The following is a 916,293-nucleotide window of genomic DNA, read 5'->3' on the forward strand; positions in this document are numbered from 1 at the left end:
CTATCGATTCCTTCCATCTGCCCGCAATATCAGCTTTGTTCGAGTGCAAGGGCCGCGTAAGCGGCCCTTGTTCACATTTACCGTGCGCCGCGTGACGTGCAAGGTCTGGATGGGCGACGTGCGGGCAGCTAGGTTGCGGCGGGCGCCTTTTGGAGGCGTTTTGTAATTTCTGCTTCCGGCACGGCTTTGGAAAACAGGAACCCCTGCATTTCGTCGCATCCGGCAGCACGCAGGAAGTCGCGTTGCGCTGCCGTCTCCACCCCTTCGGCGTTGACTGTCAGGCCCATCGAGCGCCCCAGCGTTACCACCGCGTTCACGATGGCGGTGGAATCGCTTCCCTCTCCGATATTTGCGACGAAACTCCGGTCAATCTTGATCTTGTCGACGGCGAACCGTTGCAGGTAGCTCAAGCTGGAGTAACCCGTTCCAAAATCGTCCAGCGCGATCCGGAAGCCGGCGGCGCGCAGCTTGCCGATAGCCTTCTGCACCCGGCCGTCGTCTTCGATGAGCACGCCTTCAGTGACCTCCAGCTCGATCTGCGCCGGATCGACTTCAGCGCGCCGCACCAGATCGATAACGCGTTCGGCAAAGTCGGCGCCGCGAAACTGCTTCGGGGAGAGGTTTACCGCAATGGACAGGCTTGGCCACTGACGCGCCGCGCGGCAGGCTTGTTTCAATACCCATTCCCCGAGCGGCACGATGAGGCCCGTGGATTCAGCCACCGGCACAAAGATCTGCGGCGACACGGTGCCCTTGGCCGGGTGCTTCCATCGCACTAGCGCTTCAACGCCCACGAGTTGCTGCGTGCCGCTGTCGATCTGCGGCTGGAAATGGACCTGGAGCTGGTCGCTGTCCGCCAGCGCGGCGCGTAAATCCTCTTCGATCACGGCCTTCGCCTTGAGCGTTTCGTCCATCTCCGGGGCGAAGAAGCTGTACTGGTTCCTGCCTAGATCCTTGGCGCGGTAGAGCGCGATGTCGGCCTTGCGCAGCAGCTCGCTGCGCGTGGTGCCGTCGCGCGGGGCCATCGACACACCGATGCTCGCGCCCACGAAGGCGCGGCCGCCCATCAGGTCGAAAGGCGCGCGCACATCGGCCAGGATGCGGCGTGTCAGATCGGTGGCACCCGCTTCGGTGGCGTTCTGCATCAGGACGGCGAACTCGTCGCCGCCCAGGCGCGCGACCGAGTCTTCCGGGCCGACGGCAAGCTTGACGCGTCGGGTGAACTCCTGGATGAGCGCATCGCCCGCGGCGTGGCCCCATGTGTCGTTGACCTGCTTGAAATGGTCCAGATCCAGCAGCAGCACCGCGCAGCTTGCATCGGGCCGCCGGCGGACCAAAGCCTGATCGAGACAGGTGCCGAAATACGCGCGATTTGGCAGGCCGGTCAGCACGTCGTGAAAGGCAAGATGCTGGGCGTGCGCTTCGCTCGCCTTCAGTTCCACATGGGCCTTGCGCAGGGCGGAGAGGTGCGCCTGCTGTTGGCGCAGAAGCCGGTAGGTGCGCAGTGCCAGCAACGCCACCAGAATGAGCGTGCCGGCGAGCATGGCGGCAACCGCGGGCAGCATGGCGCGCCAGAGTTCGGAGCCGGGCAGATCCGGCCGCCACATCAGGTAGCCGAGCAAGGTGCCGTCTGAGGACCGGAGGCGCTCCTCGCGCTCGTCGGCATGCACATGGCGGGCGCGCACGGGATGGTAATGGAGCGCGTCGATCAGGTTGTCCCGTGAGAACGCGCGCAAAAAATCGCCATCGATGAACCGGACGCTGACGAGCAGATTCCGGGACGCGATTGCCGGCGTGTCCAGGTTGGGCGGAAACCGTGCGACGCGCATGACGCTCACGACGGCTGGCCGCTGGCCGATCATGGCAAGGTCGGTGGCGTGCACCGCAGCCGCTGTGGTGCGTGTGGATGCGTCGGGCGCGGGCGGCTGGCCGGGCAGGCGTTCGTGGTCGTTGTTGGGCCGGGTAGCCTCGCCCCGCGTCAATGCGATGAACGGGCGGATGTCGGGCTCGAATGCCGCGTAGCGTTCCGGCGGAACGCGTTCGCCGTAGACGTTTCCATAGCGCATCTCGTTGTCCGGTCCGAGCACAAACACCAGATCGTGCTTGAACAGGCGGTGCAGCCATGCGCCCACGTTGTCATCCAGCCAGGCCTGGTCGGGCGTGGGCTTGTCCAGCTCGTCAAAGAGCATGTCCCAGACGGCCACCGTTTCCTGGGCCTGCGCCACGTCGTCCAGGACGTTGCTGATCGCAAGCTGCAATTCCTTGCTCTGGCGCATCGCTGACATGTCGTCGCTTTTTTCGACGGACAAATGCAGGGAAAACAGCATCGCCGCTAGAAATACGCCAAAGGCGATCAACAGCAGGACAAGCAGGCCGCCAGCGGATCGGGGAAGCGATCCTTTTGATTGTGTCATGCCGGTACAGCTCCGTTTTGTTGAGGGCGGCAACGCAAATTACGTGCCCGCACGTTCGCGCCGTCCACCTTGCGTGCCGGCAATCCGCTCCATGCATGCCTGGGGCTTTGCGGCATGGTATTTGCTGCATGCAATGCCCCCACAACTGCGATCCGCTGCGGATCAAAGATTCCGATGGTTTCCGCGCAAGCGCACAGCTGGGCCGACGATCCGTCGCTGCCCCAATCTCCCCTGGCCGTGATATCGCCTCATTTGGATGACGCCATCCTGAGTTGCGCCGGCTTGCTCGCCGCGCGCCCCGGCAGTACGGTCGTGACGGTGTACACGGCACGGGCGCCCACGCCGAACCTGCTTACGGACTGGGACCGCCGCTGCGGTTTCGCCAATGCCGCCGCCGCGATGGAGTGCCGGCTGGCGGAAGACCGGGAAGCGCTGCGCAGGGTGGGCGCGACCGGAAAGGGGCTGGATTTTCTGGACAGCCAATACACCTCGACGGCGGACGAGGATGCGCCGCTGATCACCGAGCGTCTGTTTCACCTGCTGATGAGGCTGGCGCCCGCGACCGTGGTCATGCCACTGGGCCTGTTCCACAGCGATCACGTGCGGGTCAGCGACGCCGCCCTGATGATCCGCGATGCGTTGCCGGGCGTTGCCTGGTTCGGTTACGAGGATGTGCCATATCGCCGGCAGCAAGGTGTCGTGCAGGCACGGCTGTCGCAGTTGCAGGCGCGCGGCGTGACGGCCACGCCGGCGCACCTGGCGGTCGATGCGGCGGACAAGGCGCGAGCCATCGGCGTCTACGCGTCGCAGTTGATGGGACTGGACAGCACGGCACTGAAACTGGCCGTGCATGAAACGTATTGGCGGCTTACGGACAGCGCCAGGGATGCGGTCTGAGATGGCGCGTGCGGCACATATTATGTCCAGCCGCGTATCGATCGTCGTGCTGACCTACAACCGGTGTGAAGAGGTCTGCCGGACCCTGCGCGGGCTGCGCGCGTTGCAGAGCGGCCATCGCATCATCGTGGTGGACAACGGCTGCACCGACGACACCGCAAGTTGCGTGAGGCGCCAATTTCCGGATGTGACGCTTGTCCAGGCCGGGGGCAATCTAGGGGCTGCCGGACGGAACTGGGGCGTCGAGCTTGTCCGGACGCCCTACGTTGCCTTCAGCGACGACGACACGTGCTGGTTACCCGGCGCGTTGGAAGAGGCAATCCGCATCCTGGACGGGCATGGGGACATCACCGTCCTGAATGCGCAGATACGGGTGGGCGACGACGAATCCCTGGACCCTGCGTGCGCCGCGATGGCGGGCAGTCCCCTGCCCGGCGTGGAAGGCGTGGGGCCTGAACTGACCGGCTTCATGGCCGGCGCCTGCGTGATGAGGACATGTGCGTATCGCCGCGCGGGCGGTTATTGGCCGCCGTTGTTCATCGGTGGCGAAGAGGAGTTGTTGGCGCTGGACATCCTGGCCGATGGCGGCCGCATCGTCTACGCGCCCGCCGTGCGGACGCGCCATTGGCCATCGACGGCTCGCGACTCAGAGAGGCGCCGCCGCCTGATGGCGCGCAATGCGTTGTGGATTGCCTGGATGCGCTTTTCCGTGCCCATGGCGGCCGCGCGCAGCGTGACCGTGCTGCGTGCGGTGCCGACCTGGCGCATGCGCCTTGCAGTGTGTGCGGAGGCAATGGCGGGATGGGCGCAAGTGTTGCGACATCGCCGTGTGCTGGACATGGCGGTCTGCCGCAAGCTGCAGCAGGTGTGGGAGGGTGGGCAACCGGCGTGCCGTGGTGGAGACGCTCAGCTATAGCTGGTGACGTCATCGAACCGCGTGCATCAGAAAAGGACAGGCGACCGCGCGGCAGCCCCGAGGGCTCAGCCGCGTGGCCGCCTTATCGTTCTATATGAAGAACGCTGAAGCCAAAAATCGCCATCTACCGCCAGATTGTCCCGCCGAATATAGTTCTTGTCATGGCAGCGACGCGCTGCAAGCAACACCCCAAACCTACCTCTCCAAGGACACTGACATGACCCAAAATACCGCCAAGCTCGAAGTGCTGACCCCCGAAAACAGCCAGATCATCTTCATCGATCACCAGCCGCAAATGGCCTTCGGCGTGCAGTCGATCGACCGCCAGACGCTGAAGAACAACGTCGTGGGGCTGGCCAAGGGGGCCAAGGCGTTCGACATTCCGGCCATCATCACCACCGTCGAGACCGAATCGTTCTCCGGCTACACCTATCCGGAATTGCTCGATGTCTTCCCGGAAAAGAAAGTGCTGGAACGCACCTCGATGAATTCGTGGGATGACCAGAAGGTGCGCGACGCGCTGGCCGCCAATGGCCGCAAGAAGGTGATCGTGGCCGGTCTCTGGACCGAAGTGTGCAATACCACCTTCGCCCTGAGCGCGATGCTGGAAGGCGAGTACGAGATCTACATGGTGTCCGACGCGTCCGGCGGCACGTCCAAGGAAGCGCATGACATGGCCATGCAACGCATGATCCAGGCAGGCGTGGTGCCGGTCACCTGGCAGCAGGTGCTGCTGGAGTGGCAACGTGACTGGGCCCGCCGCGACTCGTATGATGCCGTGATGGAAATCGTCAAGGAACACTCGGGCGCTTACGGCATGGGTGTGGATTACGCCTACACGATGGTGCACAAGGCCGGTCAGCGCACGCAGACCGCACACGAGGCGATCGCGCCCGTCGCGGCGCCGGTTACCGCTCGCTGAATCCCAGGCCCGCGGCCAATGCCGCGGGCTTTTTTTTCCATACCGCCTGGCCGCCCGGAGCCTCCCATGACGACAGCCGACACCCGCCCCGCCGACGCCCCGCCGTCCTCGCCTTTCGCGTACTCCGCCTTTTCAGTGATCTGGATCGCCACCGTGCTGTCCAACATCGGCACCTGGATGCACGACGTGGGCGCGGGCTGGCTCATGACGTCGTTGTCGCCGTCGCCGATGTTCGTGGCGCTGGTGCAGACCGCGGGCGCCTTGCCCGTCTTCCTGCTGTCGCTCCTGGCCGGCGCGCTCGCCGACACCATGGACCGCCGCAAGCTGCTGCTGATGGTGCAGATCGCGATGGGCGTCATTGCGCTGGCGCTTGGGCTGGTGGTGTGGTTTGGCCTGACGACGCCGTGGGTGCTGCTGGGCTTCACCTTGCTGATGGGTATTGGCACGGCGCTATCGGCGCCGGCCTGGCAGGCCATCGTCCCCAGCCTGGTGCCGCGTCCGTCGCTGCAGCAGGCCATCGCGACCAATAGCGTAGGCATCAACGTCAGCCGTGCCATTGGTCCGGCGCTAGCCGGCGTGCTGATTACCAGCATCGGCGTGGCGATTCCGTTCTTCGTCAATGCGGTCAGCTTCATCGTGGTCGTGGCCGCGCTTATCTGGTGGAAGCCGCCCGCCGCCGCTGAAAAGCGCCTGCCGCGCGAGCAGCTGTTTCATGCCATGCGTGCCGGTGTGCGCTTTGCGCTGCACAGCAAGCCGCTCAAGTCCACGCTGGTCCGCGCCGTTGCGTTCTTCCTGTTTGCCAGCGCCTACTGGGCCTTGCTGCCGGTGATCGTGCGTCAGGTGCTGCAGGGCGGCGCCTTGCTCTACGGCATCATCCTGGGCTGCGTCGGGGCGGGCGCGGTGATCGGCGCGATGGTGCTGCCGCCGCTGCGCAAGAAGCTGGGGCCTGACCGCAGCGTCATGGCCGGCACGCTGGGCACGGCGTTCACGCTGGTGGTGTTTGCGGTGGTGCCGCATCCCGTGGTGGCTGGTGCGTTCAGCTTCCTGGCGGGCGCTTCGTGGATCATGGTGCTGACCTCGCTCAACGTCTCGGCGCAGGTTGCGCTGCCGGACTGGGTGCGTGCCCGGGGCCTGGCGATCTTCGTGACGGTGTTCTTTGGGTCGATGACCGCGGGCAGCATGATCTGGGGTCAGACGGCGGTGCGTGCCGGCGTGCCCGCCGCGCTGCTGATCGCCGCCGCCGGTTCGGTGGTTGCGATGCTGCTGACCCGCAAGGCCAAGCTGCAGCTGGGCGCGGACCTGGACCTTGCGCCGTCGATGCACTGGCCCGAGCCGCTGATCGATCAAGGGGTGTCGCATGATCGTGGCCCGGTCATGATCACGGTCGAATACCTGATCGACCCGGCACGCAGCGCCGACTTTGTGCAGGCCATGCAGCACGTCGGCGCCGAGCGCCGCCGCGACGGGGCCTACGCCTGGGGGATCTTCGAGGACGCGGCGCAGCCGGGCCGCTACCAGGAATACTTCCTCGTGACCTCGTGGCTGGAGCACCTGCGCCAGCATGAGCGTGTGACCCACGCCGACGCGGACCAGCAAGCCGAAGTGCGCGGTTTCCACATCGGCGACGCGCCGCCGAAGGTGTCCCACTTCGTGGCGCCGCAGCTGTCGTAATCGTGTTGTCATCGGATGCGGCACACGCGAGCCGCATTCTTTCGTTTGGATGCAGCCCTGGGCTTCATCCGTTTTTGAGTGGGACGGACAGGGCCGTCCCGCGCTGATCCGATCAACGTTCCGGCGCCAGCGCCTTGAGACTTTCAAGGCGTTCCAGCTCCTTTTTCTCCCGCTCCTTTCGGGCGCCTTCGCGATGAGACTTGATGGCGAGGAACATGCACACGCCCAAAATGGCGAGCTTGAACGTGCCGAAGACGACGGGGATCCAGAAATTCATCATTGCCTCAAAATGCTGCCTTCGGCAGCTTCGTGGACTCCCCGGCGATGCCCAACAAGGCCAGGAGCGCGCAGCGCGAGCGCTATAATCCATACAAGTTCGCAAATTCTACCTCCAAAATCCATACAAGAAGTTGAATCGTCCGGTCACGACTGCATTCCCTCTCGCCGGAAGCGGCAGAAAATCCATACATAAAGAAAAACCATGGCTCTCTCGCGTCGCCTGAAAAAAGCCAACACGTCGTGGGTGCGGCCCCTGACCGCGGGCTCGGGTTCCCGGTACCAGCAGATCGCCACGCAAATCGAGACAGCGGTGGAGGACGGTGTCCTTCGGCCCGGCGACCGGCTGCCCCCGCAGCGCGAACTGGCCCAGACCTTGGGCGTCGACCTGACGACCGTCACGCGCGCGTACACGGAAGTGCGCCAGAAGGGGATCCTGGAAGCGCAGGGAGCAGGCGGGACGTACGTGTCCTATTCGGGATTGGAGGCGGGCGGGACGATCGATCTGGGCATGAACATCCCGCCATTGCTTGGCAGTGCAGCGTTTGCAGACCTGCTTGCGCAAGGCAGCGGCGCCACCCAGGCAGCCGCAAGCGCAATGGATCTGATGAGCTACCACGTGGGCGCCGGCGCCAACCGGCATCGCGCGGTAGCCGCGACGTGGCTGCAGCCGATGACGGGCGACACGGACAGCGAGCGGATCGTGGTCTGCCCGGGCGCGCAAACGGCGATCGCGGCGCTGCTGCTGTCAAAGAGCCAATCGGGCGACGCCATTGCGTGCGATGCATTGACCTACCCGGGCTTTCTGGCCGCGGCCCGCCTGCTCCAGCGTTCGGCCGTTGGCGTGAAGTCAGATGAATTCGGCATGGACCCCGTCGACCTAGAACGCGTGTGCGAACGGCATCGTCCCGCCATGCTGTATTTGAACCCGACGATTCAGAACCCGACGGCGATCACGCTGTCCACGGAACGTCGAACGGCATTGCTGCGCATCGCGGCCAAACATGCGCTGCCGGTCATTGAAGACGATCCGTACTGGCTGTTGGCCGAGCATGCGCCCAGCACGATGTTTTCTCTGGCGGCCAACACGTCTTCGGCGCCGGTGTATTACGTGTCGACGCTGTCCAAATGCATCGCGCCCGGCCTTCGAACCGCCTATCTTGTCGTGCCTGCCGGCGAGCCGTTGAGTCCGGTGCTGGATGCCCTGCGTGCGCTGGCGCTGATGCCCACGCCCTGGATGACGGAGATGGCGACGACGTTAATCGAGTCGGGCGCTGCCGTTCACTGGCTGGCGCAGGTCAGGAGCGAGCTGCAGCATCGCCAAGCCGTCGCGGCATCGATCCTGCCGGGCAAGATTGATGCCGACCCGAATGGGCTGCACCTCTGGCTTGAATTGCCGCCTCATATCGACTGCTACCGGCTCAAGCAGACGGCGCTGGCGCAAGGGGTGAGCGTGACGGACTCGGCGTCATTTTCCACGGGGGCGTCCAGCCCCTTCGCGCTGCGTGTGTCGTTGGGCGGGGCGATTGACCGGACGCGTTTGACGCACGGTCTGACCCGGTTGGCGGAGCTGCTCAAGGGCGATATTGCGGCGCCGGTTTATCAGGTTTGATTTGCTTGGGTGCCGGGTTTCGCGCGTCGGCGTCGAAGTGCCGGGCGATACGGCGACGCCGAGCGCGTTAGAACGCTTCTCCCTGCCGCACCGCCAGCGCAGCCGCCGCCGCGCGCGTTTCCACGCCCAGTTTGACGTAGATGTGTTCCAGGTGTTTATTCACCGTTCGTGGCGACATGCCCAGAATCTCGGCGATGTCCCGATTCGTTTTTCCCTTGGCCAGCCAGCGCAGCACATCGGCCTCTCGCGGCGTCAGGCCGTAGGCGGTGGCCAATGGCGCCGTCTCCTGCAACAGCAGCAACGTTTCGCCGCTGCGCCGGGATGCCGACAGGCTCAAGGTCAAACGCCCTCGCGCGCTGGCCAGCACCAAGGGCTCAGCCGCCGGGCCGGCCTTCAGGTTGCGCGCCACCCAGTCCGCCAGGGGCGCGGGCAGCTCTGACGCATCTTCCGCGCAGCCAAAATACGCCGCCAACCAGATCCGCGCCTTGCCGGTCTTCCAGATCGGCTGCCCGCTCGCATCCAGCGCCACCACGGCGCGTGCGGCCGCATCGATCGCGTCAAAGGCGGCCGACAGGCTGCGCGCATTGCGCAGATGCGTTCGCAGCCGGGCCACCACCACGTCCGGGTCCAGCGGCTTGGTCACATAGTCGACGCCGCCGACGCGAAACGCCTTCAACACGTGCTCGGGCTCGGTCAGGCCCGTCATGAACACCACGGGCACGTCTCCCGCTGCGGGATGCGCTTTCAAGCGTGCGCAGGTCTCGAAGCCGTCCATGCCCGGCATCACCGCATCGAGCAGCACAATATCCGGCACCACGAAATCCACCCGTTCGATCGCCGACTGGCCATCGATTGCCACCAGCACCTGATAGCCCGCCGCATCCAGTGCGGTCGAGAGCATTTTCAGATTGTCCGGCGCGTCATCGACCAGCATGACGAGGTTCTTATCGGGCGTGGGCATGGTGACGCTGCACATGGTGTTTAAGCACCTGATTGAATTCACTCAGTTGAAACTCGCCTGCCAGCGCCCGCAGATGCGCCGTCAATTCGCGCGTTTCGGCGCGGCGGCCCCGTATTTCTTCCAGCTTGGCCTGGATACCCTTGATGTAGCCCATGGCCCCCAGTTCCAGCAGCGCCTCCGCATCCTCGCGTTCCAGCGCCACCCGATGCAGGTCACCCGCCGGCAGCGCCGCTTCGACCGGCGCCACTTGCCAGTCCAGCTTGAGCAAACGGCCCAGATGGTTCAGCAAGTCCTCGACCATCACCGGCTTGGCAATGAAGGCGTTGTGCCCGCTCTGCGCCGGGTCTTTCGGGTCCAGCCCCAGGATATTGGCCGACAGCATCACGATAGGGACGGCCACGCCTTCATCGCGCAGGCGCCGCACAACGTCCCATCCGGTCATGTCTGGCATCGAGACGTCCATCAGGATCAGCGCAGGCCGCAACGTGTGCACGCAGGCAAGGCACGCGGCGCCATGCGGCGCTTCGTGAACCTCAAAGCCCAGCGGCTCGAGCAGGTCGCGAACCAGGTGCCGCTGCGAGGGCTGGTCATCCACCGTCAGGATCCGCAGGCGCTTGCCGCGGTAGCCCACCACCAGCCCGGACGGCCGGGCGTCGCTGCGCGGCGAGCGCACCTCCGGCAGGAACAGTTTCAGCGTGAACACACTGCCGCGGCCGACGACGCTGCGCACTGTCAGCTCGCCGCCCATGATGCCGGTCAGCATGCGGCAGATGGTCAGCCCCAGGCCCGTGCCGGAATCGGCCTGTTCGACCCCCGCCCAGCTGCGCTCGAAGGGCAGAAAGATCCGTTCGAGATCCTCGGCCGGTATGCCTCGGCCGGTGTCCTCCACTTCGAACAACACCATGTCTGCTGCCGACTTGACGCGCATCGACACCTGTCCCGCCGAGGTGAACTTCAGCGCATTGCTCAACAGGTTGATCAGAATCTGCCGCAGCCGCTTTTCGTCGATATGCACGATGGCGGGAAGTTCGGCCGCTTCATAGCAGAAGGCCAGTCCCTTGAGCGTGCTTTGCGGCCTGAACATCTGCACGATCTGCTCCAGAAACTCGGGCAGGCGCAGCTCGCTGTTCTCGAGCCTTAGCCGGCCCGCCTCGATGCGTGCGATGTCCAGCAGACCGTCGATGAGACCGATCAAATGCTTGCCGCTGCGATGAATCACGTCGATCGCCTCGCGGCGCGCCGGTGGCAAGCCCGGGTCGCGCTGCAGAATCTGTGCGTAACCCAGAATGCTGTTCAATGGCGCGCGCAGCTCGTGGCTCATCCCGCCCATGAAACGGCTTTTAGCCAGATTGGCGCTTTCAGCCGCCTCCTTGGCCTGTTGCAACTGCGCGTCGGTCTGCTTGTGCGCCTGGATCTCGCGCAGCAGCAGATGGGTCTGGCGATCTGATTCCTCTTGCGCCACGCGCCGGCTTTCATGGGCCAGCACCAGCCACCAGGCGGCGACGCCGCCGATCAGCAGCAAGGCGGCATACAACTTCAGGAAGGTTGGCCGCAACCCCGAGGGATCCAGCCCGCCCCGCATGTGACTGGCGTATTCCTGGTAGTAGATCAGGCCCAGAATGCCGGCCAGCAGTGCGCCCATCCCCATCACAATCAGGAGGTAGTGGCCCAGGCGGCTATGCAGCAGCGGTGTGACCCGCGCCGGCAACACCCGGGTGAGGACCGCCTGCACCTGATCCTTCAAGCGTCCCTGCTGCTTGCAGCGATCCTGGCAGCGGGCGTCCAGCGTGCAGCACAAGGAACAGATGGACCCGTTGTAGGCTGGGCAATGCGCCATGTCCGGCTGTTCGAAGCGATTGGCGCAGATCACGCAGACATGATCGGAACCCGCGACATCGACCGGCGTGCGCGCCAGGTTGTAGCGGCCGCGCGTGCGCCAGGCGATGACCGGCGCGCAGACAAAGGCGGCCAGCAAGGCGACGAACGGCGACAAGGCCTGCGCCAGCGCGCCCGCCGTGCCCGGGAACACGCCGGCAAAGGCCAGCAGGCCCAGTGTCATGGCGATCAGCATGCTGCCCACGCCCACCGGATTGATGTCATACAGATAGGCGCGGCGGAATTCGATCCGGGCCGGCGACAGCCCCAGCGGCTTGTTGATCACCAGATCGGCCACCAGCGCCCCTATCCAGGCCAGCGCAACGTGCGAGAACACCGCCAGCACATGCTCCAGCGCGCCGAACACGCCCATCTCCATCAGGACCACCGAGATCAGCACGTTGAACACCAGCCACACCACCCGCCCTGGATGGCTATGCGTGATGCGTGCGAAGAAATTGGACCAGGCCAGCGAGCCGGCATACGCATTGGTCACATTGATCTTGACCTGCGAGATCACCACGAAGGCCGTTACCAGGGCCAGCGCCAGGCCCGGATGGCTGACGACATAGGTATAGGCCGCCAGATACATATGCGTGGGGTCGCCCGCCTTGTCGGGCGGCGTGCCCAGGGACAGGGCCAGCCAGGCCAGAAAGGCCCCGCCCAGGATCTTGGCCGCGCCGGGCACGATCCAGCCCGGGCCCGCGCAGACAAGGGCGAGCCACCAGCGCGTGCGGTTGGCGGCCGTGCGTTCGGGCAGAAAGCGCAGAAAGTCGACTTGCTCGCCGATCTGCGTGACCAGCGAGGCGGCCACCGCAACGGCCGAACCAAACATCAGCAGATTGAAATTGCCGCCCCGGCCGTCGTAGCCCGGAAACCGCAGGAATTCCTGCAATGTTCCGGGATCGCGCCAGGCGATGAACGCATAGGGCAAGAGCAGCAGCACCAGCCAGATCGGCTGCGTCCAGGATTGCAGCCGGCTGATGAAGGTAATGCCATAAGCCACCATGGGCAGGATGACGACGGCGCACAAGAGGTAGCCGATGGACAGCGGCAGGCCGGTCGCCAGCTCGATGGCCAGCGCCATGATGGCCGCTTCCAGCGCGAAAAAGATGAAGGTGAAGGAGGCGTAGATCAGCGAGGTAATCGTCGAGCCGATGTAGCCAAAGCCGGCCCCTCGCGTCAGCAGATCCATGTCCAGACCATGGCGCGCCGCGTAGTAGGCGATCGGCAACCCGGTCAGAAAGGTGACGATCGCCACGGCGATGATGGCCCAGAACGCATTGACGAAGCCGTAGTTCAGCGCCAGCGCGCCGCCGATGGCTTCCAGCGCCAGGAACGACACGGCGCCCAGCGCGGTATTGGCGACCCGTAATTCGGACCACTTGCGAAACGACACGGGGGTGAAACGCAGCGCATAGTCTTCCAGCGTCTCATTGGCGACCCAGGTGTTGTAGTCGCGACGGATCTTGACGATGCGTTGGGGCGCGCTGGCAGACAAATCGGGCTCCGCGGAAGGTGGGGATACGTCATTGAACGTAGATGCCGTTGTAACGCCCTGGGGGCGGCGGTGGCTCTACGTCAATCAACGTATGTTGCAGTGCGTCATAGGCTCCTAGTATGCCCTCACCCTCCGGGCTGCGGCATGTGCCGCGCATGCTCGGTTTCCCTGGTCGTGATCCATTGAGGAGTCATCGATGTCTGGCAAAACCCCTTTTGATAATGCCCCGGAGCTGCCCTCGCGCCGGCGCCTGGCCCTGGCTTTTGCCTCTCTGCCGCTGCTGGGCATACCGGCGCTGTCGCGGGCCGCTGCGCCGGCCACCTCGGCCATCAACACCACCGGCCTGGCCATTACCGACACCGAAGTCACGGTAGGCCAATTGCACTCGGCGACCGGCACCATGGCCATCAGCGAGACGGGGTCGATTCAATCCGAGCGTCTGGCCATCGAGCAGATCAACGCCATGGGCGGCATTCTGGGCCGCAAGATCAAGATCATCCAGGAAGACGGCGCCTCGGACTGGCCGACGTTTGCCGAAAAGGCCCGCAAGCTGCTGGTCAGCGACAAGGTCGCCACGGTGTTCGGCTGCTGGACCTCGGCGTCGCGCAAGGCGGTCCTGCCGGTGTTCGAGAAAGAAAACGGCCTGCTCTACTACCCGACGTTTTATGAAGGCCTGGAGCAGTCCAAGAACGTCTTCTATACCGGCCAGGAGGCCACGCAGCAGATCCTGTCCAGCCTGGACTGGCTGGCGCGCGAGAAGAAGGCGCGCTCCTTCTACCTGATCGGCTCTGATTACATCTGGCCCCGCACGTCCAACAAGATCGCCCGCAAGCACATCGAGAACGTGCTCAAGGGCGAAGTGGTCGGCGAGGAATACTACCCGCTGGGCCACACGCAGTTCGGCTCGCTGATCAACAAGATCAAGCTGAAAAAGCCCGACGTGGTGTTTGCCGTGGTGGTGGGTGGCAGCAATGTGTCGTTCTACAAGCAGCTCAAGGCGGCGGGCGTCACGAGCAGCAAGCAAAAGCTCCTGACCATCTCCGTGACCGAGGATGAACTGCTGGGCATTGGCGGTGAAAACGCCGAGGGCTTCTGGTCCTGCATGAAGTACTTCCAGAGCCTGGACAACGCCAACAACAAGAAGTTCGTCGAAGCCTTCAAGGCCAGGTATGGCGCCAACGCCGTGATTGGCGATGTGACCCAGGCGGCCTATCTGGGACCCTGGCTGTGGAAGATGGCGGTGGAGAAGGCGGGCAGCTTCGATGTCGACAAGGTGGTCGCCGCGTCGGCCGGCCTGGAATTCAAGGAAGCGCCCGAAGGCTACGTCAAGATCGACCCCAACCACCACCTGTGGAGCAAGACCCGCATTGGCCAGATTCGCAAGGACGGCCAGTTCGACGTGATCTTCGAGACCCCGGAGCTCATCAAGCCCGATCCCTTCCCCAAGGGTTATCAGTAATCACGTCGATCCGGGCGCCGCGCGCGACGCCCTTTCCACTGCCGGGAGCCATCCATGGAATCCTTCTCCGATCTTGGGGCCATCCTGCTGATGCAGGGCTTTAATGGTTTATCGGTCTTCAGCGTGTTGTTGCTGATGGCCCTGGGCCTGGCGATCATCTTTGGCCAGATGGGCGTCATCAACATGGCCCATGGCGAGTTCCTGGCAGTGGGCGCCTATTGCACCTATCTCTGTTCCGAACTGGTCCAGCAGTACGCGCCAGGCCTGATGCCGGCCTACTTCTTTGTCGCCATTCTGTTCGCCTTTGCGGTGACCTTCAGCCTGGGCTGGCTGACCGAGTGGCTGATGATCCGTCATCTGTACCGCAGGCCGCTGGACACGCTGCTGGCGACCTGGGGCCTGTCGCTGGTGCTGCAGCAGACGCTGCGTTCGCTGTTCGGTCCGCGTGAAGTCAGCCCCACGCTGCCCGATTGGCTGATGGGCTCCTGGCAGCCGCTGGACGGCGTGGACATCCCGATCAATGGCCTGTTCGTCATGTCGATCAGCATCGTGCTGACCGGCGCGCTGCTTCTGGCGTTGTTCCGGTCGACCTGGGGCCTGCACGTGCGCGCCACGGTGCAGAACCGCGCCATGAGCGGCGCGGTGGGCATCGATACGAAGCGCGTGGACCGCGTGACGTTCTCGCTGGGTTGCGGGATTGCCGGGATTGCCGGCGCCGCTTTCACGACCATCGGTTCAACCGGCCCGACCAGCGGCTCGCTCTACATCGTCGATACGTTCCTGACGGTCGTGTTTGGCGGCGCGGCCAGCTTGTTCGGCACCATCGCTTCGGCCTTCGTCATCGCGCAGACGCAATCGATCTCGGAGTTCTTCATGACCGGTTCGATGGCCAAAGTGCTGACGCTGTCGGCCATCGTGATCATTCTGATGCTGCGCCCGCAAGGCCTGTTCAGCATCAAGGTACGCAGGTAGGGGGCGCATCATGCAGAAATTCTTTCATAACGTGATCGGCGGGCGCGAAGGGCTGGCAGGGCTGGCCATTCTGGCGCTGCTGCTGTTCGTGGTGTTTCCGTTGGCGCTGGACGTCTTCCGGCTCAACCTGATCGGCAAGTACCTGTCTTATGCCTTTGTCGCGCTGGGCCTGGTGCTGTGCTGGGGCTATGGCGGCATCCTGAGCCTGGGCCAGGGGGTGTTCTTCGGGCTGGGCGGCTATTGCATGGCGATGTTTCTGAAGCTGGAAGCCTCGACACCGGAGGCTACCAAGATTCAGTCCACGCCCGGTATCCCGGACTTCATGGATTGGAACCAGCTGACGTCGCTGCCCTGGTTCTGGGTGCCCTTCAAGAGCTTCTGGTTCACCGTGATGGCGGTGCCGGTGCTGCCCTGCCTGCTGGCGTTGATTCTGGGCGCGGCCATGTTCAAGCGCCGCGTGGGCGACACCTATTTCGCCATCGTGACGCAGGCCGTGGCCCTGATCCTGTCGGTGCTCATCATCGGCCAGCAAGGCTGGACGGGCGGCGTCAATGGCATCACCGATCTGAAGACGTTGCTGGGCTGGGATATCCGCACGGACAGCGCCCGGCTGGTGCTGTACTTCATCAACGGCGTGCTGCTGTTCGCGTGCATCCTGTTCGGGCGATACCTGCTGTCGTCCAAACTGGGCAAGCTTCTGATGGCCATGCGCGACAAAGAGGAACGCGTGCGCTTCTCGGGCTATGACGTCGCCAGCTTCAAGGTCTTCGTGTTCTGCGTGGCCGCCGTGTTCTCGGCGATCGGCGGGGCCATGTTCACCTTGCAGGTCGGCTTCATGTCGCCTTCCTTCGTGGGGATCGTGCCATCCATTGAAATGGTCATCTTTGCCGCGGTCGGCGGCCGGCTGTCCTTGTTGGGCGCGGTCTACGGCACGCTGCTGGTCAACTTCGGCAAGAGCTATTTCTCCGAGAGTTTCCCGCAGCTCTGGCTGTTCCTGATGGGCGGGCTGTTCATTGCGGTCGTGATGGCGTTTCCCAACGGACTGGCCGGTCTGTATCACCAATACACCCAGAAGCGCCTGGCGCGTAAAGCATCGCGCCAGCAGGCGGATGGCGCCGCGGAGGCAGCATGAACCCGTCAGAATTCGCGTTGTATATCGAAGGCCTGACCGTGTCGTTCAACGGCTTTGTCGCCGTCAACGACCTGAACCTGTACGTCGATCAAGGAGAGCTGCGCGTGGTCATCGGCCCCAATGGCGCCGGCAAGACCACGCTGCTGGACCTGATCTGCGGCCGCACCAAGGCGACCGCGGGCTCGATCCGATTCAAGGATACCGAGCTGACCGGTCTGGCCGAGTACGAAATCGTGCGCGCCGGCGTGGGCCGCAAATTCCAGACGCCCTCCATCTATGAAACCCTGTCCGTTCGCGAGAATCTGGAAGTCTCGTTTCCGGCCGGGCGCAGCGTGCTGGGCGCGCTGACCTTCAGGCGCAGCGCGGCCGTGATCGAGCGGGTGGAGCAGGTGGCCGAAGAGATATTTCTTGCCGACCAGCTCGACCGCTCGGCGGAGTTGCTGTCGCACGGCCAGAAGCAATGGCTGGAGATCGGCATGCTGCTGATGCAGGAGCCCGAATTGATGATGCTGGACGAACCCGTGGCCGGCATGAGCGTGTCCGAGCGCGAGCGCACGGCCGAACTGCTCAATCGAATCAGCCGGAATCGATCGCTCATCGTGATCGAGCATGACATGGAGTTCGTCAAGAACATCGCGCACAAGGTCACGGTGCTGCACCAGGGCCGTGTGCTGGCCGAGGGCAGCATGGACAAGGTGCAGTCCGATCCGCGCGTGGTTGAAGTCTATCTCGGCCACTAAGGCCAGGAGGCAATATGTTCAATATCGCTGGCCTGGTGTCGGGCTATGGGCAAAGCAAAGTCATCCACGGTGTCGACCTGGCCGTGGCCCCTGGTGAAATCGTCGCCGTGATGGGGCGAAACGGCATGGGCAAGACCACGCTATTCAAGACCATGATGGGGATGCTGCCCACCATGCAGGGCTCGATCTCGCTCGATGGCAAGGCGCTCGAACGCCTGGAAAGCCATCAGCGCGTGCGTAGCGGCGTGGCCTATGTGCCGCAAGGCCGCATGATCTTCCCGACGCTCACTGTCGAGGAAAACATCCGTACCGGCATGCGCGGGCGGGCATTGCGCAACACCATCCCTGAGGACATCTACGCGCTGTTTCCGGTGTTGCACGAAATGCGCGGCCGGCGGGGCGGCGATCTGTCAGGCGGGCAGCAGCAGCAGCTTGCCATCGCGCGCGCCCTGGTCACCAACCCCCGCGTGCTGCTGCTGGACGAGCCAACCGAGGGCATACAGCCGTCCATCATCAAGGACATCGCCCGCAGCCTGCTGGAGATCCGCAAATTGCGCAGCCTGGCCATTGTGGTGTCCGAACAAGTCTTGAGTTTCACCATGCAGATCGCCGACCGGCTCATCGTGATCGACAAGGGCCGCTTCGTGCACGAAGACCCGCGCGGGCGCGTGGACGAAAAGACGATCAGCAAATACCTGTCTGTCTGAAGCCGTTGTCCATCCAAAAGGAGCATGACATGCCTGAAACCCTGATCAAGGTCGACCTGGCCCAATCCCCCTACGAAAACGAAGGCGTGCACAATCGCTGGCATCCCGATATCCCCATGGCGACGTGGGTCCGGCCGGGCGACGATTTCGTGCTCGAAACCTACGACTGGACCGGCGGCGCGATCAAGAATGATGACGATGCCTCCGATGTGCGCGACGTGGACCTGTCCACGGTGCACTTTCTGTCGGGCCCGGTCGGCGTCGAAGGCGCCGAGCCCGGTGACTTGCTGGTGGTGGACTTGCTGGATATCGGCGCCAAGCAGGAAAGCCTGTGGGGCTTCAATGGCTTTTTCAGCAAGAACAATGGCGGCGGCTTCCTGACCGAACACTTCCCGTCGGCGCAAAAGTCGATCTGGGACTTTGAAGGCATGTTCACGACCTCGCGCCATATCCCCGGCGTGCGTTTCGCTGGCCTGATCCATCCGGGCCTGATCGGCTGCCTGCCGGATCAGGCGCTGCTGGACAAGTGGAATGAGCGCGAACAGAAGCTGATAGACAGCGATCCCGATCGCGTGCCGCCGCTGGCCAATCCTCCTGCGCCCAAGACGGCGCACATGGGCAAGCTCAAGGGCGCCGAGCGGGATCGCGCCGCCGCCACCGGCGCGCGCACCGTGCCGCCGCGCGAGCACGGCGGCAATTGCGATATCAAGGACCTGTCGCGCGGATCCCGGGTGTTCTTTCCGGTCTACGTCAAAGGTGGCGGCCTATCGGTGGGCGATCTGCACTTCTCGCAGGGCGATGGCGAGATCACCTTCTGCGGCGCCATCGAAATGGCGGGTTGGGTACACATGCGGGTGTCGCTCATCAAGGGCGGCATGGCCAAGTACGGCATTCGCAACCCCATCTTCAAACCCAGCCCCATCACGCCCAACTACAAGGACTACCTGATCTTCGAAGGAATTTCGGTCGACGAAGGCGGCAAGCAGCACTATCTGGACGTGCACATCGCCTATCGCCAGGCCTGCCTGAACGCCATTGAATATCTGAAGAAGTTTGGCTATTCGGGCGCGCAGGCGTATTCGATATTGGGCACGGCGCCGGTGCAGGGCCACATCAGCGGCGTGGTGGACATTCCCAATGCGTGCGCGACGTTGTGGCTGCCGACCGAGATCTTCGATATCGACATCCAGCCCAATGCGCTGGGCGACGTGCCGCAGATCAAGCGCGGCATGGACATGCCCATCGCCGAAGACCTTTAAGGAGCCCGCATGCCGCTCTATGACTATCGTTGCCAGGACTGCGGCGAGTTCTCGGTTCTGAGGCCGTTATCGCAATGGCGTGACCTTGCGTCCTGCCCCGATTGCGGCGTCTCCTGCGAACGCTTCGTCAGCGGCGCACCCGCGGTCTCGGCGCTGTCCTCGGCAATGAACCGCGCCCGCGCCGCCAACGAACGCGCCGCCCATGAACCCCGCAGCACGCGGGGCGGCCACGGCATGGGATGCGGTTGTTGCTCAGGCGCGAAAGCCACGGGCCGGACGCGTCAGACCGCCGACGGCGGCAAAACGTTCGCTGGCGCCCGGCCTTGGATGATCAGTCACTGAGGACGGATGGAAGGCAAGCCGGGGCTGGCCTTGCCACGCCCCGCCCCTCACAGCGTCGACATCTGCCCCGGCAACCACAGCGCCAGTTGCGGCACGGCCGAATTGAGAGATTTTTGTTATTACGGGTAATCCCGGCGTGGCTCGCGGCTTGACAGGTTGGTTGTAGTGAGCAACATTATGGTTGTGCAATACAACTTAATGGACGCGCCATGCAGATGCCCGCCAAATCAATCGACGAAATCCGGTCCGCATCGCGCACCATCGTGCGCGAACTGGGCTTCATGCGGCCGACACTGGCGGGCACTGCCTATTCCGCCTCAGCCGTGCACGCGTTGCTGGAAATCGATGCTCAAGGCGGGGTGGCGGCGGCCCATCTGGTCACTGCGCTTGGCCTGGAGAAATCCAGCGTGAGCCGCATGCTTTCCAAACTGATCGCGGCCGGGGACGTTGCCGAGTCGGCAAGCGCAGAGGATGCGCGTCTGAAGCAGCTGACGCTGACCGGGCAGGGCAAGGCGTTGGTCAAGAAAATTCATACGTACGGCCGCAATCAGGTCACCTCGGCAATGGCGCACTTGAATCCCTCGCAACAGCAGGCGGTCGCGCAGGGGTTGTCGGAATATGCCAGGGCGCTCAAGGCGAGCCGCGGGGCGCAAGCCGCAGCGGCCCGCGATACGATGCAGATCGTGCCCGGCTATCGGCCCGGTCTGGTGGGACGCGTGGCCGAGATGCATGCCGCCTTCTATTCAAGGCACTCGGGCTTTGGCCAGTTCTTCGAAAGCCAGGTGGCCACGGGAATCGCCGAGTTCGCGGGGCGGCTCGGCGAGCCATGCAATGGGGTGTGGACGGCGATTCAGAACGACCGGATTGTTGGTTCCATCGCCATAGACGGCCAGGACCTGGGCAACCGCCAGGCGCACCTGCGCTGGTTCATCCTGGATGACGGATGCCGAGGCAGCGGAACCGGCCGAAAGCTGATCGAGGCGGCGCTGGACTTCTGTGACCGGTTCGGTTTCTCCGAGTGCCAGCTCTGGACCTTCAAGGGCCTGGACGCGGCGCGCAAGCTCTATGAGTCCGTGGGATTCAAGCTCGTGCATGAGGAAGATGGCCATCAGTGGGGCAGCATCGTCACCGAGCAGCAGTTCACCCGCGTCAAGCCCACGGCCTGATACCCGCGCGGCCTACCTGCCATGCGCACCAGGCGCACCGCAATCGCCGCCGCCGCGACCGTGGGGATGCTCGTGGGCGCGGCGATGGTTTCCACAAGCGTGGTGTCCAGCGCCGTCTCGCCCGCAACACTTGCATTCCTGCGCTATCTGATCGGTGCGGCGGTCCTGCTGTTGCCGTTGGGCCCGGCCGTACGCACGACCTTCACGGTCAAGGATGCAGTTGCCGTCGCCACGCTGGGCGTTTTCCAGTTCGCCGTGCTGGTGCTGTTGCTTAACCATGCGCTGTTGACGGTGTCGGCAACCGTGTGCGCGCTGGTGTTTGCCACGATGCCGCTCGTGACGATGTGTCTTGCGGTGATCACCGGCAAGGAGCCATACAGCGGCCGAGGTCTGGTTGGCGTGTGCACGGCGGTGGCTGGCGTTGCGTATCTGCTGCTGTCGCCTTCCGCGCCTGCGGCGGGCGTGGCGCACAACGGCTGGGGGATGGTGGCGCTGGTGTCCGCCACGATCGTCGGGGCCGTGACGAGCATCCTGTACGGCCCCTATCTGCGCCGCTATCCGGCGCTTGCGACCTGCCGGCTCGCGATGGTTTCCGCGGTGGTGTTCCTGCTGGGTTTCTGCGTCCTCACCTCGCAGCCGCTGGTTCCCTCGCTGAATCGGCTTCAGTGGGCCAACGTCGTGTTCATTGGCCTATCGAGCGGGGTGGGCTATTTTTGCTGGTTGTGGGCGCTGGGCAGGCTGGCTGCCAGCAAGGTCACGGCCTTCCAGGCCTTGGGCCCGGTGACCGCGGCGCTCATCGAGTCGCTGCTGTCGCAGCGCCTTGCGCCGATGACGGTGCTCGTTGCGCTGGCGATGGTTTGCGCGGGACTGGTCATTGCGACACGAAGGCTTGAGGCGAACTGAACAACCTGTTCTATCTGACGGTGACGGCGGCCAGGCCGCCGTCACCGTGGGACTCGCAGGGTGCGCCTCATCGCCGCGCACCGTCTGCGACCGGCTGGATCAAGCCGAAAGTTCGTTACGAACCAACGCCGCGCCCGCGCTCAACGCCTTCAACTTGCCGTTGGCCACGGCACGCGGCAGCGGCGCCATGCCGCAGTTGGTGCAGGGGTACAGCTTGTCGGCATCCACGAACTTGAGTGCCTGGCGCAGCGTGGCGGCGACCTGCTCGGGGGTTTCGATGGTGTGGTTGGCCACATCGATGGCGCCGACCATCACCTTCTTGCCGCGGATGAGTTCGATCAGGTCGATGGGCACGTGCGAGTTCTGGCATTCCAGCGAGACGATGTCGATGCTGGATTTCTGCAGCTTGGGGAACGACTCCTCGTACTGGCGCCATTCCGATCCCAGCGTCTTCTTCCAGTCGGTGTTGGCCTTGATGCCGTAGCCGTAGCAGATGTGCACGGCGGTTTCGCACTTCAGGCCTTCGATCGCGCGCTCCAGCGTTGCAACGCCCCAGTCGTTTACTTCGTCGAAGAAGACGTTGAAGGCGGGCTCGTCGAACTGGATGATGTCGACGCCGGCGGCTTCCAGTTCGCGCGCTTCCTGGTTGAGGATCTTGGCGAATTCCCAGGCCAGCTTTTCGCGGCTCTTGTAGTGGGCGTCGTACAGCGTGTCGATCATGGTCATGGGACCGGGCAGCGCCCATTTGATGGGCTGCTTCGTCTGCTGGCGCAGGAATTTGGCGTCTTCGACGAACACGGGCTTCTGGCGGCTGACGGAGCCGACGACGGTGGGCACGCTGGCGTCGTAGCGGTCGCGGATCCGGACGGTCTCGCGCTTTTCGAAGTCAACGCCGTCCAGATGTTCGATGAACGTGGTGACGAAATGCTGGCGCGTCTGCTCGCCGTCGCTGACGATATCGATGCCGGCCAGTTCCTGTTCCTTCAGGGCCAGGAGCAGCGCATCCCGTTTGCCTTCGGCTAGTTGCTCGTCTTGCAGGCTCCAGGGCGACCAGAGCTTTTCAGGCTGGGCAAGCCAGGACGGTTTGGGCAGGCTGCCGGCAGTCGAGGTGGGCAAGATTTTTTTCATGGCGAAAGTGTCCGTCTGTTTTCGGTTTATTGATGGGAGTAGCTGGCAGCCCATTGATCAAGCACGTGCTTGTACGGCTTGATGAAGTGCGCCTCGGCAAACTTGCCCTGCTTGATGGCGAGTTGGCTGCGTTCGACGCGGTCGTACACGATCTGCGTCAGCGAATAATCCTGGTTCTTCAGGCTGGGTTGATAGCGCTTTCCAGCCGCGGAATTGGCGTTGTAGATTTCGGGCCGGTAGATGCGCTGGAACGCTTCCATCGTGCTGATCGTGCCAATGAGTTCAAGATTGGTGTAGGCGCCCAAGAGGTCTTCCTGAAAGTAGAACGCCAGCGGCGCCACGCTGTTGGGCGGCATGAAGTAGCGGACCTGCAGGCCCATCTTCTCGAAGTAATGATCGGTCGAGGAGAATTCGCTTTGCTGATATTCCACGCCCAGGATCGGGTGGTGGTTGTCGGTGCGATGGTAGGTCTTGCTGCTGGAGACGCTGATGCAGATGACCGGCGGCTTCGCAAAGTGCGCCTGGTAGGCCTGCGATTGCACGAAGTGCTTGAAGAGCTTGCCGTGCAGGTCGCCAAAATCTTCCGGCGTGCTGAACGTGGCTTTGTTGTCGTTGAATTCGGGCAGCAGCACGCTGAAGTCGTAGTCTCGCACGTAGGAAGAAAAATTGTTCCCCACGATGCCGTCGATGCGCTTGTCCGTTTGCTTGTCGACGATGTTGGTCTTGAGCATTTCGATCAGCGGAAACGTGCTTCCGTCTTCGCCCAGCGTCATCTCGGCGGTGATGATGTCCAGTTCAACGGCGTAGCGGTCGCCCGTGGGGTTGTCCCAATGCGCCAGGTCATTGAAACGGCTGTCGATCATCTTCAGCGTATTGCGCAGGTTTTCCTGGCGGCTGGCGCCTCGCGCCAGGTTCGCGAAGTTGGTCGTGATGCGCGTGCTGTCCGACGGCTGATAGTTTTCATCGAAGCGGATGCTCTTGATGCTGAAGGTGAAGTCGTGGCTCATGGTGGTCGGATGCCCAAAATGCTGCGATAAACGTGAATTCGTTGCCGGCACGATCAGCGTGCGCTGCCTGTCCGGCTATCGGTAAGGGTGGCCTGGCGTCAGGCCGCCAGGACTTCTTCCGCCGCGGCGGCGCGGGCATGCCGCGTCAGTTCGACCAGCGGCAGGGCGCGCTGGACGGCCAGACCGGCACGCTGGATCAACGCGTCGTTCTGAAGCCGGTAGTCGGCAAAATCCTCGTCGGTCGCGTAGATGCCAAGCGGCAAGGTGCGCGCCTGAAAGAAGCTGAACAACGGCCGCAACTGGTGGTCGATCACCAGCGCATGGCGCTGGCTGCCGCCGGTCGCGGCCAAGAGGACGGGTTTGTCGATCAGGGCGTCCTGATGAATGAAATCGAAGAAGTGCTTGAACAGGCCGGTGTAGGAGCCGCGGTAGACGGGCGTTGCCACCACCAGGACATCGGCTTGCTCGACCGCAACCAGCTCGCGCTCGACCGTGTCGGGCAACTGCGAGCGCCACACCGCGCCGGCAAGCTGCGGCGCCAGCCGGCCCATTTCGACCAGGCGGGGTTCGCAGGGGATTTCGTTGGCGATCAGCGCCAGCAGCTGTTCTGCCAGGGCGGTGGTCTTGGAGGGACGTTGCATGCCGCCGGAAACGGCGACCAGTCGCAGGGGGAGTGTCATCTGTGCTTCCATGGAGCCAATCGGCACGAAAGGGGTCGACTTGCCATGGAACGTGCGCGTTGATCGGGTCAACTTGCGCAGCACAGCGGCAAACAAAGAATGCAATGCTAAAGATCAATATCCATGACGTAAAATGGTTTTATTTCACAAATCCATGAATCTGGATCATATAAATGCTTGAGCGCATCCATCTGAGCATCGTGCAGCAGGTCGAGAAACAGGGCTCCTTGACCGCCGCCGCGGGCGTGCTGAACCTGACCCAATCGGCGCTGAGCCACAGCATGAAAAAGCTGGAGCAGCAGCTGGGCACCGATATCTGGCTGCGCGAAGGAAGACGGCTTCGCCTGACGCAGGCCGGCCAGTATCTGCTGGCGGTGGCGAACCGGATGTTGCCGCAGCTGGATCTGGCCGAAGAGCGGCTGGGCCAGTTTGCCCAGGGCGAACGCGGCGCGCTGCGCATCGGCATGGAATGCCACCCGTGCTATCAGTGGCTGCTCAAGGTGGTGGCGCCGTATCTGGCGGCGTGGCCGGACGTGGATGTGGACGTGAAGCAGAAGTTTCAGTTTGGCGGGATCGGGGCACTTTTCGGCTACGAAATCGACCTGCTGGTCACGCCCGACCCGCTGTTCAAGCCGGGGTTGAAGTTTGAACCGGTGTTCGATTATGAGCAGGTGCTGGTGGTGGCCAAGGGCCACCCCCTGGCATCCGTCGCTTACGTGAAGCCCGAGCAACTGACGCAGGAAGTGCTCATCAGCTATCCCGTCGATATCGAGCGGCTGGATATCTACAACCAGTTTCTCTTGAAGGCGGGTGTCACGCCCAAGCGGCACAAGGCGATCGAGACCACCGACATCATGCTGCAGATGGTGGCCAGCGGCCGCGGCGTGGCGGCGCTGCCGCGCTGGCTGGTCGAGGAGTACGCGGTCAAGATGGATCTGGCGCCGGTGCGCTTGGGCCCGCGGGGCATCGCCAAGCAGATCTTTCTGGGATCGCGCGAGGCCGATGACGCCCTGGATTACCAGCGAGCGTTCATCGAGATGGCGCGTCAATAAGAGGGACGGTTAGAAACCCTTAAAATCGCCGCATTTGCAGTGGGATGGCTGCCACACGCGGCATGCGAGGCACGACATCATCGGAGCCTGTCCGCCTCGCAAGGAGTCATAGCGTTGAACATACACAAACTGGGCGCGCCCTCGGCGATCGTCTATATCGTCGACGACCACCCCGAGGTCAGCCAGTCGCTGTTCCGCCTGCTGTCGTCGATCGGCATCCATGCCGAGACCTTCGACTCGATCAGCGCCTTTCAGGCGGCGGCGCGTCCCCCGGTGCCTTCCTGCCTGATCCTGGATCTTCAACTGTCCGACGGCGACGGGCTGACGCTGCAGGCTCGCCTGCGCGAGCTGGGCGATCACATTCCGATCGTGGTGGTGACGGGCTTTGGGGATATCCGGCAGACGGTCAAGGCGATGAAAGCCGGTGCGATCGATTTTCTGGAAAAGCCCATCTCCGAGCAGCGGCTGCTGGACTCCGTGCATCGCGCGCTGGAATCGGACGCGGCACGGCGCGCCAAGGAGCAGGAATTCGAGAAGATCCTGGCGCTGTACCGGTCATTGACGGCGCGCGAACAGCAGGTGATCGAGATGATTGCGTCCGGGTGCCTGAACAAGGAAGTCGCGCAGCAGTTGGGCATCAGCGAAGTGACCGTCAAGGCGCATCGGGCAAGCGCCTACCGCAAGATGCAGGCGCGCAGCTTTGCGCAACTGGTGCAGATGATCATCAAGGTCAATCCGAGGGTTGCCGCGCACGCCGTGCCATTGCGCGGCGACGGCGACGGCGAATAGGCCGGATGAATCAGGCCTGCGCGGGCAACGAAAAGTAGAACACCGCGCCCACCGGGCTGTTGGGCCGCGCCCACATCTGACCATGATGCAGCTGAATGATTTCGCGGCAGATGGCCAGGCCCATCCCCAAGCCTTTGGTCTTGGTGGTGAAGAAGGGATCGAACAGTTTTTTCACCGACGCCGCATCGATGCCGCTGCCGGTATCAAACACTTCCACCAGCAGTTCGTCCGCCGAAGACGGCCGGGTGACGACGCGCAACTGCCGCGCGCCTGGCGCCTGCTTCATGGCATCGACCGCGTTGACATACAGGTTGAGCAGGACCTGCTGAAGCTGGACGCGGTCGCCGCTCGTGTGCAGGGGTGCATCGGCCAGATCCAGCATGACGTCGACGTCGCTGAAATCCAGCTCGGATCTCAGCAGCGCCAGGGTTTCCTTCACGAGTCCATTCAGTTCGACGGGGGCGAAGGCTGCCGGCGCCTTCTTGATGAGCGCGCGCACGCCGGAAATGATCGAGCCGGCGCGTTGGCCGCTTTGCACGATGCGCCGCAATGATTCCGCGACCTCTTCGGTGTTGGGCGGGGTGCGCGCAATCCAGTTCAGCGCCGCCTGCGCTTCCGTCAGGACCGCCGAGACCGGCTGGCTGACATCGTGGGCGATGGAGGCGGTCATCGAGCTGACAGTGGTCATGCGGGTGACGTGAGCCAGATCCGACTGGATCTGCTGCATCTTGGTCTCTGCGGCCTTGCGTTCGGACAGGTCGAGCACAAACGAGACGCCCTGGTTGTCGCCGGCGGCAAACCGGGCCGCGCCGAGCAGCACCGGCACGCGCCGGCCATCCTTGTGGACCAGTTCGGTTTCCACCGGTTCGGCGGTCTCGCGCAAAAGCAGCTCGTCCAGCGTCACCGGGCCGCCGCGCGACACAAGCGCGGTCCACTTCAAGCGGCCCGCGCTGACATCGTCGCGGTCGTAACCGGTCATGGACAGGAAGAGGTCGTTGGCCTCCAGCACTTGCCCCTCGATGCTCCAGAACCAGATCCCGATGATGTTGGCTTCGACCAGGCGTTGAATGCGGGCCTCGCGCTGCGCCAGGTCACGGTATAGCCGCGCGCGTTCGATCGCGATGGCGGCCTGCGAGGCCAGCAAACGCAGAACGGCGGTGCGGTGCGGCGCAAAAACGCCGCGCGCCAGGGTATTTTCCAGGTACAGCACGCCGATGGATTTGGATTGCGTGGTCAGCGCCAGGCACAACACCGACGGCAGCCGCGCGGCGCGCACGTAGGGGTCGCCGGTGAAGGCGCCGGCGCTCCACGCATCGTCCAGAACGATGGTTTCACCCGTGCGCCAACCGTAGTTCACGATCTGCTGCGGCAGGCCAGCCTCGTCCAGCGACTGCGCGCGCTGGCTGATCGCGACGGAATCGCCGGACGTGGTGGCAATGGCGCGCACATACAGGTCACCCTCGGCATGCAGGACGAGCACGCCGCGCGTGGCGCCGGCCTGCTCCAGCGCGATCTTCATCAGCTTGTCGAGCAGCGTCTGCAAGTCCAGCGCACTGGCGAGCGCGCGGGAGATGTCGATGACGGTGGCCAGATCCAGGCTCTCAACCGGCGTTTCGATCGTGGAATCGTGGGCGGCGCTGCCGCGATCCACGAACAGCGTGGGGTGCAGCGCATCGATCTGCCTGACCTTGCCGGACGCGCCCCAATGCTGATAGCAGGCACGCGCGTGTTGCAGGTACGTATGCGCGATGCGTTGCTGGCCACGGCTTTGGAAAAACCGTGCGGCGCATTCATTGGCCAGCCCTTCGACGTGGACAAGGCCGTGATCGCTGGCGCAATGGATGGCATCGTCGTAGCGCTGCATGGCGTCCAGGATGTCGCCCTTTACCCGCGCGACTTCGGCGTCTATCAGCATCCGCTGGCTTTGGAAGTTGGACGGGCAGGACGCCGCCCACGGACGCAGCTTCGCCAGATGGACCTCTATCGCCGCAAGCGTGGCGGCTTGTCCCGCCGGACTTGCGGGCGCGGGGCACCAGGCGTGCGCCAGCGCGGAGTAGAAGTGGAACTCCATTTCCTCGACGAACGCCAGAGACGTCCACACGAACCTTGAGGCCACCTCGCTTGCCCGCACGGCGTCCGGGAAATCGCCGCCGAACACCCTGGCCTGCAGCTTGCGCAGGTAATGCCAGCACGCCGTGACATTCCAGCCGGTCTCGGCCTGGAGCTTGCGCTCGAAATCGGCCTCGGTGAATCCAGCGTCGTCCAGCGTGCCGAAATGCGGCGTCATGCCTTGCAGCATCTTGGCCAGTTGCAGTTGCGACGTGTACCGGTCCAGGACTTCAAGCCCCGCCTTGCGCGCGAATGCCAGACCGCGGCTGGCGTCGGCGCGGATGGTGTCCAGCGCACCGCCGGTGGCCAGCATATGCGTGACCAGGCTGTTCAGCGCGAAGGATGCGTAGGTCCAGTCGCCCTGCTGGCTGGCCAGTTCGAAGGCGGTCTGCAGCAGGTTGCGCGCCTCGCTGATCGGCCGTGACCACGGAACGATCTGGCCGCCGAACACCTGATAGACCCGCGCGGCGAAGCGGACCTGCGCGCGCTGCTGGATCAGGTCGACGCCCAGCTTGCCGAAGGCGTAGCCGTCTGCGTAGTCGCCGGTGCGCGCGGCCAGGATCATGCCCAGCCACGCGTATCCCAGGCTGGACGCATCCGTGTTGCCGTGGCGCAGGCTCAGGTTGGCCATGCGCAGGATGACGCGCTCGCGCAGATTCGCAAAGAGCGTCCAGGCCGGCGGCAGCAGTGCGGTCAGCACGCCCATCGTCGCTTCCGTTTCCGGGTTTTCCATCGCGGGCAGGTCCAGCAGCGTAGCCGCGGGCCGGCCGGCACGCAGCGCATTGAACTGGGCGTACTCGTCCGAGACGGCCTCATCTGAAGGGTTGTCGGTCCAGTCGATGCCGGCGCGGCGAAGATAATGCAGCGCGGCCTGAATGGCCTCGTGCCGCTCGCCCAGCGCCATGAAAACTTCCACGCGCAGCTGAGTCACGCGGGCCAGTTCCGTCAAGGGCGCGTCGCGCTCGCCCAGGCGGGCCAGCCGATGCCTGGCGCTGCCCACCGCGCCGCTGCGCAACTCGCACTCGGCGCGGGTGATATCGATCGTGAAGGCAAGCGCGGGCTCGCGCTGGCGGCCGTCGTCGGACAGGAATGCCGAGGCTGCTTCCAGATAGCGGATGGCGGCCGAATAGTCGGCGGTGTCCTTGGCCAATGAGCCTGCCAGGGTATTCAGATGGGCAAGCCGGACGCGTTCGTCGGGGCTGTGGACAAGTTGCCATGCACGGTTGAACTGATCGACCAGTTCAAAGGCGCGCGCCTTCAATTGTTCTGGTTCCAGGTCCTTGGCAAGGCGCCGGCCGACCGACAGATGGGTGGCCGCGCGCTGCCGTTCCGGAATCAGCCCATAGCTGGCCGCCTGCACCCGGTCGTGCGGAAAGCGGTACACGTCGCCGCTACGAAAGACGAGGCTCTGGCGCTCGCACTCGCGCATTGCCGTGGCAACGTCGAGCCGCGGCCAGCCCAGCGCCGCCGCCAGCTTGTCCAGCGAGGCGTCGTGCCCAAGGCACGCCATGTGTTGAATCGCTTCGCGGCTGTCGCGCGGCAAGCGCTCGACCTGCTGGAGGATGATGCCGACCACGTTGTCGGTGTACGCCTGCTCGCGGATGGCATCCGCATCCCAAAGCCAGCGCTGGCGCCCCACGTCGTAGCGCAGCAATCCCTCGGCCGCGAGCGTGGACAGGAACCGGAGCACGAAGCAGGGGTTGCCGGCCGTCTTGGCCTGCACCAGTGCGACGAGCGGATCGATCCACGGCGACCTGCTTTGCAGCGCATCGGCAATCAGGTGGGCGCAGTCGCGCGCCTGCAGATTGTGGAGCGCGAGTTCGGTGAGGGGGATCGCGCTGGCGCGCAGGCCGGCGATGAACGCCGCAAGCGCGTGGCGCGCCGTCATGTGCTCGGCCCGATACACGCCCACGACCAGGATGTTCTGCAGACCGGTCTGCGCAAGCTGTTCGATCACGCGCAGGGTCGCGGCGTCGGTCGACTGCAGGTCGTCCAGGAACAGGATCAGCGGATGGCCCGGCGACGAGAACGCGCAGAACAGATGCTGGAAGGCCAGGAGCAGCCGCGCCTTGGCGTCCGCCTCGGCCACCAGGCCCTTGGCGTCCGGCACGATCAGCGCCAGTTCGGGAATCAGCGTGAGCAGGCTGCCGCCGCCGGCCGAGACCACCACGCGCAGTTTCTCCCGCCACTCGTCCAGGTCGCTTTCGTTCTTGGCAAGCACCGCCTGAAGCAAGCCTCTTGCCGCCTCGACCAGCGCGGCGTAGGGACCGGCGTGGCTGTGAGGATCGCCCTTGCCCTTGGCAAGCAAGGTGTATTCGCTGCCGACAACGCGATGCAGCTCTTCGATGAGGATCGACTTGCCGACGCCCGCCTCGCCCGAGATCAGCACGACCTCGGCGCGCCCGGACCCCGCCACCCGGCCCATGGCGCCCAGCAGGACGTCAAGCTCGGCGCCTCTGCCGTACAGGGTTGCAGGCACGCGCACGCGGCCTGGATGGTCGTAGCGGCCCAGTGCGAAGTCCGGCGCGGAGTCGGGGTCCATCATCAACGCGGCCAGACAGCACTGCAGGTCGGCCGCCAGCCCCTCCGCCGTCTGATACCGGTCGTCCGGCGACTTTTCCTGCAGCTTCATGACGATGGCCGACAGTGTCGCGGGTATTGCGCTGCGTCGTTCGGCGGGCGTTACCGGCACGCGCGCGGAATGGCTGTGCAGCCACGTCAGCGCCGACTCGCCTTGAAAAGGCAGCTCGCCGGTCAGGGCCTCGTAGAACACGACGCCCAGCGAATACAGGTCCGAGCGCGCGTCGGCGCGATGCCCGGCGCGGCCGGATTGTTCGGGTGCCATGTAGGCGAGGGTGCCGACGATATTTGCTGGCTGCGAGCCCGGCGCCGCCTGATAGGCGCCGAGCGGCGTGGAAAAAGAAAAGCCGGTCAGGTGGGCGGCTTCGTCATGGGCGTTGAACAGGATGTGCGCGGGCTTGAGATTCCGATGGATCAAGCCGGCGTTGTGCATTTGCCCAAGGGCGTTCGCCGCCGCGATGGCCAAGCGCAGAAATGCCTTGGCGGGCATGGGCTGCGGGCGATGCGACGCCAACGGCTGTCCGCCGGGATCCTGCAGATACAGGACGGTGGAGCCGCCGACGCGCGCCAGTGCGGTCGGCACGGCGGCCCAGCCGGGATGCAGGTAGTCGCGCAGGCCGTATTCCTGGTCCAGCAGGTGGCGCGCGCATTCCGAGCTGTCGTTCGGCCGCAGCCAGACGGCAAGGCTGGCGTCGCCGCGCCCGAAGACCCGGTCGCCGTCCACCCACAGAACCTCGAAACGGGCCCCGTTGACTGCCTCGAAGCGAGGAGCACTATCCATGTCGCACACCCAGCCGAGGCCTGTCGGCGCGCGGCAATAATCCCTGTCGGCGCAATTCTAATCAGGAATTATGCGTCTCATGTAACGGTGTGTGCGGCAGCGCCGGGTGTCGTGTTGGTTCCGCCTATTGCACGATCGGCGCCACGAAGTGCGATACCCGTGGGGGCGTGCCGCCGATGTGGAAGGCGCGCACTTCCGCCTGCTGGTCCGCGTCTGCGTGCGTGACGCGTTCGTGCTGGCGCAGATGTTCCAGCCAGGAGGTCACCAGGAAGTATTCCAGGTAGCGGCCGGGTTGGGCGGCGTCTTCGAAGATGCCCCAGGCGTATGCGCCATCGCGGCGGCGCTCGGCGCCTGCGTGCTGCATGGCGCGCACGAAGGCCGCGCCTTGCGCCGGGTCGATCAGGTATTCGACCGTGATCATGACCGGTCCACGATCATGCGACACCTCTTGATCGATCAGGGGCTCGGGCCAGTGCATCGACGGCGCAAGGTCCAGGTCCGCGCCCAGCTGCAGCTTGGCCTTGCGGGTCAGCAGCATCGCAACCACCGAGCCGGCGGCGGCGATCAGCAGCGCGGCGGGCACGCCGGCACGCACCGCCGTCTGACCCCAGATCATGCTGCCCGCGGTCATCGACCCAAAGAACACCGTCACGAAGATCGCCAGGCCACGGGCACGCACCCAGTCCGGCAGGGCAACCTGTGCCGAGACGTTGAGCGAGGTCAGCACCATGATCCACGAAGCGCCCGCCAGGAAGCTGAACGCACCGGCCACCACGGGATGCGGCACCACCGCAAACACCACCAGCGTGAACGCCGTGCCCAACGTGCCGGCCATGACGCTGCGGTCAGGCCCCAGCTTCTTGCGCAGCGGCGGCAGCACCATCGCACCGATCACCGCCCCGGCGCCGACGCAGCCCAGAATGATGCCGTAGAGCAAGGCGCCGCCCTGCAGCACCTGACGCACGATCACCGGCAGCAAGGCCCAGTAGGCACTGGCAAACAGGAAGAACGCAACGGCGCGAACCAGCGTGGACTTGAGCGGCTTGCTGTGCAGCGCAAAGCGCACGCCGGCACGCATGGCATGAAACAGCTGCTCGCGCGGCAGGCGCTTTTCAGCGGCGGCGGGCGGCTTCCACCAGATCAGCGCGGCCACGACCACGATGAAACTGACCGCATTGACGAAGAACGGAATCGCCACGCCGATACTGGTGATCAGCACGCCGGCCAGCGCCGGACCAATGGCGCGGCTGACATTGATGCCTACGCTATTGGTCGCGATGGCCTGCTGCAGCGACGGACGCGGCACCAGGCTGGGCACGATGGCCTGCCAGGCCGGCGCCGACAGCGCCGTGCCGATACCCATCAGCAACGTGAAGCCCAGCAGCACCCACGGCGTCGTCAGGCCAAACCACACCACCAGCCCCAGCGCCAGCGCAATGACGCCCATCGCGATCTGCACCATCAGCAGCAGCTTGCGGCGGTCCATGGTGTCGGCGAGCGCGCCGGCCAGGAGCGACAGCAGAAAAACCGGCAGCGCGCCCGCGGTCTGCACCAGCGCCACGAACATCGGCGACGGCGACAACGACGTCATGAGCCAGCCCGCGCCCACGTCATGCATCCAGGTGCCGATGTTGGACAGCACGGTGGCGACCCAGATCACTGAAAAGGCGGAGTACGCGAAAGGCGAGGAAGGCGGGGCGGGGTTGGCGGGCTGGGCGTCGGCGGTCGTCATGGCGTGGCAGGCTGCGGGAGAAAGCAAAAAGGTCCGCAGCCGCTGCAAGAGCGGCTGCGGACCCCAGGGGCATCAGCGGGCGATGACGGGTGCGGCCACCGGCGCGATGGCGTCGTGGGCGGTCTGCGTGCGTTGGCCGGCCTTGTGCACCATCGTGTAGGCGTAGTCCACGCCCATGCCGTACGCGCCCGAGTGTTCCTTGACGATTTCCATCACGGCATCGTACGAGTCGCGGCGGGCCCAGTCGCGCTGCCATTCCAGCAGCACCTGCTGCCAGGTCACCGGCACCACGCCGGCCTGGATCATGCGCTGCATGGCCATGTCGTGCGCTTCCTTGGACGTGCCGCCGGACGCGTCGGACACCATGTAGATCTCGTATTCGCCTTCCAGCATGGCGCACAGCGCAAACGTGGTGTTGCAGACTTCGGTCCAGAGACCGGCCACGACGACCTTCTTGCCGCCATTGGCGGCCAGCGCATCGCGCACCTTCTGGTCGTCCCACGAGTTCATCGAGGTGCGTTCCAGGACCTTCTGGTTCGGAAACACGTCGAGCAGTTCGGGGTAGGTGTAACCCGAGAACGACTCGGTCTCGACGGTGGTGATGGTGGTGGGAATGCCAAACACCTTGGCGGCCTTGGCCAGACCCACGGCATTGTTCTTCAGCGTCTGGCGGTCGATCGACTGCACGCCAAAGGCCATTTGCGGCTGGTGATCGATGAAGATGATCTGGCTGTTCTGCGGGGTCAGGACTTCGAGCTTGGCTTGGGACATGAAAATCACCTTGGGTTGAAATGGAGGGGCCTTAACGAGAATGTCAGGATAGGGGAAACGTTCGCGTCTCGACATTGTTCGAAGGTATGGCGCGTTCCCCCTCAAGTAGGGTCAGTCGGCGCGCGTTTGATGCCCAGGGTGGCCAGCGCGGCGACGATGGGCGGCAGGATGAAACACCACATGAGGGACGCCCAGTACAGCAGCGCGGCAATGGCGCAGCCGGACGCAAACGCCGCCAGGGCGGGCAGCATCTTGCGCAGGCGGCCGACGGCGGCCGTGCGCGCTTCGCCGGAGACGCCCTTGCAGAGGTCGGCAAGGTCGATCATCACCTGCGTGGTGGTGCCGGTCATGAGCGTGGACGGCGGCGCGCTGCCCAGATGCATGCGCTGGATCGCATTCTGGATACCCATGGCCGCGACCAGCAGCATGCCGCCAATCACGGCAACGGGCGCGTCGCTGTCGGGAAACGGTCCGTAGACGATGAGGACGGCACCGGCGGCGGCCAGCAGCAGCACCTTCGCGCACATGAGCTTGGACATCGCCGTGTCCGCAGCCGCGAAGCCGGACGCAAACAGGCGCGTCAGCACGACGACGGCACAAAAGAGCGGCAAGGCCAGGAGCTTGGCGAAGGCGCCGGTCGTGCCGTGGACGAAGGCTGCGCCCAGCGTGACGAAGTTGCCCGTCACGTGCGCCGTGAACAGGCCGTTCAGCGCCAGGAACCCCGCCGTATCGACGTATCCCGCGTTAAAGCCCAAGAGGCCGGTGAATCGTGGAGATACGGGGGTCTGTTCCATGATGTGCAAGGTAAGTGTTGATGGCGCGGTGCCCGCTGGACCGGCGGTGCGGCCGGCGCGACGGACACTGCGAAGGCCGATACGAAGGCGACTACCGCCGTTCGTTCAGGTCCTGCCAGATCACCAGCAGGAACCCGCCCACCAGCCCAAGGTGCTCGAAGAACGAGTTGGCGGCGAAAAAGCGCGCCTGGCCGGGCGGCATCTCCCAGAACTGCAGGGCGACGAAGGTGGCGAGCAGCGTGAAGATCGCCAGCCCCAGCGCGCCGAGCCAGCGATGCCATCCGATCAGGATCATGAGCGAGGCGATGAGCTCCAGCGCGATCACGACCACGGCGAAGAACGGCGCGGGCGTAAGCCCGAAATGGGTCATTTCCGCGATGGCGCCGGGAAAGTCGGTCAGCTTGACCAGCCCGCCCTGAAGATACGCCGCGCACAAGCCCAGGTAGGCGGCAAAGCGGGCAACGCGGCCCCCCAAAATGGGGCGCGCGATGCCGGCCAGCGAGGTTGAAATGCTCGACATGGGTTCGGTTCCTTACACGGCCCAGCACGAGCAACCCAACGCGCCGAAGAACGACTTCTGGTCCGCGGCCGGCACGCTGGAGGCCCACGCGTTGGCATGGCTGTGCCCATGCAGGCCGCACGCTCTGGCGCAACCGCAGGCCGCGGCAAAGCGCTTGTAATCGAGCGAATTGCGTCCCGCGCCTTCCGGGTCGCCCCAGGCGGCATAGCCGCCGAACAGGCGCGTGGGCGACCAGTCGGGCATGGCGGGCGGCGGCGCGTTTTCGTCGAGCTTGGCGAAGTCGCCAGCGCCGTAGACCACGCGCCCGCCCACCACGGTCAGGTCGGACGTCAGGAACGAAATCTCTTCATCCGCCACCGTGAAGTAATCCTGGGACGGAACCATCAGATCGGCGAACTGGCCCACCTGGATGCGGCCGCGCTTGCCTTCGTCGTTGGAGAACCACGCGACGTTCTCGGTCCACATGCGCAGGGCCGTTTCGCGGTCCAGCAGGTTTTCATGCGGATACAGCGGCATGCCGCCGACGGTTTTGCCCGTGGTCATCCACGACAGCGAAATCCACGGGTTGTAGGACGCGACGCGCGTGGCGTCGGTGCCGGCGGACGTTTTCACTCCCTTTTCCAGAATGCGCTTGACCGGGGGCGTGGCTTGCGCGGCCTTCGCGCCGTAGCGCTCGACAAAGTACTCGCCCTGGTATGCCATGCGGTGCTGGACGGCAATGCCGCCGCCCAGTGCGGCGATCCGGTCGATGGACTTGTCCGAGATCGTCTCGGCATGATCGAAGAACCAGTTGATGCCGGTGAGCGGCGTGTCGCGATGCACTTTCTCGAATACGTCCAGCGCGCGCGTGATCGTTTCGTCGTAGGTCGCGTGCAGGCGCCACGGCCATTTGTTCTGGACCAGGACGCGGACGACCTCTTCCAGTTCGCCTTCCATCTCCGGCGGCATGTCCGGACGTTCGACCCGGAAGTCCTCGAAGTCGGCCGCCGAGAACACCAGCATCTCTCCGGCCCCGTTATGCCGGAAGTAATCGTCGCCCTGCTTGTACTTGACCGAAGACGTCCAGTTCAGGAAGTCCTCTTTCTCGTGCTTGGGCTTTTGCGTGAAGAGGTTGTACGCAAGCCGCACCGTCAGCTGGTTGTCGTCGGCCAGCTTCTGGATGACGGCATAGTCGTCCGGATAGTTCTGATAGCCGCCGCCGGCGTCGATGACGCCCGTGACGCCCAGCCGGTTCAGCTCGCGCATGAAGTGGCGCGTGGAGTTCAGCTGGTAGTCGAACGGCAGCTTCGGACCCTTGGCCAGCGTGGAATACAGGATCGTGGCGTTGGGTTTGGCCAGCAGCAGGCCGGTCGGATTGCCATTCGAGTCCCGGATGATCTGTCCACCTTCGGGGTCCGGCGTGTCGCGGGTGTAGCCCACCACGCGCAGCGCCGCAGCGTTCAGCAGCGCGCGATCGTACAGATGCAGCAGGAACACCGGCGTGTCCGGTGCGACCGCGTTGATTTCCTCGATGGTCGGCAGACGCTTTTCAATGAACTGGTGCTCGGTGAATCCGCCCACCACGCGCACCCATTGGGGCGCGGGCGTATTGGCGACCTGCCGGCGCAGCATCTCCATGGCATCCGCCAGCGACCGCACGCCGTCCCAGCGCAGTTCCATGTTGTAGTTCAGGCCGCCGCGCACGACGTGCGTGTGGTTGTCGTAAAGCCCGGGCAGGACGCTTTTCTTTTTCAGGTCAACCAGCCGGGTGTTCGATCCCGCCAGGCGCAGGACTTCCCGGTCGCTGCCCACCGCGGCGAACTTGCCGACCTTCACGGCGACGGCGCCCGCTTCCGGATTGGCGCGGTCCAACGTGGTGAAGCGGCCGTTGTAGAAAATCACCTCCGGGGGACCGTCTGCCAGCGGCGTGCCGGTCTGGGACTGCGACCCGGCATTTGCCCGGCCGGCCCACATGCTGTTTAGCGCAAACGCTGAAGCCAGCGAAGACGCCGCTCCCAGGACTTGTCGACGCGAAGCCATGCCACTCTCCTCGATTAATTTCGCGGTGGGTAGGTTTTCATGGCGTCCGCCGGGGCGCAATCCGACATTAGGTTCGTCACCCTATACCTTCGACGAATGGCGTCGGCACGGCGCGCACGCGTATCGTCTTGCGGTTTGCGTGCTGCGCAAAGCACAGGAGCATGAGATGAAAGTTGGCCGCGACGCGCGCAAACGGGTTCTGGTTGGCGGATGCGCGGTGGCCGCGCTGTGTGGTGCGGTGGGCAGCGCGTCGGCACAATCGTCCGTCACGCTATACGGCCGGCTCAACACGGCGCTGGAATACGCCTGGATCAGCGGCGGCGACAATGCCGGCTCGGGCTCACGCATGACGAACAACCGGTCGGTGTTCGGCTTTCGCGGCGAAGAGGACCTGGGCGATGGTCTGTCGGCGATCTTTCAGATCGAGAGCGGCATTGCGCCCAACACCGGGCAAGGCGAGATCGCCAGCCGGAACACGCGCCTTGGGCTGGCATCGCCATACGGCACGTTCTTTCTGGGCAATTGGCACACGGCCTACACCGAGTCGACCATGAAAATGGATCCCTACTATCCGATGACGGCGGGATACATGGCGTTGGTGGGCAACGGTTCGGCGTCCAGCTCGGGCAACGTCGAGAACACCAGTTCGTTTGACCGGCGCCAGAAAAATTCGCTGCATTTCCGGTCGACGGACTGGCATGGCTTGACCGTTGGATTCACGTGGGGCCTGCCGCAGGAACGCATGACGACGCCGCGCAATCCCCAGCTGTTCTCCTGGTCCGCCGCCTACAAGGACGGACCGCTGGCGCTGGTGGCGGCCTATGAGCTGCACAAGAACTATCAGATGGCCGACTCGCATGACGATGCCATCAAGCTGGGCGCCACGTATTCGTTTCCGTCGACCACGATCAACTTCGTCGTGGAGCAGCTGCGCTACCAGACCGCATCCGGCGATCTGCGCCGCAAGGGTTACTACGTGTCCGTGGTGCAGAAGCTGGGCACCGGCAGCCTGAACGCGTCCGTCGGGTACGCCGCCAACGGCACCGGGCCGTCTACCCAGCGGGTGGGCTATGTCCGTAGCGGCCAGAACACCGGCGCGGTCCAGTACACGCTGGGCTATGAGCAGCCCTTGTCCAAGCGCACGTCTGTGTATGCGTACTACTCGAAGATCAAGAACCGCTCGAATGCGGCGTACGACTTCGCCATCAATGAGCTGGGCGTGACCGCTGGCGCCAGCCCGCAAACGATCGCGTTGGGGTTGCGGCACAGCTTTTAGAATTGGTGAGAATTAACGATTCATTAATTCTTCGCCCTCTATAGTCGCGCTCGTCAGCCGGCGCGGGCCCCTTCAGGGTCCAGGCGCTTGTCCAGCGCGATTGTCATTAGCCGGTTGCCAACAACAACAAAAGGCGAATGATGAATCTGGCAGCCATGAAAGTGAGTTCGCGTCTTGCGATCGGTTTTCTCTTGCTTGTTCTTGCGTTGGTGGTGCTTGGGGGCCTGTCCCTGTACGCCATGAGGACGCTGGACAGATCGATGAACGACATCGTGAATGTAAACAACCAGCAGTTGAAGCTGGCGTTGCAGATGCGCGAGCTGGTGCAGGGCCGGGCCATCGTGGTGCGCAACATCGTGCTCTACACGGATCCGCAAGCCGTGGCCAATGAGATCGCCCGGGCCGAAGACATGGCGGCGCGCTATCGCCAAGCCAATGAACGTCTTGCGCAGATGTTTGCGAGCGATGCCGGTACCCTTGACGCGGAACGGGATCTGCTGGCCGCCGCCCGCCGCGCGGAACAGGACGCCACGCCCATCTACCTGCGTGCGCTGGAAGCCGGGCGGCAGAACAACACGCAGGAAGCCGCCCGCATTCTGCGGGAAGAACTGCGTGCCAAGCAGGACGCGTGGCTCGACCAGTTGCTGTCGCTCGCCAACCTTGAATCCCAGCTCAACGATGAATCGGCGCAGCGGGCGGCGGCGACGTCGGCGCGTCTGCAGAGCACAATCGTTGTGATCATGTCGATCGCGGTGCTGTTGGGCGTCCTGTCGGCGTGGCTGGTCACGCGCAGCATCCTGCGGCAGCTGGGCGGAGAACCCGCCGACGCGCAAAAGCTGGCCGGCGCCATTGCCAGCGGCGATCTCACGACGGCGCTCAAGCTCGATGAGCGGGACCATTCGAGCCTGATGTACTCGCTGGAAACGATGCGCAGGCAGCTTGCGTCGACGGTCGGCACGATCGTCAGCGCGGCGGAATCCATTTCGACGGCGTCGGCGCAGATTGCCGAGGGCAATGCCGACCTGTCGCAACGCACCGAGGAGCAGGCTGCATCGCTTGAGGAAACGGCCGCGAGCATCGAAGAGATGACCTCGACGGTGCGGATGAACCAGGACAATGCGGCCAGCGGCAGCAGCCTTGCCGTCGATTGCAGCCAGCTCACGGTTGAAGCGGGCCGCGTGGTGGGCCAGGTGGTCGATGCGATCGGGGCCATCTCGGCCGACGCGCAGCGCATGGGCGAGATTGTGTCGGTGATCGACAGCATTGCCTTCCAGACGAACATTCTTGCGCTCAATGCGGCCGTGGAAGCGGCGCGGGCCGGCGAACAGGGCCGCGGCTTCGCCGTGGTGGCGACGGAAGTGCGCGCGCTGGCGCAGCGCAGCGCCACGGCCGCCAAGGAGATCAAGGGCTTGATCGAAAACTCCCAGCGTGCGGTGGAGGGCGGCGAGTCTATGGCGGCCACGGCGGGCGGCCAGATGGAGAAGGTGCTCGACGCCGTGGCAAGGCTCAAGGAGGTGACCGTTGAGATCGCCTCGGCCTCGGCCGAGCAGACCGCCGGCATCGAGCAGGTGAACGTGGCGGTATCGCAAATGGACACGATGACGCAACAGAATGCGGCGTTGGTCGAAGAGTCCGCTGCGGCGGCCGGCGCAATGGCGACGCAGGCGAAAGAGCTCTTGCAGGCGGTGGCGCGCTTCAAGACGGAACGGCAGCCGGGCGCGGCGCAGGCCGGCGCGCGTTACGAGCGGTTGGCATTGGCAGCACCCGCGCACGCCTGAGGCCGCAACCTGACCGTATGATGCGGCACGGGGCCGCTAGCGCACAGCCCCATGCAGCAGCTGTCAACGCACACGGAAGGGGAATACTGACATGCGAGTTCTGTTGGTTGAGGACGACGCGATGTTCGCGGACGCGTTGACGCTGGCGCTTGAGGAACTGGACTTCGCGGTGACGCTCGCGCAGGACGTCGAGGCTGCCAAGGTGCTGCTGCTGCAGCATGACTTCACGCTCGTGCTGCTGGATATCGGGCTGCATCGCGGTTCGGGCCTGGACGTGCTGCGTTTCTTGCGCCGGCGCGGCGACGCGGTGCCGGTGATCCTGATCACCGCGCGGGACGCCTTGAGCGACCGCATCAGGGGCCTGGATCTGGGCGCCGATGATTACGTCATCAAGCCGTTCGAACCCGCGGAGCTGTTTGCCCGCATGCGCGCCCTGCTCAGGCGCAGCGGCGTTCCGGGCGACAAGATCCTGTCCTGGCGTCATGTGAAGCTGGATCCCGGCCGGCGCGAAGCCTTCGTCGACGAGGCGCCGACACGGTTGTCGGAGCACGAGTTCCGCACGCTGGAGATGCTTCTCAGGCACGCGGACCGGCTGGTGTCCACGGAAGAGCTGCGCGCGCACCTGTATGGCGCGGGCCGGCCTGGCGAGAGCAACACGATCGCCGTGTTCATTCATTCGCTAAGAAAGAAGCTGGGCAAGGACACCATCGAGAATGTTCATGGTCAAGGCTACCGGCTGGCCCGGGATAGCGGCTGATGCGGCGGGTCACGAATTCGTTGCGCGCACAGGTCCTGTTGGGCATCTTCAGCGCGCTGCTCGTGTCGTGGCTGGTGCAGTTTGGCTTGTATTGGAACAGCGTGACCCGGGCCGAATCCGGGGTGCGCGATCATGAATTGAGTGCCGTAGTCAACAGCATGGCCTTCTTTCTGGCGATGGTGCCCGCGACTCAAGACATCACCCGGGAACTGCCGGTGCCCGCCTTTCTGGTGCGTCAGACCGTCGGCAAGACCGAGATCCAGGTCTGGGACCGCGTGACGAATCGCCTGGTGCTTGCGTCCAAGGACGCGCCGCGCAAGCGGATGGTACAGGGAAACACGGTTGGATTTTCGTGCGTCGTCCAGGATGGAGACACGTGGCGGGTGTACACGGGGCTGGACGAGTCCGCGCGCTTCGAAATCGTCGCGGGCACGCCGACGCGAGCGTTCTATGCCGGCCTTGCCGCCCGGTTCGAGCTGGGTTCGATCGTCACGTTGCTGATGTTTGCCGGGATCGGGGGCGTCACGATGGTGGTTGTCTGCCGTTCCGTGCGCAAGCTTGGCTGCGTGGCCAGGGAGATTGCCGAGGCCAGCGTGACCGACGGCGTGACCGTTGACGAGCGCGCGGTACCCGCGGAGCTGGTGCCGTTGATACGCGCGATCAATGAACGCCAGCGCCGGGTGGCGGCGTTGATCGAGAACGAGCGCCGGTTCATCGGCGATGCCGCCCACGAGCTTCGCACGCCGCTGGCGGTGCTGGCCGTGTATGCGGACACGGCGTATCGCGTCAACGATCCCGTGAAGGCCAGGATGCTGATGCAGAAAATTGCGCAGACCACGCGCCGCAGTTCACGCATCGTCGAACAGCTGCTGGACCTGGCGCGCACGGACCGCAACGACATCCGCCTTGAGCCGGTGAACCTCGCGTCCGTGGTGGCCTTCGTGCTGCGGGACATGCAGGCCTCGTTCATCCATCGCGGCCAGCAGGTCACCGTGGATGCCGCGCCGGTCCTGATCATGGGCCAGGTGGATGCGCTGGGCATTCTGGTGCGCAATCTGGTGGACAACGCGGGCCGGTACAGCGGCGAGAACAGTGCGATCAGCGTTGCGCTGCATTGGGAGCCGGAGGGCGTCACGCTGGCGGTCGCGGACAACGGGCCGGGCATCGCCCGGCCATTGCGCGAGCGGATCTTCGACCCGTTCTATCGCGGGCCGGGCGCGCCAAGCCACGGGAGCGGGCTGGGGCTGGCCCTGGTCGCCAGAATTGCCCGCTCGCACCAGGCGCGCGTGACCGTTGACGAAGGGCCCGAGGGGCGCGGCGTCTGCTTCAACGTGGTGTTTCCACTGCCCGGTGCAGCGGCCGCCGGGCTTGCGTGACGAGGCCAAAGCAGAACGGGGTCCCGTGTCATTTTGTGACTGAATGCGGCGTTGCCAAGTGCGCTGTCCGCGCGGGCATACGGCCAAAAGATGGTATCCGCAAACGGCTGATACTCGCGGGAGGATGGTATCCAATTAACGGAAATAAATACTTTGGATAATATCTGCGCGCGTGTGCCTAGCATTATCAGACGTATGCCGTAGACCTATTTTGATAATTAACGGGATATAACCCCGATTATTAACGGGGACGCAAAATAAACCGTTATACAGTGCCTCCTTTTTTCGAGAGCTGACCCTAAATTCACGCCGGCTGCATTATTACTTGCCGATACTTTTTAAACATATCGGCAATAGGTGAAAGGAAGCTCGATTAATCCGGAGGATTGAAGTTTTGGCACACGGCACAAAGAAGTGGCTGACGGCGACGCTCGCCTTGAGCGCGTCCTATGCGGGCAGCGTCACCGCTGCGGACCTGACCATCGGGGCGGGCAATACGCAGGTGTTTGACGGGTCGGCCAACTTTCCCGGCGGAATCGATGTCAATGGCGGGACGGCGGTAATCGGCGGCAATGGGGGCGGCGCGGGCGTGACGATCGGCGGCAACGTCAATGCCATGTCCGGCGGCACCGTGGCGGGTTTTGGCGCGATCAACGGCGACCTGAACGTGACGGGCAATGCCCGCGTCGCGCCGGGATACTGGGTGGACACGCCCACCGGCGTTTCCAACGGCAATCTCGTTGTGAACGGCAACCTGGGCATCAACAACGGCGTCTTCGATTTCGAGACCGGCTATGCCGGACTGCCCATCACGCAACCGGGCACGGGCGACAACATCACGGTGGGCGGCAACGTGGCCCTGAACAATGCGACGTTGAACGTGAAGGTCAGCACGCACGGCGTCAACGCCGGCTTCTACCGCATCATGTCGTACGGCGGCACGTTGAGCGGCAGTGGCCTGACGCTGGGCACGGTCTCCGGCGACTCGGTGCCGGCCGCCACCATCCAGACGCTGACGGGCGACAAGCACATCAACCTGGTTCTGGGTCCCAGCACGACCAACCTGTGGAACGGCAATGGCGTGGCCTCCGCGGCAAACGCCGGCGGCGGCAACGGCACGTGGAGCGCCGCGAGCACGAACTGGAACAGCCCGACCAACGCCACCGGCGCGCTGCCCAGCGGCGGCTATGCAATCTTCACGGGCGCGGCGGGCACCGTCACCGTCGATGGCAGCGCGGGCCCGGTGCGCGTGTCGGGACTGCAATTCGCGACGGACCGGTATCTCCTGCAGGGCGCGCCGATCACGCTGGCCGGCACCGGCGGCAACCCGCCCGTCATCGTCGTCGGCGACGGCACGTATGCGGCGGGCAGGTTCGTGGACATCATCGACAACCCGCTGCAAGGCACCGAAGGCTTTGTGAAAACCGGCGTGGGCTCGATCATCCTGAACGGCGACAGCAGCAACCTGACCGGTCCGATCTTCATCGCCGACGGCGCGCTGGAGATCAACGGCAAGCTGAATGGCCCGATGGACATCGGCCGCGAAGTGGTGCTGGCCGGTGTCGGCCAAGTGGGCAGCACGACGCTGTACCCCACGGCCGTCATCTCGCCGGGCAACGACGGCACGCCGATGGGCACGCTGACGGTCAACGGCAACCTGAATTTCGGCCAGGACACGGTTTACCGCGTGCATGCCGATCCGGCCAGCACCCTGAGCGACCGCATCCATGTGACGGGCGTCGCCACGCTGGACGGCACCGTGGCGCATGTGGGCCCGAACGGCAACTACGCGCCGCGCGCGACGTACAACATCCTGACGGCCGACGGCGGCATTCAGGGCCGTTTCACGGGCGTGTCTAGCGCATACGCGTTCCTGACGCCGTCGCTCAGCTATGACGCGAAGAATGCGTTCATGACGCTCGCGCGCAACGACGTGCCGATCGGCAGCGTCGGCGGTTCGGAAAACGAAACCAACGTGGGGGGTGCACTGGACCAGCAGGCGCCGCCTTCGAGCGGCAATGGCTCGGCGCCGGCAGGCAACGGCGCCGCGCCGTCGGGTAGCGGTTCCAGCCAGGCTGGCAGCGGCTCGGCCTCAACCGGCGGCGATGCCGCGCCGGTCGTCACCCAACCCGTTGCGCCCGGCGCCGATTCGTCGCTGATTGCCAGCGCCAATGGCGCGGGCAAGGCGACGGGCGCCAGCCAGGTCACGGATGCCGTGCTGGCCATGACGCCGGGGCAGGCGCGCGCGGCGTTGAAGCAGTTGTCCGGCGAAGCGTACGCGAGCACGGGCAGCGTGCTGCAAACCCAGGGCGACGCGGTCACCACCTTGCCGCTGTCGCATCTGCGCGGCAATCTGGACGCGCCGATGCGCGCCGGCCGGCCGACGGCGCAGTTGGGTGCGACGTCTTCCGACGCCCTGCCGCAAAGCGGCGCATCGCCGATCTGGGCGCAGGCGTTCGGCAACTGGAGCACCTTCAACGGGGACGGCAATGCATCCACCGTGCGTCAGTCCTCGGGCGGCCTGTTCGTGGGCGGCGATGGCGACGTGGGAGGCGGCTGGCGCCTGGGTGGCGCGGTCGGTTATACCGGCAGCCACAACTCGATCTCTGACGTGTCCTCGCGCATGAGCGTGGACAGCTACACGGCGACGGTCTTCGGCGGCAAGAACTTCGAAGCCGGTCCGGGACACGTGCGCTTCATGGCGGGCGCGGCCTACACCTGGCACGAGATCGACGCCAAGCGCAACGTCGCGGCCGGCAGCCTGAACCAGCGTCTGGAATCGTCCTACAACGCGTCGTCGACGCAACTGTTCACGGAGCTTGGCTACAAGCTGCCGCTTTCGGATGCCTATGCGATCGAGCCCTTCGCCGGCGTGGCCTGGAACCAGATCCGCACGCGCGGCTTCCAGGAGACGGGCGGCTCTGCGGCCCTGCGCGGCCAGAGCAACACGGACGATGTGACGAGCACCACGCTGGGCCTGCGCGGCGCCATGCTGATCGGCACGGACAACGCGCCTGGCCGCTTGACGGCGACGGTGGGCTGGCGCCACGCGATGGGCGATGTGAAGCCCACGCAGAAACTCGCCTTTGAAGGCGGCAGCACCTTCACGGTGTCGGGCGTGCCCATCGCGAAGAACGCGGCGGTGCTGGGCCTGGGCGCCGAAATGGCGATCACGCGCAGCACGACTGCGGGCGTGGCCTACGACGCGCAGTTCGGCAGCGGCAACCGCCAGCAGTCGGGCATGTTCAAGCTGATGACGCGCTTCTGACGCGCATGGGCGTGGCCGCATGACTGCCCGTCAGGGCAGGATTGCGCGCCGGCCCCGCATGCCTGCAACGCGCTGAGTGCGGGGTCCACGGGCCCGGCCCTCAGCGCGTTTTAATTTCGGGGTCTGCTTTGGAAATGGGAGGCGGCAGGGGCAGGCCCTCTGCCCGGGCCAGTCTTTCCATCGCCACTTCCAGAATGGCGCGCGCCTGACCCGCGGCGCGTCCGAGGTCGCTGTGCAGCTGCGCGTCGTCGTCGTTGCGGGACGCGCACTGCACGCTGTAGCGTTCGAAGCTGCCCACCATCAGCAGCAGGTCGGCCAGGTGCTTCGGGCATTCGCACGCCAGGCCGCTGCCGGACGCCATGATGGTGAATAGCGCATGCTCGTCAAAGCGTAGATCCAGCGTGGGCTGGGCAGGCGCGGTCGGCAGCCGTTCGCCGGCTAGCGCCGAGCGGCACAGCAGCAGCAATTCGCCGATGTCCGCCGGAACGCGGGCCGCCAGAAAACCGTGGGCGCGCAAGGCGCGAATGGTCGCGCTGGCGCAGAACCGGTAAAGCACCAGCACGGCGACGTCGCCACACGCTTTTGCGGCCGCCACGATCAGCGGCAGCGCGCTTTCATGCAGCTCGGACAGTTCGATCACCAGAACTTCGAGGTCTGCCTCTTGCGGCGTGAGGGCGACCTGCTCAAGGTGCGGCCAGCTCTGTTGAACGATCACGTCCAGGCCGTCGCGTCCGCTGCCGGCGATGCGCCGGGTCAGGTTGGCGCCGGCCACGCCCAGGCGCAGCGGTCCCTGCGCCGCGGGTTGGCGCGCGGCGGCGCCAGCCAGTTCATGCAGCTGTTCGATGGGCATGGGCGCAAGCACGCCGATGGCATGCCCCTGATCGACCAGTTGCTTGAGCAGGCTGAGACGGCGCACCTGTTCGGCGGAATACAAGCGCTGGCCGCGCGCCGAGCGTTCAACATCGGACAGGTTGTAGCGGCGCTCCCAGACGCGCAGCGTCTCGGGCGAGAGCCCCGCCAGGCGCGCCGCCACGCCGCTGCGGTACGTGATGCGGCCGTCATCGGATTGCTTGGATTCCATTGTTTTCCTTGACCCGGTATTGAACCGATATGTTTGCATAATAGCGGTTCAAGTCGTGGACGAGAAGAAGGCAGGCGCGTAAATTCCTTCATCAAGCGGTTCAACTTCCCCCCTATTCGAGGCCGCTTTCGGAACCCGCGCTCGCGGGAGGTCACTGGACAAGGAGTCAATCATGAAACGTCTTTTGGCAGGAATTTCGCTCACCCTGGCGCTGGGCACCGCGCACGCCGCCGACATCGTGGACACCGCCAAGTCTGCCGGTTCGTTCAATACGCTGGTCACCGCCGTGCAAGCGGCCGGGCTGGTCGACACGCTGAAGGGTCCGGGCCCGTACACCGTGTTCGCGCCGACCGACGAAGCCTTCGCCAAGGTGCCGAAGGACAAGCTGGACGCGCTGCTCAAAGACAAGGCCGCGCTGACCAAGGTGCTTACCTATCACGTCGTGCCGGGCAAGGTCATGGCCAAGGACGTCAAGCCGGGCAAGGTGAAGACGGTTGAAGGCAGCTCGTTGACCATCGCGGTCAATGGCGGCAACGTCACCGTGGACAACGCCAAGGTCGTGAAGACCGATGTCGCGGCGGACAACGGCGTCATCCACGTCATCGACACGGTGCTGATGCCGAAGTAGCGGTTTGTGCGTGTAGCAGGCCGTACCGATGTCCGGCCTTGATAGGCCACCTTGACGGTGCGTGGCCTATCTTTTTTCTTCTTGACCGGCAAGCCGCCTCACCGGCTTGCCGGCCCCGGCCGCGCTCAATCCGAGGTGATATTCGGTGCCGCCGCGCCTATGCTGCCCGTCTAGCGGAAACGCGCGGGCCAGGCGATGCTTCCGCCTCGCGCTTGCGATGCGCGAAATTCAGCGTCACCATCAGCCCCGCTGCCATCGAGAACAGGTGCTTGAGCGTGTGGCCGCTCATGAACGCGAACGTCTGGTAGATCTGATAGTCCAGCAGTTCGGCGGCCTTGGCCAGCACGTAGAACCCGATGGCCGCGCCGAAGTACAGCCGTTCGCGCAGCGGGGTGCCGTTTCTCCATTGCAGCAGCGGCACCAGCACCAGCGGCATGAACTGCACGAAGAGGTAGGGACGCAGATCGCCCGTGGACGTGTGGTCGGTGTACCACCACCACGCCACGCTGCCCACGGCAAGCGCGGTCCACAGCACATCGACCCAGCGGCCGTCGCCGACGGTTTCGCGCCAGACGGCCGACAGGATGCCGGCGCACAGTAGCGCGATGGGCAGGCGGTCCCAAATCAGGCGCGCGTTGTCGGGCAAGAGGTGATACCACCCGGAGCCGAATGCGGTCAGCATGAGCGCAAGGAAGAACACCGTGTAGCCCGGCCGGATGGCGTCCAGCGCACGCAGGCGGCGCGAGTGCATGACCAGCGCCAAGCCATACCAGCCGACCACCGCGAAGCCCAGGTTGGAGAGCACATCGCCCGCGTTGGGAATGCCCAGCCACGCGCGCTTGTCGGCAAAGTCGTGATAGTGCTCGAGCTGGGCGATCGGCCCGTGCAGCGCGAGGCCCACGGCGACCAGGATCACCACTGTCCACGGAAGCAAGCGGCGCGTGTTCAGGCCGGGGGGCGTTGCAGCAGGTAGTGTGCTCATGCGGTTCTTCCCCGGCAGGCGGGTGTGCCGGCTAATGCTGATAGTAAAGGCGGCGCCCGCCCGTCTCCAGCCCCGGCGCTACGGGATTCGCAGGATTTTTATGTCGTTGTGTATCGGCGCGCGCGGCGCGTACATGCCGACACCCACCCCCCCGCGCCCCGGGTCACAGTGACGTCCAGCAGTCACGTCCCCTTCAACAAGACTTTCTGGAGCATCACCATGCCGGAACCGGTAAACGTCCAGCGGCGCCGCCTGCTGGGTACGACTTCTTCGCTGGCGGGCGCCAGCCTGCTGGGCCTCGGGCTCGGCGGCAACGCGATCGCCAAATCCGTGGCGAAGGCCCCGCAAGGCCCCGTCCCCACGTTCAACAGCATCCGGCAGATCCGCGCCGGCACGCTGGACGTGGGCTACGTGGACGCCGGCCCGGCCGATGGCCCCGTCGCCATCCTGCTGCACGGCTGGCCCTATGACATCCACAGTTTCATCGACGTTGTGCCGCGCCTGACGGCCGCCGGTTACCGCGTGATCGTCCCCCATTTGCGCGGCTACGGCACCACGCGGATCGTATCGCCGGACACCCCGCGCAATGGCGAACAGGCCGTCGTGGCCGTGGACATGATTGCGCTGATGGACGCGTTGAAGATTCGCAAGGCGGTCGTCGCCGGCTTCGATTGGGGCGCACGCACCGCGTGCATCATGGCGGCGCTGTGGCCGCAGCGCTGCGAGGCGCTGGTGTCGGTCAGCGGCTATCTGATCGGCAGCCAGGAAGGAAACCGCAAGCCGCTGCCGCCGCAGGCCGAGCTGCAATGGTGGTATCAGTTCTACTTCGCAACGGAGCGCGGCGCGGCCGGCTACGCTGCCAACGTGAACAGCTTCAACAAGCTGATCTGGCAACTGGCCTCGCCGCAATGGCGCTTTGACGACGCAACGTTTGCGCGATCGGCGCGCGCCTTCGACAACCCCGACCATGTCGAGATCGTGGTGCACAACTACCGCTGGCGGCTGGGACTGGCGCAGGGCGAGTCACAGTACGACGAGCTGGAGGCGCGGCTGGCGCAATTTCCCAGGATCGGCATTCCGTCGATCACGATGGAAGGCGACGCAAATGGCGCGCCGCATCCGCCACCCGCGGCCTACGCCGGCCAGTTCACCGGCAAATATCAGCACATCGACGTGGGTGTCGGCATCGGCCACAATCTGCCGCAAGAGGCGCCGAAGACGTTTGCCGACGCGGTGCTTCGCGTCACCCGCCTGTAGCGCAAACGCGTCAGGCCGCGACGCAACGCGCCGTTCAGCCGGCGCGCGGCAGCCAGTCCGAGACGGTCGCAAGGACCTGCTCGGGCATCTCGCGGTGCGGCACGTGGCCGCAGTTCTCGAAGATGACGGGCTGCGCGCCTGCCAGTTGCGCAATGCGCTCGGCGTGCACCGTGGAGCCGTATTCGTCGTTGTCGCCGTGCAGCGCCAGCGCGGGGCATTTCACCTGCGCCAGCTGCGGGTCCAGCGTCCAGTCCGCGAAGTCCGGCGACAGCCAGGTGTCGATCCAGGCGCTCAGCACCCAGGCCGCCTTGTCGCCGTGGTACTTCTTCAGGCGGTCAAGCTGTCCGGGCTGCGCGAAAGACTCGCGCGCCTGGCGGATGCCTTCCAGGGTGCGTTCCTCTGCGTAGACCTGCGCGGATTCGGTGATGAGCGCGCGGCACGACTGCGGATATGCCGCGGCGCTGGCAATGGCCATGCCGCCGCCGACGCTGTGGCCAAACGCCGCGAACTGGTCCAGCTCCAGCGCTTCGCGCACGGCGCGAAATCCCTCGATGGCCTCGCGCACCACGAAGTCCACACCAAGCGTGCCCTTATACGGGTCGGACCGGCCAAATCCCAGGCGGTCGTAGGCAATGACCTCGCGCCCCGTCGCGCCGGCCAGCCGTTCCGGAAAGTCGCGCCACAGCTCCACGCATCCCAGCGAATCGTGCATCAGCACGATGGGCGCGCCGCTGCCGGCAGAGGTGGCGGATGCGGCGGGCGTCCAGCGCCGCACGAAAAGCTGGCCGCTGGCGGCGGGGACGAATACATCTTGGAATTCGACGGACGACATCACGGGTTCTCACGGATCAGATGGCACGGGACGCCTCTGGGGCGCGGCAGCACGCCAGCCGCCTCCCGGGGACAGTTCGAAATAGTAGCGTAGGCGCGCCCAGGCGCTTGCTGGCGTGGCGCGCCGGTATCAAAGGCGTGACGTTACGAATGCAATTGCTACTGCACCACGGCGGACCGTGTCCGCACGCACATCATTTGTCGCATTACATGCCCTGCCCGCGCGCCGATTTTCGCCGGCGCGCCACTACGATGGCCGCAGTTATTTACCGCACCAGGAGCAAGTCATGAAGATCCCTTTCCGCCACCTCGCCGGCGCCGCCGCGCTCATCGCGGCCCAGTGCTACGCAGGCACCGCCAGTGCGCAGTGGCTCGACGCCGTAAAGGGACAGATGGAAGGCGCGGGCCAAGGCAGTGCAACCCAAGGCGGCGCCGCCCCAAGCAATGCCGGCCAAGGCGGCATCCTGCAGGGCATCGGCAACAGCCTGCCGCTGTCTTCGCTTACCCCGGCCTCGGCCGGCAACGCGGCCGGCGTGCTGGAGTTCTGCATGAAGAACAACTACCTGGTCGGTGGCGATGCGCAGGCCTTGAAAGACAAGCTAATGGGCAAGATCGGCGGCGGCTCGACGCAGAAGGCCAAGTCGGATTCGGGATACCTTGCCGGCCTGCAAGGGCTGCTCAACGGCAGCGACGGCAAATCGGTGGACCTGAGCGGCGGCGGGCTGAAAGAGGAACTGACCCGCAAGGCGTGCGATCAGGTGCTCAAGCACGCGAAGTCGTTCCTGTAGCGGCGCGTCACCGCTACTTCGCCGCCCCGAAAATATCCTCCCGCGCCGCGCGGCTCAGCGCCACCACCGCCGGGTGCTCCAGCCGCTGGTCGGTGGTGATGGCGTAGAACTGTTCCTTCACCGCCGGCGCGTGTCCGATGGTCCGCACGCGGTACTGCTTGCACAGGTACGCGGCGGTCGCCGTGGGTGCGACGAAGAGGCCTGTCCCGGTCTGCCCAAAGGAGTTCATCAGCGCGCTGTCGTCGAACTCGCCCACGATGCGTGGGCGGATGTCCTGTTCGTCGAACCAGCGCAGCAGCCGCGGCCGGATGGCGGCGTCTTCGCCGGGCAGCAGGAACGGCGCCTGGTCCAGCAGCGCCGGAAACGTGCCCGGCAGGGTGTCCAGCAGTTGCGGCGATCCAAAGAAGGTCAGTCCGCACTCGCCCAGCAGATGGCTGAAGCCGCGCACGTTCAGGTTGCCGGGCATCGGGCGGTCGGCGATCACCATGTCGAAGCGATGCACCGCCAGATCGGCCAGAAGGAACGGAAGACGCCCTTCGCGGCAGATGAGCCGCACGTCCTCGGCCAGCTGCAATGCGGGTTCGATCATCCGGTACACCATCGCCTTGGGCATGCCTTCGGCCACCCCAACCTTGAACTCCAGCGCGCGCCGCGCGGGGCGCTCACGCAGGTCATCCAGCAATTCGTCGCCCAAGGTAAAGATGCGGTCCGCGTAAAGCAGCGCATGGCGCCCCACGTCGGTCAGTTCAAGGCCTCGGCCCGCGCGCCGGAAAAGCTCGGTGCCCAGCGCGGATTCCAGATCCTGGATCTGGCCGCTGATGGATTGGGGCGTGCGCTGCAATTGCTGCGCGGCGCGGGCGATGCTGCCCGCCTTGGCCACCGTCCAGAAATAGCGCAGATGCTTGTAGTTGAGCGTGACCATGGCTGATCGCTCCAAAAAATCTGACTATCGGGTCATCTTAATGCGAATTGTTGGAGCAATCGCGCCGCACTAGACTGGCCTCGTGCGAATGCAGTCCCTGTGCGCCCCTTGCGCGGCTCGCGTGGCGCGAGGGAAGGAGGCGCCTTTCATGAACCGGGTCGAAACCTTTGCGACGCTGCCGATGTGGGCGGGATTCGTGGGTTTTGTGCTGCTCGTGCTGGCGCTGGACCTGTATGCGTTCGGCGGGCGCCGCGCGCACCGCGTGTCCTCGCGCGAAGCGCTGTGCTGGGTGCTGGCGTGGATGACGCTTGCCACGCTGTTCGGCGGCCTGATGTGGTGGTATCTGGACGCCGCGCTGGGGCGGGCGGTGGCACATCAGAAGACGCTGGAGTTCTTTACCGGCTACCTCATTGAACTGTCCCTGTCCGTGGACAACATGTTCGTCTTCTCGCTGATTTTCACGTACTTCGCGGTGCCGCTGGAGCTGCAGCGGCGCGTGCTGCTGTACGGGGTGCTGGGCGCCATCGTCATGCGGGTCAGCATGATCCTGGCCGGCGTGTGGCTGCTGTCGCAATTTACGTGGCTGTTTTACGTGCTGGGCGCGTTCCTGGTCTTCACGGGGCTCAAGATGCTGTTCACCGCTGGCCGCCAGCCGGACATCTCGCGCAATCCGCTGGTGCGCTTCCTGCGGTCGGCGATGCGGATCACCAAGGACTATCACGGGCAGTCATTCTTTGTGCGCATCGACGGGTTGCGCTACGCGACGCCGATGTTCGTGGTGCTGGTGATGATCGAGGCGACCGACGTCGTGTTTGCCGTGGATAGCATCCCCGCCATCTTTGCCGTGACGACCGATCCGTTCATCGTCTTCACGTCCAACATTTTCGCCATCATGGGGCTGCGGGCGCTGTACTTCCTGCTGGCGGACATGGTGGCGCGGTTTCACTATCTCAAGTATGGCCTGGCAACGGTGCTGGTCATCATCGGCGGCAAGATGCTTGCCGAACAATGGGTCCACGTGCCGGTGCACTGGTCGCTTGGGGTGGTTGGCGTGATCCTGCTGGCGTCGGTGGGCGCAAGCTGGGTGATGCCGCGAAGGGACGCGCAAAAGCCCGCGCGCTCCGAAACCAGGAAGTCATGATCCGGAGGTCTGCCATGAACACGATCATTCTTGCTACCGATGGGTCGCTGCACAGCGACGCGGCGGCCCGATTTCTGGTGGATAGTCCCTTGCTGAACCGGGATTTCGTCGTGCATGTGGTGCACTGCGAACCCGACGTGGGCGGGGACGTGAAGTCCTTCATCGGCAAGGCGGACATCGAAGCCTGGCACCACGAGGAAAGCGGCAAGGCGATGCAATCGGTGGTCGGCATTCTGACCGCCGCCAATGTCAGCCACGAATGCCACGAGCTGGTGGGGTTCACTCCGGAGAAGATCGTCGAGTATGCGAAGCAGGTCGACGCGGCGGCCATCGTGCTGGGCTCGCACCATCACAGCCCGCTGCTCAACGCCATTCGCGGCTCGGTGTGCGGGCGGATTCTGGCGCATGCGCCCTGTCCGGTGATGCTCGTCTGACGCGGCGGCGGCGCCGTTCGGGCCGCGTGGGCGCGGGCAGTGGTATCTTCTGCGGATCTTTCGTCCCCAACCCGCGCCCATGTCAGACGTTCCCGCTCCCGCCGATTCGCCCGTTACCGACGCGCCGGCGGCGCCGCACCGGCCTTTCATCCAGAATGCCGGCACCCGGCGCACGCTGCATTTCACGCAGCAGGAGATCCAGAGCAGCATGTCCCTGCTCAACCCGGACGCGCTGGAGATCGAGTACACGCGGATGATGATGGGCTTCGTGCTGTTCAATCCGGAGCCGGCGGACATCCTGATGGTGGGCTTGGGGGGCGGATCGCTGCCCAAGTTCTGCCATCGCTATCTGACGGGGGCGCGCATCACGGTGGTGGAGATCGATCCGGCCGTCATCGCGCTGCGCGACGCGTTCATGGTGCCGCCGGACGGCGAGCGCTTTCAGGTGATCGAGGCCGACGCGGCCCGGCACCTCGCGGGTCTGACCGAACAGGCCGATGTGATCTTCCTGGATGGATTCGTGGCCGGGGGCATCCCCGACCCGCTGTGCAGCGCCGGCTTCTACGCCGACTGCCACCGCGCCCTGCGCGACGACGGCATCCTGGTGATCAATTTCCACGTCAACCACCCGATGCACCACGAGTACCTGGACCGCGTGCGCGCGTCGTTTGGCTCGTCGATGTTCGAGGTGGTGGACGACGATATGACCAACAGCATCGTGTTCGCCTGCAAGGGCGACCTGCTGAACGACCCCGCCGCGGCGCAGGTGAAACGCCCGGCATCGATGCCCAAGGACGCGTGGCGCCAGCTCATGCCGACGATGCGCGTGATCGGCGCGACGCTGGAATTGCGCTAGGCGGGGCGGCTGTTACGCCGGATCGCTCAGCATGATCGACAGCAGTTCGCGGGTCGCGCGCGACAGGTCGCGGGGCGCCGGTGCCTCGCCCTTTTCTCCCAGCGTTGTCGTCAGCCTGGACACAGTCTGCGCGACGGCGTCGTCGTCCAGCATCGTGGGCGCAGGGCCGGCGTCCGCGGCCGGCACGGGCGGCGGCGTGATGTGTTTTCTGGCTGCCTTGAGCAGGTCCGCCACCGGATCGGTCTTGCCGCGCGCGTTGACGCGGTCGGTCATGGCGGTGGCCAGGCTCTTGCCGCCGCTACGGGTCCGCAGGCCGGATCGCTCGCTGGCGGCCTCCCAGGCGCCGCGCTGTGCGGCGTAGGCGGTAAGCAGCGCGAAGCGGTCCGCGTCGATGAGTAGCGGCGATTCGGCCACCGCGATCAGCAGGGACTGGTAGGCGGCGCTTGCGGCCGTGGCGTCGTTGCCGATCAGGGCCTTGGAGACGTCTTTCCACAGATGATGGAACGGCAGCGTGGTGGCCGCGGCGAACATGTCCGTGCCCAGCGTCGCGCGCTGCTCGAAGGCCAGGACCAGATAGTCGACGTCGTTCACGGGCTCAGGCTTGCCTGCGCCTTGCTGGCGGTGCAGCACGCCGTCCACCAGTTGCAAGCCCGCCAGCTTGTCCTGCGAGTCCGCGCCCGCCAGGACGCGATAGCCGCTGCGCCGCAGCGCATCGCCATCGTAGACGCCAAAGCGCACGCTGACGCCATCGGTGCCGAACAGCTTGGCAAGCGGGGTGAGCAGGCTTTCGCCCGTCTTGACGATGGCGCCGCCCACCGGGCCGCCCAGCATCGTAACCGCCGTGGAGACGAAATCCAGGATGCCGCGGGAAAGGCTGCTGTCGGCGAAACGGCACAGCGCCGCATACATCTCCAGCCCGTCGCTGGCGTAAGGAACGTTGCGCGCCACATAGACGTCGCGAAACGCCACGCGGCGGGCTCCCGCGTCCGGCGCGGCCGCGCCCAGCGCCTGCTGGATGAGGTCGTAGCCGACGATGTACGGAATCTCGCGCCGGACGCCGTCCGCGCCGTATCGCAGGAAGAACGTGCAGAGCGGCAGGAACTGGCTGAGGTAATTGCTCGCCTCGCACAGGCGCATTTCGACCAGCCGGACGCTGAAGTAGCACTGGCCGGGCACGAAGGTGGCGCCGTCCAGTCCCGCGGCCAGCGCGGGGTTGCCGGCAGGCGGCTCGATCTGCGCATAGAAGTTGCGTCCCGCGGGGACGGTGGGCAGCAGGGCGCCCGCGTCGTCGCCGCCTGCCGCCTTGCCGCCGATGCCGCGCAGCATGCCGAATAACCCATCCATGTCAGCTCCTTGTTCTGGGCCGCGCGCAGCGGCTTTGCGCTCAGTCGCGCACGATGGCCACGGCCGACGCCCAGGTCGGCAGGTCGCCCGCGTCGCCCTGCGCGGCCTTGCACGCGTAGCGGTAGGCTTCCGCCAGGTCCTTGGGCTGCGCCGCGTCCAGGTACACGTCGTAGAAACGCTGGATGTAGCGCGCGCAGGATTCCTCTTCGACCTGCCAGCGAAAAGCCAGCACGCCGGCCGCGCCGGCGCGCATGACTTCCAGCGCCGTGCGCACCGACGCGCCGCTGCACGAGGACAGCACCAGCAGCTTGCATTTGCCCGCTTCCATCCACTGGCCGATCAGCCGGATCGACAACTGCCACGCTTCGCCGTCTTCGCCGGGCAGCACCAGCATCGTGCTTTCGCCCTCGGACACCGAATGGCCGGCGAAATGGAAGATGTCGTAGTTGCCCGTGCGCAGCCGTTCCTCGATGCGGCGTTGCAGGTCCGCGCCCACCAGGCCGGTTTCGTCGGCGGCGCGAACGTGATCGATGATGAGGTGACCGGGTGCGCGCGCCGCCAGCTCGGCCAGGTGCTCGCGTTCCTTCGCGACGGACTGCAGCGGTCCGAACTCCATGGCGGGCAGCGGCGGGCCGCCGTCCTCGCGCCGGAAGGTGACGGTGCCGAATACCGAACTGGCGTCCATGAACAGCATCCGCACCGGCTGGCCGGGCGCGCGGGCGTCCGGCTCCCAGCGCGGCGCGGGCGCCGTGCCTTCCAGATGCAGGCGCCGCGCCATCGGCAGCTCCAGGCACAGGTAGCGGCCGCTGTCGGCGCCGAACTCGCGTCCCATCTCGAAGGGCAGGTTGAACAGGCGCGAGACCTCCTGGCTGGCCAGGTTGAATTCAAAGCGCAGGTCCAGCCCCGCGAAGGCGCCGGCGCCTGGCGATACTTCCTCGTCGCGCGCCCGCTGGATCAGCTTGGCGACGGGCGCGCCCAGGCTGTGCGTGACCATGGCGCTGAAGACGTCTTCGCCCACCCCGCTCAGGTCCTTGAGCCATTGCGGCGCCTTGGTCTCGCCCAGATACGGGCTGAAGGTCTCGATGCGGCCCACCAGCGCGGAGATCCGGTCGCGCTCCTTGTAGGGCATGTCTTGCGAGGAATATTCGTGGCGCCCCATCTGGATGCGGTAGGTGATCGAATGCTCGCCCACGCGGATGATGAGCCGCCGCCGGCGCTTGGGCGCCAGCGGCGTCAGGCACGTGAGCACGGTGGCGACCTCGGCGCCGCTGTTGACGGCGGTCTTCGCGTCGTTGGTCCACATGAAGACTTCCGGGCGCTCCAGCACGTAGCGCTGCACGAGCTCGGGCGGGTCCACCGCCAGGACAAGCAGGGGCACCGAAGACCGCCGGGCAATCCACTCCAGCAGTTCCACCGCCGCCGCGCCGGGCTTGCCCCGCTTGCTGGCGGTGGAGCCCAGCCGGGCGTCGATGATGACGAGCCGCGGTTCGATGCGGGGCGTCGACAGATCCCACGACTCGATCTGCGTCTTGGCGCTTTCCAGCGAGGTGCGCCGGCGCAGTTCCGCGCCCACGAACGGCGCGATCGCCGGGTACTGCTGGACGTGGCGGTGCAGCTGGGCGAGGTTGTTGGCCCAATCGTCCTCGTGCTCGTCGTTCATGCTGGCCAGCAGGATGAAGTTGGGTCCGGCGGGGTCGTGTTCCATGATGGCTGTCCCAGGTTCCCGATGCCCTAGCCCGCCCGCAGCGGCAGGATCAGCGTGAACGCGCGCCACGGCGGCGTGACCGTCGCGTAGGCTTTGTCCGGGTGCAGCGGCGCAGCTGACAGCGGCGGGTCGGTGACCAGCGCGCCGCCGTGGTCGATCACGGTTTCCTGTATCTGGGTGATGGCGATGCTGGCGCCGTCGTGCGCGGCGCGTTCGGCGCTGAGTAAGGCGTCGTCGGGCACGGCGTGGGCGGGTGGATCAACCTCCCACAGTTGCTCCTTGCTCAGGCCAAAGCGGATCGTGCAGCCGTCCGGGCCGGCATCCAGGTCGATCGTCACGCGGGCGTCGTCCGCATTGCGGCAGCGCAGGAGGTAGTCGGTCATCGACCGGAACGCCGCCGAGAGCGCCTGCGCATCGCCGGACACGGTCGGGCCGTCCCGCGAGGCCGTGCGATTCGTCAGCGCAATCCGGCGCTGGTCGCGCGCGGGCAGGGCGGCCACCACGTCCTGCAGGCGCGCGCCCAGTTCGACATCGCTGTGCATGGCGCGGGCGCGCCGCCGCGATTCGCTGGCGCCTGCCAGGCGCTCGAAGGTGATGTCGGCCTTGCCGATCTCGGCCACGATGCGCTGGCTCAGGTCCTGCGCCTGCGCCGCGACCTCCTCGGCGGGCATGCCCTGGCGGGCGTCCTCGTGCAGCAGCACGGTCTGCGATGTGAGGCTGCACGCCAGCGACAACGAGGTGCGCGTCTGCCGCGCCACCTCGGCCACGGTCTCGCGCAGGTAACGCAGGTCGCGCGCCCACCCCAGGTCCGCGATGTCGGTGAAGAACCAGATCGACATGTCCAGGCTGGGATCCAGGTCGGTGCGCGTGGCCAGGACGGAGCGGGGCTGGCCGGTGCCGTCCAGCAGTTCGATGCGTTCGCGCTTGACGGTAAAGGGAGCGGTCAGGATGCCCAGCGTCGCGTCGTCGCCCGCAATTGCATAGTCCGTGATCGCCGGGGCCTCGTCCAGGCTGCGCCCGCGCCGGGGTTCGGCGCCCAGCATGTCGGTTGCCACGCGGTTCATCTCGATGACGGCGCCCTCGCGGCCCACGAACACCACCGCCTGTTCGGTTTCCGCCATCAGGCTTTGCTTGGTCTGGTTGAGCAGATGCTGCGCCAGGCCTTCTTCCAGCGACGCGATGATCTGCAGCAGGTCGTCGATGTCCGGCCCCTTGAAGGCGTGCGAGACCGACGATTCCACGTCAAGCAGCCACCGTATCCGGCCGTTCAGGTGAATGGGCACGGTCATGGCCGAGCGAAGCGGCCGCTTCGGTCCGCCGTAGCCGTGTTGCGCGTAGGCCGGGTTGCCGATGTCGTCCACCGCCAGAAGGCAGCCCTGCGCCAGCGTGGCGCCCAGCATGCCCTGCGAGGTGGGCTGCTGGTATGCGGGCGGCAGCGCGTAGGCCGGCGCCAGGCTGTGCTGGGTGACGACCTCGAAGCGCTTGTCCTGGCGGTTGACGCGATACAGCGCCACGTGGTCCCACGAAAAATGCTGCGCAAGCTGGACGATGATCTCTTCGGCGGCCTGGCGCAACGACGCGGCGGCCATCACCTTGCGCCGCAGCGAATCGGCAAATTCGGCGCGCTCGTCGTCGCGCTCTTTTTCAAAGCGCATCAGCACGGGTTCCAGGTCCAGGGCGCGCAGCATCTCCAGGTGCCGCTCGCCGTAAGCGCCCGGCTGGCGCGAGCACAGGCTGAGCGCCGAGCTGTAGCCGTCCGGGCGTGTGACGGGTAGCGTGACGGAGGCCTCGATGCCCAGGTCCTGATAGCACCGCACGACCTCGTTGCCGGGCTGCGGCATGTTCTTCTGGACGAAGGCGCCGATCTCTTCGACCCAGGTCCGGCCGGAATCCAGGAACGCGCGGATCGTGGGCGGCAGGTCCATCCAGCGCGCAGGCCATAGCTCCACGCCCTCCGGGCGCACGGCAATCGCGCGAAACAGCGACACGTCGTTGCCATAGATGCCGAAGACCGCGTGCTCGAACGGAATGAGGCGCCGTATCTGCTCCAGGATGCGGTCCAGCTTCAGCCGCCAGCCGGCGATCGCGGGATCCAGGGCAATGCGCCGGATTTCATCGCGGGCGGACTCCAGCGTGCGCGACTGGATGACGGCAATGACCCCCAGCAGTTCGCCGTTGGGGGCGGGATCGGGCGTCATGACCAGCTCGAACTGCCGGTCGGCGTCGTCGGGAACCGGGATGGCGATAGTCACCGCGACCATCGCATCGCCTTCCGTGTCTTGCACGCAGCGCAGGATGGCGCGCTGCACGGGGCCGCCGTCGGACGGCCGGAAGCGCGCCGCGAGCCGGGTGCCGCACAGGGCCTCGCGCGGCAGGCCCAGCGTGCGCGCCGCCTCGGGGTTGGCAAAGCGGATCACGCCCTGCATGTCCAGCCGGAACACGGCGTACGGAGTGCGCTCGAAACGATGCGATTCGGCCTCACGAAACGGCGCGCCGTCGTTGACCAGCACGATGAGTTCGCCGCTGTCCAGCGTGCACAGCGGGATGAGCTGCGCGGGCACGCGGGCGCCGCCGGGGCTCCGGTACACGACGTCGACGGCGCCATCGCCCATGCGCAGCGGCTTTCCAAGCCCGTAGACCTGGCTCACGTGCCGGTTAACGAGCGACTCGCGCGCCAGCGGCAGGACGGCGCTGGCCGCGACGATCTCGCCGGATCGGGCCAGCACCAGGCAGGGCACGCCGACCTGGGACAGCACGCGCGCCACCTCGGCGGGCTCGCCAAAAAGGGAGAACTCGGGCAGTGCCGCGCCCTGGACAAGCGCCGGCGCGTCGCGATAGGGTTTCGGCTCCATCTCTGTCATGACAAGCCCTCTTCACCCGCGGTCACCGCTTGATGAACGCGATGACCTGCTGTTGCGTGCCCTTGTCGTTGTCGAATCCGCCGTGCGTGCTGGACGCCACGGGCAGGACACGGGCGTTGGCCGGCGCGCTGCCCTCGGGCGATACGTGAAGCGCGTCGCAGGCTATGCCGGCATCCCGGAAATAGCGCTCCATGCCCAGCAGCGGTGTCGTCGTGCCGCCCTCGAAGGATTCGCTGACCAGATACAGCAGCGAGCGCCGGTACGGGCCGCAGGTGGGATCGTCCTCTTCAGCGCGGTCCGACAGATGGAACTGCTGGTAGCGCTTCACGCGGCTGCCCAGGTGCGGCACGACCAGGTCCTTGAAGGTCTGCAGCCTGACGGCGGGCGCCATCAGGCTCAGCGACTCCAGCTCTCCGCCGTCGGCGGTCAGGCGCTTGACGAAGTGGCTGGCGACGATCGCGCCGGCCGAATGCCCCACGATGTGCAGGCGCACGCGGCCGCGCGCGACGTGCGCCTTGAAGTGCTTGTACAGCAGGATCATCGCGGCCTCTTCGCCGCCGTCGCGGACCGGTTCGCTCATGGCTTCGGCGTTCTGCTTCATCTCGCCCCAGATCACCGTGCCGGGCCGCGCCAGCCAGCGTTCAAGCCGCTGGTTCCACCAGCGTTCCAGCCGCTCGCCGATGCCGCCGGTGGTGCGCGGCACGTCGCTCGCGGCGTCCCGGATGATGTTCCTGACGGTGGTGATGAAATCCGTTTCCCACATCAGGAAGACGGGAAAGATCTGGCTGTCGTAGAGCAGCGGGATCCATTCGGCGGCGGCTTCGGCCGCATCGTTCTCGCCGACCAGCCCGCCGTGCGCGTACACGCACACGTCCATCGGCTTGTCCTTCAGGTTCCAGCGCTCGCGCGCGGCGCTCATGTGCACGTCCACGATGGCGCGCAGGTCGTCGGGCGTGGTGCGAAACGCGCCGCTGTTGCTGAGCTTGCCGTTGTTGCCCACGTTGACGATGAACGGCGTGAGTTCCCGGTCGCGCAGCACCTTGCCGGCGGCCAGCGTCACCTTCCGCCCTTCGGTGCGCAGGCTGATGCTGTTCGAGATCCGCTCGTGTTCGTGCGTGACCACGCCCAGTTGCACGACCCAGCAGTCCATCGCATTGCGCAGCCAATCGTCGTAGGTCAGCACGGCCATGCCGTGCGTGCCCCATTCCTCGCCCCAGGAGTTCTGGATCAGGAAACCGTCCTGCGTGTAGCCCACGATGACGAAGGCGTGGCCCTGCATCGCCGTTTCCTGGCCGGTGGCCGGAATCACCCAGAACGGCCGCGTGACGGGCGTGGGTTCATCGTCATGCGGCGTGACGCCGTGACCGTCGTCCCAGCCGTCGTGGCAGCCCGCGCTGGCGTACAGGATGCCGACCTCGTTCAGCGCGGCGTGCATCTCGACGATGCTGCGCGTGTCGATGCGGTAGTAGGCCCCGAGCGGGCGCTTGACCGCGTCCAGCCACCAGTCGTCTTCGGGGCGCTTGGCCGCCGGCGGCATGTCGAGCGTGGGAAATAACGCCTGCGCGCAGGCGCCGTGGCGGAACCAGCCCTTCAAGGCGCCGCGCAGGCTGGAGCCGCTGTCGTCGACCGATCCCGGAAACTCGTCATAGCGCCGAGCCATGGAATACAGCATGAATGGCGAGATCGCGGGGCGCGTGTCGCGCTCGGATTTGCGCAGCAGGTATTCGACCACCGTGGACAGCGCAAATCCCGTGCAGGCCGACGTTTCGCCTTGGTGCTTCACGGTCAGCCCCATTACGGGGATCATCTCTGCCTTGGGCGTGACGGAAATGTTGGGCCGGAACAGGATGTCGCGCGCGTCGAAGGCATCGGGCTTGGCGGACCGCTCGAAGCGCCGCGCGGCCGGGGCGTCATCCTGCTTGCGGCGCTTGCGGGCCTTCGGGGCCGGATCTTCCGGCGCCGCGGCGGACGCTTGCGCCACGCGCTTGCCCTTCTTCTTGGCCGCGGGCTTGGCCGCCGTGCGCGCTGCCGCCTTTCGGGTCGCCATGTCGTTCTCCCAATGCCGGCCGCCGGCTAGGACGCCAGCTTCAAGCTGGCGATGTAGCGCGGCGCGTCGGCGGCCAGCTTGGCCTGCACGTCGTCGCGCAGCTGTTCATACAGGGCGGCGTTCAGCGTCAGGCGCTGCGCGCAGGCCCAAAAGTTCACCTGCCGCGCGCCCCACTGCGCAAACAGGAAACGCTTGCGGCTGTCCACGGCGCGAAAGTAGTAGGCGCCCAGCGCCATCGACAGCCCGCCGCCGCGATCGCGCTGCACGGCGCCCAGCTGGAAGTTGCCTCCCGACTGCGACGACGCGTGAAAGTCGAAGAGCTTTACGGTGTCGTCGTCTTCGGCCAGCTGGCCCAGCGCGGACACCGCCTGGTCCAGCACCGCCAGCTGATCGCGCCGCGCGACGGCCAGCAGCAGGTCGACGGCCACCTGGTCCATGCGGAACTCGCGCTCGTCTTCCTCGTGATGGGTAAAGTGCATTTGCCCGCTGGTCCACCCCAGGTTCTCCAGCACTTCCACGTAGGTCTGATACCAGGCCTGCGATTGGGTGAATCGGTCGTGGGCGGCGCTGGCTGCGCGTTGCGCGAGCTGCAGCGAATACAGCACGTCGCCGCGTTCCTGTTCCTGCAGGCCCGCGGCAAACGACAGCACGCTGCCGGCGTTGATGCTGGCCTGCGGCGCCTGCCGCGCGGTCTTGCCCGCGGCGCCGGCACGCAGCACGGCGCCCGAACGTTTGGCGGGCGTGCGCCGCCGCGCGACGGGCATGCCGGGCAGCTCCAGCGTCTGCACCGCCAGGTCATTCAGATAGCCGTGGATACCAACCGCGTTGACGCCGTGGTCCGGCATGGTCGAAGTAGGCGCGGCGCGTTTGGATGCGCGGCCCGCGGGGCGCGGCGGCGGGGCCGGCGATACCAGCGCGCCGTCCTCGGAGAACGTGGCCGCCAGGATGAAGTCGGCTTCCGCGGCGGAGTAGGCCGGGTCCCAATGCGTGTTTTCAGGGACATGGCAATGGCCGTAGTGCCCGCTCTGCGCGTCCCAGACGGCGGCATCGCGGTTATGGCCGCCGGGGTCCTTGCCGTTCTTGGCCGGCAACGGGCGGCCCGAGGGCCACTTGCGGGGGATGCCGTGCTGCGCTTCGATCCAGCGGCACAGCCGCGCCAGGTTGGTCAGCGCCCGGCTGTCCTTGGGCAGATGCGCAAAGCCCACCAGCTCGATCTGCACGGCCGAATCGCGGTTGGTCTGGACGCCGCCCGCATCGTTGCGCAGCGCCCGCGCGCCTTCGGCGGTGTCGACGTGCTGGAAGATCGTGGTGGCGTCGACCGTGAAGTGGGGGTCGGATCGGTTGCGGCGGAACGCGTCCATCGCACCCTGCGCGGTGCTGCCTTCCGTGGTGTGATGGACGATCTTGAAAGGGCCGCCAAGGTGAGGCCCGGACGATCCCGATATGGGCCGCCACGTCGCGAATGGACATCGTGCCATCGATGGTCTCCTCGGAACGGGCGCGGGTGTTCTTGGCAAGACGACATGACGACGATGATGCGGCGCCCATTGCAGGGATATATATGCGGACCTCATCCGCCTTGCTAGTAGCCGAAAGTATTAATCCTTGAATTTGGAATGGTGCTTATGCACCATCCGGCCCCGGTTGTGCTCGTCCAGACGGATGAGGCGCGGCGTTCACGCTGCCTTGCGGATGCGCACCGGAATCGATTTGTAGCTGGGCGTGCCGCTCGCCGTGTCCTGGTAATCCAGCGGGCACAGGTTGTTCGCCTCCGGGTAGTACGCGCCCACCGAGCCGGCCGCAATGTCGTGCTTGATGGCTGTCAGCCACAGGCGACGGTGCGTCTGCCCCGGCAGGCTGGTGACGATTTCAACCTCGTCGCCGTGCGCGATGCCATGGCGCGCCAGATCGGCCGCGTTCATGAACAGCACGTCGCGCCGGCCAAACACGCCGCGATAGCGGTCGTCCAGGCCGTAGATGGTGGTGTTGTATTGATCGTGGCTGCGTAGCGTGGTGAGCCTGAGGATGTTGCCTTCCACGATGTCGGGATCTTCGCGCAGGCCGGCGAACGGAATGAATTCGGCCTTGCCCGAGGCCGTCTTCCAGATGCGCTCGGTGGGGGGCAGCGGCAGGCGAAAGCCGCCGGGGATGCGGATGCGCGCGTTGTAATCGCGGAAGTCCGGGTAGATTTTTTCGATCAGGTCGCGGATGCGGTCGTAGTCCTCGATCAGATGCGCCCAGTTGACGCGGCTGCGCGGCAGTGTCGCCTGCGCCATGCCGGCAATGATGGCCGGTTCCGACCGCAGGTGCGTCGATGCCGGCAGCAGCTTGCCGCGCGAGGCATGCACCATCGACATCGAGTCCTCGACCGTGACCGATTGCGCGCCGCCCGCCTGCACGTCGCTTTCCGTGCGGCCCAGCACCGGCAGGATGATCGACTGCTTGCCGATCAACAGGTGCGAGCGGTTCAGCTTGGTGTTCAGATGCACCGCCAGGTCCAGCTGCCGCATGCCGCGCTCGCAGGCGTCGGTGTCGGGCAGCGCGATCGCGAAATTGCCGCCCAGGCAGATCAGCGCCTTGGCGCGGCCCGCGGCCATGGCCTTCATGGCCTCCACGGCATCGTGGCCGTGCCGCTCCGGCGGCCGGAAGCCAAAGGTCTGTTCGACGTGGTCGAACATGGTGTGGTCGATTTTCTCGGTGATGCCGACCGTGCGGTTGCCCTGCACGTTCGAGTGCCCGCGCAAGGGGCAGATGCCCGCGCCCGGCTTGCCGAAGTTGCCGCGCATCAAGAGCAGCGCGGCAATCTGCTGCACGTTGCTCGTGCCCGTTTCGTGCTGCGTGATGCCCATGCCATACGTGACGATGGTGGCGTTGGATCGCGCGTAGGCGTCGGCCACCTGCTCCAGGTCGCGCTGACGCAGGCCGCTTGCCTGCTCGATGTCGGCCCAGCTCGTGGCGTCCAGGTCCTCGGCGAAGGCTTCGTAGCCGTTGGTGTGCCGGGAAATGAATTCGTGGTCCAGCGTGTTGCGCCCGTCACGGTCCGCGTTCATCAGCGCTTTCATGATGCCTTTGAGCGCGGCGGCGTCGCCGCCGACCTTGACCTGAAAGTACGTGGACGCGATGGGCGTGGAGCCCAGCGTGCCCATTTCGATCGGATCCTGCGGATCGGCAAAGCGCTCCAGCGAGCGTTCGCGCAGCGGGTTGAATACGATGATGGGCACGCCGCGGCGCGCGCATTCATGCAGCGTTCCCATCATGCGCGGATGGTTCGTGCCGGGGTTGTGTCCCATCGAGATGATGAGGTCGCACACATCGAAGTCGTCCAGCGACACCGTGCCCTTGCCGATGCCGATGGCCTGGGGCAGCCCGACGCTGGTGGCCTCGTGGCACATGTTGGAGCAGTCGGGAAAATTGTTGGTGCCGAATTCGCGGGCGTACAGGCTGAACAGGAACGCCGCTTCGTTGGAGGCGCGGCCCGAGGTATAGAACTCGGCCATGTCCGGGTCGGGCAGGCTGGCCAGCGTCTGGCCGATGCGCGCGAACGCGTCGTCCCATTCGATGGGCTGGTAGGTGTCGCTGGCCGCATCGTAGGCCAGCGGATGCGTCAGGCGGCCTGCGTTCTCCAGGTCGTGGTCGCTCCAGGTCAGCAGTTCGGCCACCGGATGCGCGGCAAAGAACTCGGGCGTCACGCGCTTGCGGGTGGCTTCCCACGTCACGGCCTTCGCCCCGTTTTCACAGAACTGGAACGTCGACGTATGCGCCTTGTCGGGCCATGCGCAGCCGGGGCAATCGAAGCCGTCCGGCTTGTTGGTGCGCAACAGCAGCGCGGGCGCCTCGGCGATGCGCATCTGGTTGGCTACCGCCTGCGCGGTCGCCTTCAGGGCGCCCCAACCGCCTGCGGGAGCGTCGTAGGGGCGGATGCCAGCGGGTTTGCCTTGGGTCATGAGAATCTCCGGAACTCAGGGTGCGTTGCGCGCGGCGGCGTCGGGGGCGGGAGCAAGCCGCGCGCCGCGAGCGTCGCAGTAACGGCTTGCCAGCACCGAGCCGGCCACGGCCACGATGACGGGAACGAGAAAGGCCTGGTCGACCCGGGTGAACTCCAGGATCAGCACCACCGCGGTGAGCGGCATGCGCATCGACGAGGCCAGAAAGGCGGCGGCGCCCACGACGGCAAACGCGCCGGGCGGCGAGTCGGGCCAGGCCATGCTCCACAGGCCGCCCAGCACGACCGCCATCGACGCGCCGACGGCAACGGCGGGGGTGAGCAGACCGCCCGCCGCGCCGGCGCGCAGCGTGCAGACGACGACGGCCACTTTCATCAGCGCCAGCGTGGCCGCCAGGGCGAGGGTCAGGTCATTGTCAAAGCTCAGTTGCGCCGGCCCTTTGCCGTTGCCCAGCAGCGCGGGCAGGTAGATCGCAAGCAGTCCGAGCAGGGTGAAATTGATCAGGCACGCCACGGGCAGCCGCCAGCCCCGGGCCCCATTGCGGCGCGCGGCATCGGTCAGCCGCTGCCAGACGTGGGCCGCGCAGCCGAAGACAGGCCCGGCGACGATGGCCCAGACGACCAGGCTGGAACTGATCTGCATGGGGGGAACGGCGTACTGGATTACGTTGCCCAAGCCCGCCCAGGCCACCACCGCGCCGATGCAGCAAGCCGCCAGCGCCGCGGCCACGGCGGGCCAGGCGAAGGACCCCACCAGCACTTCCAGGACAAAGAGCGTCGCGCCGAGCGGCACGTTGTACACGGCGGCCAGCCCCGCGCCCGCGCCGCAGGCAATGACGAGACTGTGCTGCGCGGGCGGCAGGCGCAGCAGCGCGGCCAATCGGCCGCCTGCCAACGCGCCGACCTCGCGCGGCGCCACCTCGCGCCCCAGCGGCGAGCCCAGCCCCACCGTCACGATCTGCAGGATGGCATGCGCCATCGTCGTCAACGCAGGCATCCCGCGCGTGGCGTCGGACACTGCCGCTTTCACGCTGACCAGAGGACGGCCATAGCGATGGATCAGCCACCATCCGCCACCGGCCGCCACGCCGCACAGCACCAGCGCCATCACGCGGCGCTGGCCGCTGGCGGCTTGCACGCCTTCCAGGAAGGTCTCGTGGCTGATCACCTGGCCCTCGGCGTAGCCATATGCCAGATGCTGCACGGCATGGAGCAGCATCCCGAGCAACATGCCGCCCAGCCCCGCGAACAGGCCGGTCAGGATCACCGCGAGCAGGAAACGCGGGCGCAGCCAGGACGGATCATCGGGCTTCAGGTCGTTCATACCAGGATGGGCTCCTGTCGTTTGGCGCGCCCACGCATCGAGGCGCGCATTGCGATGAGGCAGTGTAGGGGCCGTTCCTTTCAAAGCGGCCATTACCAGCCGGAAACCCATACCAATTGGTTAGGCATTAATCCCGAATTCTCTTGCTTGCCGTCAAATACCGCCCAAACTTCAGCTTTATTTCAAATAGTATCCAAGTAATTCAGTACTTATACTTCCCGTTCCATTCGATGGACGGGCGCCACGCAGAGCAACGCGGAGCATTTAGTCCCAGTCCGATTTCAACCGATTCGAGGCCTTGCTACCGTCGCGTCCTCGATGACCCACGCGTAACGGGAGTGAAGAAGTGGCGCTTTACCAGAGAACGATGTTGAACAAGGCGATGAAGATCGGCGCGCTGGCGCTGTTGTCGGGTGTGATGGCCGGCTGCGCGACCGAGCGTTCGCAAGCCTTGGCCGTGCCGGCCGTCGCCGCCGCCAGCAAGCCCTACGCGGGCGTGCGCAGCCCCATTTCGGTCGGCAAGTTCGACAACCGCACCAACTACCTGCGCGGCGTGTTCTCGGATGGCGTGGACCGGCTGGGCGGCCAAGCCAAGACGATTCTGGTCAGCCACCTGCAGCGCAGCGGCCGATTCCAGGTGATGGACCGTGACAACCTGTCCGAAATCGCCCAGGAAGCCGCGTTCAACAAGAAGGCCGCGCAGATCAAGGGCGCGCGCTACGTCGTCACGGGCGATGTGACGGCCTTCGGCCGCAAGGTCACCGGCGACCAGCAACTGTTCGGCATCCTGGGCCGCGGCAAGGAGCAGGTGGCTTACGCGAAGGTCGACCTGAACGTGGTGGATGCGACGACCTCGGAAGTGGTCTATTCCGCCTCGGGCGCCGGCGAATACAGCCTGTCCAACCGCGAAGTCGTCGGTTTTGGCGGCACGGCCGGCTACGACTCCACCCTGAACGGCAAGGTGCTGGACCTGGCCATCCGTGAAGCCGTGGACCGTCTGGTCGACGGCATCGAGCAGGGCGCCTGGCAGCCCGCACGCAACTAAGAGAGGCGCGCATGGCAAACCATTTCAATCTCCGCGGCGGCGCCACCTGCGCGCGCGTCGTCCGCGCACTGGCGATCGTGGGCCTGGCCGGCGTGCTGTCGGCCTGCGTGCAGCAGCCCAAGTCCCTGTATAGCTGGCAGTCCTACGAGGGCTCGGTCTACGCCTACCTGAAGGACGACGGCGGCGATTACGCGACGCAGACGCTCGCCATGGAGAAGAACATCGAGACGGCGCGCGCGGCCAACGCCGAGCTGCCGCCCGGCTTTCGCGCGCATCTGGGCATGCTCTACCTGAAGATGGGCGAAGGCGACAAGGGCGTCGAGCAAATGCAGGGCGAGAAGGCCGCCTTCCCGGAAGCCGCGCCGTTCATGGACTTCCTGCTGCGCAACGCGGGCAAGCCGCAGACCGTCGCCGCGACGGGCGAGGGCTTGCCGGCGGGGTCGCCCGCCGCGGGGTCGCCCGCCGCAGGTTCGCCCGCTCCCGCCAGCCCTGCCGCGCCCGCCGAAGCCGGCACGTCGAAGAAAGGATCGTGATGATGAACAAACTCATGCGCGCCGGCCTCGTGGCCCTCGCGGCGTTGTTGACGGGTTGCGTGGCGCCGCCGCAGAAGCATGTCGACTACACCGCGTTTCGCGAAAGCAAGCCGGCGTCGATCCTGGTGTTGCCGCCGCTGAACACGTCGGTGGACGTGGCGGCCACCTCGGCCGTGCTCTCGCAGGCCACGCGCCCGCTCGCTGAATCCGGCTATTACGTGATCCCGGTCGGCGTCATGGAAGAGACGTTCAAACAGAATGGCCTGACTTCGCCCGACGACATCCATGAACTGCCGGCCGTCAAGCTGCGCGAGATCTTCGGCGCCGATGCGGCGCTGTACATGACCGTCAAGCAGTACGGGTCCAGCTACGCGGTCCTGTCCAGCACGGTCACGGTCTCGATCGACGCGGAACTGCTCGACCTGCGCAACGGCGCCAAGCTGTGGAGCGGCACGAAGCAGGTGGTGCACGCCAACAACAACAGCAACGGCGGCCTGATCGGCATGCTGGTGCAGGCCGTGGTGGATCAGGTGATCAACAATCTGACGGACCGCAGCTACAGCGTGGCCGGCATGACGAACAACCTGCTGCTCAGCGCCGGCACCCCCGGCGGCATCCTGTACGGACCGCGCTCGCCGCGTTACGAAGCACAGTAAACCCGCCGGATGATGGCTTACGCCCGCGCGCCAGTTTCGGCGCGCGGGCGATTTTGTTTCGACGCCCGGGAGATCACGTGCGCTGAACGAGCGGGTGCAGTTTCCGGGCCCAGCCAAGCAGGGCCTGATCCTCGTCGGTTCGCGCCACCCACTGCATGCCCACCGGCAAACCGTTGTCCGCATGCGCGGTGGGCAGGTGCAACGCCGGCCAGCCCAACAGCGACCATACGCGGTTGAACAGCGACGAGCCTGTCGATCGCGTGCCTTCGGGCGCCTCGGACGGGGCGCTGGGGGTGACGATGAAGTCCACGGCGCCAAAGCGCTCGAGCCACTCGCCGCCCAGCCGCGCGCGGCGTCGCTGCAGCGCTACGTACTCGGCATGGGTAATGGCCAATCCCCGGTCTATCGCCGTGCGCAGCGCCGGCGACAGCAGATGGCCGTGCGGCCCGCGAACCACCGGCAGCAGGCCGCGCGCCAATTCAGCGAGCATGGTTTGCGCGTGGATATCCAGGAGCGCCTGCAGGTCCGCGTCAACGTCCGGCGCGTCGATATGGGCGCCGTGCTCGCGCAGCGTGGCCGCGCAGTCGTTGAGCGCTCGCCGCGCGGCGCCGCTCAGGTCGCCGATGGCGCTGCAGGTCAGCAACGCAACACGGGGCGGGCGGTCCGGGCGTTGCGCGGCCAACCCGGGAAGCAGCACGGACGCCACCGCTTGCGACTGTTTCACGTCGCGCGTAAACCAGCCGATGGTGTCCAGCGAATCGCATAGCACGTGCATGCCCTGCCGATGCACCCTCCCGAAGGTCGGCTTGAACCCCACCACGCCGCAGAACGCGGCGGGGCGGATCATGGACCCGCCCGTCTGCGTGCCCAGCGCCAGGTCGACCATGCCCGCCGCGACGGCCGCCGCCGAGCCGCTTGATGAGCCGCCCGGTGTATGCGCCAGGTGGCGCGGATTGCGGGTCGGGCCCGGCGTGACGTAGGCGTATTCGGCGGTGACCGTCTTGCCGATCGGCACCGCGCCGGCATCGCGCAACTGCGTGACGCAGCTTGCGTCGCGCCGCGCCGGTTCCGCCGATTCCGCAGCGGAGCCCGAGCGCGTCGGCAGGCCGGCGACGTCGATCACATCCTTGACCCCGAAGGCAGCGCCGGCCAGCGGACCCTGGCCGGCTGGCACCGCGACCGAGGCCTCGTCGGCCAGGCAGACCCAGGCCTGGACCTGCGCATCCCCCGCCTTGCTGAGCGCAAGGGCTTCGTGCGCTGCCCGCATCATTGAACCTTGATCTGCTTTTGCTGGATCAACTGCGTCCACCGCGCGTTTTCGCTGGCGATGAAGTCGCCGAACTGCTCCGGCGTGCCCCCGGCAACCTCGCCGCCCTGCGACTCCACCACGGCGCGGTACTGCTTGTCCTGCAGGGCGCGGTTGATGTGCTCGTTCAGCGTCTTGATGACGTCCGGCGGCGTGCCGGCGGGCGCGATCACGCCGAACCAGTTCGAGACCACCATGTCCGGCATTCCCAGTTCCTTGAAGGTGGGAACGTCCGGCAGGCCGGGGGCGCGTTTGTCCGCGGCGACGGCCAGCATCCTGATGCGGGCGTCGGCGCCGGCCGCGTGCGGCAGGAACAGGCTAGGCAGTTCGATGTAGAAATCCACGTTGCCTGCGATCAGGTCGTTCACGGCCGGCGCGCCGCCGCGGTACGGCACGTGGGTCGCGTTGGCGCCCGCCTGCTCCTTGAACAGTTCCGTGCTCAAGTGCGATGCGCTGCCCGCGCCGGTGGAGGCGTAGTTGAGCTTTTCCGGATTGGCCTTGGCATCGCGGATGAGCGCGGCGGGGTCGGCATAAGGCGATTTGCTGCTGACGCCCAGCGCCATCGGGCCCCGCTCGATCAGGGCCACGGGCGCGATGTCCTTGGCGGGATCGAAAGGCATCGTGTAGAGCGCTTTGTTCACTGACATGGGCGCGAAGTTGCCCAGGCCGATCGTGTAGCCGTCCGGCTTGGCCGACGCGATCTGCGCGGTGCCGATGTTGCCGCTGGCGCCGGGCTTGTTGTCGACCACAACGGGCACGCCCAGCGAATCGCTGAGCTTCTGCGCCAACTGGCGCGAGCGCGTGTCGGAACTGCCGCCGGCCGCGTACGGCACGATGAACTTGATTGCCTGCGCCGGATATGCGGCTTGCGCCAGCGCGCCGGGCGAGGCAAGGCAGAGACCGGCCGCGAAGGCGCCGGCCAGAAGCTTGAGGGTGAAGGACGCAGCAGGCATGGCATTTCCCTTGTCATGAGGGCCGCAGTACGGGCCCGTGGATTGTGCCAGCATGGTAGGAAGCCGCCATTAGGATGTCTAATACCTTATTCTCCAGTTATTGATTCGCCAGGAAAATAAATGCTGATCGACAGCCGTCTGCTTCAGGTGTTTGCCGTGGTGGCCGAAGAGCTGCATTTCGGCCGCGCGGCGCAGCGTCTGCATCTGAGCCAGCCTCCGCTGAGCCAAAGCGTGCGCAAGCTTGAAGAGGAATTGGGCGTGCAGCTTCTGGAACGCACCACGCGCACGGTCAAACTAACGGCGGCCGGCGCCGAGCTGCAACGCCGCGTGCGGCAGATGGCCGCCGAACACGAGGCCACGGTGCGGCACGTGCGGCAGGCGGCCAGCGGCGAAGCCGGACAACTCACGATTGGGCTCACGCCCAGCGCCGCCTATTCGAACGTGCCGCAGGCGCTGTTCGCGTTCCGACAGCGCTATCCGGGCGTGGTGCTGGACCTGCAGGAAATGAATTCGAGCGAGATGCCGGAGGCGCTGCATCAGCGGCGGCTGGATCTGGCTCTCTTGCGTCCGCCTTTTGCGGATGCGGACCTGTCGCCCGTGCCCCTGTACTCCGAGCCCATGGTGCTGGCGCTGCGCCGCGGCCATCCGCTAGCGGCGAAACGCTGGGTGACCATGGAGCAGGTGCTGGATCTGCCGATCGTGGGGTATGCGCGCGACCGGTCGCGTTACTTCAGCCAGGTGCTGCGGCAGATGATCGAAGCCGCCGGCAAGCCCGCGAACATCGTGCAGGAAAGCATGATCCCGACGATCCTGACGCTGGTGGAAGCGGGATTTGGCGCGGCCGTGGTGCCGGCGTCGCTGGCGCGGATGCGCATGGACATCCTTGCCTACGTCGGCATCCGGGGGCGCGGCGCGTTCCGCGCCGAGCTGGCGGCCGCGCGCCACCCGGATCATCGCAATCCCGCGGTGGATGCCTTCGTGGCGATCATGCGGGACACCAAGCAGCAGCCACGCCAGAAGGCGCCGTGATGACGCCTGTGCATGGTGCGCGCTGCGCGCGCCGTTACCGGTGCTGAGAGTTCAGTCCCAGTCCGCCGCCAGACCTTCCGGGCTGACTTCGCGGCCGTTGCGTTCCAGCGCGGCGATCTGCGCCATGTCTTCGTCCGTCAGGCGCAGGTCCCGGGCGAGCAGGTTGCTGGCCAGGTTTTCGCGCTTGGTGGAGGACGGGATCACGGCATAACCCAGTTGCAACGCCCAGGCCAGCGCGACCTGCGCGGGCGTGGCCGCGTGGCGCTGCGCGATCTGGCCGATGACCGGATCCTTGAGCACCTTGCCGTAGGCCAGCGTCATGTACGAGGTCACCGGGATGTCCGCTTCCTTCAGGAACGCGGTGAGCTTGCGGTTCTGCAGGTAGGGGCTGAGCTCGATCTGATTGGTGGCGATCTGGCCGCTGCCCACGGCGGCGATGGCGGCCCGTGTCTCGGCGATGGGAAAGTTGGAAATCCCGATCTGGCGCGTCAGGCCCTGCGCCTTGGCCTCGGCCAGCGCCGTCATGAATTCGTCGACGGACACACCGTTGTCCGGTGCGGGCCAATGGATCAGCGTCAGGTCCACATAGTCGGTCCGCAGCTTGGCCAGGCTGTCCTTCAGGCTGGGGACGAGCTTGTCCTTGGCGTAGTTGGGCACCCAGATCTTGGTGGTGATGTAGAGGTCCGCGCGGGCCACGTTCGATTCCGCGATGGCCTGGCCGACGTCGGCCTCGTTCTCGTAGATCTGGGCCGTGTCGATCGCGCGATAGCCGACGTCCAGCGCGTTGCGCACGGAATCGATGACGGTCTGGCCTTGCAGGCGGAAGGTGCCGACGCCAAAGGCGGGAATGGGCATGGAAAACTCCTGGGGGATGTACTGGGGCCGGACCGGCGAGGTCCGGGGATGGCGGTAGTGTGCCTGCCGTACCCTTGCAAAAAAATACCGGTATCGGCGAAAGACTTTTGATAAAACGTCAACTATGAAAACCACCCTCGACGAAATGCAGGTCTTCATCGCCATCGTGGACAGCGGCTCGATCACCGCTGCCGCCGAGTTGCTGGGCCAGACCGTCTCGGCCACCAGCCGCACCATGAGCCGGCTTGAAGAAAAGCTGCAGACCACGCTGATGCGGCGCACGACCCGGCGTCTGGCGCTGACCGAAGAAGGCAAGGCCTACCTGGAGCAGGCGCGCCGCATCATTGCGTCGGTCGAGGAAGCCGAAGAGCTGATGAACCTGCGGCGCAACCAGCCCGCCGGCCTCTTGCGTGTGGATGCGGCCTCGCCTTTCATGCTGCACGTCATCGCGCCGCTGGCGCCGGCCTATCGCACGCGCTATCCGCAGGTGGAGCTGGAACTGACCAGCAACGAAGGCAATATCGACCTCTTGGAGCGGCGCACCGACCTGGCCTTTCGGATCGGGCGATTGAAGGACTCGTCGCTGCACGCGGTGGCCTTGGGCACGAGCCGGGTGCGCGTGCTGGCCAGTCCGGGTTATCTGGCGCGGCACGGCACGCCCCGCCGCGCGGCGGACCTGGCCTCGCACGTGTTGCTGGGCTTTGCGCAACTGGAAGCGCTGAACGAATGGCCGCTGCTCGATGCCGACGGGCAGCCGGTGCACATCAAGCCGCAGGTGCGCGCCTACAGCGGCGAGACGCTGCGCCAGCTGGCGCTGAACGACGGCGGCATTGTGTGCCTGTCCGACTTCATGACGCGCGCGGACCGCAAAAGCGGCGCGCTGCAGCCGCTCTTCGTGAAGCAGCTGCTTGAAGTCCGGCAGCCGATCAACGCGGTGTACTACCGGAACACGGCGATCTCCTCGCGCATCAAGTCCTTCATCGACTTCGTGGTCGAAACGGTGGGTACGCGCGGCTTCGAGGAATAGCGGACCAACGAAGATGTATCCAATGGCGACCCCGGCGGCAGGCGCGCGGGGCACGTCCTTATACTGTCCCCGTTTTGTGATGAACCCTGGATACGTATGAGCATCTTCTCCCGCTTCTTCGGCCGCAACGAGGAATCCGCCGATTCCGCCGCCCTGTTGGCCAACCCGGACATCGCGCAGCCGTTGAGCCTGCAGGTCCTGTTCGCCGAACCGCTCGCGATCACCGAGGCGGCGCTGGCCGATGCGCTGCGCGCCTACCATCCGACGATGGCCAAGGCGCGCGCGGAAATCGCGCCCGACATGCCGGAATTCCTGGGCATGGCCGGCTGGGACAAGCACGTCGTGCGGCTGGTGGGCTTCAATGCGCCCTATCCAAAGGATGCGCTCGAGACCTGCGTCGCGCCATCGCACTATCCCGCCGCGATGAAGGACGAGGTCCGCGCCCACGCCAGCCACATCATCCTGTACTACGCGGGATTCGAAACCGATCCCTTGGAGCAGTACGTGGCGCTGGCGGCGGTGGCGGGTGCATTGACCGGTTTCAAGGCGCTGGCCGTCCTGAACGAGCATGCGCACACGTCGCTTCCAGCCGGCGTGTTCGCCGCCGAGTCGCTGGGCGAGGAAACCATGGACCTCTTGCGCACGCTGCCGCTGAACATGCTGTATTGCGGTTTCGTGAAGTATGAAGTCGAAGGCGTGCAGGGCGTATGGATGCGCACGTATGGCGGCGATGCCTTCGGCCTGCCGGACTTCGCCGCGCTGGCGGCAGGGCACGACGAAGGCGAGGTCTACTCGACGACGTTCAACAACATCATGAGCTACATGCTGGAAAGCGGCGCCGAACTGGCCGCCGGCCACACCATGCAGATCGGCGAGGACGCCTACATGAAGCTGCGCGAGCCGGCCAAGGAAGAGTATTTCCTGGACGGCCCGGGACAGGTGCTGGTGGCCGAGATCATCTCGGCCGACCAGATCAATACGCCAGGTTAAGCACCGCGAAGCGGCGCCAGCCAGGGATCCTCACGCCGCGTAGCGGCTGGCCTCGCCGTTGCGGTTATTGGCGGGCCACAGGCGCAGGGCCAGGGCGGCGGCGGCGGCGCCGGCGGCGGTCAGCGTCACGCCGGTCCAGCCCCAGTGGGCCAGCGCCAGGCTGCCCAGCGCGCCGCCGGCGGCCATGCCGATGAAGACGCCCGTCATCAGGATGGCGTTCAGGCGGCTGCGGGCGGCCGGGTCGATGCCGTAGACGATGCTCTGATGCGCGATCAGCGAGGTCTGGATGCCCAGGTCGAAGCCGACGGCGGCGCCGCCGATCAGCCACAACGCGGCGTGCGGGGGCAGGAAAGGCAGGAAGATCATGGCGGCAAACGACACCATCGTCAGGCCGGCGCCCAGGCTGGCCACGGCCAGCGGGCCCCGCGTGTCGGCCACGCGGCCCGCCAGCGGCGCGGCCAGGGCGCCCGCGGCGCCAGCCAGGCCGAACGCGCCCGCGGCGCCCGCGCCCAGGTGGAACGGCGCGTCATGCAGCATCACGGCCAGCGTCGACCAGAAGGCGCTGAACCCCAGCGACAAGAGGCCCTGCGCGGTTGCGGCGCGGCGCAGGCCGGGATGCTGGCGCCACAGCGTCAGCAGCGAGCCCAGCAACGCGCTGTAGGCCAGCCGCGTCGACGGTTCGAAACGCGGCAGGCCGCGCCACAGGGCTGCGCCCAGCGCCACGATGCTGACGGCGGCGGCCGCGAACATCATGCGCCAGCCGAATTGCTCGGCCACGAATCCGCTGACCACCCGCGAGAGCAGGATGCCCAGCAAGAGGCCGGTCATGACGGTGCCGACGATCTTGCCGCGCTGCTCGGCCGGCGCCAAGTGGGCGGCGGCCGGCACGATGTCCTGGGCCAGCGTGGCCGACAGGCCGATGGCGAAGCTGGCGGCCAGCAGCAGTCCGATCGTGGGCGACGCGCCGGCCAGAAGCAGCGCCAGGCTCAGCACGGCGGCCTTGATCAGGATGATGCGCTTGCGGTCATAGCGGTCGCCCAGCGGCGCCAGCATCAGGATGCCGAACGCGTAGCCCAGCTGCGTCAGCGTCGGAATCCAGCCCAGCGTCTCGGCGCTGGCGTGGATGTCCGCGCCCAGCACGCCGAGCATCGGCTGGCTGTAGTAAAGGGAAGCGACGCCCAGGCCGGCGCCCACGGCCAGCAGGAAAACCAGGCCGCGCGATAGGGAGGGGTGGGAAATGGGGGATGACATGGTGGTGTCCGGTGGCATTGGTACGGGGCAAATTCTGGGCTTTCACCCCTGGTTTTGGTAGCCGACCTTCGGGTACATCCGTTATACGATAGGCGTATGACCACCCCCGCTCTCCCCGTTGCCGCCGGCACCGACCGCATGCTGCTCATCGAAACCTTCGTGCGCATCGTCGAGGCCGGCAGCTTGTCGGCGGCCGCCGCCCAGATGGGCGGCACGCAACCCACCGTCAGCCGCCGCCTGCAATTGCTGGAACGCACGATGGGCGTGCGGCTGCTCAAGCGCTCCACCCACGCCATCCGCCTGACCGAAGACGGGCAGCGCTGCTATGAACGCGGCAAGGAGCTGCTCGCCACCTTTCATTCATTCGAAAGCGAGGTGCGCGGCGCGGGCGACGAGCCCGCCGGCATGCTGCGCGTGGTGGCGCCGCACGTGTTCGGCCAGGATCAGTTCATCGAACCGCTGGCCAAGTACCTGAAGCGCTATCCGAACATGCGGGTGGAATGGCTGCTGCACGACCGCATGCCGGACCTGATCGCCGAAAACGTCGATTGCGCGATCCGGGTCGGGGCCGTGACGGATCCGTCGGTGATCGCCGTGAAGCTGGGCGAGGTGCCGCGCATCGTCGTGGCCTCCCCGGACCTGCTTGCCGGCGGGCCCGTGCCGCAGGATCCGCCGGAACTGGCGCGACTGCCGTGGCTGGCGCTGCGCACCTTCTATCGCACCGAGGTGACCCTGACGCATTGCGGCAGCGGCGACAGGCAGAGCTTCGATATCCAGCCGCGCCTGTCCACCGACGGCCTGCACGCGCTGCGCAATTCGGCCATCCAGGGGCTGGGCGTCGCGTTGGGGTCCGCGTGGGCCATGCAGGACGATCTGGCTGCCGGCCGCCTCGTGCACCTGGCGCCGCAATGGCGCGCCGACGCACTGCCCGTGTTTCTGGTCTACGCGCCGTCGCGGTTTCAGCCGGCGCGGCTGCGGCGCTTCATCGAGATCATGCGCGAGCATCTGCCGATGGAGCTGGCCGGACACTGACGCCGGTCCGCGCGCCTGCCGGTCAGGGCGTGATGACGATGGCGCCGGTGACGGCGCGGCGCTCGGCGGCGCGATGCGCGTCCTGGATCTGCGTCAGGTCGTAGCGCGCACCGATGGCCGCGCGGACCGCGCCGCTTCGCATGGCGTCAAAGACGTCCGCCGCATTGGCGCGGAACGTCTGCGTATCCGCGTTGTGCGGAAACACGGACGGACGCGTCAGGAACAGGCACCCTTTCTTGTTCAGCAGTTCGGGGTCGATGGCCGGCGCCGGGCCGGAGGCCGCGCCGAACAGCACGACCATGCCGAACGGCGCCGCGCAGTCCAGCGATCCCATGAACGTGTGGCGGGCCACCGAGTCATAGACGACGCGCGCCTTCCTGCCGCCTGTGGCTGCGATCACCTGCTGGACCCAGTCGTCCTGCGAGTAGTCGATGGCGGCATCGCAGCCGGCCGCGCGGGCCACGTCGCATTTGGCGGCGGAGCCGGCCGTGCCGATGACGGTGGCGCCCAGCGCATGCGCCCAGCCGCTCAGGATCTGACCCACCCCGCCGGCGGCGGCATGCACCAGCACGATGTCGCCGGGCTGGACCGCGTAGGTCTTCTTGACCAGGTATTGCGCCGTCATGGCCTTGAAGAAGACGGCTGCGGCGTCCTCGTCGGAGATGCCCGCGGGAATCTTCACCAGTTTCGCGGCCGGCACGTTGCGCCGGTCGGCGTACGCGCCCACGCCGGCGTTCATGTAGACCACATGGTCGCCCACGCGCAGGTCCGTCACGCCTTCGCCCACCGCCTCGATCACGCCGGCCGCTTCATGGCCCAGCCCCGTGGGCGTGGGCAGCGGATACTTGCCCGCGCGCTGGTAGATGTCGATGTAATTGAAGCCGATGGCCGTCTGCCGCAACTGCGCCTCGCCGGACCCGGGGGCCGGCAGCGCGGTGTCGGCGAACCGCATGACTTCCGGGCCGCCAAATTCGGTCAACTGGATGGAACGTGCCTGCGTCATGCGTTGTCTCCTTCAGGGGTTTTTTGGCGGGCCGGCGGGCCCGGCTTTCAGTCCTTCACGGATTCGTACACCAGCGTCGCCAGCGTCAGGTCTTCCAGCGCGCTGCCCACGGCCTTGAACACCGTGATTTCCTGATCGTTGGTTCGGCCCGGACGTTCGCCGGCCGCCAGCTGGTGCAGATTGCCGGCGATGCCCTCGCGCGTCAGCACGCCGGCCTCGAGCGCCGACAGCAGGTCGCCGGACTTGGTGGGCGCTTCGTCGGTGTCCACGTAGACTGTCGTGCCGTCAAAGCAGGCCGGGTCGGTCTCGCGCATCTCGGGCTTGAAGCTGCCGATCAGGTCCAGGTGCGTGCCGGGCCGCAGCCACGCGCCGCGGATGAGCGGTTCGGTGGACAGCGTGGCGCAGCTGACGATGTCGGCCTGGCCGGTGGCGGCCTGAAGGTCGGTCACGGCTTGCGCATCGAAGCCTTCGCCGCGCAGGCGGGCCGCCAGCGCCTCGGCGCCCGCCGCCCGCACGTTCCAGACCAGCACACGCTCGATCGGGCGCACGGTGCGCATGGCCTGCGCCACCAGTCCCGCGATGCGTCCGGAACCCACGATGAGCAGCGTGCGGGCATTGGCGCGGGCAAGGTAGTCCGCGCCCAGCGCGGCGGCGCCGGCGGTGCGGTACACGGTGACGATGTCGCCGTCCACGTGCGCGACCGGCACGCCCGTCCTGGCGCTGTACAGGTTGTAGGTGGCGTGCAGGCCGGGCAGCCCCTGATGCGTGTTGTCAGGGAAGATGTTGATGATCTTCACGCCGAAATACCCGCGTTCGCTCCACGCGGGCATGATGAGCGAGGTGCCGTGCGCATTGCCGGACTGGATGGCGTGGACGTGGCGGGCGGGCACCGTGGCGCCTTCGCGGAAGGCGTCCCGCAGGGCGGGAATGACGGTGTCGAAGGACAGGGCGTTGCGGGTCTGCTCGGTGTCGATTAAGCGCATCGGATCGTTGCCTGCATGGTCGGTCAATCAAGGGGCCACCGGGCAGTCTAGCAGCGCGAAGGCGGCGGCACCCAAAAGAAATTGCCCGCGGTGGCGCGGGCAATCTCGGGTAGGGCAAGCCGCTCTCGGCCTCAGTCGGCGTCGGGACGCGGCAGCGGGTCGCCCGCGCCGGTGCGCTCGACGATGAGCTTGTAGTGATGCGGGCTGCGATGCTTGGCGAAATTGAAGACGTGGTCGCGGAACGTCTGGCCCAGCGCGAGGTCGATGCGGGCGGAGATCACCTCGTCTTCCTCGCCGCTTGCGCGGGCCACGATCTCGCCGGACGGCGCCACGATCATCGAGCTGCCGATCATGTGATGACCGTCTTCGAAGCCGCACTTGGCGGCCGCGCCGATCCACACCGCGTTCTGGTAGGCGCTGGCCTGCAGCACGATCTCGTGCGTGGTGGTGCGCAGGTGCGCGGGCTCGTTCCAGTGAATGTTCAACGACGGCGTGTTGTAGCCCAGCACGATCAGCTCGGCGCTTTGCAGCGACATGACGCGGTAGGTCTCGGGCCAGCGCCGGTCATTGCACAGGCACATGCCGATCTTCACGTCGTTGGTTTCCCAAACGCCAAAGCCCAGGTCGCCGACCTCGAAGAACTTCTTTTCCAGATGCTGGAAGGGGGCGTCGGGCTTGTGGTCCGAGTGGCCCGGCAGGTGGATCTTGCGGTACTTGCCGATGATTTTGGCGCTGCGGTCCACGAGGATCGCGGTGTTGAACTGGCGGCCTTGCGGCGTCAGCTCGGCATAGCCCAGGTAAAAGCCTATGCCCAGCTCGCGCGCCGTGTCGAACAGCGGCTGCACGTCGGCGTTGGGCATGCTCTTCTCGAAGTAGCGCTCCACCGCCTCGGCGTCGTCCATCCAGTAGCGGGGAAAGAACGTCGTCAGCGCCAGCTCGGGAAACACGACGAATTCCGCCTGGCGGGCGGCAGCTTCGCGCATCATCTCGACGAGACGGCGCACGACCGCCGCGCGGGAATCGGCAAGATTGACGGCGCCCATCTGAGCGACGGCCAGGCCCATTTTGCGGGACGGGGAAGAGGGGGTCACAGGAATCTCCAGAAGAATGGCCGAAGGCCGCAAGCATGCCCGGGTCCGAGCCGATCCGATACCGCGCCCAATCGCGCGCGGGGCGCGCGCAGCGGGCGGCGGGCGTCGATGCAACCCGTTGATCTGCCTGGAAAATTTCGGCATGGCCTCGGGCCGGTCCGTACCTGTGCATAACGCGGGATCATGGGCGTCGCGCAAATTCTGATATCGGGTTTCCCCGTAGAACGGGCGGCCAGGCTACGCAGACCGGGATTCTGGCGAGGGCGGCGTGTGGGGCAGGGCCCCGTTTCGAAAGCCACAATTGACGGGTCCGCAGGGGTGAATTTCCCGTTTAAGGATGTGAATCTTCGGTTACATTGCCTTACGCGCAGAATGACTTACCACGCGCCGCCCATGGTCACCGGTCCCCATGTCACGTCCCAGAATTGCGGCTTTCGTGTTGTTGTTGTCGGCGCTTGGATTCCTCGCGGGGGTGCTGGCTGGACGCCAGATCGAGCTGAATCAGGCCGACGACAGGCTTGCCGGGCATAACGCCCGGCTGCTGGCGCACGCCCTGCGCGTGGCGCAGGAGGGCCACCGTCTCATGGCCGCGGCCACGCAGGGCGGCGCCCTGTGCTCTGAGGCGGACGTCGCGACGCTGCGCGTGCTGCTCTTCAATTCCACCTACATCCGCGACATCGGCCGCACGCTGGGCGGCATGCTGCGTTGCTCGGCCGCCTGGGGCAAGCTGCCCGAGCCGCTGGCCCTGCCGCCGCCGGCGTTCACGGTGTCCAGCGGACTGCAGCTCTGGGTGGGCGCGGCCAATATCGTCGACCGCCGCATCATCGGCGACATGGCTTCACTGCGCGACGTCATCGTGTTCACGGCGCCGGGCGCGTTCGACGGCTTTCCCGAACCGGGCTCGGGCATCGACGCCAAGATCGTGACGCGAGACGGCAGCCACGTGTACCGGCGCTTCGGCCGCGCGCACGATCTGGACGTGCCCGCCGATGGCGATGCCGGCCACGGTCTTGGCTTCGCGCCCGAGCGCCGCGCCTGGCTGTGCGCGCCGGATGGCGGCCCGGATATCTGCGTCGTGTCCCGGCTGCGGTCCGACGCCTGGTTCCAGCTTCCCGCGATGGTGATGTCGGTCGTCGGCGCCCTGGCGCTTGCCTTCCTGGCCGGCCTTTGCGTCATGTGGCGCCTGCACGCGGGCAGCGCCCGGACCGAGCTGCGCAAGGCCATCCTGGCCGGCGACATCCAGGTCCACTACCAGCCGCTGCGCCAGCTCGCCACGCGGCAACTGGCCGGCTTCGAGGCGCTTGCCCGTTGGCGCGCCCGCGGCCGCGACGTCTCGCCGATCCTGTTCGTGCCGCTGGCCGAGGCGATGGGACTGGGCCGCGCGTTGTCGCGGCTGGTGACGTCGCAGGCGCTGCGCGATCTGCACGAACGCCTTCGGAGCAACCCGGCGCTCTACGTCAGCATCAACGTGTCGGCGGCGGACCTGAAGGACGCGGGCTACCGGAACTTCCTGATGGACGCGGTCAGCGAGCGCGGCCTGATGCCCGCCAATGTGGCGCTGGAAATTACCGAGGGCACGCCGTTATCCGACGGCCATGTGCTGGCGATGGTCAAGGCATTGCGCGGCAAGGGCTTCAAGGTATTCATCGACGATTTCGGCACCGGCCATTCGAACCTGAACTACCTGGCCGAACTGCAGGCCGACGCGATCAAGCTGGACCGCAGCTTCACCAGCGCCATCGGCGCCGAGGACGCAGGCACCCTGATCGTGGACCATGTGATTGCGATCTCGCGCGAGCTGGGCATCAACCTCATCATCGAAGGCATCGAAACCGAGGAACAGGCCAGTTATCTGCTTGCGCGCCAGCCCGCCGCGGTGGGCCAGGGCTGGCTATTCGGCCGGCCGGTTCCCTTGAGCGAGATCGTCGCCGACTGATTTGCAGTGTGCAGGTTGTCGTATGTCTAATTTATTTTCGGCACAACCGACATAATCCAAAGGCTCAGTCCGGGCGCGCTGGCCGCATTATCTTTCCCGCCCGAAATTATTATTGGCCGGTTTTGCAGATAGAATGCCTGCGTTGTTTAACGGGTTAATTTGTTGTATCTGCCATGGGACTGGACCATACGCTTGTCGATAACCTGCTGCGCATCCTGCCGTATGTCGAGGATGAAGAGGCCGAAGCGATGGAGAGGGGCATGGGCATGGCGGAAATCCGCAACCGGCTCGCGACGCTGCTGAACCCCGCGCCGGGCGACAAGCAGATCCGCCGCACGCTGCTCAAGCTCGATTGCGTCGGCAGTGTGGGCGCCACCCGCGGCAAGCTCTGGTACCGCACCCTGCGGCGCACCGATTTCCACATCCAGAACATGAACGCCAACATGGCGATGGCCATGTGCGCGCTCAAGCAGGTGGCCGACCGCCACCTGCCGGCCGTCGTGCTGGACGACCTGGAAGGCACCTTCGACAGCGCGTGGCGATATCTGCAGACGCATCGCTCCCAGCCTGCGATCGGACCGGCGCATGATTGGGCGCGCAAGATCCTGCGTATCGACGGCACGCATCCCATCGTGCTGCCCACGGTGTCCGCCGAGGTCTACCGCCAGGTCAGCGGCGCGCTGTACTACAACCGCAAACTGTCATTTCGCAACACGCCCTTTGGCGAGAAGACGCCTGCCGAGCGCCTTTACGTGATGACGCCGTTGGCGATGGTCGACCGCGCGGGCGTGCTGTACATGGTGGCGTGGGGGCCGAGCCAGCCGGGCAGGCGATTCCTGTTCCGCATGGACAGGCTGTCCGAGGTGCGGCTGCTGGACGAGCCGGCCGATCCGGACCCCACGTTCGACCTGCAGGACTTCGTGCGCCGCGAGGAAGCCTTGAACTTCGATCCGGGCGAGGAAACCCGGATCCGGCTGCACGCCGCCGAACCCATGATGGACGACGGCCGCCGGCGCCGCCATCCGCTGCGCGAGTTCTGGCTGTCGGGCGATCAGCAGATCGAAGAGGACGAGCACGGTTTCATGCTGACGGCCACCGTGCGCCCATCCGTCATGCTGTGGCAATTGCTGCACGGCCACGCGTCGTCGATCGAGGTGCTGGAACCCGAGGCCATTCGCAACCGCTTTGCCCACGAGGCGCGCGAACTGGCGCGCCGCTACCTCTAGCCCGCCCCGCATCATCCGGGCCACGCGCGCGCCAGCAGCAGCGGCAGCACCTTTTCGGCCGGACCCCTGATGCTGTGGCTGGCCACGCGATCGAGCATCGTGGGGTTGGGATTGACCTGCACAAGCTGCGCGCCGTATCCCATCGCCTCGTAGCAGAGTTCGGCCGCCGCGGACGTCTGGCATGACGTGCCAGCCGTCAGGACCAGATCGGCGTTGGCCGCCAGTCCCTTGGCCACCCGCCACACCGCGGGCGCGGGGGCCTCGCCGTGCCACAGCCGGCCCGGGCGCACCAGGCCGCCGCAGATGCGGCAGGCGGGCGCGGGGGGATACGGGCCATGCCGCGCGGGCGCGTCCGGCGGCGCCGTCAGCGTATGGGGCATGGCGCAGGCCGAACATCGCGGCTGGTCGAACCGGCCTTGCAGGTGCAGGATGCGCGGGCTGCCCGCGCGTTCGTGCAACGTGTCGCCGTTCTGCGTCACCACGAATGTGCCGGGCACGCGCTCGGCCAGCGCGGCAATCGCGCGGTGCGCCGCGTTGGGCGTGGCGGCGAGCGCCCGGCGCCGCCGTTCCTCGTGCCAGGCCCACACCAGCGCCGGATCCCTGCGGAATCCCTCGTCGGTGGCGAGCGCCGCAGCGTCGTAGCGGGCCCACAGCCCGCGCATGCCATCCCGGCTTTGCGGCAGGCGGCTGGCGGGGTTCAGTCCCGATCCCGTCAGCACGACGACAAGGCGCGCGTCGCGCAGCAGTTGCACGAGCGAATCGGGAATATCGAGTGTGCGAAGTTTCATGCGAGCCGCCCGTTATATACCGCGCGATCAAGGCTGAAGATAATCGTATCGAACAAACCAGGCATGTCGCTTCCATTCTCTGAAACACAACGGATTATGAGAGCGTATTTGGACAAAAAGGGGTTGAATCACTCGGGACGGTATTTCAGCCGATTACTTGATTATCCGGCTGCATAATGGCCGCAGCTTCATTTGCTATTCTTGGCCCCCGCCATCGCACCGGCTCCTTCCCGCACCATGCAAAAAAACGGCGACCGCCTTTTGTTTTCCGCTTCCGATCTGGGGGCGTTTCTGGAATGCGAGCACCTCACCACGCTGGATCTGATCAATCTGGACGACCCGTTGCCGCAAGCAGAAGAGGACGAACAGCTCGAACTGATCCAGCAAAAAGGGTTGGACCACGAACGCGCGTATCTGGAACGCCTGCGCGCCAGCGGACGGCGGATCGTCGATGTGAGCGAGGCGGGCGACGGACTGGCCGCGCGTCTGGCCCGCACGCGCGAGGCGATGGCGGACGGCGCCGACGTGATCTACCAAGCGGCGTTTCGTCACGACCGGTATATCGGCCATGCCGATTTCTTGCTCAAGACCGCGCGCCCGTCGCGGCTGGGCGCCTACAGCTACGAGGCCAGCGACACCAAGCTGGCGCGTTCGGCGCGCGCCAAATTCGCCATTCAGCTCTCGTTCTATTCGTGGCTGCTGGGCCTGGAGCAGGGCGCGGCGCCGCTGTACATGCACGTGGTGCTGGGCAGCGGCCGCGAGGTATCCCTGCGCGTGGCCGACTACGCGCATTATTTTCGCCAGGTCATGCGCCGCTTCGAGGCGCACGTGGACAAGCGCGGCGATGCGGCCACCTATCCCGACCCTTGCGAGAAATGCGCCCAGTGCCGGTGGGACCCGCTGTGCAAGGCGCGCCGCGTGCAAGACGATCACCTGTCGCTGGTCGCCAACATCACGCGGCAGCAGATCCGCAAGCTGAACGCCCAGGGCATCCGCACGCTGGCGCAACTGGGCAGGCTGGCGCCGGACGCCGCCGTGGCGCGCATGGAGCCCGCCATCCTGCACAAGCTGCGGGCGCAGGCGGCGCTGCAGTTGCGCGCCCGGACCGACGGGGGGCGTCACTGGGACCGCATCGCCAAGGACCCGGACGATGCCGCGCCGCGCGGTTTCGAACGCATGCCGCAGCCGGACCCGGGAGACATGTTCTTCGACATGGAAGGCGATCCGCTCGAGGAAGGCGGGCTGGAGTATCTGTTTGGGCTGTACGTCATTGACGACGGGCAGGAGCGCTTCGTTCCGTTCTGGGCGCACAACCGCAGCGAAGAAAAGCAGGCGTTCGAAGCCTTCATCGACTTCGTGGTGGCGCGCCTGCACCGCCATCCCGAGGCGCACATCTACCACTACGCGCCCTACGAGGCGACGGCAATCAAGCGGCTGATGTCGGTTCACGCCACCCGCGAGGCCGAAGTCGACAACCTGCTGCGCATGAACAAGCTGGTGGATCTGTACCAGGTCGTGCGCGAAGGCGTGCGCGTGTCCGAGCCGGGCTATTCGATCAAGAACATCGAACACTTCTACCTGCCGCAGCGCGAGGGCGGCGTGACCAATGCCGGCGCCAGCATCGTCTATTACGAACGCTGGAAGCGCACGGGCGAGGCGCAATTGCTGCAGGACATTGCGGACTACAACCGTGACGATGTGCTGTCCACGTACAAGCTGCGCGACTGGCTGTGCGCGCTGCGTCCTGACGGCATGCCCTGGGCGAACCGCCGCGACGCGCAGGAAGCGATCGATGCCGCCCGGTTCCAGGTCGGCGAAAAGACTCAGGCCGAACTGCGTCTGGAGCCGTATCGCGCCGCGCTGCTCGGGCCATTGCCGGTCGACGAAGCGGACTGGTCCGGCTTCGACCGCTACCGCGCGCTGGTCTACCAGTTGCTGGACTTTCACCGCCGCGAGCAGAAGCCCGAGTGGTGGGCGATGTTCGCCCGGATGGAGGCGACCGAGGCCGAGCTGGTGGAAGACAACGAATGCCTGGGCGGGCTGGTGCGCGACGACAGCGTGGCCCCCGAGCCCGTGGCGCAATCGCTGCGCTACACCTACCGCTTCCCGGCGCAGCAGACCAAGCTGCGCACCGGATCGGCCTGTACGGACGTGCGCGGCGGACCGGCCATCAGCCGGCTGACGGTCGACATGGGGGCCGGCCATCCGGGTGCCGGCGTGGCCACCTTCACCGTGTCGCGCAAGGCCGCGCCGCCGCAGCGCCTGTCGCTCGGGCCGGGCAGGCCGGTCAGCATCGACGAACTGGCCAATGCCATGTTCCGCTATGGCGATGCGCTGCTGGCGTCGGCCGATGGCGCCAGCACGCCGTTCCGGGCGGTGGACGCGCTGCTGCGGCACGAACCGCCGCGCATCGCCGGCGTGGCGCCCGGCACCCCGCTGGCCGATCCGGGCGCGAACCTGCTTGACCAGGTCGTGGACATCGTCGGCCGCATGGACGAGACCACGCTGTTCCTGCAGGGGCCGCCGGGGGCGGGCAAGACCTACACCGGGTCGCGCGTGCTGGTGCATCTGCTGCGCCAGGGCAAGCGCATCGCCGTCACGTCCAACAGCCACCATGCCATCAACAACCTGCTCGCCGGCCTGGAAAAGGCGGCGCGCGAGGCGGGCCTGGCATTCACAGGCGCCAAGAAGTCGGGCAAGGAAGGCGACGATTCCTGTTTCAACGGCGAATTCATCGAAGACGTCTTTGCCAACGACAAGATCGACCTGTCGCGCCATCAACTGGTGGCAGGCACGGCGTGGCTCTTTAGCCGGGCCGATTTTCAGCAGCAGTTCGATTACCTGTTCGTGGACGAGGCAGGCCAGGTCAGTCTGGCGAACCTGGTGGCGCTGGGCCAATGCGCGCGCAACATCGTGCTGCTGGGCGACCAGATGCAGCTGGGCCAGCCGACCAAGGGCACGCATCCCGGCCGCTCGGGCGAATCCACGCTGGAATATCTGCTGAACGGCCATGCCACCATCGCGGCCGATCGCGGCATCTTCCTGGACACCTCGTACCGCATGCACCCGGCGATCTGCGGTTTCATTTCGGACGCCATCTACGACGGCCGGCTGCGCGCCGCGGAATCGGCGGCCGGGCAGGGCCTGGTGCTGGGCGCGGACGCTGCGGACGCACTGGCCGCCAGCGGCATCCGGTACGTGCCGGTCGTGCACGAGGGCAATGCGCAGTCCAGCGACGAGGAAGCGCGCGAAGTCGCCGCGCTGTATGGCAGCCTGATGCGCCAGCGCTATCTGGACAACACGGGCCGCGCGGTGCCCATCACGCCCGACGACGTGCTGGTGGTGGCGCCGTACAACGTGCAGGTCAATACGTTGCGGCAGGCGCTGCCCGAGGGCGCGCGGGTGGGGACGGTCGACAAGTTCCAGGGCCAGGAGGCGCAGGTGGTGATCATTTCCATGGCCACCTCCAGCGGCGAGACCATGCCGCGCGACATGGAATTCCTGTTCAGCAGGAACCGGCTGAATGTGGCGGTATCGCGGGCCAAGTCGCTGGCGATCCTGGTCGCCAGCCCCGCCTTGCTGTCCGTGCGATGCCAGACGCCCGAGCAGATGGCGCTGGTCAACACGCTGTGCTGGGTCGCCGAGGCCGGTCAGGCGGGGTAACGCGCCGGTCCAAGTGTCGGGGCTTGCCTGGGAAGGGCGGGCCTTGACGGCAAGGCTGACTGCCCGCCGGCAAGGCCCGAACAGCGCGCGACGTCAGCCCCGGCGGGGCGCTTCGACAGGCGGCGTGCCGTGGTGGAAAAGAGACTTGAGCCGCGTGCGCAGTTCAGGCGAGTCAGCGTGCTTGTGCACCGTGGTGGCGTGCTGCACCGCGGCTTCGAGCAGTTCCTCGTCCGAGTCCGCGGACAAGGCCACCGAGCAGTTCATCTCGCTCGGATACTCGCGGCAATCGATGTACTTGCGTGTCATGAGGCTCTCCTTCTCGCATGTCCCGCAAAGGGGCTGCGTGTTGGAACAGCAGACGCGCCAGGCGCACTGCGCCGGCGCGATGGCGCGTCGCATCGCGGCCGGTGTCTAGGAAGTATAGGTCTGTGCCGGGCCGGTGTGCGTGTCGCCGTGCGACACGGGACGGCCCAGCAGATATCCCTGAAAGTGCGAGCAGCCTTCCGCCGTCAGCCGTTGCAACTGCTCCGGTGTTTCCACACCCTCGGCCGTCGTGGGGATGTCCAGGCTGCGGCCGATGCCATTGATGGCGCGGATGATGGCCAGCGCCTCGCGGCTGGACCCGACGTCCTGCGTGAACGACTTGTCGATCTTGATCTTGTCGAACTCGAAGGTGCGCAGGTAGCCCAGCGACGAATAGCCGGTTCCAAAGTCGTCCAGCGCCACCTTGACGCCCAGTTCCTTCAGGCGGTGCAACGTATCCAGGTTGCCGGAGGAATTGGTGAGCAGCACCGATTCGGTGATCTCCAGTTCCAGGCGGCGGGCGGGCAAGCCGGATTTGGCGAGCGCCGATTCCACCAGCGACACCAGCGCGCCGTTGGTGAACTGGCTGGCAGACAAATTGACCGCCACGGTTTCGTGGTCGTCCCAGCGCATGGCTTCCAGACACGCCTCGTGCAGCGTGAACGCGCCCAGTTCGTGGATGAGCCCGGTTTCTTCCGCGATGGGGATGAAGTCCTGCGGCATGATGAGGCCCTTTTTCGGGTGCTGCCAGCGCATCAGCGCCTCGCGGCCCACGATGCGCACGTGGCTCACGTCCATGATGGGCTGGTAATACAGCTGCAGCTGTTGCGAGATGATCGCCTGGCGCAGGTCCATCTCGACCTCGTGGCGCCGCAGCGCGGCCGCTTCCATGTCGGGCTCGAAGAACGCAAGGCAGTTGCGGCCATTGCGCTTGGCCTCGTACAGCGCCATGTCCGCGTAGCGCAGCAGGTGGTCGGCCGACAGCGACTGCGACTCCGAGATCGCGATGCCGATGCTCACGCTGACGGGGACCGTGTGGCCGGCGATCTCGAAGGGTTGGCGCACGGCCTCGATCAGGCGCTCGGCCAGCTTGCGCACGTCGTCCTGTTCCGCGATGTTGGGCAGCACGATGGCGAATTCGTCGCCGCCCAGGCGCGCCAGCGTGTCCTGTTCGCGCAGGTGCCGGGGCAGGCGCTTGGCCAGCAGCCGCAGCAGTTCGTCGCCGGATTGATGGCCCAGCGTGTCGTTCACGCTCTTGAAATTGTCCAGGTCCAGGCACAGCACGGCGGTCGACCGGTCGCGGCTCGAACCCAGCGCGCTCAGCAGCCGGTCGCGGAACAGCCGGCGGTTGGGCATGCCCGTCAGCGTGTCGTGGTGCGCCATGTAGCGCACCTGCGCGTGGGCGGCGTTCTCGTCGGTGACGTCGTCCGCGATGAGCAGGACGTAGCGGGAACGCGGGTCCGTGCTGTGAAAGGCCAGGGTCTTGGTGTGCAACGTGCGCGGCCCGCGCGCCGTGGCCAGTTCCTCTTCCTCTTCGCGCATGGCGCCGTCCGAACGCAGCGCGTCGTTGGTCAGGCGGTCGAAGAATGCGCACACCAGCTCGGGCAGGCATTGCTGCGCGGTTTTGCCTTTCAGGCCGCCCGGGCTGCCGCCAAAGGTCTCTTCGGCCTGCCGGTTCGCCAGCAGGAACTGGCGCGACACCGCATCCAGCACCAGCACGCAGGAGGGGATGTGCGACACCACCGCCTGCAGGAACGTCGACATGGACGTGAGCTCGCTGTTGTAGTGCTCGGCCAGCTGCTTGGCTTTGAGCAGCTGCTGTTCGCGTTCGCGCCGCTCGGTGTTGTCGCGCGTGACCTTCGCAAAGCCGATCAGCGTGCCCGTATCGTCATGGATGGCGTCGATGACGACGTGCGCCCAGAACAGCGTGCCGTCCTTGCGCACGCGCCAGCCCTCGGCTTCGAACTTGCCGGATTCCCGCGCGGTGGCCAGGCCGCCCTGCGGCACGCCACGCGCCCGGTCTTCCTCGGTATAGAAGCAGGAGAAATGCCGGCCGACGATTTCGTCGGCGGTGTAGCCCTTGGCGCGTTGCGCGCCAGCGTTCCAGTTGGCGACCGTGCCATCAGGGTTGAGCATGTAGATGGCGTAGTCGACGACGCCTTGCACCAGGTGGCGGTACAGGACGTCGGAATTGGCGAGGATCATGGGAGGCGGCGGGCTTTGCGCACACGGGCCGCGTTGCGGCAACGCGCGTGGGCGGATCTGCCCTGAAAGAATGGGAGTGGTGACTAGATTTACGTCGTGAGTGCGCCAGTATTAACCGCGCTGTCACCAAAAAGAACAATCTATCGAATCTTGGCGCTCAATCTCATTTCATTGCATCGCCGCGCGATCAGAATTTGACGCGTTGCTTGAGCGCCTGCGCGATCATCGGGACGTCGATGTCCTTGCCCGGATGCTTCAGGCAAAAGTCGTGCAGCACCGCGATGTAGGCATTGCCCAGCAGCTTGGTGATGGCGCCGGCCGTGGTGGCCGCGATGGTGCCGCCCACCGCGCTGCCTGCACCCGGGATGAACTTCAGCATGCCCGAGACGACGGAGCGCCCGATAAGCGTGGCGGCCGACGCGCCCAGCGTGGACGTGACCAGCGTGGTGATCGCGGTGGTGTTCAGTTCCATGCCGAAGGTGATGCCGATCTTGGCGATCATGCCGACCTGGATAGGCACCAGGGCAAAGGCGTCCGAGAACGGAATGGGCGCGGCGGCGGCCGATGCGGCCAGGCCCGCGGCCACGTTCACCTCGATCTCAGCCCGCTTTTTTTTTACTTCCAGGGCCTTCTTGTTGCGCGTGGATAGCGCGTTGGCATAGGCGCGCTGCTGGGCCTCGGGCACGTGCTCGGCCGTCACCTCGATCAGCCGGTCCAGCCCCATGGGCGGCAATTCGGCGTCCAGTTCCTCGATCCATTCGGGCAGCGCGCGCACCGCCACAACCTGCCGGGCGCGCGGCAGCAGCTTGCGGGCCTCTTCCAGGAAGGGACTGTTCTTGCGCGCCTTGGTCAGCACGGCAATGACAGGGATGCCGGCCTTGTCCAGCATGTCGCACAGTTCGATTTCCGCGTCCTCGACGCGGTGGCTGCTGTCCTGGATGCAGAGCCAGGCCACATGCAGGTGCCGGTCCTGGTCGTCCGACGCCGACCGCTCTTCGATCAGTTCGGCAAGCTGTTCGCGCGAGCGCGCGTAGTCGGCGACTTCCAGCCCGCGGGTATCGATGATGGTGAGCGGATGCCCCGGCCGGGTGAATTCCTGAATGGTCTGGGTGACCGGCTTGCCCGCGCCCGTCCTGGCCAGATCGCCGCGGAACACGGCGTTGATCAGCGTGCTCTTGCCGACGCCCGTCTTGCCGGCGACCAGGATGTTGACGCGCCCGGCGCCGCGCGTGGCGGTGCTGATGGCATCGGCGATGGCGTCTTGCAGGTCGGGGTGGTCGGGGCGGATGGCGCTCATCAAGGGGGCGTGGCGGGCAAGGGAAGATGCCGGAACGATATCAGAGGATGACTTCTTTGGCGCAAAACGTAATCGGGTGAAAACGCCTCGTCCGTCTGGGGGACGCCGTTGGCAGGACGCCGCGCGACGCTCGGGCCGGCGGGTCCTCACGGAAGGACGGGTGGTTTTCCATATGATGAAAGACATGGGCCAGCCCCCGAAGGATCGCGCAAATTCGGGGGCGGATTGTTCGACTCTTCAAAGGGTTACATCTCACATAATCCCCTCGCGATTTCGGACGAGGCGCTTCGTAGAATCAGGCCGTTGTCAGGCTACGCCGCGGTACCCGCGCAATCCACATGCCCCGTCTTGCGCTCGTTCCCCGCTTGCTGCGCTCTCGTCCCCTCACCAAGGGCCTGCGCTACCTGTATCGCGTCACGCGGTCCAAGGCGCATCGCCACAACGAGACGCTCTGGCCGTTTGTCACGGTGCGGCGCGATGGCCCCGACCGCCTGACCGGCTGCAACCTGCATGGGGTGCGCGGGCCGGCAACCGTTTCACTGGACCAATTGCCACGCGGCATCGGCGGCGATGCCCATCTGATTCTCAGCGGCCCATCGGTCGCGCAGATCGATTACGCGCAATGCCGCATGCGCACCGTGATGGGCGTGAACGGCTCGATCGCCCTGCGCGCCCGGCATCCGGCGCTGCGCTTTCATTACTACGCCATGCTGGACGCTGGATTCGTCAAGAAGCGCCGCGACCTCGTGGCGCAGGTGCTGGACCAGGATCTGGTGCTTTTCGTGACGCCGGAGGTGTACCGCTGGATCGCATTGCTGTTCGACCATCGGGCCGTTCGCTGCCGCATCGCGCTTTTCGAGGAAGTGCATCAACGCGCCCAGCAGCCGCGCGCCGAACCGCAGGCGCTGCAGGCGCAGTTGGCCGGCGACCCGGAATTGGTGCTGTTCGATGCGCATCATCCGATGCACGCCCACGGCTTCAGCCTGAATGCGGCGCGCGGCCTGTTCGGCGGCGGCACGGTGGCCTACACGTCCCTGCAATTGCTGGCGTGGCTGGGTGCCCGGACGGTGTTTTTGCATGGGCTGGACCTGACGGCCACCGCAGGCCCGCGCTTCTACGAACAAGCCGGCGCGCAACTGCCCACCGCGCTGGACCGCCAGTTTGCCGGCCACATCGAGCCGGCATTCCGGCAGGCCGGCAAGCTGCTGCGCGCGCGCGGCATCCAGGTCTACAACCTGTCGCTGCTCAGCCGGCTGGGCGACGACATTTTTGAAAAGCGGCATTGGAGCTGTCTGCTCGACCCCGCCACGCAACCGCCGACGAGACCCGAATCATGAAGATCCTCTACACCAATTTCCACCAGGGCGATGGCGGCGGGCACACGACCTACGTCATGTCGCTGGCGCGCATCCTGTGCCAGAAATCGCAGGTCATGGTCGGTGCGCCGCGCAAGAGCCGGCTGCTGGCCGAGGCCGAGGCCCTGCCGGGCCTGCGCACCATCGATCTCGAATTCAAGGGCTCGCTGGCCGAACAGCTGTCCGCGCTGCGCCGCCTGCGCAACCTGGTGCGCCAGGAACAGTTCGACGTCATCCACGTCAATGGCTCGGCCGATCACCGCTTGTGCATGCTGGCGACGTTGGGGATGGGAAACAAGCGCCCCTTCATCGTCTACACGCAGCACAACGACCGCAGCGCCAGCAGCCTGGGCGTGCGCCTGCGCGCCAAGTGGGCCACCAATCGCGTCATCTGCGTGTGCAGCCACACGTTCCGGCGCATGAAGCAGTCGGTGTTTCGCGATGAAGATCTGCGCGTGGTGCACAACGGGGTAGATACCGAGAAGTACCGCCCGGCCTGCCGCACCGAAAAGGCCGAGGCGCGCGCGCGCTTCCTGCCGCCGGCCTTGCGCAACCGGCTGGTCGTCGGCAGCAACGCCGGCACCGCGGATTACAAGAGCTGGATCGACATGGTGGCCGCCGTGTCCTTGCTGCCCGCCGCGCAGCGCGAGCAGGTCGCCATCCTGATTGCCGGCGCGATGCCGGGCGACGACATGCTCGACCAGGTGGCCGCGCTGGGCATGCAGGATCAGGTGGTCTTCACCGGTCTGCTCGACAATGTGGAGCCGGTGCTGGCGGCGCTGGACGTGGGTTTTGTGCTGTCGTCCCGGCTGGAGACGATTTCGTTTGCCTGCCGCGAGATGATGGCCGCAGGCAAGCCGGTCATCGTGACCCGCGTTGGCGGACTGCCTGAGAACGTGACCGAGGGCCGCAACGGCTGGGTGGTGCCGCCCGGGTCCCCGGAATCGGTGGCCCGGACGCTGTCGGACATCATGGCCAACCGCGGCGTGCTGCACGCCATGGGCGTGGATGCGCGCAGCACGGCGCTCAAGGAGTTCTCGCTGGCGACCTTCGTCGGCAATACCGAACGCGTCTACCGCGAGAACGCCTACGTCAGTAGTGGATCACCGTCCGGATCGACTTTCCTTCGTGCATCAGATCGAACGCTTCGTTGATCCGGTCCAGGGGCAGTGTGTGGGTGACGAACGGGTCGAGATCGATCTTGCCGCTCATGGCGTCTTCCACCATGCCGGGCAGTTGCGTGCGGCCCTTGACGCCGCCGAACGCTGAACCGCGCCACACGCGGCCCGTCACCAGCTGGAACGGGCGGGTGCTGATTTCCTGGCCCGCGCCGGCCACGCCGATGATGATGCTTTCGCCCCAGCCCTTGTGGCAGCATTCCAGCGCGGCGCGCATCACGTGCACGTTGCCGATGCACTCGAACGAGAAGTCCACGCCGCCGTCGGTCAGTTCGACGATGACTTCCTGGATGGGCTTGTCGTAGTCCTTGGGGTTGATGCAGTCGGTGGCACCCATGGCGCTGGCCAGCACGAACTTGTTCGGGTTGGTGTCCACCGCGATGATGCGGCCGGCCTTGGCCTGCACCGCGCCCTGAATGACCGCCAGGCCGATGCCGCCCAGTCCGAACACGGCGACCGTGTCGCCTTCCTTGACCTTGGCGGTGTTGTGCACTGCACCGATGCCGGTCGTCACGCCGCAGCCCAGCAGGCAGACCTTTTCATGCGGCGCGGCCGGGTTGATCTTGGCCAGCGAGATCTCATTGACGACGGTGTATTCGCTGAACGTCGAGCAGCCCATGTAGTGATAAAGCGGCTTGCCTTCGTAGCTGAAGCGCGAGGTGCCGTCCGGCATGACGCCCTTGCCCTGCGTGGCGCGCACCTTCTGGCACAGGTTGGTCTTGCCCGACAGGCAGAATTTGCATTCGCGGCATTCGGCCGTGTAGAGCGGAATGACGTGGTCGCCGGGTTTCAGCGAGGTCACGCCTTCGCCCACTTCCACCACCACGCCCGCGCCTTCATGGCCCAGCACGGCGGGGAACAGGCCTTCGGGATCGTCGCCGCTCAGCGTGAAGGCGTCGGTATGGCAGACGCCGGTGTGCGTGATCTGGACCAGCACCTCGCCGCGCTGCGGGGGCGCGACATCGATCTCAACGATTTCCAGCGGCTTGCCGGGGCCGAATGCGACTGCTGCGCGTGATTTCATAACGATGCTCCACGTAGAGGGGGTTATTTCAGATAGGAACGGACGATGCGCATAAGGTCATCGATCTGCGATTCGGTCTCGGGCCTGGGGTCCGTTGGACTTCCCTGAGCAGACTGCAGGAACGTTTCCCGCAGATGACTCTCCAGCACTTCGGCCATCAGGCCGTTCGTGGCGCCGCGCAGCGCCGCCAGCTGCTGCAGCAGCGCGCCGCATTCCGTGCCTTCGTTCACCGCGCGTTCCAATGCTAACGCCTGCCCCTGGATGCGGCGCAGGCGGGTGACAACGCGTTTCTTTTCTTCTGGGGAGTGCGGCACGGCAAGCTCCGATTCGATACAGGGGGGGAGTATACGGATTCCGGCGGGGCGCGTCCAGGCCCGCGCAGCCGGGCGGGCAGCCGGCAGGGGCGTGCGACCTATAATTTCGCGTGATTCATTTCGCGTGTTTCCACCGGACCCCTACAGGACTTATCCAAGGCCATGAATTTCCCTGATGTGCGGCTGTACCGGGCCGAGGACCATCCCCGCATGCCGTGGCGCAATGGCGGGGGCACGACCCAGGAGGTCGCCTGCAACCCCGGGGGCCATGCGGCGTCGTTCGACTGGCGGCTGTCGCTGGCCGACGTGGCGCAGGACGGCGGCTTTTCCGCCTTTGGCGGTTTCCAGCGCATCATCACCGTGCTGGAAGGGCGCGGCATCGAACTGACGGTGGACGGCAATCGCCAGGCGCCGCTGGGCCCGCGCACGGCGTATGCGTTTTCGGGCGATGCGCAGGTGGACTGCCGCCTGCTGGACGGCCCGATCCGTGACTTCAACCTGATCTATGCGCCCGACCGGTGGCACGCCCGCCTGCAATGGGTGCGGGGCGCGGATCCCTGGGTGTTTCACAGCAGCGCGCGCAGCGTGCTGATCCTGAATGCCGGCGGCGTCCTGGCGGTTGAACTGGACGGCGCGCAGCATCGGCTGGCGTCGCGTTATGACTGCCTGCACGTCGAAGGGCAGGAGGGGCTGGCACGATATTGCCTGACCGCGCAGGCGGGCCTTGACGCCTGCGTGATCGAACTGTCGCCGCGCGCGGGCGGACGTTGAGGCTTTCCGCGCGGGCCTCGTAAGGCCCCGCCCGCAGCAGGCGCCGTCTCCCTGCAATGTGAGGGATCAGGGCCTGCCGGCGGTCAGGCGGGACACTACGCCGGCAACAGCGCCGGCTGGCCGTAGGAATGGGCCGGGGCTTGGACGGCGTCCTGCCCCTGCGCGGGCAGGCGGAATGTGCTGACCGCCGCCTGCAACCGCTGCGCCTGCGTTTCCAGCGACGAGGCCGCCGCCGCGGCTTCTTCGACCAACGCGGCGTTCTGCTGCGTCACCTGGTCCATCTGCGTGACGGCGGTGTTGACCTGGTCGATGCCGGTCACCTGCTCGTTGGATGCGCTGGCGATGTCGTTCACCAGCATCGTCAGCTGTTCGATGGTCTCCAGGATTTCCGTCATCGTCAGGCCCGCCGCCTCGACCTGCGCCGAGCCGGCCTGCACGGTCGCGCCCGAGGCGTCCAGCAGTTGCTTGATCTCCTTGGCGGCGCCGGCGCTGCGCTGCGCCAGCGACCGGACCTCGGCAGCCACCACGGCAAAGCCCTTGCCTTCCTCGCCGGCGCGCGCCGCTTCCACCGCCGCGTTCAGGGCCAGGATGTTGGTCTGGAACGCAATGCCGTCGATCACGCCGACGATGTCCTCGATGCGGCTCGAATCCTGCGCGATCTTGCGCATCGTGCTGACCGCGGCCTGCACGGCGTCGCCGCCGCGCTGCACCACGTCTGAGGCGGTGGCGGCCATCTCGTTGGCCATGCGGGCATTTTCGGCATTGCTGGTCACGGTGGACAGCAACTGCTCCATGCTGGCCGCGGTTTCCTCCAGCGACGCCGCCTGCTGCTCGGTGCGGCTGGACAGGTCCTGGTTGCCGGCCGCAATTTCGCTGGAGCCCGTGTTGATCTCGACCACGCCATCGCGCACGGCATGCACGGTGCGCACCAGGCTTGCCTGCATGTCCTGAAGGAAAGGAATGATCTGGCCCACGCAGTTCTTGCCGAACGACGGAATCGGCGTGGTCAGGTCGCCGCCCGCGATGCGCTGGAAATGACCCTTGAGCGAATCCAGCGGACGCTTCACGAAATGCACGACATAGCGGTCGCCCAGGATCAGCAGCAGCAGACAGATGCCAAGGACCACGCCCATGCCGGTGTAGGCCTGACGGCGGTTGGCGTCGGCGTCCGCCCACAACTGGACTTCGCGGGCCTTGGCGTAGGCCTCGTAATCCTCCATGCCCTTGCCGAAGCTGCGGCTGGCGGTGACGACCGGTCCGGCCGCCTGCGCGCGCGCCTTGTCCACGGCCCCGGCGTCCAGATGCTGGCGTTGCACGTCAATGCCGTTGACCAGGGCGTCAAAGCCCGAGCGCATCGCGTCCAGCAGCGCCGTGGGCGCGTCCCGGCGGGCCAGTTCAATGAACTGCGCTTGGTGTTTTTTTGCTTCGGTCAGCGCCGTGTCGATGCTGCGGCCTTCCGCCGCCGCCAGGTCCTTCTGGCCGCCGGCAACATATTCCAGCTGGCGCGACAGCCGCAGCCGGGCGCGCATGATCTGGTCGTTGACGCGGGAAAGCGCGGATACCTCATTCAGAAGATCGTTGCTGGCTGCAAGCGCTTCGCCGGCGCTGCGCAGCCCATGGACGCTGATGGCCGACAGGCCCGCGATGAAAAGGCTGATCACGAGCAAGGTGCTCAGGATCATGCGGCGGATGGTGATGTCTTTCAGAAACTGTGTCATACGCGTCGTCCCAAAGGTGCAGCAAGCCTGCTTAAGGACAACGACGTGGCCTGGGCCTTATTTAGCCGGATGTTGCACATCTTACGAATATGTCGACGCGATGGGCGAATATATCGACACGAACGGCAACAGTGTTGCGTTTTGGAGCACGCGCGTGCGCCGGACGGCCCGCGTGGTTTCGTCAGCGGGAGGCGGGCGTCTGCGCGGGTTCGCTTGCGTCGAACCGCAGCCGGGCAAAGCTGGCGATGCAGGCGAGCCCGGCGCACAGGGCGCCCAGCCACAGCGCCGCGATGGCGCCGTGCGTGGTGGACACGTTGAAACACGCGGCCACCATTGCCGCGCCGGATGCCTGGCCCAGCAGGCGCACGGTTCCGATCATGCCGCTGGCGCCGCCGGCGCGCGACGCGGGCGCGGAGGTCATGATGGCCCGTAGGTTGGGCGACTGGAAAAAGCCAAAGCCCGCGCCGCAGATCGCCATGCGCCACGAGATGTCCAGCACGGACGGGTCGGCCGGCATCAGCGCCAGCAGCGCCATGCCCAGCGCCAGCATCGCCAGTCCCACGCCACCCAGCATGCCGGCCGGGTAGCTATCCGAAAGCCGGCCCGCGATGGGCGCCATGAAAGCCACCACCACGGGCCACGGCGTGATCAGAAAGCCGGTCTGGACCTGGCTGTAGCCCAGCACCGTCTGGAATAGGAACGGCAACGACACGAAGGCCAGCGCCTGCGCGGCGAACGCGCACACGGCCGTGGCGGCGGACAGGGCAAAAAGGGGACGGCGCAGCAGGTCCACGGCCAGGATGGGCGCGGGATGGCCGGCCTGACGCCGCATCAGCAGCCACAGGCTGGCCGCCGCCACGGCGCCTTCCAGCGCCACGCGCGGCCACGGCGCGCCGTGGGCAAGTTCGTTCGTCGCCAGGACAAGCAGGCCCAGCGTCAGGGCGCACAGCACCGCAGCCATGCCATCGAACCCGTGATTGGATCGCGTGGTGTCCGGCAGCCCGCGCAGGGCCAGCGCACCGGCCAGGATGCCGATGGGGAAATTGACCAGGAACAGCCAGTGCCACGAGCCGAGCAACAGGATGGCCGACGCCACGGTCGGTCCGCCCGCAAACGACAGGCCGACGACCATGGCGTTCAGGCCCAGTCCGCGGCCCAGCATGTGCGAGGGGTAGATAAAGCGCAGCAGCGCGCCGTTCACGCTCATCACCCCCGCCGCGCCCAGGCCTTGCAGGATGCGCGTGGTCACCAGCACGGGCAGCGATGGCGCCAGGCCGCTTGCCAAAGAGGCCAGCGTGAAGACCGCGAGGCCGACGATGTAGACGCGCCGGTGCCCCAGGATCTCGCCCAGCGCGGCCGCCGGCAGCAGGCCGGCCACCATCGCAAGCTGGTAGCCGCTGATGACCCAGATGGAGCCCGCCTCGCTGGCCTGCAGGTCTCGCGCGATGGTGGGCAACGCGGTATTGGCGATGGCCGTGTCCAGACTGGCCATGCAGACCGCCAGCATGACGGCCACGAGGGCGCCCAGGCGTTCGGCGGCGGGCAGGCCGACGCCGGCCGGATAGACGGTGCTGCGGGAGAACGAGAGCATGGATGGGCTGCGCTGCGAGGGCGTCCGGGCGGAGCGCCTGGAGTCGTAGGGACAGATTCTAATGCGCTGTTTGAATTCGACGGATCTTCAGCTGGCGCGACGATCGCGGCTGGGCCGCAGCGTACGACGTCGGGAATGGCACGCGCGGCGGATTAATCATCCAAAGCATGATGATTATCCAATCGGATAATCGGCCGGCAATTGTCACCTGATGAAACGCCACGGGAAATTCAAATACAACAATATGTACGCCTATTTTCGCCGTGCGTTCAGAGGTAGCGTCAAATATTGCGCTGCGATATTAACGATTGATTCGTTAATAATCGTAAGAAATGCCCCCTGAATACGAAACCATTTAGTTCCGCGTTCCAATATTTGGACGTACGATTATCCGCAGCAGGATTGATGGTGCAACCGAATACCGTGGAGGCATTTTTCATGAAACGCTCGACCTTGCGCGCAGCGACATTGTGTCTGTGCATAGGTGGCGCGGCGCCCGGCATGGCGCTCGCTCAGACCGCCACCGCCAATTTCAACGTCACGCTCACCATTACCGCAAACTGCGTCATTTCCGCGACCGATCTGAATTTCGGCAGCCAGGGCGTGCTGAATACCGCGGTTACCGGCAACACCAATCTCTCCGTTACGTGCAGCAATACCACGCCGTATACCGTCGGCCTTAATGCGGGCACGGGCACGGGGTCCACGGAAGCGCAGCGGTTCCTGAGCGGCACCGGCGCCAATACCGCCACCGTGGCTTATCAGCTCTACAAGCCGGGCAGCACGACGGTGGTGTGGGGCGATGCCGATGTGGCGGCCCGCGTGGGCGGCACCGGGACCGGCGCGGCCACGCCCATCCAGGTCAACGGCGTCGTGCCCGCGCAGACCACGCCGGCGCCCGGCACCTACTCTTCCACAGTCACCGCGACGGTCTACTTCTAAGGGAGCCGCCCGATGCGGAAGTTCTTTCGGGCGGTTCTTGCGGCCTGTCTGGCGGCCTGTCTGACTGGCTGGGGCGGCGCGGCGGGGGCGGCTGCCCTGCAGATTTCTCCGGTGCTGGTCGAGCTTGCGCCAACGCAGGGCGCGGGCGGCATCATGTTGCGCAATCCCGGCGCCACGCCGATCTACGGGCAGGTGCGTATCTACGGCTGGGAGCAGGCCGATGGCGACGACGTGCTGTCGCCCACCTCCGACATTCAGGCCAGTCCGCCGATCATCCAGGTGCCGCCGGGCGGCGAGCAACTGGTGCGGCTGGTGCGGGTGTCCAAGGATGCGCCGGCGCGGCAGCAGGGTTTTCGCCTCATCATTGACGAGATTCCCGACCCGTCCTCGGCCGCGGTGAATGGCGTGGTGCTGCGGCTGCGCTATTCGGTGCCGGTGTTCGTGGCGGGCACGACGCCGTCGCCCGAACCGGAGCTGGCGTGGCGGGTGGAACGTGCGGGCGGCGAATGGGTGGTGCGGCTGTCCAACAGCGGTAGCCGCTATGCCCAGGTGGCCGAGCTGCAGATCCTGAACCGGGCGGGCAAACCCGTGGCGCAGCTGGAGGGACTGCTGGGCTACGCGCTGGCCAATCGCGCGCGCCAATGGAACCTCCCGGCCAGGCAGGGCGCCGACGGACCCGTCAAGATCCGGGCGCTGGTCAATGGCGACATGGTCACCTTCAACCCGCACTGAAAGCGTGACCGCGTTCCGGCCCGCCGCACGGCCTGCCGGCAACCACGGAAGGGCAGTCTATGGCATTGCGCGCTACCCGTCACCGCGGGCAACGCGCCTTGGGTTTCGCGCTCTTGCTGCTGGGTGCGCCGGCCCTGGCGGCGGATACGCCCGATCAACTGGTTTCGTTCGGCAGCATGGCCGAGCGCGACGTGTACCTGGAGGTCAGCATCAACGGCGTCAACACATCCCAACTGCTGCGTTTTCACGACGCGCACGGGCGGCTGTCCGTCAGCGGCGCCGCGCTGCGCTCGCTTGGCGTGGACCTGTCCGCGATCGGCATGCCGGACACGCGCCAGGTCAGCCTGGATGCTGTGGCGGGGTTGCGCTACGTGTACAACCCGGCGGCGCAGTCGGTGGACCTGGTGCTGCCCGATACCCTGCGCGTGCCTTACGAGGTGAATACGCGCGGCCTGCCGGCGACCCCGCTGGCGACGGCCGGGCGCGGCCTGGTGGTGAACTACGACGCCTATTCGCAGACCGACTACGACTACCGGCTCTCGCTGTACACCGAGCAACGCTACTTCGATGCGAACGGCGTCTTCAGCAATTCGGGCACGGCCTACCTGGGCGGGCGCGGCGACGAGTATGTGCGCTACGACACGTTCTGGACGCGCTCGGACCAGGAAACGCTGCGTACGCTGCGCCTGGGCGACACGATCACCTCGTCGCTGAACTGGTCGCGGTCGGTGCGAGTCGCCGGCGTTCAATGGGGCCGCAATTTCGCGCTGCGCCCGGACCTGGTCACCTTTCCGGTGTCGTCGCTGAGCGCCTCGTCGGTCGTGCCGTCATCGGTGTCGTTGTTCGTCAATGGCGTGCAGCAGTACTCGGGCAACGTGCCGCCCGGGCCGTTCGTGGTCAACCAGATACCGGGCATCACCGGCGCGGGCCAGGCCACGCTGATCACGCGCGACGCGCTGGGCCGCACCGTCAGCACCTCGGTGCCGTTGTATATCGATCCGCGCATGCTGGCCGCGGGGCTGTCCAGCTGGTCGGTCGAGGCGGGCTTCGTGCGCCGCCAGTTCAGCGTGCGCTCGTTCGATTACGACAGCAAGCCCGTGCTGACCGCGTCGGGCCGTTACGGCTACAGCAACGACCTGACGCTGGAGGCGCACACCGAGGTCGGCCCGGGGTTGTACAACGCGGGCGCCGGCGCTATGGCGAAGCTGGGGCAACTGGGCGTCGTGAGCGGCTCGCTGTCGGGCAGCGCGGGCGACTTCAGCGGCGGACAGGTGAGTCTGGGCTATCAGTATGTGCGGCCGGAATTCAGCGTAGACACGCAGGCCACGCGCCTCGTCGGCAATTACGGCGACCTGGGATCGCGAGAGGACGCGCCGGTGCCTCGCCAGACCGAACGCGTGACGGTGTCGATGCCGCTGGGCCGCGCGCAGAGCGTGGCGCTCAGCTATATCGGCTACCGCATGCCGGACGTGCCGATGGCCAAGCTGGGCTCGGCCTCGTACACCGCCAACCTGAATAGCCGCGTGGTCCTGACGCTGAGCGCGTACAAGGATTTTTCCCAATCGAACTCGGAAGGCGTGTTCCTGGGCTTGTCGCTGATGCTGGGCGAGCGCACGCAGGCAGGCGTGTCGGTCGGACGGCAGGGCGGCCAGGACACCTACAGCGTCAACGCCCAAAGCAGCGTGCCCTATGAAGGCGGCTGGGGCTGGGCGGTGCAGAACGGCCGCAGCGGCGGCATGCAGCTCAACCAGGGCCAGATCCAGTACTTGGGCCAGTACGGACTGGTGAGCGGGCTGGTGCAGGACTACGGCGGCAGGACGCAGGCGTCCGCGCAGGCCTCGGGTTCGCTGGTGCTGATGGACGGCGCCGTGATCCCGTCGCGCCGCATCAACGACAGCTTCGCGCTGGTCTCCACAGAGGGCACGCCGGACGTCGCGGTGCTGCACGAAAACCGCAAGCTGGGCCGCACCAATGGCAGCGGGCACCTGCTGGTGCCGGACCTGAACGCGTACCAGACCAATCGCATTTCCATCGACCCCGAGGACCTGCCCGTGGATGTGCGGCTGGATTCGACGCGCGCCGTCGTCGTGCCGCAATCCGGCGCGGGCGTGCTGACCACCTTCAAGGTCGAGAAGTACGAGGCGGCTTCGGTGATCCTGACGCTGCCGGGCGGGGCGTTCGTGCCGGTGGGGGCGGAGGTCGCGCACGTCGAGAGCGGCAAGCGTTCGGTGGTGGGCTACGACGGCCTGACCTTCGTGGAGGACGTGGCGGCCACGAACCGGGTGCGCGTGCGGGGCGGCGGCGTATCGTGCGAAGCCGAGTTCGATTACACGCATGCCGACGACGACCCGCTGCCCACGCTGGGACCGGTCGTGTGCACGCCCTTGGCGCGGGGCCAGCCATGAAGATCTCCCTGCTGCTTGCGGCCGCCGGGCTGTGCATGGGATACGCGGGCGCCGCGCAGGCAAACACCTGCGCGCTGTCGGCGGGCACGACGGCGACCCTGGACTTCGGCATCGTCAACCCGCTCCTGCCGACCGACACGGTGGCAGACGGACAGATCGCCGTGACCTGCAATTTTTCATTGCTCGCGATTGGCGCGCGGTTGTGCTTCAGCCTGGGCGTGGGCAACACCAGCCCGTCCGTGGCGGCACGCGCCCTGGGCGCGGGCACGAACCGGATGAACTACAACCTGTACACCGATGCGGCGCGCACGCAGGTGTGGGGCGCGGCGACAGCCGGGCAGCCGACATCGCAGACGATTACCGGTCCGGTGCTGGGCGGCGGCAGCGTATCCACCACGTTCCGGTTTTACGGCAAGCTGCCGGGCGGGCAGTCCACGGTGCCGACAGTCGGAAATGCCAATACGCAGTACAGCGAGACGTACACCACGACTGGCCGCCTGGATGTGCTCTTCGGCCTGCTTTCCGGCCTGTCGAACTGCCCGCTGGCGGCGCCCACTCAGCGCATCACGATTCCGCTGGTGGTCCGGTCGACCGTGCAGAAGAACTGCACGATCAACGCGACGGACATGGCGTTCCCCGCGCGCGGTGTCCTGAATGCGGCGGTCACGGCCAACAGCCAGATCACCGTCCGGTGCACCAACGCCAACGCGTTCTCCGTGGCCTTGAACGGCGGCTCCGTCGCCGGCAACGTGCTGGCCCGCAAGATGAAGCACACAAGCGCTGCCGACACAGTCAACTACCAGCTTTACCAGGACGCGGCCTACGCAACGGTGTGGGGCGATGCTTCGGGCGGCGCGCCTCGGGCGGGCGTCGGCACGGGCGCCAACCAGACCTTCACGGTGTACGGCCGCGTGCCCGCGCAGGCAACGCCGCGCCCGGGCACGTACCGTGACGTCATCACCGCCACGGTCACGTTCTGACCGGGTCGCGTTAGACCGGGTCACGTCAGGACTCCACCGGCGCCGGGCGCGGCTTGACCGGCCAGAACAGCGCCGCGGGCCGCCGCAGGATGCGGCGTCTCACGCCGGCCGTGAGGGAGGTGCGATCGTCGCGGCGCATGTCGCGCGAGGCCATCGCCACGTTGAAGGCCAGCGCAAAGCTGACGATGACGTTCAGGGCGCCGGTCGCCACCGTGCCGGCCACGGCCATCCAGAACACCTGCGTGTGCACCACATCCCAGCCCAGCGTGGCGAGCGCGGCGGCGACCTGGCCGGCGCTGAGCGACACGTGGCGCACCTCCAGTGTCGACCCCAGCGCACTGACGAAGACTGGCAGCAGGCCCAGCATCAGCCCCAGCGAGACGTTGGCGGCGATCAGGGACACGTTGCGCTGCCAGAAGCCGGCCCAGCGCACCGCGCCACGCGCGCCAAGCAACTGCCGGGTGCGACGGCCATACGCCATCACGTCGTGCACGCGGTGCAGCGCAAACCAGTTGTCGGCCCAGCCGGCGATCAGGCTGGACAGCCAGATCAGCGCGCCGGTCACCGCGGCGTAAAGCGGCGTCGGTCCCCAGAACGACAATGACTGCAGCGTGGCTTGCGCCTTGTCGGCGTCAATGAGCGGCTGTTCCAGCATCCGCATGGCCAGCCATTGGATTGCCCAGGCCAGCGGAAACACGACGGCCAGGTTGCCCGCAATCGCGGCCGCGTTCGAACGCACCATCGCCAGCGTGTCGTCGACGAAGGCGTCGCGGCCGTCGGGCGTGTAGGCCGCGTCCAGCCGGCGGGCCAGCGCCGGTCCCGTCATGGCCGGCTGTTTGGTCGCCAGCGTGAAATGCGCGAACTGGATCACCAGAAAGCTGCCCGCGTAGTTCAACGCGTTCAACAGGCCTTCCAGCCACTTCTCCAGATGCGCCGACGTGATGATGAACTTGACGTAGACCGTGAACGCGACGACAAAGCCGCCGCCCATGGAGGCCTTGAGCATATCCATGTATTCCAGCGTGTCACGGGCGATGTAGTGTTCGCCGGTTTCCGCGCTGCGGTCCATCACGCGGCGCGCCAGCTGGGCGAGCGATGAGGCCGCCAGATGGCGGATGCTGCTGCGCGCCAGTGTGCAACGGATCAGTTCGGCCATCAGGTGCACGTAGCGATGGCGCTGCGTGGGGTCGATCCAGACGCTCAGCAGCAGCTCGATGCGCGCCAGGCGCAGCTTCATGCACTCGATCTGGTAGACCACGTCCACCGCCACGCCATTGCGCTTGAGTTCTTCGTAGACCGCATCTCCCGCCGCGCGGCATTCGTCCAGCAGCGCGCGCAGCACATTAAGGCGCTGGCCCACGGCCTCGCGCGGCGTGTCCGGTGTGTCCGGCGTGCTGGCAAAGAGGTCGGCGGCCGCATCCGACAGCGCAAAGAACGGGGTGTCTTCCACGCGGCCCGGCAGGCGCGAGCGGATGTCCTGGCTGAGACCGGCCGCGCGGACCTGGCTGATGAGCACTTGCATGCTGCTGGTCAGCGCGTGCGCCAGGCGCCGCGCAAGCGCGTCGGGCGTGGGGGCGGCGGGCGCGTCCGCTTCGTGCGCCGGGACGCCTTCGTCCCGGTGCATCAGCGCGCGCACGCGGGCCAGTGTCGCGTCGTCCAGCGACTCGATCCATTGCGCGTCGCCCGCGCGGCGAAACAGCAGGGTGAACAGTCCGTCCATGTCGCCGCGGTTGGCGGGCGGGGGCAGCATCCAGTCCACGATGCGGTGCCACAATTCGCCCCAGAAGCCGGGCTGCGATGCGACGCCGGTGTCGCACAGCAGTGTGGTGGGATCGTTGTCCACCAGCACCGACCGCAACGTGGCTGCCGTGCGCGCGGCCTCGGCGGGATTGTTTTCCAGCACCTGCAGCAGGTAGCGCAGCCGCGCGTGGCGGGGATCCCCCCCATCCTGCCGCGACGGTGCGCCGCCCGGCCGGTTCAGCCAGCGGCCCAGGTCGATGAGCCACAGATTGCGTTCGGCCAGCGGCGACTGCGGATCGGCATTGGCCAGGATGACGTCGAGCTGCGCCCCGCCCCGCGAAGCCCGCCAATTGCGCCACAAAGAAGTCAGCATGATCGAGCCTCGCGCGTCATCGTGAATGGGGGGCGCTCAATGGTACGCCCAAGCCATGCGTCGGGGGGAGGCGGCAGGCCCGTTTCCGGTAACCTCCCGGCTGCCCCTGTTTCACTATTTACGTTTGCTGATTCAATGACCCTGACTTTCAACGGGCGCGCGTTCGCCGCCCTGCTCGCCGTGACCGCCGTGCTGGCGCTGATCGCCACTTTCGGCACGCCTTATCCCTTCCTGCGGGGGTTCGTGGGCGACGTGGTGGCGGTGGGCTGGGCCTACCTGCTGTACCGCAGTTTTATCCGCGCGCGCGGGCTGCCGCTGGCCCTGGCGGCGCTGTTCACCGGGTATGCGGTGGAGTTCGCGCAATACCTGGGCCGCCAATTCGGATGGCGCATCGAGCAGCCGGTGCTGCGCGTCGTGTTCGGCAGTGTGCCGGATTGGTGGGACGTGCTGGCCTATACCGTGGGCTTTGTGGTGGTGCTGGCGCTTGCCGGCGGCCTTGCCCGACGGGAGCGGCGCGCCGCGCTGCAAAACGCCCGGATGCAGGCCAGCCTGCGCGCAAGGCGCTAAACGGGGCGGGGCCGGCTGGACGCCGGCCCCGCGGGCTCGATTTTTGATGTTTACCCGGGTTGGCACACCGTGTCGTCGCGTTGCGCGCGCACGGCGGGCGCGGCTGTGCGCAGCGGTTGCAGACGGGCATTGCGAAACGGCGCCAGCAACTCCGACCAGGAAGAAGGAAACAGCGGCGTCGCGTGGCGCACGGCATCGCGGCGGGCGTAATGGGTGAGCAGCTGTTGGCCGATCGGGGCGTCTCCCAGGGGGTGGCGGGTGTTCATGGTATTTCCGTATTGCGTTGAAATTGTATTCATTGTACGTCGTTCGTCCCTCGGGGTCCAGCCGGCCTTGGGCGGTACAAGTGCTTGATATCTCTAAAACTGTCCCCGATTAAAGAAGGACCTCCGGGATTGCCCTAGCAGCCCAAAACAGTAGACGGTATACAATGTTCATCATGCCCGGGCTTCGACAGGCCTGGAATTTCTCCCACTGGACCTGGAGCGAGTCATGGCAGAACTGATGAACCGAGATGAATTCCGCACGGCGCTGGAAAACGCAATCAAGGGCAAGAGCGCAAACGCCTCGCCCTTTTCGATCGCCTGGGCCGAAGGCAAGCTGAGCCGCGAGCACCTTTCGCGCTGGGCCGAAAACCACTATCACTACGTCGGCCCGTTCGCCGACTACCTGGGTTACCTGTACGCCCGCACGCCGGACACCTACACCGAAGCCAAGGATTTCCTCCTGGCCAATATGTATGAAGAGGAAATCGGCGGCGACCGCCACACCGACCTGCTGATCCGCTTTGCCGAAGCCTGCGGCACCACGCGCGAACGGGTCACCAATCCGGACAACATGTCGCCCACGACCCGCGCGCTGCAGAGCTGGTGTTATGCCGTGGCCATGCGCGAGGATCCGATCGTGGCGGTGGCCGGCCTGGTGGTGGGACTGGAATCGCAGGTGCCATCCATCTACCGCAAGCAGACGCCGACCCTGCGCGAAAAGTACGGCTTCACGGACGAGGAAGTCGAATTCTTCGACCTGCATATCGTCTCCGACGAAATCCACGGCGAACGCGGCTACCAGATCGTGCTGGAGCACGCCAACACGGTGGACCTGCAACAGCGCTGCCTGAAGATCTGCGAGATCGGGGCGCAGATGCGGTTGCTCTACACGACGGCGCTCTATACCGACTACGTGCAGGACGAGATCAAGCTGCCCGAACTGGGCCTTGCCGCCTGATCGTGCTCTAGCCCGCCCGGCACGCCTGGGCGGGCGCCGCACCGCAGAACCTGGACGAAGACCTCATGCCTACCGTTGTGTTTCATAAAGGCGGCCAGACCTACACCGATGTGGTGAAGGACAACACCAACCTGGTGGTGCGGGCCGGCATCAAGCAGTTTCCGTTTCCGCATCTGCGCTACGAATGCGGCATGGGCAAGTGCGCCAAGTGCGCCTGCCGCATCATCGCCGGGGCCGAGCATCTGCCGCCGGTGAACTGGAAGGAAAAGAAGCAGCTGGGCGAACGCGTCGAGCAGGGCTACCGGCTGGCGTGCCAGCTCTGGCTGAACAGCGACATCGAGTTGACCCAGGACGTGGAGGCATGATGGCGCAGGATTCGACCTATGTGATCCTGACCTCCAAGCCCGGCATCTTCCGCACCGAGGCGGGCGAGGGCGCGGACATCATCGAGACCTATGACTACGTGTTCTACGGGCGCGCGCTGGCCGTGTTCAGCATCGCCCGCCTGGACCGCGAGATCAAGCTGGTCGTCACCGAGGAAACGCCGCCCTACGTGGTCAACCACGTGCCGTCCAAGTTTCTGGAGAAGTTTTCGTCGGTGGACGCGGCCCGCAAGGAGCTCGCGCACCTGACGCGTTTTGGCAGCATGGCGTCGACGCTGACGCTGCGGTCCGGCGTGCGCGCCACGGAGCACTGACGACATGGTTCAGATCACGTTCATATCCAACGGCGGCAAGGTCGCCACCGCGCCGGAGAACAGCAACCTTCTGCGCGTGTCGCTCAAGGAGAAGGGCGGCATCCCGTTCAAGTGCGGGGGCGGCCTGTGCGGCACCTGCAAGTGCCGGATCGAGGAAGGGCTGGAAAACACCGACGCCATCAAGCCCAAGGAACGCAAGCACCTGCGGCCCGAGGACTTCGAGGCAGGCTACCGCATGGCCTGCCAGACCTTCGTGAATGGCGACGTCAAGGTGTCGTGGGTGGTGCAGAACGGCAAGGGCATCGTGGTGGACGCGGCGTCCGGCCCGGTAGAAGCGTCCCCGGCATGAATGAGGCCGGCGCCTGAGTGCGCCGGCGCCCGGCAATCAGGCCACCGAAGCCTGCTGCGGCGGCTGCTGGGCCTCGGCGTAGGCCTTGGCGGCATTGTGCACATGCTGGCTGGCCAAGAGCGCTGCCAGATCGCCATTGCCGGCGATGACGGCGTTCAGGATCTGCGAATGGTCGTCCCAGTTCTGTTTGGCCCGGCGCATGTTGCTGGGCGCGAACAGCAGCGCGGTGCGGTCGCGCAGGGAACGCATCAGGTCGGTCAGCACCACGTTGCCGCCGATCGTGGCCAGCATTTCATGAAACTGCGAGTTCAGCGCCAGGAACTTGTCCAGCTTCTCTTCGCGCGCGGCCTCGGTGCCCTCGCGCAGGAAGGCCTGCAGGCGCTCGACCGTTTTCTCGTCGCGGCGCTGCGCGGCCAGCTTGGCATTCAAGCCTTCCAGTGTGGCGCGCACTTCCACCATGTCGTAGGCCACGGCATCCGACAGCACCGACACGGATGCGCCGCGGCGCGGCTCGATCGTGACCAGACCTTCGGCGGCGAGCGCGCGCAGCGCCTCGCGCACCGGGATGCGGGACACGCCCATTTCCTCGGACAGGCGGCCTTCGACCAGGCGGTCGCCGGGGGTGAATTCGCCGCTCAGGATGCGTTCGCGCAGCTTGTCGCGGATGACGGCAAACAACTGCGGATGCTGCTCGCCGATCTTCAGCGGGGAGGAGTGCTGCGTCTCTGCGGCTTGCGGACTGACGGGGGAGGTTGTCATGGCGAGCAGGTTTGGCGTAATGGATACAGTCTCCATTGTATTACCGGGTGTCGCCGGTGGCGTGCCGCATCAGTGCACCCAGAATGTCTTGACCAGCACCCCCACCGCGCCCATGGCGCAGGCCGCGAGCAGCACGCCGCGGACGGCGCGCGGTGGCAGCAGGGTGCGCAGCCGGTTGGAGACCGCAAAACCGGCCAGCAGAAATGGCGCCAGGCTAAGCGCCAGGCCCGCGTGATAACCCGTGTAGCGCTTGGCCAGCGCCAGCATGGCCAGCGAAAAAATGGATCCCAGAAAAAGCACCATTCCCAGTGTGGCGCGCAGCCTCGGCGGGGCGGCATGCTGCAGCACGATGGCAATGGGCGGCGCGCCCACCGAGGTCATCGTGCCCATGATGCCGGAGGCGACGCCCGCACCCGACACCCGTCCGGGCGTCGCGGAAAACCGCAGGCCCGCCACGCTCAGCGCCACGGCGGCGAGGATCATGCAGGCAAAGAGCACGCCCAGCGCCTGCGGGGCGAAGCGCGCCATGGCATAGATGGCGATCAAGGTGCCGACGGCCCGCCCCGCCAATGCATACGAGACGGCGGGCCAATCGATGGCGGCGCGCTCGCGCAGGGCGGTCAACAGCGAGATGAAGCCGCCCAGCGTCAGAAGCGGTCCGGGCGCGAGCTGCGGAAAGAACATCGCCGCGACTGGCGCGGCGAACATCGCAAATCCCACCCCGCCCACGCCCTGCGCCACGGCGGCGCCAAACACCACGGCAGCCATGGCGGCGTAGTGCCACGCATCCGGGAACGACAGGGAAGACAGCATGCGTCGGACTTTGTAATTTATGTATACGATAGTCTATCTAGGAAATCGCGCACCGCCAGACAAATCCAGAAAATTAAGGGTAATCCCCTGATTTTTCGACCAAAAGGTGTCCGAAAACGGCACTATCGCTTTCCCTAGGCGGTGCATATTTCGATTGGTATGGCGTCGAACGAAATATAGTATACCGATTGTGGCGACCCAACAGCCACGCATACAAGGGGAATAGCGCATGCAATCCGACGTCGTGCTCACTGCGGCTCATTGGATTTACCTGATCAGCGTGGCCGCCATCATCCTGACGATGATCCTGCGCGCCAATGTCGTGGTGCCATCGGTCATCGGCACGTTTCTGGTGGTGCTGGCGATCACTGGCAATCCGATCAGCGCGCTGATCGGCATCTTTTCGGCCAGCTTTGTCGCCGCCAAAGAGCTCTTCAACATCTTTCTGGTCATCACGTTCATGACGGCGCTGCTCAACGCGCTCAAGACGCTGCAGGCGGACGTGCGCATGGTGCAGCCGTTCCGGCGGGTCATGCGGGGCGGGCATTCCTCCTTCGTGATCATCGCCCTCTGTACCTACGTGATCTCGCTGTTCTTCTGGCCCACGCCCGCCGTGCCGCTGGTGTCCGCCATCTTGCTGCCCGCGGCCATCGCCGCCGGGTTGCCGCCGCTGGCCGGCGCCATGGCCATCGCCATCGCGGGCCAGGGCATGGCCCTGTCTTCCGATTACGTGATCGGCGTGGCGCCCAGCATCAGCGCCAAGGCGGCGGGGGCGGCCGTCAGCGCGGCGGTGGTGGCAGACCGCGCGCTCGTGCTGTCGCTGATCACCGGCGGGATCGCGCTGGTGGCGGCCTATCTGCTGGTGCGCCGCCAGATCGTGCCGGCCGATCCGGCCCTGTTGTCGGCCTGGCAGGCTCGCGCGCAGGACGGCAGCCTGGCGAAGATCGAACAGGCCGGCTCGTTCGACAAGGCGGAACTCGCGCGCGGCACGATGGGCGCCGATCCGGCCTTGCCCAGCGGCCCGGTGCTGAGCGAAGAAGAGCGCCGCCGCGTGCGCTGGTCCAAGGTGTTCGCCGTGGTGACGCCGCTGGCGTTCCTGGCCGTGATCGGGGTGATGGTGCTGCCCCGCGTCTTTCCGTCGCTGCCCGCGCTGCGCGGCGGCGATGCGGCGGCGCTGGTGGGCGGCGTGGCGTTCGTGGTCATGATGCTGGTGACCCTGGCGGCCGAGGGCCCGCGCAAGATGCTGGACGTCTGCCCCGAGCACGTGACCGACGGCTTCGTGTTCGCCTTCAAGGCAATGGGCTCGGTGCTGCCGATTGCCGGGTTCTTCTTCGTGGGCGCCAATGAGACAGCGGCCCAGATCCTCGGCGTGCAGCCGGCGCAGGCCCCCGGCCTGCTGTTCGAAGTCATTTCGGCTGCGCAGCACTTCATCCCCGAGAACCACTTCCTGGTTGCCTTCGGCGTGCTCATCGTCGGCATGATCACCGGCATCGACGGCTCCGGCTTTGCCGGGCTGCCGCTCACCGGCACGCTGTCCGGCGCGCTGGGCCCGGTGGTGGGCGTGGACCCCGCCACGTTGGCGGCGGTGGGGCAGATGGGCGCGGTGTGGACGGGCGGGGGCACGCTGATTGCCTGGTCGTCGTTGATCGCCGTGGCGGGGTTCGCGCGGGTCAACGTGCTGTCGCTGGTTCGCGCGCTGTTGCTGCCGGTGCTGCTTGCGCTGTTCGTTTCGACCACCTGCGCGGTGCTGATCTGGCGTTGATGTTCAGCGCGCGCATAGGAAAAGGCTCCCGCGAGGGAGCCTTTTTGCTGCCGGATCGGGTGGGGTTTCCACTGATCGTCGCATACTGATTAAAGTATACAATGTTCTGAACTTAGCCCGACCGCCTCACGCCCGGCCACGCCGGACCCAACTCAAGGAAGCGCTCCCGTGGACGATCTCTCGCAGCAAGCCTTTTTGAACTACATCGGCGGCCAGTGGACGCCCAGCGTCACGGGCAAGACCGCGCCCAACCGCAATCCGGCCGACACCGACGACGTCGTGGGCCACTTTCAGGTGTCCGGCGCCGACGACGCCCGGCAGGCCGTGCAGGCCGCCGAGGCCGCCTTCGCCGCGTGGCGCGACACGCCGATCTCCAAGCGCGCGGCCATCCTGTTCCGGGCCGCGCAGCATCTGGAAGACAATGCCGATTCCATTGCGCGCGAACTGACCCGCGAAGAGGGCAAGGGCGTGAACCTGGCCAAGGACGAGGTGCTGCGCTCGGCGCAGACGATCCGCTTCTACGCCGTCGAGGGCCAGTCCTTCACGGGCGAGACCTTCGTCAACGACGACCCGGACATGATCGTCTACAGCCAGCGCGAGCCGCTGGGCGTGGTGACCGTGATCTCTCCGTGGAATTTCCCCATCTCGATCCCGGCGCGCAAGATTGCGCCCGCGCTCATCATGGGCAACACGGTGGTGTTCAAGCCGTCTTCCGACGCGCCGATGTCGGGCTATCGCCTGACCGAAGCGTTCGTGCGCGCCGGTCTGCCCGCCGGGGTGCTGAACTTCCTGACCGGCCCGGCGGGCGCGGTGGGCGAAGCCATCACGGGGGCGCCCCAGGTGCGCGCCATTTCGTTCACCGGCTCGACAGCCGCCGGCGAGCAGATTCACCGGACCGCGGGGCTGACCACCCGCACGCAGATGGAACTGGGCGGCAAGAATCCGTTGATCGTGCTGGCCGATGCCGACCTGGACCGGGCCGTGGACCTGGCGGTCAAGGGCGGCTTCTCGCTGAGCGGCCAGGCCTGCACGGGCACCAGCCGCGTGCTGGTCGATCGCAAGGTCAGCCAGGCCTACACGGAAAAGCTGCTGGCCAAGATCCGCACGCTGACCATCGGCAACGGCCTGGAAGGCAACTTCGACCTGGGCCCGCTGGCCACCGCCCGGCAGCTGGACAACGTGCTGGGGTACATCGAACTGGGCAAGGAGGAGGCCACGCACCTGCATGGCGGCGACCGCCTGACCGGTCCCGGCTTTGACCGCGGGTACTACGTGACGCCCGCGCTCTTTGCCGGCGTGACCCAGCAGATGCGCATCGCCCGCGAGGAAATCTTCGGGCCCGTGATCGCGCTGATCGAGGTCGACGGCTATGAAGACGCCATCGCCCAGGCCAACGACACGGAATATGGCCTGTCGGCCGCCATCGCCACCACCGACGCGCGCTACGCGCACCGCTTTGCGCGCGACATCCAGGCGGGCACCGTCAAGATCAACCGCACCACCACCGGCAACCTGATCAACGCGCCGTTCGGCGGCCTGAAGCATTCCAGCACCTCCACGTTCCGCGAATCGGGCCGCGTGGGCCTGGAGTTCTACACCCAGATCAAGACCGTCTACCGCGCCGGCTGACGGCCCATCCCCCACCCGAGGTTTTGCACATGAAACAGATCTATCGCCTGGAACTCGAAGAAGCGCGCGTCATGGTGCGCGCCGCCATCGCCAAGTCGCAGGAGATCGGCGTCCTGGAATCGATCTGCATCGTGGACGATGGCGGCTATCCGATCGCGCTGGAGCGCATGGACGGCGCGCGCATCACCGGTCCGCAGATCGCCTGGAACAAGGCCTTCACCGCCGCCGGCCACAAGCGTTCGACCCATCTGTTCAACACCCCGCCGAATGGTCCGGCGCTGCCCGGCAACGAAGCCTTCGGCATCCAGTGGAGCTTTGAAGGCAAGTTTGCGGTGTTCGTCGGCGGTTTTCCCATCGTCGTGAACGGCGAGGTGATCGGCGGCGTGGGCCTGAGCGGCGGCAATGGCGAGCAGGACACCAAAGCCGGCCTGGCGGCACTGGCCGCGCTGGGCGAACTGCTGGAGCCGCGCGGCATGAAGGTGCTGGTCGAAGCGGACATCAAGAAATAGGCGAGGGCGCCATGGCATACCGCGTGCACATTCTGGAAACCGAAACCGCCTTTGAAGTCGAAGAAGGCGAAACCGTGCTGCAGGCCGCGGAGCGGTCATCGGTGAAGCTGCCGCACGAATGCACGTTCGGCGGCTGCGGCACCTGCCGCATCAAGCTGGAATCGGGCGCGGTGCGCTACGACGAATTCCCCATGGCGCTGACCCCCGAAGAGGCCGAACAAGGCTACGCACTGGCGTGCCAGGCGCTTCCGGCCGGCGACCTGTGCGTCAGCGTGGCAAGCAGCCGGCAGGTTTTTCCCGATCCCCGCCGCATCCCCGCCACGATCCACCGCATCCATCGTTTCTGCGACGACGTGGTCCACCTGACGCTGGCGCTGCCAGAGGCACTGGACTACGTGCCCGGCCAGTACATGAACGTGGTGCTGCCCGACGGCGGGACGCGCAGTTTCTCCATGGCGTCGGCGCCCGCGGGCAACCTGGTCGACTTTCACGTGCGGCGCATTCCCGGCGGCCGCTACACGGACCAGTGGCTGGGGCAGGCGGCGGCAGGCGCGTCCATGGAGATCGAGGCGCCGCTTGGCGTCTTCAGCTACCACGAGGAAGATTGGCGCCCGCTCATCATGATGGCCACGGGAACCGGCATTGCGCCGATCAAGGCGATCCTCGAATCGCTGCTGGACAACGAGGACTGTCCGCCCGTGACGCTGTATTGGGGCATGCGCACCGAAGCCGACCTGTATCTGCGCGACGAGATCGAAAGCTGGGCGTCCCGCCTGTACGAATTCAACTTCGTGCCCGTGCTGTCGCGCGCGGGGGCCGATTGGCAGGGGCGCCGCGGCTATGTGCAGGAGGCGGTCCTGGCCGACCACGCCGACCTGTCCGAGCATGCCTTCTACCTGTGCGGCGCGCCCGAAATGATCCGACAGGCCAAAAGCCTGCTGGCCGAACGGGGCGCCAGCCTGGATCACCTGTACGCCGACAGCTTCACCTTCCAGCACGCGTTGGCCGCCGCCTGAGCGCCGGGCTAGCGATACACCAGCACCGGCAGCCGCGTGCGCGCCAGCACGCGCTGCGTCTCGCTGCCCAGCAGAAAGCCCGTCATCCCGTGCCGCCCGTGCGAGCCCATCACGATCAGGTCGCACCCGGTCTTCTGCGCGGTCTCGACAATGGCCTCGTGCGGATGGTCGTTCACCATGACGATCGCTTCGCAAGGCACGAGCGCGTGCCGCGCCTCGGTCTCCAGTCCGTCCAGATACGCCTGCGCATTCCGGCGCGCCTGGTCGGTGTGATGCCCTTCGGTTGTGCCCAGCATCTCGGCCTGATAGACCAGCAGATGGTCTTCCGGAATGGCGCGCAGCAGGGTGATGGTGGCGCCCATTTCCTTGGCGAAAACGAGCGCGCGCTTGAATGCCGATTCGGACAGCAGCGAACCGTCCACGGCGATGAGCAAGTGCCTGTACATGTTGCCTCTCCTTTAGGAAAAGGAATGTCCAGCAACGGCGAATCCAGTATAGGCCCCTGGGCGAACGCAAACCAGCGTGCAAAAGGACGAGCCGCGTGCGCGCCGGTGTCGGGCACCCGCTGATACGGCGCGGGAAGATGAACGGTGTCTGACACCCTGGGGAGATAGCCGTGAACATGCAACGGCAGCCCATCAGGCTGGCACCGGTGTCTGACACCCTCTGAGACGCCGCCGCAAGCTGACGGCCATCTCCCCAGGGTGTCAGACACCTTCTCGCCCCGCGGCCCACGCTTCCAAACGGCTGGCGTTAGGCATATATTGTCTTCGCGATATCCGGCGGTTCCCTCCTGGCTTGTGGCGTCTTGCTGTGTGCGGAGAACGGAAATGCGGCGACTGCGAAAGTGGTTCATCGGCCTGATGTGCCTGGGGCTGTCCCTCTGTTTTCCCGCCTTGGCGCAGACCAAGCTCAGCAACGCGCAGCTCGATCAGCTCATGGCGCCCGTCGCGCTTTACCCGGATGCGCTGCTGTCGCAAATCCTAATGGGGTCCACGTATCCGGACGACATCGCGGCCGCCGCAAAATGGTCGGCCGCGCACACCGATCAGTCCGGCGACGACGCCGTGCGCGCCGTGGACGCCGAAACCTGGGATCCCAGCGTCAAGTCGCTGGTCGCCTTTCCCTCGGTCATGGACATGATGGGCCGCGAGCCCGGCTGGGTGAAGTCCGTGGGCGACGCTTTCCTGGCGCAACCCGAGGCCGTGATGGACGCCGTCCAGCGGCTGCGCGCGCAGGCGCAAAAGGCAGGCAATCTGAAAAGCACGCCGCAGCAGACGGTCAAGACGACCACCGCCAACGAGAAGACCGTGGTGGTGATTGAACCGGCCGATCCGCAGGTGGTCTATGTGCCCAGTTACAACCCCACGGTGGTCTACGGCACGTGGGCTTATCCGTCGTACCCCCCTTATTACTATCCGCCGCCGCCGGGCTCGGTGTTCGGGAGCGCGCTTGTGGCCGGCATTGGCTTCGGCGTGGGCGTGGCGGCGATCAATTCGTTGTGGGGCGACGCCAACTGGGGGCACGGCGACGTCGATATCGACGTGGACCGCTACAACAACATCAACGTCAACAATCGCATCGACCGCAACAACGTGAACAGCAACCGGGCCACCTGGCAGCACAACGCCGCCAACCGGGGCAACGCGCCGTATGCGGACTCTGCAAGCCGCCAGCGGTTTGACAGCCAGCGGCAGGCGGGGCTGCAGAGTCGGGCCCAGTCGGGCGGCGCAGGGGCCCGGACGACGGGCACGGCGCCCGCCGCGGGGTCTCGCGATGCCGCGCGGCAGCGGGCGGCGCAGTCCTTCGAGGGCCGCACCGGGCAGCCCATTGCCGGGCATGCCGGGGCCGATGGTTCGCGCGGCCAGGGCGCGGCGCGGGGCGACGGCGCGGCGGGCCGGGAGCAGGGATCGCAAGCGGGGCAAGGTGCGCGCGATCGCAGTTCCAGCGTGTCGACCCAGAACCGCCCGCAAGACCGAGGCGCCAGCGTATCGACCGGCAGCGTCTCCACGCAGGACCGCCAGGCGGCGGCACAGCGCCAGCGCGCCGACGAAGCGGCCGCGCGCGACCGGGCGCGGGCATCGAACAGCCAGAACGCCCTCTCCGCGGCGGGCGACGGCGACCGCATGCGGCAGCAGAACCAGCGCGGCGAGATGAGCCGTGGCGGCGGCGGACAACGCAGCACCGGCGCCAGCGCGCCCAATCGCGGCGGCGGCGCAGGTGCCTCTCGTGGCGGCGGAGGCGGCCGTGGCGGTGGCGGCGGCCGGAGATAAGCATCATGGACAAGGGACTACCTATGACGATCGCCCGTTTGCGCGCGCTGTGTCTTGCCTTGGCCCTCGCGCTCGGCGCATCGGCGCCCGCCCTGTCGCAGGCCGTGTATCCCAGCGCCCAGGCGGCCGCGCAGGCGTTCACCGATTCGCTGGCCCTGAACGACGTCGATGCCCTGAGAAAAGTGCTGGGCCCGAACCATCGGCAGCTCGTGCCGGGCGGGGTCGACCAGGAGAACATCTATCGCTACCTGGCGGCATGGGCGCGTAAGCACGACATCGTTGCCGACGGCGGCCGGGCGTGGGTGACGGTGGGCGAGTCGGGCTGGACGCTGCCGGTGCCGCTGGTGCGCGCCGGCCAGGGATGGCGCTTCGACCCGGTGGCGGGCAAGGCGGAGATCCAGCGCCGCGCCATCGACCGCAACGAGCTGACCGCCATCGAAACCCTGCAGGAATTGCAGGCCGCGCAGACGCGCTATGCGCAAGGAGTGGGTCAGGGCCGGTATGCGATGCGGCTGGTCAGCCGCGCCGGCGAACGCGACGGCCTTTACTGGCCGGACGTGCCGGGCGCGCCCCAGCAGGCGTTCGGACCGGACGCGCTGGCGATGGGGCCCGACGTGCCCGTGGACGACGCCTATTTCGGCTATCGCTACAAGGTGCTGCCGGGCGGGCCGGACAACGCGTATCGCATCGTCGCGTGGCCCGCGCGGTACGGGCGGACCGGGATCGGCACTTTCGTCGTCGGCCCGGAAGGCGGCGTCCTGGAAAGCGATCTGGGGCCGTCGTCGGCGGCGCGCGCGGCGGCCTTGCGGGAGGCCGATATCCGCACCGGAAACTGGGTCGACGCGAATGGCCAGGCCGCGCCCGTCAGATAGGTTTTTGGGGGTCATATGACGCCCGTTTCACGGGCCTGTTGCGGGGTCGCAACAGGCGTGCGGGTTTGCCTCTCAGGCGCTTGCTGCGCCGCATTCACAAGCCTGTCTGTGGCCCTTTTGTCAGGCGGCTGTGCCTACAATGGCGAGCACCGGGTGACTGCCCGATTTCCCTTTGCCGGATCTCCAAATTGAACCCCATGTCTTTCCTCCGCTACGCCGTTTTCGGCGTGGGGATGGCGTTTAGCGCCGCGGCGGCTTCGGCCCCGATCTTTGTCCTGAACTCCCTGGACGCCAACGTCAGCATCATCGATCCGGCCACCTACAAGGAACTGCGCCGCGTGCCCACGGGCAAAGAGCCGCATCACCTGTATCTGACGCCCGATGAAAAGTCGCTCATGGTGGCCAACGCCACGGGCGACACCATCACGTTGATGGATCCCAAGACGGGCGACGTGCAGCGCACGCTGACCGGCATCGTCGATCCCTACCAGTTGCAGTTCTCGCCGGACATGAAGTGGTTCGTCACGGCGGCCAACCGCCTGGACCACATCGACATCTATGCCTGGAAGCCGCTGGAGAAGGGCTTTGACCTGACGCTGGTCAAGCGCATCCAGGCGGGCAAGACGCCCAGCCACATCATGATCGACAAGCACAGCACGACGGCCTACGTCTCGCTGCAGGACAGCGATCAGCTCATCGCCATCGACCTGGCCACGCAGACGCCGAAGTGGACGGTGTCCGTCGGCAAGACGCCTGCCGACGTGTTCCTGACGCCCGACCAGAAGACGCTGCTGGTGGCGTTGACCGGCGACTCGTACGTGGAAGCCTATGACGTCAGCAATGGCCCGGCCAAGCTGGTCAAGCGCATCCAGACCGCACCGGGTGCGCACGCCTTCCGGGCGCAGGGCGACCACCGCCACCTGTTCGTCAGCAACCGCACCGCCAACTCCATCAGCCGCATCGACATGCAGACGCTGACGGTCGTGGACACCTTCCCGGTGCCGGGCGGCCCGGACTGCATGGACGTGCTGGCCGACGGCAAGACGCTGCTGGTCACCTCGCGCTGGGCGCGCAAGCTCACGGTGGTGGATTTGGAACAGAAGAAGGTCGTCAATCAGGTGCCCGTGGGCAAGTCGCCGCACGGCGTCTGGACGTTGAACCATGCGCCGACCCGCTAAGGGAGCGGTCCGCTTCGCGGCCCTGTGCCTGGCGATGACGACCGCGGCGGCCGGCGCGGCGCCGCAGGCCACCTGCGACAAGCCCGTGTACCTGACGTTCGACACCGGTCACATGGGCGTCGCCCCGCTGGTGGCCGACGTGCTGGCCCGCCATCAGGTCAAGGTCACCTTCTTTCTGGCCAACGAGCGCACGCTGACCGACGGCGCCAGCCTGGACGACGTCTGGGCGCCCTGGTGGAAGGCGCGCGCGGCCGAAGGCCATGCATTCGGCTCGCACACCTACGACCACGTCTATTGGCAGGGCGACCTGCCGGGCGGCAAGTTCCGCGTCAAGCCCAGCGCCGGGCCCGACGCGGGCAAGCGCGCCGAGTGGACGGCCGAGCAGTACTGCGCCGAGATCCGCCGCCCCGCCGAGCGGTTCCGCCAGATGACGGGCAAGGCCATGCTGCCGCTGTACCGCGCGCCTGGCGGCAAGACCTCGCCCGCGCTGCTCAAGGCGGCCAAGGCCTGCGGTTTCGAGCACGTGGGCTGGTCTCCGGCCGGCTTCCTGGGCGACGAGCTGCCCAGCGACAAATACCCCAACGCCAAACTGCTGGACCAGGCGCTGCGCACCATCAAGCCCGGCGACATCCTGCTGGCCCACCTGGGCATCTGGTCGCGTCAGGATCCCTGGGCGCCCGCCGTGCTGGAACCGCTGATTGAAGGTTTGCAGCGCAAGGGCTATTGTTTCGCTACCTTGAACACCCATCCGGCCTATCGCGACTGGATCGCCACGCATCACTGATCATGGATACGCTTAGCCAACTCTTCGGGGAATGCCAGCAATGGCTCTTCGAGACGGCGATTCAGCCCGCGCTGTTCCACCTGGGCCTGAGCAACTTCATCGAAGACGGCTACGACGCCACCATGTGGCTGCTGGTGGGCCTGCTTCAAATCGCGGTGCTGGTGCTGGTCTTCGGCCCCCTGCAGCGCCTGCGTCCCGTGGAACCGGTCACCGACCGCCGCCAGATCGGCATCGACGTGCTGTACACGCTGATCCACCGCCTGGGCGCATTCCGGCTCGTGCTGTTCTTCACCATCGATCCCTTCTGGGACAGCGTTTTCGGGCAGCTTCACGTGTGGGGCTTCGCGCCCTTCCAGCTGGATCAGTACTGGCCCGGCGTGACGGACAAGGCGTGGGTCAGCCTCATCATCTACCTGCTGCTGTTCGATGCGGTGGATTACTTCTACCATCGCGCCCAGCACCGCTTCGGCTGGCTGTGGGCGCTGCATGCCGTGCATCACAGCCAGCGCCAGATGAGCATCTGGAGCGACGACCGCAACCACCTGCTGGACGACATGCTGCGCGACGTGCTCATCGTGTTCGTGTCGCAACTGGTGGGCGTGCCGCCCGCGCAGTTCGTGATGGTGGTGGCGATCACCCAGCTTGCGCAGAGTTTTTCGCACGCCAACCTGCGCATGCATTTCGGCGCGCTGGGCGAACGCCTTCTGGTCAGCCCGCGCTTTCATCGCCATCACCATTCCATCGCCTACGACGCCTCCTCGCCAGGGCCGGCCGGCGGCTACAACTTTGCCGCGCTGTTTCCGATCTGGGACGTGCTGTTTCGCACCGCGCGTTTCGGCGTCGGGTACGGCCCCACCGGCATCCATGACCAGCAGGCCGAACTGGGCGGACGCGATTACGGCCGGAGTTTCTGGTCGCAGCAATGGCTGGGCATCAAGCGCATGATCGGCCGCGACCGCGAACCTGCCGCGCCGCCGGTGCCGCCCGCCGGCGCCGAACGCGCATGAAAAACCCCCGCGGCTGGCGGTCCAGCGGCGGGGGCGAATCGGGTAGCGGCCGGACAACTGCCAGGCCGCCACGCGGCAATCAGGCGCCCGGCGTGTCGTGCGTGGTTTCGCGCTTGATCTCGCCGTGGCGGCGTTCCATTTCCTGACGCAGTTCGCGGCGCAGGCCGGCCGCCTTGAAGCGCTGCTTTTCCTCGTGCGTGCGCGGCTCCAGCGGCGGTACCGCCGTCGGGGCGCCCTTGTCGTCCACCGCAACCATCGTGAAATAGCAGCTGTTGGTGTGACGCACCAGCTTCTTGCGGATGTCCTCGGTCACGACCTTGATGCCGATCTCCATCGACGTGCGGCCCGTGTAGTTCACGGCTGCCAGGAACGTCACCAGCTCGCCCACGTGGATCGGTTCGCGGAACACCACCTGGTCCACGGACAGCGTCACGACGTACTGGCCGGCGTACCGGCTGGCACAGGCGTAGGCCACCTGGTCCAGATACTTGAGGATGGTTCCGCCGTGTACGTTTCCTGAGAAATTCGCCATGTCTGGCGTCATCAGGATGGTCATCGACAATTGGTGGCTAAAGGCGTCGTCCATGGCGGGCGGCTCATTCATGAATAAAAGGCTAATGGTAGCGGCTGGCGCGTGACATCGCGCCGTATTTCCGCGGCGGCTCAGGGTTTCTTGGGGGCGGCGCGGGCGGCGTCTCCGCGGCTGCCGCTGGCTCGCTCTGCGGCGGTTGGCTGGCCCCCGGATGGCCGGCCCCCGGTTCGCCGGCCGCCGGATCCCCGGCCGCACCTTCCTCACCTTCCTCTGCGATCCGGCTCACGGCCGGGGGCGTCCACAGCCCATCGCGCACCGCCGGACCCGGGGTGTAGACGCGCAGCAGCATGCCGACCGGGCCGGCTGCCGGGATCGGCAGCCAGTTGGATTGGTCCTCGGGCGCCGGCGCGGTGTTGCTGAGAATCAGGTCCAGCGAGCCGTCCGCGTTGTATCGCAGCGGATCGCGGCTGCCGAGCGCGTGGCGGTTGACCGGGTTGGGCACGGGCATGCCCTGGCCGTCGTAGGCGGCCAGCGACCAGAACGCGCCCGTGTCGGGCAACTGGTCGCTGGTGATGTGCAGCGTATATGCATGGGCGCCGTCCAGCAGCGCGCCTTCGCTGTCGGTGGCCAGCACTTGCACGGTCAGGTCCTCGGGCAACCCGCTGCCCGGCTGGGCCTGCGCGGCCAGCGCGCGGCGCAGCCAGTCGTTGCCGTACACGCCGATGCTGCCCGTTTCCTGCAGCCAGCCGTTCGTGGCGCGCAGCGAATGGCCCGCCGCCGCTGCCATGCGGTCGCGCGCGGCGCGCACGCCGCGGCGCATGCCCTGCTTGGCGGAATGGTCAAGCTTGTCGAAGTCGAACGGCCGGCCGGGCGCCAGCCCCACCCGCCGCAGCAGGACGAGGACCGGCTGGTCCGTCGCGTGTGGCGGATGCTTGCGCAGCAACTCGGCCGCATAGGTGAAGAACGCGTCGGTCGGCATGGCGTCCACTTGTTCGCTTGCCGGAATCTTCAGATCGAGGGACGAGTCCGGCTTCGCGCGCGCCGCCTGCGCGGGCAGGTTCCATTGCGCCAGCGGCGTCACGGCGAAGCCGTCCTGCAACGCGTTGACCGTCGCCTGGTCGGCGCCGCCGCGCGTGTCGATCAGCACCTTCGCCCAGACGTGGGCGGTGGGCGCATCGATGCGGGCCATGCCGGAGGGCAGCGTGCCGGTCCAGCCGGGCGGCACGATGGCGGTATTGCCCTTCGCCGTGCCGGAGGTGCGTTTGCCCAGCGTGGCGAAGACGTCGGTCCACATGTCCAGCAGCGTCAGCGTGTACCGGCGGCCCGCCGTGTCGGGCGCGGACAGCACGACGGGTCCGTCGGTCAGGTCCAGCCACGCCGTGCTGCGCAGCACATCGAAGTTCGACCACGGCGTGGCCTCGCCCGCGCGGGGAAGGGTGCGCACGTGCGCGAAGGTGTTGGGCGCAGCGCCTTGCGACCCTTGCGCCGGATGGGTGAACTGGCGGCGCGTCAGGTCCATGACTACCAGCGGATAGAAATACAGATAGCCTTCCATCGCTGCCTGCTGCGCCGCCTCGGTGGCGGCGGCGGCGGGCGACTGGGATGCGGGCGCCGCGCGGACGGACGCCTGCGGCGCCAGCACGCAGGGCGCAATGGCCAGCGACAGGGCAAGGGTTCGGGCCACGGGGGCAAGGCGGCGCATCGGCGCTCCAAGTCATGCAATGCCGGGCATCGTAGCAGTGCTGCACTGCGACAAAATCCGCGAAGTAAGCGCCTTTTGCCGTCAAATTCAGACCAGACCGCCGGTCTGACGCGCCCGCAGGCATGGCGTACCCCATATTGAAGGCCTATACTTCCTCACATTCCCTTGGAAGTTGTAGGGCTTTTTGTCCTAGTCGTTTTCGCTTCCTTCATTCACCAGGAGAGGAGTGCTTCATGGTCAACATGAATCGCCGCCAGTTCTTCAAGGTGACCGGTGCGACGCTGGCGGGCTCCAGCCTGGCCATGCTGGGGGCTGCCCCCGGCACGGCCATGGCCGAGGTGCGCCAGTTCAAGCTTGCGCGCATGACCGAAACGCGCAACACCTGTCCCTACTGTTCGGTCGCCTGCGGTTTGCTGATGTACGGCCTGGGCGATGGCTCGAAGAACGCCCGCGCCAGCATCATGCACATCGAAGGCGACCCCGACCATCCCGTCAATCGCGGCACCCTCTGTCCGAAGGGCGCGGCCCTGATCGACTTCATCCATAGCCCGAACCGCCTGAAGTACCCGGAATACCGGGCGCCCGGCTCGGACAAATGGGTCCGGATGTCGTGGGACGAAGCCCTGACCCGCATCACCAAGCTCATGAAGGCCGACCGCGACGCGAACTTCGTCGAGAAGACCGCGGACGGCAAGACGGTAAACCGGTGGCTGACCACCGGCATGCTGGCCGCCTCGGCAAGCAGCAACGAGGTCGGTTACATCACGCACAAGACTGTGCGCAGCATGGGGATGCTGGCGTTCGACAATCAAGCCCGTGTCTGACATGGCCCGACGGTGGCAGGTCTTGCCCCGACGTTTGGCCGTGGAGCGATGACGAACCATTGGGTCGACATCAAGAACGCGGACATAGTTTTGATCATGGGCGGCAATGCCGCCGAGGCCCACCCTTGCGGGTTCAAATGGGTCACTGAAGCCAAGGCCCACAACAAGGCCAAGTTGATCGTCGTGGATCCGCGCTTTACGCGTTCGGCATCCGTGGCGGACTTCTACGCGCCCATACGTACCGGCACCGACATCATCTTCCTGGGTGGCGTCATCAAGTACCTGTTGGATAACGACAAGATCCAGCACGAGTACGTGCGCAACTACACCGACTTTTCGTTCATCGTGCGCGAGGACTTCGCGTTCGACGCGGGCCTGTACTCGGGCTACAACGCCGAAAAGCGTACCTACGACAAGCAAAGCTGGGACTACGAGCGCGGCGACGACGGTTACGTCAAGACCGACCCCACGCTGCAGCATCCGCGTTCGGTGTACCAGTTGCTCAAGAAGCATTATTCACGCTACACGCCCGAAATGGTCGAGCGGGTCTGCGGCACGCCCAAGGACAAGTTCCTGACGGTGTGCGACATGCTCGCGTCCACGGCCACCACCAACCGGGCCGCCACGATCCTGTACGCGCTGGGATGGACGCAGCACTCCATCGGCTCGCAGATCATCCGCACCGGCGCGATGGTGCAGCTGCTGCTGGGCAACATCGGCATTGCCGGCGGCGGCATGAACGCGCTGCGCGGGCACTCGAACATCCAGGGCCTGACCGACCTGGGCCTGATGTCGAACCTGCTGCCGGGCTACATGACGCTGCCCAACGAGCCCGAGCAGGACTACGCCAAGTACATCGACACGCGCACGCTCAAGCCGCTGCGTCCCAACCAGCTGAGCTACTGGCAGAACTATCCCAAGTTCCACGTCAGCCTCATGAAGGCCTGGTGGGGCGGCGCGGCCACCGCCGAGAACAACTGGGCGTTCGACTACCTGCCCAAGCTGGACAAGCTGTACGACATGCTGCAAGTCTACGAGCTGATGGTCCAGGGCAAGATGAACGGCTACATCGCCCAGGGCTTCAACCCGTTGGCCGCTGCGCCCAACAAGGCCAAGCTGAACGACGGCTTTGCCAAGCTCAAGTTCCTGGTTATCATGGACCCGCTGGTCACGGAAACGTCCGAGTTCTGGCGCAACGCCGGCGAGGCCAACGACGTGGATCCGTCCAAGATCCAGACCGAGGTCTTCCGCCTGCCCACCACCTGTTTCGCCGAAGAGGACGGCGCGCTGGTCAACTCCGGCCGCTGGCTGCAATGGCACTGGAAGGGCGCAGAACCCCCGGGCGAGGCCAAGAGCGACATCGAGATCATGGCGCTCATCTTCACGCGCCTGCGCAAGCTGTACCAGGACGAGGGCGGCAAGTATCCCGATCCCATCGTCAACCTGTCGTGGCCGTATTCCAATCCGCAGAACCCGACGGCCGAGGAACTGGCCAAGGAATACACGGGCCGCGCGCTGGTCGACCTTGCGGATCCCAAGGATCCGGCGAAGATCATGCGTAAGGGCGGCGAGCAGCTCGCAGGCTTTGCCGAGCTGCGCGACGACGGCTCCACCGCCAGCGGCTGCTGGATCTTCGCGGGCGCCTGGAGCCCCAGCGGCAACCTCATGGCCCGCCGCGACAACAGCGACCCCACCGGCATCGGCCAGACCCTGAACTGGGCCTGGTCGTGGCCGGCCAACCGCCGCATCCTGTACAACCGCGCCTCATGCGACTTGCAAGGAAAGCCGTTCGATCCGCGCCGCAGTCTGGTGTCCTGGAACGGCAGGGCGTGGGTAGGCGCCGACATCCCCGACTTCAAGGGCGACGAGAACCCAGCGGGCGGCATGGGGCCGTTCATCATGAACCCGGAAGGCGTGGCGCGCTTCTTCGCGCGGGCAGGCATGGCCGAGGGCCCATTCCCGGAGCACTACGAGCCCTTCGAAAATCCGCTGGGATACAACCCGCTGCATCCGAAGGCCAAGGGCGTCACCAGCAACCCGGCCGCGCGCATCTTCAAGGATGACCTGGCGGCGATGGGCACGGTGGAGAACTTCCCGTATGTGGCCACCACGTACCGGCTGACGGAACACTTCCACTACTGGACCAAGAACGTCCGCATCAACGCGATTCTCCAGCCCGAGCAGTTCGTGGAGATCGGCGAGGCGCTGGCCAAGGAGCTGGGAATTCCCAATGGCTCTCGCGTGAAGGTGTCGTCCAACCGCGGCTACATCAAGGCGGTGGCGCTCGTCACCAAGCGCATCCGTCCGCTCGTCATCGAGGGCAAGACGGTGCACCAGGTCGGGATTCCGATCCACTGGGGTTTCGTGGGCATCGCCAAGCCGGGCTTCCTCGCCAACACCCTGACGCCATTCGTGGGCGACGGCAACTCCCAGACACCGGAGTTCAAGTCGTTCCTGGTGAAGGTCGAAAAGGTATAGGAGAACCGACATGTCAATGCAATCCCTGGACATCAAGCGGCGCTCCGCCACCACCACGCCGCCGCCGGGTATCCGTGAACCCGTCACGGGCTCGGTCGCCAAGCTGATCGACGTCTCCAAGTGCATCGGCTGCAAGGCCTGCCAGAGCGCCTGCATGGAGTGGAACGACCTGCGCGACGAGATCGGCGTCAACGTGGGCGTCTACGACAATCCGGCCGACCTCACCGAGCATTCCTGGACCGTCATGCGCTTCTCGGAATTCGAGAATCCCGCCGGCGACCTGGAATGGCTGATCCGCAAGGACGGCTGCATGCACTGCGAGGATCCGGGCTGCCTGAAAGCCTGCCCCTCGCCGGGCGCCATCATCCAGTACAACAACGGCATCGTGGATTTCCACGAGGAAAACTGCATCGGCTGCGGCTACTGCATCACCGGCTGTCCGTTCAACGTTCCGCGCATCTCCAAGAAGGATCACAAGGCGTACAAGTGCACGCTGTGTTCCGATCGCGTGGCCGTCGGCATGGAGCCCGCGTGCGTCAAGGCCTGTCCCACCGGCGCCATCGTCTTCGGCACCAAGGACGACATGCACCAGCATGCGGCCGAACGCGTCGAGGACCTGAAATCGCGGGGCTTCGCGCAGGCCGGCGTCTACGATCCGCCGGGCGTGGGCGGCACGCACGTCATGTACGTGCTGCATCACGCCGACCAGCCCGGGCTGTACCACGGGCTACCCGCCGATCCGCAGATCAGTCCGATGGTGTCCCTGTGGAAGGGGCTGGCCAAGCCGCTTGGCCTGGCCACGATGGCGCTGACCGCGCTGGCGGGCTTCTTCCACTATGCGCGCGTCGGCCGCAACGAAGTGACCGAGGAAGACGAACGCCGAGCCGAAGAGGAGGTGCGCCATGAGTGAAGAACACCACTATCGCCGCATCAAGCGCTACACCCCGGGCGAGCGCACCAACCACTGGATCATCGCGCTCACGTTCATCCTGCTCGCGCTGTCCGGCCTGGCGCTCTTTCATCCGTCGATGTACTGGCTGACCAATCTGTTCGGGGGCGGGCCCTGGACACGCATCCTGCATCCGTTCATCGGGGTGGTGATGTTCGTGTGCTTTGCCGTGTTCGCTGGACACATGTGGCGCCACAACCTGCTGACCCGCGCGGACCGCCAGTGGCTCAGGCAGCTCAACGACGTGGTCGAGAACCGCGAGGAAAAGCTGCCCGAGGTCGGCAAGTACAACGCCGGCCAGAAGCTGCTGTTCTTCGTGCTGATCCTGTGCATGCTGGGGCTGATGGTCAGCGGCATCGTGATCTGGCGCGAATATTTCGCGTTCTACTTCCCGATCTGGGTGGTCCGCGCCGCATCGGTGCTGCACGCGGTTTGTGCGCTGGTGCTGATTTGCGCGATCATTGTGCATATTTACGCGGCGATCTGGGTAAAGGGGTCGCTCACGGCAATGCTGCGCGGCTACGTCACCGCCGGCTGGGCGTGGAAACACCATCGCGCCTGGTTTCGGGAGCAGGTGAAGAAATAGTTTTTTGGCCCGGCATGTCGTGATCGCACGGCTGTTATCCTCTTCGCAGGCTGGCAGCCGTGTTTGTTTTTCTGGAGACGAGAATTGCAGCGAATCCTTCCGCGCGGCGAGATCGAAGCGCTAGACCATAACGCCATTCCCCGCATCACCCTGCCGGAGCGGAAAACCGTCTTTGCCGCGCGGGCCGCGCGACTGCGCCAGTTGGCCGAGGGCAATCCGGTGGGCGACTACCTGCTGCTGATGGCGCATCTGGTCGACGCCCAGCACCGCGCGCTGCAGGACTGCGCCGCGCCGCCCGCCACCGAAGACCGCATTTCGCTGGCGCAGACGCACGGCATGCCGCCGCTGCAGGCCGTGGGCTGGCCCCGCGACCCGCTGTGGCGCCGCATCCTGGGCCAATTGCTGGACGACGTGTCGCGCGCGCCAGGCGTGCCTGCCGAGGCCATCGACGTCTGCGCCGCGCTGCGCCGCGCGCTGGACGACGACCCCGAATCGCTCGAAGACCTGGCCCAGGCCGTGCTGTCCGAACAGGACGAGGGCGTGGACAGCGCCGCCGCGCCCTTCGTCATGGCCGCGTTGCAGGTCTACTGGACGGACCTTGCCAACCGCTTCGATCCCAAGCAGTTGCCTGTCGCCAGCCCGTTCGGGGTCTGTCCGGTCTGCGCCAGCCTGCCCGTGGCCAGCATCGTCCGCGTGGGCGGCCAGTACGAGGGCTACCGCTACCTGTGCTGCAGCCTGTGCGCCACGCAATGGCACATGGTGCGCGTGAAGTGCTCGCATTGCGAGGACGTCGAGAAGGTCGCCTACCAGGCCATCGAGGGCCGCACGCCCGCCATCAAGGCCGAAACCTGCGACAACTGCCACACGTATCGCAAGATCTTCTATCAGGACAAGGACCTGTACGTGGAGCCGGTGGCCGACGACCTTGCCAGCCTGATGCTGGATGTGCTGGTGGGCGAGGCAGGGTATTCGCGGTCCAGCGGCAATCCGCTGCTGTGGCATGGCGCGCAGGACTAGCGCCTCTCGATGACGGAGTCTCGCATGGCCGATCAACTGTCCGGGGCCGGCCTGGCCGCGGCATCCGACATTCCTTCGCTGGACCGCCTGTTGAACGCCGAGGCGCTGCGGCCGGCGCTGGCAACCCACGGCCGCACACAGGTGGTGGCCGCCTTGCGCCGCGACCTGGAGGCGTTGCGCAAACGCGCGCTGGACGGCGGCGTGCCGCGCCACGAGCTTGACGCGGCCGCCGTGGCGGCTCGCACGTCGGCGGCGCTGGACGAGGCAGCGCGGCCGCGCTTGCGCGCGGTCTACAACCTGACCGGCACCGTGCTGCACACCAACCTGGGCCGCGCGCTGCTGCCGGACGAAGCGGTGGCCTCGGTGCTGCGCGCGCTGACCACGCCGGCCAACCTGGAGTTCGACCTGGACACGGGCGGGCGCGGCGATCGCGACGACCTCATCGACGACCTGCTGTGCGAGCTGACCGGGGCCGAGGCGGCCACGGTGGTCAACAACAATGCGGCCGCGGTGCTGCTGATGCTGAACGCGCTGGCGGACCGCCGCGAAGTGGTGGTGTCGCGCGGCGAGCTGGTCGAGATCGGCGGCGCGTTCCGCATCCCGGACATCATGAAGCGCGCGGGCGCCAAGCTGGTCGAAGTGGGCACCACCAACCGCACGCACGCGGCCGACTACGAGAACGCCATCGGCCCGCGGACCGCGATGCTGATGAAGGTGCATTGCAGCAACTACGCGGTGACCGGCTTCACGAAAAGCGTGGACGTGGCCGACGTGGCCGCGCTGGCGCACGCGCGCGGGCTGCCCGCCACGGTGGACCTGGGCAGCGGCACGCTGGTGGACCTGACGCAGTTCGGATTGCCCAAGGAAGACACCGTGCGCGAGACCATCGCGGCGGGCGCCGATCTGGTTACGTTCAGCGGCGACAAGCTGCTGGGCGGACCGCAGGCGGGCCTCTTGGTAGGCCGCGCCAACCTCATCCGCAAGATCAAGAAGAATCCCCTCAAGCGCGCGCTGCGCGTGGGCAAGCTGACGCTGGCCGCGCTGGAACCGGTGCTGCAGCTGTACCGCGCGCCCGAGTTCCTGGCGCAGCGGCTGACGACGCTGCGCCTCTTGACCCGCCCCATGCGCGATATCCAGCCGCAGGCCGAACGGCTGCGCGGCGTGCTGGCGCATGCGGCAGGGCCCGGCTATGCGGTGGAGGCGGTGCCGATGTTCAGCCAGATCGGCAGCGGTGCGCTGCCGATCGACCAGCTTCCCAGTTACGGACTGGCGGCGCGCTACGCGGGCAGCGGCCGTCCCGGGCGGCATCTGGACCGGCTTGAGACGCTGCTGCGGCGGCTGCCGGTACCCGTCATCGGCCGCATCGCGGATGACGCGTTGTGGCTGGACTTGCGCTGCCTGGAAGACCGCGACGAAGCCGCTTTCGCGGCGCAACTGGCGGAGCCGCTGGCATGATCGTCGGCACCGCGGGGCATATCGACCACGGCAAGACGACGCTTGTTCGGGCGCTGACGGGCGTGGACACGGACCGGCTGAAGGAAGAGAAGGCGCGGGGCATTTCCATTGAACTGGGCTATGCGTACACGCCGCTTGCCAATGGAGACGTGCTGGGTTTCATCGACGTGCCCGGCCACGAAAAACTCGTGCACACGATGGCGGCCGGCGCCAGCGGCATCGATTTCGGGCTGCTGGTGGTGGCGGCGGACGACGGTGTCATGCCGCAGACGCGCGAGCATCTGGCGATTCTGTCGATGCTGGGCGTGGGGCGCGGCGCGGTGGCGCTGACCAAGACGGATCGCGCGGACGCCACGCAACTGGACCGCGTGCGCGGCGAGATCGAGGCGCTGGTGCAAGGCACGTTCCTGCAAGGCGCGCCGGTGTTTGGCACGAGCGCGGTCCAGGCGGGCCAGACGACGCAGGCGGCTCGGCCGGCGAAAACGGTGCATTCGGCTCAAGCGGATTTTGCGGCGCAGTCGGGTGACCCGGGGGTAGCGGCGCTTAAAGATTATCTGCACGCGCAGGCCGAGGCGGTGGCGCGGCGCGAAGCCACCGGTCTCTTTCGATTGGCGGTGGATCGCGTGTTCACCTTGTCCGGCCACGGCACGGTGGTGACCGGCACGGCGCATGCCGGCCAGGTCCGGGCGGACGACGACACTGTCGATCTGCGGCTGATGCCGGCCGGCACGCGGGTGCGGGTGCGCGGCATCCATGCGCAGAATCAGCCCAGCGAGACGGGCTCGGCGGGGCAGCGGTGCGCCTTGAACCTGGCGGGCATCGACAAGAGCGCCATCTCACGCGGCGACTGGATTGCGGACGCGCGCGGTTTCCTGCCCTCGAAGCACGTGGATGTGGCGCTGACGCTACTGCCGTCGGCGGATGCGCCGGTGCGGGCCTGGGCGCCGCTGCACGTGCATATGGGCGCGGCGCGCCACGTGGCGCATGTGGTGCCGATCAGTGCGGAGTCGCTGTCGCCGGGGCAGTCGGGGTGGGTGCAACTGGTGTTCGACGAGCCGGTCTGCGCGATGCCGGGTGATCGCTTTATCGTGCGCAATGCGCAGGCGACGCGCACGGTGGGCGGCGGCCGGGTGCTGGATCCGAATGCGCCGGACCGGAAGCGCCGCGCGGCGTCGCGGCTGGCGGGGTTGCAGGCGTTGTCCGAGATGCTGGATGGCGGCGGTTTGCAGCCGGTGCTGGCGCACGCGCCGCAGGGCCTGGATGAGGCCGCGCTGCAGCGGCTGACGGGCCGGCCGGTCAGCGAGATCACGACGCCGGCGGGCGCGCGGTGGATCGAGCCTCGCAATGCGCAGGGATCCCGCACGCTGATCCTGGCGCCGCATTGGGCGGCGCTGCGCGAGCGGGCGGAAGCGGCGCTGGCGGCGTTTCACCAGGGAGCGACCGACGAACCGGGTCCGGACAGCGCGCGGCTGCGGCGCATGGCGATGCCGGCGATGCCGGACACGCTCTGGACGTCGCTGCTGGAAGAACTGCAAGGCGACGGCCGCATCGCGCGCAATGGTCCGTGGCTGCATCTGCCATCGCATACGGCGACGCTGGGACAGGCCGAATCGGCGCTGGCGGCGCGGCTGTTGCCGCTGCTGGATGAGGGCGCATTCGATCCGCCTTGGGTGCGCGATCTGGCCCGGATGCAGAACGTATCCGAGGACGCGGTGCGCCAGTTGTTGCGCAAGCTGTTGCGGCGGGGGGAAGTGGCGCAGGTGGTGAAGGATCTTTTCTATCACCGCGATCAGGTGGGCAAGCTGGCGGCGCTGGCGGCGGACCTGGCGGGGCAGCCGCAAGGACTGAATGCGGCGGTGTTCCGGGACGCGACGGGGCTGGGGCGCAAGCGGGCGATCCAGATCCTGGAGTTCTTCAACCGGGTGGGCTATACGCGGCGCGTGCGGGATACGCATGTGCTGCGGGGCGAAAGCGCTTATGCAGCCATGCAGCAGCGTGCCGAGCCGGTATCATAGGCGGTCCGCGACGGAAGGCATTCGTGCCCGGCGGCACGGCCGGGCTTCAAACCCGGTTGGGGGCGTCAGACGTTCCCAGGTAGGTTCGACTCCTGCTGCCTTCCGCCAGTTTTTTTGTGGGGCGTTGGCGTTCTTCTGCGGATGCGGATTCCGAGGTTTCCTTCTCCGGGTCTCTGCTCCGGGTCTCTGCTCCGAGTGCCTGACACTTCCGGATATTCGCCCTGCCGTGTTTGTTCTTGTCTGCGTCGGGGTGGTTCTTCTGCCGCCCGCGGCGTCGCGGGGTCCGCGTTGCGGGCCTCCGATGGCGGTCCGGAGCCTTCGCTCCGGACGCTCCCGCGCTCATCCTCGTCCGCCTTCGGCTCCCTTCGGATTCCGCCGGGCGCCATCTAAACGGCCCGCAACACGGACCCCGCGCCACCACGTGCTGGGTCCGTGAGTGATCGGGAGGTCGCTGCGCTCGCTTGCTCTCACAGGTGTCTGACACCCCATGAGATACCGGCTCATAACGAGCTAACCCGTGTCTGACACTCGAGGAGACACAGGCTCTCACAGGTGTCTGACACCCCATGAGACACCGGCTCATTACGACACGGTGCGCCTCGGGGTGTCTGACACCTTCCCACACTTCATCACTCTCCATCAACTGCGCAGCATGCGCGTCACCACGCCACTTACGCTGTGCGATGTCCAGTCCAGTTCGCCTAGATGCCAATAGCGGATCGTGCCGCCGCGGTCGACCAGGTAGTTGGCGGGCAGGCCGGCGGCGTCCCATTTTTTGGAGGCGGTGCTGTTGCGGTCGTGCAGGACCGCGCCGGCGACGGGCCATTTTTTCAGGAAGGCGGTGATCTTGGCGGGGGACTCGCCCACGTTGACCGCGATGAGGCGCAGGCCTTCTTCGCGGTGGCGTTTGGCCATGGTGGACATGATGGGAATCTCGTCGCGGCAGGGGTCGCACCAGGTGGCCCAGAAGCTGACGATGACCACGTTGCCGCGCCAGGAAGAGAGCTTCTGTTCGCGGCCGGACAGGTCCGGCAGGACGAGCGGCGGGGTGGGAGCGGTCCACGGGGCCCAATCGGGACCGGTGGCGGTCTTCAAGGCGGAGTCGCTGGCGGCGCGGGCCCAGGCGGGCAGGGCCGCTAGCGACAGGCTGGTTTGCAGGAGGCGGCGGCGGCTGATCAAGGCGGACTCCCGCAAGGAGGTGGCGGTCAGATGGCGATGGGTCTGGCGGTGATGCGGTAGCTGAAGCTGTCGGGATCGAGGCTGTCCAGGCGGCCGGCGGCGGTTTCGCCGTTGGGATACATGAGGAACGGGATGGGGCCGTGCGCGGTGCCGGGCAGGACGACGTCGTGGCCGTGGTTGTAGGCGACCCAGTTCATTTCCCATGCGCCGAACAGCATGACGCGCGCGGCGCGGACCTTGGCGTCGGTAAGCGAAAGTTCGCCGGGCGGCTCCTCGAGCATGACCTTGCGCACGTCGGCCGGGTCGACGGGAATCCAGCCGTAGCCGGCGGCGTAGAACTCGGCGCGGCAGTGCTGGGCGCGGGTGACGTCGCCAGCCTTGCCGAGGCTCTTGTAGCCGAGTTGCGAGTTGTCCACGCGCAGGCCGTAGGCGTCGCGCGCGGGGATGCCGGCGGCGCGCGCCAGTGCGACGAAGAGCGCGTTGATGTCGGCGCATTTGCCGTTCAGGTCGTTGGCGGTGAGCATGTAGCGCACGTCGCCGGTGCCGCAGCCGCGCGTGGACGCAGTGCGGCAGGTGTTTTCGACCACCCAGTCGTAGATGGCGCGGGCGCGCGCCAGGTCGCCCTGGTGGCCTTGGGTGATGCGGTCGGCGGTGGTCTTGACGATGCCGTCGGTGGGCAAGAGGGCGGTCGGTTGCAGGTATTCGCGCAGCGCGGCTGCGTTCTCGCGCGCGGCGTCGGCGGGAGGGGGCTGGGTCAGGTCGACGCGGCGGTTGCGGGTCTGGAAGCGGCTGGTCAGCGTGATGGTGCGGGGCGATTGCGCGTCGGGCCATTGGACGGCGAGCATCTGGACGTCGTAGCCGGGCGCGCGGGTCAGCGTGGCGACGCCGCCGCCGCTGGTCTGCCAGGTGTTCTGCACGCCGCGCTGGTAGGGCGTGTCGGTCGCATAGGGCACGGGCAGCCAGATTCGGGTGTGGGCGGCGGGGTCGGTGATGCTGACGGCGGTCGTCAGTTCGTAGGTGCGCCACGCGGTGGCGACCGGAGTCTGCTGTGCGCGCGCGGCGTGCGGCAGTACGGCGGTGGCGGCAGTGGCGGCGCACGCGGCGCCCGAGAAACGGAGAAAGTGTCGGCGATCCATGAAGCCCCCACGCACGGTGAAGATTGGCTATCGGTGCGCCCGTGGCCGGGCGGCCGTCCGTTGCTGCATGCGATCGATCATAGGGCCAATCGCGGGGGCGGTGCTATCCTTTTTCGATTGTTTCCACGGAGATAGAGATGACCCAGGATGTTGCGTCCTCGAACGTGCCGCGCCTGACTTCGTTGTCGCATGGCGGCGGCTGTGGCTGCAAGATCGCGCCGGGCGTGCTGTCGGCGCTGCTGGCGCGGTTCGGTCCCGCGGCCAGTTATCCGAACCTGCTGGTGGGCACCGAAACCGCCGACGATGCGGCGGTGTATCGGCTGAACGATGCGCAGGCGCTTATCGCCACGACGGACTTCTTCATGCCGATCGTGGACGATCCCTTCGACTTTGGCCGCATCGCCGCCACCAACGCGCTGTCGGATGTGTACGCAATGGGCGGCACGCCGATCATGGCGCTGGCGATCGTGGGCATGCCGATCAACGTGCTGCCGCACAGCGTCATCGCTGAAATCCTGAAGGGCGGCGAATCGGTGTGCGCGGATGCGGGCATTCCGGTGGCCGGGGGGCACAGCATCGATTCGGTCGAACCCATCTATGGCCTGGCCGCGATGGGATTGGTGCACCCGGACAAGATCAAGCGCAACGCCGACGCGCGCGCGGGCGATGTGCTGATCCTGGGCAAGGGCCTGGGCGTGGGCATCCTGTCGGCGGCGTTGAAGAAAAACCGGCTCGACGTGGACGGCTATCGCGTGATGATCGACACGACGACGCGGCTCAATCGCCCCGGCCCGGCGCTCGCCGCGCTGGACGGTGTGCATGCGATCACGGACGTGACGGGTTTTGGGTTGTTGGGCCATGCGCTGGAGATGGCGCGCGGCGCCAAGCTGACGGCCCGCGTGCGGCTGGCGGCGCTGCCGTGGCTGCCGGGCGTGCAGGAATTTGCCGCAGACGGCGTGATCACGGGCGCCTCGGGCCGGAACTGGGCATCGTATGGCGAATCGGTGCGTCTCGGGGCAGGGGTTTCGGACACGCAGCGGGCGTTGCTGACCGATCCGCAGACCTCGGGCGGCCTGCTGGTGTCGTGCGCACCGGACGCGGCCGATGCGGTGCTCAAGATCTTCCATGAGCAGGGCTTCGATCAAGCTGCCGTGATCGGCGAGATGACCGCTGGCGAACCGCAGGTCGTGGTGGACTGACCGGCGAATCGCGCGGCCGCCTCGCATGCGCGGCCGCGCCGCTTGGTTTGCTGCAACGCGCGGCCCTGGCGGCGCGTGATTTCAATCGGGCAGATCGCGCGCGGTCGCGGCCGCCTGTTCCACCAGCCATTGCGTGACGACGTCCGCGTCGGGCGTGCTGCGGCGCGCATTGCGCACCAGCCAGTAGGCGTGTTCGGTGGCGCAGGCCTTCGGGCTGCCCACAACCTCCAGCCGCCGGTCCGCCAGCATGGGCGCGATCAACGCCAGCCGTCCCAGCGCGATGCCGTGTCCCGCCAGCGCCGCGTGCACGATCTGATCGTATTGATTGAAGCGCAGCATGCCCTTGGCGCGCACGCGCCCTAGCCCCCGCGCGCTCAGCCATTCCGACCATTGCAGCCACGGACGCGTGGGATCGTCGAACTCCAGCAGGACGTGGCGCGCCAGTTCGCGGGCGTCCAGTTCGCCGGCCTTGAGCGAAGGATGCGCCACGGGCACCACCGATTCCCCAAAGAGCCACAGGGCGCCGTCAGGCACCGTGTTGCGCTCGCTGTAGCGGATGGCGATGTCGACGGCTTCGCGGTCGATATCGATCAGCCGGTTGTCGGCGGCCACGCGCACATCGATGTCCGGATGCGCCGCCTGAAAGTCGCCCAGCCGGGGCAGCAGCCACAACGAGGCCACGCCGATGGTGGTGGTGACCGTGACGGGCGTGCGCCGCTCGGGCGCGCGCAGTTGCTCGGTCAGGTCGCCCAGCTGGCTCAGCCAGACGTCCGCCATGCGAAAGAGCTGCGCGCCTTCGGCGGTGAAGGTGACGCTGCGAAACCCCCGCACCAGCAGCGGCACGCCCAGGTGCGCTTCCAACGCGCGAATCTGGCGGCTGACGGCCGACTGCGTGACGTGCAGGTCCTGGGCGGCGAGCGTGATGCTCATGCGCCGGCCGACGGCGACGAAGCCGCGGACGAGATCAAGCGGAGGCAGTTTCGCTAAGGGGTATGGCATTCGTGAAACTCATGCGTATCGGGCAGAAATGTCGCTTGAGCAATAGTACGCCGGGGCGTCCAATATGACTCAGACGTTGGGTGACCGGGACAAAATCCCGGCCGCCCGCCGCGATAGCCGCTGCCGCGGCCAGGAGGTACGCCATGATCCAGTTATGTTGCACTGCGGAAATGTCATTCCGTTTGGCCGGCGGCTCGACTATGCTGCTCAAGCGCGCCTCGGGCGTTCGCATCGTGTGTCACGCCGGCGCCTTGTGGATATCCGAATACCGCCGCTTCGACGACAGCGTGCTTCAAGCGGGCCAGACCCTGACCGTGGATAGCGATCGCGACGTCGTCATCAGCGGCCTGCCGGATGCGCAGGTCGCGCTACTTTCCCTGGGGGGGCGGCAGGTGCAGTGTGCCGCCGCTTCGCCTTGCCATGCAGGCCAACTGGAGTTCCTGTGATGACTGCGTCCTTGCCCGATACGCCCCGGATCGAAATGTGGTTCGATTTCGCCAGCCCCTACAGCTATCTGGCAATCGAGCGCATCGATGCGCTGGCGCGCGAAGCGGGCGTCGAGGTCGATCTGCGGCCTTTCCTCTTGGGGCCGATCTTTCAGGCGCAGGGCTGGAACGACACGCCGTTCCGGTTGTTCCCCGGCAAGGGCGCGTACATGATGCGCGACATTGCGCGGCTGGCCGACAAGTACGGCGTGGTCTACAACCGCCCGCGCATGTTCCCGCGCATGAGCGTGCTGCCGGCGCGCATCGCGCTCTTGGGCGAGGACGAGCCGTGGGGCCGCGATTTCTGCGTGGCGGTGTTCCGGGCGAACTTCCAGCACGACCTGGATATCCAGGCCGAGGACGTGGTGCACGAGCTGCTCTCGGGCCTGTCGCTGGATGCCGACGCGCTCATCGCCCGCGCCAAGACCGAAGGCGCCAAGGAGGCGCTGCGCAAGCGCGTGGACCGCGCGCGCAACCTGGGACTGTTCGGCGCGCCCACCTTCTTCGTGGAGGGCGAAATGTTCTGGGGCAACGACCGTCTGGAAGATGCGCTGGAATGGACCCGCCGCACCGCGCCCGCCAGCGCCTGGCCGCCGCGGCCGCCTCGCTAGGGCAGGCTCCCCGTTCCGCCACGGCCATCAATCACGCACCGCAAGATTTCTCGTCAACGCTTCATCAGCAATGAAAAACGCAAGCAGCGCCTATCGCGGCGCGCCCATGCCGGGCGGCCGCTCGTTCACGCAATTTCGCGCCGCCCGCATCCGGCGGGTGTGCTTTCAGTGGAAACAGGCCGACCGGGCCGCGGTCCAGGACGACACCCTGCCCAGCGGCAGCGGCCGTGGCAAGCTGCGCTAGCCCTTGGTCACCGGTCCGACGTTGGCCCACTCTTCATCGGAATAGAGCCGTGAGCGCAAGAGAAAGCGCTTGCCCTCGGCGCTGTCCAGCGAAAAGGCGCCGCCGCGTCCCGGCACGGCATCGATGACCAGCTGGGTGTGCTCCCAGTACGCGAACTGGTCCTCGCCGATCCAGAACGGGCAGCCTTCCAGGTCGCCCAACAGGACGTCCGAGCCGCCTACCATGAACTCGCCTTGCGGGTAGCACATGGGCGAGCTGCCGTCGCAGCAGCCGCCGGACTGGTGGAACATCAGCGGGCCGTGCTTGGCCCGCAGGGTGTCGATCAGGTGGCGCGCCTCGTCGGTCGCCACCACGCGTGGCGTGTGCTCTGCCATGGCTGGATTCCTTGCAGGCGCGCCGGGGCAGGCCCGGCGCGCAGGACAGGCCGCGGCAAGCGGCCCGGGTTGGCGAATCAAGCTTGGCGGATCAGAAGAACCCCAGCTTCTTGGGCGAATAGCTCACCAGCAGGTTCTTCGTCTGCTGGTAGTGGTTGAGCATCATCTTGTGGTTCTCGCGTCCGATGCCCGATTGCTTGTAGCCGCCAAATGCCGCGTGCGCCGGATAGGCGTGATAGCAGTTGGTCCACACCCGGCCCGCCTTGATCGCGCGGCCCATGCGGTAGCACGTGTTGGCGTCGCGCGACCACACGCCGGCGCCCAGCCCATAGAGCGTGTCGTTCGCCAGCGCCAGCGCGTCATCCGCATCCTTGAACGTGGTGACTGCCACGACCGGCCCGAAGATTTCTTCCTGGAACACGCGCATCTTGTTGTGGCCCTTGAACACCGTGGGCTGCACGTAGTAGCCGCTTTCCAGCGCGCCCTGCATCTGCGCCCGCGAGCCCCCGGCCAGCACGTCCGCGCCTTCCTGCTTGCCGATGTCCAGGTACGAAAGGATCTTCTCGAGCTGTTCGGTGGAGGCCTGCGCGCCGATCATGGTGTCGGCGTCCAGCGGGTTGCCCTGCTTGATCTCGGCCACGCGTTTCAGCGCGCGTTCCATGAACTTGTCGTAGAGCGATTCCTGGATCAGCGCGCGGCTGGGGCACGTGCACACTTCGCCCTGGTTCAGCGCGAACATGACGAAGCCCTCGATCGCCTTGTCCAGGAAGTCGTCGTCCTGCGCGGCCACGTCGGCAAAGAAGATGTTGGGCGATTTGCCGCCCAGTTCCAGCGTCACCGGAATGATGTTCTGCGACGCATACTGCATGATGAGGCGGCCGGTGGTGGTTTCGCCGGTGAAGGCGATCTTGGCGATGCGCTTGCTTGAGGCAAGCGGCTTGCCGGCTTCCAGCCCGAAGCCGGTCACCACGTTCACCACGCCCGGGGGCAGGATGTCGCCGATGAGTTCCATCAGCAGCAGGATGCCCAGCGGCGTCTGTTCGGCGGGTTTCAACACCACGCAATTGCCCGCCGCCAGCGCGGGTGCGAGCTTCCATGCGGCCATCAGGATGGGGAAGTTCCACGGGATGATCTGTCCGACCACGCCCAGCGGTTCGTTGAAGTGGTAGGCCACCGTGTCTTGATCGATCTCGGACAGCCCGCCTTCCTGGCTGCGGATGCACGAGGCAAAGTAGCGGAAGTGGTCGATGGCCAGGGGAATGTCGGCGGCGCGGGCCTCGCGGATGGGCTTGCCGTTGTCCCAGGTTTCCGCCGTGGCCAGGCGTTCCAGATTGGCTTCCATCACGTCCGCGATCTTCATGAGCATGCGGGCGCGCTCGGCGGCCGGGGTCGCACCCCATTTGGGCGCGGCGCGGTGCGCGGCATCCAGCGCCAGTTCGATGTCGCGCTCTTTCGAGCGCGCGTGGCGGGTCAGCGTCTCGCCCGTGACGGGGGTGACGTTGTCGAAGTATTCGCCATCCGCGGGCGACTGCCATTTGCCGTCGATGAAATTGTCGTACTGCGTCCTGAGGTCCAGGCGGGTGCCATAGGTCTGCGGGGTAACGCGGGTCGCGATGTCCATGCTTGTCTCCGTATCGTTGGGATGGCGGCAGTGGGCTGCCTGTCCTGCATCAAGCAAAACGCATGCCAGTCGGGGCATCCCGGCTGGACAGCCCGTCCCACGCGTGCGAAAGTAGTTTTTCCGCCTTCAGTGTCGCAATCTGCGACGTTGTCGCGAAACAGGTGTCGCAGCACAGGCGTCGCAGAACGCCGCTCCCAGGAGACATACATGGCCTCTTACTCCCGTCGGCAGACGCTGACGCAGGCACGGCTGCTTTTTAACCAGCAGGGCGCGGTGCCGGGCGGCATGGTTGCCGAACCGATCCTGCGTTCCTGGCGCCGCTGCGCCGACCTGGGCTTTGACATGCGCGGCGTGCGCCGGGCCGAACTCATGACGCAGGGCGAACTGCGCGAAGCGCAGCAGCGAAACGAAGCGCTGCGCCGCATGTCCGAACCCGCCATCGCTTATTTGCGCCACCAGGCGGGCGGCAGCGGCAACCTGGTCATCCTGTCGGACGCGCAGGGCCTGGTGCTGGACTCGGACGGCGACACGGGCTTTGCGCATCGCGCCTCGCGCGTGGCCCTGATGCCGGGCGCGCCCTGGGACGAGGCCGCCGCCGGCACCAACGCCATCGGCACCGCGCTCGTCGAAGGCCGTCCCATTGCCGTGCACGGCGCGGAACACTATTTCGAACCCAATCGCATCCTGACCTGCGCGGCCGTGCCCATCACGGACAGCGAAGGCCGCACCGTGGGCGTGCTGGATCTGTCCAGCCAGGCCCGCGACGTGCGTCCGGATGTGCTGGCGCTGGTGCGCGGGGCGGTGGACCGCATCGAGCACCAGCTGTTCGAAGGCGCCTATGAACAATGCACGGTGCTGCGCCTGCATGCCGACCTCGCGGGGCTGGGTCAGCCCGGCGAAGCCCTGCTCGCATTCCAGGGCGACCTGCTGGTCGGCGCCAACCGCCGTGCGCTGCATGCGCTGGGGCTGGCGGCCACCGCGCTGGGCGTGTACCGCTACGCGGACGTGTTCGACGGCGATATCGGACGTGGCCCGGATGCCGCGGGCCGCGTGCACACGCGGACCGGCGCGGTCTATCACGCGCGCCTGCGCATGCCGCGCACACGCCCGCCGCAACCCCCCGCCGCCCCGGCGCTGCGTGCGCCCGGCGCCGCCGCCAAAACGCCCGCGCCCAGCTTTGACGCCGCCACGCTAGGGGCCCTGGCGCGCGCCGTGCACCTGGCGGACGCGGGCGTGTCGATTCTGCTGCAGGGCGAAACCGGAGTGGGCAAGGAAGTGTTCGCGCGGCAAATCCACGCGCGTGGCCAACGCGCGGCCGGCCCATTCGTGGCGGTGAACTGCGCCGCGCTGCCCGAGAGCCTGATCGAATCGGAACTCTTCGGCTACGAAGAAGGCGCCTTCACCGGTGCGCGCCGCCAGGGCAGCAAGGGCCTGCTGCGGCAGGCGCACGGCGGCGTGCTGTTCCTGGACGAGATCGGCGACATGCCGCTCCTGTTGCAATCGCGCCTGTTGCGCGTGTTGCAGACGCGCGAGGTTTCGCCTTTGGGCGCGGCGCGGCCCGTGCAGGTGGATTTCACGCTGGTGTGCGCGACGCATCGGCCGCTTGCCCATGAAGGGCCGGACGCCCCGGTGCGCCCCGATCTGTACTTTCGCATCGCCGAATACACCGTCACGCTGGAGCCCTTGCGCACGCGGGCCGACCGCCTGGAATTGCTGCGCGACCTGTGGGCGGCGCAGGGCGCGGGTCCGGCGCTGCCGCCCGCCATCGAAGCCGTCCTCGCGGCGTATTCGTGGCCGGGCAATTACCGTCAGCTGGCGTCGGTACTGCGCACCCTGCATGTGCTGGCCGGGCCGGCGGGCAGGGTGGATGCCGACATGCTGCCAGCGGAATTGCGCGGTGCAGCGAGCGTCGCGAAGCGGGAGATACCCGCGCCGGGCGCCGCAACGTCAACGCCCGCGCCGGCCGGTGCGGCCGCCGACCTGCACGCCATGACCGATGCCGCCATCCGCAGCGCCCTCGAGGCGCACGGCGGCAGCGTCAGCCGCGCGGCGCGCGCGCTGGGCGTGCACCGCAGCACGGTGTACCGGCGCGCCGCCGCACTGGGGCTGGCGCGGCCAAGGTAACCGCTGCCAGCGCCGTCGCTTTACCCGATCAGACGCGCCAGTTCGGCGCCCGGATCCTTGGCGCGCATGAACGCTTCGCCCACCAAAAAGGCATCGACCTTGTGGTCGCGCATCAGCTTCACGTCTTCCGGCTTGAGGATGCCGCTCTCGGTCACGACGCGCTTGCCGGCGGGGATGCGCGGCAACAGGTCCAGCGTGGTCTGCAGGCTGGTCTCGAACGTGCGCAGGTTGCGGTTGTTGATGCCCAGGAGCGGCGTCTTGAGCGTGAGCGCAACGTCCAGTTCCTGCGCGTCGTGCACTTCGACCAGCACGTCCATGCCCAGTTCGATGGCCAGCGTTTCGTAGTCGCGCAATTGCGAGGGCGTAAGGGCGGCCACGATCAGCAGCACGCAATCGGCGCCCATCGCGCGCGCGGCGACGATCTGGTAGGGGTCGATCACGAAGTCCTTGCGCAGCACCGGCAGCGCGCACGCGGCCCGCGCCTGGCGCAGGTGGTCGTGCGAACCCTGGAAGAACTGCACGTCCGTCAGCACGGACAGGCAGGCCGCGCCATGCACGGCGTAGGTGGCCGCGATCTCGGCGGGCGCGAAGCCCTCGCGGATGACGCCCTTGGAGGGCGAGGCTTTCTTGATTTCAGCGATGACGCCGGCCTTGCCCTGCGAAATCTTGTCTTCGATGGCTTGGGCGAAACCGCGCACGTCCTGGCGCGCCTGCGCTTCGCGCAGGACTTCGGCTTCGCTGCGCATCTGGCGGGCGGCGGCGACTTCCTCGGCCTTGACGGCGAGGATCTTCGCAAGAATATCGTTCATTTCTGGAATGTCCGGGTGTATGCGCAGAATTCTTCCAGCTTGGCTCGCGCCGCGCCGGTGGAAATTAGTTCAAATGCTAGCGCTAAGGCTTCGGGAATGGAATCGGCTTTGTTGCCGGCATAGATGGCGAGCCCGGCGTTCAGGGCCACGATGTCGCGGGCCGCGCCCTCGACATTTTCCAGCGCCTCTATGACAAGCTCGCGCGACTGCTCGCGATTGGACACCTTGATGCTCCGGTTGGACATCATGGATAGCCCGTAGTCCTCGGGGTGGATCTCGTATTCACGGACCACGCCGTCCTTCAGTTCGCCGACCATCGTGGCCCCGCCCAGCGAGGCCTCGTCCATGCCGTCCTTGCCGTGCACGACCAGCACATGACGCGAGCCCAGGCGTTCCAGCACTCGGACCTGGATGCCCACGAGGTCGGGGTGGAACACGCCCATCAGCTGGTTGGCGGCGCCGGCCGGGTTGGTCAGCGGGCCCAGGATGTTGAAGATCGTGCGCACGCCCAGTTCCTTGCGGACGGCGGCCACGTTCTTCATTGCGCCGTGGTGCGCGGGCGCAAACATGAAACCGATGCCGGTCTGCTGGATGCATTCGGCCACCTGTTCCGGGGTCAGCACCAGGTTGGCGCCCAGGGCTTCCAGCACGTCGGCGCTGCCGCTGGACGACGAGGCGCTGCGGTTGCCGTGCTTGGCAATCGGCACGCCGGCCGCGGCCGCGACGAACATTGCGGTCGTGGAAATGTTGAACGTGTGGCTGCCGTCGCCGCCCGTGCCGCACATGTCCAGCAGGTCGTTCGGATTGGGCGTGACCACGGGCGTGGCAAATTCGCGCATGACCTGCGCCGCCGCGGTGATCTCGCCAATGGTTTCCTTCTTGACGCGCAGGCCCATCAGCAGCGCGCTGGCGATCTGCGGCGACATCTCGCCGCGCATCAGCATGCGCATCAGATGCAGCATTTCGTCGTGGAAAATTTCGCGGTGTTCGATGCAGCGCGTCAGCGCTTCGGTGGGGGAAATCGTCACGGTGCGTCCTTCTTAGGCGAGGTTCAGGAAATTGCGCAGCAGGGCGTGGCCGTGCTCGCTCAGTACGGATTCGGGGTGGAACTGTACCCCGTACAGCGGCAGCGTCTTGTGCCGCACGCCCATGATGTCGCCGTCCGGCGCCGTGGCGGTGACTGCCAGGCAATCCGGCAGCGTGGCGGGGTCAATGGTCAGCGAGTTGTAGCGGATGACAGTGTACGGCGTCGGCAGACCCTGGAAGATGTCGGTGCCGGTGTGCGACAACTGGATCGTCTTGCCGTGCATGATCTGCTGCGCGCGCACGATGTTGCCGCCGAAGGCCGCGCCGATGGCCTGGTGGCCCAGACACACGCCCAGAATGGGCTTCTTGCCGGCATAGGCCTGGATCAGCGGCACCGAGATACCCGCTTCGGCCGGCGAGCAGGGGCCGGGCGACACGCAGATCTGGTCGGGGTTCAGCACGGCAACCTCTTCCAGCGTGATCTGGTCGTTGCGCGCCACGCGCACGTCCACGCCCAGTTCGCCAAAGTACTGCACCAGGTTGTAGGTAAAGGAATCGTAGTTGTCGATCATCAACAGCATTTTTTTCTCCTCGGGGCCGTTCGGTGGCCCGGGCGGTGATTCGGTTCGGCCGGGGGGCTCAGATGGGTTCGTCCAGGCCGTGCTGCACCTGCTCGGCGGCGCGCAGCACCGCGCGCGCCTTGGCTTCCGTCTCGGCCCATTCGGCTTCGGGGTTCGAGTCGGCCACGATGCCGGCGGCGGCCTGCACGTACAGCGTGCCGTCCTTGATGACGCCGGTGCGGATGGCAATCGCCACGTCCATCTCGCCGCCGTAGCTCAGGTAGCCGGCCGCGCCGCCGTAGATGCCGCGGCGCACGGGTTCCAGTTCGTCGATGATCTTCATGGCCTCGACCTTCGGCGCGCCGGTCAGCGTGCCGGCCGGGAACGAGGCGCGCAGCACGTCCATGCTGCTCATGCCGGGGTTCAGGGTGCCGGTCACGTTGGACACCAGGTGCATCACGTGCGAGTAACGCTCGATCACCATCGTGTCGCTGACCTTCACCGAACCCACCTGCGCGACGCGGCCCACGTCGTTGCGCGCCAGATCGATCAGCATGACGTGTTCGGCGATCTCCTTCGGGTCGGCGCGCAGTTCGGCCGCCAGCGCCGCATCTTCTTCCGGGGTGCCGCCGCGCTTGCGCGTGCCCGCCAGCGGACGAATCGTGATCTGCGACTTCGGCTCGCCGTTTTCCACCGTGCGCTCCTGGCGCACCAGGATCTCGGGCGACGCGCCCACGACCTGGAAGTCGCCGAAGTTCCAGAAGTACATGTAGGGGGAGGGGTTGAGCGACCGCAGGGCGCGGTAGAGGGAAAGCGGGGAGTCGCGGAAGGGCTTGGCGATGACCTGGCCGATCTGGACCTGCATCAGGTCGCCGGCGGCGATATGTTCCTTGGCGCGCAGGACGGCCGCCAGGTAGTCCTCTTTCTTGAAATCGCGCCGTTCCTCGGTCTGCATGCTGGCGTGGCTGTACGGAATTTCCACGGGGCGTCGCAGGCGCGCGCGCAGGTCGGTCAGGCGCTGCTGCGCGCGGCTGTAGGCCTCGGGCTGGCTCGGATCGGCGTAGACCATCAGGTAGATGCGGCCGGCCAGGTTGTCGACGATGACCAGTTCGTCCACGTGCATCAGCATCAGGTCGGGCGTGCCGCCTTCCATGCCTGCCGGGAACGGCTTGACCGCGGGGCCCAGGCAGGGCTCGATGTGACGCACGGTGTCGTAGCCGAAGTAACCGGCCAGGCCGCCGCAAAAGCGCGGCATGCCGGGGCGCAGCGCAACCTTGAAGCGGCTCTGGTATTGCTCGATGAACGCCAGCGGGTCGCCTTCGTGGGTCTCGGCGACCTTGCCGTCGTGCAGCACTTCGGTGCACGTGCCGCTGGCGCGGATCACGGTGCGCGCCGGCAGGCCGATGAACGAATAGCGCCCGAAGCGCTCGCCGCCCACCACGGATTCCATCAGGCAGGTCATGCGGCCGGCCAGAGGGCCGGCGTGCGCCAGCTTCAGGTAGATGCCGAGCGGCGTGTCCAGGTCGGCGTAGGTCTCGGCCACCAGCGGAATGCGGTTGTAGCCTTGTGCCGCAAGGGCCTTGAATTCGATTTCGGTCATGTCGGGTCTCGTAAGCGGTGTCTGCTTTCGGACCGGGCACGCAACAAAAAACCCGGTCCAGTTGACTGGTTCCGGGTTGGGCTCTGTTTACACAGTGTCGGCGCTAGGCGGCAAGGTCGCGTCTAGGGCCGGGAAGGGAATCATCGCCACCCGGAAGACAAACGCCACCAACGCCACGAGGCGCCGAGCATTTGGTTCTGGATGGAGACGTTCATTTAGCGGTTCGGTATGAGTACGCGGTATTGAATTCGTGCCTGGGTTGCGACGCGCTTCAGGCTGGGACTTTAGCGGCGTTCTGGTTTTGATTCCAGAGCGCGACCCACTGGGCGGCGTCAACAAGCGTGTCAACTATACCATCGACATCCAACTCGCGCACGTCACGTCCTTCGTTGTAGCCGTACGGCACCACCAGCACCTGCGTGCCCGCGCTACGGCCCGCCTGCGCGTCGTTGATCGAATCGCCGATCGTCACGGCCTCGTTCACGCCCACGCCCATCAGGTCGCACGCATGGTGGATCTGGTCGGGGTCGGGCTTGCGGCGCTCGCAGGTGTCGCCGCACACCACGGCCTCGAAAAAGCCCGCCAGCCCCGTGCGCTGCAAGAGCGGCAAGGTGAATTCCGTGGGCTTGTTGGTCACCACGGCCAGCTTCAGGCCCTGATCGCGCATGAGTTTCAACCCGTCGATGACGCCCGGGTAGACCTGCGCGCGCTCGCCGTTGACCAGGTGGTAATGGCGGTAGAAGGCCTCGCGGGCGCGCTGGAATTCGTCGGGCGCCGGGTCGGCGGCATCGAGCGAACCGGCCAGGCTGCGCCGCACCAGGTTGTCCACGCCCTTGCCGACGAACGTGGCCACCACGTCCTCGCGCAGCGCGATCATGCCAAGTTCGACGCGCATGGCGTTGGCGGCGAAGGCCAGATCGGGAATGGAGTCGAGCAGGGTGCCGTCCAGGTCCAGCAGCGCGGCGCGAAAAGCGGTCATGTCGATTTCCTTAGACGGCGGTGGTTTCGCCGATGGCGATCTGCTCGCGCATGGCTTTGATGATGCCGGCGTAATCCGGCTTGCCGAAGATGGCCGAGCCCGCCACGAAGGTGTCGGCGCCCGCGGCGCGGATTTCGGCGATGTTGTCGATCTTGACGCCGCCGTCCACCTGCAGAACGATCTCCTGGCCGCCGGCCTGCATCCAGGCGTCGATGCGGGCGCGCGCCTCGCGCAGCTTGGTCAGCGCCGCCGGAATGAAGCTCTGGCCGCCAAAGCCCGGGTTCACCGACATGATCAGGACCAGGTCGATCTTGTCCATCACGTAGTCCATGTAGGACAGCGGCGTGGCCGGGTTGAAGACCAGGCCCGCCTTGCAGCCGCTTTCGCGGATCAGCGACAGCGTGCGGTCCACGTGGGCGCTCGCGTCGGGGTGAAAGCTGATGTAGTCGGCGCCGGCCTTGGCAAATTGCGGCACCAGCGCGTCCACCGGTTCGACCATGAGGTGCACGTCGATCGGCACCTGGACATGGGGGCGGATGGCCGCACAGACCATCGGGCCGATGGTCAGGTTGGGGACATAGTGGTTGTCCATCACGTCCACGTGGATCCAGTCGGCGCCGGCGGCGACGACGTTGCGGACTTCTTCGCCCAGCCGGGCGAAGTCAGCCGACAGGATGCTGGGAGTAATGCGGGTGCAGGCCGTTTGCTTGGACATGATGTTCGGGGTCGGGGAGGGCATAATGTGCCATTATTGCAGTTTGAGGCGCCGCAGCGGGTATGCCCCGGTCCGGCGCATCTGAAATTCCGTCTTTCAAGCGTGGGCGCCGACGTTGCGCCGCCCGCGTGCAGCCACACAGGGAAGGACTGTGAAACCTTACGACCTGAGCGTCTCTGTCTCTCCGCGCTTCGTGCCCGAACAGTCCGACCCCGGCGAACAGCAATTCGTGTTTGCCTACACCGTCCGCATCACCAATACCGGCGAACACCCCGCGCAGGTGATCAGCCGCCACTGGATCATCACCGACGGCAACCAGCGCGTGCAGGAAGTGCGCGGCCTGGGCATCGTGGGGCAGCAGCCCTTGCTGGCCCCGGGCGAGACCTTCGAGTACACCAGCGGCTGTCCCCTGCCCACGCCGGTGGGCACGATGCGCGGCATCTACCACTGCGTCGGCGAGAACGGCATCCCGTTCGAAGTGCCGATCTCCGAATTCGTCCTGGCCATGCCGCGCACCTTGCACTGAGCATGGTCCGGCCATCCGTTGCACGTCTTTCCATTAGCTCATGAAGCGCATTCTTAGCCTGTCCGTGCTGTCGGTCCTTCTGGCGGCATGTTCCACCCCCTCGGATATCCCCCCTGAATCCGGCCAGCCCGCCACCCCCGGCGCGCGCGTCCCGGCGGTGACCGACGGTCCGCTCGTGGTGCCGCCGCTGGCCTCGCTGCCCGATTCCCCGCCGCGCGCGCTGGCCGGCAAGCTCAAACCGGCCAACTGGTCCGAGCTGCCCGGCTGGAGCGCCGACGACCTGACCCAGTTCTGGCCCCTTTTCCTGCGCAACTGCAAGGGCCTGATGCGGCCCACCAGCGGCAACCTGGCCGCGCCCGCGCGCGCCACGCCGCGCGCCTGGCAGCCGGTTTGCGCCGCCGCCATCGATCCGGCCCGCGCGCCCGCTGCGGGCGACGGCGAAGGCGTGCGCCGCTTTCTGCAGACCTACCTGCAACCCTGGCGTCTGAACGCCGCCGACGGCAAGCCCGCCACCAACACGGTGACGGGTTACTACGAGCCGCTGGTGCGCGGATCGCGCCGCCAGGGCGGCGTCTACCAGTGGCCGCTGTACGCGGTGCCCGCCGACCTGCTGACGATCGACCTGGGATCGGTCTACCCGGACCTGGCCGGCAAGCGCGTGCGCGGCAAGCTCGACGGCAAGCGCGTCGTGCCCTACGACACCCGCGCCGCCATCGAATCGTCTTCCGGCCGCCGCCCGCCCGTCGTGGTGTGGGTCGACGACCCCGTGGACAACTTCTTCCTGCAGGTCCAGGGCTCCGGCCGCGTGCAGCTGACGGACGGCCCGGATGCCGGCAAGACCATCCGCGTCGCCTACGCCGACCACAATGGCCAGCCCTACGTGTCCATCGGCCGCTGGCTGATCGACCGCGGCGAACTTACCGCCGATCAGGCGTCGATGCAGAACATCCGGGCGTGGGCGCAGCGCAATCCCAAGCGCGTGCCTGAAATGCTCAACGCCAACCCGGCGGTGGTGTTCTTCCGCGAAGAGGCAGTGATCGATCCCGAGCAAGGCCCCAAGGGCGCCTACGCCATTCCGCTGGCGCCGCGGCGCTCGGTGGCGGTGGACGCCACCTTCGTGCCGCTGGGCACGCCGCTCTTTCTGTCCACCACCTATCCCGCGTCGGACCGGCCCCTGCAGCGCCTGGTGTTCGCGCAGGACACCGGTACCGCCATCCGCGGCGCGGCGCGCGCCGACTTCTACTGGGGTTACGGCGAAGAAGCCGGGCAGCAGGCCGGCCGCATGAAGCAACGCGGCCAGATGTGGCTGCTGTGGCCCAAACAGGCCGGGGAGCCCTCCGCACGATGAGCCATCAGATCGTAGTTTGCGGGGCCGGCATCGTCGGCCTGTCCACCGCCCTGGCGCTGGCCCGCCGCGGCCAGCGCGTGGCCGTGCTGGCGCCGCGCGCCGCCGTGCCGCCGGCCGATCCCAGCCACTATCACCCGCGCGTCTACGCCATCTCGCCCGCCAGCCAGCGCTTTCTGGCCGACATCGGCGTGTGGGACGCCATGCCCGCGTCCCGCCTGATGCCCGTGCAGGCCATGGAGATCCACGGCGACGCGGACGGCCAGGTGAACCTGAACGCCTGGCAGGCGGCGCTGCCGCAGCTGGCCTGGATTGTCGAATCCGGCGAGATCGAGCGCGTCCTGATTCAGGCCGTGCGCATGTTCGGCATCGCCTGGCTGGAAGACCGCTGCACCGGCTATCAGAATGGCGAAGTCCAGACCGAAAGCGGCGCGCGCATTCAGGCCGAGCTCTTCGTCGGCGCCGACGGCGCGGCCTCGCCGCTGCGCGAGGCGGCCGGGCTGAAGCACGAAGCCCAGTCCTACAACGACACCGGACTCGTCGTGCATCTGGACGCCGAACTGCCGCACCAGGGCACCGCGTTCCAATGGTTCCGCGACGACGGCGTGCTGGCGCTGCTGCCGCTGCCCGATACCGCGGACGGTCCGCAGGTGTCCATGGTCTGGTCCATGCGCAGCGAATTGGCGCAGCAATTGCTGGAACTGCCGCAGGAAGCGCAAACCGCCCGTCTGGAAGCCTTGCTGGCCGAGGCCGCCGAAGGGCGGCTCGGCCGCCTGAAGGTCCGCAGCAAGCTGCACGGTTTTCCGCTGACGCTGGAGCGCGCCCAGATGGTCGCGCCCGGCATCGCACTGGCCGGAGACGCGGCGCACCGCCTGCACCCGCTGGCGGGGCAGGGCCTGAACCTGGGGCTGGGCGACGTCGAGGCGCTGGCCCGCATCGTCGCCGGACGTGAACCCTACCGCCAGGCCGGCGACATGCGCGTGCTGCACCGCTACCAGCGGGCGCGCGCCGAGCCGGTACTGGCCATGCGGCTGGCCACGGACGGGTTGCACAAGCTCTTCGGATCGAAGGCGACGCCGCTTGTCTGGCTGCGCAACGCCGGCATGCATTGGGTCGAGCGCGCGCCGCTGATCAAGCGCCGCCTGATCGCGGGGGCGTCCGCCAACTAGGCCAGCCAGGCCCGGCGGCGGCGCCGGGCGGAACCTGCGGCGGCCGGCGGCCGTCTGATAGGGATACGCACACCCGCCGCCTGCCGCGGCTGTCCCTCCCGGATCGGTTACGCTTTCCGGCAAGACACACGACTGACAAGACCAGGAGTACCGATGAAATTCCGCATTCCCGCCACGTTGGCGGCCTGTTTCCTCGCCGCGGGCATCGGTTTGTCCGCCACGGCCCAAGCGCAGGGCGCAAAGTCCGTTTCCACGCAGTCCGTGGGTCAGGCGGCCAAAGGCGAGAAAAGTGTCTCCACCACCGAACTCGATCCGCAGTCGGCCGCCGTCAAAGAGCGCTTTCAGCAGCGTTTTTCGGGCATGAATGTCACGACCGTGCGCCGCACGCCCTATGGCCTGTTCGAAGTGCAGCTCGGCATGGACCTGATCTACACCGATGAAGGCGTCACCTGGGTCATGGAAGGACCGCTGATCGACGCCGCCACGCGCCGCGACGTCACCCGCGAATCGCAGGAAAAGCTCAGCGCCGTCACCTTCGACCAACTGCCGCTGGATCTGGCGATCAAGCAGGTCAAGGGCGATGGCTCACGCAAGGTCGCGATCTTTGAAGATCCCAACTGCGGTTACTGCAAGCAGCTGCGCAAGACGCTCGAAGACGTGGACAACCTGACCGTCTACACCTTCCTCTATCCCATCCTGTCGCCCGACTCCAAGGTCAAGGTGCGCAACGTCTGGTGCGCCAAGGACCAGGGCAAGACCTGGGACGACTGGATGCTGCGCGGCAAGACGCCGGCCACCGCCAACTGCGACGTGCCCGAAGACAAGCTGCTGGCGCTTGGCCAGCAACTGATGGTGCGCGGCACGCCGACGCTGTTCTTCGCCGACGGCTCGCGCATCAGCGGCGCGCTGCCGCTGGACCAGCTCAAGGCCCGTTTGAACTGACCGGCGCGCGTCGCGCCGGCCCGGGAAAGGGGGGCGCGGCAAGCGCCATCCCTCCCGGAGACAAGACTTGAAAATCGCAATTCTCGACGATTACCACGACGTAGCCCGGCGCTATGCGGATTGGACCTCGCTGGGCGGCGACGCCGAGGTGCAGATCTTCAACAACTTCATCCCCGACGACCAGGTCGAAACCGCGCTCGCGCCCTTCGACGTGATCGTCGCCATGCGCGAACGCACGCCGTTCCCGGCGGAACGCATCCGCGCGCTGCCCAAGCTGCGGCTTCTGGTCACCACCGGCATGCGCAACAACGCCATCGACATGCAGGCCTGCACCGAGCAGGGCATCGTCGTGTCCGGCGCGCCCGGCAGCGCCGATGCCAACACCGCCACTGCGGAACTCGCGTGGGCGCACATCCTGGGTCTCTTCAAGCACCTTCCCGCCGAAGACGCCGCCATGCGCCGCGGCATGTGGCAGACCGGCATGCCCGAGCCGCTGGCCGGCAAGCGCCTGGGCGTGGTGGGCCTGGGCAAGCTGGGCGCCGCGGTGGCCAAGGTGGGACTGGCCTTTGGCATGGACGTCGTGGCCTGGAGCCCCAACTTGACGGACGAGCGCGCCCAGGCCGCCGGCGTCACGCGCGTGGACAAGCACGAACTCTTTTCCACGTCCGACGTGGTCAGCCTGCACTTGATCCTGTCCGATCGCAGCCGTCACATCGTGGACGCCACCGCGCTGGCCGCCATGAAGCCCACGGCCTACCTCGTGAACACGTCGCGCGCGGGTCTTGTCGACCAGGAAGCGCTGATGGACGCCCTGGTGAAATTCCGCATCGCCGGCGCGGGCCTGGACGTCTTCCCCGAGGAGCCCCTGTCGCCCACCGACTCTATGCGCGACCTTGACAACGTGATCCTCACGCCGCACCTGGGCTATGTCAGCCGCGAAAACTTCGAGGCGTTCTACCAGAATTGCCTGGCAGCCGTGAAGGCCTGGGCGGCGGGCGCGCCGATCCGGGTGCTGAACGCCTGATTCTGCAATGCACGCGCAAGGCTGCAAAAAAAGGGGCTGCAATCGCAGCCCCTAGTTTGTTTGTCCCGCGCCGTGTCACCCGCGCGAGAAGACCACCTTCTTTTCGATGATCGCGCCCGGCTCCAACGCTGTCGGCGTATCGCCGCACGCTTGGTCCGCGTCTTCCGTGGGGTCGACCGTATCGAATGCCGTGTCGCCGTTGGCGTCCGGCACGCCCGTGGGCTTCAGGCCCACGAAGTCGAACAGGTCCCGGTCCATAAGGTGCGAGGGAACGACGCGCGACAGCGCGTTGAAGACGTTCCACGACCGGCCCGGGTGCTGCTTGTCCCATTCCTTGATCATGCGGCCCACTTCCTTGCGCTTCAGGTTCTCTTGCGAACCGCAAAGATTGCACGGAATGATGGGGAATTGCTTGAGCTCGGCGTAGGCGATCAGGTCGGACTCGACCACGTAGGCCAGCGGGCGGATCACCGTGTGGCGGCCGTCGTCGGATACCAGCTTGGGCGGCATGCCCTTGGCCTTGCCGCCGTAGAACAGGTTCAGGAAGAACGTGGCCAGGATGTCGTCGCGGTGATGGCCCAGCGCGATCTTGGTGGCGCCCAGTTCCGAGGCGACGCGGTACAGGATGCCGCGGCGCAACCGCGAACAGAGCGAGCACATCGTCTTGCCCTCTTCCAGCACGCGCGTGACGATGGAATACGTATCCTGCGTCTCGATGTGGAAGGGAACGCCCAGTTCCTTCAGGTACTGCGGCAGGATGTGATCGGGAAAGCCCGGCTGCTTCTGGTCCAGGTTCACGGCGATCAGTTCAAACTTGAACGGCGCGCGCTTCTGGAGCTGCAGCAGGATGTCCAGCATGGCATAGGAGTCCTTGCCGCCGGACAGGCAGACCATCACGCGGTCGCCTTCCTCGATCATGTTGTAGTCGGACAGGGCGCGCGTGGTCTCGCGCGCCAGCCGCTTGGTCAGCTTGTTGCCTTCGTGCCGGGCTTTTTCGTCGGCGGGCGTGCGAAATTGCACGCCGGGGGGAGCGATATCGTTCATGTCAGCGGTTGATCTGGATTTCCACGCCCACCGCCGCGCAGTCGGAGAAGGCCATGGGCTTGCTGATGCGCAGGCGCAGCGCGCGGATCTCCTGGAAGTCGGCAAGCAGGCGCGCCGCGACCTGTTCGGACAGGGTTTCGATCAGGTTCACGTGCGCCTGCGTGCATTCCTCGACGATGGCCTCGCGCAGCCGGCGGTAGTCCAGCACGCTGTGGATATCGTGGTCGTCCACCGAGCGCTGGATGTCGACGTCGAATTCGGCATCGACATGCAGGGGCTGGGTGGCGCGGCGCTCGTGCTCGAGGATGCCGATGCGGGCGTCGAGCGCAAGCCCGGAAAGAATGATGCGGCGAGTGGGCATGATGAAAACCTGGGTGGAATAGCCCGAATTGTAAGGCGACGGCGGATGGGGTGACGCGCTGGCTACAATCCGGCCATGTCCGGGCGCCCGCGAGGCGCCGGCGCAGTCAATAAGGGGTGAAATGCAACAGATGCACGATTCGGTCATTGTAGGCGGCGGCCCGGCCGGCGCCTCCTGCGCCCTCTGGCTGGCCCGCCTGGGCCTGTCGCCGTTGCTGGTCGAGGCCAGCGCCCGCCTGGGCGGCCTGGGCAATGACAACCCGTTTGCCGACGACTGGATCGCGGTCCTGCCCGGCGTCACCGGCCAGCAGGTGGCGGCCAATATCGACGCCAGCGTGCGCGCCGCCAACGTACCCCTGCGGCTGGAAACCCGCGTCGCCGGCGTGCGGCCGTGCAAGGGCGGCATCGAGGCCGCGCTTTCTGGTCCCGACGGCGCGCAGACCCTGGCCCGCGCCCGCACCCTGGTGATCGCCTCGGGCGTGCGCGCCAAGGGCCTGCCCGGCCATCCGCCGGGCGCGTCCTGGCCGGGCGTGCTGATCGGTCCCGGCTCGCCCATCGTGGCGCAGGACTATTCGGGTTTGTCGGTCGCCGTGCTGGGCGGGGGCGACAACGCCTTTGAAAACTTCGTCTACGTGCGCAACCGCGGCGCTCGAACGGTTCATCTGTATGCCCGCAGCGTGCGTGCCCAGCAGCAGTGGGTTACGCGCGCCGGGTCCGAAGGCGTGCACATCGGCCCCTACCAGGTCGACCCCGCCGCGCGCAGCGTGGACGGCCGCCAGTACGACCTGATCCTGGTCTTCTACGGCTGGGAACCGCAGGCCGCGTTTGCCGACACGCTGCACCTGGCGCGCGACGAGCGCGGCTACATCCGCACCGACTTCGCCTCCGCCGAGACCAGCGTGCCGGACATCTACGCCATTGGCGAAGTCGCGCACCGCATGCACCCGTGCGTGGTGACCTCGATGGCCGACGGCGTGGTGGCCGCCAAGGCCATCCAGCGGCGCTGGGAGCGCGCGGGGGCGTGAACGGGCCGCGGGCCACGATGCGCTCTTCAGCCCAGGCGAACCCACACCTCCGGATTCCAAAATAGGCATTTGACCGCGCCGCGCCCGGCGGCACCACCGACATCTCGGCGCGCCTCATCGCCGACAAGCTGTCGGCCAGGCTGGGGCAGCAGGTCATCGTGGAGCATCGGGCCGGCGCCGCGATGGACCTGACCGTCGGCGCCATGCAGGTGCTCGTCACCATGGAACACCGCAGCCGCGACGGCACGTGTCCCGCATCTACCCCGACCTCGCCGTCATCGACGTCATGCCCATCGGCCTGCAGGTGCACGCCATGAAGGCGGGCGTCAGCGAAGCCTTCCTGCGCACCGTCACCGGCGCGCCGCTGCACTTCACGCAAGCGCCGCGCTACGCGTAAACGTCGAGCGCCCGGCGCCAGGCAAAGAAGCTACGTTTCACAACCCTGGCCGTCGTATCGGCCGCCGCGCTGTGCCTGGACGTGACCGCCGTCGCCCAACCTTTTAGCGCTGTCGGCGTTAGTCACGTGCTGTCGCTCAGGATACTGCGGCAGATAAATCGGATCGTTTCAAGCATCTGCTAACACCAGATCAATTCGGTTCACTAATAAGACTCCTTTGATTTACACCCAGTATCGGCAGCTTCTAAAAGCGGTAGTGCCACTTGGCACCAAGGACAACCCGTGCGCGTTTTTGACAACTACGACGACTTTGCGTGGCAGCGCATCGTTGCGTCATTACCTCCCGCCGCGAACTACACATGAGCATCAGCAAGACCCTGACCCAGGCCCGGCGCCAGGCGGCGCCCAATCCCACCGGCACGTGCAGCGCGTGTGAACGTACCGGCTTACCGATCCTGCCGCTACGGCTTGCCATCATGCCGGTCACAGGCGGACTCAAGCAACATGGCGCACTGAGTCACGAATCCATTCAGACCGCATTGCGTGTATTGCGGCAGGGGTATGTCTATGTGCTGCTGGACAAAGAAATCTGGCATGCCTATCAGGTCACCCCGGAAGGCTATCTGCGCCAGTTCAATCCATTCTCCATGCCACGGGCGGCGCCCGAGCCCCTAGCCAAAGCTTGCCTGGACGCCGGACACGATCTGCGCTCGGCATTCATCAACATCGACACCGCAGCGAACAAGCAGGCCTGGATCGCTTTTTCACAGGACCCTTGGCCGAAGGCGACACTCGATGCCTACCGCACCGGCAAGCACGCTGATGGAAAGGCACTGCGCGCTGATTATCGGCAGCGGTTCAGGGTGATCAATCTGATCACGCTCAAGCAGGATCCGTCAGGTGGCGACCAGGCGCTTGCCCTTGGGCACGGTGACGATCTTGCCCAGCATGTCGCCGAGTACGCCATCGGCACGCGCGACTTCGGTAGCGTTCATGACTGGCATCCCCGTCATGCCCGCCTGGAAGCCATGCAGGCGAAATTGCGCATGCTCGAAAAGCAGCATGGGCTTGCGAAGGGGGTTGCAGGACTCATCCTGCCCGATCCGGTGGGCATGGCCGCAGAGCTCAACAGCCTGCGTCTTTCTGTCAACACGATGCGCCAGCGGTGGCGTGAAGAGCCAACACGGCGGTATGCCTACCTCACCTCGCAGTGCCTGCTCGGAATCAAAGCTTACATCGCCCAGCAGGTAGAGGCTGCACACCCGCCGCCGCCGCCACCTAGCGACTATTGGACGTCCAGCGAATCCGGCGTCCCGCCCGTATTCCACGACCCAGCACAACAACGTGCTGGCGTGGTCAATCGCGAGACCGGGCGTCGCATGGCCCGGCTAGAAGATCGTTACTGGGAAACTGGCCCTGCAGGACGAAAGACTTTTCAGGATGCGTACGACAAGGAAGACGACCGCTTTCAAAAGCAGATCGACGCTTATGCAACCGACTGGGCCGACCTGGTGGCTGGCGCCAGTTGGCGCCGGATCATGGCTTTGGACTATGCGGACGCCGATGCGCGTTCGCAGCAATGCCGCCTGAGCACCACCGCGGCTTGTCTCGCGGGCGGCATCACGGATGCCCCGCCACAGCAGACAACGCCGGCGGACGAGAGCCAACCAGGCGAAAAGCCCACGCCGCAAGCCTTGGGCCCCAGCAGCAGGGCATGGAAAGACCTGCTGTCCGACGCAGGTAGTCCGGCCTACATCGCGCTCAATGGGCAATGCACCGACTTGCAGCAGGCGTTCGAACCCTTGTTCTCGGACGCGATGCCCTCAGAGGCAGGCAAGAAATACTATGACGCGATAAAAATGGTCGCCACGAGCAAGGAGGGAAGCGATTGGCGCCGGACGCTCGTTGTCGAATCTGCCGATCAGTTGTTGGCGGCCATTCACGATGCGAGCAATCGCCTCGAAAGCACCCTGACCATCGGCGCCAAGGCGGCTTTAGACAACCTGCAGTCCGGCGCCGCCTGGCTGTACGGTAAGGCCAGGTTCACCCAGGTCACCATCCAGCTCACGGTGGGGGAGTGCTTCGAGCTGCTGTCGAGCGAGATTCGCGAGCACGCCAACTCCGCCCAAAAGGCCGCCGGCAAACGGGCACGTGCGATGTTGCTGGGCAGTCTGATCACCATCCCGAATGCCAATGTCCGCAATGTGCTCATCGACGTCACGCTATGGGCGCATGGAACTGCAGAAGAGGTCAAGAAGCGCATCCTGGATTTCAGCCGCGAAGCCAAGGAGGGCGCGCAGGATATCAGGCAGGCTGCTGGCGCGCTTGGGCAAGAGATCAACAGAGAGGTCAAGTTTGCGCTACGCCAGGTCAACGCCGGCCTGAAGAATCTGGAACCCGCTGCCGCCGCGGTGCTCGAGGGCCTGCAAGTTGGCGCGGCGGGGGCTCGTCGTGTCGCCGGCAGCACCTTTGCGAGCTTGAAGAGCCTGGCCGTGGGTAGCGTGGATGGTGGCTTGTCTTTCATCGGCCTGTATTTTCTGCAGGACAGCTTGAAAAGCACGTTAGCTGACCTGGATGCGAAAGTCGGCGCGCGCCATCCGGAGGCTGTTGTGGCGTTTTATAGCGTGGCGCTGGGCTTCATGGGAGCGAGTGTTGAAGCCGCCGGTCTGGCTATCAAGGTACCGGCGGACGCTGCCCGAGGGTTCGTGCTGCGCTGGGGTGTGGAGAAAACTCCCGTGCTCACGCGCGTCGTCGGGTTGGGTTCGAAGATGGTGATGGTGGGGGGAGCGATTTCGGCTTTGGCGGGGATTGCGGATGCCGGTGCTAGTTTTCGGGCCGGCATCCGTGTAATAAAGGCTGGCGAAGCTGTTGTCGCAATACCCTACGCATTTTCCGGCTTTCTATCGATCATCGGAGCCGGGCTCACTTATTTTGGAGTTACGGGGTCGCTTGCGCTGTTCGGAGCGTTGGGAGCGGGCGTTGTTGTCGGACTAGTCGCCTACGCGATGTTGCAGATCGCAAAAATCCTAGAGTCCGATACTTTGGAAAAATGGGCTCGGCGGTGCTACTTCGGCCGAACAGAAGGTAGTGAACACTGGCGCGACCCGGAGAATATGGACGTCGCCATCGCTGCACTCAACGCCGCAGTCCTCGGCATGGATGTCGACCTCCGTTTCTCTGATGAAGGCAGAGCAAGACCGATAGATGAGCTTTATAGCGAAGACATTGAAGTGCTCAAGAACCGCGGCGCGGTAATACAGACAAAAGCGCTTGTTTATAGGGCGATCCTACCTGGCTTCGATACCGTACGATCCCGCTACCGCTTCACCCTCACTACCGAGCGCTTTGGCCTCGCACAAGATGGCAAACGAAGTCCTACTCTGTCTTCGCACGTCATGGCATCTGGGCAAGTTAACGATACCGCCCACGGCGTGCAAACTTCGGACTTCAATCATCCCGACTACACGCTGGTCGGCGAGACGAAACCAACATCGGAACGGCCGATTCTCAGCGGCCGATACTGGCTGGATCCGATCAACACGATTAAATCGGCAACATTTGCTGTGGCATTCTGGCCGGATAAGGACGACAGCACCGGCTTCGCAGCTATCGAGATCACGGAGGAAATTTGATGGCGAGACCACAGCTAAGTCCCCCGTGCGCCGGATGGCAGTGTGATCTGCCGGGCCCCAATGACCCTCTCATTGAGCCCCCTCTGCTGCTATGGCGAGCTCCGACGCATATGGACGAAACGTATGTCGAGTTCGCTCGGAGTACATCTATATTTCGCGGAACGCTCCTTTTCTTTTCGCTGCTGATTGCATGGACATGTCTCGAACAGACAATTCTGATCACTAGAAATCTCAGGGCCATCACGACGACGGGTGTGGGGGCTTTTGAAATAGGAATGTTCTTGCTGTTTGCAATTGCCATCGCAGTATGCGTTTGGGCAGCATGTGTGTTCTATCGCGCGGACGTCTCCCAGCCACGCGATCTCCCGCTTCGCTTCAATCGCCTACGTCGCAAGGTCTACGTTTATGGCTTCCATTCAGTCTGGTGGAATCCCTTCGAGCGCGGGTATGTGACGACGGCGAGTTATTACTGGGACGACCTGCGCGCAGAGAAGTGGAAAGTCCGCGGCGCGACTCCGGGCGGTGGGCTCATCATCAAGGAAGGCGTCTCCATCGCGGTGGTGGAACCAGGCACCAACAACGTCGTGACGCGCTTCCAATTGAACACCGACGCTGCGAACACCTCCAACTTCTGGGCGTATGTGTGCGCCTATATGCAGAACGGCATCAACGGCCTCGACCCCGATCGTGCCGAACCTCGCGATGCCAATGACGTCGCTCCCTACAACATCGCCTTGCGCCTGGCCCCAAAGGTTCAGTGGCCGGCGGATATGGATCTTGAATCACGAACGGCACCATGAAGCCGGTTGAGGCCGAAGACTGGATTCGCTTTCCAGAAGGGACCGTTCGCCACCCAGCTACTGCAGCTCCACAGCCCCGGTACATTCGATTGGCGAACGCCCACTTCGCCGCCATCGACATTTCTAGGGAACGCTGATGGCGAAACCTCAACTGAATCCCCCCTGCGTCGGCTGGCAACGGGATCTTCCCGGCCCCAACGACCCGCTCGACGAGCCCCCAATGCTGCTATGGCAGGCACCGACGCATATGGATGGAACGTATGTCCAGTTCGCCCGGAACACGTCGAGCCTTCGCGGAGGGATTTTTTACTTCTCACTGGTTATGGCATGGGTGGGTCTCAAGTATGTAATTTTTTCCGCAGCGCATTCTTATGCGACTGCGGCGGCTTTCAGCTCCGTCGGTGAGATTGTTGGAATTGTCTTTCTAGACGTAATGACACTTGCCCTGTGCGCTTACGCAGCATGCATTTTCTATCGTGCCGACGTTTCCCCACCCCGCGATCTTCCGCTCCGCTTCAATCGCCTACGTCGTAAGGTATACGTCTACGACTTCCAATCAGTTTGGTGGAATCCCTTCGATCGCGGATGCGTCACCACGGCGAGTTACGACTGGGACGACTTGCGAGCAGAGAAGTGGAAAGTCCGTGGTGCGACGCCTGGCGGCGGGCTCATCATCAAAGAAGGCGTCTCCATCGCGGTGGTGAAACCCGGCACGAACAACGTCGTGGCGCGCTTCCAATTGAACACCGACGCTGCGAACACCTCCAATTTCTGGGCCTACGTGTGCGCCTACATGCAGAACGGCATTAAAGGCCTCGACCCTGATCGTGCCGAACCACGTGATACCAACGACGTCGCTCCCTACAACATCGCCTTGCGTCTAGCCCCTAGGGTCCAGTGGCCCGCGGATATGGATCTTGAATCACGAACTGCACCGTGAAGGCGGTCGAGGCCGAGGACTGGATCGCTTGCCCAAAGGGCCCGCTTGCCACCTACTGCAGCGCCACAGCCCAGGTACATTCGATTGGCGAACGCCCACTTCTGCCGGTGTCTGACACCCTAGGGAGACGCACTGGGTATGACGGAAATCTCACCAGGGTGTCAGACACCTTGAGAGGAAGCAGCCACACGCGAAGCGTCAAAGCGACGACGCAAGACGCCGCGTAAGTCCACGAAGGCCGCCCGCGCGGCCGCCCGGGGACGGGCACCGCAAGACGCTTCTCTCCCAAACGACTGCGTGCAAGAACCTCAAGAACCCGACTCGCCCCGCCCGCCCCAGGCCCACGATGCGCCGGGCGCCTTAAGAACCCTGCCGGACGAACCGTACCGGACGCCTTAAGAACTCAATCCATCAGGCCGGTACCACCACCCCTAAACCAACACACACTCCGTAGCCTCAGGCCCACTCAACTTCACCCGAAACTCCCGCAGCTCATCCCGCCGAAACACATGCACGGTCACCCGATCCCCAACCCGGTACTGCGCCAGCAGCAGATCCAACCCCGCCGGCGCATCCACCCGTAGTCCATCGATAGCCACCAGCACATCACCCGCCGACAAGCCCCCCTTGTGCCCCGCCCCGCCTTCAAGAACCGTCGCCAGCGTCAGCGAGTCGCCTTGCTTGCGCGTGCGCACATCCAATGACGGAATATTGGCCGACGTCTTCCACTGCAACTTCACGCCCTGTGTTTCAAGCAACGAAGCCAGCGGCACATCCGCCGTCCCATACGCATGACGAGCGATAAAGCGCCGCGTGTCCACCCCCGTCGCTTCCTCGATCAGCGACGGCAGTCCGTCTTCCGGCAAACCGTGCGGCTTGCCCCGGTAGAAGTCCCGACCATAGCGATCCCACAGCAACCGCATCACATCGTCCAGCGAATGCGCGCCCGACGATTCCTCGCGGATCAGCAGATCCAGCCCAAGCGCCACCAGCGCGCCCTTCGTGTAATAGCTCACCAGCGCATTCGGCGAATTCTCATCCTGCTTGTAATAGCGCGTCCACGCATCGAAAGAGCTCTCTGCCACCGACTGCTTGTGGCGGCCCGGCGTGCGGGCCACGCTGGTGATCGTCTTGGCCAGCAGGCGCAGGTAATCCGCGCGCGTGATCGCGCCCGAGCGCAGCAGCAGCAGATCGTCGTAGTAGGACGTAAAGCCCTCGAACACCCACAACAGGCGCGTCAGGTCCGGTTGCGACAGATCGTACGGCGCGAAGACATCCGGCTTGATGCGCTTGACGTTCCAGGTGTGGAAATACTCGTGGCTCACCAGCCCCAGGAATCCCCGGTAGCCTTCGCCCTGGCCTTGCTGGCCCAGCACCGGCAGGTCCTTGCGCGCCGTCATCAACGCCGTGCTGGCGCGATGCTCCAGGCCGCCGTAGCCGTCGCCCGTCACCATCGTCATGAAGACATAGCGGTCCGCGCTGTCCAGGAACGGCGCGCGCTTCGTGCGGGGTTCGAAGAAAGCGATCTGCGTCTCGCAGATCTTCTTCACGTCGTCCGTGATGCGCGCCAGATCCAGATTCGGCGCCACGCCCGTGAACACCAGCTCGTGTTCCGCGCCGTGCGCCACAAAGCGCGACACCTGCGGCGTGCCCATCTCGACCGGGTGATCGATCAGCGCGTCATAGTCCGGCGCCAGGTATAGCCCGAAACCGTGACGGCGCGCCGCGCCCTTGTGGCCCGCGGCTTCGGGCAAGCTCGTGTAGACCTTCCAGCCGTCGATGCCGCGCGGCGGCGCAAGGTCCACCAGGCAGGGCTCGTGGTCCTGGCCGTGCACGCGCAGGAACACGCTGGTGCCATTGAAGAAGCCGTGCGTCTCGTCCAGATGTGCGCCGCGCACCGACAGGTCCCAGGCGTAGACCGTGTACTCCACCTGCAACGGGCCCTCGCACGGCGCGGCCTGCCAGGTGTGGTTGTCGATCTTGTCGACAGTCACGCGCCGCGTGCCGGCACGGGCCGACACGGTTTCGATCTGGCGCGAGAAGTCGCGGATCAGGTAGCTGCCCGGGATCCAGGCGGGCAGCGACAGGCGCTGCCCGGCGGGCGAGGGCGATGCGATCGTAAGGGTTATCCGGTAGCGGTGGCCTGCGGGATCGTGCGGCGCAAGGCGGTAAAGTATGGGAGGTACGTCATCATTTTTTTTCATGCTCATATCTTATTACCGGAGACATTCATGAGCGAGTCGTTTGTACTGGTCGAAACCCGGGGCCGAGTCGGCCTGCTGACGCTGAATCGTCCCAAGGCGCTCAACGCGCTGAACGATCAGCTCATGGACGAACTGGGCGCCGCGCTGCTGGCATTCGAGGCCGATCCCGACGTCGGCTGCGTCGTCATCACCGGTAGCGAAAAGGCCTTCGCGGCGGGGGCTGACATCGGCGCCATGAAAGACTGGTCGTACATGGACGTGTACGGCAGCGAATACATCACGCGCAACTGGGAAACGCTCAAGCGCATCCGCAAGCCCGTGATCGCCGCCGTGGCCGGCTACGCGCTGGGCGGCGGCTGCGAGCTTGCCATGATGTGCGACATCATCATCGCGGCCGACACGGCCAAGTTCGGCCAGCCCGAAATCAAGCTGGGCGTGATCCCCGGCGCCGGCGGCACGCAGCGTCTGCCGCGCGCCGTTGGCAAGGCCAAGGCCATGGACCTGGCGCTGACCGCCCGCATGATGGGCGCCGAGGAAGCTGAGCGCGCCGGTCTCGTCTCGCGCGTGGTTGCCGCGGACAAGCTGCTTGAAGAAGCCATGGACGCCGCCACCGTCATCGCCTCCATGTCGCTGCCGTCGGTCATGATGGCCAAGGAATGCGTCAACCGCGCCTTCGAAGGTTCGCTCAACGAAGGGCTGCTGTTCGAACGCCGCGTGTTTCATTCGCTCTTTGCCACCGAAGACCAGAAGGAAGGCATGGCCGCGTTCACCGAAAAGCGCAAACCCGACTTCAAACACCGTTAATCCTTGTTACGGCTGTGCCTGCGTGAATCGCAGGCCTTGCATTGCCAGGCGCGCCCTATGAAGGCGCGCTTTTTCATGGCCATCTGCGCGCAAAGTGCAGGTTTCGCCTTGAAACGTCTGGCTAGCACCTTGTTGCAGACTTCGGCCCTATCCTGAATGAGCGTCATCCCGAGGTGCCGCGCCAGAGCGGTTTGCTGTCACTGGCAGATCCCGCGCGGCGGCTCGATTGCAAACAAAATCAAGAAGGAGCCTTGCATGCGTAAACCCATCGCTACCCGCCGGCTGACCACGGCTGCGCTCGCCGGCGCGCTCAGCGTCTGCTTCATCAATGTCGCCCAGGCTCAATCGCCGCAATCCACGCTGCGCCTGGTCTCCGAGACGCCGTACGCCGCCCCGCAGGCCGCCCCGCGGATGAGTGAGGCGGAATTGCGCGATACGGCCATCGATGCCTATGTCTACGCGTATCCCATGGTGCTCATGGAACTGGCGCGCCGCCAGGCCACGGCGGTGCAAAGCCCGCTGGACGGCAAGGCGCCGATGAACCAGTTCGGCCACAAGGCCGCCTTCCCGGATCCGCGCGCGGCTGACACGCCCTGGCCCAGCGCTGACGCGCTGTACTCCAGCCTGTGGTTCGACGTCTCGCGCGCGCCGCTCATCATCAATCTGCCCGACACCGGCGGCCGCTACACCGTGCTGTCGGCGCTGGACATGTGGAGCGACGTCTTTGCCTCGCGCGGCACGCGCACCAATGGCAACGGCGCGCAGTCCTTCGCCATCGTCGGCCCGAACTGGAACGGCACCGTGCCGGCCGGCGTCGACGTGATCCGCAGCCCGACCTCGATGGGCTGGCTGATCGGCTGGACGCAGGCGGGCGGTCCGCAGGACTACGCCGCGGTCAATCAGATCCAGTCCGGCATGACCGCGCGTCCGCTGCTGGTCCCCGTGACGCCGGCCACCGCGCCGCGCGGCCGCAACGCCGGCAACGCGTACCCGCAGACCGGCTCGGGCATCGGCACCGCGCCCATCGGCAGCAACCTGCCCATGCCGGCCCCGGCTGTCACGGTGCCCGACGGCACCCCGGCCGAGCAGGTCGCAGGCATGGACGCCGCCTCGTACTTTGCCGTGTTCTTCGACGCGCTGCGCAACAACCCGCCGCACGCCAACGACACGCCCATGCTGGACCGCATGCGCCGCATCGGCCTGGATGACCGCCAGCCGTTCTCGTATGGCCGGTTGAGCCCGGCAGTGCAGCAGGCGTTGACCGACGCGCAACCCCTGGCCGGCCGCCGCATCGCCGACAACGTCTCGCGCCTGGCCACCCCGATCAACGGCTGGAACACGGTGTTGACGGGCATCGGCACGTACGGCACGGACTACACGCGACGTGCGGCCATCGCCTATGCCGGTCTGGGCGCGCCCACGCCGGAAGACGTGCTGTACCCGGTGACCGTGTCCGATTCCAAGGGCCGTCCGCTGGATTCCAGCGAAGACTACGTCCTGCATTTCGACAAGGGCCAGTTGCCGCCGGCCCAACTCTGGTCGCTGCACGTCTACAACAGCAAGTACGGCTTTGCCGAGAATCCGGCCAACCGCTACGTGATCCGCAGCACCGACGGCCTGAAGTACAACGCCGACGGTTCGCTGGACATCTACGTGCAGCGCCGCGATCCGGGCGAATCCAAGCGCGCCAACTGGGTCAGCACGCCTGCCGCCGACGGGCCGTTCGTCCTCAGCATGCGCCTGTACTCGCCGCATAACACCGCCCTGGACGGGCAGTGGGCGCCGCCGCCGGTCAAGGAAGACTAAGATCGGGCAAGCGCGAATCTGCTGAACGCATAGCTGCTGGCGCGCATCCGCCAGAACGCACAAGGCGCGCGGTCTCCGACAAGGGGCCGCGCGCCTTTTCATGCAGAGGCGGCAACGGCGGCCACGCCCCGCAGAGCGCTCGCTCGTCCCCAATTTTTCCGCCGCAAGCAGGCGTTGTTGCCACCTTACAAACGGCCGAAAGTTCATTTGCTTGGGTGCAAAAAACCAAGCTATACTCTGCGGGTTTGACGCTTGCGGGATAAGAAACATGCGCTTCAAAAAGCGCGCCGGTTCCCACAGGGCCAGGTTAAGCGGGGAAGTTTGATGCGGCAGAACTCCATGCAGCAACGGCAGGGTTTAGGGCAAGGTCCTGGACAAAGTCTAGGGGCGGAAAGTCTGAAGCCCAGTCTGGATCAGGATTCGATCGATCCGGACGTGGTGGAAGTTCTGGTGCTCAGTGACGCGGATCGCGCGGCGCTGAACGCTCAAGCCAGCCGCGGGCTCTTGTTGGCATTGGCGGCGCAAGGCGCCATGGGGCTCGCAGCAGCAGTAATTGCGGGGGTTGTCGGAGGGGCGGCGGCAGGTTGGTCGGCGCTGGCGGGGGCAGGAGCGTATTTCATACCCAATGCGTTGTTCGCATTGCGCCTGGCTGTCAGCGTTCGGGCCGGCAAGGCCAGTCCCTTTACCTTTCTCTCTGGTGAGTTGATCAAGTTGTTCGCAACGGCATTGCTGTTGTGGCTGCTTTCGCGTGTGACGCATGACTGGCTTGTGTGGCCTGCCGCGTTGCTCGGCCTGATACTCACCCTGAAAGGCTATCTCCTGCTTCTGATGTTCCGCAGGCTGTCTTAGCGCCGAGTAAGTTGCGGCAAACGAAATCGTGGAATCGTCCGGTTCGCAAGGACCGGGCATACAGCAAATAGGATAGGTTCAAATGGCTGCTGCCAGCGACGTGTCGCCTCAATCCGCGTATATTCAGCATCACTTGGTGCATCTGAACAATACCGGTGAGAAACAGAGCGCTATTGCTCAGTTCGACATCATCAATTACGACTCGTTGTTCTGGTCCGGCCTGATGGGCCTGATCGTCATTTTCTTCCTGTGGCGCGCTGCCCGCCGTGCGACCAGCGGTGTTCCCTCCCGCTTCCAGGCCTTCGTGGAAATGATCGTCGACATGGTCGACGACCAGGCCAAGGGCATCGTCCACAACGCCAAGAGCCGTCTTTTCATCGCCCCGCTGGCCCTGACCGTGTTCCTCTGGATCATCCTGATGAACGCGCTGGACCTGCTGCCCGTCGACCTGCTGCCCTCCATCTGGCGCCTGACCGGCCTGGGTGCCGAGCACGGCGATCCCCTCTATTACCACCGCATCCTCCCGACCGCCGACCTGAACGTGCCGATGGGCATGTCGCTGGGCGTGCTGCTCCTGATGTTCTACTACGGCATCAAGATCAAGAAGCCGGGCGGTTTCGTCAAAGAACTGTTCACCGCGCCGTTCCATGCGCATGGCCTGGGCGCCATCGTGCTGGCCCCGTTCAACCTGCTGCTGAACATGATCGAATACGCCGCCAAGTCCGTGTCGCTGGGCATGCGGTTGTTCGGCAACATGTTCGCCGGCGAACTGATCTTCATGCTGATCGCCCTCCTGGGCGGCGCCTGGACCGGCTTCAACGGCGCCAGCATCGGCTTGGGCATCGGCCACATCCTGGCCGGCTCGATCTGGGCAATCTTCCACATCCTGATCGTTCTGCTCCAGGCCTTCATCTTCATGATGCTGACGCTGGTGTATCTCGGCCAGGCTCACGAAGGCCACTGATCCCCCGAATTTCCGGCGTCGGCCACCCGGCCGGCACCGGATAGCAAGATTATCTTGCATTGAGCTGTACCTCTTATTTTTCAATTTTTGACTTCAGATTTCTAACCAAGGAGTTGTCATGACCAACGTCGCTTTCGTTGCCCTCGCTTGCGGTCTTATCATCGGTCTGGGCGCTATCGGCGCTTGCATCGGCATCGCACTGATGGGCGGCAAGTATCTGGAAGCTTCGGCTCGTCAGCCTGAACTGATGAACGCTCTGCAAACGAAGATGTTCCTGCTGGCTGGCCTGATCGACGCGGCATTCCTGATCGGCGTGGGTATCGCCATGCTGTTCGCCTTCGCCAACCCGTTCGTCGGCTAAGGCACCGCCCGCCGGCAAATAGGTGGGTCATGACGCTGGCGGCGATGAGAGCAACGGCTCCATCGCCGGTCAGCAAAGTATCGAGTGCTCCGCGACGCCCCTTTCCGGGTGCGGTCGGAGCCGAAAGGTGTTAAAGGAACGACCGTGAATCTGAACGCGACGATCATTTTCCAGATGCTCGTGTTCTTCGTTCTGGGCTGGTTCACGATGAAATTCGTGTGGCCTCCCCTGACGAAGGCGATGGACGAGCGCCGCCAAAAAATCGCCGACGGCCTGGCCGCCGCCGAGAAGGGCAAAGCCGACCTGGCTCAAGCCCAGGCGCGCGTCAGTCTGATCGAGGCTTCTGCCAAGTCCGAAAACCACGCACGCATCATCGAGGCCGAGAAGCAAGCCGCCTCCCTGATCGAGCAGGCCCGCCGCGAAGCGGAAGCCGAACGTGCCCGCATCGTGGCGCAGGCTGCCCAGGATGCCGCGCAGGAAGTCCAGCGCGCCCGCGAAGCGTTGCGCGACGACGTCGCCGCGCTGGCCGTCAAGGGTGCTGAACAGATCCTCAAGCGCGAGGTTGACGCCCGCGCACACGCCGAGCTGCTGAACCAGCTCCGCGCGCAGCTCTAATCCGGGACCGTCATGGCTGAACTTTCCACTGTTGCCCGGCCCTACGCTGAAGCGCTCTTCAGCGCAGCGCGCGACGACAAGGCCGGTCTGCCGGCGTGGGCCGACCTGGTCAGCGAAATGTCGCAGGTCGCCTCCAACCCCGACGTGCGCGAGGCCATGGCCGATCCGCGTCTGGGCGACAAGCAGCGCGTCGAACTGTTTACCGGCCTGATCAAGGCCGATTTGCCGCAAGCCGCCCGTAATTTCATCGAGCTGCTGGTCGAAAACGACCGGCTGCTGCTGCTGCCCGAGATCGCCTCGCAATTCGTCGCGCTGCGGAATCGTCACGAAGGCACGGCGCAGGCGGAAATCACCAGCGCGTTCGAGCTGAGCGATGCCCAGGTCAAGGATCTGGTCGCCGCGCTCGAACAAAAATTCGGCCTCAAGCTCAAGCCCAGCGTTACCGTCGACCCGTCGTTGATCGGCGGCGTGCGCGTGGCCGTCGGCGACCAGGTGCTCGATACTTCCGTACAAGCCCAATTGGTCCGCATGCGCGATCAGCTCGCCGCTTAAGGCTACTAACAGGATTCCAGGAGTCAATATGCAACTCAATCCCTCCGAGATCAGCGAACTGCTCAAGAGCCGCATCGAGGGCCTGGGCGCTTCGGCTGATGTCCGTACTCAGGGCACCGTCGTGTCCGTGACCGACGGTATTACCCGCATCCACGGCCTGTCGGACGTGATGCAGGGCGAAATGCTCGAATTCCCCAACAACGTTTTCGGTCTGGCGCTCAACCTCGAGCGTGATTCCGTCGGCGCCGTTATTCTCGGCGACTACACCGGCGTTTCCGAAGGCGACCAGGTCAAGACGACCGGCCGCATTCTGGAAGTTCCGGTTGGTCCGGAACTGAAAGGCCGCGTGGTCAACACGCTGGGCGAGCCGATCGACGGCAAGGGCCCGGTCAACGCCAAGGCCACCGACATCATCGAAAAAGTGGCGCCTGGCGTTATCGCCCGCCGCTCGGTGTCGCAGCCGCTGCAAACCGGCATCAAGGCTATCGACTCGATGGTTCCCATCGGCCGTGGCCAGCGCGAACTGATCATTGGCGACCGCCAGACCGGCAAGACCGCCGTGGCCGTCGACACGATCATCAGCCAGAAGGGCAAGGGCGTCACCTGCGTGTACGTCGCTATCGGCCAGAAGGCTTCCACGATCAACAACGTGGTCCGCAAGCTCGAAGAGCACGGCGCGATGGAATACACCATCGTCGTGGCCGCCTCGGCTTCCGACTCCGCCGCCATGCAGTACCTGGCCGCCTACGCCGGCTGCACGATGGGCGAATACTTCCGTGATCGCGGCGAAGACGCCCTGATCGTCTATGACGACCTGACCAAGCAAGCCTGGGCCTACCGCCAGGTCTCGCTGCTGCTGCGCCGTCCGCCGGGCCGCGAAGCCTACCCGGGCGACGTGTTCTACCTGCACTCGCGTCTGCTCGAGCGTGCCGCTCGCGTCAACGAAGAGTACGTCGAGAAGTTCACCGAAGGCGCCGTCAAGGGCAAGACCGGCTCGCTGACCGCGCTGCCGATCATCGAAACCCAGGCAGGCGACGTGTCGGCCTTCGTTCCGACCAACGTGATCTCGATCACCGACGGCCAGATCTTCCTGGAAACCGACCTGTTCAACGCCGGTGTCCGCCCCGCAATCAACGCCGGTATCTCGGTGTCCCGCGTCGGTGGCGCTGCCCAGACCAAGGTCGTCAAGAAGCTGTCCGGCGGTATCCGTACCGACCTGGCGCAGTACCGTGAACTGGCCGCTTTCGCGCAGTTCGCCTCCGACCTGGACGACGCGACCCGCCGCCAGCTCGAGCGCGGCAAGCGCGTCGTGGAACTGCTCAAGCAGCCGCAATACCAGCCGCTGCAGGTGTGGGAACTGGCCGTCACGCTGTACACGGTCAACAACGGCTACCTGGATGACGTGGACGTGGCCCAAGTGCTGTCGTTCGAGAAGTCGCTGAAGGATCAGCTCAAGGCCAAGCACGCGGCCCTGATCCAGCGCATCGAAGACACCAAGGAACTGTCCAAGGACGACGAGGCCGAACTGGCCGCCGCCGTTCAGGAATTCAAGAAGCACGGTGCTTTTTAAGAAAGTGATGGGTTAGGCGTCCAAGGCGCCTCACCCATCCTTCCCGGATGGTTGAGGCGCGAGCGGAACCCATCGGCCAGTCTTCACAGGAAAGCGCAATGCCCGGAATTAAGGAAATCCGAACCAAGATCAAGAGCGTGCAAAACACGCGCAAGATCACCAAGGCGATGGAAATGGTCGCCGCATCCAAGATGCGCAAGGCGCAGGAACGGATGCGTGCTGGCCGTCCGTACGCCACCAAGGTGCGCGAGATTGCTGCGCACCTGATGCAGGCCAATCCCGAGTACAGCCACCCGTACCTGGTCGAACGCGAAATCAAGGCGGTCGGCGTGGTCATGGTGACGACCGACAAGGGTTTGTGCGGCGGCTTGAACACCAACATCACTCGCGTGACGTTGGCCAAGCTGAAAGAGTTCGAGAAAAACGGCATCGCCGTGCAAGCGACCGCTTTCGGCAACAAGGGCGTGGGTGTGCTGACCCGTATCGGCGCCAAACTGGTTTCCCAGGAAGTGCAACTGGGCGACAAGCCGCAACTGGACCGCCTGCTGGGCGCGATCAAGGTGCAGCTGGACGCCTACCTGGAAGGCCGTATCGACGCGCTGTACGTGGCCTCGACCCGCTTCGTCAACACGATGAAGCAAGAGCCCCTGTTCCTGCGTCTGCTGCCGCTGGCCAGCGGTTTGGAAGATCCGTACCAGACGGGCGCCGAAAGCCTGGCCAAGACCTCGGAAGTGAAGTCGGAATACAGCTGGGATTACATCTACGAACCCGACGCCCGTAGCGTGATCGACGACCTGCTGCAGCGTTACGTTGAAGGCCTGCTGTACCAAGCCGTGGCCGAGAACATGGCTTCGGAGCAGTCGGCCCGGATGGTCGCCATGAAGGCGGCGTCGGACAACGCCAAGAAGGTCATCGGCGATCTGCAACTGGTCTACAACAAGACCCGTCAGGCCGCGATCACCAAAGAAATTTCGGAAATCGTAGGGGGCGCTGCCGCCGTTTGAGGCAGGCAGCATCCCGTCAAAAGCTATCAAGCAAGGAATCGACATGAGCAACGGAACCATCGTTCAGTGCATCGGCGCCGTGGTGGATATTCAGTTCCCCCGCGATCAAATGCCCAAGATCTATGAAGCGCTTACTCTGGCCGACGAGGGTTCCTCGTTCGCCGAAAAGGGTCTGACGCTGGAAGTGCAGCAACAGCTGGGCGACGGCGTGGTGCGTACCATTGCGCTGGGCTCCAGCGACGGCCTGCGCCGCGGCATGAAGGTCACCGGCACGGGCGCCCCGATCTCGGTGCCCGTCGGCACCGGCACGCTGGGCCGCATCATGGACGTGCTGGGTCGTCCCATCGACGAAGCCGGCCCGATCCAGCACGAAGAAAAGCGTGGTATCCACCAAGCCGCTCCCCGTTTCGACGAACTGTCGCCGTCGGTGGAACTGCTGGAAACCGGCATCAAGGTTATTGACCTGGTGTGCCCGTTCGCCAAGGGCGGCAAGGTCGGCCTGTTCGGCGGCGCCGGCGTGGGCAAGACCGTGAACATGATGGAACTCATCAACAACATCGCCAAGCAGCACAGCGGTTTGTCGGTGTTTGCCGGCGTGGGTGAGCGTACCCGTGAAGGCAACGACTTCTACCACGAAATGGAAGAGTCGAACGTTCTGGACAAGGTCGCGATGGTGTTCGGTCAGATGAACGAACCCCCCGGCAACCGTCTGCGCGTGGCGCTGACCGGCCTGACGATGGCCGAGAAGTTCCGTGACGAAGGCCGCGACATCCTGTTCTTCGTGGACAACATCTACCGCTACACGCTGGCCGGTACCGAAGTGTCCGCACTGCTGGGCCGTATGCCGTCCGCCGTGGGTTACCAGCCCACGCTGGCCGAGGAAATGGGCAAGCTGCAAGAGCGCATCACCTCGACCAAGACCGGCTCGATCACCTCGATCCAGGCCGTGTACGTCCCTGCGGACGACTTGACCGACCCGTCGCCTGCCACGACCTTCCAGCATTTGGACTCGACCGTCGTGCTGTCGCGTGACATCGCCGCCCTGGGTATCTACCCGGCCGTCGACCCGCTGGATTCGTCCAGCCGTCAGCTCGACCCGCAAGTCGTCGGCGAAGAGCACTACGCCGTGGCCCGTGGCGTGCAGCAGACGCTGCAGCGCTACAAGGAACTGCGCGACATCATCGCGATTCTGGGCATGGACGAACTGTCGCCGGAAGACAAGCAGGCCGTGGCCCGCGCACGTAAGATCCAGCGCTTCCTGTCGCAGCCGTTCCACGTCGCCGAAGTGTTCACCGGTTCGCCCGGCAAGTACGTTCCGCTGGCCGAAACCATCCGTGGTTTCAAGATGATCGTCAACGGCGAGTGCGATGCCCTGCCGGAACAGGCGTTCTACATGGTCGGTTCGATCGACGAGGCCTTCGAGAAGGCCAAGAAACTGCAATAAGGAACCGATATGGCTACCCTGCATGTGGATGTGGTCAGCGCAGAGGAAGCGATCTTCACCGGTGAGGCGAAGTTCGTGGTTCTGCCTGGCGAGTCGGGTGAACTGGGCATTCTGCCCGGCCACACCCCGCTGATCTCGCGCATACGCCCCGGAACGGTCAAGATCGTTCGTGCCGACCAAGGCGAGGAAAACATCTTCGTCGCCGGGGGTATCCTGGAAGTTCAGCCGGGCAGCGTGACGGTTCTGGCCGACACGGCTATCCGTGCCGCCGACCTCGACGAAGCCCGCGCCCTGGAAGCGCGCCAGAAGGCCGAACTGGCCCTGGCCAATGCCAAGGACAAGGCTGACATCGCTGTCGTCGAAGCCGAGCTCGCCATGCTGGCTGCACAAGCCATCGCGGCGCGCAAGCTGCGCCAAGGCGGCCGCTCGCACTAAGCGGCAACGCGGTTCTCCGGGCTTGCCCCGGACACGAAAGAAGCGGCCCCCGGGCCGCTTTTTTCATGCGGGTGCGAAACCCGTGCGGACGCCCCGTCACGGTCAGCCGCAATGCGTTCACTACGAATAGTCGCGGCGGTGTTGCAACAGTAGCCTTCAGTTTTGCGATGCAAACGAGGAAGGCATGCGAGACGTGCTGGATTGCGGGGTGCTGATGGCGCCCGATCATGAAACGACGATGGGCGCCTGGGTCGAAGGCCATCAGGGCAGGGTGACGCGCGTGCGGCTGCATGCGGTGTCCCTGGCGCCGCCGCCGGACTCCCTTGCCCGGCAGTCGCTGACGCTGCGGCGTTACGACGCCTGCATCCTGCCCGTGGCGCCGGGTTCGCTCGCGTGGGCCCGCATGGCCCTGCAGCAAGCCAGCAGCGCGCTCTCCACCCCCATTTTGCTGATGATCCACGACGTGAAGGCGCCTGCGATTCTCGATCTGCTCAGCTTGGGCGCGGCCGATTTCATCGGCCAGCCGGTGTGCCTGGAAAGCCTGCGCGTACGGCTGGTTCGCCTCGCCCGCCGCAGCGCCTTGCCGGGCGCCGGCGCGACGGGCGGGGTCCATGAGCGCCGGGCCAGCTATCTGAGCGTTGACGCGCCGACGGGCGGCGCCGGGCATGCGCTCGCCGGGCAACGCTTCTCCGACGCCGGCGAGCTTGAGCGCGCGCCGCTCTTGCATCACGCGTCCCACGCATTGCTCGGGCGTCATTCGCCTCATGCGCAACACCCGTCTATCGGTCCCCACGCGGCGTCCGCGCGTCCCAGGGTGGCCGTCGATGTCATCGAACACGCCTTGAGCAGCATGCGCCACCAATACAAGCGGGGCGCGCCAGAGACCTTTCGCGCGGCGAAGGCGCAGGTGGTGAACGGATTCGAGCGCGAGTACATCCGCCATGCGCTGTCGCGCCACGGGGGCAACGTGGCCCAGGCAGCGCGCGCGTGCGCCAAGCACCGCCGGGCGTTCTGGGCGCTGATGCGCAAGCACGGCATAGAAGCCGCACCCTACCGCCAGGCCGCGCAGGCGGCCGCCCTGCAGCACGAAGGCGGCTAAGGCGCAAAGGCGCCAACCCGTCCCCTGCGCTGCCCCTTGCGCGTGCGCAATCGCCCGGATACGGCCGCCGCGCGCCTTGCGGGCCAGGGGAAGTAAACTCACGGCTTCCGATCATCGAGGTTAGCCGTGTCCGCTCCCCGTTTGAAGAACGATGTGTTCTTGCGCGCCCTGATGCGCGAACCCGTGCCTTATACCCCCATCTGGCTGATGCGCCAGGCGGGCCGCTATCTGCCCGAGTACCGTGAGACGCGCGCGCGTGCGGGCTCGTTCATGGGCCTGGCGCAGAATCCGGACTTTGCCTCGGAAGTCACGCTGCAGCCGTTGGAACGCTATGACCTGGACGCGGCCATCCTGTTCTCGGACATCCTGACCGTGCCGCACGCGATGGGTCTGGGGCTGGACTTCGCCGAAGGCGAGGGCCCGCGTTTTGCGCATCCCATCCGCACCGAAGAGGACGTCGCGCGCCTGGCGGTGCCCGACATGGACAAGCTGCGCTACGTGTTCGACGCGGTCAGCACCATCCGGCGCGATCTTGACGGCAAGGTGCCGCTGATCGGTTTTGCCGGCAGCCCCTGGACCATCGCCTGCTACATGGTTGAAGGCAAGGGCAGCGACGACTACCGCCTCATCAAGACCCTGCTGTATTCGCGCCCGGATCTGCTTCATCGCATCCTCGAGATCAACGCCGAAGCCACCCTGCAATACCTGAATGGCCAGATCGCCGCGGGCGCTCAGGCCGTGATGCTGTTCGACAGCTGGGGCGGTGTGCTGGCCGATGGCCTCTTTCAGCAGTTCTCGCTGGCCTACACGAAGAAGGTCGTGGCGGGCCTGACCCGCGAGCACGAAGGCCGGCGCGTGCCGGTCATCGTGTTCACGAAGGGCGGCGGCCAATGGCTTGAAGATATTGCGGCCTGTGGCAGCGAAGCCGTGGGCCTGGACTGGACGGTGGATCTGGCGGCGGCCCGCCGGCGCACCGGGGATTCGGTCGCGTTCCAGGGCAACCTGGATCCGATGGCGCTCTTTGGTGGCGCCAGCGCCATCCGCAAAGAGGCGCGCCGGGTGCTGGACGCGTTCGGACCGGTGGGCAAGGGCGGCCATGTGTTCAATCTGGGGCACGGCATTTCCCGCTTCACTCCGCCAGAAGCGGTAGCTGAATTGGTCGATGAAGTCCACCAACACAGCCGCGCTCTGCACGCGTAAGTAAGTGAACGCTTCGGCCCCAAGGGCCGAAGCAAGCAGGCCGCGAAGGCGACTTGTGCACAATAAATTCAGCCTCGGGGAAAACCCTTCCCAAGCTGGCTTACATTCTTGAAACCGGCCTCAAGTGCCTGTTTTATATCGGAAAATGTCGCTTATCAACAGGGGTGCAATAGTTTGTGCATTCTTGCCATATTCCATTTTTCGATGTTGCTCTTGCCTTTTCCCCAAAGTTATCCACAGGCGTCGGTGGATCAATGGCGTCCGGGCAGGCGACAATCGTCCCATGCCGCGCCTGGCGCCTCTCATCCTTTCGGCTAGTCCTATTTCAGTAGATGAATGTCCCCCGATTCCCTGCCTGACGCGCAAGTAAAGCCCGACTCCTCAGCGGTGTGCTGGGTGCGCGTGGCGCTGGACGTGCCGTTGCCCGGCCCGTTCGATTACCGCAGCGATGCGCCGATCGCCGTCGGCCTGCGGGTGATCGTTCCGTTCGGCCGGCGCAAGATGATCGGGGTGGTCGTCGACAATCCCGCCGAACCTTCTTTCGAGCCCAAGCAGATCCGGCCCATCGAGGCGGTGCTGGACGATCTGCCGCCGTTCGACGAGGCGTGGTTGCGCATGGCGCGCTTTGCCGCCGACTACTATCAGCGGCCCCTGGGCGAGGTGATGCTGCCCACGCTGCCGCCGCCGCTGCGCAAGCCCACGTCATATCAGGGCAAGCGGTCCGGGGAAGGGCCCGTGGCGCGCATGGATGCGCGCAAGCGCAAGACCGTGCGCGCGCCGGCCACGCCCGACCAGCCGCCCGCGCTGAACGAAGCGCAGGAAGCGGCGGTGCAAGCCATTGGCGCGCTGGACGGATTCAAGCCGGTGCTGCTGCATGGCGTGACGGGAAGCGGCAAGACCGAGGTCTACCTGCGTGCCGCCGAAAAGGTCCTGGCGGCGGGGCGGCAGGTGCTGTTGCTTGTCCCGGAAATCAACCTGACGCCGCAGCTTGAAGCCGCGCTGCGGGCGCGCCTGGAGTCGCTGGTCGGACCCGAGGGGCTGGCGGTCATGCACAGCGGCCTGTCCGACGGCGAGCGGCTGCAGGCCTGGACCCGCGCCCATCGCGGACAAGCCCGCATGCTGCTGGGCACGCGCATGTCGATCTTCGCGCCGCTGACGCAGCTGGGGCTGATCGTGGTCGACGAGGAACATGATGCGTCCTACAAGCAGCAGGACGGACTGCGTTATTCGGCGCGCGACCTGGCCGTGTGGCGCGCTCACGATCTGAACATCCCGGTCGTGCTGGGCTCGGCCACGCCGTCGCTGGAGACCTGGCAGCACGCCGAGCGCGGCCGCTACCTGCGCCTGACGCTGCCGGGCCGCGCCCGCTCCAGCGAACTGCCCAAGATCCGGCTGGTGGACACGCGCCGCCTGCAAATGAAGCAAGGCCTGTCGCCGCAGCTCGTCGAGGCCATCGGCCAGCGGCTCGAGCGCAAGGAACAGGTGCTGATCTTCCTGAACCGGCGCGGCTATTCGCCCGTCCTGCACTGCCAGTCCTGCGCCTGGGTCAGCAACTGCCCGCGCTGCACGGCCTTTACCGTGCTGCATCGCACCGATGGCCGCGGCCATCGCCTGCAGTGCCATCACTGCGGATACCAGGCCCCCGTGCCGCGCGCCTGCCCCGAATGCGGCGACCAGGACTTGGCGCCGATGGGCCGCGGCACCCAGCGTGTCGAGGAACACCTGGCCGAACTCTTTCCCGAGGCGCGCATCCTGCGCATCGACGCCGACAGCACGCGCAAGAAGGGCAGCGCCGAGGCGTTGTTCGCGTCCGTGCACGCCGGCGAGGTCGACATTCTGGTGGGCACGCAGATGGTGGCCAAGGGCCACGACTTTGCGCGGCTGGGACTGGTGGGCGTGCTGAACGCGGATTCGATGCTGTTCGCCCATGATTTCCGCGCGCCCGAGCGCCTCTTTGCACAACTGATGCAGGTGGCCGGCCGCGCGGGCCGCCACCAGGGCAACGGAGAAGTCCTGATCCAGACCGGCTACCCCGAGCAGCCGGTGTACCAGGCCCTGCTGCGCCACGATTACGCCGGATTCGCGCGCCATGCGCTGCACGAGCGCGAAAGCACCGGACTTCCGCCCTTCGTTTACCAGGCGCTGCTGACCGCCGAAGCGCGCGAACTCAAGGTTGCCCAGGCGTTCCTGGAGCAGGCGCGCGTGCTGCCCGAGGGCGAGTGGGCCGCCGATTTTCCGGGCATGGACTCGATCATGCTGTATGACCCCGTGCCGCTGCGCGTGGTCCGCGTGGCCAACATCGAGCGCGCCCAGCTGCTGGCCGAAAGCAGCAGCCGGCCGGCCTTGCAAGCGTTTCTGGCTTCGTGGTCGCACCACCTGCCGTATCTGGCCAACGAGGCGCGCGTGCGCTGGCAACTGGAAATCGATCCGCTGGAAATCTGATCGGCGCTGAAGCGGGACGTTCGTGCGACGGAGCGCAGCGGCAACAGTTCGCCGCTGCGACGATGCTCCGGTGTTGCGCAGCCGCGGCCACGCGGGGCGCCTCTGCGGCCACCCGCCGATGCGCCATCGACCCGATTGTTCTATGATCGTCTTCCTCTATCGCACCGGCGCGGCAGACCCGCTGCGGCGGCTGCGCCCGTCCCCTTTTTCTCGCGTTTTTCCGGCCCATTGACGGGCAGCGGCAGGCCCCTTGCTTGCCGGCTGTCCTGGCATGGCCGCCGCAACGCATGACGATCTGAATCTCCAATGTCCGCAAGCGAACCGATTGGCCACGGCATGAATCCCGCGCAGCGGGAGGCGACGCTTTACCTGGACGGCCCCTGCCTGGTCCTGGCGGGCGCCGGCAGCGGCAAGACACGCGTCATCACGCAGAAGATCGCGTATCTGCTGCGCGAATGCGGCTACATGGGCCGCAACGTGGTGGCGCTGACCTTCACCAACAAGGCCGCGCGCGAAATGGACGAGCGCGTGAAGACGCTGGTGGACCGCAAGCTGTCCAAGGGCCTGATCATCAGCACCTTTCACTCGCTGGGCGTGAAGATGCTGCGCGAAGAAGCGCGCAACGCGGGCCTGAAGCCCACGTTCTCCATCCTGGATGCCGACGACGCCATGTCGATCATCCAGGAACTGCTGGCGACCACCGACAAGGCCCGCCTGCGCCACGTGCAGGGCATCATCTCGCTGTGGAAGAACGCCCTGATGGAGCCGGACGACGCGGCGCGTGAAGCCATCACTCCGGGCGACGTCGAAGCCGCCAACGTCTATCGCAGCTACGCCGCCACGCTGGCCGCCTATCAGGCGGTCGACTTCGACGACCTGATCCGCATTCCCGCGCAGCTGCTGGCCAGCAACGAAGAAGTGCGCACCCGCTGGCAGAACCGCGTGCGCTACCTGCTGGTCGACGAGTACCAGGACACGAACGTGTGCCAGTACCGGCTGGTGCAATTGCTGACGGGCCCGCGCGCCATGTTCACCGCGGTGGGCGACGATGACCAGGCCATCTATGCCTGGCGCGGCGCCACCATCGAGAACCTGGCCAAGCTGACCACCGACTACCCCAACATCAAGCTCATCAAGCTTGAGCAGAACTACCGCTCGGTGCAGCGCATCCTGGCGGCGGCCAACCAGGTCATCGAAAAGAACCCCAAGCTCTTCGAGAAAAAACTGTGGTCCGAGCTGGGCGTGGGCGAACCCATCACGGTGGCGGCCATGGATGGCGAGGAACAGGAGGCCGAGTCCATCGCCATGAAGGTGTCGGCGGCGCGCTTTGAACGCCAGGCCCAGTGGAAGGATTTCGCCATCCTGTACCGCAGCAATCATCAGTCGCGCATCCTGGAACAGGCGCTGCGCAACCTGAAGATCCCGTACACGATTTCCGGCGGGCAAAGCTTTTTCGACAAGGCAGAAGTGCGCGACATCCTGGCGTACCTGCGCGTGCTGGCCAACGACGATGACGATCCCGCCTTCATCCGCGCCGCAACCACGCCCAAGCGCGGCATCGGCCAGGCCACGCTGCAGGCGCTGGGCCAGTATGCGGCCAGCCGGGAACTGTCGCTGCTTGCCGCCGTGGCCGAGACCGGCCTCGAAAGCGTGCTCGCGCCCCGCCAGCTTGAACAGCTGCGCACGTTTGCCGAATTCATCCGCCGCATGCAGTGGCGCGCCGGTCGCGGTGCTGCCTCGGGCAAGGACGCGGCGCCCGCGGAACCGGCCGGCGCGATTCTCGACGACCTGCTTGAAGCCATTCAGTACGAGCGCCACCTGTTCGAACTCTTCGAGGAACGGCCCGCGCAGACGCGCTGGCAGAACGTGCTGGAGCTGACCGGCTGGCTCAAGCGCAAGGCCGAGGAAGACAACATGACGCTCTTTGACCTGGTGCAGCACGTCGCCTTGGTCACCATGCTGGAGCGTGGCGAGGAAGACGAACCCGACGCCGTGAAGATGTCGACGCTGCACGCCTCCAAGGGCCTGGAATATCCGCACGTGTACCTGGCGGGCGTCGAAGAAGGCCTGCTGCCTCACCTGGGCAAGGACGACGAAGTCGGCGACCCGGCGCGTGCCGCCGAAAACCTGGCCACCCGCATCCAGGAAGAACGGCGGCTGATGTACGTCGGCATCACGCGCGCGCAGCGCAGCCTGCACCTGAGCTGGTGCAAGCGCCGCCGCCGTGCGCGCGAAGACCTGGTCCGCGAGCCCTCACGTTTCATCGAGGAGATGGGACTGGGCGACGTGCGCATCCAGGAAGACGACGCGACGGCCGCCATGAGCCCCAAGGAGCGCATGGCCATGCTGAAGGCGCTCCTGAACAAATAGGGCCGGCGGCGCGGGCTTGAAGAAAGCCCTGCCTCGCTCCTACACTGGCCTGTCCGGATCGAAGGAGCGCATCATGTGCCGTTGGCTGGCTTATACCGGTAGTCCCCTGCAGATGGAGAGCGTGCTGTTCAAGGCCAAGCACTCGCTCATCGAGCAGAGCCTGCATTCGCGCCTGGGCGCCACCACCACGAACGGGGACGGATTCGGGCTGGGGTGGTACAGCCGCGCCATCGAAGGCCGGCCCGCCGAGCCGCCATTTCGCTACCGCAGCGTGCATCCCGCCTGGAACGACCGCAACCTGCGCGAGGCGGCGCGCGCCATCCATGCGCCGCTTTTCGTCGCGCACATCCGCGCCGCCACCGATACCCCCGCGCAGGAAACCAACTGCCACCCCTTCCGTCACGGGCACTGGCTATTCGTGCACAACGGCCTCATCCGCGACTATCCGCTGCTGCGGCGCGATCTGATGCTGATGATCGCGCCCGGCTATTTCGGGTCGCTGGAAGGCTCCACGGATTCCGAGGTGATGTTTCTCTTGGCCCTTACGTTCGGCCTGGACGAGGATCCGATCGCGGCCATCGCCCGCATGGTCGGCGCCGTCGAGGAAGCCGGCCGGCGTCACGGCGTGGCGCATCCCATCAACATGACGGTGTGCGCGTTGGACGGCGAACGTCTCATCGCCGTGCGCTACTCCAGCGAAAGCGACTCGCGCACGCTGTTTCACAACACCTGCGTGCGCCACCTGCGCGAACTCTATCCCGACAACGCGCAGATCGCCGCCATGGACGACGACGCCTTCCTGCTGTTGTCCGAGCCCCTGTCGGACATGGCGGGCGTCTGGGAAGAAGTGCCCGAATCCACGGCAATCATCGCGGGACGCGGCAACGTGCAGCACTTCCGGTTTGCGCCGATTCCGCCGGGCGAGTGATCTGCGTCGAAAGTGCGGGAATTGGGGTCATCAAGCACGTATTTCGCATATGGGCGAGAATACGGCTCGCAAGACATTGCGACGTCCTGGGCCGCGAGAGCACCCCAATCCAATCAGGAAGTTGCATGACAGATAGCCAAACCCCGCAGGCCATAGACGCATTCGCGGTGTTTACGCGCACGGGGCGCGCCCCGGATTGCTTTGAATTGCACGAAGAAGGCGTAGTCGCTCAGGAAGGCGGCGCCCGCTGCTACACCGCGTTCGCGGACATCCACGACCTCTGCCTGTACGCCAGCCGCCCGGACGCGGCCGCGGCTCCTGCTGACAGCCTGGCGTTTCGCAGCGCCCCGCAAGGCGCTTGGACCACCGCCGACGGCGTCGATGATTTCCCCGCCTTCATGGACGCGTTCCGCGCGCAGTACGTGGCGCAGCGCCTGCCGGTGCTGGAAGCGTTGCAGGCGCAAGGCGCGCGCGTCGCGTTCCGCTATATCGCGGGCGGCGCCTTCCCCGACCTCAAGACGCGCGAGCTGTCCCTGTCCGCGCAAGGCCTGCATATCGACGGCGCCACGTGGCCGTACGAGTCGCTGCAGCCCATCGATCTGGACGATTGGACCGACACGGTCACCCTGCAGGACGACAACGGCGAGACGGTCTTCACGTGCCGTGTCGCGAACATCCTGAGTTCCGACCTCTTTGTAAACCTGGTCTACGACCGGTTGGGTCAGACGGCGCAATACGCCTGACGCCGGGCGCCGGCCCGGCAAGCCGATCGCGCCACGCTTCGCAAGATATGGCCGCCGGAGGGCGGCCATGTTTCATTCAATGCCCCGAATGCAGGGCAGGATTCAACGTGCCCCAGGCCGCGGTGCGCACCAGCGCCTCCACCGCGCCCGTCTGCGAGTTGCGGCGGAACAGCAGCCCATGCTGGCCCGCCAGCGACACCGCCTTCACGACGGCCCCTTCCGGCGTCAGCACCCGCGTGCCGGCCGTGATGTAGCAGCCGGCTTCGACCACGCAGTCATCGCCCAGCGAAATGCCCAGGCCGGAATTGGCGCCCAGCAGGCAACGCTTGCCGATCGACACCACCTGCTTGCCGCCGCCCGACATGGTGCCCATGATCGACGCGCCGCCGCCGATGTCGGTGCCATCGTCCACGATCACGCCCGCGCTGATGCGGCCTTCGACCATGGACGCACCCAGCGTGCCGGCATTGAAATTGCAGAACCCCTCGTGCAGCACAGTGGTGCCCGGCGACAGGTGCGCGCCCAGTCGCACACGCGCCGTGTCCGCGATGCGCACGCCGCTCGCCACGACGTAATCGGTCATGCGCGGGATCTTGTCCACGCTGCGAATTTCCAGCACCTGCCCGGTGGCGCGCAGATGCCAGCGCAGCGCGTCCACCTGTTCCACCGCACAAGGCCCCACCGAGGTCCACGCGACGTTGGCCAGCACCCCAAACAACCCATCCAGATTGGCGCCGTGCGGCCGGATGAGGCGGTGGCTGAGCAGATGCAGCCGCAGATAGGCATCGTGCGCATCGACGGGCGGCTCGTCCAGCGACGAAATCGCGGTCCGCACGGCCACGATATCCACCTTGCGGCGGGTGTCACGGACGAGCGCGGTGGCGACGTGCTCGCCGAGGGCGGCGCGCGCTTCTTCCGGCGTGAGGTGACGCGTTCCCGTGGGCGGGGCGTTATCGGCGAGCGAGGGCCGCGGATACCAGGTGTCTAGGATGGTGCCGTCGGCGGCTAACGTTGCCAGGCCGTAGGCGATGGCGCTTGTGGGGGTTGCGGACATGACGGGGGGCGATTGATGGCGATTTTGGTGGGCGACATTCTAGGCGAATGGGGGGGGTGTTGGTGGTATTTGGGGGGGCGGTTTTGTCTACGGATGTGGGTTGCGACGGCCTTCGTAGGTCGCCCGACGCCGCAGTCACCGTGGGCACGATCGCCCACGATTGCGGTCCGGAGCCTTCGCTCCGGACTGCCCCGTTGTCATCTTCGTCCGCCTTCGGCTCCCTTCAGATTCCCTCGGGCGCATCGACGGCGCTCGCACCCACGGTGACCGCGACGCCGTGCTACGAGGGTCTTTGGTTTGCGCGCTACAAGACCTGTGGACAGGGAAGGGGATTTGCGGGGCCGCCGAATTGCTGCCGCCCGGGCGGCGGCAATCGGCATCGGGTCGGCGGGACGTCGTGGCGATGTGCGCTTCGCGCTGGCAGAGGGCTGTTAGCTAATGGGCCGCCGTCACGGGGGGAGGGGCGGTGATGGGCGGCGCGGCGACGGGTAGCCACAGCTTGCCGACCCGTACGCGCCGCCCATCGGGCACAGGGGTTCAAGTGACGGTTATTGGCGTCTCTGCCTGAACTTGCCCAGAGCGTCTGCTGCTGCCGGTGTCTGACACCCTACGGAGATGCACTTGGCATGACGGGAATCTCACCAGGGTGTCAGACACCTTAGGAGGATTATTGGCGTCGCTGCCTGAACTTGCCCAGAGCGTCTGCTGCTGCCGGTGTCTGACACCCTAGGGAGACGCTCTTGGTATGACGGAAATCTCACCAGGGTGTCAGACACCTGGGGCAGACGCAGCCACACGCGAAGCGTCAAAGCGACGACGCAAGACGCCGCGTAAGTCCCCGGAGGCCGCCCGCGCGGCCGAACGGGGACGGGCACCGCAAGACGCTTCTCTTCCAAACGACTGCGTGCAAGAACCTCAAGAACCCGACTCGCCCCGCCGCCCGTAAAGATTCAACCGCAGAGCCCGGTGTGGCGTGGGCCTGGGGTGGGCGGGGCGTGTAGATGCGCCCGGCGGAAACCGAAGGGAGCCGAAGGCGGACGAGGTTGAGGATGGGGCAGTCCGGAGCGAAGGCTCCGGACCGCAATCGGAGCCCCGCCCGCCCCAGGCCCACGCCGCGCCGGGCGTCAAAAGAACTCACCCCCCGCGCGACATCAACCCCACCAACAACATTCAAAAAACCAAACCTTCAAGCCAAATCCCGCAGCAGCAATTCCCAAAACTTCAACCGCTGCTCCAACGTAGACACCAGCACATACTCGTTCAGCGTATGCGCCCCATCTCCATCCGCGCCGAGACCGTCCAGCGTCGGAATACCCATTGCCGACGTGAAGTTGGCGTCGCTGCCGCCGCCCGTCATCGGCGCGTCTTCAAGCAGGAAGCCCGCGCGGTCCGCGAAACCTTGCACCAATGCCAGCAATGCAGCGGCTTCTTCCGTCTTGACCATCGGGGGCCGGTTCAGTTCGACGTCGATGTCCAGTTCAACGTCCGGACCCACCGCGCACAGTTCGCGCATGCGGCGCAGCACGTCTTCGGCGGCGCCCATGTCGGGCACGCGGAAGTCGACGACGCAGCGGCACAGGGCGGGCACCGTGTTGGTGACCGTGCCGCCGGCGATCGTGCCCACGCTGACCGTGATGCCGCGGTCGTAGTCGGTCATGGCTTCCAGCGCCAGCACCTGGTGGGCCATTTCGCGGATCGCGCTGCGGCCCTTCTCGTGCTGCATGCCTGCGTGGGCGGGGCGGCCCTTGACGTTCAGGTTCAGCATGCCCGTGCCCTTGCGCGCCGTCACGCACTTGCCGCCGTTGGGGCGGGCAGGTTCGCAGACCAGCGCGTACTTCGCGTTCGCGGCGAAGCGTTCGATGTGCGCGCGCGAGGCGTGGCTGCCCGTTTCTTCGTCGGGAACCACCAGGAAGTCCACCGGCAGTTGCGTAGCGCCCGGACGCGCCACGCCGGCCAGGGCCGTCAGCGCCAGGTAGATGCCCGCCTTCATGTCATAGCTGCCCGGGCCGTAGAGACGGTCGCCGTCGATGCGCACAGGGTTTTCCAGCAGCGTGCCCACCGGATGCACCGTGTCCATGTGCGCCAGGATCAGGATGCCCGGACGCGTGTCGCCGGGGGCGCGGTTGGTCGCGTACAGCAGCGGCCCCGTCGTGGGGCCCAGCGACGACAGCTCAACGGTCAGGCCGGCGGCGGCCGCGTAGTCGGCGATGATGCGCGCCATCGCGGCGATGCCTTCGGGGAAGTTCGACGGCGACTCGCATTGCAGCCAGCTCTGGATGCCGGCGACGATCTGTTCAGTGCTCTGGGTATTGGACATGGCGATATCGGGGTTCAGCGATGGGAAAAGGGTTCAGGCGACCTGCTGGCCGGCCAGGCGGGCGAGTTCGGCGTCGTCGGGCATCTTGCCGTCGAACCAGAGGCTCGCGCAGACGGCCGACATGGCGCGGCCGTCGTGGCCGATGCCGGGCACCACCTGCAGCTTCCAGCCGAACGGCACGCCGCGGCGCTCGGCTTCCTTGCGGCCGAATTCGAAGTAATTCTGCGCGCGCGCGAAGCGGTGCGGGCCTTGGCGCATGGCGGCGGGTTCGGACGGCAGGTTCGGGTCGTTGGTCTCGATGTCCTTGTCGCCTGCCAGGATGGTCATCGGGTAGGCCAGCAGCTTGACCAGATGGTCCTCGGTCAGACCCACGCCGTCCATCCCCTCGGGATAGGGATAGTCGAACGTCGGCAGCGTGTACCAGCCGGGATTGCCCGCCGTCACCGCCTTGAAGGGCGCATGCGGCTGGCTGCTCATCAGGCGGTGGACGAATTGGCCGCCCGCGCTGTGGCCGAACAGGTAGACGTTCTGTCCGTCGGTGATCTCGCCGGCAATCATGTCCCTGATGACGTTGCCCACCAGCGCGTACGTCCAGCCATCGATGTGGCGCGGATTGCCGCCCGCCGAAAACACGCGGCCGTTGTTGTAGCTTTCAACGCCCGGCCAGATCTCGTTTGAGAACGTCAGCGCCACGATCAGCAGCTTGTGCTTGTCGGCGGCTTCGACCCAGAAGTCGCGGTATTCGTCGCCGTTGCGCAGCACGCCGTGCTGCACGATCACCACCGGGCGGTCCGGCGTGTAGCCGTAGGGGCGGTAGGTCTGCAGCTTGAACGGACGGTCGTAGTTGCGGTCCTCATCCACGTACAGGATGGCGTTGCGGCCCGCATGGCCCATTTCGATGGCGATGCGGTCCACGTTGGACATGTCGGAAGGTTTCATCAGGCGCTCGCTTCGTTCAGGTGGCAGGCCGACCAGTGGCCAGCCGAGATTTCTTTCAAGGGCGGCGCCACTTCGCGGCAGCGCGGCATCGCGTGGGGACAACGGGGATTGAACGTGCAGCCGGAAGGCGGATTCAGCGGCGACGGAATCTCGCCCTTGATCGGCGTGAACTTGCGGCCGCGGCGGGCCACGTCCGGCACCTCGGCCATCAACGCCTGCGTGTACGGATGGTTGGCGCGGGCGAAGATCTCGGCTGACGTCGAGATCTCGACGATCTTGCCCAGGTACATGATCGCGACGCGGTCCGAGATGTGCTTGACCACGCCCAGATCGTGACTGATGAACAGGTACGTAAAGCCGTGCTGCTCGCGCAGGTCCATGAACAGGTTGATCACCTGCGCCTGGATCGACACGTCCAGGGCAGCAACGGGCTCGTCGCAGACCAGGAACTTGGGGGCCACCATCAGCGCGCGGGCGATGCCGATGCGCTGGCGCTGACCGCCCGAGATCTGATGCGGGAAGCGGTCGCGGTATTCCGTGGCGAGGCCCACTTCGGTCAGCGCCTGGTCGATGCGGCCGGGGATCTCGTTGGGAGGCGCCAGCTTGTGCACCTTCAGCGATTCGCCCAGGATCTGCCGCAGCCGCTGGCGCGGGTTCAGCGACGCCTGGGGGTCCTGGAAGATCATCTGCACGCCCAGCGTGTACGCCAGCTTGTCGGCGCCGCGCAGACGGTTGGCGTCCATGCCCTGGTACAGCAGCTCGCCTTCGGTCTGGCGGTGCAGGCCGGCCACGACGCGGCCCAGCGTGGACTTGCCGCAACCGGACTCGCCCACCAGGCCCACGACTTCGCCGCGCTTGATGGACAGGTCCACGCCGTTGACCGCGTACACGGTGCGGCGGTCGATGGGACGGCCGGTCAGGGCGAGAATGCGTTGGGCCAGGTCAGGCCGCTGCTCGAAGCGCTTGTGGACGTTCTTGAGCTCGATGACGGGGGTATCGGCTTGGCTCATTGCTTACTGTGCCTCGCGGGCGATCGGCACGTAACAGCGATAGCTGCGCGAACCTTCGGTGGTGACGGAGGGGGCTTGCTCGGTGCAGCGCGTGACCGCGTGGGTGCAGCGCGGCCGGAACGCACAGCCCGCCGGACGGGCGGCAAGGCTGGGCGCCATGCCGTTGATCTGGTGCAGGCGTGCGCCCGGTTGCGTGGCGCCGGGCATCGAGTCCAACAGGCCGCGGGTGTAGGGGTGGCGCGGCGCATCCAGCACCTGCTCGACCGGGCCGCTCTCGACGATGCGGCCGGCATACATCACGGCCACGCGGTCGGCCAATTCGGCCACCACGCCCAGATCGTGGGTGATCCAGATCAGCGCCGTGTTGTGTTCGCGGCAGATCTGCTGCATGCGGTAGAGGATCTGGCCCTGGATGGTCACGTCCAGCGCCGTGGTGGGCTCGTCGCAGATGATGAGGTCGGGCTTGTTCAGCATCGCGATTGCAATCGCCACGCGCTGGCGCATGCCGCCCGAGAACTCGTGCGGGTAGCTCTTCAGGCGCTTTTCCGGCGACGGGATGCCGACCATGGCCAGCGCCTCGCGGCAGCGCTCCTCGGCCTGGGCGCGCGGCACGTCCTCGTGCGTCAGGATCGCTTCCATCATCTGCTCGCCGATGCGCAGCACCGGGTTCAGCGTCATCAGCGGGTCCTGGAAGATCATGGCGATGCGGTTGCCGCGCAACTGGCGCATCTGCTCTTCGGACAGCTTGCGCAGGTCCGTGCCCTTGAACTTCACCTCGCCGTCGACGACTTCCCCCGGCGGGTCGATAAGCCCCAGCAGCGAAAAGCCCGTCACGGACTTGCCGGAACCGGATTCGCCCACCAGACCCACGATCTCGCCACGGCGCACGGTCAGGTCGACGCCGTCGACCGCCAGCCATGCGCCGGCCTCGGTATGGAATGCAGTGCGCAGGCCGCGCACATCAAGAAGAATGTCGCTCATGCTCGGCGGGGGTCCAGGGCTTCACGCAGGCGGTCGCCCACGATGTTGATGGAAAGGATCAGCACCAGGAGCGCAATGCCCGGGAACAGGCTGATCCAGTAGTCGCCCGACAGCAGGTACTGGAAGCCGTTGGAGATCAACAGGCCCAGCGACGGTTCGGTGATCGGCACGCCCACGCCCAGGAACGACAGCGTCGCTTCCAGCGCGATCGCGGTGGCGATCTGGATGGTGGCGAACACCATCACCGGGCCCAGGCAGTTGGGCAACAGGTGATACAGCATGATGCGCCAGGCCGGAAAGCCCAGGTTGGCGGCCGCCTCGACGTATTCCTTGCGGCGTTCCTGCAGGGCGCGGCTGCGCATGATGCGCGCGTAGTGCCCCCATTGCACCAGGACCAGCGCAAGAATCACCTTGTCGACCCCGCGGCCCAGCACCACCAGCAGCACCAGCGCCACCAGAATGGTCGGAAAGCCCAGGATGAAGTCGACGATGCGCATCAGCACGGTGTCGACCCAGCCGCCCACGTAGGCGGCAACCAGGCCGATCGCGCCGCCGATGGCGGTGGCCAGCACGACGGCGGTCAGGCCCACCATCAGGCTGATGCGCAGGCCATACAAAATGGCGCTGAGCATGTCGCGGCCCTGGTCGTCGGTGCCCAGCCAGGCGATGCTGCCGTCCATCAGCGCCTGGCGCGGCGCAAGCCGGCCGTCCATGAGCGACAGGTTGGCAAGGTCGTAAGGGTTCTGCGGCGCGAAGAACGGCGCGAAGACCACCAGGATCACCAGGACGGCCAGCGCGATGACGGAGCCGCGCACCGTCGGGCGCGCGTGCAGTTTTTTCAGGATGGCGGCGCGCCGCGGCGTCTCGGCCAGGGGCTGGACGGTGCGGGTGCGGCCAGGATTCGGAGTATTAGCCATGGCGGTTTATTGAGCGGGGGCCACGAGCTGCACGCGCGGGTCGAGCGCCGCGTACAGGATGTCCACAACCAGGTTGATGACGACGAAGATCAGCGTGACCAGCATCACGTAGGCAACGACCACGGGACGGTCGAGCTGGTAGACGCTGTCGATCAGCAGCTTGCCCATGCCGGGCCACGCGAACACGGTTTCGGTGATGGTGGAGTAGGCGATGAGCGTGCCGAATTCCATGCCGATCACCGTGACCACGGGGATCAGGATGTTGCGCAGGATGTGGCGGCGCACGATGCGGCCCGGCTTGACGCCCTTGGCGCGCGCGAACTTCACGTAGTCCTGGCTGCGGGCCTCGACGACGCCCGAGGCGGTCATGCGCAGCACCAGCGCGATGTTGGCCAGCGCCAGGTTGATTGCCGGCATGATCAGGTGCGACCAGCCGTCGGCGGTCAGGATGGACAGGCGCACGCCCAGCACGTCGACCGTGTCGCCGCGGCCGGTGGCGGGCAGCCATCCCAGCCAGACGGCGAACAGCAGGATCAGCATCATGCCCTGCCAGAAGTTCGGCAGCGAAAAGCCCAGCACCGACGAGGCCATGATGCCGCGGCCCACGTACTCGTCGCGGTACAGGCCCGCGACCAGGCCCAGCGGAATGCCGATCACACAGGTCAGCATGATCGCGACGAACACCAGTTCGAACGTGGCCGGAATGCGCTGCACGATCAGTTCGATCGCGGGAATGCCGTGCACGAAGGAGGTGCCCAGGTCGCCATGCAGCGCGCGCCACAGGAACCCGGTGTACTGCTGCCACACGGGCAGGTCCAGGCCCAGGCGGGCGATCATCGCCTCGCGCGCGGCCTGGCTGGCTTCGGGGCTGACCAGCAGCTCGATCGGGTCGCCCACGGCATACACCGCGAAGAAGACCACGACCGAAACGGCCAGCAGCACGAACAGACTCTGTATCAGTCTGCGTAGGATGAACAAGGCCACGTGATGATTTCCTTGGTGGGCTCGGGGTTGGGGAAAAGCCGGGGTTATCGGGCGGGCCTGGCGGACAGGGCCCGGATATTCAAGTCAGGCCAGCCTGCACGCTAGGTGATCGGCTGCGCCAGGCGCACGACGGTCACGCCGGGCCGCAGGTTGGCGGTGGACGGCATGATGAGCACGCAGTTGTCGTAGGGCGTGGTGACGGGCTCGCCTTCCGACCAGCCGATGACGGTGCCGGCGCGGGGCAGCGTTTCCAGTCCCTTCCAGGGCTCGGCGAAACGGAAGTCGGCGCTCTTGGCGGCGATGGCGTGCGTGACGCGCAGCGCGCGCTGCAGCGGCGCGCCGGGCGCGAACCAGGCGGCGGGGATGTCGCCGCGGTCCACCGTGCCGGCCTGCACCAGAAAGCGCGCCATCTGGTCGGCGGCCACGCCGCGCGCCTCGGGGGCGCCGTGAAAGCCGCATTCGATCAGAAGGGACCGCGTGCCGTTGTCGCCCGCTTCGCCGAAACGGCCGAAATCGCGCATGCGCACGCCGGCGGCGTGGCCCGCGTCGGCAATGATGGTGGCGGGATTGCCCAGGGCGAGGGCCAGATCGATGTTGCGCTGTTCCAGGCCGGTCAGCTGCAGCGGCACGTCGGAATTGCTCATCGAGTGAAAGTCCAGCAGCCAGTCGGCCTGTTCCACCCAGGGGCGCAGGGCCGCGGCGCGGCGGCGCTCCTGCGAGGTCGGTACGGAAAGCTTGTCGTCGCTCCAGACGCGGTTCATGTCTTCGTCCACGAAGCGCGCGGGGGCGTAGTTGCGCGCGTCGAACCGGTCGAACGCGGCCAGGTTGCAGAACGCCAGCGTCAGCGTGCCGCGGCGCGGGCGCAAGCCGGCGGCAAGCAGGTCCTTCAGCGCCCAGGCGCCACAGAGCTCGTTGCCGTGGATCAGCGCGCTCAGCAGCACGCGCTTGCCGGGCGCGCCGGAATCGAAATGCCAGACGCCGGGCGTGTCGGTGTTGCCCACGCGCTCGGCCGACAGGTCCGGACAGGCCAGCAGGAAAGGACGCAGGGGAGACGGGGGCGCGGACGAGGACGGGGGCAAAGACGTGGGCATGGCAGTTCCGATGAAGCCAGACGATTGTATAGGGGATGAGGCGGGGGGCTGCGGGCCCGGGTACGGCAACTGCGCCGCCCCAAGGCAAAACGGCTGCACGAGGCAGCCGTTTCTTCTTTACTCAGCCCTGCCTGCTCACTTCGCGTCGGGCTTGACCGACGTGGCCAGGGTGTACTGGTCGCGGCGGCCTTCGTACGAAATGCCCTTGCGGTACGCCCAGATGCTGCTTTCGAAGTGCAGCGGGATCAGCGGCACGTTGTCCAGGGCGATCTGGGTGGATTCCTGCAGCAGCTTTTCGCGCTTGGCGGGATCGACCGTCACGATGGCCTGCTTGTAGACCTTGTCGAAGTCCGCATTCGAGAAGCCGCCGTAGTTGCTGGTGCCCAGGCTGACGGGCGAATCCAGCGTGGCCACCCACAGCTGGAACAGCGCCGAGGCCTCACCCGTTTCCGCCGGCCAGCCGCCCATCGAGAAGCTGAACTCGCGCTTGGCGCGCTTGGGGAAGTAGATGGAGGCGGTCATCGCGTCCACGTTGGTCTTGATGCCGACGCGCGACAGGTACTGGGCCACGGCCTGGGCAATCTGGCCGTCGTTGACGTAACGGTCGTTGGTGGACGACAGCGTCAGTTCAAAGCCGTTCGGATAGCCGGCTTCGGCCAGCAGCTTCTTGGCGCCTTCCGGGTCGTACTTGATTTCCGGGGCCTTGGGCAGCGCGCCGAACATGCCGTCGGGCATGTACTGGAAGGCGGGGGTGGCCATGCCATCCATGATGCGGGCGGTGATGGTCTTGCGGTCGATGGCCATGTTGATGGCCTTACGCACGCGCAGGTCCTGCAGCGGGTTCTTGCCGTCGGCGCTCTTGACGAACGGGCTCGGGTTACGGGCCACGTCGGGCTGGAAGAACACCAGGCGGGTGGACGGCGTGGCCACGAAGCCGAACTTCGGATTGTCCTTCAGGCGCGGCAGGTCGCGGGCGGCGGGGTTTTCGATCATGTCGAAGTCGCCGGACAGAAGGCCGGTCAGGCGCGGGCCGGCCGAGGGCACCGGCACGAACTTCACTTCCTTCCAGTGCGGCTTCTCGCCCCAGTAGTTTTCGTTGCGCACGAGTTCGATGCCGGTGCCCTTGACGTAGGACTTCAGCATGTAGGGGCCGGTGCCGATGGCGTCCTTGCCGTTGTTGAAGTCGGCCACGGTGGGCCAGGCGCCCGTCACGCCGCAACCCTTCTTGGGGTCGTACGTGAGCTTGCCGTGCTCGACGATGCCGTTCCAGATGATCGGCAGCGAGCGGGCCAGTTCGGCGGGCATCAGGGGGAAGGGTTCACCCGTCTTGATGATGACGGTGTGCGCGTCCGGCGTCTGGACGTCGGTGATGCGCTTGGTCATGTCCATGTAGGACTGCGACACGTTGGTTTCGTTGTTCAGCGTCCGGCAGATCGTGAACAGCACGTCTTCGGAGGTGAACGGCTTGCCGTTGGAGAACTTGACGTCGTCGCGCAGCTTGAATTCCCAGGTCAGGTCGTCCAGGTTCTTCCAGGAAGTCGCAAGCTGGGGAATCAGCTTCATGTCGGCGCTGCGGCCCACCAGCGAGTTGTAGACGTGCGCGGAGAACGCGTCGTTCTGCGTCATCTTGTGATAGTGGGGGTCCGCCGAGGTGGGTTCGGCCGACAGGCCGATCTTCAGCGTCTGGGCTTGGGCGGCTGCCAGCGGGATGGCGGCGGCCACAAGGGCCAGGGTAGTGCGCAACTTCATGGTGACAACTCCGGATGGGGAACGAACCGGATCGTGCGGGCGGCCTCGCGTGCCAGTGGACGACTGCGTCGGCCGGGGGCGTGCGGGGAAATTGTCGCCAGGGCACGACGGCAAGGGGCCGATTATCGGTAGGGGGTTCGCGCGCTGTCAATGCGCAGCGGCGATAGAGGCGCTAGGGAAAACGCCGAGAGGGGGAGGGGAAGAGGGCGTCGCGGGGCCCTTGGGGGCCACCCGCGGCGCGATGGCGCCAGTGAGGGATCAGCGCCGATGCGTTGCGGCGGGCGCCGGGGCTTACCCGGCGGGCGCTGCAACGTCAGCGCGCCAGGCTGATTCGCGGGAGATCTGTCGCGAATCAGCCTGGCGCGGCTGTTATTACCACTGCGATCCGGAGAAGCGCGAGCTGGCGGCGCGAGCCTTGTTCATCGATTCGTTCACTTCGTCGATGAAGGCAAAGACGGCGGCAACAGCGGCTGCTACGGATTGGCCAGCCTTCTTCAGGCTGGTCAGCGGGTGAGAATTCGGTTGGTTTTCGAGAGCGCCGCGGAGCAGGTCACGCTCCAGCGCGTCGGTCAGGCGGGCAGTGTTGTTCAGGGTCAGTTCGCTCATGGTTTGGCTCCAGTCCGTTTCGTCATGGGGTAAACCATTATAGGGATAACCCTAGGCAAATAGCAATGTCATTTTAGGGGAAAACCCTAGTATGTTGTAAAAATGTTTGTGGGACATGGACTTAGCGCCCGTTACGCAGGGCGCGGGCCGCGTCTGCAAGCTCTCCGGCCGTCAGGCCGATGGGGCCGACACCCTGGGCGACCAGCGCATCGGCGGCGGCGCCGTGCAGCCAGACCGCCCCGTGCACGGCCTGGTCCAGCGGCAGTTTTTGGGCAAGCAGGGAACCCAGCATGCCGGCCAATACGTCCCCGGTTCCCGCGGTAGCCAGGCCCGGGTTGCCGCTTGTGTTGATGTGCAGACTGCCGTCGGGGGCGCATACGACGGTGCCCGCGCCCTTGAGGACGATCCAGGCCTGGAAGCGCTGCGCCAACTGCCGGGCGGCGGCGGGGCGGTCGCGCTGGATCTCGGGCGTGCCGATACCCAGCAAGCGGGCGGCTTCGGCGGGGTGGGGGGTCAGCACGACGGGGCCGGCGCCCCAGTTGGGGTGGATTTCGCCCCGGGCCAGCAGGTTCAGGCCGTCGGCGTCCAGCACCAGCGGGGCCTCGCGCCGCAGGACGAACAACTCCGACAACGAATTTGCGGCCAGCTGGCTCGTGCCGATTCCGCAGCCGGCGACCCACGCGGTAACACCCCAGTCTTCTTCCAGCAGCGAGCGGAAGTCGCGCAGCATCAGTTCAGGTTGCAGGGGGTCGCAGGGCAAGGGCAGCGTGTCCTGGACAAAGCCCACCAGCACCTTGCCGGCGCCGGTCTTCAAGGCGGCGCGGGCGGCGAGCAGCGCCGCGCCCGTCATGCCGGCGCCACCGCCCACCACCCCCACGGTGCCGAAGCTGCCCTTGTGCGTATCCTGCGCGCGGGGGGCGAACAGGGCAGGCAGCGCGGCGCGGTCGATGGGGATGGCGGGGGTGTTCATGGGGTGAGGCTCCGGGGGGAAATCGTCATGGCGGGTCGGCCGTATCCACTATAGTGCGCAAAAACGCGGCCGCCTCGGGCGGGGCGCGAACAACCAAGAGACGACCCGGAGCAGACAATGACCGACATTACGCTGGAACACTATTCGGCCTACGAATCCCTGAAGCTGCGCCGCCACCCCGGCGGCGTGCTGGAATTGATCATGGGGACCAAGGGCGGCGTGCCGGGCAAGTTGTCCACGGCCGACGACCGCATGCACCGCGAACTGGCCGACATCTGGCGCGACATCGACACCGATCCGGACACGCGGGTGGTGGTGATCCGCGGCGAAGGCAAGGGATTCTCGGGCGGCGGCGACCTGGAGCTGGTGCAGCAGATGGCCGACGACTTCCACGTGCGCACCCGCGTCTGGCGCGAGGCGCGCGACCTGGTCTACAACATCATCAATTGCAGCAAGCCGATCGTGTCTGCCATGCACGGCGCGGCGGTGGGGGCGGGTCTGGTGGCCGGGCTGTTGGCCGACATTTCCATCGCGGCGCGCGACGCCCGCATCATCGACGGCCACACCCGCCTGGGCGTGACGGCGGGCGACCACGCCGCCATTGTCTGGCCGCTGCTGTGCGGCATGGCCAAGGCCAAGTACTACTTGATGCTGTGCGAGACGGTCTCGGGCGAGGAAGCCGAGCGCATCGGCCTGGTGTCGCTCTGCGTGGACGAGGCCGAGCTGATCGGCAAGGCGTTCGAGGTGGCCAACAAGCTGGCGGCCGGGTCGCAGACGGCGATCCGCTGGACCAAGTACTCGCTGAACAACTGGCTGCGGATGGCGGGGCCGACCTTCGACACCTCGCTGGCGCTGGAATTCATGGGCTTTGGCGGCCCGGACGTGCGCGAGGGCATCAATTCCCTGCGCGAACGCCGGGCGCCGAATTTCCGGCCCGATTCGCCGTTCTGACCTATTTCTTGAAGAACTTCGCGAACGCTGCCTGCGCTTCTTCGGTCTGCAGGCGCGCGCGAAACTGCTGGGCTTCGTAGTCCAGCGTCTCCTGGATGGCCTGCCGGTCCGCCCGCTTCATCATCGCCTTGGTGAGCCGTAGCGCGGCGGGCGGCTGGCGCGCCAGATCCGCGGCGGTGGCCTGCGCCTCGGCCAGCGCCTGGCCCTTGGGCGTGGCCGACGTGGCCAGCCCGGCCTGCACCGCGTCGTCCGCCGTGAAGGCCTTGCCCTGCATCAGCCATTGCGCCGCCCGGCGGCCGGCCAGGCGCGGCATCAGCAGGCTGGATGCGCCTTCCGGGCACAAACCCAGCGCGACGAACGGCATGCGCAGGGTGGCGCCTTCGCCGATGTGGACAAAGTCGCAATGCTGCAGCAGCGTCACGCCGATGCCGATGGCGTAGCCCTCGACGGCGGCGATGACCGGCACGTCGGCCATGGTCAGCGCGCGCAGGAAGGTCAGGCCCGCGCTGTCGCCCGCGCCACGCTCGGCCTGGAAGTCGCGCAAGTCGTTGCCCGCCGTGAAGTGATCGCCCGCGCCGGTCAGGATGACCGCGGACACCGTCACGTCGGCGCTTGCCAGCGAAATCTGCTCCGTCAGCGCCGCGTAGGTGGCGGTGTCCAGCGCGTTGCGGCGGTCCTGCCGGTCGATCGTCAGCGTCAGGACGGCGCCGTCGCGCTGGACCTTCAGGCGGGCGCTCATGCGTGCGGGGCCGCGGCCAGGCGGGCTTTCGCCTCGGCGTATTCGCGCCGCAGCGTGTCGACGATCTTGCGCGTCGGTTCGACGCTGACGATGCCGCCCACGCCCTGGCCGGCGCCCCAGATGTCCTTCCAGGGCTTGACGCGCGTCGACCCGAAATTGGACGCGCCGCTATCGGGCGCGGGCAGGTTGGCAGGGTCCAGGCCGGCGGCGGCAATGCTGGCCTTCAGGTAGTTGCCCGGGATGCCCGTGAAGAACGGCGTGTACAGGATGTCCGACGCGCTGGCCTCGACGATGGCGGCCTTGTAGCCCTCGCTGGCGTTGGCTTCCTCGCTGGCGATGAAGCGCGTGCCCATGTAGGCAAAGTCCGCGCCCATGGCCTGCGCGGCGAGCACGTGCGCGCCCGAGGTGATGGCGCCCGACAGGATCAGCGGGCCGTCGTAAAAGCGGCGAACCTCGGAGATCAGTGCGAAGGGGCTCAGCGTGCCGGCGTGGCCGCCCGCACCCGCGCACACTAGGATCAGGCCATCCACCCCCGCTTCCAGCGCCTTTTCGGCGTGGCGGATGGTGGTGACGTCATGGAAAACCTTGCCGCCCCAATCGTGAACGCCCTTCACCAGGTCGCCCGGGGCACGCAGGCTGGTGATGATGAGCGGCACGCGATGGCTGGCGCATACGGCCAGGTCCGCCTCCAGCCGGTCGTTGGACTGGTGGATGATCTGGTTGACGGCAAACGGCGCGACGCGGTCGCCGGGGTGGGCTTCGCGGTGGGACGCCAGTCCCGCCTGGACTTCGTCGAGCCAGTCGGTCAAGAGCGTCTGCGGCCGTGCGTTCAGCGCGGGAAACGACCCCACGATGCCACTCGTGCACTGGGCGATGACCAGCTGGGGGTTGGAGACGATGAACATCGGGGCGCTGATGACCGGCAGGGACATCTGGCCATACAAATCAGTCACGAGGGGATGGGGCATGGGGCGTCGTCTCGTTGTTGGTTTTGGAGTATATTAATTACCTACCGACCGTCCGGTAATTAATTAATCTTTATTTAACGGCATGCGCGGAAGGGCTGTCAATGGAGGTTCGCCAGAACCTTTTCGGCCCCGCGCGGCCCCTGTCAAAGGCCGACATGGCGCTTACCGCCCCACCCGTACAGAAACGCGCCCGCGCTGGCAGGCCACCCACGCTGGCCGCCCCGCGCGAACGCATCCTGGAAGAAGCCGCCAAGCTGTTTGCCCGCAGCGGCTACGACGGCAGCTCCATTTCCGACCTGGCCGCCGCCATCGGCGTGTCCAAGGCGGCCATCTATCACTATTACCCCACCAAGCAGGACATCTACGACGCCATCATCCTTCAGGTGCTGGAAGGCCTGACGCAGACCGTCGGCCGCGACGTGGCCGGCGCCGTGGGCGGCGTGGCCCGCCTGCGCGCGTTCATGGTGGGACATGCCCGTTATTTCGAGCAGCACCATGCGCAATTCGTGACCATGCTGATCGGCTATTCGGGCATGGCGCTGTCCGAACGCGAAGATGCCGCCCGCCTGCGAGACAGCTACGAAAAGCTGTTGCGCGACGTGATCGCGCAAGGCGTGGCCGACGGCGCGTTCCGCGCGCTGGACGTGGCAGCCACGGGCCGCGCCGTGCTGTCGATGCTGAACTGGATGGTGCGCTGGTACAAGCCCGGGCAGGGTGACAGTGCCGAAACCATCGCCGACGGCTATTTCGATCTGCTGGTGGGCGGCATGCGTCCCTGAACGCGCCGCCATACCAAACCCCTGACCTGCATTCGCTCTAAGAGACTTTCCTCATGGCCCTGGACACCGAAACCCTGAACCTTTTGATCGACGCCGTCCGCCGCTTCGTGCACGAACGGCTGATTCCCGCCGAGGACGAACTGGCCGCCAGCGGCGAAGTGCCGCCGGACATCGTCAATGAAATGCGCGACCTGGGCCTGTTCGGCCTGTCCATCTCGCCGGATTTTGGCGGCCTGGGCCTGACGATGGAAGAAGAGGTCCGCGTCGTGTTCGAACTGGGCCAGACCTCGCCCGCGTTCCGGTCGCTGGCCGGCACCAACATCGGCATCGGCTCGCAGGCGATCGTCCTGGCCGGCACCGACGAGCAGCGCGCCCGATACCTGCCCAAGCTGGCCAGCGGCGAACTGATCGGGTCGTTTGCGCTGACCGAGCCCGATGCGGGCTCCGACGCCATGTCGCTGCGCGTGTCGGCCGGGCGTGACGGCGACTGCTACGTGCTGAACGGCACCAAGCGCTACATCACCAATGCGCCCATCGCAGGCCTGTTTTCGGTCATGGCCCGCACGGCGCCCGAGCGCCGGGCCAACTCCATCTCGTGCTTCCTCGTCGAGGCCGGCACGCCGGGCCTCATCATCGGCAAGCCGGACAAGAAGATGGGCCAGGCCGGCGCGTTGACCAGCGACGTCGTGTTCGACAACTGCCGCGTGCCGGCCAGCGCCTTGCTTGGCGGCGAGGAAGGCAATGGCTTCCGGACCTCCATGCGCGTGCTGGACAAGGGCCGCCTGCACATTTCCGCGTTGTGCGTGGGCATTGCCGACCGCCTGCTGCGCGACGCCGTGAAGTACGCCACCGAGCGCAAGCAGTTCGGCCAGCCCATCGCCGAATTCCAGCTCATCCAGGCGATGATCGCCGACAGCCAGGCCGAACTCTACGCGGCCCGCTGCATGGTGCTGGACGCCGCCCGCATGCGTGACCGCGGCGAGAACACCACCATGCAGGCCGCCTGCTGCAAGCTCTTCTCCACGGAAATGGTGGGCCGCGTGGCGGACCGCGCGGTGCAGATCCACGGGGGCGCGGGCTACATGTCCGAGTACGCGGTGGAGCGCTTCTACCGCGACGTGCGCCTGTTCCGCATCTTTGAAGGCACGTCGCAGATCCAGCAGCTGGTCATTGCGCGCGAGACCATCAAGGCCCATTCCTGATCTTTCCGCCGCCAGCGGTCCGGCCAACGCGTTCGAGAGGCTAATATCCAGTCTGACGAATGTTGATCGGAAGGCGGCCCCCGGCGGGCCGCCTTCTGGCATGACGGAATCCCAGTCCGCCTTGCGCCCCGGCGCGGGCGGGAAGTTCTCATTTCCCTTCTAGCGAAAAGATTACCGATGTCGCAACGTCCCGCTCCCCTAACCGGCATACGTGTGCTGGATCTGACCCGCGTGCTGGCGGGTCCCTGGTGCACCCAGAACCTCGCCGACCTTGGCGCCGAGGTCATCAAGATCGAACGGCCCGGCTCGGGCGACGACACGCGCGCCTGGGGCCCTCCGTACCTGAAGGACGAAGCGGGCCACGACACCACCGAGGCCGCGTATTACCTGTCGGCCAACCGCAACAAGATGTCGGTGGCGCTGGACATCGCCTCGCCGCGTGGCGCCGAACTCGTGCGCGAACTGGCCTTGCAGAGCGACATCCTGGTGGAAAACTTCAAGGTCGGCGGGCTTTCCAAATACGGCCTGGACTACGAGAGCCTGAAGGAACTGAATCCGCGCCTGATCTACTGCTCGATCACGGGCTTCGGCCAGACCGGCCCTTACGCCAGCCGTCCGGGCTATGACTTCATGATCCAGGGCATGGGCGGCCTGATGAGCATCACCGGCGAGCGCGACGACCTGCCCGGTGGCGGTCCGCAGAAGGCAGGCGTTGCCGTGGCCGACCTGATGACCGGCATGTATTCCACCGTGGGCATCCTGGCGGCGCTGCACGAACGGGCCCGCAGCGGCCTGGGCCAACACATCGACATGGCGCTGCTGGACTGCCAGGTCGCCATGCTGGCCAACCAGAACCTGAACTTCATGACCTCGGGCGTGGCGCCGCGCCGCGCCGGCAACGCGCACCAGAACCTGGTGCCCTACCAGGTGTTCGCGGCCAGCGACGGCCACCTCATCGTGGCGGTGGGCAACGACAGCCAGTTCCGCAACTATTGCGGCGCGATTGGCCTGCCCGAGCTGTCGGCCGACCCGCGTTTTGCCACCAACCCGCAGCGCGTGAAAAATCGCGAGGAACTGGTGCCGCTGCTGGCCGAGCGCATGGCCACTGGCGAGCGCGACCACTGGCTCGCCGCGCTGGAAGGCGTGGGCGTTCCGGCCGGTCCCATCAACACGCTGGACCAGGTCTACGAAGACCCGCACGTGCTGGCCCGCAACATGAAGCGCGAGCTGCCCCATCCGGCCGCAGGCACCGTGCCCGTGGCGGCCAGCCCGCTGAAGTTCTCCGGCAGCCCGGTCGAGTACCGCCTCGCGCCGCCCATGCTGGGCGAGCACACCGAGCAGGTCCTGTCCGAAAAGCTGGGACTGTCGGCCGAAGAAATCCAGGCGCTGGCCCAGAGCCGCGCCTGACGCGCGCGAGAAGGCGGCCTGGCCGCCTTTTGCGCATGCCGCGCCGCGCCAGGCGCACGATCCATTCCAATACAGGCAGGAGATAGTTGATGACGGACATTCAAACCATCGGCGTCGTGGGCGCCGGGGCCATGGGGCGCGGCATCGCGCAGATCGCGGCGCAGGCCGGCTTGCGTGTGCGCCTGTACGACACCAGCGCCGACGCCATCGCGGCCGCGCGCGAGTCCTTGCGCCAGACCTGGGAGAAGCTGGCCCAGAAGGGCAAGCTGACCGCTGCCGACGCGCAAGCCGCGCTCGAGCGCGTCGAATCGGCCACCGCGCTGACCGACATGGCGAACTGCCAGCTCGTGGTCGAGGCCATCGTCGAGCGCCTGGACGTCAAGCGCGATCTGTTCGCGGCGCTGGAAGGCGTGGTGTCCGACGACTGCATCCTGGCGTCCAACACCTCGTCGCTGTCCATCACGGCGATTGCGGCCGCCTGCAAGCGGCCGGAGCGCGTGGCGGGCTATCACTTCTTCAATCCGGTCGCACTGATGAAGGTGGTCGAGGTCATCGACGGCCTGCGCAGCGCGCCGGAAGTCGGCGACGCCCTGGCCGACCTGGCGCGCCGCATGGGGCACACCCCCGTGCGCGCCAAGGACATGCCCGGCTTCATCGTCAACCACGCTGGCCGCGGCATGAATACCGAAGGCCTGCGCGTGGCGCAGGAGGCGGTGGCCACCTTCGCCCAGGTCGACGCCGTCATGCGCGAGCAGGCGGGCTTTCGCATGGGCCCGTTCGAGCTGCTGGACCTGACCGCGCTCGACGTCTCGCATCCGGTGATGGAATCCATCTACCGCCAGTTCTTCGACGAGCCGCGCTTCCGCCCGTCGCCCATCACGACGGTGCGCCTGGCCGGTGGCCTGATCGGCCGCAAGGCCGGCGAAGGCTTCTACGTCTACGCCGACGGCCAGAAGCAGGTGCCGGCCGAAGCCGCCGCGCCCGCGCTGCCCGAGGGCCTGAAGGTCTGGGTCAGCCCCAAGCATGGCGAAGGCTATGCCCGTGCGTCCGCGCTGGTGGAAAAGCTGGGCGGCACGCTGGTCACGGGTTCCACGCCCGACGCCGATGCGCTGATTCTGGTCACGCCCTTCGGTGAAGACGTGTCCACCACCGTCTCCGCGCAAGGCTTGAACGCGGGCCGCACGGTCGGCCTGGACACGCTGTATGCGTTCGACGGCGCCAAGCGCCGCACGATCATGGTGTCGCCGGCCACCGAAGCCAAGTGGCGCGACGCCGCGCATGCGCTGCTGGCCGCGGACGGCGTGCCCGTCACGGTGATCGAGGATTCGCCGGGCTTCATCGCCCAGCGCATCGTGGCGCACATCGTGAACATCGCCTGCGACATCGCGCAGCAAAAGATCGCCACGCCCGAAGACATCGACCTGGCCGTGACGCTAGGCCTGGGCTACCCCGTGGGCCCGCTGGCCCTGGGCGACAAGCTGGGCGCCGACCGCATCCTGGAAATCTTGAAGAGCATGCAGCGCGTCACGGGCGACACCCGTTACCGCCCGAGCCTGTGGCTGCAACGCCGCGTGCAGCTGGGCATGTCGCTGCTGAAGTCGACGGCGGACTGATCGCTGCGCGGCGAGGTGTCAGACACCCAGGCGAGATGGTCGTCAATGTGGGGAAGGTGTCTGACACCCGGGCGAGATGGTCGTCAATGTGCGGCGCTGTCTCAACGGGTGTCAGACACCTTTTCTCAGCGCAACAGGTGTTAGACACCTTTTCAACGTCTGAAGACGTTGCGGCCACAAAAAAGCCCCTTGAATCATCAAGGGGCTTTTTGTTGCCTGTCTTGCCGGCGGGGTATTACTTGGCGGCGTCGACCATGTATTGGACGGCGGCGCGGATGTCTTCCTCGGAGGCGTTGGCGGCGCCGCCCTTGGGAGGCATTGCGCCCTTGCCCGTTATGGCGACCTTCACCATGGTGTCCATGCCGGTCTTGATGTAGGGCTCCCAGGCAGCCTTGTCGCCGAACTTGGGCGCATTGGCGACACCCGTGGCGTGGCACGCGAAACAGGCCGTCTTGTAGAGCTTTTCGCCGGCCGGATTGACCGCGGCAGCCTGTTGGGCGGGGGCCGGGGCAGCCGGTGCGGCAGCCGGTGCTGCGGCAGCCGGTGCAGCGGCTGTCGGCGCAGCGGCTGTCGGCGCAGCGGCTTGGGCGGCGGGCGCGGCTGCGGCCTCGCCTTCCTTCTTGGCGCCTTCTTCAGCGGGAGCGGCGGGTTCTTCCAGCGAGGCGCCGGACTTGTTGGCCATGTACACCACGGCGCGCGCGACTTCGTAGTCGGACAGGGCCGGGTTGCCGCCCTTGGCGGGCATGCCGCCCTTGCCGTGCAGCGCGACCTTCAGCATCTCGTCGTAGCCTGCCTTGATGAACGGCGCCCACGCGGCGTTGTCGCCCACCTTGGGAGCGCCCGCCACGCCAGCGGTGTGACAGGCCGTACAGACAGCGGCAAAGACCTGCTCGCCGGTCTTGAAGACCTTGGGCGCGTTGGCATCAACCAGTTCGAAACCTGCCACGGGGGCGATCCGCCGGGCGACCGCTTCGCCGGACAGGGCGTCCGACCCGGCGCCGGTCTTGGTGCCCGTGACCACCATGTTCACCAGAAGGATGATGATGGCGATGGGAACCACGAAAGCCAGGACGACCGTGACGATCAGTTGCTTCGGGGTCTTGATGGGGGAGGAGTGCTCTTCTATGTGTTCCTGCTCGTTGCTCATGACCAAATCCTGCTAACGGGTACCGGGGGCGCCTTGGCGGCGGCAACAGAAAATCAGTACTGCACAAGTCGGCGGCAACCCATGCCCGCCTGCAAGCAAACGCTGGATTATATAACGGTGTCAGGGACGATCGTCCAATGTGTCAGGACGGGTTTTCGATGAGTTTGCCGGAAGATTTGATCCAGTTCATGCAGATCGCGCAAAACTGGGTACAATACCGCCTCCTTGCGCTGCGCCCGTAGTTCAATGGATAGAATGAGAGTTTCCGAAGCTCTTGATACAGGTTCGATTCCTGTCGGGCGCGCCAATCCAGACAAGCTGTGCGTTTTCCAGGGCCCCTTCATAGGGGCCTTTTGTTTATGCGCCGTTCGGTTATGCGGATTCGGATATGAGGAATCGGTTATGCGGATTCGGTTATGCGAATTCTTTTTGCCTAAGCGCTTTTCATGGCGTTAAGCATCCTTCCTGTTCAGCGCTTTTATTCGACGCCTGCGACGGGCGCTTACGTTTTACGCTTACGTCTCACGCCCACGTAAGAACATCTGCCGATCATGGCGCCGCCAAAACCTGCCAAAGCCCTTCCCGCGTCCGCGACCAGCCTCGCCTTGGAGAACGCCGCCGCGCCGAACACGTTGTCATGGGATGACCTGCGCATCGTCAAAGTGTTGAGCGATTGCGGCAATCGGTCCTTGGCGGCCGAAAAGCTCGGCATCAATGCCTCGACGGTGTCGCGCCGCGTGGCGCAGGCCGAGGCTGCGCTGGGCGTTGCCTTGTTTGACCGGCGTCGCGCAGGCTACAAGCTGACCGCCGAAGGGATGGAGCTTCGCGCGCTGAGCGAGCGTGTCGAACTCGATGTCGTCAGTGTGGCCCGCCGCATTTCCGGTTCCACGCATGACCCGCAGGGCACGCTTCGGGTTGCCACCAGCGACTCGCTGCTGCTGTATTTCCTGACGCCCATCATTGCCGAATTCAGGGCAACCCACCCCTCGCTGTCGATTGAGGTCCTGGTCGGGAACGACACGCTGGACCTTGCCCGCGACGAGTCGGACATCGCGCTACGAGCGACCCAGCGGCCGCCGCAGAGCTGGGTCGGGCGCAAGCTGGCAGGCATCGCGTGGGCGCCCTACGGAAGCGCGCAACAGTTTCGGCGCAAGGCGCCTGCCGCGGATCGCATTCACGACCTGAGCTGGGTGTCCTACGCGGGCGGACTGGCTGGATTGAAGGCCGCTCGCGTTCTTGAAGGCCGGGTTGCACCGGCCAATATCGCGTACCGATCCGATTCGGTCGCCGCCGTCGGCGCGGGCATCGCCGCGGGGCTCGGGGTGGGCTATCTGCCCTGCATGCTGGGAGACACGATGGCCGACCTGGTGCGCGTGGGTCCTGTCGTGCCCGAGCTTGCGGATGACCTCTGGCTGCTCACCCACCCCGACATCCGGCGCTCACGGCGCGTTCAGGCCTTCATGCGTTTTTGCGCCGCGGCCGTGGCCAAGCACAAGGCCTTGATCGAGGGCCGCCAGGCGCGGCCCCCGTCAAAGATCTGACGGATCCTCAAGCGGCAGTGCGAGGACGCAGCACCGCCTTGCAGGCGATCTCGATCAACTGCGCGGGCATCGCCAACCGGGAGACACCGATCAGGTTGCTGGCGACCCGGGGACGATCGGCGCCGTAGGCGGCCTTGCGCACCTTGCCCGCAGCCGCAAAGGCGGCATCGACGTCCAAGACGTACAGCGTCTCTTCCACGACGTTATCCAGCGTGGCGCCGAATTTGCCCAGCAAAGCCGCCAGGTTCTCGTAGGTCGCACGCATCTGCGCTTCCATGGTGGAGAAGTCGCGCGGCTTGCCTTGGTCGTCAAGTTCGGCCGGCGCGATCAGGTTGCCATCCTGGTCGTGATTGAGCTGGCCCGACACATAGATGTCGTTGCCCACCTGCACCGCCTGCGCATAACCATAAGCGTCTTCCCACGGCACGCCCCAATAGGCGGTTTTCTTTTCGAGCGGATTCGAGTGCGTCGTCATGGCTTTCTCCTGGGATATTGGGGAAATGAAATTCGGTGATCAGAAGGCTCCAGCGTAACTGCGCAATGGAAATACGAGAGCGCATTATTGCGCCGGTGCGGCGCAAATTTGCACTTTGTCCCGCGCCCGGATAACGCCTGCTCGGTCGACGGTCACCTGTCCGGATGACTGGCACGTCAACGATTCGAACGCAATGGCGATCCGTCGGATTTCGATGCCTACGTTGATGTTTGAGAAAGCGGTCGCGCCATCGGAGTAATAGTGCTCTCGGTGAATCCTCCGGCTCTGAACACAATCGATCACACCGACGAAGTGGGCGCCAACGATCTGCGGCCCGGCTCCGTCTTTCAACGTGAACAAACGGCTATTCACGCGCACGCGGTCACTTGCCGTCGCCGTCAGCTGCGCGCCGGGCGGAACGAGAAATCGCCGCGCGTGAATCCGAAACTCAGGATGATCGATTGATGGACGTGGATTCCCGCGCGGCGCACCAACGTGCCGATTCAACGCTGTTTCTCAAGGCCCGAACAACCGCGAACAGGCTCTGCTTTGGCCTGCTGCTGCTCTCCGTCGACGTGTCGCACCATGCCGTTGCCGCTGGCGGGATCGTTGGCGCCTCGGGGGCAGGCGGCCAGGGAGGCGCATCCAATGGGGGACGCGGCGGCGACGGTGGAGATGGCCAGGCCGCCTTGGACCTTACGACGTCGTACACCACGGCCGGCAACGTCGAGGGCGGGGCCGGCGGCGGCGGAGGGGGTGGCGGTGGCGGCGGGCATGGCCATTCCATGGGCGGCGCGGGCGGTGCCGGGGGGAACGGCGGGGCCGGCATCGTCATCTCAGGCGACGCGGTGGTATTGCACAACGACGGCTGGTCAATCCGCGGCGGCAAGGGCGGCGGCGGCGGCGGAGGAGGCGGCTCCACCTTCCATTTCTCTGTGGAAGCAGATGGTGGTCGCGGTGGCGACGGCTCGACGGGCGTAGGCGGTGCCGCGGGCGGGGGCGGGGGAGGCGGGGCGCATATCCGGACGGGCTTCGGGGGAGACGGCGGCAATGGTGGAGAAGATGGTCTGGCGGGGGGCAGTGGTCCCCCAGGTATTTCGTGGGCCGGCGGAGGTGGCGGTGGCGGCGGCACGTCCGCCAACGGTGGGGCTGCAGGCCAGGACGTGTGGCCGGTGATAACTGAGGGGTTGGGCGGAGCGGGGGGTATTGCCGGCGGGGCATCCGGCGTCGCGGGAACCAATGCCATGCATTATGAAGGTTTTGCAGCCGGTGGAGGGGGCGGAGGCGCGCCAGGCGGCGCGGGTGGCAACGGCGGACAGTACACGCGCTTCGATACGAACGGCGGCGGCGGCGAGGGCAGCAGCAATCACGGCGTCTACGTCACGGGAGCCGATTCCGTCATCATCAACGCGGGCTCCATCATGGCGGGGCCCGTCAACCAGGACACCGCCATCAAGTATGCGGGGACCGCCAGCAACGCGACCTTGATGCTCCGGGAGGGCAGCGTGATTCAAGGCCTCGTCGACGCGACCGAATCGGCCGGCAGAAACACACTGGTCCTTGATGGCGGGGCCGCGCTGGCCTTTGACGTCGGCAAGATTGGCGACGGCGCACAAGGCCAGTATCTGGGCTTCAACGCATTCGAGAAGACGTCTGACGGCATGTGGGCGCTGACAGGGGCGCCCGCACTGGCGCTCACGCCTTGGACACTACTCGGGGGATGGCTTGCCATTACGGACGACGGCGCGCTGGGTGATTCGGCTGGTGGCCTCGTCTTCGACGGCGGCGGGTTGCAACTGAACGGCAGCATGTCGTCGCAGCGCGATTTTCAGTTGCGCGGTGATGGCGCGGTCCACACGGCCGTCGGCACGGTGTCCGTGATGCAGGGAACGATCAGTGGCGCAGGCAACCTCACCAAGACCGGTTCCGGCACATGGATCATCCTGGGCAGCGATACCGGATCGGCCAACACCACGCCGGCGGGGCCGCTCACCCATACCGGCGTGACGCGTGTCGACGAGGGCATGCTGGTCATCCATGGCACGGCCCTGGGCCAGGCCGATCAAGCGGCCGCCAGCGTCGCCGGCGCCAGCAATGCGACATTGAGCCTTGCGAACGGCGCCAGGCTCGACGGCCAGATGGACGGACCGAACCTCATCATCGATGCAACTAGCCGATGGAACGTCCTGGCCGATGCCGCTACCGCCGCGCAGGGCCTCAACCTCAGCAGCGTCAACGCACTTCAGCTTGCTGGCAGCATCGCCTTTTCGCCGCCCTCCGATGCGGCGAACAATCAAGCCGGCCGCACATTCACCGCCAACAACCTGGCGGGCGCCGGTGGCGAAGTGCAGTTGCACGTGAACCCGACCGGCGCCGCGGATCACCTGACGCTGACCCAGGGCGCCACGGGGTTGACCTACCTGAAGCTCATCACGCCGGGCGGCTTCGGAGATCCGTTGGCCGGCGACGGGTTGCTGGTGGTCAAGGCCGGCGCCAGCACCGACCACGCGTTTCAACAAACCCCCGGACAACCCACGCAGGCGGGCGCGTTCAATTACGGCCTGGTGCAAGGCGCGAGAAGCGGCGCAGCGGATCTGGCCAACAACTGGTATCTGTTCAGCGATATCCGCCCCGAGGTCTCCATCTACTCGCAGTTGGGCAATCAGGCCTTGCGGCAGTCCGAGGTGGCGGTTGGGTCGTTCAACGAACGGATGGGATCCACCGACACGTTGGCGCGAACCGTCTACCCCTATGCCTGGGCACGGTCGCTTGGCGTCCTGGAGCGCCGGGATGGCGCGCCCCTGGGGATCCGGCAAGCGAACGTCGCCGTGGATTCGCGGGTGGCCGGACTGCAGGTGGGAACGGACTTGTTCGTGGCCAGCAAAGGTATCGGCCGCCGGAGCGTGGGCGTGTTTGGAACGGCAATGGCTTCCCGTAACGACGTGTCGCACTATCAGGCATCCACGCGATCGACGGTGGATGCCGGCCGCAGCGATCAAACCCTGTATGGCCTGGGCGCTTACTACACGTTGATGGACGGCAAGGGCGGTTACGCCGATTTCGTCGGACAGGTCAGCCGGTATGGCGTGAAGACGCAATCGCGCGGTGCGCATGGCACGTCCCTGCAGACATCCGGATGGGGCGCCGCGCTGTCGGCCGAAGCCGGAAAGGCCTTCGATGTTCGCGATGGCCGCGGTCTGCGCGTTGAACCGCAAGCCCAGGTGATGGTCCAGCACGTCAAGTTGCGCGATGCTGAAGACAGCGTGGGCCGGGTTTCCCTGCCGGGACTGCACGCGCTGCATTCGCGTGTGAGTCTGAAGCTATCGAAAGTCTGGGGTGCGCAAGCCCAGACGCAAAGCCACGGCTGGCTGATGCTGAGCTACCTGCATACGCAGGGCAAGTCCTCCAGTTCGTATCCCTCCGCCACGCAGGGCGACATCGCATTCGACAACGATCTGGATGGATCGCGCATCGGTCTGGCGGCGGGATATGAACGGCGCGCGGGCAGGAACATCTTCGTCAATGTGCGGGTGCAGGCCGAACAGGGCTTGGGCAGTTCGTCAGGATTGCGGGCGGTGGCCGGCTCGTTGGGGGTGAAATATCTGTTCTAGCGACCTTGCATGAAGAGGCCCGCCGGATCGCTGGCACGGTCTTGGAACATGCGCCATAGCGATCGTCTGATTTTCCACGGCAACTGATTCTTATAAAGACTGTCGCGCATTCCGAGTAATCCTACTCTGGGTAAAGCCGGGACGCATAAAGAGAATCTGAGACACCGACGACACGGGCTTTAACGCTTTTTTAGCTCGCAGCCGTCGCTCGATGTGATTAACCGGATTACTCAAACGCGCAACCGGCAGCCCCGGTGTTCCACGTTCTTGCGAGATCAAGATCACGATTCTGCCTGGAGCGTCCCCTGTGCTCCCGGTGCAATCGAATTCGCGAAGCAGCGCGTGAATCCACCACCCAGGATGAACCAACGATGCATACGGATTCTTGCTTGGCGTTGCGACATGCAGAGTCGACTCGCAATCGAATCGACAGAACCCGCGGTATGGCGCTGAAGCTTTGTTTTGGCTTGTCTTTGATCTCTCTGGGCATGTCCCCGCATCCCGCGGCGCGTGCGTTGATCGTTGGTGAGGCGGGGGCGGGCGGCGCAGGCGGGGCTGCCAATGGCGGCGATGGCGGCGATGGCGGGGATGGTTTTGCCGCCCTCGATCTCACGACGTCCTACACGACCTATGACGACATTGAAGGCGCGCCGGGCGGAGGGGGTGGTGGCGGCGGGGGAGGCGGGCCGGCCAAATTTGAAGGCGGCGGGGGCGGCGCGGGCGGCAATGGGGGGCACGGCATCGTGATCTCGGGCGATGGCGTGGTCCTGCACAACGACGGCTATTCGATCAGCGGCGGCAAGGGCGGCGGCGGTGGGGGCGGGGGCGGCGGTACCTACGATGCGACCATTGTCAGCGACGGCGGCCGCGGTGGTGACGGCGCGGGGGGCACTGGTGGCGGCGGTGGGGGTGGCGGCGGCGGCGGGGCGGATATCAACCCCGGCGGGATCGATGGAACGGGCTACGGCGGCAATGGCGGCAATGGGGGAGAAGATGGTATGCCGGGTGGCGGCCAGTCGAATTATGCAGGCGGCGGTGGTGGTGGCGGCGGCACCTACACCAACGGCGGGTCGCAGGGCGATGGATTATCCAGCGCAATTCCGGGTGTAGGCGGATCAGGCGGTATCGCTGGCGGTGAGGCCGGCGTCGATGGTGGCATAGCGGACACAGCAATTTGGGCCGGGGGCGGTGGAGGCGGCGGGGCGGCTGGCGGATCGGGCGGCGCCGGCGGGCCGGGCTCTTTATTCCCCGGTGGCCCCCCGGGCGGCGCCGGCGGCAACAGCGGTCACGGTGTCCACGTCACCGGCGCCAACTCCGTGATCATCAATTCGGGCACGATCTCGCAGGGGCCGGCGAACCAGAACACCGCCATCAAGTATTCAGCGACCGCCCACGATTCCACGCTGGTCCTGCAAGCCGGCAGCGAGATCAACGGCCTGGTCGACGCCACGGAGTCGGGCGGCAAGAACACGTTCAGGTTGGATGGCGGCGCGGCGCTGGCCTTTGACGTCAGTCTGATCGGAAGCGGTGCGCAGGCCCAATACCTGGGCTTCAATGCCTTCGAAAAAACCTCGGCAGGAACGTGGACGCTGACGGGTACGCCAAGCCAGGCGCTCATGCCCTGGACGCTGTCGGGCGGGTGGCTCGCGATTGCCGACGACGCCAGTCTGGGCGATGCCGCCGTTGCCCTCACGTTTGATGGTGGCGGGCTGCAACTGGATGCCAGTACGACGACGCAACGCGACATGCAGTTCGTCAGTGACGGCGCGATCCGCACGGTGGGCGGCACGGTCTCCGTGATGGAGGGCGCGATCACCGGATCGGGCTCGCTTACCAAGACCGGCGCTGGGACGTGGATCATCGGCAGCGACAATGCCTTCGCCGGCGCAACGCTGATCGACGACGGCGTGCTGCAATTGGGCGCGGGTCAGGCCGTCGGATCGTTGGGGGCGGGCGCGATAGAGAACAATGCCGTTCTGGCCATCGATCGCACCGATGCAGTCATCCTGTCCAACGCCATATCGGGAACGGGCGATCTGCTGCAGGCGGGTTCGGGCACTACCACGCTGACCGGGCCGCTCACCTACACCGGCTTCACGCGGGTGGACAACGGCACGCTGGTCATCGAAGGCACGTCCTTGGGGCAGGCCGATCTTGCGGTTGCCCGGGTCGTGGGGGCGGGCGATGCCGGCCTCGGCCTGGCCAACGGCGCACGGCTGGACGGCTGGGTGGATGGACCGAATCTTTCCATCGACGCGGCCAGCCGTTGGAACATCCTGACCGATGGGTCCAACCCCGCGCAAGCAAACAACCTCAGCACCGTCAACGAACTTCGGCTTGCCGGCAGCGTCGCCTTTGCGCCGCCCGCCGAGTGGACCCACGATGCCATCGGCCGCACGTTCACTGCCAACAGTCTGGCGGGCGGCGGCGGTGAAGTGCAGCTGCACATGATTCCAACCTCCGCCGGCACGGTGGATTACCTGACCTTGAATGCGGGGGCGACGGGGCTGACGAATCTGACGCTCAACACCGACAGCGGCTTCGGCGATCCGCTACACGGAAACGGCTTTCTTATGGTCAAGGCGGGCGCCAGCACGGACAACGCGTTCCAGCTGACGCCCGGCCAGGCGCCGCGGGGCGGGGCGTTTCGATATGTGCTGTCGCAGGGGGCGCAGGATGGCTCGCCGGCACTTGCCAACAACTGGTACCTCATCAGCGAGGTCCGCCCCGAGGTCTCCATTTACTCGCAGCTTGGCGGGCAAGCGCTGCGGCAGTCCGAGCTGGCGGTGGGCACTTTCAACGAGCGCATGGGCGCGACCGAAACGCTGGCTCGGAAGGTGTATCCGTATGCCTGGGCCAGATCGCTGGGCGGATGGGAGAACCGCGATGGCGCGGCGCGCGGCATTCTGCAGTCGCAAGTGGGAAGCCGCACGACGTTGGGCGGCCTCCAGGTAGGCACGGACCTCTTTGTGACCAACAAGGGCATCCGCCGCAACAGTCTGGGCGTGTTCGGCACCGCATTGGTTTCCCGCGCGGACGTGGATCATTACCAGGCCTCCACGCGTTCGACCATCAATGCCGGCCGCAGCGACCAGACGATGTATGGCTTGGGCGCGTATTACACGATGATGGATGGCAAGGGCGGGTACGTGGACGTCGTCACGCAATTCAGCCGGTATGGCGTGAAGACCCAATCGAGCGGCGCCGACGGCATGTCGATGCGAACGTCGGGCTGGGGCGCGGCGCTGTCGGCCGAAGCCGGCAAGGCGTTCGACATTGGCGACGCGTCTAGGGGGCTTCGACTCGAACCGCAAGCGCAGGTGATGGTCCAGCACGTCAAGCTGCGCGACGGCGATGATGACCTCGGTCAGGTTGCGCTGCCGGCATCGCGTGCGCTGCATTCGCGCGTGAGCCTGAAGCTGTCAAAAGCCTGGGGCGAGCAGGACGATGCGCGCAACCACGGCTGGCTGATGCTGAGTTACCGGCACACGCTGGGGGAGTCGTCCAGCGAATACCAGACGCTCACGCAGGGCGACATTGCCTTCGAGAACAAACTGGACGGATCGCGTGTGGGACTGTCGGCAGGCTATGACCGGCGGGCGGGCAAGAACACGTTCGTCAATGTGCAGTTGAACGCCGAGCAGGGCTTGGGCGGCGCGTCGGGCTTGCGCGCGGTGGGGGGCTCGTTGGGGATCAAGCACCTGTTCTAACGTTCGCGGGTCCGCGTCTTGCACGACCCATCCTGTAGCGGCCGATGTGCTGGCGTCGGCCGCTCTCAGATCAGTCGGATTCTACGAGGCGCCTGTGATGATTTTGGACGCTTGCGAGCCAACTGAGTAAACGTACTCTCGGCGAATCCAAGGCGCGTACGGAACACTGATCACGCCGACGAGAGGGTTCCAGCAAGCGCTCAACACCCGCAGTCCACGTCGCGCGATGTGATTAATCGGATTATTCCGCGCGTAGCCGGCAAGCCCGGTGTTCCACGTTCTTGAAACCTCAAGCAGATGATTTCGCCTGGCGCGGCTACGCGCCGGGTGTAATCGAATTCGTGAAGCCGCGCGTGAATCCACACCCAGGATGAACCAATGATGCACACGGATTCTTGCTTGGCATTGCGACATGCGTATTCGACTCGAAATCGAATCGACAAAGCGCGCGGCATGGCGCTCAAGCTCTGTTTTGGCCTGTCTTTGATCTCTCTGGGCGTGTCCCATCCCACTGCACACGCCTTGATCATCGGTGAGGCGGGGACGGGCGGCGTGGGCGGGGCTGCCAATGGCGGCAGGGGCGGGGACGGCGGGGATGGCGTTACCGCCCTGGACATCACAACGTCCTACACGACTTATGACGACATCGAAGGGGCGCCCGGCGGCGGAGGTGGCGGCGGCGGGGGCGGTGGACGCGGCGGCGTCGTGGGCGGCGCGGGAGGCACGGGTGGCAATGGCGGGCACGGCATCGTGATCTCGGGCGACGGCGTGGTCTTGCATAACGACGGCTACTCGATCAGCGGCGGCAAGGGCGGCGGCGGTGGGGGCGGCGGCGGGGGCGCGTTTCATGTGACCGTGTCCAGTAATGGCGGCCGCGGCGGTGACGGAAGTGGGGGCGCGGGCGGCGGCGCGGGCGGCGGGGGCGGCGGCGGCGCGGACCTCACCTTTGGCGGCGTGATCGGGGCGGGTTTTGGGGGCGATGGCGGCCACGGGGGATTCAATGGTTCGCCCGGCGGCGGTAATTTGCAGAGCCCGGGGGCCAGCAAATTTGCAGGGGGCGGCGGCGGGGGCGGCGGCACATACACCCATGGAGGCACGCCGGGCCAGGCATTACGCGAAAGCCAGGTTTCGGGCGTTGGCGGCGTGGGTGGCATTGCTGGCGGCGAGCCCGGGGTGGACGGCGGCATCGCCAACCCTGAAGCGGCCGAAGCGCTGGCGCTGGGGCTGAGTCGGGATGAGATAGATGCCGTCCTGGACGGTTACGGCGGCGGCGGCGGTGGTGGCGGCGCGGCCGGCGGATCGGGCGGCAACGGCGGGCCTGGCAGCTACAACGAGGGCGGCCCAGCGGGCGGCGCCGGCGGCAGGAGCGGTCACGGCGTCTACGTCACGGGCGCCAACTCCGTGATCATCAACACGGGAACGATATCGCACGGGCCGGAGAACCAGGACACCGCCATCAAATATGCCGCGACCGCCCGAGATTCCACCCTCGTGCTCAAAGGGCAGGGCGGCTGGGACAACCCGGACAGCCAGATCATTGGCCTGGTCGATGCCACGGAATCCGGCGGCAAGAATACGCTTGTCCTGGATGGCGGCTGGAACTCCCGTCTGGACGTCGAGAGCAACGCCTTTGATGTTCGTCTGATCGGAAACAGCGCGACCGGGTCGGCGCAGTATCTGGGCTTCAATGCCTTCGAGAAAACCTCTGCCGGGACGTGGAAGCTGACAGACTGGACCGACCCGGCGGTTCAGACGTCCTGGACCCTCTCGGGCGGGTGGCTCGCGATTGATCACGATAAGAGCCTTGGCAACCCGCAAGGCCTGCTCACCTTCAACGGCGGCGGGCTGCAAATCGATAGCCACATGCAGATGTATCGCGACGTGCATTTCGCGGGAGACGGCGCGTTCCGTACGGCAGGCCCTGATCTGCCTGCCGGGTTGCAGCCGGACCTGCATATGAGGGGAAATATCACGGGTTCGGGCACGCTCACCAAGACGGGCGCTGGCACACTGTTCATCAGCGAAGACAACCATGCATTTTCCGGTCCCGTCGTGATTGAAGAGGGCGTGCTGCACCTTGGCATTGGGGAGCTCTACAACGGCGGATCCCTGGGCGCGAGCGCGATCGAGAACAACGCCGTCCTGGCGATAGCTCAACGCGACGGTTGGTTCTCCAATGCCATATCGGGCACGGGGGAGCTGCATCAATTGGGCGGCACCACCACGCTGACCGGGCCGCTCTCCTATACCGGCATGACGCGGGTGGACAATGGCACGCTGGTCATCAATGGCACGTCGCTGGGCCAAGCCGATCATGCGGTGGCCCGGGTCGTGGGGTCGGGCGGCGCCGATTTGCATCTGACCCACGGCGCCACGCTGGATGGCTGGGTGGATGGACCGAATCTTTCCATCGACGCGACCAGCAAATGGAACGTCCTGACGGATGATTCCAACTCCGCTTCCAACCCCTCGCAAGCCAACAACCTCAGCACCGTCAACGAGCTTCGGCTTGAAGGCAGCGTCGCGTTTGCGCCGCCCGCGGACGGGACCAACGCGTCGATCGGACGAACGTTCACCGCCAACAACCTGGTGGGCAGCGGCGGCGAAGTGAAGTTGCACATGATCCCGACCTCGGCCGGTACCGTGGATTACCTGACCTTGAATGCGGGGGCGACGGGGCTGACGAACTTGACGCTCAACACCGACAGCGGCTTCGGGGATCCCTATTCCGGCAACGGCTTTCTGGTGGTCAAGGCCGGCGCCAGCACGGACAATGCGTTCCAGCAAACGCCCGGACAAGCCCCGCGGGCCGGCGCGTTTCACTATGTGCTGACGCATGGCGCGCAGGATGGCTCGCCGGACCTTGCCAACAACTGGTACTTGATCAGCGAGGTCCGCCCCGAGGTCTCGCTTTACTCGCAGCTGGGTGGCCAAGCCCTGCGGCAGTCTGAGTTGGCGGTGGGCACCTTCAATGAGCGCATGGGCGCGACCGAAACGCTGGCCCGTAAGGTCTACCCCTACGTCTGGGCCAGAACGCTGGGGGGCTGGGAAGACCGCGATGGCGCTTCGCGCGGCATCCTGCAGTCGCAAGTCGGAAGCCGCACGACGCTGGGTGGCCTGCAGGTGGGCACGGACCTGTTCGTGACCAGTAAGGGCATCCGCCGCGACAGCCTGGGCGTGTTCGGCACCGCATTGGTTTCCCGCGCCGACGTGGATCACTATCAGGCATCCACGCGATCGACGATCAATGCCGGCCGCAGCGATCAGACGATGTATGGCCTGGGCGCGTATTACACGATGATGGACGGCAAGGGCGGGTATGCGGACTTCGTCACGCAGATCAGCCGCTATGGCGTAAAGACCGAATCGAACGGTAGGGAAGGCATGTCGATGCAGACGTCGGGATGGGGCGCGGCACTCTCGGCCGAAGCCGGCAAGGCGTTCGATATTGGCGATGCGTCTAGCGGGCTTCGACTCGAACCGCAGGCGCAGGTGATGGTTCAGCATGTCAAGTTGCGCGACGGCGACGACGACATTGGCCAAGTGGCGCTGCCGGCATCGCGTGCGCTGCATTCTCGCGTGAGTCTGAAGCTGTCAAAAGCCTGGGGCGAACAGGATGACACGCGGAACCACGGTTGGCTGATGCTGAGTTACCGGCACACGCTGGGGGAGTCGTCCAGCGAATACCAGACGCTGACGCAAGGCGACATTGCTTTTGACAACAAGCTGGACGGATCGCGCGTGGGGGTATCGGCGGGCTACGACCGTCGGGCCGGCAAGAACACCTTCGTCAATGTGCAGTTGAACGCCGAGCAGGGATTGGGCGGCGCGTCGGGCATGCGCGCGGTGGGGGGCTCGATGGGGATCAAGTATCTGTTCTAGCGCACGCAGATCGGGATGCTGCGGATGACCGATCCCACGGAAGGTGCGCGGGCAAGGCGCGCCAAGCCATTGAATCGCCCGCCCCGCATGCACGCGGGGCGGGCGATTTGCGTTGGCTAGTCGTCCAGTGAAGGCACGGTGCCGATCTGCATCAGGATGCGCGGCGATTCCATGTCGCCGGTTTCCTTGTCGATCATCACTTCGTAGGCGGCAACGCCTGCAAATTTGGAAGCCATGGAATTCGCGATGCGGATGGCTCCGAATTCGCTGCTGGCCGGACGGATTTCCCCGGGGGCGACGCCATTGGCGGCGGCGCGATAGGGAACGACGATGTACTGAACGAGATGAGCAGCTTCTGACACAGGAATTCTCCCCTGGACGACAGTTTTTCGGGCGAGCGAAATGTATCACGTCGCACTGTGTTTTTGTACAGTATTTTTGCGCAGATCGTCCAGATATTTTCGCGGCGTTGCGTTGCCAGCCTTACCGGCATTGCAGGAAAACCCCTAGCGCTTGCCCATTGCCCACCCTTGGTGGCGCGCTTAGTATTTTCGAAAATCCTCGGCGTTTTATAAAACCAGGGGCACGACATGGAAGCGAACCGCTACGACGCTTACCGCGAGGACACCGCGGGCCGCGCCAATGTGGCCGACTCGCCGGAGCGGGTGGCCTACTACCAGGAACTGGCGCGGCTTGAGACGGGCGCGTTGTGGACGGTGGCGAACAAGATCGAGCCGTGGGCGCCGCGGTCGGCGTCGGTGCCCGTGGTCTGGCGGTACCGGGACCTGCGCGGTCATGTGTTGCGCTCCGCCGAGCTGGTGTCCCCCGAAGAGGCGGGCCGGCGCGTGATCTACCTGAACAACCCCGGCCGGCAGGACGTTGCCGCGGCGGTGGGCTGGCTGTATTCCGGATTGCAGGTAATGAAGCCGGGCGAGCTGGCCAGCGCACACGCGCACACGCATTCGGCGCTGCGGTTCATCATGGAAGGGCAAGGCGCGTACACGGTGGTGGACGGCCACAAGATGACGCTGGGCGCGAACGATTTTGTACTGACGCCCAACGGCACGTGGCACGAGCATGGCGTGGCCGAGGACGGCACGACCTGCATCTGGCAGGATGGCCTGGACATTCCGCTGGTCAATGCGCTGGAAGCCGGTTTCTATGCCGTGCATCCCGACCTGAACCAGACCATCACGCACCCGGTGGACGACACCAGCGGCGCGTGGGGCGGCGTGGCGCTGCGGCCGCAGGTGTCCGGGTGGACCAAACCCTATTCCCCGCTCTTCAAGTACGAATGGGAGCCTACGTATGAGGCCCTGCGCCGCTATGCGCGCACCGCGCCGGGCAGTCCGTACGATGGCATCCTGCTGGAATACGTGAATCCGGCAACGGGCGGCGCGGTCATGCCCACTATCGGCGCCAGCATGCAACTGCTGCGCCCGGGCGAACACACCCAGGCGCACCGTCACACCGGCAGCTTTATTTATCAGGTGGCCAAGGGCAGCGGCTTTTCCGTGATCGACGGCAAGCGTTACGACTGGACCGAGCGCGACATATTCTGCGTGCCGTCGTGGGCCGTTCACGAACACGCGAACCTGTCGTCCAACGATGACGCGTGCCTTTTCTGTTTCAACGACCTGCCCGTCATGCGCGCGCTTGCGTTGTACCGCGAGGAAGCGGTGCAGGAAAACGGCGGTCATCAACAGCTGATCTAGTTTTGAACGCATAACGCCGCGCCGCGCCGGCCGGTTCCACCACCCTTTGACCTTCTGGAGTTCCCGATGCGCCTCGTGACCTTTCGCGCCCATCCCACCGCCGCTGCCCGCCTGGGCGCGCTTGTCGAGGGCTATGTCGTCGACCTGTTCCTGCTGGGCCAGGAAGGCGGGGTGGACCTGCCCGGCGACATGCTGGAATTCATCGACCTGGGGCCGGTGGCGGTCGCGCAGGCGACGCGCCTGTTGGACACGTTTCGCGGCAACTGGCCGGTGGGCACGGCCCTGCCGCAGGAGAACGTGAAGCTGCTGGCGCCCATCCCGCGTCCACGCAAGAACATCTTTGGCATCGGGCTGAACTATGTGGAGCACGTGGCCGAATCCAGCCGCACGCTGGACACGTCGGCCGACCTGCCCAAGCAGCCGGTGATCTTTTCCAAGCCTCCCACCACCGTGATCGGGCCGGGCGATGCCATCGAGCACAACGCCAGGATCACGCAGCAACTGGACTGGGAAGTGGAACTGGCCGTCATCATTGGTCGGCGCGCGTCGCGCGTGGCCGAGGCCGACGCGCTGTCCTATGTGTTCGGCTACAGCGTGATGCTGGACATGAGCGCGCGCGATTGCCGCCGGGCAGGGCAGTGGATCTATTCCAAGGGGCAGGACACGTACGCGCCGTTCGGCCCGTGCATCGTGACCGCCGACGAAATCCCCGATCCGCAGGTGCTGGACCTGTGGCTGACGGTCAATGGCGAAAAGAAGCAGGGCTCGAACACGCGCCACATGCTGTTCAAGGTGCCGTTTTTGATTTCCGATATCAGCGCCGGCATCACGCTGGAGCCGGGCGACATCATCGCCACCGGCACGCCGGAGGGCGTGGGCGCCGGGCGCAAGCCGCAGGAATTCCTGTGGCCGGGCGACGTGGTCGTGGCCTGCGTGGAAGGCATCGGCACGCTGCGCCATCCGGTGGTGGCCGTCTAGGAGCACAACGCTTGAAACCCAGAATCAAGGCCCCGCGCGAGGATGCGGCCGCTGACGGCGGCGCCGGGGTCGAAGACATCACGCTGTCCGAACACATCTACCGGCAGTTGCGCCGCGACATCATGCGCGGCGCGTTTGCGCCGGGCCAGTCGCTGCGACTGGAACCGCTGCGCCAGCGCTACGGCGGCAGCTTTTCGCCGATCCGCGAGGCGCTGAACCGGTTGCGCAGCGAACGCATGGTGCTTACCACCACGTCGCGCGGCTTTCGGATCGCGCCGCTGTCCGTGGAAGAAATGCGCGATGCTTGCGAAACCCGCATCCTGATCGACTGCGATGCGCTGCGGCGGTCGCTGGCCAACGCCGACGACGCCTGGGAGGCGCGGCTGGTGGGGGCGTTTCATGCGCTGGCGCTGGCGGCCCGCCGGGCGGACGCCGCGCCCGGCCTGGACCCGGATCGCGAGGACGCGCTGGAGGCCCGGCACCAGGAGTTTCATCAGGCGCTCATCGGCGCCTGCCGCTCGCCCTGGCTGCTGGACCTGTCCGCGCAGCTATACGCGCAGACGGAACGCTATCGCCGGCCGGCGCGCGCCCAGGCCGTGGCGTACGGCCATGAACGCGACGTCGACGACGAACACCGCGCGCTGCTCGATGCCGCGGTCGCGCGCGATGCTGGCCGCGCGGCCGCGCTGCTGGCGGCGCACTATCGCGAGACGGCGCAGGTCATCGAGCGCATCCTTAGCCTGCCCGAGGGACAAGCCGCGGCCTAGCGCCGCGATGCCGTAAGCTTGTCGTCCATGGCAGACCTGAAACTCCTGGAAGACCTGATCGCGCTGGCGCAGACCGGCAGCTTCGTGCGCGCCGCGGAACTGCGCCACGTCACGCATCCCGCCTTCGGCCGGCGCATCCGCGCCCTGGAGGCGTGGGCAGGCACCCCGCTGGTGGAACGTCAGCGCCTGCCGGTGACGCTGACGCCCGAAGGCGAGACGCTGCTGAAAACCGCCACGCAGGTGGTCGAGCAGATGGGACTGGTCCGCCATCGCATCCGCAGTTCCGGCGCGGGCGGCGAGGCCGTGCTGCGGATCGCCACGGGGCGTAGCCTGGCGCGCACGCTGGTGGCCGACTGGATTGCCCGGCTGCGGCACCGCGCGCCCCGGGTGCTGACCGACGGCACGCAGGTGGAGCTGTCCACCGGCAAGGCGCAGGACCTGGTGGTCCGGCTGGAGCAGGGCAAGGTGGACCTCCTGTGCTGTTACGAGCACCCCGCGCTGTCCGTGCCGCTCAGCCCCTCGCGCTACCGCTACATGACGCTGGCGACCGACAAGCTGGTGCCGGTCAGCCAGATGGACGCCCGCGGCCGGCCGCGCTATCAGTTGCAGGTGGGCGGCGCGCCGGTGCCGCTGATCACCTATACCGGCGGTCTGGCGATGGAGCGCATCGTGGGAGACCGGCTGGAGGCCACGCCGTACGCGCTGACGCCCTTCGTGCGCAGCGATTCGCTGGACGCGGCACATGGCGCGGTCGCCAAGGGCGTGGGCGTGGCGTGGCTGCCCTGGTCCATGGTGGCGGCGGATTGCCGCCGCGGCGCATTGGCCGAGCTGGGCGGGCGTAGCGACGAGATCGCCTTCGAAGTCCGCCTGTACCGCCCGCGCGCCCGGCTGACCGACCTGGCCGAAGCCGCCTGGGAAGCGACGGCCAGCCGCAAGGGCTGATTGCCGGGCATCAAACCGGATTAGCACAACGATGTGCCGCTTTGGCACGGTATGCCCGTGGGCCGCGCTTGAAAATAGCCCCCGAAACTCAAAAGAGGCGGCTCCGCCGTCCACCCACAGCACCCCAGGGAGAAATTCATGAAGTCCATCTTGCATCCGCTGCGCGCAGCGCTAGTCTCGTTGTGCGCCGCCTCGGCCCTTGCCGCGGCACCCGTTGCCAGCGCGGCCGACTATCCGGCCCGCAGCATTTCGCTGATCGTCGGCTATCCCGCAGGCGGCAGCCTGGACCTGACCGCGCGCCTGCTGGGCGAAGAACTGGGCAAGCGCCTGGGCCAGACGGTTGTGGTCGAGAACGTCGGCGGCGCCGGCGGCACCATCGGCGCGCAGCGCGTGGCCCGCGCCGCGCCAGACGGCTACACCATCTTTTTGGGCTCCACCAACGAAATGGTGATCGCCCGCATGATCAACACCGCGGTCAAGTACGACAGCGCCAAGGACTTCACGGCGCTGGGCATCGTGGCCTCGCAGCCGATGCTGCTGGCCGCCAGCAAGAACTCCGGCGTGAAGACCGCCGCCGAATACCTGGAAAAGCTCAAGGGCGCCGCGCCCGGCACGTTCAACTACGGTTCGTCGGGCGTGGGCACGACCCTGCACCTGGCGGGCGAGATGATCAACCAGGCCACCGGCACCCGCGCCGAACACGTGCCTTACCGCGGCGTGTCGCCGCTGGTCACGGACCTGATGAGCGGCCAGCTGGATTTCGGCATGCTGGTGCTGTCCTCGGGCTTGCCGCAGGTCCGCAGCGGCAACATCGTCGCGCTGGGCCTGACCGAGAACAAGCGTTCGCCCGCCGCGCCCGAGATCGCGCCGCTGGCCGCCACCAAGGGTTTCGAGTCCGTCGACATCAACCTGTGGTTTGCGCTTTACGGCCCGGCAGGCCTGCCCGAGCCGGTCGTGACCAAGCTGCGCGCTGCGCTGGATGAATCGCTGAAGTCCGACACCTTCCGCGCCAAGATGCAGGACGCGGGCGGCGAAGTCGCCAAGCCGGGCGTGGATCCGGTGGTCTTCCAGGCGGAAGAAACCAAGAAGTACGCCGCGCTGGTCAAGGCCGCCAAGATCGAGGCGCAATAACGCCGCACGGCACATCACGACATCGAAAGACCCTCGCAGCACACGGATATCACCATGCAATTCAAGCTTCCCGTTCCCGACATCGCCACCGAGCGCGCAGGCAATACCGACACGCCCGGCGTGTGGCACTTTGATTCGGGCGTTCCGGGACGGGCGCTCATGGTGAGCGCGCTGGTGCATGGCAACGAGCTGTGCGGTGCCTGGGCGCTGAAGGACCTGCTGGCGTCGGGCCTGCGGCCGCGCCGCGGCAGCCTGACGCTGGCCTTCTGCAATCTTGATGCGTTCGACCGCTTCGATGCGGCGAATCACGATGCCTCGCGATTCGTGCAGGAAGACATGAACCGCGTCTGGAGCGCCGAGCGCCTGGACAATCCCACCACGCCCGACCGACAGCGCGGCGCGGCGCTGCGTCCGTGGGTGCGGCGCGCCGACTGGCTGCTGGATCTGCATTCGATGCACGAGCCGGGGGCGCCGCTGCTGTTGACGGGGGTGTTGCCGCGCAATATCGCGCTGGCCCGCCGCCTGAAGGCGCCGCAGCACGTGATCGTGGATGCCGGCCACAAGGACGGCGTGCGCATGCGCGACTTCGAGCACTTCGGCGATCCGGCCCGGGAAGACGCCTGCGCGCTGCTGATCGAATGCGGCTTTCATGGCGACCTGTCGTCGCGCGAGGTGGCGCGCGACATGGTGGCGCGGATGCTGGTGGAGTCGGGCGTGGCGGATCGGTCCGACCTGCCCGAAGGCTGGCTGCTGCCGGACCCGGCGCAGCAGCGCGTGCTGGAGGTGACGGACGCCGTGGTGGCGCCGTCCATGAACGTGCGTTTTGCGGGCCCCTGGTCGGGACTGGAAACGTTCGAGAAGGCCGGATCGCCCATCGGCTGGGCTGACGAGCAGCCGATTGTCACACCGTACGACAACTGCACGCTGATCATGCCGTCGCTGCGGCAGTTGAAGCCCGGCGTGACGGTGGTCAGGCTGGCCCGCGATTACGCGGGCTGAGCGGACCGCAGACTTCCGCGGTCTTTACTGCCAGGTTCTTTACTTCTGCGGCGTGTAGCGCAGCTCGTCGAGCTGGTAGCCTTGCGCCGTGGCGGCAGCCAACGCCTTGTCCAGTTCTTCCTTGGGCAGTTGCGGCGAGCGCGACAGGATCCACAGGTACTTGCGGTCGGGCGTGCCGACGACAGCCCAGCGGTACTCCGGATCCAGGCCGATCACCCAGTAGTCGCCCTTGAACGGCTTGAAGAACGTGACTTCGAGCTTGGCGTTGTTGCTGCCTTCAACCACGGTGGCCGTGCCCGAGGCAGAATCGATATCCCCGTCCTTGGTGCGGCAGCGATTGTTCACGCCGATCGTGCCGTCCGGATGCGCGGTGTATTCCGCCGTGGTGTCTCCCACGCAATTGCGTTGGAAGAACATGGGGAAGTTGGCGATTTCGTACCACATCCCGACATAGCGTTTCAGGTCTACGGATTCCACGGTCTGCATGGGGGGCGGCGCGGCGTGGGCAATGCCCGCCACACTGGCCGCCAGGGCCAGCAGGAATGTTGCGGTGCGGCGCATGAAGAAAACCTCCTGATGTGACTGGTAAGGCTGGCGCCGGCCGCCGTATGGCGCGCGGCGCAACCCGAGCCCTAACGATACGCCTTATTTGCGCGGCGCTTTCAGCGCGGCGTGATAGCGCGCGACGTAGGTGTCGAAATCTTCAGTGTCCGACTGCTCCAGCCGTAGCTGTTCGGCGGTGGACTGCGCCGCGGCTTGCTGGTAGGCCGCGGCCACGTCGGCCGGCAGCGGTTCGGCGCGCAGGGCATCGGCCTGCTTGCGGCTCAGCGCCAGCGAGTAATCGTGGAACGAAAGACCGCTGTCCTTCAGGTCGGCCAGCAGGCGCGCCGACGGCGTCGCGTCCGGCTGGTCGAGCTTGGCGCGTTGCGCGGCCAGCGCGTCGGCATAGGCGGTGCCGCCCAGCGCGCTGTCGTACAGCGCGGCGTACGGCGCGATCCGGTCGAGCAGTTCGTGGCCCCATTGCGCAAGGCCGATCGACTGGCCTTCGCGGTCCAGCATGAGGCCGGGCTTGCGGCCTTCCTTGACGACCACCGAGAAGTTGTCGGCGCTGCGCTGACAGTAGCCATTGGCAGGAAAGAAGGGGCTGTCCGAGGCGGTGCAGAACAGGAGAAAGGCGTCGACGAAGCGCGCGGTGGCCGCGTCGATGCCCACCGGCGAATACGGGTCGATGTCCAGGCAGCGCACTTCGACGTACTGCACGCCGCGCTCGGCCAGCGCGGTGATGGGGCGCTCGCAGCGGCCGGTGGCGCGCTTGGGACGGATGCTGGAGTAGTACTCGTTTTCGATCTGCAGCACGTTGGTGTTGAGCTGGATCCATTCACCGTTGCGATGCGTGCCGATCTTCTGGTATTCGGGCCAGGGCTGCGTCACGGCGCTGTACAGGCGGCCAAGGAAGGTGTCCAGGTCGTTGTAGCAGAGCTTGAGCTGCGACTGCGCCTTGTTCTGGTAACCCAGGTCGCTCATGCGCAGGCTGGTGGCGTAGGGCAGGTACAGCGTGTGGTCGCCCAGCTTTTCCAGCTGATGGTCCTGGCCTTGCAGGAAATCGCTGGCCAGCGCCGGGGCCGAGCCGAACAGGTACATCAGCAGCCACGAGTAGCGCGTGAAGTTGCGGATCAGGCCAATGTAGCCGCGCGAGCGGCGGTCTTGTGCGGAGCCGGGCTGCGTGTCCAGCACGGACCACAGGTCTTCGGGCAGCGAGAAGTTGTAGTGCACGCCGGCGATGCACTGCATCGTCTTGCCGTAGCGTTCGGCAAGACCGCGGCGGTACACGTGCTTGAGCATGCCGGTGTTGGACGTGCCGTACCAGGCGATGGGGATGTCAGGCTCCGGCGGCAGCGTGGCCGGCATGGACTGGTTCCAGATCAGCTCGTGGTCCAGCACGCCGTAGACGTGGCGGTGCGTATCGGCAAGCTCGGCCAGCAACGCGTCCACGTCCTGGTGCGTGCCCGTGATGAGTTCGAGCAGCGATTCGGAATAATCGGTGGTGACGTGTTCGTTGGTCAGCGCCGAGCCCAGCCCGGCGGGGTGCGGCGTGCGGGCCAGGATGCCCTGTTCGTCCACGCGCAGGCCTTCTTTCTCGATGCCCCGCAGGGTCTGGGTCAGCAGCGAGCGGTTGGCCTCTAGGCGGGCGAGGCGGTTGGCGGCAGTATCGGTCACGGATTGTTCTCGTTGGGGGCTGTCGCCGGATTTTACGGGGTGCTGGCCTCCTGTGCTTCGGGAACCAGTACTGGGGACAGGGACAATGCCTGGGCGGTGCGCGCCAGCCATTCGTCCAGGTCAGCATAGACCGGATCGGCGATGGGGGCGGCTTCGTTGAAGATCTCGTGCCAGGCCGTGTCGTACCAGCGCAGGGTAAGGAGTTCGGCGGGCGCCCGCTGGGCGAATTGGCGGCTGCCTTCGGCCGCCACGATGGCATCGTCGCCGGCCACCATCAGCAGGGTGCGGCAGGGCAGCAGACTGGCCTCGCGCAGGGCTTGCTGGCCGGCTTCGTCGACAAAGCGCGCCAGGCGGCCGGTCATGCGGCGCCGCACCAGGGGATCGGCGCGGTAGGCCTTCACCACGGCCCGGTCGTGCGAGATGCGGGCCGGCGCCAGGCCGTGCGGCACGCGCAGGTCGGGGGCGTGCAGGGACATCCATGTGAGGGTGCGGCGCACCCACAGCGGCACGTTGACGGCAAAGGGCGGCGAACTGAGCACCAGGCCGTCCAGGTCGGCCAGACGGCGCTGCGCGATGCGCACGGCGACCAGGGCGCCCAGGCTGTGGCCCAGCAGGATGGGCGGGCGGCCGCAGCGCTGTGTCCAGGCGCGCAGCCGATCCACGGCATCGGTGACCAGGTCTTCCTGGTCGCGCAGGGTGGCGGCATGCCCGCCCGAGCGGCCGTGGCCGCGGTGGTCGTGCGCACCCACGTCCCAGCCCCGGGCGGTCAGCCAGCGCGCCAGCCGGTCGTAACGCCCGGCGTGCTCGCTCAAACCGTGCAGCAGGTAGATGCTGGGGCGGGCCATCCCGGGGCGGGCCATCCCGGGGCGGGCCATCCCGGGGCGGGCCATCCCGGGGCCGGCCGTCTCCGGGCGGGCCTCGGAGTCCTCCAATCCGGCGATCGGGGGCGGCACGTTGGGGGCGGCGGGCCAGGAATAATTGGCGAGCGGGGTGCCGTCGGGCGCGGGGGCCATGGAAATCGGCGACAATTTCTGAATTCCTCGAAATGACTGGACCCTGTGGGTTCTCGGGTAATGACGATTTCATCGCTGTTTCGTTTCATGTTCAAGAAAGCGGGCGTTTTTTTGGCGCTGGCGCTGGCGTTGGCGGCTTGCTCGCCCAGTTACAACTGGCGCGAGATGGATGTGGCCGATGGCCACGTCCGCGCGGCGTTTCCTGCCCGCGTCTCGACCGAAACGCGCGATCTGAAGCTGGACACGCACGCCTTGCAGTTCACGCTTGCCAGCGCGACCGTTGGCGAAGCCGTGTTCGCCGTGGGATCGTCGCCCCTGCCGCCCGAGATCGCGGCCAGCCCCGCGGCCCGGCAGGCGCTGGGCATGGCCCTGATGCGATCGCTCTACACCAACATGCAGGCGCCGCCGCCCTCGGAATGGCCGCCCTACGGCGAGACGATCGAGGTGCGCGGCAAGGCGGTGGGCAAGCCCGGATGGCTGCAGGCCAGGGTGTGGGTGACCGACACCATGCTGATCGAGGCGGTGGCCGCCGGCACCGAGGAAAGCCTGCCCGCCGAGCGTGCGCGCGAATTCCTGCGGTCCGTCGTCATCAAGCCTTGAACTCGAGCAGCCCCAGCCGCAGCGCCGCCACCACGGCAGCGCGCCGGCCCCGCACGCCAAGCCGGTTGCACGCGTTGCGCAGGTGGAAATTCACCGTGCTTTCGCTGACGCCCAATATGCGGGAGGTTTCCCAGCTGGTCTTGCCCGCGGCCGACCATTTCAGGCAGGCGGCCTGCCTGTCGGACAGATGCAAGGCGGCGCTTCGGACCGGACTGCGGTCGGCGCTGCGATCGGCGCAACGCGATGAGTGGGCAAGACTGCGCATCGGTGTGGCGGACATGGCGGCGAGGACGGGATGGCCCTTTTGTGAACAATGCGCCCATGCTGCTGCGACCGCCCCAGCGGGGGCAAGCAATGATGCCGTGACGCATCAATCTTTTTATCTCTGACGGAATAGTCCATGTTGGCCATCGCGCAGTTCTACCTGTCAGCCATTGTGCTGATGCTGCCCCTGCTTTCCTGCGTGGGAATCGGGCTTTTCTGGGGCAAGCGCGATCTTCCCTTCGGCGGCAACTTCATCACCACGCTGGTGACGTCCGTCACCACGCCCGCGCTGGTGTTTCATACCTTCGTCACCACCCATCTGGACGACCGGGCGCTGGCCGACGTGGCGGCCGCAACGCTGATCGCCCTGCTGCTGTGCGCGCTGATCAGCGCGGCGCTGCTCAAGGCCTGGAAGCTGCCCGTGCTGAGCCTGCTGCCCACGGCGTTCCTGCCCAATGCCGGCAACCTGGGGCTGCCCATTTCGCAACTGGCCTTCGGCGATGCGGGGCTGTCCGTCGCGGTGGCGTTCTTTGCCGTGAATTCCTTTGTGATGCACACGATCGCGGTGCGCATGCTGCCCGGCGTGAACACCAAGGGAAGCTGGAAGAGTCCGATCCTGCTGGCCTCCGTGGTGGCGGTGGCGCTGCGCCTGCTGAACATTCCGGTGCCCGCGTGGATCATCGAGACGGCGCGCATGCTGGGTGCGGTGACCGTCCCGCTGATGCTGTTGAGCCTGGGCCATGCGCTGGCGCTCATTCCGTCGAACGGCGTGCGCGACGGCGCCAAGGTCGCCGCGATCCGGCTGGTGGTGGGCCTGGCGACGGGGGGGGCGGTGGTGTGGGCGCTGAACCTGGAGCCGGTGCTGGCCGGGGCGCTGACGCTGCAGATGGCCATGCCGTGCGCGGTGGTCAGCTACATGTACGCGCGGCGCTACACGCCGCTGGGCGACACCGCGGCGGGCGCCGTGCTGGTGTCCACCGTGGTGTTTCTGCTGCTGGCGCCGCTGATGCTGTGGTTCACCCACGGGCATTAAGCACGCGCATTAAGCACGGGCAATAAGCACCGGCATCAGGGCGCCCCGGCGACGGGTCAGCCCGCGCCGGCCAGCGTGCGCAATTGCGTCATCAGCGCATCGGGCAAATCCAGTCCGTGCTTGACGGCCTCGTCGCGCAGCTTGCGGCGGCGCTCGCCCGGCAGGCGCACGTCCTCGTCTTCAAGCATCGCATCGACCAGCGTTTCCACGCGTTCCAGGTATACGTCGTTGCCCGCCAACGCATTGGGGTCGATCGCCATGAACGCCTGTCCCAGCCGCGCCGGGCCGCCTTCGTCCACGAAGAACGACTCGTTCTCGTAGCCGAAGCGCGCGCCGGTCAGCGCGCAGGCCATGAGTTCCACGATGAGGGCCAGCATCGCGCCCTTGACGCCGCCCGCGGGCAGCATGCTGCCGGCCAGGCCCGCCTTCGGATCGGTGGTCGGCTGGCCGTCCGCGTCCAGCGCCCAGCCCAGCGGGATCGGCTGGTTGTCGCGCGCCGCGATCATGAGCTTGCCGCGCGCCACCTGCGACAGCGACAGGTCGATGACCAGCCGCGCGCCGCCACGGCGCGGGAAGATCGCCGCGATGGGGTTGGTGCCGAACAGCGGGCGCTTGCCGCCCCATGCGGGCATGGCGGCGGGCGAATTGCTGAGCGCCAGCCCCACCATGCCGGCGTCGGCCAGGGCTTCCAGGTGGTAAGCGGCCTCGCCGAAATGATGGCTGTTGGCCACGCCGACGAACGCCACGCCATGTTCGCGGGCGCGCACGGTGGCCTGCTCGACCGCCATGCCGCAAGCGGGGAAGGCCAGGCCCGAGCCGGCATCGATCAGCGCCGCGCCGCCGCGTTCGTTCAGGATGCGCGGCACGGCCGAGCCGATGGCGCGGCCGGTGCGCAGGTGGCCGGCGTAGAACGGCACGCGCGACAGGCCGTGGGAGCTGAGCCCCTGGCTTTCCGCGAAGACCAGCGCGCGGGCGGTGCTGTCCGCCATGACCGGGTTGGCGCCGGCGGCGGCAAGACCCGCCGCGGCCAGGTGTTGAAGTTCGTCCAGATAGATGTGAGCCATATCCTTCCTGTCGTGTGAGGCGCGCCGCGCCTCGTCAGCGTGCGCGGGCGTCAAGCGCCATTGTCACACCGGCGGCTACCATGTCGGAAACGAGCGTGTTGGCCTCTTGCGTGAGGCCGGCGATGTGCGGCGTGAGGATCAGGTTCGGCGCGTCGGCCAGCGGGCTGCCCGCGGGCAGGGGTTCCTGCTCGAAGACGTCCAGCGCGGCGCCGCGCAGCCGCCCGGCGCGCAGCGCGGCCGCCAGCGCGGCCTCGTCCACGATGCCGCCGCGCGACGTGTTGATGAGGATGGCGCCGGGGCGCATGCGCGCGATGCGCGCCGCGTCCAGCAGGTGACGGGTCTCGGGCGTGAGCGGCACATGCAGCGTCACGACGTCCGCCTGGCCCAGCAGCTCGTCCAGGGCCAGCGGCTCGGCGCCGGCTTCCTGCCACGCGGGATGCGCGGCCGGCAGGGCCGCATCGCTGCCCACGATGCGCATGCCCAGCCCGCGCGCAAGCTGGGCGGCCAGCCGGCCGACGCCCCCGAATCCCACCACGCCCAGCGTGCGGCCGTGCGACTCCAGCCCCTGCGACAGCGCAGTGCGCGGCCAGGCGCCGGCCGCGACGTCCGCCGTGGACGCATAGGCGCCGCGCAACAGTGACAGCATGGTGCCGATGACATACTCGGCCACGGCGCGGGCGTTGGCGCCCGTGGCCGGAATGACCTTGATGCCGCGCGCCTCGCAGCCCGCCAGATCGATGTTGTCCAGCCCCACGCCCAGCCTGCCCACCGCCACCAGGCGCGGCGCCGCCGCCAGCAGTTCGGCGTTCACCTGGCTGCGGTTGCGCACGATGAGGGCGTCGGCATCCGCGGCGGCTTCAAGCAGCGCGGCGCGCTGCTCCACCAGCTCGGGGGCGTAGCGCACGTCGAACCGCTGCCGCAAGGCATCGACGGCGGGCGCGTCCATGAACTCCGAAATCAATACTCGCATCTGCCGGACTCCTCTTTATGGTGGGCAGGGCGGCCGCCTCAGGCGACCTGGATGTTGGCGTCGCGGATGATCTTGGCCCAGCGGTCGACCTCGGACTTCAGGTACGCGCCGAACTCCTTGGGGCCGCGCGGCTGCGGCACGAAACCCAATTGCAGCAGGGCCTGCTGCATGGCGGGCTGCGAGACCTGCTTGACGATGGCGTCGCCGATCCGCTGGACCAGTTCGGGCGGGGTGCCAGCGGGCGCGAGCACGCCGGTGAAGTTCTCGACGATCAGGTCCGGCAGGCCGGCTTCGGCCGTGGTGGGCAGATCGGGCAGGTCCTTGCTGCGTTCGCGCGTGGTGATCGCCAGGGCGCGCAGCGACCCGTTCTTCACATGCGCCAGCGACTCGGGATAGTTCGAGAACACCACATCCAGGTGACCGCCGATCAGGTCCGTGAGCGATGGCGCGCCGCCCTTGTAGGGCACGTGCATCAGCGGCACGCCGGTGAGCTTCTGATACAGCGCCAGCGTCAGGTGCGGCGGCGTGCCGTTGCCGCTGGAACCGGCCGACAGGGCCTTGGCCTTGGCGGCGCGCGCCAGGTCGTCCATGGACTTGATGTTGCTCTTGGCGTTGACGACCACCATGATGGGCGAGGACGCCAGCCCGGCGAGCGGCGTCAGGTCGCGGGTCAGGTCGTAGCCGGCCTTGCCCGCGAACAGCGTGGCGTTGGCCGCGTGCGACAGGGTGATGGCCAGCCACGTGTAGCCATCGGGCGCGGCGTGCGACACATGCGCCGCGCCGATGTTGGCGCTACCGCCCGGCTTGTTCTCGATCACCACGTTCCAGCGTTCGGCATCCGCCAGCGCCTTGCCCACCTGGCGCGCGGCCACGTCGGTCAGGCCGCCCGGCGGAAAAGGCACCACGTAGTTGATGGGACGCTCGGGCCATGCGCCTTTCTGGGCCAGCGCCCGTTCCCACGGGGTCAGTGCACAGAGGCCGGCGGCGCCCAGGGCGCCCAGCAGGCGACGGCGCTGCGCATCTTGCAGGGGGTAATGCGGTTCGCTACTCATCTGTCTTCCTCCTTGGGGATAACGCCCGGGTAGGAATGCGTACGCCTTTGCTGCCGCGGACTGCGCCCGGGTCTGCAGGTTCTTGTCGTTGATGTTGCGATGATGCCGCGAGGGACGGCCGGCGCGTTCTCCTTGGCGCGCCGGCCGGCATGCGCGCTAGGCGCTTTCGAAGATCCGCGTAAGGACGAATTCGCGGTGGCCCAGGGCCTCGGCCGAGGTCCACCGGCCATTGGCGGTGGCCAGCATGCACTCCAGCAGCTTGTCGCCGGCCTGGTTCAGGTCGATCTCGCGCTGCAAGAGGCCGCTGGTGTCCACGTCGATGTGTTCGGACATCGTGCGCACCGTGCGCGGATTGGCGCAGATCTTGATGACCGGCAGGATCGGGTTGCCGATGACGTTGCCCTGGCCGGTGGGGAAGAAGTGCACGGCGTAGCCCGAGGCGGCGCACAGCGTGACCATTTCCGCCGCGGCCGAGGACGAGTCCATGAACCACAAGCCGGGGCCGCCGGGGATCTCGGCCTTGTCGATCACGCCGTCAACGCGGCATTTCTTGCCGATCTTCTGGATATTGCCCAGCGCCTTTTCCTCGATGGTGGTCAGGCCCCCGGCGATGTTGCCCTTGGTGGGCTGGGATTCGGACAGGTCGCTGGTCTTCCAGCGGTCGATCATGGCCTGGTAGCGGTCGAACATGAACATGAAGCGCTCGCGCACGGCGTCGTTCGCGCAGCGCTCGGCGACGATGTGTTCGCCGCCGGTCAGTTCCGAGGTTTCGCCAAAGACCAGCGTGGAGCCCAGTTCATAGAGTTTGTCGAACGCATTGCCCACCGTGGGATTGGCGCCGCAGCCGGACGTGGTGTCGGATTCGCCGCACTTGGTGGAGACCCACAGATCGGAGATGGGGCATTCGCTGCGCGTGAGCGCGGTGGCGTAATGCACGTATTCCTTGGCGCAGCGGGAGGCGCGCATGATGGTGTCGTGGTCGCCGTGCAGTTCGATGGAAAAGCCCATGACCGGCTTGCCGGTGGCGGCAATGCCGTCGACGACGCGCTTGGTCCAGCCTTCCTCGATGCCGATCACGACCACGGCGGCCACGTTGGGGTTACAGCCGGTGCCGATCAGCGTGCGAAAGTGCAGTTCCAGATCCTCGCCGAACTGCAGCCGGCCGTAAGGATGAGGCAGGGCGAGGGTGCCCTTGATATTGTTGGCGACGGCCTCGGCCGCGGCGTTGGAGATGTCGTCCACGGGCAGGACGATGACGTGGTTGCGCACGCCGACGCGGCCATTGTCGCGGCGATAGCCTTGGAAGGTGGTCTGGGCAGTGATGATGGACATGGTGGGTTCCTGTGCGATGGACGGGCGCTTACCAGCGCTTGGTCTTGATGTTGTGCACGTGGGCGTGCTGGCCGGCCTTGATGGGCGCCACCACGCGGCCGATATCGACGCCGTACTTGAAGACGGTGTCGCCCACGGCCATGTCCTTCATCGCGACCTTGTGGCCGATGGGAATGTCCTGCGACGCGCGCACATGGATGATCTTGTCCTCATCCATGATCCAGGCGTTCAGCTCCGTTCCGGCGGTCAGGCCCTCCACCACGGCGACCGCCACCGTGTCCTTCGCATCGTGCAATACGGCGTGAATCATTGTCTTCCTCTCTGGGGTCAGGGCGCCGCCCGGGTGCTGCCTGCGGCGCGGATCACAACGGCCAGGAAATCTTAGGCCCGGCTTTTTTCAAAGTCAACTAAATCATCTATATGAATTAGATGACTTGAGCGGGCGGCCGTTGCGCCGCTACACTGGAGGTCCTTGATTTTTGCGATGCACCCATGAACACCAGCCTGTCACCGACTGTGCCTTTGGGCAGTCCCTTGTACGAACAGGTCAAGCAGGCCGTGCTTGCCGCGCTGGCGCAAGGCGAGTGGAAGCAGGGCGAGGCGATTCCTCCGGAAAAGCATCTGGCCGAGCGGTTCGGCGTGTCGATCGGCACGCTGCGCAAGGCCATCGACGAGCTGGCCGCCGAGAACATCCTGGTGCGGCATCAGGGGCGCGGCACCTATGTTGCGGTGCATACGCGCAACCATCACTTCTTCAAGTTTTTCCGCATCGTCGGGCAGGACGGCAGCAAGTCCTATCCCACCACGGAACTGCTGCGCTTTCGCCGCGTGAAGGCCTCTGCAGTGGCGCGCGAAAAGCTGGCGCTGCCCGCTGGCGCGTACGTCTTTGAATTTCTGAATGTGCTGTCGCTCAACGGCGACGTGGTGATGGCCGACGACGTGTGCCTGCCCGAATCGCGCTTTCCGGGGCTGCTGGAAGCGCACCTGCGCGAGCGCACCAGCACGCTCTACGCGCTGTACCAGGACCTGTTCGGCGTCAACGTCATCGCCACCGACGAGCGGCTGCGGACCTGCCTGGCCGAGCGCACGCACGCGCGCTGCCTGGGCGTGGCCGAAGGCAGCGCGCTCCTGGAAATCCGCCGCATCGCGTTTTCCTATAACCGCCAGCCGGTGGAATGGCGCGTGTCGCGCGTAAACACCGAACGCTACGAGTACCTGGGACAGGAACCCTGGGAGGCCGGCGCCTGAGCCAGCCGCGGGGGGATTGCCGTCTTGCGCGCCGGGGCAATGCGCGGTTGTCGCGGCCCGTGCGGCTTGCTGCCCGTGTGCCAAGCAGTGCTAGAATTCCTGCCGCACTATCCAATTTTCGGCGCCGATTTGCCTGATCCGCTTGCGGGCGCCTTCCAATAAATCCAGCTAAAGAGGTCCGTATGACCACTCCTGCCCAGAATTTGGCCGGTGATTCGGCCAGCGGGTTCGTTCCCGCAACCGTCACGACGTCCGATACCGTTGATCCCGGTTCGGTCGGCCTCGTCTCCCCCACCTTCATCCGTTTCGATGAGCCGCTGCCCTTGCTGAGCGGCCAGTCGCTGGCGTCGTACGAGCTTGCGGTCGAAACCTACGGCACGCTCAATGCGCAGCGCACCAATGCCGTGCTCATCTGCCACGCGCTCAATGCCTCGCACCACGTGGCGGGGCAGGCCGCCGACAATCCCAGCGACCTGGGCTGGTGGGACAACATGGTGGGACCCGGCAAGCCGGTGGACACCAACATCTTCTTCGTGATCGGGGTCAACAACCTGGGCTCGTGCTTCGGCTCGACCGGGCCGGCCAGCATCAATCCCGAGACCGGCAAGCCGTGGGGCGCCGCGTTCCCGGTGCTGACGGTCGAAGACTGGGTGCGGGCGCAGGCGCGGGTGGCGGACCACTTCGGCATCGAGCGCTTCGCGGCCGTGATGGGCGGATCGCTGGGCGGCATGCAGGCCCTGAGCTGGTCGATCACCCTGCCCGAGCGCGTGGCCAACTGCATCGTCATCGCCAGCACGCCGCGCCTGTCGGCGCAGAATATCGGCTTTAACGAAGTGGCCCGGCGCGCCATCATTACCGACCCGGATTTCCACGGCGGCGACTACTACGCGCAGGACACCGTGCCGCGCCGCGGCCTGTCGGTCGCGCGCATGATCGGCCACATCACGTACCTGTCCGACGACGACATGGCCGAGAAATTCGGCCGCGCCCAGCGCGAGCCCGCCGAAAACGGCGCCTACCGCTACGGCTACGACGTCGAATTCGAGGTGGAGTCGTACCTGCGCTACCAGGGCGAAAAGTTCACGCGTTATTTCGACGCCAACACCTACCTGCTGATCACGCGCGCGCTGGACTACTTCGATCCGGCGCGCACCACGGGCGGCGACCTGGCCCGCGCGCTGGCGCCCGCCAAGTCCAACTTCCTGCTGGTGTCGTTCTCGACCGATTGGCGCTTTCCGCCGGAACGGTCGCGCGAGATCGTGCGCGCGCTGCTCAAGAACGCCAGCCCCGTCACGTACGCGGAAATCGACGCGCCGCACGGCCACGACGCCTTCCTGCTCGAAGACGCCCGCTACCACGCGGTCGTGCGCGGCTACTACGAACGCATCGCACGCGAGCTGGGCCTTGAGGCCCAGTTGACCGAAGGATCTTCCGAATGACTCCCGTGACCCCTCGCTATGCCCACGGCGCGCTGCGGCCCGACCTGGCGCGCATCGCCAGCTGGATCGAACCGGGCAGCCGCGTCCTGGACCTGGGCTGTGGCGACGGCGCCCTCTTGGCGCATCTGCGCGATCATCGCCAGGTCAAGGGCGCCGGCGTCGAGCTCGACGACACCTGCGTGATCGCCTGCGTGCGCCGCGGCGTCGAGGTCATCCAGCAGAACCTGGAAGACGGCCTGGCGCTCTTTGACGACAAGCAGTTTGACACCGTCGTCCTGTCGCAGACGTTGCAGTCCATGCACCGCACCGAACACATCCTGCGCGAAATGGCGCGGGTGGCTCGTTACGGCGTGGTGTCGTTTCCCAACTTCGGCTACTGGCCGCACGGCTGGGCCATCCTGCGCGGCCGCATGCCCGTGACGGGGCAGATGCCCTACCAGTGGTACAACACGCCCAACATCCACCTGTGCACGCTGCGCGACTTCGAACAGCTGGCCGGTGAAGTGGGCCTGCGCATCCTGGAGCGCGCCACGTTCAACGAAGGCAAGGAAGTGAAGGCGTTCCCCAGCTGGCGCAGCACGCTTGCGGTGTACCGCTTCGCATCCCCCTGACATTCCGACACGCATCCTCCTGACGGCGCGGGGCAACAGGCCCTAAAATGCCGGCACGCCCGCGGCCAGCACCTGCGACGCCGCCGGCCAAGTCTCAGGAGACCGTCATCACCGCTGTATCCAACGTCTACACCAGCCCGCGCGTTGCCCCCTTGCTGGTCCTGGGCTTTGCCAGCGGGCTGCCGCTGGCCCTGACCAGCGGCACATTGCAGGCCTGGGCCACCGTCGAAGGCGTGCCGCTGCAGGAAATCGGTTTCCTCACCCTGGTCGGCACGGCCTACACCATCAAATTTCTCTGGGCGCCGCTGGTGGACCGTTTCGCGCCGCCGCTGCTGGGCCGGCGACGCGGCTGGATGCTGGTCACGCAGGTGCTGCTGGCGGCGGCGATCCTGGCGATGGGCGCGCTGTCGCCGTCGGCGGCGCTGATGCCGCTGGCGCTCTTGGCCGTGCTGGTCGCCTTTCTTTCCGCCACGCAGGACATTGCCTTCGATGCCTATTGCACGGACGTGCTGCGCAAGGAGGAACGCGGGGCGGGCGCGGCCATCAAGGTCATGGGCTACCGGCTGGCCATGATCGTGTCGGGCGGCCTGGCGCTCATCATGGCGGACCAATGGATCGGGTGGGGCAACACCTACATGGTGATGGGCGGGCTGATGCTGCTGTGCGCGCTTGCCACGCTGTGGGCGCCCGAACCCGAACACGTCGCGCGCGCGCCCCGCAGCCTGCGCGAGGCGGTCGCCGAACCCCTGCATGAATTCTTCACGCGACGCGGCGCGCTGGCAGTGCTGCTGCTGATCGTGCTGTACAAGCTGGGCGACGCGTTCGCCGGCGCGTTGTCCACCACCTTCCTCATCCGCGGCGCGGGCTTCACGCCCACCGAAGTGGGTACGGTGAACAAGGTGCTGGGGCTGGCGGCGACGATCATCGGCGCGCTGGCGGGCGGGTCGCTGATGGCGCGGTGGGGGCTGTACCGGTCGCTGATGGCCTTTGGCCTCTTGCAGGCGGTGTCGAACCTGGCGTACTGGCTGATCGCGGTCAGTCCGAAGAATCTGTGGCTGATGGCCACCGGCGTGGGCATTGAAAACCTGTGCGGCGGGCTGGGCACGGCGTCTTTCGTTGGCCTGTTGATGGCCCTGTGCCGCCAGCGGTTTTCGGCCACGCAATTTGCGCTGCTGTCGGCGTTGTCAGCCGTGGGGCGCACCTACCTGGCCGGGCCGCTGACGCCGCCGCTGGTCAATCACCTGGGGTGGCCGGGGTTCTTCCTGCTGACGGTGGTGATCGCCATCCCGGGGCTGGTGCTGCTGAAGATCCTGCGCGGCACGATCGACACCATGGAAAAGCAGGGCGACGCGTAGCGCGTAAGTTGAAGGCAGACCAAAAAAAGGCGGCGCGTGGGCGCCGCCTTTTGCTTGGCCGGGATTACTCTTCGCCGCTCAGCCGCACGATCAGCACGTCGCTGGGCAGGGATTCCAGCAGCCGCTCGGCCACGCTGCCGATGGCGGTGCGCAGGATGCCGGTGCGGCCATGGGTGCCCGTGACGACCAGGTCGGAGCGATGGTTGAAGGAGTAATCGGCCAGCACGGTTTCGGGCTGGCCGGCTTCCAGCACCACCTTGGTCGGGCGGCCCTTTGGCAGTTCGGGCGTTTCGGCGATGAAGCGCTCGGCGCACTGCTCGGCGGTTCGGTAGAGGTTGTCCACGACCGCGTCGTCAGGCTTGGTCACGCCCTGGAACGGCACTTCGTAGGCATTGAACAAGGTGATGTCGGCATTGGGCACCAGTTGCAGCGCGGCGCGCAGCGCCTGGCGCGAGCCGTCCGAGAAGTCGGTGGCGACCAGCACGTCGCGGTAGGGGCGGCGCGGACGGTTCTTGACGACCAGCACGGGTTGGCGCGCCTGGCGGGCCAGTTTTTCGACGGTGGTGCCCAGCAGCAGCCGGCCCAGCGTTTCCTGGCGGGCAATGCCGGCCACGATCAGCGAGCAGCCGAAGGCGTCGGCGGTTTCCATGATGCTGGCGACGGGCTCGCCCTTGGTGACGACGACTTCGGCGGGCACGTTGGCGGCGGCCACGTCTTCGGCCAGTTCTCGTTCGACGAGGGCCTTGTGGTCGGGCGACAGGCGGCGCCATACCGGCGTGGTGAGCGGCGTGGCATGGGATTCCATGACATGCAGCATGATCAGCTTGGTGTTCAGTTCCTTGGTCAACTGCAAGGCGCGGTCGAGGGCTCGGTCGCCGCGCGCACTGAGGTCGGTGGCCAGAAGGATGGGGCCAACTTGCTGTGTCATACCTAATCTCCCGGTTACGGCCAGAGAGGCGGCTCCCGCGTCCGCGCTGCCTGGCCCAATAGCGCCCGGTCGGGCACGTCTCCATTGTCTCGCCGCGAAACGAGATGGGGCTTGATCGCAATCAACACAGCTCCGAGGGTACGGGATGATGCGCGCGCAGGCAATGGCGCGCCCGCCGGCAAGGCTCAATACAATGAGGCCTGCCAACGCTATCGCCCAACCCATGTTCACCGATCTTTCGCCCGCCCTGCTGCACACGCTGTACCTGGTCGCCATCGTCGCCGAAGCCATGACGGCGGCCCTTTCGGCGGGGCGGCGCGACATGGACTGGATGGGCGTCTGCATCATCGCGTGCGTGACGGCGCTGGGCGGCGGCTCGTTGCGCGACGTGCTGCTCGGGCACTATCCGCTGACGTGGGTCGTGCATCCCGAATATCTGTGGATGACGGGCGGCGCGGCGATCCTGACCGCGCTGATCGCGCCGGTCATGCGCCGGCTGCGCAGCGTGTTCCTCTTGGCCGATGCGCTGGGGCTGGTGGCTTTCACGGTGATTGGCTGCCAGGTGGCGCAGATGATGCAGTTGCCGATCACCGTGGTGCTGATCAGCGGCATGATCACCGGGTGCGCCGGCGGGGTGCTGCGCGATGTGCTCTGCAACGAGGTCCCGCTGCTGTTCCGCAAGGAGCTCTACGCCAGCGTGTCGCTGGTGACCGGCGCGCTCTATCTGGGCTCGATGGCGCTCGGGCTGTCGGCCAATGCGTCGGTGCCCATTGCGCTGGCGGCGGGTCTGACCATGCGCCTGATGGCCCTGCGCTTCAATTGGCAAATGCCCAAGTTCGTCTACCGCGACGACTGGCACTGATCCCCCGCATCCTCAGAAAACGCCGTCCCTCGCGGGCTGGCACACGGCCGTCTTTTGAGTGTGAAACATTATTTCTACTTGTGTTTCAAGAGATTTCGAGTATCTTGTCACGGTCTCATGTCATGCGTAGTCGCAGTAAAAGGGGAGCCGATTGGACGTCAAAGCGCCCGCCACGATTCCGTATTTCCTACAGGAACAGATTCGTGAGTTGATAGTGAACGGCACTATCCGGCCCGGACAGCCGTTACGGGAACAGGAACTGGAGCAGCGCTTCGGCACCAGCCGCAGCCCCATCCGGGAGGCGCTGCGCCTGCTGGAGCTGAGCGGCCTGGTCACGCACATCCAGCGCAAGGGCTTCCGGGTCACGCTCTATACCGAAACCCAGATCCGCCATCTGTACATGCTGCGTGCGGAACTGGAGGCGTATTGCATCCGGCAGGTCGCCGAGATGCCCGATGTCGGGCCGCTGGTGGCCGAACTTGGCACGTTGCACGAGGCCATCGTCGCCGCGATGGGCCGTCAGGACGCGCGCGGTTTCATCTCGGCCTCGCGCGACTTCTATCTGGCCGCGGCGCGCTACACCGGCAACGCGCCGTTGACCGGCATGCTCAGCAAACTGTACGAACAGATCGAACCGCTGGGCTACATGCTGGCCCGGCAATCGCTCGAAGCCAACACGATCCCGTCCTACACGGAAGGCATCATCCAGGCGCTCGGCAGCCGGGATTTCGACCGCGCGGCCGGACTGACCCGCAAGTACGTGGTGGAAGTGCTGCCGGAGATCCTGGGCGCTTACCGCGAGGCGTCGCTGGACGCCGCTTAGGAAGAGGCCTGCGCCTCGCGCCTTCAGGCGCGAGGCGGCGTGCGCACCTCGATGCCGGCCTGCGTCAAGGCGCGCCGGATGCCGTCGGCAAAGACCAGCGCATTGGGCTGGTCGCCGTGAATGCACAGGGTGTCGGCCTGCACCGGCACATCCTTGCCGTCAACCGACCGCACCAGGCCTTCGCGCGCCATGCGCACGACCTGTGCGACCGCGACGTCCACGTCCTCGATCATGGCGCCCGCGCGCGTGCGCGGCGTCAGCGAGCCATCGTCCTGATAGGAGCGGTCCGCGAAGACTTCGCTGGCGCACGCCAGGCCGATGGCGCGGGCCGCGTCGATCAGCTTGCTGCCGGCCAGTCCGTACAGGATCAGCGACGCATCCACATCCTTGACCGCCTGGCAGATCGCCTTTGCCAGCGGCCCGTCCTTGGCTGCCATGTTGTAGAGCGCGCCGTGCGCCTTCACGTGATGCAGGCGGGCGCCTTGCGAGGCCGCGACACCTGCCAGCGCGCCGATCTGATAGACGACGATGTCGTAGGCTTCGTCGGGGCTGATCTGGATGACGCGGCGGCCGAAACCGGCCAGGTCCTGCAGGCTGGGATGGGCCCCCAGCGCAACGCCCCGGGCCAGCGCGGCGGCCACCGTCTTGCGCATGGTGGCCGGATCGCCGCCATGGAAACCACAGGCAATGTTGGCCGAGCTGACGTACTGCAGCACGGCCGCGTCGTTGCCCATGGTCCAGGCGCCATAGCTTTCGCCCATGTCGCAGTTCAAGTCGATGCGGGTGGTCATGGCGGTTTCCTTTCTAGTTCAGCAGCGCGCGCAGCGGCGCAAGCGCGTCGTGCAATTGCGCAAACGCGCGTTCGCGCTCGCCGTCCAGGCGCTGCGCCTCGTCCAGCTCGATCCGCTGGAAACGCAGCACCTGGCCGGGCGCGGACTGCGCCAGCGCGGGCAGGTCCACGGTGGCGATCTGCGCGATCTTGGGATAGCCGCCGGTGGTCTGCCGGTCGGCCATGAGAATGATGGCTTCGCCGCCCGAGGGCACCTGCACGGTGCCAAAGCAGGCGGCCTCGGACAGCATCTGCCGCGGCTGATTCATGGTCAGCGGCCGGCCAAGCAGGCGGTAGCCCATGCGGTCGGACTGCGGACTGATACGAAATTCGGATTCCAAAAAGGCGCGGCGGCTGGATTGCGAGAATTCGGGCCAGTGCACGCCGGGCAGGAAGCGGATGAACTCGCGCTGCTTGTTGCCCAGCGCCGCGGGCAGGTACACGCGCACCTGCCACAGCGCCTTCTGCAAGGCGGCGGTATCGCAGTCCGGCGCCAGCGGGCGGCGCAGCGGAACGACGTCGCCCTTTGCCAGTGCGCGCCCCTGAAAACCGCCGAATCCGCTGCGCAGATAGGTGGTCTCGCTGCCCATGACGGACGTCAGCGCAAAACCGCCATGCACGGCCAGATACGCGCGCACGCCCGTTGCGGGCCGCGCCCCGAAGGCCAGCACGTCGCCGGGCCGCGCGATAAGCGGGCGCAACAGGGGAATGTCCTGGCCGTTCAGCGTGGCGCCCAGGTCGGCGCCAGCCAGCGCAAAGCAGGCCGGCGCGTCAAAGCGCAGCGTGGGGCCCGTCAGCGTGATCTCCAGCGTGGCCGGATCGCCTTCGTTGCCCGCCAGGGCATTGGCCAGCCGATGGGCGCGTTCGTCCATGGCGCCGGCCGCCGGAATGCCCTGATGCTGGTAGCCTTCGCGCCCGCGGTCCTGGAAGCTGGACAGCATGCCGGGTTTGATCACCGTCACGCTCATGGGCGGCTCCCCCGGATGCGGTCGAATTCGTCGGGCGTAATCGGCACGAACCGCACCGTGTCGCCGGGCTGCAGGAGCGCCGCGGGTTCGCGCGCGGGGTCGAACATGACGAGCGGGGTGGCGCCGATGATGTTCCAGCCGCCCGGCAGCCGGTTCGGGTAGATCACGGTTTGCCGGTTGGCGATGGCCACCGCGCCGGCGGGCACGGCGGTGCGCGGCGACGGACGGCGGGGAATGTTCAGTTTTTCGTCGTGCACGCCGAGATAGGCGTGGCCGGGCGCAAACCCCAGCATGAACACCATGCTGCGCGGTTCGCTGTGCAACCGGATGACGTCTTCGGGTTTGATTCGGGCCGCGCGCGCGGCCTCTTCCAGGTCGGGGCCGTGTTCGCCGCCATAGCAGACGGGGATGTCGACCTCGCGTCCCCCCGCGTCGGCGGTCGGGATGCCCTCGGCAAGCAGGGCCTGGATGTGCTCGGAGAGCGCCGCGTACGTGGGCCCTTCGCCATGTCCGCCCGGCCGGTAGTGCACGGCCACGGCGACGAAGGAGGGCACCACGTCGGTAACGCCCGGCAGCCGCGCGTCGCGCAGCTTGCGGGCCGCCGCCAGACAGGTCCGGCCAATGGCGGCATCGATGCGCTCGCCGAAGGAGACGATCAGGCAGCGGTCACCCTGGGGCAGGATGCGCCAGCGGGTTTCGGCCGGAGAAAGCGAATTGGAATTGACGTTCAACGGCACGAAACCTGTAGTGACGGGTTACTTGGCGAACAACGAATCCATGTTCTTGAACGCCTTGAATTCAAGCGCATTGCCCGACGGATCCAGGAAGAACATGGTGGCCTGCTCGCCGACCTCGCCCTTGAAACGGATGTAGGGCTCGATGACGAACTCGGTGCCGGCGTCGGTCAGGCGCTTGGCCATGGCTTCCCATTGTTCCATGGAAAGCACGGCGCCGAAATGGCGCACGGGCACATTGTGCGAATCCACCGCGCTGGTTGCCTTGTGGCCACATTCGCTGGGCGCCAGGTGCGCCACGATCTGGTGGCCGTAGAAATTGAAGTCGATCCATTCGGACGAGCTGCGGCCCTCCGGACAGCCCAGCTTTTCGCCATAGAAGGCGCGGGCTTCGGCCAGGTCCCGCACGGGGAAGGCCAGGTGGAACGGCGGCAGGTTGGTTTGAGCGGACATGCAAGGCTCCGGGTCAGGCAAAAGAGGGTTATTCAGTTCAGCGAACGCCGCAATGTGTCGGCGTTATCACCAGGGCATAGTTTAGGTATTGTTTTTTTTATAGCAAAACGATATTTTTCGAGTCTTAGCATCGAAAAAATTGATTGTGCTCAAGGAATTCAAGACCTTCATCGCCGTGGCGCGGGACGGAACCTTTACCGGGGCCGGGGTCCAGCTTGGCCTGACGCAATCCGCGGTCAGCGCCCAGATCCGGCGGCTGGAGGAATACCTGGGCGTCGAGCTGTTCGACCGAGGTCCGCGCGCGGCGGCGCTCAACGGCAACGGCCGGGACATGCTGCCCCAGGCCGAGGAGCTGGTCGCCATGGCCGAGCGCATGGCGGCCTCGGCTGGCGCCGCGCACGTCAGCGGGCTGCTCCGCATCGGGGCCATCGCCTCCGTGCAGCAGGATCTTCTCGTCCATGCCGTGGGCGAGTTTCGCGCGGTCTATCCCGATGTGCGCGTGCGCATCGTGCCGGGCGTCTCGCTGTCGTTGCTGGGCCAGGTGGACGCCGGCGAAGTGGACCTGGCCGTGCTGATCCGCCCGCCCTTCGCCCTGCCGCCCGAACTGGGCTGGCAGCCGCTCATGACCGAGCCCGTCATGCTGGCCATGCCCGAATCCATGCCGGTCGCCCCGTGGCGGGAGCTGCTGGCGACCCAGCCCTTCATCCGCTACGACCGCGCCTCATTCGGGGGCCGCGTGGTCGACGTGTTCCTGAAAAAGCACCGCATCACCGTGAACGAGGCCGTGGAGCTCGACGAGATCGAGGCGATCGCGGGGATGGTGCGGCATGGCCTTGGCGTGGCGCTTCTGCCGCGCCTGCGGCGGCTGGACATGACGGGTCTGCGGCTGCTGCCGCTGGGCGAACACGCCTTTCATCGCGAGATCGGCATCATCGGCCGGCTGCCGTTCGATGCGGGCAGCGTGCGCGAGAAGATCGCGCAGTGCCTGCACCGGGCGGCGGCTGAGCCGGATGGGGCGTGACTCCAGTGGATTGGGCTGGTGTCTGACACCGTTCCAGGCAACTGCCGGGCAATGAAAAAGCCCCCGAAGGGGCCCTTGCTGCCTGGCGCTTGCTGCTTTACAGCCGGTCGCAGCGGACCGTGATCGGGTGATCGCGCAGGGCGGTCATGACGATATCGTCGACCTGGCCTTCCACGTCGGTGATCACGTAGCCGATCTGCCCGCGTGTCTGCAAGGTCTGGCTGACGATGTTCAGGCCGTGCTGCGCCATCAGGTTGTCCAGCGTGCCCAGCGCGCCCGGCGCGTTGCGGTGCACGTGCAGGATGCGCGTGCCGCCGGCCTGCTCCAGGAAAGGCAGTTCGGGGAAGTTGACGGCGCCCTTGGTGGTGCCGGCCTGCAGGAAGCGCACGAGTTTTTCGGCCACTTCGCGGCCGATGTTCTCCTGGGACTCTTGCGTGCTGCCGCCGATGTGCGGGGTCAGGATGACGTTGGGCATGCCGATCAGCGGGCTGGCCAGCGGTTCATCGGCGCTCTTGGGCTCGGTGGGGAACACGTCCAGCGCGGCGCCGGCCAGATGACCGGATTTGAGTGCTGCGTGCAGCGCGGCGATATCCACCACGGTGCCGCGCGAAGCGTTGATCAGGATCGCGCCACGGCGCATGCGGCCGATGGTCTCGGCGTTCATGATGTTTTCGGTGGACTTGCCGCCGGGCACGTGCAGCGTCACCACGTCGGCCTGCTCCAGCAGTTCGTTCAGCGTGCCGGCGGGCCGGGCGTTGCCCAGCGGCAGCTTGGCTTCCACGTCGTGATAGATGACGCGCATGCCCAGGCTTTCGGCCAGCGTGCTGATCTGCGAGCCGATGTTGCCGTAGCCGACGATGCCCAGCGTCTTGCCGCGGGTCTCAAAAGCGCCCGCGGCGCTTTTATCCCAGTGGCCCAGATGGACGCGGGCATTCTTTTCGGGAATCCGGCGCAGCAGCAGGATGGCCTCGCCCAACACCAGTTCGGCCACCGAGCGCGTGTTCGAGAACGGCGCATTGAAGACCGGAATGCCGCGCTGCATGGCGGTGTCCAGGTCGACCTGGTTGGTGCCGATGCAAAAGCATCCCACCACGCGCAGGTCGGGGTTGCCGGACAGCAGGGCGGCGTCCAGGTGAGTGCGAGAACGGATCCCCGCCACTTGCACGCCGCGCAGGGCGTCGTGCAATTGCGCCGGCGGCAGAGCCGCGGCATGCGTGACGATATCGGTGTAGCCGGCGGCCTCGAAGACGGCGCGGGCGCTCGGGTGGATGTTCTCGAACAGGACGATTTGTGCCATGACTGCCAAGGGGTGGGTGAGAAACGCTTTTATTTATTGTGGACCATTTTTGCTGCGGTGCAAGGAGTAGCCATTGAAGCGTTGTGGATGAATTGTTTCAGGCCAGCCTTAGCGATAGGCCTGAAAAACCTGGGCGCCGCCACGTTTGTCGACCAGCACCACGTCGTGCGGCGTCTTGCGTCCGCCGTATTCCGGCCCGTCCATGCCGGGCGATCCCAGCGGCATGCCGGGGGCGGCCAGTCCCGCGGCGTCGGGCTTTTCCAGCAACAGGCGGCGCACGTCGCTGGCGGGCACGTGGCCTTCGACCGCATAGCCCTCGACCATCGCGGTGTGGCAGGAACCGTAGTTGGACATGCCGGCGTTGCGGCGGATGGGCCCGGTGTCCTCGACTTCATGCGTGGTCACGGCAAAGCCGTTGTCGCGCATGTGCTTGACCCAATCCTCGCAGCAGCCGCAGGTGGGCGTCTTCCAGACCTCGACTTTCACGGGCGCCTGCGCGGCGGCAATCGCGGGAATGCTGAGGGCCGCGGCAAGGACGAGGCGGCGCGTAAGACGGGAAACGTTCATGATGCTCCGGGGGATAAAGGGGGGATGTTCAGGCGTGGGCCGGTCAGAACCAGAACCGCACGCCCGCGATGACGGCCGCCTGCGATCGGCTTTCGCCGGCGTCCGAGGCATAGCTCGCCGTCTGGCCGAACTTCCGTTCAAAGGATACGCCAACGTAGGGGGCGAATTCGCGCGTGACCTCGTAACGCAGGCGCAGGGACAGGGATCCCTGCGACAGACCGGAACCGATGCCGCGTTGCGGGTCGTTCTTGCCGTAGACGCTGGCTTGCAGTTCGGGCGTGAATACCAGGCGCTGGGTCAGCAGCAGATCGTACTCGGCCTTCAGCGCCAGGGCGCTGCGGCCTGACGGGCCTGCATAGGCGGTGGCCGTCAGTTCGATGTTGTAGGGCAGCAAGCCCTCGACGCCGACCGCGGCCCAGTTGCGCTTGGGGCCTGCGCCGACGTCCCGGCGCGCACCCAGTTGCAGATCCCAGAAGGGCGAGATGGCGTGGCTCCAGAAGGCCTCGACCTTGCCGTCCGACCCGCCGCCGCTTTCGCGCTCGCCCTCGCTCTTGACGAGCAGGCGGTCCGTGGCGGTGCCGAACCAGAAGCGGCCATCCCATTCGAGCGCGTTCTGCCCGTCGCGATTGCGCGATGCGCCGAATTTGTCGAACAGCACCTGCCACGTGGGCGCGTTGTCCATCATGTGCAGATGGATGCCGTAGCTGTCGTAGCCGCGCGGGCCTTCGCCATCGCTTGCGGGCAGGCTGCCGACGGGCGGGGCGTCTGCGGCGGGCGCGTCATGGTTCGCCTCTGCATGGTCCATTCCCTGGTGGCTTTCCGGGCTTTCCGGGCTTTCCGGGCTGTCCGGTGACGGCGCCTGGCCATGGTCCATCGAGCCGTGGTCCATTCCGGTCATGCCGGCATGATCCATTTGCGCTGCTTGCGCTGCGGCCAGGGGGGGCGCCAGCGCGAGGGCGATGGCGCAAAGGGCCGGCGCGTGTTTCTGGAAACTGATCGGCTTCATCGTTTACTCCACCACGACCGCCCTGAACATGCCGGCCTCCATGTGATACAGCAGATGGCAGTGGTAGGCCCAGTTCCCACGTGTGTCGGCGCTGACGCGATAGCTGATGCGCTGCGCCGGGTTCAGCGAGATCGTGTGCTTGCGGACCTGAAACGCGCCGTCCGGGGATTCCAGGTCGCTCCACAGGCCGTGCAGATGGATGGGATGCGTCATCATCGTGTCGTTGACCAGCACGAAGCGCACGCGCTCGCCGTGGCGCAGCACGATGGGCCGCGCGTCCGAGAACTTCACGCCGTTGAACGACCACATGTAGCGCTCCATGTTGCCCGTCAGGTGCAGTTCGATCTCGCGCGAGGGCGCGCGGTTGTCGTCGGGCTCCCGCACCGACCGCAAGTCCGCATACGTCAGCACGCGGCGGCCGTTGTCGCGCAGTCCGGGGCCGGGATCGTCCAGGCGCGTCGACACCACGTCAGGCAGCATGGAATTGCCCACGCCGCGCTCGGCGGGATAGGGGTGCCTGACCTCGACCATGCCGCCCTGGCCCGCGCCCGCGCCGTGCCCGGCGTGTCCGGCCGGCATCGGCTGCGACCCGCTCATGTCGTGGGCCATGCCCATGTCCATCATGCCCAGCACCTGCACACGGTCCATCGCGGGCACGCTTGCCTGCATGCCGGCGCGGGGCGCCAACGTGGCGCGCGCATAGCCCGATCTATCCATGGCTTGCGAGAAGATCGTGTAGGCGCGGTCCTGTGAAGGTTCCACGATCACGTCATACGTTTCAGCGACGCCAATGCGAAACTCCTCGACATCCACGGGCCGGACGTCCTGGCCATCGGCGGCCACGACAGTCATCGTCAGGCCCGGGATCCGGACGTCGAAGTACGTCATGGCCGAGCCGTTGATGAACCGCAGCCGCACCCGCTCGCCCGGCTTGAAAAGGCCCGTCCAGTTGGCCGCGGGCGTGGCGCCGTTGGTGAGGTAGGTGTAGGTTGCGCCGGACACGTCGGCCAGATCCGTCGGATTCATGCGCATGCGTTCCCACATCAGCCGGTCGGCAAGCGCCGCGCGCCATCCCTTGTCCCCGGCATTGTCCGCCAGGCTTTGCATGCTGGGCTGGATGCGGTTGTAGTAATCCGGCATCACCTTCAGCTTGTCGAACACGCGCATCGGGTCTTCGTCCGTCCAGTCCGACAGCAGCACCGTGTAGTCGCGGTCGGAGGCGATGGGATCGCGGTGGCGCGGGTCGATGACGATGGCGCCGTACAGGCCCGTCTGTTCCTGGAATCCCGAGTGGCTGTGATACCAGTAGGTGCCGCTTTGGCGCACGTCGAAACGGTAAGTGAACGTCTGGCCGGGGTCGATGCCGGCAAAGCTCAGGCCGGGCACGCCATCCATGCCGGTGGGCAGCAGGATGCCGTGCCAATGGATGGAGGTCTGCTCGCGCAGCCGGTTGGTGACGTGCAGCGTCACCGTATCGCCCTCGCGCCAGCGCAGCAGCGGCGCGGGCAGGCGGCCGTTGACCGTGGTGGCCACGTGCGCGGCGCCCGTGAAGTTCACGGGCGTCTCGCCGATCTCCAGGTGAAACTCGGTGCCGCGCAGTTCGGCGGCCGCGGCTGCGCCGGACTGGGCCGATGCCTGGCGCCAGCCGCCCAGCGCGGCGAGCGCGCCGCCGGCGGCCAGGCCCTGCACGAAGCGGCGGCGGGTCGTGAGCGTGTGCGCCGTCATGTCACAGCACCGAGACGGCGCCCATCATGCCGGCGCCGTAATGGCCTGGCTCCAGGCAGCCGAAGGACACCGTGCCGGCCTTGCCGAAGCGCCAGACGATCTGGCCGCTTTTGCCCGCGTCCAGCGACACCGCGTTGGGTTCCTCGTGGCGCATGCCGGGGTCCTTCATCATCATGGCGTAATGCGCCTGCAGATCGGCGTCGGTGCCCAGCACGAGTTCGTGCCGGATCTTCCCGGAATTGCGTACGTTCAGCCGCACGGTTTCGCCGGCCTTGACGTCGATGCTGGCGGGCGTGAAGCGCATGGCGTCGGTCATGTCGACGTCAATGGTGCGCGTGACGCGGGCGGGATCGCCCGGCGCGCCGATGGGCGCGGCCGCCGCGGACGGCGCGTGGCCGCCGTGCGCATGGTCGCCTGCGGCGAACGCGGCGCCGGACATCATCAGCGCCAATGCGGCGGCGCAAGTGCGTAACAGGGTGCCTTTCACGGGAATCCTTGCAATGGGAATGGGCGTGATGACACTGTAGGAAGACCGGGGTGACCCGATCCTGTCGCGCAGATTACGTTTTTGTAATGTTCGCGGCCGGCGCCGGGTTGTTGAAGGTGATGCCGACCACGGTGCCGGCGGCGCCGGACGCCGCATCCACGTCGCCGCCATGCATGCGGGCAATGGCGCGGACGATGGCCAGGCCCAGGCCGTGACCTTCGCTGCGTGGCGCGCGTGTCTGGCCGGAGCGGAAAAAGCGGTCGAAGATCCTGGGCAAGTCCGCGGGCGGGATAGGCGTGCCGGGGTTGTGGACCGTGACCCGCGCCCCGCGCGCGGTGGGGGTGCAGGTCAGCACGATCTCGCCGCCCGGGGGCGTCGCCTTGATGGCGTTGGAGATCAGGTTGGCCAGCGCGCGGCGCGCCAGCCCCCGGTTGGCGGCCACAGTGGCGTCGCCCACGCAGCGCAGGCGCACGGCGTGTTCTTCCAGCGTGGCCTCGTAGTATTCGGCCACCCGCCGGGCTTCGGCGGCCAGCGACACCGGCGCCAGGTCGGCGGCGCGCTCGCCGCGATCGGCCCGCGCCAGGAACAGCATGTCGTTGACCAGCGTCTTCAGGTCTTCCAGTTCTTCCAGGTTGGATTCCAGCGCGTCTCGCAGTTCGGCCGCATCGCGCGGCGACGACAGCATGACCTGTGTGCCGTTGATGAGGGTCGCCAGCGGCGTGCGCAGTTCGTGCGCCACATCGGCGTTAAAGCCCTCCATCTGCTGATAGGCGGCCTGCAGCCGGTCCAGTGTGCGGTTGAAGGACCGCACCAGTTCATGCAGCTCGCGGTCGGTGTCTTGCAGCGGCAGGCGGCGCGCCAGGTTGTCGGGCTGGATGGCCGCGGCCTGCCCGGACAGCCGCCGCGCGGGCGCCATGCTGCGCCGCACGGCCCACGCGGCCAGGACGACCGTCGCGCCCACCCACAACGCGCAGATCAGCGCCAGCGCCGTGCCGTAGGCATAGAGGAATTGCGCGCTGGTGCGCGTGCTGACCGCCACGGTCAGCTGCGCGCCGGGCAGGATGCGATCGTTCATGGCAACGCGCAGGCCGCGCATGCGCCCGCCATCCGGCGTCTGCAAAAGGACCTGCCGGCCATCCGTGGTTTCCAGCGTTTCGGGCGCGGCGCCGCCATAGACGGCCTGGCCCTGCGCGTCCACGATCCAGATGCCAAGCTGACCCTGGCCCGCGCGCATCTCGTCGAAGGTGGCCGCCAGGTCGTGCAAGCCGCTTGCGCTGTTCTGCATGTCGATCAAGTGGTCGATGAGCTCGAGCTTGCCGCTGACTTCGGTGATCTCCTGGCGCTCGACTTCGCGCTTGAGCGCCCAGAAAAGGGTGGCGCCCGCCACGCTGGAAACAAACAGCGCGATGGCGCCCAGCAGCAGCGTCAGCCGCGCCTGCATGGAGCGCACGCGGGGGCGGCTCATCCGGCGTGGCCGTCAGCAGGGCGCGATTCCAGCACGTATCCCATGCCGCGCACGGTGTGCAGCAGTTTCGTGGCGTAGGGATCGTCCAGCTTGCCGCGCAGGCGCCGCACCGCGACGTCGATGACGTTGGTGTCGCTGTCGAAGTTCATGTCCCAGACCTGTTCGGCAAGGGTGGTGCGCGACAGCACCTGCCCCTGGCGGCGCAGCAGAAGCGCCAGCAGGCTGAATTCCTTGGCGGTCAGGTCCAGCCGCTGGCCGCCGCGCTGGGCGCGCCGGCGCGCCAGATCCAGCTCCAGGTCCGCCAGCCGCAGCAGCGTGGGCTCCTGCGAGCGGCCGCGGCGCAGCAGCGCGTGCACCCGCGCCAAGAGTTCCGAGAACGCGAAGGGTTTGACCAGGTAGTCGTCGGCGCCGCCTTCCAGGCCGCGGACCCGGTCTTCCACCGCGTCTCGGGCCGTCAGCATCAGGATGGGGGTGTCTTTGTGCGCGCGCACCGAGGCCAGGATCTCGAAGCCATCGACGCCGGGCAGCATCACGTCCAGCACGATGAGGTCGTACGCGCCTTCGAGCGCGAGGTGGCGGCCGTCCACGCCGTCGCGCGCCACGTCCACCACGTGGCTTTGCTCCGACAGTCCCTTCTTCAGGTAGTCGGCCAGTTTGGGTTCGTCTTCGATGACCAGGATGCGCATGGCCAAAAATTTACCACCCGCGCGCCGCCGTCAGGCGGGCAGGCGGGCGGAATCACGCCGTTTCGGCGATGGCGATGCGGTCGGCGGGAAAGCGCAGCGAGAAGACGCTGCCCTTGCCGGGTTCGCTGGTGATGAGCAGTTCGGCATCGTGCCGCATGGCGATGTGCTTGGTGATCGCCAGCCCCAGCCCGGTGCCGCCGACGGCGCGCGAGCGGCCCCGGTCCACGCGGTAAAAGCGTTCGGTCAGGCGGGGCAGGTGGCGCGCCGGGATGCCGATGCCGGTGTCCTGCACGCTGTAGCACGCGCCGCCTTCGGGGTCGCGTTCCCAGCGGACGGTGATGGTGCCGCCGTCCGGCGTGTAGCGCACGGCGTTGGTCAGCAGGTTGGAAAGCGCCGACGTCAGTTCGTTTTCGGCGCCGAGCACATCCAGGGTTTCGTCGATGTGCCAGACCAGTTGATGACGGCCGCCCGACAAGGCCTCGATCTGCTGGCGCGCCTTTTGCAGCAGCGCGCCCATGTTGACGGCGCGCGGATCGCTGCCCGGCGACGATTCCAACGTGGACAGCGTCAGCAGGTCTTCCACGATGGCCTGCATGCGGTGGGCCTGCTCGTACATCATGTCGATGTACTGTTCGCGCTGCTCTTTGGGCAGCGCCTCGTCGGGCATGTCGCGCAGCGTTTCCAAAAAACCCGCCAGCACCGTCAGCGGCGTGCGCAATTCGTGCGACACGTTGGCGACGAAGTCGCGGCGCGTCGTTTCCAGGCGTTCGATCTGCGTGACGTCGCGGGTGATGAGCAGGCGCTGGTTGCTGGCGTATGCAGTGAGCTGCATCATCATCAGCCGTTCCTGGCCTTGCTGGCCCAGCCGCACCAGAATGGGCTCGGGCCAGGACGGACGATGCGCGTATTCCACGAATTCCGGGGCCCGCAGCAGGTTCAGCAGATTGTGGCCGCGGTCGGCCGGCAGGCGCAGGCCCAGATGCTGGCGCGCCATGCGGTTGCACCAGTCGATCTGGAAATCCTCGTTCAGCGTGACGGCGCCGTCGGGCAGGGCCTGGGCAGCCGCCAGCATCCCTTGCATGGTGTCGCGGGTTTCAGCCAGCTCGCGCGCGCGGGCGCGGGTGTAACGATAGAGCGGGGCAAGAATGTCATCCCACGGGCCCACGGAGGCCGGCGGGGCGGAATCCGGGTGATTGGCCCATTTGGACACCAGCGACAGGCGCCAGCTGCGCCAGAGCAGCATGGCGGTCAGCGCCACCGAAAACACGATCCAGCCCGCGGGGTCTCCAATGAGCCATTGCGCCAACAAGGCAAATGCCGCCCACAGGACGACCAGAATAAGGGTGCGCAGCCAGATCATCGTGCGCACGTTTTACCGCGTCGGGAGCTGTGCCGTAAACCGATAGCCGCTGCCGCGGACCGTTTCGACGTGCGCGTCATGGCCGCTGGGTTCCAGGGCCTTGCGCAGGCGGCGGATGTGCACGTCGACCGTGCGCTCTTCGACAAAGACGTGGTCGCCCCACACCTGATCCAGGAGCTGCGAGCGGGAGAACACGCGCTCGGGGTGCGTCATGAAGAAGTGGAGCAGGCGGAATTCGGTGGGGCCGATCTGCAGGGACTGGCTGTTGCCCGACAGGCGATGCGTCACCGGATCCAGCTTCAGGCCGCCGACGTCGATGACGTCGTCCGTGAGCTGGGGGGCGCGGCGGCGCAGCACGGCCTTGATGCGGGCCATCAGCTCCTTGGGCGAGAAGGGCTTGGTGATGTAGTCGTCGGCGCCGGCTTCCAGGCCGTCGACCTTGTCCTGCTCGGAGCCCTTGGCGGTCAGCATGATGACCGGGACGGCGCGGGTGCGCTCGTCGTTGCGCAGCTTGCGGGCCATGGCCAGGCCAGAGGTGCCGGGCAGCATCCAGTCCAGCAGGATCAGGTCGGGAAGCTCGGCACGGATCAGCGTCTGGGCCTGGTCGGCGTCGAAGGCGCGCAGCACCTTGTGGCCGGCGAAGGACAGGTTGACGGCGATCAATTCCTGGATGGCGGGTTCGTCTTCGACGACGAGGATGGTGCTGGACATATCGAATTGGGCACACTTCGGAGCGCCGGCGCGGCGCGAACATTGCGATAGTATGGCCGCAATATTTCAGGTATGTGACCGCGGCGCGCCATCTGGCGGGCTCGCCAGCCGCAGGCGCGCGCCCGATAGGCTACCATTGAACGATATATCGGGAATACACCATGCAAAACCCCTCCGAATCGCAACAATCCGCCGGCGCCGGCTCGACCTCCACGCACTTCGGCTTCCAGTCGGTCCCCGAAAGCGAAAAGGCCCGCAAGGTTGCCGAAGTGTTCCATTCGGTCGCCCAGCGCTACGACGTCATGAACGATTTCATGTCGGCGGGCCTGCACCGCGTCTGGAAGGCGTTCACGATCGGCCGCGCGGCCATCCGCCCCGGCATGAAGGTGCTGGACATTGCCGGTGGCACGGGCGACCTGGCGCGCGCGTTCGCCAAGCGCGCCGGCCCCACGGGCGAGGTCTGGCTGACCGACATCAATGATTCCATGCTGCGCGTGGGCCGCGACCGGCTCACCGACGCCGGCCTGCTGGTGCCTACCGCCGTGTGCGACGCCGAGCGCCTGCCGTTCCCCACCGGTTACTTCGACCGCGTCAGCGTGGCCTTCGGCCTGCGCAACATGACTCACAAGGACCGCGCGCTGGCCGAAATGACCCGGGTGCTCAAGCCGGGCGGCAAGCTGCTCGTCCTGGAGTTCTCGCGCATCGCCAAGCCCCTGTCCCCGGCCTACGACTGGTATTCCTTCAACGTGCTGCCGTGGCTGGGCAAGAAGATCGCCAAGGACGAGGCCAGCTATCGTTACCTGGCCGAATCGATCCGCATGCACCCGGACCAGGAAACCCTGGCCGACATGCTGCGCACCGCCGGCCTGGAGCGGGTGCAGTACTTCAACCTGACGGCCGGCATCGCCGCGTTGCACGAAGGCGTGCGCCTGGGCTGACGCCCGGCGACCACGGCGGATTTCGCCACCCTGCAGGGAACTTGTGGGGCGGCAGCTTGTCCGTTATTCTTACGCCATTCAGATTACTGTAAGAAAAGTCGCGCAGATGGCCCCGCGCATTGCGGGGCCCTCCCGTTGCTCGGGGCAGCGGGGGCGCGAGTACGAGGGAGCAAACTCATGTCTAAATTCAGTCTTTCGCGCTTTGTCGCCGCGGCGCTCATCGCCGTTTCGGGCGCGGCGCTGGTGACGGCGTCGTTTGACGCCGAAGCTCGCCGCGCAGGCGGCGGCGCCAGTGTCGGCCGCCAGTCCTCCAATGTCACGACGCAGCGCCAGGCCACCACGCCGCCGGCTGCCACCAACAACACCGCGGGCGCCACCGCCGCACCGGCAGCTGCCGGCGCTGCCACGGCCGGCGCGGCAGGCGCCGCCGCCAAGAGCGGCGCCTCGCGTTGGCTGGGTCCCATCGCCGGCATCGCCGCCGGCCTTGGTATCGCGGCGCTGCTCTCCAGCATGGGCCTGTCCGGCGCGTTCCTGGAGTTCCTGTCGTCCGCGCTGCTGATCGCCGCCGTGGTCTTCGCCGTCATGTTCATCATCCGCCGCCTGCGCGGCGCCGGTCCGCGCACTGCCACGCAGGGTGCGTTCGGCGGGGCCAACAACGCCTCGGGCCAGCAACAGCAGCCCATGTGGCGTGAATCGCTGAAGCCGGGCGCCGCCGCGCCTGCCGCCGCTGCCGCTCCGGTGGCCGCCGCGCCGGTCGAGCCGCCGGCCGTCCTGCCCAAGGCGGGCGACGACAACAACTGGTTCGTGCCGGGCGATTTCGACACGCCGAACTTCCTGAAGCAAGCCAAGGAACAGTTCGTCCGCATCCAGGCGGTCTGGGACAGCGGCAGCACCGACGGTCTGCGCGAATTCCTGACCGACGATTTGATCACCGAGCTCAAGCCCCAGCTGGCCGAGCGCGGCGCGGCGCCCAACAAGACCGAAGTGGTCCTGCTGAACGCCGAGATGCTGGGTATCGAAACCGTCTCCGACGGCCACCTGGCCAGCGTGCGCTTCTCGGGCATGCTGCGCGAGGCGCCGGGCACCGAAGCTTTCCGCTTCGAGGAAGTCTGGAACCTGTTCAAGCCGGCCAATGGCGGCTGGTTGCTGGCCGGCATCCAGCAGATTCCGGTGGAACACGCCAGCTAATCCTGGCGGTCCGGCTCGCAACCGGCCATCTGCCGCGGGCGCCGCAAGGCGTCCGCCCGAACCGGCCCCCAGAGGGCCGGTTTTTCAATGTGCCTACGCAAAACAGGCTCCCATCTAACCCGTTACACTCCCGATTTACCCATCAACTTCGGCAAGCCCTCCCGGGGTCCTTGCAACCGCCATGCTGCCTTTTTCGTTCCTGCCCACACCGAAGCGTCTGGCCATCAGCGCCCTCAATGCCTTGCTGCGGCGCGAGGACTGGGCGCGCGAACGCCTGGCTCGGCATGCCGGCAAGACCGTCCGGTTTGCCATGGGTGGCTTCACGCTGGGCCTGTCCATCGATAGCGAAGGGCTGGCCGATCAGGCTGATCCGGCCGTGGTGCCCGACGTGACGCTGACGGTGTCGCCCGAGAAGCTGCCGCTGCCGCGCCTGGGCGCCGGGCACGAGCAGCCGGATTTTGCCGAGGCCACGCATATTTCAGGCGACGCGGCGCTGGCCCAGGTGGTTGCCGACTTGTCCAAGCAGTTGCGCTGGGATCCGGAGGACGCGTTGGCCCGCGTGGTGGGCGACATCGCCGCGCTGCGCATCGTGGGCGGCGCGCGTGCCGTGTCAGATGGCGCGCGCACGGCGGGCAAGCGCCTGGCCGAAAACGTATCCGAATACCTGTCCGAGGAAAGCGGTGTGCTGGCGGGCCGTCCGGCCCTGGAGCAATGGCGCCTGGACCTGGCCGACCTGAACACCCGCGCCGACGCGCTGGCGCGTTCCGCGGCTGCGCTGCAAACCCGCCTGGCCACGGCCGGCGCAAAGCGGGGCGCCTGATCCATGTTCCCCTTGCTGCGCCTGTTTCGCATCATCGTCGTCTCGCTGCGCTACGGCCTGGATGAGCTGGTGCTGTCCAGCCTGAATCATCCGCTGGCCACCTGCCTGCTGCGCGTCATGCGCCTGGGCACGCGCCCGCGTTCGCCGCGCGGGCAACGGCTGCGACTTGCCCTGGAATCGCTGGGCCCGATCTTCGTGAAGTTCGGGCAGGTGCTGTCCACCCGCCGAGACCTGATTCCGGCCGACATCGCCAACGAACTGGCGCTGCTGCAGGACCGCGTGCCGCCGTTCCCGTCGGCTCAGGCAGCGGCCTGCATCGAGGCGGCGCTGGGCGCGCCGCCCGAAAAGCTGTTCGCGCAGTTCGATGTGGACCCGGTGGCGTCGGCGTCGATCGCGCAGGTGCACTTCGCGGTGCTGCACGACGGCCGTGAAGTCGCCGTGAAGGTGCTTCGTCCGGGCATGCTCAGCATCATCGAAAAAGACATGTCGCTGCTGAAGGTGGTGGCGCGCATCATCGAGCGCCTGGGCCCGGACGGCCGCCGCCTGAAGCCGCGCGAGGTCGTGGCTGAATTCGACAAGTACCTGCACGACGAGCTGGACCTGGTGCGCGAGGCCTCCAATTGCAGCCAGCTGCGCCGCAACTTCGGTCCGGAATCGGGGCGTGGCGACATGCTGATCGTGCCCGAGGTGATCTGGGAATACACGGCTTCCACCGTGTTCACGATGCAGCGCATGTACGGCATGCCGGTGGGCCAGGTCGAGCGCATGCGCGAGGCCGGCATCGACATTCCGACGCTGGCGCGCACGGGCGTCGAGATCTTCTTCACGCAGGTCTTTACCGACGGCTTTTTCCATGCCGACATGCACCCGGGCAACATCTACGTGTCGGACCGCCCGGACACGCTGGGCAGCTACATCGCGCTGGACTTCGGCATCGTGGGCTCGCTGTCCGAGTTCGACAAGAATTACCTGGCGCAGAATTTCCTGGCGTTCTTTCACCGCGACTACCGCCGCGTGGCGCAACTGCACATCGAATCGGGCTGGGTGCCGCCCGATACGCGCGAGGAAGAACTGGAAGGCGCGGTGCGCGCCGTCTGCGAACCCTATTTTGACCGGCCGTTGTCGGAGATCTCGCTGGGGCAGGTGCTGCTGCGGCTCTTCCAGACCTCGCGTCGATTCAACGTCGAGATCCAGCCGCAGCTGGTCCTGTTGCAGAAGACCCTGCTGAACGTCGAGGGACTGGGGCGTCAGCTCGATCCCAACCTCGATCTCTGGAAGACCGCCAAGCCCTATCTGGAACGCTGGATGCGCCAGCGTGTCGGATTCAAGGGCCTGCGGCAAAGCCTGGAAAAAGAGGCAGCGCAGTGGTCGCAGATGCTGCCCGCCCTGCCCAGGCTGGTCCATGACCATCTGAGCCGCCCCAATGTCTCGCCGGAGATGCTGGCCGAGATGATGCAGCTACGCCGCGCACAAGAGCAGAACAACCGGCTGGTTGCAGCGCTGGTTGGCGTGCTGGCGCTGGCGGTGGGGGTCGCGATATGGGCGCTGACCCGATAGGCGGCGCGATGATCTAGACCTTACTGTCATGTTTCATTCATGAAACGGTCATCATAGCTTCGCGGGAGACGGCGAAAAATAGCGCTGCAAGAGGTGGCATGCAGCGCCGACGCCTATAAGAACGCGCGCGCCATTCATCAATTTTCATAGCCCCACTAGCGGGACGAATACAAGGGCAGAACATGCTTTATCCTGAACTCTTCAAGACCATGGAAGCCGTGCGCTGGAACATGGCGCACGATATTCCCTGGGGCGATTTCGACCGCAGCAAGCTCTCGGACGAGCAGGCCCACACGATCAAGATGAACGCCATCACGGAGTGGGCGGCGCTGCCGGCCACCGAGATGTTCCTGCGCGACAACCGCGGCGACAGTGATTTCTGCGCGTTCATGTCGGTCTGGTTCTTTGAAGAACAAAAGCATTCCCTGGTGCTGATCGAGTATCTGCGCCGCTTCCGGCCGGATCTGGTGCCCACCGAAGAAGAGCTGCACAACGTGCGCTTTGAATTCGATCAGGCCCCGGAACTTGAAACGCTGATGCTGCATTTCTGCGGCGAGATCCGCCTGAACCACTGGTACCGCCGCGCGGCCGACTGGCACACGGAGCCGGTCATCAAGGCGATCTACAAGACGGTGGCGCAGGACGAGGCCCGTCACGCGGGCGCCTACCTGCAATACATGCGCCGTGCGCTGCACGACCGCGGGCAGGAAACGAGCGAGCAAGCCCGTCTGGCGTTCTCGAAGATCGGGGTGCTGATGGCTTCGGCGGGACGCACGCAGCAGGCGCTGCATCCGACGAATCTGCACGTGAACAAGGATCTGTTCCCGAACGACACGGTGCAGTCGCGCCTGCCGGAGCCGGGCTGGCTGGAACACTGGCTGGACACGCAGATCCGCTTTGACGGCGTGTGGGAACAGAAAGTGGCCAGCCGCATCCTGCACATCCTGTCCAAGCTGATGGATCGCAGCTTCGAGACGGTGAAGGATCTGAACCGCTACCGCAAGGAAATGACGGCGCTGATCGTCCCGAAGGACAAAGAGATCATCCTGGCGGGCAGCTGATCCCTCCTATAATCGCCGCATGCCTGCCGCCCGTTTCGAATCCAAGGTCCTGTCCCGCGACGAACTCGTGGCCGCCGTCGCCGCTGGCCGCTTTCCGCGGCCGCTGGTGTTCACGAACGGGGTGTTCGACATCCTGCATCGCGGACACGCGACGTATCTGGACCAGGCGGCGCAGCTGGGCGCGACGCTGATTGTCGCCGTGAATACCGATGAATCGGTGCGGCGGCTTGGCAAGGGTGCGGAGCGCCCGCTCAATCGCATGGAAGACCGGGCGGCGTTGCTGGCGGCGTTGGGGTTTGTGTCGGCGGTGACGTCATTTTCCGAGGATACGCCTGAGGCGTTGATCGGGGAGCTGAGGCCGGATCTGATCGTCAAGGGTGGCGATTACGACATGGAGACGTTGCCGGAGACGGCGTTGGTGAAGACTTGGGGGGGGCGTGCGGTTGCGATTCCCTTTGAGTTCGAGCGGTCTACGACGGCGTTGGTGAAGAAGATTCAGGGCGGTTAAGGCTTTGAATTTGAGGTGTTGGATGAGTTTGAGGCGGCCTGGGTGGCCGCCTTTTCTTTTGAGCTTTGGGCTTGGTAGGTCGGTGCTGCCGATCTTCGTAGGTCGCCCGGCGCCGCGGTCACCGTGGGCACGATCGCCCACGATTGCGGTCCGGAGCCTTCGCTCCGGACTTCCCCTTCGTCATCTTCGTCCAGGCCTTCGGCCTTCCCTTCAGATTCCCTCGGGCGCATCGACGGCGCTCGCACCCACGGTGACCGCGACGCCGTGCTGCGAGGGTCTTTGGTTTGGGGCGCTGTAAGACCTGTGGTCGGGGAAGGGGATTTGCGGGGCCGCCGAATTGCTGCCGCCCGGGCGGCGGCAATCGGCATCGGCGCGGTGGGACGTCGTGGCGGTGTGCGCTCGCGCGCTGGCGGGGGCTGGTGATTAGGTGTCTGACACCCGCGGAGATGAACTTGGGTTCGAGGCAGTGCTTCAAGGGTGTCAGACACCGGTGGCGACCTTGGCGCGACCTTGGCGCGTCACCGGGGCGCGGGGGTTTACCCCTCTGCCACCTTGCTCGCTCAGCGCGGCGTGCGAAGCAGGCGGTTGATGGCTTCCAGGTCCGATTCCGCCAGGATGCCGCTGGTGGCCTTCAGGCGCAGGCCGGAGAGCACCGTGCTGTAGCGGGCGAGGGCCAGGTCGCGTTGGGTGGCGTAGAGCTGTTGCTGGGCGTTCAGGACGTCCAGGTTGATGCGGACGCCGACCTCGTAGCCTGTGCGGTTGGCTTCGACGGCGGCGCGGCTGGATTTTTCGCCGGCTTCCAGGGCCTGGATGCGGGCCAGGCCGCTGGTGACGCCGGTGTAGTACTGACGGGTGGCTTGGACGGCCTGGCGGCGGGCGGTTTCGTAGTCGTAGCGGGCTTTTTGTTCCAGTTCGACCTTTTCCGTGACTTGCGAGGACACGCCGCCGCCGGAGTACAGGGGGATGGACAGGACTACGCCGATGGTGTTGTCGATGGGCTTGCCGGGGGCGGCGTTGCGCATGACGGCGTCGCTGGCGCTGCCGCTGGTGGCGCGCAGGTTCAGGGTGGGGTAGTGGCCGCTCTTGGCGATCTGGATTTCGCGGCCAGCGATGCGGGTAAGGAGTTGCGCGCGCAGGACTTCGAGGCTGGAGGTTTCGGCCTGGTTGCTCCAGTCGGCGATGCGGGCGGGCTGAGGGGCGGGCAGTTGTACGCCGTAGGGCAGTTCGGACAGGGCGCCGGGCTGCGTGCCGATGATCTTGGCCAGTTCGTCGCGGCGCACTTCCAGGTCGTTCTGCAGGCGCAGCTCCTGGGCGACGACGAGGTCGTAGCGCGACTGCGCTTCGTACGTGTCGGTGATGGTGGCGTTGCCGAGTTCGAAGTTGCGCTTGGCCGATTCCAGTTGGCCGGCGACGGCGGCTTTTTCGGCTTCGGTGGCGGTCAGGGTGTCCTGGGCGTACAGGACGTTGAAGTAGGCGTCGGCGACGCGTAGCAGGAGGTCCTGGTAGGCCTGCTGCAGCTGGACTTCGACGTCGGCGACGATGAGCTTTGACTGTTCGAAGTTCTGCCAGCGGCCCCAGTCAAAGAGGGGCTGGGTGAGCGCCAGGTCCCAGACGCCGCGACCGCCGCTGTAGGCGTAGGACAGGCCACGGGTGCTGCGCGTTTCCTGGTAGGCGCCGCCGGCTTCGGCGGTGATCAGGGGCAGCAGCAGGGCGCGGGCCTGGGGTTCTTTTTCGAGGCCGGCGCGGTAGTTGGCGCGGGCTGCGGCATAAGTGGGGTCGTTGCCCAGCGCGGCCTGCCAGACCTGGACGAGGTTCTGGGCGGACGCAGTCAGCGGGCCGGCACTTGCGGCGCAGGTGAAAACCAGTAAAGCCGTCAGTGATCGGACGCGCATGATTTTTCAACGATACGCCGGGCCGCCGGACGCGACGCCGGCCCCATGGGGGCCGGGCGGCAGGCGGCAGGTTTGCGGAGTTAGAACTTGAACTGCGACACCGTGACGCCGCGCAACGGCTTGATGACCGTTTCGAAGAGTTTGACGGTTTCGAAGCTGGCGGCAGTGGTGCGGGTGATGCGACAGGCAGTCATGATGGGCGCCTGGCCCACGACCACGACAAGGCGGCCGCCCACGCGCAGCTGGTACTTCAGCGCGTCCGGCACGACCGGCACGGAACCGGTGACCAGGATGGCGTCGTATTCGGTGGAGCCCCAGCCATTGCGGGCGTCGCCGGTTTCGACCTTGACGTTGGTGACGTTGTTCATCTGCAGGTTCTGCTGCGCGAAGGTCACCAGGCGGCTGTCGATCTCGACGGAGGTGACTTGTTGCGCCAGGTAGCCCAGGAGGGCGGCCTGGTAGCCGGAACCCGTGCCGATTTCCAGCACGCAGTCGGACTTGGTCAGCAGCAGTTCTTGCGCGAGGCGTGCTTCGACCTTGGGGGCGAGCATGTTCTCGCGGGTGTTGACCGCGTTGATCTCGAGCGGCAGCTCCAGATCGGAAAACGCCAGCCCGCGCAGGGCCGGCGGAACGAATTGTTCGCGGCGCACATCGAACAGCGCTTGCAGCACGTTGGCGTCCAGGACGTCCCACGGGCGGATCTGCTGTTCCACCATGTTGAAGCGGGCTTGTTCTACGTCGGGCAGGGTCGAAGCGTTCATGACGGTCAGAAAAAACAGAGGAATCAACGGGCCATTGTACCGATTCGTAGCGTCCTGTGACGGCGTGCCTACCACCAGCCGTGAAAGTGGTGGACCGGGCCGTGGCCCGAGCCGACCGACAGGCGCTCGGCGTGGCGGATGGCCTCGGTGAGGTAGGCCTTGGCGCGCTTGGCCGATTCCGGTACGTCCCCGATTTGCGGCAGCAGCGCCGCCAGCGCGGCCGACAGCGTGCAGCCGGTGCCGTGGGTGTTGGCGGTGTCGATGCGATGGCCGGGCAGTTCGATCATGCGGTCGCCGTCGTGCAGCAGGTCGATGGTTTCGCTGCCGGGCAGGTGGCCGCCCTTGACCAGCACCCAGCGCTCGCCCGAATGCGCCAGCTTGTTGCGCAGGCGCTCGGCCACGCGCCGCATTTCCTTGACGGTCTCGACGGGGCGCTCTTCGAGCAGCACGCCGGCCTCGGGCAGGTTGGGCGTGAGCAGGGTGGTCAGGGGCAGCATGGCTTCGCGCATGGCGCCGACGGCATCGTTCTCCAGCAGCAGGTCGCCGCTTTTGGCGACCATGACCGGATCCAGCACGATGTGCGCCGGCGTCCATTTGGCGAGCTTTTCCGCCACGACCTCGATGACCGGGCGCTGGCCCAGCATGCCGATCTTGACCGCGTCGATGCGCACGTCGGCGAACAGGGTGTCGATCTGCAGGCCGACGAAGGCGGGCGGCACCGGCGAGATGCCCGTGACGCCCTGCGTGTTCTGCGCGGTGAGCGCGGCGATGATGGCGCAGCCATACGCGCCCAGCGCGCTCATGGCCTTGACGTCGGCCAGGATGCCGGCGCCGCCGGACGGGTCGACGCCCGCGATGGTCAGCGCGTTGGGGATGGGACGGCCGCTGGCGGCCGGCTGGCGCGAGTTCATTTGGCGGGACCGCCGGTGATCAGGCCTTCGGTGGGCGAGCTGGGCGCGCCGCTGTACAGCTTCTTGGGCATGCGTCCGGCCAGGAAGGCTTCGCGGCCGCTTTCCACGCCCTTTTTCATGGCGCTGGCCATCAGGACGGGGTCGCGCGCGGCGGCGATGGCGGTGTTCATCAGCACGGCGTCGCAGCCCAGTTCCATGGCGATGGCGGCGTCGGACGCGGTGCCCACGCCGGCGTCGACCACGACCGGCACGCGGGCCTGGTCGATGATGAGGCGCAGATTCCAGGGGTTCAGGATGCCCATGCCCGAACCGATCAGCGAGGCGAGCGGCATGACGGCCACGGCGCCCATGTCTTCCAGCATGCGGCACTGGATGGGATCGTCCGTGCAATAGACCATGACCTTGAAGCCCTCATCGACCAGCGTTTTGGTGGCCTTGAGCGTTTCTGGCATGTTGGGGAACAGGGTGTGCGGATCGCCCAGCACTTCGAGCTTCACGAGGTCGTGGCCGTCCAGCAGTTCGCGGGCCAGGCGCAGCGTGCGCACGGCGTCGTCGGCGGTGTAGCAGCCGGCGGTGTTGGGCAGCAGCGTGAACTTCGAGGTGGGGACGTAGTCCAGCAGGTTCGGTTCACCGGCGTTCTGGCCGATATTGGTGCGGCGGATGGCGACGGTGACGATTTCCGTGCCGCTGGCGTCCAGGGCCGCGCGGGTCTGTTCGAAGTCCTTGTACTTGCCGGTTCCGACGAGCAGGCGCGACGAATAGGCGCGGCCGGCGATGGTGAGCGTGTCTTGTGTGGTCATGGCGGTGCTTCAAAGGGCGGGCGCGCACGATGCGAGGCCCGCGGGGACTGGCTGACTGATGCCGAATGATAAAGCAGGACGCCGGATGGCAGGGCGGGGGCGCTGGCCGGCGCGTTCCACTAATTGCGGAATGCGCGCGTCAGCGCACCCGGTCCAGGTCGGCGCAGAGGGTCTCGGCCGCGTCGATCAGCCGCGGGCCGGGCCGGTACAGCGCGTCGGCGTCGACACCGTAGACGTGGCCCTGGCGCGCGGCCGGCAGGCCCATCGCCTGCCAGGCGGCCAGGTTTGCCTGCGTGTCCTCGCGGCGCGAGACGCCGGCCAGCACGGCCTCGGGCCGGGCCGCCAGCACGCCTTCCAGCGTGACCTGCGGCGCCACGATGGGCGCCTGGCCGAAGACGTTGACGCCGCCGCACAGCCGCAGCGCATCGCTGACGATGCTGGCGTTGTTCAGGGTGTAGATCGGATCCAGGCCGGCCTGCACGAAGACCCGCACCGGACGCCGGCCGGCATAGCGGGCCTGCAGGGCCGCCAGCCGCGCGCGCATGTCCGCGGCAGCGGCGTTCGCCACGGGCTCGGTGCCGAACAGCCTGCCCATGCGCTCGACCGCGCCGGGGATGGCGTCCAGCGTCAGCGGATCGCTGTAGAACACGGGCACGCCCAGCTTGTCCATCACGCGCGCCAGCGGTTCGGCGGCAGACGGTTGCCAGGCGATCAGAAGGTCAGGACGGGCGGCGGCCACGCGCTCGGCATCGGGCTGCGTGCCGTCGCCGATGATGGGCAGCGCGCGGGCGGCGGTCGGGTAGTCGCTGCCCAGCACCGTGCCCACGATGAACCCGCCGGCGCCCGCGGCGTAGACGAGTTCGGTGGCGTGGGGCGCCAGCGTGACCGCGCGCCGGGCGGGCGCCTGCAGCGCGACGGCGCGGCCGCGGTCGTCCTGCACCTGGATGGCAGGCGCGCCGTGGGCCGGCAGGGCAGACAGCGCCAACGTTGGCGCCCACACCATCGCCAGTATCCAGGCCGGCTTCGCGATCCGTTTCGGCGCAAGTTTCAGCACCCGGTGCCGCGGCAGTCCGGCGGTCGTCAGGACGCGATGGGAAGTCATGCGGCGGCTCCGTCGGGTGGGCATAAACGCGGGGCAGGGCCTGCGCGGAATCTGCGCCTCAAGAAAGGCGCAATGCCGGCAGGCCCGGGCCGTCAGGCGGCAATCAGTAGCGTAGCGTGAGCGACGCGTAGAAGTTGCGGCCGGGAGCGGGGTACAGGCTGTAGTTGGCGACGGGACCCAGCATTTCGAACGAGGCGTTGCCGCCACGGATGCCGTACGTGGCGTACTGGCGGTCGAAGATGTTGTTCACGCCCACGGCGCCTTCGATGTTGCGGGTGAACTTGTACGCGAGCTTGGTGTTAAAGAGCACGTACGCATCCAGCTGCTTGTCGAACTGGTTGGCCTGGTCGTTGTCCATGCGCGACTTGCCCACGTATTGCGCCGACACGTTCCACAGGAATGCGTCGGTGGGGCGCCAGGTGACGGCGGCGTTGGCTAGCCACTTCGGGGCGAGCGGCACGGTCTTGCCGGCCAGGTCCACGCCGGCGTAGGTGCCGGAACGGAACTGCGCCTGCATCCACGTCACGTTGGCGTCCAGGCTCACGCTGTTGGACAGGGCGGTGTGGCCTTCCAGTTCGACGCCTTGGCGGCGGGTCGGATCCAGGTTGGTGTTGGCGCCGGTGCCCGGGCCCCACAGGCCGTCGGCCAGCGGGTTGTACTGGATCTCGTTGGTCAGGTCGTAGCGGAAGTACGACAGGCGCGCGCTGCTGGATGCCGACTGCCACGTGACGCCGATTTCCTTGTCGGTGGAGGTCTGCGGCGCCAGCGGCGACTGGACCGACAGCAGTTCGTCGGCGTTCGGCAGGCGGAAGCTGCGGCCGATCTTGCCGTACACGCCGAAGCCGCTGGCCAGATCCTGGCGCACGCCGAGCTGCCAGGCGGTCAGGTGGTTGCTGCGATCAGACGCCGTGCCGGAACCCGAAATCACTTCCAGGTCGTCGGACGCGTACTGGCGGCGCACGCCCGCCGTGATGTAGGTGCTGTCGGTGGCGCGGATCTGGCCTTCGGCAAAGAGGCCGTACTGGTGCTGGCGCGATTGCCACTTCGAGGGTTCGAAGTCGTAGTAGGCGTTCTGGTCGGCGGTGGTCTTGGCTTCCTGCGCGTCCGCGCCGAAGACGACGCTGTGGCCGCCGTTGATCGGCAGGCGGTAGCGCACGCTGGCGATGTTCTCTTCGAGCTTCTGGTCGCGCAGCGTGTCGCCGAAACCGTCATAGGTCACGCCGCTGAGCTTCTTTTCGCGGGTCGACAGGTCCGAATACAGCACGCCGGCGCCGATGGCCTGTTCAAGCTGCAGGCCGAACGTGGTGGTGGTGGTCTTGACGTAGTCGACGTCGTTCTTGGCGCCGCGCGGATCGTCCTGGAATTCGTTCACGCCAGTGAACGGGTTGATCGTGCGCGGGCCGGGCAGTTCCAGCTTCTGCGTGGTGGTGCGGCCGTACAGGCGGATCGAGCCGTCGTCGTGGCGGAACGTGATGCCGCCGCCGCCGCCCTCGCGGCGCTCGCCGCTGTGGTCGCGGTAGCCGTCGCTGTGCAGCGACTGCATGTAGGCGTCCACGCCCACCTTCTCGTTGTTCATCGAGACGGCGGCGTCGTACTGGCGCAGGCCGTAGCTGCCGAAGGTGGCGGTGGCGCGGGCGGACACCGGTTCCTTCTTGAAATCGGACTTGGTGATGATGTTGATCACGCCGCCGGTGGTGCCGCCGCCGTATTGCACGGAGCCGCTGCCGCGCACGATTTCGATGCGGTCGACCTGGTCCAGCGGCACCACGCCCAGGCTGGGCGCCGACAGGTCGTTGGTGTTCTGCTTGACGCCGTCGATCAGGATCAGCGTGTTGCTTGCGCCGGTGATGCCGAAGCCGCGCAGGTCCACGATGGCGTTGTCGCTGGAGCTGGTGGTGTTGATCAGGTTGATGCCGGACTGCGTGGACAGCAGGTCCTGCATGGTGCGGGCGCTGCTGGCCGCGATGTCCTCGGCGGTGATGACCGAGATCGACACCGGCAGCGTGCGGCCGTCGGTGGGCACGCGTTGCGCCGTGACGGTGATGCTGTCCAGTTCGGGGGCGGGGGAAGCGGTCTGCTGGGCGGCGGCAATGGCCGGAGCGGTACAGAGCAAGGCGCCGGCGTAGCGCCGGATGGAGCGGGCTTTCATCTACATAACCTCGAAGCGACCCGCGACCCCGCAGGCCATTCACGATGGGGAGAATGCCCGCGCGCCGGGCGGGCCGAAAGGCCGCGGGGCGGGGAACAGGCATCCTGGCGAGCGAACAGGCCGGTATCGGGCTGCCATGGGCGCGGATGCGCGCATGGGGACCGTTGCGGGGGCAGCACAGGCTGGACTTGCAGGGCAGCTGCGGCGGCCTTGTGGGCGGCGCGGCGCCCGTTGGCGGCGTCTTCCTGTTTCCCGTTTACCTTTCGCACGCGGCGGGCAAGTGTTGCGTCCTTGCCCAGCCTGTTGCGCCGAAAGCACCGGTTCGGGGCCGAAACTGTATCACCGCGAGGCGCGCGAAGGCCCATTTTGTTACGATCAGGGCTTGTTTTTTCAGCGTTTTTCGCTTTTTAGCCACAACCGCGCTGCCGTGGCCAACCCAATTTGGACCTGATCGTGTCGTATCCCCGCCTGCCGTACCCTCCCGAAGCCTATACCCGCGGCGGCGACTTTGCCCGCCTGCTGGGCAAGCGCATCCTGATCCTGGACGGCGCCATGGGCACCATGATCCAGCGCTACAAGCTGGGCGAAGCGGATTTTCGCGGCGAGCGCTTTGCCGATCACGGCAAGGACGTCAAGGGCAACAACGAACTGCTGTCGCTGGTGCGGCCCGACGTCATCTCGGAAATCCACCGCCAGTACCTGGAAGCGGGCGCCGACGTCATCGAGACCAACACCTTCGGCGCCACCACGATCGCCCAGGGCGATTACGACCTGCCGGAACTGGCATACGAATTGAACCTGGTGTCGGCGCAGCTGGCGCGCGAGGCCTGTGACGCGTACAGCACGCCCGACAAGCCGCGCTTCGTGGCCGGCGCGCTGGGCCCGCAGCCCAAGACGGCATCCATCTCGCCGGACGTGAACGACCCAGGCGCGCGCAACGTCACGTTCGACGAGCTGCGCGTCGCGTACATCGAGCAGCTCAATGGCCTGCTCGACGGCGGCATCGACATCGTCCTGATCGAAACCATTTTCGACACGCTGAACGCCAAGGCGGCCATATTCGCCACCGAGGAAGTCTTCGAGGAACGTGGCATCCGCCTGCCGGTGATGATCTCCGGCACGGTGACCGACGCGTCCGGCCGCATCCTGTCGGGCCAGACGGTCGAGGCCTTCTGGAACTCGGTGCGCCACGCTCGCCCCGTCACCATCGGCCTGAATTGCGCGCTGGGCGCGGCGCTGATGCGCCCCTACGTGGCCGAACTGTCCAAGATCTGCGACACCTACGTCTGCGTGTATCCCAACGCCGGCCTGCCCAACCCCATGGCCGAGACCGGCTTTGACGAGACGCCCGCCGACACCTCGGCGCTGCTCGAGGAATTTGCGCGCGCGGGCTTGGTGAACATGTCGGGCGGCTGCTGCGGCACCACGCCGGATCACATCCGCGCGATCGCCGACAAGGTCACGGCGCTGACGCCGCGCGTCGTGCCCGACGTGCCGGTCAAGACCCGCCTGTCGGGCCTGGAACCCCTGAACATCGACGAGGACACGCTGTTCGTCAACGTGGGCGAACGCACCAACGTGACGGGCAGCAAGATGTTCGCCCGCCTGATCCGCGAAGAAAAATACGACGAGGCGCTGGCCGTGGCCCGCCAGCAGGTCGAGAACGGCGCGCAGATCATCGACATCAACATGGACGAGGCCATGCTGGATTCGGTGGCCTGCATGCACCGCTTCCTGAACCTGATCGCCTCCGAGCCCGACATCGCGCGCGTGCCGGTCATGATCGACAGCTCGAAGTGGGAAGTCATCGAGACCGGCCTGAAGTGCGTGCAGGGCAAGGCCGTGGTGAACTCGATCTCCATGAAGGAAGGGCTGGAGCCCTTCCGCCACCACGCGCGGCTGTGCCGCCGCTACGGCGCCGCCGTGGTGGTGATGGCGTTCGATGAACTTGGCCAGGCCGACACGCTGGAGCGCCGCAAGGAAATCTGCGGCCGCGCCTACAAGATCCTGGTCGAGGAAGAAGGCTTTCCGCCGGAAGACATCATCTTTGACCCGAACGTTTTCGCGGTCGCCACCGGCATCGACGAGCACAACCACTACGCCGTGGACTTCATCGAAGGCACGCGCTGGATCCGCGAGAACCTGCCGCATGCCCGCATCTCGGGCGGCGTGTCCAACGTCAGCTTCTCGTTCCGCGGCAATGAGCCGATGCGCGAGGCCATCCACACCGTGTTCCTGTACTACGCGGTCAAGGAAGGCATGACGATGGGCATCGTCAACGCCGGCCAGCTGGGCGTGTACGCCGACCTGGACGCCACGCTGCGCGACCTGGTCGAAGACGTGGTGTTGGACCGCCCCGAGCCCGTGGGCAAGACCGACCCCGCCGACGAGCGCACGCCCACCGAGCGCCTGGTGCAGTTTGCCGACACCGTGAAAGGCTCGGGCGCCAAGAAGGAAGAAGACCTGGCCTGGCGCAATGCCGAGGTCGAGCAGCGCCTGTCGCACGCGCTGGTGCACGGCATCACCGCCTTCATCGTGGAAGACACCGAAGAGGTGCGCCAGAAGATCGCCGCGCGCGGCGGCCGCCCCATCGAAGTGATCGAAGGCCCGCTGATGGACGGCATGAACGTCGTCGGCGACCTGTTCGGCGAAGGCAAGATGTTCCTGCCGCAAGTCGTGAAATCCGCGCGCGTGATGAAGCAGGCCGTGGCGCACCTGATTCCGTTCATCGAGGAAGAAAAGCGCCAGATCGCCGCCGCGGGCGGCGACGTGCGCGCCAAGGGCAAGATCGTCATCGCCACCGTCAAGGGCGACGTGCACGACATCGGCAAGAACATCGTGTCGGTGGTCCTGCAGTGCAACAACTTCGAGGTCGTGAACATGGGGGTGATGGTGCCCTGCGCGCAGATCCTTGAAAAAGCCAAGGAAGAGAACGCCGACATCGTCGGCCTGTCCGGCCTGATCACGCCCAGCCTCGAAGAGATGGCGTACGTGGCTTCCGAGATGCAGCGCGACGAGTACTTCCGCAGCCGCAAGGTCCCGCTGATGATCGGCGGGGCGACCACCAGCCGCGTGCACACCGCCGTCAAGATCGCGCCCAATTACGAAGGCCCGGTCATCTACGTGCCCGACGCCAGCCGTTCCGTGGGCGTGGCCACCAACCTGATGTCCGACCAGTCGGAAGCCTATCTGGCGGAACTGGCCGAGGAATACGAAGACGTGCGCCGCCGCCATGCCAACCGCAAGGCGACGCCCATCCTGCCGCTGGCCGAGGCGCGCGCCTCGCGGCCGGCGATCGACTGGGACAGCTACACGCCGCCGCGCCCCAAGTTCATCGGCCGGCGCACCTTTAAGAGCTATGACCTGGCGGAAATCGCGAAGTACGTGGACTGGGGCCCGTTCTTTCAGACCTGGAGCCTGTTCGGCCCGTACCCGGCCATCCTGCAGGACAAGGTGGTGGGCGAGCAGGCGCGCAAGGTCTTTGCCGACGGCCAGGCCATGATGAAGCGCATCGTCGAGGGCCGCTGGCTGACCGCCAATGGCGTCGTGGGCTTCTACCCGGCCAATAGCGTCGACGACGAGGACATCGAGGTCTACAAGGACGAGACCCGCAGCGAGGTGCTGTTCACGTACCGCAACCTGCGCCAGCAGGGCGCCAAGCGCGAAGGGGTCAGCAACAAATCGCTGGCGGACTTCATTGCGCCCAAGTCCAGCGGCAAGCTCGACTACATCGGCATGTTCGCCGTCACGGCCGGCCTGGGCATCGAGAAGAAGGAAGCGGAATTCGAAAAGGCGCTGGACGACTATTCCAGCATCATGCTCAAGTCGCTGGCCGACCGCCTGGCCGAAGCCTTTGCCGAATGCCTGCACGCGCGCGTGCGCCAGGACCTGTGGGGCTACGCGCCCGACGAGGCCCTGTCCAACGAGGACATGATTGCCGAGAAGTACGTGGGCATCCGTCCCGCGCCAGGCTATCCGGCCTGCCCGGAACACGTGGTCAAGACGGATATGTTCCGCGTGCTGGACGGCGAGGACATCGGCATGATGCTGACGGACAGCTATGCGATGTACCCGGCCTCCAGTGTGTCGGGCTTTTACTTCAGTCACCCGCAGTCGCAGTACTTCAACGTGGGCATCATCGGCGAAGACCAGCTCGAGGACTACGCCCGCCGCAGCGGCCGCAGCATCGAAGACCTGAAGCGCACGCTGGCGCCCAACCTGGGCTGACGCGCCGGTCTACCGCTGCGGCCGAGGCGGGAGCAGGCTGGGGCTAAGGCCGGAACTGGGGCGCCGCGAGGCGCCCCAGAATCTTTTCGACGGCCACGCCGATGGCGAGCACCTTGCGGTCCTCGCCCGGCAGGCCATCGATCTCCAGTCCCACCGGCAGACCTTGATTCGACAACCCGGCCGGCACGCTCAGGCCGGGAAGGCCTGCGTTGCTGCCCGCGTCCACGTTGCGCGCCAGGCGCGCGAAGGTCTCGAAGCTGCTGGCCTCGGGTGTGGCGGCGGGCGGCTGGACAGGCACGGTCGGAAACAGCAGGCCGTCCAGCGCGTGTTCCTTGAACGCGCGGCGGTAGACGTCGATGAGTTCGCGCCGGCCGGTTGCGATGGCATGTTCGTAGAGCGGTTGCAGCGGCAGGACCTGGCCGTCCGGCGTGGGCAGCACGCCCGGCACGATCAGGTTGTCGAAGATGCCTTTCACGTCCGGGCTGGAAATCTGCGCGACCACTTCGTCAAAGCTCACGCCCACGTGATAACGCGCCAGATAGGCCGTCAGGTCGGGCTTCTGCTCAAACAGGCATAGTGGCATGCCGACTGCCGCGTTGGCGGCGGGCAGATCGGGCATCTCCAAATCCACCAGCGTCACGCCGGCCTCGCGCAGCCGGTCCAATGCGGCTTCGGCCACCGTCCGGACTTCGGGGTCCAGGTCGGCCCAGAAATAGCCGGCCAACCCCAGGCGGATGTTTGCGGGGGGCAGGGGCGCCAGCGGCTCGGTCTGGCCCGTGAGCACCGCATCCAGCACGACGATGTCGGCCATGCCGTTGGCGATGGGCCCGGGCGTGTCGCGCGTGTGCGAAATGGGCGTGATGCCCGCGCCGTCGTAGCGGCCCACAGAGGGACGAAAGCCAGCCGATCCATTCACTGAGGCGGGCAGGCGCACCGAGGCGCCGGTATCGGTGCCCAGCGCGGCGGGCGCCAGCCGCGCGCCCACCGCCGCGCCGCTGCCCGACGACGAGCCGCCGGCGATCAGGCGCGCGTCATAGGCGTTGCGCGTGCCCTCGCCATCCGGTCCCGGAAAGGCGGTGTTGTAGCCAGACACCCCGAACGCCAGTTCATGCATGTTGGTCTTGCCCAGGATGACGGCGCCGGCTTCGCGCAACCGCTGCACGACGGGCGCGTCCTCGGCGGGACGGAAGTCCTTGAGCGCGGGCGTGCCGGCCGTGTTCGGCAGCCCGGCGACGTGGATGTTGTCCTTGATGGCGATGGGCACGCCGCCCAGGGGGCCGTTGCCGGGCGCCGCATCGTAGGCGCGCGCCTGCGCCAGAGCGCCGTCGCGGTCGACGGTGATGAATGCGTTCAGGTCCTGGCGGGCGTCGATGCGGTTCAGGTACGCCTCGGTCAGCGCAACGCTGGTGAGGCGGCCCTCGCGGATGCGGGTTGCCGCCTCGATGACGGTCAGGTCCGCCAGGTCGGCGGGCAAGGGCTGGTCGGTCGGGCTGGGCATGGCGCTTATTCCTTGGCTGTCGGTCGATCCGTATCTATACAGGGGTGGCGCGGGGGCTGTCGAGAGGTCTGCCGCGCCGCGCGTAGTGGAAAACCACGATGGCGAAAATTGGTGGACCAAATACGATTTGGTCAGACCAATTCAAGGCGCCATGACTTTGCATTCACTAGCCAAACCCGAGGTTGCCTCCAGCCGCTCCGCGCCCGACCGCGGTTACCTGCGGCTGGCCGCGCAGATCCATGCGCTGGTGGCGCAGGGCGAATTTGCCGCCGGCCAGCGGCTGCCGGCTGAACGCGCGCTGGCCGAGCGCTTTGACGTCAGCCGCACGTCCGTGCGCGAGGCCATCATTGCGTTGGAACTGCAGGGCGTGGTGGAGGTGCGGGGCGGTTCGGGCATCTACGTCTGCGAGCCGGATGCGAGCCGGCCGCCCACGATGCCGGAGGCGGGCGCCGGCCCCTTCGAGCTGCTGCGCGCGCGCTGCCTGATCGAATCCGAGATCGCCGCGCTGGCGGCCACCACCCGCACCGACGGGGACCTGGACCGCATCTTCGAGGCGCTGACGGCCATGCGAGACCGGATGACGGACAAGGACGCCAACGCCGAGGCCGACCGGCGCTTTCACCTGTGCATCGCGCAATCCACGGGCAACAGCGTGCTGCTGGCGACGGTGACGTCGATGTGGGACCAGGCTCGGGGCCCGGTCTGGGAAAAGATGGAACAGCATTTCCATACGCAGGCGTTGCGCCAGGCGTCGCAGGCCGATCACCAGCGCATCTTCGGCGCGCTGGTGGCGCGCGACGCGCAGGAAGCGCGGCTGGCGATGCACGATCACCTGGAACGGGTGATCGGCGAATTTGCACAAGGGTGGCGCTGATGCTCAATTGCATGATCCACGGGGCGCAGGACCTGCGTCTGGACACCTCCGATTCGCAGCCCTTGGGGCCGTCGCAGGTGCGTGTCGGCGTCAAGGCCGTCGGCATCTGCGGGTCGGACCTGCATTATTTCCGGCACGGCCGGGTGGGGGATTTTGTCATCCGCGAACCGCTGACGCCGGGGCACGAGGCGTCCGGGCAGGTGCTGGAGGTGGGGGCGGCCGTGACGGCCGTCAAGCCGGGCGACCGCGTCGCCCTGGATCCGGCGCGCACCTGCGGGGTGTGCCGCTATTGCCGGCAGGGCGATTCCAATCATTGCGAGGCCGTGCATTTTTTCGGCAGCGCCAGCCGCTATCCGCACATGCAGGGCGCGATGCGCGAAGAGGTGGTGGTGCAAGAGGGGCAATGCGTGCCGGTGCCGGATTCGCTGTCCTTCGAACTGGCCGCTTTTGGCGAGCCGCTGGCGGTGGCGTTGCACGCGGTGCGCAGCGCGGGATCGCTGCTGGGCAAGACGGCGATGGTGGTGGGCGCGGGTCCCATCGGCGCGCTGATTCTGATGGCGGCGCGGCTGGCAGGCGCCAGCCGGGTCATCGTGGTGGACATCGTGGACCAGACGCTGGCGGCGTGCGCGCGCGTGGGCGCGTCGCAAACCATCAATGCGGCCACGGGCCCGGACGCGCTGGACGCGCTGGCGGCGGGCAAGGGATCGGTGGACGTGTGCTTCGAGGCGTCGGGCAGCTACGCGGGGCTGGCAAGCTGCCTGCGCGCGGCGCGGCCGCGCGGCGTCGTCGTGACGGTGGGTACGCTGTCCGGCAGCAGCGAGGCGTGCCCCTTCAACCAGATCATGGTCAAGAGCCTGACGTGCGTCGGCAGCTTCCGTTTTGTGGACGAATACGCGATGGCCGTGGATTGCCTGGCGCGCGGCCTGATCGATGTGTCGCCGCTGCTGACGGCGGCCGTGCCGGTTGCGCGCGTGCACGACGCTTTCGCGCTGGCGGGCGATCGCAACCAGGCGATGAAAGTGATGGTGACGTTCTGACTCCGCGGCCGCCTCGCGCGGCCGTCCCTCTCTCCTGTAGCCGGAAGCCACGATGAAGATTACGAATGCACGCGTGATTGTCTGTTGTCCGGGCCGCAACTTCGTGACCCTGAAGATCGAAACCGACCAGGGCCTGACCGGCATCGGCGACGCGACGCTGAACGGGCGCGAGCTGGCGGTGGCGGCCTACCTGACCGAGCATGTCATCCCGTGCCTGATCGGGCGCGACGCGCATCAGATCGAGGACATCTGGCAGTACCTGTACAAGGGCGCATATTGGCGGCGCGGGCCGGTCACCATGACCGCCATCGCGGGCGTGGACACGGCGCTGTGGGACCTGAAGGCCAAGGCTGCCGGCATGCCGTTGTACCAGCTTCTGGGCGGCAAGAGCCGCAGCGGCGTGATGGTCTACGGCCACGCCAACGGTTCGGACATCGAGCACACCGTGGACGAAGTGCTGCGCTACGCCGACATGGGTTATCGCGCCATCCGCGCGCAAAGCGGCGTGCCGGGGTTGGAGAAGGTGTACGGCGTGGGCCGGGGCACGTTGTTCTACGAGCCCGCCGACGCGGACCTGCCCAGCGAGCATGACTGGTCCACCGAAAAGTATCTGCGTCACGCGCCGCAGCTGTTCGAACGCGTCCGCGAGAAGCTGGGTTTCGAGCACCATCTGCTGCACGACGTGCATCACCGGCTGACCCCCATCGAGGCCGCGCGCCTGGGCAAGTCGCTGGAACCCTACAACCTCTTCTGGATGGAAGACGCCACGCCCGCTGAAAACCAGGAGGCGTTCCGGCTGATCCGCCAGCACACCACCACGCCGCTGGCGGTGGGCGAAGTCTTCAACACGATCTGGGACTGCAAGGATCTGGTGCAGAACCAGCTTATCGACTACATCCGCACCACGGTCGTTCACGCGGGCGGCATCACGCATCTGCGCCGCATTGCCGACATGGCCTCGCTCTACCAGGTGCGCACCGGCTGCCACGGGGCCACGGACCTGTCGCCGGTCTGCATGGGCGCGGCGCTGCACTTTGACCTGTGGGTGCCGAATTTCGGCATCCAGGAATACATGCGGCACACCGAGGAGACGGATGCCGTCTTCCCGCACGCCTACACGTTCGAGCAGGGCATGCTGTATCCGGGCGAGGCCCCGGGCCACGGCGTCGACATCGACGAGAAGCTGGCGGCGCGGTACCCCTATCAGCGCGCGTACCTGCCCGTGAACCGGTTGCAGCACGACGGCACGCTATGGAACTGGTAGGCGAGGGCGGCCGGCTGGACGCGCGGACGCTGGACGCCTTGCCCGCGCACGTGGCGCGTCCTGGTTTTGACCGGGCCGCGCTGGGCATCGGCATCGTGCATCTGGGCCTGGGCGCTTTTGCGCGGGCGCATCTGGCCGCAGTGAACGACGCCGCGCTGCGCGCGGTCGCGAGTGCGGATTGGGGCATCTGCGGCGTGTCGTTGCGCCAGACCGATACGCGCGACGCGTTGGCGCCGCAGGACGGCCTTTATGCGCTGGCGCTGCGCGATGCCGACGCCAGCGGCGCGCCCCGGCAACGCCTTGGCGTGATCGGCTGCCTGCGCGAGACGCTGGTCGCGCCCGAGGATCCGCAAGCCGTGCTGGACCGCATTGCGGCGCCCGGCACGCGCATCGTCAGCATCACGGTCACCGAGAAGGGCTATTGTCACGATCCGGCCAGCGGCCGCCTGAATCCGGACCATCCCGACATCGTGCATGACCTTGCGCAACCCGCGACGCCCCGCGGCGTCATCGGGTTTCTCGTGCACGGCCTGCAGTTGCGCCGCGCGGCAGGCCTGGCGCCGGTCACGGTGATGTCGCTGGACAACCTGCCCGCCAATGGCCACCTGCTGCGCGCGCTGGTGCTCACATTCGCGGCACGCGTGGACGCCGGATTGACCGAATGGATCGCGTCGGCGTGCACGTTTCCGTGCTCGATGGTCGACCGCATCGTGCCGCGCACGACGGACGCAGACCGCCAGGCGATCGCTGCGGCGCTGGGCGTGCGAGATGCCTGGCCTGTGGTGGCCGAGCCTTATCTGGAATGGGTCGTCGAAGACCGGTTTGCGGCGGGCCGGCCGGACTGGACCGCAGGCGGTGCGCGCTTCGTGGCGGACGCGGCGCCGTTCGAAACGCTGAAGCTTCGCATGGTCAACGGTGCGCATTCGGCGCTGGCGTATCTGTCGGTGATGGCGGGGTGGGCCACCGTGGACGAGGCGATGGCGCAGCCGGGCATGCGGCGGTATCTGCGCGCGCTGATGAGCCAGGAGATCGAGCCGACGCTGCCGCCGCTGCCGGGGCTGGATCTGGCTGCGTATCGCGAAGGGCTGCTGCATCGGTTTGCCAATCCGGCGCTCAGGCACCAGACGCGGCAGATCGCGATGGACGGTTCGCAGAAATTGCCGCAGCGGCTGCTCGGCACCGTGCGCGACCGGCTGGCGGCGGATGCGCCGATCCCCGGGTTGGCGCTGGCCGTGGCGGGATGGCTGCGGTTCCTGCGCGGGGCGGATGAGGCGGGGCGCGTCTACGAGATCCAGGATCCGATGGCCCAAGCGCTGGCGCATCGGCGTGAGCGGGCCGAGCAGGCGGGCGAGGGACCGGCGGCGATGTTGGCGTGGGCGGGCGTGATGACGGGCTTTGAACCGGTGTTCGGCGACCTGGGGCAGGAACCGCGATTCGTGCGGGCGGTGGGCGCGGCTGCGCAGTTGCTGCGCAGCCAGAGTGTCGCGGGCGCCTTGTCCGCGATGCATCGCGCGTCGGCGGGCTGACGGCGCCTGCGGGCCGACTCGGGCTTGCGGTTCAGCCCGGCTTGCGCACCACGATGGTCGCCGTGTCGCTGGTGAACGAGGCATCGTCGCGCACGTCGAAGTGCGCGCGCACGACGTCCGGCGCGATGCCGAACATGTGGCGCAGCGCTGCGACCAGCGTGTCGGGCGTGCGCATGCGCGTCACCCACGACTGGAATTCCAGCGGCAGGCGGCGCGGCGCCAGTTCCTGCAGCGTGAAGCCGGCCTCGGTAAGCATGCGGGTCCATTCGGCCACCGAGTAGTCGCGCACGTGCGAGGTGTCGCGCAGCACCTCGATGGTTTGCAGCCAGGTGTCCAGCAACGGTTCGCCCGGCGACACCACGTCGGCGAACACGGCAATGCCGCCCGGCTTGAGCACGCGGAAGGCCTCGCGCAGTCCGCGCCCGGCGTCCTGCCAGTGGTGGGTGGAATAGCGCGACATCACCAGGTCGAATTCGCCGTCGCCGAAGGGCAGGTACTCGGCCTTGCCTTGTCGGGTGACCAGATTGGCCAGGCCACGCTTGGCGGCTTCGGCGGCGACGACGTCCAGCATCTGCTGCGACAGGTCGTAGGCGGTCACCTGCGCGACTTGCGGGGCCACGTGAAAGCTCACGTGGCCGCCGCCACAGCCCAGATCCAAGACGCGCGCGGCGGGGTGCTGGCCGGCAATGGCGGCCATCTGAACCAGGTCTTCGCCTTGCGCGTGCACGGCGCTGGTCAGGTAGGCGGCGGCGCGGGGGCTGAATTGGCGGTCGACGGCGGCGTCGTGGGTGCTGGCGGTCATGAGGGGTCCTTGTGTCGGGAACGCGGCGCGGATTGTTGCCGGGAATCCTTTCGAGATTGCGAAAGGGTGCAGGCGCTAAGATAGGCGGGCCCGTATACACGTACAAGCCCATTGCTCATCCTGGTATGAATACTTCCCCCCAGCCCGTCACGCCCGGCCACGAAGGCTCTCATCTGCGCCGCCACGCGCTGGGCGAGTTCGTGCGCAGCGCGCGGTCGCGCATCACGCCGCAGATGGCGGGCCTGCCCGAGGGATCGCGCCGCCGCACGCCCGGCCTGCGGCGCGAAGAGGTGGCGCAGCTTTGCGGCATCAGCGTCACCTGGTACACGTGGATCGAGCAGGGGCGCGAGGTGTCGGTGTCGCCGTCGGTGTGGTCACGCATCGCCGGCGTGCTGCAACTGGCGCGGGCGGAACGCGCCTATCTCTTCGACCTGGCCGATTGCGCCGACCCGCAGCACGCCCGCGACGACGCCGGCGGCGCGCCGGGCCCGCTGCAGGAATGCGTGAACGCGATCAATGCGCCGGCCTATGTGCTGGACCGCGCCTGGAACGTGCTGGCGTGCAATGCGCCGCTGGTCGACCTGTTCGACCACTGGCCCGAACGCGACCCCGCCCCGAACCTGCTGCGATACATCTTCCTGGACCCCGCCGCGCGCGAGCTGGTGGTCGACTGGGACCAACGCGCCCGCCGTGTGGTGGCCGAGTTCCGCGCCGATGCGGGCGCACATCTGGACGAACCGGCCGTGCTGGCGCTGCTGGACAGCTTGAGCCGGCAAAGCGTGGTTTTCTCACACTGGTGGACCCGCCACGCGGTGGTGGAGCGCGAAGGCGGGCTGCGCGAATTCCAGCACCCGCGCCGCGGCAAGCTGGCGTATCAGCAGATCACCTTCCGCCTGGCGACGCACCCGGATCTGAAGCTGGTGATGCTGCTGAGCGGGGCGGGCGTCTGACTCTGGAATGGGACGGCGCCGTAGATTGCCCGGCGTTTTCCGCCAAGGGGCAACGGTGCTGCTGTTTGACCGGTGTCTGACACCCGAGCGAGATGGCCGAGGGCTTGTTGCTGCGCCGCAGGGGTGTCAGACACCTGCGTTGCGTCGGATTGTTGCTGCGTCGAAGGGGTGCCTGCCACCTGCATTGGCGTAAGACACCTGCATTAGCGTGCGCGTAACCGATGTTTTTGACCAAGGCGCGACGGTGCTGCCGCTTGAACGGTGTCTGACACCCTGGAGCGGCGGTCGTGGGTGTGGCGCAGTGTTGGCAGGGTGTCTGACACCGCTCCAGCCCACGCCGGATTACCCGCCCGATCGCTATGCCGCGTTTTCCTCGCCAAACAGGCTGTCCTGCATCCCCGCATCCACCAGCCCTTGCAGCAGCTTCTTGACCGGCGCGGGCAGCGCCATCGTCCCCAGCTTGTCCGCCGGCACCCAGCGCTCGGGCAGGGCCGGTTCCCGCAGCGCGACCGCGCGCACCGGCACGAGCCAAGGACGGATGTGCAGCCGGTAGTGCGTGAACGTGTGGGCGAAAGCGGCAAGTTCGAAGCGCTGCTCCGGCTCCAGCCCCAACGCGCGTGATGCGCTGTCGGGGTCGCCTGCCGCGTCGAATTCGGGCAGGCTCCACAGGCCGCCCCAGATGCCCGGTTCGGGGCGCTGTTGCAGCAGGAAAGCGCCCTGGTGCCGCAGCACCAACATACAGGTCTCGCGCTCGGGGATGGCCTTGCGCACTTTGGGCGTGGGCAACTCGGCCTGGCGGCCTTCTCGGCGCGCGACGCAAGTGTCCGCCACGGGGCATCGGTCGCAGGCGGGCTTGCCGCGTGTGCAGAGCGTGGCGCCCAGGTCCATCAGCCCCTGCGTGTACGCCGCCATGTCGAGTCCCGGCGCGGCGTCCACCTGCGCATGCGCCAGCGCCCAAAGACGCTGCTCGACCTCGCGCTTGGCCGGATCGCCCGCTATGCCGAAGTGACGGGTGAACACGCGCTTGACGTTGCCGTCCAGGATGGGTGAACGCTCGCCGTTCGAGAACGCGGCAATGGCTGCGGCGGTGGACCGGCCGATGCCGGGCAGGGTGGCGATGGCCTCGGCGGTGGGCGGAAAGCGCCCGTCCCAGTCGCGCACGATCTCCTGGGCGCAGCGGTGCAGGTTGCGGGCGCGGGCGTAATAGCCCAGGCCTGCCCAGTACGGCATCACGTCTTCCTGCGAGGCGGCGGCCAGCGCCGCGACGTCCGGAAAGCGTTGCAGAAAGCGCTCGTAGTAGGGGATGACAGTGGCTACCTGTGTCTGCTGCAGCATGATTTCGGATAGCCAGATCCGGTAGGGATCCCGGGTGTTCTGCCAGGGGAGATCGTGGCGGCCGTGCTGGCGCTGCCAGGCGACGATGCGAGGGGCGAAGTCCATGCCGGCAATTATCGCATCGCCCTATTGCCCGCCCGAGGGCCAGGGGGTACAACCGAAAGGACTAGCGTCAGCTGGCCCTATTTTTTGGCCAGCCGGCGCGGCAAGCGCGATTCGGCCCGCAGAAGGCGTGAACGCATCAGGACTTCACTTTCACGGCCCTTGCTGGCCCGCGTGCGTTCTGTGGAGCTGCGCGCCGCTTGTTGGGGCATCCGATGTTGGAGTAGACATGAATGCCCCCCTCACGCCCGCCGTCCGCGCGGCGCTCGAATCCGTTCAGCTCGACGACAAATACACCCTGCAATCCGGCCGCGCCTGGATGAGCGGCATCCACGCGCTGGTGCGGCTGCCCATGATGCAGCGCGTGCGCGATGCGCAGGCAGGGTTGAACACGGCGGGATTCGTGTCGGGGTACCGGGGCTCGCCGCTGGGCGGCGTCGACCAGAACATGTGGAAGGCCGCCGCCCATCTGAAGGCGCACCACGTGGAGTTCCAGCCGGGCATCAATGAGGACCTGGCCGCGACGGCGGTGTGGGGCACGCAGCAGGTGAACCTTTTTCCCGGCGCCAAGTACGACGGCGTGTTCGGCATGTGGTACGGCAAGGGGCCGGGCGTGGACCGCTGCGGCGACGTCTTCAAGCATGCCAACGCGGCGGGCACGGCGCGCCACGGCGGCGTGCTGGTGGTGGCGGGCGATGACCATCCCGCCAAGTCGTCGACCCTGCCGCATCAGAGCGACCACATCCTGAAGGCCTGCATGATCCCGGTGCTGTTCCCGTCCAGCGTGCAGGAGGTGCTGGACTACGGCCTGCACGGCTGGGCGATGAGCCGGTACGCGGGGGTGTGGGTCGGCATGAAGTGCATCACCGACATCGTGGAGGTATCGGCGTCCGTGGACGTGGATCCGCACCGGGTGCGCATCGTGCTGCCCGAGGATTTCCAGCTGCCGCCGGACGGCCTGAACATCCGGCTGCCGGACACGCCGTTGCAGCAGGAAGCGCGGCTCTTGGACTACAAGCTGTATGCGGCGCTGGCCTATGCGCGCGCCAACGGGTTGAACCGGGAGCTCTGGGAGGTGCCGCAGCAGGCGGCGCGCTTCGGCATCATGACTTCGGGCAAGGCCTATCTGGACACGCGCCAGGCGCTGTCGGACCTGGGGCTGTCCGAAGACGTGTGCCGGCGCATCGGCGTGCGGCTGTTCAAGGTGGGCATGGTGTGGCCGCTGGAGTCCGCGGGCACGCAGCGTTTCGCGGAAGGGCTGGACGAGATCCTGGTCGTGGAGGAAAAGCGCCAGGTGCTGGAGTACCAGCTGAAGGAGGAGCTGTTCAGCTGGATCGGTAGCGGCAAGAAGATTCCTCGGGTGGTGGGCAAGTTCGACGACAAGGATGGCGGCGAGTGGTCGGTGCCGCAGGGCAACTGGCTGCTGCCGGCGCATTACGAGTTTTCGCCCGCGATGGTTGCCAAGGCGATCGGGGCGCGCCTGTTGCGTTTCGCGTTGCCGGACGACGTGCGCGCGGGCATCGAGGCGCGGCTGGAATTCATTCGAGCCCGCGAAGCGGCGCTGGCGCGTCCGCGCGTGGTCGAGGAGCGCAAGCCCTGGTTCTGTTCGGGCTGTCCGCACAACACGTCGACGCGCCTGCCGGAGGGGTCTCGCGGCATGGCGGGCATCGGCTGCCACTACATGGTGCGATGGATGGACCGCGGCACGGACGTTTTCACGCAGATGGGCGGCGAGGGCGTGCCGTGGCTGGGGCAGGCGCCGTTCACCGAGGAAAAGCACGTGTTTGCGAACCTGGGCGACGGCACCTACTTTCATTCGGGGCTGCTGGCGATTCGGGCAGCGGTGGCGGCCAAGGCGCCGATCACATACAAGATCCTGTTCAACGACGCGGTCGCGATGACGGGCGGGCAGCCGGTGGACGGCCCGATCAGCGTGCCGATGATTACGCGCCAAGTGGCGGCCGAGGGCATCGAGAAGATCGTGGTGGTGACGGACGATCCGCGCAAGTACGTGGAGGTGTCGGACCTGGCGCCGGGTGTGCCGGTGCGCCACCGCGACGAGCTGGACGCGGTGATGCGCGAGCTGCGCGAGCATCCGGGGGTGTCGGTGCTGATCTACGACCAGACCTGCGCCACGGAAAAGCGCCGCCGCCGCAAGCGCAATGCCTATCCGGATCCGGCGCGCCGCGTGGTCATCAATGAACGGGTGTGCGAGGGGTGTGGCGACTGCTCGGCGAAGTCGAACTGTCTGTCGGTGGAGCCGCTGGAGACCGAGTTCGGGCGCAAGCGCAAGATCAACCAGTCAAGCTGCAACAAGGACTTTTCCTGTCTGAAGGGCTTTTGCCCCAGCCTGGTGACGGTGGAAGGCGGCAAGCTGAGAAAGCCGCAAGCGCTGGCGCAGTCGGGCGGCGCGCCGGACGAGGGTGTGCCCTTGCCGCGCCCGCACGGACTGGATGCGCCTTATGGGGTGTTCATCGCGGGGGTGGGCGGGACGGGCGTGGTGACGATCGGCCAGTTGCTGGGCATGGCGGCGCACCTGGAGGGCAAGGGCTGTTCGGTGCTGGACATGGCGGGGCTGGCGCAGAAGGGCGGCGCGGTGTTTTCCCATGTGGTGCTGGCAGGCTCGCCGGATCATTTGCTGAACACGCGGGTGGCGATGGGCGAGGCAGACCTGCTGCTGGCGGGCGATCTGGTGGTGGCGACGAGTCCGGAGGCGATGGCCCGGGTGACGCCAGGGCGCACGCACGTCCTGCTCAATAGCGATACGGCGCCGACGGCGGCGTTCGTGTCGAACCCATCGTGGACGCTGCCGGGCGCGAGTCTGACGTCGGATCTGCAAAGCGCGTGCGGCAAGGACAACCTGGCCGCGGTGGACGCAGCCGCGATGGCTGTGGTGCTGCTGGGCGATGCGATCTACTCAAATCCGCTGATGATGGGCTACGCATTTCAGAAGGGCTGGATACCGCTGTCGCGCGAGGCGCTGTTGCGGGCGATCGAACTGAACGGCCAGCAGGTGGCGAACAATCTTGCGGCATTCGCATGGGGGCGCCGCGCGGCGCACGAGCCGGCGGCGGTGGCGCGTCTGATGGCCAACGGCGGCGTGTCGCCCGCGCAGCCGGATGACATCATCGAGATCACGCGGCCGCGGGCGCCGACTCCCGTGGCGGACTTGAAGCAGCCGGCGGGCGAACTGGCGCGGATGGTGGCGGTGCGCGAGGCCTTTCTGACGCAGTACCAGGACGCGGCGTATGCAAAGCAGTACACGGACCTGGTGAACAAGGTGGCGCGGGCGGAGCGGGAGGCGACGGGCACGAACCGATTGGCACTGGCAGTGGCGCGCTATTACTTCAAGCTGATGGCCTACAAGGACGAGTACGAAGTCGCGCGGCTGTACTCGGACGGGGAGTTTGTGAAGCGGGTGGGTGAGCAGTTCGAGGGGGATTGGAAGCTGCGCTTTCACTTGGCGCCGCCGGTGTTTGCGCGGCGGGACAAGGATGGGCATCTGGTGAAGCGGGCTTACGGGCCGGGGATGCTGAAGGTGTTTGGCGTGCTGGCGCGGATGCGGTTCTTGCGCGGGTCGCGGTTCGATCCGTTCGGGTATACGAAGGAGCGGCGGGCGGAGCGGGCGTTGATCCAGGAGTATCGGGAGACGATGACGGCGATCTTGGGGAAGTTGAATCGCGGGAATCTGGATAAGGCGGTGGCGCTGGCTAGCGTGCCCGAGGAGATTCGCGGGTACGGGCATGTGAAGGAGGCGTCGATGTCGCGGGCTGAGGCGATGCGGGAGGAGTTGTTGAAGGGGTTCACTGCGAGGGTGGTGGCGATTGGGGTTCGGGCTGCTTGAATGGTAGGGCTTTGATTGTCTTTGACAGGGACCTACGACACGGCTGGGTGCGAATGGGATTTGCGCTTGAATGCTGAGGGCGGGGGGGCTGTCCGTATTTTTGTGGGCGAGGCGTTTTAAAAGTTGTTATCCCCGCGCGCCGGGGCTGCCGGCGGTGGGAAAGGTTCTTTAGACGCCCGGCGCGGCGTCGGCCTGGGGCGCGCGGGGCTACGATTGCGGTCCAGAGCCTTCGCTCCGGACTGCCCCGTTGTCATCTTCGTCAGCGCCTTCGGCGCTTCCTTCAGATTCCCTCGGGCGCATCTACACGCCCCGCGCACCCCAGGCCGACGCCGCACCGGGCTCGAGTGACCTGAGCTTGGCGGTCGCTGGGTCGGGTGGAGTTCTTGAGGTGCTTTTCGACGTCAGCGTGGTTTTGAAGCAGTTTGCGCTGCCCGTCACCGTTCGGCCGCGCGGGCGGCCTCCGGTGACTTACGCGGTGTCTTGCGTCGTGGCGATGACGCTTCGCGTGTGCGGCTTGGTTTTTGAGTTCTTGCCGCCATCGGCCGCTGCGTAGATGTTAGACACCCACGGCGTAGGTGTCTGACACCCTTGAAATGACGGCTCAACTTGTCGCAGTGTGGCTGGGTGTCTGACACCGGTTCTCCAACGCGCCGTTACTTGCCCGCCCCAGCCGACCAGCCTTTAGACAATTCCACCGCCTGCCGCCACCGCTTCATTCGCGCTTCCCGGACAGATTCCGGCCAAGTCGGGCTGAACGTGCGTTCGGCTTGCCACTTGGAGGCGAATTCATCCTGGCTCGACCAGAAACCAACGGCCAAGCCTGCCAGACCCGCCGCGCCCAGGGCGGTGGATTCGGGAACCCTGGGGCGGACAACCGGAACGCCCAGAATGTCAGCCTGCATCTGCATCAGCAAGTCATTGCGTGCAGCGCCGCCGTCGACGCGCAGTTCCGTCAGGGCGATGCCGCTGTCGGCGTTCATGCAGGTGAGTAGTTCCGCGCTTTGCAGGGCGATGGATTCCAGCGTGGCGCGGGCGATGTGGGCGCGGGTGGTGCCGCGGGTCAGGCCGACGAGGGTGCCTCGGGCGTAGGGGTCCCAGTGGGGGGCGCCCAGGCCGGCGAAGGCGGGGACCATGAAGACGTCGTCGGTGTCCGAGACGCTGGCGGCCAGGGATTCGATGTCTTCGGAGCGCTGGATGATGCCCAGGCCGTCGCGCAGCCATTGGACGGCTGCGCCGGCGACGAAGACGCCGCCTTCTAGCATGTAGGCGGGCTTCCATTTGTCGTGGCCGGGTTGGGGCAGGCCCCAGCCGACGGTGGACAAGAGGTTGTTGCGCGATTCGACGGGTTTGTCGCCGACGTTCATGAGCATGAAGCAGCCGGTGCCGTAGGTGTTCTTGGCCATGCCGGGCGTGAAGCAGGCCTGGCCGAAGGTGGCGGCCTGCTGGTCGCCCGCGACGCCGGCGATGGGCACGGAGCCGCCCAGCCATTCGGGCAGGGCGTCGCCGACGATGGCGCTGCTGGGCGCGATCTGGGGCAGCACGCTGCGCGGGATATTGAGCAGCGCCAGGATGTCGTCGTTCCAGTCCTGCGTGTGCAGGTCGAACAGCATGGTGCGCGAGGCGTTGCTGGGGTCTGTGCTGTGGACGGCGCCGCCGGTCAGTTGCCAGATGAGCCAGGTGTCGACGGTGCCGAAGGCCAGTTCGCCGCGTTCGGCCGTGCTGCGCGCACCGGGCACGTGATCCAGCAGCCAGGCGAGCTTGGTGCCGGAGAAGTAGGCGTCGACGACCAGGCCGGTGCGCGCCTGCAGGAAGTCGCCATGGCCGTCCTGGCGGAGCTTGTCGCACAGGGGCGCGGTGCGGCGGTCTTGCCAGACGATGGCGCGGGCAAGGGGACGGCCGGTGGCGCGTTCCCAGATGAGGGTGGTTTCGCGCTGGTTGGTGATGCCGATGGCGGCGATGTCGGCGGCGGCCGCGCCGGCGTTGCGCAGGGCTTCGCGGGCGACGTCGAGCTGGCTGTGCCAGATCTCGTTGGCATCGTGCTCGACCCAGCCTGGACGCGGATAGTGCTGGCGGAATTCGCGTTGGCCAACGCCGCGCACGACGCCTTCGCGGTCAAAGACGATGGCTCGGGAGCTGGTCGTGCCCTGGTCCAGGGCTAGGACAAATTCATTCGTCGTCACTGTTTTTCGCGCCGTTCAGGTGTGCCCCGGCCAGCGGGTCGAGGCGTCTAAAAGAGAAGGTCGATGCCATGCACAGCAGGCCGATGACGACGAAGCCGGCGACCACGTCGCTGATGGCCAGCGTTTCGGCGCCGCGCAGCGACATGCTGATGTTCAGCGTGACCGCGGCCACCCCGACGCCCAGCGTGATGCCCAGTTGCTGCGCCATGGCCGAGAAGCTGCTGGCGCGGCTCATCTTGGCGGGCGGGATGTCGGCATAGGTTAGCGTATTTACCCCGGTGAACTGCAACGACCGGAAGAAGCCGCCCACCAGCAGGATGGCGATCATCAGCCAGACGGGCGTGGCCGGGTTGAAGGCGCCGCAGACGATGATGAAGCCGCCAGTCAGGATGGCGTTCAGGGTCAGCACGCGGCGAAAGCCGAAGCGCTGCACGATGGGCGTGGCGACAAATTTCATCAGCAGCGCGCCGGCGGCGCTGGCGAAAGTGATGAGCCCGGCCGAGAACGGCGACAGCCCAAAACCCACCTGCAGCAGCATGGCCAGGAGGAAGGGCGTGGCGCCGACGGCGAAGCGGCACAGGTTGCCGCCCAGCGTGGAGATGGCGAAGGTGGGAATCCGCATCAGGGACAGGTCGATGATGGGATGTTCGGTGCGCCGCGCGTGCACGCCGTACAGCAGCCCGCAGACGATGCCCACGCCGATGAGGCTGAGCAAGATGGGCAGCGGCATGACGTCGCGGCCGATGGCCTCGAAGCCGCTGACCAGCGTGGCCAGGCACACCGAACTGAGCAGGAAGCCGATCCAGTCCAGGCGGGGCGTGCCGGTTTCGCGGATTTCCGCGACAAAGCGCAGGACGAGGAAGATGCCCAGGATGCCGATCGGGATGTTGATCAGGAAGATCCAGTGCCACGACATGTACGTGACCATGAAGCCGCCCAGCGGCGGTCCGATCACCGGTCCCAGCAGCGCCGGAATGGACAGGAAGGACATGGCCTTGAGCAGATCCTGCTTGGGCACGGTGCGCAAGAGGATGATCCGCCCCACGGGCACCATCATGGCGCCCGCCATGCCCTGCACGATCCGCGCCAGCACGAGCTGTTGCAGATCCTGCGACAGGGCGCACGCGACGGAACTGAGCGTGAACAGGCCAATCGCGGTGATGAAGACGCGCCGGGCGCCGTAGCGGTCGGCCGCCCAGCCGCTGATGGGCACGAAGACGGCGACGGCCAGCAGGTAGGACGTGATGGCCACGTTGAGCCGCACGGGGGTGGACCCCAGGGCCCGGGCCATGGCGGGCAGGGCGGTCGCCACGACCGTGGCGTCCAGCATCTGCATGAAGAGCGCGCACCCCACGATGAAGGGGATCATGCGCGCCGCGCGCACCGCGTCCGGGGTTGAGGGCGGAGCGGGATTGGCTGCGGCTGCGGATTCTGCGGACATGTCGGAAGGCTGCAATGAGAGCCTGACGATTGTAACGCCGGGGATCCGGCCGCCGTGAAGTAAACTCGCGACATCTGCAACCTAATGAAATTGGTGCCATGGCGACCAACTACGAATCCGAGATCACCCAGTTCCTGAAGGACTACAAGAAATCCCACCCTGGCACGGAAGAGCGCCAGCGCGAGGGACGCGCCCGTCTCTGGGACAAGCAGCAGGACCAGGAGCTGCTCGAAGGCTTCCGCGCGGCCCGCGTGGCGCAAAAGCCGTACGTGTATCAGGCCGACTGATACTTTTGCGGCACACATGGTCCAGAACCCCTCGGTGCCGGGCGATGCCCTGGCCAAGCTAGTGGAACCGTCCGTCGACAGCACGCCCGACACCATCGATAGCGTGGCGTTTGCGCGTCTGTACGGCGAGCCGCTGTTCCAGATGCCGACGGATCTGTACATTCCGCCCGATGCGCTGGAAGTCTTTCTCGAAGCCTTCGAAGGGCCGCTGGACCTGTTGCTTTACCTGATCCGCAAGCAGAACTTCAACGTTCTGGACATCCCCATGGCGGATGTCACGCGGCAGTACCTGTCGTACGTGGATCAGATCCGCATCACCAACCTCGAACTGGCCGCCGAATACCTATTGATGGCGGCCATGCTCATCGAGATCAAGTCGCGCATGCTGCTGCCGGTCAAAAAGACCGACACCGGCGAAGAGCCCGAGGATCCGCGCGCCGAACTGGTGCGCCGCCTGCTCGAATACGAGCAGATGAAGCTGGCCGCCCAGAAGCTGGACAAGCTGCCGCAACTGGGCCGCGATTTCGTCAGCAGCCAGGCCGTGGCCGACCTGAGCGTCGAGCGCGCGCTGCCGGACGTCAGTGTGGACGACCTGCGCGCGGCGTGGGCCGACATCATGAAACGGGCCAAGCTGAACCAGCATCACCACATCACGCGCGAGCAGCTGTCGGTGCGCGATCACATGACGCACATCCTGCGCCGCCTGAACGACGTGCGTTTCATGGAATTCGGCGACCTGTTCATGGAGCGCGTCCGCGAGGGCGCGCCCGCCGCGGTCGTTGTCGTGCATTTCATCGCCATGCTCGAGCTGGCGCGCGAATCGCTGCTGGAGATCACGCAGGCGGAGCCTTATGCTCCCATCTACGTGCGCCTGGCGTACACCAGCGTGGCAGCGGTCGCGGCCTGATCCTGACCGGGCGCCACTCCCCCGGAGATTTCCCTTGAAAGTCGTACACACCATCCAGGAATTGCGCGATCACCTGCGCGGACAGAACCGCGTGTCGTTCGTGCCCACCATGGGCAACCTGCACGAAGGCCACCTCGCGCTCATGAAGCTGGCGCGCCAGCACGGTGATCCCGTCGTGGCCAGCATCTTCGTGAACCGCCTGCAATTCGGCCCGAACGAGGACTTCGACCAGTATCCGCGCACCCTGGCCGCCGACATCGAAAAGCTTGAAGCGGCGCGCGACGTCTACGTGCTGTTCGCGCCGAACGAACGCGAGATGTACCCCGAACCGCAGAATTTCCGCATCCAGCCGCCCGACGACCTGGGCGACATCCTGGAAGGCGAGTTCCGTCCGGGATTTTTCGCCGGGGTCAGCACGGTCGTGCTCAAGCTGTTCTCGTGCGTGCAGCCGCGTGTGGCCGTGTTCGGCAAGAAGGACTACCAGCAGCTGATGGTGGTGCGCAACATGTGCCGCCAGTTCCAGTTGCCCGTCGAGGTGCTGGCGCATGAAACCGTGCGCGCGGACGACGGGCTGGCGCTGTCCTCGCGCAACCGGTACCTGAGCGAAGCCGAACGTGCCGAAGCGCCGGCGCTGTACGCCGAACTGCAAGAGATCGGCCGGCGTCTGGCCCGGGGTGAGCGCGACGCCGCCGCCCTGGAGAACGACGCCGTCCAGCGCCTGACGCAGCGCGGCTGGAAGGTGGATTACGTGGCCCTGCGCCGCCAGCGCGATCTGAAGCGCCCCGAGGCCGCGGATCTGCAAGCCGGCGAACCCGTCGTGGTGCTGGCTGCCGCTAAGCTGGGCGCCACGCGGCTGATCGACAACCTGGAACTGGACTACACCGCCTGAGGCAGGCGGAAGGCGGGCTAGCCGCGGGCGCATGATGCGGGGTGTTTTGGTCACCCCCTATCAGAATTGTCAGCTTACGCCGGCTGTGACACCGGGGCAGACTGTTTGCAATCCTACATTGCAAGCGAGCTGCCCCATGTCTTTTCCTCACCCCGAACTCGACGCCGTCCTGTCCTCCCTGACCGCCCGCGAACGCCAGATCGTCGATTACGTGGCGGCCGGGCGGGCCAACAAGGTCATCGCCATCGACCTGGGCATCTCCCTGCGCACGGTCGAGGCCCATCGCGCCCGCATCTTCGCCAAACTCGGCGCCCGAAACGCCATGCAGCTTGCGTGCCGGTTGTGTGCGCACGGGCAGTCAGGCGCCTCGCCCGTCCCGGGCGCGCAGTGGCGCCCCAGCCCGATGCCGCCTTCGGGCGGTGCCAGCGCGCCGGCCCAGGTGCTGCACGAACCCGCCGGCGCCTACGGCGCATGCCCATCGAAACCGGTGCCTCCCTGACGTTGCCGCCACGCTGGCCACGCCTGTCGGGCCTGTCGCGTCTGTCGCGCCCGTCGTGCTTGCGGCGCCTGCCGCGCCGCCCCAATGTCGTCGCCCAATGAATTCGGGCCTGACGAACAGGGTGTTCGTCAGGCCCGGAAAGGGGTGCGTGGGCGTTGTGTCCGGCGGCGTTCAGGCGCCGCGGGCGGACAGCCTTTTGATCAGGGGCACTTGGGGGCGGCGGCGTTTGCCAGCTCGTCGATGGGGTCCAGATCCGGCTGGCGGGTCAGGTTGTAGTTCAGGTTGGGCGTCTGGCCGCCAATCGAGCGCACGCGCAGCACATTGTTGGCCGCAACCAGGAATTCCACCCGGACGTTGCCCTGGCCGTCCATCAGGATGACGCGCGGCGGACGTTCGTCGGTGGCGTCCCAGCAGCCTTGCTCGGACACGGGCGGACCCTTCTTGGGATCGTTGTCCAGGTAGGCGGTGCGGCCGCGCCAACGGCCATTGGGGGCCAGCGTCAACGTCACGCGCTGGGCCGTGCATTGCATGGCGGGCGAGAAACACGGCAGCGTGCCCATGTAGGTCTGAGGCTGCGGCACCAGGCTGTGGGTGATGCCGCTGGGCGCGGCGGCAGGCGCCGCGGCGGGCGCAGGTGCCGATCCGCCCGATCCGCCCGAGCCGCCTTCGGCGCCTTCGGGCACGGCTTGGCCGTCTTCGGTGGTCTGGCCCGCGGCAACGGCCTGCTGGTTCTGGTTCTGCTGACGGCGCGCGTCGGGCTTGAGCTCGATCTGCACTTGCGACGGCGCGCGGATGATGTTGCGGTAGCCGGCGCCCGAGCCCTGATACTGCGCGTCGGTCACGGTGCTTTCCGCCGGCAGGTCGTAGTAGCCTTCGGTCTTCTGCTTGGCGCAGCCGGTAGCGCCTATCACGGCGCCCGCTAACAGCAGCCCCATGACGCCGAGTTTGGGGGAGCGGGAAACGATATCGACGCGCGCGGCCATGGCAGCTTATCCGTGAATTGAGTCTGTCTCCGATTTTACGCACTTATGCGAAGATTCGATACGTTCCCCTTAGCCGTTCCCGGGCATTTGCCGCACTTTATGCACAAATTACGACATGGCCGCGCGCGGCCCCTCATCCCTTGCGCCATCGCCGGCCTGTCGGATGGGCAGCCGTGTCCGGGCCACGCAGGGTGGTGACGGCGATGTGGCAAAACCTTGATCTGCCCCTGGGCGTCTTCATTGGCGCGGCGGCGCTGGCCGGCTTGTTCGTGGGCAACTGGCTGACGGTGCTGACCCATCGGCTGCCGCGCATGATGGAGCGCGAGTGGCAGGCGCAGTGCATGGACGCGGCCGGCAAGCCGCGGCCGCCCGGCCACTATGGCTTGCTGTCGCCGGCCTCGCATTGCCCCGCCTGCGAGGCGCCCCTGGACCGCATGGCGCGAATTCCCCTGCTCGGCTGGCTGTTGCTGCGCGGCCGGTGTGCCGCCTGCCATGCGCCCATCGGCTGGCGCTATCCCGTCATCGAACTGCTGACCTGCGCGCTTTTTGCCGGCTGCGCGCTGCGCTTTGGCGCGACGCCGATCGCGCTTGCCGCCATGGGCCTGTCGGCCACGCTGGTGGCGCTGGCCTGGATCGATTTCGAAACGACGCTGCTGCCCGATGTGCTGACCCAGCCGCTGGTGTGGGCGGGTCTGCTGGTGAACCTCTTCGATGCGTTCGCCAGCGTGCAGATGGCAGTGGTCGGAGCCGTGGCGGGATACCTGTTCCTGTGGGTTATCTTTCATGTGTTCCGCCTGCTGACCGGGCGCGAAGGCATGGGGCAGGGCGACTTCAAGCTGCTGGCCGCGCTGGGCGCGTGGTTTGGCATCGAAGCCTTGCCGATGCTGCTTCTGAGCGCATCGCTGGTGGGCGTGCTGATTGGCGGCGCATTGACGCTGACCGGCCGCGCGCGGCGCGGCCAGCCCTTGCCCTTCGGACCCTATCTGGCGCTGGCCGGGTTGGTCATGCTGCTATTGGGCGGCGAGCATGGCGTATTGCAATTCATGAGCACATGAGGAAAGGCGCATGTTCAAGATTGGTCTGACGGGCGGCATCGGTTCGGGCAAGTCCCGCGTGGCGGACATGCTGGCCGAGTGGGGCGCGGCCCTGGTCGACACCGACGAGATCGCGCGCGCGCTGACCGCCGCGGGCGGCGCCGCCATGCCGGCGATCGAACGCGAATTCGGCCGCGAGGCCTTGACGCCCGACGGCGCGCTGGACCGCGCATGGATGCGCGCGCAGGCATTCGCCGATCCGCAGGTCCGCCTGCGGCTTGAGGCCGTGCTGCATCCGGTCATCGGCCGCGAAACGGAACGTCAGGCGGCGGCCGCCCAAGGATCGTATCTGGTCTTTGTGGTGCCCCTGTTGGTCGAGTCCCTGGACCGTTGGCGCGATCGCGTGGATCGTATCTGCGTGGTGGACTGCGACCCCGAGACGCAGGTGGCCCGCGTGCAGCAGCGCAGCGGGCTGACGGAGCAGGACATCCGGCGTATCATGGCGGCACAGGCTGCGCGGGCACGCCGGTTGGAGGTCGCGGACGACGTCATACTCAACGACGCAACGACCACGCCGGATCAATTGCGCGCGCGGGCGTTGACCCTGCATGACCGCTGGCTGGCGCTGGCGACCACCACGGGCCGGTAAGCCAGCGGCTGCCGGCACCCCTGAAAATTCTTGGCCCGCCGGCCAACCACTGATAGGGCCTGTAAAAAAGCGTGATCGTTTACGAATACCCCTTCAATGAGCGCATCCGTGCTTATCTGCGGCTGGAATACCTGTTCGACAGGCTCTTCTTCTTTGCTCGCGAGGGCGACTCACGCCAGCATCAAGTTGCCGTCTCCTCATTGTTCGATCTGCTCGATGCTTGCGAACGCACCGACGTAAAGGGGGCGATCCTCCAGGACCTTGAACGCCAGCGCCTGGCGCTGGTCGGACTGCGCGACCATCCTGGCGTTGCGCAGGACGCGCTGGAAAGCATGCTGCGCGAAATGGAAAAGGTGGCCAGCGCGCTGGCTGCACCCGGCAAGACCGGCCAGTCGCTGCGCGAGAACGAATGGCTGACCAGCCTGCGCGGCCGCTTGTCGATGCCCGGCAGCGCCACGCAGGTCGACATGCCGTCCTACTACGCCTGGCAGAACAAGCCCGAAGCCGCGCGCTGCGCGGACCTGCAGGCCTGGGTGTCGCCCTTCATTCCCCTCTACGACGGTCTGACGCTGGCGCTGCGCCTGTTGCGCGAGTCCGGCCGCAAGACCGACATCGTGGCCGAGCAGGGCGCCTATCAGCAGATGCTGGGCGGCAAGCAGTTCCAGCTTCTGCGCGTCTGGGTGGATCCCGCCCAGGGCGTCTTTCCCGAGATCAGCGCCAATAAGTACATGATCTGGATACGTTTTTCCACGCAGGACGGGGAGTTCAAGCCTCAGCAGGTGGCCCGCGACGTGGCGTTCCAGATGACCTTGTGCAGTTCCTAGGCGCAAGTTACGTACGGTTTCGCGGCCCGGATTCCTGTTGCGGGTAGTTTCAGGCTGACGGGGACCAGGGCCGAAACCGGGACGGTCTAGTAGACAATACGGCTTTCCTTCCGAGTGTGCCGGAACCGAGTCCATGTCCGATAGCCGTCCCGTATCCCCACCCTCCCGCTGGAGCCGCCGCCGCGTCGTCGGTCTGGTCTTGCTGCTGCTTGCCGTCGCGGCGATTGCCTGGGTGGTGCTGCGGCCGTCGGCCAAGCAGGCGGGTCCGGGGGGGCGGACAGGCGGCAGGCCGCCCGCGGCCGCCATGGCCAACATGCCTGTTCCGGTCCGTATCGCCACCGCCGCGCAGCAGGACATCGACATCTTCCTGCGCTCGCTGGGCACCGTTACCGCCTACAACACCGTTACCGTCCGAAGCCGCGTCAGCGGCGAACTTGTGGACGTCGCCTTCCAGGAAGGCCAGCAGGTCAAGGCCGGCGACCTGCTCGCCCAGGTGGACCCGCGCGCCTTCCAGGTGGCGCTTGACCAGGCGCGCGGCACGCAGATGCAGAACCTCGCGCAGCTGGAAAACGCCCGCCGCGACCTGCAACGCTACCAGGCCCTTTTCAAGCAGGACTCCATCGCCCGCCAGCAGGTCGACACGCAGGCCGCGCTGGTGCGCCAGTACGAAGGCACGGTCAAGAGCGACCAGGCCAATGTCGACAATGCCAAGCTGCAACTGGATTACGCCCGCATCACCGCGCCGATCAGCGGCCGCCTGGGTCTGCGTCAGGTCGACCGCGGCAATCTGGTTTCCAGCTCCGACACCAACGGGCTGGTCGTCATCACCCAGACCCAACCCATCTCCGTCGTCTTCACCCTGCCCGAAACGCAGCTGCCGGAAGTGCGCGCCGAGTTGGCGGCCGGCAAGACGCTGACCGTCGACGCCTATGACCGCGCCGACACCCGCCGCATCGCCTCGGGCACGCTCGAGACGCTGGACAACCAGATCGACGTGGCAACCGGCACGCTCAAGCTCAAGGCCCGTTTCGACAACACCGACGATGCGCTTTTCCCCAACCAGTTCGTCAACGTGCGGCTGCACGTGCTGACCCGCAAGGACGTGACGGCCATTCCGACGGCCGCGGTCCAGCAGGGTTCGGCCGGCGCGTTCGTCTTCCTGGTGCAGGACGACAATACGATCGCGGTGCGCCCGGTGAAGCTGGGCGCCATCAACGCCGGCATGGTCGCCGTCAATGAAGGTCTCAAGCCCGGGGATCGGGTCGTCACCGAAGGCACCGACCGCCTGCGCGCCGGCGCCAAGGTGGAAATCGTGGGGGGCGCCGAAGTCATTCCCGCTGCCCGCGACAAGTCGCTCGGCGCGGGCGCGCCGGCCGGCACCACGCCCGCGGCCAAGTAAGCAGAGAACGCCGTGAGCCCGTCGCGCCTATTCATCCTGCGCCCCGTGGCCACCACCCTGTCGATGGTGGCCATCCTGATCGCGGGCCTCATCGCCTACCGTTTCCTGCCCGTCTCGGCGCTGCCCGAGGTCGACTACCCCACGATCCAGGTCGTGACGCTGTACCCCGGGGCCAGCCCCGACGTCATGACCTCGCTGGTCACCTCGCCACTGGAGCGGCAGTTCGGCCAGATGCCCGGCCTGAACCAGATGTCGTCCACCAGTTCGGGCGGCGCCTCGGTCATCACGCTGCAATTCAATCTGACGCTGCCGCTGGACGTGGCCGAGCAGCAGGTGCAGGCGGCCATCAATGCCGCCTCGAACCTGCTGCCGTCCGACCTGCCGGTGCCGCCCACCTACAACAAGGTCAATCCCGCGGACGCGGCCGTGCTGACGCTGGCGATCACGTCTCCCACCATGCCGCTGCCGCAGGTGCGCGACCTGGTCGATACGCGCGTGGCGCAGAAGCTGTCGCAGATCCCCGGCGTGGGTCTGGTCAGCGTGGCGGGCGGGCAGCGGCCCGCGGTGCGCGTCCAGGTGAACCCGCAGGCGCTGGCGGCCAACGGCCTGTCGCTGACCGACCTGCGCACCGCGATCGTCGGCGCCAACGTCAATCAGCCCAAGGGCAACCTGGACGGCCCGCAGCGCTCCACCACCATCAACGCGAACGACCAGCTCAAGTCGCCCACCGACTACAACAGCCTGATCATCGCGTACAAGAACGGCGCGCCGCTGCGGCTGGCCGACGTGGCGCGCGCGGTCGAGGGGGCCGAGGACACGCGCCAGGCCGCATGGGCCGGCGACAAGCCCGCCATCCTGCTGAACATCCAGCGCCAGCCCGGCGCCAACGTGATCGACGTGGTCGACCGCATCCAGGCGCTGATGCCGCAACTGCGCGCCGCGCTGCCCGCCACGCTGGACGTGACGGTGGTGTCGGACCGCACGCAGACCATCCGCGACTCGGTCGCCGACGTGCAGTTTGAAATGCTGCTGGCCGTGGGGCTGGTGGTCATGGTCACGTTCGTGTTCCTGCGCAGCCTGACGGCCACGCTGATTCCCAGCGTTGTCGTGCCCCTGTCGCTGGTGGGCACGTTCGGCATCATGTATCTGTCCGGGTTCTCCATCAACAACCTGACGCTGATGGCGCTGACCATCGCCACGGGCTTCGTGGTGGACGACGCGATCGTGATGATCGAGAACATCGCCCGCCATATCGAGGAAGGCGAAAAGCCGATGCAGGCCGCGCTGAAAGGCGCGTCGCAGATCGGCTTCACGCTGATCTCGCTGACCCTGTCGCTGATCGCCGTGCTGATCCCGCTGCTCTTCATGACCGAAGTCGTGGGCCGGCTGTTCCGGGAATTCGCGATCACGCTGGCGGTGGCCATCCTGATTTCGCTGTTGGTGTCGCTGACGCTCACGCCCATGATGTGCGCGCGCCTCTTGCGCTCGGAATCCGAAACGAAGCATGGGCGCTTTCATCGGGCCACGGGCGCATTCATCGACCGCGTCATCGCCGCGTACGACCGCATGCTGCAGGTGGTGCTGCGCCACCAGACGCTGACGCTGGTGGTGGCGGTGGCCACTTTTGCGCTGACCGTGCTGCTGTACATGGTGGTGCCCAAGGGGTTCTTTCCGCAGCAGGACACCGGCCTCATCCAGGCCATCACGCAGGCGCCTCAGTCCATTTCGTTTGCCGCCATGTCCGAGCGCCAGCAGGCCGCCGCCCGCCTGGTGCTGCAGGATCCCGACGTGGCCGCCGTGTCGTCCTTCATCGGCGTGGATGGCAGCAACGCCACGCTCAGCGCCGGCCGCATGCAGATTTCGCTCAAACCGCAGGCCGAGCGCACCGGCGATCTGCGCGCGGTGATGGCGCGCCTGCAGGAAAACCTGAACAAGCAGGACGGCCTGACCGTCTACATGCAGCCGGTGCAGGACCTGACCATCGAAGACCGCGTCAGCCGCACGCAGTATCAGATGACGCTGTCCAATCCCGACCTGAAGGTGCTGAGCGAATGGACGCCCAAGCTGGTCGACCGCCTGCGCGCCGTGCCCGGCCTGATGGATGTGGCCGACGACCTGCAGGACGACGGCTTGCAGACCTGGGTGGAAATCGACCGCGACGCGGCCTCGCGCCTGGGCATCACCGCCGCCATCATCGACGAGGCGCTGTACAACGCCTTTGGCCAGCGGCTGATCTCCACCATCTTCACGCAGTCCAACCAGTACCGCGTGGTGCTCGAGGTGCTGCCGCAGTTCCAGATGTCGCCCAGCGCGCTCGGGCAGATTCACGTACCCACGTCCTCGGGCGCGCAGGTGCCGCTGTCGTCGGTCGCGCATATCAGCGAAGGCAGGACGGTGCTGGCCGTGAACCGGCTCGACCAGTTCCCGATGGTGACGGTGTCGTTCAATCTGGCCCCCGGCGCCTCGCTGTCCGACGCGGTCGAGAACATCAAGGCGGCCGAAGCCGAGATCGGCATGCCGGCCGGCGTCGAGACCCGCTTCCAGGGCGCGGCGCTGGCGTTCCAGAATTCGCTGTCCAGCACGCTGTGGCTGATCCTGGCGGCCGTGGTCACGATGTACATCGTGCTTGGCGTTCTGTACGAAAGCTACATCCATCCCATCACCATCCTGTCCACGCTGCCGTCGGCGGGCGTGGGGGCGCTGCTGGCGCTGCTCATCAGCGGCACCGAGCTGGACATGATCGGCATCATCGGGATCATTCTGCTGATCGGCATCGTCAAGAAGAACGCCATCATGATGATCGACTTCGCGCTGGATGCCGAACGCAAGCGCGGGCTGGCGCCGCGCGAGGCCATCCACGAGGCCGCGCTGCTGCGCTTTCGGCCCATCCTGATGACCACGCTGGCGGCGCTGTTCGGCGCCTTGCCGCTGATGCTGTCGACGGGCACCGGCGCTGAACTGCGCCAGCCGCTTGGTCTGGTCATGGTCGGCGGCCTGCTGCTGTCGCAGGTGCTGACGCTGTTCACCACGCCCGTCATCTATCTGATGTTCGACCGCATGTCGCGCCGCTGGCGCGGAGCGGGCGCGCAATCGGCCGGAGCGGCCCGATGATCCTGTCGGCGCCCTTCATCGTCCGGCCGGTGGCGACCACGCTGCTGAGCCTGGCGGTCGTGCTGGCCGGCATGCTTGCGTTCTTCCTCTTGCCGGTCGCGCCCTTGCCGCAGGTGGACATTCCGACCATTTCGGTGTCGGCCAGCCTGCCGGGGGCCAGTCCCGAGACCATGGCCTCCAGCGTCGCCACGCCGCTGGAGCGGTCGCTGGGCAGCATCGCGGGGGTCACCGAAATGACCTCGCGCAGCTCGCAGGGCTCTACCCGCATCACGTTGCAGTTCGACCTGTCGCGCGACATCAACGGCGCCGCGCGCGACGTGCAGGCCGCCATCAACGCGGCGCGCTCGCTGCTGCCTACGGGCCTGCGCAGCAATCCCACGTATCACAAGTCCAATCCGTCGGACGCGCCCATCCTGACGCTGGCGCTGACTTCCGACACGCTCAGCCAGGGCCAGCTCTACGATCTGGCGTCCACCATCGTGGCGCAGAAACTGTCGCAGGTGGACGGGGTGGGCGAGGTCACGGTGGGCGGCAGTTCGCTGCCGGCCGTGCGCGTGACCGTGCTGCCCGGCGCCCTGGCCAATCAGGGCGTGTCGCTGGACGAATTGCGCGCCACGCTGGCCAACGCCAATGCCAACCGGCCCAAGGGCGTGCTGGAAAACGACCGCTACCACTGGCAGATCATGGTCAGCGACCAGCTCAGCCGCGCCGAGGAATACCGGCCGCTGATCGTGGCCTGGCGCGATGGCCGGCCGGTGCGTGTGTCCGACGTGGCCCGCGTCGAGGACTCGGTCGAAGACCTATATCAGACCGGCTTCTACAACGACCGCAACGCCATTCTGATGATCGTGCGCCGGCAGGCCGACGCCAACATCATCGAAGCCGTGGACGCCGTGCGCGCCCAGCTTCCCGTGTTGCAGGCGCTGATGCCCGCCGACGTCAACATGAGGGTTGCGCAGGACCGCACGCCCAGCATCCGGGCGTCGCTGCACGAGGCCGAGCTGACGCTCATCATCGCCGTGGGCCTGGTGGTGCTGGTGGTGCTGCTGTTCCTGCGGCGCTGGCGGGCGGCGATCATTCCCAGCGTGGCGGTGCCGGTGTCGCTGATCGGCACGTTCTGCATCATGTACCTGTGCGGCTACACGCTGAACACCATTTCGCTGATGGCGTTGATCGTCGCGACCGGCTTTGTCGTGGACGACGCGATCGTGGTGCTCGAGAACATCATGCGTCATGTCGAACGCGGCATGTCGCCAATGCGCGCCGCGCTGCGCGGCTCGCGCGAAGTCGGTTTCACGGTGCTGTCGATGAGCCTGTCGCTGGTGGCGGTGTTCATCCCCATCCTGCTGATGGGCGGCGTGGTCGGGCGCCTGTTCCGCGAGTTCGCGGTCACCTTGTCGGCGTCGATCCTGGTGTCGCTGGTGGTGTCGCTGACGCTCACGCCCATGATGTGCGCGCGCCTGCTGCGGCCCGAACCCAAGGAACAGAAGCCGCCGGGCCGGCTGGCCCGCTGGTCCGAACGCGCCTTTGAATCGATGAAGAACGGCTATCGCGTGTCGCTCGGCTGGGCGCTGGCGCACGGGCGGCTGATGATGCTGACGCTGGCGATCGCCGTGGGCCTGAACGTGTACCTGTATACGGTGGTGCCCAAGGGGTTTTTTCCGCAGCAGGACACGGGCCAGCTGCTGGGCTTTTTCCGGGTGGACCAGGGCACGTCCTTCCAGGCCACGCTGCCCAAGCTCGATGCGCTGCGCAAGGTGGTGCTGGCCGATCCGGCCGTGCAAAGCATGACCGGATACGCCGGCGGGCGCGGCGGCAGCAACAGCAGCTTCATGCAGATCCAGTTAAAGCCGCTGGACGAGCGCAAGGTTTCGGCCGACGTGGTCATCAATCGCCTGCGCGCGAAGCTGCAGAACATGCCGGGGGCGCGCATGTTCCTGGTGTCGCAGCAGGACATCCGCATTGGCGGGCGCCAAAGCCAGGGTTCGTACGACTACACCCTGATGTCCGGCGACCTGCAGCTGCTGCGCACCTGGATGCCCAAGGTGCAGCAGGCGATGGCCAAGATTCCGGAGATCACCGACGTGGACGCCGACGTCGAGGACCGCGGCCGCGAGATCAACCTTGTCATCGACCGGGAAGCCGCCACGCGGCTGGGCATCAGCATGGCCACCATCTCCACGGTGCTGAACAATTCGTTCAGCCAGCGCCAGGTGTCGGTCATGTACGGGCCGCTCAACCAGTATCACGTGGTGCTGGGCGTGGACCCGAAGTTCGCGCAGGACATCGAGTCGCTGCGCCAGGTCGAAGTCATCACCGCGGACGGCGCGCGCGTGCCGCTGTCGGCGTTCACCAAGCTTGAAAACGCCAACGCGCCGCTCAGCGTGAGTCACCAGGGGCTGTTCGTGGCGGACACCATCTCGTTCAGCCTTGCGCCCGGCGTGTCGCTGGGGCAGGCGACCACCGCGATCGACAACGCGGTGGCCCGCATCGGCCTGCCGTCCGACCAGATCCAGGCCGGCTTTCAGGGCACCGCCGCCGCGTTGCAGCAGACGCTGTCGCAACAGCCCTGGCTGATCCTGGCCGCGCTGGTCACCATGTACATCGTGCTGGGCATCCTGTACGAAAGCTTCGTCCACCCGCTCACCATCCTGTCCACGCTGCCGTCGGCGGGCCTGGGCGCGCTGCTTGCGCTGCTGCTGGTTCGCTACGATTTCACATTGATCGCGTTGATCGGGGTGTTCCTGCTCATCGGCATCGTCAAGAAGAACGCCATCATGATGGTGGACTTTGCGCTGGACGCCGAGCGCCACCACGGCATGACGCCGCGCGACGCCATCTTCCAGGCCTGCCTGACGCGCTTCCGGCCCATCATGATGACCACGATGGCGGCCATCTTCGGCGCGCTGCCGCTGGTGCTGGCCACGGGCGCCGGCGTCGAGATGCGCCAGCCGCTGGGCATTACCATCGTGGGCGGCCTGGTGCTGAGCCAGATCCTCACGCTGTACACCACCCCGGTGGTCTATCTTTATCTGGATCGCTTCCGCCTGTGGGCCGCACGCCGGCGCGCGGGGCGGGCCGGCGATTCCGCTTCCATCAAACACACATGATCCGTACCACGCCGTCTGCTTTCGCCTCATTTCCCCGCGCCGCGGTCACGCTTGCGCTGTGCGCGCTGCTGGGCGCGTGCGCGGTCGGGCCCGACTACCAGCGTCCGGCGCTCGACGTGGGCGCCGCCTACAAGGAAGGCCAGGTCGAGGTGCCCGGCTGGAAGCCCGCGCAACCGCGCGACGAGGCCGATCGCGGCGCGTGGTGGACGGTTTACGACGACGCCACGCTGAACGGGCTGGTGGACCGGCTGAACACCTCGAACCAGACCATTGCGCAGGCCGAGGCGAACTACCGCCAGGCGCTTGGCCTGGTGCGCGGCGCGCGCTCGGGCTTTTATCCGACCGTGGGCGCGGGCGCGGGCATGAGCCGCAGCGGCAACGGCGGGCAAAGCGGTTCGTCCACCGGTTCCGGCGGCAACGTATCCAACCAGTATTCGCTGACCGGCAGCGTCAGCTGGGAGCTTGACGTCTGGGGCCGTGTGCGCCGCAGCGTCGAGTCCTCGGAAGCCAGCGCCGCCGCCAGCCTGGCCGACCTGGGCGCGACCCGGCTGAGCGCGCAGGCCGCGTTGGTGCAGACCTATCTGCAATTGCGCGTGCTGGACGAGCAGAAGCGCCTGCTCGACGCCACCGTGGCCGCCTATGAAAAATCCCTGCAGCTCACGCAGAACCGCTATGAGGTCGGCGTGGCCGGCCAAGCCGACGTGGCGGTGGCGCGCACGCAACTGGAAAGCACGCGCGCGCAGTCCATCGACCTGGACTGGCAGCGGGGCCAGTACGAGCACGCGATCGCCGTCCTGATGGGCCTGGCGCCGTCCCAATTCAGCCTGCCGCCCGCGGTCTTCGCGTTGCGGCTGCCGCAGATTCCCGTGGGCCTGCCGTCCGAACTGCTGGAACGCCGTCCCGACGTGGCGGCCGCCGAACGCCGCGCCGCCGCCGCCAACGCGCAGATCGGCGTGGCGCAGGCAGCGTGGTTTCCCAGCCTGACCCTGTCGGCCGACGGCGGTTTTCGCAATGGCGAGTTTGCCGAGCTGCTGACGGCGCCCGCGCGCTTCTGGTCGCTGGGGCCGGCGCTGGCGCTGACGATCTTCGACGGCGGCGCGCGCGAGGCCCAGGTCGAGCAGGCCCGCGCGTCCTATGACTCGCAGGCCGCGGCCTACCGGCAGGCGGCGTTGACCGGGCTGCGCGAGGTCGAGGATTACCTGATCCAGCTGCGGGTGATGGAGCAGGAGCAGATCGTGCAGCGGCGCGCGCTGGAATCCGCGCGGGAATCGCTGCGCCTGATCCAGAACCAATACAAGGCGGGCCTGGTCGACTACCTGAGCGTGGCCGTGGTCGACGCCACCGCGCTCAATAGCGAGCGCAATGCCCTGAGCCTGCTGGGCAACCGGCTCGTGGCCAGCGTCAACCTGATCGTCGCGCTGGGCGGCGGCTGGGAGGGTCTGCCGCCCATGGAAACGGCGCGGGCGGACGCCGCGACCTCGCCGGCGGTGGCGCCTGCATCGGCGCCTGCATCGCAAACAGCTGCGCCGCAAGCACCGGCGCAGCAAACGCCGCCGGCGCCCTCGCGCTAGCCGCGGGTAGCCTGCCCTACAAACCCACCGCCTTCAGATCCGGCCGCTGGCGGTGCCAGTCGGTGACCGCCTGGAACGCGATGCCAATCCGGCCCAGCACGGCCTCCGCGTTCGGCTTGCCCAGCAACTGCACGCCCAGCGGCAGGCCGTCGCTGGTGAAGCCTGCGGGCAGCGCCAGTCCTGCGGCGTTGACGTAGTTGCCGGCGCGGGTGAACGACGCAAGCGGCGTGGCCGTTTCGTCCACGTCGACCAGCTGCCGCGCGCCGAATGGCACGCAAGGCGTCAGCATCGCGTCGAACTCCTGCATCCAGTCCAGCCAGTCGCGGCGCGCCTGCGCATGCGCCTGCAACGCGCCGATGTAGTCGGCCGCCGAGATCCCCTTGCCCGACAGCACGCGGGCGCGCACGTACTGGCCGATGGGCTGCGCCGTGTCCTCGATGTGGCCGCGGTGCAGCGCATAGGCTTCCGCGGCGATGATCTGGCCGTTGCGCTGCATCATCTCGTGAAAATCGAAGGGCAGGGGCGTTTCCTGCACGTCGGCGCCCAGCGCGGCCAGCACGCGGCGCGCGTCGTCCAGGGCTGACAGCGCATCGGCTTCCACGGCAATGGGGTGCTGTGCAACCGGCATCAACGCGATCCGCTTGCCGCGCAGCGGTTGCGGGCCGGAATACGGCTCGCGGTAATCGAAGGCGGGAATGCCGAACGTCAGGGGGTCATGGGTATCGGATCCGGCCATCAGCGCGGTCAGCAGCATTGCGTCGCGGGCGTCGCGCGTCAGCGGGCCCAAGGTGTCCAGCGTGGGCGACAGCGCCACCGCGCCGTGCAGGCTGATCAGTCCGCGCGTGGTCTTCAAGCCGGTGATGCCGTTCAGCGCCGCCGGAATCCGGACCGAGCCGCCCGTGTCCGACCCCAGCGCCGCGGGCGCCAGCCCGGCCGCGACGGCGACGCCGGATCCGCTGGACGAGCCGCCGGGCACCCGTGCGCGATTCAGGTCCCACGGATTGCGGGGCGTGCCCATCACCGGATTGGTGCCCCAGCCGCCAAAGGCGAATTCGACCATGTGCGTCTTGCCCAGCAGCACCATGCCCGCGTTCAGCAGCCGTGCCACCGCGGTGGCGGTGACGCCGCTGCGCCGCTCGCGCCAGGCCTCGGAGCCCGCTGTGGTGATCTGCCCCTGGATGTCGCACAAGTCCTTGATGGCCACGGGAATGCCGTCCAGGGCGCTGAGCATCCCATAGCCGGCTCGCCGGCGTGCGTCGGATGCCTCGGCAAGCCGTAACGCCCCTGCGCTGTCGACGCTGACGAATGCGCCCAACGCCGGGTTGGCCCGGTCGATCCGGTCCAGGAAGTGGCGCGTCACTTCCACGGCACTGTAGCGGCCCTTCGCCAGCCCGTCCGCCAGATCGCTCATCGTGGCAAATGCGATTTCAGACATGCGTTCCTCGATGTAATGCCGATTGCCTGCCGGGCCGCGCGTGGCGGCCAGGCCTCGGGATGTAGCGTGCAACGGCGCGCACGTTTGGTCTATGCGCGCTTTCCCGCCCGGGCGGAATGCAAAACGGCCCATGCGAAAGGCATGGGCCGCTTGGGTTGCGCGGGTGGCGCGTAAAGGAGCGAGGCGCGAGCGGTTAAGGCGGTCAAAGAATGCCGCGAATGCCGGCGATGCCGTGCGCGCCGTGCCGCAAGGCTTGCGAGACCGTCTGGGTGGATTGTCCGCCCAGCGCAAATACCGGAATGCCCGCGTCGCGGTTGCCTTGCACGAACCCTTCCCAGCCCAGCGTCTGCGCGCCGGGATGGCTGGGCGTGTCCAGCACGGGACCCAGCACGGCAAAGTCCGCGCCCAGTTCGCGGGCATGGACCACCTGCGCGTTGTCATGCGCGGACACGCCGACCAGGGCGTTGCGCGGCAATTCCGGACGGGCGGTCAGACGCAGCGCATCCGCCGTGCGCAGGTGCACGCCGTCGGCTTCCTTCCACCAGGCAACGGGATGGATGCTGTTGACCAGCACGCGCGCGCCGGCTGCACGGCAACGCTTGACCACCTGTTGCAGCACCTCGTGCAGCGAACTGGCGCCCACGCCGTCGGGCCACTGCGGTTCGCGGAACTGCACCAGCTTCACGCCGCGCGCCAGCGCCGCGTCCAGCCGGCCGAGGAACGGCGCGATGCCCGCGCGCGAGCCGATGCCGCTGATGCCATAGGTGGTGGGCAGCTGCAGCCAGCGCAGCGGCGGCAGGGTGGCGGGCAGCAAGTCGCCCACCGCGGCCGCGTTGGCCGGATCCACCCATTCCAGGCGCTGGTTTTCCAGGCTTTGCGGTTCGCCTTCCCAGCCGGTGACGTGGCAGAACGCCAGGCGCACCGTGGTGTGGGGATAGGCGTGCACATAGGTGACCCACGGGCGCGACTGCGTGACACGGATGCCGATTTCTTCTTGCAGTTCGCGCGCCAGCGCCTGCAGCACGGTCTCGCCGGGTTCGAGCTTGCCGCCGGGCAGTTCCCACCAGCCAGACCACGGCTTGCCCTCGGGGCGCTGGCCCAGAAGCAGCTTGCCGTCCGGACGCAGGATCAGGCCGGCGGCGACGTCGACGATCTTTTCAGACATGGCGGGCCGCCCAGTCGCGCGCGAACTGATAGGCCACGCGGCCCGAACGCGAGCCGCGCTCGATGGTCCATTGCAGGGCCTCGGTGCGCGACGGTTCGATGTGCTGTTCGGGGCAGCCCAGTTCGCGCAGCCAGTGGTACACGATGTCCAGGTAGTCGTCCTGCTTGAACGGATAGAACGACAGCCACAGCCCGAATCGCTCGGACAGCGAAATCTTTTCCTCGACGGTTTCGCCGGGGTGGATTTCGCCGTCGGGCTGGTGCTTGGCCTGCAGGTTCTCGCTCATGTATTCCGGCATCAGGTGGCGCCGGTTGGACGTGGCGTAGATCAGGACGTTGTCGCCCGAGGCCGACACCGACCCGTCCAGCACCGATTTCAGCGCCTTGTAGCCGGCTTCGCCTTCCTCGAAGGACAGGTCGTCGCAGAACACGATGAAGCGTTCGGGCCGCGCCGCCACCAGTTCGACGATATCGGCCAGGTCGCCGAGGTCGGACTTGTCGACTTCGATCAGCCGCAGGCCGCGGTCGCCGTAGGCGGCCAGCATGGCCTTGACCAGCGAGCTCTTGCCGGTGCCGCGCGCGCCGGTCATGAGCACGTTGTTGGCGGGCTTCTTTTCAAGGAACTGCAGCGTGTTGCGGTCGATGGTGGCCTTCTGGCGCTCGATGTGCTGCAGGTCCTGCATGTCGATGCGCGCCACGTGGCGCACGGCGTCCAGCCAGCCGCGCGCGCCGCGCTTGCGCCAGCGGAATGCGTGGGCCGACCAGTCGATCTCGGGCGGGGCCGGAGGCAGGAAGGCCTCCAGCTGCGCCAGCACGCGTTCGGCGCGCTGGATCAGGGTGGTGAACTCGTTTGCCGTCATGGTCGATCAGGAGCGGTAGTCGGCGTTGATCGACACGTACTCGTGCGAGAAGTCGCAGGTGTAGACGGTGTCGCTGACCTGGCCGCGGCCCAGCGCGATGCGCACCGAGATTTCGGCCTGCTTCATGACGCGCTGGCCGTCGGCTTCCTGGTAGTCGGGGTTGCGGCCGCCGTTCTTGGCAACCAGCACGTCGTCCAGCCACAGGCGGATGTTGGAGACATCCAGGTCATCGATGCCGGCATAGCCGACGGCGGCCAGGATGCGGCCCAGGTTGGGGTCCGACGCGAAGAACGCGGTCTTGACCAGCGGCGAATGCGCCACGGCGTAGGCGACCTTCAGGGCTTCCTCGGTGGTGCCGGCTTCTTCGACGCGGATCGTCATGAACTTGGTGGCGCCTTCGGCGTCGCGCACGATCTTGGTTGCCAGATCAAGGGCGGCGGCGGTCAGGGCCTCGCGCACGGCGGCGTAGGCGGCGTCGGACTCGCTATTGACGTTGACGCCCGACTTGCCGGTGGCGGCGATGATGAAGGAGTCATTGGTGGAGGTGTCGCCGTCGACCGTGATGCGGTTGAACGAGGCGTCGGCGATTTCCACGGCCAGCTTGCGCAGGAGCGGCTGGGCGATGCCGGCGTCGGTGGCCAGGAAGCTGAGCATGGTGGCCATGTTGGGACGGATCATGCCGGCGCCCTTGCTGATGCCGGTGAAGGTGACCGTCTTGCCGTCGATCTGCACCTTGGCGGACGAAATCTTGGGCAGGGTGTCCGTGGTCATGATGCCGTGGGCAGCGCTGGACCAGTGGTCGGCGGCCAGGTCGGCAATGGCGGCGGGCAGCCCGGCGACCAGGCGGTCCAGGGGCAGGGGCTCAAGGATGACGCCGGTGGAGAACGGCAGGATCTGCGAGGCGGGCACGCCCAGCAGCTTGCCCAGCGCGTCGCAGGTGTCCTTGGCTTTTTTCAGGCCTTCTTCGCCGGTGCCGGCGTTGGCGTTGCCCGTATTGATGACCAGGGCGCTGATCGGGCCGCCGGCGGCCAGGTGGGCCTGGCAGACCTGCACCGGGGCGGCGCAGAAGCGGTTGCGGGTGAAGACGCCCGCCACGCTGGTGCCTTCGGCCAGGCGGAACACCGTCAGGTCGCGCCGGTTGGCCTTGCGGATGCCAGCCTCGGTGACGCCGATTTCTATGCCGGCAACAGGGAAAATTTCGGACTCGGAGGGGATCTGCAGATTAACGGCCATGACTTCGTCTCTTGGAGTGAGCGGGACGGAACCGCCGCCAGGCACGGCGGCGTGCGGGAAAGCTTCGTATTATCCCACCGGATCCGGGGGCGGTGTCCGGCCCCCTCGGCAACCCGAGGGGCGGGGCGTCCGCGTCAGGGACCGATGCGCATGGCGGCCACGTCCAGCACGCCGGCCTCGCGGTTGCTCAGCACGCTGCGCACGGTGCCGTCGGGCGCCTGCAGCACCGACTTGCCCGCGGGAATGTCTTCGCCGCCGGCCCGGCGCGCCGAGCGCCCGCGCGAGGGCGAGAACAGCAGGTCGCCCGGCTGCGCGCCCTGCAGACGCGGATTGGCGGACAGGACGCGCGTGCCCGGCGGATAGGTCATGTCGCCCAGCACGGTGTCGCGCGCCGCCAGGCCCTCGAAGCCCAGCATCCGGCGCTGCGCGTCCAGTTGCAGATCCACCTTCAGCAAGGGAATCCTGGCCACGGTCAGGGAATCGCTGCCCTCGGTGCGCAGCAGCCAGCGCGGGCCGGATCCGCTCTTGTCCAGCGGCGTGCCGCGCAGGGCGGGATCGACCTTGAGCCAGGCGCCGGCGGGCACGGGCTGCTGGTCAAGCGTGTTGCCGATGGCCAGGTGGCAGCTCGAGAACTGCGGATGCCCGCCATGCACGACGAATTCGATGCGGTGGCCGTGGGCGCACAGCCAGCCCTCCAGCGCCTGGTCGCGCGCGATTTCGGCGGAGAGCGTTTCGGGTTGCTTGCTGGTCGCGGGGTAGCGGAACAGCTGGGTCGCTGCCACGCCCTGGATCTCGGCGGGATGGGCTTCGGGAAAGGTGGCGCGGTCGAACGAGGCCAGGTCGCCCGGCGTGGCCAGCCGCAGGGTGGTGCCGGCGGGCATCTGCACCCCGGCCAGTTGCGTGGGCTGGGCCAGCACGGTCTTGCGCGCGTCGTCGGCCTGCGCATCGCGCTGGGCCACGAACCACTGGCTGAACTGCTGGTACGGAAAGATGGCGCCGACGACCGCCAGCAAGGTCATGAGCACGGTGCCGGCGCGCCGGTGGACGGCCAGCCATTCGCGGGCGCCGCGCGAGGTGGCCAGGACGGCGAGCCAGGTCAGCAACGTGGACAGGCAGGCCAGCGAGGCCGCCATCAACACGTAGAAATTACCGCCAGGAAGAGATACCGGAATCATGGCGGCAATTATGCGCCAATCCGGCCCCCGGAACCGGCGCGCAAGAACGCTTAATCGCGGTTGGCCGCCGAGCGGGTAGCCACCACCTGCAGCTTCAGTTCGCCCAGCGCCTGGAACAAGGCGTTGCGGCTGGATTCGGGCAGGTCGGCGAACATCGACTTGACCCAGTTTTCGTGGGCCCGCGCCATGCGAGAGAAGCTTTTCTTGCCTTGCGGGGTCAGCTTGATGAGCGAGCTGCGGCGGTCCGATTCAACCTTGGTCCGCACCACCAGGCCTTCCTTTTCGAGCTGGTCGGTGATGCCCGTGATATTGCCGTTGGTCACCATCATGTGACGCGAGAGCTCGCCCATCTTCATGCCCTTGGGCGCGCGCTGCAATTGCGCCATCAGGTCGAAGCGGGGCAGGGTGGTGTCGAATTCGTTGCGCAGGCGGCTGCGGATCTCTCCTTCGATGAGATTGGCGCAGGTCAACATGCGCAGCCACAGGCGCAGCGCGTGATGGTCGTCGGGCGCGGCGCGGGATTCCAGGTCGGGAGTGTCGGTCATGGCTCGGAAGATTACCGGGAATGCGGTGGTGATGAGGGCGCCAGACCCATCTGTTCGAAGATGGCTTGGGTCAGCGGGCTGTTCGGATCGTTGAGCGTCAGGACGATATCAAAGTGATTGGTGCCCGGCATCGGGACATACCTGCCGGGAAACCCGCGTTCGCGCCAGGCGGCCAGGTAATCATTGCTCTGGCGCTTGAATTCGTCGGTTTCGGATTCGCCGTAGCTGACCACCAGCGGGCAGCCTGCCTGCGGCAGCTGCAGCGCGGGGCTGTTGCGGATGGCGTCGGCCTCGCTCATCCGCATCCATTCGTTGATGTGCGTGTGCACCAGCGGGCGCAGGTCGAACAGGCCCGACAGCGGCGCGGCGCCCCGGACCACGCTGGGCGGCACGTCGTAACTGGCATGCCAGCCGCTGGCCAGCAGCGCGCCGACCAGGTGGCCGCCCGCGGAGCTGCCGCAAATGTGAATGCGTGCCGGGTCGCCGCCGTACTGCGCGATATGGCGATGGATCCAGGCCAGCGCGCGCCGGTTCTGGTCGACGATGCGGTCCAGCGTCACGGCCGGGGCCAGCGAATAGTTCACGGCCACGACCACCGCGCCTGCCTGGGTGAACGCGGGCGCCATGTTGCTGGACTCGTTCTTGGACAACAGGCGCCAGTAGCCGCCGTGGATGAACACGAAGACGGGCGCGCCGGGTTTGCCGGACGCGGCGCCGGCGGCTGGAAATATGTCCAGCAATTCGTCGGGATGGTCGCCAAAAGGCACGTCCAGCGCGCAATCCAGCGTGCGGCGGGCAGTGGCGCTGTCCTCGGCGTATTTCTTGAGTATCGGCTGGATGTCGGGTACTGTCGCGCGAGCGTTGTACTGGACGTCCAGCTGAGCGCGATCGTAGTTGCGGTAGAGGGTGTCCATGGCGGCAGGTGGTAAAAACCCTAGACTTGTTTTGCCGAATACTTTAAACCTAAACTATGAACCACGCCAGTTTTCCCTGTGCTGCTTGAGGGGATTGCGGCGTGGCAGGCATACCTCCTGCCGGCACGGCCTGACGGCGGCGACCATCGCGCCGGCGGGCCGGGCACAGAAGTCTTTCGCATCGCACCTTCAAAAAGAACACCCTCTGCGCGGGCTCGCGCACGGAGCACACCACCATGCGTTTGATCACTTCCTTCCTGGCTGCCGCCGCCCTGGTCCCCGCCATGGCCTACGCCGACACCGTCAAGGTCGGCATTGCCAACGACATCTCGGGCCCGTTCTCGGCGCTGGGCGCCGAGGCCCGCGACGGCTTCAATCTGGCCATCAAGCAACTGGGCGGCAAGTTGGGCGGACAGCCCGCGGAATTCCTGCAAACCGACATGGGCGGCAATCCGGACCAGGCCCGCCAGCTCGTCACGCGCTACATCCAGCGCGAAAAGGTCGACTTCTTCACGGGCCCCATCGGCTCGAACGTGGCGCTGGCCGTCGGCCCCGCGCTGTTCGCCGCCAAGATCCCCTACCTGTCCAACAACCCCGGCCCCAGCCAGTTCGCCGGCGCGCAGTGCAACAACTACTGGTTCGGCACGTCGTACCAGAACGACGCGTTCCACGAAGCGGCCGGCAAGGTCGCGGCGGACCGCGGCTTCAAGAAGATGTTCATCATGGCCCCGGACTACCCGGCCGGCAAGGATGCACTGACCGGCTTCAAGCGCGGCTACAAGACCGCCCCGGGCGACGAGGTCTACACCAAGCTCGGCCAGATCGACTACGCCGCCGAGATCGCGCAGATCCGCGCCGCCAAGCCGGACGCCGTCTACATCTTCCTGCCGGGCGGCATGGGCATCAACTTCGTCAAGCAGTTCGTCTCGGCCGGCCTGTCCCAGAACGTCAAGCTGATCGGCCCGGGCTTTTCGGCTGACGAGGACGTGATCCAGGCGGTGGGCGACCCCATGCTGGGCATGTACAACACGGCGCAATGGGCGCATGACCTGGACGTGCCGCAGAACAAGGCCTTCGTCGACGCCTTCCGCAAGGAATACAACGGCCGCTACCCCTCGGTCTACGCCGCCCAGGCGTATGACGTCATCATGGCCATGGACGCCGCCGTCAAGCAGGCCGGCGGCAAGGCCACCGACCGGGAAGCCATCGTGAAGGCGCTGGAAAAGGCCGACTACCCCTCGGTGCGCGGCAGCTTCACCTACGGCAAGAACCACTACCCGATCCAGGCGTACTACCTGCGCGTCGTCGACAAGGATGGCAGCGGCCGCATCACCAACAAGCTGGTGGGCAAGGTGTTCGACAAGTACCAGGACGTCTACGTGGGCGACTGCAAAAAGATGTGACCCCCCCCGAAGCGCTGCGCGCTTCCCCCCCAGGGGGCGTCGCAGCGGACCGGCAAAGCCGGATCCGCGCGACCCCGCTTGGGGGCGGCGGCTCGTGTGCGGGGGTGATGCGTCGCTGATGCGCCGCTGACGCGTTCTCAGTTGGTTTTGGTGATTGTGTCGGCGCTCGCCTTCGGCGGCGCGCGGCAAGGGGGAAGTTTTCATGACGTTTACGCTGATCGTCGAGCAATTGCTGAACGGTCTGCAGTTTGGGTTGATGTTGTTTCTGATTGCGGCCGGGCTGACCCTGGTGTTCGGGATCATGGACATCATGAATCTGGCTCACGGCTCGCTCTACATGGCTGGCGCCTATGTCGCCGCCGAAACCATGCAACGCACCGGCTCGTTCACCGCCGCAGTCCTCGTGGCGGCGGTCGCCACGGGCATCGTCGGCATCGTGCTGGAACTGTCGCTCATCCGCCGCCTGGCGCTGCGCGACCACCTTGCGCAGGTGCTGGGCACCTACGCCGTCATCCTCATCGCCAATGACCTGGTCAAGATGATCTGGGGCCCGGCGCCGGTCATGCTGAACATGCCCGCGATGCTGTCCGGTCCCGTGCGCCTCTTGCCTGACCTGTTGTATCCCGCCTACCGCCTGATGATCATCGTCTTCGGCGTGGCGGCGGCTGCCGGGCTGTACTGGTTCGTGACGCGGACCCGCGCCGGCGTGCTGGTCCGGGCCGGCGCTTCCAACCGCCAGATGGCCACCCTGATGGGCGTGCGCGTGCCGCTGCTGTTCCTGGGCGTGTTCGTGCTGGGCGCCATGCTGGCCGCGGTGGCCGGCGCACTGCTGGGCCCGATCACCTCGGTGCAGGTGGGCATGGGCGAAGAGATTCTGATCCTGGTGCTGGTGTGCATCGTCATCGGCGGCATCGGCTCGATCCGGGGCGCCTTCGTGGGCGCGCTGTTGGTCGGCATGGTCGACACCGCCGGCCGGGCGTTTCTGCCGATGCTGTTGCGTCAGGTGTTTTCTCCGGCCGTGGCCTCCAGCGTCGGTCCGACGCTCGCGGCCATCGCCATTTATGTATTGATGGCGGCAGTGCTGGTGTTCCGGCCCTCTGGCCTCTTTCCGGCGCGGGGCTGACCATGAAAACCAAGATCTGGACCGTGGTCCTTCTGGCTGCGCTGGCGGTGTTTCCGCTGGTGGCGCCCATGCTGGGCCTGGACTTCTACATTTCCTTCGTGCGGCGCGTGCTGATCTACGCGTTGGCGGCGACCAGCCTGAACCTCATCCTGGGGTACGGCGGCATGGTGGCGCTGGGCCACGCGGCGTTCTTCGGCGCGGGTGCCTACGCGGTGGGCATCCTGGCCATGTCCGGCGTCACGTCCGCGCTGGTGTCCTGGCCGGTGGCGATGCTGCTGGCGGGCGTGCTGGCCTGCATCACGGGTGCGATCTCGCTGCGCACGCGCGGCGTGTACTTCATCATGATCACGCTCGCGTTCGCGCAGATGCTGTTCTATATCTTCATCTCGCTGCGCCAATACGGCGGTGAAGACGGGTTGAACCTGCCGGGCTATTCCACGCTGCCGGGCATCGATCTCGCCCACGACGTCAGTTTCTATTACCTGGTGCTGGCGCTGTTCGCGCTGCTGATGTGGGCCTTCGGCCGCGTGGTCGCCTCGCGCTTCGGCATGGCGCTGCAGGGCATCCGCGAGAACGAATCGCGCATGGAATCGATGGGTTACCCCGTCTACCGCATCAAGCTCGTGGCCTTCACGCTGAGCGGCGCGGCCGCCGGGCTGGCGGGCGCGCTGCTTGCCAACCACAACCTGTTCATTTCGCCCAGCCTCATGCACTGGACCCAGTCGGCCAACCTGCTGATCATGGTCCTGGTGGGCGGCATCGGCCTGCGCTACGGCGGCGTGGCCGGCGCGGTCGTGATGCTGACGCTGGAAGAAGTGCTGCGTCTGTGGACCGAATACTGGCACCTGCCCCTGGGCGTGCTGCTGCTCTGCGTGGTGTTTGGCGCGCCGCGCGGCCTGGTCGGCCTGTTCGGGCCGCTGTTCAGCGGGCGCGCTGCCCCGCAATCCGGCAAGGTGGGCTCATGAGCACTCCGATGAATCCCACGACCCGCGCGACCGGCACGCACGCCTTGCAGGCACGCGGACTGGTCCGCCGCTTTGGCGCCCTGGTGGCCACCGACAACGTGTCGCTGTCGCTGGAGCCGGGCGAGATCCACGCCCTGATCGGCCCCAACGGCGCCGGCAAGTCCACGCTGATCCACCTGCTGTCGGGCACGCTGTCCGCCGATGCCGGCACGCTGGAGGTGGACGGCCGCGACGTTACCGCGATGAACGCGCACCAGCGCGTGGCGGCGGGGCTGTCGCGGTCCTACCAGATCACCAACATCTTCAAGCAGTCCAGCGTGCTGGATAACCTGGTGCTGGCCGTGCAGGCCCACGCCGGCAGCAGCTTCCGCTTCTGGAAGCCGCGCGCCGCGGAGTCGGCCCTGTATGAACAGGCGCGGGAACTGGCGCGCGAATGCGCCATCGACGCCAGCCTGCTTGGCCGCGCCGCGGGCACGCTGCCGCACGGCGAACAGCGCAAGGTGGAATTTGCGCTGGCGCTGGCGGCTCGGCCCAAGGTGCTGCTGCTGGACGAGCCCATGGCGGGCATGGGGCCGGACGAGACCGTCCGGCTGACCGAACTGATCGAATCCATGCGGGGACGCGCCGCAATGCTGCTGGTTGAACATGACATGCAGGCGGTCTTCCGTCTTGCGGACCGCCTGTCCGTGCTGGTGTACGGCCGGGTCATCGCCTCGGGCACGCCGGACGAGATCCGCGCCAACCCGGAAGTGCGCCAAGCCTATCTGGGCGACGAGGAGACCGTGTGATGCTGGCCATCGAATCGGTAAAGAGCGGCTACGGCGCCAGCCAGGTGCTGTTCGGCGTGGACCTGGAAATCGGCGCGGGTCAGGTCGTGACCCTGCTGGGCCGCAACGGCATGGGCAAGACCACGCTGCTGCGCACCCTGTTCGGGCAGCTGCCGCTGCGCGGCGGCAAGATCCATTTCGCGGGGCAGGACATCAGCGGCTGGAGCCCGGACCGCATCGCGCGGGCCGGGGTGGCAATTGTCCCGGAAGGCCGCCAGTGCTTTCCCAATCTGACCGTGCGCGAGCACCTGACGGCATTCGTCGCGGGGCGCAACCCGGACATCGGCGAGCCTTGGACGCCCGATCGCGTGTTCGAACTGTTTCCCCGGCTGGCCGAGCGCGCCCGCAACATGGGCAACCAGCTGTCGGGCGGCGAGCAGCAGATGCTGGCCATCGGCCGCGCGCTGGTCACGAACCCGCGGCTCCTGATCCTGGACGAAGCCACCGAGGGGCTGGCGCCAAAGATCCGGGAAGAAATCTGGAACTGCCTGGCGCGCCTGCGGCAAGCCGGGCAGACCATTCTGGTGATCGACAAGTATGTCGAAAGGTTACTTAGCCTTGCCGACCGGCATGTCATCCTGGAACGCGGCAAAGTGGTCTGGACGGGCGATTCCCAAGCCCTGGATTCGGACCGGGGCCTATGGGAACGCTATCTCGGCGTGTAGCCGGCCTGTCGCAATAAAGCTGCAAATCGGGACGGCGAGTGGTAACAGGCGCTGATATAAAACGCAATAAATCAAGATATATATTGCTCGCGTGAAACTTAGGGTGTCTCGAACGCATCCAGACGTTTGCACCTGTATCAATAAACCCCACCGCCATCTACACTAGCCGCGCCGGTTCGCCCGCATGGGGCGCCGGCGTTCAGGCTCATGGCTCAAAAGGCGGGGCATCAGCATGGCAGGGCGCCTCGTACGGCCTAAGCACCCGACCTGCATCCCCCGTTTTCGCGCGTGACATCGCATCAGGCTGTCAGGAAGACTTCGCATGGCGAAATGGGGATTGCGCAAGAAATCACTAATGGCGCTGCTGTTGGCGTGTCTGGTCGCCTTGGCGCCGGCGGCGCTGATCGGCTGGCAGGTGCTGGACGGCGTGCGCGAGCACTTCGGCCGCGCCTTTGCCGACAACTTCACGCAGCTGAACCGCCAACGGATCCTGGCCCCGGTGTCGCGCGAACTCGCGCTGTCGCAGCGCCTGGCCGACAGCGAGGTCACGCGCCGCTGGCTTCGCAATGAAAACGATCCCGCCGCGCGCGAGCTGTTCTTCCGCGAGGCCGACGGCTACCGCCGCGACCTGCTGGGCGGCGCCTATTTCATCGCCAGCGCCACCTCGGGCAATTACTACTTCAACGACGACAAGCCGCTGTCCGAGACGCCGCGCTACACGCTCAGCCCCAGCGCGGCCGACGACGGCTGGTTCTACGCCACGATCAAGTCTTCCGCCCCCTACAACATCAACGTCAACCCCGACCTGAAGCTACAGACGACCAAGGTCTGGATCAACGTGCAGATCCGCGACGGCGAGAAGGTCATGGGCCTGACGGGCGCGGGGCTCGATGTGGGCGGGTTCCTGAAGGAATTCGTGAACAGCGGCCAGCCGGGCGTCACGCCCATCATCGTGGACGAGGAAGGCGCGATCCAGGCGCACATGAACCCCGCGCTGATCGCCTACAACTCGGGCGCGGGCGGGGCCAGCGGCAAAGGCATGGTCTTCAGCCTGCTGGACGAGGGCGAGGGCCGCGCCGAGCTGCTGTCCGCCATGCACGCGGCCCAGGCGGACCCGCAGTCGGTGCAATCGGCTTGGGTCAAGATGGACGGCGTGCGCCAGCTGGTGTCGGTGGCGTACATGCCGGAGCTGCACTGGCACGTGCTGACCGTGGTCGACCTGGGCGCCGCCCGGGTGCTGGACACGGGCTGGCTGTGGCCGGCCGCGATCGGCCTGGTGGTGCTGTTTGCGGCGATGCTGCTGTGCTTTGGCTATGCCATCGAACGCCTGATGCTGCGCCCCTTGCGCCGCCTGCAGCAGTCCGCCCGGGCAATCGCCGACGGCAGCTACGACGTGCGCCTGCCGCCGGGCGGCCAGGATGAGATCGGCGACCTGAGCCGGGCGTTCGGCGTGATGGCCGACAAGGTGCGCAAGCACACGGCCGAACTGGAAACCAAGGTGCGGGAACGCACCTCGGAACTGGAAGACGCCAACCGCGCCATGGCCGCGGCGCACAAGAAGATCGGCGACTCGATCGATTACGCCAGCCTGATCCAGCGCGCGATCCTGCCGGACCGCCAACTGACCCAGTCGCTCGGCGCCCACCATTTCGTGCTGTGGAAGCCGCGCGACGTGGTCGGCGGCGATTTCTACGTGTTCCGCTCGGACGGCGCCAACTGCCTGCTGGGCATCATGGACTGCGCGGGCCACGGCGTGCCCGGCGCGCTGATGACGATGCTGGCGCGCGCCGCCATCGATCTGGCGATCACCGAGGTTGGCCCGGGCGATCCCGCCGGCATTCTGACGCGCACCGACAACGCCATCCGGGCGATGCTGGCCGACGCGCAATTGCCGCGGGCCCTGGCCACCAACACTGATGCGGGGCTGGTATATATTGACCGGCAATCCGGCAGGTTGCTGTACGCAGGCGCCAAGATCAGCCTGTACGCAAGCGATGGTGAAACCCTGCGCGAAGTGCCCGGCGCCCGGCGCGCACTGGGTGACAAGCGTATGGGGGTTTACGAGAACATCGTGCTGCAGATGGAGCCGGGCTGGACGTACTACCTGGCTACCGACGGGTTCCTGGACCAGGCGGGCGGCGAGCATGGTTTCGGCTTTGGCAACACGCGGTTCGCGGAAATGCTCAAGACGCACGCCCGACGGCCGTTAACCGAACAGGCGGCGGCATTCAGCCAGGCGCTTGCCGAGTACCAAGGCGGCCGGCCCCAGCGCGACGACATCACCTTGCTGTCTTTCCGTTTCGAATAATCGTTATCAAGGCGGTACCCTCATGAATGCCTCCGATCTATACGCGTTGGGCGCGCGCTTCGACCAGAACCGCACGCTGCTGTGCTTTAACGGGCCGATCTCGCGCAGCCTGATCGAGGAAATCGGCAATGCGCTGAAGAACTACCTGAACGCCGAGCACGTCCGCCCGGCCGAAGCGATGGATGTGTTCTCGGTCTACATCGAAATGATCCAGAACATCCGCCAGTACGCCGCGCAGAACGGCGACGCGGACGCCTCGGCCACGGTGGTCATCGGCCGCCGCGACGAAAGCCGTTACGTGGTGTCGGCGGGCAATCTGGTCAACGCAGAGGACGGCCACAGCCTGGTCGCTCGCATCCAGGAACTGGCCGCGCTGGACAAGGCGGCCCTGAAGGCCGAATACAAGGCACAACTGCACAAGCCGCGCACGCAGGGCGTGGCGTCGGGCGCAGGCCTGGGCCTCATCGACATCGCGCGCCGCGCCGGCGCTCCGCTGGAAGCCAGCCTGACCCCCGCCGCACAGCCGGGCAAGGCCTTCTTCAGCCTGAGCGTGGTGGTCTGAGAACGCGCGTTCAAAGGATTATTTTCGGAGTATTTGATGAAAGACCTGAACATTCCCGGGACCCAGTCCACGCCCGCCATCGCCGCCGACGCTGCCGCCGGCGTGCTGGCGATGCGCGGCGACTCCTATCCCGAGAATTCCTTCGAACTGTTCGGCCCGGTCATTGAATGGGTCGAGACGTACCTGCAGGACCGCGACGCGCCGCTCAAGCTTGAGCTGGAACTGCTGTACCTGAACACCAGCAGCATCAAGTCCGTGATGGACATCTTCGATGTGCTCGAGGCCGCGCACCGCAAGGGCCGCGAGGTCGGCGTGACCTGGTTCTACGACATGCGCAACGAGCGCGTGGGCGAACTGGCCGAAGAGTTCAAGGAAGACTGCACGTTCCCGTTCTCGGTGGTCGGCCGCCAATGAAGCCGGGCGCCGCCGAACTGGATAAGCGCATCGCCGCACTGCTGGCGGATCCGGCGCATGCCGGCCATCCGCTGCGCGACGCGCTGGAAGCGCTTTGGCGGCACACCGAGGAACAGATGACGCGCATCCAGCGCGTGACCCAGCTTTCGGACGCCTACCAAAGCATGGCGCACGAACGTGAACTGGGCCTGTGCGACCAGTTCGATCGGCAGTTGCGCAGGTTGACCCGCATTGCGCGGATCTCGGATCACTACCAGAACATGATGCGCGACCTGAACCGCGCGCTCGAGGAAACGTCCAGCCGCGATCCCCTGACCGGCCTCTTGAACCGCCGCGCGCTGATGGAGACGATCAAGCAGGAAGTCCAGCGCGCCGCGCGCACGGGCGACAGCTTTGTCGTGGCGATGCTGGACGTGGATCACTTCAAGGCCGTGAACGACCGTTTCGGCCACGAAACCGGCGACCGCGCCCTGGTGGAACTGGCCGCCGTGCTGGGCGAAAGCCTGCGCGAATACGATCTCTGCGGCCGCTGGGGCGGGGAAGAATTCCTCGTGCTGCTGCCGCAAACGCAGCCGGAAGCCGCGCAGGTGGTCATGGACCGCCTGGTGGGCGACGTGCGGGCGATGGCGATGCCGGCCGGGGACGAAGTCCTGCGGCTGACGGTCAGTATCGGCATGGCGCATCACCAGTTGGGTGAAACGTTCTCAGAGACGCTCAGCCGGGCAGATCAGGCGTTGTATCTGGCCAAGCAGGACGGACGCGATCGCGTCGCCCTTGGTTTTCCGAGGCGCTGAATGAAACCGGAACAGCTGTTATCCGGGTTGGAGCCCCTTATGCTTGATTCTCATCTTGGCGGTTCGGAGACGAACCCCCAAGGCGCCGCTTGGCATGTGGGCACTTATCTGACGTCGATGGACCGCGCTTTGCTGCTGTTCGATTTCGACGCCAGCGGCTCCTTGTTGAACGGCAATCCCAATTTCCTGGCCGCGGTGGGTTACACCCGCGAAGAGGCCCTGACGCTGCGCCACGACGTCCTGTGCGACAGCATGGACGAAGGCAAGGGCACCGGCAGCGGCGAGCAGGTGTGGGCCCGGCTGCGCCGCGGCCAGCACTTTTCGGGCACCTGCCGCTATCGCACCAAGGCAGGCGCGTCGCTGTGGATCGAAGCGACCTACCTGCCGCAACTGAACGAAGCGGGCGAGGTCGGCCGTGTGTCGGTCATCTCGCGCAAGTCGATCGCGGACGCCGAACGTCAGGAGGAAATCCGCCTTCTGATGCTGGGCATCAACGAGACCGGCAATGCGGTGGCGGTGTCGGGCTGTGATGGGCGCATCGTCTATGTGAACGACGGCTTTCAGCGCATGCTGGGCTTTTCGCGCGGCGACGCGGTCAACCAGGACCTGGGCGAACTGCTGTCCGGCGGCCGCGCCGACGGCGGCACGCGCGAGGAACTGCATCGCCGCATCGCCTGCCGCGAGGGCTATCACAAGGACGTGCTGGTCTACGACCGGGGCGGCAAGCCGTTGTGGGTGTCGGTCATGGCCAATTCGGTGTTCGACGAGCGCGGGACGCTGGTCAACATCGTGGACGTGCTGACGGACATCACGCCGACGAAGGTGCACGAGGTGCTGCAGCGCCGGGTGCTGCAGGCGATGGTGAACGAGGCCTCGGTGGTCGAGGTCATGAACATGGTGTGCCGCGAGGTCGAGCGCCTGGCTCCGGAAGTGGCGGCCTCGGTGGTGCGGGTGGACGATGCGGGCCTATTGCGTCCGCTGGCCGCGCCCAGCCTGCCGCAGGGCTATTCGGACGCGCTGGAAGGCGTGCCGATCGGCCCCCAGGTGGGCGCCTGCGGCACGGCCGCATTTCTGGGCCGCCCGGTCATCGTGCCGGACATCGCCACGGACCCGCTGTGGGACGATTACCGCCATCTGCCGCTGCCGGAGGAATACAAGGCGTGCTGGTCGTCGCCGATCAAGTCGAGCGACGGCCGGGTGATCGGCACGTTCGGCTTCTATTTCCGCGAACGCCGCCTGCCGGACGATTTCCATCACCGTCTGGTGGACGTGTGCGTGTACCTGTGCGCGCTGGCGCTGGAACGCGAGGAAGCCCGCGCCCGGATCCGCCAGCTGGCGTTCTACGACGAGCTGACAGGCCTGCCGAACCGCAATCTGCTGCTGGCCCAGGCCGAACAGGCGATCGCGCGCGCCGAACCGGAACGCAAACGGGTGGCGGTGCTGTTCCTGGACCTGGACCGCTTCAAGCAGGTGAACGATACGCTGGGCCATCCGATCGGCGATGCGCTGCTGCGCGACGTGGCGCAGCGCCTGCGCCGCCTGGCGCGCGCGACGGACATCGTGGGCCGCCTGTCGGGCGACGAGTTCGTGATGCTGATGCCGGAGTTCGAACACGGCCGCCTGACCGCCGCCGCGGAACACATCCTGGTGGCGCTGGCGCAGCCGTTCTCGGTGGGCGGCATCACGCTGAACCCGTCGGTGAGCATCGGCATCAGCGTGTTCCCGGAAAACGGCCGCGACATGGATACGCTGCTGCGCCATGCGGACATGGCGATGTACCAGGCCAAGACGGCGGGCCGCAACCGCATTTCATTCTTCAGCGCGGAGATGAACCGCCAGGCGCAGGAAAGACTGGCGCTGGAAGCGGCGTTGCGAGACGCGCTGGAAGCCAAGGCATTGCGCTTGCATTACCAGCCGCAGGTGGGCTTGAAGAACGGCAGCCTGTACGGGGTGGAGGCGCTGGCCCGCTGGCGTCACCCGACGCTGGGCGACATCTCTCCGGCACGCTTTGTGCCGCTGGCCGAGGAGTGCGGGCTGATCGGCGACCTGGGCGACTGGGCACTCCGAGAAGCCTGCTCACAACTGTCGATCTGGCGCCACAACGGCCTGCGCGTGCCGTCGGTGTCGGTGAACCTGTCGGCAACCAATTTCCACAACCTGAACCTGCCGCGCATGATCGCGGCGACGCTGGCCGAGTTCGGGCTGGCGCCGGCGGATCTGATGCTGGAAATCACGGAAGGCGTGGTGCTGGACGCGACGGCAGGCACGCTGCGCACGATCGCCGAACTGCATCGTCTGGGCGTACGGCTTTCGATGGACGACTTCGGGACGGGGTATTCCAGCTTGGGCCACTTGCGCCGGCTGATCGTCGACGAACTGAAGCTGGACCGCAGTTTCGTTCAGGGACTGGAGAGCGACGACGCAGCGCGGGCGCTGACCAGCGCGGTGATCCGGATCGGGGAAAGCCTGAGCCTGCCGGTGGTGGCAGAGGGCGTGGAAAACGAAGAGCAGCGGCGCTTCCTGATCGAGCAGGGGTGTGCGGCGGGGCAGGGGTTTCTGTTTTCACCGCCGTTGCCTGCGGGGGATCTTGAGGAGTGGTTGCGGGCTCGGGGGTGATCGGAATGGTTACCTGCAGTTGATCGGGGGCTGGAGGCTAGCTTGGTCTCTTGGTTTCGCGGGTTCGGTTCTTAAGACGTCCGGCACGGTGCCGTCCCGGGGTGCGCGGGGCCACGATTGCGGTCCGGAGCCTTCGCTCCGGACTCGCCTAGGCGGCCCCCCCCTTCGTCATCTTCGTTCGCCTTCGGCTCCCTTCAGATTCCCTCGGGCTTATCGACGCCCCGCGCACCCCGGGCCGCCACCGCACCGGACTCTGGCAATAGAAATCTGAGGGGCGGCGGGGCGGTCGGTGTGCTTGGCATTCTGTTGCCGTCTCTGCCGGGCTAGAAGCATCTTGCGTTGCCCGTCTCCGTTCGGCCGCGCGGGCGGCCTCCGGAGACTTACGCGGCGTCTTGCGGCGTGGTGATGACGCTTCGCGAGTAGGTGGCGCTTTGGTGTCTGACACCCCCATAGACGAGCTGCAGGCTTGAAGGGTGCTTCTTGGGTGTCAGACACCAATTCTGGCGAAGGCGCTCATCCTGGCGAGGTGTCTGACACCCTCATAGACGGGCTACAGGCTTGAACGGCGCTTCTCGGGTGTCAGACACCGTCGGGGACGTAGACGGCGTCTTGCGGCGTGATGATGACGCTTCGCGAGTGGGTGGCGCTCTGGTGTCTGACACCCACATAGACGGGCTACAAGCTTGAAAGGTGCTTCTTGGGTGTCAGACACCCATCCTGGCGAAGGCGCTCGTTCGTGGCAGGTGTCAGTCACCACCAAGCGGTCCGTCACTAATCATCAATTGAACTCAAGTCTCCGATGGGCGGCGCGCGTGCCGACCGTCAAGCTGTAGCAGCCCGTCGCCGCGCGCCGCCCATCACCGCCTCCCCCCAAGTGATGCTGGAGCCTTAGCACTCCAATCCCCGCCAGCGCGCAAGCGACCACCGCCTCGACGCCCCACACCCCGTATGCCGATCGTGGCCGCCCGCGCGGCCGCGATTCGGCGGGCCCCGCAAGACTCGTCCCTGACCACGGCTCTAGCAGCGTCCCAACCCGGCACATCGCAGCTCCTTGGTGCGGGCGGCAGGGGCGCGAGCGCCGTCGATGCGCCCGAGGGAATCTGAAGGGAGCCGAAGGCGGACGAAGATGACGAAGGGGAAGTCCGGAGCGAAGGCTCCGGACCGCAATCGTGGGCGATCGTGCCCCTGCCGACCGTGCCGAGGGGCGGAAGAAAAACGCGGAAGCCGCCAAACCAGAGCCACCGCCAAACCCGAGCCAACGGTCAAAGCTGCCTCAAGGTTAGACCCCCAGCCCACACCCCAACGCACCTCCCCACCCACACCCCAACACCGCCCCTAGAATCGTCCCCATTAACAGATCCGATCCCAAATCTCTAAATACTTTCCCTCATTTGCACACCCACCACTTCCGATATATATTTCAAGCCTAAACTATCCAGACCTAAATATCTGCGGCTTCCGCTCCGGCACCAAGAGCGACTGTCGCGTACTTGGAGCGTATACGGCAATGAAGATAGTCTGCATCGGCGGCGGTCCCGCCGGCCTGTATTTCGGTCTGCTCATGAAACTGCAGAATCCCGCCAACGAAGTCACCGTCATCGAACGCAACCGTCCGTATGACACTTTTGGCTGGGGCGTGGTGTTCTCCGACGCCACCATGCAGAACCTGCGTGAGGCCGATCCGGTCTCGGCGCAAACCATTGGCGATGCGTTCAACCATTGGGATGACATCGACATCCATTTCAAGGGACGCAGCATCCGCACCAGCGGTCACGGCTTCATCGGCATTGGCCGCAAGAAGCTCCTGAACATCCTGCAGGCGCGTTGCGAGGATGTTGGCGTCAAGCTCGTGTTCGAGAACTTCGTTCAGGATGATCAGGCCATCGCCCGCGAGTACGATGCCGACCTCGTCATTGCCTCGGACGGCATCAACAGCCAGATCCGCACCCGCTACGCGGACACGTTCCATCCCGATATCGATCAGCGCCGCTGCCGCTTCGTGTGGCTGGGCACGAAAAAGGTGTTCGACGCGTTCACCTTTGCCTTCGTGCAGACCGAGCACGGCTGGTTCCAGGCGCACGCTTACCGCTACGAGGACGGGATGTCCACGTTCATCGTGGAAACGCCCGAGGAAACCTGGCAAGCCGCCGGCATCGAGCAGATGAGCCAGGAAGAGGGCATTGCGTATTGCGAAAAGTTGTTCGCGCCCTGGCTGGATGGCAACAAGCTCATCAGCAACGCCTCGCACCTGCGCGGCTCGGCGATCTGGATCCGCTTCCCGCGGGTCATCTGCAATACGTGGGTCCATTGGAACGATCTGGAAACCGCGCGTGGCACGCGCCGGGTGCCGGTCGTGCTGATGGGCGATGCGGCGCATACCGCGCACTTTTCCATCGGCTCCGGCACCAAGCTGGCGCTGGAAGACGCAATTGAGCTGGCGCGCTGCCTGAGCGGCGCGGAAGGCAGCGTGGAGGCGGGCCTGCATCACTACGAGGAAGTGCGCAGCGTCGAGGTGTTGAAGATCCAGAACGCGGCGCGCAATTCCACCGAATGGTTTGAAAACGTCGAGCGTTACGCCGAGCTGGAACCCGAGCAATTCGCCTATTCGCTGCTGACCCGTTCGCAGCGCATCTCGCACGAGAACCTGCGTCTGCGCGACCCGGCCTGGCTGGAAGGTTTTGAACGCTGGATCGCCAAACGCGCCGGCGCCGCCACGCCCGAGGGCCGGCGTCCGGCCATTCCGATGCTGACGCCGTATCAGGTGCGTGGCGTGCGGCTGAAGAACCGGATCCTGGTGTCGCCGATGGCCATGTACTCGTGCACGGACGGGGTGCCGGGCGATTTCCACCTGGTTCACCTGGGCGCGCGCGCCATGGGCGGGGCGGGGCTGGTGATGGTGGAAATGACCTGCGTGTCACCGGACGGCCGCATCACCCCGGGGTGCCCGGGCCTGTGGAACGACGAGCAGCAGCAGGCGTTTGCCCGCATCGTGAATTTCGTGCACACCAACAGCGATGCGCGCATCGGCATGCAGCTGGGTCACGCGGGCCGCAAGGGGTCGACGCAGCTGGGCTGGCAGAAGATCGATCATCCGCTGGCCGAAGGCAACTGGCCGCTGGTCTCGGCGTCGGCGCTGCCGTACATCGAAGGCGTGTCGCAGACGCCGCGCGCCATGACGCGCGAGGACATGGATCAGGTGCGCGACAACTTCGTGGCGGCCGCGCGCCGCGCGGCGGCGGCCGGCTTTGACTGGCTGGAGCTGCACTGCGCGCACGGTTACCTGTTGTCCAGCTTCATTTCGCCGCTGACGAACCTGCGCGAAGACGAGTACGGCGGCAGCCTGGAAAACCGCCTGCGCTTCCCGCTGGAGGTTTTCCATGCGGTGCGCGCGGTGTGGCCCGAAGACAAGCCGATGTCGGTGCGGATCTCGGCCAGCGATTGGGTGGAAGGCGGCATCACCGCGGACGACGCGGTCGAGATCGCGCGTCACTTCAAGGCGGCGGGCGCCGACATGATCGATTGCTCGTCCGGTCAGGTCAGCAAGGAAGAAAAGCCGGTGTACGGCCGCATGTTCCAGACGCCGTTTGCCGACCGCGTCCGCAACGAAGCGGGCATCCCCACGATTGCCGTGGGCGCCATCTTCGAGGCCGATCACGCCAACGGCATCATCGCCTCTGGCCGCGCGGACCTGTGCGCGCTGGCACGTCCCCATTTGGCTGACGCCTCCTGGACGCTGCGCGAAGCGGCTCGGGTGGGCTATGTTGATGTGGCGTGGCCGAGCCAGTATTTCGCGGGCAAGCGCCAGCTGGAAACCAACTTCGAACGCGCCGCCGCCATGGCGCAACTGGACATCAAATGAACGCACAACCGTTACCGCTTGCCGGGCGTCACGCCCTGGTGACGGGCGGCGCGCGCGGCATCGGCCTGGCCAGCGCACGGTCGCTGCTGCAGCGCGGCGCGCGCGTCACGCTGCTGGGCCGCGACGGCGGCGCGCTGGATGCCGCGACCGACGAACTGGCCCGGCTGGGTCAGGTGCAGGCGGTCAGCGCCGACATCGCCGACGAGGCGTCGGTGCGCGCGGCCTTCGCGCAGGCCGAGACCGAGTTCGGGCCGGTGCTGGTGCTGGTGAACAACGCGGGCCAGGCGGTCAGCCAGCGGTTCGACCGCACGGATGCGGCGCTGTGGAACCAGATGCTGGCCGTCAACCTGACCGGCACGTTCCACTGCATCCAGGCCGCGCTGCCGGGCATGCTGCAGGAAAAGTGGGGCCGCGTCATCAACGTGGCCAGCACGGCGGGCCTGATCGGCTATGGGTATGTAAGTGCCTACTGCGCCGCCAAGCACGGTGTGATCGGGCTGACCCGGTCGCTGGCGCTGGAAACGGCGCAAAAGGGCGTGACGGTCAATGCCGTCTGCCCCGGCTACACCGAGACCGACATCGTGCGCGGTGCGGTGGCCAACATCGTTGAGAAGACCGGCATGACGCCGGACGCCGCTCGCCTGAAGCTGGCCGAGCGCAACCCGCAGGGCCGCCTGGTGCAGCCCGAGGAAGTGGCCGAGACGGTCGCGTGGCTGGCGCTGCCGGCTTCCGCCTCCATCAACGGCCAGGCGATCGCCGTCGACGGCGGCGAAGTGATGACCGGCTGAGTCCGGCGCCCCAACCACCCCGCATTCACGAACGGAGACACCATGAGCACCCAGCCCGAAGAACACACCATGAAGCATCACAAGCGTCCCATCGCCGGCTACCAGGCGAAGACGTTTCTGTGGCAGGTGTCGGACGACGGCAAGGTCGGCACCATCACGCTGAACCGTCCCGAGCGCAAGAACCCGCTGACGTTCGATTCGTACGCGGAACTGCGCGATTTCTTCCGGTCGCTGGTGTATGCCACCGACGTCAAGGTGGTGGTGGTGACGGGCGCGGGCGGCAATTTCTGCTCGGGCGGTGATGTGCACGAGATCATCGGCCCGCTCACGAAGATGAGCATGCCGGAACTCCTGGACTTCACGCGCATGACGGGCGACCTGGTCAAGGCGATGCGGGCGTGCCCGCAGCCCATCGTGGCGGCGGTGGACGGCGTGTGCGCCGGCGCGGGCGCGATGGTGGCGCTGGCCTCGGACATGCGGTTGGGCACGCCGGCGGCGCGCACCGCGTTCCTCTTCACCCGTGTGGGTCTGGCGGGCGCCGACATGGGCGCGTGCACGCTGCTGCCGCGCATGATCGGCCAGGGCCGCGCTTCCGAGCTGCTGTACACGGGCCGCGCGATGACGGCGGACGAGGGCGCAAGCTGGGGCTTTTTCAATGCGCTGCACGAGTCCGGCAAGCTGCTGGAAGCGGCGCAGACGCTGGCGGCGCAGCTGGCCGCGGGTCCGACCTTTGCGCACGGCGTGACCAAGAAGCTGCTGCATCAGGAATGGAACATGGGCGTGGACGAGGCTATCGAGGCCGAAGCCGAGGCGCAGGCCATCTGCATGCAGACGCGCGATTTCCATCGCGCCTACGAGGCCTTCGTGGCCAAGCAAAAGCCTGTCTTCGAGGGGAATTGACGATGCGCGACGCAAGCTGGCTGGACTGGCCCTTTTTCGACGACGCGCATCGCAAGCTGGCGCATGAGGTCGACGCCTGGTGCGAGCAATCGCTGGGCGACGTGGACCATCACGATGCGGACGCGGCGTGCCGGAAGCTGGTCAAGGCCATGGGCCAGGCCGGGTGGCTGCGGTATGCGGTGGCGGGCGGTCCGGGCGGGGCCTGGGGCGGCGCGCTGCCCGAGGTCGATTCGCGCGCCGTGTGCATCCTGCGCGAGACCTTTGCCCGCCATGAAGGGCTGGCGGACTTTGCGTTTGCGATGCAGGGGCTGGGCAGCGGTGCAATTTCGCTGATGGGCTCGGATGCGCTGCGTCAGCATTACTTGCCGCGCGTGGCGCGCGGCGAGGCGATTGCGGCCTTCGCGCTGTCCGAACCCGACGCGGGCTCGGACGTGGCGGCGCTGGCGTGCGAGGCCAGGCTGGACGGCGACCATTACGTGCTGAACGGCGCCAAGACGTGGATCTCCAACGGCGGCATCGCGGATTTCTACTGCGTCTTTGCGCGCACGGGCGAAGCGCCGGGGGCGCGCGGCATCAGCGCGTTCGTGGTGGATGCGGATACGCCGGGATTCGAGGTGTCGGAGCGCATCGACCTGATTGCGCCGCACCCGCTGGCGACGATCACGTTCGACAACTGCCGCGTGCCGGCCACGCACCGGCTGGGCGACGCGGGGCAGGGATTCAAGCTGGCCATGATGACGCTGGACATCTTCCGCGCGTCGGTGGCGGCGGCGGCGCTGGGCTTTGCGCGCCGGGCGCTGGATGAAGGATTGGCGCGCGCCAAGACGCGCCGCATGTTCGGCCAGACGCTGGCCGACCTGCAACTGACGCAAGCCGCGCTGGGCGACATGGCGACCGCCATCGATGCCTCGGCGCTGCTGACGTACCGCGCCGCGTGGATGCGCGACGTGCAGAAGCTGCGCACCACGCGCGAAGCCGCGATGGCCAAGATGACGGCCACCGAGTCGGCGCAGACCGTGATCGACCGGGCCTTGCAGATGTTCGGCGGCGCGGGCGTGGTGTCGGGGATGCCGGTGGAGAAGCTTTACAGGGAAATCAGAGCGCTGCGTATCTACGAAGGCGCCACGGAAGTTCAAAAGTTGATCATCGCCCGTGAACTGCTGAAGGCGTAAAGGGGCCATCGAGCGCCTGCCTTTTGCAACGTAAACCGCATCGCACTAGCCAAGGGGAATTTTCATGGAAGTATCCGCCCACATCGACACCTTCGCCCGGGACAACCTGCCCCCGGGCGAACAATGGCCTGAGTTCCTGCTGGACGGCCCCGACGTGGCCTATCCGAAGCGTTTCAATTGCGCGGTGGAACTCGTGGATGCCATGGTCGGCCGCGGCCACGGCGACCGCGTGGCCTTGCGCTGGCGCCAGGACGGCAAGCAGGCGTCGATGACCTATCGCGAACTGGCGGCGCTGACCAACCGCATCGCGCATGTGCTGACCGAGGACATGAAGCTGGTGCCGGGCAATCGCCTGCTGTTGCGCGGGCCGAACAATCCGATGATGGCGGCGTCGTGGCTGGCCGCGATCAAGGCGGGCCTGGTGACGGTGCCGACGATGCCGCTGCTGCGTTCGAAGGAACTGAAGCAGATCATCGAGAAGGCGCAGATCCAGGCGGTGCTGTGCGACGTGCGCCTTAAGGACGAGGCGCAGTTCTGCGCGCAGCCGGACCACGAGAACCATTGCCCGGGTCTGGCGCAGGTCATGTATTTCAATGACACGGCAGCCGATGCGCTGGATACGCTGGCCGCCGGCAAGCCGGATACGTTCGAGGCCTGCGATACGGCGGCTGACGATGTGTGCCTGATTGCGTTCACCAGCGGCACGACGGGCGCGCCCAAGGGCTGCATGCATTTTCATCGCGACGTGCTGGCGATGTGCGATCTGTTCCCCAAGCATGTGATCAAGCCGGGGCCGGACGACATTTTCTGCGGCACGCCGCCGCTGGCGTTCACGTTCGGCCTGGGCGGGCTGCTGTGCTTTCCGCTGCGGGTGGGCGCCAGCACGGTGCTGGCCGAGAAGCTGTCTCCGGAAAGCCTTCTGGAACTGATCCAGGAATTCCGCGCAACGATCGTGTTCACGGCGCCGACCTTCTACCGGCAGATGGCGGCGCTGGTGGGAAAATTCGATCTGTCTTCGCTGAAGAAGAGCGTGTCGGCGGGCGAGGCGCTGCCGGATGCGACGCGCCAGCTCTGGAAGGATGCGACGGGGATCGAGATGATCGACGGCATCGGGGGCACGGAGATGATCCACGTGTTCGTGTCGAGTCCGCCGGAGTCGGTGCGCCGCGGCGCAATCGGCCGCGTGGTGCCGGGCTATGTGGCGCAGATCGTGGACGACGAGATGAAGCCGGTGCCCAATGGCACGGTGGGCCGCCTGGCGATCAAGGGGCCGACAGGCTGCCGTTATCTGGCGGATGATCGCCAGCGCCGCTTTGTGCAGAACGGCTGGAATCTGCCGGGCGATACGTTCGTGCAGGACGACGACGGCTATCTGTTCTATCAGGCGCGCAACGACGACATGATCGTGTCGGCGGGCTACAACATCGCGGGCCCGGAAGTCGAGGACGCGCTGCTGCGCCACGAGGCGGTGGCGGAATGCGGGGTGGTGGGCGCGATGGATGACGAGCGCGGGCAGGTGGTGAAGGCGTTCGTAGTGCTCAAGCCGGGCTTTGCGCCCAGCGCGGAACTGGTGACGGCGATGCAGACGTTCGTGAAGGCGAACATTGCGCCCTACAAGTACCCGCGCGCGATCGAGTTCGTGGACGCGTTGCCGCGCACGGAAACCGGCAAGCTGCAGCGCTTTGCGCTGCGCAAGATGGCATAAGCAGGCAATCGGCAACAAGGAAACATCATGGCAGCACCCTTCGTGAGTCAGGTAGAAGTCCGCTTCCGGCATTGCGACCCGGCGGGCATCGTGTTCTATCCGCGCTATTTCGAGATGATCAATGATTTCGTCGAGGAGTGGTTCGACAAGGGAATGGGGCTGCCATTTCATGCGCTGCACGTGGAGCGGCACATCGGCACGCCGATGGCGTCGGTAACGTGCGATTTCAGCGCGCCAAGCCGCTGGCACGAAAAGCTGCGCCAGACGCTTTCGGTGCAACGTATCGGCGGGGCGTCGTTCAAGGCGCTGGTGCGTTTTGAAGGGCCTGACGGGCAGTTGCGGTTGTCGGCAACGCTGACGATCGTGACGGTGGATCTGCGGACGATGAAGTCGATGCCGCTGCCCGCGGATCTGCGGGAACGCATGCAGGATTATCTGGCAACCGCGGCATAAGCGGGCGCCACCCTGTGGTTTGTTTATTTGATCAATAGGATGAGACGTTATGAAGATTCTGCAACCGCCGGATTGGATGGCGCCCCGGGGCTATTCGAATGGCGTGCTGACCGAGATGCAGGTGGGCAGCAAGCTGGTGTTCGTAGGCGGACAGGTGGGCTGGAACGGGCAGCAGCAGTTCGAGTCCGATGACTTCGCGGACCAGGTGCGTCAGGCGCTGCTGAACATCGTGCAGATCCTGGCCGAGGGCGGGGCGAAGCCGGAACATATCGTGCGGATGACGTGGTATGTGACGGACAAGAATGAATACGTGGCGGCTTATCCGGGTATCGGCAAGCACTACCGTGAGCTGATCGGCCGGCATTTCCCGGCGATGACGGCGGTGGAGGTTGCCGATCTGGTGGAGGATCGCGCGAAGGTCGAGATTGAAGTGACTGCAGTGGTGCCTGCGCAGTAACGCGTTATTCGGTTTGACGGTGTACCGAAGGTTCGCCGCTTTTGCTGCCCGGCCGGCACCGGGGGGCTGGAGCGGCGGGCCTTTGGTGCTTCTGGCTGCGTTTTTTTATTCGGCTTTTTGGCGGGTTTTGCTGAAGTGGTTGTCTGACACTCCCATGATCGTCAGGTCGTCAGGTGTCTGACACCCGCAGGAGACAATCGTCATTGCACGGCGGTAGTGGCCGGGTGTCTGACACCTTCATGATGCCCCGGTGCCGTTCTCCAGGTGTCTGACACCCGCAGGAGACAATCGTCATTGCACGGCGGTCGTGGCCGGGTGTCTGACACCTTCATGATGCCTCGGTGCCGTTCTTAAGACGCCCGGCGCGTCGTCGGCCTGGGGCGCGCGGGGCTACGATTGCGGTCCGGAGCCTTCGCTCCGGACTGCCCCGTTGTCATCTTCGTCAGCGCCTTCGGCGCTTCCTTCAGATTCCCTCGGGCGCATCTACACGCCCCGCGCACCCCAGGCCGCCGCCACGCCGGGCTCTGGCGGTTTCAGCTTGTCGCGCGTTGGGGCGAATTGAGTTCTTGAGGTTCTTGCCTGCGGTTGCTTCGGTATGAAGCAGCTTGCGTCGCCCGCCCCACTGCGGCCGCGCGGGCGGCCTGGTGGGGCTTACGCGGAGTCTTGCGGCTGACGGGTGCGCTGCGCGCTCGCGACGTGCGCGGTTTTAGTCACGTAAGACTGATTTAGGTGTCAGACACCGCAACTCATCATCCCGCCGCGCGCCGCGTCTCTCTCGGCAGTTCTCCAAAACGCTCCCGGTAATACTCCGAGAACCTGCCCAAATGCCCAAACCCCACGCTCAGCGCCACTTCCGTGACGCTCGCGTCCGGCTGGGTCTTGAACCGTGTCCTCGCCGCATCCAGCCGGAATGCGCGCAGCGCATTCATCGGCGTGGTGTTTCGGTGTTCCTGGAACAGCCGCGTGAGCGCGGTGGCGCTGGCGCCGGCGTGGCGGGCGATGTCGTTCAGGGTCAGGGGGGCGCCCAGGCGTTCGCGCATGAAGGTCTCGGCGATGCTGAGGCGGCGCGGGACGGTGTTGGGCTGGCCTGCGTGCGTTTGCCAGGTGTTGGGCTGGTTGTAGAGCAGGTGCAGGACCAGGGTGTCTTCCAGGTGTTCCAGCCACGCGGCGGGTGGGCGGCGGGCGCCGTCGTCCAGGGTGGGAAGCAGGTGGATGAGGCTGGTCATCATGCTGCGCCAGGCGGCGCCGATGGGGGTGTCCAGGCGCAGGGCAGGGCTGAAGTCCAGGGGGCCTGCGGCGGCGTCGCCGAAGGCGCGATGGCCCATGGCTTCCAGTTTGCCTCTTGGGATCTTGAGCAGCAGTTGTTCGCAGCCGGCCTCCCAGTGCAGACGCAGGCGGCGGTTGGGGGCGATGACGGCGGCGCAGTCGGGGTGGGCGTTGACGCCTTCGTCGCCGCATTCGATGCGGGCGCGGCCGCGTAGCGGCACCTGGACCAGCATGAAGTCCTGCAGGCGGTCGGGTTCGATGTGGACTTCGGCGCCGTAGCGCAACGTACAGACGGTCAGCGAGCCGAATCGGCCCCGGTTCAGCTCCGCGTCGACGCGCCCGCCTTTCCAGGTGAGGCGGTGGTCCTTCAGGGCTTCGGACACGCGCGCGCGGGTCTCATCCTGCTGCGTGGAGCTGAAGACGCGCCGTTGCAACAAGGGCGCCAGCTCGATTCGGGACCAGCCGTGCATGGAAGCCTCCGGGACGGGACCGATCCCGTATCTGGAGGCAGCGTAATGTAATCGGGCCGCATTGGGAATTAAGTGAATCCCGGATAAGGGTGGCGGTATTCGGATAGAGCCGGGGTGGACGCGGCCCTAATCTTGCCGGGAGGCGCCGTGCAGGGTGGTTGGCGCCTGTTGGAATGCAGACGCCGCGGCGCGTAAGCTGGGCGACTTGGATCGGCGGCATGCGTGTACCGACGGCAGACGGGTTCTGTCAGCTTTCCGCCAGCGCGGCTGGCGGCGAATACGGGGTGGCACATGAATCGAAATCGATGGAGCCGGCGCGCGCTGGCGGCGCTGGTTTGTCTGGGGGCGGTGGGGGGCGCGACGGGTGTGGCGTCGGCAGCGGACAAGGTGAAGGTGGGGCTGCTGACCACGCTGTCGGGGCCGGGCGCGGCGTTGGGCAACGAGATCCGGGACGGCTTCAATCTGGCGTTGCAGCATACGGGCGGCAAGCTGGGCGGTTTGACGGCGGAAGTGGTGGTGGCCGATGACCAGCAGAAGGCAGATACGGGGCGTCAGGCGGTGGAACGGCTGCTCAAGCGCGACCGTGTGAACGTGATGACGGGCATCGTGTTCTCGAATGTGCTGCTGCCGGTGATGCCGGCGATCCTGCAGTCGGACACGATCTATCTGAGCACGAACACGGGGCCCGAGAATTACGCGGGCGCGGGCTGTAATCCGAATTTCTTTGCGGTGGCCTGGCAGAACGAGGACATCCCGGCGGCGATGGGCAAGTACGCGGCCGACCAGGGCTACAAGCGCGTGGCGCTGATCGCGCCGGACTATCCGGGCGGACGCGAGTCGCTGAACGGGTTCAAGCGGCTGTACAAGGGCGGCGTGGCAGAGGAAATCTATACGCAGCTTGGCCAGCTGGACTATGGCGTGGAGATCACGCAGTTGCGCGCGAGCAAGCCCGATGCGGTGTTCTTCTTTTTGCCGGGCGGCATGGGCGTGAATTTCATCAAGCAGTTCAATGGGGCGGGCCTGTCCAAGGACATCGCGTTGCTGGCGCCGGGTTTTTCGGGTGACGAGGACACGATCGCGGCGGTGGGCGCGCCGATCAAGGGACTGCGCAACACGGCGCAATGGGCGGCCGAGCTGGACAATCCGGCCAACCGCAAGTTCGTCGAGGATTTCAAGAAGACGTACAACCGCAGCCCGTCGCTGTATGCATCGCAGGGCTATGACGCGGCGATGTTGCTGGACAGCGCGGTGCGGCAGACGGGCGGCAAGCTGGATGCCGAGTCGCTGCGTCCGGCGCTGCGCCGCGCGGACTTCAAGTCGGTGCGGGGCGATTTCAAGTTCAACCGCAACCAGTATCCGGTGCAGAACTATTACCTGCGCGTGGTCGAGGCGGACGCCAGCGGCAAGCTGTCGAACAAGCTGTCGGGCACGGTGCTGACCCAATACCAGGATCCCTTTGCCGCCGCGTGCCAGATGAAGTAGGCCGCCGGGCATCGCAACACAGGAGATACGCATGACAGAACGCATTTCGACGCGCGAGGTGACGATCGCCTCGCACGATGGCAAGTCCTTTGGCGCCTATCTGGCGGTGCCGGCTTCGGGCCGCGGGCCGGGCCTGGTGTTGTGCCAGGAGATTTTCGGGGTCAACGATTTCATGCGGCGCAGCGCGCAGCTGCTGGCTGAGGAAGGGTATGTGGTGCTGGTGCCGGATCTGTTCTGGCGCCAGCAGCCCGGCATCCAGTTGACGGACGGCGCGGCCGACATGCCGCGCGCCTTCGAGCTGTACAAGGGCTTTGACGTGGATGAGGGCATCAAGGACATCGCGTCGACGCTCGCGGCGCTGCGCGATTTGCCCGAGCAGGAGGGCGGGGCGGGCGTGCTGGGCTATTGCCTGGGCGGCAAGCTGGCCTATCTTGCCGCCTGCCGCACGGACGCGGATGTGGCGGTGGGTTACTACGGCGTGGGCATCGAAGACAGCCTGGAGGAAGCCGCCAATCTGCGCGGGCGTCTGGTGCTGCACATTGCGGAGCAGGACGGCTTCTGTCCGCCCGAGGCGCGCGCGCGCATCGTGGAAGCGCTGGGCGGCAAGCCGGGCGTGGAACTGTACGTGTACCCGGGCGTGGACCATGCGTTTGCTCGCACGGGCGGCGACCACTACGACAAGCCGTCGGCGTTGATGGCGCACCAGCGCAGCATGGCGGCGCTGCAGCGCACGATCGGGCCGGAATTCGATTATTCGTACCTCTGGGACAAGCATTGCGAATATGAATTCGGCACGCGCGACGTGGCCGCGACGATGGCGACGATGGTGGCCGAACCTTACGTGAACCACATTCCGACGATGACCGGCGGCGTGGGCCACAAGGAGCTGTCGCGCTTCTACCAGCATCATTTCGTGAACAGCAACCCGCCGGACACGCGGCTGGTGCCGCTGTCGCGCACCGTGGGCGCCACGCAGATCGTGGATGAGCTGCTGTTCTGCTTTACCCACACGACCGAGATCGACTGGATGCTGCCGGGCGTCGCACCCACGGGTAAGTACGTGGAGATCCCCCTGGTGGCCATCGTGAAGTTCCGCGGTGACAAGCTCTACCACGAGCACATCTATTGGGATCAGGCCAGCGTGCTGGTTCAGGTGGGCCTTCTGGACCCCAAGGGCCTGCCGACGGCCGGGCGCGAGACGGCGGCCAAGCTGCTGGACGAGACGCTGCCTTCCAACACGCTGATGGCGCGCTGGAAGGACAGCGAGAACAAGTAGGGAGACGACATGCCTTATACCGACGAACAACTTGCGGCCCTGGTGCGCGGCGACAGCGTGCATCGGAACCTGTACACGGATCCGGCCATCTTCGATCTGGAGATGCAGCGCATCTACGGCCGCGCCTGGATTTACGTGGGCCACGAAAGCCAGGTGCCAAAGACGGGCGACTATCACACGACGCGGCTGGGCGATCAGGACGTGCTGATGGTGCGCGCCGCCGACGGCCGCGTGCATGTGCTGTACAACCGCTGCCCGCACAAGGGCGCGAAGGTGGTGGCTGACGGCGAAGGCTGTGCCGGCAAGTTCTTCCGCTGTCCGTATCACGCCTGGACGTTCAAGCTGGACGGCAGCCATCTGGGCGTGCCGCTCAAGCAGGGCCTGGAAGGCACCTCGTACGATCCGGCGGATCCGTCGTTCTCGATGCGCCGCCTGCCGCGGGTGGAGAGCTACCGCGGCTTCGTGTTCGCCAGCCAGGCGGCCGACGGGCAGGCGCTGGTGGACTTCCTGGGGGGCGTGCGCTCGTCGATCGACAACCTGTGCGACCGTTCGCCCGTGGGCGAAGTGGAAGTGGCGGGCGGCGTCTTCCGCGTGATGCAGCGGTCGAATTGGAAGGTCTTCTACGAGAACCTGCACGACACGATGCACGCGCGGGTCACGCATGAATCGTCGTATGCGGCGGCGCGCGACGAGGCCAAGGAAATCGGCGAGATGCCGCTGGAACTGCACATCATGGATGGCAACGGCGAGCCCTACGAATTCTGGGAAAAGCTGGAGCTGCGCGCCTACGACAACGGCCACGGCTACATGGAGGGCATCTTCAATCCGGGCGCGGCCGAGCGCGATCCCGTGTCGCGCGCGCACTTCGAGTCGCTGACCGCCGCCTATGGCGAACAACGCGCCCGCGAGATCCTGGGCATGAACCGCCACAACACGGTGATCTACGGCAGCGGCTCGCCTCACACGGTGTTCCAGCAGTTCCGCGTGATCCGGCCGGTGGCCGTGGACCGCACGCTGATCGAGATCCAGACGTTCCGCTGCAAGGGCGCGCCGGAGGGCGTGTTCAAGCGCGCGATGCTGTATGCCAACGTGATCAATTCGCCGTCGTCCAACGTCATGCCGGACGACATCGAGCTCTACAACCGCTGCCAGGAAGGCAACGCGACGCGGGGCGGCGACTGGGTCAGCATGCACCGCTATCACGGCACCGACCGCGTCGACGCCGACGGCATGGTGTCCGTGAACGGCACCAGCGAATTGCCCATGCGCAACCAGTTCCGCGCATGGAAAGCCTACATGGAGGCCGGCGCAGGCAATGGCGCCGCTGCCGCGGCCAAGGGAGACGGCGCATGCTGCTAGATCTGGATTTCGACGTCGGCACCGCGAACCTTGCGCCCGCCGACGTGCCTGCCGATGCCTACCACCGCATCGCCCAGTTCCTGTACCGCGAGGCGCGGCTGCTGGACGAGCGGCGCTATGACGACTGGCAGGCGCTGTGGACCGAAGACGGCATGTACTGGATGCCGCGCAAGCCGGGCCAGGAAAGCCCGTACGACTACATCTCGTTGTTCTGGGAAGACCGCATGCTGCGCGATGTGCGCATTCGGCGCCTGGAACATCCGCGCAACTGGTCCCAGCAGCCGCCCACGCGCACTGTGCGGTTGGTGGGCGGCGTGCAGGTTGAGGGCGTGGATGCCGGCGGCAACCTGGTCGTGCATTCGGTCTTTCAGATGACCGAGTGGCGCAAGCGCCAGCCGCGGCAGCTGGCAGGCCGCTACACCCACAAGCTGGCCGCCGAGGGCGACGGCTGGCGCATCCGCATGAAACGCGTGGATCTCGTCAATTGCGACGATGCGCATGATGCGTTCGAGGTGTTCGTGTGATGAGCGCGGACGTGGCGGTGCTGGCGCTGCATTATCAGAACGATGTGCTGCATGCGGATGGCAAGATCCGCGTCGGGCTGGATGCCGACAGCGGGGCGCGCCAGCGCCTGCTGGACAACGCCGCCGCCTTGCTGGAAGGCGCGCGCTCGCATGCGCTGCCCATCGTGCACGTGCGCATCGCGTTCCGGCCCGACTACGCGGACCTGCTGCCCAACTGCGATATCTTCCGCAACGTGGCCAGGATCGGGGCGGTGCCGGAAGGGCAGTGGGGCAGCGCGTTCTATGACGGGCTGCAGCCGCTGGCGGGCAGCACGCGCGAATTCGTGGTCAAGCACACGCGCATCAGCGCGTTCTATGGCACGCCGCTGGAGGAAACCCTGCGGCTGCTGGGCGCGCGCCGGCTGGTGGTGGCCGGTGTGGCGACGCATTCGGTGGTGGAAGGCACGGTGCGTCATGCCGCCGATATCGGCTTTTCGGTCATGGTGGCCGAAGATGCCTGCGCGTCGGCCGACCCGGCGGTGCACGCGGCGTCGCTGGCCAGCATGCGGCTGATCGCGCAGACTGCGCCGGTGGCCGACGCGGTGCGCTGGGCCGCCGCGCCCAACTGACAAGGAACACACATGGACTTTTCAGGTTTCCCGGGCCTGGCGGGCAAGACCGCCATCGTCACCGGCAGCACTCAGGGGCTGGGCGCGGACATCGCGCGCGGCTTTGCCGCGGCGGGCGCCAACGTCGTGCTGGTCGGCCGCAATGCCGACGCGGGCCAGGCGCTGGCGCATGCGCTGGGCGAACGCGCGCTGTTCTGCGAAACCGACATCGGACAGGACGCGCAGATCCAGGCGTGCATCGATGCCGCGCTGGCGCGCTTTGGCCGGCTGGATTACCTGGTCAACAATGCTTGCCAGTATGCGGATCGCGGGCTGGCGTCTACCCGCGAGGAGTGGCATCGCACACTGGACACGAACCTGGTGTCGGCGGCCATCTTCACGCAGATGGCGGCGGCGCATCTGCCGCGCGGCGGCGTGGTGGTGAACCTGGGCAGCACGGGTGGAAAATTCGGCGCCGCGGGGCGTGCGCTATACCCGGCGTCCAAGGCCGCGCTGCTGCAGATCACCAAGAATTTCGCGGTGGAACTGGCGCCGTCGGGCGTGCGCGTGCTGGCGGTGTCGCCGGCCTGGACGTGGTCGCCGTCGGTCGAACAATTGTCGGGCGGATCCCGCCAGGCTGCCGATGCGGTGGCCGCGCATTTTCACCCGCTGGGCCGCGTGGGCTCCGGCGAAGAGATCGCCGCGGCGGTGTGTTTTGCGTGTTCGGACGCGGCATCGTGGATGACCGGCGTCGACATTCCGGTGGACGGCGGCTTCTCGGTCCTGGGCCCGGACCGCGGCATCTCGCCGCGCGTGTGGTTCAAGGAACTGATGCCGGACGACGGCGCCTGAGGTCAGGGTGGGCTGGATGGCAGCGCGGCGCCGGGCATCTTCGTGCCGCGAAGGTGTCTGACACCCTTGAGAGACCGCCGACGGCTTGTCGCGGAGTGGCCGGGGTGTCAGACACCTGGGTTCGAACGCCAGCGCCTAGCGAATAACGATCTCGCCTTCTTCCAGGCCGGCCTTGCCGCCCACCTGGTCTTCCAGGAACTCCTGCATCTTGTTGCCCAGCTGGATCTTCGTGCCGCTACAGAAGCGGCGCGTGGCGGCGATGGTGGCGTTCTGTTGGGGCAGCAGGTCGCGCGCCAACTGGGCTTCTTCGGTTTCCAGCCCGGCCAGATCGCCGATGAGCTTGGTGTGCGTGTTGCGCGCGCGCTCGACCACGTCGCCCGTGGCCCGTTGCGGATTGGCCTGCAGGAACATCAGCAGCTGCTCCAGCTTGGCCTTTTCCTCGTTCATCTTCAGGCGCTTGCGCGTGAGCGCCGAGCGCTTGATGTCCGCGTGCGGATCCAGGCCGGCCTGCACCAGCGTCGGGATGCCTGCCGGCGAGCCGATGGTGCCGGCGCGCACCGCCAGCAGGGCGCGGGTCTCGCCGCCCGTGATGGCGCTTTGCTGCGTGTTGGGCGGCCCGACATTCACGCTGCCGCCGGCGGCAATGCTGCATTGACGGATCTCGCGTTCGACGTCGATGTCCTGGCCCGCGCTGATGACGGCGTTCTCGATGAATTTGGCGCGCAGCGTGCCGCCGCAGACGATATGCGCGGTGCGCGCCGCGGCCGTGGCGTCGTGCACGGTTTCGGCCATGCCGATGATGCCGCCCTTGACGGTGACGCTGCCGCCGGCCTCGACCAGCGCGGCCTCGATGGTGCCGTTGACGACCACGTCGCCGGTGACGCGCACTTCCATCGTGGCGGCAATGTCGCCGCGCACTTGCAGGGAGCCTTCGAAGTTGATGTTGCCGGTGGACAGGTTGACGGCGTCCACCTCCACCATCGGATTGACCTGCACGCCATGGGTGATGATTGTCGGCGTGCCGGCGATGGCCGCGCGCAGCAGCAGGGGATTCTCGGGATCGACTTCGACGCCGGACAACTCCTTGGAGAACGGCGTGTCGGGCAGCTCTTCGGGCATCACCGGCTCGCCGAGCACGTTGGTGCCGTCCACGCCCGGCAGCGGCGGAATGCGGCGCATGAGCGGCGTGCCCGGCGACACGAGCAAGAGGCTGCCCAGGTCGCGGTAATCCACCTGGGCCAGTTCGTCGATGTCTTCGGCGCGCGGCTTCAGGCGGTCGAGCAGGCTCTCGAAGCGGGTGGGGGTGCCGCGCGTGGGCGGCGTGCCTTGCGCGGCCAGGATGGTCTCGGCACGCCCAAGCGCCACGGCCTCGGCCAGCGCGCTGTCCAGCACGCCGTGCACGATGCCCTGGTCGGCCAGCGCCTGGCGGACCGCTTCCAGCGTGACGGGCTTGCCGCCCTTGGGCGGATGCAGCGTCAGGGTTGCCGCCATGCGGGTCGCGTTCAGTTCGATGTCGAAGCTGCCGTCAACCACCTGGCCGACGGGGCTCTGCACGGGTTCGGCGGCCGTGCGGCACAGGTCGATGAAGGCGAGGATGGCGTGGTTGTCGAGCGCCTCGGCGCCCCAACCCTGCGCGGCAGCGGCGGCGACCAGGGCGTCCCAGGTCGGCAGGTCCGTGTTGATGAGCGGGGCGTCGGCTGCATCGGCGAGGGCGACGCTGGTGTCCTGGTCGTCCGGCTGTTCGCCGCCCTCTTGAGGGGCGGGCGCTGCGGCGGGCGCGGGCGCGGCCTCGGTGGGTTCCGGACGGGGTGGCGGCGTGTAGACCGCCGTCAGGACGTTGGTGTCGGCATCCAGCACCAGCTGGAGCATGTTTTCTGCGCCCATTTCACCCTCTCTCCGGTTCCGGCACGAACGGCCGGTTCAATCATTTGGTAATTGAACGAAATATTACGTCATATTCTTTGCAAGGACGATCTTTACCGGCCTGTAACACGCAAAATTTATCGTCCGCATGGCTTAGTCGTGTCCCCGATTTTCCCTGGGAAACCAGCGGCTTGCCGCGATGTAGATCATCGGCAGGAAAGACAGGACCGGGATGGTGCAAGCAGCATTAGGGCTCGCCAACGCGTCTCAGGACGCCGCCGGAGCCCCGTCCCATGTCCCAACCGCCCACTTCCATTCTTTCGGCCACGCGCGCCATCCTGGCGCGCGCCGGCGGGATGGCGGCGCTGGCGACGGGTGCTCTGGCGCTGGCGGCCGCAGCACCGGTCCAGGCCGCCGACACCTACCGCTACAAGGACCCGTTCGGGGTGTGGCGCACGATGAAAGTGCCCACCGGCACCGGTAAATACTACAAGCGGGCGCAGGCACGGACGGCGGGGCGCGGCAGCGTCGAAGCACTGTGCCTGACCTGTGAGCCCGAGGCGGGCGACGGCGCGCGCCGGGTGACCCGGGCCGCGCCCGAACCGCCCTTGCGCTGGAGCACGGTCAAGCCCACGACCAAGCACGACAACCTGATCGCCCGCGCCGCGCTGGATTCCGGCGTCGACCAGGCATTGCTGACTGCGGTCATTGCTATCGAATCGGGGTTTCGCAGCGATGCCCGCTCGCCCAAGGGCGCGCTGGGTCTGATGCAGTTGATGCCGGCGACGGCCGCGCCGTTGCTGTCGGTGGACGACGTGGAACGCGCGCTGGTGGATCCGGCGACCAACGTGCAGGCCGGATCGCGCCATTTGCGCCGGCTGATCGACCGGTATCCGGGCCGCCTGGATCTGGCGCTGGCCGCGTACAACGCGGGCGAGGGCGCCGTGCGCAAGTACGACGCCGTGCCGCCCTATGCCGAAACCCAGGCTTATGTGAAGAATGTGACGGCCTTGTACGAGCAGTACAAGGCGCCTTGAAGGGAGCGGGCGGCAGGCCCGCTCCGCAGACGCTTACAGCCCCGCGAAAACCTTTTCCGCGATATCCAGCGTGGCCTGGATCACCGCGTCGTCGTGGGTGGCCGACACGAAGCCCGCTTCGAAGGCGGACGGCGCAAAATGCACGCCGTGGTCCAGCATGGCATGGAAGAAGCGGTTGAATGCCGCCGTGTCGCACGCGGAGACCTGCGCGAACGAGGCCGGGATGCTGTCGCTGAAATAGATGCCGAACATGCCGCCCACCGAATCCGCCGAGAACGGCAGGCCGGCCTTGCGCGCGCGTTCTTGCAGGCCCTGCGCCAGCTTGGCGGTCTGGGCCGACAGGTTTTCGTAGAAGCCCGGGGCGCCGATCAGGCGCAGCGTGGCCAGACCCGCGGCCACGGCCACCGGGTTGCCCGACAGCGTGCCAGCCTGGTAGACGCCGCCCAGCGGCGCGATGTGCTTCATGACCTCGGCGCTGCCGCCGAAGGCGCCCACCGGCATGCCGCCGCCGATCACCTTGGCCAGCGTGGTGATGTCGGGCTTGACGCCGGTCAGACCCTGCACGCCTTGCGGTCCCACGCGAAAGCCCGTCATGACTTCGTCGAAGATCAAGAGCGCGCCGTGTTGCGTGCAGACCTCGCGCAGACCTTCCAGGAAGCCGGGCGCCGGCTTGATGAGGTTCATGTTGCCGGCGACCGGCTCCACGATGATGCAGGCGATGTCGGCGCCGTGCTGCGCGAAGGCTTCGCGCACGGCATCCAGGTTGTTGTATTCCAGGGTCAGCGTGTGCGAGACGAACTCAGGCGGCACGCCGGCCGAGCTGGGATTGCCGAAGGTCAGCAGCCCCGATCCTGCCTTGACCAGCAGGCTGTCCGAATGGCCGTGATAGCAGCCTTCGAACTTGACGATCTTGGCGCGGCCGGTGGCGCCGCGTGCCAGACGGATGGCCGTCATGGTGGCTTCGGTGCCCGAGCTGACCAGGCGCACCTGTTCCAGCGACGGCAGGCGCGAGATCAGCACTTCGGCCAGTTCGATTTCCGCTTCGGTCGGCGCGCCGAACGACAGGCCGTTGACGGCCGCTTCCTGCACCGCGCGCACCACTTCCGGGTGCGAGTGGCCCAGGATGGCCGGGCCCCAGGAGCCCACGTAATCGATGTACTGCTTGTCTTCCGCGTCCCACACGTACGGACCCTGCGCACGCTTGATGAAGCGCGGCGTGCCGCCCACGGAGCGGAAGGCGCGCACCGGCGAGTTGACGCCGCCGGGGATGCTGCGGCAGGCGCGGTCGAAAAGCTGAGCGTTACTGGACATGGGTATCAAGACTTGCGGTTGAAGTTGGCGGAATAGGGCGCCGAGCAGGCCACGGCCGCGGCCCGGATGCTGGGCGCCTCGAACAGGCTCGTGATGACGGCGATGGCGTCGGCGCCGGCCTGCGCCACGAGCGGGGCGTTGGCGGGGGTGATGCCGCCGATGGCCACCACTGCGGGACGGGGCGCCTCGCGCTCATCGGCCAAGCGGCGGGCCTCGGTCAGGACGGACAGCGGCGCGCGCACCGTGTCGGGTTTGACCGTGGAGGCGAACATGGCGCCGAAGGCGATGTAGTCGGCGCCGGCGTCGAGCAATTCACGTGCCCGCGCCAGGTCATCGTAGCTGGAGCCGCCAAGGATCAGATCGGGGCCGGCCTCGCGGCGGATGTGCGCCAGGCTTTCGTCGTCGCGGCCCACGTGGGCGCCGTCGGCGCCGACATCCAGCGCAAGCCGCCAGTCGTCATTGATGAGGAACACCACGCCCAGTTCGCGGCACAGGGGCGCCAGGGCGCGGGCCTGCGCCGCGCGCACCGCGTCCGGCACGTTCTTGCGGCGCAACTGCAGCGAGCGCATGCCGCCCGCGGCCGCATCGCGCACGGCCTGCAACAGGCGGTCGGTGTCGTCCCATTCAGGCGTCACGCCATACAGGCCGGTGGGGAAGCGCAAGGATTTCATTGGGGCAGGATCCGGTTGGGAATGCGCCGGCCCATGCCCGGCAGGAAGCTGGCGGCCACGGACGCGTCCGCGTGGACCAGACCCTGGCGCACGGCCTCGGGCATTTCCAGGCCCTGCGCCAGCATGGCCGTGATGGCGGTGGCCGCCACGCCGCCGGCGTCGCCGTTGCGGTCGGGCGGCGCCTGCCAGGGCCAGGTGTGCGTCTGGCCGCCAGGGCCGAGCAGCACGTTGGCGAAGTGACCGGGACGCTGGGGGCTGCCCAGCACCAGGACCCACGCCGCGCCGGCCGCCACCAGGGCATGCATGGGCGTGGGTGCGTCCCCGATATCGATATCGCCGTCGGCGTGCCACTGCGCAAGGCGCAGGTGTTCGATGACCAGCAGGTCCGTCTGCGGCAGCACCAGTTCCAGCGTCGCGGCCAGGAGGTCGTCGGCTTCGTCCTCGTCGGCGGCGCTTGCGGGCACCTGCGCGCGCTGGCCCAGGTGCAGAACGAGCGGCACCTGGCTATAGTCGGCGGCAACCTGCGCCGCCACGCTGGCCGTTTCCGCGGTGTATAGTCCGCCCACCTTGATGGCCTGCACCGGCATGTCTTCGAGCAGGCAACGCGCCTGGTCGTCCAGCAGGTCGGGCGAAACGGGGTGGATTTCTTCGATGCCGGCGGTGTCCTGCACGGTCAGCGCGGTCACGGCCGCCAGGCCATGACAGCCCAGGCGGGCGCAGGTGACGGCGTCCGCGGGCAACCCGTCCGAGCCGGAGGGATCGAACGGGCCGAAGACCAAAACGAGAGGGGGAGTTACGGAGGCCACGTGACAACGCTTGATTGAGGGCACCCCGGCTCATTTGGCATGAATCAGGGGAACCCCTATTGGGTTTCGGTAAGATTGTCCCCATTCTAATGGAAGCCCCTCACCTTTGCCCCACCGCGGGGATGCCGGGTGGGGAATTGATGTAAGAGAGAACTATGCGTACTTGGATGTGTTTGATTTGCGGCTGGGTCTATGACGAAGAGGCCGGCCTGCCCGACGAAGGCATCGCTCCCGGCACCCGCTGGGAAGACGTGCCGCCCAACTGGGTCTGTCCCGAATGCGGCGCCCGCAAAGAAGACTTCGAACTGATGGAAATCTGAAGCCGTCACGCCCACATATTCCGCCAAGGCTCGTAAGATGGGGCATACCCCATCCCTAGTAACCGCCGCAGGGCCGCCAGGCATGATGTTTGCGTCTGCGCAGTCGCTCCGAACGGTTTTCACAGACTACCCATGAAGGGGTTGCCATGACGGAAAAACATACCGAAAGCGCTGCGGCGCAGGCGGCCAATTTCGCCAACCAGTTCCTGATCGCCATGCCGGGCATGGTCGAGGGCAGCTTGGCGGGTTCCGTCATCTACGTGTGCGAGCACACGGACCGCGGCGCGTTGGGGCTGGTCATCAACCGCCCCACCGACCTGACGCTGGGCACGTTGTTCGAGCGCATCGATCTGACGCTCGAGATCGGACCGGTCAAGGACACGCTCGTCTTTTTGGCGGACCGGTCCAGACCGATCGCGGCTTCGTGCTGCACGCGCCGGCCGGCGATTACAGTTCCAGCATCAAGCTGGGCGACATGGCGCTGACCACATCGCGCGACGTGCTGCAGGCCGTGGCCGACGGCAACGGCCCCGCGCGCATGCTTGTGACGCTGGGCTACGCCGGTTGGGGCGCGGGCCAGCTGGAAAGCGAGATGGGCCAGAATGCCTGGCTGAGCGTGGGCGCGGACGCGCACATCATCTTCGACGTGCCGCCCGAGGAACGCTATCCCGCCGCGCTCAAGCTGCTGGGCATCGATCCCGTGATGCTGGCCGGCGACGCTGGACATGCCTGAAGAAACCCTGCTTGCCTTCGATTTCGGCGAAAAGAAGATCGGCATTGCCATCGGCAATACGCTGACGCGCCAGGCGCGTCCGCTTGAAATCATTTTCAGCGAGGTCCGCGACGCGCGCTTTGGCCGCATCGCGGCGCTTTTGCAGGAATGGCAGCCGCACCGCGTTGTCGTCGGACTGGCGCTGGACGCCGAGGGCGGCGAACAACCTGCCACGGCGCGCTGCCGCCGCTTTGCCAACCAGTTGCACGGCCGCTTCGGCATCGCCGTCGAACTGGTCGACGAACGCGGCTCCAGCATGGAGGCCCAGCGCCTGCTCGGCACGCATGCCGCGGACGACGCAATGGCCGCGGCTGTTATCCTGCAACGCTACCTTGACGCCTTGCCCGCGGCCTGACGGCCGCGGCATGTCTTGCCCATGCTCAATCCGCAACTCGATCGACGCGGCGAACTCGCGCATCTGCTGACCACGGAAGGGTTGCCCCGCCGTCACGTCGAGCGGCTGCTCGAGATGGCGCGCGGACACGCGGCCGCCGGTGATGCGCCGCCATCCGCCGCGCCGGAAATGCCGGTGTTTCTTTGCCTGCCCGACACGGATGCCGCGGACCGCGAAGCCTACGCCGTGGCCGCGGCCAGCCTGTCCATGCTGCCGGTGCCGCTGGACGCGCAGGCCGGGCAGGCGCTGGCCGAAACCGTGGCGGGCCTTGCGCCGGGCGTGCTGGTCCTGCGTCATCCCCAAAGCGGCGCGGCGCATTGCGCAGCCGCCCATGCCGCGCCGGGCCTGCGCGTCCTGAATGCGGGCGACGGCCGGCATGCCGATCCCGTGCCGGCGCTGGCGCTGATGCAGGCCATTGGCGATGCCAAGCCCGACCTCACGAGCCTTGTCGTCACGCTGGTCGGCGACATCCGCCATTCGCGCGTGGCGCGTTCGATCATCCATCTTCTGACGACGCTGGGCGTGCCCGAGGTACGTGCCGCCGCGCCGCGCACGCTGCTGCCCGACGGTCTTGCGCAACTGGGCGTGCGCGCCTGCGCGACCCTCTTCGAAGGCCTGAGCGACGCCGACGTGGTGATCGTGTTTCCCTTGAATGTCGAAGACCTCAGCGGCGCGCAGCTTCCGTCGGCGCGCGAGTACGCCCATACGCATGGCCTGACGGCCGCGGCGCTGGCGGCCGCCAAGCCGGACGTGCTGCTGTTGCCTGCCGGCGGGCTGGTGCCTGGCGTGGAGGTTGATGGCGACATCGCCGCCGGCCTTGAACCCACCGAGGCGGGTGTCGCGGCGCTTGAACAACCGCTGCGCACGGCGGTGTTGCGCGTGCTGGCCGGAGCGGCGCCATGAGACTGCACATTGCCAATGGCCGGTTGATCGACCCCGCAAATGGCGTGGACGGTCAGCACGATCTCTACATCGCATCGGGCCGCATCATTGCGGTCGGCGCGGCGCCGGACGGATTTCAGGCGGACCGCCGCATCGATGCCAGCGGTCTGGCGGTGCTGCCGGGCCTGATCGACCTGTCCGCGCGCGTCGCGCAGGCGGGCCACACCGGATTCGCGCCCGCCGAGTTGCGCGCGGCGCTGGCCGGTGGCGTGACACGCCTGGTGATGCCGCCCGACGCGGAAAGCCCGCTGGATGAGCCCACGAAGGTCGAGGCGCTGATGCGTCACGCGCAGGCCGGGCAGTGCGCCGTCCACCCGCTGGGCGCGATGACCGTGGGTTTGGCGGGCGAAACGTTGACGGAAATGGCGCTGCTGGCGCGCGCGGGCTGCATCGCCTTTTCGCAAGGCGAGTCCATCATGGCCGACACGCGCGTGCTGTGGGGGGCGATGCGATACGCAAGCGGACTGGGCCAGACCTTGTGGTTGCGAGCGCAGGATCCGTGGCTGGCGCGCGGCACGTCGGTGGCAAGCGGTCCGTACGCGGAGCGTCTGGGCCTGGAAGGGATGCCCGCCCAGGCGGAAACCGTGGCGCTGCACACGATCTTCGAATTGCAGCGCGCAACGGGCGCGCGGATTCACTTGGCGCGCCTGTCGAGCGCCGCCGGTATCGACCTGCTGCGCAAGGCCCGCCGCGAAGGCTTGCCGGTCACGGCAGACGTGTCGGTGAACAGCCTGCTGCTGACCGACGTGGACATCGGCTTCTTCGACACGAATCACCATCTGACGCCGCCGCTGCGGGGCCAGCGCGACCGCGACGCGATCCAGTCGGCGCTGGCTGACGGCGTGATCGATGCGCTGTGCTCGGATCACACGCCGGTTGACGCCCGGGGCAAGGCAGAACCGTTCGCGGCCTCCGCGCCGGGCGCGACGGGGCTCGAACTGCTCTTGTCGCTGGCTTTGAAATGGGCGCGCGACAGCCGCCGTCCCATCGGCGACGCCCTGGCGCGCGCGACGTCCGGCCCGGCCGCGGTGCTCGCCGCCGTCGCACCGCAGCTCGGCCCCTGCGGCCATCTGGGCGTGGATGCGCCGGCGGACCTGTGCCTGGCGGACCTGGACGCGGAATGGATGGTGATGCCCGCGGCGCTGCAAAGCCGCGGCGTCCATACACCTTTCGCAGGTATGATGCTGCCCGGTCGAGTACGAGCCACCATGGTTGGTGGCCAACCGGCCTGGGAGACTCCAGTTTGAAGCTGCTGCGCTTTGTCCTACGGCTGAGCCTTGTCCTGCCCCTGATCATTTTCGGCCTGCTTTGCGTGGGCCTGGTCTTCCCCCTGATGCGCCCCGCCGCCCGCGCGCGGCTGAACCGCCGCTGGTCGCGCTGGCTGATGGCAGCCTGTGGCCTGCAGGTAATCCTTAAAGGCGAGCCGCGCCTGGAAGGCCCGGTGCTGCTGGTGGCGAACCACGTGTCCTGGATCGACATCTTCGTACTGAACTCGGCGCGAGCGACGTCATTCGTGGCCAAGAGCGAGATCCGCTCCTGGCCGGTGATCGGCTGGCTGGTCGCCGGCGCCGGCACGCTCTTCATCGAACGCGGCCAACGCCACGCAGTCCACGCGATGGGGGAGTCGATGCAGGACCGCTTCAAACAGGGCGACGCGGTCGGCCTGTTTCCCGAAGGCACCACGAGCGAAGGCTTTGAACTGCTCCATTTCCACGCCAGCCTGTTCGAGCCGGCTCGTGCAGCCGCGGTGGAAATCCAACCCGTGGCGCTGCGCTTCATGCAGCACGGCAAACGCAGCGGCTATGCGGCCTTCGTGGGCGAAGAGTCACTGGTGGCGAACCTCTGGCGCGTGCTGGGCGTTACAGGATTGGCAGTCGAAGTGGTGTTCCTGCCCCCGCTGGCGGCGCGGCATCCGGATGGGTCGCTGCCGACGCGATTGGAACTGTCGCATCAGGCTAGAGAGGCGATTTTGCGGGTGCTTTGAGGGTGGCTGGGTGAGGGCGGGCTTGGGTTGGGGCGCCAGCGGTTAGGACGTCAGATGCTTTCGGCAATCGCTCGAATCGGAGGCGCGTATTTGAAGGGCCTCGAGTGATTGGGGCTGGAGGTGGGCTTGGTCTCTTCGGTTGGCGGGTTGGGTTCTTAAGGCGTCCGGCACGGTGTCGTCCCGGGGCGCGCGGGGCCACGATTGCGGTCCGGAGCCTTCGCTCCGGACTGCCCCGTCGTCATCCTCGTCCTCGCCTTCGGCGACTCCTACGGATTCCCTCGGGCTTATCGACGCCCCGCGCACCCCGGGCCGCCACCGCACCGGACTCTGGCAGTAGAAATCTGACGGGCGGCGGGGCGGTCGGGTGTGCTTGGCATTTTTGTGCAGAGACTTTCTGGCTAGAAGCATCTTGCGTTGCCCGTCTCCGTTCGGCCGCGCGGGCGGCCTCCGTAGACTTACGCGGCGTCTTGCGGCGTGTTGATGACGCTTCGCGCGTAGGTGTGTGCGTCTCACCAGGTGTCTGACACCCGTATAGACAGCCTTCAATCTTGAAGGAGCGCTTCAGGGGTGTCAGACACCTTTGCGAGACTTACGCGGCGTCTTGCGGCGTGGGATGACGCTTCGCGCGTAGGTGCGTGCGTCTCACCAGGTGTCTGACACCCGTATGGATGGTCTTCAAGCTTGAAGGAGCGCTTCAGGGGTGTCAGACACCTTTGCGAGAGAGATCAGCACCTTCGCGATAACGTCACCAGTCGCCGCTAATCGTCACTTGAACTCAAGTGCCCGATGGGCGGCGCGAACAGATCGGCAGGCTGTGGCGACCCGTCGCCGCGCCGCCCATCACCGCCCACCCCCCATCGTGACGGCGGCCATTAGCAAACCAGCCACCGCCAGCGCGAAGCGCACACCCTCACGACGTCCCACAGCCCCGATGCCGATTGCCGCCGCCCGGGCGGCAGCAATTCGGCGGCCCCGCAAATTCCCTTCCCTGAACACAGGTCTTGTAGCGCGCAAACCAAAGACCCTCTCAGCACGGCGTCGCGGTCACCGTGGGAGCGAGCGCCGTCGATGCGCCCGAGGGAATCTGAAGGGAGCCGAAGGCGGACGAAGATGACGACGGGGCAGTCCGGAGCGAAGGCTCCGGACCGCAATCGTGGGCGATCGTGCCCACGGTGACCGCGGCGTCGGGCGACCTACGTAGACGGTATGCGACCTACGTAGACGGTATGCGACCTACGAAGACCGGACGCGACCTACGAAGACGTTACGCGGCCCACGAAGATCAGTCGCCGTCTGGCGACCTACGAAGATCCAACCGAGAACAGCCTAAGAAAAACAGAAAAACGAAAAAACCCCGCCAAAACACCCGCCAGCCCTCACTCCGCCATCGGATCCTGAAACTGAGAACACTTAACCTGCACGACCTTCCGATCCTGCAACCGCAAAGCCGTCAACGACCCGCCCCACACGCATCCGGTGTCCAGGCAAATCACATCCGGCCGCTGCAACAACCCCAGCGTCGACCAATGCCCGAACACCGTCGTCACGTTACGGGTCGCCCGGTTAGGCACATCGAACCAAGGCACCAACCCGGGCGGCCAAGCCCCCGGCGTCACCTTCGTTGCGAACTCCATGTGTCCGTTGGGCGTGCACAGGCGGATCCGCGTCAGCGCGTTGATGATCACCCGCATCCGTTTGCCGCCCTTGTGGTCTTCCTTCCAGGTGGCCGGCTCGTTGCCGTACATCTTTTGAAGCGCCTTCTGCCAGTTGGGGCCGCGCAGCGCATCCTGGACTTCGCCGGCCAGGGCCAGCGTCTTGGCGACGTCCCACTTGGCCAGCGTGCCCGCGTGGACCAGCAGGTGGTTCTGTTCGAAGTGCGCCAACGGGCGGGAGCGCAGCCAGTTGAGCAGGTCCGTGGCGTCCGGTGCGCGCAGGATGGATTCCAGCGTGTCGGACTTGGACGGCTTGCGTACGCCCGCGGCCGCGGCCAAGAGGTGCAGGTCGTGGTTGCCCAGGACCACCGTGGCGCGGTCGCCCAGGTCGATGATGCGGCGCAAGGTTTCGAGCGACTGCGGGCCACGGTTGACCAGGTCGCCAGCGAACCAGAAGCGCGACTTGGGGTCGCCGACGAGTTCGGGGTGGGACAGCAAGCGATCCAGCGGCGAGCAGCACCCCTGCACGTCGCCGATCATCCAGATACTGCCGTTCATGCGGGACTCTTGCTCCAAGGCCAACGTTGCTGGACGAGACGGGTAATGGTGTGGCGGTATTCCATGTAGCTCATGGCGCCCAGCGCCAGCGCCATGGCGCCCAGGTTCGGGCCCAGGGCGGTAAGCCAGGGCGGCCACTTGCCCAGCATACCCACGTTCAGCGCAAGCTGGTTCAGCATGAAGAAGCCCACGCCCAGCAGGATGCCCACGAACACCTTGGCGCCGACGCCGCCTCGGCGGGTCTGCATGAGGCCGATGGGGGCGGCGATGGTGATCATCACGATCAGGGTGAAGGGGTAGGCCAGTTTGCGCCACAGGGCGACGACCTGGCGGCCGTATTGAAGCTGGTTGTCCCGCAGGTATTCCACGTAGTCGAGCAGCGTGACGATCGACATGCGTTCGGGGGTCAGCACGCGGGCCAGCAGGCGTTCGGCGCTGAGGGTGGTGTCGATGGAGCGTTCGGGCAGCTTGACGACGGTGGCGGGCGGATTCTTGGGCGGCCGGGCGTTGGCCAGCGCCTCGGCGGCCTCGGCGTCCAGGCGCGTCTCGGAGACGTCCTTGAGCACCAGGTCGCCCCGCGTGAACGTGCCCGTGGGGGCGGTGGACAGCGCCGTCAGCGTCAGGTCTTTCTTGAATTCGTAGAGCGTGACGCCCGCCACCTGGCCGTCGCCCTTCAGTTCGGCGATGTTGATGATGCGGGTGCCGCCGTTGGCGGTGGGTTCCTTGAACCAGTAGCCGCTCTTCAAGCGATCGCCGCCGGCCTTGCCGCGGAACATCAGGTTGGCCTCGCCGGTCTTGACCTCGGCCCAGGGCGTCACGTATTCGGACAGCAGGCCCGCGCCGATCATCAGCGGGATGGTGACGATCCAGAGCATCCGCAGAAGCCGCATGCCGCTGACGCCGGAGACCCGCAGGATGACGAGTTCGTTGCGCTGGGCCAGGCCCGCCAGCGCCAGGATGGCGCCGATCAGGAGCCCGATGGGCAGAAGATCATAGAGACGGGTGGGGATCGCCAGCGCCTGCATGTACAGCAGGGCCATCATGGAGAACTTGTCGCCCACGTTGTCCAGGTCGTCCACCAAAGCGAAGAACGTGAAGAGGCCAAGCAGGGCCAGAAGGACCACTGCGCAAGAGCGATAGACCTCGCGGGCCAGGTAGCGACGTGCAGTACGCATGGAGGAAAAAGGAGTGGAGCGCGTAAACGTGAAAGCTTAACAAATCCCGCAGCCCGAAGACGGCCGGGAGGATCGAATCGTCCCATTCCCCTTTCAGGGGATGTCGACCAGCTGCATCCGGCGCGTCAGGATGCCGACGCGGGAGTTCAGGTAATTGGACTTGCGATGGCTGTCGTAGAAGCGCGGATTGGGCAGCATGGCCGCCAGCCGCGCGGACTGGGCGTTGCCCAGGTTGGCGGCGGTGGTATTGAAATAATGCTTGGCGGCGGCCTGGGCGCCGAATACGCCCACGCCCCACTCGGCGACGTTCAGGTAGAGCTCAAGGATCCGTTCCTTGCTCATGACGTGTTCGATCATGTAGGCCAGGACCAGTTCCTGGCCCTTGCGCAGGTAACTGCGCGAGCCGGACAGGAACAGATTCTTGGCCAGTTGCTGGGTGATGGTGGAGCCGCCGCGCCGCTTGGAGCGTCCGGCTTCTTCCTGTTTCTGGTTGTATTGCCAGGCCTTGCGGATGGCGTCCCATTCGATCCCGTCGTGGTCCGTGAAATTCGCGTCCTCGGACGCGATCACTGCGCGCTTGAGTGAACGGTTGATCTTGTCGTAGGGCACCCATTCGTGCTTGAGCTCGATCCCCGGGTCTTCCTTGCGCAGACGCGACAGCTCTTCGCGCATCATCGCGCTGCTGCCCGGGTCGCGGTAGTTGTACCAGACCACCTGGGCGAACAGCCAGAATTGGTACAGCAGGACGGCGCACAGCAGCGCCATCAGCAGGCCGGTGGTGATACGGAACCAGTTTCGGCCGCCGCTGCGGCCAGTTCGGGTCGCCATGCCGTTCAGCTACCGGCGGCCAGCGCCTCGCGCAGCGCCGTCAGGACGGGCGCCGCATCCGGGCGCACGCCGTGCCAGATGAAAAAGCTCTCGGCCGCCTGGCCGACCAGCATGCCCAGTCCGTCGGCGGTCAGCGCGGCGCCGTCGGCCTTGGCCTGCTGCATGAAGGCGGTGGGCTGCGCGCCGTACATCATGTCGTAGGCGGCGCCGCCGTCGGCGTACAGCCCCGGCGGCAGGTCGGGGGCGGCGTTCTGCAGCCCGCTGGCGGTGGCGTTGATGACAAGATTCCAGCCGCCGGGTAGGGCGGCGCTCGCCAGGGCGCCGGCGGTGACTTGGGTCTGCGGCGACACGCCGCTGGCGCGCCAGGCCGCGGCCAGCTCCTCGGCGCGGGCGGCCGTGCGGTTCACGATGTGGATGCGGGCGCAGCCGGCCTCGGCCAGCGGCTGCAGAACGCCGCGCGCCGCGCCGCCGGCGCCGACCAGCAGCACGTTGGCGCCCGCCAGGCGCACGCCCAGGCGCAGCAGGTCGTTGACCAGGCCCACACCGTCGGTGTTGCAGCCGTGCCAGGCGCCATCGCGCCACGACAGGGTGTTGACGGCGCCGGCCAGCCGCGCGCGGGCCGACAGGTGGTCCGCCGCTAGGGCATAGGCCTCAAGCTTGAACGGAACGGTGACATTCAGGCCCAGCCCGCCATCCGCCACGAATTCGGCGACGGCGCCGGCAAAGCCATCCACCGGGGCAAGCAGGCGCTCGTAGCGCAACGGCTTGCCGGTCTGCTGCGAAAACATGGCGTGGATCTGAGGCGAGCGGCTATGCGCGATGGGATTGCCGATGACGGCGTAGCGGGCTTGAGGAATCGCCTCGGTCATGGAGCCTGTGTTTCCAGAGTGTCGTTGACGAAATGCCAGGTGCGGGTGATGACCAGCACGTCCGTATCGCGGGCGATATCGGGCGGGAAGGGAGGGAAGGGCGCGGCCAGCTGGACGATGCGGCGCGCCGCCTGGTTCAGGACCGCATGCGGCGAAGGCTGGTCGATCTCGACCTCGGCGATGCTGCCGTCGGCGCGGACCGACACCGTGATGCGCAGCGATCCGTAGATGCGGCCGCGGGCCTCGTCGGGGTAATGCTGGGTGCCGACTGTCTCGATGCGCGTGCGCCAGGCATCCAGATACGCGGCGTAGCGGGACGCGTCGGCGGAGGGCGCGATGAACTGTTTGCGCGGCTCGGCGCTGTATTGCTGGACCCGCGCCGCCAGCGCCGCCACCTGGGCGTTCTGGATGACGCTGGCCTGGTCCTGGGCGTCCTGGCCGACATCGGCGCCATCGGGCCACGGATTGACCGCCTGGCGCTCGGGGCCAGCGTTGTGCGGCGACTGCAACTGGGTCATCAGACGGGCCTGTTCAGCTTCGAGCTGCACCTGGCGCTGGCGCATGGCTTCCAGCACGATGGTCTCGGCCGAGCTGCCGGTCTGGGGGAGGGGGGTGGTGGACACGCCGCGGTCGGCGTTGCCGCCGCCGGTCATCTGGTTCTGCGCCACGGTGCGCGGCGTTTCAGGCGGGGTCTCGCTGCGGGCGTTCAGCAGCACGACTTCCAGGCTGGTCACGGGCGGACGCGTCTGCACGGGCGCGCTGAACCGCCACGCCAGCGCGCTGGCGTGCACCAACAGCGATATCGCGATGCCGATACGCAGGTAGTGCTGGGCGGGTTGGCCCAGCCACCACAGGTAACGGCTCAGCATCGAGGGGGAATCTGCGTGTTGCACCAGCGCATTGTAAGGCGAGTCCAGCGGCGCGGTGCGCTCCTTCCGACGGCTGTAACAGCCCTCGGACGGACGGTCTAGACCGGATCAGGCGGTCGGCCGGGGAAAGATCCAGACCTTGCTGGCGGGCAGCGCAAGCCGGCAGGGGCCGGGCTCGCGGCCTTCCGGACCGTAGGCGCGCAGGGCGAGGCTGCGGGCCGGATCGGCGTCCGGCGTGCGGAACAGGTATTCCCAGCGGTCGCCCAGGTACATGCTGGTCAGCAGCGGCATGTCGACGTGGTTGCCGTCCGGGTCGTCGGCCAGGCGCACCTGCTCGACCCGGATGACCGCGGTGGCATCCTGGCCCACCGCGACGTCCGCGCCGGCCTTGCCCCACAGCGACCAGCCGGGGCCTTCGATGCGGGCTTGCCCGTCCCGCAGCTCGGTGACCTTGCCGTCCAGCCGGTTGTTGCTGCCCATGAATTCGGCCGTGAACAGGGTGGACGGTGCGCCGTACATTTCCTGCGGCGTGCCCTGCTGCTCGATCTTGCCGTTGTTCAGCAGCAGGATGCGGTCGGAGATCGCCATGGCTTCGCTCTGGTCATGCGTCACCATCAGCGCGGACAGGCCCAGGCGGATGATGAGTTCGCGCAGGAAGGCGCGCGCTTCCTCGCGCAGCTTGGCGTCCAGGTTGGACAGGGGTTCGTCCAGCAGGATGACGGGCGGGCTGTACACCAGCGCCCGGCCGATGGCCACGCGCTGCTGCTGGCCCCCGGATAGCGCGTGCGGGTGGCGCTGGCCAAGCTTGCCCAGGCCCAACTGGTCCAGCACGGCCTGCACGCGCTCGCGCACCTCGGCGCCCGGCGTCTTGCGCAGCTTGAGCGGATAGGCAACGTTCTCGAACACGGTCTTGTGCGGCCACAGCGCATACGACTGGAACACCAGTCCCAGGTTGCGCTCTTCGGCCGGGATTTCCTGGCGGGCCGCGCCGTCGTACACGACGCGGTTGCCGATGGTGATGCGGCCGCGCTTGGGGCCTTCCAGGCCGGCCACGGCGCGCAGCAACGTGGTCTTGCCGCTGCCCGAGGGCCCCAGCAGGGACACCACTTCGCCCTGGCGCAGCTGCATCGACACGCCCTTGAGCACCGGGTTGTCGCCGTAGTCCAGGTGCAGGTCTTCTACAGAAAGCTCAATCATGAAGTTTGACTCCGAATCGCAGGGCGATGCCCAGGCCGATCACGACCAGAACGATATTGATGAATGAAAGCGCGGCCACGATGTCGATGGCGCCCGAGGCCCACAGCGACACCAGCATGGAGCCGATGGTCTCGGTGCCGGGCGACAGCAGGTAGACGCCGGTGGAGTATTCGCGCTCGAAGATCAGGAACATCAGCAGCCACGAGCCGATCAGGCCGTACTTGGCCAGCGGCACCGTGACGTGGCGGGTGACCTGGCCGCGGCGCGCGCCGGCGCTGCGGGCGGCCTCTTCCAGCTCGGGCCCCACCTGCAGCAGGGTCGAGGAGATGAGCCGCAAGCCATAGGCCATCCACACGACGGTGTACGCAAGCCATACGCTGAAGATGGTGCTGCGCAGGGCGCGCAGCCATTCGACGAAGTTTTCGCGCAGCCATTCGGCGAAGGGCAGGGCCGACAGCCAGCCGCCTTCGTCCACGTCCAGCGCCTTGTCCAGCCACATCGGCACGAACAGGAACACCCACAAGAACGCCAGGCCGGCCAGCAGGCCCGGCACGGCGCGCGGCACCAGCACGCTGTAGTCCATGAAGCGCGTGACATTGTCCGGCTTGCGGTGCATGGCCAGGCCCACGAACATGTAGCACATGACCGCAAGCGCGCCGCCGAAGACGCCGATGGCGACCGAGTTGACGATGGCGCGCATCAGGTTGGGCTGCGAGAACACGGTACGGAAGGCGTCCATCGACAGCACGTCAAAGAGCGAGACGCCCAGGCCCCAGTTGGACACGAACGCGCGCAGCAGCACGCCCGTCAGCGGCACGATGATGGTGACGAACAGCCAGAACGCCACGACCCCGCCCGCGACCCAGCGCCACTTGCCCAGCGGCAGCGGCCGCGCGCGCGAGGCCTTGCCCTTGACGGTGACGAAGCGGTTGGCGGTGCGCATCAGGCGGCGTTGCAGCATCACCAGCGGGATCGTCATGCAGATCAGCACCACGGCCACCGCGGCCATCAGGTGATAGGACGGGATGCCCAGCTTGTTGGTGAGCTTGTACAGGTAGGTGGCCAGCACAAGGTTGCCTTCCGGGTCACCCAGCACCAGCACCAGGCCGAACACTTCCAGGCCCAGGAAAAAGAGCAGCACGGTGGCGTACAGCATGGCCGGCCGCACCATGGGCAGGCTGACGGAAACCATCACCCGCAGCGGCGAGGCGCCGGTCACCCGCGCGGCCTCTTCCACGTCGGACCCCATGCTGCGCAGCGCCGACGAGATGTACAGGTAGGCGTGCGGCACGTGCGTCAGGCCGGCGATGATGACGATGCTGGTCAGCGAATAGACGTTCCAGGGCACGAAGCCCAGAATGTTCTGCGTCCAGGTCGAGAAAAAGCCGACGGGGCCAGCGGCGACCACGTAGCCGAAGCCCAGCACCATGGGCGACACGAACACCGGCACCAGGATCAGCGGCTCGATCCAGCGGCGGCCCGGCAGGTCGGTGCGGATCATCAGGAACGCCAGCATGCCGCCCAGCGGAATGGCGATGGCCGCCAGCCCGAACGCGAGGATGAAGCCGCTGCGTAGCGCCTTGTAGAAATCGGGATCCGCAAAGATGAAGCGGAAGGCGTCCAGACTCCAGGTCTTGGACGGGGCAAAGAAGGGCGCCGAGAGAAAACTCTGGATGATGATGAACGACAGCGGCACGTAGATGGCGAGCGCCGTGATCAGCACCACCACGCCGCGTGGCAGGGACTGCCATTTTCTGCGCAATGACTGCATGGGAAATCCTGTGGTCTTGAAGGACGCGGTGGCCGCGCTGCCGGGGCCGATGGCCCCGGGGCAGGGTCAGGCGGACGGCGCGCTGTCCGCTGCGTTTGCGGCGGCGCCGGGCAGCAAGGCCGCCCGGCGCCCGGGCATCACTTGCCCGCCGCGGCCCGCCATTGCTTGATGAATTCCAGGCGCTTGTTCTGCTCCAGGTAGTCCAGCAGGGTTTCGTCGACCGGAATCGGCTTGAGCGAGGCGCCCAGCTTCTTGGTCATGCCGTCCACGTCGTTGTCGCCTTCGATGTCGTCGCGCACGGACGCCAGGTCGGCCTGGTTGGCCATGATTTCCTGGCCCTTCTGCGACAGCAGGTAGTCCATCCACAGCTTGGCGGCGTTGCGGTTCTTCGCCTTCTTGCTGATGAACGCCACGCGCGACAGCACCAGCGCGTAGTCGGTCGGGTATGCCACGCCCAGCGACGGATCGTTCTTGGCGCGGGTCTCCGCGTAGGAACCCAGGATGTTGTAGCCGATCAGGTTTTCGCCCGAGGACACGCGTTCCATCATGGTGCCGGTGGACGACTGCACGACCAGGCCGCCCTTGGCGATGTCCTTGAGGGTCTCGAAGTACTTGGGATCGTTGGCCTTGTCCTGCACCGCCAGCATGAAGCCGACCGCGGACTTCTCGATGTCGTAGGTGGTGACCTTGTTCTTGAACTTGTCGGGCTGGCTGGCGATCAGCTTGGCCAGCGCGCCGTGTGTGGTGGGCACTTCATTGGCGGCAATGAGCCGCTTGTTGTAGATGAAGACGGCCGGCTCGTAGGTGGTGCCGTAGGCGGAATCCTTCCAGACGGCCCACGACGGCAGCTTGCCGGCCTCGGGCGATTTGTACTTCAGCGCGTAGTCGGTGGCCAGCTTCAGGGCCGAGTCCATCGACGAGCTCCAGACGATGTCGCCGCTGCCGCCGCCCGCCGCCTGTTCGCTGATGTAGCGGTTGTAGAGCTCGGTGCTGTTCATGTCGTTGTATTCGACCTTGACGCCCGGATACATCGCTTCGAAGCCCTTGATGATGGGGCCGGCGGCCTTGGTGTCGGTGGTCGAATAGATGACGACCTTGCCTTCCTTCTTGGCGCCGTCCAGGACCTTCTGGTAGTCGGCCGGATAGCCCGCCGGCACAGCCTGCGCGAAGGCGCTGCCCGAGGCGATGGCGAATGCGGCGGCGCAGGCGGCCGCCAGTTTGGACTTGGCAAGCATGGGTATTGTCTCCGATTGGATTTGGCTTGATGCGGGCTCTGGGGCCCGCGTGCAGCCATCTTAGGAGTGCGCGTCTGTCGTCGTCCTGTCATGGCGGCAGGCGATGGCTAGGGGAAATCCCTGGGCCACGACTGCGCCTGCGCGCGGGGTTACGGGCGCTGCGGCGTGTCGGTGACGAGCCGGATCCAGTTCTGCACGAACCGGGAATGGCGACGCTGGTCCAGGCCGACGAGCAGCGCGGGGCTCAGTACCACGGGCTGCACGATGCCCTGCGACCGCGCCAGCACGGCCTCCGAGGTCCACCGTCCCGGCGTGTCTTCCATGATGGACCCCAGCGCGGCATGGCTGGATGCCACCTGCTGGCCGGCGGGCGACAGCAGCCAGTCGACCAGGGCGCGGCCTAGGTCGGGATTGGGGGCGGTGCGCGCGATGAGCACCGAGCGCGCCAGCACCAGCACGTAGTCCTGCGGAAACACTACGCCGATGGGCCGGCCCGCAGCCTGGCGCGACAGCGCGTAAGAGCCAAGGACGTTGTAGCCGATGTCGAGTTCGTCGCGCTCGATGGCGTCCAGGATCTCGGCGCTGGTGGCCGCCAGCCGCACGCCGGCCTGGCCCATGGCGTTGGCCAGCCCCCAGAAGTTGGACGAGACGAGCTCATCCTGTTCGGCCAGCAGATAGCCCACGCTGCTGGCGGCAATGTCGTAGGTGCCGATGCGTCCGCGCAGGCGCAACGGATCCTGCTCCAGCAGGCGCAGCAGGTCCTGGCGCGAGCGCGGCACTTCAGCCTCTGCGAAACGCTTGGGGTTGTAGACGACGACGGCGGGCTCGAACGTGAAGCCGTAGACCTCGTGCCGCCATATGGCCCACGACGGAAGCCGCGCGGCGTAGGGCGAGGCATAGCTCAGCGCATAGCCATCGTTGGCAAGCCGGATCTGCAGGTCCGACGCGGAACTCATGAGGACGTCCACATCCTTCAATCGCCCCTCGATGGCGGCTTCGTAGAGCTCGCGGCTGCCCATTTCGCGGTACACGACGCTGACGTCGGGGCGATGCGACTGGAACCCCTGGATCAGCGGGGCGACGACGGGCGTGTCCGTGGGTCCGGCGATGGTGAGGACGCGCGAGGACGGTTGGGGCGCGGGATAGCGGGTGATGATCTCGGGGATGCCGGCAACCTGCGGTGCGGCGGGCGGGGCTGCCGCCCCGGTCACCTCGACGCCCGCGGCCCGCACGTCGGCGGACGGCGCGGCCAGCAGCAGGCAGGCGGCGCAGACCGCGGCGGCGGCTGCCATCAGCGTGCGGTTGGCTCCGGCACGCGCCAGCGGCAGGACGACGCGGGCCGTCAGGCCGCCGCCGGGCCGGTCCAGCAGCCACAGCGACCCGCCGTGGGCGACAGCGACGGACCGCACGATCGCCAGTCCCAGTCCGGATCCGGGCAGCGTTTCCCCGGCGCGGCCGCGCGAGAAACGTTGCTGCACCGATTCCTTCTCGTCGTCGGCCACGCCGGGACCGCGGTCCGAGACAGTGAGCGCGACGCGATAGCCGGCAACGGGCGTGGCCTGGATCTCAACCGGCCCGTCCGGCGCGTAGCGCAGGGCATTGTCGACCAGGTTGCGCAGCATTTCGCGCAGCGCGATGCGATCGCCGGCGATGCGCGCGCGGCGCACTTCGGGCGCAATGGCGATGCGCAGCCGCTGCGCCTCCAACGGACCAATGCGGCGGCGCGTTTCGTTGACGGTTTCAGCCACGCCGACCAACGCGCGGGCGCCCTTGCCGAGCCGGTGGGTGATGGTGGCGTCCATGAGCAGCTGGTTGATGAGCTGGCTGGCGTGGGTGGCGTTCAGATGGATGCGTTCGAGCCGGACATGCAGGCGCTGGGGATCGGTCTCGTCCAGCGCTACCTCGGCTTGCGCGCGCAGCGAGGCAAGGGGCGTGCGGACCTGGTGCGCGGCATCGGCGACCAGGGTGTTAAGCGTGTCCATGGCCCCGGACAACCGCTGCATGAAGCCGTTGAGCGCTTCGATCAACCGCCGCACTTCGCGCGGGACGGGTTTGACGAGCGGCTCCAGGTCATCCGGCGCGCGCCGCCGCAGTTCGCGTTCGACGACGGCAAGCGGCGCGAAGGCGCGTTGCACGCCAAACCACAACAGGCCCAGCGCGACCAGGGACACGACGACCAGCGGCAGCACGCTGCGCCCAAGAATCTCGCCGGCCAGCGCCTCGCGCGAGCCCAGCGTCTCGGCGACACGCAAGGTGACCCAGCCGGCGTGCTGGCTGGCCGAGACCAGGCGGCCAACGGTCGCGACCCGAATGGGTTCGTCGTGATAGCTCAGATAAGTGAAAACGGGCGTGGCCGACTGCGCGAGGGGCAGGCCGGGCGCAAGGTCGCCGTACCCGGTGATGAGCCTGCCGTTTGAAGTGCGCGCTTCATAGAACACACGCTCGCCGCCGGACAGCATGGCCAGCGAGGACACGGGCGGCTCGACGGTGACTTCGTTGTCTTCGATCTGGACGGACCCGGCAATGGTCAGCGCCGAGGCCGCGAGCAGCCGGTCAAACGCCTGCTCGGCGGCGCGCTGGGCATAGCCGCGCAAAAAGAACACGAGTCCGATGAGCGCGCAGGCGAGCAGCACCGCGCCCAACGTGAATACGCGCTGCCGGATGGAAAAGCTTTCAGGGATGTTCATGGCTGCGGGCCTGATACCCGACGCCCCGCACGGTGACGATATCCACGGACGCACCCGCAAGCTTTTTGCGAAGCCGCGAGATAAGCAGCTCAAGCGCATTGAGCGAGCCGTCGTCCAGATCGAAGATCTGGTTCATAAGGCGTTCCTTGGCAACGGTCTGGCCCAGCTTGCCGACCAGGATCTCAAGCAACCGGAATTCCCGCCGCCCCAACTCCAGCGGCGTGCCGGCCAGTTCGACATGCCGATTCGCCAGATCCAGACTGAGATTGCCGTAATGCGCCACACTGGTGGTCTGCCCCGCAGGCCGCCGCAACAAGGCGCGCAACCGGGCCTCCAGCTCGCGCAGATCGAACGGCTTGACCAAGTAGTCATCGGCGCCCAGATCCAGCATGTCGATCTTGTCTTCGATCTCGGCGCGCGCGGTCATGACGAGCACAGGCGCCTCAAGACCCGCCGCCCGCAACTCTCGGATAAGCGTGAATCCATCCTTGCCGGGCAAATTGATATCCAGCACGAGTGCGTCCCAGGTCTCATCCAACCCCCAACGCAACGCCTGCACGCCATCACGCACCCACTGCACACTATGACCCGCCGAACGCAGCTTGCTCTCAACGGCATCGCCAAGATCGAGATTGTCCTCGACCAGCAGAATGCGCATGGTTCTTCTCCTCCGTTGTGCTTTTTTATCGGAAGTTTAACGGGGGGCGTTGATGCGCGGGGGTGTTGGTGGTGCTGGGAGGGCTTCTGTCGGTTGAGGGTTGAGTTCTTGAGGGGTCCGGCACGGCGGCGACCCGGGGCGCGCGGGGCCACGATTGCGGTCCGGAGCCTTCGCTCCGGACTTGCCTAGGCGGCCCCCCCCGTCGTCATCTTCGTCCGCCTTCGGCTCCCTTCAGATTCCCTCGGGCTTATCGACGCCCCGCGCACCCCGGGCCGCCACCGCACCGGACTCGAGCAATAGAAATCTGACGGCCGGCGGGGTGGTCGGCGTGCTTGGCATTTTTGTGCAGAGACTTTCTGGCTAGAAGCATCTTGCGTTGCCCGTCTCCGTTCGGCCGCGCGGGCGGCCTCCGGAGACTTACGCGGCGTCTTGCGGCGTGGTGATGACGCTTCGCGCGTAGGTGCGTGCATCTCACCAGGTGTCTGACACCCGTATAGACGGCCTTCAAGCTTGAAGGAGCGCTTCAGGGGTGTCAGACACCTTTGCGATAGTGGTCAGCACCCGCGCGATAACGGCACCAGTCGCCGCTAATCGTCACTTGAACTCAAGTGCCCGATGGGCGGCGCGAACAGATCGGCAAGCTGTGGCAACCCGTCGCCGCGCCGCCCATCACCGCCCACCCCCAACGTGAGGCGGACCATTAGCAAACCAATCACCGCCAGCGCGAAGCGCACCCCCTCGCGACGTCCCACCGACCCGATGCCGATTGCCGCCGCCCGGGCGGCAGCAATTCGGCGGCCCCGCAAATTCCCTTCCCCGACCACAGGTCTTGTAGCGCGCAAACCAAAGACCCTGGCAGCACGGCGTCGCGGGCACCGTGGGTGCGAGCGCCGTCGATGCGCCCGAGGGAATCTGAAGGGAGCCGAAGGCGGACGAAGATGACGACGGGGCAGTCCGGAGCGAAGGCTCCGGACCGCAATCGTGGGCGATCGTGCCCACGGTGACCGCGGCGTCGGGCGACCTACGAAGACGGTATGCGACCTACGAAGACGGTATGCGACCTACGAAGACGGTATGCGACCTACGAAGACGGTATGCGGCCTACGAAGACGTTACGCGACCGACGAAAACCAACCGCGACCTACGCAGATTCCCCTTTAACTTCGCCCACAAACCGACAATCCAACTCCAGAGACAACTCATCCATCCCCAGAATATCCACTTCAACAGCCGTCCCCCGCTCAAACTCAGGCATCCCACCCACCCGAGTCACCAGCGGCGCATTCGCAAACCGCACGAGATCCTCGCGCAGCACATGCGCCACCGTCCGCGTCACGCCGTTCTGTTTCAGCCAGCGCAGGCACCAGTAGCGTTCCATTGCGCTCTGGAACTCGGCCCAGGCGGCGTATTGCGCGTCGAAGGCGCCGATGATGGCGAACAGGTCCGCGTCGCGCGGCTTGAAGGGGGCGATCAGGCGGGCGGATACGCCGTGTTCCACCGCGGCGATCAGCTGCCACTGGTTGACCAGGTCGACATAGCGGCGCAGCGGCGACGTGCTCCACGCGTATTGCGGGACGCCGATGGCTTCGTGCGGCAGCGCCTGCGTGCTCATGCGCACGCGGCCCGCTTGTTGCGAGCGGTAGATGCCGGGCACGCCGTGCTGGTTCAGCAGGCCGCCCCACAGGTTGTTGGCCAGGATCATGTACTCGGCGACCATGCGGTCCAGCGGCGCGTTGCGCTGGCGCGGGACCAGGCGTACGGGCGTGTCGGGATCGTCGGGGTTGCCGTCCAGATAGAAGCTGTATTCGACCCGGGAGTTGTTTTCCGGCTTGCCGCGCACATTTTCACGTTGCGCCGACAAGGCCTGGGCCAGCTTCCAGAGCGGACGCAGCCAGTGTCCGTAGGGCAGATCGGCCGCCGGGTCCGCGAGGCTTGCCTCGGTGACCTGGGTGTCCAGCATGTTGTGGCGCAGGTTTTCGCGCACGACGATGCGTTCCAGGCGGGTTTCCGATTCGATGACTTCGCCGGTTTCGGAATTGGCGATGACGTACAGCGACAACGCGGGCACTTCGCGGCCGGCGTCCAGGGAGAACGCCTGGATGACGCTGTCCGGCTGCATCGGGATCTTGTCGCCGGGCATGTAGACGGTGGACAGGCGGGCGCGGGCCAGCTTGTCCAGTTCGCTGTCGCGGGTGACGGACAGGCCCGGCGCGGCGACGTGGATGCCGACGCGCACGCGGCCGTCCGGCAGGGTCGAGACCGACAGCGCATCGTCGATTTCCGTGGTGGTGACGTCGTCCACGGAGTAGATCTCGGCATCGGCCAGCGGCAGTTCGCGGTCGATGGGGGGCAGTTCCACGTCGGGGAAGGCCAGTCCGCGCGGGAAGTTGACGGCCAGGAAGCGGCGCTTGTGCAGCGCGAGCGCGTGCGGCCAGGCGCCCAGTTCGAGCAGCAGGCGGTCCGGGGTCTTGCCCAGCTTGGCGCATGCGGCGTCCAGCGCCTTCCATTGCTGCGAGTTCTTGTCCGGGCGGATCAGCAGCGATTCGGCGGCCTGCGCGATCGGCTCGGGCAGACGGCCGGCGGCCATTTCGTCGACCCATTCCTGCTGCTGCTCGGCCTGACGCTGCTTCTTTTCCAGCGCGGCCAGCGCGGCGGCCAGGATGTCGGGCGGGGCAGGGCGGTAGCGGCCCTTGCCGCGGCGATGGAAGTAAGCCGGCGCGCCGTGCAGGCGCATCAGTAGCGCGGCCTGTTCGACGGGCGTGGGGGCGTGGCCGAAGTAATCGGCGGCCAGGGCGGGCGAGTCGAATTCTTCCTGCGGCGCGCATTCCCACAGGAATTGCAGGTCCAGCGTCTCGGCCGTGGCGGCCGCCTGGCTCATCAGGGCCGCCGGGTCCGGCGAGGCGAAGTTGAACAGGGTGTTGGCGCGCTTGATTTTGCTGCGCTTGCCCGATTCCGACTCCACCTGCAGGCTGGCGTCGGTCTCGGACAGGATATGGCCGGCCTTGAAGCTGCCGTCGTCTTCGTAAAACACATACATGGTGGGGATCGTCCTGGGCGGCGGCCTTGCGCCGCCTTGCGCAGCTTTAGGGGTGTTGAAAGTCGATATTGATTATCAAGGGCGTACCGGCTTGCCGCCTAGGGCGAACTCAAGCACTTCGGGCATCCAGTCCGCGAAATCGGACAGGCCGTGGTCGCTGCCTTGCACGATACGCTGGCGGCAGCCTGCGTACCGGTCGCGCATTTCGCGCCAGTCCAGCACTTCGTCGCCCGTTGCGGCGACCAGGAAATACCGGTCGGGCTGCGTGATGCGCGGCGCATGGATGGCGGCCAGTTCAGCCACATACTCGGGCAAAAAAACGAACGGCGCGCCGGAATGATACATGTGGTGCTCGCCGACCTGGGTGGCAAGGTCGCGCGCGGCGTTGACGGCAGGGTTCAGCAGCACGGCCTTGCAGCCCAGCTGCTCGGCGATCCAGGTGGCATAGAAACCGCCCAGCGACGAGCCGATGACGGTCAAGTCGCGCGGCGCGGCGGCGTTCGCCAGCCGGTCGCGCGCCATGCCCATGGCCAGGTCGATCGCTTCCCGCGGGCTGGCGGGCAGTTGCGGGCAGGCCCAGGCCTCGTTCAGGCCGCGCTCGGCCATGGCGCCCGCCATCATGCGCGCCTTGAAGGAATCAGGCGACGACCGGAAACCGTGTAGATAGAGAATCATTGCTTGCTGTTTCCGTCTGCGTTGCGGGAGGCCGCCCGTAGTCGGCCTTGGAGCCGGTCGGGCGGGCCTGCCAGTTCCGGCTGGACCCGCGCGATCGGCCGGCGGCGGATTCAGCCGCGCGCCTGCAGCGCGTCCAGCAGCTTGCCATGAATGCCGCCAAAGCCGCCATTGCTCATGACCAGCACCTGGTCGCCCGGGCGGGCGGCGCCGGCGACTGCGGCCACGAGCGCACCGATGTCATCGTAACTGGAAGCCCGGCCGCCCAGGGGCGCGAGCACCTCGTCCGGGTTCCAGCCCAGCGCATGCTTGCCCTCGTTGGCGCCAAAGCAGAACACCAGGTCGGCGTCTGCCAGGGCCTCGGGCAGACGGGCGGCCATGGTGCCCAGCTTCATGGTATTGGAACGCGGCTCCAGCACGGCCAGGATGCGCGCGGCGCCAATCTGGCGGCGCAAACCTTCAAGGGTGGTGGCGATGGCGGTGGGGTGATGGGCAAAGTCGTCATAGACCTTGATGCCGTTGACCGTCCCGCGCAGTTCCATGCGGCGCTTGACGCCACCGAAGCGGGTGAGGGCGTCGATGCCCTGTTCGGCCGGCACGCCGACGTGCTCGGCGGCGGCCAGGGCGGCCAGCGCGTTCATGCGGTTATGTTCGCCCGTCAGCGTCCAGCGCACCGTGCCCGCAAGCTCGCCGGCGCGGGTGACTTCAAAGGCGCCGTCCGCGTCGGGCGGCGAGGCCTGCCAATGGCCGTCGGCCCCGAACGTGACGGTATCGGACCAGCATCCTCGCGCAATCACGCGATCCAGGGCGTCCGAGTGCGTTGGCCGGACGATGCGGCCCGACCCGGGGATCGTGCGCACCAGGTGGTGGAACTGGGTTTCGATGGCAGCCAGATCGGGGAAGATGTCGGCGTGATCGTATTCCAGGTTGTTCAGGACGGCGGTCCGGGGGCGGTAGTGGACGAACTTTGACCGCTTGTCGAAGAATGCCGTGTCGTATTCGTCGGCTTCGATCACGAATGGGCGGCGTGCCGGATCGTAGCGGGCGGAAACGTGCAGGTCCTGCGCCACGCCGCCGATCAGGAAGTTGGGCGCCAGGCCCGCGGCTTCCAGCACCCAGGCCAGCATCGAGCTGGTGGTGGTCTTGCCATGCGTGCCGGCGACGGCCAGCACATGCGCGCCCGGCAGGATGTTGTCGCCCAGCCATTGCGGACCCGACACGTAGCGCGCCCCGGATTCCAGAATGGCTTCCATCAGCGGATTGCCGCGGCTGACCACGTTGCCGATGACGTAGAGGTCCGGCTTGAGCGCCAATTGTTCCGCGCCGAAGCCTTCGATCAGTTCGATCCCCTGTTCGGAAAGCTGGGTGCTCATCGGCGGGTACACGCCCGCGTCGCAACCCGTGACTTTGTGGCCGGCGGCGCGCGCGATCAGCGCCAGCCCGCCCATGAAGGTGCCGCAGATGCCAAGAATGTGCAGGTGCATTGATAAATCTCCTGCCCTGCATTGTATATATAGCGCCGCGACAAGCCGGCGCCGTGCCGGTGCGGCGTAAAACGGCCGCAACGGTTATCATCGCGCCATGAATCGACGCCTACTTCTTTCCGCCGCCGTGGCCGTGGCCGCGACTGTCGCGGGCGGCTACACGCTGATGGGACGCAAGTCCCAGGACGCCGCGGCGCCAGCCGACGCCGGCGATCCGGTGGCCGCCCTGAAGCAGATGAAGCTGCCCGATCTGGCCGGCGCTTCGCATTCGCTGGACGGCTGGAAGGGGCAGCCCATCGTGGTCAATTTCTGGGCCACGTGGTGCGCGCCGTGCGTAAAGGAAATGCCCGCGCTGGATGCCTTGCAGAAAAAATACCCGCATGTGCGCTTTGTCGGCTTCGGTGTCGATACTGCAGCCAACATGCAAAAATTTGTCGAGAAAGTACAGGTTTCGTACCCGCTATGGGTGATTGGCGCTGGCGCCATCGATACCCTGCGTAAATTGGGAAATCCCAGCGGGGGCTTGCCTTTTACTATCGTTTTCAACGCAGATGGCAGCATTAACCGGAAGATATTGGGTGAAGTCCAGCCCGATGACCTGGATCGCACGCTGGCGGCCCTGAAGGCGTAAGTCTGTTGGACAAATAGTAGGAATTGGCGTAAAAAGCTGGTTTATCGGCTGTTTTGCCAACAATTGGCAATCCACAATTTGGCACGCGCATGGCGCAAAACATACTGGTATTGCATGGCCCGAACCTGAACCTGCTTGGCACCCGGGAACCTCATATCTACGGCAGTCTTACCCTGGCCCAGATCAATGAGCGTCTCGAGTTGCTCGCGGGCGAATTGGGCGCCACGCTGACTGCGTGGCAAAGCAATCACGAAGGTGCGCTGGTTGACCGCATTCAGGCGGCACGGCAGGACGGCACGGACTTCATCATCATCAACGCAGCGGCATACACGCACACCAGCGTCGCAATTCGCGATGCGCTGGCCGGGGTCGCGATCCCATTTATTGAAGTACATTTGTCCAATCTGTATAAGCGAGAGCCGTTCAGGCATCACTCTTATCTGTCCGACTTGGCGCAGGGCCTGATCAGCGGCCTGGGCGCGGACGGCTACGAGGCCGCGCTGCGATACGCAGTGCGGCACTGATCTCGCACCAAATTCAACGCTTTTACATCTTATACGGCGCGAACCCGACGCTGGGGCGACGCCGACACTATCTCGGGAAGCAGCTTCTATGGATCTTCGAAAACTCAAAACCCTGATCGACCTGGTGGCTGAATCGGGCATCGCCGAGCTGGAAATCACCGAAGGCGAAGGCAAGGTCAGAATCGTCAAGTTCTCGCAGACCCTGCAGCCGGTGGCCTACCACCAGCCCGAAGCCGGCGTGCCCGCCGCGCCCGTGGCTGCCGCCGCGCCCGCCGCCGCACCGGCCGCGCCCGCTGCCCCGGTCATTCAAGGCCACGTCGTGAAGGCCCCGATGGTCGGCACGTTCTACCGTTCGCCGAACCCGGGCGCCGCCCCGTTCGTCGACGTCGGCGCCACCGTCAAGGAAGGCGACCCGCTGTGCATCATTGAAGCCATGAAGCTGCTCAATGAAATCGAAGCCGACAAGGCCGGCGTCATCAAAGAAATCCTGGTCGAAAACGGTGAGCCCGTCGAGTACGGTCAACCCCTCTTCGTCATTGGCTGATAGCTGAACATGTTCGAAAAAATCCTGATCGCCAATCGGGGCGAAATCGCCCTGCGCATTCAGCGCGCCTGCCGCGAGCTGGGCATCAAGACCGTGGTCGTCCACTCCGAGGCCGACCGCGAAGCCAAGTACGTGCGCCTTGCCGATGAATCCGTGTGCATCGGGCCCGCGCCGTCGCGTGAAAGCTACCTGAACATGCCGGCCATCATCTCGGCCGCCGAAGTCACGGATTCCGAGGCAATCCACCCGGGTTACGGGTTCTTGTCCGAAAATGCCGACTTCGCCGATCGCGTCGAGAAGAGCGGCTTCGTGTTCATCGGCCCGCGTCCGGACACGATCCGCCTGATGGGCGACAAGGTCAGCGCCAAGCGCGCCATGATCGAAGCCGGCGTGCCGGTGGTGCCGGGTTCGGAAGGCGCGTTGCCCGAAGATCCGCAGGAAATCCTGCGCACTGCGCGCGAAGTCGGCTATCCGGTCATCATCAAGGCCGCAGGCGGCGGCGGTGGCCGCGGCATGCGCGTGGTGTACACCGAGGCCGCGCTGCTCAATGCCGTCACGATGACGCGTTCCGAGGCAGGCGCCGCGTTCAACAACCCGGAAGTCTATATGGAGAAGTTCCTCGAGAACCCGCGCCATATCGAAATCCAGGTGCTGGCCGACGGCGGCCGCAATGCGGTCTGGCTGGGCGAGCGCGACTGCTCCATGCAGCGCCGCCACCAGAAAGTGATCGAAGAAGCGCCGGCGCCCGGCATTGCCCGCCGCCTGATCGAGCGCATTGGCGATCGCTGTGCCGACGCCTGCCGCAAGATGGGCTATCGCGGCGCGGGCACGTTCGAATTCCTGTATGAAAACGGCGAGTTCTATTTCATCGAAATGAACACCCGCATCCAGGTCGAACACCCGGTCACCGAACTGATCACGGGCATCGACCTGGTGCAGCAGCAGATCCTGATCGCCGCCGGCGAAAAGTTCACGCTGCGCCAGCGCGACATCGCGTTCAAGGGCCATGCGATCGAATGCCGCATCAACGCGGAAGATCCGTTCCGTTTCGTGCCCAGCCCCGGCCGCATCACGAACTGGCACACGCCGGGCGGTCCTGGCGTTCGCATCGATTCGCACGCGTTCAACGGCTATTTCGTGCCGCCGAACTACGATTCGATGATCGCCAAGGTCATTACTTACGGCGACACGCGTGACCAGGCGCTGGCCCGCATGCGCATCGCGCTGTCGGAAATGGTGGTGGAAGGCATTTCCACCAACATCCCGCTGCATCGCGAAATGCTGCAGGACGCCCGCTTCATCGAAGGCGGCACCAGCATCCATTATCTGGAACACAAGTTGGCGCAGCGTCCCTGACCGACTTTGGGGCCTCACGGCCCCTTTTGCGTTTTGCCTTGTAGATGTTTTAAGGTTGATCGGGCCGCGGCGCATGCCGCGGCCCGTTGACCAGATGGAAGAGAAATTATCATGCGTGAACTCGTGCTCCATTGCTCGGAGGCGCAGGCCGAAGCGTTGTCGGATGCGTTGCTCGAAGCCGGCGTGCTGTCGGTCTCCGTCGAAGACGCCGACTTCGGCACCGACGTCGAGCGTCCCCTGTTCGGCGAGCCCGGCACCGAGCCCGACGTCCAGGCCTGGGACCGCAACCGCGTCGTCGCCTTGCTGCCGGACGGAGCCGATCCCGCGCAGATCATGGAAGAAGCCGCGCAATCCGGAGAGCTCGAAGCGTCGGTCTTTGACGGCTGGAGCCTGCGCGACGTGCCGGACGCCGACTGGGTGCGCCTGACGCAATCGCAGTTCGGCCCGATCCACATTGCCGAGCGGCTCTGGATCGTCCCCAGCTGGCATCGCGACAATCCCGACGTGCCGGGCCTGGACGCCGCGGCCGCGCCCGACCAGGACGGCGCCATCCATATCGAACTGGACCCGGGTCTGGCCTTTGGCACCGGCAGCCATCCGACCACGCACCTGTGCCTGGCCTGGCTGGAAGCCGAGCTGCCTGCCGGCGCGACCGTGCTGGACTATGGCTGCGGATCGGGCATTCTGGCCATCGCCGCGCGCAAACTGGGCGCTGGCCCCACGCAGGCGGTCGACATCGACGCGCAGGCGGTGCAAAGCACGGCCTTCAACGCCGAGGTCAACAAGGTCGAACTGCAGGCCATGCTGCCCGATGCGCTGGCCGACGGCACGTTCGAAGTGGTTGTCGCCAACATCCTGTCCAATCCGTTGAAGGTGCTGGCGCCCATGTTGGCCGGCCGCGTCGCCGCGGGCGGCCATCTGGTGCTGTCGGGCGTGCTAGAACGTCAGGCCGAGGAAGTCGCCGCCGCTTACGCGCCATGGCTTGCCATGTCGGTCTGGCGTGCGCGCGACGGCTGGGTGTGCCTGCACGGCCGCAAGCCTTAAGCTGCGGCAGCAGGAGCACGCCTCATGGCTCTGACCACCCGCTGCCCGCAGTGCGGCACGTCTTTCAAGGTGGTGCCCGACCAGCTTCGGGTCCGCAATGGGTTGGTGCGTTGCGGCGCCTGCTCCACCGTGTTCGACGGCCGTGCGTGTCTGGTGTCCGCGCCGGGCGCGCCTGTTGTAGCGACAGCGCCGGCCAGTGCGCCGCTGCCGTCTTCCGCCGCGGCCGTCGCCGCGCCGGTGCTGGCCGCGCCCGAGCCGCACCCGCCCGCCGCCCCGATTCCTGAACCCGCCTACGCGCCGCCCGCCATCCCGGCGCGAGCGCCAGCAGCCGCGCCGCCCAAGCCGCCCGCGCCAGTAGTTGCGCCGGTCGCGCCGCCCAAGGCGTCCGAGCCCCAAGAGCCACGTATCGTCCTGCCTTGGGAAGACGAACCCGAGGCGCCGCCCGCGCGCATGGTCCGGTCCGCACCCACGATGCCGTCCGCGGCGGCGGTTCCGCCCGCCGTGCTGCGTGGCCGCGATGACATTCGCAAGCGCACCGAGCCGCAAGCCGCCGCCGACGACGACATCGAAGACGACGATTACGCCGACGATGACGGCGAGCCGTTCCTGCGCGCGCCCGAGCCACCCCGCGCCGCGCCCGCGCACCCGCTCCCGGCGTATCGACAAGACCCCATCGTTGCCCGCCGATCGGACGAGCCGACGCTGGATTGGCGCTCCGGCCGCGCATCAACCGGCGAGCGCAACAACCTGTACAACGATCCGCGCGAAGATCTGCGCGATGACCGGCACGACGACCGGCACGACGACACTTACGACGACGCGTACGACGACGTGCGGGACCTCGAGCGCGACGACGAATACGATCAAGACGACGACCGGAATGCCGGCGTGCACGAGCCGGTGCTGGGCGACACCCGCACGCGTTACTCCAGCGCCACGGACGTGGGCCGGGCGCCGCCCGAATTCCTGGACCAGGACCGCATCGAGCGCAGCGGCCTGGTGCGCAAGCTGTGGGGCTACGCCTGCCTCGTGGGCCTGATCGCACTGGCGCTGCAACTGCTGTACGCGTATCGCACCGACATCGCCAACTCCGTGCCGGCGCTGCGCCCAGCCCTGGAAGCCGTCTGCAAGCCGCTGGACTGCACCGTCGGCTACGCGCGCCGGCGCGATCTCATCAGCATTTCCTCGTCGTCGCTGCAGCCGCCAACGGGCGCCGCCGCCATCGACGATGGCCGTACCCGCCTGGTGCTGACCGTGATGCTGCACAACCGCTACGACAAGCCGCAATATTGGCCGGCGCTGGTGCTGGAACTGAATGACCTGTCGGATACGGTGGTCGTGCGCAAGGTGCTGATGCCCGAAGACTACCTCACGCCGCAGCAGCTGGCCGGCCCGTTCGGCCCGCAAGGCGCCCTGAAGATTTCCGTCCCCATTGAAGTGACCGGCGTTCAGGTCAATGGCTACCAACTCGACAAGTTTTTTCCGTAAAGGATGACAAGCATGGCAACCCCTGTTCTGGTCTGCGGTTCGATGGCGTTCGACACCATCGCGGTGTTCGAAGGACGCTTCAAGGAACACATTCTTGCCGACCGCATTCAGTCGCTGAGCGTGTCGTTCCTGGTGCCCAGCATGCGCAAGGAGTTCGGCGGCTGCTCGGGCAACATCGCCTACAACATGAACCTGCTGGGCGGCAAACCCGTGCCGGTCGCCACCGTTGGCGAAGACGCCGGCGAGTACATGCAGCGCCTGTCGGACCTGGGCGTCGACGTCAGCCGCGTCAAGGTCATCCCCGACACCTTCACTGCGCAGTGCTTCATCACGACGGACCTGGACGACAACCAGATCACCGCGTTCCACCCGGGCGCCATGTCCTTTGCCGCGCAGAACGACCTGAGCGACGCCGACGCCGCCTGGGCCATCGTCGCGCCGGATGCGAAGGAAGGCATGTTTGCCCATGCCGAGCGCCTGAACAAGCGCGGCATCCCCTTCATTTTCGACCTGGGCCAGGCCATGCCGCTCTTTGACGGCCCGGACCTGGAGCGCATGCTCAAGCTGACCCAGGCGCTCACGGTCAACGACTATGAAGCCGGCGTGGTCGAGCAGCGCACCGGCCGCAGCGTCGCGGACATTGCACGTTCCCTGCAGGCCGTCGTCGTGACGCGCGGCGCCGAGGGCGCCACGCTGCACACCGAAGGCAAGACCATCCAGATCGAACCGGTGCGCGCCTCGCAGGTGGTCGATCCCACGGGCTGCGGCGACGCACAGCGCGGCGGCCTGCTGTATGGCCTGACCAGCGGCTGGAACTGGGAAGACAGCTGCCGTCTGGGCAACGTGATGGGCGCCATCAAGATCGCCTCGCGCGGCCCGCAAAACCACGCGCCCACGCGTGCCGAGATAGACGCCGTGCTGCACGCCACGTACGGCATCCATCTGCCCGCCTGACCGTAAAAGGACTCCCGGGAACCGGCGCACGCAGCACGGGTCGAAGGCCAATCCATGCGCAATGGCAACGGGCTGTAGCCCGTTGTTTCCCGGCCCGTTTTGCAGCTTCTGGCGGAGGGTTTCAGTCTGTTGCTGGCGCACTTGCCGGGCGTTGCGCTCGGAGTATCATCAGTTACCGTCGGCCGTGCCCGAATGAGGAGTCCAAATGAATCATATAAAGTCTATTTCCCTGGTGACGCCGCGCACTGGCCGCTGGTTGGCTGTCGCGGCCGTGGTGACGTCGATGGCCGTGCTTGGCGGTTGCGCCAATCGCAGCGCATCCAGCGGTGTCTATAGCTACGATCAAGCACAGCGCGAACAGATCGTCCGCACCGGTACGGTCACTGGCGTGCGTCCCATCGTCATTCAGAACGACAAGTCCAGCGGCGTCGGCATGGTGGCCGGCGGCGCGCTGGGCGGTGTGGCCGGTAACGCAATCGGTGGCGGCACGGGCCGCACGATCGCCACGGTGGGCGGCGTCATCCTCGGCGCCCTGGCCGGCAACGCCGTCGAAAACCGCGCGCAGACGAACTCCGGCCTGGAGATCACGGTGCGCCTGGACAACGGCGAAACGCGTGTCGTCGCTCAGGAAGCCGACGTGCCCGTCAGCGTGGGCCAGCGTGTCCAGGTCATCAGCGGCGCCGGTCCGACCCGCGTCACGCCGATGTAATCCGCGCGACCGATTGAAAAGGTCGCTGTACGAAAAGCCCGCGCAAGCGGGCTTTTTTTCATGGCGGCGGCCGCCGCCTGGAATCAGGGTCAAATGCAGCAGGAGGCCGTCACGTAAAAATATGTCGCTCGCCCACAACGCGGCCCCCCGGATTTACCCGCGAACGTTACCTTTCCCAGCCTTTTCTCGCCATTTCCACCATAAGTTTCATGGCGATTCGACGGCCGAAGTGCAATGATTGCGACGGCGCGGCAGTCCGGATTTAATGTAACCACGTGCATCCGGCGGCCGTTCTGGCTGGCTGGAATTTTTCAGTTTGGTTTCAGCTGTTTTCTGTATCCTCAGCGCCTGAAATCCCGGGGCGGGGGATGGTTTGCCGAACAGGCAACGTTACGCTGCAAGATCTATGCACACCGAGCAAGAACTCCACACCAAGATCGGCGAGATCGTCGAGTCGATCGTCATGAAGAAAGTCACCCCCGACACGCAACTGATTGCCACCGGCCTGGTCGATTCGCTCGCCGCCGTGGACATCACGCTCGCGGTCGAGTCCGAGTACGGCTGCAGCATTCCGGCTCCCGAAATCGCAGAGCACCTTCAGTCGGTCCGCGTGCTTGCCGGCTATGTCGCTGCCCATACTTCGTAATACCCGGTTCCTGTCGCACGTCGCTGCGGCAGCGACGGCGGTGGCGTTGGCGGTAGGCACGTATTGCGGCGCGGATGACCTGCTCAGCCGCGTCGTCAACCCGGCGTCCTCGCCCTCGGCCCTGGCGGCCAACAAGAGCAATTACCTGCCCAACCTGGGCCCCGACTGGGGCACCCAGCACGTCAACCTGAACCGTCTGGGCAATGCCCTGAGCGACGGCACGCTGGTGGTGCTGGGATCCTCGGAGCTCTCCAGCCACGACCTGCGTTTCGTCCCCTACCGCTTTTTCCCGGAAGAGCTGAAGGTGCCGACGCTCGCTTACGGCCATGCGATGTTCCAGTCGTATGGCATCGTCAGCGTGCTGGAATCGGTGGCCGATTCGCTTACGCCCAACACGCGGCTGGTCATCATGCTGTCGCCTGCGTGGTTCGCCTCCGGCGGCCAATTGCCGCGCAGCGCATTTGCCGAGCACGTCACCGGCCCGGTCTGGGACCGGCTGTGGGACCAGCCCAGCACGCGCGAGCAGATGCAGAACTGGATCAGCGACAACGCGAACTGGGGCCTGCTGTGGCTCATCGCCAACGGCCAGGTCTCCGAGCTGAAGGACAAGCTGGCGTTGTGGTGGCAAGCCCGCAAGGAACCGGCGCCCGACAAGCCGCGCAGCAAGTTGTCGGTGCCCGCGCACCGGTACGTGTCGTGGCCGATGTCCGCCCGCCTGAATGCCGGGCAGTGGTCCCGGATCACGCACGAAGCGCGCGAGGTCGAACGCACCCTGGGCGGCAACAATCCCTACGATGTGCGCGACGACTACTACCAGCAATATCTGGCGCCGCTGTATTCGCCGGCGCGCAACGAGTTCGCGGATGTCGATCCGATCACGCGCACCGAGCTGGGCGACCTGTCGCGTGTGATGGCCTTGCTGCAAAAGCGCAAGGTCAAGGCGTACTTCGTCATCCAGCCGTTCAACCCCAAGCTCATCCTGGACGTCGAACGGTTCGACCCCGTGGTGGCCGCCATCACCGGCATGTGCACCCGCTATCAGATGGGGTGCCTGGATCTCTACAGCATTCCCTTCGAGCCGGGGATGCTGCGCGACGACATGCACCTGGCCGAACTCGGCTGGGCCATGGCCGATCAAGGCATTGCGGAGTATTTTTCCCGATGAAATTCTTTCGTAAAGACGAAGCCCGCAATGCGGGCGCGCCCTGGGCGCGCCGCTTCTTCTGGCATCTGTGCCTGTACGTGGGCGTGATCCTCGTGTTCGTGCTGCAGGCGCAGCCCACGACGGGCAGCGGCGGACCGATCAAGGTCGAATTCCAATACCAGCAGTTCTGAGCGCACCATGGAACTCTTTGCTAGCTTGAGCTTCTTTGGCGGCGCGCTGTTTGGCGGCCTTGGCCTCGTCGCATACCGCTCGTCCGGCATGCCGCTGCACATCGGGTACCGCCACATCATCGGCGTCATCTGCCTGGGCGTCTGGATGGCGGTGTTCTGGGCGCGGCCCTATCAACCCATTGCGCTCTTGGCCATTTCCGGCGGCGCGCTGTGGGCAATGCGCCGCAACTACATCCCCACCTGGCTCGCCGTCATCATCACGATGACGCCGTTGCTGCTGGTCAAGACCGGGGTTTCGCACCTGGGCGCGATGCTCGGGCTGTCCTTTGCCACGTTCCGCGCCATCGACGTGCTGCTGTTCGCGCCGCGCAACGAACGCGTCTCGCCGCTCGACTATTTCATCTATCTGTTCTTCCCGCTGACGCTGCTGGCGGGGCCCATGTACCGCTGGCGCGCCTTCCAGGCCGATCTGAAGCGCGGCTACGAAGGGGTCAACCTGAACACGTGGCTGATCGGGCTGGAACTCATCATGGTGGGCGTCATTCAGAAATTCGGCCTGGCCGAGCTGATCTGGCGCTACGGACTGGCCACGCTCGACGCGCACGATTATTCGTTCACGGGCGTGGCGCTCAATGCCTCGCTCTACAGCGCGTACCTGTTCTTCGACTTTGCCGGCTATTCGACGATGGCGATCGGGATCGGGATGCTGTTCGGCTTCACGCTGCCGATCAACTTCCGCAATCCGCTGGCCACGCTCAACCCGCAGGATTTCTGGCGGCGCTGGCACATCAGCCTGTCCGAATGGCTGCGCGATGTCGTGTTCATGCCGATCTACAAGGCGCTGAGCAAGACCAGCTTCTTTGGCCGTCACCGCCTGGCGGCGCAGAACATCGGCATTTTCGCGACCCTGCTGGCGATGGGGGTGTGGAACGGACTGTCGCTGCATTACATCGTCAGCGGCCTGATGTTCGGCCTGTATTCGGTGGGGCACAACCTGCTGATCAATGCAGCGCGCACCCGGCCTGCATTGCAAGCCGCGCTGGCCAAGCCCGTCATGCGCTTTCTGGGGCGCGTGCTCACCCTGATTCTGGCCGCGCTGGCGCTGTACGTGTTCAGCGGCCGCAGCCCTATCTGACGCCGGGAGTGACGGCATGCGTTTCGATCTGAAGTCCTTCCAGTTCGCCGACGAAGGGCGCGCGCCCGACGCGCTGGCGGTTGCCGCCGCCGACCGCAGCCTGACGTGGGCCCAGTTGCGCACCGAGGCGCACGCCTGGGCCGACGCCGCGCGCAAGCACGGCGTGGCGCCCGATGTGCCCGTGGCGATCTACGGCCACAAGGAAGCCGCCTTTTTTGTCGCCATGGTCGGCGCGCTGCTGATCGGCGCGCCGTTCGTGCCGGTGGACACCATCTATCCGCCTGAGCGCCTGCGCCGCATCGTGGAGATCGTGCAAGCGGCCGCCGTGTTCGATGCTGCGGCCGGCAGCTTCACGGCGGGCGAGGGCGCCATGCTGGAAGAACGCGGCCTGGCCTACGTGATGTTCACTTCGGGCAGCACGGGCGACCCCAAGGGCGTGCAGATCGGCCGCGAAAGCGTCGGCCTGCTTGGCGACTGGATGCTCGGCAGCTTTGGCCTGGGCGAGGCGCCCGTGTTCATGAACCAGGCGCCCTTCAGTTTCGACCTGTCCATGTACGAGGTCTTTGCCACCCTGGCGTCGGGCGGAAGCTGCGTGCTCAACGCGCGCGACCAGATTGCCGCGCCCGGTCCCTGGATGGCCCGGCTGGCCGCCCACGGCATCACGGTGTGGGTGTCCACGCCGTCGTTCGCGCATCAGCAGCTGGCCAACCGAGACTTCTCTCCGGCGACGCTGCCCACGCTGCGCACGTTCCTATTCTGTGGCGAGCCCCTGCCGGCGGCGCTGGCGAAAAAGCTGCGCCAGCGTTTTCCGGATGCGTCCATCCTGAACACCTACGGTCCGACCGAAGCCACGGTGGCCACCACCTGGATCGAAGTCACCGACGCCGTGCTGGCGGCGCATGACCCGCTGCCGGTCGGCCACGCCAAACCGGACAGCGTGCTGCTGGTGGACGAGGGCGAGATCTGCATCGTGGGCGACCACGTGATGCGCGGCTACCTTAACCGCGCCGACCTGAACGCGGCCAAGCTCTATACCTACGACGACGGCCGCCGCGCGTTCCGCACCGGCGACCTGGGGCTGATGGAAGAGGGCGGGCTGCTGTTCTGCCGCGGCCGCATGGACGACCAGATCAAGCTCAACGGCTACCGCATCGAGCTGGCGGAAATCGACGAAGCCCTGCATGGGCTACCGGGCGTGGAGGCTAGCGCCTGCGCCGTGCTGCGCCGTCCCGATGGCACGGCGGTGCGGCTGATTGGTTTCGTGACGGGCTCGGAAGCAGCGGGTGAGCAAGCCGCGCTGCTGGCGCCGCAGGCCCTGTCCGGCTGGAAGGAGCGGCTGGCCGAGCGCCTGCCGCCCTACATGGTGCCGTCCGAACTGGTCGCCTGCCCGGCGCTGCCCATGTCGAACAACCACAAGATCGACCGCAAGAAACTGATCGAGATCTACAGCGCGATTCCCGTGTAGGCGATCACACGCCCATCATGCCGTAGCTCAGGCGAGCCAGGACCATCAGCAGGATCTGGGCCGCGATCAAGAGGATCAGCGGCGAGAAGTCGATCGAGGTGCGCGGCAGGATGCGGCGGATGGGATCGAGCAGCGGCGCGGTCAGCGATTGCAGCAGCGGCATCATCGGCGCCATCGGGTTGACCCACGACAGCACGGCCTGGATCAGCGTGAGCCAGACCACCAGATTCAGCGCCCACTTTGCCGTCATGATGAGGGCCGAGCCCATCGCGGCGGGCAGCAGCGCGGCGGGGATCAGCGCGCCAATGGCCACCAGCCACAGCAGGACTAGATAGACCAGCGCCGACAACCACGCGCACACCAGGCTGGTCCAATCGATCTTGTTGCCTGCGGGAATGATCTTGCGCAGCGGCAGCACCAGCCAGTTGGTGGCTCCGTAGATCGCGCGCGCCAACGGGTTGAAGGGGTGCAGTCGTATCGCGTGCATCCAGGCGCGGGCAATCAGCGCCGCGCCAAACAGCGTGAACACGATTTCGAGAAGGAAGCGGAAGATTTCACCGAGCATGGACGCGATCACCCCAAAAAAGAGGAATCAATTGTCGCACGGCCAGACGTAAAAATTGCGTACGGTCCTAGTGCATCGGGCCCGGTGCAGGGGTCAGCCATTTGGATGGCATGACGCGCAGACATTAAAAAAGCCGCCCGGTGCAAACCAGGCGGCTCTGATGAAGCTAACGCTTCGGCGCGTCCGGATTAAGGACGGCCACCCGTCGGGAAGGGCCACGACGCGGCGGGGTTCAGCGCGGTCTTCGCGCCCGGGGCAGCAGCCGTGGTGGGCGGCGTGGCGGGCTTCTTCGGAGCGGCTTTCTTCGCAGCGGGCTTCTTCGCGGCGGCAGGCTTCTTGGCGGCAACAGCCGGCTTGGAAGCGGGAGCCTTCTTGGCGGCGGGCGCCTTCTTGGCAGCCGGGGCCTTCTTGGCTACGGCCTTCTTGGCAACAGCCTTTTTGGCGGCCGGGGCCTTCTTGGCGGCAGCCTTCTTGGCAACAGCCTTCTTGGCGGCGGGCGCCTTCTTGGCTACGGCCTTCTTGGCGACTGCCTTCTTGGCAACAGCCTTCTTGGCTACGGCCTTCTTCGCAACGGCCTTCTTGGCTACGGCTTTCTTGGCGACGGCCTTCTTGGCGACTGCCTTCTTGGCAACGGCCTTCTTGGCGACAGCCTTCTTAGCGACAGCCTTCTTGGCGGCCGGGGCCTTCTTCGCGACGGCCTTCTTGGCAACCGCTTTCTTGGCGGCGGGAGCCTTCTTGGCGGCAACCTTCTTCACGGCCGGCTTTTTGGCGGCCGCGACTTTCTTCACTGCAACTTTCTTGACGGCAGCTTTCTTGGCCGGAGCGGCCTTCTTTGCTGCTGCCTTCTTGGCGGCGGGTTTTTTCACCGCTGCTTTCTTGACGGCTTTCTTGGCTGTTGCCATGGTCATGCTCCTTAGGTTCAGGGGTCCCAGAACTTAAACCCGTGCCCCGACCCGCCAATCGGCGGACCGTGCCCGGGCTATTCATCGGCGCATGCCGCTGTTCTGTGCGAGCAACAGCTACTACGGTTTGCGCTAATGAATTCGGCACAGCCATTTGATATGGCCCCCGCCCCTTTGGCGCGAGCCATTTCAAATGGCGCCGGCAGGCGGCCTGTTCACAGGCCGCCGACCGCTTGTTCTACGTGTTCGAAGACACCCTGACCAAGGAGCTTGCCATCAAGCCTGTCGCGAACGCGACGCCCATCGAAAAGAGAAGGGCGTGCCCGCGCCGGGCTCGATGGCGTACTGCGTTACTCCCAGCTCAGCGTGCCACCGGTTTGGTATTCGATCACGCGAGTTTCAAAAAAGTTGCGTTCCTTCTTAAGGTCGATCATTTCCGCCATCCACGGGAAGGGGTTTTCTTCCTGAGGGTACAGAGGTTCGATACCGATCTGCTGGCAACGACGGTTGGCGATGAAGCGCAGGTAGGATTTGAACATGGGTGCGTTCAAGCCCAACACGCCGCGCGGCATCGTGTCTTCGGCGTAAGCGTATTCGAGTTCGACCGCTTTGCGGAAGAGTTCTCGAATTTCTTCGCGGAATTCCGGCGTCCAGAGATGCGGATTTTCCAGTTTGACGGTGTTGATCAGATCGATGCCGAAGTTGCAGTGCATGGATTCATCGCGAAGGATGTACATGTACTGCTCGGCAGCGCCGGTCATCTTGTTCTGGCGGCCAAGCGCCAGGATCTGCGTGAAGCCAACGTAGAAGAACAGGCCTTCCATGAGGCAAGCGAAGACGATCAGGGACTTGAGCAGCGTCTGGTCGGCTTCGGGCGTGCCCGTCTTGAAGTTGGGATCAGCGATCGCGTCGATGAACGGGATCAGGAACTCGTCTTTTGCCCGGATGGACGGCACTTCGTTGTAAGCGTTGAAGATCTCGGCTTCGTCCAGGTCCAGGCTTTCGACGATGTATTGATAGGCGTGCGTGTGAATGGCTTCCTCGAATGCCTGGCGCAGCAGGAACTGGCGGCATTCGGGGGCCGTGATGTGGCGGTAGGTGCCCAGCACGATGTTGTTGGCGGCCAGCGAATCGGCGGTCACGAAGAAGCCGAGGTTGCGCTTGACGATGCGGCGCTCGTCCTCGGTGAGCCCGTTCGGGTTCTTCCAGAGGGCGATGTCGCGCGACATGTTGATCTCTTGCGGCATCCAATGGTTGGCGCAAGTGGCCAGGTATTTTTCCCACGCCCACTTGTACTTGAAAGGCACAAGCTGGTTGACGTCGGTCTGGCCATTGATGATGCGCTTGTCGGCAACCTTGACGCGCTGCGAGGTTGCCGCGCCGCTGGCAGCCAGACCGGCTGCGTGCTGAGGCGCGGCCGGCGTGGGCATGGCGGTGTCGCCGAACACACCGGTCGCCGCCCGGACTTCCGGGGCAGCCTGACCGCCCGCCGCGGGCGCGGCAGGTTGTGCAGGTTGCGTGGCGGTGGTGTCGTCGTCCCAATTAATCATGATTCATTCTCCGGAGGCGGTTATTGGCAGGCTTCGCACTCTTCGAAGCCGGGGTCGCCCGGCCGCATGGTGCAAACCGCCCCGAGAACTTCGGGTTCCGGCAAAACAGGTGCTGCGGCAACGGCGTTGGCGGTGGACGGATTGCCCGCGCTGACGGCGTTCAGTTCGCCGCCGCGTCCCGTGGACTTCTCGGCGCTGGTGGCGCCAAGGGTGCGCAGGTAGTACGTGGTCTTCAGGCCACGCGTCCATGCCAGCTTGTAGGTGTCGTCCAGTTTCTTGCCCGATGCGCCAGCCATGTAGATGTTCAACGACTGGGCTTGATCGATCCACTTCTGGCGGCGCGACGCGCATTCAACCAGCCAGCGCGGTTCGACTTCGAACGCGGTGGCGTAGAGTTCGCGGAGTTCGGAAGGTACGCGATCGATGCGGGACAGGCTGCCGTCGAAGTACTTGAGGTCGGCGACCATGACTTCGTCCCAGAGACCGAGTTTCTTCAGGTCACGCACGAGGTAATCGTTAACGACCGTGAACTCGCCGGAGAGATTCGATTTGACGTACAAGTTCTGGAAAGTGGGTTCGATGCACGCAGATACGCCAATGATATTGGAAATAGTGGCGGTTGGGGCGATTGCGATGCAATTGGAGTTGCGCATGCCATGTTCTTTGATGCGCGTACGCAACGTATCCCAATCGAGCGTGCTCGATTCATCAACGTCAACGTGACCACCACGTTCATCACGCAGCATCTTCAACGTGTCTTGCGGCAAGATGCCACGCGACCACAGCGAACCTTCATACGATTGATAGCGGCCACGTTCTTCGGCGAGCAGGCTCGACGCGAAGTAGGCGTGATAGCACACCGCTTCCATCGAGCGGTCCGCGAATTCAACAGCGGCTTGCGATGCGTAGGGCACGCGCATCATCTGCAGGCAGTCCTGGAAGCCCATGATGCCCATGCCCACCGGACGATGGCGCGCGTTGGAATTGCGGGCCTTGTCGACGGCGTAGTAGTTGATGTCGATCACGTTGTCGAGCATGCGCATGGCGATGCTGACCGTGCGCTTGATCTTGTCGTGGTCCAGTTCGAAACCGCCGCCGGCAGCCGGCTTCATGTGTGCGACCAGGTTCACGGAACCCAGGTTGCAAACTGCGATTTCGGATTCGTTGGTGTTCAGCGTGATCTCGGTGCACAGGTTCGAACTGTGGACGACGCCCACGTGCTGCTGCGGCGAACGGATGTTGCACGGATCCTTGAACGTGATCCACGGGTGGCCGGTTTCGAACAGCATCGACAGCATCTTGCGCCACAGCGTCAGCGCCGGCATCTTCTTGAAGAGCTTCAGTTCGCCGCTGGCGACGCGCGCTTCGTAGCCCACGTAGGCTTCTTCGAACGCGCGGCCATACTTGTCGTGCAGGTCGGGGCAGTCGGACGGCGAGAACAGCGTCCATTCACCGCCTTCCATGACGCGCTTCATGAACAGGTCGGGAATCCAGTTCGCCGTGTTCATGTCGTGCGTGCGGCGGCGCTCGTCGCCGGTGTTCTTGCGCAGTTCCAGGAATTCTTCGATGTCCAGGTGCCACGTTTCGAGGTACGTGCAGACCGCACCCTTGCGCTTGCCGCCCTGGTTCACGGCGACGGCCGTGTCGTTCACGACCTTCAGGAACGGAACGACGCCCTGGCTTTCGCCGTTGGTGCCCTTGATGTGGCTGCGCAGCGCGCGGACTGGGGTCCAGTCGTTGCCCAGGCCGCCGGCGTACTTGGCCAGCAGCGCGTTTTCCTTGATGGCGTCGTAGATGCCTTCCAGGTCGTCCGAGACGGTGGTCAGGTAGCACGACGACAGCTGCGAGTGCAGCGTGCCCGAGTTGAACAGCGTGGGCGTGGAGCTCATGAAGTCGAACGAGGACAGGATCTCGTAGAACTCGATGGCGCGCGCTTCACGGTCGCTCTCGCGCAGCGCCAGGCCCATGGCCACGCGCATGAAGAAGACCTGCGGCAGTTCGATGCGGGTGCCGCGGATGTGCAGGAAGTAGCGGTCGTACAGAGTCTGCAGGCCGAGGTAGCCGAATTGCAGATCGCGCTTGGCGTTCAGTGCCTTGCCCAGCTTGGTCAGGTCATAGCTGGCCAGTTCGGGCGACAGCAGGCCGCCTTCGATGCCGCGGGCGATGAACGTGGGGAAGTATTCAGCGTAGCGCGTGGCCATGCCGTCTTGCGAGACTTCCTCGCCCAGCACTTCCTTGCGGATCGTGTGCAGCAGCAGACGGGCGGTGACCTGGCTGTAGGCTGGATCCTTTTCGACCAGCGCGCGCGCGGACAGGATGGCGGACTTGAACACTTCGTCGACGGGGATGCCGTCGTACAGGTTCTTGACCGTTTCCTTCAGGATGGCTTCGGCGTCGATGAACTCGGACAGGCCTTCGCCGGCGGCGACGATGGTGGCGCGCAGTTCGGCCACGTCCAGCGGGCGGCGCACGCCGGCATCGGTGACGTTCAGCACGTGTTCCTGCGGCGCGGCGTCAGCCTTTTGCTGGCCTTCGGCGGCAGCGGCGGCGGCGCGTTCCTGCGTGCGCTTTTCGCGGTACAGCACATAGGCGCGCGCGACGTCATGCTCGCCCGAGCGCATCAGCGCCAGTTCGACCTGGTCCTGGATGTCTTCAATATGGAAGGTGCCGCCGTTGGGGCGGTTGCGAACCAGTGCGTTGACGGCCTGGCCGGTCAGCGTTTCGACCAGTTCGCGCACACGCGCGGACGCGGCGCCTTGTCCGCCATTGACGGCCAGGAAGGCCTTGGTCATGGCGATGGCGATCTTGCTGGGCTCAAAGCCAACCACCGAGCCATTGCGGCGGATGATGTTGTAGCTGGCCCATTTGCCGCTGTTGGCGTCGGCGGGGGAATCGGTTTGGGAGGGCGGCACGGCCGAAGGCCGGGTCACAGAGGCGATCGTAGTCTGCATGGAAGCTCCTGTGCGAAAAAGCGCGTAGATGAAGACATGACGACGTCATGTCTGGTCAAAATTGGATCTTGTAATGGGGGTCGCAACGTCCGGACAGGCTAGTCCGTAAGGCGTGGCCGGCGGGAATCAGCGCTTAGGCGACCACAAGATGTAGTGTAGCACCCCTCGTTAGCCACTAATTCTAGTGATCGAGGTTTACAGGGACAAGAAGAAGATAAGACGAATCCCACAAAAGATTGTAACCAAATGCACTAGGCGCGCCCCGCAAGGCGCGCCCAGGTCAGTGACCACTCAGACCGGCTGTTTATGCGGTTTTCCGCAAGGCGCTGGCGTGCGGGGCCGGTGCTGTATAGCTCTGCATGAGCCGGGCCAGATCGGTCCGGTACTTCTCGACATTGGCGGCCTTCACGTGGCCAAAGCCGCGAATGTTTTCAGCCAGGGCGGCGATTGTAGCCGCTTGCGCGAGGTTGTCCGCAGTCAGCCCTGCAAGCAGTTGATCGATGGTCTGGCGGTACTCCGTGACCAGCGCCCGTTCCATCTTGCGCTCGGCGGTATGGCCGAAGGGATCGAACCAGGTGCCGCGCAGGCCCTTGAGCCGCGTCAGCAATTTCAGTGCCGACATCGTGCGCGGACCCAGCGTCATCTTGCGCGGCACGCCGGTGCGCGGGTCCTTGCGGGCGAAGATGGGCGGGGCCATGTGAAAGCGCAGGCTGTAGTCGCCCTCGAACTGGCCTTCCAGCTGCGCCTTGAAGGTCTCGCCGGTATAGAGGCGCGCCACTTCGTATTCGTCCTTGTACGCCATGAGCTTGTACAGGCCGCGCGCCACGGCCATCGCCAGGCGGGGCGTCTTGGCATCGGGCGCCAGGGCCCGCTCGCGGGCCGCGACGGCGTCAACCACGTCCCGATACGCCTGCGCGTAGGCCGCATCCTGATAGGCCGTCAGGTCTTCGACGCGGCGCGCCACGGCGCGCTCGAAGGTTTCGGGGATGTGCAGCTGCACGACCTGGGCCCGCGGGCGCAGCGCGCCTTCCAGGGCGTCGGGGCGATGCGCGGCAAGCCGGCCGCTGTCGAAGGCGGCGCGGTTGGCCGCGACCGCCACGCCGTTCAGTTCGATCGCGCGATAGATGGCAGCCTGCGAAAGCGGCACGCCGCCGCGCTGCCAGGCGTAGCCCAGCATGAACATGTTCGACAGGATGCTGTCGCCAAACAGCGCCAGCGCCGCTTCATGCGCGTCGATCGCGGCCGTGTGCGCGTCGCCCGCCGCGTGACGGATCTTGGCCAGCAACGCCTCGGGGCGCATCGCGGCGTCGGGATTGCGCGTGAATTCGGACACGGGCGCCACGTACGTGTTCACCGTGACCTGAGTGTGGCCGTGGCGCAAGGCGCCCAGCGAATCCGGGGCGACCGCGGCAACCGGATCGCACAGGATGGCCGCGTCGGCCTGCTGCCAGTCCAGCCGCACGGGGCCAGCGGCCGAGCCCGCCGGGGCAAGGCGAATGTGGCTCACGACGGTGCCGCCTTTCTGCGCCAGCCCGGTCAGGTCCAGCACTGCGGCCGACAGGCCTTCCAGGTGCGCGGCCATCGACACGATGGCGCCGATGGTGATGACGCCGGTGCCGCCCATGCCGGCGACCAGCAGACGATAGGGATGGTCCAAGGCAGGAAGGGCGGGCTGCGGCAGGCCGGCGATCATGCCCTGCAGGCGTTCCTGGTCGGCCTTGGGCGCCGCGCTCTTTCTGGGCTTGCCGCCCATGACGGACACGAAGCTCGGGCAGAAGCCTTCCGCGCACGAGTAGTCCTTGTTGCAGCTGGACTGGTCGATCGCGCGCTTGCGGCCGTACGGCGTTTCCAGCGGAACGACCGACAGGCAGTTGGACTTCACGCCGCAGTCGCCGCAGCCTTCGCACACGGCGCTGTTGATCAGCATGCGGCGCGCCGGGTCCGGGAACTGGTTCTTCTTGCGGCGGCGGCGCTTTTCGGCCGCGCAGGTCTGGTCATGGATCAGGACCGTCACGCCCGGAATCTCGCGCAGCTCGCGCTGCAGCGCGTCCAGCTCGCGGCGGTGGTGGACCTTGATGCCGGGGCCCAGGTCCACGCCCTGGTATTTCTCGGGCTCGTCGGTGGTGACGACGATGCGCGCCACGTTTTCGCCGCGCAGTTGCTGGCAGATCTGGGGCACCGAGATCGGGCCGTCCACCGGTTGCCCGCCGGTCATGGCGACGGCGTCGTTGAACAGGATCTTGTAGGTGATGTTGGCGCGCGCCGCGACGGCCTGGCGGATGGCCAGGTAGCCCGAGTGGTAATACGTGCCTTCTCCCATGTTCTGGAAGATATGCGGCATCTTCGTATAGCGGGACAGGCCGATCCAGTCGACGCCTTCGCCGCCCATCTGCGTGAGGCCGCCGGTGTCGCGGTCCATCCACGCGGCCATGTAGTGGCAGCCCACGCCGGACAGCGCCTGGCTGCCCTCGGGCACCTTGGTCGACGTGCTATGCGGACAGCCCGAACAGAAGTAAGGGCGGCGGCGCATGCCGTCCGCGTCGTTGGATAGCGGCGCCTGGCATTCGAAGGCCGACAGGTCGCGGTTCACGGGCAGCCCCGCGGCGCGCGACAGCCAACCGGCCAGCGGCGCGGCCAGTAGCGACGGGCGTAGCTGGCCGGCCGACGGCACCATCGGCTCGCCGTCCAGTCCCTTCTTGCCCACGACCGTCGGCCGCTCGGGCAGGTTGAACAGCATGTCCTTGATCTGGCTTTCGACCACTGCGCCTTTTTCCTCGATGACGAAGATGTGCGACAGGCCGCGCGCGAAGTCGAGCAACCGGCCTTCGTCCATCGGCCAGGTCAGGCCGGGCTTGTAGATCCGCACCGGCGCATTCGCCGTGACCGTGTCCACGCCCAGGCGCGCCAACGCTTCCATGGTGTCCAGGTGCGCCTTGCCGACGGTGACGATGCCCACCGTCGCCTTGGGCGCCGGACAGGTCAGCTTGTCGATGCTGTGCCGGCGCGCGAAGGCGGCGACGGCCTTCATGCGCTGGTTCATGCGCGTCTCCACCGCCAGCGACAGGAATTCGCGCGCGGAGTATTCCAGCGATCCGGCCGGCATGTCCGGATCATCGGGCATGTCGTAGGTCTGGATGGCGGCTGGCGTGAACGAATGGCCGCTTTCGATGGTTTCGGACACGGCCTTGAAGGCGACCCACGTGCCCGCATAACGCGAGAGCGCCCAGCCCCAGAGCGCGAAGGTCTCGTATTCGTCGATGGACGTCGGATGCACGATGGGCATCTGCCAGCCGATCAGCGACGCTTCGCTGGCGTGCGGGATCGAGGACGACACCGCGGTGTGGTCGTCGCCCACCACCACCAGCACGCCGCCGTGGCGCGAGGCGCCCGCGGCATTGCCGTGATGCAGCGCGTCGCCGGCGCGGTCCACGCCGGGACCCTTGCCGTACCACATGGCGAACACGCCATCGACATTGCGGTCAGCGCGCACGCCGGCCTGCTGCGTGCCCATGACCGCCGTGGCGGCCATGTCTTCGTTGATGCCCGGCAGGAAGGTGATCTGGTTGGCGTCCAGCGCCTTCTGCGCCTTCCACATGGCCATGTCCACGCCGCCCAGCGGCGATCCGCGGTACCCCGATACGAAGCCGGCGGTGTTCAGGCCGCGTTCACGGTCCACCCGGCGCTGCGTGAGCATCAGGCGCACCAGGGCCTGCGTCCCGGTCAGGAAGATGCGTCCGGACTCGCGGGTCAGGTTGTCGGCAAGCTGGTAATCAAGGTCCAGCTCGGGTGCGGCGGCGGGGGTACCGTCCATAGTCAATGCTCCTGGTATTTGGCACCATGATAGGTTCGCGAGGGATCAGGTTTATTGCGTTTTTGGATCGTGCTATCCCTATAATTCGCAATGAACATTTCGTATTCCAAGAAAACCAGGAGACAAACGAATGGACAAGACCGATATCGGCATCCTCAAGGCGCTGCAGGAAGATGGCCGCGCCTCTGCGCAGCAGCTTTCCGAGAAGGTGGGGCTGTCCGCCGCGCCGGTGTGGCGGCGCGTGAAGGCGATGGAGGCGAGCGGGGTGATCCAGGGCTACAGCGCCCAGGTCGACCGCAGCAAGGTGGGGCTGGGCTGCATGTTTGCGCAGATCAGCCTGGAGCGGCATTCGGCCAACACGGTCGAGAACTTCGAGCGGTCGGTGCGCGACGCCCCGGAAATCCTGGAGTGTTATGCCGTGACCGGCGATTCGGACTTCCTGTTGAAGATCCTGGTGGAAAGTCCGGAAGCCTACGACCGCTTCCTGCACCGGTTTCTGTTCAATATGCCGGGCATCCGGCAGACGCGCACCATTGTGGCGCTGCGTGAAATCAAGCATGAGCAGCGGCTGCCGCTGTAGAAAGGCGCGCCTTCTCTATATAGATATAGAGAAAGGGCGCGCCGCCGTGCGCAAGGGCCAGGTTTATTGGGGCTGGATGCCGGCGATCCGGATCCATTCCTTCCAGCGGGCCGTGTCTTCCTTCACGAATGCGTCAAAGCGCGCCACGTCCATCGCTTCCGGCGTCAATCCCAAGGCGCGCAGCTTGCGCGCCGTGGCGTCGTCCTGCACTGCGGCCTGCAGGTAGGTGTTCATTTTGGCGACGATCTCCGGCGGCGTGCGGGCGGGCGCCGACAGGCCCAGCCAACCCGCCACGACGAAGTCAGGATAGTAGGTGGCCATGGTCGGCACGCTGGGCCAGGCATCATGCTGCCGGGCGCCGGTCACGGCGATGGGGATGAGGCCCTTGCCGTCGATTTGGCCCATGGCGGTCAGGTAATCCACGAACGCGAAGCCGATCTGCTTGCCGCGCAGGTCGGTGATGATCTGCGTGATGTTCTTGTACGCCGCCCCGGTGATGTTGATGCCGGCCCGCTGCTTGAAGAGTTCGGACGGCACCTGGGAGGACGAACTGTAATAGCCGAAGAAGACGTCGCCCGGATGTTTCTTGGCGTACTCGACCAATTCGGGCACGGTCCGGTATGGGCTGTCCGGCGAGACGACGCCCACCGTGCCGAACGTGCCCAGCATGCCGACCTGCACGAAATCCTTTTGCGCGTCGTACGGCAGCGTCTTGTACAGGAACTGGTTGGCCGAATGCGTGGAGTTCGTGGACAAGAGGAACGTGTAGCCGTCGGGCGCGGCGCTTTTGCTGGCGTTGGTGCCCACGATGCCGCCGGCGCCGGGGCGATCCTCCACGATCACTGTCTGCCCGGTCTTCTCGCCCAAGTACTGGGCGAAGGTGCGGGCGGTCAGGTCGGCCGCGCCGCCCGCCGCGGAGGGCACGATGATCGTCACGGGCTTATCGGGCCAGCCGGCGGCGTGCGAGGCCGCGGCCCACAGCAGGCAGGCGCCGGCGAGCGCCGGACGCAGCAAGCGGGAAATGGTCATGTCTCTGTCTCCTGAGTGCGCCTGGGCGCGTCGTTATCGTTGTGGTCGTCGTTGTCTTGCGGATGCTCAGCCAAATTGCTTGCGATGCCAGTCCAGGATGGCGCCGGCGCTGATCTGCCACTGGTCTGCGTACATCATGCAGTGCGGTTGTCCGGCAAGCAGGGCATGCGAAAAGCCGTAACGGCGCGCAATGGCTTCGTCCTGCCCCGGTGGATGCCGGTCATGCGTGTCCAGGCCCGCTTCCAGGCAGAGGCCGGGCGCGCGGATCGATGCCGCGCCGACGCCCACGCGCAGCAGGTATCGGTCGTTCAGAACCTGGGGGCTTTCCGCGCATAGGCGCCGCGCCACCGCGCCAACGTCCCGGTCCGGCGCGGTTGCCAGGAAACGTGAGCGGATTTCCGCCTCGCCGGGGGCAGCGCGCGGCGCGTCCTCGGGCACGGCAGGCAAGGCCAGCGCACCGGGCAGATCGCCTGGCGGCGAGGGCGCCTGCAGCACGACGCCGGCCACGGGCCGCCGGCTGGCGGCCAGCAGCGCCGGCAACGCGCCCATGCTGTGGCCCACGACAACGGTCGGCGCATCCAGCGCATCCAGTGCGCTGACGACGTCCTGGCCCAGGTCCTCAATGGTGACGTTCGGAAATCCGGCGTCTTGCGGCAGGTCGCCGTGGCCGCGCATGTCCAGCGCCGCGCACGCCAGACCGGCCGCCGCGAAGTAATCCAGATAGTGCGCGTAGCACCAGGCACCGTGGTAGGCGCCCGGCACGAACAACAGGCCGGGCCGGCCGTCTTGCGGGATGGCGCCGATGCGCAGGCGGCCATGCCCCGCATCGCGCACGGGCAGCCGATCGGCCACGCCAAAGTCCAGCGGGTCCTTGGCGGGGAGAGAGATAAGGTTGGCGGTAGGCATATTGCGGCCATCTTAAGAGGCGGCCTATGATCAGAAAACTTTATTTTTCATATGGATTGATAAGTTCTACTAATCTGCCGCCCCATGCGCCCGCTTCCCGATCTCTCCATTTCCCATTACCGGCATTTTTTGCTTGTCGCCGAGCTGGGCAGCTTTCGCGCCGCAGCGGTCCGGGCTTTCCGATCCCAACCCGCGTTGTCCCTGTCGATCCGTGAAATGGAACAACGCCTGGGCCAGCCGCTGTTCGAGCCCGGCAACCGCGGCACGCTGACGCGCTTCGGGCAAGACTGCCTGCCGCTGGCGCGTGAACTGGTTGACCACCACGACCGGGTCGCCGGCGCATTGTCGGGGCTGGCCAACAATGGCGCCGGCAGCTTGACGATGGCGTCCGTCGCGTCCGCCGCCACGCACTGGCTGCCCGAACTGGTGGCCGCCTACCGGGCGCAGTATCCTGCGGTGTCGCTGCGCCTGTTCGACGACAACTCCGAGGGGGTCGAACGCATGGTGCTGGCGGGTGAGGTGGAATTGGGCGTGTGCAGCACCGTGTCGCGCGACCGCCGCCTGTCGTTCGAACCGCTGATGCGCGACGCCTTCGGCCTGGTCTGCCATCGCGGCCATCCGCTGGCTGGCCGCAAGTCCGTGACGTGGCGCGAGATCGCCGACCTGCCTTTGGTGGGCACCATTGCGCACCGCCAGCTTGCCGGTCATCCGCAAGCGGCGTTCATGCTGGACCGGCAGGTGTTCGTCTCCAACATGATGTCGCTGCTGGCCATGCTGGAGCGCGGCGTGGGCGTGACGGTGCTGGCCCGCCTGGGCGTGCCGCCGGATTCGCCGGGACTGGCGTTTGTGCCCTTGTCGCGGCCGCGCATCGAACGCGAGCTGGGCATTGCCCGTCTGGCCGGCAGAAGCCTGTCTCCGGCCGCCGCGCGCATGGAGGAAATGCTGCGCGAGAAAGCGCGTCGCGGGTGAGCCGCTGTCGCTAGAAACCAACGCATTTTTGCGGTTTCCGCGCGGATTCCGGGCGCGTCCGCACCCGCACTGTTGCGCATTTGCACACGGCGCGGATCGTCGTTGATTCTTCCCTGACGCCTATTTAGAGTGCGTGAAGTCCGCTGCGCCTGGGACGGGCCGGTGTGATCGGCGCGGCGCGTCGGCGGACGTCTTGAGGAAGTCATGAGCAGTGTGTTTTTGCGTACGGCAGGCATTGCCTGCGCCATCGTGATCCTGGCCGGTTGCGCCGCCAGGAAGCCAGCCGCCATCACCGAGGCCCAACCCGCTGAACCGCCCAAGCCGGTGGCCTGCACGCCCGCCAAGCCTGGCGACCCGATGATCGGCACCTGGTTGTCCAATTCGCGTCCGCGCGATGTCGCGGGCGACATGCAGTCGCTGATCGTGCTGTCCGCCGACGGCACCATGTCCTACGAATCCCTGCTCAAGATCGGCCGCAAGACGCGCCCCGCGCTGCGCGAGACGGGCTGCTGGAGCGTGGCGGACGGCGTCTACACGATGCGCACCACGAAGTCGGCGGGCGAGCCGGTGGATCCCACCGATCCGATCTATCTGAACCGCTACCGCGTCGAGAAGGTCGAGCAGTCCAAGCTGTCGCTGCGCGAACTGAAGTCGGGCGGCATGCTGCTGACCGCGCGCCGCATGCCCGCGGGCTACCGACTGGCCTACTGACCGTTGCGCCGGGCGGACATTTCGCCCGGCGGTCAAGCCAAGCGGGCCAGGCTGCGGTAAGGTGCGGGCTTCGACTTTCGCCCCGCAGCCGGTTTCCCATGTCCGCCCTGTCCTCCGAAGCACGCGCGATCGCGCTGCTCGCGTTGGCCGCCTTCGTCAGCGCCAGCGCTTTCCGAATCTGTGATCCCATGCTGCCGCAACTGGCGGCGGAATTCGGCACCACCACCGGCCAGGCCGCGCGCGCCGTCACGGCCTTTGCCGTGGCCTATGGCGTGCTGCAGATGTTCTTCGGTCCGGTGGGCGACCGCTACGGCAAATACCGTGTCGTCAGCGTGGCGACCGTGGCGTGCGCGCTGGGCAGCGCCGGCGCCGTCATGGCCGGATCGCTCGACATGCTGGTCTTTTGCCGCGCCTTGTCCGGCGCGGCCGGCGCGGGCATCGTGCCCCTGTCCATGGCGTGGATCGGCGACAACGTTCCCTATGAACGCCGGCAGGCGACGCTGGCGCGCTTTCTCACCGGCACCATCCTCGGCATGTCGGCCGGCCAGCTTGCGGGCGGGCTTTTTGCCGATACCGTCGGCTGGCGCTGGGCCTTCATGGCGCTGGTGGCGGGCTACGTGATCGTGGGCGTGCTGCTGCATCTGGAAGTGCGGCGCCAGCGTGCGGCCGGGTTTGCGCAGGTCGATCCGGGCGCGGTGCGCCAGGGCTTCGTCGCGCAGGCGCGGCTGGTGCTGGGCGCGGCGTGGGCGCGCGTGGTGCTGGCGACAGTGTTCATCGAAGGCCTGCTGGTGTTCGGCGCACTTGCCTTCGCTCCTTCGTACCTGCACGAACGCTTCGATATTTCGCTGACCGCCGCCGGCGCGCTGGTGGCCGTGTATGCGGTGGGCGGACTGATCTATACGGTTGTCGCGGGCCGCATCCTGAAACGGCTGGGCGAGCGCGGCCTGGCCGTCGCGGGCGGGCTGGTGCTGGGCGTGGCGTTCCTGTCGTACTGGCTGGGACCGGTCTGGATATGGAGCCTGGCGGCCAGCGTGCTGGCGGGCTTCGGCTATTACCTGCTGCACGCGACGCTGCAAACGAACGCCACGCAGATGGTGCCGTCCGCGCGCGGCACGGCGGTGGCATGGTTTGCCTCGTGCCTCTTCATGGGGCAGGCGGCGGGCGTGGCGCTGGCAGGGGCCGTGGTGGACGAGATCGGCGCGGCGGCGCTATTCGGCGGTTCGGCCGTGCTGCTGCCGCTGCTGGGGGCGTTCTTTGCCCGGGCGCTGAAGGCGAGGGCCGCGATGCAGCGGGCGTGAACGGCGTTGGCGTCACGCCGGATTGAAAACACCAGGGCGGCAGGTTATGCAGGTGTCAGACACCCTGCCGAGACCGTCGCGGGTTTGGGGCGTTAGCTCTCGAGGGTGTCAGACACCTGGGCAGTTAAAACACCAGGGCGGCAGGCTTATGCAGGTGTCAGACACCCCGCCGAGACCCTCGCGGGTTTGCGGCGTTAGCTCTCAAGGGTGTCAGACACCTGGGCAGTAGGCTTTCGGAGGGTGTCTGACACCCTGGTGAGATGCCCGTGACTTTGCGGCTGCTCATCAAAGGGTGTCTGACACCCGGGTTTAAATCGCCGACAGCCGCTTGAGCACCGTTTCCTTGCCCAGCAGCGCCAGCACCGCATCCACCGCGGGCGTCTGCGTCTGGCCGGTCACGGCCACGCGCAGCGGGATGGCCAGTTGCGGCATCTTCAGGCCGCGGTCGGCCAGCACGCCCTTGATGAGCGCGGACAGCGCTTCGCGCGTCCATTCCGCATCCTGGGCGCGCTGCGCGAAGTCGGCCAGCGCTTCGCGCGCGGGGGCGGTCAGGTGCTGCTCGGCCAGGTCGGCCGGCGCGCCCTTGAATTCGCCGCAGAACAGCATGGCGCCGTCGGCCAGCTGCTCCAGCGTCTCGGCGCGGTCCTTCAAGAGACCCATGACGCCCGGCAGATCGATCTTTTCGGGGTAGCCGCCGCGGGCCGCGACGCGCGTGGCCACGCGCTCGGCCAGTTCGGCGTTGTCCATCTGCTTGATGTAGTGGGCGTTGACCCAGTTCAGCTTCTTGGGATCCCACTGCGACGCGGACTTGGACAGATGCTTGGTGTCGAACCAGGACACCAGCTGGTCGCGCGAGAAGAGTTCGTCGTCGCCGTGGCTCCAGCCCAGGCGGGCCAGGTAGTTGATCATGGCCTCGGGCAGGTAGCCCTCGTTGTCGTACTCCATGACGTTGACCGCGCCGTGGCGCTTGGACAGCTTTTCGCCGTCCGGGCCCAGGATCATCGGCACGTGGCCGTATTCGGGCAGCGTGGCGCCCAGCGCGCGCAGGATGTTGATCTGGCGGGGCGTGTTGTTGACGTGGTCATCGCCACGCAGCACGTGCGTGATGCCCATGTCCCAGTCGTCGACCACGACGCAGAAATTGTAGGTGGGCGTGCCGTCGGGGCGCGCGATGATCAGGTCGTCGAGCTCGGTGTTGTCGAAGCTGATCGTGCCCTTGACCATGTCGTTCCAGGACGTGGCGCCGTCCTGGGGATTCTTGAAGCGCACGACCGGTTTGCGGCCTTCGGGGATGGCGGGCAGCGTCTTGCCCGGTTCCGGGCGCCAGGTGCCGTCATAGCGCGGCTTGTCGCCGCGGGCGCGGGCGGCCTCGCGCATGGCTTCGACTTCCTCAGGCGAGCTGTAGCAGTGGTAGGCAGTGCCGGCGGCCAGCATCCGGGCCACGACTTCGCGGTACCGGTCCATGCGCTGCATCTGGTAGAACGGGCCCTCGTCCGGCTGCATGCCCAGCCATTCCATGCTGTCCAGGATGGCCTGCACGGCTTCCGGCGTGGACCGCTCGACGTCCGTGTCCTCGATGCGCAGCACGAAAGTGCCCTTGTGATGGCGCGCGAAGGCCCAGGAGAACAGCGCGGTGCGCGCGCCGCCCAAATGCAGGAAACCGGTGGGCGAAGGCGCGAAGCGGGTGCGAATGGGAGTAGAGGCGTTGGAAGTCATAGGTGGCAGTGTTAGCGGCTGCGGCGCCACAAAGCGGCGTCGGGCAGTGTCCTCATCAAGCGGACAGCGGGCTTGTCTTGATACGATGAACGCTATTTTAGATTAGTGTGAACAGGCCCTGGCCCGACCTCCCCATGTTGAGACACGCTCTTGCGCCCATGTTCGAACCCGGCTCGCTGGTGATCGTGGCCGACCGGCCGCTGCCCGCGGCAAGTTCCCTGTCTCCCGCCCTGAAGGCGAAGACCACGGTCGTCACCGTTGAACCCGGCGCGGCGCCCGACCTGCCGGACAGGCTGGAAGGCCTGGCTGCGGGCGACCGGCCTGATCTGGCCCTGGTTTGCGTCTCGCCCGCCGTGCTGCCGGAAACCTTGCGCCGGCTGGCGCCGCTGTCGCCCCGCGCGGTCATCCTGCTGCCCCACGAACTGCCCGACCCATACCCGCGCGGCACGCTGGCGCTGTGCCGCGCCTGGGCCGAGGAAAACCACTGCGAACTCCTCGGGCCGCGGTCCTTCGGCGCGCAGCGGCCGCACGCGGGCCTGAATTTCAGCCAGCACCCGGTGCTGGCGCGCGCCGGCCGCGTGGCGCTGGTGGCGCAGTCGCGCTCGATCATGGCCGCCGTCATGGATTGGGCCGAGGACGTGCACATCGGCTTTTCCACCGCCGTGTCGCTGGGCGACGAGGCCGTGGTGGGCCTGCCCAAGCTGCTGGACTACCTGGCCAGCGATCCGCGCACCGACAGCATCGTTCTCTACCTTGAAGACGTCGGACCCGCGCGCGAATTCATGAGCACGCTGCGGGCCGCGGCCAGCATCAAGCCGGTCATCGTGCTCAAGGCAGGGCGCTCGGACGCCGACAGCAGCGATGCGATCTTCGACGCGGCCCTGCGCCGGGCCGGCGCCGTGCGCGTGCGCTACTTCGTGCAGCTGTTCTCGGCCGTGAAGGTGCTGGGCTACACGCGCCGCCCCAAGGGCCGCCGCGTTGCACTGATCTCCAACGGCAGCGGGCCTCCGCAGCTCGCCATGGACCTGATCGGCCCGGACGCCGCCGTGCTGCGCGCGGACCTCGCGCCCGCCACGCAGCGCGCGCTGGCCGACATGCTGGAGCCCGACGCCGCCATCGCCAACCCCGTCATCACCTACCTGCCCATGACGCCTGAGCGCATTCGCGCCATGCTCGACGTTGTCCTGGACGACACGGGCGTGGACGGCGTGCTGGTGCTGCTGGCGCCCGACGCCCTGGCCGACATGCCCGCCGTCGCACGCGAGCTGGCGCAGATTGCCCCATCGGCCAAGAAGCCGGTGGTGACCTGTTTCATGGGCGATGCGGGCATGCGGCCCTTGCGGCGCATGCTGGACGATGCCGGCACTTCGGCATTCCGTACGCCCGAATCGGCCGCCGATGCCTTCGGCGTGCTGGCCTCGCACCACTACAACCAGCAGCTGCTGCTGCAGACGCAACCGCCCGAACCCGCGAGCCACGTGCCTGACCTGACGGCCGCCCGCGAGATCCTTGCGCGGGTGCGCGCCGAGTGCCGGCGCGATCTGAACACGTCCGAAATCCGCACACTGCTGGCGCTGTTCTACGTGCCGCTCAGCGAATTCTCTGCCGATGCGGCGCGCGGCGAGGCGGAATCCCGCCCCATGGCGATCCGGGTGCGGCGCGATCCGAAGTTCGGTCCCGTCATCCGGTTTGGCGCGGGCGGGCCGGACGCGGTGCTATCGCTGGCCGATCGCGGCATGGACCTGCCGCCGCTCAACGGTTACCTGGCGCGCCAGCTCATCGAGCGCAGCCGGCTGTGGCGCCGCGTGCTGGCGCCGCGGGTCGGCCACATGGCGGCCGAGGCGCTGCAGCAGGCGCTGGTGCTGGTGTCCGAGATGGTGTCCGAACTTCCCGATATCGAAACGCTCGACATCGATCCCCTCTATGCAGGCGAAACCCACCTGCGCGCGGGCGGCCTGCGCATGACGCTGACCGAGACGCCCGGCTGCGCCTCGCCGCAGACCACCGGCTATCCGCACATGGCGATCCACCCGTATCCGGCCCGGCTGGTGCAGGTGCGCCGATTTGCAGACGGCATTCCGTGGGTGTTGCGCCCCATCCGTCCCGAAGACGGCGAGGCGTTGCAGGAATTCATCCGCGGCCTGTCGGAGCGCTCGCGCTACATGCGGTTCGTGTCGATGATGCGTGAACTGACGCCGCGCATGGTGTCGCGCTACACCCAGGTGGACTACCACCGCGAACTCGCGCTGGTGGCGGCCACGCAGGTGCCCAATCCCGCCAATCGCGGCCATCCGCGCGAGGTGCTGGTGGGCTTTGCGCACTACCTGCGCAATCCCGACGGCCGGGGTGCGGAATACGCGCTGGTGATCGGCGACGACTGGCAGCGGCGCGGGTTGGGGCGTCAGCTCATGACGGCGCTGATCGACGCCGCGCGCGAGCAGGGACTGGAATACATCGACGGCCTGGTGCTGTCGACGAACCGGCCCATGCTGGCGCTGATGACCAGCCTGGGCTTTACCAACGATCCCGACCCCGAAGACCCGACCATGCGCCGGGTCTGGCTGAACCTGGCTTAAGGCCCGGGGCCGCCGGAACGGTTCAGGCGGTCTTGCGGGACGGCTGCGCGGGCGTCAACCGCGCGGCCGCCTCGTCCACCGACAGCACGTCGCCAAAGAACAGCATCCACCCGTGCAGGGCGTTCTCGTGCTCGGCCGGCGTCACGGCGGCCAGCGCGTCGTCCACCATGATGGTCCGGAAGTCCCGCATCATCGCGTCGCGCGCGGTGGATTCGCAGCACACGTTGGTGACCGTGCCGGCGATCAGCAGCGTGTCCACGCCAAGCCCGCGCAGCAGCGGCTCCAGCTCCGACGAGCCCGGGGCCATCGCACTATAGAAGCGCTTGACGACCCGCAGGTCGCTGGCCTGCGCATGCAGGTCCGGATGCAGCGCAAATCCGGGCGAGTCGCGGCGCAGCGTCTCCAGGCGGCGGGCGCTGCGCTCGGGCGTCAGCATCACGCCGTGGTGATGCGACCAGAACACATCCGCGTTGTCCGAAGCCGTCTGCACCCAGACCACCACGCCGCCCGCGTCGCGCACCGCGCTGCAAAGGCGGTTGATGGGGCCGATGATTTCCCGCGCCGGGGCGCATTCGCCCTGGTAGCCGGGCAGCAGGAAGTACTGCTGCATGTCGATCACGACCACCGCCGTGCGCGCGGCCGGCAGCTCGTCATACGGATGCAGGCAGCCCTGGCGGGCCACGACGCGATCCTTCACCCATTGGGGGAATTGCATGCTGCCTCCTTAGCCGTAGCGCCGCGCCACGGCGGACTCGACGCGGTAGATGATGAGGTACATGACGCTGGAGATCAGCGCCAGCATCACGATGGCGGTCATGACGATGTTCAGCTTGAACACCTGGCTGCCGTTCATGATGAGAAAGCCCAGCCCCGAATCCGCCGACTGGAATTCGCCCACGATGACACCCACCAGCGCAAGACCGATGTTCATCTTCACCGCCGCGATCAGCGTCGGCACGCTGCCTGGCAGCACGACCTTGGTCAGCACCTGCCAGCGGCTGGCGCCAAAGGTGTGGGCAAGCTTGACCTTGTTCAGGTCGATGCCGCGGAACCCCGCATACACCACCATGATGGTCACAAACACCGCAATGGCGACCGCCATGCCGTAAACCGCATAGTCCGAGCCCAGCCACAGGTAGAAGATGGGCACGAACGCGATCTTGGGCATGGCGTTGGCCACCACCAGGAAGGGGTCGAGCACCTTGTAGAGAAACTCGGACCACCACAGCGCGGCCGCCACCACGATCCCGATGACCATGCTCAGCACAAAGCCCACCAGCGTGGCCGACAGCGTCGTCATGATGTGCTTGCCCAGGCTGCCGTGATTCCACAGTTCGATGAAGGTGGGCCACAGCGCGCTGGGATAGCTGGTGAGCAGCGGATTGACGATGTGCATGCGCGGCAGGATTTCCCATGCGCATAAGAAAACGACCAGGAGCAGCGCCTGGGCCACGCGGATGTTTCGGCGGCGCGCGCGGTCGCGGCGCAGGTAGTTCAGGTACTTTTCGCTGGGGCCGGGCACGGCGCGCAGCGGGACGGTATTGGCAATCGGCGCGTTCATGGCTCAGCCCTCCACATGGACGTCCAGCTCGTCCCAGAGCTGTTTGAAGTAGGTGTTGAATTCCGGCCGCGAGCGCGCCTGGAACGGGGTGGGGCGGACCTGGCCGTCGCCGTAGTGGATGCGGTACTGGCTCTTGAGCCGCCCGGGCCGGCGCGACAGCACGATCACCCGATCGGTCATGGCGATGGCTTCGCCGATGTCGTGCGTCACCAGCACCACCGTCTTGCCCTCGCGGCGCAGGATGTCCACGACTTCGTCGGAGATGGCCAGACGGGTCTGCGAGTCCAGCGCCGAGAACGGTTCGTCCAAGAGGATCACGTCGGGCTCGGTGACCAGCGTGCGCGCCAGCGCCGCGCGCTGGCGCATCCCGCCCGAGAGCTGCCGCGGCGTGTGCGACAGGAACGCGCCCAGGCCGCATTTTTCAAGCAGGTGCACGGCGCGCGCCTCGCTGCGCGCATCGCGCCGCCCCTGAATCTCGGCGCCCAGCATCACGTTGTCCAGGATGGTGCGCCACTCGAACAGGTAGTCCTGCTGCAGCATGTAGCCGATGCGCGCGTTCGGTTTGGTCACCGCCTGCCCGTCGACCAGCACCGCGCCCGAGGTCGGGGGAATCAGGCCCGCGATCAACGACAGCAGCGTGCTCTTGCCACAGCCGCTTTGGCCGATCAGGCTGACGAACTCGCCCGGCGCCAGGCTGAACGACACGTTGGACAGCGCTTCGGTCTCGCCTTCCGGCGTGAAGTACGACAGACAGACGTCGCGCAGTTCGATCTTGGCCGTGGCGGGCGCCGGCTTGAGGTTGTGGATGGCGGCTCCCATCATTGGGCCTTCTTGGCAAAGTCGGCGATCACCACGTCCTCGTACTTCACGCGTGCGCTGTCCTTCATGACCGCGCTGGCGATCAGCATGTCCTGAAGCTGCGTCATCGCCTGCGCCGTCACGAGCGGCGTGGTCTTCCAGATCTGATATTGCTTGTAGCGCTCGATCGCCTCGGTCACCGCGGCCTGATCCATGCCGGGAAAGAAGGTCATGATCTGCGGGGCCAGCGTGGCCGCGGGCGTGTCCTTCACGTACTTCTCGGCGCGTGCCACCACGTCGGTCCAGGCCTGGATGACCTTGGGGTTGTCGCGGATGTATTTGTCGGTGGCGGTGAACACCGTGTAGTCCACCTGGCCCACCTCATGTCCCACGGACGCGACGATGTGCCCCTTGCCGTTGCGCACCAGCTCGCCGGCCTCGGGCTCCAGGAAGATGCCGTATTCACCCTGGCCCGCCATCCAGGCGCCGGCGCGCGCGGGGATGCCGATGTTGTTGAGCAGCTTCACGTCCTTCTGCGGATCCAGGCCGTGCTTGCGCAGCGCGGTTTCCAGGAACACGATTGGATTCGATCCGGGGCGAAAGCCGATGACCTCCTTGCCCTTGAGCATGGACCAGTCGAACTTGTCGACCGGCTTGCGCGCCAGCAGGAAGAAGCCGTCGGTGGCGGTCAGGCCGGCGAAGATTTTCGGTTTGACCGGCGATTCGCTGTTCTGCACATAGATGGACGCCTCGGGCCCGATCAGCACGATGTCCGCGCTGCCCGACAACAGGGCGGTCATGCCCTTGTCGGTGCCTTGCGACGTCTTCATGGATACGTCCAGGCCGGCGTCCTTGAAGTAGCCCTGCGACAGCGCGACATACTTGGGCACGTACAGGATGGATCGCACCACCTCTTCGTATCGCACCTTCACGGGGGGATTGAGGGCTTCGGCCTGAGCGGCCAAAGGGGCAAGCAGCGCGAGCAGCGCCGCGCCTGCCAGGCGGGGCAAGGGCGAGGTCTTCACGGGACTTTCTCCTGCGTCTTGAATGCCGCGCCGACAATCGGCGCGACACGGCCAATGGGATGGATCGACTACAACAACAGGGAAGCCCGAACAGTGCACGCCCGGGCCGGTGAGGCTTGGATCGAATACTATATTCAAGACAAGCAGGCGACAAGCGTTTTGCGATTGGCGTTTTTCTCTATGGACGTGCGCCGTCACTGCCCCGAAAATTCGAGGCTGGAATACCAGTTGGTATACAGAATAAGATTTTGAGCCGCTGAGGCGGGCTCATTCCATCGTAGGCGGGGGCAAGCTTGACGCCCATCGGCCAGGAACACGGGCCGCGCGCGGCGCGCCGCCCGCCATCGTCCCTAGGCTGGGCGTCGCATCACACCAGGACTTCGTTCAGGAAGGCCGAAATGTCGGCCACTTCCTCGGCGCAGACCGAGTGCGGCATCGGGTACGTGTGCCAGCGCACGTCGTAACCCAGCCGCTTGAGTTCGGCCAACGACGCTTCGGCACGCGCCAGCGACACGACCGGGTCGTACTGGCCGTGGGCCATGAAGATGGGCGTGGCGTCGTTGGCGGGCTGGCGCTCGGCCTCGGCGCTGTCCACCAGCGGCAGATAACCCGACAACGCCATCATGCCCGCCAGCTTTTCTTTCAGCCGCAGGCCGGTGTGCAGGGTCATGGCGCTGCCCTGTGAAAAACCCGCCAGCACGATGTTGGACGTGGGAATGCCACGCGCGTTTTCGCGCGCGATCAGCTTGTGGATGGCCGCTTCCGAGGCGCGGATGCCGCGGCCGTCTTCCACTCGCACCAGGTCCATCACCAGGATGTCGTACCAGGACCGCATCGCCATGCCGTTGTTGATCGTCACGCGCTGCACGGGCGCGTTCGGGAACACGAAGCGCACGCCAAGTCCGGCGGGCAACTGCAGCTCCGGCACGATGGGCGCAAAATCGTTGCCGTCGGCGCCCAGTCCGTGCAGCCAGATCACGGCGTGCGTGGGGTTGGGGGCGGTTTCGATCTCGATGCAGTCGAGCAGGTCGGTTGCGGTCATGGATGGGCGGTAGGCAATTAGAGGGTGAGCGTCTTGAGGGCCTGGAACAGCGCGCGGTAATGCTTCTTTTGCGGCTCCTGGCCCTGCAACAGCGAGGCGTTGGCCAGCTTTTCCTTGCGGGCGGCCCGGATCAGCGTGCGCAGTTGCTGCACGTCGGCCTGAGGATTGTTGTTCAGCAGACGCGTGAAGGCGTCGTCGTCATCCAGCAGACGGTCGCGCAGCGTTTCCAGCCGGTGCATGGCGGCCGTTTCCTCGCGGGAGCCGTTCTCCCAGACGTCGAGTTGCTTGCGAATGACGTCGGCTGGCGCGTCGCGCATCAGCTTGCCGACGAAGTGGACCTGGCGCCGCAGGCCTTCGCGGCCGGTGGTGCGTTGCGCCATGCGGATCGCTTCGTACAGGCGCTCTTCGAGCGGCAGCTGCTTCAGACGTTCGGGCGACAGCGCGATCAATTGCTTGCCCAGGTCCAGCAGGGCGTGCATTTCACGCTTGACCTGGGACTTGCTGGGACGGTCGTAGCCGTTCTCGTCGTAACCGTCGTCGACGGAATCTTCTTGGGGATGGGAATTCATGGAAAACTGCGCAATGACAGACTTGGCTATGATAACCGTCTCTGCAAATTGGACTGCAATGGTTAAAACCTCCTCATCCTTGCCGCTGGCGGCGAATCACGCGCGTTTTTCCGAACTTGTCGAGCAAACCCTGGCCTACGCGCGCCAGATCGGCGCTTCCGACGCCGCCGCGGAAGTCTCGGAAAGCCTGGGACTGTCCGTCTCGGTACGCAAGAACGACATCGAAACCGTTGAGCAAACCCGCGACCGGGCGCTGGACCTGACGGTCTACGCCGGCCAGAGCCGCGGTTCGGCCTCGACGTCCGACTTCTCCGAGGCCGCGCTGCGCCAGACGGTCGAAGCCGCCTGGCACATTGCTCGCCACACCGCCGCCGACCCGGCCGCCGGCCTGCCCGACGCCGACCAGCTGGCCACCGAATTCCCCGACCTGGACCTGCATCGCGCCTGGACCGTTTCCACCGAGGAAGCGGCCGAACTGGCGCTGCGCGCCGAGCGCGCCGCCCGCGAGGTCGATTCGCGCATCACCAATACCGACGGCGCCACCGTCGGCACGTATGAAGGCCAGTTCGTGATGGGCAACACGCGCGGCTTTCTGGGCGGCTATCCGTATTCGCGTCACAGCCTGTCCGTGGCGCCCATCGCGGGTCGCGGCAACGGCATGCAGCGCGACTACTGGTATTCGTCCGAACGCGACCCGGCCAAGCTGGCCTCGCCCGAGGCCATCGGCCGCTATGCCGCCGAACGCACGCTGTCGCGCCTGTCGGCCCGCCGCGTGCGCACCGGCAAGTTCCCGGTCCTGTTCGAGGCGCCGCTGGCGCTGGGACTGGTCGGCGCGCTGACGCAGGCCGTCAACGGCGGGGCGCTGTACCGCAAGGCGAGCTTCCTGGTCGACTCGCTGGGCAAGCCGCTCTTTCCCAAGCACATCAACCTGGTCGAGGATCCGCACATCCGCGGCGCCATGGGCAGCTCGCCGTTCGACGACGAAGGCGTGCGCACGCGCCGCCGCAACGTGGTCTCGGCCGGCGTGCTGGAAGGCTATTTCCTGTCGTCCTACACCGCGCGCAAGCTGGGCATGACCACCACCGGCAACGCCGGCGGTTCGCACAACCTGGTCTTCAGCTCCACGCAGACCCAGCGCGGCGACGATTTCGAAGCCATGCTCAAAAAGCTGGGCACGGGCTTTCTCGTCACCGAGCTGATCGGGCAGGGCGTCAACTACGTGACGGGCGATTACTCGCGCGGCGCTTTCGGCTATTGGGTCGAAAACGGCCAGATCCAGCACGCGGTTCAGGAAGTCACCATCGCCGGCAACCTGGCCGACATGTTCCAGCAGATCGTCGCGGTGGGCGCCGACACGATCTCGCGCGGCACCAAGACCACCGGCTCCATCCTCATCGAGCAGATGGCCATTGCCGGCACCTGATCGCGCCCGCCGGCGGCGCGCCGTGCGCCGCCGGCTCCTGTTTTGCCCGCTTTGCAATCCCTTGCCTTTCCGGGATTTCCTCTAGCCGTTCCTGTGTTCGCCAGCGTGTAATATCCGGCGGGTATTGCTCGAAGTCCCGGGTGTTGCTGTATAGGAGCAAAGTGATGCAACGACGTTCATTCCTGAAGCGCGCCAGTCTGGGCGCCGTCGCCGGCGCCGCCGTCAGCTCGCCCGCGTTCGCCCAGGACATGCCCTCGATCAGCTGGCGCCTGTCCTCGGGCTTTCCCAGCGCGCTGGACCTGCGCGTTGGCGCGGCCGAGAGCTTCTGCAAGTTCGTCGCCGAATCCACCGCGGGCAAGTTCAACATCCGCCACTTCCCGGATGGCGAAGTCGTTGCCGCCGCCGACCTGATGGAAGCGGTCTCCACCAAAAAGGTGGAATGCGGCCACGTGTCCTCGCGCCGCTACCACGCCAGGAATCCCGCGTTCAGCTTCGATGCGGCCGTGCCGTTCGGCCTGAACGCGCGCCAGATGAATGCCTGGATGAGCGAGGGCGAGGGCCTGCGCCTGACGCGCGAACTCTTCAAGCCCGAAAAGATCATCAACTTTCCCCTGGGCAATACCGGCGCGCAGATGGGCGGCTGGTATATCAAGGAAATCAAGCGCGAAGGCGACCTGAAAGACCTGAAGATGCGGGTGGGCGGTTTGGCCGGGGAGGTGCTGTCCCGGTTGGGCGTGGCGCCCCAACAAGTTGACCTTGCCACGCTGACGCAGGCCTTCGAAGAGGATGGGTTCCAGGCCGTGGCTGGAGCGGGCGCCTACGAGGACGCCAAGCTCGGATTGAATAAAGTAGCTAAGTATTACTACGCACCCGGCTGGTGGGCGGGCGGCGAACAGCTCTCGCTCTATATCAACGACGAAGCCTGGAACCAGCTGCCCAAGCATTATCAATCGGTGGTGCAGTCCGCGGCGCTGGCCGCGCACACCGCCGCGACGGCGCGTTATGACGCGCTCAATCCGCAGGCGCTGGCTCAACTGACGGCCAACGGCGCGCAAGTGCGGGCTTTTCCCCGGTCCATCATGGACGCCGCGTTCGAGGCCTCGCAACAGGTCTACAAGGACTTAAGCGCCAAAGACCCCAGATTCAAGGCATTGCACGATAGTTACATGGGCTTTCGCGACAGCGAAATGCCGTGGTTTCGCCTGACCGAGGGCGCGTTCGGCCAGTATCTGGGCGTGGCGTTGTCGGGCAGGAGTTAGGAGGGAAGCCGGTGCCGAATGGCATTCGGCGAGTTTCAGGGTTTGTGCTAGTAACCACACGTTTTTTACAAAAAAATGGGCGGTTTTGAGGCTTTTGTTGAACGGCATTCGAGTTTCGGCCTGATACAAAGGAGTAATATCCCGGGTCTTGACGCGCATACATGCGGCCTTTAGGCGGCATCGACGTCAATCCGGCAGGATTACATCAGCCCGGATTACCAATATTCCGAGACAGACTTTAAGGTGGTAACAACCATGCAATCCAAGACCAAAAAGCTGCTGGCCGCGCTGATCGCCGCCGGTATCGTCCCGGCCGCCCACGCAGCCGACATCAAGCTGGGCGTGGCTGAAGCCCTGTCCGGCGGCGCCGCCCAGTACGGCGTGTCGATCCGCAACGGTTTCCAGCTCGCGGCTGACCAAATCAACGCGGCCGGCGGCATCAACGGCAACAAGATCGTGCTGGTGATCGAAGACGAGCAAGGCAAGAAAGAAGAAGCCATCAACGTCTTCAAGAAGCTGATCTTCAAGGACAACGTCCTGATGGTCTTCGGTCCCACCCTGTCGAACTCCGCCCAGGCCGCCGACCCGGTCGCCCAGGCCGCCAAGACGGTCGTCTTCGGCACCTCCAACACCGCCGACGGCATCACCTCCATCGGCAACTACGTGTTCCGCAACTCGGTCACCGAAGCCGACGTGCTGCCCGCCACCATCTCCACCGTCAAGGCCAAGACCGGCCTGAAGAACGTGGCGGTGCTCTACGGCAACGACGACGTCTTCACCAAGAGCGGCTACGACAACTTCAAGAAGGCCCTGGAAGACCAGAAGATCCCGGTCACGACGACCGAAACGTTCGCCAAGGGCGACGTGGACTTCAAGGCCCAGCTCACCAAGATCAAGGGCACCAACCCCGACGCCATCGTGCTGTCCGCACTGCTGGCCGAAGGCGCCCCGATCATGGTCCAGGCCCGCCAGCTCGGCCTGAATGTGCCCGTCATCGGCGGCAACGGCATGAACTCGGTCAAGATTTTCGACCTGGCCCCCGGCGGCGCGTCGAACAATCTGTGGATCGGCAGCCCGTGGTCGATCGAAAACAAGTCCCCCGAGAACACCAAGTTCATCGACGCCTACAAGGCCAAGTTCACGAATGCCCCCGACCAGTTCGCGGCGCAGTCGTATGACGCCATGTACATCGTCGCCCAGGCCCTGAAGAACACCAAGCTCACCGGCGAACTGCCCAAGGATCGCGCTGCCCTGCGCGACGCCCTGCCGTCCGTGACCTGGACCGGCGCCACCGGCCCGTTCAAGTTCCGTCAGGCCAATGATCGCGCCGGCAAGCCGGCCGGTTACGACGCCGACCAGGCGCCGATCGTCAGCGTGACCAAGGACGGCAAGTACGTCATCGAGAAGTAAGCAGTACGCATCCCCGCGCGGGGGGATGCGCCTTGCGGATGGCCTCCCGGCCGTCCGCAAGGCGCTTTTTATCGCAGGGCCTCACCAAGTAGAAAGCTTCCCCGGAAGCACACCAGACCTCGCTGTGGGCACGGCGAGGCGGCCCTATCAGATTTGGAAAGTCCCATCATGTTCGAACAACAATTCGTCAATGCCTTGTCGCTGGGCTGTGTGTATGCACTGTTCGCGCTGGGCTTCACGCTGATCTTCGGCGTGCTCGGGGTGATCAACCTGGCGCATGGCGCCGTTTTCATGGTTGGCGCCTACGCAGCATTGGTCGTGGTCGAGCAATTCAGCCTGCCCTTGTGGGCCGCGCTGATGGTTGCGTTCTTCGTCGCCGGCTTTACCGGGGTCATCATCGACTACCTGGTGCTCAAGCCGCTGCGCAAGCGCAACGCACCCCACCTGATTCCCATGATCGCCACCATCGGTGTCGGCATCATCCTGAACAACGGCGCCCAAAGCATCTTTGGCGCCAGCAATCTGCGCTTCCCGCACGGCACCGTGCCCGAGGAAGTCATCGAAGTCGCCGGCCTGCACCTGACCGTCATCGAACTGGGGATCATCTTCCTGTCGTTCGCGCTGATGGCCGTGCTGATGTTCGTGATGCGCCGCACGCAGTTCGGCCGCGCGCTGCGCGCCATCGCCGAATCGCCCAAGGCCGCCTGGCTGCTGGGCATCAACGTCGAAAAGCTGTTCATCACCACCTCGTTCGCCGCGGCCGCCCTGGGCGGCGTGGCCGGCGTGCTGATTGGCCTGTACTCGAACGCGCTGTTCCCGCTGATGGGCCAGCCGATGCTGCACAAGGGCATCGCGGTCATCATCCTGGGCGGCATGGGAGACATCCGCGGCGCCATGCTGGGCGGTCTCTTCCTGGGCTTCGCCGAGGTGCTGTCCGTCGCTTACATCGGCTCCACCATGCGCGACGCGGTGGCTTTCGGCCTGCTGTTCCTGATCCTGCTGGTCCGCCCGCAAGGTCTGTTCGGCAAAGTGGTTCAACGCAAGGCTTAAGGTATGAGCGGATTCGAAAATTTCTGGGCCATCTACGGCAACCTGGTGCTGACGCTTGGCACCAATGCACTCCTGGCCCTCTCCATCTGGCTGACGCTGGCTTGCGGCATGCTTGCCATGGCCAACGCCGCCTTCATGGGCATCGGGGCCTACACCGCCGCGCTGCTCACCATGAATTACGACGCGCCCTTCGCGGTCGCACTGGCGGGCGGCATGGCCGCCCCGGCGCTGGTCGCGGCCCTGATCGGCCTGCCCACGCTGCGGTTGTCGGGGGTCTATCTGGCGATGGCCACGCTGGGCTTCGGTGAAGTGGTCCGCGTGACCATCCTGAACACCGAGTCCATCACCGGCGGCGCGCTTGGCCTGAACGGCATTCCCCAGCTTACGCAGTGGTGGCACGTGCTGCTGGCCGTGATCATCGTGTTGTTCGTGCTGTGGCGCGTTCGGGCCTCCAAGATCGGCCGTTCCTTCGACGCCATCCGGGGCGACGAGACCGCGGTCGGCATGATGGGCATCGACGTGCGCGCCAACAAGATGCTGGCCTTCGTGGCCGGCGCGGTGATCGCCGGTCTTGCCGGCGCGCTGAACGCGCACCTGACGTTCTTCATCGGTCCCAACGAATACGGCTTCGACCGCGGCGTCGAAATCCTGACGATGGCGATCCTGGGCGGCATCGGCGGCCTGGCCGGCCCCGTGCTGGGCAGCTTCATCATTACGACGCTGCCCGAATTGCTGCGTGGATTTGCGGATCTGCGCCTGATCGCGAATGGAGTGATCCTGGTGGTGATTGTGTTGTTCCTGCCGCAAGGCATCTGGGATCCGGCGCGCTTCAAGCGCTGGATGCGTCAAAGCCGCCAGGGAGGAAAGCGCCATGCTTGAGCTCTCCTCCGTCTCCAAGAGCTTTGGCGGCCTGCATGTGCTGCATGACGTCAGCCTGTCGGTGCCCGAAGGCGCCATCTTCGGCCTGATCGGCCCGAACGGCGCCGGCAAGACCACGGTGTTCAACCTGATCACCGGACTGCTCCCGCCGAGCGGCGGCTCTATCACCTTCCAGGGCGAGAGCGTGCTGCGCAAGAAGCCGCACAGCATCACGCGCATGGGCATCGCCCGCACGTTCCAGAACATCCGTCTCTTCAAAGAGATGACGCTGCTGGAAAACGTCGTCGTGGGCGCCTACCGCCACATGAACTACGGTTTCCCCAGCCTGCTGCTGGGCCTGCCGGGTTACCGCGAACACGAGCAGCGCGCCCGCGAACGCGCACACGAACTGCTGACGTGGATGCGCCTGGACCACAAGGCCAACGATCTGGCTGACAACCTGTCCTACGGCGAGCAGCGCCGCCTGGAGCTGGCGCGCGCGCTGGCCACCGAGCCCAAGCTGCTGCTCCTGGACGAGCCCGTCGCCGGCATGAACACCGGCGAACGCGCCGAACTGATGCGCGAGATCCTGGCCATTCGCGACCGCGGCTACACCATCCTCATGATCGAGCACGACATGCGCTTCGTCATGGGCCTGTGCGAACGCATCGCGGTGCTGAACTTCGGCAAGATCATCGCGTGCGGCGGTCCCGAGGACATCCGCAACAACGAACAGGTCATCGAGGCCTACCTGGGCCGCGAAGACGACGAAGACACCGAACAAGCGGAGGCCGCCAAATGAGCGCCATGCTGGAAGTCCGCGGGCTCGAGGTCAACTACGGCCACATCGAGGCCGTGCGCGGCATCGACCTGGACCTGAACGCCAACGAAATCACCGCCCTGGTCGGCGCCAACGGCGCCGGCAAGTCGACGACGCTGCTTGCGCTGTCGGGCCTGTTGCCCAAGGCGCGCGGCCGCATCCTCTTCGAGGGCGAAGACGTCACCAACCTCGCCCCAAACCAGCTGGTCGCGCGCGGCATTGTGCAGGTGCCCGAAGGCCGGGCCATCCTGACCACCATGACGGTGCTGGAAAACCTGGAGCTCGGCGCCTATCGCCGCGGCCTGAAGAACGTCGCGTCCGATCTGGAATACGTGTTCAACCTGTTTCCGCGCCTGAAAGAGCGGATCAGCGGCATGGCCGGCAACCTGTCCGGCGGTGAGCAGCAGATGCTGGCCATCGGCCGCGCCCTGATGGCCAAGCCGCGCCTGCTGCTGCTGGACGAGCCCTCGATGGGCTTGGCGCCGATCGTCGTGCAGGAGATCTTCCGGTCGCTGCGCGCCATCAACGCCGACGGCCTCACGCTGTTCCTGGTCGAACAGAACGTGCGCCAGGCGCTCAAGATTGCCCAGCAAGGCTACGTGCTTGAAAACGGCGCCATGGCGCTGACGGGCACCGGCCGCGAACTGCTCGGCCACCCGCGCGTCCTGGAAGCCTACCTGGGCGCCTGACGGGCAGGGGGGGCGGCATGCGTCCCCTGATGAATTTTGCGGCGGCCGTCCTGGGATGGCCGCTGCGAATCGCCTGAATTCTGTCCGCTTGCCCATTTTTTGAGCAGCCGTGTTAGAATTTCAGGCTTTCCCTCATTTTGACCTTTGCACGGGCGGATTCATAACGCTTAGGCGGGGGGCGATAAGGGCTGGAATTTGTACCTGAATGGCTGCAACCCGAAGGGCTGCAACCCGACGGGCTGCAAATTTTGGCCTAGTCTGGGAAAGAATGCTGGCTGGATGTTCCGGCCAGAGCAAATTTTTTATTCTTAGGAACCATCATGAAGACCTTTGTGGCCAAGCCGCATGAAGTCCAACGTGACTGGTTTGTGATCGACGCCAAGGGCAAAGTCCTCGGTCGTGTGGCCAGCGAAGTCGCACGTCGTCTGCGTGGCAAGCACAAACCTGAATTCACGCCTCACGTTGATACCGGTGACTACATCGTCATCATCAACGCGTCCGATATCGTTGTTACCGGCGCCAAGGCGAAAGACAAGAAGTACTTCCGCCACACGACGTACCCGGGCGGTATCCGTGAAACGAACTTCGAGAAAATGCAAGAGCGTTTTCCCGGCCGTGCCATTCAGAAGGCCGTCAAGGGCATGCTGCCCAAGGGTCCTCTGGGCTACGCCATGATCAAGAAGCTGAAGGTCTATGCTGGTGCCGAGCACCCGCACACCGCCCAGCAGCCCAAGACGCTGGATATCTAAGGAAACGCCATGATCGGTAACTGGAATTACGGAACCGGCCGTCGCAAAACTTCGGTGGCTCGCGTTTTCATCAAGAAGGGCACTGGCAAGATCGTCGTCAACGGCAAGCCCGTCGACGAGTTCTTCGCTCGTGAAACCGGCCGCATGGTCGTGCGCCAGCCGCTGGAACTGACCGGCCACCTGGAATCGTTTGACATCAAGGTCAACGTGCACGGCGGCGGCGAAACCGGCCAAGCCGGCGCCATCCGTCACGGCATCACGCGTGCCCTGATCGATTACGACGCCACGCTGAAGCCCTCGCTGTCGCAAGCTGGCTTCGTGACCCGCGATGCCCGTGAAGTCGAACGTAAGAAGGTCGGCTTCCGCAAGGCGCGTCGTCGCAAGCAGTTCAGCAAGCGTTAATGCCCTGCAAAAAGCCCGCTTCGGCGGGCTTTTTGTTTTTGGGCCGGCAATGCAATGTCATCGCTGGCCCCGCGCGCGGAACTCCGCGCCACGCGTTCGGTCGGAAAAAGGTTTGCAGTGGCAATTCCAGCACGCCTGCCGCATTAGCGGGATTCCCGAGCGATACAATCGTTATTCGTTCTCCGAAGAGCATTCATCATGGCCCAAGCATCGAACACCCGCATCAAGGTTGGTATCGTCGGCGGCACCGGATACACCGGTGTCGAACTGCTGCGCTTGCTGTCGCAGCATCCCAACGTGGAATTGACTGCCATCACGTCCCGCAAGGAAGACGGCCTGCCCGTCGCAGACATGTACCCGAACCTGCGCGGCCGTGTGAAGCTTGCATTCTCGGCCCCGGAAAAGGCTTCGCTGACTGACTGCGACGTCGTCTTCTTCGCCACGCCCCACGGCGTGGCCATGGCGCAGGCGCAAGAGCTCATCGCCGCCGGCACCCGCGTCATCGACCTGGCCGCCGATTTCCGCCTGCAGGACATCCCCACGTTCGAACGCTGGTACAAGATTCCCCACACCTGCCCGGACATCCTGGCCGAGTCGCAATACGGCCTGGTCGAACTGAACCGCGAAGCCATCTCCAAGGCGCGCGTCATCGGCAACCCCGGCTGCTATCCCACCACGGTTCTGCTGGGCCTGGCGCCGCTGCTTGAAGGCGGCAAGGCGCTGGTCGATACGCAAACGCTGATCGCCGACTGCAAGTCGGGTGTGTCCGGCGCCGGCCGCAAGGCAGAGGTGGGCTCGCTGTTTTCGGAAGCGTCCGACAACTTCAAGGCCTACGGCGTTGCCGGCCATCGCCACCACCCCGAAATCACCGCCCAGCTGGAAAAGCTGGCCGGCGGCAAGGTGGGCCTGACGTTCGTGCCGCATCTGGTGCCAATGATCCGCGGCATGTTCTCCACCATTTACGCCCGCATCCAACCCGAGGCCCGCGACACCGACTTCCAGGCCCTGTTCGAAGCGCGCTACGCCGGTGAACCCTTCGTCGACGTCATGCCTGCCGGCAGCCATCCCGAAACGCGCTCGGTGCGCGGGTCCAACAACCTGCGGATCGCGCTCAGCCGCCCGGGCAACGGCGACCTGCTGATCGTCATGGTGGTGCAGGACAATCTGGTCAAGGGCGCCGCCGGTCAGGCCGTGCAGAACATGAACCTCATGTTCGGCATCCCCGAAACGATGGGCCTGGACCAGGTCGCCATCCTGCCGTAACGCCAAGGCGGCCCGTCTGTCGGGCCGCCAATATTGCTCTTTATGTCCGCAGATCCCGCCGCCCGTTCCCCATCGCGAAGTCATGGCGCAGTCGTGCGCCTGTGCGCGATGCTGCTGCTGGGCGTGCTGGTGGGCGGGATTGCCGGGTTCTTCCACGCGCGCCAGCTCTATCGTCCGCAGGACGCCGTGGTCATCAGCGTCCAGCAGGCCGAGGCGCAGGACGAGGCCATGCGTCAGCAGGCCACGCAACTGCGCTACATTCGCGGCCAGCTCGATAAGGCCGATGGCGAACTCGTCATCGAGCGATCGGCCCGCCAAGAACTCGAAACCCAGCTTCACGCCGCCCAAGCCGAACTCGGCCGCGTGCGTGACCAGCTTGCCTTCTATGAACAGCTGCTGCCGCCCGGCCCTGAGGGCTCCGTGGACATTCGCAGCATGCAGATCGACCGCGAGGGCGGCGGCCTGCGGTACAAGGTCCTGCTGATGCGCAGTGGCCGCAATGGCGGTACGCCTTTTGCGGGCGCGCTGCGCTTTCAGGCCACCGGCGTGCTCAAGGGCGAAACCGTCACGGTGGATCTGGCGCCCATGCAGCTCAAGGCCGAGACCGGCCCCGTCACGGCCACCGGAGAAAACCTGACCGCCGCGTCGCTCGCCCTGCAGTTCGACCAGTATCAGCGCAGTCAGGGCATCCTGGCCGTGCCTGACGGATTTGTCCCCGAAAGCGTGACTGTCAGCGTCCTCGAGGGGGAAACCGTCCGCGCTTCGCGCAGTGTCAAGCTTGAACTTTGAGTCTGGTCAAGCCCTGCGCTATAGTGACACCATACGAGCGGCGACGCCGCTCACTGAATTTTGGCCGTACCGGCCAGGAGTGAACCATGAATGCAGTGACCGAAACCGTCGACCTTCAGGCCCCCCCGCCTGTTCCCCTGGTGTTCACCGACTCGGCTGCCGCCAAAGTGAAAGACCTGTTGGCCGAAGAGGGCAACCCCGAACTGAAGCTGCGCGTTTTCGTGCAGGGCGGCGGCTGTTCCGGCTTCCAGTACGGTTTCACGTTTGACGAAGTCGTCAACGAAGACGACACCGTGCTGGACAAGGCCGGCGTGCAATTGCTCGTCGATCCGATGAGCTTCCAGTATCTGGTCGGCGCCGAGATCGACTACAAGGAAGACCTGGAAGGCGCGCAGTTCGTCATCCGCAATCCCAACGCCAGCACCACCTGCGGCTGCGGCTCCTCGTTCTCGGTGTAATCACCCAGGCAGGAAAGATAAAAAAGCCCTTCGGTTTGCCGAAGGGCTTTTTGCATGGGCGCGTGATGGATCGCGCTCAGGCCGGATATAGCGCCCCAAGAATCCTCGCGCCGCGCGCGCCCGTCACGCTGGGCAGGCCGGCCGGCTTGCCGGTCATGAACGCGTGCGCCAGCCAGGCGAAAGCCAGGGCCTCCACCTGTTGCGCAGGCACGCCAAGGGAGTCGGTCGCGCGGACGGGGCGTTGCAGACAATACGCCAGTTCCTGCATCAGGCCGGCGTTGTGGGCGCCGCCGCCGCAGACAAAGACTTCTTGCGTGCCCGCGGCCGCCCGGTCGATGGCGTCCGCCACGGTTCTGGCCGTCAGTCGCTGCAGCGTGGCCTGAACATCCTCCGGCGCGGGCGCGGCGCCGTCGAATTCCGCCAGGCGGGCGTCGAGCCATTGCAAGTTGAAAAGATCGCGGCCTGTGGATTTGGGCGGCGGCAGGCCGAACCACGGCTCGCTGCCGATGAGTTGTTCAAGCAAGGGCGCCAGCACCTGTCCCGAGGCCGCCCAGCGGCCCCCGGCGTCGTAAGGGCGGCCCAGGTGCCGTTGGCACCAACCGTCCAGCAGCACGTTGGCCGGGCCGGTATCAAAGCCGCGCGCCGGCTGCCCGGGCACAAGCAGCGTCACGTTGGCGATGCCGCCCAGGTTCAGCACGGCGCGCCCGTGGCTGGCGCCAAAGATGGCGGCGTGAAACGGCGGCACCAGCGGTGCGCCCTGGCCCCCAGCGGCAACGTCGCGCGAACGGAAGTCGGCCACGACGGCGATGCCCGTCAGTTCCGCCAGCAGGGCGGGTGCGTTCAGTTGCAGGGTGTACCCAAGGTCCGGGCGGTGACGCACGGTCTGGCCGTGCGCGCCGATGGCGCTGACGTCGCTGGCGGCCACGCCGGCATCCGCAAGCAATGCCGACACGGCTTGGGCGTAGACACGCGCCAACGCATTGGCCGCGAGCGCCGCGCGGGCAAGTTCGTCGCCGCCCGATTCGTTCAGCGCCAGCAGCTCGTGCCGCAGATTTTCTGGCATGGGGAGGCTGGCGTTGGCCAGCACCTGAGGCGCCTGGCCGTCTTCAAGGCGGGTCAGCACGCCGTCGACGCCGTCGACGCTGGTGCCGGACATCAGGCCAATGTAGAGCGTGCGGCTGTCCTGCTGGATGGGCTGGGTGGCATTCACGGGCGCCTCCAAAGAAAAAGGCGGCTGGGGCTTGATGCCCCGCCGCCGCACCCGCTGCGCGCGGGCCTGTTTTTTTTGGACCTGCCTTAGCGGCTGGCCACGTTGGTCAGCGCGTCGGGCAGCGTCTGCTGGAATTGCGTCAGCAATTGGATCTGCTGCTTGTAGGGGCCAACCGCCTGGTTGAACGCGCGCACTTCCGCGGGTTCGAGGGCGCGGGCCACGGGCAGGTCCACCGACAGCGGATCGATGGGCTGGTTGTCGACGCGGAACTCGTAGTGCAGGTGCGGACCGGTGGCCCAGCCGGTGGAACCGACGTAGCCCAGCAGTTGGCCCTGCGACACCTTCGAGCCCTTGGTGACGCCTTCGGCGATGCGGCTCTGGTGCGCGTACAGGGTCGAGTACTTGCCGTGGTGCTTGACGATGACCACGTTGCCGTAGCCATTCTGCCAGCCCGAGAATTCGACCGTGCCGTCCGCGGTGGCGTGGATCGGCGTGCCCGACGGCGCGGCGTAGTCTACGCCCTTGTGTCCCGTCCAGGTCTTGTGGATGGGGTGCATGCGCATGCCGAAGGTCGAGCTGATGCGGCTGAACTTCAGGGCGGTGCGCAGGAAGGCGCCGCGCAGGCTGGTGCCGTCAAAGTCGTAATAGGAGCCGGTCTTTTCGTCGGGGCTGAACCAGACGGCGTTGTAGGTCTTGCCGCCGTTGATGAATTCCAGGGCCAGCACGCGGCCGGCGCCGGCGTAGCGGCCGTCGTGCGAGCGCACTTCGTAGACCACGCGGAATTGATCGCCCTGGCGCAGGTCGCGCAGGAAGTCGATCTTGGCGCTAAGGATGTCGGCCATCTGCATGGTGACCGAGTCAGGAATGCCGGCCGAGTCCGTGGCGCCGAAGAGCGAGGACTTGATGGTGCCGACCGCGACGCGGGTCTGGCGTTCCGTGCTTTCGGTGACTTCCTCGGCCTTGTAGCCGTCGCCGGACGGGGCGACGTGCAGCATGCGCGTCACGACCTGGCCGTCGGTCTCGTTGCCGGGCGTGTGGATGTAGCGCAGCCACACCAGATTGCCCGCTTCGTCCGTGGCGGCTTGCACCGAGCGGCCCGGGTACAGCTTGTAGATGCTGCGGGCGCTGGCGTCATGGGTCAGGAACGACTGGAGATTGGGGGCGTCGAGTTCCAGGCGCTGCAGCACCGCCGACAGCGTGTCGCCCGGACGGATCCGGGTTTCGCTGATGTAGGGGGCGGCGCTGGGCGTGCTGACTTCGACTTGCTCGGCGGTCAGCGGCAGAATGCTCTGGATGACGCGCGACGGGGGGAGTTCGGTGCGGTCGGGTTGCTGCACCATGCCGAGAGCGGCGGCGCCTGCGAACAGACCAATTGCGGTGACGAGAAGCGTGCGGCGGAAAAGTCCCGAGCGATGGGGCTTGGGCTCAACGGGCGCAAATGCGGCAGCGACTTTGCGCTTGAGGCCACTCGCCAGTTCGTGGAGGCCACGATTCATCGTGAAAATACCCTCTCAGGTGGCTTGAACTCGCAGGGTGCGGTACACGAACGGCCCTCGCGCGCACCGTTTCCGGGGCAAGGGCTGGCGCGGGGGCGCATCTTGTGAACAAGGGATGTAGAGCGAACGCAACTGCGTACATATGGCAGTTGCGTATGATTAGGCCGGTATCCTAGCTGATTCGGCTAGAATTTACGATAGTTTTCGTCACTTTTTACACCTTTTTGTCGGCTGAAGCCGCATTGGCCCCCCTGTCATGTCACCCACCGAAGCCCCCATTACACCCGAAGTCGAAGCCGATCTGCGTATAGCCAAGCGCGGCTGCGATGAGCTGCTGGTCGAATCCGAATTCGCCCGCAAGCTGGCCAAGAGCCGCGCCACCGGCGTGCCGCTGCGCATCAAGCTTGGCCTGGATCCGACCGCACCGGACATCCACCTGGGCCACACGGTGGTGCTGAACAAGATGCGCCAGCTCCAGGACCTGGGGCACAACGTCATCTTCCTGATCGGCGACTTCACCTCCACCATCGGCGACCCCAGCGGCCGCAACAGCACCCGCCCGCCGCTCACGCGCGAACAGATCGAGGCCAACGCCAAGACGTATTACGCGCAGGCCAGCCTGGTGCTGGATCCGGCCCGCACCGAGATCCGCTACAACTCCGAATGGTGCGACCCGCTCGGCGCGCGCGGCATGATCCAGCTCGCGTCTCGTTACACGGTGGCGCGCATGATGGAGCGCGAGGACTTCACCAAGCGCTTCAAGGGCGGTATCCCGATCTCGGTCCATGAATTCCTGTATCCGCTGATGCAGGGTTACGACTCGGTCGCGCTGAAGTCAGATCTGGAGCTGGGGGGCACCGATCAGAAGTTCAACCTGCTGGTCGGGCGCGAACTGCAAAAAGAGTATGGACAGGAGCCGCAGTGCATCCTGACGATGCCGCTGCTGGTCGGGACGGACGGCGTAGAGAAGATGTCCAAGTCCAAGGGCAACTACATCGGTATTTCGGAGTCGCCCGATTCCATGTTCGGCAAGCTGATGTCGATCTCCGACACGCTGATGTGGCGCTACTTCGAACTGCTGTCCTTCCGCTCGCTGGAGGAGATCGCGGCGCTCAAGCAAGAGATCGATGGCGGGCGCAATCCGCGCGATGCCAAGGTGATGCTGGCGCAGGAAATCATCGCGCGCTTTCATTCCGCCAAGGCCGCCGACGATGCGCTGGCCTCGTTCGAGGCGCGTTTCCGCGACGGCGCGATTCCCGACGACATGCCCGAGGTCAATATCGGCGGCGCGCCGGTGGGCATTCTGAAGCTGTTGCGCGAAGCGGGTCTGGTCGCCTCCGGCTCGGAAGCGCAGCGCAACGTCGAGCAGGGCGGGGTACGCGTCAACGGCGATCGCGTGGAAGACAAATCGTTGCAATTGCCGGCTGGGACTTACGTCGTTCAGGTGGGCAAGCGAAAGTTCGCCCGTGTTAACTTGAACCCGTAATTGCGAAGTTTTGATACGCTGAGGGTACAGACAGGGGCAGAGCGCCTTTGCGGCATTTACAGGAGCACGACATGGAACTTTCGAGTTTGTCATTTTCCGATCACGAGTCGATTCCCGAGCGCTACGCATTCGGCAAGATCGATGCGCAATCGCACGTCGCGCTGGCAGATAACTTCAACCCGCAGTTTTCCTGGGACGACGTCCCCGCGGGCACACAGTCGTTTGCACTGATCTGCCACGATCCGGATGTGCCCTCGCGCCCAGACGACGTCAACCAGGAAGGCCGCGAAGTGCCCGCCGACCTGGCCCGCGTGGATTTCTTCCACTGGGTGCTGGTGGACCTGCCGGCCGACCTGCGCGAGATCGACGAAGGCGCGTTCTCCAACGGCATCACGCCGCGCGGCAAGGGCGGCCCGCTGGCGCCCATGGACGCGCGCCAGGGCATCAACTCCTACTCGTCGTGGTTCGCCAATGACCACGACATGAGCGGCGAGTACTTCGGCTACGACGGTCCGTGCCCGCCCTGGAACGATGCCCTGGTGCATCGCTACATCTTCACCCTGTATGCGTTGGACGTGCCCAGCCTGAACCTGCAGGGCTCGTTCACGGGCGAAGACGCGCTGCGGGCGATCCAGAAGCACGTGCTGGCGAAGGCGTCGCTGACCGGGACCTATACGCTGAACCCCCGGCTCGCGCCCAAGCAAATCGGGGCCACGTCGGCCTGACGCTCAGCCAGATGTACGCAGGGCCGCCCGGTGCGGCCCTTTTTCATGGCGGCAGGCCGCGGCGCGGCCGGTCACACCGTTGGCCGTGGCGTGAACACCCTTGCATGAAACTTTCTCAAGTCGGCATGAGTGCCGTTTCCGGCCGCGTGGGCAAGCCGTGGTTTTCGCGCCCGTGCGCCGGAATTTGGCGCGGTTCCGGTGGTTTTAAGCGCAAATGATCAGGCGCGACGGGGTAAACTACTCAGCATTCTCCGGGTTTACCCGCCCGACGCCGTTTTCTTATCTGCCGTTTCTTTTCCATTACCGCCTCAGGAAACCCCCGTCATGTTTGACCGCAACCTCACCTTGTCCAAGGCTGACCCGGACGTTTGGGCCGCCATCCAGAAGGAAGACCAGCGCCAAGAGCAGCACATCGAGCTGATCGCTTCGGAGAACTACGCCAGCCCCGCCGTCATGGAAGCGCAGGGCACGCAGCTCACGAACAAGTACGCCGAAGGCTACCCGGGCAAGCGCTACTACGGTGGTTGCGAATACGTGGACGTGGTCGAACAGCTGGCCATCGACCGCCTGAAGCAGATCTTTGGCGCCGAAGCCGCCAACGTGCAGCCCAACTCGGGTTCGCAGGCAAACCAGGGCGTGTACATGGCGGTCCTCAAGCCGGGCGACACCGTGCTGGGCATGAGCCTGGCCGAAGGCGGCCACCTGACGCACGGCGCGTCGGTCAACGCCTCGGGCAAGCTGTACAACTTCATCTCCTATGGCCTGGACGAAAACGAAGTCCTGAACTACGACCAGGTCGAGCAGCTGGCCAAGGAACACAAGCCCAAGCTGATCGTGGCTGGCGCGTCGGCCTACGCCCTGCACATCGATTTCGAGCGCATGGCCCGCATCGCCCGTGAAAACGGCGCGCTGTTCATGGTCGACATCGCCCACTACGCCGGCCTGGTTGCTGGCGGCGCCTACCCCAACCCGGTCCCGCACGCCGACTTCGTCACCTCGACCACGCACAAGTCGCTGCGCGGCCCGCGCGGCGGCGTCATCATGATGAAGGCCGAGCACGAGAAGATCATCAACTCGGCGATTTTCCCCGGCATCCAGGGCGGTCCGCTGATGCATGTCATCGCCGGCAAGGCCGTGGCCTTCAAGGAAGCGCTGGAGCCCGGCTTCAAGGACTACGCGCAGCAAGTCGTCAAGAACGCCAAGGTGCTGGCCGACACGCTGGTCAAGCGCGGCCTGCGTATCGTCTCGGGCCGTACCGAGAGCCACGTCATGCTGGTGGACCTGCGTTCCAAGGGCATCACGGGCAAGGAAGCCGAAGCGGTGCTGGGCCAGGCCCACATCACGGTCAACAAGAACGCCATCCCGAACGATCCGGAAAAGCCCTTCGTGACCAGCGGCATCCGCCTGGGCACGCCGGCCATGACGACCCGCGGCTTCACCGAAGCCGACGCCGAGCTGACGGCCAACCTGATCGCCGACGTGCTGGACAACCCGCGCGACGAAGCCAACATCGCCGCCGTGCGCGCCAAGGTCAATGAACTGACCTCGCGCCTGCCGGTTTACGGCAAGAAGTAAGCGGGCGACCCGGGCGCGGCCACGCCGCGAACGGGAATCGGGCAAAGGGACGGTTTCGCAAGACGCCGTCCCTTGTTCTTTTTGGGCATGCAGGCGGCGTCCTGCCTGGCAATCGGCCAAGCGGCCGCGGCAGGGCAGTCGTCCGAATTGACGCTTTGCATCATGCCCGTCGTTACAATATGCTCAATTATTGCCACCAGCGCCTTTAGGGATCACACATGCGGTGTCCATTTTGCGGCAATGCCGAAACGCAGGTTGTCGACAGCCGGGTCTCCGAAGAGGGCGACGCCATCCGCCGTCGCCGCCGCTGCCTGTCCTGTGACAAGCGGTTCACCACCTACGAACGGGTGGAGCTTGCCATGCCGTCGATCGTCAAGCGCAATGGCAGCCGCAGCGAATACGATCCCGTCAAGCTGCGCGCAAGCCTGAGCCTTGCGCTGCGCAAACGCCCCGTCAGCACGGAGGACGTGGATGCCGCCGTCGCCCGGATCGAAGAGCAATTGCTGGCCAGCGGCCAGCGCGAGGTGCCGTCCGAACACATCGGCGAGCTCGTCATGAACGAGCTGCGCAAGCTGGACAAGGTGGCCTACGTGCGTTTCGCCTCGGTCTACAAAAGCTTCGAGGACATCGGTGAATTCGTCGAAGCCATCCGCGAGATGCAGGGCCCGCTGCTGCCGGGCAAGTTGCGCAAGGACTAGCCAGGCGCCCCGCGCATCAGACTGGGCGTCAGCGGCTGGAATTTGCGCCACACGCGGCGCATGTGCTGCGCCGATCCAAATCCCGACTTTTCCGCCACGCGTTCCAGGTCCAGCCGGGTGTCGCGCAGCAGGTCGCGAGCCAGCGCCACGCGGATCTGATACAGGTAATCCATCGGCGTGCACCCCGCGTGCTCGCGGAACAGGCGCGTCAGGTGCCGGGCACTGGTGTGCGCCTGGTCCGCCAGCGACTGGGCCGACCAGGGGGCGGCGGGATCGCGGATGACGGCATCCTGCACCCGGTGCACGCCCGGATGCATATGGCTGCGATGATCCAGCCACGGCGACAGGGCCGAGTCCGAGCCTGCGCGGCGCTGGTAGACAACCATGTCGCGCGCCGCCTCGCTGGCCACGCGCGGGCCGCAATGGCGCGCCACCATGTGCAGCGCCAGATCGATCCCCGCCGTGATGCCAGCGCTGCTGACGAGGTTTCCGTCTTCGACGAAGATGCGGTTGTCCAGCAGGCGCGCGGTGGGATCAAGGGCGGCGAGCTCTTCCAGGCAGGTGTGGTGGGTGGTGCATTCGCGCTGCCGCGTCAGCCCCGCCGCGGCCGCGAACAGCGCGCCCGCGCAGACCGTCATCAAGGTGAAGCCGTCGGCCGGATGCCGGGCAGCCAGCCACGCCACGATGGCGCGCGCGTCCTCATCGTCCAGGCGCGTGTGCTTGCCCACCACGCCCGAGACGATGACCAGCGCGTTTGCCGGCAGCACGGCCGGCAGGGGCTGCAAGCGCGCCAGGTGCAGGCCAGGAATGCCGCTTTCGACGTCGCGGGAGGGGCTGCAGAAATGCTGGGTGAATGTGCCCGGGCACAGCTTGTTGGCCACGCGGAAGGCTTCCGCCGGACCGGCGAGGTCCAGGAGGACGATGCCGCGCGGCACCACGAAGTACACCGGAACCATCTGCGCCTCCCGCCTGCGCGTTACACGGCCAGCGCGTCGGCGGCGCGGACGATGCGGGCAAAACGGCCTTGCAGCACCAGCTCGGTCCGGTCGCGGATCTCGGCCGGCGTGTAGGTCCTGCCCGACGGGCTTTGCATCGCGAAGGTCAGCGTGGCGTCAGTCGGAAAGACCACCTTGAAGCCGGCATCGCTGGCATGGCGCGACGTGGTTTCGCAGCATTGTTCGGTGCGGATACCAGCCACGATGATGCCTTCGATGCCGTGCTTGAGCAGCCAGTCGTGCAACGTGGCGCCGGTTTCATCCTTCGCGTAGAGCGACGAATGGACCGTCTTGTGGAACACCGCGGTCGGAGCAATACGCAGTTCCTTCAACGTCTTGACGTGTCCGGAGGCGAGCGAAAAGGGGTTCGCGGGATCATCGGACGGGCTGGTGTGAAACACCTGCAGCACTGGAATGTCCTGGGCCTGGGCGCCGTCGATCAGGGCCTGAATCTGCGAAATGAACGCCGGATACTCCGATTCGTCCCAAAACGGACGTTGGCGGAAAGAGTCTTGTACGTCGATAACGATAAGTGCCTGTTTCATTTCCGGGCCTCCTGGCCAAGGATTCAAGGGGTACGGCGCTATTTTTACTCCGAACCGGCTCGGCGGCGAGCGCGATCCGAGACTACGTACGGCCCAAAACGGACATCCGCTTCTTGGCGCGGCGGCACGGGGGCAAAGCCGGGCGGGACGGCGCCGGCGGACATACAATCGCCGGCATGGACATTTCCCGCGACTCCGACGACCTTTTCTGGATGCGACGCGCGCTGGCGCTGGCGCAGACCGTCATGACGACCACCGCGCCCAACCCCCGGGTCGGCTGCGTCATCGTGCGTGACGGCCGCGTGCTGGGCGAGGGCGCGACGCAGCCGCCAGGCGGCCCGCATGCCGAAATCTGCGCGCTGCGCGACGCGCAGTCGCGTGGCGAATCCGTGGCAGGTTCCACGTTGTACGTCACGCTGGAGCCCTGCAGCCATTTCGGCCGCACGCCGCCTTGCGTGGATGCGGTGCTGGCGGCGCGGCCGGCGCGCGTGGTGGTCGCAATGGGCGATCCGAATCCGCTGGTGAACGGCCAGGGGCTGGCGCGCCTGCGCGACGCCGGCATCGCGGTGACGACGGGCGTATGCCGCGAAGAGGCGCTGGCGGTGAACGCCGGCTTCATCTCGCGCATGAGCCGCAGCCTGCCGTGGGTGTGGATGAAGATGGCGGCGTCGCTGGACGGCCGCAGCGCGCTGCATAACGGCATGTCGCAATGGATCACGGGTCCTGAGGCGCGCGCCGACGGGCACCGCTGGCGCGCGCGCAGTTGTGTCGTCCTGACGGGCATGGGCACGGTGCAGAAGGACGATCCGCAACTGAACGTGCGCGACGTCCAGACGCCGCGCCAGCCGCGCAAGGCCGTCGTGGACGGCCGTTTCGAGATCCCCGAAACCGCGCGGCTTTTCGACGGTGCGCAAGTCATCGTGTTCACCGCGCGCGAGGACGCCGCAAAGGCCGCGCGCCTGGCGGACAAGAACGCGCGTGTCGTGTGCTTGCCCGGGACGGAACCGGGCCGCGTCGATCTGCCCGCGATGATGCGCTGGATGGCTGCCGAGCAGTTCAACGAGGTCCACGTCGAGGCTGGCGCGGGCCTGAGCGGCGCGCTGGTTTCCGCCGGCTGCGTCGACGAACTGCTGCTGTATCTGGCGCCGGTGCTGCTGGGCGACGCGGCCGGCATGGTGCGCCTGCCGATGCTGGAACATCTGGACGCCGCGCGGCGTTATGAATTCACCGATGCCGTGCGCGTGGGTGCGGATCTACGCGTTCGCGCGCGTGTCGCCGGCACGTGGCGCCAATTGATGGAAAGCGTGGCGCTGCCCGCGCTGTCGTAGCAAAACCGCTGCTAGCACTCCGGGCGTTCGGCTGCCAATCCTCGTAGAGCCGCGCGCTGCCTGCGTCTCGGCGGCGCGGCGCTGCCGATGTGGAGTGCCGTATTGCATGACCGGCATCGGCATGCGCGGCGTCAATCGTGTTTCGCGTGATTACGCTCACGCGCAATTCGCACAAAATGAATTGCCACGAGACGGTCACAGGCTTAGCATAAGACGCATGACTTGGCGCTACGCGCTCACGGACCCCCCGCACAGCCGCCGCGCGCCCTCGTCACCACGGATTCCCGTGCCGCGAATCGGCGCAGTTCAACACCGACCGGCACGACACTGAACGAAGACGCAAAGCGCCGTTCAGCACGTTCGCTGCGATCGCATGGCGGACGCTTCGGGTTTATCCCCGGCTCATAAGAATCCATTGGATATCGCTCATTCCGTCATTTCATTGCCGAGCATTTCATGTGCGGCTGCGTCGGGCACGCTATATGCGGCTCTATGCTGAAAACGACTGAGCGAACTTGCTCACCAACGTTGCAATCCCTGACGGAACTTGTATCCGAGGGGTGCAGCCTAAACAGAAAGGGTCCGATCGTGCTTATGGTTGATGTGTGGCGAAAGCAACATAACGACCTGCCGAAAACGCCGACAGCGAAGTTGTTTAGTAATTCGCAGGCGCTGATGCACAATGGGCATGTAGGGACGTATTGAATTTTTCGCGTGTTGTAGGAGGTTTCCGTGCAAAACATCGTCGAAGGCTTCAAGTCGCAGTATGCAAGAGAGCAGGAATCGGAGCTCTCGCTCGAGGAGTATCTGAACCTCGCCAAGCGCGATCCCATGGCCTACGCCAGCCCCGCTGAGCGCATGTTGGCCGCGATCGGCGAACCTGAGATCGTGGATACGCGCAACGACCCACGTCTTTCCCGTTTGTTTTCCAACCGGACCATCCGACGCTATCCGGCGTTCCAGGAGTTCTACGGCATGGAGGACGTGATCGGACAGATCGTCGCGTTCTTCAAGCATGCCGCGCAGGGACTGGAGGAGCGCAAGCAAATCCTCTATCTGCTCGGGCCGGTGGGCGGCGGCAAGTCGTCCATCGCGGAACGGCTCAAGGCGTTGATGGAAAGTTTTCCGATCTACGCCCTGAAGGGATCGCCGGTCAACGAATCGCCGCTCGGGTTGTTTCATCCCGAACGGTTCGGCGACATGCTCGAAAAGGAATACGGCATTCCGAAGCGCTACCTGACCGGCATCATGTCGCCGTGGGCAGTCAAGCGCCTGAAGGAATTCGACGGCGACATCTCGAAGTTTCGCGTCGTGCGCCTGAACCCTTCGGTGCTGCGCCAGATCGCCATCGCCAAGACCGAGCCGGGCGACGAGAACAACCAGGACATTTCGTCGCTGGTGGGCAAGGTGGATATCCGCAAGCTCGATCGCCATTCGCAGGACGACCCCGACGCCTACAGTTACTCGGGCGGGTTGTGCCTGGCGAACCAGGGGCTGCTCGAGTTCGTGGAAATGTTCAAGGCGCCGATCAAGATGCTGCATCCGCTGTTGACGGCCACCCAGGAAGGCAACTTCAAGGGCACGGAAGGCTTCTCGGCCATCCCGTTCAACGGCACGATCCTGGCGCACTCGAACGAATCCGAGTGGCAGACCTTCCGCAACAACAAGCACAACGAGGCGTTCCTTGACCGTATCTATATCGTCAAGGTGCCTTACTGCCTGCAGGTTTCCGAAGAGGTCCGCATCTACGAGAAGCTGCTGCATCACAGCTCGCTGTCCGAAGCGCCGTGCGCGCCCGGAACGCTGGACATGATGGCGCAGTTCTCGGTGCTGACGCGCCTGAAGGAGCCCGAGAATTCCAGCATCTATTCCAAGCTGCGGGTCTACGACGGCGAAAGCCTGAAGGATGTCGATCCCAAGGCCAAGGCGCTGCAGGAATACAAGGACTATGCGGGCACAGACGAAGGCATGACCGGGGTCTCAACGCGTTTCGCGTACAAGATCCTGTCCAGCGTCTTCAATTACGACCAGACCGAAGTGGCCGCCAATCCGGTGCATCTGATGTACGTGCTGGAGCAACGCATCGGCCGCGAAGACTATCCCGACGAGATCCGCCGGCGCTACCTGGAGTTCATCAAGGGCTTCCTCGCGCCGCGCTACGCGGAGTTCATCGGCAAGGAGATCCAGACCGCCTACCTGGAGTCCTACTCCGAGTACGGCCAGAACATCTTCGACCGCTACGTGACGTTTGCCGACTGCTGGATCCAGGACGAGGAATTCCGCGATCCCGAAACCGGCGAAAGCTTCGACCGCAGCGCGCTGAACGATGAGCTGGAAAAGATCGAGAAGCCGGCGGGCATCGCCAATCCGAAGGACTTCCGTAACGAGATCGTTAACTTCGTGCTGCGGGCGCGCGCCAACAACAGCGGCCGCAATCCGAACTGGACCAGCTATGAAAAGCTGCGCGAAGTGATCGAGAAGAAGATGTTCTCGAACACGGAAGACCTGCTGCCGGTGATTTCGTTCAACGCCAAGGCCTCGGCCGAGGACAAGTCGAAACACCAGAGCTTCGTCGACCGGATGGTGGAGAAGGGCTACACGGAAAAGCAGGTCAGGCTGCTGTGCGAGTGGTATCTCCGTGTGAGGAAGTCTTCCTGAGCGAGGTGAATCATGAATTCACTGATCGATCGCCGTCTTAACGGTCGCAACAAGAGCGCCGTTAACCGGGAGCGCTTTCTTCGGCGTTACAAGGATCAGATCCGCAAGGCGGTGCACGGGATGATCCGTGACCGCTCGATCCAGGATATGGATCAAGGCGGTGAGATCAACCTGCCCGCCCGCGATATCTCCGAGCCGACGTTCCGGCACGGCGCGGGCGGCGACCGCGAGATGGTGCATCCGGGCAATCGCGAATTCGCCAAGGGTGACACCTTCGACCGGCCGCAGGGCGGGCAGGGCGAAGGCGGGTCCGAGCCGGGCGAAGGCGAGTCGGTGGACCAGTTCACCTTCAGCCTGTCGCGCGCCGAATTCCTGAACCTCTTTTTCGAGGATCTGGAATTGCCGCACCTGGCGCGCAACCAGCTTGGCGAGGTCAGCCAGAAGAAGTGGCAGCGCGCCGGCTACACGACCACGGGCTCGCCCAGCACGCTCAGCATCAGCCGGACGCTGAAGTCGTCGCTGGCGCGGCGCGTGTCGCTCGGTGTGAAGGCGCGCGCCGACCTCGAAGACGCGGAAAAGGCGTTGGAAGAGGCCAAGGCGGCGGGCGCGCCCGCGGCGCGCCTGCGCGAACTGGAACAGGACGTCGAGGACTGCCGTGAGCGCCTGGCACGTGTGCCGTTCCTGGACGACCTGGACCTGCGCTATCGCAATCGCGTGTCGGTCGCCATCCCCATGGCGCGCGCGGTCATGTTCTGCCTGATGGACGTGTCCGGCTCCATGGACGAGGGCAAGAAGGATCTCGCCAAGCGCTTCTTCACGCTGCTTTATCTCTTCCTGTCGCGCAAGTACGAACACGTCGACCTGGTTTTCATCCGCCATACCGACAACGCCGAGGAAGTCGACGAACACACCTTCTTCTACGACCCCAAGAGCGGCGGCACGATCGTGCTGTCGGCGCTGGAGCTGATGCGCGAAATCCTCGAAAAGCGCTACCCGCCGGCCGCATGGAACGTCTATGCGGCGCAGGCCAGCGACGGCGACTCGTTTGGCGCCGACGCGGGCAAGAGCGCGCGATTCCTGGCCGAGCATCTGCTGCCCTCGACGCGCTACTTCGCCTACATTGAAATTCCCGACTCGCAAGAGGCTCGCAAGAGCAGCCTGTGGGCCGAGTACGAACAGAAACTGGAACCGCATTTCGTCATGCGGCGCATCTGCGACCGCGGCGAGATCTTTCCCGTGTTCCACGACCTGTTCAAGAAGGAGACCGCATGAACGCCAACATGGGTGCTCTCGCGGAGCCGGGGTCGGGCGGTGCCGCCGCGCCGATCTCGCAGGGTTCCGAATGGACGTTCGAACTGATCCAGACCTATGACGACGCGATCTCGCAGATCGCCCGCGAATACGGTCTGGACACCTATCCGAACCAGATCGAGGTCATCACCTCGGAACAGATGCTGGATGCCTACGCATCGGCGGGGTTGCCCATCGGCTATCCCCACTGGTCCTACGGCAAGGAATTCATCCGCAACGAGCAGTTCTACCGCCGCGGCATGCAAGGGCTGGCGTACGAAATCGTCATCAATTCCAACCCTTGCATCTCCTACCTCATGGAAGAGAATTCCATGCCGATGCAGGCGCTCGTGATTGCGCACGCCTGCTACGGGCACAATTCCTTCTTTAAGGGCAACTACCTGTTCCGGCAATGGACGGACGCCGATGGCGTGCTGGACTACCTGGTCTTCGCGCGCAAGTACGTGATGGATTGCGAAGACCGCTACGGCATCGACGCCGTGGAGTCGCTGCTGGACTCCTGCCATGCGCTGTCGCACCACGGGGTGGACCGCTACAAGCGGCCGGCGCCGGTCTCGTACAAGGAAGAGGCGACCCGCCAGGCCGAGCGCGAAGAACACGCGCGCCTGCAATACAACGACCTGTGGCGCACGCTGCCGCGGATCGAGGCGGACAAGGACACCCGCGTTGCGGCAACCGTGTTTCCGCCCGAGCCCGAGGAAAACCTGCTGTACTTCATCGAGAAGTACTCGCCCAAGCTGGCGCCGTGGCAGAAGGAACTGGTGCGCATCGTGCGCAAGGTCGCGCAGTATTTCTATCCGCAGACCCAGACCAAGGTCATGAACGAAGGCTGGGCTACGTTCTGGCACTACACCATCCTGAACCGCCTGCATGACAAGGGGCTGGTGAACGATGGCTTCATGATGGAGTTCCTGCAAAGCCACACTAACGTCGTCAGCCAGCGCGGCTTTGACGAGCGCGGCTATGGCGGCATCAACCCCTATGCGCTGGGCTTTGCGATGATGTCGGACATCCGCCGCATCTGCGAGGCGCCCACGCCCGAGGACCGCCGCTGGTTCCCCGACATTGCGGGCGGCGACTGGCTGAAGACGCTGGACTTCGCCATGCGCAACTTCAAGGACGAATCCTTCATCTCGCAGTACCTGTCCCCGCGGCTGATCCGCGAGTTCCGCTTCTTCGCCATCTCGGACCATCAGGCCAACCCCAAGCTGGAAGTGGCCGCGATCCACGACGACGAGGGCTACCGCGACATTCGCCGCCTGCTTGCCGCACAGCACAACCGCGACAACCAGGTGCCCGACATCCAGGTCATCCGCTTCAACCGCGACACCGACCGCTCGCTGGTGCTGCGCCACCTGAAAAGCCGCGGCCGGCCGCTGGCGGGCGAAGATGCCGAACAGGTCATGAAGCACCTGGCCCGCCTGTGGGGATTCCGCGTCCGGCTGGAAGAGACCGAACCGGACGGCACGATCAGCTCCTACCGGGAGCAGGACCCGCCGGCGTCGAAGTAAAGCCGTTGGCAGGGGAAGGGACGCGCGTAGTGCGTCCCTTTTTATATGGCCGCTTGCTGTGTAGCCGCGCATTCTGCTAGAATCGCGGATTCGCATTTTCAGCAGCGCCTTTTTAGCAGCACCAAAAGGCCCCTGAACATGCAGTAGGACAGGTGGCCGAGCGGTTGAAGGCGCACGCCTGGAAAGCGTGTATACGTCAAAAGCGTATCGGGGGTTCGAATCCCCCTCTGTCCGCCAGGATTCAAACCAGCATTGCCCAACAATGCCCGGAAACCCGCACCAGCCTTAGCTGTGCGGGTTTTTTATTGCCCAGGCTTGCTCAGCAAGCACCACTAGAAGCAACCCCATAAATCGGGTACTTTCGCGGGGATCGCAGCCTCATTGGCCCAAAACCCGAAAAAAGTACCCGTTTTTCACATGGGAGATATGGCCACGCTCGCCAAGCTGACATACACCGCAATCCGCGCCGCGAAGGGGCGAGAGAAGCCCTACAAGATGGCCGATGGTGTAAGCCCGGCCCAACGGGTTTACAACCTTGTGCGATACCCTCGAAGTCATCAGCCGCGGCTGCACGGATGAATTCTTGAACATCAAAGCTGTGACGCGTGACGACGTGCTGGCAGCGCACCGCGTACCGCCCCAGCTCAAGGGCATCGTGCCGGGGAATACGGGCGGTTTCGGCGCGGTCATGCCTGCCGCCCAGGTGTTCGCGCGCAACGAGATCGCGCCTCTTCAGGCTCGATTGTCCGAACTAAATGCGTGGCTGGGGATGGAAGTAATGCAGTTCAAGCCCTTCGCCGTCGGCGTAGAGGTTGAGGGGAGGATGCCCGCCCGCGCCCGCCGCGCCTCCAGTGACCCCGCCGGCATTGACGAATAGCCCCGCATGCGCGGCTTTTTTCGTCCCTGGCGCGCGTCAGCGCTGTTCGCCGCGCTTTGCGCCAGGTTTGACCGCCAGCGGCTCATTCAGACACGGTTACGTCGCGGCTTACTCCCGCAGCTAGGGAACGCGGTCAATGATGTCCTGCCGGTGACGTAGGCCGCTGGCGCTGCGCAAGCCCGCTTCCAGGACCACGATGACGCGCTGCAGGCGCCAAATCTCCCACGCCATAGCAACAACAGGCCTCGGCAGTCGGGTTTCGCGCGTACAGCTCCCGTATGCGGGCCGCAGGCAGGGCGCGCGCGTTGGTCGGTCGAAGAAATCCATGCGCCACCCCAAAGTACTGTAAAAATATACAGCGGTCGTTCGTCCTCGAGGGGCTGGCGCGCAGTTCTCCCCCGCCGCGCCTGCGCGCTAAATGTGCGAGAAAAGACTCATTGACGTGCCCCTGCGCGCCATAGCTTTGGCGGGGCTGCGGAGGCTGCAGTTTGTAGTTGTAAAACGTCGCAAAGCGACGCACGAACGACGCACGTCACAGAAATCGAACCAAATCTCCAACCTCCGCGTTGTGAAACGGTGTCACCACCTCTTGTGTGGTGGGGCCTAGAAGATTGAACGAGTCACGCTTCGTGCGCTCCAAATTCTCAACAGTCGCAATTTTGTCTTGCAAATGCACGACTTTTGCCTTGCCTTTGATGAGTTCAACTTGCCCAAGCGATTCCTTTGAATCGGGGTCAAAAAGCTCGTCTCCCATCGCATAGACGATCACGTGCTGACCCTCGCGGATTCCGTCATTGCTGCCACGATTGACTACCAGGCGCGTCTGGCTCAGCAGTTGGACTACTTTGGGGGACGGACGATTGTCGGACGCGCGCAAGGCGGCCGCGAGTAGGCTGTTTCTATTCATGATTGACTTTCTCCAGATGCCGAAGATGTACGTTGCGCCGAGCCTTTAGGCTTTTCCACCGTGATGGGTCGTTCAGGTACTGCCGTAGGTCGGCTGCGGGGCCATAAGCGCGCCACACAATGCACTGTGGAAACGCTTCGCTAGTAAAGGTTTCTACGTAAAGAAGAGCCACCGGCGTCACACTGTCCACTTCCACACTCAACGATAAGATAAGCCCAGCTTCTATCCACGGGGCCTTGTCGAGGATCATCAACATTGTGCCTTCGTGGTAGCCCTCTCCTTCACGCACGTTTCGGACAGTAAGCGGTCCAACGTCCGCAGCGGATGCTTGGGCGACCTGTTGCTTCAAGACTTCAATTTCATCGGATGCATCTCGTACCAGGCAATAGCCGCCACGCACCGCGCATACAAGCGCTCCAGACAGGAGCAGCGAAATGCCGATAGCCGTTTTCGTAAGGCCCGGCATGTCTTTGAAGAATTCGAAATAGTTGAAGACTAGGAAAATAGCGGAGGGGACAGGAGCGGCCCAAGCGCGCCCACGCTTCGCGATATTCCACAGGTATGAGAATGGAGCAGGCATTCCTTGCTCGTCATGGTTGCAAACGGTATCAATGCCGAAATTGCCGGTCATTCTGCCGCCGTTTACTTCGCCACGCAAATGCACTGCTCGGCCACCGAAGCGCTATTCGATCGCGGCCATTTGTTCCATCTCTGCGCAGGTTTGGGGAGGGGCAGGGACAAACCTAACCTTCCTAATCGGGCATCAACATGGTGTTTAAGTCATTGATTTATATAAATAATATTGGTTAGGTTTAAAACCTAACCTGACCTAACTTGAAACCTAACCACGTCGTAACTCTTTGATTTATATAGGTATCTATTTTTTATGAGGTTAGGGTATAGAAACCTAACCGGGTTAGGCTTTGGTTAGAAAAAGGTTAGGTTTTCTGAAACCCCGGAAACCCACATGAATCATGACTTTCCGGGCAGTTCGCCATGTTCGATTAGGAAGGTTAGGTTTTTCCCAGCCCCTCCCCGATGTTTCCGACGCGCTGTATCCTGACCCGCACTCCGCGCGGCTCCGCGCACTTCCATGGTGGCGAGACAATCAATGACCAAGAAGCTCTGGTTGGGTGATAGATATTTGGGGGACTACGAGCCCCAGCATGCAGTTGGAACGCCGGGATACTACGAGGGCGCCATCAGGCGCTTCGAAGAGCTTGGCCACCAGTTTCCTCCCCCGCCCTCCGTGGTGGAGCAGATAATCAGTCTGGCTCTCGGTTTTGCCCAGACCGCGCAAATGAATCACGAACGCATGTTGAAGGGAGATCTAGGCCCCGACGGTGTGTGGCGGAAGGATCGGACTCCAATAGCCCCCTTCGTTGTAAACGCAAGTTTGGCGCTTGAGCTGTATCTGAAGGCGCTGGCCGAAGCAAACGGCACGCGCATAAGTAAGGTGCACGACCTTGACAAGCTCTATAACGCGCTTCCTGAGGCCGCCAGAGAAAAGCTCGATCGGCGTGTGAGCGAGCGCGCTCCGGAGGTAGATCTTCCCCCCATGTTTCTCATGATGCGCCGGGCGTTCGTTGAATGGCGCTACACATATGAGCGGTCGAACACTGACGGTTTTCCGAGCGGAGTGGCGGTCATGTTGCTTGATGTCCTTCATACGCTCTGCGTGGAGGAGGTGATGGCTGTCGTAAAGCAGCCCCCCGTCTAATCAATCTGAGTCGTCGGTCTTGCCAGCCGGATCTCGCATCAGGATCCATACTAGGAACGGGTATTTATGCGGGTACTTTTCGTTTCCGTACTTGGAAAATCAAGGATTCATAAGGTATCCAAAAGCTTGTTAGGCTGACCCTCTGTCCGCCAGGAATACCGGCAAGGCCTCACCGGCCAGCCAAGAAATGCTCCGATTCCCCAGAAATCGGGGCTTTTTGCATTTCCGGGAATCGTTACGGTACGCTCCTGCCATGACTCTCGACACGCCGATTCGATCATCCGCGCCTCGCCTGGATCTCTACAGCCTGCAGGTCTTTGTGGCCGTGGTCGAAGAAGGCAGTATTGCGGCGGCCGCCACGCGTGAGCACATCGCGCCGTCTGCGTTGAGCAAGCGGTTGTCTGAATTGGAGCGCATCCTGGATGTGGCGCTGATCACGCGGCGCGCGCGAGGGGTGGAAGCGACGGGCGCTGGCCATGCGTTGGCGCGGCATGCGCGGGCGCTGCTGCATCAGGCGCGCGGCCTGACGGACGAGATCCGGGACTTTTCGTCGGGCGTGCGCGGGCACGTGCGTATTGCGGCTAACCTGTCGTCCATCACGCAGTTTCTGCCGGAAGATCTGCAGCGCTTTCTGGCTCTGCATCCCGGCGTGCAGATCGATCTTGAGGAAAACGTCAGTTCGGCGGTGACGCGCGCGGTGCAGGAAAACGTGAGCGATATCGGCATCTATACCCAGACCGATGACGACAGCGGGCTGCAGAGTTTTCCGTACCGGCGCGATGTGATGACGCTGGTGGTCAACCGGTCTCATCCGCTTGCTGCGCGCGAGCGCGTGGCGTTTGCCGACACGCTGGAATACGACCATGTCGGCATGCACCGGGGCAGCGCCGCGAACTACCTGTTCACGCGCGAGGCGGCGGCCATCAATCGGACGGTGCGGCTGCGGTTCCAGGTCACCTCGTACGATGCGCTGGTGTCGATGGTGCGCCGGGAGCTGGGCATCGGCATCGTGCCCGTGGAGGCGCTATCCCTCTTCGATTGCGGCGATCTTAGGATTATCCCTTTGACGGACGCGTGGGCGCGGCGCCAGCTCAAATTGTGCGTGCGCAGCAATGAACCCCTGTCCGGCGCAGCCCGGCTGCTGATGGAACACCTGCTGCAAGAGGCCGCCGCCTCGGGCGATTGACGCCGGGCCCGCCGCATTCGGCCGGGTATGTTGCGCGGCAAAATCCGGACGGCCAACGCAGGCGCTGCCCCGCGCAGCCATCGCGAATGGCGATGCCCCGCTGAAGATTCGCGATTTGTGCCGGGGCGGATGACCTCGGAAGATGACTCATCAAGCCCATGGACCGCGCGCCGCGCGGGCGCGAGGAGACAGATGTGAGCCTTCCAAGCCGAGTGCAGATCGTGGAGGTGGGACTGCGGGACGGACTGCAAAGCGAGCCCGAGTTTGTGCCCACCGACACCAAGGCTGCCATCCTGAATGAATTGATTGCCGCCGGCGTGCGCCACATCGAGGCAACCTCGTTCGTGTCGCCCCGTGCCGTGCCGCAGATGCGCGACGCCGCGGAACTGCTGGCGCTGGCGGACAAGCGGCCCGGCGTGGTGTTGAGCGCGCTGGCGCCGAACCCGCGCGGCGTTGAACGCGCGCTGGCATCGCGTGCCGATGAGGTCGTGGTGTTCCTGTCGGCCAGCGAAAGCCACAACAGAAAGAACCTGAACCGGTCCGTGGAGCAATCGCTGCGCGACATCGAGGACGTGGCGGCGCTGTTAAAGGGCCATCCCATGCGGCGCAAGGGCGCCATCGCGGTGGCCTTCGGTTGTCCATTCGAAGGCGATATCGATATCGCCACGTTAAAGACCATCGTGGCCGAGTTTGCCCGCCTGAATTTCGACGCCGTCACGCTGGGCGACACAACGGGCATGGCGACGCCGCGGCTGGTGCGCAAGACGGTCGACGCGCTGCGCGCGGCGTTTCCAGCCATGGACTTTTCCCTGCACTTTCACAACACGCGCGGCCTCGGGCTGGTGAATGTGGTCGAGGGGCTGCACGCGGGCATCACGTCCTTTGAATCGTCGCTGGGCGGCTTGGGCGGCTGCCCGTTCGCGCCGGGGGCGACGGGAAATGTCTGCACCGAAGACACGGTCAATCTGCTGCACGAGATGGACATCGAGACAGGCATTGACCTGGCAGCGCTGATCCAGGCGTCGCGGCATCTTGAACAGGTGATGAAGCGCCCGTTGTCCGGCCAGGTGATGAAGGCCGGGCCGCGTCTTGCCTTGCACGATTACGACGGCGCCGTGGCCGCCGTCGGCTGATTTCCGCAACCCTGGATTCACAAGAACCCATGCCTTTATCCGGATTCCGCATTCTGGACCTGACCCGCATCATCTCGGGCCCGTTCTGCACCTCACTTCTCGCCGACATGGGCGCAGAGGTCATCAAGATCGAGACGCCTGGCGAAGGCGACCCGGTGCGCGCACAGGGCGTGATACGCGATGGCCTGAGCTGGTACTTCGCCAACTACAACCGCAACAAGAAATCCGTCACGCTCGACCTGTACAGCGAGGAGGGCAAGGCCGTGCTGCGGCGCCTGATCGCCGAATGCGATGTGATCGTCGAGAACTACCGGCCGGGCGTCATGCAGAAGATGGGCCTGGGCGACGAGGCGCTCAAGGCGCTCAAGCCCGACATCATTCATTGCAGCATCAACGGCTTTGGCACGACGGGGCCATATCGCGACCGGCCGGCCTTCGATTTCATCGCGCAGGCGATGAGCGGGTTCATGAGCCTGAATGGCGCGGAAAGCCAGCCGCCGATGCGCGCGGGTCCGCCCATCAGCGATCTGGTGGCTGGGATGAATGGCGCGCTGGGCATCGTGGCGGCGCTGTTGCGCCGCGAGCGCACTGACCAGGGCGACAGCGTCAGCGTGAGCCTTTTGGGCAGCATGATCGGCCTCTTGAGCTTTCAGGCGTCGAACTATTTTGCCGACGGTCGGCTGCCGGCGCGCACGGGCAACGATCACGGCATCGCGTCGCCCTACGGGCTGTTCGAGACGGCCGACGGGCAGGTCGCCATCGCGCCCAGCAACGACGTCGTCTATCACAAGCTGCTGGATGCGCTGGAGCTGTCCGAGCTGCGCGCCGACCCGCGCTTTGCGACGAACGCGGATCGCATGCGCAACCGTGGCGCGATCACCGAGGCCATCCAGACGCGCACGCGTCAGCACACCAGTGCCCACTGGATCGAACGGCTGAACCGGTTCGGCGTGCCATGCGGCCAGGTGCTGAACCTGCAGGAAGTGTTCGAGGATCCCCAGGTGCAGGACCAGCGCATGGCGATCGACGTTCCGCATGGCGGCCACGGCGATGTGCGTATGCTGGGTTTCCCGATCAAGTTTGCGCAGGCTGAAGCCCGTCCCGTGCAACCGGCGCCCGCGCTGGGCGCCGATACCCGCGATGTGCTGCTGCAGTTCGGTTTTGCGCAGGACGACATTATTGGATTGCAGGAACGCGGCGTCATCTGAACGCGCCGCGGCAGGACCACCAAGGCGACACCGCCTGCCTATAAAGCAATAACGATGGAGACACATCACATGCTACGCAACCTTCTGCTTTCAGCTTGCGTGCTGGGCGTCGCGGCAGGCGCCCACGCCCAGGAGTCCTACCCGAATCAGCCCATCCGCATCATCGTGCCGTTCACCCCGGGCGGCGGCACGGACTTCCTGTCCCGCACGGTGGCCGCCAAGCTGGGCGAGACCACCAAATGGAACGTGGTGGCCGAGAACCGGCCGGGCGCGGGCGGCACCATCGGCATCGGCGCGGCCGCGCGCGCCAAGCCGGACGGCTACGAGATCGTCATGGGGCAGGTCGACAACCTGGCGGTGGCGCCTTCCATCTACAGCAAGCTTTCGTACGACCCGGTCAAGGACTTTTCGCCGATCGGCATCGTGGGCGAAGCGCCGCTGGTCATTGTGGCCGGCAAGTCCAGCCCCTATCAGACCTTGCAGGCGCTGATCGAAGCGGCCCGCAAGGCGCCCGGCGCGGTCAACTACGGGTCGCCCGGCGCCGGCACCATTACGCACCTGGCTGCCGAACTGCTTCAGCAGCGGGCGGACATCAAGCTGGTGCATGTGCCGTACAAGGGGTCGGGGCCGGCCATGGCCGACCTGCTGGGCGGACAGGTGCCGGTGATCTTCACGTCGATCCCGTCGGCAGCGCCGCAGCTCAAGGCCGGCAGCGCGGTCGCGCTGGCCGTGACCTCGCCGCAGCGCAGCCCGGTGCTGCCCGACGTGCCGACGGTGGCGGAACTGGGTTATCCGAACTTCGATGTGCGGGTCTGGTATGGCTTGCTGGCGCCGGCCAAGACGCCCAAGCCCATCATCCAGACGCTGAACACGGAACTGAACAAGGTGCTGGCGTTGCCGGCGATGCAGGAAGCCTTGGCCGCTCAGGGCGCGCAGGCCATGCCCACGACGCCGGAGCAGTTCTCGGCGACCATCAAGCAGGACTACCAGAAGTGGAAGCCTGTGATCGAGGGCGCGAAGGTGAAGCTGGATTGAGGGCCGGAAGCGAGGCGACGGCTGCGCGTCAGGGCTTGGGCGTGTCGTACGACGTATCCAGCACGTCGTCTTCTGGCGTGATGACGCCGGGCTCGCCGGGTTCGGCAATGGCGCGTCCGCGCCGCGGCATGCCGGCCACGACCTTGCTTTCATCGGGCATGGGCAGGGTTTCGGTGCCCTTGCGCGGGTCGGTGTGAGGTTTTTGTTCGTCAGCAGCCTTGGACGCGGCGTTCGGATCGGGAGAGGTTTTCAACATGGCGATTGCTCCGGCTGCGCGCATGCCAGGATGGCGATGCGCCTGGACATGGACCTATCTTAGAACCGCCGCCGCGGGCAGGCTGCGTTCTGGATGTCACGATTGCAAGGGGCTGTTGCAGGACAACGGCCCCCAAACTTGCCACACTGCATCCTTATAATCCTCACCTTCCCGCCGCCTTGCGCGCGCCGACACCCACACTTCCTTTTCCTCGCCTGCCTTGACCGAATCCGTCGAACGCTCCGTTCATGCTGAACTCGTTGCCGTGCTGGTGGCCGTCACCAACGGCGAGCCGCGCGTGCTGACCACGGACGATGCGCGCGCGTTGCCGGCCGGACCGTTCGAGCTGTCGCATCGCTCGCTGCAGGCCGGTTTGCGCGACTGGGTGGAAGCGCAGACGCACCATCCGCTAGGCTATGTCGAACAGCTTTATACGTTCGCGGACGGCGACCGCTCCGATGAGTCGGGCGGGCGCGTCATCTCGGTCAGCTATCTGGGCCTGACGCGCGAGGCGGGCGAAACGGGCGTAGCGCAGGTCGGATGGCAAGACTGGTATCGCTATTTTCCGTGGGAGGACCGGCGCGCCGGCACCCCCGCGCTGGTGGATGAGGTGATCGTGCCGCGCCTGTCGGCCTGGTGCGAAGACAGTGCGGACGCCTCGGTCCGCGCGCGCCGTCATCAACGCGCCGCCATCACGTTCGGCCTGGAGGGCGCTGCGTGGAACGAAGACCTGGTGCTGCAACGCTACGAACTGCTGTTCGAAGCCGGGCTGGTGCCCGAGGCGGCGCGGCGCACCGGGGGCCAGGCCGCAGCGCCGGGGCAGCCGATGCGTCACGACCACCGGCGCATCCTGGCCACTGGCATCGCGCGCTTGCGCGCCAAGATCAAGTACCGTCCGGTGGTGTTCGAGCTGATGCCGGACGAATTCACGCTGTTGCAGTTGCAGATGGCGGTCGAGGCGCTGGCGGGGCGGGGTCTGCACAAGCAGAACTTTCGCCGCTTCATCGAGCAGCAGGACTTGGTGGAAGAGACCGGCGCGATGGCGACCGGGACGGCGGGACGGCCTGCCAAGCTTTTCCGGTTCCGCCGGGATGTCCTGCTGGAGCGCGCCATTGCAGGCAGCAAGCTGCCCGTCTCGCGTGTCGTTTGACGCTTGACAAGGCTTATACTCATATTTAGCATAAGTGTTGCGCAAATCTCGCGCGCCTTTTTTTACGCTACAAATACTCAAAATGAGCATTAAAGCCGCTGTGCCCGCCGCCGCTGATCGCCTGCCCGTTCCGCCCTTGCCGGACGTCATGCTGGAGCCGCTTGTGCGCGCGGCGCTGCTGGAAGACCTGGGCCGCGCTGGCGACCTGACCACCGACGCCATCGTGCCGGCCGACGCCACCGCCGAAACGCGGCTGGTGGCGCGGCAGGAGGGCGTGTTGGCGGGGCTGGATCTGGCCCGCCTGGCGTTCCGGCTGATGGATCCCAGTCTTGCGTTCACGGTGTCTCACCGCGACGGCACTGATCTGGCGCCGGGGATGGAGATCGCACGCATTCAGGGCAATGCCCGCGCGATGCTCAGCGCGGAGCGGGTCGCGCTCAATTTCCTGTGCCACCTGAGCGGCGTGGCGACCGCCACGGCGTCGATTGCGCGCGCGATTGCGGGTTACGGCGCGCGCGTCACGTGCACCCGCAAGACCATGCCGGGACTGCGGGCGGTGCAGAAGTACGCCGTGCGTGTGGGGGGCGGCAGCAATCACCGTCACGGGCTGGACGATGCGGTGCTGATCAAGGACAACCACATCGCGCTGGCCGGCAGCGTGGCGACGGCCGTCGAGCGCGCACGCGCCGGCGTCGGCCACATGGTCAAGATCGAACTGGAGGTCGACACGCTGGAGCAGCTTGAGGTCGCGCTGGCGCTGGGTGTGGACGTGTTGCTGCTGGACAACATGAGTCTTGACGACCTGCGCCGCGCCGTCGCCATGGCGCGGGGCCGTGCCATCACCGAGGCCTCGGGCCGCATCACGCCCGATACCGCGGCGGCCGTGGCCGCCACCGGCGTGGACCAGATCGCCGTGGGCTGGCTGACGCACAGCGCCAAGGTGCTCGACATCGGTCTGGACGCCTGAACGTTTATCGGCCCACAAAATGAAACGCCTGCTGCTTTCGTCGCTCTCGCTGCTGACCCTGACCCTGACTGCCTGCGGCAATCCGCCGTCGGGCGAAGCGCCTGCAGACGCATCGTATCCATCGCATCCGATCACGATCGTCGTGACGTTTCCGCCGGGCGGCGGCACCGACCTGCTTGCGCGCCGCCTCGGCGCCAGCCTGCAGGAGTCGCTGGGGCAGCCGGTCGTGGTGGAAAACCGGCCGGGCGCAAGCGGCAACATTGGCGCGCGCATCGTGGCCGAAGCGCCGCCCGACGGCTACACGCTGCTGATGGTGAATAGTTCGTTTGCGATCAACCCCGGTGTCTACCGCAACCTGGGCTTCTCGCCGAAGCGGGATTTTGCGGCAGTCATCAACGTGGCCTTCGTGCCTTCGGTGTTCGTCGTGCCGGCCGCCTCGCCCCTGCGCAACCTGGACGACGTGATCGCTGCCGCCGTGCCGGACAAGCCGCTGCCCTTTGCCACGTGCGGCAACGGCACGCCGCAACATCTGGCGGGCGAGCTGCTCTCTCGCAAGACGGGCGCGGTGATGCAGCAGGTGCCGTACAAGGGCTGCGGCCCGGCGCTCACGGACGTGACGGCGGGTCAGGTGGGCCTGGGGGTGGTGACGGCATCCAGCGCCGCGCCGCTCATTGCGGCCGGCAAGCTGCGCGCGCTGGCCGTGACGTCGCCGGCGCGTTCGCCGCTGATGCCCACGGTGCCGACGGTGGCCGAGCAGGGCGTGTCCGGCTACGCGCTGGATCAGTGGCATGGCCTCTTGACCCCGGCGGCCACGCCGCCCGCAGTGGTCGACAAGCTGAATGCCGCGGTGGCGAAGATCGTGCGGCGGCCGGACGTGCAGGCCGCGCTGCGCGAACAGGGCTTCACGCCTGCCAGCAGCACGCCGGAAGAATTCCAGCGGATGATCGGCGCGGATATCGACCGCTACACGGCGCTGACCGAGGCAATCGGGCTACGCGCGGATTGACGGGAATGCGGCCGATGCGGCGCGGGGCGCCGCGAATAGGCCGCGGATTCGGGATCGCAAGAGCCGGCTGCAACGCCGGCTGCGGTGCTCAGGCGGCCGCCTTGGCATGCTGCTCCAGCTGTTCCTTCAGGCCCGGTTCCAGCTTGAGCTGGCGCGCCAGTTCGTCCAGGTAGGCACGCTCCATGAAGCTTTCTTCGTCCACGACGAGCAGGCTGGCCAGGTACATCTCGGCCGCCATTTCGGGCGTCTTGGCCGACTGGGCGATCACGCTGGGATCCAGGGGACGCGACAGTTCGGCCTCCAGCCAGCGGCGGTCCTGGGCGTCGGACGACAGCTTGGCCAGTTCCGTTTCCAACAGGGATTTTTCCTCGGGGCCGATGTGGCCGTCGGCCTTGGCCGCGCCGATCATGGCGGTGAGGACCGCATTGCTGTGCTGTTCGGCTTCCGGGGCCGGCAGGCGGTCCAGCGTTTGCGGCGGCGCGCTGGGCGCGCCAGCCTGCTTGCGCTGCCAATCGCCATAGGCGCGATAGGCCAGCGCGCCCAGCGCGGCCATGCCGCCGTACATGGCGACCTTGCCGCCGATCTTGCGGGCCTTCTTGCTGCCCATCAAGAGGCCGAGGGCGCCTGCCCCCAGGGCGCCGCCGCCCAGGCCCGAAAGCAGGGACGAGCCCTTGCCGCCGGTGGCGTTTTGCACGCGGTTCGTGGTGTCGGAAAGCAGCCCTTGTCCGGACTGCAACAGTTGATCGAGTAATTGCCGGGCGCTCATGCGGCCTCCTGTGAATCTGACGGTCAGGGATATCGGACCATGGCCGCGGCAGGAAGTTCAGCTGTCCGTCAGGCGGGTCATCGGGCCCCGCAAGCGTTCAGCAAGTGCTAAAACCGTCCTGAAGCCGGCCATTCGGCAGTCCCCGGCAATCCCAACCAGGAGAATCGACCCATGAGCATCCGCGTGCGCCAGAATGCGCCCCAGTCCCTGCAGTTCACCGCGACGGCCGAAGGCCATGATCTGCCGCTGGACATGCCCAAGCCGCAGGGGGAGGGGCCGGATCCGCACGATTACTTCGATACGGCGCTGGGCGGCTGCAAGGCGATGACCCTGATGGTCTACGCGCAGCGCAAGGGGCTGCCGCTGGAATCGGTGGGGGTGGAAGTGGTGCGCGATGCCAGCGAGGAACGTCGCGGCATCTATCGGCTGACCGCCAAGCTGACGCTGCACGGTGAGCTGTCCGATGCGCAGATCGACGAATTGCTGGCCGTGGCCGAGAAGTGCCCGATCCACAAGCTGATGACGGCGGTGGACGTGCAGGTGTCCACGCTGATCGTGCGGCCGGATTGAGGAATTGCGGCGTAGGCGGCGGGGCAGCCTGCGCAAGGCGGGGCGCCGCGCCCCGCCCAGGGAAGTCTTACTCTTCCATGCCCGGGACGATGGTCGAGAAACCGCCGTCCACGTGGGTGATTTCGCCGGTCACGCCGGCAGCCAGATCCGACAGCATGAAGGCCGCGACATTGCCGACGTCTTCGATGGTGATATTGCGGCGCAGCGGAGCCTGGTTTTCGACGAACTTCAGGATGGCTGAGAAGTCCTTGATGCCGCTGGCGGCCAGGGTCTTGATCGGGCCGGCGGAGATGCCGTTGGCGCGGATGCCGCGCGGGCCCAGCGCCGAGGCCAGGTAGCGCACGCTGGCTTCGAGCGACGCCTTGGCCAGGCCCATCGTGTTGTAGTTCGGCACCACGCGCTCGGCGCCCAGGTAGGTCAGCGTCAGCACCGAGCCGTTGCGGCCTTCCATCAGGGGCAGGGCGGCCTTGGCCATGGCGGCGAAGCTGTAGGCCGAGATGTCGTGGGCGATGCGAAAGCCTTCGCGCGACAGGCCGTCCAGGAAATTGCCGGCGATGGCTTCGCGCGGCGCAAAGCCGATCGAATGGACCAGGCCGTCCAGGCCGTCCCAGTGCTGGGCCAGTTCAGCAAAGGCGCCGTCGATCTGGCTGTCTTCGGCCACGTCGCAGGGCAGCACGATGTTGCTGTTGAATTCGGCGGCAAACTCGCTCACGCGGTCCTTGAAGCGGTCGCCGACGTAAGTGAACGCCAGTTCGGCGCCTTGCTGATGACAGGCGCGCGCGATGCCGTAGGCGATGGAACGGTTGGAAAGCACCCCGGTGACCAGGATGCGTTTGCCGGCAAGAAAGCCCATAGATGTGTCCTTTGATTTTTTCCCTTCTGGAGACCGCCTATTTTAGGGAATTTGGCGGACCAGCGGGCGAGCCGGCGCGGCCCCCGTGCCGGGGCGCCGCGCCGTGCGTGGCGGGTGTCAGCCGCGCGCGTTCGTGCCGGGCACGCGCAGTTGCGTGCCGATCTTCAGGGCGCTGCCCTTGATGTTGTTGAGCGCGCGCAGCGCGTCGACGGTGGTGCCGTACTGTTTGGCCAGCGAGAACAGGGTGTCGCCCTGGCGGACCTTGTGGCTGCGCACGTTGGGGCGGGCGCTGGAGACGCGCACGGCGGGCGCCTGCGCGGCGCGGCCACGTGGTGCGGCGGCCTTGTTGTCTTGCGGGGCCGAGTCCAGCGCGCCCACCGGAGGCGCCAGCGACGCGATCTGCACGCCGCCCGTGCCGGGGTCGCCCGGCACCAGCAGCGCCTGGCCGTTAGCGGCCTTCTGGCGGCGGCTGATGTCGTTGGTTTCGCGCAGGGTGGCTTCGGACACGCCAAACCGCTTGGCGATGGATGCGTAGGATTCGCCGCGGCGCGAGTGGTAGACCTTCCAGGCGGACAGGTCGCCCTTGTAGTTGGTGAGGTTCGCGTTGAAGATCTCGACGCGGTCGGCCGGCAGCAGCAGGGTGGGGCCGTGGTCGCCGCGGATGACCGGGCGGTTGAACGAGGGGTTCAGGGCCTTGAACTCGTCCAGCGGCATTTCGGCCAGCTTGGCGGCGATTTCCAGGTCGATGTCGCTGTTCTTTTGCACCGTCACGAAGTACGGCGTGTTGCCGACGGGCGGCAGCGCCACCGCATAGCGCTGCGGATCGGCAATGATGTTCTTGATGGCCTGCAGCTTGGGCACGTAGTTGCGGGTCTCGTCCGGCATGTTCAGCGACAGGTAGTCGGTGTTCTGGCCGGCGGCCTCGTTCTTGGCCATGGCGCGCTGCACCGAGCCTTCGCCCCAGTTGTACGAGGCCAGGGCAAGGTACCAGTCGCCCTGCATTTCAAACAGCTTTTCCAGGTAGTCCAGCGCCGCGTTGGTCGAGGCGATGGGATCGCGGCGCTCGTCGCGCCACCAGTCCTGCTTCAGGTTGAAGTGCTGGCCCGTGGCTGGCACGAACTGCCACAGGCCCGAGGCCTGCGCGCGCGACAGTGCGGTCGGGTTGTACGCGCTTTCCACGAAGGGCAGCAGCGCCAGCTCGGTCGGCAGGCCGCGGCGGTTGATCTCGTCAACGATGAAGTAGAGGTATTTGCCGGCGCGCTCGGCCATGCGCTGCACCGCCTCGGGGTGGGACGCGTAGTAGTCGGTCCACTGCTTGGAGAGGTCGGTGTTCAGGTTGGGGATGGCGAAACCGCGGCGGATGCGGTCCCACGCGTCAGCCGGCGGGTTGGTCAGGTCGATCGTGCGGGAGGTGTCCCGGGCGATGTATCGGCCTTGGGAATTGGTGGTGAGGTTCTTGCTATCGGGGGCTTTGGTTCCTGCGCAACCGGCGAGGACTGCCAGCATGAGCGGCAGAAGGAGTCGGGATAGATTCATCAGGTGGTCACTTGAAATCGTTCTTCCATTCACGAAGGGAGGCAAAGACCTCTACCGGCGTAGTCTGGCTGCGTCCGGCCCAACTTGCTGCGGCCTGGACGACGTCGGGCTGCTGTGTGCGCAAGAACGGATTGGTCGCGCGTTCCTGACCGATGGTCGAAGGAAGCGTGGGGTGTCCTTCCGCGCGTAATTGCTGGGCCCGCAGATGCCACGTTTGCAGGTCGCGGTTGGCCGGTTCGACGGCCAATGCCCAGCGAAGGTTCGCTAGAGTGTACTCGTGTGCGCAAAAAACTTTTGTATCTGGCGGTAAAGCGGAAAATTTTTCCAAGGAATCAAACATTTGCGCGGGCGTGCCCTCGAAAAGGCGGCCACAGCCCCCCGCGAAAAGCGTGTCGCCACAGAAGAGCGCGTGGTCGACGCCGGCCGCGCGGCCCGCGTACGCGATGTGGCCCGCCGTATGGCCCGGAACGTCCAGCACCGACAGGTCCAGATCCAGTTCCGGCAGCGTCACGCGGTCGCCTTCGGCCAGCCGGACATCGCAGCGCGGCAGCTTTTCGCGCGCCGGACCATATACGGTGATGCCCTCGATGCGGGACAATTCCAGCACGCCTCCCACATGGTCGCCGTGGTGATGCGTGAGTAGAATGGCGCGCAGCTTCAAGCCTTGCTGATCCAGAAACCGCAAGACGGGCCCGGCTTCGCCGGGGTCCACGACCGCCACCTGGCCGTCGCGGACGATCGCCCAGATGTAGTTGTCGGAAAAGGCTGGCAAAGGCAAGACCGCGGCGTTGCGATCGCGGCCGCCTGCGGGGGCGGTCAAGGCTTGCATGGGATTCGAAGGAAAAAACGTGGCAGAAGAAACTCCGCCGATTGTAGAACTGGCCGAATGGTTCCAGACGCCGCCGGGCCAGTACGTGCTGGCCTGGGAGCGCGCCCAGTTCGACGCGGCCGTCGCGGATGTCTTCGGATATTACGCCTGGCAGGTCGGCCTTGCCGACCTTAACCTGTTGGGGGCCAACCGGATGCCGTTCAAGGGCTACGTGGGCACCGAGACCCCGGCGCCGGAAAGCCTGCCGGGCTGGCAGTCGCGCGTGGTCGTCGCGCAGCCGGAGGCCCTGCCGTTCGAATCCCAGAGCGTGGACCTCCTGATCCTGCCGCACACCTTTGAACTCACGCCCGAACCCCACAACGTGCTGCGCGAGGTCGAGCGCGTCCTCGTCCCCGAGGGCCGTGTCGTCATTTCGGGGTTCAACCCCTGGAGCATGTGGGGCGCCCGCACCCGCATGCCGGGCATGGAGCCCTGGCTGCCGCAGCCGCCGTCGTCGCAGGTGTCGCTGGCGCGGCTCAAGGATTGGTTCAAGCTGCTGTCGCTGGAGGTCGATGAAAGCCAGTTCGGCTGCTACGCGCCGGCCTGCCGCAGCGAAAAATGGCTTGAGCGCTGGAGCTTCCTGGAATCGGCCGGCGCCCGCTGGTGGAGCCTGGGCGGCGCGGTGTACATGGTCTCGGCGGTCAAGCGCGTGACCGGCATGCGTATCATCGGGCCTGCCTGGAAGACCAAACCCAAGCGCGCCCGCGCGGCCTCGGTGGTGGTCAACCGCCAGGCGGACGATGGCTTTGACCCCTCCTGAGCCGCCGGGCCCGCCTCACATTGCAAGCACAAGGACACGCACGCAGCACCATGCAGGACAACAAAACGAACGACCAGAAAGTGGAAATGTGGACCGACGGCGCCTGCAAGGGCAATCCGGGACCCGGCGGCTGGGGCGTGCTGATGCGCGCCGGCGCGCACGAAAAGACGCTGCATGGCGGCGAGCTCCAGACCACGAACAACCGGATGGAACTGCTGGCGGTCATCGAAGGCCTGCGCGCGCTCAAGCGCCCCTGCGTCGTCACGATCCACACCGACTCGCAATATGTCATGAAGGGCATGACCGAGTGGCTGGCCAACTGGAAGCGGCGCGGCTGGATCACCGCCGAGAAAAAGCCGGTCAAGAACGCCGAACTCTGGCAGGCGCTGGATGAACAGGTGCAGCGCCACACGGTGTCCTGGCGCTGGGTCCGCGGGCACGCGGGCGACCCCGGCAACGAGCGCGCCGACCAGCTGGCCAACATGGGCGTGGACGTCGCGCGCCGCGCGTGAAAGCGCCTGGCTTGGCCGTCTGGCCCGCGGGCGGCGTCGGGCGGGCACCGTCATAACGGGCACTCAACAAATCGGCCCTAAGGTGGCCCAGCGTCCCGCGCGGCATCCGGATATACCCTTGAATTCACCGTCCAGGGCAGATTTAGTTCTTTCATCGCGCTTCAGGATTGTTCCAGTATGTAAATCCGGGTGCTAAAGTGCCAACCCTTCCTCCAGTTCCTGCGGCGACGTCCGAGTGGGGCATGCCCGGTCCGCGCCGCAACACCGCCACTTTCGCGCATGAAAAAAGCTGTACTGCTGGCCGCCGTCGCGGCAGGGTTGGCCGCGGGGGCCGCGCTCGGCGTATTTGTGCCGCGCTGGCTGGCGCCGGCCGCAACCCCTGCACAGGCTTCCGCCAAACCTCAATCCGCTCCCGCCGCGCCGGCCCGTGTCGCCGTGGCCGCCGTCCAGGAAGTGCCTTTTGCGCGCGGTCTGTCGGCCGTGGGCAGCCTGCGCTCCGATGAGTCCGTCGTCCTGCGCCCCGAAGTGGCCGGACGCATCCAAGCCATTGATTTCAAGGAAGGTCAGCCCGTCAAGCAGGGCCAGCTTCTCATCCGCCTGGACGACTCCGTGCCGCGCGCTGAATTGGCGCAGGCGCGCGCCAACCTGACGCTGGCGCAAAGCCATTACCGCCGCGCCGTCGAACTGCAGGGCAAGGGCTTCGTCAGCCAGCAGGCGCGCGACGAGTCGGCCAGCACGCTGAAGGTGCAGGAAGCCGCCGTGGCGCTGGCGCAGGCCCGCCTGGACAAGATGACCATTACCGCACCCTTTGCCGGCATCGTCGGACTGCGCAGCGTGTCCGTGGGCGATTACGTCAACCAGGGGCAGGATCTGGCGCCCCTTGAGGCCATCGATCCGCTCAAGGTGGATTTCCGCGTGCCCGAGATGTACCTGAGCAAGGTGCGCGTCGGACAGCAACTGACGCTGCGCCTGGATGCGCTGCCTGGCCAGGAGCGCCGCGGACTGGTCTACGCGGTCAGCCCGCTGGTCGACGCGGGCGGGCGGTCCATCCTGCTGCGCGCCACGGTTGCTAACCAGGACGGCGTGCTGCGCCCCGGCATGTTCGCCCGGGTGCAACTGCTCTTTAACGAAGACAAGGCGCTGGTCGCGCCAGAGGCCGCGCTATCGCCGTCGGGCGAAACGCAGTACGTTTACCGGGTCGAGAACGGCGTGGCGCATCGGCGCGAAGTGACCATCGGCGAACGCCGCGAGGGCCGCGTCGAGATCCTGACCGGCGTCGCCCTGAACGACATGCTGGTGGTCTCGGGCCTGCAGCGCGTGACCGATGGCGCGCGCGTGACCATCGTGGGCAACGGCCCATAGCCGGCCCTTCACCTTTTCAGCGATAGTGCCATGCGTATCTCGGAAACCTGTATCAAGCGCCCGGTGTTCGCGTCGGTCCTGTCGCTGATCATCGTGCTGATCGGCCTGATCTCGTATTCGCGCCTGACGGTGCGCGAGTACCCGAAGATCGACGAGCCGATCGTGTCTGTGGACACCACGTACAAGGGCGCCTCGCCGGAGGTGATCGAGTCGCAGGTGACCAAGCCGCTGGAAGACCAGCTGGCCGGCATCGAAGGGGTCAACGTGATGACCTCGCGCAGCCGCTCCGAGCGCAGCCTCATCAACATCAAGTTCAACCTCTCGCGCGACCCCGACGCGGCGGCGGCCGAAGTGCGCGACAAGGTCTCGCGCGCGCGGCGTTTCCTGCCCGACGAGATCGACGAGCCGATCATCGGCAAGGTCGAGGCCGATTCCCAGCCCATCATCTACATCGCCGTGGAGTCGGGATCGTTCTCGGCGATCCAGACCTCCGACTACATCAACCGCTACATCAAGACCCGCCTGTCGGTGCTGCCCGGCGCGGCCGAAGTGCGCGTCTTTGGCGAGCGCCTGCCGTCCATGCGCATCTACGTCGACCGCGACAAGCTGGCGGCGTACGGATTGACGGTGCAGGATGTGGAAGCCGCGCTGCGCAGCCAGAACGTCGAAATTCCGGCGGGCCGGATCGAGTCGCGGGCACGGGAATTCTCAGTGGTGTCGGCCACCGACCTGCAGACGCCCGCCCAGTTCGAGGACGTGATCGTTGCCAACGTGAAGGGCTACCCGGTGCGGATGCGCGACGTCGCCAAGGTCGAGATCGCGGCCGCCAACGACCGGATCCTGTCCCGCTTCAACGGCAAGCCCGCCATCAACATCGGCATCACGCGCCAATCCACCGCCAACCCCCTGGAGCTTTCCAAGGCCGCCCGCCAGGAGGTCGAGCGGCTGAACGAGACCCTGCCGGCCGGCATGAAGCTGAACATCGCGTACGACTCGTCGGTGTTCATCGAGCGTTCCATCGATTCCGTGTTCCACACCATCATCGAAGCCATCGTGCTGGTGGTGCTGGTGATCTTCTTCTTCCTGCGCAACCTGCGCGCCAGCATCATTCCCATCGTCACCATCCCGGTGTCGCTGGTGGGCGCCTGCGCGCTGATGTATCTGTTCGGCTTTTCGATCAACACGCTGACGCTGCTTGCCATGGTGCTGGCGATCGGGCTTGTGGTGGACGACGCCATCGTGGTCCTGGAGAACATCTACCGGCACATCGAGGACGGCATGCCGCGCAAGGAAGCCGCGCTGCGCGGCTCCAGGGAGATCGGCTTCGCGGTGGTCGCCATGACCATGACGCTGGTCACCGTGTATGCGCCGCTGGCGTTCGCCACCGGGCGCACGGGGCGCCTGTTCATCGAGTTCGCGCTGGCGCTGGCGGGGGCGGTGCTGGTGTCGGGCTTCGTGGCGCTGACCCTCACGCCCATGATGTGTTCGGTGCTGCTGCGCCACCAGACCCGCCACAACCGCTGGTACAACCTGATCGAGGGCTGGCTGAACGGTCTGAGCAACGGCTATCGCCGCATGCTGGGCGCCTCGCTGCGGCATCGCTGGATCGTCGTGGTGATCGGGCTGGCCGTGGCGGCAGGCAGCGGCGTGCTGTTCAAGGTGGTCAAGAGCGAACTGGCGCCGGTCGAGGACCGCGGCGTGGTCTTCGGCCTTGTCAGCTCGCCCGAAGGCGCCACGCTGAACTACACGCTTGACAGCATGCTGGGCATTGAAAAGTTCTATGCCGACATCCCGGAAGCCAGCGGCAGCCAGGTCACGGTGGGCTTTCCCACGGTCACGGACGGCACCGCGATCCTGCGCCTGAAGCCCTGGGAAGAGCGCGAGCGCAAGCAGCAGGCCATCACCCAGCAATTGCAGCCGCAGTTCGCGTCGCTGCCGGGCGTGCGCGCCTTCCCGACCAATCCGCCGTCGCTGGGCCAGTCGGCCCGATCCAAACCGGTGGAGTTCATCATCATGAGCCAGGCCTCGTACCAGGAGCTGTCGCGGCTGACCGAGATCTTCCTGGCCGAGCTGCGCAAGTATCCGGGCCTGCTGAATCTGGACACCGACCTGCGCCTGAACACGCCGGAGCTGCGCGTTCGCGTGGACCGCGACAAGATGGCCGACGTGGGCGCCAACGTGGACGTGGTGGGCCGCACGCTCGAATCGATGCTGGGCGGCCGCCAGGTCACCCGCTACAAGGACGAGGGCGAACAGTACGACGTGATCGTGCAGGTGACGCCGCGCGACCGCGCCAATCCCACCGACATCTCGGGCATCTACGTGCGGGCACGCGACGGCAGCATGGTCCAGCTGGACAACCTGCTGGGCGTGCACGAAGGCGTGTCGCCGCAGTCGCTGAACCACTTCAACCGCCTGCGGGCTGTGAAGATCGATGCGGCGGTGGCGCCCGGCTATGCGCTGGGCGAGGTGCTGGACCACATGCACCAGGTGGCGCGAGAGGTCCTGCCCAACACGATCATCACGGACCTGGACGGCCAGTCGCGCGAATTCCGCGATTCGTCGGGCAGCATCTACCTGGTCTTTGCGATGGCGCTGGCCTTCATCTACCTGGTGCTCGCCGCGCAGTTCGAAAGCTGGCGCAACCCGTTCATCATCATGCTGTCGGTGCCGCTGTCCATGACGGGCGCCTTGCTTGCCCTGTGGCTGACGGGCGGCACGCTGTCCATCTACAGCCAGATCGGGCTCATCACGCTGGTCGGACTGATCACCAAGCACGGCATCCTGATCGTGGAGTTCACGAACCAGCTGCGCGACGAGGGCAGGGAGCTGTTCGAGGCCGTGGTCGAAGCCAGCGTGCTGCGGCTGCGCCCCATTCTGATGACGACCGGCGCCATGGTGCTGGGTACCGTTCCCCTGGCGCTGTCCACGGGCGCGGGGGCGGAATCGCGTCAGCAGATCGGCTGGGTTCTGGTGGGCGGGCTGTTGCTGGGTACACTACTGACCTTGTTCGTCGTGCCGGTGGCCTACACGCTGATTGCCACCGCACGCAAGAAGCCAGGCACCGCCGGCAGCCAGGCGCATTCCGCGCCCACGCCGCCCGCCTCGCAGCCCCAAGCGTCGGAATAGTTATGCGCCAGATCATCTTTGACACGGAAACCACCGGACTGGACCCTGCACAGGGTCATCGCATCGTCGAAATCGGCTGCGTGGAAATCGTCAACCGCACGCCGACCGGCAACAACCTGCACATCTACCTGAACCCGGACCGCGACAGCGATCCCGAGGCGCTGGCGGTGCACGGGCTGACCACCGAGTTCCTGTCGGACAAACCGCGCTTTGCCGAAGTCGCGGACGAATTCGTCAAGTTCATCCAGGGCGCCGAACTGATCGCGCACAACGCCGCGTTCGACGTGAAGTTCTTCAACGCCGAACTCGCAAAGATCGGCCGCGGTCCCATCACCGAATTCTGCGAGACCGTCACCGACTCGCTGCTGCACGCCCGGTCGCTGTTCCCGGGCAAGCGCAATTCGCTGGATGCGCTGTGCGACCGCTTCGGCATCTCGAACGCGCACCGCACGCTGCACGGCGCATTGCTGGACTCGCAGCTTCTGGCTGAAGTCTGGCTGGCGATGACGCGTGGCCAGGATGCGCTGCTGATCGATGTGGACGATAGCGCCGGCGCCAGCGGCGGCGGCATGGTGCTTGCCCGGTTCGACGCCTCGGGTCTGCCGGTCATCACGGCCAGCGCCGAAGAACTTGCCGAACACGAGGCCTACCTTGCCGCGCTGGACAAGAGCGTGGGTGGCGAGTGCGTGTGGCGCAAGGTCGATGCGCCCGTCGCGGCAGCCGCATAAGAAGTTATCAGAGGCGACTTGCACACGTTTAAAAATTCGTGCTATTATTTCGCCTCTTTCGGGGTGGTTAGCTCAGTGGTAGAGCACTGCCTTCACACGGCAGGGGTCACTGGTTCGAACCCAGTACTACCCACCAAAGACCTTCCAAGGCGCTCAAGCCTTTGAAGTGCCCCAAAAGACAATGGCCAGTTCGCAGCAGGTTCTTCGCGATGCCGGTCTTGTTCTTCGGGCAGCAAACAAAAAGCCAACCTTCATCGGTTGGCTTTTTTGTTTTTGATTCATTACTCTTTCTCTGATCTGGCGCAACCCGGCAGTACTGCGGTTGCGCCAAGCCTGTTCCACGCCTGTCTATCATCAATAAATCGGCGATTGACTGCCAAGCAAACAGGAGAAGGCCATGAGTCCGCACACCAATACCATGCTCATCATCATTTGCACGGGCGTGGCGCTCATGTTGATCGGCTTCGGGTTTCGTGACCGCAATCTCGGCATGACCCTGATGGGCCTTGGCCTGGTCACCGCCATCGGCGCGATCATCTACAAGGCCTACATCACCTTTTCTTGACCCAGCCGCCGGCGGCTTCAGCTTTTTTGCGCCTGCTGCCGGGCCACGCGCGCAAGCAGCGTGTCCAGCTGGTTTGCAAACGCCTTGCGGTCGGACTGGCTGAAGGACGACGGCCCGCCCGTGTCCACGCCGCTGGCACGCAGTTCCTCCATCATGTCCCGCATCGCCAGCCGTTCGCGGATGGTCTCCGTCGAATAGCGTTCGCCGCGGGGATTGATCGCCATGGCGCCTTTCTCAAGCACCTGCGCGGCCAGCGGAATGTCGCCGGTGATGACGAGATCGCCCGTTTCCGCCCGCTCCACGATGTGCGCGTCGGCCACGTCAAAGCCGCGCGGCACCTGCACGGCACGGATCAGCAGCGATGGCGGGGTGTAGAGCGCCTGGTTGGCCACCAGCGTCAGCGGCATCTGCCAGCGCTGCGCGGCGCGAAAGAGGATGTCCTTGATGACGGCGGGACAGGCGTCCGCGTCGACCCAGATGTGCATCGCGCTTACGCGCCCAGCGCTTTCTCAAGCGCCTCGGCCACGAGGTCATTGGTCGACACGCCGCGTTCGGCGGCGGCGGCGCGCAGCTTGTCGGCCTGCGTCTGCGACAGCTTCAGAGGGAAGGGGACCAGACCGGCGGCCTGATCCAGCTTGCGCTGTTCGCGGCGGTCGGGCATCTGGGAAGCGGCGCCGAAGCGGTCCGGCGTGGCCGATTGCTTGAGTTGGCCGGCCAGCTTCAGGGCCTGGTTCTTTTGGAGGTCGAATTTATTCATCGGATTTCCTGATAGGGAGCGCCATCATAGACGCAACCCGGCTCAGCGCGGTTTGGCGTGCTCCAGTTGGGCGATGCCTTCCTCGGCGCCGTCGTGCAGCGGCACGCTCAGGCCAAGCCGGGCGGTGGCCGCAGACACCTGCGAACCCTGTGCCGAACCGGCCGCCAGCAGGTCCTGCCCGGCCTGGTAGACGGCGCGCACCACGACAAGCGCTTCGTCGCGCGTGAGGTCGGTGGTGGTCAGCATCAGCGCCGCCACGCCCACCGTCGGAATGCGCTGTGCCTGATTGGGGTAGGTGCCGGCCGCGATATCCAGCGGCATCAGCACGCTGTCCCCGGACGTGAGGGTCTTGATGACGTCCGGGTCCAGCGGCAGCAGCTTGAGCTGCGCCGGAATCAGCGCATCGCGCAGCGGCGTGGCCGGCACGCCGATCACCTGGGCCGCGGCGTCGACCGTGCCAGCATGCAGGAGCGGCAGGGCGGCGACGAAAGGCGTGTCGGACACCTTGTAATCGCGGCCCGCCTGCAGGCCATGCGCCGCCAGCACGGTTTGCAGCGTCTCGCGCACGGCCGATCCTTCCGGCCCTAGCGCGATTGTCTTGCCCTTCAGGTCCCGCACGCCGCGCAGCGCGGGGTCGTCGCGCACGACGATATGGACGAGTTCCGGGTACAGGCTGCCCAGGGCACGCAGACCGGCGAAGGGGCCTTGCCCCGCAAAGGGGCCCGCGCCTTCATAGGCCAGCCGCGCCGTGTCCGCCTGGGCCAGGCCGACCACGGCGTCGCCGCTTCGCAGGAGCGCAATGTTGTCGGCCCCGCCGCCGGTGATGAGCGGCGACACCCGGATCTGGCGTTTTCGGGCGACGTCGCTCAGGGCGCGTGCAAACGCCAGGTACTCGCCGCGGTCCGGGCCGCCAGCCAGCGGGTAACCCTGCTGCAGCCGGGACAGGCGGCCGTTGATGCGCGCCACCGAGCGTTCCAGCTCCTGCTGCACGACGTGCTGGGCCGTGCTGGACGCGATGTAGGTCACCGAATGCGTGATCTGGTCCAGCGTGTCCAGCAACTGGCGCGTGACCGTGGGCGGCGCGCCGGTGTCCAGCGACGGCGCTTCGGCCGCCTTGAAGCCTGCCGGCGTCACCAGCTTCCACGTCCCGCCTTCTTCGCGGTAGATAGCGCTGGCATGGGCGACGATGCGATCGCCGGCCTTGTTGCCGCCGGACTTCACGCCGCTGATGCTGCGCGGGCCGGCGCCCAGCAGCGTCACCAGCGACGCCGCGCCGGGCTGGTCCCACGCGCCCAGTGAAATGTCGCGGGTCAGTTCCAGGTCGACGTCGTAATACACGACGCGGCGGGTTTCGCCGGCTGGGGCAGTGCTGTCCGTGGCCGAGCCCATCCGTTTGAGATTGGCGATGCGAAACAGGTCCTTTCCATAGGTGGCTTCAAGGCTGCGCGTGACGTCGGCGCGCAAGGCGTCAGCATCGGGTGCGCGGCCGCAGGCGGCCAGCATCGCGCACAGCAACACCATCAAAATTTTCTTGAACATGGCTACATCCCTCCCACGAATGGCAAGGAGATCAGCGAGCTCAGGACGATCACGTTCAGGATGTCCACCAGGAAGGCCCCGGTGACGGGGACCACGATGAACGCTTCCGGCGCCGGGCCGTGACGGCGCGTGAGGGCCTGCATGTTGGCGATGGCGGTGGCCGTGGCGCCCATCGCGAAGCCGCAGAAGGCGGCGGACATGATCGCCGCCTCGTAGTCCCGCTTGAGCAGCCGGAACACCACCCAGGCGGCGTAGAGCGCACACACCAGCGTCTGCACCGCCAGCATCAACGCCAGCGGGCCGGCCAGCCGTGCGACGCTGGACAGGTCCAGCGTCATCATCGTCATGCCCAGGAACAGCGACAGCGAGATCGTGCCGATGATCTCGGTGGCCCGGTCGTCGAGCCGGATGCCGACCAGCGGACCGGCGTTGCGGATGAGCACGCCGGTGGCCAAGCACCACAGGAAGTTGGGCAGGCTGACGGGAGCGTCTTCAACCAGCGCCGCCAGGACGCCGCCGACCACCAGGCAGACGAACGCCGCGGTCATGGACAGGATGAACGTGCCGGCCGTGGGCGGCTGGTTGTCTTCGTTCAGGTCGGCGGGCTGGTCGCCTTGAGCCGCGGTATGGTCAAGGCTGCCCGACACCTTGTGGCGGCGCATGATCCATTCCGCCACGGGCCCGCCCACGACGCCGCCCAGCACCAGGCCCAGCGTCGCAGCCGTCATGGCCAGCGGCATGACGTCCTGGATGTTGTTGAAGTCGGCAAAGCGTGTCGCGTAGGCCGCGCCGGTGCCGTGTCCGCCCACGAGCGTGATCGTGCCGCCCAACAATCCCATGAGCGGGTGCATGTCCAGCAGCCAGGCCATGCCCAGGCCGACGGCATTCTGTAAAACCAGAAAGGGGATCAGCGCCAGCAGGAAGGCAATGAGACGGGGCCCGCCCCGGGCCAGCAGCTTCAGGTTGGCGGTGAGTCCGATGCAGCCGAAGAACAGCAGCAGCAGCGTGGGCTTGATGCTGGTTTCCAGCGAAACGGCGACGCCGCCCCAGGTGGACAGCAGGTAGGCCAGCACGGCGAACAGCAGCCCGCCCACGATGGGGTCCGGAATGCTGTAGCGCGCCAGCACGCCGATGCGCGTGGTCATGACGCGTCCGATGACGAGCACGAGGCAGCAGGCTAGAAGGGATTGGACGGGCGAAAGGGAGATCATATGAACCTTCGCGCCCCGCCGGGGCGCAGCAAGCCAGACTGTTCAAACCGATTTCAAGCCGTAATCAAACCGCGTTTTCAGACCGTTTTGCCGCCGCATCGTTTGCGGACTGCGGACCTATCTTACGTCCGGCAAAGCGTGGCTGTACACGTTTTGAAAGACGGCTCGATCAGGCGCGCAAGGGGGTTGAGGCCGGGAAGGGAAAGGCGCGCGACATGTAACTGGCGCCTGCGCCATAGCCGGCGAGTTTCTCGGCCAGGCCGGCAGGCTGCGGGGCAAGCGGCGCATACCCATGCCGCTGCCAGTAGCCGGCCGCCGACGCCAGGGATACCAGGCTGGCGCGCGTCAGGCCGTTGTCCACGGCGCGCGCGGCGGCGGCGCCCACCAGCGCCTGGCCCACGCCCAAGCCCTGCGCCGCCGGCACGACCGCGCAGTCATGCAGGAACCAGTGATCGGCCTGCGGCGGCAGCGCGGAAAGCGGCACATCCAGGGCGGGCGGCAGGCCCGCGTCCCAGGGATAGGAAATCAGATAGCCCAGCACCGCGCCGGATTTGCTTGGCGCCTCCGGCTGGGCAACCCAGCAATAGTGCGGCGCAAGCGCGAGGCGGTTCAGGAAAAAGCCGGCGCCTTCCAGCAGGAACTGCGGATAGGCGAGGGCCTGGGCCTGGAGGATGGCGTCCACATCGCTGGCCAGCATGGGACGGACTTGGTATTGCATGACGTGTCGAAGCCTGAAAACTGCCCGCCATTGTAACGATCGGGCGCGCGCCGGCATTTCATGAAAATTCGACGAGCCCCTGCGCATACTGCACCGCATCGTGCCCCGCATTCCGTCCAATCAACGTCTCATGCACATCCAGTTCCGGTCCGACCCCCCAGCGCCGCAGGTGTTGGGTAAGCCTCTGCCCCTGCGTTCCGTGTGGCCGCCGCAGACGGCCGACGTGCCGTATGACACCCGTGTTACCTGCGTCATTCCGTGCTTGAACGAGTGCGAGAACCTGCGCGTGCTGCTGCCGCTTCTGCGCAACCGGCTGTCGGCGTTGTGCACCAGCTGGGAAATCATCGTAGCCGACGACGGCAGTACCGACGGCACCGAAGCGCTGATGTCGGAATGGACCGAGCACGAGGGCTTTCGCCATGTGCAGCTGTCGCGCAATTTCGGCAAGGAAGCCGCGCTGAGCGCGGGCCTGGAGGCCTCCACCGGCAACGTGGTGATCTGCCTCGACGCCGATCTGCAGCATCCGCCCGCGCTGATCGAGCTGATGCTCGCGCGCTGGTCTGCCGGCGCTGAAATGGTGTACGCCGTGCGGCGCGACCGCGCCGACGAGTCCTGGCTCAAGCGCTCGGGCGCGCGCTGGTTCTATCAGTTGCTCAGCAATGCGCGGGGCGTGCAGGTGCCCGCGCACGCCGGCGACTTCCGGCTGATGGACCGCAGCGTGGTCGACGCGCTGATCGCGCTGCCCGAGCGCACCCGCTTCATGAAAGGCCTGTATGCCTGGGTCGGGTTCAAGGGCGAGGCCCTGCCGTACACGCCCGACGAGCGCATGCACGGCACCAGCACCTATAGCGGTCTGCGCCTGTTCCGTCTGGCGCTGGACGGACTGACTGCCTTTACGACCTGGCCGCTGCGCATGGTCAGCCTGGTGGGCGTGGCGTTTGCCGTCCTGGCGCTGGCCTATGCGGGATTCCTGGTGTTGGACTATCTGATGTCCGGCAACGCCGTATCCGGGTGGACGACCATCGTGACGGCAGTGCTGTTCTTTGCGGGCGTCAACCTGATCTCGCTGGGCGTCGTGGGCGAATATGTCGCCCGCATCTTCGACGAAGTGAAGGGCCGTCCGCTGTTTGTCGTGCGACGCACCCGAGGCGGTCCCGCCGGCAAGGCGCAGGGCTGATGATGGCCAACCTTGAGAAGCCGGCGCGCTCCGAATGGACCCCGCCGGCAGGATGGCTGCTGCTGGCCGCGGGAATCTGGCTGGCCTGGTTGGCGTGGGTGCGTCCGCTGACGCTGCCCGACGAAGGGCGTTACGCCGGCGTGGCCTGGGACATGCTGCGCAGCGGCTCCCACGCCGTCCCGCTGCTGGACGGCATGCCGTACTTTCACAAGCCGCCGCTGTATTACTGGCTGACCGAACTATCGTTTTCGGTGTTTGGCGTGCATCCGTGGGCGGCGCGCTTGCCGTCGTGGCTGGCCGCGTGGAGCGCGGCCGCCGGTTTGTACGTATTCGTGCGCCGGCATCGCGACGCGGCGGTCGCCTCGTTGACGGTGCTGGTCCTTTGCACCGTGCCGTTCTTCTATGGCGGCGCGCAGTTTGCCAACCTGGACATGCTGGTGGCGGGCCTCATTACGCTGTGCGTGCTGGCTGCCGCGGAAACCGTGTTGCGCGTCGAGCGTGGCGAACGGTGGCGCGCGATGTCCGTGGCGGCCGGCGCGCTGGCCGCGCTGGCGGTGCTGGCCAAGGGGCTGATCGGCCTGGTGCTGCCCGGCGCCATCCTGTTGCTGTGGCTGGTCTGGGAGCGGCGCTGGCGCGGGCTTGGGGCGCTGGTCTGGCCGCCGGCGCTGCTGGTGTTCCTGGCGGTGGCGGCGCCGTGGTTCGTGCTGATGCAGATGCGGTTTCCGGGCTTTTACGACTACTTCTTCGTCTATCAGCATTTCCAGCGCTTCGCGGCCGGCGGTTTCAATAATGCCCAGCCGTTCTGGTTCTACCTGCCCGTGCTGGCCGGCTTGAGCCTGCCGTGGTCGCTATGGGGCGGCGGCATCCTGCGCCGCGCGTTCTGGATCGCGGGGCCGGCGCGCAGCCTGCGGCGCCTGGCTGCGGTGTGGTTCGCCGTGGTCGTGGTGTTCTTTTCGTTGCCGCATTCCAAGCTGATTGGCTATGTGCTGCCTGCGCTGGCGCCGGTCGCGTTTCTGCTGGCAGAGGTCATCCTGGCAGCGTGGCGCAGCGAGAACGGTTTGACGACGCCGCGGCTGGTGCGCATCAGCGCCGCGGTCGCCGCCGGGATCTGCGTCATCGCCGTGGGCATCACCGCATTCAATGCGAAGGGCAGCGCCGCGCCGCTGGCCCAGGTCGTGCGGCAGGAAGCGCGTCCGGACGATACCTTCGTGTCGCTGCACGCCTATCCCTTCGACCTGGCGCTCTATGCGCGCGCACCTCGGCCCACCTGGGTCGTGGACGACTGGCTCAATCCTGAGGTGCCGGTGCGCGACAACTGGCGCAAGGAGCTATACGACGCCGCAAAGTTCGATCCGGTCACCGGCAAACAGGTGCTGATCAGCGCCGCGCAGTTCAACGCCACGCTGTGCGCGGCGCCGGACGGGGCGCGGTTCTGGGTGTGGGGCGGTCATGGCGATGGCGCCATCTACCTGCCGCTGCAAGGACTGGCGCCCGTCGTGACGAGCGCCCGGCATGCGATGTGGCGCGTGGACGCGGGTGCGGCGCTCAGGCAGCGGGTTTGTGCCGGAACGCCCACAGCCGGCTAGCGATGAAGGTGCCGAACGCCAGACCGATGAGGATCAGCGCCAGCAGCGTGTCGTAGGGTACGTCGGTGGCGTGCAGCAACCAGGCATAGGCAGATTCGTTGATCGCAAAGCCGATCGCTGAAATAAAAAAGAAACGACGGGCCGCTACGGTCCAGGGTATGGGCGAATGTCGAAACGTGAGCCGGTAATGGCCGCTGAAGGACACCACGAAGGCGCTCAGCCAGCCGATCAGGTTGGCCGCCAGCGGCGGTGCGCCGAACGCTTCGACGCAGCCCACGGTAACGGCCCAATGCGTTGCGGCGGCAGCGCAGCCGACGGCGACGAAAAGGCTGATCTGCCGGATGAGGGTGCGCATGGGGAATGTGTCGAAGAGCTGAATGGAGAGACGTTGATGAGCAAGCGCGTCGTGGTGTGCGGTGATGATTTTGGCATGAATGCGGACGTCGATGAGGGCATGATTGCGCTGGCCGGCATGCGGCGGGTCAGCGCGGTCAGCTGTCTCTCCTTGGGCCCCACGTTCGCCGCCAATGCCCCCAGGCTGGCGGCGCAGGATGTGGACATCGGCCTGCATCTGAACTTCTCGGAAACGCTGGGCGCGGACGCCGAACCGCTGCCTTCGCTCGGCGCGTTGATCCTGAAGGCCTATGCGGGCCGGCTCGATGCCGCCTGGATCGATGCGCGGCTTGATGAACAGTTCGACGCTTTCGAAGCCGCGTTCGGCCGCGCGCCGGACTATGTCGACGGACATCAGCACGTCCATCAATTGCCCGGCATCCGCAAGCGCGTCCTGGCGCGGCTCGCGCAGCGTTACGGCACGCAAAGGCCCTGGTTGCGCCACACGGCGCCCGGCATGCAATGCGGCATTCCGCTCAAGGAATCGTTCAAGGCGCATGTGATCGGCGCGTTGGGGGCGGCGGCGCTGGCGCGCGAGGCCCGTTCAAGCGGCTGGCGGACCAACCGGCGCCTGTTGGGCGTGTATGCGTTCGACGGCGGCCAGCGCCGCTACGCGCAGCTCTTGCAGACCTGGCTGTTCAATGCGCGCGAGGGCGACCTCGTCATGTGCCATCCGGCATTGGGGTTTGCTAAAAGCAACGAGCAGGACAGCGCGATGGCGCGCCAGCGCCGTGCCGAATTCGACGTGCTGGCCAGCCCCAAGCTGGGTGACTGGCTGGACGCCAACGGCGTGCGCATCACGCGCCTGGCGTTGACACGCGCCGATCACGAGTTGCCGGTAGTGGGACGCGCTATCCCCGCGTGAGGCTTTCCAGCAGCCATGCGCCCGCCGGCCCCAGCGCGCGCCGGGTCGACCAGACCGCGTCGACATGGATCCGGCGCGGCCATCCCGGCACCTTCAGTTCCACGAGCTGATCGCCGCCAAAGCGCTGGATCATCCAGCGCGGCAGTTCGGTCCAGCCGAATCCCAGACTTGCCATTTCCAGCAGCATCAGGTAGCCGGGCGCCGACCACGTCGCGTGCGCGGGCGTGGCGTCCTTGTCATCCAGCTCGTACGTGCTCAGGCGCAGTTCGCGTTCGGTTCTCAGGTGGTCGGACGTGACCGACGGCAGGCTGGCCAGCGGATGCGAACGCCCCACGCACAGGACGATTTCCGAGCCTTCGGCCAGGCACGCACGTGCCACGTCCGGCGGGTAGGTTTCCTGCGCGGCCATCAGGCCGACGTGGGCACGGCCCTGCTGCACCAGCGCCACCACGTCCTCGTATTCCGCGATCAGGCATTCGAAGCGCAGGGCCGGGTAGCGCTTGTCGATCTGGCTCAGCATGGTTTCGAACGTGCGCGACTGGAAGGTGTCGGACAGCACGACCGTAAGCCGGGGTTCCAGGCCTTCGGACAACTGGCTGGCGCTGCGGTTCAGTCGGTCGTTGGCGGCCAGCACCTGCATGGCCTGTCCCAGCAGCACCTTGCCCGCGGCGGTCAGCGCGGGCTGGCGCTGGCTGCGATCGAACAGCGTGACGTTCAGGTCCACCTCCAGGTTGGCGATGGTCTCGCTGATCGTGGATTGGCTTTTGCCCAGCTTGCGGGCCGCGGCCGAGAAAGAGCCTTCGGCGGCTACCTGAGCGAAGGCGGCCAGGGATTCAAGGGAATGACGCATGGCGGTGATCGGTCGGAGTATCGGATTTTCCGATGGATATGATCTTTATCGTAACGGGATAGGCGTGGAAAATGCCGCCACTCCGAAGCAAACCGACCGCAGGTGGGTCATGACGCAAGCCAAGAAAACCCTCAAAGAACGATTCCTCCACGCCTTCCTGTTCGAAATCATCGCGATCGGGCTGTGTGCCCCCGTGGCGGCCTGGGCCATGGGCAAATCCCTGTTTGAAATGGGCGTGCTGACCGCGGTGATCGCCTGGATCGCGCTGGTGTGGAACATGATCTACAACGCGGGCTTTGACCGCATCGAAAACCGTTTTGGCTGGACGCGCACTTTTCGGGTGCGCGTGGTGCATGCATTCGGCTTTGAGTTCGGCCTGATCCTCATCGTGATCCCGCTGGCGGCCTGGTGGCTCAGCATCAGCTTGTGGGAAGCCTTCGTGCTGGATATCGCGCTGGTGCTGTTTTATCTGCCCTATGCCTTCTTCTACAACCTGGCCTACGACCGCGCGCGTTCCCGCGTGATCGCCTGGCTGTCGCGCCGCGGCGCTGCCGCCGCCGAGGCATAAAGGCTCAACCCTTCTTGCGCTGGTAGGCCTGGCGGGCGTCCTGCATGAAGGTCTTGACGGCGGTTTCGTACTGCGTGCCGCTGCGGAAGGCGCCCGAATGCGAGGCGCCTTCAATCTTGACCAGCCGCTTCAAATCCGGCGCTACGTTGCGGGCGGCCGCAAAGAGCTCGTCGCTCATGGTGTGCGGCACCACGCGGTCCGCGGTGCCGTGCATGAACAGCATCGGCGTATGCAGCTGGGCCAGCTTGTCCACGGAAGCAAACGGCTGCGTGACCAGCAGGCTGGCGCCGGGCACGTTGCCCCAGCGCAGGGTGGCCAGCATCGCGCCGATGCTGGTGAAGCTGGATTCCACGATCAGGCCGGCAAAGTCCGGCTGCTCCGGACGCGAGGCCAGGTCGATGGCGATTGCGCCGCCCAGGCTGTGCCCGTAGACGAAGCGGCGCGCCGGATCGGGCTGCAGCCGCGCCAGTTCCTTCAGGCCCGCCATGGCGTCCTGCAGCGCGCTTTCCTCGGACGGCAGACGCGGCGTGGACGCGCCAAACCCGCGATAGTCGATCGCCAGCATGGAATATCCCATCCGGCTCCAGCCGTCGATACGGAACGCGCTGCCATTCAGGTTCCAGCGCGCGCCATGCAGATACAGGACCGTGGGGGCGCCCGGCTTGGGGCTTGCCAGATACCACGCACGCACCTTGTCGCCGTTTTCCAGCGTCAGGTCGTACACCTGCGTCCCGGCGGCGGGGTCCCGCCACCACGATTGCGGCTCGGATTGCGGCGAAAAAATGGTCTGCCGTTGCCAGGAATCCAGTTGCGTGCAACCGACCACGCCGGCGGCGGTGAGCACGGCGGCGGCAAACAGTCGGCGGGCAGAGAAGCGGGGCAAGGCGGGCATGAAGGGTCTGACCCGGCAAGTCGGGTTGGGTTCCGGCATCAGCATACTCCGGCGCGGCCGGCCAGGCGCCGTCACGGGGTGCCGGGATGCACCTCGCGCGTCAACGCCAGCCATGCCTGCGCGGCGTAGGACAGGTAGCCGCCGCGGCGCCACACCAGCACCATTTCCCAGTCCGTCCCCGTATCGCGCAAGGGCGCGCGCGCCACGCCTGCGTGCAGCGCCACGTCTGCCGTAATGCGCGGCAGGAAGGCGACGCCCAGCCCCGCGGCCACCAGCGCCACGATGAAATCGATCTGGCCGCTGCGCGCGGCGATGGCCGGCATGAAGCCCGCCCGCTGACACGCGTCGTGGATGATGCGATTCAAGGCAAAGCCGCTCTCGAACAGGATGAAGGGCGAGTCGCGCAGGTCGTGCAGCCCCACGGACGCCGCGTGGGCCTGCGGATGGTCGGCGGGCATCAGGGCGACCAGCGGTTCGCGTGCCACCGGCTGCCATTCGAAATGGTCGGGCACCGGCTTGAGCGACCCCGCCAGCTCGATTTCGCCGGCCATCACCATCTCTTCGAGGCGGCGGCTGCCATGTTCCACCAGACTGATCTCGATGCGGGGATAGCGGCTGCGAAAGCGCGCGAACATTGGCGCGAACAAAGAACTGCTGCCCAGCGGCGGCAGGCCCAGGCGCAGCACGCCGCGCTTCAAGCCCTTCAGATCGTCCAGCTCGGCCCGCAGATCGTCGCGTTCGGCCAACATGGCGATGGCGCGCCGGTACACGATCTCGCCAGCCGCCGTCAGCCTTAACGGTTGCGCCTGTCGGTCCAGAAGCGGCATGCCCAGTTCATCCTCCAGTTGACGCACGGCTTTGCTGACCGTGGGTTGGGTGGCATGGATGACCTTCGAAGCCTGGGAAAAGCCGCCTTGCCGGACGACTTCGACCAGGGCGCGCAACGTACGCAGTTCCATGGCTATGCCTGATTGGAATAGAAGGGATTCATCGAATTCATTTTATCTATGCCTGCCGCAGGCGTACAACGGAACCTTGCCGCTGGATTTCGTCTCATGACCCGCTTTCGCCATTCCATCCTTTTGCGCAGCGCGCTGCGCCGCAGCCGTCTGCTCCAGATCGCGTTGATCGTTCTTTTCTCCCTGGCGGGGCAGGCGGTGGCGCAGGCCTCGGGCCTGCCGGTGCCCGGCGGCGTCATCGGGATGGCGCTGGTGCTGCTCCTGCTGGCGACGCGCCGGTTGCGCGTGCGCAATGTGCAGCGCGGCGCAAGCTGGCTGCTGGGCGAAATGCTGCTCTTCTTCGTCCCGGCGGTCATGTCGCTGCTGGACCACCGTGAATTCCTGGGGCTGCTGGGCGTCAAATTGCTGGCGGTCATCCTGCTGGGCACGGCGCTCGTCATGGCAGGCACGGCGCTCACCATCGATCTTTGCTACCGCTGGATGAACCGCCATGCGGTCTGAATTCAACCTGCTTTTCTGGCCGGCCGCGACGGTCGCCGCCTACGTCTGCGCGCGTCTGTTCTACCGCCGCTATGCCTACTGGTGGACGTCCACGCTGGTCGTTGCGCCCGCGCTCCTGCTGACGCTGGCCATCCTGCTGCATACCGGCTATCGCGAATACATGTCCGGCTCGCACTGGCTGATGGCCATGCTGGGCCCGGTCATCGTGGCGTTCGCCTTGCCGCTGTATCAGCAGCGCGCGCTGATCCGGCGCTACTGGCCGGTGCTGGCCGCCGGGGTGGCGGTGGGCAGCGGCATCGCGGGGGCCAGCGCATGGCTGCTGGGCAGCCTGCTGGATTTGCCGCCGGACCTGCGGCTCAGCTTGTTGCCGCGCTCGGTCGCCACGCCGTTTGCCGTGGCGGTGTCGTCCCACGTGGGCGGCGTGCCCGACCTGACGGCCGTTTTCGTCATCGTGACGGGCGTGTTTGGCGCGGCCATCGGCCAGCTCATGTGCAGGTGGCTGCCGCTGCGCTCGGCATTGGCGCGCGGCGCGCTATTCGGCATGGGGGCGCACGGCGCGGGCACGGCCAAGGCCCGCGAGCTGGCCGCCGAAGAGGGCGCAGTCGCGGGCCTGGTGATGGTGATGGCGGGCCTGTTCAACGTGCTGGTCACGCCGGCCGTGGTGGTGGGGCTGCTGGCCTGAAGGGCGGGTCAGTGGAGCAGTTCCAGCGCGACGGGATACAGCGAGGCCACCAGCAGCAGGGCCATGCCCACATTGAAGGCGCGGATGGCGGCAGGCCGGTGCAGCACGCGGCGCAGGGCCGTGCCGAAGGTCACCCAGATGCCGATGCTGGGCAGGTTGACGATGCCGCACACCAGCGTCGCAATCACCAGATTGGCGAAGAAGCCGTTCTGCGGCGTGTAGGTCGCCACCACGCCCACCGCCATCACCCAGGCCTTGGGATTGACCCACTGGAAGGCGGCGGCCTGCAGGAACGTGAACGGCTTGCCGCGCGCCTCGCCCTCGTCCAGCGGGCCGGAGTTGGCGATCTTCCACGCCAGATACAGCAGATAGGCTGCGCCGGCGTACTTCAGGACGGTGTAGAGGGCGGGCGTCTGCTGAAAGACCGAACCCAGGCCGACGCCCACCAGAAAGATCATCAGCGTGAAGCCCAGGTTCACGCCCAGCAGATGCGGCACGCTGCGCCGGAACCCGAAGTTCAGCCCCGACGAGGCCAGCATGACGTTATTGGGGCCGGGCGTGATCGAGCTGACCAGCGCAAACAACGCCAGCGGGCCCAGCAGGGAAAGCGAGGCCAGCGGGACGTCGGCCCAATTGGCGGGAAGCAGGTTCATTTCGGGGTCCTCACGATGGCGCGGCGTCCGCCGGCAATAACGGCGATCACGGCGGCGGCAAACACGAACGTCGTCGCCTCCACGGTTTCGCCAAACAGCAAAGCAGCGGCCACGACGGTAAGGAAGGGTTGCAGCAATTGCACTTGTCCGACCCGGGCAATTCCGCCGGCGGCCAGGCCGCGGTACCAGGCGAAAAATCCCAGGAACATCGAGCCGAAGGCCAGGTAGGCGCAGGCAGCGATGACGTCCGGGCTGGGCCAGTGGGGCTGCTGTGCCGCCATCCAGCCGACCGGCAGGGCCACCACGGGCGCGCTGATGGCAAGCGCCCAACATATTGTGCGCCAACCGCCCAGCGTGCGCGAGGCGCGCGCGCCCTCGGCGTAGCCCATGCCGCCCAGCACCACAGCCACCAGCAGCCACACGTAGCCGGCAGTCAGCGTGCCCTCGCCCTGGCGCAGCGCATAAGCGGTAACCAGCGCGGCGCCCGCGACGGCCCAGCCCCAGAAGGCGGCGGAAGGCCTTTCACCGCTGCGCAGCGCGGCAAAGGCGGCGGTGGACAGCGGCAGCAGGCCGTTGAATACCGCGCCTTGCGACGAAGGCACCGTCTGCATCGCGATCGACGAGGCCAGCGGCCAGCCCACGACGATGCCCAGCGCCGCCAGGATCACGCCCGGCCATTCCGCGCGATTGGGACGGCGGCTGCGGGTCAGCCACAGCAGGGCCACGGCGGGCAGCGCGGCGATCAGCGCGCGGCCCAGTCCCACCAGCAGCGGCGCCAGTTCGGCCACCGCCACGCGGGTCATGGGCAGCGTCAGCGAAAACACCAGCACGCCCAGGAAACCGTAGCCGTATCCCTCCCATAGGGAGGACGAGGCGGCGGAAGCCGCCGAAGGCGAGGGGAAGAGCGCGGGACGGGTCATGACAGCACCGGAAAAATGTCTCATTGGCCGCGCCTGCGGTTGCAGGCTTTCGGCATTGCTGTCACTCTACGCACAGCCATCAGTACAGTACCGGTACACAATGGCGTGTCACTTTAATCACTGGCCTGGTCAAATCTCCATGACAGTTGCTCCGTCCTCTCCTTCCATGCCCTGGCAGCCCGTGCGCCAGGCCGATGCCACCCTGGTGGCGCAACTGGCCGATGGCCTGGCCCGCCGCATCGACGAGCAAGGCTTGCGGCCCGGCACGCGCCTGCCGTCCATCCGCAAGATGGCCGAACAGTCGGGTGTCAGCCGCTTCACCGTGGTCGAGGCCTACGACCGCCTCGTGGCCCGCGGGCTGGTGCAATCGCGCCGGGGCGCGGGGTTTTTCGTGAAGGCCCGCAGCGGCCCGCTGACGGCGGTGGCTGCGGCTGCGCCCAGCACGCTCGCGCCGCCCGCGCGGGTGGACGTCGCCTGGCTGTTGCGCAGCATGTTCCGGGAATCCAACGCGCCGGGCATGCCGGGCGGGGCGGGCCTCCTGCCGGCCGACTGGCTGGATCCCGACATGGTGGCTGGCGCCGTGCGCGCGGTGGGCCGCTCGGTGCGCGCCAACCTCGTCAGCTACGGCAGCCCCCAGGGTTTTGCGCCCCTGCGCCAGCAGATCGCCGCGGTGCTGCAGAACGAGGGCGTTCCCGCCCATCCCGAGCTCAACCTGCTCACGACCAACGGCGTCACCCACGGGCTGGATCTCATCGCGCGCCATCTGGTCAAGCCGGGCGATACCGTTCTGGTCGAGGACCCGGCCTGGTTCGTGATCTTCGGCCGCCTTGCCGCCTTTGGCGCCCGCCTGATCGGCGTGCCGCGCGGCCCCGACGGCCCGGACCTCGACCTGCTTGAGCAACTGGCCGCGCAGCACAAGCCCAAGCTGTTCATCATCAACGGATCGGTTCACAACCCCACCGGCCACACGCTGTCCGCCGGGGCCGCCTACGGCATCCTGCGCATCGCCGAACGCCACGATTTCATGGTCGTCGAAGACGACACCTACGGCGAGCTGCATCCGGGCGGCGCCATCAAGCTCGCGGCCCTGGACCGGCTGAACCGCGTCATCTTCGTGGGGGGATACTCCAAGATGCTGGCGGCAAGCCTGCGCGTGGGCTATGTGGCGGCCAATGCCGAACTGCTGCAGAAGCTGGCCGACCTGAAGATGCTGGCGGGTCTGACTTCACCCGAACTGGGCGAGCGCGTCGTGCACCGCGTCCTCATGGAAGGGCAGTACCGGCGTCATATCGAACGCGTGCGACAGCGGGTCGACGACGCGCGCCAGCGCTGCATGAAGGGCTTGCTGAAACTGGGCCTGACCATCCCGCACGAGGCGCACGCCGGCATGTTCGTCTGGGCCGATTGCGGCCGGGATTCCGAGGTGCTGGCGCGCGAGGCCGCGGACCGCGGCATGCTGCTCGCGCCGGGGACGCTGTTCTCGCCGACGCAGGCGCCGTCGACCATGTTGCGCTTTTCGGTATCGATTGCCGACCACCGGGGCATCTGGGCCGAACTGGAAAAACTTTTCGCGCAAAACGGGTCCTACAATCAATAATTCCGAGCCAGATCGCCCAGCCACCGAAGGAACCGTCATGTCCGCACCCATCAAGCCCCTTACCCAGAACTTTGCCGTCGCCCCGCAACTGGGCCCCGACGACATGGCCGACGTGGCCGCCGCCGGGTACAAGAGCGTCATCATCAACCGCCCCGATTTTGAAGGCGGTCCGGACCAGCCCACCGCCGCCGACGTGTCGCGCGCCGCGCAGGAAGCCGGCCTGCAGATCGAATATCAGCCCGTCGTGGGTAGCGCCATGACCGCCGCCGACGTCGCCCGCTTTGCGGAACTGCTGCGCACCCTGCCGGGCCCGGTCCTGGCATACTGCCGCACCGGCACCCGCTGCACCAACCTGTTTGCGGCTGCCCAGCAGTTGGGATAAACCCCGCCTTGACCCTCGTCAAGGCCGCCGGTTCGGCTGATGTCGGCCCGGCGGCTTTCCGGTAGCATAAAGATTCCTCCAACACAGGAGCAGGCAAGATGTTCAAGAAGATCCTGATTCCCACCGACGGTTCCCCGCTCTCGGCGCAAGCCGCCAACGCAGGTATCTGCTTCGCGCGCGAAGTTGGCGCCGAAGTCGTCGCCCTCTACGTGACGCAGCCCTTCGCTGCCACCATCGGTTTTGACGGCATGGCCGCGGCCTATGCCATCACCGACGAAGACTACGAAAAGGCCTCCGCCGAGCAAGCCGACAAGTACCTCAAGCAGATCAGCGACCGCGCCGATACCGCTGGCGTCAAGGTCGAAGCGCGCGCCGTGTCCAACTTCAACGTGGCCGACGGCATTGTCCAGGCCGCCACCGATGCGGGCTGCGATCTTATCTTCATCGGCAGCCACGGCCGCAGCGGCCTGTCGCGCCTGCTGCTGGGCAGCGTTACCGCCAAGGTGCTCTCGCTGGCCACCACTGCCGTGCTGGTCTATCGCGTCAAGGAAGACAAGAAGTAATTGCGCGCCAACTTGGTGCGCATAGCGCGCCACCGCATGCGCCAAGGCCCCTCTGTCAGAGGGGCTTTTTCATGCCCGGCGCAAGCGCTTATACGTTGGTATGGCGGGTCCAAACTCATGGACCCGCCAAACTCGCGTCAGCGGGCCTATTCAGGCTTGTATCTTGCCGCACGGCGCGTAATATTTACGCATCTTCATCCAACCGTAGGAAGAGGCCATGACCCGCAAGACGCGCATCGAGCTTTATCGCAATATCGGCATCAGCGCCCATATTGACGCAGGCAAAACGACGACCACCGAGCGCATCCTCTTCTACACCGGCATCACCCACAAGATTGGCGAGGTCCATGACGGCGCTGCGGTGATGGACTGGATGGAGCAGGAGCAGGAACGCGGCATCACCATCACGTCGGCCGCCACCACCGCCTTCTGGAAGGGCATGGCGGGCAACTATCCCGAGCACCGCATCAACATCATCGACACGCCGGGCCACGTCGACTTCACCATCGAGGTCGAACGCTCCATGCGCGTGCTGGACGGCGCCGTCATGGTCTATGACGCCGTGGGCGGCGTGCAGCCGCAGTCCGAGACCGTCTGGCGCCAGGCCAACAAATACAAGGTGCCGCGGCTGGCCTTCGTCAACAAGATGGATCGCGTCGGCGCGGACTTCCTGCGCGTGCAGCGCCAGATCGCCGAGCGCCTGAAGGGCGACGCCGTGCCCATCCAGTTGCCGGTGGGCGCCGAAGACCACTTCGAGGGCGTGATCGATCTGGTCAAGATGAAGGCCATCATCTGGGACGACGCCAGCCAGGGCGTGAAGTTCCAGTACGTGGACATCCCGGCGGCTATGCAGGACCAGGCGCAGGAATGGCACGAGAAGATGGTGGAAAAGGCCGCCGAGGCCAATGAAACCCTGCTTGAAAAATACCTGTCCGGCGAACCGCTGACCGAAGCGGAAATCAAGGAAGGCCTGCGAGCCCGCACGATCGCCAACGAGATCGTGCCGATGCTGTGCGGCAGCGCCTTCAAGAACAAGGGCGTGCAAGCAATGCTGGATGCGGTCATCGACTACATGCCCTCGCCGGTGGATGTGCCCGCCATCAAGGGCCATGACCAGCGCGACCACGAAATCGAGCGTCATCCGACCGACAACGAGCCGTTCTCCGCGCTTGCCTTCAAGATCATGACCGATCCCTTCGTCGGGCAGCTCGTGTTCTTCCGCGTCTATTCGGGCGTGGTGAAGTCGGGCGACTCGGTCTACAACCCCATCAAGGAAAAGAAAGAGCGCCTGGGCCGCATCCTGCAGATGCACGCCAACGAACGGCGCGAGATCACCGAAGTCTATGCGGGCGACATCGCCGCGGCCGTCGGCATCAAGGACGTCACCACCGGCGACACGCTGACCGATCCCTCGCACATCATCATCCTCGAACGCATGGTGTTCCCCGAGCCCGTCATTTCGCAGGCCGTGGAACCCAAGACCAAGGCCGACCAGGAAAAGATGGGCATCGCGCTGGGCCGCCTGGCGCAGGAAGATCCGTCATTCCGCGTGCGCACCGACGAGGAATCCGGGCAGACCATCATTTCCGGCATGGGCGAGCTGCACCTGGAAATCCTGGTCGATCGCATGAAGCGCGAATTCAACGTGGAAGCCACGGTGGGCAAGCCGCAGGTGGCGTACCGCGAGACCATCCGCAAGACCTGCAACGAGGTTGAAGGCAAGTTCGTCAAGCAGTCGGGCGGCCGCGGCCAGTACGGCCACGTGGTGCTCAAGCTCGAGCCGCAAGAGGCGGGCAAGGGCTACGAATTCGTCGACGCGATCAAGGGCGGCGTGGTGCCGCGCGAGTTCATCCCGGCGGTCGACAAGGGCATTCGCGAGGCCCTTAACGCCGGCGTGCTGGCCGGGTATCCGGTTGTGGACGTGAAGGTGACGCTGTTCTTCGGGTCGTACCACGACGTCGACTCGAACGAAAACGCGTTCAAGATGGCCGGCTCGATGGCATTCAAGGAAGGCATGCGGCGCGCCGATCCCGTGCTGCTGGAACCCATGATGCAGGTCGAGGTCGAGACGCCCGAAGATTTCACCGGCAACGTCATGGGCGATCTGTCGTCGCGGCGCGGCATGGTGCAGGGCATGGAAGACATCGCGGGCGGCGGCGGCAAGGTCGTGCGCGCCGAGGTGCCCTTGGCCGAGATGTTTGGCTACTCCACCTCGCTGCGCTCGCTGACACAGGGCCGCGCGACCTACACGATGGAGTTCAAGCACTACGCCGAAGCGCCCCGCCAGGTGGCGCAGGAAGTCATGGCGGCGCAGGGCGCGGGCCGCTGACCTTCGTGCAGTGACCTCAGGCGGCGGCTGCGGCCGCCGCCGGGCGCAGCCGCGACGAGGCCAGCTTCACGCCCAGCAGGATCATGGCAAAGCCGTAGGCATGAAAGAGCTGCGGGGCCTCGCCCAGCAGCGGCCAGGCCAGCAGCGCCGCGTAGACCGGCACCAGGAACATCGACAGGCCCGCGGTTGCGGGACCGGCCACGCTGATAAGCCGGCCATAGACGTAATAGGCGCCCAGGCTCGGCACCACCGCCAGGAACAGCAGCACCGCTGCCAGGCGCGGGTCCGTCCACGCAGGCGCCATGCCGGCTGCCGCTTCAATGCCGGCAAAGGGCGCCAGCGCCACTGCGCCGCCCAGCATCATCGTCGCGAGCCGCGCGCTGTCGGGCACCGCAGGCAGGGTCAGGCGCTTTTGCAGCACCGTGTACAACGCCCAGCCGGTGGCGGCCAGCAGCACCCACAGATCTCCTTGTCCGAACGCCAGCCGCACCAGCGCGTGGGCGTCGCCGCGCGTCAGCACCACCAGCACGCCGGTCAACGCCAGCGCCAGGCCGGCCGCGCGGGGCGCTGACAGCGGCTTGCGCCAAAACACCGCTTCCAGCAGCGTCACCAGCAGCGGGCTGCACGAAAAGATCAGTGCAATGTTGGTGGCGCTAGTGGTCTGCGCGCCGATGTACTGCGGCGCCACCGCCACGCCCATGCCCAGCACGGCCAGCGGCAACAGCGCCGACAGGCCGCGCCACAAGGCCCGGCGATGGGCGCGCAAGGCGGGGGCGGCAAAGGGCAACAGGATCAGCAGGGCAATCAGCCAGCGGCCGAAGGCGAGAAAGACGGGGGGAAGGTTGGCGTCGTGCGCCCAGCGGGCCGCAACCATGTTTGAGGCGAAGAGCGCGGGGGCGACGAAAAGCATGACGGCGCCGGATAGGCCGAGACCGGATTTCGCGGGTGCTGCTGCGTGAGGCATGATTTCCAGCCGCGCGGATCGGCGCGCGGGCTTGCTGCGTGAAAACTGCCGGCGCACCCGCCGGGTTGTGCCGCAGCGTGAGCGCCGAATCGGGACGCGCGGGATAGGTGCGCGCCTTGAGGAAAGTCTACGGCGTCATGCGCAAAATAGGTTTCTTGATTCACGCCGGTTTACGACGCTTTGAAGAATCTAATTTCTGTAAAATCCGCTGCCATAGGGATTCTTCCTTCAATAGTCCGTCAGCCATGCCCACATTGCCCAAACTCGATGACACCGACCGCAAGATCCTGCGCGCCCTGCGCGCGGATGGCCGGCTGACGAACCTGAAGCTGGCCGAAACGGTCGGCCTGTCGCCCACGCCCTGCTGGAACCGCGTCAAGGCGCTGGAAGAGGCGGGGGTGATCGAAGGTTATGCGGCCTTGCTGAACCAGAAGGCGCTGGGGCTGCCGGACACGGTAATGATCGAAGTCACGCTTGAGCACCACGACGACGACACGCTGGCGCGCTTTGGCGAGGAAATCAGCCGCCTGCCCGAAGTGGTCGAGGCGTTTCTGGTCACGGGCGAATACGACTACCTGATCAAGGTTGCCGTGGCGGGCACGGAAGGCTACGAGGAATTCCTGCGCAAGCGGCTGTACAAGCTGCGCGGCGTGCGGCACAGCCGTTCTACGTTTGTGCTGCGGCGCCTGAAGCACACGCCGTCGGTCGAGCCCTGACCGCGCGGATCAACCGCCGATGAATTCCTGGATGGCACCATTGAAGGCGCGGGGGTTACCCAGATTCATGCCGTGCGAAGAGCCCACGATGTCGATGCGGCGGGATTGCGGCAGCCATCGCGCCAGCGCATCGAGCACCGCGGGATAGGGCGCCGGGCTCAGCGCGCCGCCAATCAGCAGCACCGGCATCGTCACGCCGCCGATCTGCTCGGGCGTCAGGGTGTCCGGCCGTTCGTCCACCTGTCCGAAGAGCGTGCCCACGTTGTCGCGCACCATCTCCTTGAACCACGGCACCATGCGCTGCCAGGTGTTGGGGCCGGTCACCGTGTCCACGAACAGCGCCAACCCTTCCTCGATGTCGCCTTGCCGGATCAGCGTCAGGGCGCGTTGGCGAAAGCCCCCGCGTTCGTCGGCGCACCCGGGCAACTGCAGGCCGGGATCCGCCAGCGTAAGACTGCGCAGCGATTGCGGCTGACGCAGGGCGGCTTCCAGGGCGACACGCCCGCCGCGTGAGTGGCCCACCAGATGGGCCGGGCCGCCAGCCACCGTGTCGATGAATTCCAGCACATCGCTGGCATGCTGCTCGACCGAAAAGCCGCCGCCTTCGCCGTCCCAGGCCTCGGGCCAATAGCGGCGCAGGCACACGGCCAGCACCCGGAACGAACGCCCCAGCGGCGCCATCTGCGACTTCCAGTAGCGGCTGTCGGACAGGGAGCCGTGCACCAGCACCAGCGGCGTGCCGCTGCCGTACTCGGTGTAGGACATGGCATAACCGCCGATGGGCGCGGTCTGCAAAGGCAAAACGGGTTCGGAACGCATGGGGATCGGGACGTGTAGTCAGGTCCGCATTCTAGCCCGGCGTCGGGGCGCGGCGGCCCGGCCGGACGCTGATACACTCGTCTGCGGCCCGCCGGCACCGTCCGCGCGCGGGCCAGTTTTCTTGAACGGAGTTTTCAACGATGTCGCCAGAATCCATCGCCGCCTTGCCGGAATCCGCTCAGCGCGTTGCGCGTCTGCTCGTGGAATTGGGGCATGACAAACCCGTGGTGGTGCTGCCCCAGACGGGCAAGACTTCGGCCGAGGCGGCCGCGGGGCTGGGCTGCGAAGTCGCCCAGATCGCCAAGTCCATCATCTTCCGGCGCGCCACCGACAACGCGCCGGTGCTCGTCATCGCCAGCGGCGCCAACCGTGTGGACGAAGCCAAGGTCGCGGCGCAGGTTGGCGAACTGGCCAAGGCCGATGCGCGCTTCGTGCGCGACATGACCGGTTATGCCATCGGCGGCGTCTGCCCCATCGGCCACGCCGTCAAGCCGGTCATGCTGCTGGACGCGGACCTCTTCAATTACGAAAGCCTGTGGGCCGCCGCCGGCCATCCGCATACCGTGTTCAACCTGACGCCGGCCCAGCTGGCGGACATGACGGGCGCGCCCGTCGCGGACGTGGCGCAGCGCGCCTGAGCTTGCCCGTGCCGGGCTGTGCGGTTCAGCCCGGCTGCGCCTGCAAACCGTCGATCAGCACCTGCCGGCGGCCTTTCGAGCACGCCTCCACGCGCGCCTGCACGCCATAGACGGCAGCCAGCGCGTCGGGCGTGATGACGTCGGCCGGGCTTCCGGCGGCGTGCAGCCGCCCTTCATGAATCATCACGGCCTGGTCCGCATGCTGAAGCGCCACGTTCAGGTCGTGCAGCACGATGAGGCTGATCAGGCCATGCTCGCGGGTTTCCTGCTGCAGCAGGCGCATGACGTGGAATTGGTAGTTCAGATCCAGGGCCGATAGCGGCTCGTCCAGCAGCAGCACGCGCGGATGGCGGATCAGCGCCTGCGCCAGCCCCACCAATTGCTTTTGTCCGCCAGACAGCGCGTCCAGATAGTGAAGGGCCAGATGCGCGATGCCCAGCCGCGCCAGCAGCTGGTCGATGGCTTGAAGGTCCACGGGGCGCGCCGCCACGCCGCTGGCGCGGGCGGCGACCAGCACGGACTCGAACACGCGCAGGTGTACGGCCGCCGGCAGGCTTTGAGGCAGGTACACCACATGGCGGGCACGCTCTGCGTGGTCAAGGCGCGTGAGGTCCAGCCCGTCCAGCGCCGCGCCGCCCGCGCGGGGCCGCACCAAGCCGGCCAGCGCCTTGAGCAACGTGGACTTGCCGCTGCCGTTCGGACCCAGCAGCGCCGTCACTTCGCCCGCGGCAAGCGCGGGGATCGTCAGGTCGTGCAGCACGTCTTCGCGCCCGTAACCGGCCGAAAGCGCCTGGACCGCCAGGCCGACGGGGCGTGGGGCGGGAGCGGGCCTTGTCATGGCAATTGCCTGCGCAGCACGACGGAAACGAAGAAGGGAATGCCCACCAGCGCGGTCACGATGCCCACGGGCACCACCACGCCCGGCATGAGATTCTTGGATGCGATCGACGCCAGCGACAGGATCACCGCGCCCACCAGGGCGCTGCCCGGCAGATAGAAGCGGTGGTCTTCGCCGAAGAGCCGGCGCGCGATGTGCGGCGCCACCAGTCCGATGAACCCGATCGTCCCGACAAAGGCGACCGCCAGCGCGGACAGCAGGCTCACGCGCGCCAACGCCGCAACGCGCACGCGGCGCACATCCACGCCAAAGCTGGCGGCGCGGTCCTCGCCCAGCCGCAACGCGGTCAGCTTCCAGGATTGCCGCATGGCCAGCGGCAAGGCCACCGCGAACGCCAGCGCCAGCACGCCCACGGTCGTCCAGCTGGAACGCGCCAGGCTGCCCATCGTCCAGAACACCAGGTTCTGCAAGGCTTCGGCGCTGGCGGTGAATTGCACCAGCGACACCAGCGCATTGAAGGTGAACACCATCGCGATGCCGAACAGCACGACGCCCGATGTGTTCATGCCGCCCCATCGGGCCACCGCATCCAGCAGCAGCGCCGCCAGCAGGGCAAATAGAAAGGCGTTGGCGGCAATCAGCCAGCCGGCGGGCACGCCCGGCAGCCCGAACTGGAGCACGATCGCCAGCGAGGCGCCGAAGGCCGCCGCCGACGACACGCCCAGGGTGAACGGGCTGGCAAGGGGATTGTTCAGGATGGTCTGCATCTCGGCGCCCGCCAGGCCGAGCGTCATGCCTACCAGCGCCGCCATCAGGGCTGACGGCAGGCGGATGTCCCAGACAATCACGCGATAGGTCGGATCAGCATCGGCGGGCGCGGCAAGCGTCTGCCAGAGCGCGCGCCAGGGCAGGCCGGACGGGCCTACGGTGAAGTCGATCAGCAGCGCAAACAGAATCGCCGCCAGAAGCAGGGCAATCAGCCCCGCCCGGCGGCGAAGAATCTGGCGGTAAGCGCCTGCCGCGCTGGCGGCGTGCGGCATTACTGCAGCAGTTGCAGCCGGCTCTTGGCCGTGGTGGCGGCCGGCGTGGTGGGGTAGTCGCGCACGATGCGTTGCAAGGTGGCCTTGGCGCCGGCGCGGTTGTTCAGTTCGATCTGGCTGCCCGCGATGATCAGCAGGGCGTCCGGCGCGCGGGCGTTGTCCGGCGACTTCTGCACCATGGCGTTCAGCTGCTCGATGGTGCCCTTGAAGTCCTTGAGCGCATAACGGCTGCTGCCCTGGTAGAACTGGGCGCTGGGCGCGAGCTGGCTGTTGGGGTAGAGCGCGGTGAAGGCGGCCAGCGATTCGGCGGCTTCCTTGTATTGGCCCTTGCGGAACAGGTCCATCGCGCCGTCATAGGCGGTCTGTTCCTGGGGATCGCCGGCAGAGGCACCCGGGGGATTTGCACTACCCGGCGCGCCGCCGCCCGGCTTGGCGCTCGGTTGCTGGCGCGACACCAGCTCGAGCTGGTCGCGCAGCTGGGCGATTTCTTGCTGCAGGGATTGGATCTGGTCGGCCAATTGAAGCTTGGCGCGCTGGCTTTGCTCGTTCTGCTGCTGCACCTGCTGGCGCAAATCCAGGATGGCCTTGCGGGCTTCATCGTCGGAAAAAGCGTGAGCGGGGGCCGTGAGGGCGGCTAGCGCCAGGCCAGTGGCCACAATCAGGGGACGCAGGGACAGAACTTGATCGCGCATGAATATTCCCGGGGATAAAAACAAACGTCGGGACGGCCGGCTGGCCGTCCCGACGCGAGGTAGGGCTCCAGACTAAGCGAAAAGCTTAACGCAGATAATTGATATCGGCGCGGCGGTTTTCGGCAAAGTCGGCTTCAGTCGTACCCGTCGAGCGCGGCTTTTCCTTGCCGAAGCTGATGGTTTCGATCTGGTTGTCGCTGACGCCCAGCAGGGTCATCATGCGACGCACGGCGTCGGCACGACGCTGGCCGAGGGCCAGGTTGTACTCAGCACCGCCGCGTTCGTCGGTGTTGCCTTCGATCTTGACCTTTTGCTGTTGGTGCGAGGCCAGGTACTTGGCATGGGTTTCGACCAGGCCACGGTATTGGTCCGACACGGTGTAGCTGTCGAAATCAAAGTACACCGAGCGCTGTTGCGCCAGGATGCTTTGGGGGTTGAAAGGATCAAGGATTTGGCCAGAGGCCGAAGATCCTTGGCCAGCGCCTCCACCCTGACCCGCTTTATCGTCGAGAGGGACGGAGCTGCAAGCTGCCAGGGCGGCAGCCAGAGCGGCGATGGTTAGGCTTTTGGCAATGCGCGACTTCATGATAGTTCCTTTGCAAAGAGAGTCACACGTGTTATCGGGTAAATGGGCCCCAAGTCGGTTCACGTATTTCCCCGTTCAGTACCGAAAGCGTCTGTCGTACGCGTCCATCGCTCGAGACACCTGCAAGCACGCTACGGCCATTCTGGATGGCTGCGTAGAGCACTTGCATTCCGTTTGGCGCAAAGCTGGGCGACTGATCGTCACGACCATCAGTCAGCAAGGCTTCGGCGCCAGTGGACAGGTTCAAGGATGCGATTCGAAACGCGCCGTCTCGTCTTGCAACGTACAGCAGCGTCGATCCGTCGGGGGAAATTCGGGGTGATATGTTGTAACCACCATTAAACGTGAGACGGCGGGCTTCGCCGCCTGTCGAGCCGGTCTGATAGATTTGCGGCCCGCCGCTGCGGTCACTCGTAAAGATAATGGAAGCACCGTCAGGCGTAAAGCTCGGCTCGGTGTCAATCCCGGGAGAACGCGTAACTCGGGTCGGATTCGAGCCATCGGCTGCATTAACGACGTAAATTTGCGACAAACCGTCACGCGTCAGAGCGACCGCGAGCTTGCTGCCGTCAGGCGACCAACCCGGGGCGCTGTTGTTGCCCTTGAAGTTGGCGACCGGTGCACGCGCGCTGGTGGCCAGGGTGTGCACATAGACGACGGGCTTGCCGGACTCGAAGCTCACGTAAGCAAGCTTGCTGCCATCGGGCGACCAGGACGGCGAAATGATCGGCTCGCGCGAGCGCAGGGCGACCTGGGGATTCTGGCCGTCGGCGTCAGCCACCTGCAGTTCGTAGGTGGAACCCTTCTTCAGCACGTACGCGATACGCGTCGAGAACACGCCGCGAACGCCGGTGATCTTTTCGTAGATGCGATCGGCGATCTGGTGGGCCACGCGGCGCAGTTCCTGCTCGGTGCCCGAGAAGGCCACGCCGTCCAACTGCGACTTCTTGACCGTGTCGGCCAGGCGGTAGCGCACGTCGTAGCGGCCATCGGCGCCCCGCGTGATGCTGCCGTAGGCGATGAAGTCCGCACCCTTGCCGCGCCAGTCGTCGTGGGCGATCGGGGAATCCACGTTCAGGCCGGAGCCCGCGGCGTTGATCAGGCGGAACTGGCCGGTGCGGGTCAGGTCGGCGCGAATGACTTCGGCCAGTGCGCGGCCGTGGGTGTCATCGACCGCGAAGTCGGCGATGGCCACGGGGTATTGCGTGGCGCCGGTGCCGGAGATGTCGACACGCAGCTGCGCGTGGGCGGGCTTCATGGCCATCAGGCAGGCAAGCGCCACCATCAGCAATCCGATTCCATACGCTCTCCAGAGCGCGAGAGTGGGTACTCGTCGACTATAAGCGGGAGTCATGTTCGTCAATCTCCTGTCAGTCATACATTCTGTAGACAACGTCAATAATGGGTTCGTAGCGGCCCGTCGAGGGCTTCGGGAACGGGTTGCAACGGCGGATGCCGGTTTCGACCGCACGGTCGAAGCCCGCGTTGCCAGAAGAACTGGTCAACGTGACGCCATTCACCTTCCCGTCAGAACCTAACTGTACCCGGTATTGCGCGGTCGGATTTCCCGAGCCGCTGCGGGGCGGAGGCGGATACGCCACCCCGGGCTGCACGCAGGCCCGGACCTTGGCGCCGTAGCCGCTGTCGCGTCCGCCGCCCGCCTGGTTGCGGTCGGCGGTGCCGCCCGGAATGCCGGCGGCGCCCAGGGCGTCGTTGCGGAACGCGTCCTTCAACGCCTTGTCGGCGGCGGCCTTCTTGGCAGCGGCGGCCTTCTCGGCGGCAGCCTTTTCCGCAGCCGCCTTCTCGGCCGCAGCCTTCTCGGCAGCGGCTTTCTCGGCGGCAGCCTTTTCAGCTGCTGCCTTCTTTGCGGCTTCTTCCTTGGCCTTCTTCTCGGCGGCGGCCTTTTCGGCGGCGGCCTTTTCGGCAGCAGCCTTTTCGGCGGCAGCCTTCTCCGCCGCGGCCTTCTGGGCGGCAGCCTTCTCGGCAGCGGCCTTTTCAGCAGCGGCCTTCTCGGCGGCCTGGCGTTCCTGCTCCAGGCGCTTCTTTTCCTTCAGCTCGGCCTGCTTGCGCTCTTCTTCCAGGCGCGCCTTTTCCTTGGCGGCCTCGGCGGCTTGGCGGGCCTTCTCTTCCTGCTCGCGCTTTTTCTTCGCCTCCTGGATGGCGATCTCGGGATCGACTTCCTCGGTCTTGGCCTGGACCTGCGGTTGGGGTTCAGGCGGCGGCGGAGGAGGAGGGGGCGGAGGCGGCGGCTCCGGCGTCTTTTCAGGCTCCGGCTCGGGCTGCGGCTTGGGTTGGGGTTTGGGCGGTTCGGGCTGCCGCGTGGGCGGCGGCGAGACGGGCGAATTGCCGTCTGCCCAGAGTTCCACCTGGACGGGGCCAGGGTTCTCGGTATGCCAGTTCACGCCAAAGATCAGGGCAACCAGCAGCAGCAGGTGCACCGCCACAGCCAGAATCAGCGAATTCCGGTTGTCGTTGTTGGGCGGGGTGGCCGGCGGGCCGCTGCGGTGTCGAATTATGGGTGGCGTCATGTGCGGTGCATGCCGGCCGGGCCGGCGGATGGCGGCGCGTTAGCGTTTCTTGGCGGGTGCGGGCTGTTGGGCGCCTGCGGCGGACTGGTCCACCAGCAGACCCAGGCGGGTGATGCCGTTGGTGCGCAGCTCGTCCATGACCTTCACAACCGTCTCGTAGGGCACCTTGCCGTCGGCGGCGATGACCACCGGCGTTTCCGCGGTAATGCGCGAACGCACTTGCGCCACCAGTTCGGTGCGCGCGATGTCCTGCATGGTGGCGCCGGCTTCGCGCATGCGCAGCGCGATCTTGCCGTCTTCCGAAATCTGGACTTCCAGCGGCTTGACGGGCACGTCGGAGGCGGCGCCCACCGACGGCAGTTGGATCAGCCCGGGCGTGATGAGGGGCGCGGTCACCATGAAGATGACCAGCAGCACCAGCATCACGTCGATGTACGGCACCACGTTGATGTCGGCCTTCATGCGGCGGCCGGACCTGCCGCGCGAGCTTACCGAGGGCATTAGCGCACCTGCCGTTGCAGAATGTTCAGGAATTCATCGACGAAGCTGTCGAAGCGGATCGAGATGCGGTCGATGTCATTCGTGAAACGGTTGTAGGCAACCACGGCAGGAATGGCGGCGAACAGGCCGATGGCGGTGGCGATCAGCGCCTCGGCAATGCCGGGAGCCACCGAGGCCAGCGTGGCCTGCTGCATGTTCGACAGGCCGATGAAGGCGTGCATGATGCCCCAGACCGTGCCCAGGAGACCGATGTATGGGGACACCGAACCGGCGGAGGCCAGGAAGTTCAGGTGCGATTCCAGTGCGTCCATTTCGCGCTGGTAGGCGGCGCGCATGGCGCGGCGCGGGCCGTCCAGCACTGCCGTGGCGTCGCCGCTGGCATTGCCGCGGCGGGCCTTCAGGAATTCGGTCATGCCGGCATCGAAGATGCGGGCGAGGGCGCCTTGCTCGTCGCGGCGCGAGGCCACGGCCTGCTGCAGCATCGACAGGTCGCCGCCCGACCAGAAGTCGTCTTCGAAGCGGCGCGTCTGGTCATGGGCCCGCTTGATGGCCATGCGCTTGGCGAAGATATAGGTCCAGGACATGATCGAGATGCCCAACAGCATCAGCATGATCAGCTGGACCGGCACGCTGGCGTGCGAAATCAGCGAAAGCAACGACATGTCGTTGGTGACTTGCATGGTTATTCCTGAATGAATTCCAGTTTTGCGCGAATGTCGGCCGGCAACTCTGCCGGCCGCATGTGAACGGCATCGACGCAACAGACTTGGATGTTGCCTTCGGCAAGCAGTTCCCCGTTGCGCTCCGCGCGCTGCGCGAAGTGTATCGAAGCGCGGCCCAGTTTGGTGACTCGGCTGCGTATGGTAAGCAAATCGTCCAGTCTGGCCGGTTTGCGGTAGGACATGTCCAGGGCGCGGACAACGAACAGTCGTTGCTCGCTGGCGGCCAGCCCGGATTGGTTGACGCCCAGATCGCGCAGCCATTCGGTGCGTGCCCGCTCCAGGAATTTCAAGTAGTTAGCGTAGAAGACCACCCCGCCGGCATCCGTGTCTTCGTAGTAGACGCGGACTTGCAGGGTGGATTCGGCGGACTTCTGATCGGTCACGATACTCAGGAAAGGATGGTGCGGGTCGGGACGCGGCAAGTCCGTAGCAGCTACAGGGTTAAAGCGTGTCGAGCTTCGTCAGCACCGCTTCCAGCGCGGACTCTACCGGAATCTTGGCCGCTTCGGTTTCCCGACGGGCCTGCAATTCCACCACACCGTCGTTCAGACCGCGTTCTCCAACTGTTACACGCAGCGGCGCACCGATCAGTTCCCACTCGGCAAACATGACGCCGGGGCGCGCATCGCGGTCGTCCAGCATGACGTCCACGCCGCGCGCCAGCAAGGATTCATAGAGCTTTTGCGCGGTGTCACGCACCGTTTCACTTTTGCCCCAGCCCACGGGGCAGATGACCACTTCGAAGGGGGCGAGCGCGCGGGGCCAGATGATGCCGCGGGCGTCGTGGTTCTGCTCGATGGCGGCGCCCACGATGCGGGTCACGCCGATGCCGTAGCAGCCCATTTCCAGGACGGCCGGCTTGCCGGTTTCGTCCAGGAACGTGGCCTTCAGGGCTTCGGAATACTTCTTGCCCAGGTAGAAGACGTGGCCCACTTCGATGCCGCGCTGGATCGACAGCGTGCCCTTGCCATCCGGCGAGGGGTCGCCCGCCACGACGTTGCGCAGGTCGGCCACCAGTTCGGGCTCGGGCAGGTCGCGGCCCCAGTTCACGCCCTGGATGTGGAAGTCTTCGCGGTTGGCGCCGCAGACGAAATCGGCCATGTTGGCGACGGTGCGGTCGGCAATCACGTGGACCGGCTTGGCCGTCTTGACCGGGCCCAGGTAGCCGGGCTTGCAGCCGAAGTACTCGACGATCTCGGCTTCGGTGGCGAACCGGAAGCCCGCCAGGCCCGGCAGCTTGCCCGCCTTGATCTCGTTCAGTTCGTGGTCGCCGCGCAGGAGCAGCAGCCAGATGTCGACCTTGCCTTTTTCGCCGTCGGTGGCCAGGACGATCGACTTGATCGTGCGCTCCAGGGGAATGCCCAGCAGCTTGGCCACGTCCTCGCACTTGGCGGCGCCGGGCGTTGCGACGTCCGCCATCGCCTGGGCGGCGGCGGCACGGGTGGCGTACAGGCTGGGCGCTTCCGCCAATTCGATGTTGGCCGCGTAGTCCGATTCCGCGTTGTAGACCAGCAGGTCTTCGCCCGTGTCGGCGATCACCTGGAATTCATGGCTGCGCGTGCCGCCGATGGAGCCCGTGTCGGCCGCCACCGCGCGGAACTCCAGGCCCAGGCGGCCAAAGATGCGCATGTAGGCGGCAAACATGGTGTCGTAGCTGCGCTGGGCGCCGGCTTCGTCGCGGTCGAAGGAGTAGGCGTCCTTCATCGTGAATTCGCGGCCGCGCATCAGACCGAAGCGGGGACGGCGCTCGTCCCGGAACTTGGTCTGAATGTGATAGAAGTTCAGCGGCAGCTGGCGGTAGCTGTGGATTTCATTGCGGGCGATGTCCGTGATGACTTCCTCGGACGTCGGCTGCAGCACGAAATCGCGCTGGTGCCGGTCCTTGATGCGCAGCAGTTCCGCGCCGTACTGCTCCCAGCGGCCGGATTCCTGCCAGAGCTCGGCCGGCTGCACCACGGGCATCAGCAACTCGATGGCGCCCGCCGCGTTCATTTCTTCGCGGATGATCGCCTCGACCTTGCGGATGACCTTCAGGCCCAGCGGCATGTAGGTGTAGATGCCGCCCGCGAGCTTGCGGATCATCCCGGCGCGGGTCATCAGCTGGTGGCTGGCGACTTCCGCTTCGGAAGGGGCTTCTTTGAGGGTGTTGATATGGTAGTTGGATGCGCGCATGTTTAAAGGTGGCAGCAGATACGTATAATCGACCGTAATTGTATTGAATTCGGTGGGGGTGGCCCATGCTTGACCGCGAAGGCTACCGCCCCAATGTCGGCATCATTCTCGTCAACACTAGAAACGAGGTCTTTTGGGGCAAGCGTATCAGGGAACATGCATGGCAGTTCCCTCAGGGCGGCATCAAGTATGGCGAAAGCCCGGTGCAGGCCATGTATCGCGAACTCCATGAAGAGGTGGGCCTGAAGCCCGAGCATGTCCGTATTTTGGGGCGTACACGCGATTGGTTACGTTATAACGTGCCCGATCACTTTGTCCGGCGTGAGTGGCGCGGCCACTATAAAGGACAAAAACAGATTTGGTTCTTGTTGCGCCTGGTGGGACGTGACAGTGATGTGTGCTTGCGCGCGACGCAGCATCCGGAATTCGACGCCTGGCGCTGGAGCCAGTACTGGGTTCCTCTGGATGCCGTCATCGAGTTCAAGCGAGACGTCTATACCCAGGCGTTGAACGAGTTGTCGGCTATCCTCTTTCGGCGCCATCACGAAACCCGTTACCTGCGCCAGCGTGTGCATGGTCAGCGGGCAGCAGAGAATTTGCCCGAAGGAACGGACGGTCATGCGCATATTGTTGGTTGAAGACGAACGGGACATGGCGTCCTGGCTGATGCGCGCGCTCGCCCAAAGCGGGTTCGTACCCGATCACGCGGCGGATGCGCGCACGGCCGAAGCCTTCATGGCGGGCACGGAATACGATGCCATCGTCATGGACTTGCGCCTGCCCGACAAGCATGGGCTCGTCGTCCTGCGCGAAATGCGCAACCGCGACGACCGCACCCCCGTCCTCCTGCTGACCGCGCAAGGCGCGCTGCAGGATCGCGTCCGCGGCCTGAACCTGGGCGCGGACGACTTCCTGACCAAACCCTTCGCACTGGAAGAACTGGAAGCCCGCCTGACGGCGCTCGTGCGCCGCAGCCGTGGCCGCCAGCACCCGCGCCTGCAGTGCGGCTCGCTGTCCTACGACAGCGAAAGCCGTGCCTTCACGCTGGACGGATCGCTGCTTTTCCTGACCCCGCGTGAGCACGCCGCCCTGGCGGCGCTCCTGACGCGCAGCGGCTACCCGGTGGACAAGTCGCAATTGTTCGGCAAGGTCTTCACCCACGATAGCGAAGCCAATCCGGACGCCATCGAAGTCGTGCTGCATCGCCTGCGCAAGAAGCTGGCCGGCAGCGACGTGCGCATCGTGACCGTGCGCGGGCTGGGCTACATGCTCGAAAGCGTAGCCAGCGAGTCCGCGGAACCCTAAGTGAGCCTGCGGATTCCCGGTTTGCCGCGCGTCGGCATCCGCGCGCTTCTCATCATCCTGCTCCTGCCCGGCGTGGTGGTGCTGCTGGTCATCGACAGTCTGAACGACTACCGCACCCTTTCCGAAATCACCAACGAGGCCTACGACAGCGCCTTGGTCGAGCCGGCTCGGGTGCTTGAAAGCAGCCTGGAATTCACGCCCGACGGCAGCCTGCAGGTGGCCACGCCGCTGTATGCGCAGGTCATGCTCGAATCCCGGGCGGGCCTGCGCAAGTATTTCCGCATCGAGGAAATCGATCCTCCATTGCCCGACGGGTCGCCCGTGCCCCAGACGCAGGGCAAGACGCTGCTCGGCATGCCGGAAATGCCGCGTCCGCCTTCCTGGCCCCGCTCGAATGGCCAACCCATCTTCTACGACGGCGTGTATCGCAACGACCCCGTGCGGGTCGTGTCCGTCGTGCGCGATCTCTATTACCAGGGCCAGCATCGCCAGGTTCTGGTGGTCGTGGCCGAAAGCACTGGCAAGCGCATAGAGGCCGAGAACAGCGCGCGGCGCCAGGAGATCCTGCGCGATTCGCGAATGCTGGCGCTGGTCGTGCTGCTGGTGTGGTGGGGCGTGTCCTGGGCATTGAAGCCGCTGCGGCGGCTGCAGGCCGACATCCGCAGCCGCCGCCCCGACGATCTGACGCCGCTGGACGCCTCGCGCGTGCCCAGTGAAGTCGCTCCACTGGTGGAGGCCGTCAATCACCACATCGCCCGTTACCGGCGGGTGCTGGACGAGCAATCCAGCTTCCTTGCCGACGCCTCGCACCAGTTGCGCACGCCGCTTGCCATCATGCTGACGCAGGCCCAATACACGCTGCGCGAACGCGATCCGGCACGCGTGCGCGAAGGGCTGCGCGCCATCGTCGACCAGTTGGGGCGCACGCGCCGGCTGACCGAGCAGTTGCTGTCGCTGGCGCACGCCAACCAGGCCGGCCAGACCCCGCGCCAGTTGCTCGACATGAACGCCGTGTCGCGCGAAGTCGTGTTGCAGTACCTGCCGCTCGCGCACGAAAAACAGCAGGACCTGGGTTGGGTGCAGGCCGACGCCGAAGACGGCCAGGACACGCCGGTGCCGGTGTCGGGTAACGAAGCCGAGCTGCACGAAGCGCTGTCCAACCTTGTGCACAACGCCATCCATTACGCCCCGGCGGGCGCGCGCATCACGGTATCCGTGTGCCGCGCCGACAACCGCGTCGAGGTTGCCGTGTCCGACAACGGCCCCGGTCTGGATCCGGTCATGCGCACGCGCGCCTTCACGCGGTTCGAGCGCGTGGGCACCGACAAGCCGATGACTTCCTCTGGTTCCGGCTTGGGATTGGGCATTGCGCGCGCCTACGCACGCCGCAACGAGGGCGACATCGAACTGCGCGACGGCGAGCCCAACGACCAGGGCGGCGTTGGCCTTGCGTCGGTGCTGTGGCTGCCGCTGGCGCCCACCGTATCGCAGTATCCGAGACCCGCAGAGGTCCAGCTCAAGGGCGATCAATAGCGCCCGCTTTTTCACTGTCCGCTACTTTCTTGCGCCTGGCGCGCCTGCCGATCAGGGATAACCCCCGGATTCAGGAATGCGACAGCGCATAGAAAGCGGATTAGCAGCTTCCTTCCGTAATCTGCGATCCGGCCTGTCGTCAGGGGCCGGGCGCTGCCCGCTTCGAGCAGCGCATGAAAGGCCGGCGCTGTCCGGCACAAGGAAGGAGGACGGAAGTGAAAAAGACAATCAACAGAAAGGACTATTACGGCGGTGCGCTGATGGTCCTGATCGGTCTGGCCGCGATTTACGGCGGCACGGATTATCACATCGGCTCGCTCAGCCACATGGGTCCGGGATTCTTTCCCGCGGCGCTGGGCGGCCTGCTGGCGCTCACCGGCCTGCTGATCGCGATGTCGGCGCGCTCGGCCGAACCTTCGGCTCCCGCGCCCGCTGAAGGCCATCCCACCGGCATGCCGGACATCCGCGGCAGTGTCTGCATCCTGCTCGGCATCCTGGCCTTCCTGCTGCTGGGCCATTACGGCGGCCTGTTGCCCGCCACATTCGCCATCGTCTTCATCTCCGCGCTGGGCGACCGCACCAACACGATCAAGCAGGCCGTCCTGCTGTCGATCGCCATGTCCGCGATCGCGGTCGTCGTTTTCTGGTGGGCGCTGCAATTGCAGCTTCCGCTGTTCCGTTGGGGTTGAAGCGCCATGATTTCTCAAGCTTTGGTAGACCTTTGGTACGGCTTCGGCGTCGCGTTCCAATGGCACAACCTGATGTGGTCGTTCTTCGGCGTGCTGGTGGGCAACCTCATCGGCGTGCTGCCCGGCATGGGCGCGCTGTCCGCGATCTCGATCCTCTTGCCGCTCACCTACGTCATGCAGCCCGTGCCCGCCATCCTGATGCTGGCCGGCATTTTCTATGGCTCGCAATATGGCGGCGCCATCGGCGCGATCCTGCTCAACCTGCCTTCGCATCCGCCGCACGCGGTTACCTGCCTGGACGGTTATCCACTGACCAAACAGGGCAAGGGCGGGACAGCGCTCGGCATCACGATGATCTGCTCGTTCTTCGCGGCATCGGTCGGCATCATCGTCATGATCTTTGCCTCGCCGCTGCTGGTTGAAATTGCGTTCAAGTTCGGCCCGACCGAGATCTTCTCGATCATGCTGCTGGGTCTCCTGGCAGGCGCCACCATGTCGCGCGGCTCGCCGCTCAAGGGCGTGGCGATGACGCTGTTCGGCCTGATGTGCGGCGTGGTGGGCACCGACGTGAACACGGGCACCATCCGGTTTTCGTTCGGCCTGCTCGACCTGTCCGACGGCCTGGAACTGGTCGCGATCTCGATGGGTCTGTTCGGCGTTGCCGACTTCCTGATGAGCGTGAACCGCATGACCATCATCGGCAGCGGCGCCAAGCTGCGCCTGCGCGACATGCGGCCCAGCAAGCAGGAACTGAAGACCGCCTTCTGGCCCATGGTGCGCGGCACGGCCGTCGGCACGCTGTTCGGCGCCATGCCCGGCACCGGCCCGACGATCACCACGTTCGTCGCTTATGCGCTGGAACGTAAGATCTCCAAGACGCCCGAGAAGTTCGGCACCGGCATGATCGCCGGTGTGGCCTCGCCGGAAGCGTCGTCGCACTCGAAGACGCAGGTCGACTTCATCCCGACGATGAGCCTGGGCATTCCCGGCGACGCGGTGATGGCGCTGATCCTGGGCGCGCTGCTGATCCAGGGCATCCAGCCCGGCCCGCAGCTCATCACCGAGCATCCGGACATCTTCTGGGGCCTGATCGCCAGCTTCTGGGTGGGCAACGTGCTGCTCATGGTGCTGAACGTGCCGCTCATCGGCGTGTGGGTCAAGCTCTTGCAGGTGCCTTACCGCTACCTCTTCCCGTCGGCGCTGTTCTTCATCGCAGTGGGCGTGTACAGCACGCAGAACAGTCTCTTCCAGATCTGGGAAGTGCTGGCGTTCGGCGTGATTGGCGCGGTGCTCATGACGCTGGAATTTTCGGTCGCGCCCATCCTGCTGGGCTTCGTGCTTGGCCCCATGGTCGAAGAGAACTTCCGCCGCGCGCTGCTGCTCTCGCGCGGTGACCTGGCCGTGTTCGTCGAACGTCCGATCAGCGCATGGTTCATCGGCGCGAGCGCGTTGCTGATCACGCTGCAGGTCTGGGCCTTCCTGCGCCGCAACAAGCACAAGAACAAGCCCGAAGTGCCGCAGACGGCCTGATCCCCGGCCCCGGCATCCGGCACACGCGGCCCGGCTTAGGCCGGGCCGTTCTACTTGTGCAGGCCCGGCTCATGCCGGGCCGCTTCACTTGTGCGAGGCCCGGCTTGCACCCGGCCGTTTGATTTGTGCGGCGGCATCCCTCATGCTTGGGGTTTTCATCGCCTGCCCGCTGCCACCATGCACATTCTCTTTGCTTGTCCCCATCACGATCCCGACGCCTGGGTGCCTCGCCTCGAGGCCGCGATGCCCGGCTGCCGTATTTCGGTCTGGAACCCGGACGGTCCGCCTTCTGGCGCCGAAGTCGCGTTGGTCTGGCGTCCGCCCGTCCAGCTCTTCCAGCACGAAACCGGTTTGAAGACGCTCTTCAATCTGGGCGCGGGCGTCGATGCCTTGTTGAAGATGCCCGAGATTCCCGATCACGTGCGCATCGTGCGCCTCGAAGACGCCGGCATGGCGGTGCAGATGGCCGAATACGCGCTGTATGCATTGCTGCGCGTCTCGCGCGATTTCGAAGCCTTCGACCAGGCGCAGGCACGGCAGCATTGGGACACCCGCGAAGGTACCCGGCAAGCCGACTGGCCCGTGGGGGTTCTGGGGCTGGGACAGGTCGGCGCGCGCGTGGCGCAGACGCTGGCCGAGTTCGGCTACCCCGTCGCGGGCTGGTCGCGGTCGCCGCGCCAGATTCCCGGTGTCGAATCCTTCGCAGGCGAAGCCGCCTTGCCCGATTTCCTTGCCCGCACGCGCTTTCTGGTCAATGTGCTGCCGCTCACGCCCGACACGCAGGGCATTCTTAATCGCGAGACCCTGTCGCGGCTGCTGCCCGGCGCGCATCTGGTCAACGTCGGACGCGGCGAGCATCTGGTTGAGGACGATCTGGTGCAGATGCTTGAAGAGGGCGAGATCGCGGGCGCCACGCTCGATGTCTTTCACACCGAACCGCTGCCCAAGGATCACCCGTTCTGGCACGACCCGCGGGTCCACGTCACGCCCCATATCGCGGCGCGCACGCTGCGCGACGAAAGCATCGCGCAGATCGCGGGCAAGGTCGCGCAACTGACGCGCGGCGAAGCCATCACCGGCGTGGTCGAGCGCTCGCGCGGCTACTGAGGCGCGGGAGACGCGGCTTTATCCAGACGCTCGTACATCGAGGGCAGGCGCTGCGACAGGAAATCCAGCAGCGTTCGCACGGCGGGCATCATGCCCCGCCGTGACGGATAGATGCAGTGCACGATGCCCTCGGGCGACTGCCATTGCGGCAGCACCGGCACCAGCTGCCCGCGGCGCAGTTCCTCCTGCGTGGCAATCGACGGCAGCAAGGCAATGCCGCGTCCGCGCACGGCCGCTTCCGTCAGCACGATGAAATCGTTGCATGACAACTGTGGCTTCAGTTCGATGTGCACCTCTTCGCCCTTGTCGTTGCGCAGGGGCCAGCGCACTTCATTTTGCGGATCGCTGAAGCTCAGCGTGACGTGAGACGCCAGATCCTGCGGCGTATCGGGCGCGCCGTGGCGTTGCAGATAGCCGGGGCTGGCCACCAGCGTGCCGCGCGCCGTGCCCAGATGCCGCACGACCAGTTCCGCGTCCGTGTCCAGCTTCGTGCGGACCCGCAGCGCCAGATCCACGCCCTCGCGGATCAGGTCCACGCGCCGGTTGGTGACCAGCAATTGCACCGAGATCGCCGGCCACGCATCCAGGAATTCCGGCAGCAACGGCGCCAGCACGTCCTGCGCGATCGACACCGGGCAACTCACGATGACCGGACCCGTGGGCTCGGCCTGCAACTGCCGCATGGCGTCGTCCGCAGCCCGAGCCGAGGCGGCCATCTCGCGGCAGTAATGCAGATAGCGTTCGCCGGCGGACGTCAGACGCAGCCGGCGGGTGGTGCGCTGCAAGAGGCGCACGCCCAGGCTTTCTTCCAGGTGTGAAATTCGGCGGGAGAGACGGGATTTCGGGATGTCCAGCGCGCGTGCCGCCGCGCTGAAGCCTCCTTGCTCGACGACTTGCGAAAAGTAGTAGAGGTCATTGAGATCTTGCATGATTGTTCTATGTTTGGAACGAACAGTTCATCATACCCGTATTTATGTATTCAATCGGTCCATCTACAGTGACGGCATGCACAACGGATCTGCCAACGCCGCCCAAGCGGCAAGGCCCCGCCCGATCATCCTGACGGGTGCGGCGCTGACAGATCCAGACCCCCGCCCGGGGGAACCCACTGGAGATACTGCAATGAAGACCCTGGTCATCCTTTCCTCGATTCTCGGCGAACGTTCCAACAGCAAGCAATTGGCCGATCACCTGATTGCCCGCGTCAAGGCTGCCAACCCGGCCTCGGCCATCAAGGTCCGCGACATCGGCGCGCAACCCATTCCTTACTTCGATGGCAACACCGCCGGCGCCCTGTTCACGCCCGCCGAGTCCCGCACCGTCGAGCAGCAGCGGCTGGTCGAGCTGAGCGACTCGCTCATCGCTGAACTGATGGACGCCGATCGCATCGTGTTCGCCGTCCCGGTTTACAACTTCAACCTGCCGGCGCAATTCAAGTCCTATCTGGACCACCTGGCGCGCGCCGGGGTCACGTTCCGTTATACGCCGGAAGGCGTGCCCGAGGGGCTCGTCAAGGGTAAGCAGGTGATCGTGCTGACCGCGCGTGGCGGCAAGGCCGAGGGCACGCCCTCGGACACGATGACGCCGTACCTGCGCCAGATGCTCGCCTTCCTGGGCATGACTGACGTGACCTTCATTGCCGCCGAAGGCATGGCGATGGGCGAAGTGGCCGCGCTGGAAGGGCTGGCCCTGGCCAAGCAACGCATCGATGCGCTGCTGCCGGCCGCTGGCCACGCCTCGCTTGCCGCCTGACCGCGCGCACCCGGCATGAAAAAAAGCGAGCCGCGAGGCTCGCCTTTTTCGTAGGCGCGAAAAACCAGATCTTTAGTCGCGCAGCCGCTTGATGAGGCTGGACGTATCCCAGCGGCCGCCGCCCAGCTTCTGGACGTCGCCGTAGAACTGGTCCACCAGCGCGGTCAAGGGCAGGCGCGCGCCGTTGTTGCGCGCTTCTGCCAGCACCAGGCCTAGGTCCTTGCGCATCCAGTCCACCGCAAAGCCGAAGTCGAACTTGTCGTCGACCATGGTCCCGCCGCGGTTCTCCATCTGCCAGCTCTGCGCCGCACCCTTGCTGATCACGTCCAGCACCTGCTTCATGTCCAGGTTTGCCGCCTGGCCGAACGCGATCGCCTCCGACAGGCCCTGCACGATGCCGGCGATGCAGATCTGGTTGACCATCTTGGCAAGTTGGCCGGCGCCCGGGGGGCCCACCAGCGTGACCGCGCGGCCAAAGCACTGGGCCACCGGCTTGACCGCATCGAACACCGCCTGCTCGCCGCCGCACATGACCGTCAGCACGCCGTTGACTGCGCCCGCCTGGCCGCCCGACACGGGGGCGTCGATGAAGTTCAGGCCCAGTTCCTTGGCGTGCGCATGAAGTTCACGCGCCACGTCGGCGGAAGCGGTCGTATGGTCGACGAACACGGCGCCGGGCGCCATGCCCGCAAACGCGCCGTCCGGACCCAGCACGACGCTGCGCAGGTCGTCATCGTTGCCCACGCAGGCAAAGACGATCTGTGCGCCGGCAACGGCTTCGCGCGGCGTGGCGGCGCTGTGGCCGCCAAACTCGGCAACCCAGGCCTGCGCCTTGGCGGGCGTGCGGTTGTAGACGGTGACGTCGTGCCCGGCGCGGGCCAGGTGACCGGCCATGGGCAAGCCCATCACGCCCAATCCGAGGAAAGCGACTTTCTGGGCTACGGCTGCGTCGTAGCTCTTGGTACCGATCGTTGCCATGCAGTGGACTCCGCTGAATAAGGGTAGGTCTGTTTCAGGACACTAACCTTAACGCAATCAAAAGCCGGCGGCGAGTCCATCTCGGCGGCTGTCGCTGGCGCTGACGTAGCCATCGACGGCCGGATCGCCCAGCCGCCAGATGAACTGGCCCGATCCAAAGTCCATGTAGGGATCTTCCATGCCCTGCAGCACATGGCCGCGCTCGCGCAGCCCCTGGGCCACGGCGGGCGAGACCGTCGCCTCCAGGTCCACCTCAAGGCCGCGGTTCCACTTCCAGCGCGGCGCGTCGCACGCGGCCTGCGGCTGCTGGCCGTAGTCCAGCATGCGCACCAGCGCCTGCATCTGGCCCTGCGGCTGCATGTTGCCGCCCATGACGCCAAAGCTCATCACCGGGGCGCCGTCACGCATCAGGAAACCCGGAATGATCGTGTGAAACGGCCGCTTCCCGCCCGCCACCACATTCGCATGATCGGGATCGGTGCTGAAGCCGTACCCGCGGTTCTGCAGGCTGACGCCGGTGCCTGGCGCCACGACGCCAGACCCAAACCCCATGTAGTTCGACTGGATGAAGCTGACCATCATCCCGTTGCGGTCGGCGGCGGTCAGGTAGACCGTGCCGCCTTGCGGCGCGTGGCCGGTGGCGAAGGTTTGCGCCGACTGCGGATCGATCAGGCGCGCGCGTTCGGCTAGGTAGTCCGCGCGCAGCATCTGCTCGGGCGCGACCTGCATGTGGCGCGCATCGGCCACGTGCGCATAGACGTCGGCAAAGGCGAGCTTCATCGCCTCGATCAGCAAGTGCTGCGTCTCGGGATGATCGATCGGGCGCGCGGCCAGATCGAAATTCTGCAGGATGCCCAGCGCGATCAGCGCGGCGATGCCTTGGCCATTGGGCGGAATCTGGTGCAGCGTATGGCCGCGGTACGACTGGCTGATCGGGGTCACCCATTCGGGCGCGAATTCGCGCAGATCCTTTAGCGTCAGGGCTGCTTCGTGCGCCTGCGCGTGCGCCACCAGCTTGTGGGCGGTCTCGCCTTCGTAGAAATCGCGTCCGCTGGTCGCGGCGATGCGCTTGAGCGTGGCTGCCGCGCCTTGCAGCACGAAGTGTTCGCCAATGTGCGGCGCGCGCCCGCGCGGCAGGAAATGATCGGCAAAGCCCGGCTGCGGCTGCAGCACGTCGGCCTGCGCGGCCCACTTCTGGTGCACCATCGGCGTGATTGCGAAACCCCGTTCGGCGTATTCGATGGCGGGCGCCAGGATATCGGCGAAAGACAGGCGGCCCAGCTTCTCATGCAACGCGCCCCAGCCGGCCACGCAACCCGGCACGGTCACGCTGTCCCAGCCGCGCGCGGGGATCGCGCCTTGGTGCTTGCGCCGGAAGTAGTCCACGTTCCAGGCCGCCGGTGCCGGTCCGGATGCGTTCAGGCCATGCAGCTTCGCCCCATCCCAGACGATCGCAAAGCAGTCCGAGCCCAGCCCGTTGCTGACCGGCTCGGTCAATGCCAGCGTAGAGGCCGCGGCGATGGCCGCGTCCACCGCATTGCCGCCTTGCGCCAGGATCCGCAACCCTGCCTGAGCGGCCAAGGGGTGGGACGTGGCGACGACATTGCGGGCGAAGACAGGCGTGCGGGTGGTCGTGTAGGGATTCTTCCAGTCGAAATTCATGTCCGAATCATCGCGTGGGGTAAACCCGTAGCTTAACGTAGATGAATCCGTCTCTGTACGATTGGTTGCGTGGCGTAATTATTTGTATTCTTTAGCGCGGCGAGCGCCCAAAGAAAAACCCCCGGGACAGGCCCGGGGGTTTTGAAGGCTGGGGCGCCGCATCAAGGGCGGCGCGCTGGGCCTTAGTCTTCTTCGACGAAGGTCTCTTCGCGCTTCTTGCGGATGGCCGGCAGGGCCACCAGGATCACCAGGAACACGGCTACGGCCAGCAGGGTAGCGGACAGGGGACGCGTCACGAAGGTGGAGAAGTCGCCGCGCGACAGCAGCAGGGCACGGCGGAAGTTCTCTTCCATCATGGGGCCCAGCACCAGGCCCAGCAGCAGCGGGGCGCCTTCGCACTTCAGCTTCGACCACACATACCCGATGATGCCGAAGATGGCTGTGGTGAAGATGTCGAACGGGTTGTAGTTAAGCGAGTACACACCGATCGTGCAGAACACCAGAATCGCCGGGAACAGGATGCGGTAGGGCACCTTCAGCAGCTTGACCCACAGGCCGATCAGCGGCAGGTTCAGCACCACCAGCATCAGGTTGCCGATCCACATCGAGGCGATCAGGCCCCAGAACAGCTCCGGGTGGCTCGACATGACTTGCGGGCCGGGCTGGATGTTGTGGATGGTCATGGCGCCCACCATCAGCGCCATCACGGCGTTGCCGGGGATACCAAGCGTCAGCAGCGGGATGAACGAAGTCTGGGCTGCGGCGTTGTTCGCCGATTCCGGGCCCGCCAGGCCGGCCGGGTGGCCCTTGCCGAAGCGTTCCGGATTCTTCGAGATCTTCTTTTCCAGCGTGTACGACGCGAACGACGACAGCACCGCGCCACCGCCCGGCAGGATGCCCAGGGCCGAACCCAGCGCCGTGCCGCGCAGCACGGCCGGGGCGGCTTCCTTGAATTCCTGCTTGTTCGGATACAGCGTGCCGATCTTGTCGGTGATGTCGACGCGGTTTTCCTTCTGCTCGAGGTTGGTCATGATTTCGGCAAAGCCGAACACACCCATGGCCACGATGGCGAAGTCGATGCCGTCCTGCAGTTCCGGCACGCCGAAGTCGAAGCGGGCAACGCCCGAGTTGACGTCGGTGCCGACCATGCCGAGCAGCAGGCCCAGGATGATCATCGCGATGGCCTTGGGCAGCGAACCCGAAGCCAGCACCACGGCGCCGACCAGGCCCAGGCACATCAGCGAGAAGTACTCGGCGGGGCCGAACTTGAACGCGACTTCAGCCAGCGGGGGCGCAAAGGCAGCCAGCAGCAGCGTGGCAACGCAACCGGCAAAGAACGAGCCCAGTGCGGCGATTGCCAGCGCAGCGCCCGCCCGGCCGTTGCGGGCCATCTGGTGACCGTCCAGCACGGTAACCACCGCAGACGTTTCCCCTGGCAGCGCCACAAGAATGGCCGTCGTGGATCCGCCGTATTGGGCGCCGTAGTAAATACCCGCCAGCATGATCAGGCCGGCCACCGGAGGCAGCACATACGTGATCGGCAGCAGCATGGCGATGGTCGGGACGGGGCCGATGCCCGGAAGCACGCCGATCAGCGTACCCAGGATGCAGCCCAGCAGTGCGTACATCAGGTTCTCGGGCGTGAACGCCACCGAGAAACCCATCATGAGGTTGTCAAACAATTCCATGGCCGATTGCTCCTCAGTTCATGCCCAGAAACGACGGCCACAGCGGGAAAATCAGCCCCAGCCCCTTGATGAATGCCAGGTAGGTGAACAGCACCAGGAAGATGCCGTTGGCAACGGCGACCTTCAGGTTGAATTCATGGCTGGCAAGGCTGCTGACGACCACCAGCACGAACACCGAGATGTAGACGCCCAGAAATTTGAGGATCACGCCATACAGAATGACCGAGCCCACCACCAGGAAGACGATGCGCCAGTCGAACTTGTCGACATGCGTTTCATGGGCTTTCTTGGACAGCGAGCCAAGCAGCACGATGGCGCCGAGCAGTGCAAGAACAATGCCCAGCCAGAAAGGAAAGTATCCGGGTCCCATTCGGGCAGCAGTACCCATTTGGTAGCTGCTGGCCTGCCAGGCGAATCCCAGCCCAAGGGCGATGAACATCACCCCCGACCAGAAGTCCTGTCGATTGCGTAGCTGCATGATTGGTTGGCTCCTGTTTACAGCATGTAGATAAAAGAGGTTTGTAGCCGGATGGGACACCCGCCGAAAGGCGAGTGACAGGCACAAAAAAGGCACTTCGGGGTGCCATTAATTATTCTGAAAGCGACGACGTGGTTTCTTGAAAGGCCGAATGGTAATGGACGCCTGCCACGCTGCAAACCCTGTAAGGTCGGTGAAAGCCTGGGGTTTTCCCTAGAATTGGGGAACTCCCGATCCCCGTTTGTAACGCGGTCGAAAGTTTGAGGGCTTTTTGAAAGCTAAGTGAAAGTTTATAGAAAGAATCGCGAAAGCCGGATCGGCCGGATGCGGCAATTTCGGGGGATGGGACTTTTCATGGCAGGCAAGAGCCGGTAACCTTCGCGCGCCAAACCCAACCGTATTTCCTACTGAATATTGCCGGGTTTCTCACCTTGCGTGAAGAGGCCCGGTCCATCCCAGGATGGTTTACGATAGCGCCCATGCTGCAAGATCTAGACCAACTCGCCGCCCGAATCGGGCAACTGGTGCAACGCACCCGCCAACTCCACGCCGAGCGTGACGCGTTGCGTCTACGCGTGAACGAATTCGAAGCCGAGCAGCGCGTGCTCAAGCAGCGCGCCGCTGACCGCGAAGCCGAAGTCGTCACGCTGCAAAGCAAGCTTCAAGATAACGACGGTGCCGTCTCGGCCATGCTCGAAGAAGCCAAGCGGGCGGAAGCCGCGCTGCGCGAACAACTCGCGCGCGAGACCGCCGAGCGCCACGCGCTCGAGTCGCGGTTCGCCGCACGCGAAAGCGAACTGCAGGGTAGCCTGCAATCGCGCGACACAGAACTACAGCGCTTGCGCGTGGCCGCCGCTTCGGCCCGCGAGCGCATCGACGCCGTCCTGGCCCGGTTGCCGGGTGCGCCGTCCGGAGAGCAACACTAATGGAACGTGTAGACGTATCGATCCTCGGTCGCGAGTACTCGCTTGCTTGCTCCGCCGAAGAAAAGCCCACCCTGCTGGCCGCAGTGCGCCACGTCGATCAGCTCATGCTGCGCATCCAGGGAACGGGCAAGGTTTCCAGCAATGAACGCATCGCCGTGATGGCCGCATTGCAGGTCGCCGGCGAGTTGCTTGCAATGAAAGCGCCCGATGGTCCGCTGGGCGGTTTGGCGGTCGGCGACTTCAAGCGTAGAATCGAGGACATGAACGCAGTACTCGATGACGCCTTGTCGGGTCAGGAAAAACTGCTCTAACGTTCATAAGCAGCATTCAAGATTTTTCAGTTTGTCCCTGCCGTGTTCGTGACTAGGCCATACATTCTCTGAACCTATGTCTTTTTGGCATATTGGTTGCGGGAGTGCAGAGCTGGAGTGATTGTCTCTTGCAGACGAACCCGATGCTCTTCGGAACGCGACCACCTTGAACCTCAGGGTTCGAGATGCCGGCCTTGACGGCACAGGCGGGGCATCTATCCCAGCGGGCCTGCCATTAGCGCAGGTCCGCGTCGGGTGCCTCTCGGCAAATCCCCTTCGTCCTCCCTCCTAGGACCAGTCCATGTTCAAACACCCCGTTTTTTCGCTCACCAAGCTTGGTGCGGCGTGCGCAGCCGTGGCCGCCATCGCTGTGGCTCAACCCGTTTTCGCGCAGACGCAGGCGCCTGCCGCAACGGCCGCCGCCGAGCCCGCCGCAAACCGCTCGCCCGAACTGACCTTGCAAGCCATGGCGTCTTCCGAGGTCAAGCAGGACACGGTCCGCATTGCACTGTCCGCCGAAGTCGAAGCGCCGGACCAGCCGGCCGCCGGCCAGAAGCTGACCGCCGCGCTCGAAGACGCCGTCAAGCGTGCGCGCGACACGAAGGACGTGGAAGTGCGCACCAGCAGCTTCAACGTCTGGCCCAACATGAACAACAAGGGAAAGATCGCCTCGTGGCGCGGCCAGGGCGAAATCGTGCTGGAGTCCAAGGATTTCGCGGCTGCCGCCGCGCTGGCTTCCAAGCTGTCCGACAAGACCGCCATTTCCAACATCAGCTTCTCGCTGTCGCCGGCCGCCCGTGAAGCCGAAGAGCGCAAGCTGCTGAAAGAAGCCGCGCAGGCCTTCAAGGATCGCGCACTGGCCGCGGCCAATGCCTTCGGTTTTTCCGGCTACCGCTTGTCCAAGATCGAGCTTGGCGGTTCCGGCGGCCCCGTGCCGGTTCAACGCATGGTCGGCGCGGCAATGGCCAAGGGCGGTTCGTTCAGCAGCGCCGACGTCAGCGTTCCCCTTGAAGCAGGGAACGTGACGGTCAGCGTCGCGGTCAACGGGACGATCGTTTTGCAGTAAGACTGAACATGATGGCGCCCAGGGCGACCATCGGCAGGGACAGCCACTGTCCCATGCTCAATCCACCCGCGAGCAGACCCAGAAAGTTGTCCGGCTCGCGCGTGAATTCCACCAGGAAGCGGAACGTTCCATAGCCCATCAGGAACAATCCGCTGACCTGTCCCAGCGGCCGCGGCTTGCTCGAAAACCACCACAGCAGCGCAAACAGCACGATGCCTTCCAGGCCCAGCTCATAGAGCTGCGACGGATGGCGCGGCAATCCGTCGCCGCTGTCGGGGAACACCATGGCCCACGGCACGTCGGTGGGACGGCCCCACAGTTCGCCATTGATGAAATTGCCCAGCCGGCCAAAGCCCAGTCCCAGCGGGATCAGCGGCGCAATGAAATCGCTGATCGCAAAGAACGGCAGGCCCTTCTTGCGCGCGAACAGCAGCATCACCAGGATCACGCCGATCAGGCCGCCGTGGAAAGACATGCCGCCTTGCCACAGATACAGCACTTCAAGTGGATGCGACAGGTAATAGCCGGGCTTGTAGAACAGCACGTATCCCAGCCTGCCCCCCAGCACCACGCCCAGCACGCTATAGAAGATCAGGTCTTCCAGGTCCCGCACGTTCAGGGACGTGGTGTGCCCGCTCTTGATGCGGTGGCGGCCCAGCAAATACACAAGCGCGAAGCCCGCCAGGTACATCAGCCCATACCAATGAATGGCTAGCGGCCCGATCTGCAGGGCGATGGGGTCGATTTTTGGATATTCCAGCATGTTCTGCCCGACACAATAAAGTTGAATGATAATAACCGGCGAGCACTGAAGATTCGCATGCCAAGCGAGCCAGCTTCCCCGGGTGCGTTCGCCATGTCCGCGCCCCGACGGCCGACAGGAGACACTGACCATGCCGCACAACGAACGTTCCCGCCACATCACCCAAGGCGTCGCGCGCGCGCCCAATCGCGCCATGTACTACGCGCTGGGCTACAAAGAGGCCGATTTCGAAAACCCCATGATCGGCGTGGCCAACGGCCATTCGACGATCACGCCGTGTAATAGCGGCTTGCAGCGGTTGGCCGACGCGGCCATCGACGCGATCCGCGCCTCGCGCGCCAATCCCCAGGTGTTCGGCACGCCCACCATCTCCGATGGCATGTCCATGGGCACCGAAGGCATGAAGTACTCGCTGGTGTCGCGCGAGGTCATCGCCGACTGCATCGAAACCGCTGCGCAGGGCCAATGGATGGACGGCGTCGTCGTCATCGGCGGATGCGACAAGAACATGCCTGGCGGCATGATCGCCCTGGCGCGCACCAACGTGCCCGGCATCTATGTCTACGGCGGAACCATCAAGCCAGGCCGCTACAAGGGCAACGACCTCACCATTGTGTCCGTGTTCGAGGCCGTCGGCGAATACACCATGGGCCGCATGCCCGAAGAGGACTTCAAGCAGATCGAGAAATGCGCGATTCCCGGCTCGGGCTCTTGCGGCGGCATGTACACCGCCAATACGATGAGCTCGGCATTCGAAGCCATGGGCATGAGTCTGCCGTACTCCAGCACGATGGCCAACGAAGACGAGGAAAAAGTCACTTCGGCCGCCGAGTCCGCGCGTGTGCTCGTCGAGGCGGTCAAGCGCAACCTGCGCCCGCGCGACATCATCACCCGCGAATCCATCGAGAACGCCGTGTCCGTCATCATGGCCACGGGCGGCTCCACCAATGCGGTGCTGCATTTCCTGGCCATCGCGCACGCGGCCGAAGTGCCGTGGACCATCGACGACTTTGAACGCATCCGCCGGCGCGTGCCCGTGCTGTGCGACCTGAAGCCGTCCGGCAAGTACGTGGCCACTGACCTGCATCGCGCCGGCGGCATTCCGCAAGTCATGAAGCTCCTGCTCAATGCGGGGCTGCTGCATGGCGAATGCATCACCATCACCGGCAAGACCATCGCGGAAACGCTCGCGGATGTGCCTGACGCGCCCCGCGCGGACCAGGATGTCATCATGCCCATCGACCGCGCGCTCTATCCGCAGGGCCACCTCGCCATTCTGAAGGGAAATCTCTCGCCCGAAGGGTGCGTCGCCAAGATCACCGGCCTGAAGAACCCCGTCATCACGGGCCCCGCGCGCGTGTTCGACTCGGAAGACGATGCCATGACGGCCATCATGGCCCAGCAGATCCGCGACGGCGACGTCGTCGTGATCCGCTACGAAGGCCCGAAGGGCGGCCCGGGCATGCGCGAAATGCTCGCGCCCACCTCGGCCCTCGTGGGACAAGGGCTGGGCGAAACCGTCGGGCTCATCACCGACGGACGTTTTTCCGGCGGTACCTGGGGCATGGTCGTGGGACACGTCGCGCCGGAAGCGTATGTGGGCGGTCCCATCGCGCTGATCCAGGAAGGCGATTCGGTTACCATCGATGCCCACAAGCTGCTGCTGCAGCTCAACATCAGCGACGAAGAAATGGCGGCTCGTCGTCAGGCCTGGGTCCAGCCCAAGCCGCGTTATACACGCGGTGTGCTTGCCAAGTTCGGCAAGCTCGCCAGCACCGCCAGCCGTGGGGCAGTAACCGATGCTTTTGAAGATTAGTCTGTTGTTGGCCGCGGCCGGCGTCCTGAACGCTGGCGCGGCGCATGCGCAAACCACTGGCCTGGACCTGGCCAAGAGCAAGGCCTGCATGGCCTGTCATCAGGTGGAAGCCAAGCGGGTCGGGCCGCCCTTGATGAGCGTGGCGCAGCGATACGCGGGGCAGGGCGATGCCATGGTCGATTACCTGGCCGGCAAGATCCGTAGCGGTGGTCGCGGCGCCTGGGGCGCGGTGCCCATGCCCGCTCAGACTCAGGTATCGCCCGAAGACGCCCGCGCCTTGTCCGAATGGATCTTGTCGCTGGCGCCGGCAAAGCAGTAGTCTTATTTTCATGCCCCGGTATCGAGCCGGGGGCGCGGGCCGCACGCAGCGGCCGCCTAATGCAAAGGAATCGTCATGGCAGAACAACCATCACCGGGCAATGAAGTCGCCGTTCTTGGCGGCGGTTGCTTCTGGTGCGTCGAAGCAGTGTTTGCCGACCTGCGCGGAGTCAAAAGCGTGTTGCCGGGCTACAGCGGCGGACACGTCGACAGTCCCACCTACGAGCAGGTCTGCGGCAAGGACACCGGCCACATCGAAGTCGCCCGCATCGAGTTCGATCCCGCCGAACTCTCGTACAGCGATCTGCTGCGCGTCTTTTTCGCCACCCACGATCCCACCACCCCGGGGCGCCAGGGCAACGACATCGGCCCGCAGTACGAATCGGCCATCTTCTGGCAAAACGAATCGCAGCGCGAGCAGGCCGAGGCCATCATCGCCGAGGTCGAGGCGCAAAAAGTCTACGATGCGCCCATCGTCACCAAGCTGCTGGCGCCGGCGCATTTCTGGCAGGCCGAGGACTATCACAGCAATTATTTCGCCCTGCATCCTGAGCAAGGCTATTGCCAGTTCGTGATCGCACCCAAGGTCGCCAAGTTCCGCAAGCAATTCCAGGATCGCCTGAAGCGCTGAGCGGCCGCAATCACTTCGCCTGACCGAAGGCCCTGTACGGCGGGCACGCGTTGCGCCGACCGCTGCGGGGCCTTTTTTCATGCGGGGTCTTTCCCTGCGCGGTGCTTTTCTTGATGCGGCGCGTGTCAGCTCGACGCGCGTTCAAAGAAAAACCCCGCCACTCAGCGGGGTTTGAACAGGCTATGTCGACGCACGCCAGGCGCCTGTCTTCAAGCGTTATTCCACGGTCTTCAAAACACCGCGGCGCATCTGGTCCAGCTCGATCGATTCGAACAGGGCCTTGAAGTTGCCCTCGCCAAAGCCGTCATTGCCCTTGCGCTGAATGATCTCGAAAAAGATCGGGCCGATCTGGTTTTCGGTAAAGATCTGCAGCAGCAGTCCGCCACCCGGCGCGCCGTCCAGCAAGATGCGATTCTTCTGCAGGCGCGCCACGTCCTCACCGTGGTTCGGCAGGCGCCGATCCAGCAGTTCGTAGTAGGTCTCCGGCGTGTCCAGGAACACGACGCCGGTCTTGCGCAGCGCTTCCACCGTGGCATAAATGTCATCGGTCGCCATGGCGATATGCTGAATGCCCTCGCCGCGGTACAGATCCAGGTACTCCTGAATCTGGCCCTTCTCGTCGGTGCCTTCCTCGTTGATGGGGATGCGGATATTGCCGCAAGGCGAGGTCATCGCCTTGGACTTCACCCCCGTCACCTTGCCCTCGATGTCGAAGTACCGGACTTCCCGGAAGTTGAACAGGCGCTCGTAGAACTCCGACCACTCGGCCATGCGGCCCTTGTGCACGTTGTGCGTCAGGTGGTCCACCAACGTCAGACCCGCGCCGCGCCAATTGACGTCGGTCTGCGCGTTGGCCGGATCCAGCGGAATGAAGTCCACGTCATAGATGCTGATGTCGCCAATGCCGCCGTGGCCTTCCTTGCCGGCCCAGCGGTCCACCAGATAGATCAGCGAATCGCCGATGCCCTTGATCGCGGGGATGTTCAGTTCCATCGGGCCGCTATGGGAGTCGAAACCCCAGGCACCAAGTTCCAGCGCGCGCTTGTAGGCGGCATTCGCGTCCTGCACGCGAAAGCCAATTGCACAGATCGAAGGGCCATGCAGACGGGCAAAGCGCTGGGCAAAGGAATCGGGCTCGGCGTTGATCAGGAAATTCACGCCGCCTTGACGGTACAGCGTCACGTCCTTGTGGCGATGCTTGGCAATGGCCTTGAATCCCAGCAGTTCGAACACCTTGCGCAGCGCGGCGGGGTCCGGCGCGGCATATTCAATGAACTCGAACCCGGCGGTGCCCATCGGGTTGTCCCAGGGTTGGAAAGCGCTGCTCATAAGTCTGCTCCCTTGCATGTTTTAAGTGGACGACTTGTTCTTCAAGTCTAGACGCAGATTGTAGGTAGGAAGGGTGGGCAGACAATTGCAAACATGGCGCAAAAGTACGTGGTTTCGGCAATAATATTGCCCACTAGTGTGATCGAAGGGTTGAAAATGTCTGCAATTGAGCTAGATAGGACAGATCTAAGGATTCTTGCCGAGCTGCAGCGAGACGGGCGCCTCAGCAATCAGGAACTGGCGGACCGCGTCTCCCTGTCTCCCAGCCCCTGCTTGCGCCGGGTGCGGCGCCTGGAAGAACAAGGCTTCATCAAGAAATACGTGGCGCTCATCGATGCGGCCAAGGTCGGGCTGGGGCTGCTCGCTTATGTGAACATCCGCCTGAACAAGCACAGCGGCTCCAGTCACGCGCCCATGAGCGACTTCGCGCGCGACGTCCAGCTGTGGCCGGAGGTCGTCGAGTGCTACGCCATGTCGGGCGACATGGACTACCTGATGCGCATCCAGGTCGCCGACCTGGCGCATTTCTCCCGTTTCGCCATGGACACGCTCATGCGGCACCCTGCAGTCGTGGACATGCGCTCGTTCTTCGCCCTGCAGCAGATCAAGGAAACGACGGAGCTTCGTATATAGATAGCGCGGCGCGGCCCTGGCCGTTGAAGCGGCGGGATGTCGCATGCCAGTCGGGCGGCACCTCTCGCTCCGGTCTTGCCCAGCCTGGACGGGCTATGGGGTGTGATCGCACCGGCGCGCACCCGCGTATATATAGAGGGGGCCTGGAGTCACCTCCCTATATATAGAGGAGCGAAGGAGTGCGGCCCCGCAGGCTGATCGCGGTGCGTCCCCTAAAAGAATCATAGTTCTGCAAAATGGGTGTCATGCTGGCCACACACGCAGAATTTCTGTGCTATAGTCTCGCTCCTTCGCTGCTCACGCATTTTCGACAGCGAAGCCAAGCAAGTGCAACAGGCCAGCCCCAGGGCAGGTCTGCCGCAAAAGCAGCTGAAACGGCGCCAAGCGGTTATTGCAAAGATCGACGCAAATCAGGCAGAAGCCAGTTGCAAGATCTGCAAAAATTGTGTTATAGTCTTGGGCTTGGCTGGTGATGACGAATTAGGGTTTACCCCGAAACTCAATTTCAGCCACCTGTGCGGTAACCAGCCTTCGGATTTCCGAAGCTGCTTGCAAAGCAAGCGGGGTTGCAAGATGGGATGCAAATCAGGCAGAAGCCGGTTGCACAATCTGCAAAAGCTGTGTTATAGTAGAGGGCTTGGCGGTTGCCGAAAAATTAGGGTTTACCCTGACGTTTCGATAGTCGCTAAGTGCTGAGAAATCAGCGCCGCGATTTGAAGTTTTAGCAGTGCCGCTCTTTAACAACTAAACAACCGATAAGTGTGGGCGCTTGATGCGGGTGCAGCGATTAGGTTTCGGCCTTATCGCAAGCACAAGAAATCAAGTGCTCACTAGAAGTGAAGTACCTTAGACGTCAAGTTTAAGAACATACCTCACTTCCTTTGAGTAGCGACGTATGACCTGGTTTGGATTTATTCAGACCAAGAATACGAAACAAATACAGAGATTAAACTGAAGAGTTTGATCCTGGCTCAGATTGAACGCTAGCGGGATGCCTTACACATGCAAGTCGAACGGCAGCACGGACTTCGGTCTGGTGGCGAGTGGCGAACGGGTGAGTAATGTATCGGAACGTGCCTAGTAGCGGGGGATAACTACGCGAAAGCGTAGCTAATACCGCATACGCCCTACGGGGGAAAGCAGGGGATCGCAAGACCTTGCACTATTAGAGCGGCCGATATCGGATTAGCTAGTTGGTGGGGTAACGGCTCACCAAGGCGACGATCCGTAGCTGGTTTGAGAGGACGACCAGCCACACTGGGACTGAGACACGGCCCAGACTCCTACGGGAGGCAGCAGTGGGGAATTTTGGACAATGGGGGAAACCCTGATCCAGCCATCCCGCGTGTGCGATGAAGGCCTTCGGGTTGTAAAGCACTTTTGGCAGGAAAGAAACGTTCCGGGTTAATACCCCGGGAAACTGACGGTACCTGCAGAATAAGCACCGGCTAACTACGTGCCAGCAGCCGCGGTAATACGTAGGGTGCAAGCGTTAATCGGAATTACTGGGCGTAAAGCGTGCGCAGGCGGTTCGGAAAGAAAGATGTGAAATCCCAGAGCTTAACTTTGGAACTGCATTTTTAACTACCGAGCTAGAGTGTGTCAGAGGGAGGTGGAATTCCGCGTGTAGCAGTGAAATGCGTAGATATGCGGAGGAACACCGATGGCGAAGGCAGCCTCCTGGGATAACACTGACGCTCATGCACGAAAGCGTGGGGAGCAAACAGGATTAGATACCCTGGTAGTCCACGCCCTAAACGATGTCAACTAGCTGTTGGGGCCTTCGGGCCTTGGTAGCGCAGCTAACGCGTGAAGTTGACCGCCTGGGGAGTACGGTCGCAAGATTAAAACTCAAAGGAATTGACGGGGACCCGCACAAGCGGTGGATGATGTGGATTAATTCGATGCAACGCGAAAAACCTTACCTACCCTTGACATGTCTGGAATGCCGAAGAGATTTGGCAGTGCTCGCAAGAGAACCGGAACACAGGTGCTGCATGGCTGTCGTCAGCTCGTGTCGTGAGATGTTGGGTTAAGTCCCGCAACGAGCGCAACCCTTGTCATTAGTTGCTACGAAAGGGCACTCTAATGAGACTGCCGGTGACAAACCGGAGGAAGGTGGGGATGACGTCAAGTCCTCATGGCCCTTATGGGTAGGGCTTCACACGTCATACAATGGTCGGGACAGAGGGTCGCCAACCCGCGAGGGGGAGCCAATCCCAGAAACCCGATCGTAGTCCGGATCGCAGTCTGCAACTCGACTGCGTGAAGTCGGAATCGCTAGTAATCGCGGATCAGCATGTCGCGGTGAATACGTTCCCGGGTCTTGTACACACCGCCCGTCACACCATGGGAGTGGGTTTTACCAGAAGTAGTTAGCCTAACCGTAAGGAGGGCGATTACCACGGTAGGATTCATGACTGGGGTGAAGTCGTAACAAGGTAGCCGTATCGGAAGGTGCGGCTGGATCACCTCCTTTCAGAGCTTACGTGCTCGTGTTAAGCGTCCACTCTTATCGGTTGTTTGTTGTAGCTGGCGTCAAGGTTTGGCGCAGCGTAGAAACTAACTGATAGCGCTGCTTGCAGCGCTATCAGTTGGGTTTTACCCAACAGCTACATTTGTTCTTTAACAATCTGGAAGAAGCACAACGAAAATGTGTTCATCGAGTAATCAGCGTTGCTGATGAAGATGGGCACGGGTTGTGATTGCATTATTTTTTGTTCCAAGTTCTCAAGACTGGGGTGATAAGCCTCAGACTGCTTTGAAACTTATGAACGGCACAAACGCTAATACTCAGGTCCTATAGCCTACAGCGTTATAGGATCAAGCGACTAAGTGCATATGGTGGATGCCTTGGCGATCACAGGCGATGAAGGACGTAGTAGCCTGCGAAAAGCTGCGGGGAGCTGGCAAACAAGCTTTGATCCGCAGATATCCGAATGGGGAAACCCACTGCAGCAATGCAGTATCCCTAGCTGAATACATAGGCTAGTGGAAGCGAACCGGGTGAACTGAAACATCTCAGTAGCTCGAGGAAAAGAAATCAACCGAGATTCCGAAAGTAGTGGCGAGCGAAATCGGATGAGCCTTTACGTTTTAGCGCGCAGGATAGTCGAACGGAATGGAAAGTCCGGCCGTAGCAGGTGATAGCCCTGTAGACGAAATTCTGTGTGTGGAACTAAGCGTAAGACAAGTAGGGCGGGACACGTGAAATCCTGTTTGAAGATGGGGGGACCATCCTCCAAGGCTAAATACTCGTGATCGACCGATAGTGAACCAGTACCGTGAGGGAAAGGCGAAAAGAACCCCGGAAGGGGAGTGAAATAGATCCTGAAACCGTATGCATACAAACAGTAGGAGCCTCCTTGTGGGGTGACTGCGTACCTTTTGTATAATGGGTCAGCGACTTACATTCAGTGGCAAGGTTAACCGAATAGGGAAGCCGTAGCGAAAGCGAGTCCGAATAGGGCGATTCAGTCGCTGGGTGTAGACCCGAAACCAGATGATCTATCCATGGCCAGGTTGAAGGCACGGTAACACGTGCTGGAGGACCGAACCCACTAATGTTGAAAAATTAGGGGATGAGCTGTGGATAGGGGTGAAAGGCTAAACAAATCTGGAAATAGCTGGTTCTCTCCGAAAACTATTTAGGTAGTGCCTCAAGTATTACTGCGGGGGGTAGAGCACTGTTATAGCTAGGGGGTCATGGCGACTTACCAAACTATGGCAAACTCCGAATACCCGCAAGTACAGCTTGGGAGACAGAGCACCGGGTGCTAACGTCCGGACTCAAGAGGGAAACAACCCAGACCGCCAGCTAAGGTCCCGAATTATCGCTAAGTGGGAAACGAAGTGGGAAGGCATAGACAGTCAGGAGGTTGGCTTAGAAGCAGCCATCCTTTAAAGAAAGCGTAATAGCTCACTGATCGAGTCGTCCTGCGCGGAAGATGTAACGGGGCTAAGCGATAAACCGAAGCTGCGGGTGTGCACTTTTAGTGCACGCGGTAGGAGAGCGTTCTGTAAGCCTGCGAAGGTGGCTTGTAAAGGCTGCTGGAGGTATCAGAAGTGCGAATGCTGACATGAGTAGCGATAAAGGGGGTGAAAAGCCCCCTCGCCGTAAGTCCAAGGTTTCCTGCGCAACGTTCATCGGCGCAGGGTGAGTCGGCCCCTAAGGCGAGGCAGAGATGCGTAGCTGATGGGAAGCTGGTTAATATTCCAGCACCGTCGTACAGTGCGATGGGGGGACGGATCGCGGAAAATCATCAGGGTGTTGGATGTCCCTGTTGCTGCATCGAAGATGGCGCTTAGGCAAATCCGGGCGCGTAAATCAAGGGTGTGGCACGAGCGAGCATTGCTTGCGAAGTGATCGGAAGTGGTTCCAAGAAAAGCCTCTAAGCTTCAGCTGTACGAGACCGTACCGCAAACCGACACAGGTGGACGGGATGAATATTCCAAGGCGCTTGAGAGAACTCAGGAGAAGGAACTCGGCAAATTGATACCGTAACTTCGGGAGAAGGTATACCCCGGTAGTGTGAAGCGCCTGCGCGCTTAGCATGATGGGGTCGCAGAGAATCGGTGGCTGCGACTGTTTATTAAAAACACAGCACTCTGCAAAGACGAAAGTCGACGTATAGGGTGTGACGCCTGCCCGGTGCCGGAAGGTTAAGTGATGGGGTGCAAGCTCTTGATCGAAGCCCCGGTAAACGGCGGCCGTAACTATAACGGTCCTAAGGTAGCGAAATTCCTTGTCGGGTAAGTTCCGACCTGCACGAATGGCGTAACGATGGCCACACTGTCTCCTCCTGAGACTCAGCGAAGTTGAAGTGTTTGTGATGATGCAATCTACCCGCGGCTAGACGGAAAGACCCCATGAACCTTTACTGTAGCTTTGCATTGGACTGTGAACCGGCCTGTGTAGGATAGGTGGGAGGCTTTGAAGCGTGGTCGCTAGATCACGTGGAGCCATCCTTGAAATACCACCCTGGTTTGTTTGCGGTTCTAACCTTGGTCCGTTATCCGGATCGGGGACAGTGCATGGTGGGCAGTTTGACTGGGGCGGTCTCCTCCCAAAGTGTAACGGAGGAGTTCGAAGGTACGCTAGGTACGGTCGGAAATCGTGCTGATAGTGCAATGGCATAAGCGTGCTTGACTGTGAGACTGACAAGTCGAACAGGTGCGAAAGCAGGACATAGTGATCCGGTGGTTCTGAATGGAAGGGCCATCGCTCAACGGATAAAAGGTACTCTGGGGATAACAGGCTGATACCGCCCAAGAGTTCATATCGACGGCGGTGTTTGGCACCTCGATGTCGGCTCATCTCATCCTGGGGCTGTAGCCGGTCCCAAGGGTATGGCTGTTCGCCATTTAAAGAGGTACGTGAGCTGGGTTTAAAACGTCGTGAGACAGTTTGGTCCCTATCTGCCGTGGGCGTTGGATACTTGACGGAGCCTGCTCCTAGTACGAGAGGACCGGAGTGGACGTACCTCTGGTGTACCGGTTGTCATGCCAATGGCATTGCCGGGTAGCTAAGTACGGAAGAGATAACCGCTGAAGGCATCTAAGCGGGAAACTCGTCTGAAGATTAGGTATCCCGGGGACTTGATCCCCCTGAAGGGTCGTTCGAGACCAGGACGTTGATAGGTCGGGTGTGGAAGCGCAGTAATGCGTTAAGCTAACCGATACTAATTGCCCGTGAGGCTTGATCCTATAACACTGATGGTTATTGACCTGGTGATATAGCGTTCCAAGTGTCGTTCAATACAAAATACTGGCTGCACCGTCAGCAGCCAGCCAACACAATTACACCCCACCGTGCGCCGATCATCGAGCCCCAGGCTCTGATCGCCACGCGTTGCGCTTCTTCCAAGATTGGAGCTGTTGCCTAACCCGCAGCTGCTCAACCAGTTACGCCTGACGACCATAGCAAGGTGGTCCCACTCCTTCCCATCCCGAACAGGACAGTGAAACGCCTTTGCGCCGATGATAGTGGACGGACGTCTGTGAAAGTAGGTCATCGTCAGGCTTTTATTGCGCAAACCCCCACAGGTAAGCCTGTGGGGGTTTGTTTTTAGTGAGAACCTATGTTCCATGCAGCCGAAGGAGATTCTCCAGCTCGGCGGCGATGCAGGACAGAGTGCAAATTAGGCAGAAGCCGGTTGCAATCGCTGCAAAAATGGTGATATAGTTACGGGCTTGGCTGCTACCGAAAGATCAGGGTTTATCCTGACATTTCGATAGCTGCTAGGGCAGGACGAAAGTCCTGGCGAGACCTGAAGAGGTCGCCGCAAGCCAAGTGACGCAACTGCGTAAAGCAAAAAGCGAAGCTGACTTGACAAGCGATAAAAACTTCTTCATAATCTCGTTTCTCTGCTGCAACGACAGCGACGACGCAAACGTGAAGTTAGCCGAAGTTGAGAGCAGAAACCAGTAGTACAGAATTTAGCAGTACCGCTCTTTAACAACTAAACAACCGATAAGTGTGGGCGCTTGATGCGAGTGCAGCGATTGGGTTTCGGCCTTATCGCAAGCACAAGAAATCAAGTGCTCACTAGAAGTGAAGTACCTTAGACGTCAAGTTTAAGAACATACCTCACTTCCTTTGAGTAGCGACGTATGACCTGGTTTGGATTTATTCAGACCAAGAATACGAAACAAATACAGAGATTAAACTGAAGAGTTTGATCCTGGCTCAGATTGAACGCTAGCGGGATGCCTTACACATGCAAGTCGAACGGCAGCACGGACTTCGGTCTGGTGGCGAGTGGCGAACGGGTGAGTAATGTATCGGAACGTGCCTAGTAGCGGGGGATAACTACGCGAAAGCGTAGCTAATACCGCATACGCCCTACGGGGGAAAGCAGGGGATCGCAAGACCTTGCACTATTAGAGCGGCCGATATCGGATTAGCTAGTTGGTGGGGTAACGGCTCACCAAGGCGACGATCCGTAGCTGGTTTGAGAGGACGACCAGCCACACTGGGACTGAGACACGGCCCAGACTCCTACGGGAGGCAGCAGTGGGGAATTTTGGACAATGGGGGAAACCCTGATCCAGCCATCCCGCGTGTGCGATGAAGGCCTTCGGGTTGTAAAGCACTTTTGGCAGGAAAGAAACGTTCCGGGTTAATACCCCGGGAAACTGACGGTACCTGCAGAATAAGCACCGGCTAACTACGTGCCAGCAGCCGCGGTAATACGTAGGGTGCAAGCGTTAATCGGAATTACTGGGCGTAAAGCGTGCGCAGGCGGTTCGGAAAGAAAGATGTGAAATCCCAGAGCTTAACTTTGGAACTGCATTTTTAACTACCGAGCTAGAGTGTGTCAGAGGGAGGTGGAATTCCGCGTGTAGCAGTGAAATGCGTAGATATGCGGAGGAACACCGATGGCGAAGGCAGCCTCCTGGGATAACACTGACGCTCATGCACGAAAGCGTGGGGAGCAAACAGGATTAGATACCCTGGTAGTCCACGCCCTAAACGATGTCAACTAGCTGTTGGGGCCTTCGGGCCTTGGTAGCGCAGCTAACGCGTGAAGTTGACCGCCTGGGGAGTACGGTCGCAAGATTAAAACTCAAAGGAATTGACGGGGACCCGCACAAGCGGTGGATGATGTGGATTAATTCGATGCAACGCGAAAAACCTTACCTACCCTTGACATGTCTGGAATGCCGAAGAGATTTGGCAGTGCTCGCAAGAGAACCGGAACACAGGTGCTGCATGGCTGTCGTCAGCTCGTGTCGTGAGATGTTGGGTTAAGTCCCGCAACGAGCGCAACCCTTGTCATTAGTTGCTACGAAAGGGCACTCTAATGAGACTGCCGGTGACAAACCGGAGGAAGGTGGGGATGACGTCAAGTCCTCATGGCCCTTATGGGTAGGGCTTCACACGTCATACAATGGTCGGGACAGAGGGTCGCCAACCCGCGAGGGGGAGCCAATCCCAGAAACCCGATCGTAGTCCGGATCGCAGTCTGCAACTCGACTGCGTGAAGTCGGAATCGCTAGTAATCGCGGATCAGCATGTCGCGGTGAATACGTTCCCGGGTCTTGTACACACCGCCCGTCACACCATGGGAGTGGGTTTTACCAGAAGTAGTTAGCCTAACCGCAAGGAGGGCGATTACCACGGTAGGATTCATGACTGGGGTGAAGTCGTAACAAGGTAGCCGTATCGGAAGGTGCGGCTGGATCACCTCCTTTCAGAGCTTATGTGCTCGTGTTAAGCGTCCACTCTTATCGGTTGTTTGATATAGCTGGGATCAGTTGTAGGCTTGGGTCGAGGGAATCTTCCCTAGGTCTTCAGCTTCCTGACTACTGATCCGAGAAGGTTTTGGGTCTGTAGCTCAGTCGGTTAGAGCACCGTCTTGATAAGGCGGGGGTCGTTGGTTCGAATCCAACCAGACCCACCAGGTATTTCGCGGCAAGCGAAATATGGGGGTGTAGCTCAGCTGGGAGAGCGCCTGCTTTGCAAGCAGGATGTCATCGGTTCGATCCCGTTCACCTCCACCATTGATTCTCATTGATCGCCGGTGGCGATGTAGAGGCCAACTCATAGTGTCGTCAGTCACGACGTTATGAGTTGGGTTTTACCCAACAGCTATATTTGTTCTTTAACAATCTGGAAGAAGCACAACGAAAATGTGTTCATCAAGTAATCAGCGTTGCTGATGAAGATGGGCACGGGTTGTGATTGCATTATTTTTTGTTCCAAGTTCTCAAGACTGGGGTGATAAGCCTCAGACTGCTTTGAAACTTATGAACGGCACAAACGCTAATACTCAGGTCCTATAGCCTACAGCGTTATAGGATCAAGCGACTAAGTGCATATGGTGGATGCCTTGGCGATCACAGGCGATGAAGGACGTAGTAGCCTGCGAAAAGCTGCGGGGAGCTGGCAAACAAGCTTTGATCCGCAGATATCCGAATGGGGAAACCCACTGCAGCAATGCAGTATCCCTAGCTGAATACATAGGCTAGTGGAAGCGAACCGGGTGAACTGAAACATCTCAGTAGCTCGAGGAAAAGAAATCAACCGAGATTCCGAAAGTAGTGGCGAGCGAAATCGGATGAGCCTTTACGTTTTAGCGCGCAGGATAGTCGAACGGAATGGAAAGTCCGGCCGTAGCAGGTGATAGCCCTGTAGACGAAATTCTGTGTGTGGAACTAAGCGTAAGACAAGTAGGGCGGGACACGTGAAATCCTGTTTGAAGATGGGGGGACCATCCTCCAAGGCTAAATACTCGTGATCGACCGATAGTGAACCAGTACCGTGAGGGAAAGGCGAAAAGAACCCCGGAAGGGGAGTGAAATAGATCCTGAAACCGTATGCATACAAACAGTAGGAGCCTCCTTGTGGGGTGACTGCGTACCTTTTGTATAATGGGTCAGCGACTTACATTCAGTGGCAAGGTTAACCGAATAGGGAAGCCGTAGCGAAAGCGAGTCCGAATAGGGCGATTTAGTCGCTGGGTGTAGACCCGAAACCAGATGATCTATCCATGGCCAGGTTGAAGGCACGGTAACACGTGCTGGAGGACCGAACCCACTAATGTTGAAAAATTAGGGGATGAGCTGTGGATAGGGGTGAAAGGCTAAACAAATCTGGAAATAGCTGGTTCTCTCCGAAAACTATTTAGGTAGTGCCTCAAGTATTACTGCGGGGGGTAGAGCACTGTTATAGCTAGGGGGTCATGGCGACTTACCAAACTATGGCAAACTCCGAATACCCGCAAGTACAGCTTGGGAGACAGAGCACCGGGTGCTAACGTCCGGACTCAAGAGGGAAACAACCCAGACCGCCAGCTAAGGTCCCGAATTATCGCTAAGTGGGAAACGAAGTGGGAAGGCATAGACAGTCAGGAGGTTGGCTTAGAAGCAGCCATCCTTTAAAGAAAGCGTAATAGCTCACTGATCGAGTCGTCCTGCGCGGAAGATGTAACGGGGCTAAGCGATAAACCGAAGCTGCGGGTGTGCACTTTTAGTGCACGCGGTAGGAGAGCGTTCTGTAAGCCTGCGAAGGTGGCTTGTAAAGGCTGCTGGAGGTATCAGAAGTGCGAATGCTGACATGAGTAGCGATAAAGGGGGTGAAAAGCCCCCTCGCCGTAAGTCCAAGGTTTCCTGCGCAACGTTCATCGGCGCAGGGTGAGTCGGCCCCTAAGGCGAGGCAGAGATGCGTAGCTGATGGGAAGCTGGTTAATATTCCAGCACCGTCGTACAGTGCGATGGGGGGACGGATCGCGGAAAATCATCAGGGTGTTGGATGTCCCTGTTGCTGTATCGAAGATGGCGCTTAGGCAAATCCGGGCGCGTAAATCAAGGGTATGGCACGAGCGAGCATTGCTTGCGAAGTGATCGGAAGTGGTTCCAAGAAAAGCCTCTAAGCTTCAGCTGTACGAGACCGTACCGCAAACCGACACAGGTGGACGGGATGAATATTCCAAGGCGCTTGAGAGAACTCAGGAGAAGGAACTCGGCAAATTGATACCGTAACTTCGGGAGAAGGTATACCCCGGTAGTGTGAAGCGCCTGCGCGCTTAGCATGATGGGGTCGCAGAGAATCGGTGGCTGCGACTGTTTATTAAAAACACAGCACTCTGCAAAGACGAAAGTCGACGTATAGGGTGTGACGCCTGCCCGGTGCCGGAAGGTTAAGTGATGGGGTGCAAGCTCTTGATCGAAGCCCCGGTAAACGGCGGCCGTAACTATAACGGTCCTAAGGTAGCGAAATTCCTTGTCGGGTAAGTTCCGACCTGCACGAATGGCGTAACGATGGCCACACTGTCTCCTCCTGAGACTCAGCGAAGTTGAAGTGTTTGTGATGATGCAATCTACCCGCGGCTAGACGGAAAGACCCCATGAACCTTTACTGTAGCTTTGCATTGGACTGTGAACCGGCCTGTGTAGGATAGGTGGGAGGCTTTGAAGCGTGGTCGCTAGATCACGTGGAGCCATCCTTGAAATACCACCCTGGTTTGTTTGCGGTTCTAACCTTGGTCCGTTATCCGGATCGGGGACAGTGCATGGTGGGCAGTTTGACTGGGGCGGTCTCCTCCCAAAGTGTAACGGAGGAGTTCGAAGGTACGCTAGGTACGGTCGGAAATCGTGCTGATAGTGCAATGGCATAAGCGTGCTTGACTGTGAGACTGACAAGTCGAACAGGTGCGAAAGCAGGACATAGTGATCCGGTGGTTCTGAATGGAAGGGCCATCGCTCAACGGATAAAAGGTACTCTGGGGATAACAGGCTGATACCGCCCAAGAGTTCATATCGACGGCGGTGTTTGGCACCTCGATGTCGGCTCATCTCATCCTGGGGCTGTAGCCGGTCCCAAGGGTATGGCTGTTCGCCATTTAAAGAGGTACGTGAGCTGGGTTTAAAACGTCGTGAGACAGTTTGGTCCCTATCTGCCGTGGGCGTTGGATACTTGACGGAGCCTGCTCCTAGTACGAGAGGACCGGAGTGGACGTACCTCTGGTGTACCGGTTGTCATGCCAATGGCATTGCCGGGTAGCTAAGTACGGAAGAGATAACCGCTGAAGGCATCTAAGCGGGAAACTCGTCTGAAGATTAGGTATCCCGGGGACTTGATCCCCCTGAAGGGTCGTTCGAGACCAGGACGTTGATAGGTCGGGTGTGGAAGCGCAGTAATGCGTTAAGCTAACCGATACTAATTGCCCGTGAGGCTTGATCCTATAACACTGATGGTTATTGACCTGGTGATATAGCGTTCCAAGTGTCGTTCAATACAAAATACTGGCTGCACCGTCAGCAGCCAGCCAACACAATTACACCCCACCGTGCGCCGATCATCGAGCCCCAGGCTCTGATCGCCACGCGTTGCGCTTCTTCCAAGATTGGAGCTGTTGCCTAACCCGCAGCTGCTCAACCAGTTACGCCTGACGACCATAGCAAGGTGGTCCCACTCCTTCCCATCCCGAACAGGACAGTGAAACGCCTTTGCGCCGATGATAGTGGACGGACGTCTGTGAAAGTAGGTCATCGTCAGGCTTTTATTGCTCAAAACCCCGCAGGTATCCCCTGCGGGGTTTTGTCTTTAGTGAGAGCCCTGCCGGTTGCGGCAAGAGGTGGGTTGCGGCGAGAGCTGCGAACCCTTTAGTTCAAGCGGGCGTCAGGTTCGCGTTGCAGTACCCCAGATTCGAACGGTTGACCGTTGTGTCAACTGCTCAAGTAGTTACGCTTGACGACCATAGCAAGGTGGTCCCACTCCTTCCCATCCCGAACAGGACAGTGAAACGCCTTTGCGCCGATGATAGTGGACGGACGTCTGTGAAAGTAGGTCATCGTCAAGCTCTTATCCTCAAAGCCCCACCGGTATCCGGTGGGGCTTTGTCTTTGGCACTCCAGTTGGCCTGCGAGCCGCGCCAATGTTGGATGTGCACAAATAACAACGGCCGTGGGTGGGGTGGCTTTGTGCGGTAAGATTGTTCGAGTCAATTCGTTGGAGCGTTATCGTGAGTGAACCCCAGACCCCCGTGCCCGGTACGACATTGGACCTTCGCACGTTGACCCACGTGGCCTATGGCTTGTATGCCTTGGGCTTTCTGACGAGTGGATTTCTGGGCATCGCCACGATTGCGGCTGTGGTGCTCATGTATCTCAAGCGATCGGACGCCGCAGGCACCGTGTACGCCGCTCATTTTGACTGGCTTCTGCGCACGTTCTGGTGGGCATTGCTGTGGCTGGCCATCAGCGGGATCGCGACCCTCATCTTCATCGGATGGATTGGCGTGGCCGCAACCATCGTATGGGTGCTCTATCGTCTGATTCGTGGCTGGCTGTCGTTGCTGGAAGGTGGCGCGCCCACGTCTTACGCGTGAGTACTGGTAGTACCCCTGGAAAGGCCGGCAGCGATGCCGGCCTTTTTGCATGGCATGAACGTGTGGGGAGATGCCCACCAGCCGCCCACCTTCAGGGCGCGATCAGCGGCAAGGTTGTGGATACGTCGTTGAGGTGTCGTTGAGGTGTTGTTGCCGTGGATGCGTCGAGCTTCGATGTGACGCGGTGTCAAAGCTGCGGTGCGGGATAGCTGCTCGCGCCCGCGTGACACGATGGCTGGCGGTGCGCCAGCGCGGCCTGGCCTCGCGGTCGACGAGGGCACCGTGAAGCGAGCTTAGCGGCGCCTCGTGTGTCTGTCGGCGTGTGGCATGAGCGCAGTTGGTGACGCGGGTAAGGAAGCGCGGCGTGCAGGCATGCAGCGGCACGTCAGACCAGGCGAACTGGCTTTTCAATCAAGCGGGAATGTCCACGATCGTGGCGATGAGGCACTGCGAGGGGGCTTGCTTGGTGGCGTTGAGCTCGCCCGGCCTGAAGCCAGGGCGTCGCGACAATCCAAAGGCAGGGACGTACGCCGTACGCCCTTTGCCTGCTTACTTCAGATGTGCGTTGACCAGTTTGGTCAGTTCGAACATCGTGACCTGATCCTTGCCGAAGATCGGGCGCAGCTTGGCATCGGCGTTGATGTTGCGCTTGTTGCTGGCATCTTGCAGGTTGTGCTTCTTGATGTATTCCCAGATCTTCTTGGTGACCTCGGTACGCGGCACGGCTTCCGAGCCGATGACAGCGGCCAATTCGGCGCTGGGGGTCAGCGGCTTCATGAATGCAGCGTTCGGCTTGCGCGCGGTCGCGGGTTTGGAGGTTGTGGCCATAATGCGGCGCTCCTTCTCTGGCTGTTGGAAAAATTGTCCTGCGGCCGGAGCATAACGTGTCTCTCCAGTAAAGACAAAGGCATTTATCCTCTGTAGCAACTAAAATGCACCGACCGTCCCCACTATCACGTCATTCTGTAACGTCCTATGTACGCACGTTCTCCGTTGGAATCGATTCGGCTTTTTCATGACGAATTGACGGCGCTTCGGCGCGATTTGCATGCTCATCCGGAATTGGGTTTTGAAGAAGTCCGCACGTCGGGCATCGTCGCCGGTGCGCTGGAAGCGTTGGGCATCGAGGTGCACCGTGGGATCGGCAAGACCGGTGTGGTGGGCGTGATCCGTGGCAAACGGTGCGACAGCGGCCGCATGATCGGATTGCGCGCCGACATGGACGCTTTGCCCATGACTGAGGACAACACGTTCGGGCACAAGTCGACCAAGCCGGGACTCATGCACGGCTGCGGTCACGACGGCCATACGGCGGTGTTGATCGGCGCGGCCAAGTATCTGGCGCAGACGCGCAATTTTGATGGCACGGCCGTGTTGATCTTTCAACCAGCGGAAGAAGGGCGCGGCGGGGCACGCGCCATGCTTGAGGACGGCCTGTTTGACACCTTTCCGTGCGATGCAATCTACGCCTTGCACAACTGGCCGGGCCTGAAACCGGGCACCATCGGCATCAACCCGGGGCCGATGATGGCGGCTGCTGATCGCTTCGAGATCCTGATCACAGGTCGAGGCGGACACGGGGCGCATCCTTATCAGACGATCGATCCGGTGACCATCGCGGGTCAGATCATCACGGCGTTGCAGACGATCGTTTCGCGCAACGTGAACCCGCTGGATTCGGCGGTGCTGTCGATCGGTTCGGTGCAGGCCGGCCACCCCGGCGCGATGAGCGTGATTCCGCGCGAAGCGCGGATGGTGGGCACGGTGCGGACATTCCGCAAGTCGGTCCAGGAAATGGTCGAGACGCGCATGCGCGAGCTAGTGAGCGCAATTGCCGGTGCGTTCGGCGGCACCGCCGAAGTGGTGTACGAGCGCATTTATCCCGCGACTTTGAACACCCCTCAGCACGCCAATTTGGTGGCCGACATCGCAACCGAGATGATCGGCAAGGAAAACGTGGTGCGCGATTTGGTACCCTCGATGGGTTCCGAAGACTTTTCGTTCATGTTGCAGGCCAAGCCGGGCGCTTATTTCCGCCTTGGCCAGGGCGGGGCCGATTCAGGCTGCTTGCTGCACAACCCGCATTTCGATTTCAACGATGCCGTCATTCCCCTAGGCAGCGCGATGTTCTGCGCACTGGCCGAACGGGGCATGCCGCTGGCAGATTAAGAAGCCTTCCATGTCTACTCAAAGCACGACTCAACTCACCATCACCCGTCCCGACGACTGGCATCTGCATTTGCGCGACGGCGCGGCGCTTGAAGCCGTGGTCGCCGATACGGCGCGCCAGTTTGCCCGCGCCATCATCATGCCTAACCTGAAGCCCCCGGTCACGACGACGGAGCAGGCGTTGGCCTATCGCGGCCGCATTCTGGAAGCGCTTGCGAAGACGGGCGTCAACCCGGATTCGTTCACGCCCCTGATGACGCTTTACCTGACTGACAACACGCCGGCCGAAGAGATCGTGCGCGCGCATGCATCGGGCCACGTCTATGCGGTCAAGCTGTATCCCGCGGGCGCCACGACCAACTCGGACGCGGGCGTGACCGATTTGCTGGGCAAGTGCACCAAGGCGCTGGAAGCCTTGCAGAAGTGTGGGATGCCGTTGCTCGTGCATGGAGAAGTGACGGATCCGTCGATTGACGTCTTCGACCGCGAGGCCATTTTTGTCGAGCGCGTGATGAAGCCGTTGCGGCGCGCCTTTCCGGCATTGAAGGTGGTGTTCGAGCACATCACGACGAAGGAAGGCGCCGAGTACGTGCGCGATGCGGAAGGTCCGATTGCCGCGACGATTACGCCGCAGCATATGCTTTACAACCGCAATGCGATCTTCCAGGGCGGTGTGCGGCCTCATTGGTACTGCCTGCCGATTCTCAAGCGCGAGACGCACCGCCTTGCGTTGGTCGAGGCAGCAACCAGCGGCAGTCCGCGCTTTTTCCTGGGGACGGATAGTGCGCCGCACGCGCGCGGTCTGAAGGAACATGCCTGCGGCTGCGCGGGTTGCTACACCGCGCTGCATGCAATGGAGCTGTATGCCACCGCGTTCGAGGCGGCAGGCAAGCTCGACAAGCTGGAAGGGTTTGCCAGCTTCCACGGCCCGGATTTCTATGGTCTGCCTCGCAACACCGGCACCTTGACGCTGTCGCGTGAAACTTACCAGGTGCCTCAGGAACTGGCGTTCGGCAATACGACGCTCGTCCCGCTTGCCGCCGGCGAAGCGCTGGAGTGGCGCGCCCACGTTTGAGGGCCTTGCGGCTGGAGCCGACGTGAAAAGGGGTGAGCGGCTTTGCCGGTCACCCCTTTTTTTGTGCCGCCGAGCGGCCCATCTATATATAGCAGTGCTGTCAGAGTGTGCCGTCGCGCCGAGCTTCGAGCAATTCCCAGCGTGCGAATTTCTCTTCGAGTTCGGCTTCCAGTTTGGCAAGTTCGCCATTGATGCGCTCGACCTCGTCCGGTGCGTCGCGATAGAGACTGCCGTCTGCCAGCTTGCCCGCCAGTTCCGCCTGCTTGGCCTCGAGCGCGGCGATCGCGTCAGGCAGGCCTTCGAGTTCGCGCAGGTCCCAGGCGTTGATCTTGCCCGCCTTCGCAGGCTTGGGGCGCGCGGCTTTCGCGCGAGCGGCATTGTCGTCGGCGGACTTGGCAGTCTTGTCGGCGTCGGTCTGCGGCGTGGCGGGCGCGGGGCGCTGTGAAACCCACTCGTCGTAACCGCCCACGTAATCGCGCCAGTGGCCGTCGCCTTCGTAGGCGATGGTCTGAGTCACCACGTTGTTGAGGAAGGCGCGGTCATGGCTGACCAGCAGCACGGTGCCGGCATATTCCTGCAGCAGCTCTTCCAGCAGTTCCAGCGTTTCGATGTCAAGGTCGTTGGTGGGCTCGTCCAGCACCAGCACGTTCGCGGGGCGCGCAAAGAGCCGCGCCAGCAACAGGCGCGCGCGTTCGCCGCCCGACAGGCTGCGCACGGGCGAGCCGGCGCGTGCCGGCGAAAACAGGAAATCGCCGAGATAGGTCATCACGTGCTTGCGCACCCCGCCGATCTCGACCCATTCGCTACCCGGACTGATGATGTCGACGAGCGAGGCGTTTTCGTCAAGCTGCGCGCGCATCTGATCGAAGTAGGCGACTGCGACGTTGGTGCCCAGCCGCGTCGCGCCGGTGTCGGGTTGCAGTTCGCCCAGAATGAGTTTGAGCAAAGTGGTCTTGCCTGCGCCATTGGGTCCGATGATGCCAATGCGGTCGCCGCGCAGCAGGGTTGTGGAATAGTCGTCGACCACGATCTTGTCGCCGAACCGCTTGCTGACGTGCTCGAGTTCCGCCACGAGCTTGCCGGACCGTTGGCCTTCGGCCAGCGCCAGCGATACGTTGCCGACGCGCTCGCGGCGTTCGGCGCGCTGCACGCGTAGGCTTTCCAGGCGGCGCACTCGGCCTTCATTGCGCGTGCGGCGCGCTTCCACGCCCTTGCGGATCCAGACTTCTTCCTGTGCCAGCAGTTTGTCGAAACGCGCCTGCTCCAGCCGCTCGGACTCCAGCCACTGCGCCTTGCGCTCCTGCCATTGCGAGAAATTGCCGGGAAAGCTCAAGAGACGGCCGCGGTCGAGTTCGACAATGCGGGTGGTGACGGCATCCAGGAAGCGGCGGTCGTGGGTGATGATGACCGCGGCGCCTTTCCAGGCGCGCAGCATGTCTTCCAGCCAGGCAATGCCTTCGAAGTCCAGATGGTTGGTGGGTTCGTCGAGCAGCAGCAGATCCGGTTCGTCGATCAAGGCGCGGGCGAGGGCGACGCGCTTGCGGGTGCCGCCGGACAATCCCGCGATTTGCACATCGGCGGGCAGGCCCAGCTTTTCGATGACGGCGCGCGCGCGCGAGGGGCGCTGCCAGTCTTCGTGGTCGCCGTCCGTGTTGCACACGACATCGAACACCGTGGCATTGTCGTCGAGCTCGGGCTCTTGTTCGACGGTGGCCACGCGCAGGCTGGAGCTGCGGGCGATGGCGCCGTCGTCTGGCTGCGTGCGGCCGTCGAGCAGCCTGAGGAGCGAGGACTTCCCTGCGCCATTGCGGCCGATGAGGCCTATGCGTTCGCCGGACTGGATGGCGAAGTCGGCATGGTCGAGCAGCGGATGGTGCCCATACGCGAGCTGGACGTCGGTCAGGGTGATGAGAGTTTCGAGGGCCATGTGGTTGTTGGTGTCTGCGGCAGCTAAGCGGATCAGCGCGTATTGTCGCAGGAACGCGAGGCCCCGGTCTTGCTGCCGCCGGGCGCCCCGGGGGACAGAGCGGGCGCCTGTAATAGAATACGTGCTGCAAGACGGGTTGGACGATCGCGGTGGGTGCGAGCTCATCGAGGAAGGTCCGGACTCCACAGGGCAGGGTAACGGCTAACGGCCGTCCGGTCGCGCTTTCGGGCACGGCTGAGGAATAGGACCACAGAGACGAGACTGCGGCGCGGGCGCGCTTTGCGCGCACTGATACGGCCATCTCCGTATTGCGCCGACCGGCAACGGGCGGCGGCATCGCAGGGTGAAACGCGGCAACCTCTATCCGGAGCAACATCAAATAGGCATGCGTGCGGCCTCACGGCCGTGACGGGCGGCTCCGTCCGAGCATGCGGGTAGATGGCTACAGCGGCTCAGCAATGATCCGCGCAGAGGAATGATCGTCCGCCAGGGCAACCTTGCGTACAGAATCCGGCCTATAGACCCGTCTTGCATTGAATTCTTCCGGCGCGCGCGGATCTGGACGAGGCCGCGCGGCCGTCTGGCGTCCCACGCGCCAGTTTATTTTCACTTCCAGGGTCGCCGCTCCGGCGGGAAGCCTCGCCAACAGGAAGGATCGACCGGGCGGCAGACGGTAACTTGACCCCATTAGCTGCTACTTCTGAAGTAGGACTTTTAGAGTATGTCGCAACCTCCTGATTTATTGGGAGGTTTTTCTTTTTGCGTATTTACAAGTTGATCTAAGTCCTTGTTGTGATTGAAAAAATTGCAACCACGCGCTTGACCGCCCCTGTGCCCATACCGTAGAGTGGGAAATAGTAGGAAATTGTGCAATTAAGTGGGGTAAAAGTGGTGTTTCAGGGAAGCAGCGCGCTCACGCTGGATGCCAAGGGACGGATCTCGATTCCGACCCGGCATCGTGACGCGCTCATGTCGCAGGCCGAAGGCCGGCTGACCCTGACCCGCCACCCCGACGGCTGCCTGCTGGTGTATCCGCGGCCCGAGTGGGAAAAGAAGCGCGAGCAGATCGCGGCTTTTCCCATGACGGCCCGCGCGCTGCAGCGGCTGTTGCTGGGCAACGCTCAGGACGTGGAACTGGACGGCTCCGGCCGGGTCCTGATCGCTCCTGAACTGCGCAACGCTTCCGGTATGACGCGCGATGTGATGCTGCTCGGTCTGGGCTCTCACTTCGAGCTGTGGGACGCCGCTACCCTGGCCAGCCGCGAGGCTGAAGACTTGGCCAAGGGTATGCCGGACGTGTTGAACCAGTTTTCGTTCTGAAAGAGTTATGGAATTCGAACATCGGCCCGTCCTCCTGGCGCCGACGGTGGACGCGCTTTTGCTGCCCGGTTTCGGCGGCAAGGGCGCGGCACGGTCGCAGCCGCAGGGTGGGCAGGATGTGGCTACGCGAATCGAAAGTGGCGTCTTTGTCGACGGCACGTTCGGACGGGGTGGCCACAGCCGAGAATTGCTTGGCCGGCTGGGCAAGCAAGCCCGGCTGATCGTGTTTGACAAGGACCCGCAGGCCATCGCGGTTGCCAACACCCTGGCGGCCGAGGATGCGCGGGTCACGGTAGTGCATGGGGGCTTTGCCACCATGGCTGAAGAATTGGAGCAGCGCGGCATCGGCAAGGTCGATGGCGTGATGCTGGATCTGGGCGTTTCGTCGCCTCAGATCGACGATGCCGAGCGCGGCTTCTCGTTCATGCGAGACGGCCCGCTCGATATGCGGATGGACACCACTCGTGGTCCCACGGTGGCGGATTGGCTGGCGCAAGCCAGTGTGGATGAGATGCGGGAGGTCATAGCGGATTATGGCGAAGAACGGTTTGCTTTTCAGGTTGCAAAGGCGATTGCTGCTCGCCGCGCAACAAGGCCGCTGCGCACCACGCTCGAGCTTGCCGAGTGCGTCGCCAGCGCCGTCCGCACGCGCGAAAAGGGGCAACATCCGGCCACACGCACCTTTCAAGCTTTACGGATTTACATCAATCGGGAACTCGAAGAGCTCGCGCGCACCCTCGCGTCAGCTTTAGACCTGCTTGCCCCAGGGGGGAGGTTGGCGGTGATCAGCTTTCATTCGCTTGAAGACCGCATGGTCAAGCAGTGCATCGCGGCGGCGGCTCGACCGGCTGCGGCGCATGCACGCCTGCCCCTGCGCGAAAGCGAAATGCCCCAGCCTGTCGTCCGTTCCCTTGGCAAGGTCGTGGCCGAAGACGATGAAGTCTCGTCCAACGCCCGTGCCCGTTCGGCCATCCTGCGCGTGGCCGAGCGCACCGAAACACCGCTGCCCCCCGAGGGCGGCTTTGCATTTGTGAAGATCGGCTCGCTGCCCGGCAGCGACCTCGCCCCGCCGCCCCGTCGCGGCGGCAAGGGAGGGCGCCGCTGATGGGTCGCGTCAACCTGATCGTTGCGGCTTTGCTGATGCTGTCGGCCATTTCCCTGGTCACCAGCCGGTATCAGTCGCGCCAGCTCTTCGTGGAGTTGGGGCGCGATCAGGCGCATGCGCGCGACCTGGAAACCAATTGGCGGCGCCTGCAGCTAGAGCGCGCCGAGCTGGCCCGCAATGCGCGGGTCGACGCCATTGCGCGTGACGGCCTGAAGATGATTCCCATCGTGCCGGATCGCACCCTCTATATGAATCAGGCGCCCGTGCCCGCGGCCGCCGGAGGCTCGCAATGAAGCGCGTGCCCTTCTTCGACAACCCCGTGCTGCGCGGGCAGCTGCCCACATGGCGCGCCCGCCTGGTCCTGATCCTGCTGTTTGGCGGGTTCACCGTGCTGGCCGGCCGTGCGCTGTTCCTGCAGGGGTTGTCGACGGAGTTCCTGCAGCAGCAGGGCGAGCGCCGCTACGAGCGCACACTGACATTGGCCGCCACGCGCGGCAAGATCATGGACCGCAACGGCGCGGTGCTGGCATCCAGCGTGCCTGCGCGCGCCATCTGGGCCATTCCCGAAGACGCGAAGCAGGCCACGCCCGCGCAGGTCGACGCGCTGGCCAAGCTGCTGGAGACGCCTGTCGGCGACCTGCGCCGCCGCTTCGTCGACGAGGACAAGAACTTCGTGTACCTGAAGCGCCAGGTCTCGATGGACGTGGCCGACAAGATCAAGCAGCTGGGCATGCCCGGCGTGCACCAGCAGCCCGAAACGCGCCGCTACTACCCGGATGGCGACGTGATGGCCCACGTGGTGGGTTTCAACAGCGTCGAGGATCAGGGCCAGGAAGGCGTCGAGCTGACGTTCAATCAGCAGTTGTCGGGGCGCCCGGGAAGCCGCCGCGTCATCAAGGACCGGCTGGGACGCGTCATCGAAGACGTGCAGGCCGTCACGTTGCCGGTGGACGGCCGTGACCTGCGCCTGTCCATCGACACGCGCCTGCAGTACCTGGTGTTCAAGGAACTGAAGGACGCCATGGACAAGCACCGCGCAAAGGGTGCGACGGCCGTGGTCGTTGACGTGCATACGGGTGAGATCCTGGCGCTGGCCAACGTGCCGACCTTCGATCCGAACAACCGCGAAACCTTCCACGGCGCCAACCTGCGCAACCAGGCGATCACGGACACGTTCGAGCCGGGCTCCATCATGAAGCCGTTCACCGCCGCGCTGGCGCTGGACCTGGGGCGCATCAGCACGTCGACGCAATTCGAGACGGGCAACGGCCGGTTCACGTATCAGGGCAGCACGATCAGCGACGTCAGCCGCAACGGCACGCTGGACGTGGCGGGCGTGCTGCGCAAGTCCAGCAACATCGGCATGACGATGATCTCCGAGAAGCTGGAATCCCGCGAAATGTGGGACCGCTTCACCGAATTGGGCCTCGGTCAGGCGCCTCAGGTGGGATTTCCCGGCGCCGCGCCGGGCCGTCTGCGTCCTTGGGAGCGCTGGCGCCTGATTGAAAAGGCCACCATGGCCTATGGCTACGGCCTGTCCGTGTCGCTGCTGCAGGTGGCCCGCGCCTATACCGTTTTTGCCCGCAACGGCGACATGGTGTCGCTGACCCTGGTCAAGCGCGACAGCGATCCGACAAGCGTGAAGATCTACTCGCCCAAGACGACGGCGCTGGTGCGCGCCATGCTCGAGGCGGCCACGGGCCCCGACGGCACGAAAGCCGCGCAGGTGCAGGGTTACCGCGTGGCCGGCAAGAGCGGCACCGCGCGCAAGATCGTGGACGGTAAATACAGCACGCAACGTTACCGCAGCTCGTATGTGGGCTTTGCCCCGGTGTCGGATCCCAAGATCGTGGTGGCCGTGTCCATCGACGAACCGACAATCGGCGGCTATTACGGCGGCGCCATTGCCGCGCCCGTGTTCTCCCATATCGTGGGGGGGAGCCTGAGGTTGATGGGGGTGCGGCCAGACGCACCGTTTGAATCCACGATTGTTGCTGGTATCAAGGAGCCAGGCAGATGAGCGCCAACGGCTTCCACTCTTCCCCTGCCGCCACGGTTGCCGAGACCGTGGCGTGGTTGCATGAGCGCGTGTCGCTGGCCGCGCATCTGAAGCTGGACTCGCGCGACATCGAGCCCGGCGACGTGTTCGTCGCCTGCCCGGGCCTTTCCAGCGACGGCCGTCTCTATATAGACAAGGCGTTGGCGCTGGGCGCCAGCGCGGTGCTGTTCGAAGCGCCGGCCACCGATGCCGTGCTGGCCGCGTCGGCCGGCACGCCCATGCTTGCCGTGACGGGCCTGCGCGCGTTGCTGGGAGAGCTGGGCGACACCTGGTATGGACGTCCGTCGGCCGCGCTGGCGGTGGTTGCCGTGACGGGCACCAACGGCAAGACCTCTTCGGTGCAATGGATTGCGCATGCCCTGAGCCGCAACGAAAAGGCTTGCGGCACGATCGGCACGCTGGGCGCCGTGCTGCCCGATGGGCAGACGCTGGGCGGCAGCCTGACGACGCCCGACGTGCTGACGGTGCATCGCACGCTGGCCGCGATGCGCGACGCCGGCGCGAAAGCCGTGGCCATGGAGGCCTCGTCGATCGGCATCGAACAAGGCCGCATGGACGGCGTGCGCGTCGCGCTGGCCGCCTTCACGAATCTGACGCGCGACCATCTGGACTATCACGTCACGATGGAGCGTTACGAAGCGGCCAAGGCGCGCCTTTTCAGCTGGCCGGGTCTGACTGCGGCAGTGATCAATGCCGACGATGAGGCGGGACGGCGGATGCTCGCCGCCTTGCCGGAAGGCGTGTCGCCGATGGGCTACAGCCTGAGCGACGATCCCGCAATCCCCGCCGCGATGCGTGCCCGCGATCTGCAGGCGACGTCGCAGGGCCAGATCTTCACGCTGGTGTCCCCGCACGGCGAGGCGCAGATCGTGACGCGCCTGCTGGGGGCGCATAACGTTTCGAACCTGCTGCTGGTGGCGGGCGTGCTGTACAAGCTGGGCCTGCCGTTCGCGCAGATTGCGCGCGAGCTGGCCGCAACCGATCCGGTCGATGGCCGTCTGCAGACCGTGGAGCCCGCCGTCAGCCTGCCGGCGCATGCGGCCCGCGGTCCGCTGGTGGTGGTGGATTACGCCCACACGCCTGACGCGCTCTCGCGCGCGCTGCTGGCGTTGCGCGCCGTCGCCACGGCGCGTTCCGGGCGCCTGGTGTGCCTGTTCGGTTGCGGCGGCGAGCGCGATCCGGGCAAGCGCCCCGTCATGGGCGCGATCGCCGCGGAGCTGGCGGATCACGTCGTTGTCTCCAGCGACAATCCGCGCACCGAGTCGCCCGAGGCGATCGTTCAGCAAATCCTGGCCGGCATTCCCGAAGCGGTGCGAGCCGACGTGGAAGTCGACCGCGCGCGCGCCATCCTGCAGACGATCTGGGCGGCTTCGCCCGAAGATGTGGTGCTGCTGGCGGGCAAGGGACACGAAACCTACCAGGACATCGGCGGTGAAAAGCTGCCGTTCGACGACCGCGAGTGGGCGCGCGTGGCGCTGCTGTTGCAGCAGACGCCGGGCGTATCCACGGACACGCGCCGCATTGGCGAAGGCGAGCTCTTCGTCGCGCTGGTTGGTGAGAACTTCGACGCGCACGACTATCTGGACCAGGCCGCCTCGCGCGGCGCCTGCGCGGCGCTCGTTGCGCATCGGGTCGCCGATGCCGGGCTGACGCAGCTGGTCGTGGGCGATACGCGCGTTGCGCTGACGCGCATTGGCGCCGCCTGGCGCTCGCGTTTTTCGCTGCCCGTGGTGGCGGTGGCCGGCAGCAATGGCAAAACGACCACCAAGGAAATGATCTCTGCGATGCTCGCCGAATGGCAGGGCGAAGCGGGGCGCCTGGCCACGGCCGGCAACCTGAACAACGATATTGGCGTGCCGCTGACGTTGCTGCGCCTGCGCCGCGAGCATCGCGCCGCCGTGTTCGAACTGGGCATGAACCATCCGGGCGAGATCGCGCAGTTGGCCGCCATTGCCGCGCCGACCGTGGCGCTGGTCACCAATGCGCAGCGCGAACATCAGGAATTCATGCACACCGTCGAGGCGGTTGCGCACGAGAACGGCGCCGCGATCACCGCGCTGCCGGCGGATGGAGTCGCGGTATATCCCGGAGATGAACCGTACTCGGCCATCTGGGACGCGCTGGCCGCGCCGCGCCGCGTACTGCGGTTCGGGCTGCAGCCGGGGTTGGATGTCTATGCCGAGCAGATCATCGCGGAAGTGGACGCCACGCGCTGCCGTGTCGTGACCCCGGTCGGCGTTGCCGATCTGACGCTGCCGGTGGCGGGGCTGCACAACCTGCGCAACGCGCTGGCGGCCATCGCCAGCGCGATCGCCGCGGGTGCGCCGCTGGAGACCGCGGTGCGGGCGCTGGCGGGATTCAGCCCCGTGGCCGGCCGCATGCAGCACAAGCGAATGAGTGACGGAACGCTGCTCATCGATGACACCTACAATGCCAACCCCGATTCGGTTCGCGCAGCCATCGATGTACTTGCGCGCATTGCCGGCACGCGCGTCCTGGTGCTGGGCGACATGGGCGAAGTCGGGGACAACGGCCCCGCCATGCACGTCGAGGTGGGCAATTACGCGCGCGAGCATGGGCTCGACGCATTCATCACGCTAGGCGAAGCCAGCCGGGCGGCCGCCGCCGCATTCGGCCCTGGCGCGCACGCCTGCGCATCGGTAGACGAAGTCGTTGCCGCCTTGCGCGGCTTGCGCCCGTCCTGCGTATTGGTAAAAGGATCGCGCTTTATGCGCATGGAGCGGGTAGTGACGGCTTTTTCTTTGAATGAAGGTTCGGCAGCCTCGGGGCAGGGAGAGCAGCATGCTGCTTGAGATCGCCCGTCTGCTTTCTGACGATGTGCGCGCGCTGGGGGTATTTGAATACATCACCCTGCGCGCCGTGCTGGCGTGCGCGACGGCGCTGGTGATCGGCCTGGTGGCCGGCCCGCGCGTGATCCGCAAGCTGACCGAAATGAAGATCGGCCAGGCCGTGCGCACCTACGGCCCCGAATCGCATCTGGTCAAGACCGGCACGCCCACGATGGGCGGTGTCCTGATCCTGATTTCCATCGCCATCAGCACCTTGCTGTGGGCAGACTGGACGAACCGCTTCGTGTGGGTCGTTCTGCTGGTGACCTTCGGGTTTGGCTGGATCGGCTGGCGCGACGACTATCGCAAGGTGGTCTATCGCGATCCCGAAGGGATGCCGGCGCGGCAAAAATTCTTCTGGCAAGCCACCATCGGCATGGTGGCTGCGGTGTATCTGGCCTTCGCGGTGTCCGCGCCCGCCAACACGGAACTGTGGCCCCTTTTCAAGGCATGGGTGGGCAGCGGCTTCACGATGTCCCTGCCGACGCGCGCCGACCTGATCGTGCCGTTCTTCAAGACGGTGAGCTATCCGCTGGGCGTGCTCGGTTTTGTGGCGCTGACGTGGGCCGTGATCGTCGGCACCAGCAACGCCGTGAACCTTACCGATGGCCTGGATGGCCTGGCGATCATGCCGACCGTGATGGTCGGCAGCGCGCTGGGCATCTTCGCGTACGTGGTCGGCCGCGTCGACTATTCGAAGTACTTGCTGTTTCCGTACATCCCCGGCGCATCGGAACTGATGGTGCTGTGCGCGGCGATCGGGGGCGCGGGGCTCGCATTTTTATGGTTCAACGCGTATCCGGCGCAAGTGTTCATGGGCGACGTCGGCGCGCTGGCGCTGGGCGGCGCGTTGGGCACGATTGCAGTCATCGTGCGCCAGGAGATCGTGCTGTTCATCATGGGCGGCGTGTTCGTGGTCGAGACCCTTTCGGTGATGATCCAGGTGACCTGGTTCAAGTACACGAAGCGACGTTATGGAACAGGTCGACGCATTTTCCGCATGGCCCCGTTGCATCATCACTTTGAAGTGGGCGGCTGGAAGGAAACCCAGGTGGTCGTGCGTTTCTGGATCATCAGCATGATGCTGGTGCTGATTGGCCTCTCCACGCTGAAGTTGCGATGAACATGATGGAAACCTCCCGCGTAGATGCGCCGCTCGTTCTGATCCTTGGATTGGGCGAGACGGGTGTCGCCGCCGCTCGCTGGTGCGCCCGACAGGGCGCCCGCCTGCGCGTGGCCGACACGCGCGCGGAACCGGGAGGTCTTGCCGCGCTGCGCGAGTCGCTGGCGCAAAACGAAGTGGAATACCGCCTGGGTTGCGACGCGTCGTTCGCAACCGATCTGCTGGACGGCGTGTCGCAGGTTGTGCTGAGCCCCGGCCTGGCGCCTGCCCAGGCGCCGGCCGCCGACCTGCTGCGCGAGGCCGAGGCCCGCGGCATCGAAGTCGTCGGTGAAATCGAACTCTTCGCCCGCGCGCTGGCGGATCTGGCCACGGCCCGCGAATACCGTCCGCGGCTGCTGGCCGTGACGGGCACCAACGGCAAGACCACCGTCACCGCGCTGACCCGGCAACTGGTCGAAGCCAGCGGCCTGACGGTGGTGGCCGCCGGCAACATCAGCCCTGCGGCGCTGGCCGCGCTGATGGACGCACTGGACACGGACACGCTGCCGCAGGTGTGGGTGCTGGAACTGTCCAGCTTCCAGCTCGAAACCACGCGCACGCTGATGGCCGATGCGGCCGTCGTGCTGAACGTGACCCAGGATCACCTTGATTGGCATGGCGGCATGCAGGCGTACGCCCAGGCCAAGGCGCGCTTGTTGAAGATGGCGCGCGTGGCCATCGTCAACCGCGACGACCCGCTTACCGTGGAGATGGTGTCCGCGCTGAACGCCATGCACGTGCGCAGCTTCGGCCGCGATGTGCCTGAACTGGTCGGCGACATGGGCCTGGAACTGGGGCAGGGCGTGGCATGGCTGACGGCCTGCGAACCCAACGATTTCGACGAACCGGCGCCGCCCACGCGGCGCAAGAAGGATGCGCCCGAACCCGTGCGCGCCAAGGGCCGCATGAGCCGCCTGATGCCCGTGGACGCCTTGCGCATCCGGGGCATCCACAACGCGTTGAACGCGCTGGCCGCCTTGCAGCTTGCCCGCTGCCTGGACCTGGGCTGGGGCGCCATGCTGCGCGCGTTGCGCGACTACGCGGGCGAGCCGCATCGCGCCGCCTTCGTGCGCACGATCGGCGGCGTGGATTACATCAATGACAGCAAGGGCACCAACGTGGGCGCCACCGTGGCCGCGCTGGAAGGCCTGGGTCAGCCTGTGGTGCTGATCGCCGGCGGCCAGGGCAAGGGCCAGGATTTCTCGCCGCTGATTCCTGGGGTGTCGCGTCATGCGCGCGCAGTGATGCTGATCGGCCTGGACGGCCCCGAGATCGGACGTGTGCTGGAGCCGACCGGCGTCAAGTGCATCACCGTCGAAACGCTGCGCGACGCCGTGCGCGGCGCGGCCGAACTGGCTCAGCCCGGCGACGCGGTGCTGCTGTCGCCGGCCTGCGCCAGCCTGGACATGTTCCGCAATTACCCGCATCGCGGGCAGGTGTTCGTGGAAGAGGTCGAAGAACTGGCCCGCGACCGTGGGGAAGTGGCATGATCCGCAACGCCGCTTCCCGGGCGAATTCCATGGCGCGCGACGTCGAGGGCGCACAATGAGCCTGATCGCCGACCTCACCGCCAGCGTCAACGCCGTACGGCCCGGCCGTACCCGCATGCGCAACTTCGACATGCCGCTCGTGATCGCGGCTTCGACGTTGTTGCTGCTCGGCCTGCTGATGGTGTATTCGGCGTCGATCGCGCTGGCCGACGGCCCGCGCTATGCGTCCTATGGCCGCTACTACTTCGTGATCCGCCACGGCCTGTTCGTGAGCGCGGGGCTGGTTGGCGCCGCCGTGGTGCTGTCGATCCCCATCCGCGTCTGGCAGCGCCTGGCCGTGCCGCTTTTCGTGGTGACGATGGTGTTGCTGGTGGCCGTGCTGATCCCGGGCATCGGCCGCGAGGTCAACGGCGCGCACCGCTGGATTCCGCTGGGTCCGCTGAACTTCCAGCCGTCCGAACTGATGAAACTTGCAGCCTTGCTGTACGCGGCGGATTACACCGTGCGCAAGCAGGAGCACATGCAGGCCTTTGCCCGCGGCTTTTTGCCGATGGCGTTTGCGCTGGCCGGCGTGGGCATGCTGCTGCTGCTCGAGCCCGACCTGGGCGCCTTCATGGTGATCGTGGCCATTGCCATCGGCATCCTCTTCCTGGGCGGCATCAACGGCAAGTATTTCAGCAGCCTGCTCGCCGTGCTGGTGGGCACGTTCCTGATGCTGATCTGGCTGTCGCCCTGGCGCCGCGCGCGTCTGTTTGCGTACCTGGATCCCTGGAACGAAGACAACGCATACGGCAGCGCCTATCAGTTGTCGCATTCGCTGATTGCGCTGGGCCGAGGTGAATGGCTTGGCGTGGGCCTGGGCGCCAGCGTCGAAAAACTGCACTACCTGCCCGAAGCGCACACCGACTTCCTGATGGCCGTGGTAGGCGAGGAGCTGGGATTTGCTGGCGTGATGCTGGTGATCACGCTGTTTGCCATCATCGTCTACCGCGGTTTCGACATCGGCCGGCAGGCCATCGCCATGGAGCGCACGTTTGCCGGGCTGGTTGCGCACGGCGTGGCCATGTGGTTTGGCGTGCAATCGTTCATCAACATGGGCGTGTGCCTGGGCCTGCTGCCCACCAAGGGTCTGACGCTGCCGCTGATGAGCTACGGTGGCTCGGGCGTGGTGATGAATCTGTGCGCGCTGGCCATGCTGATCCGGGTCGACGTGGAAAATCGAATCATGATGCGCGGAGGACGGGTATGACCGCCGCGCGCACCATCCTCATCATGGCCGGCGGCACCGGCGGCCACATCATGCCCGGTCTGGCCGTGGCCGACGTGCTGCGCGAACGCGGCTGGCGCGTGCTGTGGCTGGGCAATCCCGAAAAGATGGAAGGCCGTCTCGTGCCGCCGCGCGGCATCGAACTGGTGCCGCTGCGTTTCCAGGGCGTGCGCGGCAAGGGCGCGTCCGCGCTGCTCAAGCTGCCGTTCCTTTTGCTGCGCGCATTTGCGCAGGCGTGGTCGCGGCTGTCCGACGTGCGTCCCGACGTGGTGCTGGGCATGGGCGGCTACGTGGCGTTCCCGGGCGGCGTGATCGCTGCGCTGCGCGGCACGCCCCTGGTCGTGCACGAACAGAATGCCGTCGCGGGCACCGCGAACAAATGCCTGGCCAAGATGTCGCGCCGCGTGCTGAGCGGTTTTCCCGGTGTGCTGCCCAAGGGTGAAGCCATGGGCAACCCGGTGCGTGCCGACCTGTGCGCCTTGCCCGATCCCGCCGAACGTTATGCCGGCCGCACCGGCCCGCTGCGCGTGCTGGTGGTGGGCGGCAGCCTGGGAGCGCAAGCCTTGAACACCACCGTGCCGCAGGCGCTTGCGCGTCTGCCGCTCGAGCGCCGGCCGACGATCGTCCACCAGGCCGGCGAACAGCATTTGCCGGCGCTTCAGCAGGCCTACGCCCAAGCGGGTGTTCAGGCTGACTGCCGCGCCTTCATCGACGACATGGCGGGCGCCATGGCCGACGCCGACCTGCTGATCTGCCGCGCGGGCGCCATGACGGTGTCCGAAGTGGCGGCTGCCGGCGTTGCGGCGCTGTTCGTGCCGTTCCCCCACGCGATCGATGACCACCAGACCGCCAACGCGCGCTTCCTGAGCGACGCGCAGGCCGCGTGGCTGCAGCCGCAGACCGCCATGACGCCCGAGTGGCTGGCGGACTGGCTGAGCCAGCGCACCCGACAAGAACTCGAGGCTGTCGCCGTCCGGGCCCGCGCGCATGCGCGTCCCGACGCGGCCGCCCATATCGCCGACGTCTGTGAACAAGCAGCGGGGCGTTCATCATGAAACACAGAATTCAACATATCCATTTTGTAGGCATCGGCGGTTCGGGCATGAGCGGCATCGCCGAAGTGCTGCTGAACCTGGGCTACGACATCAGCGGATCCGACCTGAACGAGTCGGCGGTGACGCGCCGCCTGGCCGGCCTGGGCGTGAAGATAGCGATCGGCCATGCCGCCAGCAACGTCACGGGCGCCAGCGCCATCGTCACGTCCACCGCGGTAGCGGGCGACAACCCCGAAGTGATCGCGGCGCGCGCCGCGCGCATCCCGGTGGTGCCGCGCGCCATCATGCTGGCCGAACTGATGCGCCTGAAGCGCGGCATCGCCGTGGCGGGCACGCACGGCAAGACGACCACGACCAGCCTGGTCGCCAGCGTGCTGGCGGCGGGCGACCTGGATCCCACGTTCGTGATCGGCGGCCGGCTGAATTCGGCGGGCGCCAACGCGCGGCTGGGGCAGGGCGACTACATCGTGGTCGAGGCCGACGAATCGGACGCCTCGTTCCTGAACCTGTTGCCGGTGATGGCCATCGTGACCAATATCGATGCCGATCACATGGACACGTACGGCCACGACGTGGCGCGCCTGAAGAGCGCCTTCATCGAATTCACGCAGCGCCTGCCGTTCTACGGCAGCGCCGTGCTGTGCTCCGACGACGCCAACGTGCGCGAGATCATGCCGTTCGTGTCGCGTCCCATCACGACCTACGGCCTGAACGAGGACGCCCAGGTGCGCGCCTATGAAGTGCAGGCTGACGGCACGCGCATGCGCTTTAACGTGCAACGCACCCATCGCGACACGCTGCTGCCGCCGCTGAATGTGGAACTGAACCTGCCCGGCCTGCACAACGTGCGCAATGCGCTGGCCGCGATCGCCGTGGCGACCGAACTGGGCGTATCCGACGCGGCCATCTGCGAGGCGCTGGGTTCGTTCAAGGGCGTGGGACGCCGCTTCACGCAGACGGGTGAATTCGCGGTGCCCGCCAACCACGGGGGCGGCACCTTCACGGTGATCGACGACTATGGTCACCATCCCGTCGAGATGTCCGCGACGCTGGCCGCTGCGCGCGGCGCCTGGCCCGACCGCCGCATCGTGCTGGCCTTCCAGCCGCACCGCTACACGCGGACGCGCGATTGCTTCGAGGATTTCGTGCGGGTGCTGGGCACGGCCGACGCGGTGCTGCTGACCGAGGTCTACGCCGCGGGCGAGCCGCCGCTGGTCGCGGCCGACGGACGCGCCTTGTCGCGTGCGTTGCGCGTGGCGGGCAAGGTCGAGCCGGTGTTCGTTGAAGATGTGGTCGATCTGCCGCAGGCGGTCGTGGATTTCGTGCGCGATGGCGACGTCGTCATCGTGATGGGAGCGGGTTCGATCAGCAAGGTCCCCGCCCAGGTGGGAGAGCTGGCATGAGCAAGCAATTCGGCAAGGTAGGTGTGTTGTACGGCGGCCGGTCCGCCGAGCGCGAAGTCTCGCTCATGTCGGGCAAGGGCGTGCAGGAAGCCCTGCGCAGCGCCGGCGTGGACGCGCACCTGTTCGACACCGGCGAGCGCAGCCTTGCCGAGCTGGCGGCCGAAGCCTTTGACCGCGTGTTCATCGCATTGCACGGCCGCTACGGCGAAGACGGCACGCTTCAGGGCGCGCTGGAACTGCTGGGCATCCCCTATACCGGCAGCGGACCGATGGCATCGGCGCTGGCCATGGACAAGACCATGACCAAGCGCATCTGGTTGCAGCATGGCCTGCCCACGCCCGACTTTGAAGTGCTCGACGCCGATACCGATCTGCGCCTGGTTCCGGACCGCCTGCAGTTGCCGCTGATCATCAAGCCGCCGCACGAGGGATCGACCGTGGGCATCACCAAGGTCGTCGGTTACTCGGACATGAAAGAAGCCTACGCCGCGGCCGCGCGCTACGACAGCGAGGTCCTGGCCGAGCAATTCATCGCCGGACGCGAACTGACCGTGGCGATCGTCGGGTCCGGCAAGGCCGCGCGCGCGCTACCGGTGATCGAGATCGCCGCGCCCGGCGGCAACTACGACTACGAACACAAGTACTTCTCCGACGACACGCAGTACTTCTGCCCGGCCGCCTTGCCCGCGGACGTGGCTGAAGAAGTCGCGCGGATTGCCGTAAAGGCCTATCAGGCGCTGGGCTGCGAAGGCTGGGGCCGCGCGGATTTCATCCTCGACGGCGACAACCGCCCCTGGCTGCTTGAAATGAATACTTCGCCCGGCATGACCGGCCACTCCCTGGTGCCCATGGCCGCGAAGGCCGTGGGGATCAGCTATGCAGAATTGTGCGTGGCCATCCTGTCCGAGGCTTCGTGCAAGGTGCACGGCCACGCCCGCAACGCTTGACCTGGATATTCCGTGTGGAACGACGCTCGTACTACCAACCTGATCGCCAACACGCTAGCCGTGCTGGCGGTTGCCGCCATGCTCATCGCGGGCGTGGTGTGGGTGGCGCAGCGTCCGTACTTCACGTTGACGGCGATCGAGCTGGAATCGATGCCGGACACCGATCTGCACTATGTGTCGACGGGCGCGGTGCGTTCGGCGATCGCCGGGCGCGTGAAGGGCAATTTCTTCACGGTGGACCTGGACGACGCGCGCGAGATCTTCGAATCGGTGCCGTGGGTCCGGCACGCCACCGTGCGGCGGATCTGGCCCAACGTGCTGCGTGTGCGCATCGAAGAGCAGCAGCCGCTGGCGCTGTGGAACGAAAACCAGATGATCAACACCTGGGGCGAGGCGTTCACGGCCAACACGGGCGAGGTGGACGACGACACGGTGCTGCCGCAGTTCTCCGGGCCGGATGGCACGGAAGCGCTTGTGGTGCAGCGCTACGCCGAGCTGGCGCGCTGGTTCGCGCCGCTGGACATGCATGTGGAACAGTTGGAACTGAGCCCGCGCTATGCCTGGCGTGTGGTGTTGTCCAACGGCATGCTGCTGGACCTGGGCCGCGATCCGGGCGCCGACGCGCCGGACCCGCACGGCCTGCCCGGCGCCTTGCCGTTCGCGGCTCGTATTCAACGCTTTGTGCAGGCGTGGCCCACCGTGGCGGGGCGCCTGGAAGGGCGCACCGTCACGCAGGCCGACCTGCGCTATCCGAATGGTTTCGCCCTGGCGCTGGCCCCGTTGCCCGCGTCGGAAACCAAATCCAAATCCACACCGAAACCTCCCAAGAAACGCTAACGCCATGACCCGTGACATCAAGGACCTTATCGTCGCCCTCGATATCGGCACCAGCAAGGTGGTGGCTGTGGTGGCTGAAATCCTGCCTGAAGGCCGCTTCGAGGTGCTAGGCCTGGGCCAGCACGAATCGCGCGGCATGCGTAAGGGCGTGGTCGTCAATATCGAGACCACTGTGAATTCCATTCAGCGGGCGCTTGAAGAAGCCGAGCTGATGGCAGATTGCAAGATTCGAGACGTCTACACCGGCATCGCCGGCAGCCATATCCGCAGCTTCAATTCCAGCGGCATGGTCGCCGTCAAGGACAAGGAAGTCACCGCCACCGACGTCGCCCGCGTCATCGAGACCGCCAAGGCGGTGAACATCCCGACGGACCAGCAGGTGCTGCACGTGCTGACGCAGGAGTTCATCGTCGACGGCCAGGAAGACATCCGCGAGCCCATCGGCATGAGCGGCTTGCGCCTGGAAGTGCGCGTGCACATCGTGACCGGCGCGGTCAGCGCCGCGCAGAACATCGTCAAGTGCGTGCGCCGCTGCGGCCTCGAGGTGCAGGATCTGATCCTGCAACCGCTCGCTTCCAGCCTGGCCGTCCTGACGGCGGACGAAAAGGAATTGGGCGTCGTCCTCGTCGATATCGGCGGCGGCACGACCGACGTCGCCATCTTCACCGGCGGTGCGATCCGCCATACCGCCGTGCTGCCGATCGCCGGCGATCAGATCACCAACGACATTGCGGCGATGCTGCGCACGCCCACGCCCGATGCCGAAGAAATCAAGCTGCGCTATGGCGTGGCCAAGCAGGTGCTGGCCAGCCCGGACGAGTCCGTGGAAGTGCCGGGCCTGGGCGATCGCGGCCCGCGCCAGGTCAAGCGCCAGGCGCTGGGCGCGGTGATCGAGCCGCGCGTCGAAGAGCTGTTCACCCTGGTGCAGCAGGTGGTGCGCGATTCCGGCTACGAGGACCTGCTGGCTTCCGGCGTGGTCCTGACCGGCGGATCCGCGCAGCTGCCCGGCATGATCGAACTGGCCGAGGACGTGTTCCTCAAGCCGGTTCGCGTGGCGGTGCCCGAGTACGAAGGCAGCCTTGCCGACGTGATGCGCAATCCGCGCTTCTCGACGGTGATGGGGCTGCTGCAGGAAGCGCGCATGCAGCGTGTGCGTGGCCGCAAGGTGGCCGCGCAGACGGGCAATTTCAAGAGTCTGCTTGCGCGCATGAAGGAGTGGTTCATGAATTAAAGGGTGCAGGTTGGGGCCTGCTCCTTGGTGCGAACCGCGGCTGTCTAGCGGGGAGCGCCAGAAAGAGGAGGCGTCTCAAACCCGTGGCGGGCCTATGTAGCCGGCGTCGGCTTTGAGGCGATTCACAAAAGATAGGTTGTCGGGGAATTTTTGTGATTTGCAAATTCGGACTTGTGAGGGAGTCATCATGATGAACTTTGAGATGCTTGAGAACAACACCAAAGGGACCGTAATCAAGGTCGTTGGTGTGGGCGGTGCGGGCGGCAATGCCGTCGCGCACATGATTCGCAGCGGTGTGCACGGGGTGGATTTCATCTGCGCCAACACCGATGCGCAAGCGCTGGCGGCAACCAATGCGCCGGTGCAGATTCGTCTGGGCCGTACCGGCCTGGGCGCGGGCGCCAAGCCCGAGCAGGGACGCGCGTCGGCGGAAACCGCGCGTGAGGAAATCCGTGCCGCGCTGAACGGCGCGCACATGGTCTTCATCACCGCGGGCATGGGCGGCGGCACCGGTACCGGTGCAGGTCCGGTCGTGGCCGAGGTGGCGAAGGAACTGGGCATCCTGACCGTTGGCGTGGTCACGAAGCCTTTCTCCTTTGAAGGCAACAAGCGCCTGAAGATGGCCGAGGACGGTATCGCGGAACTGGCCAAGCACGTGCATTCGCTCATCGTGGTGCTCAACGAGAACCTCTATGAACTGATGGACGAGGACGCGACGCAGGAAGACTGCTTCCGTTCGGCCGACGACATCCTGCACAACGCGTGCGCGGGTATCGCCGAAATCATCAACGTCGAAGGCAACGTCAACGTCGACTTCGAAGACGTGAAGACGATCATGGGCGAGCAGGGTCAGGCCATGATGGGCACTGCGTCGGCATCGGGCGCGGACCGCGCACGTGTGGCCGCCGAGCACGCCATTGCTTGCCCGCTGCTGGAAGGCGTGGATCTGAACGGCGCGCGTGGCGTGCTGGTCAACATCACCGCCAGCCGCTCGCTGAAGATGCGCGAAACGCGCGAAATCATGGAAACGATCCGCAGCTACGCTTCGGACGACGCGACCGTGATCTTCGGCACCGCCTACGACGAGTCCATGGGCGAAAACCTGCGCGTGACGGTGGTTGCAACCGGCCTGGGCCGTGCGCAAGCCCGTCCGCAACTGGTGCAGAACACCGCTGAAGTGCTGCGCACCGGCACCGACAACATGCCCATGGGCACGATGCCGGCCGGTCAAGGTGGTGACTACCGCAATCTGGACATGCCGTCGGTCATGCGCAATCCGCGCAGCCAGGCGTCGGCCCAGGTGCGCGCGTTGGAAAGCTCGGGAATGGATCATTTCGACATCCCGGCCTTCCTGCGCAAGCAGGCGGACTGAACCTAGAGCCGGTCAACGGCTCTAACTGCACTCCCTCATCTCCGGTTCGCCCGTCCCCACAGGCGAACCGGAGGCAGAGCGGTCCGTGTTTCCCTTGCACGATAAATAAGGGACGGAGGTATACATCGGTCTGAGCGCCCAGTTTGGATGGCGGCACGGATCGGACAGCGTTACAATACTTCGGTTACGCCGGCAATACGTACTTATCTTGCCGGCTTCCGGGTTCAAAATTCCAAGTCTCATGTTCCGACAGCGCAGCATTCAGAATCTCGTCCGCACGACAGGCGTCGGCGTCCACTCAGGACGGCGGGTGGAGCTCACCCTGCGTCCGGCACAGCCCAACACCGGCATCGTCTTTCACCGTGTGGATCTGCCGCAGGTCGTCGACCTGCCCGCGCAAGCCACGGGCGTGGGCGATACCCGCATGGCTTCCGTGCTGCAGCAGGGCAATGTCCGCGTGTCGACGGTGGAACATCTCATGTCGGCGCTGGCCGGCCTGGGCATCGACAACCTGCACGTCGACCTCACTGCCGAAGAAGTCCCCATCATGGACGGCAGCGCGGCGACGTTTGTGTATTTGCTGCGCTCGGCGGGCATCGTCGAGCAGAACGCGCCCAAGCAATTCATCCGCGTCCTGAAGCCGGTAGAAGTGCGCGAAGGTGAAGGCCGCAACGAGAAGTGGGCGCGCCTCGAACCCCATGAGGGATACGCGCTGGCCTTCTCGATCGACTTCCGCCATCCGGCCATCGACTCGACGGCGAACTTTGCGGAAATCGACTTCGCCACGCACTCGTACGTGCGTGAGATCGCGCGGGCGCGCACCTTTGGTTTCGTGAATGAAGTCGAGGCGTTGCGGTCGATGGGCCTGGCCCGCGGCGGCAGCCTGGACAACGCCATCGTCATGGACGAGTACCGCGTGTTGAACAGCGACGGGCTGCGTTACGACGATGAATTCGTCAAGCACAAGATCCTGGACGCCATCGGCGACCTGTATCTGCTTGGCAAGCCGCTGGTGGCGCGCTATGTGGCGTGCAAGTCGGGCCACGGCCTGAATAACCAGCTGGCCCGCGCGCTGCTCGAGCAGCGCGACGCCTGGGAAATCGTCACGTACGAATCGCAGGCAGAAGCGCCGCAGGCGTTTCGCCACGAATGGAAGCTGGCCTGACGCCAGCTTGCCCTTGAACCCGCGCCCGGGGCCTGACCCCGACTCCGCGCGGGTTTCTGTTTGGATTCCTGCTTAAGGACGGCACTGGCCGTCATCCCCTGGCGCGATAGTCGCAAACCGGTAGCAGACCATGTGGCCATTGGTCTGAAAAGTTGGTTTCGTGACGTTTCCAGCCCTGCGAGTTGCCGGACAAAGCCGGTCGGCTCAGCTACTCTTGTGGTGCTTCAAGAGCTTGGCGACGGCGTCGGCCAAAGGACCCGGCCGCAGATTGCCGTGTAGCGTTTCGAACGCGCCCAGGGCCTTGTCGCCCAGGGGTTGCGCCTCTTTGGGAGGGCGCGGCTGACGGGAGCCAGGCTTGGGCAAACCCGCTTGTACCTTGATGGCAATTTCGTTAAGGTTCCAGCCTTGATCGGCCAGCGACCGCGCAATGCGCGGCGCCAATTGACGCATCTTGGCCGCGTGCGCGGCCGTGGGCACCACCAGGTGCAGGCACAGGTTTTCCAGCTTGGCGACCTGGCACACGGCACCCAGCGGAGCGGGCAACACCGCCGCCACCGCATACTGAATTTGCAGATGCTTGCGGGCAGTCGCCAACACGCCGGCGCCCCGCATGTCATGACCCAGCCATCCCAGGGCGGTATTTTCTACGCGCCGGCTGGAACTGGAACGTTGACGGTATGAAGCGGGTCTATTCATGCCGGCTTTAGAAGAATTAGGAAGCAAACCTTGAAGATCGTGATTATGCACGCCCGCGAAGGGCAGGACGGGCATTTCACCCTGGGCGGCGCGCGACTGGCGTTGTTTCTGGGGGGCGCCTTGATTACCGCGGCCATTTTTGGCGCCGCGCTTCAACGATACATCACTCCCATCCTTCCCGCCGTGCACACGATGGGTTGGCCGTTGTCCGAACAGCCCGGACGCGACGCCGATTTCCTGCGTGAAAACATGAACTTGCTGGCTTCGAAGGTGGGGGCGCTGCAGGCCAAGCTGGTCAGCATCGACGGCTTGGGCCAGCGCGTGGCCAAGGTGGCGGGTGTGGCCTACACCGACCCGGAACTGGCCCAGCAGCTTGCGTCGGCCCCGCCCGAAGCGCCGGCCCACCCGGAGGCCACGCAGGTCATGGACGACCTGTTCACCGACCATCCGCCGCCCACCGCGGCGTCGGCCGAGGCGCTGGGCCGGCAGCTTGACGAGATCCAGGCGCGGCTCTCGCAGCAAACCGACAACCTGAAGCTGCTGGACGCCGCGCTCACCAAGCGCTCGGCGGATCAGGCGCGCATGCCGACCGCCATGCCCATCACCGATTACCCTTATCTGACGTCCTCGTATGGCTGGCGCCGCAACCCGGTGACGGGCCGGTCGGCCATGCACGAAGGGCTGGACTTCGCGGCGCCTTCGGGCACGCCGATCCTGGCCGCCTCGGGGGGCGTGGTCCTTGAGGCCAAATGGGCGCCCGGCTTTGGCAACATGGTCGAGATCGATCACGGCGACGGCCTGATCACCCGCTACGCGCATGCGTCTTCGCTGCTGGTCAAGCAGGGCGATCTGGTCGAACGCGGCCAGCAGGTCGCGCGTGTGGGAAGCTCCGGCCGCTCCACCGGTCCGCATCTGCATTTCGAGGTCCGCCTTGCCGGACAGCCGCTGGATCCGCGCCTGTTCCTCGGTCCCCAGCAACAGCCCGCGCCGCCCGCCGTCGCGCAAGCCGCCGCGCCGTGAACCCGCGGCGGGTTGGCCGGTCAAACCGGCCAACAGTGATACCCTGGTCATAGGTCCAGGCTATTACGCTTCAGGTGCGTTAAACTGGATCGTTTCCCGGCGGACTCCCGCTCAACCAATAACATCAAGTCACGGGTGATGCCACGCACGCTTTGGCGGTGCGGCATGGCTTGTGCGGCCGACAATACGCATGGTTTCTCTGCTCAAAAAACTCATAGGTAGCCGCAACGATCGGCTGCTTAAGCAGTATCGCAAGCTGGTAACCCAGATCAATGGGCTCGAACCCAAGATCGCCGCGCTCTCCGACGCGGAACTGGCGGCCAAGACCGACGAATTCCGTTCCCGCCACGCCCAGGGCACGTCCCTGGACGATCTGCTTCCCGAAGCTTTCGCCGTGGTGCGCGAATCGGGCAAGCGGGTCTTCGGCATGCGGCACTTCGACGTGCAGATGCTGGGCGGTATCGCCCTGCACAACGGCAAGATTGCCGAAATGCGCACGGGCGAAGGCAAGACGCTCATGGCGACGCTGCCCGTCTACCTGAACGCGATCGCCGGCAAGGGCGTGCACGTGGTCACGGTGAACGACTACCTGGCCCGCCGCGACGCCGAATGGATGGGCCGGTTGTACCGCTTCCTGGGCATGTCCACGGGCGTGGTTGTGCCGCAGCAGCCGAACGAAGAAAAGAAGGCTGCCTACGCCGCCGACATCACGTACGGCACCAATAACGAATTTGGCTTCGACTACCTGCGCGACAACATGGAATTCCGTGTTGAGGACCGCCGCCAGCGCGCGCTGTTCTACGCGATCGTCGACGAAGTGGACTCGATCCTGATCGACGAGGCCCGCACGCCGCTGATCATCTCGGGTCAGGCCGAAGACCACACCGAACTCTACGTCCGCATGAACGCGGTGCCGCCGCTGCTCAAGCGCATGGCGCACGAGCCCAAGCCGCAGGAGCCGGAACCCGAAGGCGATTACTGGGTCGACGAAAAGAGCCAGCAGGTCTACCTGTCGGAAGCCGGCCACGAACACGCCGAAGGCATTCTTGCCCGCCTGGGCATCCTGCCCGAAGGCGAATCGCTGTACGACCCGCGTCACATCGCGCTGATGCACCACCTGATGGTGGCGTTGCGCGCCAACACCCTGTTCTTCCGCGACCAGCAGTACGTCGTGCAGGACGGCGAAGTGGTGATCGTGGACGAATTCACCGGCCGCCTGATGGTGGGCCGCCGCTGGTCCGATGGCCTGCACCAGGCCGTCGAGGCCAAGGAAGGCGTGAAGATCCAGCACGAGAACCAGACGCTGGCGTCGATCACGTTCCAGAACTACTTCCGCATGTACGAAAAGCTGTCCGGCATGACCGGCACGGCCGACACGGAAGCGTACGAATTCCAGGAAATCTACGGGCTTGAAACGGTCATCATCCCGACCAACAAGCCCATGGTCCGCAAGGACCAGAACGACCAGGTCTTCAAGACCGACGGCGAAAAGTACAACGCCATCCTCGAAGACATCCGTGACTGCCACGAGCGCGGTCAGCCCGTGCTGGTTGGCACGACCAGCATCGAGAACTCCGAGCTGCTGTCCGGCCTTCTGAAGAAAGCCAAGCTGCCGCACGAGGTCCTGAACGCCAAGCAACACGCCCGCGAAGCCGAGATCGTGGCCGAAGCCGGCAAGCCGGGCCACATCACCATCGCCACCAACATGGCCGGCCGCGGCACCGACATCGTGCTGGGCGGCAGCGTCGACAAGCAGGTCGACCTGATCCGCGCCGACGAATCGCTGTCCGAAGCCGAGAAGACCGCGCGCATTGAAAAGATCCGCGCGGAATGGAAGCCGCTGAACGAGCAGGTCAAGGCGGCAGGCGGCCTGCGCATCATCGGCACCGAGCGCCATGAATCGCGCCGTATCGACAACCAGTTGCGCGGCCGCGCCGGCCGCCAGGGCGATCCGGGCTCGTCCCGTTTCTACCTGTCGCTGGAAGATTCGCTGATGCGCATCTTCGCGGGCGACCGCGTGCGCGCCATCATGGAACGCCTGAAGTTGCCCGAGGGCGAGCCCATCGAGGCCGGCATGGTCACGCGTTCGATCGAGACCGCGCAGCGCAAGGTGGAAGGCCGCAACTTCGACATCCGCAAGCAATTGCTGGAATACGACGACGTCGCCAACGACCAGCGCAAGGTGCTGTACTCGCAGCGCAACGACGTGCTGGAAGCCGCCAGCGTCGGCGCCACCGTGCACAACCTGCGCGACGCCGCGGTGACCGACCTGTTCAACACGTACGTGCCGCCGGAATCGGTGGAAGAACAGTGGGACATCCCCGCGCTGCAAAATGCGCTGGAAGCCGACTGGCACCTGCATCTGCCGCTGACGGAGATGCTGGAAAAGGAACCCAACCTGAACGACGAGGAACTGCGCGAACGCGTGGTGGCCGCGGCTCGCGATGCGTACCAGGCCAAGGTCGACCAGGTGGGCGAAGAATCGTGGTCGCAGTTCGAGCGTTCGATCATGCTGCAGGCGATCGACACGCACTGGCGCGAGCACCTGTCCGCGCTGGACTACCTGCGCCAGGGCATTCACCTGCGCGGCTATGCGCAGAAGAATCCCAAGCAGGAATACAAGCGCGAAGCCTTCGAACTGTTCTCGGGCATGCTGGACCGCGTGCGCGACGATGTGGTCAAGGTGCTGATGACGGTGCGCGTGCAGTCGTCCGAGCAGGTCGAGCAGGCCGAAGCCGAGGCGGCGCAACCGCACGTGCAGAACGTGCAGTACCATCACTCGGACTACGACGAGGCGCTGGCGTCCGACGCGCAGGAATCGGGCGCGCAGCCCGCGCGCAACGCCATGCCCAAGGTCGGCCGCAACGATCCGTGCCCGTGCGGCAGCGGCAAGAAGTACAAGCAGTGCCACGGTAAGCTGGTCTGATAAAAGGGGTTAGCCTTCATGCTGCATTCTGTCGGCCGCACTGAATTCGACCACGCCGTCGTCATGGTGCGCGACCGGCTGGATGCGCTGGCGCCCCATTACGAACGGCAGGGCTTTCATCTCAGCGACAAGGCCGTGCACAACCTGGGGTCGTGCAACCGCCTGATCGTGCTGGAAGGCACGTACGTCGAATTGCTGGGGTGGCCGCCCGGCGCGCCGCCCGCGCGCAAGGAAATCGCCGATTCGCCCTTCGGCCTGGAAGCGCTGGTGTTTCGCACCTATGACGCCGAAGCCACCTACACGCGGTTGCGTGAGGCCGGCTTTGCCGTCAACCCCGTGCAGGAGCTGACCCGTCCGGCCATGCTGGACGGCCAGGAAGTTCAGGCCCGATTCCATACCGTGCGCTTTGCCGAGCAACCCTTGCCCGGCATCCGCATGTATTTCTGCCGTCACCTGACGCCCGAGTGCGTCTGGTCGCCGGCATTGATGGCGCATCCCAACGGGGCCCGCAGCCTGCATCGTATCGACGCGCGCGCGGCGGACGCCCGAGGCGTGGCCGAGCGCCTGGCGCTGGTGGCCGGGGTGACGGCCGAAGCCGCCACCGGCGGCTGGGACTTGCCGCTGGCGAACCTGCGCATTCATGTCCAGCAGGACGATGCGGCGCAGACGCCGGTCTTGTCCACCCTGACCCTCGAAAACCGCGACGGCGCGCATTACACCCTGGATACGGGCTTGTAAGCTACCGGCGTAAAGCCGGCTCGTGGATCGGCCCGCCGCTTTCCGGCGGGCTTTTTCATGCCTGTCGTTCCCCTGGCGTCCGCGCAGGCAGCCGGCGCAGGCCTTGCGCGCTTGGGGCAAACCCGGGTTGCCTGGCAAAGTGTATGCACTTTAGTATGCACTTCATCCCGACTGGAAATTTGCCCACGCGATCCGGTATGACGCTCTCCCAACCCTCGACGCGACCCGTTGCCCGCGCCGCCCGCACGTCGGCCGGACAGGCCGAACTGTATGGCGCCGTCAAGGCGATGGCGGTGCGTTTCGAATTCAAGCCGGGCGAACGCATCAACGAGGTTGAACTGGCGCGCCGCCTGAACGTCAGCCGCACGCCGCTGCGCGAAGTGCTGAACCAGTTGATGGTCGAGGGCTTCCTGACACGGTCGGTCAACCGCGGCTTCATCGCGCGGCTGCTGGATGCCAAGCAGATCCACAGCCTTTACGAATATCGCGCGGTGCTGGAAGCCGGCATCGTGCGCGCGGCGTGCGAACGCGCCACCAACGAAGAATTGGCCAGCCTGCGCGCCTTCGTCGAGCGATCGCGCGACGAACCCGAAGACAGCGATGCCGCCAGGCTGCTGGAACTGGATGAAGCTTTTCATCTGGCGCTGGCGCGCTACTCGCGCAACGAGGAATTCGTGCGCGCGCTGGAAAGCGTCAATGCGCGCATTCATTTTGTGCGCTGGATCGACATGCAACAGGGCCGCCGCAGCCACACGCAGGGCGAGCACCTGCGGATCGTGGATGCGCTGGAGCGGCGAGACCTCGACGCGTTGCCCGCCCTCATCAGCGCGCACATCGGCCGGCGGCTGGACCAGATCACCGACGTCATACGCACGGGTTTTTCTACCATTTACATGCGGGACCAGGCCGAACCCGCCAAGGCAGTGTCGGCCAACACCACAACAGCAGGGGAAAACTGATGAATAAAACGATCAAGCGGACGCTGGCGGCGGTATGCACGCTGGCCGCGGCAGGGGGCGCTTTTGTCGCCGCGCCGGTGATGGCCGAGGAACGGCCGCTGATACTCGTCGTGCCGTATCCGCCCGGTGGCAGCACCGACATCCTGGCGCGGATCCTGCAGCCGCGCCTGTCGCAGCAGATGGGCGGCCGCGCGGTGGTCGTCGAAAACCGACCGGGCGCAGCCAGCCAGATCGCCACCGCATTCGTGGCGCGAGCCGAGCCGGACGGCAACACGCTGCTGGTCAGCTTTGACAATCACGGCATCAATCCAGCCGTGAAGCCCAAGCTGCCCTATGACACGTTCAAGGATTTTGTCGCCATCGGGCAGACGGTGCGCTTTCCGCTCGTGATCGGCGCAAACCCGAGCGTGCCTGGGGACAACCTGAAGGACTTCCTGGCGGCGGCCGCCAAGCAGCCGCCCAACAAGTTCAACTACGCCTCCACGGGCGTCGGTTCGCTGAATCACCTGGCGCCGGAAGAACTCAAGCGGTTGTCCAAGGTCGAGCTGTTGCACGTGCCTTACGGCGGCGGCGGACCGGCCATCCAGGCGGTGGTCGGGGGCCAGGCCAACATGACGTGGCTGAGCTATGCGGCCCTGCGCGGCCAGATCCAGGGAGGCAAGATCAAGCCGCTGGCGGTTGCCGGCGAGAAGCGCCTGCCCGAATTGCCCAATGTGCCGACCGTGGCCGAATCGGGCTTTCCCGGCTTTGTCGCCTATTCGTGGAGCGGCATGTTTGCGCCCAAGGGCACGCCGCCTGCCACCGTCAAGAAGCTGACGGCTGATTTCCAGGCGGTGCTGGCCGATCCCGAGATCAAGAAGAAGGTCACGGAAGCGGGCTTTGAGATCGTGGCCTCAGATGGCCCGGCGCTGGATGCGTACGTGAAGTCGGAATACGACCGCTGGAGCGCCTTCATCAAGAGCAGCAACATCAATCTGGATAACTGAACGGCGTCGGTCCGGCGCGGCGGCAAGGCCGCCGCTGCGGGCCGGCTCTTGAATTACGTGGAGATGACATGGAACACATGAACGGCGCCGAAGCGATGGTGCGGATGCTGCAACACAACGGCGTCAAACACATTTTCGGCCTGTGCGGCGACACCACGCTGCCGCTGTATGACGCGCTGTACCGCCTGGATCACGGCATGCAGCACATCCTGACGCGCGACGAGCGCAGCGCCGGCTACATGGCGGATGCCTATGCCCGCGTGACGGGCAAGGTCGGCGTGTGCGAAGGCCCCAGCGGCGGCGGCGCAACCTATCTGCTGCCTGGCCTGGTCGAAGCCAATGAATCGTCGATTCCCGTGCTGGGCATCACGTCGGACGTGGCTGTCGGCTCGCGCGGCAAGTACCCGCTGACCGAACTGGACCAGGAGGCGTTGTACCGTCCGCTGACCAAGTGGAACCGCACGATCGATCGCGCGGACCAGATTCCGGGCATGGTGCGCGCGGCCTTCCGCGCCATGACGACCGGCAAGCCCGGCTCGGCGCACCTGTGCTTTCCCTATGACGTGATGAAGCAGCAGGTCGATGCGTCCGATGTCTGGGCGCAGCCCGAGCACGGCAGCTTCCCGGCCATGCGCTTTGCGCCGGACCCCGCCGACGTGGCCCGCGCGGCGCAGCGTCTGGTGGCCGCGCGTTCGCCGGTCATCATCTGCGGTGGCGGCGTGGTCATCGCCGGCGCCAGCGGCGCGTTGCAAGAATTGGCCGAGGCCCTGAAGGCCGCGGTCTGCGTGACGGTGAGCGGGCAGGGCAGCTTGGCCGACACCCATCCGCTGAACGCGGGCGTGGTGGGCTCGAACGGCGGCGTGATGGCGACGCGCGATGTGGTCGCGGCCGCCGACGTGGTGCTCTTCGTGGGCTGCCGCGCGGGGTCGACTTCGACCGAGCACTGGCGCTTCCCGAATCGCGACGTGCCGATCCTGCACATCGACATAGACCCGATGGTGATCGGCGCCAACTACCTGACCGAAGTCGGCCTGGTTGGCGACGCCAAGCTGGCGCTCGAGGCGCTGTCCGCCGAAGTGCAGGCGCGCATCAAGCACCGGCCCTCCGATGCGGCCGATGGCGCGGTGCTGGCCGGCCGCGCGAAGGCCGCGCGCCGCGCGCAGCTTGAACCGCTGGCCGCCAGCCTGGATGCGCCGATCCTGCCCGAGCGCGTGGTGCAGTCGCTGAACCGCCTGCTGCCCGACGACGCGGTGGTGTGCGCGGATCCCGGCACGCCGTGCCCGTATTTTTCGGCGTACTACGATGTCTCGCGCCCCGGCCGCCACTTCATCACCAACCGCGCTCATGGCGCGCTGGGCTTTTCGATGTCGGCGGCGCTGGGCGCCTGGGTCGGCCGTCCGCAGTCCAAGTGCGTGTCGGTGATGGGCGACGGCAGCTTCGGCTTCACGGTGGGCGAGCTGGAAACCATCGTGCGCCACAAGGCGCCGCTCTTGATGGTGGTGTTCTCGAACTCGGTTTATGGCTGGATCAAGGCCAGCCAGAAGGCCGGTTACGACAAGCGCTACTACAGTGTGGACTTCAACCGCACCGACCATGCGCGCATTGCCGAAGCCTACGGCGTGAAGGCATGGCGCGTCGAGGATCCGTCCAAGCTGGACGCCGCGATCAAGGCGGCCATGGAACACGACGGTCCCGCGCTGATCGACGTGGTGACGCAGCCGCTGCAAGACGCCGCGGCGCCCGTGAGCCAATGGATGGGCTGATGCGCTAGCCGCGTTCGCTGCATTGCCGATGGGGCCCTTCGCGGGGCCCCATTTTTCTTGGCCGGCCGGATTAGAAAAAAATTCCACGCCGGCGGACGCGCTCCTATACTGGACCGCTTCGGAGCGGCGGGCCGCGGGCGCCCGGCGCCGTCAACACGACAGCAGAGGGGGCGGGCATGGACCTGGGGATCAGCGGCAGAAAGGCACTGGTGTTTGGCGGCAGCCGCGGCATGGGGCGCGCCTGCGCCTTGCAGCTTGCGCGCGAGGGCGTGGCGGTGACCATCGCGGCGCGCAATCCGAAGACGCTGGAGGAAGCCGCCGCCGAGATATCGCGTGAGACCGGCACCGGCGTGGGTTGGGTGTCTGCCGACCTGACGCTTCCGCAGGGGCGCGACGCGGCCATGGCCGCCTGTCCGCATCCGGACATCCTGATCAACAACGCCGACGGCCCGCTGCCGGGCGACTTCCGGGACTGGTCGCACGACGACTGGATTGCCGCGCTGGACGCCATGATGCTGGGCCCGATCGACATGATCCGCCGCGTGGTGGACGGCATGGTCGAGCGGCGCTTTGGCCGGATCGTCAATATCGTGTCGCGTAGCGTGAAGGCGCCGCACGCCGAGCTGGGCCTGTCCAATGGCGCGCGCTCGGGCCTGATCGGCTTCGTGGGCGGCCTGGCGCGCCAGACCGTGCGCCACAACGTCACGATCAACAACCTCTTGCCTGGCGCCTTTGCCACCGATGCGCAGATCCGGCATATTCAGGGCATGGTGGAGCAGGGCGGCAAGACGTTCGAACAACTGTGGGACGAGCGGGCGCGCAGCAATCCCGCCGGCCGGTACGGCCAGCCCGAGGAACTGGGCGCGCTGTGCGCTTACGTCTGCTCGGCCCACGCCGGCTACATGACGGCGCAGAATCTGCTGATCGACGGGGGCGGTTACCCCGGGACCTACTGATGGCATCAAAAACATCCATGGATCAGACGGACCTCAAGATACTCGCGCTGCTGCAAAAGGACGCCACCTGTTCGGTGGCCGAAGTGGCCGAGCAAGTGAACCTTTCCGTGACGCCGTGCTGGCGCCGCATCCAGAAGCTGAAGGATGACGGCGTCATCGCGCGCAACGCCATCCTGCTGGACCCGCGCGCGCTGGGTTTGAACCTGACGGTGTTCGTGTCCATCCGCACCAGCCAGCACAACGAGAAGTGGACGCAAAGCCTGATCAACGCGGTGATGGCGTTGCCCAACGTCGTGGAATTTCACCGCATGGCGGGCGACGTCGACTATCTGCTGAAGGTGGTGGTCGAGGACATGGCGGCCTATGACCGCTTCTATCGCCGGCTGATCGGGGCAGTGGACCTCCTGGACGTCAGCGCCAGCTTTTCGATGGAAGTCATCAAAAGCACCACGGAATTGCCCCTGAACGCGGTGTAGGCGCGCGTCGCGCAAATTTTTTTCTGCCGCCCGCGCCGCCGCGGATGCAAATTTCTTTCTGCGTGTTGCGCGGGCCCAATCTGGCAATGCTTTTGCGTGAGGGGCGGCGTAGGATATCGCTCACTCCAGTCTTGGAGTGATTTGGGATATCAGAGGACCCTATGTCGTTGGCAGTGCCCGCCGGCTGCGCCGGATTGCAGAAAACGCGGCAAGCAGCATCGGTGGATGACCTGCTGGCCGGCTGGAACGGCGTCGACGACCTGTGGGTGTTTGCCTACGGTTCCCTGATATGGCACCCCGGCTTTGCCTGGCGCGAACGGCGCCTGGCCACGGTGCGGGGCTATCACCGCTCGCTCTGCCTGTGGTCGCATGACCACCGCGGATCGCCGGACAATCCGGGGCTGGTGTTCGGCCTGGACCGTGGCGGCTGTTGCCGCGGCGTCGCGTTTCAGATCGCGGCCAGCGACGTGCCGCAAGTCTTTCAGGCCTTATGGCGGCGCGAGATGGTCACCGGCGCCTACAGCCCGCGCTGGCTGACCTGCCACACGGACGATGCGCCCGTGCGTGGACTGGTGTTCCTGTTGAACCGCGCCTGCCGCGAGTACGCAGCCGATCTGTGCGACGACCGCCTGCTGGCGTCCGTGCGCAATGCGGTCGGGCATTCCGGGCCTTGTCTGGACTACGTGGTGGAAACGGCACGTGCGTTGCGCGCGCACGGCATCGACGACTGGCGCCTGGGAGACCTGGTGCGCAAGTTGGGCCACGCCTTCTGAAGCGATCAGAATTGCCAGCGGCCGAACACGAACGCCACATTGCCCGCGCCGCTTGAACCCGGGATGTACGTGGCGTAAAGCATGGCGTCCTTGTAGCCGGCGCTGACCAGCGGCAGGATGCCGGGAAATGGCACGTAGCTCATGATGTCGTGGCGCGCGGTGAGGAACACGGTGTAGCCCGCGCCAAGCCGGACGTTGTCGCTGACCTGGCCGATTTTCAGAAAGCCGTAGCCCGCAATGGGCTGCACCTTCGAGTGCGAGTCCAGAAACGCCATCGCGTACAGTCCCTGCCAATCCCCGTCCTCGTCGTAGATGCTGCGCCCGTAGCCGCCGCCCCAGGCCAATTCACGGAAGCTGTCGATCTTTTCGGCGCTGTATTTGGCGCGGTTGTGCCAGGCGTAGCCGCTGACATAGAGGTCGTTACCGCCTTCGGTCCAGATCTGGTCGATGCGGTTGCACGCGGACTTGGCCCATGAAGGCATGTCGTCGCAAGCGTGGGCGGTAACGGTGAAAACGGACAACAGCAGGCAAAACAGCGCGGCTTGGAGTCTGGTGGTCATGGCGGCCCCAGGGAAAAGATGACAGTTCCGTTACTGTAACGGAGGGCATGTCGTCTTCCCTGTCAAAGGGCTGTCATCCCCGCGGATTCGGGGGTATCGCCGCCGATCCGGCGGCGTGGGGTGGCGGGGGCGCTACAACAGAAAGATGGTGGCCAGGCCCAGGAAAATGAAGAAACCCAGCGAATCGGTGGCGAAGGTGAGCAGCACCGACGAGCCCATCGCCGGGTCCTTGCCAAAGCGCGCGCGCACCATGGGCACCAGCACGCCGACCGAGGCGCCGACCAGCATGTTGCAGATCATGGCGGCCATCATCACCAGCGCGATGGACACGGAGTGCGAAATTACCCACGCGAACAGGGCGGCCACCACGCTGCCGCACAGTCCCACCAGCAGCGTCACGAAGAGCTCGCGCTTGACGAGCTGCCACAGGTTGCGGCCCGTGATGCGGCCCATGGCCAGCGCCCGGATGATGAGCGTCATGGTCTGGTTGCCGGAGTTGCCGCCGATGCCCGCCACGATCGACATCAGGAAGGCCAGGATGACGATCTGGCTGACCGTGCCTTCGAACTGCGATGCCACGAACGACGCCGTGGCGGCGGTACAGAGATTGAAGAGCAGCCACGGCGCACGGTTGCGCAGCGCGGTGGTGACCGGGGCGAAGATGTCTTCTTCTTGCAGACCGGCGCGCGACAGCGCCTGCTCTTGCGAGTCTTCGCGCATCACGTCCACCACGTCCGCGATGGTGACGCGGCCGATAAGGCGGCCCTGGTCGTCCATCACGGGGGCGGACACCAGGTCATAACGCTCGAAGGCGCCAGCGGCGTCGGCGTCGGAATCCAGCGGGTTCAGCGTCAGGAAGTCGGAATTCATGACTGCCCGCACTTCGGTTTCGGGCTCGCTGACCAACAGGCGCGACAGCGGCAGGATGCCCTGCAGCTTGTCCTGGCGGTCAACGACGAAGATCTGGTCGGTGTGGTCGGGCAGTTCGTGCAGCCGGCGCAGGTAGCGCAGCACGACCTCGAGCGTGACGTCCTCGCGCACGCGCACCATCTCGAAATCCATGATGGCGCCGACGCTGTCTTCCGGATAGCCCATGGCTTCCAGGAGCTGCGCGCGTTCTTCCTCGGTCAGGCCCTTTTGCACTTCCGCCACCACGTCGGGCGGCAGGTCGGGCGCCAGGTCGGCGAGCTCGTCCGCGTCCATGCTTTCGGTCGCGGCGACGAGGTCCTGGCGGTCCATCGCCTCGATCAGCGATTCGCGGACCCAGTCTTCGACTTCGAGCAGGACGTCCGCGTCGTGCTCAGGGCTGACCAGCTTCCAGATCGCCTGGCGCTCGTCCTTGGGCAGCGATTCGAGGATGAAGGCGATGTCGGCGGGGTGCAGGCCGTCGACAAGCGTCTTCAATTCGGCTTCGTGCTGGCGGTGCACCAGGTCTTCGACCAGGGGCGCCTTGGCGTCGCCTTCTTCCTGGCGGTGAACCAGTTCTTCGACGAGGTGCTGGCGCCGCAAGCGCTCCTGGACTTCCGCGAGGGCGGTCTGGGCGTCTTCCGGGTCGAGGCGGCGGGGCGTCGCGGGCGGTTTCTGCGCGGCGGCGGACTGCGTCATGCGTTACGGCTCAAAGTGTGGGGAGAGGGCGGCTGCGCCGAGCTTCGTCGGTGGCGACGTAGGTCAGCGTGGCCTCGGTGACCTTGACGACTTCGGCGTCCAGGCGCTGGCGCTCCGCGTAGACCTCGACGGATACCGTGATGGACGTGGTGCCGGTCTTGACGATGGCGGCGTAGAAGCTGAGCAGGTCGCCCACGAACACGGGCTCTTTGAACTGGAAGGCATTGACCGCCACGGTGGCCACGCGGCCGGCGGCACGGCGGGCGGCAGGGATGGACCCTGCGATGTCTACCTGGGACATGATCCAGCCGCCAAAAACGTCCCCGTGGATGTTCGCGTCGGCCGGCATCGGCATGACGCGCAACACCGCGTCGCGATGGGCTGGCAGAGTCGTAAACGGGGTTTTGGTGCTGGAGGTCATGCGGCCGACTCCAATGCTAGAGAACCAGCCGATTATGCAGGAAAAACGCGACGGCGGCGTGCGCGTTGACGCCCGCCGCCGTCGCCTTGCGTGGTCATCAGGTCGCCAGCTTGACGATCCCGTAGCCGCCAACCAACAACCAGACGTAAAGGATGAAGCCCAGGGCCATGACACGCGGGCCGGCCTTGCGGATCTGGGCGAAGCGGGTTTCGATGCCCAGCGCGGTCATGGCCATGGTCAGCGCGAAGACGTCGAGCCGGCGGATGGCGGCGACGATATCGGCGGGAATGATGTTCAGGGAATTGACGATGGCCAGCGCCAGGAAGCCCACGGCGAACCAGGGGATGGGCAGCTTTTGACCCTTGCCTTGGCCGCCGCCCGCGTGCGAGGCGGCGCTGCGCAGGTACATGCCCAGGATCAGCAGCACGGGCACGAGCAGCGCCACGCGGGTCATCTTGACGATGGTGGCGACTTCCGTCGTGGCGGGGTCGATGTTGCTGGCCGCGCCAACCACCTGCGCCACCTCGTGAACGGTGCCGCCAATATAGATGCCGAGCGCCTGGGTGTCGAAGTTCAGCCAGCCCGCGTGATAGAAGACCGGGTAGAGGAACATCGACAGCGTGCCAAACAGCACCACGGTCGCCACGGCCACCGCGCTCTTGTGGGGGGCGGCGCGCAGCGTCGGTTCGAAGGCCAGCACCGCGGCCGCGCCGCAGATGGCGCTGCCGGCGGCGGTCAGCATGGCCGTGTCGCGATCCAGGCCCAGGAGCCGTTGGCCGACCACGGTGCCGATCAGCAGCGTGCCCACCACCACGGCCACCGAGACCGCCAGGCCCGGCATGCCCACGGCGGCAATCTGCTGGATGCTGATGTTCAGGCCGTAGAAGGCAACCGCAATGCGCAGCAGGCGGCGCGCCGTGAAGTTCACGCCCACGCCCCAGTCTGCGGGCATGGTGCCGCGCAGGAAGTTGCCGTACAGCATGCCGACGACGATGCCCACGACCAGCGGCGAGAAGCCTAGTTGGCGGATGAAGGGAAGATCGGCCAGTTGCATCACTGCGCCGGCCATCAAGCCCACGAACAACACGCCATTGAGCTTGTCGCGCCAGGGCGTGGCCGCGGCAGCGGGCGCTGCCGCGGCGGCGGCGGGGGTGGAGGGAAGTGGAACGGCGGTGGTGGTGGAGGTATTCATTACTGGCCCTTTGGGCATAACTACATAACTAGACGAAATATTAGATCCGGCCGTATTATTTGAAAAATATTCAATCTAAATATTGAATATCAGAAAATCTGATATCAGGTCGATCATGACGCCGGATCAATTGCTTACGTTCGCCGCGGTCGCCGATACCGGCAATATCAGCCGCACCGCCCAGGCGCTGCATTTGTCGCAGCCGGCGGTCTCGGGCCAGCTGCGCGCCTTGCAGGAGTGGTTTGGCGAGCCCCTGTACCGCCGCAGCGGCCACGGCATCGCGCTGACCGAAGCCGGCGAACGCCTTGCCGAGCAGGCGCGTCAGCTGAGGCAGGTGTACCGGCAGGCGCAGGCCGTGCGGGAATCGTGGCGCGGACTGGAAACCGGCGCGCTGCGGCTGGGCGCCAGCACCACGCCGGCCAGCTATCTGCTGCCCCGTCTGGTTGCGGACTTTCGCCACGACTTTCCCGCCGTGAGCCTGCACCTGTCCGATGGCAACACGCGCGAGATCGTCGAGCGCCTGCCCGCGCTGGATCTGGCGTTCATAGAAGGGGATGTTCCCGCCGGATTGCCTGCCGATACCGCGGTGCATGCGTGGCGCCAGGACGAGGTCGTGGCGATCGTGCGGGCCGATCATGCCCTGGCGCACAAGGGCGCCGTGACGCTACGGGATCTGGCGGCCTCGCCGCTGGTGATGCGTGAACCGGGTTCCGGCGTGCGCCGGCTGGTGGAACGGGCCTTCAGCGATGGCGGGTTGGCCCCGTCTGTCGGTCTTGAGCTGGCCGGGGTGGAAGGCGTGAAGCAGGCCGTGCGGGCAGGGTTGGGCGTGGGTTTCGTGTCGGTGATGTCGATGCGGCACGAAGACGGCGCGCTGGCGGCCTTGCGGCTGTTGCCCAAACCGCTCACGCGGACGCTGAGCATCCTGGTGCCGCATGCCGATGCCGCCGCCCGCGCCGCCGAGCGCTTCCTGGCGATGTGCCTGGCGGTCGGCGGGCAGGAGGGCTAGGCCGGTATCAGGCCTTGGCCAGCCGCTTGAGCGCGAGCTGCACCCAGTACGTGCCGCCCAGCGGCAGCAGATCGTCGTTGAAGTCGTAGCTGCCGTTGTGCAGCATGCAGGGGCCCAGGCCGTGGCCGCTGTCGCGGTGCTCGCCGGTGCCGTTGCCGATCCAGACGTAGCAGCCCGGCAGTTCCTGCAGCATGAAGGCGAAGTCCTCGGCGCCCATGGTCGGCTGCACGTTCGCGTTGACGTTGGCGTCGCCGACGATGTCGCGGAGCACGTCGGCGCAGAACGCCGCTTCCTCGGGATGGTTGATGGTGGGCGGATAGTTGCGCTGGAAGGTGAACTCGACCTCGCAGTCCATCGCCGCGCTGGTGTGGCGCGCGATTTCTTCCATACGGCGTTCGATCAGGTCCAGCACGTCCAGCGTGAAGGTGCGCACCGTGCCGCGCAATTCGGCATGGTTGGGCACCACGTTGTCGGCGCTGCCCGCATGGATCTGCGTGATGCTGAGCACGGCCGCGTCCAGCGGATTGCGGTTGCGCGTGACGATGGTCTGCAGCGATTGCGCCATCTGCACCGCCGCCATGACCGGGTCGATGCCCAGGTGCGGCATGCCCGCGTGCGTGCCCTTGCCCTTGATGACGATCGAGAATTCGTTGCTGGACGCCATGATGGGGCCGGGCGTCAGGCCGAACTGGCCGGGCTTCATGCCGGGCCAGTTGTGCATGCCGAACACCGCTTCCATCGGGAAACGCGTGAACAGGCCGTCGTCGATCATGCGCTTGGCGCCGCCGCCGCCTTCTTCGGCGGGCTGGAAGATCACATAGACCGTGCCGGCGAAATCGCGGTGCTCGGCCAGGTATTGCGACGCGGCCAGCAGCATGGCGGTGTGGCCGTCGTGGCCGCACGCGTGCATCTTGCCGTCGTTCTTGCTGGCGTGCGCAAACGTGTTGGCCTCCTGCATGGGCAGCGCGTCCATGTCGGCGCGCAGGCCTACCGCGCGATCGCCGGGCTGGTTGCCGCGGATGATGCCCACGACGCCGGTGCCGCCCAATCCGCGATGGATTTCGATGCCCCATTCCTCGAGCTTGGCCGCCACCACATCGGCGGTGCGGAACTCTTCGAAGGCCAGTTCGGGATGCGCGTGGATGTCGCGTCGGATCTTGGAAATATCCTGGTGCCAGGCAACGATGGGTTCAAGGAGTTTCATGAGCGAACTCGGGGGAAATAGGGGGAACGGACAAAGGGTATCATCATTCAAAAATCAATTTAATGGAGACAAATACCATGACGCGTCCGTGGCTTGCTCAGTATCCCCAAGGCGTTCCTGCGGAGATCTCCACCGAGGAATATTCCTCGCTGACCGACTTGCTGGACCGGGCCTGCAAGCGGTACGCGACGCGCATCGCCTGCACGGCGATGGGCAGCGACCTCACCTATGCGCAGCTGGACGGGCACGCGCGCGCGTTCGCGGCCTGGCTGCAAGGGCTGAACCTCGAAAAGGGCGCGCGGGTCGCGCTGATGATGCCCAACGTGCCGGCCTACCTGGTGTGCATGCTGGGGACGCTGCGCGCGGGCATGACGCTGGTGAACGTCAATCCGCTCTACACCGCCGATGAATTGCAGCGCCAGTTGCTGGACAGCGGCGCGTCCGTCATCGTCATCCTGGAAAATTTTGCGCATACCTTGCAGCAGGTTGCCGATCGCGGCGAACTCAAGCACATCGTCGTGACGGGGCCCGGCGATCTGCTTGGCGGCCTGAAGGCGCCGCTGGTCAACCTGGCCGCGCGCTACATCAAGAAGATCGTGCCGCCGTGGCAAATCGACGGCGCGCTGGCGCTGCCCAAGCTGCTGCACGAGGGTGCGCACCTGCCTTTCAATCCGCCGGCCATTTCGATGGATGACGTGGCGGTGCTGCAGTACACGGGCGGCACCACCGGCGTGCCCAAGGGCGCCATGCTGTCGCACCGCAACCTGGTGGCCAACGTGCTGCAGACCGAGGCGGTCGCGCAGCCGGTCGTGCACGACATGGCGGACCAGCAGCTCACCATCATCAGCGCGCTGCCGCTCTATCACGTGTTCGCCATGACGGTGTGCGGTCTTTATGCCCTGCACGCGGGCATGCGCAACGTGCTCATCATCAATCCGCGCGACCAGCCTTCGCTCATCAATGCGTGGCGCAAGACGCCGGTGAATGTGTTTCCCGGCGTCAATACGCTGTTCAACGCGCTGGCGCACAACGAGGACTTTGCGCGCCTGGACTTCTCGGGCCTGCGGCTGACGCTGGGCGGCGGGATGGCCGTGCAGCAGCAGGTGGCCGAGCGCTGGCTGAAGATCACGGGCCGGCCGCTGATCGAGGGCTACGGCCTGTCCGAGACGTCGCCGGTGGCGACGGTCAATCCCACCAACGCCACCGCGTATTCCGGTTCCATCGGGCTGCCGCTGCCGTCGACGGACGTCGCGATCCTGGACGATGCCGGCAACGAGGTGCCGCTCGGAGAACGTGGCGAGGTCGGCATTCGCGGACCGCAGGTCATGCTGGGGTACTGGCGCAAGCCCGACGAGACGCGTAATTCGATGACGGCCGATGGGTTCTTTCGGACCGGCGACATCGGCATCATGGACGAGCAGGGCTACACGCGCATCGTGGACCGCAAGAAGGACATGATCGCGGTGTCCGGCTTCAAGGTCTATCCGAATGAGGTCGAGGCCGCGGTCGCGCAGCATCCGGGGGTGCTGGAATGCGCGGCGATCGGCGTGCCGGACGAGCACTCCGGCGAGGCGGTCAAGGTGTTTGTCGTGAAGAAAGACCCGTCGCTGACCGAAGCCCAGGTGCAGCAATGGTGCAAGGACAAGCTGACGGGCTACAAGCGGCCGCGCTTCGTTGAATTCCGCGACGAGCTGCCCAAGAGCAACGTGGGCAAGATTTTGCGCCGCGAACTGCGCCCCGACGCGCAGGCCGCGGCACCCACGAAGACGTCCGCCTAGCGGGGCGCCTCAGCCTTGCTTGTTCAGGTGAGGCGCAATCATTTCGTGCAGCGCGCGTTCGATGGCGGGATTGCCCGCCACGACGCGCCCGCCGATCGGCCAGGGATCCTGCTTGTGCATGTCGGTGCACACGCCGCCCGCCTCGCGCAGGATCAGCGTGCCCGCGGCCACGTCCCAGGGCGCCAGGCCCATTTCCCAATAGCCGTCGTACCGGCCGCAGGCAGTCCAGGCCAGGTCCAGCGCGGCCGCGCCCATGCGGCGCACGCCGCGCGCGCGGTTGATGGCGTCGTGCAGCATCGGCATGTATTGCGCGGCGAACGAAAAATCGCGGAACGGAAAGCCCGTGGCCAGCACGGCGTCTTCGATCGTCTGCGTGCGCGAACACGAGATGCGGCGGCCATTGAGCCACGCGCCCACGCCGTACACGCCCGTGAAGAGCTCTTCGCGGCTGGGGTCGTAGACCACGCCGATGACCGGCGTGTCTTCGGCCAGCGTTTCGTTGGCGGACATCGTGGTGCCGGCGTGCGCGATCAGGGCGATCGACACGGCGTAGTGCGGGATGTCGTGCAGAAAGTTGGTGGTGCCGTCGAGCGGGTCGATGTACCAGGTGGCCACGCCTTGGGCCTTGCCGCCCGTTTCCTCGGCGACGATGCCGAACTTGGGGGTGCGGGCCTTCAATTCCTGGATGATCGCGGCCTCCGCCTCGCGGTCCGCCTGGGACACGAGGTCGTTGCGGGCCTTGCGATCGATCACGAGATCGGCGCGATGGTGCGCGTAGGATTGCAGGATGGCTGCGCCAGCATGAGCTGCCGTGACGGCCGCGTCGATCGCGGCGCACAGGTCAATGGGCGATGCCAGCGATTGGGGCTGATCGTAGGTATCCATTAGTCCAGTGTAAGCCCACCAATGCGGCAAACCTGTAGCAAACGGACTAATCCTTTCGCCGCGTGGTGCGCATCCAACGCGAACGGCCATGTGGCCGGATAATTCGCGCTTCATCATGTTTGTATCTTTGGGCTGAATGTCTGTGACTTATGTTCCGCTGGTCCCCGCAACGGGGGATGTCGACGCCGACGGCAGGCTGGTCAGCGCCGTTTATGGGGACGTCTACCACTCCCCGTCCGGGGCGATGGGCCAGGCCGAGCACGTTTTCCTGCGGGGCAACGGACTGCCGGAGCGCTGGCGGGGGCGCGCGGCGTTCATCGTCTGCGAGACGGGGTTCGGGCTGGGGCTGAACTTCCTGGCGCTGTGGAAGGCCTGGCGCGATGACCCGCAACGGCCGGCGGCGCTGCATGTCGTCTCGATGGAAGCGCACCCCTTTTCGGGGGACGACATGGCCGCTTTGCTGGCGCGCCATGCGCCCGAGCCGCTGGCCGGCATGGCGCGCGCGCTGGCCGCGCAATGGCCGGCGCTGCTGCCGGGTTTGCACCGGCTGGAATTCGAGAACGGCGCCGTCACGCTGACACTGGGCTTTGGCGACGCGCAGGCGCTGGCCCCCCAGCTGGGCGCGCGGGTGGACGCATTTTTCCTGGATGGCTTTGCACCCGAGCGCAATCCGCAGATGTGGGCGACGCCGCTGCTGCGCGCCCTGGCGGATCTGGCGGCGCCAGACGCCACGGTCGCCACCTGGGCGTGCACCGGCGAACTGCGCCGCAATCTGGCCGACGCCGGCTTTGACGTGCGGCGCGCGCCCGGTTACGGGGGCAAATGGCATATGACCGTGGGGCAGGTCCGCCAGGCGGGAACCGCCGCGCAGCCCGCGGCGGTCTCGTCGGGACAGCATGCCGTGATCGTGGGGGCCGGCCTGGCTGGCGCGGGAATCGCCCACGCGCTGGCGCTGCGCGGGTGGCGCGTCACCGTGCTGGACGCGGGGCGCGCGCTGGGCGCACCGGCCCATGCCGGCCACCTGGCCGCCGCGCTGACGCCGGTGGTGGCGCGCGACGACAATGCGCGGGCGCGGCTGTCGCGGGCGGGCAGCGAAAGGGCGCTGGCGCGCTGGCAGGGCCTGCCGGGGGGCGCGGCGCCCCGGGTCTGCGGCACCGTCCAGGTCGAGCGCGACGCCGGCCGGTCGGCGGCGCTGGCGGGCACCCTGGAAGCGCTGGCATTTCCGGCGGATTGGGTGCGCCAGGTGACGCGCGAAGAGGCTGGCGCATTGGCCGGACTGCCCGTGGCGCGGGGCGGCGTGTTCTTTTCACAAGGCATGTTGGTGCAGCCCGGGCTGCTGATCGAGGCGCTGCTGGCCGCGGCCGGGGCTGCGGTGATTGCCGGGCGGGCCCACCGCGTCTCGCTCGCAGGGCAGGGCTGGCGGGTGCAGGATGCCTCGGGGACGGAACTGGCCCGGGCGGACACCGTGATCCTGGCCAATGCCGCCGGTTCACGCGAGGTACTGGCGGCCAGTGGCTTGCTGGACCCGCTGCCCCGCGTCGCCCAGATGCACGCGCTGGCCGGCGAGGTGACGCTGATCCCCGCGGCGGCCCTGGACGGCGGCCCGCGGTGCATCGTCGGCGGCGAAGGCTATCTTCTGCCGGATATTGGCGTGGGCTGCGTGGTCGGCAGCACCTATGTCCATGGCGCCGCCGAGGCCTCGGTGGGCGCCGAAGGGCAGCGTGTCACATTGGGCAAGGCGGCGGGGCTTCTTGCCGGCCACTTCCCGGCATTCGACGCGCTGGTTCCGGGCGATCTGCCCGGCTGGGCCGGGTGGCGCGCCGTCCTCCCGGGCCGTCTGCCGGCCGTCGGCGAGCTGCCCCACGCACCGGGTCTGTGGCTGGCCGCCGGCTACGCGTCGCGCGGATTGTCGTGGTCGGCGCTGATGGGGGACCTGATCGCCGCGCGTCTGATGGGCGAACCGCTGCCGCTGGAGACCGATCTGGCCCAGCTTGTTTCACCACGATGAAAAAAAATTAATGCGCCCGGGGCGGCACGCCCGGCTGGCGTAGAATTGTAAGAATTGCCGGAATTTGGCGCCAATAGGCCGCAATTGACCTTTCGGGCCGGCAAGTCGGCGACTCGGCGGCATCTGCGCGCCTGACGCAGGCCAAGGGCTTTATGCCCCTTTTTTGGATGAAATAACCGTCCAAAAGAGGGATCGAGTTTATTTCAAAGCTCAAATCCGTCAAAATAGCGTCTTTTGATGGTTTTTGGCTTAAGCCGGGGGATGCTCTGTGCCGCCCAAGTTCGACTTTGCCCATACTACCCAGCTCGATAATGCCGAGCTGCTGACGTCCCGCCCCAGTCGCATCGATTTCGACGCGGGCGATGGGTTGCATCTGGTAGTCGAGGCGCATGCGCCTGGAGTTTTTCGCCTGCGCTGCGGCGAGGCGAACCACTTCAATGATGACAAGCCGGGCGCGCGTGCGCGCGCCGTGGCCGAAATGCTGCTCGCGCGCCAGGAGGCGGTGGGCGAAGCGACCATCGCGCCTCGCGATGGCGGGGACGGCTGGCGGATCACCCAGGGCGACGTCGCCCTGGAGATCCAGGCCAATCCTGTTCGCATCGCCCTGTACCGCAATGAAGACCGCGTCTTCGAATCCGAGGTTTCCGCGCATACGCCCGCATTCGGGCATAACGCGCTGGACCAGGCCGACGACGCCGTGTGGACGGCCGGTTTCTCGTTGGCCGCCGACGAGCGTGTCTACGGTCTGGGCGAAACCCCGGGAGACCTGAACCGCCGCGAGGAATCGGTGGTTTCCGACGACCCGGAGCACCGCGCGCTGCCGCTGGCCTGGAGCCCCCGAGGCTGGGGCGTCTATGCCAATACGATGCGCCGCGTGGAACATTCGGTGGGCGTCGCGCCGGCGGACTCGGCCTATGTGCTGACCGTCGATGACGCGGTGCTGGACTTGTTCCTGTTCGCCGGCGAACCCGCCGAAATCCTGAATCAATACACCGCGCTGACCGGCCGCGCCGGCCAGCCCGTCCTGTGGGCCATGGGCGCGTGGCTGCAGCAGGCCGCGGGCGAAATGCCCACGCAGACGGTTGCCCTGGTGGCGCGCATGCGCGAAAACCAGATTCCGGTGGATGCCGTGACGCTGGCCCAGCCGATCGCGTGGGGCTTCCAGGCGGACAAGACGGTTTTTGAATGGGATGCCCAACGCTTTCCCGACGCCAAGCAGATGCTGGCGCTCTTTCACAAACACAACGTGCATGTGGCGGCCTCCGGTTTTCCGGGCGTCATCAAGACCAGTCCGCTCTTTGAAGAGCTGGAAGACCGCGGCTGGCTGCTGACCAAGGACGACGGCGCTGCCCAGGTGTTCGACGGCAACGCGGCGACGTCCGGCCAGCCCTACGGCCTGCTCGACCTGACCTATCGCGACATCTACAACCTGTGGGTCGAGCGCCACCGCCAATTGGTGGAAGACGGTCTGGATGCGCCTGCCTGCGACGCGCAGATCGCCATCCCCGATGGCGTGACCGCCCGCAACGGCGAGACCGGCCCGGCCCTGCGCACGATGTATCCCCTGCTGGTGCGCCGCGCGCTGTTCGACGCGGTGGCCGGATTGAAGGTGCCGCCCGAGGGCGTCGTGCCCAGCGCGGACCTCTTCCCGGCGGCCCAGCGCCTGCCGTGGCAGGTGGGTCCGCAGGTCGACAACACCTGGGAAGGCCTGCGGCACACGCTGCGCACGTCCCTGTCGATCGGTTCCAGCGGCGTGCCCGTCCAGGTGCACAACATTGGTTCGGCCGCGCGCGACCGCGCCGGCATGACGCCCGAGCTTTACCTGCGCTGGCTGACCGCCGGCGTGTTCTCGGCCAATTTCGCCTTCCAGGGCGTGGAAGGGCTGATGCCTTGGGATTTCGGCGACGAAACCCTGTCCCACGCCAAGACCTGGATGCAGTGGCGCTACCGCCTGGTGCCCTATGTGCTGGGCGCCATCGAGGACTCGGCCCGCACCGGTCTGCCGGTGCAACGCTCCATGGCGCTGTCGTTCCCGAACGATCCGCACGCCCACGAATGGGATCTGCAATACCTGCTGGGTCCGGCCCTGCTGGTGGCGCCGATCACCGAACCGGGCAATCAGGTACGCGTGTATTTGCCCAAGGGCGAGGCGTGGTGGGATCTGAACACCGGCCATCGCTACGAGGGCGGCACTACCTGGACCATCGATTGCGAGCTTGGCCAGTTCCCGGTGTTTGGCCGCGAAGGTCACATGCTCTGTCTCGGTCCGGCCGCGCAGCATACGGGCGAGTTCAACTCGGCCCGCATCCTGGACGAGGTCTGGATGTTCGGCATGCCGGTGCATAACCCGGTCGTCATGCGCAACAAGATCCGCGTGATGCAGATGCAGGGTTCGAGCTACATCAAGGGCCTGGAAGGGCTGCGGATCTCGCCGTCCGAAGGCCTGGAAGTGAAGCGCCGCGGCGCGGAAGTCCGCATCTCGCGCGCACGCTGAACCCGGGTCGGCCGCAAGCCGGCCGCCGAAAAGAAAGGGCAGTCAGGAAGGCTTTCCTTCCCGGCTGCCCTTTGTGTCTTTGCTGGATCGCCATTGTCGAGGCGTTTGCGCGGCTTTCCAGAAGCCCCGCAGCGCCGGGCCGGCAGTTGATATTACTTGTAGTTATTAAAAATGGAAAAAACGGTCGTTCTCTTTAGAAGAGAAAAGATACAAAATCGCTTGCCATGATTCACATCGAGAACCTATCCAAGACCTACGCCACGCCGCATGGGGAATTCCAGGCGCTGCGAGGCATCAACCTGCACATTGAGCAGGGCGAGGTCTTTGGCATCATCGGTCCCAGCGGGGCCGGTAAAAGCACGCTGGTCCAGTGCATCAACCTGCTGGAACGTCCCAACCAGGGCAACATCTCCATCGGCGGCCAGGCGCTGACCGGCCTGACCGAAGCGCAGTTGCGTGAACAGCGGCGCCGCATCGGCATGGTGTTCCAGGGATTCAACCTGCTGTCGCGGCGCACGGTGTACGGCAACGTCGCTCTCCCGCTGGAAATCGCGGGCGTGTCCAAAGCTGAAATTCCGGCGCGCGTGGAGCGTCTGCTGGCGCTGGTCGGGCTGGAACACCTGCGCGACCGTTATCCCAGCCAGATCAGTGGCGGCCAGAAGCAGCGCGTCGGCATTGCCCGCGCGCTCGCCAACAACCCGGATGTGCTGCTGAGCGACGAAGCCACGTCGGCGCTGGACCCGGAAACCACGCACAACATCCTGGCGTTGCTGCGCGACATCAACCGCAAGACCGGCGTGACCGTGGTCATGATCACGCACCAGATGGAAGTCGTGCGCGAGGTCTGCGATCGCGTGGCCGTGCTGTCGCAGGGCGAGGTCGTCGAAATCGGCAGCACCCGCGAGGTCTTTGCCCAACCCCGCCATGAAGTGACCCGCAACATGGTGTCGGCCGCCACCGCCTCGGAACTGACCGACGCCACGCTGGCCGCCGTCAAGGAACGCATCCAGGCGCTGGCCGCCGCCAAACCCGGCCAGACCGTGCGCCTGTTGCGCCTGTCGCTGACCGGCACCGACGCTTCGGGCGCGTTCCTGTCCGACCTGACCCGGCAGTTCGGCCTGGACGTCGGGCTGGTGCAGGCGCGCGTCGAAGACATCCAGGGCGTGGCCGTGGGCACGATGTTTGTGCTGGCCCAAGGCACGCCCGCCGCGCTCAAGGACGGGATTGCCGCCTTGAACGCCCGTGACATTACCGTTGAAGAAATAGCTCATGAGTCCGCAACTGATCGACCTGCTTATTACGTCGCTGCTTGACACCCTGCTGATGGTGGGCGTGGCCAGCGCCATCGCGGTGATCATCGGCATTCCGCTTGGCGTCACGCTGACGGTGACCGCACGCGGCAACATGCTTGAAAACCAGCCCGTGAACCACGTGTTGGGGGCCATCATCAACGCGACCCGTTCGGTGCCGTTCGTGATCCTGATGGTCGCGATCATCCCGTTCACGCGGCTGGTGGCGCAGACGTCCATCGGCACCACCGCCGCCATCGTGCCTTTGTCGGTGGCCGCCATTCCCTTCATGGCGCGCATCGCGGAAAACGCCATGCGCGAGGTCGATCCGGGCCTCATCACCGCGGCGCGCGCCATGGGCGCATCGCCGATGCAGATCATCATGAAGGTGCTGCTGCCCGAAGCCCTGCCGGGCCTCATCGCCGCCACCATCGTCACCGTGGTCAGCCTGATCGGTTATTCGGCCATGGCCGGCGCCATCGGCGGCGGCGGGCTGGGCGACCTGGCGATCCGCTATGGCTACCAGCGCTTCCAGTCCGACGTCATGGCCGCGGTCGTGATCGTGCTGATCGTTCTGGTCCAAGCCATCCAGAGCCTGGGCGACCGCTTCGTGCGCCGCATGTCGCATCGCTGATCTTCTTCGTTTTTTCCTACTTCCGTCATATCGGGATATCGCAACATGAGCATCAAGGTTTTGAAGTCGCTGGCCGCGTTCGCTTTGGGCGCCGCCGTATTCGCCCAGCCCGCGCTGGCTCAGGACAAGCCGCTGAAGGTCGGCGTCACCGCCGGCCCGCACGCCCAGATCTTTGATGTGGTCAAGGCCGAAGCCGCCAAGCAGGGCCTGAACCTGCAAGTCATCGAGTTCTCGGACTACGTGCAGCCGAACGTGGCGCTGGCCGCCGGCGACCTGGACCTGAACAGCTACCAGCACCAGCCCTACCTGGACAACGCCAACGCGGACCGCGGCTACAAGCTGGTCAGCATCGCCAAGACCGTGATCTTCCCGATCGGCATCTACAGCAAGAAGATCAAATCGCTGTCCGAACTGAAGGAAGGCGCCCGCATCGCGCTGCCGAACGACCCGACCAACGGCGGCCGCGCGCTGTTGCTGTTGCAGGCCAACGGCCTGATCAAGCTGCGTCCGGAAGCGGGCCTGAAGGCCACGCCGATCGATGTGGTCGAGAACCCCAAGAAGCTGCGCTTCATCGAACTGGACGCCGCCCAACTGCCGCGCTCGCTGGATGACACCGACGCTTCGGCCGTGAACACCAACTTCGCGCTGGAAGCCGGACTGAACCCGACCAAGGATGCCATCGCCCAGGAATCGCCCGACTCGCCGTACGCCAACGTGCTGGTCGTGCGTGAAAAGGACAAGGACCGTCCCGAGTTCGCCAAGCTGGTCTCCATCTATCACAGCCCGGCAGTGAAGCAGTTCATCGAAACCAAGTTCAAGGGCGCGGTGGTGGCTGCCTGGTAGTCCAGCACGCCGCACGACCCGCAAACGGCCGCCGCGAGCGGCCGTTTGCTTGCCTGGCTTTGCTGGCAGGATGGCACGGTGTCATTTTTTGACAAGCCCTTCGAAATCCGCCATAATTTCGGGCTTCGGTCGGGTTGTTAGCTCAGTCGGTAGAGCAGCGGACTTTTAATCCGTTGGTCGCGAGTTCGAGTCTCGCACAACCCACCATCAAAACTTTGCAGTATCAAGAACTTACGCCGCTTCTACAAGCGGCGTTTTTTCTTGGCGTTCTGACTTTGACCAAAATTCGACCGTGGCCGAATGGTGCGCGAGGTGAGACGGGGCCAGGTGAGCATATCGCTGCACCATGTCCAGTGTCTCCCAACCGCCGAGGTCCTTCAGCACCATGAGCGGCGTGCCAGCCTGTACATGCCAGCTGGCCCAGGTGTGCCGTAGGTCGTGAAAGTGAAAGTCGTCAATGCCAACTTCTGCGCAAGCGCGGCGAAGACAGCGCGCATCGACCTGACCAATCTTGCGGACGAGGCCGTCGCGCGACGGCCTCTCGAAGACGTACTTCTTCGCCTTGGGAATCCGACGCTGCAGGACTGCAAGAGCATCCGCGTTGAGCGGCACAGAACGTGCGTAACCGGATTTCGCCTCTTCTGCGATGACCCAGGCATTGGAGCGCGGCATGTCGACGTTGCTTGGCTTGAGCGAGAGCAGTTCGTCCTCGCGCATACCGGTGGCTACTGCGACCAAGCTCACGTCCCGCATCCATTCGAGCGTCATGGCGCTAATCAAGCGGCCGATAACGTCCTTTGGTTCCCAGCGCACTCGATTATCGGGCTCGACGAACTCGGCGAACTTGGGACACTTGTCGATCCAATCCCACTCCTCGCATAGCTTGAGCATTCGGCGCATCGTTGCAAGATAACGATTCTTCGTAGCTGCGCTGACTGGAGTGGGTTTCCGATGACGGTGCGTCGTGTGAGTGGGCAGCTTGTCCGCGATCTCGTCGAATTTTAAAGAGCGAATGGCGCGTCCAGAGAACTGCGTGCGCCAGTAGGCAATGTGCCGGACCTTGCTGTCGTAGTCTCGCAGGCCGTCCCAAAGTCGAAGGCACCGTACAGCGGCTTCTTCATACAAGCGGTCGGGTTGCTCACCGAGCTTGGCTTGGCGCCACAAATCAGCCTTCAACTTGTCGTGATATTCCTGCGCGGCTTGCCTGTCCGATGTTCCAGAAGAGCATCTAACTCGCGGGAGGCCTGGGACGCGGATATCAACTTGCCAGATACCTGAGGTTTCATCTTTGCGGATGGGCATGGTGCTTCTCCCAAGACCCGCAGCGATAGCTGGGTGACATTGTTCTTCTTTTCCGAGAATGCAGCAAGGCGCGAAGGCCAGATCCGCCAGGCGCCACGCGCCCTAAGCTGAAATCCAAGTTCCTTGCGATAGCTGAAGATTGTGCTGTAGGAAACATTGAGGCGTTCAGCGGCTTCATGCAGCGTGAGCGCCTTTTCATCCGTGGTCTGCACGGAAAGTGCATTGAGCATCGTGAACACCTCTAAATTGGATGCATACCCGAGGGGTCGACTCATCCGCCCGCGCCTGTCGGAAGCAGTTCATGCAGAACCATGGCGGCAATGGTGGCACCTCACGGGGAGCATCTAGGCGGTTTTGGGGGGCAATTCGGGCACTGGGTCACCGATCGCGGCATTCCACGACCACCAGCCTCCGGCACCGAATGTTTCGTCATAGTGCGCAGCCTTCTCTTTTTTGCGCGACAAGTAATCCGTGCCGGACATGCCCCAAACTTCAAGGGGGATCGGCTCAGGCAGGTCGCGCAGCCAAAAGTCGGGAAAGACCGCGTCTTCGCCTGCGTCGAATCGCAGGGGCTTTTCAAATCGGCGCTTCTCCGCAACGAGCTTCTCAGCGATCAGAACTTCATACCCCGAATCGACCGGGATGCAGTCACGCGTGATCTGCATGAGCGCGATGTCCACGACCTGCGCTCGCATGTTGCCCGCCGAGGATTTCGGCGGATCTGTTTGCGCAACCGCGATGATTGGGTTTCCAGCGCGCCAAGCGTCAATCTCGCGGCCGAAGCGGCGCTCGAGCGCTGCCCAGATGCCTTCGTCCAAGGCCATGAAAGGTATGCCGTGAAACCCGGCGATAGGCAGTACTTCACTGCCGTCCATTCCTTCCTGATGCTGGGCGAGCGGCGCAACAATGACCAGGCGGCGGCGCTGTGTGATCGCTTCGAGACTCTTAGCCTTGTTGTGTCCCGCCTGCTGCCCCGAGCCGGGCTGCGTGGCAATCACGAGGTTTTGCGACAGTCGAGCGCGGCCTGCATAGGTCGATGTCGCGATACGCATCAGGTGGTGGTGAACCACGCCGAGGTTGCGCTTGCCTTCCATGCCGGGAGTCCACGTATTCAGGCCGGCTTGCGTCCAGAGGAAATGAAGCAGGCCGAGCAGTGTCATGCTTGCTTGGCCGGACCGGGGTCGAGGGGTGGCGACCTTCGTCTCGGCCAGTCCGGCATTGTTGCTTTCATCAGGCGCGACAGCCGCGCGCTGTTGCAGCCCAACCTTGAGCTTGATCTTCACTGCGCCGTCATCCAGCTCCTGCACGACACCGCGGCGATAGGAGCCAAGGCCGGACATGCTGGGATCGACGCCGTAGTAGATACAGTCTTCGCTATGCTCGGCGCCCGTCTCTGGAAAGCGGGCGAGATGGAACCTGTCGGAATTGGCCCTGCTGTGAATTGAGAGGCGCTTTTCACCGGCACCGGGGCACGTGCAGCGCACGTCCGCCTTTCCATGAGCCATCAGCAGGACTCGCTTCCAACCCTCCTTGTATTCGTCCAGCGTTTGAAACTCAGGGGAGTAAGGGCGTTTGTTGGGACCGAGCGTTATTTCCACCGGGTAAACCTTGCGGTCCATCATTTGCCTCCCAAGGTGGCACAAAGCGTTGTGCTCACGAATTGCTGTTTTGCGCAGACGTCTTTGACATCGGAATAGATGAGGTAGAGCGCGTAGCCCGCCGCGAAGATCAACGCGGCGATCGTCCAGACGAAAAATTGCTTCATCAAGATTTCATGTGCGAGATGGCGGATGAGGGGGGCACATGCAGACGCGAGCGCGTCGCCAGAATGCAGAGGCCGACGTAAGGTCGGGTCGTCCTCCCTCCTGCAAGTGATGGCAGCGTGTTTAGGCGCTAAACAGCAGAAGGCGTATCGGCCTTGCTGCGACTTTGGAGCGTACACATCCGAATCGGAGCGCTCAGCCGGAGGCGTTTAGCTGCTAAACACCTCTCAGTCGATTACTGAACGCCGATTCGGATGCCGCCAGCGAGATACCACGACGCTGGCGGATTCCTGCCGACTTGCACGGCGCAGGCCAGTTGTTCTCCCGGCCGGGTGTTCGCCCCGCCGTTACTCGCCACGGAGGGCATAGACATTCTGCTTAGGCGCTCGCGCCCTTCACTCGAAGGGCTGGTGGGAAGGCGGGATCGTTGATCCCTTCCTGCCTCATCTCGAGATCTAGGTGGTCTTCCAGGCTCTGCGCCTGAACAGATTTTTTCAACCACATGCTTGCCGCACCTGGCCGGACTTCACGGGCCTCTACGGGACCCCTAGATTTTTGCTGCTTCTTTTCGTCCCCGGGGCTTTCCGTGTTCGCAGCCAACTCCCCTTCTGCGGCGCCCTCTCGGGCGGCGCAGGACGTTACTTCTGTGCGTATTGTTAAAGAGCGGCAACCCATATTTGGGTGTGTGCGAACATGATAACCCGTAAATAAACGTTGTCAACCCAAATATGGGTTTACTAAGGCAGCCGTGTTCTAGCCGAGTTAGGGGCGAACAAAAGGACATTGTTTTCGTATTTGGTAACAAAAGGCCTAAATTTCGGCCGCAAGCTGCCGTTTGTACCTATATCCAACCAGTAGACAGTGGCACCCGTCGTGGTTTCGATCCGCCATTGCGGGAATCTATGCGCGTCGCTTGGGGGATTCCCCCTTTTTTGCAAGCGTTTGACGCTCAGCCTCTGAATAACGTTCTATATCGTTCAAAATCAGCTGCTGGAATGCAGGATTGAGGGTGCGGAAGCACTCCAACAAAGTTTGCTCTTCCTTTGAGAGGGGCAGGGTTCCTGCCACGGGCTCGGTCATTAACGACGGCAGATGTGCCGGATCCAGGTCCTCGACAAACAATTGCCAAAGGTCCAAACCAAAAGCCCGTGCGATTTCCGCAACGCTTTCCACTCCTGCGCTTCCCTGCGCGCGACGAACACGGTCAACCGTCGACCGCGTCAGGCGGCCGTTCGTTTTCTTCTCAAGCGCGGCATTAGATAGACCAGCCGTACGCATGAGCTGATCGACGTTCGTGCCGACGAGTTCTGTAGCTTTTTTTGCCATACGGAACTATGCCGCGCCGGCGTGCATATATGTGGGTTGAAATAACCCAAATACGGGTTAGAATCGCTTGCATGAGCGAACTTCAATTTTTTGACCGGGTGTTATCCCGCCTCCGCGCCGTCCCGTACAACGAACTCGGCGTAGTCGCCGACGCGACGCACGTGTCGCTGAGCAATCTCCGTAAGATCCGCTACGGCGAGGTGAAGAATCCAGGAGTCCAGACGGTTCAGGCCCTGGCTGACTACTTCGCTGCCATAGACGTCCCCCGCGACCGATCCAATCAAACTTCCGCTGTTCCCGCTAAAAAACCGTAGGGACGGCCGATGATCTTCGGTGTTTAGCAGCTAAACACGGAGTCTCGCGTTGGCTGCTGTGCATCCGTACCTCACAAGGACAGAGGAATGGCAAACATGAGAACTGTTGTAATCGCACAGAACAAAGGTGGTGTCGGCAAGACCGCTGATGCCATCCACATTGCGTTTCACGCCGCCGAACGGGGGCTCAAGACACTCGTAGTGGACCTGGACACCGGGAACCTCTCCAAGACCATGCGTCAGCACCGCTTGGAGGTACCGGCGAGCGCACTGTTTCTCGATGAGATGCCGGTCGTTCGCGACGCCCCAGGCCCTATTGCCCTGCTGCACGCAGATCGGCTTCTGGCCAACGTCATCTACATGCCCCTCGAGCGAGCACTTCGAAATTTCCAGGTAAACCTGCGCGAATTTGAAACGCGGGGCTTTGATCTCTGCGTGATCGACACGCCCGCCAGCATCGGCATCGCCACCATTACTGCACTGCGCACCGCGGATGCGGTGATCAGTCCAGTCGAGATGGAGGACTACAGCATCGAGGGCATCAAAGACATGATGCGCGTGATCGTCGGGGCCAAGCAGCACAACCCGAAGCTGCACTTCCTGGGTATTGTGCCGAACCGGGTTGACCGCCGTAACCCGCGTCAGGTCAAACATCTTGCCGAGGTACAAGCTGCGCACGGCAAACTTCTGGCCCCAGTTGTGGTGGGTCTGCGCACTAGCGTCGCAGAGGCACTGGCTGCGGGCGAACCCGTCTGGAAGAGCAGGAAGACAACGGCACGGGCAGCAGGCGCGGAGATGCGCGCCCTCGGCAATCACGTCCTGCAAACGATGGGAGTGGCGAAATGAGTTTAGCCGCTAAACACGGTGATGCCGGCGGCCTGGACTTGGCCGGCCTGGGCGATTTGGCGTCGCTGCTAGACGGCGCGCCGCCCCAGGCGCGCGAACCCGGCTCCTATGACATTAGTCTCATCCACGAAGATGAAAAGAACTCCCGCGGCAAAAACAATCCGGGATACAGCGTGGAGAGCATCGCAGAGCTAGCTGCGTCGTTCAAACGCCAAGAGCGCAAGGGTAAGCGTGCCATCAAGTCTCCTTTGTCGTTGCGACCGCATCCAACAATTCCCGGACATTTCATTATCAATCACGGTCACCGCCGATTCCGTGCAGCGAAGGTCGCTGAGATGACTTCGGTGCCGGGGTTCGAAGATCCGGATTTCGATGACTTCGATCAGGTCGTGGAGAACGTGCAGCGCGAGAACCTAACCGCGCGGGAAATTGCGGACTTTATCGGCGGCAAGCTGTCAGCTGGTTGGTCCCGGGCCGACTTAGCGCGTCAGCTCGGTAAATCGAAAGCCTGGGTAAGCCATCATGCAGGTCTACTCACGCTGCCCGAACCCGTCGCCGAAGCGGTTGCGGCGGGGAAGGTGACTGATGTGACGCTCGCCAATGAACTGGCCGTCGCGCACCGTGAGCAACCGGAGGCCGTCGCAGATCTGTTGAGCGCGAATGAGGCCAAGCCTACGCGGTCGGCGGTGAAGGCGATTCGGAAAGCCGGAGGTGCGAAGCGAGCGTCGTCAGACGCACTGGCGGAGGAGACGCCACAGTCATCACGTGATGAGACGACAGCCCGCGCCGTAGTGGCGGAATGTTCGACCCATGTGTTCCATGCAAAAGAACCAAGCACCCCACCCGAAAATGGCGAACTACCGCCCACGGTTGGCCCGGAAGTCCAACGAAGCATGGATCGCCTCGAGCAGCATCGACGGGAAGGCGCAAACCCGGTGCTTCAAAAGAAAGGGACTGATGCCCTGGCACGCCTCATCAACATCGCACAGCGTGATACTGGCCAAAGCAAACGGGTGGCGGACTTTCTGCTTTCGTGGTGGAACGCGACCAGGTGCGGTGGCTTCGACCTGACCGATATCTGGAGCGTGGACGCTGAGATAGCCGATGACATGCTCGTCGTGATTGGCCTGATCCGCCAAACACGCGCGTATCCCGATACCCTGGGGACCGAGGTACATGCGCAGTTCAAGGCCCTGGTTGCGCTTTGGCGTCCGGCACTGTGCGACGCCTGATGTATCGTTTAGCCGCTAAACACCGAAAGAGGAGCCATCCGATGGAAAAGTCTTTGGCCAAAATTAATTCCCAGATCCGCTGAGGTATGTCGGGCCGATAACGACCGAGGCTGTGTGAAAACTCGTGATGGACTTGTTTTCGAGGGTGTTCAAACCCTTCCCTCAACTCCGATCGTCGATCCTGAGTTGATCTGAGAGGCCAACTTCCGACATGACCCTCAGCACGGTGAGTTTTCACACAACCTCGACCCAGAGCGGTCGGTCTGCCTCCCACCTCTCGGCGCAGATTCTCTGGCATCCAAAGCGAATTCGATTCGCCCAGCTGCAACTGCGCATAGTGACATCGCGTAAACGGCGCGTGCGTCAACTGCCTAAAGTTTTGCCTAGTTCCAAGCGTAATGTCGCGGGTAGTTTTGAGACGAGCTAGGTTTTGATTTGCACGCAGAGTTGAACCACCTTTACGTTTGATTTGCATGTAAGTCCGAACAACCTCGTGAACACCATCCTGCTCGGTACGCGTGTGGGACACAGGAGTGATCGACGTGGGTCTTCTCAGCATTACTCGCCGTTGGCATTTGCGCGATCATGGCTCTTTACGAGAGATTGCCAAGCGACTTGGCATATCGCGCACCTCGGTGAGACGCTATCTGCACTCGTCGTGGCTCAAGGTCGAGGCTAACCGCACACGCAAGCAGCGACGCTCGCTTTTGGAGCCGCACCAGGATTCTTGCTCTCTAGGCTATACGGGCTCTTACGACCGAGTCGCTGCTTTCGCGTTCGTCACTAGCCCAGAACTCAGGGCGGCGTTGCCGAATGTGCCGACGGCCCCAGAGGCAGGGATGCCCAGACTTTCGGCCGTGGCGTGGTTCGGATCGCCGGCGCCCAATGACATGCCGACTGCCATGGTGGATAAGATTAAGCAAGCCATCGCTCGGGAATTCGCCAAACCCCGTCCGGATTGCGGAAAATCCTGAAGTTCTGAACGATCGTTAGACAAAGGGAGAATGAGAATTGCGGGGCTCACATGGCTACCTGCGAGTGCCTTTTGCCCGGGGCCTCATTAACAGGTATTCCATGGTGATCGATGCTTGGGTGCCATTTTGAATCCCCTGTAGCAGTCATGGACAAACTCACTCAGGCTTTCGCATTTGAACGGCGCATCAAGGCTTTGTTCGATCCAATGAGTATTCTTCCGACATTGCCAGAGCCGATTGGAACCGCCGGCAAGCGCCTAATTCCCTAAGGCTTGATATCCGTTCCATCTACTGACTGAAAATCGCTCCGCCATCTTCAGGCTGCACTGTCCCTGGGCCGCTTGTGCAAGGACTTCGCCCACCGCAGGCGCAATCTGAAAGCCTCCCCCCGAAAACCCGAAGGCGTGCAGCAGCCTCGGCACCTTGGCGCTGAAGCCGATGACGGGATTCTTGTCGGGGAAATAGCCTTCTATTCCCGACCAGCAGCGGATGATGTTGGCGCGGGCGAGGGCGGGCAGAATGGCCGGGCCGGTGCGGCCGAGATCGGCCAGGGCCGCGGGACCTGGGCGGCTGCGATCGCCGGGCAAGGCATGGCCATAACCGCCTCCCATGACGACATTGCCGCGCGCCACCTGCCTGGCGTAGAAGCCTCCACCTTCGACGCCCAGCGACACGCCGATCTGCGGTGTGAGCGGTTCGGTGACGAGCAGGGTGGGGTACTTGACCTGCAAGGGCAGGACGTCGCCAAACCAGCCGGCCACGACAGCGCCCCATGCGCCGGCGGCGTTGATCACCGTGGCGGCGCGAATGCGGCGCCCGTCCGTGGCCGTCAGCAGGAAGTCGCTTGCCATGGTGTCGACGTGGGCGATGGCGCAGTGCTCAAGCAGTTGGGCGCCCGCGCGCGCCGCGGCGTGGGCGAAGGCGGGCGCGACCAGGCGAGGATTGGCCTGGCCGTCTTCGGGGCAAAGTGAGCCGCCGACGATGTCGGGCGCCAGCGCGGGAAAGCGCCGGCGCAGGGCGGCGCGGTCCAGAATCTCCAGGCCCAGGTCAAGGTCGCGCACCTTGTCGCGATAGGCGACGAGTTTGTCCAGGTCCGCTTGCGATCGGGCAAGTTTCAGATGACCGGTGCGCACGTATTCGGCGTCGGTACCGATCAGCGCCGGTAGCCGTGCCCAGATGCCGTGGGCGCGCTGGGCGAGGTGTAGCTGTTCAAGGTTGCGGCCCTGGCGGCGCACGCCGCCGAAGTTGACGCCGCTGGCGCGCGCGCCGCACAAGTCGCGTTCGATCAGCAGGGTGGAGACGCCAGCGCGCTGTAGCGCCAAGGCGGCGCTGGCGCCGACCAGGCCCGCGCCGATGATGGCGACGTCGGTATGCAGCAGTGTCATGACGGGTTCTTGTCAAAGCTTGCGAACGGCAGGGGTTTGACGGGCGCCTGTCCTCGCAGGCGGCCGACGGCCGCCAGGGGGATTTTCCGGCAGTCGGCCAGCAATTCGGCGGCGCCGCTCTGGCACAGGCGGCCCTGGCACAAGCCCATTCCGATGCGCGTCAGGGCTTTCAGGCGGTTGAGGTCATCGATGGCATATTGCGCGGCGGCGGCGCGCAGCGCTCCCGCCCGCACTTCCTCGCAGCGGCAGACGATGACGCTGTCGTCGCAGCCGGAGCCTGCGGCCGGCAGCGGGAACGCACGGTCCAGACCATGCCGAAAGCGCGTCAGCGCGGCCTGCCGGCGCGCCAGCCAACGCAGGCGCTTGGGGTCGACGCGGATGCCGCTGTCGGCCAGCATGGCAAGCGCGCTGCGTTCGCCGGCCAGTTCGGCCAGTGCGGCGCCGCCGATGCCCGCGCCGTCGCCCGCCAGGTAGACGCCGGCGATCGAGCTGCGGCCGTCGGCGTCGCGTCGCGGCAGCCAGGCGCGCTGGGCGGCGTGGAAATCGAAATCGCAGTCGAGCAGGTCGGCCAGTTGGGTTTCGGCGCGCAGGCCGTGGCCGACTGCCAGCGCGTCACAGGCAATGTGGCGTTCGGCGTCGACGATGCGCGCGCGCGCGCTTTCGATGCGGGTCTCGCCCCGGGCCGAGATAAGGCTTGCCGAATGGTGCACGGGTACGCCGTGCGCGCGCAGCCATCCCAGGTAATACAAGCCCTTGGCCAGCGTGCCCACCTGATTCAGCAGCGCGGGCAGGGCGCGTGCCTGGCCAGCCAGCGGCGCGCTATCGAGCACGGCCTGCACCTGGCCCCCGGCACGCGCGTATTGATAGGCGACGAGATACAGCAAGGGCCCGGTGCCCGCGAAGACGATGCGCGGCCCCAGCAGGCAATGCTGGCCCTTCAGCGCAATTTGGGCGCCGCCCAGCGAAAAGACGCCAGGCAGGGTCCAGCCGGGAAAGGGCAGAACGCGGTCGGTGGCGCCGGTGGCTATCAGCAGTTGGGAGTAGGGCAGTTCATCCAAGTCGCCGTCTTGCGTAACGAGATCTAGGTGGCCGGGCGCGGTGTTCCACACGGCGGTGTTTGCGCGGTAGTCGGCCTGCTGGCGCAATTGGGCGCCTGCCTCGTGGATGCGGGCCGCGCGCTGATGTTCGAAGCCGTACCGCTGGCGTGCGGTGCCGCGCGGGACGGGGCTTTGGCGATAGATCTGGCCGCCGGGCAGCGCGGCCTCGTCGATGACGACGGGCCGCACTCCGTGGCGCAGCAGCGTTTGTGCGGCGCGCACGCCGGCGGGTCCTGCGCCCACCACCACCACGCTCGGCGGCGCATCGGACATGGGAGGCATGTTCATGGGCACGCTCCGGGCAGGGCGTCGAGCAGTTCCATGCCATCTTCGGCCAAGGTGGAGCAGGCGCGCAGGCGCTGGCCGTCGATGCGCTGTACCCAGCAGTCCTGGCAAGCGCCCATCAGGCAGAAACCCGCGCGCGGCGCGCCCGTGCCCAGTGTGGTTCGCAGCCGGTCGCCGGCCAGCAGCAGCGCCGTCAGCACGGTGTCGCCGTGCTGGGCGGCTATCGGCTGGCCGTTCCAGGTCAGGTGCAGGGCGGAACCGGCCTGCGGCGCGGCACGGCGCAGCAGCGGTGTCATGCGCGCGGCTCCGGGGCGCATGCCCTGTCAGCGTGCATCTGCGACAGCGTGCGGTCGGGCAGGATGATGTCGGCGTCGTACACCAGATCCAGAATCGCGGGCAGTTGGTGCTCACGGGCGTGGGCCAGCGCGGCGTCATAGGCCGGCGCAAATTCCTCGGTGGTTGTGACGCGGTGGCCGAAGGCGCCATAGCTTTGCGCGAGCTGGGCGAAGTCGGGATTGACCAGGGTCGTGGCCAATGCGCGGCCAGGATAGGCCCGCTCCTGATGCAGCCGGATGGTGCCGTAAAGCCCGTTGTTGAACACCAGGATGACGATGCCCAGCCGATGCTGCACGGCGGTGGCGACTTCCTGCATGGTCATCTGGAAGCATCCGTCGCCGGCAAAGCAGATGACCGGGGCGTCGCGGTCATGCAGCTTGGCCGCGATGGCCGCCGGCAGGCCGTAGCCCATGGCGCCCACGGCCGGCGCAAGCTGGCTGGCAAGGCCCTTGAAGGCGATGTGCCGGTGCGCATAGAGCGCGTAGTTGCCCGCGCCCACGGTGACGCAGGCGCGCGCGGGCAGGGAAGCCGCGACATGGCCGGCGGCCGCATTCAGGTCGAGCGGGCCGGGGGTCGGCAGCAGCACGGGCGCCGAACCCGCGGCGTGCGCGCCGCTGCGCGCTGGCCGCCAGCCCGGCGTGGGCGCGAGAGCCGCCGCGGCCTGGGCAAAGCCAGCCACGCTGGCAACGATGCCGAGCGCCGGCGTGCAAAGCCGCCCGATCTCGTTGGCGTCGGCGTGGATGTGCACCAAGGTCTGCCGCGGCGTGGGCGAGGCGAGCCATTCGTAATTGATGGTGGTCGGTTCGCACAGGCGCGTGCCCAGCGCGATGACGAGGTCGCTGTCCGTGACGACGCGCTTCTGGTGCGCGGGCATGCTGGCGCTGACCTGCCCGACGAAGTTCGGATGGTTGTTGTCGAACAGCTCCAGCCGTCTCCAGGCGGTGGCGACCGGCAGGTCAAAGCGCAGGGCAAAGTCGCGTACCGCCCCGCGCGCCGCATCGGACCAGCGCGAACCTCCCAGCAGCAGCAACGGCCGGGCGGCGGACTCGATCATCCGCTGCAGGCGCTGCATATCGTTGGGCGTGGGGCAGGCCTGCGGTGTCGCGGGCGGCGCGGCCAGCGGCGCTCGGGTCAGGCGGGCCAGCATGTCCTCGGGCAGCGCCAGCACCACGGGGCCGGGACGTCCGCTGGTGGCGGTGGTCCAGGCGCGCGCCAGATATTCCGGGATGCGGTCGGCGCGCTCGATCTGCGCCACCCATTTCGCCAGCGGCGCGTACATGGCGCGGTAGTCCACTTCCTGGAAGCACTGGCGGTCGGCGGTGTCGCCGCCGACCTGGCCGATGAAGAGGATCATGGGCGTGGAGTCTTCGCGGGCGGTGTGCACGCCGATGGCCGCGTTGGTGGCGCCGGGGCCGCGCGATACAAAGCAGATGCCGGGCTGGCCGGTCAGCTTGCCGTGTGCCTCGGCCATATAGGCCGCACCGCCTTCCTGGCGGCAGACGATAGATTCGATTGCATCGCGCCGCGCGTACAGGGCGTCGATGCAGGGCAGGAAGCTCTCGCCGGGCACCATGAAGACGCGCCGCACGCCAAAGGCCTGCAACTGTGCGATGAGGGCCTCGCCGCCGCTGCGGGGCTCGGCTGATTCGGGACGGGTCATGCGCCTTCCTGTTCAAGGGCGCGCGCCACACGCTCGGGTCCATAGTCGCGCTCCGCGGCGGCGCGGCTCACCTTGCCGCCAACGACGTCGCGGCGGATATCGGCAAGGTCGCGCTCCGCGGGAATCCCGTAGCCGCCTCCGCCGGGCGTCTCCAGGCGGACCGTGAAGCCCGCCGGCAGAGGGTGGCCCGAAATCTTGTTGGGCAGCCGCTGCTCGTCGGCGCGGCCCGGGTTCTGGATGAGGCGCGAGGTGCCGCCCGTCAGGCCGCCATCGAGGCCGGCTGCGCCGAACAGCGCCGCGTCGCAGCGGATGGTGCAGGCCAGTTGATCGTGCAGCGAGCGGATCTGGCGCGCAATGCCCATGCCGCCCCGGTATTTGCCCGCGCCGCCCGTATCGTTCACCAGGGCGTACTCGTCGACCAGTAGGGGGTATTCGATTTCCAGCGCCTCGGCGGGCAGGTTGGACGTATTGGTGACGTTGACCTGGATACCGTCCATGCCGTCGCCCCGGGCGCGCCCGCCCGCGCCGCCGCCCAGCGTTTCAAGATAAACGAAGGTGCCTTTGCCGTCGCGCATCGGGCCGGAGAACAGCATGGAGGGCATCACGTCGTTGGACGAAGCCATGCCGCGGCCGGGCGGCAGCAGTTGGCCCAGGGCGCCAATCACGGTGCCCGCCACGCGCTGCGCGGTGGTCACGCGCGCGCCCACGGCGGCGGGAAACACCGGATTGGTGATCGTGCCCTCGGGCGCACTGATGGTGATGGGTTGGAAAAGCCCGTTATTCGGCATCAGCTCGGGATCGAGCATGGCCTTGACCGCGAAATACACGCTGGCGTTCAGCGCGCTGGCCGGCAAGTTGAAGGCGCCGCGCGCCTGCTTGCCGGTGCCCGTGAAGTCCACGTGCAGTTGGCCGTCGCGCGCCTGCACGTTGGCCTGGATCACCACCGGGTCGCCGCCCATGCCGTCATCGTCCATGCGTTCGGTGAACGAAACGCTGCCTGTCGGAAGCTGGGCGATGCGGTTGCGCAGCCGCCGTTCGGTGTAGCGCAGGATGCCGTCGATGGCGGATAGCACGGTGTCCAGCCCCGATTGGCCGACCAGCTCCAGCATCAGGCGCGCGCCCTTGTCGTTGGTCGCGATCTGGGCGCGGATGTCGTGCATGCGGTTGTCCGGCTCGCGCGTGTTGTGCGCGATCATCTCCAGCAAGTCCAGGTCCAGCTCGCCCTGCCGCACGATGCGCATCGCGGGCAGGCGGATGCCTTCCTCCCATACCGTCTTGAGGTGGTGCGAGGTCGAGCCCGGCACGGCGCCGCCTACGTCGGTGTGGTGGCCAATATTGGCGGCGAAAAAGCGCAACACGCCGTCGAAGAAGATGGGCGATACGACGGTAATGTCCGGCGCGTGGGTGCCCCCGGCCAGGTAGGCGTCGTTGCACAGAAAAGCGTCGCCGGGACGGATGCCGGCCGCGCCGTAGCGGCGCAGCACGGCGTCGATGCCGCCCGACAGCGAGCCCAGGTGCACCGGCACGTGGGCAGCCTGCGCCACCAGCCGGCCGGCGGCGTCGAACAGCGCCACGGAGCAGTCCTTGCGCTCCTTGATGTTGCTGGAAAACGAGGAGCGGATCAGCGTGTTGCCCATTTCTTCGGTGATGGACAGCAGGCGGTTGCTGAAGACCTCCATTTCGATGGGATCGAACGCGTCGGTGTCGGCGGCGGCAGTCGGTGCAGTGGTCATGTCGGGTTGCCTTAGGGGTTGAGGTTGACGACGAGGTTGCCGTAGTCGTCCACGCGCGCTTGCTGGTCCGGCAGGATCACGGTGGTTGAACTCATCTCCTCGATGACGGCGGGGCCGTCGATGGGGACGCCTGCCGGAAGCAGGGCGCGGCGATAGATGGGCGTGTCGGTCCATCCGGCGCCTTCGAAGTACACGGCCCGGCGCTCCTTGATCGCGCCCGCGAGGCTGGCGCCGCCAGGCACGCGCGCGATCGGCGCGCGCGGCACCAGACCCACTGCCCGCGCGCGGCAGTTGACGATCTCGACCGCGCGGCCGGTCGCGTCGTAGCCGTACTCGCGGATATGGGCCGCGCTGAAAGCCGCCACGAAGTCGGTGAGCGGCATCAGGCGCATGCCGTCCAGCGGCACGGGGATCTCGAAATTCTGGCCCTGGTAGCGCGCGTCGATGACCGCCGATAGGCGCTGGGCGGAATCGTCCACGCCTTCGCCCGTCAGCCACGCGCGGGCTTTGCCGCCCAGCGCGTCCAGCGCCTGCTGCACCGCCAGCCAGCCCTGTTCGTTCGCATTGGCCATCAGCGTCTGGACGAAGTCCATGGATATGTCCGACAGCAGGATGCCGCGCGCGCACATGGTGCCGGGCTCCTGCGGAATCAGTAGCGTGCCGATGCCGCAGTCGCGCGCCAGCTCGGCCGCGTGCAGGCCGCCCGCGCCGCCGAAGGCGCACAGCGCGAACTTGCGGATGTCATGGCCGCGTTCGGTCGAAACCGCGCGCACGGCCCGGGCCATGTTCGAGTTGGCGATTCGCAGGATGCCGTAGGCCGCTTCTTCGATGCTGATGCCCAACGGGTCGGCCACTTGTTCCTGAAGCGCGGCGCGTGCGCGCTCCGCATGCACAGCCATGCGGCCTTCAAGCAGCGCCACGGGATTCAGGCGGCCCAGCACGACGTGCGCGTCCGTCAGGGTGACGGTCGTGCCGCCCCGGTTGTAGGCGATCGGGCCGGGCACCGCGCCGGCGCTTTGCGGGCCCACCTTCAACGCGCCGGCGTCGTCGATGCGCGCGATGCTGCCGCCGCCCGCGCCAATGACGTGTACGTCGACCATAAGGGTCTTGACGGGATAATCCGCCACCAGGCGGCTGGAAGTGAACAGCGGCTGCAGCTCGGCCACCAGCGACACGTCCGTGCTGGTGCCGCCGACGTCGAAGGTGATCAGGTTGTGAAAGCCGGCGGCCTGCCCGAGCTCGGCCGCGCCGATGACGCCGGCAGCGGGCCCGGACACGCAGGTTCGCACCGGCGCGGTCAGCACCGACTCCACCGACATCAGGCCCCCGTTGGAATGCACGGTCGTGGGAGGCACGCGCACCCCCATGGCCTGCACCGAGTCGACCAGGTTGCGCATGTATGACGCCATGCGCGGGCCCACGTAGGCGTTCAGGGCCGTGGTCGACATGCGCTCATACTCGCGGAACTCTGGCAGTATTTCGCTGGAAACGCTGAGGTAGGCATCGGGAAGATATTCGGCCAGGATTTCGCGCGTGCGGCGCTCGTGGGCGTCGTTGCGATAGCTGTGCATAAAGCAGATGGCCACCGCTTCGACCCGCGCGTCGGCCAGTTGGCGCGCGACCGCGACGACTTCGTCCTCGTTCAGCGCCTGCAGCACGGAGCCGTCCGCCGCCATGCGTTCGCCGATCTCGAAGCGCCATTCGCGCGGCGCCAGCGGCGCCGGCTTGATGACGTTGTAGTCGTACAGATGCGGGCGGGTTTGGCGGCCGATCTCCAGCACGTCGCGAAAGCCGCGCGTGGTGACCAGGGCGCAGCGCGAACCGCGGCGCTCGATCACCATATTGGTGGCCACCGTTGTGCCGTGGCCCACGTGGACCAGTTCGTCGCCGGCGATCCCGTGCTCGCGCATCAGATGGGCGAGACCGCTCTGGATGGCCTCGGACGGGTCGTGCGGCGTCGAAGGCACCTTGAAGTAGGATAACGCGCCGCTGTGTTCGGCCAGTAGGGTGAAATCAGTGAAGGTGCCGCCCACGTCGAATCCGACGCGGAAACGGCGCTCGCCGGTGGGGGATGCGGAGTGGGTCAACGCGGGTCTCCAGGAAGCCGGCGCGGACATGCGCCGAAGCTAGGGTGACCAGAATCTTATCGACCGCGGATCATTCGATCTAATCAAAGATTTGCATTGATCTTCATCATTTGTGTGAATAACGACAGGCTCAATAGGCGTGCGATTCAGCCCCCTGCGCGGGGTCGAACATCATGCCCTGCGCCTTGCACACCTTGAGGATCTCCTCGCGGAGCCAGCGATGCGACGGCAGGTTGTCCGAGCGCTCGTGCCAGATCAGATTGACCGTGCGGGGGATCAGCGGGAAGGGCGGCTCGATGGCCTCTAGCTGGTGGCTGTGCGGGCTGTTGCGCACGGCGTTGGCCGGCACCACGCAGATAAGGTCGGTCTCGGCCAGCAGGCGCGGGGCCAGCGCGAACTGGTTGATCGTCAGCACGGCGTTGCGCTTGTAGCCGTGGGCGGCCAGCTCGTGATCGATCAGGGCCGCCGTGCCCAGCAGGCTCACCACCAGATGGCGCGCGCACAGGAAATCGTCCAGCGTGAAGCGCGGCAGGGACAGCAGCGGATGGCCTTTGCGCATCGCGCAGACGTAGGTCAGGGTTTCAAGCGGCAGGGTGCGCAGCGACGAACCGAAGTTCGAATACACGCCCGCTGCCATATCGACTTCCCCCTTTTCCAGCAGCGAGGTGGTGTTGTCCAGCGAATAGGGGTGCAGGTGGATGCGGATATTCGGCGCCACCTCCTGTTGTTCGACAAACAGCGGCCGGATGACCTGGTCGGCCACGTAGTCGGACATGGCCAGACGGAAGACGGCTTCCGATCGGGCGGGGTCGAACTCATTGCGCTCCAGGGTCTCGGCGATACGGGCAAGCGCGTCGCGGATGGGCGGCCAGAGCAATTCGGCGCGCTGGGTGGGCAGGACCCCACCCTGGACCTTGATGAACAGTGGATCCTTCAGCGTCAGCCGTAGCCGGTTGATGGCGTTGCTGACCGCCGGCTGCGTCATGTGCAGGGTGTGCGACGCGCGCGTGACGTTACGCTCGGTCATCACGGCGTCGAATATGCGAAGCAGGTTCAAGTCGATGGCGTCAAGCACGCTTACCCTAAGTCGTTATCAAAAACGTTGATGATGTTTTATTTTAATTGTTGATTGGTCATATAACATGCGACCGCTTAACCTTGCCCGGGTTACTGCGCAGTTCCTCCGCAACTTGGGTAATCAATTCATGATAAAGAACCTGAAGTTTCTGGCCGCCGCTTGTGTGGCCGCCTTCGCAGCCTCATCTGCCGCAGCCGCGGACAACTATCCCAGCAAGCCGATCACGATCGTCCTGCCTTATGCCACGGGCGGATCGGCCGACATGCTGGCGCGCTTCGCGGCCCAGGCGGTGCAGAGCGAATTGGGGCAGCCCGTCATCGTCGAGGCCAAGCCGGGCGCCGGCGGCGTCCTGGGAACCGAGCACGTCGCCCGCGCGGAGCCCGACGGCTACACGTTGGCCCTGACCGCGAGCGGCACGATGGCGGTCAACCCGTACGTCTACAAGCTGCGCTACAAGCCCTTGGAGGACTTCAAGCAGATCACGGTGCTGGTGGACCTGCCTTTCGTCGTGGTGACGAATAACGAGTTTCCCGCCAAGACGCTGAAGGAATTCATCGATTACGGGCGCCGCAATCCCAATAAGATCACTTTCGGCAATGCCGGTCTCGGGACCCAGCAACACTTGACGCAGCTTATGTTTGCACGCTCCGCCGGTATTGAGGTCAACATCGTGCCGTACAAGGGAAGCAGCCCGGCGATGAACGATCTGCTGGGTGGCCATATTGACGCCGTGCTGGACAATACCGGCGTGCAGACACCCTTCATCAAGGCGGGCAAGGTGCGGCCGCTGTTCGTCACCAACCCCGAACGCGTGGCGGCGTTGCCCGATGTGCCGACGGCTCCAGAGGCCGGCATGCCCGGCTTTTCGGCCGTCGCGTGGTTTGGTTTAGCGGCGCCCAAGGGCACGCCGGACGCCATTGTGGACAAGATTCAGCAAGCTATCGCTCGCGAATTCGCCAAACCCGAGATGAAGCAACGCCTCCTGGAGCTGGCCATGATCCCGCGCGTATCGACGCCCGCCGACACCACGGCCCGCGTCAAGACGGACCTTGAGGCCTTTGGCAAGGTCGCCAAAGAGGTTGATTTAAAGCAGATGTGATTTGGTCCATAGGACTGCACGGTGCGAGGAGCCGTTCATGGCCATGGTCAGCCTCTAGTGGAGGCCCGGTTGCGACCTAAAGCGGAAGTAGCTCGCGGTGGAAAGCGGACGTTCAGAAACGCTGTAGATGACCGCCGACAGTTGGTCGGCAAAGCCGGTCGATTGGACGTCCGTGTCGATCAACCTGTTAGACGCCACTTTCCTCTTGCTCTGTGTCGTTATTTCTCTGGGCCACGACGGGGGGACTAGGGAAAACGACTCTGCCAACAGTCGACAAAAGAGCGGCACGACATGCAGCCGCATATTCGGCGTCCTCGTGCGCAAGCAAGTACTGAACGGGCAGAAAGAGGTCAGCGGTTGAAACAAGCGCCGTCGATGACGTTGAGGCGGCTGAGTGGCATTTCTCCGTGAACGGGTCAGATCGGGAACTGGGTTCTTGAAGTCGGAATCCATTTCCGAATAGGACCGGCTTTGCAGGTTCTGAAACCTCCTCCCGCTGTAGGTCTTCATGAATATTCATTGAGAGCTGACGGAGCTTGTCGATGTTTATCGCTTTGCTGTCCTTTCCCTCTGCCTCGCCAATAAGACGACCTTCGGCGGACTCAAAAACCACATCGAATTCAGAATCGGACTGTTTGAATTGGCACGCATTGAAGCCGAGAATGGTTAGGGCGTAGATGATCGCGGCCTCCAGCGGTTTGCCCTTTTCATATAGAAGACCGCGCGGCATAACGGCACCAGAAATCGCCTCGGCGACCTGTTCCTTTTTTCTTTGCGCTGCCTCGACTTGGCGCTCTGCTTCAAGGAGTTGAACGCGTAGCGCTGTCTCCGGTGCGAGCGTGTACTGTGAGGTAGCGGCCCACGGCGGCTCCGGTGTTACCTCCGAAGAGGATCGGAGGGCTTTGTCGAGGGCAACCACGGCAGAAAGGAATGCGCCTGCAAACTGAGTAGCGGCAGACGTCCAGACCTCACTGTTGCCTTTTTTTTTCGTGAAGTTCGGCGGACTGAAATCCATGTCGGGGAGCAACAATAGCGTCCCGGCGGAAGACTTGCTCCGATAGAGTACGCCCACGGTTTTGTCTCCTGCACGAGTCTGAACGCATGCTGGAACATCGGATGCGTTCAGGACAACCCTGTAGCCAGATCTTTCGCCGAACTCGGTCCAGTATGGGGCCAATAATTCAGCCCCCTTCGACGTGAGCTTCATCGAACTCCCAGTTGCTGCTAACGGCTCCAAGCCCATCGGGAGCGTGTCGTAGTTAGTGAGGAGTTCAACGTGACGGGTTGTCTTCTGATTTCGACCGGTACCTGAGTAGGAGCGCCTACCCGTATCTACGTAGGCTTCGTACAAAGAAGGCAGAAAGACAATTACGGTCTTTCCCGTCTCCATAGCCTGTTTAATTTCGCGACGCCAGTGTTCACAACACTCTTTCGCCTCGAACGACGAGCTGTCATTGAAGCACGGCTTGCCTTGGTACGTTTCGTGGTAGTTGTGAAGAAACTCCGAGATTTCTGGTCTGAAGAGAAATATGTCCCAGTCCAGTAGCGATGCCTTTGACCGAAACGTAGCATAGGTTGGCTCGGATGACGCGAGCTCCAGACCGACAGTGAGGATTTTTCTTGCAGCCATATGACACCGTTAACATATGCAGATAACGATATTTTGGCATGCCCGCCGAGCGTCCGCTTATGGCCGAGGCTGTGTGAAAACTCGTGATGGACTTGTTTTCGAGGGTGTTCAAACCCTTCCCTCAACTCCGATCGTCGATCCTGAGTTGATCTGAGAGGCCAACTTCCGACATGACCCTCAGCACGGTGAGTTTTCACACAACCTCGGCCGAAAGCAGACAGGTGCACCGCGCGCAGTCCAGCCAGTCAGTGGAAGCCCTGGGGCAGACCGCCCCGACGGAGACAATCAAGAGTCAAATTGGTAAGCGCGGGGAACACACTTGGACCGTTGTGCCACGTGTTTAGCCGCTAAACCATCAAGACCAAAGACATTCATCGAACCCGTGGATATGTGGATGATCGCTGCGCGACCACTCGGCTCGCTGCGCTCGGCCCATGGACAACCGCTGATGGACAAACGGTGGACAGGCTCCGCCTGACCACGCGCTTGACCACAGGGTGTGCCCACCGGCTTCCCGAGTTTCACCCACATACCCACCGGCCCCCATCTGCCAATCATTAGATGCAGAGCCTCAAAACAGCAGTGCTGATGCTGCAGCATGGGCGTTCTGAAGGCGGGCTAACTCTTCGTCCGCTCCGGGCTGTAGCCGATCGCGTTCATGGCCTAGCTGATCGTTTGCGGCGTGTAGTCGTCCCACGGTGAGTTGGCCACGTCAAGCCGACCCTGGACGTTCGAAATCGTCCATTGCGCGCCACCAGTGACGTCGCCCAGCTCATCCCAAGACAATGGCACTGATACGCCCAACCATCAAACTTGACCTCGTAAAGCCAATCATCTCCGTGCCTGGGAACGCCGTCGACCAAGGTAGCCAACTGAGGCTTTAGGGAAGGCGGCAGATCTGCCTCGAGGCCTGGAAGTTTTGATGCAGCGGACGCCGCTCCGGAGCGGCCGGTCGCATGGGCATTGCCCTTTCGAGGTCGGGTTGCCATGGTTCAGTTCCGCCGGTCACGAACCGATGTGAAGATGAGTAGCCAAGGAGGCCGTTCCACGGCGCCGCTGCCAGACATACGCACGAGGGCCCAGCGGCCCTGCAGGAGCGCGCCATGGAGGCGGAATCTCAGATGGCCGGCCTCGTATCCGCCTGCATCGCCCGCCAAGTTCCACTCTCCGGCGTCCCACACAGATACCGGCTCCCCGCTGAGCGGGGATACCGCAGTACGTCCTCTACGCTTCCGTCCGACCGAGGGAACTGCCGGCTGCTCCACCGCGATGCGTCTCGCCTTCGGGTCATCCGGCATCCCGTTGATTACCGTCCAGCGCCTCATCGCATCATCGAACTCCAACAGGAGATCGAACCGTTCCTGTTGGTTCAGGGACCGATAGACGATGAATTTTCGGCCGTTGTCCACGGTCCTGCCCCACCACGATAGCTAGGAGCGCTTGGCGCCGGTCTGGCCCTTCAGATGCTCTCGCACCGCTGTTGCTGAGACGCCGACGGCCTGCACAGCCTTTCGCAACTGTTCGTCACTCACGTCCAACTCGTTGGTCCAGTAATGAAGCTCGTGGGCCTCGTTCACGTTGATACGCGACCGGTCTTGCGCACCGCGATTTTTCAGATCGTCCGACATGAAATCCTCCTTCTCGTGTTGGACCCATGCTCGCAGCAACCAGCGTGCCTACGGTGCGGCACGTCGGCATCGTTTAGCTGCTAAACACCCTGGGGATGATCTGCGCGACCGCGTGGCTGGTGTTTAGCCGCTAAACGCGCCGCGGATCTCTGCCAAAACGAAAGCGCCCCATTCGGGGCGCTGGTTTGTGGGCCGGTTAAGCGGCCGGTAGGCGGAAGCCCGGTCGCCTCTCGGCGACGGAGACTGCAAACGGACTGGTGGATCGTTTGGCACCTCGCTGTGCCACCTCTCTCTTCCAGCCTTCCTCCCAGGCATTCACTCGCTCGATCCATTCGCGGGGAGATTCCCCGGTGTGACCTGGCATAGCGTCCGCCTTCAGATACGGGCAACTTAAGAGACTCAGACCCTTGCGGGCCGCCTCCGCGCCTTCCTTCTGGATCTCGATGAGCATGGCCTCGCTCTCCAAAAGTGGTGGGGGTCCAGTATGCCAATGAAACGGCGTTCGAATCAATGGTGCCGCTGTACTGGGCGGGATAGTCTTAGCGCGGCCCCATACCCTTGCGAAGCTTCTTCGGGTCTTCCAGGAGCTCGCGGACCATCTGTTCTTGCTCCGCCACACAGGGCTCGGCGGAGAGGATCTCAAACCACTCATCGTACACCGGCCCCAGCACCCCGGACGGCCGTTTGAATCCACCGGACAATTGCTTGGTGCGCAATATGAACGAGCGGTACCGCTTGACCTCCTGCAGGAGGGCCAGAAGATCGGCATCACTGATCTTTCCGTCCGGACCGCGATGGCGATCTTGGATGGCGCGCAGCTGGGCGATGCGAAGCGGAGGCTTGAACGGCATGATGCTGAACCACTGTATGGACATACAGTATAAACAAGCCTAGAATCCGCGCCATAGCGCCCTATTTCCCAGCGGCAACACTGGGCCACGGCCATGAGCGATCCCGAAGATTGGCGGCGTATGGATGACTACTACTGGGCAGGACCGCGTGGGTGGACCATTTGCCGCGTTTGGGTCGACGGCCGTTATCAGCACGAGCTATGGCACAGCCGAGGGGACTCGGGGCGGCTGGTCGGCATGCGCGCATCGTTTGAAGCCGCGCTCGCCCTGTTTGACCACCAGCCGCGGTCTTGACCATCAGATTGGTTCAATGGCGTCCGGCAGCTGATACTTCGAGTTGCCGACTTCCTGCCGAACGGGATGCCAGGTGAAGGCGTCCTCGGGTACACCTTCGTGGAGCAGATCGCGGGCTTCGGCGGCCGAGATTGCTGGATCGGCCCAGCGCTGCGCGATCGCGGGCGGCAATGCCACCGGACGCCTCGCGTGGATGTCCACCATTCCACCCTTCGTATCGTTGGTCACGATCGCAAAGCCATGAGCGGCATCGAGCGGCGCGCCGGGCGACCAGGCCGTCAACGCGGCGAAGTAGAGCGGGCCATCACCGTGAATATAGTGGGGTTGCTTCGCGCCGTCCGCGAGCATCGGCCACTCGTACCAGCCGTCTGCAGGCACCAGGATGCGGCCAGCTCCGATGAGAAAGCGCCAGGGCCATCCGTTCTTCAGAATGGTCTCCAGCTTTGCGTTACTCATGAAGTGTTTGGAGTCTGGACGCTTGTAACCCCAGGGCAGTCTGCCCATGGCCTCGGTGCCTTCAGCCAGGCGATGCAAAGTGAGCGGGCGCGTGCCCGGAGGTATGTTGAAGCGCGGCCCCGTCGGGTCCGCGAAGATCTGGCTCTGGTTGGTAAAGATCAGCTCAACGTAGTCCAGCGGACCTGATTTCTGAACAATACGACCGCACATCGACCACCTCTGTGAATGCAGATGTCTGGCCAGTATAGGCGCGCGCGGGGTGTGCGGCAGGAGGTCAACACTGGAGGAGAGAGGGCGGTCTTGCGTCTTTGGCGATTGTGACACGCTGTTCTCGCCGTCAAGTGCTGCGCAACGCCGACGGTGCCGGCGCCGCTTGCGGCCAGGGGCCGGCGGGCCACTTGACCGCTCCGCTGCAGCGTATCCCAGGATCGCCGGGCAATCCCGCCCGGCACTGGAGATCCAGCAATGCAGTATTCCATCGCGTTCAACACCATCGATCACGCCGCCGGCGCGCTCTTCGTGCAGGATTCCGCTGGCGAGGTGCGCCTTGCGGCGCCAAAGGAGATCCTCGCCGCGGCACGCGAGGTCGTCCTGCAGGAGATCCAGCGCGGCCAGCTCATGGATTCGCCCAAGCTCGTGCGCGAGTTCCTGCAGCTGCGGTTGAACCCGAGTCTTGAGCACGAAGTGTTCGGCATCCTGTACCTGAACCCGCGCGCGGAACTGATCGCATATGAAGAACCGTTCCGGGGGACGTTGAGCACCACTCCTGTATATCCGCGCGAGATCGTCAAAGCTGCGCTGGCGCATAACGCGGCGAGCGTGATCTTGGCGCACAACCATCCGAGCGGTCACGCAGAGCCGAGCGCGGCCGACATCAGCATGACGCGTCAGCTCAAGGATGCACTCGCATTGGTCGGCACCACCGTACTCGATCACTTGGTTGTGGCCGGCAGCAGGATCGTCTCGTTCGCAGAGAAGGGCATCATGCCCTGACCTGCGGCGCCGGGCCTGGCGCTGGTGTCAGGCCTTGGGCGCATCTTTGCCCTGCGCGCACCGGGCGCAAGGGGCTTTCGCGGCATATAGCCGCTCGCTGCGCTCGCTTTATATTCCACGGCCCCTTGCCCCCGGCGCTTGTTCCGCAGGGCGCCAGTGCTCCCGTCCCGCCACCCGGCCGGGCCCTACTTCTGAGGAGCACGAAATGACCCAAGCCACTCTTTCCGTCGCACGCCTGGTTCCCGATGGCGAACGCATGAACTTTCTTCCCAAGGCGTTCGGAAGTCGCCTGATGCTGCGCGGAGAGATCAGCGTCTACAACTGGTTGGATCGCCTGTCGCAGGAATACAGCGGCGGCTTCTGGCACTACTACGAGATCCCGAACGGCTTCTACATGGCCCCCGCCGACTACGAGACGCTTCACATCGTCTGGCCGATGAACTGGTGCGACCGGACGATGTCGGCAGACGCCGCCGGCATCGTGGCCACGCTGTACGCCCTCTGCGAACTGTGCAGCCAATACCGTAGCGATGACCTGGCAGAGAAGTACCACGCCCTGCGCGACTTCGCCGGCGAACAGGCCGAGGCGAACGCCATCTTCGCGGCGATCGATTAACGCCATCCCGGCCCGCTTCGGCGGGCCTTTCTTCTTCTGGCCGCCATCAGGCCATCGTGGCTCAGTCCCTGCTAAGTGACGCTGCAGAGGAACGGCTGCGCTTTGAAGGTGGACCGTGGAAAGCCATACGGGGTGGCGGGTCTGCTTTCCCGGTCAGGGTGCCACGTCGTTCTCGCGTTCAAGTGCGGCGCGGCCCGGGCTACGCCCGAGCCGCTGGCGGCCGCTGGCCGTCTTCGACACTTGAGCGCTGCGCTGCGCCGTGCCTCTCAAGTTCCGGGCATTCCCGCCCTGGCAACCGGAGAGAGTACATGGCCAAAACCTCAAATGCACAACAACGCCGTTTCCTGAACAACGCGGACGCCCACCAGAAGGAAATCGTCAGCCTCATTCGGCAGGTCGCGCACACGCGTGGGATCGACCGCGTGTGGAGCGACTGGGTGGAGATCTGCGCGATCGCATTGGCCCGTGCCGATCTCGCGCAGCGCGAGGCGCGCGAGCAGCGCTACCAGCAGGTAATCGCTCAGTACGAGCGGGCCGAGCTGGACTTGCTGGTGCAAGCGTTCTCGCACCTGGTCATGGCCTACGAGGTCCGGGTTCAAGCAGCAGACTTTGGCGACGTGCTGGGCAGCACGTTCATGATGCTGGACATGGGCAACGCCGGCACCGGCCAGTTCTTCACGCCGTACGAGGTGTCGCGCCTGATGGGCAACATGATTATGGGCAACGGCCAGGATCTCATCGACAAGACGGGGGCACAGGGGTTCGTGCGCGTACTGGAACCAGCCTGCGGCGCTGGCGGCATGTTGATCGCGGCTGCGCACGCAATGCATGATGCGCAGCTGAACTATCAGCAGTGCATGCACGCCACTGCAATCGACATCGATCAGCGCTGCGTGCATATGACGTTCATCCAGCTGGTGCTCTTGCACGTGCCGGCCGTGGTGATTCATGGCAACGGCCTTACGGGTGAGTGCCGAGAGCAATGGTTTACGCCCGCACACATCCTGGGCGGCTGGGGCGCGCGTCTTCGCCGTCGCGAAGCGGAGGAGGGCGCTCGAGCGCTCCTGCAGGCGCCGGCGGCCGTGCCAGATCACCATGTCGACCAGGTTGCGGCCGACAGTTCATCGGCCGAGATCGATGCGCCGCTGCAGGCCATTCCGAAGGCCATCCGCCAAGCCGCTGCCGCTGGCCAGATGTCGCTCTTCTAGCGAGGTTGCAATGGCCCCTCACGGGGCTTGGCGCGCCGGCGACGCGCCATCTTCGGCATATGGAGAACCGCAAGCACTGCACGGAGCATACAGTCGCATCCCACTCACACACGGACGCTAGGGCCGCTGCGCGCGGCTTTGTAGCCGCGGCCCCATCTTCAAGGGCTTTCGCGGCATAAACCGCTCACTGCGTTCGCTATTTATTCCACGTCCCTTGACCGCGCTTTCGTGGGCTGCGCCCGCCTGCCCCGTGCAGTGCAATGCAGATCGGCTGACATTGCTGCACGCAAGGAGCCAACCATGAGTCGTGTTGTCCTGGGCGATTGCCTGTCCGTTCTCCCCACCTTGCCTGATCGCTGCGTCGATCTGGTCCTGACCGATCCGCCATACCTCGTCAACTACGTGGACCGCTCAGGCCGGAGCATCGCCAACGATCGTACCGACGAATGGCTGGCGCCGGCGTTCGCACAGATGTTCCGCGTCCTTCGCGATGACGCCTTCTGCATTTCGTTCTACGGCTGGAACCGCGTGGACCGATTCTTTGCCGCCTGGCGCGCCGCCGGCTTTCGCGTCGTCGGCCACCTGGTCTTTGCGAAGCAATATCAATCCAAAGCGCGATTTCTCGCGTATCAGCACGAGTCGGCCTACTTGCTGGCCAAGGGGCAGCCGGCGCTCCCGGCCGAGCCCTTGCCAGACGTCATGCGTTGGAAGTACAGCGGCAACCGCCACCATCCGACGCAAAAGCCCGTCGAATGCCTGGCGCCGCTGATCGAATCTTTCAGCCGCCCGCGGGACATTGTGCTGGATCCGTTCGCCGGCTCGGGTTCGACGTGCGTGGCCGCCCGCCAGGTCGGCCGGCGCTTCTACGGCATCGAAATGGATCCGAAGTACCACGCAGCCGCAACGCAGCGCTTGCAGCTCGCCCGCCAAGAGAGGATCGCAGCATGAGCCGGGACGACGCAATTACGGGTGGCCTGGTCGCATTCTTGCAGGGCTACGGAAAACACGACTTGGACGGCCTGGCGGCGATCGCCAGATACAGCGCCTGGCCGGCGCTGGCCGCCCGCGAGAACGAGCGGCGCATGGCGCGAATTATCGAATCACTGCCGCTCGATGAAGTGCAAGCGATTGCCCGGTCGGAAATCGACCTCAATGAATTGGCCCGCCGAGTGCTGGCCGCGCTGGACCCGGAGTGAGCCCAGGGGCCATGGTAGAACTTTCCATGGCGGCTCGCGCCGCCATTGCGGACATCGCGCGCCGCGTTTTGAACCTGGAGACGCTGGATTGCCGAGGACGCGCCCAGCTCGTCTATCACGAACTGTTCGTAGGCCAGTTGCGCGAGGCGCTGGAGGCCGCGTACTTGGCCGGCATGGTGGACCACTATCGCCGAAAATGAGAAAAGCGGCGCCGGCCTGCCGGCCGGCGCTGCACTTCACATTAGTCCGAGCACACGCGTCATATTGGCGGCAATCTGGCTGCGAATGGCAGCGCGCGCTTCGGCGGCGGTGGCGAAAAAAGTGCCGGGCGGGCCTACACCTTCCCACGGCCCCCGCTGCCCGTATCGGATGCTGGCCACAATCCCGGCGCCGTCGTCGGTCGGCGTCATCGAGTACGCAGCCCTGACCCCATTTACCACCATGGTGCCCTCCATTGTTCCTCCTGTTGTCAGCCTATTCGCGGTTTTTTTTCACGAGTTAAGAATGCCACTGCGCTAGTGTTGCGCTACTAGGAAAAACACGCATCCGCCGTGTCACAGCTCGTGCTAGATTGCGGGCCTTCGTGACCCACGCACCGTTCCGACATGGATGAGCCAAAAAAGAGACGCCGTACCAAAAAGCAGGCGCCAGAGTTGCATTGCTCGTTCTGCGATAAGTCCCAATATGAGGTGCGAAAGCTCGTTGCCCGAGGTGACAACGATCAGGTCACGATCTGCGACGAGTGCATTGAAATGTGCATTGGGATCATCAACGATGAGTCGTTGGTAGAGCTCAAAGATCGTCCGAAAGCGCTGTTCGACTACATCGTTCGACAGCATGAAGTCATCGGCCAGGCGACGGATCGGGCAAATAAGGCCATGGATCTGCTGAACATCTCGCCTTCGACAGATTCGCAGCGCTGAAACGCACAAGGCCAGACCGGTCAGGACGTCGGCGCGGGCCGTTTTCGGACGGAGTGTTCACCCCTGGGCGTGCCCCTACGCCTTCGGCTGCGGGTCGGGCTCTCGCGCTTCGCGTTGAGCCTGGCCAACCCCGCCAGTCTCACCCCCGGTGGGGCTTCCAGCCGTCCCTCCCTTCGGTCGGCTCACGCCTTCGCGCCTGCCGGCGCTGCGCGCTATCGCTTGCGGGCCGCCTTGCGGCCAGCTTGACCCGCGCTGCGCGCGGGTAGGGGCGCTCGGCGCGCGCCTGGCTTTGGTGTCGCCGCCCTGTCTCTCGCAATGCATCCATTCCCGCGAGCCCCGTCCTAAAACGCCGACCGTACCACTGCGCTCCTCCCTCCAAGGGTCCGGTGCTCACCCGTTCGGTGCTCGCCTTTGGCTGCGCTCCGCGTGCGGCCTCTGCTCCGGCCCTTTCCAGTCGTCACTACGTGGCCACGGACGGCACGGACAGGCCTCACAGGAACGGATGCGAATAACGCGGAGGGAAAGACCATGAACAACCAAATCCAACAAACCTACGCTCGGACGACTTCTTCAGGATCGGCTGGCGAACAGGACACGACTGATATGCCTATCGTGATTTACACGGTGCTGGGTGGCGCTGAATGCGCCTTGACTAAAGCGGCCCTGGCGCAGCGCGGCCTTCAGTACGCCGAGCGCAGCGCGATGGACTATGCGCCCGCCCTGGCTCGTAAAGGCTTTGATTTCGCGCCCGTCGTGACCGCCGCGATTGAAAACGAGTTGCTCGCCTGGACCGGCCATCGCCCCGACCTCATCGAACTGTTGGCCGACCTGATGGATACCGGCGTGGTCGACGCGGACGGTTTGCGCGACAGGGAAACGGCCGACGAAGCCGTGTTGACCCGGTTTCAAGTGGTGCTGGAACTGCGCGACCACCAAGCGAACGCCCAAGAATTCTTTGCCGAACATGGCGACCAGCCGCTGTATCGCGGGCGCGACCTGCTGAACTGGCTTGGCTACTAAGTAAAAGGCCCCTGTCGGCGGCAACCGACAAGGGCCATCACCCGCAACCTCGGACTAGGAGATTCGTGATGAACCACGACTTTATCAGATTGGCGAACGACATGCGCCGCGCCCACTTGCTGGGCCTGGGCTTTCGCATTCCCGCGATGACCATGCGCCAGCTTACCGCCCTCATCGCCGCGCTCGACGCGCCCGAATTCCCCGCGCAACTGCACTGATTTGATATCGACCCGGAGCATTTTGATGAAACTCGATTCCAACGAACTCGCCGCCGTCCACGCCGCCGCAACGCGCACAGAAATCCCGCATTCGCAACTGCGCCTGAGTGAGGCGTATCAGGCCCGTGGCCTGGAAGACCGGAAGCAGGACGCCGAGATTCTGGAACTGAAAGCCACCATCCTGGCGATGGGCGGATTGCTGCAAAACCTCGTTGTGGTCGCAGCGCCGGACGGTTCCTATGAAGTGTGCGCGGGCGGACGGCGCTGGACGGCCCTGGGCCTGCTGATCGCGGACGGCGTTTTTCCCGCCGACTGCCCGGTCCCTTGCCTTGTCATTCCGGCCGCTCACGCGCACCACGCCAGCCTGATCGAAAACATCGGGCGCAAGGCGATGCACCCGGCAGATGTGTACGCGGGATATGCGCGCTTGCGTGCCGAAAACTGGACGGTTGCGGCCATCGCCGCCGCGCATGGCGCGTCCGAATCGGCGGTCAAGAAGCTGCTGGCGCTGGGCAGCGTGTCGCCCACGCTCATGCAGTTGTTCCGCGACGGCAAAATCAAGATGGACGAAATGCAGGCGCTGGCATCCGTCTCTGACCATGCTCGCCAGGAGGCGGCATGGAAGGCATCGGCGGGCCAATACTGGAACCGCGATGACCACATTCGCCAGTTGCTGGCCGAAACCGAAATGCGCGGCGATTCGCCCGTGGCGCGGTACGTGACCGTCGCCGCATACGAGAAGGCGGGCGGCGAGGTTCGCCGCGACCTTTTCGAAAACGACGCCTATCTGACCGACCCGGAGAAGGTGCGCAGCATGGCCGATGCCAAGATGCAGCGATCCAAGCTGTTCAAGGCGGTGCAGGCAGAAGGCTGGTTGTGGGTGGAATGCCGCGTGTCTTTCGAGTACGCCGACAAAAAGTCTTTCGGCGAGATTCAGCGCGTCCTTCAGGAGCCCAGCAAGGCCCAGGCCAAGCAGATCGACGGACTGCAAAAGAAGACGGAAGCGGCGCGGACAAAGCTGGCTGAATTGCAAGAGGCCGAAGGCCAGGACGCGGCCGACCTGGACAAGGTTCGCGGCCTGATTCGCGGCTATGAAGGGCAGCTTCGTGAAATCCGGGCCGAGCTTTACGACTACCCGGCCGACCTGAAAGCCCTGTGCGGAGCGATTGTGCACCTGGACTACCATGGCGACTTGACCGTCACGCGCGGTTTGATTCGCCAGGACGAGCGCGACGCCGTGGCGCAGGCCACGCGCAGCAACGACGCAGAGGGCCAGACGGTGACGGGCGTGGACTTGCCCCCGGTAAAGACGCGCCCGGTGCATTCCGAAGCCCTGACAAATCGTCTGCAAGCCCAAAGAGTGATTGCCTTGCAATACGAAGTCATGATGCGCCCGCAATTGGCTCTGTGCCTGCTGGTGGAGCAGATGCTGGGCGATATGGACTGGAACCGGCGCAGCGCCAGCGGCGATACGTTCGATTTCTCGGCACGGTCGGCCCAACATGAATTGGCGAACACGGACCCCGATATCAAGGACTGCGCGGCCTGGACCGCCGTGCAGGAAATGATTGGGTCGGTCACGAAGGACGTGCCGGAAGATGAAAGCGCCGTCCTGCCCTGGCTCCTGAACCAGTCCCAGGCCGATGTTCTCGACATGCTGGCCGTGCTGACGAGTCTGACGATCTACCGCCGCCGCAGCAATGCGCACGGCGCGGAAACCAAGCACCTAGACCGTTTATCGGGCCTTGTTGATCTCGACATGAGCAAGTGGTGGAAGCCGACCGCGCAGTCCTACCTTGCCCATGTGTCCAAGGACCGAATCGCGGCAGTGGTCACAGATGCAGTCGATGCCGAGCAGGCGAAGCCGCTGCTTGCGATGAAGAAGGCGCAGGCCGCCGCAGCAGCGGAGCAATTGCTGGAAGGGAAGGGCTGGGTGCCTGAACTGATGCGCGTCCAACCCCTTCAGGCCGCAATGGCCGTGGAACACCCGATGGGAGAAATGGAGGACTAAAGAGCATGTGCGCCGGGGTCGCTGCGCGGTCCCTGGCTGAGGAGGCGAGCCGACGGACATTGCGGTCCCTCGGTCGCCCGCACCGGGAAACCTTCGGAATATTCCCTTGATGGAATATTCCGTGCAGGCTATAATCTTTAAAACAGCTTAGGCGGGGAATCGATGGTTTGGGAAGTTGAGTTCACGGATGAGTTCGAAGACTGGTGGAACAGCTTGTCGGTCAGCGAACAGGAATCGGTGGCCGCCACGGTCGGCCTGCTGGAGGAACGGGGCACGTCGTTGGGCTTTCCACATTCGAGTGGAATTAACGGCTCCAGGCACGAACACATGCGCGAGCTTAGAACTCAGGCGGGTGGGCATCCCTTGCGTACCCTGTACGCCTTTGACCCCAGGAGGACCGCCATTTTGCTGATCGGCGGCGACAAAACGGGGAATGGCCGCTGGTATGAAGAGTTCGTGCCGCGAGCGGACAAGCTTTACGACGATCATTTGGAACAATTGCGAAAGGAAGGGCAGATCAATGGCTAAGAAATTTGCAGCACTCCGGGCGGCCATGTCGCCGGAATCTCAGCTTCGCGCCAAAGCCGCTACGGAAGAGATGCTTCGGGACATGCCGCTACAGGAATTGCGTCAGGCCCGTGGTCTGTCGCAAAAGGTCCTGGCCGAGATCTTGCACGTGCAACAGCCGTCCATCGCCAAGATGGAAAAGCGGACGGACATGTACATTTCGACGCTGCGCAGCCACATCGAGGCCATGGGTGGCCAACTGGATGTGGTTGCCCGGTTCCCGGACGGTGCAGTGCGGATCAGCAACTTTTCCGACCTGTCGGGCAAGGTGGCGGGAGCAGACCTAGGGGAAGCTAGGTCGTGACAATGCACTGCCCGCCGCATCCCGGCGAGATTCTCCGGGAGGATGTCATTGCCCCCCTGGGGCTGTCCGTCACCGAAGCGGCTGACCGGCTGGCCATGTCCAGGGTCGCGCTGTCTCGGGTGCTCAACTGCAAGGCTGGGATCAGTCCCGACCTCGCGGTCCGGCTGGAACGGGCCGGGGCAAGTACTGCCCAGGCGTGGATTGCGATGCAGGCCAACTATGACCTTTGGCAAGCACTTCAGCATGAGCAGCCGCCAGTCCGGCCTTTGGCCTCCGTGGCTGACGTTCACTAACCACCGCGACACCCGCCAAAGCAAGAGGGCCGCCCTAGGGGCGGCCCTTTTGCTTTGGATGAACGGCGTCTTGGATTGGGGCGTCCAGTCCCACCGGCTGCGCCGGCGGGGCCGTCCTTCGGACTTCGTGAGCGTCCCCCGGACGCCCACAGGTGCCCTTAAGGCCCCCGCCGCCAGGGCGGCGGCGGGTCCCTTAAAGCCACCACACACTACGCACCCTCCGGGTGCGGTTATCTCTTTGATTTTTTGGGGCTTTCCTCGCGCAGAATTGTTTTCTTTTGTCCTACAACAAACCGCGCTAAAGCGCCAGAGGCCACGCGGGCAGCGGGTTTGCCCGGAATGCAGCCGTATACATTCCGCCGATTCTTGACATTCTCGTCGTCGGGCGCTGGGTGATGAGACAACTATGAGACAGGTGTCAGACACGTGTGAGACAACTATGGGACATGTGTGAGACATCTATGAGACACACATGAGACCACAGTGGGACAACAGTGAGACAAAGTACGCCCCAGGCGACAATCGCAACATGAAATCGACTTGTGCTGTGTCATTTCTTGCGCTTGACCGTGGTTCAGGGCCGCTGCCAGTCGGCCGATTGTCCGAACCTAGTCGCGCGAGGAAACGTGACATTTCGGGCAGGCGGTCATGCCTGTGGTGTCGGATCTGTCCTAAGGGCAGTTTCCGACCGGGAACCGCGAGCGGCCCTTGTCGACTGGCCGATGACGACCCGTTGCAGCCCTTTGGGTCGGCGCCGTCTAACGGCAGCTTTCAAGGGGTTAGTGGTCAGTCCCAGCGGAGTGGCTGCTTGGACATGTCATTGCGCATCCCCTCGAAAGGTGAATGATCTTGGAGAACAAGTGCAGACTGAAAACGAGGCGAAGCGGCACCGCGACGGTCGGAAGGCGACGTCCGGCTCGCTTCCTCAGGCCGCGTCAGGGTGAGGACGGTGCGACACTGAGCAGGTGCGCCCTCATGTCGGAGGAGGTGCTCGGCGGGGAACCGAGGCGCACGGTCAAACGGGGTAACGTTCGCATTGTGTCTCCGATGTTCGGGTATGTGGTCCCTGTGGGACCAGGCTCCACCCAAAAAGCGGACGGCGCTCCTGGGTATTGACCTGCGGAAAGGCCGGCCTCTGCAGCGCTGAAGCGGCGGCTCGCTCGGGGCCGGCCGCCGCGGTCGGGGCTGCAGTCAGCTCTGCTCCCCGTCGCGCATCTCGTGCAGCCTGTAGCGCATTTCGCAGTCGAGATAGTCTTCGGTGTGGATCAGCACTTGATCGGACGCCAGAAGCACCACGCCGTATTGCGGCTGCTCATGTACACCGATGATCTGGCTCTCGTCGCCGTGCAGATCGAGCGCGACCTGATGGTTAGTGCCACGCAGCGTCGAGTAGCCGATGCCTCGAAAGACACCGCAGATCGGGCGGTGGATGTGGCCGAAAAACACCTGCTGGATACGTGCTTCGAAGCCGGCGATGGCGGCCATGAACGGCCCGGTGTCACGCAGCGAGAGGAAGTCCATGCTGCGGATGCCGATCGGGAAGAATGGATGGTGCATGAACAGCAGCACCGGCTTGGCCGTCCCCTCCAGTTGCTCGCGCAACCAGGCTGCGCGACGCTCGCAGAAAACGCCCCAGTGCACGCCCGGCTCGTTGGTGTCGAGGAACACCGCCAGGTGATCGCCGAAGTCCACCGCATACTGCACAAAACCCTCGGGGTCGCGCCCGACGTGCGGGAAGTACTTCTGGAAGATTTGGCGATGATCATGGTTGCCCAGGATCGGGAACACCGGCATGGTGAGCGGCGCCAGGCATTCGCGCAAGTGTTCATACGCGCCGGTGTGGCCGTAATGGGTCAGGTCGCCGGTGATGGTCACGGCCTGGGCGTCGGGCTGGTGAGCCAGAATGTGAGCTACCGCCTGCTGCAGCCGCTGCTTGGGATTGGTGCCATACAGATCGCCAGCGTCGGCGATCAGGTGGGTGTCGGTGAGATGGATGAATTTCATCGCGGCGCTCAGTTCAGCAGCTTCTGCACATCGCGCGTCATGGCGTCCAGCGCGGCGTCGGGCTTGGTGGACTTGTCGAACACGGTCTGCAGATGATCATTGATCACGTCAGTGATCTTCAGGCCGTTTTCGCCCGGGAACGCATACCAGCCGGTCAGCCACGGCAGCTGGCGAACGGCAGTGTATTGGTTCGGATTGGCGTCGTAATAGCCCTTGAGCTTGGCGGGGTCGTCAATCGGCAGGGTGTTGGCGGGGAAATAGCCGGTGCCCTTGGTCATGATGGTGGCCCCTTCGGGGCCGGTGGCGAACTTGATGTATTCCCAGGCAGCCTTCTGGTGCGCCGGGTCTTTAGCAAACATCATGGCCACGTTGCCACCGGCCGGCACGCGAGCGTTATCCCCATAGGTCGGGAAGAACCCCGTCACCATCTTGAACTTGCCGCCGATCTGCTTCTCGATGGTCGACAAGCGTGACGTGGACGATGACAGCACAGCGAGCTTGCCGGTCACAAACAGCTGGGCGGCGTCCTTGTATTTTAAGTTCTGCATGGTGCCGTGCTCGACCATGCGGCCCATCTGCTCGATCGACTCGCGGCCGGTCTGGTCATCGAAGGCCACCTTGGCTTCGCTCGCGTCGAGCATGCTGCCGCCCTTCGAGAACACCATGGCCTGCCAGAGCCAGTTGCCGGTGATTTCCCAGTCGTAGTGCAGGCCATTGGTGCCGGCGTTGGCGGCGCGCGACTTGTCGGCGGCGGCGAGGATGTCGTCCCAGGTTTTGGGCAGCGCGTCGGCCTTCACGCCGGCGCGCTCCAGCAGGTCCATGTTGTAGTAGACGATCGGGGTCGAGAGCGAGAAGCCGATACCCACCTGCTTGCCATTGACTTGGCCGAGCGACATCAGCGCAGGGCTATACCCGCTCTTATCCCAATCCTTCTCGGCCTGGATGAAGGGCGTGAGATCGACCGCGATGTTGCGGTCGACGAACACGCGTTGGCGGTTCAGGCCCTGGTACGACACGTCGGCCAGTTGGCGCGTGACGGCATGCCGCAGCGCCTGTTGCGCGGCGGCCTCGTATTCGGGCGTGGGCGCGCGGAACTTCACGGTGTAGTCGGGAAACTTCTCCGTGAAGCGCTTGGCGATTTCCTCGTGCACCGTGTTGAACATGTCGGGATAGGGGTAGTCGACGATCAGTTCTATCTTGGCGGCCTGGGCGGCATTGCCGATCAGGGCGACGCCGGCCAGCAGGCCGAACAGCAGTTTGAATTGCATGGAGGTTCCTTTAACCTTTGACACCGGTGAGGGTAACGCCCTCGATGAAGCGCTTCTGCGCCGACAGAAAGAACAAGAGCAAGGGCAGGGTGATGATCACCGTGCCTGCCATTAGGGGGCCGAAATCCGTGCCGGCTTCCTCGTTCTTGAAGAACATGGTGCCCAGCGGCGGGGTGGCCAGATCGGTGGTGTTGATTACCAGCAGCGGCCAGAAGTAGTCGTTCCAATGCCACACCACGGAGAAAATCGAGAAGGCGATGAGCGCGGGCATAGCCGCAGGCATCATCACGCGCCACACCAATTCGAACTCGCCCATGCCGTCCAGCCGCGCAGCATGGATCAGGTCGTCGGGTACGCCTATAAAGAACTGGCGCATCAGGAAGATGCCGAAGGCTGAGGCGATGAACGGCAGAATTAACGCTGCGGTGGTGTCGAGCAGGCCGGCGTGATAAAGCAGGATGTAGAGCGGGATCGCGGTGGCCTGGAATGGAATCATCAGCGATAGCAGCACCAGACCCCAGGCCAGGCGCTTTCCACGGAATTTGAGCTTGGCAAAGCAATAGGCGGCCGGCAGCGACACGATGATCTGCAGGATCAGGATCCCGCCGCACACCACGATGCCGTTCCACAGATAGCGCAGCAGTGGCACCTGGGTCAGCGCGCGGGTGTAGTTGTCGACCGCGGCCCACTGCCGCGGCAACAGGTGGAAGCCGTCGCGGAAGATCTCGTCGGCCGGTTTCAGCGATGTCGACAGCATCCAGACGAAGGGCAGCAGATAGACCGCGGCGCCGGCCAGTAGCAGTGTGTGACGCAGCACGCGCCAGGGCAGCCCGGGTTGCATGGGATTTTTCATCAGTGGAGTGTCCGTTTTTCCATGCTGGCCTGCTGCACCAGCGTGAGCACGAAGATGCAGCCGACGAACACCACCACCATGGCCGCCGCATAGCCCATGCGGAAGAAACCGAAGCCCTCGGCGTAGATGGTGTGCAGCAGCACCTCCGTGGATTTGTTGGGGCCGCCCTGGGTCAGCGCGTGTACCGTATCGAACACCTGCAGCGAACGGATACCGCACACCGTGACAACGAACAGCATGGTTGGGCCGAGCATCGGCAGAGTGAGCCGCAGCAGGCGGTCGAGCGGATGGCGCATGCCGTCGAGCAGGCTGGCGTGGCGCAGTTCGGCCGGGATGCTTTTCAGACCGGCCAGGAACATCACCAGCGCCAGGCCCGACATCTGCCAGATGCCGATGGCCGCCAGCGCCGGCAGGGCCAGGTCGTAGTCTTTGAGCCAGTTGCGCGGCTCGGCGCCGAACCAGCCCAGCACGTGGTTGAGAAAGCCCACCGAGGGGTGCATCAGGAACTGCCACACCACCGCCATCGCGATCAGTGTCGAGGCCACCGGCATGAAGAACGCGGTGCGGTAGAAGCCGCGCCAGGAATCATGCGACTCGATTAGGAGCGCCACGGCCAGGCCGATTGCGATCGAGCCAAGCGACACCACCATGAGGTAGTACACGGTGTTGGCGAAGCTCTTGCGGAACGTGGTGTCGTTCCACAGATCGGCGTAATTGCCCAGGCCGATCCAGTTCCAGCTGGCCGCGCCGAACTGCCAGTCGGTGAGCGACATGAGCGCTACCACCACCAGCGGCAGCACCAGCAGCAGCAGGGTCAACACCAGGCTTGGCCCGAGTAGCAGCGTTAGTTGCAAAGGCTTGATGCGCATCCCGGCTCCTAGGCGGCCAGCGACAGCGCGCGCTGGCCGTCAGCGAGACTGTGGCCGTCGGCATCGAACGCATGCCAGGCCGTCAGTGGCACGTACACGCGCAGCACCTCGCCGGTGTGGATGCGGTTGCTGGCGGGCAGCACCACGACGACCTTCTCCGCCCCTGCAGTCTGCAGCGTAACCATGCAGTCGGCCCCGGTGAATTCCACCAACTGCACCGTGCCGCTTACCACCAGGGCATCGCGCATGGGCGCGAGCGTGGCGGCGTGTGGACGGAATGCCATTCGGGTGCTGCGCGTGGGGAAGTGTGGCTCGATGGCCTGTTCCTGCAGCGCAGCGCGGCCGGCGCCGTCGTGGCCCACGGTCAGGAAGTTGATGCGCGGCGCGCCCACGAATGCGGCGACGTCTGCGTGTTGAGGCGCGTGGTAGATCTCCTGCGGCGTGCCCAACTGCAGAATGTGGCCACCCTTCATCACCGCCACGCGATCCGACATGGACATGGCCTCGTGCTGATCGTGCGTGACATAGACGAAGGTCACGCCGAGCTGGTCGTGCAACTGGCGGATTTCGCTGCGTAGCGACTGGCGCAGGTTCGCATCGAGATTGGAGAGTGGTTCGTCGAACAGGAATAGCGAGGGTCGGCGCACCATCGCGCGTGCCAACGCCACGCGCTGGCGCTGGCCGCCAGAGAGCTGGGCTGGCTTACGTGTCCATAGATGGTCGATGCCCAGGATACCGGCCACCTGGCGGCCCTGGTCCTGCGCGTCGCGCACACGGCGGCGCGTACCGGGGATGAGCCAGCGCGCACCGGGCAGGCGCTGGGCGAAGTTGAGTGAGCGCATATAGAGCGGGGTGCAGATGTTGTCGCCCACGCTCATGTGTGGATAGAGCGCGTACGACTGGAACACCATGGCGCAGTCGCGTTCGCTGGGCGACTGCGCCAGGATGTCGGTGTCGCCCTTGCGCAGGGTGCCGCTGTCGGGCATCTCCAGTCCGGCCAGCAGCTTGAGCAGCGTGGACTTGCCACAGCCCGAGGCGCCCAGCAGGGTCAGGAACTCGCCATCGTGGATGGTGAGCGAGAGACGGTCGAGCACTGTCGTGCTGCCATAGGACTTGCTGATCTGGTCAAGGACGAGGTCAGTCATCTTCTGTCTCCAGGACGCGGGTGGGGTGCGACGCGATCCAGTGCTTCAGGTCGCCGGCATGGTCATAGGTGAATACGGCGGGGGCAAGGTCACCGGGCCGGGCATGGTAGCCACCGCGATGGGCGGCGAAATCCACGCGGGCGGCCTGTGCGCAGCGCGCGTCGACCTGCGAGTCCCCCACGAACAGGGCCCGTCCGGAGGGATGGCCGACACGTTCGAGTGTGGCCAGCAGCGGCGCGCCATCGGGCTTGGGCGGCAGACCGTCGTCGAGACAATGGACGTGGCTGAAGTGCGCGCGCCATTCGTGGTGCGCCAGCAGGGTCAGGGTGGAGGCGCGGTCGCGGTTGGTGCACACGGCCAGCGTATGGCCGGCCGCCCGCAGGCCGGCCAGCAGTGCGCCGGTGCCGGCGTAGGGCGTGGCCGTCACCAGCGTGTGATCGAGATAGTGGCGCGACATTGCCGCGAACAGCGCGGGACGCGCCCCGTCTTCAGGGCCGGCCAGTTGCGCGGCGGCGCGTTTGAACATTGGGCCGACGCCCTGGCTCAACGCCAGACGCAGCGCGGTCGGATCGAGACTGGGGGCCGAGGCCGGGGCCACGGCGCGCACGGCCGCCAGCAGGCTGGGCCAAGTATCGAGCAGCGTGCCGTCGAGATCAAAAACGATCGCTGGATAGGGGGTGAAAGTTGTCATGTCCGCTACTTTATTGATCGAATGTGACGCAGATATGAACAAATTCGTTTATAAAAGATCAATATCGATCATTTCATTTTTTAAGGCTCCAGAAATCTCTGTGTGATAGGGTGGCGGCCCCGGCCCGATAACGATCAAATATGCTCAAAGCCGAACGTCAGCAGCGCATCCTCGCGCGTATGCAAGAAACCAACGCCGTGACCGTGCGCGATCTGGCGCAGGCCTTTTCGACCTCGCCCATCACCATCCGGCGCGATCTGCTCGAACTGGGCGACAAAGGCATGCTGGCACGGACCCATGGCGGCGCGGTGGCCTTGCACGAGGTGCTGGCCGAGGGCAATGCGCGCTATGAGATGTACAGCTATGCCGAGCGGCACAATCAGCAGTCGGCCGAGAAGGCCGCGATCGCGGAGTGCGCGGCGCAGTACATCTCCGATGGCGACAGCATCCTGATCAACGCCGGCACCACTGCGCACGCGCTGGCTCAGGCTCTGCGCGGCCACCAGGATCTACACGTCATCACCAACGGGCTTTCCGTGGCCGCGGCGGCCGGGCAGAGCCGAATGGCGTATGTGTATGTGCTGGCTGGCCGGCTCGACACTCGCAAACAGGCCACTATCGAGCGCGCCGACAACGACACGCTGTCGGGCATCCAGATCCGGGAGGCGTTTCTCGGGGTGCACGCGGTGTCCGCCGCCGGCATATTCATGCGCGACAGCGAGGACGGCGCCATGAACCGCGCCTTCATCGCGGCGGCGAGCCGTACCACCGTGATGGCCGACCACACCAAGCTCAACGCGCATGCCAGTTTCCGCGTGGCCGCCTGGCAGCAGGGGCAGCGCCTGATTACCGATCCGGCGGCCGACCTGGAGGTCGTGGCCGCGATCCGCGCCCAGGGCGTGGAAGTGGTGATCAGCGCCTAGGCGGGTAGGGGCGCGGACCCGGTCGAGCTCTCAATGGCGAGTTAAAGCGGACATTCAAAAGGGCAAGTTATACGACCGCTTCTGGCCGCCATCGGCCGGTCGACAAGGACGGCTAGCCGCCAGAAGCGGTCGCCTACCTGATATATATTCGAGACTTCTAACCAAGTTTGCAAGGTAAGACGTGGAAATCGATATTACCTCTGTTGACGTCCGGCTATTTACACCCGACGACGATATTTCGACTCTCACTTCGTTACTGCACCGAGCATATGCCCAACTCGGTGAAATGGGATGGCAGTTCAAAGCTGTAGATCAGTCCGACGATGTCACGCGGCAGCGCTTGGATGCTGGGGAGTGTTATGTGGCGGTTGCGGGCGGCAACTTGGTGGGGACCGTACTCTACGTTCCTCCGCCACGGACCAGAGGGACACCATGGCTCGATCGGCCCGATGTCGCTAGTCTTCATCAGCTGGGGGTGGACCCCGCTCTACAAGGGTCGGGGCTCGGGACCAGACTGATGAAATACGCCGAAGCTCGGGCGGCAAACTGTGGTGCCAGTGAAATCGCTTTAGATACCGCCGAACCCGCAACGCATTTGCAAGATTGGTACATCTCACGCGGCTACCGGCCGATTGAATTTGCGCAATGGGCACACACTAATTATCGCAGCATCATTATGAGCAAGCCATTGGGCGAATCCGCCTAGACTTTTAGTGCGCGCAATGGACGCGCTGAACGCACGCCGGATGGGGAGAGAACCTTCCCCACTTGGCGACGGTGGGGCGGGAGTGATCGTGCGCCTTTTGCGGCTTCAGGTCGAAAATTGCCTGTCTTCGACGACCACTCCGGGCCAAGAGTGGCCGGCTGCGGGTTTACGCAATAACACTTTTGAGTGTTTATCGCACTTCGTGAGCGGTCGTTCGGGCGATCAGACGGCGAGAAACCTGCGGCCGATTATATTTCTCGCTTTCACTACGCAACGTGATCGCTTGTCCGCAAGAATATAGGCGGCGCTCTTAGCTGGATGCTAGTCGCACCAGGAAACGTGACACTTCGGGCAGCCGGTCATGCCGGTGGCGTCTGTAATTTCCAGAGTGACGTCCTCCTCGCAGCGATAGCAATAGCCTTCCGGCGGTAAAAAGGTGAGGCCTTTGGCTTGGCGGAGCAGTATTTGTGCTCGCTCGGCAGTGCACGCCCGCGCTGCTTCGTCCGGTCGGGTTATCTCGAACAAGTGCATGACCTGGTGCCGCAATTGCAGAAGTGCTTGCAACTGGATCTGCTCCTGCTCAGGTTCACCCAGAGCCAACGATCCGCTGCTCGGATGCCGTTCTAGCTCGACCTGCAAGCGGCCGTACTCTGCATGAGTAATGTCATCGACGCGCAGCAGCACCGCGCCGCATTCCACTGGGTACGGATCCTCGGCCCAGTTCGTGTAGGAGGACTCGCGGACGTGCAGCAGCTGGTCGAAGGTTTCTAAGGCGTCCCTCTCGACTAAATGGATCACGCCCTGGGCCCCCGCCAGCCCGGTACTTTTAATGTGGACAAAGCTTCCCTTGACGGTTAGCGTGAAGAACGGTGTTTGAATAGATTGCATTGTTAATCCTATTTGGTGTGGTGTTCCATCGTGGCAGGCGCTTTGTATGGACGCCAAGGGCGGGTAGCTTCCAATCCGATGTCCAAGGCCGCAGTCTTTTCCTCGAGCCGATCTACGACGCCGGCCAACTCGCTGGCGTCGTTCGTGTAGATCTCCGTATGGTGACGTGCGCGTGAAATAGCCACGTAATAGACGTCACGCTGCGTGGTCCGGCTAAAGCTCTCCGCGTTGATGAGTGCGCGGTCGCATGTGAGGCCCTGGGCGCTATGGCTGGTCGTGGCATATGCGCGATCCAGGTGTAGGGGGCCGGTGGCAGCATCCAGCGTGAGCCTCCGGCCGTTGCCGCCAATGGTGACGGTGGTGGGGGTTACCGCCAGCACCTCGAATCGGCCACCGTTGACAAGGTCAAGCTTGGCGTTGTTCCGTGTCACTCGCACCCAGTCGCCTGCAGACAATTCCGCCTGGACTGGCTCGTATACGGAAAGCTTGGCGGCGCGTGCAGGATTGAACTGCGTGCGCTCTCCTGTGATGACATGTTCGACAACCAGATCATTTGGCTTTCCTGGCGCTACGCCGATGACGCGGTACATCTCGGTCTGGCGTAGGTTGCCCGTCTTGTAGTCGCGTTCCGGTTGGAGGATGTCGCCGGCGACGTAGTACTTCGCCACCCGTCGCTCCGCCTGGGTCGTGTCGCGACGGGTGAGCAGATTGAAGTCGAATCCACGGCCAGACAGGCCCAGCGCCTGGTGCGTTGCCTCGTTCAGTGCATTGCGCGAATCGTTCGTGCCTGTGACGATCAGCGTTTCACGCCTTTCATCCCCGTCGAGCGTGGCGTACTTGGAGGCGATGGCGTCATAGCGGGTGCCGTCGTCATCGATGGAATGGACCGCTTTGAGCTTTCCGTCCAACACGGCGAGGGATGCGGACGCCTTGCCAGCCGCGGCGAGTTCCACCGCCGCCTTCAGTTCTGGCGATTTCTGGCGGATGATGTCCCCCATGAGCGAAGTCTCCATGCCGGCCGCCTGCAGCTGGTGAAACGGTCGGCCCGCTTCAATCGCTTTGGTCTGGCCGGTGTCGCCGAGCATGACCACACGAGCACCGTCGGCCTCGGCCATCTTCATGAGGCGCTCCATGATTCGGGCGGGAACCACGCCGGCTTCGTCGATGACGAGGACCGTCTTCGCGTCCAACTTGAAGCGGTCCTTCTGGCGCGCTTCAAGCACGGAGGCCACTGTACGTGCCTCCATGTTCAGCTCTCGCAGCGCCTCGATCTGCTTGCCGTAAGACGCCACCGCCTGGACGCGATAGCCGGCCGCTTCTGCCGCCTCCTTGACCTGCGCCAGCATGTGCGACTTGCCGGTGCCGGCCAATCCCTGCACGCCGACAAAGCGATGCGGCGTGCTTAGTATCAGGCCGGCCGCCGCGAGCTGCCCAGGCTTGAGCTTTTTGTCAGCCAACGCAGCCTGCGCCGCGTCCACCTGCAGGATCGGGGCGACGGCGTCACGGCCTTCGCGCTCAATCTGCAAAATGCGCTTTTCACGCTCACGCGCGGATTGCGTGGTGTAGCGGGCGCCCGTGGGGACATATTCGCCTCGGGCAATAGACTTGCGGACCTGTTCTTCCGCCTGCCTCTTGGTAGTGCCGCCTTGAACCAACGCGTCAACCATCTCGGAACGATACATTGCGGGCGCATCACGGTCCTTGGCGTGGCGATACTGCAGCGTGCCAAGGATTAGGTGACCCCTATCTAACGATCGTTTGACGGCACCTTTGAGGTCTGCCAGGTTGACGCCCGTGCCGTGGGATCGGCGCAGCGCTGTCTTCAGCAATGCCTTGCCATCCATGACTGACTCGCGCTCCGTGTGGTGTTTGATTGCCCACTTCAAGCATTCGTCGGCCGTCAAGGATTGAGCCTGCGGCGTGCGCTCGGCCGCCTTGCCGGTCGGTGTGTTCGACGGCTCGAATGACACGCCGAGATCCCTGGCCTGCCGCTCCCAGTCGCGCTGCAACTCCTCGCGAGTGAGCTCCGGCGCTTTGTTGTTGCGCGTCTTGAGCGCGATCGTCTGTTTGAGTTTGGGACTTGCGGTAAGACGAGTTGCACCCACCGAAGCCAGTTCGGCATTGATGTCTTGAGAACGCTTCGAATAGGCTTCGATCTGTTCTCGAGAGACGTGCGCAAGTTCAAAGCTCTTGCCCTCATATCGAATGGCGTGCCCGGCGCGTTCCAGCTCGGCGACGAGCTCTGCCGAATAGACTGACTGCACCAGCGAAACGAGCCGGTAGATCTCATCGTTCGAGATCGCGGTCCAGGACCCGTCCGCGCGCTGGGTAATATTCAGAACTAGCGCGTGAGTGTGAAGTTGGGGGTCCGAGTACGCACCGTCCGTCGGGCGGGCAGTCTCGTGGCGAAACTTGGCGATCGCGGCGTTCCCACTGCGCTCCATGGTGGTGACGCCCTTTTCCGTTTGGCGTGCCCGCACCAGCTCCTGCTCAATGAATGCCAGCGCCTTGGTGACCGCCGCGTCATGTGCGGCTACAACAGAAGGGTCCTTGCCGACCAGCGCTTGGATACTGACGCTCTTTGGAGGGGAGAACGTCATGTCAAGCGCGGCCCTGGCTTTGGCATCAAGCCGAACCGATTGAGACAGTGCAACTTCAGATCCGAAGTCACCGCGGAGCGCCCGCAGGAACTCGTCCTGTTGGATGCTGCCAGTGAGGCCAAGGGCCTCTGCAGCTTTTCCCTGCCACTGCGCCGCAGTACCGTCGCGGCTGTAGTAGTCATCCTTCTGGTCTGCGTAGTAGTGCGACGCCTTGTTGGCGGCGCTCCGGTGGATGGTCTTGAGCGAAATCATCGGATGTTCCATGCGAGCGGCCGCCGGCGCTGCCGGCGACCTGGTGTGATGCGCTTACGCCGCGAGAGTCGGATCCTCGGGTAGGTCGACTTGCGACCAGGGTTGAGGGCCGCTGGCAGACGAATTGGTCATACTTTGAGCGCCGCTGCGCCTCGCTTCGACAAAGGGCGCATTGCGAATAGCGAAGGTTGCCGGCTGGAGCTCGAACTTCGAGATCGGCCGGTTGCCCGCGAAGGCAACCCAGCCGGTGAGTTCAGGCAGCGTTTGTACCTGCGCGGCGGTAACGACGCGTTCTGTCGAGCGGACCATGCGTTCGCTCGTGTTCGGCGTCTTTCCAGGGTTTCGGCTATCGGTGTATTCCGGCCGCGCGACCTCATGCTCACCGAGCGACTTGGACATGACTTCTGCTGTTTCAAAGTCCGTCTTGGAGCCGCCGAGCACGACCAGCGAGCGGAAACTTGCGCGTAGCGTCTGGGACATCTTCTCTCCGAAAATGTCGTCCATTTGGGATACCGATTGAAGGCCAGCAAGCGCGCGGCCACCGTTCTTGCGCCCCTTCGTCAAGAAGTCCTCCAAGCTGGCCATCTTCTCCATCGACCCCAGTTCATCGATGACCAGCCACCACCGGCGCGCCTGATCTTCTGGCAGCGAAAGCAGTGCCGAGCAGAAAACGTCAACGAATGCGGAGATGAGAGGCTTCATCGCCTCCTTCATGTCCTCGCGCCACGTGATGTAGAGACTGCCGGTGCCGTGCTCCATCCAGTCACGAATGCTGAACTGTCCAGCAGGCATCGTGACGTGTTCTGCCAGATACTTGGAAAGCACGAAGCGTGCGCTCGTCAGGGCTTTGTTGGCCTCAGATGAGCCGGCAAACAGGGACTCGGCAAGCGTGCCGGAAAGGAAGGCCCGAAGGTCTTTGTCGGAGGCGATCGTGGTCCAACGAAAGAGCTCTTCGATGGACGGGTTTCCTAGTTCGTTCAGCTTGCGGGCAGCCTCACGAAGCAGGAGTCGAGCATAGCCGTTCCACTCTTCCGCGTTAGCGTCTTTGCCCAGCGGAACAATAGACAGCGCTAATCGCTTCCAGTCGTACTCCGCACGCACCTCATTGAAGAATGACCAACCCTCGGTCCGCTGATCATAGGGATTGAGCAGGACGTCGCTCTCCCGCCCGAATTTGCTGTAGAGATCGCCGTTCGGATCGACCACGACAATTCGGTCGCCACGCCGCAGGGCGGAATAGACCAGGTTGCGCAATAGCACCGACTTGCCGCTGCCCGTTGCTCCGTTCAGCAGGATGTGAAGATTCTCGATGCCCGTGGGCATCGGGACGCCGGCCACATCGATCTGCTGGCGGCCGTTTTCGGCGCAAAGCTTCTTCAGCTTCTTGACAGGGACCGCCTCGGTACCGCGAATGTGCTTCTTGTACCCGGCGCCGTCGAAGCCGTCTTTGGTTGAGTACTTCTTGAGCGTGAGCGAAAGTGCGAGTGCCAGGATGAGGGCGATGATGGGCGCGGCGATTAGGGAGGGGTAGTCTGGCGTGGAGACTACCCAGTGTGATAGCACCGTCCAGGTGATGTGGGAGAAGGGGAGGCCGGATAGCACCTTGGCTGTAAAAAGCCAAGCGCAAAGAGGAAGAACTAGAAGGGCGAACTTGATAATTCGCCGGCGTATGTCGGGTGCCATGAAAGTCCTTTCGGAATAGGAATAAGGCGCCTAGGGCGCCATTGAAATAGCGCCCGCAGGGGCTACCGATAAAGCGCGAGCGCCACAAGGGCGCCGCCGATGCCGCTGCCGATGAGCGCGCAGACCGCGCACAGGAGACCAGCTCGCCACGCGGCCGTCGGCAGAGCCCGGGTTGCGACGCGAGTCGCGATTCGGGCTTCGGACGTCGACTTAGCGAGGGTGCGGCTTGCCTCAAGAAGCGAGCGGGCGGCCTGGCCGCCCGCATTGACCGCAGCCTCCATGCCTGCTTGGCGCACAGTGGAGGGCAGCGCTTGCATTGCCTGGGCGATCCCCTCCTGCCGTGCTGTCAGCTGCTCCATCTGCCCTACCAGTTGAGCGCTTTCCTGCAGCATGTCGCGATACAGAAGCTCCATCCTGCTTCGGGGGATGGGGGACGAGGCGGCTGCGCTTTCGGGCTGAATGGCGGTCACAGAGTCCCCTACAGGAAGAGTGCGCCAAACGCCTTGTCCAGCTGCCGATCGACCGGACGCGCAAGCGACTGCAGGGCATGCATGTCGCTGAGGTGACTGACGAGCTTCGCATCGTCACGATCAGCCTGACGCAGCTCCTGGCGGTAGTCGCGCGGGTCGGCGAGAATTTCCTTGATCGTGGTGCGCTTGTTGGCCAGCAGATCGAACACCTCGTTTTCAAAAATCGCCGCTTCCGGATTGGCCTGGAAGTCGCCGGACTTGCGGGCGTAGCCGAAGATAGCTGCGAACTCCTCACGGACATCGGAATCGACCCGATTGAAGAGCACTCGCACGCGGTCGGCCGGCACGCCCATCTCCGAGAGGGCCTGGATCGTTTTGATCGTCTCGCGTTGCGCTTTACCCGAACTGACCACGGGCAGGACGTAGTAATCGATCTCGAGATGCGCCTGGTCGTACTTCACCAGCTCGGCCAGAAAGTCCTCGATGTTGGAGGCGCCGACGTCGACGATGGCGGCTTCTGCCATCAGCAACTTGCGAAAGAGGCGGCCAAATTGCCCGCCGCGCATCTGTTCGACATCCAGCCCAAGATCGGCTGCGCTTTCGTTCGTCGACTCAACGGCGATGATTTCGGCGTCCGGGATGCGGGGCGCCAGCAGGTGGCTCGTCGTGACGGTTTTGCCGACCGAGCCGGAATAATTGACGGTTGCGATTTTCATGGGTGATGCCTATTTTCTTCGGCCGATTTCGGCCAGTTCGTTGAGGTCAATGTGATCTGAGGCTAGGCGAAGCCGAACCAAGTCGGCCTTGCTTTGAATGCCGCCAGGAGCGGGGGTATCGGGGATGCGCGATGGACAAGGCAGACTTGCCTCGGAGCTGGGCGCGGAATGGCGGTCGGGCACGTTGTCGTCGATCTCCAAAGCGACGGACCGCTTGCGCCATCGGTAGAGCGCCTTTCGAAGCGACAGAAGTGTCACGGGCAAATCAGCGTTGATCAGGGATTCAACGATCTTGGCGTGGGGGACTCCCTGTCTGACGAGTCGGTCTATCAACGGAAGTAGCGCGCGAAACCGCGCGCGCTGGTCGGTGGCATTCAACGCGTTTAGCTGCTGAACGATCTCGCCTTTGTTGGCCGGCGGGGCGTGATTCTGTTGCATGGAGAGGCGTTTCCCAGGTTCGGTGAGTTGCGCGGACGCCGGGTTACCGCTCGAGGGCGGCCGAAATTTTCTCCGCACCTGCCTTCTGCCACGCGGTGGCTTCGAGCGCGAGGGATTCCACCTCGCGCACCAGGCCAACTTTGCCGCACGGGTAGCTGATGTCCACCTCTCTGCCTACGAATCGAAGCGGATCGGGTACGCTCATCCTGCCTGCGTCGTGCGAGATGGCAGTGCCGTTCGACACGAGCTGATAAACCTTGCTGCCCTGCACATCAAGAATGGCACCCCGATACGTCGCGCCGACTTCAGCCGGTTTCACTTCGGCCGGTGTCGAACCACGCCACAGAGTTTCGCCAATCACGAGCGTCAAATCCTCGCTGGCGCCGTGTCGCTGCAGCTCATCAATGGCCTCCGCTATAGGCATGATGTCGTAGGTGGTTTGTTCGAAGTCGCTCACGTGGTGCCATAGTTGTGTCTTGAGAAGCGCTTGGCCTTGCGTGTCGACCGCCAGTAAGGTGACCTTCTCGACCGCGTTCTCGTCTAGCGGCGACGGGTTTAAGAAGTCTTTCCGAACCACCGGCGTGGGCACGGTTTCTCGCATGACCGGGTGGTCTTCGAGATTTCGGAAGTCATCGAAAACGCCTGCGTCGATATCGCTTACCGACTTTCCGTCCCATAGCCGTAGCTTCGCTTCGGCTTCGCGCTCGAGCGCAGAGAGATGTTGCTCATAGGAATCGGCGGGGTCTACGTCCATCTGATCGGCTGCGTGGCTGACTTCGCCAGGTTGAGGCGTTGAGGGCACGTGAACGAATCGCTCGCCGGTGCTGACGATGGAGATGTCGACCGGCTTGCGTTCGCCGTCGGCGGAAAGAGCTCGCGGGCCGTTCGAAACGGGCGCGCGATCGGGTTGGGCGGAGCGAAACAACGCTTGGAATTTGGCTTTCAGGTCGGAGATTTTCATGAGATTTCCTCGTGAGGTGAAGGTGCGTAGCGCTCCAGGCTGAGCACCGGCGTGCGGTTGAGTTGACGTGAGCGGTGGCGCCCCTCGTGCTGCAGAACCGGGGTTGAAGGAGGGGGAGCCGCGCCCGTGGGCGGGCGCGGGGGAACCGTTGCGGTTCCCCGGGGGGTCGGAAGCGCGGACGCCGCTAGGCGGCCGGCCAGGGGGGCAGCAGCCCCCGCGCTTTTGGGGCCTTCCGATCCCCACCCGGCGGGATGCCCGCCGGGAAGGGGACGGACCTTTTTCTGGGGTATGCAGGCAGCGCAGCCATGGAGGTCAGCAGCGGTGGCGCGGCATTGGAGGCGTTCGGCAGACAGGTCGTGGCGCTAAGGGCGGGGCGAGGCCAGCGGCCCGCAACGCCCTGGGGGGCTGCCTTTCCCCCGCCTGGCGGCGCATCGCGCCGGCGGAGAGGGGGACTGAAGCTATGGGTTCAGGCCGGCGCCGCAGGCGTCGGGGCGGAGGGAGCGCAGCGATCGGAGGGTAGGCGGATCGGCGTTCGCGATGAGCCAGCGCCTCGCGCGCGACTCTCTCTAAAACCTATAAAACCTATATATACCTATTGGGTACCGTTTTCGGTACTGGCAAAAAGCCGTTTTCGGTACTGGCGAAAGCAGAAACTGGGACGGGCAAAAAGTACTTTTCGGGCTAGGCCCAAAATTGGGACTGGTCCCGATACTGGGCCAGGCTGTGGACAATTTCTAATGGGACGGCACGAGCCCAGCGGCCTGGAACACGCGCGCCTTGAAATGGGGAGGTGGCTCGTTCGGGGCCTGTTCCACGCCCAGCTTCTTGCCCGTGGCCACGATGCCGGTCCAACTGTTCTGCCACGCCGCGCCGGCGGCTTCGCCGGGCTCGCGCTCTCGGAAAACCCAAAGCCGCCACGACTCGAACCAATCGGGCGACGTGCCCAGCTCGCCGGGCCTGGATCTCATGTAGGCGCTGAATGTGGCGGCCATGGCGTCGATCTTCTCGTGCGTCCAGAGCGGCCGCTGTTCCTGCGTCCAGCTTCGCCATCGCTCCGGCAGTGTCCAGGTCACCGGGAGCCTGGTGGCACCGGCGCCGGCACCGCGCGCTTCGGGCTGGCGCCTTCGGCCTTTTTTCCGGGAGCCCTTCGCCGCCTTGCCGGTGGCTGCATACGTCGCGGGAGCGGAATTCCGAGAACTGTCGTGGGTGGGGCTGGAGTCGCCTGCTGAGGTCATGACGCCCTCTCTGGGCAACCCCTCGGACATGCCGTCAATACCGGCTCCATCCCGATCGCCCGGCTGCCGTTGGTCCAACGGTGGCGGGTTGTCGACTGGCGGCGCGGCCGCGGGGGCATCGTCTCCCTCGTCCTGCAGGCCCAAGTCTTGCTGCGCCGCCTGAGCCTCGCCGCCGGCGACAGCACCGGTGGCCGCTAGATCGATCAGCGGGACCGCATTCGGGCACAAGCGATAGATGATGCTGCTGCGATTGTCGCCCGCACGCCGCCCGGTGTCCTGTATCGCGCCCAGTTCGCGAAGCCGACCAAGCGCCTCGATGACCGTCTTGCGATTCAGATGCGTGACCTTGGCCAGGTAGTCGATTGATGCGAAAACGGTCCAATGCTCGGCATCGTACCGGACGAGCTGCGCCAAGTTGAGCAACACGAGCTTGGATGAGGATTTCTGGACGTCGGCCATTCTGGCCCATTTGGATGCTTCGACGCTCATGTTCGTCCCTTGCGTTGCTTCGAGGTTTTGCCGGGTAATGGATGGTGCGGGTACAGCTTGCCGATCACGAGTCAGCCTCCAGAGATTCAGCAATGGAACGACGTGCACGCAGGGGCAGGCCGTGTGCTTCGTAGAACTCGCGGCGGGCCATCAGCCACGCTTTGTAGGGCCAGGCACGGCGCTCGCCCCAGGGGTACGCGTCCTTGATGGCCTGGTGGGTTTGTTCGGCGCTGAGGCCTTCGGCGCGGCAGCGGTCGAAGACGCTTTGCATGATCTTGTAGGCCATGCGGGTGCGTGCTTCCTGCGCGCCGCGTTTGCGGTTCGCTCGGGTCATGGAAGTCTCCGGGTGAAATTGGCGTCGGGGCGGTGTGAATGGTCCGCCGACGGCAGCGCAAGCCCGGACTTGGCCGGGCGCGCTGGGATTACGAAACAGAGAGGACAGAGTGCGCGCTGGCCGCCTTCGCTGGCGCGCTCGCTCGGATGGCGCCTCGAGCTCGGCCGGGACTTCAGGCTTGCTGGGCGGGGTGGCCTTGAAAGACGTCTCGAGCCCAATGCGCGAGGAGCATAAAGTCGGCGTCCACCTTTTGGCGTTGGAATCGGGAGTCCGGGCAGTGAAGATGGAAGACGAGCTCGCCGTTGGCATCGAACATTGCGTCGATGGCCCAATAGTGCTGCAGCTCGCACGCCTGCCCATAATCAAGCAGGATCCTACCCGCGAGGCGCGCGGACCGAGCGACATCCGTACGGAACATAACGAAGGGCGTCCGACGCGTCGGCAGGCGCCACAGCCGATGTCCTTCGCAGCTGCTTACTGATGAGACGACGCCGTCGACGTTGAACGCCGCAACCAGTGCACGGACGCGCGGATCGATGACATCGAGCGCTAGCGCTTCGGTGTGTGGCCGCAACGATCCTTTGAAGAGGCGTGCTTGCATCCTCCGGCGAAAGGCGCTGCGCATATGCTCAAGTACGGCTTGCATGGTTTGTATAGGCCGGAAGCCGATGAACTTGCACGTCACCGTCGGCGGCCGTGTTGAAGTGCAGGCGTAGCAAGGCGTCGGTGGCCTGCTTGTAGCGAGAGCGCACACGCGGCGGCATGGAAAGGTATGCCAAGAAAATGGAAATCGCGCCGGTGATGCCGACAATATTCGTCAGCGTTGCGCTGCCCCATGCGCGTGCGTGCCACTCCGCCGATAGCTCCTGCAGCATAGGTACCGCTTCATTGGGAAAGGCCATTGCAAGAAGTGCCAGTAGCCAGAAGAGAACTAGGGGCCAGATGAGCAACATCTTCGCAGCGAGGGCGGCCGACCACTTCGAAGAGGACATAAGTTGCTCGACGGCGACACCGCTATTACGGAGAACGCTGCGCTGAATAGCGGCGTAATGCCTGTCGGCCATTGTCCCGACCGATATCCCGTTCACAGTGACCTTCCAGACGATGGGCCGCGGCTGGGTGACGCGTGCCTTCAGACGGCGGTCGTAACTCACCGCCGTGACGTACATCATGGCGGCGACTACCCCGGCAGATATCCCGAAAACAGGCATCTGCATGCCGCTCGCCATACCAATGACGAAAACAAGCAGCAGACAAAACGCAATAACGGTGAACCGGAACGGAAGTGAAAGATCGAGTTCTTTAATCATGGATTTTACTCGGCTGCGAGCGAAGCGCTCGCCAGGTGAAGAAGAGGGTTGAACCAGGAAGCGACGGTGCAAAGCACCTGTGGCTGCGTCCAGGGCGCCACGTGACCTGCAAACGGGCTACTCGCGCCAGCGAGAGCTACTTACACGCATGAGCCGAACGCAAGTTTTAAACTCACAGCCGCTCTTGCCGCTCGATTGCGTAGATCGCGTCCATCAAGCCATCCACAAGCTGGTGCATGTCGGCAGTGGTAAGTGAGGCGGACGCAGTCGGCGCGCCAGGCATGCCACAGCCATCCATGGCTAGAAGTGCGGTTTGGCCTTTGCCGCACTCGTGCTGGAGCCGTAGAACACCCGGCTGCCCCACCGGCGCTCTGAACGGGATTTCGACGTCTATGCGTTTGTTCATAGCACCCGCCCAGGGTTGAAATACACCTGCGTCAGCTTGTAGTCGGCGAAGTACAGCGAGATATCCAGCGTGGAAAACAGGTAGCGCCGAATGGTGTCGAGATCCATCTGATTGCCGGCCGTGGACTGCTTGACGAGGAGCGCGACGCGTTCAAACGAATCGGGCGCACTGTTGGCGTGCGTGGTCGTGACAGATCCAGGGTGGCCAGTATTCAGAGCGTTCAGGTAGTCCCACGCTTCCGGGCCGCGCAGCTCGGACAGGAATATCCGATCGGGCGAGCTGCGCATGGCGGCCTCGATGCACTCTGTCGCCGACATTCGGCCCGCACCTTTGCCGTAGATCATGTGCACGCGATTGGGATGGTTAGGCAGGAAGAGCTCGTGCACGTCTTCGATGGTCAAGAGGCGTTCGAGGGAGGGCACGCAGTCGATGAGGCTGCGCGCGAACGTCGTCTTTCCTGAGCCGGTCTTGCCCGCGACAATGATGTTGCGGCATTGAAGGACTGCGCGTCGCAGAAACTGCAACATATCCCTCGCTGTCAGAAGGTCGAGCAATTCCTTGTCGTTGTCGGTCAGGTTGTCGAGGTGTCCCGTCAGACCACTCACATTGACCCAGTTGGCGAAGGCCCCTTCTGCGGCCAGCTCGTCCAGCGTCTTCACGACACTGCTGTGCTTGCGAATGTTGATCGAGAGTGCGCCGTCGATCACCGCAGGCGGCTGGGCAACCTGAGCGCGCTCCCCGTCCGGCAGCAGCAGCGACATGATTGGCGTGAAGTTGACGTTGTTGTAGCTGGCCATGGCGCTCACCAACGCTTCCAGAAAGCTGAAGGTCAGCTTCGGATCGTGGCGCTCATGCCATCGCCCTTGAGAGCGCGTAAAGATAACGCCAGGCCGGGTGATGGTGATCTCGCGGACAGCGTCGTCGGCCATGTAGCCAGAGATGGGACGCATCATCTGGCGCAACGCTGTGTCGCGCCCGCCCGAGTCGACGGGCGGTGCACCGGAGGAGTCTTTCATAGGGAATCCAATTAATGCGTCTGGCCCGCCGAGACCCGAAGGTCAGGCAGGCCTAACGGAGGATGCGTTGGAAGCTTCGGTCAGCTTCGCAGCATTGGCAGTGCCGGCGACTGCGCTGCTACCGCGGGACGGACCGGAGCGTGTAAACAGAACTGAAGTCCAGGTCGCGAGCGACATAGATCCCCAACCGGCCTCCCTGGTTGCGGTATAGCGTCGGCGGAATGTTGATGGTGTTATCCAGCACCGTGGTAACCGCGTTGGTAGCCGCGTCGCCCGTCGTGTTGAATTGCACTTGCCCGTTGTCGCTGCTGCCACGTGAGGTAGCCCACGTGCCCAGATCGCTGATCAAGCTGACCAGGATGGCACCGCCGAACCGCTCAGCGAAGTGCGTGTCGATGAAGCCGTCCAGGCCTGCCTCACCCAAGGGGCCGGTGCCAGGCGAATCCAGGTGGATGACAACACCCTTGGGCGTTTCCAGCCGCGACCATACGACGCCCACGCGCGGCTGGCCCTGGGCCAGCACGCCTTGCTGATAGCCGATGAACCGGGATCCTTTGTCGATCAGGACCACGCGACCGCTGGTCGAGCGGATATCGTGAGGCGCGTAGCAGCTCAGCATGCCTGCCTGCGCAGTGACGAGCTTGGTTTCCTGGACGCAGTCGATCATCGAGCCCTGCGTGATCAACATGTCTCGGTTGCCGATCAAACCTGCTCGCGATGCCGAGAGCTTCATAGGGGTGAGTTTGCTGGCCATCGGCCCGCTGTCGACTTCGCGTGCTGGCGGAGGGGAAGAGCTGGACTGCCCGGAAGACTGGCCTTCTTGTCCCTTGGTGCCACGAAGGCCGCTGGCCAAGCGCCGCTGGGTGACTGCGTCTACCGTCACGGCCTGTGCAAGGTCAGGCACTGCGCCCTTCTGCTCCGCCTGCATTGGAGCAGGCACTATAGGCGTAGCCAGAGGCGAATCAGGCATCGGAGGTGGCGGCGGAGGAGGTTCGGGTCTGAGCTTCAGGCCGGGAAGCACGTTCTCGATTCTCGCCTGCACGGCGGGCGCGGCCTCCTCTGCAGCGGGCGAGTTAAATGCGCGCCATCCCGTTACGCCGATAGCCATCAGAGCAATCAGGATCATCAGAAACATGAACGCTTTTGCGCCCTGTTGCATCGGCTTGGCCGTGCCGGACAAATCGGGCCGGCCGCGGCCCTGTATCTGTGCCTGGTGCTCCTCGATCTCCGCCACGGCGTCAATGGTTTGACCGGGTCTTTTTCGCCTTTTGAAGAACTTCATGGCGCTGGCTCCTCACGAAGGACGCGTTCGACTTGCGGGGACACAGTCCCGGTGGCCAAGCTGCGTGCGACAGGCGGGCCATCGTTGTGAACGGCCAGAACCTGGTTGCCAATTCGCAAGTGCCACCGTTTGGCGACGCGATGGAGTACCACGGTTTGTTCGTCTTCCATATGGCGGTTCACAATGACCTCCTGGCCGTCGGCGTCGACGAAGTAAATGGCTGGCAGATCCTGGCCAGGCGCGAAACGAAGCCAGGTCTGCGCACCGTCATCCCAGGCGGCACTGGGTGCCAAGCTGATGTCGCCGCTCATCGAGTAAGCCTGCCAGTTGATGGCGACGTCCGCCGTGGCCAGGTCGCGCTGAACGCGCTCACGCTCTTCCTGGGCGGCCGACTTTGCCTGCTCAAGCTCGGGGTAGCGCAGCACCACGCGAAAGACACCACCGCTCTTTCGGGCCTTTTCATACTTCAGGAGGAACGAGTAGTTGCGCTTGGTCGTGATGTAAAGGAGGTTCGTGTCGGCCTGCTCGACGATAGGTTTGAGCAGGAGGTGCTTGCCGATCTGCTGAAAGTCATACGCGGCCGAATCACCGAAAGCATGAGTCACATAGTCCTCATCGTCGTTCAGCTGGATCTGCGTTGCGACACCCAGCGTCGTGTCGACCTGAATGACGTCTGCGGCGTCATAGTCCGTCCAGCGGATGCGTTGATCCTTGGGCGAAGCTGCAGGGCGGTCAAGCGACCAGGCCGGCGCTGCGACCGCGCATAGCGCGGCCGTCAGCACCGCCAAGGCCAAAGGCCTGAAGCGGATGTTCATCGGGCGTGCCCCATCTCGAGGTTGCTCTCGCGTTGGCGGACCTGGTGGTGCGAGTGCTGATGCTCGACGCCCAGCTCGGCCTGCTTACCATGGTCAGCGTCGCGCACCAGGCCGACGCCTCCGACGGCCTTGAACGGATAGCTGATCGCGAGGGCTTCTTCGTTGCCGGTCATCTCGAAGGAACGATTCAGCGTGTTGCGTGCGTGGACGATGAGGTCGCCTGTCTCGTTGTCACGCTGAATCAGGCAGTTGGGAGTCGTCCCAACGATCGGACCTTTGTACTCGCGACCGTCTTCCGGTTGGCGGATTTGTCGGTCCTGTTCCCCGTACAGTTCCACCGGACGGCGCGCTTCGCGGATCCGCTCTTCGAAGTGCTTGCCGATGCGGTCAGCGGCCATCACAGCGGTAGGCAGGCGCAGGTTCGCATCCTTTTGGAGATGGTCCTTGCACAAGCGGGCGGCGCCGTAAAGGTCGCTCTTTGCATAGCGCTCAATGTCGCGCAGCAGGGCAGTGCGCTGTGCGTTGTCCATGCGGCCCACATCTTCGAGGCGGCGGGCGAGTTCGTTGATTTGTGCTTTTTGCATGACGATTACCTCAGCGTTTCGACAGCGGTCGAGTAGGAAATGACTTGAAAGCCCAACGGGTTGTCACGGATCACGCTTTCCGACATGGGCGTATTGACGAACCGATAAGCGAGGGTGGCGATGAACTGCTCAGAATTCGGCGCCCGATTGGGGCCGATCTCGCTTCGGGTAAAGCGAACCGTGGCGGTCTGGTTGGGGCCGGGGGTGATCGAGCGGACGCTGATCGCCAGGCGCGTGTGCTCGCCATACTTTTTGTCCAGGGCTTCCCGGCCCGTTCTCGAGTCATCCTCGAACTTCGAGTGGTACTGCTTCTGCACGTCAGGGGAGCTGAACAACCCGCAGCGGTCGTACATGTTCTGCAGGGTTCGCCAGTCGTAGCCTTCGCAGGAAAGCACGTACTGAGTGACGAAGTAACGGGCGAGCCGGGGGCCGTAGTCTTCCCGTGCATCACCAACCTGAGATACGTTCTCGACCTCGCCGGTCGCGTCATTGACACGCACAACGTAGGGCGGTTGGGGCGTGTAGCTCAGCAGGAGGGCGGTCAGCGCACCGACAGCGAGTGCCGCCAGCACAAAGAAGGCTGTTGCCACTCGCCAAGCTTTGGCCCTGGACACGCTGAATTCCGTAAGAAGGTCTCGGTCCAGGCCACGGTTGCGATCCAGTTCTTGCTGCAGTGAGAGCTTGGGATCTTCAGAGGACATGACCTTCCTCCCTTTGCCCGACGAGGTGGAAGGGCCGCACGTTTCGTACGGACGTGAAAGGGCGAGCCGCGGCGAGCGCGGCCAATATGGCGTGCTTCATCGATTCTCCGAGGAGATGAGGGGATTTAAATCAGAGGAGGCTGGCTAATGCGCAGCTCAAAGAGAAGGGCACAGCGATTGCTGTGCCCTGTGAGAAACCGGCAGTGGCGCCGTTGATATTGCTTTGACCGCGCTAGCGATCCTGACTCATGTTCCGAACCATCGAACGGGTCATTTCATTATGTTGCTGTTGGGAGTGCCTTTTCTGCCAAGGCGCGCGTCCAACATCGCTCGAGCGTTGGGTAGTCGCTGTGCCCGCTATAAATAGCTGCGTCGGCCATTTGAAGCAGAGATACCAAATCGGCCGCAGAATCCACGTCCAGCTCGCGCGTGCCAAGCTCACCCACTGGAAGGCCGAGATCGGTTGTTCGGCTCCCGTCTGAAGGGACGGAGATAGGGGCACATCCTGGCTCACAAGCGGAGCCCTCGAAAGAGGTTTGCCCAGGGGCGTAATCGGGGCCATCAGTTCTCCCACAAATTGTCTTGAAATCGAGATGATGACTTGCAGTAGGTTTGGATCAATGTTAGCCGATCCTACCCAGGAAAGGAACCGAAATACCCCCCCCTTCTCCGCCCGTAATCTTTGCCGCCACGGTGGAGACCTGTTCAAGCATGTATTTGGAACACATCATGAAAAAGACGATGGCTGTGAGCATGGAAAAGATGTTTATCTGATCCGCTGCTGTGAGGTCTAACAGCCCTTGCTGCAGCATGCCGAACATGCCCATGATGAACATGAATACGACCATAAATAGGCCAGCATAGATTGCATAGAACAAGGCTTGACGCAGCCAGGTAGTAAAGAAATCCCGGGTCACATCGAACAGCAGAGCCAGTATGCAGAGTGGCCCCAACACGACGACTAAGCCCATCCCGACTTTTACGGTGATAAGTACTAGCATGCCGATCGCGCTCATTACGGCAGAGATGATCGTAATGATGACCGACACGACGACAAATACGAACGCTTGTGCGATCTTTCTGATGCCGCTGGGTGCGCGCTCCTGCAGCCTCGTGCCGATCTCCGCGCCATTGTTTGCGGCATCGTCCATCATCTCTGAAGGAGTCTTGACGGTGCCGGTAAAGAGCTGTGCGACCGACGTGGGTAAGTCCAGCATCACGGTGACGATCCTTTGCTGATAAAAGCCATTGGCACCGGCTATGCCCACAATGAGCACAATGTTGACGACACGTCGCAAAGCGTGGAGTACCGGGGTTTGAATTGCCCCGGAGCAGATTAGCCACCCGTACCAGATCAGTGAGATCGAAAGGCCGACCGAGACAAACGGCAAGATTTTCGCCGTGACGGATGCGACCATTGGCGTGACGACATTTGTCAGCATCGTGGTTACTGACTGATCGATCCAGTTCGCGATGCCACCGAGACTGACAAGGCTAACCCCGGTGGTGGCCATTACCGCGCTCCCGGAAGCGGCGCCCGAATTGCGCTGAGGCTAAAGGAACTATCGGCGAGCTTCTCGGCCTGCTGTTCCATCAGTGCCTGCTCCGCCTCGATCTGTCGGGTCAGCATATCCGCCCGAGTTTGGTCGGCCTGGATGTTGGCCTGCTCAACCAACAGACGAGCCTGAAGGTCGGCAATAGCCTTCGGATCCTGGGTTTGGTTGATCTGCGCCTGGAGCTGGTCCACCTGTTTGACGCGAGCGGTCATGGCTTTCTGGGTCTGCTCCATCATCGCCTGACTGCGGATAGCGAGTTTATCGGCGCGCGCATCGAGGTTCTTCTTGTCTTGCTCGTAGTTCCCGGTCAGACGTTCCTCGCGCTCAATGCGCTCCACGACGTCTGAGATACCGCCCAGCCCGCCGCTGGACGCCCGCAGGATCTCTCGTGCGTCCGCCGGCAGGGCATTGCGGATCGCCGGGTTGTTCAGGATGTCGCCGAGGTTGCGCGTGCCCGTGAGCGATTCGAGTTGGCGTTTCTGACTTTCGAGCTGACTCTTGAGAACCTGGATCTGCTCGGCGTACTTGGCCAACGTCTCCACATGCTTGATTGCGCGGTCGGCGAGGCTGGCGCCGTCAATCACGGGGATTCCGCTCGCGTGGACAGGGGCCAGCGCGTTGCAGAAAAGGACGGCGGCCAGGCATGCGGTGACCCGTGCGCGCCAGGGGCTGCGCAGGCGGGTATTGCCGTTGTGCTTCTGGGTCATTTTTAGCTCCTTGTCGCCTCTTGGGCGCGTTTGAGGTAGTGGGGCAGCCAGATCGCGGGATCGTCGCCATGGGTGGCGACGGCCGCTTCGGCGATTTCGGCCAGGTCTTCAGAACCGGAGAACACCAGCAGTGCTTCAGGGCAAGAAGAAAGGTCCAGCTCGGCGGTGACGGCAGACTCGTTTTGCTTGACGACGAACTGCCGGCTGAATGGCGGCAGTTCCTTGACCATCTTGAAGACGGCCGGGGACAACTTGAAACCCTCGACATATTCCTCGGCGGTTGCTTTGGGGTTCTCGAGGAACATGGCAGTTGCCGACTGCTGAATGAGCGAGCGCCCCACCGGGTTCTCCAAGATCGCCGCCGGTTCCTGGGTTGCGAACACCAGGACGCCGTTCTTCTTGCGAACGGTGCGGCTGGCGTCCTGCATCGATGCTTGGAAGTACGGCACTTTCAGCGGGTGCTGCACCTCGTCAAAGAACAGGGCGATACGTCGGCCGTCCATCATCTGGTCAGTCCGATAAAGCAAATATGTGATCGCCGCGTCCCGGATCGGCCCTTGTTCGAGAAACTCCGTCAGGTCAAAGCCAAAGAGATCTGTGACTGCGAGGTCAAGCTCGTCCTTCGGGTTGTCGAACAGCCAGCCGTTCTCGCTTCCGGCACACCAGCGCTTGAGGCGGTCCTTCAAGCTGAGCTGGCCATCTGGCGCCGGCGCCGAAGGCAAGAACTGCAGCAGGGTAGAAAGGCACCGGTCCCCCAAGTCGATATGGCTGACCAGGTGGTCGATTGCCTCGGCGATCTGCTTTTGCTCGGAACTGCTGGGCGGCTCGTCGCCCCTGGCGCCCAGTTGCCGCGTCATGCTCGCCATGAATGCGACGTTGGAGGCGGTGGGCGGCAGCTGCAGGTAGTTCCAACCGGTTCTGACGCCCAGGCGCAGCGGGAAATACTTACCGCCCATCGCCATGACCGTGACTTGCATGCCGCGATCCTTGTCGAAGACGACGCCCGTGTAATTGAACTTGCGTGCCTGGGTGATCAGATGCCCTAACAGAACGGTCTTGCCAGCGCCTGACTGCCCGATGATGGACGTGTTGCCAAGGCGACGCTTGCCTGTATCGTCCACGTCCTCCAGCGAGGCGTGAAAGTTCAGGTAATAGGGCGTTCCCCCAGTCGTCTTGAGCATCGTGACGGCCGGACCCCAAGGATTGCCCGCGGGCTTTCCGAAGAGGTAGTTGTGCATGGACGCGAAGCTCAGGAAGTTGAGCGAGGTGATGGGCGCCGGGCGAGGGCGCCACTTCCAGTTGCCTGGGAGCTGCGCGGCCCATGCCGCCAGGGAAGCGCGATCACACAGCTTTCCAATGATCTCCTCATCGGCCAGCGCGCCGCTGATGTTTGCAGCCGCGCGAAGGGCGCTTTCGTTGTCCTCTCCGAACACTTGGATCGTTGCGTGATGATCCCCCATGACGAAGCGGCCGGCGGCCAACTCGTCACGCGCCTTGTGCAGATCCGCGATCTGTGACGACGAGTAGTCGCCCGAGTCTTGCAGCCATTTGATCTGGCGCGATAGGGCTTTCAGACCGTCTGCCTTGGACATTGCCCCGAATGACTGCGACAGGACGAACTCATGAGGCTGATTGAGCAGGCAGTTCAGATGGCCAGCTCTGGTGTTGTTGGGGTATTCACGCAATTCCAACATCACATAGCGGCGTGTCCAGTCGGGCCCGCGCATCTCGCCCAGCTCACCGTGCGTGGAGAAGAACTGCCGGCTGGTCGGCAGGTAGTTGTAGAGCCGGGCATTGACCAGCGGCACGGGCTGCATCTTGCCGTTGAGCAAATAGCCCAGGAACTCCGCGGGCTCCGAGAACCGCGACATCCTGCGCGGAGCCTCCTCATCGCCTATGTCTTGCGGCGACTCGCGTTCGACGATGGACAAGAGATCCGGCGAATAGCGCTTGAGCGAGCCGCGAAGCTTGCGGTTGACGTCATCGAGCTGCTCGATGGCCTGGTTCTGCCAGGCGAGCGCCGCGCGCGCGGTGCGCTTCTCAAAGTTCGAGAGCAATCGCAGCGCGGGATCAATCTGCGCCCGCATCAGCACGGTCAAGTACATCTCGTTGATCATCGGCGGCTTGCCTGCAAAGACCTTGCGGTACGCGGCGTCATGATCTCGCGAGAACTGGTCCGGATAGTCACTCTCGGGGTACTCGAAGACCTTGCGCCGGACCAGGTGCGACCAGATCCCGAATCCAGTCGGAAAGCCACGGAAGACGTTGTTCAGCTCCTCGACCCAGCGATAGTGTTCCTCTTCGCTGTAGCCCTGGAATGTACGGCCGTCGATACGCCACACTGAAAGGTACTCCCAGTCGCGGGTTGCGACGATGGTCGGGGTGACGTGGTGGGAATAGGGAACGTATTCGCTAACCGGTGGCTCATGCGCCGGCAGCGTCACGGTGGATTGTTGTTTCATCGGTCGTGAACTCCGCGCCCGCGTGCCCATGGGCGCCGCGGACTGTAGGGCGTGGGTGTGAGCGAAACTGCTCCCCAAAAGCCCTTGTTTTTGGCGAAGATCTTGGTCTTCAACCAAAGCTCCCAGATCCAGAAGGCCCGGTCATCGTTGCGGCTGACAATGGCCATGATCGGATAGAGCGCAGGGAAGAGCAGCCAGCCCCACAGGGTGAAGGACGCCGCCGTGACGGTCAGGAAGACCAGGGCCGCAAACGCCCGCGTCGGAACTCCACCCGGGACGGTGGCGACGCGGGTGGCTCCCTTGAAAAGAGGGAAGCGGTTGGGCGGCACTTCGGACCCCACCGCAACTGGGGCGGCTGCGGCGGGGGCTTTTGCCTTCTGCTTAGGCGAGGTGGCCATGTTTAGAAGAGCAGCTTGATGATGCCGCCAGCGATCGCGCCGGCAAATACCATACCCACCGCCCACTGATAGGCGGTCTCCTTGCGAATCACGTCGAAGGAGTAAAGGATGCCGATGATGCCCGCAGAGATGAGGCCGATGACCGGGATGATCAGCCAAAGCCAGTCTTTCAGAGCTTGCGTGGCACTGGTGGCCTTCTCGAGCTGAGCCATGGCCAGCTCAGGTTGCAGCATGAGGAGCGCTGCCAGGGTGGCATATGCCAGTGCGGTGAGCATGCGCCAGCTCTTGGACGGCGTTTTGATGTGGGAGGAAGAGGAAGCGACAAACATGTGAAACTCCAATGGGTGTGGCCTTCCGGCCGGTCGGCGGGGAGGCGTTTGTTGAGGCTGATGGGAAAATTCCGGTGTTTAGCGGCTAAACACGTTGAGGGGTACGTGGCTACTGCGTAGGCGGACGTGTGGGCAAGGTCGGTACTGGACGCCCGAATACCGCGTCGGTCTGCGGCGTGAAGGCATCGTTGCGCCGGGTGCCGAACGCATCTCTGCGGGGCGCTTGGAATGCGTCTGGCTTGGATGGCTTGGGTGGCGGTGAACTACCTGCCTTGCGTTCGGCGTGGGCGATGGCGCCGGCGTCCTTCACGATTGCCGGTACGGCCAGGCCCGCGCCTGCGATAACCTTGCCGACATAGCCATTGGTGAAACCTGATGTGAGGTTGCCAGTGTTGTAGCAACTGAATGCCGCATACAGCGCATTCTGTCCAGGCCCATGCAGCTTGGCTGCGCGCTGGTAGCAATTCACGAGTACGCGCTGCGCAGAAGCCAGGTTCACGCAAGGGTCAAAGATGGACTCCGGCGTGACACCCAGCCACTTCCAGTTGCGCACGTTGATCTGGCCGTAGCCGACATCGAAGTCGACCCCCTTGGCCATTAGCTCACGCACCGCTTCTACAGCTTCCTCCTTGGACTTGGGGCGGATGCTTCGATGCGGCTTGGCGTTGACGCCAATGGCAAGCGGATTGAACGCAGACTCGTGCCGCACTACCGCGCTCAGCGTACTGATATGCACGTCAGGCGCGCACTGCCGGGCGAGCGTGGGAAAGTCCATCGTCTAATTCCCCCCGCTTCCAGAGCCGTGTAACCACTCCTCGTGCTGCTTGCGCTCGGCGAGTTCCTTTTCGTACTTGGCGAGTTCGCGGTCATAGTCCTTCGCCTCAACCCAGTAGCCGCGCTCTTCGGGCGTTCCAACGTAGCGAGGCAGATCGTCATCAAATGACGTGTACTCGTGCGAGACATAGGCGTTGCAGTAGCCCGGTCGTTTGTTGCTGATGATGGGGTATCCGTCGTCGCTGGTCCCTCGCCAGGCGCCGAGGCCCGCGTTTAGGGAGCCTGCGTCGCATCGCCCTGCGCCATGGGCGAGCGCATCTGCGAGTGATGCCATTTCCTTGGTTTGGTTGGAGGACGGGCACAGCTTCAAAAAGTCATGGCGAGCATCCAGCGTGTCGGACAGCTTTTTCTTCTTGATGCCGTAGAAGTGCGAGAGGGCCGGGTCGCACTGCCCCGGCCGTACTCCGCTGGAAAGGCAAATGAGCGCTTCGCAGGCCAATTTCTTGTCGCCGGTCAGATAATCGAATTGACCGGGGCTTTGCGCCCACGCCGGAGATGACAGTGCCGGGAGAATCGAAGCAATGATAAGCGCCATCAGGCGCCGCAGGATCTGCATGGTTGGGGTCCTCAGATTAGTGGCAGATGTCGTAGCTACCGACGTCGACGATGTTGCGGCCTTCACGCGTCTCGGTAGTCACGATGCAACCGCTCACGGACGTGATGTTGACTACACGAGTGGCTGGAATGCAGTGGCTTCCATCGCCGCCCGTGTGGCCGTCGCAGCTTCCGTACAGCTCGGCGGTACGATTGCTGTTGGACAGTTTGCAGTATCCGAAAAAGCCGCTTTCACCCCTAACTTCGACCGACTCGCCGGGTTCCGCCAGCTTGCCGTACCAGATGGGATCGTTAGAGTTGCCGCTACCGGCGGTGGTGCCCGACGCGAACAAGCAGTTCAAAGTGGCCGAGGGTCGATGAATCGTGACCCCGTAGCGGGTGCCGTAGTACACCAACATGGCGCGCTGAAGGTTCGGCGTAACGATGGTTGAGTGATTGTCCGACCATCCACTTTGGCCGCCGTTGACCCCCGCTATTAGGGCGTCGACTACCCCAGGAAGGCGCGCCGCCACACATGCGTCTTGCCAGGGCCCCCAGCCCTCGTAGGCGACGTCGGCGTGATTGGCCTGCAAGATGTAAGCCGTTCGGTACCGAGTTCGGCTGCCGGTATAGCCCGCGGGGCAAGTGGCAGATTCGGACTGGGACTGAGCCAGGCGGCAACCACCGTAAGTTGTGTGCCAGGCATAGCCTGAGAAGCAGCCGCCAGGAGGAAGCGGCGCGCCTTGGGTGACCTGGACGTTCATGAGCGTAAGGTCCGTCTTGAGCTGGACGTCGGCCTGCTTGCCATTCGGGTCCGCCGCAGCCGCGGCGTGGGTGGACACCAGCAACGCAGTCAGGGCGAGCGCACGCCGGCCCCAGCACTTGAGAGTGTGGAAATTCATGCTTGCCTCAAAGGTGATGAGTGCGTCCATAGTGGACGCACGTGGGGGACTGCCTAGTTCCTGCAGCCCTGGATGACGGCGGCGCGTGCGTTTGCGCCTGCCGGAGAGATAACTACGCGGTCGCCACTCATTGCCACGGTCTGGCCCACCCGAACATAGCTGGAGCCAGAGTTTTGGAAGCTTCCCGCGAACGTGCCGTTCACGGTTACGGAGCCTGCGGCATTGACCGAACCTGATCCTTGAATGGTCCCTCCGACCGAACCGCCAACGTTAACGTCAGTCCCCGTGACAGTGACGTCTAGGGATTGGATCGACGCATACCTCCACGGCGTCTGACCTGCTGGGCAGGTGAGCGCCGGAACTGCTGCATCGGTCGGCAGGTTGCTGTACACCCCAGTAACCACGTGACCGAAGGGCGTAAACCACACCCCGCCCGTGCAAACCGCGAGCATCTTATTGGCCGTTGAAGCGTAAAGACCTTCGATCGTGCATGCGGCGCCTGGGGCGACCGACGTTTTGAGCAGCAAGCCTTTGTTGCTCTGGATCGTCTCTCCCACTGTCAAGGTGTTATGCAGAGTGACGGGGCGGGTTTCACCATGCCGCACGAACTGGCCGAAGGGTGTGGCGTCCAGGCTTGCAGCGATGACTGCATGCCCTGGCTCTGTGCCGAAGTCAAACCAGGCACGCGGAATGTCCATCAGCGGCCCCCGTACATTTGCGGACCCGCGCGCGTCGTGGCCACCGTAGCCGTCAGCGGCCAGAACCACCTTGCTCAGGAGGGCTTGGTCGAAAACGCTACGGTTGGCGGCAGGCGGTGTGCATCCGGCATTCTGTCGGAGGCTGCGCGCTGCGTTGATGGGATGGCAGGCGTAGACGAAGGCGCTGGTACGGCAATCAGCGCCTGGGCAGGCACCCTGTCGGACCAGAATGAACCGCGCTACGTCTCCCAAGCTCGGGTATCGCGGGATGGTCGCCGGCAGCAGCCCTAGCGCCGTGAGATCGGAGAGCCCGCCCCGCGCCACTTGCGCACCTCCCACGCTGGCCCAGGCTAGAGCTGGAGGCGTGGGATACGAGCCTGCGGGCAGTCCGGTGAGGTCTTCGCCGCGCAGCCAGGCCTCGTGCTTTAACTGCAGATCGACCACCGCGCCCCGGATTTGCATCAGGTAACGGCCGGTCGCTTCAGCGGCGCCTTCGTCTGCTTTGCGTCTGACTTCCTTCGCCGCGAATACAGCCAGCAACATGACGAGCAGTAGGGCGACCGTGACCTCGACGAGAGTAAAGCCTGCCTGTGTGCGCGCGCGGGAGGGCAGCGGTGATTGAAATAATTGCATTGGTTCGCCTCCGTTGAGAGCCCGTCGGGGCGTGCCGGTGGCACGTCCCACACGCAGTCCCAGGGAATCAGCGCGTGGCGAAGACGAAGGTGTTGTTGTCGCCATTGACGCAGAGGTTTTGGGCGGTGACGGCGTTGAACGTCCCCGACTCGCTGTTGGCACCCAAGGTTTTTGCGACCGTGCCGTTCACGCTGATCATCTCGGAAATGCCGTTCAAGGTGGAGGCGAGGACAGGGCAGGCGCGATGGTTGACGTTCGTCAGCGTCAGGGAGAACGCGCTTCCTACCGCGCCGCCACCCAGCGCGGCCGGGGCGATAGTGATCGTCCCGTTCGAGCCCACGCCGGTACCGCCGAGGCGGTGTGCAACCGTGTTCCCGGTCACCTTGAAAACGGTTGAGTCCCTCAGCGACGGCGCCAGGTTCTGCGCGTTGTCGATCGCCGAGTAAGGCGTGGCCGAGTCACCTTCGCTCATGATTCGTGCAGTGGACATGAACCGCTGCAGTTCACCAGCCGCCGCAGGGACACGACCTTGAACAAAGAAGCCCTTTACCGAGGGGAATCCCACGATAGCGAGGATGATGACGATAGTGATGACCACGCCCACCTCGGCCAGCGTCCAACCGCCCTGACGGCGAAGGTCCGCAGATTTGGCGCGTTGGATTGCACGCTGGGTTGCGATGTTGTGCTGTTGCATCTGAATTCCGATTGTTCGAATGAGTTTTCACCACGAGCTTTCGTGGCGGCGAGTTGCTACATTGCGTCGATCATCAAGGCGTTGCGCATGTCCATGATCACGCTTTGATGCCAAAAGAAGAGGCCTGCCATGAAGAGGACGGCGCAAATGAGCGCCGCCCATCGCAGCACCTTTGCGCGGTCTTCAACGCGCTTGAGAATGGTGGTCTCCATGCGTGCGCGGGTCATCTGCAAGCCCGCGTCCAGGCCAAGCGTGTTCGTGAGGTCTTCGAGATACCAGTAGATCTCTCGATCCAGCAGGCCAACGTCAAAAATCTCCGCGCCCTTTTTTGCGTCGTCGAGTCGGTTCTGAATGGCCTGAAGCCGACGGCTAAGCCAGCGGGATGCCCCGGGTAACTGCAGCTCTATCGCTTGACGGATCTGCATGACCTTGCCGGCGCGAGGCTTGACGGCGGTTGCCGCCGTGCTCACGACCGCAATCGCTTGAACGTCCCGGTAAAGCCGATACGGTCCCCACTTGTCGAGCCACCGGCGTAGCGCGTTGTCCATATAGGGAAACGAGAGATAGACACCAACGCCGAGGGCACTCGATACCAACCACAGCCGAATACCTTTGTCCCGAATCCACTGCGCCATGTCGAAGAACGCCTGGGTCGACGGACTAAGCAGCTCAAACCGTATGTCGGGCATGGCGTCCTGCAGCATGGGCGCGGTGAGGTAGGGGACCGCGATCATCACCATGGCCCAGACCAGCAGCAGCATTAGGGCAGCCACCGCCAACGTTCCGACGAGGATTGACCTAAGCTTGGCCGTCACGCGCACGACGGCGGCCATGTCGCGCAGCCCTCCTGCGAAGACTGCTTGCCCTTGGGTTTGCAGCGAAACGAATTCCGCTACCTCTCGCGGTGGGAGCGTCCGGTGAAGCGTCCTGCCAAGCTCGCCCGTCTCCACAATTCGGTGCGCCCAGTAAGCCGACAGGACGCCACGGGCGCTTTTGCCATAGCGCTGGGCGTCTGCCTCAAGAATGCTGAGGAACGTCCGGCGCCCCTGAGTGTCCTCCGTCATGTCCGCCAAGTATTCGTACCAGTCCGCACGGGCACGCGCGAACTTGCTGGCGGCCTGGCCCACCCGCGTGAAGTAGAAGGGAATCTTCATCCCTTTTTCCTTTGGCGCAGAAGTGTTGCGTACGCCGTGAAGTGAGGCTCAATGTCCCGGGGGTCGATCATTCCCTGGCTCATCTTGTAGACGGCGCATTCCATGGTCGACTTTCCTTCCATATCAGGGTCGTCGTAACGGGCGGTGCGCTGGCTGGCGAAGATCGCTCTCAGGCGGATCTCGTCCCCGTTTGCGATGGCTCGAAGTGCATCGGGATCACTAGAGGGCTCGAAAAGTTCTGCTACTGCAGTACGACTTGCGTACCCGAAGAGTTCAGGGATCCCCTTCTTGCGGCAGTGTTCGCACCCGTCCGGGTTGCGGATCTTGAGCGGATCGCTGCCGAAGTCGTATAGGGCTTCGATGTCCGCCAAGTACCGTTGCCATGTATCGCGATCTCGATTGATTCCCATCCGATCCTGGGCGCCGTCAAGGAGTGCCACGGCGGGAAGGGCGCAGCTGCACAACTTTGGCATCAGGGCCTGGTGAACCAGCAGCTTCAACACGCCAGGGGTTCCCAGCGTGCTGCGCGGTATTCCGATTTCGCTGGAGGCAAACCGCTGCGGAATGGCAAGCGCACCTCCCACGTGCGTCGTGCAATAAAGGTTGCTGCCCGAGAGCACGATGTCCTGAAATGCCGCGCCCGTGAGCACATCGCGAATCTCACCGAGAAAGACGTCACTGGCGGCTGCCCGCTTGAGCGCCATGAGCTTCGATTTCATCGTGTCGCGGTCGGAGCCATCCAATGAGCGCGAAACGCTGGCTTGGAGCACTGCCTCCATGATGAGTTCCACCGGATCCTCGATCGACATCCGCTTGCGGGTCTTCGGCAAGCGCACGATGAGTTGGGCGATGCTCACCGTTTTCCCGGAGCCGGGGATACCGCCCATGACGATGGCGCCGCCCATGCTGCGCATCGCCCGCTCGAACTGGGCGATCTGCGAGGGGAGGTATCCAAGGGCTGACATGTCCACCGTTTGCACCTTGGAGTCCACGTCCAGCAGGCGCAGTGTGATGGACGGCCCCTTGTCCGCAATGAATGAACCCCAGCGAAGCATGTAGCTGCGCTCGTCCACCACCTCGTACAGCCGGCCCTGTTGCTCGTTGGCCATGTCAAGGAATAGGCCGTTCCCGCCGCTGACATCCAGCCATGCAACGCTGGCCATGTCGAGGAGCTGCTGCGTGGGCATCGCCAGATGTTCAGGCGTGGTGTACTGGCCGTCGATGGTGGCGCTGATGCGCGATTTCGCGGCCGTAGTGTCGATGTTCAGATGCAGATCGCTCGCATCGTTGCGAACCGCCCAGGACACAATGTCGTAGAACCCCTGGCGAACCGCCGACTTCTCCTTTTGGCCACGGATCCGGGAGCTTCGCTGCATCACGTCTTCGGCCTGCATCCGCTCTCTGACAAGGGTCAGCAGAATGACCGGGTTGATCGTATATATGTGGACCGGGCCTTTGGCGGCGTCGATGGCGCGCTGTTTGACGGCGCGAAAGATGTCCGTGTCGACTTCGCGCGGTTTGACGAACACGACATAGCGCGGTCCCTCGAGCTCGGCGACGCATGCGGTGACCGCCGATGTCGAGCCGCACCAATCGACCTTGAGCGTCCTGAACGCCGGCTGCATTTGCGTAATGTCTTCGAACGAATCGAGGTGCGGGTAGTCGTCACCGGTGGGCACTGCAGGCATCGATGCATGCATATCCAGCACCGGCATTTCCTCTTGTTCGCGCAGGCTGACATGCAACGTTCGCTTGAGCCGCCGCACCCACTGAAGGAAGCTTGAAATCATGGTGTTCCCCGATTAAGGCAATAGGTGACTGCGTCCTGAGACTGGTCAACGAAGCTGGCGCAGGGTTGCGAAACGGCCTGCAGGCGCAGTCCGAGGTCGACGCCGGCAACCGGCTCGGCGTGGCCGCTGCGAAAATGCGCCCGACGGCCCGCCTGGTCGACCATCACCGTCAGCTGCTTGCCGACACCTGTGATGGCGAGAAGCCGAGGCGGGGCAACAACTGGCGTTGCGTTTGGATCGGGTTTGGCGGCCTGCGCGGCAGGCGGGCCAGAAGCGGCAAGGTGCGCGCTTTCGCCTATTCCGGGCTGCGCCTTGCGCTTTTCCTCATCGAGTGCGCGTTGGGCATCGAGCTCCAACAGTTCTTGCACCATCCGAGGAACTGGCTGGCTTAGATTGACGGCATCGACGCCAAAGACGGGAATCTGCGCCGCCACCGATAGCGGCACGGCAATTGCAGCTGCTGCGCAGACGACTATTGCGACGAATCGTTGTCGCTGTCTGCGTTCAGGGCGATTCAACATAGATGGTTCCTTTGAGCGTTGTGTCGAAGGCGCTCGTCGTGAGCCCTGGTGTGGTATCTGGCGAAAAGCGCACGTGCAACTGCGTGACTTCGGTGGCGCGCGGAAGCGCCAAGCCGTACAGGGAGCGCAGCGGCGCGTTGATGACGAGCGCGCGCGTTGCCGGAAGCTTGATCTCCTTGGGCCGGATCACGGGTTGTTCCAACCCGTTGGCAAGCTTGATGTTCGGTACCGAGATCGGCACTTGTCCTGGCGCAGACAGAGAAATGTCCTGCAGCGCTGGGCGCAGTGCCTGCCAGGATGGCTCCCAAACCTGCCGCATCGCGTTTGCGTCGGGGAGTTCCGCCAGCAGCAACGGCTGAGCCGCCAGCCCCGCAGGGACGGTCCAGGAGGCGTTCGCGCTCTCCAGATCGACATGCTCAATCTTCCAGGTGGGAGGTAAGGCCGCGTGCAGGGTGCGATTATCCGCAAGTCGCGTGCGCTCGTACTTCGCTACGCAGCTGCGAACCTTGGGTTGGCAGTCAACCTCGACGAGCTTCCACCGACCGGGCGCGGTCGGCACGGACTCCACTTGTTGCAGCAGCGGAGTGAGCCCCGGCTCGCCAAGTGTTCGCGCGGTCTTTGCCCACGCAGCGATTGCCTTTTTCCACAGCGTTGCTGGGTCAACTTCGGGCTGCGCGGCCAGCATCTCCTGTGCAATTCGTGCTTGCCGCTCCTCCCAGTAGCTCATGCCGATGTCCCAGGCCTCGTACACCAGAAATAGCCCCAGGATGGTCCACCAGAAGGGCGAGACCATCGCGAGACTGAAGCCCGCTCGGCGCAGGGTCGACTGCTGGTTGGTGTGCGCGGCAAGCTGTTGCAAGGAGAAAGGCCGCGACTGCGTGCGGTGGTCCCCGTGCACCTGCGCCTCGCCGTAGCGGGCCAGCGCCTCATCGAGCGCACGCTGTGCCGCCTGCAGATCTGCGAAGACCGCGTCTCCGCCTGCCTGGACCACACCAGCAACGACGACGGCAATCCATACGGATTTGTCGGGCAGGTTGAGCGCCACGATGTGGGTGCCGTGACGGTGCATCTGTGCAAACGCGGAGGCCGCCGAGAATAGGCTGGCGCGCGTCTTTGCGCGACGCTCCTTCCCTTTGGCGATGAGGAGTCCGACGGAAGGGCTGCGGGCATCGCTGTGGACAAAGTGCGTGGCCTTCACCTTGCGTGCCAGCCGCAGCGCTTCTTTCTGCGGATCCTCTCCGAGGACCGTCTGCCATCGGACGCCGAAGACAAGCTGATTCGATGTGCCGGGGATGGCGACGAGCCGATAGCTCAGCCGCCGCGGGGCTTTCTCTCGTCGTGCCACGTCAGAATCCTTCTTCGGGAATGGCCGTGACCAGCACGACCGTGAGCATCTGCTTCTCTTGCGAAGCGTCGGAGCCGCCGGCGAGCATCGGAGCCTTGTCATCCAGGCGCCGCCTGGTAGAGGTGTCGGCCGATTGTTGGTAGCCGCCGATCACGACCTGCTCGCCGGGGCGCACCATCACCTGCTGCACTCGTCCCTGGCCACCGATGTCAGTCTGCTGGACAAATGACTGATCACCACGCGCACCGACCGGCTCCTTTTTCATCTCGATGAGCCGGGTGTCGTCGTAGGCAATGGTCAAGAGCACTTGGCCGTCGTCCTGCGCGTCCGGCACAACCGTAAGGAAAGTGCCGACCGTCTTGTTGTCTTGCGTGACCGTGACGGTGGGGGCTGAGGTGTCCGACGTGCTTTGCGTTTGCTGCAGGTCCTTGATGTAGTCGAAGGAGCGGCGGGTGTCGTACTTGCCTGGGCGGCGGTTTTGCATCAGGAGCGGGATGCTCTTGTGGTCGATGATCGAACCCAATTGCGATAGCGCTGACAGTGCAAGGTTGGTTCCTGCGAACGGGCCGCTGCCCACTGTGGCTCCTACGCTGCCAGCGGCCTTGGCCGCGTCCAGCATTGGAGCGACACCAATTGCTGACGCGGTGTTCTGGCGCCCGAGGCTGTTGAACAGGATGCTCCAGTCCACACTCCCCTGGTTGATCCGATCGCTCTGCACCGTGATTTCTTCGAAGACCAGGCGCACGCGACGAGTCATCTGCCGATTCTCGGCGTCCAGGAATTCGCTGATTCGGTCCTGAGCTTCCTTGGTGTCCGTCACCACGATCGTGTTCGACGCGCCGTCCGCCGCTTTGATCACGCCGGCGCGGCTGAGGAACTGGGTGACCTTGCTGACAACTGCGGCCAGCTCGCGGGCTTCGTCTTTCGCACCCGCGGTGGTTCTGTCTGCAAGCATCGAATTGGTCGACTTGATATCGCGCTGCAGGTTTTCCTCGGCCGCCTGAGTGGGCGTGCGGACCACATAGCTCTTGGTCTCTGTCCGGTAAAAGCGCAGCGCACCGATCTTGTCGTCGTAGCGCCAGTACACGCCCAGGCGCAGGGCGATGGCGTCCAGCACGGAGGCGAGCGGGGCCTGGCCAGCTGGCAGGGGGGCCATCTTTGTGCGCGCTACGCCCGTCGGCAGCGCGGGACCCGCAACACGATCCACTGCCGCGCCGGGGATTAGAGCCGGGACGAGCGTGTCAGCCGTGCTGGCGCTCAGGCTAAGCGGGTTCACCGCGCCGAGATCGCCCGCCAGGCGAGGCAAGAAGTATTCGGCGGGGAGCAGGGCGTCGGCAGTGACCTGCGTCAGGATGCCGGTGGCGATCTGGATCCGGTCGGCCAGCGTCTTGAGATCGGCGGAGTTGTTCTCAAAGAGCAGCGTCGTATTGACGTTCGCCCGGAGCGCCGGGGGCAGGGTGACTTCGCGAGCCAAGGGCTGCGGTCGGCCGGCGATCCAGGGGAGCTGCACGACTTGACCCTTTGCCCGGTCGATGTCTCCGGCTTTGAGCTTGAAATGGTCCAGCGCGATCGTGCCGTCGGCTTGACGGAGGGCGGCGCGGGATTCGACTCGATCGGTGGCCTGCAGGGCCGAGCAGCCAGCAAGCGTTGCCAGCATGACCGCCGTCGGTACGGTGCGGTAAGCAATCATTGGATTTCCTGTTCAACGCCACGGCTAGGATTGCGTGGCGGGGGATCGGTTGCAGCTGCGGGTGAAGGGCAACATGCGGAGCACGCGGTTGGCATAGAAGCAGGGGCGGATCGGCGATTCACCCATGGCGACCGCCTGCGATAGCGCCTGAGTGGCTTCTCGGAACGAGTCCGCCTCGAACTCGGCGGGAGCCTGTATCGGAATGTCGACGTTCAGTTCCCACTGATCAGGTCCGAAGGTCCAGTGGGCATCAGCTGCCCAGCGCACAAGCGCTTGGCGGACGGTCCCGTCTTGCGGGCTGACCCGCCAAATCTGTTTAGGCGGCTCCACGACTTGCGGTTCGGCAACGGGCTCGGTAGGAGTAACTTCGACCGTTACGACGGCGCCAGCGGTCGGAGTGACTTGTTGCGGACTTTCGTTCACGTCGTTGGTAGGCACGGAGGCTTCATTTGTTGCTACCGGCGGCGGCGCCGACGCAGAGGCGCTGGCACCAGGCGTTGCCTCAGTCGCGGCTGGCTTAGGCGCGCTGGCAGCTGGTGCAGTGCTTTCGAGCTTGGGCGGCGCTTCCGGCACGGGGATGGGGGGAATGTCTGCCGAAGCCAGGGCGGTCGGCGATTTACCCGGTAGAACGGTGCGCGGATCAGCATGGTTGATGAGGATGCGTCCGGAGTCCGGAGGTGTCGGAGGGGCGGGCGGGACAAATCCGCAGGCCGAAAGAAGGCAGGCCGCCGAGACGACGGCCGCCAAGAGGGGTGCTTGCATTGGGGATCCTAAAGAGTTACTTGAAGGTCTGGGGCGTCACGCCCTGCCGTTCAAGTTCATGGTGAACGGCGCGCAGCTCGGCCGGGGAGCTCTGTCGCCTGGTGAGCAGCAACAGTTCGAGGAGGATGGGGAGCAGCGAACCGTCGGACTGTCCGCTCGGGGCGTTATCCAGCAGCGTGAGGCGCAGCTGCGAAACATGTTCGGCGACCTGGTCGTCGACTTCGAGCCGATCCCGCAGGTACGCGGAAAGCGTCATGCCGCGATCCGCAGCTGCTTGCGCGTACCGCCGGCGGGCGTCATCGGATAGCCGGAATGTGATCGGGCGCTCAAGCAGGGAGCGCATGAAGCCTCGCCTCCTCCACCACGATGTGGCCCATGGCCTCAGCAAATGCCTGCTTGAAGGCGTCCCGCCGGATTCTGCGTTCGAGGGGCGAATCGGCTTTGCCTTTGCAATGCTCGATAAATTGCTGGTCGCGGTACTGAGCCGGAGTCATCTCCGGAGCCGTTTCGAACCAAGTGCGAGCTGCTTGGCGTGCGTCGCGCGCCGTGGATGGAAATTCAAATGCGGCGCCGGATGGGTAGGCCGCGGACGACTGAACCATATAGATCCTCTGCGAATGACGTGCGCACCTCGGCCTGCCGCCGTGGGCGACATACGCGGGCTGCGGGTTTAGCTGACTATCCAGCGTGACTGGGGATGTGCCGCGAAGGAGCGGCTAGGGCTGCTGGCGCATGTGTCGGCGCGCCAGAGAGGTGAAAGTCCTGCTAGGTTCGCGCGGCAGCGGGCCTTGACCAAATCTTGACCGCAATCATTAAAAAAGACCGCAAAACCCTGCGAATCACTGATTGAATGTCCAGTGGCTAAAGGGGGGCTATCGTTGCAAGTCTTTGATTGAAAAGACATTCTGACTTGCAGGGATTTGCAGATCGGCGGACTTTTAATCCGTTGGTCGCGAGTTCGAGTCTCGCACAACCCACCACCCCAATTCGCGCAAGCATCGAATCGAACGCCGCTATATCGATAGCGGCGTTTTTCGTTGGTGCCAAATATTGGTGCCAAATTTTGTTTGCGCCAAATACAAAACGCCGCTATCGACATAGCGGCGTTTTGCTTTGCCTGGCGTTCGTGTACGTCTTAGTACCGCCAGGTCATATGGACGGAACCGGCGTTTTCCCGGTTGCCGCCGCCGAACTGGCCGGTGTAGTTCAGGCCAATGGTTGCATTGCGCGTGAGCGCGGTTTCGACCCCGAGCTCGGCCAGCGCGGCATCGCGCGCGATGGGAGCGCCGGCCACGGTGAAAGCCTGGCCGCCATCGAAGGACATGGTGCTTTCGGGCTGCACGTCGCCAAAGGCGTGGCGCCAGCCCAAGGTGGCCTGCACGCGCCCTTCGGTCTGGCCAACCGTGAAGTTCATCAGCCCGCGCAAGCCGAGCGTGGAGGTGGTTTGCTTGTTGCTGTCGCTTTGCCCGTTCAAGGCGGCCGATCCGCCGGACTCCGAGAAGCTGCGGTTGCGGGTATCGCTCCAGGACAGCCCGACGAAGGGCTCGATGCTGACGCGCTCGGACATGGGCAGGGCATAGCCGAGTTCGGCGAACAACTGCGTGGTGCTCGCGCCATAGTCGGCAGTCAGCGTCTGGGACACGCCGGAAACGCTGGCGCGGCGTTCGGTGGAGATGTCGTGCCAGGTGTAGGCCGTGCCAGCCATCACATTCAACTTGCCGGGGCCGACCTCGAACACCTTGCCGCCAAACACCGCCGCGCTGTAGCCGGCAATGTCGGCCTGCGACGAACGGTCGTCCACGCGAATCTTGCTGTCGGTGAAGCCCAGGGCGCCGCCCAGGCGCCAGCCGCCGCCCAAGGCGTGGTCGACGCCGGCGAAGACGCCGCCGGTGTTTTGGCGCACTTGCGCGGAATCGCCGTTGCCCTTCCAGGTCTGCCAGTTGCCGATGACTTCGGCCCAGGCGGGCTGCGCATTGGAGGAAGGCAGGGCGGACGCGGACGGGGTGCCGCCAAGTTGCGCGGTCGGCGCGCCTGCCCGCATGCCCGCGCCCAGGTTGGCGCGCAGGTAAGCGAGGGGCACCGCGCGTACCGAATTGTTGAGACCCGTCAGGGTGGAGGTGACGCTGGCGTGCGCTTCTCCGGACAGGCTGTTGAAGGCGGCGGCCGTGGCGCCTTCGGGCAGCGTCAGGATGTATTCGTGCAGCGGGTTGCCGGCGGGCAGGCTGTCCAGAGCGTTGGCCACGGCGCGCTGGTTGCCCGTTTGCGCCGCGTCGGCGAAGGCGATCGGGCGAGTCGGCGTTTCAGGAACGCTGGGGGTGACCGGCGTGACCGGCGTAACCGGGGTCTCCGGGGTTTCCGGGGTCACGGGCACCTGCTTGCGGCCAAGCTGCATCACGACGTTCTGGCCGTCATAACGCAGGGCCGGATCCAGGAAGGCGTAGTTGGACGAGACGCTATTGAACTGCCCGTTGACCGTGCCCGCGCTGAGGATGGCATATTCGCGCCGGGTCTGGAACCCGCCGTCCGGCCCGACATGCACCGCCGAACCCGCCAGGTTTGCCGTGCCGCTGACAACGACACGGCTGCTTGCCGACGATTGGGAATCGGCCCTCACCTGATAGACCGAACCGGGCGAGAACGTCAGGTCGCCCGCGACGTTCAGGGTCGTGCCGGCCGCGCCAGGGGCCAGCGTGGCGCCGTTTTGCAGCGTGGTCGTGCCGACCGTTCCCGAGCCGCGCAGGGATGCGCCGCTGGCGACATTCAGGGTGCCGCCCAGGGCGCCGTTGACTGTCAGGGCGCCGCCCAGCAGATTGGTTTGTCCACTGAATCCGCTGGAATCGCCCGTCAAGGTGGTCGATCCGGCCAGCATGTCGATGGTGCCCATGCCTGGCGTCAGGGAACTGATGCCGGGCGCAAAAACGTAACTCGAACTGGAGTGGTTAAACACCAGCTTGCCGGTCCCGTTGCCAAAGCGCACGCCAAGCGCGGCCTGCACGACGCCCGGCGCGGCAGCGGCGTCGCTGGCGGCGGCGCCGATATTCAAGGTGCCCACCGATCCCGCCGCATCGGCGATTCGGACGCGATTGGCGGTTTCAAGGGTGGCGCCGTTGGACAAGGTGGCGGCGCCCGTGCCTTGATAGCCAACGAGGAAGGCGCTGGATGTCCTGAGCCGGGTCTGCGGGCCGTCCGCGACGAGGGTGCCTTCGCTGCCCGCGTTGAACCCAGCGACGATCTGGTAGGCGTCGACCAGCGCACCGTCCGTTGCGGTCAACTGGCCCTTTGAGCCGGTATTCAAGCCCAGGGAGATGAAGTCGGTCAGCGATGAGAACTGGGTGCCGGCCCCGGAAACCAGAAGCTTGCCTTCGCCGCCCGCGTACATGCCCACGTAGGTCCGGCTTCCAGCCGAGGCCGTGGCGCCGCCTTTGATGTCCAGCGTGCCCGTGCCGCGCGAGCCGACCGTGATGCTGCCGCTTGCCTGCAACGAAGCGCCGGCGCCAATGATCTCGACCGTACTCGTCGAGCCCGCGCTATTTGCCATCAGCAGGCCGCTGACTTGCGCCGTGCCCCTATCGGAAATCGTGACGACGCTGGCCCCGTTGTCGCTGACGGTGAACTGCCCCGACTGCACTGCGCTGCCAGCTCCCGTGATGCTCAGGGTGCCGAAGGATCCAACGTGCGAACCCAGCGAGAAGGTCGTCGTTGCGATGGCTTTGCCGCCGCCGGTCACGTTAAACGTGCCCGTGCCATAAAAGCCCACATTGAAAGCGTTCGCGGTCCACTGGGAACCCGCGCCATTGATGGTGGCCGTGCCGGACTGAAGTTCGGACGTGCCGGGCGTGAAACCATTCGTGGAGTTGCTGATGATGGCGGTATCGCTGGTCAACTGACCGCCATTTTGCACGGTGAGCGATGGCCCCCCAATTGCGCCAAGAAACACGACGCCCGCCTGGGCGTTGCTGTTGTCGATAACCGGCGCGTTTGGCGTCACGCTATTGATGAACAGATAACCGGTCGAGCCCGGCAGCGATGCCGACGACCAGTTTTGCGCGTCTTGCCAGTCTGCGCTCTGCGTGCCGTTCCAGGTGATGTTCTGCGCAATCGCAGGCGCGGCGCCCAAGGTCAGCATGCCGGACCCGGACAGGCCAAGCGCTTGCAAGGCAATGACAATGGCCCTTTTTTTCAGTTTTTGTTGAGGCATTTCGCGTTTCAGAAGTGAATTTAGCTGAGGCGGAATGGCGCAAATCCTGAAAAAGCCATGGCGCACGTGAAGGGAAAGCGGGGATGCGAGGGATGCTGCGGCTTCGATGCTTGGGAAGCCTGCGCGTTGGGGCGCGCGCAATCGATCTTACGGTTTGCTGAAAAAGCCAAAGCCCAAAAAAACACCGGTGTTGACGGCTATTTTTCTCATTGCGATGCGACCCCAATTCTGATCCCGAGGGCGTAGTCTTCCGTTTTCCAGGCGCATCGCGTATAACTTCCAAACGATATGTGCAGCGCAACATGGCGCATGTCGCAGTCACACCGATCGCAAGCTCACCCCCAGCCTCCCGCAAGGAGTTCCGCCGTGGCCCGATCCAAAGCGTCAGCGACTGCCCGCGATCCCGTCTTGATCGATCTTGCGCTGCAGGGGGGAGGCGCGCACGGCGCCTTCACCTGGGGCGTGCTGGACCGGCTGCTGGAAGAATCGTGGCTCGGCATCGACGGCATCTCCGGCACGTCGGCCGGCGCCATGAACGCCGCCGTGCTGGTGCTGGGACATGCGCGCGGGGGCGCGCAGGGCGCCCGCGCCGCGCTCGAGGACTTCTGGCGCCGCGTGTCCGACGCCGCCCGCTTCAGTCCCTTTCGCCGCAGCCCGCTCGACATCCTGATGGGCTCGTGGTCGCTGGACAATTCCCCCATGTTCATTGCTTTCGACATGGCGTCGCGGGTGTTCTCTCCCTATGACCTCAGCGCGTCCGGGGCCAATCCCCTGGCCGCCATCCTGCGGGAGGTCATTGATTTCGACGAACTGGCGCGCGCGCCCATCCATCTGTTCGTCACCGCAACGAACGCGCGCACGGGCCGGGGCCGGGTGTTCAAGAATGCCGAGGTCAATGCCGACGTGCTGCTGGCGTCGGCCTGCCTGCCCACGCTGTTCCGCGCCGTGATGATCGACGGCGATCCCTATTGGGACGGCGGCTACAGCGGCAATCCGACCATCACGCCGCTGGTGCGGGACTGCCAGTCGCACGACACGATCCTGGTGCAGATCAATCCGGTGGAGCGGGCCGGGTTGCCCAGCAGCGCCCGCGAGATCATGAACCGCCTGAACGAAGTCACCTTCAACGCATCGCTCCTGAAGGAGCTGCGGATGATCGCGCTGCTGCGCCAGGTGGCCGACCCCGGCAATGGCGAGGGCAGGATGTGGGCGCAGATGCGGATACACCGGATCTCGTCCGAGCTCATGGTGGAGCTGGGGTATTCGTCCAAGCTCAACGCTGAATGGCCGTTCCTGTGCATGCTGCGCGACGAGGGCAGAAAGGCGGCCGAGCGTTTCCTGGCCGAACACGGCGACGATCTGGGCAAACGGTCGTCATTGGATATCGACGAATTGCTGGGCGAGGTCTGATCATGGGACTGTTCGGTATTCTGCTGGCGCTGGTCCTGCTGATCGGGCTGGCCTATCGCGGCTGGAGCATCCTGCTGCTGGCGCCGGCCGCGGCAATGGTGACGGCTGCCGCGGCGGGGGAGCCGCTGCTGGCCCATTGGACGCAGACCTTCATGGGCGGCGCGGCCGGGTTCGTCGCCCAGTTCTTTCCCTTGTTCCTTCTGGGGGCGCTGTTCGGCAAGCTCATGGCCGACAGCGGCTCGGTCACGGCGATTGCCGACGCCATGACGCGCAAGCTGGGCGCGCGGCGCGCCATCCTGGCCGTGGTGCTGGCCGGCGCCATCGTGACGTACGGCGGCGTCAGCCTGTTCGTGGCGTTTTTTGTGCTGGCGCCCATGGCGCATGCGCTGTTCCGGTCGGCCGGCATTCCGGTGCGCCTGATGCCGGCGGCGATCCTGCTTGGCACGTCAACCTTCACGATGTCCGCGTTGCCGGGCACGCCAGCCGTGCAGAACGCCATCCCCATGCCGTTTTTTGCGACCACGCCGTTCGCCGCGCCGGGGCTGGGCATCGTGGCCAGCGCAATCATGCTGGGCTTCGGGCTGTGGTGGTTGAGCCGCGCCGAAGCCGCCGCGCGGCGGGCGGGCGAAGGCTACGTCGCGCCCGCGGGCATGGCCAGCGACGTCGCCGACGACGTGCTGGTGCGCGAGCGCGCCACCGTCGCGCGCGAGTTCGACCCGGCCGAAATGCAACATGGCCAGCGCAGCCCGGACGCGCCCTCGGCGCTGGTGGCGGCGACGCCGCTGGTCGTGGTGATCCTGGTCAACCTGCTCATGACGCTGATCGTCCTGCCGCGCATGGACACCGCGTGGCTTGCCGAGGCGCGCTGGGGCGGCACCAGCCTGGCCGCGGTGGGCGGCGTCTGGTCGGTGATCACCGCGTTGCTGGCCGCGATCGTGGTGCTGGTGGTGTTGAACTTCCGGCGCCTGCCGTCGCTGCGCGACACGATGGACGCCGGCGTGAACGCGTCCGCGCTGCCGCTCCTGAGCGTCGCGAGCCTGGTGGGATTCGGCGCGGTGGTCGCCTCGCTGCCATCGTTTGCGGCGGTGCGCGACTGGGTGCTGTCGATCGAAGGCGGGCCGCTGGTGTCGCTGGCCGTGGCCACCAACGTGCTGGCGGCGTTGACCGGATCGGCGTCGGGCGGCCTGACCATCGCCCTGCAATCGCTGGCCGGCACCTACATGGAGCTGGCGCAAACCCTGGGCATCGATCCGGCGCTGATGCACCGCGTGTCGGTGATTGGCGCGGGCACGCTGGACAGCTTGCCGCACAACGGCGCCGTGGTGACCTTGCTGGCGGTGTGCGGGTCGAACCACCGGGATGGCTACATGAATATCGTCGTGGTGGGCATCGTGGGACCCATCATCGGGCTGGCGGCGGTCATCGCGCTGGGCAGCGCGGTGGGATCGTTCTGACGCGACGCCCGTCAGGACAGCGTGCGCGCGGGCAGCGCCGCCGACAGGTCGTTCAGGCTCAGGCCGCAGCACCGCGCCCGCTCGGCCAGCGTTTCGCTCTGCGCCAGGGCGCGGCTGCTTTCCTCCAGCAGCACGTCCAGCTGCTCTTGCGGCGTGGCGGCCATCGCCCATGCCCGGTCCGCAAAGCGCACGGCAAACTGGTCCACGCACGATTTGCAGATGGCCGCGCCGTTCTGCTCGAGCAGCGGCGCGCCCTGCGCGAGCGTCGATTGGCAAAACTGACAGGCGAGGGCGTGGTTCATGCGTCGGGCGGCCGGGACGAGAGTTGGCAAAAACGGCCACGGAAACGACGGGGCCTGTCATTGAACAACGGCCGCGCACGCCCAGTCTTAAATCGCGGGGCTTGGCGCCTTAATCGACATTGAAGCCGCCCGGCCCCGCGTGCCCAAGCAATTCCCGGGCGCATTGGACCGCTTCTCCCGGTGTCGCGACCGCCAGGAACGGCAGGCCGAAGGCGCGAGCCATCTTTTCGCCGCGCTTGCGCAGCTTGTCCAGCGCCTGGGCATCGCGTTCGACGGCGATGAACGCCCGGCATCGCGCCCGCAGGCGCGGCATGTTGGCGGTCTGCCATTCGATCATGGCCCTGCGGTCTTCGTGCGCGGCCTCATGGCGCGTGTCGGGCACCACCATGACAAAGGTGCGCGGGTTCTCCACCAGCAGCTCCATTTCCCGGATCCATGTGGCCGAATAGCCGAGCGGCGCGCCGCCGTGCCGGGCCGTCACGATGGGAAACTGCGACAGGTCGTGAAAGAAGAATTGATCGTGGTTCATTCGAAGGCTCCGTGGGGCAGGGCAGGGTCGTCCGTGGCGCAGCCGCAGCTGCCGTAAAGCACGAGACTGTAGGAATCCAGTTCAAAGCCGCAGCGCCGCGCGATCTTCCGGACCCGCTGCGCCGTGGCGGGATCGCTGGACTCCCGGATCTGGCCGCAGCGCGTGCAGACCAGGTGGTCGTGATGCCCCTTGTCGTTCAGTTCGAACACGTTGGTGTGCGAATCGAGCTGGGTGCGTTTGAGCAGGCCGGCATGCTCCAGTTGCGTGATCACCCGGTACACCGTGGCCAGGCCGATATTGCTGTGGTCCGAGATGAGGCGGCGGTAGATGTCCGCGGCGCTCATGTGCTCGTCGGCATGGCGGTAGAAGATGTCCAGGATCTTCAGACGCGGAAAGGTGGCTTTGATGCCGGCGTCGCGCAGCCGTGTGTGGTCCATGAAATTTCTCCATTCGGTGGGCGGATATCCCAATGATGAGAATGATGTACATTTTCAAATGGACCCGCTAACGGGAACCCGTCAACCTGTACCTCAAACCTGCCAACCATGCGTGAAGCGGCTGCCTCTCCCCCTCTGCCCGACGTCCTGCTGACGCCGTACAGCCTGCGACGGCGCCGGGAATCCAAGGGCATTTCGGTGCCCGCGCACGTCCACGCCGAGGGCATGCTGGTGCTGGTGCACGAGGGACTTGTCATGGTGCAGTCGGGTGACCGCGTGTTGACGGTGCTGCCGGGCAGCCTGGGCTGGATTCCGCCCGGCGTGCGCCATGGCGCGCGCTGGTTTGGCGAGGCGCGCGGCTCGTTCCTGCACGTGCACCCCGACGGCTGCGCGCGCTTGCCGCCGCATTGCCGGGCGTGGCCGTCCTCGCGGCTGATCGAGGCGCTGGTCGAGCGCTTCATCGAAGGCACGTCGCGGGAGACCCCGGCGGCTTATCAGGCGCAACTCTTTGACGTGCTGCTGGAAGAGCTGAGACAGCGCAGCGCCGAGGCGACCGTGCCGCTGCCGATGCCGGCCGACCCGCGCCTGCAGGATCTGGCCAACACATTGCTGGATACGCCGGACGACACGGCGGGCATCGACGAATGGGCGCAGCGGTTGAACATGTCTTCGCGCACCCTGATGCGGCGCTTTCGCCAGGAAACCGGCGTGACGCTCGGGCAGTGGCGTCAGCAGGCCAGGCTGCTGCGGGCGCTTGAGATGCTGTTTCGCGGCGGATCCGTCACGCAGGCGGCGTTGTCGGTGGGCTACGAAAGCACCAGCGCATTCATCGGCAGCTTTCGCACGGCGTTCGGCATGACGCCCACGCGCTATCTGGCGGGGCGCGCCTAGGACATGACCGCGAAGGGTTCGCCGCGGCGCGCGTCAGGCGGCCGCGGGCTGGTCCGGATGCAGCGGGCCCTGCGGGTCGTTCTCGGCGTCGGGACGGGGCGGCACGGGTGCCAGACCCAATCCCAGTCGCAGGCGCTGGCAATCCGGATTGGGCGATCCGTCCGGCATCCAGATGTCGAAGTCGCGGCACGGCGTGGGCCGGTTGTCGTAGATGTCGCAGTGAATGCCGGGCTTGCCGAGTTCTCCGCGCAGCGAGATGCAGCGCCCGCCGCCCATCTCCGTGCCCTTCATGCAGGCGCGCAGGGGGCTCATCTGGGTGACCAGTTCCAGTGGCACCTGGCCGCCGTTTTCGCCGGCCAGTTCACCGACGTAAAAGGACACGCGAAAGTGCGCGCAACATGCGCCGCAGTCCAGGCAGGGATTGGCGGACGGGTCGTCGCCGGCCAGCACGGCAGGCGACACGAAGGCAACGAGCGAAGTCAGTGGCAGGGACATGGGGCAAGGTCCGAAATGGCCTGTCCGGCTCCCCGTCTTGGCGCATGCCGGGCCTGCGATGCGCCGGCCCGCCGCGCTGATCCGACGGTGCGCGCGGCACAGGCCGGCGCCGAATCAAGGCCGGAAATATTATCTGGATTTGCGTTGCGGCCGCTACGACTTTTTTCAGGGACGTTGCTGGAGTAGCATCGGTAGCCCGTCAGCCGTAAGGAGCGATCCCTTGTCCGCCAAAACCGATTTCCCAGATGGCCTTGCCCGTTGCGGCTGGGTGGACACGTCCGCCGAATACATGGCCTATCACGATACCGAATGGGGCCGCCCCGAAGGCGACGATCGCGCGCTGTTTGAACAGCTTTGCCTTGAAGGTTTCCAGTCCGGGCTCAGCTGGCGCACCATCCTGAACAAGCGCGAGGCCTTCCGCCGCGGCTTCGCCAACTTCGACCCGGCCAGGCTTGCTGCCTTTGGCGAACACGAAGTACATACGCTCTTGGCCGACCCGGGCATCGTGCGCCATCGCGGCAAGATCGAAGCCATGATCAACAACGCGGCCCGCGCGCTGGAAATGATCGACCGCGAAGGATCCCTGGCCGCGTATTTCTGGCGCTTCGAAGCGCCGCCCTCCAAGGTATCCACCTACGGCGCCTCGACCTCCGAACAGTCCGAAGCCCTGTCCAAGTCGCTCAAGAAGCTGGGCTGGAAGTTCGTGGGGCCGACCACGGTGTACGCCTTCATGCAGTCCGTGGGCATGGTCAACGACCACAGCCCCGGCTGCCATTGCCACGCGCTCGTCGAAAAGAAGCGCAAGGCGTTTGTTCGGCCGGGTGTCCGGTCAGCCTAGGGCGCGGTCTGCACCGGCGCCTGCGTGGGCAAGCTGTAACGCCCCTCGCGGTAAGCCCAGCTTGGCCACAGCGCGTGCGCCAGCGCCTCGGTTGCCAGTTCGGCGTTCAGCGGCGCGGGCGCGTAGTCCTCGGGGGCCGTGTAGCGGTACTGCACCGGGGGCTTGTTGGGCGCCAGCACCAGCAGGTCGTCTCCCTTCAGATACCCATAGGTGCTGTCGTACTGCATGATGGCGCGTCCGGGCGTGCTGCGCGTCAGGTCGTGGCCGATCATCGGGTGCTCGGTATCCACGCCGATCAGCGACAGCAGGGTGGGCGGCAGGTCGATCTGGCTGATGATGCGGTCGTCGCGCCGCGCCTCGATGCCGGCGCCCAGGATCACGGCAGGAATGTGGAAGTGGCGTACCGGCACCAGGCTGGCGCCGAACACGCGCGAGTCATGGTCCGCCGCCACCAGGAAGACCGTGTTTTCCCAATACGGAGACGCCTTGGCGCGTTCGAAGAACCGGCCCAGCGCCCAGTCGGCGTAGCGCACCGTGTTCTCGACGGTGGCGGGATTGCCGTCGGTTTCGATGCGGCCCGCCGGGTACTCCCAAGGCGTATGGTTGGACACGCTGAACGCCAGCGTGAAGGTCGGCTGGTCGCCGTCTTCGCGCAGCAGGCGGTCAAGCTGGTTGAACATGTCCTCGTCCGACGCGCCCCACGTGCCGACGAACGCGGGGTCCACGAAATCGGGCCGGTCGACGATCTGCTTGAAGCCGTTGCCCAGAAAGAAGCCCTTCATGTTGTCGAAGTGCGACTCGCCGCCATAGATGAAGCGCGAGTGATAACCGTGGCGCCCCAGCAGGTCGGCCAGCGAAAAGAACCCGCGCTGCGAGCGCGGCAGTTTCAGCACCGCTTGCGCGGGGGTGGGCAGGAACCCGGTGGTGACAGCTTCCAGTCCGCGCACCGAGCGGGTGCCGGTGGCGTAGGCGCGCGTGAAAGTCCAAGCCTCGCGCGCCAGCGCGTCCAGCTCCGGCGTCAGGTTGGCGCCGCCCAAGGCCGCGCTGTACTGCGCGCCCAGGCTTTCTTCAAGGATGATGACCAGATTGAGCGGGCGATGCGTCTTGCGCGTGGCCGGCTGGCGATGCAGGCTGGGGTAGTCGGGATTCGGCGGGGGAAACGGCAGCCCGGACTTCGCCAGCACCAGGGCGTGCATTTCGTCGTCGTCCATGCCGCCATATACGGCGGAGGCCGACTTCTCGTTCTTCATGCTGTAGACCGCATAGAACACGTTGTACAGCGAGTTCAACGCCAGGGTGTTGAGCATGCCGTCGGAGCTGTAGGCCACCGACGACGGGTTGATGGGACGGTGGCCCAGCGTGCCGCGGATGGCCAGGATCACCACCGCCAGGATCGCCACGCTGGCTAGCGGCATCTGCCACCACGTCAGCGGCGCATCCGGACGCGCGTGGCCCAGCAGCGCCCATGCGGCCCAGCCAATCAGCGCCAGCGCGCCCAGCCCGCCCAGCAGGGCGCCCTTGTAGCCGCGCCACAGCATGCCAGAGACTTCGCGCGGGTGCTTCAGGTATTCGACGAACAGGCGGTTGGGACGGGAGTCGTATTCGATGATGAAGGGCGGCGTCGCCACTTCCAGGAACGCCAGCAGGACGAACGCCACGATGTACCAGACAGCGGTGATGTCCGCCGCCACCGGGATGTGGCCGAATAGCGGCGACAGCACGGCCGGCAGCGCCGCCAGCACCGCGATCTGATGCGCATCGATCCGCAGTCCCCGCAGCAGCAAAGGCGCCAGGCCGCCGGCGTTGCGCACGCGCTGCCACTGCCAAAGCGCCAGCGCCAGGCGGCTGAGCGTCAGCAGCGCGAAGGCCGCCAACACGAATATCAAAGTCGAGTGCCGCATCGGGCCTCCAGGTTGTCCTGCACTTGCGCCCGGTCAGGGCGGATTTGGTTATTTGGCATTGGAACCGCGCCGCCGTCAAAAATTCGGCAAGCGGGCCGGATACGGTTACTACGATCCAGCCGTAGTCGTCTCTCTTTGTAACGGCGCGCACATCTCACGGGCATGCCGCTTGCTGCGCAGCGGTGCGGACGTTCGCGCCGTTGGCATGCCTGCATGGCGAGTTCGCCCGGAAAAATCCGCACACATTATGGCGTTGTTCCGTCCGACCGTCGCTGCCGGCCGAGATACCCTGGGGTAGTGATCCGGCCAGCGCAGTTCGGCCGGGCAGCAAAGCCAAGGATAGTAACCATGACGCGAACAAGAAAAATAGCGATCGGGATTGTAGGGGGCATTGCCCTGCTGGTGGCGGTAATGGTGATCGTGATCGCCACGTTCGACTGGAACCGCGCCAAGCCCATGATCAACGAACGGGCCACGGCCGCCATGGGCCGCCCGTTTGCCATCAACGGCGACCTGAGCGTGCGATGGCAAAGGGAGGCGGGAGAGGGCGGCTGGCGCAGCTGGGTGCCGTGGCCGCGTGTGGTCGCCAACGACATCACCATCGCCAATACCGAATGGGGCAAGGCGCCGCACTTCGCCACCCTCAAGCGCGCGGAGTTCAGCCTGTCCCCCTTGCCGCTGCTGGCCCAGCACGTCGTCATCCGTCATATCCAGTTGACCGAGCCCGCGGCTGACCTCGAAAGGCTGGAAGACGGCCGCGCCAATTGGGTCTTCACGCTGCCGGAGTCCGGCGAGCCGTCCCCGTGGGTGCTGGACATCAATGAGATCGGCTTTGACAAGGGGCGGGTCGGCTATGCCGACGAAGTCATGAAGGCCGACCTGACCGTGCTGGTCGATCCGCTGGGCAAGCCCGTGCCATTCGCGGACGTGGCCGGTAAATCCTTCGAGCCCGAGGACGGTTCGGCCGTCGCGCCGCGCGACTACGTGTTCGGATGGAAGGTCGACGGCAAATACAAGGGGCTGTCCACCAAGGGCGAGGGCAAGGTCGGCGGCATGCTGGCCCTGCAGGATCCCAAGCAGCCGTTCCCCTTGCAGGCCGACGTGGCCATCGGCGGCACGCGCGCCTCGGTCGCGGGCACGCTGACCGATCCCGTGCATCTGGGCGCGCTGGACCTGCACCTGAAATTGTCCGGCTCGTCCATGGCGCAGCTGTATCCGTTGACGGGTGTCACGCTGCCGGACACGCCGCCCTACAGCACCGACGGCCACTTGGTGGCCAAGCTGCAGAACCCGGGCGGTGCGGTGTTCGACTACAAGAATTTCAACGGCAAGGTCGGCGACAGCGATCTGCATGGCGACATCAGGTTCGCGCTGGGCGCGCCCCGTCCCAAGCTGACGGGCAAGCTCTCGTCCAAGCTGCTGCAAATGGCCGACCTGGGCCCGCTGATCGGCGTGCCGTCCGGCGGGGGGCCGAAGGCCGACACGGACAAATCCAAGGACGCGCCCGCCAAGCCCAAGGGCGGCAAGGTACTGCCCACGCAGGAGTTCCGCACCGACCGCTGGCGCGACATGGATGCGGATGTGTCGCTGGACGCGGCGCGCATCGTCCACGACAGCAAACTGCCGTTGTCTGATCTCTCGGTCCACGTCATTCTGCAGGACGGCAAGCTCACGCTTGATCCGCTGCGCTTCGGCATGGCCGGCGGCACGATGAACGCGACGGCGCGACTGGACGGCTCGAAAGCGCCGCTTACCGGCCGCGTCGACATGCACGCGCGCCGGTTGCAGCTCAAGCAGCTGTTTCCGTCTGCCGAAGCCATGCAGAAAACGCTGGGCGAGCTCAACGGCGACCTGGCGATCAGCGGCACTGGCAACTCCGTGGCGGCCCTGCTGGGCACGGCGACGGGCGACGTCAAGATGCTGGTCAACGACGGCGTCATCAGCCGCAGCCTGATGGAGCTGGCGGGACTGAACGTCGCCAACTATGTGGTCTCCAAGCTGTTCGGCGACGATGAAGTGAAGATCAATTGCGGCGCGGCGGACCTGGAGCTGAAACGGGGCGTGATGACGCCGCGCGTCTTTGTGTTCGACACCGACAACGCGTTGATCACCATCACCGGCTCGGCCAGCTTCAAGGACGAAACCCTGGATCTGGATATCGACCCGGACAGCAAGGGCTTTCGCATCTTCTCCTTGCGCTCGCCGTTGTACGTGCGCGGGACGTTCGGTTCGCCCGACGTGGGCGTGCATGTCGCGCCGCTGGCGGCGCGCGGCGCGGGCATGGTGGCGCTGGGCGTGCTGCTGACGCCGGCGGCCGGGCTGCTGGCGCTGATCGCGCCCAGCGCGAATGAAGACAATGCTTGCGGGCCGTTGCTGGAGCAGATGCGCAAGCCGCCCAAGGCGCCTGCGCCGGCCAAGAAGTAAATAGGCAAGAAGGCCGGCACATTGCCGGCCTTCTCGCTGTCATCGGCGTGCGACGCTCAGGCTCAGGGCATCGTCCGGAATCCCTCCGGCGCGGTGTCGTCGGCCGCGCAGACCCTGTCGCGGCCGTGATTCTTGGCGTAATAGAGCGCCTGGTCCGCGCGCTCGAACACGGCATCCAGTGTCGCGCCTTGATCCGGGTAATGCGCCACACCCACCGAGATCGTGATGGAAGCGGGCAGGGGCGAGCCTTCCGTGACGGCCAGGCGCGCGCGCAGGCGCTGCGCGATCCCGATGGCCGCCGCCATGCTGGCGCCCGGCAGCAGCATGACGAACTCCTCGCCGCCCGGCCGCGTCAGCACGTCGCCGCTGCGCGAACCCTCGCGCATGACGCCGGCCAATGCCTGCAAGGCCTGATCGCCCGCCGCGTGGCCGTAGCGATCGTTGATGCGCTTGAAGTGGTCGACGTCGATCGCCACGATGGCAACCGGCGTCCCCTCGGCGCCCAACAGCGCCAGCGCCTCGTCCATGCCGCGGCGGTTCAGAAGACCCGTCAGCGTATCGGTCGTGCTCTCTTGGCGCAGGTCGCTGAGCTTGTGATGCATCGACGCCAGCCCCGTCAGCAGCGCGCGCTGCAATTGCGCGGCCTCGAAATACCATGAGCGCACGGCGCGGATACGGTCCGCGGAATCCGGGTCCTGCATGCGCTTGGCAATACTTGCCATCTGCCCCAACGGGCGTGCGATCCAGCGCGACAGCAGCCATATCAGAACGACCGATAGCATCAAGAGCGGCAGGGTGTTGCGGACCGTGGCCATCAGCAGGTCGGCCAGCGGGCGCAGCGTGCTGTCCACCGGCCGCTGCGCGATGATGCTCCAGCCGGTGCTGGGAACCGGCGCAAAACCGGCCAGCATGTCGCGGCCGTCGCTGTCGATGAAGCGCTGTTCCCCCGTTTCACCGCGCCGTGCTGCGGCAAAGGTGTCGTTGTCGGGGGCGGGCTTGCCCAGCCGCGCGCGGTCCGGGTGGTAGATCAGGGTGCCCTTGCGGTCGATGACGTAGAGAAACGAATCGTCGCGGTAGAAATGCTCGTCCAGCAAGCGGTCCAGCACGTTGTCTTCGTGCAGGTAGAGCGACCCCGCGATGAATCCGAGGTAGCGGTAGTCGCGCGAAAAAATCGGGTGGGTGTAGAGGATCTGCCAGCGGCCGTTGCTGGCCTGAAAAGGTTCGCTGATCGTGGGGTGGCGGGTGGCGAGCGCCTGCTTGACCGCATCGCTGACCAGTTGGTGGCCCAGCAATTGCGGATACGACGGCGACACGGCCAGCACCTTGCCTTGCGGCGACGCCACGAAACTTGAGTTGAAGTGGCCCATCTGCTGTTCCAGCCGCCGCGTCTCCGCCGCCATGCGCTCGGGGTAGCTTTCCATGTCGGCCAATTCGTCGGCGCTGTAAGAAAGGTAGCGATGGATGTCGTTCAGCAGCGCATTGGTGGTCAGCGCCAGCTTGGACGCATAGATGCGATTCGTGTCCATCGCATTGCGCAAGAGCAGATCGCGCTGCACCAGATAGCTGGCATGCAGGCCGCCCGCAAGCACCACAAGGACCGACAGCAGGCTGATCCACAGGATGAGACGCCGCAGGTCGACACGAAACATGACGGCATCCGTCAGTTGCGGGCGCGGCCCGGGGGCTCGCCGGAAGGCGGCGAGGCGTCGCAGGCAAGTGCGTCCCAGGCGCGCATCGCTTGCCGGGCCACGGCCTGCAATGTCTTGCGGCTGGCGCCGTCGCGCGCCTGGATCGACATGCCATGCAGCACCGTCGTGTAGAACGCGGCCAATCCCTTCAAGTCAGTCCCGGCGGGCAATTCACCCTGCGCGGCGCCCGCGGTCAGGCGGGCAAGGATGCGGCTTTGCATCTCGCGCCGGTTGTCCCCAAGAAAATGCCCCACGCTGGCCTGGTTGTCGCAACCGGCCGGTGCGCCCAGCACGATCATGCAGCCGGGGGGCAAGCCCGGCGCAGTGAAGCGCTCGGCCGAGGCCAGCAGCATTGCCTCGATGGCATCACGCGCGGTCGGCGCCGCAAGCAGCGCGCGCCGCGCCGAGCCGCCTTCAGTGTCGCGGTACAGCTGGACGGCTTCCCGAAAAAGGCCTTCTTTGGAACCGAATGCGCCATAGAGACTGGGCGAGTTGATGCCCATCGCTTCCGTCAGATCGGACAGCGATGCCCCTTCATATCCCTTCGACCAGAACACTTCCATGGCCTTTTGCAAGGCTTGGTCCCGGTCGAAGTTGCGCGGGCGCCCTCGTTCAGCCATGCCGAGGATTTTACCCGTGCCGACTATTTTGTGTTGATCGATAAAAAATTCATTGACCAGTCACAGCGCGCCCGGCGATGATATTTGTACCGATCACTACAAAACGAGGTTTGACCATGCAGAACTTGAACGGCAAAGTGGCGTTCGTCACCGGCGGCAGCCGCGGCATCGGCGCCGCCATCGTGCGCCGGCTTGCGGCCGACGGCGCGGACGTGGCCTTCACGTACGTCAGCGCGTCGTCGGCCGCGCCCGCAGAGGCGCTGGTGCACGAACTGAAGGCGCAGGGCCGCCGTGCCGCAGCGATCCAGGCCGATTCCGCGGACGCCGCCGCCGTCAGGCGCGCCGTGGAAACCGCCATCCGCGAACTCGGACCGGTGGATGTGCTGGTCAACAACGCCGGCATCTTCCTGTCCGGGCACATCGCGGACAACACGTTGGACGACTACGAGCGGACGATGGACGTCAACGTGCGCGCGCCTTTCGTCGCCATCCAGGCGGTTCAGGCCGCCATGCCCGATGGCGGACGCATCATCAACATCGGCAGTTGCCTGGCAGCCCGCGCCGGCCGGGCAGGCGTCGCGTTGTACGCGGCCAGCAAATCCGCGCTGGTCGGCCTGACGCAAGGCCTGGCCCGCGACCTGGGTCCGCGCGGCATCACCGCAAACGTCGTGCACCCCGGTCCTATCGACACCGACATGAACCCGGCCGACGGCGACCGCGCCGCCGACATGGTGGCGGTGCTGTCCCTGCCCCACTACGGCCAAGCGAGCGATATCGCCGGGATGGTCGCATTCTTGGCAGGACCCGAAGGCCGCTACGTCACGGGCGCGAGCCTCGCGGTGGACGGCGGCTACGCGGCGTGATGCGGTTCGTCCAAACTTTTTCGCCACCCGACTTGCACAAACAAAAAAAGCCCCATATAATCTTTCTTCTTCGCAGCACACACATAACGAAACGCTACGGCGCGCAGCGCGGCAGCAGATCAAATGTGAGTGACTTGCAGGGCTGTTAGCTCAGTTGGTAGAGCAGCGGACTCTTAATCCGTAGGTCGAGTGTTCGAGCCACTCACAGCCCACCAGAATTCTTTGGCAGTACATCAAAAAGCCCACCGGTTTCGGTGGGCTTTTTGCATTGCTTCGCAATTATCGGCTTGTCGCGCGCAACCCTCACGCCAATATCCGCAGCGCCGTCTCGATCCCAAACGCCTGCGCAAACTGCTGCGCCGGTAGCGGCCTGCCGAACAGATACCCTTGTCCCTCTTCGCAATGCTCGGCCAGCAGCCGTTCGCGTTGCGCGTCCGTTTCGATGCCTTCGGCGATGGTGTTCAGGTCAAAACTGCGGGCCACGTCCACGATGGCGCGGATCACGGTGGCGTCGCGGTGCGAGTCCAGCATGCCGCTGACAAACGAGCGGTCGATCTTGATGCGCGTGATGGGATGGGTCTTCAGCAGGCTCAGCGACGCATACCCCGTGCCGAAGTCATCGAACGAGATGCCCACGCCTTGCGCGCGCAGGCGCTGCAGCATTTCCAGCACCGCGGCGTCGTGGTTCAGCACGATGTTTTCGGTGATTTCCAGTTCCAGCGCCTCGGGCGGCAGGCCGTGCCGGTCGAGCGTCTGCGCAACCTCGGCCGCCAGGTCTCCTTCGCGGAACTGCGCGCCGAAAAGGTTTACGGCGATGCGGAAGTCGTGCAAGCCGCTGCGGCGCCAGAACGCGGCTTGGCCGCACGCTTCGTTCAACACCCATGAGCCCACGGTGGCCGCCAGCGGTCCGCTCTCCAAGGAGGGAAGAAATACCGCCGGCGCCAGCAGGCCCAGTTGGGGATGACGCCATCGCAACAGCGCTTCGGCGCCGGTCAGCGCACCGGTGGCCAGGTTGATCTGCGGCTGGTAGAAGAGCAGGAATTCGCCTTTGGCGACCGCACGGTGCAGCTCCATGCCATACAGGCGGCGTGCGACGGCTTCCAGGCGCAGGTTGGGGGCGAAGACGGACACGCGGCCGCGGCCGACCGCCTTGGCCTTGACCAGGGCGAGATCGGCGTTGCCGACGAGCTCGAGCGCTTCGTGGGCGTGCAGCGGTGCAATGGCCACGCCGCAGCTTGCGGTAAGCCGAAGCTCCTGCCCGCCGATATGGAAGGGTTCGGCAATCCGCGCGAGGGCCAGTTGCGCCAATTCCGTCGCTTGCGTCAGGTCGCCGGCGTCTTGTTGCAGGATGGCGAATTCGTCGCTGCCCAGGCGGGCGACGGTGTCGCAGGGATCCGCCGTGCGCTCCAGGCGCGCTGCAAGTTCGCGCAGGATTGCGTCGCCGATCGCGTGGCCCAGGGTGTCGTTGATGTCCTTGAACCCATCCAGGTCCAGCATCAGGATGGCGGCAGGAGATGGGCGCGCCAGGACTTCTTCCACGCGCCGATAGAAGACGCCGCGGTTGGCCAGGCCGGTCAGCGGATCGAAGCCGGTGAATTTGCGTGCGTCCTCGTCATGCCGCATGGGCGCGGGGTCCGCACCGGCACGCGGCGCGGCCAGATGCGTCTGCCGCTCGACCGAGGCCAAATCGCTTATTTTTCGGGCGCGTTCGGCGTTGACCTCGACACGCCGAAGCTCCAGGCGGTCGGAGGCCATTCGGGCCAGTTCGCGCAGCCGGTCCTTGTCTTCCTCGCTGAAGTCGGAGTGCGGTTCCGTGTCGATGACGCACAGCGCGCCCAGCGGATGGCCTTCGGGGGAATTCAATGGCACGCCGGCATAGAACCGGATGCTTGCCGCCCCGCAGACGAGGGGGTTGTCGTGAAAGCGATCGTCCAGCCGGGCATCCGGCACGACCATGACGTCGTCCTGCAAGACTGCATGGGCACAAAAGGAGACGTCGCGGCGCATGTCGGTCTCTTCGAAGCCTGTGCTGGCCGCAAAGAAGACGTGATCGCTGCCGATCATGTTGATGGCCGACACCGGCATGTTGAACATGCGCGACGCAATGCGAACGACCGGATCAAGACTGGGGAGCGCGCGCCGCGCATCCAGCCCATATTCCGACAGGGCGCGCAGTCTTTCGGTCTCGCTTGGCAAAGGCGGGGGGCATTTCATCTACAGCCTCCTTTTTATTTCTCCTTGTCCTGCGCCGTTCTGGATTTCCCGACGTTGCTTGGCCGAGCCGCGCAACGTATCACCGTCCTGGCCGGTGGCCTGTTTGGGCGCGCGGGAGGCGCCGAAGAACCAGTATCGAAGTGTGACGCGATCATGAAAGATTCACCGACACACCTGTAACTGAATATTCCGTTTTCGAATTTAGCGCAGCTTTCTTCCGTTTGCCAGCGCGCGGCGGGACGCGATTGCGCGATCACTCGGGGCGCCATGGTCGCGCGCGCGAGCCCGCGCGGTACGCACAAAACGAGTCAAAACCATTACCCGCCGGCCGAAAACAATCATTTTTTTGCGTGGAAGGTTTTCAGCTTGCATTCATCGTTGCGTCATGCGCGGCACACAGAATGCGGGCCTCGAACAGCTTCCACGGGAAAAAGGAAATGAAGTTCTGGAATCGGAATGTGCTCGCCTGCGCCGTCATGAGTGCGATGACGCTGATTGCGGGGTGTGGCGGCGACAATGGCAGCGATGACGAAACGCCGCCGGTCATCGAGGAGCCGCCCGCGCAGGCCCGGCCGCTGGAACTGACGATCCTTCACATCAATGACCACCATTCCACGCTGGACGGCAAGGACAAGACGCTGAATTTGAAGAATGCAGCCGGGGTCGATACCGACGTGACCGTGTCGGCCGCGGGCATGCCGCGCGTGAAAGCCGCCATCGACCAACTGGCCGCGAATTCGCCGAACGTGCTGAAGCTGCATGCGGGCGATGCGCAGACCGGAACGCTGTACTTCAACCGCGCCGGCGCGCCGGGCGAGGCCGATGCCGCGCTGATGAACACGGTCTGCTTCGATGCCATGGCGGTGGGCAACCACGAGTTCGACAAGGGCGACGACGGGCTGAAGCGCTTTGTGGACTTCCTGCATGCCGGCGCGTGCCAGACGCCCGTCCTGAGTGCGAACGTCGCGTTTGGCGCCAGTTCGCCGCTGCACGGCACCGATCTGATCAAGCCTGCCATCGTCGTCGAGCGTGACGCCCAGAAGATCGGCATCGTCGGCCTGACCATCGCCAGCAAGACCAAAGAATCGTCGAGCCCCAACGCGGACACGACGTTCACCGACGAAGCCGTGGCCGCGCAGGGGCAGATCGACGCGCTGCGCGCCGATGGCGTCAACAAGATCATCCTGCTCAGCCACATCGGCTACGGCTATGACAAGGAAGTGATTGCCAAGCTGAGCGGTGTGGACGTGGTGGTGGGCGGCGATTCGCACACGCTGCTGGGTCCCGACTCGATGAAGACGATGGCCGTGGGCACGCCGGGCGGCGCCTATCCGACCCGTCTGACCGACAAGGACGGCAAACCCGTCTGCCTGGTGCAGGCATGGGAATATTCGCAAGTCGTGGGCGAACTGAAGGTCAGCTTCGACGCGAACGGCGACGTGACGAACTGCGCCGGCACGCCCCACGTGCTGATCGACACCGACTACCGCGTCAAGTCGGGCAGCGCGCTGGTTGCGGCCTCCGACGCCGATCGCGCCGCCTTCAAGGCCGAGGTCGCGGCCAGCGGTTTCCTGCGTGAGCAGACGCCGGACGCCGCGGCCTTGTCGGTGCTGCAACCCTTCAAGGACAAGATCGACATCTTCAGCAAGACCAACGTTGCGCAAGTGCCGCTGGAGCTGTGCTTTCGCCGCATTCCGGGCCCCACGCCCGCCAGCAATGCAGCCAGTCCGGCTTGTGAAAGCGAAGGCAACGTCGCCCTGCGCGGCGGCGACATCCAGCAGCTGGTGGCGCAAGCGTATCTTGAAGTGGCCAACGCCGAATACGGCGGCGCCGACATGACGCTGCAAAGCGGCGGCGGTGTGCGGCGCGCCCTGAATGGCACCGTGACGGCGGCCGACGTGATCGCCGTCGTGCCGTTCGGCAATATGCTGTGGCGCCTGGACCTGACCGCCAATGAGGTCCGGTCCATGGTCGAGGACGGTCTGGACGCGACGTACAAGCCGGGCGGGAAGGACGGTCCTTATCCCTACGCGGCAGGCCTGCGCTGGGACGTGACGGCCTCCAACGCGAAGGGCAGCCGCGCCAGCAACTTTCAGTACCTGGATCAGGCAACCCGCACGTGGCTGCCGCTGGACAATGCGCGCACCTATCGCCTCTTCGTGCTGAGCTTCAATGCGACGGGCGGTGATGGTTACGCCACCCTGGCCAACGTGCCGTCCGAGCGCCGTTCCGACATCGGTGTGCTGGACGCCGACGTGTTCCAGGCCTACATCGACATGCAGGCCAAGGACGCGGGCACCGGACTGCCGATCCTGAACCGCATCGACAACGACCGCTACAGCACGCATAACTGGCAGCCGTGATCATGGGCCGCGCGCCAGGGGTTCGGCCTGGCGCGCGGCCGTCTGGAAAACGTCGATCATTTGGCAGCGGTGGCGAACACCACACTCAGCGAATGCGCCGACGTTACCCGTAGCTGCACATCGCTGGCCGGACGCGTCGCCCATCCTGCGGCGCGGACCATTCCGGACAGCAGGCCCAAGGCCGGCGCGGCCACGTTCAGCAGGTCGTCCACGCCTGGCGGCGGATTGAGCGGCGCCTGGATGACCTCGCTGCTCAGACCGCTTTCGGTCAACAGGGCCTGAAGGCGCGCAAGCGTCGGATTCAGGGCCTCGACGTTTTCCAGATGGAAGTCCTGCCGGCTGCTACAGAGTCCGGCAAGCTGGTCGGCGCTGGTTCTATCTAGAAAGTAAGTGCGTGCCACGGTCATGGGAGCCTCCGCTGATAGCGGCATCATATCGCTCGGTGCAACGGGATTCGGGGCGGCCCCGGCGGGCAAATCGGCCTGAATGTGAAAGCGAAAGGGCCGGAGCGTCGCGCTTTGGGCGTACAAAATGTTGCCCGACGCCCCGCAGCCCCTTGCTAGCATGATCCTCGCCGGAATGAACCGGTATCTGGATGGACAGTGGAGGTTGCCATGAACTCAAGAACAATCAACCGGATCGCCGTGCTTGCGACCGCGGGCGCGCTGCTGGCCGGTTGCGCGACGCAACAGCAAACGAATACCGCTGTCGGTACGGGCGCGGGCGCGGCGTTGGGCGCTGGCATTGGCGCGCTGATCGGGCACGGCAAGGGTGCGGCGATCGGCGCGGGCATCGGTGCGGTGGCGGGCGGCCTGGTGGGCTACAACTGGAAGGTGGTCAAGGAGGACGTGCAAAGCTCCGGCGCCTCGTCGCTGGGCATCGACGTCGTGGAAATGCCCGACGGCAGCCTGAAGGTCAATATTCCGAGCGGCGTGTCGTTCGATACGGACAAGACGCAGCTCAAGCCGGCGTTGCTGCCGGTGCTCGATAGCGTGGCGCGTTCGCTGAACCAGCATCCCGAGCTGCGGGCCAAGGTGGTCGGCCATACCGACAGCACGGGTTCGCTTGCGCACAACCAGACGCTGTCGGTGAACCGCGCCAAGAGCGTGACCGATTACCTGGCCAAGCAGGGTGTGGCGGGCACGCGTCTGTCCGTGGAAGGCCGCGGTCCGAACGATCCGATCGGCGACAATGCAACGGCCGAAGGGCGCGCGCTGAACCGGCGCGTGGAGATCTACCTGTACGCGGTCCGGCAGTAAGCGCGGGCGCGTTCCTTGCTGTCAGGCGGCTGGCGCGATGCGCGGCCGCCTTTTCTTTCCGGAGTCTGTCATGAGCGATTTTCCTCCCGCCTGCATCGGTACCGATACCGCGGTTGCCGCGCTCACCGGCTGGCAGGCCGTGGCCATGCGCGATGCCATCGAGAAGCGCTATCGCTTTCCCAACTTCAATGCCGCGTTCGGCTTCATGGCGCGGGTGGCGATGTTCGCGGAAAAGCTGAACCATCATCCCGAGTGGACCAACGTTTACAACCGCGTGGACGTGACGCTGACCACGCATGACGCGGGCGGTGTAACCGAGCTGGACGTGCGGATGGCGCAGTTCATGGATGAGGCGGCCGAACACGCGGGCGCGACGGCGCCCAAAGCGCAGCCCTGACCTTGGCGGCCGACGGAGTGGCCCGGCTGAACGGCCCGCTGCTCAGTCCGCCGCGTCGCCGGCCTCGGTTTGCAGGTGGCCGATCAGGCGGTCGAGCATGTCGCCGAATTGCTGCTGTTCATCGGCGGTCAGGCAGCCGAAGATTTCGTCGTTGCGGCGCGCAATGAGGTCGACGATGCGGCGGTACTGCGTCAGGCCGTCGGCGGTCGGCGCCAGCACCACGCCGCGTCCGTCGGACGCGGAAACCTTCTTTTCGACAAGCCCGCGATCCACCAGCGCCTGCGCCGAGCGGCTGGCCTGGCCCTTGTTCAGGTTGGCGGCGCGCGCCAGGTCGTTGACCGACAGCGGCGCAAACCGGCCAATGGCGGCGAGGCACCGCGCCTCGCCCAGCGGAATGTCGCAGTCCTTGAGATAGGCCCGATTCGTGTCGCGGTCCGTGATCTTGTTGAGCACGTGAAGGCGATAGGTGAGGAATCGTTCCAGGGCGGGAGTTTTCACGTCGGGCGGGCGGGATCGGCGCCCGCGCTGGATGAGGCCGGATAGTTTGCCACAGCGCCGTCATCCAGGCTGGCGGCTTCAGCCTGCGCCAGCAGCGACAGGGCTTCTTCGGCCGACGGCAGGCGGCTGAGCAGCGACAAGCCGAGTATCGACAGGAAAAGCGGCGCGCGCGATTCGCCCACGCGCGTGAGCGTCTGCGCCATGCTGGTGTAGACCTGGTCCAGGGCTTCGGGATTCATGCGTGGCCTTTCGAGGTGGCGGTGGAAGTGAGCGAAGGGTAGTAGGGCGCCAGCGCGGCGCGCAGGTCGGCGGGGGAAGGCGCAATCCAGCGTCCCAGCACGTAGCCGTCGGGGCGCAGCAGGTAGACAGCGCCGGCCTGGTTGCCGTAACGCAAGGCGAGCTGGCCGTGCGGGTCGGCCAGGCTGCCCGGGCCAGCTCGCAACACCTGTAGTGGTCGCGGCGCATCCTGCGTGGCCGCGGCCAGCGCATCCAGCACGGCCGACACGGCCGGGTCGGGCGAAATGGCCAGCGCCACGAAGCCCGCGCCGAAATGGGCGGTCAGGTATTGCGGCGCGTCGCCATCCTGCAGCAGCACGTCGGGCGCGGGTTGGCCCGGCGCGGCGGCCGGGCCGGCCTGGGGGGCGCGGTCCTCGCGGTTCAAGGGCGAGGTGTCGTACGAGATGGGCGCGGACTGGCGCGGATTGATGAGCGAGCGCACGCCGTCGTCCACCAGCGCGAGGCGCAGCGCGGCCTCGCGCATGAGGCGGAAGCCGAAATCCGGCGGCGCCATGAATTCCGTGCTCTTGGCGCCGTAGGCCAGGTTCTGGCGCGTGGCATGGACGCGCTCGATGCTGTAGCTGTCCAGCAGGGCGTCGGGCGACTGGCCCTTCAGCACCCAGGCAAGTTTCCAGGCCAGGTTGCCGGCGTCGTCCAACCCGGAATTCAGCCCGCGCACGCCGAAGATCGGCACGAGGTGGCCCGCGTCGCCCGCGAACAGCACGCGGCCGTGGCGGTAGCGATCCAGCGTCAGGCACTTGGCGTTGTAGATCGAGATCCAGAGCGGCTTCCAGGGCGCGGTCTCGCCGATCATGTCCAGGTGGCTCTGCACGCGCGGCAGCACGTTTTCCGGCTTGACGGCTTCGTCGGGGTCTTCGTCGTCGCGGATCTGGTAGTCGACGCGCCACACGTTGCCGGGCTGGCGATGCATCAGCAGCGTGGATCCGGGATTGGAGGGCGGATCGAACCATGCAAGGCGCTCGACGGGCCGTTGCGATTCCTGTTCGATGTCGACGATGACGTAGCGCCCCTCGTACTGCATGCCTTCCAGCTTCAAGCCCATCGCGTCGCGCACGGTGCTGCGGCCGCCGTCGCAGGCGACGACCCAATCGGCGCGCACCGTCTGGCGGGCGCCGTCCGCCTCCACCTCGACCGATACGCCGTCCGGACCGGGCTGCACGGCGGTGACGCGTGCCGACCAGGCAAGCGTGGCGAGGCCGGGATGGCGCCGCATGGCCTGGTGCGCGAATTCCTCTACGTAGTACTGCTGGATGTTCACCATCGGGGCATACCGCTGCAGGGGATCGTGCGGCATCTGAAAGTGCAGGACTTCGCGGTCGCGGTAGTAGCTTCGCCCGCCCGTCCAGGCCAGACCCGTGTCGATCAGCGGCCGGTCGGCGCCGATCCAGCCCAGGATCTCCTGCGACCGGCGCGACATGCAGATGGCGCGGCTGCCGCTGCAATAGCCTTCATCGGCCTCGACGGTGAGGGAGGCGATGCCGTACTCGGCGAGCAGCGCGGCCAGGGTCAGCCCGACCGAACCGCCGCCGGCGATCAGGACGGGAACGTGCGAGGGGAGCGTCATGCTGTCTCCAGAATTTGGTTGTTTGCGCAACTATATGCCGGGAATGTTGCGCGCGCAACCAATTTTTGAAGGCGATAAAAAACCCGCCGAGGGGCGGGTTTGGGGGCCGGTTCAGGCCGGTTGGCGGCCATCAGTGGCGCGTGTCAGTTGCGTACGTTGTAGATCCGCATCGCCTGCTGCTTCTGGTTGGCGTCCAGCACGCGCAGCACCACGACTTTGGCGGTGAAACCGTCGGGCAGCTTGAGCTGGCCCAGCGCGTAGTCGTAGCGGTCGACCGTCAGCGCGGGACCTTCCGGCGTCACGGTGGCGGAGCGGCCGTTTGGGTAGGAGCCTTCGATGGCGAAGGTCAGCGTGCCCTTGAAGGGCGCGCCCGTGCGTTCTTCGCGCATCACCAGCACCTGGTAGTCGAGCAGGCCGGGGGCGCGCTTGAAGGTGGCCGAACGGATGCCGAGGTTGCCGCCGCGGGGGTCGGGCGGCATGGCGTCCTGGAACAGCACCAGTTCCTTGTTCAGGGTTTCGATCTTGGCGCGGCTTTCCGCCAGGTCAGTGGTCAGCTTTTCGTGACCGGCCTTGTTGGCGTCGCGCTGCTGGGTGGCTTCTTCAAGCTGGGTTTGCAGGCGCTGGCGCTCCATGTTGGAGGCGCTGAGCTCGCTGTGCAGCTGTTCGGATTGTTCGACGGTCAGGCGTTGCGGACCGTAGTTGGTTTGCAGGAAGAGCACGCCGCCCGCGCCAAGCGCAATGCCAACCAGCAGCAGAACGAGCCAGCGCGGCATGCGGCGCGTGCGTTGTCCCGGTTGGTATACGGAGGGCTTGAACGTGGCCCGTTGCGATCTTCCAAACATCCCCATTCCTAGAAAACTTCCTGTGTATGTGCTCGTGGGCAGGCGCGCGCGCATGCCAAAGCGTCAGAGAATACCCCGTTAGCCGGGGGCGTTGCGTGCGCGGACAAGCCTCGTTGCGCACCTTGATATTGTGAAATATGTGAGCGTCACGCGGCCGCGCTGGCCAGTTCCGCGTCCAGATCGGCGAGCCGTTGCGGGGTGCCGACGTCGGTCCAGCGGCCGGCATGCCGCGCGCCGCGCACCTGGTCCTGGCCCATCGCCTGCCGCAACAGCGGCGCCAGCGGCGCGGCCTGGCCGCGCGGGACGTCCGCGAACAACGAAGGATGGTAGACGCCGACGCCTGCAAAGGTCAAACGGGGCTCGCCCTGCGCCAGCACGCGCCCCTCGGCCGTCAGGACGAAGTCGCCGGCAGGATGGTGCGCGGGATTGTCCACCAGAAGCAGCCATGCGCCGCCCTGCGTCACGAGGCCGGCGGCGTCGTGCGCGGCGGCGGGATTCCAGTCGCACCAGATGTCGCCGTTGACGACAAGGAACGGGTCGTCGCCCAGTAGGGGGAGCGCCTGGGCGATGCCGCCCGCGGTCTCCAGCGCGGTGGCTTCGGCCGAATAGCTGATGCGCACGCCGTGCGCGGCGCCGTCGCCCAACGCGCGTTCGATTTCGTGGCCGAGCCAGGCGTGATTGATGACGACGTCGCGGATGCCGGCCGCGGCCAGGCGCGCCAGATGCCAGACGATCAGCGGCTTGCCGCCGACCGGCAGCATGGGCTTGGGCAGGCGGTCGGTCAGCGGGCGCATGCGTTCGCCGCGGCCCGCGGCAAGAATCATGGCGCGCATCAGAACGTGTATCCGACGCTGACCTGGCGGTCGTCCAGGCGGTCAAGCAGCCGCAGCAGCGGCGTGAAGACGCCATAGCGCTGCGCCACCTGGCGGACGTAGCCGTTCACGCGGGGAATGTGCGCCAGGTAGTGGGCCTTGCCATCGCGATGGTTCAGGCGGGCAAAGACGCCCAGGATCCGCAGGTTGCGCTGCAGGCCCATCCATTCATAGGCGCGGTGGAATTCGGCGAAATCGGCGTCGACCGGCAGGCCGGCCGCACGCGCCATTTCCCAGTAGCGGATCGCCCAGTCGAGCTGTTGCGGTTCTTCCCAGGTGGTGCGGGCGTCCGTCACCAGCGACGCCAGGTCGTAGGTGATGGGACCGGCCAGCGCATCCTGGAAGTCGATGACGCCCGGGTTGGGGCCGTATTGCGGCTGGTCGCAGACCATGAGGTTGGGCGAATGGAAATCGCGGTGCACCAGGACCTGCGGCTGCCCGGCGTTGCTGGCCGACAGCAGGGCGAAGATCTTTTCCATCGCGTTGGCCGTCTTGTCGTCCAGCGTCACGCCGTGGTGCTTTTGCACGTACCACTCGGGAAACAGCTTGAGCTCGTCGGCCAGCCGCGTGCTGTCGTAGACACCGAGCCCGGCGGTCGAGGCCTGTTGCAGCTTGACCAGGGCGGCCAGCGCCTCGCGGTACAGCGTCTGCAGTTGGGCGTCGTCCAGGCCGTCCTGGATGCGCTGGTAATAGGTTTGTTCGCCCAGATCGGACAGCAGCAGCAGGCCCTGGTCCAGGTCCTGCGCCAGCACGGCCGGCACGTTCAGCCCGGCGTCCGCCAGCAGCTTGTCAACATGCAGGAACGGGCGGCAGTCCTCGTGCTGGGGCGGGGCGTCCATGATAATCAGGGTCCGCGATCCCGCGTCCAGCCGGAAGTACCGGCGAAAGCTTGCGTCAGCCGACGCGGGGCGCAGCGTCTCCACGGCCAGGTTCAGGGCAGGGGGCAGGCCTTGCAGCCAGTTGCGCACCTGCGCCAAGCGGGGGTCGTGATCGTTTTTCAAGGAAGATCCGTGTCAGAAGGGCAAAATTGGGGAAATTTCGATTTGGCGAACATAAGGCTGGGCGTTGTTCGCGGCTTCTCTATAATACCGGCTCGTTTCCGTCAGCATTGGCGCCGCGTGGGCGTCTTTGTGCGGCTCTCCCATGGTCATAAAGGGCTGTTTTCATTCGTGCGCAAGGTTCCGTGGTTGATCCTCTCCGTAGTCAGCGTCGCCGCCGGAGCCGCCCAGGCTCAAAGTAGCCCGGGCGCCGCTGCTTCCGCGCCGTCGGTCACGTCAACCCCGCAATTGCGCACCTCGCCTGGCCTGCGCATGCACCGGTTGCCCGACGAGAGCATTCCCGCTTTCATGGAAGCGGACACGATTTCGGGCGATCCCGACTACGAGCTCAACCTGACCGGCAACGCGCAGGTGCGCCGCATCGACGGCGTGATCAAGGGCGATGCGATCAATTACCGCAAGGACACCGGCAAGGTCGACGTCCGCGGCAATGCCCGCATGATGCGCGATGGCACCCTGGTCACGGGCCCGTCCGCCACGTTCAACGTGGACCGGTATTCCGGCGAGGTCGAAAAGCCCAACTTCTGGCTGGGCGCCACCGGCGGCTTTGCCGTCGCCGACCACGCGGACATTTTCAGCAAGTCGCAGATGCGGCTGCACACGGTGACGTACAGCGGCTGCCCGTGCGAAAACCCGTCCTGGTACATCAAGGCCAATTCGGTCGATATCGATTTCGACGAAAACGAAGGCGTCGCCCGCGGCGGTGTCCTGTACTTCAAGGATGTGCCGATCCTGGCGTCGCCCTACATGACCTTCCCGGTCAAGCGCGAACGCAAGTCCGGCTTCCTGATCCCGACCTACGGCACGACCAGCCAGGGCGGCTTCGACATTTCGATTCCGTACTACTTCAACCTGGCGCCCAATTACGACTTGACGGTGCAGCCGCGCTACTTCTCCAAGCGCGGCACCCAGCTGGGCGGCGAGTTCCGCTATCTGGGTTACGGGTACAGCGGCATTATGGACGGCACCTACCTGCCCAATGACGACGTGACGGGCAAGGACCGCTGGATGTACTGGTGGCGCCATCAGCAGCAGTTCTCGCATGGTTTCTACGCCGACTGGGATATCGCCAAGGTCTCGGACGACAATTACTTCCGCGACATTTCGCAGCTGGGCCTGAACCAGGCCTCCACGACTTACCTGCCGCAACGCGGCCGCGTGGGCTGGGTCTCCAACTACTGGAGCGCCTACGCGCAGGTTTACAAGTTCCAGACGCTGCAGGATCCCGATGCGCCGCTGGTTCCGCCGTACAACAAGGAACCCGAGATCTACCTGCGCGGTTCGCGATACGACGTCGGCGGCTTCGACCTGGACTGGACCTCGACCGCGGTGCGCTTCAGCATGCCGGAGTACGGCGCGGCGTTGCGAGCCCCCGATGGCGACCGCTTCCAGACCTACCCGACGATCTCGTATCCGATCGTCCGCCCCGGCTGGTTCATCACCCCGAAGGCGGGCGTGAACTACACGTCGTATCAGACCAAATGGTATGGCGTGGATGCGCAGGGGCTCAATGGCGGCACCGCCAATGGCCTGCCGCGCTCGCAGTCCCGCACGGTGCCCATCCTGTCGCTGGACTCGGGCCTGATCTTCGAGCGCGACACCACGCTGTTCGGCAAATCGTCCACGCAGACGCTCGAACCGCGTCTGTACTACCTGTACGTGCCGTATCGCGACCAGTCCAAGATTCCCGTCTTCGACACGTCGCTGGCTGACTTCAGCTTCACCCAGGCATTCGAGGAAAACATCTACTCGGGCGGCTGGGACCGTATCGCCAACGCCAACCAGCTGACCGCGGCCCTGACGACGCGCTGGCTCGATGCCGACAGCGGTTTCGAGCGCCTGTCGGTGGGCGTGGCGCAGCGTCTGTACTTCGAAGACCAGAAAGTCACGCTGCCGCTGGAAACCCCGCGCACGGACGTGCGTTCCGACTTCCTGGTGGGCGTCAGCGCCGCGTTGACCGATACGCTCAACACGGACCTCGCCGCGCAGTACAACCCCTACGACAACAATTGGTCGCGCGGGCTCATCAGCGCGCGCTGGTCGCCGCAGCGCCTGACCACCGTGGCGGTGGCCTACCGCTACCAGCGCGATCCGCAGCCGGGCGTGTTCTATCAGCCGCAGGGTCAGAACCAGGTCAGCCTGGCCGTTCAATGGCCATTCAGCAAGCGCTGGTACGGTGTGGGCCGGGTCGACTATTCTTTGCGTTCCGGACCGTCCAGTACGATTGCCAATACGACGGAATCTCCGCGCGTGACGCAGGCCATCGCCGGCCTGGAGTACAAGGGCGACTGCTGCTGGGTGGGCCGCATGGTCTACCAGCGCTACGCCGTATCGGCGGCGGACACCAATTCCGCGCTGTTCTTCCAGCTTGAGCTCACGGGCCTGGGTTCCCTCGGAACCGACCCCATGAGCCTGCTGAACAGAAGTATCCCCGGTTACACGCGCGTCACGCCGCCCGCGCAGGCCGGGACCACATTTGAAAGGTATGAATGATGCGTAGGTTGCACTCTTTGCGCCGCCTCTCCGGCAACGCGCTGCTGCTGGCCCTGTGCGCCGGCTTGCCCGCCGCCCATGCGGCCGAGCAGACCAGCCGCGGCGCCAACAGCGCCAAGGCCGCTCCCGCCGCGCAGAAACAGGACGCGCCGGCGCCCAAGGGCGAGCAGTTCGTGGACGGCATCGCCGCGATCGTCGACAAGGACGTGATCACGCTGCGCGAACTGCGCGACGCCTCCCAGCGCGTTGCTGGCGAACTGAAGTCGCGCGGCATCCAGGTGCCCGATGACCAGACGCTGCAGCACCAGGTGCTCCAGCGTCTCATCATGGAACGCGTGCAGCGCCACGAAGCCGACCGCCTCGGCATCCGGGTTGACGACAAACAGATCGACACCGCCATCCAGGCGATCGCCTCGCGCAACAAGATCACGGTGCAGCAACTGCGCCAGGAACTGGAAAAGTCCGGCACGACCTGGGAAAACTACCGCAAATCGTTGCGCGACGAGATCCGTTCGGATCGCCTGCGCCAGCGCGCGGTCGACTCGACCATCGTCATTTCCGATGCGGAAGTCGACGCCTTCCTGAAAGACCAGCGCCGCAACCCGGCTTTTGGCGCGGCGCCTGCGCAGGCGGCGCAAGCGCAGCCTCAGGCGCAGCCGCAGCCCGCGCCCGAGCAGGCTGCCGCGCCTGCCGGCCCCATGCTTTACGCGCTGGCGCAGATTCTGGTGCGCGTGCCGGAAGGCTCGTCGCCCGACCAACTGGCGCTGCTGCGCAAGAAGGCCGAAGGCCTGCTGGCGCGAGCCAAGCGCGGCGACGATTTCGCCAGCCTGGCCGCGGCATCGTCCGACGGCCCCGAGGCGCTGCAGGGCGGCGTCATGGGCGTGCGCCCGCTGGACGGCTGGCCTGACCTTTTCGTCAAGGCCATCAGCAATCTGCAAAAGGGCCAGGTCAGCCAGCTGATCCAAAGCGGCAATGGCTTTCACATCATCAAGGTGATGGACCGCGGCACCGCCCAGCCCGCGCCCGGCCGTACGGCCCGCGCCCCGGCGCCGCAAGCCGCGCCGCAACCGGCGCCTCAGCCGGCCGCGCGCGAGCAGGCGCCCCAGGGCCCGACGCAGGTTGTGCAGACGCGCGCCCGCCACATCCTCATCAAGACGTCGACCGTCATGAGCGATGATCTGGCCCGCCAGCGCCTGGAGCAGGTTCGCCAGCGCCTGGTCAATGGCGCCGCCACGTTCGAGGAAATGGCGCGCCAGTATTCGCAGGACGCCAGCGCGCCGCAAGGCGGCGAGCTGGGATGGCTGAACCCGGGTGAAACCGTGCCGCCGTTCGAGGCCGCAATGAACGCGCTGCAACCTGGCGAAATCAGCCAGCCCGTGCAGTCGCCGTTCGGCTGGCACCTGATCCAGGTGGAAGAGCGCCGCGAGCACGACGCGACCGACGACCTGGCGCGCATGCGCGCCCGCCAGACGCTGTTCGAGCGCCGCGCCCAGCCGGCCTTCGAAGACTGGCTCGAGCAACTGCGCGCACAGGCGTACGTCGATAACCGCTTCGAAAAGCAGCAGAAAATCCAGCAGAACAACCGCTAAACGCATTACGGGCTTTTCATGTCTCAACACCAGGCGCGCAAGCGCTTTGGCCAGAACTTCCTGACCGACGACAGCGTCGTCGAGTCCATCGTCCGGGCGGTTGCGCCCGCCCGCGACGATGCCGTGGTCGAGATCGGCCCTGGCTTGTCCGCGCTGACGCGGCCGCTGCTCGAACGGCTGGACCATCTCACCGCGGTCGAAATCGATCGCGACCTGGCCGCCCGGCTGCGCAAGCAGTTCGACGCGTCACGCTTGACGGTGGTCGAGGCCGACGCGCTGACGGTGGATTTCTCGCAGTTCGGCGGCGCGCTGCGCGTCGTGGGCAATCTGCCCTACAACATTTCCAGCCCGTTGCTGTTTCACCTGATGACGTGGGCCGACCACATCCGCGATCAGCATTTCATGCTGCAGCGCGAAGTGATCGACCGCATGGTGGCCAAGCCCGGCTCGGGCGACTTCAGCCGCTTGTCCGTGATGCTGCAATCGCGCTACCGCATGCACAAGCTGTTCGACGTGCCGCCCGAGGCCTTCGATCCGCCTCCTAAGGTCGTGTCGGCGATCGTGCGCATGGTGCCGTTGCCGGCGGACCGCCAGCGGCCCATCAGCGAGCGCGCTTTCGAAACCGTGGTGGCACGCGCCTTCTCGCAGCGCCGCAAGATGTTGCGCCGGGTCCTGGCCGACTGGGCCGCGCAAGTGCCTTGGGAAGCGCTGGACATCGCGCCCACCGCGCGCGCCGAGGACATTTCGGTGGACCGCTACATGCGCCTGTCGGATGCGCTGGTCGAAGCCGGGGTGTTGGCGCGGGAGTGATGTCTTTTCGGTATGGCATGGCAATGCAAAAAGGCCCCGCGGGGCCTTTTTGCATTTCGATGCTGGGAGCGTGAGACGGTGTCTGACACCCAGGGGTCATGGCGTCAGCCTGTGACGGCGGTTCAGCGGGTGTCAGACACCTTGGCGAACGGGCGGGTGTCTCAGCGGTTGCCTGGCACTTCAAGGTGTCTGACACCCGTCAGAGGTGATCGTCAGATTGATAAGGCGCCGCAAGGGTGTCTGACACCTGGCATCGCGAACCGCAACGTTGCAGGCAGATGGGTTTGCCCCTGGGGCCCGATCACAGCATGCGCTTCTGCGCCGCCATCCACAGCTGCATCACGTCGCGTGCCCGGTCGGCCAGCAGGCGCTCGGCGTCGGCCAAGGCCTGCTGCAACGTGATGGGACCGGGGGCCAGGCTGAATGCGGCGCTGATGCCGCAGGTGTGCAGGGCCTCGTAGCCTTCGCCCAGCGAACCGGCCAGCGCCACGACGGGAACGCCCGCGCGTTGGGCAATCCGGGCGACGCCTGCGGGCGTCTTGCCGCGCAGCGTCTGTGCGTCCATCCGGCCTTCGCCGGTGAACACCAGCGTTGCGCCTTCCACGGCGTCGGCCAGACCGCCCAGCTCTGCGACGATCTCCACGCCCGGCCGGAAATGCGCGTTCAGGAACGCCTTGGCGGCAAAACCCAGGCCACCGGCGGCGCCCGCACCGGGCGCGTCGCGGTGGTCGGCGCCGAGGTGCTTTGCGCACACGTCGGCGAAGTGACGCAGCAGGGTGTCCAGGGTCTGCACCTGTTCCGGCGTCGCGCCCTTTTGCGGCCCGAACACGTGCGACGCGCCATGCGGGCCGCACAAGGGATTGTCGACGTCGGAGGCGATGTCGACGCGCACCTGGGCGAGCCGCGGGTCCAGGCCATGCGTGTCGATGGAGGCAAGTTGGCCCAGCGCCCCGCCGCCCGGCGGCAGGCTGTTGCCGCCGGCGTCCAGCAGTCGCACGCCCAGCGCCGTCAGCATGCCGGCGCCGGCGTCGTTGGTGGCCGAGCCGCCCAAACCCAGGATGATGCGCTTGGCGCCCGCGTCCAGCGCCGCGCGCATCAGCTCGCCCACGCCGTGGCTGCTGGCGCGCATCGGGTCGCGCTTGGAAGGAGAGATCAATTCAAGGCCCGCCGCGGCGGCCATCTCGATGACGGCGGTGCCGTCGTCCAGCAAACCCCACACGGCGTCGACCTTGTGGCCGAGCGCGTCGTTCACGGTGATCTGATGTTCCTTGCCGCCGGTGGCCGCGAGCACGGCTTCGACGGTGCCTTCGCCGCCGTCGGCCATCGGGATGCACACGGTGTGCGCGCCGGGAAAGGCGGCCTTGACGCCGCGCGCAATGGCCGCCGCCGCATCGGGCGCGGAAACGCTTTCTTTGAACGAGTCGGGAGCGATGACGATTTTCACGGTCGGAAGGGGGCGCGTTAGTGATCGATGTGTCACCCATGATACCCGTGACAACGCGGCCGGCGTACCATAGCGCTTTCGTTGCTTTTGCGAGAGTGGACCGCCATGCCTGTATTGCGCCGCACAAAAATTGTCGCCACCCTGGGACCCTCGACCTCGTCGCCCGAACGCATCGACGCGCTCATCCGCGCGGGGCTGGACGTCGCACGGCTGAACTTCTCGCATGGCAGCGCGGACGACCACCGCGAGCGCGCGCGGCTGGTGCGCGAGATCGCGGCCAAGCAGGGCCGCTTCGTCGCGATCATGGGAGACCTGCAAGGTCCCAAGATCCGCATCGCCCGCTTTGTCGACAAGCTGGTGCAGTTGCACGTGGGCCAGCCGTTCACGCTGTCGCGCGTGCATCCCAAGGATGCGGGCACGTCCAGCATCGTGGGCATCGACTATCCGGAACTCGTGACCGATTGCCGCGTGGGCGACGAGCTGCTGCTCGATGACGGCCGCGTCGTGCTGGTCGTGGATCGCGTGGAAGGCGACGAAGTCCACACCACCGTCACGGTGGGCGGTCCGCTGTCCAACAACAAGGGCATCAACCGCCGCGGCGGCGGCCTGTCCGCGCCCAGCCTGACCGACAAGGATCGCGTCGACATCAAGCTGGCCGCCGAAATGGAGCTGGATTACGTGGCGGTGTCGTTCCCGCGCTATGGCAGCGACATCGACGAGGCCCGCACCTTGCTTGCCGAGGCCGGCAGCCAGGCATGGATCATCGCAAAGATCGAACGCGCCGAGGCAGTAGCCGACGACGAGGCCCTGGATGCGCTGATCCGCGCAAGCGACGGCGTGATGGTGGCGCGTGGCGACCTGGGCGTGGAAGTGGGCGACGCCGAGCTCGTGGGCATCCAGAAGCGCATCATCCAGCACGCACGCACGCTGAACAAGGTGGTCATCACCGCCACGCAGATGATGGAATCGATGATCTCCAGCCCCATGCCGACCCGCGCCGAAGTCTCCGACGTGGCGAACGCGGTGCTGGACTACACCGACGCCGTCATGCTGTCGGCTGAAAGCGCCTCGGGCCAGTATCCGGTCGAAACCGTGCAAGCCATGGCGCGTGTGTGCCTGGGCGCGGAAAAGCATCCCACGTCCACGAAGTCGCACCACCGCATGGGCGAGACCTTCACGCGCTGCGACGAAACCATCGCGCTGGCGGCCATGTATGCCGCCAACCATTTTCCCGGCGTCAAGGCCATCATCGCGCTGACCGAAAGCGGCCACACGCCGCTCATCATGTCTCGCATCCGCTCGGGCGTGCCCATCTACTGCTACAGCCCGCACAGCGTGACGCAAAACCGCGTGACGATGTTCCGCGGCGTGTACACGATTCCGTTCGCGCCATCGGACTACGATCCGGCCGATCTTTCCAACGCCGCCATCGACGAGCTGCGCAAGCGCAATCTGGTGCAGGCCGGCGATTGGGTGATCCTGACCAAGGGCGATTTCTATCGCGACAGCGGCGGCACCAACGGGATGAAGATCCTGCTGGTGGACTGAAGCAGGGCGCCTAGCCGAAGAACCAGTAGCAGACGCCGATCGCGGCCAGCACCCCGGTCAGGTCGGCGATCAGCGCGCAGCCGACCGCATGCCGGGCGCGCAGAATCCCCACCGACCCGAAGTACACCGCCAGCACATAAAAGGTGGTCTCGGTGCTGCCTTGCACCACCGCGGACAGCAGCGCCGGGAAGCTGTCCACGCCGAAGTGCGTCATGGTCTCCAGCATCATCGCTCGCGCCGCGCTGCCCGAGAACGGCTTGACCAGCGCCGTGGGCAGCGCGTCCACGAAGCGCGTGTCCCAATTTGCCTGCTGCGCCAGCCAGCGGATGCCATCCAACAGGAAGTCCAGCGCGCCGGATGCGCGCAGCACGCCCACGGCGCACAGCATCGCCACCAGATACGGCAGCAGGCTCTTGGCGATATCGAACCCTTCCTTGGCGCCTTCAATGAAGGCCTCGTACACAGGCACTTTTTTCCACGCGCCGACGACCAGAAACGCCAGCAGGATGCCAAACAGCGTCAGGTTGCCCAGCAGCGAAGACAGCGACGCGATGGCGGCTGCCGACATGCTGGCCAGAAGCGCCATGAATCCGCCCAGCACCAGCGCCGCGCCGCCCAGCCACAGCAGGATGACCGGATCGGCCAGGCGCAGCCGCTGGCACAGCGCGACCGCCAGAAAGCCGGCCAGCGTGGACGCGCTGGTGGCCAGCAGAATGGGCAAAAAGACCAGCGTGGGATCGGGCGCGCCCTGCTGCGCGCGGAACATGAACAGCGTGACGGGCAGCAGCGTCAGCGACGACGCATTGAGCACCAGGAACAGGATCTGCGCGTTGGTGGCGGTGTCCGGCTTGGGATTGAGCGCTTGCAGCTCGCGCATGGCGCGCAAACCGATGGGGGTGGCGGCGTTGTCCAGCCCCAGGCCATTGGCTGCGAAGTTCAGCGTGATCAGGCCGATGGCCGGATGATTGCGCGGCACCTCGGGCATCAGGCGCGCGAACAGGGGGCCCAGGACGCGCGCCAGCTTTTCGACTAGGCCCGCGCCCTCGGCGATGCGCAGGAAACCCAGCCACAGCGTCAGCGTGCCAAACAGCAGCACCATCACTTCCACGGACACGCGCGCCATGTCGAACAGGCTGGCGACCATCTGGCGAAAGACTTCCGGGTCCCCGATGACGAGCCAGCGGTACAGCGCGGCCGCGGCAGCGGTAAGGAAGAAGCCAAGCCAGAGTTTGTTCAGCATGCGGACGTGCCCGGACAGCGGTTGATTGCGCATCTGCGCGGCGACGCCCATTGTCGCAGAGTCGGTAAGCCGCAGCTTGGCCGGGCCGCGCCAATTCTGGTACTTTGGCCCGATACGTCTTGTAGCGAACAACAGGGGGACCCATGGATTTCAACGCCTGGCGCCGGCGCCGCATTTCGGAACCCGCATACCGCTGGGCCCGCAATGCCATGCCGGCCATGTCGGCCACCGAACGCGAAGCCATCGAAGCCGGCGACAGCTGGTGGGACGCCGACCTGTTCACGGGCAATCCCGACTGGCGCAAGCTGCTCAGCGTGCCGCCGGCCACGCTGACGCCGGATGAACAGCGCTTCATCGACGGTCCCGTGCGCGAACTGTGCGGCATGCTGGACGAATGGGATATCTCCTGGAACCGGCGCGATCTGCCGCCGCACGTCTGGGAATACCTCAAGACGCAGCGTTTCTTCGGCATGATCATTCCGCGCCGCCACGGCGGCCTGGGGTTCTCGCCCTATGCGCACTCCGAAGTGGTGCGGCGCATTTCCGCCTATTCCATCACGGCGGGCGTCACGGTCATGGTGCCGAACTCGCTGGGGCCGGGCGAACTGCTCATGCAGTTCGGCACGCAGGCGCAGCGCGATTACTGGCTGCCACGGCTTGCCGACGGCCGGGAAGTCCCGTGCTTTGGCCTGACCAGTCCCGAAGCCGGCTCGGACGCGGCCTCGATGGTGGATACCGGCGTCGTGTGCCGCCAGGTCTTGGATGGGCGTGAGCTCATCGGCATCCGGCTCAATTGGCACAAGCGCTACATCACGCTGGGGCCGGTGGCCACGGTGCTGGGGCTGGCGTTCAAGATGTCGGACCCAGACGGCATTCTGGGCGGGCCCAAGGATATCGGCATCTCGGTGGCGCTCGTTCCCACCGACGCGCCCGGCGTCGAAATCGGCCGGCGCCACCTGCCCGCCATGCAGGTGTTCCAGAACGGGCCCAACACGGGCCGCGACGTTTTTGTTCCGCTGGATGCGCTGATCGGCGGCGTCGAGCGCGCCGGGCAGGGCTGGCAGATGCTGATGAGCGCACTGGCCGCCGGGCGCGGCATTTCGCTGCCGTCGCTGTCGGCCGCCGCCGCGGCGATGTGCGCGCACACCACCGGCATGTATGCGCGGGTGCGCGAGCAGTTCGGCATCCCGATCGGCAAGTTCGAGGGCGTGCAGGAGCGGCTGGCCAGCCTGGCCGGCAACGCCTATCTGGTCGAGGCCGCGCGCCGCCTGACCTGCGCCGCGCTCAATCAGGGCGTCAAGCCGGCGGTGGTGTCCGGCATCATGAAATACCACGCCACCGAGCGCATGCGCGTGTCGGTGAACGACGCCATGGACGTGCACGCGGGCCGCGCCGTCATGGACGGCCCCAGCAATTACCTGGGCTCGCTCTACCGCGCCGTGCCCATCGCGATCACGGTCGAGGGCGCCAACATCCTGACGCGCAATCTGATCATCTTCGGGCAAGGCGCCATTCGCGCGCATCCCTATCTGATGCCGGAGATCCTGGCGCTGGGCAACCCCGACGAGGAACGCGGCATCGAGGTCTTCCACGATGTCTTCTGGCGCCATCTGCGCCACGCGGGCATGAACACGCTGCGCGCGATCGGCCGCGCGTGGACGGGCGGCATGCTGGCGCCCGCGCCGGCCTCGGGACCGGTGGCGGGTCATTACCGCCGGCTGGGCCGTTATGCGTCGGGCTTCGCGCTGCTGGCCGACGCCACGCTGGCGCAACTGGGTGGAGGCCTGAAGCGCCGCGAAATGATCTCCGCGCGCCTGGGCGACATCCTGTCCGAACTCTATCTGCTGTCCGCGGTGCTAAAGCGCTGGGAAGACGAGGGGCGCAAGCACGATGACCTGCCGCTGGTCCGCTGGTGCATGGCGCAGGGTTGCGCCCGCATCGAGAAGAGCATGGATCAGGTGCTGCGCAACCTGCCGGTCAAGGCGCTGTCGTGGGCGTTGCGGGCGGCCATCCTGCCGTTGCGGCTGGCCAAGGGACCGGACGACGCGCTCACGCGGGAATGCGCCGAGCTGCTGCTCAAGCCGTCGCCCACGCATGTGCGCCTGGCGGCGGATCTGCAGCGCGAACCCGGCGAGGATCCGCTGGGCCTGTTGACCCGCGCCTTTGCGCTGGCCGACGCGGTGCAGCCCATCCGCGATCGTCTGCGCCAGTCCAACGTGCGCAACTGGCGCGAAGCCCATCAGCGCGGCGCGATCACGGACGCGCAGGCGGCGCAGCTCGAAGCCGCGGAAGCGACGGTGCTGAAGGTATTGCAGGTGGATGATTTTGCGCCCCAGGCGCTGACGCCGCCGGGCGAAGGCGCGCCGGTTCAGGCGCAGGAACAGAAGCCGGAACCGCGGCCGGAGCCGCAGCCGCCGCAACAGCCGCCGCAACAGCCGCAGCAACAGCCGCAGCAGCCGCTGCAACAGCCGGAGCCGCCACAGCAACCGCAGCCGCCGCAACAGCAGGAGGACGAGCCCCCCGCTGCTGCAAGACCCGGCGATAACGCCTAGTCGTCCTGATTCGGGTCCATGCCCGGGAACAGGATTTCCGTGAAGCCGAACTTCGAGAAATTCTGGATCCGGGACGGATACAGGCGGCCGATCAGGTGGTCGCATTCGTGCTGGACGACGCGTGCGTGAAAGCCTTCGGCCTCGCGCTCGATCAGCTGGCCGTACGGATCGCGGCCGCTGTACCGGATATGGCGGTAGCGCGGCACCAGGCCGCGCAGTCCCGGCACCGACAGGCAGCCTTCCCAGCCGTCTTCCATCTCGTCCGAAAGCGGCGTGATGACCGGATTGCACAGGATCGTCTGCGGCACCGGCGGCGCGTCGGGATAGCGGTCGTTGCGATCGAACCCGAAGATCACCAGTTGCAGGTCCACGCCGATCTGCGGCGCGGCCAGGCCCACTCCCTGCGCGGCCGCCATGGTCTCGAACATGTCGTCGATCAGGGCGTGCAGCTCAGGCGTGTCAAAACGGTCGACCGGGGGCGCCACGCGCAGCAGCCGCGGGTCGCCCATTTTCAGGATGGGATGGATCATGGCTGGCGTTCCGCTCAGTCCTGGCGGTCTTTCTTCTGGATGAATTCGATCTTGTAGCCGTCGGGGTCTTCCACGAAGGCGATGACCGTCTTGCCGTGCTTCATCGGGCCGGCCTCGCGGGTGACCTTGCCGCCGCGCTCCTTGACCTTGTCACAGGCTTCGTAGGCGTTGTCGACTTCCAGGGCGATGTGGCCGTAGCCGTTGCCCAGGTCGTACTTGTCGGTGTCCCAGTTGTGGGTCAGTTCGATGACGGCGCCGTCGGCTTCGTCCTGGTAGCCCACGAAGGCCAGCGTGAACTTGCCGTCCGGATAGTCGTTGCGGCGCAGAAGGCGCATGCCCAGCACGTTGGTGTAGAAGTCGATGGATTTGTCGAGGTTGCCGACGCGCAGCATGGTGTGGAGCAGACGCATGGGAGGATTCCTTAAGCGATGAGAGGTTGGGGGAATCGCTGGGGGGTTCCGGCGTGTTCCCGGGAGATTCCGATGTCGCGCAGCGCGCCGCCCATGGCGTCGACCGCCTGCCGCATCTGGCCGGCGCCAAAGGCGCCGATGCAGCCGACCCGGAACGTGGGTTCTTCGGTGTTGGTGAAGTTGCTGATCACATAGCCGCGCTGCTTGAGCGCGTCCACGAAGAGCTGCAGGTGCCAGGTCGGGGCATCCGGCGCGCGGACGTTGGCGACGATGGGGCCTTGCAGCTCGGGCGGCAGGTATGGGGTCAGGCCAAGATCGATCACGCCATCATAGAGCGTGCGCATGTTGGCCGTGTAACGCGCCAGACGGGCCTCGCGGCCTTCCTGGCGGAACAGTTCCAGCGCCACGGCCAGCGCGGCCAGCGCGGGCGCGGCGGGCGTGAATCGCGGGCCCGCGTTGGGCGCCAGGGTGTGCTGGTAGATGTCCGCCAGGTCGAGCGACCAGCTGCCCGCATTGCCGCGGGCGGCATTCAGGCTGTCGCGGCGCGCGACGACGAAGGCGGCGCCCGGCAGGCCTTCCAGGCATTTGTTGGCGGTCAGCACCACGGCGTCGACCGCGGGCAGGGCGCGCAATTCAAGCGGCAACGCGCCGAACGCCGACACGGCGTCGATGATCACGCGGCGTCCCAGCGCGTGGGCGATGCGGGCAAGATGGGGGACGTCGTGGCAGATGCCGCTGCCGGTTTCGCTGTAGACCAGCGCCAGGTGCGTGAGCGTGGGGTCGCGTTCCAGCGCGTCGGCCACCGCCTGCGGATCCACGCGCTCGGCGGCGCCCACCGATAGCGGCACGGCGATGCGGCCTGCCTCGGCGGCCAGTTTTTGCAGCCGGGCCGCGTAAGCGCCGGTGGACGGGGCCAGCATGCGGCCGCCGGGCGGCACGAAGGTGCGGATCGCGGCCTCGACGGCAAAGTGGCCGCAGCCCGGCAAGGCCAGCGCCACGTGCTCGTCCGCGCCGGCCTGCGCAATTGCCAGCACGCCGTCGCACACCTGCCGGTACAGCGTGCGGAAATCGTTGTCCCACGGCGCGTAGTCCTGCGCCATGGCGGCCTTCACCCGCGCGTCGGTGGTGACCGGGCCCGGAATCAGCAGCAACATTTCGATTCTCCTTGGGATCGCAACAGGCGCTGGGTGCCGCGCGCTTCAGAACTGAGGCAGCGAAGCGGGATCGTGACGCCGCAGGATGTTCTTGGCGTCTTCGAAGTCGGGCAGGATCTGGCCGACTTCGCGCCAGAAGTCCTGACTGTGGTTCATCTCGCGCAAATGGGCAAGCTCGTGCGCGATGACGTAATCGATGATGGCCGGGGCGAAGTGGATCAGGCGCCAGTTCAGCATGATGTTGCCGTCGCTGGTGCACGACCCCCAGCGCGTCGCGGCCGACGACAGGCGCCAGCGGCGGATCTTCAGGCCGCTCACCTGCAAAAAGTGCGCCAGCCGCGCCCCGAACCACGCGCCCGCGCGCTGTTGCAGCCACGCTTGGGCCGCATCGCGGATGCGGCCCTGGTCGGCGTGGGACGGCAGCGCCAGCCACAGGGTGTCGCCATCTTGCGGCGCGTCGGCGTCGCCGGACAGATTGGCCTGGCGGCTGTCGCCGCCCACGCCGATGACGATGCGCCGGCCCAGATAGGGGAGCTCTCCGCCCGCCTGCCAGCGCGTGTGCGCCATGGCCAGCTGCTGCTTGCGGGCGTGCCATTCGCGCAGCTTGGTCAGGATCCAGCGCGATTTTTCGCGCACCGCGTCGTCGATCTGCGTCAGCGTCACCCAGTTGGGGGCGGTCACGCGCAGGCCGTCGTCGGTGATGACGAAGCCGATGCTGCGCCGCCGCGAACGCAGCAGCACGAAGCCGATGGTCTGCTGATCGGTGGGCACCTCGCGCCAGCGCGCGCCGGGCGGCAGCGGGTCGGGGCAGGGCGTGGGCACGCGCGAGGACGCATTGGGCGACAGCGTCAGCAGCGGCTCGCCCGCGGGGGCGGGGGCCTTGGCGGCGTCGGGAAACAGGTTGGGAGGCGCGACGGGGCGGGCGGTGCCGGGCCCGGCGGACGGCGCGCGCGGGGCGGCCGGCGCCGCCGGCACGGCGATCAGCGGCGGCGCGCCCGCGGGCGCGTCGTCTTCCTGCGTGTTGAACAGGAGTTCTAGCTGATCAGTGCTGGGCATACCTTTCGGGGTTGAGACGCCGCATTTCCCCTTCGATCCAGTCCTGAACCTTCTGGTTCAGTTCCTCGGGGGTGAGTCCCTTGGATTCTATCGCGGGACCGATCGACAGGGTGATCATGCCGGGATACTTGATGAAGGCGTTGCGGCGCCAGCATTCGCCGGCGTTATGCGCAACCGGGATGACCACGGCGCCGGTGCGCGAGGCCAGCAGCGCGCCACCCATCTTGAAGCGTCCGGTCTTGCCGGGCGCCACGCGCGTGCCTTCGGGAAACAGCAGCGGCCAGCGGCCTTCGTTCAGGCGGGTCTGGCCTTGCTTGACCACCTGCTCGAACGCGTCGCGGCCCTTGGCGCGGTCGATGGCGATCATGCGCAAGAGCGCCAGGCCCCAGCCGAAGAACGGCACCATGTGCAGTTCTTTCTTGTAGACGAAGCACACTTCGCGCGGCATGTAGGCCGGGAAGAACAGGGTTTCCCAGGCCGACTGGTGCTTGGACAGCAGCACCGCGGGGCCGTCGGGCAGGTTTTCCCAGCCCTTGACCTGCCAGCGGATGCCGCAGAACACCTTGGCGCCCCAGATGGCCAGCCGGGGCCAGCCGACCGTCAGCTTGTAGCGCCAATGCAGCGGCAGCGGCGCCCACAGGACACAGGCGAAGGCATACGGAATGACCGTGACGGCCAGGAACACGAAGTACAGGAACGAACGAAGCCAGGCCATCGGGTCACGCGTCCTGCAGCAGGGCGTCGACCAGGGCCGACAGGTCGTCGCAGACGCGCGTGTTGTCGGGCAGGCCGCCCTTGGCCAGCGTCTTGGCGCCATTGCCCGTCAGGACCAGCCACGGCGAGCAGCCCGCGGCCGAGGAGGCCTGCAGGTCGCGCAGCGAATCGCCCACGGCGGGCACGCCGGCCAGGTCGACGTCGTAGCGGTGCCCGATCTGCTCGAACATGCCCGGACGCGGCTTGCGGCAGGAGCAGTCGTCGTCGGGGCCGTGCGGGCACATGAAAATGGCATCGACGCTGCCGCCCACCGCGGCGAGCTCGCGCCGCATCTTCGTGTGGATGGCGGTCAGCGTGTCCATGTCGAACAGGCCGCGCGCCAGACCCGACTGATTGGTGGCAACCACCACCTTCCAGCCGGCCTGCGTGAGGCGCGCGATGGCCTGCAGGCTGCCCGGCAGCGCGATCCATTCGTCGGGCGTCTTGACGAAGGCGTCGCTGTCCTGATTGATGACGCCGTCGCGGTCGAGGATGATGAGCTTCACTGGGCGAGCCTGGAGATGTCAGCGACCTGGTTCATCAGGCCATGCAGCTGGGCCAGGAGGGCCAGCCGGTTGGCGCGCACGGCCGGGTCTTCGGCCATGACCATGACGTCGGCAAAGAACGCGTCCACGGGTTCGCGGGCCTGGGCCAGCGTGGACAGGCTGCCGGTGAAGTCGCCGGCGGCCAGTTGCGCCTCGGCCTTCGGACGCAGGGCGGCCACGGCGGCGGCCAGGGCCTTTTCAGCCGGTTCCACCAGCGCCGCGTCGTTCACCGTGCCGATCTCGCCTTCCGCTTTCTTGAGCAGGTTGCCGATGCGCTTGTTCGCGGCGGCCAGGCTGGCGGCTTCGGGCAATTGCGCGAATGCCGCGGCGGCGCGCACGCGCTCGGCGACCTGATGCAGTGGCGGGGTCAGCGCGATCACGGCTTCGACGGCATTGCGGTCGAAGTCGTTGATGAGCTGGTTGCGGTAGCGCTCGTAGATGAAGGTGCGGACCTCGGCCAGCGTGCCGGACGGGATCTTGCCGTCCGTGAACGTGCTGGCGGCCAGTTGCAGCAGGCCGTCCAGGGTCAGCGGACCGTCCTGGCTGATTTTCAGCCAGCCGCCCGCGGCCAGTTGTTCGAAGGCGCTGATCAGGCCCAGCGCGGCGCGGCGCAGGCCGAAGGGGTCGCGCTCGCCGGTGGGGGCAAGACCGATCGCCCAGATGCCGACCAGCGTTTCGACGCGTTCGGCGATGAACAGCGTGGCGGCGGTCAGGGTGTCCTGGGTAACCGGCGTGTCGTAGCGGTTGCGGTATTGCGTGCGCAGGGCCTCGACGACGCTGGCGGGTTCGCCGTCGCCGGCGGCGTAGTACGCGCCCATGATGCCTTGCAGCTCGGGGAATTCGCCCACCATGTTGGAGCCGAGGTCGGCCTTGGCAAGCATGGCGGCGCGGTCGGCGGCGGACACGTCGCCGCCCAGTTCGCCGGCAATGCCGCGGGCGATCGCGCGCACGCGCTCCACGCGTTCGAGCTGGGTGCCCAGCTTGTTGTGATAGACGATGGAACCCAGTTGCTCGACGCGCGCGGCCAGCGGCGTCTTGCGGTCGGTTTCAAAGAAGAACTGCGCATCGGCCAGGCGCGGACGCACCACGCGCTGGTTGCCCTCGACGATGTTCACCGGGTTGTCCGTGCGCATGTTGCTCACGATCAGGAAACGGTGCGTCAGGCGGCCGGTGGCCGGATCGAACAGCGGGAAGTATTTCTGGTTCAGCCGCATGGTCAGGATCAGGCATTCCTGCGGAACCTGCAGGAACTGTTCCTCGAACTGGCCCACGTAGACGGTGGGATGTTCGACCAGCGCTGTCACTTCGTCCAGCAGCGCGGTCACTTCGGGGTCGTCGCCCAGCGTGGCGGACAGGCGGGTCGCTTCTTCTTGCAGCTGGCGCTGGATCTCGGCGCGGCGCGCTTCGAACGACGCCACGACGTGGCCCTTTTCGGCCAGCGTGGCGACGTAGGCGTCGGCGTCGGCAATGGCGATGGCGCCCTGGCTCATGAAGCGGTGGCCCAGCGTCTCGCGGCCGGCGGACAGGCCCAGTGCCTGCACCGGCACCACGTCGGCGCCAAACAGCGCGATCAGGCCGTGCGCCGGGCGCACGAACTTGACGGTGGTGACGCCGTCGGCCAATTGGTAGCGCATGACCTTGGGGATGGGCAGGCCGTCGATGGCGGCCTCGATGCCTTCCTGCAGGCCGGCGGCCAGTTGCGCACCGGCGGCCGTGCCGCGCGCCACCAGGTAGTCCTGCTTGCCGTCGGAATCGCGGTCCAGCGTGGCGACATCGATGTTTTCAAGGCCCTTGGCGGCCAGCTTCTTTTGCAGCGCCGGTGTGGCCTTGCCGTCTTCGGTCAGGCCGATCTTCACGGGCATCAGCTTTTCGGCGTAGGCCTGGTCGGGCGCCTGCGCCAGCACGGCGGACAGGTGGACGGCCAGGCGGCGCGGCGTCGAATACGGCGTCACGGCGCAGCCTTCGGCCAGCAGGCCTTGGCGGTCCAGCGTGGCGCGCACGCCTTCGGCAAAGGCCTGGCCCAGTTTCTGCAGGGCCTTGGGCGGGAGTTCTTCGGTCAGCAGTTCGACCAGCAGCGGGCGGATGTTCGTCGTCATTTATGCAGCCTCCCCGGCGGCCTTGTCGCGGCCCAGCATGGGAAAGCCCAGTCGTTCGCGGGAATCGTAATAGGCCTGCGCGACGGCGCGCGACAGGTTGCGGATGCGGCCGATGTAGGCGGCGCGCTCGGTCACGCTGATCGCGCCGCGCGCGTCCAGCATGTTGAAGGTGTGCGCGGCTTTCAGCGCGGCCTCGTAGGCCGGCAGCGCCAGCGGCACGTCCATCAGGCGCTTGGCCTCGGCTTCGTAGTCGTTGAAATGCGCAAACAGCATGTCGGCCGACGAGTGCTCGAAGTTGTACGTGGATTGCTCGACTTCGTTCTGGTGGAACACGTCGCGGTACAGCACGCGCTTGCCGTTGGCGCCTTCCGTCCAGACCAGGTCGTAGACGCTTTGAACGTCCTGCAGGTACATGGCCAGGCGTTCCAGGCCGTAGGTGATTTCACCGGTGGTGGGCGTGCAGTCCAGGCCGCCGACCTGCTGGAAATACGTGAACTGGGTCACTTCCATGCCGTTCAGCCAGACTTCCCAGCCCAGGCCCCAGGCGCCGAGCGTGGGGTTTTCCCAGTCGTCCTCGACAAAGCGGATGTCGTGCTGCGTGGGATCGATGCCCAGCGCCTTCAGCGAACCGATGTACAGGTCCAGGATTTCAGGGGGCGTGGGCTTGAGCACGACCTGGTACTGGTAGTAGTGCTGCAGGCGGTTGGGGTTTTCGCCGTAGCGGCCATCCTTGGGGCGGCGCGAGGGCTGGACGTAGGCGGCGCGCCAGGGCTCCGGCCCGATGGCGCGCAGGAACGTGGCCGTGTGCGAGGTGCCGGCGCCGACTTCCATGTCGTAGGGCTGCAGCAGGGCGCAACCCTGTTTGTCCCAGTATTCCTGGAGCGTAAGGATGATTTGCTGAAAGGTGAGCATAGGATTCTTGGAATTCGGCCGCCGGGCAAGGGCTGCCCTGCGCGTGGGAAACCCGGCATTTTAACCGGCGGCGAGCGGCTCGTCCCGAAGAGGCCTAGTAGGTCGGCGGCGTGACCGCGCTGACGATTTCGCTGGGGCCGTCGTGAACGTTGCGAAATCGATGGGGGACCCGGCTGTCGAAGTAGTACGAATCGCCAGCCTGTAGCACCCGGTTCTTGTCACCGACGGTCACTTCCACCGCCCCGGACAGCACCAGACCGGCTTCCTGGGCCGGATGGCTGAAGAGCTCGCCTGAGTCGGCGCCCGGCTGGTAGCGCTCCTGCATCATGAGCATGGCGCGGTTGGAGAAGCGGCTGCCGATCATCCGGTAGGAAATGGCGTTGGGATTGCCGATTTCCGGCAGGTCCTCCGGCGAGTAGAAGGGCGATTCCGCCACCAGCAGCCGGCTGTTCGAGAAAAACCCTACGATGGTCGTGCCCAAGGCGTCCAGCACCGCAGCCAGGGTGTCGAGCGATGGGCTGATCTTGTCGCGCTCGATCAGCGAAATCGAGGCGTGCGAAACGCCGGAGCGCTGGGCGACCTCGCGGATGCCCAGACCGCGGCGGCGGCGTAATTCCCTGATGTCTTCGCCAATTCTCGGCATCGTGTCTCCTCCTGCGAGCCGGGCGGGGGCCGGCGGTCGACGTGGTCTGCAGGATACACGGGGCGGTGGCTCAACCCGCCGCCGCTGGCGGAACCCGCAATTCCACTATTTGGGGACGGTATGCAGGGGCGTCGAGCGGGTAGAGCGGCCTGGCCTTGTCGAACGGCAGGCGTTCGGGATGGTAGCCGGTCAGGCCAGGCGTCTCGGCGCAGGCGCAGTCCCCCCATTCATCGAAGGCCAGTTTGAAGTGATAGCCGGACTTGACCACGATCAGGTCCACGTCGTTGAGATTGATGCCGGCGTCGAGGTAACAGCCAGGATCCTGCGACATGACAGCGTCCTGTGTGATCAGCAGGTCATAGCGCTCATTGCGCAGAACGGCGTACGGGCCCAGGCGCAGCGTGGCCCCGCGCATGAACGCGCCGCGGTTGCGGAAGACGCCGCTGCCCAGGGCTGCGACGTGCCCCGACACCCGCATCGGCGGACAGTCCACGCTGTACAGCCCGCCCGCCCGCAACTGCACGTGGGCGCCGACGCCGCCCCTTTTGCAGGCACTGAGCGCGGCCGGGTCCGTCACGATGGCGGCGATCCGTCCCTGCGTCAACGCAAGCGCCCGCTCCATCACATGCAGGCTGTCGCCGGGGCCGCCGGCAAGCACGCGGTCCCCGAAATCGCCAACGATGAGCCTGCGCCCAACGTCTGCATGACCGCGCAGCAGCGTATCGATGTCTGGCAGGTCGTGCACGAAGGCGGCGCGTTCGTCCCACAGTGCGCGAGCGAGCGTCCCTGCCAGCTTGCGCGCCTCGGCCATATGGTCCGCCGTGCGTGCGTAAACCAGGACGGTCTGCCCCACGCCTTCGCCGTCGATGAAGGGATTGACGTTGAAAAGGGAGACGTCCAGCACACCCTTGTTCGCTTGCACGGCGGCCTGCGCCTTGGCATGCAGTTTGGCCAGGGGGCCATGCGACGTCTCGTCGTTGCCGCGCGTCAGCATGGGCACCAGGACGCTGACGCCCGCGGGCCGCTCACCCGTGTCCAGCATATGCAGCAGCTGTTTCGCCACACGCGCGCCGGTCTCGGCGGCATCCGCGTGCGGATTGGTCTTGTAGGCCGAGGCAAAATCCAGTTGGCGCAGCAGCGCCGGCACGGCGTGGGCATGCAGATCGAAGCCCGCGACGATCGGCATGGCGGGCCCGACGATGGCGCGCAGGCCTTCCAGCAGGTCGGCTTCGGCACTATCCATCCCGACAGTCTGCATGCATCCGTGCAGGCACAGCGCGATGGCGTCGAAGTCGCCGGCGCGCGCGCCGTCCAGAATGCCCTCGCGCAGCAGCGAGTACGCGCCATCGTCGACCCGGCCGCCTGGCCGGGCGCGCGCCGCGAGGGTGGGCACGGCCTCGCATTCCTGCGCCTTCAAGGTGCGCAGGATGCCCCCCAGCACCGAGTCGGCGTCGGCATTGGCGGTCAACATGGTCCGTCCGCGTTCAATCTCGAACGCGGACAGCGGGGTATTCACAGGCGTGAATCCGTGCGTCTCCTGGAACAACTGGGCCACCAGGACGCGGTAGCTGGCAGGCATGTCTCGGTCTCCTGATGCGGGCGGAACACGCCCGGGATCTACTTTAGGCTGATGTTGGCGCGCTTCGCCGTGGCGCGCTGCTTGTCGATCTCGGCTTTGAGCTGTTCGGCGAATTCTGCGGGCGGGTTGCCCACCGGCACGGCCGAGAAGCCTGCCAGCTTTTCCTTCACGTCCGGCATGGCCAGAACCTGGGCGACTGCCTGGTAGATCTGCTCCACCACGGCGGGTGGCGTATTGCGCGGCGCCACCAGACCGAACCATGAAGCGTCGTTCACATCGGGTAGTCCTACCTCGGCAAACGTCGGCACATCGGGGAGCGCATTCAGACGTTGCGGGTAGGCAACCGCCAACGCTTTCAAGTCACCGCTGCGGATGAAGGGCAACGACGACGGCAGGTTGTCGAATACCGCGGCGATCTGGCCCCCCAATGCGTCCTGCAGCGCGGGGCTGGAGCCGCGGTAGGGCACGTGCATCATTTCAGTGCCTGTGCTGAGTTTGAATAACTCGCCCATCATGTTGGCCTCGGACCCGGCGCCCGCCGACCCATAGGTGTAGACGTTCGGCTTGTCCTTGAGCAGCTTCACGAAGGAGGCCATGTCCGAGGCAGGCACCTTCGGGCCGATCGTCAGGACGTTGGGCACCGATGCGAGCTTGGTGATGGGTGCCAGGTCGCGCGTGACGTCATACGAGATGTTGTCGTACACGACCGGCGTGACCGCGTGCGAACTGACCGTGGCAATGCCCAAGGTGTAGCCGTCGGGATCGGCTCGGATGACGTACTCGCTGCCGATGCGGCCTGCCGCACCGTTGCGGTTTTCGACGACCACCGTCTGTTTCAACAGCTTGCCCAGCGGGTCGGCGATGGTTCTGGCCAGCACGTCGGTCGTGCCGCCGGGCGGAAAGGGCACGACCAACTTGATGGGACGCGACGGATAGGACGACTGCGCCTGGGCAGGTACCGCCAGGCTTGCGCCGGCGATCGCCAGCGCACTGAAGATGATGCCAAGCTTCATTGTTTTCCCCTTGTGGACAATTTTTAGAATGGCTGCCGGACTGTTTCAGCCCAGGCGTAGCGCAGCGGCGCGGCGGTGGCCTTCCATGCCTTCGGTGCGGCTCTGCCGCTCGGCCGGCGGTGCGACGGCGGCCACGCCCCGCGCATCCAGCCACTGGTGCGTGCAGATCTTCAGGAACGATCCCACCCACAAGCCGCCGGTGTAACGGCCTGCCCGCATCGTGGGCAGGGTATGGTTGGTGCCGCAGCATTTGTCGGAGTACACAACGCTGGCCAGCGTGCCGATGAAAAGCGATCCGTAGTTGCGTAACCGGCCGGCGGTCGCGTGCGGATCGCGGGTGTGGACCTGCAGGTGCTCGGCGGCGACGTAATCCGAGTACGCCAGCATCTCGTCCTCGGTGTCGCACAACACGATCTCTCCATAATCCGTCCACGCGCGGGCCGCCACGGGGGCGGTGGGCAGATCCTCGAGCTGGCGTTCCACGGCGCGCAGCGTTTCCCGGGCCAGACGCTCACTGGTGGTGATCAGGCCGACGCGCGTGCGCACATCATGCTCGGCTTGTGCCAGCAGATCCGTCGCAATCATGTCCGCGTCGCCGCTGTCGTCCGCGACGACGAAGATCTCGCTGGGCCCCGCGAGTTGGTCAATGCCGACTTCGCCGAACACCTGGCGTTTCGCCTCGTTCACGTAGGCGTTGCCGGGGCCGACGATCTTGTCCACGGCAGGAATGGATTCCGTGCCGCACGCCATGGCGGCGATGGCCTGCGCTCCGCCGACCAGGAAGATGCGGTCGGCGCCGGACAGGTGGCAGCCCGCGATCATCGCAGGATGGGCGCCAGGCGGCAGGCAGGCAATGACCTCATCGCATCCGGCGACCTTGGCGGGCACGATGGTCATCACGGGGGCCGACAGAATCGGATAGCGGCCGCCGGGCACGTACGCGCCGATGCGTTGCACCGGGATGACCCGGTGGCCCAGGTGCAGGCCGGGTAGCGTCTCGATTTCCAAGGGCAGCACCGTTGCCAGTTGCGCTTCGGCAAAGGCGCGGACGCGATCGATGGCAAATTCCGTGTCCTTGCGGGTCTGCTCGTCCAGGTCGGCAACCGCCTGCAGGCGCGCCTCGATGGATACTTCCAGCGCCGGCGTCTCCATGCCGTCAAATTTCTGCGAATACTCGCGCACCGCCGCGTCGCCGCGGGCCCGGACTTGCGCGATGATCTCGCGCACGGTGTCCTCGATGGCGCTGGCGCCGTCCTCGGCGCGGGCGGCGGGTGCTTTGATGTAGTTTCGATCGGTTGTTGCGGGCATGAAGGGCTCTTTGTGGCTTAAGTGTTGCGGGTGAAGGCCACTATAAAAGCCGCTCCGGCGCTTGTTTCATGCCCGGACGCGTGTGTTCACTATATTGAACGGGACGGGCTGTCCCGGACGCAGATATCGGCTTCCCGGCGCATCGGGCAATGCGACGCGACGCAGACTTGGCGCGCGTTGCGGTCTGGGGACGGAACGCGCACTGCTGGTGAATATTGTGATCGGCCGGTTGCGCCAGCACCCGCCGGCCAATGGTCGTATGATTCCAGGTTGAGTCTTGAGTCTTATATAAAACCCGGAACCCGATTCCGAGAATTCGCGAAAAAGGAGCAGTCCCATGTCCGACCTGATCACGGTGGAAGTCACTGACGGCATCCAGATCATCACGATCAACCGTCCCGAGGCCAAGAACGCCATCAACCTGGAAACCGCCGTGGCCATGGCCGCCGCGCTGGACCAGCTGGACAGCCGTGACGACGTTCGCATCGGCATCCTGACGGGTGGCGGCGGCACGTTTTCGTCGGGCATGGACCTGAAGGCGTTTGCCGCGTCGGGCCAGCGCCCCTACGTGGAAGGCCGCGGGTTCGCCGGCCTGAACGAGCGTCCGCCCAAGAAGCCGCTGATCGCCGCAGTCGAGGGTTATGCCCTGGCTGGCGGTTGCGAAATGGCGCTGGCTTCCGACCTGATCGTGGCCGCCAGCAACGCCAAGTTCGGGCTGCCCGAGGTCAAGCGCGGTCTGGTGGCCGGCGCCGGCGGCCTGTTGCGCCTGCCGCGCCGCCTGCCGTACCACATCGCCATGGAAGTGATCCTGACCGGCGAGATGCTGACCGCCGAGCGCGCGCACGCCTTTGGCCTGGTCAACCGCCTGACCGAGCCGGGCGGCGCCCTGGCCGGCGCGCTGGAACTGGCCCGCGCCATCGTCGAGAACGGCCCGCTGGCCGTGCAGACCGCCAAGAGCATCGTGGCGCAGGGCGGCGACTGGGACCAGGCAGACATGTTCGACCGCCAGCGTCCGCTGATCGCGCACATCTTTACGTCGGCCGACGCCAAGGAAGGCGCCACCGCCTTTGCCGAGAAGCGCAAGCCCGTGTGGCAAGGCAAATAGGAAGTGATGTCGCGCCAGCACGCCGTGTTGACGGGGCCTGTCCCCGTCAAGCCCATTTGCCTTCAGGCGGGCGCACGGCAAAAATAACGCTTTACCTCGCGCGGCGGGCAGCAACGTCCGCCGCGTTTTCACGTTTTCCATCCAGACCTGCAAACCGCCATGTCCGTCATCATTAAAGAAGAAGACTTGATCCAGTCGATAGCCGATGGCATCCAGTTCATCAGCTATTACCATCCCGTCGATTACATCCGCCACCTGGCGCGCGCCTACGAGCGCGAGGAAAGCCCGGCCGCGCGCGATGCGATGGCGCAGATCCTGACCAACTCGCGCATGTGCGCCGAAGGCAAGCGTCCGCTGTGCCAGGACACCGGCATCGTCAACGTGTTCCTGAAGATCGGCATGAGCGTGCGCTTTGACACCAAGCGCACCCTGCAGGAACTTTGTGACGAAGGCGTGCGCCGCGGCTACCTGAACCCGGACAATCCCCTGCGCGCTTCCGTGCTGGACGATCCGCTGTTCGCGCGCAAGAACACGCGCGACAACACGCCCTGTATCCTGCACGTCGAGCTTGTCCAGGGCGACAAGGTCGACGTGCAGATCGCCTCGAAGGGTGGCGGTTCCGAGAACAAGACCAAGTTCGCGATGCTCAATCCCAGCGATTCGCTGGTGGATTGGGTGCTCAAGACCGTTCCGTCGATGGGCGCCGGCTGGTGCCCGCCCGGCATGCTGGGCATCGGCGTTGGCGGCACCGCTGAAAAGGCGATGCTGATGGCCAAGCAGTCGCTGATGGAAGACATCGACATGTACGAGCTGCTGGCCCGCGGCCCGCAGAACAAGCTGGAAGAGCTGCGCATCGAGCTCTACGAAAAGGTCAACGCGCTGGGCATTGGCGCGCAGGGCCTGGGCGGCCTGACGACCGTGCTGGACGTCAAGATCAACACCTTCCCGACGCACGCGGCCTCCAAGCCCGTCGCCATGATCCCGAACTGCGCGGCCACGCGCCACGCGCACTTCGAACTGGACGGTTCGGGCCCCGCGCGCCTGGATCCGCCGTCGCTGTCCGAATGGCCCGAAGTGCACTGGGCGCCGGACTACAACAAGTCCAAGCAGGTCGACCTGAACACGCTGACCAAGGAAGAAGTCGCCAGCTGGAAGCCGGGCCAGACGCTGCTGCTGTCGGGCAAGATGCTGACCGGCCGCGATGCCGCGCACAAGCGCATCCAGGACATGCTGGCCAAGGGCGAACCGCTGCCCGTGGACTTCACCAACCGCGTCATCTACTACGTGGGCCCGGTGGATCCGGTGGGCGACGAAGTGGTCGGCCCCGCCGGCCCCACCACCGCCACGCGCATGGACAAGTTCACGGACATGATGCTGGAGAAGACCGGCCTGATCTCGATGATCGGCAAGTCCGAGCGCGGCCCGGTCGCGATCGAAGCCATCAAGAAGCACGGCTCGGCCTACCTGATGGCCGTTGGCGGCGCGGCTTACCTGGTGTCCAAGGCGATCCGCGGCGCCAAGGTGCTGGGTTTTGCCGACCTGGGCATGGAAGCCATCTATGAGTTCGACGTGAAGGACATGCCGGTGACCGTGGCGGTGGACGCCCAGGGCACCTCGGTCCACACGACCGGCCCCAAGGAGTGGCAGGCCAAGATCGGCAAGATCCCGGTTGCCGTTGCCTAAGTGAAGATGAATTGGCCGCTGGAAACAGCGGCCAATTTTTTATGGGGTCCGGGCCAATCTTGGATCAGTCGATTTGCCGATTCTTGGACCTGTTTCACCGATACGCCGGCGTGTAAGGTGGCGGGGTTCACTTTCGATGGCAAAGGACTGAAATGACCCGCATGAACTGGCAAGAGATTGCACCGGAAGGCGCGAAGGCGCTCTTTGGCGTTCACCACTACGTCACGACACGCACGAACCTGCCGCAAGAGCTCGTTCATCTCGTTTTTCTGCGCGTGTCGCAGATCAATGGCTGCGCGCACTGCATCGACATGCACAGCCGTGACCTGCGCAAAACCATGTCGGTCGACAAGATCACGCTATTGCCCGTATGGGACGAGGTGCCGCATCTGTTCTCCGACCAGGAACGTGCGGCGCTTGCCTGGGCGGAAGAGGTGACGCGGGTGAGCGAAACCCACGCCTCGGATGAAGCGTACGCCGCCGCCTCGGCCGCGTTCGAGCCCAAGGACCTGGTAGACCTCACGATCACGATTGCCGCAATGAATGCGTTCAATCGGCTGGGCGCGCCGTTTCGGCTGCCCGTCGCCGCCAAGGCGTGATGCGATTCCAACGCGCCGTCACGCCTGCGTTTTCCCCTTGAACGCCGCAATCGCCTGCGCCGACTTGCCCAGCACGTCGCGCAGCACTTCCTCGGTGTGTTCGCCCAGCATCGGCGGCGCGCGCCGGTAGACGACCGGCGAATCCGAAAACCGCAGCGGGCTGGCCGTCACGGGCGCCGTGCCGCCGGCCGGATGCGGCATGTCGCGCCGCAGTTGCCGCGCCTGCGCCTGCGGATGGGCGAAGGCCTGCGCAATGTCGTTGATCGGCCCGCAGGGCACACCCACCGCTTCCAGCTTGGCGATCCAGTCGTCGCGCCGGCCTTCTCGCATGATGTCCGTCAGGATCCCGATCAGTTCCACGCGGTTCGTGACGCGCAGCCGGTTGGTGGCAAAGCGCGGATCGTCGCCCAGTTCGGGCACGCCGATGGCGCGGCAGTAGGCGCGGTACTGCGATTCGTTGCCCGTGGCCACGATCAGGTGGCCGTCGCTGGCGGCAAACACCTGGTAGGGCACCACGTTCTGATGCGCGTTGCCGGCGCGCGTGGGCGCCACGCCCGAGTTGAAGTAGTTGGAGTTCTGGTTGGCCAGCAGGGCCACGTGGCTGTCCAGCAGCGCGATGTCCAGGTGCTGGCCCTGGCCGCTGCGATGGCGCTCTTGCAGGGCCGCCAGCACCGCCACGGTGGCGTACATGCCGGTGACGATGTCGGTGACGGCCACGCCCGCCTTCTGCGGTCCGCCGCCGGGCAGGTCGTCGCGCTCGCCCGTGATGCTCATCAGCCCGCCCATGCCCTGGATCATGAAGTCGTAGCCGGGGCGCTGCGCAAACGGTCCATCCTGCCCAAAGCCGGTAACCGAGCAATAGATGAGGCGCGGGTTGACCTGCTTCAGGCTTTCGTAGTCCAGCCCGTACTTGGCCAGACCGCCCACCTTGAAGTTCTCGACCAGGATGTCGCTGACAGCGGCCAGTTCCCGGATCAGCGCCGCGCCCTCGGGCGTGGCCATGTCGGCTTCGACCGAGCGCTTGTTGCGGTTGGCGCTGAGGTAATAGGCCGATTCGTTGGTGTCCTGGCCGTTGCCGTCCTTCAGGTAGGGCGGGCCCCACGCGCGGGTGTCGTCACCCACGCGGGGGCGTTCGATCTTGATGACGTCGGCGCCCAGGTCGGCCAGGTTCTGCGTGCACCACGGGCCGGCCAGGATGCGCGACAGGTCCAGCACGCGGATGCCGTCAAGCGGAGGCGGGCGCGTCATGATTGCACCGTCGCGGTGCCGTGGCTCATGACCACGATGCCGCGCTCTTTGGCGCGGGCGATGAAGCGGATCTGGCCGTCCGGCATGCGCCACATGTCGCATTGCAGCGTCTCGCCCGGATAGACGGGCGCCGAAAAACGCGTGTTCAGGCTGGTGAGCCGCGCCGCGTCGTAGCCGCAGTACGTCTTGACGAGGGCGTGCGCGGCCACGCCATACGAGCACAGGCCATGCAGGATGGGCCGGGGATAACCTGCCTGACGCGCCACGTCGGGATCGGCGTGCAGCGGATTGCGGTCCGCGTTCAGCCGGTACAGCAGCGCCGCGCTGGGCGGAATGCGCAGCTCGCAGCGCGAATCTGGGTCGCCATCGGGCGCCGCGGGCAGGGCCTGCGGGCTGGCGTCGCCCTCGCCAAAGCCGCCGTCGCCGCGGCAGAACGTGCTGGATTGCAGGGTTGCCAGGCACTGGCCGTCTTCGTCGTGCAGCGTGCGTTCGCTGACAATGATGGCGCCCTTGTCCGCGCCCTTGTCGATGACGTGCGTGTTGCGCGTCCTGCCCGTGACGACGCCCGCCACCGGCAGCGGCGCATGCAGCGTCAGCCGTTGCTCGCCATGCACGACCTTCACCCAGTCCACCGTCGAGCGCGGGTCGCTGACCCAGAACCCCGGGTAGCCCAGGATCACGCTCATCGTCGGAAACGTGCGCAGGTCCTTCTCGTACACATAACGAAGCTGGCCGGTGTCTTCGGGGTCCTGCCCCAGGCCGATGCCCAGCGCATACAGCATCGTGTCCTTCTGGTCGTAGCGCTGGCGCACGTCGTCAAAGCGCCAGTCCTTCACGGTTGCATAGTCCAACGGCATGTGGCGGCCTCAGATGGGATCCCAATCGATCACGTCGGGCGAACGCTCCAACGCGTAGAAATGCTTGCGCATGGCGGGCGCCGCGATTTCGGCAATACGCTCCGGTGTCCAGCCTTCGCCGTGATGCACCGTGCGCAAGGGCCGCGGCTGGCTCATCAGCATGATTTCGTTGGCGCGCACGGCAAAGATCTGCGCCGTGATCTCGCTGGCCGCGTCGCTGGCCAGGAACACCGCCATGGGCGCCACCTTGCCGGCTTCCATCTTCTTCAGCTTTTCGACGCGCGCCTTCTCTTCGTCCGTTTCCGCGGGGATCGAACTGGTCATGCGGCTCCAGGCAAACGGCGCGATGCAGTTCGAGCGCACGTTGTAGCGCGCCATGTCCAGCGCAATCGACTTGGACAACGCCACGATGCCCAGCTTGGCCGCCGCGTAGTTGGCCTGGCCGAAATTGCCGATCAATCCAGACGTGGAGGTCATGTGCACGAAGGCGCCGGATTCCTGTTCGCGAAAATAAGGCGCTGCCGCGCGGCTCATGTAGAACGAGCCGTTCAGGTGTACATCGATCACCTGGCGCCATTCTTCTTCGCTCATCTTGTGGAAAACCCGGTCGCGCAGATTGCCCGCGTTGTTGATCACGGCATCGACACGGCCGAATGCATCGATGGCCGTCTGCACGATGCGGCTTGCGCTCTCGTACGCCGCCACGCTGTCGGTGTTGGCCACGGCCGCGCCGCCCGCGTCCACGATTTCCTTGACGACCGCCTGCGCGGGACCGTCCGCCCCGCCTTCGCCCGTGAGCGAAACGCCGATGTCGTTGACCACGACCTTCGCGCCCGCCTCGGCCATCGCCAGTGCAACGCCGCGGCCGATTCCTCCGCCCGCGCCCGTCACGATCACCACCTTTCCGGATACCAAGCCGCTCATTGCCTCTGACTCCTGTGCTGCGGCGCGCACGCCGTCTGTGGAAAACAGTTCCGCATCAACCCGTCTGGTTGATGGGCATGGCCTCATGGTAGATTCGACCCGGCATTCGAAGAATTCAAAATTAGAAATGCCCCCCTTCTGCGTGGTGGAACATGAGACATGATCTGACGGACCTGCGTTTGTTTCTGAACGTGGGCGAAACACTCAATCTGACCCGTGCTGCGGAACGCACTTTCCTGTCCTTGCCGGCGGCAAGCGCGCGGGTCAAGCACATGGAAGAGGCATTCAAGGCCCGGCTGCTGGTGCGTATGGCCACGGGCGTGGCGCTGACGCCGGCAGGCGAAGTGCTGCTCAAGCACGCCAACGCCGTCTTTCGCCAGCTTGAATGCCTGAATGCGGATCTGCAGCCCTACGCCAGCGGCCTGAAGGGACGCCTGCGCCTCTTGGCCAACACCACCGCCACCAACTCCTTCCTGGCCGATGCGCTGTCCACGTTCCTGTCCGAGAACCCCGACGTCGACGTCGAGCTAGAGGAAAAGATCTCCGGCGACATCGTCATCGCCATCCGCGCCGGCGCGGCGGACCTGGGCCTCGTGGCGGGCAACATCGACGTCGAAGGCCTGGACGTCACGCCGCTCTTTCGCGACGAGCTCACCGTGGTCACGTCGCTGGACCACCCGCTTGCCGCGCAGAAGACCGCGCACTTCGCCGACCTGGTCGATGCCTACCAGTTCGTCGGCATCCACCCGGACAGCGCCATCCAGACGTTTCTTGAAGACATCGCAAGCGGCCTGGGCAAGCGCATTTGCCAGCGTGTGCACGTGGGCAGTTTCGAAGCCGTGTGCCGCATGGTCGAGGCCGGCGCGGGCATCGCCGTCGTCCCGCGCGCCTGCGCGGCGCGCTACAGCCGCCCCGACGGGCTGCATGTGCTCAAGCTGGATGACGCCTGGGCGATGCGCGATCGCCTCTTGTGCCGCCAACGCGGCCGCGACCTGCCCAGCTTCGCCGAGTGCTTCATCGGCCACGTGCAGCGGGCCGCACGCGGCCAATAACGCAACCGGCGCATACAGTACACGCTGCGCGCCCAGGGCGCGGACAATGGCGCGGCGCCGGCCGGCCCTGTTCAGATCGGGGTTTGCCCTGACCCATATGCCGTAGCCCATGCGCCGTAGCGCCGCGCCACGGGGGGCGCACGCGCACATCCGCTGCCTGCTTCAGCCCGCGCGAAAGAGGGGCTTTTGCAAATACGTAGCGGCGTATCCCGGCATTCGGCAAATAATAAAAAAACGCGGCGGGTGGCAGTGCTGAAGGCCTGACCGCGACCAGAACAAGACTCAGGAGACTGCCGTGATCCATCAAGACCGCCGCCGCGTCCTCGCGGGGCTGGGCGCTGCATGCGCCGCCGCCATGCTTCCTTCCTGGGCCCGCGCCGCCACCTGGCCGGGCCACGCCGTCACCTTCATCGTGCCCTTTCCCGCAGGGGGACCGGTGGACACCACCGCACGATTCACGACGCAGCCGCTCGGCCAACTATGGTCCGTGCCCACCGTGGTCGACAACAAGTCCGGCGCCGGCGGCATCGTCGGCGCGCAATTTGCCGCCAAGGCCGAGCCCGACGGCTACAACTTCTTTTTCGCGTCCATCCACCACGCCGTGCTGCCCAGCCTGCGCAACAACCTCAGCTACGACATCACCACCGACTTCGTGCCGGTCGGCATGGCCGCCGTATTCCCCATCGTTCTCGTCGTCAACGCGTCGCTGCCGGTAAACACCGTCGGCGAACTCATCGCCTACGCCAAGCAGAATCCCGGCAAGCTGTCCTTCAGCTCGTCCGGCACCGGCGGCGGCACGCACCTGGCCGGTGAACTCTTCAACGCCATGGCCGGCGTGCGCATCCAGCACGTCCCATACCGCGGCAGCGCGCCCGCCATGCAGGATCTGCTCGGCGGCCAAGTCCAGGTCATGTTCGCAGACGGGCCCTCCGCCGTGCCCCACCTGAAGGGCGGCAAGATCCGCGCGCTAGGTGTCGGCAACCCCACGCGATCCAGCATGGTGCCCGACATCCCCACCATCGCCGAATCCGGCCTGCCGGGCTATGAGGCCTACTCCTGGAGCGGCGTCATGGCGCCCAAAGGCACGCCACCCGACATCGTCAAGCGCATCAATGCGGACATGGTGAAAGTGCTGTCCGACGACAGCACGGCAAAGGCGATGATCGCGGCCGGCGCCGAGCCCAAGCCCGGATCGCCGGAAGCATTCGGCAAATTCGTGCGCGACGAAATCGCAAAGTGGCGCGACCTCATCAAGACCGCGAACATCAAACTGGAATGACCCGTGCGCGGCGTGTGAGCACATCGCGGCTCACCCGCGCATCCCAAGAAAGGCCGATCAGCGCACCGCGAACCAGTCGCCGTGGAGGTTGCCATTCATGCCGCAGAACGGCGGCCCGAAACCGTCATCCTTGCCCCCCGGCGGCGGCGCCACCCGTGCTACTAGCATCGCCCCGCGGCGCTTGAGCGTCAACGTCCAGGGCGGCCCATCCTGATAGGTCACCGTCAGCGTGTCGCCCGACACCACCGCCTTGCCGCTCAGATCGCACACCCAGCGCCCGTCATAGGGCCGCGCGGAATTGGCCGCCACCAGCAGCTCGCCGTGGGCATTCTGCGTGATCTCGATTTCGCCTTCGATGTTCTTCCACTTGCCCACAAAGCCCGCCGCCGGCTTGGGATTGATCGCCTTCAGGAATGCCAGCCGGTAACGCATGGTGTCGGTAAGCGCCTCGAACGGTGTGCTTTGCACGTACGGCTCCGCATAGGCCGCGTCGCGCACGCTCAGAAAGTACTTCTGATCGGCCATCAACGCCTTGGCCGACTCTGGATCCATTTGATCGCGCACAGCCTTGTATTGCTGCGCAATCGCAGCATCCTGATCCCCAAGCCTGGAATTGCCGCAAAGGGATTTCTCAACCGGCGTGGAAGCCTTCGCGCAATTGAACGATGGTGCGGCCACCGCGCTGCCGGCCATCGACAGCGCAGCGGAAAGGACCAGAAGACGGATCATGGTGTGAAGCTCTCCAGAGGATGTACAAGTCGGACCGCCGACCGGCGCCGCATGACCGCGCAGTTTACCGGTGTCATCTGGGAGTAGGTGCGAAGTAGGTGTCAGACACCCTGCGAAGACTGCCGTCGGGCATACGTTGTGCCCCGAGGGTGTCAGACACCCGAGCGATGCCGACGAAGTGCCTCAAGGGTGTCAGACACCGGGCAGATATCCGAGCAGATACCCGATCTCGAACCGGCCCCGCAAGCGCGAAGCGTCATCCCCGACGCAAGACACCGCGTAAGCGCCCGGAGGCCGCCCGCGCGGCCAACCGGGCGCGGGCCCCGCAAGAAGCTCCAAACCCGCGCAAACGCAGGCAAGAATCTAAAGAACCCCACCCACCCCAGCGACCGCCAAGTTCAAACCACCCGAGCCCGGCGTGGCGTCGGCCTGGGGCGCGCGGGGCGTGTAGATGCGCCCGAGGGAAACCGAAGGGAGCCGAAGGCGGACGAGGTTGACAACGGGGCAGTCCGGAGCGAAGGCTCCGGACCGCAATCGTAGCCCCGCGCGCCCCAGGCCGACGCCGCGCCGGGCGTCAAAAGAACTCAACCCTTTCCGGGCACAGCAGCAATAGCCCCGAGATACTCCCCCTCCAGCTGCGCCACCAACTCCGCCACAGCCAACACCTCCTGCACAGCCCCCACGCCCTGCCCAGCACTCCAGACATCCTTCCAAGCCTTCGGCCGCGAGCTCTTGTCCATGTTCGCGGGCGGGGCCACGCCATTGCTGGCCAGCACAACAGGATCCAACCCCGCCGCCAAAATGCTCTCAGCCAAGTAATTAGCCGGCACCCCCGAGAAGTACGGCGTGTAGGTCACATCAGCCGCCTGCGCCGCCATCACCATTTCCCGGTAAGCATCTCCCGCCAACGACTCCTGCGTCGCAATGAACCGCGTCCCCATGTACGCAAAATCGCACCCCAGCACCTGCGCAGCCAGAATGTCCTTTCCGTGACTGATGCACCCCGACAGCGCCAATGGCCCGTCGTAAAACGCCCGGATCTCGTTCACCAGCGCGATCGGATTGATCTGCCCCGCATGTCCGCCCGCGCCCGCGGCAACCAGGATCAGCCCATCGGCCCCTGCATCCAGCGCCCGCTTCGCATGCCGCACATTCGTCACGTCGTGAAAGACGATGCCGCCATAGGCATGCGCCACCTTCACCACCGCCTCCGGCGCGTGCAGCGACGTGATCAGCAGCGGCACCCGGCGTTCCGCGCAGATCGCAAGGTCTCCCTGCCAGCGCGGATTGCTGGGATGCACGATCAGATTCACCCCGTACGGCGCCACCTTCTCGGACGGCGCAGCACGCCGCCGCGCAGCCAGCCCGTCCTCGATCCGCGTGATCCACGCGTGCAACTGCTCTTGCGGCCGCGCGTTCAGCGACGGGAACGTCCCGATGATTCCCGCCGCGCACTGCGCGACCACCAGTTGCGGCCCCGAGACCAGAAACATCGGGGCGCCGATCACAGGCAGGCGGATCTGGTCGCGCAGGGCGGACGGGGGATTCATCGTGTTGCTCCGGGGTAGGTCAGTTGGCCTGGATGTTGGCGGTCTGGATCACGTCCGACCACAACGCGTACTCGCGGTCGATACGCGCCTGCAGGGCTTGGGAATCGCCCGTGTTGATCGAGTAGCCGCCTTCGGTCATTGCCTGGCGGAAGGCGGGATCTTTCGACACCTCGGCCAGTGCGCGGGTCAGACGCGCGGTGACGGCATCGGGCAGCTTCTTGGGGCCGACCAGTGCATACCACCCCACCACCTCGTAGTCCTTCATGCCCGCCTCCATCATCGTCGGCACGTCGGGCAACTCGGGATTGCGCGTCTTGGACGTCACCGCCAGCGCCCGCGCCTTGCCGCTCTTGATGAACGGAATGGCCGTGCTCGTGATGTCGAACATGAACGTCACCTTGCCGCTCACCACGTCCATCATCGCCGGCGAATTGCCGCGATACGGCACGTGCAGCATCGACGCCTGCGTCTGCTTCTTGAGCAGCTCGGCCGACAGGTGATTCGAGGCGCCGATCCCCGCCGACCCGAACGACACCGCGTCCGGATGCTCGCGCGCGTAGGTCACCAGTTCGCCCACGGTCTTGGCTGGAATCTGCGGGCCGATCAGCAGCACGTTCGCGTAATCGACCACCAGGCCGATCAGCGAGAAATCCTTGCGCGGATCGAACAGCGTGCTGCGCTGGACCAGCGGCGACATCGTCAGCGTGGGGCTGGCGGCAAAGCCCAGCATGTAGCCGTCCGGCGTCGCCTTGGCGGTGGCGTCGGACGCGATCATGCCGCTGGCGCCCGCGCGGTTCTCCACCACCACCGCCTGCCCCAGCTTGTCTCCCAGATACTTGGCGAAGACGCGGGCCGTCGTGTCGACCGGACCGCCCGGCGCGTAGCCCACGAGCAGGCGGATGGGACGGTCCGGATACGTTTGTGCCGTCGCGGTCTGGGCGCCGGCCAGCGCAGCCACGGCGGCGGCCGCGGCAATAAGGGTCTTGATGTTCACGCTCTTGTCTCCTTGTGCATGGGTGGCCGGTCGTGGAGCGGAACGTCAGCCCGCGCCTACGCCAGCCTTTCTTTCAGCGGCTGCTTCAGGATCTTGCCGCTGACGGTGGTGGGAATCGTCTCGATGGGAATGATCTGTGCCGGCCGCTTGTACGGCGCAAGCTGGGCGCGCAGGTGCAGCATCAGCAGGTTCGTGTCGATCGTCGCGCCGGGCAGGGGCTCGACAAACGCGATGACTTCTTCGTTGTGATCGGCGGTGTCGCGGCCCACCACGGCGGACAGTCGCACGCCGGGAAACGCATTGATCACCGACTCGATCTCGATCGGGTAGACGTTGAACCCTGAGCGGATGATGAGGTCCTTTGACCGGCCCGCGATGAACAGCGCGCCGCTCGCGTCCAGATAGCCGATGTCGCCCGTATTGAGCCAGCCGCCCGGCAGCAGCGCCTGCGCGGTCTGGTCCGGATTGCGGTAGTAGCCCAGCATCACGCCCGGGCCGCGGATCAGCAGGTCGCCGCGCGTGCCGGGCTCCGGGAACACATCCGGGCTGCCGATGCGCAGCTCGACGCCTTCCACCGCATGACCCGCCGAGCAGTCGTCGCGCGGCGCGTCGATGTCGGTGATGAACATCGAACCCGCATATTCGGTGATGCCGTAGCCGTGGTGCATCGGCACGCCGAAGTAGCGTTCGGCGTCGCGCTTTTGCGTCGGGTCGAGCGCGGCGCCGCCGGTGTAGAGGTAGCGCAGGGCCGGCGCACGCAGTTCCGCGCGGGGCGGCGCAGCGGCCATCAGGCGGCTGAACATCGTCGGCACGCCCTGCAGGATGCTGACGCCGGGATGCGCCAGCGCCTTGAACACGTCTTGCGGATCGAAGCGGCTGCGCAGCACCAGGCTGGCGCCCGCATGCAGCGTGGCCATCAGCACGGTTGCGATGCCGAAGATGTGCGACATGGGCAGCGCGGCATAGCCGATATCGTGCGGCGTCAGGCGCCGCGAAGCCGCCGACACCCGCGCGAAATGCACCAGGCCCCGGTGCGGCACCATCACGCCCTTGGGCGCGCCCGTGGTGCCGGACGTGTAGATCACCGTGGCCACCTCGCCGGCCAGATCGCCCGTCTCGGCCTGGGTGGGAGAGGCCGCGCGCGCGGCAGCGATGCCCGGCCCCCAGACGGCAGCGTCGGCATCGGAAGCGCCCGCCGCGGCGGCGTGCGCGGCAGCCGCCGCCGACACGCCGCTGGTGAACAGCACCAGCTCGGGCTGCGCATGGTGGCGGATGTTCTCGACCTCGCGCGCCGACAGGCGCGCATTCACGCCCACCGGCCACGCGCCTGCCACGCCGCAGCCAAACAGCGTGGCGATCATCGCCGTGCAGTTCTCGCCCACCATCATCACGCGATGGCCGGGCTGCACGCCTTGGCCGCGCAGCCAGCCGGCCGTATCCTGCACCCGCTGCCACAACTGCCCATAGGTCAGCGTGCCGCCGCCTTCCTCGTACAGACAGATGGCGTCGGGCTGCCGGCGCGCCTGCAGCGCCAGGACGTCGTGGATGCGGGTGATCGATTCAGCGTGAGACATGGGTTGATACGTGGGGATCAAAGGGTTGCCTGGGTGCCCAGGATGGCGGTCGATTGGCTGGACAGCGTACCGCCATTGCCATGCACCAGCGCAAGCTGCGCATCCGCGACCTGCCGTTCGCCGCATTCCCCGCGAAGCTGGCGCACCGCCTCGATCATGATGAAGACGCCGTACATGCCCGGATGCACGCAGCACAGGCCGCCGCCATTGGTGTTGACGGGCAGCCTGCCGCCGGGCGCGATGGCCCCGTCCGCGATGAAGTCGCGGCTTTCCCCCTTGGCGCAAAAGCCCAGGTCTTCCAGGAACAGCAACGTGTTGATGGTGAAGGCGTCGTAGAGTTCCACGACGTCGATGTCGCGCGGCGCGACGCCCGCCATCGCGTAGGCGCGGCGTCCGGATTCGGCGGCGGCCGTGACGGTCAGGTCTTCCATGGAGGAAATCTGCCGGTTCCACACCGCCGTCGCGTTGCCCAGCACGTACACGGGCGGGCGCGGCAGGTCGCGCGCACGGTCGGCGCGCACCAGCACGTAGGCGCCGGCCCCGTCAGTGACCAGGCAGCAGTCGCGCACGCTCAGCGGATCGGACACCATGCGCGCGGACAGGATCTGATCCAGCGTCGCCGGTTCGCGCAATTGCGCTTCGGGGTTCAACTGCGCCCACTGGTTGGCCGCCAGCGCCACGCGCGCCAGGTCTTCGCGCCGGGTGCCGTACTGATGCATGTGCCGCGCCGCCGCCAGCGCATACGAGGACAGCGGACTGAGCGGATCGTAGGGCGTTTCATACGGTTGCGGGTCGAACTGCTTGCGCACGCGTCCGATCTCGGCGCGGCTCAGCGTGGACGTGCGCTGCGTGCTGCCGTAGCAGACCAGCACCGCGTTGCATTGGCCCGAGGCCAGCGCATGCAGCGCCGGCATCAGGTGCGCCACGAAGCTGGACCCGCCCAGCATGGTGCTGTCGATGAACGTGGGGCGGATGCCCAGGTGTTCGATCACCGGCATGGCCCACATCGGGGCCGCGACGCTGGCGGTGCACAGGCCGTCGATGTCGCGCATCGTCAGGCTCGCGTCCGCGACGGCGCGCTGCGCCGCCTGGACCAGGATTTCCATTTCGGTAAAGCCTGCGGCCTGTCCCAGCCCCGCGTGGCCTACCCCGGCCACCGCGACGGCGCCGCGCAATTCGTTCAGCGTCATGGCGCCTCCTTGCTGGGCACGAAAACCACCAGTCCGCGCCCGTCCTGCTGTATCACTTGCGCGCGCACGCCCATGCCGATGCGGACCGCGTCCGGCGCCACGCCGTCGACGCGGCTCATGAGCCTCACGCCTTCCTGCAGGTCGATCAGCGCCACGTTGTAGTCGCCGCCCGCGTCGGGCTTGCGCCGCACGACGGTGGTGGAATAGACGGTGCCGCGTCCGTCGGGCGTGACCCAGTCAAGTTTGTCCGCGCCGCAGTGCGGGCAGATCATGCGGGGATAGAACACGGCGCGGTCGCAGCCGGCGCAATGCTGGATGAGGAAGCGGCCGTCGTCGAGCGCCTGGCGGTACTGCGCCTCGACGCCTTGCGACACGCCATCCGTCTGATCGGGAGCAGTCATGGTGCGATGGGATTCCAGTGGATCGGGTGAAACGGAACAGGCCCTAGTGTCCGCACTGCCACCCGCTTCGGCCATTCTTCATTGCTGAAGCAGGACTTTTGCCAATCCGTAGTGGGCGGCGCGCCCTACACGCAGCGCGAAGCCCGTCTTCGGAAGAGGCAGATTGTCCGGCCGTGCGCGCCGTGGCTAGATACCGGGTAAAGGAGGTGGACCATGAACCTGACCTGGACGCCGCAAGAGCGCCAATTCCGCGAGCGCGTGTGCGCCTTCGCCGCCGACAAACTGCCCGAGGACATCCGCGCCAAGGTGCTGCGGCACCAGCGGCTGGAGCGCGACGACTACGTGCGCTGGCACAACGTCCTGGCCGACCAGGGCTGGGGCGCGCCGAACTGGCCGGTCGAACACGGCGGCACGGGCTGGAACGCCTTGCAGCGCCTGATTTTCGAAGTGGAATGCTTCAAGGCGGGAGCGCCACGGCTGCTGCCGTTCGGCCTGTCGATGATTGGTCCCGTGCTGATGAAATACGGCAGCGCGCAGCAGCAGGCCCGCTTCTTGCCCCGCATGATCCGCGTAGAGGACTGGTGGTGCCAGGGCTATTCCGAGCCCGGGTCGGGGTCGGACCTGGCGTCGCTCAAGACGCGCGCCGTGCGCGACGGCGACGAATACGTCGTCAATGGCCAGAAGACCTGGACCACGCTTGCCCAATACGCCGACTGGATGTTCTGCCTGGTGCGCACCGACCCCGAGGCGCGGGCGCAACGCGGCATCTCCATGCTGCTTATCGACATGCATTCGCCGGGCGTCACGGTGCGGCCGATTCGCACGCTGGACGGCGGTCACGACGTCAACGAGGTCTGGCTGGAAAACGTGCGCGTGCCGGCCGCCAATCTGGTCGGCGAGGAAAACCAGGGCTGGACCTACGCCAAGTACCTGCTGGGCCACGAGCGCACGGGCATCGCGGGCCTGGGCCACTGCCACCGCGAACTGGGCATCCTGAAGGATATGGCGGCGCGCGCGCAAACGCGCGGCAAGCCGCTCTTGCAGGACAGCCGCATGCGCGACCGCATCTCGCGCATCGAAGTCGACATCATGGCGCTGGAGATGCTGCTGCTGCGCGTGGCCGCCAGCAATGACGGCACGCCGGGCCCGGAGGCCTCGGTGCTTAAGATCCGCGGCTCGGAGATCCAGCAGGACCTGGCCATGTTGCAGATGGAGGTCGCGGGGCCGGACGCGTGGCCGTACGACCCGGACTGGATGGAGGCCGGCAATGCGTTTCATGGCCCGGGTCCGGAGATGGCCGCGGCCGCGGGCGCCGGTTACGCGGATATGCGCAAGACCTCGATCTACGGCGGCACGACCGAAGTGCAGAAGGGCATCATCGCCCGCCTGGTGCTGGGCGTGTAGGCCCGCCGCGCAACCTCGACAGGAACACGACGCATGGATTTCATCTACACCGAAGAACAGCGCATGCTGGCCGACAGCCTGCGCCGCCTGGTGGACCAGGCATGGACCTTTCCGCAGCGGCGGGCCCGGCAGGCCGCGGGCAAGCTGGACCGGCAGACGTGGCAGGCGCTGGCCGAACTGGGCGTGCTGGGCCTGAACATCTCTCAAGATCACGGCGGCTTCGGCGAAGTGCCCGCCAGCCTGCTGCCGGTGCACGTCGAGCTGGGGCGGGGGCTCGTGTCCGAGCCGGTCATTCCGAGCGCGGTGATGGGCGCGGCGCTGGCCGACGCCTGCGGCGAGACGGCGCGCGGGCGCTGGCTGCCGGCCATTGCGTCGGGCGAGGCCATCGTCAGCGTGGCGTGGCAGGAGCCCGGCCGCCGTTACGCCGCCGGCCCGCAGGACTGCCGCGCTGCCCGCACCCCTGAAGGCTGGCGGCTGGACGGGGCCAAGCATCTGGTGTGGCACGGCGCGGCCGCCGATGCGTGGTTCGTCAGTGCAAAGGACGAGGACGGCCAGACGGTCCTGCTGGCGGTGCCTGCCGATGCCGCCGGCGTGCGCGTGACGGACACGCCCACGCTGGACGGCGCGCGCTGCGCGCGGCTGGACCTGGACGCGGTGCCCGTGCCCGCGCAGGCGTTGCTGGCAGAAGGCGAGGCGGCCGACCACGCGCTGGCGCAGGCCTTGCAGTGGGGCACCGCCGCGCTGTGCGCGCACGCGGCAGGGGCGATGGAGCGCCTGCTGGAAATCACGGTCGATTACCTGAAGACCCGCAAGCAGTTCGGCCAGCCGCTGGCGTCGTTTCAGGCCTTGCAGCACCGGCTGGCCGAAATGCTGGTGGCCAAGGAGCTTGCGCTGTCGATGGCCTATGTGGCCGTCGCGGCGCTGACGGAATCCGACGCGGCGCAGCGGCGCCGCATGATCGCATCGGCCAAGCTCGAGGCCGCCCGCGCCGGGCGCCTGGTCGCGCAGCTGGCCGTGCAGTTGCACGGTGGCATGGGCATGACGGACGAACTGGAGGTGGGCGACTACTTCAAGCGGCTGACCGTGGTCGATCAACTGATGGGCGATACCGCCGAGCAACTGGCCGTACTGGAGGAATTGGCATGAGCGCGCACGCACCGGCCTTCACGCAGATCCTGTTCACGCTGGATCGCGGCGTTGGCGTCATCACGCTGAACCGGCCCGAGCGCATGAACAGCTTCACCGAGGTGATGCACGGCGAGCTGTCGCGCGCGCTGGACCTGCTGGAAGGGCACGCGGGCCTGCGCGGGCTCGTGATCACCGGGGCCGGCCGCGGGTTCTGCGCCGGGCAGGATCTGGGTGAACGCAAGCCCGCCGAGGACGGCTCGCGCCGGGACCTGAGCGTCATGCTGGACAAGTGCTACCGGCCGCTCATCAACCGCCTGCGCGCCTTGCCCGTGCCGGTGGTGTGCGTCATGAACGGCGTGGCGGCCGGCGCGGGCGCAAGCCTGGTGCTGGCCTGCGACGTGGTGTTTGCGGTGGAATCGGCGCGCTTCGTGCAGGCGTTCAGCAAGATCGGCCTCTTGCCCGACGCGGGCGGAACGTGGTTCCTGCCGCGCCTTGTGGGATCGGCGCGCGCGATGGGGGCCGCGCTCTTCGGCGAACCGGTGTCGGCGGCGCAGGCGGAATCCTGGGGACTGATCTGGCGCGTCGTGCCGGACGCGGCGCTGGCGGACACGATCGGGCAGGTGACGGACACGCTGGCCGCCGGCCCCACGCGCGCCTACGCGGCCACCAAGGCGGCGCTGCAGGCGTCCAGCGGCAACACGCTGGCGCAGCAGTTCGATCTGGAATGCGGGCTGCAGCGCGAACTGGGGTACACCGACGACTACCTCGAAGGCATGCGCGCGTTCGCGGAAAAGCGGCCGCCGGCGTTCATGGGCAAATGAGGCGCCGCGAAAAAAGGCGCCTCGGAAAAAACGCGCCCCGGAAAAGCAGTCGCGCTGGATTCAGGCTTGTCGCGGCGTCTGGATCTGATCGATGAGTTCGCGCGCGCAGCCGGGCAGGGCGTCGATGTCGCGCACCAGCAGCTTGCGCTCGCGCACCACCCAAGGTTCGTCCAGTTCGACGACTTGCAGCTTGGTCTCCGACCCGTAACGGCGCGCGGCCGAGTCGGGAATGACGCCGATGCCCACGCCCGCCTGCACCATGCGGCAGATCGAGTCGAAGCTGTAGAGCTGGATGCGCTGCGGCAGGCGCTGGCCGATGCGTTCGAGCTGGTCGCGCAGAAAGGCCACCAGCGTGGAGCCTTCGTGCATGGTGATGAACGGGTAGCGCACGGCGTCCGCCAGTTTGACCTTGTCCTGATCCTGCAGCGGATGGCCGTTGGGCACGACCAGCACGAGGCGGTCGGTGCTGAAGTGGATGGTCTGCAATTCCGGCGCATCCACCGGGCCCGCGACGATGCCCAGGTCGGTGGTGCCGTCGAGCACGCCGCGCACGATGTCGCGGGTCAGGCGTTCCTGCAGGTCCACCGTGACGCCGGGGTGACCCGACAGGAATTGCGCCAGGATGTCCGGCATGAATTCGGTGACGGCGGTGGTGTTGGCGAAGATGCGGATGTGGCCCGCGTCGCCGTCGGATTGTTCCTGGAAATCGTGCTTCAGGTGGTCCACCTGCCGCATGATGACGCGCGCATGCTGCAAGAGTTTCTGCCCGGCGGGCGTGATCTCGACACCGCGGCTGTCGCGGTAGAGCAGGCGGGAATTGAGCTGGTTTTCCAGCGCCTTGATCCGCACGCTGACCGCGGCCAGGGACAGATGCGCCCGCTTGGCCGCCTGCGTCAGGCTGGGGGATTCGGCGATGTGGATGAACAGTCGGAGGTCGGCAAGGTCGAAGTGCATGGTCCATATATTACGGCGTGGCGCCGGGGGGCGGCCATTCGGGATAGGGATCGATTTGCGACGGCTAGCCAGGGCGTGGATGGCCGATTCAGGCGCAGCAAACCCCGCCTTGAGGAAAAACGAATTCACAGCCCAGACGGCTTGCGGGCATGCTTCAGTCTGTAAAAACACCACCAGAGGAGCTCGGCATGACATCTACAGATCCGGCCGCATGGATCGGCAGCGGCGAGCGCAAGGCGGACGCCATGGATCCCGGCCACGCCGCGCGTATCGCCGCCACCTTGGGCGGACCGGTGCCGGCCCAGGGAGACGACCTGCCGCCGCTGTGGCAATGGGCGTTCTTCATTGCCACGGTCGGCATGGATGGATTGGGGACGGATGGGCATCCCTCGCGCGGCGGGTTCCTGCCGCCCGCGCAGGACCGCAACCGCATGTGGGCCGGCGGCCGGGTGGAATTCCGCCAGCCGCTAAAGGTCGGCGTGCCCGCCGAGCGCGTCTCCACCGTGGCCGAGGTCAAGGAGAAGGCGGGCCGCACCGGGGCCTTGCTGTTCGTGACCGTTCGCCACGAATACCGCCAGTCTGGCGAGGTTGCGATTCTGGAAGAGCAGGACATCGTGTACCGCCAGCCCTCGCCGCCCAAGCTGACGGGCAGCGAACCCGCGCCGCAGGCCGAATGGCGCGACACGGTCAATCCCACTTCCGTACTGCTGTTTCGCTATTCGGCGGTCACGTTCAATGGCCACCGCATCCATTACGACCACCCCTACGTCACCGGCGTCGAAGGCTATCCCGGCCTCGTCGTGCACGGTCCGCTCATCGCCACCGAGATGGTTGCCGCGTTTGTCCGCGCCCATCCCAAGGCCCGTCTCACGCACCTGGCCTACCGCGGCTTGCGCCCGCTGATTTCCCCCGCGCCTTTCCAGGTTGCCGGCCGCCTGTCCGAGCCGGGCGTCGCCCAGCTCTGGGCCGAGCAGGACGGCACGCTCGCCCACCAAGCCGAATTGAGGTTCACCGAATGAACATGCAGGCCTCCCGCCCACTGGACGGCATCACCGTCGTCAGCCTGGAACACGCCATCGCCGCGCCTTTCTGCACCCGCCAGTTGGCGGACATGGGCGCGCGCGTCATCAAGATCGAACGTCCGGGCACCGGCGACTTCGCCCGCGGCTACGACGAGCGCGTGCGCGGGCTGTCCTCGCACTTCGTCTGGACCAACCGCTCCAAGGAGAGCCTGACGCTGGACCTGAAGCGCGACGAAGCGGCCGGGATCATGGACCGCCTGCTGGAATCGGCGGATGTGCTGGTGCAGAACCTGGCGCCCGGCGCCGCCGCGCGTCTGGGACTGTCCTTCGAGGCGCTGCACGCGAAGCATCCGCGCCTGATCGTCTGCGACATCTCGGGCTACGGCGAGGGCGGCCCCTACCAGGACAAGAAGGCCTACGACCTGCTAATCCAGAGCGAAAGCGGCTTCCTCTCGGTCACCGGCACGAAGGACGATCCGGTCAAGGCGGGGTGTTCCATCGCGGACATCGCTGCCGGCATGTACGCGTATTCGGCCATCCTGAACGCGCTGCTGCTGCGCCAGCGCACTGGCGTGGGCAGCCGCCTGGACGTCTCCATGCTCGAAAGCATGGTCGAGTGGATGGGCTTTCCCATGTACTACGCCTTCGATGGCGCGGCGCCGCCCGTGCGCGCGGGCGCGGCCCATGCGTCCATCTATCCGTACGGGCCGTTCCCGGTGGGCGGCGGGTCGACCATCATGCTGGGCCTGCAAAACGAACGCGAATGGCGCGTCTTCTGCGCTCAGGTGCTGCGCCAGGCCGATCTGGCCGAAGACCCGCGCTTCATTTCCAACTCGCTGCGTACCGCCAACCGCGACGCCCTGCGCGCGCTCATCGTGGCGGCGTTCGCGGACCTGTCCATCGAGCAGGTGACGCAGCGCCTGGAAGACGCGCAGATCGCCAATGCCCGCGTCAACGACATGGCGGGCGTGTGGGCGCATCCGCAATTGCGGGCGCGCCAGCGCTGGAGCGAGGTCGACAGCCCGGCCGGCGTGCTGCCGGCGCTGCTGCCGCCCGCCAGCAGCAACGCGTTCGCGCCGCGCATGGGCGCGGTGCCTGCGGTGGGCCAAAACACCGATGCGGTGCTAGCATCTCTGGGATACGCGCCGGATCAGGTGGCGCAGTTCCATGCCTCGGAGGTCGTGTGACACATCCCGTCGTTCGTAGCGCCCTGTTTGTGCCGGCCTCGCGGCCCGAGCGCATCCCCAAAGCGCTGGCCGCCGGTGCGGACGCCGTCATCGTGGACCTGGAAGACGCCGTGGAACACCTGGCCAAGGCGTCGGCCCGCGAAGCCCTGTGCGATTTCCTGGGCATGCATCGCGAGGCCCGGCTCTGGGTTCGCATCAACGACGCCTCCACCTCCTGGCACGACGACGATCTGAAGGCCTGCCGCGGCAAGGCCGGCGTGGCGGGCATTTTGCTGCCCAAGGCCGAAAGCATGATGCAGGTGCGGCACGCGGCGCAGGCTGGCTGTCCGGTGATCCCCATCCTTGAAACCGCGCAGGGCATTCTCAATGCCGCCGAGATCGCCGCTACCCCTGGCGTCGCGCGGCTGGCGTTCGGCAGCCTGGACTACGGCCTGGATCTGGGCCTGACGCCCGACACGCCGGGCGCCGAGACGGTGCTGGACCACGCGCGGGTGCAGGTGCTGCTCCACACGCGCGCGGCGGGTCTGGCGCCTGCGCTGGACGGCGTTTTTCCGGGCGTGCAGGATCAGGCCCGCCTGGCGGCCGCCGCGGGCCGCGCGCAGCAAATGGGGTTCGGCGGGATGCTGTGCATCCATCCCACGCAGGTTCCGGTCATTCACGCCGCGTTCGTGCCGGCGCAGCAGGAACTGGACTGGGCGCGGCGCGTTGTCGCCGCGCACCGCGACACGGCCGCGGGCACGTTCATGCTGGATGGCAAGATGGTCGACGCGCCCGTCATCGCACGGGCGCGTCTGGTGCTGGCGCAGGCGGGCGAGTCCGCGCGCGGCTGATTCTCGCGCCGGCGCCTCGTCCAGACCACACCGAGGCGCCCCGCGCGCAACTGACAGGGCGGGCCCATGGGCGAGGCGCTTTTTATCGGACATACCTACATCGACGTAACCGTGCTGGCCGACGAATGGCCCACGGGCGACCAGAAAAGCGTGGCGCGCGATTACGCGGTGTCTTTCGGCGGCAATGCGGTCACGGCGGCGTTTGCCTGCGCGCGGCTGGGATTGCCGCCCGATCTGATCTGTTCCCTGGCGCCCGACTGGCTGGGGCACATGTACACGGACATGGCCGCCGCGCATGGGGTCACGCTGCACGCGCGGCACGTGCGGCGGTCGTCGCTGTCGTTCATCATGCCCAACAACGGCAAGCGCGCCATCCTGCGCGCCCGCGATGCCGATTACCTGAACGACTTTCCCCGCCTGGACATCTCCGGCTATCGCGCGCTGCATCTGGACGGCCATCAGCCCGATGCCGCGCTGCATTACGCAAGGGCGTGCCGCCAGGCCGGCGTGCTGACCTCGCTGGACGGAGGCGGCGTGCGCGAGAACACCGACGAGCTGCTGCGTTACATCGATGTGGCCGTGTGCGCCGAGCGCATGTGCGAACAACTGAACCTGCCGCCCGAGGGCCTGCTGGACCTGCTCAAGGCACGCGGCTGCCGCATCGGCGCCGTGACGATGGGCGAACGCGGGATGCTCTGGTACGACGAAACGGGTCGCGTCGACACGCTGCCTTCGCTGGATGTGCCTGCCTCGCGGATCATCGACACCTCGGGGGCGGGCGACGTGTTTCACGGTGCCTACGTGTGGTCCTACCTGACGCGGCCGGACCAGCCCTGGATCGAGCACTTCACGTTCGCGCGCGCGGCCTCGGCGCACAAGATCCAGCATCTGGGCAATGAGGCGGGGCTGCCGGACGTGGAAGACGTCGAGCGCGCCATGATGGCCTTCACGCCCAAGCCCTGACGCCAGGCAGGCGGCGCGTCCCGATGGGCGTGATCAGCCCGCGAGCCGTTCGATGGGCTGGTCGTGGATCGCGCCGATCCACGCATCCAGCGGTTTGCCGTGCACCGACAGGTCAGGCGCCAGGTCGCGCAGCGGCAGCAGCACGAAGGCCCGCAGATGCAGACGGGGATGGGGCAGGATCAGCCGTTCGTGATCAAGCTGCGCATCGCCGTGCAGCAGCAGATCCAGATCGAGCGTGCGAGGGGCGTTACGGTAGGGACGCTGGCGGCCGTGTTCGTGCTCCAGCGCCTGCAGGACATCCAGCAGCGCCAGCGGCGCAAGGACGGTATCCACGGCGGCCACGGCATTGATGAAGTCGGGGCCGGTGGCGTCGACCGGCGCGCTGCGGTAGAACGGCGAGGCCGTCACCCCGGAGACGCCGGGCGTGGCCTCAAGCTGCGCCAGGACCTGGCGCAGGGTGGCCGCGCTGTCGCCCAGATTGGCGCCCAGGCCCACGTAGGCGCGGACAGGCGGCTGCGGCACGGCGGTTACTCGCCGGCGGGCGCGCTGCGCGGCCCGCTGCGGCGCGGGCGGCGGCGCCGGCGCGCGGGCGCAGCGGCGTCGCTGGCTTCGCGCGGCTGGCGCGACACTTCTTCGATCATGTCGGCACGGGTGGCGTCGTCGGCATTGGCCAGATCCATCCACCACTGCGCCAGCACGCTGTCGAACTCGCCGGCGGCGGCGCGCAGCTGCAGGAAGTCGCAGGCGGCGCGGAAACGCGGCTGCTCGATCATGCGGTAGATGGTCTTGCCCATGCGCCGCTCGAAACGCGGCTGCATGAACCAGATCTCGCGCATGTCGGACGAGAAGCGGCGCTGAATGGCGAGCTTCTCGGTCTGTTCGTCCAGCACGGAGTCCGCGGCCGACGACAGGGCCGGAATGGTGTGCTCGCCCTGCGCGCGCAACTGCTTCCAGCGCACTTCGACCTGCTGCCACAGCAGCGCGGCAAACAGGAAGCTGGGGCTGATGGTCTTGCCGGCGCGCACGCGCGCATCGGTGCGTTCCAGCGCCAGTTCCACGAAGTGTTCGCCGCCGGGTTGTTCAAGCACCACGTCCAGCAGCGGCAGCAGGCCGTTGTGCAGGCCATCGGCGCGCAACTGGCGCAGGCAGTCCATTGCATGGCCGCAGGTCAGCAGCTTGAGCATCTCGTCGAACAGGCGCGAGGCCGGCACGTTCTCGATGAGGTCGGCCATCGTGCTGATGGGCTCGCGCGTGGCCGGATCGATCGTGCCGTTCAGCTTGGCGGCAAAGCGCACCGCGCGCAGCATGCGGACCGGATCTTCGCGGTAGCGCTTGACGGGATCGCCGATGATGCGGATCTGGCGCTTCTTCAGGTCGGCCACGCCATTGTGGTAGTCGATGACTTCCTCGTTGTGCGGGTCGTAGTACAGCGCATTCATGGTGAAGTCGCGGCGCTTGGCGTCTTCTTCCTGGGATCCGAACACGTTGTCGCGCAGGATGCGGCCGTGCTCGTCGGTTTCCTGGTCTTCCGAGGCGGGCGCGCGGAAGGTGGAGGTCTCGATGATTTCCTGGCCAAACACCACGTGCACCAGCTGAAAGCGCCGGCCGATGATGCGTGCGCGGCGGAACAGCGGACGGATCTGTTCGGGCGTGGCGTTGGTGGCCACGTCGAAGTCCTTGGGCTCGAGCCCGACGATCAGGTCGCGCACCGCGCCGCCGACGATATAGGCTTCGTAGCCATGCTGGCGCAGCACCTCGCACACCTTGATGGCGTGGCGCGACACGTTGCGGCGGTCGATGCCGTGTTTGTCGCGCCCGATGCGCAACGGCCCCCTGGGTGTCGGCGCGAATAGCCGGCCGACGAATTTTTTTATGGTTTCAGTGATCATTTAGGACTTCGAATCTTCCATGTGGTCGAACAGGTCGATCACTTGCCAGCCGCGTTCCTGCGCAATGGCGCGCAGGGCGGGGCTGGGGTTGGCGGCAATCGGACGGGTCACTTTTTCGAGGAGCGGCACATCATTGACCGAATCGCTATAGAAAAACGATTCGGAGAAATCCGCAAGCCCCAAGCCCATGCTGCCGAGCCAGTCGTTCACGCGCACCACCTTGCCTTCCTTGAAGCTTGGCGTGCCCAGGATGCGGCCCGTGTAGCGGCCGCGCAGGTACTCGGCATCGGTCGCGACCAGATGGGGCACACCGAACGCGCGGGCGATCGGGGCGGTGACGAAACTGTTGGTGGCCGTGACGATGGCGCAGAGGTCCCCGGCTTCCAGGTGGCCGTCCACCAGGTCGCGCGCGGCGGGGGTGATGGACGGGCGGATGACTTCGCCCATGAAGGTTTCGTGCCACACGGCCAGATCGTGAGGCGCGTGCGCGGCCAGCAGGCCGAGCATGAATTCGGCGGCCTGTTCGGCCGTGAGTTCGCCGCGGTTGTAGCGCTCCATCAGATCGTCATTCAGGCGGCGGGCCTCGACGGGATCGCCCGCGCGGCCCGTGCGCGCCAGATAGTCGGCCCATTGATAGTCGCTGTCGAGCGGCAGCAAGGTGTGATCCAGGTCGAACAGGGCAAGACGTCGGGTGGTCATGTGCGTTGTGAATCAGGATCTGCGAGCATGGCGCGCAGCAGGGGGAGGGTGATGGGGCGGCCGGTGGCCAGCGAATAACGATCCAGCGCGTCGAGCAACGCCGCTAGCTTGCGGATGTCGCGCTCGTGGTGCGTGAGCATCCAGTTGATGATTTCGGGCGCCAGGTGCAGCCCGCGTTCGGCGGCCTGCGCCGACAGCGCGGCCAGCTTGTCGGCGTCGGACAGCGGATCCAGCCGGAACACCAGGTCCCAGCCCAGGCGCGTGCGCAGATCTTCGCGCAGCGGCATCGACAGCGGCGCGCGGTCGCCGGCCAGCGCAAGCGCAAAGGCCCGCTGCGTGGCGGCCGATTCGCGCCAGCGGTTGTACAGCGCAAACAGGGCGGCCTGGCGGCTGTCGTCCATGCGGTGCACGTCGTCGACGGCCACGAAGTGGGGCATGGGCGATTTGGAATCGGCTTCGGCCAGGCGGCGCAGCATGTTTTCGCCGTTGGCCGGGTCGATGTAGACGGCATCCGGGCGCGCGGTCAGGGCGCGCAGCAGATGGGTGCGGCCGCAGCCGGCGGCGCCCCATATGTACAGGGCACGGCCGGGCTTGAGCGCACGCACGGCTGCCACCGCTTCTCCGTTGGGGCCGGCGATGTAGTTGTTCAGCGATGGCGCTGGCGCGGGGAGAACGTCGAGCAGCAGCTGGCGGTTCATGAGAGTTAGCAATCAGGCGTTTTCGGGGGCGCCGGAAGGTCCAGGCCGGGCCGCCGCAAAAAGCCAAGAAAAATCGGTGATACAAGGGCCATGTAGAAACTGGCAAAATCAATACCGGCCAACCCTACACTTTAAACCACCTGAGGCGATGGTGTCGCGTCCGAACGCTTGGCCTGGCGGGGGTTTGCGCCCTTTAGCGCCTGTCCGCGGCCGGGTCATCGTAAAATGCAGGGCGTTCCACCAAAATCCCAGCAATTGTTACATACCCCACGGCATTTCTCATGACGAACCAACCTAAAGCCCCCCTGACCTACCGCGACGCCGGTGTCGACATCGACGCAGGCGACGCCCTGGTCGACCGAATCAAACCCCTTGCCGCGCGCACGATGCGCCCCGGGGTGCTGGCCGGTATCGGCGGCTTTGGCGGCCTGTTCGAAGTGCCCAAGACCTACAAGGAGCCCGTGCTGGTGTCCGGCACGGACGGCGTGGGCACCAAGCTGCGCCTGGCGTTCGACTGGAACCGCCACGACACGGTGGGCATCGACCTGGTCGCCATGAGCGTCAACGACATCCTGGTGCAGGGCGCAGAACCCCTGTTCTTCCTGGATTACTTCGGTTGCGGCAAGTTGTCGGTGGACACGGCGGCGGCAGTGGTGGGCGGCATTGCCAAGGGCTGCGAATTGTCGGGTTGCGCGCTGATCGGCGGCGAAACCGCCGAAATGCCGGGCATGTACCCGGACGGCGAATACGACCTGGCCGGTTTCGCGGTGGGCGCGGTGGAAAAGTCCAAGATCATCGACGGCAAGTCCATCAAGGCGGGCGACGTGGTGCTGGGCCTGGCTTCCAGCGGCGCGCACTCGAACGGCTACTCGCTGCTGCGCAAGATCCTGGAACGCGCGGGCGCCAAGCCCGATGACGATTTCCACGGCCAGAAAATGGTCGACGTGGTCATGGCCCCGACCCGCATCTACGTGAAGCAGGTGCTGGCCGCCTTGGCCAAGCACGGCACCGACATCAAGGGCCTGGCCCACATCACCGGCGGCGGCCTGCTGGACAACGTGCCGCGCATCCTGCAGGACGGCCTGGCTGCCAAGCTGCACCGCGACGCCTGGGAAATGCCCAAGCTGTTCCAGTGGCTGCAAGAGCAGGGCGGCGTCGAGGACACCGAGATGTACCGCGTCTTCAACTGCGGCATCGGCATGGTGCTGGTGGTGGATCCGGCCCAGGCCGACGCCATTGCCGCCACGCTGCGCGAGCAGGGCGAGACCGTCAGCAAGCTGGGCGAGATCGTGCCCCAGGAAGCGGGCATGGCGCAGACCTTCGTGGTGTGACGCCGCGGCGATCGCGCTGCAATGAAGATGACCGCCGTGATGGCGGTCATTTTTTTTTGGCGCGGCGTTTGATGCCACGGGCGGGCGTCTGGGCGGCTCATTCAAAGGTGTCTGACACCCCCCTGAGACGGCATCGCAGGATGAAGTCGGTCTCGTTGGGGTGTCAGACACCTTTGAATGCAGGGGGTGTCAGACACCTTTGAATACAGCCCGTCAGTCCGCCAGCGCCAGCGCCACGGCGTCAATGGTCTGCGCCACGGCGTCGGCCGCCAGGCAGTCGACGATGACGCGATCGGGCTGCGCGCGCAGCCAGGTGATCTGGCGCTTGGCCAGTTGCCGCGTCGCCGCGATGCCCTGTTCGCGGGCGGTGTCCAGGTCGATCTGGCCGTCCAGGTGCGCCCACATCTGGCGGTACCCCACGCAGCGCACGGAGGGCAGGCCCGGGTGCAGGTCGGCGCGGGCGTGCAGGCCGCGCACCTCGTCCAGCAGTCCCTGGCGCAGCATGGCATCAAAGCGCTGCTCGATGCGGGCGTGCAGGGCGGCGCGGTCCGAGGGCTCCAGGCTGATCGTCACGTAGCGGTTGGCGTCGTCGTCCGGCTTGCGCTGGGCGCGTTGCAGCAGGGCCGACATCGGTTGGCCGGAAAGCTGGCAGATTTCGAGTGCGCGCTGGATGCGCTGGCTGTCGTTGGGCGCCAGGCGCGCGGCCGTGACGGGGTCCAGCTTCGCCAGCTCGGCGTGCAGCGCGGGCCAGCCCAGCCTGGCGGCGCGCGCTTCCAGTTCGGCGCGCAGCGCGGGATCGGCCTGCGGCAGGTCGTCCAGGCCGTCGCGCAGCGCCTTGTAGTACATCATCGTGCCGCCCGCCAGCAGCGGGATGCGGCCGCGCGCGCGAATGTCCGCGATCAGGCGCAGCGCGTCGGCGCGGAATTCCGCGGCCGAATACGACTGCGCCGGGTCCAGGATGTCGAGCAGGTGCTGCGGAACGCGAGCCTGTTCTTCAAGAGAGGGCTTGGCGGTGCCGATATCCATGCCGCGGTAGATCGTGGCCGAGTCCACGTTGACGATCTCGAGCGGCCAGCGTTCGGCCAGCGCCAGCGTCGAGGCGCTCTTGCCGGCCGCGGTGGGGCCTGCCAGGCAGATGACCGGGGGCAAAACGGGGGAGCGGGACGCCGGCAAGCTATTGTCCACGCAGGAAGAGCTTGTCCAGGTCGGACATGGACCATTGCACCCAGGTGGGACGGCCGTGATTGCACTGGTCCGCCCGTTCTGTGGATTCCATCTGGCGCAGCAGGCCGTTCATCTCTTCGAGGGTGAGCTTGCGGTTGGCGCGCACGGAGCCATGGCAGGCCATGGTCGAGAGCAGTTCGTTGCGCTGTTCGGTCAACAGGCGCGAGACGCCCACCGCGCCCAGATCGCGCAACACGGCGCGGGCCAGGGTTTCGATGTCCCCGCGGGCCAGGATGGCCGGCACCGATCGGACCGCGATCGAGGTGGGGCCGGAAGGACGCATCTCAAAGCCCAGGTCGTTCAACTGTTCCTCGAATTCCTCGACCAGCGCCACGTCCTTTTCCTGGGCGTGGAACACCACGGGCACCAGCAGATCCTGGCGCGGCAGGCTGCGCGCGTCCAGGGCCTGCTTGAGCTGTTCGTACACCACGCGCTCGTGGGCGGCGTGCATGTCGACCAGCACCATGCCGCGGCGGTTCTGCGCCAGGATGTACACGCCGTGCAGTTGCGCCACCGCCATGCCCAACGGGTGTTCTTCGTCGGCGGGCAGCGCGGCGGGCGCCGGAGCCGGTTCACGCAGGGGCGCGGCCCGGGCGGCGGTGTCGTCGGTCAGCGGGCGGTAGAGCGATTGCCAGTCGGCGGCGGGAATGCCGGCCGGTTCGGCGTGCAGGCGGAAGGGCACCTGGGTATGCGGACGCTGCGGGGCAGGCGACGGGCGCAGGCCATAGGCGGCGCCGTTGTCCGAGCCGTTGCCAGAGCCGGGGTGCGCACCTGCATGCGCGCCGCCCGCTGTGCTGCCTGCGGTGCTGCCTGCCGTGCCGCCATTCATGCCCCCATAGCCCGGGCGCGGCGATTCGGCCGGGGCCGGCATCGCCGGGCGGTAGGCGGGGGCGGCGTCGGACGAGGCGGCGTCGCCCGCCGGTCGCGCGACGGTTTCGAATCCGCCGTCATCGGCCTGTGCCGCAGGCGCCACGGCCGACGAGCCGCCGGTCTGCGCCAGCGTCTGGCTGACCGCGTGCGAGACAAAGCGGTGCACGGCGCCGCTGTCGCGGAAGCGCACCTCGTGCTTGGCTGGGTGGACGTTCACGTCCACGGCGGCCGGATCAATGTCCAGGAACAGCACATACGCAGGCTGGCGGTCGCCGTGCAGCACGTCGGCGTAGGCGGCGCGCAGCGCGTGGCTGACGGTGCGGTCCCGCACGTAGCGGCCGTTCACGTAGAGGTACTGACGGTCGGCGCGGGCGCGGGCGGCGGTCGGCCGGGTAATCATGCCGGCCAGGCTGACCGTGCCGACCGAATGCGACAGCAGCAGGCCGTGCTCGGCGAATTCGGCGCCCAGCACGTCGCGGATGCGCTGCGGCGGTTCGGCCGGCAGCCACTGGCGCTGCGCGCGGTCATGGTGGAACAGGCGGAAGGCAATCTGCGGATGCGCCAGCGCGATGCGCTCCATGGCGTCGACGCAATGGCCGAATTCGGTGGCTTCGGAGCGCAGGAACTTGCGGCGCGCGGGCACCGCGTCGAAGAGCTGGCGCACGTCGACGGTGGTGCCGGGCGGGCCGGAGGCGGGGCTGACCTGCATGCTGCCCGCGTCGATCTGCCAGGCATGGTCGCCGTCGCGGGTGCGCGAAATGATGGACACCTGGGCCACGGACGCAATCGAGGCCAGGGCCTCACCGCGAAACCCCATGGATGCCACGGATTCCAGTTCGTTCAGCGAGCGGATCTTGCTGGTGGCGTGGCGGGCCAGCGCCAGGGGCAGTTCGTCGGGCGGGATGCCGCCGCCGTCATCCGTCACCGCAATACGCCGGATGCCGCCGCCTTCGAGACGGACCTCGATGGCGCGCCCGCCTGCGTCGATCGCGTTTTCAAGGATTTCCTTGAGCACGGACGCGGGGCGCTCGATGACCTCGCCAGCGGCGATCTGGCTGATCAGCAGGTCAGGAAGCGCAAGGATGGAACGACGTTCGGTCATGAGGCCCAGATCTTATGTAGCAGTGCGGACGATTTTAGCGTCATGCCCCGGTGGGCTATAGTCGCTGACAAATTCACATCGGATATCAGGGCCGCTTCAATGCTCGAGTTTTTCAATATGGTTCTCCACATCGACCAGACGCTGGGTCTCTGGGTCGAGCAATACGGCGTGTGGGTGTACCTGGTGCTGTTTCTCATCGTCTTTGCCGAGACGGGACTGGTCGTGCTGCCTTTCCTGCCGGGCGACTCGCTCTTGTTCATCGCCGGCGCCTTTGGCGCCACGGGCCATATCGACCCCATCCTGATGTCGGTGCTGCTCATCGTGGCGGCCGTGACCGGCAACTCGCTGAACTACGCGATCGGCCGCTACATCGGACCGCGGGTGTTCTCGATGAACCTGCGCTTCCTGGACCGCGGCGCGCTGATGCGCACGCATGCCTTCTATGAAAAGCACGGCGGCAAGACGATCGTCATGTCGCGCTTCATCCCGGTGGTGCGCACCTTTGCGCCCTTCGTGGCGGGCGTGGCCGAGATGTCGATGGCGCGCTTCCAGATGTTCAACATCATGGGCGCGCTGCTGTGGGTGATCAGCCTGGTCGCGGCGGGCTACTTCTTCGGCAATATCCCGATCATCCGCGATCACCTGAACACCATCGTCCTGGTGGGCCTGGCGGCGGCCGTCGTGCCGGTCGTGGGGGCCGGCCTGGTCAAGCTGGTGCGCGCGCGCCGGGCGCACTAGGGCGGCGCGCGGCGCCCAAACAAAAAGGCTATGCGCCAAAGGGTGCATAGCCTTTTTTTCATGGGCCCGGCCAAAGGGCCCGGGATCGCGCGTAAAACCTAGCTCACGTCGCCCAGGCGCGCCAGCGGCGGGTTGGCCGTGAAGTAGCGCTGGATGCCGGTCATCATGGCCTGCGCCAGCTTGTCCTGATGCCCTGCGCTGCGCAGCAGGGCTTCTTCCTGGGGATTGCTGATGAAGGCGGTCTCGACCAGCACCGACGGAATGTCCGGCGCCTTCAGCACGGCAAAGCCGGCCTGTTCGACGCTGTTCTTGTGCAGGCGGTTGATCTTCTTGATCTCGTCCAGGAAGGCGTTGCCCACCTTGAGCGAGTCGTTGATCTGAGCCGTGGTGGACAGGTCCAGCAGCACCTTGGCGACCTGGCGGTCGTGGCTGCCCAGGTTGACGCCGCCGATCAGGTCGGCCGCGTTTTCCTTGTCGGCCATCCACCGGGCCTGCGCGCTGGTGGCGCCGCGCTGGGACAGCGCGAAGACCGACGAGCCATTGGCGGAGGGCTTGACCCAGGCGTCCGCGTGGATGGAGATGAACAGGTCCGCATGCACACGGCGCGCCTTCTGCACGCGCACGTGCAGCGGCACGAAGTAATCGTCGTCCCGCGTCAGGTAGGCGCGCATGTACGGCTGGCTGTCGATCAGCGACTTCAGGCGCCGCGCAATGCGCAACACCACGTCTTTTTCGCGCAGGCCGGTTTTGCCGATGGCGCCCGGGTCTTCGCCGCCGTGGCCGGGGTCCAGCGCGATGGTCAGCATGCGCGGCTTGCCGCGGCTGGCGGTGGCAGGGGGCTTGGGCGGGGTCGGCAGGGCGGGCGCCGGCTGCTGGCCGCGCACGCGGGGCGGCTCGGGCGGATCCGCGCGGGTCACCGGGTTGCGCTGGATGTCTTCAAGGATGCGCGCCAGCGGATCGTCCACATCGGGACCGCTGGACTTGTTCAGGATCGCGATCAGCGGATCCTGGGCAATCTTGGGGTACAGGTCCAGCACCAGGCGGTACTGGTAGTCGGCAACGGGCTTGAGCGTGAACACCTGCGGCGCCACGGGCTGCTTCAGATCGAACACCAGCCGCACCACATTCGGGCGGTTCTGCGCCACGCGCAGGCTCTGGATGTAGGGATCGCCGGGCCGGACCTTGGAGACCAGGTCGTTCAAGGCCGCGCTGAGGGTCAGTCCCTCGATGTCGACAACCAGGCGGTGGGGGTTTTCCAGCGTGAACTGTTCAGCCTTGAGTTCGCTGTCCAGTTCCAGCGTGACGCGGGTGTATTCGTCGGCAGGCCAGGTCCGAACGGCCAGGATCGTGGCGGCCTGCGCCAGCCGCGGCACGACCGGCAGGACGAGCAGCGTGGCGGCGACGCTGATCAGGCGTCGGCGGGTGGCGCCTGCCGAGGGGAGGGCGCCGTCAGGGGCGGGGGGACAATCGCGTTCAACCATGTTTGTCCTCGGGCGGTGTACGCGGTCAGGGTGGCGTCACGTCCGTCGCCTGCATAGGCAAGGCAGATCAGCAGGTCCGGCGGGGGCAAAAGGCCTTCTGCCCGCTCCGGCCATTCGATCAAAACGACCGCATCGTCACGCAGTAAATCCCGAAATCCTGCGTCCAACCATTCGCGCGAATCACTAAATCTATAAAAATCAAGGTGATAGAAGTATAAGTTAGAAAGTTTATAGGATTCAAGCAGGGCGTAGCTTGGACTCTTGATTCGGCCTGTGATGCCGCTTTCACGCAACAATGCCCTGGAGAAGGCCGTTTTTCCTGCTCCGAGGTCACCTTGGAGATGAATACACGCGCCTGGCAGGCCGGTTTTGGCGCCCGTGACCATCGGCGCCAGCTGGCGCGCCAGCGCCTCGGTGGCGGCTTCATCGGGCAGGTGCAAAGTCAGGGTGGCAAGGGGGGCGGACATGGCGCGGGGCGAGTGGTAAAAAACGAGGATCGGAGCACAGTTTGGAGCAATTATAGGAATGCGGGTTTCTGCTAACCTATAACTGATATTTATTCTCAATATGTCGTGACCGACGGCGTCCCGCCGCCCGCGACTGACGCCGCCACGGAGTTGTACGCGCCATGAAGACCCGCATCGAAAAAGACACCTTTGGCCCCATCGAGGTGCCGCAAGACCATCTGTGGGGAGCCCAGACGCAGCGCTCGCTGCATTTCTTCGCCATCTCCACCGAAAAGATGCCGGAGCCGCTGGTCAATGCGATGGCGCGGCTAAAGCGTTCGGCGGCCAAGGTCAATGCCGACCTGGGTGAGCTGGACGCGCAGATCGCGGACGCGATCATGCGCGCCGCCGACGAAGTCATCGCTGGCAAGTGGCCCAACGAATTCCCGCTGTCCGTCTGGCAGACCGGGTCGGGCACGCAGAGCAACATGAACATGAACGAGGTGCTGGCCAACCGCGCCTCGGAACTGCTGGGCGGCGAGCGCGGCGAAGCGCGCAAGGTGCATCCGAACGATCACGTCAACCGCGGGCAGTCGTCCAACGACACGTTCCCGACTGCCATGCACGTGGCGGCGGCCGTCGAGGTCGAGCATCGCCTGCTGCCGTCGCTGAAGGCGCTGCGCGCCACGCTGGCGGAAAAGAGCGCCGCGTTCTACGACATCGTCAAGATCGGCCGCACCCACCTGCAGGACGCCACGCCGCTGACGCTGGGTCAGGAACTTTCGGGCTACGTGGCGCAGCTCGATCTGGCCGAACAGCAGATTCGCGCCACGTTGCCGGGCCTGCACCAGCTGGCCATCGGCGGCACGGCGGTGGGCACGGGTTTGAACGCGCATCCGCAGTTCAGCGCGAAGGTGTCGGCCGATCTGGCCCACGCCACGGGCACGGCGTTCGTCTCGGCGCCCAACAAATTCCAGGCGCTGGCCTCGCACGAAGCGCTGCTGTTTGCCCACGGCGCACTGAAGTCGCTGGCGGCCGGCCTCATGAAGATCGCCAACGACGTGCGCTGGCTGTCGAGCGGCCCGCGGTCGGGCCTGGGCGAGATCAGCATCCCCGAGAACGAACCGGGCAGCTCGATCATGCCGGGCAAGGTCAACCCGACGCAGTGCGAAGCCATCACGATGCTGGCCGCGCAGGTCCTGGGCAACGACGTGGCGATCAACATCGGCGGCGCCAGCGGCAACTTCGAGCTGAACGTCTACAAGCCGCTGGTGATCCACAACTTCCTGCAGTCGGTGCGCCTCTTGACGGACGGCATGGCCAGCTTCGACAAGCATTGCGCCGCGGGCATCGAGCCCAACCACGAGCGCATTGCCGAACTCGTGGACCGTTCGCTGATGCTGGTGACCGCGCTGAATCCGCACATTGGTTACGACAAGGCCGCGCAGATCGCCAAGAAGGCGCACAAGGAAGGCCTGTCGCTGAAGGAATCGGCGCTGGCGCTGGGTTATGTGACCGAAGCGCAGTTTGCCGAATGGGTCGTGCCGGGCTCGATGACGAACGCGCACAAGCCCTCTTGAACTGGCTTGTGCCACCCGCATGAGATGGCCGCCCTTGCCTGGGCGGCCATTTTTTTTGGGGGGAAGGTCAGCCGCCGGCCAGCAGCAGCCACATCGGGATCGTGACGGCCGAGAACAAGGTGCCCAGCGAGATCAGCACGGCCACCATGCGGCCATCGCCGCCCATGCGCATCGCCAGCACGTAGGCCGCCGAGGCCGTCGGCAGCGCCGCGAAGAGCAGCAGCATGCGTGCTTCCAGCGGCGGCAGGCCGACCAGATGCGCCACCAGCAGCGCGACCGCGGGCAGCGCGACGAGCTTGACCGCCAGCATCCAGGCAATCAGCGATCCGTAGCCCTTGCCGCCTTCCCATGCCAGGCTGGCTCCCACGCAGAGGATGCCCAGCGCAATCGCCGCCGCGCCCAGCCGCGCCAGCACGGTGTCGACGGGGCCGGGCAGTTGCAGTCCCGCGAGATTGCAGGCCAGGCCCAGCAGCGTGGAGACCACGAGCGGATTGCGCGCCAGCTCGCGCAGCAGGTTGCCGCCGTTGTGCCGCGCCAGGCCGTACACGGCCGCGATGTTGGCCATGGGCACCGCAAAGCCGACGATCAGCGCCATGACGGTCTGGCCCTGCGTGCCCGCCAGGCTGGCCGACAAGGCCAGGCCGATGTAGGTGTTGAAGCGGTAGCCGCATTGCGCCGACGAGGCCAGCCCGAGGGAGGAGGGCCGCAGGACCAGGCCCGCCAGCCACGCCATCGCCACGCCCGCGGCCACGACCGCGGCGGAAGCCTGCAGCAGCAGCGCCGCGTTGCCCGCCGTGATGGGCGTGCGCACGATCGCCTGGAACAGCAAGGCGGGGAACAGCACGAAGTAGACGAGGCGTTCCGTTCCGGCGAAGAATTCGCGCGAGAAACCCAGCTTGTGACGTAGCGCCCAACCCAGCGCGACCAGCATGAAATCGGGGAAAACCAGGAGGGCAACAGACATGGGAGAAGAGGTTTTTGCCGAGCGCCGGGCGGTGACCGGCGCGCTATGCGGGTGTAAGCGTTTGCTGCTATTCTCCGACATTCTGGCGGGCGCTTGTGCCACAAGCAACTCATAAATGCAGCGCCGACACGCTGCGCACAAGCAATGCGCCCGCACCGTTATCTGCTGGTCCGTCTACAGGCGGACACAACACACAACGGGCCGTCTACAAACGGGCTCGCACTCTTGGAGGAAACACATCTATGAATAAGGTCCGCTCTCTGGCCGTGGCTATCGCCCTTGCTACCGGCGCCGCCGGCACCTTGGGCGCTTCGGTCGCGCACGCCGCAGACAAGTACCCCAGCAAGGCCATCCGCGTAATCGTTCCGTTCGCGCCTGGCGGTTCCACCGACATCATTGCGCGTCTCGTGACGCAGCGCATGAGCCAGGAACTCGGCCAGCCCATGGTCGTTGAGAACAAGGGCGGCGCGGGCGGCGCCATCGGTGCGGCCGAAGCCGCGCGCGCGCCGGCCGACGGCTACACGCTGTCCATCGCCACCGTCTCCACGATGGCCGTGAACCCCGCTTGCCGTCCGAAGGACCTGCCGTACGATCCGATCAAGGACTTCCAGCCGGTCACCAACTTCGCCAACACCGCCAACGTCGTGGCCGTGAACCCCAAGTTCCCCGCCAAGGACTTCAAGGGCTTCATCGAAGAGCTGAAGAAGAATCCGGGCAAGTACTCGTACGGCAGCTCGGGCACTTGCGGCGTGCTGCACCTGATGGGCGAATCCTTCAAGATGGCCACCGGCACCGACATCGTGCACGTGCCCTACAAGGGTTCGGGTCCGGCGCTGGCCGATGCCGTTGGCGGCCAGATCGAAATCCTGTTCGACAACCTGCCGTCGTCGATGCCGCAGATCCAGGCCGGCAAGCTGAACGCCATGGCCATCGCCTGGCCCGAGCAGATCGGCACGCTGAAGGGTGTTCCGACGTTCAAGGACGCGGGCTACCCGGTGCTGAACCAGCCCGTCTGGTATGGCCTCCTGGCGCCCAAGGACACGCCGATGGACATCGTGAACAAGCTGCGTGACGCCGCCGTCGTCGCCCTGAAGGACCCGAAGGTCATCAAGGCGCTGGAAGAGCAGGGCTCGGCGCCGTCGGGCAACACGCCGGAAGAATTCGCCAAGGAAATCCAGGAGCAGTTCAACTGGGCCCAGGACGTGGTGAAGAAGCAGAACATCAAGCTGGACTGATGTTTCGCGGGGCAGGCGAATCTGCCCCGATCGATATTGCAGCGGGCGCCTTCGGGCGCCCGTTGTGCTTTGTGGCTATCAGACCCGCGCGTCCAGTCCTTCCAGCAGTGCGGCGCAGGCGGCGCGCAGGCGCTCGATCAGGTCGCGGTGCAGGGCGGAAAGCGGATCCTGGTTGCGCGTCATGATGCTGATCGGCACGCGCAGCGCGGGTTCCAGGCGGCGCAGGGTCATGCCGGGACGCAACATGGCTTGCGCGGTGATGGCGTCGACGATGGCGTCGCCGCAACCCGCGTCCACCAGCGCGCACGCCACGTAATGCGTCTGCACCTGGATGGCGACCTGCGGCGCCAGGCCCTGGGCGTCCAGCGCCAATTGCAGCAATGCGCCGGAGGCGTCGCTGGCGTCCAGCACGATCAGCGTATCGGCTGCCGTGGGGGAGCCCGACGCACCGGCGCCCGACGCACCGGCGCCCGACGCTTCTACGCCCCTCGCTTCGGACAGCTCCGACAATCGCAGCGGACCCTGCGCGGCGCGGCGGCTCAGGTGCACGAGCTCGGTGTGCCCCAGCCCCATGCGCGTGAGGCCGGGATAATCGTTGGTGTCGAACGTGATGGCCAGATCCAGTTCGCGCGTCAGCAGCCCCTGCACCAGCTCGGCGCTGTGATGCGTGTGGATATCGAATGTGATGCCGGGCTGCGCGTCGCGGCTGTCGCGCACGACGCCGGGCAGCAGGCCAAGTCCCAGCGCGGGCGCGCAGCCCAGGCGCAGATGGCCGTTGGGCCGGTCGCGCAGGTTGGACGCCAGCCTGCGCACGCTGCTCAGGTCCTGATTCAGCCGCGCGATCTCGGGCGTCAGGATCTCTGCCTCGCGCGTGGCGACCAGCCGGCCCTTCACCCGGTCAAACAGCTTGAAGCCAAGCTGGCTTTCGGCATGCGCCAGCAACTTGCTGGCGGCGGGCTGTGAAATGTGCAGCGCGGCGGCGGCTTCGGTCAGGGATCCGGTGCGGCGGATCGCTTCGAATATCTCGATGTGGCGCAGGCGCATGGCGCAAACGGGGGCTCTGGTGATCCGTAAACCGCGATTCTAAGCCGGAAGGCGCGCATGGGCAGCGGCGCGGGCCTTTGACTATCATGGACGCCTGCCGGACGTCCGGCGATCACCGGAGCTTTCCATGCGTCTACGCCGCCACGCCGCCCTGCTGCTCGCCGCTGCCATCGCCGGCTTGCCGTTCGCATCCGCCAGCTGGGCGCGAACGCCCGCGGCGGAAGACCTGAATCCCGAAGCCGCCAGCGGCGTCCAGCAGCGCGAGCTCGTGCGCGCGCCGCATTTCATGATGGTGTCCGCCAACCCCCTTGCCAGCCGCGCGGGCGAAGCCATGCTGCGGCGCGGGGGCAGTGTGGTCGACGCGGCCATCGCCACGCAACTGGTGCTCAATCTGGTCGAGCCGCAATCGTCGGGCATCGGCGGCGGCGCCTTCATGGTGGTGTATTCGGCGGCAGACGGCCAGATCCGCACGTACGACAGCCGCGAGACCGCGCCCGCGGCTGCGCGGCCTGACCGTTTCCTGGATGCCGAAGGCAAACCGCTGCCCTTTGCACAGGCCGTCAACAACGGCATGTCGGTCGCCGTGCCCGGCCTCTTGCGCGGGCTGGAACTGGCGCACAAGGCGCAGGGCAAGCTGCCCTGGGCCGATCTGTTCCAGCCGGCGATCGAATTGGCGGAATCGGGCTTTGCGGTGTCGCCGCGCCTGCACGCGCTGCTGGCCGGCAACAAGGCGCTGCCGCAACAGGCCGCCGCCGCCGCGTACTTCTACGCGCCGGACGGCACGCCGTGGCCCGTGGGCCACGTGCTGAAGAATCCGGCGTTCGCGCGCACCCTGCGCGCCGTGGCCTCGCAGGGCGCCGACGCCTTCTACCAGGGCGACATCGCGCGCGACATCGTGGCGGCGGTGCAGGGCCACGAGAAGCCCGGCGACCTGACCTTGAAGGACCTGGCGGACTATCGCGCCAAGACGCGCGATCCGGTGTGCGGCGCGTACCGCGGCTATCAGCTCTGCGGGATGGGGCCGCCCAGCAGCGGGCCCATCGCCGTGTTGCAGATGCTGGGCGAGCTGGAGCAATTCCCGCTAAGCCGGTATGCGCCCGGCACGGTGCAGGCCGTGCACTATTTCTCGGAAGCGGGCCGGCTGGCCTTTGCCGACCGCGATTTCTACGTGGCGGACCCCGACTTCGTGCGCGTGCCGGTGCGCGCCTTGCTGGACCCGGCTTACTTGCGCGCGCGCGGCGCTTTGATCCAGCCGGATCGCAGCATGAAGGTGGCGCTGCCCGGCGATCCCGAAGGCAAGCTGCTGTCGCTGGGCAAGGACAACGCGCTGGAGCTGCCGTCCACCAGCCACCTGGTGGCGGTCGACGCGCAGGGCAACGCCCTGACCATGACGACCACGATCGAAAGCGAATTCGGCAGCAAGATCTTCGTCCGGGGCTTTCTGCTCAACAACGAGATGACCGATTTTTCGTCGTCGTTCAAGGACCCCGAAGGCCGGCTCGTGGCCAATCGCATCGAACCGGGCAAGCGGCCGCGCAGCTCGATGGCGCCGATGATGGTGCTCAAGGAGGGCAAGCCGTACCTGCTGGTGGGCTCGCCGGGCGGCAGCGCCATCATCAACTACGTCGCCAAGACGCTGGTGGGCGTGCTGGACTGGAATCTGGACATCCAGTCGGCGATCGATCTGCCCAACATGGGCAGCCGCAACAAGGAAACCGAACTGGAGAAGGGCACGGCGCTGGAAGCGCTGGCGCCAGAGCTTGAGCGCATGGGACACCCGGTGCGGATCACCGAGTTTCCCAGCGGCATCCACGGCATCGTCATTGACGCCAAGGGACTGGAAGGCGGCGCGGATCCGCGCCGCGAAGGGCTTGCGGTGGGCGGCTGAAGCGCGCCCGGACCCGCGCCGCGCAGCCGCGCGCCAGCGGTCCTGGAGCCTGCGGCCCTTGCGGTATCACTCCAGCGACGACGGGTCCAGTTCCATCCTGGACTCGCGGCGCCGCGCCAGCCAGGTCACGAACCACATCACCACGCCCAGCAGCAGCAGCCAGCCGGCCACCTGGTACTGGATCACGTCACGGCCGGTCAGCGGGGTGACCAGGAACAGGCAGGCGGCGGCGCCCACCCACGGGACGAGGCGGTTGATGGAGAAGTGGCGATGTGCCACCTTGTCGCGCCGCAGGACCAGCACCGCGACGTTCACGAAGGCGAACACGCCCAGCAGCAGCAACGCGGTGGTGCCGCCCAGCGCGCGGATCGCCTGCGAGTCGGTCAGCGAGACCAGGATGATGAGGCCGAAGGCCAGCGCCGTCGTGAACAGGATGGCCGTCCACGGCGTCTGGTTCTTGCGGTGCACGTGCGCCAGGAAGGACGGCAGCACACCCTGGCGCGACATGCCGTACAGCAGGCGGCTGGCCATCATCATGTTGATGAGCGCCGAGTTCGCCACGGCGAACATCGAGATGATCGGCATGATGTATTCCACGGGCAGATCCGGCGCGGCGCGCTTGACCACCAGCACCAGCGGCGTGCTGCTCTTGGCCAGTTCGCCCACCGGCACCAGCGCAACGGCGCAAATGGACACCAGCACATAGATGAGCGCCGTGATGCCCAGGCCGGTCAGCATGACCTTCGGGAAGATGCGGCTGGGATCGTGCGTTTCCTCGGCCATGTTGACCGAGTCCTCGAAGCCGACCATGGCGAAGAACGCGAGCGCGGTGGCCGAGGTCACCGCCAGGAACACGCTCTTGTCCTCGGGCGTATCGAACGCGACGACGCGCGAGAAATCCGCCTGGCCGTCGGAGATGGCGTAAAAGCCCAGCAGGATGACCATCAGCAGGCCCGACAGCTCGATCAGCGTGAGCACGACGTTGGCGCGCACGCTTTCAGTCGCGCCACGAAAATTGACCAGCATGACCAGCGTCATGAAGCCCAGTGCGCCAAGGGTGATCCAGTGCTTTTCGGCCTCGATGCCCATCGCCGCGAACAGGTTGGCGGCGAAGGCCTGCGAGGCGGTGGCGGCCGACGTCAGGCCGGAACACATGACGGTAAAGCAGACGATGAACGTCAGGAAATGCACGCCGAACGCCTTGTGGACGTAGAGCGCGGCGCCGGCGGCGCGCGGGTACTTGGTGACCAGTTCAAGGTAGGAAAGCGCGGTCAGCAGGGCCACCCCGAAGGCCACCAGGAACGGCAGCCAGGCCGCGCCGCCGACTTCGGCGGCCACCTGCCCGGTCAGCGCATACACGCCAGTGCCCAGGATGTCGCCAACAATGAATAGCAGCAGCAGTTTCGGGCCCATCACCCGTTTCAGCTGGCCGTGGTCTTGTGAGTCGTTCGTGGCCATAGTCTTTTATTTCCTCTTATGTGGCTCGGGGAAAGCGTGCGGAGAGCAACGCGAGATGCGGAAAAAAGTCTAAGGCGGCAATCGGGCGGCGTGCTGAAACCAAATGTCTAAGTTGTTGCGCGCGGGGCGGCGGCTCGCTTGGGAAAAAAAAGCCCGGCGGGCGCCGGGCGGGTCATCGATGCGGGATCAGTCCTGCCCAGATGGCGGCGCCAGGTCTGGCGGCAGCTTGCGCAGCGTGGCGGGCGTGCGCGACAGCTTGATGGGCGAGCCCACGCCCTTGTAATCGCCTTGTTCCAGCACCATGCCGCGATGCCGGGTGTGCGGATGAGCCAATGCCTGGTCCACCGTCTGCACGGCGGCGGCGGGCACGCCCGCGCGCAGCAGCTGGTCCGCTAGCGTGGCCGCCTCATGGCGGGCCAGCAGGGCGGCAAGGTCATCGCGCAGTGCCTGGCGGTTGCGCAGGCGGTCCGCGTTGGTGGCGTAGCGTGGGTCGTCGGACAGCGCGGGGGCGTCCAGCGTGCGGGCCAGCATTGCAAATTGGCGGTTGTTGCCGACGGCCAGGAAGATCGGGCCGCTTGCGGTGGGCAGCGTTTCGTAGGGGGCGATGTTGGGGTGCGCGTTGCCGCTGCGCTGCGGCACCTTGCCGCTGTAGAAGTAGTTCGGCGCATGCGGGTGCAGCAGCGACAGCGCGCAGTCGTACAGCGTGATGTCCAGGAATTGTCCCAGCCCGCTGCGCGTGCGCTCGTTGAGCGCCAGCAGGATGGCCACGGCCGCGTTCAGGCCCGTCACCATGTCCACGACCGGCAGCCCCACCCGGGTTGCCTCGCCGTCCGCCTCGCCGTTCACGCTCATCAGGCCGCACATGGCCTGCGCGCAGGCGTCGTAACCGGGCAGCCCGCCCAGCGGACCATCCGAGCCGAAACCGCTGACGCGGCAGTGGATGAGCGCGGGGAAGGCCTGCTTCAGGTCGTCGTAGCCCAGGCCCCACTTTTCCAGCGTGCCGGGCTTGAAGTTCTCGACCAGCACGTCGGCGTCGGCCAGCAGGTGGCGCAGCAGTTCCTGTCCGGCGGGCTGCGACAGGTCCAGCGTCATGCCGTCCTTGTTGCGGTTCACGCCGACGAAATACGAGGCGGTCTCGCCCAGGAAGGGCGGGCCCCAGCCGCGCGTCTCGTCGCCGCCGGGCGGCTCGATCTTCAGCACGTCGGCGCCGTGGTCGGCCAGGATCTGGGTGCAGTACGGGCCGCCCAGCACGCGCGACAGATCGATCACCTTGCAGCCCGCGAGGGCGCCGGCATTGGGTAGGGTTTGGGCCATGGCTATGCTTCGCGTCAGTCGATGGAAACGTTGGCGCTCTGAATCAGTTCGCGCCACTTGGGGACTTCGGTGGTGATGAAGCTGGACAGGCCCTGCGGCGTCTTGTCCTGCGCCTCGACGATGCCCTGCGTGCGCAGCGTCTGCGCGATCGTGGGATCGGCGAGGGCGGTCTTGAAGGCCTGGTTCAGCGTGTTCGCCACATCGGCGGGCGTGTCCTTCGGGGCGACGATGCCGAAGAAGACGCTGACGTCATAGCCTTTCAGGCCCTGTTCGGACAGCGTGGGCAGGTCGGGCAGCGCATCCGAACGCTGGGCGCTGGCCAGCCCGATGGGGCGCAGCTTGCCCGCCTTGATGTAGGGCAGCGCGGTCAGGATGTCGGTGAACGACATCGACACCTGTCCGCCCAGCAGGTCGTTCAGCGCGGGTCCGGTGCCCTTGTACGGGATGTGCATGATCTTGGTGCCGGCCATGCGGTTGAACAGGATGCCGGCCAGGTGCGACGACGCGCCATTGCCGGACGAGGCGTAGCTCAGCTTGTCCGGGTTCTTCTGGGCGTAGGCGATCAGTTCCTGCAGGTTGTTGGCGGGCACCGAGGGGTTCACCACCAGGATGTTGGGCAGGTGGCCGATGCGAATGATGGGCGCGAAGCTGGTCTCGGGGTTGTAGTTTTGCTTCTTGTACAGGCTGACGTTGATGGCCAGCGGGCCGGACGTGCCGAACAGGATGGTGTAGCCGTCGGGCTTGGCCGAGGCGACATATTCGGAGCCGATGTTGCCGCCCGCGCCGCTGCGGTTTTCGACGATGACGTTCTGCTTGAGCGGCTCGCGCAGCTTTTCGGCCAGGCGGCGCGCCAGCGCGTCGGTGGGGCCGCCCGGCGGAAAGGGCACCACCAGCGTGACCGGCCGGGCCGTGGGGAAGGCGTCGGCTGCCACGACGGGCGTGGCGGTGATGGCGGCGGCCGCCAGGAACAGGGGGGCAAAATAGCGTTTCATGGGTGTCTCCAGTGGATGACGCGCCGGCTGTGCCGCCGGCGTCGGGTTACCGCGAAAGCCCTGACAGGTGCTACAACGCGTATTGCAGGATGGCCTGGCAGGCCGCGCTTTCGTCAGGCGGGATGGCGTAAGGGTCGCGCGGCGCCAGGCGGTGCAGCAGCACCTGGTCGGCCAGCCGTGCGCGGGTTTCCAATCCCGCGCCGGTGGCTTCCCACCGCAGCGCGGCCATGGAGACGGCGTGATAAAGCAGCGACGCGGCCTGGCGGGCCAGCTGCGCATGGTCGCCCTGCGCGGCGTGTTCCGCCAGCGCATAGGTCTTTTCCAGGGCGCTGGCCTGCATGCCGGCCAGTTCGGGTGGGCAGGGCGCGCCATCCGCCAGCAGGCGGTCGATGTGGCTGCGCAGCGCCGGCAGGGAGTTTTCTTTCTTGATGGCGCGCAGCACGTCCAGCGCGACGATGTTGCTGGTGCCTTCCCAGATCGAGCCCAGATGCGCGTCGCGCACCAGGCGCGGCTCGGTCCATTCCTCGATGTAGCCGCAGCCGCCGCGCACTTCCATGGCGTCGCCCGTGACCTTGCGCGCGTCGCGGCACGCGCGGAACTTGATCAGCGGCGTCAGGATCCGGGCCAGCGCGGGGTCTGCCGCGCCCTGGTCGGCGTCGGCCAGCGCACGCGCCGTCTGGAACATGACGCTGCGCGCCTGTTCCGCCCACACGATCATTTTGACGAGCTGGCGCTGCATGAGCGGCATGTCGATCAGGCGCTTGCCGAACGCGCGGCGGTGCTGCGATACGTAGATGGCCTCGGTGACCGCGCGGCGCATCAGGCCCGCGGCGCGCATGCCGTTGGACAGGCGCGAGTTGTTGATCATGTCGGCCATGTGCTTGAAGCCGCGGCCGCGTTCACCGACCAGCCAGGCGACGGCGCCCTCCAGGCGGATTTCGCCGCTGGCCATGGAACGCGTGCCCAGCTTGTCCTTCAGGCGCAGGATGCGGTAGTGGTTGTGCGTGCCGTCGGCCAGGTCGCGCGGCAGCAGAAAGAGCGACACGCCCTTCAGGCCCGCGTCCGGTTCGCTGCGTGCCAGCACCATTGCGAAACCGGCGTCAGGGTTCGAGCAGAACCACTTGTCGCCGTGGATGCGCCAGGTGCCGTCATCCTGCGGCTGGGCCGTGACCTCGGTGGCGCTGACGTCCGAGCCCGCGCCCTGTTCGGTCATGAACATGGCGCCTTGGCGCAGCGTGTCGAAATCCTGCGAAGTCACCTGCGGCAACACGCGCTCGACCAGCGCGGGATCGCCGAATTTGCGCAGGGTGCGCGCCAGCGAGTCGGTCATGCTGACGGGGCAGCACAAGCCGAATTCGGCCTGCACGAAAAGATGGCTGAGCGCGTACTTGGCCGCGGCGGGCATGGGCTCGGGCCAGCCCAGCACGCCGCCCCGGTGGGACAGCGCCGCCAGGCCGAATTCGCTGTAGGCCAGGCGTTCAAGTTCGACGTAGGCGGGATGCTTGTCGATGCGGGATTCGTCCGTGCCGGCGCGGCTGCGCACCGATAGCGTGGGCGGGTGCTTGTCGGCAACCGACGCCAGTTCGTCCATGACGCCGCCGGCCAGTTCGCCCAACCGGCTCAGATGCGGCAGCAGGTGCGCATGCAGCTCGGCGGGCAGGTAGCGTCGGCTCAGCGCCTCGGCGTAGGGGTCGGCATCGAACAGATTCAGCCCCCGGGAGTCCGGTACGGGCGTGACGGTGGCGGCAACAGGCAAGACGGGCGTATCCATGGCGGCATCCGGGTCGGGACGGGAGATGCCCTATGTTGCGGGGGTTGATTCATCTACTCAAATACTGTTTTGATGTAGATCAATCCAAAATAAATATAGATATGTCCAAAGGAGGGACGCATGGATCTCGAACCGCGTCTGCTGCGCTACTTCATCGCCGTGGCCGAAGAGCGCCATTTCAGCCGGGCGGCGGCGCGCCTGCATATTTCGCAGCCGCCGCTCAGCTACGCGATCCGCCAACTGGAAGAGAACATCGGCGCGCGCCTGCTGGCCCGCACCAGCCGGCACGTCGAGCTGACCGACGCCGGCCAGGCGCTGTACCACGAAGCGGTGATCCTGCTGCGCCAGGCCGAGGAGGTCCGCACGCTGGTGCGCCAGGTGGATGCGGGCCTGCGCGGCCGGCTGCGCATCGGCTTCGTGGGGTCCATGCTGTATCGCGGGCTGCCCGCGCTCTTGAACGACATGCGCAAGGAACTGCCCGACGTGGAACACGTGCTGACCGAACTGAACTCGAACGACCAGATCGAGGCGGTGCGGCGCGGCGAGCAGGACCTGGGCTTCATCCACGCCAATCCGGTGCCGGAAGGCGTGCAGGCGCGCGACCTGATGGCCGAGCCCTTCGTGGTGTGCCTGCCCGATGCGCATCCGCTGGCAGATCGCCAGACCCTGCGGCTGACGGAACTGGCGCGGGACGACTTCGTTTTCTTCGCGCGCGCGGCGTCGCCCAGCTATTACGAAACGGTATTGGCCATGTGCGTGTCGGCCGGCTTCATGCCGGCGATCCGGCACGAGGTGCGCCACTGGCTGAGCGTGGCCTCGCTGGTGTCGCAGGGCTTGGGGGTGTCGATCGTGCCGGCCTGCCTGTCGCGCAGCGGGCTGGCGGGCACGCGATTCATCGCGTTCGAGCACGAGGCGCGCTCGATCAGCCAGGTGATCTGGCCGGATGCGGCGCGCTCGCCCTTGCAGGAGCGCGCGGTGGCGCTGGTGGCGCAGGCGTTTGCGCCGTTGCAACCCGCCCCTGCAAGGGCCTGAAAATCAGCGGAACACGACGGTCTTGTTGCGGTTCAGGAGGATGCGGTGTTCGACGTGGCTGCGCACCGCGCGCGAGAGCACCAGGGATTCGATGTCGCTGCCCACCTGGGTCAGGTCCTGCGCCGTCATCGTGTGGTCGACGCGTTCGATGTCCTGGTCGATGATCGGGCCTTCGTCCAGGTCCGACGTCACGTAGTGCGCCGTGGCGCCAATGATCTTCACGCCGCGCGCATGCGCCTGGTGGTAAGGGCGCGCGCCCTTGAAGCTGGGCAGGAAGCTGTGGTGAATGTTGATCGCGCGGCCGGTCAGGGCGCGGCACATGTCGGCCGACAGGATCTGCATGTAACGGGCCAGCACGACCAGGTCGATGTTTGCCTCGTCGACGATCTTGAGCACCTGCTTTTCCTGTTCCAGCTTGGTGTCGGGCGTGACCGGCAGGTAGTGGAACGGAATGTTGTAGGTTGCCGCCAGGCTGGCGTAGTCGTTGTGGTTCGAGACGATGGCCGCCACTTCGGCATGCAGATGGCCGCTGTGCACGCGGAACAGCAGGTCGTTCAGGCAGTGGCCCTGCTTGCTGACCATGATGAGCAGGCGCTCCTTGCGGCGCGCGTCGTGCAGCTTGAGCTCCATGCCGTAGTCGGCGGACATCGCGTCCAGGCGGGCGCGCAGGTCGTCGGCGGACGCACTGACCGGAAGGTCAAAGTGCACGCGCAGGAAGAAGCGGCCCGTCTCTTCGTCGCCGAACTGCTGCGAATCCAGGATGTTGCAACCCAGTTCGAACAACAGGCCGCTGACGCGGTAGACGATGCCGGTGCGGTCGGGGCAGGACAGGGTCAGGATGTAGTCGTTGTGCTGCATGGCAGGAATGGCTGAATGAGAAAAAAGGGAAGCGGGCGGGGTCAGGCGGACAGGCGCGCCAGGGTTTCTTCCGCCAGGGCCAGGCTGGAGGTCAGCCCGGGGGATTCGATGCCGAACAGGTTCACCAGGCCGGGCACGCCGTGAACGGCGGGCCCCGCGATGACGAAGTCCGCGGCCGGTTCGTGCGGACCGGAGATCTTGGGGCGGATGCCCGTATAGCCGGGCGCCAGCGCGCCGTCGGGCAGGGCGGGCCAATAGCTGCGCACGGCTTCGTAGAACACATCGGCGCGGGAGGGATCGAGGGTGTAGTCCTCGGTGTCCACCCATTCGGTGTCGGGGCCGAACTTGGCCTGGCCGCCCATGTCCAGCGTCAGGTGCACGCCCAACCCGGCATGCTGCGGCACCGGGTAGATCAGGCGCGAGAACGGCGCGCGGCCGGACAGCGTGAAATAGCTGCCCTTGCACAGGTAATCGGCGGGAATGCTGTCCGCCGGCACGCCCTCGATGCGGCGCGCCAGCGCGGGCGCTTGCAGGCCGGCCGAGTTGATCAGCACGTTGCAGGTCAGGCTCATGGCGTCGTCGCCGCCGAATTGCAGCTCGAAGCCGCCTTCAGGCCGGACGCGGCCCGACGCGAGCGGCGTATGGAAGACGCACTGGGCGCCCGCGTTCTCGGCGTCGCCCTGGAACGACAGCATCAACGCGTGGCTGTCGACGATCCCGGTCGACGGCGACACCAGCGCGGCGGTGCATTGCAGCGCCGGTTCCAGGCGCATGGCTTCTTCGCCCGAAATGAATTGCAGGTCGTCCACGCCGTTGGCGCGGGCGCGCTGGGCGATGCCTTCAAGCTGGGTGGCTTGCTCGGGGCTGGTGGCCACGATGAGTTTGCCCAGCCGGCTGTGCGGCACGCCGCGTTCGGCGCAGTACGCGTACAGCAGATGCTTGCCGCGCACGCACAGGCGCGCCTTCAGGCTGCCGGCGGGGTAGTAGATGCCGGCGTGGATGACTTCGGAATTGCGCGAGCTGGTGCCGGTGCCGATGGCCTCGGTGGCTTCGGCCACCAGGACTTCGCGGCCCGATTGGGCCAGCGCCCGGGCGATGGCCAAGCCGACGACGCCGGCGCCGATGACGACGCAATCGACGTCCGCGCTCATGGCTTGGCCTTTTCGGCGCGGGTGCCGGCCGGCGTCAGATCGAACCCGCCGGCGTGAAAGACCAGCGGCGGTTCGCCGCTATGTCCGCAACGTTCGACTTCTCCGACCATGATGACGTGATCTCCCTCGACGTAGCGGCTGCGGTTGCGGCATTCGAACCAGGCGGCGCAGTGGCCGTCCAGCATCGGCGTGCCACCCGGGGCATGGTGCACCTGCAGCCCGGCATAACGGTCCCGCGTCTTGCCCGTCGCGAAGCGGCGCGCCAGCGCGATCTGGTCGGCGCTCAATACGTTCACGACGTAGCGTTCGCACTGTTCGAAGGCGTCCAGCGACGACGAGCCCAGCGACAGGCTCCACAACACCAGCGGCGGATTCAGCGAGACCGAGTTGAACGAGCTGACGGTCAGGCCGATGGGGGCGCCGTCCAGGCCGGTGGTCGTCACGACCGTCACGCCGGTGGCGTATCGGCCCAAGGCGGTGCGAAAGAAGACGGAGTCGAAATCAGGGGAGGAGGCGGACATGCAATAGACAGTTCGGTCGGGCGCAGGAGGCGCCCGGCGGATGGACGCCCCGCGTCGGGGCGCCCCGTATCAGGGAGACAGGCGTTCGATCTTCCAGCCCGCCCCGTCCGCCACGTAGCGCAGGCGGTCGTGCAGGCGGGACGGGCGGCCCTGCCAGAATTCAAAGGCCGTGGGCTTGAGGCGGTAGCCGCCCCAGTGCGGCGGACGCGGCGGCTGTTCGCCGAAACGCTCGCGGAATTCCTTTTCGCGGGCTTCCAGCTCTTCACGGGTGATGGGCTGGCTCTGGCGCGAAGCCCAGGCGCCGATGCGCGAGCCGGCCGGGCGGCTGTGATAGTAGGCGTCCGACTCTTCGGCCGCCACCTTTTCGACCACGCCCTCGATGCGGACCTGGCGTTCCAGCGGCTGCCAGAAGAACAGCAGGCTGGCGCGCGGCTCGGCTTGCAGGTCCAGGCCCTTGCGCGATTCGTAATTGGTGAAGAACGTGAAACCCTGCTCGTCAAACCCCTTGATGAGGACGATGCGGGCGCTGGGCTGGCCGCTGGCGTCCACCGTGGCCAGGGTCATGGCGTTGGGTTCGGGCACCTTGGCGGCCAGGGCCTCGTCGAACCAACGGGCGAATTGCTCGAACGGCGAGGGGGCTGCCTGGCTTTCCAGCAGCACATTCTTTTCGTAGCTTTGACGCAGATCAGAGACGGACATGGTCTTGGGGGTTCAGCGTTGATAACACGGAGTTTATACCGCCTGGGAGACCGGCCCCTCATTGACCCCGCGCAGGCCCCGGACAAGTTTGCCGCCTCCAGCCGCGTGGGCGCGTCACGGGCCCTCGGGCAGCGGGTGGCCGTCCAGCTCCAGCCGGCGGGCAATGGCGTCGAGCCGGGCGTCGTGGATGCCGGCGGACCGCAAGGCCTGGGCCGTCTGCACCACGTAATCCGTGCAGGGACCGTAGCGTCCCGCCGCGCGGCGCACGATGGCCAGCAGTTCCGCCTCGGGCAGGGCCCGGATATAGGCGGGATTGTCGCGGTTCATGATGAAGACCAGCGCCCGGACGACGCCTTCGTCCGTGGCGCAGTTGATCCAGCGGGGCAGATAGGCGCCGGTGGACATCTCGCGCTCCCAGAGGGCGGGAAAGTAATGGGGGACCTGTTCGCCGGCCAGGCGGTACACCACGCCCCGGCAGGAACCGCCGCGGTCCAGGCCGAACACCAGTCCCGGGCACTCGGGCGTGCCCCGGTTCACCCGCGACCACAGGCAAAGCGCCCGGTGGTGGCCCCGCAGCGTCGCCAGGCGGCGTTCCATGAAGTCGAAATCCGGCCGCCAGATAAGCGATCCGTACCCGAATACCCACACATCTTCCCCAGCCGGCCAGTGCCGCAGCGCGTCGTCGAGCGAGGCTTGCCGTTCCTCGGGCGTCCAGAGCCGGAAGGGCAGCGTGGCGCCGGAGAGGTCAGAGTGGGATGACTGCTTGTTCACGACTACGTATTCCGTTCAGACTCGTGCGGAGGGTTGCGGTTGGCCCAGCCCCCGGCCATCAGCGCCACGGAGTAGGCCCAGAAAAGCGGGGCAACGCCAATTACCGCACCCAGCGCCCCGAAGGTCAACGGCAGGGAGACCTGCGAACCGTTGATGAGCGCCATGCGCAGGCCCACTGCCTCGGCCGCGCGGCCGGGGGGCGAGTGCTGGTGCAGCAGGGCCAGCATGCTGGGCTGACAGCAGCCCAGGGCCAGGCCCAGGATGAAAGACAGCACGATCAGGACGGTAACGTCGGTGAACAGCGGGTAAAGCATGAAGTCGATGGCCGCGGTCGCCATCGCCACGCGCACCAGGGTCCAGGACCGGACGCGGCGCTGGATAAGGGGCAGAATCAGGCGGATGACGAACGTTGCCGCCGCGAACGAGGCAAGAATGAGACCGATGGTGGTGGCGGACAGCCCGATCGCCACGCCAAAGATCGGCACGACGAACAGGTGGGTGTCCCAGGCGCCGGACAAAATCGTGTTGACCATGAGAATGCGGCGCAGCGCGGGCACGGCCAGCAATTCGGTCACGCGGCGGCGCTGGGCCTCGCGCACGCCCGTGATGGCCGCATCCACGGCCTTCAATTGATGACGCAGGCTGTACAGGCCGACCGCCGACAGCAGCGGGCCGACCGCCAGAAGGCCGAATGCCGTCCGCGTGCCCAGGTGGTCGATCGCCAGTCCGGCAATCAGCGGACCCGAGAAGCCCGACCCGGCCAGCGCCAGGGACATGAAGGAGAAGTTGCGCAGCCGCTGCTCGGGCTCGGCGTGCCCCAGCAGATCCTGTGTGGCCACCTGGTGCAGCATGAAGCCGATCCCGATGGCGCAGGACGCCACCAGCAGCGCGGACTGGGTTTGCGAGATGGAGGGCAGTAGCGTGCCGAAGGCGACCAAAGTCGTGCCGATGACGAGCGGACGCACGATGCCGACGCGGTCCACCCAGCGTCCCGCGCGCACCGAGAACAGCATCGGCAGGACGGCAAACACGGCGACCAGCGTGCCGACCGTGAACGTGGACAGCCCCATCTGCAGCGCCGTCAGGGAAACGGTAATCCGTCCCCCGGTCAGCGCCACATGATTCATCATTGCCAGCAGGCACAAAAGCACTGCCCCGGAAAATTCCGGGGAACTGGATGGCGAGGAGGGGGATCTGTTGGAGGTAGACACGGCTTAACTGCACTCATTCTGTTCGTAACATCTGTCTATGTCGAGGCGACGCTTTTTTGCGCTGCGTCATCGGGTGACTAGTCACTCTATGGAGTTAACAGGCTCTAGCGGACAAGTCCCGCGTTTATTCGGCAAGATGACGGCACGTTCACGGCAGGTGCGGTAAAACGGTTCCGCAACCTATTGGGGATCGTTGTATCGTTCACGCAACGGAACCCTCCGCACGGTGCAATCCGTCTCTGGTTTTCACCGCTTTTTTTGCCGCATCACCGGCGCCGCAGATGGCGCCCGCCGTTCCCATCGTCCAGGTTCAATGAAAAAGTCCCGCAGCAAGTTCAAGCGCTACGCCCTGATAGCCGCCATCCTCCTGCTTCTCGTTTTTGGCGCGCGCGCCGCGTTCTTCTCGGCCCCGCCGCCGCCCACGTTTGCCGTGGCCGAGGTGTCGCGCGCGGACCTGGAGGACAGCGTGCTGGCCAGCGGCACCATCGATGCCATCGAGCGGGTCAGCGTTGGCGCGCAGGCCACCGGCCAGTTGAAGTCCCTGAAGGTGGAACTGGGCGACCGGGTGAAGAAGGGCCAGCTGGTGGCCGAGATCGACGACCTGACCCAGCAGAACGAGCTGCGCAACGCGCAAGCTGCGCTGCAGACCCGGCGCGCCGAGCGGGCCGCCAAGGTGGCTACGCTGAAACAGGCGGAACTGGCGTTCAAGCGCCAGCGCCAGATGCTGGCGGCCGACGCCAGCTCGCGCGAGGCCTACGAAACGGCCGAGGCCACGCTGGCCGTGACCCGCGCCGAGATCGCCTCGCTGGACGCGCAGATCGCCCAGGCCGAGATCCAGGTCGACACCGCGCAGGTCAACCTGGGCTACACGCGGATCGTCTCGCCAATCGACGGGATGGTGGTGGCGGTGGTCACCAAGGAAGGCCAGACCGTCAACTCGATCCAGAGCGCGCCCACCATCATCAAGGTGGCACAGGTGGACACCATGACGATCAAGGCGCAGATCTCCGAGGCGGACGTGACGCGGGTCAAGCCGGGCCTGCCGGTCTACTTCACCATTCTCGGCGAACCCGACGAGCGCTACCGCGCCACGTTGCGCGCGGTGGAACCGGCCCCGGATTCCATCCAGAAGGAAGACGCGGCGTCTTCGTTGACCTCCTCCTCCAGCACCTCCACCAGCGCCGCGGTCTATTACAACGGCCTGTTCGACGTGCCGAATCCGGACGAGAAGCTGCGCATCTCGATGACGGCGCAGGTCTTCATTGTGCTGGGCGAGGCGAAGGACGCCGTGGTGGTGCCCGCCTCGGCGCTGGGCAAGCGCGGCAAGGATGGGCGCTATGAGGTGCGCGTGGTGCTGGACGGCAACAAGACCGAGACGCGGCAAGTGCGCATCGGCATGAACAACAATGTGCAGGCGCAGGTGCTGGAAGGCCTGGAGGTGGGCGAACGCGTCGTGTCGGCGGATTCCTCGCCGGCCGCCGCCAAGCCGGGAGCCTGACATGGGCGGCCCGCTCATTTCCCTGTCTGGCGTGCGCCGCGAGTTTCCCGCGGGCGACCAGACGATTGCGGTCCTGAAGGACGTCAACCTGTCGATCGAGGCGGGCGAGATGGTCGCCATCGTGGGGGCGTCCGGCTCGGGCAAGTCCACGCTGATGAACATCCTGGGCTGCCTGGACCGGCCCACGCGCGGCGACTACAAGGTCGGCGGCCGCAGCACCGGCGAACTGGACCCCGACGAACTGGCCGAACTGCGCCGGGAGCACTTCGGATTCATTTTCCAGCGTTACCACCTGCTGGCGGACCTGAGCGCGCAGGGCAACGTGGAGGTGCCGGCCGTCTACGCGGGCAAGCGCCGCGAGGCGCGGCTGGAACGCGCGTCTGCGCTGCTGGCGCGGCTGGGGCTGGCCGCTCGCACCGGCCATCGGCCCGGCCAGTTGTCGGGCGGCCAGCAGCAGCGCGTGAGTATCGCGCGGGCGCTGATGAACGGCGGCGACATCATCCTGGCCGACGAGCCCACTGGCGCGCTGGACACGCATACCGGCCAGGAAGTGCTGCGCATCCTGGAGGAACTGAACGCGGCGGGGCACACGATCATCATCGTCACGCACGATATGAACGTGGCGCGCCACGCCCAGCGCATCATCGAGATCAGCGACGGCGAGATTGTCGCGGACAAGCGCAATCCGGACGCGCCGCGCCATCAGATGGCGCGGGACGAGACCCCGGACATGGCCCAGCGCCCGGCGTGGCAGGCCTATCTGGACCGCTGCGGCGAGGCGCTGCGCATGGCCTTGCTGGCCATGAACGCGCACCGCCTGCGCACGTCGCTGACGATGCTGGGCATCATCATCGGCATCGCCGCAGTGGTGTCGGTCGTGGCGCTGGGCGAGGGCTCGCGGCGCAAGATCCTGGAAGACATCAGCGCGATCGGCACGAACACGGTCGAGGTTTTCCCGGGCAAGGACTTCGGCGATGAAAAGGCGGTGAACATCCGCACGCTGGTGCCGGCCGATGCCGACGCACTGGCGCGCGAGTCGTATGTGGACAGCGTGACGCCGGAAGTGGGCACGAGCAATACGCTGCGCTACCGCAATGTGTCGGTGAACGGTTCGATCCAGGGCGTGGGCGAACAGTACTTCCGCGTGCGCGCGATCAAGCTGGCTGAAGGAAAGTTCTTCGACGAGACCAGCGTGGCGCGCCGGGCGCAGGAAGTGGTGATCGACGAGGGCACGCGGCGCGCGCTGTTCGGGTCGCACACCGAACCAATCGGGCAGGTGATCTTTTTGGGGTCGATGCCGGCGCGGGTGATCGGGGTGACGCAAAAGAAGGACACGGTGTTCGGCAACAATGATTCGCTGAACGTGTGGATCCCGTACACGACGGCGCTGTCGCGGGTGCTGGGGCAGCAGCACCTGAAGAGCATCACGGTGCGCGTGAACGACGCGACGCCGCCGGCCGCGGCCGAGCAGGCCATCGTGCGGGTGCTGACGCGCCGGCACGTGGTGAAGGACTTTTTTGTGTTCAACACGGACGCGGTGCGCAAGACGATCGAACGCACGACGGCGACGATGACTCTGCTGGTGTCGCTGATCGCGCTGATTTCGCTGATGGTGGGCGGCATCGGGGTGATGAACATCATGCTGGTATCGGTCACCGAGCGCACGCGCGAGATCGGGGTGCGCATGGCGGTGGGCGCGCGGCGCAGCGACATCATGCAGCAGTTCCTGATCGAGGCGGTGCTGGTGTGCCTGATCGGCGGCGCGGTCGGCATCCTGCTGTCGCTGGGACTGGGCGTGCTGGTCAGCAAGGCCACGGGCGGCTCGTTCCAGATGATCTATTCCACGGCATCGATGGTGGCGGCATTCACGTGCTCGACGCTGATCGGTGTGATTTTTGGCTATCTGCCGGCGCGCAATGCGGCGCGCCTGGATCCCGTCGAGGCGTTGGCCCGGGAATGAGGAAGATGAGAGCAGTTTCTTTTTTGTGCAAACCGCTGGGCGTGGCGCTGCTGCTGGCGCTGGGCGGCTGCGGCGGCCTGCTGCGCACCGATTACGAGCCGCCGGCCGCGAGCGTGCCGGCGTCCTGGACCCACGCGCGTCCGGCTTCGGATGCCGGCGCAGAAGCGTGGCTGGCGGAGGGCGGGGCCTGGTGGCGCAATTTCGACGATCCGGTGTTGAACGGGCTGGTGGAAGAGGCGCTTGCACGCAACAACGATCTGGCGGCGGCGGCGATTCGCGTGCGCCGGGCGCAGTATCAGGCGGGATTGGCGGACGACCAGCTGATGCCGCAGTTCGGTGGCGACGCGAACGTGTCGCGGGTGCGCAATCTGTATGGCGACCGGACGATCACGCGAGCCAATTCGGCCGAGCTGACGGTGAGCTATCAGGTCGACCTTTGGGGCAAGCTGGCGCGCCAGCGCGACGCGGCGCAGTGGGAGGCGCTGGCGACGGAACAGGACCGCCAGAGCGCGGCCCTGTCGCTGGTGGGCACGACGGCGACGCTGTATTGGCAGACGGCATTCATCAATCAGCGCATCGCGAGCAGCGAGGAGAGCATTGCCTACGCGCGCCGCACGCAGGATCTGGTGCGGGCGCAGTACGCGGCGGGCGGGGCGTCGGCCCTGGAGCTTGCGGAGGCGGAGCAGACGGTGGCAAGCCAGCAGGCGGCGCATGCGCTGCTGGTGCAGCAGCGGGTGGAATACATCAATGCGCTGACGATTCTTTTCGATGGTCCGCCGGATCGCATCACGGCGGATCCGGCGCGGCTGCCGTCCAGCGCATTGCCCGAGGCGCGGGCGGGTGTGCCGGCGGAGCTGCTGGGGCGCCGCCCGGACCTGCGCGCAGCGGAACTGCGGTTGCGGGAGTCGCTGGCAAACGTGGATGCGACACGGGCGAGCTTTTATCCGCCGGTGACGTTGACGGGGGCGCTGGGCAGTTCGAGCCCGACGTTGTCGGATGTGCTGAAGAATCCGATCGGGACGCTGGGCGCGGGGTTGACGCTGCCATTCCTGCAGTGGAATCAGATGCAGCTGAACATCAAGATCTCGAAGACGGATTACGAGGAACGGGTGGTGACGTTCCGGCAGGCGCTGTATCAGGCGATGGCGGATGTGGAGAACGCGTTGTCGAATCGCACGCAGTTGTCGGTGCGGGCGCAGCAGCTGGATCTGTCTTTGCGGGCGGCTCGGGAGGCTGAGCGGCTGTACGAAGTACGGTACCGGGCGGGGGCGGTGCCGCTGCGGGATTGGCTGGATGCGCAGGAAAAGCGCCGGGTGGCCGAGGTGGCGCGGGACGAGAACATGCTGAACCGGTTGGTGAATCAGGTGACGGTTTATCAGGCGTTGGGTGGGGATGATGTGGTGGCTGTTGACGGGGATGGGCTGCGGATGTGATTTTTCGCTTGCGCTGGGGTTGAGATGCGCTGATGCCGCTTTTTTGGGCAGGAGCTTTGGACTTCGGTGGAGGCGTTCTTAAGACGCCCGGCGCGGCGGTTGGCGTTGGCAGCCGGGGGCAGGCGTCGATCGTGGTTCTTTTGACGCCCGGCGCGTCGGCGGCCTGGGGCGCGCGGGGCTACGATTGCGGTCCGGAGCCTTCGCTCCGGACTACCCCGTTGTCATCGTCGTTGTCGCCTCCGGCGACTGCCTTCCGATTCCCTCGGGCGCATCTACACGCCCCGCGCACCCCAGGCCGCCGCCACGCCGGGCTCGGGTGAGTTCAGCTTGGCGGGCGCTGGGGCGGGTGGGGTTCTTAAGGTTCTTGCCTGGGTTTGCGCGGCTTTGAAGCATTTTGCGGGGCCCGCGCCCGGTTGGCCGCGCGGGCGGCCTCCGGGCGCTTACGCGGTGTCTTGCGGCCGGGGATGACGCTTCGCGCTTGCGGTGGGGGCCGGACGCCGCTGCTTCCGGTGTCTGACACCCTTGGGGCACATCTTTGGCATGACGGCAGTCTCTGCAGGGTGTCAGACACCTTGTTAGGCACCTTGTTCGTGAGTTCCTCCGGGATCTGGACGGGTGGCGAAAAGTGCGCCGGTGTCTGACACCCTTGGGGCACATCTTTGGCATGACGGCAGTCTCTGCAGGGTGTCAGACACCTTGTTAGGCACCTTGTTCGTGAGTTCCTCCGGGATCTGGACGGGTTTCGAAAAGTGCGCCGGTGTCTGACACCCTTGGGGCACATCCTTGGCATGACGGCAGTCTCTGTAGGGTGTCAGACACCTTGTCTACACCTTGTCTGCTTGAATGGGCGGTTGGGTTGGCGGGCGGCTGCCATAAAATGCGGTCCATGAACTCGCCCGAACTCATTCCTGAACCCGCCGATCTCGACCGTCGTTTTGGCGCGCTGTCGCGCCTCTATGGTCCTGAGGCGCCTTCGCGTATCCGTAATGCCCATGTTGCCGTTGCCGGGCTGGGCGGCGTGGGGTCGTGGACGGTGGAGGCGCTTGCTCGTTGCGGGGTGGGGGCGTTGACGCTGATCGATCTGGATCACATTGCCGAATCCAACGTCAATCGGCAGATCCATGCGTTGAGTTCGACGCTTGGGCAATCCAAGGTCGACGCGATGGCCGAGCGGGTGTTGGCGATCAATCCCGAATGCCGCATTACACGGGTGGACGACTTTGTGTCGCCGGAGAACGTGGGCGAGGTGTTGCCGGGGCCTTATACGGTCATCATCGATTGCACGGATCAGGCGGCCGCGAAGATTGCGATGATTTTGCATGCGCGGGCGCTTGGGGTGCCGATGCTGCTGTGTGGCGGTGCGGGCGGGAAGACGGATCCGTTGGCGTTGCGGGCGGGGGATCTGTCGGGGGCGGTCAATGATGCGCTGCTCTCGAAGCTGCGCAACAAGTTGCGGCGCGAGCATGGGTTTCCGCGGGCGTCGGACAAGAACGGCAAGGCGCTCAAGCGGGTGCCGAAGATGGGCGTGCATGCGTTGTGGTTCGATCAGCCGGCGATTTTGCCGGATGCGTGGACCCGCCCTCGTGAAGGTGAAGATGATATGGGCGCGTCGGGTCTGAACCTGGCGCCGCAGGGCCTGTCGTGCGCGGGTTATGGGTCGGTGGTTACCGTGACCGCCGCCATGGGCATGGCGGCGGCGAACGAGGCTTTGCGGCTGGCGGTCTGAGGGCCGCCGGGTTGGGGGCGCCTCGATGCCTGAGTGCCGCGGTGCCTCAACGGTCAGACGCGACGTCGCTGCGTCCGGCGCGCAGATGACTCATAGCGCCACAAACACCACGCCATCCTCGATCCGTACGGGATACGTCGCGATGTTCTCGCGCAGCGGGGAACACAGGGCGCGGCCGTCGCGGATGTCGAAGCGGCCCTGGTGCAGGGGGCATTCGATTTCGTGGCCAGTCAGGAAGCCGTCGCAGAGTCTGGCGTTGCCGTGCGTACAGAGGTTGTCGGTGGCGTAGACCTCGCCGTCGACGCCGTATAGCGCGATCTCCTTGCCGCCCGCCTCGACGGCGATGACGTCTTCTTCGGGCACGTCATCGCGTCCGATGGCCTTGATCCATTGCACAGTCATTGTTTGTCTCCGGGTCAGATTGGGTAGATCAGCGAGTTCGGGATCAGCTCGCTGTCGAAGATGCATAGCCGCGATTCGAATTTCAGGCCGTCGGGTGTCTGGCGGATGACGTCCAGATAGCGGCCGACGTTGAAGACGGTGGTGAGCTGGCTGGGTTTGGTGCGGAAGATGGCGTAGTTGGCTTCGGATTCGATGCGGCCGTCCTGCACCAGCAGCACGCGTGGGGCGCCGACGACGTGGCGCTGGTAGTAGGGATCGTGGAAGATGGTTTCGGTGGCGCCGTAGATGCGGTCGCGCAGCATTCCGCGGCTCTCGAAGGCCATGGTCGCGAGCGGAAATCCGCGTTCGTGGTTCTCGCGCGGCAGCACCTTGTAGACGCAATCCTCCACGAAGAAGTCGGGCCATTTCTCCCATTCGCCGGCGTCCAGCGCGGCGGCGTAGTCGGTATAGAGGCGGGTGAGCTGGTAATAAAGCGGAAAGTCCAGCATGTCACGCCTCCATCACGCGGCGCCAGTACGCGTACATGCCGCGTATGAGCGTTTCGGTGACCATGTGGTCGGTGTTTTCGGCGGTCTTGCCGCCCAGTTCGGCGACGCTGCGGTGCCACGGCTTCTGTTCGAAGCCGGATTGCGAGAATTCGATGACCTCGCCGTCGTCGGCGGACACGAATCCGGCGGGCCCGAACAGGTTGGCCTGGCGCAGGCGGCGTTGGGTCATGTCGGGGGTGTCGTCGGCAAATCCGAAATGGGTCCAGACGAAGTCGAAGGCGTCATGACCGACGGGCTGGATGTGGCGGGTGGACAGCGAGTTGACCTGCTGCTGGATGATGACGCTGGGAAACAGCGTCATGAGCACGGCCGTGGGGCCATTCCACCAGGGTTCCTGCACGATGTCCAGAAAGCGGTCGTCGTTCAGCGACATCTGCTCCTTGAAGCTGGACACGCCGCTGGTGACGGTGCTTTTGCCGCCCTGGCCGCGCGTGGAGATCATGGCGGCGTGGCGGAAGTGGCGGTCCATCTTCAGTTCGGACCGGTTGTCCGCGCGCCATAGCCCGAAGGTGACAAACCAGGTGTGCAGGAGGCCGGGGTGGTAGGGGTCTTTGATGTTCTCCTGCATCAGCTTCCAGTTGCCGGGAATGCGCTGGCGGCTGTAGCCGTGGATCACCAGTTCGCGGCCGTCGAAGACGCGGTCGAAGTAATGCGCGATGTCGGGCCCCAGGTAGTCTTCCAGCGGTTCGACGTCATGGTCGAACGACGCGAAGACGACGCCGTTGCGCGCGGCCACCGCCAGCTTGGTCAGGCCGTGCTCCTCGGGCTTGAAGTCGGGCGGCATGCCGCCGTTGATCTTGCCGTCCTGCTTGACGCCGCGGCGGAAGGGCACGCCGATCAGGTTGCCTTGCAGGTCGTAATTCCATTGGTGGTACGGGCAGACGAACTCGCTGCGGTTGCCGGCGCGTTCGCGGCAGAACTGCACGCCGCGATGGGCGCAGACGTTTTCCACGACGCGTACCTGGCCGTCGTTGTCGCGCAGCAGGATGACGGAGCGCTCGCCCACGACCGTGCGCTTGAAGTCGCCGGGATTGGGGATCTCGGCTTCAAGGCCCACGTAGCTCCAGTGGCCGCGGTAGAAAAAGCGCTCCAGTTCCCGCTGGTGCAGGGCCGCGTCGGTGTAGACGCCGAACGGGATGCGATGCGAACCGTCGCCTTGCCAGGGCGGGACGATATGGATGGGATGTTCGGGGGCGTTCATGGACGGCCCCTGCGACAGGACGTGAGGCGGCAATGCGTGCGGATGCGCATGATTTGTCTCCATTTTCGGCTGGCCGCGCGGCGGCCGGGCAGTGCCTTGCGCGGCATGGGCGCAGGCATTTTTCTGCATCATCCGGCACGCCCCGAGATTAATAAATAGAATCTGGCTTATTACATAAATCACCAAAATCAATATTGGTGGAGACAAGCGCATGAACCTGAAAGACGTGGATCTGAATCTGCTCGTCGTCTTCAATGAATTGCACAAGCATGGCCGGGTGTCGGCGGCGGCGGAAAGCCTGGGGATTTCACAGCCGGGCGTCAGCAACGCGCTCGCCCGCTTGCGCAAGCTGCTGGGCGACGAGCTGTTTCTGCGGACCTCGCGCGGGATGGTGCCGACGCCTTACGCCGAAAGCCTGGCTCAGCCCATTGCCGATGCGCTTGCCGCGCTGCACGGCACGTTGAATGCACGGGTGGCGTTCGATCCGGCCCGCAGCGAGCGGGCGTTTGTGATCGGGGTGAATGATGTGGGCGAGACCTACTTCCTGCCGCGCCTGATGCGGGCGCTGGATCAGGTGGCGCCGAGCGTGACCATTCGCACGGTGCGCACCACCTCGATCGACGTGCGGGACGAGATGGAGCGGGGCCGCATGGATCTGGCGATGGGCTTTCTGCCCGGATTGAAGGGCGGGTTCTTTCAGCGCCGGCTGTTTCGCCAGCCCTATGTGTGCATCTTCCGGCAGGACCATCCGCTGGCGCGCTCGGGGGTGTCGGCGCGGCAGTTTCGCGCGGCCGAACACGTGGCGATCGTGTCCGAGGGCACCGGCCACGGCGTGGTGGACGAGGTGATCGCGCGCGCTGGCATCCGCCGGCGGCTGCGGCTGACGGTGCCGCACTTCATGGCGGTGGGGCCGGTGCTGCAGGCCACCGACATGATCGCGGTGGTGCCGCAGCGCTTTGCCGACTGCGCGTGCGGCCCCTTTGGCCTGGCATCCGCGCCCTGTCCGGTGAAGATCCCGGAATCCGTCATCAACGTGTTCTGGCACGCCCGCAACCACCGCGAAGCCGCCAACCAGTGGCTGCGGCAGGTGGTGGTGGACGTGTTCGCGGATTGATGCCCAGTGGGCCGGGGGCTGCGCTACGCCTCGCGCAGCGACACCGTGAACCACCCGCGCAGCGCGTTCGACAGCCGGATTTCGTCGGCCGCGTGCAGATCGGCCAGCGTCAGGACGCGTTCCTTCGCCTCGCCGGCATCGAGCAGCTGCGCGCGCTGCACGCCGGGCAGGCAGCCGCTGTCGACGGGCGGGGTGTACCAGTCGTCATCCATGCGCAGGTAGACGTTGCTGCGGCTGCCTTCGCAGAGTTCGCCGCGCTCGTTCAGGTAGACCAGGTCGAAGATGTGCGGATGCGAAGGCAGCCATTCGATCGTCTTGGTGTACCAAGGGCGGTGCGTGGTCTTGTAGCGCAGCAGGGGTTCCGAGGACCGCAGCGCCTCGGGCGCGAGCATCACTTCCTGGTGCGCGGGCAGGGGCGGCAGGACGGCCGTCTGGATGTGGCGGCTGCCGTCGCGCGCGACCAGCAGGCGCAGGCGATGCGGTCCGGCGGAGGACAGGGCCATGACGGCGAGAAGGATGTCGCCTTCGACGTCGCGGCCGCCCCAGACGTAACCCAGCGCCTTGCAGGACGTTTCCAGACGGTGGAGGTGGCGCGCCAGCAGGGGCACGTTGCCGGACGATTCCACCAGGATGGTCTCGATCAATTCGGGTTGCATGGGACTCTCCTGGAATAAGCCGGGCCAAGCGGCGCTCTATGCTACTACCGGCAAGGGGATTTGCGCCGTCAGGCGCGCAGGATGCGGGCCTTCCAGTGGCATTCCTGCCATTCGCCGGCGGGGTCCGAATCGTAAACGATGCCGCCGCCGACGCTGTAGACGCCGTGGCCTTGCTGGTCCAGGACCAGTGTGCGGATCGCGACGTTCAACGAGAAGTCGCCGTTTGGCGCCAGCCATCCGATGCTGCCGCAATACAGGCCGCGCGGGGCGGCTTCCATCTGACGGATGCGGCGCATGGCCGCGACTTTCGGCGCGCCCGTGATCGACCCGCAGGGAAACAGGGCGTGCAGCACGTCCGACAGCGTGGCGTGCGGCGCGGTGGCCGATACGGTGGACGTCATGGTCCAGACCGTGGGGTAGCGCTCCAGCGAAAAGAGCGCGTCGACCTTGACCGAACCGGGCTCGGCCAGGCGGCCCAGGTCGTTGCGCAGCAGGTCCACGATCATCAGGTTTTCGGCGCGGTTCTTGTCGCTGGCCAGCAGTTCCTGGCCCAGGCGTTCGTCTTCGGCCGGGTCGGGATGGCGTGGCGCGGTGCCTTTCATGGGCCGGGTCGTGAGCCGCGGGCCGTCGCGGCGGACGAAAAGCTCGGGCGAAAAGGACAGCACCGTGCGGGCGCCGTCCTGGATGTAGGCGCCATGGGCGACCGGATTGCGCGCCGCGATGCGGCGGTACAGCGTGGCCGGGTCGCCCCGAAAGCCCACGTCGAGCGGCTGCGTGAAATTGACCTGGTACAGCTCGCCGTCCTGGATCAGGCCGCGGATGGCGTCGATCTGGTGCACGTAGGCGGCCTCGGTCATGCGCGGCGCGGGCAGGCTGATGGATGCGGCCGGCGCGTCGGGGGCTGGTGCTTCCCACGGCGTCTCGTCGATCTTGCGATCAAACACCAGCGCGGTCAGGCGGGGCGGCCCGTCTTCGCGCGGCGGCGTCCAGGGGCCGGCCGGGGCGGGCCGGGTGGCCTCGGGCAGCAGCCATTCGCCCAGCTCGTAATCCAGCAACAGCGCGATCCAGCGGCCTTCGCGCCGCGCGGCCTCGATGGCGGCCAGCGCGGGCGCGACCTCGGCGGCCGAGCGCGCTTCGATCCGGGCGCGAAAGCCGTCCAGGCGCAGGGCGCGCCCGGCCAGCCGGTCTTCAAAACGACAATCCATGATGGCTTACGGCTGTTGTTGCGCAAGGAACTCCGTCAGGACGCGGCCCGTATGGGAATGGTCGGCCAGCGTCATCACGTGCTCGGGCGAGCCTTCGCCCACCAACTGGCCGCCGCCCGTGCCGCCCTCGGGACCCAGGTCCAGCAGCCAGTCGGCCTCGGCGATCACGTCCAGGTTGTGTTCGATCACCACCACCGTGTTGCCCGCCTCGACCAGGCGGTGCAGCACGTGGATCAGCTTTTCGACGTCCGCCATCGACAGGCCGACCGTCGGCTCGTCCAGCACGTACAGCGTGTGGGGGATGCGCGAGGCGCGGCCGGTCTTGATCAGCCCATCGGTCAGGCGGGCCTTGGACAGCTCGGTCACCAGCTTGATGCGCTGCGCCTCGCCGCCAGAAAGGGTGGGCGATGGCTGGCCCAGCGTCAGGTAGCCCAGCCCCACGTCCTGCATCAGCTGCAGCGGACGATGGATCTTGGGATGCGCCGCGAAGTAGCCGATGGCGTCGTCCACTTCCATGGACAGCAGATCGCCGGCGTTCTTGCCGCGCATCTGCACGCTGAGCGTGTCGTTGTTGAAGCGCGCGCCGTTGCAGGCGTCGCACGGTACCTTCACGTCGGGCAGGAAGTTCATTTCGATGGTGCGCATGCCCTGGCCTTCGCAGATCGGGCAGCGGCCATCGCCGGTATTGAACGAGAAGCGCGCCGCCGTCCAGCCGCGCATGCGGGCCTCGCGGGTGTCGGCGAACTGCTTGCGCACGTCGTCCCAGAAGCCCACGTAGGTGGCCGGGCACGAACGCGGCGTCTTGCCGATGGGCGTCTGGTCCACTTCCAGCACGCGGTCGATGGCTTCCCAGCCCTTGATGCTTTCGCAGCCCGCCCAGCCGGGCGCCTTGCCCTGCGAGACGGCCTGGGTCAGGTTGTCCAGCAGGACCTCGCGCGCCAGCGTGGACTTGCCCGAGCCGGACACGCCGGTCACCACGCTCAGGCGGCCCACCGGGATGCGCGCGTCCACGCTGCGCAGGTTGTGCAGGCGCGCGCCACGGATCTCGATCATGGGCGTGTCGGCCTCGACGGGGCGGCGGCCCTGCAGCGGATGCGCCAGCGGCGTCTTCAGGTAGCGGCCGGTCACGGATTCGGGCGCGTCGATCACGTCCTGCACCGTGCCTTGCGCCACCACGCGGCCGCCGCGGATGCCCGCGCCCGGCCCGATGTCGATGACGTGCGAGGCGCGGCGGATGGTGTCGTCATCGTGCTCGACCACCACCAGCGTGTTGCCGTTGCCTTCCAGGCGCGCCAGCGCGTCCAGCAGGATGCGGTTGTCGCGCGGATGCAGGCCGATGGTGGGTTCGTCCAGCACGTAGCAGACGCCCTGCAGGTTGGAGCCCAGCTGCGCGGCGAGCCGGATGCGCTGCGCCTCGCCGCCGGACAGCGTGGGCGCGGCGCGGTCCAGCGCCAGGTAGTTCAGGCCGACTTCCTGCATGAAGTTCAGGCGGCCGCGGATCTCGGCCAGGATGTCGCGGGCGATCTCGCCTTCGCGGCCACGCGCCACCAGGCCAGTGAAAAAGGTGTGCGCGTCCGACACCGGCAGCGAGGCTAGTTCGGCAATCGACTTGTCGCGCCAGCGCACGGCGCGCGCCACGCGGTTCAGCCGCTGGCCGTCGCACTGCGTGCAGGTCTTGGCCTCGCCTTCGTACCACGCGTTCCAGGCGGTTTCCTCGCCGGTCTGCTCTTCGTCAAAGCCCTGCAGTTGCAGGCCCGTGCCGTAGCAGCCCGTGCACCAGCCGTGCTTGGAGTTGTACGAGAAAAGGCGCGGATCGGGTTCGGGGAAACTGGTGCCGCAGGACGGGCACGCGCGCTTGACCGAGAAGTGCTGCTGCTGCAATTCGCTGTTCAGCGCCTCGTGCAGCTTGTTGACCGGCCACACCACCGACATCACGCCCTGGCCGTTTTCCAGCGCGCTCTTGACGGCCGCGCGCAGCTCGGCCTCGTTGGCCGGGTCCACGACCACGTCCGCCACCGGCAGTTCGATCGTGTGTTCCTTGTAGCGGTCCAGGCGCGGCCACGGGGCCACGGGAATGAACTCGCCGTCCACGCGCAGATGGGAATGGCCCTTTGAGCCGGCCCACTTGGCAAGATCCGTGTAGTAACCCTTGCGCGCGGTGACCAGCGGCGCCAGGAGGCCGATGTGCACGCCCTTGTGCTCGCGCAGGAGGCGCGCCACGATCTGGTCGGTGTTCTGCGGCTCGACCGCCACGTCGCAGTCCGGGCAGTACTGCGTGCCCAGCTTCACGTAGAGAAGGCGCAGGAAGTGGTGGATTTCCGTCATCGTGGCCACGGTGGACTTGCGGCCGCCGCGGCTGGTGCGCTGTTCGATCGCCACGGTGGGCGGGATGCCGAAGATGGCGTCCACGTCCGGCTTGCCGGCCGGCTGCACGATGGCGCGCGCGTAGGCGTTCAGGGATTCCAGATAGCGCCGCTGGCCTTCGTTGAACAGGATGTCGAACGCCAGCGTGGACTTGCCCGATCCGGACACGCCCGTGATGACCGTGAACTTGTCGTGCGGGATCTCGACGCTGATGTTCTTCAGGTTGTGTTCGCGCGCATTGCGGATCTCGATGGCCATGCTGCCTTGGCGGCGTTCGCGCACCAAGGATTGCAGCGGCGTGCCCACGCCCGCGCCGTACTCGGCTTGCGGCTCGGCGATGCGCGCGGTCAGGCCCGCCTGCTCGGCTATCTGCGCGTCGGCGTCGCTGCTGACCACCACGTCGGCCGCGCCGCCGGCGACGGCGTCGGCCGGCAGGATGCTGACCTCGTAGTCGCGCAGGGCGGCGCCCGTGTGCGACTTGGGGTTGTCCATCAGGTCCTGCGGCGTGCCGGTGCCCATGACCAGGCCGCCGGCGTCGCCGCCTTCCGGTCCCAGGTCGATCAGCCAGTCGGCCGCGCGGATCACGTCCAGGTTGTGTTCGATGACGAGCAGCGTGTGGCCCGCGGCCAGCAGCTTGCGGAACGCGCGCATCAGGCGCGCCACGTCGTCAAAGTGCAGGCCGGTGGTGGGCTCGTCGAACAGGAACAGGCTGCCCTTCTTGGCGACCTTCGCGGTGGAGATGCCGCTGCGCGCCGCCTCGGCCAGGTGGCCGGCCAGCTTCAGGCGCTGCGCCTCGCCGCCCGACAGGGTCGGCACGGGCTGGCCCAGCCGCACGTATTCCAGGCCCACGTCCGCCAGCGGCGCCAGGCCGGTCTGCACGTCGCGCAGGCCCTTGAAGAAGTCCAGCGCCTCGCTGACGGTCATTTCCAGCACTTCGTCGATGGACGCGCTCTTGCCCAGGTGCTCGACGCGCACTTCCAGGACTTCGGGGCGGAAGCGCTTGCCGTCGCAATCCGGGCAGCGCAGGTAGACGTCGGACAGGAACTGCATTTCGACGTGTTCGAACCCGGTGCCGCCGCAGGTCGGGCAGCGGCCGTCGCCGCCGTTGAAGCTGAACGTGCCGGCCGTGTAGGCGCGCTCGCGCGCCAGCGGGGCCTGGGCAAACAGCTTGCGGATGGCGTCGAACGCGCCGACGTAGCTGGCCGGATTGGAGCGCGCCGTCTTGCCGATGGGCGTCTGGTCCACCATGACCACGTCGGCAATCTGCTCGGCGCCCAGCAGGCGGTCGAACGCGCCCGGCGCTTCCGACGGCTTGCCCTTCTGCTTGAGCAGGGCGGGGTAGAGCACATCCTGCACCAGCGTGGACTTGCCCGAGCCGGACACGCCGGTCACGCAGACCAGGCGGCCCAGCGGCAGCTCGACCGACACGTTCTTCAGGTTGTGCGCATTGACGCCTTCGAGCAGCAGGCGCGGCGTGTTGGCCGCCACCGGCATCGGGCGCGGCGCTTCCACGCGCAGGCGGCCGCCCAGGTAGTCGCCCGTCAGCGAGGGCGCGGCGCGCAGTTGCGCGGGCGTGCCGTCGAAGACGATGCGCCCGCCGCGTTCGCCGGGACCGGGGCCGATGTCGATGATGCGGTCCGCGGCCACCATGACCTGCGGATCGTGCTCCACGATGACCAGCGTGTTGCCGGCGTTGCGCAGGCGGTGCATGACTTCCACCACGCGGTGCATGTCGCGCGGGTGCAGGCCGATGGAGGGCTCGTCCAGCACGAACAGCGTGTTCACCAGCGAGGTGCCCAGCGCCGTGGTCAGGTTGATCCGCTGGACCTCGCCGCCGGACAGCGTGCGGCTCTGACGGTCCAGCGTCAAATAGCCCAGCCCCACGTCGCACAGGAACTTCAGACGCGCGCGCACCTCGGTCATGAGCAGGTCGGTGGCCGCGTCCAGCGCGCCCGAGAACGACAGCGTGTCGAAGAATTTACGAACGCGTTCGATCGGCAGCAGCATCACGTCGTGCAGGCACAGCCCGTCCAGACCGTTGAGTTGTTCGCGGCTCCAGGTGGTGCCGACGGGCATGAAGCGCTTGTAGCGGCCGTCTTCGGGCGGCAGCACGGCGTCGGCTTCCTCCTTGTTGCCCAGGCGCCAGAGCAGGGCGTCGGGCTTCAGGCGCGCGCCGTTGCAGGTAGGGCAGGGCGTGTAGCTGCGGTACTTGGACAGCAGCACGCGCACGTGCATCTTGTAGGCCTTGGTTTCCAGCCAGTCGAAGAAGCGCTGCACGCCGTACCACTGGTGCTTCCAGGCGTCGTTGCCGCCCTTCCAGTCAGGGGTGCCGTACAGGACCCAGCGCTTGTGCTCGTCGCTCATGTCCTTCCAGGGCACGCCCAGCGGCACGCCGGCGCGCGGCGCGTACTTTTGCAGGTCGTCCTGGCATTCCTTGTAGGACGGCGTGGTCCACGGCTTGATGGCGCCTTCGAGCAGGGTTTTTTTCTCGTCGGGGATGACCAGGCCGAAGTCGATGCCGATGACGCGGCCAAAGCCGCGGCAGGCCTCGCAGGCGCCCAGCGGCGAGTTGAACGAGAAGCTGCTGGGCAGCGGGTCGGTGTATTCGATGTCGCAGTCGGCGCAGTGCAGCCGGTCGCTGTACTTCCAGATATGCGCGTTGCCGCCATCGGCATCCAGGACGTAGACGGCGATGTGGCCGGCGCCCATGCGCAGCGCCGTGTCCAGCGCTTCCATGATGCGTTCGCGCTCGGTGCCGGCAAAGCGGAAGCGATCCTGGATGACGTGCAGGATGCGGCGTTCCTCGGGGGCGGCCTTGGCGGTCTTCGTGGTCTTGGCCTTCTTGGCGCCCTTGGCGGGGGCGGCGGCGCGCGGCACGGCGGTTTCCTCGGCGTGCACGCGGGTGTAACCCTGCTGCTCAAGGAAGCCGCGCACTTCGTCTTCGGTGAAGTTGGCCGGCACGGCGATCGGGAAGGTCACGACCAGGCGCGGATCGCCCGCCTGCGCGGCACGCTCGGCCAGCGAGTGATAGACGGATTCGGGCGTGTCGCGCCGCACCAGCTTGCCGCAACCGCGGCAATAGAGCTTGGCGCCGCGCGCGAACAAGAGCTTCAGGTGATCGTTCAGTTCGGTCATCGTGCCGACCGTGCTGCGCGAGCTGCGCACCGGATTGGTCTGGTCGATGGCGATGGCCGGCAGGATGCCTTCGATGCGGTCCACCTGCGGCTTGTCCATGCGGTCCAGGAACTGGCGCGCATAGGGCGAGAAGGTTTCCACGTAACGCCGCTGCCCCTCGGCGTACAGGGTGTCGAATGCCAGCGAACTTTTGCCGGACCCCGACACCCCGGTGACGACGACCAGTTCGCCGGTGGCGATGGTCAGATCCAGGTTCTTGAGATTGTTCTGGCGGGCGCCAACGATGCGGATATGGGAGCTCATGGACGGTATCGTAGCCTGACGAAGGGAGCATGCCGGCGCGGCGACCCATCGCTGGTTCCGGGCGCGTCGATATGGAATAATTGACTATATTGTGAGGCGGCAGTCCATAATGTGGACAGATGGCGCCTCAGTAGCTGTACAAATAAACAGTATCGCAGATTCGTCTGAAAATCGCGCTGGTCGCGTTGCGCATCTGCCTGGGCTATCGCCTTTATTTGGGGACGTGTGTGCAGGAATCCAAGGTGGCCGGCGCTGCGGCGTTCGGAAAATTCATGGCGGTGCTGCAAGCGGTGGCCGATGCGCCGCAGCCGCCGACGGCCCCCGTGCTGGCCCGCACCTGCGGCTACCCCCGTCCCACCGTCTACCGCATCCTGGCGGCGCTTGCCGAGCAGGGAATGGTCGCGGAAAGCGGGGGCGCCTATCGCCTGGGCACGCGCCTGATGTCGCTGGCCAGCAAGGCCTGGTCCCAGTTCGACCTGCGCGCCGCGCTCGCGCCGGAACTCCGGGCGCTACGCGACCAGACCGGCGAGACGGTCCATCTGGCGGTTCCCGCCGGACACGAAATGATCTACATCGACAAGCTGGAAAGCCCCGGCCCCGTGCGCATGGTGTCGCGCGTGGGGGCGTCCGTGGCGCTGCATTCCAGCGCCGTCGGCAAGGCCTACCTGGCCGCGCTGGATGAGGCTTCGCGGGAACGCCTGCTGCAGGATCTGCCCCTGCCTTCCCGGCTGCCCGCCACGCTGACCAGCCTGCCCGCGTTGCGCGAGGCGCTGGGCGCGGCGGCCGAGCAGGGCTACGCTATCGACAACGAGGAAAACGAACCCGGCATCGTCTGCTACGGCGTCGCGCTGTGCGACGGGGCGGGTCGCCCGGTCGCGGGCGTCAGCGTCAGCACGCTGCTGTTCCGCCGGGCCGGCGACCCGCAGTCCGCCTACATCGACCCCTTGCTGCGGCTGCGCGACGCCGCCGCGGCCAAACTCGCCGTCCTGCCGGTATCGTCCGGCGGCATCTGACCGTTCGTTCCAGAGGAAATCCATGACCGCAACCGCTGCTCCCATCGCCTCCAAGCTCGCCGCCCTGCTGGCTGCCCGCGTCGTGCCCGTGCTGCGCTACACCGACGCGGCCGCCGCCGCCTATGCCGCTGAGGTCGCGGTTTCGGCCGGCTGCACCACGCTGGAACTGACCTGGACCATCCCCAACGTCACCGACCTGGTGCGCGCCCTGCGCGACAAGCACGGGGCCAGCCTGCTGCTGGGCGTGGGGACGGTGCTGGACGAATCCCAGGCGCGCGAGGCGCTGGTGGCGGGCGCGGACTTCCTGGTGTCGCCCGCCCTGGCGCACGAGATCGTGGACATGGCCCACGCCGCCGACGCGCTGTGCATGCTGGGCGCCTTTACCCCGACCGAAGTCCTGGCCGCGCGCCGCGCGGGCGTGGACGTGGTGAAGGTGTTTCCGGCCGACACGGGCGGTCCCAAGCACCTGGCCGCGCTGAAGTCGGTGTTTCCGGACACGATCTTCTGCCCCACGGGCGGCATCACGCAGGAAAACATGGGCACGTACTTCGCCGCGGGCGCGGGGCTCGTGGGCATCGGCAGCAATCTCTACGACAAGGCCGCCTTCGCGTCGCGCGACACCGCCGCGCTGGTGGCGCAGATCACCCAGACACGCGAGGCCGCCCATGGCTGATTTCGATATCGTGGCGCTGGGCGAGCCGCTGGTCGAACTGAACCAGACGCACAAGGGCCAGCGGCAATACCTGCAGGGGTTCGGGGGCGACACCTCCAACGCGGTCATCGCGGCTGCCCGGCAGGGCGCTCGCTGCGCGTATCTGACCCGGGTCGGCAATGACGCCTTCGGCAAGCAGTTCCTGGACCTGTGGCAGGCCGAGGGCGTGGACACCACCGGCGTCGAGGTCGACGACGATGCCCACACCGGCCTGTACTTCGTGCAGCACGGGCCGGACGGCCACGCCTTCAGCTATCTGCGGCGCGGTTCGGCCGCCAGCCTGATGACGCCCGCCAGCCTGGATGCCGGCCTGATCGAACGCGCCCGGTTCCTGCATGTCTCGGGCATCAGCATGGCCATCAGCACCACGGCCTGCGACACGGCGTTTGCGGCCATCGCGCGGGCGCATGCCGCCGGCGTGCAGGTCAGCCTGGATTCGAACCTGCGGCTGCGCCTGTGGCCCGTGGACCGGGCCCGCGCCATCCTGCGCGAGGCGATGCGCGCCGCGGACGTGTTTCTGCCCAGCATGGACGACATGCAGCATCTCACCGGCAACGACGACCCGGAGCGCACGCTGGACTGGATCCGCGATGGCGGCGCGCCGGGCGTGGTGGTGCTCAAGCTGGGCAAGGACGGCTCCATCATCGACGACGGCCACACCCGCACCCCGATGCCGGCGCTGCGCGTGCAGGCCGTCGACGCGACGGGCGCGGGGGATTGCTTTGCCGGCAGCCTGCTCGCGCGCCGTTGCCAGGGCGACGCCTGGGAAGACGCTGTGCGCTACGCCAATGCGGCGGCAGCGCTGTCCACGCTGGGCTATGGCGCGGTCGATCCGCTGCCGCGGGCGGAGCAGGTCTGGGAACGGCTGAAAGCCGCCTCAACGTAGCCAAAAACCGGCCGGTTGGCGTCCTTTCCGGATTTCAGGCTAAAATGCCAAGTTATCCAAATTTTTTTCCGCCAGCCCGATTTCCGGTTGTGCGGGCCAATTTCCGCGAATTCAACAGGAGAAATCAACATGGCTGAACGCAAACGCGTGCGTCGTAACACCCTGGAACGCCGTTGCCTGGGCAAGGCTTTCAAGCGCTTGTTCGTCAAGTCGCCCAAGGGTGTGTTCAAGATGCTGGAAAAGATCAAGCGCGTCTAAATGACGCGTCTGGCTCGGCGGTCGTCAAAACCTGCCGGGCCCGATCAAAAAAAAACCGCAGGGCGCGAGCCTTGCGGTTTTTTTTCGTCTGCGGCGCGTCAGCCTTGCGGGGGGCCGAGCTTGGGACGGATGAAATCCATGAATGCGCGGGTCTTGGCCGGCTGAATGCTGGACGGGTAGACCACGTAGATGGAGATCGGATCCACCGACCAGCCGGGCAGCACCCGCCGCAGTGAATTGCGCTGGATGATGGGCTCCAGGGCATGGCAGTGCGGCATCCGCGTGATGGCCAGGTCCAGGCCGGCCAGCGTGCCGGCGATGCTCATGTTGTTGGCGGCCAGGTGACCCGTGACCGCGACGCGCTGCGAGATCGCGCCGTTGTTCAACGTCCAGTACGAGTGCTCCTCGTCGATCGTCGTGCGCAGGCATTGATGCTGCGACAGGTCGGCCGGCGTCTGCGGCGTGCCATGACGTTCAATATAGCGGTCGGACGCATACAGGTGCGTTTCCAGCGACACCAGCTCCTGCACCACGGCGCCTTCGATGGCGCGATGCGGCGTGCCGTTGCCATTGCCGTTCCCGGCGGAGGCGCCCGGGTAGTCGGCCTCGCGGCCAAACCGCAGCACCACGTCGAATGGCGTGCCCTGCGCATCCGACGCCGTCATCATGCTCAGGTCGAACTCGCACTCCACGTCGGGATAGCGATCGGTGAAATCGCTGATGGTCTCGGGCAGCAGCCAGATGGCCAGGCTATAGGGCATGGACACGCGCAGATTGCCCGACGGGCCGCCCGACAGCGAGAGCAGCTGCTCGTGCGCCAGACGGGCTTCGTCGATGAGGCCTTGGCAACGGCGCATGTAGGCCGCGCCCGCATCCGTCAGATCGAGCCGGCGCGTGTTGCGGTTGATGAGCCGCAGGCCAATCGCGCGCTCCAGTTCGTTGATCCGGCGGGAAAGCGTGGAGGTGGGCATGTCCAGCGCGCGCGCCGCCTGGCTGAAGCTCTTGCGCTTGGCCACCTCGACGAACAAGGCGATGTCATTGAGCTGGACGGGCGAGGCTTCCATAGGCGTTCCGAATTGGGCCGCCCGAGTTTACGCCAGTCCGCTGCGCGCCCCAACGGCCGCGGCCGGGCGCGTCATCAAAAAAACCGCACGGTTTGTCAGATTTGATTGCAAATTCCAAAGACGTGCCATCGGTTGGCGCAGGCATATCCCCTACACTTCAGGCGAAATCATAAGAACCAAGACCGCAGCGGTTTCTGGAAGATCGCAAGGGGCACAGCAGGCATGACCGATACACCGATTTTTTTCACTGTTCTGACGCCGACCTACAACCGGGCAGGGACCCTGCACCGCGTGTACGAATCGCTCTGCCGGCAGACATTCCGGGATTTCGAATGGGTCGTCGTGGACGATGGCTCCACCGACAACACGCACGAGTCCATCCTGCACTGGCAGTCGCTGGCGGATTTTCCGATCCGCTATGTCTGGCAGAACAACCAGCACAAGAAAACCGCCTTCAACCGTGGCGTGCGCGAGGCGCGCGGCCAGATGATCGTGGGCCTGGACAGCGACGACGAAATGCCCCCCGACGCGCTGGCCATCTTCCATGAAGCCTGGAACGCCATTCCGCCCGCGCGCCGCGACTCGTACTTCGCCATCACCGGCCTGTGCGCGCGGCCCGACGGCAGCATCGTGGGCGACCGCTATCCGCAGGATGTCTTCGACAGCACGGCGGTGGACGTGTATTTCCGCTATCGCATCAAGGGCGAGAAATTCGGCTGTATGCGCACCGACATCCTGCGCAAGTATCCGTTTCCCGAGGACGTGGCGGGCTTCGTGCCCGAAAGCCTGGTGTGGTGGGCCGTCGCCCGCGCCGGCTATCTAAGCCGCTTCATCAACCGCGTCGTGCGCACGTATCACGACACGCCCGGCGGGCTGAGCCAGGGGGCGGTATCGGTGGCGAACAACGCCCAGGGCCTGTATCTGCTGGCCTGGGACATGCTGCAGCATCACCTGGAATTCTTCCGCTACCGTCCGCGGGAATTCATGATGGCCGCGGCGCGCTACACGCGCTTCAGGCTGCACCTGAAACATTCAGGCGTGCCCACGGCCGTCCAGGCTTACCGCCTTACCCATCCGGTCGCGACGTTCCTCGTGGCCGTCATGTACCCGCTGGGCTACGCGCTATACCGCCGCGACCGGCGGCGCGGCGTGGCCTAATCCCAGATAGACCTCCACCACGCGCGGATCCTGCGCCACGTCGGCCGCGGGGCCTTCCAGCGTGACGGCGCCGGTTTCCAGCACGTAGGCGTAATCGGCCACCTGCAGCGCGGCGCGCGCGTTCTGTTCGATCAGCAGGATGGACACGCCCATCTCGCGCAGCCGCGCCACGATGCGAAAGACCTCGCGCACGATGCGCGGCGCAAGCCCCAGGCTGGGTTCGTCCAGCATCAACAGGCGGGGCTTGGCCATCAGCGCGCGTCCCACCGCCAGCATCTGGCGCTCGCCGCCGGACAGCGTGCCGGCCAGCTGGGCCCGCCGTTCGCGCAGCCGGGGAAACAGGTCATAGACCTCGGCCAGCGTCTGGTCCTGGTCGCGCAGGCCGCGGCGGTAGCGGTCGAAAGCGCCCAGCATCAGGTTGTCCTCGACCGTCATCTCGGCAAAGAGCTCGCGCTTTTCCGGCACCAGGTTCATGCCGGCGGCGACCATTTCCTCGATCTCGGCGTGCGCTTGCGTCTTGCCGCCAAAGACGATGCCGCCCTGCGACGGCAGCACGCCCATGATGGCCGACAGCAGCGTGGTCTTGCCCGCGCCGTTGGGACCGATGACGGTGACGATCTGGCCTTCGCCCACTTCCAGGCTGACGCCCGAGACCGCTTCCACCTTGTCGTAGGCCACGCGCAGGTCGCGCACTTGCAGCAGTTTCGCGCTCATTCTTCCACTCCGCCCAGATAGGCTTCAAGCACTGCGGGATTCTGCTGGATCTCGGCCGGCAGGCCTTCGGCGATCTTCTCGCCAAAGTCCATGACCACCACGCGATCCACCAGGCCCATCACGAAATCCATGTCGTGTTCGACGAGCAGGATGGCCATGCCCTCGGCGCGCAGGCGTTTCAGCAATTCGGCCAGCTCGCATTTTTCCTGGTAGCGCAGGCCCGCCGCAGGTTCGTCCAGCAGCAGGATGCACGGGTCCGAGGCCAGGGCGCGCGCGATTTCCAGGATGCGCTGCTGACCCAGCGCCAGCGAGCCGGCCTCGTCGTGCAGATGCTTGCCCAGTCCCACGCGCTCGACCTGGCGCGCGGCCTCGGCCAGCAGACGGGTTTCCTCCGGACGGTCCAGCCGCCAGGCAGCCGGCAACACGCCGCGATGCCCGCGCAGGTGCGCGCCGATGGCCACGTTTTCCAGCACGCTCATGCGGCCCAGCAGCCGCACATGCTGGAAGGTGCGCGACAGCCCCAGGCGCGCGATCTTGCGCGCGCCCACGCCGGCTACCGGCTGGCCCAGCAGCGTGACCTGTCCCGAGGTCGGCGTGTCCACGCCGGATATCTGGTTGAACATCGTGCTTTTGCCCGCGCCGTTGGGGCCGATCAGCGCCAGCACTTCGCCCGCCCGGATCTCCAGGTTCATGGCGTTGTTGGCCACCAGGCCGCCAAACTTGCGGGTCACGTCCACGGCTTTGAGCACCACCTCGCCGCGCGGCGGCATGGTGCGCCGGGGCAGCGGCTCGGCCGTCATGTCGACCGTGCGCGGCTTGCGCTTGACCGGCACCCAGCGCGTCAGCACGGGCCACAGGCCGCTGCGGGCGCGGTGCAGCAGCAGCACCATGCCGAAGCCGAAGACGATCACCTCGAAGTTGCCGGTCTGGCCCAGCACCTTGGGCAAGAGGTCCTGCAGCCATTGCTTGAGCACCGTGAAGACGCCCGCGCCCACAAGCGCGCCCCACACCTGCCCGGCGCCGCCGATGACGGTCATGAACAGGTACTCGATACCCATCTGCAGGCCGAAGGGATTGGGGTTCACGAAGCGCTGCATGTGCGCGTACAGCCAGCCCGACGCGCAGGCCTGCAAGGCCGCGATGACGAAGATCACCATGCGCGAGCGCGCCGTGTCCACGCCCATCGATTCGGCCATCACGCGTCCGCCCTTGAGCGCGCGGATCGCGCGGCCTTCGCGCGAGTCCAGGAGATTCTGCGTGGACCAGATGGCGACCAGCAGGAAGGCCCAGATCAGGTAGTAGATGTTGCCGCCCTGGTTGAGCGTCCAGCCGAACAGGCTGATGGCCGGAATGTCGGGGATGCCGGTGTGGCCGCCCAGACCTTCGACGGAACCGAACACGAAATACAGCGACAGGCCCCAGGCGATGGTGCCCAGCGGCAGGAAGTGGCCGGACAGCTTCAGCGTGATGGCGCCCAGCAGGTACGCAAGCGCCAGCGTCAGCGCCAGGCCGGCCAGCAGCGTGAGCCAGGGCGACGTGCCCAGCCAGCCCAGCCACGACGGCAGCGTGTCCGCGCGGGTGGTCAGGAGCGCCGTCGTGTAGGCGCCCACGCCCACGAAGGCGGCCTGCCCGAAGCTGGTCAGGCCGCCGACACCGGTCAGCAGCACCAGGCCCAGCGCCACCAGCGCATACAGGCCGATGTAGTTCAGCAGCGTCACGTAGAAAGGCGGCAGCACCAGGGGGCCGAGCGCCAGCAGGGCCAGGAAGGCGAGGAGGATGTGGCGCGGGGTCATTCGTCTTCTTCCTCGACGTGATGGCTGTTGAGTGAACGCCAGAGCAGCACGGGGATGATCAGCGTGAACACGATGATCTCCTTGTAGGCGCTGGCCCAGAACGACGAGAACGCTTCGATCAGGCCCACCAGCACGGCGCCCGCCGCGGCCAGCGGGTAGCTCACCAGCCCGCCGATGATGGCGCCGACGAAGCCCTTCAGGCTGACCATGAAGCCTGAATCGAAATACATGGTCGTGATCGGCGCGATGAGAATGCCGGACACGGTGCCGATCAGCGCCGCCAGAAAGAATGTGGCCTTGCCCGCGAACACGGGCGAGATGCCCATCAGGCGAGCGCCGATCCGGTTGAACGCCGCGGCGCGCAGCGCCTTGCCGTACATCGAGCGTTCAAAGAACTGGTACAGCACGACGATCAGCACCACCGACACCGCCACGACCCACAGCGCCTGGCTGTTCACGTTGACCGGACCCAGTGTCAGGCTGGCGTCGCTGAAGGGCGCCGTGCGCGCGCCTTCCGCGCCGAAGGCCAGCAGCCCCAGGCCGACTAGCGCCAGGTGGACCGCGATGGACACAATCAGCAGCACCAGCGTCGAGGCCGACGCGATCGGCTGATAGAACAGGCGATAGAGCTGCGGTCCCATCGGCACCAGCAGCAGCAACGTCAGAAGCGCCTGAACGGCCATCGGCAACTGCGCCAGCGGCAGGCGGTACAGCAGCAGCGCGAGCGCCAGCGGATAGATCACCTTGGCCGCCATGCGCCAATGGGCGCCGCGCCGGGCGGGCCGTTTGCGGCGCGCCATCAGGTCGGCGGCGGTCTCGGCCAGCGCGAACGCGAGCAGCAGCCACACCAGCAGGATGGGCTTGCCGGCCTGCATGGCGGCCATGGTGAGCGCGCCGAAGGCGACGAACTCGCCCTGCGGGATGAACAGGACGCGGGTGACGGTGAAGACGAGCAGGATGGACAACGCCAAGAGCGCGTAGATGGCGCCATTGGTGATGCCGTCCTGCCCGAGTATCAAGGCAATCTGAGCATTCATGCGAAATTCCGAAAAGCTGATTTCCCCCCCGAAGCGCTGCGCGCTTTCCCCCAGGGGCATGCCTGCGGACCGGCGGAGCCGGATCCGCGGCATCCCGATGGGACGCACAGATACTGCTTCCTGGCGCCGCCCCACAGTGCATGTGAGCGTGGGGGGAAATCCTTTTACTTGACCAGGGTCCAGTTGCCGTCTTTGACGGTGATGAGCTCGCGGCCGCGTTCGTCAAAACCGCTGTGGTCGGCCGCGCTCATGTTGTAGACGCCTTGCGTGCCGACCAGCTCCTTGGTCTGCTCCAGCGCATCGCGCAGCGCGCTGCGGAACTCCTTGGTGCCCGGCTTGCCGGCCTTCTCGGCGATCGGCACGGCCTTTTCCAGCAGCAGGCCGGCGTCGTAGACGTTGGCGCCGAAGGTGGCGGGCTTGGAGCCGTTGAGCTTCTCGTAGGCGGCGATGTAGTCGGCGGCGACCTTCTTGGACGGATTGCTGTCCGGCATTTCGGGCAGCACCAGCATCAGGCTGGCGGCCAGCACGGTGCCTTCGACCTTCTTGCCGCCCAGCTTCAGGAAGTCGGGCAGCGCGGCGCCGTGGGTCTGGTAGAACTTGCCCTTGTAGCCCTGGTCGAACAGCGTCGTCTGGGGCAGGACGCTGGCGGCGCCCGGCGCGGCCACCAGCACGGCGTCCGGCTTGGCGGCCAGGATCTTCAGCGCCTGACCCGTGACCGAGCTGTCAAAGCGCAGGTAGCGTTCGTTGGCGGTGATCTTGATGCCCTTTTCCGCGGCCAGTCCCGAGAAAACCTTGTACCAGTTCTCGCCATACGGGTCGTTCAGGCCGATGAAGCCGACGGTCTTGATGCCGGTCTTGGCCATGTGGTCCACCAGCGCGCGCGCGATGATGTCGTCGTTCTGCGTGGTCTTGAACACCCACTTCTTCTGATCGTTCATCGGCAGCACCACCGCGGCGGTGCCCACCGGCGCCAGCATCGGCACGCCGGCCTCGGCGGCGAACTGGATCACGCCCATGGCGTTGGGCGAACCCGACGGGCCGATCAGCGCGTCCACGTTCTGCTCCGTGATCAGTTTCTTGAAGGCCGTGACCGAGTTGGTCGAGTCGCTGGCGTCATCCAGCGAGATGTATTCCACGGTCAGGTCGCCGATCTTCTTGGGCAGCAGCGGCACCGTGTTCTTTTGCGGAATCCCGACCAGCGCGGTGGGGCCGGTGGACGAGGTGACCACGCCGACCTTGACTTGGGCCAGGGCGGGCAGGGCGAACAGGGCGGCGACGGCAGCGGCGGCAGCGGCCAGGGGGAGTTTCTTCGACAGCATGGCAAAACCTCCGGGGTAGGGAGCAGAGTGGGAGTGCGGCTGGAAAGCGGAGAAAACGGGAACTGCGGGAATACTTGTTGCTTAAAGTTTCTTACCTTCAAGGATCAGCACTGTAGACCCGGGTCCCGGTGCTTACCTATCCGTCAAAACCCGAAGCGACGGTCAGATGGTGATTGAGCTGACGCTAGCGCCGCCGCAGACGAACAGCGTCTGGCCGGTCACGAAGCTGTTGGCGGGATCGGCAAAGAACATGACGGCGCGCGCCACGTCGTCCGAACGGCCCAGCCGCTTGACGGGGATGCCCTCGGCAAGCTGCCGTTCGCGTTCGCTGCCGGCTTCGATCACCTCGTAGAACATGTCGGTCTGGATGGGGCCGGGCGCCACCACGTTGACCGTGATGCCGTAAGGCGCCAGTTCCAGCGACCAGGTGCGCGCCATGCCGATCATGCCGGCCTTGGTGGCCGAGTAGGCGGTGCGCGTGGGCAGGCCAAGCGCGCCGCGCGAGGACATCATCACGATGCGGCCGAACTTGCGTTTCTGCATGCCGGGCAGGGCCGCCTGTACCAGGCTGATCGCCGCGCCCAGGTGGATCTGCGTCAAGCCATGCAGTTCTTCCTGCGTGACCTGCGGCAGCAGGTTCGGCCAGATCACGCCGGCGTTGTGGATAACGTGGCTGACCGGAAACTTCGCGGCGACCTCGGCGCCCGCCTGCGCGGTGGCGGCGGCGTCCAGCAGGTCCACCTGCACGTTGTGCAGCCGAGGATGCGAGAAATCCGCCGCGCGGCGCGCCATCGAGATCACCTCGTAGCCCGCGTCGAGCATGCTGCGGCAGATTTCCGCGCCGATGCCGGCGCTGCCGCCGGTCACGATGGCCACATGGGTTTGCGTCATGGTTTCCCCCTTTGATTATTGGTGTGGGCGGGACGGCGTCAGGCCGTGGGCGCCAGCGCCAGCACGCGCAGCGGGCTGCCCGAGCCGCTGCGGATCTTGAGCGGCGCCGAGAAGATCACCGCGCCGGTGGCCGGCAACTGGTCCAGGTTGGTCAGGCACTGCAAGCCGTAGCGGTTGTTGCCGTGCATGTAGTAGTGGCAGGGATAGGGCGGATCCAGATGCTGGGCTTGTCCGGCATCCGTGCCCACCGATTCGGTGCCGAACCCGTGCACGTCGCGTTCCTTGATCAGCCAGGGCACGACCTCTGCATCCGGGCCGGGCGAATGCGCGCCGTCCGCCTGCATGTTCAGGTATTCGGCGGGCTTGGCGCGCTTGGACCAGTCGGTGCGCATCAGCACCCAGGACCGCGCGGGGATGCGGCCGTGCTGTTCTTCCCATTTCTTGACGAAGTCGATGGTCAGGAGGAAGTCCGGGTTGCCGGCCGCCTGGGCGGAACAATCGATCACGCAGGCGCTGGCGATGAAGGCGTCGATGGGAATGGTGTCCACCGTGTTGTCCGGCTGGTCCTTCCCCGTGACCCAGTGCGCGGGCGCATCGAAGTGCGTGCCGGTGTGCTCCGAGCACGAGAAGTTGTTCCAGTACCAGGCCGGACCGCGCTCGTCGTAGCGCGAGATTTCCTCGATCCGGAACGGCCACGCCTGCCCGAATTCCGGCGGCAGCACGATGGTCGGAAACTCCGGCGTCAGCGTTTCGGTCAGGTCCACCAGGCGGATGCGCCCGGAGACCAGCTCGGTCATGAACTGGGCAAGGATAGGTTGACTCACGATGCGCTCTCCTGTTGGTTCCTGCGGGTGTTGGACACCCTTTGCTTCGTAGGTGTCTGACACCCGTTGCTGCTGCGTAGGTGTCTGACACCCTTTGCGTTGCTGCTGCGTAGGTGTCTGACACCCGTTGAGACGCCGTGCCAAGTTGCCGGCTGTCTCCCCAGGGTGTCAGACACCGGGTTCTTCTGCACAGCGTTATCCAGCGGTCAGCCGCCCGCGCCCAGCTCCCGTTCCAGCCCCTTCGGGTTCTCGGCCAGCCGCGCCCGGAATTCCTGCGCCACGTCGCCCACGTACACGTCTTCGATGCCATCCTTCAGCGCGCGCACGATGGCGGCGGCGATGGCCGCTGGCGCAACACGCGGGGGCGGGGTGCGTTGTTCCCATTCGTGGTCGACGGGGCCGGGAAACACGTTCACCACCCGCACGCCCGCGCCGCGCATTTCCGCGCGCAGGCATTGCGCCAGCGACAGCGCGGCGGCCTTGGATGCCGACCACATGCCGCGCGCCGGCAGGTTCATGTGCGCGTAGATCGACAGCACGTTGACCCACGCGGCGGCGCTGTTCACGCCGTCGGCGGCGCGGCCGCACAGCGCGGGGCCGAAGCTCTGCGCCAGCCGCATCAGCCCCAGCACATTGACGTCCATGGCATCGCGCGCGGTGTTCACGTCCTTGCGGCTCAGCAGCCCGCCCTCGCGCTCCAGGTCGGCCGTGTTGACCAGGATCTCGACCTTGCCGCCGATGGACGCGGCCACGCGCTCCACGGAATCGGTGTCGGTCACGTCCAGCGTCACGGCCTGCACGCGCGGGTCCGCCGCCAGGGCGTCGAACGCGGCGTCGCGCCGCCACGCCTGCGGATCGCCCAGGAAGACCAGCGGGCTGCCCGCATCGAGCAGCGCACGCGACACGGCCTGGCCCACGGCCGACTTGCCGTCGGTGACCAGCGCGCGGCGGAATTTCGGATCGCACGAGGTCTCGCGCAGTGTCTTGTCGTCTTCCATGTTCGGCGTATTCCTTTCGGGCAGGGCGATCATCACGGCCTGGCCGCTGCGGTCCAGTTTGAGGGCCAGGCGCACGCGCGCGCCGTCGGCGCAGTCCTGGTGGACGTGCGCCACGACGGAGGGACCGGCGTCCATCCGCACCGTGCCCACGCGCCACGGCAGGCGTTCGCGGAAGTACAGGTCGTTGCTGTGATGCAGCGTCGTGCTGACGAGCAGCACGCCGTTCGGGTCGGCGGGCCGCCAGGGCAAGTGCTCGGACAGGCAATGGCCGCACACCTCGCGCGGCGGGTACTGCACCGTGCCGCATTCCGCGCACGTCTGCAGATCGAAACGCCCCTCGGCGGCGGCGGCGGTCAGGCCCAGCGCGGCGCGGCTGCGCGAGCCGGGCGGCAGCGTGGGCTGCCGGGTCCGGGCGACGGGGTTCTTGCGCGGCGGCTTGGCCAGCGGCTCGGTCATGCGTCGCTCCTTGCCAGGATGGCCGCGGCGGTGCACAGCCCGCGGTCGTAATTGATCATGCCAAAGCCGCTGACCAGCCCCATGCGCGCCTCGCGCACCTGCGTGCCGCCGGCCGTGCCCGTCAACTGGCGCAGCGCCTCGACCATGCCCAGGTAGCCGCCGGCCGCGCCGGCCTGGCCCACCGACAGCTGGCCGCCGTTGGTGTTGAATGGAAAGCTGCCGTCCATGGTGAAGGTGTTGTCCCGCACGAACTGCGGCGCGGCGCCTTTCTTGCAGAACCCCAGGTCTTCCATCTGCATCAGGTTGATGACGGGATAGTCGTCATAGGCCTGCAGGAAGTCCATGTCCGCGGGGCCGGCATTGGCCTGCCCATACAGTTCATCGATGTCCAGCGTCCAGCCGCCCCGGGTCTGGATGGGATCGTCGATCCACGCGTTGTGGCGCTCGATGGTGGACAGGATGCGCGCATACGGCAGGTTCAGCGCGCGCGCCCGGTCCTCTCGCATGACCAGGAACGCATCGGCGCCCGCGCACGGCATGACGCAATCGAACAGGTGGATCGGTTCGGTGATGACGCGCGCGTCCAGGTATTGGGCGAGCGTCAGCGGCTTTTTCATCAGCGCGTGCGGATAGCGCAGGGCGTTGTCGCGTTGCGCCACGCAGAGCTTGCCGAAGTCCTCGCGCGTGGCGCCGGTCTGGCGCATGTAGTTGGCGGTCAGCAGCGCAAAGCTCGCATTCGGGCCGCCGGCGCCGTACGGGTAGACGGCGTCCTGCGCAAAGCGCGAGAACTGGCTGACCGTGTTGCGAAACGAGTCCACGTGGTTGGTGTCGCCGGCCAGGCAGGCCACGACGTCGGCATCGCCCGCCTGCACGGCGCGCGCGGCGCGGCGCAGCGCGGCCACGCCGCTCGCCCCGCCCATCGGGATGTGATCGAGCCAGCGCGGCGTCATGCCCAGGTGCTGGACCAGGCCGACCGCCGTGTCCGGCGCCAGCGTGAAGCTGGACACGCACAGGCCGTCGACCTCGGTCTTGGCCAGCCCGGATTGCCGGATCAGCGCGCCCAGCGCGCGTCCCAGCCACCAGTGCGCGGCGTGCGTGGAATAGCGTTCATAGGGAATGGTGACGGGCAGGGCCGCCACGACGCCGTCGTAGCCCAGGCGACTCATGGGCGCGTCCCCTCGGCCGGGCGCTTCTTCATGTGGCAGGTGTCCACGCAGCGCGCCGTGCCCGGCAGGGTGGGCGCCAGCGCCTTCATTTCGCCGCGCTGGATCTTGTTGGTGGTGGTGAGCGGCAGGCTGTCCACGAACGCGACATACCCGGGCGCCTTGTAATACGCCAACTGCGACAGCGACCATTGCACGATGCTGCGCGCGGCTTCGGCCATGACGTCCGCATCGGCGGGCAGCGTCTCCGGCACAACGCAGGCCAACACCTCGTCGCCGCGCACGGCGTCCGGCACGGCGGCCACCGCCACGGCCTTCACCAGCGGATGCTGCATCAGCACGCTTTCCACTTCCACAGCCGAGATGTTCTCGCCGCTGCGGCGGATGACGTTCTTCTTGCGGTCGACAAAGCGCAGGGCGCCGTCGGCCTCGCGGCGCACGATGTCGCCCGTGTGGAACCAGCCGCCTTCCCAGGCTTCGTTGGTGGCGGCCTCGTCCTTCAGATAGCCGGCAAAAAAGCCATAGCGCGGATCCTCCCCGGCATGGCGCACCAGCAGCTCGCCCGGTTCGCCGATGGCGGCCGGTTCGCCCGCGTCGGTCACGATGCGCACCTCGACGTCAGCTTCCTCGCTGCCGAAGCTGCTGGTGCCGACGTGGCGCGGTTCCTGGTTGGCGATGATGACGGCGCCCGCGCCGGTCTCGGTCATGGCCCAGGCCTCTAGCAGCGGAAAGCCGAAGCGCGCCTCGAAGGGGGCATGCAGCTTGCGGTCCACGCCCGCGCCAAAGCCGAAGCGGATGGCCGGCTGCAGGTCCTGCGGGGAAGGCTCGGCCTTCATCAGGATGGCGGGCATGACGCCCAGGTAGTGCAGCACGGTGGCGCGCGATTCGCGCACGCTGTCCCACCACGAGCGCGGGTGAAAGCGATCCAGCGGGATCAGGCAGCCGCCCGTCAGCACCATCGCCATCGCGGAATAGGCCATGGCGTTCATGTGCACCAGCGGCAGCGGCGTCAGCATGCGTTCCTGGCCGGGCCGCAGCGCGGCCAGGCCGCCGATGCGGGCGTACCAGCCGCCCGCATGCAGGAAATAGCGGTTGGGCAGGATGCAGCCCTTGGGCCGGCCGGTGGTGCCGGACGTGTAGAGCAGCGCGCACTCGGTCAGTTCGGAAGGCGGCGTGCCTTGCAGGGGCGCGGCGAAGGGCGCGGCAGGCGGCGCGTCGTCCGGGCCCATCACGCGCAGTTCCCGGCCCGCCCGGTCCGCTGCCGCCAGCAGGTCCGCGTGGCGTCCCGGCAGCGCGACCGCCAGCGCGATCTCGGAATGGCCGGCCAGATACTCCAGTTCGGCGGCGCGCAGGTCCGGATTGATCGGCACGACGGACACGCCCAGCGCATTCAGCGCAAACCAGTGCAGGAAGAACGCGGGCCGGTTTTCCAGCAGCAGGCCGGCGCGGTGGCCGTGGCCATAGCCCGCCTTCTCATACGCGGCGCGCAGCGTCTCGATGGCGTCGGCCGCCTTGCCGTAGGTCAGTTCGCCGGCCTCGATGCCATAGGCGTCCGCCGTTTCGGGCAGGATGCACAGGAACGGCTGGCCGCCGTGGCGGGATGCGGTGTCGGCAAAGGCCTGGTGGACGGTGGCGGTCACGGTTCGCTCCTACATGAACAGTTGGATGTTGCCGAAGGCCGCGTCGCAGTTGACGAGGTCCACGCGTTTCAGGCGGATGCGCAGCGCGCCGTCCTGTTCCACCAGGTGATGCGTGGCCCAGCCCGCAAAAAGGGTCTGCGTGTCCTGCCGCGTTTCGACGTAATGGAACGCGGTGCGCACCACGTGCCGCCCTTCGGCAGGCGCCGATTCGGGATGGTCATGCTCGACCGTGGGCGCCTGCAGCAGGTGATGGCAGCGGCTCTTGGGCTGCTGCGAGAACGTGCGCTGGCCCGCCAGCCGCTCGACGCGCACGCGCAGCAGCAGCTTGTCCTCGTACATCAGCGAGGCGTGCAGCTTCGCATCGGTCTGTCCATGCGCCAGCGGCATCCAGTAATAGCCGTCGTCCGTGTACAGGTTCAGCCATTCCTCGAAGCGCAGCTCGTCCAGCATGCGCGCCTCGGCGTAGACAAAATCGATCAACTCGCGGTCGCTTGCGCTCATACCGACTCCGATCCGGTCATGTAGCGGCCCCATGCGCGGTACTGGTTGCGCATCTGCCATTCGTTGGTGCCATTGGTGACGACGTTCTTCTGGTCCGCTTCGCCGGGCGCGTAGAGCCGTCCCACGTTGACCCAGTCGCGTGCGCGCGAGTGCAGGCCGTCCTGGGCGCGTTCGTACATTTCCAGGTCGTCGTGGCCCACCACGGACGTCGGCGCGTTGATGAGCCGGTTGTACATGAGCGTGCGCTCCAGCAGCAGGTCCGGCGCGCCCACCAGGCGAAACGTCCAGGACTCCACCAGCGTGCGGTCGGCGGCGATCGGCTTGAAGATCCGCAGCGTCTGGATCGGCCCCTTGACCATGATGTTGGGGAAGTACACCGTGTTGTGGCGCACGTCGCCCAGGATCGCCTTGGCGCGGTCTTCGCCGTAGGCCTGCACCATCGAATCCCAATACCCCGGAATGCCGGAATACGACGCGTGGATGGAGTCGGAAACGCCGGTGTGCCCGTGTCCGTTTTCCCAGACGCGGATGCCCATGTTCTCGAAGAACTCGTAGGGCGAAATGAACGGCGCGAACAGCTCGACCGCCATCGGCTTGGGCGTGCCTTCGGGCGCCTGTTCCCAGACCTTGACCGCCGTGCCCGCCGAGGATTCGTGCGCGACCATCGGATGGCAGGTGTCGGTCTGGTTGTCGACCAGCATCTTCCAGTTGCAGCGGTGCATGTAGCGCAGCACGCCGCCGGCGACCTCAAGGCGGCCTTCGGGCGAGCGGTCGACCATGTTGTCCAGCGTCGAAAGCGAATCGCCGAAGAATTCCTCGAACGACTGGCCCTCGGCGTTCAGCCGGCAGAAGACGAAGCCGCGATGGTTGCTCACGTCTTTCACGGCCGCCATGCCCTGGCTGGCTTCGCAGTTTTCCAGGCCGGTGTTCTCGTAGCCTTTTTTCAGCGGGATCGACAGCAGGCTGCCATCCGTCTTGAACGTCCAGGCGTGATAAGGGCAGCGAAAGAACTTGCCCGTGTTGCCGCAGGCCTCGCCCGCGACCATGGTGCCCTTGTGCGGGCAGCGGTTGTGCAGCACGCGCACGCTTTTGTCGCTGTGGCGGACCATCACCACCGGCTGGTTGCCCACGGTGGTGGTGATGTAGTCGCCCGGGTTGGGCACCTGGCTGTCATGGCCGACATAGACCCAGGTGTTGGCGTACAGGCGTTCCATTTCCAGGTCGAACAGTTCCTGGTCGATGAAAAGGTCCTTGTGCACCTCGGTGTCGCGGAGCAGCGCGCGGATGGCGTCGGGATTGTCGCGGTATTTGCCCATGGTCGCTTCCTTGTCGGGGACTACAGGTCCAGCACCAGGCGCGCGGACTTGGCGCGCGAGATGCAGATCTGGATGATCTTGCCGCTCGCCTTCTCGGTGTCGGAAAGGTAATAGTCGCGGTGGTCGGGCTCGCCTTCCAGCACGGTGGCCTGGCACACGCCGCATTCGCCGCGCTTGCAGTCGACCATCGGATCGCAGCCTTCTTCCTCCATGACCTCGACGATGGTCTTGTCGGCGGGAATCGTCAGCACGCGGCCGGACTGGCGCAGTTCGACCTCGAAGGCCTGGTCGCCGACCTGGGGCGCGGCCGTCGCGAAAAGCTCGAAATGGATGTGGGCGTCGGGCCAGTGGCGCGCGTGCGCGCCCTGGATGACGGCGTCGATCAGCCCCTTGGGGCCACAGACGTACAGGTGCTGGCGCGGCGTGGCCGACGCCAGCAGCGCCTGCAGGTCGAACCGGCTCGCGGGATCGTCGTCGGCGTGCAGCGTCAGGTCGCCGCCCGCCAGCGCCTGCAGCTCGGGCAGGAAGGCAAGCTGATCCTTGCTGCGGCCGCAGTAATGCAGATGGAACGCGCGGCCGGCGGACTTGAGCGCGGCGGCCATGGACGCAATCGGCGTGATGCCGATGCCGCCCGCAATCAGAATGACCGGCTCGTCGCCGGCAGGCGATTCGTGCAGCGGAAAGTCGTTCTTCGGGCCTTCCACGGTCAGCACGTCGCCCTCCGCCAGCGCGTGCATGTGGCGCGATCCGCCCTGGCTGGTTTCTTCCAGCCGCACGCCCAGACGGTACTCGGCGGGTTCGGCAAAGCGTCCCGCCTCGGGCGCCAGCTGCACCAGCGAATAGCAGCGCGCGTCGCGCAGTCTGGGGATCGTCACCTTCAGGTGCGCGCCGGGGCCGAAGGCGGGCAGCGCGCCGCCGTCTTCGCGCGCCAGCCGGAACGAGCGGATCAGCGGCGATTCCTGCCGGACTTCCCGGACGATCAGTTTGAGTGTCTGCACGATGTCTGTCTCTTTCTGTTGGCGGCCTCAGGCGGCCAGTTTTTCCGCAATCTGGCGTTCCATGGGCTCGCACTTCACGTTGGCAAGCGCCGTGTCGCGCAGCGCGCGCAGCGCGTCGGCGGCATCGGGACGGCCGGCCAGCTGGTCCGCCGCCGCGATGAGCTGCCGGTACTTGCCGCCGCCGCGCACATGGGTATCGCTGTAGCCCTTGACCAGGCGGCGGCAGTTGACGGTCTCGACCGCCAGCGCGTAGTCGCGCGGCGCCAGCCGGGCCACCAGCGCCAGCCACGTTTCCAGCGATTCGGCCTCGATCTGGTGGCGCAGCGTGCCGCGCCGGAAGCGCCGCATGCCGGCCAGCGTGTACAGCATCAGGAAGCCGCCCAGCGTGCCGCTGCGCAGGCGGCGGCCCTTGCCGAGCCTGCGCTCCACGAAGCCGCCGAAGGCCTTGGAGCCCTCCAGCCAGCGGCCCAGCCGCACCGGCAGGGTGCCGCAGATCTCTTCCAGCCGGGGGTGCATGAATTCGGTGGTGTCCACGAGCTGTCCGGGGCGCGCGCCGACTTCCGAACGCACGCGGTCAAAGCGCGTGCCGCGCGTCTTCAGGTCCGCCACGCGGATCACGTCGTCGTATGCCATGGCCGTGGCCACGTAGCGCGCGGCGGCACAGGTCAGCGCCCATTGGCGGGCGTCGCCGCCGTGCTGCGCGTCCAGGTCGCGGATCGCCTTCATGCGGCGCAGGTAGTCTTCGGCGTAGGCCAGGTCCTGGAACTCGATCTGTCGGCGCACGCCCGCGGTCAGCATGGGCTGCGCACAGGCCGGAAAGTCGCGCCGGATGGCGTCCAGCAAGGCCTGCGCGCGCGGGCTGGCGGCGCGCTCGGGCACGGGCGGAACGGGACGCGCGAGGTCGATGGCGGCGGGCGCGTCCGGCGCCTTGTCGGCCGACTCGAAGCCCAGCGCAAACGCCCGCAGGCTCGCGTCCACGCCCAGCCCCGCGCGCCGCACGGTGGCCTCGAAGTCGTCGCGGGTAAAGGGCAGGGCGCCGCTGCCGGCCACCGCGCCAAAGAGGCTGGCGCTGATGACGCTGCCGGCGCGGTCGGCCAGATCCTGCAGGTCGAAGCACAGGAAGCGGCGCGCGGCGGCGCGTCCCGCTTCCAGCACCTTGTTCGGGTCCGCGATCCCGTTGCCGGGCGCGGACTTTTCGCTGACTGCAAAGCTGCGGTGCGACGACGCGATCAGGACCGTGCGTTCGGGCGTCACGAGACCGCGCTGGATGGCGCGGCCGCCTTCCATCAATTCGGCGGCAACCACCAGGTCCACGTCGCCCGGCGTGGGCATCAGCGCCAGGGCCGGCTGGCGGCCCGCGCGCTGCACGTCGGCCTCAGGCAGCAGCTCCAGGTAGTAGATCGTGGCGCCGGTGCGCTGCGCCACGCCCGGCACCGAGGTCGTCTGCGCCCACCAGCCTGCGTGCTCGGCCATGTCGACGATCCAGTCGGCCAGCACGCCGCCGCCCTGGCCGCCCATGGCCAGGATGGCGATCTTGATGGGGTTGCCTTGTTGCATCACCGCCGCGTTCATGGTGCTGGGTTCCTCAAAGGGCGTCGTGCGCCAGGCGCGCCGCGCGGCGCCGTTGCAGAAAGCCGATCACCGCGCCGCGCAGGCGCGCCACGAAGCGGTCGGCGCCGGTCGGGTTGTGGATGATGTCGGCGCGGTAGAACGACGGGCACAGCACGGCCGCATGCGCGACCTCGCCACAGTTGCCGCAGCCCACGCAGCTGCTTTCCACGTGCGCGACCGGATCTTCCTTGAGCGGGTCGCCGCTGTCCTTGACCGTCAGCGACGGGCAGCCGGACAGCCGGATACAGGCGTGGTCGCCCGTGCAGACATCCGGGTCCACGCCAAAGCGTTCCTTCACGACGCGCTTGCCTTCCTTGACCGCCTTGTTGAAGAGCGGCTTCACGCGCCGCTGCTTGTTCAGCATGCATTCGGACTGCGCGATGATGACCTTGGGACCCTTGATGTCGGTGGTCAGCGCCTCTTCGATGGTGGCGCGCACCTTGGCGACGTCGTAGGTCCGGTCCAGCGTGCGCACCCACTTCACGCCCACGCCGCGCACGGCCTGGTCGATCGGGTTGTTGGTCGAGCGGTCGGGGTTGTCGGCGCGCGAGGACAGGATGTCCTGCCCGCCGGTGGCCGAGGCGTAGAAGTTGTCGACGATGACGATGACGCCGTCGTACTTGTTGAACACCGCGTTGCCGATGCCGGACGCCAGCCCGTTATGCCAGAAGCCGCCGTCGCCCATGATGGAGATGGGCCGCTTGGCGGCCGGCACGTTGAACGCGGCAGCGCTGGAGGCGCCCAGCCCGTAGCCCATCGTCGTGGCGCCCAGGTTGAACGGCGGCAGGATGGAAAACAGGTGGCAGCCGATGTCGCACGAGATATGGTGCTGGCCCAGCGTTTCCTGCGCCAGCGTCAGCGCGGAAAAGATCGGCCGCTCCGGACAGCCCGTACAGAAGCCGGCGGGCCGCGGCGGCACCACGGCGGCCAGCCCTTCGACGTGCTTGTGGAAGGTGATGGGCTGCTCGGCGGGGCGCGCGGGTTTGGGCCGCGAGATTTCGGTGATCGAGATCGCGGCAGGTTCCGCCTGCGGTTCAGCCGGGGCTTGCGCCTGGCCATCCGCCGCCACCGCCGGATGCGTCTGCAGCGATTCCGGCCGGTTGCGCTTGAGGAACTCGCGCAGGCCGTCGCGCATGACCTGGGTGGTGTATTCGCCTGCCATCGGCAGCACGTCCTTGCCGGACAACTGCGTGCTCACACCCGCGCGGCGCAGTACCGCGTGCAAGTTCTGCTCGATGTAGTCGGGCTGGCCTTCCTCCAGCAGCAGCACGGCGCGCTTGCCCCGGCAGAAGTCGATGACCTCGTCCTCGATGACGGGGTAGGTCACGTTCATGACGTACAGCGGGATGCGGCTGTTGCCGAAGTTGTCCGCCAGGCCCAGGAGCTGCAGCGCGCGAATCACGCCGTTGTACAGGCCGCCCTGCAGGATCAGTCCGATATCGTCCTGCTCGCCGTCGAAGAGTTCGTTGAGCTGGTGTTCCTTGATGTAGCGGATGGCCGCGGGCCAGCGCTCCTTGATCTTTTCCTGTTCGTGCAGGAACGACGCCGGCGGCAGCACGATGCGGCTGGTGTCGCGCGCCGGGCTTTCCAGCGCCTCGGCCAGGCTGAAGGCCGGGCGCTTGTTTTCCTTGGCGATGAAGCGCCCGTGCACGTGGCAGCCGCGGATGCGCAGTTGCAGCATCACGGGCGTCTTGCTGGCTTCGGACAGCGCAAAGCCGTCTTCCACTGCCTTGACCATGCTCTCCAGATTCGGGCGCGGGTCCAGCAGCCAGATCTGCGACTTCATGGCGAACGCGTGCGAGCGTTCCTGCATGATCGACGAGCCTTCGCCGTAGTCTTCGCCCACGATGACCAGCGCGCCGCCCGTGACGCCGCCCGACGCCAGGTTGGCCAGCGCGTCGGACGCGACGTTGGTGCCCACCGTGGATTTCCAGGTGACGGCGCCGCGGATGGGGTACATGACGGAGGCCGCCAGCGTGGCCGCGGCCGTGGCTTCCGAGGCGCTGGCTTCGAAGTGCACGCCCAGTTCCTGCAGGATGTCGTTGGCGTCGGCCAGCACATCCATCAGATGCGAGATCGGCGAACCCTGATAGCCGGCGACGTAGCCCACGCCCGATTGAAGCAGCGCCTTCGTGACGGCAAGAATCCCTTCGCCGCGAAATTCCTCGCCCGCGCCGATGCGCAGCTGCTGGACTTCTTTTTTGAAAGATCTTTCCGCCATCTGGATCCCTTACGCGGACCCGGGCGGGTCCTTAATCCGTGCTGCCGTGCAGCATCGTCCTGCCACGAAAACATCGCCTGAAAAATACTTTAGGAGTCAACGTTTTAGCTGTCAATAAAAAAGATGAAATTTCATGGAAATTAAAAAATATCACGCAAAAACAAGGGTGTATATACTGGTTGTCCTTTAGCTTTTTGACGGTTTCGGAGCGCTGCAATGGTGCAAAAACGGGTTGCGATTTGGGGTATACCCTGTGCTGCGCAACAGCATTGCGGTACATCATGGCGCGCGGCTGCGCCGTCGTGGTGCAATGCGCTTTTCGGCAACGGTGCGGGCCTTCGAAATGGGTGCGTGGGAGCAAACCAACATGCAGGCAGATAAGCCACGCGGCACGCGCGCGGCCGCAACAGGCCCGCGCTTCGTCGACGGCTACCTGGCCTACCTGCTCGCGCAGGCCAGCCAGCGCATCTCGGCGGAATTCCATCAACAGGTCAAGGCTGCCGGGTTGTCCGTGACCGAATGGCGCGTGCTGGCCAGTCTTCAGGGCAGCGCCGGCGAAACCATCGGCAGCCTGGCGGTGCTGGCCATCACCAAGCAGCCCACGCTCAGCAAGGTCGTGCAGCGCATGGAGGCCGACGGGCTGGTGGCCCGCACCGGCGTACGCGCAGACCGTCGCCAGACGCGCGTCTGCATCACGGCCAAGGGCTCAAACCTCATCGGCGGGCTGTGCGAACAGGCCTTGCAGCATCAAAAGGCGGTGCTCGCGCCCTTCGGCGAAGCCAAGGCCGCGATGCTGATCGAAATGCTCGATGTCCTGATGACCGAGCACGTGCCGCTGGAACTGCCCATCGACACCGACGAATGACGCCATCCGTTGCAAGCACGCACTCGAACATCGTTCGGTCCGATTATTTCGTTACATGCTTATGCGTCCCTGATTTCCCGCTCTCTCTGAAAACCCCCTCCGGTACGCACAAACCCTGAATTGACGCGGGTCTCGCTGGTAGGCACACTCGCGCCGGTATTCAGACTACTGTCAGGAGTTGACACTTATGCGCCGCACTTTGATTGCTATCGCGATCGCCGCCGCCGTGGCAGTGCCCTCGATCGGGCAAGCCAAGACCTTCCGCTGGGCCGCTCAGGGCGACATCCTCACGTTCGATCCGCACTCGCAAAACGAGGGCATGACGATCGCCGCCAACAGCTACATCTACGAGCCGCTGGTCGACTACGACAAGTCCTTCAAGGTGTCGCCGCGTCTGGCCACGGAATGGGAGCAGGTGTCGCCCACGCTGTATCGCTTCAAGCTGCGCCCCAACGTCAAGTTCCATGACGGCGCCGCGTTCACCGCCGACGACGTGGTGTTCTCGATCCACCGCGCCATGGCGCCCACGTCCAACTACAAGGCCTATACCACCGGCATCAAGGAAGCGCGCAAGATCGACGACCTGACGGTCGAGATCGAAACCTCCGCGCCCAACCCCGTGCTGCTGCGCCAGCTGACCAACGTGTTCATCATGAACAAGGCCTGGTCCGAAAAGAACAACATCGCCAAGCCGCAGGACTTCGTCAACAAGGAAGAAACCTACGGCGCGCGCAACACCAACGGCACCGGTCCCTACAAGCTCAAGAGCCGCGAAGTCGACGTGCGCACGGTCTTCGAGGAAAACAAGGACTGGTGGAACAAGGCCGGCAAGGTCGGCAACGTGACCGAAGTCGTGTTCACGCCGATCAAGCAGAACGCCACGCGCACCGCCGCGCTGTTGTCCGGCGAGATCGACTTCGTGCTGGATCCGGCCGCGCAAGACCTGGACCGCCTGCGCCAGTCGCAGAAGGTCGTCGAGGGCAACGAATACCGCACCATTTACCTGGGCCTGGACCAGAAGCGTCCGGAGCTGCAGTACTCCAACATCAAGGGCAAGAACCCGTTCCAGGACGTCCGCGTGCGCGAAGCGCTGTACCGCGCCATCGACGTCGACGCCATCAAGCGCGCCGTGATGCGCGGCCTGTCGGCGCCCACCGGCACGATGATCGCGCCGCAGGTGCATGGCTGGGCCGAATCGCTGCACAAGCGCGTGCCCTACGATCCCGAAAAGGCCCGCGCCCTGCTGAAGGAAGCCGGCTACGACGGCACGCTCAACTTCACGCTGGACTGCCCGAACAACCGCTACATCAACGACGAAGCCATCTGTCAGGCCGTCGTCGGCATGTGGGCCAAGGTCGGCGTCAAGGCCACCATGAACGCCATGCCGCGGTCCACCTACTTCCCGAAGGTGCAGTCGTTCGACACCAGCGCCTATCTGTTCGGCTGGGGCGTGCCCACGTTCGACGCCATGTACACGCTGCAGAACCTGATCCGCACCAAGGGCGAGGGCGCGGACGGCATGTACAACCTGGGCAACTACAGCAACAAGGAACTGGACGTCATCATCGACCGGATCAAGACCGAGACCGATCCGAAGAAGCGCGACGCCGACATCATCACCGTGCTGGAAGGGCACGCCAAGGACTTCGGGCACATCCCGCTGCATGACCAGGTCATCCCCTGGGCCATGCGCAAGAACGTCACGGTCATCCACCGTGCCGACAACCGCCTCGTTGCCGATTGGGTCAAGGTTGACTGATCCAGGCTAACCAGACGGCGGGACCTACCCGGTTCCGCCGTCTTGCATTTTTCCGCCTATGTTCGCTTTCATACTGCGTCGCCTGTTGCAGGCCGTAGCGGTGATGCTCACCGTCGCGCTACTGGCCTTCGTGCTTTTTCAATACGTCGGCGACCCTGTCACCATCATGCTGGGACAGGACGCCACCGATGCCGAGCGCATCGAACTGCGTGAACGCCTGGGCCTGAACGAGCCGGCCATCGTTCAATTCGGCCATTTCGTGGCCAATGCCGTGCAGGGCAATTTCGGCATCTCCCTGCGCCAGAGCGAACCCGTTTCCACCCTGCTCAAATCCCGCCTGCCCGCCACGCTTGAGCTGTCGATGGTGGCTGCCTTGCTGGCGCTGGTCGTGGGCGTGCCGCTGGGCGTGTACACCGCGCTCAAGCGCAACAGCCTGGTCTCGCAGATGCTGCTGGCCGGGTCGCTGCTGGGTGTGTCGCTGCCGACCTTCCTGATCGGCATCCTGCTGATCCTGGTGTTTTCCGTGCAACTGGGCTGGCTGCCCAGCTATGGGCGCGGCGATACCGTCAGCCTGGGCTGGTGGACCTCGGGCCTGTTCACCGCCACGGGCTGGAAGCATCTCATCCTGCCGTCCATCACGCTGTCGCTCTTCCAGATGACGCTGGTGCTGCGGCTGGTGCGCTCCGAAATGCTGGAGGTCCTGCGCTCGGACTACATCAAATTCGCGCGCGCCCGGGGCCTGAAGCGCCGCGCCATCCACTTCGGCCACGCGCTCAAGAACACGATGGTGCCCGTCATCACCATCACCGGCCTGCAGCTGGGCGGCATCATCGCCTTCGCCATCGTGACCGAGACCGTGTTCCAGTGGCCGGGCATGGGCCTGCTTTTCATCCAGGCCGTCCAATTCGCCGACGTGCCGGTGATGGCCGCGTACCTGTGCCTGATCGCGCTGGTGTTCGTGGTCATCAACCTGATCGTCGATCTTCTGTATTTCGTCGTGGACCCGCGGCTGCGTTCCGGGCTGACTCGCGGCGGGGGGGCTCACTGATGCGCGCCGTACTCAAACGCTGGTGGGACAGCGACATTGCCTGGGCCTGGCGCCGGGCGCCCGTGGCCATCATGGCCACCCTGCTGCTCGCGGCCCTCCTGATCGGCTCCTTCGGGGCCGGCTGGGTCGCGCCGCACAATCCGTTCGACCTGACCAAGGTCGAACTGCTGGACGCGCTGCTGCCGCCGGCCTGGGAACCCAACGGGCAGGCCACGTACCTGCTGGGCACCGACAGCCAGGGCCGCGACCTGTACTCGGCCATCCTCTACGGCACGCGCGTGTCGCTGCTGATCGGCCTGGCCTCGGTGCTGCTGTCCATGCTGATCGGCATCGTGCTCGGGCTGGTGTCGGGTTATGCCGGCGGCCGCATCGACGCCTTCATCATGCGTGTCGCCGACGTGCAGCTTTCGTTCCCCGCCATCCTGATCGCGCTCCTGATCGACGGCGTGGCGCGGGCGGCGGTGCCGCGCGAGATGCACGAGATCATCGCCTTCCCGGTGCTGATCGGCGCCATCGCGCTGGCCGGCTGGCCGCAGTACGCCCGCACGGTGCGCGGTTCGACGCTGGTCGAAAAGAACCGCGAGTACGTGCAGGCCGCGCGCGTGATCGGCGTGGCCTCGCCCGTCATCATGTTCCGCCACGTGCTGCCCAACGTGCTGGGTCCGGTGCTGGTGCTGGCCACGGTGCACCTGGCCACCGCCATCATCACCGAGGCGACGCTGTCGTTCCTGGGGGTGGGGGTGCCGCCGACCGCGCCGTCGCTGGGCACGCTGATCCGGATCGGCAACGATTTCCTGTTTTCCGGAGAGTGGTGGATCACCATTTTCCCGGGCGCGGCGCTGGTGCTGCTGGTGCTGTCGGTCAACCTGCTGGGTGACTGGCTGCGCGACGCACTCAACCCGCGTCTGAACTGAGGGTAACCATGAGCGCATTACTCGAAGTCCGCAACCTGCGCGTGGAATTTCCCACGCGCCGCGGCACGCTACGCGCCCTGGACGATGTGTCCTTTTCCATCCAGGCCGGCGAAGTCCTGGGCGTGGTGGGCGAATCCGGCGCCGGCAAATCGCTGACCGGCGCTTCCATCATCGGCCTGCTCGAACCGCCGGGCCGCATCGCCGCCGGCGAGATCCTGCTGGCGGGCCGGCGCATCGACAACCTGCCCGACGAACAGATGCGCCGCGTGCGCGGCCGCGAGATCGGCGCGGTATTCCAGGACCCGCTGACCTCCCTGAACCCGCTGTACACGGTGGGCAGGCAGTTGGCCGAAACCATCGTCACGCATCTGGACATGACGTGGTCGCAGGCGCGCAACCGCGCGGTGGAACTGCTGGCGTCCACCGGCATTCCCGCCGCGCGCGAGCGCATCGACCACTACCCGCACCAGTTTTCCGGCGGCATGCGCCAGCGCGTGGTGATCGCGCTGGCCCTGGCCGCCGAGCCCAAGCTGGTGGTGGCCGACGAACCCACCACCGCGCTGGATGTGTCGATCCAGGCGCAGATCATCGAACTGCTCAAGCGGCTGTGCCGCGAGCACGGCACGGCCGTCATGCTGATCACGCACGACATGGGCGTGATCGCCGAGACCGCCGACCGCGTGGCGGTGATGTACGCCGGCCGCGTGGCCGAGATCGGGCCGGTGGCCGACGTGATCCACAAGCCGCGCCACCCCTACACGGCGGGGCTCATGGGGTCCATTCCCACGCTCGAAGGCCATATCGAGCGGCTGGTGCAGATCGACGGCAGCATGCCGCGGCTGAACGCCATTCCGCCGGGCTGTGCGTTCAACCCGCGCTGCGGCCAGCGCCTGCCGCGCTGCGCGCACGACCGCCCCGAGCTGATGCCCGCGGGCACGTCGCGCGCGGCCTGTTGGCTGCATGACAAAGGCAATACGTTGGAGGTGGCCGCATGAGCACGCCCTTGGTTCAAGTAAAGGACGCGGCACGCTGGTTCGACGTGTCGCCGCCCTGGCTGGAGCGCACGCTGGCGCGCAAGCCCAAAGTGATGCTGCGCGCGGTGGACGGGGTGTCGTTCGACATCGCCCGCGGCGAGACGCTCGCATTGGTGGGCGAATCCGGCTGCGGAAAATCGACGGTCGCGCGTATGCTGGTGGGGCTGTACGGGCTGACCCGCGGCGACATCCAGTTCGATGGCCAGCCGCTGTCGCGCATGTCCGAGTCGGGCGGCCGTGCCTTGCGCAAGCGCCTGCAGATGATCTTCCAGGATCCCTATGCCAGCCTGAATCCGCGCTGGCGCGTGGGCCGCATCATCGCCGAGCCGATGCTGACCCACACGCAGATGACGCAAGACGAGCGCGTCGCGCGCGTGGGCGATCTGCTCCGGCAGGTGGGGCTGGACCCGGCGGACCAGGGCCGCTATCCGCACCAGTTCTCGGGCGGCCAGCGCCAGCGCATCTCGATTGCGCGGGCGCTGGCGGTCAATCCGGAGTTCCTGGTGTGCGACGAGCCCACGTCGGCGCTGGACGTGTCGGTGCAGGCGCAGGTGCTGAACCTGATGAAGGACCTGCAACGCAAGCTGGGGCTGACGTACCTGTTCATTTCCCACAACCTGGCCGTCGTGCACCACGTGGCCGACCGCGTGGGGGTGATGTACCTGGGGCGCATGGTGGAAGTGGCGCCGCGCGACGAACTCTTTGCGCGGCCGCGGCATCCCTACACGCGGATGCTGCTCGAGGCGATTCCGGACATCAACGGCGCAGGCAAGCCTCGCACGGCGGTGGCGGGCGAGGTGCCCAATCCCCTGAATCCGCCGTCCGGCTGCACCTTCCATCCGCGCTGCCCGCACGCCAACGACCGATGCAAGGCCGAGGCGCCGGCCGCGAAGCTGGCGGGGGTGTCGATCGTGGCCTGCCACGCCGTCGAGGAAGGCCGGATCACGGTGTGATCCTGCCGCCGCCGCGGACCGGGCGCCTGCCCGGGCTGCGGCGCGCCGCGCTCAATGGCGGTGGTTGTGGACGTCGTCGTAGGGCGTGTCGTCGTCCTCGTCGTCCGCGTCGTCGTCCTCTTCCTCGTCTTCTTCGTCCGGATCGGGCTGCGGTTCCTCGGTCAGGGCGAAAGGCAGCACTTCCTCAAGGTTGTCGGACCAGGCGGACTCTTCGCCGTCGTGGTCCAGCTTGATGAAGCGCTCGCCGTCGTTCAGCGAGATCTGGATCGCCCACAGGTACAGGCAGTCGTAGGTGTCGTCATCGGACTGCGGCAGGCCTCCGCGGTTGCCGAGCAGGCGCGCGCCCGGCCCGCCCATCTGCACGTGCGTCTGTTCCTCGTCGGCCTCGGCTTTCTCGTCCATTGGGACGCCGTAGGTCACCCATTCGGTGCCTTCGTCGCCCAGCACCACTTCCGCCAGCACAGGCTTGCCCAGATAGGCGCTGAGGGCGTCCGCGGTCTTGGCCAGCATGTCCAGTTCGGGGGCGCTGAAATGGGTCAAGGAAGCGGGTGGAGTGGCAGAGGCGGACATGTTGGTTCCTGGGCGCGATGAAGCCGCGACGGCACGGCAGATACGTCAGGCGCTATTGTCGCGCGAACGGCGCTGCGTTGCATCGGGCGCTTGGATTACGAAGAAACGTGTGCGGTATCCGGATGGCGTGCCGGGGCGGCGGCATATCGGTGACGTATACATCAAGCCGGACGAGGCCTACACTGGCCGGCTTTCGTCTTCCTGCCTTCCCGTTTCAAACATGCGCGCCGACGCTCCGCAGCTTCCCCTCCGCTTTTTCCTGTTTCCCCTGCTGGCCGCCCTGATCTGGTCGGTCAACATGATCGTGACCAAGATGGCCGCCGGCGTGATCGCGCCCGCCGCCATTGGCTTTTACCGCTGGGCGCTGGCGGGCATCGTGCTGACCCCCTTTGCGTTGCCTGGCGTCTGGGCGCAGCGACGCCAGGTGCTGGCGCATCTGCCGAAGTTCGCGGTGCTGGGCGGACTGGGCATGGCGCTGTACCAGGGCCTCGCCTACGTGGCGGCCGCCTCGACCACGGCCACCAACATGGGTTTCATCACCGCGATGATTCCGCTCATGACCATCGCCGTCATGGCGGTCATCATGCGTGAGCGGCCCTCGACGATGGCCGTGCTGGGCAGCCTGGTCTCGCTGGCCGGGCTGGCGCTGCTGATCGGCGAGGGCGATCCGGCCCGGCTGCTGTCGGTAGGCGCCAACCATGGCGACGTGCTGATGGGGCTGGGCGCCCTGGCCTATGCGCTGTACGGCGTGCTGCTACGGCGCTGGGCGCTGCCGGTGGGGCCGTGGCAGTCGCTGTACGTGCAGGTCGCGTTCGGCATCCTGTTCCAGCTTCCCGCCTTCCTGCTGGCCGCGCCGTCGCCGCTCAATGCGGCCAACGTGCCGCTGGTGCTGTATGCCGCGGTGTTCCCGTCGCTGTTCGCGCCGTATCTGTGGATGCAGGGCGTGCGCCACCTGGGGCCCAACCGCGCCAGCATCTTCCTGAACGTCATGCCCGTGTTCACGGTGGCCATCGCGGCGCTGTTCCTCGATGAAAAGCCGCATCTCTTTCACATTGCCGGCGGCGCGCTGGCGCTGGCCGGCGTGATGCTGGCGCAGATGCGCACGCCGGGCATGCCGGGGCGCGCGGCAAAAACCCGCTGAGGCGGCATGGGGCCGGATCACGCCTGCCGCACGCCGGTCAGGGTTCCGGCCTACAATCAACGGTTTCTCAGCTATATCTCACCTACGAGCCCATGGCCCAATACGTCTACACCATGAACCGCGTCGGCAAGATCGTGCCGCCCAAGCGGCAGATCCTGCGCGATATCTCGCTTTCGTTTTTTCCTGGCGCCAAGATCGGCGTGCTGGGCCTGAACGGCTCGGGCAAGTCGACGCTGCTGAAGATCATGGCGGGCGTCGACCGCGAGATCGAAGGCGAAGCCGTGCCCATGCCCGGCCTGAACATCGGTTACCTGCCGCAGGAACCGCAGCTCAATCCCGAGCACACCGTCCGCCAGGCGGTCGAGGAAGGTCTGGGCGCTGTCGTCACCGCCAAGAAGCGCCTGGACGAGGTCTACGCCGCGTACGCGGAACCCGACGCCGATTTCGATGCGCTGGCCGCTGAACAGGCCGAACTCGAAGCCATCATCGCCGCCGCCGCTTCCAGCGGCGCGGACGACATCGAACACCAGATGGAAATCGCCGCCGACGCACTGCGCCTGCCGCCCTGGGACGCCATCGTCGGCAAGCTGTCCGGTGGTGAAAAGCGCCGCGTGGCCCTGTGCCGCCTGCTGCTGTCCAAGCCCGACATGCTGCTGCTGGACGAGCCCACCAACCACTTGGACGCCGAGAGCGTGGAGTGGCTGGAGCAATTCCTGCACAAGTTCCCTGGCACTGTCGTCGGCGTGACCCACGATCGCTACTTCCTGGACAACGCGGCCGAATGGATCCTGGAACTGGACCGCGGCTACGGCATCCCCTGGAAGGGCAACTACAGCTCGTGGCTCGAACAGAAGGAAGACCGCCTCAAGCAGGAAGAGTCCTCCGAATCCGCGCGCCAGAAGACCATCAAGAAGGAACTGGAGTGGGTGCGCCAGAACCCGAAGGGCCGCCAGGCCAAGGCCAAGGCGCGTCTGGCGCGTTTCGAGGAACTGTCTTCCTACGAATACCAGAAGCGCAACGAAACCCAGGAAATCTTCATTCCCGTGGGCGAGCGCCTGGGCAACGAGGTCATCGAGTTCAACAACGTCAGCAAGGCCTACGGCGACCGCCTGCTGATCGACAATCTCAGCTTCAAGGTGCCGCCGGGCGCCATCGTGGGCATCATCGGCGCGAACGGCGCCGGTAAGTCCACGCTGTTCCGCATGATCGCCGGCCGCGAGCAGCCGGATTCGGGCGAAGTGAAGATCGGCCAGACCGTCAAGCTGGCGTACGTCGACCAGTCGCGCGACGCGCTGGAAGACAAGAAGACGGTATTTGATGCGGTGGCTGACGGCGCCGACCTCTTGACCGTGGGCAAGTTCGAAATGTCGTCGCGCGCCTATCTGGGCCGCTTCAACTTCAAGGGCGGCGACCAGAACAAGGTCGTGGGCCAGCTCTCGGGCGGCGAACGCGGCCGCCTGCACATGGCCAAGACGCTGATCGCCGGCGGCAACGTCCTCTTGCTTGACGAACCGTCCAACGACCTTGACGTCGAAACGCTGCGCGCCCTGGAAGACGCGCTGCTCGAATTCCCCGGCAGCGTCATGGTCATCAGCCACGATCGCTGGTTCCTGGACCGTATCGCCACTCACATCCTCGCGTTCGAAGGCGATTCGCAAGTCGTGTTCTTTGACGGCAACTACCAGGAATACGAAGCCGACAAGAAGCGCCGCCTGGGCGAAGAGGGCGCCAAGCCCAAGCGCCTGCGCTACAAGGCGCTGAAGTAAATAGACGAAAGCCGATTCCTCTGGTGTCTGACACCCAGGTGGCACAGCCGTCAATTCAAGACGCCGCCGCAAGGGTGTCAGACACCAGCCAGTAGGAATACACGCCAAGCATCCCGGCCAAGCGCCGGGATTTTTTTTGGCGTCAAAGATCCTCCGAGGTGTCTGAGGTGTCTCCTCCGAGGTGTCTGACACCCTGGTGAGATCGGCGTCATACCAAGTGCGTCTCCCAAGGGTGTCAGACACCGGCCCATCAGACACCGGCCCCGCGCGACGCCATCGCCCCACAGCGTTATGCTGACGCCTTGCCCCCAGGAGTCTTTCACCATGCTGCTGTCCGCCACCGATTCCACCCTGCTGATCGTCGACATGCAGGGCCGCCTGATGCCTGTCATCCACGACGGCGATGCCGTGCTCAACGCCGCGCGCAAGCTGGCGCAGGCGGCGCGGTTGCTTGATGTGCCGGTCGTGGCCACCGAGCACCACAGCAAGATGCTGGGCGTGACCGTGGATCCGTTGCGCGAACTGGTCCAGGCCACCTTCCAGAAGATGCACTTTTCGTCAGCCCGGGAACCGGGTTTCGACGGCTGGCTGCCGGCCTCGCGCCGCACGGTGCTGGTGGCGGGCTGCGAGGCGCACATCTGCGTGCTGCAAACCGTCATCGGCCTCGTGGAGCTGGGCTACAAGGCCGTGCTGGTCGCGGACGCGGCAGGCTCGCGCAAGCCGTCGGACCATCATGCCGCGATGCGCCGCGCCCGCGCGCACGGCGCGGAAATCGTCACGTCGGAAATGGCGATTTTCGAATGGATGGAAACCTGCGAGCACCCGCGCTTTCGCGACGTGTTACGTCTGGTCAAATAGCGGCCCGCGCCTGCAACATCGTCCCCAGGAGAGCGCAACGATTTGCTCTCCCTTTGACACAATTCCTGGGCAAACCTAACACCATGTCCCCGGATATTTTGCGATCCTGAAGGCTCCTAACCCCAAAAAGGTCCGCGCGCTCGCGTTTGGGTTCACCGGTGCGGCCCCGGGTAAAAGAACAGGAGCTTCATCATGAAAATCGCATCGCTTTCCAAGATCTGTGCCGCCGTGGCGCTGGCTGCCACCATGGCGGGTTGTTCATCGTGGGATGGCATGAGCCATCGCCAGAAGAGTACCGTGGGCGGCGCCGCACTGGGCGGCGTGGCGGGCGCCGTCATCACCAACGGCGGCGTGCTCGGCACGGTCGGCGGCGCGGCGATCGGCGGTGTGATCGGCGATCAGGTGGGCAAGCGCTAAGCCTTCGTCGCCCCAAAAGCAACGCCCGGCAATGCCGGGCGTTTTTTTGCGCAATGCGCGCCGGCAAGGCCGGCGCACAGCAGAGACGTCAGGTCTCGTTCTGCGGCATTTCTATCTTCACTTCCAACACCTCGAGCGTGTCCTGGCGTTCCAGGTGCACCTTGATGTCTTCAGGATTGATCTTCACGTACTTGGAAATGACCGCGATCAGTTCCTGCTGGAGTTGCGGCAGGTAATCGGGGGAATCCCCGCGGCCACGCTCGTGGGCAAGGATGATCTGCAACCGTTCTTTGGCGACGGACGCGGAGGTCTTCTTTTGACCGAGCAGAAACGACAGGAAGGACATCGCTTACTTGCCTCCGAACAGGCGTTTCAGGAAACCCGGCTTTTCGTAGTCGGTAAAGCGCAGGGCCTTGTCTTCGCCAAGGTAACGGCTGACCACATCCTTGTAGGCTTCCGAGACGTCGGTGTCTTTCAGGTGGATGGCCGGCAAGCCCTGGTTCGAGGCCTGCAGCACGGCTTCCGATTCGGGAATCACACCGATGAGCTTGATGCGCAGGATGTCTTCGATGTCGGTCAGCGACAGCATTTCGCCGTCGGACACGCGCTTGGGGTTGTAGCGCGTGAGCAGCAGGTATTCCTTGACCGGCTCGTCACCCTCGACCGCGCGCTTGGACTTGGCGGCCAGGATGCCCAGGATGCGGTCGGAGTCGCGCACCGACGAGACTTCGGGGTTGGTGACCACCAGCGCGTCGTCCGCGAAGTAGGCCGCCATCAGCGCGCCGGTCTCGATGCCCGCGGGGGAGTCGCAGACGATGTAGTCGAAACCCATGTCCTTCAGGTCGTTGATGACCTTTTCCACGCCTTCCTGCGTCAGCGCATCCTTGTCGCGCGTTTGCGAAGCCGGCAGGATGAAAAGGTTTTCGAGCTGCTTGTCCTTGATGAGCGCTTGCTTGAGGGTCGCCTCGCCCTGGATCACATTGACGAAGTCATACACCACGCGACGCTCGCAACCCATGATCAGGTCGAGGTTGCGCAGGCCGACGTCGAAGTCGATGACAGCGGTCTTGTGGCCCCGCATCGCGAGGCCCGCGGAAAAACTGGCGCTCGTCGTGGTTTTGCCCACGCCGCCTTTGCCGGAAGTCACCACAACAATGCGTGTCATGACGATCAAACCCTTATGTTCGAATAAATCGCGTTATCGTAAAGCAAAAAGCCCGTGTAAGGCTTCTTACAGGATGTGTTGAGATTTGAGCGGGCCGCTGCCGGACCGCCGTCTCGCAGGATGCCGCACACAGCGCGCGGCATCAGGCCTTCAGCGCTTCGATGCGCAGCGTGTCGCCATCCAGCCGGACCAGCGCGGGCTGATTCTGCAGCGTGCGGTCGAGCTTGTCCTCGACCACGCGATACACGCCCGCCACTGCCAGCAGTTCCGCATCCAGATGCGTCGTGAAGATGCGCGCCGACGTATCGCCGCGCGCGCCGGCCATGGCCTTGCCGCGCAGCGGACCGTAGACGTGCACGTTGCCGTCGGCGATGACCTCGGCGCCCTGGCTGACCATGCCGATCACCACCAGGTCCGTGTGGCGGGCATAGACGCGTTGCCCCGAACGCAGCGGGCGCGTGATCACCAGCGCCGAAGACGAGTGCGGCGCCGCGGCCGTCGGGCTGGACGCGGACGTGGTGCTGCTGGCGGCGCGGGCGGGCAGGGGATCCGCATCGGCCGCTGCGGCGGGGGCGGCAGCCTGCGCATCGGCGGCTTCATCGGCCGCGGGCTTGTCTTGCGCGGCCGCATCGGACGCAGGCGCCGGCGCGGCCTGGGCCGAGGTGTCGGTGGGTGCGGGCGCGATTTCGACCGCGGCCGCCGGCACGGACGGCACCGGCGTGGCGACGTCGTTGGGCGGCGCGGTGTCCACCACGGGGGCGGGGCGCGCTGCCGGCGTGGACAGTTCGACGGGCGTCAGGCCGGCTTCGCGCGCGGCCTGCAGGTTGGCGCCTTCGGCCACCACGCCGATCGGGGGCAGGTTGTGGCCGCGCAGCGCCGTCACCAATGCCGTCCAATCGATCTTTTCCTCGACGCGGCTGGCGTCGATGACGACGGGCTCGTTTTCAAAGAAGCTGCCGGCATCGGCCATGCGTTTGGCGAGCGCAGCGTTCAGGCGTTCGGGATCGGCACTATGCAAAACCACCCGGATGGCATAAAGGGTGGCGCTCTTGAAGTCCAGGGCTAGCGATTCAGTGTTCATCTTGATTTTGGCTGGCGGTCTGGACGCCGGAAAACGGCGTCCTCGACCGGCTGCGGGATGTCGGGGATGATAACCCGCCCGGGACGGCCTGCGCCGGGCGCACGGCGAAAGAAAAAGGCGCCGCAAAGGCGCCTTTTCCCGGTATTGCGCGCGTGGGCGCGTCAACCCTGGGCCCAGGAATCGCGCAGGGTCACGATGCGGTTGAGCACCGGCGCGTCAGGCGTCGAGTCCTTCAGGTCGGCCGTGAAATAGCCCAGGCGCTCGAATTGCCAGGTGGCGCCGGGCGTGGCCACGGTGCCGGGCTCCAGCCAGGCCGTGACGGTCTGCTTGGAGTTGGGGTTCAGGCAGGCCAGGAAGTCCTTGTCGCCGCCGTCCGGACGCGGATCGGCAAAGAGGCGGTCGTACAGGTGAATCTGGGCAGGCACCGCGTGCGCCGCGCTCACCCACGTGATGTTGCCCTTGACCTTGACGCTGTCCGCGCCCGGCGTGCCGCTCTTGGTGTCGGGCAGGTATTCGGCCTGCACTTCGACGACCTCGCCGGCTTCGTTCTTGGTAAAGCCGGTGCAGCGCACGACGTAGCCGTACTTCAGGCGCACGGTGTTGCCCGGGAACAGGCGGAAATACTTCTTGGGCGCTTCCTCGCGGAAGTCGTCGCGTTCGATCCACAGTTCGCGCGACAGCGGGAATTCACGCACGCCGGCCTCGGGGTCATGCGGATTGCGCGGCGCGGTGCAGGTCTCGGTCTGGCCTTCGGGGTAGTTGGTGATGACCAGCTTGATCGGGTCCAGCACGGCGACCGAACGCGGGGCGATGGGGTCCAGATCGTCGCGCACGGCCTGCTCCAGCAGGCTGTAGTCGATGCGCGAGTCGGACTTGGACACCGCGGTGCGGTCGCAGAACAGGCGGATCGACGCGGGCGTGTAGCCGCGGCGGCGCAGGCCGAAGATGGTGGGCATGCGCGGATCGTCCCAGCCGTCCACGTGGCCTTCCTTCACCAGTTGCAGCAGCTTGCGCTTGCTGGTGACGACGTAGCTCAGGTTCAGGCGGGCGAATTCGTATTGATGCGGCAGCGGCTGGGCCAGCTTGCCCAGTTCGGCCAGGCGCGCCAGGATCCAGTCGTAGAACGGACGCTGGTCTTCGAATTCCAGGGTGCAGACGCTGTGCGTGATGCCTTCCAGCGCGTCTTCCACCGGGTGCGCCCAGCTGTACATCGGGTAGATGCACCACTGGTCGCCGGTGCGGTGGTGCGTGGCGTGGCGGACGCGATACATGACCGGGTCGCGCAGGTTGATGTTGGGCGAAGCCATGTTGATCTTCGCGCGCAGCACCAGGCTGCCGTCCGGATGCTTGCCGTCGCGCATCTCGCGCAACAGCGCGATGGACTCGGCGGCCGGGCGGTTGCGCCAGGGCGAATCCGTGCCGGGTTCGGTCAGGGTGCCGCGATTGGCGCGGATCTCGTCGGCGCTTTGCTCGTCGACGTAGGCATGGCCGGCTTCGACCAGGGCTTCGGCGAACTCATACATATAGCCGAAGTAGTCGCTGGCGAAATACAGGTTCTCGCGGCCGTCGGCCTTCCAGTCGAAGCCCAGCCAGTGGACGGCCTCGATGATGGCGTCGACGTATTCCTGGTCTTCCTTCTCGGGGTTGGTGTCGTCAAAGCGCAGGTGGCAGACGCCGCCGAAGTCGCGCGCCAGGCCGAAGTTCACGCAGATGCTCTTGGCGTGGCCGATGTGCAGGTAGCCGTTGGGCTCCGGCGGAAAGCGCGTGCGGATGCGGGCCGGGTCCGCTTCCCCCTGCTGCTGCAAGGCCGCCGGGCCAGGCTTGCCCGCCCAGCGCTTGCCCTGGAAGCGGTTGGCTTCGAGGTCGTCTTGGACGATGTTGAGCAGGAAGTTTGATGCGGCGGGGGTCGGCGTCGTGGCGGAGGTCATTCTTGAAAGAATAGGAAAAAGCAGCGACAAAGCGTCAATTTTGCCACGTTCCGCACCGCGCCCCTTTTCGTCACGCCTGCAACCGGTTTCAATCCGCCCCCGTAGTCGTGTAACTGGCTCTACACTACGGGCCATTATGGATATCTCGACCCTATCCCTGGCCCGGGCGCAGTTCGTGGCCAGTCTTAGCTTCCTGGCGCTGTTTCTCGCCGTCTCCCTGGCCCTGGCCTGGGTGCTGCTGTTCTTCAAGATCCGCGCGCGGTGGTCCAGCCATGGCGGCTGGACGGGGGCCTACCGCTTCTGGGTCCGCATCTTCGCCCTGTCTTTCGTGCTGACGCTGGCCGCCAGCGTGCCCGTCCTGATCCAGATCGGCAGCCTGTGGGCGGGGCTGATGGACAAGATCGGCAACGTGGCCGGTCCGCTGCTGGGCTACGGCATCCTGTCGGTCTTCATTCTCAAATCCTGTTTCCTGGGCGTCATGCTGTTCGGCCAGCGCCGCGTGTCCGATGGCGCGCACACGCTGGCCGTCCTGATGGTGGCGGTGGGGCAGGTCGTGGCCGTGTTCTGGGTGCTGGCCCTGCAATCCTGGATGCAGACGCCCGATGGCGCGCTGCTGGTCGACGGCCGCTATCAGGTCTATGACTGGATGAAAGTGGTGCTCAATCCCTCGGTCGGCTGGCGCCTGGCCGTGGTGATGGTCGGCGCGGCGCTGGCCGCCTCGTTCCTGATGATGGGCGTGACCGCGCTGCAGGCGTTGCGCCGGCCGCTGGGCGAGGGCGAGCGCAGCGCGTTCAAGACGGCGCTGGTGGTGGCCGTGGTGGCCGCCTTCCTGCAAGTGCCGGTCGCAACCGGCGCGGGCCAGCTGATGGCCAAGCTGCAACCGGCCAAGGCCGCCGCCGCGGCGGGCTTCTGGCAGAGCGGTCCCGTGCCGCAACTGGTGCTGTTCGGCTGGCCGGACGCCCGGGCGCACGTCAATGTCGGCGACCTTACCTTCAACAATGCGGGCGGCATGTGGCTGCACCGCAATGCGGACGGCACCTATCAGGGCCTGGACAAGTATTCGGGGATGCTGCCCCCGGTGGCCGTGACCTTCTGGTCGGTGCGCGTGGCCGTGGGCCTGGGCCTGCTGATGCTGGCCGTGGCCTGCGTGACCTTCCTGTGGACCTTCCGCCGCGGCCTGGACGCGTCGGCCCTGCCGCCGTGGTGGCAGCGGGTCCTGTGCGGCATGATGTTTTCCGGCGGTATCGCCGTCGTCGCGGGCTGGTGGGTGTCCATCATCGGACTGCAGCCCTTCGTCGTGAACGGCACGGTCACGCAATCCGAGGTCCTGGGTTCCATGCCGTCGAGCACCGTGCTGTATGGCCTGGCCGGTTACGGGGTCTTGTACGCGCTGCTGCTCGCCGCGTTCGCCGGCATGCTGTTCCATGCCGCGCGCTACGGCGTCGTGCCGGTGCGCAAGCTGAGCGGAGGTGCGCCATGATCGCCATGCTGGCGGCCTCCCAAGGCCTGAGCCCCGACGATCCTTCTTTCTGGATGCCGCTCGCCTTCATGGCGCTGCTGTTCGTCGTGATTGCCGCGGGCATGGTCCTGGACGGCTTCGACCTCGGCGTGGGCATCCTGCTGCAGATCGCGCCGGAGCACGAGCGCGGCCGCATGATGAGCCTGCTCAGCCCGTGGCGCGACGCCAATGAATTCTGGCTGCTGCTGGGCATGGGGTTGTTCGCGGCGGCGTTTCCGTTTGCCTGGGGCGCCGTGCTGGGCAAACTCTACGGACCGCTGACGCTCATGGTGCTGGGGGTGGTGCTGCGCAGCGTTGCGTTCGAATTCCGCATCCGCGCCCGCAACGAATTGAAGCCGCGCTGGATCTTCGCTTTCTGGGCGGGCTCGCTCATCACCGCCTTTGGCCAGGGCGTGCTGCTTGGCCGCATTGCCACGGGCTACCAGTCCGATGCGGGCTATGGCTGGTTCGCGATGTTCGTGGGCCTGTGCGCGGTGGCGGCCTACGTGCTGCTGGGCGCCGCGTGGCTGGTCATGCGCGTCGATGGCGACCTGCAGCGCCGCGCGGCCAACTGGGCGCGCCACGCGATCCGCTGGACCGCCGTGGGCATGGTGTCGATCGCGGTCACCCTGGGCCTGGCCAATGCCGGCATCTTCTATAAATGGAGCAACATCGCGCACCTGAGCCTCGCGGCGTCGGTGTGGGTGCTGATGCTGGCCGGTTTCGTGGCCGCGGAAATGCTGCTGGCGCGGCTGCCGGGCCGCGCCGACCGCTTCAGCTGGCTGCCGTTCGTGCTGACGGTCGCGCTGTTCCTGCTGATGCTGAGCGGGCTGGCCTACAGCCTGTTCCCGTACCTGATCCTGGACGACATGACGCTGTGGGACGGTGCGGGCGCGCTGGGCTCGATGCGGCTCGTGATGGCCGGCGCCGTGGTGGGGATTCCGGTGGTGCTGGTGTTCAACATCCTGGCGTACCGGTCCGTGTTCGGCAAGGAACGCCGCCGCGTGCCGCTGCTGCCGCCGCCTTCTTATTGAGGGTCTTGCGGGCCGGGCGCCATGCCGCAAAGGCGGGGCGCCCGGGCCGGCGCTACAGCACCGGCCGCGCCACCCGCTGCAGGATTTCTTCGCCGTAGGCTTCCAGCTTGCGGGCCCCCACGCCGTTGATGTGGCTCAGGTCGTCCATGGACTCGGGCTGCGCCAGCGCGATCTCGCGCAGCGTGGCGTCGTGAAAGATCACGTAGGCGGGCACGCCGTGGCTCTTGGCGACTTCGCCGCGCCAGGCGCGCAGGGCTTCGAACACGGGCTGCAATTCGGCCGGCAGGTCGATCGCCGCCGCCTTGGGCCGTCCGCTGCCCGTCTTGCCCGACCGCGGTTTCTTCTCGGACTCGCGCCGCAGCATGAGCTGGCGTTCGCCCTTTAGCACGGCGCGGCTGCCTTCGGTCAGGGCCAGCGTGCCGAAGCCTTCGTTGTCCACCGTCAAGAGACCCTGCGCCAATAGCTGTCGCAGCACGCCGCGCCAGGCGGTGTCGGACAGGTCGGCGCCCACGCCGAATACGCTGAGCGTCTCGTGGCCATGCTGCTGGGTGCGGTCGGTGACCTTGCCACGCAGGATGTCGATGATGTGGCCGGCGCCATAGCGCTGGCCGCGTTCCTTCCAGAGCCGGTACACCGCCGACAGCACCTTCTGCGCCGCGACGGTGCCGTCCCACGCCTGGGGCGGATCCAGGCAGACGTCGCAGTTGCCGCACGCGGTGATCTGCTGGCCAAAGTACGCCAGCAGGCGCACGCGCCGGCATTCCACGGTTTCGCACAGGCCCAGCATGGCGTCGAGCTGCTGGCCCAGGCGCCGCCGATAGGACTCGTCGCCAGGCGATTCGTCGATCATGCGGCGCTGCTGCACCACGTCCTGCAAGCCGTAGGCCAGCCATGCGGTGGCGGGCAGGCCGTCGCGGCCGGCGCGGCCGGTTTCCTGGTAGTAGCCTTCGACCGACTTGGGCAGGTCGATGTGCGCCACGAAGCGCACGTCCGGCTTGTCGATGCCCATGCCGAACGCAATGGTGGCGACCATCACCACGCCGTCCTCGCGCAGGAAGCGCGACTGGTTGGCCGCCCGCACCTGGGCGCTCAGGCCCGCGTGGTACGGCATCGCATCGATGCCCTGGTTGCACAGGAATTCGGCCGTCTCTTCCACCCGGGCGCGCGACAGGCAGTACACCACGCCGGATTCGCCTTCGTGCTCGGTGCGGATCATGTCCAGCAGCTGCTTGCGCACCTCGTTCTTTTCGACGATGCGGTAGCGGATGTTGGGGCGGTCGAAGCTCGAGACGAAATGGCGCGCTTCGTCCAGCGACAGGCGCTGCGCGATCTCGGTACGGGTGACGGCGGTGGCCGTGGCCGTGAGCGCGATGCGCGGCACGTCCGGCCAGCGCTCGTGCAGCATGGACAGGCCCAGGTATTCGGGACGGAAATCGTGACCCCATTGGGACACGCAATGCGCTTCGTCGATGGCGAACAGCGCGATGCGGCCGCGGTCCAGCAACTGCAGGCATCGGTCGGTCAGGAGGCGTTCGGGCGCGACATACAGCAGGTCGAGCTCGCCATCCAGGAACGCCTGCTCCACGTCGCGGGCCACGCGCCATTCCTGCGTCGAATTCAGGAACGCCGCGCGCACGCCCAGTTCCGTCAGGGCGTCGACCTGGTCCTGCATCAGCGCGATCAGGGGCGACACGACAATGCCCGTGCCTTCGCGCACCAGCGAGGGAATCTGGTAGCACAGCGACTTGCCGCCGCCGGTGGGCATGAGGACGAGGGCGTCGCCGCCGCCGATCACCTGATCGACAATGGCTTGCTGGTCGCCGCGGAAGGATTCGTAACCGAAAACGCGCTGCAACACGCCGAGGGCGCGCGCGTCAGACATGGGGGTAGGCCGGAAGCATCATGGCAGGGATTTTAAGCCCCAATTCCGGCAGGTCCCATCCCAGGGGGATTTTTTGGTCCGCGTTCCCGGCGCTTACCAGCTGAGCCAGGTGCCGCGCATGAAGGTGTCCACGGGCATGCTCAGGTTGGCGCGCCAGCCATAGTCGCCCGTCACGATGTCGCGGTCCGCGCCCACGGCCAGCTTGACCTTGGGGGCGACGAACATGCTGTGGGACAGGCCCACGCGCTGCTCGGCCAGCACCGACCCCTCACGCAGGCCGGAATACGTGCCGCTCAACGTGCCCCAGCCCGACAGCGGCACGCCCGCAGAGACCGTATTGCGGGTCTGCGGGGCGGACGAGACGCCGTCGGAATAGGTCGACAGGTCGCCGTAGCCCGCGCCGATCTGTTCGTTGGTGTAGCCCAGCGTCACGGTGTCGGCCACATCCACGCTGTAGCCAAAGCGGTAGCGGTAGCCGCTGGCCGCATCGAACGAACTTTGCGTGGCGCCTGCCCGGAAGGTGCCGAATTCGCCGGCGTTGTACGTGGTGCCCACGCCGCGCGTGGTGAGCGACGGCGCGCTCTGCATCTGGCCTTCCACCGTCAGCACCGGCGTGAGGCCGTAGCGTACGCTGCCGCTGCCGACGGACGCGCCGTAGTCCACGGCCCCGGACTGGGCGGCCGGGTCCATGAGGTTGAGCTTGCCCAGCGAGGACGAATAACCGAAGCTGCCTTCCGGCAATGTGGCGCCGCTGCCGCCCCAGTTGGCGATCTGCAGCCCGCCCACCGGCGCGCCGCTGCCCCAGGCGGGCGCATTGGGGTTGACGTTGCCCACCGTGAGGGACGGGCCGGAGGTATTGCGGTACACCCAGTTGCGGCTGCCGCCATAGCGCAGGCCGTCCTGTCCGCTCACGGACGAAAACCAGGGGCGCGAGGGGCGGGAGACGCCGGAGATCACCACGACCGGCACGCTCGGCAGGTCGCCGTCTTCAAGCGCAAAGGAATAATCCGGCGGGATGTCCGCCGCGGACGCGGGCGCCGCCAGCGGATCGCACGTCAGCGGAACCGGCGGCGCGCTGCCGGTCAGGCCCAGGCCCGTGCCGGGGATGAACACGTCGGCCGTATCCGGGCCGCCGTCGCGCACCGAGGTGTCCATGCCGGGTTCGGTCGCGTGCAGGTCGCAGGGTGTGGGGTCCAGCGGCACGGCCCGGTCGACAAGCGACGGGGCGGGGCGCACCGGCAGGGATTGAACCGGCGAGAGCACGCCAATGCCGCGCGCCACGCGCGTGGCCTCGCCCGCCGGGGGCGGCGTAAAGGTAAACGGGGACACGTCAGGCTCGTCGCCAAACGCAGGCGCCATCGGCCAGGCAAGGCCGGCCGTCAATGCCGCGTGCAACAGCCCTCTGCGCCAGATGTTAGCTGTGGCGACCATGGGGACAGTGTAGAGAGCGCGCTGCCGCGCATCTGTAAACGATCTTTAGAAAAGTCCACGAGGGGCGGCAGGCGAAGCGCCATTCTAGGGCAGTCGCGTGTCTGGGGCACGTCCGATCGCGAAAAGCCCGAAACATCCGGCCAACATCGTGCAACGGGTATATTTCAGATGATTTCCTGCCCCTTGCAGGCGAGCGCGCCGCGCCGCACTATCACGCCCATGGACAATTCCCACACCAAGCTGCTGGTCGTCGACGATGATCCGGCGCTGCGCCAGCTGCTGGCCGACTACCTGAACCGGCATGGCTACGACACGCTGCTGGCCCCGGACGCGACCGACCTCTCCTCGCGCATCACCCGTTACGCGCCCGATCTGCTGGTGCTGGACCGCATGCTGCCGGGCGGCGACGGCGCCGATGCCTGCCGCCGCCTGCGCGAGCAGGGCGAGGACATCCCCGTCATCCTGCTGACCGCGCGCGACGAAGCCGTGGACCGCATCATCGGCCTGGAGGCCGGCGCCGACGATTACGTCGGCAAGCCCTTCGACCCCCGCGAACTGCTGGCCCGCATCGAGGCCGTGCTGCGCCGCAAGCGCGGCCCGTCCGCGCTCACCAAGGACGCGCCGGTCGCTTTCGGCCCGTTTGTCTTTGACCCCTCCACGCGACAGCTGTCCCGCGAGGGCACCGTGGTCAAGCTGACCGGCGGCGAAATCAACCTGCTTGAAGCCCTGGTGCGCAATGCGGGCAAGCCGCTGTCGCGCGAACGCCTGCTGGCGCTGGCCCGCGACGACGACGCCGGCGAGCGCAACGACCGCGCCATCGACATCGCGATCCTGCGCCTGCGCCGCGTGATCGAGGACGATCCCAAGCAGCCGCGCTGGATCCAGACCGTCTGGGGCATCGGTTACCGGTTCTCTCCCTGATGCGCTTTTCCCCCGGCATTCTCGTGCCCCGCTCGCTGCGGGCGCGGCTGATCCTGCTGATCCTCGGATCGGTCCTGCTGACGCAGGCCGCCACGCTGGTGACGGTGTCGTACTTCCGGCACAAGTTCATGGAAGACGTGGCCATCGGCTATATCGTCACCACCATCCGCACGCTGCGCGCCGCCGTGTCCCAGGTGCCGGCCGAAGACCGCGCCGACTTCGTGCGCGCCGCATCGCAGAACCAGTGGCGGTTGTGGTCGCGCGTGTTGCCCGCCGAAGCCAAGCTGCAGCGCTTCAATGGCCGCCGTCCGCCGCCGCGTGCCGCGCCGCGCCCGCCGCCTCCCGCACCCCCGCCCGCCCAGGATTCGCAATTGCACGGTCCGCCTCCGCCGCCGCCGCCGGAGGTGCACGGCGACGAACGCGAAACCGATGCGGCGCAGGCAGACGCTGGCAGCGATGCCCAGCGCGAGGGCGACCGTGCCCGCGAGGAGCACGCGCGCCGCCACAAGTCCGAGCCCGAGCCCGACGATATTCGCCGCGACCTGCGCGTGCTGGTCCAGCAGCTCAACGAACGCCTGAACGACGGCACGCGCGTGGCGCTGTCGCGCGGCCCCACGCCGGAAATCTTCATTTCGCTGGCGCCCAACCCGGCCACCGAAGACGCGCCGCGGCTGCGCGAGTGGCTGGTCATTCCGCTGGACCGGCTGGATCCGCCCGTCGCCACGCCCTTCATCGCCGCCTGGCTGGGCGGGCTGGGATTGCTGCTGCTGCTGGCCGTGGGTTTTTCGTGGCACATCACGCGCCCGATCACGCGGCTGGCCGACGCCGCGGACCAGCTTGCCGCGGGCCAGCCCCAGCGCGTGGAACCCTCGGGTCCGCACGAAACCCGCGTGCTGGGCGAACGCTTCAATGCCATGCTGGACGCTTTGTCCGAGTCCGATTCCGTGCGGCGCACGCTGCTTTCCGGGCTGCCGCACGACCTGAAAGGGCCGCTGTCGCGCATGTGGCTGCGCGTCGAGATGGCCGACGATTCGACGCTGAAGGAAGGGCTGCGCACCGACCTGCGCGACATGCAGCACATGGTGGACCAGTTCATCGGTTTCGTGCGCGGCACCGATCCGGCGGCCTACCGCTATGCGCCCATCGTGCTGTCCGAATGGCTGACCGAGCGCGTGGGCGCCTGGCAGGGCGCCGGCACCGCGATCGGCCTGAACACCGATGCCCAGGCCAGCGGCGCCGTGGTGCAGGCCGACGCCGTGGCGTTGGGGCGCCTGCTGGACAACCTGATCGGCAACGCGCTGAATCACGGCGCGCCGCCGGTGGACGTCGCGCTACGGCGCGAGGAAGGCTACGCGGTGCTGGACGTGGCCGATCACGGGCCGGGCATCGTGCCGGAACGCCGCCAGGAGGCCTTGCGGCCTTTCAGCCGGCTTGACGACGCGCGTACCCGCACCGGCAGCGTGGGCCTGGGCCTGGCGCTGGCCGAGGCCATTGCGCGGGCGCATGGCGGATCGCTCGAATTGCGGGAAGCTCCGTCGGGCGGGTTGTGCGTGCGCGTGCGGCTGCCGCTTTCCCAGGCCGCCTGACCGACCTGGCCCCGGGGACGGCCCCGGGGCAGCCCGCGCTACGGTACGATTCATCCTGCTTCGTCCTTTGCCCGTACCCCGCACCATGGCCATCCAGTCCGATTCGCTTTCCTCCCGTCCCGACGCCCCCCGCATCGTGACGCCGCAGCCGGTGTCGCCCAACGAGGAGTCGATCGAACGCGCGTTGCGGCCCAAGGCGCTGGAAGAATATGTCGGGCAGCAACGCGCCCGCGAACAGCTCGAAATCTTCATTGCCGCGGCCAGAAAGCGGGGCGAGGCGCTGGACCACGTGCTGCTGTTCGGCCCCCCGGGCCTGGGCAAGACGACGCTGGCGCACATCATTGCGCACGAAATGGGCGTGCAATTGCGTCAGACGTCCGGCCCCGTTCTCGAACGCCCGGGCGACCTGGCCGCGCTGCTGACCAACCTGGAAAAGAACGACGTCCTCTTCATCGACGAGATCCACCGCCTGTCGCCCGTGGTCGAGGAAATCCTTTACCCCGCGCTCGAAGACTTCCAGATCGACATCCTGATCGGCGAGGGGCCGGCCGCGCGCAGCGTGAAGCTGGACCTGCAGCCCTTCACGCTGGTGGGCGCCACGACCCGCGCGGGCATGCTGACCAATCCGCTGCGCGACCGCTTCGGCATCGTGTCGCGGCTCGAGTTCTACAACGCCGCGGATCTCGGCCGCATCGTGACGCGCAGCGCGGGCCTGCTCAATGCCGTCATCACGCCGGACGGCGCGGCCGAGGTGGCGCGCCGCGCCCGCGGCACGCCGCGTATCGCCAACCGCCTGCTGCGCCGGGTGCGCGACTACGCCGAGGTGAAGGCGGGCGGCACCATCGACGCCGACGTGGCGGGCCGCGCGCTCGCGATGCTGGAAGTCGATCCGCAGGGCCTGGACCTGATGGACCGCAAGCTGCTCGAAGCCATCGTCCACAAGTTCGATGGCGGTCCGGTCGGCGTGGACAGCCTGGCCGCGGCCATCGGCGAAGAGCGCGATACGATCGAGGACGTCATCGAGCCGTACCTCATCCAGCACGGTTATCTGCAACGCACGCCGCGCGGCCGCACGGCCACGCTGACCACGTGGCGCCACCTGGGTCTCGCGCCGCCCGCAGGCACCACGGGCGGCAGCGGCGACCTCTTCGGCAAATAGGCGGCCCGCGCGCCGTCATGCCTTCGGGCGGCGCGCAAATCGGGTCGGCGGGTTTATGATCCGAGGGTTTCGTTTCCCCCCCTCGCGATCTAAGGACCTCATTCCATGCAGCCCGAATTGCCCTCCTATGATGATGTCGTGCGCGCCAGCGAGCGCCTGGCTGGCAACGCACACCGCACGCCCGTCCTGACCTCGGCCACCGCCGACGCCATCGCCGGCGCGTCGCTGTTCTTCAAGTGCGAGAACTTCCAGCGCATGGGCGCCTTCAAGTTCCGGGGCGGCTACAACGCGATCGCGCGCCTTACGCCCGAGCAACGGGCCGCAGGCGTCGTGACCTTCTCGTCGGGCAATCACGCGCAGGCCATCGCGCTGGCCTCCCGGCTGCAAGGGGTCCAGGCCACCATCATCATGCCGCTGGACGCGCCCGCGGCCAAACGCGCGGCCACAGAAGGCTACGGCGGCAAGATCGTCACGTACGACCGCTACACCGAAGACCGCGAGACCATCGCCCGCCGCATCCAGGCCGAAACCGGCGCCACGCTGATCCCGCCGTACGACCACGAGGACGTCATCGCGGGGCAGGGCACGGCCGCCAAGGAATTGTTCGAGGAAGTCGGCGAGCTCGATTACCTTTTCGTGTGCCTGGGCGGCGGCGGCCTGCTGTCGGGCTCGGCCCTGTCCGCCTTCGCGCTCAGCCCGCGCTGCCTGGTCTACGGCGTGGAGCCCGAAGCCGGCAATGACGGGCAGCAGTCCTTGCGCAAGGGTGAAATCGTCCGAATCCCCGCGCCCAAGACGCTGGCGGACGGCGCCGCCACCACGCATCTGGGCAATCTCACCTTCCCCCTCATCCAGAAGTACGTGCGCGACATCGTCACGGTGACGGATGAACAGCTCGTGACGACCATGAAGTTCTTTGCCGAACGCATGAAGATGGTCGTGGAACCCACGGGCTGCCTGGCGGCGGCGGCCGTCATGCAGAACGTGGTGCCGGTGCGCGGGGCCCGGGTAGGCGTCATCATCAGCGGCGGCAACGTCGATCTTCCGGCCTACGCAAAGCTGCTGGCGGGCTGACGCGCATCAAGCGGCGCGCGCGGCGCCCCGCTCGCGCGCGCTTGCGCATGCCGACCTTGCAGGGCAGAATCGAACCTCGATCCTGACGAACCGGAGGCTACGCCATGCGTATCCTTGTCATTGGCGGCACGGGCTTCATCGGCCGCCACTTGGTAGCACGGCTTTGCGCGGACCCGCATCAGATCGTCGTGCCCACGCGGCTTCTTGCCCGCGGACGCGACCTGCAATTACTTCCCACCGTCACGCTGCTTCAGGCTGACATCCACGACGATGCCGCGCTCGATGGCATGGTGCAAGGGTGCGATGCCGTCGTGAATCTGGTGGGCATCCTGCACGGCAACGTGGGCCGGCCGTATGGGTCCGATTTCGCGCGCGCTCACGTGCATCTGCCGCAGCGCATTGCGCAGGCCTGTGTGCGCCATGGCGTGCGGCGCCTGCTTCACGTCAGCGCGCTGGGCGCCGACTCCAGCGGCGACAGCATGTACCAGCGTTCCAAGGGCGACGGCGAGGCCGCCATCAAAGCGGCCTACCAAGGCCGGCCCGACATCTGCTGGACCATCTTCCGCCCCTCGGTGCTTTTCGGACCCGACGACAACTTCACCAATATGTTCGCGTCGCTGGCGCGTTGGCTGCCGGTGCTGCCGCTGGCGGGCGCCAATGCGCGCATGCAGCCCATCTATGTGGGCGATGTGGTGACCGCCATGGTCAACGCGCTGGCCGACACCCACACCTGCGGCAAGACCTACGAACTGGGCGGACCGCAGGTCTACACGCTGGGCGAGATCGCGCGCCTGTGCGCCGCCTGGAGCGGGCATCCGCGCCCCGTCATCAGCATGCCGATGGGGGTGGGGCGCATGCAGGCCCGGCTATTCGAATGCATGCCGGGCACGCCGTTGATGTCGCGGGATAACCTGGACTCCCTGCGCCGCGACAACGTCTGCGGCGGGCCCATCGCCCCCGAGTTGCACGTGGTGCCCACGGGCCTTGAGGCCGTGGCGCCGCGCTACCTGCAGCACGGCAAGGCGGCGGCCTAGCGCCAGTTAGCGCACCAGCGCCTTCAGCGCCTGTTTGATGCCGTCGGACACGCCCACGCCTTCGGGCAGCGTCTTCAGCGCCGACAGCGATTCTTTTTCCGAGTAACCCAGCGCCAGCAAGGCATTCAGGATGTCGGACTGGTTGTCGTGCGTGACGTGCGCCGTTGCGCCGATGTCCGCGCCCAGCTTGCCGCGCATCTCCAGCAGCAGCCGTTCCGCGGTTTTCTTGCCGATGCCGGGCACGCGGGTCAGGCGGCCCGATTCCTGCAGTGTGATGGCTTGCGCCAGGTCCGCGACCGACAGGCCGGACAGCACGGACAGCGCCGTGCGCGCGCCGATGCCGCTGACCTTGATGAGCTCACGGAACGCGCTGCGCTCGCCGGCCGAGGCAAATCCATACAGGATGTGCGCGTCTTCACGCACGGTCAGGTGCGTGTAGAGCGTGACGCGCGCGCCCGTCTCGGGCAGCGAATACAGCGTGCTCATGGGCACGTCGATGTCATACCCGATTCCGCCCACATCCACGCAGATCGTGGGGGGCAGTTTTTCGATCAGGGTTCCGGTGATTCTTCCGATCATGGTGAGAGACCTGCAATGGTGGCGGCCGCGGAACGCGCGGCGAATGCGGGGATTCTATACGGGAGGGCGCTCAGCCGATCAACCGGCCATTGCGGATGCGGGTCTTGCCACCCATGCGCAGCGCGCTGCCCAGGCGTTCCAGCTTGTCCTGCAGCGGTCCCACGTGCGCGTGGCAGATCGCGCAGGCCAGCGCGTCGGCCGAGTCGGGGGCCGGCATGCCATCCAGCGCCAGCAGGTGCTGCACCATCATCTGCACCTGCTCTTTCGCGGCGCGGCCGGTGCCGACCACGGCCTTCTTGATCTGCAGCGCGGTGTACTCGTGCACGTCCAGCGAACTGTCGGCCAGCGCGCAAAGCGCCGCGCCGCGGGCCTGGCCCAGCAGCAGGGTGGACGCGGGATTGGTGTTCAGAAAGACGATTTCCAGCGCGGCCACGTCGGGTTGCGTGTCGCGGGCCACCTGGCGCAGGTTGTCCAGGATGACCTTCAGGCGTTCGGACAGCGTCAGCGCCGGCGGGACCACGATGGTCCCGCTGGCCACGTAACGCAGCCGCGAGCCTTCGGCATCGATCACACCGAAGCCGGTGCGGCGCAGGCCGGGATCGATGCCGAGGACGCGCATCAGTGGCGGAAGTGGCGGGTGCCGGTCAGCACCATGGCGATGCCGTGCTCGTCGGCGGCGGCGATGACTTCGTCGTCGCGCACGCTGCCGCCGGGCTGGATCACGCAGGTCGCGCCCGCCGCCACCACCACGTCCAGGCCGTCACGGAACGGGAAGAACGCGTCGGATGCCACGGCCGAGCCCTTCAGGGTCAGGCCGGCGTTTTCCGCCTTGATGGACGCGATGCGCGCCGAGTCGATGCGGCTCATCTGGCCTGCGCCCACGCCCAGGGTCATGCCGCCGCCCACGAACACGATGGCGTTGGACTTGACGTACTTGGCAACCTTCCAGGCGAACGACAGGTCGTTCATTTCCTGCTCGGTGGGTTGGCGCTTGGTGACGACCTTCAGGGCGTCGCGCGGCACGTTGTAGGCGTCCGGCGTCTGCACCAGCCAGCCGCCGCCCACGCGCTTGATGTCGAAGGCGTTCTGGCCGGTGCCCATCGGCACTTCCAGCACGCGCACGTTCTTCTTGGCGGCCAGGATGGCCAGCGCGGCGCCGTCGTAGGCGGGGGCGAGCAGCACTTCCAGGAACTGCGCGCTCACGGCCTCGGCCGTCGCGGCGTCGACCGGACGGTTGAAGGCGATGATGCCGCCGAAGGCCGACGTCGGGTCGGTCTTGAAGGCTTGCTGGTACGCGCCCAGCGTGTCGGCTGCAACGGCCACGCCGCAGGGGTTGGCATGTTTGACGATGACGCAGGCGGGCGCTTCGAAGCTGCGCGCGCATTCCCACGCCGCGTCGGCGTCGGCGATGTTGTTGTAGGACAGTTCCTTGCCCTGCAGCTGGCGGTAGTTGCCCAGCAGGCCCGCCGGACGCTGCGCGTCCACGTAGAAGGCGGCGCTTTGATGGGGGTTCTCGCCGTAGCGCAGCGCCTGCTCCTGCTTGACCTGAAGGGTCAGCGTGCCGGGCCATTCGTTACGGGCGGGCACGGCGTCCTGCTCGGGCTCGGCCGCGGTCAGGCTGGTCAGGTAGGCGGCGATGGCGCCGTCGTAGGCGGCCGTGTGGGCGTAGACCTTGGCGGCCAGCGCGAGGCGCAGGCCGTAGGAGGTGGCGCCGCCCTTGTCCATTTCGGCCAGGACGCGCGAATAGTCGACCGGGTCGATCACGACCGTGACGCCGCCGGCTTCGGTGCCGTGGTTCTTGGCGGCGGCGCGCAGCATCGCGGGCCCGCCGATGTCGATGTTCTCGACGGCGTCGGCAAACGTGCAATCGGGCTTGGCCACGGTTTCACGGAACGGATACAGGTTGACCACCAGCATGTCGATGCGATCGATGCCAGCCGCCTTGATGGTGTCCATGTGCTCGGCGCTGTCGCGGCGGGCCAGCAGGCCGCCGTGGATCTTGGGGTGCAGCGTCTTCACGCGGCCGTCCAGGATCTCGGGCGAACCGGTGTGAGCGGCCACTTCGGTGACGGTCAGGCCGGATTCGGCGAGCAGCTTGGCGGTGCCGCCGGTCGAGAGCAGGCGCACGCCACGCGCGGCCAGGGCGCGGGCAAATTCAACGATGCCGGTCTTGTCGGACACCGAAAGCAGGGCGGTTTCGATTTTCATGATGGGACGGAGTGGGGCGGGAGCGCCTTTCTCGTTCTGGTCGGATGGGAAATCTGGAAGCGGCGGCGGCGCGACGCGTGCGCCGCCCGCGCGAGGGAAATCTATACCTGGATATTGTGCGCCAGCAACTTCTTGCGCAGGGTGTTGCGGGTGATGCCCAGCATCTCGGACGCCCGGGACTGGTTGCCGCCCGACCGCTCCAGCGCTACTTCAAGCACCGGGCGCTCCACGCAGCGCATGACCATGTCCCACATATCGTGGGGCTCGGACTCGCCCAAGTCTTCGAAATAGCGCTCCAGGCTGGCGCGCACGCATTCTTCCAGGACATCTTTCTTGCTCATTTGAGTACAGATATTTTTATGTTGGTGTTGAGGCGGTCATGCCGCCAGCAGGGCTTCTGCGGCCGGCGCCGGGGTACAGCTGCCGTCGCTTGAGAGGGTGTCGAACCAGTCCGCCACCGCCCGCCATTGGTCGCGGGTGTTGTCGATCAGGTTCATGCGGGCGCAAAACGAATCCGCGCCCGGCAGGCCGTCCACATACCAGCCTATGTGCTTGCGCGCGGTACGTACGCCGGTGTGCTCGCCATAGAAACGGTAGTGGTCGTCGAGATGTTCGAGCAGCAGCTCGCGCATTTCCCCGTAAGAGGGAGGGGCCAGTGTTTCGCCCGTGCGCAGGTAGTGGTCGATTTCGCGGAAGATCCACGGGCGGCCCTGGGCCGCCCGGCCAATCATGACCGCATCGGCGCCAGTGTAATCCAGGACGTGCCTGGCCTTGGCGGGCGAGTCGATATCTCCGTTCGCGATCACGGGGATGCCGATTTCAGCCTTGACGGCGCGGATGGTGTCATATTCCGCCTCGCCCGTATAGAGGTCGGCCCGCGTGCGCCCGTGCAGGGTGAGGGCGGCGATGCCCGCGTTTTCGGCCAGCTTGGCCACGCGCAGCGCATTGCGGCTGCTGCGGTCCCAGCCGGTCCGGGTCTTCAGGGTGACGGGCACGCCAAGCGGCGCGCAGGCGGCCACCACGGCGTCCAGGATGCGGACGATCAGGTCTTCGTGGCGCAACAGCGCCGACCCGGATGCCACATTGCACACTTTCTTGACCGGACAGCCCATGTTGATGTCGATGATCCGGGCGCCCTTGTTGGCGTTGAACGCCGCGGCCTCGGCCATCATGGCCGGATCCGCCCCCGCAATCTGCACGGAAATGGGGGCGATCTCGCCGTCGTGGTTCAGGCGGCGCGATGTCTTGACGCTGTCCCACAGTTTGGGGTTGCTGGCGGCCATCTCGGACACCGCGTAACCCGCCCCCAGCTTCTTGCAAAGCTGGCGGAAAGGACGGTCCGTCACGCCCGCCATGGGCGCGACAAGAACGTTGTTGGGAAGGGTCCACTGGCCTATGCGCATGCTCACATTTTAACCGGCTCGATCGAACCCTCATTTTTGGAGGGGCGATGGCCGGGGATTTACGCCCGGAACCCTTGCAGCAGGTGCTGGGCGAGCGGGGCGCGCAACGGGGAGGCCAGATCCATCCCCAGCAGGGCGGCGCCGCAGGCGTGCTCCACGGGCGCCAGCCCCGTGGCGAAGATGCGCGGCATGAAATCGGTCAGTCCGGCCGTGATGAAGCGATCCAGATGGCGCGCGCTGGCGAACTCGGCCAGGGCCGGTCCGGGATTGGCGCCGGGACGGGCCAGCCAGCCGGTCAGCGTCTGGGCAAGGCGCGCCGCATCGCGCAGGCCGAGGTTCAATCCCTGGCCCGCCACCGGGTGCAGGGTCTGCGCGGCGTTGCCGATGGCCGCGACCCGGCCGTGCACCTGGGCGCGCCGGGCGGACAGCGCCAGCGGAAAGACATGGCGCGGCGCATGGCTGGTCAGGCGGCCCAAGCGGTCGCCAAAAGCCTGCGTCAGCGCATGCGAGAAAGCGACGTTGTCCAGGGCCGCGAGTTCGGCCGCGCGGTCCGGCGCGCTGCACCAGACGACGGAGTAGGCATCCGGGGTCTGCGGGTGCGGCAGCAGCGCCAGCGGACCTTCGGAGGTGAAGCGCTCCCAGGCCCAGCCGCGCCGCGGCAGGGTGGCGTGGGCGGTGGTCAGCACGGCGTGCTGGTCGTAATCGCGCCGCACATCCGTGGCGCCGGCGCCGTCGGACTGCACGGCGACGCCGCAGAGGATTTCCGTGTCGCCCTGCTGGATGCGCACGCCATCGGCGTCCTGCATGCCGATCTGCGCCGGGGGGCCGGCCAGCACGGAGACGCCGCAAGCGGCCACGCATTCGTCCAGCTTGGCGTACAGGCCGGAATAGGCCACCACGCTGCCCAGCTGGGGCACGCCAAAATCGGTGTTCTGGATGAGCGTCCGGCCCAGCCGGCCGCGCTGCGACACGTGGATGTTGCGAATGTCGGCCGAGCGTTCGGGCCAGGCATGCAGCGACTCCAGCAGCACCCGGCTGCCGTGGTTCATGGCCAGCACGCGCGGATCCGCGGCGGGCACGGCCGCGGCCGGGGTGACGGGCGCCGGTGCGCTGCCCGCGAGCAGGGCGATGCGCGCCGGGTCCGGCGCCACGCGCGCCAGCATCAGGGCCAATACGCGGCCCACGGGGCCGGCGCCAAGAATCGCAATGTCGAAGGCGGAGGAAGTCATGCCCGGATTTTAACCGTCCACTACAATCGCGGCAGCCGCCGCCGCTTGGCGCCTACGCCCCTTTTCCGGTTGATTGACATGACGCAGGCTCAGGCTTCCTCTTCGCTTTCCGCCGTCTCCGCGCGCCGCCCCCGCAGCAAGGTCGCGGTGGGACTCCTGGCCTGCCTGTTCGGCGCGTTTGGCGCGCACTGGTGGTATCTGGGCCGGCGCCACGCCTGGCTGGTGACCGTGTTCGCCGCCGTGTGCCTGTTCTGCGCCGTGCGCTTTTACCCGGTCTGGTACGACAACCCCGCATTCTTCTTGTTGTTCATTCCCATGATCGACGGGTTCATCGAAAGCGCGGTCTACTCCCTGATGCCGGACGAGAAGTTCGACCGGATCTGCAATCCGGGCCTGGGCAAGGTGTCTTCGACTGGCTGGGGGCCGGTGCTGGTCGCCATTCTGGCGTGCCTGGTCGGCGCCATCGCCACCATGTTCGCCATCGCGATGGTGGTGGTCTATGTCTGGGTGGCCATGGGCTGGCTGGACGGCTACGTGCTGTAGGCCGCCCGCCGCATCATTCGCGCATCAGCGCTTCGATCTCGCTGGCCTGCACCGGCACGCCCCGGGTGATCAGTTCGCATCCTTCGTCCGTGACCAGCGCATCGTCTTCCGTGCGGATGCCGATGTTCCAGTAGGCCTCGGGCACGTCGTCGGCGGGGCGCACGTAGATGCCCGGCTCGATGGTCAGCATCATCCCGGTTTGCAGCGTGCGCCACGGCCGATCGGTGCCGGGCGCGCCGGGCTGGCGGTAGTCGCCGACATCATGCACGTCCAGGCCCAGCCAGTGCCCGGTGCGGTGCATGTAGAAGCGGCTGTAGTCGCCTGATTCCAGCACGCCGTCCAGCGATCCCTTCAGCAGTTTCAGATCCAGCATGCCCTGCGCCAGGACGCGCAGGGCGGCCTCGTGCGCATCGTTGAAGCTGCGGCCGGGCGCGGTGGCCTGGGCGGCCGCGTCCTGCGCCGCGACGGTCAGGTCATAAAGCGCGCGCTGCGGGCCGCTGTAGCGGCCGTTCGCCGGAAAGGTGCGGGTGATGTCGCTGGCGTAGCTGTCCACTTCGCAGCCCGCATCGACCAGCACCAGATCGCCGTCGCGCAGTACCGCCTCGCCAGCCGGATAGTGCAGAACACAGGCGTTGGCCCCGGCCGCGACGATGCTGTTGTACGCCACGGACTGCGCGCCGTGGCGGCGGAATTCATAAAGCAGCTCGGCCTCGATCTCGTACTCGCGCATGCCGGGCCGCGCCACGCGCATGGCGCGCGCGTGCGCGCCGGCCGAAATCTTGGCCGCGCGCCGCATGGCGGCGATTTCCGAGGCGTCCTTGATGAGCCGCATGTCGGCCAGCAGCGGCCGCACGTCCTGTTGCCGGCTGGGCGGCAGGCGCCCGCCCCGGCTTTTCTCGCGCGCCGCCGCCAGCCAGCGGTGCAAGCGCCCGTCCGTGCGCTTGTCCCCCGCCAACGGGGCGTACAGGGTGGGATGGTCCAGCATCAGCGCGGGCACCAGTTCGTCCAGCGCGTCGATGGGATGGGCGTCGTCGAAACCGAAATGGGCGGCCGCGGCCTCGGGGCCAAAGCGCTTGCCCTCCCACAATTCATGCTCCACGTGACGCGGCCGGCAGAACAGCACGGCGCGGTCTGTCGCGCCAGCCACCAGCACCACCCAGGCGTCGGGTTCGGTAAAGCCCGTCAGGTAGAAGAAATCGCTGTCGTGCCGGTAAGGAAATTCCGCATCGCGGTTGCGGATGGCTTCCGTCGCGGTTGCCAGGATGGCGATGCCGCCGCCTTCCGCGCGCATGCGATCCATCAGGCGCTGGCGCCGCGCGGCGAAAGGGGAGAGGTCGTCGGGAGGCAGGCTCATGTCGGGCGGGCCGGGCGCGCAGCCCCGGCAAGGGCGGAAGATGGGGCTACTTTACCTGCCATCCCGCGAATGCAACACCCCGTGGCGTATCCGCGTTGGCCGTACGGTGATGACTGGACAACGTGCCGGCCGCTGCTACAATCGCCGCTCTGTCATTGGGGAGTAGCCATCCTTTGTCCCCAAAGGAGTCAGCGTCAACAGACTTGGTGGTTCAGTGCTGCGGAGCAGCCGCTAGAACCCCATGGCGCTGACGGCACCCACGTCCGGCTTGCAGCCGCGTGGATCAGCCAGGCGAGACCTTTGGCCGCGTAGCGTTCACCCTTGGCCGGGCGAGCCGCTGCGTCGCGCCAATGGTATCCGCTCGTCCGGCCGCATTCCCATGTTGCTCACCCTTTTTCTGTTCTTCCTGTCCGCGGCAGTGATCTACGTCGCGTGCGAGTTCTTCGTCAATGGCGTCGAATGGGTCGGTCACCGCTTCCAGCTGGGCGCGACCGCCACCGGCACCGTGCTCGCCGCCTTCGGCACCGCGCTGCCGGAAAGCGCCGTCACCTTCATGGCCGTGGTTTTCGGCGATACCCCTGAACAAAAGGATATCGGCGTCGGCGCCGCGATGGGCGGTCCCCTGGTGCTTGCCACGCTGGCCTATGCGGTCGTCGGCCTGGCCCTGTGGCGCGCCCGCCGCAGCAAGCCCACGCAGGCGAACTGTATCAACGCGGACCAGCGCCGGCTGGCCCGCGACCAGGCCTGGTTCATGGGCATCTTCATCTTCAAGGTGGGCCTGGGCCTGCTGGCCTTTGCCTGGAAGCCCTGGCTGGGCTTCGTGTTCCTGGTCACCTATGCGCTCTACATCAAACGTGAGCTCAGCAACGACGAGGCATCCCTGGACAGCGATGACCTCGAACCCCTGAAACTGCGGCCGCGCGACGAGGACCCCTCCATGTTCTGGGCCGTCACGCAGACGGTCATGGCGCTGGTCGTGATCGCCGGCGCCTCGCACGTGTTCGTGAACCAGATCGAACTGCTGGGCATCGCCATGGGCGCCTCGCCCCACGTGGCCGCGCTGCTGCTGGCCCCGGTGGCCACCGAGCTGCCGGAGATCATGAATGCGCTGATCTGGGTGCGCCAGGGCAAGGAACGCCTGGCGCTGGCCAACATTTCGGGCGCCATGATGATCCAGGCGACGATCCCCAGCGCGCTTGGCATCTTCATGACGCCGTGGCTGCTGGATGCGCCGCTGCTGGCGGCGGGCTGTTTCACGATGCTGTCCATTGGGCTGCTGTGGCTGCGTTTCCGCCGGTCGGCCATGAGCGTGCCGGCGCTGTCGGCGGTGGGCGGGCTGTACGCGATTTTCGCGGGCTACCTGGGCTGGCACTTCTACGGGTAACGGCGGGCAGGCCGGGCAGGCGTGCGCGCCTGTCCGGCTTTGGCGCTTTTCTGCGTCAAAAATGCACCCAACCCTTGTCCATCAGTACAAACCCGCGTAAAATTTCACTGTTTTCCATCCCAGGAGCAGTCTTCGTGAATACCGATTCCGGCGAAAGTTGTCGATCTTGCATCGACGTCGCTGTCTGACAGGATCCACGCAGAACTCCGTCTGCCGCATCCTGTCATTCAGCAGGTTGCGGTGTATCCCAGGCGCCAGGCTTCAGCCCGGCCAGTAGCGCAGGCTCTCGGCCTGCCGGGACTCTCCCCAACGTAAACCGCCAGAACCGCCGCTAGTCGCAGCGCCAGCGTTCGTGCACGTTCGTCGTGTCCGCCGCCAGGGCGCTGTCCGGCTGCGCACGTGTTCGCGATCACGCTCCGCCTTCTTGTCATGGAGGTCGTTATGCGTTTCTTCGACTTGTTCCTGCGCCGTGCCGGCGTGGACCGCGCCACCGCCCTGGGCCGCCGCCGCGGCACTTCCCGGCTGACGGTGATCTGTCCGCGCGGCGAGCTCGGCGCACTGCGCAAGCAGATCTGCCTGGACTTCGGCGCCGCTGGCCTGGACGTCGCCCAAGTGCAGGTTGACCAAGGCCAGGATCCCGATCTCGCGTCGGCTTGCATCACGATCAATTGCCCGCCCGAACTGCGGGCTGAATTGATGACGCAAGCGCGCCGTTTGAGCGCCAATCCCGCTGTGCGCCACGTGCATTTCGGCGCGCAGGCCGCGATGGCCTGAACCCCCCAAACATTTCCTTCCCCCGGAGAAATCATGCCTAGCGCCTTAGACCCAGAGCCTCGATTGCGCCCTGTGCGCGGCTCCGGCATGCCTATCTGACCCGTCACTCACTGCGAGCCGACTGGCCGGATAGACATCCCGGTCCGTACGGAACCCGCAGCCTGGAATCCCCGGCCCCGCCCGCGTCCTGCGAGCATCGGCGTCCGGTCCCGGTTCCACCGCCCGCTTCCCTTCCGTTTTCCGCACCCGGCGCGCCATAGACGCGATCCGGACACCGGCAACATTGCTCCGGCGCCTTCGCACGCCCGTCAGCGGCGGCCTCACGGCATTTCCCCAGGAAACGCCGCGGTCCGCTGCTGCCTGCGCGCGGCCGCCACCGGCAGGGTCGTCCGTGTCTCCCGCAACAACACCAATAAATGCGGAGCACTCCCATGTTTGCTTTCCTGAAATCCTTTTTTTCTTCCGCCGCGCGTCTGCGCCGTACCGGCCGGCACTTTCGCCGCGCCCCCATCCTTGAACAAGGCGCGGACAACGCCGCGGCTTCCTCCGAGGCCGCCCGCCGCGCCAGCCTGCGCATGGTCGAGACGTCCCGGCTGGGCTTCGATTCCCTGTTCGAGCGGTTCGGCAGCGGCTGGGGCGGGCTGTCCGACGCCCAGGCGCAGGCCGCCCGCGATCGGCATGGCGCCAATGAAGTCGACCATGAGAAGCCGCTCTCCTGGCCGCATCACCTGTGGCTGTCCTATCGCAATCCGTTCAACCTGCTGCTGACCGCGCTGGCCGTTCTGTCGTGGCTGACCGACGTGCGCATGGCGGCGCCCGAGGACCAGTCCTGGACGGCCGTTGCGATCATCGGCTCGATGGTGCTGATCTCGACCGTGCTGCGCTTTGTGCAGGAGCAGCGTTCGAACCGCGCCGCCGAAGCCCTGAAGGCGATGGTGCGCAACACCGCGACGGTTCTGCGCAGCGATGCCGGATCGCCTGACGCGGGCAATGGCCGGCGCTTCTTTGGCGCGGCCTTGCACGCCACCGGGTCGCAACAGCGCGAAGTGCCGCTGGCCGATCTGGTGCCCGGCGACGTCGTGTTGCTTTCGGCCGGCGACATGGTCCCCGCCGACTGCCGCATTCTGAACGCCAAGGACCTCTTCGTGGCGCAGGCCGCGCTGACGGGCGAATCGCTGCCTGTTGAAAAGCACATGTCCCCGCGCGTGCAGTCGGCCAACCCGCTCGAACTGGAGAACATGGCCTTCATGGGCACCAACGTGGTCAGCGGCGCGGGCAGCGCGCTGGTGGTGGCGACCGGCTCGGATACGTACTTCGGCCAGTTGGCGGGCCGCGTCACGCAGACCTCGCGCGCGCCCACGCAATTCCAGCAAGGCATCAACCGCGTGAGCTGGATCCTGATCCGGTTCATGCTGGTGATGGCGCCGGTGGTGATGCTGATCAACGGCTTCACCAAGGGCGACTGGCTGGAGGCGCTGCTGTTCGCGCTGGCCATCGCCGTGGGCCTGACGCCCGAAATGCTGCCCATGATCGTCACGGCCACGCTTGCCAAGGGAGCCGTGCGCATGTCCCGCCGCAAGGTCGTCGTCAAGCGTCTGGACGCGATCCAGAACCTGGGCGCCATGAACGTGCTGTGCACCGACAAGACCGGCACGCTGACGCAGGACCGCATCGTGCTCGAGCGCCACACCGACGTCTATGGCGCGGCCAGCGACGACGTGCTGGCTTATGCCTATCTGAACAGCTACTACCAGACGGGCCTGAAGAACCTGCTGGACGTGGCCGTGCTGGAGCATGCGGAAGTGGCGCGCAGCCTGGACCTGGCGGGCCGCTACCGCAAGATCGACGAGATTCCGTTCGACTTCTCGCGCCGCCGCATGTCCGTCGTGGTGAACGAGACCGAAAACGGCCGCGACCACCACGAACTGATCTGCAAGGGAGCGCTCGAGGAAATGCTGGAAGCCTGCACGCGGCTACGCGTGGGCAGTGAAGTGCATCCGCTGACCGACGCGCGCCGCGCCGACATCCGTCACGTGACGGCCGGTCTGAACCGGGAGGGCCTGCGCGTCATCGCGGTCGCCGTGAAGGAACTGCCGCCCACGCAGCAGGCCTACGGCGTGGCGGACGAATCCGACCTGGTGCTGGTGGGATACATCGCGTTCCTGGATCCGCCCAAGGAGTCGACCGGGCCCGCGCTGGCCGCGTTGAAGGACTCGGGCATCGAGGTCAAGGTGCTGACGGGCGACGTCGAACTCGTCACGCGCAAGGTCTGCCGCGAGGTGGGACTGGACGTGCGCAAGGTGTACCTGGGCGCCGAGATCGAGGCGATGGACGACGCCGAGCTGGCGGTCGCCGTGCGCGAGGCCAACGTGTTTGCCCGGCTGGCGCCGATTCACAAGGAACGCATCGTTCGCAGCCTGCGCGCGCAGGGCGACACGGTGGGCTTCATGGGAGACGGCATCAACGACGCCCCCGCGCTGCGCGCGGCGGACGTGGGCATCTCGGTGGATTCCGCGGTGGATATCTCGAAGGAGGCCGCCGACATCATCCTGCTGGAAAAGAGCCTGATGGTGCTGGAGGACGGCGTGATCGAAGGCCGCAAGACCTTCTGCAACATGCTCAAGTACCTGAAGATGACGGCCAGCTCGAATTTCGGCAACGTGTTTTCGGTGCTGGTCGCCAGCGCCTTCCTGCCCTTTCTGCCGATGCTGCCCATCCATCTGCTGCTGCAGAACCTGATGTACGACATCTCACAGACGGCGATTCCGTTTGACAATGTCGACGAAGAATTGCTGAAGCAGCCGCAGCGCTGGGATCCGGAAAGTCTGGGCCGGTTCATGGTGTTCTTCGGCCCGATCAGCTCGATCTTCGATATCGCGATGTACGCCGTCATGTGGTTCGTGTTCCAGGCCAATTCGCCCGAGCATCAGACGCTGTTCCAGTCCGGCTGGTTTGTCGAGGGCCTGTTGTCGCAGACGCTGATCGTGCATATGATCCGCACTCGCCGCATTCCTTTCCTGCAAAGCCGCGCGTCCTGGCCCCTGATGGGAATGACGCTGATGGTGATCACGTTGGGGCTGGTGCTGCCGTTCTCGCCGCTGGCGGAGTACTTCCAGTTGCAGGCACTGCCCTGGAGCTACTTCCCCTGGCTCGTCGGCATTCTCCTGGGATATTGCGTGCTGACGCAGACGCTCAAGCACTTCTGGGTCCGCCGCTACGGCTGGCAGTAGGCTGATGCAACCGGCGGCGGGCTCCGCGCCCGCTGCCAACGCAAGGAAAGATCATGAGAATTGCATTTTTCGCCGCCTTGGCGGCGGCCGGCCTGATGCCCTCCTGCGCGGCGGTGGCTGCGGATGGCGGCACCAGCGTGCAGCTGTACGGCATTGTGGACGCCGGCGTTGCCGTGACCCGGGTGTCGGGGCAGGGCAGCCAAAGCGGCCTGCTGAACGGCGGCCTGACCGACTCGCTGTGGGGCCTGCAGGGGACGGAAGACCTGGGCTCCGGGTGGGCCGCCAGCTTCCAGCTTGAAAGCGGCTTTGACCCGTCCAGCGGCACCGCGGCCGACAGCAGCCGGCTCTTCAACTATGGCGCCTGGGTCGGCTTGGCCCATGCCAGCTACGGCGACCTGCGCCTTGGCCGCCAGTACACGGTCGGCCAGACCTACGGCAACGCGCTTGAGATCGCCTCGTGGAAAGACATGGGCATGGGGGCGACCTTCAAGGCGTCCGACAATTACCAATTCAGCAACATGGTGAACTGGTATTCCCCGCAATGGCAGGGGTTCCAGGCCGGGGTCGGCTATGCCTTCGACGCGGATGGCCAGAACCAATTTCGCACCAACCAGAACACTCGTGCGATCAGTCTCGGCCTGAAGTATGAGGACGGGCCGCTGCTGGCTGTGGCCACCTGGGAACAATTGCGCCTGGCGACCCCGCCCGCGCAGGCGGGCGGGCGTCCGCAGGCATTCCAGGTGGGCGCCTCGTATGACTTCGAGGTGGTCAAGGTGTCGCTTGCCTGGTCGCGCCAGCGCAACGGTTATGTGGGGCTGGACGGCGGCGACCCCGACGGACTGGGCCTCGGGCTGGGACCCGCGGCCTTCGTGCAGGGCGGCACGGTCGACGCCTGGCTGGTCGGGGTCAGTGTTCCGGCCGGGCCGGGCGCCGTCCTGGTGCAATGGTCGCTGGCCCGGCCCGATTGGCGTTGGGACAATGGCATGACGGCGCGCAATGCGCAGGTTGCGACGCTGGGCTATACCTACGACCTGTCCCCGCGCACGACGCTCTACGCCTTCGCCGGCTACGCGTCGAACTACACGCTGGATAACCAGTTCGACCCCGGCAACGCCCACACCACGCGCATCGGCACGGGCGTGTCACACCGTTTCTGACACGTTCCAGCCCGGGCCGGCGCCCGGCAGCGCGCGATGGCGGGGTCTACTACAATCGCCGAAAGACGGCGCCGGGCGCCGGCCCTTGTCTTCGCGTCGTTTCTCGGATGGCACGCATGGATAGTCTCGAATGGCTCGTACCCTGGGAGTTCTCTCCCACGCTGGTGGCTTCCTTCCTGGTGGCCATCGTGCTGTTCGTACGCGGCCAGCGGGTCCACCACGTCACGCGCGCGCGCCAGATCCTTTTCTGGACGGGGATGGTCCTCCTGTACCTGTCCCTGCACACCCGGCTCGACTACTACGCCGAGCGCATGTTCTTCATCCATCGCATCCAGCATCTGGTGCTGCACCATCTTGGGCCGCTGCTCGTCATGGCGGCCTTTCCGGGGCAGGTGATGCGGGCGGGATTGCCGATGCGGTGGCGTTTGCGGCTGCGCGATTTCCTGCGCACCGGCACGGGCCGGGCCACGGTGGCGGTGCTGACCCACAAGATCTTCGTGCCTGCGCTTTTCGTGTTCCTGGTGCTGATCTGGCTGATTCCGTCGGTGCAGTTCTACTCGATGCTCGACTGGCGTCTTTACCGCCTCATGAACTGGTCGGTCGTGATCAGCGGGTTCATGTACTGGAACCTGATCCTGGACCGCCGTCCCGCTCCCCCCGCGGCCATGTCGCCGGGCGGACGGGTCATCTCCCCCGTGGCGACCATGCTGCCGCAAATGGTGGCCGGCGCCGTCATCGCCTTCACGGAAAGCGACATCTATCCGCTCTTTGAGCTATGCGGGCGGGCGATCGCCATGTCGGCGCAGACCGATCAGACGATCGGCGGGCTGACCATGTGGATTCCCGCCGCGCTCGTTGAGGTGATCGGGCTGATGGTGGCGTTGGGCACGCTGATGCGCCTGTCGGCCAAGGGGCGGTTGCGCAAGGCCGACCGCGATGCGCGCGCGCGCGACAAGTCGGGCGCGGCGCTGTCTTCCTGAACCCGGCGGTGAACGCGGCACTGTTGTGCCCATTCCCGCCAGGCCGCGCCGGTCATTCCGGCAGCAGGCCGTGATACTTCTTGCCCAGCGCCACGGTGGCCTGGAACATCCCCGCCTTGTTGCCGCAGTCGTAGCGCACGCCATCGAAACGGTGCGCATAGACCTCGCGCTCGCGCATCAGCGAGGCGATGCCGTCGGTCAACTGGATTTCATTGCCCGCGCCCATCTTGGTCGAGCGCAGATGGTCGAAGATCGCCGCTTCCAGCACGTAGCGGCCCACCACGGCCAGCGTCGACGGCGCGGCTTCGGGATCCGGCTTTTCAACGATGTGCGTGACGCGTTCGGTGCGGCCATCCGCCTGCGTGTCGCCCGTGTGCGTGGCCACGATGCCGTACTTGCGGGTGTCGGCGCGCGGCACGTCCTGCACACCCAGCACGCTGGCGTTGCGCGCCACGGCGACGTCCACCAGCTGCTTCATCGCGGGCGTATCGGCGTCGATCAGGTCGTCGGCCAGCAGGACCGCAAAGGGCTCGTCGCCCACGGCGGGGGCGGCCGACAGCACGGCATGGCCCAGGCCCAGCGGGGCCGATTGGCGAATATAGAGGCAATTGACGTGCGCGGGTAGAATGCCCCGCACCATCGCCAGCAGTTCATGCTTGCCCTTGCTTTCCAGGTCGGATTCCAGCTCGGGCGCGGAGTCGAAATGATCTTCGATGGCGCGCTTGTTTCGGCCAGTCACGAATATGAGATCGGTAATCCCCGCTGCGACGGCTTCTTCCACCGCGTACTGAATGAGGGGCTTGTCGACCACGGGCAGCATTTCCTTGGGCATCGCCTTGGTGGCGGGCAGGAAGCGGGTGCCCATGCCGGCGACAGGGAAAACGGCTTTACGGACGGGACGCATTGAGACCTCGTTGAGGATTCGATGAAACATTTTAAGCTCATCGCTATCATAGGCTTATGAACCGCAGGAAAATGCCATCCATTTGCTCGATTGCGAAACGGGGCGCGATCGCGAGCCTTTGCGCGGCGCTCGCCATGCCCGTTGCCCCCGTCACGGCATGGGCGCAGCCGGTCGGGCTGCCTTCCATGGGCGCCGCCTCGTCGTCCGACCTGTCGCCCATGCTGGAGCGCACGCTAGGCGAAGCGATCATGGCGCAGGGCCGACGCGACCCTTCCTATATCGATGATTCCGAGCTCAGCCAGTACCTCACGACGATGGGGCGCAAGCTTGCGGCGTTTGCGCCGGGCGGCGTGCCCGAGGTCGAGATGTTCGGCGTGCGGGATCCCGAGATCAACGCGTTCGCGATGCCGGGCGGGTTCATCGGGATCAATACGGGCCTGATCGTGTCGTCGGCCAGCGAATCCGAACTGGCCGCTGTGGTGGCCCACGAAATCGGACACGTCGTGCAGCGCCACATTGCGCGCGGCATGACCCAGCAGAACCAGAACGGCATGCTGATGCTGGCCAGCCTGGCGGGCGCGCTGCTGGCGGCGTTGGCGGGCGGCGGCGGCAACCTGTCGATGGGCGTGGCTGCCTTCGGGCAGGCGGCGGCCATCAACCGCCAACTAGGTTTCTCGCGCGACGCGGAACGCGAGGCCGACCGCGCTGGCTTGCAGATGCTGACGAAGGCTGGCTACGACGCCGACGGCATGTCTCAGATGTTCGCGCGCCTGATGAACGCATCGCGCCTGAACGAAGGCGCGGGCGGCGGCTCGTGGGCCAGCACCCACCCGCTGTCGATCGAGCGTATGTCGGACGTGCAGAACCGCGCCCGTGCGCTGCCGGCCTCGCGGCATCTGGACAGCGACGACTTCTGGTACATCCGCGCCAAGATGCGCGTGGTGCAGGGCCGCGACACGGTCGGCCTGCGCACGGCCGGCCAGCAGTTGCAGGACGAGGCCCAGGCCCTTTCAGGCGTGCGGCAGTCCGCCGCGTATTACGGGCTGGCCCTGCAGAACTTCCAGCGCAACAACCTGCCGGAAGCGGAGCGCTACTGGAACCTGGCTTCCGCCAATGGCCGCAGTTCGCCGCAGCTGGCAAAGCTTGCCGTGGATATCGCGCTGGCGCGCAAGGATTATCCGCAGGCGATGTCGCTTGCCCAGGCGGGCACCAAGCGCTATCCCGATCATCGCGCGCTGGGCATTGCCTACGCCCAGGCGCTGCAGGCCAATGGCCGGCATGCCGAGGCGCAGGATTACCTGCGCGAGAAGATCAAGCAGTGGGGCGGCGACGAGCCAAGCCTTTATCAGATGCTGGCGCAAAGCGAAGAGCGCAACGGCAAGCCGGTGCAGGCGCGCCGCGACCTGGCCCGCTACTACGTCATGACGGGTGCGTACGCCGCCGCGGAGTCGCAGCTGCAACAGGCGCGGGGCCTGTCCAACGACTTCTACGAGCAGTCGCAGATCGACGTGCAGATCAAGGAAGTCAAGGACAAGCTGGCCGAAGAGCGCCGGCTGCTCGAGCGCTTCAAGTCAGGTTAATACAAGGTGTCTGACACCCCTGAGGCAGCGTCGCAAGCCCGCGGTTGACTTTCGCGGGTGTCAGACACCTTCTGCAGTTTGACAAGGTGTCAGACACCTACTGAGCTGGCCGCAGCTTTTACAGCCCGGTTTCGAAGAACCGTCCCAGGCGCTGGGGCAGCCAGTTCAGGTGCCCCGGAAAGCTGCCCGTGGGAAAGCCCGCGTGCCCGCCATCGGAAGGTTGATGCAGCAGGATGCCCGGCGCGCAGTCTTCCGGCTTGGGCAGCGAGGCGGCCGGGATGAACGGGTCGTTGCGCGCATTGAGCACCAGCGTCGGCACGGCGATCTTCGGCAGCCACGGCTTGCTGGACGCGCGCGTCCAGTAATCCAGCGCATTGCGAAAGCCGTGCATCGGCGCGGTGTAGGTGTCGTCGAACTCGCGCAGGTCGTGCGCGTGCGCGATACGCATGACATCGATGGAACCGGGAAAACGATGCGCTTTTTCCAGCACCTTGTGCTTGAGCGTCTTCAGGAAGTGCGCCGTGTAGACGCGCCGGTTGAAGATGCCGGTCGACAGCGTCTTGCCGCAGGCGACCAGATCCAGCGGCGCCGACACGCCGGCGCAGGCGGTCAGCCAGGTGGTGTCTTCCTGGTGTTCTCCCAGATACTTCAGGAGCGCATTGCCACCCAATGACACGCCGACGGCGTGCCAGCGCGCGTGCGGAATGCGCTGGCGCACGGTGTTCAGCAGGAAGCCGACTTCGGCCGAGTCGCCGGAATAATACGCGCGGGCCAGCCGGTTGGGTACGCCCGAACAACCCCGGAAGTGCGCGATCACCACGATCCAGCCGCGTGCCCGGAAGTAATGCGCGATGGACTGCGCATAGCGGCTGTTGCTGCCGCCTTCCAGGCCGTGGAACAGGATCAGGGCAGGGGTGTCGGGGGTTTGCGGCAGCGACTTCCAGTCGGCGTCCGTCATCCAGCGTGCCGCGGCGGTCTTGCCGTTGCCGACCGGGCGTTGCCCGCTTACCGGCGCGCCGTCGGCGGCCTTGTGCGGAAACAGCCCAGGGCCGGTCCAGTCGAAATCGACGAAGTCCGTGTCCGGCGTGTCGACGCGGTCGCGCACGAACGCGATGCGGTGATACTGCGCGAACAGGGCGGCGTAGACCGTCTGGCTGTCGCCCCCGGGAAGCCAGGGCGGGACGGGGCAGGGCGTTGTATCAAGACGAGCAGGGGCCAACTGGGAATCCACCCGGGTCAATGAAGCATGTCGGGCACGTCGTGCAGGTCGAGCACCCCGGCTTCCGAGGGCGCCTGCGAGGCATGGTGCATGACCATGCGCCAGCCGGTGGGGCCCTTGTGGTAGATGTTGGTGGCGTAGCAGTTGGCGAACTGCGTGCCCTCACGCGTGCGCACCGCCACCTGTTCGACCAGGACGTGCACCGCGCACATCATGCTGAGCATGACGAGCGGGCGCAGCGGACGCACATGCAGCGGACCGTTGGACAGCACCTGTTGCCAGGACTCGTGCACCGCGGAATGACCGACGACGCGCAGGCCTCCCGGATGGATGCATACGACTTCCTCGTCGTCGGCCCAGACCTGCATCAGGCGGACGGCGTCCGCCTGCTCAAGGGCTTCGTAGAACGCGTGTTCTGCTTCTTCGGGCGTGGCGAACATGGCTGCTGAAACGGTTAAGCGTGTTGTGGGGCGGCGAGGTCAGTGGTGGCCGTGCAGCACCGTGCCCGCCTTCAGGCGGTACTCGGCGCCACAGTAGGCGCAGCTTGCGGAACCCGTGCGGGCCACATCCAGGAAGACGCGGGGGTGCATGCTCCAGAGCGGGGCCTTGGGGCCGGGACAGAACACGGGCAGGTCTTCAGCGCCGACCTCGATGACTTCGTGAGCGCGGGAGACGGCGGCCGGGGCAGCAGCGGTCATGAATATTCCTGAAAAAAGAACCGATGAACGGCAGGTTGAAACAATGATGCGGTCTTGCTGGGCAAAAGCGCGCCAATCAGAATTGAAAATCAGACTTTACTTAGCCAGTGATGGTACTTCGGGTTGCGGCCATTCACCACGTCAAAAAACGCGTTCTGCAATTGTTCGGTGATTGGACCGCGCCGGCCCGAGCCGATCCGACGGTTGTCGACTTCGCGGATGGGCGTGACTTCGGCGGCCGTGCCGGTGAAGAAGGCCTCGTCCGCGATGTAGACGTCGTCGCGCGTCAGGCGCTTGGTCAACACGCGCAGGCCCAGGTCGGCCGCCAGGGCGTGAATGGTGGAGCGGGTGATGCCCGTCAGCGCCGAGGCGATCTCGGGCTCGCAGAGCACCCCGTCCTTGACGATGAACAGGTTCTCGCCGGAGCCTTCGGCGACAAAGCCGTCGGTGTCCAGCAGCAGGGCCTCGTCGTAGCCGTCCTGCAGGGCTTCGGTGTTGGCGAGGATGGAATTGGCGTACGTGGTGGCGACCTTGGCGCGCGGCATGGTGACATTCACATGCTGGCGCGCGAACGACGACACCTTCACGCGGATGCCGTTGGACAGCGCCTCTTCGCCCAGGTACGCGCCCCACGGCCAGGCCGCGATGGCCACGTGCACCCGCGCGCCCTTGGGCGACACGCCCATTTTTTCGGGGCCGTAGAACACGAGGGGACGCAGGTAACCGGATTCCAGCTGGTTTTCGCGGACGACCATCCGTTGGGCTTCGTTGATCGTGTCGCGATCGAACGGCATGGGGATCTGGTAGATGTGCGCCGAATTGAAGAGCCGGTTGGTGTGGTCTTCGAGGCGGAAGATGGCGGTGCCGAGCGTGGAGCGATAGGCGCGCACGCCTTCGAACACGGACAGCCCGTAGTGCAGCGAATGCGTCAGGACATGCGTGGTCGCGTCTCGCCATGGAACGAGCTTGCCGTCATACCAGATGAAACCGTCGCGGTCAGCCATCGACATGGTCTTCTCCACACAGTGCGCGCCAGACCTGCCGCCGCGCGCCAGGCCCCAAGGGGTCAAGAATCTTGAGGGCGCTATTGTATCAAGCAGCGAGGTTACAATACGCGCCTATTCGCGCACCGGTCTGGGGCCAACGGCCTTGCAGCATGATGCCGGCGGGCGAACGGGCCGTCGCGTGTTCATTCCATAGAGTTTCCATGTCGTCCTGTCTGCATCGCCAGGGGCCAGCCGTTGTCCTCTGAATCCGCGCTTCCTGAATCCGAAGACCCAGGCCTGGTTCGCCAGGAACGCCTGACCGCCTTTCGCGCCGGCGTCCATGCCATCGTGCCCGCCCTCATCGCCACCGCGACGTGGGGCCTGGTGACCGGCGTGGCCATGGTCAAATCCGGACTGACCGAATCCATGGCGCTCGCCATGACGCTGCTGCTGTACGCCGGCTCGGCCCAGCTCACCTCGTTGCCCCTGATCGCGGCGGGCGCGCCGCTGTGGCTGATTTTTGCCGCCGGCTGCGTCGTGAATCTGCGGTTCATCATCTTCGGCGCGGCGTTGCAGCCGTACTTCCGCCATCTGTCCTGGCCCAAGCGCCTGGGACTCGGCTATTTCACGACCGACATGGGCTTCGTGCTCTTCATGCCGCGCTTTGGCGACTCGGTCGAGCGCGGCACGCGTGAGCAGCTCTGGTTCTTCCTGGGCTCCATCGTGCCGGGCTGGCTGGTCTGGCAGTCCTCGTCGATCATCGGGATTTATCTGGGCGCCCAGGTGCCGACCAATTGGTCCCTGGATTTCGCCGCCGTGCTGGCGTTGCTGGCCATCACGGTGCCGCTGGCCAGCTCCAAGCCCATGCTGGTGTCCATGCTGGCGGCCGGCGTCGTCGCCTGGGTGGGGCAAGCCATGCCTTTGCGCCTGGGACTGGCCGCGGCGGTCATCTCCGGCGTCATCGCCGGCATGTGGGCCGAACGCTTCTTCAAGGCGCGTGCATGACGAATTGGTCCTGGGAACTCTACGTCTATTCCGCCATTCTGCTGCTCGCGCTGTGCAGCGTCCTGACGCGGGCCGGCTTCATGCTGTTTGGCGACTACATTCCGTTGTCCGACAATGTTCGGCGCGCGTTGCGCTATGCGCCCGCCGCCGCGCTCACCGCCATCGTGGTTCCGGATCTGCTGCCCTGGAAAGCCGGACTCGGCCCCGTGTTCGATTACAAACTGGTCGCCGGTCTGGTCGCCATTCTGGTCTTTCTGCGCACGCGCAGTGCCGTATTGGTCATCGTGGTTGGCATGCTGGTGCTCTGGGGTTTGCGCTGGCTGGCCGGCTGACGGCCACGACTTCCCCGCCGATATGTCCACCTGATGGACGCTCGCAGTGCCTTTTTCGCCTCGGCGGGCGCTTTGAACGCGCGGCTAACCGGCTCTTGAAGGGACGGTTTGACCGTGTGGTAAGGCGGCTGCGCTAAAATTCATCAATCCACAGCAATCCGGGCCTGGTACTGCCCACATAAGTATCGACTCCAGCATGGTTGCCCCGATGCTTATGTAGTGCAGTGCATGCAGCACTCTCGTTTTGTTCTTTTTCACTGGTCCCGGTACTTGCCTAACCCTGATGACTGAATCCACTCAAACCGTAGCACCCACCGCTGACGCGCCCGCGCCGACGTTCGACGATTTCGGGTTGCACCCCCTGTTGTTGCAGTCCATCGCCGAAACCGGCTACACCATCCCGACGCCCATCCAGGCGCAAGCCATTCCCGTGGTGGTGTCGGGCCGCGACGTCATGGGCGCCGCCCAGACCGGCACCGGCAAGACGGCGGCGTTCACGGTCCCGATCCTGCATCGCCTCATGCCGCTGGCCAACACCAGCGCCTCGCCCGCCCGGCATCCGGTGCGCGCGCTGATCCTGGCGCCCACGCGCGAACTCGCGGACCAGGTCTTCGAGAGCGTCAAGCGCTACAGCAAGAAGACGCCGCTGCGCTCGGCCGTGGTGTTCGGCGGCGTGGATATCGGTCCGCAAAAGGAAGCGCTGCGCCGCGGCTGCGAAGTGCTGGTCGCCACGCCGGGCCGTCTGCTCGATCACGTTGAACAGAAGAACGTGAACCTCAGCCAGGTCGGCATCCTGGTGCTGGACGAAGCGGACCGCATGCTCGACATGGGCTTCCTGCCCGATCTGGAACGCATCATCCGCCTGCTGCCCGCGCAGCGTCAGGGCCTCCTGTTCTCGGCCACGTTCAGCAACGAAATCCGCAAGCTCGGCCGGTCGTACCTGAACCACCCCGTCGAAATCGAAGTGGCGGCGCGCAATGCCACCGCCACGACCATCACGCAGATCGCCTACAAGATGACCAGCGACGCCAAGCGCGCCGCCGTCGTGCATCTGGTGAAGTCGCGCGGCCTCAATCAGGTCATCGTCTTCTCGAACACCAAGATCGGCACCGCACGTCTGGCGCGCGACCTGGAACGTGATGGCGTCAAGGCCGAATCGATCCACGGCGACAAGACCCAGGCCGACCGCATGAAGGCCCTCGAGGCCTTCAAGGCCGGCGAACTCGAAGTGCTGGTCGCCACCGACGTGGCCGCGCGCGGCCTGGACGTGGCCGGCGTGCCCTGCGTCATCAACTACGACCTGCCGTACAACGCCGAAGACTACGTGCACCGCATCGGCCGTACCGGCCGCGCGGGCGCATCGGGCGAAGCCATTGCGCTATTTACCGCCGACGAAGAGCGCTTCCTGCTCGACATCGAAAAGCTCATCAAGCGCGAAGTGCCACGCGGCACGCTCGACGTGCCTGCCGACCTGATCGCGCGCAGCCATCGCCGCAGCGACAGCAGCTCACATTCGCGCGAAGGGCGCGATGGCGGCCGCGAAAGCCGCGGCGACCGGGGCCGTTCTTCCGAGCGCCGTTCCAGCCATCATTCCGGCGGCTCGCGCCAGCCCGTGGACGACTTTTTCTTCAAGCCCTACGAGCCCTCGGCGCCCGTCTCGCCGGCCGAAGAACAGGAATCGCGCAGCAACGCCGCGCCGTCGTCCGCGCCCAAGCGCCAACTGGCCGTTCTGCTTGGCGGCAGCCGCAAGCCCTGATCGCAATAATCGGGTTCCGGCCCATGAAAAAAACCGCAAGGCCAGCCGGCGTTGCGGGTTTTTTGTTGGGCGCGACGCGCGTCAGGCGGCCAGCATCCGGGGCAGATCGGGCAGGGCGGTGTTCACGGCCGCGCTCTCTGCGTTCAGGCTTGCCAGAAGACGCTCCAGATGGCCGATGTGCGGCAGCATGGGGCCGTAGAACACGACGCGATCGCCGATCTGCACCAACAGGGTCGGGAAGTTTTCGACGTCCACGTCGCCCAGCAGTTCGGCGTGGTCCTCGATGTCGATCCACGCAAAGACATGCTGCGGCATTGCGTCGGCCAAGGCTTGCAGCTTGGGCTTGTATTCTTCGCAGGTGTCGCACCAGGCGGCGCAGAAGCAGGCGATGAGCCAGGCGCCGGGCGTGGCGACCAGCCGCGCGCGCAGCGGCGCAAGATCGGTACCGGGGGTGAGCAGTGACATGTGAGCGGATCGGAGCGGGTTTGACTATGATACCCGGGTTGTTCACCCCTCACTTCGACTGCCATGACCGCTCTGCGTACTGATCCTCCCACCCCCGGGAACGGCCGCCTGTCCGGCGCCGGCGCGGGCGCGGTAAGCGTGGGCCAGGCTTTCAAGCGCGCGCTCGTGTCGCAGTGCCACCCAACCATGCTGTTCGCGGTGTTGCTGCCCTTTCTGATCGCGCTGGTTGGCGCGATCCTGCTGCTCTGGTTTTTCTGGACGCCCCTGACCGACTGGCTGCGCGCCGAGGTCTCGCACTGGGATGTCGTCAATCGCGTTGACGAATGGCTGGTCGCGGTGGGCCTGTTCTCGCTCAAGATCTGGCTGATTCCCGTCATCGCCGCAGCCATCCTGCTGCCGGTGTCCGGCATCCTGGGGTTGGCCATCGCTGCCGTGTTCGTCATGCCGCTGGTGCTGCGCCACGTCGGCCAGCGTGAATATTCCACTGTCGCCCGCCGCGGCAAGTATTCGACGGCGGTCAGCGTGTGGAACGCGGTGTGGGTGTCCGCCGCCTTTGCTGCCGGCTGGGTGTTGACGCTGCCCCTCTGGCTGGTGCCGCCCATGGCCGTGGTGCTGTCGATCTTCTGGTGGGCCTTCGCGTTCTCGCGCATGATGCGCGTGGACGCCATCGTCGAACACGCCAGCCCGGAGGAACGCAAGCTGATCCTGGAACGGAACAACGGCGGCTTCTGGAGCATCGGCCTGATTTGCTCGCTCTTGAACCTGCTGCCGCCCGCGTGGATTATCCTGCCGGTGTTTTCCGCCCTGGTCTATGCGCATTACGGCCTGGAAGCTCTGAAGCGCCTGCGGCAGGACCGCGTCATCGACGTCTGACCGGCGTCATTTCTCACCTTTGGAATTGGACATGGCTGCAGAATCCACCGCCCGCCGTATCGGTCTCATCATCGTCGGCGATGAAATCCTGTCGGGACGACGTCAGGACAAGCATTTTTCCAAGATCGTCGAGATGCTGGGCGCGCGCGGCATGCACCTGAGCTGGGCCGAATTCCTGCCTGACGAGCGCGACCGCCTGGTGGACGCCTACAAGCGCAGCTTCGCCACCGGCGATGTCGTGTTTTCGTGCGGCGGCATCGGCGGCACGCCGGACGACCATACCCGCCAGGCCGCGGCCGCCGCGCTGGGCCTGCCGCTGGCGCTGCACCCGGAAGCCGAAGCCGCCATCGCGCTGCGCACCCGGGAAATGGCCGAGAAAGGCCAAGGCACCGCCGACATGAGCGCGCCCGAAAATCAGCAGCGCCTGCAGATGGGCATGTTCCCCGAGGGCTGCGAGATCGTTCCCAACCCTTACAACCGGATCCCCGGCTTCTTCATCAAGGACCATACCTTCGTGCCGGGCTTTCCCGTCATGGCGTGGCCGATGCTGGAATGGACCCTGGACACGCGCTATCGTGCGCTGCAGCATGTGCGCGTTCACGCCGAACACTCGTTCCTGGTTTTCAGCATGCCGGAATCACGTATCACGCCGTCCATGGTCAGCGTGGAATCCCGTTGGCCGGGCGTGCGCGCGTTCAGCCTGCCCAGCGTCGGCGAGGCGGGCGGAATGCCCCACATCGAACTCGGCGTGAAGGGCGATCCCGAGGCAGCGGCCGAGGCGCTTGAGTTTTTGCGGGCGGAAGTGCTGCGCCTGGGCGGTAAGCTGGCGCCGCCGGCGGCCGCCTGACCGGGGTGTCGGCGGGACACCGCCGGTTGCACAGCCTGATCAAATTCTGATTGCAAAACCGGCTCGTAAATTTCACAATACGGGAAAGAACCGCTTGCTGCAGTGCCGCAACGCACCCCCGTGCGCGGCGGCGCCAGCCCAAATCTTCCATGGCCCGTCTTCCAACGCCCCGCAATCCCCTGGACGCCGAAACCGAAGGCGCGTCCGCTCATCCGATCGCCATTCAGGTCATCGAACGCGCCATGCGGCTGCTCGATGCCCTGGCCGCGCAGCCCGATCCGGTCACGCTCAAAGAGCTGTCGGCAACCACCGGCCTGCACGCGTCCACCGCGCACCGCATCCTGAATGACCTCGTGGTGGGCCGCTACGTCGAGCGGGTCGACAACGGCCTGTATCAGCTTGGCATGCGCCTCCTGGAGCTGGGCTCGCTGGTGAAGGGACGCCTGAACGTGCGCGAGGCCGCCATTCCCGCCATGCGGTCGCTTCACAAGCTGACGGGGCAGACCATCAATCTTTCCGTCCAGCAGGGCGACGAGATCGTCTATATCGACCGCGCCTGGAGCGAACGCTCCGGCATGCAGGTGGTGCGGGCCATCGGCGGCCGCGCGCCGTTGCACCTGACCTCCACCGGCAAGCTGTTCCTGTCCACGGGCGACACGCGCCAGGTGCGGGCCTATGCGCTGCGCACGGGGCTTGCCGGCCACACGCGCAACAGCCTGACCGATCTGGACAAGCTCGAACGCGAACTCGCCCTGGTGCGCCGCCATGGCTATGCGCGCGACAACGAAGAACTGGAACTCGGGGTGCGCTGCATCGCCGCGGGCATCTTCGATGACACCGGCAAACTGGTGGCGGGGCTGTCCATTTCCGCGCCGGCCGAACGCTTGCAGGACGACTGGATCAAGGCGCTGGTCGATACGGCTGCCAGCATTTCCGAGGCCCTGGGCTACGAGCCCTCGGTTTCCACCGGCTTCAACGGCCTGGGCATGGCGGCCGAAGCGATGCGCCCGTAGCGCAGTGCCTGGCCCCAAATACGAAAGCCCCCGAGAGGGGGCTTTCGTTTTTCAGGCATTGCCGCCCGAGGCCGCCACGGTCGTGGACGGCCCCATGGGACGCGCTTATTGCTTTTCGATGCCGGCCTTCTTGAACAGCTCGGCCCATTGCGGGACTTGCTGCTTGACCTTCGCGGTCAGCGCGTCGGGGTTGGCTTCCGAAGTCAGCACGGTGGCGCCGAGCTGCTTCATGCGGTCCTGGAACTTGGGATCGGCCAGGCCTGCCTGCAGGCTCTTGACCAGCTTGTCCACGACGGGCTTGGGCGTGCCCTTCGGCACCCACATGCCATGCCAGATGCCCACTTCGAAGCCCTTGTAGCCGGACTCGTCCATGGTCGGCAGCTTGGGCAGGGTGGGGACGCGCTGCAGGCTGGTCACGGCGTAGGCCTTCACCTTGCCGCCCTCGATCTGTTGCGTCGTGTTGGTGGTCTGGTCGCACATCAGGTCGACCTGCTTGCCCAGCAGGTCGTTCATGGCGGGCGCGGTGCCCTTGTACGGGATGGTCAGCAGTTGAACGCCAAGCGCTTCCACCAGCATGGTGCCGCACAGGTGGCTGGCCGCGCCGATGCCCGCGTTGGCCAGCGACACCTTGTCCTTGTTCTTTTTGACGTAGTCCGCCAGCTCGGCGATGTTGTTGGGCGGGAAGTCCGAGCGCGCGACGATCGTCATCGGCACGTCGACCACCAGGCCGATCGGCTCGAAGCTGGTGAAGGGGTCGTACCCCGGATTCTTGTAGAGCGAAGGCGCGGTCGAGAAGCCGGCGTGCATCAACAGGATGGAATAGCCGTCCGGCTGCGCGCGGGCGACCTGGGTGGTGCCGATGGTGCCGCCGGCGCCGCCCTTGTTTTCGACCACGACTGTCTGGCCCAGGCTGGTGCGCATGGCTTCCGCGAGGGAGCGGGCGACGTTGTCGGTCGGGCCGCCTGCAGCGAACGGCACCACCATGTTGATGGGGCGTTCCGGGTATTCCGCGTGCGCGGCGCCGGCCGCGAACAGGGCACCGGCCGCGAGCAGGGCCGAAAGCGTGCGGGGGATCAGGGTCATGAGGTCTCCGATTGCAGGGTTTTGCTTGCTGCGATTTAGTTATCAACCGCTGACATGTATTTGGTATTTGTCTGTCATCAGCGTGAAAGCAGTGTAGAAAAGAATTGATACCGCGTCATGTCCGGTATTTCCCGAGTTCTGGGAAATCATTGAGCGCAATCAAGCCGGGCAAGGCGCCGCACCGATAAAGTGCAAACACTTGTTGCGCCGCACAAAAAGCGCTTGACAAGTTTTCTACCGAGTCTAGAATGGCAATTGTGCAGTGCATCAAACGGGCCGGCGGTAGCTTGTAGTACCAGTTTCCGCGCACGTTTCTTATTTCGTCGCAGACAACCATCCTTATTGCCGGACAGCCTCCGGCTACCCTGAGAGGAGCATTCTATGAGCGCAATCCCGCAACAAGTCCTGGACCGCCAGAAGGCCAGCATCAACACCATCGTGGCTGCCCAGTCCGCCGTTTTCGCCGGCTTTGAAAAGCTGGTCGAACTGAACCTGAAGGTCGTGAAGGCCACCCTGGACGAAGTCGCCCAGAAGTCGCAGCAAGCTTCCGAAGTGAAGGATCCCCAGGAAGCCGCCGCGTTTGCCACCGGCCTGCTGCAACCGGGCGCCGAAAAGGCCCTGGCCTACACCAAGCACGTGTATGACATCGTTGCCGGCGTGCAAGGCAGCCTGGTCAAGCTGACCGAAGAACAGATCGCCGAAAGCCAGCAGCAGCTGAGCGAAGCCGTCGACCAGTTCTCCAAGAACGCCCCGACCGGCTCCGAAAGCGCCGTCGCCCTGATCAAGTCCTCGCTGGCCACCGCGACCAGCGCCTACGATTCGATGACCAAGGCCGCCAAGCAGGCCGCCGAAGTCGCCGAGTCGAACATGAATGCCGCCGCCAACGCGACCTTCAAGGCTGCCACGGACGCTGCCGATGCCGCCACCAAGGTCGCCAGCCGCAGCCGCCGCAGCGCCTAAGTATTTGGCGCGCGGTGCTGCGCGAATCGCAGTAATGTAGTACTGTTGAGTGACAGAGCAGAGCTGGAATTAGGGCCACCCACAGGGTGGCCCCTTTTTTTGCCTGCGTTTTGTGGGGCAGGTTCCGCGGTCAGCGGCGCGCCACGGCGCGCACGCATTCGCCGACCAGCCCCGGGCCGCGGTAGATCAGGCCCGTGTAGAGCTGCACCGCATCGGCGCCGGCGTCCATCTTTTCGCGGGCTTGCTGGCCAGACAGGACGCCGCCCACGCCGATGATGGCAAGGCTATTGCCCAGCCGCTCCTTCAGGCGGCGGATCACCGCCAGCGACAATTCATGCACGGGCGCGCCGGACAGGCCGCCTGCCTCTTGCGCGTGGGCCTGGCCTTGCACCGCGTCACGCGACAGCGTGGTGTTGGTGGCGATGACGCCGTCGATGCCGTGGCGCGGCAGGATCTCGGCGATGGCGTCGATCTGCTCCTGCGTCAGGTCCGGCGCAATCTTCACCGCCATCGGCACACGACGCTGGTGCTGGTCCTCCAATGCGCGGCGCTTGTCGGCCAACTGCCCGAGCAGGGCGGAGAGCTCGTCGCCGCTTTGCAGGGCGCGCAGATTCTTGGTGTTGGGCGACGAGATGTTCACGGTGACGTAGTCGGCATGCGGGTACACCCCGTCCAGACCGATCAGGTAGTCGTCCGCCGCGCGTTCGATGGGGGTATCCGCGTTCTTGCCGATGTTCAGGCCCAGGATCCCGCCCTGTTTGCGCCACGTGCTGCGTTGCACGTTGGCCAGGAATGCTTCCAGTCCCTGGTTGTTGAAGCCCAGCCGGTTGATCAGCGCATTGGCGCGCGGCAGGCGGAACATGCGGGGCTTGGGGTTGCCGGGCTGCGCGCGCGGCGTGACAGTGCCGACCTCAATGAAACCGAAGCCCAGGTTGCCCAGCGCGTCGATATAGGCGCCGTTCTTGTCCAGGCCGGCGGCCAGCCCGATCGGGTTGGCCAGCTGCATCCCCATCAACGTGCAGGGCGCCTTGGGCTGCGCGTGCATGAGCTTGCGCGTGGCGCCGCACTCATAGGCGCGCTGCAGGCCCGACAAGGTGACTTCGTGGGCGGTTTCCGCGTCCATGGCGAACAGCGCCGGGCGGGCCAGGGGGTAGGCGTGAAAGAGGATAGACATGGGGCGGAATTGTAGAGCGATTTGATGTGTTCCCGCCGCTCATGGACCCAACCGGAAGGTCTGTTCAGACGGGCGGCCGCTCGGGCGTGTCGCGCCATTGCCCGTCGACCAGGAACTGCGCCGGACGGAAGGCCGATTTATAGGACATTTTCCGGCTGTCCGCGATCCAGTACCCCAGATAGAGCCAGGGCAAGTTCAAAGCGCGGCACTGTTCGACCTGCCAAAGGATGCTGTAGGTGCCCAGGCCGTCGGCAATGTCCGGGTCATAAAACGTGTAGACCGAGGACAGGCCGTCGTCCAGCACGTCGATGATGGACACCATCACCAGCACCCCTTCGGCGTTGCGGAACTCGACCAGCCGGGTGTTGACGCGGCTGGTCAGCAGGAACTGCGCGTACTGGGTGCGGCTGTCTTCGTCCATGCCGCCGCCCGGATGCCGGCCCTGCTGGTAGCGCGTATAGAGCCGGTAGTGCTCGGGCGACCACGCAAGTTCGGCCACGAACGACTGCAGATGCTGATGATTGCGCCACGCGCGGCGCTGGCTGCGATTGGGGGCGAAGGCGGCCGCGTCCACGCGCACGGGGATACAGGCCTGGCAGTTGTCGCAATGGGGACGATAGGTAAAGAGTCCGCTGCGGCGAAAGCCCTGTTCCACCAGTTGCGAATACGTGCCCGCGTTGATCAGATGACCGGGCGCGGCGACCTGCGACCGGGCCTGGCGACCCGGCAGATAACTGCACGGGTAGGGAGCGGTTGCATAGAACTGCAGCGTGGAGAAGGGAAGTTCTTTCAGCTGGCTCATGGGAGCTGGCTCATTGGCGCTGTCGCATGGAATATCCGTTGACGGCGGCGGGCCCGGGAGAGGAATCGCTCCATATTAACGCTTAACTCGGGCGGCAATCCGTCCCCTCGGGTGTGTCCGGATGGAGCGTTCCCTGCGTGTCCAACCTGCCGCGGAACCATGCGATGCCGGGTTGCATCGTGGCCTGGCGGACATGCCGCAGAAAGCGTTCGCGTGGCAGGGGGCGTGCGCCCATGCTGGCCAGGTGGCGCGTCTGCTGCTGGCAGTCGATCCACTCGACGCCCTGCGCCTCCAGGTAGCGAACCAGATGCGCCAGCGCGATCTTGGAGGCGTTCGGGACACGGGTGAACATGGATTCGCCAAAGAACATGCGACCCAGGCTGATGCCGTACAGGCCGCCCGCCAACTCGCCGTCGATCCAGGTTTCGATACTGTGCACGACACCGGCCTCATGCCACTGGCGGTAAGCCTCTTGCATGGCCGCTGTGATCCACGTGCCCGGCTGTCCGTCGCGCGGCGCGGCGCAGGCCGCCATGACCTGCGCAAACACGGTGTCGACCCGCACATGCACCCTCGGCGCCGGGTCTTGCTCGCGCGCGGCGATCTGCCGCAGCAGTTTGCGTAGCGAGTGCGACGGCGCGAAATCCTTCACGCGCAGCACCATCCGCGGATCCGGGCTCCACCACAGGACGGGTTCGCCTTCCGAGTACCACGGAAAGATACCGTTGGAGTACGCCTGGGTAAGCCGTTCCGGGGACAGATCCGCGCCTGCGGCCAGCAGGCCATCCGGATCCGTCAGCGCGAATTCCGCAGGGGGGAACGGGGTATCGGCGGCCAGCCAGGGCAGTTTCAACGGTGAGATTCGAGGGTGTAGTGATGAGGACCGAACGTGCCGCGTTTGCGGTCCTCGAAAAACAGGCGCAGGGTGCTTGCCACGGTGCGAAACGCCAGGTCGTCCCAGGGGATCTCGGCTTCGTCGTACCAGCGGGCTTCAAGGCTCTCCGGGCCGGGGTCCAGTTCGGGACCCACCGCCTGCGCCAGATAGAACACGTGCACCTGCTCGATCTGCGGCACGTCGATGATGGTGTAGATGTCGCCCAGCTGGATCTTGGCGCCGGATTCTTCCAGTGTTTCGCGCGCGGCGCCCTGCGCGGTGCTCTCGCCCAGTTCCATGAAGCCGGCGGGCAGCGTCCACGTGTTGTAGCGCGGCTCGATCGCGCGCAGGCAGAGCAGCACGCGGTTTTCCCAGACGGGCACGGTGCCGACCACCAGCCGGGGATTCTGGTAATGGATCGCCCCGCAGTGATCGCAGATGTCGCGCTCGCGGTTGTCGCCTTCCGGCACGCGGCGGTTTACCGGCGTGCCGCATTGGCTGCAAAAGAGGGAACGGCGCGGGGCGGGAAAGTATACGAGGGGCGATTTGGCGGTCATGGGTACGATTCTAACGGCTGCGGCGGGTCGTGGCGCGCCGTCCCGGCGGCGTGGGCGCGGGGCTCCCGAATCGGGCTTCCAGGTGTTCCACGAACGACCGCACCTTGGGCGACAGGAAGCGGCGGTGCGGGTAGACGGCGACCATGGAGATGGGGGTGTGGGCGTAGCCGGTCAGCAAGGCGGTAAGGCGGCCGGCGCGAATGTCGTCGCCCACCAGGAATTCCGGTTGCAGAATGATCCCGTGGCCGGCCAGCGCGGCGGTGCGCAGCACGTCGCCGTTATTGGCCCGCAGCGCCGCATTCACGCGCACCAGGTGCGTCACGCCATCCTTTTCGAAATGCCATTCGTTGCCCGTGCTTGCGTAGGCGTAGTGCAGGCAGCGATGCTGCTTCAGGTCTTCAGGCACGGCAGGGGCGCCGTGGCGTTGCAGGTACGAGGGCGCCGCGCAGACCAGCAGTTGCTGCGGCGCCAGCGGCCGTGCCACGAGCGATGAATCCACCAGCGGTCCGATGCGCACCGCGACGTCGTAGCCGTCCTCGACCAGATCCACCACGCGATCGTTCAGGTCCAGGTCGATCACCACGTCCGGATAGCGCTGCAGGTACTCGGCAATCGCCGGTCCCAGATGCAGGATGCCGAAGGACACGGGGGCGCTGACCCGCAACCGCCCGCTGGGCCGCTGGCCTTCCGCCTGCAGCGACAGTTCCAGATCGGCGACCTCGGCCAGGATGGGCCGCACCCGCTCGTAGAAGGCGCGCCCGGCATCGGTCATGCTCAGCTTGCGGGTGGTGCGATTGAGCAGGCGCACGCCGTACTTCTGCTCCAGATAGGCAATCTGCCGCGTGACCACAGAGCGCGCCTGGCCCATCTTGTCGGCGGCCGCCGCGAATGAACCCAGTTCAACGACCTTGGCGTAGGTCTGCATGGCGGTGTGGGTGTCCAAGATTGTTTCCTATCGAGGAACAATAATTTGCAATTCTGCATGTTTATCTTTGTTTTTGGAATCGCAAGAATACGGCTCCATGAAGGTTCGCCCCGTTTTGAGCGATCCGTTTCTGCACAAGGATGACTGCAATGATTGATTCCCGTACCGCGCCGTATGCGGCACTGCTCCTGCGCGTGGCGCTGGGCGTGATGTTCCTGGCCCACGGCCTGACCAAGCTGCTGGTCTTCACGCTGCCCGGCACGGCGCAGTTTTTCACGAAGATCGGCTTTGCCGGCTGGCTGGCCTATCCCGTGACGTTCTTTGAGGTGGCGGGCGGCATTCTGCTGATCTTGGGCGTGGTGCCGCGCTGGGTGGCCGCCATTGCCGTGGTGCAGCTCTTCGCGGCGTCGACGGTTCACTTCGGCAACGGCTGGGGATTCGGCAACCCGGGCGGCGGCTGGGAATATCCCATCTTCCTGACCGTCGCGGCTGCCGTGCTGGCGCTGCTGGGCGACGGCAAGTTCGCCCTGGTCAAGAGCGGCCGGCGCTAAACGCGCCGTTTCAGCCCGCGCCCGCGTGCGGCGCGGGGTCGAACGCCAGGCGATCGGCAACGTCCCCCTGCGCAATCGAATGCAGCGGCGCGTCCCCATAAACGCCTGGCCACGCCACGTTGATCGACTGGCCGGGCATCAAGCCGGTCAGCGCGTCCATCAGCGACGCGCCCGCAGCCGTCTGCATGGTTTCGAGCAGCGGCTGCAGATCGCGGTCCAGCACAATGCCGGCGCCCAGGGGCGTCGATGCGAAGAGCCGGCCTGCATCATCCAGCCACCACCCGGTGACCGAGCCGACGGCCGCATCGGTATGCGTGACGAGGCCGCGATTGTCATCGGCCAGGCGCAACACATAAGGCGCCGCGTCCAACCGCACGAAGACGCGCTGCGGCCCGTTCTGGAAAAACCAGCGGCCCACATCGTCATGGTCGTAATTGCGGCCGATGAACTCCAGGATCTGCGTATTGGTGATCGGCTCGCCCGGCCCGCCTTCGTTGGCCTGACCTTGCGGATGCAGGCGCCAACGCCCGCGCGCATCGAGCGACAGCCAGCCGTACACCGCCGGCACATTCGGCCAGCGGGCGAGGGCGTCTTTCACCGATTGATCCATGGTGTTATGGGCGAATGACGATGGTGGGCGAGATGACGATGCCTGGCTGAACAGGCATGACGGGCACCGCCACGGGCTGCGGCGCGTAGCCATACGCATAGTCGTCGCGGCATTTGCGCTTTTCGCTGTAATCGCCATTGCGCTTCCACTTGCGCTCGACCTTACAGGCGCCATCCCAATACTTTTCCTTGTACTCGGCACCCTTGTGGCGGTGGTGATGGTGCTTGTCGTGCGCCTCCGCGGCAAGGGGCGCAAGTGCGATCAACGCGGCGGCGGACAGGCTCAGGAAAGCGGGGCGGGTAGCAAAGCGGCGCGGGTGCGATTCCGGGATGTTGTGCATGGACTCATCGTTCAAATGAAAACGGGGTCACCATAACAATCATCCGGCTGACCGGGCGTAGGGATGGGTAACGAGATGCAGGGGGGAGGGAGAAAGATGCTGGAGGCGCAAGCCGGAATCGAACCGACGTACACGGATTTGCAATCCGCTGCATAACCACTCTGCCATTGCGCCAGCACTTGCAAGAAAAAAGGAAGCGCGGTGTGTGCCGTTGCTTCCTCTTTGTATTTGGAGCGGGAGACGAGTCTCGAACTCGCGACCTCAACCTTGGCAAGGTTGCGCTCTACCAACTGAGCTACTCCCGCTTGGGGTACTACTTTTGCTTTTAGTGAAAGCCTGTATTGGTATCAGGGCTGTTCAGCAAAGAAAGCGATTGTACATACTTTTAAGGGTCTTTGCACTGCAGACCGAAATCTGGAGCGGGAGACGAGTCTCGAACTCGCGACCTCAACCTTGGCAAGGTTGCGCTCTACCAACTGAGCTACTCCCGCAATTGCACACTGACCGCATCGCTGAGGGTCCGTTTGAATCTTGAAAATTCTGGCGGCTGGCCGATCAGCGAGGCGAGAGTATACATTAATTTTTTCATCCATCAATCCGATGCGCCTGCGTTGGCGAACCCGGTGCTTCAGGCATGAAAAAAGGGCCTTTCGGCCCTTGCTTTCAACGATTTGCAGTATTGAAAAAACGCTGCAGATCAAAATCTGGAGCGGGAGACGAGTCTCGAACTCGCGACCTCAACCTTGGCAAGGTTGCGCTCTACCAACTGAGCTACTCCCGCATTGGTTCCGTAAACTGCCCAGAACCGCTTTTCTTATTCACTCTGATCAACTTGGTTATCGATCAGAAGGCGCGCAGTCTAGCACGATTTTTTGAGCTTGTCCTGAGCCGGTCTGGCTGGCTGCGATTTACGCTGTAAATCGGGTCAAGCACTCAATCAAGTAAACTGAGCGAAGACAGAAACTATAGCATACCTCGTAGCACTCATGTCAAATTCCTTCGCGGGATCCGCGCCCGATTCCTTGTCTCCGTCCGTGCAGGACCTCACTGGTCTGAATACGTTGGGACTGGCATCCCGGGCCGATGCGTTCGTCGCGCTGCGCGAGCCCGCGCAATTGCCCGCGTTGTCCGCCCTGGCGCAAACGGCGCCATCGTTGCTCGTGCTGGGCGGCGGCAGCAACGTGGTGCTGCCCGAGCGTGTGCCCGGCCTGGTTGCGCGCGTGGCCTTCCAAGGTGTGCGCCTGCTGGAATCGCGGCCGGACGCGTGGATCGTTGAAGCGGCAGGCGGCGAGAGCTGGCATGGGTTCGTGTCGGCCTGCATCGCGCAGGGATGGGATGGCCTGGAAAACCTGGCGTTGATCCCCGGCACCGTGGGCGCGGCCCCCGTGCAGAACATCGGCGCCTATGGCGTCGAGCTGCAGGAACGCCTTCACAGCCTGACGGCCTGGGATGTGCGCGAGGCGCGCTTTGTGGAAATGCAGGCGGCCGATTGCCGGTTCTCGTACCGCGACAGCGTGTTCAAGCATGATGCGCCGGGGCGCTGGATCATCGTGAGCGTGCGCTTTGCCTTGCCTCGGCCGTGGCGGCCGGTGCTGGCGTATCCCGATCTGCAACGCCATCCGCGGCTGTCGGGCGCATCGCCCAGCGCGCGCGATGTCTTCGATGCCGTGTGCGAGATCCGGCGCGCCAAGCTGCCCGATCCCGCGGTCACGGGCAATGCCGGCAGCTTCTTCAAGAATCCCATCGTGCCGGCCGCGCAGCGTGACGCGTTGGCGCAGCGCTTTCCTGGCCTGGTGTCGTACGCGCAGGCGGACGGCCGGTTCAAGCTGGCCGCAGGCTGGCTGATCGATCAGTGCGGCTGGAAGGGGAGGGCGCTGGGGGCGGCGGGCGTGCATGACCGCCAGGCGCTCGTGCTCGTCAATCGCGGGGGCGCCACCGCCGCGGACATCATGGGATTGGCGCGCGCGGTGCAGGATGCGGTGGCCGATCGCTATGGCGTGCGCCTGGAGCCCGAGCCGGTCGTGGTGTGACCGGGCAGGCTTTCCGGCATGAAAAAAGGACCCCGCGGGGTCCTTTGCTTTTGGCGCCGGAAATTACAGCCCCAGCACGGACTGCATGTCGTAAAGACCGTTGGTCTTGCCCTCGAGGAAGCGCGCAGCGCGCAGCGCGCCTTCGGCGTAAGTGGCCCGGCTGGACGAGCGGTGCGTGATCTCGATGCGCTCGCCGATGCCGCAGAACGACACCGTGTGATCGCCAACGATATCGCCGCCGCGCAGCACCGAAAAACCGATGGTGCCGGGCTTGCGCACGCCGGTGTCGCCGTGGCGGCTCCAGGTGGCAACGTCGGGCAGTGCGACGTCCCAGGCCGACGCGATGGTCTCGCCCATCTTCAGCGCCGTGCCGGAAGGCGCATCGACCTTGTTGCGGTGATGGGCTTCGAACACTTCGACGTCGTAGCCGGCGTTCAGGATGCGGGCCGCCATGTCCAGCAGCTTGAGCGTCGCGTTGACGCCCACGCTCATGTTGGGGGCGAACACGATGGCGGTCTTTTGCGCGGCAACCTCGATTGCGGCGCGGCCGTTGTCGTCAAAGCCGGTGGTGCCGATGACAGCCTTCACGCCGTGTTTCACGCAAGCCTGCAGATGCTTGAGCGTGCCTTCCGGACGGGTGAAATCGATGAGGCAGTCAGCGCCGGCAAGCGCGTCCAGGTCGTCGGTGATGGCAACCCCGGTCTGCTTGCCCAGCGTGGCGCCGGCATCGCGGCCCAGGGCGGCCGAGCCCGGCACGTCCAGCGCAACGGCCAGTTCCAGGCCGTCGGCCTTCAGGATGGCCTCGATCAACATCTGGCCCATGCGGCCGTTTGCGCCGGCGATAGCAATACGCATAAAAAAAGTCCTTGGATTTAACGCAGCGGCTCGGGTGCGATGCCGGGCTGACCCGGGTACTGGTTGAGCGGGCTGGCGGGTGCATCGGCGTCGCGCTTCTGTTCGTCCTGCTCTTGCTCGACGCGGGCTTCGTCCCGGGCCAGGCGCTTGTCGGCCTTTTCGTCGGCAACGGCGTCCGGCGTGTTGATCTGGTAGGGCTGCAGATCGGGCTGCTTATCGCCTTCCCAACGCGTGAGACGGTCGTTTTCGAACCAGACGGTGAACTTGCGCTCTTGCGGGTTGCCGTAGCCCGGCTTGAAGTAGTACGGGTAGTCCCAGCGATTGGCGTGCAGCACGCTGGTGAGCGTGGGGCTGCCGAGCGCGAAGCGGACTTGTTCGCGGGTCATGCCGGGCTGGAGCAGCGCAACCTGTTCCTGCGTGATCCAGTTACCCTGCTGGACCGGCGCCTTGTACGGGAAGCCCCATTTGTTCGAGGTGCAGCCCGCCAAGGCAACGGCCAGGGCGGCAACGGCCAAACCGGTCTTCAGAGAGCGGGAGGGAATACGTGCAAACATGGACACTACGCGCCCCTATTATTTGGAAGCAAGCAAAACCGTTATCATAAAGGTTTCATAAGGATAGTTCCGCGAGGCGGCATGAATTCGGCGAGCCGGCTTGCGGTGACCCCAGTCCTTGCCCATGCCAACGCGGACGGAGAGCGATTACACCATGAGCGACCAAAGCGAACTGAAAAACATGGGTTTGAAGGCGACTTTCCCGCGCCTGAAGATTCTTGATATTTTCCGCAAATCGGGTGAACGGCACCTGAGCGCCGAAGACGTCTACCGCGCCCTGATCGGCGAAAACGTCGAAATCGGCCTGGCTACCGTCTACCGCGTGCTGACGCAGTTCGAGCAGGCCGGCATCCTGGCGCGCAGCCAATTCGACAGCGGCAAGGCCGTTTTCGAGCTCAACGACGGCGACCACCACGACCACCTGATCTGCACCAACTGCGGAAAGGTCGTCGAGTTCTCGGATCCGGAGATCGAAAAGCGCCAGCAAAAGATCGCCAAGGACAACGCCTTCGCGCTGGAAAGCCACGCGATGGTGCTGTACGGCATCTGCGGCAGCTGCCTCAAAGGCCGCTAAGCCCGGGCGGGCAGCCGTGAGGCCGGTACATCCGGCTGCGTAGCCAAAAACGAAAGCCCCTTCTGAACGAAGGGGCTTTTTGCGTGGTGGGGCCAGTGACGCCGGCAGGCCGCCGACTCAAGGCGTTGTCTGGCCGAACCCTTCCAGCATTTCGCGCGCGTGTTCGCGCGTGGTGGCCGTGAGTGTCATGCCGCCCAGCATCCGCGCGATTTCCTCGACGCGGGCCGGGGCGTCCAGCGGTTCGATGCTGGACCGGGTGGTGCCGCGGGACTCGGCCTTGCTGACCAGGAACTGGTTGTTGGCGCACGCGGCCACCTGGGGCAAGTGAGTGACGCACAGCACCTGATGGCGTTCGCCCAGTTCGCGCAGCAGCTTGCCGACGGATTCGGCCACCGCGCCGCCCACGCCGCTGTCCACTTCGTCGAAGATCAGCGTGGGCACGCGCGCCGCGCGGCTGGCGATGACCGACAGCGCGAGCGAGATACGCGACAGTTCGCCGCCCGAGGCGACCTTGGCCAGCGGACGCGGCGTGGTGCCGGCGTGACCGGCCACCAGGAATTCGACCTGTTCGTTGCCGTGCGCGGACGGCGCCGACGGGGCAAGCGTCGGTTCAAAGCGGCCACCCTGCATCGCGAGCGTCTGCATGGCCTGGGTGACCTGCTTGCCCAGATCCTTGGCGACCTTGCGCCGGGCGGTGGTCAGCTTGGCGGCGGCCGCGTCGTATTGCGCCTGCGCCGTGGCCGCCTGGGCGCGCAGCGCGTCGATGTCGCCGGCGGCCTGCAAGGCCGCAAGCTCCGAATGCAGCGATTCGCGCAGTTCGCACAGGGCATCGGGATCGGTGCGGAATTTGCGGGCGGTCTCGAACACCAGTCCTAGGCGCAATTCCACGTCGGCGAGACGCTTGGGGTCCAGGTCGACCCGGCTGACATAGTTGTTCAGGTCGGACACGGCTTCGCTGATGGCGATGCGTGCCGATTCCAGTTCGTCATGGACGCCCTTGAGGCCCGGATCGTGCCGCAGCATCTGTTGCAGGCGCTGGTTCGCGGCCGTCAGGCGGTGATGCGCCGAATCGCCTTCGCCGTCCAGCATTTCAAGGATTTGCGAAGCGCCATCCAGCAGCGATTGCGCATGCGACAGCCGCGTGTGCTCGGATTGCAGGGCGTCCCATTCGTCCGGTCCGAGGTTCAGCCGGTCCAGTTCGTCGACCTGCCATTGCAGGCGTTCACGTTCAGAGGCCAGGCTTTCGGCGTCTTTTTCGGCCGATTCCAGCTGGCGTGCCAAGGCGCGCCACTGCTTCCACGCCTGCCCAACCGCGTGGCGAAGCTCGCCGTGGCCGCCGTGCGCGTCCAGCAGGTCGCGCTGGGCGTCGGGACGCATCAGGCTCTGGTGCGCGTGCTGGCCGTGGATGTCGACCAGGCTGTTGCCCAGTTCGCGCAGTTGCGCCACGGTGGCCGGGGTGCCGTTGATGTAAGCGCGGCTGCGGCCTTGCGCATCGATGACGCGGCGCAGCGAGAGTTCGTCGTCGGCGTCGATTTCGCGTTCGGCCAGCCACGCCTGCAGCGCCGCCGGGGTGTCGAACACCGCGGTGATGTCGGCACGGGCCGCGCCTTCGCGCAACATGCTGGCATCGCCGCGCTCTCCGAGGGTGAGCGCCAGCGCATCGACCAGGATGGATTTGCCGGCGCCCGTTTCACCGGAAAAGACGGTGAAGCCGGGGCCAAAGTGGATCTCGGTCTGTTCGACGATGACGAAGTCGCGGATGTGCAGGGTGCGCAGCATAAGGGGCGCTAATTACTCTACGTTGTCGGAGGCTTCGGGCATCAGGTTCCAGTGCAGTTTGCGGCGCAGGGTGGAAAAGAAGCTGTAGCCTTCGGGATGCACGAATCGGATGGTGTAGGGCGCGCGCTGCACGACGATGCGGTCGCCCGGTTGCAGGTCGGACCAGGTCTGCATGTCGAAGTGCACGCTGGCGCCGACTTCGACGCGGCCCATGGCCGTGAGCGTCATGTTGAGCACGCCGGTGTCCGGGATGACGATGGGCCGGTTCGACAGCGTTTGCGGCGCCACCGGCACCAGCACCATGGCGTTCATGCCCGGATGCAGGATGGGGCCATTGGCCGACAACGCATAGGCCGTGGAGCCGGTGGGCGTGGCGATGATCAGGCCGTCGGCGCGCTGCGTATACATGAAGGCGCCGTCAAGTTCGACCCGGACCTCGATCATGCCGCCGCGGCCCGCGCGGTTCAGGACCACGTCGTTCAGGGCCGACGCGGAATACATCTTCTGGTCGCCGCGCCACACGCTGCCTTCGAGCAGCATGCGGTCTTCGATCTGGAAGCTGCCTTCGAGCACGCGGGCGAGCGCGGCGTGCGCGTCCTGCAGGGCGATGTCGGTGATGAAGCCCAGGCGCCCGTGGTTGATGCCGATCAGCGGCATGCCGTAGGGCGCGAGATGGCGGCTGGCGCCGAGCACGGTGCCGTCGCCGCCCATGACCACGGTGAGCGAGGCGGTCTTGCCGATTTCCTCGAGCGTGGCGATGGGGTATTCGGTCAGCCCGGTGTTGCGCGCCGTGTCCGCATCGATCAGCACATGGCGGCCCGCCTGCGTCAGCGCGTGCGCAAGTGCTCTCAGCGGTGTGTCCAGGCCGGTGTCCTGGTATCTGCCGATCAGGGCGACTATAGGAAAATGCATGGCTGCGTAGGAAGGAAAAGGGCGAAACCGCAAAGCTGAACGTGCCCAGAATGGGCCAATTAGCCGATTATATGGGGCCGTATATTGTGTTGCGGGACAAAAATCGCCTCAACCTGAAAAGATTCCCTAAAATAGCCGCTATGGATGACCGCGCACGCGCTTTACTGAAAGCGTTGATAGAACGCTACATCGCCGATGGGCAGCCAGTCGGCTCGCGGACGCTATCTAAAGTCTTTGACTTGTCTCCGGCCACCATCCGCAATGTCATGGCGGACCTGGAAGAGCTGGGACTGATCCACAGTCCGCACACCTCCGCCGGCCGTGTTCCCACGCCGCGCGGATACCGCATGTTCGTCGATTCGCTGCTGTCGGTGCAGTCGTACCAGCTGCAACCGCACAATATGGGCGAAATGCTCTCGGCCGCCGAACCTACCCGCGCCGTCAATGCGGCGGCGGCGCTGCTGTCCAACCTGACGCAGTTCGCCGGCGTGGTCCTCACGCCCAAGCGGGCGCAGGTGTTCCGGCAGATCGAATTCATCCGTCTGTCCGACAAGCGCGTCCTGCTCATCATCGTGACGCCCGATGGCGACGTGCAGAACCGCATCCTTTTCGTCCAGCGGGATTACGCCGAATCCGAGCTCCTGGAAGCCGGCAACTTCTTCAACATGCACTTCGCCGGCAAGTCGTTCAATGCCGTGCGCCAGACGTTGTCGACCGAACTGGCCCAGTTGCGCGAAGACATCTCGCGCCTGATGCAGGCTGCCGTCGAGGCCAGCGCCGAAGCGGCCGAGGACGGCGACGCCGTGGTCATCTCGGGCGAGCGCAAGCTGCTGGACGTCACCGACATCGCGTCCGACATGGACCGGCTGCGCAAGATGTTTTCGCTGTTCGAGAAAAAAACCGATCTGCTGCAGTTGCTGGACGTCTCGAGCCGCGCGCAGGGCGTGCAGATCTACATCGGCGGCGATTCGCAACTGGTGCCCCTGGAAGACGTCTCCGTCATCACGGCGCCTTACGGCGTGGACGGCAAGGTGGTCGGCACCCTGGGTGTCATCGGTCCGACCCGCATGGCCTACGAGCGGGTCATACCCATCGTGGACATCACGGCGCGCCTGCTGTCCAACGCGCTCAGCCACAACCAGTAGTCCCATTCAAAGCTACATCCTCCTTGCGGAGGAAGGGGAGTTTTTGTGTTTCTTCGCCTGTTCAAGTATCTCTGGCCTGAGCGCTACCTTCCTGAGCCCCACCAAGAAGACCCCTTCAACGAGGATCCGCCGCCGCGCGTGCCCGGCAAGGTCGGCGTGCTGCTCGTCAACCTGGGCACCCCCGACACGACGTCGCCCAAGGACATCCGCAAGTATCTCGGCGAATTCCTGTCCGACCCGCGCGTCATCGAAATCCCGCGCTACCTCTGGAAGCCCATCCTGCACGGGATCGTGCTCGTGCGCCGGCCCAAGCGGCTGGAGCCGCGCTACGCCGGCATCTGGATGGAGGGCGGCTCGCCCCTGATGGTCTATAGCCAACGCCAGACCGACGGCGTACGCGCCGCCTTGCAGGCGGCCGGCGTGGATGCCGTGGTCGAGCTGGGCATGCGCTATGGCAACCCCTCCATCCCCCAGGTGATCGCGAACATGCGCAAGCAGGGCTGCGAGCGCATACTGACGGTGCCGCTGTATCCCCAGTACGCCGCCAGCACTACCGCCACCGTGGTCGACGCGGTCACCCGCTACATGGGCAAGCTGCGCGATCAGCCGGAGATGCGCTTCATCAAGCGCTTTCACGACGAGCCCGCCTACCTGGACGCGCTCGCCGCGCGCATCGAGCGCTACTGGGCCGAACACGGCAAGCCGCAGAAACTGGTCATGAGCTTTCATGGCCTGCCGCGCTACTCCATCGAACTGGGCGATCCCTACTACCGCGACTGCATGGAAACGGCCCGGCTCCTGGCGCAGCGGCTGTCCCTGCCCCGCGACCAGATCGAAGTGACCTTCCAGAGCCGGTTCGGCTCGGCCCGCTGGCTGGAGCCTTACACCGAGCCGACCCTGAAGGCCCTGGCGGCTTCCGGCGTCACGGAGGTCGATGTGGTGTGCCCGGGATTTGTGGCAGACTGTCTGGAAACCCTGGAAGAAATCAGCCTGGAATGCCGCGATGCCTTTCTCGAGGCGGGGGGCAAACAGTTCCGTTACATTCCTGCCATCAATGACGACCCGGCCTGGATCGCGGGGCTGTCCGGTCTGGTGGAACGAAACTTGCAGGGGTGGATACCAGCAGCCACGGACTTGAAGGAGAAGGCGCATGCACCATGATCCCAAGACTGGAAAGACGGTCAAGAAGGACAAAGTCACCACTCCCGTCGACGAGGACCGCGTCGAACATGACCTGGACGAGGCCCTTGCCGATACGTTCCCGGCCAGCGACCCGGTCGCGATTCCGTCAGATCCGGACGCCGATGACAAGCGCGTGGACCGCGCGCTGAAGGAAAGTTTTCCGGCCAGCGACCCCGTGGCCCCCGCCCAACCCAGCAAGAAGTAGCCAGGCGGTCAGCGGGCGCCCGGCCTGCGGGCCGCGCCCCGGGGAATATTTCGCTTAACCGGGCTTGAATTAGGGGTATTGGCCCCCATTCATGTCTGCGAAAGCCATTCTTTTTGGAGGATTCCCCATGACGGCACCCCACGAGCCTGCTGACCAGGCGCCCGAAGTCGGCCAGAGCGCCGATGCGGCTCCCGCCGCCCAGGACGCCGCGCAGGCCGAGCTGAACGAGTTGCGCGCCCAATTGGACGCCGCCCAGGCTACCGTCAACGAGCAGCACGACCAGCTTCTGCGTGTGCAAGCCGAAGCCGAAAACGTGCGCCGCCGCGCCCAGGAAGAAGTGTCCAAGGCGCGCAAGTTCGGCATCGAGTCGTTCGCCGAAAGCCTGGTTCCGGTCAAGGACAGCCTGGAAGCTGCCCTGGCCCAGCCCGATCAGACGGTCGAAACCCTGCGCGAAGGCGTCGAAGTCACCCTCAAGCAGCTTGCCGCCGCGTTCGAGCGCAACCTGCTCAAGGAAATCGCGCCCGCCCAGGGCGACAAGTTCGATCCGCACCAGCACCAGGCCATTTCGTCCATTCCCAACGAGCAGCCCGCCAACACGGTGGTGCAACTGCTGCAGAAGGGCTATGTGATTGCCGACCGTACCCTGCGCCCGGCGCTGGTGGTCGTGTCGGCCGGCCAGGGCTGAACCGCGTCCCACCATGACCGACCCGCGCTTTGACCCGGCCCAGGTATTCCAGGTGTTCGGCATGCGCCATGTCGACACTGCGGGATTCGACGCGGCCGTGGTGCACGCGCCCGGGGCGGACCTGCGCTGTGTCTTCCTGTGGGGCCAGGATTGCTACAACTGCAATCTGTTCAAACAGGCGGCGCTGCTGCACCAGGAAACGCTGGTGGGGCTTGGCCTGACGTGGTTCGAAGCCGATGTCTATGCGGATGAACCGCTGGGACGCCGCTTTTCGTTGCATGGCGTCCCCACTTTTGTGCTGTACCGGTCCGGCAAGCGCCTGGGGCGCATCACCGGCTGGCCCGGATTGCCCCAGTTCACGGCGGCGATCCACCGCCTGCAGGAATCGGGCGCCGAAAATTCCAGCCCGGCGTCTTGAAAAACCCTTTGGGCAGCCCCAGTTATGGGGGGACAAGCAGTTTTCCCCAATTTTTCATAGATTTAATAATCAAGGTAACCCACCATGAGCAAGATTATTGGCATTGACCTGGGAACGACCAACAGCTGCGTGGCTGTCATGGACGGCGGGCAGGTCAAGATCATCGAAAACGCCGAAGGTGCTCGCACCACCCCCTCCATCGTTGCCTACATGGATGACGGCGAGACTCTGGTCGGCGCGCCTGCCAAGCGCCAGGCCGTGACCAACCCGCGCAACACGCTCTACGCCGTGAAGCGCCTGATTGGCCGCAAGTTCGAAGAAAAGGCAGTGCAGAAGGACATCAACCTGATGCCCTACGCCATCGTCAAGGCTGACAATGGCGACGCCTGGGTTGAAGTGCGCGGCAAGAAGATGGCGCCTCCCCAAGTGTCGGCCGACGTGCTGCGCAAGATGAAGAAGACCGCCGAGGACTACCTGGGCGAAGAAGTGACCGAGGCCGTCATCACCGTGCCCGCCTACTTCAACGACAGCCAGCGCCAGGCCACCAAGGACGCCGGCCGCATCGCGGGCCTGGACGTCAAGCGCATCATCAACGAACCCACCGCCGCGGCGCTGGCGTTCGGCCTGGACAAGACCGAAAAGGGCGACCGCAAGATCGCTGTCTATGACCTGGGCGGCGGCACGTTCGACGTGTCCATCATCGAAATCGCCGACGTGGACGGCGAAAAGCAGTTCGAAGTGCTGTCGACCAACGGTGACACCTTCCTGGGCGGCGAAGACTTCGACCAGCGCATCATCGACTACATCATTGCCGAGTTCAAGAAGGAACAAGGCGTTGACCTGTCCAAGGACGTGCTGGCGCTGCAACGCCTGAAGGAAGCCGCTGAAAAGGCCAAGATCGAACTGTCGTCCGCGCAGCAGACCGAAATCAACCTGCCGTACATCACGGCCGATGCCTCCGGTCCCAAGCACTTGAACCTGAAGATCACGCGCGCCAAGCTGGAAGCGCTGGTCGAAGAACTGATCGAACGCACGATCGAGCCGTGCCGCGTCGCCATCAAGGACGCCGGCGTGAAGGTCTCCGACATCGACGACGTGATCCTGGTCGGCGGCATGACCCGCATGCCCAAGGTCCAGGAAAAGGTGAAGGAATTCTTCGGCAAGGATCCGCGCAAGGACGTGAACCCCGATGAAGCCGTCGCCGCTGGCGCCGCCATTCAGGGCTCCGTGCTGTCGGGCGACCGCAAGGACGTGCTGCTGCTGGACGTCACGCCGTTGTCCCTGGGTATCGAAACCCTGGGCGGCGTCATGACCAAGATGATCCAGAAGAACACCACGATCCCGACCCGGTTCTCGCAGACGTTCTCTACCGCCGATGACAACCAGCCGGCCGTGACGATCAAGGTGTTCCAGGGCGAGCGCGAAATCGCTGCGGGCAACAAGGCCCTGGGCGAGTTCAACCTCGAAGGTATCCCGCCGTCGCCGCGCGGCATGCCGCAGATCGAAGTCACGTTCGACATCGACGCCAACGGCATCCTGCACGTGTCCGCCAAGGACAAGGGCACCGGCAAGGAAAACAAGATCACCATCAAGGCCAACTCGGGTCTGTCGGAAGACGAGATCCAGCGCATGGTCAAGGATGCCGAGGCCAACGCCGAGGAAGATCACCGCGTTGCCGAACTGGCCCAATCGCGTAACCAGGCCGATGCGCTGGTGCATGCCACCCGCAAGTCGTTGACCGAGTACGGCGACAAGCTCGAAGCTTCCGAAAAGGAAAGCATCGAAGCCGCCATCAAGGACCTGGAAGACACGCTGAAGGAAGGCGACAAGGCCGCGATCGACGCCAAGGTGGAAGCCCTGTCGACCGCATCGCAAAAGCTCGGCGAAAAGATGTACGCCGACATGCAGGCGCAGCAAGCCGCCGGCCAGCAGCAAGCGGCCGACAACGCGAAGCCGGTGGACGACAACGTCGTCGACGCCGACTTCAAGGAAGTCAAGCGCGACCAATAATGGCCGGGCGCTGACCTGCCTCTGCCGCCCGGTAGCCGGAGAAATCCGCCTACCGGGCGAACTCATTCTGTAGCACTGAAAAGAAGGCTCGGTTTCGAGCCCACGGATCATGGCAAAACGCGACTATTACGACGTCTTGGGCGTGGCAAAAAACGCCTCGGACGACGATCTCAAGAAGGCCTATCGAAAGCTGGCCATGAAATACCATCCGGACCGCAATCCGGACAGCAAAGAAGCCGAAGAGAAGTTCAAGGAAGCCAAGGAAGCCTACGAGGTCCTGGGCGATGAGCAAAAGCGCGCCGCGTACGACCGCTACGGTCACGCCGGCGTCGACCCCAATGCCGCCGGCATGGGCGGCGCGGGCATGGGCGGCGGTTTCGCCGACGCGTTCGGCGACATCTTTGGCGAAATCTTCGGCGGCGGCGGTGGCCGTCGTGGCGGCGGTCCCCAGGTGTACCGCGGCGCCGATCTCAAATACGCGCTGGAAATCACCCTCGAACAGGCAGCCGCCGGTTTCGACACGGAAATCCGCGTCCCCAGCTGGGAAAACTGCGACACCTGCCACGGCTCCGGCGCCAAGCCCGGCACCTCGCCCAAGACCTGCCGCACCTGCGGCGGCTCGGGCGCCGTGCGCATGCAGCAAGGTTTCTTCAGCGTCCAGCAAACCTGCCCGACCTGCCACGGCAACGGCAAGGAAATCACCGACCCGTGCCCGTCCTGCGACGGCGTCGGCCGCATCCGCCGCAACAAGACCCTCCAGGTCAAGATCCCGGCCGGTATCGACGACGGCATGCGCATCCGCTCCAGCGGCAATGGCGAACCCGGCATCAATGGCGGCCCTCCGGGCGACTTGTATGTGGAAATCCACATCAAGCAGCACAAGATCTTCCAGCGCGATGGCGACGACCTGCACTGCGAGCTGACCATCCCGTTCACCACCGCGGCATTGGGCGGCGAACTTCAGGTGCCCACGCTGGGCGGCAAGGCCGAGATCTCCATCCCCGAAGGCACCCAGTCCGGCAAGACCTTCCGCCTGCGCGGCAAGGGCATCCGCGGCGTGCGCGGCAGCTACCCCGGCGACCTCTACTGCCACGTCGTTGTGGAAACGCCGGTGCGCCTGAGCGAAGACCAGAAGAACATTCTGCGCCAGTTCGAAGCGTCGTTGAACGACGGCGGCGACCGCCACTCGCCGCAAAGCAAATCCTGGACGGACCGCGTCAAGGAATTCTTCAGCTGATCACGCCGATCTTCAGCAAAAAAGCCGCGACGAGAGTCGCGGCTTTTTTTCGGGCCTTTCGATATCGGCCCCCACATCCGGCTGCTTATCGAGCGACCGGCGGGTAATCCAGTTCGCCAAAGGTGTATTCGCCATCGGCCTTGGCTTGTTGAAGTTCGGCCCGCACTTCCTGTTCGGTCAGGCCGGAGGTGCGGGGCAAAGCGGCGGGATAGTCCAATTCGCCAAACGTGTACTGGCCGGTCAGCTTGGCTTCTTGCAACTCGGCCGCGACCTGAGAGCCGGACTTCCCGTGTTCAGCGCCCGCCGCATGCGCGCCGGTGCTGGCCAGGGCCAGGGAAAAGAACAGCGTGGTGGCCAGGATTTTCATGTGTGAGAGCTCCAGTTTGTTTTAAGAGAGATCGAGTCCCGCGTCGCTGCCTCACGGCCCAGTCCATATCAAGTGGGCCGACGCGGCGTACCGTAAGAAACTCGAATAAACCCGCACGCATGAAACCACCTTCCAAATAGCCAAGAAATCGAAGGGTTTCTAAAAATTACGGATATGCGGAATGCGGATTCTGGAGCCAGCCGCGCGCAGCGAGCACCCGAGACCGAACCACATCGCGTAAGCGCTGCGAGGCCGCCCGCGCGGCCGACGCAGCGCGGGCCCCGCAAGATCTTCCAAACAACTAAAACCGCGAAAAAAACGCCAAGCAAACCACCCGCCCCGACGCCCGTCTTGTTTCCGACACCGCGAGCCCGGTGTGGCTGCGGCGCCCGGTGCGTGGGGCGTCGATAAGCCCAACGGAATCCGAAGGAATCGCCGTAGGCGATGACGAGGATGAGGCAGGGGAAGTCCGGAGCGAAGGCTCCGGACCGCAATCGTGGCCCCGCGCGCCGGGCGCCGTGGCCGCGCCGGGCGACTCAAGAACCCAGATCCCCGCCAGGCCTGAACCGCCAAAAAAAAGAGACCGTGACGCATCGCCACGGCCTCTTCGCTACTGCTACTGCTACTGCTACTGCAACTACTAATACAGCAACTTCAAACTTCCACTGCGAACTTCAACTGCGAACTTCAACTGCGAACTTCCACTGCGAACTTCAACTGCTGACTGCAACTACATCACAGCAACTTCAACTACAACTACAACTACTGCAACTTCAACTGCTACTACTGCTACTTCCACCGCCGCTGTATGCCGAAAATACCGGCCTCAGGCCATGATGCCGCCCGAGGCCGGCCGGGCTACAGCAAGCAGCTCACCGGCTGATCGGCGGGTATTCGAGCTCGCCGAACGTGTATTGACCGCTGGCCTTCGCTTGCGCCAGTTCCTGCTGGACATCGGCACGCGACTTCGCGGCGCCCGTGGCGGCGGCGACCGGCGGGTACTGCAATTCGCCGAACGTGTATTGGCCGCTGACCTTGGCTTGTTGCAGCTGGGCTTGCACTTCCTGCGAGCTCAGGCTGGTCTTTTGGGGCAGGGCGGGCGGATAGTCCAGCTCGCCGAAGGTGTACTGGCCGCTGACTTTTGCTTCGTGCAGTTCAGTCGCCACCTGGGCGCTGCTCTTCGCTTGCTCGACGCCGGCGGCTTGTGCGCCGACACCGGCCAGGGCCAGGGATAGGAAAAGGGTAGTGGCTAGGGTTTTCATAATGAGACCTCCAATTCGTCGTAAATGGGGACCGAATCCGGCGGCGCTCCGTCGTGTTCGTTTGCTGTTCCCGATGAACTGAATTGTCCTCGTCATCGAACCTGGGATAAACCCTTATTCCTTGAAAACATCTTTCCAAATAACCGAGTAATAGATTCAGAAAGACAAATTATCCCCATCAATGGAATGGTTGAATCCGTTTCCCGCCTTTCCACTCCACGAGATCAAATAGACTATGCAAAAAAAACCCCTGCCTAAGCAGGGGCTTTCCATGCGGCGATGCGTCAGGGCTTCTTGAAGTCACCCGCCAGCGCCGTGCTGAATCCGTCAGGACGCACGTACTTGCGTAGCGCGGCGTTCACCGCCTCTGGCGTCAAGGCCGAGATCTTCTTGTCCATCTCGGCCGACCACGCAAACGTGCGACCACGCTCCAGATAGTCCAGCCAGGTGCTGGCCAATACATCGTCCTGCGCGCGCGCCAGATTGCGGTAGTTCAGCAGCGCCGTGATGCCCTCCGAGATTTCCTTGTCCGAGAAGCCATCCTTCAGGACCCGCGCCAGTTCTTCATTGATTGCCTTCTCGAGGCGCTCGCGATTCTGCGGCGCGTAGATCGCATAGATGCTCCAGCTTGCGGCAGGTTCGAACGACGATACCGACAGCGAGCTGCGCACGTTGTACGACAGACCTTCGGTCTCGCGCACCCGGTTCCACAGCCGCGACGTTTCCGACGCGCCGAACAGATAGTTGGCCAGATACAGCGCCGCATAATCCGCGTCCGTGTCCTGCAGCTTCAGCGGCATGCGCGACAGATAGAACGCGTTGGCCTTGTCCGGCGTATTGATGTCGAACTGCTTGGCCGGCACGTCGCGATACGGGTTCGGCACGCGGGTATAGGCCGGCGCCTTCTTCCAGCCGGCAAGTCCCGCGCGCAGCGATTTTTCCACCGCCTCCGGCTCGAAATCGCCCACCGCCGAAAACTCGATGTCGCCCGCGCCGTAGAACTTCGCGTGGAACTTGGCCAATGCCTCGCGATTCAGCGCGCGCACGCCGGCCAGCGACTCTTCGAATGTCGGCACGTAACGCAGGTCGTCGGCAGGCCACGGATTGTCGTGGCGGGCCAGCGTACGGCCGGCCAGGGCCGACGGCTCCGTCATCGCGTTCTGGATCGAGGTCTCGAGCTGACGCTGGTATTCCTCGACCTGTTCCTTCGGGAAGCTGGCGTTGCGGATGATCTCCAGCGCCAGCGCCGTCAGCTCCGGCAGATTTTCGCCCTTGGTCGACATCGCTACCTTCAGCGTCGTGCCGCCGCCGCTAAAGCCCAGCTCGGCCTGCAGCTTGTCCAGACGGTCCTGAATGTCCTGGCGCGTCAGCTTGTCCGTGCCGCGCAGCAGCAGGTCGGCGGCCGCGCTGGAATTCACGCGTTGGCCCAGCAGGTCCTTTTCGTTGCCGAATTGAATCAGCATCTGCGCCTGCACGCGGCTGCCGCGCGTGGCCTTGGGCAACAGCGCCAGTTTCACCGGGCCATTGGGCAGGTCAAGCGTCGTGCGCTTGGTCAGCTTGTCGATGTTGGCCGGCGAGGGATCGAACGCCGAGGCGGCCTTGAAGTCCGGATCGCCCTTATAGTCCTTGAACACCGCCGTGAGGTCCACGCGCTGCGTCTGCGGCGCGCGCACCGGCTTTTCGGTCGGGATGTAGCGGCCTTCGATGCGGTTGCTCTGCACCAGATAGGTCGTCGCGGCCTTTTGCACTTCGGCCAGCGTAGCCTGACGCGCGCGGTCGCGCTGCAGGAAAAAGAGACGCCAGTCGCCCGCGGCGATCGCTTCAGATAGCGCCACGCCGACTTGTTCGGGGTCGCTGTAGGTCTGTTCCCACGAGGTCAGCCACTTGCTGCGCGCGCGGTCCAGCTCCTGCTGCGTGAACGGCTTTTTGTCGAGCGACTCCAGCGTGCCCGTCAGCGCCGTCATGGCAGCGTCCTGGTCCTTGCCCGGCGTCAGTTGCGCGGCGAACATCGCCAGTCCCGGATCCAGATTTTCCATCGTGAACCCGAACACGCCCGAGGCCAGCTTGGTCGGAACCAGCGCATGGTACAGACGGCCCGACGGCGTATCGGCCAGGATCGTGGTGGCCAGGTCGAACGGCACGAAGTCCGCGCTGGCGCCGGCGGGGATGTGATACATCGCCGCGACCAGCGGCGTGCCGCCCGTGCGGCGCAGCGTCACCGACCGCTCGCCGTCCTGCGCCGGCTCTACCGTGTATTCCGGCGGCAGCTTGCGGTCGGGCTTGGGCAGCTTGCCCAGCGTGGCCTCGATGTCCGCCAGCGTCGTCTGCGGGTCGAACTTGCCCGCCACGATCAGCACGGCGTTATCGGGCTGGTAGTACTCGTGGTAGAAGGCGCGCAACTGCGCGATGTCCACGTTTTCAACGTCCGAGCGGGCGCCGATCGTGTTCTTGCCGTAGCTGTGCCACTGGTAGGCCGCCGACTGCATCTTCTGCATCAGGATGCGGAAAGGATTGTTCTCGCCGCTTTCCATTTCATTGCGGACCACGGTCATTTCCGAGTCCAGGTCTTCCTTGGCGATCAGCGAATTGACCATCGCATCGGCCTGCCAGCCGAGATACCACTTCAGCGTCTCGGGGTTGGCCGCGAAGCTGGCGAAATAGTTGGTGCGGTCACTGGAAGTCGACCCGTTGGCCTGCAGGCCGCGGCGCGAGAACTCGCCCATCGCGTTACGCGTGGTGGACGTGCCCTTGAACAGCATGTGTTCCAAGAGGTGCGCCATGCCGGTCTGGCCGTAGTTTTCGTTGCGCGAGCCCACCAGGTAGGTCATGTTGACCGTGGTGGACGGCTTGGATTCGTCGGGTACCAGGAGCACCCGCAGGCCATTGGCCAGGCGGTATTCGGTGATGCCTTCGATCGAGGCGGCCTCCGTGACGCCGGCCGGCAGGCTGGCGGCTCCGGCCTGAAAGGCCAGGAAGGAGGAAAACAGCAGCACGCCCAGGGGGCGCGGCAGCTTCGACAGGGACAAGCGCATGGCGGATCATTCCTTTGGCATGGCAGAATCCGTTGGAGTGTATACGTTGGCAATGGTTCAGGCGCTGCGGCGGGCCTCCCGCCAAAGCCGCCGCATCGCTTCAGCGCCATCCGCAATGCCGAGGAAATTCCTATGTCCCTGACCGTCGAAGTCCAAACGCCCCGCCTGGTGCTGCGGCAATGGCGGGCTTCCGATCGCGAGCCCTTTGCGGCCCTGAACGCGGACCCGAAAGTGACGCAGTTCCTGCTGCCGCTCACGCCCCAGGAAAGCGATGCCCTGGCCGACAGGCTGGCCGCGGGCATCGACGAGCACGGCTGGGGCTTCTGGGCGGTGGAAGCGCCCGGCGTGGCGCCCTTCATCGGCTTCGTGGGCATCAAGCCGCTGGCGCCTGCGTTGCCCTTTGCGCCCGGGGTGGAAATCGGCTGGCGTCTCGCGCAGTCATTCTGGGGACGGGGCTACGCCAGCGAGGCGGCCGGCGCGGCCCTGAACGTGGGCTTCGAGCAGGTCGCGCTGGACGAGATCGTCGCCTTCACCGCCACGGATAATCAGCGGTCCCGCGCCGTAATGGACCGCCTGGGCATGGTGGCCGACCCGCAGCCTTTCGATCACCCCGCCGTGCCGCCAGGCCATCCTTTGCGCGCCCACGTGCTGTACCGCATCGGGCGGGACGCCTGGCGCCGCCGGCGCGACGCGGGAGGCGCTCCAGACGCCGCGGTGTTTGCGGCGGCATAAGCGGCGCGAAGCCGCATTGAGCCTGATGTTGCGGTGCAGCAGTTCTGATTTCCTTGGGGATTTGAATCGGTTCCGGTCGCGGGTGTAAGCTTTTAAACACGCATTCGCTGTTGCTGACGGGATGCGCGACAGCCGTTTTACTGGCTTCCCGTCCAACGCCAGACGCCGCCGCAGCGCGGCGCCGGTGCTTGTCGTTCGCGCCTTCGCCGCCGGCATCCTGCTGGCGCATTCTACGGAGGAACGACCCATGCTGACCGAGATCGTCACGCGTGCCTTGTCCCAACTGACCGGCAATGCCCTGAACGGCGACGGCATCAAAGGACAGTTTCAGTACGCTTATGCCAGTGATGACGGCCAATACGTGGCCATATTGACCCATGACATGACCACCTACGTGGTGGACCTGAGTTCCCAGCGGTATTTCGCGGAGTGCGGCGGATCGCCTCGCGGATTTGCCGGCCATGTGCTTGAAATGGAGGGCGCCACCGCGCGTTCCCATCCGTGGCCCGCCGCGCAAGATTTGTTCGACCTGGACATGGACGCCGACGAATTGGCATGGCGGCAGTGCCCGGGTTTGCGCCATGCGGGAAACGGCGCGCATCGATCTGTGGAGAGCCGCGCCGCCTGAGAGTGGCCAGAAGCGGCAACGTTTCACTGAACCGGCGTCATCGCCGGTTTTTTTTCGCCCTGTGCCCTGTTCACGCAGGTAGGCGGCGCGCGGCCCGGTCGCTAAAATCCCGGCCATGACGACGCCCGCCGAACTCCGCGCCCCGCAAGGCACCACCCTGGTCTCGTGCACGCACGCGCGCCACGCCGACCAGATCCTGGCCATTTTCAATGACGCCATCGCGAACTCCACCGCGCTGTACGACTACAAGCCGCGGCCGCGCGAGGCCATGCAGGGCTGGTTCCAGGCCAAGGAGCAGGGCGGCTTTCCGGTGTTGGGACTGGAAAACGATGACGGCGAATTGATGGCGTTCGCAAGCTACGGCACGTTCCGCGCGTTTCCGGCGTTCAAGTATTCGGTCGAGCATTCCGTCTACGTGGACGGGCGCTTTCGCGGACGGGGCCTGGGCGAGGCGATGATGGGGCTCCTGATCGAACGGGCGCGCGCCGATGGCGCGCACGTCATGGTCGGCGGCATCGACGCGTCCAATCAGGGCAGCATCCGGCTGCATGAAAAGCTGGGGTTCGTGCACGCCGGCACCATTCGCGAAGCCGGCTTCAAATTCGGCCGCTGGCTTGACCTGGCCTTTTATCAGTTGACGCTGAACACGCCGGCAAACCCGGTCGACGGCTGAGATCGGCGCCTGGCGCCCTCGGCCTCTACTTGGACAGCATCCGCATCGCCTGCTCCAGCCCGGCGACGGTCACGGGATACATGCGGTCCTGCATGATGTCGCGCATCAAGGCAATGGACTGGCGGTACTGCCAGGAAGCCGTGGGCTCGGGATTCAGCCACACCGACTTGGGCCAGGCGTCCAGCAACCGGCGCATCCATTCGGCGCCGGGTTCCTTGTTGTAGTGTTCGACCGAGCCCCCGGGCTGCAGGATCTCGTAGGGACTCATGGTGGCGTCGCCCACGATGATCAGGCGCCAGTCCGGGTTGTACTTGCGCAGCACGTCCCAGGTGTCGAAGCGCTCGTTCTGGCGCCGGCGGTTGCTTTGCCACAGGCTTTCGTACGGGCAGTTGTGGAAGTAATAGACCTCGAGGTTGCGGAACTCGCTGCGGGCCGCCGAGAACAGTTCCTCGACGCGGCCGATGTGGTCGTCCATGCTGCCGCCCACGTCCAGCAGCATCAGCACTTTCACCGTGTTGTGGCGTTCCGGGACCATGCGCAGGTCCAGATGGCCGGCGTTGCGCGCGGTGCTGGCGATGGTGTCGTCCAGGTCCAGTTCCAGATCGGCGCCTTGGCGCGCGAAGCGGCGCAGGCGGCGCAATGCCACCTTGAAGTTGCGCGTGCCCAGTTCGACCTGGTCGTCGTAGTCCTTGAACTGGCGCATGTCCCAGACCTTGACCGCCGTGCGGTTGCCGGCCGATGCGCCGCCCACGCGGATGCCTTCGGGGTGGTAGCCGCCGTTGCCGAAGGGCGACGTGCCGCCGGTGCCGATCCATTTGCTGCCGCCCGCGTGGCGCTCCTTCTGCTCATCCATCCGCTCCTTGAAGAGCTCCATGAGCTTGTCCCAGCCGTGCTTTTCGATGGCGGCCTTTTCTTCGGGCGACAGGCTTTTTTCGAACTGCTTGATGAGCCAGTCGAGCGGGATCTCCTTGCCTGCGGGCAACGCGGCCTCGATGCCGCGGTAGTACGCGCCAAACGCCTTGTCGTAGCGGTCGTAGAGCGATTCGTCCTTGACCAGCGTGGCGCGCGCCAGGAAGTAGAACTCGTCCAGCGTGGGCGACATCAGGTCCTGGCGCAAGGCGTCCACCAGCGTCAGGTATTCCTTGACCGAGACCGGCAGCTTGTGCGCCCGGAGGTGATAGAAGAAGTCGATCAGCATGTGCGTGCCGCCCTTGGATGCGGGATCAGCGGCGCTGACCGCCACGCGTCATGGCCGCCAGGCGTTCAAGAAGATGCACGTCCTGCTCGTTCTTGAGCAGCGCGCCGGCCATCAGCGGCACGGCGGTGGCGGTGTGCGCGTCGATCTGCGCGGCCGAGACGTCCTCGGCCAGCAAGAGGCGCAGCCAATCCAGCAGTTCGGACGTGGACGGCTTTTTCTTCAGGCCGGGCGCATCGCGCAGCGCGAAGAACGTGTCCAGCGCGGCGCGCAGCACGTCCTGCTTCAGATCCGGATAGTGGACCGCCACGATGTCGCGCATCGTGTCGCGATCGGGAAAGCGGATGTAGTGAAAGAAGCAGCGGCGCAGGAACGCGTCGGGCAGGTCCTTTTCGTTGTTGGACGTGATGATGACGAGCGGACGGTGGCGCGCGGAGATGGTCTCGCGCGTCTCGTACACATGGAACTCCATGCGGTCCAGTTCGCGCAGCAGGTCATTGGGGAATTCGATGTCGGCCTTGTCGATCTCGTCGATCAGCAGCACCACCGGCTCGTGCGACTGGAACGCTTGCCACAGCGTGCCTTGCACGATGTAGTTGCGGATGTCGCGGACCTTCTCGTCGCCCAGCTGCGAATCGCGCAGCCGCGAGACGGCGTCGTATTCGTACAGACCCTGATGCGCCTTGGTGGTGGACTTGATGTGCCATTGCAGCAGCGGCCGTCCCAGCGCGCGGGCCACTTCCTCGGCCAGCATCGTCTTGCCGGTGCCGGGTTCCCCCTTGATGAGAAGCGGGCGCTGCAAGGTGAGGGCGGCGTTCACGGCGAGCTTGAGATCGTCGGTGGCAACGTAGCTGTCAGTGCCATCGAAGCGGACTGGCTTGGCGGAGGAGGCGGTCTGGGCTGCGGGCATGATCTGATGGCTTCTGTGGTTTGATTGGGATCAACACTAACGCAAGGTATTAATCCTGAGCAATTATCGTACAATCAGGCGGTTTTGCTTTGGGTTCCACCCGCAACGTGTTTGCAGAGGGCCTTTTCGTGTGAGCAGGCCCTAGTCCTTAGCCATACCAAGAAGAGTCATTCCAATGAAGTTGCGAACCTCTCTGAAGTACACGGTTTCCGTGTTGGCCACGATGGCGTCCTGTGCGATCGCCGGCCAGGCTGTTGCTGCAGACGCAGCGCCGGTCGGTAATGTCCAGAATGCCCGAGACAAGGTTTCGATGTGCATCGGTTGCCATGGCATCCCAGGCTACAAGGCATCGTTTCCCGAGCTTTACCATGTTCCGATGATTGCTGGCCAAAACGCCAAGTACATCGAAACGGCCCTCAACGAGTACAAGAAAGGCGCGCGCAGCCATCCCACGATGGATGCCATCGCCGGCAGCTTGACCGACCAGGATATCGCCGACCTGGCCGCGTACTACTCGAATCTCAAGTAAGGGGGCAACATCATGAACCGCACCATGCTTGCCCTTGCGGGCGCGACCCTGGCCATTTCGGGCGCAGCCGCCCAGGCGCAGGACCTGGCGGCCGGCAAGGCCGTCTTCGACAAATTCAACTGCGCCTCGTGCCACGGCGCCGACGCCAAGACGGCGGTGGATCCCGCCTATCCGACGCTGGCCGGGCAGCACGCCGATTACCTGGTGCACGCCCTGAAGGCCTACAAGCGCGGCGCCTCCGGCAGCGCGGCCACGGCCAATGTGCGCAAGAACCCGATCATGGGGGCCTTTGCCACGCAGCTGTCCGACCAGGACATCTCCAATGTGTCGGCGTGGCTGGCGTCGCTGCCCAGCGACCTGGGCGTCCGGCGCTAAGACGCGCCCGCTGCGGCGGGTGTGCAAGCAAAAACCCTCGCGAGCGAGGGTTTTTTTGTTTGGGTCAGAGGCTGGCGCGGCGGCGGATCAGGTCGATGTAGGTGTCGCTGTCCAGCGGCGTGCCCAGGCGCTGCGCTTCCCAGACGACCTGGCCCAGGCATTCCATGATTTCGTGGGCGGCGTGGTGCGCGTCCGAGCGCGCCGTCAGCTGCTGGTAGGCCTGGCGGATGCCGGGCGGATGGTCGATGGACAATTGCTCTGCGATCGCCAGGTGCATGGACAGGTGCAGGAACGGATTGGTCCGGCCTTTTTCCACCGCGTATTCGGCCGTCATGGCCTCGGGGCTTTCGAGGTCTGCGTGGTATTCCGGGTGCTCGATGATCCAGTCCAGCGCGATCGCCTCCAGCGGGGTCAGGACCTCGTTGGCGCGGTGCTTGCGCCAGGTTTCGATAAAGAATTCGCGAACTTGGTCGCGGGAGGGATTGAACATCGGGAGGGAGCCAAAAGCAGGATGGAGTCGCTTTATTTTACCGCCCCACGACGCAGCTCAGGTTTCGCCTGGCGCTTTGCGATATAGAATGGGCTGCTATCCGCCATCCGGTGTGCGGTTCGCAGGAGGCGGTATGACCCGCGGAATCGGACGTTGTCCGATCCTGGCGCGTGCAGAAAAACCACCCGGAGCAAATGGAGCATTCATGTCCTACCAACATATCAAGGTTCCCGCCGGCGGCCAGAAAATCACGGTCAACGCCGATTTCTCGCTGAATGTGCCTGACCAGCCCGTCATCCCCTTCATCGAAGGCGACGGCACGGGCGCCGACATCACCCCCGTCATGATCAAGGTCGTCGACGCGGCAGTGCAGAAGGCGTATGGCGGCAAGCGCAAGATCCATTGGATGGAGGTCTACGCCGGCGAAAAGGCCACCAAGGTCTACGGCCCGGACGTGTGGCTGCCCGACGAAACCCTGGAAGTCGTCAAAGACTACGTGGTTTCCATCAAGGGCCCGCTGACCACCCCGGTCGGCGGCGGCATCCGGTCGCTGAACGTGGCCCTGCGCCAGCAGCTGGACCTGTACGTGTGCCTGCGCCCCGTGGCGTACTTCAAGGGCGTGCCGTCCCCGGTGCGCGAGCCCGAAAAGACCAACATGGTGATCTTCCGCGAGAACTCGGAAGACATCTATGCCGGCATCGAATACATGGCCGAAAGCGAGCAGGCCAAGGAACTGATCCAGTTCCTGCAGACCAAGCTCGGCGTCAAGAAGATCCGTTTCCCGAACACCTCGTCCATCGGCATCAAGCCGGTGTCGCGTGAAGGCACCGAGCGCCTGGTGCGCAAGGCGGCCCAGTACGTCATCGACAACGACCGCACGTCGCTGACGCTGGTGCACAAGGGCAACATCATGAAGTTCACCGAAGGCGGCTTCCGCGATTGGGGCTACGAGCTCCTGCAGAAGGAGTTCGGCGCGCAGCTGATCGACGGCGGCCCGTGGTGCAAGTTCAAGAATCCCAAGACCGGCCGCGAGATCATCGTCAAGGACGTGATTGCCGACGCGTTCCTGCAGCAGATCCTGCTGCGTCCCGCGGAATACGACGTCATCGCCACCCTGAACCTGAACGGCGACTACATTTCGGACGCGCTGGCCGCGCAAGTGGGCGGCATCGGCATTGCCCCGGGCGCCAACATGTCCGATTCCGTGGCCATGTTCGAGGCCACCCACGGCACGGCGCCCAAGTATGCCGGCAAGGACTACGTGAACCCCGGTTCCGAAATCCTGTCCGCCGAAATGATGCTGCGCCACATGGGCTGGACCGAAGCGGCGGACCTGATCATCTCCAGCATGGAAAAGTCGATCCAGTCCAAGAAGGTCACATACGACTTTGCCCGTCTGCTCGAAGGCGCGACGCAGGTGTCCTGCTCCGGCTTTGGCCAGGTGATGATCGAAAACATGTAAGCCGCGAAAAGGGCCTGCCGCAACGCTGTCTGCCGTGCATGGCCCGGCTCCCGCTCTTTCGCCAAACCCGCCCGCCATCATGGCCGGCGGGTTTTCTCTAACCACCGGCATGACGCGCATCGTGCGTGCTTTGTTCTATTCAGGTTGATTGTTGTGCCCCGACTGTATGTAACCCTGGCCGCCTGGCTGGTGCTGCTGATGCCCGCCCTGGCGCTGACCAGCCCCGTGGGCGGCCCCGCCGTTCTGTATCTGAGTGCCTTGATCGCCCTGACCGCGATCACCATGAACGCCGTCAAGCGCTACGAGCCCATGGATTTCCGCGCGCTCTGGCCCCTTTCCCTGGCGCTGCTGTCGCCGCTGGCCTGTCTGCTGATCACCTCGGCCGTGAAAGGCATGTGGAGCAGTTCCGAACTTGAGAAACTGCTTCGGTTTGCCTTGGCGCTTCCCGTCCTGTGGTTGCTGCTGCGCGCGCCGCAACGTCTGCTTCGCCATATCGAATGGACCATCCTGGCCGGTGCGCTGGCCGGGTCCATCCTCTTGATCGTGACGATGCTCTCGGGCGGCCGCGGCGCGGTGGTCGAGGTGGGCGGACGCTACAACGCCGTGGCCTTTGCCAACATGGTGCTGCTGCTGGGCGGCATGACGTTGCTGTCGCTGGGCTGGGGGCCGGGCTCGCGCTGGCCGCGCCTGGAAACGGCGGTCAAGCTGGTGGCCGTGGCGCTGGCCGTGGTCGCGACCTGGCTGTCCGAGACCCGGAGCAGCTGGATGCTGTTGCCCATTCTGGGCCTGGTCTTCCTGCTGGGCCTGCGCAACTGGCGCCGGCGCCACAAGGTGTACTGCGCGCTGGCTGTCTGCGTGGCGCTGGTCGCCAGCGCGGCGGCCATCTGGACCTTCAGCAGCCGCATGCAACAGATCACCCACGACGTTCAGGGCTTTTCCACGTCGGCCAACCGCGATACGTCGTTCGGCATCCGGCTGCAGCTGTGGCATGCCTCGTTCCTGATGTTCGAAAAGAGCCCGATCGTGGGCATCGGCCCCAGCCGGTTCCGCGAGGAACTGCGCGAGCTGCAGAAGCAGGGCATCGTGACGCAGGAAGTGGTTGATGGATTTGGCGAGCCGCACAACGACCTGCTGGCCGCCATGGCGGGATACGGCCTGCTGGGTCTGTTGAGCATGCTGGCGCTGTATCTGGTGCCGGCGGGCGTGTTCTTCCGGCGCCTGGCCAGCGACGACCGGGTCATCCGGGTGGGCGCGCAGATGGGGCTCTTGTTCTGCCTGAGCTACTGCGCGTTCAGCATGACCGAGATGATGTTCCGCAATATGCGCAGCGTGCCCACCTATGCGCTCATCATGGTGGCGCTGATTGCCCTGACGACGCCGCGGCCGCAGCGCGTCGCCCCGCCCGGGGGCTAGGGCACGCGGGCATCGTCCCGCCGGCCGGGTTGAAGAAGAACGCAAGGCGCGAGTCGCCTTGCGTTTTTTTTTGTGGAAATTGAGCTAGATCAAAGTGACTAGTCAAATCGAATTCAAACGAAGTTTGAAATAGTATGCTCGTCGGTCGGTCTACATAAAAAGTGACAATCCGCTGATTTTTGTTTCGAGTCGCGGTCATGCAGAAGAGAGTCGATGAGTCATTCCAGCTTGCGCAGGGAACTGTTGTGGTTCGTGTTTGCCATTGGCGCCGCCGTCCTGGCGCTGGGCGTGTGGGACGCCTGGCAGCGGCGCGCCGAGATGATGGAGGACCGCAAGACGGAGCTTCGCCACGTGATCGACATGGCTGCGGGCGTCGTCAGCGGGGGCAAGCGGCGCGTGCAGGAAGGCGTGCCGCTGGCCGAGGCCAAGCGCGACGTGGCGCGCCAGCTGTCGGCAATGCGGTACGGCGCAGATGGTTATGTGGGCGCGTTTGGCGACGACTACGATCTATTGGTGCATCCCGACGCGAAGCGGGTGGGCACGAACGTGCGCGCCACGCGCGACAGCGACGGGCAGCCCCTCTTTGAGAACCTTTACGCGCAAGGCAAGGCGGGCGGCGGCTACGTGCGCTACCTGTTCCCGCGGCCGGGCGCCGAGGATCCGCTGCCCAAGCTGACCTACGCAGCCTACGACCCGGAATGGGGCTGGCTGATGTTCACGGGCCTGTATGTCGACGACGTCGACGCGGCGTTCTACGGCACGCTATGGCGGCAGGGCAGCGTGACGCTGGTGTTGCTGGCTCTGGTGCTGACGGCGGCGCTGCGCTTTTTCAGCACGCATATCCTGCGGCCGCTCGATGAGGCGGTGGCCGTGTGCGAGCGGGTGGCCAATGGGGACCTGTCCAGCGCCATCTCGCACCATCATCGCGGCGAAATCGGCCGGCTGTTCGGCGCAATGGCGCGGATGCAGCAGCGGCTGGACGCGGCGGTGCGCACCATCGTGCATTCCACCGCGTCCATTGCGGCCGCCTCGCGCCAGATCGCCGCGGGCAGCGTGGACCTGTCGGACCGCACGGAACAGCAGGCGGCCGCCTTGGAGCAGACTGCGGCCAGCGTGGAAGAGATCACCGCCACGGCCCGGCAAAGCGCCGAGCACGTGCGCGAGGTCAGCGCGTTGGCCGCCGAGGCCGCGCGCCTGGCCCGGCAGGGCAGCGACGAGACGCAGCACGCCATCGATGCCATGCGCGAGATCTCGCACAGTTCGCAGCGCATCGACGAGATCATCCGGTTGATCGACGAGATCGCGTTCCAGACCAATATCCTGGCGCTGAACGCTGCCGTCGAAGCCGCGCGCGCTGGAGAGCAGGGCCGCGGCTTTGCCGTGGTGGCAGGCGAAGTCCGGGCCTTGGCCCAGCGCTCGGCCACGGCCGCCAAAGAGATCAAGACGCTGATCGAGGCCTCGTCCGCATCCGTGGCGCGCGGCAGCCAACGCGTGGAGCAGGCAAGCGCCACCATGGGCAGCGTGCTGGAATCGGCGGCCACCAGCGCGCCGCTGATGAGCGAAATCGCCACGGCGTCCGGCGAGCAAAGCGCGGGCATCGAGCAGATCAACGTGACCGTGACGCATCTGGACGGCGCCACCCAGCAGAATGCCGCACTGGTGCAGGAGTTCGCGGCCTCGGCCGCCACGCTGCACGGACAGGCGGGCGACCTGGCGCGCGCCGTGTCGATCTTCAGGCTGTCTGCAACCGGTCAGCCGATGCCGGGATGAGGTCCAGGGCGCGCCGCAGCCGCGCGCTCAGCTCGCGGCTGGCGGGCATCATGGGCAGGCGCAGCTCGTCGGCGATGAGGCCCTGCATGGCCAGCGCGCGCTTGACCGGCGCGGGATTGGGCTCGCTGAACAGCAGCCGGATCAGGGGGCGCAAGGGGTCGAAGCATTCGCGCGCGGCCTGCGCTTCGCCTGCCTGTGCCAGCGCCATCAGCGCGACAAAGCGCTCCGGATAAAGGTGCGCGGCCGCGGGAATGGCGCCGCGTCCGCCCGCCAAAAAGTGGTCCAGCAAAGCCAGGTCCTCGCCGCATAAGGCGTTCAGCCGGCCCCGCGCATTCAAGGCGGCCAGCACGGCCGGATTGCATTCCTTCACCGCGCCGAAGTTGGGCAGCACCGCCAGCGCCTCCATGGTTTCGACCGTCATGGCGACGCCCGCGCGCTTGGGGATGTTGTACAGGATGATGGGACGCTCGGTGGCCCACGCGATCTGCCGGTAGTGCCACAGAATTCCGGCCTGCGACGGACCCAGGTAATACGGCGGCGGGACCAGGTAGCCGACCGGAGCGTAGCGGTCCAGCCGGCGCACCGCCGTGGCGACGCCCCGGGTATCGACGCCGCCCACGCCCAGGACCATCGGCAGCGCGTGCGCGTCGCTGTTGATGGCCTCGATCATCTCGATCTTCTCCGGCATGCTCAAGAGGTTGCCCTCGCCGGTGGAGCCAAAGAGCACCAGGCCGGCGATGCCGGCGTTGCGGTAATAGCGGGCCAACGCCTGCGCGGCGTCCAGATCGACGCGGCCACCCCGCATGGGCGTCACCATCGGCAGCCACAGGCCCTCGAACATGGGTTTGGCGCTGGGGTGCATGGCTCAGCGCTCCGTGACGGCAGTCGCCGGGCGCGCCGGCCCGAATTCCGCACTGGGCAGACCGCGCATGACCGCGGACATCATGGCGTCCAGTTCGCCGCATTCGCATTGCAGTTCCAACGTGCTTTGGGCGTGCGCGTGGTCCACCGACAGCAGGTAGACGCCAATGCGGTCGCCCAATGCGCGGTGCAGGACCAGCCGCACGTTCAGCGCGTCCAGCGTATCGATGCGCACGGTCAGCGAGATCAGGCGGCATTGCGGTTGCGGCGCGGGCGAGGCGACGGCGGCGGCTATCGGAACCTGGCGAAGGCGCGGTCGGGGAATCATGGCGGTTTGAGGGCGGGGGCCGTTGAGGGCGTCCCGCGTATCCGGTGGGTTGATGACGATTCCACTATAGGAATCGCGCCGTAAAACCTGCCGATAAATGCGCGTGTGCCGCGTAAAAACCGCGTCAACGGCAGGCGCCGGTCAGAACGTCTTGGTCACCGATAGGAGACCGGTGGCGCGGCCCATGTCGCGACCCCGGGTATTGGTGTAGACGGCGCGGTCGGCGTTGGTGTCCAGATAGGCCAGCGAGACGGACAGGCCCTGGCCGAAGTCCTTGGTCAGGCCCAGCTTCCAGTCGGTATAGGACCCGTTGTCGACGTTGCGCACGATCTGGCGGCCCGCATGGGCGTTGATGACGAGGCCCCAGATGCCGGTGTCGAAGTTGCCCGACAGATCGAAGTACTGGCTGTACTTGCTGTCGGCAAAGCCGAACAGGTTGGTCAGCGCGAAGGAGTACTTGAACATCACCGGGCCGTAGCCGATGCCGGCGTAGAGTTCGGTGGTGTCGGGGCTGGTGAAGCCGGACGGATAGTCGCCCGGGTAGTAATACTGCAGCACGCCCAGGTCCACGGGCACGCTGTTCGTCAGATTTCCCTTGTAGCCGCCGTAGAAGTCCATTTCCACCGGCGCGGAGACGTCGCTGTTGCTGTCGTTCAGCCAGCTGATGCTGGAGTTCCAGTTGCCCAGGTAAAAGCCGCTGGCGTGCGCGAGGTCGAAGCCGCCTTGGATGGCGGGCTGGTTGTTGGTCTGCATGAGACCGCGATAGCGGTACTGACTGGCGAGCGTGACGTTGGCCGTCAGGGAATACGGCGACACGGCATCGGCGGCCACGGGGGCGTCGGCGGCTTGCGCCAGGGGAACGAGGGAAAGCAGCGCCACTGCGGCAAGGGTGTTGCGGGGCATGGAAAGCCTCCTGGTGTTGAGCGGACCGCAACAATAGGAGGACCGGCATAAAGCGCGAGACAAGACTCGCGCCATGCGCGTAAAGCGCGCATCAAAACGGCGGTGCGCGCGAAAGATCAGCCCGCGAAGCGGTAGCCCACGCCGATCTCGGTCATCAGGAACACGGGCTGCGCCGGATCGGCCTCGAGCTTCTGGCGCAGATGGCCCATGTAGATCCGCAGGTAGTGATTGCTCTCGACATGAGACGGCCCCCATACCTGCCGCAGCAGTTCGCGGTGGGTCATGACCTTGCCCCGATGGGCCAGCAGCGCCGCCAGCAGGCGGTATTCCATCGCGGTCAGGTGCACGTGCTGGCCGGCGCGTTCGACCACGCGCCGCGAGAAGTCCACGCGCACGTCGCCAAACGCGATCTCGGCTGCATTGCCCGCGCCGCCCCGCCCATGCCTGCGCAGCAGCACGCGCAAACGCGCCAGCAGTTCACTGACGCCGAAAGGCTTGGCAAGGTAGTCGTCGGCGCCCGCGTCCAGCGCCGCGACCTTGTCGGCTTCTGCGCTGCGCGCGGACAGCACCAGCACCGGCACTTCGGTCCAGCCGCGCAGCTCGCGGATGAGCGTCATGCCGTCCTCGTCGGGCAGGCCCAGGTCCAGCACGATCGCGTCGGGCTGGCGGGTGCCCGCCTCGATCAGCCCGCGTTTGACGGTGTCGGCTTCGTGCACCACGCAGCCTTCGCTTTCCAGGGCCTGGCGCACGAACCGCCGGATGTTGGCGTCGTCTTCGATGATGAGGACTATGGGCTGGAAATCGAACATGGGGGTACTCAGGCGGTTTCGGGTTGGATCTCGGGCGGGACGCCCAGCGGCAGGCTGAAGACGAATTGCGCGCCGCTGGCCTGGCCGGGCGCGTGTTCGACCCAGATGCGGCCGTGGTGGGCGGCGACGATGGCTTCGCACACCGCCAGTCCCAGGCCGACGCCAGGCGTGGCGGACTCGCGCTCGCCGCGCGTGAATTTTTCGAAGATGCGGCGCTCGGCGCCGGGCGCCACGCCCGGGCCGTTGTCGGCGATGGCCACGCGCATTTCGCGCCCGTGCGCTTCGGGTCCCGGCGTTTCGGCCTCGTGCACGACGGCGTGAATGCGCAGCGTGCTGCCGGCGGGCGTGTATTTGGCCGCGTTCTCCAGCAGATTGCACAGCACGCGTTCGATCAGCACGCCATCGCATTCCACCAGCGGCAGCGCCGACAGCGGCGCGACCAGGACCTCGCGGCCGGCCAGCGGTTCGCGCATGGCCGCCAGCGCGGCGCCGACCAGCTCTTCGATGGATTGCCATTCCAGGCGCAGCGGCGTATCGCGGCTTTGCAGCCGCGCCATGTCCAGCAGGTTGACCACCAGCGCGTGCATGCGCTGCGCCTGATCGCGCATGGCGCGCACCGTGTCCTGCACGCCAGCGGGCAGCGCCTGCCGCTCGCGCATCAGCGTGTCGGTCATGCCCACCAGGCTGGTGAGCGGCGTGCGCAGGTCGTGCGAAACCGCGGCCAGCAGCGAGTTGCGCAGTTTTTCGGATTCCATGCTGACCACGGCCTGCTGCGCAACCTCGACATAGTGCAGGCGTTCGAGCGCAATGGCGATCAGGGTGGCGTAGGCCTCGACCTGGCGGCGCGTGTCCGGATTGCCGTATAGGCTGCGGCGGGGCGCGTCCAGCACCAGCACGCCGCGGGTGCGCATCGGCGCCTTCAGCGGCAGGTACAGCAACCCGCTGTTGGACAGGGTGGCGGTGCCGGCGCCCGCAGGCTGGCCGTGGTCGTACACCCACTGCGCCAGCGCCGATTCGGGCGCGGACATGTCGCTGTCGGCGGGCACCGCCAATTTCAGGCGGTCGTCCAGGCCCAGGATGTAAAGCGCGCAACGCGCGCCAAAGGTGGCATGCACGAACGAGCCGGCCAGCGCGACGATCTGTTCGGGCAGCAGGGCGGAGGACAGTTCGCGCGCGAATTCGTAGAGGCTGCGCGCGTCGGCCTCGCGCTTGACCGACGCCTGCGCCTGCAAGCGCAGGCCGGCGGTAAGCTGGCCGATCAGCAAGCCCACGCCAAGCAGCACGCCGAAGGTCAGCAGGTACTGCACGTCCGACACGGCGAACGAAGACAGGGGCTGCACGAAGAAGAAGTCAAACAGCCCGACGCTGACGACCGACGCGAGCGCGGCTGGCCCGCGTCCGTGCCGCAGTGCGACGGCGGCCACCGCCAGCAGGAACAGCATGACGATGTTGGTCTGGTGCAGCGCGGGGAAGACGAGTGAGGACAGCGCCGTGGCCACGGCGCAGTAGCACAGCGCCCACACGTACCCCGCCAGTGGCCGGGCGGCGCGTTCGTCGTCGGCTGCGCGCGCGCGGCGGCCCAGCGTGAGCGGGTCGCGTTTGGCGGGTGCGTGCTGGGGCACGGGCGGCGCGCCCAGCCGGATGATGTCGATCTCCGGGCACCCGGCGGCGAGCTGGTCGGCGAAGCTGTGGCGCCGCCACAGCCAACCGTGCGACATGCCGGCGGTCAGCAACGCCGTCAGCGACAGGCGCAGGCGCTGCCATCCGCCGGCGCGGGTGCGGCCCACGATCACCTTGGTGATGTTGTGGCGGCGGACATAACGCACGACGGCGTCGACCATGTCGCCGCCGGCCAGCGTCTCGGTGCGCGCGCCCAGCGCGTCGGCGAGCGCCAGGCCGTGCTGCAGGCGCTCGGTTTCGGCGGCGGCGGGCGGCGCGGCGCGCGGCGTGTCGATGGTGACGACATGCAGATCGCAATCGAGCTGCTGGCTCATGCGATGGGCGCTGCGGATGACATACTCGGCGTCGGCGTCGGACCCGATGCAGGCCACGATGGCTTCGCGCGTGCGCCACACGGACTCGATGGCGCGGTCGCGGCGGTAGGCCTGCACATCGTCGTCCACGTGCTCGGCCGTGCGCCGCAGCGCCAGCTCGCGCAACGCGATCAGATTGCCCTTGCGAAAGAAATTGCGGGAGGCGTGCCGCGCCTGTTCGGGCAGGTAGACCTTGCCTTCCTTCAAGCGGCGCAGCAGTTCGTCGGCCGACAGGTCGACCAGCATGACCTCGTCGGCCGCGTCGAACACGTCGTCGGGCACCGTTTCCCAGACGCGCACGCCGGTGATGCTGCCCACGGCTTCGTTCAGGCTGTCCAGGTGCTGCACGTTCAGCGTGGTCCAGACGTCGATGCCGGCCGCGAGCAGCTCCTGGATGTCCTGCCACCGCTTGGCGTGGCGCGAGCCGGGGGCGTTGGAGTGGGCCAGTTCGTCGACCAGCACCAGCGCCGGACGGCGTCGCAACGCGCCGTCCAGGTCGAATTCCTTGAGCACGTGGCCGCGGTAGGCAACGTCCCGAAGCGGCATGACCGGCAGGCCATCGAGCAGCGTCGCGGTCTCGCGGCGGCCGTGGGTTTCGACGATGCCCGCAAGCACGTCCGTGCCCTGTGCGGCCTGCGCGCGCGCCGCCGCCAGCATGGCGTAGGTCTTGCCCACGCCGGCCGACGACCCGAAATACACGCGCAGCTTGCCGCGCACCGCCTGCCGCTCGGCGGCGTCCAGGGTTTTCAAGAGCGCGTCCGGATCGGGACGCTCGCCAGCGATGTCAGCCATGAACGCGCAAGGAAGGGGAGGAAACGGCTGGCAATACTATACGCCGCGCCATCAGCGCGGCCCGCGCAGCTTGTCCAGCGCCAAGTTCAGCGTCAGCACGTTGACCGCGGGGCTGCCCTGCACGCCCAGCCAGGGCGTGGCGGTGTGGGCCTGAATCAGCGCATCGACCTCGCTGCGCGGCAGATTGCGGACCCGCGCCACCCGGTCCGCCTGATAGGCCGCGGCGGCCGGACTGATGTGCGGGTCCAGCCCGCTGCCCGAGGCGGTGACCAGGTCGGCCGGGACCGGCGCGGCGTTGTCCGGATCGGCCGCCTTCAACGCGGCGATGCGCGCCTGGACGGCCTCGGCCAGCGCCGGGTTGCGCGGGCCAAGATTGGAGCCGCCGGAGGCCGCCGCGTTGTAGGGCATGGGCGCCGTGGCCGACGGGCGGCCCCAGAAGTATTGCGGCGAGGTGAAAAATTGGCCGATCAACGCGGATCCGGCCACCTTGCCGTCCTGCTCAATCAGCGAGCCGGCGGCCTGGCGGGGGAATACGGCCGACGCGATGCCGGTGGTCAGAAACGGATAGGCCAGGCCGGTGATGAGCGACAGCGCGGCGAAGACGGTCAGCGCGGGGCGCAGGATGCCGCCTTGGCGCGGCGCGGAAGTTGCGGTGGTCATGAGGAATTCCTTTGCGTGGAGGCTTGCAAGGCAGTGGCAGGGATGACGACGGCCGTCACGCCCAGCCCAGCGCGGCCAACACCATGTCGATGAGCTTGATGCCGGCAAACGGCACGATGAGCCCGCCCAGGCCATAGATGAGAAGGTTGCGGCGCAGGAGCACCGAGGCGCCCAGCGGGCGGTAGCGCACGCCCTTCAAGGCCAGCGGGATCAGCACCACGATGATCAGCGCGTTGAAGATCACGGCCGACAGGATGGCTGAGGACGGCGTCGCCAGGCCCATGATGTTCAGCACGCCAAGCTGCGGATAGACGGTGGCGAAGGCGGCCGGGATGATGGCGAAGTACTTGGCCACGTCGTTGGCCACGCTGAACGTGGTGAGCGCGCCGCGCGTCATCAGCATCTGCTTGCCGATTTCGACGATCTCGATGAGCTTGGTCGGGTTGGAATCCAGGTCCACCATGTTGCCGGCTTCCTTGGCGGCCTGGGTCCCCGAATTCATCGCCACCGCCACATCGGCCTGCGCCAGCGCGGGCGCGTCGTTGGTGCCGTCGCCCGTCATGGCGACCAGCCGGCCCTGCGACTGGTAGTCGCGGATGAGCTTGAGCTTGGCCTCGGGCGTGGCTTCCGCCAGGAAGTCGTCGACGCCAGCCTCCGCCGCGATGGAGGCGGCCGTCAGCTTGTTGTCGCCGGTGATCATCACGGTCTTGATGCCCATGCGGCGCAGCTCGGCAAAGCGCGACTGGATGCCGGGCTTGACGATGTCCTTGAGCTCGACCACCCCCAATGCGCGGTTGCCGTCGCTGACCATCAGCGGCGTGCTGCCGCGCCGCGCCACGTCTTCGGCCAGGCGCAGCGCCTCGGCGGGCACCGTGGCGTCCTGCGCGGCCAGCCAGGCCTGGATCGCGTCGACCGCGCCCTTGCGGATCCTGCGCTCGCCGAGGTCCGCGCCGCTCATGCGCGATTGCGCGGTGAATGGCACGAACTCGATGCCCGCGATGCGCGGCGCGGGCGCATGGATGGCCTTATCCGCCAAGGCCACGATGCTGCGGCCTTCCGGCGTCTCGTCGGCCAGCGAGGCCAGGCGCGCGGCATCCGCAAGTTCTCGCGCGGACACGCCGGGCGCCGGCAGGAAGGTGGACGCCTGGCGGTTGCCGAAGGTGATGGTGCCGGTCTTGTCCAGAAGCAGCACGTCGACGTCGCCCGCGGCTTCGACCGCGCGGCCGGACGTTGCGATCACGTTGGCGCTCATCATGCGGCTCATGCCCGCCACGCCGATGGCCGACAGCAGGCCGCCGATGGTCGTGGGTATCAGGCAGACCAGCAACGCCACCAGCACGGTCACCGTGACCGCCGCGCCGCCGCCCGCCGCCGCGACGGCGTAGAGCGAGAAGGGCATCAGCGTGACGACGACCAGCAGGAACACCACGGTCAGTCCTACCAGCAGGATGGTCAGCGCCAGCTCGTTGGGCGTCTTCTGGCGCCGGGCGCCCTCGACCATCGAGATCATGCGGTCCAGGAAGCTCTCGCCGGGATCGGCGGCGATGCGCACGAAGATCCAGTCGGACAGCACGCGCGTGCCGCCGGTGACGGACGAGAAGTCGCCGCCCGACTCGCGGATGACGGGCGCGGACTCGCCCGTGATGGCGCTTTCGTCGACGGAGGCCACGCCGGCGATGACCTGCCCGTCGCCGGGCACCGTGTCGCCGGCTTCGACCAGCACGACATCGCCGCGGCGCAGCAGGCCCGATGGCTGGTTGACGGCCTGGCCGCGCCAGTGCGCCGGGTCCGCATCCAACGCGTCGTCGTCGCGAAAGCCCTTGAGCAAGTGCGCGTCGATGGTGGCGCGCAGGCCGCGCAGCGTGGCCGCCTGCTGCTTGCCCCGGCCTTCGGCCAGCGCCTCGGCGAAGTTGGCGAACAGCACGGTGAACCACAGCCACACGGCGATGCCCAGGATGAATCCCGCCGGCGCCTCGGCCTGGCCGCCGAGGGCCATGATCCACAGGACCGTGGTGAGCAGGCTGCACACGTAGACCACGAACATCACGGGGTTCTTGACCTGCGCGGCGGGCGACAGCTTGCGCAGGCTGTCCAGAAGCGCGGGACCCACCAGCGCCCGCGACCAGAGGCCAAAGGGTCGGGCCGCGTCAGGTCGGGCCGCGTCAGTCCGCGCCGCGCTCTGCTTGCCCGCGTTCTGTTGACCCGGTTCGCCGGGCACGGACGCGCGGGCGGCTGTACTGCCGTCAGATCCGATGGTTTGCATTTCAATCTTGGCCATGTTCTTTCCTAGCCTTCTTGCATCAGGGTTGCAGGTGTTCCGCGACCGGGCCGAGAGCCAGCGCGGGCACATAGGTAAGGGCGCCGACCAGCAGCACGGCGCCGATCAGGAGCGTCACGAAAAGCGGGCCGGTGGTCGGCATGCTGCCGGGGCCGGCGGGCAGCCGGCGCTTGGCCGCCAGCGAGCCGGCCATGGCCAGCACCGCGACGATCACGGCGAACCGGCCGAACCACATCGCGATGCCCAACAGGACGTTGTAGAAGGGCGTGTTGGCGGACAGCCCCGCGAAGGCGCTGCCATTGTTGTTGCCGGCCGACGAGAGCGCGTACAGGATCTCGGAGAATCCGTGGATGCCGGGATTGAGCACGCCGGCCTGGCCCGCCGCCACGGACACGGCCAGCGCCGTGCCGCCCAGCACCAGCAGCGGCGTGGTCAGGATGACGATGGAAACCATCTTCATGTCATAGGCCTCGATCTTCTTGCCCAGGTATTCGGGGGTGCGCCCGATCATCAGCCCGGCGATGAAGACGCCCAGGATGGCAAAGGCCAGCATGCCGTACAGGCCCGAGCCCACGCCGCCGAATACGACTTCGCCCAGCTGCATGAGCAGCATCGGCGACAGGCCGCCCATCGCGGAGAACGAATCGTGCATGCCGTTCACCGCGCCGCAGGACGCCGCCGTGGTGACCGTGGCAAAGAGCGACGTGGCCGCGATGCCGAAGCGCGTTTCCTTGCCCTCCATGTTGCCGCCGAACGTCGCGGCGCCGGCTTGGACGGCCATGGGATTGGGCTGCTGCTCGAAATAGGCGGTGGAAAGCGCAAAGACGGCGAATAGCGCCGTCATCGCGGCCAGGATGGCGATGCCCTGGCGCCGGCTGCCCACCATCTCGCCAAAGGAAAAGCACAGCGCGGCGGGTATCGCCAGGATGGCAAGCATCTGCAGGAAGTTCGACAGCGGCGTGGCGTTCTCGAAGGGGTGCGCCGAATTGGCGTTGAAGAAGCCGCCGCCGTTGGTGCCCAGCAGCTTGATCGATTCCTGGGACGCGACCGGCCCCATGGCGATGGTCTGCGTGCGCGTGGTGGCCGGGTCGGTGACCTGCGCGCCGGCTGCGTCCAGCACGGGCTGGCCTTGCGCGTCCACGCGGGGCTGTTCGTAATGCACGGTCTCGACCGTCTGCACAGCCTGGTAGGGGCTGAAGTTCTGGATCACGCCCTGACTGACCAGCGCGAGCGCCAGCACGAGCGACAGCGGCAACAGCACATACAGCGTGCAGCGGACCATGTCGGCCCAGAAATTGCCCACGGTGGCCGAGCAATGCCGGGCCAGCCCGCGGATCAGCGCAAACACCACGGCGATGCCGGTCGCCGCCGACATGAAGTTCTGCACCGTCAGCGCCAGCATCTGCGTCAGGTAGCTCATCGTGGACTCGCCCCCGTAACCCTGCCAGTTGGTGTTCGAGACGAAGCTGATGGCCGTATTCAGGGCGGAATCGGGCGACACGGCGCCCAGGCCGGCGGGGTTCAGCGGCAGCAGCCCCTGCACGCGCTGCAGGGCATAGACGGCGGCGATGCCGATCAGGTTGAAGAACAGCACGGCGGCGGCATAGCGTTTCCAGCCCATTTCCGCCTTGGGGTCGATGCCCGCCAGCCGGTAGATGCCGCGCTCGAGCGGCCGTCCCCAGGCCGTCAGCCGCGAACGGCCGTCTTCCATCGCGACGCGGATGTAGCGGCCCAGGACGGGCGCAATCGCAAAGAGGACTGCCAGGTATAAGACCAGCAGCCCGACGAATTCGGGGGTCATCAGAATTTCTCCGGTTTGAACAGCGCGACCAGCAGGTACACGAACAGGAATGCGGCCGTCAGGCCGCTTAGCCAGTAGAGCCAGCTCATGACTGCGCTCCGGCCGACAAGGCGTCGCAGAACCGGACGAGCGCCCAGGTCAGCCCGGCCATCGCGGCAAAGAGCCCGATATAGACGAGATCCACGTTTTTTCTCCCCGGGAGGCTTGCTCCCTTCGAACAGGCCTGCGCGGCAAAAGGCGGATGCGTGCCGGGCAGGCGAGGTGTCCATTGAAGACACCGGCAGGTTACGGAGGGGGGGGTAAAAACGGGGTATAGCTTGGCGGGCGGGGTGTAAACGCCGTGTAAAGAGCGGCTGGCAAGCTTGTGGCTGTCGTGCCCGGAATCGGGCATCCTGGCGTGCACGGGTTCGGACGCCGGGCGCCATCGGCCATGCTCATGAACTGAGCAGTGCTCAAGAATTAGGCCGTGCGCAGGACTGATTTGGCCAAAAATCCCAATATTTAGAACGGCGGGGCCAAAATGCACTTATATGGTGCATGGAATATGTAAATGAATGCTCCGTCTTAGGGCATTCCCCTAGTGTGGCATTCCCGCATCTGGTGCAGAATCTCTTCCCATGCAGGTGAGGAGACAAAGCCCTGCATGGGCAAATACCGGCGGCACCGGTAAATAAAAAAAGTAAAGCAGTACTCAAAAAAAGCAAACGCACAACGGCTGGCACCAGGAAGTGCCAGCCGTTGTCGCATAAAAAGCCGGCAAATCAAGCTTCAGGGCTTTTCAAGCGCTGCGTTTGGCGATATTTAGATGGGACCTGCTCATCCACGCTATGCCGCAAACGCGCCTTACTCCCTCCCGGACATCCGTCACGCCTTACTGGCGCCGCAATCTGCGGCTGATCCTGCTGCTGCTCGCCATCTGGGCGGCGCTGACCTTCATTCCCTCGTTTTTCGCCCGCCGGCTCTCGTTCGACTTCATCGGCTGGCCCTTCGCCTTCTGGATGGCCGCCTATGGCGCCCCGCTGGCCTATCTGATCATCATCGCCGTCTACGCCCGGGTCATGAATCGCGCCGATGAGCGCGCCGACGAAACCGGGGAGCCGCGCTGATGCCGTTTTTCACGGGAGACACCCCCCAGGAGTTCCGCATCCGCCTGCGGCGCATCTATGTGCTGTACACGGCAGGCTTTGCGCTGATGATCCTGCTGATGGCGCTGGCCGAGATCCTGGGCATGCCGCGCAACTGGATCGGCTATGTGTTCCTGCTGGTCACCGTCAGCCTGTACGCCGGCATCGGCATTGTCTGCCGCACCTCCGACCAGGTGGAGTACTACGTCGCCGGCCGGCGCGTGCCGGCCATCTACAACGGCATGGCGACCGCGGCCGACTGGATGTCGGTGGCGTCCTTCATCGGCGTGGCGGGCACGCTGTATCTGACCGGCTATGGCGGCCTGGCCTACATCATGGGCTGGACGGGCGGGTATGTGCTGGTGGCGATGCTGCTGGCGCCGTACCTGCGCCGCTTCGGCCAGTACACCATTCCCGATTTCATGGGCGCCCGTTACGGCGGCAACCTGCCGCGCCTGGCCGGGGTCTTCTGCGCCGTTCTCTGCTCGTTCACGTATCTGGTCGCCCAGATCTACGGGGTGGGCATCATCACCACGCGGATGACGGGCATTTCATTCGAGCTGGGCATCTTCGTTGCGCTGGGCGGCATGCTGGTGTGTTCGTTTCTGGGGGGCATGCGCGCGGTCACGTGGACGCAGGTCGGGCAATACATCATCCTGGTCATCGCGTACCTCGTGCCGGTGATCTGGCTGTCGGTCAAGCACACCAACATGCCGTTGCCGCAACTGTCGGGCGGAGCCGTGCTGCAGCAGGTGACCGAAAAAGAGGTCTACCTGCAGAACGATCCGTCCGAGATCGAGGTGCGCACGATCTGGCAGCAGCGCGCCGACGAGATGTCGCGCCGCCTGCAGACGCTGCCCGAATCGTGGACGCTGGAAAAGGACAAGCTGCGCAGCCGGCTGGCCCAATTGAACGCGGGCGACGCGCCCATGGTCGAGATCCGGTCGGCCGAACGCGAACTGGCCGCCTACCCGCCGACCGTCGACGATGCGCGCACCACGTGGTCGCAGGCCAAGGCGACCTTCGAGGCCCGCGCCGCGCCGCCCACGCCGCACGCCGAACCGTTCCCGGCCAAGGACCCCGAGGAACGCAGCAACATGCGCATCAACTTCCTGGCGATGGTGCTGTGCCTGATGCTGGGCACCGCGGGCATGCCGCACATCCTGATGCGCTCATACACCACGCCGTCCGTCATCGAGGCGCGCAAGTCGGTGTGCTGGTCGCTGCTGTTCATCCTGCTGCTGTACTTCATGGCGCCCGCGCTGGCGCTGCTGGTCAAGTTCGAAATCTATACCCAGGTCGTGGGCTCGAACTTCCTCAGTCTGCCCAACTGGGTGCACGCCTGGAGCGCGGTCGACACCAACCTGCTCGACGTCACCGACATCAACCGCGACGGCGTGGTGCAGCTGAGCGAGATCAGCATGGGCGCGGATGTGGTGGTGCTGGCCATGCCCGAAATCGGCGGCTTGCCCTACGTGATCTCCGGGCTGGTCGCGGCCGGCGGTCTGGCGGCGGCGCTGTCCACGGCCGACGGATTGCTGCTGACGCTGTCCAACTCGCTATCTCACGACATGTGGTACCGGGTCGTGTCGCCGCGCATGTCGGCCGCGCGCCGGGTGATGGTGTCCAAGATCCTGCTGCTGGTGGTCGCGTTTGGCGCGGCGTGGGTCGCGGCCCGCAAACCCGCGGACATCCTGTTCATGGTGTCGGCCGCGTTTTCGTTCGCGGCCTCGTCGTTCTTCCCGGCGCTCGTCATGGGGGTGTTCTGGCGGCGCGCCAACAAATGGGGCGCCACGCTGGGGATGGCCGCAGGCCTGGCCGTGACGTTTGCCTACATGACGCACACGCACCCGTGGCTGCGGGAATCGGTGCTGGGCATCGCGCGCACGCAGCCCGTGGACCTGTGGTGGGGCATCCAGCCCATCGCGGCGGGCGTATTCGGCGCCCCGGTGGCGTTCCTGACGATCTTCGTGGTGTCGCTGCTGACCCCGCCGCCCGACCGGGCCACGCTGGCGCTGGTCGACTACCTGCGCAACCCGGACGCGCGGCATCCGCGGCCGGACAACAGCTAGGGAGCAGGGCAGGCTGCCGGCCGGCGGACCTGGGGGTCGGCGCAGGCGGCCCACGCGGTGCCGGGCATGGCCTGCAACAGCGTAAGCACCTGCCCCGGCGCCCACAACCACTGCACGCCGCCAGGCGCGCGGCCCGCCGCCGCCCACACGCGCCGGCGGACGTCCGCGCTCATGTCGAAGCGTCCATTTTCGCCGCTGTTTCCCCTGGCCAGCACGGACTTGGGATCGCGCTTGGCCTCGTAAACGCTGGCGTCGCCGCGCGGCTGCACGATGGCCCAGTCGTAGTGGTAGGACTCCAGGGCGGGCGGCTGCCAGCCGGGGCCGGGCATCACCAGAACCGGGTGTTCGCCCGCGACGGCGCGGTATGGCAATCCCGCCTGCGCGTCGCGCCCATCTTCGCTTTGCAGGACCGGCCGCAGATAGCGCTGGGCGATCCCGCCTGCGGCGTCATGCACGATGACCTCGTTTGCGTCACCGGTTTCAGGCGCGTGGCGGACGGTCCGCAACAGGCGGCCGGCCGCGTCATGCACATAGCGCACCTGCGGACGGGAGGCGCCGTCGCAACTACCGTCGGCCAATTCGGCGAGCCAGCCGTTGGCGTCATAGCGCAGGCAACGCCGGACGGGCCGGTTCGCGCGGCCGTCCCAGGTGCGCGACCGCACCTCGTAGCCGGTCAGCCGGCCCGATGCGTCGTAGCGAAAGCGGGTCTCGCTCTCTGGCGGCGGCAGGGCGGGTCCGGGCTTGGCGCGGGCCTCGTCCACGGTGTTCGGGCTGTACTGAGCAATGCCGCAAAGATGCGGGCGGCCGTCCTGGCCTTGCTCGAAACGCAGCATCGTGGCGCCGATGCGGGCGCCGGGATCGGCCGCATAGACCGACCAGTCGACGTTTTCGGCCCAGATGACCGGCACGGCGCGCGGTCCGTCGGGCACCTGGACGGCCGGCTGCCAGCTGCGGATGCGTGAGCCGTCCTTGGCCAGCAGCGTGTGGGTGTCGTCGAGCCGCACGTCGGCGACAACGGTCAGACGTTCGTTCGCGGCGAGCGGCTGGCACAGGGCCAGAGCAAGGCCGGGCGCAGCGGACATCGCCGCCATCGCGGACAGGCGCAGCACGGGCTTAGTTCGCCGCATTTTGCAGCCACGCAACGAGGCCCCAGAGTTCGGCGCTGACGCCGCCCAGCCGCAACGCCCCGTCTCGGGTGTCCATCAGCAGGAACGGGTAGGCGCGGCGCTCGAACGTGCCCGCGGGCGGCAGCCGGTAGGGGGTGAAGGCGCCGGACGACAGCAGGTACGTGTTGGTCATGTCGCCCACGTCCACATGCAGGTACCAGACCGACAGGTCCTTGCCTTGGAACGCGGCATCAGATTCTGGATAGCGGCCGCCCTGGCCCGCGGGAATGCCGCTGGCCAGCACGCCCATGAATACGGGGCGGGGGCCGTATCGCGGGCGGTACGTGCCATCGCCGGTTCGACGCGCGAAGGTTTCACGCAGGAAGCCGGCCGCGCGTGAGTCGGGCACGACCGACTTTTCAAACAGCGCATCGAACTGCGCGTCCGTCAGCGGGCCGGACGCCGCGGCCAGCCGGTCCATGTCCTCTGAGAAGACCGTGTACCAGGCCCGGTAGCGCTTGAGTTCGGCGGTGCGGTCAAAGCCCTGGGCTGACGCGCAGGCGGCGAACAGCCAACCCAGGCACAGGATTGCCGCAAGGGCGACGCGTAGCAAGGTCTGCGCCAGGATGCCCCGCGTCCCCAGGCCTTGTATCCGAACTGCGGAGAACGTCGTCAATGCGAGACGGATTTGGAGAAGACGTTCATCACCACCACGCCGGCGATGATGAGGCCGATGCCGATGAGCGCGGGTGCGTCCAGGTGCTGCTTGAACAGCACCGTGCCCACGATGGAGATCAGCACGATGCCGACGCCGGACCAGATCGCGTAGGCGATGCCCACGGGAATCTCGCGCAGCGTCAGCGACAGGAAGTAGAACGAAATCAGGTAGCCGAAGACGGTGATGACAGACGGCACGAGCCGCGTGAAACCTTCGGAGCCCTTGAGGGCGCTGGTGGCGAAGATCTCTGCGACGATCGCCACCGCCAGATAAAGCCACTTCATTTGCGCGGCCCCTCGGACTGGCGCAGCAGCACCAACAGGGCGCCCGCGCCGCCTTCGCGCTCGGGGGCCTCGGAGAACGCCATGACGTCGGCCTTCTGGACCAGCCACGTCCGGGCCTTGTCTTTCAGCACCGGCTCCAGGCCTTCAGAGTTGTAGCCCTTGCCGTGCACGATGCGCACGCAGCGGATGCCGTGTTCCTGGCACTCGTCCAGGAAAGACAGCAGGGCATGGCGCGCCTGCTCGACGCGCAGCCCGTGCAGATCGAGTTCCGCGCCGGCGCGCCATTGGCCGCGGCGCAAATTGCGCGCGGTGTCGGGCGCCACGTCGCCGCGCACGAATGCGGTGCCGCCTTCGGACAGCAGGTGCGTGATCTCGCCGCCGTCAGAGACGCCCGCGTCGGCGCGGTTGGGCGTTTCGCCCAGCGCGTTGGCGCGGCGCAGGGCGGGCGCGGGTTCGGGGGCGGGCTTGTGCTCGACGCGTTGCGCGTGCCGGATCGGCGTGACGGACTTCATCGAGCGCTTGAACGCCGCCAGGTCGTCCTCGGGGGGCGACGCAGGGCGCGCGGCCGCTGCCGCCGCCGCCCGTTGCGGGGCAAGGGCGGCGCGCTCGCGTTCTTCCTGCAGGTCCTTCTTCAGGCGTTTCAGGTCGGCCAGGCCGACCTTACTGCCCCGCATTCTCCAGCCACCGTTGGGCGTCCAGGGCCGCCATGCAGCCCGTGCCGGCGCTGGTGATGGCCTGACGGTAGACGTGGTCCTGCACGTCGCCGGCGGCAAACACGCCCGGCACCGAGGTCATGGTGGCCATGCCGGACAGGCCGCTCTTGGTGACGATGTAGCCGTCCTTCATCTCGAGCTGGCCCTGGAAGATTTCCGTGTTGGGCTGGTGACCGATGGCGATGAAGGCGCCGGTGACGGCCATGTCTTCGGTGGCGCCGGTGTCCACGTGGCGAACACGCACGCCGGTCACGCCGCTGTCGTCGCCGAGGACTTCTTCCAGCGTGTGGAACAGCTTGAGTTCCATGTTGCCGTTTTCGACCTTGCTCATCAGCTTGTCGACCAGGATCGGCTCGGCGCGGAACTTGTCGCGGCGGTGGATTAGCGTGACCTTGCGGCAGATGTTGGACAGGTACAGGGCTTCCTCGACAGCGGTATTGCCGCCGCCGACCACCACCACGTCCTGGTTGCGGTAGAAGAAACCGTCGCAGGTGGCGCAGCCGGAGACGCCGCGGCCCATGAAGGACTGCTCGGACGGCAGGCCCAGGTACTTGGCCGAGGCGCCCGTGGCGATGATGAGCGCGTCGCAGGTGTAGACCTTGCCGGTGTCGCCGGTCAGGGTGAAGGGGCGCTTGGAGAGGTCGACCTTGGCGATGTGGTCGAACAGCATTTCCGTGTTGAAGCGTTCGGCGTGCTTCTGGAAGCGCTGCATCAGGTCCGGGCCCTGCACGCCATCCGCGTCGGCCGGCCAATTGTCGACGTCCGTGGTGGTCATGAGCTGGCCGCCTTGGGCCAAACCTGTAACAAGAACAGGGTTAAGATTGGCGCGTGCCGCATAGACGGCCGCCGTGTAACCGGCGGGGCCGGAACCGAGTATCAAAACTTTAGCGTGCGTAGGCGTGGACATGGGCAGGTATCTTTAGGGTAACGCCCAATTATAATGAGCCGCATGCCGCGTATCTCGACTGCTTCTCCGCGCGCCTCGCGCAACACCCGCAACGGACCCTCGCCGCTGCAAACGCGCATTTCCGCGTTGTTGCGTGAAGCCCGCTGGATCCTCTTTGCCGCCCTGGCGGCCTGGCTTACCCTGGTGCTCGCCACCTGGAGCGCGTCCGACCCTGGCTGGTCGCACTCGGTTCCGGGCGATGTCGTGCGCAACCAGGGCGGACGCCTGGGCGCCTACCTGGCGGACATCCTCCTCTATCTCTTTGGTTTCTCCGCCTGGTGGTGGGTCGTCCTGCTGCTGCATCGCGTGCGGGCTGGCTACCGGCGCCTGGCCGCGCAGTTGCGCGTGGCCAACAGCAAGCAACCCGAAGTGCTGCCGCGCGTCCACTGGGAAGAGGGCATTGGCTTTTTCCTGCTGATGATGGGCTCGCTGGGCATGGAAGCCCTGCGCCTGGCCAGCCGCGGCACGCATCTGCCCGGCGCGTCGGAAACGGCAAGCGGCGCGGGCGGCGTCATCGGCCAGATGCTGGCGGACCTCATCGGCAGCAGCATCGGCTTTACCGGCGCCACGCTGGCCTTCCTGGTCATGCTGGCAATCGGACTCAGTCTGTTCTTCTCGTTTTCGTGGCTGGCGGTCGCCGAGCGCGTCGGTTCCTGGCTGGAAGGCCTGGTCCGCAAGATGCGCAACTCCTACACCGCGCGCCAGGACCGCAAGGTCGGCGAAGTCGCCAAGGCCGTGCGCACCGAGCAGGTGGTGGCCAAGCAGGAAAAACTGGTGCACGAGCAGCCGGTCCGCATCGAACCGGCCATCACCGTGGTGCCCAAGTCCGAGCGCGTCGAAAAGGAAAAGCAGCAATCCCTGTTCTTCCCGCCCACCGGCGGCGCCGAAGGCGATCTGCCCACCCTTGGCCTGCTCGACCCGCCCCTGAACAACCAGGAAACCGTGTCGGCCGAGACCATTGAATTCACCTCGCGCCTGATCGAAAAGAAGCTGGCCGACTTTGGCGTGTCGGTCACCGTGGTCGCGGCGCAGGCCGGCCCCGTCATCACCCGCTACGAAATCGAGCCGGCCACCGGCGTGAAGGGCAGCCAGATCGTCAACCTGGCCAAGGACCTGGCGCGCGCGCTCAGCCTGGTCAGCATCCGGGTGGTCGAAACCATACCGGGCAAGAACCTGATGGGGCTGGAGCTGCCCAACCCGCGCCGCCAGATGGTGCGCCTGTCCGAAATCCTGGGTTCGCAGACCTACCACGCCAGCCATTCGGTCGTGACCATGGCGCTGGGCAAGGACATCGCCGGCAACCCGGTGGTGGCCGACCTGGCCAAGATGCCCCACTTGCTGGTGGCGGGCACCACCGGTTCGGGCAAGTCGGTCGGGATCAACGCCATGATCCTGTCGCTGCTCTACAAGGCCGACGCCTCGCATACCCGCCTGATCCTGATCGACCCCAAGATGCTCGAAATGAGCGTCTACGAAGGCATCCCGCACCTGCTGGCGCCGGTGGTCACCGACATGCGGCAGGCATCCAACGCGCTGAACTGGTGCGTGGGCGAAATGGAAAAGCGCTATCGCCTCATGAGCAAGATGGGCGTGCGCAACCTGGCGGGCTACAACACCAAGATCCGCGACGCGATCAAGCGCGAGGAACCGATCCCCAATCCGTTCTCGCTCACGCCGGACCAGCCCGAGCCCTTGTCGCCGCTGCCCACCATCGTGGTCGTCATCGACGAGCTGGCCGACCTGATGATGGTCGTGGGCAAGAAGATCGAAGAACTCATCGCCCGCCTGGCGCAGAAGGCGCGGGCGGCGGGCATCCACCTCATCCTGGCCACGCAGCGTCCCAGCGTGGACGTGATCACCGGCCTCATCAAGGCCAACATCCCGACGCGCATCGCGTTCCAGGTGTCGTCCAAGATCGACTCGCGCACCATTCTTGACCAGATGGGCGCGGAAACCTTGCTCGGCCAGGGCGACATGCTCTACATGCCGCCCGGCACCGGCTTGCCGGTGCGCGTGCACGGAGCGTTCTGCAGCGACGACGAAGTCCATCGCGTGGTCGAAAGCCTGAAGTCGCAGGGCGAACCCAATTACGTCGAGGGCCTCCTGGAAGGCGGCCTGGACGGCGACGGGGCTGAAGGCGCCAGCAGCGTCACGGGCATCGGCGGGGACGCGGAATCCGACCCGATGTACGACCAGGCCTGCGAAGTCGTGCTCAAGCACCGCCGCGCGTCCATTTCGCTGGTGCAGCGTCATCTGCGGATTGGTTACAACCGTGCGGCCCGGTTACTCGAGCAGATGGAGCAATCGGGTATGGTGTCGGCGATGCAATCCAACGGGAACCGCGAGATCCTGGTTCCCGCAGCCGCCGCACGAGAGGAAGCATGATGAAGACGTTTCAACGCCTGGCCGCCGTTGCGGTGCTGGGCCTGACTCCGGCCCTGGTCCCCGCCCTGGCGCTTGCAGCCAGCGCGCAAGAGCAATTGCGCAACTTCGTGTCCACGGTCACGGCGGCCACCGGGTCGTTTTCGCAGTACACCGTCAACGACCAGGGCCGCACCCAACCCGCGCAGACCGGCGTGTTCTCGTTTCAGCGCCCCGGCAAATTCAAATGGGCTGTGCAAAAGCCCTACGAGCAACTGGTCATCTCCGACGGCCGTCAGGTCTTCCAGTTCGACCCCGACCTGGCCCAGGTCACGGAACGCAAGGTCGACGCCGCCATCGGCACGTCGCCCGCGGCCATTCTTTTCGGCTCGGGTTCGCTGGAGCAGTCCTTCGACGTCAGCGCGCTGCCGGCCAAGGATGGTGTCGACTGGCTACGCGCCAAGCCGCGCACGGCCGACGCCGGTTTCTCGCGCGTGGACATCGGCATGAAGAACAACCTGCCGGTGCGCGTGGAACTGCTCGACTCGTTCGGCCAGACCACCCGCGTCGACCTGTCGGCCATCCAGCCCAACCCCCAACTGCCCGCCAAGGAATTCCAGTTCACCGCGCCCAAGGGCGTGGATGTGGTGAAGATGTAGCGGCGTTTTTGGCCCAATGCAGAATGCCCGGGAAACCGGGCATTTTTTATTTGGCATGCCGTGTCTGGCGATAGCCGTGCATTGAACCCGGTGTCTGACACCCGTGTGAGACGGCCGTCAGCTTGAGCCGGCGCCGCAGGGGTGTCAGACACCTTCCGATGCCGTGTCTGGCGGTAGCCGTGCATTGAACCCGGTGTCTGACACCCGTGTGAGACGGCCGTCAGTTTGAGCCGGCGCCGCAGGGGTGTCAGACACCTTCCGACTTGCCGCAGCCGTAAATGGAACCCGGTGTCTGACACCCGCGTGAGACGGCCGTCAGTTTGAGCCGGCGTCGCAGGGGTGTCAGACACCTTCCGCGACCTGCCTGCGTGTCAGGGGCGCTTATACGCCACGCAATCGACTTCCACTTTTGCATCGACGACCAAACTCGACTGCACGCAGGCGCGCGCCGGCGGATTTGCGCCGAAGTATTCCTTGAACACCTTGTTGAACGACGCAAAGTCACGCGCATCGTCCAGCCAGACGCCGCAGCGCACGACGTGTTCGGGGCCGTAGCCGGCTTCCTGCAGGATGGCCAGCACCTGCTGGATGGCCTTGTGGCTTTGCGTCACGATGCCGCCTTCGATGACTTCGCCGTTTTCCATCGGCACCTGGCCGGAAACGTACAGCCAGCCGTCGGCGCCGACCGCGCGGGCGAAGGGCATGTGCGAGCCGCCCTGGCCGGTGCCGCCGGCCACGCCGTAGCGGGTGATGCCGTTGTTGTCGGGATTGGGAGTCGCGCTCATGAAGGATTCTCCTTGAAGTGGTCCGGGGGCGGCCGCTACGAAGCGGCCGGAATGGCGGGATAGGACGCGCGCAGGTCGCCGCTGCGCGGGAGCCAGCGGCCGGCGCGCTCGCCGGTGGCCTGGCCCTTGCGGTACGACAGGACACCATTGACCCAAACGGCCTCGATGCCCGCCGCGGTCTGCACGGGCGCGGCAAAAGTCGCGCGGTCGATGACGGTATCGGGGTTGAACAGCACCAGATCCGCGTGGTGCCCCTCGCGCACGAAGCCGCGCTCGGCAAGGCCGAAGCGCGCGGCGGACAGCCCCGTCATCTTGTGCACGGCCTGCGCCAGCGGAAACAGGCCCACGTCCCGGCTGTAATGGCCCAGCACGCGCGGAAAGGCGCCCCACAGGCGCGGATGCGGCATGGGATCGTTGGGCAGTCCGTCCGACCCCACCATCGTGAGCCGGTGCGACAGCACGCGGCGCACGTCGTCCTCGTGCATGTTGTGATACACCGCGCCGGCCGGTTGCAGCCGCTTGGCGGCCTCCAGCAGCGTGACGCCCCAGTCCGCCGCGATGGCGGCCAGCTTGCGGCGCGCCTGTTCCGGATGCGGCTCGGACCAGGTGATGTCGATGTCGAATTCGTCCGTGACCTGCTTCAGGTCCAGCGTCGACGAACTGGCGGAATACGGATAGCAGTCGCAGCCCACATGCTGCATGCGCCCCGCGTTTTCCAGCGCGAACAGCACCTCTTTCGTGCGGCCCCAGTTGCCGGCGCCGGCGCACTTCAGGTGCGACACCACCACCGGCACGCGCGCGTGCAAGCCGATGTCGAAGGCCTCCTGCATGGCCTCCAGGATGGCGGCGAATTCCGAGCGCAGGTGCGTCGTGTACAGCGCGCCGAATTCGTCCAGCGCCTCGGCCAGCAGCTTGACCTCGGCCGTGTCCGCGTCGAACGCCGAGGCATAGGCCAGGCCGGTGCTCAGGCCGATTGCGCCATGCGCCAGGGCGTCGCGCAGTTGGGCGCGCATTGCCAGCACCTCGTGGCGCGTCGCGGCGCGGTCCAGCCGGTCCATGTGGTTGCTGCGCAAGGCCGTATGCCCCACCAGGGCGGCAACGTTCACGGCCGGCCGCGCGGCTTCGATCGCGCGCGTGTAGTCCGCAAAGGTGGCGTAGCGGAAGTCCTCGCGCTTGCCCAGCAGGTTCATCGGATCGGGCGGCTCGCCGCGCAGCGTGACCGGCGAGGCGCTGATGCCGCAATTGCCCACCACCACGGTCGTCACGCCCTGCGACAGCTTGGGCAGCATGTCCGGCGTGCGGATGACGTTGGTGTCGTCGTGGGTGTGGACGTCGATGAAGCCCGGGGCCAGCGCGAGATCGGTGCCGTCGATGAGCTGGCGCGCCGGCGCGCCGGGCAGCTCGCCGATCGCGGCGATGCGGCCGCCGGCCAGCGCGACGCTGGCGCGGTATTCGGGTCCGCCGGAACCGTCCAGGATCCGGACGTTGCCAATAAGGGTGTCGTACATCGTGGATTCCCGATCAATCGCCCAGCGGCAGGCGGTTCGGCCCGCCGCGGTGTTCGTCCAGCGCCAGCTTGATGCGGCGCAGGCGTTCGCGGTTTTCTTCCTGGTTCAGCATGGCCAGTTCGGTCGACAGCAGGTCGATGGCCAGCATCATCGCGTAGCGCGAGGCCGAAGGCTTGTAGATGAAGTCGGTCTCGTCGGTGCGGATGGGCAGCACCACGTCGGCCAGCTTCGCCAGTTCGGACGACGCGTCGGTGATGGCGACGATGCGCGCGCGGTATTGCTTGACGATGCGCGCGGCGCCGACGATCTCGGGCGTCAGGCCCGAGGCCGACAGCACCAGCACGGCGTCGCGCTCGTCGAGCGTGGCCGCCACCATGCGCAGCAGCACGGCGTCGCTGTAGACCGCGATGGGATAGCCCAGCCGCACCAGGCGCGACTGGACTTCCTGCGCCAGCACCGCCGACGCGCCGCCCATGCCGAAGACGTAGATCATGCGCGCCCCGTCCACGATGGACGCGGCGGCTTCGAATAGCGGCTCGGTGAACGTCGGCAGATGCGCGCGCAGGGTGCTTTCGATGTCGGCGTAGATGCGCGCGTAGAACGTGCTTTCCTCGGCCGGCGCGCTGGGGTCCAGGAAGCGGCTGCCTACCGTGCTGGCCTGCGCCAGCTTCATCTTCAGGTCGCGCGTGTCGTCGCAGCCGACGGTGCGCGCAAACCGCGAGATGGTGGCGATGCTGACGCCGGCCTTGGCGGCAAGCTGGTCCACCGTGGCGCTGGCGCTCCAGATGATGTCGTCCAGGATGGCGTCGGCAACCTTGCGTTCTGTCACGCTCAATGCGTCCCGCCGACTGCGTATCTGGAAGACGATGTCGCGGATGATGTTCATGTGTGGTTCCTGGATCAATTCGGGCGGACTCATGCCGCGAGCGCGGGATCGTCGAGGCGGATGCAGGACACGTGGTGGTCCGCGCTCACGCCGACGGCCGGCGGCACCGCCGCCGCACAGGCGTCGATGGCATGGGGGCAGCGCGTGCGGAACACGCAGCCGGAAGGCGGGTTGACCGGGCTCGGGATGTCGCCCTTCAGGAGGATACGCGAACGCGGGGCACGCGGATCCGGCACGGGGGCGGCGGACAGCAGCGCGCGGGTGTAGGGATGGCGCGGGCGCGCATAGACTTCGCTGGTCGGACCGCGTTCCATGATGCGGCCCAGATACATCACCACGACGTCGTCGCACAGGTAGTCGACCACCGCCAGGTCGTGCGCGACGAACAGCATGGTCAGGCCCAGGTCGCGCTGCAGATCCTGCAGCAGGTTCAGCACCTGCGCCTGCACCGAGACGTCCAGCGCGGATACGGGCTCGTCGGCCACGATGAAGTCCGGCTCCACCGCCAGCGCACGCGCAATGCCGATGCGCTGGCGCTGCCCGCCGGAGAACTCATGCGGATAGCGGCGGCTGTGGTCCGCGTTCAGGCCGACGCGTTCGAGCAATTCGCCGATCCGCTCGGCGCGGCGGTGCTGCGCCAGCTTGTGGGTGTCCAGGGCTTCCCCCAGGATCTCGGCCACCGTCATGCGCGGGTTGAGACTGGCGTACGGGTCCTGGAACACGATCTGCATGCGGCGGCGCCACGGCAGCATCTGCTTTTCATTGAGCGTCGTGATGTCCTGTCCGTCGAACACGATGCGTCCGGCGGTGGGGGCGAACAGGCGCAGCAGGGCGCGGCCGGTCGTGGTCTTGCCCGAACCGGATTCCCCGACCAGGCCCACGATGGTGTTGCGCGGCACGTCGAAGCTCACGCCGTCCACGGCGCGCACGACCGGGGCGTTGCGCGCCTGCGAGGTCGGGAAGTGGACCTTCAGGTCGTCGATGCGCACCAGCGGCGCGGCGGCGCGGGGAGTGGATGGACTCGTCATAGCGGATTTACCTTGATGCAGCGCGCGCGGTGTTCGGGCCGCACCGCCACCAGATCGGGGACGCCGGCGCGGCAGTCGTCCGCCGCCAGCGGGCAGCGCGGCGCGAAGGTGCAGCCGGGCGGCAGCGCCAGCACGCTGGGCACGTTGCCGGGAATGGCGCGAAGGCGCTCGCCGGACGCGAGCAGCGCGGCGGTCGGCAGGCAGGACAGCAGGCCGCGCGTGTAGGGATGCGTGGGCTTTTCGAACAGGTCGTAGACGCCGGCGTCCTCGACCACGCGGCCGGCATACATGACGGCCACGCGATGCGCGATCTCGGCGACCACGCCCAGGTTGTGTGTGATGAACAGAATGCTCATGTTCATCTCGGCCTGCAGGCGGCGCAGCAGGTCCAGGATCTGCGCCTGCACGGTCACGTCCAGCGCCGTGGTGGGCTCGTCGGCGATCAGCACGGCGGGGTTGCAGGCCAGGGCCAGCGCGATCATCACGCGCTGGCGCATGCCGCCCGACATCTGGTGCGGATACTCGTTCACGCGCCGGTCGGCGGCCGGGATCTCCACGCGCTCCAGCATCTCGCGGGCGCGCTTGAGCGCCGCGGCGCGCGAGCCGCCCTCGTGCTGCAGCACCGCCTCGGCGATCTGGTCGCCCACGGTGTACAGCGGGTTCAGGCTGGTCATGGGCTCCTGGAAGATCATCGCGATCTCGGCGCCGCGGATGCGTTGCAGCGTGGCGGGCGTGGCGTGCGCCAGGTCGTGCTGCACGCCCTGGCGGTCGCGGAACAGGATTTTGCCGGCCTCGATGCGGCCAGCCGGCTTGGGCAACAGGCCCATGATGGACAGGCTGGTCACGGACTTGCCGGAGCCGGATTCACCGACGATGGCCAGCGTCTCGCCGCGGGCCAGGTCGAAGGTGACGCCGTCCACCGACTTGGCGATGCCGTCGCGGCTGTGGAACCAGGTCTTCAGGCCCTGCACCGACAGCACGATGTCTCGGGTGCTTGCGGTCATGTTTACAGCTCCTTGCGCAGGCGCGGATCGAGGACGTCGCGCAGGCCGTCGCCCACCAGTTGCAGCGACAGCACGGACAGCACGATGGCGATGCCGGGAAAGATCATGATCCAGTCCGCCGATCCCATGTACTGCTGGCCGGCGTTGATCATGGTGCCCCAGGTCGGAATGTCGGGCGACACGCCCACGCCCAGGAACGACAGGCCGGCCTCGGCCAGGATGGCGTAAGCGAAGATGAAGGTGCCCTGCACCAGGATGGGCGACACCAGGTTGCGCAGCACGTGCACGGTGACGATGCGCCAGGTGGGCACGCCCAGCGCGCGGGCGGCTTCCACGAAGGGCAGTTCGCGGATCACCAGCGTCGAGGCCCGCACGATGCGCGCCAGCCGCGGCGTGTACACGATGCCCAGCGCGATCACCACGTTGACCAGCGACGGGCCCAGCGCGGCCACCAGCGAAATGGCCAGCAGGATGTCGGGGAACGCCATCATCGCGTCGATCAGCCGCGACACGAACTTGTCGGCCGTGCGGAAGAACCCCGCGATCAGCCCCAGCGCAATGCCCAGCACGCTGGACAGGATGACGACGGAAAAGCCCACCATCAGCGACAGCCGTCCGCCGTGGATGACGCGGCTGAAAACGTCGCGGCCGAAGTCGTCGGTGCCGAACCAGTGCGCGGCGCCCGGCGCCTTCAGGCGGTTCATGATGGACAGCTTGAAGGGGTCGTAGGGGCTGATCCACGGCGCCAGCAGCGCGGCGGCCGCCAGCACCACGATCACGATAAGGCTGATCAGAACCGTCTTGCGCGCCACCAGCAGGCGCAGGACCTGCCAGCGGTCCGCGCCGGGATTCATGGAAGTTGCAGTCGTCATGTCGATGGCTCAGTAACGCACGCGGGGGTCGACCACTAGGTACAGCAGGTCGATCAGCAGATTGATCAGCACGTAGATCGCCGCGATGATCAGCAACGCGCCCTGGATGACCGGATAGTCGCGGCGCAGCACCGCCGACACCACCAGGCTGCCGACACCAGGCAGGCCGAACACGGTTTCGGTCACGACGGCGCCGCTGATGAGCAACGCCGTGGTCAAGCCCAGCACCGTCAGAATCGGGATCAACGCGTTGCGCACCGCGTGCTTCAGGATGACCTTGCGTTCCGGCAGGCCCTTGGCCCGCGCCGTGCGCACGTAGTCGTCGCGCAGCACGTCCAGCATGCTGGCGCGGATGAAGCGGGTAATCAGGGCCGAATTCACCAGGCCCAGCACAACCGCAGGCAGGATCAGGTGCGACAGGCGCGTGGCCAGCGAGGCGTCCGGGCCGCCATAACCGGCCACCGGCAGCCAGCCCAGTTTCACGGAAAACACCTGCATCAGCAGCAGCCCCAGCCAGAAGCTCGGCACGCTGGACGTGAACATCGAGAACGACAGCACCGATTGGTCCAGCGTGGTGCCCCGTTTGACCGCGGAAAGAATGCCGACCGGCAGCGCGATGGCGCTGGCGATCAACAGCGACATCAGTGTCAGGAGGATCGTCGGCTCGGCGCGGTCGGCCAGCGCCGCCAGCACCGGCTTGTTCATGAAGATGGACTGGCCCAGGTCGCCCTGCAGCAGCTTGCCCAGCCACGACACGTACTGCACCGCCACAGGCTGGTCCAGCCCGAGTTGCGCGCGCAGGGCGGCGATGTCCTGCTGGCTGGCCTGCGGACCGAGCATCACTGCGGCCGGGTCGCCGGGCGTCAGGCGGATGATCACGAACACGATCGTCGCGACGATGAACATCACGGCCACCAGCCCGACCAGCCGATTCAAGAGATAACGCAACACGGTGAAATCCTAGAGGTCATTGCGCGGGCGCGAACGGGTCGCGCGCGGGTGCCTGCGGCGTCGGGCGGCAACGGCCGCCCGACGGACGTGCGCTTACTTGGACGCCTTCCAGGCGTTCCAGAAGTACGGCCACGGCACGGCCTGCGTGCCTTGCAGCGCGGGAGAGCGCGCGGCCTGGGCGTTGAAGTCGCCGACCTTGATGAACGGCACTTCGTCGTACACGGCCTGCTGCACGTCGGCCCAGCGCTTGACGCGTTCTTCCTGCGAGCTGGCCTGGTTGAAGGCGTCCAGCACCTGATTGCGGCGCGGCGTGTCCCACCAGCCCGGCGCGTCCTTGGACGGGAAGTCGATCAGCGCCGGTTCAGGCAGGAAGGGGCTGTGCGTGATGAAGATGTCCCACACGGCCGGATCCTGGCGGCGCTGCGTCAGCGTGGCCCAATCGACCACCTGCATGTCCACCGTGAAGCCCGCGGCCTTCAGGTATTCGGCGGCCACCAGCGCCATCTTGTAATGGAACTCATACTGCTGGCTGGTCAGGATGCGGATCTTGCGGTCCTGCACGTTGGCCCCGTCCACCAGCTTCTTGGCCGCCGCGGCGTCGCCCTTGTTGTAGACCTTGCCGCCCAGCGACGTGGCCCACGGATAGCCTTCCGGGTACAGGTCGCCATTGAGCTTGTAGAAGTTCTTGTCGCCGAACGCCGCGAACAGCATGTCCTCTTCGTTCAGGGCAAGCTGCACCGCCTGGCGCACGGCCTGGTTCGACATGATGCCCTGCTTGGTGTTGAGCACCAGGCGCGGCCAGCCGAAGGGCTTGAGCATGACCGGATCCGAGCGGCCGTTCTTCAGCTTGGACAGCGATTCCACGGGCAGCGAGTCCACGTAGTCGAACTGGCCGGCCACGGCGCTTTCGACGCGCGTGTTGGCATTGCTGACCGGCACGAAGCGGATTTCGTCCAGATACTGCTTGCGGGCGCCGCCATAGCCGTTGGGCTCGCCTTCGCGCTGCTTGTAGCCCTCGAAGCGGACGAGCTGCACGTATTGGTCGGGCACGCGGGCCTTCAACTGATACGGGCCGGTGCCGACGAATTCGGTCAGGGACGGCGCGATCTTGCCCTTGGGCATGATGACCGCGGCGCTGTTGTTCATGGCCAGCAGGGCGGTCAGCGGTGCATACGGCTGCTTGAGCGTGATGCGGATCGTGTTGGCGTCCGGGGCCTCGATGCCGCTGATGATCTTGGCGGCCATCTTGCCGCGCGTGGCGGTCTCGGTCCAGCGCTTCAGGGACGCCAGCACGTCGGACGAATCCATCTTCGAACCGTCATGGAACGTGATGCCCTGGCGCAGCGCAATCGTGTAGACCAGCCCGTCCGCCGACACTTCCGGCATCTTGTCGGCCAGGAGCGGCGTCAGGTTCCACTTCGCGTCAAAGGTATACAGCGTCTCGAAGAAATGCTGGGTCAGGATGCCCACCAGGTCGGCCGTGCTGGTCATCGGGTCCAGCGTCGGCGGCTCGCCGATGGTGGCGACAGAGATCGTGCCTCCCTTGACCGGCGTGGCACAGAGGGCGGGGGTCGACAAAGCGGTCAAGCCAATTGCGCCGGCCGCGAGCAGGCTCTTCAGCCCACCGCCTCGCCGGGAGGTACGGAAGTTCATGATTCTCTCTCCAGAGGGTCAGAAACAGGTTGTCGCGTGATATCGGATGAGCGCCGGGTGCCCGGATGCTGCGGTCCCCTGTGGGCCTGGCGCGGTGCCGCGGGCAGGGGGACTAGAAAAAGGTTTCGGCCACGCCGGTGACGCCGTAGTGCTCGTTCACCAGCAGCACCTGACGCCATTTGTCGAACGTCAGGCAGGGATGCGAAATGTCGAAGGCGATCATGTCGCCCACCTGGATGTCGTCACCGTCGCCCACCTGCATGAAGGCGTGCTGGTCCATCATGGCCGACAGCTTCCAGTGGGACGGCGCCGCGCCGGGCTGCACCGAACCGGGCCGGTACAGCAGGGCAGGGGTGGGCAGGCCCGCGTCGAAGGCCGCGTCGCGCTTGCCCATCGCGATGATGGCGCGGCCGGGTTCGGGCAGCGACTGCACGTAGGCCCAGACCTGCAGGGCAGGTTGCAGGCCGGGCTCCATCTGGCGGGCCACCGGGTTCTGCGCATTGATGCGCTCGGCCGCGCTGCGGTAGATGCCGACGTCGTGCGACAGGTAGCAACCCGGGCGCAACACCACTTCCAGCGGGCTGCCGATGTCCAGTTGCGAGAATTCCTCGGCCACGACGTCGAACCAGGCCGACCCGGCGCCGGAGATAAGGGCGGGCCCGCTCTTGCGCAGCCGGCCCGCGGCGGCCAGGCCCCGCAAGGCGTCGGTGGCGCGGCGCAGGAAGGCGCGGATGGCGCCTTCTTCCTGCAGCACGCCTTCATAGACTTCGATGCCGGCCAGCGCCAGGCCGGGCCAGCGGGCGATCTCATCGGCCACGGCCTGCAACTGCGCGTCGTCGCGCACGCCGGTGCGCCCGCCCGCCGGACCCAGTTCGATCAGCACGGGCAGCACCTTGCCCTGGTCGCCGAAGAACTTGCCCAGCTGCGCGGCGTTGGCGGCCGAATCCACGATGCAGAAGAACGTGAAGGCCGGATCCTCCAGCAGACGGGCGATGATGGCCATGTTGGCGCGGCCCACGAGCTGATTGGCCATCAGCACCCGGCGCACGCCGTGCTGGTAGGCCGCCAGGACCTGCGGTGCGGTCGCCAGGGTGATGCCCCAGGCGCCGTTGTCGATCTGGCGCTTGAACAGGGCCGGACTCATCGTCGTCTTGCCGTGCGGTGCCAGCTTGACGTGATAGGCCTCCATGAACTGCTGCATCCACTGCAGGTTGTGGCGCATGCGGGCTTCGTACAGCACGGCCACCGGCAGGCTCACGTCTTCGTTCAGCAGGTTCCAGTTCAGCGCCGCCACGTCGGCGGTGGTACAGGATTCGGGAAACGCGCCCAGACCCTTGCCGTTCACGTCCAGGGGAGCTGCAGGAGAGGAGGAGTTGGTCATGATGGCGGCCCGATATGGAAAATATTTACGTCAAATCCAGTTTTTTTCATTATCGTGAAAGAAATTTACAAGCGGGAGCTAGGAGTTTCCCGTACGCCACGCCGCCCGGACGATGGGAAAATAGGTCCATGCCGCGCGCCCCTAGAGGCGCGCCTGTGCTTTGACAAAGGAAATGCCATGCTGAAAGTCGCCCTGGGCCAGTTCGCCGTCAGCCGCGTCTGGGAAGAAAACGCGCAGGTCTGCATCGATCTGATGGAACGCGCCCGCGCCGGCGGGGCAGGCCTCCTGGTTCTGCCCGAAGGCATCCTGGCGCGCGACATCACCGATCCGCAGATCGTGCTCAAGGCCGCGCAGCCGCTGGACGGTCCGTTCATCACGCGCCTGCTCGATGCCAGCCGCGGGTCGGACCTGGCCACCATGATGTGCGTGCATGTGCCGACGGGCGAGGGCCGGGTGTGGAACACGCTGGTCACGATCCGCGACGGCCAGATCCTGTCGCAGTACCGCAAGCTGCATCTGTACGACGCCTTCACCATGAAGGAATCGACCAATGTCACCCCGGGCACGGACATCCCGCCGCTGCTGGACATCGCGGGCCTGCGCGTGGGTCTCATGACCTGCTACGACGTGCGCTTTCCCGAATTGGCCCGCCGGCTGGCGCTGGACGGCGCCGACCTGCTGGTGCTGCCGGCCGCCTGGGTGCGCGGCCCGCTCAAGGAAATGCACTGGGAGGTCCTGGTCACGGCGCGGGCGCTCGAGAACACCTGCTACGTCGCGGCCACCGGCGAATGCGGTGAGCGCAACATCGGTTGCAGCATGGTGGTGGATCCGTTGGGCGTCGTCACGGCGCGCGCCGGCGAAGCGCCCGCGCTGGTCTTTGCCGACATCGACCCGGAGCGCCTCGCCCACGCGCGCAAGGTGCTGCCCGTGCTGGCCAACCGCCGCTTCGCCCCGCCCGAACTGGCGTAGGGCGGCTACGCCGCCGGCTGGGGCAACGGCCGGCGGGCGCCAGGGCGCGGGCATGGTGTAATGCAGACTTGAAATCCTTGCTGCACCCCTTCATCTGCTGCCAATGAGCAACGATCTCTTCGCGGCCGATCCCGCGCATCGGCCCTATGTTCCCCTGGCCGAACGCCTGCGTCCCCGCACCCTGTCC

Annotated in this window: 802 protein-coding genes, 12 tRNA genes, 7 rRNA genes, 2 other RNA genes, 6 pseudogenes and 2 riboswitches (1 of these 831 only partly in view); of the genes and pseudogenes, 424 read left to right on the top strand and 405 right to left on the bottom strand. The window is 65.8% G+C overall.

The features are described from left to right. Positions 1–128: 128 nt before the first annotated feature. Positions 129–2,414, bottom strand: coding sequence for an EAL domain-containing protein (locus tag V6V88_RS01095; protein WP_338617330.1), 2,286 nt, complete (start codon positions 2,412–2,414; stop codon positions 129–131). A 174-nt stretch (positions 2,415–2,588) separates the two neighbouring features. Here V6V88_RS01095 and V6V88_RS01100 point away from each other — a divergent pair, with 174 nt between their 5' ends. The 4 genes from V6V88_RS01100 to V6V88_RS01115 all read left to right on the top strand — a co-directional run bounded on the left by V6V88_RS01100 (position 2,589) and on the right by V6V88_RS01115 (position 6,820). Then, complete coding sequence (locus tag V6V88_RS01100) at positions 2,589–3,311, top strand: PIG-L family deacetylase (protein WP_280002880.1); 723 nt, start codon at positions 2,589–2,591, stop codon at positions 3,309–3,311. A 22-nt stretch (positions 3,312–3,333) separates the two neighbouring features. Continuing rightward, the gene (locus V6V88_RS01105) at positions 3,334–4,227 is read left to right on the top strand and encodes a glycosyltransferase (RefSeq protein ID WP_280002878.1); all 894 of its coding nucleotides are present in this window, start codon (positions 3,334–3,336) and stop codon (positions 4,225–4,227) included. A gap of 217 nt (positions 4,228–4,444) precedes the next feature. Further along, positions 4,445–5,149 carry a hydrolase gene (locus V6V88_RS01110; RefSeq protein WP_280002876.1) on the top strand — a complete coding sequence of 235 codons (705 nt, stop codon included), beginning with the start codon at positions 4,445–4,447 and terminating at the stop codon, positions 5,147–5,149. 66 nt (positions 5,150–5,215) lie between these two features. After that, positions 5,216–6,820, top strand: a complete 1,605-nt coding sequence (locus V6V88_RS01115) for an MFS transporter (protein WP_338617335.1) — start codon at positions 5,216–5,218, stop codon at positions 6,818–6,820. A gap of 112 nt (positions 6,821–6,932) precedes the next feature. Here V6V88_RS01115 and V6V88_RS01120 read toward each other — a convergent pair whose 3' ends face one another. Continuing rightward, positions 6,933–7,100: a hypothetical protein gene (locus V6V88_RS01120; RefSeq protein ID WP_155721921.1), complete on the bottom strand. Its 168-nt coding sequence runs from the start codon at positions 7,098–7,100 to the stop codon at positions 6,933–6,935. Between the two features lie 201 nt (positions 7,101–7,301). Here V6V88_RS01120 and V6V88_RS01125 point away from each other — a divergent pair, with 201 nt between their 5' ends. Further along, positions 7,302–8,708, top strand: coding sequence for a PLP-dependent aminotransferase family protein (locus tag V6V88_RS01125; RefSeq protein ID WP_223573905.1), 1,407 nt, complete (start codon positions 7,302–7,304; stop codon positions 8,706–8,708). 67 nt (positions 8,709–8,775) lie between these two features. On the opposite strand, the gene V6V88_RS01130 is transcribed toward V6V88_RS01125, so the two are convergent. Both V6V88_RS01130 and V6V88_RS01135 read right to left on the bottom strand, forming a co-directional pair. Beyond that, on the bottom strand, positions 8,776–9,669 hold the full coding sequence (locus tag V6V88_RS01130) for a response regulator transcription factor (protein ID WP_223573907.1): 894 nt from the start codon (positions 9,667–9,669) through the stop codon (positions 8,776–8,778). Then, positions 9,653–13,045, bottom strand: a complete 3,393-nt coding sequence (locus V6V88_RS01135; protein ID WP_263293015.1) for an ATP-binding protein — start codon at positions 13,043–13,045, stop codon at positions 9,653–9,655. Before V6V88_RS01135 ends, V6V88_RS01130 begins: the two co-directional genes overlap by 17 nt. 196 nt (positions 13,046–13,241) lie before the next feature. Here V6V88_RS01135 and urtA point away from each other — a divergent pair, with 196 nt between their 5' ends. The 9 genes from urtA to V6V88_RS01180 all read left to right on the top strand — a co-directional run bounded on the left by urtA (position 13,242) and on the right by V6V88_RS01180 (position 21,725). Continuing rightward, positions 13,242–14,504, top strand: a complete 1,263-nt coding sequence (gene urtA, locus V6V88_RS01140; protein WP_062841629.1) for an urea ABC transporter substrate-binding protein — start codon at positions 13,242–13,244, stop codon at positions 14,502–14,504. Between the two features lie 54 nt (positions 14,505–14,558). Further along, positions 14,559–15,476 carry an urea ABC transporter permease subunit UrtB gene (gene urtB, locus V6V88_RS01145; RefSeq protein ID WP_062841628.1) on the top strand — a complete coding sequence of 306 codons (918 nt, stop codon included), beginning with the start codon at positions 14,559–14,561 and terminating at the stop codon, positions 15,474–15,476. 10 nt (positions 15,477–15,486) lie between these two features. Next, positions 15,487–16,608, top strand: coding sequence for an urea ABC transporter permease subunit UrtC (gene urtC / locus V6V88_RS01150; RefSeq protein ID WP_056320642.1), 1,122 nt, complete (start codon positions 15,487–15,489; stop codon positions 16,606–16,608). After that, entirely contained in the window at positions 16,605–17,348 is a 744-nt protein-coding gene (urtD, locus tag V6V88_RS01155; protein WP_108696590.1) for an urea ABC transporter ATP-binding protein UrtD, read from the top strand. The genes urtC and urtD overlap by 4 nt, the downstream gene beginning before the upstream one ends. 14 nt (positions 17,349–17,362) lie before the next feature. After that, positions 17,363–18,055, top strand: coding sequence for an urea ABC transporter ATP-binding subunit UrtE (gene urtE, locus V6V88_RS01160; protein WP_056320648.1), 693 nt, complete (start codon positions 17,363–17,365; stop codon positions 18,053–18,055). 29 nt (positions 18,056–18,084) lie between these two features. After that, the gene (gene fmdA / locus V6V88_RS01165) at positions 18,085–19,314 is read left to right on the top strand and encodes a formamidase (RefSeq protein WP_062841626.1); all 1,230 of its coding nucleotides are present in this window, start codon (positions 18,085–18,087) and stop codon (positions 19,312–19,314) included. A gap of 9 nt (positions 19,315–19,323) precedes the next feature. Then, a complete protein-coding gene (locus V6V88_RS01170; protein WP_081101085.1) occupies positions 19,324–19,656 on the top strand; it encodes a zinc ribbon domain-containing protein in 333 nt (110 codons plus the stop codon). 215 nt (positions 19,657–19,871) lie between these two features. After that, entirely contained in the window at positions 19,872–20,822 is a 951-nt protein-coding gene (locus tag V6V88_RS01175; protein WP_062841634.1) for a helix-turn-helix domain-containing GNAT family N-acetyltransferase, read from the top strand. Positions 20,823–20,843: 21 nt separating this feature from the next. Beyond that, the gene (locus tag V6V88_RS01180; RefSeq protein ID WP_062841625.1) at positions 20,844–21,725 is read left to right on the top strand and encodes a DMT family transporter; all 882 of its coding nucleotides are present in this window, start codon (positions 20,844–20,846) and stop codon (positions 21,723–21,725) included. Positions 21,726–21,824: 99 nt separating this feature from the next. Here the strand turns inward: V6V88_RS01180 and V6V88_RS01185 are convergent, their stop codons facing one another. The 3 genes from V6V88_RS01185 to msuE form a co-directional block, all read right to left on the bottom strand. After that, positions 21,825–22,853 carry a methionine synthase gene (locus tag V6V88_RS01185; protein ID WP_062841624.1) on the bottom strand — a complete coding sequence of 343 codons (1,029 nt, stop codon included), beginning with the start codon at positions 22,851–22,853 and terminating at the stop codon, positions 21,825–21,827. Between the two features lie 26 nt (positions 22,854–22,879). After that, positions 22,880–23,860, bottom strand: a complete 981-nt coding sequence (locus V6V88_RS01190; protein WP_280002858.1) for a DUF1852 domain-containing protein — start codon at positions 23,858–23,860, stop codon at positions 22,880–22,882. Between the two features lie 98 nt (positions 23,861–23,958). Then, complete coding sequence (gene msuE / locus V6V88_RS01195) at positions 23,959–24,540, bottom strand: FMN reductase (protein ID WP_062841622.1); 582 nt, start codon at positions 24,538–24,540, stop codon at positions 23,959–23,961. 173 nt (positions 24,541–24,713) lie between these two features. On the opposite strand from msuE, the gene V6V88_RS01200 reads away from it, so the two are divergent. Both V6V88_RS01200 and V6V88_RS01205 read left to right on the top strand, forming a co-directional pair. After that, positions 24,714–25,592 (top strand): LysR family transcriptional regulator, encoded by an 879-nt coding sequence (locus tag V6V88_RS01200; protein WP_338617344.1) that lies wholly within the window; start codon positions 24,714–24,716, stop codon positions 25,590–25,592. Positions 25,593–25,706: 114 nt separating this feature from the next. Beyond that, positions 25,707–26,381: a response regulator gene (locus V6V88_RS01205; RefSeq protein WP_223573928.1), complete on the top strand. Its 675-nt coding sequence runs from the start codon at positions 25,707–25,709 to the stop codon at positions 26,379–26,381. A 10-nt stretch (positions 26,382–26,391) separates the two neighbouring features. Here the strand turns inward: V6V88_RS01205 and V6V88_RS01210 are convergent, their stop codons facing one another. The 6 genes from V6V88_RS01210 to V6V88_RS01235 all read right to left on the bottom strand — a co-directional run bounded on the left by V6V88_RS01210 (position 26,392) and on the right by V6V88_RS01235 (position 37,570). Beyond that, positions 26,392–31,851, bottom strand: a complete 5,460-nt coding sequence (locus V6V88_RS01210) for an AAA family ATPase (protein ID WP_338617346.1) — start codon at positions 31,849–31,851, stop codon at positions 26,392–26,394. 124 nt (positions 31,852–31,975) lie between these two features. Next, a complete protein-coding gene (locus V6V88_RS01215) occupies positions 31,976–33,583 on the bottom strand; it encodes an MFS transporter (protein WP_223573932.1) in 1,608 nt (535 codons plus the stop codon). Between the two features lie 72 nt (positions 33,584–33,655). After that, complete coding sequence (locus tag V6V88_RS01220; protein WP_338617347.1) at positions 33,656–34,354, bottom strand: hydrolase; 699 nt, start codon at positions 34,352–34,354, stop codon at positions 33,656–33,658. 101 nt (positions 34,355–34,455) lie between these two features. After that, the gene (locus V6V88_RS01225; protein WP_223573934.1) at positions 34,456–35,148 is read right to left on the bottom strand and encodes a YoaK family protein; all 693 of its coding nucleotides are present in this window, start codon (positions 35,146–35,148) and stop codon (positions 34,456–34,458) included. 91 nt (positions 35,149–35,239) lie between these two features. Further along, positions 35,240–35,668, bottom strand: coding sequence for a DoxX family protein (locus V6V88_RS01230; protein ID WP_056319472.1), 429 nt, complete (start codon positions 35,666–35,668; stop codon positions 35,240–35,242). Between the two features lie 12 nt (positions 35,669–35,680). Further along, positions 35,681–37,570 carry an amidohydrolase gene (locus V6V88_RS01235; RefSeq protein WP_338619536.1) on the bottom strand — a complete coding sequence of 630 codons (1,890 nt, stop codon included), beginning with the start codon at positions 37,568–37,570 and terminating at the stop codon, positions 35,681–35,683. A 283-nt stretch (positions 37,571–37,853) separates the two neighbouring features. On the opposite strand from V6V88_RS01235, the gene V6V88_RS01240 reads away from it, so the two are divergent. The 5 genes from V6V88_RS01240 to V6V88_RS01260 all read left to right on the top strand — a co-directional run bounded on the left by V6V88_RS01240 (position 37,854) and on the right by V6V88_RS01260 (position 46,142). Next, on the top strand, positions 37,854–38,963 hold the full coding sequence (locus V6V88_RS01240; protein WP_338617349.1) for a porin: 1,110 nt from the start codon (positions 37,854–37,856) through the stop codon (positions 38,961–38,963). A 155-nt stretch (positions 38,964–39,118) separates the two neighbouring features. Next, positions 39,119–40,741: a methyl-accepting chemotaxis protein gene (locus V6V88_RS01245; RefSeq protein ID WP_338617350.1), complete on the top strand. Its 1,623-nt coding sequence runs from the start codon at positions 39,119–39,121 to the stop codon at positions 40,739–40,741. Positions 40,742–40,832: 91 nt separating this feature from the next. After that, complete coding sequence (locus V6V88_RS01250) at positions 40,833–41,498, top strand: response regulator transcription factor (RefSeq protein ID WP_223573946.1); 666 nt, start codon at positions 40,833–40,835, stop codon at positions 41,496–41,498. Then, complete coding sequence (locus V6V88_RS01255) at positions 41,498–42,874, top strand: ATP-binding protein (RefSeq protein WP_223573948.1); 1,377 nt, start codon at positions 41,498–41,500, stop codon at positions 42,872–42,874. Before V6V88_RS01250 ends, V6V88_RS01255 begins: the two co-directional genes overlap by 1 nt. Positions 42,875–43,268: 394 nt before the next feature. Continuing rightward, complete coding sequence (locus V6V88_RS01260) at positions 43,269–46,142, top strand: autotransporter domain-containing protein (protein WP_338617353.1); 2,874 nt, start codon at positions 43,269–43,271, stop codon at positions 46,140–46,142. Between the two features lie 100 nt (positions 46,143–46,242). Here V6V88_RS01260 and V6V88_RS01265 read toward each other — a convergent pair whose 3' ends face one another. Further along, positions 46,243–47,223 carry a MerR family transcriptional regulator gene (locus tag V6V88_RS01265; RefSeq protein WP_223573950.1) on the bottom strand — a complete coding sequence of 327 codons (981 nt, stop codon included), beginning with the start codon at positions 47,221–47,223 and terminating at the stop codon, positions 46,243–46,245. Positions 47,224–47,395: 172 nt separating this feature from the next. Between V6V88_RS01265 and V6V88_RS01270 the strand changes: the two genes are divergently transcribed. Further along, positions 47,396–47,851 (top strand): fasciclin domain-containing protein, encoded by a 456-nt coding sequence (locus V6V88_RS01270; protein ID WP_062840036.1) that lies wholly within the window; start codon positions 47,396–47,398, stop codon positions 47,849–47,851. 157 nt (positions 47,852–48,008) lie between these two features. Here V6V88_RS01270 and V6V88_RS01275 read toward each other — a convergent pair whose 3' ends face one another. Beyond that, complete coding sequence (locus V6V88_RS01275) at positions 48,009–48,833, bottom strand: alkaline phytoceramidase (RefSeq protein WP_155721849.1); 825 nt, start codon at positions 48,831–48,833, stop codon at positions 48,009–48,011. A 219-nt stretch (positions 48,834–49,052) separates the two neighbouring features. Between V6V88_RS01275 and V6V88_RS01280 the strand changes: the two genes are divergently transcribed. Further along, positions 49,053–50,090, top strand: a complete 1,038-nt coding sequence (locus V6V88_RS01280) for an alpha/beta hydrolase (RefSeq protein WP_062840037.1) — start codon at positions 49,053–49,055, stop codon at positions 50,088–50,090. A 34-nt stretch (positions 50,091–50,124) separates the two neighbouring features. Here the strand turns inward: V6V88_RS01280 and V6V88_RS01285 are convergent, their stop codons facing one another. Further along, positions 50,125–50,922: an alpha/beta fold hydrolase gene (locus tag V6V88_RS01285; RefSeq protein WP_223573952.1), complete on the bottom strand. Its 798-nt coding sequence runs from the start codon at positions 50,920–50,922 to the stop codon at positions 50,125–50,127. A 286-nt stretch (positions 50,923–51,208) separates the two neighbouring features. Between V6V88_RS01285 and V6V88_RS01290 the strand changes: the two genes are divergently transcribed. Next, positions 51,209–51,709, top strand: coding sequence for a DUF2501 domain-containing protein (locus tag V6V88_RS01290; RefSeq protein ID WP_223573954.1), 501 nt, complete (start codon positions 51,209–51,211; stop codon positions 51,707–51,709). 13 nt (positions 51,710–51,722) lie between these two features. Here V6V88_RS01290 and nhaR read toward each other — a convergent pair whose 3' ends face one another. Next, positions 51,723–52,631, bottom strand: a complete 909-nt coding sequence (nhaR, locus tag V6V88_RS01295; RefSeq protein ID WP_223573956.1) for a transcriptional activator NhaR — start codon at positions 52,629–52,631, stop codon at positions 51,723–51,725. Positions 52,632–52,779: 148 nt separating this feature from the next. On the opposite strand from nhaR, the gene V6V88_RS01300 reads away from it, so the two are divergent. The 3 genes from V6V88_RS01300 to V6V88_RS01310 all read left to right on the top strand — a co-directional run bounded on the left by V6V88_RS01300 (position 52,780) and on the right by V6V88_RS01310 (position 55,062). Further along, positions 52,780–53,772, top strand: a complete 993-nt coding sequence (locus V6V88_RS01300) for a TerC family protein (RefSeq protein ID WP_062840041.1) — start codon at positions 52,780–52,782, stop codon at positions 53,770–53,772. A gap of 14 nt (positions 53,773–53,786) precedes the next feature. After that, the gene (locus V6V88_RS01305) at positions 53,787–54,206 is read left to right on the top strand and encodes a universal stress protein (protein ID WP_152383182.1); all 420 of its coding nucleotides are present in this window, start codon (positions 53,787–53,789) and stop codon (positions 54,204–54,206) included. A gap of 79 nt (positions 54,207–54,285) precedes the next feature. After that, on the top strand, positions 54,286–55,062 hold the full coding sequence (locus V6V88_RS01310) for a fused MFS/spermidine synthase (RefSeq protein WP_223573958.1): 777 nt from the start codon (positions 54,286–54,288) through the stop codon (positions 55,060–55,062). A 12-nt stretch (positions 55,063–55,074) separates the two neighbouring features. Here V6V88_RS01310 and V6V88_RS01315 read toward each other — a convergent pair whose 3' ends face one another. The 7 genes from V6V88_RS01315 to V6V88_RS01345 all read right to left on the bottom strand — a co-directional run bounded on the left by V6V88_RS01315 (position 55,075) and on the right by V6V88_RS01345 (position 68,286). Then, positions 55,075–56,406: a hypothetical protein gene (locus V6V88_RS01315; RefSeq protein ID WP_338617358.1), complete on the bottom strand. Its 1,332-nt coding sequence runs from the start codon at positions 56,404–56,406 to the stop codon at positions 55,075–55,077. Positions 56,407–56,446: 40 nt separating this feature from the next. Continuing rightward, positions 56,447–58,111 (bottom strand): CHAT domain-containing protein, encoded by a 1,665-nt coding sequence (locus V6V88_RS01320; protein ID WP_223573962.1) that lies wholly within the window; start codon positions 58,109–58,111, stop codon positions 56,447–56,449. 26 nt (positions 58,112–58,137) lie between these two features. Further along, the gene (locus V6V88_RS01325) at positions 58,138–60,972 is read right to left on the bottom strand and encodes a PAS domain-containing protein (protein WP_338617361.1); all 2,835 of its coding nucleotides are present in this window, start codon (positions 60,970–60,972) and stop codon (positions 58,138–58,140) included. Positions 60,973–60,994: 22 nt separating this feature from the next. After that, positions 60,995–63,019, bottom strand: coding sequence for a C1 family peptidase (locus tag V6V88_RS01330; protein WP_175156408.1), 2,025 nt, complete (start codon positions 63,017–63,019; stop codon positions 60,995–60,997). Positions 63,020–63,045: 26 nt separating this feature from the next. Continuing rightward, on the bottom strand, positions 63,046–64,497 hold the full coding sequence (locus tag V6V88_RS01335; protein WP_338617365.1) for a peptidoglycan recognition family protein: 1,452 nt from the start codon (positions 64,495–64,497) through the stop codon (positions 63,046–63,048). A gap of 198 nt (positions 64,498–64,695) precedes the next feature. Continuing rightward, a complete protein-coding gene (locus tag V6V88_RS01340; protein ID WP_338617367.1) occupies positions 64,696–66,963 on the bottom strand; it encodes an FdhF/YdeP family oxidoreductase in 2,268 nt (755 codons plus the stop codon). Positions 66,964–66,978: 15 nt separating this feature from the next. Beyond that, on the bottom strand, positions 66,979–68,286 hold the full coding sequence (locus V6V88_RS01345) for a chloride channel protein (RefSeq protein WP_338617369.1): 1,308 nt from the start codon (positions 68,284–68,286) through the stop codon (positions 66,979–66,981). A 367-nt stretch (positions 68,287–68,653) separates the two neighbouring features. On the opposite strand from V6V88_RS01345, the gene V6V88_RS01350 reads away from it, so the two are divergent. The 3 genes from V6V88_RS01350 to V6V88_RS01360 are packed head-to-tail and all read left to right on the top strand — an operon-like array spanning position 68,654 to position 70,520. Next, positions 68,654–69,331 carry a CsgG/HfaB family protein gene (locus V6V88_RS01350; protein WP_142051699.1) on the top strand — a complete coding sequence of 226 codons (678 nt, stop codon included), beginning with the start codon at positions 68,654–68,656 and terminating at the stop codon, positions 69,329–69,331. A gap of 11 nt (positions 69,332–69,342) precedes the next feature. After that, on the top strand, positions 69,343–69,864 hold the full coding sequence (locus V6V88_RS01355; RefSeq protein WP_338617370.1) for a DUF4810 domain-containing protein: 522 nt from the start codon (positions 69,343–69,345) through the stop codon (positions 69,862–69,864). Beyond that, positions 69,864–70,520 carry a DUF799 domain-containing protein gene (locus tag V6V88_RS01360; protein ID WP_338617371.1) on the top strand — a complete coding sequence of 219 codons (657 nt, stop codon included), beginning with the start codon at positions 69,864–69,866 and terminating at the stop codon, positions 70,518–70,520. Before V6V88_RS01355 ends, V6V88_RS01360 begins: the two co-directional genes overlap by 1 nt. 73 nt (positions 70,521–70,593) lie before the next feature. Here V6V88_RS01360 and V6V88_RS01365 read toward each other — a convergent pair whose 3' ends face one another. Both V6V88_RS01365 and V6V88_RS01370 read right to left on the bottom strand, forming a co-directional pair. Next, complete coding sequence (locus tag V6V88_RS01365) at positions 70,594–71,790, bottom strand: amidase (protein ID WP_338617372.1); 1,197 nt, start codon at positions 71,788–71,790, stop codon at positions 70,594–70,596. After that, positions 71,787–72,779: a tripartite tricarboxylate transporter substrate binding protein gene (locus tag V6V88_RS01370; protein ID WP_338617373.1), complete on the bottom strand. Its 993-nt coding sequence runs from the start codon at positions 72,777–72,779 to the stop codon at positions 71,787–71,789. Before V6V88_RS01370 ends, V6V88_RS01365 begins: the two co-directional genes overlap by 4 nt. Positions 72,780–72,899: 120 nt before the next feature. Between V6V88_RS01370 and V6V88_RS01375 the strand changes: the two genes are divergently transcribed. Then, positions 72,900–73,808, top strand: coding sequence for a LysR family transcriptional regulator (locus V6V88_RS01375; protein ID WP_056319414.1), 909 nt, complete (start codon positions 72,900–72,902; stop codon positions 73,806–73,808). A 51-nt stretch (positions 73,809–73,859) separates the two neighbouring features. Here V6V88_RS01375 and dkgB read toward each other — a convergent pair whose 3' ends face one another. Further along, positions 73,860–74,663 carry a 2,5-didehydrogluconate reductase DkgB gene (gene dkgB / locus V6V88_RS01380; RefSeq protein WP_338617374.1) on the bottom strand — a complete coding sequence of 268 codons (804 nt, stop codon included), beginning with the start codon at positions 74,661–74,663 and terminating at the stop codon, positions 73,860–73,862. 124 nt (positions 74,664–74,787) lie between these two features. Here dkgB and V6V88_RS01385 point away from each other — a divergent pair, with 124 nt between their 5' ends. After that, positions 74,788–75,690 carry a LysR substrate-binding domain-containing protein gene (locus tag V6V88_RS01385; RefSeq protein ID WP_338617375.1) on the top strand — a complete coding sequence of 301 codons (903 nt, stop codon included), beginning with the start codon at positions 74,788–74,790 and terminating at the stop codon, positions 75,688–75,690. A 96-nt stretch (positions 75,691–75,786) separates the two neighbouring features. Next, positions 75,787–76,680 (top strand): DUF4261 domain-containing protein, encoded by an 894-nt coding sequence (locus V6V88_RS01390; protein WP_062840056.1) that lies wholly within the window; start codon positions 75,787–75,789, stop codon positions 76,678–76,680. Positions 76,681–76,710: 30 nt separating this feature from the next. Here the strand turns inward: V6V88_RS01390 and V6V88_RS01395 are convergent, their stop codons facing one another. Further along, complete coding sequence (locus V6V88_RS01395) at positions 76,711–77,931, bottom strand: MFS transporter (RefSeq protein WP_338617377.1); 1,221 nt, start codon at positions 77,929–77,931, stop codon at positions 76,711–76,713. Positions 77,932–78,027: 96 nt separating this feature from the next. Here V6V88_RS01395 and V6V88_RS01400 point away from each other — a divergent pair, with 96 nt between their 5' ends. Next, positions 78,028–78,963, top strand: a complete 936-nt coding sequence (locus tag V6V88_RS01400) for a LysR family transcriptional regulator (RefSeq protein WP_142051682.1) — start codon at positions 78,028–78,030, stop codon at positions 78,961–78,963. A 22-nt stretch (positions 78,964–78,985) separates the two neighbouring features. Here V6V88_RS01400 and V6V88_RS01405 read toward each other — a convergent pair whose 3' ends face one another. From V6V88_RS01405 to V6V88_RS01415, 3 genes are all read right to left on the bottom strand, one after another. Then, complete coding sequence (locus V6V88_RS01405; RefSeq protein WP_056319402.1) at positions 78,986–79,966, bottom strand: quinone oxidoreductase; 981 nt, start codon at positions 79,964–79,966, stop codon at positions 78,986–78,988. 47 nt (positions 79,967–80,013) lie between these two features. Next, positions 80,014–80,949, bottom strand: a complete 936-nt coding sequence (locus tag V6V88_RS01410) for an ornithine cyclodeaminase family protein (RefSeq protein ID WP_338617380.1) — start codon at positions 80,947–80,949, stop codon at positions 80,014–80,016. A gap of 131 nt (positions 80,950–81,080) precedes the next feature. Beyond that, on the bottom strand, positions 81,081–82,013 hold the full coding sequence (locus tag V6V88_RS01415) for an N-carbamoyl-D-amino-acid hydrolase (protein WP_056319397.1): 933 nt from the start codon (positions 82,011–82,013) through the stop codon (positions 81,081–81,083). A gap of 436 nt (positions 82,014–82,449) precedes the next feature. Between V6V88_RS01415 and V6V88_RS01420 the strand changes: the two genes are divergently transcribed. Both V6V88_RS01420 and V6V88_RS01425 read left to right on the top strand, forming a co-directional pair. Then, complete coding sequence (locus V6V88_RS01420; protein WP_235512646.1) at positions 82,450–83,976, top strand: EAL domain-containing protein; 1,527 nt, start codon at positions 82,450–82,452, stop codon at positions 83,974–83,976. A 173-nt stretch (positions 83,977–84,149) separates the two neighbouring features. Next, the gene (locus V6V88_RS01425; RefSeq protein WP_338617382.1) at positions 84,150–85,202 is read left to right on the top strand and encodes a WYL domain-containing protein; all 1,053 of its coding nucleotides are present in this window, start codon (positions 84,150–84,152) and stop codon (positions 85,200–85,202) included. An 11-nt stretch (positions 85,203–85,213) separates the two neighbouring features. On the opposite strand, the gene V6V88_RS01430 is transcribed toward V6V88_RS01425, so the two are convergent. Further along, entirely contained in the window at positions 85,214–85,990 is a 777-nt protein-coding gene (locus V6V88_RS01430; RefSeq protein WP_142051670.1) for a Sir2 family NAD-dependent protein deacetylase, read from the bottom strand. A gap of 261 nt (positions 85,991–86,251) precedes the next feature. Between V6V88_RS01430 and V6V88_RS01435 the strand changes: the two genes are divergently transcribed. Next, a complete protein-coding gene (locus V6V88_RS01435; protein WP_338617384.1) occupies positions 86,252–89,653 on the top strand; it encodes a TM0106 family RecB-like putative nuclease in 3,402 nt (1,133 codons plus the stop codon). Between the two features lie 93 nt (positions 89,654–89,746). Here V6V88_RS01435 and V6V88_RS01440 read toward each other — a convergent pair whose 3' ends face one another. The 3 genes from V6V88_RS01440 to V6V88_RS01450 form a co-directional block, all read right to left on the bottom strand. Beyond that, positions 89,747–89,959 (bottom strand): DUF1059 domain-containing protein, encoded by a 213-nt coding sequence (locus tag V6V88_RS01440; RefSeq protein ID WP_338617387.1) that lies wholly within the window; start codon positions 89,957–89,959, stop codon positions 89,747–89,749. A gap of 105 nt (positions 89,960–90,064) precedes the next feature. Continuing rightward, a complete protein-coding gene (locus V6V88_RS01445) occupies positions 90,065–92,161 on the bottom strand; it encodes an EAL domain-containing protein (RefSeq protein WP_142051664.1) in 2,097 nt (698 codons plus the stop codon). Between the two features lie 187 nt (positions 92,162–92,348). Next, a complete protein-coding gene (locus V6V88_RS01450) occupies positions 92,349–93,458 on the bottom strand; it encodes a GTPase (protein WP_338617389.1) in 1,110 nt (369 codons plus the stop codon). 338 nt (positions 93,459–93,796) lie between these two features. On the opposite strand from V6V88_RS01450, the gene V6V88_RS01455 reads away from it, so the two are divergent. Continuing rightward, positions 93,797–94,795: a hypothetical protein gene (locus V6V88_RS01455; protein ID WP_142051660.1), complete on the top strand. Its 999-nt coding sequence runs from the start codon at positions 93,797–93,799 to the stop codon at positions 94,793–94,795. Further along, positions 94,792–95,967 (top strand): glycosyltransferase, encoded by a 1,176-nt coding sequence (locus V6V88_RS01460; RefSeq protein ID WP_338617391.1) that lies wholly within the window; start codon positions 94,792–94,794, stop codon positions 95,965–95,967. Before V6V88_RS01455 ends, V6V88_RS01460 begins: the two co-directional genes overlap by 4 nt. Here V6V88_RS01460 and V6V88_RS01465 read toward each other — a convergent pair. Together V6V88_RS01465 and V6V88_RS01470 are read right to left on the bottom strand one after the other, a co-directional pair. Beyond that, positions 95,906–97,015: an S-(hydroxymethyl)glutathione dehydrogenase/class III alcohol dehydrogenase gene (locus V6V88_RS01465; RefSeq protein ID WP_056319378.1), complete on the bottom strand. Its 1,110-nt coding sequence runs from the start codon at positions 97,013–97,015 to the stop codon at positions 95,906–95,908. The genes V6V88_RS01460 and V6V88_RS01465 overlap by 62 nt on opposite strands. A 23-nt stretch (positions 97,016–97,038) precedes the next feature. Continuing rightward, positions 97,039–97,329, bottom strand: a complete 291-nt coding sequence (locus V6V88_RS01470) for a metal-sensing transcriptional repressor (protein ID WP_056319375.1) — start codon at positions 97,327–97,329, stop codon at positions 97,039–97,041. Positions 97,330–97,491: 162 nt separating this feature from the next. On the opposite strand from V6V88_RS01470, the gene V6V88_RS01475 reads away from it, so the two are divergent. Further along, a complete protein-coding gene (locus tag V6V88_RS01475) occupies positions 97,492–98,100 on the top strand; it encodes a HutD family protein (protein WP_223574004.1) in 609 nt (202 codons plus the stop codon). Between the two features lie 95 nt (positions 98,101–98,195). Here V6V88_RS01475 and V6V88_RS01480 read toward each other — a convergent pair whose 3' ends face one another. Both V6V88_RS01480 and V6V88_RS01485 read right to left on the bottom strand, forming a co-directional pair. Then, the gene (locus V6V88_RS01480) at positions 98,196–99,818 is read right to left on the bottom strand and encodes a methyl-accepting chemotaxis protein (RefSeq protein WP_223574006.1); all 1,623 of its coding nucleotides are present in this window, start codon (positions 99,816–99,818) and stop codon (positions 98,196–98,198) included. Positions 99,819–99,999: 181 nt separating this feature from the next. Then, positions 100,000–101,409, bottom strand: coding sequence for an MFS transporter (locus V6V88_RS01485; RefSeq protein WP_223574007.1), 1,410 nt, complete (start codon positions 101,407–101,409; stop codon positions 100,000–100,002). A gap of 501 nt (positions 101,410–101,910) precedes the next feature. Here V6V88_RS01485 and V6V88_RS01490 point away from each other — a divergent pair. The 4 genes from V6V88_RS01490 to V6V88_RS01505 are packed head-to-tail and all read left to right on the top strand — an operon-like array spanning position 101,911 to position 106,468. Beyond that, the gene (locus V6V88_RS01490) at positions 101,911–102,351 is read left to right on the top strand and encodes a spore coat U domain-containing protein (protein WP_223574008.1); all 441 of its coding nucleotides are present in this window, start codon (positions 101,911–101,913) and stop codon (positions 102,349–102,351) included. Positions 102,352–102,363: 12 nt separating this feature from the next. Beyond that, positions 102,364–103,083 (top strand): fimbria/pilus periplasmic chaperone, encoded by a 720-nt coding sequence (locus V6V88_RS01495; RefSeq protein ID WP_223574009.1) that lies wholly within the window; start codon positions 102,364–102,366, stop codon positions 103,081–103,083. Between the two features lie 59 nt (positions 103,084–103,142). Next, positions 103,143–105,488: a fimbria/pilus outer membrane usher protein gene (locus V6V88_RS01500; protein ID WP_338617399.1), complete on the top strand. Its 2,346-nt coding sequence runs from the start codon at positions 103,143–103,145 to the stop codon at positions 105,486–105,488. Then, positions 105,485–106,468 (top strand): spore coat U domain-containing protein, encoded by a 984-nt coding sequence (locus V6V88_RS01505; protein ID WP_223574011.1) that lies wholly within the window; start codon positions 105,485–105,487, stop codon positions 106,466–106,468. The genes V6V88_RS01500 and V6V88_RS01505 overlap by 4 nt, the downstream gene beginning before the upstream one ends. A 25-nt stretch (positions 106,469–106,493) precedes the next feature. Here V6V88_RS01505 and V6V88_RS01510 read toward each other — a convergent pair whose 3' ends face one another. Then, positions 106,494–108,581, bottom strand: a complete 2,088-nt coding sequence (locus V6V88_RS01510; protein ID WP_338617401.1) for a site-specific recombinase — start codon at positions 108,579–108,581, stop codon at positions 106,494–106,496. Between the two features lie 135 nt (positions 108,582–108,716). Between V6V88_RS01510 and V6V88_RS01515 the strand changes: the two genes are divergently transcribed. Then, the gene (locus V6V88_RS01515; protein WP_223574013.1) at positions 108,717–109,148 is read left to right on the top strand and encodes a DUF2809 domain-containing protein; all 432 of its coding nucleotides are present in this window, start codon (positions 108,717–108,719) and stop codon (positions 109,146–109,148) included. A 50-nt stretch (positions 109,149–109,198) separates the two neighbouring features. On the opposite strand, the gene V6V88_RS01520 is transcribed toward V6V88_RS01515, so the two are convergent. After that, complete coding sequence (locus V6V88_RS01520) at positions 109,199–109,414, bottom strand: hypothetical protein (RefSeq protein WP_062840074.1); 216 nt, start codon at positions 109,412–109,414, stop codon at positions 109,199–109,201. Between the two features lie 226 nt (positions 109,415–109,640). Between V6V88_RS01520 and V6V88_RS01525 the strand changes: the two genes are divergently transcribed. The 4 genes from V6V88_RS01525 (at position 109,641) to V6V88_RS01540 (ending at position 111,418) form a co-directional block, all read left to right on the top strand. Then, the gene (locus V6V88_RS01525) at positions 109,641–110,372 is read left to right on the top strand and encodes an iron-containing redox enzyme family protein (RefSeq protein WP_056319353.1); all 732 of its coding nucleotides are present in this window, start codon (positions 109,641–109,643) and stop codon (positions 110,370–110,372) included. Between the two features lie 65 nt (positions 110,373–110,437). Beyond that, positions 110,438–110,737, top strand: coding sequence for a 2Fe-2S iron-sulfur cluster-binding protein (locus V6V88_RS01530; RefSeq protein ID WP_056319481.1), 300 nt, complete (start codon positions 110,438–110,440; stop codon positions 110,735–110,737). Then, the gene (locus V6V88_RS01535; RefSeq protein ID WP_063953027.1) at positions 110,734–111,069 is read left to right on the top strand and encodes a hypothetical protein; all 336 of its coding nucleotides are present in this window, start codon (positions 110,734–110,736) and stop codon (positions 111,067–111,069) included. The genes V6V88_RS01530 and V6V88_RS01535 overlap by 4 nt, the downstream gene beginning before the upstream one ends. A 4-nt stretch (positions 111,070–111,073) precedes the next feature. Then, positions 111,074–111,418, top strand: a complete 345-nt coding sequence (locus tag V6V88_RS01540; protein ID WP_056319348.1) for a 2Fe-2S iron-sulfur cluster-binding protein — start codon at positions 111,074–111,076, stop codon at positions 111,416–111,418. A 36-nt stretch (positions 111,419–111,454) separates the two neighbouring features. Here the strand turns inward: V6V88_RS01540 and V6V88_RS01545 are convergent, their stop codons facing one another. Beyond that, complete coding sequence (locus V6V88_RS01545; RefSeq protein ID WP_056319346.1) at positions 111,455–112,177, bottom strand: GntR family transcriptional regulator; 723 nt, start codon at positions 112,175–112,177, stop codon at positions 111,455–111,457. Between the two features lie 69 nt (positions 112,178–112,246). Next, complete coding sequence (locus tag V6V88_RS01550; RefSeq protein ID WP_175156427.1) at positions 112,247–112,990, bottom strand: sulfite exporter TauE/SafE family protein; 744 nt, start codon at positions 112,988–112,990, stop codon at positions 112,247–112,249. A gap of 229 nt (positions 112,991–113,219) precedes the next feature. Here V6V88_RS01550 and V6V88_RS01555 point away from each other — a divergent pair, with 229 nt between their 5' ends. The 4 genes from V6V88_RS01555 (at position 113,220) to V6V88_RS01570 (ending at position 117,906) form a co-directional block, all read left to right on the top strand. Further along, positions 113,220–114,752, top strand: coding sequence for a hypothetical protein (locus V6V88_RS01555; RefSeq protein ID WP_062840077.1), 1,533 nt, complete (start codon positions 113,220–113,222; stop codon positions 114,750–114,752). A gap of 168 nt (positions 114,753–114,920) precedes the next feature. After that, the gene (locus V6V88_RS01560; RefSeq protein WP_062840078.1) at positions 114,921–116,381 is read left to right on the top strand and encodes an aldehyde dehydrogenase family protein; all 1,461 of its coding nucleotides are present in this window, start codon (positions 114,921–114,923) and stop codon (positions 116,379–116,381) included. Between the two features lie 29 nt (positions 116,382–116,410). After that, positions 116,411–116,890 carry a heme-binding protein gene (locus V6V88_RS01565; RefSeq protein ID WP_175156429.1) on the top strand — a complete coding sequence of 160 codons (480 nt, stop codon included), beginning with the start codon at positions 116,411–116,413 and terminating at the stop codon, positions 116,888–116,890. A gap of 11 nt (positions 116,891–116,901) precedes the next feature. Then, complete coding sequence (locus V6V88_RS01570; protein ID WP_338617412.1) at positions 116,902–117,906, top strand: 2Fe-2S iron-sulfur cluster-binding protein; 1,005 nt, start codon at positions 116,902–116,904, stop codon at positions 117,904–117,906. Positions 117,907–117,914: 8 nt separating this feature from the next. On the opposite strand, the gene V6V88_RS01575 is transcribed toward V6V88_RS01570, so the two are convergent. Further along, entirely contained in the window at positions 117,915–118,352 is a 438-nt protein-coding gene (locus V6V88_RS01575; RefSeq protein WP_056319334.1) for a universal stress protein, read from the bottom strand. Positions 118,353–118,736: 384 nt separating this feature from the next. Here V6V88_RS01575 and V6V88_RS01580 point away from each other — a divergent pair, with 384 nt between their 5' ends. The 5 genes from V6V88_RS01580 (at position 118,737) to V6V88_RS01600 (ending at position 124,020) form a co-directional block, all read left to right on the top strand. After that, positions 118,737–120,179 carry a DUF3300 domain-containing protein gene (locus tag V6V88_RS01580; RefSeq protein WP_338617415.1) on the top strand — a complete coding sequence of 481 codons (1,443 nt, stop codon included), beginning with the start codon at positions 118,737–118,739 and terminating at the stop codon, positions 120,177–120,179. 23 nt (positions 120,180–120,202) lie between these two features. After that, a complete protein-coding gene (locus tag V6V88_RS01585; RefSeq protein ID WP_338617418.1) occupies positions 120,203–121,051 on the top strand; it encodes a DUF2950 family protein in 849 nt (282 codons plus the stop codon). A 197-nt stretch (positions 121,052–121,248) separates the two neighbouring features. After that, the gene (locus V6V88_RS01590; RefSeq protein ID WP_338617420.1) at positions 121,249–122,229 is read left to right on the top strand and encodes a YncE family protein; all 981 of its coding nucleotides are present in this window, start codon (positions 121,249–121,251) and stop codon (positions 122,227–122,229) included. After that, positions 122,213–123,013, top strand: a complete 801-nt coding sequence (locus V6V88_RS01595; RefSeq protein ID WP_338617422.1) for a polysaccharide deacetylase family protein — start codon at positions 122,213–122,215, stop codon at positions 123,011–123,013. Before V6V88_RS01590 ends, V6V88_RS01595 begins: the two co-directional genes overlap by 17 nt. Positions 123,014–123,015: 2 nt before the next feature. Next, a complete protein-coding gene (locus tag V6V88_RS01600; protein ID WP_338617425.1) occupies positions 123,016–124,020 on the top strand; it encodes a sterol desaturase family protein in 1,005 nt (334 codons plus the stop codon). Between the two features lie 79 nt (positions 124,021–124,099). Here the strand turns inward: V6V88_RS01600 and V6V88_RS01605 are convergent, their stop codons facing one another. Continuing rightward, positions 124,100–124,606, bottom strand: a complete 507-nt coding sequence (locus V6V88_RS01605; protein WP_056319320.1) for an acyl-CoA thioesterase — start codon at positions 124,604–124,606, stop codon at positions 124,100–124,102. 28 nt (positions 124,607–124,634) lie between these two features. Next, the gene (locus V6V88_RS01610) at positions 124,635–126,254 is read right to left on the bottom strand and encodes a DUF1254 domain-containing protein (protein WP_338617427.1); all 1,620 of its coding nucleotides are present in this window, start codon (positions 126,252–126,254) and stop codon (positions 124,635–124,637) included. A gap of 233 nt (positions 126,255–126,487) precedes the next feature. Here V6V88_RS01610 and fdnG point away from each other — a divergent pair, with 233 nt between their 5' ends. The 7 genes from fdnG (at position 126,488) to V6V88_RS01645 (ending at position 135,686) form a co-directional block, all read left to right on the top strand. Beyond that, a complete protein-coding gene (gene fdnG / locus V6V88_RS01615; protein ID WP_155721851.1) occupies positions 126,488–129,556 on the top strand; it encodes a formate dehydrogenase-N subunit alpha in 3,069 nt (1,022 codons plus the stop codon). Between the two features lie 10 nt (positions 129,557–129,566). Next, positions 129,567–130,466 carry a formate dehydrogenase subunit beta gene (gene fdxH / locus V6V88_RS01620; RefSeq protein ID WP_056319313.1) on the top strand — a complete coding sequence of 300 codons (900 nt, stop codon included), beginning with the start codon at positions 129,567–129,569 and terminating at the stop codon, positions 130,464–130,466. Continuing rightward, complete coding sequence (locus tag V6V88_RS01625; protein WP_062840087.1) at positions 130,459–131,091, top strand: formate dehydrogenase subunit gamma; 633 nt, start codon at positions 130,459–130,461, stop codon at positions 131,089–131,091. Before fdxH ends, V6V88_RS01625 begins: the two co-directional genes overlap by 8 nt. An 84-nt stretch (positions 131,092–131,175) precedes the next feature. Continuing rightward, on the top strand, positions 131,176–132,108 hold the full coding sequence (gene fdhE / locus V6V88_RS01630) for a formate dehydrogenase accessory protein FdhE (RefSeq protein ID WP_280003937.1): 933 nt from the start codon (positions 131,176–131,178) through the stop codon (positions 132,106–132,108). Positions 132,109–132,132: 24 nt separating this feature from the next. Then, on the top strand, positions 132,133–133,563 hold the full coding sequence (gene selA, locus V6V88_RS01635; protein WP_062840089.1) for an L-seryl-tRNA(Sec) selenium transferase: 1,431 nt from the start codon (positions 132,133–132,135) through the stop codon (positions 133,561–133,563). Continuing rightward, the gene (locus V6V88_RS01640; RefSeq protein WP_338617431.1) at positions 133,560–135,578 is read left to right on the top strand and encodes a SelB C-terminal domain-containing protein; all 2,019 of its coding nucleotides are present in this window, start codon (positions 133,560–133,562) and stop codon (positions 135,576–135,578) included. The genes selA and V6V88_RS01640 overlap by 4 nt, the downstream gene beginning before the upstream one ends. Positions 135,579–135,590: 12 nt before the next feature. After that, positions 135,591–135,686: transfer RNA gene (locus tag V6V88_RS01645), tRNA-Sec, on the top strand. 531 nt (positions 135,687–136,217) lie between these two features. On the opposite strand, the gene V6V88_RS01650 is transcribed toward V6V88_RS01645, so the two are convergent. Further along, positions 136,218–136,757: a TlpA disulfide reductase family protein gene (locus V6V88_RS01650; RefSeq protein WP_152383220.1), complete on the bottom strand. Its 540-nt coding sequence runs from the start codon at positions 136,755–136,757 to the stop codon at positions 136,218–136,220. 26 nt (positions 136,758–136,783) lie between these two features. Continuing rightward, positions 136,784–137,893 carry a transglutaminase-like domain-containing protein gene (locus V6V88_RS01655; protein WP_223574031.1) on the bottom strand — a complete coding sequence of 370 codons (1,110 nt, stop codon included), beginning with the start codon at positions 137,891–137,893 and terminating at the stop codon, positions 136,784–136,786. Positions 137,894–138,030: 137 nt separating this feature from the next. Here V6V88_RS01655 and selD point away from each other — a divergent pair, with 137 nt between their 5' ends. Next, the gene (gene selD / locus V6V88_RS01660; protein ID WP_056319296.1) at positions 138,031–139,092 is read left to right on the top strand and encodes a selenide, water dikinase SelD; all 1,062 of its coding nucleotides are present in this window, start codon (positions 138,031–138,033) and stop codon (positions 139,090–139,092) included. Between the two features lie 81 nt (positions 139,093–139,173). On the opposite strand, the gene V6V88_RS01665 is transcribed toward selD, so the two are convergent. Next, a complete protein-coding gene (locus V6V88_RS01665; protein WP_223574033.1) occupies positions 139,174–140,091 on the bottom strand; it encodes a LysR substrate-binding domain-containing protein in 918 nt (305 codons plus the stop codon). A 170-nt stretch (positions 140,092–140,261) separates the two neighbouring features. On the opposite strand from V6V88_RS01665, the gene V6V88_RS01670 reads away from it, so the two are divergent. The 3 genes from V6V88_RS01670 to V6V88_RS01680 all read left to right on the top strand — a co-directional run bounded on the left by V6V88_RS01670 (position 140,262) and on the right by V6V88_RS01680 (position 141,431). Continuing rightward, positions 140,262–140,537, top strand: a complete 276-nt coding sequence (locus tag V6V88_RS01670) for a DUF2917 domain-containing protein (RefSeq protein ID WP_056319478.1) — start codon at positions 140,262–140,264, stop codon at positions 140,535–140,537. After that, entirely contained in the window at positions 140,537–141,187 is a 651-nt protein-coding gene (locus tag V6V88_RS01675) for a 2-hydroxychromene-2-carboxylate isomerase (protein ID WP_280003932.1), read from the top strand. Before V6V88_RS01670 ends, V6V88_RS01675 begins: the two co-directional genes overlap by 1 nt. 70 nt (positions 141,188–141,257) lie before the next feature. Further along, positions 141,258–141,431 (top strand): hypothetical protein, encoded by a 174-nt coding sequence (locus V6V88_RS01680; protein ID WP_196589495.1) that lies wholly within the window; start codon positions 141,258–141,260, stop codon positions 141,429–141,431. On the opposite strand, the gene V6V88_RS01685 is transcribed toward V6V88_RS01680, so the two are convergent. Next, positions 141,428–141,805, bottom strand: a complete 378-nt coding sequence (locus V6V88_RS01685; protein ID WP_056319287.1) for a DUF779 domain-containing protein — start codon at positions 141,803–141,805, stop codon at positions 141,428–141,430. The genes V6V88_RS01680 and V6V88_RS01685 overlap by 4 nt on opposite strands. Positions 141,806–141,896: 91 nt before the next feature. Further along, a complete protein-coding gene (gene adh, locus V6V88_RS01690; RefSeq protein WP_062840095.1) occupies positions 141,897–143,426 on the bottom strand; it encodes an aldehyde dehydrogenase in 1,530 nt (509 codons plus the stop codon). Between the two features lie 207 nt (positions 143,427–143,633). Here adh and V6V88_RS01695 point away from each other — a divergent pair, with 207 nt between their 5' ends. Next, the gene (locus tag V6V88_RS01695) at positions 143,634–145,550 is read left to right on the top strand and encodes a sigma-54-dependent Fis family transcriptional regulator (RefSeq protein WP_338617440.1); all 1,917 of its coding nucleotides are present in this window, start codon (positions 143,634–143,636) and stop codon (positions 145,548–145,550) included. Between the two features lie 20 nt (positions 145,551–145,570). On the opposite strand, the gene trpC is transcribed toward V6V88_RS01695, so the two are convergent. From trpC to rpe, 6 genes are all read right to left on the bottom strand, one after another. After that, positions 145,571–146,359, bottom strand: a complete 789-nt coding sequence (trpC, locus tag V6V88_RS01700; RefSeq protein WP_062840097.1) for an indole-3-glycerol phosphate synthase TrpC — start codon at positions 146,357–146,359, stop codon at positions 145,571–145,573. After that, positions 146,356–147,387 (bottom strand): anthranilate phosphoribosyltransferase, encoded by a 1,032-nt coding sequence (gene trpD / locus V6V88_RS01705; protein ID WP_056319277.1) that lies wholly within the window; start codon positions 147,385–147,387, stop codon positions 146,356–146,358. Before trpD ends, trpC begins: the two co-directional genes overlap by 4 nt. Before the next feature lie 12 nt (positions 147,388–147,399). Beyond that, the gene (locus tag V6V88_RS01710) at positions 147,400–147,966 is read right to left on the bottom strand and encodes an aminodeoxychorismate/anthranilate synthase component II (protein WP_223574037.1); all 567 of its coding nucleotides are present in this window, start codon (positions 147,964–147,966) and stop codon (positions 147,400–147,402) included. 58 nt (positions 147,967–148,024) lie between these two features. Then, positions 148,025–149,545, bottom strand: coding sequence for an anthranilate synthase component I (gene trpE / locus V6V88_RS01715; RefSeq protein ID WP_338617444.1), 1,521 nt, complete (start codon positions 149,543–149,545; stop codon positions 148,025–148,027). A gap of 271 nt (positions 149,546–149,816) precedes the next feature. Beyond that, on the bottom strand, positions 149,817–150,524 hold the full coding sequence (locus tag V6V88_RS01720; protein ID WP_063956000.1) for a phosphoglycolate phosphatase: 708 nt from the start codon (positions 150,522–150,524) through the stop codon (positions 149,817–149,819). A 10-nt stretch (positions 150,525–150,534) separates the two neighbouring features. After that, positions 150,535–151,263 carry a ribulose-phosphate 3-epimerase gene (gene rpe / locus V6V88_RS01725; protein WP_056319268.1) on the bottom strand — a complete coding sequence of 243 codons (729 nt, stop codon included), beginning with the start codon at positions 151,261–151,263 and terminating at the stop codon, positions 150,535–150,537. 127 nt (positions 151,264–151,390) lie between these two features. Between rpe and apaG the strand changes: the two genes are divergently transcribed. The 5 genes from apaG (at position 151,391) to V6V88_RS01750 (ending at position 156,245) form a co-directional block, all read left to right on the top strand. Then, on the top strand, positions 151,391–151,765 hold the full coding sequence (apaG, locus tag V6V88_RS01730) for a Co2+/Mg2+ efflux protein ApaG (RefSeq protein WP_056319266.1): 375 nt from the start codon (positions 151,391–151,393) through the stop codon (positions 151,763–151,765). Between the two features lie 40 nt (positions 151,766–151,805). Beyond that, positions 151,806–153,113, top strand: coding sequence for a murein transglycosylase A (locus tag V6V88_RS01735; RefSeq protein ID WP_062840100.1), 1,308 nt, complete (start codon positions 151,806–151,808; stop codon positions 153,111–153,113). Then, positions 153,110–154,279, top strand: coding sequence for a UbiH/UbiF family hydroxylase (locus V6V88_RS01740; RefSeq protein WP_338617450.1), 1,170 nt, complete (start codon positions 153,110–153,112; stop codon positions 154,277–154,279). The genes V6V88_RS01735 and V6V88_RS01740 overlap by 4 nt, the downstream gene beginning before the upstream one ends. Before the next feature lie 153 nt (positions 154,280–154,432). After that, complete coding sequence (locus V6V88_RS01745) at positions 154,433–155,221, top strand: DsbC family protein (protein WP_056319260.1); 789 nt, start codon at positions 154,433–154,435, stop codon at positions 155,219–155,221. Positions 155,222–155,288: 67 nt separating this feature from the next. After that, complete coding sequence (locus tag V6V88_RS01750; RefSeq protein ID WP_338617452.1) at positions 155,289–156,245, top strand: D-2-hydroxyacid dehydrogenase family protein; 957 nt, start codon at positions 155,289–155,291, stop codon at positions 156,243–156,245. Positions 156,246–156,320: 75 nt separating this feature from the next. Here V6V88_RS01750 and ttcA read toward each other — a convergent pair whose 3' ends face one another. Both ttcA and folB read right to left on the bottom strand, forming a co-directional pair. Next, positions 156,321–157,289, bottom strand: coding sequence for a tRNA 2-thiocytidine(32) synthetase TtcA (gene ttcA / locus V6V88_RS01755; RefSeq protein ID WP_338617455.1), 969 nt, complete (start codon positions 157,287–157,289; stop codon positions 156,321–156,323). Position 157,290: 1 nt separating this feature from the next. Further along, positions 157,291–157,650, bottom strand: coding sequence for a dihydroneopterin aldolase (folB, locus tag V6V88_RS01760; protein ID WP_056565007.1), 360 nt, complete (start codon positions 157,648–157,650; stop codon positions 157,291–157,293). Between the two features lie 121 nt (positions 157,651–157,771). Between folB and V6V88_RS01765 the strand changes: the two genes are divergently transcribed. From V6V88_RS01765 to V6V88_RS01790, 6 genes and pseudogenes are all read left to right on the top strand, one after another. Next, a complete protein-coding gene (locus V6V88_RS01765; protein ID WP_338617460.1) occupies positions 157,772–158,674 on the top strand; it encodes an NAD(P)/FAD-dependent oxidoreductase in 903 nt (300 codons plus the stop codon). 77 nt (positions 158,675–158,751) lie between these two features. After that, positions 158,752–158,856, top strand: a pseudogene (locus tag V6V88_RS01770) (tripartite tricarboxylate transporter substrate binding protein); the annotation flags it as partial. Between the two features lie 65 nt (positions 158,857–158,921). After that, positions 158,922–159,071 carry a hypothetical protein gene (locus tag V6V88_RS01775; protein WP_230964955.1) on the top strand — a complete coding sequence of 50 codons (150 nt, stop codon included), beginning with the start codon at positions 158,922–158,924 and terminating at the stop codon, positions 159,069–159,071. A 359-nt stretch (positions 159,072–159,430) separates the two neighbouring features. Beyond that, entirely contained in the window at positions 159,431–162,703 is a 3,273-nt protein-coding gene (locus tag V6V88_RS01780) for a T6SS effector BTH_I2691 family protein (RefSeq protein WP_338617462.1), read from the top strand. Between the two features lie 275 nt (positions 162,704–162,978). Further along, positions 162,979–163,503, top strand: coding sequence for a DUF6708 domain-containing protein (locus V6V88_RS01785; protein WP_081100983.1), 525 nt, complete (start codon positions 162,979–162,981; stop codon positions 163,501–163,503). 136 nt (positions 163,504–163,639) lie between these two features. Next, positions 163,640–164,443, top strand: coding sequence for a DUF6708 domain-containing protein (locus V6V88_RS01790; protein ID WP_223574050.1), 804 nt, complete (start codon positions 163,640–163,642; stop codon positions 164,441–164,443). A 431-nt stretch (positions 164,444–164,874) separates the two neighbouring features. Here V6V88_RS01790 and V6V88_RS01795 read toward each other — a convergent pair whose 3' ends face one another. Further along, entirely contained in the window at positions 164,875–166,647 is a 1,773-nt protein-coding gene (locus V6V88_RS01795; protein WP_223574052.1) for a PDZ domain-containing protein, read from the bottom strand. Positions 166,648–166,674: 27 nt separating this feature from the next. Between V6V88_RS01795 and V6V88_RS01800 the strand changes: the two genes are divergently transcribed. The 17 genes from V6V88_RS01800 (at position 166,675) to V6V88_RS01880 (ending at position 185,833) form a co-directional block, all read left to right on the top strand. Then, positions 166,675–167,451 carry an enoyl-CoA hydratase gene (locus V6V88_RS01800; protein ID WP_056327615.1) on the top strand — a complete coding sequence of 259 codons (777 nt, stop codon included), beginning with the start codon at positions 166,675–166,677 and terminating at the stop codon, positions 167,449–167,451. Positions 167,452–167,706: 255 nt separating this feature from the next. Further along, entirely contained in the window at positions 167,707–169,257 is a 1,551-nt protein-coding gene (locus V6V88_RS01805; protein ID WP_223574054.1) for a DUF1254 domain-containing protein, read from the top strand. Between the two features lie 435 nt (positions 169,258–169,692). Next, on the top strand, positions 169,693–170,106 hold the full coding sequence (locus V6V88_RS01810) for an ATP synthase subunit I (protein WP_063955419.1): 414 nt from the start codon (positions 169,693–169,695) through the stop codon (positions 170,104–170,106). An 82-nt stretch (positions 170,107–170,188) separates the two neighbouring features. After that, a complete protein-coding gene (atpB, locus tag V6V88_RS01815) occupies positions 170,189–171,070 on the top strand; it encodes a F0F1 ATP synthase subunit A (protein ID WP_062840107.1) in 882 nt (293 codons plus the stop codon). A gap of 118 nt (positions 171,071–171,188) precedes the next feature. Then, complete coding sequence (atpE, locus tag V6V88_RS01820) at positions 171,189–171,431, top strand: F0F1 ATP synthase subunit C (protein WP_003815363.1); 243 nt, start codon at positions 171,189–171,191, stop codon at positions 171,429–171,431. Between the two features lie 144 nt (positions 171,432–171,575). Then, entirely contained in the window at positions 171,576–172,046 is a 471-nt protein-coding gene (locus tag V6V88_RS01825) for a F0F1 ATP synthase subunit B (RefSeq protein WP_008167494.1), read from the top strand. 12 nt (positions 172,047–172,058) lie between these two features. Continuing rightward, positions 172,059–172,598, top strand: coding sequence for a F0F1 ATP synthase subunit delta (locus tag V6V88_RS01830; RefSeq protein ID WP_056327612.1), 540 nt, complete (start codon positions 172,059–172,061; stop codon positions 172,596–172,598). 28 nt (positions 172,599–172,626) lie between these two features. Further along, positions 172,627–174,168: a F0F1 ATP synthase subunit alpha gene (gene atpA / locus V6V88_RS01835; RefSeq protein WP_056327611.1), complete on the top strand. Its 1,542-nt coding sequence runs from the start codon at positions 172,627–172,629 to the stop codon at positions 174,166–174,168. 98 nt (positions 174,169–174,266) lie between these two features. Further along, positions 174,267–175,172, top strand: coding sequence for a F0F1 ATP synthase subunit gamma (atpG, locus tag V6V88_RS01840; RefSeq protein WP_008167500.1), 906 nt, complete (start codon positions 174,267–174,269; stop codon positions 175,170–175,172). A 43-nt stretch (positions 175,173–175,215) separates the two neighbouring features. Continuing rightward, positions 175,216–176,616 (top strand): F0F1 ATP synthase subunit beta, encoded by a 1,401-nt coding sequence (atpD, locus tag V6V88_RS01845; protein WP_056327610.1) that lies wholly within the window; start codon positions 175,216–175,218, stop codon positions 176,614–176,616. A gap of 9 nt (positions 176,617–176,625) precedes the next feature. After that, the gene (locus V6V88_RS01850) at positions 176,626–177,051 is read left to right on the top strand and encodes a F0F1 ATP synthase subunit epsilon (RefSeq protein ID WP_056327609.1); all 426 of its coding nucleotides are present in this window, start codon (positions 176,626–176,628) and stop codon (positions 177,049–177,051) included. A gap of 184 nt (positions 177,052–177,235) precedes the next feature. Further along, positions 177,236–178,150 carry a helix-turn-helix domain-containing protein gene (locus V6V88_RS01855; RefSeq protein ID WP_338617475.1) on the top strand — a complete coding sequence of 305 codons (915 nt, stop codon included), beginning with the start codon at positions 177,236–177,238 and terminating at the stop codon, positions 178,148–178,150. Between the two features lie 126 nt (positions 178,151–178,276). Continuing rightward, positions 178,277–179,350 carry a uroporphyrinogen decarboxylase gene (gene hemE, locus V6V88_RS01860; RefSeq protein ID WP_062840108.1) on the top strand — a complete coding sequence of 358 codons (1,074 nt, stop codon included), beginning with the start codon at positions 178,277–178,279 and terminating at the stop codon, positions 179,348–179,350. Between the two features lie 336 nt (positions 179,351–179,686). After that, complete coding sequence (locus tag V6V88_RS01865; protein WP_338617478.1) at positions 179,687–181,792, top strand: primosomal protein N'; 2,106 nt, start codon at positions 179,687–179,689, stop codon at positions 181,790–181,792. A 306-nt stretch (positions 181,793–182,098) separates the two neighbouring features. Next, the gene (locus tag V6V88_RS01870; protein WP_063955407.1) at positions 182,099–184,162 is read left to right on the top strand and encodes a UvrD-helicase domain-containing protein; all 2,064 of its coding nucleotides are present in this window, start codon (positions 182,099–182,101) and stop codon (positions 184,160–184,162) included. A gap of 73 nt (positions 184,163–184,235) precedes the next feature. Beyond that, positions 184,236–185,090, top strand: coding sequence for a class II glutamine amidotransferase (locus V6V88_RS01875; RefSeq protein ID WP_056327605.1), 855 nt, complete (start codon positions 184,236–184,238; stop codon positions 185,088–185,090). Between the two features lie 125 nt (positions 185,091–185,215). Then, a complete protein-coding gene (locus V6V88_RS01880; protein WP_338617482.1) occupies positions 185,216–185,833 on the top strand; it encodes a hypothetical protein in 618 nt (205 codons plus the stop codon). Positions 185,834–185,909: 76 nt separating this feature from the next. On the opposite strand, the gene dapD is transcribed toward V6V88_RS01880, so the two are convergent. From dapD to V6V88_RS01935, 11 genes are all read right to left on the bottom strand, one after another. Further along, complete coding sequence (gene dapD / locus V6V88_RS01885) at positions 185,910–186,887, bottom strand: 2,3,4,5-tetrahydropyridine-2,6-dicarboxylate N-succinyltransferase (RefSeq protein WP_062840112.1); 978 nt, start codon at positions 186,885–186,887, stop codon at positions 185,910–185,912. Between the two features lie 1,186 nt (positions 186,888–188,073). After that, positions 188,074–189,204: a M20 family metallopeptidase gene (locus tag V6V88_RS01890; protein ID WP_338617485.1), complete on the bottom strand. Its 1,131-nt coding sequence runs from the start codon at positions 189,202–189,204 to the stop codon at positions 188,074–188,076. Positions 189,205–189,237: 33 nt separating this feature from the next. Continuing rightward, a complete protein-coding gene (locus tag V6V88_RS01895) occupies positions 189,238–190,143 on the bottom strand; it encodes a hydrolase (RefSeq protein ID WP_056327601.1) in 906 nt (301 codons plus the stop codon). Continuing rightward, a complete protein-coding gene (locus tag V6V88_RS01900; RefSeq protein WP_179690860.1) occupies positions 190,143–191,153 on the bottom strand; it encodes an ABC transporter ATP-binding protein in 1,011 nt (336 codons plus the stop codon). The genes V6V88_RS01895 and V6V88_RS01900 overlap by 1 nt, the downstream gene beginning before the upstream one ends. Before the next feature lie 3 nt (positions 191,154–191,156). Further along, the gene (locus tag V6V88_RS01905; protein WP_056327599.1) at positions 191,157–192,134 is read right to left on the bottom strand and encodes an ABC transporter ATP-binding protein; all 978 of its coding nucleotides are present in this window, start codon (positions 192,132–192,134) and stop codon (positions 191,157–191,159) included. Next, complete coding sequence (locus V6V88_RS01910; RefSeq protein WP_056327598.1) at positions 192,131–193,051, bottom strand: ABC transporter permease; 921 nt, start codon at positions 193,049–193,051, stop codon at positions 192,131–192,133. Before V6V88_RS01910 ends, V6V88_RS01905 begins: the two co-directional genes overlap by 4 nt. A 6-nt stretch (positions 193,052–193,057) precedes the next feature. Then, positions 193,058–194,035, bottom strand: a complete 978-nt coding sequence (locus tag V6V88_RS01915; protein WP_062839574.1) for an ABC transporter permease — start codon at positions 194,033–194,035, stop codon at positions 193,058–193,060. 101 nt (positions 194,036–194,136) lie between these two features. Then, positions 194,137–195,126 carry a succinylglutamate desuccinylase/aspartoacylase family protein gene (locus tag V6V88_RS01920; protein ID WP_338617490.1) on the bottom strand — a complete coding sequence of 330 codons (990 nt, stop codon included), beginning with the start codon at positions 195,124–195,126 and terminating at the stop codon, positions 194,137–194,139. A 135-nt stretch (positions 195,127–195,261) separates the two neighbouring features. Then, positions 195,262–196,875: an ABC transporter substrate-binding protein gene (locus V6V88_RS01925; RefSeq protein ID WP_223574064.1), complete on the bottom strand. Its 1,614-nt coding sequence runs from the start codon at positions 196,873–196,875 to the stop codon at positions 195,262–195,264. Positions 196,876–197,247: 372 nt separating this feature from the next. Further along, positions 197,248–197,481: a hypothetical protein gene (locus tag V6V88_RS01930; RefSeq protein ID WP_008161006.1), complete on the bottom strand. Its 234-nt coding sequence runs from the start codon at positions 197,479–197,481 to the stop codon at positions 197,248–197,250. A 121-nt stretch (positions 197,482–197,602) separates the two neighbouring features. Beyond that, positions 197,603–198,451, bottom strand: coding sequence for an NAD(P)H-hydrate dehydratase (locus V6V88_RS01935; protein WP_223574065.1), 849 nt, complete (start codon positions 198,449–198,451; stop codon positions 197,603–197,605). A gap of 117 nt (positions 198,452–198,568) precedes the next feature. Between V6V88_RS01935 and V6V88_RS01940 the strand changes: the two genes are divergently transcribed. Continuing rightward, on the top strand, positions 198,569–199,402 hold the full coding sequence (locus V6V88_RS01940; protein ID WP_056327593.1) for an enoyl-CoA hydratase/isomerase family protein: 834 nt from the start codon (positions 198,569–198,571) through the stop codon (positions 199,400–199,402). Position 199,403: 1 nt separating this feature from the next. On the opposite strand, the gene V6V88_RS01945 is transcribed toward V6V88_RS01940, so the two are convergent. Both V6V88_RS01945 and V6V88_RS01950 read right to left on the bottom strand, forming a co-directional pair. Further along, positions 199,404–200,141 carry an enoyl-CoA hydratase-related protein gene (locus tag V6V88_RS01945; protein ID WP_338617495.1) on the bottom strand — a complete coding sequence of 246 codons (738 nt, stop codon included), beginning with the start codon at positions 200,139–200,141 and terminating at the stop codon, positions 199,404–199,406. Next, entirely contained in the window at positions 200,138–201,109 is a 972-nt protein-coding gene (locus V6V88_RS01950) for a nitronate monooxygenase family protein (RefSeq protein ID WP_338617498.1), read from the bottom strand. The genes V6V88_RS01945 and V6V88_RS01950 overlap by 4 nt, the downstream gene beginning before the upstream one ends. A gap of 155 nt (positions 201,110–201,264) precedes the next feature. Between V6V88_RS01950 and V6V88_RS01955 the strand changes: the two genes are divergently transcribed. The 4 genes from V6V88_RS01955 (at position 201,265) to V6V88_RS01970 (ending at position 206,110) form a co-directional block, all read left to right on the top strand. Further along, on the top strand, positions 201,265–201,888 hold the full coding sequence (locus V6V88_RS01955) for a TetR/AcrR family transcriptional regulator (protein WP_056327627.1): 624 nt from the start codon (positions 201,265–201,267) through the stop codon (positions 201,886–201,888). A gap of 53 nt (positions 201,889–201,941) precedes the next feature. Further along, entirely contained in the window at positions 201,942–203,090 is a 1,149-nt protein-coding gene (locus V6V88_RS01960; RefSeq protein ID WP_338617500.1) for an acyl-CoA dehydrogenase family protein, read from the top strand. 177 nt (positions 203,091–203,267) lie between these two features. Next, positions 203,268–204,497, top strand: a complete 1,230-nt coding sequence (locus tag V6V88_RS01965; protein WP_338617501.1) for a CaiB/BaiF CoA-transferase family protein — start codon at positions 203,268–203,270, stop codon at positions 204,495–204,497. An 89-nt stretch (positions 204,498–204,586) separates the two neighbouring features. After that, a complete protein-coding gene (locus tag V6V88_RS01970; protein ID WP_338617504.1) occupies positions 204,587–206,110 on the top strand; it encodes a 3-hydroxyacyl-CoA dehydrogenase in 1,524 nt (507 codons plus the stop codon). Between the two features lie 235 nt (positions 206,111–206,345). On the opposite strand, the gene V6V88_RS01975 is transcribed toward V6V88_RS01970, so the two are convergent. Then, positions 206,346–207,257, bottom strand: coding sequence for a c-type cytochrome (locus V6V88_RS01975; RefSeq protein WP_338617507.1), 912 nt, complete (start codon positions 207,255–207,257; stop codon positions 206,346–206,348). Between the two features lie 232 nt (positions 207,258–207,489). Between V6V88_RS01975 and V6V88_RS01980 the strand changes: the two genes are divergently transcribed. Both V6V88_RS01980 and V6V88_RS01985 read left to right on the top strand, forming a co-directional pair. Next, positions 207,490–207,564 (top strand) — tRNA-Arg (locus V6V88_RS01980). Between the two features lie 298 nt (positions 207,565–207,862). Next, entirely contained in the window at positions 207,863–208,798 is a 936-nt protein-coding gene (locus V6V88_RS01985) for a LysR family transcriptional regulator (RefSeq protein WP_338617510.1), read from the top strand. A gap of 7 nt (positions 208,799–208,805) precedes the next feature. Here the strand turns inward: V6V88_RS01985 and V6V88_RS01990 are convergent, their stop codons facing one another. After that, the gene (locus V6V88_RS01990; protein ID WP_338617511.1) at positions 208,806–209,273 is read right to left on the bottom strand and encodes a Rid family hydrolase; all 468 of its coding nucleotides are present in this window, start codon (positions 209,271–209,273) and stop codon (positions 208,806–208,808) included. 464 nt (positions 209,274–209,737) lie between these two features. On the opposite strand from V6V88_RS01990, the gene V6V88_RS01995 reads away from it, so the two are divergent. The 3 genes from V6V88_RS01995 (at position 209,738) to V6V88_RS02005 (ending at position 220,476) form a co-directional block, all read left to right on the top strand. Further along, positions 209,738–212,884 carry an autotransporter outer membrane beta-barrel domain-containing protein gene (locus V6V88_RS01995; RefSeq protein WP_338617513.1) on the top strand — a complete coding sequence of 1,049 codons (3,147 nt, stop codon included), beginning with the start codon at positions 209,738–209,740 and terminating at the stop codon, positions 212,882–212,884. Positions 212,885–213,372: 488 nt separating this feature from the next. Beyond that, entirely contained in the window at positions 213,373–216,594 is a 3,222-nt protein-coding gene (locus V6V88_RS02000; RefSeq protein WP_338617515.1) for an autotransporter outer membrane beta-barrel domain-containing protein, read from the top strand. A 378-nt stretch (positions 216,595–216,972) separates the two neighbouring features. After that, positions 216,973–220,476, top strand: a complete 3,504-nt coding sequence (locus V6V88_RS02005; RefSeq protein WP_338617517.1) for an autotransporter outer membrane beta-barrel domain-containing protein — start codon at positions 216,973–216,975, stop codon at positions 220,474–220,476. Between the two features lie 116 nt (positions 220,477–220,592). Here the strand turns inward: V6V88_RS02005 and V6V88_RS02010 are convergent, their stop codons facing one another. Then, entirely contained in the window at positions 220,593–220,838 is a 246-nt protein-coding gene (locus tag V6V88_RS02010; RefSeq protein WP_056327580.1) for a hypothetical protein, read from the bottom strand. A 228-nt stretch (positions 220,839–221,066) separates the two neighbouring features. Here V6V88_RS02010 and V6V88_RS02015 point away from each other — a divergent pair, with 228 nt between their 5' ends. The 6 genes from V6V88_RS02015 to V6V88_RS02040 all read left to right on the top strand — a co-directional run bounded on the left by V6V88_RS02015 (position 221,067) and on the right by V6V88_RS02040 (position 227,008). Further along, positions 221,067–222,191 carry a cupin domain-containing protein gene (locus tag V6V88_RS02015; protein WP_062840265.1) on the top strand — a complete coding sequence of 375 codons (1,125 nt, stop codon included), beginning with the start codon at positions 221,067–221,069 and terminating at the stop codon, positions 222,189–222,191. A gap of 66 nt (positions 222,192–222,257) precedes the next feature. After that, positions 222,258–223,169, top strand: coding sequence for a fumarylacetoacetate hydrolase family protein (locus V6V88_RS02020; RefSeq protein ID WP_062840266.1), 912 nt, complete (start codon positions 222,258–222,260; stop codon positions 223,167–223,169). 11 nt (positions 223,170–223,180) lie between these two features. Beyond that, on the top strand, positions 223,181–223,936 hold the full coding sequence (locus V6V88_RS02025; protein ID WP_338617523.1) for an FCD domain-containing protein: 756 nt from the start codon (positions 223,181–223,183) through the stop codon (positions 223,934–223,936). 27 nt (positions 223,937–223,963) lie between these two features. Further along, the gene (locus tag V6V88_RS02030; RefSeq protein WP_280003917.1) at positions 223,964–224,878 is read left to right on the top strand and encodes a LysR family transcriptional regulator; all 915 of its coding nucleotides are present in this window, start codon (positions 223,964–223,966) and stop codon (positions 224,876–224,878) included. A gap of 138 nt (positions 224,879–225,016) precedes the next feature. Further along, positions 225,017–226,009 carry a tripartite tricarboxylate transporter substrate binding protein gene (locus tag V6V88_RS02035; RefSeq protein ID WP_062840269.1) on the top strand — a complete coding sequence of 331 codons (993 nt, stop codon included), beginning with the start codon at positions 225,017–225,019 and terminating at the stop codon, positions 226,007–226,009. A gap of 54 nt (positions 226,010–226,063) precedes the next feature. Next, the gene (locus V6V88_RS02040; protein ID WP_280003916.1) at positions 226,064–227,008 is read left to right on the top strand and encodes a succinylglutamate desuccinylase/aspartoacylase family protein; all 945 of its coding nucleotides are present in this window, start codon (positions 226,064–226,066) and stop codon (positions 227,006–227,008) included. Between the two features lie 39 nt (positions 227,009–227,047). Here the strand turns inward: V6V88_RS02040 and V6V88_RS02045 are convergent, their stop codons facing one another. From V6V88_RS02045 to V6V88_RS02055, 3 genes are all read right to left on the bottom strand, one after another. Beyond that, positions 227,048–227,569 carry a lipocalin family protein gene (locus V6V88_RS02045; RefSeq protein WP_056327573.1) on the bottom strand — a complete coding sequence of 174 codons (522 nt, stop codon included), beginning with the start codon at positions 227,567–227,569 and terminating at the stop codon, positions 227,048–227,050. 84 nt (positions 227,570–227,653) lie between these two features. Further along, entirely contained in the window at positions 227,654–229,225 is a 1,572-nt protein-coding gene (gene gshA / locus V6V88_RS02050) for a glutamate--cysteine ligase (protein WP_280003915.1), read from the bottom strand. A 32-nt stretch (positions 229,226–229,257) separates the two neighbouring features. Continuing rightward, complete coding sequence (locus tag V6V88_RS02055; protein ID WP_338617529.1) at positions 229,258–230,253, bottom strand: lysophospholipase; 996 nt, start codon at positions 230,251–230,253, stop codon at positions 229,258–229,260. 45 nt (positions 230,254–230,298) lie between these two features. On the opposite strand from V6V88_RS02055, the gene V6V88_RS02060 reads away from it, so the two are divergent. Continuing rightward, entirely contained in the window at positions 230,299–230,838 is a 540-nt protein-coding gene (locus V6V88_RS02060) for a hypothetical protein (RefSeq protein ID WP_280003913.1), read from the top strand. Here V6V88_RS02060 and V6V88_RS02065 read toward each other — a convergent pair. Continuing rightward, positions 230,828–231,031, bottom strand: coding sequence for a helix-turn-helix domain-containing protein (locus V6V88_RS02065; protein WP_056327570.1), 204 nt, complete (start codon positions 231,029–231,031; stop codon positions 230,828–230,830). The two genes, V6V88_RS02060 and V6V88_RS02065, sit on opposite strands and share 11 nt — an antisense overlap. A gap of 207 nt (positions 231,032–231,238) precedes the next feature. On the opposite strand from V6V88_RS02065, the gene V6V88_RS02070 reads away from it, so the two are divergent. After that, on the top strand, positions 231,239–232,135 hold the full coding sequence (locus V6V88_RS02070; protein ID WP_056327569.1) for an AEC family transporter: 897 nt from the start codon (positions 231,239–231,241) through the stop codon (positions 232,133–232,135). Between the two features lie 56 nt (positions 232,136–232,191). On the opposite strand, the gene V6V88_RS02075 is transcribed toward V6V88_RS02070, so the two are convergent. The 5 genes from V6V88_RS02075 to V6V88_RS02095 form a co-directional block, all read right to left on the bottom strand. Further along, complete coding sequence (locus V6V88_RS02075) at positions 232,192–233,199, bottom strand: Ldh family oxidoreductase (RefSeq protein WP_062840256.1); 1,008 nt, start codon at positions 233,197–233,199, stop codon at positions 232,192–232,194. 34 nt (positions 233,200–233,233) lie between these two features. Further along, positions 233,234–234,169, bottom strand: coding sequence for an NAD(P)-dependent oxidoreductase (locus tag V6V88_RS02080; RefSeq protein ID WP_338617533.1), 936 nt, complete (start codon positions 234,167–234,169; stop codon positions 233,234–233,236). Positions 234,170–234,207: 38 nt separating this feature from the next. Further along, positions 234,208–235,221, bottom strand: a complete 1,014-nt coding sequence (locus V6V88_RS02085) for a tripartite tricarboxylate transporter substrate binding protein (protein ID WP_338617535.1) — start codon at positions 235,219–235,221, stop codon at positions 234,208–234,210. 156 nt (positions 235,222–235,377) lie between these two features. Further along, positions 235,378–236,553 carry a UxaA family hydrolase gene (locus tag V6V88_RS02090; protein WP_338617538.1) on the bottom strand — a complete coding sequence of 392 codons (1,176 nt, stop codon included), beginning with the start codon at positions 236,551–236,553 and terminating at the stop codon, positions 235,378–235,380. A gap of 28 nt (positions 236,554–236,581) precedes the next feature. Beyond that, positions 236,582–236,863: a UxaA family hydrolase gene (locus tag V6V88_RS02095; protein ID WP_056327564.1), complete on the bottom strand. Its 282-nt coding sequence runs from the start codon at positions 236,861–236,863 to the stop codon at positions 236,582–236,584. A 182-nt stretch (positions 236,864–237,045) separates the two neighbouring features. Between V6V88_RS02095 and V6V88_RS02100 the strand changes: the two genes are divergently transcribed. From V6V88_RS02100 to V6V88_RS02115, 4 genes are all read left to right on the top strand, one after another. Then, positions 237,046–237,801, top strand: a complete 756-nt coding sequence (locus V6V88_RS02100) for a GntR family transcriptional regulator (protein WP_056327563.1) — start codon at positions 237,046–237,048, stop codon at positions 237,799–237,801. A gap of 111 nt (positions 237,802–237,912) precedes the next feature. Then, a riboswitch (SAM riboswitch) is annotated at positions 237,913–237,994 on the top strand. Further along, complete coding sequence (locus V6V88_RS02105) at positions 237,984–239,240, top strand: homoserine O-acetyltransferase (protein WP_338617542.1); 1,257 nt, start codon at positions 237,984–237,986, stop codon at positions 239,238–239,240. Its footprint overlaps the riboswitch before it by 11 nt. Continuing rightward, a complete protein-coding gene (gene metW / locus V6V88_RS02110) occupies positions 239,237–239,851 on the top strand; it encodes a methionine biosynthesis protein MetW (protein ID WP_056327562.1) in 615 nt (204 codons plus the stop codon). Before V6V88_RS02105 ends, metW begins: the two co-directional genes overlap by 4 nt. A gap of 47 nt (positions 239,852–239,898) precedes the next feature. Then, positions 239,899–241,206, top strand: a complete 1,308-nt coding sequence (locus tag V6V88_RS02115; RefSeq protein ID WP_338617544.1) for a muropeptide transporter — start codon at positions 239,899–239,901, stop codon at positions 241,204–241,206. Between the two features lie 64 nt (positions 241,207–241,270). On the opposite strand, the gene V6V88_RS02120 is transcribed toward V6V88_RS02115, so the two are convergent. Then, positions 241,271–242,134 carry a universal stress protein gene (locus tag V6V88_RS02120; protein WP_056327561.1) on the bottom strand — a complete coding sequence of 288 codons (864 nt, stop codon included), beginning with the start codon at positions 242,132–242,134 and terminating at the stop codon, positions 241,271–241,273. Positions 242,135–242,357: 223 nt separating this feature from the next. Here V6V88_RS02120 and V6V88_RS02125 point away from each other — a divergent pair, with 223 nt between their 5' ends. Both V6V88_RS02125 and V6V88_RS02130 read left to right on the top strand, forming a co-directional pair. Further along, positions 242,358–242,996 (top strand): trimeric intracellular cation channel family protein, encoded by a 639-nt coding sequence (locus V6V88_RS02125; protein WP_056327560.1) that lies wholly within the window; start codon positions 242,358–242,360, stop codon positions 242,994–242,996. Positions 242,997–243,147: 151 nt separating this feature from the next. Beyond that, positions 243,148–243,819, top strand: a complete 672-nt coding sequence (locus V6V88_RS02130; protein ID WP_223574097.1) for a GntR family transcriptional regulator — start codon at positions 243,148–243,150, stop codon at positions 243,817–243,819. Between the two features lie 23 nt (positions 243,820–243,842). On the opposite strand, the gene V6V88_RS02135 is transcribed toward V6V88_RS02130, so the two are convergent. From V6V88_RS02135 to V6V88_RS02150, 4 genes are read right to left on the bottom strand one after another with little or no spacing between them, the layout of a single operon-like run. Next, positions 243,843–244,610 carry a 5-oxoprolinase subunit PxpA gene (locus tag V6V88_RS02135; protein ID WP_338617550.1) on the bottom strand — a complete coding sequence of 256 codons (768 nt, stop codon included), beginning with the start codon at positions 244,608–244,610 and terminating at the stop codon, positions 243,843–243,845. Between the two features lie 13 nt (positions 244,611–244,623). Then, positions 244,624–245,616, bottom strand: a complete 993-nt coding sequence (locus tag V6V88_RS02140; RefSeq protein WP_223574098.1) for a biotin-dependent carboxyltransferase family protein — start codon at positions 245,614–245,616, stop codon at positions 244,624–244,626. Next, positions 245,613–246,347 carry a 5-oxoprolinase subunit PxpB gene (pxpB, locus tag V6V88_RS02145; RefSeq protein ID WP_223574099.1) on the bottom strand — a complete coding sequence of 245 codons (735 nt, stop codon included), beginning with the start codon at positions 246,345–246,347 and terminating at the stop codon, positions 245,613–245,615. Before pxpB ends, V6V88_RS02140 begins: the two co-directional genes overlap by 4 nt. A 24-nt stretch (positions 246,348–246,371) precedes the next feature. After that, a complete protein-coding gene (locus V6V88_RS02150) occupies positions 246,372–246,803 on the bottom strand; it encodes a VOC family protein (protein WP_056327555.1) in 432 nt (143 codons plus the stop codon). 145 nt (positions 246,804–246,948) lie between these two features. Here V6V88_RS02150 and V6V88_RS02155 point away from each other — a divergent pair, with 145 nt between their 5' ends. Continuing rightward, positions 246,949–247,824, top strand: coding sequence for a LysR substrate-binding domain-containing protein (locus V6V88_RS02155; RefSeq protein ID WP_223576588.1), 876 nt, complete (start codon positions 246,949–246,951; stop codon positions 247,822–247,824). Between the two features lie 97 nt (positions 247,825–247,921). Here the strand turns inward: V6V88_RS02155 and serA are convergent, their stop codons facing one another. From serA to phoB, 9 genes are all read right to left on the bottom strand, one after another. Continuing rightward, positions 247,922–249,121, bottom strand: coding sequence for a phosphoglycerate dehydrogenase (serA, locus tag V6V88_RS02160; protein WP_062840253.1), 1,200 nt, complete (start codon positions 249,119–249,121; stop codon positions 247,922–247,924). Between the two features lie 108 nt (positions 249,122–249,229). Next, the gene (locus tag V6V88_RS02165; RefSeq protein ID WP_223574100.1) at positions 249,230–249,688 is read right to left on the bottom strand and encodes a DUF411 domain-containing protein; all 459 of its coding nucleotides are present in this window, start codon (positions 249,686–249,688) and stop codon (positions 249,230–249,232) included. A 43-nt stretch (positions 249,689–249,731) separates the two neighbouring features. Further along, the gene (locus V6V88_RS02170; RefSeq protein ID WP_223574101.1) at positions 249,732–250,694 is read right to left on the bottom strand and encodes a copper resistance protein B; all 963 of its coding nucleotides are present in this window, start codon (positions 250,692–250,694) and stop codon (positions 249,732–249,734) included. Positions 250,695–250,697: 3 nt separating this feature from the next. After that, positions 250,698–252,419: a copper resistance system multicopper oxidase gene (locus V6V88_RS02175; protein ID WP_223574102.1), complete on the bottom strand. Its 1,722-nt coding sequence runs from the start codon at positions 252,417–252,419 to the stop codon at positions 250,698–250,700. A 1-nt stretch (position 252,420) separates the two neighbouring features. Further along, positions 252,421–252,861, bottom strand: a complete 441-nt coding sequence (locus V6V88_RS02180; protein ID WP_223576589.1) for a cupredoxin family protein — start codon at positions 252,859–252,861, stop codon at positions 252,421–252,423. Between the two features lie 118 nt (positions 252,862–252,979). Continuing rightward, positions 252,980–254,371 carry a heavy metal sensor histidine kinase gene (locus tag V6V88_RS02185; RefSeq protein ID WP_223574103.1) on the bottom strand — a complete coding sequence of 464 codons (1,392 nt, stop codon included), beginning with the start codon at positions 254,369–254,371 and terminating at the stop codon, positions 252,980–252,982. Further along, entirely contained in the window at positions 254,368–255,057 is a 690-nt protein-coding gene (locus V6V88_RS02190; RefSeq protein WP_223574104.1) for a heavy metal response regulator transcription factor, read from the bottom strand. Before V6V88_RS02190 ends, V6V88_RS02185 begins: the two co-directional genes overlap by 4 nt. A 52-nt stretch (positions 255,058–255,109) precedes the next feature. Continuing rightward, positions 255,110–256,417, bottom strand: coding sequence for a phosphate regulon sensor histidine kinase PhoR (phoR, locus tag V6V88_RS02195; RefSeq protein WP_223576590.1), 1,308 nt, complete (start codon positions 256,415–256,417; stop codon positions 255,110–255,112). Between the two features lie 12 nt (positions 256,418–256,429). Beyond that, complete coding sequence (gene phoB / locus V6V88_RS02200) at positions 256,430–257,128, bottom strand: phosphate regulon transcriptional regulator PhoB (protein WP_006227196.1); 699 nt, start codon at positions 257,126–257,128, stop codon at positions 256,430–256,432. Positions 257,129–257,289: 161 nt separating this feature from the next. On the opposite strand from phoB, the gene ubiE reads away from it, so the two are divergent. From ubiE to V6V88_RS02230, 6 genes are all read left to right on the top strand, one after another. Then, complete coding sequence (gene ubiE / locus V6V88_RS02205; protein ID WP_063953528.1) at positions 257,290–258,066, top strand: bifunctional demethylmenaquinone methyltransferase/2-methoxy-6-polyprenyl-1,4-benzoquinol methylase UbiE; 777 nt, start codon at positions 257,290–257,292, stop codon at positions 258,064–258,066. Positions 258,067–258,243: 177 nt separating this feature from the next. Continuing rightward, entirely contained in the window at positions 258,244–259,254 is a 1,011-nt protein-coding gene (locus tag V6V88_RS02210) for a TIM44-like domain-containing protein (RefSeq protein WP_062840245.1), read from the top strand. Positions 259,255–259,435: 181 nt separating this feature from the next. Beyond that, positions 259,436–260,074, top strand: coding sequence for an SCP2 sterol-binding domain-containing protein (locus V6V88_RS02215; RefSeq protein WP_062840244.1), 639 nt, complete (start codon positions 259,436–259,438; stop codon positions 260,072–260,074). Between the two features lie 3 nt (positions 260,075–260,077). Beyond that, complete coding sequence (gene ubiB, locus V6V88_RS02220; protein ID WP_338617566.1) at positions 260,078–261,631, top strand: ubiquinone biosynthesis regulatory protein kinase UbiB; 1,554 nt, start codon at positions 260,078–260,080, stop codon at positions 261,629–261,631. A gap of 182 nt (positions 261,632–261,813) precedes the next feature. Then, positions 261,814–262,692 carry a ferritin-like domain-containing protein gene (locus V6V88_RS02225; RefSeq protein WP_056327535.1) on the top strand — a complete coding sequence of 293 codons (879 nt, stop codon included), beginning with the start codon at positions 261,814–261,816 and terminating at the stop codon, positions 262,690–262,692. Between the two features lie 19 nt (positions 262,693–262,711). Further along, positions 262,712–263,200: an adenylyltransferase/cytidyltransferase family protein gene (locus V6V88_RS02230; protein WP_128827068.1), complete on the top strand. Its 489-nt coding sequence runs from the start codon at positions 262,712–262,714 to the stop codon at positions 263,198–263,200. A 560-nt stretch (positions 263,201–263,760) separates the two neighbouring features. On the opposite strand, the gene V6V88_RS02235 is transcribed toward V6V88_RS02230, so the two are convergent. The 6 genes from V6V88_RS02235 to V6V88_RS02260 form a co-directional block, all read right to left on the bottom strand. Beyond that, complete coding sequence (locus tag V6V88_RS02235; RefSeq protein ID WP_056327531.1) at positions 263,761–265,092, bottom strand: TolC family outer membrane protein; 1,332 nt, start codon at positions 265,090–265,092, stop codon at positions 263,761–263,763. A gap of 80 nt (positions 265,093–265,172) precedes the next feature. Beyond that, entirely contained in the window at positions 265,173–265,853 is a 681-nt protein-coding gene (locus tag V6V88_RS02240; protein ID WP_056327622.1) for a protein-L-isoaspartate O-methyltransferase, read from the bottom strand. A gap of 68 nt (positions 265,854–265,921) precedes the next feature. Continuing rightward, complete coding sequence (gene thiD / locus V6V88_RS02245) at positions 265,922–266,764, bottom strand: bifunctional hydroxymethylpyrimidine kinase/phosphomethylpyrimidine kinase (RefSeq protein ID WP_338617567.1); 843 nt, start codon at positions 266,762–266,764, stop codon at positions 265,922–265,924. Further along, on the bottom strand, positions 266,761–267,564 hold the full coding sequence (locus V6V88_RS02250) for a thiazole synthase (RefSeq protein WP_062840242.1): 804 nt from the start codon (positions 267,562–267,564) through the stop codon (positions 266,761–266,763). The genes thiD and V6V88_RS02250 overlap by 4 nt, the downstream gene beginning before the upstream one ends. A gap of 139 nt (positions 267,565–267,703) precedes the next feature. Then, complete coding sequence (locus V6V88_RS02255; RefSeq protein WP_338619539.1) at positions 267,704–268,567, bottom strand: cobalamin-binding protein; 864 nt, start codon at positions 268,565–268,567, stop codon at positions 267,704–267,706. A 202-nt stretch (positions 268,568–268,769) separates the two neighbouring features. Beyond that, on the bottom strand, positions 268,770–270,815 hold the full coding sequence (locus V6V88_RS02260) for a TonB-dependent receptor (protein ID WP_338617569.1): 2,046 nt from the start codon (positions 270,813–270,815) through the stop codon (positions 268,770–268,772). Positions 270,816–271,268: 453 nt separating this feature from the next. Between V6V88_RS02260 and metH the strand changes: the two genes are divergently transcribed. After that, positions 271,269–275,042, top strand: coding sequence for a methionine synthase (gene metH / locus V6V88_RS02265; RefSeq protein ID WP_338617571.1), 3,774 nt, complete (start codon positions 271,269–271,271; stop codon positions 275,040–275,042). Between the two features lie 43 nt (positions 275,043–275,085). Here metH and iaaH read toward each other — a convergent pair whose 3' ends face one another. Next, positions 275,086–276,540: an indoleacetamide hydrolase gene (gene iaaH, locus V6V88_RS02270; protein WP_338617573.1), complete on the bottom strand. Its 1,455-nt coding sequence runs from the start codon at positions 276,538–276,540 to the stop codon at positions 275,086–275,088. 151 nt (positions 276,541–276,691) lie between these two features. Between iaaH and V6V88_RS02275 the strand changes: the two genes are divergently transcribed. The 4 genes from V6V88_RS02275 to V6V88_RS02290 are packed head-to-tail and all read left to right on the top strand — an operon-like array spanning position 276,692 to position 281,241. Beyond that, the gene (locus tag V6V88_RS02275) at positions 276,692–277,414 is read left to right on the top strand and encodes a FadR/GntR family transcriptional regulator (RefSeq protein WP_338617575.1); all 723 of its coding nucleotides are present in this window, start codon (positions 276,692–276,694) and stop codon (positions 277,412–277,414) included. Next, the gene (locus tag V6V88_RS02280; protein WP_338617577.1) at positions 277,414–278,451 is read left to right on the top strand and encodes an L-idonate 5-dehydrogenase; all 1,038 of its coding nucleotides are present in this window, start codon (positions 277,414–277,416) and stop codon (positions 278,449–278,451) included. The genes V6V88_RS02275 and V6V88_RS02280 overlap by 1 nt, the downstream gene beginning before the upstream one ends. Positions 278,452–278,503: 52 nt before the next feature. Further along, entirely contained in the window at positions 278,504–279,715 is a 1,212-nt protein-coding gene (gene manD, locus V6V88_RS02285; RefSeq protein ID WP_175236265.1) for a D-mannonate dehydratase ManD, read from the top strand. Then, entirely contained in the window at positions 279,703–281,241 is a 1,539-nt protein-coding gene (locus V6V88_RS02290; RefSeq protein WP_338617579.1) for a mannitol dehydrogenase family protein, read from the top strand. The genes manD and V6V88_RS02290 overlap by 13 nt, the downstream gene beginning before the upstream one ends. 31 nt (positions 281,242–281,272) lie before the next feature. On the opposite strand, the gene V6V88_RS02295 is transcribed toward V6V88_RS02290, so the two are convergent. After that, positions 281,273–282,043 carry a class I SAM-dependent methyltransferase gene (locus tag V6V88_RS02295; protein WP_142051450.1) on the bottom strand — a complete coding sequence of 257 codons (771 nt, stop codon included), beginning with the start codon at positions 282,041–282,043 and terminating at the stop codon, positions 281,273–281,275. A gap of 125 nt (positions 282,044–282,168) precedes the next feature. Between V6V88_RS02295 and V6V88_RS02300 the strand changes: the two genes are divergently transcribed. Next, on the top strand, positions 282,169–282,993 hold the full coding sequence (locus tag V6V88_RS02300; protein ID WP_062840236.1) for a helix-turn-helix transcriptional regulator: 825 nt from the start codon (positions 282,169–282,171) through the stop codon (positions 282,991–282,993). Between the two features lie 357 nt (positions 282,994–283,350). On the opposite strand, the gene mutY is transcribed toward V6V88_RS02300, so the two are convergent. Then, entirely contained in the window at positions 283,351–284,433 is a 1,083-nt protein-coding gene (mutY, locus tag V6V88_RS02305; RefSeq protein ID WP_223574124.1) for an A/G-specific adenine glycosylase, read from the bottom strand. A gap of 226 nt (positions 284,434–284,659) precedes the next feature. Between mutY and V6V88_RS02310 the strand changes: the two genes are divergently transcribed. Then, a complete protein-coding gene (locus tag V6V88_RS02310; protein WP_223574125.1) occupies positions 284,660–288,274 on the top strand; it encodes an indolepyruvate ferredoxin oxidoreductase family protein in 3,615 nt (1,204 codons plus the stop codon). 653 nt (positions 288,275–288,927) lie between these two features. Here the strand turns inward: V6V88_RS02310 and glpK are convergent. Together glpK and V6V88_RS02320 are read right to left on the bottom strand one after the other, a co-directional pair. Continuing rightward, the gene (gene glpK / locus V6V88_RS02315; protein ID WP_338617583.1) at positions 288,928–290,454 is read right to left on the bottom strand and encodes a glycerol kinase GlpK; all 1,527 of its coding nucleotides are present in this window, start codon (positions 290,452–290,454) and stop codon (positions 288,928–288,930) included. Then, a complete protein-coding gene (locus V6V88_RS02320) occupies positions 290,441–291,895 on the bottom strand; it encodes a DHA2 family efflux MFS transporter permease subunit (RefSeq protein WP_062840234.1) in 1,455 nt (484 codons plus the stop codon). Before V6V88_RS02320 ends, glpK begins: the two co-directional genes overlap by 14 nt. Positions 291,896–291,993: 98 nt before the next feature. Between V6V88_RS02320 and V6V88_RS02325 the strand changes: the two genes are divergently transcribed. From V6V88_RS02325 to V6V88_RS02340, 4 genes are all read left to right on the top strand, one after another. Next, positions 291,994–292,182, top strand: coding sequence for a DUF3460 family protein (locus V6V88_RS02325; protein WP_056327507.1), 189 nt, complete (start codon positions 291,994–291,996; stop codon positions 292,180–292,182). 16 nt (positions 292,183–292,198) lie between these two features. Then, positions 292,199–293,089 carry a ScpA family protein gene (locus V6V88_RS02330; protein WP_056327505.1) on the top strand — a complete coding sequence of 297 codons (891 nt, stop codon included), beginning with the start codon at positions 292,199–292,201 and terminating at the stop codon, positions 293,087–293,089. A gap of 34 nt (positions 293,090–293,123) precedes the next feature. After that, entirely contained in the window at positions 293,124–293,978 is an 855-nt protein-coding gene (panC, locus tag V6V88_RS02335) for a pantoate--beta-alanine ligase (protein WP_056327503.1), read from the top strand. 136 nt (positions 293,979–294,114) lie between these two features. After that, positions 294,115–294,477 carry a helix-turn-helix transcriptional regulator gene (locus V6V88_RS02340; protein WP_338617588.1) on the top strand — a complete coding sequence of 121 codons (363 nt, stop codon included), beginning with the start codon at positions 294,115–294,117 and terminating at the stop codon, positions 294,475–294,477. A gap of 200 nt (positions 294,478–294,677) precedes the next feature. Here V6V88_RS02340 and V6V88_RS02345 read toward each other — a convergent pair whose 3' ends face one another. Beyond that, on the bottom strand, positions 294,678–295,460 hold the full coding sequence (locus V6V88_RS02345; protein WP_223574127.1) for a copper resistance protein NlpE N-terminal domain-containing protein: 783 nt from the start codon (positions 295,458–295,460) through the stop codon (positions 294,678–294,680). Between the two features lie 203 nt (positions 295,461–295,663). Here V6V88_RS02345 and V6V88_RS02350 point away from each other — a divergent pair, with 203 nt between their 5' ends. The 7 genes from V6V88_RS02350 to V6V88_RS02380 all read left to right on the top strand — a co-directional run bounded on the left by V6V88_RS02350 (position 295,664) and on the right by V6V88_RS02380 (position 307,158). Next, a complete protein-coding gene (locus V6V88_RS02350; RefSeq protein ID WP_338617589.1) occupies positions 295,664–296,515 on the top strand; it encodes an A24 family peptidase in 852 nt (283 codons plus the stop codon). 10 nt (positions 296,516–296,525) lie between these two features. Next, positions 296,526–297,143, top strand: coding sequence for a dephospho-CoA kinase (gene coaE, locus V6V88_RS02355; protein ID WP_062840231.1), 618 nt, complete (start codon positions 296,526–296,528; stop codon positions 297,141–297,143). Positions 297,144–297,214: 71 nt separating this feature from the next. Continuing rightward, positions 297,215–297,967: a cell division protein ZapD gene (zapD, locus tag V6V88_RS02360; RefSeq protein ID WP_056327494.1), complete on the top strand. Its 753-nt coding sequence runs from the start codon at positions 297,215–297,217 to the stop codon at positions 297,965–297,967. 133 nt (positions 297,968–298,100) lie between these two features. Then, positions 298,101–299,366, top strand: a complete 1,266-nt coding sequence (locus V6V88_RS02365) for an MdtA/MuxA family multidrug efflux RND transporter periplasmic adaptor subunit (RefSeq protein WP_142051432.1) — start codon at positions 298,101–298,103, stop codon at positions 299,364–299,366. A gap of 12 nt (positions 299,367–299,378) precedes the next feature. Then, positions 299,379–302,477 (top strand): MdtB/MuxB family multidrug efflux RND transporter permease subunit, encoded by a 3,099-nt coding sequence (locus tag V6V88_RS02370; RefSeq protein ID WP_223574131.1) that lies wholly within the window; start codon positions 299,379–299,381, stop codon positions 302,475–302,477. Continuing rightward, entirely contained in the window at positions 302,474–305,587 is a 3,114-nt protein-coding gene (locus V6V88_RS02375) for a multidrug efflux RND transporter permease subunit (protein WP_338617592.1), read from the top strand. The genes V6V88_RS02370 and V6V88_RS02375 overlap by 4 nt, the downstream gene beginning before the upstream one ends. Continuing rightward, positions 305,584–307,158 (top strand): efflux transporter outer membrane subunit, encoded by a 1,575-nt coding sequence (locus tag V6V88_RS02380; RefSeq protein WP_223574135.1) that lies wholly within the window; start codon positions 305,584–305,586, stop codon positions 307,156–307,158. The genes V6V88_RS02375 and V6V88_RS02380 overlap by 4 nt, the downstream gene beginning before the upstream one ends. Positions 307,159–307,174: 16 nt before the next feature. On the opposite strand, the gene V6V88_RS02385 is transcribed toward V6V88_RS02380, so the two are convergent. From V6V88_RS02385 to V6V88_RS02415, 7 genes are all read right to left on the bottom strand, one after another. Next, a complete protein-coding gene (locus V6V88_RS02385; protein WP_280002699.1) occupies positions 307,175–308,593 on the bottom strand; it encodes an amidase in 1,419 nt (472 codons plus the stop codon). A gap of 202 nt (positions 308,594–308,795) precedes the next feature. Next, positions 308,796–309,758, bottom strand: coding sequence for a Nudix family hydrolase (locus V6V88_RS02390; RefSeq protein WP_063953926.1), 963 nt, complete (start codon positions 309,756–309,758; stop codon positions 308,796–308,798). Next, positions 309,751–310,617 (bottom strand): ATP-binding protein, encoded by an 867-nt coding sequence (locus tag V6V88_RS02395; protein WP_056327484.1) that lies wholly within the window; start codon positions 310,615–310,617, stop codon positions 309,751–309,753. The genes V6V88_RS02390 and V6V88_RS02395 overlap by 8 nt, the downstream gene beginning before the upstream one ends. 6 nt (positions 310,618–310,623) lie before the next feature. Further along, positions 310,624–311,850 (bottom strand): bifunctional glutamate N-acetyltransferase/amino-acid acetyltransferase ArgJ, encoded by a 1,227-nt coding sequence (gene argJ, locus V6V88_RS02400; protein WP_223574139.1) that lies wholly within the window; start codon positions 311,848–311,850, stop codon positions 310,624–310,626. 134 nt (positions 311,851–311,984) lie between these two features. Continuing rightward, the gene (locus V6V88_RS02405; protein ID WP_338617596.1) at positions 311,985–313,025 is read right to left on the bottom strand and encodes a hypothetical protein; all 1,041 of its coding nucleotides are present in this window, start codon (positions 313,023–313,025) and stop codon (positions 311,985–311,987) included. Between the two features lie 50 nt (positions 313,026–313,075). Continuing rightward, complete coding sequence (locus V6V88_RS02410; protein WP_056327479.1) at positions 313,076–313,570, bottom strand: MarR family transcriptional regulator; 495 nt, start codon at positions 313,568–313,570, stop codon at positions 313,076–313,078. An 11-nt stretch (positions 313,571–313,581) separates the two neighbouring features. After that, the gene (locus tag V6V88_RS02415; protein WP_223574143.1) at positions 313,582–314,484 is read right to left on the bottom strand and encodes an alpha/beta hydrolase; all 903 of its coding nucleotides are present in this window, start codon (positions 314,482–314,484) and stop codon (positions 313,582–313,584) included. Between the two features lie 236 nt (positions 314,485–314,720). Here V6V88_RS02415 and V6V88_RS02420 point away from each other — a divergent pair, with 236 nt between their 5' ends. From V6V88_RS02420 to V6V88_RS02500, 17 genes are all read left to right on the top strand, one after another. Then, the gene (locus V6V88_RS02420) at positions 314,721–315,887 is read left to right on the top strand and encodes an ABC transporter substrate-binding protein (protein WP_217619012.1); all 1,167 of its coding nucleotides are present in this window, start codon (positions 314,721–314,723) and stop codon (positions 315,885–315,887) included. 202 nt (positions 315,888–316,089) lie between these two features. Continuing rightward, the gene (locus V6V88_RS02425) at positions 316,090–317,010 is read left to right on the top strand and encodes a branched-chain amino acid ABC transporter permease (RefSeq protein WP_056327617.1); all 921 of its coding nucleotides are present in this window, start codon (positions 316,090–316,092) and stop codon (positions 317,008–317,010) included. 2 nt (positions 317,011–317,012) lie between these two features. After that, positions 317,013–317,975, top strand: a complete 963-nt coding sequence (locus V6V88_RS02430) for a branched-chain amino acid ABC transporter permease (protein WP_062840221.1) — start codon at positions 317,013–317,015, stop codon at positions 317,973–317,975. A gap of 8 nt (positions 317,976–317,983) precedes the next feature. Beyond that, a complete protein-coding gene (locus V6V88_RS02435) occupies positions 317,984–318,763 on the top strand; it encodes an ABC transporter ATP-binding protein (RefSeq protein WP_056327471.1) in 780 nt (259 codons plus the stop codon). Next, positions 318,763–319,467, top strand: a complete 705-nt coding sequence (locus V6V88_RS02440) for an ABC transporter ATP-binding protein (protein ID WP_062840220.1) — start codon at positions 318,763–318,765, stop codon at positions 319,465–319,467. The genes V6V88_RS02435 and V6V88_RS02440 overlap by 1 nt, the downstream gene beginning before the upstream one ends. A 322-nt stretch (positions 319,468–319,789) precedes the next feature. Beyond that, the gene (gene siaA / locus V6V88_RS02445; RefSeq protein WP_338617600.1) at positions 319,790–321,775 is read left to right on the top strand and encodes a biofilm regulation protein phosphatase SiaA; all 1,986 of its coding nucleotides are present in this window, start codon (positions 319,790–319,792) and stop codon (positions 321,773–321,775) included. A 22-nt stretch (positions 321,776–321,797) separates the two neighbouring features. Continuing rightward, positions 321,798–322,337, top strand: a complete 540-nt coding sequence (gene siaB, locus V6V88_RS02450; protein ID WP_056327466.1) for a biofilm regulation protein kinase SiaB — start codon at positions 321,798–321,800, stop codon at positions 322,335–322,337. 36 nt (positions 322,338–322,373) lie between these two features. After that, complete coding sequence (siaC, locus tag V6V88_RS02455) at positions 322,374–322,751, top strand: biofilm regulation phosphoprotein SiaC (RefSeq protein WP_128829858.1); 378 nt, start codon at positions 322,374–322,376, stop codon at positions 322,749–322,751. Continuing rightward, on the top strand, positions 322,748–323,545 hold the full coding sequence (gene siaD, locus V6V88_RS02460) for a biofilm regulation diguanylate cyclase SiaD (RefSeq protein WP_142051408.1): 798 nt from the start codon (positions 322,748–322,750) through the stop codon (positions 323,543–323,545). Before siaC ends, siaD begins: the two co-directional genes overlap by 4 nt. Positions 323,546–323,584: 39 nt before the next feature. Further along, positions 323,585–326,161 carry an EAL domain-containing protein gene (locus tag V6V88_RS02465; protein WP_223574149.1) on the top strand — a complete coding sequence of 859 codons (2,577 nt, stop codon included), beginning with the start codon at positions 323,585–323,587 and terminating at the stop codon, positions 326,159–326,161. Between the two features lie 1,507 nt (positions 326,162–327,668). Beyond that, on the top strand, positions 327,669–330,020 hold the full coding sequence (locus V6V88_RS02470; RefSeq protein ID WP_338617606.1) for a bifunctional salicylyl-CoA 5-hydroxylase/oxidoreductase: 2,352 nt from the start codon (positions 327,669–327,671) through the stop codon (positions 330,018–330,020). Beyond that, positions 330,017–330,808 carry an SDR family NAD(P)-dependent oxidoreductase gene (locus V6V88_RS02475; RefSeq protein ID WP_062841619.1) on the top strand — a complete coding sequence of 264 codons (792 nt, stop codon included), beginning with the start codon at positions 330,017–330,019 and terminating at the stop codon, positions 330,806–330,808. The genes V6V88_RS02470 and V6V88_RS02475 overlap by 4 nt, the downstream gene beginning before the upstream one ends. A 42-nt stretch (positions 330,809–330,850) precedes the next feature. Continuing rightward, on the top strand, positions 330,851–331,708 hold the full coding sequence (locus V6V88_RS02480; protein WP_062841618.1) for an enoyl-CoA hydratase family protein: 858 nt from the start codon (positions 330,851–330,853) through the stop codon (positions 331,706–331,708). A gap of 2 nt (positions 331,709–331,710) precedes the next feature. Beyond that, positions 331,711–332,880 carry an acyl-CoA dehydrogenase family protein gene (locus tag V6V88_RS02485; RefSeq protein ID WP_063953912.1) on the top strand — a complete coding sequence of 390 codons (1,170 nt, stop codon included), beginning with the start codon at positions 331,711–331,713 and terminating at the stop codon, positions 332,878–332,880. Between the two features lie 64 nt (positions 332,881–332,944). After that, positions 332,945–334,585 (top strand): AMP-binding protein, encoded by a 1,641-nt coding sequence (locus tag V6V88_RS02490; RefSeq protein ID WP_056327449.1) that lies wholly within the window; start codon positions 332,945–332,947, stop codon positions 334,583–334,585. Positions 334,586–334,612: 27 nt separating this feature from the next. Further along, positions 334,613–335,038 (top strand): acyl-CoA thioesterase, encoded by a 426-nt coding sequence (locus tag V6V88_RS02495; RefSeq protein WP_062841615.1) that lies wholly within the window; start codon positions 334,613–334,615, stop codon positions 335,036–335,038. Between the two features lie 49 nt (positions 335,039–335,087). Next, positions 335,088–335,495 carry a RidA family protein gene (locus tag V6V88_RS02500; RefSeq protein ID WP_056327445.1) on the top strand — a complete coding sequence of 136 codons (408 nt, stop codon included), beginning with the start codon at positions 335,088–335,090 and terminating at the stop codon, positions 335,493–335,495. Between the two features lie 749 nt (positions 335,496–336,244). On the opposite strand, the gene V6V88_RS02505 is transcribed toward V6V88_RS02500, so the two are convergent. Beyond that, positions 336,245–337,231, bottom strand: coding sequence for an AraC family transcriptional regulator (locus V6V88_RS02505; protein WP_338617616.1), 987 nt, complete (start codon positions 337,229–337,231; stop codon positions 336,245–336,247). Positions 337,232–337,522: 291 nt separating this feature from the next. On the opposite strand from V6V88_RS02505, the gene V6V88_RS02510 reads away from it, so the two are divergent. Genes V6V88_RS02510 through V6V88_RS02535 form a run of 6 tightly spaced genes read left to right on the top strand, consistent with a single transcriptional unit; the run spans position 337,523 to position 343,311 of the window. Beyond that, positions 337,523–338,713, top strand: a complete 1,191-nt coding sequence (locus V6V88_RS02510) for an ABC transporter substrate-binding protein (protein WP_062841613.1) — start codon at positions 337,523–337,525, stop codon at positions 338,711–338,713. Between the two features lie 31 nt (positions 338,714–338,744). Beyond that, a complete protein-coding gene (locus tag V6V88_RS02515) occupies positions 338,745–339,989 on the top strand; it encodes a dienelactone hydrolase family protein (RefSeq protein ID WP_338617619.1) in 1,245 nt (414 codons plus the stop codon). Positions 339,990–339,998: 9 nt separating this feature from the next. Next, positions 339,999–341,348 (top strand): aromatic ring-hydroxylating dioxygenase subunit alpha, encoded by a 1,350-nt coding sequence (locus V6V88_RS02520; protein WP_338617622.1) that lies wholly within the window; start codon positions 339,999–340,001, stop codon positions 341,346–341,348. After that, complete coding sequence (locus tag V6V88_RS02525) at positions 341,339–341,872, top strand: aromatic-ring-hydroxylating dioxygenase subunit beta (RefSeq protein WP_128829871.1); 534 nt, start codon at positions 341,339–341,341, stop codon at positions 341,870–341,872. The genes V6V88_RS02520 and V6V88_RS02525 overlap by 10 nt, the downstream gene beginning before the upstream one ends. After that, entirely contained in the window at positions 341,872–342,480 is a 609-nt protein-coding gene (locus V6V88_RS02530; RefSeq protein WP_062841609.1) for a cysteine hydrolase, read from the top strand. The genes V6V88_RS02525 and V6V88_RS02530 overlap by 1 nt, the downstream gene beginning before the upstream one ends. A 12-nt stretch (positions 342,481–342,492) precedes the next feature. Beyond that, on the top strand, positions 342,493–343,311 hold the full coding sequence (locus V6V88_RS02535) for an SDR family oxidoreductase (protein ID WP_223574161.1): 819 nt from the start codon (positions 342,493–342,495) through the stop codon (positions 343,309–343,311). Positions 343,312–343,446: 135 nt separating this feature from the next. Here the strand turns inward: V6V88_RS02535 and V6V88_RS02540 are convergent, their stop codons facing one another. Then, positions 343,447–345,195: a FapA family protein gene (locus V6V88_RS02540; RefSeq protein ID WP_223574163.1), complete on the bottom strand. Its 1,749-nt coding sequence runs from the start codon at positions 345,193–345,195 to the stop codon at positions 343,447–343,449. A 272-nt stretch (positions 345,196–345,467) separates the two neighbouring features. On the opposite strand from V6V88_RS02540, the gene V6V88_RS02545 reads away from it, so the two are divergent. Then, complete coding sequence (locus V6V88_RS02545) at positions 345,468–346,211, top strand: lytic transglycosylase domain-containing protein (RefSeq protein WP_223574165.1); 744 nt, start codon at positions 345,468–345,470, stop codon at positions 346,209–346,211. A gap of 33 nt (positions 346,212–346,244) precedes the next feature. On the opposite strand, the gene hemL is transcribed toward V6V88_RS02545, so the two are convergent. From hemL to V6V88_RS02560, 3 genes are read right to left on the bottom strand one after another with little or no spacing between them, the layout of a single operon-like run. Further along, the gene (gene hemL, locus V6V88_RS02550) at positions 346,245–347,522 is read right to left on the bottom strand and encodes a glutamate-1-semialdehyde 2,1-aminomutase (protein WP_108005740.1); all 1,278 of its coding nucleotides are present in this window, start codon (positions 347,520–347,522) and stop codon (positions 346,245–346,247) included. A 5-nt stretch (positions 347,523–347,527) separates the two neighbouring features. Then, positions 347,528–348,193 carry a thiamine phosphate synthase gene (gene thiE, locus V6V88_RS02555; protein WP_223574167.1) on the bottom strand — a complete coding sequence of 222 codons (666 nt, stop codon included), beginning with the start codon at positions 348,191–348,193 and terminating at the stop codon, positions 347,528–347,530. Further along, positions 348,190–348,999, bottom strand: coding sequence for a hydroxymethylpyrimidine/phosphomethylpyrimidine kinase (locus V6V88_RS02560; protein WP_348522718.1), 810 nt, complete (start codon positions 348,997–348,999; stop codon positions 348,190–348,192). The genes thiE and V6V88_RS02560 overlap by 4 nt, the downstream gene beginning before the upstream one ends. A gap of 155 nt (positions 349,000–349,154) precedes the next feature. Between V6V88_RS02560 and V6V88_RS02565 the strand changes: the two genes are divergently transcribed. The 6 genes and pseudogenes from V6V88_RS02565 to V6V88_RS02590 all read left to right on the top strand — a co-directional run bounded on the left by V6V88_RS02565 (position 349,155) and on the right by V6V88_RS02590 (position 353,411). Next, positions 349,155–349,319, top strand: a complete 165-nt coding sequence (locus V6V88_RS02565; protein ID WP_003814980.1) for a rubredoxin — start codon at positions 349,155–349,157, stop codon at positions 349,317–349,319. 146 nt (positions 349,320–349,465) lie between these two features. Then, a pseudogene (locus tag V6V88_RS02570) lies at positions 349,466–350,052 on the top strand (YqgE/AlgH family protein). Next, positions 350,045–350,446: a Holliday junction resolvase RuvX gene (gene ruvX, locus V6V88_RS02575; RefSeq protein WP_056327418.1), complete on the top strand. Its 402-nt coding sequence runs from the start codon at positions 350,045–350,047 to the stop codon at positions 350,444–350,446. Before V6V88_RS02570 ends, ruvX begins: the two are co-directional and overlap by 8 nt. A gap of 21 nt (positions 350,447–350,467) precedes the next feature. Beyond that, complete coding sequence (locus V6V88_RS02580; protein WP_062841604.1) at positions 350,468–351,388, top strand: aspartate carbamoyltransferase; 921 nt, start codon at positions 350,468–350,470, stop codon at positions 351,386–351,388. Beyond that, the gene (locus V6V88_RS02585; RefSeq protein ID WP_338617626.1) at positions 351,385–352,674 is read left to right on the top strand and encodes a dihydroorotase; all 1,290 of its coding nucleotides are present in this window, start codon (positions 351,385–351,387) and stop codon (positions 352,672–352,674) included. The genes V6V88_RS02580 and V6V88_RS02585 overlap by 4 nt, the downstream gene beginning before the upstream one ends. Further along, entirely contained in the window at positions 352,671–353,411 is a 741-nt protein-coding gene (locus V6V88_RS02590) for a 1-acyl-sn-glycerol-3-phosphate acyltransferase (RefSeq protein ID WP_062841602.1), read from the top strand. The genes V6V88_RS02585 and V6V88_RS02590 overlap by 4 nt, the downstream gene beginning before the upstream one ends. A 1,376-nt stretch (positions 353,412–354,787) precedes the next feature. Here the strand turns inward: V6V88_RS02590 and V6V88_RS02595 are convergent. From V6V88_RS02595 to mpl, 13 genes are all read right to left on the bottom strand, one after another. Beyond that, positions 354,788–355,621: a symmetrical bis(5'-nucleosyl)-tetraphosphatase gene (locus V6V88_RS02595; RefSeq protein ID WP_062841565.1), complete on the bottom strand. Its 834-nt coding sequence runs from the start codon at positions 355,619–355,621 to the stop codon at positions 354,788–354,790. After that, positions 355,618–356,796 carry an LPS export ABC transporter permease LptG gene (lptG, locus tag V6V88_RS02600; protein ID WP_062841566.1) on the bottom strand — a complete coding sequence of 393 codons (1,179 nt, stop codon included), beginning with the start codon at positions 356,794–356,796 and terminating at the stop codon, positions 355,618–355,620. Before lptG ends, V6V88_RS02595 begins: the two co-directional genes overlap by 4 nt. A 93-nt stretch (positions 356,797–356,889) precedes the next feature. After that, positions 356,890–357,624, bottom strand: coding sequence for a monofunctional biosynthetic peptidoglycan transglycosylase (gene mtgA / locus V6V88_RS02605; RefSeq protein WP_223574173.1), 735 nt, complete (start codon positions 357,622–357,624; stop codon positions 356,890–356,892). Between the two features lie 5 nt (positions 357,625–357,629). Continuing rightward, positions 357,630–358,493, bottom strand: coding sequence for a shikimate dehydrogenase (gene aroE / locus V6V88_RS02610; protein WP_223574175.1), 864 nt, complete (start codon positions 358,491–358,493; stop codon positions 357,630–357,632). Beyond that, positions 358,490–359,389, bottom strand: coding sequence for a TonB family protein (locus tag V6V88_RS02615; RefSeq protein WP_223576592.1), 900 nt, complete (start codon positions 359,387–359,389; stop codon positions 358,490–358,492). Before V6V88_RS02615 ends, aroE begins: the two co-directional genes overlap by 4 nt. A gap of 81 nt (positions 359,390–359,470) precedes the next feature. Beyond that, a complete protein-coding gene (locus tag V6V88_RS02620) occupies positions 359,471–360,559 on the bottom strand; it encodes an ABC transporter ATP-binding protein (protein WP_062841568.1) in 1,089 nt (362 codons plus the stop codon). Next, complete coding sequence (locus tag V6V88_RS02625; RefSeq protein ID WP_338617630.1) at positions 360,552–362,330, bottom strand: iron ABC transporter permease; 1,779 nt, start codon at positions 362,328–362,330, stop codon at positions 360,552–360,554. The genes V6V88_RS02620 and V6V88_RS02625 overlap by 8 nt, the downstream gene beginning before the upstream one ends. A gap of 137 nt (positions 362,331–362,467) precedes the next feature. Next, positions 362,468–363,565 carry an ABC transporter substrate-binding protein gene (locus V6V88_RS02630; protein WP_062841570.1) on the bottom strand — a complete coding sequence of 366 codons (1,098 nt, stop codon included), beginning with the start codon at positions 363,563–363,565 and terminating at the stop codon, positions 362,468–362,470. Between the two features lie 149 nt (positions 363,566–363,714). Beyond that, on the bottom strand, positions 363,715–366,252 hold the full coding sequence (locus V6V88_RS02635) for an extracellular solute-binding protein (RefSeq protein ID WP_280004186.1): 2,538 nt from the start codon (positions 366,250–366,252) through the stop codon (positions 363,715–363,717). Continuing rightward, on the bottom strand, positions 366,239–366,910 hold the full coding sequence (locus V6V88_RS02640; RefSeq protein WP_056327800.1) for a response regulator transcription factor: 672 nt from the start codon (positions 366,908–366,910) through the stop codon (positions 366,239–366,241). Before V6V88_RS02640 ends, V6V88_RS02635 begins: the two co-directional genes overlap by 14 nt. Before the next feature lie 1,141 nt (positions 366,911–368,051). Beyond that, entirely contained in the window at positions 368,052–369,947 is a 1,896-nt protein-coding gene (locus V6V88_RS02645) for a ribonuclease catalytic domain-containing protein (RefSeq protein ID WP_223574178.1), read from the bottom strand. A gap of 75 nt (positions 369,948–370,022) precedes the next feature. Continuing rightward, positions 370,023–370,622: a YqiA/YcfP family alpha/beta fold hydrolase gene (locus tag V6V88_RS02650; protein ID WP_062841574.1), complete on the bottom strand. Its 600-nt coding sequence runs from the start codon at positions 370,620–370,622 to the stop codon at positions 370,023–370,025. A 110-nt stretch (positions 370,623–370,732) separates the two neighbouring features. Further along, a complete protein-coding gene (gene mpl, locus V6V88_RS02655) occupies positions 370,733–372,103 on the bottom strand; it encodes a UDP-N-acetylmuramate:L-alanyl-gamma-D-glutamyl-meso-diaminopimelate ligase (protein ID WP_338617634.1) in 1,371 nt (456 codons plus the stop codon). A 97-nt stretch (positions 372,104–372,200) separates the two neighbouring features. Here mpl and V6V88_RS02660 point away from each other — a divergent pair, with 97 nt between their 5' ends. The 13 genes from V6V88_RS02660 (at position 372,201) to V6V88_RS02720 (ending at position 383,934) form a co-directional block, all read left to right on the top strand. Continuing rightward, positions 372,201–372,734: a TlpA disulfide reductase family protein gene (locus V6V88_RS02660; protein WP_223574180.1), complete on the top strand. Its 534-nt coding sequence runs from the start codon at positions 372,201–372,203 to the stop codon at positions 372,732–372,734. An 89-nt stretch (positions 372,735–372,823) separates the two neighbouring features. Continuing rightward, complete coding sequence (gene aroQ / locus V6V88_RS02665) at positions 372,824–373,258, top strand: type II 3-dehydroquinate dehydratase (protein WP_056327805.1); 435 nt, start codon at positions 372,824–372,826, stop codon at positions 373,256–373,258. An 88-nt stretch (positions 373,259–373,346) separates the two neighbouring features. Beyond that, positions 373,347–373,802 (top strand): acetyl-CoA carboxylase biotin carboxyl carrier protein, encoded by a 456-nt coding sequence (accB, locus tag V6V88_RS02670; protein ID WP_063951929.1) that lies wholly within the window; start codon positions 373,347–373,349, stop codon positions 373,800–373,802. Positions 373,803–373,811: 9 nt separating this feature from the next. Continuing rightward, positions 373,812–375,158 (top strand): acetyl-CoA carboxylase biotin carboxylase subunit, encoded by a 1,347-nt coding sequence (gene accC / locus V6V88_RS02675; RefSeq protein ID WP_056327807.1) that lies wholly within the window; start codon positions 373,812–373,814, stop codon positions 375,156–375,158. A gap of 111 nt (positions 375,159–375,269) precedes the next feature. Beyond that, complete coding sequence (gene prmA / locus V6V88_RS02680; RefSeq protein WP_338617639.1) at positions 375,270–376,202, top strand: 50S ribosomal protein L11 methyltransferase; 933 nt, start codon at positions 375,270–375,272, stop codon at positions 376,200–376,202. A 24-nt stretch (positions 376,203–376,226) separates the two neighbouring features. Further along, a complete protein-coding gene (locus V6V88_RS02685) occupies positions 376,227–377,690 on the top strand; it encodes a DUF3426 domain-containing protein (protein ID WP_338617642.1) in 1,464 nt (487 codons plus the stop codon). A gap of 12 nt (positions 377,691–377,702) precedes the next feature. Continuing rightward, positions 377,703–378,644, top strand: coding sequence for a carbohydrate kinase family protein (locus V6V88_RS02690; RefSeq protein ID WP_338617645.1), 942 nt, complete (start codon positions 377,703–377,705; stop codon positions 378,642–378,644). Between the two features lie 205 nt (positions 378,645–378,849). After that, positions 378,850–379,353 carry a glycine zipper 2TM domain-containing protein gene (locus tag V6V88_RS02695; RefSeq protein ID WP_056327811.1) on the top strand — a complete coding sequence of 168 codons (504 nt, stop codon included), beginning with the start codon at positions 378,850–378,852 and terminating at the stop codon, positions 379,351–379,353. Positions 379,354–379,759: 406 nt separating this feature from the next. Then, a complete protein-coding gene (locus V6V88_RS02700; RefSeq protein WP_008159625.1) occupies positions 379,760–379,999 on the top strand; it encodes an acyl carrier protein in 240 nt (79 codons plus the stop codon). Further along, positions 379,977–381,164, top strand: a complete 1,188-nt coding sequence (locus tag V6V88_RS02705; protein WP_280003019.1) for a D-alanyl-lipoteichoic acid biosynthesis protein DltD — start codon at positions 379,977–379,979, stop codon at positions 381,162–381,164. Before V6V88_RS02700 ends, V6V88_RS02705 begins: the two co-directional genes overlap by 23 nt. Continuing rightward, positions 381,161–381,334 (top strand): hypothetical protein, encoded by a 174-nt coding sequence (locus tag V6V88_RS02710; protein ID WP_128829895.1) that lies wholly within the window; start codon positions 381,161–381,163, stop codon positions 381,332–381,334. The genes V6V88_RS02705 and V6V88_RS02710 overlap by 4 nt, the downstream gene beginning before the upstream one ends. Positions 381,335–381,341: 7 nt before the next feature. Then, positions 381,342–382,469 carry an MBOAT family O-acyltransferase gene (locus tag V6V88_RS02715; protein ID WP_056327813.1) on the top strand — a complete coding sequence of 376 codons (1,128 nt, stop codon included), beginning with the start codon at positions 381,342–381,344 and terminating at the stop codon, positions 382,467–382,469. Between the two features lie 16 nt (positions 382,470–382,485). Next, positions 382,486–383,934 (top strand): D-alanine--poly(phosphoribitol) ligase, encoded by a 1,449-nt coding sequence (locus V6V88_RS02720; protein WP_062841583.1) that lies wholly within the window; start codon positions 382,486–382,488, stop codon positions 383,932–383,934. 4 nt (positions 383,935–383,938) lie between these two features. Here V6V88_RS02720 and V6V88_RS02725 read toward each other — a convergent pair whose 3' ends face one another. The 5 genes from V6V88_RS02725 to V6V88_RS02745 all read right to left on the bottom strand — a co-directional run bounded on the left by V6V88_RS02725 (position 383,939) and on the right by V6V88_RS02745 (position 393,713). Next, positions 383,939–384,499 carry a YggT family protein gene (locus V6V88_RS02725; RefSeq protein ID WP_056327927.1) on the bottom strand — a complete coding sequence of 187 codons (561 nt, stop codon included), beginning with the start codon at positions 384,497–384,499 and terminating at the stop codon, positions 383,939–383,941. Between the two features lie 188 nt (positions 384,500–384,687). Continuing rightward, entirely contained in the window at positions 384,688–385,401 is a 714-nt protein-coding gene (locus tag V6V88_RS02730; RefSeq protein WP_338617662.1) for a histone H1-like DNA-binding protein, read from the bottom strand. A 350-nt stretch (positions 385,402–385,751) separates the two neighbouring features. After that, positions 385,752–386,951, bottom strand: coding sequence for a ribonucleotide-diphosphate reductase subunit beta (locus V6V88_RS02735; protein WP_056327816.1), 1,200 nt, complete (start codon positions 386,949–386,951; stop codon positions 385,752–385,754). A gap of 20 nt (positions 386,952–386,971) precedes the next feature. Next, entirely contained in the window at positions 386,972–389,902 is a 2,931-nt protein-coding gene (locus V6V88_RS02740; RefSeq protein ID WP_062841585.1) for a ribonucleoside-diphosphate reductase subunit alpha, read from the bottom strand. A gap of 304 nt (positions 389,903–390,206) precedes the next feature. Next, on the bottom strand, positions 390,207–393,713 hold the full coding sequence (locus V6V88_RS02745; RefSeq protein ID WP_223574186.1) for an indolepyruvate ferredoxin oxidoreductase family protein: 3,507 nt from the start codon (positions 393,711–393,713) through the stop codon (positions 390,207–390,209). Between the two features lie 130 nt (positions 393,714–393,843). On the opposite strand from V6V88_RS02745, the gene V6V88_RS02750 reads away from it, so the two are divergent. Continuing rightward, positions 393,844–394,293, top strand: coding sequence for an Lrp/AsnC family transcriptional regulator (locus V6V88_RS02750; RefSeq protein WP_008159001.1), 450 nt, complete (start codon positions 393,844–393,846; stop codon positions 394,291–394,293). A gap of 63 nt (positions 394,294–394,356) precedes the next feature. Here the strand turns inward: V6V88_RS02750 and V6V88_RS02755 are convergent, their stop codons facing one another. Further along, positions 394,357–395,322: a tripartite tricarboxylate transporter substrate binding protein gene (locus V6V88_RS02755; RefSeq protein WP_338617669.1), complete on the bottom strand. Its 966-nt coding sequence runs from the start codon at positions 395,320–395,322 to the stop codon at positions 394,357–394,359. Positions 395,323–395,388: 66 nt separating this feature from the next. Continuing rightward, a complete protein-coding gene (locus V6V88_RS02760) occupies positions 395,389–396,228 on the bottom strand; it encodes an alpha/beta hydrolase (RefSeq protein ID WP_338617671.1) in 840 nt (279 codons plus the stop codon). A gap of 84 nt (positions 396,229–396,312) precedes the next feature. Here V6V88_RS02760 and V6V88_RS02765 point away from each other — a divergent pair, with 84 nt between their 5' ends. The 3 genes from V6V88_RS02765 to V6V88_RS02775 all read left to right on the top strand — a co-directional run bounded on the left by V6V88_RS02765 (position 396,313) and on the right by V6V88_RS02775 (position 399,206). Further along, the gene (locus V6V88_RS02765; protein WP_056327821.1) at positions 396,313–397,197 is read left to right on the top strand and encodes a LysR family transcriptional regulator; all 885 of its coding nucleotides are present in this window, start codon (positions 396,313–396,315) and stop codon (positions 397,195–397,197) included. A gap of 204 nt (positions 397,198–397,401) precedes the next feature. After that, the gene (locus V6V88_RS02770; protein ID WP_062841589.1) at positions 397,402–397,908 is read left to right on the top strand and encodes a hypothetical protein; all 507 of its coding nucleotides are present in this window, start codon (positions 397,402–397,404) and stop codon (positions 397,906–397,908) included. A 98-nt stretch (positions 397,909–398,006) separates the two neighbouring features. After that, positions 398,007–399,206 (top strand): MFS transporter, encoded by a 1,200-nt coding sequence (locus tag V6V88_RS02775; RefSeq protein WP_338617673.1) that lies wholly within the window; start codon positions 398,007–398,009, stop codon positions 399,204–399,206. A gap of 309 nt (positions 399,207–399,515) precedes the next feature. On the opposite strand, the gene gltX is transcribed toward V6V88_RS02775, so the two are convergent. After that, entirely contained in the window at positions 399,516–400,922 is a 1,407-nt protein-coding gene (gene gltX / locus V6V88_RS02780; RefSeq protein ID WP_280003012.1) for a glutamate--tRNA ligase, read from the bottom strand. A gap of 134 nt (positions 400,923–401,056) precedes the next feature. Between gltX and V6V88_RS02785 the strand changes: the two genes are divergently transcribed. Then, a complete protein-coding gene (locus tag V6V88_RS02785; RefSeq protein WP_338617675.1) occupies positions 401,057–403,498 on the top strand; it encodes a GNAT family N-acetyltransferase in 2,442 nt (813 codons plus the stop codon). A gap of 22 nt (positions 403,499–403,520) precedes the next feature. On the opposite strand, the gene V6V88_RS02790 is transcribed toward V6V88_RS02785, so the two are convergent. From V6V88_RS02790 to yjgA, 6 genes are all read right to left on the bottom strand, one after another. Beyond that, a complete protein-coding gene (locus tag V6V88_RS02790) occupies positions 403,521–404,213 on the bottom strand; it encodes an isochorismatase family cysteine hydrolase (RefSeq protein WP_128829903.1) in 693 nt (230 codons plus the stop codon). Between the two features lie 9 nt (positions 404,214–404,222). After that, positions 404,223–405,059 (bottom strand): ABC transporter permease, encoded by an 837-nt coding sequence (locus tag V6V88_RS02795; protein WP_056327827.1) that lies wholly within the window; start codon positions 405,057–405,059, stop codon positions 404,223–404,225. A 3-nt stretch (positions 405,060–405,062) separates the two neighbouring features. After that, a complete protein-coding gene (locus V6V88_RS02800; RefSeq protein WP_056327928.1) occupies positions 405,063–405,878 on the bottom strand; it encodes an ABC transporter ATP-binding protein in 816 nt (271 codons plus the stop codon). After that, positions 405,878–406,867: an ABC transporter substrate-binding protein gene (locus V6V88_RS02805; RefSeq protein WP_223576594.1), complete on the bottom strand. Its 990-nt coding sequence runs from the start codon at positions 406,865–406,867 to the stop codon at positions 405,878–405,880. Before V6V88_RS02805 ends, V6V88_RS02800 begins: the two co-directional genes overlap by 1 nt. 382 nt (positions 406,868–407,249) lie before the next feature. Further along, positions 407,250–407,924 carry an alpha/beta hydrolase gene (locus V6V88_RS02810; protein ID WP_056327829.1) on the bottom strand — a complete coding sequence of 225 codons (675 nt, stop codon included), beginning with the start codon at positions 407,922–407,924 and terminating at the stop codon, positions 407,250–407,252. Positions 407,925–407,941: 17 nt separating this feature from the next. Then, positions 407,942–408,493 carry a ribosome biogenesis factor YjgA gene (yjgA, locus tag V6V88_RS02815; RefSeq protein WP_056327830.1) on the bottom strand — a complete coding sequence of 184 codons (552 nt, stop codon included), beginning with the start codon at positions 408,491–408,493 and terminating at the stop codon, positions 407,942–407,944. Positions 408,494–408,551: 58 nt separating this feature from the next. On the opposite strand from yjgA, the gene pmbA reads away from it, so the two are divergent. The 12 genes from pmbA (at position 408,552) to erpA (ending at position 419,663) form a co-directional block, all read left to right on the top strand. Continuing rightward, on the top strand, positions 408,552–409,916 hold the full coding sequence (gene pmbA / locus V6V88_RS02820) for a metalloprotease PmbA (RefSeq protein ID WP_056327831.1): 1,365 nt from the start codon (positions 408,552–408,554) through the stop codon (positions 409,914–409,916). Positions 409,917–410,080: 164 nt separating this feature from the next. After that, on the top strand, positions 410,081–411,175 hold the full coding sequence (locus V6V88_RS02825; protein ID WP_338617682.1) for a twin-arginine translocation signal domain-containing protein: 1,095 nt from the start codon (positions 410,081–410,083) through the stop codon (positions 411,173–411,175). 255 nt (positions 411,176–411,430) lie between these two features. Further along, a complete protein-coding gene (locus V6V88_RS02830) occupies positions 411,431–412,585 on the top strand; it encodes an ABC transporter substrate-binding protein (RefSeq protein WP_056327833.1) in 1,155 nt (384 codons plus the stop codon). A gap of 168 nt (positions 412,586–412,753) precedes the next feature. Further along, entirely contained in the window at positions 412,754–413,635 is an 882-nt protein-coding gene (locus tag V6V88_RS02835; RefSeq protein WP_056327834.1) for a branched-chain amino acid ABC transporter permease, read from the top strand. A 3-nt stretch (positions 413,636–413,638) separates the two neighbouring features. Continuing rightward, the gene (locus tag V6V88_RS02840; RefSeq protein ID WP_338617686.1) at positions 413,639–414,514 is read left to right on the top strand and encodes a branched-chain amino acid ABC transporter permease; all 876 of its coding nucleotides are present in this window, start codon (positions 413,639–413,641) and stop codon (positions 414,512–414,514) included. After that, the gene (locus tag V6V88_RS02845) at positions 414,507–415,295 is read left to right on the top strand and encodes an ABC transporter ATP-binding protein (RefSeq protein WP_062841598.1); all 789 of its coding nucleotides are present in this window, start codon (positions 414,507–414,509) and stop codon (positions 415,293–415,295) included. The genes V6V88_RS02840 and V6V88_RS02845 overlap by 8 nt, the downstream gene beginning before the upstream one ends. Then, positions 415,292–416,002: an ABC transporter ATP-binding protein gene (locus tag V6V88_RS02850; protein WP_056327837.1), complete on the top strand. Its 711-nt coding sequence runs from the start codon at positions 415,292–415,294 to the stop codon at positions 416,000–416,002. Before V6V88_RS02845 ends, V6V88_RS02850 begins: the two co-directional genes overlap by 4 nt. A 320-nt stretch (positions 416,003–416,322) precedes the next feature. Continuing rightward, positions 416,323–416,751: a 50S ribosomal protein L13 gene (gene rplM / locus V6V88_RS02855; protein WP_008163100.1), complete on the top strand. Its 429-nt coding sequence runs from the start codon at positions 416,323–416,325 to the stop codon at positions 416,749–416,751. Between the two features lie 9 nt (positions 416,752–416,760). Further along, the gene (rpsI, locus tag V6V88_RS02860) at positions 416,761–417,153 is read left to right on the top strand and encodes a 30S ribosomal protein S9 (protein WP_008163098.1); all 393 of its coding nucleotides are present in this window, start codon (positions 416,761–416,763) and stop codon (positions 417,151–417,153) included. Positions 417,154–417,351: 198 nt separating this feature from the next. Next, positions 417,352–418,416 (top strand): N-acetyl-gamma-glutamyl-phosphate reductase, encoded by a 1,065-nt coding sequence (gene argC / locus V6V88_RS02865; RefSeq protein ID WP_338617702.1) that lies wholly within the window; start codon positions 417,352–417,354, stop codon positions 418,414–418,416. Between the two features lie 108 nt (positions 418,417–418,524). Continuing rightward, complete coding sequence (locus tag V6V88_RS02870; RefSeq protein ID WP_226849433.1) at positions 418,525–419,205, top strand: DUF6776 family protein; 681 nt, start codon at positions 418,525–418,527, stop codon at positions 419,203–419,205. 86 nt (positions 419,206–419,291) lie between these two features. Next, on the top strand, positions 419,292–419,663 hold the full coding sequence (erpA, locus tag V6V88_RS02875) for an iron-sulfur cluster insertion protein ErpA (RefSeq protein ID WP_056327840.1): 372 nt from the start codon (positions 419,292–419,294) through the stop codon (positions 419,661–419,663). Between the two features lie 76 nt (positions 419,664–419,739). Here erpA and V6V88_RS02880 read toward each other — a convergent pair whose 3' ends face one another. Next, complete coding sequence (locus V6V88_RS02880) at positions 419,740–420,819, bottom strand: anhydro-N-acetylmuramic acid kinase (protein ID WP_338619542.1); 1,080 nt, start codon at positions 420,817–420,819, stop codon at positions 419,740–419,742. A 140-nt stretch (positions 420,820–420,959) separates the two neighbouring features. Continuing rightward, positions 420,960–422,369 (bottom strand): peptidoglycan DD-metalloendopeptidase family protein, encoded by a 1,410-nt coding sequence (locus V6V88_RS02885; protein ID WP_223574195.1) that lies wholly within the window; start codon positions 422,367–422,369, stop codon positions 420,960–420,962. A gap of 256 nt (positions 422,370–422,625) precedes the next feature. Between V6V88_RS02885 and tyrS the strand changes: the two genes are divergently transcribed. The 4 genes from tyrS to nrdR all read left to right on the top strand — a co-directional run bounded on the left by tyrS (position 422,626) and on the right by nrdR (position 426,853). Then, complete coding sequence (gene tyrS, locus V6V88_RS02890) at positions 422,626–423,855, top strand: tyrosine--tRNA ligase (RefSeq protein ID WP_056327842.1); 1,230 nt, start codon at positions 422,626–422,628, stop codon at positions 423,853–423,855. 71 nt (positions 423,856–423,926) lie between these two features. Then, positions 423,927–424,580 (top strand): YbhB/YbcL family Raf kinase inhibitor-like protein, encoded by a 654-nt coding sequence (locus V6V88_RS02895; RefSeq protein WP_056327843.1) that lies wholly within the window; start codon positions 423,927–423,929, stop codon positions 424,578–424,580. A 324-nt stretch (positions 424,581–424,904) separates the two neighbouring features. After that, entirely contained in the window at positions 424,905–426,155 is a 1,251-nt protein-coding gene (gene glyA, locus V6V88_RS02900; protein ID WP_056327844.1) for a serine hydroxymethyltransferase, read from the top strand. A 218-nt stretch (positions 426,156–426,373) separates the two neighbouring features. Next, the gene (gene nrdR / locus V6V88_RS02905) at positions 426,374–426,853 is read left to right on the top strand and encodes a transcriptional regulator NrdR (RefSeq protein ID WP_056327845.1); all 480 of its coding nucleotides are present in this window, start codon (positions 426,374–426,376) and stop codon (positions 426,851–426,853) included. Here nrdR and V6V88_RS02910 read toward each other — a convergent pair. Further along, positions 426,850–427,809 (bottom strand): helix-turn-helix domain-containing protein, encoded by a 960-nt coding sequence (locus tag V6V88_RS02910; protein ID WP_056327846.1) that lies wholly within the window; start codon positions 427,807–427,809, stop codon positions 426,850–426,852. The two genes, nrdR and V6V88_RS02910, sit on opposite strands and share 4 nt — an antisense overlap. A 20-nt stretch (positions 427,810–427,829) precedes the next feature. After that, a complete protein-coding gene (locus V6V88_RS02915; RefSeq protein WP_142051290.1) occupies positions 427,830–428,393 on the bottom strand; it encodes an isochorismatase family protein in 564 nt (187 codons plus the stop codon). 176 nt (positions 428,394–428,569) lie between these two features. Here V6V88_RS02915 and ribD point away from each other — a divergent pair, with 176 nt between their 5' ends. From ribD to V6V88_RS02945, 6 genes and pseudogenes are all read left to right on the top strand, one after another. After that, positions 428,570–429,721 carry a bifunctional diaminohydroxyphosphoribosylaminopyrimidine deaminase/5-amino-6-(5-phosphoribosylamino)uracil reductase RibD gene (ribD, locus tag V6V88_RS02920; RefSeq protein WP_174245393.1) on the top strand — a complete coding sequence of 384 codons (1,152 nt, stop codon included), beginning with the start codon at positions 428,570–428,572 and terminating at the stop codon, positions 429,719–429,721. A gap of 732 nt (positions 429,722–430,453) precedes the next feature. Continuing rightward, the gene (locus V6V88_RS02925; RefSeq protein ID WP_063951963.1) at positions 430,454–432,379 is read left to right on the top strand and encodes a PrkA family serine protein kinase; all 1,926 of its coding nucleotides are present in this window, start codon (positions 430,454–430,456) and stop codon (positions 432,377–432,379) included. A gap of 12 nt (positions 432,380–432,391) precedes the next feature. Beyond that, the gene (locus V6V88_RS02930; protein ID WP_142051287.1) at positions 432,392–433,651 is read left to right on the top strand and encodes a YeaH/YhbH family protein; all 1,260 of its coding nucleotides are present in this window, start codon (positions 432,392–432,394) and stop codon (positions 433,649–433,651) included. Continuing rightward, on the top strand, positions 433,648–435,201 hold the full coding sequence (locus V6V88_RS02935; RefSeq protein WP_338617718.1) for a SpoVR family protein: 1,554 nt from the start codon (positions 433,648–433,650) through the stop codon (positions 435,199–435,201). The genes V6V88_RS02930 and V6V88_RS02935 overlap by 4 nt, the downstream gene beginning before the upstream one ends. Before the next feature lie 146 nt (positions 435,202–435,347). Continuing rightward, positions 435,348–435,438: transfer RNA gene (locus V6V88_RS02940), tRNA-Ser, on the top strand. Positions 435,439–435,775: 337 nt separating this feature from the next. After that, positions 435,776–436,078: pseudogene (locus V6V88_RS02945) on the top strand (hypothetical protein); the annotation flags it as partial. A gap of 532 nt (positions 436,079–436,610) precedes the next feature. On the opposite strand, the gene V6V88_RS02950 reads toward V6V88_RS02945, so the two are convergent. Together V6V88_RS02950 and V6V88_RS02955 are read right to left on the bottom strand one after the other, a co-directional pair. After that, complete coding sequence (locus V6V88_RS02950; RefSeq protein WP_338617720.1) at positions 436,611–436,985, bottom strand: hypothetical protein; 375 nt, start codon at positions 436,983–436,985, stop codon at positions 436,611–436,613. Then, a complete protein-coding gene (locus tag V6V88_RS02955) occupies positions 436,978–437,616 on the bottom strand; it encodes a hypothetical protein (RefSeq protein WP_338617724.1) in 639 nt (212 codons plus the stop codon). The genes V6V88_RS02950 and V6V88_RS02955 overlap by 8 nt, the downstream gene beginning before the upstream one ends. Positions 437,617–438,096: 480 nt before the next feature. Here V6V88_RS02955 and V6V88_RS02960 point away from each other — a divergent pair, with 480 nt between their 5' ends. From V6V88_RS02960 to V6V88_RS02980, 5 genes are all read left to right on the top strand, one after another. Then, positions 438,097–438,705, top strand: a complete 609-nt coding sequence (locus V6V88_RS02960; protein ID WP_338617726.1) for a hypothetical protein — start codon at positions 438,097–438,099, stop codon at positions 438,703–438,705. A gap of 253 nt (positions 438,706–438,958) precedes the next feature. After that, complete coding sequence (locus tag V6V88_RS02965; RefSeq protein WP_338617729.1) at positions 438,959–439,891, top strand: LysR substrate-binding domain-containing protein; 933 nt, start codon at positions 438,959–438,961, stop codon at positions 439,889–439,891. Positions 439,892–440,085: 194 nt separating this feature from the next. Beyond that, positions 440,086–441,024, top strand: coding sequence for a hydroxymethylglutaryl-CoA lyase (locus tag V6V88_RS02970; protein WP_312538535.1), 939 nt, complete (start codon positions 440,086–440,088; stop codon positions 441,022–441,024). A 29-nt stretch (positions 441,025–441,053) separates the two neighbouring features. Beyond that, complete coding sequence (locus tag V6V88_RS02975; protein ID WP_338617735.1) at positions 441,054–442,232, top strand: CoA transferase; 1,179 nt, start codon at positions 441,054–441,056, stop codon at positions 442,230–442,232. Positions 442,233–442,301: 69 nt separating this feature from the next. Further along, positions 442,302–443,267: a tripartite tricarboxylate transporter substrate binding protein gene (locus tag V6V88_RS02980; RefSeq protein ID WP_338617737.1), complete on the top strand. Its 966-nt coding sequence runs from the start codon at positions 442,302–442,304 to the stop codon at positions 443,265–443,267. Positions 443,268–443,295: 28 nt separating this feature from the next. Here V6V88_RS02980 and V6V88_RS02985 read toward each other — a convergent pair whose 3' ends face one another. Continuing rightward, positions 443,296–443,523, bottom strand: a complete 228-nt coding sequence (locus V6V88_RS02985; RefSeq protein ID WP_056327865.1) for a hypothetical protein — start codon at positions 443,521–443,523, stop codon at positions 443,296–443,298. Positions 443,524–443,743: 220 nt separating this feature from the next. Between V6V88_RS02985 and V6V88_RS02990 the strand changes: the two genes are divergently transcribed. From V6V88_RS02990 to V6V88_RS03000, 3 genes are all read left to right on the top strand, one after another. Further along, positions 443,744–444,673 (top strand): hypothetical protein, encoded by a 930-nt coding sequence (locus V6V88_RS02990; RefSeq protein WP_223574234.1) that lies wholly within the window; start codon positions 443,744–443,746, stop codon positions 444,671–444,673. Between the two features lie 82 nt (positions 444,674–444,755). Then, on the top strand, positions 444,756–445,640 hold the full coding sequence (nadC, locus tag V6V88_RS02995; RefSeq protein WP_338617743.1) for a carboxylating nicotinate-nucleotide diphosphorylase: 885 nt from the start codon (positions 444,756–444,758) through the stop codon (positions 445,638–445,640). Positions 445,641–445,659: 19 nt separating this feature from the next. Continuing rightward, positions 445,660–446,646: a tripartite tricarboxylate transporter substrate binding protein gene (locus V6V88_RS03000; RefSeq protein ID WP_062838513.1), complete on the top strand. Its 987-nt coding sequence runs from the start codon at positions 445,660–445,662 to the stop codon at positions 446,644–446,646. Between the two features lie 88 nt (positions 446,647–446,734). On the opposite strand, the gene V6V88_RS03005 is transcribed toward V6V88_RS03000, so the two are convergent. Beyond that, entirely contained in the window at positions 446,735–447,412 is a 678-nt protein-coding gene (locus tag V6V88_RS03005) for a tellurite resistance TerB family protein (protein WP_062838514.1), read from the bottom strand. 171 nt (positions 447,413–447,583) lie between these two features. On the opposite strand from V6V88_RS03005, the gene V6V88_RS03010 reads away from it, so the two are divergent. Next, positions 447,584–447,982 (top strand): OsmC family protein, encoded by a 399-nt coding sequence (locus tag V6V88_RS03010; RefSeq protein WP_056327870.1) that lies wholly within the window; start codon positions 447,584–447,586, stop codon positions 447,980–447,982. Between the two features lie 67 nt (positions 447,983–448,049). On the opposite strand, the gene fabI is transcribed toward V6V88_RS03010, so the two are convergent. The 3 genes from fabI to gloB form a co-directional block, all read right to left on the bottom strand. After that, on the bottom strand, positions 448,050–448,835 hold the full coding sequence (gene fabI / locus V6V88_RS03015) for an enoyl-ACP reductase FabI (RefSeq protein ID WP_062838515.1): 786 nt from the start codon (positions 448,833–448,835) through the stop codon (positions 448,050–448,052). Positions 448,836–448,952: 117 nt separating this feature from the next. Then, a complete protein-coding gene (locus V6V88_RS03020; RefSeq protein WP_152383359.1) occupies positions 448,953–450,371 on the bottom strand; it encodes a transglycosylase SLT domain-containing protein in 1,419 nt (472 codons plus the stop codon). A 7-nt stretch (positions 450,372–450,378) separates the two neighbouring features. After that, the gene (gloB, locus tag V6V88_RS03025; RefSeq protein WP_271264164.1) at positions 450,379–451,200 is read right to left on the bottom strand and encodes a hydroxyacylglutathione hydrolase; all 822 of its coding nucleotides are present in this window, start codon (positions 451,198–451,200) and stop codon (positions 450,379–450,381) included. Between the two features lie 19 nt (positions 451,201–451,219). On the opposite strand from gloB, the gene V6V88_RS03030 reads away from it, so the two are divergent. The 6 genes from V6V88_RS03030 to V6V88_RS03055 all read left to right on the top strand — a co-directional run bounded on the left by V6V88_RS03030 (position 451,220) and on the right by V6V88_RS03055 (position 457,866). Next, complete coding sequence (locus V6V88_RS03030; RefSeq protein WP_056327932.1) at positions 451,220–451,999, top strand: methyltransferase domain-containing protein; 780 nt, start codon at positions 451,220–451,222, stop codon at positions 451,997–451,999. 50 nt (positions 452,000–452,049) lie between these two features. After that, entirely contained in the window at positions 452,050–452,511 is a 462-nt protein-coding gene (gene rnhA, locus V6V88_RS03035) for a ribonuclease HI (protein WP_175211632.1), read from the top strand. Between the two features lie 279 nt (positions 452,512–452,790). Continuing rightward, a complete protein-coding gene (locus V6V88_RS03040; RefSeq protein WP_223574238.1) occupies positions 452,791–453,873 on the top strand; it encodes an efflux RND transporter periplasmic adaptor subunit in 1,083 nt (360 codons plus the stop codon). A gap of 30 nt (positions 453,874–453,903) precedes the next feature. Beyond that, positions 453,904–457,002: an efflux RND transporter permease subunit gene (locus V6V88_RS03045; protein ID WP_280002975.1), complete on the top strand. Its 3,099-nt coding sequence runs from the start codon at positions 453,904–453,906 to the stop codon at positions 457,000–457,002. 2 nt (positions 457,003–457,004) lie between these two features. Then, positions 457,005–457,730, top strand: a complete 726-nt coding sequence (gene dnaQ / locus V6V88_RS03050) for a DNA polymerase III subunit epsilon (protein ID WP_056327877.1) — start codon at positions 457,005–457,007, stop codon at positions 457,728–457,730. A 61-nt stretch (positions 457,731–457,791) separates the two neighbouring features. Next, positions 457,792–457,866 (top strand) — tRNA-Val (locus tag V6V88_RS03055). Here the strand turns inward: V6V88_RS03055 and V6V88_RS03060 are convergent. Further along, positions 457,837–458,061 carry a hypothetical protein gene (locus tag V6V88_RS03060; RefSeq protein ID WP_175157343.1) on the bottom strand — a complete coding sequence of 75 codons (225 nt, stop codon included), beginning with the start codon at positions 458,059–458,061 and terminating at the stop codon, positions 457,837–457,839. The two genes, V6V88_RS03055 and V6V88_RS03060, sit on opposite strands and share 30 nt — an antisense overlap. Before the next feature lie 66 nt (positions 458,062–458,127). On the opposite strand from V6V88_RS03060, the gene V6V88_RS03065 reads away from it, so the two are divergent. Further along, positions 458,128–458,295 carry a hypothetical protein gene (locus V6V88_RS03065; RefSeq protein WP_167427935.1) on the top strand — a complete coding sequence of 56 codons (168 nt, stop codon included), beginning with the start codon at positions 458,128–458,130 and terminating at the stop codon, positions 458,293–458,295. A 17-nt stretch (positions 458,296–458,312) separates the two neighbouring features. On the opposite strand, the gene V6V88_RS03070 is transcribed toward V6V88_RS03065, so the two are convergent. From V6V88_RS03070 to V6V88_RS03090, 5 genes are all read right to left on the bottom strand, one after another. After that, on the bottom strand, positions 458,313–458,780 hold the full coding sequence (locus tag V6V88_RS03070) for a YaiI/YqxD family protein (protein ID WP_338617756.1): 468 nt from the start codon (positions 458,778–458,780) through the stop codon (positions 458,313–458,315). Positions 458,781–458,785: 5 nt separating this feature from the next. Beyond that, positions 458,786–459,052 (bottom strand): hypothetical protein, encoded by a 267-nt coding sequence (locus V6V88_RS03075; RefSeq protein WP_280003845.1) that lies wholly within the window; start codon positions 459,050–459,052, stop codon positions 458,786–458,788. A 42-nt stretch (positions 459,053–459,094) separates the two neighbouring features. Next, positions 459,095–460,591: a TAXI family TRAP transporter solute-binding subunit gene (locus V6V88_RS03080; protein ID WP_280003844.1), complete on the bottom strand. Its 1,497-nt coding sequence runs from the start codon at positions 460,589–460,591 to the stop codon at positions 459,095–459,097. A 2-nt stretch (positions 460,592–460,593) separates the two neighbouring features. Beyond that, a complete protein-coding gene (gene gltS / locus V6V88_RS03085) occupies positions 460,594–461,802 on the bottom strand; it encodes a sodium/glutamate symporter (RefSeq protein WP_280003843.1) in 1,209 nt (402 codons plus the stop codon). 169 nt (positions 461,803–461,971) lie between these two features. Continuing rightward, entirely contained in the window at positions 461,972–462,499 is a 528-nt protein-coding gene (locus V6V88_RS03090) for a GNAT family N-acetyltransferase (protein WP_280003846.1), read from the bottom strand. A gap of 151 nt (positions 462,500–462,650) precedes the next feature. Between V6V88_RS03090 and V6V88_RS03095 the strand changes: the two genes are divergently transcribed. Together V6V88_RS03095 and V6V88_RS03100 are read left to right on the top strand one after the other, a co-directional pair. After that, on the top strand, positions 462,651–463,697 hold the full coding sequence (locus V6V88_RS03095; RefSeq protein ID WP_223574242.1) for a glycosyltransferase family 2 protein: 1,047 nt from the start codon (positions 462,651–462,653) through the stop codon (positions 463,695–463,697). Further along, positions 463,697–465,283 (top strand): glycosyltransferase family 39 protein, encoded by a 1,587-nt coding sequence (locus V6V88_RS03100; protein WP_280003842.1) that lies wholly within the window; start codon positions 463,697–463,699, stop codon positions 465,281–465,283. Before V6V88_RS03095 ends, V6V88_RS03100 begins: the two co-directional genes overlap by 1 nt. Here the strand turns inward: V6V88_RS03100 and V6V88_RS03105 are convergent. Next, complete coding sequence (locus V6V88_RS03105; RefSeq protein WP_280003841.1) at positions 465,243–465,638, bottom strand: GtrA family protein; 396 nt, start codon at positions 465,636–465,638, stop codon at positions 465,243–465,245. The genes V6V88_RS03100 and V6V88_RS03105 overlap by 41 nt on opposite strands. Before the next feature lie 36 nt (positions 465,639–465,674). Between V6V88_RS03105 and V6V88_RS03110 the strand changes: the two genes are divergently transcribed. Continuing rightward, a complete protein-coding gene (locus V6V88_RS03110; RefSeq protein ID WP_338617760.1) occupies positions 465,675–466,541 on the top strand; it encodes a ChbG/HpnK family deacetylase in 867 nt (288 codons plus the stop codon). Here the strand turns inward: V6V88_RS03110 and V6V88_RS03115 are convergent. Beyond that, positions 466,528–467,391, bottom strand: coding sequence for a LysR family transcriptional regulator (locus tag V6V88_RS03115; protein WP_338617762.1), 864 nt, complete (start codon positions 467,389–467,391; stop codon positions 466,528–466,530). The genes V6V88_RS03110 and V6V88_RS03115 overlap by 14 nt on opposite strands. Positions 467,392–467,500: 109 nt before the next feature. Here V6V88_RS03115 and V6V88_RS03120 point away from each other — a divergent pair, with 109 nt between their 5' ends. Beyond that, positions 467,501–467,959: a multidrug/biocide efflux PACE transporter gene (locus tag V6V88_RS03120; protein WP_338619545.1), complete on the top strand. Its 459-nt coding sequence runs from the start codon at positions 467,501–467,503 to the stop codon at positions 467,957–467,959. Between the two features lie 4 nt (positions 467,960–467,963). Here the strand turns inward: V6V88_RS03120 and V6V88_RS03125 are convergent, their stop codons facing one another. Then, on the bottom strand, positions 467,964–468,851 hold the full coding sequence (locus V6V88_RS03125; protein ID WP_062838523.1) for an alpha/beta fold hydrolase: 888 nt from the start codon (positions 468,849–468,851) through the stop codon (positions 467,964–467,966). A 71-nt stretch (positions 468,852–468,922) separates the two neighbouring features. Then, the gene (locus V6V88_RS03130; protein ID WP_062838524.1) at positions 468,923–469,810 is read right to left on the bottom strand and encodes a LysR family transcriptional regulator; all 888 of its coding nucleotides are present in this window, start codon (positions 469,808–469,810) and stop codon (positions 468,923–468,925) included. Positions 469,811–469,906: 96 nt separating this feature from the next. Here V6V88_RS03130 and V6V88_RS03135 point away from each other — a divergent pair, with 96 nt between their 5' ends. Together V6V88_RS03135 and V6V88_RS03140 are read left to right on the top strand one after the other, a co-directional pair. Then, positions 469,907–470,311: a CidA/LrgA family protein gene (locus V6V88_RS03135; protein WP_180100334.1), complete on the top strand. Its 405-nt coding sequence runs from the start codon at positions 469,907–469,909 to the stop codon at positions 470,309–470,311. After that, entirely contained in the window at positions 470,301–470,993 is a 693-nt protein-coding gene (locus tag V6V88_RS03140; RefSeq protein ID WP_226848056.1) for an LrgB family protein, read from the top strand. Before V6V88_RS03135 ends, V6V88_RS03140 begins: the two co-directional genes overlap by 11 nt. 8 nt (positions 470,994–471,001) lie before the next feature. Here the strand turns inward: V6V88_RS03140 and V6V88_RS03145 are convergent, their stop codons facing one another. Both V6V88_RS03145 and V6V88_RS03150 read right to left on the bottom strand, forming a co-directional pair. Next, positions 471,002–471,646, bottom strand: a complete 645-nt coding sequence (locus V6V88_RS03145; RefSeq protein ID WP_062838525.1) for a LysE family translocator — start codon at positions 471,644–471,646, stop codon at positions 471,002–471,004. Continuing rightward, positions 471,643–472,566, bottom strand: a complete 924-nt coding sequence (locus V6V88_RS03150) for a DMT family transporter (RefSeq protein ID WP_062838526.1) — start codon at positions 472,564–472,566, stop codon at positions 471,643–471,645. Before V6V88_RS03150 ends, V6V88_RS03145 begins: the two co-directional genes overlap by 4 nt. 139 nt (positions 472,567–472,705) lie before the next feature. On the opposite strand from V6V88_RS03150, the gene V6V88_RS03155 reads away from it, so the two are divergent. The 4 genes from V6V88_RS03155 to fusA all read left to right on the top strand — a co-directional run bounded on the left by V6V88_RS03155 (position 472,706) and on the right by fusA (position 477,437). Beyond that, positions 472,706–474,163: a PLP-dependent aminotransferase family protein gene (locus tag V6V88_RS03155; RefSeq protein ID WP_223574253.1), complete on the top strand. Its 1,458-nt coding sequence runs from the start codon at positions 472,706–472,708 to the stop codon at positions 474,161–474,163. Positions 474,164–474,200: 37 nt separating this feature from the next. Beyond that, positions 474,201–474,545 carry a TIGR01244 family sulfur transferase gene (locus tag V6V88_RS03160; protein WP_062838528.1) on the top strand — a complete coding sequence of 115 codons (345 nt, stop codon included), beginning with the start codon at positions 474,201–474,203 and terminating at the stop codon, positions 474,543–474,545. A gap of 98 nt (positions 474,546–474,643) precedes the next feature. Next, positions 474,644–475,108 (top strand): universal stress protein, encoded by a 465-nt coding sequence (locus V6V88_RS03165; protein WP_056327894.1) that lies wholly within the window; start codon positions 474,644–474,646, stop codon positions 475,106–475,108. A 217-nt stretch (positions 475,109–475,325) separates the two neighbouring features. After that, complete coding sequence (gene fusA / locus V6V88_RS03170) at positions 475,326–477,437, top strand: elongation factor G (RefSeq protein WP_056327895.1); 2,112 nt, start codon at positions 475,326–475,328, stop codon at positions 477,435–477,437. 16 nt (positions 477,438–477,453) lie between these two features. Here fusA and V6V88_RS03175 read toward each other — a convergent pair whose 3' ends face one another. Then, a complete protein-coding gene (locus tag V6V88_RS03175; RefSeq protein ID WP_338617768.1) occupies positions 477,454–478,347 on the bottom strand; it encodes a DMT family transporter in 894 nt (297 codons plus the stop codon). Between the two features lie 299 nt (positions 478,348–478,646). Here V6V88_RS03175 and V6V88_RS03180 point away from each other — a divergent pair, with 299 nt between their 5' ends. Next, positions 478,647–479,117 carry an Lrp/AsnC family transcriptional regulator gene (locus tag V6V88_RS03180; RefSeq protein ID WP_056327897.1) on the top strand — a complete coding sequence of 157 codons (471 nt, stop codon included), beginning with the start codon at positions 478,647–478,649 and terminating at the stop codon, positions 479,115–479,117. A gap of 9 nt (positions 479,118–479,126) precedes the next feature. On the opposite strand, the gene V6V88_RS03185 is transcribed toward V6V88_RS03180, so the two are convergent. Continuing rightward, entirely contained in the window at positions 479,127–479,936 is an 810-nt protein-coding gene (locus V6V88_RS03185; RefSeq protein WP_223574257.1) for an alpha/beta hydrolase, read from the bottom strand. A gap of 140 nt (positions 479,937–480,076) precedes the next feature. On the opposite strand from V6V88_RS03185, the gene V6V88_RS03190 reads away from it, so the two are divergent. Further along, entirely contained in the window at positions 480,077–480,574 is a 498-nt protein-coding gene (locus tag V6V88_RS03190) for a YbaK/EbsC family protein (RefSeq protein WP_056327899.1), read from the top strand. 25 nt (positions 480,575–480,599) lie between these two features. Here V6V88_RS03190 and V6V88_RS03195 read toward each other — a convergent pair whose 3' ends face one another. From V6V88_RS03195 to V6V88_RS03240, 10 genes are all read right to left on the bottom strand, one after another. Continuing rightward, positions 480,600–481,412, bottom strand: a complete 813-nt coding sequence (locus V6V88_RS03195; protein WP_338617773.1) for an ABC transporter ATP-binding protein — start codon at positions 481,410–481,412, stop codon at positions 480,600–480,602. Continuing rightward, positions 481,409–482,452 carry an iron ABC transporter permease gene (locus tag V6V88_RS03200; protein ID WP_338617776.1) on the bottom strand — a complete coding sequence of 348 codons (1,044 nt, stop codon included), beginning with the start codon at positions 482,450–482,452 and terminating at the stop codon, positions 481,409–481,411. Before V6V88_RS03200 ends, V6V88_RS03195 begins: the two co-directional genes overlap by 4 nt. Beyond that, positions 482,452–483,144 carry a tol-pal system protein YbgF gene (ybgF, locus tag V6V88_RS03205; RefSeq protein WP_280003833.1) on the bottom strand — a complete coding sequence of 231 codons (693 nt, stop codon included), beginning with the start codon at positions 483,142–483,144 and terminating at the stop codon, positions 482,452–482,454. The genes V6V88_RS03200 and ybgF overlap by 1 nt, the downstream gene beginning before the upstream one ends. A gap of 85 nt (positions 483,145–483,229) precedes the next feature. Beyond that, the gene (gene pal, locus V6V88_RS03210; RefSeq protein WP_056327903.1) at positions 483,230–483,730 is read right to left on the bottom strand and encodes a peptidoglycan-associated lipoprotein Pal; all 501 of its coding nucleotides are present in this window, start codon (positions 483,728–483,730) and stop codon (positions 483,230–483,232) included. Between the two features lie 31 nt (positions 483,731–483,761). Further along, complete coding sequence (gene tolB, locus V6V88_RS03215; protein ID WP_056327904.1) at positions 483,762–485,084, bottom strand: Tol-Pal system beta propeller repeat protein TolB; 1,323 nt, start codon at positions 485,082–485,084, stop codon at positions 483,762–483,764. Between the two features lie 16 nt (positions 485,085–485,100). After that, on the bottom strand, positions 485,101–486,258 hold the full coding sequence (gene tolA / locus V6V88_RS03220) for a cell envelope integrity protein TolA (RefSeq protein WP_338617780.1): 1,158 nt from the start codon (positions 486,256–486,258) through the stop codon (positions 485,101–485,103). Positions 486,259–486,297: 39 nt separating this feature from the next. After that, positions 486,298–486,759, bottom strand: a complete 462-nt coding sequence (gene tolR / locus V6V88_RS03225) for a protein TolR (protein ID WP_056327906.1) — start codon at positions 486,757–486,759, stop codon at positions 486,298–486,300. After that, a complete protein-coding gene (gene tolQ / locus V6V88_RS03230) occupies positions 486,759–487,439 on the bottom strand; it encodes a protein TolQ (protein ID WP_056327907.1) in 681 nt (226 codons plus the stop codon). The genes tolR and tolQ overlap by 1 nt, the downstream gene beginning before the upstream one ends. Positions 487,440–487,441: 2 nt before the next feature. Continuing rightward, positions 487,442–487,864 carry a tol-pal system-associated acyl-CoA thioesterase gene (ybgC, locus tag V6V88_RS03235; RefSeq protein ID WP_056327936.1) on the bottom strand — a complete coding sequence of 141 codons (423 nt, stop codon included), beginning with the start codon at positions 487,862–487,864 and terminating at the stop codon, positions 487,442–487,444. A 58-nt stretch (positions 487,865–487,922) separates the two neighbouring features. After that, entirely contained in the window at positions 487,923–489,653 is a 1,731-nt protein-coding gene (locus tag V6V88_RS03240) for a proline--tRNA ligase (RefSeq protein WP_056327908.1), read from the bottom strand. A gap of 65 nt (positions 489,654–489,718) precedes the next feature. Here V6V88_RS03240 and V6V88_RS03245 point away from each other — a divergent pair, with 65 nt between their 5' ends. From V6V88_RS03245 to V6V88_RS03270, 6 genes are all read left to right on the top strand, one after another. Continuing rightward, the gene (locus V6V88_RS03245) at positions 489,719–490,291 is read left to right on the top strand and encodes an RNA pyrophosphohydrolase (RefSeq protein WP_056327909.1); all 573 of its coding nucleotides are present in this window, start codon (positions 489,719–489,721) and stop codon (positions 490,289–490,291) included. Further along, complete coding sequence (locus V6V88_RS03250; protein ID WP_056327910.1) at positions 490,272–490,958, top strand: response regulator; 687 nt, start codon at positions 490,272–490,274, stop codon at positions 490,956–490,958. The genes V6V88_RS03245 and V6V88_RS03250 overlap by 20 nt, the downstream gene beginning before the upstream one ends. Then, on the top strand, positions 490,959–492,491 hold the full coding sequence (locus tag V6V88_RS03255) for a sensor histidine kinase (RefSeq protein ID WP_223574268.1): 1,533 nt from the start codon (positions 490,959–490,961) through the stop codon (positions 492,489–492,491). A 260-nt stretch (positions 492,492–492,751) separates the two neighbouring features. Beyond that, a complete protein-coding gene (locus V6V88_RS03260) occupies positions 492,752–493,180 on the top strand; it encodes a tripartite tricarboxylate transporter TctB family protein (RefSeq protein WP_056327938.1) in 429 nt (142 codons plus the stop codon). Positions 493,181–493,186: 6 nt separating this feature from the next. Then, positions 493,187–494,710, top strand: coding sequence for a tripartite tricarboxylate transporter permease (locus V6V88_RS03265; RefSeq protein WP_062840958.1), 1,524 nt, complete (start codon positions 493,187–493,189; stop codon positions 494,708–494,710). Between the two features lie 177 nt (positions 494,711–494,887). Then, positions 494,888–495,817 (top strand): glyoxylate/hydroxypyruvate reductase A, encoded by a 930-nt coding sequence (locus V6V88_RS03270; RefSeq protein ID WP_223574272.1) that lies wholly within the window; start codon positions 494,888–494,890, stop codon positions 495,815–495,817. Here V6V88_RS03270 and V6V88_RS03275 read toward each other — a convergent pair. Beyond that, entirely contained in the window at positions 495,811–496,746 is a 936-nt protein-coding gene (locus tag V6V88_RS03275) for a LysR family transcriptional regulator (protein WP_056327913.1), read from the bottom strand. The two genes, V6V88_RS03270 and V6V88_RS03275, sit on opposite strands and share 7 nt — an antisense overlap. A 193-nt stretch (positions 496,747–496,939) precedes the next feature. Between V6V88_RS03275 and V6V88_RS03280 the strand changes: the two genes are divergently transcribed. Next, on the top strand, positions 496,940–497,569 hold the full coding sequence (locus V6V88_RS03280; RefSeq protein ID WP_056327914.1) for an NAD(P)H-dependent oxidoreductase: 630 nt from the start codon (positions 496,940–496,942) through the stop codon (positions 497,567–497,569). A gap of 72 nt (positions 497,570–497,641) precedes the next feature. Here V6V88_RS03280 and V6V88_RS03285 read toward each other — a convergent pair whose 3' ends face one another. The 4 genes from V6V88_RS03285 to V6V88_RS03300 form a co-directional block, all read right to left on the bottom strand. After that, on the bottom strand, positions 497,642–498,547 hold the full coding sequence (locus V6V88_RS03285) for an NAD(P)-dependent oxidoreductase (RefSeq protein WP_338617789.1): 906 nt from the start codon (positions 498,545–498,547) through the stop codon (positions 497,642–497,644). Positions 498,548–498,604: 57 nt separating this feature from the next. Then, entirely contained in the window at positions 498,605–500,209 is a 1,605-nt protein-coding gene (locus V6V88_RS03290) for a gamma-glutamyltransferase family protein (RefSeq protein ID WP_338617792.1), read from the bottom strand. A 182-nt stretch (positions 500,210–500,391) separates the two neighbouring features. After that, the gene (locus V6V88_RS03295) at positions 500,392–501,897 is read right to left on the bottom strand and encodes a tripartite tricarboxylate transporter permease (RefSeq protein WP_062840953.1); all 1,506 of its coding nucleotides are present in this window, start codon (positions 501,895–501,897) and stop codon (positions 500,392–500,394) included. Positions 501,898–501,910: 13 nt separating this feature from the next. After that, on the bottom strand, positions 501,911–502,375 hold the full coding sequence (locus tag V6V88_RS03300; protein WP_062840952.1) for a tripartite tricarboxylate transporter TctB family protein: 465 nt from the start codon (positions 502,373–502,375) through the stop codon (positions 501,911–501,913). 479 nt (positions 502,376–502,854) lie between these two features. Between V6V88_RS03300 and V6V88_RS03305 the strand changes: the two genes are divergently transcribed. The 4 genes from V6V88_RS03305 to V6V88_RS03320 all read left to right on the top strand — a co-directional run bounded on the left by V6V88_RS03305 (position 502,855) and on the right by V6V88_RS03320 (position 504,678). Continuing rightward, positions 502,855–503,301, top strand: coding sequence for a hypothetical protein (locus tag V6V88_RS03305; RefSeq protein ID WP_056327919.1), 447 nt, complete (start codon positions 502,855–502,857; stop codon positions 503,299–503,301). Then, complete coding sequence (locus tag V6V88_RS03310; protein WP_056327920.1) at positions 503,301–503,612, top strand: cell division protein ZapA; 312 nt, start codon at positions 503,301–503,303, stop codon at positions 503,610–503,612. The genes V6V88_RS03305 and V6V88_RS03310 overlap by 1 nt, the downstream gene beginning before the upstream one ends. A gap of 31 nt (positions 503,613–503,643) precedes the next feature. Continuing rightward, positions 503,644–503,829: non-coding RNA, 6S RNA (gene ssrS / locus V6V88_RS03315), on the top strand. Between the two features lie 84 nt (positions 503,830–503,913). Continuing rightward, entirely contained in the window at positions 503,914–504,678 is a 765-nt protein-coding gene (locus V6V88_RS03320) for an SIMPL domain-containing protein (protein ID WP_062840951.1), read from the top strand. On the opposite strand, the gene lgt is transcribed toward V6V88_RS03320, so the two are convergent. Then, entirely contained in the window at positions 504,653–505,441 is a 789-nt protein-coding gene (gene lgt / locus V6V88_RS03325) for a prolipoprotein diacylglyceryl transferase (RefSeq protein ID WP_056327922.1), read from the bottom strand. The genes V6V88_RS03320 and lgt overlap by 26 nt on opposite strands. A 130-nt stretch (positions 505,442–505,571) precedes the next feature. Here lgt and ilvD point away from each other — a divergent pair, with 130 nt between their 5' ends. The 3 genes from ilvD (at position 505,572) to msrA (ending at position 508,206) form a co-directional block, all read left to right on the top strand. Then, positions 505,572–507,257, top strand: a complete 1,686-nt coding sequence (gene ilvD, locus V6V88_RS03330) for a dihydroxy-acid dehydratase (protein ID WP_062840950.1) — start codon at positions 505,572–505,574, stop codon at positions 507,255–507,257. Beyond that, positions 507,241–507,576, top strand: coding sequence for a c-type cytochrome (locus V6V88_RS03335; RefSeq protein ID WP_180100317.1), 336 nt, complete (start codon positions 507,241–507,243; stop codon positions 507,574–507,576). Before ilvD ends, V6V88_RS03335 begins: the two co-directional genes overlap by 17 nt. Before the next feature lie 75 nt (positions 507,577–507,651). After that, entirely contained in the window at positions 507,652–508,206 is a 555-nt protein-coding gene (msrA, locus tag V6V88_RS03340) for a peptide-methionine (S)-S-oxide reductase MsrA (protein ID WP_338617799.1), read from the top strand. 216 nt (positions 508,207–508,422) lie between these two features. Here the strand turns inward: msrA and hppD are convergent, their stop codons facing one another. Continuing rightward, on the bottom strand, positions 508,423–509,535 hold the full coding sequence (gene hppD, locus V6V88_RS03345) for a 4-hydroxyphenylpyruvate dioxygenase (protein WP_062840947.1): 1,113 nt from the start codon (positions 509,533–509,535) through the stop codon (positions 508,423–508,425). Positions 509,536–509,691: 156 nt separating this feature from the next. On the opposite strand from hppD, the gene V6V88_RS03350 reads away from it, so the two are divergent. From V6V88_RS03350 to V6V88_RS03400, 11 genes are all read left to right on the top strand, one after another. Continuing rightward, positions 509,692–510,168, top strand: coding sequence for an Lrp/AsnC family transcriptional regulator (locus V6V88_RS03350; RefSeq protein ID WP_056327939.1), 477 nt, complete (start codon positions 509,692–509,694; stop codon positions 510,166–510,168). Between the two features lie 948 nt (positions 510,169–511,116). Continuing rightward, a 16S ribosomal RNA gene (locus tag V6V88_RS03355) occupies positions 511,117–512,647 on the top strand. Between the two features lie 342 nt (positions 512,648–512,989). After that, positions 512,990–515,874, top strand: a 23S ribosomal RNA gene (locus V6V88_RS03360). Between the two features lie 203 nt (positions 515,875–516,077). After that, a 5S ribosomal RNA gene (gene rrf / locus V6V88_RS03365) occupies positions 516,078–516,190 on the top strand. 643 nt (positions 516,191–516,833) lie between these two features. Beyond that, positions 516,834–518,364, top strand: a 16S ribosomal RNA gene (locus V6V88_RS03370). Positions 518,365–518,496: 132 nt separating this feature from the next. After that, positions 518,497–518,573 (top strand) — tRNA-Ile (locus V6V88_RS03375). 24 nt (positions 518,574–518,597) lie between these two features. Next, positions 518,598–518,673, top strand: a tRNA-Ala gene (locus tag V6V88_RS03380). A 297-nt stretch (positions 518,674–518,970) separates the two neighbouring features. After that, a 23S ribosomal RNA gene (locus V6V88_RS03385) occupies positions 518,971–521,855 on the top strand. A 203-nt stretch (positions 521,856–522,058) separates the two neighbouring features. Further along, positions 522,059–522,171, top strand: a 5S ribosomal RNA gene (gene rrf, locus V6V88_RS03390). 189 nt (positions 522,172–522,360) lie between these two features. After that, positions 522,361–522,473: ribosomal RNA gene (gene rrf, locus V6V88_RS03395) — 5S ribosomal RNA — on the top strand. Together the 16S, 23S and 5S rRNA genes with 2 tRNA genes alongside form the textbook arrangement of a ribosomal RNA operon. 162 nt (positions 522,474–522,635) lie before the next feature. Further along, the gene (locus tag V6V88_RS03400) at positions 522,636–523,001 is read left to right on the top strand and encodes a hypothetical protein (RefSeq protein ID WP_056320734.1); all 366 of its coding nucleotides are present in this window, start codon (positions 522,636–522,638) and stop codon (positions 522,999–523,001) included. Between the two features lie 549 nt (positions 523,002–523,550). Here V6V88_RS03400 and V6V88_RS03405 read toward each other — a convergent pair. Further along, entirely contained in the window at positions 523,551–523,829 is a 279-nt protein-coding gene (locus tag V6V88_RS03405; RefSeq protein WP_006217453.1) for an SWIB/MDM2 domain-containing protein, read from the bottom strand. A gap of 147 nt (positions 523,830–523,976) precedes the next feature. Between V6V88_RS03405 and V6V88_RS03410 the strand changes: the two genes are divergently transcribed. Then, positions 523,977–525,170, top strand: coding sequence for a M20 aminoacylase family protein (locus V6V88_RS03410; RefSeq protein WP_056569330.1), 1,194 nt, complete (start codon positions 523,977–523,979; stop codon positions 525,168–525,170). Beyond that, positions 525,166–526,245 (top strand): dihydroorotase, encoded by a 1,080-nt coding sequence (pyrC, locus tag V6V88_RS03415; protein WP_128830111.1) that lies wholly within the window; start codon positions 525,166–525,168, stop codon positions 526,243–526,245. The genes V6V88_RS03410 and pyrC overlap by 5 nt, the downstream gene beginning before the upstream one ends. A gap of 100 nt (positions 526,246–526,345) precedes the next feature. Here pyrC and V6V88_RS03420 read toward each other — a convergent pair whose 3' ends face one another. Further along, a complete protein-coding gene (locus V6V88_RS03420) occupies positions 526,346–528,172 on the bottom strand; it encodes an ATP-binding cassette domain-containing protein (RefSeq protein ID WP_223574276.1) in 1,827 nt (608 codons plus the stop codon). 128 nt (positions 528,173–528,300) lie between these two features. On the opposite strand from V6V88_RS03420, the gene rnpB reads away from it, so the two are divergent. From rnpB to lpxC, 16 genes are all read left to right on the top strand, one after another. Next, an RNA gene (rnpB, locus tag V6V88_RS03425) (RNase P RNA component class A) lies at positions 528,301–528,706 on the top strand. Positions 528,707–529,063: 357 nt separating this feature from the next. Further along, the gene (mraZ, locus tag V6V88_RS03430) at positions 529,064–529,492 is read left to right on the top strand and encodes a division/cell wall cluster transcriptional repressor MraZ (protein WP_056322651.1); all 429 of its coding nucleotides are present in this window, start codon (positions 529,064–529,066) and stop codon (positions 529,490–529,492) included. Between the two features lie 7 nt (positions 529,493–529,499). Then, the gene (rsmH, locus tag V6V88_RS03435; RefSeq protein WP_223574278.1) at positions 529,500–530,597 is read left to right on the top strand and encodes a 16S rRNA (cytosine(1402)-N(4))-methyltransferase RsmH; all 1,098 of its coding nucleotides are present in this window, start codon (positions 529,500–529,502) and stop codon (positions 530,595–530,597) included. Beyond that, positions 530,597–530,890 carry a cell division protein FtsL gene (gene ftsL / locus V6V88_RS03440; RefSeq protein ID WP_056320744.1) on the top strand — a complete coding sequence of 98 codons (294 nt, stop codon included), beginning with the start codon at positions 530,597–530,599 and terminating at the stop codon, positions 530,888–530,890. Before rsmH ends, ftsL begins: the two co-directional genes overlap by 1 nt. Next, positions 530,887–532,617, top strand: a complete 1,731-nt coding sequence (locus V6V88_RS03445; protein WP_056320746.1) for a penicillin-binding protein 2 — start codon at positions 530,887–530,889, stop codon at positions 532,615–532,617. Before ftsL ends, V6V88_RS03445 begins: the two co-directional genes overlap by 4 nt. After that, positions 532,614–535,469, top strand: a complete 2,856-nt coding sequence (gene murF, locus V6V88_RS03450; protein ID WP_223574280.1) for a bifunctional UDP-N-acetylmuramoyl-L-alanyl-D-glutamate--2,6-diaminopimelate ligase MurE/UDP-N-acetylmuramoyl-tripeptide--D-alanyl-D-alanine ligase MurF — start codon at positions 532,614–532,616, stop codon at positions 535,467–535,469. Before V6V88_RS03445 ends, murF begins: the two co-directional genes overlap by 4 nt. Next, positions 535,459–536,628 (top strand): phospho-N-acetylmuramoyl-pentapeptide-transferase, encoded by a 1,170-nt coding sequence (mraY, locus tag V6V88_RS03455; protein WP_056320752.1) that lies wholly within the window; start codon positions 535,459–535,461, stop codon positions 536,626–536,628. The genes murF and mraY overlap by 11 nt, the downstream gene beginning before the upstream one ends. After that, positions 536,625–538,157: a UDP-N-acetylmuramoyl-L-alanine--D-glutamate ligase gene (murD, locus tag V6V88_RS03460; protein WP_223574281.1), complete on the top strand. Its 1,533-nt coding sequence runs from the start codon at positions 536,625–536,627 to the stop codon at positions 538,155–538,157. The genes mraY and murD overlap by 4 nt, the downstream gene beginning before the upstream one ends. Positions 538,158–538,212: 55 nt before the next feature. Continuing rightward, on the top strand, positions 538,213–539,406 hold the full coding sequence (ftsW, locus tag V6V88_RS03465; RefSeq protein WP_056320760.1) for a putative lipid II flippase FtsW: 1,194 nt from the start codon (positions 538,213–538,215) through the stop codon (positions 539,404–539,406). Next, on the top strand, positions 539,403–540,479 hold the full coding sequence (gene murG, locus V6V88_RS03470; RefSeq protein WP_062841643.1) for an undecaprenyldiphospho-muramoylpentapeptide beta-N-acetylglucosaminyltransferase: 1,077 nt from the start codon (positions 539,403–539,405) through the stop codon (positions 540,477–540,479). Before ftsW ends, murG begins: the two co-directional genes overlap by 4 nt. After that, entirely contained in the window at positions 540,476–541,882 is a 1,407-nt protein-coding gene (gene murC / locus V6V88_RS03475) for a UDP-N-acetylmuramate--L-alanine ligase (protein ID WP_338617838.1), read from the top strand. The genes murG and murC overlap by 4 nt, the downstream gene beginning before the upstream one ends. Beyond that, on the top strand, positions 541,879–542,829 hold the full coding sequence (locus V6V88_RS03480; RefSeq protein ID WP_338617839.1) for a D-alanine--D-alanine ligase: 951 nt from the start codon (positions 541,879–541,881) through the stop codon (positions 542,827–542,829). The genes murC and V6V88_RS03480 overlap by 4 nt, the downstream gene beginning before the upstream one ends. A 12-nt stretch (positions 542,830–542,841) precedes the next feature. Beyond that, entirely contained in the window at positions 542,842–543,666 is an 825-nt protein-coding gene (locus V6V88_RS03485; RefSeq protein WP_056320771.1) for a cell division protein FtsQ/DivIB, read from the top strand. Between the two features lie 4 nt (positions 543,667–543,670). Further along, positions 543,671–544,897: a cell division protein FtsA gene (gene ftsA / locus V6V88_RS03490; RefSeq protein WP_006217473.1), complete on the top strand. Its 1,227-nt coding sequence runs from the start codon at positions 543,671–543,673 to the stop codon at positions 544,895–544,897. A 187-nt stretch (positions 544,898–545,084) separates the two neighbouring features. Then, entirely contained in the window at positions 545,085–546,269 is a 1,185-nt protein-coding gene (gene ftsZ / locus V6V88_RS03495; RefSeq protein ID WP_062841646.1) for a cell division protein FtsZ, read from the top strand. Between the two features lie 241 nt (positions 546,270–546,510). Then, positions 546,511–547,434: a UDP-3-O-acyl-N-acetylglucosamine deacetylase gene (gene lpxC / locus V6V88_RS03500; RefSeq protein ID WP_056320776.1), complete on the top strand. Its 924-nt coding sequence runs from the start codon at positions 546,511–546,513 to the stop codon at positions 547,432–547,434. A gap of 204 nt (positions 547,435–547,638) precedes the next feature. Here lpxC and V6V88_RS03505 read toward each other — a convergent pair whose 3' ends face one another. Next, positions 547,639–548,046, bottom strand: coding sequence for a DciA family protein (locus V6V88_RS03505; RefSeq protein WP_081101088.1), 408 nt, complete (start codon positions 548,044–548,046; stop codon positions 547,639–547,641). Between the two features lie 129 nt (positions 548,047–548,175). Between V6V88_RS03505 and V6V88_RS03510 the strand changes: the two genes are divergently transcribed. From V6V88_RS03510 to V6V88_RS03550, 9 genes are all read left to right on the top strand, one after another. Then, entirely contained in the window at positions 548,176–549,150 is a 975-nt protein-coding gene (locus V6V88_RS03510; protein ID WP_062841683.1) for a M23 family metallopeptidase, read from the top strand. Between the two features lie 190 nt (positions 549,151–549,340). Further along, positions 549,341–552,076 carry a preprotein translocase subunit SecA gene (secA, locus tag V6V88_RS03515; protein WP_271264187.1) on the top strand — a complete coding sequence of 912 codons (2,736 nt, stop codon included), beginning with the start codon at positions 549,341–549,343 and terminating at the stop codon, positions 552,074–552,076. A gap of 18 nt (positions 552,077–552,094) precedes the next feature. After that, positions 552,095–552,814: a VOC family protein gene (locus tag V6V88_RS03520; protein ID WP_280002958.1), complete on the top strand. Its 720-nt coding sequence runs from the start codon at positions 552,095–552,097 to the stop codon at positions 552,812–552,814. Positions 552,815–553,011: 197 nt separating this feature from the next. Continuing rightward, positions 553,012–553,773 carry a GntR family transcriptional regulator gene (locus V6V88_RS03525; protein WP_338617852.1) on the top strand — a complete coding sequence of 254 codons (762 nt, stop codon included), beginning with the start codon at positions 553,012–553,014 and terminating at the stop codon, positions 553,771–553,773. An 80-nt stretch (positions 553,774–553,853) separates the two neighbouring features. Beyond that, positions 553,854–554,759, top strand: coding sequence for a tripartite tricarboxylate transporter substrate binding protein (locus V6V88_RS03530; RefSeq protein ID WP_230965009.1), 906 nt, complete (start codon positions 553,854–553,856; stop codon positions 554,757–554,759). A gap of 68 nt (positions 554,760–554,827) precedes the next feature. Then, a complete protein-coding gene (locus V6V88_RS03535) occupies positions 554,828–556,522 on the top strand; it encodes a thiamine pyrophosphate-binding protein (protein WP_223574285.1) in 1,695 nt (564 codons plus the stop codon). Between the two features lie 176 nt (positions 556,523–556,698). After that, the gene (locus V6V88_RS03540; RefSeq protein WP_056320795.1) at positions 556,699–557,478 is read left to right on the top strand and encodes an SDR family oxidoreductase; all 780 of its coding nucleotides are present in this window, start codon (positions 556,699–556,701) and stop codon (positions 557,476–557,478) included. Between the two features lie 17 nt (positions 557,479–557,495). Beyond that, the gene (locus V6V88_RS03545; protein WP_056320797.1) at positions 557,496–557,954 is read left to right on the top strand and encodes an Lrp/AsnC family transcriptional regulator; all 459 of its coding nucleotides are present in this window, start codon (positions 557,496–557,498) and stop codon (positions 557,952–557,954) included. 161 nt (positions 557,955–558,115) lie between these two features. Continuing rightward, on the top strand, positions 558,116–558,727 hold the full coding sequence (locus tag V6V88_RS03550) for a gamma-glutamylcyclotransferase (RefSeq protein WP_056320800.1): 612 nt from the start codon (positions 558,116–558,118) through the stop codon (positions 558,725–558,727). 5 nt (positions 558,728–558,732) lie between these two features. On the opposite strand, the gene pagP is transcribed toward V6V88_RS03550, so the two are convergent. The 4 genes from pagP to V6V88_RS03570 all read right to left on the bottom strand — a co-directional run bounded on the left by pagP (position 558,733) and on the right by V6V88_RS03570 (position 562,505). After that, positions 558,733–559,287 carry a lipid IV(A) palmitoyltransferase PagP gene (pagP, locus tag V6V88_RS03555; RefSeq protein ID WP_338617866.1) on the bottom strand — a complete coding sequence of 185 codons (555 nt, stop codon included), beginning with the start codon at positions 559,285–559,287 and terminating at the stop codon, positions 558,733–558,735. A gap of 132 nt (positions 559,288–559,419) precedes the next feature. Next, the gene (mgtE, locus tag V6V88_RS03560) at positions 559,420–560,892 is read right to left on the bottom strand and encodes a magnesium transporter (protein ID WP_062841653.1); all 1,473 of its coding nucleotides are present in this window, start codon (positions 560,890–560,892) and stop codon (positions 559,420–559,422) included. A gap of 10 nt (positions 560,893–560,902) precedes the next feature. After that, on the bottom strand, positions 560,903–561,313 hold the full coding sequence (locus V6V88_RS03565; protein WP_056320808.1) for an acyl-CoA thioesterase: 411 nt from the start codon (positions 561,311–561,313) through the stop codon (positions 560,903–560,905). Positions 561,314–561,410: 97 nt separating this feature from the next. Further along, positions 561,411–562,505 (bottom strand): YeiH family protein, encoded by a 1,095-nt coding sequence (locus tag V6V88_RS03570; RefSeq protein WP_338617874.1) that lies wholly within the window; start codon positions 562,503–562,505, stop codon positions 561,411–561,413. A 115-nt stretch (positions 562,506–562,620) separates the two neighbouring features. On the opposite strand from V6V88_RS03570, the gene V6V88_RS03575 reads away from it, so the two are divergent. After that, the gene (locus V6V88_RS03575) at positions 562,621–563,511 is read left to right on the top strand and encodes a LysR family transcriptional regulator (protein ID WP_056320812.1); all 891 of its coding nucleotides are present in this window, start codon (positions 562,621–562,623) and stop codon (positions 563,509–563,511) included. A gap of 7 nt (positions 563,512–563,518) precedes the next feature. On the opposite strand, the gene V6V88_RS03580 is transcribed toward V6V88_RS03575, so the two are convergent. Continuing rightward, complete coding sequence (locus V6V88_RS03580) at positions 563,519–564,715, bottom strand: M20 aminoacylase family protein (protein ID WP_056320815.1); 1,197 nt, start codon at positions 564,713–564,715, stop codon at positions 563,519–563,521. Between the two features lie 77 nt (positions 564,716–564,792). On the opposite strand from V6V88_RS03580, the gene V6V88_RS03585 reads away from it, so the two are divergent. Next, positions 564,793–566,493: an AMP-binding protein gene (locus V6V88_RS03585; protein ID WP_280002947.1), complete on the top strand. Its 1,701-nt coding sequence runs from the start codon at positions 564,793–564,795 to the stop codon at positions 566,491–566,493. Positions 566,494–566,502: 9 nt separating this feature from the next. Here V6V88_RS03585 and V6V88_RS03590 read toward each other — a convergent pair whose 3' ends face one another. Then, the gene (locus tag V6V88_RS03590; RefSeq protein ID WP_056320819.1) at positions 566,503–567,378 is read right to left on the bottom strand and encodes an inositol monophosphatase family protein; all 876 of its coding nucleotides are present in this window, start codon (positions 567,376–567,378) and stop codon (positions 566,503–566,505) included. A 136-nt stretch (positions 567,379–567,514) separates the two neighbouring features. Here V6V88_RS03590 and mnmD point away from each other — a divergent pair, with 136 nt between their 5' ends. The 6 genes from mnmD to V6V88_RS03620 all read left to right on the top strand — a co-directional run bounded on the left by mnmD (position 567,515) and on the right by V6V88_RS03620 (position 574,853). Next, positions 567,515–569,386, top strand: a complete 1,872-nt coding sequence (mnmD, locus tag V6V88_RS03595; RefSeq protein WP_338617891.1) for a tRNA (5-methylaminomethyl-2-thiouridine)(34)-methyltransferase MnmD — start codon at positions 567,515–567,517, stop codon at positions 569,384–569,386. Positions 569,387–569,654: 268 nt separating this feature from the next. Next, positions 569,655–571,880: a TIM-barrel domain-containing protein gene (locus V6V88_RS03600; protein ID WP_338617894.1), complete on the top strand. Its 2,226-nt coding sequence runs from the start codon at positions 569,655–569,657 to the stop codon at positions 571,878–571,880. A gap of 224 nt (positions 571,881–572,104) precedes the next feature. Beyond that, entirely contained in the window at positions 572,105–573,193 is a 1,089-nt protein-coding gene (locus V6V88_RS03605; RefSeq protein ID WP_062841658.1) for an ATP-binding cassette domain-containing protein, read from the top strand. Then, positions 573,150–573,803 (top strand): methionine ABC transporter permease, encoded by a 654-nt coding sequence (locus tag V6V88_RS03610; RefSeq protein WP_062841659.1) that lies wholly within the window; start codon positions 573,150–573,152, stop codon positions 573,801–573,803. The genes V6V88_RS03605 and V6V88_RS03610 overlap by 44 nt, the downstream gene beginning before the upstream one ends. A gap of 45 nt (positions 573,804–573,848) precedes the next feature. Beyond that, a complete protein-coding gene (locus V6V88_RS03615; protein ID WP_056320831.1) occupies positions 573,849–574,646 on the top strand; it encodes a MetQ/NlpA family ABC transporter substrate-binding protein in 798 nt (265 codons plus the stop codon). 131 nt (positions 574,647–574,777) lie between these two features. After that, positions 574,778–574,853, top strand: a tRNA-Lys gene (locus V6V88_RS03620). A 24-nt stretch (positions 574,854–574,877) separates the two neighbouring features. Here V6V88_RS03620 and V6V88_RS03625 read toward each other — a convergent pair. From V6V88_RS03625 to V6V88_RS03645, 5 genes are all read right to left on the bottom strand, one after another. Then, positions 574,878–575,822, bottom strand: coding sequence for a site-specific integrase (locus tag V6V88_RS03625; protein WP_227741349.1), 945 nt, complete (start codon positions 575,820–575,822; stop codon positions 574,878–574,880). Continuing rightward, on the bottom strand, positions 575,819–576,178 hold the full coding sequence (locus V6V88_RS03630) for a hypothetical protein (RefSeq protein ID WP_227741350.1): 360 nt from the start codon (positions 576,176–576,178) through the stop codon (positions 575,819–575,821). The genes V6V88_RS03625 and V6V88_RS03630 overlap by 4 nt, the downstream gene beginning before the upstream one ends. A gap of 114 nt (positions 576,179–576,292) precedes the next feature. Continuing rightward, positions 576,293–577,570 (bottom strand): DUF1173 family protein, encoded by a 1,278-nt coding sequence (locus V6V88_RS03635; protein ID WP_152383403.1) that lies wholly within the window; start codon positions 577,568–577,570, stop codon positions 576,293–576,295. Beyond that, on the bottom strand, positions 577,567–577,713 hold the full coding sequence (locus V6V88_RS03640; RefSeq protein WP_175157260.1) for a hypothetical protein: 147 nt from the start codon (positions 577,711–577,713) through the stop codon (positions 577,567–577,569). Before V6V88_RS03640 ends, V6V88_RS03635 begins: the two co-directional genes overlap by 4 nt. An 898-nt stretch (positions 577,714–578,611) precedes the next feature. Then, positions 578,612–579,037, bottom strand: a complete 426-nt coding sequence (locus V6V88_RS03645; RefSeq protein WP_152383404.1) for a hypothetical protein — start codon at positions 579,035–579,037, stop codon at positions 578,612–578,614. Positions 579,038–579,108: 71 nt separating this feature from the next. Between V6V88_RS03645 and V6V88_RS03650 the strand changes: the two genes are divergently transcribed. The 5 genes and pseudogenes from V6V88_RS03650 to V6V88_RS03670 all read left to right on the top strand — a co-directional run. After that, positions 579,109–579,351 (top strand): hypothetical protein, encoded by a 243-nt coding sequence (locus V6V88_RS03650; protein WP_152383405.1) that lies wholly within the window; start codon positions 579,109–579,111, stop codon positions 579,349–579,351. 96 nt (positions 579,352–579,447) lie between these two features. Then, positions 579,448–580,197 (top strand): ParA family protein, encoded by a 750-nt coding sequence (locus V6V88_RS03655; RefSeq protein WP_152383406.1) that lies wholly within the window; start codon positions 579,448–579,450, stop codon positions 580,195–580,197. Then, positions 580,194–581,429, top strand: a complete 1,236-nt coding sequence (locus V6V88_RS03660) for a ParB/RepB/Spo0J family partition protein (protein WP_152383407.1) — start codon at positions 580,194–580,196, stop codon at positions 581,427–581,429. The genes V6V88_RS03655 and V6V88_RS03660 overlap by 4 nt, the downstream gene beginning before the upstream one ends. Positions 581,430–581,962: 533 nt before the next feature. Continuing rightward, a pseudogene (locus V6V88_RS03665) lies at positions 581,963–582,205 on the top strand (helix-turn-helix domain-containing protein); the annotation flags it as partial. A gap of 63 nt (positions 582,206–582,268) precedes the next feature. Then, positions 582,269–582,403, top strand: a pseudogene (locus V6V88_RS03670) (tripartite tricarboxylate transporter substrate binding protein); the annotation flags it as partial. Positions 582,404–582,660: 257 nt separating this feature from the next. On the opposite strand, the gene V6V88_RS03675 reads toward V6V88_RS03670, so the two are convergent. The 7 genes from V6V88_RS03675 to V6V88_RS03705 all read right to left on the bottom strand — a co-directional run bounded on the left by V6V88_RS03675 (position 582,661) and on the right by V6V88_RS03705 (position 592,061). Further along, on the bottom strand, positions 582,661–583,788 hold the full coding sequence (locus tag V6V88_RS03675) for an FAD-binding oxidoreductase (RefSeq protein WP_152383408.1): 1,128 nt from the start codon (positions 583,786–583,788) through the stop codon (positions 582,661–582,663). Then, positions 583,785–585,173 (bottom strand): FAD-dependent oxidoreductase, encoded by a 1,389-nt coding sequence (locus V6V88_RS03680; protein WP_227741352.1) that lies wholly within the window; start codon positions 585,171–585,173, stop codon positions 583,785–583,787. Before V6V88_RS03680 ends, V6V88_RS03675 begins: the two co-directional genes overlap by 4 nt. Continuing rightward, positions 585,170–585,466, bottom strand: coding sequence for a (2Fe-2S)-binding protein (locus tag V6V88_RS03685; RefSeq protein WP_082401429.1), 297 nt, complete (start codon positions 585,464–585,466; stop codon positions 585,170–585,172). The genes V6V88_RS03680 and V6V88_RS03685 overlap by 4 nt, the downstream gene beginning before the upstream one ends. Beyond that, the gene (locus V6V88_RS03690; protein ID WP_054481931.1) at positions 585,463–587,166 is read right to left on the bottom strand and encodes a thiamine pyrophosphate-dependent enzyme; all 1,704 of its coding nucleotides are present in this window, start codon (positions 587,164–587,166) and stop codon (positions 585,463–585,465) included. Before V6V88_RS03690 ends, V6V88_RS03685 begins: the two co-directional genes overlap by 4 nt. Beyond that, on the bottom strand, positions 587,163–588,899 hold the full coding sequence (locus tag V6V88_RS03695) for a hydantoinase B/oxoprolinase family protein (protein ID WP_054481932.1): 1,737 nt from the start codon (positions 588,897–588,899) through the stop codon (positions 587,163–587,165). The genes V6V88_RS03690 and V6V88_RS03695 overlap by 4 nt, the downstream gene beginning before the upstream one ends. A gap of 11 nt (positions 588,900–588,910) precedes the next feature. Further along, positions 588,911–590,986, bottom strand: coding sequence for a hydantoinase/oxoprolinase family protein (locus V6V88_RS03700; protein ID WP_338617918.1), 2,076 nt, complete (start codon positions 590,984–590,986; stop codon positions 588,911–588,913). Between the two features lie 130 nt (positions 590,987–591,116). Then, a complete protein-coding gene (locus tag V6V88_RS03705) occupies positions 591,117–592,061 on the bottom strand; it encodes a LysR family transcriptional regulator (RefSeq protein WP_054481934.1) in 945 nt (314 codons plus the stop codon). A 67-nt stretch (positions 592,062–592,128) separates the two neighbouring features. Between V6V88_RS03705 and V6V88_RS03710 the strand changes: the two genes are divergently transcribed. Then, on the top strand, positions 592,129–593,163 hold the full coding sequence (locus tag V6V88_RS03710; RefSeq protein ID WP_338617922.1) for a tripartite tricarboxylate transporter substrate binding protein: 1,035 nt from the start codon (positions 592,129–592,131) through the stop codon (positions 593,161–593,163). Positions 593,164–593,350: 187 nt separating this feature from the next. On the opposite strand, the gene V6V88_RS03715 is transcribed toward V6V88_RS03710, so the two are convergent. The 5 genes from V6V88_RS03715 to V6V88_RS03735 form a co-directional block, all read right to left on the bottom strand. Then, positions 593,351–594,793 carry a hypothetical protein gene (locus V6V88_RS03715; RefSeq protein ID WP_152383410.1) on the bottom strand — a complete coding sequence of 481 codons (1,443 nt, stop codon included), beginning with the start codon at positions 594,791–594,793 and terminating at the stop codon, positions 593,351–593,353. 1,430 nt (positions 594,794–596,223) lie between these two features. Further along, the gene (locus V6V88_RS03720) at positions 596,224–596,421 is read right to left on the bottom strand and encodes a DUF3606 domain-containing protein (protein WP_152383412.1); all 198 of its coding nucleotides are present in this window, start codon (positions 596,419–596,421) and stop codon (positions 596,224–596,226) included. A 196-nt stretch (positions 596,422–596,617) separates the two neighbouring features. Then, positions 596,618–596,872: a CrpP-related protein gene (locus V6V88_RS03725; RefSeq protein WP_175157257.1), complete on the bottom strand. Its 255-nt coding sequence runs from the start codon at positions 596,870–596,872 to the stop codon at positions 596,618–596,620. Positions 596,873–596,960: 88 nt separating this feature from the next. After that, entirely contained in the window at positions 596,961–597,272 is a 312-nt protein-coding gene (locus V6V88_RS03730; RefSeq protein WP_152383413.1) for a hypothetical protein, read from the bottom strand. A gap of 297 nt (positions 597,273–597,569) precedes the next feature. Then, on the bottom strand, positions 597,570–598,232 hold the full coding sequence (locus V6V88_RS03735; RefSeq protein WP_152383415.1) for an SOS response-associated peptidase: 663 nt from the start codon (positions 598,230–598,232) through the stop codon (positions 597,570–597,572). A gap of 255 nt (positions 598,233–598,487) precedes the next feature. On the opposite strand from V6V88_RS03735, the gene radC reads away from it, so the two are divergent. From radC to V6V88_RS03765, 6 genes are all read left to right on the top strand, one after another. Then, a complete protein-coding gene (radC, locus tag V6V88_RS03740) occupies positions 598,488–599,015 on the top strand; it encodes a DNA repair protein RadC (RefSeq protein WP_152383416.1) in 528 nt (175 codons plus the stop codon). Between the two features lie 205 nt (positions 599,016–599,220). Beyond that, positions 599,221–599,631, top strand: a complete 411-nt coding sequence (locus V6V88_RS03745) for an antirestriction protein (RefSeq protein ID WP_152383417.1) — start codon at positions 599,221–599,223, stop codon at positions 599,629–599,631. Positions 599,632–599,939: 308 nt separating this feature from the next. Continuing rightward, positions 599,940–600,839 (top strand): N-6 DNA methylase, encoded by a 900-nt coding sequence (locus tag V6V88_RS03750; protein ID WP_338617926.1) that lies wholly within the window; start codon positions 599,940–599,942, stop codon positions 600,837–600,839. A gap of 300 nt (positions 600,840–601,139) precedes the next feature. Beyond that, positions 601,140–601,787 (top strand): DNA methyltransferase, encoded by a 648-nt coding sequence (locus tag V6V88_RS03755; RefSeq protein WP_152383419.1) that lies wholly within the window; start codon positions 601,140–601,142, stop codon positions 601,785–601,787. Then, positions 601,784–602,035: a hypothetical protein gene (locus V6V88_RS03760; RefSeq protein WP_152383420.1), complete on the top strand. Its 252-nt coding sequence runs from the start codon at positions 601,784–601,786 to the stop codon at positions 602,033–602,035. Before V6V88_RS03755 ends, V6V88_RS03760 begins: the two co-directional genes overlap by 4 nt. Before the next feature lie 11 nt (positions 602,036–602,046). Beyond that, entirely contained in the window at positions 602,047–602,235 is a 189-nt protein-coding gene (locus V6V88_RS03765; protein ID WP_152383421.1) for a hypothetical protein, read from the top strand. A 36-nt stretch (positions 602,236–602,271) separates the two neighbouring features. Here V6V88_RS03765 and V6V88_RS03770 read toward each other — a convergent pair whose 3' ends face one another. Then, positions 602,272–602,490 (bottom strand): hypothetical protein, encoded by a 219-nt coding sequence (locus V6V88_RS03770; RefSeq protein ID WP_175157254.1) that lies wholly within the window; start codon positions 602,488–602,490, stop codon positions 602,272–602,274. Between the two features lie 150 nt (positions 602,491–602,640). On the opposite strand from V6V88_RS03770, the pseudogene V6V88_RS03775 reads away from it, so the two are divergent. The 7 genes and pseudogenes from V6V88_RS03775 to V6V88_RS03805 form a co-directional block, all read left to right on the top strand. Beyond that, positions 602,641–602,817 (top strand): annotated as a pseudogene (locus V6V88_RS03775) (ClpX C4-type zinc finger protein); the annotation flags it as partial. A gap of 669 nt (positions 602,818–603,486) precedes the next feature. After that, the gene (locus V6V88_RS03780; RefSeq protein WP_152383424.1) at positions 603,487–603,978 is read left to right on the top strand and encodes a hypothetical protein; all 492 of its coding nucleotides are present in this window, start codon (positions 603,487–603,489) and stop codon (positions 603,976–603,978) included. A gap of 68 nt (positions 603,979–604,046) precedes the next feature. Continuing rightward, positions 604,047–604,196 carry a hypothetical protein gene (locus V6V88_RS03785; RefSeq protein WP_175157253.1) on the top strand — a complete coding sequence of 50 codons (150 nt, stop codon included), beginning with the start codon at positions 604,047–604,049 and terminating at the stop codon, positions 604,194–604,196. A gap of 25 nt (positions 604,197–604,221) precedes the next feature. After that, positions 604,222–606,207: a ParB N-terminal domain-containing protein gene (locus V6V88_RS03790; protein ID WP_152383425.1), complete on the top strand. Its 1,986-nt coding sequence runs from the start codon at positions 604,222–604,224 to the stop codon at positions 606,205–606,207. 162 nt (positions 606,208–606,369) lie between these two features. Continuing rightward, complete coding sequence (locus V6V88_RS03795) at positions 606,370–606,735, top strand: type II toxin-antitoxin system RelE/ParE family toxin (protein ID WP_338617929.1); 366 nt, start codon at positions 606,370–606,372, stop codon at positions 606,733–606,735. Beyond that, entirely contained in the window at positions 606,728–607,078 is a 351-nt protein-coding gene (locus tag V6V88_RS03800) for an XRE family transcriptional regulator (protein ID WP_152383427.1), read from the top strand. Before V6V88_RS03795 ends, V6V88_RS03800 begins: the two co-directional genes overlap by 8 nt. A gap of 2 nt (positions 607,079–607,080) precedes the next feature. Next, positions 607,081–607,371 (top strand): HigA family addiction module antitoxin, encoded by a 291-nt coding sequence (locus V6V88_RS03805; protein ID WP_152385420.1) that lies wholly within the window; start codon positions 607,081–607,083, stop codon positions 607,369–607,371. Positions 607,372–608,562: 1,191 nt separating this feature from the next. Here the strand turns inward: V6V88_RS03805 and V6V88_RS03810 are convergent. From V6V88_RS03810 to V6V88_RS03835, 6 genes are read right to left on the bottom strand one after another with little or no spacing between them, the layout of a single operon-like run. Further along, on the bottom strand, positions 608,563–609,375 hold the full coding sequence (locus V6V88_RS03810; RefSeq protein ID WP_035199189.1) for a phosphodiesterase: 813 nt from the start codon (positions 609,373–609,375) through the stop codon (positions 608,563–608,565). Positions 609,376–609,383: 8 nt separating this feature from the next. Further along, the gene (locus V6V88_RS03815; protein ID WP_026382205.1) at positions 609,384–610,643 is read right to left on the bottom strand and encodes an ABC transporter substrate-binding protein; all 1,260 of its coding nucleotides are present in this window, start codon (positions 610,641–610,643) and stop codon (positions 609,384–609,386) included. Positions 610,644–610,653: 10 nt separating this feature from the next. Then, complete coding sequence (locus V6V88_RS03820; protein WP_026382206.1) at positions 610,654–611,496, bottom strand: carbohydrate ABC transporter permease; 843 nt, start codon at positions 611,494–611,496, stop codon at positions 610,654–610,656. Next, a complete protein-coding gene (locus tag V6V88_RS03825; RefSeq protein WP_026382207.1) occupies positions 611,496–612,365 on the bottom strand; it encodes a sugar ABC transporter permease in 870 nt (289 codons plus the stop codon). Before V6V88_RS03825 ends, V6V88_RS03820 begins: the two co-directional genes overlap by 1 nt. Positions 612,366–612,373: 8 nt before the next feature. Then, a complete protein-coding gene (locus V6V88_RS03830) occupies positions 612,374–613,510 on the bottom strand; it encodes an ABC transporter ATP-binding protein (protein WP_026382208.1) in 1,137 nt (378 codons plus the stop codon). After that, complete coding sequence (locus V6V88_RS03835) at positions 613,503–614,201, bottom strand: HAD hydrolase-like protein (RefSeq protein WP_051428994.1); 699 nt, start codon at positions 614,199–614,201, stop codon at positions 613,503–613,505. Before V6V88_RS03835 ends, V6V88_RS03830 begins: the two co-directional genes overlap by 8 nt. A 140-nt stretch (positions 614,202–614,341) precedes the next feature. On the opposite strand from V6V88_RS03835, the gene V6V88_RS03840 reads away from it, so the two are divergent. Next, on the top strand, positions 614,342–615,124 hold the full coding sequence (locus V6V88_RS03840; RefSeq protein WP_026382209.1) for a DeoR/GlpR family DNA-binding transcription regulator: 783 nt from the start codon (positions 614,342–614,344) through the stop codon (positions 615,122–615,124). A 286-nt stretch (positions 615,125–615,410) separates the two neighbouring features. Then, positions 615,411–615,830 carry a GNAT family N-acetyltransferase gene (locus V6V88_RS03845; RefSeq protein ID WP_227741372.1) on the top strand — a complete coding sequence of 140 codons (420 nt, stop codon included), beginning with the start codon at positions 615,411–615,413 and terminating at the stop codon, positions 615,828–615,830. Between the two features lie 321 nt (positions 615,831–616,151). Here V6V88_RS03845 and V6V88_RS03850 read toward each other — a convergent pair whose 3' ends face one another. The 35 genes from V6V88_RS03850 to V6V88_RS04020 form a co-directional block, all read right to left on the bottom strand. After that, positions 616,152–616,718 carry a hypothetical protein gene (locus V6V88_RS03850; protein WP_152383438.1) on the bottom strand — a complete coding sequence of 189 codons (567 nt, stop codon included), beginning with the start codon at positions 616,716–616,718 and terminating at the stop codon, positions 616,152–616,154. Positions 616,719–616,726: 8 nt separating this feature from the next. Then, the gene (mobF, locus tag V6V88_RS03855; RefSeq protein WP_152383439.1) at positions 616,727–619,570 is read right to left on the bottom strand and encodes a MobF family relaxase; all 2,844 of its coding nucleotides are present in this window, start codon (positions 619,568–619,570) and stop codon (positions 616,727–616,729) included. Between the two features lie 54 nt (positions 619,571–619,624). After that, positions 619,625–621,253, bottom strand: a complete 1,629-nt coding sequence (locus V6V88_RS03860) for a type IV secretion system DNA-binding domain-containing protein (protein WP_152383440.1) — start codon at positions 621,251–621,253, stop codon at positions 619,625–619,627. A 62-nt stretch (positions 621,254–621,315) separates the two neighbouring features. Then, the gene (locus V6V88_RS03865; RefSeq protein ID WP_175157252.1) at positions 621,316–621,723 is read right to left on the bottom strand and encodes a hypothetical protein; all 408 of its coding nucleotides are present in this window, start codon (positions 621,721–621,723) and stop codon (positions 621,316–621,318) included. A gap of 8 nt (positions 621,724–621,731) precedes the next feature. Further along, positions 621,732–622,439 carry a StbB family protein gene (gene stbB, locus V6V88_RS03870; RefSeq protein WP_152383442.1) on the bottom strand — a complete coding sequence of 236 codons (708 nt, stop codon included), beginning with the start codon at positions 622,437–622,439 and terminating at the stop codon, positions 621,732–621,734. A 9-nt stretch (positions 622,440–622,448) separates the two neighbouring features. Continuing rightward, complete coding sequence (locus V6V88_RS03875; RefSeq protein ID WP_152383443.1) at positions 622,449–622,877, bottom strand: hypothetical protein; 429 nt, start codon at positions 622,875–622,877, stop codon at positions 622,449–622,451. A 43-nt stretch (positions 622,878–622,920) separates the two neighbouring features. After that, entirely contained in the window at positions 622,921–623,838 is a 918-nt protein-coding gene (locus V6V88_RS03880) for a hypothetical protein (RefSeq protein ID WP_152383444.1), read from the bottom strand. Between the two features lie 734 nt (positions 623,839–624,572). Next, positions 624,573–625,562, bottom strand: a complete 990-nt coding sequence (locus V6V88_RS03885; protein ID WP_152383445.1) for a helix-turn-helix domain-containing protein — start codon at positions 625,560–625,562, stop codon at positions 624,573–624,575. A gap of 64 nt (positions 625,563–625,626) precedes the next feature. Then, positions 625,627–625,896, bottom strand: a complete 270-nt coding sequence (locus tag V6V88_RS03890) for a hypothetical protein (protein ID WP_152383446.1) — start codon at positions 625,894–625,896, stop codon at positions 625,627–625,629. Positions 625,897–626,068: 172 nt separating this feature from the next. Then, entirely contained in the window at positions 626,069–626,542 is a 474-nt protein-coding gene (locus V6V88_RS03895) for a hypothetical protein (RefSeq protein WP_152383447.1), read from the bottom strand. Continuing rightward, positions 626,526–627,206: a hypothetical protein gene (locus V6V88_RS03900; RefSeq protein ID WP_152383448.1), complete on the bottom strand. Its 681-nt coding sequence runs from the start codon at positions 627,204–627,206 to the stop codon at positions 626,526–626,528. Before V6V88_RS03900 ends, V6V88_RS03895 begins: the two co-directional genes overlap by 17 nt. A gap of 402 nt (positions 627,207–627,608) precedes the next feature. After that, the gene (gene virB11 / locus V6V88_RS03905; protein WP_152383449.1) at positions 627,609–628,628 is read right to left on the bottom strand and encodes a P-type DNA transfer ATPase VirB11; all 1,020 of its coding nucleotides are present in this window, start codon (positions 628,626–628,628) and stop codon (positions 627,609–627,611) included. A gap of 118 nt (positions 628,629–628,746) precedes the next feature. Then, a complete protein-coding gene (virB10, locus tag V6V88_RS03910; protein WP_152383450.1) occupies positions 628,747–629,910 on the bottom strand; it encodes a type IV secretion system protein VirB10 in 1,164 nt (387 codons plus the stop codon). Then, complete coding sequence (locus V6V88_RS03915) at positions 629,907–630,725, bottom strand: TrbG/VirB9 family P-type conjugative transfer protein (RefSeq protein WP_152383451.1); 819 nt, start codon at positions 630,723–630,725, stop codon at positions 629,907–629,909. Before V6V88_RS03915 ends, virB10 begins: the two co-directional genes overlap by 4 nt. Next, positions 630,722–631,309, bottom strand: a complete 588-nt coding sequence (locus V6V88_RS03920) for a hypothetical protein (RefSeq protein ID WP_152383452.1) — start codon at positions 631,307–631,309, stop codon at positions 630,722–630,724. Before V6V88_RS03920 ends, V6V88_RS03915 begins: the two co-directional genes overlap by 4 nt. Positions 631,310–631,314: 5 nt before the next feature. Then, complete coding sequence (locus V6V88_RS03925) at positions 631,315–632,010, bottom strand: type IV secretion system protein (protein ID WP_152383453.1); 696 nt, start codon at positions 632,008–632,010, stop codon at positions 631,315–631,317. 623 nt (positions 632,011–632,633) lie between these two features. Then, on the bottom strand, positions 632,634–633,524 hold the full coding sequence (locus tag V6V88_RS03930; RefSeq protein WP_152383454.1) for a type IV secretion system protein: 891 nt from the start codon (positions 633,522–633,524) through the stop codon (positions 632,634–632,636). Beyond that, positions 633,524–634,273: a P-type DNA transfer protein VirB5 gene (virB5, locus tag V6V88_RS03935; protein WP_152383455.1), complete on the bottom strand. Its 750-nt coding sequence runs from the start codon at positions 634,271–634,273 to the stop codon at positions 633,524–633,526. Before virB5 ends, V6V88_RS03930 begins: the two co-directional genes overlap by 1 nt. A gap of 2 nt (positions 634,274–634,275) precedes the next feature. After that, positions 634,276–636,735, bottom strand: coding sequence for a VirB4 family type IV secretion/conjugal transfer ATPase (locus V6V88_RS03940; protein WP_286895896.1), 2,460 nt, complete (start codon positions 636,733–636,735; stop codon positions 634,276–634,278). Beyond that, a complete protein-coding gene (locus V6V88_RS03945; RefSeq protein ID WP_082900587.1) occupies positions 636,732–637,133 on the bottom strand; it encodes a VirB3 family type IV secretion system protein in 402 nt (133 codons plus the stop codon). The genes V6V88_RS03940 and V6V88_RS03945 overlap by 4 nt, the downstream gene beginning before the upstream one ends. A 2-nt stretch (positions 637,134–637,135) precedes the next feature. Further along, the gene (locus V6V88_RS03950; protein WP_152383457.1) at positions 637,136–637,462 is read right to left on the bottom strand and encodes a TrbC/VirB2 family protein; all 327 of its coding nucleotides are present in this window, start codon (positions 637,460–637,462) and stop codon (positions 637,136–637,138) included. Positions 637,463–637,571: 109 nt separating this feature from the next. Next, positions 637,572–638,237: a lytic transglycosylase domain-containing protein gene (locus V6V88_RS03955; RefSeq protein ID WP_152383458.1), complete on the bottom strand. Its 666-nt coding sequence runs from the start codon at positions 638,235–638,237 to the stop codon at positions 637,572–637,574. A gap of 3 nt (positions 638,238–638,240) precedes the next feature. Further along, entirely contained in the window at positions 638,241–638,852 is a 612-nt protein-coding gene (locus V6V88_RS03960; protein ID WP_227741356.1) for a TrbM/KikA/MpfK family conjugal transfer protein, read from the bottom strand. Between the two features lie 16 nt (positions 638,853–638,868). After that, positions 638,869–639,762, bottom strand: a complete 894-nt coding sequence (locus V6V88_RS03965; protein WP_152383459.1) for a hypothetical protein — start codon at positions 639,760–639,762, stop codon at positions 638,869–638,871. 23 nt (positions 639,763–639,785) lie between these two features. Further along, a complete protein-coding gene (locus V6V88_RS03970; RefSeq protein WP_175157418.1) occupies positions 639,786–641,063 on the bottom strand; it encodes a prepilin-type N-terminal cleavage/methylation domain-containing protein in 1,278 nt (425 codons plus the stop codon). Between the two features lie 67 nt (positions 641,064–641,130). Beyond that, positions 641,131–641,757, bottom strand: a complete 627-nt coding sequence (locus V6V88_RS03975) for a type 4 pilus major pilin (RefSeq protein ID WP_152383461.1) — start codon at positions 641,755–641,757, stop codon at positions 641,131–641,133. A 56-nt stretch (positions 641,758–641,813) separates the two neighbouring features. Beyond that, positions 641,814–642,911 carry a hypothetical protein gene (locus tag V6V88_RS03980; protein WP_152383462.1) on the bottom strand — a complete coding sequence of 366 codons (1,098 nt, stop codon included), beginning with the start codon at positions 642,909–642,911 and terminating at the stop codon, positions 641,814–641,816. Beyond that, complete coding sequence (locus tag V6V88_RS03985; RefSeq protein ID WP_175157419.1) at positions 642,908–644,701, bottom strand: ATPase, T2SS/T4P/T4SS family; 1,794 nt, start codon at positions 644,699–644,701, stop codon at positions 642,908–642,910. Before V6V88_RS03985 ends, V6V88_RS03980 begins: the two co-directional genes overlap by 4 nt. Beyond that, positions 644,698–645,222 (bottom strand): hypothetical protein, encoded by a 525-nt coding sequence (locus V6V88_RS03990; RefSeq protein WP_253856173.1) that lies wholly within the window; start codon positions 645,220–645,222, stop codon positions 644,698–644,700. The genes V6V88_RS03985 and V6V88_RS03990 overlap by 4 nt, the downstream gene beginning before the upstream one ends. Further along, positions 645,206–646,567 (bottom strand): hypothetical protein, encoded by a 1,362-nt coding sequence (locus V6V88_RS03995; RefSeq protein WP_152383465.1) that lies wholly within the window; start codon positions 646,565–646,567, stop codon positions 645,206–645,208. The genes V6V88_RS03990 and V6V88_RS03995 overlap by 17 nt, the downstream gene beginning before the upstream one ends. Before the next feature lies 1 nt (position 646,568). Then, positions 646,569–648,257 (bottom strand): hypothetical protein, encoded by a 1,689-nt coding sequence (locus tag V6V88_RS04000; protein ID WP_338617962.1) that lies wholly within the window; start codon positions 648,255–648,257, stop codon positions 646,569–646,571. 24 nt (positions 648,258–648,281) lie between these two features. Next, positions 648,282–648,695 (bottom strand): toxin co-regulated pilus biosynthesis Q family protein, encoded by a 414-nt coding sequence (locus tag V6V88_RS04005; RefSeq protein ID WP_253856180.1) that lies wholly within the window; start codon positions 648,693–648,695, stop codon positions 648,282–648,284. A gap of 340 nt (positions 648,696–649,035) precedes the next feature. Next, positions 649,036–649,362: a hypothetical protein gene (locus V6V88_RS04010; protein WP_152383468.1), complete on the bottom strand. Its 327-nt coding sequence runs from the start codon at positions 649,360–649,362 to the stop codon at positions 649,036–649,038. Continuing rightward, positions 649,346–649,621 carry a hypothetical protein gene (locus V6V88_RS04015; RefSeq protein WP_152383469.1) on the bottom strand — a complete coding sequence of 92 codons (276 nt, stop codon included), beginning with the start codon at positions 649,619–649,621 and terminating at the stop codon, positions 649,346–649,348. Before V6V88_RS04015 ends, V6V88_RS04010 begins: the two co-directional genes overlap by 17 nt. Before the next feature lie 533 nt (positions 649,622–650,154). Further along, positions 650,155–653,217, bottom strand: a complete 3,063-nt coding sequence (locus V6V88_RS04020; RefSeq protein WP_338617965.1) for an autotransporter domain-containing protein — start codon at positions 653,215–653,217, stop codon at positions 650,155–650,157. A gap of 366 nt (positions 653,218–653,583) precedes the next feature. On the opposite strand from V6V88_RS04020, the gene V6V88_RS04025 reads away from it, so the two are divergent. Both V6V88_RS04025 and V6V88_RS04030 read left to right on the top strand, forming a co-directional pair. After that, on the top strand, positions 653,584–654,627 hold the full coding sequence (locus V6V88_RS04025) for a patatin-like phospholipase family protein (protein ID WP_338617967.1): 1,044 nt from the start codon (positions 653,584–653,586) through the stop codon (positions 654,625–654,627). Positions 654,628–654,629: 2 nt separating this feature from the next. Then, a complete protein-coding gene (locus V6V88_RS04030) occupies positions 654,630–656,081 on the top strand; it encodes a GntP family permease (RefSeq protein WP_062841662.1) in 1,452 nt (483 codons plus the stop codon). A gap of 11 nt (positions 656,082–656,092) precedes the next feature. On the opposite strand, the gene V6V88_RS04035 is transcribed toward V6V88_RS04030, so the two are convergent. The 3 genes from V6V88_RS04035 to V6V88_RS04045 form a co-directional block, all read right to left on the bottom strand. Further along, positions 656,093–656,383 (bottom strand): ClpX C4-type zinc finger protein, encoded by a 291-nt coding sequence (locus V6V88_RS04035; RefSeq protein WP_056320842.1) that lies wholly within the window; start codon positions 656,381–656,383, stop codon positions 656,093–656,095. Between the two features lie 109 nt (positions 656,384–656,492). Beyond that, entirely contained in the window at positions 656,493–656,912 is a 420-nt protein-coding gene (locus V6V88_RS04040; protein ID WP_056320845.1) for a hypothetical protein, read from the bottom strand. Then, complete coding sequence (locus V6V88_RS04045; RefSeq protein WP_175236535.1) at positions 656,909–657,349, bottom strand: transcriptional repressor; 441 nt, start codon at positions 657,347–657,349, stop codon at positions 656,909–656,911. The genes V6V88_RS04040 and V6V88_RS04045 overlap by 4 nt, the downstream gene beginning before the upstream one ends. A 108-nt stretch (positions 657,350–657,457) precedes the next feature. Between V6V88_RS04045 and V6V88_RS04050 the strand changes: the two genes are divergently transcribed. Further along, on the top strand, positions 657,458–658,240 hold the full coding sequence (locus V6V88_RS04050; protein WP_226848135.1) for an AraC family transcriptional regulator: 783 nt from the start codon (positions 657,458–657,460) through the stop codon (positions 658,238–658,240). A 33-nt stretch (positions 658,241–658,273) separates the two neighbouring features. On the opposite strand, the gene V6V88_RS04055 is transcribed toward V6V88_RS04050, so the two are convergent. Next, a complete protein-coding gene (locus V6V88_RS04055; protein WP_338617971.1) occupies positions 658,274–658,735 on the bottom strand; it encodes a YkgJ family cysteine cluster protein in 462 nt (153 codons plus the stop codon). Between the two features lie 220 nt (positions 658,736–658,955). Between V6V88_RS04055 and V6V88_RS04060 the strand changes: the two genes are divergently transcribed. After that, positions 658,956–659,573, top strand: coding sequence for a DNA-3-methyladenine glycosylase I (locus V6V88_RS04060; protein ID WP_223574303.1), 618 nt, complete (start codon positions 658,956–658,958; stop codon positions 659,571–659,573). On the opposite strand, the gene V6V88_RS04065 is transcribed toward V6V88_RS04060, so the two are convergent. Continuing rightward, positions 659,570–661,474 (bottom strand): LTA synthase family protein, encoded by a 1,905-nt coding sequence (locus tag V6V88_RS04065; protein WP_338617973.1) that lies wholly within the window; start codon positions 661,472–661,474, stop codon positions 659,570–659,572. The genes V6V88_RS04060 and V6V88_RS04065 overlap by 4 nt on opposite strands. A gap of 348 nt (positions 661,475–661,822) precedes the next feature. Here V6V88_RS04065 and V6V88_RS04070 point away from each other — a divergent pair, with 348 nt between their 5' ends. After that, on the top strand, positions 661,823–663,898 hold the full coding sequence (locus V6V88_RS04070) for an AsmA family protein (RefSeq protein WP_338617976.1): 2,076 nt from the start codon (positions 661,823–661,825) through the stop codon (positions 663,896–663,898). A gap of 62 nt (positions 663,899–663,960) precedes the next feature. Here the strand turns inward: V6V88_RS04070 and V6V88_RS04075 are convergent, their stop codons facing one another. Together V6V88_RS04075 and V6V88_RS04080 are read right to left on the bottom strand one after the other, a co-directional pair. Next, positions 663,961–665,547: a sensor domain-containing diguanylate cyclase gene (locus V6V88_RS04075; protein ID WP_223574309.1), complete on the bottom strand. Its 1,587-nt coding sequence runs from the start codon at positions 665,545–665,547 to the stop codon at positions 663,961–663,963. Between the two features lie 11 nt (positions 665,548–665,558). Beyond that, a complete protein-coding gene (locus tag V6V88_RS04080; RefSeq protein ID WP_056320863.1) occupies positions 665,559–666,206 on the bottom strand; it encodes a TetR/AcrR family transcriptional regulator in 648 nt (215 codons plus the stop codon). 116 nt (positions 666,207–666,322) lie between these two features. On the opposite strand from V6V88_RS04080, the gene V6V88_RS04085 reads away from it, so the two are divergent. Beyond that, positions 666,323–667,069, top strand: a complete 747-nt coding sequence (locus V6V88_RS04085; protein WP_280002927.1) for an SDR family oxidoreductase — start codon at positions 666,323–666,325, stop codon at positions 667,067–667,069. Between the two features lie 139 nt (positions 667,070–667,208). Next, a tRNA-Lys gene (locus tag V6V88_RS04090) sits at positions 667,209–667,284 on the top strand. A gap of 88 nt (positions 667,285–667,372) precedes the next feature. Here the strand turns inward: V6V88_RS04090 and V6V88_RS04095 are convergent. Continuing rightward, entirely contained in the window at positions 667,373–669,283 is a 1,911-nt protein-coding gene (locus V6V88_RS04095; RefSeq protein WP_280002925.1) for a sensor domain-containing phosphodiesterase, read from the bottom strand. Positions 669,284–669,720: 437 nt separating this feature from the next. On the opposite strand from V6V88_RS04095, the gene V6V88_RS04100 reads away from it, so the two are divergent. Then, positions 669,721–671,646, top strand: coding sequence for a 5'-nucleotidase C-terminal domain-containing protein (locus V6V88_RS04100; protein ID WP_280002923.1), 1,926 nt, complete (start codon positions 669,721–669,723; stop codon positions 671,644–671,646). Positions 671,647–671,702: 56 nt separating this feature from the next. Here the strand turns inward: V6V88_RS04100 and V6V88_RS04105 are convergent, their stop codons facing one another. Further along, complete coding sequence (locus V6V88_RS04105; RefSeq protein ID WP_280002921.1) at positions 671,703–672,053, bottom strand: hypothetical protein; 351 nt, start codon at positions 672,051–672,053, stop codon at positions 671,703–671,705. Between the two features lie 207 nt (positions 672,054–672,260). Between V6V88_RS04105 and V6V88_RS04110 the strand changes: the two genes are divergently transcribed. Together V6V88_RS04110 and V6V88_RS04115 are read left to right on the top strand one after the other, a co-directional pair. Further along, on the top strand, positions 672,261–672,905 hold the full coding sequence (locus tag V6V88_RS04110) for an OmpA family protein (RefSeq protein WP_271264287.1): 645 nt from the start codon (positions 672,261–672,263) through the stop codon (positions 672,903–672,905). Positions 672,906–672,975: 70 nt separating this feature from the next. Next, positions 672,976–673,302, top strand: coding sequence for a 4a-hydroxytetrahydrobiopterin dehydratase (locus V6V88_RS04115; protein WP_062841672.1), 327 nt, complete (start codon positions 672,976–672,978; stop codon positions 673,300–673,302). Positions 673,303–673,344: 42 nt separating this feature from the next. On the opposite strand, the gene V6V88_RS04120 is transcribed toward V6V88_RS04115, so the two are convergent. The 6 genes from V6V88_RS04120 to V6V88_RS04145 form a co-directional block, all read right to left on the bottom strand. Continuing rightward, positions 673,345–673,800 (bottom strand): MarR family winged helix-turn-helix transcriptional regulator, encoded by a 456-nt coding sequence (locus V6V88_RS04120; protein ID WP_338617985.1) that lies wholly within the window; start codon positions 673,798–673,800, stop codon positions 673,345–673,347. Next, positions 673,797–674,039 carry a hypothetical protein gene (locus V6V88_RS04125; RefSeq protein ID WP_338617989.1) on the bottom strand — a complete coding sequence of 81 codons (243 nt, stop codon included), beginning with the start codon at positions 674,037–674,039 and terminating at the stop codon, positions 673,797–673,799. Before V6V88_RS04125 ends, V6V88_RS04120 begins: the two co-directional genes overlap by 4 nt. Next, complete coding sequence (locus V6V88_RS04130; RefSeq protein ID WP_338617991.1) at positions 674,036–675,661, bottom strand: FAD-dependent oxidoreductase; 1,626 nt, start codon at positions 675,659–675,661, stop codon at positions 674,036–674,038. The genes V6V88_RS04125 and V6V88_RS04130 overlap by 4 nt, the downstream gene beginning before the upstream one ends. A gap of 143 nt (positions 675,662–675,804) precedes the next feature. Further along, positions 675,805–676,503: a DUF6776 family protein gene (locus V6V88_RS04135; RefSeq protein ID WP_056320887.1), complete on the bottom strand. Its 699-nt coding sequence runs from the start codon at positions 676,501–676,503 to the stop codon at positions 675,805–675,807. Positions 676,504–676,649: 146 nt separating this feature from the next. Then, positions 676,650–677,336: an N-acetylmuramate alpha-1-phosphate uridylyltransferase MurU gene (murU, locus tag V6V88_RS04140; protein WP_062841676.1), complete on the bottom strand. Its 687-nt coding sequence runs from the start codon at positions 677,334–677,336 to the stop codon at positions 676,650–676,652. Next, the gene (locus tag V6V88_RS04145) at positions 677,336–678,376 is read right to left on the bottom strand and encodes a phosphotransferase (protein WP_338617994.1); all 1,041 of its coding nucleotides are present in this window, start codon (positions 678,374–678,376) and stop codon (positions 677,336–677,338) included. Before V6V88_RS04145 ends, murU begins: the two co-directional genes overlap by 1 nt. Before the next feature lie 168 nt (positions 678,377–678,544). On the opposite strand from V6V88_RS04145, the gene V6V88_RS04150 reads away from it, so the two are divergent. Genes V6V88_RS04150 through rsmA form a run of 3 tightly spaced genes read left to right on the top strand, consistent with a single transcriptional unit; the run spans position 678,545 to position 683,325 of the window. Further along, positions 678,545–680,926 carry an LPS-assembly protein LptD gene (locus V6V88_RS04150; RefSeq protein ID WP_152383488.1) on the top strand — a complete coding sequence of 794 codons (2,382 nt, stop codon included), beginning with the start codon at positions 678,545–678,547 and terminating at the stop codon, positions 680,924–680,926. Continuing rightward, complete coding sequence (locus tag V6V88_RS04155) at positions 680,923–682,515, top strand: peptidylprolyl isomerase (protein ID WP_223574321.1); 1,593 nt, start codon at positions 680,923–680,925, stop codon at positions 682,513–682,515. Before V6V88_RS04150 ends, V6V88_RS04155 begins: the two co-directional genes overlap by 4 nt. 18 nt (positions 682,516–682,533) lie before the next feature. Continuing rightward, complete coding sequence (rsmA, locus tag V6V88_RS04160; protein ID WP_152383490.1) at positions 682,534–683,325, top strand: 16S rRNA (adenine(1518)-N(6)/adenine(1519)-N(6))-dimethyltransferase RsmA; 792 nt, start codon at positions 682,534–682,536, stop codon at positions 683,323–683,325. Between the two features lie 301 nt (positions 683,326–683,626). Here the strand turns inward: rsmA and V6V88_RS04165 are convergent, their stop codons facing one another. Continuing rightward, a complete protein-coding gene (locus tag V6V88_RS04165; protein WP_175236524.1) occupies positions 683,627–684,769 on the bottom strand; it encodes a glycerate kinase in 1,143 nt (380 codons plus the stop codon). Between the two features lie 105 nt (positions 684,770–684,874). On the opposite strand from V6V88_RS04165, the gene pyk reads away from it, so the two are divergent. Then, the gene (gene pyk / locus V6V88_RS04170; protein WP_142050874.1) at positions 684,875–686,317 is read left to right on the top strand and encodes a pyruvate kinase; all 1,443 of its coding nucleotides are present in this window, start codon (positions 684,875–684,877) and stop codon (positions 686,315–686,317) included. 10 nt (positions 686,318–686,327) lie between these two features. Here the strand turns inward: pyk and V6V88_RS04175 are convergent, their stop codons facing one another. Continuing rightward, positions 686,328–687,557: a spore maturation protein gene (locus V6V88_RS04175; protein WP_223574323.1), complete on the bottom strand. Its 1,230-nt coding sequence runs from the start codon at positions 687,555–687,557 to the stop codon at positions 686,328–686,330. Between the two features lie 143 nt (positions 687,558–687,700). Between V6V88_RS04175 and V6V88_RS04180 the strand changes: the two genes are divergently transcribed. Further along, entirely contained in the window at positions 687,701–690,109 is a 2,409-nt protein-coding gene (locus V6V88_RS04180; protein WP_338618004.1) for an acyl-CoA dehydrogenase, read from the top strand. Here V6V88_RS04180 and def read toward each other — a convergent pair. The 12 genes from def to hisD all read right to left on the bottom strand — a co-directional run bounded on the left by def (position 690,106) and on the right by hisD (position 702,108). After that, the gene (gene def, locus V6V88_RS04185) at positions 690,106–690,639 is read right to left on the bottom strand and encodes a peptide deformylase (RefSeq protein WP_338618006.1); all 534 of its coding nucleotides are present in this window, start codon (positions 690,637–690,639) and stop codon (positions 690,106–690,108) included. The two genes, V6V88_RS04180 and def, sit on opposite strands and share 4 nt — an antisense overlap. 14 nt (positions 690,640–690,653) lie before the next feature. Continuing rightward, positions 690,654–691,049, bottom strand: a complete 396-nt coding sequence (gloA, locus tag V6V88_RS04190) for a lactoylglutathione lyase (RefSeq protein WP_056320907.1) — start codon at positions 691,047–691,049, stop codon at positions 690,654–690,656. A gap of 11 nt (positions 691,050–691,060) precedes the next feature. Continuing rightward, the gene (locus tag V6V88_RS04195; protein WP_338618009.1) at positions 691,061–692,203 is read right to left on the bottom strand and encodes a 2-aminoethylphosphonate--pyruvate transaminase; all 1,143 of its coding nucleotides are present in this window, start codon (positions 692,201–692,203) and stop codon (positions 691,061–691,063) included. A 45-nt stretch (positions 692,204–692,248) separates the two neighbouring features. Next, entirely contained in the window at positions 692,249–693,259 is a 1,011-nt protein-coding gene (locus tag V6V88_RS04200) for a SprT family zinc-dependent metalloprotease (protein WP_338618011.1), read from the bottom strand. After that, positions 693,246–693,974, bottom strand: a complete 729-nt coding sequence (locus V6V88_RS04205; protein WP_062840273.1) for a lysophospholipid acyltransferase family protein — start codon at positions 693,972–693,974, stop codon at positions 693,246–693,248. The genes V6V88_RS04200 and V6V88_RS04205 overlap by 14 nt, the downstream gene beginning before the upstream one ends. A 4-nt stretch (positions 693,975–693,978) precedes the next feature. Further along, complete coding sequence (gmhB, locus tag V6V88_RS04210; RefSeq protein ID WP_338618015.1) at positions 693,979–694,518, bottom strand: D-glycero-beta-D-manno-heptose 1,7-bisphosphate 7-phosphatase; 540 nt, start codon at positions 694,516–694,518, stop codon at positions 693,979–693,981. Beyond that, positions 694,515–696,653, bottom strand: coding sequence for a glycine--tRNA ligase subunit beta (gene glyS, locus V6V88_RS04215; RefSeq protein ID WP_338618017.1), 2,139 nt, complete (start codon positions 696,651–696,653; stop codon positions 694,515–694,517). The genes gmhB and glyS overlap by 4 nt, the downstream gene beginning before the upstream one ends. Further along, positions 696,654–697,565, bottom strand: coding sequence for a glycine--tRNA ligase subunit alpha (glyQ, locus tag V6V88_RS04220; RefSeq protein WP_338618021.1), 912 nt, complete (start codon positions 697,563–697,565; stop codon positions 696,654–696,656). Between the two features lie 94 nt (positions 697,566–697,659). Beyond that, positions 697,660–698,208, bottom strand: a complete 549-nt coding sequence (locus V6V88_RS04225) for a cupin domain-containing protein (protein WP_056320920.1) — start codon at positions 698,206–698,208, stop codon at positions 697,660–697,662. A gap of 70 nt (positions 698,209–698,278) precedes the next feature. Next, positions 698,279–699,787: a M81 family metallopeptidase gene (locus tag V6V88_RS04230; RefSeq protein WP_338618026.1), complete on the bottom strand. Its 1,509-nt coding sequence runs from the start codon at positions 699,785–699,787 to the stop codon at positions 698,279–698,281. Positions 699,788–699,825: 38 nt separating this feature from the next. Then, the gene (locus tag V6V88_RS04235) at positions 699,826–700,800 is read right to left on the bottom strand and encodes a tripartite tricarboxylate transporter substrate binding protein (protein ID WP_056320925.1); all 975 of its coding nucleotides are present in this window, start codon (positions 700,798–700,800) and stop codon (positions 699,826–699,828) included. 45 nt (positions 700,801–700,845) lie between these two features. Continuing rightward, positions 700,846–702,108: a histidinol dehydrogenase gene (gene hisD / locus V6V88_RS04240; RefSeq protein ID WP_338618031.1), complete on the bottom strand. Its 1,263-nt coding sequence runs from the start codon at positions 702,106–702,108 to the stop codon at positions 700,846–700,848. A 337-nt stretch (positions 702,109–702,445) separates the two neighbouring features. On the opposite strand from hisD, the gene V6V88_RS04245 reads away from it, so the two are divergent. From V6V88_RS04245 to V6V88_RS04255, 3 genes are all read left to right on the top strand, one after another. Further along, positions 702,446–703,213: a crotonase/enoyl-CoA hydratase family protein gene (locus V6V88_RS04245; protein WP_056320931.1), complete on the top strand. Its 768-nt coding sequence runs from the start codon at positions 702,446–702,448 to the stop codon at positions 703,211–703,213. Between the two features lie 159 nt (positions 703,214–703,372). Further along, positions 703,373–704,896 (top strand): fumarate hydratase, encoded by a 1,524-nt coding sequence (locus V6V88_RS04250; protein WP_056320934.1) that lies wholly within the window; start codon positions 703,373–703,375, stop codon positions 704,894–704,896. 152 nt (positions 704,897–705,048) lie between these two features. Further along, positions 705,049–705,495, top strand: coding sequence for a carboxymuconolactone decarboxylase family protein (locus V6V88_RS04255; RefSeq protein ID WP_056320937.1), 447 nt, complete (start codon positions 705,049–705,051; stop codon positions 705,493–705,495). An 18-nt stretch (positions 705,496–705,513) separates the two neighbouring features. On the opposite strand, the gene V6V88_RS04260 is transcribed toward V6V88_RS04255, so the two are convergent. From V6V88_RS04260 to V6V88_RS04270, 3 genes are read right to left on the bottom strand one after another with little or no spacing between them, the layout of a single operon-like run. Further along, positions 705,514–706,743 carry a CaiB/BaiF CoA-transferase family protein gene (locus V6V88_RS04260; RefSeq protein WP_312541733.1) on the bottom strand — a complete coding sequence of 410 codons (1,230 nt, stop codon included), beginning with the start codon at positions 706,741–706,743 and terminating at the stop codon, positions 705,514–705,516. After that, complete coding sequence (locus V6V88_RS04265; protein ID WP_056320941.1) at positions 706,740–707,600, bottom strand: MaoC/PaaZ C-terminal domain-containing protein; 861 nt, start codon at positions 707,598–707,600, stop codon at positions 706,740–706,742. The genes V6V88_RS04260 and V6V88_RS04265 overlap by 4 nt, the downstream gene beginning before the upstream one ends. Before the next feature lie 9 nt (positions 707,601–707,609). Next, positions 707,610–708,524 (bottom strand): SDR family NAD(P)-dependent oxidoreductase, encoded by a 915-nt coding sequence (locus V6V88_RS04270; RefSeq protein ID WP_338618040.1) that lies wholly within the window; start codon positions 708,522–708,524, stop codon positions 707,610–707,612. Positions 708,525–708,676: 152 nt separating this feature from the next. On the opposite strand from V6V88_RS04270, the gene V6V88_RS04275 reads away from it, so the two are divergent. Together V6V88_RS04275 and V6V88_RS04280 are read left to right on the top strand one after the other, a co-directional pair. Beyond that, complete coding sequence (locus tag V6V88_RS04275; RefSeq protein ID WP_056320945.1) at positions 708,677–709,576, top strand: LysR substrate-binding domain-containing protein; 900 nt, start codon at positions 708,677–708,679, stop codon at positions 709,574–709,576. A 295-nt stretch (positions 709,577–709,871) separates the two neighbouring features. Continuing rightward, complete coding sequence (locus V6V88_RS04280) at positions 709,872–710,855, top strand: tripartite tricarboxylate transporter substrate binding protein (RefSeq protein WP_056320948.1); 984 nt, start codon at positions 709,872–709,874, stop codon at positions 710,853–710,855. Positions 710,856–710,912: 57 nt separating this feature from the next. On the opposite strand, the gene V6V88_RS04285 is transcribed toward V6V88_RS04280, so the two are convergent. The 6 genes from V6V88_RS04285 to V6V88_RS04310 all read right to left on the bottom strand — a co-directional run bounded on the left by V6V88_RS04285 (position 710,913) and on the right by V6V88_RS04310 (position 717,293). Then, entirely contained in the window at positions 710,913–711,548 is a 636-nt protein-coding gene (locus V6V88_RS04285; protein ID WP_338618044.1) for a lysozyme inhibitor LprI family protein, read from the bottom strand. Between the two features lie 620 nt (positions 711,549–712,168). After that, positions 712,169–713,134, bottom strand: coding sequence for a nitronate monooxygenase family protein (locus tag V6V88_RS04290; protein ID WP_338618047.1), 966 nt, complete (start codon positions 713,132–713,134; stop codon positions 712,169–712,171). A gap of 19 nt (positions 713,135–713,153) precedes the next feature. After that, entirely contained in the window at positions 713,154–714,128 is a 975-nt protein-coding gene (locus tag V6V88_RS04295; protein WP_338618049.1) for a tripartite tricarboxylate transporter substrate binding protein, read from the bottom strand. 56 nt (positions 714,129–714,184) lie between these two features. After that, positions 714,185–715,702, bottom strand: coding sequence for a class I adenylate-forming enzyme family protein (locus V6V88_RS04300; RefSeq protein WP_338618051.1), 1,518 nt, complete (start codon positions 715,700–715,702; stop codon positions 714,185–714,187). A gap of 17 nt (positions 715,703–715,719) precedes the next feature. Then, entirely contained in the window at positions 715,720–716,892 is a 1,173-nt protein-coding gene (locus tag V6V88_RS04305; RefSeq protein ID WP_338618053.1) for a thiolase, read from the bottom strand. Then, the gene (locus V6V88_RS04310; RefSeq protein WP_338618056.1) at positions 716,889–717,293 is read right to left on the bottom strand and encodes a Zn-ribbon domain-containing OB-fold protein; all 405 of its coding nucleotides are present in this window, start codon (positions 717,291–717,293) and stop codon (positions 716,889–716,891) included. The genes V6V88_RS04305 and V6V88_RS04310 overlap by 4 nt, the downstream gene beginning before the upstream one ends. A 213-nt stretch (positions 717,294–717,506) precedes the next feature. Between V6V88_RS04310 and V6V88_RS04315 the strand changes: the two genes are divergently transcribed. From V6V88_RS04315 to paaG, 3 genes are read left to right on the top strand one after another with little or no spacing between them, the layout of a single operon-like run. After that, positions 717,507–718,697 carry an acyl-CoA dehydrogenase family protein gene (locus V6V88_RS04315; RefSeq protein ID WP_338618058.1) on the top strand — a complete coding sequence of 397 codons (1,191 nt, stop codon included), beginning with the start codon at positions 717,507–717,509 and terminating at the stop codon, positions 718,695–718,697. A 33-nt stretch (positions 718,698–718,730) separates the two neighbouring features. Next, on the top strand, positions 718,731–719,843 hold the full coding sequence (locus V6V88_RS04320; protein WP_338618059.1) for an acyl-CoA dehydrogenase: 1,113 nt from the start codon (positions 718,731–718,733) through the stop codon (positions 719,841–719,843). After that, the gene (paaG, locus tag V6V88_RS04325) at positions 719,840–720,646 is read left to right on the top strand and encodes a 2-(1,2-epoxy-1,2-dihydrophenyl)acetyl-CoA isomerase PaaG (RefSeq protein ID WP_217618774.1); all 807 of its coding nucleotides are present in this window, start codon (positions 719,840–719,842) and stop codon (positions 720,644–720,646) included. The genes V6V88_RS04320 and paaG overlap by 4 nt, the downstream gene beginning before the upstream one ends. A gap of 60 nt (positions 720,647–720,706) precedes the next feature. Here the strand turns inward: paaG and V6V88_RS04330 are convergent, their stop codons facing one another. Further along, positions 720,707–721,600 (bottom strand): LysR family transcriptional regulator, encoded by an 894-nt coding sequence (locus tag V6V88_RS04330; protein WP_056320969.1) that lies wholly within the window; start codon positions 721,598–721,600, stop codon positions 720,707–720,709. A gap of 188 nt (positions 721,601–721,788) precedes the next feature. Between V6V88_RS04330 and V6V88_RS04335 the strand changes: the two genes are divergently transcribed. The 4 genes from V6V88_RS04335 (at position 721,789) to V6V88_RS04350 (ending at position 725,602) form a co-directional block, all read left to right on the top strand. After that, complete coding sequence (locus V6V88_RS04335) at positions 721,789–722,619, top strand: MaoC family dehydratase N-terminal domain-containing protein (RefSeq protein ID WP_152383509.1); 831 nt, start codon at positions 721,789–721,791, stop codon at positions 722,617–722,619. Further along, the gene (locus tag V6V88_RS04340; protein ID WP_338618066.1) at positions 722,616–723,809 is read left to right on the top strand and encodes a CaiB/BaiF CoA-transferase family protein; all 1,194 of its coding nucleotides are present in this window, start codon (positions 722,616–722,618) and stop codon (positions 723,807–723,809) included. The genes V6V88_RS04335 and V6V88_RS04340 overlap by 4 nt, the downstream gene beginning before the upstream one ends. Then, a complete protein-coding gene (locus V6V88_RS04345) occupies positions 723,806–724,639 on the top strand; it encodes a CoA ester lyase (RefSeq protein WP_338618070.1) in 834 nt (277 codons plus the stop codon). The genes V6V88_RS04340 and V6V88_RS04345 overlap by 4 nt, the downstream gene beginning before the upstream one ends. Positions 724,640–724,705: 66 nt before the next feature. After that, positions 724,706–725,602, top strand: a complete 897-nt coding sequence (locus V6V88_RS04350) for a sugar kinase (RefSeq protein WP_338618072.1) — start codon at positions 724,706–724,708, stop codon at positions 725,600–725,602. Positions 725,603–725,635: 33 nt separating this feature from the next. On the opposite strand, the gene V6V88_RS04355 is transcribed toward V6V88_RS04350, so the two are convergent. From V6V88_RS04355 to hda, 4 genes are read right to left on the bottom strand one after another with little or no spacing between them, the layout of a single operon-like run. Continuing rightward, a complete protein-coding gene (locus V6V88_RS04355; protein WP_338618075.1) occupies positions 725,636–726,124 on the bottom strand; it encodes a 2-amino-4-hydroxy-6-hydroxymethyldihydropteridine diphosphokinase in 489 nt (162 codons plus the stop codon). A 5-nt stretch (positions 726,125–726,129) separates the two neighbouring features. Further along, on the bottom strand, positions 726,130–727,491 hold the full coding sequence (pcnB, locus tag V6V88_RS04360) for a polynucleotide adenylyltransferase PcnB (protein ID WP_062840293.1): 1,362 nt from the start codon (positions 727,489–727,491) through the stop codon (positions 726,130–726,132). Beyond that, the gene (locus V6V88_RS04365) at positions 727,492–728,190 is read right to left on the bottom strand and encodes an HAD family hydrolase (RefSeq protein ID WP_128830006.1); all 699 of its coding nucleotides are present in this window, start codon (positions 728,188–728,190) and stop codon (positions 727,492–727,494) included. Then, entirely contained in the window at positions 728,187–728,888 is a 702-nt protein-coding gene (gene hda / locus V6V88_RS04370) for a DnaA regulatory inactivator Hda (RefSeq protein WP_056320988.1), read from the bottom strand. Before hda ends, V6V88_RS04365 begins: the two co-directional genes overlap by 4 nt. A 281-nt stretch (positions 728,889–729,169) precedes the next feature. Between hda and purM the strand changes: the two genes are divergently transcribed. After that, entirely contained in the window at positions 729,170–730,219 is a 1,050-nt protein-coding gene (purM, locus tag V6V88_RS04375) for a phosphoribosylformylglycinamidine cyclo-ligase (RefSeq protein ID WP_056320991.1), read from the top strand. Between the two features lie 213 nt (positions 730,220–730,432). Here purM and miaA read toward each other — a convergent pair whose 3' ends face one another. Further along, positions 730,433–731,392 (bottom strand): tRNA (adenosine(37)-N6)-dimethylallyltransferase MiaA, encoded by a 960-nt coding sequence (miaA, locus tag V6V88_RS04380; RefSeq protein ID WP_338618082.1) that lies wholly within the window; start codon positions 731,390–731,392, stop codon positions 730,433–730,435. Between the two features lies 1 nt (position 731,393). Further along, positions 731,394–733,415: a DNA mismatch repair endonuclease MutL gene (gene mutL / locus V6V88_RS04385; protein WP_338618085.1), complete on the bottom strand. Its 2,022-nt coding sequence runs from the start codon at positions 733,413–733,415 to the stop codon at positions 731,394–731,396. Between the two features lie 99 nt (positions 733,416–733,514). Between mutL and V6V88_RS04390 the strand changes: the two genes are divergently transcribed. Further along, the gene (locus V6V88_RS04390; protein ID WP_128830008.1) at positions 733,515–734,153 is read left to right on the top strand and encodes a VTT domain-containing protein; all 639 of its coding nucleotides are present in this window, start codon (positions 733,515–733,517) and stop codon (positions 734,151–734,153) included. A gap of 98 nt (positions 734,154–734,251) precedes the next feature. Here the strand turns inward: V6V88_RS04390 and V6V88_RS04395 are convergent, their stop codons facing one another. After that, positions 734,252–735,634 (bottom strand): N-acetylmuramoyl-L-alanine amidase, encoded by a 1,383-nt coding sequence (locus V6V88_RS04395; protein WP_062840298.1) that lies wholly within the window; start codon positions 735,632–735,634, stop codon positions 734,252–734,254. Then, positions 735,562–736,101, bottom strand: a complete 540-nt coding sequence (gene tsaE / locus V6V88_RS04400) for a tRNA (adenosine(37)-N6)-threonylcarbamoyltransferase complex ATPase subunit type 1 TsaE (protein WP_081100995.1) — start codon at positions 736,099–736,101, stop codon at positions 735,562–735,564. Before tsaE ends, V6V88_RS04395 begins: the two co-directional genes overlap by 73 nt. A 161-nt stretch (positions 736,102–736,262) precedes the next feature. Between tsaE and fumC the strand changes: the two genes are divergently transcribed. Then, positions 736,263–737,660 (top strand): class II fumarate hydratase, encoded by a 1,398-nt coding sequence (gene fumC, locus V6V88_RS04405; protein ID WP_056321003.1) that lies wholly within the window; start codon positions 736,263–736,265, stop codon positions 737,658–737,660. A 67-nt stretch (positions 737,661–737,727) separates the two neighbouring features. On the opposite strand, the gene V6V88_RS04410 is transcribed toward fumC, so the two are convergent. After that, a complete protein-coding gene (locus tag V6V88_RS04410) occupies positions 737,728–738,624 on the bottom strand; it encodes an AEC family transporter (RefSeq protein ID WP_338618091.1) in 897 nt (298 codons plus the stop codon). 242 nt (positions 738,625–738,866) lie between these two features. On the opposite strand from V6V88_RS04410, the gene V6V88_RS04415 reads away from it, so the two are divergent. Further along, positions 738,867–739,859, top strand: coding sequence for a tripartite tricarboxylate transporter substrate binding protein BugE (locus tag V6V88_RS04415; protein WP_338618093.1), 993 nt, complete (start codon positions 738,867–738,869; stop codon positions 739,857–739,859). Positions 739,860–739,937: 78 nt separating this feature from the next. Here V6V88_RS04415 and V6V88_RS04420 read toward each other — a convergent pair whose 3' ends face one another. Further along, positions 739,938–740,903 carry a LysR substrate-binding domain-containing protein gene (locus V6V88_RS04420; RefSeq protein ID WP_338618096.1) on the bottom strand — a complete coding sequence of 322 codons (966 nt, stop codon included), beginning with the start codon at positions 740,901–740,903 and terminating at the stop codon, positions 739,938–739,940. Positions 740,904–741,030: 127 nt separating this feature from the next. Between V6V88_RS04420 and ggt the strand changes: the two genes are divergently transcribed. Next, entirely contained in the window at positions 741,031–742,791 is a 1,761-nt protein-coding gene (gene ggt, locus V6V88_RS04425) for a gamma-glutamyltransferase (RefSeq protein ID WP_338618097.1), read from the top strand. 66 nt (positions 742,792–742,857) lie between these two features. On the opposite strand, the gene V6V88_RS04430 is transcribed toward ggt, so the two are convergent. The 4 genes from V6V88_RS04430 to V6V88_RS04445 all read right to left on the bottom strand — a co-directional run bounded on the left by V6V88_RS04430 (position 742,858) and on the right by V6V88_RS04445 (position 748,326). Continuing rightward, entirely contained in the window at positions 742,858–744,249 is a 1,392-nt protein-coding gene (locus tag V6V88_RS04430; RefSeq protein WP_056321019.1) for an APC family permease, read from the bottom strand. Between the two features lie 186 nt (positions 744,250–744,435). Continuing rightward, entirely contained in the window at positions 744,436–745,563 is a 1,128-nt protein-coding gene (locus tag V6V88_RS04435) for a CoA transferase (RefSeq protein WP_338618103.1), read from the bottom strand. Between the two features lie 14 nt (positions 745,564–745,577). Then, complete coding sequence (locus tag V6V88_RS04440) at positions 745,578–746,555, bottom strand: tripartite tricarboxylate transporter substrate binding protein (RefSeq protein WP_338618106.1); 978 nt, start codon at positions 746,553–746,555, stop codon at positions 745,578–745,580. 70 nt (positions 746,556–746,625) lie between these two features. After that, entirely contained in the window at positions 746,626–748,326 is a 1,701-nt protein-coding gene (locus tag V6V88_RS04445) for an acyl-CoA dehydrogenase family protein (protein WP_338618108.1), read from the bottom strand. A 120-nt stretch (positions 748,327–748,446) separates the two neighbouring features. On the opposite strand from V6V88_RS04445, the gene V6V88_RS04450 reads away from it, so the two are divergent. Next, positions 748,447–749,358: a LysR family transcriptional regulator gene (locus V6V88_RS04450; protein WP_338618111.1), complete on the top strand. Its 912-nt coding sequence runs from the start codon at positions 748,447–748,449 to the stop codon at positions 749,356–749,358. Between the two features lie 3 nt (positions 749,359–749,361). Here V6V88_RS04450 and purU read toward each other — a convergent pair whose 3' ends face one another. The 6 genes from purU to V6V88_RS04480 form a co-directional block, all read right to left on the bottom strand. Next, on the bottom strand, positions 749,362–750,216 hold the full coding sequence (purU, locus tag V6V88_RS04455) for a formyltetrahydrofolate deformylase (protein WP_056321032.1): 855 nt from the start codon (positions 750,214–750,216) through the stop codon (positions 749,362–749,364). Positions 750,217–750,257: 41 nt separating this feature from the next. Beyond that, entirely contained in the window at positions 750,258–751,367 is a 1,110-nt protein-coding gene (locus V6V88_RS04460) for an NAD(P)/FAD-dependent oxidoreductase (RefSeq protein ID WP_062840307.1), read from the bottom strand. Further along, the gene (locus tag V6V88_RS04465; RefSeq protein ID WP_056321038.1) at positions 751,364–751,888 is read right to left on the bottom strand and encodes a flavin reductase family protein; all 525 of its coding nucleotides are present in this window, start codon (positions 751,886–751,888) and stop codon (positions 751,364–751,366) included. The genes V6V88_RS04460 and V6V88_RS04465 overlap by 4 nt, the downstream gene beginning before the upstream one ends. Before the next feature lie 69 nt (positions 751,889–751,957). Further along, complete coding sequence (gene pdxH / locus V6V88_RS04470; RefSeq protein WP_338618117.1) at positions 751,958–752,587, bottom strand: pyridoxamine 5'-phosphate oxidase; 630 nt, start codon at positions 752,585–752,587, stop codon at positions 751,958–751,960. A 114-nt stretch (positions 752,588–752,701) separates the two neighbouring features. After that, the gene (locus V6V88_RS04475; RefSeq protein ID WP_108005390.1) at positions 752,702–753,358 is read right to left on the bottom strand and encodes a gamma-glutamylcyclotransferase; all 657 of its coding nucleotides are present in this window, start codon (positions 753,356–753,358) and stop codon (positions 752,702–752,704) included. A gap of 2 nt (positions 753,359–753,360) precedes the next feature. After that, a complete protein-coding gene (locus tag V6V88_RS04480) occupies positions 753,361–754,569 on the bottom strand; it encodes an MFS transporter (protein ID WP_128830020.1) in 1,209 nt (402 codons plus the stop codon). 313 nt (positions 754,570–754,882) lie between these two features. On the opposite strand from V6V88_RS04480, the gene V6V88_RS04485 reads away from it, so the two are divergent. The 4 genes from V6V88_RS04485 to V6V88_RS04500 all read left to right on the top strand — a co-directional run bounded on the left by V6V88_RS04485 (position 754,883) and on the right by V6V88_RS04500 (position 761,186). Then, positions 754,883–756,067, top strand: a complete 1,185-nt coding sequence (locus V6V88_RS04485) for an efflux RND transporter periplasmic adaptor subunit (RefSeq protein ID WP_062840310.1) — start codon at positions 754,883–754,885, stop codon at positions 756,065–756,067. Between the two features lies 1 nt (position 756,068). Further along, on the top strand, positions 756,069–758,027 hold the full coding sequence (locus V6V88_RS04490; protein ID WP_338618120.1) for a MacB family efflux pump subunit: 1,959 nt from the start codon (positions 756,069–756,071) through the stop codon (positions 758,025–758,027). Between the two features lie 5 nt (positions 758,028–758,032). Next, a complete protein-coding gene (locus V6V88_RS04495) occupies positions 758,033–759,460 on the top strand; it encodes an efflux transporter outer membrane subunit (protein ID WP_338619549.1) in 1,428 nt (475 codons plus the stop codon). Between the two features lie 886 nt (positions 759,461–760,346). Then, complete coding sequence (locus tag V6V88_RS04500; protein WP_172802137.1) at positions 760,347–761,186, top strand: tRNA threonylcarbamoyladenosine dehydratase; 840 nt, start codon at positions 760,347–760,349, stop codon at positions 761,184–761,186. Positions 761,187–761,276: 90 nt separating this feature from the next. Here the strand turns inward: V6V88_RS04500 and V6V88_RS04505 are convergent, their stop codons facing one another. Genes V6V88_RS04505 through V6V88_RS04515 form a run of 3 tightly spaced genes read right to left on the bottom strand, consistent with a single transcriptional unit; the run spans position 761,277 to position 763,337 of the window. Further along, positions 761,277–761,588, bottom strand: a complete 312-nt coding sequence (locus V6V88_RS04505) for a non-heme iron oxygenase ferredoxin subunit (RefSeq protein ID WP_062840314.1) — start codon at positions 761,586–761,588, stop codon at positions 761,277–761,279. Between the two features lie 14 nt (positions 761,589–761,602). After that, a complete protein-coding gene (locus tag V6V88_RS04510; RefSeq protein ID WP_062840315.1) occupies positions 761,603–762,076 on the bottom strand; it encodes a nuclear transport factor 2 family protein in 474 nt (157 codons plus the stop codon). Position 762,077: 1 nt separating this feature from the next. Beyond that, positions 762,078–763,337, bottom strand: coding sequence for an aromatic ring-hydroxylating dioxygenase subunit alpha (locus tag V6V88_RS04515; protein WP_280003783.1), 1,260 nt, complete (start codon positions 763,335–763,337; stop codon positions 762,078–762,080). Positions 763,338–763,548: 211 nt separating this feature from the next. On the opposite strand from V6V88_RS04515, the gene V6V88_RS04520 reads away from it, so the two are divergent. Beyond that, on the top strand, positions 763,549–764,451 hold the full coding sequence (locus tag V6V88_RS04520; RefSeq protein ID WP_338618125.1) for a LysR family transcriptional regulator: 903 nt from the start codon (positions 763,549–763,551) through the stop codon (positions 764,449–764,451). Positions 764,452–764,474: 23 nt separating this feature from the next. On the opposite strand, the gene V6V88_RS04525 is transcribed toward V6V88_RS04520, so the two are convergent. The 3 genes from V6V88_RS04525 to uvrA form a co-directional block, all read right to left on the bottom strand. Continuing rightward, a complete protein-coding gene (locus V6V88_RS04525; RefSeq protein ID WP_338618127.1) occupies positions 764,475–765,107 on the bottom strand; it encodes an aminotransferase class IV family protein in 633 nt (210 codons plus the stop codon). Positions 765,108–765,175: 68 nt separating this feature from the next. Then, positions 765,176–766,312, bottom strand: coding sequence for an aminodeoxychorismate synthase component I (locus tag V6V88_RS04530; RefSeq protein WP_338618128.1), 1,137 nt, complete (start codon positions 766,310–766,312; stop codon positions 765,176–765,178). Positions 766,313–766,318: 6 nt separating this feature from the next. Continuing rightward, entirely contained in the window at positions 766,319–772,114 is a 5,796-nt protein-coding gene (uvrA, locus tag V6V88_RS04535) for an excinuclease ABC subunit UvrA (RefSeq protein ID WP_338618129.1), read from the bottom strand. Between the two features lie 227 nt (positions 772,115–772,341). Here uvrA and V6V88_RS04540 point away from each other — a divergent pair, with 227 nt between their 5' ends. The 4 genes from V6V88_RS04540 to V6V88_RS04555 all read left to right on the top strand — a co-directional run bounded on the left by V6V88_RS04540 (position 772,342) and on the right by V6V88_RS04555 (position 774,983). Further along, positions 772,342–773,127 carry an IclR family transcriptional regulator gene (locus V6V88_RS04540; RefSeq protein WP_280003787.1) on the top strand — a complete coding sequence of 262 codons (786 nt, stop codon included), beginning with the start codon at positions 772,342–772,344 and terminating at the stop codon, positions 773,125–773,127. Between the two features lie 22 nt (positions 773,128–773,149). Further along, positions 773,150–773,800, top strand: a complete 651-nt coding sequence (locus V6V88_RS04545) for a bifunctional 4-hydroxy-2-oxoglutarate aldolase/2-dehydro-3-deoxy-phosphogluconate aldolase (protein WP_062840322.1) — start codon at positions 773,150–773,152, stop codon at positions 773,798–773,800. After that, positions 773,793–774,725, top strand: a complete 933-nt coding sequence (locus tag V6V88_RS04550) for a sugar kinase (RefSeq protein ID WP_062840323.1) — start codon at positions 773,793–773,795, stop codon at positions 774,723–774,725. The genes V6V88_RS04545 and V6V88_RS04550 overlap by 8 nt, the downstream gene beginning before the upstream one ends. A 129-nt stretch (positions 774,726–774,854) precedes the next feature. Continuing rightward, entirely contained in the window at positions 774,855–774,983 is a 129-nt protein-coding gene (locus V6V88_RS04555; RefSeq protein ID WP_006226408.1) for a hypothetical protein, read from the top strand. A gap of 98 nt (positions 774,984–775,081) precedes the next feature. Here V6V88_RS04555 and V6V88_RS04560 read toward each other — a convergent pair whose 3' ends face one another. Further along, complete coding sequence (locus tag V6V88_RS04560; RefSeq protein WP_056321082.1) at positions 775,082–776,047, bottom strand: LysR family transcriptional regulator; 966 nt, start codon at positions 776,045–776,047, stop codon at positions 775,082–775,084. 222 nt (positions 776,048–776,269) lie between these two features. Between V6V88_RS04560 and V6V88_RS04565 the strand changes: the two genes are divergently transcribed. Continuing rightward, positions 776,270–777,205 (top strand): glycosyltransferase family A protein, encoded by a 936-nt coding sequence (locus V6V88_RS04565; protein ID WP_056321085.1) that lies wholly within the window; start codon positions 776,270–776,272, stop codon positions 777,203–777,205. Here V6V88_RS04565 and V6V88_RS04570 read toward each other — a convergent pair. The 14 genes from V6V88_RS04570 to V6V88_RS04635 all read right to left on the bottom strand — a co-directional run bounded on the left by V6V88_RS04570 (position 777,170) and on the right by V6V88_RS04635 (position 794,687). Beyond that, the gene (locus tag V6V88_RS04570; protein WP_223574377.1) at positions 777,170–777,919 is read right to left on the bottom strand and encodes an ABC transporter ATP-binding protein; all 750 of its coding nucleotides are present in this window, start codon (positions 777,917–777,919) and stop codon (positions 777,170–777,172) included. The genes V6V88_RS04565 and V6V88_RS04570 overlap by 36 nt on opposite strands. Continuing rightward, positions 777,916–779,712 carry a branched-chain amino acid ABC transporter ATP-binding protein/permease gene (locus tag V6V88_RS04575; RefSeq protein ID WP_338618134.1) on the bottom strand — a complete coding sequence of 599 codons (1,797 nt, stop codon included), beginning with the start codon at positions 779,710–779,712 and terminating at the stop codon, positions 777,916–777,918. Before V6V88_RS04575 ends, V6V88_RS04570 begins: the two co-directional genes overlap by 4 nt. Then, on the bottom strand, positions 779,709–780,749 hold the full coding sequence (locus V6V88_RS04580; protein ID WP_056321092.1) for a branched-chain amino acid ABC transporter permease: 1,041 nt from the start codon (positions 780,747–780,749) through the stop codon (positions 779,709–779,711). Before V6V88_RS04580 ends, V6V88_RS04575 begins: the two co-directional genes overlap by 4 nt. A 164-nt stretch (positions 780,750–780,913) precedes the next feature. Beyond that, positions 780,914–782,068 carry an ABC transporter substrate-binding protein gene (locus V6V88_RS04585; RefSeq protein ID WP_179691028.1) on the bottom strand — a complete coding sequence of 385 codons (1,155 nt, stop codon included), beginning with the start codon at positions 782,066–782,068 and terminating at the stop codon, positions 780,914–780,916. A gap of 162 nt (positions 782,069–782,230) precedes the next feature. After that, the gene (locus V6V88_RS04590) at positions 782,231–782,959 is read right to left on the bottom strand and encodes an SDR family oxidoreductase (RefSeq protein WP_338618137.1); all 729 of its coding nucleotides are present in this window, start codon (positions 782,957–782,959) and stop codon (positions 782,231–782,233) included. Positions 782,960–782,997: 38 nt separating this feature from the next. After that, a complete protein-coding gene (locus V6V88_RS04595) occupies positions 782,998–783,783 on the bottom strand; it encodes a cyclase family protein (protein WP_223574382.1) in 786 nt (261 codons plus the stop codon). Positions 783,784–783,989: 206 nt separating this feature from the next. Then, positions 783,990–785,237 (bottom strand): SDR family NAD(P)-dependent oxidoreductase, encoded by a 1,248-nt coding sequence (locus V6V88_RS04600; RefSeq protein ID WP_338618140.1) that lies wholly within the window; start codon positions 785,235–785,237, stop codon positions 783,990–783,992. After that, a complete protein-coding gene (locus tag V6V88_RS04605; protein ID WP_338618141.1) occupies positions 785,234–786,403 on the bottom strand; it encodes a thiolase family protein in 1,170 nt (389 codons plus the stop codon). The genes V6V88_RS04600 and V6V88_RS04605 overlap by 4 nt, the downstream gene beginning before the upstream one ends. Next, the gene (locus V6V88_RS04610) at positions 786,400–788,040 is read right to left on the bottom strand and encodes an AMP-binding protein (protein WP_062840332.1); all 1,641 of its coding nucleotides are present in this window, start codon (positions 788,038–788,040) and stop codon (positions 786,400–786,402) included. Before V6V88_RS04610 ends, V6V88_RS04605 begins: the two co-directional genes overlap by 4 nt. Before the next feature lie 9 nt (positions 788,041–788,049). Continuing rightward, positions 788,050–788,541, bottom strand: a complete 492-nt coding sequence (locus V6V88_RS04615) for an aromatic-ring-hydroxylating dioxygenase subunit beta (RefSeq protein WP_056321109.1) — start codon at positions 788,539–788,541, stop codon at positions 788,050–788,052. Continuing rightward, positions 788,538–789,857 carry an aromatic ring-hydroxylating dioxygenase subunit alpha gene (locus V6V88_RS04620; protein ID WP_338618142.1) on the bottom strand — a complete coding sequence of 440 codons (1,320 nt, stop codon included), beginning with the start codon at positions 789,855–789,857 and terminating at the stop codon, positions 788,538–788,540. The genes V6V88_RS04615 and V6V88_RS04620 overlap by 4 nt, the downstream gene beginning before the upstream one ends. 20 nt (positions 789,858–789,877) lie before the next feature. Then, a complete protein-coding gene (locus V6V88_RS04625) occupies positions 789,878–790,855 on the bottom strand; it encodes a PDR/VanB family oxidoreductase (protein WP_338618143.1) in 978 nt (325 codons plus the stop codon). A 27-nt stretch (positions 790,856–790,882) separates the two neighbouring features. Beyond that, positions 790,883–792,427 carry an indolepyruvate oxidoreductase subunit beta family protein gene (locus tag V6V88_RS04630; protein WP_062840335.1) on the bottom strand — a complete coding sequence of 515 codons (1,545 nt, stop codon included), beginning with the start codon at positions 792,425–792,427 and terminating at the stop codon, positions 790,883–790,885. 13 nt (positions 792,428–792,440) lie between these two features. Next, a complete protein-coding gene (locus V6V88_RS04635) occupies positions 792,441–794,687 on the bottom strand; it encodes an indolepyruvate ferredoxin oxidoreductase subunit alpha (protein WP_062840336.1) in 2,247 nt (748 codons plus the stop codon). Positions 794,688–795,054: 367 nt separating this feature from the next. Here V6V88_RS04635 and V6V88_RS04640 point away from each other — a divergent pair, with 367 nt between their 5' ends. The 6 genes from V6V88_RS04640 to V6V88_RS04665 all read left to right on the top strand — a co-directional run bounded on the left by V6V88_RS04640 (position 795,055) and on the right by V6V88_RS04665 (position 801,260). Continuing rightward, positions 795,055–795,552: a MarR family winged helix-turn-helix transcriptional regulator gene (locus V6V88_RS04640; RefSeq protein ID WP_056322688.1), complete on the top strand. Its 498-nt coding sequence runs from the start codon at positions 795,055–795,057 to the stop codon at positions 795,550–795,552. 187 nt (positions 795,553–795,739) lie between these two features. Continuing rightward, positions 795,740–797,311 (top strand): ABC transporter substrate-binding protein, encoded by a 1,572-nt coding sequence (locus V6V88_RS04645; protein WP_062840337.1) that lies wholly within the window; start codon positions 795,740–795,742, stop codon positions 797,309–797,311. A 58-nt stretch (positions 797,312–797,369) separates the two neighbouring features. Beyond that, positions 797,370–798,359 (top strand): ABC transporter permease, encoded by a 990-nt coding sequence (locus V6V88_RS04650; RefSeq protein ID WP_008158681.1) that lies wholly within the window; start codon positions 797,370–797,372, stop codon positions 798,357–798,359. Beyond that, complete coding sequence (locus tag V6V88_RS04655) at positions 798,359–799,273, top strand: ABC transporter permease (RefSeq protein WP_062840338.1); 915 nt, start codon at positions 798,359–798,361, stop codon at positions 799,271–799,273. The genes V6V88_RS04650 and V6V88_RS04655 overlap by 1 nt, the downstream gene beginning before the upstream one ends. Positions 799,274–799,281: 8 nt before the next feature. Next, a complete protein-coding gene (locus V6V88_RS04660; protein WP_062840339.1) occupies positions 799,282–800,268 on the top strand; it encodes an ABC transporter ATP-binding protein in 987 nt (328 codons plus the stop codon). Then, entirely contained in the window at positions 800,265–801,260 is a 996-nt protein-coding gene (locus V6V88_RS04665) for a dipeptide ABC transporter ATP-binding protein (protein WP_062840340.1), read from the top strand. Before V6V88_RS04660 ends, V6V88_RS04665 begins: the two co-directional genes overlap by 4 nt. Positions 801,261–801,311: 51 nt before the next feature. On the opposite strand, the gene V6V88_RS04670 is transcribed toward V6V88_RS04665, so the two are convergent. Continuing rightward, on the bottom strand, positions 801,312–801,830 hold the full coding sequence (locus V6V88_RS04670; RefSeq protein WP_056321133.1) for a hypothetical protein: 519 nt from the start codon (positions 801,828–801,830) through the stop codon (positions 801,312–801,314). A gap of 220 nt (positions 801,831–802,050) precedes the next feature. Between V6V88_RS04670 and V6V88_RS04675 the strand changes: the two genes are divergently transcribed. From V6V88_RS04675 to V6V88_RS04690, 4 genes are all read left to right on the top strand, one after another. After that, complete coding sequence (locus V6V88_RS04675; RefSeq protein WP_062840341.1) at positions 802,051–802,971, top strand: DMT family transporter; 921 nt, start codon at positions 802,051–802,053, stop codon at positions 802,969–802,971. A 92-nt stretch (positions 802,972–803,063) separates the two neighbouring features. After that, positions 803,064–804,737 carry an energy-dependent translational throttle protein EttA gene (ettA, locus tag V6V88_RS04680; protein ID WP_056321139.1) on the top strand — a complete coding sequence of 558 codons (1,674 nt, stop codon included), beginning with the start codon at positions 803,064–803,066 and terminating at the stop codon, positions 804,735–804,737. Positions 804,738–805,061: 324 nt separating this feature from the next. Then, complete coding sequence (locus V6V88_RS04685; protein WP_338618149.1) at positions 805,062–805,595, top strand: isochorismatase family protein; 534 nt, start codon at positions 805,062–805,064, stop codon at positions 805,593–805,595. A 192-nt stretch (positions 805,596–805,787) separates the two neighbouring features. After that, a complete protein-coding gene (locus V6V88_RS04690; RefSeq protein ID WP_056321146.1) occupies positions 805,788–806,012 on the top strand; it encodes a glycine zipper 2TM domain-containing protein in 225 nt (74 codons plus the stop codon). An 88-nt stretch (positions 806,013–806,100) separates the two neighbouring features. Here the strand turns inward: V6V88_RS04690 and minE are convergent, their stop codons facing one another. The 4 genes from minE to V6V88_RS04710 all read right to left on the bottom strand — a co-directional run bounded on the left by minE (position 806,101) and on the right by V6V88_RS04710 (position 810,186). Further along, a complete protein-coding gene (minE, locus tag V6V88_RS04695; protein WP_006217654.1) occupies positions 806,101–806,358 on the bottom strand; it encodes a cell division topological specificity factor MinE in 258 nt (85 codons plus the stop codon). A gap of 3 nt (positions 806,359–806,361) precedes the next feature. Further along, positions 806,362–807,177, bottom strand: a complete 816-nt coding sequence (gene minD, locus V6V88_RS04700; RefSeq protein ID WP_338618150.1) for a septum site-determining protein MinD — start codon at positions 807,175–807,177, stop codon at positions 806,362–806,364. A 142-nt stretch (positions 807,178–807,319) separates the two neighbouring features. Further along, a complete protein-coding gene (gene minC / locus V6V88_RS04705) occupies positions 807,320–808,258 on the bottom strand; it encodes a septum site-determining protein MinC (protein WP_280003544.1) in 939 nt (312 codons plus the stop codon). A 161-nt stretch (positions 808,259–808,419) separates the two neighbouring features. Next, on the bottom strand, positions 808,420–810,186 hold the full coding sequence (locus V6V88_RS04710) for a glutamine--tRNA ligase/YqeY domain fusion protein (RefSeq protein ID WP_128830049.1): 1,767 nt from the start codon (positions 810,184–810,186) through the stop codon (positions 808,420–808,422). Positions 810,187–810,322: 136 nt separating this feature from the next. Here V6V88_RS04710 and V6V88_RS04715 point away from each other — a divergent pair, with 136 nt between their 5' ends. Together V6V88_RS04715 and V6V88_RS04720 are read left to right on the top strand one after the other, a co-directional pair. Next, positions 810,323–811,666 (top strand): cytochrome ubiquinol oxidase subunit I, encoded by a 1,344-nt coding sequence (locus V6V88_RS04715; RefSeq protein WP_338618151.1) that lies wholly within the window; start codon positions 810,323–810,325, stop codon positions 811,664–811,666. Beyond that, on the top strand, positions 811,663–812,718 hold the full coding sequence (locus V6V88_RS04720) for a cytochrome d ubiquinol oxidase subunit II (RefSeq protein WP_142050730.1): 1,056 nt from the start codon (positions 811,663–811,665) through the stop codon (positions 812,716–812,718). The genes V6V88_RS04715 and V6V88_RS04720 overlap by 4 nt, the downstream gene beginning before the upstream one ends. Before the next feature lie 52 nt (positions 812,719–812,770). Here V6V88_RS04720 and recQ read toward each other — a convergent pair whose 3' ends face one another. Together recQ and V6V88_RS04730 are read right to left on the bottom strand one after the other, a co-directional pair. Beyond that, entirely contained in the window at positions 812,771–814,600 is a 1,830-nt protein-coding gene (gene recQ, locus V6V88_RS04725) for a DNA helicase RecQ (protein ID WP_056321158.1), read from the bottom strand. Positions 814,601–814,693: 93 nt separating this feature from the next. Beyond that, positions 814,694–815,995, bottom strand: a complete 1,302-nt coding sequence (locus tag V6V88_RS04730) for a fimbrial protein (protein ID WP_338619550.1) — start codon at positions 815,993–815,995, stop codon at positions 814,694–814,696. Between the two features lie 255 nt (positions 815,996–816,250). Between V6V88_RS04730 and V6V88_RS04735 the strand changes: the two genes are divergently transcribed. The 5 genes from V6V88_RS04735 to V6V88_RS04755 all read left to right on the top strand — a co-directional run bounded on the left by V6V88_RS04735 (position 816,251) and on the right by V6V88_RS04755 (position 821,802). Then, entirely contained in the window at positions 816,251–816,952 is a 702-nt protein-coding gene (locus tag V6V88_RS04735; protein WP_056321163.1) for a response regulator, read from the top strand. Then, a complete protein-coding gene (locus tag V6V88_RS04740; protein WP_062840348.1) occupies positions 816,952–818,538 on the top strand; it encodes an ATP-binding protein in 1,587 nt (528 codons plus the stop codon). Before V6V88_RS04735 ends, V6V88_RS04740 begins: the two co-directional genes overlap by 1 nt. Positions 818,539–818,623: 85 nt before the next feature. Continuing rightward, positions 818,624–819,697 carry a Holliday junction branch migration DNA helicase RuvB gene (gene ruvB / locus V6V88_RS04745; RefSeq protein WP_056321167.1) on the top strand — a complete coding sequence of 358 codons (1,074 nt, stop codon included), beginning with the start codon at positions 818,624–818,626 and terminating at the stop codon, positions 819,695–819,697. Between the two features lie 105 nt (positions 819,698–819,802). After that, positions 819,803–820,768, top strand: a complete 966-nt coding sequence (locus tag V6V88_RS04750; RefSeq protein ID WP_223574390.1) for a threo-3-hydroxy-L-aspartate ammonia-lyase — start codon at positions 819,803–819,805, stop codon at positions 820,766–820,768. A gap of 104 nt (positions 820,769–820,872) precedes the next feature. After that, a complete protein-coding gene (locus V6V88_RS04755; protein ID WP_226848289.1) occupies positions 820,873–821,802 on the top strand; it encodes a complex I NDUFA9 subunit family protein in 930 nt (309 codons plus the stop codon). Between the two features lie 6 nt (positions 821,803–821,808). Here V6V88_RS04755 and ruvA read toward each other — a convergent pair whose 3' ends face one another. From ruvA to V6V88_RS04785, 6 genes are all read right to left on the bottom strand, one after another. Beyond that, positions 821,809–822,381, bottom strand: coding sequence for a Holliday junction branch migration protein RuvA (gene ruvA, locus V6V88_RS04760; protein ID WP_056321177.1), 573 nt, complete (start codon positions 822,379–822,381; stop codon positions 821,809–821,811). A 70-nt stretch (positions 822,382–822,451) separates the two neighbouring features. Next, positions 822,452–823,000, bottom strand: coding sequence for a crossover junction endodeoxyribonuclease RuvC (ruvC, locus tag V6V88_RS04765; RefSeq protein WP_056321180.1), 549 nt, complete (start codon positions 822,998–823,000; stop codon positions 822,452–822,454). Continuing rightward, a complete protein-coding gene (gene purH / locus V6V88_RS04770) occupies positions 823,000–824,589 on the bottom strand; it encodes a bifunctional phosphoribosylaminoimidazolecarboxamide formyltransferase/IMP cyclohydrolase (protein WP_056321182.1) in 1,590 nt (529 codons plus the stop codon). The genes ruvC and purH overlap by 1 nt, the downstream gene beginning before the upstream one ends. Before the next feature lie 101 nt (positions 824,590–824,690). Continuing rightward, complete coding sequence (locus V6V88_RS04775) at positions 824,691–824,930, bottom strand: helix-turn-helix domain-containing protein (RefSeq protein WP_006217670.1); 240 nt, start codon at positions 824,928–824,930, stop codon at positions 824,691–824,693. 36 nt (positions 824,931–824,966) lie between these two features. Beyond that, positions 824,967–825,992 (bottom strand): tRNA dihydrouridine synthase DusB, encoded by a 1,026-nt coding sequence (gene dusB, locus V6V88_RS04780; RefSeq protein ID WP_056321185.1) that lies wholly within the window; start codon positions 825,990–825,992, stop codon positions 824,967–824,969. Between the two features lie 59 nt (positions 825,993–826,051). Then, positions 826,052–827,221 carry a UbiH/UbiF/VisC/COQ6 family ubiquinone biosynthesis hydroxylase gene (locus V6V88_RS04785; RefSeq protein WP_062840351.1) on the bottom strand — a complete coding sequence of 390 codons (1,170 nt, stop codon included), beginning with the start codon at positions 827,219–827,221 and terminating at the stop codon, positions 826,052–826,054. Positions 827,222–827,299: 78 nt separating this feature from the next. Between V6V88_RS04785 and V6V88_RS04790 the strand changes: the two genes are divergently transcribed. Continuing rightward, positions 827,300–827,764, top strand: coding sequence for an NINE protein (locus tag V6V88_RS04790; protein ID WP_063953101.1), 465 nt, complete (start codon positions 827,300–827,302; stop codon positions 827,762–827,764). 13 nt (positions 827,765–827,777) lie between these two features. Here the strand turns inward: V6V88_RS04790 and V6V88_RS04795 are convergent, their stop codons facing one another. Further along, positions 827,778–829,118: an aminopeptidase P N-terminal domain-containing protein gene (locus V6V88_RS04795; protein WP_223574396.1), complete on the bottom strand. Its 1,341-nt coding sequence runs from the start codon at positions 829,116–829,118 to the stop codon at positions 827,778–827,780. Positions 829,119–829,263: 145 nt separating this feature from the next. Then, positions 829,264–829,454: riboswitch (yybP-ykoY riboswitch) on the top strand. 43 nt (positions 829,455–829,497) lie between these two features. Here V6V88_RS04795 and V6V88_RS04800 point away from each other — a divergent pair. The 5 genes from V6V88_RS04800 to V6V88_RS04820 all read left to right on the top strand — a co-directional run bounded on the left by V6V88_RS04800 (position 829,498) and on the right by V6V88_RS04820 (position 836,643). After that, positions 829,498–830,502, top strand: a complete 1,005-nt coding sequence (locus V6V88_RS04800; protein WP_338618154.1) for a sodium:calcium antiporter — start codon at positions 829,498–829,500, stop codon at positions 830,500–830,502. 441 nt (positions 830,503–830,943) lie between these two features. After that, complete coding sequence (locus V6V88_RS04805) at positions 830,944–831,276, top strand: hypothetical protein (protein ID WP_223574398.1); 333 nt, start codon at positions 830,944–830,946, stop codon at positions 831,274–831,276. Between the two features lie 431 nt (positions 831,277–831,707). Then, positions 831,708–834,506, top strand: a complete 2,799-nt coding sequence (gene mgtA, locus V6V88_RS04810) for a magnesium-translocating P-type ATPase (protein ID WP_338618156.1) — start codon at positions 831,708–831,710, stop codon at positions 834,504–834,506. Between the two features lie 53 nt (positions 834,507–834,559). After that, positions 834,560–835,663 carry a porin gene (locus V6V88_RS04815; RefSeq protein ID WP_062840356.1) on the top strand — a complete coding sequence of 368 codons (1,104 nt, stop codon included), beginning with the start codon at positions 834,560–834,562 and terminating at the stop codon, positions 835,661–835,663. Positions 835,664–835,770: 107 nt separating this feature from the next. After that, complete coding sequence (locus tag V6V88_RS04820; protein ID WP_338618158.1) at positions 835,771–836,643, top strand: cytochrome c oxidase assembly protein; 873 nt, start codon at positions 835,771–835,773, stop codon at positions 836,641–836,643. Positions 836,644–836,695: 52 nt separating this feature from the next. Here the strand turns inward: V6V88_RS04820 and galU are convergent, their stop codons facing one another. Continuing rightward, complete coding sequence (gene galU / locus V6V88_RS04825; RefSeq protein WP_056322690.1) at positions 836,696–837,547, bottom strand: UTP--glucose-1-phosphate uridylyltransferase GalU; 852 nt, start codon at positions 837,545–837,547, stop codon at positions 836,696–836,698. Positions 837,548–837,603: 56 nt separating this feature from the next. Between galU and V6V88_RS04830 the strand changes: the two genes are divergently transcribed. After that, positions 837,604–839,127: a M48 family metalloprotease gene (locus V6V88_RS04830; RefSeq protein WP_062840358.1), complete on the top strand. Its 1,524-nt coding sequence runs from the start codon at positions 837,604–837,606 to the stop codon at positions 839,125–839,127. Between the two features lie 118 nt (positions 839,128–839,245). Here the strand turns inward: V6V88_RS04830 and V6V88_RS04835 are convergent, their stop codons facing one another. The 4 genes from V6V88_RS04835 to V6V88_RS04850 all read right to left on the bottom strand — a co-directional run bounded on the left by V6V88_RS04835 (position 839,246) and on the right by V6V88_RS04850 (position 842,054). After that, complete coding sequence (locus V6V88_RS04835) at positions 839,246–840,346, bottom strand: alpha/beta fold hydrolase (protein WP_142050696.1); 1,101 nt, start codon at positions 840,344–840,346, stop codon at positions 839,246–839,248. A 17-nt stretch (positions 840,347–840,363) separates the two neighbouring features. Beyond that, positions 840,364–840,786 carry a nuclear transport factor 2 family protein gene (locus V6V88_RS04840; protein ID WP_056321209.1) on the bottom strand — a complete coding sequence of 141 codons (423 nt, stop codon included), beginning with the start codon at positions 840,784–840,786 and terminating at the stop codon, positions 840,364–840,366. 39 nt (positions 840,787–840,825) lie between these two features. Further along, positions 840,826–841,044, bottom strand: coding sequence for a zinc-finger domain-containing protein (locus tag V6V88_RS04845; RefSeq protein ID WP_056321210.1), 219 nt, complete (start codon positions 841,042–841,044; stop codon positions 840,826–840,828). An 89-nt stretch (positions 841,045–841,133) separates the two neighbouring features. After that, on the bottom strand, positions 841,134–842,054 hold the full coding sequence (locus tag V6V88_RS04850; protein WP_062840360.1) for a branched-chain amino acid transaminase: 921 nt from the start codon (positions 842,052–842,054) through the stop codon (positions 841,134–841,136). A 231-nt stretch (positions 842,055–842,285) separates the two neighbouring features. Between V6V88_RS04850 and V6V88_RS04855 the strand changes: the two genes are divergently transcribed. The 3 genes from V6V88_RS04855 to V6V88_RS04865 all read left to right on the top strand — a co-directional run bounded on the left by V6V88_RS04855 (position 842,286) and on the right by V6V88_RS04865 (position 845,123). Then, complete coding sequence (locus V6V88_RS04855; RefSeq protein ID WP_056321216.1) at positions 842,286–843,035, top strand: AzlC family ABC transporter permease; 750 nt, start codon at positions 842,286–842,288, stop codon at positions 843,033–843,035. Then, positions 843,032–843,367 carry an AzlD domain-containing protein gene (locus V6V88_RS04860; RefSeq protein WP_056321218.1) on the top strand — a complete coding sequence of 112 codons (336 nt, stop codon included), beginning with the start codon at positions 843,032–843,034 and terminating at the stop codon, positions 843,365–843,367. The genes V6V88_RS04855 and V6V88_RS04860 overlap by 4 nt, the downstream gene beginning before the upstream one ends. A 283-nt stretch (positions 843,368–843,650) precedes the next feature. Further along, positions 843,651–845,123 (top strand): DEAD/DEAH box helicase, encoded by a 1,473-nt coding sequence (locus V6V88_RS04865; protein ID WP_280003537.1) that lies wholly within the window; start codon positions 843,651–843,653, stop codon positions 845,121–845,123. 81 nt (positions 845,124–845,204) lie between these two features. On the opposite strand, the gene V6V88_RS04870 is transcribed toward V6V88_RS04865, so the two are convergent. Continuing rightward, positions 845,205–845,588 carry a thioredoxin family protein gene (locus V6V88_RS04870; RefSeq protein ID WP_179691044.1) on the bottom strand — a complete coding sequence of 128 codons (384 nt, stop codon included), beginning with the start codon at positions 845,586–845,588 and terminating at the stop codon, positions 845,205–845,207. 63 nt (positions 845,589–845,651) lie between these two features. On the opposite strand from V6V88_RS04870, the gene V6V88_RS04875 reads away from it, so the two are divergent. From V6V88_RS04875 to V6V88_RS04885, 3 genes are all read left to right on the top strand, one after another. After that, a complete protein-coding gene (locus tag V6V88_RS04875) occupies positions 845,652–846,461 on the top strand; it encodes an EI24 domain-containing protein (RefSeq protein WP_056321226.1) in 810 nt (269 codons plus the stop codon). A gap of 31 nt (positions 846,462–846,492) precedes the next feature. Next, positions 846,493–847,308 (top strand): molybdopterin-binding protein, encoded by an 816-nt coding sequence (locus V6V88_RS04880; protein WP_142050690.1) that lies wholly within the window; start codon positions 846,493–846,495, stop codon positions 847,306–847,308. 149 nt (positions 847,309–847,457) lie between these two features. After that, the gene (locus tag V6V88_RS04885; RefSeq protein ID WP_056321230.1) at positions 847,458–848,321 is read left to right on the top strand and encodes an IclR family transcriptional regulator; all 864 of its coding nucleotides are present in this window, start codon (positions 847,458–847,460) and stop codon (positions 848,319–848,321) included. A gap of 105 nt (positions 848,322–848,426) precedes the next feature. On the opposite strand, the gene V6V88_RS04890 is transcribed toward V6V88_RS04885, so the two are convergent. Then, positions 848,427–849,404 (bottom strand): tripartite tricarboxylate transporter substrate binding protein BugD, encoded by a 978-nt coding sequence (locus V6V88_RS04890; RefSeq protein WP_223574406.1) that lies wholly within the window; start codon positions 849,402–849,404, stop codon positions 848,427–848,429. Between the two features lie 381 nt (positions 849,405–849,785). On the opposite strand from V6V88_RS04890, the gene phaP reads away from it, so the two are divergent. Beyond that, positions 849,786–850,364 carry a TIGR01841 family phasin gene (gene phaP, locus V6V88_RS04895; RefSeq protein ID WP_062840367.1) on the top strand — a complete coding sequence of 193 codons (579 nt, stop codon included), beginning with the start codon at positions 849,786–849,788 and terminating at the stop codon, positions 850,362–850,364. A gap of 130 nt (positions 850,365–850,494) precedes the next feature. On the opposite strand, the gene V6V88_RS04900 is transcribed toward phaP, so the two are convergent. From V6V88_RS04900 to V6V88_RS04920, 5 genes are all read right to left on the bottom strand, one after another. After that, the gene (locus V6V88_RS04900; RefSeq protein WP_056321238.1) at positions 850,495–851,538 is read right to left on the bottom strand and encodes a quinone-dependent dihydroorotate dehydrogenase; all 1,044 of its coding nucleotides are present in this window, start codon (positions 851,536–851,538) and stop codon (positions 850,495–850,497) included. A gap of 64 nt (positions 851,539–851,602) precedes the next feature. Further along, entirely contained in the window at positions 851,603–852,340 is a 738-nt protein-coding gene (locus V6V88_RS04905; protein WP_062840369.1) for an arginyltransferase, read from the bottom strand. A gap of 82 nt (positions 852,341–852,422) precedes the next feature. Beyond that, positions 852,423–853,193, bottom strand: coding sequence for a leucyl/phenylalanyl-tRNA--protein transferase (gene aat, locus V6V88_RS04910; protein ID WP_223574407.1), 771 nt, complete (start codon positions 853,191–853,193; stop codon positions 852,423–852,425). After that, complete coding sequence (locus V6V88_RS04915) at positions 853,190–853,771, bottom strand: NUDIX hydrolase (RefSeq protein WP_056321247.1); 582 nt, start codon at positions 853,769–853,771, stop codon at positions 853,190–853,192. Before V6V88_RS04915 ends, aat begins: the two co-directional genes overlap by 4 nt. A 10-nt stretch (positions 853,772–853,781) precedes the next feature. Beyond that, positions 853,782–854,714 carry a LysR family transcriptional regulator gene (locus V6V88_RS04920; protein WP_056321249.1) on the bottom strand — a complete coding sequence of 311 codons (933 nt, stop codon included), beginning with the start codon at positions 854,712–854,714 and terminating at the stop codon, positions 853,782–853,784. Positions 854,715–854,845: 131 nt separating this feature from the next. Between V6V88_RS04920 and V6V88_RS04925 the strand changes: the two genes are divergently transcribed. Then, positions 854,846–855,247: a DoxX family protein gene (locus tag V6V88_RS04925; protein WP_062840371.1), complete on the top strand. Its 402-nt coding sequence runs from the start codon at positions 854,846–854,848 to the stop codon at positions 855,245–855,247. Between the two features lie 10 nt (positions 855,248–855,257). Here the strand turns inward: V6V88_RS04925 and V6V88_RS04930 are convergent, their stop codons facing one another. The 6 genes from V6V88_RS04930 to V6V88_RS04955 form a co-directional block, all read right to left on the bottom strand. After that, positions 855,258–855,857, bottom strand: coding sequence for a DUF2946 family protein (locus tag V6V88_RS04930; protein ID WP_280003531.1), 600 nt, complete (start codon positions 855,855–855,857; stop codon positions 855,258–855,260). A gap of 4 nt (positions 855,858–855,861) precedes the next feature. Then, positions 855,862–856,197: a hypothetical protein gene (locus V6V88_RS04935; protein WP_062840373.1), complete on the bottom strand. Its 336-nt coding sequence runs from the start codon at positions 856,195–856,197 to the stop codon at positions 855,862–855,864. A gap of 100 nt (positions 856,198–856,297) precedes the next feature. After that, positions 856,298–856,371 (bottom strand) — tRNA-Cys (locus V6V88_RS04940). 55 nt (positions 856,372–856,426) lie between these two features. Continuing rightward, positions 856,427–856,502: transfer RNA gene (locus tag V6V88_RS04945), tRNA-Gly, on the bottom strand. Between the two features lie 110 nt (positions 856,503–856,612). Further along, positions 856,613–856,688 (bottom strand) — tRNA-Gly (locus tag V6V88_RS04950). A gap of 214 nt (positions 856,689–856,902) precedes the next feature. Then, a tRNA-Gly gene (locus V6V88_RS04955) sits at positions 856,903–856,978 on the bottom strand. A gap of 205 nt (positions 856,979–857,183) precedes the next feature. Between V6V88_RS04955 and murB the strand changes: the two genes are divergently transcribed. Beyond that, a complete protein-coding gene (gene murB / locus V6V88_RS04960; RefSeq protein ID WP_062840374.1) occupies positions 857,184–858,227 on the top strand; it encodes a UDP-N-acetylmuramate dehydrogenase in 1,044 nt (347 codons plus the stop codon). Between the two features lie 63 nt (positions 858,228–858,290). Here murB and dapB read toward each other — a convergent pair whose 3' ends face one another. Next, positions 858,291–859,082, bottom strand: a complete 792-nt coding sequence (dapB, locus tag V6V88_RS04965; RefSeq protein ID WP_056321266.1) for a 4-hydroxy-tetrahydrodipicolinate reductase — start codon at positions 859,080–859,082, stop codon at positions 858,291–858,293. Between the two features lie 17 nt (positions 859,083–859,099). After that, positions 859,100–859,636 carry an outer membrane protein assembly factor BamE gene (locus V6V88_RS04970; protein ID WP_062840375.1) on the bottom strand — a complete coding sequence of 179 codons (537 nt, stop codon included), beginning with the start codon at positions 859,634–859,636 and terminating at the stop codon, positions 859,100–859,102. A gap of 154 nt (positions 859,637–859,790) precedes the next feature. On the opposite strand from V6V88_RS04970, the gene fur reads away from it, so the two are divergent. Next, complete coding sequence (gene fur, locus V6V88_RS04975) at positions 859,791–860,210, top strand: ferric iron uptake transcriptional regulator (protein WP_056321269.1); 420 nt, start codon at positions 859,791–859,793, stop codon at positions 860,208–860,210. 117 nt (positions 860,211–860,327) lie between these two features. Here the strand turns inward: fur and recN are convergent, their stop codons facing one another. Both recN and V6V88_RS04985 read right to left on the bottom strand, forming a co-directional pair. Then, positions 860,328–861,989 carry a DNA repair protein RecN gene (recN, locus tag V6V88_RS04980; protein ID WP_062840376.1) on the bottom strand — a complete coding sequence of 554 codons (1,662 nt, stop codon included), beginning with the start codon at positions 861,987–861,989 and terminating at the stop codon, positions 860,328–860,330. A gap of 12 nt (positions 861,990–862,001) precedes the next feature. Continuing rightward, positions 862,002–862,901: an NAD kinase gene (locus V6V88_RS04985; protein WP_056321271.1), complete on the bottom strand. Its 900-nt coding sequence runs from the start codon at positions 862,899–862,901 to the stop codon at positions 862,002–862,004. A 140-nt stretch (positions 862,902–863,041) separates the two neighbouring features. On the opposite strand from V6V88_RS04985, the gene hrcA reads away from it, so the two are divergent. From hrcA to dnaJ, 7 genes are all read left to right on the top strand, one after another. After that, on the top strand, positions 863,042–864,046 hold the full coding sequence (hrcA, locus tag V6V88_RS04990) for a heat-inducible transcriptional repressor HrcA (protein WP_062840377.1): 1,005 nt from the start codon (positions 863,042–863,044) through the stop codon (positions 864,044–864,046). Positions 864,047–864,091: 45 nt separating this feature from the next. Next, complete coding sequence (gene hemH, locus V6V88_RS04995; protein WP_338618180.1) at positions 864,092–865,207, top strand: ferrochelatase; 1,116 nt, start codon at positions 864,092–864,094, stop codon at positions 865,205–865,207. After that, the gene (locus tag V6V88_RS05000; protein WP_338618183.1) at positions 865,197–865,433 is read left to right on the top strand and encodes a hypothetical protein; all 237 of its coding nucleotides are present in this window, start codon (positions 865,197–865,199) and stop codon (positions 865,431–865,433) included. Before hemH ends, V6V88_RS05000 begins: the two co-directional genes overlap by 11 nt. 127 nt (positions 865,434–865,560) lie before the next feature. Further along, a complete protein-coding gene (grpE, locus tag V6V88_RS05005) occupies positions 865,561–866,118 on the top strand; it encodes a nucleotide exchange factor GrpE (RefSeq protein ID WP_056321280.1) in 558 nt (185 codons plus the stop codon). Between the two features lie 13 nt (positions 866,119–866,131). Next, positions 866,132–866,536: a thioredoxin family protein gene (locus V6V88_RS05010; RefSeq protein WP_338618186.1), complete on the top strand. Its 405-nt coding sequence runs from the start codon at positions 866,132–866,134 to the stop codon at positions 866,534–866,536. A gap of 84 nt (positions 866,537–866,620) precedes the next feature. Further along, on the top strand, positions 866,621–868,546 hold the full coding sequence (dnaK, locus tag V6V88_RS05015; RefSeq protein WP_062840380.1) for a molecular chaperone DnaK: 1,926 nt from the start codon (positions 866,621–866,623) through the stop codon (positions 868,544–868,546). A gap of 109 nt (positions 868,547–868,655) precedes the next feature. Beyond that, complete coding sequence (gene dnaJ / locus V6V88_RS05020; RefSeq protein WP_062840381.1) at positions 868,656–869,783, top strand: molecular chaperone DnaJ; 1,128 nt, start codon at positions 868,656–868,658, stop codon at positions 869,781–869,783. A gap of 85 nt (positions 869,784–869,868) precedes the next feature. Here dnaJ and V6V88_RS05025 read toward each other — a convergent pair whose 3' ends face one another. From V6V88_RS05025 to V6V88_RS05035, 3 genes are all read right to left on the bottom strand, one after another. Further along, positions 869,869–870,150, bottom strand: a complete 282-nt coding sequence (locus V6V88_RS05025) for a DUF4148 domain-containing protein (protein ID WP_062840382.1) — start codon at positions 870,148–870,150, stop codon at positions 869,869–869,871. Positions 870,151–871,022: 872 nt separating this feature from the next. After that, the gene (locus V6V88_RS05030; RefSeq protein WP_062840384.1) at positions 871,023–871,412 is read right to left on the bottom strand and encodes a DUF4148 domain-containing protein; all 390 of its coding nucleotides are present in this window, start codon (positions 871,410–871,412) and stop codon (positions 871,023–871,025) included. Positions 871,413–871,696: 284 nt separating this feature from the next. Continuing rightward, the gene (locus tag V6V88_RS05035) at positions 871,697–874,444 is read right to left on the bottom strand and encodes a pitrilysin family protein (protein WP_062840385.1); all 2,748 of its coding nucleotides are present in this window, start codon (positions 874,442–874,444) and stop codon (positions 871,697–871,699) included. 132 nt (positions 874,445–874,576) lie between these two features. Here V6V88_RS05035 and V6V88_RS05040 point away from each other — a divergent pair, with 132 nt between their 5' ends. The 3 genes from V6V88_RS05040 to V6V88_RS05050 all read left to right on the top strand — a co-directional run bounded on the left by V6V88_RS05040 (position 874,577) and on the right by V6V88_RS05050 (position 876,477). After that, positions 874,577–875,176: a GNAT family N-acetyltransferase gene (locus V6V88_RS05040; protein WP_280003813.1), complete on the top strand. Its 600-nt coding sequence runs from the start codon at positions 874,577–874,579 to the stop codon at positions 875,174–875,176. 247 nt (positions 875,177–875,423) lie between these two features. After that, complete coding sequence (locus V6V88_RS05045) at positions 875,424–875,804, top strand: hypothetical protein (protein WP_056322693.1); 381 nt, start codon at positions 875,424–875,426, stop codon at positions 875,802–875,804. A 115-nt stretch (positions 875,805–875,919) separates the two neighbouring features. Beyond that, a complete protein-coding gene (locus V6V88_RS05050; protein ID WP_062840387.1) occupies positions 875,920–876,477 on the top strand; it encodes a GNAT family N-acetyltransferase in 558 nt (185 codons plus the stop codon). 25 nt (positions 876,478–876,502) lie between these two features. Here V6V88_RS05050 and V6V88_RS05055 read toward each other — a convergent pair whose 3' ends face one another. Further along, on the bottom strand, positions 876,503–877,675 hold the full coding sequence (locus V6V88_RS05055) for a VWA domain-containing protein (RefSeq protein ID WP_056321305.1): 1,173 nt from the start codon (positions 877,673–877,675) through the stop codon (positions 876,503–876,505). 25 nt (positions 877,676–877,700) lie between these two features. After that, positions 877,701–878,582, bottom strand: coding sequence for a MoxR family ATPase (locus V6V88_RS05060; RefSeq protein ID WP_062840388.1), 882 nt, complete (start codon positions 878,580–878,582; stop codon positions 877,701–877,703). A 175-nt stretch (positions 878,583–878,757) separates the two neighbouring features. Here V6V88_RS05060 and V6V88_RS05065 point away from each other — a divergent pair, with 175 nt between their 5' ends. Continuing rightward, positions 878,758–879,111 (top strand): cytochrome c, encoded by a 354-nt coding sequence (locus tag V6V88_RS05065; protein WP_056321309.1) that lies wholly within the window; start codon positions 878,758–878,760, stop codon positions 879,109–879,111. 12 nt (positions 879,112–879,123) lie between these two features. After that, positions 879,124–879,486 (top strand): cytochrome c, encoded by a 363-nt coding sequence (locus V6V88_RS05070; protein WP_062840389.1) that lies wholly within the window; start codon positions 879,124–879,126, stop codon positions 879,484–879,486. 64 nt (positions 879,487–879,550) lie between these two features. Here V6V88_RS05070 and V6V88_RS05075 read toward each other — a convergent pair whose 3' ends face one another. After that, the gene (locus V6V88_RS05075) at positions 879,551–879,976 is read right to left on the bottom strand and encodes a DUF1841 family protein (protein ID WP_062840390.1); all 426 of its coding nucleotides are present in this window, start codon (positions 879,974–879,976) and stop codon (positions 879,551–879,553) included. A 205-nt stretch (positions 879,977–880,181) separates the two neighbouring features. On the opposite strand from V6V88_RS05075, the gene icd reads away from it, so the two are divergent. The 3 genes from icd (at position 880,182) to V6V88_RS05090 (ending at position 884,621) form a co-directional block, all read left to right on the top strand. After that, positions 880,182–881,438, top strand: coding sequence for an NADP-dependent isocitrate dehydrogenase (gene icd, locus V6V88_RS05080; protein ID WP_056321319.1), 1,257 nt, complete (start codon positions 880,182–880,184; stop codon positions 881,436–881,438). Between the two features lie 153 nt (positions 881,439–881,591). Further along, positions 881,592–882,851, top strand: coding sequence for an O-antigen ligase family protein (locus V6V88_RS05085; RefSeq protein ID WP_062840391.1), 1,260 nt, complete (start codon positions 881,592–881,594; stop codon positions 882,849–882,851). Positions 882,852–883,064: 213 nt separating this feature from the next. Next, on the top strand, positions 883,065–884,621 hold the full coding sequence (locus tag V6V88_RS05090; protein ID WP_062840392.1) for a methyl-accepting chemotaxis protein: 1,557 nt from the start codon (positions 883,065–883,067) through the stop codon (positions 884,619–884,621). On the opposite strand, the gene V6V88_RS05095 is transcribed toward V6V88_RS05090, so the two are convergent. From V6V88_RS05095 to kdpF, 9 genes are all read right to left on the bottom strand, one after another. Next, positions 884,584–885,483 carry a 4-hydroxy-tetrahydrodipicolinate synthase gene (locus tag V6V88_RS05095; RefSeq protein WP_062840393.1) on the bottom strand — a complete coding sequence of 300 codons (900 nt, stop codon included), beginning with the start codon at positions 885,481–885,483 and terminating at the stop codon, positions 884,584–884,586. The two genes, V6V88_RS05090 and V6V88_RS05095, sit on opposite strands and share 38 nt — an antisense overlap. 3 nt (positions 885,484–885,486) lie before the next feature. After that, positions 885,487–885,810, bottom strand: coding sequence for a hypothetical protein (locus V6V88_RS05100; protein WP_223574420.1), 324 nt, complete (start codon positions 885,808–885,810; stop codon positions 885,487–885,489). Between the two features lie 141 nt (positions 885,811–885,951). Then, a complete protein-coding gene (locus V6V88_RS05105; RefSeq protein ID WP_062840394.1) occupies positions 885,952–886,713 on the bottom strand; it encodes a TorF family putative porin in 762 nt (253 codons plus the stop codon). A 116-nt stretch (positions 886,714–886,829) separates the two neighbouring features. After that, positions 886,830–887,522, bottom strand: a complete 693-nt coding sequence (gene kdpE / locus V6V88_RS05110; RefSeq protein WP_062840395.1) for a two-component system response regulator KdpE — start codon at positions 887,520–887,522, stop codon at positions 886,830–886,832. A gap of 8 nt (positions 887,523–887,530) precedes the next feature. Then, positions 887,531–890,347: a sensor histidine kinase KdpD gene (locus tag V6V88_RS05115; RefSeq protein ID WP_338618196.1), complete on the bottom strand. Its 2,817-nt coding sequence runs from the start codon at positions 890,345–890,347 to the stop codon at positions 887,531–887,533. 51 nt (positions 890,348–890,398) lie between these two features. Next, positions 890,399–891,007 carry a potassium-transporting ATPase subunit KdpC gene (gene kdpC, locus V6V88_RS05120; RefSeq protein ID WP_338618197.1) on the bottom strand — a complete coding sequence of 203 codons (609 nt, stop codon included), beginning with the start codon at positions 891,005–891,007 and terminating at the stop codon, positions 890,399–890,401. Positions 891,008–891,062: 55 nt separating this feature from the next. After that, complete coding sequence (kdpB, locus tag V6V88_RS05125) at positions 891,063–893,285, bottom strand: potassium-transporting ATPase subunit KdpB (RefSeq protein WP_338618198.1); 2,223 nt, start codon at positions 893,283–893,285, stop codon at positions 891,063–891,065. A 22-nt stretch (positions 893,286–893,307) separates the two neighbouring features. Then, complete coding sequence (gene kdpA / locus V6V88_RS05130; protein WP_338618199.1) at positions 893,308–895,086, bottom strand: potassium-transporting ATPase subunit KdpA; 1,779 nt, start codon at positions 895,084–895,086, stop codon at positions 893,308–893,310. After that, positions 895,086–895,175 carry a K(+)-transporting ATPase subunit F gene (kdpF, locus tag V6V88_RS05135; protein WP_056321339.1) on the bottom strand — a complete coding sequence of 30 codons (90 nt, stop codon included), beginning with the start codon at positions 895,173–895,175 and terminating at the stop codon, positions 895,086–895,088. The genes kdpA and kdpF overlap by 1 nt, the downstream gene beginning before the upstream one ends. A 738-nt stretch (positions 895,176–895,913) precedes the next feature. Here kdpF and V6V88_RS05140 point away from each other — a divergent pair. Then, positions 895,914–896,192 (top strand): sodium/substrate symporter small subunit, encoded by a 279-nt coding sequence (locus V6V88_RS05140; RefSeq protein ID WP_056321343.1) that lies wholly within the window; start codon positions 895,914–895,916, stop codon positions 896,190–896,192. Beyond that, a complete protein-coding gene (locus tag V6V88_RS05145; protein WP_338618201.1) occupies positions 896,192–898,282 on the top strand; it encodes a sodium:solute symporter family protein in 2,091 nt (696 codons plus the stop codon). The genes V6V88_RS05140 and V6V88_RS05145 overlap by 1 nt, the downstream gene beginning before the upstream one ends. Here the strand turns inward: V6V88_RS05145 and V6V88_RS05150 are convergent. From V6V88_RS05150 to trxB, 5 genes are read right to left on the bottom strand one after another with little or no spacing between them, the layout of a single operon-like run. After that, positions 898,279–899,409 carry a hypothetical protein gene (locus V6V88_RS05150; RefSeq protein WP_280003804.1) on the bottom strand — a complete coding sequence of 377 codons (1,131 nt, stop codon included), beginning with the start codon at positions 899,407–899,409 and terminating at the stop codon, positions 898,279–898,281. The genes V6V88_RS05145 and V6V88_RS05150 overlap by 4 nt on opposite strands. Further along, on the bottom strand, positions 899,396–900,001 hold the full coding sequence (locus V6V88_RS05155; RefSeq protein WP_338618202.1) for a hypothetical protein: 606 nt from the start codon (positions 899,999–900,001) through the stop codon (positions 899,396–899,398). The genes V6V88_RS05150 and V6V88_RS05155 overlap by 14 nt, the downstream gene beginning before the upstream one ends. Before the next feature lie 59 nt (positions 900,002–900,060). Next, positions 900,061–900,390, bottom strand: a complete 330-nt coding sequence (locus tag V6V88_RS05160; RefSeq protein ID WP_338618203.1) for a multidrug efflux SMR transporter — start codon at positions 900,388–900,390, stop codon at positions 900,061–900,063. Continuing rightward, complete coding sequence (locus V6V88_RS05165) at positions 900,387–901,064, bottom strand: Smr/MutS family protein (RefSeq protein WP_062840402.1); 678 nt, start codon at positions 901,062–901,064, stop codon at positions 900,387–900,389. The genes V6V88_RS05160 and V6V88_RS05165 overlap by 4 nt, the downstream gene beginning before the upstream one ends. After that, complete coding sequence (gene trxB / locus V6V88_RS05170; RefSeq protein ID WP_056321357.1) at positions 901,051–902,010, bottom strand: thioredoxin-disulfide reductase; 960 nt, start codon at positions 902,008–902,010, stop codon at positions 901,051–901,053. Before trxB ends, V6V88_RS05165 begins: the two co-directional genes overlap by 14 nt. Before the next feature lie 42 nt (positions 902,011–902,052). On the opposite strand from trxB, the gene V6V88_RS05175 reads away from it, so the two are divergent. Together V6V88_RS05175 and lolA are read left to right on the top strand one after the other, a co-directional pair. Continuing rightward, a complete protein-coding gene (locus V6V88_RS05175) occupies positions 902,053–904,434 on the top strand; it encodes a DNA translocase FtsK (protein WP_128827581.1) in 2,382 nt (793 codons plus the stop codon). Beyond that, the gene (lolA, locus tag V6V88_RS05180; protein ID WP_056321362.1) at positions 904,434–905,069 is read left to right on the top strand and encodes an outer membrane lipoprotein chaperone LolA; all 636 of its coding nucleotides are present in this window, start codon (positions 904,434–904,436) and stop codon (positions 905,067–905,069) included. Before V6V88_RS05175 ends, lolA begins: the two co-directional genes overlap by 1 nt. A gap of 371 nt (positions 905,070–905,440) precedes the next feature. Here lolA and V6V88_RS05185 read toward each other — a convergent pair whose 3' ends face one another. The 9 genes from V6V88_RS05185 to V6V88_RS05225 all read right to left on the bottom strand — a co-directional run bounded on the left by V6V88_RS05185 (position 905,441) and on the right by V6V88_RS05225 (position 915,137). Continuing rightward, positions 905,441–905,854: a RidA family protein gene (locus V6V88_RS05185; RefSeq protein ID WP_338618206.1), complete on the bottom strand. Its 414-nt coding sequence runs from the start codon at positions 905,852–905,854 to the stop codon at positions 905,441–905,443. Positions 905,855–905,889: 35 nt separating this feature from the next. Then, complete coding sequence (locus V6V88_RS05190; protein WP_223574428.1) at positions 905,890–907,362, bottom strand: D-aminoacylase; 1,473 nt, start codon at positions 907,360–907,362, stop codon at positions 905,890–905,892. A gap of 13 nt (positions 907,363–907,375) precedes the next feature. Next, a complete protein-coding gene (locus tag V6V88_RS05195; RefSeq protein WP_056321370.1) occupies positions 907,376–908,248 on the bottom strand; it encodes a MurR/RpiR family transcriptional regulator in 873 nt (290 codons plus the stop codon). Positions 908,249–908,277: 29 nt separating this feature from the next. Further along, a complete protein-coding gene (locus V6V88_RS05200) occupies positions 908,278–909,276 on the bottom strand; it encodes an ABC transporter ATP-binding protein (RefSeq protein WP_062840406.1) in 999 nt (332 codons plus the stop codon). Continuing rightward, positions 909,273–910,280 carry an ABC transporter ATP-binding protein gene (locus V6V88_RS05205; protein ID WP_056321377.1) on the bottom strand — a complete coding sequence of 336 codons (1,008 nt, stop codon included), beginning with the start codon at positions 910,278–910,280 and terminating at the stop codon, positions 909,273–909,275. The genes V6V88_RS05200 and V6V88_RS05205 overlap by 4 nt, the downstream gene beginning before the upstream one ends. A gap of 2 nt (positions 910,281–910,282) precedes the next feature. After that, a complete protein-coding gene (locus V6V88_RS05210; RefSeq protein ID WP_056321381.1) occupies positions 910,283–911,152 on the bottom strand; it encodes an ABC transporter permease in 870 nt (289 codons plus the stop codon). Positions 911,153–911,161: 9 nt separating this feature from the next. Further along, positions 911,162–912,103, bottom strand: a complete 942-nt coding sequence (locus V6V88_RS05215; RefSeq protein ID WP_056321384.1) for an ABC transporter permease — start codon at positions 912,101–912,103, stop codon at positions 911,162–911,164. A gap of 93 nt (positions 912,104–912,196) precedes the next feature. Then, positions 912,197–913,756: an ABC transporter substrate-binding protein gene (locus V6V88_RS05220; RefSeq protein WP_081100998.1), complete on the bottom strand. Its 1,560-nt coding sequence runs from the start codon at positions 913,754–913,756 to the stop codon at positions 912,197–912,199. 112 nt (positions 913,757–913,868) lie between these two features. After that, on the bottom strand, positions 913,869–915,137 hold the full coding sequence (locus V6V88_RS05225) for an amino acid deaminase (RefSeq protein ID WP_062840407.1): 1,269 nt from the start codon (positions 915,135–915,137) through the stop codon (positions 913,869–913,871). A gap of 177 nt (positions 915,138–915,314) precedes the next feature. Between V6V88_RS05225 and V6V88_RS05230 the strand changes: the two genes are divergently transcribed. Beyond that, the gene (locus tag V6V88_RS05230; RefSeq protein WP_062840408.1) at positions 915,315–916,106 is read left to right on the top strand and encodes a deaminated glutathione amidase; all 792 of its coding nucleotides are present in this window, start codon (positions 915,315–915,317) and stop codon (positions 916,104–916,106) included. Between the two features lie 103 nt (positions 916,107–916,209). After that, positions 916,210–916,293 carry the beginning of a replication-associated recombination protein A gene (locus tag V6V88_RS05235; protein ID WP_062840409.1) on the top strand. It continues 1,257 nt past the right edge of the window, so 84 of the gene's 1,341 nt are visible here — the first part of the coding sequence; the start codon lies at positions 916,210–916,212; its stop codon lies off the right edge, out of view.

The organism is Achromobacter sp. E1, assembly GCF_037039475.1.
In the GTDB taxonomy this organism is placed as follows: Bacteria; Pseudomonadota; Gammaproteobacteria; order Burkholderiales; family Burkholderiaceae_B; genus Achromobacter; species Achromobacter mucicolens.

Bases quoted from the DNA above. Each gene is read 5' to 3' on its own strand.
- V6V88_RS01095 (WP_338617330.1), bottom strand. From the start codon at position 2,414: ATGACACAATCAAAAGGATCGCTTCCCCGATCCGCTGGCGGCCTGCTT.
- V6V88_RS01100 (WP_280002880.1), top strand. From the start codon at position 2,589: ATGGTTTCCGCGCAAGCGCACAGCTGGGCCGACGATCCGTCGCTGCCC.
- V6V88_RS01105 (WP_280002878.1), top strand. From the start codon at position 3,334: ATGTCCAGCCGCGTATCGATCGTCGTGCTGACCTACAACCGGTGTGAA.
- V6V88_RS01110 (WP_280002876.1), top strand. From the start codon at position 4,445: ATGACCCAAAATACCGCCAAGCTCGAAGTGCTGACCCCCGAAAACAGC.
- V6V88_RS01115 (WP_338617335.1), top strand. From the start codon at position 5,216: ATGACGACAGCCGACACCCGCCCCGCCGACGCCCCGCCGTCCTCGCCT.
- V6V88_RS01120 (WP_155721921.1), bottom strand. From the start codon at position 7,100: ATGATGAATTTCTGGATCCCCGTCGTCTTCGGCACGTTCAAGCTCGCC.
- V6V88_RS01125 (WP_223573905.1), top strand. From the start codon at position 7,302: ATGGCTCTCTCGCGTCGCCTGAAAAAAGCCAACACGTCGTGGGTGCGG.
- V6V88_RS01130 (WP_223573907.1), bottom strand. From the start codon at position 9,669: ATGCCCACGCCCGATAAGAACCTCGTCATGCTGGTCGATGACGCGCCG.
- urtA (WP_062841629.1), top strand. From the start codon at position 13,242: ATGTCTGGCAAAACCCCTTTTGATAATGCCCCGGAGCTGCCCTCGCGC.
- urtB (WP_062841628.1), top strand. From the start codon at position 14,559: ATGGAATCCTTCTCCGATCTTGGGGCCATCCTGCTGATGCAGGGCTTT.
- urtC (WP_056320642.1), top strand. From the start codon at position 15,487: ATGCAGAAATTCTTTCATAACGTGATCGGCGGGCGCGAAGGGCTGGCA.
- urtD (WP_108696590.1), top strand. From the start codon at position 16,605: ATGAACCCGTCAGAATTCGCGTTGTATATCGAAGGCCTGACCGTGTCG.
- urtE (WP_056320648.1), top strand. From the start codon at position 17,363: ATGTTCAATATCGCTGGCCTGGTGTCGGGCTATGGGCAAAGCAAAGTC.
- fmdA (WP_062841626.1), top strand. From the start codon at position 18,085: ATGCCTGAAACCCTGATCAAGGTCGACCTGGCCCAATCCCCCTACGAA.
- V6V88_RS01170 (WP_081101085.1), top strand. From the start codon at position 19,324: ATGCCGCTCTATGACTATCGTTGCCAGGACTGCGGCGAGTTCTCGGTT.
- V6V88_RS01175 (WP_062841634.1), top strand. From the start codon at position 19,872: ATGCCCGCCAAATCAATCGACGAAATCCGGTCCGCATCGCGCACCATC.
- V6V88_RS01180 (WP_062841625.1), top strand. From the start codon at position 20,844: ATGCGCACCAGGCGCACCGCAATCGCCGCCGCCGCGACCGTGGGGATG.
- V6V88_RS01185 (WP_062841624.1), bottom strand. From the start codon at position 22,853: ATGAAAAAAATCTTGCCCACCTCGACTGCCGGCAGCCTGCCCAAACCG.
- V6V88_RS01190 (WP_280002858.1), bottom strand. From the start codon at position 23,860: ATGAGCCACGACTTCACCTTCAGCATCAAGAGCATCCGCTTCGATGAA.
- msuE (WP_062841622.1), bottom strand. From the start codon at position 24,540: ATGACACTCCCCCTGCGACTGGTCGCCGTTTCCGGCGGCATGCAACGT.
- V6V88_RS01200 (WP_338617344.1), top strand. From the start codon at position 24,714: ATGCTTGAGCGCATCCATCTGAGCATCGTGCAGCAGGTCGAGAAACAG.
- V6V88_RS01210 (WP_338617346.1), bottom strand. From the start codon at position 31,851: ATGGATAGTGCTCCTCGCTTCGAGGCAGTCAACGGGGCCCGTTTCGAG.
- V6V88_RS01215 (WP_223573932.1), bottom strand. From the start codon at position 33,583: ATGACGACCGCCGACGCCCAGCCCGCCAACCCCGCCCCGCCTTCCTCG.
- V6V88_RS01220 (WP_338617347.1), bottom strand. From the start codon at position 34,354: ATGTCCCAAGCCAAGCTCGAAGTCCTGACCCCGCAGAACAGCCAGATC.
- V6V88_RS01225 (WP_223573934.1), bottom strand. From the start codon at position 35,148: ATGGAACAGACCCCCGTATCTCCACGATTCACCGGCCTCTTGGGCTTT.
- V6V88_RS01230 (WP_056319472.1), bottom strand. From the start codon at position 35,668: ATGTCGAGCATTTCAACCTCGCTGGCCGGCATCGCGCGCCCCATTTTG.
- V6V88_RS01240 (WP_338617349.1), top strand. From the start codon at position 37,854: ATGAAAGTTGGCCGCGACGCGCGCAAACGGGTTCTGGTTGGCGGATGC.
- V6V88_RS01245 (WP_338617350.1), top strand. From the start codon at position 39,119: ATGAAAGTGAGTTCGCGTCTTGCGATCGGTTTTCTCTTGCTTGTTCTT.
- V6V88_RS01250 (WP_223573946.1), top strand. From the start codon at position 40,833: ATGCGAGTTCTGTTGGTTGAGGACGACGCGATGTTCGCGGACGCGTTG.
- V6V88_RS01255 (WP_223573948.1), top strand. From the start codon at position 41,498: ATGCGGCGGGTCACGAATTCGTTGCGCGCACAGGTCCTGTTGGGCATC.
- V6V88_RS01265 (WP_223573950.1), bottom strand. From the start codon at position 47,223: ATGGAATCCAAGCAATCCGATGACGGCCGCATCACGTACCGCAGCGGC.
- V6V88_RS01270 (WP_062840036.1), top strand. From the start codon at position 47,396: ATGAAACGTCTTTTGGCAGGAATTTCGCTCACCCTGGCGCTGGGCACC.
- V6V88_RS01275 (WP_155721849.1), bottom strand. From the start codon at position 48,833: ATGAGCACACTACCTGCTGCAACGCCCCCCGGCCTGAACACGCGCCGC.
- V6V88_RS01280 (WP_062840037.1), top strand. From the start codon at position 49,053: ATGCCGGAACCGGTAAACGTCCAGCGGCGCCGCCTGCTGGGTACGACT.
- V6V88_RS01285 (WP_223573952.1), bottom strand. From the start codon at position 50,922: ATGTCGTCCGTCGAATTCCAAGATGTATTCGTCCCCGCCGCCAGCGGC.
- V6V88_RS01290 (WP_223573954.1), top strand. From the start codon at position 51,209: ATGAAGATCCCTTTCCGCCACCTCGCCGGCGCCGCCGCGCTCATCGCG.
- nhaR (WP_223573956.1), bottom strand. From the start codon at position 52,631: ATGGTCACGCTCAACTACAAGCATCTGCGCTATTTCTGGACGGTGGCC.
- V6V88_RS01300 (WP_062840041.1), top strand. From the start codon at position 52,780: ATGAACCGGGTCGAAACCTTTGCGACGCTGCCGATGTGGGCGGGATTC.
- V6V88_RS01305 (WP_152383182.1), top strand. From the start codon at position 53,787: ATGAACACGATCATTCTTGCTACCGATGGGTCGCTGCACAGCGACGCG.
- V6V88_RS01310 (WP_223573958.1), top strand. From the start codon at position 54,286: ATGTCAGACGTTCCCGCTCCCGCCGATTCGCCCGTTACCGACGCGCCG.
- V6V88_RS01315 (WP_338617358.1), bottom strand. From the start codon at position 56,406: ATGGATGGGTTATTCGGCATGCTGCGCGGCATCGGCGGCAAGGCGGCA.
- V6V88_RS01320 (WP_223573962.1), bottom strand. From the start codon at position 58,111: ATGGAACACGACCCCGCCGGACCCAACTTCATCCTGCTGGCCAGCATG.
- V6V88_RS01325 (WP_338617361.1), bottom strand. From the start codon at position 60,972: ATGACAGAGATGGAGCCGAAACCCTATCGCGACGCGCCGGCGCTTGTC.
- V6V88_RS01330 (WP_175156408.1), bottom strand. From the start codon at position 63,019: ATGGCGACCCGAAAGGCGGCAGCGCGCACGGCGGCCAAGCCCGCGGCC.
- V6V88_RS01335 (WP_338617365.1), bottom strand. From the start codon at position 64,497: ATGGCACGATGTCCATTCGCGACGTGGCGGCCCATATCGGGATCGTCC.
- V6V88_RS01340 (WP_338617367.1), bottom strand. From the start codon at position 66,963: ATGACCCAAGGCAAACCCGCTGGCATCCGCCCCTACGACGCTCCCGCA.
- V6V88_RS01345 (WP_338617369.1), bottom strand. From the start codon at position 68,286: ATGAACGACCTGAAGCCCGATGATCCGTCCTGGCTGCGCCCGCGTTTC.
- V6V88_RS01350 (WP_142051699.1), top strand. From the start codon at position 68,654: ATGTTGAACAAGGCGATGAAGATCGGCGCGCTGGCGCTGTTGTCGGGT.
- V6V88_RS01355 (WP_338617370.1), top strand. From the start codon at position 69,343: ATGGCAAACCATTTCAATCTCCGCGGCGGCGCCACCTGCGCGCGCGTC.
- V6V88_RS01360 (WP_338617371.1), top strand. From the start codon at position 69,864: ATGATGAACAAACTCATGCGCGCCGGCCTCGTGGCCCTCGCGGCGTTG.
- V6V88_RS01365 (WP_338617372.1), bottom strand. From the start codon at position 71,790: ATGATGCGGGCAGCGCACGAAGCCCTTGCGCTCAGCAAGGCGGGGGAT.
- V6V88_RS01370 (WP_338617373.1), bottom strand. From the start codon at position 72,779: ATGCCTGCTGCGTCCTTCACCCTCAAGCTTCTGGCCGGCGCCTTCGCG.
- V6V88_RS01375 (WP_056319414.1), top strand. From the start codon at position 72,900: ATGCTGATCGACAGCCGTCTGCTTCAGGTGTTTGCCGTGGTGGCCGAA.
- dkgB (WP_338617374.1), bottom strand. From the start codon at position 74,663: ATGCCCATTCCCGCCTTTGGCGTCGGCACCTTCCGCCTGCAAGGCCAG.
- V6V88_RS01385 (WP_338617375.1), top strand. From the start codon at position 74,788: ATGAAAACCACCCTCGACGAAATGCAGGTCTTCATCGCCATCGTGGAC.
- V6V88_RS01390 (WP_062840056.1), top strand. From the start codon at position 75,787: ATGAGCATCTTCTCCCGCTTCTTCGGCCGCAACGAGGAATCCGCCGAT.
- V6V88_RS01395 (WP_338617377.1), bottom strand. From the start codon at position 77,931: ATGTCATCCCCCATTTCCCACCCCTCCCTATCGCGCGGCCTGGTTTTC.
- V6V88_RS01400 (WP_142051682.1), top strand. From the start codon at position 78,028: ATGACCACCCCCGCTCTCCCCGTTGCCGCCGGCACCGACCGCATGCTG.
- V6V88_RS01405 (WP_056319402.1), bottom strand. From the start codon at position 79,966: ATGACGCAGGCACGTTCCATCCAGTTGACCGAATTTGGCGGCCCGGAA.
- V6V88_RS01410 (WP_338617380.1), bottom strand. From the start codon at position 80,949: ATGCGCTTAATCGACACCGAGCAGACCCGCAACGCCCTGTCCTTCGAC.
- V6V88_RS01415 (WP_056319397.1), bottom strand. From the start codon at position 82,013: ATGGGCCTGGCCGTCGCTCAGATGGGCGCCGTCAATCTTGCCGATTCC.
- V6V88_RS01420 (WP_235512646.1), top strand. From the start codon at position 82,450: ATGTCACGTCCCAGAATTGCGGCTTTCGTGTTGTTGTTGTCGGCGCTT.
- V6V88_RS01425 (WP_338617382.1), top strand. From the start codon at position 84,150: ATGGGACTGGACCATACGCTTGTCGATAACCTGCTGCGCATCCTGCCG.
- V6V88_RS01430 (WP_142051670.1), bottom strand. From the start codon at position 85,990: ATGAAACTTCGCACACTCGATATTCCCGATTCGCTCGTGCAACTGCTG.
- V6V88_RS01440 (WP_338617387.1), bottom strand. From the start codon at position 89,959: ATGACACGCAAGTACATCGATTGCCGCGAGTATCCGAGCGAGATGAAC.
- V6V88_RS01445 (WP_142051664.1), bottom strand. From the start codon at position 92,161: ATGATCCTCGCCAATTCCGACGTCCTGTACCGCCACCTGGTGCAAGGC.
- V6V88_RS01450 (WP_338617389.1), bottom strand. From the start codon at position 93,458: ATGAGCGCCATCCGCCCCGACCACCCCGACCTGCAAGACGCCATCGCC.
- V6V88_RS01455 (WP_142051660.1), top strand. From the start codon at position 93,797: ATGCCCCGTCTTGCGCTCGTTCCCCGCTTGCTGCGCTCTCGTCCCCTC.
- V6V88_RS01460 (WP_338617391.1), top strand. From the start codon at position 94,792: ATGAAGATCCTCTACACCAATTTCCACCAGGGCGATGGCGGCGGGCAC.
- V6V88_RS01465 (WP_056319378.1), bottom strand. From the start codon at position 97,015: ATGAAATCACGCGCAGCAGTCGCATTCGGCCCCGGCAAGCCGCTGGAA.
- V6V88_RS01475 (WP_223574004.1), top strand. From the start codon at position 97,492: ATGAATTTCCCTGATGTGCGGCTGTACCGGGCCGAGGACCATCCCCGC.
- V6V88_RS01480 (WP_223574006.1), bottom strand. From the start codon at position 99,818: ATGACACAGTTTCTGAAAGACATCACCATCCGCCGCATGATCCTGAGC.
- V6V88_RS01485 (WP_223574007.1), bottom strand. From the start codon at position 101,409: ATGCTCTCGTTCTCCCGCAGCACCGTCTATCCGGCCGGCGTCGGCCTG.
- V6V88_RS01490 (WP_223574008.1), top strand. From the start codon at position 101,911: ATGGCGCTCGCTCAGACCGCCACCGCCAATTTCAACGTCACGCTCACC.
- V6V88_RS01495 (WP_223574009.1), top strand. From the start codon at position 102,364: ATGCGGAAGTTCTTTCGGGCGGTTCTTGCGGCCTGTCTGGCGGCCTGT.
- V6V88_RS01500 (WP_338617399.1), top strand. From the start codon at position 103,143: ATGGCATTGCGCGCTACCCGTCACCGCGGGCAACGCGCCTTGGGTTTC.
- V6V88_RS01505 (WP_223574011.1), top strand. From the start codon at position 105,485: ATGAAGATCTCCCTGCTGCTTGCGGCCGCCGGGCTGTGCATGGGATAC.
- V6V88_RS01510 (WP_338617401.1), bottom strand. From the start codon at position 108,581: ATGCTGACTTCTTTGTGGCGCAATTGGCGGGCTTCGCGGGGCGGGGCG.
- V6V88_RS01515 (WP_223574013.1), top strand. From the start codon at position 108,717: ATGACCCTGACTTTCAACGGGCGCGCGTTCGCCGCCCTGCTCGCCGTG.
- V6V88_RS01520 (WP_062840074.1), bottom strand. From the start codon at position 109,414: ATGAACACCCGCCACCCCCTGGGAGACGCCCCGATCGGCCAACAGCTG.
- V6V88_RS01525 (WP_056319353.1), top strand. From the start codon at position 109,641: ATGGCAGAACTGATGAACCGAGATGAATTCCGCACGGCGCTGGAAAAC.
- V6V88_RS01530 (WP_056319481.1), top strand. From the start codon at position 110,438: ATGCCTACCGTTGTGTTTCATAAAGGCGGCCAGACCTACACCGATGTG.
- V6V88_RS01535 (WP_063953027.1), top strand. From the start codon at position 110,734: ATGATGGCGCAGGATTCGACCTATGTGATCCTGACCTCCAAGCCCGGC.
- V6V88_RS01540 (WP_056319348.1), top strand. From the start codon at position 111,074: ATGGTTCAGATCACGTTCATATCCAACGGCGGCAAGGTCGCCACCGCG.
- V6V88_RS01545 (WP_056319346.1), bottom strand. From the start codon at position 112,177: ATGACAACCTCCCCCGTCAGTCCGCAAGCCGCAGAGACGCAGCACTCC.
- V6V88_RS01550 (WP_175156427.1), bottom strand. From the start codon at position 112,990: ATGCTGTCTTCCCTGTCGTTCCCGGATGCGTGGCACTACGCCGCCATG.
- V6V88_RS01555 (WP_062840077.1), top strand. From the start codon at position 113,220: ATGCAATCCGACGTCGTGCTCACTGCGGCTCATTGGATTTACCTGATC.
- V6V88_RS01565 (WP_175156429.1), top strand. From the start codon at position 116,411: ATGAAACAGATCTATCGCCTGGAACTCGAAGAAGCGCGCGTCATGGTG.
- V6V88_RS01570 (WP_338617412.1), top strand. From the start codon at position 116,902: ATGGCATACCGCGTGCACATTCTGGAAACCGAAACCGCCTTTGAAGTC.
- V6V88_RS01575 (WP_056319334.1), bottom strand. From the start codon at position 118,352: ATGTACAGGCACTTGCTCATCGCCGTGGACGGTTCGCTGCTGTCCGAA.
- V6V88_RS01580 (WP_338617415.1), top strand. From the start codon at position 118,737: ATGCGGCGACTGCGAAAGTGGTTCATCGGCCTGATGTGCCTGGGGCTG.
- V6V88_RS01585 (WP_338617418.1), top strand. From the start codon at position 120,203: ATGACGATCGCCCGTTTGCGCGCGCTGTGTCTTGCCTTGGCCCTCGCG.
- V6V88_RS01590 (WP_338617420.1), top strand. From the start codon at position 121,249: ATGTCTTTCCTCCGCTACGCCGTTTTCGGCGTGGGGATGGCGTTTAGC.
- V6V88_RS01595 (WP_338617422.1), top strand. From the start codon at position 122,213: ATGCGCCGACCCGCTAAGGGAGCGGTCCGCTTCGCGGCCCTGTGCCTG.
- V6V88_RS01600 (WP_338617425.1), top strand. From the start codon at position 123,016: ATGGATACGCTTAGCCAACTCTTCGGGGAATGCCAGCAATGGCTCTTC.
- V6V88_RS01605 (WP_056319320.1), bottom strand. From the start codon at position 124,606: ATGGACGACGCCTTTAGCCACCAATTGTCGATGACCATCCTGATGACG.
- V6V88_RS01610 (WP_338617427.1), bottom strand. From the start codon at position 126,254: ATGCGCCGCCTTGCCCCCGTGGCCCGAACCCTTGCCCTGTCGCTGGCC.
- fdxH (WP_056319313.1), top strand. From the start codon at position 129,567: ATGTCAATGCAATCCCTGGACATCAAGCGGCGCTCCGCCACCACCACG.
- V6V88_RS01625 (WP_062840087.1), top strand. From the start codon at position 130,459: ATGAGTGAAGAACACCACTATCGCCGCATCAAGCGCTACACCCCGGGC.
- selA (WP_062840089.1), top strand. From the start codon at position 132,133: ATGGCCGATCAACTGTCCGGGGCCGGCCTGGCCGCGGCATCCGACATT.
- V6V88_RS01640 (WP_338617431.1), top strand. From the start codon at position 133,560: ATGATCGTCGGCACCGCGGGGCATATCGACCACGGCAAGACGACGCTT.
- V6V88_RS01655 (WP_223574031.1), bottom strand. From the start codon at position 137,893: ATGGATCGCCGACACTTTCTCCGTTTCTCGGGCGCCGCGTGCGCCGCC.
- selD (WP_056319296.1), top strand. From the start codon at position 138,031: ATGACCCAGGATGTTGCGTCCTCGAACGTGCCGCGCCTGACTTCGTTG.
- V6V88_RS01665 (WP_223574033.1), bottom strand. From the start codon at position 140,091: ATGCCATACCCCTTAGCGAAACTGCCTCCGCTTGATCTCGTCCGCGGC.
- V6V88_RS01670 (WP_056319478.1), top strand. From the start codon at position 140,262: ATGTCATTCCGTTTGGCCGGCGGCTCGACTATGCTGCTCAAGCGCGCC.
- V6V88_RS01675 (WP_280003932.1), top strand. From the start codon at position 140,537: ATGACTGCGTCCTTGCCCGATACGCCCCGGATCGAAATGTGGTTCGAT.
- V6V88_RS01680 (WP_196589495.1), top strand. From the start codon at position 141,258: ATGAAAAACGCAAGCAGCGCCTATCGCGGCGCGCCCATGCCGGGCGGC.
- V6V88_RS01685 (WP_056319287.1), bottom strand. From the start codon at position 141,805: ATGGCAGAGCACACGCCACGCGTGGTGGCGACCGACGAGGCGCGCCAC.
- adh (WP_062840095.1), bottom strand. From the start codon at position 143,426: ATGGACATCGCGACCCGCGTTACCCCGCAGACCTATGGCACCCGCCTG.
- V6V88_RS01695 (WP_338617440.1), top strand. From the start codon at position 143,634: ATGGCCTCTTACTCCCGTCGGCAGACGCTGACGCAGGCACGGCTGCTT.
- trpC (WP_062840097.1), bottom strand. From the start codon at position 146,359: ATGAACGATATTCTTGCGAAGATCCTCGCCGTCAAGGCCGAGGAAGTC.
- V6V88_RS01710 (WP_223574037.1), bottom strand. From the start codon at position 147,966: ATGCTGTTGATGATCGACAACTACGATTCCTTTACCTACAACCTGGTG.
- trpE (WP_338617444.1), bottom strand. From the start codon at position 149,545: ATGACCGAAATCGAATTCAAGGCCCTTGCGGCACAAGGCTACAACCGC.
- V6V88_RS01720 (WP_063956000.1), bottom strand. From the start codon at position 150,524: ATGACCGCTTTTCGCGCCGCGCTGCTGGACCTGGACGGCACCCTGCTC.
- rpe (WP_056319268.1), bottom strand. From the start codon at position 151,263: ATGCCCTCCCCGACCCCGAACATCATGTCCAAGCAAACGGCCTGCACC.
- V6V88_RS01735 (WP_062840100.1), top strand. From the start codon at position 151,806: ATGAAGCGCATTCTTAGCCTGTCCGTGCTGTCGGTCCTTCTGGCGGCA.
- V6V88_RS01740 (WP_338617450.1), top strand. From the start codon at position 153,110: ATGAGCCATCAGATCGTAGTTTGCGGGGCCGGCATCGTCGGCCTGTCC.
- V6V88_RS01745 (WP_056319260.1), top strand. From the start codon at position 154,433: ATGAAATTCCGCATTCCCGCCACGTTGGCGGCCTGTTTCCTCGCCGCG.
- ttcA (WP_338617455.1), bottom strand. From the start codon at position 157,289: ATGAACGATATCGCTCCCCCCGGCGTGCAATTTCGCACGCCCGCCGAC.
- folB (WP_056565007.1), bottom strand. From the start codon at position 157,650: ATGCCCACTCGCCGCATCATTCTTTCCGGGCTTGCGCTCGACGCCCGC.
- V6V88_RS01765 (WP_338617460.1), top strand. From the start codon at position 157,772: ATGCAACAGATGCACGATTCGGTCATTGTAGGCGGCGGCCCGGCCGGC.
- V6V88_RS01780 (WP_338617462.1), top strand. From the start codon at position 159,431: ATGAGCATCAGCAAGACCCTGACCCAGGCCCGGCGCCAGGCGGCGCCC.
- V6V88_RS01785 (WP_081100983.1), top strand. From the start codon at position 162,979: ATGTTCTTGCTGTTTGCAATTGCCATCGCAGTATGCGTTTGGGCAGCA.
- V6V88_RS01790 (WP_223574050.1), top strand. From the start codon at position 163,640: ATGGCGAAACCTCAACTGAATCCCCCCTGCGTCGGCTGGCAACGGGAT.
- V6V88_RS01795 (WP_223574052.1), bottom strand. From the start codon at position 166,647: ATGAAAAAAAATGATGACGTACCTCCCATACTTTACCGCCTTGCGCCG.
- V6V88_RS01800 (WP_056327615.1), top strand. From the start codon at position 166,675: ATGAGCGAGTCGTTTGTACTGGTCGAAACCCGGGGCCGAGTCGGCCTG.
- V6V88_RS01805 (WP_223574054.1), top strand. From the start codon at position 167,707: ATGCGTAAACCCATCGCTACCCGCCGGCTGACCACGGCTGCGCTCGCC.
- atpB (WP_062840107.1), top strand. From the start codon at position 170,189: ATGGCTGCTGCCAGCGACGTGTCGCCTCAATCCGCGTATATTCAGCAT.
- atpE (WP_003815363.1), top strand. From the start codon at position 171,189: ATGACCAACGTCGCTTTCGTTGCCCTCGCTTGCGGTCTTATCATCGGT.
- V6V88_RS01830 (WP_056327612.1), top strand. From the start codon at position 172,059: ATGGCTGAACTTTCCACTGTTGCCCGGCCCTACGCTGAAGCGCTCTTC.
- atpA (WP_056327611.1), top strand. From the start codon at position 172,627: ATGCAACTCAATCCCTCCGAGATCAGCGAACTGCTCAAGAGCCGCATC.
- atpG (WP_008167500.1), top strand. From the start codon at position 174,267: ATGCCCGGAATTAAGGAAATCCGAACCAAGATCAAGAGCGTGCAAAAC.
- atpD (WP_056327610.1), top strand. From the start codon at position 175,216: ATGAGCAACGGAACCATCGTTCAGTGCATCGGCGCCGTGGTGGATATT.
- V6V88_RS01850 (WP_056327609.1), top strand. From the start codon at position 176,626: ATGGCTACCCTGCATGTGGATGTGGTCAGCGCAGAGGAAGCGATCTTC.
- V6V88_RS01855 (WP_338617475.1), top strand. From the start codon at position 177,236: ATGCGAGACGTGCTGGATTGCGGGGTGCTGATGGCGCCCGATCATGAA.
- V6V88_RS01865 (WP_338617478.1), top strand. From the start codon at position 179,687: ATGTCCCCCGATTCCCTGCCTGACGCGCAAGTAAAGCCCGACTCCTCA.
- V6V88_RS01870 (WP_063955407.1), top strand. From the start codon at position 182,099: ATGTCCGCAAGCGAACCGATTGGCCACGGCATGAATCCCGCGCAGCGG.
- V6V88_RS01875 (WP_056327605.1), top strand. From the start codon at position 184,236: ATGTGCCGTTGGCTGGCTTATACCGGTAGTCCCCTGCAGATGGAGAGC.
- V6V88_RS01880 (WP_338617482.1), top strand. From the start codon at position 185,216: ATGACAGATAGCCAAACCCCGCAGGCCATAGACGCATTCGCGGTGTTT.
- dapD (WP_062840112.1), bottom strand. From the start codon at position 186,887: ATGTCCGCAACCCCCACAAGCGCCATCGCCTACGGCCTGGCAACGTTA.
- V6V88_RS01890 (WP_338617485.1), bottom strand. From the start codon at position 189,204: ATGTCCAATACCCAGAGCACTGAACAGATCGTCGCCGGCATCCAGAGC.
- V6V88_RS01895 (WP_056327601.1), bottom strand. From the start codon at position 190,143: ATGAAACCTTCCGACATGTCCAACGTGGACCGCATCGCCATCGAAATG.
- V6V88_RS01900 (WP_179690860.1), bottom strand. From the start codon at position 191,153: ATGAGCCAAGCCGATACCCCCGTCATCGAGCTCAAGAACGTCCACAAG.
- V6V88_RS01905 (WP_056327599.1), bottom strand. From the start codon at position 192,134: ATGAGCGACATTCTTCTTGATGTGCGCGGCCTGCGCACTGCATTCCAT.
- V6V88_RS01910 (WP_056327598.1), bottom strand. From the start codon at position 193,051: ATGGCTAATACTCCGAATCCTGGCCGCACCCGCACCGTCCAGCCCCTG.
- V6V88_RS01920 (WP_338617490.1), bottom strand. From the start codon at position 195,126: ATGCCCACGTCTTTGCCCCCGTCCTCGTCCGCGCCCCCGTCTCCCCTG.
- V6V88_RS01925 (WP_223574064.1), bottom strand. From the start codon at position 196,875: ATGAAGTTGCGCACTACCCTGGCCCTTGTGGCCGCCGCCATCCCGCTG.
- V6V88_RS01930 (WP_008161006.1), bottom strand. From the start codon at position 197,481: ATGAGCGAACTGACCCTGAACAACACTGCCCGCCTGACCGACGCGCTG.
- V6V88_RS01935 (WP_223574065.1), bottom strand. From the start codon at position 198,451: ATGAACACCCCCGCCATCCCCATCGACCGCGCCGCGCTGCCTGCCCTG.
- V6V88_RS01940 (WP_056327593.1), top strand. From the start codon at position 198,569: ATGACCGACATTACGCTGGAACACTATTCGGCCTACGAATCCCTGAAG.
- V6V88_RS01945 (WP_338617495.1), bottom strand. From the start codon at position 200,141: ATGAGCGCCCGCCTGAAGGTCCAGCGCGACGGCGCCGTCCTGACGCTG.
- V6V88_RS01950 (WP_338617498.1), bottom strand. From the start codon at position 201,109: ATGCCCCATCCCCTCGTGACTGATTTGTATGGCCAGATGTCCCTGCCG.
- V6V88_RS01955 (WP_056327627.1), top strand. From the start codon at position 201,265: ATGGCGCTTACCGCCCCACCCGTACAGAAACGCGCCCGCGCTGGCAGG.
- V6V88_RS01960 (WP_338617500.1), top strand. From the start codon at position 201,942: ATGGCCCTGGACACCGAAACCCTGAACCTTTTGATCGACGCCGTCCGC.
- V6V88_RS01965 (WP_338617501.1), top strand. From the start codon at position 203,268: ATGTCGCAACGTCCCGCTCCCCTAACCGGCATACGTGTGCTGGATCTG.
- V6V88_RS01970 (WP_338617504.1), top strand. From the start codon at position 204,587: ATGACGGACATTCAAACCATCGGCGTCGTGGGCGCCGGGGCCATGGGG.
- V6V88_RS01975 (WP_338617507.1), bottom strand. From the start codon at position 207,257: ATGAGCAACGAGCAGGAACACATAGAAGAGCACTCCTCCCCCATCAAG.
- V6V88_RS01990 (WP_338617511.1), bottom strand. From the start codon at position 209,273: ATGACGACGCACTCGAATCCGCTCGAAAAGAAAACCGCCTATTGGGGC.
- V6V88_RS01995 (WP_338617513.1), top strand. From the start codon at position 209,738: ATGGACGTGGATTCCCGCGCGGCGCACCAACGTGCCGATTCAACGCTG.
- V6V88_RS02000 (WP_338617515.1), top strand. From the start codon at position 213,373: ATGTCCCCGCATCCCGCGGCGCGTGCGTTGATCGTTGGTGAGGCGGGG.
- V6V88_RS02005 (WP_338617517.1), top strand. From the start codon at position 216,973: ATGATGCACACGGATTCTTGCTTGGCATTGCGACATGCGTATTCGACT.
- V6V88_RS02015 (WP_062840265.1), top strand. From the start codon at position 221,067: ATGGAAGCGAACCGCTACGACGCTTACCGCGAGGACACCGCGGGCCGC.
- V6V88_RS02020 (WP_062840266.1), top strand. From the start codon at position 222,258: ATGCGCCTCGTGACCTTTCGCGCCCATCCCACCGCCGCTGCCCGCCTG.
- V6V88_RS02030 (WP_280003917.1), top strand. From the start codon at position 223,964: ATGGCAGACCTGAAACTCCTGGAAGACCTGATCGCGCTGGCGCAGACC.
- V6V88_RS02035 (WP_062840269.1), top strand. From the start codon at position 225,017: ATGAAGTCCATCTTGCATCCGCTGCGCGCAGCGCTAGTCTCGTTGTGC.
- V6V88_RS02040 (WP_280003916.1), top strand. From the start codon at position 226,064: ATGCAATTCAAGCTTCCCGTTCCCGACATCGCCACCGAGCGCGCAGGC.
- V6V88_RS02045 (WP_056327573.1), bottom strand. From the start codon at position 227,569: ATGCGCCGCACCGCAACATTCCTGCTGGCCCTGGCGGCCAGTGTGGCG.
- V6V88_RS02060 (WP_280003913.1), top strand. From the start codon at position 230,299: ATGACGATTTCATCGCTGTTTCGTTTCATGTTCAAGAAAGCGGGCGTT.
- V6V88_RS02070 (WP_056327569.1), top strand. From the start codon at position 231,239: ATGTTGGCCATCGCGCAGTTCTACCTGTCAGCCATTGTGCTGATGCTG.
- V6V88_RS02075 (WP_062840256.1), bottom strand. From the start codon at position 233,199: ATGGCTCACATCTATCTGGACGAACTTCAACACCTGGCCGCGGCGGGT.
- V6V88_RS02080 (WP_338617533.1), bottom strand. From the start codon at position 234,169: ATGCGAGTATTGATTTCGGAGTTCATGGACGCGCCCGCCGTCGATGCC.
- V6V88_RS02085 (WP_338617535.1), bottom strand. From the start codon at position 235,221: ATGAGTAGCGAACCGCATTACCCCCTGCAAGATGCGCAGCGCCGTCGC.
- V6V88_RS02090 (WP_338617538.1), bottom strand. From the start codon at position 236,553: ATGTCCATCATCACTGCCCAGACCACCTTCCAAGGCTATCGCCGCGAC.
- V6V88_RS02095 (WP_056327564.1), bottom strand. From the start codon at position 236,863: ATGATTCACGCCGTATTGCACGATGCGAAGGACACGGTGGCGGTCGCC.
- V6V88_RS02100 (WP_056327563.1), top strand. From the start codon at position 237,046: ATGAACACCAGCCTGTCACCGACTGTGCCTTTGGGCAGTCCCTTGTAC.
- V6V88_RS02105 (WP_338617542.1), top strand. From the start codon at position 237,984: ATGACCACTCCTGCCCAGAATTTGGCCGGTGATTCGGCCAGCGGGTTC.
- metW (WP_056327562.1), top strand. From the start codon at position 239,237: ATGACTCCCGTGACCCCTCGCTATGCCCACGGCGCGCTGCGGCCCGAC.
- V6V88_RS02115 (WP_338617544.1), top strand. From the start codon at position 239,899: ATGCCGGCACGCCCGCGGCCAGCACCTGCGACGCCGCCGGCCAAGTCT.
- V6V88_RS02120 (WP_056327561.1), bottom strand. From the start codon at position 242,134: ATGACACAGCAAGTTGGCCCCATCCTTCTGGCCACCGACCTCAGTGCG.
- V6V88_RS02125 (WP_056327560.1), top strand. From the start codon at position 242,358: ATGTTCACCGATCTTTCGCCCGCCCTGCTGCACACGCTGTACCTGGTC.
- V6V88_RS02135 (WP_338617550.1), bottom strand. From the start codon at position 244,610: ATGACCACCCGCATCGACTTGAACTGCGACATGGGCGAAAGCTATGGC.
- V6V88_RS02140 (WP_223574098.1), bottom strand. From the start codon at position 245,616: ATGAGCGTGACGGTGATCAAACCCGGCATGCTGTCCAGCTTCCAGGAC.
- V6V88_RS02150 (WP_056327555.1), bottom strand. From the start codon at position 246,803: ATGTCCGCTCAAACCAACCTGCCGCCGTTCCACCTGGCCTTCCCCGTG.
- serA (WP_062840253.1), bottom strand. From the start codon at position 249,121: ATGGCACAAATCGTCCTGTTCGAGAACATCCACCCGAGCGCCCGCGCC.
- V6V88_RS02165 (WP_223574100.1), bottom strand. From the start codon at position 249,688: ATGAACGTTTCCCGTCTTACGCGCCGCCTCGTCCTTGCCGCGGCCCTC.
- V6V88_RS02170 (WP_223574101.1), bottom strand. From the start codon at position 250,694: ATGAAGCCGATCAGTTTCCAGAAACACGCGCCGGCCCTTTGCGCCATC.
- V6V88_RS02175 (WP_223574102.1), bottom strand. From the start codon at position 252,419: ATGACGGCGCACACGCTCACGACCCGCCGCCGCTTCGTGCAGGGCCTG.
- V6V88_RS02180 (WP_223576589.1), bottom strand. From the start codon at position 252,861: ATGATGTCCGGCGCCGCGTTCGCCGCAGGCGACCATGCGCACGGCGGC.
- V6V88_RS02185 (WP_223574103.1), bottom strand. From the start codon at position 254,371: ATGAGCCGCCCCCGCGTGCGCTCCATGCAGGCGCGGCTGACGCTGCTG.
- V6V88_RS02190 (WP_223574104.1), bottom strand. From the start codon at position 255,057: ATGCGCATCCTGGTCATCGAAGACGAACCCAAACTGGCCGACTACCTG.
- phoR (WP_223576590.1), bottom strand. From the start codon at position 256,417: ATGATCTGGCTGCGCACCCTTATTCTGGTCGTCCTGTGGGCGGCATTT.
- phoB (WP_006227196.1), bottom strand. From the start codon at position 257,128: ATGTCCAGCACCATCCTCGTCGTCGAAGACGAACCCGCCATCCAGGAA.
- ubiE (WP_063953528.1), top strand. From the start codon at position 257,290: ATGCAAAACCCCTCCGAATCGCAACAATCCGCCGGCGCCGGCTCGACC.
- V6V88_RS02210 (WP_062840245.1), top strand. From the start codon at position 258,244: ATGTCTAAATTCAGTCTTTCGCGCTTTGTCGCCGCGGCGCTCATCGCC.
- V6V88_RS02215 (WP_062840244.1), top strand. From the start codon at position 259,436: ATGCTGCCTTTTTCGTTCCTGCCCACACCGAAGCGTCTGGCCATCAGC.
- ubiB (WP_338617566.1), top strand. From the start codon at position 260,078: ATGTTCCCCTTGCTGCGCCTGTTTCGCATCATCGTCGTCTCGCTGCGC.
- V6V88_RS02225 (WP_056327535.1), top strand. From the start codon at position 261,814: ATGCTTTATCCTGAACTCTTCAAGACCATGGAAGCCGTGCGCTGGAAC.
- V6V88_RS02230 (WP_128827068.1), top strand. From the start codon at position 262,712: ATGCCTGCCGCCCGTTTCGAATCCAAGGTCCTGTCCCGCGACGAACTC.
- V6V88_RS02235 (WP_056327531.1), bottom strand. From the start codon at position 265,092: ATGCGCGTCCGATCACTGACGGCTTTACTGGTTTTCACCTGCGCCGCA.
- V6V88_RS02240 (WP_056327622.1), bottom strand. From the start codon at position 265,853: ATGAACGCTTCGACCCTGCCCGACGTAGAACAAGCCCGCTTCAACATG.
- thiD (WP_338617567.1), bottom strand. From the start codon at position 266,764: ATGAACTCGCGCCAGCCGGCCGCCAGCGGCCGTCCCATCCCCAACGCG.
- V6V88_RS02250 (WP_062840242.1), bottom strand. From the start codon at position 267,564: ATGACCACACAAGACACGCTCACCATCGCCGGCCGCGCCTATTCGTCG.
- V6V88_RS02255 (WP_338619539.1), bottom strand. From the start codon at position 268,567: ATGGTGTGGGCGCCAACGTTGGCGCTGTCTGCCCTGCCGGCCCACGGC.
- V6V88_RS02260 (WP_338617569.1), bottom strand. From the start codon at position 270,815: ATGAAAGCCCGCTCCATCCGGCGCTACGCCGGCGCCTTGCTCTGTACC.
- iaaH (WP_338617573.1), bottom strand. From the start codon at position 276,540: ATGCCCAGCCCGACCGACCAGCCCTTGCCCGCCGACCTGGCGGACCTG.
- V6V88_RS02275 (WP_338617575.1), top strand. From the start codon at position 276,692: ATGACTTTGCATTCACTAGCCAAACCCGAGGTTGCCTCCAGCCGCTCC.
- V6V88_RS02280 (WP_338617577.1), top strand. From the start codon at position 277,414: ATGCTCAATTGCATGATCCACGGGGCGCAGGACCTGCGTCTGGACACC.
- manD (WP_175236265.1), top strand. From the start codon at position 278,504: ATGAAGATTACGAATGCACGCGTGATTGTCTGTTGTCCGGGCCGCAAC.
- V6V88_RS02290 (WP_338617579.1), top strand. From the start codon at position 279,703: ATGGAACTGGTAGGCGAGGGCGGCCGGCTGGACGCGCGGACGCTGGAC.
- V6V88_RS02295 (WP_142051450.1), bottom strand. From the start codon at position 282,043: ATGACCGCCAGCACCCACGACGCCGCCGTCGACCGCCAATTCAGCCCC.
- V6V88_RS02300 (WP_062840236.1), top strand. From the start codon at position 282,169: ATGAATACTTCCCCCCAGCCCGTCACGCCCGGCCACGAAGGCTCTCAT.
- mutY (WP_223574124.1), bottom strand. From the start codon at position 284,433: ATGGACTTCGCCCCTCGCATCGTCGCCTGGCAGCGCCAGCACGGCCGC.
- V6V88_RS02310 (WP_223574125.1), top strand. From the start codon at position 284,660: ATGAATGCCCCCCTCACGCCCGCCGTCCGCGCGGCGCTCGAATCCGTT.
- V6V88_RS02320 (WP_062840234.1), bottom strand. From the start codon at position 291,895: ATGTCCGCAGAATCCGCAGCCGCAGCCAATCCCGCTCCGCCCTCAACC.
- V6V88_RS02325 (WP_056327507.1), top strand. From the start codon at position 291,994: ATGGCGACCAACTACGAATCCGAGATCACCCAGTTCCTGAAGGACTAC.
- V6V88_RS02330 (WP_056327505.1), top strand. From the start codon at position 292,199: ATGGTCCAGAACCCCTCGGTGCCGGGCGATGCCCTGGCCAAGCTAGTG.
- V6V88_RS02340 (WP_338617588.1), top strand. From the start codon at position 294,115: ATGTCTTTTCCTCACCCCGAACTCGACGCCGTCCTGTCCTCCCTGACC.
- V6V88_RS02345 (WP_223574127.1), bottom strand. From the start codon at position 295,460: ATGGCCGCGCGCGTCGATATCGTTTCCCGCTCCCCCAAACTCGGCGTC.
- V6V88_RS02350 (WP_338617589.1), top strand. From the start codon at position 295,664: ATGTGGCAAAACCTTGATCTGCCCCTGGGCGTCTTCATTGGCGCGGCG.
- coaE (WP_062840231.1), top strand. From the start codon at position 296,526: ATGTTCAAGATTGGTCTGACGGGCGGCATCGGTTCGGGCAAGTCCCGC.
- V6V88_RS02365 (WP_142051432.1), top strand. From the start codon at position 298,101: ATGTCCGATAGCCGTCCCGTATCCCCACCCTCCCGCTGGAGCCGCCGC.
- V6V88_RS02375 (WP_338617592.1), top strand. From the start codon at position 302,474: ATGATCCTGTCGGCGCCCTTCATCGTCCGGCCGGTGGCGACCACGCTG.
- V6V88_RS02380 (WP_223574135.1), top strand. From the start codon at position 305,584: ATGATCCGTACCACGCCGTCTGCTTTCGCCTCATTTCCCCGCGCCGCG.
- V6V88_RS02385 (WP_280002699.1), bottom strand. From the start codon at position 308,593: ATGTCTGAAATCGCATTTGCCACGATGAGCGATCTGGCGGACGGGCTG.
- V6V88_RS02390 (WP_063953926.1), bottom strand. From the start codon at position 309,758: ATGTCTGAAAAGATCGTCGACGTCGCCGCCGGCCTGATCCTGCGTCCG.
- V6V88_RS02395 (WP_056327484.1), bottom strand. From the start codon at position 310,617: ATGACGGCAAACGAGTTCACCACCCTGATCCAGCGCGCCGAACGCGTG.
- argJ (WP_223574139.1), bottom strand. From the start codon at position 311,850: ATGGCCGTTAATCTGCAGATCCCCTCCGAGTCCGAAATTTTCCCTGTT.
- V6V88_RS02405 (WP_338617596.1), bottom strand. From the start codon at position 313,025: ATGATTCCGGTATCTCTTCCTGGCGGTAATTTCTACGTGTTGATGGCG.
- V6V88_RS02410 (WP_056327479.1), bottom strand. From the start codon at position 313,570: ATGACCGACACTCCCGACCTGGAATCCCGCGCCGCGCCCGACGACCAT.
- V6V88_RS02415 (WP_223574143.1), bottom strand. From the start codon at position 314,484: ATGGACACCCTCTACCGCAACTACGATCGCGCTCAGCTGGACGTCCAG.
- V6V88_RS02420 (WP_217619012.1), top strand. From the start codon at position 314,721: ATGCGTTTGATCACTTCCTTCCTGGCTGCCGCCGCCCTGGTCCCCGCC.
- V6V88_RS02425 (WP_056327617.1), top strand. From the start codon at position 316,090: ATGACGTTTACGCTGATCGTCGAGCAATTGCTGAACGGTCTGCAGTTT.
- V6V88_RS02430 (WP_062840221.1), top strand. From the start codon at position 317,013: ATGAAAACCAAGATCTGGACCGTGGTCCTTCTGGCTGCGCTGGCGGTG.
- V6V88_RS02435 (WP_056327471.1), top strand. From the start codon at position 317,984: ATGAATCCCACGACCCGCGCGACCGGCACGCACGCCTTGCAGGCACGC.
- V6V88_RS02440 (WP_062840220.1), top strand. From the start codon at position 318,763: ATGCTGGCCATCGAATCGGTAAAGAGCGGCTACGGCGCCAGCCAGGTG.
- siaA (WP_338617600.1), top strand. From the start codon at position 319,790: ATGGCGAAATGGGGATTGCGCAAGAAATCACTAATGGCGCTGCTGTTG.
- siaB (WP_056327466.1), top strand. From the start codon at position 321,798: ATGAATGCCTCCGATCTATACGCGTTGGGCGCGCGCTTCGACCAGAAC.
- siaC (WP_128829858.1), top strand. From the start codon at position 322,374: ATGAAAGACCTGAACATTCCCGGGACCCAGTCCACGCCCGCCATCGCC.
- siaD (WP_142051408.1), top strand. From the start codon at position 322,748: ATGAAGCCGGGCGCCGCCGAACTGGATAAGCGCATCGCCGCACTGCTG.
- V6V88_RS02465 (WP_223574149.1), top strand. From the start codon at position 323,585: ATGCTTGATTCTCATCTTGGCGGTTCGGAGACGAACCCCCAAGGCGCC.
- V6V88_RS02470 (WP_338617606.1), top strand. From the start codon at position 327,669: ATGAAGATAGTCTGCATCGGCGGCGGTCCCGCCGGCCTGTATTTCGGT.
- V6V88_RS02475 (WP_062841619.1), top strand. From the start codon at position 330,017: ATGAACGCACAACCGTTACCGCTTGCCGGGCGTCACGCCCTGGTGACG.
- V6V88_RS02480 (WP_062841618.1), top strand. From the start codon at position 330,851: ATGAGCACCCAGCCCGAAGAACACACCATGAAGCATCACAAGCGTCCC.
- V6V88_RS02485 (WP_063953912.1), top strand. From the start codon at position 331,711: ATGCGCGACGCAAGCTGGCTGGACTGGCCCTTTTTCGACGACGCGCAT.
- V6V88_RS02490 (WP_056327449.1), top strand. From the start codon at position 332,945: ATGGAAGTATCCGCCCACATCGACACCTTCGCCCGGGACAACCTGCCC.
- V6V88_RS02495 (WP_062841615.1), top strand. From the start codon at position 334,613: ATGGCAGCACCCTTCGTGAGTCAGGTAGAAGTCCGCTTCCGGCATTGC.
- V6V88_RS02500 (WP_056327445.1), top strand. From the start codon at position 335,088: ATGAAGATTCTGCAACCGCCGGATTGGATGGCGCCCCGGGGCTATTCG.
- V6V88_RS02505 (WP_338617616.1), bottom strand. From the start codon at position 337,231: ATGCACGGCTGGTCCCGAATCGAGCTGGCGCCCTTGTTGCAACGGCGC.
- V6V88_RS02510 (WP_062841613.1), top strand. From the start codon at position 337,523: ATGAATCGAAATCGATGGAGCCGGCGCGCGCTGGCGGCGCTGGTTTGT.
- V6V88_RS02515 (WP_338617619.1), top strand. From the start codon at position 338,745: ATGACAGAACGCATTTCGACGCGCGAGGTGACGATCGCCTCGCACGAT.
- V6V88_RS02520 (WP_338617622.1), top strand. From the start codon at position 339,999: ATGCCTTATACCGACGAACAACTTGCGGCCCTGGTGCGCGGCGACAGC.
- V6V88_RS02525 (WP_128829871.1), top strand. From the start codon at position 341,339: ATGCTGCTAGATCTGGATTTCGACGTCGGCACCGCGAACCTTGCGCCC.
- V6V88_RS02530 (WP_062841609.1), top strand. From the start codon at position 341,872: ATGAGCGCGGACGTGGCGGTGCTGGCGCTGCATTATCAGAACGATGTG.
- V6V88_RS02535 (WP_223574161.1), top strand. From the start codon at position 342,493: ATGGACTTTTCAGGTTTCCCGGGCCTGGCGGGCAAGACCGCCATCGTC.
- V6V88_RS02540 (WP_223574163.1), bottom strand. From the start codon at position 345,195: ATGGGCGCAGAAAACATGCTCCAGCTGGTGCTGGATGCCGACACCAAC.
- V6V88_RS02545 (WP_223574165.1), top strand. From the start codon at position 345,468: ATGTCCCAACCGCCCACTTCCATTCTTTCGGCCACGCGCGCCATCCTG.
- hemL (WP_108005740.1), bottom strand. From the start codon at position 347,522: ATGTCCAGTAACGCTCAGCTTTTCGACCGCGCCTGCCGCAGCATCCCC.
- thiE (WP_223574167.1), bottom strand. From the start codon at position 348,193: ATGAAATCCTTGCGCTTCCCCACCGGCCTGTATGGCGTGACGCCTGAA.
- V6V88_RS02565 (WP_003814980.1), top strand. From the start codon at position 349,155: ATGCGTACTTGGATGTGTTTGATTTGCGGCTGGGTCTATGACGAAGAG.
- ruvX (WP_056327418.1), top strand. From the start codon at position 350,045: ATGCCTGAAGAAACCCTGCTTGCCTTCGATTTCGGCGAAAAGAAGATC.
- V6V88_RS02580 (WP_062841604.1), top strand. From the start codon at position 350,468: ATGCTCAATCCGCAACTCGATCGACGCGGCGAACTCGCGCATCTGCTG.
- V6V88_RS02585 (WP_338617626.1), top strand. From the start codon at position 351,385: ATGAGACTGCACATTGCCAATGGCCGGTTGATCGACCCCGCAAATGGC.
- V6V88_RS02595 (WP_062841565.1), bottom strand. From the start codon at position 355,621: ATGAACGGCAGTATCTGGATGATCGGCGACGTGCAGGGGTGCTGCTCG.
- lptG (WP_062841566.1), bottom strand. From the start codon at position 356,796: ATGCGTACTGCACGTCGCTACCTGGCCCGCGAGGTCTATCGCTCTTGC.
- mtgA (WP_223574173.1), bottom strand. From the start codon at position 357,624: ATGGCGACCCGAACTGGCCGCAGCGGCGGCCGAAACTGGTTCCGTATC.
- aroE (WP_223574175.1), bottom strand. From the start codon at position 358,493: ATGACCGAGGCGATTCCTCAAGCCCGCTACGCCGTCATCGGCAATCCC.
- V6V88_RS02620 (WP_062841568.1), bottom strand. From the start codon at position 360,559: ATGATTGAGCTTTCTGTAGAAGACCTGCACCTGGACTACGGCGACAAC.
- V6V88_RS02625 (WP_338617630.1), bottom strand. From the start codon at position 362,330: ATGCAGTCATTGCGCAGAAAATGGCAGTCCCTGCCACGCGGCGTGGTG.
- V6V88_RS02630 (WP_062841570.1), bottom strand. From the start codon at position 363,565: ATGCTTGCCAAGTCCAAACTGGCGGCCGCCTGCGCCGCCGCATTCGCC.
- V6V88_RS02635 (WP_280004186.1), bottom strand. From the start codon at position 366,252: ATGAACATCCCTGAAAGCTTTTCCATCCGGCAGCGCGTATTCACGTTG.
- V6V88_RS02640 (WP_056327800.1), bottom strand. From the start codon at position 366,910: ATGCGCATTCTGCTGGTCGAGGACAATCTCGATCTTGGCGATGCCGTT.
- V6V88_RS02645 (WP_223574178.1), bottom strand. From the start codon at position 369,947: ATGTATGTGTTTTACGAAGACGACGGCAGCTTCAAGGCCGGCCATATC.
- V6V88_RS02650 (WP_062841574.1), bottom strand. From the start codon at position 370,622: ATGATTCTCTATCTACACGGTTTCCGGTCGTCGCCTGATTCCTTCAAG.
- mpl (WP_338617634.1), bottom strand. From the start codon at position 372,103: ATGCACCTGCACATTCTTGGCATCTGCGGCACCTTCATGGGCGGGCTG.
- V6V88_RS02660 (WP_223574180.1), top strand. From the start codon at position 372,201: ATGAATCGACGCCTACTTCTTTCCGCCGCCGTGGCCGTGGCCGCGACT.
- aroQ (WP_056327805.1), top strand. From the start codon at position 372,824: ATGGCGCAAAACATACTGGTATTGCATGGCCCGAACCTGAACCTGCTT.
- accB (WP_063951929.1), top strand. From the start codon at position 373,347: ATGGATCTTCGAAAACTCAAAACCCTGATCGACCTGGTGGCTGAATCG.
- accC (WP_056327807.1), top strand. From the start codon at position 373,812: ATGTTCGAAAAAATCCTGATCGCCAATCGGGGCGAAATCGCCCTGCGC.
- prmA (WP_338617639.1), top strand. From the start codon at position 375,270: ATGCGTGAACTCGTGCTCCATTGCTCGGAGGCGCAGGCCGAAGCGTTG.
- V6V88_RS02685 (WP_338617642.1), top strand. From the start codon at position 376,227: ATGGCTCTGACCACCCGCTGCCCGCAGTGCGGCACGTCTTTCAAGGTG.
- V6V88_RS02690 (WP_338617645.1), top strand. From the start codon at position 377,703: ATGGCAACCCCTGTTCTGGTCTGCGGTTCGATGGCGTTCGACACCATC.
- V6V88_RS02695 (WP_056327811.1), top strand. From the start codon at position 378,850: ATGAATCATATAAAGTCTATTTCCCTGGTGACGCCGCGCACTGGCCGC.
- V6V88_RS02700 (WP_008159625.1), top strand. From the start codon at position 379,760: ATGCACACCGAGCAAGAACTCCACACCAAGATCGGCGAGATCGTCGAG.
- V6V88_RS02705 (WP_280003019.1), top strand. From the start codon at position 379,977: ATGTCGCTGCCCATACTTCGTAATACCCGGTTCCTGTCGCACGTCGCT.
- V6V88_RS02710 (WP_128829895.1), top strand. From the start codon at position 381,161: ATGAAATTCTTTCGTAAAGACGAAGCCCGCAATGCGGGCGCGCCCTGG.
- V6V88_RS02715 (WP_056327813.1), top strand. From the start codon at position 381,342: ATGGAACTCTTTGCTAGCTTGAGCTTCTTTGGCGGCGCGCTGTTTGGC.
- V6V88_RS02720 (WP_062841583.1), top strand. From the start codon at position 382,486: ATGCGTTTCGATCTGAAGTCCTTCCAGTTCGCCGACGAAGGGCGCGCG.
- V6V88_RS02725 (WP_056327927.1), bottom strand. From the start codon at position 384,499: ATGCTCGGTGAAATCTTCCGCTTCCTTCTCGAAATCGTGTTCACGCTG.
- V6V88_RS02730 (WP_338617662.1), bottom strand. From the start codon at position 385,401: ATGGCAACAGCCAAGAAAGCCGTCAAGAAAGCAGCGGTGAAAAAACCC.
- V6V88_RS02735 (WP_056327816.1), bottom strand. From the start codon at position 386,951: ATGATTAATTGGGACGACGACACCACCGCCACGCAACCTGCACAACCT.
- V6V88_RS02740 (WP_062841585.1), bottom strand. From the start codon at position 389,902: ATGCAGACTACGATCGCCTCTGTGACCCGGCCTTCGGCCGTGCCGCCC.
- V6V88_RS02745 (WP_223574186.1), bottom strand. From the start codon at position 393,713: ATGGACGGTACCCCCGCCGCCGCACCCGAGCTGGACCTTGATTACCAG.
- V6V88_RS02750 (WP_008159001.1), top strand. From the start codon at position 393,844: ATGGACAAGACCGATATCGGCATCCTCAAGGCGCTGCAGGAAGATGGC.
- V6V88_RS02755 (WP_338617669.1), bottom strand. From the start codon at position 395,322: ATGACCATTTCCCGCTTGCTGCGTCCGGCGCTCGCCGGCGCCTGCCTG.
- V6V88_RS02760 (WP_338617671.1), bottom strand. From the start codon at position 396,228: ATGCCTACCGCCAACCTTATCTCTCTCCCCGCCAAGGACCCGCTGGAC.
- V6V88_RS02765 (WP_056327821.1), top strand. From the start codon at position 396,313: ATGCGCCCGCTTCCCGATCTCTCCATTTCCCATTACCGGCATTTTTTG.
- V6V88_RS02770 (WP_062841589.1), top strand. From the start codon at position 397,402: ATGAGCAGTGTGTTTTTGCGTACGGCAGGCATTGCCTGCGCCATCGTG.
- V6V88_RS02775 (WP_338617673.1), top strand. From the start codon at position 398,007: ATGTCCGCCCTGTCCTCCGAAGCACGCGCGATCGCGCTGCTCGCGTTG.
- gltX (WP_280003012.1), bottom strand. From the start codon at position 400,922: ATGACTTCCAACGCCTCTACTCCCATTCGCACCCGCTTCGCGCCTTCG.
- V6V88_RS02785 (WP_338617675.1), top strand. From the start codon at position 401,057: ATGTTGAGACACGCTCTTGCGCCCATGTTCGAACCCGGCTCGCTGGTG.
- V6V88_RS02790 (WP_128829903.1), bottom strand. From the start codon at position 404,213: ATGCAATTCCCCCAATGGGTGAAGGATCGCGTCGTGGCCCGCCAGGGC.
- V6V88_RS02795 (WP_056327827.1), bottom strand. From the start codon at position 405,059: ATGAACGCGCCGATTGCCAATACCGTCCCGCTGCGCGCCGTGCCCGGC.
- V6V88_RS02800 (WP_056327928.1), bottom strand. From the start codon at position 405,878: ATGGGAGCCGCCATCCACAACCTCAAGCCGGCGCCCGCCACGGCCAAG.
- V6V88_RS02810 (WP_056327829.1), bottom strand. From the start codon at position 407,924: ATGACCGCAACCGACCTGCTCGACTGCATCGAGATCGAAACCGCCCCC.
- yjgA (WP_056327830.1), bottom strand. From the start codon at position 408,493: ATGAATTCCCATCCCCAAGAAGATTCCGTCGACGACGGTTACGACGAG.
- pmbA (WP_056327831.1), top strand. From the start codon at position 408,552: ATGGTTAAAACCTCCTCATCCTTGCCGCTGGCGGCGAATCACGCGCGT.
- V6V88_RS02825 (WP_338617682.1), top strand. From the start codon at position 410,081: ATGCAACGACGTTCATTCCTGAAGCGCGCCAGTCTGGGCGCCGTCGCC.
- V6V88_RS02830 (WP_056327833.1), top strand. From the start codon at position 411,431: ATGCAATCCAAGACCAAAAAGCTGCTGGCCGCGCTGATCGCCGCCGGT.
- V6V88_RS02835 (WP_056327834.1), top strand. From the start codon at position 412,754: ATGTTCGAACAACAATTCGTCAATGCCTTGTCGCTGGGCTGTGTGTAT.
- V6V88_RS02840 (WP_338617686.1), top strand. From the start codon at position 413,639: ATGAGCGGATTCGAAAATTTCTGGGCCATCTACGGCAACCTGGTGCTG.
- V6V88_RS02845 (WP_062841598.1), top strand. From the start codon at position 414,507: ATGCTTGAGCTCTCCTCCGTCTCCAAGAGCTTTGGCGGCCTGCATGTG.
- V6V88_RS02850 (WP_056327837.1), top strand. From the start codon at position 415,292: ATGAGCGCCATGCTGGAAGTCCGCGGGCTCGAGGTCAACTACGGCCAC.
- rplM (WP_008163100.1), top strand. From the start codon at position 416,323: ATGAAGACCTTTGTGGCCAAGCCGCATGAAGTCCAACGTGACTGGTTT.
- rpsI (WP_008163098.1), top strand. From the start codon at position 416,761: ATGATCGGTAACTGGAATTACGGAACCGGCCGTCGCAAAACTTCGGTG.
- argC (WP_338617702.1), top strand. From the start codon at position 417,352: ATGGCCCAAGCATCGAACACCCGCATCAAGGTTGGTATCGTCGGCGGC.
- V6V88_RS02870 (WP_226849433.1), top strand. From the start codon at position 418,525: ATGCTGCTGCTGGGCGTGCTGGTGGGCGGGATTGCCGGGTTCTTCCAC.
- erpA (WP_056327840.1), top strand. From the start codon at position 419,292: ATGAATGCAGTGACCGAAACCGTCGACCTTCAGGCCCCCCCGCCTGTT.
- V6V88_RS02880 (WP_338619542.1), bottom strand. From the start codon at position 420,819: ATGTCCGGCACCAGCGTCGACGGCGTCGACGGCGTGCTGACCCGCCTT.
- V6V88_RS02885 (WP_223574195.1), bottom strand. From the start codon at position 422,369: ATGAATCGTGGCCTCCACGAACTGGCGAGTGGCCTCAAGCGCAAAGTC.
- tyrS (WP_056327842.1), top strand. From the start codon at position 422,626: ATGTCACCCACCGAAGCCCCCATTACACCCGAAGTCGAAGCCGATCTG.
- V6V88_RS02895 (WP_056327843.1), top strand. From the start codon at position 423,927: ATGGAACTTTCGAGTTTGTCATTTTCCGATCACGAGTCGATTCCCGAG.
- glyA (WP_056327844.1), top strand. From the start codon at position 424,905: ATGTTTGACCGCAACCTCACCTTGTCCAAGGCTGACCCGGACGTTTGG.
- nrdR (WP_056327845.1), top strand. From the start codon at position 426,374: ATGCGGTGTCCATTTTGCGGCAATGCCGAAACGCAGGTTGTCGACAGC.
- V6V88_RS02910 (WP_056327846.1), bottom strand. From the start codon at position 427,809: ATGGTTCCGGTGTACTTCGTGGTGCCGCGCGGCATCGTCCTCCTGGAC.
- V6V88_RS02915 (WP_142051290.1), bottom strand. From the start codon at position 428,393: ATGAAACAGGCACTTATCGTTATCGACGTACAAGACTCTTTCCGCCAA.
- ribD (WP_174245393.1), top strand. From the start codon at position 428,570: ATGGACATTTCCCGCGACTCCGACGACCTTTTCTGGATGCGACGCGCG.
- V6V88_RS02930 (WP_142051287.1), top strand. From the start codon at position 432,392: ATGAATTCACTGATCGATCGCCGTCTTAACGGTCGCAACAAGAGCGCC.
- V6V88_RS02935 (WP_338617718.1), top strand. From the start codon at position 433,648: ATGAACGCCAACATGGGTGCTCTCGCGGAGCCGGGGTCGGGCGGTGCC.
- V6V88_RS02950 (WP_338617720.1), bottom strand. From the start codon at position 436,985: ATGAATAGAAACAGCCTACTCGCGGCCGCCTTGCGCGCGTCCGACAAT.
- V6V88_RS02955 (WP_338617724.1), bottom strand. From the start codon at position 437,616: ATGACCGGCAATTTCGGCATTGATACCGTTTGCAACCATGACGAGCAA.
- V6V88_RS02960 (WP_338617726.1), top strand. From the start codon at position 438,097: ATGACCAAGAAGCTCTGGTTGGGTGATAGATATTTGGGGGACTACGAG.
- V6V88_RS02965 (WP_338617729.1), top strand. From the start codon at position 438,959: ATGACTCTCGACACGCCGATTCGATCATCCGCGCCTCGCCTGGATCTC.
- V6V88_RS02975 (WP_338617735.1), top strand. From the start codon at position 441,054: ATGCCTTTATCCGGATTCCGCATTCTGGACCTGACCCGCATCATCTCG.
- V6V88_RS02980 (WP_338617737.1), top strand. From the start codon at position 442,302: ATGCTACGCAACCTTCTGCTTTCAGCTTGCGTGCTGGGCGTCGCGGCA.
- V6V88_RS02985 (WP_056327865.1), bottom strand. From the start codon at position 443,523: ATGTTGAAAACCTCTCCCGATCCGAACGCCGCGTCCAAGGCTGCTGAC.
- nadC (WP_338617743.1), top strand. From the start codon at position 444,756: ATGAGCATTAAAGCCGCTGTGCCCGCCGCCGCTGATCGCCTGCCCGTT.
- V6V88_RS03000 (WP_062838513.1), top strand. From the start codon at position 445,660: ATGAAACGCCTGCTGCTTTCGTCGCTCTCGCTGCTGACCCTGACCCTG.
- V6V88_RS03005 (WP_062838514.1), bottom strand. From the start codon at position 447,412: ATGAGCGCCCGGCAATTACTCGATCAACTGTTGCAGTCCGGACAAGGG.
- V6V88_RS03010 (WP_056327870.1), top strand. From the start codon at position 447,584: ATGAGCATCCGCGTGCGCCAGAATGCGCCCCAGTCCCTGCAGTTCACC.
- fabI (WP_062838515.1), bottom strand. From the start codon at position 448,835: ATGGGCTTTCTTGCCGGCAAACGCATCCTGGTCACCGGGGTGCTTTCC.
- V6V88_RS03020 (WP_152383359.1), bottom strand. From the start codon at position 450,371: ATGAATCTATCCCGACTCCTTCTGCCGCTCATGCTGGCAGTCCTCGCC.
- gloB (WP_271264164.1), bottom strand. From the start codon at position 451,200: ATGCAAGCCTTGACCGCCCCCGCAGGCGGCCGCGATCGCAACGCCGCG.
- rnhA (WP_175211632.1), top strand. From the start codon at position 452,050: ATGCAGGACAACAAAACGAACGACCAGAAAGTGGAAATGTGGACCGAC.
- V6V88_RS03040 (WP_223574238.1), top strand. From the start codon at position 452,791: ATGAAAAAAGCTGTACTGCTGGCCGCCGTCGCGGCAGGGTTGGCCGCG.
- V6V88_RS03045 (WP_280002975.1), top strand. From the start codon at position 453,904: ATGCGTATCTCGGAAACCTGTATCAAGCGCCCGGTGTTCGCGTCGGTC.
- dnaQ (WP_056327877.1), top strand. From the start codon at position 457,005: ATGCGCCAGATCATCTTTGACACGGAAACCACCGGACTGGACCCTGCA.
- V6V88_RS03065 (WP_167427935.1), top strand. From the start codon at position 458,128: ATGAGTCCGCACACCAATACCATGCTCATCATCATTTGCACGGGCGTG.
- V6V88_RS03070 (WP_338617756.1), bottom strand. From the start codon at position 458,780: ATGCACATCTGGGTCGACGCGGACGCCTGTCCCGCCGTCATCAAGGAC.
- V6V88_RS03075 (WP_280003845.1), bottom strand. From the start codon at position 459,052: ATGAATAAATTCGACCTCCAAAAGAACCAGGCCCTGAAGCTGGCCGGC.
- V6V88_RS03080 (WP_280003844.1), bottom strand. From the start codon at position 460,591: ATGTTCAAGAAAATTTTGATGGTGTTGCTGTGCGCGATGCTGGCCGCC.
- gltS (WP_280003843.1), bottom strand. From the start codon at position 461,802: ATGATCTCCCTTTCGCCCGTCCAATCCCTTCTAGCCTGCTGCCTCGTG.
- V6V88_RS03090 (WP_280003846.1), bottom strand. From the start codon at position 462,499: ATGCTGGCCAGCGATGTGGACGCCATCCTCCAGGCCCAGGCCCTCGCC.
- V6V88_RS03095 (WP_223574242.1), top strand. From the start codon at position 462,651: ATGCACATCCAGTTCCGGTCCGACCCCCCAGCGCCGCAGGTGTTGGGT.
- V6V88_RS03100 (WP_280003842.1), top strand. From the start codon at position 463,697: ATGATGGCCAACCTTGAGAAGCCGGCGCGCTCCGAATGGACCCCGCCG.
- V6V88_RS03105 (WP_280003841.1), bottom strand. From the start codon at position 465,638: ATGCGCACCCTCATCCGGCAGATCAGCCTTTTCGTCGCCGTCGGCTGC.
- V6V88_RS03110 (WP_338617760.1), top strand. From the start codon at position 465,675: ATGAGCAAGCGCGTCGTGGTGTGCGGTGATGATTTTGGCATGAATGCG.
- V6V88_RS03115 (WP_338617762.1), bottom strand. From the start codon at position 467,391: ATGCGTCATTCCCTTGAATCCCTGGCCGCCTTCGCTCAGGTAGCCGCC.
- V6V88_RS03120 (WP_338619545.1), top strand. From the start codon at position 467,501: ATGACGCAAGCCAAGAAAACCCTCAAAGAACGATTCCTCCACGCCTTC.
- V6V88_RS03125 (WP_062838523.1), bottom strand. From the start codon at position 468,851: ATGCCCGCCTTGCCCCGCTTCTCTGCCCGCCGACTGTTTGCCGCCGCC.
- V6V88_RS03130 (WP_062838524.1), bottom strand. From the start codon at position 469,810: ATGGAACTGCGTACGTTGCGCGCCCTGGTCGAAGTCGTCCGGCAAGGC.
- V6V88_RS03135 (WP_180100334.1), top strand. From the start codon at position 469,907: ATGACCCGCTTTCGCCATTCCATCCTTTTGCGCAGCGCGCTGCGCCGC.
- V6V88_RS03140 (WP_226848056.1), top strand. From the start codon at position 470,301: ATGCGGTCTGAATTCAACCTGCTTTTCTGGCCGGCCGCGACGGTCGCC.
- V6V88_RS03145 (WP_062838525.1), bottom strand. From the start codon at position 471,646: ATGAACCTGCTTCCCGCCAATTGGGCCGACGTCCCGCTGGCCTCGCTT.
- V6V88_RS03150 (WP_062838526.1), bottom strand. From the start codon at position 472,566: ATGACCCGTCCCGCGCTCTTCCCCTCGCCTTCGGCGGCTTCCGCCGCC.
- V6V88_RS03155 (WP_223574253.1), top strand. From the start codon at position 472,706: ATGACAGTTGCTCCGTCCTCTCCTTCCATGCCCTGGCAGCCCGTGCGC.
- V6V88_RS03160 (WP_062838528.1), top strand. From the start codon at position 474,201: ATGTCCGCACCCATCAAGCCCCTTACCCAGAACTTTGCCGTCGCCCCG.
- V6V88_RS03165 (WP_056327894.1), top strand. From the start codon at position 474,644: ATGTTCAAGAAGATCCTGATTCCCACCGACGGTTCCCCGCTCTCGGCG.
- fusA (WP_056327895.1), top strand. From the start codon at position 475,326: ATGACCCGCAAGACGCGCATCGAGCTTTATCGCAATATCGGCATCAGC.
- V6V88_RS03175 (WP_338617768.1), bottom strand. From the start codon at position 478,347: ATGCTTTTCGTCGCCCCCGCGCTCTTCGCCTCAAACATGGTTGCGGCC.
- V6V88_RS03180 (WP_056327897.1), top strand. From the start codon at position 478,647: ATGCCCACATTGCCCAAACTCGATGACACCGACCGCAAGATCCTGCGC.
- V6V88_RS03185 (WP_223574257.1), bottom strand. From the start codon at position 479,936: ATGCGTTCCGAACCCGTTTTGCCTTTGCAGACCGCGCCCATCGGCGGT.
- V6V88_RS03190 (WP_056327899.1), top strand. From the start codon at position 480,077: ATGTCGCCAGAATCCATCGCCGCCTTGCCGGAATCCGCTCAGCGCGTT.
- V6V88_RS03195 (WP_338617773.1), bottom strand. From the start codon at position 481,412: ATGACAAGGCCCGCTCCCGCCCCACGCCCCGTCGGCCTGGCGGTCCAG.
- V6V88_RS03200 (WP_338617776.1), bottom strand. From the start codon at position 482,452: ATGCCGCACGCCGCCAGCGCGGCAGGCGCTTACCGCCAGATTCTTCGC.
- ybgF (WP_280003833.1), bottom strand. From the start codon at position 483,144: ATGCGCGATCAAGTTCTGTCCCTGCGTCCCCTGATTGTGGCCACTGGC.
- pal (WP_056327903.1), bottom strand. From the start codon at position 483,730: ATGAAGTCGCGCATTGCCAAAAGCCTAACCATCGCCGCTCTGGCTGCC.
- tolB (WP_056327904.1), bottom strand. From the start codon at position 485,084: ATGACTCCCGCTTATAGTCGACGAGTACCCACTCTCGCGCTCTGGAGA.
- tolA (WP_338617780.1), bottom strand. From the start codon at position 486,258: ATGACGCCACCCATAATTCGACACCGCAGCGGCCCGCCGGCCACCCCG.
- tolR (WP_056327906.1), bottom strand. From the start codon at position 486,759: ATGCCCTCGGTAAGCTCGCGCGGCAGGTCCGGCCGCCGCATGAAGGCC.
- tolQ (WP_056327907.1), bottom strand. From the start codon at position 487,439: ATGCAAGTCACCAACGACATGTCGTTGCTTTCGCTGATTTCGCACGCC.
- V6V88_RS03240 (WP_056327908.1), bottom strand. From the start codon at position 489,653: ATGCGCGCATCCAACTACCATATCAACACCCTCAAAGAAGCCCCTTCC.
- V6V88_RS03245 (WP_056327909.1), top strand. From the start codon at position 489,719: ATGCTTGACCGCGAAGGCTACCGCCCCAATGTCGGCATCATTCTCGTC.
- V6V88_RS03250 (WP_056327910.1), top strand. From the start codon at position 490,272: ATGCGCATATTGTTGGTTGAAGACGAACGGGACATGGCGTCCTGGCTG.
- V6V88_RS03260 (WP_056327938.1), top strand. From the start codon at position 492,752: ATGGTCCTGATCGGTCTGGCCGCGATTTACGGCGGCACGGATTATCAC.
- V6V88_RS03265 (WP_062840958.1), top strand. From the start codon at position 493,187: ATGATTTCTCAAGCTTTGGTAGACCTTTGGTACGGCTTCGGCGTCGCG.
- V6V88_RS03270 (WP_223574272.1), top strand. From the start codon at position 494,888: ATGCACATTCTCTTTGCTTGTCCCCATCACGATCCCGACGCCTGGGTG.
- V6V88_RS03275 (WP_056327913.1), bottom strand. From the start codon at position 496,746: ATGCAAGATCTCAATGACCTCTACTACTTTTCGCAAGTCGTCGAGCAA.
- V6V88_RS03280 (WP_056327914.1), top strand. From the start codon at position 496,940: ATGAAGACCCTGGTCATCCTTTCCTCGATTCTCGGCGAACGTTCCAAC.
- V6V88_RS03285 (WP_338617789.1), bottom strand. From the start codon at position 498,547: ATGGCAACGATCGGTACCAAGAGCTACGACGCAGCCGTAGCCCAGAAA.
- V6V88_RS03290 (WP_338617792.1), bottom strand. From the start codon at position 500,209: ATGAATTTCGACTGGAAGAATCCCTACACGACCACCCGCACGCCTGTC.
- V6V88_RS03295 (WP_062840953.1), bottom strand. From the start codon at position 501,897: ATGGAATTGTTTGACAACCTCATGATGGGTTTCTCGGTGGCGTTCACG.
- V6V88_RS03300 (WP_062840952.1), bottom strand. From the start codon at position 502,375: ATGCAGCTACGCAATCGACAGGACTTCTGGTCGGGGGTGATGTTCATC.
- V6V88_RS03305 (WP_056327919.1), top strand. From the start codon at position 502,855: ATGCTGCAAGATCTAGACCAACTCGCCGCCCGAATCGGGCAACTGGTG.
- V6V88_RS03310 (WP_056327920.1), top strand. From the start codon at position 503,301: ATGGAACGTGTAGACGTATCGATCCTCGGTCGCGAGTACTCGCTTGCT.
- V6V88_RS03320 (WP_062840951.1), top strand. From the start codon at position 503,914: ATGTTCAAACACCCCGTTTTTTCGCTCACCAAGCTTGGTGCGGCGTGC.
- lgt (WP_056327922.1), bottom strand. From the start codon at position 505,441: ATGCTGGAATATCCAAAAATCGACCCCATCGCCCTGCAGATCGGGCCG.
- ilvD (WP_062840950.1), top strand. From the start codon at position 505,572: ATGCCGCACAACGAACGTTCCCGCCACATCACCCAAGGCGTCGCGCGC.
- V6V88_RS03335 (WP_180100317.1), top strand. From the start codon at position 507,241: ATGCTTTTGAAGATTAGTCTGTTGTTGGCCGCGGCCGGCGTCCTGAAC.
- msrA (WP_338617799.1), top strand. From the start codon at position 507,652: ATGGCAGAACAACCATCACCGGGCAATGAAGTCGCCGTTCTTGGCGGC.
- hppD (WP_062840947.1), bottom strand. From the start codon at position 509,535: ATGAGCAGCGCTTTCCAACCCTGGGACAACCCGATGGGCACCGCCGGG.
- V6V88_RS03350 (WP_056327939.1), top strand. From the start codon at position 509,692: ATGTCTGCAATTGAGCTAGATAGGACAGATCTAAGGATTCTTGCCGAG.
- V6V88_RS03405 (WP_006217453.1), bottom strand. From the start codon at position 523,829: ATGGCCACAACCTCCAAACCCGCGACCGCGCGCAAGCCGAACGCTGCA.
- V6V88_RS03410 (WP_056569330.1), top strand. From the start codon at position 523,977: ATGTACGCACGTTCTCCGTTGGAATCGATTCGGCTTTTTCATGACGAA.
- V6V88_RS03420 (WP_223574276.1), bottom strand. From the start codon at position 528,172: ATGGCCCTCGAAACTCTCATCACCCTGACCGACGTCCAGCTCGCGTAT.
- rsmH (WP_223574278.1), top strand. From the start codon at position 529,500: ATGGAATTCGAACATCGGCCCGTCCTCCTGGCGCCGACGGTGGACGCG.
- ftsL (WP_056320744.1), top strand. From the start codon at position 530,597: ATGGGTCGCGTCAACCTGATCGTTGCGGCTTTGCTGATGCTGTCGGCC.
- V6V88_RS03445 (WP_056320746.1), top strand. From the start codon at position 530,887: ATGAAGCGCGTGCCCTTCTTCGACAACCCCGTGCTGCGCGGGCAGCTG.
- murF (WP_223574280.1), top strand. From the start codon at position 532,614: ATGAGCGCCAACGGCTTCCACTCTTCCCCTGCCGCCACGGTTGCCGAG.
- mraY (WP_056320752.1), top strand. From the start codon at position 535,459: ATGCTGCTTGAGATCGCCCGTCTGCTTTCTGACGATGTGCGCGCGCTG.
- murD (WP_223574281.1), top strand. From the start codon at position 536,625: ATGAACATGATGGAAACCTCCCGCGTAGATGCGCCGCTCGTTCTGATC.
- ftsW (WP_056320760.1), top strand. From the start codon at position 538,213: ATGAGCCTGATCGCCGACCTCACCGCCAGCGTCAACGCCGTACGGCCC.
- murG (WP_062841643.1), top strand. From the start codon at position 539,403: ATGACCGCCGCGCGCACCATCCTCATCATGGCCGGCGGCACCGGCGGC.
- murC (WP_338617838.1), top strand. From the start codon at position 540,476: ATGAAACACAGAATTCAACATATCCATTTTGTAGGCATCGGCGGTTCG.
- V6V88_RS03480 (WP_338617839.1), top strand. From the start codon at position 541,879: ATGAGCAAGCAATTCGGCAAGGTAGGTGTGTTGTACGGCGGCCGGTCC.
- ftsA (WP_006217473.1), top strand. From the start codon at position 543,671: ATGACCCGTGACATCAAGGACCTTATCGTCGCCCTCGATATCGGCACC.
- ftsZ (WP_062841646.1), top strand. From the start codon at position 545,085: ATGATGAACTTTGAGATGCTTGAGAACAACACCAAAGGGACCGTAATC.
- lpxC (WP_056320776.1), top strand. From the start codon at position 546,511: ATGTTCCGACAGCGCAGCATTCAGAATCTCGTCCGCACGACAGGCGTC.
- V6V88_RS03505 (WP_081101088.1), bottom strand. From the start codon at position 548,046: ATGCGGGGCGCCGGCGTGTTGGCGACTGCCCGCAAGCATCTGCAAATT.
- V6V88_RS03510 (WP_062841683.1), top strand. From the start codon at position 548,176: ATGCACGCCCGCGAAGGGCAGGACGGGCATTTCACCCTGGGCGGCGCG.
- secA (WP_271264187.1), top strand. From the start codon at position 549,341: ATGGTTTCTCTGCTCAAAAAACTCATAGGTAGCCGCAACGATCGGCTG.
- V6V88_RS03520 (WP_280002958.1), top strand. From the start codon at position 552,095: ATGCTGCATTCTGTCGGCCGCACTGAATTCGACCACGCCGTCGTCATG.
- V6V88_RS03525 (WP_338617852.1), top strand. From the start codon at position 553,012: ATGACGCTCTCCCAACCCTCGACGCGACCCGTTGCCCGCGCCGCCCGC.
- V6V88_RS03530 (WP_230965009.1), top strand. From the start codon at position 553,854: ATGGCCGAGGAACGGCCGCTGATACTCGTCGTGCCGTATCCGCCCGGT.
- V6V88_RS03535 (WP_223574285.1), top strand. From the start codon at position 554,828: ATGGAACACATGAACGGCGCCGAAGCGATGGTGCGGATGCTGCAACAC.
- V6V88_RS03540 (WP_056320795.1), top strand. From the start codon at position 556,699: ATGGACCTGGGGATCAGCGGCAGAAAGGCACTGGTGTTTGGCGGCAGC.
- V6V88_RS03545 (WP_056320797.1), top strand. From the start codon at position 557,496: ATGGATCAGACGGACCTCAAGATACTCGCGCTGCTGCAAAAGGACGCC.
- V6V88_RS03550 (WP_056320800.1), top strand. From the start codon at position 558,116: ATGTCGTTGGCAGTGCCCGCCGGCTGCGCCGGATTGCAGAAAACGCGG.
- pagP (WP_338617866.1), bottom strand. From the start codon at position 559,287: ATGACCACCAGACTCCAAGCCGCGCTGTTTTGCCTGCTGTTGTCCGTT.
- mgtE (WP_062841653.1), bottom strand. From the start codon at position 560,892: ATGACGCAGTCCGCCGCCGCGCAGAAACCGCCCGCGACGCCCCGCCGC.
- V6V88_RS03565 (WP_056320808.1), bottom strand. From the start codon at position 561,313: ATGACCTCCAGCACCAAAACCCCGTTTACGACTCTGCCAGCCCATCGC.
- V6V88_RS03570 (WP_338617874.1), bottom strand. From the start codon at position 562,505: ATGAATACCTCCACCACCACCGCCGTTCCACTTCCCTCCACCCCCGCC.
- V6V88_RS03575 (WP_056320812.1), top strand. From the start codon at position 562,621: ATGACGCCGGATCAATTGCTTACGTTCGCCGCGGTCGCCGATACCGGC.
- V6V88_RS03580 (WP_056320815.1), bottom strand. From the start codon at position 564,715: ATGAAACTCCTTGAACCCATCGTTGCCTGGCACCAGGATATTTCCAAG.
- V6V88_RS03585 (WP_280002947.1), top strand. From the start codon at position 564,793: ATGACGCGTCCGTGGCTTGCTCAGTATCCCCAAGGCGTTCCTGCGGAG.
- V6V88_RS03590 (WP_056320819.1), bottom strand. From the start codon at position 567,378: ATGGATACCTACGATCAGCCCCAATCGCTGGCATCGCCCATTGACCTG.
- mnmD (WP_338617891.1), top strand. From the start codon at position 567,515: ATGTCTGTGACTTATGTTCCGCTGGTCCCCGCAACGGGGGATGTCGAC.
- V6V88_RS03605 (WP_062841658.1), top strand. From the start codon at position 572,105: ATGATTCACATCGAGAACCTATCCAAGACCTACGCCACGCCGCATGGG.
- V6V88_RS03610 (WP_062841659.1), top strand. From the start codon at position 573,150: ATGAGTCCGCAACTGATCGACCTGCTTATTACGTCGCTGCTTGACACC.
- V6V88_RS03615 (WP_056320831.1), top strand. From the start codon at position 573,849: ATGAGCATCAAGGTTTTGAAGTCGCTGGCCGCGTTCGCTTTGGGCGCC.
- V6V88_RS03630 (WP_227741350.1), bottom strand. From the start codon at position 576,178: ATGCTCAATGCACTTTCCGTGCAGACCACGGATGAAAAGGCGCTCACG.
- V6V88_RS03635 (WP_152383403.1), bottom strand. From the start codon at position 577,570: ATGATGGACCGCAAGGTTTACCCGGTGGAAATAACGCTCGGTCCCAAC.
- V6V88_RS03640 (WP_175157260.1), bottom strand. From the start codon at position 577,713: ATGAAGCAATTTTTCGTCTGGACGATCGCCGCGTTGATCTTCGCGGCG.
- V6V88_RS03645 (WP_152383404.1), bottom strand. From the start codon at position 579,037: ATGGCAAAAAAAGCTACAGAACTCGTCGGCACGAACGTCGATCAGCTC.
- V6V88_RS03650 (WP_152383405.1), top strand. From the start codon at position 579,109: ATGAGCGAACTTCAATTTTTTGACCGGGTGTTATCCCGCCTCCGCGCC.
- V6V88_RS03655 (WP_152383406.1), top strand. From the start codon at position 579,448: ATGAGAACTGTTGTAATCGCACAGAACAAAGGTGGTGTCGGCAAGACC.
- V6V88_RS03660 (WP_152383407.1), top strand. From the start codon at position 580,194: ATGAGTTTAGCCGCTAAACACGGTGATGCCGGCGGCCTGGACTTGGCC.
- V6V88_RS03675 (WP_152383408.1), bottom strand. From the start codon at position 583,788: ATGACACTGCTGCATACCGACGTCGCCATCATCGGCGCGGGCCTGGTC.
- V6V88_RS03680 (WP_227741352.1), bottom strand. From the start codon at position 585,173: ATGAACATGCCTCCCATGTCCGATGCGCCGCCGAGCGTGGTGGTGGTG.
- V6V88_RS03685 (WP_082401429.1), bottom strand. From the start codon at position 585,466: ATGACACCGCTGCTGCGCCGTGCCGCGCCGCAGGCCGGTTCCGCCCTG.
- V6V88_RS03690 (WP_054481931.1), bottom strand. From the start codon at position 587,166: ATGACCCGTCCCGAATCAGCCGAGCCCCGCAGCGGCGGCGAGGCCCTC.
- V6V88_RS03695 (WP_054481932.1), bottom strand. From the start codon at position 588,899: ATGACCACTGCACCGACTGCCGCCGCCGACACCGACGCGTTCGATCCC.
- V6V88_RS03710 (WP_338617922.1), top strand. From the start codon at position 592,129: ATGCGACCGCTTAACCTTGCCCGGGTTACTGCGCAGTTCCTCCGCAAC.
- V6V88_RS03715 (WP_152383410.1), bottom strand. From the start codon at position 594,793: ATGGCTGCAAGAAAAATCCTCACTGTCGGTCTGGAGCTCGCGTCATCC.
- V6V88_RS03720 (WP_152383412.1), bottom strand. From the start codon at position 596,421: ATGTCGGACGATCTGAAAAATCGCGGTGCGCAAGACCGGTCGCGTATC.
- V6V88_RS03725 (WP_175157257.1), bottom strand. From the start codon at position 596,872: ATGCTCATCGAGATCCAGAAGGAAGGCGCGGAGGCGGCCCGCAAGGGT.
- V6V88_RS03730 (WP_152383413.1), bottom strand. From the start codon at position 597,272: ATGCCGTTCAAGCCTCCGCTTCGCATCGCCCAGCTGCGCGCCATCCAA.
- V6V88_RS03735 (WP_152383415.1), bottom strand. From the start codon at position 598,232: ATGTGCGGTCGTATTGTTCAGAAATCAGGTCCGCTGGACTACGTTGAG.
- radC (WP_152383416.1), top strand. From the start codon at position 598,488: ATGCAGTATTCCATCGCGTTCAACACCATCGATCACGCCGCCGGCGCG.
- V6V88_RS03745 (WP_152383417.1), top strand. From the start codon at position 599,221: ATGACCCAAGCCACTCTTTCCGTCGCACGCCTGGTTCCCGATGGCGAA.
- V6V88_RS03750 (WP_338617926.1), top strand. From the start codon at position 599,940: ATGGCCAAAACCTCAAATGCACAACAACGCCGTTTCCTGAACAACGCG.
- V6V88_RS03755 (WP_152383419.1), top strand. From the start codon at position 601,140: ATGAGTCGTGTTGTCCTGGGCGATTGCCTGTCCGTTCTCCCCACCTTG.
- V6V88_RS03760 (WP_152383420.1), top strand. From the start codon at position 601,784: ATGAGCCGGGACGACGCAATTACGGGTGGCCTGGTCGCATTCTTGCAG.
- V6V88_RS03765 (WP_152383421.1), top strand. From the start codon at position 602,047: ATGGTAGAACTTTCCATGGCGGCTCGCGCCGCCATTGCGGACATCGCG.
- V6V88_RS03770 (WP_175157254.1), bottom strand. From the start codon at position 602,490: ATGGAGGGCACCATGGTGGTAAATGGGGTCAGGGCTGCGTACTCGATG.
- V6V88_RS03780 (WP_152383424.1), top strand. From the start codon at position 603,487: ATGAACAACCAAATCCAACAAACCTACGCTCGGACGACTTCTTCAGGA.
- V6V88_RS03785 (WP_175157253.1), top strand. From the start codon at position 604,047: ATGAACCACGACTTTATCAGATTGGCGAACGACATGCGCCGCGCCCAC.
- V6V88_RS03790 (WP_152383425.1), top strand. From the start codon at position 604,222: ATGAAACTCGATTCCAACGAACTCGCCGCCGTCCACGCCGCCGCAACG.
- V6V88_RS03795 (WP_338617929.1), top strand. From the start codon at position 606,370: ATGGTTTGGGAAGTTGAGTTCACGGATGAGTTCGAAGACTGGTGGAAC.
- V6V88_RS03800 (WP_152383427.1), top strand. From the start codon at position 606,728: ATGGCTAAGAAATTTGCAGCACTCCGGGCGGCCATGTCGCCGGAATCT.
- V6V88_RS03805 (WP_152385420.1), top strand. From the start codon at position 607,081: ATGCACTGCCCGCCGCATCCCGGCGAGATTCTCCGGGAGGATGTCATT.
- V6V88_RS03810 (WP_035199189.1), bottom strand. From the start codon at position 609,375: ATGAAATTCATCCATCTCACCGACACCCACCTGATCGCCGACGCTGGC.
- V6V88_RS03815 (WP_026382205.1), bottom strand. From the start codon at position 610,643: ATGCAATTCAAACTGCTGTTCGGCCTGCTGGCCGGCGTCGCCCTGATC.
- V6V88_RS03820 (WP_026382206.1), bottom strand. From the start codon at position 611,496: ATGAAAAATCCCATGCAACCCGGGCTGCCCTGGCGCGTGCTGCGTCAC.
- V6V88_RS03825 (WP_026382207.1), bottom strand. From the start codon at position 612,365: ATGCGCATCAAGCCTTTGCAACTAACGCTGCTACTCGGGCCAAGCCTG.
- V6V88_RS03830 (WP_026382208.1), bottom strand. From the start codon at position 613,510: ATGACTGACCTCGTCCTTGACCAGATCAGCAAGTCCTATGGCAGCACG.
- V6V88_RS03835 (WP_051428994.1), bottom strand. From the start codon at position 614,201: ATGACAACTTTCACCCCCTATCCAGCGATCGTTTTTGATCTCGACGGC.
- V6V88_RS03840 (WP_026382209.1), top strand. From the start codon at position 614,342: ATGCTCAAAGCCGAACGTCAGCAGCGCATCCTCGCGCGTATGCAAGAA.
- V6V88_RS03845 (WP_227741372.1), top strand. From the start codon at position 615,411: ATGGGATGGCAGTTCAAAGCTGTAGATCAGTCCGACGATGTCACGCGG.
- V6V88_RS03850 (WP_152383438.1), bottom strand. From the start codon at position 616,718: ATGCAATCTATTCAAACACCGTTCTTCACGCTAACCGTCAAGGGAAGC.
- mobF (WP_152383439.1), bottom strand. From the start codon at position 619,570: ATGATTTCGCTCAAGACCATCCACCGGAGCGCCGCCAACAAGGCGTCG.
- V6V88_RS03860 (WP_152383440.1), bottom strand. From the start codon at position 621,253: ATGGCACCCGACATACGCCGGCGAATTATCAAGTTCGCCCTTCTAGTT.
- stbB (WP_152383442.1), bottom strand. From the start codon at position 622,439: ATGAAAATCGCAACCGTCAATTATTCCGGCTCGGTCGGCAAAACCGTC.
- V6V88_RS03875 (WP_152383443.1), bottom strand. From the start codon at position 622,877: ATGCAACAGAATCACGCCCCGCCGGCCAACAAAGGCGAGATCGTTCAG.
- V6V88_RS03880 (WP_152383444.1), bottom strand. From the start codon at position 623,838: ATGAAAATCTCCGACCTGAAAGCCAAATTCCAAGCGTTGTTTCGCTCC.
- V6V88_RS03885 (WP_152383445.1), bottom strand. From the start codon at position 625,562: ATGAGCGTCGAAGCATCCAAATGGGCCAGAATGGCCGACGTCCAGAAA.
- V6V88_RS03890 (WP_152383446.1), bottom strand. From the start codon at position 625,896: ATGACCCGAGCGAACCGCAAACGCGGCGCGCAGGAAGCACGCACCCGC.
- V6V88_RS03895 (WP_152383447.1), bottom strand. From the start codon at position 626,542: ATGCAAGCCGTACTTGAGCATATGCGCAGCGCCTTTCGCCGGAGGATG.
- V6V88_RS03900 (WP_152383448.1), bottom strand. From the start codon at position 627,206: ATGATTAAAGAACTCGATCTTTCACTTCCGTTCCGGTTCACCGTTATT.
- virB11 (WP_152383449.1), bottom strand. From the start codon at position 628,628: ATGAAAGACTCCTCCGGTGCACCGCCCGTCGACTCGGGCGGGCGCGAC.
- virB10 (WP_152383450.1), bottom strand. From the start codon at position 629,910: ATGAAGTTCTTCAAAAGGCGAAAAAGACCCGGTCAAACCATTGACGCC.
- V6V88_RS03915 (WP_152383451.1), bottom strand. From the start codon at position 630,725: ATGAACATCCGCTTCAGGCCTTTGGCCTTGGCGGTGCTGACGGCCGCG.
- V6V88_RS03920 (WP_152383452.1), bottom strand. From the start codon at position 631,309: ATGCAAAAAGCACAAATCAACGAACTCGCCCGCCGCCTCGAAGATGTG.
- V6V88_RS03925 (WP_152383453.1), bottom strand. From the start codon at position 632,010: ATGTCCTCTGAAGATCCCAAGCTCTCACTGCAGCAAGAACTGGATCGC.
- V6V88_RS03930 (WP_152383454.1), bottom strand. From the start codon at position 633,524: ATGGCCACCACCGGGGTTAGCCTTGTCAGTCTCGGTGGCATCGCGAAC.
- virB5 (WP_152383455.1), bottom strand. From the start codon at position 634,273: ATGACCCAGAAGCACAACGGCAATACCCGCCTGCGCAGCCCCTGGCGC.
- V6V88_RS03940 (WP_286895896.1), bottom strand. From the start codon at position 636,735: ATGAAACAACAATCCACCGTGACGCTGCCGGCGCATGAGCCACCGGTT.
- V6V88_RS03945 (WP_082900587.1), bottom strand. From the start codon at position 637,133: ATGGCCACCTCGCCTAAGCAGAAGGCAAAAGCCCCCGCCGCAGCCGCC.
- V6V88_RS03950 (WP_152383457.1), bottom strand. From the start codon at position 637,462: ATGTTTGTCGCTTCCTCTTCCTCCCACATCAAAACGCCGTCCAAGAGC.
- V6V88_RS03955 (WP_152383458.1), bottom strand. From the start codon at position 638,237: ATGGACTTTCCCACGCTCGCCCGGCAGTGCGCGCCTGACGTGCATATC.
- V6V88_RS03960 (WP_227741356.1), bottom strand. From the start codon at position 638,852: ATGCAGATCCTGCGGCGCCTGATGGCGCTTATCATTGCTTCGATTCTC.
- V6V88_RS03965 (WP_152383459.1), bottom strand. From the start codon at position 639,762: ATGGACGCACTCATCACCTTTGAGGCAAGCATGAATTTCCACACTCTC.
- V6V88_RS03970 (WP_175157418.1), bottom strand. From the start codon at position 641,063: ATGCAATTATTTCAATCACCGCTGCCCTCCCGCGCGCGCACACAGGCA.
- V6V88_RS03975 (WP_152383461.1), bottom strand. From the start codon at position 641,757: ATGCAACAGCACAACATCGCAACCCAGCGTGCAATCCAACGCGCCAAA.
- V6V88_RS03980 (WP_152383462.1), bottom strand. From the start codon at position 642,911: ATGAAGATTCCCTTCTACTTCACGCGGGTGGGCCAGGCCGCCAGCAAG.
- V6V88_RS03985 (WP_175157419.1), bottom strand. From the start codon at position 644,701: ATGATTTCAAGCTTCCTTCAGTGGGTGCGGCGGCTCAAGCGAACGTTG.
- V6V88_RS03990 (WP_253856173.1), bottom strand. From the start codon at position 645,222: ATGTTGAATCGCCCTGAACGCAGACAGCGACAACGATTCGTCGCAATA.
- V6V88_RS04000 (WP_338617962.1), bottom strand. From the start codon at position 648,257: ATGATTGCTTACCGCACCGTACCGACGGCGGTCATGCTGGCAACGCTT.
- V6V88_RS04010 (WP_152383468.1), bottom strand. From the start codon at position 649,362: ATGCGCTCCCTGCTTGAGCGCCCGATCACATTCCGGCTATCCGATGAC.
- V6V88_RS04015 (WP_152383469.1), bottom strand. From the start codon at position 649,621: ATGGTTCAGTCGTCCGCGGCCTACCCATCCGGCGCCGCATTTGAATTT.
- V6V88_RS04020 (WP_338617965.1), bottom strand. From the start codon at position 653,217: ATGCCTCAACAAAAACTGAAAAAAAGGGCCATTGTCATTGCCTTGCAA.
- V6V88_RS04030 (WP_062841662.1), top strand. From the start codon at position 654,630: ATGGGACTGTTCGGTATTCTGCTGGCGCTGGTCCTGCTGATCGGGCTG.
- V6V88_RS04035 (WP_056320842.1), bottom strand. From the start codon at position 656,383: ATGAACCACGCCCTCGCCTGTCAGTTTTGCCAATCGACGCTCGCGCAG.
- V6V88_RS04040 (WP_056320845.1), bottom strand. From the start codon at position 656,912: ATGAACCACGATCAATTCTTCTTTCACGACCTGTCGCAGTTTCCCATC.
- V6V88_RS04045 (WP_175236535.1), bottom strand. From the start codon at position 657,349: ATGGACCACACACGGCTGCGCGACGCCGGCATCAAAGCCACCTTTCCG.
- V6V88_RS04050 (WP_226848135.1), top strand. From the start codon at position 657,458: ATGCGTGAAGCGGCTGCCTCTCCCCCTCTGCCCGACGTCCTGCTGACG.
- V6V88_RS04055 (WP_338617971.1), bottom strand. From the start codon at position 658,735: ATGTCCCTGCCACTGACTTCGCTCGTTGCCTTCGTGTCGCCTGCCGTG.
- V6V88_RS04065 (WP_338617973.1), bottom strand. From the start codon at position 661,474: ATGCGGCACTCGACTTTGATATTCGTGTTGGCGGCCTTCGCGCTGCTG.
- V6V88_RS04070 (WP_338617976.1), top strand. From the start codon at position 661,823: ATGACGCGAACAAGAAAAATAGCGATCGGGATTGTAGGGGGCATTGCC.
- V6V88_RS04075 (WP_223574309.1), bottom strand. From the start codon at position 665,547: ATGTTTCGTGTCGACCTGCGGCGTCTCATCCTGTGGATCAGCCTGCTG.
- V6V88_RS04080 (WP_056320863.1), bottom strand. From the start codon at position 666,206: ATGGCTGAACGAGGGCGCCCGCGCAACTTCGACCGGGACCAAGCCTTG.
- V6V88_RS04085 (WP_280002927.1), top strand. From the start codon at position 666,323: ATGCAGAACTTGAACGGCAAAGTGGCGTTCGTCACCGGCGGCAGCCGC.
- V6V88_RS04095 (WP_280002925.1), bottom strand. From the start codon at position 669,283: ATGAAATGCCCCCCGCCTTTGCCAAGCGAGACCGAAAGACTGCGCGCC.
- V6V88_RS04100 (WP_280002923.1), top strand. From the start codon at position 669,721: ATGAAGTTCTGGAATCGGAATGTGCTCGCCTGCGCCGTCATGAGTGCG.
- V6V88_RS04105 (WP_280002921.1), bottom strand. From the start codon at position 672,053: ATGACCGTGGCACGCACTTACTTTCTAGATAGAACCAGCGCCGACCAG.
- V6V88_RS04110 (WP_271264287.1), top strand. From the start codon at position 672,261: ATGAACTCAAGAACAATCAACCGGATCGCCGTGCTTGCGACCGCGGGC.
- V6V88_RS04115 (WP_062841672.1), top strand. From the start codon at position 672,976: ATGAGCGATTTTCCTCCCGCCTGCATCGGTACCGATACCGCGGTTGCC.
- V6V88_RS04125 (WP_338617989.1), bottom strand. From the start codon at position 674,039: ATGAATCCCGAAGCCCTGGACCAGGTCTACACCAGCATGGCGCAGACG.
- V6V88_RS04130 (WP_338617991.1), bottom strand. From the start codon at position 675,661: ATGACGCTCCCCTCGCACGTTCCCGTCCTGATCGCCGGCGGCGGTTCG.
- V6V88_RS04135 (WP_056320887.1), bottom strand. From the start codon at position 676,503: ATGTTTGGAAGATCGCAACGGGCCACGTTCAAGCCCTCCGTATACCAA.
- murU (WP_062841676.1), bottom strand. From the start codon at position 677,336: ATGCGCGCCATGATTCTTGCCGCGGGCCGCGGCGAACGCATGCGCCCG.
- V6V88_RS04155 (WP_223574321.1), top strand. From the start codon at position 680,923: ATGATGCGTAGGTTGCACTCTTTGCGCCGCCTCTCCGGCAACGCGCTG.
- rsmA (WP_152383490.1), top strand. From the start codon at position 682,534: ATGTCTCAACACCAGGCGCGCAAGCGCTTTGGCCAGAACTTCCTGACC.
- pyk (WP_142050874.1), top strand. From the start codon at position 684,875: ATGCCTGTATTGCGCCGCACAAAAATTGTCGCCACCCTGGGACCCTCG.
- V6V88_RS04175 (WP_223574323.1), bottom strand. From the start codon at position 687,557: ATGCTGAACAAACTCTGGCTTGGCTTCTTCCTTACCGCTGCCGCGGCC.
- V6V88_RS04180 (WP_338618004.1), top strand. From the start codon at position 687,701: ATGGATTTCAACGCCTGGCGCCGGCGCCGCATTTCGGAACCCGCATAC.
- def (WP_338618006.1), bottom strand. From the start codon at position 690,639: ATGATCCATCCCATCCTGAAAATGGGCGACCCGCGGCTGCTGCGCGTG.
- gloA (WP_056320907.1), bottom strand. From the start codon at position 691,049: ATGCGTCTGCTCCACACCATGCTGCGCGTCGGCAACCTCGACAAATCC.
- V6V88_RS04195 (WP_338618009.1), bottom strand. From the start codon at position 692,203: ATGTTGCTGCTGATTCCGGGCCCGGTCACCACCGACGCGCGGGTGAAG.
- V6V88_RS04200 (WP_338618011.1), bottom strand. From the start codon at position 693,259: ATGCCCAGCACTGATCAGCTAGAACTCCTGTTCAACACGCAGGAAGAC.
- V6V88_RS04205 (WP_062840273.1), bottom strand. From the start codon at position 693,974: ATGGCCTGGCTTCGTTCGTTCCTGTACTTCGTGTTCCTGGCCGTCACG.
- glyS (WP_338618017.1), bottom strand. From the start codon at position 696,653: ATGACGACGAACATCCGCCCGCTGCTGGTCGAACTGCTGACCGAAGAA.
- glyQ (WP_338618021.1), bottom strand. From the start codon at position 697,565: ATGCTCACCTTTCAGCAAATCATCCTTACGCTCCAGGAATACTGGGAC.
- V6V88_RS04225 (WP_056320920.1), bottom strand. From the start codon at position 698,208: ATGCCGAGAATTGGCGAAGACATCAGGGAATTACGCCGCCGCCGCGGT.
- V6V88_RS04230 (WP_338618026.1), bottom strand. From the start codon at position 699,787: ATGCCTGCCAGCTACCGCGTCCTGGTGGCCCAGTTGTTCCAGGAGACG.
- V6V88_RS04235 (WP_056320925.1), bottom strand. From the start codon at position 700,800: ATGAAGCTTGGCATCATCTTCAGTGCGCTGGCGATCGCCGGCGCAAGC.
- hisD (WP_338618031.1), bottom strand. From the start codon at position 702,108: ATGCCCGCAACAACCGATCGAAACTACATCAAAGCACCCGCCGCCCGC.
- V6V88_RS04245 (WP_056320931.1), top strand. From the start codon at position 702,446: ATGTCCGACCTGATCACGGTGGAAGTCACTGACGGCATCCAGATCATC.
- V6V88_RS04250 (WP_056320934.1), top strand. From the start codon at position 703,373: ATGTCCGTCATCATTAAAGAAGAAGACTTGATCCAGTCGATAGCCGAT.
- V6V88_RS04255 (WP_056320937.1), top strand. From the start codon at position 705,049: ATGACCCGCATGAACTGGCAAGAGATTGCACCGGAAGGCGCGAAGGCG.
- V6V88_RS04260 (WP_312541733.1), bottom strand. From the start codon at position 706,743: ATGACGCGCCCGCCTCCGCTTGACGGCATCCGCGTGCTGGACCTGTCG.
- V6V88_RS04265 (WP_056320941.1), bottom strand. From the start codon at position 707,600: ATGCCGTTGGACTATGCAACCGTGAAGGACTGGCGCTTTGACGACGTG.
- V6V88_RS04270 (WP_338618040.1), bottom strand. From the start codon at position 708,524: ATGAGCGGCTTGGTATCCGGAAAGGTGGTGATCGTGACGGGCGCGGGC.
- V6V88_RS04275 (WP_056320945.1), top strand. From the start codon at position 708,677: ATGAGACATGATCTGACGGACCTGCGTTTGTTTCTGAACGTGGGCGAA.
- V6V88_RS04285 (WP_338618044.1), bottom strand. From the start codon at position 711,548: ATGGCCGGCAGCGCGGTGGCCGCACCATCGTTCAATTGCGCGAAGGCT.
- V6V88_RS04290 (WP_338618047.1), bottom strand. From the start codon at position 713,134: ATGAATCCCCCGTCCGCCCTGCGCGACCAGATCCGCCTGCCTGTGATC.
- V6V88_RS04300 (WP_338618051.1), bottom strand. From the start codon at position 715,702: ATGTCTCACGCTGAATCGATCACCCGCATCCACGACGTCCTGGCGCTG.
- V6V88_RS04305 (WP_338618053.1), bottom strand. From the start codon at position 716,892: ATGACGCTGAACGAATTGCGCGGCGCCGTCGCGGTGGCCGGGGTAGGC.
- V6V88_RS04310 (WP_338618056.1), bottom strand. From the start codon at position 717,293: ATGACTGCTCCCGATCAGACGGATGGCGTGTCGCAAGGCGTCGAGGCG.
- V6V88_RS04315 (WP_338618058.1), top strand. From the start codon at position 717,507: ATGAACCTGACCTGGACGCCGCAAGAGCGCCAATTCCGCGAGCGCGTG.
- V6V88_RS04320 (WP_338618059.1), top strand. From the start codon at position 718,731: ATGGATTTCATCTACACCGAAGAACAGCGCATGCTGGCCGACAGCCTG.
- paaG (WP_217618774.1), top strand. From the start codon at position 719,840: ATGAGCGCGCACGCACCGGCCTTCACGCAGATCCTGTTCACGCTGGAT.
- V6V88_RS04330 (WP_056320969.1), bottom strand. From the start codon at position 721,600: ATGCACTTCGACCTTGCCGACCTCCGACTGTTCATCCACATCGCCGAA.
- V6V88_RS04335 (WP_152383509.1), top strand. From the start codon at position 721,789: ATGACATCTACAGATCCGGCCGCATGGATCGGCAGCGGCGAGCGCAAG.
- V6V88_RS04340 (WP_338618066.1), top strand. From the start codon at position 722,616: ATGAACATGCAGGCCTCCCGCCCACTGGACGGCATCACCGTCGTCAGC.
- V6V88_RS04350 (WP_338618072.1), top strand. From the start codon at position 724,706: ATGGGCGAGGCGCTTTTTATCGGACATACCTACATCGACGTAACCGTG.
- pcnB (WP_062840293.1), bottom strand. From the start codon at position 727,491: ATGATCACTGAAACCATAAAAAAATTCGTCGGCCGGCTATTCGCGCCG.
- V6V88_RS04365 (WP_128830006.1), bottom strand. From the start codon at position 728,190: ATGACCACCCGACGTCTTGCCCTGTTCGACCTGGATCACACCTTGCTG.
- hda (WP_056320988.1), bottom strand. From the start codon at position 728,888: ATGAACCGCCAGCTGCTGCTCGACGTTCTCCCCGCGCCAGCGCCATCG.
- purM (WP_056320991.1), top strand. From the start codon at position 729,170: ATGACGAACCAACCTAAAGCCCCCCTGACCTACCGCGACGCCGGTGTC.
- mutL (WP_338618085.1), bottom strand. From the start codon at position 733,415: ATGACCGAACGTCGTTCCATCCTTGCGCTTCCTGACCTGCTGATCAGC.
- V6V88_RS04390 (WP_128830008.1), top strand. From the start codon at position 733,515: ATGCTCGAGTTTTTCAATATGGTTCTCCACATCGACCAGACGCTGGGT.
- V6V88_RS04395 (WP_062840298.1), bottom strand. From the start codon at position 735,634: ATGGTTGAACGCGATTGTCCCCCCGCCCCTGACGGCGCCCTCCCCTCG.
- tsaE (WP_081100995.1), bottom strand. From the start codon at position 736,101: ATGTCCGCCCCCCTTGCCACCCTGACTTTGCACCTGCCCGATGAAGCC.
- fumC (WP_056321003.1), top strand. From the start codon at position 736,263: ATGAAGACCCGCATCGAAAAAGACACCTTTGGCCCCATCGAGGTGCCG.
- V6V88_RS04410 (WP_338618091.1), bottom strand. From the start codon at position 738,624: ATGTCTGTTGCCCTCCTGGTTTTCCCCGATTTCATGCTGGTCGCGCTG.
- V6V88_RS04415 (WP_338618093.1), top strand. From the start codon at position 738,867: ATGAATAAGGTCCGCTCTCTGGCCGTGGCTATCGCCCTTGCTACCGGC.
- V6V88_RS04420 (WP_338618096.1), bottom strand. From the start codon at position 740,903: ATGCGCCTGCGCCACATCGAGATATTCGAAGCGATCCGCCGCACCGGA.
- ggt (WP_338618097.1), top strand. From the start codon at position 741,031: ATGCGTCTACGCCGCCACGCCGCCCTGCTGCTCGCCGCTGCCATCGCC.
- V6V88_RS04430 (WP_056321019.1), bottom strand. From the start codon at position 744,249: ATGGCCACGAACGACTCACAAGACCACGGCCAGCTGAAACGGGTGATG.
- V6V88_RS04435 (WP_338618103.1), bottom strand. From the start codon at position 745,563: ATGGCCCAAACCCTACCCAATGCCGGCGCCCTCGCGGGCTGCAAGGTG.
- V6V88_RS04440 (WP_338618106.1), bottom strand. From the start codon at position 746,555: ATGAAACGCTATTTTGCCCCCCTGTTCCTGGCGGCCGCCGCCATCACC.
- V6V88_RS04445 (WP_338618108.1), bottom strand. From the start codon at position 748,326: ATGGATACGCCCGTCTTGCCTGTTGCCGCCACCGTCACGCCCGTACCG.
- V6V88_RS04450 (WP_338618111.1), top strand. From the start codon at position 748,447: ATGGATCTCGAACCGCGTCTGCTGCGCTACTTCATCGCCGTGGCCGAA.
- purU (WP_056321032.1), bottom strand. From the start codon at position 750,216: ATGCAGCACAACGACTACATCCTGACCCTGTCCTGCCCCGACCGCACC.
- V6V88_RS04460 (WP_062840307.1), bottom strand. From the start codon at position 751,367: ATGAGCGCGGACGTCGATTGCGTCGTCATCGGCGCCGGCGTCGTCGGC.
- V6V88_RS04465 (WP_056321038.1), bottom strand. From the start codon at position 751,888: ATGTCCGCCTCCTCCCCTGATTTCGACTCCGTCTTCTTTCGCACCGCC.
- pdxH (WP_338618117.1), bottom strand. From the start codon at position 752,587: ATGTCCGTCTCTGATCTGCGTCAAAGCTACGAAAAGAATGTGCTGCTG.
- V6V88_RS04485 (WP_062840310.1), top strand. From the start codon at position 754,883: ATGAAAAAGTCCCGCAGCAAGTTCAAGCGCTACGCCCTGATAGCCGCC.
- V6V88_RS04490 (WP_338618120.1), top strand. From the start codon at position 756,069: ATGGGCGGCCCGCTCATTTCCCTGTCTGGCGTGCGCCGCGAGTTTCCC.
- V6V88_RS04495 (WP_338619549.1), top strand. From the start codon at position 758,033: ATGAGAGCAGTTTCTTTTTTGTGCAAACCGCTGGGCGTGGCGCTGCTG.
- V6V88_RS04500 (WP_172802137.1), top strand. From the start codon at position 760,347: ATGAACTCGCCCGAACTCATTCCTGAACCCGCCGATCTCGACCGTCGT.
- V6V88_RS04505 (WP_062840314.1), bottom strand. From the start codon at position 761,588: ATGACTGTGCAATGGATCAAGGCCATCGGACGCGATGACGTGCCCGAA.
- V6V88_RS04510 (WP_062840315.1), bottom strand. From the start codon at position 762,076: ATGCTGGACTTTCCGCTTTATTACCAGCTCACCCGCCTCTATACCGAC.
- V6V88_RS04515 (WP_280003783.1), bottom strand. From the start codon at position 763,337: ATGAACGCCCCCGAACATCCCATCCATATCGTCCCGCCCTGGCAAGGC.
- V6V88_RS04520 (WP_338618125.1), top strand. From the start codon at position 763,549: ATGAACCTGAAAGACGTGGATCTGAATCTGCTCGTCGTCTTCAATGAA.
- V6V88_RS04525 (WP_338618127.1), bottom strand. From the start codon at position 765,107: ATGCAACCCGAATTGATCGAGACCATCCTGGTGGAATCGTCCGGCAAC.
- V6V88_RS04530 (WP_338618128.1), bottom strand. From the start codon at position 766,312: ATGGATTGTCGTTTTGAAGACCGGCTGGCCGGGCGCGCCCTGCGCCTG.
- uvrA (WP_338618129.1), bottom strand. From the start codon at position 772,114: ATGAGCTCCCATATCCGCATCGTTGGCGCCCGCCAGAACAATCTCAAG.
- V6V88_RS04545 (WP_062840322.1), top strand. From the start codon at position 773,150: ATGACCGCAACCGCTGCTCCCATCGCCTCCAAGCTCGCCGCCCTGCTG.
- V6V88_RS04550 (WP_062840323.1), top strand. From the start codon at position 773,793: ATGGCTGATTTCGATATCGTGGCGCTGGGCGAGCCGCTGGTCGAACTG.
- V6V88_RS04555 (WP_006226408.1), top strand. From the start codon at position 774,855: ATGGCTGAACGCAAACGCGTGCGTCGTAACACCCTGGAACGCCGTTGC.
- V6V88_RS04560 (WP_056321082.1), bottom strand. From the start codon at position 776,047: ATGGAAGCCTCGCCCGTCCAGCTCAATGACATCGCCTTGTTCGTCGAG.
- V6V88_RS04565 (WP_056321085.1), top strand. From the start codon at position 776,270: ATGACCGATACACCGATTTTTTTCACTGTTCTGACGCCGACCTACAAC.
- V6V88_RS04570 (WP_223574377.1), bottom strand. From the start codon at position 777,919: ATGAGCGCGAAACTGCTGCAAGTGCGCGACCTGCGCGTGGCCTACGAC.
- V6V88_RS04575 (WP_338618134.1), bottom strand. From the start codon at position 779,712: ATGACCCCGCGCCACATCCTCCTCGCCTTCCTGGCCCTGCTGGCGCTC.
- V6V88_RS04580 (WP_056321092.1), bottom strand. From the start codon at position 780,749: ATGAATGCTCAGATTGCCTTGATACTCGGGCAGGACGGCATCACCAAT.
- V6V88_RS04585 (WP_179691028.1), bottom strand. From the start codon at position 782,068: ATGCTGTCGAAGAAACTCCCCCTGGCCGCTGCCGCCGCTGCCGTCGCC.
- V6V88_RS04590 (WP_338618137.1), bottom strand. From the start codon at position 782,959: ATGACGCAAACCCATGTGGCCATCGTGACCGGCGGCAGCGCCGGCATC.
- V6V88_RS04600 (WP_338618140.1), bottom strand. From the start codon at position 785,237: ATGACCGAGCCGCTGGCCAAGCCGCCGCGCAAGAACCCCGTCGCCCGG.
- V6V88_RS04605 (WP_338618141.1), bottom strand. From the start codon at position 786,403: ATGAGTCGCCTGGGCTACGACGGCGTCGTGGCGGCCCTGCCCGTCACC.
- V6V88_RS04615 (WP_056321109.1), bottom strand. From the start codon at position 788,541: ATGAGCGCAAGCGACCGCGAGTTGATCGATTTTGTCTACGCCGAGGCG.
- V6V88_RS04620 (WP_338618142.1), bottom strand. From the start codon at position 789,857: ATGGGCAAATACCGCGACAATCCCGACGCCATCCGCGCGCTGCTCCGC.
- V6V88_RS04630 (WP_062840335.1), bottom strand. From the start codon at position 792,427: ATGAACGCGGCGGTGATGCAACAAGGCAACCCCATCAAGATCGCCATC.
- V6V88_RS04635 (WP_062840336.1), bottom strand. From the start codon at position 794,687: ATGGCGGAAAGATCTTTCAAAAAAGAAGTCCAGCAGCTGCGCATCGGC.
- V6V88_RS04640 (WP_056322688.1), top strand. From the start codon at position 795,055: ATGCAGGCAGATAAGCCACGCGGCACGCGCGCGGCCGCAACAGGCCCG.
- V6V88_RS04645 (WP_062840337.1), top strand. From the start codon at position 795,740: ATGCGCCGCACTTTGATTGCTATCGCGATCGCCGCCGCCGTGGCAGTG.
- V6V88_RS04650 (WP_008158681.1), top strand. From the start codon at position 797,370: ATGTTCGCTTTCATACTGCGTCGCCTGTTGCAGGCCGTAGCGGTGATG.
- V6V88_RS04655 (WP_062840338.1), top strand. From the start codon at position 798,359: ATGCGCGCCGTACTCAAACGCTGGTGGGACAGCGACATTGCCTGGGCC.
- V6V88_RS04660 (WP_062840339.1), top strand. From the start codon at position 799,282: ATGAGCGCATTACTCGAAGTCCGCAACCTGCGCGTGGAATTTCCCACG.
- V6V88_RS04665 (WP_062840340.1), top strand. From the start codon at position 800,265: ATGAGCACGCCCTTGGTTCAAGTAAAGGACGCGGCACGCTGGTTCGAC.
- V6V88_RS04670 (WP_056321133.1), bottom strand. From the start codon at position 801,830: ATGTCCGCCTCTGCCACTCCACCCGCTTCCTTGACCCATTTCAGCGCC.
- V6V88_RS04675 (WP_062840341.1), top strand. From the start codon at position 802,051: ATGCGCGCCGACGCTCCGCAGCTTCCCCTCCGCTTTTTCCTGTTTCCC.
- ettA (WP_056321139.1), top strand. From the start codon at position 803,064: ATGGCCCAATACGTCTACACCATGAACCGCGTCGGCAAGATCGTGCCG.
- V6V88_RS04685 (WP_338618149.1), top strand. From the start codon at position 805,062: ATGCTGCTGTCCGCCACCGATTCCACCCTGCTGATCGTCGACATGCAG.
- V6V88_RS04690 (WP_056321146.1), top strand. From the start codon at position 805,788: ATGAAAATCGCATCGCTTTCCAAGATCTGTGCCGCCGTGGCGCTGGCT.
- minE (WP_006217654.1), bottom strand. From the start codon at position 806,358: ATGTCCTTCCTGTCGTTTCTGCTCGGTCAAAAGAAGACCTCCGCGTCC.
- minD (WP_338618150.1), bottom strand. From the start codon at position 807,177: ATGACACGCATTGTTGTGGTGACTTCCGGCAAAGGCGGCGTGGGCAAA.
- minC (WP_280003544.1), bottom strand. From the start codon at position 808,258: ATGAACACTGAATCGCTAGCCCTGGACTTCAAGAGCGCCACCCTTTAT.
- V6V88_RS04710 (WP_128830049.1), bottom strand. From the start codon at position 810,186: ATGACCTCCGCCACGACGCCGACCCCCGCCGCATCAAACTTCCTGCTC.
- V6V88_RS04715 (WP_338618151.1), top strand. From the start codon at position 810,323: ATGGATATCTCGACCCTATCCCTGGCCCGGGCGCAGTTCGTGGCCAGT.
- V6V88_RS04720 (WP_142050730.1), top strand. From the start codon at position 811,663: ATGATCGCCATGCTGGCGGCCTCCCAAGGCCTGAGCCCCGACGATCCT.
- recQ (WP_056321158.1), bottom strand. From the start codon at position 814,600: ATGTCTGACGCGCGCGCCCTCGGCGTGTTGCAGCGCGTTTTCGGTTAC.
- V6V88_RS04735 (WP_056321163.1), top strand. From the start codon at position 816,251: ATGGACAATTCCCACACCAAGCTGCTGGTCGTCGACGATGATCCGGCG.
- V6V88_RS04740 (WP_062840348.1), top strand. From the start codon at position 816,952: ATGCGCTTTTCCCCCGGCATTCTCGTGCCCCGCTCGCTGCGGGCGCGG.
- ruvB (WP_056321167.1), top strand. From the start codon at position 818,624: ATGGCCATCCAGTCCGATTCGCTTTCCTCCCGTCCCGACGCCCCCCGC.
- V6V88_RS04750 (WP_223574390.1), top strand. From the start codon at position 819,803: ATGCAGCCCGAATTGCCCTCCTATGATGATGTCGTGCGCGCCAGCGAG.
- V6V88_RS04755 (WP_226848289.1), top strand. From the start codon at position 820,873: ATGCGTATCCTTGTCATTGGCGGCACGGGCTTCATCGGCCGCCACTTG.
- ruvA (WP_056321177.1), bottom strand. From the start codon at position 822,381: ATGATCGGAAGAATCACCGGAACCCTGATCGAAAAACTGCCCCCCACG.
- ruvC (WP_056321180.1), bottom strand. From the start codon at position 823,000: ATGCGCGTCCTCGGCATCGATCCCGGCCTGCGCCGCACCGGCTTCGGT.
- purH (WP_056321182.1), bottom strand. From the start codon at position 824,589: ATGAAAATCGAAACCGCCCTGCTTTCGGTGTCCGACAAGACCGGCATC.
- V6V88_RS04775 (WP_006217670.1), bottom strand. From the start codon at position 824,930: ATGAGCAAGAAAGATGTCCTGGAAGAATGCGTGCGCGCCAGCCTGGAG.
- dusB (WP_056321185.1), bottom strand. From the start codon at position 825,992: ATGCGCATAGGCCAGTGGACCCTTCCCAACAACGTTCTTGTCGCGCCC.
- V6V88_RS04785 (WP_062840351.1), bottom strand. From the start codon at position 827,221: ATGACTTCCTCCGCCTTCGACATTGCGATTCTTGGCGCCGGCCCCGTG.
- V6V88_RS04790 (WP_063953101.1), top strand. From the start codon at position 827,300: ATGACGCAGGCTCAGGCTTCCTCTTCGCTTTCCGCCGTCTCCGCGCGC.
- V6V88_RS04795 (WP_223574396.1), bottom strand. From the start codon at position 829,118: ATGAGCCTGCCTCCCGACGACCTCTCCCCTTTCGCCGCGCGGCGCCAG.
- V6V88_RS04800 (WP_338618154.1), top strand. From the start codon at position 829,498: ATGTTGCTCACCCTTTTTCTGTTCTTCCTGTCCGCGGCAGTGATCTAC.
- V6V88_RS04805 (WP_223574398.1), top strand. From the start codon at position 830,944: ATGCGTTTCTTCGACTTGTTCCTGCGCCGTGCCGGCGTGGACCGCGCC.
- mgtA (WP_338618156.1), top strand. From the start codon at position 831,708: ATGTTTGCTTTCCTGAAATCCTTTTTTTCTTCCGCCGCGCGTCTGCGC.
- V6V88_RS04815 (WP_062840356.1), top strand. From the start codon at position 834,560: ATGAGAATTGCATTTTTCGCCGCCTTGGCGGCGGCCGGCCTGATGCCC.
- V6V88_RS04820 (WP_338618158.1), top strand. From the start codon at position 835,771: ATGGCACGCATGGATAGTCTCGAATGGCTCGTACCCTGGGAGTTCTCT.
- galU (WP_056322690.1), bottom strand. From the start codon at position 837,547: ATGCGTCCCGTCCGTAAAGCCGTTTTCCCTGTCGCCGGCATGGGCACC.
- V6V88_RS04830 (WP_062840358.1), top strand. From the start codon at position 837,604: ATGAACCGCAGGAAAATGCCATCCATTTGCTCGATTGCGAAACGGGGC.
- V6V88_RS04840 (WP_056321209.1), bottom strand. From the start codon at position 840,786: ATGTTCGCCACGCCCGAAGAAGCAGAACACGCGTTCTACGAAGCCCTT.
- V6V88_RS04845 (WP_056321210.1), bottom strand. From the start codon at position 841,044: ATGACCGCTGCTGCCCCGGCCGCCGTCTCCCGCGCTCACGAAGTCATC.
- V6V88_RS04850 (WP_062840360.1), bottom strand. From the start codon at position 842,054: ATGTCGATGGCTGACCGCGACGGTTTCATCTGGTATGACGGCAAGCTC.
- V6V88_RS04860 (WP_056321218.1), top strand. From the start codon at position 843,032: ATGACGAATTGGTCCTGGGAACTCTACGTCTATTCCGCCATTCTGCTG.
- V6V88_RS04865 (WP_280003537.1), top strand. From the start codon at position 843,651: ATGACTGAATCCACTCAAACCGTAGCACCCACCGCTGACGCGCCCGCG.
- V6V88_RS04870 (WP_179691044.1), bottom strand. From the start codon at position 845,588: ATGTCACTGCTCACCCCCGGTACCGATCTTGCGCCGCTGCGCGCGCGG.
- V6V88_RS04875 (WP_056321226.1), top strand. From the start codon at position 845,652: ATGACCGCTCTGCGTACTGATCCTCCCACCCCCGGGAACGGCCGCCTG.
- V6V88_RS04880 (WP_142050690.1), top strand. From the start codon at position 846,493: ATGGCTGCAGAATCCACCGCCCGCCGTATCGGTCTCATCATCGTCGGC.
- V6V88_RS04885 (WP_056321230.1), top strand. From the start codon at position 847,458: ATGGCCCGTCTTCCAACGCCCCGCAATCCCCTGGACGCCGAAACCGAA.
- V6V88_RS04890 (WP_223574406.1), bottom strand. From the start codon at position 849,404: ATGACCCTGATCCCCCGCACGCTTTCGGCCCTGCTCGCGGCCGGTGCC.
- phaP (WP_062840367.1), top strand. From the start codon at position 849,786: ATGAGCGCAATCCCGCAACAAGTCCTGGACCGCCAGAAGGCCAGCATC.
- V6V88_RS04900 (WP_056321238.1), bottom strand. From the start codon at position 851,538: ATGTCTATCCTCTTTCACGCCTACCCCCTGGCCCGCCCGGCGCTGTTC.
- V6V88_RS04905 (WP_062840369.1), bottom strand. From the start codon at position 852,340: ATGAGCCAGCTGAAAGAACTTCCCTTCTCCACGCTGCAGTTCTATGCA.
- V6V88_RS04915 (WP_056321247.1), bottom strand. From the start codon at position 853,771: ATGACCGCCAAATCGCCCCTCGTATACTTTCCCGCCCCGCGCCGTTCC.
- V6V88_RS04925 (WP_062840371.1), top strand. From the start codon at position 854,846: ATGATTGATTCCCGTACCGCGCCGTATGCGGCACTGCTCCTGCGCGTG.
- V6V88_RS04930 (WP_280003531.1), bottom strand. From the start codon at position 855,857: ATGGATCAATCGGTGAAAGACGCCCTCGCCCGCTGGCCGAATGTGCCG.
- V6V88_RS04935 (WP_062840373.1), bottom strand. From the start codon at position 856,197: ATGCACAACATCCCGGAATCGCACCCGCGCCGCTTTGCTACCCGCCCC.
- murB (WP_062840374.1), top strand. From the start codon at position 857,184: ATGTCAAATTCCTTCGCGGGATCCGCGCCCGATTCCTTGTCTCCGTCC.
- dapB (WP_056321266.1), bottom strand. From the start codon at position 859,082: ATGCGTATTGCTATCGCCGGCGCAAACGGCCGCATGGGCCAGATGTTG.
- V6V88_RS04970 (WP_062840375.1), bottom strand. From the start codon at position 859,636: ATGTTTGCACGTATTCCCTCCCGCTCTCTGAAGACCGGTTTGGCCGTT.
- fur (WP_056321269.1), top strand. From the start codon at position 859,791: ATGAGCGACCAAAGCGAACTGAAAAACATGGGTTTGAAGGCGACTTTC.
- recN (WP_062840376.1), bottom strand. From the start codon at position 861,989: ATGCTGCGCACCCTGCACATCCGCGACTTCGTCATCGTCGAACAGACC.
- V6V88_RS04985 (WP_056321271.1), bottom strand. From the start codon at position 862,901: ATGCATTTTCCTATAGTCGCCCTGATCGGCAGATACCAGGACACCGGC.
- hrcA (WP_062840377.1), top strand. From the start codon at position 863,042: ATGGATGACCGCGCACGCGCTTTACTGAAAGCGTTGATAGAACGCTAC.
- V6V88_RS05000 (WP_338618183.1), top strand. From the start codon at position 865,197: ATGCACCATGATCCCAAGACTGGAAAGACGGTCAAGAAGGACAAAGTC.
- grpE (WP_056321280.1), top strand. From the start codon at position 865,561: ATGACGGCACCCCACGAGCCTGCTGACCAGGCGCCCGAAGTCGGCCAG.
- V6V88_RS05010 (WP_338618186.1), top strand. From the start codon at position 866,132: ATGACCGACCCGCGCTTTGACCCGGCCCAGGTATTCCAGGTGTTCGGC.
- dnaK (WP_062840380.1), top strand. From the start codon at position 866,621: ATGAGCAAGATTATTGGCATTGACCTGGGAACGACCAACAGCTGCGTG.
- dnaJ (WP_062840381.1), top strand. From the start codon at position 868,656: ATGGCAAAACGCGACTATTACGACGTCTTGGGCGTGGCAAAAAACGCC.
- V6V88_RS05025 (WP_062840382.1), bottom strand. From the start codon at position 870,150: ATGAAAATCCTGGCCACCACGCTGTTCTTTTCCCTGGCCCTGGCCAGC.
- V6V88_RS05030 (WP_062840384.1), bottom strand. From the start codon at position 871,412: ATGAAAACCCTAGCCACTACCCTTTTCCTATCCCTGGCCCTGGCCGGT.
- V6V88_RS05035 (WP_062840385.1), bottom strand. From the start codon at position 874,444: ATGCGCTTGTCCCTGTCGAAGCTGCCGCGCCCCCTGGGCGTGCTGCTG.
- V6V88_RS05040 (WP_280003813.1), top strand. From the start codon at position 874,577: ATGTCCCTGACCGTCGAAGTCCAAACGCCCCGCCTGGTGCTGCGGCAA.
- V6V88_RS05045 (WP_056322693.1), top strand. From the start codon at position 875,424: ATGCTGACCGAGATCGTCACGCGTGCCTTGTCCCAACTGACCGGCAAT.
- V6V88_RS05050 (WP_062840387.1), top strand. From the start codon at position 875,920: ATGACGACGCCCGCCGAACTCCGCGCCCCGCAAGGCACCACCCTGGTC.
- V6V88_RS05055 (WP_056321305.1), bottom strand. From the start codon at position 877,675: ATGCTGATCGACTTCTTCTATCACCTCCGGGCGCACAAGCTGCCGGTC.
- V6V88_RS05060 (WP_062840388.1), bottom strand. From the start codon at position 878,582: ATGCCCGCAGCCCAGACCGCCTCCTCCGCCAAGCCAGTCCGCTTCGAT.
- V6V88_RS05065 (WP_056321309.1), top strand. From the start codon at position 878,758: ATGAAGTTGCGAACCTCTCTGAAGTACACGGTTTCCGTGTTGGCCACG.
- V6V88_RS05070 (WP_062840389.1), top strand. From the start codon at position 879,124: ATGAACCGCACCATGCTTGCCCTTGCGGGCGCGACCCTGGCCATTTCG.
- V6V88_RS05075 (WP_062840390.1), bottom strand. From the start codon at position 879,976: ATGTTCAATCCCTCCCGCGACCAAGTTCGCGAATTCTTTATCGAAACC.
- icd (WP_056321319.1), top strand. From the start codon at position 880,182: ATGTCCTACCAACATATCAAGGTTCCCGCCGGCGGCCAGAAAATCACG.
- V6V88_RS05090 (WP_062840392.1), top strand. From the start codon at position 883,065: ATGAGTCATTCCAGCTTGCGCAGGGAACTGTTGTGGTTCGTGTTTGCC.
- V6V88_RS05095 (WP_062840393.1), bottom strand. From the start codon at position 885,483: ATGCACCCCAGCGCCAAACCCATGTTCGAGGGCCTGTGGCTGCCGATG.
- V6V88_RS05100 (WP_223574420.1), bottom strand. From the start codon at position 885,810: ATGATTCCCCGACCGCGCCTTCGCCAGGTTCCGATAGCCGCCGCCGTC.
- V6V88_RS05105 (WP_062840394.1), bottom strand. From the start codon at position 886,713: ATGCCCCGCAACACCCTTGCCGCAGTGGCGCTGCTTTCCCTCGTTCCC.
- kdpE (WP_062840395.1), bottom strand. From the start codon at position 887,522: ATGTTCGATTTCCAGCCCATAGTCCTCATCATCGAAGACGACGCCAAC.
- V6V88_RS05115 (WP_338618196.1), bottom strand. From the start codon at position 890,347: ATGGCTGACATCGCTGGCGAGCGTCCCGATCCGGACGCGCTCTTGAAA.
- kdpC (WP_338618197.1), bottom strand. From the start codon at position 891,007: ATGACCACCGCAACTTCCGCGCCGCGCCAAGGCGGCATCCTGCGCCCC.
- kdpB (WP_338618198.1), bottom strand. From the start codon at position 893,285: ATGGCCAAGATTGAAATGCAAACCATCGGATCTGACGGCAGTACAGCC.
- kdpA (WP_338618199.1), bottom strand. From the start codon at position 895,086: ATGACCCCCGAATTCGTCGGGCTGCTGGTCTTATACCTGGCAGTCCTC.
- kdpF (WP_056321339.1), bottom strand. From the start codon at position 895,175: ATGAGCTGGCTCTACTGGCTAAGCGGCCTGACGGCCGCATTCCTGTTC.
- V6V88_RS05140 (WP_056321343.1), top strand. From the start codon at position 895,914: ATGCCGCAAACGCGCCTTACTCCCTCCCGGACATCCGTCACGCCTTAC.
- V6V88_RS05145 (WP_338618201.1), top strand. From the start codon at position 896,192: ATGCCGTTTTTCACGGGAGACACCCCCCAGGAGTTCCGCATCCGCCTG.
- V6V88_RS05150 (WP_280003804.1), bottom strand. From the start codon at position 899,409: ATGCGGCGAACTAAGCCCGTGCTGCGCCTGTCCGCGATGGCGGCGATG.
- V6V88_RS05160 (WP_338618203.1), bottom strand. From the start codon at position 900,390: ATGAAGTGGCTTTATCTGGCGGTGGCGATCGTCGCAGAGATCTTCGCC.
- V6V88_RS05165 (WP_062840402.1), bottom strand. From the start codon at position 901,064: ATGCGGGGCAGTAAGGTCGGCCTGGCCGACCTGAAACGCCTGAAGAAG.
- trxB (WP_056321357.1), bottom strand. From the start codon at position 902,010: ATGTCCACGCCTACGCACGCTAAAGTTTTGATACTCGGTTCCGGCCCC.
- V6V88_RS05175 (WP_128827581.1), top strand. From the start codon at position 902,053: ATGCCGCGTATCTCGACTGCTTCTCCGCGCGCCTCGCGCAACACCCGC.
- lolA (WP_056321362.1), top strand. From the start codon at position 904,434: ATGAAGACGTTTCAACGCCTGGCCGCCGTTGCGGTGCTGGGCCTGACT.
- V6V88_RS05185 (WP_338618206.1), bottom strand. From the start codon at position 905,854: ATGAGCGCGACTCCCAATCCCGACAACAACGGCATCACCCGCTACGGC.
- V6V88_RS05190 (WP_223574428.1), bottom strand. From the start codon at position 907,362: ATGTACGACACCCTTATTGGCAACGTCCGGATCCTGGACGGTTCCGGC.
- V6V88_RS05195 (WP_056321370.1), bottom strand. From the start codon at position 908,248: ATGAACATCATCCGCGACATCGTCTTCCAGATACGCAGTCGGCGGGAC.
- V6V88_RS05200 (WP_062840406.1), bottom strand. From the start codon at position 909,276: ATGACGAGTCCATCCACTCCCCGCGCCGCCGCGCCGCTGGTGCGCATC.
- V6V88_RS05205 (WP_056321377.1), bottom strand. From the start codon at position 910,280: ATGACCGCAAGCACCCGAGACATCGTGCTGTCGGTGCAGGGCCTGAAG.
- V6V88_RS05210 (WP_056321381.1), bottom strand. From the start codon at position 911,152: ATGACGACTGCAACTTCCATGAATCCCGGCGCGGACCGCTGGCAGGTC.
- V6V88_RS05220 (WP_081100998.1), bottom strand. From the start codon at position 913,756: ATGAACTTCCGTACCTCCCGGCGAGGCGGTGGGCTGAAGAGCCTGCTC.
- V6V88_RS05225 (WP_062840407.1), bottom strand. From the start codon at position 915,137: ATGACCAACTCCTCCTCTCCTGCAGCTCCCCTGGACGTGAACGGCAAG.
- V6V88_RS05230 (WP_062840408.1), top strand. From the start codon at position 915,315: ATGCTGAAAGTCGCCCTGGGCCAGTTCGCCGTCAGCCGCGTCTGGGAA.